Raw genomic sequence first — 922746 nt, forward strand, 5'->3', positions numbered from 1 at the left:
CCATCGCTCCTCAATGCAGGCAGTACGGGCTCTGTCTTCGCAGAGTAACCCTAAAGAGGTGTGAGCGATTTATGCCATAGTTATTTATTTGGCGAGGGATAACTGTGAGATCCCGCAATATTTATTCAATAGAGTGACTATTATTTCTGATATAGATTCAAATGAATAAAGAATGAAAATCAATTGCCAGTTAAATGTATGACAATTGTTTTATAGTTGTTTAATTTGGCGATGGATGGGGCGGGTTTGCCAAGGAACTTGTTGGCTACGCGGCCGTGGCATGCAGTGCCACTACACGCCGAAGAGGTGGTTTTTTGATCGCACCAGGGCCAATGAGTAATCTATTTTGTGTTCATTTTTGTTTACGTTCTGTGATTTTCAAGGAGGACGATGTTGGTTGTTCTTCGCTGTTTGTTATTGGTGTTTTTATTTTTTATTTAAATAAAACAGTTTGTTAAGTTGTTTTTTATTTCCTGTTGTCGATGATTTTCTTCGCTGTTTATGGTGGTAATTTTTTATTTACAGCAAATGGATTGAAAACTTTACAAGGAGTGGTTAAGGTAGCACCTGTAACGCTCAATGTTTTCACTACGCACACGCATAACGGCAAACGACAGGAATAGGATCATGCAAAAAGACGCGCTCAACAACGTACATATCAGTGCAGAACAGGTTCTGATCACCCCGGAAGAGCTGAAGAACCAGTTCCCACTCAGTGCCAACGATGAAACGGAAATCGCGACGGCCCGCCAAACCATTGCCAATATCCTTAAAGGGCAAGATCACCGTCTGCTGGTGGTCTGTGGGCCATGTTCGATCCACGATCCTGATGCCGCGCTGGATTACGCGCGCCGTCTGCAAACCCTGTCGGCTGAATTGAGCGATCAGCTGTATATCGTTATGCGCGTCTATTTTGAAAAGCCAAGAACCACCGTCGGCTGGAAAGGCCTGATCAACGATCCGTATATGGATGGATCCTTTGATGTAGAAGCGGGTTTGCACATTGCGCGTCGCCTGCTGCTGGATCTGGTCGGTATGGGCCTGCCGTTGGCGACCGAGGCGTTGGATCCGAACAGCCCGCAATACCTGGGCGATCTGTTCAGCTGGTCGGCGATCGGTGCGCGTACTACAGAATCTCAGACGCATCGTGAAATGGCTTCCGGCCTCTCAATGCCGGTGGGCTTCAAAAACGGTACGGACGGTAGCCTGGGCACGGCCATCAACGCGATGCGCGCTGCATCCATGGCGCACCGTTTTGTCGGTATCAATCAGGCTGGCCAGGTTTGTCTGCTGCAAACCCAGGGTAACCCGGATGGCCATGTGATCCTGCGCGGTGGTAAAACGCCTAACTATAGCGCTGAGCACGTTGCTGCCTGCGAAAAACAGATGCAGGATGCGGGACTCCATCCGTCCTTGATGATAGATTGCAGCCATGGCAACTCAAATAAAGACTATCGCCGTCAGCCAGCGGTTGCCGAATCTGTAGTTGAGCAGATCAGAGCGGGTAACCGTTCGATTACCGGCATCATGCTGGAAAGCAATCTGCACGAGGGCAGCCAGTCTTCTGAACAGCCGCGTGTGGATATGCGCTACGGCGTATCGGTGACCGATGCCTGCATCAACTGGGAAAGCACGGAGACGCTGCTGCGCCAAATGCATCAGGATCTCGGCGCTGCGCTGATGGCACGCACTGGAGAGTAGTGAGTTATGGTGGCTGAACTGACCGCATTGCGCGATCAAATTGACGAAGTGGATAAAGCGCTGCTGGCCCTGTTGGCGAAACGCCTGGAGCTGGTGGCGGAAGTAGGGGAAGTCAAAAGCCACTACGGTTTACCGGTTTACGTACCTGAGCGGGAGGCGGCAATGTTGGCCTCTCGCCGCCAGGAAGCGGAAAGCCTCGGCGTTCCACCAGATTTGATCGAAGACGTGCTTCGCCGTGTGATGCGTGAATCCTACACAAGCGAGAACGATAAAGGCTTCAAAACGCTGTGCCCACAGCTGCGCCCTATCGTCATTATTGGCGGTAATGGCCAGATGGGCCGCCTGTTTAACCGGTTGCTTACGCTGTCGGGTTATCAGGTCAAAGTGTTGGATCAAGAGGATTGGCCGCAGGCGGATAGCCTGCTGGCAGATGCCGGTATGGTGATTGTCAGCGTGCCGATCCATATTACCGAGCAGGTGATCGCCCAACTGCCGCCGCTGCCGCAGGACTGTATTCTGGTCGATCTGGCTTCGGTGAAGAACCGACCGTTACAGGCGATGCTGGCCGTACACGGTGGCCCGGTACTGGGGTTGCACCCAATGTTCGGCCCGGATGTTGGCAGCGTGGCCAAACAGGTGGTGGTGTACTGCGATGGTCGTCAGCCAGAAGCCTACCAGTGGTTGCTGGAGCAGTTGCAGGTTTGGGGCGCGCGTTTGCATCGTATCAGCGCCGTCGAACACGATCAGAACATGGCCTTTATCCAGGCGCTGCGCCACTTTGCTACCTTTGCTTACGGCCTGCATCTGGCCGAAGAGAACGTACAGCTGGAGCAGTTGCTGGCGCTCTCTTCGCCGATCTATCGGTTGGAACTGGCAATGGTGGGGCGGCTATTTGCTCAGGATCCGCAGCTGTACGCCGATATCATCATGTCTTCTGAAGACAATATTCATCTGATCAAACGCTACTATCAGCGCTTTGGTGAGGCGATCAAGCTACTGGAACAGGGCGACAAGCAGGCCTTTATTCAAAGCTTCCAGAAGGTGGAGCACTGGTTTGGTGATTATGCCCAGCGCTTCCTGGTTGAGAGCCGTTCTTTGCTGCGCCAGGCGAACGATAGCCGTCAATAGAGGGGAAAGGGTTCGGCTTAGCCGAACCCTTTTTGCTACTTAAGACGGATTGACCGGCACCACGTTTTCGCTTGGATAGCAGCCCAGCACTTTCAGCGAGCGGGTGATCGGTGTCAGCCCTTTCAACGCTTTCTCCATCGCTACAGAACGCAGGTTAGCCTGCACATCAATGTAAAACATCTCTTCCCACGGGTTACCGTTGATCGGGCGTGATTCCAGCTTGGTCATGATGATGCCATTGTCACGTAGCACCAACAGAGCTTCCACCAGAGCACCGGATTGTTGACCGGTGGCCATGATCAGCGTGGTTTTGGCCGGAACCTGCTCGGAAACCTCAATCGCCTTACGCGCCAGAATAATGAAGCGAGTGATGTTCTGCTGCTGGTTAGCCAGGTTATGTTCCAGTACCTGCAGATTGTACAGCGCACCACCGGCCTCGCTGCCTAACGCCGCAGCTTTTGGCGAGTTCAGCTTGGCGACCTTCTCCATAGCGGCGGCGGTGCTTTCGCAATACTCGATCTTCCAGTGTGGATAGCGGTTCAAATACTGGCTGCACTGCTGGAAAGGTTGCGGGTGGCTATAGACGGTTTCGATCTGCTGCAGATCGGTGTCGCTGGCTACCAGCACGCAGTGATCGATCGGCAAGGTTAACTCACCCACGATCGACAGGCTGGTATGTTGCAGCAGGTCGTACACATCGTTGATAGAGCCGGAGCTGGTGTTCTCGATGGGCAAAATGGCGTAATCCGCCTGGCCGGTTTCCACCTGGGTAAAGATGTCCTGGAATTTCTGACAGCCGCATTCGATGAGCTGATCGAAATGGCGGGCGGCGTACTGGCGGGCGGCCAGATGTGAGTAAGAGCCTTTTGGCCCCAGGAAGGCAATGCGCGCGGAATGTTGGCTGGTCTGGTTAAGCTGGTGCTGCAACAGGGCCTGCTGGGTCAGCACGGAGTCTTCGATAATCAGCTGGAACAGGCGAGTGACGTAAAAACCATCGAGGTCATAAGGTTTGGCCGCGCTGATCAAGGCGTCCAACAGATCGCGCTCACGCTCTTTATCGCGGATCGGGCGGTGCGAATGCAGTTTGGTTTTGCCCACCTCCACCGCCAGTTCACGGCGCTCTGCCAGCAGGGCCAGCAATTTCATATCCAGTGCGCTGATGCGTTCGCGCAGCACGAGTAACGGGTTATCAGTCATAATCAGCTTTGCCTTGTATTCTTCTAATCCCGTCGTCTTGCAAGCCGCAGCTTGAAGCCCAGCGGGGCGGGTTGTCATATAGCCATAAAAAAAGCCCCCTGCTTGAGGAGGCTTGGTTGTTCGTCTTCGCATTCTTTCTCACACGACGAAACGCCTCCCAATCAGGGGAAGGTAAAAAAGAATGCGAAGAAAAACGGTTTACGGCTCATGGCGTTCCAAAATGTGTGTAAATCAGGGTTTAAAGTAACCGCTGGCTTTTCATTGTGTCAATAGAAACCGGCAGACAAAAAACGCGCCCTAGGGCGCGTTTGATGTGAAACAATCACTTGCAGAGTTATTCCTCTTCTTCCTGCGTGATTACTGGAGCCAGGTCTTTCACGCTGGCATAAGCGCGGCGTGCCTCGCTTTTGTGTTGTACCTTGTTCAACTGACGCTCAAGTTTGGCAATCAGGTCATTAACGGCGGTATACATGTCTTCATGTTTGGCGCTGGCAACCAGCGGACCGTTAGGCGTGGTAATGGTGGCGTCGACGGCAAACCCTTTAGGTTCTTTAGATAAGACGATGTGTGGGTTGATCAGCTGCGCCTGCCACTTTTCCAGTTTACTGAGACGGTCTTCGACATGATTACGGATTGCGGGGGTGATATCCATTTGTTTGCTGGTAATGTTGAGTGTCATATAACTTACCTCTCTGTCTTTCCGTCTTGGATAGATTCAGCATACCGCTCTTTTTGCCGAAATGCGTGATGGAAAACACAAATTTTTGTCACTTTTTGCAAAGTTAGTTCAATCTGTGATTTAGCATCTGAAACTGCCATCTAACGCTTGAGTCTTGGCAGCAGAACGCGCATTATCGATAGGTTAACCGGTGGTGCAGCCTTGCTAACACCGTGTTTTTGCTTGTGTATTTATCCTTAAAACGGCTGAATTTGCAGCAAATGAAAACGGCAGCCGAAGCTGCCGTTTTGTTTTTGTGCCCATCTCAAAGACTCAAGACGCGTTGGCGGCGATGATTTTCGCTACCTTGTCGGCCTGAGCATTCAATTGCAACTGGCGATAGGCGTTTTCCATCAGCGGCAGCGCATCGCGGGTCGCTTTGGTATCCGGGAATTCACGCATCATCTGCTCAACGCGATTAACTACCGCGACGTAAGCGCCACGTTTAGTGTAGTATTCCGCCACTGAGAGCTCGTACTTGGATAGACGGTCCTTCAGGAATACCAGACGCTTGTAGGCATCGGTCGCGTATTGGCTGTTCGGATACTGCTGGATCAGCTGGCTGAAGTCGCGGAATGCGGCGCGGGCATGCTGTGGATCGCGGTCAGAACGGTCAACCCCGAAGAAGCCTTGCAGTGCACTGTCATCCAACGCCATATCTGTCAGACCGCGCATGTACATGACGTAGTCGATGTTCGGATGCGTTGGGTTCAGACGCATAAAGCGATCGATAGAGGCCTGTGCCAAAGGTAAATCGGCAGATTTATAGTAGGCATAAATCAGATCCAATTGGACCTGCTGAGAGTACGGCCCGAATGGATAGCGGTTATCTAACGCTTCGAGTTGCGTAATCGCGCCCTTAAAGTTACCGTCCTGCAGTTTTTGCTGGGCAGTAGCATAGATTTCCGAAGGCGGGCTGTCGGGAACCGTATCCTTGGATGTGGAGCAACCTGCCAGCGCCAGGCTCAACGTGGCTGCCGCCACCAGATATTTCATACGCGTCATGACGTTTAGATTATCCTCAGGGTGTTATTTTGGGAGACTGTCCGTTAAGCTCCCGACAAAAGACCAGTTACAATAGCACATTATATTAAACGGCATCGCCGTGAAAACCCAACGTTAACGAAGAAGCTGCATATGGCACAACAAGTACAACTCACCGCAACGGTGGCCGAAACTCAACTCGGACAACGTTTAGATCAGGCTTTGGCCGAATTGTTCCCTGATTATTCAAGATCTCGCATAAAAGAATGGATCCTGGAAGACAGGGTACAGGTCAATGGCAAAACGATAAACAAGCCGAAAGAGAAGGTACTGGGGGGAGAGACGGTCGCCATTGATGCACAGATTGAAGAAGATGCCCGTTGGGAACCGCAAGACATCCCGCTGGATATCGTCTATGAAGACGCCGATATTCTGGTGATCAACAAGCCTCGCGGCCTGGTGGTGCACCCAGGTGCGGGTAATCCGGATGGGACGGTGCTTAATGCATTGTTACATTATTTCCCGGAGATTGCCGACGTACCGCGTGCCGGTATCGTTCACCGTTTGGATAAAGATACCACCGGCCTGATGGTGGTTGCCAAAACCGTTCCGGCGCAAACCCGCCTGGTTGAGGCATTGCAGGAGCGTGAGATCACCCGTGAGTACGAAGCGGTAGCGATCGGCACCATGACCGCGGGTGGCACGGTGGAGCAACCTATTGCCCGCCACTCCACCAAACGTACTCACATGGCCGTGCACCCAATGGGCAAACCTGCGGTGACTCATTACCGCATTATGGAACATTTCCGCGCCCATACCCGTTTGCGCTTGCGCCTGGAAACCGGCCGTACGCACCAGATCCGTGTGCATATGGCGTATATCGACCATCCGCTGGTGGGCGATCAACTCTACGGTGGCCGTCCACGTCCGCCAAAAGGGGCGTCAGAGGCCTTTATCAACACGTTGCGCGGCTTTGACCGTCAGGCACTGCACGCAACCATGTTGCGCCTGTATCATCCGATCAGCGGTATCCAGATGGAATGGCATGCGCCAATCCCACAGGATATGGTCGATCTGATCAACGCGCTGAAGCTCGATACCGAAGAATTCAAAGATCAGATGAATTGGTAATGAGTTCGCTGATTGTACCCGATTGGCCGCTGCCTGCAGGGGTAACAGCCTGCAGCTCCACTCGTCATGGCGGTGTCAGCCTTCCTCCCTACGACTCGCTGAATCTGGGTGAGCACGTTGGTGATGATGCACAGGCCGTGGCGCGTAACCGCCAATGTTTGGTCACGGCCGCTGGCTTGCCGCAGATGCCGCTATGGCTGGAGCAGGTACATGGTACTCGTGTACTGACGCTGGATGGCCAAACGCCTGAAGATTTGCGCGCCGATGCGGTTTACAGCAATGTGGCCGGGTTGGTCTGCGCAGTGATGACGGCGGATTGCCTACCGGTACTGTTTGCTTCACAAGCGGGGGATGAAGTTGCCGCCGCGCATGCCGGTTGGCGTGGCTTATGTCATGGCGTGCTGGAAAATACCGTGGCGCGCTTTGCTGCCGCACCAGAAAACATCACTGCCTGGCTCGGCCCGGCAATCGGCCCAAGCCGGTTCGAAGTTGGGGCTGAAGTGCGTGCGGCATTTATGGATATTGATAGCGCCGCCGCCGCCGCTTTTATTCCCCACGGTGAAAAATTCCTCGCAGACCTCTATCTTTTGGCTCGTCAGCGCCTGCAAGGTGCTGGTATTTTCGCCATTTATGGCGGTAATCGTTGCACAATGAACGAAATGAGTCATTTTTTCTCCTATCGGCGCGACGGAACAACCGGACGTATGGCAAGTTTGATCTGGGTGAGATAACCTACTGCCCTAGGACGATCCACTGATGCATGACGTTGTACTCATAATATAGTGTCGAGATAACCTTGAAAATTTGAGGGATGACCTCATTTAATCTCCAGTAGCAATTTTGACCTACATTGGAGGTGTTATGCGTCTGGATCGTCTTACTAACAAATTCCAGCTTGCCCTCGCCGATGCCCAGTCTTTGGCCCTTGGGCGCGACAATCAATTTATTGAACCGTTACATCTGATGAGCGCCCTGCTCAATCAGGATGGGGGGACGGTTCGTCCATTACTGACTTCTGCCGGGATTGATGCTGCGCGAGTGCGTACCGACATCGATCAGGCATTGTCTCGTCTGCCGCAGGTTGAAGGTACCGGTGGGGATGTTCAACCCTCACACGAACTGGTACGTGTCCTCAACCTTTGCGACAAGCTGGCGCAAAAGCGGGCAGACAAGTTTATTTCATCCGAGCTGTTTGTGCTGGCGGTGCTTGAAGATCGCGGTAACTTGACCGATCTGCTGAAAGCAGCCGGTGCTACAGCGGACAAAATAGCCAAAGCCATTGAACAAATGCGGGGGGGAGACAGCGTGGATGACCAAGGTGCTGAAGATCAGCGTCAGGCTCTGAAAAAATACACTATCGATCTCACTGAGCGTGCGGAACAGGGCAAGCTTGACCCGGTGATTGGCCGTGATGAAGAGATCCGCCGCACCATTCAGGTGCTGCAACGCCGTACCAAAAACAACCCGGTACTGATTGGTGAGCCTGGTGTCGGTAAAACCGCCATCGTTGAAGGCTTGGCTCAGCGCATTATCAACGGCGAAGTTCCCGAAGGGCTGAAGCATAAACGTGTGCTTTCCCTGGATATGGGCGCGTTGATTGCCGGGGCGAAATACCGGGGCGAATTTGAAGAACGCCTGAAGGCGGTGCTGAGCGATCTTTCCAAACAGGAAGGCAGCGTCATCCTGTTCATCGATGAGCTGCATACCATGGTGGGTGCCGGTAAAGCCGATGGCGCGATGGATGCTGGCAACATGCTCAAACCCGCGCTTGCCCGTGGGGAACTGCACTGCGTAGGGGCGACCACGCTAAACGAGTATCGCCAATATATAGAGAAGGATGCTGCGCTGGAGCGCCGCTTCCAGAAAGTCTATGTCGCGGAACCGAGCGTGGAAGACACCATCGCCATCCTGCGTGGCCTGAAAGAACGCTATGAGCTGCATCACCACGTGCAGATAACGGACCCGGCGATCGTAGCAGCGGCGACATTGTCGCACCGCTATGTTTCCGACCGTCAGTTGCCGGATAAGGCCATCGACCTGATCGATGAGGCCGCCTCCAGCATTCGCATGCAGATGGACTCCAAACCGGAATCGCTCGATCGCCTGGAGCGCCGCATCATCCAGTTGAAACTGGAAGAGCAGGCACTGAACAAGGAATCGGATGACGCCAGTAAGAAACGCTTGGAAATGCTGAGTAGCGAGCTGGAGCAGAAAGAGCGCGAATACTCAGAACTGGAAGAAGAGTGGAAAGCGGAGAAGGCTTCGCTGTCTGGTACCCAAAATATCAAGGCGGAACTGGAGCAGGCCAAGATCACGCTGGAGCAGGCGCGCCGCGTAGGTGACCTTGGTCGCATGTCTGAACTGCAGTATGGCAAAATCCCTGAGCTGGAAAAACAGCTTGAGGCGGCCACGCAGGCAGAAGGCAAAACCATGAAGCTGCTGCGTAACCGCGTTACCGACGCCGAAATCGCCGAAGTGTTGGCGAAAGCGACCGGTATCCCGGTGGCCAGAATGCTGGAAGGTGAGCGCGACAAACTGCTGCGTCTGGAGCAGGAACTGCACTCACGGGTGATTGGCCAGGATGAAGCGGTGAACGCGGTGTCCAATGCCATTCGCCGTAGCCGTGCCGGTCTTTCCGATCCAAACCGGCCGATCGGTTCATTCCTGTTCCTGGGGCCTACCGGGGTGGGTAAAACCGAACTGTGTAAGGCGCTGGCTGGGTTCCTGTTCGACAGTGATGACGCGATGGTGCGTATCGACATGTCCGAGTTTATGGAGAAACACTCCGTATCGCGGCTGGTGGGTGCGCCTCCAGGCTATGTCGGTTATGAAGAGGGCGGTTATCTGACAGAAGCGGTGCGCCGTCGTCCATATTCAGTGATCCTGTTGGACGAAGTGGAAAAAGCGCACCCAGACGTGTTCAACATCCTGTTACAGGTGTTGGATGACGGACGTCTGACAGACGGACAAGGTCGTACCGTTGATTTCCGTAATACCGTGGTGATCATGACCTCTAACCTGGGTTCCGATCTGATCCAGGAGCATTTCGGTCAGATGAGCTATCCACAGATGAAGGAATCGGTCATGGAGATGGTGAGCCAACATTTCCGTCCGGAATTCATCAACCGTATCGACGAAGTGGTGGTGTTCCATCCGCTCGGTCAGAAACATATCGCGCAGATTGCCAAGATCCAGTTGGCTCGTCTGTACCAGCGTCTGGAAGAGCGTGGCTACGAAGTCAGTATCACGGAGCCAGCCTTGGAGCTGTTGGGCAAAACGGGTTACGACCCAGTGTATGGTGCGCGGCCGTTGAAACGTGCTATCCAGCAGGAAATCGAAAACCCGCTGGCACAGCAAATCTTGTCTGGCAAGTTGATCCCAGGCAAACCGGTGACGCTGGACGTGGAAAACGACCATATCGTTGCCAAGCAATAAAAGTAGTTGCTGGTAGCTATATAGAAGGGGGCGGTTTTTACCGCCCCCTTTTGTTTGGGTTTAGCCTGGTTGACGGGTTTTCGGTGTTCAACAACATGAAATCAGCGTCTTTTAGACTAATAATTATCCTAAAACGTCCGTTTTGGCTGATATTTGAGCGCTTGAAAAGTTTTTTGCATTTAGGGGTTGCGCCCTTCTGAGAACTCCCTATAATGCGCCTCCACTGACCGGGAACAACGACTCCTCTAACGAGAACCAGTCGCCCAGGCAGGAAGTGTCAAGCCGGTGAAAACACCGAAATAAAGGTTGACTCTTCAGAGGAATCGCGTAGTATACGCCACCTCGAGTTAGCAAGCGAAAGCGCGTAACTCACTGCTCTTTAACAATTTATCAGACAATCTGTGTGGGCACTCACAAGACGATATCCAGCTACTTCGGTAGCAAAAAAATATCAAGTCTTGAAGAGTGACCAAGCAGTCATTCATGCGAATGAATGATTACGAAAGTTAATTTTCGAGCATCGCTGCACGAGTTGCAGCAAATCAAGCTTTTAATTGAAGAGTTTGATCATGGCTCAGATTGAACGCTGGCGGCAGGCCTAACACATGCAAGTCGAGCGGTAGCACAAGGAGCTTGCTCCTGGGTGACGAGCGGCGGACGGGTGAGTAATGTCTGGGAAACTGCCCGATGGAGGGGGATAACTACTGGAAACGGTAGCTAATACCGCATAACGTCTTCGGACCAAAGTGGGGGACCTTCGGGCCTCACACCATCGGATGTGCCCAGATGGGATTAGCTAGTAGGTGAGGTAATGGCTCACCTAGGCGACGATCCCTAGCTGGTCTGAGAGGATGACCAGCCACACTGGAACTGAGACACGGTCCAGACTCCTACGGGAGGCAGCAGTGGGGAATATTGCACAATGGGCGCAAGCCTGATGCAGCCATGCCGCGTGTGTGAAGAAGGCCTTCGGGTTGTAAAGCACTTTCAGCGAGGAGGAAGGGTTCGGTGTTAATAGCACTGTTCATTGACGTTACTCGCAGAAGAAGCACCGGCTAACTCCGTGCCAGCAGCCGCGGTAATACGGAGGGTGCAAGCGTTAATCGGAATTACTGGGCGTAAAGCGCACGCAGGCGGTTTGTTAAGTCAGATGTGAAATCCCCGAGCTTAACTTGGGAACTGCATTTGAAACTGGCAAGCTAGAGTCTTGTAGAGGGGGGTAGAATTCCAGGTGTAGCGGTGAAATGCGTAGAGATCTGGAGGAATACCGGTGGCGAAGGCGGCCCCCTGGACAAAGACTGACGCTCAGGTGCGAAAGCGTGGGGAGCAAACAGGATTAGATACCCTGGTAGTCCACGCTGTAAACGATGTCGACTTGGAGGTTGTGCCCTTGAGGCGTGGCTTCCGGAGCTAACGCGTTAAGTCGACCGCCTGGGGAGTACGGCCGCAAGGTTAAAACTCAAATGAATTGACGGGGGCCCGCACAAGCGGTGGAGCATGTGGTTTAATTCGATGCAACGCGAAGAACCTTACCTACTCTTGACATCCACAGAACTTTCCAGAGATGGATTGGTGCCTTCGGGAACTGTGAGACAGGTGCTGCATGGCTGTCGTCAGCTCGTGTTGTGAAATGTTGGGTTAAGTCCCGCAACGAGCGCAACCCTTATCCTTTGTTGCCAGCGCGTAATGGCGGGAACTCAAAGGAGACTGCCGGTGATAAACCGGAGGAAGGTGGGGATGACGTCAAGTCATCATGGCCCTTACGAGTAGGGCTACACACGTGCTACAATGGCATATACAAAGAGAAGCGAACTCGCGAGAGCAAGCGGACCTCATAAAGTATGTCGTAGTCCGGATCGGAGTCTGCAACTCGACTCCGTGAAGTCGGAATCGCTAGTAATCGTAGATCAGAATGCTACGGTGAATACGTTCCCGGGCCTTGTACACACCGCCCGTCACACCATGGGAGTGGGTTGCAAAAGAAGTAGGTAGCTTAACCTTCGGGAGGGCGCTTACCACTTTGTGATTCATGACTGGGGTGAAGTCGTAACAAGGTAACCGTAGGGGAACCTGCGGTTGGATCACCTCCTTACCTAAAGATATGCAGTTGCGTGCAGTGTCCACACAGATTGTCTGATGAAAAGTAATGAGCAAACAAAACCTTGTGGTATAGGTAAGTGCCGGGAAGTTTGTGACTGTCTAGTGCAGTGACAAATAACAATGGCGCTCGATTTTTCACGAAAAATCTCACCTTTACCCGAAATTATCGAATCAGTGATTCGATAAGCAAATTTCGGGTCCCCATCGTCTAGAGGCCTAGGACACTGCCCTTTCACGGCTGTAACAGGGGTTCGAATCCCCTTGGGGACGCCATCCGATAATGAGTGAAAGACATTATCACCGGTCATGCGTGACTGATTATCTTAAAGATGACTCTTGCGAGTCGTGTTTAAGATATTGCTCTTTAACAATCTGGAACAAGCTGAAAATTGAAACATGACAGCTGAAACTTATCCCTCCGTAGAAGTACTGGGGTAAGGATTAACCTGTCATAGAGTCTCTCAAATAAACAGCACGACAGTGTCTTCTGTTTGCAGAAACACCTTCGGGTTGTGAGGTTAAGTGACTAAGCGTACACGGTGGATGCCTAGGCAGTCAGAGGCGATGAAGGGCGTGCTAATCTGCGAAAAGTGTCGGTAAGGTGATATGAACCGTTATAACCGGCAATACCCGAATGGGGAAACCCAGTGTGTTTCGACACACTATCGTATGGTGAATACATAGCCATACGAGGCGAACCGGGGGAACTGAAACATCTAAGTACCCCGAGGAAAAGAAATCAACCGAGATTCCCCTAGTAGCGGCGAGCGAACGGGGAACAGCCCAGAACCTGAATCAGTTCTTGTGTTAGTGGAAGCGTCTGGAAAGTCGCGCAGCAAAGGGTGATAGCCCCGTACACTAAAATGCATTAACTGTGAGTTCGATGAGTAGGGCGGGACACGTGACATCCTGTCTGAATATGGGGGGACCATCCTCCAAGGCTAAATACTCCTGACTGACCGATAGTGAACCAGTACCGTGAGGGAAAGGCGAAAAGAACCCCGGCGAGGGGAGTGAAATAGAACCTGAAACCGTGTACGTACAAGCAGTGGGAGCACCTTCGTGGTGTGACTGCGTACCTTTTGTATAATGGGTCAGCGACTTATATTTTGTAGCAAGGTTAACCGTATAGGGGAGCCGTAGGGAAACCGAGTCTTAACTGGGCGAATAGTTGCAAGGTATAGACCCGAAACCCGGTGATCTAGCCATGGGCAGGTTGAAGGTTGGGTAACACTAACTGGAGGACCGAACCGACTAATGTTGAAAAATTAGCGGATGACTTGTGGCTGGGGGTGAAAGGCCAATCAAACCGGGAGATAGCTGGTTCTCCCCGAAAGCTATTTAGGTAGCGCCTCGTGAACTCATCTTCGGGGGTAGAGCACTGTTTCGGCTAGGGGGCCATCCCGGCTTACCAAACCGATGCAAACTCCGAATACCGAAGAATGTTATCACGGGAGACACACGGCGGGTGCTAACGTCCGTCGTGAAGAGGGAAACAACCCAGACCGCCAGCTAAGGTCCCAAAGTCATGGTTAAGTGGGAAACGATGTGGGAAGGCATAGACAGCCAGGATGTTGGCTTAGAAGCAGCCATCATTTAAAGAAAGCGTAATAGCTCACTGGTCGAGTCGGCCTGCGCGGAAGATGTAACGGGGCTAAACCATGCACCGAAGCTGCGGCAGCGACGCTCAGGCGTTGTTGGGTAGGGGAGCGTTCTGTAAGCCGTTGAAGGTGAACTGTGAGGTTTGCTGGAGGTATCAGAAGTGCGAATGCTGACATAAGTAACGATAAAGCGGGTGAAAAACCCGCTCGCCGGAAGACCAAGGGTTCCTGTCCAACGTTAATCGGGGCAGGGTGAGTCGACCCCTAAGGCGAGGCCGAAAGGCGTAGTCGATGGGAAACAGGTTAATATTCCTGTACTCGGTGTTACTGCGAAGGGGGGACGGAGAAGGCTAGGCTAGCCGGGCGACGGTTGTCCCGGTTTAAGCGTGTAGGGGGGTGTTCCTGGTAAATCCGGAACGCTACCAACCCTGAGGCGTGATGACGATGCACTACGGTGCAGAAGTAGTTGATGCCCTGCTTCCAGGAAAAGCCTCTAAGCATCAGGTAACATCAAATCGTACCCCAAACCGACACAGGTGGTCAGGTAGAGAATACCAAGGCGCTTGAGAGAACTCGGGTGAAGGAACTAGGCAAAATGGTGCCGTAACTTCGGGAGAAGGCACGCTGGCGCGTAGGTGAAGAGACTTGCTCTCGGAGCTGAAGCCAGTCGCAGATACCAGCTGGCTGCAACTGTTTAATAAAAACACAGCACTGTGCAAACACGAAAGTGGACGTATACGGTGTGACGCCTGCCCGGTGCTGGAAGGTTAATTGATGGGGTCAGCCGCAAGGCGAAGCTCTTGATCGAAGCCCCAGTAAACGGCGGCCGTAACTATAACGGTCCTAAGGTAGCGAAATTCCTTGTCGGGTAAGTTCCGACCTGCACGAATGGCGTAATGATGGCCAGGCTGTCTCCACCCGAGACTCAGTGAAATTGAACTCGCTGTGAAGATGCAGTGTACCCGCGGCAAGACGGAAAGACCCCGTGAACCTTTACTATAGCTTGACACTGAACATTGAGCCTTGATGTGTAGGATAGGTGGGAGGCTTTGAAGTGTGGACGCCAGTCTGCATGGAGCCAACCTTGAAATACCACCCTTTAATGTTTGATGTTCTAACTCGGCCCCGTGATCCGGGGTGAGGACAGTGTCTGGTGGGTAGTTTGACTGGGGCGGTCTCCTCCCAAAGAGTAACGGAGGAGCACGAAGGTTAGCTAATCACGGTCGGACATCGTGAGGTTAGTGCAAAGGCATAAGCTAGCTTGACTGCGAGAGTGACGGCTCGAGCAGGTACGAAAGTAGGTCTTAGTGATCCGGTGGTTCTGAATGGAAGGGCCATCGCTCAACGGATAAAAGGTACTCCGGGGATAACAGGCTGATACCGCCCAAGAGTTCATATCGACGGCGGTGTTTGGCACCTCGATGTCGGCTCATCACATCCTGGGGCTGAAGTAGGTCCCAAGGGTATGGCTGTTCGCCATTTAAAGTGGTACGCGAGCTGGGTTTAGAACGTCGTGAGACAGTTCGGTCCCTATCTGCCGTGGGCGTTGGAAGATTGAGAGGGGTTGCTCCTAGTACGAGAGGACCGGAGTGAACGCACCACTGGTGTTCGGGTTGTCATGCCAATGGCACTGCCCGGTAGCTAAGTGCGGAAAAGATAAGCGCTGAAAGCATCTAAGCGCGAAACTTGCCTCGAGATGAGTCTTCCCTGGGCCTTTAAGGCCCCTGAAGGAACGTTTAAGACTAAGACGTTGATAGGCTGGGTGTGTAAGTGCAGCGATGCATTGAGCTAACCAGTACTAATGATCCGTGAGGCTTAACCTTACAACACCGAAGGTGTTTTAGAGTAGACGACAATTTTCAGCGACGTTCCGAGATTGGTTCTGGTGGTTACGAAAGTAACGGCCAAGAATGAAACAGAATTTGCCTGGCGGCAATAGCGCGGTGGTCCCACCTGACCCCATGCCGAACTCAGAAGTGAAACGCCGTAGCGCCGATGGTAGTGTGGGGTCTCCCCATGCGAGAGTAGGACACTGCCAGGCATCAAATAAACGTTATCAGTATGACACCTGGTAATGCGCGAAATCACCCAGGTGGTTTTGCCAGCATCGAAAGATGCGACGTAAAAGAATCGGTGGAGCGGTAGTTCAGTTGGTTAGAATACCTGCCTGTCACGCAGGGGGTCGCGGGTTCGAGCCCCGTCCGTTCCGCCACTTAATTGATAAGCCCTGAGTCTCTGACTCAGGGCTTTTTCATTTGCTTAAATTGAACACCCCAATGGTTTATTCCTGCCTCAATTAGCGTCAATTTCTGATTATTGTTGCCAATTAATCAAAAGTCTTATGCACAATAGGGCGTTTTTGATCAACAAAACTGCTGCCATAATCCTCTCAAGCTGTTTTGATAAACAAACCGAGAGAACATAATTATGAGCATCCCTGCATTTGGCTTAGGTACCTTCCGTCTACAAGATCAAGTGGTGATCGATTCCGTGAGCACCGCTCTGGAACTGGGCTACCGTGCCATCGACACCGCACAAATCTATGAGAACGAAGCGGCCGTTGGCCAAGCTATCGTAGCCAGCGGCGTGAAACGTGAAGAGCTATTTATCACCACCAAAATCTGGATCGCCAACCTGGGCAAAGACCAACTGATCCCAAGTCTGCAAGAAAGCCTGAAAAAGCTGCAAACCTCCTATGTGGATCTGACCCTGATCCATTGGCCGTCACCGAACGATGAAATCTCGGTTGCCGAGTCGATGGCGGAGTTGGTGAAGGCTAAGGAACTCGGACTGACGCGCCAGATTGGTATTTCCAACTTCACCGTTGAACTGATGCAGCGTGCTATTGATGCGGTGGGTGCTGATGCGATCGCCACCAACCAAATCGAACTCTCACCGTATCTGCAAAACCGTCAGGTGGTTGAATTTGCGCAACAGCATGGCATTGGCATCACCTCTTATATGACGTTGGCTTATGGCAAGGCGCTGCAGGATGAAGTCATCAACAATATCGCCAAGCGCCGTGATGTGACGGCGGCTCAGGTGATCCTGGCTTGGGCTATGCAACTGGGTTATGCGGTGATCCCGTCCTCGACCAAGCGTGAAAACCTGGCGAGCAATCTGTTGGCCCAGCAACTGACGCTGTCTGATGATGAAATGGCTGAGATTGCTGCATTAGAATGCAATGGCCGTCTGGTTAGCCCGGAAGGTCTGGCACCAAACTGGGATTGATAGGTTGGCCGTCTGTGGCTTTGAGGCCACAGACGGCTTAGCTTGTTTTAACGAGCGATCTTTTGGTGTAGGGCGATAATCTCACGGCCCATTTCCATCAGCATAATCGCGTTCATCAGATGGTCCTGTGCATGGACCATCACCAGATGAACCGGGATTTTACCGCTGCCTTCGTCCATTTCGATCAGTTTGGTCTGCACGTGATGAGCGCCAGAGAGTGCCTCCTGCGCTTGTTGCATATACTGTTCAGCCTGCACGAAATCTTCATCTTCGCGCGCACAGCGCATGGCTTGAAACACCAGACTGCGGGCGTAACCCGCATTGGCAATCAGTTCCATCACCTCGTTTTCCAAATCCATTTCAGGCCTCCTCAATCAGTGCCAGGGCTTGATCCAATACCTTGTCACCCTTCATGGTGCCGTAGGCCATCATATCGATGCAGGCGACTTTTTTATGGTGCTCTTGGGCAATCTTCTCGCACTCGGCCAGCTTATAGCGGATCTGCGGCCCCAGCAGCGCGACGTCAAATTCGGTTACCGCCGTTTTGTATTCACGGATCGACTTGGCACAGATCTCGGCGTCAATACCGCGCGCAATGGCTGCTTCCTGCATCTTTTTCACCAGCAGACTGGTGGACATACCCAAGTCACACACTAACAGGATCTTTTTCATGTTATTTCTCCAGGCGTTCCAGCAAATGCTGGATTAAAAGTGGGATCGGTCGGCCAGAGGCCACGCTACGGCCATTTTCGCGCCACAGCGCGGTACCGCTGATATCAAGGTGCGCCCAGGGAATATCCGCCGGGCTGAAACGGCTTAGGAAGTAGGCGGCAGAGGTACTGATAGCCGCATTGTTGGTCGGCGTGTTGCACAGATCGGCAATATGGCTCTCGACCTGTTTGCTGAAACGATCATCCAAAGGCAGCGACCACAGAGGATCTCCACTACGCAAGCCTGCCTGAGTGAGATCGTGACGCAGGTTTTCATCCTCGGTCATCAGGCCGCTAAGATCGTAACCCAAGGCTTTGACCACCGCGCCGGTGAGCGTAGCCAGATCGATCACGTATTCTGGCGGCTGCTGATTATGGGTCAACCTGCTGGCGTAGGCGATGCCATCGGCCAGTACCAGCCGCCCCTCGGCATCGGTGTTATTGATTTCCACGGTTAAGCCGCTGTAGCTGGTTGCGACATCGCCTGGGCGCATCGCTGCCGGGCCAATCATATTTTCGGCCAGCGCCAGTACGCCTACCAGACGGACCGGCAGCTTGAGTTCTGCCACGGCCAGCATCAGGCCAAAGACGTTAGCTGCGCCACACATGTCATATTTCATGGTGTACATGCCATCGCCACCTTTTAGCCACAGGCCGCCGGTATCGAAGGTGATACCTTTGCCCACGTAGGCGCTGAAGGGGCCAGTGTCGCTCCCCTGGTAACGTATCACCACCAGACGCGGAGGATTATCGGCACCTTTACCAACCGCCTGTAGCAAGCCAAGACCCTGTTCAGCGATCTGCTGTTCATCCAACACTTCGCAACTCAGGCTGGGATAGGGGGCAATCTGGCAGGCGATCTCGCTGGCGAAAAATGCTGGGGTACAACGATCGCTTGGCATGTCGGCAATGCGTCGTGCTGCCTTCATCCCTATGGCGGTGGCAGCCGCTTGAGACAATCGCTGCTCGAGAGTGGCTCGTTGCTCCGGCTGGCAATAGAATACCAACTCCTGGATACGCGGTGTGGGTGCTGCTTCTGCCTTTTTCAGACCGAGATCGCTCAGTTGGTAATCCAGGTTGAACAGGAAATGCAGCAGAGGGGGCAGTGCCAGCAGGCTACGGTGGTCAAACACCGTACAGTCGACGATCAACTGCGTAATAGAGCCGCTGCGTAGTCGAGGACGCAGTGCGGTGACCAGCTTGCTGGTTTGCCCATCGAGCCAGAACGTTTTTGGCAACAGTGTGACGCGACCTGCCGGAGCACAGCCATAGGCGCAGTCGGCGGTTTGCTGTTGGGCGGTGGCCTGTAGTTCCTGTAACAGGGCAGCATTGCAGGGTAATTGCAGTGGGCTGCCGGGATAGCTAATCACATGGCTGTTAACTTCCCATGAGGGGATTTCACTCAGTAATCGATAATTAATCAAAATGGATCTCCTCAATCGGCGCACGAATGCGCTCGGCATAGTCGGTTAGCCATTGCTTGCTGGCTGGAGTGTAGTGGGTATGCTCGGCACGGCGTTCTGCCAGGTACACCGTCGGTGGCTGGATGGCGCTGGCGACCACAAACGAGAAGGTTTTGATATTGGTAGAGATGCCGAATTCTCCCTGCCGATTCATGCAGACTACGGAGAGATCGCCCACCCGGCCAAAGCGGGCAATCAGGCGGTCTTCCAGCTCGAAGACGACCGAATCGGCCGCCTGTTGTGGTGTCATACCTTGCTGCATACGGCGCACGATCTCATAGCTGGTGCAGCCTTTCATCAGGTCTTCACCCACGCCCGTGGCGGTTGCCGCACCGATCTGGCTGTCACAGTAGAAACCGGAGCCAATCACCGGTGAATCACCCAGGCGGCCACGGCGTTTCATAAACAAGCCGCTGGTAGATGTGGCCACGCTCATTGAGCCATGCAAATCGAGGCCGATAATGCCGACGGTATCGTGACCATCGTAGGGGCTAAGGCCCTTATCGATGGTTTCGCGGCAACGTTTACGATAGTGCTGGGTTGCTCGCTCGGTGAGCATGGTCTTGTCGGCAAAACCTTGGCTAAGGGCCCACTCACGTGCGCCAGCGCCCACCAGGACGCTGTTGAAGCGTTCGCGGCTCAGCGCTTGGGCAACCTTCACCGGGTTGGCGATATCCACCAGGTTACCAACGGCACCAAAGGCCAGCGTATCGCCATCCATAAAGGCTGCATCCAGTTCTACCTCACCATTTTCGGTAGGCAGACCGCCGAAACCGACAGATTTATAAAACGGAAAGTCCTCCACTTCCGCCACCGCGCTAACCACGCTTTGTGCGGCGCTTGCTCCGGCTTTCAGTGTTTCACTGGCCTGGGTGACGCCTTCCAGTGCCATACGCCAGGTTGCAATCATTCCCCACATATCAAACTCCTGATGTTTCGGCTGCGCGATATTGTTTGTCCAAAATGCGCAGGAAAGGCAGATAAAGCATGGCGCCGATCAGCAGGTTAACGATCTGCATCAGGCTGCCACTCAAATGGCCGGTCACGATAAAGCCACTGATCACCGGCGGCAGCGTCCAGGGGATAAATACCCCGGTGGTGACGGCGACGGCCCCCACCTTCATCGCCACGTATTGCACGGTAACCAACACCACCGGGACCAGGTTGAAGGGGATCAGCATGATAGGGTTCATGATCACCGGCAGGCCAAACAGGATCGGTTCATTAATGTTGAAGATTGAAGCCGCAGCCCCCATGCGACCTACTTCGCGGATGCTGTTGCTACGGGCAAAGAACAGAATGGCGATCACCAGCGACAGGGTGGCACCAGCGCCGCCCATCCAGATCATATCGAAGAACTGTTCGGTAACGATGTGCGGTGGCGTGACCCCGGCCTGGATAGCGGCGATGTTGTCGGTCTGGTTTTCCATCCACAGCGGGCGGATGATACCGTTGACCATCGAACCGGAGTTGATCCCCACCGACCAGAGGATGGTGATACTCAATACCGTCAGCAGCGCACCGATATAGGAAGTGCCAAAGTGACGTACCGGCGTGGCGACCACGTTATAAATAAACTGATGAATGGTTTGGTAGCTGGTGTGTTCGAACAGAATACGGATCGCCAGCACCAGGATAATCACGAACAGCGCAGGCAGCAGAGCGGCGAAGGATTCCTGTACCGCAGGTGGTACGCCTTCGGGCATTTTGATGATCAGCTTGCGGCGTTTGAGGTAGCAGAACAGCTCAGTCCACAGCAGTGAGCCGATCATCGCCACAAACAGCCCCTTGCTGCCGATCCACTCGGTCGGGATCACATTGATATTGCCCAAGGCTTCTACCTTGATAAACGGCGTGAGGATCAGGAAACACACCAGCGACAGAATACCGCTGGAGACGCGATCCTCGTCATAATGTTCCGCCAGGCGGTAAGCGGTAAGGAAACTGACAAACAGCGACATGGTGGAGAACACCGCGTTGAACGGGATCTCGATGATATTGCTCCAGCTGGCGCCAAACAGGCCTGCCATAAACTGCTGGTAACCCTGATTGGGGAATGACGAGATCACCAGCAGGATCGAGCCGACGATAATGAACGGCATAAAGGAAACATAGGCACCGCGGATGGCACACAAATGCCGCTGCTGTGCGGCCTTGGCCGCCAGAGGCATCAGCTTGGCTTCAAGAAATCCCAGAGCGTTGTTCATGGTAAACCCCGTAGGTATGCTTATTGGAGAAAACAGGTAAGGGTGGCGACTTATTAGCTGGGATTATCAGGGAATGGATTTTAAAGAAAGGTGAATCAGTTCACAGTGTGAGGTGAATTTATAAAATATCTCACAAGATTGGTTATGATAGAGCATCAATTCTAGTGTGGAGTCCACGATGGAAATCAAGCTGCATGCGAATGCGACCACCACCCCACGAGTGCGGCGTTATATCCAGCAATCGGATAAAAGTGACCGCGTATTGGCGCAGGAGCTGGGCATTTCCGTGGCGACGGTACGCCGTTGGCGGCAGCGCCAGGATGTCGCCGATCGCCATACGGTGCCCAAGACCCTTCGCAAGGCGCTGACGGATGAGCAAAGTTTGCTTATCAACTGGCTGAGACAAAAATTACAGCTGCCGCTGGATGAGCTGCTGGTGGTGGTGGTTCAGGGCATGCAACAGCCGATCTCCCGTGCAGGATTGGATCGCTATCTGCGCGGTGTGGGCCAACGTGGTGAGGCAGAAAATAGGGCGCTACGAGGTAAAAAGGCGGTGAAGGCTGGTGAACGGCCGGGGAATCTCGCTCTTTTTTATCAACGAATTAGCCTATCGGCCGAAGATGGCGGCGAGCAGCACCTCTTGTGGGCCGAAGAGAAGGTCAGCGGCTGGCTGAGTGCACGAGCCTTTGCGGGAGCCTCGCCGATGCTGGTGGTCAACTGGCTGAAGGAACTGTTACCGCACTGCCCAGGTGATATACAATCTCTTGAGACTGAAAATAAAAAGCTGTTCGGCAATAGCGAGTCTCAAACCCATCCCTTACAGCTATGGTGCCGGGAGCAGGGGATAACGTTGCAACAACCCGCGTTACCGCAAATGGAGATTGTGCTGCGGCTCGAAAGCCAACTGGCGCAGTTGCTACCAGCGGTGGAGAGCTCATCGCTGGATAACGTGTTGCAGGCGCTCTGTGCCAGCTATAATCAGCACTGGCCGCAGAAGAAGCTGGGTGGCCTGACGCCCACCGCATTCTGGTTGCAGCATCGGCCAGGTTAGTGGGGTGTCAGGCTTTCGCTAAGAAAGTCAATAAAGCTGCGCAGGCGGTTGCTTACGGCGCTGTCGCTGTAATAAACCGCGTTCACAGGTATGGCAACCGGCAGCGTCTCCTTAACCAGGATCTGCACTAAATCCCCACGCTGAATATCCTCATCGATCATAAAGTTCGACAGACAGGCGATGCCGTTGCCATGCAGGCAAAGGTGGCGCTGTGTTTCTCCGCTGTTGGTAGTCAGCCCCGGTGTAATCTCCACCTGCCGGCCATCGGCGCAGGCTAATGGCCAGCGGTTCAGGTTGGGCAGATCGTTGAAGCCGATGCAGCAGTGTTGCGCCAGCTCCTTTACGCTTTGCGGGGTACCGAACTGCTGCAGATAGGCCGGTGACGTCACAATTTTTCGATAGCTGGTCATCAGTTTGCGCGCCTTCAAGCTTGAGTCTGTCAGTTCCCCCACGCGGATGGCAATGTCGACCTTGCGCTCAATCAGGTTGATAAAGGTTTCTGAAGAGACCAGCGAGAGCGACATTTCCGGGTAGCGGGCACGAAACTCGCCAACCAACGGGGTCAGCACGTGCAACACGACCGGCGTTGCGGCATCCACGCGCAACAGGCCCTGGGGCCGCTGGCGGCTCTCCATCAGCGCATTTTCCGCCGCGGCCATATCGCTCAGGACTTTCTGCACCTGGCGGAAATAGTTTTCTCCCTCCTGCGTCAGGCTTATCTGGCGAGTGGTGCGATTGAGCAGCGTGACCCCCAGCTTACTCTCCAGCTTTTTTACCGTGCGGCTGACCACCGAGTTCGCCTGTTCCAAGTGCTCCGCCGCACGGCTGAAGCTACCGCATTCCACCACGGTGACAAAGGTGATCAGTTCATCCGAATTTGCCTTCATTGTTGCTCCGTCAGCAAAATTTATTTGAAATTTTGAGCATTTTTATCATTTAAGCACAGGCAGATAATCACCGCTATCAACCCGAACGCTATTTTGGAGTTAGCAATGCCTCTCGCTTTACTTGCCTTGACCATCAGTGCCTATGCCATCGGCACCACGGAGTTTGTGATTGTCGGCTTGATCCCGACCATCGCCGAGCAGTTGAACGTCACCGTGCCGTCCGCAGGGCTGCTGGTGACCCTGTACGCCATTGGGGTGGCGATCGGTGCGCCGGTACTGACCGCTTTAACCGGCCGCGTGCCGCGCAAGATGCTGCTGGTGGGCCTGATGGTGCTGTTCACCCTTGGCAACCTGCTGGCCTGGCAGTCACCGAGCTATGAGTCACTGGTGGTTGCTCGTTTACTGACTGGCCTGGCGCACGGGGTGTTTTTCTCGGTGGGTTCGACGATTGCCACTAGCCTGGTAGCCAAAGAGAAGGCGGCAATGGCGATCGCCATCATGTTTGGTGGCTTGACCGTTGCGCTGGTGACCGGCGTGCCGTTAGGCACCTTTATCGGCCAGCACTTCGGCTGGCGTGAGACCTTCCTGGCGGTGTCGTTGATTGGCATGGTGGCGATTATTGCCAGCCTGATCCTGATCCCGAACAACATCAAGAACCAGGCCAGTGCCAGCATCCGCGATCAGCTGCAAGTGCTGACACACCCGCGCCTGCTGCTGATTTACGCCGTTACCGCGCTGGGCTACGGCGGGGTGTTCACGACTTTCACCTTCCTGGCACCGATGATGCAGGAGCTGGCTGGCTTTTCGGCTCCGGCCGTCAGTTGGATTTTGCTGGCCTATGGCATAGCGGTAGCCATCGGTAACATTTGGGGCGGCAAGCTGGCCGACCGTCATGGCGCGGTGCGGGCACTGAGCTTTATCTTTGCCGCGTTAGCCGCCTTGCTGTTGGTGTTTCAATTTACCGCCAGCCACAGCACCGCCGCGCTGCTGACTGTAGTGGTGATGGGGGTATTTGCCTTTGGCAATGTCCCAGGCTTGCAGGTTTATGTGGTGCAGAAGGCCGAGCAGTACACGCCGAACGCGGTGGACGTTGCTTCAGGCCTGAATATCGCGGCTTTTAACGTGGGGATCGCATTGGGCTCCGTGATTGGCGGGCAGACCGTGGCTTCGCTAGGGTTGGCACAAACGCCTTGGATCGGTGCGCTGATTGTCGTGGGGGCGTTTTTACTGATTGGCCTCAGTGGCCGCTTGGATAAACAACACCCACGGCAGTTCGCCTGATCCCATCTTGTACCTTTCTTCTTGGCCCGCATTGGCGGGCCTTTGCGCATTCAGCGCGAACCTTTACAGACACATACACGGCATTGATTGAAATCGGCCCGCCTTGCCCCTATAACTGGATCTCTAAAAGCCATGTTGGCAGAGCCGCTCAGGCGTATACTGAATTGAGTCTTGGTAGCCAGGTTGCTATCAACGTGATTTTCATCCGAACGGGAAATAGGCGAATAACGTGCCGAAACGAACTTATGCAATGAGGTATGTTGCGGGCCAGCCAGTTGAACGGATTTTCCCTGGTGCCATCAATCAGCCGCTACCGCCCGGGGCCGCGTTGCCTACGTCTGGTGCGCTGCGGGTGATGGTATGGAATATTTTCAAACAGCAGCGTGCCGATTGGCTTTCGGTATTGAAAGACTTCGGTAAAGATGCGCAGCTGGTGCTCTTGCAGGAGGCGCAGACCACGCCGGAATTGGTCAGCTTTGCCACCTCTAACTATCTGGCGGCCGATCAGGTGCCCGCCTTTGTGTTGCCGCAACACCCTTCCGGCGTGATGACGCTGGCGGCTGCACATCCGGTGTATTGTTGCCCGCTGCGCGAACGGGAGCCGCTGCTGCGTTTGGCCAAGTCGGCGTTGATCACCGTCTACCCTCTATTAGATGGCCAACTGTTAATGGTCGTGAATATCCACGCGGTGAACTTTAGCCTGGGAGTGGACGTTTACAGCAAGCAGCTTGGCCCGATTGGTGAGCAGATTGCCCTTCATCGGGGGCCGGTGATTATGGCGGGAGATTTTAACGCCTGGAGCCGCAAGCGCATCAACGCGCTGTATCAATTTGCCAGCGATATGGCGTTGCACGAGGTCAACTTCGCCGACGATCACCGCCGCAAAGCCTTTGGCCGCCCGTTGGATTTTATCTTTTACCGCAACCTGGGCGTTACAGAGGCCTCGGTGCTGGTGACTCAGGCCTCAGACCACAATCCGCTGCTGGTGGAGTTCCATTCGCAAACCGATCAACCGGTCTGGTAGCGAAATTTGACCAATAAAAAAGCATCCCGAGGGATGCTTTTTTTGTAGCGAAAACTTAGGTTTCCGGCGACGATTTGTTGCTGACAAACAGCGTCAGCTTCACACCAGGTTGCAAACTGCTGGCTTTGCCGAGCGTTGAGTTCCAACGCATCACGTCGTTAATTTCGACGCCGTGACGACGTGCAATGCTGGAAAGCGAATCACCTTTACGCACTTGGTAGGTGATGCTGCTGTTATCTCTGGCATTGCTGGCCACTTGCAGGGTTTGCCCAACTTTCAGCGTGCTCTTGCCACGCAAATTGTTCCAACTCTGCAAATCGCTGGTCTTAACGTTCAGCCGTTTGGCGATGGTGGATAACGTATCGCCGGAACGAACCTTATACGCACTTCCGCCTGACAGGCCGCTGTTCTTCGCCAACTGGGTGGTTGGTAATGTTGCAGCTATCTGTCCGTCGGCCAACGAGTCTTTCAACTGTGCGGCATTCTTTTTGGGAACCATGATGTAATGGGGCCCATTAGGTGCCGTAACGCCTTTCTTATAGCCAGGGTTATAAGCCTTCATCTTGGTGAGAGAAAGCCCAGACATCTCTGCCGCCTGAGTCAGCTGGATCTGCTGCCCGACATCAATACGCGCCAGTGCACGGGTTTCGTCAGTTTTTGGCAACTTGACGCCGTACTTTTTGCTGTGCTTGATGATATCGCTCAGTGCCAGCATTTTCGGGACATAGATTGACGTTTCACGTGGAAGCGACAATGCCCAGAACTCGGTGGACTTACCCTGACGTTTATTCGCCTTAACCGCTTGCATGACTCGGCCTTCACCACTGTTATAGGCGGCGATGGTCAATAACCAGTCACCGTCAAACATGCGGTTCAAACGCTCCATCATGTTAAGCGCAGCGGTCGTCGAGGCCACAACATCACGGCGCCCGTCATACCACTGATTGTTTTTCAAACCATAATTGCGACCCGTTTGCGGCACGATCTGCCATAGCCCTGCGGCATTGGCACTTGACGTGGCGTGAGGGTCAAAAGCGCTCTCCACTATGGGTAGCAGTACCAGTTCCATCGGCATATTGCGTTTCTTAATCTGCCCGACTATCCAGTACATGTACGGCTCTGCCCGTAGTGTTACATCGTGGAGATAGCTCTTACTTTTTAAATATTTTCTTTTCTGTTCACGGATCCGGTCGTTTTCCGGAACCTCCATCTTCAGCTCGTCGCTAATGAAGTTCCACAGGTTCTGCTGAGCGGCGCTACTGTTACTGTCTAGCCACCGTGCCGAACTCGCTGTGTACTCTCCTGCTTCACTTTCTTGACCTGCCGAAGACAGACTCTGTGCATGCTGCTTTGGGGCCGGTGCATCCTTCCAGGATGACTGGCAACCTACCAGCAAGACCGAGGCGAGAAGTATCGCTTTAGCCTTCATGTGTGTGTCAATATAGTTGCTTAAAAGACGAGCAAGGATACTTTGCTTCGCCAAAAAACACAACTAAAAGCTTAGAAGGCATCCTTGCGCAGGCGTAATTCGGAAAAAACCGAATGAAGCTGGCTCGGTGGTGAGTTAAAGCCTATTTTCTTTTGTAAATCAGTGTCATGGCAGCGTAAAAATAGATTAATTTTACGCTCTAATTGCAACGTTGTGGGCAGGCTAGGCACTCCTTTTGCCCTTGATTGCTCAATTTGTTGCTGATATGTTTCAATTTGGCGGTCTTGCGGCAAAATTGTCCTGGCAAACTTAAGGTTTGAGAGCGTGTACTCGTGTGCGCAACAAATTAGGGTTTCGTCGGGAAGTTGCGCGAGCCGTTGAAATGAGTGGTACATTTGCTCTGCCGTCCCTTCAAAAAGCCGTCCGCAGCCCGCAGAAAAAAGCGTATCCCCACAGAAAAGATAAGGTGCACTGTAGAATGCCACGTGACCTAGGGTATGCCCGGGAACTGCGATGGTGGTGTAGCTACGCCCGCCAATTTCCAGGATATCGCCATCCTGAACCAACCGATTTGCTCCCTTATTAGCGGTTTCCTGAGGGCCATACACCGGCAGATCCGGATATTGCGCAACGATTTCCGCTACGCCGCCGACGTGGTCGTGGTGGTGGTGGGTTAATAATATGGTCTCGGGGGTGAGTTGCCGTTGGGACAACGCCGCCAATACCGGGCCAGCTTCGCCGGGATCGACGATCACGCAGCGCCCTTGCTGGTTAGCCAATAACCAAATGTAATTGTCCTGAAAAGCGGGAATGCTGATAAGATTCATGGAACACCTCTCGTTGGCAACGGCTTGAAAGAGATACTAAACCATGAAACCAGCCCAGACTCTAGAAAAGCTCACTAGCCCCTACTCCTGGGCCGGGTTGCCGTGGGGGGAATACTATCGTGAAGCGTTGGAGCAGCAGTTGCAGCCCTGGTGGCCCAAGATGTTTGGTTTCCATCTGTTGAAGATCGGCAATCTCAGCGCCGAGTTGGATAGCGAAAAGTGCGCCATCTCGCATCAGGTTAACGTGGGATTGGCCGGGGATAACCTGCATGTGCAGGCCGATCCTTATCAGTTGCCCTTTGCGGCCAAGTCCGTCGATGCCTGTCTATTGGCCCATACGCTCTCTTATGCCGATGACCCACACCGTTTGCTGCGTGAGGTCGATCGCGTCATGATCGACGATGGCTGGCTGGTGATCAGCAGTTTCAACCCTTTTAGCCTGCTAGGCTTGGGGAAGCTGATCCCCCGGTTGCGCAAACGCCAGCCTTACGTCAGCCGGATGTTTACCCAGATGCGCCTGCTGGATTGGCTCAGCCTGCTCAATTATGAGGTGTTGGATCAGACGCGCTTCCACGTGTTGCCTTGGCAGCGCAAGGGAGGGACTTTCTTGAGTACGCATTTACCGGCGCTTGGCTGTATGAGCGTGATTGTAGCCCGCAAGCGAACCTTGCCGCTGACGCCAACGCCGATGAAAGTCGGGGCAAGAAAGCACTCACTCAGCCGCGCAGTGGGCGCGACCAAGAGTTACCGCAAACTACCTTAAGCTTCGGGCTTGTAGCCAACGTCGTCCTGCGTCGGGTTGCCAGCTGCATCGCGTGCCAGCACGTCGCAACGTTCGTTTTCCGGATGCCCGGCATGGCCTTTGACCCATTCCCAACGGATGGTGTGGCGGGCAATCGCCAGATCCAGGCGCTGCCAGAGATCGACGTTCTTCACCGGTTTTTTGTCGGCGGTTTTCCAGCCGCGCTTTTTCCAGTTGTGGATCCAACTGGTGATCCCCTGGCGTACGTATTGGCTATCGGTGCTCAGCACCACTTCGCAGGGGGTGGTCAAGGCTTCGAGCGCCACAATGGCGGCCATCAGCTCCATGCGGTTATTGGTCGTCAGGTAATAACCCGCGCTGAACAGTTTCTCGTGCTGTTTATAACGCAAAATTGCGCCGTAACCGCCGGGGCCTGGATTACCAAGGCAAGAGCCGTCGGTGAAAATTTCTACCTGTTTAAGCATCTCTGGTAGACTCTTCCTATCAGTTTTATAAAAACCAAGTCTGACATAAACCAGCGCCATGAGCACAGCATTATGATCTCTACACCAACCAGACAGATCGTTCTCGATACCGAAACCACCGGTATGAACAAGCTAGGGGTTCACTACGAAGGTCACCGTATCATTGAGATCGGGGCCGTTGAGGTGATCAACCGCCGCCTGACCGGGCGCCACTTCCACGTTTACGTCAAGCCGGATCGGCTGGTGGATCCGGAAGCCTACGGCGTACACGGTATCAGCGATGAGTTCCTGGCGGATAAGCCTACTTTCGATCAGATCGCCGCTGAATTTATCGACTTCATCCGTGGTGGCGAACTAGTCATTCATAACGCCGCGTTCGATATCGGCTTTATGGATCACGAGTTCCGTATGTTGCAGCGAGATATCCCGAAGACGGAGACCTTCTGCACCATCACCGACAGCCTGTTGATGGCGCGCCGCCTGTTCCCAGGCAAGCGTAACAACCTCGATGCGTTGTGCAACCGCTACGAGATAGACAACACCAAGCGAACGCTGCACGGCGCTTTGCTCGATGCCGAGATCCTGGCGGAAGTCTATCTGGCGATGACCGGTGGCCAGACCTCGATGGCTTTCCAGATGGAAGGGGACACCCAGCAGACGGATTCTGCCCAGGATATCCAGCGCATCCAACGCCCGGCAACGGCGATGAAAGTGATCTATGCCAGTGACGCAGAATTGCAGGCTCACGAATCACGTCTGGATCTGGTGCAAAAGAAGGGCGGTAGCTGTCTGTGGCGTGGTGGCGCAGCAGCCGAATAACGGCCTCGCAGGATAGAAATGGCGGTTAAGTGGCATAATCATTGCGTGTTCGTTGAAAAACTGTGCAAACGACTCTTTTTATAAGAAAAGACGTTGACGGAATGGCGAGGCAACCGTAATATTCGGCTCGTTCCCCCGCAAGAGGGAACGTTGCGGAGCGGTAGTTCAGTTGGTTAGAATACCTGCCTGTCACGCAGGGGGTCGCGGGTTCGAGCCCCGTCCGTTCCGCCAACATTCAGAAGCCCTGAGTTAGCAATAACTCAGGGCTTCGTCTCTTCTATTGTGCCATCTTCAATCCTTCCTCCCCTCGTTGGCTTTTGCTGAAAATACAGCAAAGATATTTCATTTTTTATTGATAATGATTACTATTTCCATTAATGGATGGGCTACTCATCCTGTCAGATCGAGCAAATTCTTCTTTTTATTTTCAGTGCTGAGCATGTCGTGAGCCACACATTGTTCTCTGGGATGAAGCAGGGCGTTCACCGGGTGGTGAATACAACGTCGCTGTTTCACAACACTGAAAAACTGAAAAGGGATGGAACATGTTGGAAACCGTTCAGTCAGTCCGTTGGTTGCCGCTGACACCGGCACAGTTTGATTTTTGGGAGGAGTTTAGCTTTCATCCGCATCAGCCCGTCTCTACCGTCGCCCACCGCATCACGCTACGCGGCGAGCTTGATGAACCTGCGTTGTTGGCGGCGTTGGAGCAGGTTGTTGCTGAAACCGATGTTTTTACCATCCAGTTTCAACTGGCTGACAATGACGAGCTACCGTTGCAGCGCTGCAATCCCCAACGGCGTCCTCGGGTACGCCTGATTGAGTTACAACAGACCGACGTTGCCGAATCGATAATGCAGGCCGACATCGAGCGCCAGCTCAATTTACTGAGCCAGCCTTTGGCGGTCGTCTGGTTGATCCGCTTTTCACCTTCGCATTACACCGTTTATATTCGGGCGCATCACATCATTATTGATGGTTTCGGCATGGCGCTGATCGAACATCGCCTCGCTGAGCTTTATCGCGCCCGCCTGCAAAAAACCACCGCTAGCCAACCTTTCCATGCATTTTATGATTTTCTGGCTGAAGAGCAGCACTACGCCAGTAGCGAAAAATCGCGGCAGGATGCCGAGTATTGGCGCCGGTATGTTACCGATGGGCCTTCGCTCCCGGTTCTGCAAAAGGGAGGGGAGGACTACGGTGCGGAGTGTCTGCACAGCGAAGCGGTACTGCCTGAACATTTTAGCCAGCAGTTGAGCGCCTTTTCCGAGCGCTGCGGTACAGGTTGGCCGGATTTGCTATTGGCACTTTCCGCTGCCTGGCTGACGTTTCGGCTTTATGGGGAGAATAAGGCTGAAATACAGCCAATCTGGGTGCCCGTCATGAACCGCCGTGGCAGGGTGGCCGCCAGCGTCCCGGCGTTGGCGGTGAATATTCTGCCGTTGTTTGTTCATGTCGAACCACAGGAGAAGGTTGTGGACTACGTCAAACGCACCGCGAAAACGTTACGCGACCTGCGTGCTCACGGGCGTTATCGCATTGAGACCCTGGCCGCCGATCAAGGGTTGGGAAAAGGAACTCGTTACTTTTTCTCTCCGTTGATCAACGTACTTCCCTTCGATCCTCCGCTGTTTGCAGGCTGTGAAGCAGAGCGCGAAGTCATGGCGAGCGGCCCAGGGGATGGCTTTAACATTACCTGGCGTGGCCGAACGGATGCTAGCGAACTGCATATCGATATTGACGCCGATCCTGCGATGTATGCTTCCCTGAACATCGAGGAGATGTTCACCCACCTGCACAGCTTCCTGAGTAGGGCGATGATGCCCGAAGCGTGGCAGCAGCCGGTTTACCCACTGCTAAACCAGTAAGATCTTCCGCCAACGGGCTGGCCCGCTGGCGGAGATTGGCTTTTTATTGCAGCAGAGAGCAAACCTCTTCGGCGTTTTTGCACTTAATCAAGGCCGCTGCTGGCAGTGAAACGCCGAGTTCCACGCTGATCCTCTCCCTCAGCGTTGGCATATGGCTGAGTTTCAGACCCATGGCAAGAAACGGGGTCTGCGGATGCCATTCAGGCCGCAGCGGCTGACCCATTACGGCGCAGTAGATTGCCAGCACCGTTTGTTGAGGTGTCACCGGGGCGGCGAGCGTTGCCGAATGAGATTGCTCCAGCTCGGTACGCAGCGCATGGCGATCGATTTTGCCATTTGCCGAGAGGGGAAAGCGGGTTTGCACTATGAAGCGGCCAGGAATGTGAGTACAGGGCAAATAGCGCTGCGCGAAGATACGCAGCTCCGACGTGCTCGGCGGGACTTGATGAGCGGACAGATAGACCGCACCCAGCGACTTTTCTGGCGTATCGTCCACCGCGTAGTCGAGCACCACAATATCCTCGATGGCTGGATGCTGGCGCAACGCCTCCTCGATTTCCGGCAGTGAAACCCGTACGCCGCGAATTTTAACGTAGCCATTAATGCGGTTGGCAAACATGATGACGCCGTCAGGCCGGTAATAGCCAATGTCTCCGGTACGGAACGTTCGCTCGCTAAGGCCATCTGGAGTCATCACGTCAACAAAGTCGTGCTGCACCAACGCCCCATGTTCCAGATAGCCACAGGCCAGATTGGCCCCGGCAGTGTGGATGCGCCCAGCAACGCCGCTAGGGCAATGTTCACCGCTGTCATGACAGATAAAATACTGAGTGCCCGCCAGCGGCTTACCATAGGGAATTTGCGCCGTGTCGCTAGTGGTGATCTCGTGCCAGATGCTCCAGATAGTCGTTTCCGTCGGGCCGCCGAGTGATATCAACCGCAGTTGAGGATGCCTTGAACGCAATAACCGGATGGTGGCGGGCTTAATGTAATCGCCGCCCTGGGCCACTAGCCGCAGGGAGGAGAGCTGTTCTGGCGTTGCGCAGTCCAGCAACATTTCCAGGATCGCTGGCACAGAGCACCACAGCGTGATCCGGTGTTGTGCCACCAGGCGGCCCCAACTGATGGCGTCTTTTTCCTCATGCCTGGCTGGCAGCACCAGCGTTGCGCCCACGCTGAGTGAGGCAAACACGTCAAACACCGACATGTCGTGGTGCAGCGGCGTCACCGAGATAAAGACATCTCGCTCGGTGATCTGCCAGTGAGCGAGGGTTTGCCCAATCACGTTGGCCGTTGCCCGATTATTCAGCACGACGCATTTCGGTTTACCCGTGGTGCCGGAGGTATATAGATAATAGGCGGGGTGGGAGCTGTCGCTTCGAGCGTCAAAACGAGGTGGGCTGACGTTGATGGATTTGAGCGCATCAGGCGTGACCGAGCCTGGGATTACGGCGTCTTCATCGCATATCACCAGCTTGGGTTGGCAATTTTCCAGTAAATACGCCGTCCGTGCCGTAGGAGAATTAATATCTATCGGCACCCGGATAATCCCTAACAGGGAGCAGGCTAGTGAGATAGCGATATGCTCCAGGTTGCGTGGAAGATAAATGGCCACCACGCTCCCCGGCTCCAACTGGCGCTCGAGCAGTCCGTTGGCCATGCTGGCGACGAGCTCACCCAGCGCCTGCCAGCGCAATTGTTGTTCGCCGCAGATAACGGCCACCCCATCACGAGAGCCGGAAAACAGATTTTTTGCGATGTGGCCTAGAAAATCGTTGCTCACGGCGTCGCTGGCGGGAGTGTTAGTCCGGTAATGTGGGTAATTCATCGTTTCGCGGACGGGGATATCCAGCGAGCCCTGAGAGACTATATGCTGCATGCGCTGGTAGATTGCGCTCAATATAGCGCTGACCTGTTCGGGCGCGAGAGCCTGCTCAACATAGTCGGCAATCATCAGTAAATTGCGCTGCTCATCGTACATTAGGCGAATATCCAACGCGACCTGCGGCGTTTGGGTCAGACCGCTTTCGGCACGGATTGGCGCGTTGGCCGGTAGCGTTTCCCAGCCCAGGCAGTTGGTCAGGATCACCGGCAGCGCGGGGGCACGCGCGGTTCGCGGTGACAACTGGCGAGCCAGATCCACACCTGACCAGGCAAGGTTTTGCAATCCGCCAAGAATGTCTTCCTGCAGACGTTGGGCATTCTCGCCTAACGGCCGACAATGTCGGACGTAGTGAATGGCAATAAATGTCGAACGATTGGTGGGTTGCCCCTCTTTGGCCGCGAAGGCAACGGGGATGCCTACCGTGAGCGCTTCATCTTCCGACCAGAGCGCCAACGTGTCGAGCACGATAGCCGACAGAGTGGTGTTGGCAAACAGTCCCCGAGATGTGCCAAGGCGGGTGAGCTGCTTCAGGTGGCTGGCATCCAGAATTTGTTGTTCACGCCGCCAGCGGGGATGCACGATCTCGCCCAAAGGTTGCTGCCAGGGAAGCCGGGAAGGGGTAACGACCTGCGCCAGCTTGTCTTGCCACCAGGCTTTTGCCCGTTCCCGTTCTTTTTCATCTACTTCGTTCGGTGTTGCGTCATGTTCAAGTGCGGCAAGCGGCTGTTCATCAAATAGCCGGGCGACGATATGCGAGATCCCTTGGCCGTCGAGGATCAGCGCATCAAAGCTGGTGAAAATCTGGTACTCGGTGGCGCCAGGCAAGGTAATCAGAATGATCCGCCAAGGAGGTGACGACGGATCGTGGCGGCTCTGTTGGTAATGCTGCCGCAGCTGTTGCACTTTTTTAGCCGCGTCTGCTTCACTGGCATCGCGCAGGTCGATCTCTTCCAGGTGAGGTTCCAGCTCAGGCAGAATGTGCTGCTGCTGTGTTTCCTCGTCGATCCAGGTGCGTAACGCGGCGAAGTGATTAACCAACTCTGCCAGCCGACGGCGGAAGTGCGCAGGATCGATGACCCCCCTAAAGGTCCTGAAATCGTGCATGGCAACGCCACCGAGCGGCCATTGCTCGCCGCTTCCCAGCAGATAAGCCTGCTGGAGCGACGTTAATGGTTTCCCCATTCGCTTCTCCTTTTGCCGTACTGCCGCTGGCGGTGCCAACCAGCCGGAAACGCTGTCATCAATGTGTTGCGGTGCCGCTGCCAGGCGTTCGGCGAGCGTGTGAAAACGCGTAAAGAGCTGATGCAGTTGGCCGGGGGGGAACGCATCTTCACGCACATCCCAGTTGATCAGAATTTCATCGCCAATCCAGGCTACCTGTGCGTCCAACGCGACCTGCGGCCCCTGAGAGATGACCCATGCCAGTTCACCCAATTGCCCGCCGACCCGCTCAGAGAACAGCACGCCACCGGAGATACCGAACCCGGCGGTAAAGACGATGGGGGAGTACTGCAGCTGGCCCCGCAGGCGCGAAAGGTCGCGCATCACGCTCACCCCTGAATAGCCGCCGTGGCCAAGGATTTCGTGCAGCTGCGTCATGGTGCGTTGGCAATAATGCAGCAGCGTTTCATTGGGGCGCAGCTCGGCGCTGAACAACAACAGATCGGAAAAATCACCAACGATCTCGTTAACACCCGCAATCTCGGGAGTGCGGAAAAAGGTCGGTACGTTGATGCGCAACGCGGGCTGCCTGAAACCTTCCATCATCGTCAGGCTGAACAAAGCAAGGAAAAGCGAGCTTAACGTCAGATGGTGGTGACGTGCGCAGCGCTGCAAGGCATGGCTGATTTGGGGATTAAGCTGGATTGCCATTCTGCGGGTTTGACACTGCCTGTCCGTATAGGGAATGGCGGGAGCAGGGGAAATATCCGCTAAACGTTGCCGCCACCAGGCGCGATCTCGCTCTCTGGCGCTAAGCAGCAGCGGATCGTGGGTACGCTGCGCCAGATAGCGAAACCAGGCGACCTCCATCACTGGGGTGCACTGCGGCGGTGGTTGTTGGTAGAAGCGGGCGAGATCTTCCACCACGATACGAAAGGAGAGGGCGTCCGCGGCGATCATATCCAGATCGATATGCAGCCGGCTGGCCTGCCCTGGCAATATCGTAAGGCTGATTTCGCAAGGGTAGCCTTGATCGCGCAGCAACTGCTGGTTCTCCATGCGCCGCCGCTTGCCAGCCAGTAATCGTTGTACCTCGGCTGGTGGGTAATGACAAAAATCATCGATATCCAGTGGTGGATGACTGGCAACTACATGCTGTAGCCCCTCTGCGGTGACATGAAGACGCAGCATTGGGTGCGCGCGATATAGCGCGTCCACAGCCTGCCGAAAGCGGGGGATATCGGTGATGGTGCCATCGAATTCTGCGTACAAATGCGCGGCAACGCCGCCTAATGCCTGCGCTGAGTGCCTGCCTACCCATGAAGCTGCCTGCATTGGAGTCAATGATTTCATCGCATATCGTTCCTGATTGGCCAACGGAAGCCGCCTAACTATATAACAGAGCTTAATGCGAATGAAAATTATTCTTTTTTATGTTGTTGGCGATACATTGAGCAGGGTAAGGTTATGCGAGGCACATAAGTTCACTCCGTGGCCACTGAGATGGCACCTCGGGGTTATGCGTAGGGAGCAAGCAGAAGATGAGGTTGTTACCGGGTAAACGTCGTCATCCCGTGTTGGGGTTTTTATTATTACTTGCCTTGCTGATGGGCAGCGGACATGGTTTGGCCCAAGGTTGGCCCAGGGCGTTTCACAACGCGGATGGCTCCGTCACTCAGATCCCGGCCCCTCCTGGCCGCATTCTCTCTACCTCCGTCAGCGTCACCGGAACGCTACTGGCGATCGATGCTCCGGTTGTCGCCAGCGCGACGGCGGTGAACGGCCAGTTCTTTGGGCAATGGGACAAGGTGGCCGAGCAGCGCCACATCGCTAAAGTCTGGCCCGCGGGCAGTATCGATCTTGAACTGGCCTATGCCATGGCCCCCGATTTGATCGTCGTCTCAATCAATGGCGCAGACTCATCGCGCGCCTATTTGGCTGAGCTACGGGCCATTGCGCCGGTCATTATCGTGAATTATGGCAATCAGACCTGGCAAGCTCTTGCCCGTGAGCTGGGAGCCGCACTGGGGCTTGAGGCTCAGGTTGAACAGCGGATCGGCGGTTTTGACGCGCTGCTGACCAACGCCCGTCAGCAAATCCACCTGCCTGACGGACAAGCCAATATTATCAATTTTAACGGCCCGGGAACGGTCAATCCCGTGGCGACACCGGCCAGCGTGCATGCCCGTTTACTCGAGTCATTAGGGTTTTCTATCGAAGCGCCAAACCCGGCCTGGCAAAGCAATCTCACCCGCTCCGGTGACTTTATCTGGGCTGAATATGAGAATCTGACGCAGTTAACGGCGGGCACCACGTTTCTGTTGAGCGCAGGCGACGTCAGGATTAACGAGTTTCTGCATGACCCGCTGCTTCAGCGCTTACCTTCGGTACAACAACACCGGGTTTACAGCCTTGGCGCGCATGCGTTCCGGGTGGATTACTACAGTGCCAGTGAGATGGTGGCAGACATTGTCCGCCATTTTGCCGGTAGCCCAACGCAGGAGCGGTGAAATGCGTGTCTGGCGACTGGCTGGCCTGATCCCTGGCCTGTTTTTACTGCTGGCTCTCGGTGGCTTCAGCCTCTATTTCGGCGCTCGCCCCATTCCTCCAGCGGTGATTTGGCAGGCGCTCACGCAGTTTGATCCACACAATAGCGAGCATTTACTGGTCTGTTATCTACGGCTGCCGCGCACCTTATTGGCCGTGGTGGTTGGAGCGGCTCTTGGCGCGGCTGGCGTCATCATGCAGACGCTCACCCGTAATCCTCTGGCGGATCCCGGCCTGCTCGGTGTGAATGCCGGTGCCACGTTGGCGATCGTCCTGTCGATCGCGGTGTTTAATGTGGCGGATGTCTTTAGCACTATGTGGTTTGGCGTGGCCGGTGCGGCGATAGTCAGCATTGCGGTGTTGCTGGTTGGTGGCATCGATGGCAATAACCCGGTAAGGATTGTGCTGGCCGGGGCTGCATTGACCATTGTGCTGCTCAGCCTGACTCAACTCGTTATCATCAACAGTGAACCAGAAGCTTTCGATCGCTTCCGGCACTGGGTGATTGGATCGTTACAGGGAAGAGGGTTCGACGTACTGCTCCCGGTTGCCATGCTGGTGGGCGTGGGGCTGTTGCTGGCGCTGGCCAGCAGCAAAATGCTGGATATTGCGGCACTCGGCTCGGATGCCGGCCTGGCGCTCGGCGTTAATCCGCGCTGGCTGGTGGTGATGTCCGCTCTGATTATCGTGATACTGGCCGGTGCAGCCACGGCGGCGGCTGGGCCAATCGTTTTTGTTGGCCTGACCGCACCGCATTTTGCCCGTGCCGTTGCCGGATTGCAGCATCGCGCGCTATTGCCCTGGGCCATGCTGTTTTCCGCCATGCTGGTGTTGTTGGCCGATATTCTGGGGCGTATCGTTGGCTATCCCGGTGAAGTCAGCGTTGGCGTCATGGTGGCGTTGATCGGTGGCCCCTGTTTTGTGTTGCTGGTGAAACGTTGGCAGGGGGGGCGGGTATGAGCGTTAACAGGACGGTGCTGGTATGCCTGGTTTTGGCCTCTTTGCTGCTGGTTGCTGCCGCTTTTGCTCTGACGGTGGGGCGCTTTACGTTGCCGGTATCGAGCGTGCTGCAAGCCATTGTGGGGGAAGGGGATCCCATGGCGCAGCAAATTGTCAGGGCGATCCGCCTGCCACGCGTGTTGACGGCGGTTTTAGTCGGGAGTGCCTTGGGCATCTCCGGGGCGATTTTTCAGTCCGTATCGCGCAATGCGCTTGGATCGCCAGACGTCATTGGCTTCACCACCGGTGCGGCAACCGGTGCGATTGTGCAGATTGTCCTGCTCAACGGCAACACCGTGGCGATCGTGCTTTCGGCCATGGCGGGGGGGTTGGCGACGTCGCTGCTGGTCTATTGGTTGGCCCATCATCACGGCGTGGTGAAGGGATACCGCCTGATATTGATGGGCATTGGTGTCGGTGCGGTACTCAGTGCCCTCAATGGTTTACTGCTGGTTAAAGGTGATATTGATAACGCCGTGATGGCCACTTTATGGCTGGCGGGAACCACACAGGGGCGCAACTGGCTGCACGTTATCCCAGTGGCCGTCAGCATCGCGTTGTTATTGCCGGTGGTGCTGATGTGCGCCAGGGAGCAGAACATCATGACAATGGGGGATGAGGTAGCCCAGCAACTGGGTGTCCGTGTCGAACTCACCCGCAAGATTATGACGTTCTGCGGCGTGATTTTGGCTGCAGTGGCAACCAGCGCGGCGGGGCCGATTGCCTTTATCGCGCTTATGGCACCACAACTGGCAATACGCCTGACACGCAGTCCGAACCTGCCGCTGGTCAGTGCAGGTCTGGTGGGCGGCTGTCTGTTGTTGGGGGCCGATATTGTCGCCCAGATACAGCCATCAGGGCTGATGATGCCGGTAGGGTTAATGACAGGGATGATAGGTGGCGGATACTTGCTGGCTCTGTTACTGCGTGGCGGCTGTCGCTAAGGTTAAGGGAGGATTGTCGCAAATATGATCAAATTGATTTGCATTCAATATTGTAAATGATTATCGTTTGTATTAGTTGGCTTGCTTGCTGTAATGATGCCATTATTTCAAGCTTTGGGAGGCGTGATATTACACGCAGTTATTAAGTGGAAAACTAATCATAAGGTCGTAAAGACCAGTTATTAAGCAGTGTGTTCTTTGTCGCTCAGTTGAAAAACTAATAATTCAGTGTGCATTTGGCAAAGGAGATATCAATGAGCGAACTAAAGGGTGATAAAAAGCGCCCGATTTCATTACGTAATGGGCCCCACCGTATTTCTGAAAAATATCACATGCCCTCCGTTATTCTGGGGTTATGTGTTTTCGCCGCAGCGGATACCATTGCTGCCGATGATGCCCCAATACGCAATGAGAATAATGAGCCTGATACCATTATTGTTACCGGGGAAAAGGTAAGACGCACTATTTACGATACCGGATCCAGTATTGAGGTGTTTGACGATGCACGGATCGATTCACTGCCCGGTGCAACGCAGGTATCCGATTTACTAAAAATGACGGCCAACGTCCTGGATACGGGCATTGGTAACGATATTCCAACTATTCGCGGTATTGATGGTTCAGGACCAGCCAATGGTGCCAATGCCTTCCTCAGCGGTACACGGCCACGCATGAACCTCTCGCTCGATGGGCGTTCCTTAACCTATAACGAACTGGCCGTCGGGCCGCAATCCCTGTGGGATATGCAACGGGTCGAAGTATACCGGGGGCCGCAAAACTACATTCAGGGGCGTAATGCGATTGCCGGTGCGGTGGTGATGAGCAGCAAGGATCCGACGTTTGACTGGACTTCGGCGGTCAGGGCCGGGGGCGGAAATCAGGATTCTACCCAGGCCTCTGCCATGTTATCGGGGCCGATTGTTGAGGACCAATTGGCGTTTCGCCTGAGTGCCGATCGCCAGCGGCGGGAGAGTTTTGTCGATCTGATTTCCTACGAGCCGGTGGGTAACCCGCGCGAAATCGAAGTGACCAACATCCGTGGGAAGCTGTTGTTTAACCCTGCCGGGCTACGCGATCTCACCACTAAACTGTCGATAAATCACTATGAAAGTCAGGCTCCGCAAAATGAAGCGCTAAGCCCGGCCAACCACGCCAGTTCCCGTTTTGACCGGCGTCGCCCAGTCGTTGAGACCCAATCCACCAGTGGCATTTGGGATATTGCCTGGGAGCCGTCGGAGCAGTTAAGCGTCCAGAACAAGTTTATTTATACCGATTTCAGTAACCATCGCCGTACCGCAGAAGCGCTGCCGTGGGCCGACATTGAAGGTAAAGAGTTCCAAATGGAGCCGCTGGTGCTTTTCGGCACACCAAACGATCGTTGGCGTGGCCTGGTTGGTGCGCGTTACTTTCATGCGACGCAGGATGAGTTTGTGAATCTTTTCCCTGGCGGTAGCCCATTCAAGGATAAAACGGATACCTACGCCGCCTTTGGCGAAGTGACCTGGGCCGTGTTGCCACACATCGATATTACCGCTGCCAGCCGGGTGGAAAGAGAGCACCGTCAACGTAAGGGTGGCAAGGCGCGTAAGGTCGATTTTGATGAAACCTGGGATGTGTTCCTGCCCAAGCTGGATGTTGCGTGGAAGCCTTCATCGCGGCAAACCTTTGGTGCCAAGGTGGCTCGCGGCTATAACGGCGGTGGCGCTGGGATGACGTTTTCCGCCCCCTTGATCAACTATACCTACGATCCTGAATATGTCTGGAACTATGAGCTGTATAGCCGCCATGGCATTGAAGATCTTAATCTCGAGGTGATCACCAACCTGTTTTATAACGACTATAAAGACATGCAACTGCCGTATTATCTGGATTCCACTATGAACTCAATGATGATCCGCAATGCAGATAAGGTCGAAACCTATGGCGCTGAACTTGGGGCTATCTGGAAACCGACGGGGAATTTTGAGCTGAATAGCTCAGTAGGGTTATTAAAAACCAAAATCAAGAAATTCTCCGACAGCAGAATCGATGGTCATGAATTACCGCGCGCGCCAGCAGTTACCGCCAATTTGGGGGCGAAATATAATCTTATGCCGGGGTTGGAGTTAAGCGGTAATGTGACGCTTTCCGATACCTATTATTCCCAGTACGACAACGATCCACGCGGGAAAATCCCTTCCAGAGTGATTGCCAATATGCAGTTGGCTTACACCTTCAAGCAGGGGCGCGTCAGCGTGTTTGCACAAAACCTGTTTGATTCTGATAAACGCGTCATGGTGATGAATAACGACGTTTCTACCGCGGTTATTCAGCGGCCACGCCTGGTTGGTGCCGTCGTCCAACTGGATTTCTAAGGCCATCTATCGCCAATCAAAGGTGCAGCAGTTTTTTGTCTGGGAGGAAAATGTGAACACTAGTTTTAGCGAGTTCAGCGGTGAAGAAGCCGCCAGCGAGTTTGAGCAGCAGGCCTGGTTCGAACACCAGCAACAGCTACATGGGGAAGGCCAACAGGTGTGGGCCTGGCAGTTAACCGGGGCTGTGGATTATGGTCGCTTGGTCAGGGTGCTGGAAGAAACCCAACGGCAGTTGCCAGGTATCAACGTCCGTTACGTTTATGGTGAGAACGGGCTGATGCGCAGCAACAATCCGTGTTCACCGCCTGCGGTGACCATCCAAACGATCCGCCATCCCCAGGAAGCTATTGACGCCCTGTTAAGCGCCAAAGCGATACCTTTTGACCTGGAGCAGGCTCCGCCGCTGCGCTTTATGCTGTTTTCCGGCGACAGGGGCGGCATTCTGGGGATGGTGGTGCATCAGATTCTGTCAGCATCACTAGATTGGCAGGATATACCGCAAAAGGTCAGTGCACTGTACCAGCAACAAGTTGCCTCGCCCTCATCTGAGCCATTCATTATGGAGCAATTGCCGCTGCCAGATTGTGGCGCTCGGCAGACCTCGGTGACGGTATTTCCGGGGGCTGTGGCCTCCTCTGTCACGCAGGGATCTGATGCGGCAATACGGCAACATATCCTGCAAGCCTTCCGCGAGGCGCTCGCCGTGCCCACGATGGGGGAAGATGATGATTTCTTCGATTTCGGCGGGCACTCGCTGATTGCCACGCGAATTATTGGACGCTTGAAGAGCCAGCAGCATCTTGAGATCAATATCAACGATCTCTTCAGCTACCCCAGCGCGGCTCAACTGGCTCGCTATGCCTATATCGCTAATAACGTGGCCGCTTCACCGGGTAGGCAAGCGGAGAATTTGGCCTCGCTAAGCCCGCAGGCTCCGTTATCGCTGGCACAACGGTCATTGTGGAAAATCTATCAGGCGTTAGGCTGCGGCGAGGCTTTCAATATTCCCTTTGCGCTGCGCTTTCTCGACCCGATTGATGAAGGGCTTTTCTTCCAGGCCTTCCAGGATATTTTGCTGCGTCATCCGGCTTTGCGCACCCTGTTTGTCGACATTTCCGGCGAGGTTTTTCAGCAGATCGTTCCGCCGGAGATGCTCTCTCAGTACGAATGGTTCTGGCATTCGCAGTCTCAGGATGTGCCGCTGGATCAGGCGCTACAGCGCGCAGCCAGCCACCACTTTGAGCTCGACGATGAGTTACCGGTACGAATCACTTTCCTGCGGGATGAGGAAAATGGTCAACAGGTGGTTTCGCTCTTGTTCCACCATATTGTGTTGGACGAATGGTCGGTGAATATCCTGATGGATGAATTGGCCCTGGCGATGGCAAGCCGTTCCGCCGGATCGGCACCGGAGTGGCCGCAGACACCGGCACCGTTCCACGCGTTCGCAATCCAACAGCAACAGGCCGGGGTCAACGAGCGACATCTGCAGTTCTGGCTGGAACGTTTGCACCATGCGCCGTCTGGGGCGTCGATTTTCGCCAGCGAAGCGCAACAGGCCGATGCGGCTTCTCACTCCGGCAACTGGGTTGAGTTCAAGTTGGAGCACGCTGTCTCCACCGGGCTTTACCGCCTGGCGAAACAGCAGGGCGCCTCACTGTTTAACGTGGTATACAGCGGAATTGCTGCGGCGCTCCATCTGCTGGGTGGTGCGAAAGATCTGGTCATTGGCACCTCGGCATCTGGCCGTAACGACGCGCAATTTTTCGATACCATCGGTTACTTCACCACCGTCGTCGCCCATCGGATCGGTTTTGCCGACGGCATCACGCTGAACGCGCTGATCGATGACGTAAAGCGGCAGATAAATGATTCACTGCCTTTCAGCGACATCCCGATCGATCTGGTCGAAGAAGGGCTGTTTGGCGATCGGGCACCGCACGGCAGCCATATGTTTGAGGTTTTCATTCAGCTTCATGCCAAAAATAAGCTTAACGGAGCGTTTAGCTTGGGCGCGGGCCAGCAGATCCGCTTTCGCCAGATCGATCCTGAGAAATCAGAATCGGTGCTGGGGTTGCAGTTTGAGGTGATGGAAGAGCAAATCGACGGCGAGCCTTCTGTGCGCGTCATGTTGAGCTACCGCTCTGACCGCTATTCATGCGATCAGGTCCAGCAGATCGTCCAAACGACACGTCAGGTGTTTGCCGCTATGGCCGATTCCGTCGGTCAACCGGCGCTACGGCTTGATGCGCTACGCCATAACAGGGGGGGATTATGAAGCAGGAACCGTTGGACGATATTCAGCGCATCTATCCGGCCAAAACCCTGGTAGAGCTGGTTTATAGCGCCTCACAGCAGGCTTTGTTTGTCAGCTCTCCCGATTGGGAGGATGAGCGGCAATCCCGTGTACTGCGGATAAATCCGCAAACCCTGGCCGTTGAGAAGGAGATCCCGTTACAGGTCAAAGGGTTTGGCGTGGCGCTGGACGATCGCCGCGGGCATCTTTACCTCTCACAGGGGTTTAACGGCACCGTCGCCGTAGTGGATATTGCCACCAATCGGCCGATCGCCACCATTGCGTTGATGCAGGAGATTGCTTTCCATCAGCTGTATCAACGGGAGGGGATTGTCGGCGAGCGTCAGGCTTTTTTATTACGGGAATTGGCGCGCTTTGGCGTAAGTGAAGGCTTCCCATGGAAGCTGCGGGAGCTGGTTTTCGATCCACGTAGTGAGCGCTTGTTCCTGCCAGGGCTGGGGCTGGGTATCGATAGCGTGCTGTTTGTGGTGGATACCCGCAAGCGTCAGCTGGAGAAGATTATTCACGGTTTCGGCTATAACGTGGTGGGCATCACGCTGGATGAAATGGGGCGCCGCGTCTTCGTTTCTAACATGCAAGGCCAGCTGTTTGTGGTGGACCCAGACAGCTTGGCGGTTGTTTCCCAATGGGAGATCGAAGTCGATCAACTGCTTAATATGGTCTATGACCCACAGCAAAACCGGATCTTCGGTGTCGATCAGGGCATTGACCGCAGCGATTGGCGTAACAATCATCTGGAACGTGAATATGTTGCCCGTAGCGCGGGTCATCAGGTCTTCGTTCTGAACGCCGACAATGGCGACGTTATCGCATGTATGGCAACGGATGAAGTGCCTATCGGCCTGGCATGGGATAGCGAGCGGCAAAGGCTGTACGTCGCCAATCGCAAAGGAATTCGCGTGGATATTGGCGAAGGCACGCTAACGGTATTTGATACAGCCCGCTATTGCCTGCTGCAGACCATACCTATGGCTCCGCATCCCAACAGCCTGGCGTTTGGTGAGGATAAGCAGTGCCTGTTTATCACCGTCAAAAATGATGAAACCATGATTAAGGCCGGGCTGCCGGAATGTGTTGCCCGTATGCCATTGTGGTAGTGGCCGCAGGTGAAGGGATAAGGGAGGTGAAGTCAATTGCCAAGGCTCAAGCTGCATGGATTCAATAATCTGACCAAGAGTCTGAGTTTTTGTATCTACGATATTTGTTACGCCGAGACGGTAGCCGAGCGCGACGGCTATATCGCTTATATAGACGAGCAATATAATGCCAGCCGTCTGACCGAGATCCTGGTGGAAACCTGTTCGCTGATTGGGGCCAACGTGCTGAGCGTTGCCCGCCAGGACTATGAGCCGCAAGGTGCCAGCGTGACTATTCTCGCCAGTGAGGAGCCGGTCAAGCCAAATGGCGTCAAGCCTCCCCAGCCAGAGTCCGTCGTGGCGCATTTGGACAAAAGCCATATCTGTGTTCATACCTACCCGGAAAGTCACCCTGGGTGTGGGGTTTGCACCTTTCGTGCCGATATCGACGTCTCGACCTGTGGGGTGATTTCGCCGCTGAAAGCCCTCAACTACCTGATCCAGCAGTTGGAGTCAGATATTGTGACGATCGATTACCGGGTCAGAGGTTTTACCCGGGATGTGTATGGGGTGAAACATTACATCGATCATGAGATCACTTCGATCCAAAACTTCATTTCGCCAGAGATAAAGTCGCTATACCAGCTGGTGGATGTGAACGTTTATCAGGAAAATATCTTCCATACCAAGATGTTGCTAAAAGCGTTCGATTTGCATGATTACCTGTTCAGTACCAGGTTGCACACCCTCAGCGAGGCCCGACAACTGGAAATCAGCAAGCTGTTGTGTAAAGAGATGCAGGAGATTTACTCTGGACGAAATATGCCGTAGACGGGGGGATGCCTGCTAACGGACAAGCGCAGGCATCAATTTGCTTGGTGCACTGAAGAAATCAGTCATAGCTGATATTAAACAGTACCGCACTCTTCACTTTTCCGGGGGTTACGCGCCCGGTTGCATAATACTCATAGCCGATATCACATTGGCTGCGGTTATCGGTAATAACGGCACAGCCAACGCGTGGGGCAGTGCGTAAATCCAGCGGCTTGTCATTCATCAGCAGCCTGATTTCGACGTTTTCGGCCTCGCCGTTCAGCGTATTGACCAGATTGCCGGTATCCGAACTGACCGTCGGCCCATTTCCCAGCGTAATATAGGGCGTGTAGCCATTGGTACAATGTACCCCGCCGATATGGATACTGCCTAGCGAACGGCCATGAGTCATACCGGTTGCGCGTAGGCTCCCCGCCGAGACCTGCGGCATCATCCAGTCGTAGTCCTTGTGTTCTTGCCCCTCGACGCTGTCAAAATAACAGGTCGCGAGCTTGATGGAGCCAGTAACGTTCAGTATGCCAGTAGAGGCGGCTTCAACGCTGTTGCCGCAGCAAATCAGCACCAGCAGAGACAGTATTCTCTGCGTATTCGTTATCTTCATTCTCCACTCCCGGTTATTGGTAAGTGATCATAAACTCTATTTGGGCATCAGCCCTGCCCGCCCGGATGGGGGTTGAGGTTTGAACATAAGTCGCCTTGACGCCCAGGCTGTAATCGCTGCCGCGGTCCTCAAGGAAGGTAATGTAATTTGCCAGATTGATGCTCTGGTTGAATTTGGCCCATTGGTAGTTGCCATTTTCCTGCCTCAAGCTCAGTTGGACACCTACCCCTGAGGCTGCGTCACCGGCGGTGGTGTTCAGTTTCGAGATCCCGCGTTCGGCATCAATAAATCCGTTGCGCGGCGTCAGCTTGAGGCTGATAACATTGGGCTTGAACACGCCGTAAGAGGTTGAACCATAGAAAGCGGGGCAACCCGATAGCACAATCTGAGTCTCGGCGCTGCCTGCCGTGCTGCCGATACCGTTGAACTCATCAGGATAGTGCTCCCCGAGCGGCAGGTAATAATTGTTGCCAACGTTGCAGGTTGCCGGGATTGCCGTCAGGTTGCCCACTATCCTCGCTTGTTGATAGATAAAGCTCTCACCATTGCCGTCGAATGAGGTTTTGAACCTGGGGAGATCGCTACTGCTAATAGTCCCGCTGCCGGTGTTGGCGGCGATTTTAATCATTGCAATATTAAAACTGACTGCGGCATCGTCCTGACCGGTAAAGTTGAAAACGCTGTCGCTGCTGGGTGAAAAGAAGGCAGAAAGCCTACCTGGGAGCTGTAGATGGGAGCCGCCGTTACCATCGGGGGTACCTTGCCACAGGGCTACCCCGACGCCAGAAATATTGGTATTGAACACGGTGGGAAACGTCGCGTCACGGTAACTGGATTGGCCATGGGGGGCACTGATGACGGTGTTAACCAGGTCATAAACCCCTGCGCGGCACAGCAGACTGGCACCGCTGCCATTGGTCTGGATACGTTGAGAATAGATGACACTGCCGATGGGAAGATCCTCCCCCACGGTAACATAGCCGCCGATGGTCAACCGGGTATCAAGGGGAGCTTTGACAGCAGAGGAACTATCCCAATCACAACCCGCACTTGCTGCGAGCGCATTCTGCGCATACAGGCCGCCGCAGAGCATCAGTGATATCGCTATTGCTGAGGCGAATATTCTTTTCATGTTGTTTCTCAATTCGTGTGGGCCGTTTGTCATTGGCAGACTCCTTGGATCAACTGTCTGCTGTCTTCAGCGGTGCTTGGCTGCAGCGAATAGTGGATGCTGCAATGCTCTGCCTGACTATCCCCCCATCTCACTTGCAACACGCCTTTCAGGTCGAGATCGCGAGCCACCACCAGGCTGGCCTGGCCGACAACCCCCACGGCGTTGTTCTGCGCATCATAGACGTTGGCAGCGAAGGGCAGTGGGCTACCGTCCGGTCGCTTGGCTCTGATGTAGGTCACCTTGCCGCGTTTGGTTTCATAATCAAGCAGGACCACGGCACCGGCGCGGGGGGCCGTGGTATTGCGGGTAGACAGCAACTCTACGTCCTGTGCACTGCCCTTGGGATCGATATCGACCTGATTGAGATAATAGGGCCGCAGGTAAGGGACGATGGCATAGCCAAAACGGTCGATCTGAACGCCCGGAGCGCTGGTAACGAGAGCGCCTTCAGCACCAGGCGCCCGCACCAGACCGCTTGTTTCGCCAAGTGATTGCCCTAAAGTGATACCGCCACGGTGGGCCACCAGGGCGCCATCCATGCTTGCTGAAACCTGCCGGTTTCCCTGCCCATAGCTATAGTTTGCGCCCATATGGGCAAGGGATGAGCGGTAGCCAATGCCACCGTTGAAAAAGTTGCTATTGCCTTCGGTATTCCGGCTGGTGCTGACGACATAGTTAAACTGATTCTGTTCACCCATATTGCCCGACAGGCCAATCAGGCCAGTGTTCCCCTTATCGTCGGTAGTGCCGGTAGCATTGAGCGTTGGCGCATGGAGGTTCGAGCCTAGCGGTAACGAGAGCGTCAACGCGTATTGGGTTTCCCGCCGATCCGGCGTTCTCTCTTCTGTATTTCCTGTGAGTTGCCCGCTTAGCGTTCGGTTGACCGAGAGGGTATAGCTGAGATTGTGCCAGAAATTGCTATAGCCTAACTGTAGGCTCTGTTGCGAACGACTCTGGTTCCAGTAAGAGGTATGATTGCCAGTGGCATACAGGCTTCCCCAGCCTTCTCCCAGTTGCTGGTTGACCGAAAGCGTAAACAGGCTGCGTTGACGTCCATAGGCATCGACATTTCCATTACGCAGGGCCAGATCGCGCAGCTGCACAGCGTCATTCAAGCTCAGGAAACCGTCGGTTGAGTAACGATAAGCGGCCACTGAGAAGCTGGTTTGTGTTTCTGGATACATCTGGCTGAAGCCGATACGATAGCTTTGCCCTGAACGCGGGTGCTGGCCGGGCAACCGGGTTTTCGCCTGGGTGACATCGAATGAGAGTGCGCCGATAAACGTGTTCATAGCGCCACCCAATAAGGCCGAGAGGTACCCTTTGCTGGCGGTGGCGCCGGTGTAGCCGGTAATGAAATTACTCAGGCCCAACTGGTAGGTCAGGCTGCCAAATTCAGGCTTGTTTGCCAACCCATCACTATTCACTTTACCTGCAGCCACTTCGTAGCGGCTTATCCCTGGCCGCAACATTTGAGTCACTGAAGCATAGGGAACCGTGAAGGATCTCACTTGGCCATTGGCCTCTTCTACTTGTACGGTCAATTCCCCACCATAGCTGGTGGGGTAGAGATCGTTGATCTCGAAAGGCCCTGGAGATACCGTAGTGGTATAGAGCGTGTAACCATTCTGAGTAATGATCACTCTGGCGTTGGTATTGGCTATGCCACGTACTACGGGGGCGTAGCCACGTAGAGCGTCAGGTAGCATGCGGTCATCAGAATAAAGTCTGACCCCGCGGAAACGTACGCCGTCAAACAGTTCGCCACTGGTAAAGGCGTCACCCAGGATCAATTGAGATTGCAGCGCGGTAACATCGCGGCTGATATAGGAAGATGTGCTTTTGTAATCCCCGCCACTCTTTCCCGATGACCAATTGACGCTGCCGTTATTTCGCACGCGCCAAGGGCCGACGTTCAGACCGTTACGCAGCCCGAGATAGCCGTAGGTGTTGCTGTTTTCCCGCTGTCTTGACTGATAAACGTTGGCGTTGTAGTTCACTATCAAGGCGGTTAGGCCATCCTCCCAAAGCTCGGGATTGACATAGCCACGCGGAGTCCTGTTGAGTAGCAACTGCGGTATCGTCAGCGTCAGCTTTTGCTCGCCGATATCAAAGCTAACGGTGGCCCCGGGCAGGAGTTCACTGAGTGAACCGCAATAGCCCTCTTGCACTAATGGCGCCAATTGCACGGCAGGGATCTGAGCCAACAGTTTCTCTGCGCTCAAATTGAGCAACGAGAAGAAACTGCCCGGATAGCAGGGAAGGGTTTGCAGGTTATTGCCCGGCTGGGCCTTAAACTGGATTTTTTCATTGCCGATCCGCTGGCCATTAAGCTCGATCGCCACGGTGTAGATACCAGGAACAACGACGTTACTGCGGCTGAATTGGGCCGGATCGAATGTTCCGACCTTACCGCCAGGGAAAAAACTGGGGTCGAATGTCACTTCTTCCGGCGTGTCTGCCGCATAGCTGGAAGTGGCTGAAACCATGGCACATGAAAGAAACCACTTCAGCACGGTTTTTATTGTCGGTTTACACCTAGTCATAGCATCCTTGATGACTCAGATAAGCCAATACTTCTGAAAAAGGGTGATGTCAGCGGCCTAACGGGTATGTTTTTTCAATAAAAGCCCCATAGTCATTAATCGCCTTGGTGATTACGCTATTTGGTGGCGCCGCAATAACCTTGTTATCGCGTTTTAGTTGAAAGGTTTGCTCAGAGAAGGGGGCGATCATGCCGCCATCAGTGCCGGCTACCGAGGCGATGCCATAGCCAGATAATTGCACGGAGGCATAGCTGATATGGTATGGCGTGGGGTTTTTAGCGAACAATTTTTCCCCTTGCCGTTGCCAACTCACCTTATCCATGGTTTCCAGTGACAGCCCTGGCAACGTGGAAGGGCGGTAAAATACCTTCAGGCGGTTGCGATAGGCGATGGAGAGGTAATTCTGATCCCCTTTCGACTGGGGAGGGACTTCAAGTACGTTGATCCAATATAGCGTCTCGCGGTCGGTGGCGTGGCTTACCAACGGCGTTGAGGTAATACGTAAGGTTTGCGTCTTGGCGGGCTCAACTCGTGAAACCGGTGGCATGATTATAAAAGGAACATCGCTGTCCTCAGGGGCTGAATTCGCATCGCCTGCATCTATCCAGGATTGAACCAATAGCGGAAAACGGCTTTTATTTTCCAGCTTCAGGGTGACTTCTTTGGCATCACTTGGGTAGATCACGCGCGTACCAGATATGACGATACCGGCATGCAAGGAGGAGGAAAAAAATCCGCTTAACAGCGATAGCAGTAGCCAATATTTTTTAATCAAGCGCATAACAATCTCGTCAGTATAGACGTGGCAAATATGGCCCTGTGGTAACAGAGCCATAACCTATTCAGTCAGGTTTTATTGATAAACGATGCTGTATTTAACCGTAGAGGCAACTTGGCCTGGGCCTGCCGCGCCACCCACAGCAACATACTGGCCAAAGTAGGTATATTCGGCAGTTTGATTGACGATGGTTTTCGGCGCATGGTTATTATTGCCGGATACCAGGTTGATCGGGCTGTTGGTTTCGCCGTTCAGGATTTGTATCTGAACATTGGTTGCAGGATCGGTTGCTGAAGTGTTTTTCAACCAACCAGTCGCATTATCGATAGCCGGGCTGGTTGGCTCGAAATACACTGAAGCAATCTTGCCGTCGGTGCAGTTTAAATCAGAAGGGCCGCCCAGTTTGATGGTAAACGGCGCAGGCTTGGCTGTGGCACCGGCAAAGCTTAATTCACTGGCACTGACCGTTTCCAAAGGCACGTTCAGATCGACAGCACCATTTGGCGTCTGGTCGTTGATCAGGCAGGTTGCGTCAGTGACTTCACCGGTGAAATTGATATTACCACCCGCTACGGTGATGGCGGCAGAAGCCGGAACTGCGGCAAAGCCGCCGATAGCCAGTGAGAGAGCCACTACTAATGTGGTTTTTTTCATTGCATATGATCCTTGTTAATTATCCTTAAAATACTCTGAACGTTACATGGAGTAACAACAGAGCCGTCATTTCACTATGGCAGTGAAAATACTGTTCCCTTTTTTGGCGGTGATAAACAATCAAATCATATTTTTTTTATATACAGCGGAGTTACAGACGCCCCACGTAAGGTATATCCTTTTCCTCGCGAGCTTTTAATAAAGTCATCGGCGATACCAATTTTACTTAACCTCGCCCTAAGCTCGGAAATAACTTGGGTCAATCTGGTGGTTGAAGAGGAGAGGTTATAATTCTCCCAAACCTGTACCAGTAACTCCTGGTTGGAAACATAGCCACAGTTGGCGTGTGCCAATAGATATATCAGTAAGCGCAGCATTGTTTCACGCAGTTTTAGATAGTTGGTAAATCGGTCGTCACCATGCTGGTGGTACTCTATCGTGTTATAGAGTTTGATTACGGAACCCGATTTGATATCTACCTGATACTCATCATTGATGATGTAGCCAAAAAGTAATAACCCACTCTCACTCGTCTTGGTGATAGGGGTTGCTACATATTTAATTTGAATCGTATCATCCATTATCAACTCCGCCGCATCCGCTGCTAAAACTGTCTGGCTCTGACTTCGTTAATTGGAACTGTCATTTCCACACATTGGCTTTATATATTATTGCCTGAAGACTTAATGTCAATTCATAAGAATAAAAAAATAACCGAAATAAAAAGAATTTAAATCTTGTTATTGGCTGTTTTTTGATATTTTCTTTTGTTTTTGTCTGTTTATTGGTTGTATTTTGATATTTAATGTTATTACTGTAGGGAATTTAATGCATAAGCATAATATGCTGTTTTGGTGGCGTTATTGCCTATTGTTTTTGTTTTTTCTTTTAAAAGTCGCGGAGTGAAGTCAAGTTGAAATAGTCTGCGAAACTGACGGATTTTGTATTCGGAGGAATCCTAATGACTTTTTATCTTATATTTTATTCTTGCCATTCGCAAGTAGGATAAATCGCAATAATAACAGGTGTGTATAGATGTTGAACATATCTATGTTTTTTTATTTATGATTTTAGTATTCAAGGGGCTTGCAGCCTTTGTACGGATGAGAAGCAGGCCGAATAGAGGAATTCGGCCTGGTGATATCGGAGAGGTCTTAGAACAGCACTGAGTAGTTCAAACCAAAGGTGCGGCCACGGCCTTTATAGCTGTACAACTCCGGCGCGCCGTAGGTTGGGCTATACAGGATTGGCGCACGTTGGCCCCACACGGTGGTGTAGTCTTTGTCCAACAGGTTCTCTACGCTGAAGCTGACCTTGCCGACCGGCAGGGCATAGCTGCTGAGGACGTCAATGGTGTTATAGCCGTCGAGCTTGCGGCCCTGGCTGTCGGAAACGTCGAAGGTCTGCTGCGACTGCACGCGCACCGTCCAGTCACCCGGTGCCCAGTTGACGTAGGCGGTGGCTTTCGACGGGCTGGCGGTGTCGACGGTCAACTTCTCCCATTTGCCATCGGTCTTGGTTTCCGACTTGATCAGGTTGAAGGTGGCACCGGTGCTCCATTCGCTGTCGTCGAAGAAGTAGTCCACCGCGCCTTCCATGCCATAAATCCGACGTTTGTCAGCATTCATGTTGATGGTCATGTCGGTTTTGTTGATGGTGATGGTCTTGTCTGACAGGGAATAGTAGGCCGCAACCTGGGTACGCAGATTGTCGCCATTGTAGCGCCAGCCCAGCTCGTAGGAGTCAACCTTGATGCCGTCCAGCTTGGAGTCATTGACGTTGACACTTTTTTGCAGCTGATAGTGGCCATTCACCAGCTTATAGGTGCCGGAGCCGTAATACTTGGCCAGATCCGGGATCTCAAACCCTTGTGAGAAGTTGAACCAGGTCTGCTGGCGTTCTGTCAGATGGGCCAGCAAACCGGCGTTGAACAGCGCGTTATTGTAGTCGGTTTTACCGCCCGGCACGGCATCGGCAGAGGTCGCCAGGCCGTTGGCGATCCCTTGTTGCTGTGCGTAGCCAACAAAATCATCCACCTTGTTTTCGGTGTACTGGTAGCGCACGCCGCCGCTCAGGGTAAACATCGGATCGATGTCGTAGCTGGCCTGCATGAACGGTGCCAGATTGGTAGTGGTATAGCTCGGATAGCGGCCGACGTTGTAGGCATTTTGCAGCGTCATACCGCCAGACTGCTGGGCCTGCGCCAGATTGAAGAACTGCTGGTTGGCATTGAAGCTTTCATGGTCGGCATCAAAGCCGTAGGTCAGCGTCAGGCTATCGATCGGTTTGCTGTTCAGGGTCAGCTTGCCGCCGTAGAAGTCGGTTTTCTGTTGCGAAGCGCCGATGCTGGTTACCTTGCCGCCACTCAGGGTCGGGAACGGATAGAAGGTCAGCGATTCATCACGATAATACACCTGCGCCACCAGATCCTGGCCCCAGAAATCGGTGTTGGAGTATTGCAGGTTGATCAAATGGCGCTCGGTGCCTGGAATGCGATCCGAATCCAGATTACCGCTGTTGTAGGCTTGCCCCTTGCCGGTCACCGCCGAGAAGTTTTGCCCCAGATACAGGCCGTGCTTACCGTCTGACTCACTGTTGAAATATTGCGTGGTCAGCTGCAACTGCTGGTGATCGTCGATGTTGATGGTGCCGGTGCCCATCAGGTCAATACGATCGGAATATTGCAGGCCGGTTTGGGTGTTGTCGATCAGCACCTCGTCGCCTTTGCCGTCATACCAGCCGCCGTAACGCTGATAGGAAACCGACAGGCGCCCGAAAGCCTTATCGGTGCCGCCGCTGACCGCTGCCGCCACGTTTTCATCGTGATCGCTGCTGCTGTTAAAGCCGGTTTTACCGCCAAGCTGCAGCTCAACCTGTTTTTCTTCCTGGCCCTTCTTGGTCACAATGTTGACCAGGCCACCGGTGCTGCCGCCGCCGTACAGCGAGGTAGCCCCGGAAATCACCTCAATATGGGCGATGTTGAACGGATCGATTGAATCTAGCTGGCGGCTGTCGCTGCGCGATGAGTTCAGGCGCACGCCGTCGATCATCACCATCATCGAGCGGCCACGCAGGTTCATGCCGTAGTTGGTACGGCCCTGGCTGCTGACGTCCATGCCCGGGATCAGCTGCGATAGCACATCCTTGATCTCTTTACCGCCCTGCACCTGCTGCTCAATTTCCTGGCCTTCGATCACCCAGGTGGTCTGGGCCATTTCCGCTACGCTGCGGTGAGAGCGGCTGGCGGAAACCACCAGTTGGTCATCATTTTTTTGTTCTTCTGCCCAGGCTGTTGGTGCGAGCATGGCCAACAGGCAAGGGTTTAGTACCCAGAGGTGTCTGCGTTTCATTGTTGTTCAAACGTTTCCATGGTTAGTTAAAGTTAAAGATGGCGTCGTGTGCAGTTTGGGCGGTGACCGCTGCCTGCTGGCTACGCCATTGGATCACAGCCGGGGTGGACGTTAAGTCGAACTGGTCGCGTCCTAATGCCCGGTTGAGAATACGGGCCGAACGCCAGGCCATCAGGCTGAGCTGGGGTTCGGCAATGCCATGACTGTGCATGCCGGCGTTGACGGCAAACAGACAGTTTTCGCTCGGACCCTGCCATTCCAGGGTGAAATCCGGCGTGATGCGATACTCATCGTTCGCCGTGGTCAACAGGCGATTGGCTAGCGGTGCGAGAAACGCCGGGCGGTCTTGCTGATAACCGGTGGCGAAGATCACCACGTCGCAGTCGAAGGTTTCCTTGCCCTGATCGAGATGGTGATGGGTGACCAACTGATAGCCATTGCCGGATGCGTGCATCGCGGCCAATGAACGGCTAGGCAGCAGGTGGGCCCAAGGCTTTTCACGTAACACTTCAAAGCGGTGATACATCGCCCGGTAAATCGCCAGCAGCGATCCGCTGGTGATGCCGTCCGACGTCATTTTCTGCTCGGTCAGCATGCGCTGTTTGGCGCTGTCGCTCAGGGTGTAGAAGCTTTCTACATATTCTGGCGTGAAGTATTCATTGGCGAAGGCGGCCTCATCCAGCGCGTTGTAATTGTTGCGGCGCGAGATCCAGTTCAACTGCTTGGGCTGGCCCCACTCGGCGCGGAAAATATTCAAAAACAGATCGGCACCGCTTTGGCCGCCGCCGATAACGGTGACGCGTTTGCCGGTAAGATCCGGGTTACGCAGGCTCATTTCGCTGGCATGGAAGCAGCGATCGTTCTGCTCGCTGACGCAGTCCGGCAGCTTGGGGCGTTTGCCTATCCCCAAGCAGAGATGGCGAGCCCGGTAGACATCACGCTGGGTGGTGACAACAAATTGGCGTTGCTGGTCGTCAAAATCCACGCTGCGGATATCTTGGCTGAACTCGAGCGTCTCCAGCCCGTTAGCCGCCCAATCGAGATAGTCGGCGAACTCTTCGCGGGAGACCGTGCGCTGCTCGGTGGTCAGGAAGCGGTAGAACTTCTTCCTTTTCACCAGGTAGTTGAGAAAACTGTACGGGTTGGTCGGCGAAACCGCGCTGACCAGATCCTTGAGGAAACTGGTCTGCATATGGCAGTCCGGCACCATCATGCCCGGGTGCCAGGAGAAGTGCGGTTTGCGTTCGAAAAACTTGCTGTTAAAGCCGGTAACCTCACTGCCGAGTGCTGCAATGCTCAGATTGAATGGGCCGACGCCGATGCCGATGAAATCCAGAGGCTGATTCATTGGGCAAACTCCTTGGAGACCAAATAAAGAGGGTTATCCAGATCTTGCAGGTAGTTCGGCAACATACGGCTGCCGCCATCCTGCTCTGAATAGGTGAGTTTCACCGGGTTGAGTACCACGCGAATAATCTGTGGCTTGAAAAGGTCGAACAGGGCAAAGCGGTCGGCCAGCTGCGGATGCTGCGCCATATAGCGCTCCAGCACCTGTGCCAGCACTTGATAGAAACGCGGTTCGCTTATGCCGCAGCCGCTCATCAGCGGCGAAATGAAACGCAGCACGGTGACGAAGTGCCCGGTTTGCAGGTCATGGATCAGATAGTCGGCAGGCAGGCGCACCGTGACGTCTTTTACCACCTGCGGCATTGACGCGGCCTGTGGGAAGTCCTGATCCACCAGGCGCATATCGCCCTGGAAATCTTTTAGCAGCACCCGTTGCGGCACATGGTCTTTCATCACCAGCGTGATGTTCTGGCCATGGGCGATCAGTGCCACCCCGTAGCAGCACATCAGGTGGTACATCGGCAGCACCACCGCTTGGAACATTTGGGTCAGCCACGCCTCTGCGCTCAGGCCGGAACGGGCAATATAGGCGGCAATCAGCGGCTCACCCTGATTGTCGGTTTCCATCAGCGTTGCCATCAGGATCGCCTGCTCGTCCGGTTGCAGATAACAGGACGGGTTTTCACGCCAGATCACCCCGAGCATTTCCTGATAACGGTAGGGAGCCTTGGGCAGCGCGCCGTAGGTTGGGTGGGCCAGATAGCCCGCCGCCGGTTCACCCAGGATCTGGGCGCCGCTGGCCTGCAAGGTGCTGTCACCGGCGAAAATCTGCTGTAACCAGCGTGAAGCCGCAGGCCCGGCGCTGATGTACTTGCCCGGAATGCCGCGATAGCAGGAGGTGTTGTAAATGGTCAGCGGCAGCTTGATATCGAAGGGCACCCGGCGGCTGGTATTGGTCAAGGTGCGCAGGGACTGCTGAGCCAGATAGCGATCGCCAAACTCGCCCAGCTCAACCAGTTCACCGCTGGCCAGTTGTGGCAGGAAATGCAGCGCAATTTTTTGCTGCCATTGCCATGGGTGCAGCGGCACCGGCAGCCAGTCGTTGTCCAACTTCAGGTCGTGCCAACGGCGGTCAAAGCGTTGGCGTTCCCCGCTGTCCATCGCGCTGTTGAGCAAGTTTTCTAGCGGGAAGTCCTCGTCAATGCACCAGACAAAGCTGCTGCGTTTGGCGGCCACCCAGTGCAGCTGGAACTGGCCCTGATATTCTGGCGCATATTGTTGCAGCGCCGTCAGCCCCCAGCCACGGCGCCCCTTGTTGAAGACGAACTTCGGGTGGCCTGCCAGCAGGCATTGCAGCGCGTCGGCATCCAGCGCAATCAGAGCGTTGGCGCTCATCCCGTGGCGAGCGGTGAGTAACTGCATGTCACCGCGTAGGGTGGCGTACAGATCTTCCAAATGTTCGGCGATCTGTGCGTCGTCCATCTTCAGCACCTGCGCCAGCTGCCGCAGCGTTTGATCGGCGGCCAGCGGCAGGCGATCGCAGCTCAGGCTGTTGGCGTCGATGTGCAACCAACCCCAGATCCCGCGTTTGGCGTTAAAGCTGTAAGTCGCGTCACCGAGGGCTATTTGCCATTGGCCGCCGTGTTCCTCGGCCTGCAAGGTGCGCTCGTACTCCAGTTCCGCCAGGATTTTTGCGGTCATCTGCAGGTTAACGCGTTGCCAATCGGCGTAATCGTGGCGGCTCATACCTGTCCCTCACGGAAGAAGTCATCACGCTGGTTCACGATCAGCCGTGAACGTTTGTGCGGGAAATCAAACTCTTTCAGCGTGTGGTAGCCAGCGGTGGGCAGATGGCGGAACAGCCGCTGATTGTCTGCGCGTGGCTCGGCCACGACGCGAGTGGTGCGGGGTTCATCCAGGTATAAATAGTGGGTCAGGCCACGTAGCCAGCTGCGGATGTACTGCGCGCCACGCCAGTCCTCTTCACCGACCAGCATGTGCAGGCCGCGATCGAACGGCTGCCAGCGATAGTGGCGGCCAATGCGATCTTCGGGTGCCCAGTAAACTTCGAAATAGCCAAACGGCTGGTCGTCAAAGCAGCCCAGCAGCGGGTAGCAATAGCTGGAATCCAACTGGCGCTGTAAATAGGCGGCCTGAACCTCGAGCGGACCACTCATTTCCCAGAAGGCGTCAACGCGGGGGGAGTTCATCCAACGGGTGAACTGCTCGGCGTCGCGTTCCACTTCGGGCAAACGGAAACTCAAGCTGCGCTTGATTTGTGGATCGTAGCGGCGATAAACCTCACCGCTAGGTCTGGCAGGGCGCTGCGGGAACCACAGCTCGCGCTCGGCGTCGTATTGCATCTGGCCGCCAGCGGTTTGGCGTTCGGCGATCAGCCACAGCGGCAACTGATAGAAGGTTTCACGGGCCAGGTAATCACCGCAGGCCTGGGCGAACAGTGCCAGAGCCTGTGGTTCCTCGCGCCATTCGGCATAGGGCAGGGCAATGCCGCTCAGCTGTGGAGCCGCGATCAGCAACTGATCTAATGCCTGGATCAACCAGCCTGCCGGTAGTGAGCCTGGATAATGCAACGCAGCGCTGCCGTCCAATCCCAGGCTAAGGGACAGGTTTTTCCCCAGCAGTTCGCAGCGGAATCCGCTGGTGGCGTGAACTATCTTGGCAACGGGCATCATTGGGCGGCCTCCACGCGCAGCGGATTGGTGAAATCAAAGTAGATCACCGCCGGATCGACAATGGTGTTCTCATTGTGATCGTGCAGATAGCAGAAGAAGTTGCCCTTGCAGTTCCAATGTTGGCTGTCGAGCACATAGTCCAGGCAGCGGGTATTTTTCGCCGTGTAACGCAGCGTGGTTAACGCATCCCGTACTCGTCTCATCAGGCTCTCTTCACTGTCGAACCCTGCTGCCGCCATTGCGGCGGTCACGGCCAACGTAGAGTTCACCAGCAGGTAGTAAGGGAAGTAGCGCAACAGCTGCTGCTCGCTAAAGCGGTTCTCCGCTTCGGCTTCGCCGATTTCATCCAACCAAGGCGTGGCATCGCGGGTAAAGCCGCTGCCCTGACAATCGCGGTACAGCATGCCTACCGGCAAGTCCTGCTGCATTTCCACCAGAATGTTTTGCTGATGGGCCAGCAACACCAGGCCGTAGTCGGCTTCGGCGCTGAACAGCGGTAGCAGCACCTGCTGGCAGTAAGCTTCCAGCCAGCAATGGGCGGCCTGCTGCAACGGTAAGTTCAGGCGGGCAGCCAGGCGGCGCACTGCCGCGGCTAACAGGCTATCGCCACCGTCTGGCGCTGCCTGTGTCAGGGTAACCAACACGTTGGTTTGGTTCTGTGCCTGGCCGAACAGCAGGTTATCGCGCAGCGCCATCAGGCTCTCTTCCTGGATCGTGCCGTCTGCGGAACGTAACCCGGCCCAGCCATCTTCCTGCATCACACGCATCGTTGGATAACGAGCTTGCAACTCCTGCCAGCGGGAGGTCTGTGCCAGGCGTGCCAGACGCATGCCACGCTTCACTTCTTTGACCGACAGGGTACGCACCGAGTTGGTTAGCCGTACGCTAAGGGAAAACTTGATCATGTCGCGGCTGCCCGCGTGATACAGCGAACGTGAAGAGCTGGTTGGCAGCCAACGCTCACCGGCCTCACCCAGATCGCTCAGCTTGTGCTGTTCGACCAACTCGCGGCACCAGCTTTGTGCCAGCAGATAATCGGCCTGCCACGGATGCATCGGCAGCAGCCAGACGTCATCGGTAAAATGGCCTAACAACTGCGGCGCGCTTTCTGCGGCAAAGCGCTGCAGGCGCTGCTGTAACGTTAGATCCAGGCTGTCACCACACAGGTGGTGTTTATCTACCGCAAACCAGCGTAGGGGGAAGCTGCCTGCGAAATCTGGCAGATAGCGCTGTGCCTGCTGCTGATCGAAGGGCTCATGGGATTTCGGAGCCGGGTGGAAGGCATGGCCAGCTAATAACCCCTGTTCTGCCTGGGCAAAATTCAGCGGCTGGTCACGTAGCTTTGGCCAGTCCAGCCGGATGGCGATCGCCTGTTGGGTATTGTCATGACTTTCCAGCACTCGCTGGCGAAAGCGTGCCAAAACCTCCTCACTCAGATGGCCTTTTATCGACGGTTTGGCCAGCAACAACGTAACCAACCGCTCAAAACTCAGCGCTTCACCGTTGCCATTCAGGCTGGCGGGGAACTGATATTGATGATGTTGGGTTGGCGAGATGTGCCGTAATGGAATGCGAATGAACTGGCTATCCGAAAGTGGGAGATGTAGCTGAGGTTGTTGGCTATCGGTTGCCGGAACGATGTGCCAGTCCCGGGTTTCACGCATTAGTGCGTTGAGGAAACATTGCGCTGCCACATCGGTTGCTGCGCTTGCTAACTGGATGGTCATGACCCTTGTCACTCTGGAGCGATTGAGAATGATTCTTATATCAATAGTTCTTATTATTATCAATCACCGCATGATACAATTTTTTGATTAATTACACATAAAAACATCATTTTTTTAACGGTTATTTTACTTAATGCGCTTATTTTCGGGTTCAAAAATCGTTGCAATTGGTAATGATTCTCCTTCAAACTGGCCGCTGGCGTTTTGTGCCGGGCTATTGGGCATTGGGCAAAATGGCTTGCTGGTCGCATTACCCGTGTTGGTCAGCCTGACCCAGCTCTCGCTGTCGGTGTGGGCTGGCTTGCTGACGCTGGGATCGATGTTATTTCTGGTCGGCTCTCCCTGGTGGGGGCGACAGGCAGAAATTCGCGGCTGTAAATACGTGGTGCTTATGGCCCTGGCGGGTTACCTGCTCAGCTTTGTGTTATTGGCCTTGGCCGTGTGGGGGCTGGCTGCTGGCTGGCTGCCTGAAATGGCGGGGCTGGGTGGCTTGATTGTGGCGCGCATTATCTACGGCCTGACGGTATCGGGCATGGTGCCCGCCAGCCAGACTTGGGCGCTGCAACGCGCTGGGTATGAACAACGTATGGCGGCGTTGGCCACTATCAGTTCCGGCCTGAGCTGTGGCCGGTTGCTTGGCCCGCTGTGTGCGGCCCTGGCGCTGTCTTTGCACCCGATGGCTCCGCTGTGGTTGATGGCGATTGCGCCGTTGATCGCGCTGTTGGTGATCTGCCGCCAGCATAACGATCCTCCGCTGCCTGCTGTGGCACATCAGCAAAACCGCCTGCGGCTGACGATGATGCCCTATTTATTGTGTGCGTTGCTGCTGGCGGGCTGTGTCAGCCTGATGCAGTTGGGCTTGGCTCCGCATTTGCAGCAGCTGTTCAGTCATTCGGCGACGACCGTCAGCCACCATGTGGCGGTATTGCTCAGCGTGGCGGCAGGTTGCACGTTGTTGGCGCAGTTTTTGGTGGTGCGACCGCAGCGCCTTACTCCGCCGCAGCTACTGATGGTTGCCGCTTGGTTGATGATCGCTGGCTTGGGGCTGATGTGTACCGCTCCGCTGGCGCTGTTTTATCTTGGCTGTGCGCTGGCTTCGTTTGGGGCCGCGATGGCGACGCCGGGCTATCAACTGATGCTGAACGATAAGTTATCTACCGGCAAAGGGGCGGGAGCGATCGCCACCAGCCATACGCTGGGCTACGGCGCGAGCGCGCTGATGGTGCCGGTGGTGAGTAAATTTTACGGTGAGTCGCAGTTGGTGGCGGCGGCACTGGTAGCCGCCGTCCTGTTGGGCGGCATTAGCAGCTGGCTATGGTGCCAGCATCGAATGGCAGACATTGCACGGGAGAGTGAGTGATATGTCCGCAAGCTATCGCATCTTTGATCTTACCTTGAAGCACAAGGAAAACGTTTCCCCCTCGCTGCTGCGCTGCGTGTTTACCGGCCCAGAGGTCCAGCGCATGAAGTTGGAAGCCCCGGATCAGCGGATCAAGCTGTTGTTCCCGGTAGCGGAAGGGCCGATCCAGCCGTTGGCGAATAGCGACGATTGGTACCGTAACTACATGGCGATACCGAAGGAGCAACGGCCCGTGATGCGTACCTACACGTTGCGGGCATTGCGTGCTGCTGAGAATGAAATGGACGTGGAGTTCGTGCTCCATGGCATTAATGGCCCGGCCTCTGCCTGGGCAACGCATGCCGTTGCGGGAGATAAACTGCAGGCTGTAGCGCCGAATGCCGATTTTGCTGAGGACAGCGGCGGCTATGAGTGGGCCCCTCCGGCGCAAACCCGGCAGGCGCTGCTGATCGCCGATGAAACGGCACTGCCGGCGGCGATGGGTATCCTCGAGCAGTTGGCGCAGCTGGTTAACCCGCCGCGTGTGCAGGCTTTCTTCGAAGTGCCGGTAGCGGGGGACTGCCTCGATATGGCGCACTTCCCGTTTGCCGAGGTTTACTGGCTGCCACGGGACGTTGGGCATCAGCAACTGCATGGCACGCTGCTGGTGGAGGCGGTGCGTCAGCGAGTTAACATCCCTGCCTCGGCACGGGCTGAAGCGCAGTCTCTGGCTGAAAACAGCCTCGGCGGGGATTTGCTGTGGGAGCGTGCCGAAGGGGCTAAGACCTTTTACGCCTGGGTGGCTGCTGAGTCTTCGGTGGTGAAAACGTTGCGACGTTACCTGATTGGCGAACGCGATCTGGACCGTTCCACGGTGAACTTTATGGCGTACTGGTGTTAAGTTTCTGAGCCTACTAAATTGCTTTGTCTAATAGCGCTACAGGTGGAAGTCATGCAGATCACCGACACGCCGTGAACCCGTCCCTGGGGGCTCGAATCGCGCATCCATGCGCTCAACGGTCGGTTAACCTGCATGACTCCCACCTGTTTCAGGCTTAATGTGTCGCGGTATAAACACCGTTATCTTACAGCCTATGCCATCAGCGGGATCTCTGTGTCCTCACCATTCTCCAATTTAGCCAGCCAGTGATCAGCTTCTTCCATTGTCAGAAAGTTACCTTCGGTTTGGTAGGTTTCCCATGCTTGTAACAGATCCAAATGCAAGCGTTGTCTGGGGTCATCATCAACTTTGATCGGGGTTATCGTCGCCATAAGTCGTCCTAAGTCGTGAGAGGCAAATTCATTGCCTACAATAAATCGTTTTAACAGTTTTTGTCTGGTTTATGAACAACGCATAATCGCGTCATTGTTATTCCGATTTCAACGCTGGCAGCCGCTTTGGCTGCTGTGCTATGTTCCGCTGAAACAAAAGTTACAGCGGAACATGGCAATGAAACAGATTGATGAGCGCCTGCGCAGCGAATATCCGCAATTGGCCCCTCAAGAGCAGCGGGTGGCCGACTTTATCTTCGATCACTTTGACGACCTGATTAGCTATAACAGCACCGAGTTGGCGCGCCTGAGCGGGGTGTCCAAGGCCACGGTCAGCCGTTTGTTCAAACGCCTGGGCTATGCCAGCTATCGCGCAATGCGTGACGAGCTGCGCACCCTGCGCCAAAGCGGTATGCCATTGACCGAGAACCGTGACGCGGTGCAGGGCAATACCTTGCTGGCTCGCCATTACCAGCAGGAAATGGCCAATCTGACGCACTGGGTGCAGCAGATTGATGCGGCACAGTTTGGCGCGGTGATCGCGGCCATGGGGCAATCCCGGCGGCTGCTGCTGTTGGGGATGCGCAACAGTTATCCCGTCGCGATGCATTTGCGCCAGCAACTGATGCAGGTACGTGAGCAGGTTTTGTTAATACCGCAGCCGGGCCAGACCTTGGCCGAAGATCTGGTGGATCTGGGGCCACAGGATATGGTGGTGGTAGTCGCGTTTCGCCGCCGTCCACGCCTGGCGCGAGAGATATTGCAACAGTTGCAGATCAAGCAGGTGCCAACGTTATTGATCTGCGAACCACAGGCCCAGGCGCTGATCCCGTTGGCTAGCTGGCATTTGATGACGCCGCTCGATAGCGTCTCGGCGTTTGACAGTTACTCCAGCGCCATGAGCCTGGCGAGCCTGCTGAGCAATGCGTTGCTGCATGACAGGTTGTCGCAAGGGCGGCAGCGTATTCATCAGGTCGCCAATCTGTTCAGCGATCTGGAGGAGTTGGAGCAGCGCTGAAGCGTTGGTTTTCACGCGGCTAAACGGGTGCTGCATGCTGCGTCTGGTGATTCTTTAGTTGCAGATAAATAATTTAAGAATCTTTTGTTTCATCCTTTCTCGCTTGACGATAATCTAGCAATAACAAAAAACCGGCCGGTCGCAGACGTAGCAATCTCCAGGCTAAGTTATTAAGTTGACAAGGAATGAACATGCTAGCTATCAACCAATTCGATCAAATCAATCCACCGCACCGCCTACTGATGGGCCCAGGGCCGATCAATGCCGATCCGCGTGTGCTGCGTGCCATGTCCAGCCAGTTGATTGGCCAATACGATCCGGCCATGACCGGCTATATGAATCAGGTGATGGAGCTGTATCGCGCCCTGTTCCGCACGCAGAACCGCTGGACGATGCTGATAGACGGGACTTCGCGTGCCGGTATCGAGGCGATGCTGGTCTCTGCCATTCGGCCTGGCGATAAAGTGCTGGTGCCGGTATTTGGCCGTTTTGGCCATCTGTTGTGTGAAATCGCCCGCCGCTGCCGTGCCGAAGTGCATACCATCGAAGCGCCTTGGGGTGAAGTATTCAGTGCCGATCGGATCGAGGATGCGATCAAAAAAGTACGGCCACGCCTATTGCTGACGGTGCAAGGAGATACCTCCACCACCATGCTGCAACCGCTGGCAGAATTGGGGGATATCTGCCGCCGCCACGGCGTCCTGTTCTATACCGATGCTACCGCCTCGTTCGCCGGTAACGAGTTGGAAACCGATGCCTGGGGTTTAGATGCGGTGTCAGCAGGGCTGCAAAAATGCCTCGGTGGTCCTTCCGGCAGTTCTCCAATCACCCTTAGCCCGCAGTTTGAAGAGATCGTGCGCCGTCGTAAGTGCGTTGAAGAGGGGATCCGTACCGTCGATCATGCAGACGGGGACGACGAGATGATCTACTCCAACTATTTCGATCTCGGCATGATCATGGATTACTGGGGGCCAGAGCGCCTGAATCACCATACGGAAGCCACCAGCATGCTGTTTGCTGCGCGTGAATGTGCTCGGGTGATCCTGGAGGAGGGGCTGGATAACGCTATTGCCCGCCATAAATTGAATGGCGCGGCGATGTTGGCCGGCATTCAGGGGATGGGTCTGGAGGTATTTGGCGATATCGCCAACAAGATGAACAACGTGCTGGGCGTGGTGATCCCGCAGGGCATCCATGGCGAGCAGGTACGCCAGATGATGCTCAATGACTTCGCCATCGAAATCGGCACCTCGTTTGGCCCGTTGCAGGGCAAGATCTGGCGGATTGGCACCATGGGGTATAACGCGCGGAAAGACTGCGTGCTGCAAACGTTGGCCGCGCTGGAAGCGGTACTCAACCGTCTCGGTTTTGTTAGCCGGCAAGGTGAAGCTATGCAGGCAGCATGGAACATTTACCAGGCCGAGCAGAACTGATGGCAATGCTGCTGACCCCTCTGGAAGCGGAACGAGCCGCGGCCAGAGTGATGGCTCGCTGCGACGAATTGGCGGCAATCAGCAGCACGCCAGGCCAACTGACGCGGGTTTATCTCTCCCCAGAACATTTACGCGCCAACCAGCTGGTTGGGAATTGGATGCGTGAGCTGGGGATGGAGGTCTGGCAAGACGGCGTGGGCAATATCTGCGGACGTTACGAAGGGCGGCAACCGGCCGCACCGGCGCTGCTGCTGGGCTCTCATCTGGATACGGTGCGCAACGCGGGGCGCTACGATGGCATGCTGGGGGTTTTGACCGCGCTCGAAGTTGTCGCCTTGTTGCATAGCCGTAATCGGCGTTTGCCACAGGCGATCGAGGTGATCGGTTTTGCCGACGAGGAGGGCACCCGTTTTGGCATTACCTTGCTCGGCAGTAAAGGGATCACCGGTCAGTGGGCAGAGGATTGGCTGGCATGTACCGATGCTGAGGGCATCAGCGTGGCCGAGGCTATGCGTGAGGTGGGCCTTGATCCTGCGGCTGTGGGTTCTGCCGAGCGTGCACAAGACTCGATCTGCGCCTATCTCGAACTGCATATTGAGCAAGGGCCTTGTCTTGAGGCCGCCGGTCAGGCTCTGGGAGTGGTCACGGCGATTAACGGTGCGCGCCGCCTCAACTGTACTTTTACCGGACATTCTGGTCATGCAGGGACCGTGCCGATGGGGCAGCGCCAGGATGCGCTGGCTGCCGCCGCTGAATGGATGGTCACGGTTGAGCGGCACACCATGGAATACGATCCGCATGTGGTTGCCACGGTCGGTCAGATCGAAAGCTTACCGGGGGCTGTTAATGTGATCCCTGGGCAGGTCAGGTTATCCCTCGACGTGCGTGGCCCGCAGGATGTGCCGCTAGACGCGTTGCTGGCCGAATTACTGGCACATGCGCAGAACATTGGCGCGCGTCGCGGAGTCGGCTTCGACAGCGAGGAGTTCTACCGTATACCGGCTACCGCTTGTGACCCTCAGTTACAGCAGCGTTGGTATGACGCGGTAGTGCAGGTACAAGGGAGCAGCCCGATGTTGCCTAGCGGTGCGGGGCATGATGCCATTGCTGTCGCCGCCCGTTGGCCGGTGGGGATGCTGTTTGTCCGTTGTGCTGGGGGGATCAGCCATCATCCTGATGAGGCTGTAACCCCCTGCGACGTAGCGCAGGCAGTTCAGGCTTATTGCCAAATCGTGGCGAATTGGCCCGCGATATCCCCTACTCAGTCATGCAGTTGGAAGCCATCCGCATCACGCCAGGCAGGGAACGCGTTGCGGTAGGTTTGTAGCGTTTCCAGCGAAAGCTCGGCATCCAGCCTCGCTGCCTGGCCCGCTTCTGCGCTGGCCAACCGTTCCCCCTGAGGGCTGATAATCAGGCTGTCACCGCTGTAATTCAGGCCGTTACCGTCCTCGCCCACGCGGTTGCACCCCGCCACGTAAATCTGGTTTTCAATCGCCCGTGCTGCCAGCAGCGTTTGCCAGTGCATGCTGCGCGCCGCCGGCCAGTTGGCAACGTACAGGGCCAGATCGTAATCTTGCTGATAGCGTGACCATACCGGGAAGCGCAGGTCATAGCAGATCTGCGGCAGGATACGCCAGCCGCGCCATTCGAAAATGATGCGCTGTTTCCCTGCCTGATAGTGTTGGTGTTCACCAGCCATGCGGAACAGATGGCGTTTATCATAGCCATGCACCTTGCCGCCGGGCTCCACCAGTAGGAAACGGTTAACTGCCCCTTCGGCCGTTTTCAACGCTACGCTGCCACCCACCAAGGCGTTGGTTTTCACCGCCCAAGTGTGTAACCAGTCGATCACCTGTTGTTCAGGCAATGCGCTTTCCCCGGCATCCATCGCAAAGCCGGTAGTAAACATTTCCGGCAGTACAATCAGATCGCGGCCGGTCATTGAGGGCAACAAGGCATCGAAATGGCGCAGATTGGCCTCACCTTGGCGCCAGACCAGCGGTTGCTGCAACAGGGTGATTTTTAGAGTCGACATAGGCGCTCCGCAGCGGCATCCAGCGTGGCATCTTGCTTCGCGAAGCACAGCCGGATCAGTTTATGGGGGAAAGGATCTGCACAGAAAACGGACAGCGGGATCGCCGCCACGCCTGCGTGCTCGGTCAGCCAATGGCAGAAGGCGACGTCATCCAGATCGGAAATGGCGCTGTAATCGGCCAGCAAGAAGTAAGTGCCTTCACAGGGCAGAATTTCCAGCCTGCTGTTAGCTAACGCCTGCACAAAACGATCGCGTTTGGCTCGGTAGAACGCGGGTAGCTGCTGCCAGTGTTCTGGCTCATTGCGCAGCATATCGGCCAAGGCTAACTGGGCAGGGGTGTTGACCGAGAACGTCAGATACTGGTGAACCTTGCGCACCTCGGCACTTAACGTTGCCGGGGCCACGCAATAACCCACTTTCCAGCCGGTCATATGGAAGGTTTTGCCAAACGAGGAAACGGCGATCGCCCGCTGACGCAGTTGCGGATGGGCCAGCACGCTGGCGTGCCCCCCTTTGGCAAAACAGATATGTTCGTAAACCTCATCGCTGAGGATATAGATTTCACGATCGGCGATGGCGGCCCATAGCTGCTGCATATCCTCTGCCGACCATGCCGTGGCGGAGGGGTTCTGCGGAGTGTTGAGGATCACCAGTCGCGTGCGCGGTGAAAGCTGTTCGGCAAACCGTTGCCAATCGACCTTGAAGGCTGGCGGTTGCAGGGCAATGCGTTTCAGAACGCCGCCGGAAAGCTGTACCGCCGGCGCATAGCTGTCGTAGCTTGGGTCGAAGCAAATCACTTCATCGCCGGAGCGTACCAGGGCGCTGATTGCAGCGAACAACGCTTCGGTTGCACCCGCAGTGACGGTCACTTCACTATTGGCATCGGGTTGCCAGCCGTAGAGCTGAGCGGTTTTTTCCGCAATGGCCTCACGCAGCGGCGCTGCGCCCGTCATCGGTGCGTATTGGTTTGCCCCCTGGCTGACGTGCCAGCTCAGTCGCTGTTTTAAATACTCCGGGCCATCAAAATCCGGGAAGCCCTGCGACAGGTTAATCGCCTGATGCTGCTGCGCCAGAGCGCTCATCTGGGTAAAAATGGTGGTGCCGAGGTCGGGTAACTTGCTGGCTGGGACAGGTGCGGTACTCATTCAGGCTCTTTCTCCTGGCGCTTATGTTGCGAATAATATAGCACGATGTTAATGTTTAGCAATCAAGACGTTTAGACGTCCGTAGCCATCAGGAAACAAGACGGAATGACAGAAAACCCGCAATTATCTGCCCTATTGGCCGCCTGCCACTGGATCGGTGAGAAAGGCTGGTGCCCGGCAACCGGCGGCAATATGTCGCTGCGCCTTGATACCCAACATTGCCTGGTAACCGAGTCCGGCAAAGACAAGGGCAGCCTGAGCGAACAGGATTTATTGCTGGTGGAAACGGCAAACAACCATGTCCCCAGCGGCCGTACGCCTTCGGCGGAAACCGGCCTGCACACGTTGATCTACCGCCTTTATCCCACCGTCGGTGCCATCCTTCATACCCATTCGGTCAATGCCACCGTGCTTTCCCGCGTGGAGAAAAGTGAAGCGCTGGTGCTGCAAGGGTATGAAATGCAGAAATCCCTTAGCGGGCAGAAGAGCCATCTCGACAGCGTCAGCATCCCCATTTTTGATAACGACCAGGATATTCCGGCGCTGGCTGCGCGTGTTGCCGCATATGCCGAGGTAACGCCCTTGCAGTACGGTTTTCTGGTGCGCGGCCACGGCTTGTATTGCTGGGGCAAACAGGTGGAGGAAGCGCGCCGCCACCTTGAAGGGCTGGAATTCTTGTTCCAGTGCGAACTGCAACGCCGTTTACTGGAGGCTAAATGATCCGCGCCATCGTCACCGATATTGAAGGCACCACCAGCGATATCCGCTTTGTGCATCAGGTGCTGTTCCCCTATGCCCGTGAGCGGCTGGGGGAGTTTATCCGCAGCCATGCCAACGACGCCGAAGTTGCGGCTCCGCTGGCGGCATTGCGTGCAGAGATTGCGCAGCCGGACGCCGATAATGAGCGGCTTATTACCACCCTTTATCGCTTTATGGACGAAGATCGCAAATCGACCGCGCTGAAGGCCTTGCAGGGCATTATCTGGCGCAGCGGTTACCTGAACGGCGATTTTCAGGGGCATCTCTACCCGGAGGTGGCCGAACAGCTGGCCGCTTGGCAGCAGCAAGGATTGAAACTGTTCGTCTATTCTTCCGGCTCGGTTGAAGCGCAAAAGCTGCTGTTTGGTTACAGCGATGCGGGCGATCTGCAACCGCTGTTCAGCGGTTACTTTGATACGCACGTGGGGGCCAAGCGTGAAAGCCAGTCGTATCAGAATATCGCTAAGGCTATTGGCCTGGAGCCAACTGAACTGTTGTTCCTGTCCGATATCCATCAGGAATTGGACGCGGCGCGGCTGGCAGGTTGGCATACCTGCCAACTGATCCGTGACGCTGCCGATCCACAAAGCCAGCACCAGCAGGTTAACCGTTTTGATCACATCGAGTTAGGGGAGTTTGTCTAATGAGTGGATTGACCATTTTTAGCGATAAAGAGCCGCAGCAGCCGTTATGGCAGAGCCAGGATGCACAGGCTATTCAGCAGCAGTTGGCGCAGATTGGCGTACGTTTTGAGCGCTGGCAGGCCGATCGTGAGTTGGGCGAGAGCCCACAGCCAGAAGCGGTGATTGCCGCCTATCAGCATGAGATCGACCGGCTGGTGGCGGAAAAGGGCTACCAGAGCTGGGATGTGATCAGCATGCGTCCGGACAACGCCCAGCGTGAAGTGCTGCGGGAAAAATTCCTGGCCGAGCATACTCATGGCGAGGATGAAGTGCGCTTCTTTGTTGAAGGGGCGGGGCTGTTTTGCCTGCATCTCGAAGGCAAAATCTTCCAAATCCTGTGCGAGAAAAACGATCTGATCTCGGTGCCAGCCAATACTCGCCACTGGTTTGATATGGGCTCGGCCCCCAACTTCACCGCCATCCGCGTATTTGATAATCCGGAAGGTTGGGTGGCCCATTTCACCGGCGACCAGATTGCCGAGGCATATCCAAAGCTAGATTGAGGGGCAAAAGGTTATGCCAATGCGTGTTGGAAAATGCCGTCGGCAACCTGCTCTGGCGTAATGACGCCGCTATCCAACACCCAGCCGCTGATTAATGCTGCTGGTGTGACATCGAATGCCGGGTTGTAGGTTGGCGCATTGAGCGGTGCCCACTGGCAGGAACCAAAGCTACCGCTGACCCCCGTCACTTCCTCTGCCGCGCGCTGTTCGATAGGAATGGCCGCACCGTTCGGGCAATGAGGATCGTGCGTGGTGTGTGGGGCGGCCACGTAAAACGGAATACGGTGGTAATGGGCCAGCACCGCCAGGCTGTAAGTGCCGATTTTATTGGCCACGTCACCGTTGGCCGCAATGCGGTCTGCGCCTACCCAGACGGCATCGACCTGGCCCGTAGCCATCAGGCTGGCGGCCATGGAATCGCAGATCAAGCGGTAAGGAATGCCCAGCTCACCCAGTTCCCAGGCGGTAAGGCGGCCCCCTTGCAGCAACGGACGAGTTTCATCGACCCAAACCTGGGCGATCTTGCCTTGCTGATGCGCTCGCAATAGAACGCCAATCGCCGTGCCCACGCCCGCCGTCGCCAGTCCCCCGGTGTTGCAATGGGTGAGCAGGCGACTGCCCGGTTTCACCCACTCGGCCCCGTTATCGGCGATGCGATCGCACAGGGTCCGATCTTCCTCTACCAGGCGTAGCGCCTCTTCGGCCATCGCGCTCACCCAATCTGGTTGTGCCAAAGCCTGCTTCATACGATCCAGATTGTTCATCAGGTTCACCGCGGTCGGGCGTGAGGCGCGTAGCGTCTGTAATGCCTGCTCCAACTCTGCCTGCGACAGGCCACGCTCGGCCAACAGGGCGAGCAGCAGGCTGGCAGACAGCCCGATCAACGGTGCGCCACGCACCCGCAGGGCGCGGATATGCCCAACCAATTCGTCCACGCTGTCGCAGGGCAGCCAGCACGTTTCCTGCGGCAAAGCTTGCTGGTCGAGGATCTGGAGGCGGTTGTCTTGCAGGCTCAGGCTGGTGGTGTTAAGTGCTTGCATCAGTGGTTAAATCCTTGTGTGTTTCTTATTGCATCTGTGAACCCATTCTGCCAACATGACATCCGGATGTATAGACGTCCAAACGCTTTTGCGGCTAAAAATAAAAAAATCATCGCTATGGGAAAGAACAGAGGGGTTGGGGGATGTCACAATATCGTACGTTTACTGCTGCCGATGCCGTTGAATACGCGCGCCAATATGGTCAACTGGCCGATCCACAGGCGCTGGTGAGCGCCGACGAGATCGGCGATGGCAATCTGAACCTGGTGTTTAAAATCCGTGATGCTGACGGCGTCAGCCGGGTGATTGTCAAACAGGCGCTGCCGTACGTGCGTTGCGTGGGGGAATCCTGGCCGTTGACGCTGGATCGGGCGCGTATCGAAGCGGAAACGCTGCTGATCCACGGGGCGCTGTGCCCGCGCCACACGGTGCAGGTGCTGCATCACGATCCTGAGCTGGCGGTGATGGTGCAAGAAGATCTCTCTGACCATCACATCTGGCGCAGCGAACTGGTGAAGGGGCGTTACTATCCGCTGGCTGCCGGGCAACTGGCGGAATACCTGGCGCAAACGCTGTTCCACACCTCTGATTTTTACCAGACCGCACAGCAGAAAAAGGCCGAAGTCAGCCGTTTCACCAACCCGGAGCTGTGCCAGATCACCGAAGATCTGTTTTTCAGCGATCCTTACCAGGATCATGAACGTAATCAGTTTGACGAGGCGCTGTTGCCGCAGGTGCTGGCGCTACGCAATGACGCGGCGCTGAAGTTGGCGGTGGCCGGGCTGAAACATCGTTTCCTGAGCAAGGCCGAAGCGCTGCTGCACGGTGATATTCACAGCGGTTCGATCTTTGTCGCGGAAGGTAAGCTGAAGGCGATCGACGCCGAGTTCGGCTTTTACGGGCCGATCGGTTTTGATATTGGCACTGCATTGGGCAACCTGCTGCTGAACTATTGCGGGTTACCTGGGCTGTTTGGCCCGCGTGATGCGGCGGCTGGGCGTGAGCAGCGGTTGCAGGATGTGCGTGAGCTGTGGCTGATCTTTGCCGATCGCTTTCTGGCGTTGTGCCATCAACATAGTCGTGATGCAACGCTGGCGCTGCCGGGCTATGCCGAGCAGTTCCTGCAACAGGTATGGACGGATGCGGTGGGTTACTGCGGTACGGAGCTGATACGCCGTACTATCGGGCTGGCGCACGTGGCCGATCTGGACAGTATCACCGATGTGGAAATGCGTGCCGAATGTCAGCGCAACGCCCTCAATCTGGGCCGCGCGCTGATCGTCAACGCGCCGCACATAGAACACATCGATGCCTTGCTGGCCCGTATCCGCCAACATGGCTGAGCCAATCTGAATCTGCAATGAAAAAGGGACGATCCTTAACGGTATCGCCCCTTTGGCATTTACGGCCGCTGAACGTTATGCAGCTTCAGTCTGCTTCTGGCGTTTTTCCAGCTTTACGGGCTTTACCGGCTGCTGCGCCGCCAGCGCGTCTGGCGCAAAGTCATCAACGTTGATTGAACGCAGACGGCTCTCTTCCGCTTTCACCAGGATCTTGGCTTCGTCGGCGCTGATTTTGCCTTCATCCAGTGCACGCTGTGCCAGACGATCCAGACGGGTGAACGGCAGGTTCTTACCCGCTTGCTTGCACAGGCGCTGGTGGATAGGTTCTGCGGCTATCACGTCCAGCAGCGCGGCTTCCAGCAGGCCAACCGGGTTATGCTCGCTTGGCGTCAGGTATTGGCCACGGCCAAGGCGGCTACGGGTGGCAGAAGGCTGTTGGATAATCTTCGCCAACTGATGGTCCAGCTTATCCGAAGGTGCGGTATGCACGCGACCGAATGGGAACACCACCAGGCGCATCACCCCGGCGATAAAGCGGTTAGGGAAGTTGCGCAGCAAATCGTCCAGCGCTTGCTCTGCCTGGTTCAGGCTGTCTTGCACGCCCCAGTGAACCAATGGCAGATCTTCTTTCTGACGCCCTTCATCTTCAAAACGTTTCAGCGTGGCCGAGGCCAGGTACATCTGGCTCAGCACGTCACCCAGACGGGCAGAGATACGCTCGCGGCGCTTCAGGCTACCGCCCAGCACGCCCATGGAAACGTCAGACAGCAACGCCAGGTTGGCGCTCAGACGGTTGAGCTGCTGATAGTAGCGGCGTGTAGCATCTTTGGTTGGCGTGCTGCTGGTGCGGCCATTGGTCAGGCCAAGCCACAGGCTGCGCATTTTGCTGCTGCCGACGTGGCCGAGGTGGCCAAACAGCGCCTGGTCGAAGCTGTGCAGATCGTTGTTCTGGGCGGCGGCCATTTCGGTCAGTACATAAGGATGGCAGCGGATCGCGCCCTGGCCGAAGATCATCATGGTACGGGTCAGGATATTGGCACCTTCTACCGTGATGGCGATTGGCGCGCCCTGGTAGGCACGGGCCAGGAAGTTGGCTTCGCCCAGCATGATGCCTTTACCGCCGGTGATATCCATCGCATCAATGATGGCCTGCTGGCCACGGTGGGTACAATGGTATTTCACGATGGCAGACAGCACCGCAGGTTTTTCGCCCTGCATCAACGCATAGGTGATCAGCGAGGCGGCTGCATCCATTACGTAGGTGTTACCGGCAATACGTGCCAGTGGTTCTTCAATCCCTTCCATCTTACCGATAGAGATTTTGAACTGGCGGCGAATATGGGCGTAAGCACCGGTCGCCAAAGCCACCGATTTCAGGCTGCCGGTGGAGTTGGACGGCAGTGTGATACCACGGCCAACCGACAGGCATTCAACCAGCATCCGCCAGCCTTGACCGGCCATTTTTGGCCCGCCAATGATGTAATCGATCGGCACGAACACGTCGTTGCCGCGGGTTGGGCCATTCTGGAACGGCACGTTGAGCGGGAAGTGACGGTTACCGATCTCTACCCCTGGGGTGTTGGTTGGGATCAACGCACAGGTGATCCCGGGGGATTCGTTATCGCTCAGCAGGCGGCTTGGGTCATGCAGCTTGAAGGCCAGCCCCAGTACGGTGGCAATCGGCGCCAGGGTAATGTAGCGCTTGTTCCAGGTCAGGCGCATGCCCAGCACCTGCTTGCCTTGCCATTCGCCCATGCACACGGTGCCTACGTCCGGGATGGCCCCAGCGTCGGAACCTGCTTCTGGGCTGGTCAGGGCGAAACAAGGAATTTCGTCGCCGCGCGCCAGGCCTGGCAGATAGTGATCTTTCTGTTCTTCAGTGCCGTAATGTTGCAGCAGTTCGCCTGGGCCGAGGGAGTTAGGCACGCCGACGGTGATCGCCAGAATACCTGAGACACCCGCCAGTTTTTGCAGGACGCGGGCCTGAGCATAAGGGGAGAATTCCAGCCCGCCGTACTCTTTCTTGATGATCATCGCAAAGAAGCGGTGCTCTTTCAGATAGGCCCACAGCTCCGGCGGCAGATCGGCCAGTTCGTGGGTGATCTCGAAGTCATTGGCCATGCGGCAGGCTTCTTCTACCGGGCCGTCGATAAAGGCTTGCTCTTCTTCCGTCAGCTTAGGCTGCGGATAGTTGTGCAGCTTGTTCCAATCCGGTTGGCCGCGGAACAGATCGCCTTCCCACCAGGTGGTCCCGGCGTCGATGGCTTCTTTTTCCGTGGTGGACATTGGCGGCATCACTTTGCGGAAAGCGCGCAGTGCAGGGGCAGAAAGCAGCGAGCGGCGCAGCGAAACGATGTTCAGCGGCAGCAGCACGATTGCCAGCGGTACCAGCATCCAGTAGGTCCAGAGGCCGATAGCGCCCATGGCCGCAGTAAAGGCCAACAGCAGCAGACTGCTGAGAGCCAGGTTCACTCGGTGATAAAACACCACACCAATGAGCGCGAGTAGAACAACGATACTAAGAACCATCATAAGAAGCTCCGAAGTAGTAAGAGGTCTGACCTGTTGTGTATATCTAATGGTTTTAGTCCATACCCATTTTTTTATCAATGTATTTACACTTTAATTACAACTTAAGTCACAAACTGACAGCATCAATTGTCAAAAAATCGCCGGGTCGGTTCACACTAGCGCTGTTTGCTTCGCAACGCTTCTAGGTTTTTCTGCAATCCGTTACACTGCAAGACGAAAGATTGACGATGCCACCGCACAACTTGAGGCGATCTCTATGTACCACGATTTAATTCGCAGTGAACTGAATGAAGCGGCTGATACTCTGGCGAAATTCCTCAGCGATGACGCCAACATTGATACTATCCAACGCGCGGCAGTGCTGCTGGCGGACTCCTTTAAAGCCGGCGGGAAAGTGATTTCCTGCGGTAACGGTGGCTCGCATTGTGATGCGATGCACTTCGCAGAAGAGCTGACTGGCCGCTACCGTGAGAATCGCCCGGGCTATCCGGCCATCGCGATTTCTGACGTTAGCCACCTGTCCTGCGTCAGCAATGATTTTGGCTATGAATACGTGTTTTCCCGCTATGTGGAATCCGTAGGCCGCGAAGGCGACGTGCTGTTGGGGATCTCCACCTCCGGCAACTCTGGCAACATCATCAAAGCCATTGAAGCAGCCCGTGCCAAGGGGATGAAAGTGATCACCCTGACCGGCAAAGACGGTGGCAAAATGGCCGGTAGCGCCGACGTGGAAATCCGCGTACCGCACTTTGGCTACGCCGACCGTATCCAGGAAATCCATATCAAAGCGATCCACATCTTGATCCTGTTGATCGAAAAAGAGATGGTTAAGGCTTAATAGCGAGATCAGCATTAAATCTAGGGCGTGGCTTAAAGCTGCGCCCTTATACCAATGTCAGTAGTCCTCAAGGGGTGGCAATCGATGTGTGAACTGCTCGGGATGAGCGCCAACGTACCAACCGACATCTGCTTTAGCTTTACCGGGCTGGTACAGCGCGGTGGCCGAACCGGGCCACATAAAGATGGCTGGGGCATTACCTTCTATGAAGGCAACGGTTGTCGCACATTCAAGGATCCCCAACCCAGCTTTAATTCACCTATTGCCCGCCTGGTGCAGGAATACCCGATCAAGTCCTGTGCCGTGGTCTCCCACATCCGCCAGGCTAATCGCGGTGAAGTGGCGCTGGAAAATACCCATCCCTTTACCCGTGAGCTGTGGGGCCGCAACTGGACTTACGCTCACAATGGGCAACTGAAAGGCTATCGCCAACTGGCGACCGGCAACTTCCGCCCGGTAGGGCAGACCGACAGTGAATATGCCTTCTGCTGGCTGTTACACCAGCTGGCACTGAAATACCCACGCACTCCCAGCAACTGGCCAGCCGTATTTCGCTATATCGCGTTATTGGCCGACCGGCTCAGAGAGAAAGGGGTATTTAATATGCTGTTGTCAGATGGGCGCTTTGTGATGGCCTATTGCTCCACCAACCTTTACTGGATCACCCGGCGAGCACCGTTTGGCAAAGCCACCTTGCTCGATCAGGACGTAGAGATTGATTTTCAGCGGCAGACCACGCCGGATGACGTGGTCACGGTCATTGCGACTCAACCGCTGACGGGCAATGAAACCTGGCACAAGATTGCACCAGGCGAGTTTGCGTTATTTCACTACGGTGAGCGGTTGGCTGCGGGCGAACGGGTTATTGCTGGTCTCAATCGTTGAGGCGTACTGCGTTGGCTGACCGCTGCCAATCACCGGCTGTGCCAACACATATTGGCCGTTGGCTACGCTAACCAGCGGCGGCTGACGGTTTTTGACGAAGTAGTCATAACCCGGTTTCAACTGACGCCAGAAGCTGATGTAGGTAGAAGAACGGTGGCGTTGCAGATTCTGTTCGGTCATGCGGAACGGATAAATGCTGATGTCCACCCGGCTTTGCCCATGGGCAAACGCCGCCTCAACGTAACGATAGATATCGTCCATATAGGTGTTGGTCATCGCGTAGCAACCAATCGATTTGCATTCCCCGTGGATCATCAGATAGGCACCGGAATATCCCTGCGCTCTATCGTAATCATTCGGGAAACCGATATTGATGGCGCGATAATATTTGCTGTCTGGTTTCAGATGGCGGGTGTCGACGCTATAAAAGCCTTCGGGGCTTTTAAAATCCCCTTCACGGCGCTTCGGACCAAGCCCTCCGGAGAAGTTACAGATAGGAAAGCTATTCACCAGACGGAATTCGTTACCCATCTTGGCGTACAACTCCAGCTTGCGTTCTTCTTTGAATATCTGGATATAGACCGGTGAACCTAATAACTGCTGTGCAACCAAAGGGGACTGGGGAGCCGGGGCTGGCTCACTGGCGCTGCACGCCGTGATCAGCGGCGTACAAAATAGCATCGCAAACAACAGCGCGATTTTGCTCATTCTTAATTTATCCTGCTTATATTTATTTGCTGGTGTAGAGAACGTAGCCAGCATGCCACTGACGAGATGTCGTATTTAACCCCGTCAGATTACCAGCGTGTTGTTTTTTAGCAATATGCGAAGTGTATAAAAAAACTACAATCTTCGGTAAAAGTGAAATGAACCCACGTTTTTAACGAGTAGTGTCAAGGTATAACAGCTGTTTAATTGCATTTCCTCGACTCAGGTCACTAGATAGCACGGAAAAATTCCGTCGAAAATGTTAATATCTTACCCATGCTGCAGCGTTATTAATCGGTGATCAGTACGGGGATATTGTGTGAAATAGCAACAATTCCACCATCGTTGATAGCAATGTTTTAACATTTTGCAGTATTGGCTTAATCATTGACCTTGATGTCGGCGGTCAGTGTGAATATTTCAAGTTGGGCATGAGGTCATCGTGTTCATCCGGAGGGGGCTTGGGTCACCTCATCATCCTGCATGCTTTGTGCCGGCCTCTGGGTTGGTTGGGCGTGTAAAAATTCAAAACATCGTAAAAATCCTATGATCAAAATAAAAAAAGGGTTAGATCTGCCAATAGCTGGGGCCCCTTCGCAGGCGATCCAGGATGGCCCAGCGGTCACGCAAGTGGCGCTGCTCGGCCAGGAATATGTTGGTATGCGCCCCTCCATGTTGGTACAGGTTGGCGATCGTGTTAAAAAAGGCCAGGCGCTGTTTGAAGATAAGAAGATCCCTGGGGTTTTCTTCACGGCACCGGCCAGCGGGCAGATCGCCGCTATCAATCGCGGCGAACGCCGCATGCTGCAATCGGTGGTGATTGACATCGACAACGGCGGCGAAGAGCAGGTGGAACTGGCCTATTATCAGCAGGCCGATTTGCCGATGCTGGAGCGCCAACAGGTTGAAAGCGATCTGATCGCCAGTGGCCTGTGGACCGCACTGCGTACTCGCCCATTTAGCAGAACCCCCCGGCCTGGCACTTCACCGCGCGCTATTTTCGTCAGCGCTATCGATACTCAGCCGCTGGCAGCGGATCCGTTGGTGATCATCAACGAGCAATTGGCGGCATTCAATGCCGGGCTGACGGTATTGGCACGCCTGACAGACGGCAAGGTGCACGTCTGCCACGCAGCGGGTACTCGGCTGGATACGGCTGCCGGCGCGCAGATTGATTACAACGAGTTTGCTGGCCCGCACCCTGCGGGGTTGGTGGGCACGCATATTCACTTCCTGGAGCCGGTCAGCCTGAAGAAAACCGTTTGGCATATCGGTTATCAGGACGTGATCGCCATCGGCACCCTGTTTACTACCGGCAAACTGGATACCCAGCGCGTGGTCGCCTTGGCGGGGCCACAGGTGGAACAACCGGTGCTGCTGCGCACCCGTTTAGGGGCTAGCCTGGATCAACTGACGGCGGGCCGCCTGAAGGCCGGTGAGAACCGGGTGATTTCCGGCTCGGTGCTGAGCGGCTTCCATGCCAGCGGCCCGAGTGCCTGGCTTGGCCGTTTCCACAACCAGGTTTCGGTGTTGCTGGAAGGCCGGGAGAAAGAGCTGTTCGGCTGGATTGCTCCGGCATCGGACAAGTTCTCCATCACTCGTACCACGCTGGGCCATTTCCTCAAGCACAAGCTGTTCGCTTTCTCGACCACCACCAACGGCGGTGAGCGTTCGATGGTGCCGATCGGCAATTATGAGCGGGTGATGCCGCTGGATATTCTGCCGACGCATCTGCTGCGCGATCTGCTGGCGGGCGATACGGACAGTGCCCAGGCGCTGGGCTGTCTGGAGCTGGATGAAGAAGATCTGGCGTTGTGTACCTTCGTTTGCCCCGGCAAGTATGAATATGGCCCGGTGCTGCGCGAAGTGCTGACCAAGATTGAGCAGGAAGGATAACCGATGGGCCTGAAGAATTTTTTTGACAAGATTGAGCATCACTTCACGCCGGGCGGCAAGCTGGAAAAGTGGTACCCGCTGTTTGAAGCAACGGCGACGGTGTTCTACACCCCCGGCACGGTAACGCGCGGGGCTTCGCACGTACGTGATGCCATCGATCTGAAACGCATGATGATCCTGGTGTGGCTGGCGGTGTTCCCGGCCATGTTCTGGGGCATGTATAACGTGGGCCAGCAGACCATTCCTGCATTGCACCATCTGTACAGTGGCGATCAGCTGCAACAGGTGCTGGCGGGGGACTGGCATTACCGGTTGGCACAGATGCTTGGGGCAACGCTCGGCGCGGATGCGGGCTGGATCAGCAAGATGGTGCTCGGTGCGACCTACTTCGTGCCAATCTACGCCGTGGTATTCCTGGTGGGCGGCTTCTGGGAAGTGGTGTTTGCGATGGTACGCAAACATGAGATCAACGAAGGCTTCTTCGTCACCTCCATTCTGTTTGCCCTGATTGTGCCGCCAACCCTGCCGTTATGGCAGGCCGCGCTGGGCATCAGCTTTGGTGTGGTAGTCGCCAAGGAGATCTTCGGCGGCACCGGGCGTAACTTCCTCAACCCGGCTTTAGCGGGGCGTGCCTTCCTGTTCTTTGCCTATCCGGCGCAGATTTCTGGCGATCTGGTGTGGACCGCAGCAGACGGCTTTTCCGGTGCGACACCGTTGGCGCAATGGAGCGCTGGCGGAGCTCACAGCCTGACCAACGTCACCACCGGACAATCCATCAGTTGGATGGACGCCTTTATCGGTAACATCCCTGGTTCGATTGGGGAAGTCTCAACCCTGATGATCCTGATCGGCGGGGCGATTATCCTGTTTGGCCGTGTCGCTTCCTGGCGCATCGTGGCTGGCGTGATGATTGGCATGATCGCCACTGCGTATCTGTTCAATGCCATTGGCTCAACCACCAACCCGATGTTTGCCATGCCTTGGTACTGGCATCTGGTACTGGGCGGTTTTGCCTTCGGTATGGTGTTTATGGCTACCGACCCGGTTTCCGCCTCGTTTACCAACAAAGGGAAGTGGTGGTACGGCATCCTGATCGGCGTGATGTGCGTGCTGATACGGGTGGTCAACCCGGCCTATCCGGAAGGCATGATGCTGGCGATCCTGTTCGCCAACCTGTTCGCACCGCTGTTCGATTACCTGGTGGTGCAGGCTAACATCAAGCGGAGAAAAGCACGTGGCGAATGAATCTAAAAATGACAGCATTGGCAAAACGCTGCTGGTAGTGCTGCTGCTGTGTCTGGTGTGTTCTGTGGTGGTCGCGGGTTCCGCCGTTGGGTTGCAATCCAGACAGCAGGAACAGCGGTTGCTGGATAAGCAGCGCAATATCCTGGACGTAGCCGGTTTACTGCAACCGGGGATGACTGGCGAACAGGTGAAAGCCACCTTTAGCAAGCGCATCGAACCGCGTTTGCTGGATCTGGACAGCGGTGAGTTTGTGCCTGGCGATGCGGGCACCTTCGATCTGGCCGCCGCGCTACGCAGCGATGCCAAGAGTCGGGCGTTGACCGCCGAGCAGGATCTGGCCGGTATCCGCCGCCGTAGCAATCAGGCGGAAATCTACCTGGTGCGCGACGAAAGCGGAGCGGTGGACAAGATTGTGTTGCCGGTTTACGGCACTGGCCTATGGTCGATGATGTACGCCTTTGTCGCGCTGGATGCTGATGGCAATACGGTGCGCGGGCTGAGTTTCTATCAGCATGGTGAAACCCCGGGGCTGGGCGGTGAGATCCAGAACGCCAACTGGCGTGCACAGTGGATTGGCAAGCAGCTGTTTGATGACAACGGCAACCCGGCAATCCGCATTGTGAAGGGCGGAGCGCGGCAAGGGGATATCCACGGTGTGGATGGCCTGTCCGGCGCGACGCTGACCGCTAACGGCGTACAGCATACGTTTAATTTCTGGTTGGGCGAGCACGGCTTTGGCCCATTCCTGCAGAAAGTTCGTGAAGGAGCGCTGAAAAATGGCTGATTCCAAAGAGGTTAAACGGGTCCTGCTGGGGCCGCTGTTTGACAATAACCCGATCGCGCTGCAGGTGCTTGGCGTCTGTTCGGCGCTGGCGGTGACCACCAAGCTGGAAACGGCGGTGGTGATGACGATTGCGGTCACCTTGGTCACCGCGTTTTCCAGCTTCTTTATTTCGCTGATCCGCCACCATATCCCCAACAGCGTGCGCATCATCGTGCAGATGACGATCATCGCCTCGCTGGTGATCGTGGTCGATCAGTTGCTGCGTGCCTATGCGTTTGAAATCTCCAAACAGCTTTCGGTGTTCGTCGGGCTGATCATCACCAACTGTATCGTGATGGGCCGCGCCGAGGCGTACGCCATGAAGTCGCCACCGATTGAGAGCTTTATGGACGGTATCGGCAACGGGCTGGGCTACGGCGTGATCCTGATCCTGGTGGGCTTCCTGCGTGAGTTGGTGGGCTCGGGCAAGCTGTTTGGCATTACGGTGCTGGAAACGGTGCAGAACGGCGGCTGGTATCAGCCCAACGGCCTGTTCCTGCTGGCGCCGAGTGCGTTCTTTATCATCGGCCTGCTGATTTGGGGACTGCGTTCCCTCAAGCCAGCGCAGATAGAAAAGGAGTAACCGCCGATGGCTCACTATATCAGCCTGTTTGTGCGTGCGGTGTTCGTTGAGAACATGGCGCTGGCGTTCTTCCTGGGGATGTGTACCTTCCTGGCGGTGTCGAAGAAGGTCTCCACCTCGTTTGGCTTGGGGATTGCCGTGACGCTGGTCCTTGGCATCTCGGTACCCGTCAACAACCTGGTTTATAACCTGATCCTGCGTGATGGGGCGCTGGTGGAAGGCGTCGATCTGAGCTTCCTCAACTTCATTACCTTTATCGGCGTGATTGCGGCGCTGGTGCAGATCCTGGAGATGATCCTCGATCGCTTCTTCCCGGCGCTCTACAACGCCTTGGGGATCTTCCTGCCGTTGATCACGGTGAACTGTGCCATTTTCGGCGGCGTGTCGTTCATGGTCCAGCGTGATTACAACTTTATGGAATCCGTGGTGTACGGCTTTGGCTCCGGCACTGGCTGGATGTTGGCGATTGTTGCCATGGCGGGGATCCGTGAAAAACTGAAGTATGCCGATGTGCCAGCCGGGTTGCGTGGCCTGGGCATTACCTTTATTACCACCGGATTGATGGCATTGGGCTTTATGTCGTTCTCCGGCGTCCAGTTGTAAAGGCAGGAAGCATTTATGGAAATTATTTTAGGCGTGGTGATGTTTACCTGCATCGTGATGGTGCTGGCGTTACTGATCCTGTTTGCCAAATCCAAGTTGGTGAACACCGGTGACATTGCCGTTGAGGTTAACGGCGATCAAGACAAGAGTTTTACCGCCCCAGCGGGGGACAAGCTGCTGAACATGCTGTCCAGCCAGGGGATTTTTGTTTCCTCGGCCTGTGGCGGCGGCGGCTCCTGCGGCCAGTGCCGGGTGGTGATCAAAGAGGGCGGCGGCGATATTCTGCCAACCGAACTTTCCCATATCAGCAAGCGTGAAGCCAAAGAGGGCTGCCGCCTGGCGTGCCAGGTTAACGTGAAGCAGAACCTGAAAATCGAGCTGCCGGAAGAGATCTTCGGCGTGAAGAAATGGGACTGCGAGGTGATCTCCAACGATAACAAAGCCACCTTTATCAAAGAGCTGAAACTGCGCATTCCGGATGGGGAAGATGTACCTTTCCGCGCTGGCGGCTTTATCCAGATCGAAGCGCCCGAGCATGAAGTCAGCTATGCCGATTTCGACGTGCCGCAGGAATACCGTGGCGACTGGGATAAATTCAATCTGTTCCGCTACCGTTCGGTAGTCAAAGAGCCGACGGTGCGCGCCTATTCAATGGCCAACTATCCCGATGAGAAAGGCATCATCATGCTCAACGTGCGTATCGCTACGCCACCGCCGAGCAACCCGGACGTGCCGCCGGGCATTATGTCTTCCTATATCTGGTCGCTGAAGGCGGGGGATAAGGTGACCATCTCCGGGCCGTTTGGCGAGTTCTTTGCCAAAGACACCGACGCCGAGATGGTCTTTATCGGCGGCGGGGCCGGTATGGCGCCGATGCGTTCACACATCTTCGATCAGTTGAAGCGCCTGAAGTCGAAGCGCAAGATCACCTTCTGGTACGGTGCGCGTTCCTTGCGTGAGATGTTCTATGAGGACGACTTTAACCACCTGCAAGAAGAGAATGAAAACTTCACCTGGCATGTGGCGCTCTCCGATCCACAGCCAGAGGATAACTGGACGGGCTACACCGGCTTTATTCATAATGTCCTGCTGGAAAATTATCTGCGTAACCATCCAGCGCCGGAAGATTGTGAATTCTATATGTGTGGGCCGCCGATGATGAACGCGGCGGTGATCAAGATGCTGAAGGACTTGGGAGTGGAAGATGAAAACATCATGCTCGATGACTTTGGTGGTTAAATGCGAGCTGTAGGCGGCGATGGAATGAAGGCTTGGATGATGGTGGTGGCCCTGGCCACCGCAGTATTGCTGACCGGTTGTAAACCGCAGCAGGAAAACCTGCGTGGCAAAACCATGGGGACGTCGTACTCGATCAGTTATCTCCCTGGGGACGGAACGCCCCCGGTGGCAACGCTGCAAGCGGAGATCGACAAACGGCTGGTGCAGGTTAACGATCAGATGTCGACCTATCAACCTGATTCCGAGCTGAGCCGCTTTAACGCCAGCCGGGAAGTAGACAAGCCTTTCCCGGTTTCTGCTGCCACCACGGAAGTGGTGCTGGAAGCGCTGCGCATCAACCGTGTGACCGACGGCGCGCTGGACGTGACAGTCGGGCCGCTGGTGAACCTGTGGGGTTTTGGCCCGGAAGGGCGGTCGGATAAAGTGCCGAGCGCCACCGAGTTGGAACAGCGCCGCAACTGGACGGGGATCGACAAGCTGGCGGTGGAAGGTAATGCGCTGGTCAAGCGCATTCCTGAACTTTATGTCGACCTCTCTTCCATTGCCAAAGGCTACGGCGTTGATGTGATTGCCCAGTACCTGCAATCGCAGCACGTCAAAAACTACATGGTTGATATTGGCGGGGAGGTTCGTACCCGTGGCCATAACGGTGAGAAGAAGCCTTGGCGCATTGCTATCGAACGGCCAACCGCCGGGGGGGAGCAGCAGGCGCAACTGGTGATCTCACCGGGTGAGATGGCGATGGCGACCTCCGGGGATTACCGAAACTACTTCGAGCAGGACGGAGTGCGCTATTCTCATACTATCGACCCGCTCACCGGTAAACCGATCCGCCACAACTTAGTGTCGATCACGGTGATCAGCCCGCTGTGTATGACGGCGGACGGGCTTTCTACCGGGTTAAACGTGATGGGGCCGGAGCGGGGTATGGCACTGGCCAACCTGCTGGGGATCCCGGTGTTTATGATCGTGAAAACCGCCAAGGGGTTTGAGGAGCGCTATTCCGACGCGTTCAAACCCTATCTGAAGAAAGGGTAGACGTTATGTTGACGATGTTCGCTGCATCCTTTGTGCTGTTTCTGCTGGTAGTTGGCGGAATGTCGTTGGGCTATGTGTTCAAGCGCAAAACCTTGCAGGGCAGCTGTGGCGGCATTACCGCGCTGGGGGTGGAGAAGGTCTGCGACTGCCCGGAGCCTTGCGATGCGCGCAAAAAGCGTATGGCGAAGGAAGCGCAACGCCGCGAGATGCTGGAAAAACACCGAATTCTCTAGCCACACTGGTTTTCCATGTAGGGGCGCTGCACAGCCCCTCACCCCAACCCTCTCCCAATGTACATACCGAGTACCTCATGAACACTTGTTTGGGGGGAGGGGGGCTAGTCCGGAGTTGCGGTCAGGTGCGGGAGCTAATTTGTGGCACGTTCGGTCCCCTTGTATGTTTAAGGTACTTTAATTACCCGCCCAAAGGCGGGTAGACTTTAACCGAGTTGTACCTGACGCTACAGCCCGATTCCCCTCTGGGACAACAAGCCCGTGGGAGAGCTTATGGCGTGGCGTCAGTTTTCCTGTTAACCCGAACAGCTGCCAGGGCGGCATCAGCCAGCCCGTATCTTACAAGGCCGGGAGACTTGAAATGACTGAACATGCAACCGTCGGTATCGACATTGCCAAAGACACTTTTGACGTATACATCGACCCAACTCGGCAGCTTCTGCATCTGGATAACACACCGGAAGGCCATCAGCAGTTGCTGAGTTCGCTCTCTGCCATCACCGTCAAGCTTGTCGTGATGGAGGCGACAGGCCGATATCACTCATTACTGGCCGCCACGCTTGAGTTGGCTGGGTTACCCGTGGCCGTGGTCAATCCACGCCAGGTAAAAAACTTCGCTCGTGCGCTAGGGACCCTGTACAAAACCGACCCGAATGATGCGCGTATCATCTGCGAGTTTGGCCGGAGAATGGAGCCCGAAGCCCGCCCCACACCGGATGAACAGACGCAGCGTCTGGCCGGGATGGTGACCCGCCGTCGCCAACTGGTCGATAACAGGACCATGGAGATAAACCGCTATAAAAGCTGCGATGACGTGGTGGTCTCAGCGGGCATCAAGCGGCATATCGACTGGCTGACCGCTGAAATCCGGGATGCAGATGACGATATCGACAGGCAAATAAAAGTGATGCCTCTGTGGCGGGAAAAGGCGACGTTGTTGGAGGAAGTCAAAGGTATCGGGCCGACAACGATGGCGGTGCTTCTTGCGATGTTGCCGGAGCTGGGGAGGCTGAATCGGCACAAAATAAGCGCGTTGGTTGGCGTGTGTCCCTATGCCCATGACAGTGGAAAAATGAAAGGGAAGCGAAGTATCTGGGGAGGGCGAAGCGCGGTGCGTTCAGCGCTATACATGGCGACCTTGTCAGCGGTGCGGTACAACCCGACAATCCGGGAGTTTTACGAGCGCCTGACAGGGCGTGGAAAACCGTTCAAGGTGGCGGTGACCGCCTGCGTGAGAAAGCTGCTAACCATCCTGAATGCGATGCTGCGGGATAATAAAAAATGGGTGACAAATTAATCATCACCCGTTGACTTTAAACACAGCTGCTCTCCCTGTGGGAGAGGGTTAGGGTGAGGGGCGTCACTAGTCTACACTCTCCATATTGAGCTTTTAATAATTGGCTGTATACTTATACAGTGTTATTGGAGGCGCGATGCGTAAAATCATTCATGTCGATATGGACTGCTTCTTCGCAGCGGTAGAAATGCGCGACAACCCCAGCCTGCGCGATATCCCGCTGGCTATCGGTGCCAGCGCCGATCGGCGTGGTGTGATCAGCACCGCCAACTACCCGGCGCGCCGTTATGGCGTGCATAGCGCTATGCCCACCGCCACGGCGCTCAAGCTGTGCCCGCACTTGACGCTATTACCGGGCCGCATGGCGGCCTATAAAGAAGCCTCGCTGCATATCCGTGAAATCTTTGCCCGCTATACCCCGCTGATAGAACCGCTCTCTCTGGATGAAGCCTATCTGGACGTGACCAACAGCACCCAATGCAACGGCTCCGCCACCCTGATTGCCCAACAGATCCGCCAGGAAATTGCTGCTGAATTGAACCTGACCGCCTCGGCAGGCATTGCCCCGATCAAATTCCTCGCCAAGATAGCCTCCGAGTTGAACAAGCCAAACGGCCAATATGTCATCACACCGGCGCAGGTACCCGCTTTCTTGCAGCAGCTGCCGCTAAGTAAAATCCCCGGCGTGGGCAAGGTCACCGCCAAACGGTTGGAAGAGGTGGGGCTAATCACCTGCGCCGATGTGCAGAACTATAATCTGGCCGATTTGTTAAAGCGCTTCGGCAAGTTTGGCCGGGTGCTGTGGGAACGCTGCCAGGGTATCGATGAGCGTGAGGTGTCTCCCGATCGTTTACGCAAATCGGTAGGGGTTGAGCGAACGTTGGTGGCCGATATTCATGAGTGGGAAGATTGCGAGGCGTTGATCGTTGAAAAGCTCTACCCCGAGCTGGAAATGCGGCTGCGCAAGGTCAAACCAGATCTGCATATCGCCCGCCAGGGAGTGAAGCTGAAGTTCCAGGATTTCCAGCAAACCACCCAGGAGCACGTTTGGCCGGTGCTCAATATTGAGGATTTGCTTAACGTGGCCCGCCAGGCATGGCAGGAGCGGCGGGAAGGGCGAGGTGTGCGCCTGGTTGGCCTACACGTAACGCTGCTCGATCCTCAGTTGGAGCGGCAGTTGGTACTGACGTGGTGAGGTAAAAAACGAGTATGTTTAAAGCACTAGCCTAGGTACAATCAACGCTTATTTTTTTGGGTTATATCCTTACAGGGAAGCAGGAACAATGGAAAAGAATCACCAGGCGTCCGCAACAAAATGGACGTGGGCCGATTTACACAGTAGCTATCGATTTTGGGGGCTGGTTTTTTATTTTGTTTTTATTGCTTCGAGTCAATATATCTTGAGCATATATTCGGCGCTTTATATGAAGCAAAGTTCAGGTTTGTCCTATTCAACGATTGGCGTCGCATTTTCATTCCAACAGGCCGGTTTTTTATTTGGTGTGATTCTGGCCTGGATAGCCAGCCGGATGAAAAGCTACTATTTACTGTACCTGTTTAGTGCCTTCTATTTACTGGGTATAGCATTATTCTGTTTCAATGTGGAAAACGTTGTTGCGCTGATGGCCGGAGAGATGCTGATAGGGCTGGGGATAGGGGCTATCATACTGATCATCCCTGCATTTATTGCTGGTGCAGTCGGCAGTACAGAAACTTATGTCTTGGCATTTGGGTTGATGGCAACATTGAAGTTGTTGAATAATTTATCCATTGCGCCTCTGGCAGGATGGGTTTTTGATATGGATCTGTTGCTTGGTAATCCAACATACTTTTTTGCAGTATTAGCGACACCGGCGATCATTGGCACATTGTTGTTGATGCCGATGAAACCACAGTTATTTAATGTGGCGCCACCGGTACGGCAGGCTGCTCCTCTTGCGCCGACATACCGCGAACCTGGAATTACCTTCCTGCTGTATTTTGTGCCGTTTTACAATATTTATTGGTTGGTAAAAATACATGCGGAAATGAGAAACTATAGCCAATCTGCGACACTACTAACCCCTAGAGGGGCTGGGTGGTCGGCTTTTGTTGTGCCTATTGTCACGCCAGCAATTTTCTCCACGCTAAACGATACTCTTCGGGCGATAATTGAAAGCCATGGGCAACAAGCAAGGTATAAGACCTGGCTGATAATCCTGTTTGCTTTCCTGCTGCCACCGGTTAGCGCAGCGCTGATACAGTCGCAGATGAATGAAATTAGCGGCAATCTGGCTAACAAGGAAACGCAATCCTGACAGGTAGGGCCGATAGTTTTTTCAACTGAGTTATTGGGCCCAGCGTTAAACTGGGCCCAATATCTTATCCGCGCTCAGGAATCGCTTTCAGCAAGGCGGTCAGCAGCGTCCAGTATTGGCCAACGCTGGCGATATGCACCTGCTCATCCGGCGAGTGCGGCCCGGTGATGGTCGGCCCAATCGACACCATATCCATCTGTGGGTAAGGCTTCTTGAACAAACCACACTCCAGCCCGGCGTGGATCACCATGATGTTTGGCGTCTTGTTGAACAGCTTCTGGTAGGTTTCGCGTACCAGTTGCATCACCGGAGATTTGGCATCTGGCTGCCAGCCCGGATAGCCGCCTTTCGGGGCCACTTTGGCGTTGGCCAGTTGGCCCAAGGCGGTCAGCATATCCACCACATAGTCTTTACCGCTGTCGATCAGGGAGCGGATCAGGCAAATGATTTCGGCTTCATGCTCGCTGGTGGTCACCACGCCAACGTTCAGCGAAGTTTCTACCACGCCTTTCACTTCGTCGCTCATGCGGATCACGCCGTTAGGGGTGCCGTTGAGCAGTGCCACCAAGCGGCTCTGACAGTCTGTGGTGAGTGCCTGCAAAGCGGTGGTGGCTGGCTCGAGCAGAACGGTAATATTCTTCTCTTTGGCAGACAGTTCGTTTTGCAGCGTAGCCAGGAATTGCTGGCTCAGGGCTTTCAGCGCATCCGCTTTGGCAGCCGGAACGGCTACTACGGCAGAGGCTTCACGTGGGATGGCATTACGCAGCGTACCGCCGTTCAGCTCCAGCAGGCGCAGGTTCAGCTCTGGCGTATGGGCAAACAGGAAACGGGCCAGCAGCTTGTTGGCGTTGCCCAGGCCGTGATGGATATCGGCACCGGAGTGGCCGCCTTTCAAGCCTTTCAGGGTCAGCTTCAGCGTTTGGTAACCGGCTGGCAGTGCTTCACGTTGCAGCGGCAGGGTGGTGATGAAATCAATCCCCCCGGCGCAGCCCATGTAGATTTCGCCTTCTTCTTCGGAGTCGGTGTTGATCAGGATGTCGGCTTGTAACCAGTTTGGCTGCAGGCCAAAGGCACCGTCCATACCGGCTTCTTCCGTCATGGTCAGCAGGACTTCCAGTGGGCCATGCTCTACGCTGTCATCGGCCAGCACCGCCAGCGCAGACGCCATACCGATGCCGTTATCGGCACCCAGCGTGGTACCACGAGCCTTGATCCATTCGCCGTCGATATAAGGCTGGATCGGGTCTTTGGTGAAATCGTGAACCGTATCGTTGTTCTTCTGCGGCACCATATCCAGATGCGCTTGCAGCGCTACCGGCTTGCGGTTTTCCATGCCTTTGGTGGCAGGCTTGCGCAGCAGAATATTGCCGACCTGGTCGCGCTCGGCATGCAGGTTCTTTTCTTTGGCCCAGTCGAGGATGTGCTGCGCTAGCGCTTCTTCATGGTAAGAAGGGTGTGGGATTGAGCAAATCTTGGCAAAAATATCCCACAGCGGCTGTGGCGAAAGTTGAGACAATTCAGACACTATAAGTCTCCTGTGACAGCATTTTCAGCAAGGAGTGAATGCTGTGCGGTTAGGGTGAGTAGCTATCTGTGCTTCAGGCACGTGAGCCTGAGAATATCATTTTATTCGCGGCTGTGCGCGCCCCGTATAACGCTGTTTATCGGCTTGGACTCCCCGTTTTATGGGCGGTTGCGCAGATAAGCCAGGCGGCTCGACACAAAGATATTCACAGGAAAAACGCATCAACGCCTCGGTTCAACTGGTATTCGTGGCGCGCAGTCTCTATAATCTCGCGCAACCTTTTTTCCCCCTGAACTACTGAGTAAGCCACATCATTGCTGGCTGGGACACCATTCTATGAGCGAAAAATACGTTGTTACCTGGGATATGTTGCAAATGCAAGCGCGCAAACTGGCTCACCGCCTGCTGCCTGCCGATCAATGGAAAGGCATCATTGCCGTAAGCCGTGGCGGCCTGGTGCCTGCTTCACTGCTGGCACGTGAGTTGAGCATCCGTTATGTGGATACCGTCTGCATCTCCAGCTATGACCATGACAACCAACGCGAAATGAAGGTGCTCAAGCGCGCCGAGGGCGATGGTGAAGGTTTTATCGTGGTTGACGATTTAGTGGATACCGGCGGCACCGCCAAAGCGATCCGCGACATGTACCCGAAAGCCCATTTCGTGACCATCTTCGCCAAGCCTGCTGGCCGCCCGCTGGTTGACGATTACGTGGTTGATATCCCGCAGGACACCTGGATCGAGCAGCCTTGGGATATGGCGGTGACCTTCGTGCCACCAATCGGCGGCCGTTAATCAGCTTCTGCTTCAAACGCCCGGCAATACCGGGCGTTGTTGTTTATCCAGCGGTTTCGTCAAATTCGGTAAATTCCCCGCCTTCTACCTCCAGAGTTAGGTACACTAGCACCTAGATATCCCGGCTATTCAAGCCTTGATGTAAGTCTCAGGAGGCTGTTGTTACCATGGCACAGGCCAACCTTTCCGAAGTACTGTTCAAACCTTCATTTAAACATGTCGAAACCTCGACGTTAGTCACCCGTGCCCATCATGCGGTAGGTGCTGATATGCACTCCGCCTTGGAGGGGGACACCGATGGCAACTGGTATCGCATGCTCAACCATCTGCTGTGGACCTGGCGCGGCACCGATCCGTTGGAGATCAGCGAAGTGTTGGCGCGCATTGCGGCCTCTAACGCAGAGCATAGCGACGATCACCTGCTGGATACCGTGGTCGGTTACCGAAACGGCAACTGGATCTACGAATGGGTGCGCCAGGGGATGCTGTGGCAGCAGCGGGCATTAGAGCAACAAGATCCGCTGGTCGGCGGGCAGTATTGGCTCAATGCCGCCAATCTCTACAGCATTGCCGGTTATCCGCATCTGAAAGGGGATGAGCTGGCCGAACAGGCAGAGGTGCTCTCCAATCGCGCCTATGAAGAAGCCGCATTGCTGCTGCCGTACCAGCTAAAAGAGCTGGAGTTCGCCATTGAGGGCGGCAGTTCCATCACCGGCTTCCTGCATATGCCAGATAACGGCCAGGCGCCGTATCCAACGGTACTGATGTGCGGTAGCCTGGATACCTTGCAGACCGATTACCACCGCCTGTTCCGTGATTATCTGGCGCCGCACGGCATTGCGATGCTGACCATCGATATGCCGTCCATCGGTTCATCCTATAAGTGGAAGCTGACGCAAGACTCCAGCTTCCTGCATCAGCAGGTGTTGGCTCAACTGCCTTCCGTGCCTTGGGTTGACCATACGCGTGTCAGCGCCTTCGGCTTCCGCTTTGGTGCCAACGTGGCGGTACGCCTGGCCTATCTGGAGTCGCAGCGTTTGCGCGGTGTGGCCTGCGTTGGGCCGGTGGTGCATAGCCTGCTCTGTGAGTTGAAATGCCAGGACCACGTGCCGGATATGTATATGGACGTGCTGGCTAGCCGCATGGGTATGGCCAACGCTTCTGACAGCGTGCTGAAAACCGAGTTGAACCGTTATTCCCTGAAAACCCAGGGGCTGTTGGGCCGCCGCTGCCCAACGCCGATGCTGGCCGCCTATTGGGATGAGGATCCGCTTAGCCCCAAAGAAGAGTCGCAGCTGATCGCGTCTTCTTCGCTGAGCGGCAAACTGATCGCCATCCCGCGTACGCCGGTTTATCAGAGTTTCCATCAATCCTTACTGCAAATTTGTGATTGGCTAAGAGATAAAATGCGCTAACTAGTTGCTAATTTTTAACAGTTTGTTAAAAAGGGTGGACTACATTGTGGAGGTTGAAAAATGACGCTACCGAGTGGCCACCCTAAAAGCCGACTAATGAAACGCTTTGCCAGCCTGGGGCCGTACCTGCGCGAAGGGCAATGTGAGAACGACCGCTTTTTCTTTGACTGCCTGGCGGTCTGCGTCAACGTCAAGCCAGTACCGGAAAAACGCGAGTTCTGGGGCTGGTGGATCGAACTGCAGGCCGATAATTCCCGTTTCACCTATAGCTACCACTTTGGTCTGTTTGACAAGGAAGGGCGTTGGAACGAGGAAAAGATTAAAGACGCTGAAGTGAAAGAGAAGCTGGAAACCACGCTGCGCGTGTTCCATCGTCGCCTGGGTGAACTGCTTGCCACCATGGAGCTGAAGCTTGAACCCGCCGATGATTTCATTGAACAGCCGATAAAACTCTCCGCCTAAATCAATTCCCCCGCAAATTTACGCCGAAATCGCGTTGTGCCTGTTGGCATAACGCGTCTCTCCTGTTACAACGTCATGCATTCCTTTTAACTCCAACGGCAGAACTATTATGAACGGCAGCCAGACATTGGTTGTGAAATTGGGTACCAGCGTGTTGACCGGCGGTTCGCTGCGTCTGAACCGTGCCCATATTGTCGAACTGGTGCGCCAATGCGCCCAGCAACATGCAGCGGGCCACCGCATTGTTATTGTTACTTCCGGGGCGATTGCTGCCGGGCGTGAACACCTGGGCTACCCCGAATTGCCCGCTACCATCGCTTCCAAGCAGTTGCTGGCGGCGGTGGGGCAAAGCCGGCTGATCCAGCTGTGGGAACAACTTTTCTCGATCTATGGCATTCATATCGGGCAGATGCTGCTGACACGTGCCGATCTGGAAGACCGCGAGCGCTTCCTCAACGCGCGTGACACCATGACCGCGCTGCTGGACAACCGCATTGTCCCGGTGATTAATGAGAACGACGCGGTTGCCACCGCAGAAATCAAAGTCGGCGACAACGATAACCTGTCTGCACTGGCTGCCATTTTGGCCGGGGCGGATAAACTGCTGCTGCTGACCGATCAGCAGGGCTTATATACCGCTGACCCGCGTAATAACCCGCAAGCCGAGTTGATCCGTGAAGTGCATGGCGTTGACGATGCGCTGAGAGCCATTGCGGGCGACAGCGTTTCCGGTTTGGGTACCGGCGGCATGGGTACCAAGCTACAGGCCGCCGATGTGGCCTGCCGTGCTGGCATTGATGTGATTATCGCTGCTGGCAGCAAGCCGGGCGTAGTGGCAGATGTGATTGAAGGCAACCCGGTGGGCACCCGCTTCCATGCGCTGGAAACCCCATTGGAGAACCGCAAACGCTGGATCTTCGGTGCGCCGCCTGCGGGCGAGATCACCGTTGACGATGGGGCGGTAGAAGCCATGATGGCCCGTGGCAGTTCACTGCTGCCGAAGGGTATCCGCGATGTTAAAGGTGATTTCTCACGTGGTGAGGTGATCCGCATCCGCAATCTGGCGGGGCGCGATCTGGCTCATGGCGTCAGCCGTTATAACAGCGATGCCATGCGCATGATTGCCGGGCACCACTCGCAGCAAATCAGCGAGATCCTGGGCTATGAATATGGCCCGGTGGCCGTGCATCGCGACGATATGATCGTAAGTTAAGGAGTGAACATGCTCGAGCAGATGGGGAAAGCCGCCAAACAGGCTTCCTGGCAGTTGGCGGTACTGAGCACGGCGAAAAAGAACCAGGTGTTGGCGGTGATGGCCGACATGTTGGAAGCCCGCAGCGAGGAAATTCTACAGGCGAATGAGCAGGATATGGCGCAGGCGCGTGCCACCGGGATGACTGAAGCCCTGTTGGATCGTCTGTTGTTGACTCCAGCGCGTCTGGCGGCGATCGCCAACGATGTGCGCCAGGTCTGCCGCCTGAGCGATCCGGTTGGCCACGTGCTGGACGGCAATCTGCTGGACAGCGGCCTGAAGCTGGAGCGCCGTCGTGTGCCGCTCGGGGTGATTGGCGTGATCTATGAAGCGCGCCCCAACGTCACCATTGACGTCGCCAGCCTGTGCTTGAAAACCGGTAATGCGGTGATCTTGCGCGGCGGTAAAGAGACTCACCACACCAATCAGGCGACGGTGAAAGTGATCCAGCAGGCGCTGGAACAGTGCGGGCTGCCAGCGGCGGCGGTGCAGGCGATCGAAAGCCCGGATCGTGAGTTGGTGAATGAACTGCTGCGAATGGATCGCTATGTAGACATGCTGATCCCACGGGGCGGTGCCGGGCTGCATAAGCTGTGCCGCGAGCAATCGACCATTCCGGTGATCACCGGCGGTATCGGCGTGTGCCATATCTATGTAGACGACAGCGTAGACTACGACAAGGCGCTGACCATCATCGAAAATGCCAAGATACAGCGGCCAAGCGCCTGTAACTCGGTCGAAACCCTGCTGGTTAATCGGACTATCGCTAACAGCTTCCTGCCTGCATTGAGCGTGCGTATGGCCGCCGTTGGGGTAACGTTGCACGCCAGCGATAACGCCATGCCGTTGTTGCAGGAAGGGCCAGCGAAGGTGGTTGCAGTGGCCGCAGAAGATTACGATGACGAATGGCTATCGTTGGATTTGAACGTGACGCTGGTGGAAGATATCGATCAGGCCATCGATCATATTCGCACCCACGGCACCAGCCATTCCGATGCCATTTTGACGCGCTCGCTGAGCAACGCTGAGTATTTTGTCCGTGCGGTGGATTCTTCTGCGGTATACGTCAACGCCAGCACCCGCTTTACCGACGGCGGCCAGTTTGGTTTGGGCGCAGAAGTTGCGGTCAGCACCCAGAAACTGCACGCCCGCGGCCCGATGGGGCTGGATGCGCTGACCACCTATAAGTGGATTGGCTACGGCGACGATTTGGTGCGCAGCTAGGTTCAGGTTTAAATGATGCTAAAGGGCGCAGTGTGTAGATACTGCGCCCTTATTGTTTCTGGCTATTGGCTCACTCGCAGCTTTTGATCATCGAGCCATCAACGCAAAAACTCCCCAGCCAAGGTATTCACGCGTGGACGCCACGTGGCGTTTAGGCGCGCTCGTCAACTGCGTCCGAACTTCCTCTGCGAGCTCATCATCGGGGTTTGCCTCCAACCATCGGCGCATCGTCAGCCACATGGCCGCTACGTACCTGTCCCAACCTTCCTGATCTGCCAACACCATTTCTACGACGTCGTAACCGAGCGTGTCAAAAGAGGTGACAAGCTCTGCCAGGGGGAGAAAGTCGGCAAGGGCAGTAGCGCCACACTCTTTGGCGATCTCTTCCGTCGGTGGCAACAGACGCCAATAAGGTTCACCGATAAGGATGATCCCGCCAGGCTTGAGGCTTTTACTCAGCAGTTCGATAGTCCCGGCGACACCTCCGGCTATCCAGGTAGCACCGACGCAGGCCGCTACTTCACATTTTTGATCGGCTATGTAACCGGCAGCGTCGTTATGGATAAACTCAACGCGTTCGGCTACACCGAGCTCCTCTGCTCGCAGCCTGGCTTGTGCACTGAATAACGGGCTCATGTCGATACCCGTACCGGTGATGTTGTAATCGCGTGCCCAGGTGCAGAGCATCTCCCCCGAACCGCTGCCGAGGTCGAGCACTCGCGTACCTGGTTCCATACGTAACACCGCGCCGAGAGTCGCGTACTTCTCGGGTGTGAACGGATTATGGATGCGGTGAGCACTTTCGCTGATAGTGAAAATACGTGGGATATCCATGACACTCTCCTTAGCGGTTGTCCAACTGGGCGCGAACATTGTTCAGCCCGCTGGTATTGATGCGATATGGCTGACCATTGACGGACTTGATCAGCTTTTTGGTTTTGAGTTTTTTGAATACGGCTAGCGTGCAGTCGCTAAGCAACAGCCCTTCGCGGCTGTAACATTCAACGGAAGTGACGCGGCCGGAGGCATCTCGGACGTGCGCAATACGTCCACCTTTGGCGAGAACGTGTAAGGTACGTTGTTCCTGACGGGATAAATTCATGCTGAAAAACCTGTTAATCATCATGTGCAAAACGTGCAAACACCCAGCGGTGTCCGCATTCGATTTCGGCGCATTGATAATCAGTCCGGCCTGGAAAGGTCGGGCAGCTGATTATCGGATGATTACATTCTCCAGCATCAAAGCCTCGGTATGAGTTGAAAGGGTTTTACGGCGGGAATAGTAACACGCATTATTTGTATGGGAATAAGCTGGCGCTGAAAAGTGTGATCCTTGATACATCAGCGTTAATGTTGTCGCGCGGGCAGTGAAGGCGATCCAGCATACTGAACCGCATAGACTCGAACGATTAACTCAGGTCATGCAACGCTTTATCCACCGGCGGAGTCAGCGTGATATTCAGGAAGTCCACCGATAACCCACGACGTTCAGGCGTGCAGCACATCACACCGATTTTCGCTGCGCCTTGCGGAAAGTAACATAAGCGTAGCAGCGGCCAGTGATGACCCTCCATTGAGTACTGTAATCGCAGGCTGTTGCCTTTGCGGGTCAAGCGAAGCCAAAACTCACGTGGATCCCCCGCTAAGGTGCCGGTTGCCCAGTCTGAGTTCTCCAGCGTCAGCACGCTGCCTATTGCGGGGGCACCGTCGTTAAACTCAATACCGGCTTTAAGCCAGTGCTGGTCATCGGTCATGAACATGATCCCGGCCTGGTCATACAGCGTGGTGAAGTCCGCGCAGACCTTTACCTGAAAAGTGAAATCTTCACTGACGTCGGTGGCGAAGATGTGCCCTGAAAAACGCTCAAACCCGTACCAGGTTTTTTGCCAGAAGTCGGTTTTGTCATTTGTGACAACGCTTAACTTACCGTGATCGCACTGCCATTGTTCAGGTTCATTAATCCAGTAAAAGGAATCAAGCATCAGGCCTCCCAGGGGCAAAAAATACACGTTTGTCTACCAGAAATCAGTTTACGCCTTTGTCGATACAATGACTTCCCTAAAGCCCATCGTCTTTCTACGAGATGATGCGCCAGATCAGCGTCATAAATTGGACTATCGCTATCCATTCATCCGGCCGCGTTGTTACGATCAATGATCAAGATAGAGATAGTGCATCCAGCTTGTCATGCGCAGCAGCACCTTACGCATTACGGAAACATGGGTAAAGTGGTCGGAATACACCGCCACCTGGGCAAATATCCCATCTGGCAAAGCATCAACATCCGCATTCGGCTCTAACTCAATCACCGCCAGCACGCCATCGGAGCCGGGTATCATGCTCAATGATTGCAGGGTTCCCTGCGCCTGGTACGTCCCGCTGGGAACGACGGGAAGTATGCTGGTCAGTCTCCCCTGAAACACCTGGCCAGGTAGCGCATTGAAGACGATCTCGGCTTGATCGCCCGATTTCAGGCGTAACAGCGAATTTTGTCTGAATTGCGCGACGATTTGCCGTTTTTGCTGCGGGATAAACACCATCACCGGGCGCAGTGGCAGCGCTGCCGCGTAGGTTCCTGGGCGGATAAGCACCTGGGTTACATAGCCATTACTGGGGGCGCGAACCACGGTTTGGTCGAGATTGTATTTGGCTTCTGTTAACTGGGCACGGAGGCTGACTATCTGCGACTGTTCTCCGTTGACGACGCTGCTTAACTGGCTTTTTATCTGTGCCTGTTCAGCCAATGAACTTTTCACCAGCGCATCCTGCGCCAGAAAATTTTGCCTGGCGTTATCAATGTCGCTTTCGGAGAACGGGTTTACCCTGGCCCGGCTTCCTCTAAGATAGCGCTGGTAGTCTTTATATAAACGATCGCGTTCGGCAATCACCCCCGAGGTATGGGCGACGGCTTCATCTAATTGCCCCTGGAGCACCTGGATGCTATGGATTGCCGTCATTAAATCGGCCTGTAATCTATCGACACGTGCCTGGTATCGGGTGGGCTCTATTTTAAAAAGTACGTCCCCTTTTTTTATAAAGGTATTCTGCTTATCAGTGACCTCACTGACAATGCCGGTAACTTGCGGAGTAATGGGAATGGAAACCACGGCCTTTTGTGCTTGAAAAGTATAAGGGTGGTTATAATTCATTAATAAAATCAGGGCGCCGACTAAAACAACGCCACCCAATGCTGCGGTGGGGACCGTCCATTTGTTTACCGGGATTTTAAATATTTTGAATATGCCATAGGCCAACGCGACATAGGTAAGAATAATGAGCAAGTCCATGCAGTTACTCCGCAGAAGGTGTTTTGGTTTCGCTGATGCTCTGTTCCAGCTCGGTTATTCTTTGCTCTAAGCGGGCAAAGGGATCTTGCTGGCCTTGCATGCCCCAACCGCGCTCTGGGCGATACAACGTGGCCCATATCCATAAAAAAGGCCACATCACATGCAGAGTAAACAAACTGACCCAACCCGCAACATGGATCGCGTCTGCATGCGGATGATTGCGTGATTTTGCAATCAGATAAGGAATGTCATGGAGAATAATGATCCCGTAAAAAATAACGAGGAAAACAACAATGAGTACGCCTAACGCAAAGTAATTTAAGAACATGGTGGCCTCGGCTAAGTAAACTCACCCGACGGATTAGGTACGTGCGCTATGGGTTGCGCCACCTTGTCTGTTAGGCGTGTAGTAGTGGGTTATCATTGACTGTAGTGGATAATAATTTATGAATAGTGATATTTTTCATCTACTTTGGCAGTGCACGCCGACAATGACATGTCGGTAGATAAAACACCTAAGGCAATGCTAAAAGGATGTCTTTTCATATATCCTCTCGGTGGGGAGAGGTCAGTTCATAAAATATAGCACCATCCAAAAAATCTGGCGGTATGAGAACATTTTTGTTGGCGATTTATCAGCAACCTTGGTCGTTAACGGGGCTAAAATGGTAGTGTCTATGAACCCATTTCATAAGTTCTGTGCGAACTGGCAAGGTTTACGTCAACCAAGGAAATACGCATGCTGAAAGAAAACTTCAATGAGCTACAGGTTTTTCTCGCCGTGGCGAGGGAGAGAGTTTTTACCAAAGCGGCGGGCGAACATGCGGTGCGCAGCCTGCTATCACGGTGCCCGCCACGCTCAACGGCTGCGCGGATCAGTTCAACGGCCTGACGCGTATCCGTTGCCGAAGCTCAACCCCATGCAGCCCAGGCCGAGCGCTGACACTTCCAGCCCGGACTTACCGAGATAACGTGTTTGCATTCGGGAGTTCCTCCTATTTTATCGTTAAACGTCGAGTTTGCGGCTGGCTAGCTATTCCACCCTGGCCGGATCGCGATGCGAGAAGAAAGCGCTGGTCGCGGTATCGATCGGCCGATCTGTGGTGTGTGAAAAGTTTTACTCGGCGTGATTTAATTGATTAGAGGGAGTAATTCGCTAGGGTTAATTAGCAGGATTCATTAATAAGCGAATGAACCCTGCTGTTTGTGCTGGTACTGCGGATTTTTTGTGGCTGACCTGGTCGGCAATCTTAGCCTGGCAGGCGAATTGGCCCAAGCTCAACTGAGCAAGGCAAAGACTGCACACATAAGGTTAATCATAGTACAGCGTATAGTGCAGCAAGCGGCTAAATGACCCTGAATTAATCGGCCCCGTTTTAGCGATGTAAGCCGAGAAAAGCAGGGTGTTATCGCCTTTTTTAATTTTTTGGCCGCTATTCTTTTTGCCAAAATACAGCGGGCTGCCATCACTGTCCAGCAGCCCTAACGCGATACCACTCATGCCATCAACCGGAATCAAACTGCCAGATGCGCCGGTCCCCGTTCTGTCGAACGCAATCTTGACGTTCTTATTTTCTGTATCGCAGCCGTATAAATTGATGAGGAAGGGCACCGGTGTAGATTTCCCTTTGGCATCAAGCTCGGCGCTGGATATTTCGCCCATGTTGATCGTTTGATTATCATCACCGACCACGATATTGCAGGTGGCGACAGTAATCCTGCCCACAAACTGAGTGCTACTGCTCGCCTTGATTTCCGCATGAGCAGCGGTGGGCAACAGCGTTGCGGCAAATAGAAGTAAACATTTGCTGTTCATCATTGCTTTCCTTCCCAATAACATTCACGGCATGGCAACTTCGAAGGTCAGCACCTGGCTGTATTCACCATCCTTGATTTTTTTTAGATCCTTGGTGGTGGCGGATATTTCAGCCCGCATCCTTTTTGATTCGCTGATGCTGCTGATATCACTAATAAAGCTGGAGTATTTTTGGTTGAATTTCAAGTATGCACCTTTACCTAAATCAAACAGCTTGAGGCCGATACCCTGTGGCGCTCCTGAGCTATGGCTAATCCCCCAAAAGGTCGAGCTGATTGGGTAACCGCCTTGGGTTTTGATTTCACCGGGCAGATTATAGGCGCTACCCATACAGGTGGTGGATTGGTCTGGTCCTTTTATCACGGTCATGGTGAAGTCCTCACTACGGACTCTGCCACGGCTGAGATCGTCAGAGGAGATCGGCTGGAATGCCACCACATCCGGGGTGACAACGGTCAAGGTACACTGCTTGATCGGTGGTCTCATCGAACCGCCCCCGCCCCCGCCTCCGCTACCGATGCTGCTGTTAGTACCGCAGGAAGTCGATCCGTCATTTCCGTTTAGGCCGCAGATAATCAAGTAGGGGGTGCTGGTTGTTGACCAGGCCATATCGGTATCCGAGCCAGAAATTATCCACAGGGCGCCGACCGAGTCTTGCAGATCATAGAAAGGGTTAACGTTATAATCGGTTTTAAATATTTTGGGTTGTACGCGAAAATTAAACGTTAAACTCTTGGTATAGCGTGGCGTGGCGAGCTCCAGATCCCAGCAAGTTTTTTGGCATGGTGCCAAAGTGGTATCGTTCCAGGTAAACTGCTTATCGTGTTCCATGTTTTCAATATTGCTAAAGGTTCTCTGCGAACCGGCACCGGAGATCGTTAAGGTCAGGTTTTTCCATACGTTAGAATTGGCAGGGATGGGAATATCCAGATCGCTGGCCTTGGAAAACTTATAGGTGATCATCTCTGCTTTATCGCCAAAGTTGATGCAGATTACCCTGGCGGTTTGGCTGGTGGAGTAGATGCCGTTGGGAATTTTCCAGATATCTTTTTTGTCACAATGCTTAATACCCTCTTCGTCTTGATAACAATTAATATCTTCAGTGCCCCTTTGGATCCTTCCCTTGATCAGGCTACCGAGGCTTACGGCAGGAATGAGGCTAGGGCTTGGCGTCCAATCGCAGGCAATAACTGACTCAGCCCAGGCGGTGTTAACAGAGAAAAGCCCTATACAGAAGCTCAGGATAAACTTGATCATAATAATAGCCTCAATATCAAGGGCGACTTTTATCGTCTTTTACCACATCGCACTGGCTCGCTGTGCAATGATAATTTATTGCGTTATAAGAGCCATAATCATTAATGTACTGTAGTTGGATGGCCTGGTTTTTTACCAGCGCGTTTGGCACAGTGACGTCACTCAGCGGCTTAAGCGTTATAGCCTCATCCGACAGTGATAGCGGTTTGCTCGCTACGCTGAGGGTCGGGATAACGATATAAAAAGGCGTAGGATTGACGATCTTCACGCCATTATTGACGGGGGTAAGCACTAACTTCTCTTGCCAAACCTCCATGGCCATTTTTTTCAGGCTCGCAGGGCGGTAGAAGACCTTTATTTTAATCCGTAAAGCTAACTGCACGACGTTGCTCTTTTCAGATTTTGGTGGGATCTCCTGCAGGTTATAGAAGAACAATGACTCTCTATCCTGAGGTAATTGAGCCGCAGCCGGCAACGGGGTAATGTTTACCTGCACTGTAGTGTCTTGTTCCAGCCGTTGTAGCGGTGGCAGCACGGTAAGGGGGGAGTTTATTTTTTCTTCATTTTCATTTTCTAGCCAGCTTTGTGCCAGATAAGGTAATTTTTTACTGTGGTTAATAATATTAACCGGTGCCGATTTTTCATCACCCATCATAATCACGCGAGTTCTATCAATAGAGATCGCCGCGTTGGCCTGGGAGACGCTAAAACCTGCTAGCATCAGGATAAAAAATAGCTTGGTAGCCTGTGGGAACATGGGAATATCCTTGTGAGATTATTGGGTTTTACATACCGTAGAAGAGGTGAAAGACAGCGATACATTCTGGCCCTGCAGGCTGAAGAAACAGTGTCGGCCAGCCGCATCCATCGCTTTTAGGGTGGAATCACTGCTGACTCCGGAAATATAGACCTCGCCATTTTCACCCACCATGCCAACGCTTCTCTTCTCAGCAGCGTCTTCAACGGTGGTGCCAAACGGGATCGGTCGGCCCTGGGGATCGGTTAACCGAATAAAGGCTTTGATCCCCCGGTAAACCTTGAGTCTGCGATAGCCAATCGCCCCTTTGGTTAGCACCGTTTGGATGTTGGCGACTGAACCATCAACATCATCGGGGAGTCGTTTAGTATCAATCGAGTAATCGGTACGGTAATATTCCGGGACGTCGTTGATGATGGCCAAGCCTTGGGCGTTGGTGGGCTCGTTGCGGTCTCCATTGCCAACGTAAACACCGGCAATACCCTTAGTGTCGAGCAGCAGTCTTGAGTTTCCGGCGTAGCCGTCACGGTGCATAACGGTGCCATGAGCGGTGGTCGTGAACCCGGACTTGATGCTGCCGCCCAGATAGTAATCGTCGTCACTCATCGATGCGTTTAAGGTGGTGGCGACCTTGGCCATTTTTTGCGAGGAGTTGGCATTGATCTTACCTTGCCGCAAGCCCTCATAGGCGTTGGCGCCAACGGACCAGGTATTATTGGGGTCAACATTATTGGTATAGGACAGGCTCGGTGATAATTTACCGTTATTGGTACGCATAGCGGTATTCATATAGCTTTTGGCACCTAATGGGATATTAAAACTCAGGTAGATTGAGTTGTTGTTTTTCTGGCTCTGTGAATAAAAGCTTTTCTTATACTCTGTGCGGTTTACCGAGAGATAGGTATTGATATTTTTCAGGCCGGCGAAGTCAAAGGATTTTGACACGCTTAACCCGTAGGTATTACTGTCGGAAACGTCCTGCCAGTAGGTTTGCTTGGTATAAATGGCGTTCAGTGAGAACCCGAGATCGCTAAAGCTCTTGCTGGCGACGATATTGTAACTTTCCTTGCTGGTGCTGATATAATCCGGGCTAGTTTTCAGTGTGATAAAATCATTGAGCGTCAGGAAGCTTTCCTCTGAGAAACGGTAGCCCGCAAAGGTAATTTGGCTATCAATGCTGTCGAACATTTTCGAGTAGTTGAAACGGTAGCTTTGGCCCCGCGGGCGGGAGTCTGTCAGCTGTGCATCGGTGTGGGTCAAGTCGAAGGATAGGGCACCCAGTATGCCCATATCGTAACCAATACCCCCGTTGATAGCGTAGTACTGTTTATCGGTAAGGATAAAGCCGCCAAACAGTGACGTTCCTGAAAAGATGCCGAGAGAGGCTTCACCGGTGGCGAGATACGGATTGAAACTTCCATTGTTATTTGATTGCCCCATCATGACTTTATATCTGACATGACCGGAACGCGTCAGGAAAGGAACGTTGGAGGTTTGAATGGTTGACGTTCTCTCCTCACCATTTTCCTCGCGGATGGTTATTTTTAACTCGCCAGAGGTCATGTCGGTGAGATCGTTGATGATAAAGTTGCCGGGCGGCACCAACTTTTCATAGATAACGTTATTATCACCCCGGGTGATGATAATTTTGGCGTTGCTGTTGGCAACTCCTTCGATGACCGGCGCATAGCCACGCAATGCCGGTGGCAGCATGCGATCGTCGCTGATAATGGCAACCCCGGTATAGTCCATGGCGTCGAAAACATCGGATGAAAGATAGTTTCTGCCGAGAGTTAAATGAGCACCGGCATCATTGAGTGAACGCGCCAGGTAAGCCGTTGGCGTGCTGAAGCGCGATTGCTTTTCGCCCTGCCGGCCTTTATATAAAAATGCCTGATGGTGACTTCTCAGGCGCCAGGAACCGTAGTTCACACCGGCAGTCCCGTAGCCAGATAATGACAGGTAGTTTGAACCCTGCTTATTCTGATAGACGTTGCCACTGGCGTTATAATCAAGCAGGATGCCGGGAATGCCTTCATCCCATTGCGCCGGTGGTATCCAGTTGGGATCGTTATACTTTAACGCTGCCTGCGGGATCGTCAGCAGCAGTTCGCTCTTTTTACGATCGATTCTCACCGTGCTGCCTGCATAATCCTCAACGATAATGCAGGTGCTATCCCCTGGTGCGTGGTGTTCCATTATTCCCTGCAAGGCACTACTTTTTAAATCAAATTTCTGCAACAGTTCCGGGGTAAAGCAAACCTTGCTGTCCCCCTCGATGTCGATTAACTGGAACTGGAGGGTGCCAACAGTTCTATTATTCAACTTTAACGACAGCAGGTAGTTTCCCGCTGGAATATAATCAGGACGTGAAAAATTACTCAAGCTGATACTCTGTTTATCGAGGATGTCCAAGGCTCTGGTCTCAAACTCAATATCATTGTTTTTTGCATAGGCTGAGTGTGCAACAATGATAAAAAACAATAGGGATGAAGCGGGTGAGTAATTTTTCTTATTGTTCATGATAATAGTTTCTGAACGTCGGTAAGTAGCAGGCTTGGCCAAGCCATACCTGCTAGGTGATAATTACTACTGGATTTGGGGGTTTTAGAGATAGGTCAGAGAGAAGCTGGTCAATGCGTCATAGTGACCGGCAATAACCGCTTCCCCATCCAAGGCAACGACCTGAGCGGAGAATTGCAGGGTGTTGTCTCCGGTGCGCAAGCTATAAGGCTCGGATTTTGTCGCAATCTTAACCTGCTTGTTGGCGGCATCTAACAGACGGATGGCCAAACCCTTGGCATCACCGGTGACCCCCAGGAAACCATTGGCACCACCGACAGACATGCCATCGAAGCGGACGTTGACTTTGGTTTCGGCGGCAGCCTTGGGATCAAATGTGCAGCCGATAAGTTTGATTTTAAACTCGATAGGGGTGCTGTAACCGATAGTGGTCAACTGGGAGTCGGCAACCTGTCCCAAGTTGATCGATTGGTTGTCGCCATCAATACCTGGAGCTAAACCGCAAGGGGCTTTTAACACCGAACCTTTGAACAGGATCTGGCCATTGCCTTGGGAACCAGGGGGAACCTCAGCCAGAACGGTACCGCTCAGCGCTAAAGAGGCTAATACGGTAGCGGCTAGCAGGGTTTTCTTGATAGTCATTTTTAATCTCCATATTTACATGCTGTCTTTGGTATAAATCGGCTATACCTTTCCTTGAGGTTACTTATATAAAAGACCTCACACATAGCGCCTTATCTTGTTGCCAGGTGTGAGATCTCTTAAACACCGTAAATCATTAGCTAGGTATCCTTTTTAGCTTGTATTCCCTTGAGGATAGGCAGACTTACACAGTATCCTGGATTACTCACTGTCCATTTTTGTTGTTAATTTTGGTATATGTAATAATTATTATTAATTATAAATTAGAGGAATTATAATTATAGTGGCAATATTTATTAAACCCTTTTAATTCAATCTGTTAGTTTGTTTTTTATGTTATAATTTTTAATAATTTTTAATAATTTTTACAATCATTGACATTATTTGGTATTATCGGTAGGTTATGTGTTTTTTGATTTTCTGCGTATTTTTAGCGATAAATAAACTGAGAGTGGAGTTTGTTGTGTGGTCGTTTCAATAATCAATGGTAGGAGGCGTGAGATTGGTCTAAGTGAGGATTTGGATGCTGCAGTGGAGATTTATTATAATGCGATTCATAAAATTTATATGACTCATCCTCTCTATTTTAAAGTGATGTTTAAAGCCAATCGGAATATTATTTTTTGGTCCATGTTAGGTGGTTATTACACCTTTAAAAACCCTTCTTTTAAAGGGGTTAAGAAGCTTTGCATTAACCATGAATTGTTAAGTGCTAATGCCTTGGATTCATTCATCTCTTTCTTGCAGGTAGGAGGGCGCTTGGCGATCAGGCGTGATGAACAGGATAAACGCAAATTAACTTACCAACCGACAGCCAAAGGGGTAAATGAGGTTCGTGAGTTGATTGATACCCTGCTGCTGGCTTACGCGATGATCTACCCTGAGTTCGCTCTTGCACAGAGGTTTGATCACGATGATTTCATGGCGGATTTTTTCAAAAATTATATACAAGTCATAGGGAAAGAAATGTTTGTGTATGACGTTGTGCCAGATAGCCGTGCATTTTTGACCAAGGATGGGGGGCATATGATGATGTTTCACCTGTATATGGAAAGTCTCAGGCAAAGAACGTTAACGGTGCAATATAATTACTTAAAAGTATCGACGGAGTTTTCGGTATCCCGCTCACATATCAAGCGATGTTTTCAGGCAGCCGAGCGGTTAGATTTATTGAACTTGAGGCAAGATGGCAAGACCATTGAGCTTAAACCCCGTTTTATCGATATGGTCAGAGAGGCCTTCTGTTTTTACCTGGCGAGCGTGGAATATGGCGTTTTTGGGGCGCGTTAATCGGGTCCAGGCATGCCAGCCTTAACTGAATGGTAGGGTCTCACATATTCGACCGTAGGGGCGCTGCATGCTGCGCCCGCTTTGACTATCAGTGGGTGAGTTCAGAGCATACATCTTCACCAGGGCGCAGAATAGTATCCTGACGTAACAGAAATTTTTGTATCTTGCCCGAAGTGGCAACGCTTGCAGATGAACTTATTATGGCAGTTTCGTGGCTTCAAGCCTCACTTTGTAAGGCAGGCCCAAATCCCAGCGGCTTTGCCAGTGCGCGATGAACTGCCTGGTAACGTCGGGCATATAGCGCAGTACTACCACGTTTTCGCTATTTTGTGTTTCAGCTGAGGGAGCATAGTTAAACGAGCCGGTTTCCACCGTCTTGCCATCGACAATAATCGTCTTGTCGTGCTGAATATGATAATGCCCATCGATGCGCATCTGTATGCCGTGAGTGGCCGCGTAGTTAATTGCAGCCTGGCTGGCTTTGCCCTGATTCCGGCGTTTATCGACTACCACGCGCACCTCCACTCCACGATTGTGCGCCGCTACCAGCGCCTGGGTGATATCGGGTGCCTGGAAAGAATAACCGATCATTTGGATGGACTGATGTGCGTGGCCGATAATATTCAGCACCAACGCCCGCGCCGAGCCCTCTGGCGAAAATCCCACTTGCACGTGTGTGGCCGCATTGGCAGCGGTGGGCAAGGCGACGACAGCGATCAGCGCTAGCCAATTGATCCGGTATTTAAACAATTTTGTGCTCCACGGTGAACGCGGTAGGAATAACAAAGCGGCCAGGTTCGCTGAGTTTAACTTGGTCGCAGGGGACATTTCACGACTAAACGGGTTGATCAATTGACCTCTATCAAAATAGTCAACAATATGTCATCTGGAAGATGCTCAGGCTGAAGCCAGCGTCACCTGACCCCACAAGATTTTAACTTTTTAACGGATTAAGCCTGATGGATAACCTTGCTCAGCTGTTCTCCTCCCTGCAAAAACGCTTACGGCCGGAAGACGTGGCTGAACTGATCCTCACGCAGTTGGGAGATTCCCTGACTCCAGTGGAAACGGCTCAGCTACGGCAGGCAGCGACTGGGTCACTGAAGTCCGGCCTGGTACAGATGACCTCGATGATGCAGGAATTTCGTCAACCGGTCGCTCCAGAGAAACAGGTGGCGAAGGCAGGAGAGTTATTTGCTGGTGCCCCGGTGTTGGACAGCGTTGATTGCAGCGATATTCAACAGGTTCGCCAACTGATTGAGCAACTGTCGGTGGAGATCCAGAAAGCTCCAGGCAGTAATAATTTTATCGTCGACCGTTTCAGCCGTGCGCAGCGGCGACAGGCGGGCATGGATATCTCCAAACGGCGCTATAACAAGCTGTTCCGTTTTCTGCAGCGCTTTGAGAGCAAGCTGGCGACCTACCAACTGGAAACGCAAAAATACCAGGCGACCCGGATGGCCAAATCGGGGCTGGCAATGATGATCCGCTATGAGGATTTTGCTTCCACGCCGGACGTTGCCTGCTTTATTGCCTGGCTTTCCGCCCGCATGAACCGCCGCAGCGTGTTTACCAACCAGGCTCAGGATCGTGCTTTTGACCAGATTGGCGAGATGCTGCTGGCGCGGGTACAACAGGCGCCGACATCGGCGGGCTGGTACGCCATTGCCCATATCATGCCGGAACGTGACATCGTAAAGCACCTCGACGATCGGCAAAAGCTGAGCTTGTTCACTCTCTATCTGGCACAGCTCAACGAGCTGGCCGGATTGCTGCAATTGATCTGGCAACGCAATACCTTCAATCGCCAGACCATGATAGTAAAGCGTGGCGATGACTCCTCTACCTGGAATGCCCTGGCTGGAGCCTGGAACAGCGCCAGGCAAGGTTGGCTTGCGCTGGCTGTCGTATTAGGCATGGAGGAGATGGTCGAACAGATGTGCCTGGGTAAAGTGCTACGCCTTATGGCTGGGGACGTCGCCGCCTGGCACTATCAGACTGGCGGTGGGTTGGAGCCGGATACTCAGGTATGGGCGCATCTGCCGTTGCCTTGGGAAGTGTTTTCTGGTGCCAGCAGTTGTACCAAAGCCGATGTGCAGCGGGTCTGCGCGCAGTTTGGCGTCGATCCTTATAACAAGGGGTGGATCGGCCCACGCCGCAATCGGCAGGCAGTGCCTTTTGTGCCAACGCCGGAGCTGGTTCATGGCGTGGTGGTGGATAAGCCGGAGATCGCCCTGATACTGCGCAAGGCGGGCTATTTTTCCGGTAAAGGCGGTTAGCCCGCTTGACCGGGCTGACGGCTCGTAGATAATAGCCCTAACTCTGGTATAGCTCAGTGGTAGAGCAGTCGGCTCTCCATCCGACTGGACACAGGTTCGAGCCCTGTTGCCAGAGCCTTTCATTTTGCTTGTTCCGTAACGCGAACATCGTCTCTTCTTCCCATGGCTGCCTGTTTAACCTCTTTGCCAAGACGCTGGATAATATCCTGACGTAGCAGGAATTTTTGTATCTTGCCTGAGGCGTTACGCGGCAGGTTGTCCACCACCACCAGGTGTTCAGGGTATTTGTATTTGGCGACCCGCTTGCGGCCAAAGAACGCGATGACCTCCTCCAGGGTGAGTGAGCCGTAAGCGGCCTTCAGCACCACGTAGGCGCAGGATCTTTCCCCTAATCGTTCATCCGGCATGGCGACAATCGCGGCATCATGAATACGTGGATGTTGCATCAGGATATCCTCCACTTCGCGGCTGCTGATATTTTCCCCGCCACGCACGATAATATCCTTCTTGCGGCCGGTAATTTTAATGTAGCCGTCGGCATCCATGCGGCACAGGTCGCCGCTGTAGTACCAGCCATCCTCATCCAGCGATCGGGCAGTCAGCTCGGGCTCATCCAGATATCCCATAAATACGTTGGGGCCACGTGAGGCTTCTTCGCCTTCTTCACCGTTGGGGAGTGGGTTACGCTCTTTATCCACCACTTTGATTTCTATCCCAGGAGCGGCAAAACCGTCGGTGTTGATCACGCGGGAAAGGGGATCGTCCAGGTTGACCACCGCGTGTGGCGAACTTTCCGTCGAGCCGTAGACGCTGAGTAGTTTAATGCCCATTTGCAGGCAGTCCTGGGCAATTTTTTTCGGGATGGTGGTGCCGCCGCACAGGAAGAAGCGTAACGATGAGATGTCGTGCGGCTGTTGTTGCAGGGTGCATAACAGGTCATAGACAAAAGGCGTTGCTCCGAGTACGCAAGTACAGCGCTCTTGTTGCAGCAGGGCAAGGCAATCGAGCGGATTAAAGATATCCAGCAGGACGCTGCGTGCGCCAATCAGAAAGGGGGCCGTCACGCCGTGCAAGAAACCGGTCGCATGCCCCAGCGGTGCGGGCATCAGGAAGGTATCCAGCCAGGTGAGATTAAGCCGCGCGCAGTAGGCACGCTCGCTGGCCAGAATATTATTGTGCGTCAGCATCACGCCTTTGGGTTTGCCTTCGGTACCGGAGGTGAACAGCACGGCGGCCAGCTCATCGCCATGCACGCTGACCGGTGTAATCAGTGGTGGAACATCCCGTAGCAACTGGCTAAGTGCGGGGACGGTTGTTGCGGGGGAAAGCTTATCAACGGCCACCACCTCAAGCAGGCCCGGTATTTGATCGCATAGCGGCAAGATGAGCTCAATTGGCCGGGTATTTCTGAACGAGGTTGGCGCGAACAGCACCTTGGCCTGGCATTTGTTCAGCACCCAGACCAGCTCGGCCTCTCGCCAGGAGGGGAGCAGGGGAACGGAAACCGCCCCCGTTTTCAGGCAGGCCAGGTAGATCACGGTAAACTCACACCAGCCGGGAAGCTGAAGGGCGACGCGGTCACCCGGTTGAATACCGCAGGAGATCAGCCATGTTGCCAAGCTACTTGCCGCGCGGTCGAGGGCGGCATAGGTATAGGAAGTTCCTCGATTGTCGATCACGGCAATCTTTTCCGGCATGGCCTGCTGGGTTTGATGCCAGTAATCGGCAAGCGAGGCATCGCCCCAAAAACCTTGTTGCCGGTATTTGGCCCGGCGCTCAGGATTGAGTTTTATCGTGACACTCATTGGTTTATCTCTATTCATTATTTCTGGGGGGGTGAACTGTTCTGGTCCGGTAAACATTGCCCCTCATCCTAACCCTCTCCCGTAGAGAGAGGGGACCGATCGAGCGTGTTTGAAATTGTAGTGACTCACCTTTGATGAGTGACGAGCGGTTTGCTGAGATGGTCTCTTTACTGCCAAAAGTGCAAGGGCTATCAGCTCCCTCTCCCTGTGGGAGAGGGTTAGGGTGAGGGGCTCAGCCGTAGCGAAACTCGACGCCAAACGTCCCCAAAGGATATTCCCACTGCTCAAGAATGGTGTCGCCGCACAGCACGCGGCAGGTTCCGCATTCCAGACAACCGGCAGAATCGAAATGGATATTGCCTGTGCTGTCTTGCTTATACAGCCCGGCAGGGCAAGCCAGCATCAGCTTACGGAACTCCTCCATGTTGGGGTTATCCACCAGAATGATGTGTGGATGGCCTTCATTAACATGGAACTTGTTGATGCCCAGTTTGACGTCTACGTTGACCGGATTTTCGCTGCTCATAGCGCTGTCGCCCCCTTGATGCCGTCTTTCAATAAATTCATCAGCCCAATCTGTTTCACCCTTTTCATTAGAGCCTTGCGCACGGGCTGGGTAGGGCTGCCATCGATAGTGAACATATCCCCCATGATGTCCGCGACCATGCGCGGATACTGCGTAAACAGGCGCGGGTTTTCCATCAGCGCAGGGATTTTGCGGAAGTGGTGCACCTCATGCATCACGCAGTTTTGCTCCAGAGCGTGCTTATACTCTCCTAGGCTACTGGCGGAAAAGTTCTGCCGCTGCTTGGCCGCGATGGCCGTATTGGCAGCCGCCTGTGCCGATGCAATGGCCAGATCCATGCCGCGTATGGTAAAGCCCAGGTTCAGGCAGAATCCTGCCGCATCGCCGACGATCATTACGCCGCCGTCAGCCAGCGTGGGTATCATCGCCTTGCCACCTTCCGGAACCAGGTGAGCACCGTACTCCAGCAGCTTTCCCCCCTGGATCAGCGGGCGAATGGATGGGTGCTGCTTAAAGTCCTCCAGCATCTGGGGCGCGCTTTTCCCCGCGTGGCCAATCTCTCCCAGACCGCATACCACCCCTAGAGAGAGGGAGTCCCGGTTGGTATAGAGAAATCCTCCCCCCATCAGGCCGTTGGACGGGGAACCGGCAAACAGCCAGGCGGCCCCGTCATTGCCAGAGAGGTTAAAGCGATCTTCGATCACCGAGGGGGATAAACCGATAAGCTCTTTGACGCCTACGGCATAGTGATGTGGCGAAGAAGGGGGCAACAGGTTAATCGAGCGGCCGAGCATGGAATTCACGCCGTCAGCCAGGATCACTATGTCAGCCTTCAGGATATCGTCGCCCGCCTGCACGCCGGTGACCTGATTACCTTCCCGTATCAGCGCGTCGACGCGGACGCCCGAGATAAACTGTGCTCCCGCCTGTTCGGCTTTTTCCATCAACCAGGGATCGAACCGGTTGCGCAGCACGGTATAAGACGCCTGGGCGGCAATATCCGGTTTCTCGCTGTGAAAATCGAGCGTGACGGCGCTTTCCTCCGTCATGAATGAGATCTTCTCGCGGGTGACCTTGCGCTCTACTGGCGCCTCCTGTGCGAACCCAGGCATGATGCGTTCCAGGCTATGGGCATACAGGCGGCCTCCGGTCATATTCTTACTGCCAGCGCTGTTGCCACGCTCGATGACCAGCACATCCAACCCGGCCTGCGCCATCACGTAGCTGGCTACGGCACCAGCGACGCCAGCACCGACCACGATGGCATCAAATTTATCGTCCGACATGCTTATGCTCCCTATCTCGCCGCGGGTGTGCGGCGAGATGCGTGCAGTGAATCAAAGGGTTAACGACCTAACTGGTCGATCAGGGCTGGGACCACTTTGTAAATGTCGCCCACCAGGCCGTAGTCGGCATAGTTGAAGATCGGGGCGTTTTTGTCCTTGTTCACCGCGACAATGATCTTGGCGCCGTTGCCGCCGACCATATGCTGGATCTGCCCGGAAATGCCCAACATCAGGTAGAGATCGGATTTCAACTGCACGCCAGATACCCCGATATAGCGCTCGCGTTCCATCCAATTTTCGCCCTCGGCGATAGGGCGAGAGCAGCCAACTTCTGCTCCTAACAGGGCTGCCAACTCATGGACCATTTTCAGGTCGTCCTGTGCAGCCAGCCCACGTCCGACACCAACCACGCGTTTGGCCTTGCTGAGATCGACGCTGCTCAGCGCTTTGGCACGGCGCTCCTTGCAGAGGATTTCCTGGCGCGGGGTAACATAGCTGAGTTGAGTGACCAGGCAGTCATGAGCCGGGTCGGCGGCGGCAGGCTCCATCACGCCGGGAGCCAGGGTGATGATGGCAGTGGTGGTATTGATTTTTTCCTTACCGAAGGCCAATCCGCCGTACATACGGTGTTCGGCGATGAAATCAGCCCCGTCGACGTGCACGGCGGTCACATCGTTCACTACCGCTGCGTTCAGTAACACACCCAGGCGGGCGGTGAGTGCTTTACCGCGTTTGGTGGCTGCCATCAGCACCAGGGCCGGAGTCTGTTCGCCGTTGACCTCTTTCAAGATGTCCGCCAGGGTTTCAGCATAATTTTCAATGCGCTGCAGTGCGGAGGTTTTCTCCAGCACGTAGATGCCGTCTGCACCCAGAGACTTGAGCCTGGCAACCTGTTCGCTGTCCTGCACGATGCCATAAACATGCTCGCCCCACTGGCGTGCGCCTGCTATCAGTTCGCCGTAGCGCTCAACGTTGTCGCTGAACACCCATACGTTTGTCAGTTTACTCATGATGATTTTCTCCAGTCGTGGGTTAGTTCAGCGCTTTTTTCAGATGGTCCGCCAGCTCGGCAATGGCTTCCGGCGAGTCGTTTTCCAGAATGATGCGTTGGCGCTGTTTCTGCGGCGGTACGGTGATCTCGACCAGCTCGGCCAAAGGCGGCGTCTGGCTCCAGGCAATGTCATTGGCTTGCCACTGATTGATCGGCTTTTTGCCGGCGCCGAGGATCGCCTTCATCGTCGGAATGCGGGGAACGTTAATATCTGAGGTCACGCAGATAACTGCTGGAAGTGGTAGTTCAAGCACCTCGACCTCTTCTTCGAGCGTGCGCTCAACCAGTACACGATCACCGGCAAATTGGATCTGGCTGACGGCATTAACGGTAGGGAGCTGCAAGATTTCCCCAACCAACAGGCCCACCTGCTGGGCATATAAATCCCCGGAACCTTCACCAAACAGCATCAGATCAAAGCCGATTTTGTCTGCGGCGGCAGCCAGCGCGTGTGCGGTATCCATCGGCAGCGCGTTTTCCAGTTGCGCATCCTGCACCAGATAAAGCTCATGAGGGCCGCGCGACAGCACGTCCTTACGCACCTTGGAGTTTTGCAGCAGCGAGCCGCCCACGCAGAGTGCGGTAATGTGATCGTTCTCTGTTGCCAGTTGGGTGGCGGCCTCGATCGCATTTAAATCGAACTGGCTGATTTTGGCTTCGGCGTGATCGAAATCGAGCGTACGTTGTGCGGTAACCACAATATCTTGCTCTTCGGGGACCAGCTTAAAGCAGGTTATTATTTTCATGGTATCTCCTGTGGGTCGCTCGCTGGCGGCAGAGAGCGTTCTATCAGCGGAAAGGACAAAAAGCATGACAATATATTGCGAGTGCGCAGGGGGATTTACGACTGGATAATCTGTTTTTGTTGCTAACAATCTTGCAAAAAAACGGCTAATAACGGATGGATTGTTGTGCGGGAAAATGGTTTGCCAATGAGTAAGGTAAGCCGGCGGCGCGATCGTGGTGATTTTATTTTCGTGCCATCTTGCACGTGGGGCAAACTATCTTGTTTTAGTCATCTGGGCTCATATTGTATATTGTTTTCTGTCGCTCTATTTTAGCCACTGATCATTTTGCCAAAGCCAACGTTTTTGTGTGGAGGTTGCCATGTTTCAGCGCTGTTTCGATAATAAAAAAGAAGCCCTTTTTGCGCAGGGGATGACGCCAAAGCTCTCGCGGTTCGTCATCAGTGACGATCCCAACTGGGAGTCTGGGCATCATGTGCATAATGATGAGAGCGAGCTGATTTACGTTAAGCAGGGGGTGGCCAGGCTGGTCATCGATTCCTCTTACTACGTGGCACACGCTGGTGATATCGTGGTTATTGAGCCTGGTCGGCTCCATGCGGTAGCATCAGACTGCACCTCTCCGGCTACCACCTATACCTGTGCCGTCCATGGCTTCAAGTTTCAGGGCTGGGAAGAGAATCAGATTTTACAGCCTCACTCCTGCCCGGTAGTTTCCGTTGGGCAAGGGGGGGAGGTGATAAAAGCGATCCTTCATGAACTCGGCGTGAGATTGCCCCAGCAGAAAAACGAGTTAACCTCATCGATTTATGATGCTTATGGTTATGCCCTCACCGCACTGTTTTATGAAAACTTTAAAAACGCTTACCGTTCAGAGTTGGGATACATAAAGAAAGATGTGCTGGTGAAGGATGTACTGGTTTATTTGAATAATAACTATCGTGAGAAGATCACGCTCGAACAGCTAGCTAAAAAATTCCGCGCCAGCGTCAGCTATATTTGCCATGAGTTTGCCCGCGAATATCATATATCACCGATTAATTACGTTATTCAGCGCCGGATCACCGAGGCCAAGTTTACGCTGACCAATACCGATAATAGCCTCAATGAGATCGCCTGGCGGGTTGGGTACGAAAACGTCGACCATTTTGCCAAATTATTTATGCGTCATGTCGGTTGTTCCCCAAGTGATTATCGTAAGCAGTTCAATAATAACTTGGTGGAACAGGTATGTTTACCGGGTTGAATCTGCTGGTGACTTATTGATAATGCGCCAGGAGGTTGGCTTATTGGCTACCTCCTGGCGTTTTAGTGCCTTATTTGCTCTGGTAGTCTTTGAGGATCTGGCGGCCAGCAATATAAATCATGATTTCATCGGTGCCACCGCCAATCCTTTCGCAGCGTACGTCACGCCAGAAGCGGGAAACCCGAGCCTCATCCGTATAGCCCAGCCCGCCCATGATCTGGATGGCGTCATCAATTACTTCCATCGCCGTACGGGCGCAGTGGAGCTTACACAGCGCGGCGCTGGTGCGCAGTGACTGTTTCTGATCCGCCTGCCAGGCCACTTTCATCACCATATTGCGCATGTTGTCGACCTTGATCGCCATCAGCGCCAGCTTTTCCTGGATCATCTGGTTATGGCCGATCGGCTTGCCGAAGGCGATACGCTGGTTGGCATAACGGGCGGCATCTTCAAACGCGCACTCGGCGAAACCGGCGCTGCGTGCGGCGTTGATCAGGCGCTCCATTTCAAAGTTGTACATCACATTGAGGAAGCCCATGCCTTCTTCACCCACCCTATCGCTCTCATCCACCTCAACGTTATCGAGGTAAACTTCGCAGGTGCTCAGCATATGCCAGCCGATCTTGTGCAGCGGATTGACCTTAATGCCCGGCTTGTTGGATTCCATCCACCACAGGGTGAAGGCCTTTTTCGGATCTTTGGGCTCGGGGTCGCGCGCCAGAACCAGCATATACGGGTATTCTTTCGCACCCGTGATAAAGGTTTTTTGCCCGTTCAGATACACCTTGCCGTTTTTACGGGTGTAGGTGGTGGTCGCGGCACTATTGTCCGAGCCTGCACCCGGTTCGGTCAGGGCCAGCGCATAGGCTGGATCGCCGGTGGCCAGCGTGCTTTCTGCCGTCTTGCGCAGCTGTTCGGCCGAGCCGAAACGGCGCATGCTGTGAATACACTGGCCGTTGGTGATCAGGAACGCCGGTGCGCCACATTTGGAGACTTCCATCAGCGCCAACATCTGGGTGACATAGTCCGCCGGAATACCGCCGAATTCTTCTGGCACACCTAACAGGGAAATACCGCTATCGGCGAGCGCGCGCATAAACTCGGTAGGGTAGGTTGAGGTCTGATCGCAGGTGCGGAAATACTCTTCCGAAAAGTTATTGCCGATCAGTTCCCGGATACTGGCAAGCAGCAGTTCCTGCTCTTCAGTTAAAGAAAAGTCCATAGCCTTACTCCTTTTAATATACCGCTTCAGGTAAAGTGAAACCCATGACGCCGTCGATAAACAGTCTTTCGTCCATCAGTTTTAACTGCGGGGAAATAACCGGGGCGAAATCCATTTTTGCCAGAATGTCTTTTTCCAGATCGACGCCGGGGGCAATTTCAACCAGGTGCAGACCATCGGCTTTGAGCGTAAAGACGGCGCGTTCGGTGATGTAGCGCACGTCTAATCCCCGTTCGAGCGCGATTTTGCCGCTAAAGGTGATCTCTGGTAATTGCTTGATGAATTTGTTGACGCGCCCTTCCTGCACAATATTCAGCTTGCCGTCGGTGATGTCGGTTTTTAAACTGCCGGCGGTGAGGGTGCCGCAGAACACAATCTTTTTCGACGTCGCGCTGATATCGATAAAGCCACCGGTGCCCATGATTTTGCCGTTGAATTTATGCACGCCAACGTTGCCCTGTTGATCCACCTCGGCAAAGCTCAGGTAACAGACATCTAGCCCACCGCCGTGGTAGAAATCGAACTGGGTGGTCATATCCAGGACGGCACGGGTGTTGACGTTCGCGCCGAAGGCCACGCCCTGCGAGGTAATACCGCCAATGGGGCCGGTCTCGACCGTCAGCACGAAATCATCGGCACATCCCTCTTCGCGGGCGACTAGCCCAATGCCATCGGCAATGCCCACCCCAACGTTGCCCACCGCTCCTTTACGCATCTCAAAGAGTGCACGTCGCGCCACCAGTTTGCGCTGGTTAAGGGGCAGGGCGATTTGGGTGCTGTCATCGAGCACGAAATCGCCGGAAATAAAGCGGTTTACCGGGGCGCCGCCATACAGCTGCGTCTGCTGTGGATCGACCACTACGATATCAACCAGATAGCCAGGGATGCGCACCGATTTAGGGTGCAGCGTCGCCTTCTTGACCATTTTTTGCACCTGCATCATCACGATGCCGCCATTGTTATGCACCGCCTGGGCAATCACCAGCGCGTCCAGATACATCACCTCATCTTCGAACGAGGCATAGCCTTCGCTGTCGCAGGTGGTGGCGCGAATAAAGGCGACGTTGGGCGCAATAGCCTTGTAGTAGAGATATTCCTGGTTATCGATCTCGACCAGCTTGATGAGATCTTCTTTGGTCACCTCATTGAGTTTGCCGCCTTGCTGGCGCGGGTCGACGAAGGTACCAATCCCGATCTCGCTTAAAATCCCCGGTTGGTGCGCCGCTGCGGCCCGTAGGGTCTGGGTCAACACGCCTTGGGGATAGTTGTAGGCCGCAATCTTGTTCTGCTCGGCCAGATCGGAGATGCGTGGGGATTGTCCCCAATGCCCGCACAGTGCCCATTTCACCAGCCCAACCTGTGCCAGTGGGCTGATACCGCGATCGGCGCGGTCGCCTAACCCTGTCGGGCTGATTAATGACAGGTCACGCGGGGTTTGCGAGGTTTGATATTTCTCTGCCAGCGCGGTAATTAAGGTGGTGGCCTCCAGAATACCGCCACCGGCCCCTAATACGCATAAGGTGGCTTCATCAGGAATATAATTTACCGCCTCTTGTGCCGATAATACCGGGACTCTGCCATTGATTCTTTTCGGTTTTACCAGTTCCATAATTACTCCTGTTAATGACCGATGCATTTATTTTATTTTGCGGGGCAACCAAACTCGCACGCAGGCGCGCGGATGCCGCAATTAAGCTGCATGAAAAATTGATTGCTCTTTTTAGTGACTTGTTTTATTCGGCGGAAAGACGATTATTCCCGCCGACAGTAATATCAGTGCGCCACTGAATTAATGCAGTATCGTTAATATGGTGCGTAAATCCGTGACGGAGATTTGCCCCGGCGCGGAGGCTTTCTTGACCGCGCCAAAGGTGGCCGCAGAGCCAAAGGTTTCGCCTGCTAACCGGGATACAATGCCGGTTTTGGCCATCGACATGGTGATTATCGGCCCGTTGGCATGCTTTTCGTGCATTTCCAGCGTCGCGGCCAGCAGCGTCAATACGTCACTTTTGTTTTGCGGCATCAGGGCGATTTTCGGAATATCGGCTCCCAATTCCTGCATTTTGCACAGGCGCTTGACGATTTCCTCCTGCGGCGGCGTTTTATGGAAATCATGATTCGACATGATGACCAAGACGTTCTTGGCGTGGGCATGGGCCACGGCCTCTTTGAGCAGTTCGTCGCCGGTAAACAGCTCCAGATCGATCATATCGACCAGGCCGCTGTCCACCGCCGCCAGATTGAGCGCGATATAGGCCTGTGGGGGCAACGCCTGCTCACCGCCTTCCTGCGCGCTGCGGAAGGTAAACAGCAGCGGCTTGTCGGCAATGATCTCTTTGATCTGACGGGCGGCGGCTAGCACGTTGCTGAGCGTGGCGACATCCGCAAAATGATCGACGCGCCACTCCAGAATATCGAAATCGGCGTGACGATAATCCTGCGCTTCAGCCACCACGGCAGGGATATCTTTGCCCATCAGCGAGACAATGATTTTTGGCGCGCCTTCGCCGAACACAATGTTTTTTACGGTTATGGTTTTCATTTTTACCTTTTGCATGCTCTTTTGCCGCAATCAATAAGGTGGTGATTTAAGCCCATCACCACGCGCTACGGGAATGCTACGCCTCGAATCCCATCACTTGCTTAACGTATTCCAGTGGGAAATCTTTGCCAGTCCACAGTTTGAACTGTTCGGCGCCTTGCCATAACAACATGCCGTAACCGTCCACCGTTTTGCAACCTGCCTGTTGGGCCATTTGCAGCAACTTGGTCATGTGCGGGTTATACACGCACTCCGTCACCAGCAGTTGCGGGCGCAGCATGGCGATGTCGCTAACGATGCTCTCGTTTTCCAGCGGCTTCATCCCGACTTTGGTGCCGTTAGTCAGGATATCCGCGCTGGCGATAGCACTGGCAAACGCTTGCTGGTCTGCCAGATCGGTCACGGTTACCTTGCAGTCGGTGTTGTCGTTGACCCGTTTGGCAAAGTCGAGCGCCTGTTCAAAGAACTCGTCCTTACGATTAAACAGCTTGATCTCTTTGATGCCTTCAACGGCGGCCTGTGCGCCGATAGCGGTAGAAGCTCCACCCGCACCGACCAGCACCATGGTTTTGCCCTTGATATCAAAACCGGTTTCCTTGATGGCCCGAATATGCCCGGTACCGTCGGTGTTATAGCCGCGCAGATAGCCGTCGTCGTTGACGATGGTGTTGATAGCGCCAACCAGTTTGGCCGCTGGCGTCAACTCATCGACATACTGGCAGGCAAACTGCTTGTTAGGCATCGAGACGCCGGTGCCGCGCATTTTTAACGCCTTCAGCCCTTCAATCGCGCTGGCGAAGGTGGTGGTATCGACTTCGAAAGCCATGTAGGTAAAAGGTAACCCGACTTTTTCCAACGCTTTATTTTGCATCTCTGGCGATAAGCTGTGTCTAATCGGGTAGGCCATCAGCCCGATAAGCTCATATTTTGCGGTTACATCCATTCTAAACTCCTTGTCTAACCATGTTCGTGTGGGGCGCAAACCTGCGTAATCGCTGTTTTGGGTTATTGGAAAAAGCGCTCGCCCAATCGCAGGTCACTTTGCGGGACTTTGAAGACTCTGTAATAGCGAATGAAGACGATGATGGCGGTAACAAAGGCCAGCAGGGCAAAGGCAATATCCAGCAGGATGATGTATTGCAAACCAATGGTGGAGAGATAGCCGGTAATCAACGGGATCAAGAAGTTGGCTAACCCACCCATCATCATATAAACGCTGGTGACCTTGGCTTTGCTTTTCGGGAAAAACTCCGACATGACGGAGACGCCAAGCTGCAATATCCCACCGGCGGCAGAGAAACCAATCGCAAAGGCGCCAAGGTTACAAACCAGCGGTGAGGGATACAGATAGATAATGGTTGCCGCGATCACCGAGACACCGGCGTTAAACACATTTGCCCATACCGGGCGCACGGTGCTTTTTAACAGCAGGGCGAAGATAAACACGCACATCAGCGAGCCAAGGCTATACCAGGAGATGGTTTTCAGCGCGTCGGCCTCCGCCATACCGGCAAATGCCATTGCGTATTTCGGCATCCAGACCACGATCACGTAGAAGGTAGAGAATGCGGCTACGCCGAAGATAACGGAGGAGACGCCCTCCAACCAGGCCAGCGGCTTGCTGTTCATCTGCGGCAATTCTTTAGCCACGGAGGCATCAACCAGCTGGCTGGGGAACTTGCTTTTTAGTAGCAGCAAGGTGATCAGGACGAACAGGAGCCCCGGGATAACCATCGCGTAGCCGTACCAGATGTGGCTGACCAACAGGTAGCTGACCAACATCGGGTATAACATCTGGCCGAAAGAGATCATGGCTTTTACCAGGATCACCGCCGAGCCGGACGTCTTGGGATAGCTTTCCATCAGGGCAGGATAGCCGCCGGTATCGAGCGCCGCATTGGCAACGCCAACGCAAACCGCCAGGCCAAAGGCGACGATCAGATTAGGGCTGGCCGGGATGCCAAAGAAGAACAGAATATACAGGGCGACGCCGATCAAAATGGCGGCGCGGCGGCCAAACTTATCCGATATCACGCCAAAGAACAGAATGCTGACTAGTCGACCCAACCCAATACCGGATATTAGGTAGGCAATGCCCGCGTTGTCGGTGCCGAACTTCTCGGCCAGTGGCGTCATGTTTTGCGCCAGCGTAATGACGCTGGCGCCGTGGAGAAAATAACTCAAATAGATACTGATGACCGCTAACAAAAATGGCGCTTTGAAGGCCTTGCTCTGGCTCATACTGTTCTCCGCTTGTCGCTAATTTTTTACGTTATCTAGATCCAGGGGACTTGTTGTTCTGGTGGCCTTTCTTTTTCATCAATCATTAATCATTGCGGGAAAGTAAGGGGTGAAAATATCCCGATAAGTCACACTGCGGTAAATAACTTGGGGCATGGGTAACCGCCAATACACCGGCAACCTGACGTGTGCTGAGTATAGGTAATGCAGTAGGTGATAAATACGTAATATGCCGTTTTAGTTTTCAACTTTATTGCAGATAAAGGTGCTGAGGCGGCGTTTGATGGTGTTACTGAATTGTGCCGAAATTTCGCCGGCTAAATTAGGTGCGAAGGGCTGTAGCCAGGTGTTTCCTTTTTGTGGGCAATGAAAGCTAATGGTTATTAACAAGCTATTTACTTTGTCTGGGGATCGGCTGCTGACGGAATACTGTCTCATATTGCATGCGGTGATAATAATATTGTCTCTGCAGCCAGCCGGAGGAATAAAACCACATTTTCCAACCGGCTCATAACGTAGGGGCGCTGCATGCTGCGCCCGTTTATCTGCGTGTTCAGGAGGAGGTAAAAGTGTGGGATCAGTTGATAACTTGGGCCATCTTGAAGGGACGGTTAGCTTCTTTATGGCTACGGTAGCCAATGAACAGCGCCAACAGAAAGCCACAGGCCGCGATACCGGTATCGAACCACATAATGTTGGCGATACTGGTTTCGGAAATCTTGGCGGTAATCAAAGGAATGGTGAACGTTGCCAGGCTGCCGGCGCTGTAATAAATGCCGGTGGCTTTGCCTTTCGCGTGGGGAAGGCGGGTCGCCATCAGCGTCAGCCCTAGCTGCATGACTCCGCCTGCGGCAGAGAAGCCGATAACAAAGGCGAAAACCATCACGACGTACATGTTGGGATACAGGCAAACGGTGAGTAAGGTAATGAAGGAGATAAAGGTATACAGCATCAGAAAGGTAGTTGATTTAAACCTTTTCTTTACCAGCCCGGCGGTGATGAACACGCACATCAATGATCCGATGGTGTAGATACTCAGCAGCTTGATCGACATCGTATAGCTCATACCCGCCACAAACTGGCCATACTGTGCCAGCCACTGGCTGATCAGGTAAAAGGTGGCCATGGCGATATAGCCATATAAGGTATAGCTGATGAGATCAACGATGGAACAGCGATGGTTGTCATCCGCATTCAAATCGGGTTCGGTGGCCACTCGTCGCCCCGGGTGCGCGGGGAATGGGCAGCGCAGCAGGAACAGGCCGTTGAGCAGCATAATGCCAGCAGCGATCAGGAACGACCAGCCAAACCAGACCTCAGCCCAGACCAGCAGGCTGATGACCATCGGCAACATAAACTGGCCACCGGAGACAAAGGCTTTGATCAAGATATTGGCGGTGCCTGGCGACTTGGGGAACGCTTCCATCAACGTAGGATAGGTGCCAGAGTCGAGAAAACTGTTGGCAACGCCAGCTAAAAAACCAAATACATAAGCGATAATAATGGTGGGGCTAAGCAGAATGCCAAAAAAGAAGCCCAAATAGCACACTATCCCCAGAAAAATAAAGGGTCTGCGGCCAAATCGATCGGATAACATGCCGGTGATTAATAACACACTGAGCCTGCCAATGCCCAAAGAAGAGATGACGATCGAAATGCCTGCGGCATCGGTGTGCCATTGTTCTGCCAGATAAGGCATATTCAAGCTGATTAATATCACCCCCATACCGTGCACCAGATAATTCAGATACAGCCCCAAGGCCGTTGGTACATACTTGTTTTCCATAGGTTGTTGCTCTGAAACTCGTTCATAATAAATAATTCGTGCCGGGAAAAACGGTTGGGCACGAGATTGTTACAGGCGTTAACCTGCGGTCAGGAGTGATAGTCAGTCAAAACGATGGGCAGGCGGTGTTGATAAGCCGTCCTTATTAAATCCCATCCAGATTAATGAGCGCGATGTGTCCTATTAGTCAGGGTTAACATAGCCGCTCGAGATCATAAGCATAAAGTTGTGCGGCGACCGACTGATAAATTTTCCATTCCAGATAATCACCTTGGGCGTAGACAGCCAGGAAGGACGCATAATCGGGGAAGAAGCGCATGGTGTTATTACCAATGCGATTGTTGATCTTGTCGATGATGGCGTTGATGTGGTTTTTTCTTTTTTTAATCATTTTTGTGAATGTATCAATAATAGCGGCCGGTATTTCACTTTCACCACGCTCCCATTGCAGCCATGTAGCTAAATTGTTGTCAGATGAAATATAGGTCGCACATTCTTCGACCGTCATAAAAAAAAGCTGACGCAGTGCCTGCAGTTCTAAATGATTCATGATGACGCAGATCCACGTTAGAGAAAACCATGCAGAATAAATAGCATTATTGGGCGTTTTTCGTCTTGAACAGGCTCACACTATTGGGTGCAATATTATTTGTTGCCGGGGTGTGAATATATTACCGCATTATGAGATTTTACTGTGGGGAATTGTAAAGCCGCCCGAGCGGACGGCTGTATTGGTTTTGAGCCCAAGTTCATTTGCTAAAGCGGGACCGGGAGGGTAACTCTTTCAAGAGCTAGTCACCCGGCCTTGGCCGTATTAAACGGCGGCTTGGCGAACCACACCAGCAAGGTCAGCATCAGGAATACCCCGGCAGAGAGATAGAAAATATCGTTGGCCGACATCAGCAGGCTCTGCTGGGTAATTTGATCGTTGATATAGGTCGCGGCTTGCTGCTGATTGAACCCCAGATGTTGCAGTTGGTGATCCAGGCTGATCGCAGCCGGATTGAATTGCGTCACTGACTGCGTCAGCTGCGCATGATGAAATGACTCCCGGTGGCTCCACAGGGTCATGGTGAGTGACGTGCCGATCGAGCCAGATAACGTCCGGAAAAAGTTGCTCAGGCTGGTGGCCGCTGCGAATTTTTCTGGTGCAAGCCCTGACAATGAAATGGTGGTCAGCGGCAGGAAGAAGCAAGCCACGGCAAAGCCTTGCATCAGCTGCGGCAGCACCACGGCAGTAAAATCAATCGCCGGATTAAACGTCATCGCACGCCAGTAATAGCAACCGGCATACACGATAAAGCTAAAGGTCACCAATACCCGCATATCTATACGATCGCCGTAGCGGCCAATCAATGGCGCGATCAGCAGCGGCATCAGCCCGATGGGGGCATAGGCCAGCCCTGCCCATACCGAGGTGTAATCAAACACCGTCTGTAGCAGTTGCGGCATCAGCACAATCGCCCCGGCATAAATCAGATACGCACAACTGATACACAGGATGCCGATGCTGAAGTTACGTGAGCGGAACAGGCTCAGATCGATGATCGGGTTATCGTTGGTGGCTTCCCAGATAATCAGCAAAATCAGCGCGACCACGGCGATCACTGCCAACACAATCACGGTGGTAGAGTTAAACCAGTCGAGGTCTTTGCCTTTATCCAACATGATTTGCAGGCTACCAACACCGAGCACCAGCAGGCTCAGGGCGAACAGGTTGATTTTTACCGGCTCGGTGGGCGTTTCTCTTCCTTTCAGCTTCCATGCGGTAATGGCAACGACGATGATGCCGAACGGAACGTTGATTAAAAATATCCAGCCCCAGTCGTAGTTATCGCAAATATAGCCGCCAATAATCGGGCCAAAGATCGGGGCGATAATCACCGTCATCGACCACAGCGCCAACGCGATATTACGCTTCTCTGGCGGGTAGTTACGCAGCAGCAGGCTTTGCGATAGTGGGATCAACGGGCCTGCGACCAATCCCTGAATGACGCGGAAAAAGATCAGCATATCGAGATTGGTGGAGAACCCGCAGCACAGCGACGCCAGTGCAAACAACGTCACCGAAGCTAAAAACAGCTTACGCTCACCGAACCGCTGCGCCAGACGCCCGGTTATCGGGATGGAGATCGCGTTGGCGACACCAAACGAGGTGATCACCCAGGTTCCTTCGTCCGTAGAGGCCCCCAGGAACCCGGAAATGGTGGGAATGGCGACATTGGAGATGGTGGAGTCCAACATCTGCATAAAGGTCGCCATCGAAAGCGACAGCGTCACCAGGATCAACGACCAGCCTTTTAACGGCAGCAGTGTGTTGTTATTGCTCATAAATCACATCGCATTGGCTTTGATGATGTCTTGGATTTCCGCGTCGATACTGGAGGTATCGAGCACCAGCGCCTGGCTTTGGTAAGCCGGTTTCAGGCGTTGGGTGGTAGATAGCGCAGGGCCGTTGGTGTTGTTTTCGCGCAAGGTCACCGTGGTGGATAAGCCAATTCGCAATGGGTATGCCTTGAGCTGTTCCGCATCCAGGGTAATACGCACCGGCAGGCGTTGAACCACTTTGATCCAGTTACCGGTGGCATTCTGCGCGGGCAGCACCGAGAACGCACCGCCGGTTCCCATATTGATCCCTTCAACCACGCCGTCGAATACCACATTGCTGCCATAGAGATCGCTCACCACGCTCACCTTTTGCCCAATGCGCACGCCGCTGAGCTGGGTTTCCTTGAAGTTGGCATCAATCCATAGCTGATCGGCCGGGACGATGGATAACAAGGCCTGGCCAGCGCTGAGCGTTTCACCCACCTGCACATTGCGTTGAGCGACATAGCCGGTCACCGGGCTGCGAATTTTGGTGCGCTGTAGCGCGAGCCAGGCTTCGCGCATTTGTTCTGCCGCCAACAGGATGGCGGGCTGCTGTTCAAGCGTGGAGTTCTGGATCAGGATACGATTGCCGCGATATTGTTCGATAGCGACGTCCAGCGCCGCTTTGCTGCTGTTAACGGCATCACGCGCATGTTGCAGGTCTTCTTTTGAAAATGCCCCCGCTCCCATCAGCTTGGTGCGGCGTAGATAATCGGCCTGCGCTTGCTGGTAAGCGATTTTAGCCTGGGCGATATTGGCATTATATTGGGCGTCGTTGATATAGATCTGTTTGGTTTTTCTCACCGTTTCCGCCAGCTTATTTTTGACTTTTTTAAAGTTGAGGTTGGCATCGGTATCATCTAAATTGACCAAGACATCCCCTTGCTGGACTAAATCGGTATTGGTGTAATTCACGCTGACCACGCTGCCGTTAACCTGCGAAGAAATAGTGACCTGATTGCCCATCACATAGGCATCATCGGTGCTTTGCACATTGCGCGAATTGAAATACCACCAGGTTGCACTGGCCATGGCCGCAATAATAATCACCATTAGAAAAATGAGCAGCCACTGCTTTCTTTTTTCTAATGGTGTTTTCACCTGGTTACTGTCTGGCTGCGGTAATTGTGGCATGGCAAAACCCTTGCTTGTCTGTTTTATGAGCAATAGCAAACCATTACGCTGCTGTGGGCAATAAGCACAGCGCGTAATTTAATCATTGAATGGCTTGGTTAATCACCTTCAGCTTAAAGCGGCATAGGCCTATAGGAGGAAGTGCTGAAAGTTCGTAGTGATTATAAAAGCGGGCGTTGCCGTAACCCAGCAGAGACATCGGAAATCGTTGCAGGCAGCGTCCTACACGTGAAGTCCACCCCGTGACTACAGGAGCTGGGGCAACAGCGAATTAGAACTATAAACAGGGTTATGCTATAAGCTCGTAGATAGCTTGAAATCCTTAAGATATTTCGTAAGCGAAGAAACATCGCTGACCAACGCTGCCCGTGTTTTTTATATCACCAGGAAACGACAATGAGTGAAACCAAGTCTTTGCGCGCCGTAATTGTTGACGACCACCCTCTGGCTCGTATGGCGATCAAGAACCTGCTGGAAAGTGAAAGTATTAGCGTCATTGGCGAGGCAGCGGACGGGGCAGAGGCGCTGCTGCAGGTGGCGCAGCAGCAGCCAGACTTGGTGATTGTCGACGTCGATATTCCCATCATGAGCGGCATTGAGGTGGTTGAAAAACTCAGAAAGCAGCAGTTCAGCCAAATCATTATCGTGGTCTCCGCCAAAAACGATCTGTTCTACGGCAAGCGTAGCGCGGATGCCGGGGCCAATGCTTTTATCAGTAAAAAAGAGGGCATGACCAATATCATCGCCGCGGTGCATGCTGCCCAGAATGGCTACAGCTATTTTCCTTTTTCACTGAACGGCTTTGTCGGCAGTCTTTCTTCGGAACAGGAAATGCTGCTGTCGCTCTCCAGCCAGGAGATCAAGGTGATGCGTTCCCTCCTCGGCGGTGCAGATAATATGCAGATTGCGGCGGCGATGTTTATCAGTAATAAAACGGTTAGCACCTATAAAAGCCGTTTAATGGAGAAGCTCGGCTGTAGCTCGTTGGCCGATCTGTTTGCTTTCGCCAACCGTAATAAAATTGGGTGAGTGCATGCTAAAACGGGTTCTGGGGTTTTGGCTGGTTTTACTGTGTCTGATGCTGCCTGCACAGGCTGTGAGCAACGGGCCGATCACGTTAGCGCTGGCGAGTAACCACCTGGTCACGCCTCCTGCCATCTACCTGGGCCACGACGACTTTATCTGGCTGGCGCAAAAGCACAGTATTACCGTTGCGGTGTATGGTGTTGAATCCCAACCGTTGACGATGAATAGCGTCACCGGGCGCTATTGGGGAATGAATGCGGATTACCTTGCGCTGTTTGGAAAGGCTCTGAATATCAATGTAAACGTCAAACTCTACGCCGATGAGCAACAGGCATTGGCGGCACTGCTTGCGGGCCGCGTCGATCTTGTTCTCACTACGCCCGGTAGGATTAGCCCGCAAAAGGCTCCCTTTATTGCCAGCTTGCCGCTGGTGCAAGGCTATCCAACCCTGGTGACGCGGCTTGCCGAGGTGATGAAGCCGTTTCACGATAATAGCGATAAGCTCAAGATAGCGATCACCCGGGATTATCCCCCAGAATCATTTATTAAACAGGCATTTCCTAACGCCAGCGTCATTTCTTTTGCCGATGAATATCAGGCGTTGGCCTCGGTTGCCAGTCATCAGAGTGACTACTTTCTCGGCAATAACCTCACCACCAGTTTTATTATCGCGCGCGATTTCTACCAGACGCTGGGAATGGTGAAGTTCTGGCGAGCACCGCAAAGCGGCGATGTGCTTATTGCGCTCGATAGTCAGCGGCAATTGGTCAACATTGTCGACAGATTTATCTGTTCACTGACCGAACCTCAGCACAGCCAGATTGCTCAGTCCTGGATTGATATGGGTAACCTCACCTTTTTAACCAGGGACCTGGCTTTTACCCCACAGGAAACGCGCTGGCTGGAAAAAAACCGCAAATTGCGCATAGTGATTAATCCCTATTACGCCCCGTTTAGCATGGTGGATGAAAACCAGGAAATACGCGGGATAGTTGGCGATATTCTTAACCTGATCCAGCTGCAAACCGGTTTGACCTTTGAACCGGTGATTGCCAATTCCAATGAAGAGATGGCTAGCATTATACGTAGTGGTAATTGGGATATCCTGTCCTCGGCCACGTACAGCCCAGAGCGGGAAGAACAGGCGGCCTTCACTCATCCGTTTTTGGCGACTCCTTTTGTGATCGTCACCCGCGCGGCGGTCAAGCAGACCGAAACGATGAAGCCTGGCATGAAAGTCGCTATTCCGGCCTACCATACGTTATCGGAAAAACTAAAAGCCAAATATCCGGGTGTGCAATGGGTTGAGGTAGAGAACACCGGCGCGGCGCTGAGCATGCTGGATCGGAGAGAAATTGACGCAGTGGTGTCCACACAGCTCGCCTCGCGCTACATCATCGATCACTATTATCCCCATCGGCTGAGCTATTTCCGTATCCCCGACGAGCGCACCGCCCAGATCGCCTTTGTCATCCCACGTGGCTCGCAAGAATTACAAAGCATTCTAAATAAGGCAATCGACGATATTCCCCCCAAAGAGCTGATGAATTTGGCCGGGAAGTGGGTAAAAACCCCCGAAGTGAAAATTGACACCTGGAATCTCTATAACCGGCCTTTTTACCTGGTGATCGTTCTGGCTACGCTGCTGGTTGTCAGCAGCTTGCTGTGGGGGGCCTATCTGCTGCGGGCCATCCGTAAAAGCAAAGAGGCACAGGCTGCGCTTGAGTATCAGCTCGGTTTCCGCCAGACCTTATTCAACTCGATCCCCGTGCCGGTGTACGTTATTTCGGTGGAAGGTGAGCTCGAAAGCTACAACAGCGCCTTCGGGGCCTTCTTCACCCCCGAGTTACATGCCGCGATGCATCATTCATTGTTCGATCGCCGTCATCCTCTGGCAGATATTTTCGCAGCGCTTCAACCCAATATCCAGCAAGGGCTGCAAATCAACCAGGTTATCCCTCATCAACTGGTGTTGAATAATGGCACGGAAGAGCGCCTGATCCTGCACTGGTTAACGCTGTGCCAACTACCCGCCAACACGCCGCCCACGCTGATTTGTGGCTGGCAGGACATTACTGAATCCAGGCAGTTGATGGAGGCGTTGCAGGTGGAGAAAGACAAGGCCATCGATGCCAATCGGGCCAAGAGCACTTTCCTTGCCAGCATGAGCCATGAGATCCGTACGCCGGTGAGTGCGATCATGGGGTTCCTGGAGCTACTGACCACCCATAGCCAAAGTCCGGCAGCAGAGAAGGAATCTATTCAGCTGGCTTATTCCACCGCTCAGTCACTACTCGGCCTGATTGGCGATGTGCTGGATATGGAAAAAATTGAGTCTGGTAACTTTGAGCTGGCGCCGGAATGGGTAGATCTGGCCTCGTTGTTAGCTACGACGGTCAGTAGTTTTGAAGGGGTGGCCACTCTGAAAAACCTGCGGCTGTCGGTCGATTACCGCCTGGAAAAAACGCAGGCGCTGTGGCTCGATCCGCAGGCGGTGAAACAGGTGCTGGCCAATCTCCTCAGTAACGCCATCAAATTTACCGTTGAGGGTGGGATCGAAGTGATAGCGCAAACGCATGCGCAGGGCACCGATCACACTTGCCTGACGCTGAGCGTGAAAGATAGCGGGGCGGGCATTAGCCCGCAGGAACAGCAACATCTGTTCAAGCCCTTTAGTCAGACCAAGTGGGGTAAACAACAGACCGGATCGGGATTGGGTTTGACGATCTGCCGTGAGTTGGTTGAACGCATGGATGGTACCATAGATATGTCCAGCCAGCCGGGCAGGGGCACCACCATGACGGTGACGCTCACCACCGCGGTTACGGACCTGGAAAAGGTTGCCGCCATTTCATTTACACCAAAATCGCCCGTCAGTGGCCCTAAAGCGCTGAGGATTGTGATTGCGGACGATCACCCCACCAACCGGCTTCTGTTGCGTCGTCAGTTGGCTACGCTTGGCTATCGGGTCGATGAGGCCATTGATGGTGTGGCAGCTCTGGCCTTGATCGAGGCCAATCCGTACGATCTGCTCATCACCGATCTCAATATGCCTAATATGGATGGCATAACGCTGACCCGCCGGGTACGTGAATTCAATCGGGACATTATTATCTGGGGGTTAACTGCCAACGCACAGGCCGAAGAGAAAGAGCGCTGCCTGGCGATGGGCATGAACCTGTGCCTGTTTAAACCGGTAGATTTACCGAAGTTGGAAGCTGCGCTACAAGGTGTGACAGGCCCTTCGCAGGCCGATCCACTCAGCGAGTTTATCGATATGGCAACGCTGCAGGCACTCAGCCTGGGTGACAGCGCCCTGATGCGCCAGATGCTTGAACAATCCCGCCTGGAAAATGACCAAGATTTGGCGGCAGCGAGAAAGGCACTCCACTCTCAGGACTGGCCGACTCTGCAATCCCATTTACACCGCATTAATGGTACGGCTCAGCTGCTGGGGGCCACGTCGTTACATCTGCTTAGCGAAGAACTGGAAAATGCGCTGGCGACACAACAGCATGAGGCGGTGATCGAAGAAGGCATGCGCGAGCTGGAAAAGTTGCTGCAGGGGCTGAATGCAGCTATTGAGGCATTTTCCCACCCATAGATATATTCACAAGGGGCGCTACATGCTGCGCCCCTTGATACAAGCCTACGGGTGTAGTCCCGCGCCTACAGTATTTACAAATCGCTCTGATATCTTCGTTATGAGTCCTGTTTTAATATCCTTATCAAGTTTTGTGGCGAACGTAGCGTTCAAATAATAACGCTATTTATGCTACCTGATATCGCGAATTTAATTCTTGATTAATAGGTCTATCTTAAAAGGTTATTATTATGAACAAGGCAAATAACACCCCAGCTTATAATGAAAATGATGATGTTTACGCGTCACAAGATTTGGCGGGTGAATTACCTAAGTCAACCTTCCCAATTACCGAGCGCAATCCACGTAACGTCTTTAATGCCATCCGCGATGAACTGATGCTGGACGGTAATTCCCGCCAAAACCTGGCGACGTTCTGCCAGACCTGGGTGGATGACGAAATTCGTGAACTGATGGATCTGTCTATCGACAAGAACATGATCGATAAAGATGAATATCCGCAAACGGCCGAAATTGAAGCCCGCTGCGTCAGAATGCTGGCCGACCTGTGGAATTCGCCAACGCCGGAAACCACCCTTGGCTGTTCAACCATCGGTTCCTCAGAAGCCGCCATGTTGGGAGGGCTGGCGCTGAAATGGCAGTGGCGCAAAAAGCGTGCCGAGCAGGGGCTGCCTAGCGATAAACCCAACCTGATTTGTGGCCCGGTACAGATCTGCTGGCACAAGTTTGCTCGTTACTTTGACGTAGAGCTGCGTGAAATCCCGCTGGAAGGCGATCGTCTGATCATGAATGCGGAAGAAGTGCTCAAGCGCGTTGACGAAAACACCATTGGTGTCGTGCCAACCCTGGGCGTGACCTTCACCTGCCAGTACGAGCCGGTGAAAGAGGTCAGTGATGCGCTGGATCGCCTGCAACAGGAAACTGGCCTGGATATTCCGATGCACATCGATGGTGCCAGCGGCGCTTTCCTGGCTCCATTCTGCTCGCCAGAACTGGAGTGGGACTTCCGCCTGCCACGGGTGAAATCCATTAATTCATCCGGTCATAAATTTGGTTTGGCGCCGTTGGGTGCTGGCTGGGTGGTATGGCGTGAAGCGGCGGATTTGCCCGAAGAGCTGATTTTCAACGTCAACTATCTCGGTGGCAACATGCCAACCTTCGCACTGAACTTCTCACGCCCCGGTGGCCAGATCGTTGCGCAGTATTACAACTTCCTGCGCCTTGGCCGCGAAGGGTACGCCAAAATTCACAACGCTTGCTACGCCACGGCTCAGCATTTAGCGGCCGAGATTGGCAAGTTAGGACCGTTTGAAATCCTGTTTGATGGTGACAGCGATAAAGGCATCCCGGCGCTGGCGTGGAAATTGAAAGACGGCGCGGCGATCGGTGGTTATACCCTTTACGATCTGGCGGAAAAACTGCGCGCTCGCGGTTGGCAGGTTCCGGCCTATTCGATGCCGACACACCGTGAAGATCTGGTTATTCAACGCATCCTGGTGCGTCACGGCGTGAGCTACGACCTCGGTTGCCTGCTGATCGACGATATCAAAAGGGCACTGATTGAATTCGAGAATCACCCTGTCACCAACCCAGTGTCTGCGCAACAAGGTAGCGGATTCCATCACGGCTAAGGCCAGAGCTTTATTATATCGGGGCGGCGTCGATGCCAGCCCCGCTTTTTCCCCCACCAATATTCGTTGGGAAGAGTAACCTCTTCCTGCAGGAGAATCGTTATGGCGAGCACAGAAAAAAGCGCCGCTTCAAAGCAATTAACGTTGTTAGGGTTTTTTGCTATTACCGCATCTATGGTAATGGCGGTTTATGAATATCCGACCTTTGCAACCTCGGGTTTTTCTCTCATCTTCTTCCTGCTGTTAGGTGGGTTCCTATGGTTCATTCCCGTTGGCCTATGCGCCGCCGAGATGGCGACGGTAAAAGGATGGCAGGAAGGTGGGGTATTCACCTGGGTGTCTAAAACGCTGGGTGAGAAATGGGGCTTTGCCGCCATCTCTTTTGGCTATCTGCAAATTGCCATAGGTTTTATCCCTATGCTCTATTTTGTGCTGGGGGCGCTGTCTTATATCCTCAAGTGGCCTGAACTGAACGAAGACCCAGTCGTTAAAACCGTCGCGGCATTGGTTATCTTGTGGGGTCTGGCGTTCACCCAGTTCGGTGGCACCAAAAACACTGCGCGTATTGCCAAGATTGGCTTCTTTGCCGGCATCCTATTACCGGCGGCTGTCCTGGTGATCCTGGCCGTCAGCTATCTGCATTCTGGTGCGCCACTGGCCATCGAAATGAACGCCTCTACCTTCTTCCCAGACTTTACCCAAATGGGCACGCTGGTGGTGTTCGTAGCGTTTATCCTGAGCTATATGGGCGTTGAAGCCTCGGCGACTCACGTCAACGAGATGAAAAACCCAGGCCGGGATTACCCGCTTGCCATGCTGTTACTGATGGCGGCGGCCATTTGTTTAAGCTCTGTCGGCGGTCTGTCTATCGCAGCGGTGATCCCTCATGGTGAAATCAACCTTTCTGCGGGGGTAATGCAAACCTTCAGCGTGTTGATCTCGCACTTTGGTCCGCAGTTTGAATGGGCTGTTCGCGTCATTGCTGCACTGCTGTTGTTAGGGGTATTGGCAGAAATCGCCGCCTGGATTGTTGGGCCGTCTCGCGGCATGTTGGTTACCGCACAACAAGGGATCTTGCCTGCTCGCTTTGCCAAAATGAACAAGAATGGTGTGCCGGTTGCACTGGTGATTTCTCAACTGGTGATTACGTCGATTGCGCTGATTGTCCTGACCAACACCGGGGGCGGCAATAACATGTCCTTCCTGATTGCGCTGGCGTTGACCGTGGTGATCTACCTGTGCAGCTATTTCCTGCTGTTCCTGGGCTACATCAAACTGGTACGCAAACAGCCGGAAAACGAACGTGTCTTCAATATTCCGGGGGGTAATGTGGTCAAGCTTACCGTGGCTACGATTGGTTTACTCACCTCTGCGGTTGCCTTTGTGGTCTCATTCTTCCCGCCCTCAGGTTTGGCCGGGCTTGAAGCCGACCATATGTACGTGACTATGCTGGTGGTGTGTTTCCTGGTGGTTGTGGCTATCCCGTTCATTATCTATGCGCTGCATGATAAACGCTTGAAGGCGACCAACCTCAAGCTGGTGCCTGTAAGCACGGATTCTGCGCCAGAAGGGCACTTCTTTATCCACCCGCGTGCACGCTCCGCGCACCATATTTTTGTCGATGACAAGCAAGTGCATTAATCGTTTCTTCACTGTGCACTGAACTTGCAATAACGGGCGCTGCATGCAGCACCCGTTAATATATTCAATATGTTAGACATGGGCGAACCTGTTCGTCCCTGCCCATTCACCAATATCCCCCAATACCTTCTTTTTGCCCAGTTTAACGCCCAGTCATTGACCAATGACAAGGCGGCATGAGTGGCAGCCTCTTTATAATCAGGCCCGTTTGTCTTCTCACTGGTGTGGACCCATGGCTTATCAACTGAATCTTAACTGGCCCGAATTTTTAGAGAAATACTGGCAAAAACAACCTGTGGTATTAAAAAATGCCTTCCCGAACTTTGTCGATCCGATTACTCCGGACGAGTTGGCCGGTCTGGCGATGGAGGTTGAGGTAGACAGCCGTCTGGTCAGCCAAACCCATGGTCAATGGCAGGCGAGCCACGGGCCGTTCGAGCATTTTGATAATCTGGGGGAAACCGGCTGGTCACTGTTGGCCCAGGCGGTTAACCACTGGCATGCTCCGTCAGCGGAGTTGGTTACCCCGTTCCGTGTATTACCGGACTGGCGGTTGGACGATCTGATGATCTCCTTCTCGGTCCCTGGCGGCGGCGTAGGGCCACATATCGATCAGTACGACGTCTTTATCATCCAGGGCATGGGGAGCCGCCGCTGGCGCGTGGGTGACAAACTGCCGCTGAAGCAGTTTTGTCCGCATCCGGCACTGCTGCACGTGGAACCTTTCGAGCCGATTATCGATGAAGATCTGGAACCGGGCGATATCTTGTATATTCCACCGGGCTTCCCGCACGACGGCTTTACCCACCAAACCGCGCTTAACTACTCCGTTGGCTTCCGTGGCCCTAACGGCAGGGATTTAATCAGCAGCTTTGCGGACTATGCGCTGGAAAACGATCTCGGGGGCGAGCATTACAGCGATCCTGATTTAACCTGCCGGGAACATCCGGGCCGGGTTGAAGAGTATGAGCTCGATCGCCTGCGCAGCATGATGACAGAGATGATTAATCAGCCGGAAGATTTCAAACATTGGTTTGGCCGCTTCGTGACCACGCCGCGCCACGAGTTGGATATTGCCCCAGCGCAACCGCCTTACGAGCAAGATGAGGTTATCGAAGCGTTGATGGACGGTGCCGTCCTGACTCGCCTGAGTGGCTTAAGGGTGCTGGAGGTTGGCGGCAGCTTCTTTATCAACAGCGAGCGTCTGGATACCGTCGAGCCTAAAGCCGCCGATGCCCTATGCCGTTACACTATCGTCGGTAAGCAAGAGTTAGGTGAGGCGCTGCAAAACCCGGCGTTCGTTGCCGAGTTAACGGGTCTGGTTAATCAGGGGTATTGGTTCTTCGACGAGTAAACGGTATAGATTTCCCCCAGGTCTCGGCGCAAGCCTTTGCCTGGGGGAGTTAATTAATCCACCAGAACACGCTTATTGGTCGCGCCCCAAAGGATCGACATCTCGGTAAACAGCGCACCGCTGATGTCTTCAACTTCAGTGGCGGTGATCTCTGCATTACCCTGCTTGCCGAAGAACACCACCTCATCACCAGGAGTGACGCCTTTCACGTCGGTCACATCCACCATTACGGTATTCATCGAGGTTTTACCCACCACCGGCACCCGCTGCCCCTGGATCAATACATGACCGGCATTGCTGAACACACGGCGATAACCGTCGGCATAACCCACTGGGATGTTCGCCAATACTGAATCGCGTTTCAGGGTGTAGGTACGATCGTAACCGACGGTATTGCCTTTAGGGTAATGGTTGAGTGCCGCTATGGATGACTTGAAGGTCATCACGCGTTTATAGTCGTTACTGGCAATGGTATCGCCATAAAACACCCCGCCAACGCGCACCATATCAAGCCAGGACTCCGGCACGGTGAGGGTCGCAAAGGTATTGGCAACGTGTAAGGTCACGTCGCTGCGTTTGATCCCGGTAATGTCTAGCACCTGCTGGGATTGCACCTTAAAGCGGGCAAGATCTTTGCGCACCGCCGCTGCATCTTCCTCAGGATAGTGGGACATGATGCCGACCATTTTCAGATGGGGTAATGCAGAGATAGCCTTGGCTTTAGTCAATCCGGCAGCTTCGCTGACTTCCAGGCCGTTACGTGACATACCACCAGAGTTCAGTGCCAAATGGAAGCGCAGGGTTTTGCCCTGTTGGGCGGCAATGGCATCCAGGCGTTTCGCCATCTCCAGATTACCGATCAGCTCTTCGGTGTCATAGTCGGTAGCCTGGCGCATCTCTGCTTCGGTGGCATTGCGCACGCGCATCAGGCGGCCTTTAAAGCCGAGTTCGCGCACGGTTTGCAGCTCTTGGTTACTGGCCACGCCAATGCACTGCACGTGATTCTTGATCATCACGGGTGCCACCAACGAAAGGTCGTGCCCGTAGGCATCGCCTTTCAGAATGGCGCAAAGGGTAGTTTTATCGCCCAACAGTTGCTGAATTTTGTGGGTGTTATATTCCAGCGCGCTTTGTGAGATTTCCAACCGGGCATTGCTTACCACCGCCGCCGGTGAACTTTTAACCGTAGCGGTAAGAGAATGAGTGGGATTGGTGGCAGCAGGTTGATGGCAAGCCACCAACGTTAATAGCAGTATTAAGACTAAATGGCGTAAATGCAGCGGCATATTCCTTTCCTGGTGAAATAAAAAAGAGTTTTTATCGGCCTCAGTCAGTTTTTTTATCTGATTTGACGGCGGGTGTGGCTGAGCGATCAGCGGCATTCAATAAATTACAAAAGTGACTTTTTGTCAAATTTATTAATAATCTATAGGGGAGGGAAACAATGCGGGTAATAAATGTAACTATTTGGTTGTCCCCTCACCCCAACCCTCTCCCACAGGGAGAGGGAGCAGATAGCCCCAGCTCTTTTGGAAGTAAATAGATAATCTCAGAATATTCTAATACTCTCTCATCCATGGTGTGTCTGCTAATTTTAAGAACCACACCAGGGAGTAAGAAGAAGAAAGATAGGGTATTACGCAGAGCAATCAATGAACTCGATCTGATCCCCTCTCCCTTTGGGAGAGGGTTAGGGTGAGGGGTATTATTTCATGGAGTGCAGGCCAATCACGTTGCCTTCACTGTCTTTGGCGATGGAAATAAAACCATGTTCGCCGATGGCAAATTTTTCTTTCAGGATCTCACCGCCGTTTGGCACAATGCGGCTTTCTTCTACGGCGCAATCCTCACATGACAGATAAACCATGGTGCCGCCCGTTCCAACTGGCACGCCAGCCATTTTAACCAGTGCGCCGCCAGACCCTTCCCCCCCTTCCTGGTAAGGGAACATCAGGTATTCCATGCCCTCGGTTTCCAGTTTTTCTAACTGCGTGTCGAATACTGCCTCATAGAATTTCTTTGCTCGTGGCATATCAGTAACATAAATTTCAAACCAGCTAACGATATTTTTATTCATGGTATTCTCCAGTGGTATTGATTGTTGTTCCTGATTGGTTATGTTACATGTGCTGTTTATTTATACAGTGATAAGGATCACGTAATCAACTCGTGTTTGTTCTGCTGTTGGGGACTTACCAGAATGAACTCTATTCAATAAAGCCCAATATGATGATAACTGGTCAGCTGGGTTTATTCCTGTTGCCGACATTGTAATATCTTACACCAGATAATTTTTTATTAATCATATAATGAATGTATGTTTGAGGGTTTAATGATGGATTATTCTTGTTTTTAATCAAGACCAATCCATAACGTGGGATAGGTAAGGCTTTAATGTTGACTGTGGATTTATTCTATTATTATAATTTAATTGCTTTAAGACGATAATATCTCGTTAAATTAAAGTTATTTCCTAGCAAAATATTGCAAGTTTATTTTGGTAATTACTATAAGGATATATTTATGAAGAAATTAAACGCATCTGAAGTTTCAAATGTTATTGGTGGTTATGTACTTGGCTGTGTTATTACCTATGAGCGTCAAACCACAGGTACCGGTACCTCTGCGGTAACCGTTTGCCGTCGCGTTGCCACCTGCCAAGGCAAGTTCGGTGAATTTTTGACTCGTGAACCAGCCGATCTGGCTCGCTGCGGCGCTTAATCGCAAGTAATAGTCAAGGTACGGCACTATGGATGGTGTCGTACCTTTCCTTTTCCCCCATATTCTCTTCTTGTTTCTGCGATTATTTATATCCCCGCGACGAAAGCTATCCTTTACAACTTCCGGCTGGATATGGATGTGGATGGCGAAAATAACAGCCTGGTGGAGTTGAACCCAGATGTGAAGCCTAACGATCGGAGCGGCCCGCGCACCAGCACCATGCAGGTCGATCAGGTGAAAGTGACTACCGAACAGCAGGCGGCACAGAAATTCGATCCTTCTACCCTCCGTTTGCTGAGCAACCCGAGCCGGTTGAACAAGATGGGTAACCCGGTTTCCTATCAGTTGATCCCGTATGCGGGCGGTACGCACCCGATCGCCAAGGGGGCCAATTTTGGCAATGACGAATGGATTTACCACCGCCTGAGCTTTATGGATCGGCAACTGTGGGTGACCCGCTACAACCCGAATGAACGCTATCCGGAAGGCAAATACCCCAACCGCTCGATCCACGATACCGGGCTGGGCAAGTACACGGCGGACAACCAGCCGATAGACAATACCGACGACGTGGTCTGGCTCACCACCGGCACCACCCATGTGGCGCGAGCGGAAGAGTGGCCGATTATGCCAACTGAGTGGGTGCACGCCTTGCTGAAACCATGGAACTTCTTCGATGAAACGCCAACACTGAATCTGAACGGGCAAAAGCAGCAGTAAGCCAGATTGAAGGAGTAGAGGAACAGCGAGCTCCGGCAATCTATTGATTATCCAGACGGGCGCAGCATGCAGCACCCCTACGGTTTGGTTCTGTTGGCGTTTGTCAGCAGTATGCCAAAGAACGACTCCTGCACCTGAGCCTAACTCCGTACCAGCTCCCTCTCCCTGTGGGAGAGGGTTGGGGTGAGGGGAAGCAGCGATATCGGGTGACGGCAAATAACACAGGGGGGCGAACTCTGCGATTCGCCCCCCTGACTCTTTCAATGCAGTGCTAACTAATAGCGAATACACACCGATTTGGACTCGGTATAAGCATCCAACCAGTCCGGGCCAAAATCACGGCCGCTGCCAGACTGCTTGATGCCGCCAAACGGCATGTTGGCATCAATTAACGTATGAGTGTTGACCCACACCGTGCCCGCCTGAATGCGTGGCGTATAAGCCATCGCCGCTTGCAGGCTGGTGGTCCACAGGCTGGCCGTCAGGCCATAGTCGGTATCGTTGGCCTTCTGCAGCGCCTCTTCGGCATCCGCTACGCGGATCAGGTTGACGACCGGGCCAAACACTTCTTCCCGCGCCAGGTTCAGGCTGTCATCGGGATTGATCACCAGCGTCGGGGGAATATAGAAGCCTTGCAAGTCAGGCCCGGCGGCTCCGGTGATCAACTCGGCGTGTTTGTTGCGGGCGTCATCCAAATAGGCGGCCACCTTGTTGCGGTGTTCTTTGGACACCAGCGGGTTGATCTGGGCGTTGCCATCCATCCCCGGCCCGACAGAAAGCGACTTCACTGCCTGCTCAAAACCGGCGACCAGCCGATCGTAAATCGGGGCTTCAATATAGATACGTGAGCTGGCGGCGCAGACCTGCCCCTGGTTGAGGAAGCTGCCGGCCATCAACCCTTCGATCACCTGCTGCATATCGGCATCTTTCAGCACGATGGCCGGGTTTTTACCGCCTAACTCCAGCGTGACGCGGGTCAACCGATCCGCCGCCGCGCGTGCGATCCCTTTCCCCACCGGCGTGGAGCCGGTAAAGCTCACTTTGGCGATCAGCGGATGTTCCGTCAGCGCCTTACCGCAGATAGCTCCTTTGCCGGTCACCACGTTAAACACGCCCGGTGGTACTCCTGCCTCGCTGGCTAGCTCAGCTATACGCAGCAGGGTGAGAGGCGTCGTTTCAGACGGTTTGATGACGATGGAACAGCCCGCAGCCAGCGCTGGCATCACCTTCCACATGCCAATCAGCAGCGGGAAGTTCCAGGGGACAATCCCGGCCACTACGCCGATCGGCTCCTTGCGGGTATAGACCTGATATTTGGCTCCCGGCGGCATCGGAATGGAGACATCCAGGGTTTGCCCGACGATCTTGGTGGTCAGCCCGGCGGTATAGCGCATCCAGTTCAGCGTGCAGCCCACTTCAAAGGCGCGGGAGATGTTGATGGATTTCCCCTGTTCCAGGGTTTCCAACTGGGCCAGCTCCTCGGCGTGTTGTTCAACCAGATCGGCGAAGCGCAGTAAAATGCGCTCACGTTCGGCGGGCAGGCGTTGTGCCCAAACGCCAGCGGTAAAGGCCTGATGGGCCGAGGTGACCGCCAGCTCCACGTCGGCGGCGTTGGCATCGGCGGTGCAGGAGATTTGTTTGCCGTCGGCTGGGTTATAGACCGCCAGCCGCGATTCGGCCTGTGAGGTTTGCCATTGGCCGTTGATATACAGGCCGTGCTGACGATCGAGGAAACGGACTACGCTGTCCAGTATGGTCACATTAGGCATACGCCCTCCTAAGGGAATAAACGGATCGTTACCCTTAACAGTCTATAGCGTTATGCCCAACGCGGTTTTCATCTGCCTGACAATGGGTTTGTACTGCGTGACACTTGCGGGCTATTTACGCGCCAGCAAGGTAGCGAAACGCAGTTTGATGCGGTTGCCCTCGGCATCGACGCGGTGCAGCTCGCCGGGGTTCTCGTTATATTTGATGATGTCCCAATCCTGATAATAGTCTGCTAACTCATCCGGTTTGAAGGTGAATGAGAAGGGCACCGTACAGGGATAATCTGGCGTATCCATGGCCGCGACGATCAGGTTGTAGCCTCCTTTGACCGTGCTGTCTTGCATATTGCGCACGATGTGTGGGATCTGCTGGCGGTCCAAGAACATAAACACCACGGTAGACAGGATAAAGTCGTACTGGCCACTAAAGCGGTGAGTATTGAGATCCTGCTCACTGGCGCTGATATGTGCAAGCTGCTCGGTGGCTATGATCTGGTTTATCGCGGCGATTGATGCAGCATTTTTGTCCCAGGCGGTAACGTCAAAACCTTTCAGGTTGAGATACAGCGCATTGCGACCGCTGCCACAGCCCAGATCCAGCGTCTTGCCGGGCGCGATCAGTTTGGCTGCCTCAAGGACTTCGGAATGGGTGGCCGTCAGGGAGTATTTTTGGGTGTAGTAGTTTTCTGGCAGGGGGGGCTGCTGATCCATCATGGTGTTCCTCTATATTTGATGTATATAAAATACATCTTTAATGGCCTTTTGCCTAGCCGTTGAGAGGATCACAGTATACCCGTTCAGTTTGGCCTGGCGGTATCCCTGCGCCAGGCCCTGGTTTTATCAGCCAATGCGCCTTGGGTTGTGCAGCCCAAAGTTAAAGCTGTTGCAGCGGCGGCAGAACTCTTTCATCGCCGGTGGGGAGTCCATCCTCGGCAATTTCACCTCGATAAACGCCAACTGGTCCTGACGCGAAGCCTGCTCCAGCGCCATCTCCAGCTGTTGGCTGGTTGCTACCGCGACGCAAAACGCCTGTGTCTGCGGGCTTAGCACCGCCGGGAGTCTTGCGTAATCCCACGAGCCGATATCGTTATAAGACGACGTTTCGCCAAGGATATAGCGCTCAATGGTGTAACCGTCGTTATTGATCAGAAAGACGATCGGCTTTTGCTGATGGCGTAACAGCGTTGAGAGTTCCTGGGCGGTGAGCTGGAAGGAGCCATCACCAATAAACAGCAACTGCCGCCGTTGGGGCGCGGCCATCATCGTGCCGAGTAATGCGGGTAAGGTATAGCCGATCGATCCCCATATTGGTTGGTTGACCACCGTAACGCCATTTGGCATCCGCATGCCGCCGATCGCTGCCCCAGAGGTGCCATTTTCAACGACCAGCACGTCATCCGCCTGAATAAAGCGCTGTATCCGCTGCCAGAAATAGTCCTGATCGAGCGGTTCGCTGCTTGGCTGCGCCAGTTTTTGTTGCGGCCGGGATAGTGGCTTCAGCGGCGGCAGGCTGGTGGCAGGAACTTTCTCCAATAGCGCTTGCAGCAGCTCGCTTGCCGTTACCGCCGGATAGGACAGATTATCCAGCTTCAGCGAAAAAGGCTGAATATCCACCACTGACTGCTCTGGGATCTGCTGGCTGAAATAACCGGTGGTGGAATCCACCAGGCGTACGCCAAAGCTGAGGATGCAATCTGACTCGGCCATCAGCTCAAACAACTCGGGGCGAGACAGATCGCCGTTGTAGCCGCCTTGCCAGCCCGGCGTGTTCTCTGAGATCGCACATTTTGCCGTGGGCATATTGGTTAGCGGGATGGCGAATTTATCCGCCAACGCTAACACCTGCGTTTGAAGGTGATATCGTTCGACCATCTGATCGATCAGGATGATTGGCCGTTTAGCACGGCTAATCCGTGCGAGCAGGGCTGCGCTGGCAAGCTGAAGATGGCTGGCATCGCTGCTTGGCAAACGATATGGGGCGGGGTTATCGGCAACCTCAATTTCCACTTCACAAATGTCTGAAGGTAGCTGCAGGTAAACCGGCTTCTTACGTTGCCAAGCGCAGGCAATGACCCGCGGGATCTCCGTTGCGGCATTTTCCGGGGTGATGAGCGCCTGCGCCACGGTAAACTGCCGGAAACAGTTCATCACGTTATCAAAATTGCCGTCTGCCAGAGAGTGGTGTAGCAGCGCATTGCCCTGCATGGCGTGCAGCGGTGGTGTACCTGCAATGCAAATCACCGGAGCTGATTCCGCATAGGCTCCGGCAATGCCGGAAAGGGCCGCCAGATCGCCCACGCCATAGGTGGTGATCAACGCCCCGGCGCCTTTGAGACGGGCATAGCCATCGGCGGCGTAAGCGGCGTTAAGCTCGTTACAGTTGCCAATGAATTCGCACTCTTGGTCATGCTCGATGGTTTCCAGCTGCGCCAGGTTGTAATCGCCGGGCACGCCGTAGATGCGATCCACTTTCAGGGCACGCAGCTGTTGCAGGATGAATGAACCTATGGTGATCCTCATTGATTGCTCCACATTCACGTCAATTTATTGTTATTTAACCGTGCGCAGCAGGGAACGGCTGGCGATGTCGCGCGGTTAATCGTTGAAAATGCGAGTCGCTTGTAGGGCGTCAGCATTAACAGTTGGTGAAAGTGGTGGCTTGTTCAAGTTGAGCGGGTTTGGGGAAGGATTGCTTATCGTATCAAGGAGTTTACGACCCCAAAGGGGTAGCAAGAACGGTTTTCGCAGGGGGCGGTACTTTTCTTGCATTGGTGGCCGCTGAAAATCGCGGCAAGGGCAGAAGGGAAACGCCAGATAGGTACTTTCCGCCATCTTCACTTCTCTCCTGGCTGGGCGTCAATTTTTCGCTACGCCAGGAGGAAGATAATTTAGAGTGGGAGAGTGGCGCTCAGAAGAACATAATCCAGGCTGCCGAAATCGGCATCGCCAACACCAATGCTGGCAGCATATTGGCTACCGGGAACAGCTTGATGCCGCAGATGCGCAAGCCGGTGGCCAACATCATTAATCCGCCAACGGCAGAGAAATCGGCCTGCATTGCCGGTGTGGTCAGCGGCAAAATGAACACGGCACCAAACGCCAGCGCTAACTGGATGACCAACTGCGGGACGGCGATCAGCGCTACGGCCAGGCCAAGCGTGGAAGCAAAAATCAGCGCGGTGAACAGATCAAGGAAAGATTTGGCAATCAGCACGCTGGCATCCCCGGTCATCCCTTCGTGCATCGAGCCAAAGATGCCGGTGCCGCTGGCACAAAACAGCACGATAATGGCGACATATGCCTCCAGAAACTCTTTCTGGTCCTCTCTGACAGCGCCTTTGGGAGACATCAGATTACGGGCCCAGCCTGCGATGCGGCTGATGCCTCGTTCGATGTAGCAAAGCTCGCCAAGCAGCGCTCCCAGCACCAGCGCCAATACCATCACCGGCATATGAGCTACCTTGCCAATCAGCACTATGCCCATCCCCATGGAGGTAATACCAAAGGTCATTGGCAATGCCAGGCGCACCCGCTCCGGTAGTCTATGGCCCAACATTGCCCCTGCAATGCCACCGGCCAATATTGCTGCACCATTAATAAATGGACCAATAACCATACTTATCCCCCCCGGCAAATAAAAGCTAAGGTTCCTCCATAAGTCGTTGAGGTGCAAGCAGGATAACCGGAGTTTTCTGACAGACAACGCGTATCCAGGCGCATAACTTGAGCACGTATGCCGCTAGCACGCCATCGCGCACCAAACTTAACCGTCTCTCAACGAGGGGCGATAAAAGCATCGGACCAGTAAGATACGGCTTGCTCAGGATAGGACGATCGGTAAGAATCCCCGGTTTTATTTTTACAGGAGTTGTGAAATGGTGGTTAAAAGGATCTTGTTAGCCGGGGGGGTGGCGTTGATATTTCCTGCACTGCCTTCCTACGCCGAGGTTAGTGCGGAAAATAGCAATGCCGCGCACGCAGAAGATCCAGGCTGGTGGGGGCGCTTTACCGGCAACGTGGCGGAAACCTGGAACAACTCGCCCAATAAGGAGCTCTATCTCCCGGCGATCACTTGGCACAACCGCTGGACCTACGACAAGGAAAAGACCGACGAGTATAACGAGCGCCCTTGGGGGGCTGGCTATGGCATCTCACGGTTTGATGCCGATGGTGATTGGCACGCGATCTACCTGATGGCGTTCAAGGACTCCTTCAACAAGTGGGAGCCGATCGGCGGTTATGCCTATGAGAAGATCTGGCGACCGATTGAAGGGGAGGACTTCCGTCTGGGGCTGGGATTTACCGCCAGCGTGACCGCTCGTGACAACTGGAAATATATCCCGATCCCCGCGCCGCTGCCGTTGGCCTCGATCGGCTATAAGCAACTGACCTTCCAGGCCACCTATATTCCGGGTACTTACAACAACGGTAACGTGTTCTTCGCTTGGTTACGCTGGCAGTTGTGATGACTTGCCGATGTTCTGAAAAATGCGCGGCAGTCCGAATAAACGGAACTTGTCGGTTGGCACGGCGTCCGAGCTAAGCGTGGTGTTAATTACGCCATCATTTTGCAGTTAAACAGGAGTCTTGCCGTTATGAATACCAAACATCGCTTATTGTTGGCCCTGAGCTTGACCACGGTAATGGCTACGGGCAGTGCCCAGGCCGCCGGGTTGATGGACTCCCTTAGCAGTGCCGCCACAGAACTGAGCAAATCGGGTGGCAGCACCAGCAGCGGTGGCATGTCGCTGTCTTCGCTGAGTGGATTACTCAACGGCGGTGATAAAGCATTGAGCTCCTCCAGCATGACCAACGCCGCAGGGATCTTGCAGTACTGCGTGCAGAATAACGTTCTATCGGCGAACGGCACCGAAGCGGTGAAAGACCAACTGCTGAATAAACTGGGCATCACCAGCACGGCCAATGCCAACAGTGAAGATTATCAGCAAGGTCTGGGTGGCCTGTTGCTTACCGGCAAGGGCAACACGCTGGATCTCAATAGCCTTGGCACCTCGCAAATCACCGAGAAGGTGAAGCAGAAAGCCTGCGATCTGGTGCTCAAGCAGGGTATGTCCTTTATTTCCTGATCCCCTGGGGTCAGCGATGCTCCTACTCAACTCACGGTGAAGATAATCTCAATGAGCAAGATGCTGATACTTTCTCTTTTCGCTAGTGTAGCTTTGTTACAGGGGTGTACGGCGAAAACCAATGATGATGCGCCTGCGCCGCCAAAGGTGATTGGTATGGCGAATCCGGCAGATGTGTATTGCAGCCAGATTGGCGGCAAGCTTAACCCCAAACAGAATGCTCAGGGGCAGTATTCCACCTGCACTTTGCCTGATGGGCAAGAGATTGACAGCTGGGAGCTGTTCCGCCGCGACCATCCAGCGAAAAAGTAACCCGATAACCGTGCTAGAACTCCCTATAACTGATTGGATGATATTGGTTTGGCCCCTCTTCTGAAAAGGTTAATGGCAGTCTGCCATCGGGCCGATCTGCCACCGAGAGGGCCTTACGGAAGCTACAACCGCTGTGGATGTTTTTCACCTTCATCACATAGCGGCCGTTGGGCTCCAGCTTGATATTGAAGCTGCTGGCGGCCGGGAGGAACACCTCGGCCAGCAGTTGCTTGGTGGTGTTCTCCAGTTTGACCAACACGGCAAATTCATTGTGCTGATTATCCAGCGTCAACGTCTGCAATTTGCTGCCTGCTTGCCAATCTGGCTCATGGAGATAACCTGCCGAAGCGGGCCATGGGCCGCCCTGATTATCTGGCAACGGCCCAACGCAGTGTTGGCGTGCCTCCCGTAATGGGGCTTCCCGTTGGATCACGTAATTTTGGGGGGCGGCAAGGGTAAAACTCTCCTCCTGTTCCCCTTCACTCAAGTGGCGTTTAGCCAGCAAAACCCCAGCTGCAACCAGCATAAAGAAGATCAACAGGGTCAGTCGATTGCGGAAGATCGGTGCCAATAGCCTTCCCGGCAGTTGAAACAGCCAGCTTGCAACTCTCAATAGCATTGTTTTTCCTTTCAAGCCGCAACTTGCCTTTCAATGGGTGATTAATCAGAGCGTTACATCTGCGTTAACGTAACTTTTTCCAGTATAGCCAACATCCTGGCGGCGAAAATCGCCAAAAGCGCTTTTTATAGAAAACCGATTGTACGTTTGTGTTCGTTTGTATACATTTATGCTCGTTGTTACTTTGCCGGACCTTCAGAATGTCAAAACTGCTGCCCAATGAGCGCCACCAAGCCATTCTCGCCACCTTGCAACAGCAGGGGCGAGTGCTGGCGATTGAAATGGCGGCGCAACTGCATACCACCGAGGCCACCATCCGCCGCGATCTGCGCCAACTGGCGGCGCAAAACCTGTGCAAACGGATCTATGGTGGGGCGTTGGCGCTCACGCCTGCCGGTGGCTATATGGCCGAGCGGGTTGAGATTAGTGGCGATGAAAAACATCGGCTGGCCCAGGCAGCCTTGCCTCTGATCCAGACCGGGCAGGTGATCTTTCTTGATGCGGGCAGTACCTATCTTTATCTGGCCGATCTGCTGCCCCGCGATCGGCAACTCACCGTGGTGACCAATGCGCTAAGCGTGGCCAGCCGCCTGCTGGAACGCCCTGGGATACGTACTATTTTGATAGGCGGTGAGCTAGATGCAGAAATCGGCGGCAGCGTCGATGCCAAGGCATTGGCCGAGATTGCCGCGTTTCGTTTCGACATCGCCTTCACCGGCGTTTGTGCTTACGATCCCGACAGTGGCTTTACCGCGCTGCGCTATCAGGAGGCGCAGTTCAAGAAGCAAATGCTGGCACGCGCTGGCAACGTCGCGGTGCTGTGTACCCGCGACAAGTTCAATACCTATGCGCCTTATACGCTCATGCCCGCCAACCAGGTCGATTATCTGGTGATTGCTCGTGGCGGCCATGCGCAGCTCGAGCAGCAGGTCACTCTCAGTGGCGGTAGCGTGCTGTATATTTCCGCAGATGATGGAGAATGAGGATGAAAATCGCCCATGTTGCCCTATGGACAGAGGATATTGAGGCTCAGGTCGGCTTCTGGCAGCGCTATTTCAATGGCGTAGCAGGGGAGGAGTATGTGAGCAAGAATCGCCCAGGCTTTACCTCGCGTTTTGTTCAACTGGCGGATGGCCCCGCGCTGGAGATCATGTGCGTGCCTGGCCTGTTGCCGGGGGGGAAAGGGGAGGAACGCGTTGGCTGGGCCCATATTGCACTGTCGCTCGGAAGCGAGGCGTTGGTGGATGAACTGGCACAGCGGGCCAAGCAAGAGGGGATTTTGCAGGCGGCACCGCGCTGGACCGGTGATGGCTTTTATGAGGCCATCATTCGCGATCCAGACGGCAACGCGATCGAAATCACCGCCTGATCACGCTTCCTCCAGGGTGGCAAACTGCTGAGCCAGAAAATCTATCAGCAGCCGTACCGCTGGCAGCATGCCACGGCGTGAGGGATAGACAATGTGGATCACGCCGCCCTGAGGTTGCCAGCCGGGCAACAGCTGCACCAGATCGCCCCGCAGGATCTCGTCGTGCATCATCATGGTCGGCAGTTGAACGATACCGGCCCCAGCAATCGCCGCGGTACGCAGCATCAGCATATCGTCGGTGACCAGTCTGGGCTGATGCTCCCACTGAAACGTTTGCCCCTCTGGGCCGCTGAGTTGCCATTGATGCTGCGTTCTCGCCGGGCCGAGATCGAGCGTTGGGTAGTGCTGTAACCCAGCAGGTGAATCGATAGCGCCGATGGTGCGTACCAATGCCGGGCTGGCTGCGATGCACCAGCTGCGCTGAGCCAGGATTTTCAATACCAGGTCGCTGTCTTCTAACGGCGGTGGCCTGACGCGAACCGCCAGATCCAACCCTTCACCCACCACATCGACCCGGCGGTTGGTCGCCTCCAGATGTACCGTCACCCGTGGATAATCCGCCATAAACCTGGCCACCATGCTACCGATACGCGTATGCAACATCGCCACCGGGCAAGACATGCGTACCGTGCCGCAAGGCTCCGCCCGGGTTTGTTCGATCGCCTGCTGTGCCGCTTCGGCCTCAACCAGCATCGCCTTGCAGTGCACATAATAGCTTTGCCCCAAATCGGTCACCGAGAAACGCCGGGTTGAACGCTGGATCAGGCGTACGCCGAGCCGTTCTTCCAACTGCGCCACGCGGCGGCTGAGCTTCGATTTGGGAATGCCCAGCGCACGCCCTGCCGGGGCAAATCCCTGATGGTCTACCACGCTGGCGAAGAAATACAGATCGTTCAGGTCTGTCTGCATCGGTGCCCTTATCGTTCTATTGATAGAACACTGAGTGTATATCTTGCCGACTACTGCGGCAAATCGCCTTGGACTAAACTTCTGTCATCAACGTTAGGCCGCGAGGCCTGCAACAGGAGTTTAAGATGAAAAAGATCCTTGGTGTTTATAACAGCCCGGAAGCTCACTGGGTCGGCAACGGTTTTCTGGTGAATTCCCTGTTCTCATATAACGAGCTGGGCGCAGAGATGAGCCCGTTCCTGCTGCTGGATCACGCTGCGCCAACCAAATTCCGTTCGCACAGTGGCCGACGTGGCGTGGGGCAGCATCCCCATCGCGGGTTTGAAACGGTCACCATTGTCTATCAGGGCGAAGTAGAGCATCGCGATTCCACCGGCAGCGGTGGGGTGATCGGCCCTGGCGATGTGCAGTGGATGACGGCAGCGTCAGGCATCTTGCACGAAGAGTTTCATTCCAAAGACTTTTCGCAGAAAGGGGGCACCATAGAAATGGTACAACTTTGGGTCAACCTGCCAGCCAAAGACAAAATGGCGGCGCCGGGTTACCAGACTTTGCTCAACCAGGATATTCCTGTCGTGCCTCTGGCGTATAACGCCGGGCAGGTCAGGGTGATTGCCGGGAACTACGGCGGTCATGCTGGCGCAGCGCGTACCTTCAGCCCGATCAACGTGTGGGATATGAAGCTGAACGCCGGGCATACCACCACCTTGCAGGTGGAAGAAGGGCATACGCTGGCCGTGGTTATGCTGCATGGGGCGATTCTGGTTAACGGCGAGCAGATTGTGCGGGAAACGCAAATGGTGCTGCTGGATCGCGCTGGCGACTCCATCACCCTTGAGGCAAATGGTGACGTCAGCTTGCTGGTGCTGAGTGGTGAGCCTATCGATGAGCCCATCGTCGGTTACGGCCCCTTCGTGATGAATAACGAGGCGGAGATCCAACAGGCTTTCCGTGATTTCAACAGCGGTCAGTTTGGCGCGATGCCGCTGACTACCTCAGGCAGCAATCTGTAAAATTGATGTCCCGGTACAGAAAATGCTCTCCGTGCCGGGCGTCATACTCAAATTTCCCGACCGCGAACGTTCCTGCTGCGAACAACGTATTGAAATTTACGCATCTTTACTGAGAAACCGATTGAAAATTCAGCGGGATCTCCACATATAATGGAGTGTTAATTTCACAAGGAGCGCGTATGGGAATCAGTGAAGAAGAAGCTCTCCGTCGGTTGAGTCTAGAAAAAAATGCCGTCGGCAATTCGGCGAAATGGGTGGCAATTGTTTCAGCCGCTTACTTTGCTCTGATGGCGTTTTATGGTCATCCTACCGGCGTATTGGCCATGTCCGGTGCCATTTTTGTTGTTTCAACCACTACCTGGCTGAAAAAACGTCAGAAAGTCAAAGCCTACCGCCAGGTTCTGGCGAAGATTGACAGTGACCAAACCCGCTAACGCCGTTTGCCAGGCGCAATAATTTTTTAGCGGGCTAGCATAACGGCATTAACATAACCAACTTCAACCCGCTGTGCTCCGCCGGGTAGAACGTGACCTGCTGAAAATGCCGCTCCCCCTGCTGTGGGTGGCTGAAGGTACGTTCACCACCTTCACGGGCCATCACGTCCTGCTGCTTCCACCAATGGTGAAAAGCTTCGCTGTTGTGGGTCATATTGCGCACAAAGGCGCGTATCTCTTCCGTTCCCTGATGATGGCTGGTTTCGGCACGAAATTCGGCCACCACTCGTCGAGCCCGATTTTCCCAGTCACTGACCAGCACCTTCGCCTGAGGGTGAAAAAACATGAAGTGCAGCAGGTTGGGGGTTTTTGCCTGCTTAAGCCAATCGCAGAACAACTCCTCCGCCTGTGGGTTCCAGGCCACCATATTCCAGGTGAGATCGAGCAGATAACAGGGCACGGTTATTTGATGCACGCTTTGCAGCACGGCGGCATTAACCGTCTCCTGTGGCTGTTCTTTTTCAGGATCGGTGATATGTGCCAGGGTGAACAGGTAGTGCCGCTCGGCATGGCCCAGCCGTAACGCCGTGGCGATGCGTGCCAGCGTATAGGGGGAAATTGACACCTCGCGCCCCTGTTCTATCCAGGTATACCAAGTGGCGCTAATGCCGCTGATTTGTGCCAGCTCTTCACGGCGCAAACCACTGGTGCGGCGGCGTGTTGCGGTGGGCAGGCCCAGCATTTCTGGCGTGATCCGCTCGCGGTGCGCACGCAAAAAGGCACCTAGGGCTTTCTGGCTGGATATTGCGTCTGATTCCATTAGGGTGGTACCTGTTTATACTAGGATAACTGCTCATATTGTACCCGTATAGCTGCTTGATTATAGTCATTACCAGCCATCTCGGCACCGGCGTAAGCCAGATAATAATGGGAGCAGCTATGAGCATCAGCAACAGCCATAAAAATGCGGTCGACCGCCAGTTTGGCGAACAGGCCAATGCCTACCTGACCAGTGCGGTACATGCGCAAGGGAAAGACCTGCAACGCCTGGCCAAGCTGTTGGCAGGGAGTACCGAGGCCCGCTTGCTCGATCTGGGGTGTGGGGCAGGGCACGCCAGCTTTACCGCTGCGGCCCATGTCGGGCAGGTGGTGGCGTACGATCTGTCGGCGCAGATGCTGACGGTGGTTGGCAACGCGGCGCAGGAAAAGGGATTGGAGAATATTCAGCTGCAGCAGGGCGTAGCGGAGTCGTTACCCTTTGATGATGCCAGCTTTGACGTGGTGATCAGCCGCTACTCGGCACACCATTGGCACGATGTGGGTCGGGCACTGCGTGAAGTTAAACGGGTATTGAAACCAGGCGGGCGAGCCATCTTTATGGATGTGGTCTCCCCGGGGCATCCGTTATTGGATATCTATCTGCAAACGGTCGAAGTGCTGCGGGATACTTCACACGTGCGCAACTATGCACCAGGTGAGTGGCTAAGCATGTTGACCGAGTCTGGGTTGTTGGTGCGGGAAGTCACGACCGATCGTTTGGATCTGGAGTTCAGCAGTTGGGTGGCGCGGATGCGGACGCCTGAGCATTTTGTCACGGCGATCCGTGCGTTACAGCAGGGGGTAGCAGAAGATGTTCGCCAACACTTTGCGATTCAGGCCGACGGCACATTTACCAGTGACATCATGATGTTTGAAGCGGTGAAAGGTTAAAATTTCAGGGCAGCCGTTGTGGGCTGCCCTGAAAATCCACGCTTACTTCTTGTCTTCTAACAGGCAACGGTAGATCAAACCACCGATAACACCGCCGATCAGCGGTACCAGCCAGAATACCCACAGTTGTTGCAACGCCCAGGTACCCTGGAAGATTGCCACGGCGGTACTACGTGCCGGGTTAACTGAGGTATTGGTAACAGGAATACTGATCAGGTGGATCAGCGTCAACGCCAGGCCGATGGCCAAGGGCGCAAAGCCTGCCGGTGCGCGTTTATCGGTCGCACCATGGATAACGATCAGGAAGAATGCGGTCAGTACTAATTCAATAACGATGGCGGCCTGTAAAGAATAGCCACCCGGTGAATGCTCACCGTAGCCATTAGAGGCTAAACCGCTGGCAGTTGCATCAAACTCGGCTTTTCCGCTGGCAACTAAATAAAGTACCGCGGCGGCAGCAATACCACCAATGACCTGAGCAACCACATAGGGAATAACATCTTTGGCAGGGAAACGGCCGCCTGCAAATAATCCCATTGTGACCGCTGGGTTAAAGTGCCCACCAGAAATATGGCCGACAGCGTAGGCCATGGTTACCACGGTAAGGCCGAACGCTAAAGCCACACCAGCAAAACCAATACCTAATTGAGGAAACGCTGCGGCCAGCACTGCGCTACCACAACCACCGAACACCAACCAAAAAGTACCGAAAAATTCGGCAAAAAGTCGCTTTGACATAGACTCCATCCTGCTGGGGAAAAAACTAACGGGCGTTAGCACTAAAACTATAGAGCACCTTTTTAATATTGTAGTGGTCTAAAGCATAAATTTTCGCGCACACCTTCGATGACGGCCGGTATTAAAGCCCTATCTTTTTATTTTGTCTATGCGAAAGCGATTATTTTAAGAAATTATCCTCCTTTTGCTGTTTTTTTATCTTAGCGGTAGGTAATTTTCTTATTTCTTATAGGATTAATCATCTGTTTTATTTATCTCGTTGGTTAATTCTTATTTTTCAATTTGTTTTTATCACTCAATAATGATGGGCTGATTGTTTATTTCTATTTGTTATCCGCTCATTTAGATCCTGCTGTCATGAAAGTGTCACTGTCGATGGTTAGGCTCTCAGGCTGTTACTTTCCCTTACAAAGAGTTAATGCTATGAGAATCAAACCGCTTGGCGTGTTGTTGGCCTCTGTATTACCGCTGTTGTCCCATGCTGCCGATATTGGCGTTGCTCGTTACAACGTCAGCTTTCCTGATGGCGATCGCGTGGGCTATTCCGGCGCTTTTGCCAGCCAGTTTCCCAATGGGCTACCGGTAGGGATTGGTTCCGGGCTGGTATTTAATGGCCAGGAAGGAGGGGATCTACTGCTGACCACCGTGACCGATCGTGGCCCGAACGCCGATGCACCAGCAGTCGGCAAACAGGAAGCCAAGATTTTTGCCAATCCGGCTTTTGTTCCCTTATTGATGGAAATCCGTATTGGTGGCGGTAAGGCCGTAGCCACCCAAGCCCGTTCTCTGCACGATGATAAAGGCCCTATTAGCGGCTTGCCGTTGCCTGGCAACCTGATTGGCTCAACGAATGAAGTGGCATTGACGGATACGCTCAAGCCGCTGCCGAGTGACAAACGCGGGTTGGATACCGAAGGGATCACGCCAGACGGCAAGGGAGGCTATTGGCTGTGTGATGAATATGGCCCCTTCCTGATCCATATCGATGGCCAGGGTAAGATCCTGGCGAAATATGGCCCAACGCCGTTAGCGGGTGAGCAGGCGGTTGCCAGCGGTCTGCCTAACATCATTAAATGGCGTCAACCGAACCGGGGTTTTGAAGGCGTAACCCGGTTGCCGGATGGGCGGATCCTGGCCGCGGTGCAGAGCACGCTGGATATCGATGGCAAGAGCAAAAACCAGGCGCAGTTTACCCGTTTGGTCAGCTTTGACCCTGCCAGTGGCAAAACGGCCATGTATGGTTATCCGATCGATATCACCCGTTACCAGAAAGCCAAAGATGCCAAGATTGGCGATATCGTGGCGGTCGATAATCAACACATCCTGCTGATCGAACAGGGCAGTGACAAAGACAAACAGATGATGAACAAGATCTATCTGGTTGATCTCAGCCAGGCCAGCGATCTGACGTCGTTCGACGGCCAGGGTAAGGCGTTGGAATTTGCTGATTCCAGCGAATTAGCCAAGCGCGGAGTGAAGCTGGCCCAGAAACGTGAAGTGGCCGATCTGCGTAAACTGGGTTGGCAGCAGGAGAAGGTGGAAGGATTGGCGCTGATCGATAACCGCACACTGGCGGTGATTAACGACAATGATTTTGGTTTGCAGGCCAAGCTGGTCGACGCCGAGCCTGAAGGGAAGAAGATTGGCGATTATCAGCTGGAACAGCAAGGGAAGCTGAGTTTGGCAGGTAAACCGGTAAACACGACGATTGAATTGCGGCCATTGGCACAGCCAGAGTCCTTAAGCGAACTGTGGGTGTTAACCCTGCCAGAGCCATTGCGCTGAGCGGGTGTAGCAAGTCGATAGAGGAATGTCTGCCGGATAATTGGGCCAGGTTTGGCCCAATTATCCGTTAAGCAGGGGTAGGGAGAAGGAAAATTGCTTTAAAATAAACCGGGTTACCTCAGTTGACTAAATATAATTATTAATTTTTTCAAATAGAGCGTAAAATTTGCGCTATAAATAAAGTTATGCGCTATCAGGAAATACCCACTCTCACTTTCTCCTTATTTTGCTCACAATGATTGAGCTTCTTTACATTGGATGACGTCTGTTTTCAATGGTTAACTCATAATTAACCTCACTGAGAACGAGTTCAAATGAAAATAACGGAGTCAATCATGAAACTATTACCATGCATCGCAGCAGCACTGATCGCCACCGCTTCATTCTCCACCATGGCCGCTACCATGGGCGCCAAACAGGTTGATAGCGCTCAAGCCAACAGCATGCAGAGCATCGGCGTGGTGTCAGTTTCCGGTATCAGCGGTTCACCGGATGACGCTATCCATGCGCTGAAACAAAAAGCGACTGCAGACGGCGGATCTCACTATCGAATCATTGGCCTGGATAATCCAGGGGATTCCAGCGCTTGGCGCGGTACTGCGGAAGTTTATCGCTAATTAATCAACGATAAATAGCTGAGTGGCCAATTAGGTTGGCCAATATAATAGACGGCTGCGGATAATAATCTGACCAATAAATCTAACCTGGTTTATTGATTGATTATTATCGCAGCCTTTTGGGTTTTTATTTTATGATGCCCCGTTGCATTTGATTAACGATCACAGCCGCTTTTCCATCACCACCACTTCGTCGCCATATTGCTGGCGGCACTCAATAGTCTGCCAGCCCCAACCGGCGTACAACGCCTCGCTGTGATCGGTGATCAGATGCAGAACGGGATGGCCGCGTTGTTGCGCCGCGCTGACGATCGCCTGCTCCAGGCGCTGGGCAATACCCTGCCGCCGATGATCTGGGTGCACGAAGACACCGGCTAACCAGGGGGAGAGATCCATGCGATGATGGTCGTCACTTGGCCACAGGCTGGCCATCCCCAGTGGGCGTTCGCCATCAATCAGCAGCAGCGTCAGGAAGTCCTCGCTGGGTTTGCTGCACAAAGCAAAGCGTTGGCGGGTACGTTCTAACGTGCCACCTCGTTGTGAACCCCATTGGCCGAATGCCCAAGCGGCACAGACATCGGCAAAGTGTGGGTAGTCTGTCAGCGTAACAATCTGTTGAGCCATATTTATCCCCCGGTGTTGAGATACCAATTTAGCCTGCAAGGCCGCCGTGTGGCGACTGCTTTTGGCTTTTTATCTGCTGAGGTTGTTCAGGGAAGAGGATGCTGTATCTTCGCTGTTGATTGAATATTTAAATGAGAGTCATTATCATATGGCGCTATTGGTGATTTCTGCCTGCGGCAAAATCTGTTTAAATAGCCGGCCGCTAACCAGGAGCCAGACATGAACCTGAAGCTACGCTTGGCACAACCGCAGGATATCCCGCAGTTGGTCGCGGTTGAACGTTCCGCCGCCCAGCTGTTTCGCCAGCAGCCAGAGTTACAGTTTATTGCCGAAGGCGAGGTGATGAGCCCGCAGCAGCACGTCGATTTTATTGCTCAGCAGCGGGAGTGGGTGATGGCTAGCCCAACTGAGCAGATCGCCGGTTTTATCGCGGTTCAGCCTTTTGCGCACAGCTGGCATATCGCCGAGCTTTCGGTCGCGGCCGATTGGCAGCGGCAAGGCGTGGGCAAGCGCCTAGTCGAAGAGATTGCCGGGCTGGCCTTGCACCAAGGCATCCAACGGTTAACGCTAACGACTTTCGTGCAAGTGGCATGGAATGCACCTTATTACCAGCGCCTTGGCTTTCGCACCATTCCTGTTGCACGGTTGGATGCGTATCTACAGCATCTTCTGGCGCAGGAGGTAAAGCATGGGTTTGCTGCCAATAGCCGCTGTGCTATGGAATTTACACTATCGTAAAGATTGAAATACAGATTCAGGGCGGTATGATGCAGTTACAACGCCAACGCTCGATCGACCTGCGGGCAGGTTCGCAGGCAATCTAATGCATTCAGTCACCGCAAAAGGGACAACCCGTAATGACACAAGCCATTTTTATGGTAGGAGCTCGTGGAGCAGGTAAAACCACGGTCGGCAGTGCATTGGCGCAGGCGCTGGGCTATCGGTTTATCGATACCGATCTGTTTATGCAGCAAACCACGCAAATGAACGTAGCGGAAATGGTCGCACAGGTGGGTTGGCAGGGTTTTCGTCAGCGCGAGACCCAGACCCTGCAAGCGGTGACCCAACCGTCAACCATAGTTGCCACTGGCGGCGGGGCGATCCTGGCCGAAGAGAACCGGCGTTTTATGCGCCAGCATGGCACGGTGATCTACCTGCGTGCCCCAGCCAGCGTATTGGCGCAACGGCTGGCAGAGTTTCCGGAAGAGGGGCAGCGCCCAACGCTCACTGGCCGTCCCATCGCCGAAGAAATGCTGGAAGTGCTGGCGGTGCGTGAGGCTCTCTATCAGGAGGCCGCGCACCATGTTATGGATGGCACCGCTAATCCCCAGCAGGTAGTCGAGCAAATCTTGGCGGTGTTGCAAGGCGAGGCGGTGAAGTAACTTTCCCAGGCCACATCTTGTGCCATGATCCCACTGACCAATCCCAAGCAACTCGCTATGTGCTGTGTGGGGGCCGCATGCTGCTCCCGCTTATCCTTATGCCGCTAAGTAAAATAGAGCCCTGGCGTTATGCCAAATCGCTGACGGAAGGCGGCAATATAGGCGCTGACGTTATCATAGCCACATTCGTTGGCGACGTTAGCAACGGGCATACCGGCCGATAGCGCCTCCAACGAACGGATCACTCTGGCTTGCTGACGCCAGCGGGAAAAACTCATGCCGGTTTCCTGCATAAAGCGTCGGCTAAGGGTGCGGGGGCTTAAGCCCGCCCATGCAGCCCATTCACTCTGTTGACGAACATTGGCGGGATCGTTCAATAAGCCATAGGCAATCTTCAGCAACCGGGCATCTTGCGGCAGCGGTAATTGCAGCGGCTCGGCCTCCTCGCTTCGCATCTCATCAAGCAGAACCTGCACCAAACGCTGTTGCGCCATCTCAAGCGGCGCGGAAAACTGTGCAATGCGTTCAACCAGCGCCGAGCTTAAGGCGTTGGCAGCGGCCAAGCGTGGCGTTGCCGCCAGTGTATTGCAGCAGCTCTCGGGTAAATAGAGGATCCAGCCGATCACTTTGCCGCAGGCCAGTGCCTGATGAGGACAGTGGGGCGGCAGCCAGCCAAGGTTACCGGCGGTCATTGCCCACTGCCGCCCCGCGGTTTCCAACATCATCATGCCGTGGCTTAACAGATAGACCTGCCCCTGTTGATGCTGATGCCAGGGTGTCAGGTGTTTTTTAGCGTGCAACAAACGTTCGCTGTGCAGTTTCATCAGATTGGCCGATTAGCGTTATTGAATAGCTTGATACGGTTATTATGCCATTGCTGATTGCCTTTATGCTCTTCGGGCGTTATCACACCGGAGAAAACAGCATGATCCACCAAACCCTTGTCCTTACGGCTTTACAGCAAATTGTAGCTAACCCTGAACACCAGCCCGAGCTGATTGCCAATCTGTTCAGCCGCCACTATCACCAGACGGTGGATGGTCATACGCTAGATTACCCGCAGTTTATCCAGCATATGGCCTTGCTTAAACAGATCACCTGCAGCATGCAGCTTCAGATCCTCGCCATCGCCGCTGATGGGGAAAATGTCTTCACCCATCATTGGGTGAATATTGAAAAACGTGATGGCAGCCAGAGCCAGATCAGGGTGTTGGCTCATTTCACCGTGCGTGATGGCCAGATCCAGTCCTGTGTTGAATTGACGCAGTTGCTGGCCGGTGAACACCAGGATCGGGATTTGGGGTCGCGCCGATAACTGGCATTTCCGTGTGGTTGTCTATACTTAACCGCAGGTCATCACATTGGAGAGCACTATGCCGAGTAAACCTCCCTACCCGAGAACGGCGCGTATCAAGGCCGTAGACAAGGGCGAAGTGGGCAAGCAGGTTCGTTGGTATGAGCTACGGGCCGATCACCCCAAACCTGATACGCTGATCAGCGAGCACGAAACCGAGCGGGAAGCGTTAGACGCCAAGCGGCGTTACGAAGATGAAAGCCTGGGCGAATAGCCAGCGGTGTAACAACAAGTGGCCGGTATAAACCGGCTTCATTTTTTCTACAGCGTTGTGCTATCCATGACCGGTTTTTCCCCGCCTTTGGGTCCATCCTCATCATTCTGTTCGAGACTTCTCGCGATTTATTTCTTGCGCAATCTTTTAATAGCGGCATCCCCCGCACTGATGACTGGGTGAATATTGGTATCTTATGCTGATATTAACGCTGTAAGACGGATATAAACCAACTCACTCGAAAAATAACTTGGCGATCTGTGCAGTATTTTCAATATTAAAGCATCATTCGCTGTGATTTCACCGTGTAATAAAAATAAACTTCTTGACGATAAGAGGTGTGGGTTTTAGGTTTCTAAATATCGACTGGGAACTGAGTTCCATATAGTGGAACAAGGCAAATTATGACGACCTTGGAAAATGCTGCCGCGGTATTAAAACTGTTTTCTCAACGGCAGATAACGCATGGCCAAGGAGGAATTTCTTTTACTGATGTCGTCGAAAGGTTGAGGCTGCCAAAAAGCACCGTATCACGCCTGCTACAAACGATGGAAAGCCAGGGGCTGTTAGAGCGGGATCCGCAAAGCCGTCAGTATCATATTGGCTATCTGCTGCTTGGGGTGGCCAGCCATTATCTTTCCACTCCGCTGGTGGAAAGTGCCACGGCGGCGATGATGCAGCTTAATCAGTTAACCTTCTGTACCGGCTATATATCGGTGTTGGAGGGGCGGGAGAATTGGGTGATGCGTACGCTGCCTGGCCGCCATTTCTTACAGGTGGTGACACCGGTGGGGGCCAGTTCGCCAGCGGCAGAAACCTCTGTGGGGCGCGCGATACTGGCGCGGGAAAGTGATGAGCAGGTGCGTGAGCGTTTCGCAACCGGCTACGAAGTCTCCTCGGCAAACTCTCCCAAAACGCTGGAGGCGTTGCTGCAAAAGCTGGCAACCATCCGGCAGCAGGGCTGGTCATTGGCCCGTAACGAAACGCTGCCGGGTATCAGTTCGTTAGCAACCTCGGTGAGGAATAAACACCGTAGTGAGACGGTGGGGTTATGTCTCTCTTTCCCCTCCCAGACCGAGGAGCAGCCTTATTCTCCCCAGGTGCTTGAGGCATTAATGACGGTTTCCCGGCAACTGGCAGAAAAACTCGGTGATGACTATTGGCAACAGATCAAATAGATCACCGTAAACCGGCTTGATTAGCGCGCCAACACCAGGGCATCTCGCTGATGAGTTAATGGTAGAGAGAGTCGTTCTACCATTAATGCGGCCAAGGCAAGCACTAAATAATTTATTTCACCGCGTAGAGTTTCGAATAATGGAACTCTATCGGCAATCTGTGTCCGAAATATTATTTTTGCCATTTAGCAGGGATATTCACAGGGTGGATTTATGAAACCAGATATAACTAGTAATCCATTGAAAGATATCGGTACGTTACTGGTGATGGTGCTGTTATCCGTCGTCGGGGCGATAATTGGCGTACAGTTGATCACCACTTTGGGCGTGACGCCTAATACTTCGATTATTGGTGCGCTGATCGCCATGCTGCTGGCCCGGATCCCGCTGCGCATGTTCCAACGCTATCGTTCGATACACACTCAGAATCTGGCCCAAACGGTAATTTCCTCAGCCACCTTCGGGGCGGCCAATAGCCTGCTGATGCCGATTGCCGTGCCTTATGTCATGGGACAACCGCAATTGATCCTGCCGATGTTTTGCGGCGTAGCGGCGGCGATGCTGCTAGATGCTTACCTGCTGTACCGGATGTTTGACACTAAAGTGTTCCCAGCGGCCAATGCCTGGCCCCCGGGAGTCGCGGCGGCGGAGGCTATCAAGGCCGGTGACCGTGGTGGTAAACAGGCCTGGTTACTGGTTGTCGGCGTTGTTGTGGGGATTGCAGGCTCCATGTTGAAGATCCCTATGGCGGCCTTCGGTACCGCATTTATTGGCAATATCTGGGCGCTGAGCATGTTCGGTGTTGGCCTGCTGTTGCGTGCCTATGGTCAGCCGCTGACCGGTGTCGACATCAATGCGCACTATATTCCGCATGGCGTGATGGTCGGTGCCGGGCTGGTGGCATTGATCCAGGTGGTGCAGGTGATCCGCAACAAAAATCAAAGTTCGACCTCTACCTATACCCAACCTGACAGCGAAGTACGCAAGGCCTTGGGGCTGGGGGCTGTCGGATATGTCGTGATTGCCGGGATGCTGGCTTTGGGGGGCGGGCTATACAGCGAAATGTCGCTGACCATGCTGGTGCTGTTTGTTATCTATGCCGCGTTTGCTGCCTTTGTACATGAACTGATCGTCGGCATTGCGGCGATGCACTCCGGCTGGTTTCCGGCGTTTGCGGTGGCGTTGATCACGCTGATCGTGGGGATCATGCTTGGTTTCCCTCCTCTGGCGCTGTGCATTCTGACCGGTTTTACCGCAGCGACCGGGCCGGCGTTTGCCGATATGGGGTTTGACCTGAAAGCCGGTTTTATCCTGCGGGGTTACGGTAAGGATTTACAGCAGGAACTGCTGGGGCGGCGTATTCAACTGATTGCCGCCATGATTGCTTTTGTGATCGCCATTCCCGTGGTTTATCTCTCTTACACCAGCTATTTCCTGCAGGAGTTGATCCCACCGGTGGCCCGGGTATACGCCAAAACCATTGAGGCAGGAGCCCAGCCCGGTATTGCGTCCAGCCTGCTGATTTGGGCCATACCAGGCGCGATAGTGCAGTTTATTGGCGGGCCTAAACGCCAGCTCGGCGTGCTGCTTGCGACAGGTTTGCTGATTAATAATGCCTTGGCAGGATGGGCAGTGCTTGCCGGTATCGCGTTGCGCATTCTGATCATCAAACGCTGGGGGGATAAAGGCCGCGTGCCGATGGAGATCATGGCTGCCGGGTTTATTGCCGGTGATGCGCTATACAACTTCTTCAATTCGATCTTTTCCAGCAAGGGAAAGTAACGCCGTGCCTGCAATTGCGGGAGGCATAAACCTATCAGGCAACATTTGCGAGGGATTAACATGAGTTTGCAACAAACGCTGCAGGTCTTTGAGCTGATTGATAATGCCTATGTCAAAGGGCAGGACGTGGTCGATCTGTTTGCCCACTACCCGTCGGTCAAGGCCAGCACTCATCGTGTCAGCGGTGAAAAGGGCACCACGGATTTTGTCCGCATCGAGATCCCTGGCAGTGCAGGCAAGCAATCCGGTGGTGATGCGCCAACCTTGGGAATTATTGGCCGGTTGGGCGGCATTGGAGCTCGCCCCACGCGTATAGGATTGGTGTCAGACGGTGATGGGGCGATTGCGGCGATCGCCAGTGCGCTAAAGCTGGCAGAAATGCAGCGCAAAGGTGACGTTTTGCCTGGTGACGTGGTTATCACTACGCATATTTGCCCGAACGCACCCACTCGCCCACACGATCCGGTCGATTTTATGGATTCGCCCATCGATGACGTCACGATGAATGATAACGAAGTGGTGCCGCAAGCCGATGCCATTTTGTCGATCGATACCACCAAGGGCAATCGTATTATCAACCACAAGGGCTATGCACTATCACCGACGGTGAAACAGGGCTACATCCTGCGGGTGTCGGAAGACCTTTTGCGTATCATGGAAATGACCAGTGGCCGCCCGGCAGTGACCTTCCCGATCACCATGCAGGACATTACGCCCTATGGTAATGACGTTCATCACCTCAACAGTATCCTGCAACCCTCAACTGCTACGGCATCGCCAGTAGTAGGTGTGGCAATCTGTACTGAGTCGGTAGTGCCGGGCTGTGGCACCGGTGCCAGCCATGAGGTGGATATCGCGCTGGCGGTGAAGTTTGCCGTGGAAGTGGCCAAAGAGTTTGGGCGTGGTACCTGCAGTTTCTACGATCCTGCTGAATATGACCGTCTGCTGGCGCTTTATGGCAGCCTGAGCCATTTTCAACAGCGGAAATAACCGTGATGTCCGCCAGATGGAATGAGCAATAGAACGCCGAACGTTGGCCGCCGAACCCATTGTTTGATCCCGCTCATGTTTTGCCATGCGTAACGATCGCATTTCGCATCAAAAACCAGTGACAGACCCGGTTTCATCCCCCAATATGGAGATCCCTCAAAGATGATTACGCAGGTGCCAGTCTATGCTGAAAGTGAACGAGTATTTTGCCGGGAAAGTGAAGTCTATCGGTTACGATAGTAGCAGCATCGGTCGTACCAGCGTCGGGGTGATGGAAGAGGGTGAATACACCTTCGGTACCGCACAGCCGGAAGAGATGACGGTGATCACCGGGGCATTGAAAGTGCTGTTACCGGGCGCACCGGATTGGCAGGTGTTTACGCCAGGCGAGAAGTTCTTTGTGCCTGCGCAGAGTGAATTCAACGTTCAGGTTGCCGATGCGACGGCCTACCTGTGTCGTTATCTGAGTAAGTAATCAGTGTTGTTTGGCCGGGGATGAAGATTTTCCCCGGCATTCCCCAGAGGGCGCAACGTTGCGCCCCTTTTGTTTATTAGCGCTGTGCTTCGCCACCCAAGGCTTCGATGGTATTGCTGATCAAGGCCGCCAGTTCGCTGGTCATCAGAATGAAGTCGGCGTCGAAACGCTGGGCAAAATCTTCACGATCGATATCATCGTTCTGATCGCGCAGGGTATCGGCAAACTTCAGGCGCTTGAGTGAGCCGTCGTCGGCCAGCACCAGTTGAATGCGTTCCTGCCAATCTACCGCCAACTTGGTCACTAGCTTGCCCGCTTCGATATGCACGGCAATCTCGTCGCTGATCAGGTTCTGTTTCTTACAGCGGATCACCCCGCCTTCTTCCAGAATGGCTTTCAGTTCGGCCTCATCCTGAATGATAAAGCCGGCTGGCAGTTCGCCGGAGCGGACCCATTCGGTCAGCGTCAGCTCGATCGGGCTTTCCATGGTCAAAGGTACTACCGGCAGAGAACCCAGGCTCTTACGCAGCAGCGCCAGCATATCTTCGGCGCGCTTGGCGCTGGCGGCATCGACCATAATCAGATCGTTAACGGTATCGATCCACATATAGGTCTGGTTGAAGCGGCTGAAGGCGCGTGGCAGCAGGCTATGCAGCACTTCATCTTTCAGGGAGTCTTTCTCGGTTTTTTTCAGCTTGCGATGCTGTTCGCCTTCCAGCTTTTCGATCTTGGCCTGCAGCTCTTGTTTCAGTACCGGAGAGGGCAGGATCTTCTCTTCTTTACGGGCGCAAATCATGATCTGGCCGTTAACCGCGTGCGTCAGTGCGTCGCTGTGAGAGCCCATCGGGGAAACCCAGCCGGTTTTCGCCATGTCCTGGCTGCCACACGGGGTGAAGGCAAAGGCGCTGAGCTGTTTTTCCATTTCATCCGCAGTTAGCGCAACGTCGCGGCTCAAACGGTAAACCATCAAATTCTTAAACCACAGCATAATGTTATCCCAGGCTGGGCGTGCATTTGGCACGCAGATTCATCAAAAGCAGGGCGGCATAATAACGAATTGACGCTGAAAAATCGCCTCATTCCCGTTGATTTGCGTCCGCTGCCGCGTTTCATACAGCCAGATAGGGGAATTGCCATTGGTGTCACATTCGGTGAGCGTGGCGTGAGCCGGGCTATGCGCTACACTGGGCGGCAAGTTTGTTGTCGTGCTGAATTGGGGAGAGAAATTGTGCGTATTGGTATCGATCTGGGTGGCACCAAAATTGAAGTGATTGCGTTGGCTAACGATGGGGCAGAACTGTTCCGTCATCGCATTGCCACCCCTCGTCATGATTATCAGCTGACGTTGGAGGCTATCTGCGGGCTGGTGACACTGGCGGAGGAAAAAACAGGCCAGCAAGGCTCGGTGGGCGTGGGGATCCCAGGCACGTTGTCGCCCTTTACCGGCCTGGTAAAAAACGCCAACTCTACCTGGCTGAATGGCCAGCCGATGGATAAAGATCTTTCTGCCATGCTGCAGCGCGAAGTGCGGCTAGCCAACGATGCCAACTGTCTGGCGGTATCGGAAGCCACGGATGGGGCCGCTGCCGGAAAAAAAACCGTGTTTGCGGTGATCATTGGCACCGGCTGTGGGGCTGGAGTTGCGATAAACGGCCAGGTGCATGCCGGGGGCAACGGCATTTCCGGCGAGTGGGGACACAACCCGTTGCCGTGGCTGGATGAGGATGAACTGCGTTTTCGCTCCGAGGTGCCCTGTTACTGTGGTAAGCCAGGCTGTATTGAAACCTTTATCTCCGGGACCGGTTTCGCCACCGACTATGCGCGGCTGAGTGGTCAGGCGCGAAAAGGTCACGAAATTATGGCGCTGGCTGCACAACAGGATGCGGTGGCAGAGTTGGCTATTCAGCGTTACGAAATGCGGCTGGCAAAGTCTCTGGCGCACGTGATCAATCTCTTTGATCCCGATATGATTGTCCTGGGAGGCGGGATGAGCAACGTGGAACGGCTGTATCAAACGGTGCCGTCACTGGTAAAACCTTGGGTATTTGGCGGCGAGTGCGAAACGCCAATCCGTAAGGCAATTCACGGTGATTCGAGCGGTGTGCGCGGTGCCGCCTGGCTCTGGCCTCAGGTGTAACATACCTTCGTAGGGGCACTGCATGCAGTGCCCGTTGTGATCCCCAGCTTCACTCCTTCGGCGTGTAATTCTTTTCGCTTTCGCTGCGTACCCGCTCGATATGGATGGTCAGAAACAGCATTTCTTCGCTGGTCAACTGGTGCTGGTAGCTCTTCTCGATGTGCTGGTTGATCTTGCCGGCACAGGCGAATGACTCGCGGTATTTCTCCTTCACCACCTGATACAGCGAATCGTCCTCGCTGTTGACGTAATTCTTGCCTAACAGGCGCTGGGCAAAGAATTTCAGGTGGGTGACAAAGCGATGGTAGCTGAGCGACTCCTCGTTGTAGTCAAAACGGAAATGGTATTTGACGATATTGAGGATCTCCTGCATCACGCGGGTGATATGCAGGGTGTTGTGCATTTCGTCATTGAGCTGCGCGTTGACCAGGTGCAAGGCAATAAATCCGGCCTCGTCTTCCGGCAGCGTGGTTTCCAGACGCTGGGCGATGATGGTCAGCGCCTCAAGCCCGATGGCAAACTCGTTTGGATAGAGTTTTTTGATCTCCCACAGCAGCGCGTTCTTGATATCCAACCCTTGCGCGTGGCGTTGCAGCGCAAAATGGATATGGTCGGTCAACGTGATGTAGACAATGTTATGCAGTTTCCCCGGCAGCTGCTCGCGGGCGAGGGTGATGATTTTGTCGGCAGTGGTGACACACGCCAGCGGGATCTCCGCCAGCAGTTCTTTGTAGCGTTCGCTCATTTCGCCACTGTTGAGGGTGAACACCTTTTCGATCAGGCTTTCATCCACACTTTCCCCGGCTTTCTTTTGAAAGCCAATGCCACGCCCCATAACCACCGTTTCTTCCTGATGGTCATTCAGCGTAATCACTACGTTATTATTGAGTATTTTAGCGATTTTCATGGCTATTCCCGGCCCGCTGAAAACGAAAAAACCCGACGCCCAGGAGCGATCCCGGAGGTCAGGTTTTGCCTGTATGCACAGTGACAATCCTGTAATCATTATCATGATAACCGTTGTCAGCGCGGGCTCAATGCTTTTCAGCCTGTACTGTCGCCACGATCACACTTCTGGCCGTAGTTACCTCTTGACGTAAACCTCAGTAGCAGTCATTCGATGCGAAACTGCGCGTCCAGTCGGCTGACCCCCAGGCCATTGACCTTTTTCACCTTAATCTGCACCGGGATGCGCTCCTTCATTGCCTCAACGTGGCTGATCACGCCGATGGTTTTGCCAGTGGCGTTAAGGCTGTCCAAGGCGTCTAGCGCGGTATCCAGCGTCTCGGCATCCAGCGTGCCGAAGCCCTCATCCAGGAACAGCGAATCGATGCTGGTCTTGTGGCTGACCAGATCGGACAAGGCCAGCGCTAGCGCCAGACTCACCAGGAAGCTTTCACCACCGGAAAGGGTTCGGGTATCGCGCAGAGCATCTGCCTGCCAGGTATCTACTACCTGTAGCTCCAGCGCATCACTGGTTTTGCGCTGCAACAGATAGCGCCCGTGCAGGCGGCCAAGCTGATTGTTGGCCAGGTACACCAGATGATCCAGGGTCAGGCCCTGAGCGAACTTGCGGAACTTGTCGCCCTCTTTGGAACCGATAAGCTGGTTGAGCAGGCTCCAGTCGTCGTACTGCTGCTGGCTTTGGGCGATCTGTTCGAACAGGGACTGTTGATTCAGGCGGCGCTCGGCATCGCTGCTCAGTTGGTTACGTACCTCGCCCTGGCGCAGCTGTAATGTTTTCAGCCGCTCTGCCAGTTCGCTGAGCGCGGTGGTGAGTTGCTCAATATTGACCTGGTTTTCATCCAGATCCGCAGGGCGTTCCAGACGGTGCTGTTCCAGAGCTTGTACGGCCTGCGCCAACAGCGTTGTGGCCCGCACCTGACGCTCCTGCAACTGCTCTTTGTGCTGCTGTAAGCGCTGGCGTACGTCGTCATCCAGCAGCGCGGCGTTGAATGCGGCCTCATCATCGAAGGTGCTGCTGGCCAAGGCCTGCTGCCATTGCTGTTCGGCCTGTTGCCCCCGTTCGGCTTGCTGTTGTTGCTGTTGCTGCAAACCGACCCACTGGCCAGCCAGGCGATCGCGCTGCTCCTGCGCTTTGTGCAATTGCTCCGTGGCCTGCTGCAGGGCGTGCTCTGCGGCGATTTGTGCCGTGCGTAGCTGCTCACGGGCTTCAACCACCGTTCGCTCACCAAACAGCGCGATGCGTTCGTTACGCTGTGCCAGCAGCTGAGTTTCATTCGTCAGGCACTGCTGTTGCCACTGCGCCAATTGGCGTTGAGTTTCCTGCTGGTTTTTCTGCAGCAGTTCAAAGCGCTCATTCAACCGTGCTGCTTCCTGTTGCGAACTCTGCTGTTCGTTTTGCAGGGCATTCAGGGCATCCTTCGCAAGCTGCACGGCCTTGGCGAGCCGTTCGTGTTGCAACAGCAGTTGCTGACCGGCCTGTTCCTCACTATCGCAAGCCTCCAGCCAGGCGGTTAACCGGGCGCTGTCTTGCAGCGTAAAGTCGAAGGCCAAGGGCGCGCTGAGGGTTTGCCAGTTTTGCAGATAGCTTTCCTGCTGCTCGAGTTCCTGGTTCAACTGCGTTTGCAGGCGTTGCTGCTGCTCTTTCAGGCTTTCACTGCGTGCACGCAGCTCTGTTCCTTTAGTGTGCAGCTCTTCGGTTTGGGCGCGCAATTGAGCGACGCGCTGCTCCGTTTCTGACGGTTTGACAGCCTGATATTGCTCGATCGCCGGATGGTGCGTGGAGCCGCACAGCGGGCAGGGGGCATCGGTTTGCAGACGCGCCCGTTCGGCTTCCAGACTGACGATGCGTTTTTCCAGTTCGAGAGTCTTCTCAATGTCTGTCAGGTGCGCTTTTTGCTGTTTATACTGCTGGCGTACCGCATCGAGCTGGGTTGCTACTTCGGTCAGCTGTTTTTGGCGCGAAGTGAATTCGAGCCGCTGTTGCTCAAGGCGCTGCTGGTTCTGCTGGAATAGTAAGGTCAGTTTCGACAACTGCTGGCGAGCCGGGCGCAAGCCACTCAGTTCGGCCTGGCGGTGACGCAGTTTCTCCAGTGGGGATTGCGCCTCTAACGTGGCTTGCTGCTGGAGTTGGCTATCCAGCGCTGCCGTGAGTTCAAGCTGTCTGGTCTGATATTGACCCGCCAGGGTAGCCAGTTGGCCGCGTCTTTCGGTGAGTTGTTCCAGCGTGCGCCGCAGCTCATCGCTCTGCCGCTGGCTCTCTGCATGCTGTTTATGCGCTTCTGCCAGTTGGTTTTGTAACTGAGCAATCTGATGATCGAGCGGCAACACCTTGTCATCCATCAGCGTCTGCTGCTGTTGCTGATGTTCCGCCTGAGCCTGCCTGGCCTTTTGCGCCTGCTCCAACTGCTGTTGTAACGGGGTCAGTTCGGCTAATTGCTGCTGTTGCTGTTTTGCCAACAATTCGATCTGCCGTTGCAGCGCCAAATGTTCTTGCTGACAACGATTACGCTCATTGAGCAACGGGCGCAGTTTCTCGGCGGGCTCACTGCGAGCTAATTGCTGCAACTGCGGTTCGGCCAGTTGATACTCCTGCTGCACGCCAGACAGCTGTTGCTGATAATCCTGAGTCTGTTGCTGGATGGCGTGCCAGCGTTGCAGCCAGCTCAACTGATGTTGTTGCCGCTGTGATTGTTGGCTGAGAAGTTGCTCTTCAGCGCCGAGCTCGTTGAGCTGGTTTTCCAACGCCTGGCGCTGCTCATCATTAAGCAGTTCAATCCCACTGGCACGGTGGTGCAAAGCGTCCAGATCGCTTTTCGCCTGTTTGTGCTGTTCGAATACCTGTGCCGATAGCCGTCCATAAATCTCGGTGCCGGTCAGTTCTTCCAACAGTTCGGCACGTTCGTTGGCCTTGGCGTTCAGGAAGGCGGCGAACTGGCCCTGCGACAGCATCATCGATTTGGTGAAGCGGCCAAAATCCAGCCCGGTGATCGCGGCAATCAGCTCTTTTTTATCGGAAATTTTATCCGCCAGGATTTTGCCGTCTGCCCGCAGTGCCAGCTCCACCTTGGGAGCCTGCAGGTTGCCGTCCGGATCGTTTTTCGCCCGGCGTTGGCTCCAGAAGGCGCGATAGCCGACGCCTTTGACCTCAAACTCCACTTCGGCCAGCGATTCGGCGGTGTGGCGGGTCATCAATTCGTTCTGGCTGGCGCTAACTTCCAGGCGTGGTGTCTGGTGATAGAGGGCCAGGCAGATGGCGTCCAGCAGGGTGGTTTTACCCGCTCCGGTGGGGCCGGTAATGGCAAACAGACCGTTGCTGGCGAAGGGTTCCGCCGTGAAGTCGATTTTCCACTCGCCCTGAAGCGAGTTCAGGTTTTTCAGCCTTAGGCTCAGGATCTTCATGCTGATGGCTCCTCATGGTGATGCAAGGTTTCTACCACCTGCTGGAACATCTGCCGCATCTGCTGTTGGCGCGGTTCGGCCATCTCGGCTTCCAACGCCAACCGGCGCTCGAAGACTTCGCCCACGCTTAATTCATTCAAGGTTTCTTTATCCTGCTGGGCAAGGGTCTGGCTACGTTGCTCTTTACTGCGCCGCAGCAGCACCACTTCAACCGGTAAATCTTCCGCCAACTGTTGGATGCGGCGCTGAATATCGCTGAGGTAATCCTGGGTGGCCACTTCGATATCCAACCAAACCGGGAGTTCGCCCTGATAATCGGCAAACTGCTGTAATTGCGCCTCGATTTGCTGCAAATCACCTTTGATCAGCTGCATGGGCTGGAAGGTAGGGATCTCCAGTGGCGTGATCTGTTGCAATGCTCCGTCGGCAAAATCGACCATAAACACGCTTTTGGCTTTGCCTAACTCGTCAAAGCTCAGTGGGATTGGCGAGCCGCTGTAACGGATATGCTCGGATTTGGCGACGTTCTGCGCACGATGGATATGCCCCAACGCAATGTAATCGGCAGGAGGGAACGCTTGAGCCGGGAAAGCGTCCAGCGTGCCGATATAGATATCCCGCACCGAATCCGAGGTGGTGACGCCCACGGTGGTTAAATGGCCAGTGGCGACGATCGGCAGTGGCAAACCCAACGCATCGCGGCGCGCACAAGCTGCCTGATACAGGTTTTGGTAATGTTCGGCGATGGCTTCTTGCAGGGCCTGCTGCTTTTGGTTGCCAGACTCACCGGCGCGGCTGGTGAGCAGATCTCGTGGGCGCAGGAACGGAATGGCGCAGAGCACCGCACCAGGTTGGCCATCAAGCTGGTTGAGCACCACAATTTGCTGCTCAAGCTCGCTTTGCGCGTTGGCAATCACGGTGGTGTTCAGGCAGGAAAGCAGCTCACGCGATTCATTCAGCGTGGCTACGGAGTCGTGGTTGCCGCCCAGCACCACCAGCTGGCAGCCGGTGCGTTGCAGCTCCACCACAAAGCGGTTGTACAGCTCGCGTGCGTAGCTTGGCGGAGAGCCGGTATCGAACAAATCGCCTGCGACGATCAGCGCGTCCACCCGCTGCTGTTCCACCTGTTCGATCAGCCAACCTAAAAAGGCCTGATGCTCGGCGGCGCGGCTTTTGGTGAAAAAGTACTGGCCCAAATGCCAGTCGGAGGTATGGATCAGGCGCATAAAACTCCCAGGGCGACAACATAATGGCGACGATTATAAAGGGGGGGATCTCTCCTGTCGTGGCTCAATCAAGTAGAGAGCCGAATGATTTTTGTTTGCCGTCAGAAATAATCGCTATGCTTACTGCGTTCGAACGGGCTATTTTTTCATAAAAGTGTCACAAAACTGACGCATAATGGCGACCGCAATCAACTGAGATCGCTAACACATTGGCAGGATTGACGATGGCAAGACGCATACTGGTGGTGGAAGACGAAGCGCCGATCCGTGAGATGGTGTGCTTTGTGTTGGAACAGAATGGTTACCAACCGTTGGAAGCCGAGGATTATGACAGTGCCGTCACGCGCCTGTCTGAGCCGTTCCCTGATTTGGTGTTACTGGACTGGATGTTACCGGGAGGTTCCGGCATTCAGTTTATCAAGCATATGAAGCGTGAGGCGATGACCCGGGATATCCCGGTAATGATGCTGACCGCGCGCGGTGAAGAAGAAGATCGGGTACGTGGCCTGGAAGTTGGGGCGGATGATTACATCACCAAACCTTTCTCCCCCAAGGAGCTGGTGGCACGTATCAAGGCGGTAATGCGCCGTATTTCACCAATGGCAGTAGAAGAAGTGATTGAAATGCAGGGGCTAAGCCTGGATCCTTCCTCACACCGGGTGATGGCCAATGAGCAGGCGCTGGAGATGGGGCCGACCGAGTTCAAGCTGCTGCACTTCTTTATGACTCATCCGGAGCGTGTTTATAGCCGCGAACAGTTGCTTAATCACGTCTGGGGCACTAACGTTTATGTGGAAGACCGCACCGTTGATGTGCATATCCGCCGGCTGCGTAAGGCGCTGGAGACCAGTGGTCATGACAAGATGGTTCAAACCGTTCGCGGCACCGGTTATCGGTTCTCAACGCGCTACTGATCGCACTGCGCTGGAGAGGTTACCGTGCTAGAACGTTTATCGTGGAAGAGGCTGGCGCTGGAGCTGGCCCTTTTTTGCCTGCCCGCCTTATTGCTGGGGCTGATTTTCGGTTATCTGCCCTGGCTGCTGTTGGTTTCGGTGCTGGCTGCGCTGGCCTGGAACTTCTATAACCAACTCAAACTTTCCCACTGGCTGTGGGTGGACCGCAGCATGACGCCGCCGCCGGGCCGCTGGAGCTGGGAGCCGTTGTTCTATGGCCTGTACCAGATGCAGCAGCGTAACCGTCGCCGCCGCCGTGAGCTGGCGCTGTTGATCAAACGCTTCCGTAGTGGGGCCGAATCCTTACCGGATGCGGTGGTGATGACCACCGTTGAGGGCAATATCTTCTGGTGTAACGGCCTGGCACAGCATCTGCTGGGCTTTCGCTGGCCGGAAGATAACGGCCAACACATTCTCAACCTGCTGCGCTATCCGGAATTCAGTCATTATCTGCAACAGCAAGAATTTACCCGGCCGCTGACGCTACAGCTGAATAACGAGCACTTTGTCGAATTCCGTATCATGCCGTACTCCGAAGGCCAATTGCTAATGGTGGCCCGTGATGTGACCCAGATGCGTCAACTGGAGGGGGCCAGACGCAACTTCTTTGCCAACGTCAGTCATGAGCTGCGTACGCCGCTAACGGTGCTGCAAGGCTATCTGGAGATGATGAGCGATGAAGAGCTGGATGGTTCGCTGCGTGGCAAAGCCTTGGGCACCATGCAAGAGCAGACCAAACGCATGGATGGGTTGGTAAAGCAGTTGCTCACGCTTTCCAGGATAGAGGCCGCGCCAAACGTGGATATGAACGAGAAGGTTGATATTCCGTTAATGCTGCGGGTATTGCAGCGTGAGGCGCAGTCGCTCAGCAGTGGTAATCACCAGATCAATTTCCGGGTGAATGAAAATCTGCAGGTGTTCGGTAATGAGGATCAGCTGCGCAGCGCGGTTTCCAATCTGGTGTACAACGCTGTCAACCATACTCCGGCGGGTACCAACATCGAAGTGAGCTGGCAGCAGACGCCGCACGGGGCTCAGTTCCAGGTCAGCGATAACGGGCCGGGCATCGGTGCCGAGCATATCCCACGCCTGACCGAGCGTTTCTATCGCGTGGATAAAGCACGTTCGCGCCAGACCGGCGGCAGTGGGCTCGGGTTGGCGATCGTGAAGCATGCGCTCAGCCATCATGATTCACGGCTGGAGATCCTCAGCGAGCCAGGCATCGGCACCCGTTTTATCTTTACCTTGCCTAACCGGTTGATTGTTCCCGCGTCTTTAGCAGAGAATGCGGTGAAAAATTAACAGGTAGCCCGCCATGAATCGATTTACCCAAGCTTTGCTGCTTTGCCTGCTGCTGTCGGTTGGCCGCGGGGCCGTGGCTGCTCCGGACGGCATGCTTTCCGGTAACCTGTCTAGCGTAGGTTCCGACACCTTGGCCAACCTGATGGCGCTGTGGGGGCAGGATTTCAGCCGACACTATCCCAACGTGAACCTGCAACTGCAGGCTGCCGGTTCCTCGACGGCACCCACCGCATTGGCGGCAGGAGCGGCGCAGCTTGGGCCAATGAGCAGGCCAATGAAGGCGGCGGAGGTGTCGGCATTTGAGCACCGCTATGGCTATGCTCCGCTGGCGGTGCCGGTCGCGGTTGATGCGCTGGTGGTGCTGGTGCATCAGGACAATCCGTTACGTGGGTTGAATCTGCAACAGCTGGATCAAATCTTTTCCGCTACCCGCCGCTGCGGGGAAAACACGCCGATTAATCGCTGGGGAGAGCTGGGGCTGCAGGGCGGCTGGCAGCAGCGTGCCTTGCAACGTTTTGGCCGCAACTCCGCCTCGGGTACCTATGGGTATTTCAAGCTGCGTGCGTTATGCGGTGGTGATTTTATGGCGCGGGTGAATGAACTGCCGGGGTCGGCCTCGGTGGTGCAGGCGGTGGCCGGATCGTTAAACGGCATTGGCTATGCCAGCATTGGTTTTCGTGCCAGCGGGGTGCGGCTGTTGCCCCTGGCAGAAACGGGTGACCGTTATATTGAACCTAGCGAAACCAACGTGCGTAACGGTAGCTATCCGTTGGCGCGCTATCTGTATATCTACATCAACAAAGCTCCCAACCAGCCGCTGGAGCCCCTGACGGCGGCATTCCTCGACCGTGTACTGTCTGCGCAGGGACAGGATCTGGTAAATCACGACGGCTATCTGCCGTTGCCGCCAGATACGCTGCGCAAAACCCGCGCTCTATTGGGGTTGGAGTAGTCCGGCCAACTTGAATTTAATTCAACACCAATGAAAATTTCTCCATTGCCGGGTGACCGGTGACATGAAAGGATGCACTCAAGCAGTGTAGACGTCTGGATGTCCATTTGTAACCCGGCGTAATAATTCAACTTGTCAATGATTGGAACTGACGGCGGTAAGCCCTCAGTGCATCATCGGAGCAGAACATGTCCAAAGCCAGCCATGCCTTTCACGCCGACGTTGTCGGTAGCCTGTTGCGCCCTGCGGCGTTGAAAACGGCCCGTCAGCAGTTCCAGAATGGTGAGATCGATGCGGCTCAGTTGCGCGCAGTAGAAAACGAGCAAATCCGCCATATTGTTGGCAAACAGCAAGAGATAGGCTTACAGGTCGTGACAGATGGCGAGTTCCGTCGCGCCTGGTGGCACTTCGACTTCCTTGAAGGGCTTGATGGTGTAGAAGGCTACGACGTGGAGCAGGGCATTCAGTTTAACGGCGTGCAAACCAAAGCCCGCAGCATCAAGGTGACCGGCAAACTGGGTTTTAGCAACCATCCGATGCTGGAGGATTTCCGTTTTCTGAAAAGCGTAGCCGGTGATGCTGTACCGAAGATGACCATCCCGAGCCCGAGCGTGCTGCATTTCCGTGGTGGCCGTAAGGCGATCGACCCGCTGGTTTATCCGGATCTGGATAGCTACTTTGACGATCTGGCACAAACCTACCGCGATGCGATCAAAGCCTTTTACGCCGCTGGCTGCCGCTACCTGCAGCTTGACGATACCGTCTGGGCCTATCTGTGCTCCGACGATCAGAAGCGCCAGATCCGTGAGCGGGGTGAAGATCCTGAGCAATTGGCCCGAACCTACGCAGAGGTGCTGAATAAAGCCATTGCCGGAAAACCGGATGATTTGACCATTGGTCTGCACGTTTGTCGTGGTAACTTCCGTTCCACCTGGATCTCGGAAGGCGGTTACGAGCCAGTAGCCGAAATCCTGTTTGGCCAGGTCAATATTGATGCCTTCTTCCTGGAATATGATAACGAGCGATCTGGCGGTTTTGAGCCACTGCGTTTTATCAGGCCGGGCAAACAGCAGGTGGTACTAGGGTTGATCACCACCAAGACCGGTGAGCTGGAAGATCCGGCGGTGGTGCAACAACGTATCAAGGAAGCAACGCAGTTCGTCGATATCAAACAGCTATGCTTGAGCACGCAGTGTGGCTTTGCCTCTACCGAAGAGGGCAACAGCCTGAGTGAGCAGCAGCAGTGGGATAAGCTGCGTAGCGTGGTCAATATCGCAGCGTCGGTCTGGTAAACGCCAGTAAAATGAGCACATGACACGCGTTTAGTGTCTGGTTATTGGTGTTTTCACGCACTATGTAACCATTTGTTTCACATTTCGTGAGTGATGTGCTCAAAAATAATACAAATCATGTAGTGCATATTTATTGATAACCCCTATGTTCGACTGGATGAGCAATATTATCTGGACGATCACTCTGCTTTCTGTCCTGCGTATTGCCTTTTGGCACTATAAACGTTTAACTATCCCCCTATTGCCGGACTAAACCTCCATTTTCCTCAGCATTCCGCGGTGATTGCGGCCTGGAATTCAGCACGGGAAAAAACGTCTAAAAATCTGCTCGTCATCATGAGTATTCGCCTTTATCAAGGTCAGACGCCGCTATTGCGCGCTGTCTGTTGCCCATGAGTATTACGATGAGAGAGCAGGCCGGCAACCGAACCGAAGTGGGGCACTTTTGCCACCATGCTTATCGGCAATTTTTTATTTCAACAGGCAGCACAACAGATTATGAGTCATCGTTTAGCGTCAAAAGATATTCTGGCTTTGGGTTTTATGACCTTTGCCTTATTCGTCGGAGCCGGGAACATCATCTTCCCGCCGATGGTGGGTTTGCAGTCTGGCGAACACGTCTGGACTGCGGCAATTGGTTTCCTGATCACCGCCGTGGGTCTACCGGTTCTCACCGTGATTGCCTTGGCTCGCGTTGGCGGCGGCGTTGATGCATTAAGCTCACCGATTGGCCGTAGCGCTGGCTTGCTGCTGGCAACGGTGTGCTATCTGGCCGTTGGCCCGCTGTTTGCCACCCCGCGCACCGCGACCGTTTCCTTTGAAGTGGGTATTGCGCCGTTGACCGGTGACGGTGCCATGCCGCTGTTTATCTACAGCCTGGTCTATTTCGCACTGGTGATTGGCATCTCGCTCTATCCGGGCCGCTTGCTTGACACCGTGGGCCATATTCTGGCTCCGCTGAAGATTGTTGCGTTGGCCGTGCTGGGTATTGCCGCAGTGTTGTGGCCTGCTGGGACGCCGATCCCGGCGGTGGATGCCTACCAAACCGTGCCGTTCTCTTCCGGTTTTGTTAACGGCTATCTGACGATGGATACGCTGGGCGCCATGGTGTTCGGTATCGTTATCGTTAACGCCGCACGTTCTCGTGGGGTGAAGGACGCTGGTCTGCTGACCCGTTATACCATCCTGGCCGGTTTGATCGCCGGTGTGGGCCTGACGCTGGTCTACCTGAGCCTGTTCAAACTGGGCTCCGGCAGCGGCGTGCTGACGCCAGATGCCACCAATGGTGCGGTAGTGCTGCATGCCTATGTGCAAAATACCTTCGGCGGCCTGGGCAGCTTCTTCCTGGCGGCGCTGATCTTCATCGCCTGTATGGTGACCGCGGTGGGCCTGACCTGTGCCTGTGCGGAGTTCTTTGAGCAATACCTGCCGTTCTCATACAAGACGCTGGTATTCATTCTCGGCCTGTTCTCGATGGTGGTTTCCAACCTCGGCCTGAGCCACCTGATCCAGATTTCGATCCCGGTGCTGACCGCGATCTATCCACCTTGCATCGTGCTGGTGCTGCTGAGTTTCACCCTGCGTTGGTGGACCAGTGCATCACGTATTGTTGCGCCGGTGATGTTAGTCAGCCTGTTGTTTGGTATCCTTGATGCGGTGAAAGCGTCCAACTTCCAGCATTTGATGCCAGAATGGACTAATCACCTGCCGCTGGCGGCGCAGGGGCTGGCATGGTTGCCACCTTCGCTGCTGATGCTGGTACTGGTCGCGATTTATGATCGGGTTTTTGCACGCAGCCAAGTGACTGCTCACCCTTAAACCTACGGTCTGAATTTTAGGCCACGGACTTGTCCGTGGCTTTTTTACGTTTAAATAAAGACGGGTCATTTTCATGCAACAACAGTCACCCACCGCAGCTCCAGCCAATAAGCTCAAGCGTGGCCTCAGCACGCGCCACATTCGTTTTATGGCCCTGGGTTCGGCCATTGGTACCGGTCTGTTTTACGGCTCCGCAGAGGCCATCAGAATGGCTGGCCCCAGCGTCCTGCTGGCTTACCTGATCGGCGGTATCATTGCCTTTATCATCATGCGCGCACTGGGCGAAATGTCGGTGAATAATCCGCAGGCCAGCTCGTTCTCGCGCTATGCCCAGGATTATCTCGGCCCAATGGCAGGTTACATTACCGGTTGGACCTATTGCTTTGAGATCTTGATCGTTGCCATTGCCGACGTGACGGCCTTCGGCATCTACATGGGCGTCTGGTTCCCGGAAGTGCCGCATTGGATCTGGGTGTTGAGCGTGGTGCTGATCATCGGTGCCATCAACCTGATGAGCGTGAAGGTGTTCGGTGAGCTGGAGTTTTGGTTCTCGTTCTTCAAGGTGGCGACTATTATCATCATGATCGTCGCCGGTATCGGCATCATCTTCTGGGGCATCGGCAACGGAGGGCAACCGACCGGGATACATAACCTGTGGGTCAACGGCGGCTTCTTCAGTAACGGCTTTATTGGCATGATCCTGTCGCTACAGCTGGTGATGTTCGCCTACGGTGGGATTGAAATCATTGGCATTACCGCCGGTGAAGCCAAAGATCCTAAAGTGTCGATCCCTAAAGCCATCAACTCGGTGCCTTGGCGTATCCTGGTGTTCTACGTCGGGACGCTGTTCGTCATCATGTCCATCTATCCGTGGAACCAGGTGGGGACCAACGGTAGCCCGTTTGTGCTGACCTTCCAGCATATGGGGATCACCATTGCGGCTGGTATTCTTAACTTCGTAGTGATCACCGCTTCATTGTCGGCGATTAACAGCGATGTATTCGGCGTTGGCCGTATGATGCATGGGTTGGCGGAGCAGGGGCATGCCCCGCAGGTATTCAGCAAAATCTCCAAACGCGGTATTCCGTGGGTGACTGTAGTGGTGATGATGGCGGCCATGCTGATCGCCGTGTATCTCAACTACATCATGCCGGAAAGCGTGTTCCTGGTGATTGCCTCACTGGCGACCTTTGCCACCGTGTGGGTGTGGATCATGATCCTGTTCTCGCAGATCGCTTTCCGCCGCAGCTTGAGCAAGGATCAGGTTAGCAAGCTGGCGTTCCCACTGCGCGGTGGGGTATTCACCTCGGTGGTTGCCATCATCTTCCTGGTGTTTATCATCGGCCTGATCGGTTACTTCCCAACGACGCGTATTTCCCTGTATGCCGGGCTGGTATGGGTCGCGGTTCTGCTGCTGGGCTACTACATCAAGGTGAACCGCCAGAAAAAGCAGGTCGTGCTGACGCAGCAGGACTGAACGAGACTCATTTAGGGGGCGCAGCATGCTGCGCCCTTATATTGCGACTTTGTCAGCAAGCGGACACCGGCCTTGAACCGGTGTTTTTTTAACTGTGTTCCTCGGGATCGTCCCCTCCGGCGGCTCTGGCCTCCATCACCAGGTTGCTTTCGCATAACCGTTCTTCCTTCCCTTCTCTGACACAGCGCGCCAGTGCTTCACGAATATCCATCATATTGCTGCTCAAGGCACTGAGCGCCGGTTGCAATGTGCGGCTCATCTGGCTTTCGTCCAGCGTGGCGCTGTGCAGGTAGCCAGCAAACATCAGCGTGGCCAATAGGGTGATCAGACGGTGTTTTGACGATGTTAACAAGATGCCTGCTCCGAACGGTAAAATGGCGTGTGAGTATTAATAGCCATTCGGCGGCAGAAAGAAAGATAGAGGAGATATCTGTTGGCAATCGGTTGAAGATAATTACCAACAGAAATAATTTCGTCAGGCTACGTTAGGAATTGTTGGGCGCGGGCTGCAGGTTTGCCAGCATGCTGCGCATGTCGTTGCTGCTTGGCGTCTGATGGATGCGCAGATCGAATTCGCCGATCACCGCCAGCAGATGATCGAAGATATCCGATTGAATTCCTTCGTACTCTGCCCACACCGTGGTGTTGGTAAAGGCGTAAATCTCCAGCGGTAACCCTTCCGGCGTTGGGGCCAATTGGCGCACCATCAGCGTCATATTCTGGTGGATCCCCGGGTGCGAACGTAAATAAGCCACCAAATAGGCACGCAAAGTACCGACATTAGTCAGGCGGCGGCCGTTGAGCGGCGAACTGAGATCTATCTCGCTCTGTTGATTGTACTTACCCAGCTCCTGGGTTTTATCGTTCAGATAGCGTTGCAACAGGGGGTTACGGTTGAGGCGTTCCTGCTCCTCTGACGTCAGGAAGTGGACGCTGGTGGTGTCGATATTGATGCTGCGCTTGATGCGGCGGCCACCGGATTCAGACATTGAACGCCAGTTCTTGAACGAATCAGAGATCAGTGCGTAGGTGGGAATGGTGGTGACGGTGTTGTCCCAGTTTCTGACCTTGACCGTGGTCAAGCCGATGTCGGTCACCGCGCCATCGGCACCGTATTTAGGCATCTCCAGCCAATCGCCGATTTTCAACATATCGTTGGCGGAAAGCTGGATCCCGGCGACCAGGCCGAGAATGGGATCTTTAAACACCAACATCAAGACGGCCGTCATGGCTCCCAAACCGCTGAGTAACAGCAGCGGTGAGCGGCCCATCAGCAGTGAGATGATCATGATGCCAATAAAGATCGCGGCGACCAGTTTCACGCCCTGGAAGATGCCACGCAGCGGGAGCTGATTGGCAAGCTGGCTTTGGCGCATCAGAGCCAACAGCGTGTCGAGTAGTGAGAACAACGTCAGCAGGGAAAATAACAGGATCCATACCTGCGCCGCAGTAACGATAATTGCCTGAGTCTGGCTGCCATTATGCAGCCACAGTACCGCCTGCACGTTGATGATCACCCCTTGCAGCAGCAGGGCGGCGCGCTGGAAGAGTTTATGTTGGGTGATGGCCTGCTGCCAGAGATGCTGTGAATGCTGGCCACGGCGCTGGATAGCGGTCAGCACCACGCGGTGCAGCACCAGATGGATCACCACGGAAATCAATGCAATCAGCCCAAGCACCATCGCCAGTGACATCATGTCGGTGAATTCCAGCCCAATACTTTCCAACCAGTGCCTTATTTGTTGTTGCATGCTAGCTCCCTCCAAAGTACTTAAAAAACATCCAATAAATCTAAAACCCGTTAGCCTAAAGGTTATCGGGCATGATATGTGTCTGTTTACCCACTTTTACATTGTAAATCAGCATCTCCACCCCTCGGCTCATCCCCGAGTTTATCACTCAAAGATGAGGGAGAACGGTGCTCAACGTGGCATGGTGCGTGGCATTGCATTCGTCGTCGATTGGGTTTGCTACATCAGGAGAAAATTCATGCTAAATGCCTGGCATCAGCCGGTTCCACCTTTCATGGTGAATAAGGGGCAGCGTCTGGAGATCGCTTTGTGGTTACAAAGTGACGAGTTGCCCGAACAGGTCTTTCTACGCGTCGAGCCGGACAATGAAGAGTGGCTGTTGATCATGAAGCCGAAGGCGGTAGACGGGCTCTGGCGCTATCAGGCCAGCCTGACGCTGCACGAAGGGGAGCCGGTACGGCGCTACTGTTTTAAACTGCTATGGGCCGATCGTCAGCAGTGGTTTGGCCCGCAGGGCTGGTCGCTGACCCCGCCGGGGCAACTGGCTCAGTTTGCCGTGGATGAGCCAGATAGCAGCCCAGGTTGGGTAGCCGATCAGGTGTTTTATCAGATCTTCCCCGATCGCTTTGCCAGCAGCGGTGGGGAGCATGGTATCCAGAATGGCAGTTATCACCATCATGCTGCCGGAAGTGACGTGATACGTCGTGACTGGCAACACCCGTTGGCAGATGAACATGCTGCCTCGACCTTTTACGGTGGCGATCTGGACGGCATCAGCGAGAAGCTGCCCTACTTGCAGCGGCTTGGCGTCACCGCCCTGTATCTGAACCCGATATTCACCTCACCCAGCGTCCATAAGTACGATACCGAAGATTACTATCAGGTCGATCCCTACTTCGGCGGTAACGACGCCTTGCTGCGTTTGCGAGTAAGCACTCACAAGATGGGAATGAAACTGGTGCTGGACGGCGTATTCAACCATACCGGAGACTCCCATCCGTGGTTCGATCGTTATCAACAGGCAGAGGGTGGTGCATGCCATCATCCCGATTCCCCGTATCGTAGCTGGTTCAACTTCTATCCGGACGGTAACGTGCTGAGCTGGAAGGGTAATACCAATCTGCCCAAGCTCAACTTTGCCGAACCGCAGGTGGTCGATACTATTTATCGGGCGGACAACAGCGTGGTACGCCATTGGTTACGCCCACCGTACAGCATCGACGGCTGGCGCTTGGACGTGGTGCATATGCTGGGGGAAAACGGCGGTGCAGCGGGAAACCTCCATCACCTGGCCGGAATGTATCAGGCAATCAAGCAAGAGAACCCGGCTGCCTATGTGCTGGGCGAACATTTTGGCGACGCGCGCCGCTGGCTGCATGCCGGAGTTGAAGACGCTGCCATGAACTATATGGGCTTTGCCTTGCCGGTTAGGGCGTTTCTGGCCGGTGTCGACGTGGCTTATCATCCGGTACTGCTGGATGCGGCAGACTGTGCGCACTGGATGGACGGTTACCGGGCCGGATTGCCCCATAACCGCCAACTGATCCAGTTCAATCAGTTGGATAGCCATGACACGGCGCGTTTCTTGACCTTGCTGGATAACAATCCGCGCCGGATGCAGATGGCGGCGGTGTGGCTGCTAGCGTGGATTGGCGTGCCTTGTCTGTATTACGGTGATGAGATTGGTCTGGATGGCGGCAACGATCCCTTCTGCCGCAAGACGTTCCCTTGGGATGAAAGCCAATGGGATCGGCCGCTGTTGGCCTTGTTCAGCCGCCTGACGGCACTGCGTAAGCAGAGCAAGGCGTTACGCCGTGGCGGCTGCCAGGTGCTGTATGCGCAGGGGGAGACGCTGGTGTTTGTGCGTACTTACCAGCGGGAGCAGGTGCTGGTAGCGTTGCAGCGAAGTGATAGCGGAGAAGTCGAACTGCCTTATAGCCCGCTGTTGCGAGAGGGGAAATGGCAGCTTGCTGAAGGGGAAGGTGAACTTATTGCACAGGAAGGTGGCCTGCGGTTGCAGCTAGCGGCCGAGTCGGCCAGCGTGTGGCGGCTACGTGGTTAAAGTTGGCTAAAGGTTTACCCGCCAATTGGCGGGTAAACCAGATCCCTCAGTACCCCACTGCAGATCCTGCCGGGCGGCGTACGTCGTTGGCTCCGTACAGGTAGCCCTCACGTACGCGTCCAGAAACGGCAGAGTCGTTACCCGAGTTGGCCGGGCTGACCCCCGCTGCACCCGGTAATCCCACCAGAATCAGCTCCGCAGCGCCCCAAGGGGTTTGCTCAACCATCTTGTAGCCCATCTCTTTGAGGATTTTCAGCGTATCGGCGGAGACACCGCGCTGCTCGTAATAGACTTCATCCGGCAACCATTGATGATGGATCCTTGGCGCATCCACCGCTTCCTGCGGCGCCATGCCATGATCGATCACGTTCAGCGCGGTCTGCAGCGTGATGGTAATGATGCGTGAACCGCCTGGCGAACCGAGCACCATAAAGATTTTATTGTCTTTGGTTACCAGCGTAGGGCTCATGGAGGATAGTGGGCGCTTACCGGGGGCGATGGCGTTGGCTGTGCCCTGCACTAAACCATAGAGGTTTTTCTCGCCAACCTTGACGGTAAAGTCATCCATTTCATCGTTGAGGAAGAAACCGGTACCCGGTGCGATCACCACGGCACCAAAACGGCCGTTGACGGTATAGGTGGTCGACACCGCATTCCCTTCATGATCGACAATCGAATAGTGGGTGGTTTCCGGCTTTTCGTGCGGCTCCATCCCCGGTTGTACATTGACAGAAGGCGTAGCCTGATTGGCGACGATTTTCTTGCGGATCTCATCGGCGTAGCTTTTGCTCACCAACCGATCGATCGGATTCTTGATAAACTCGGGGTCGCCGAGATAAGTATTGCGATCCATATAGGCATGGCGCATCGCCTCGGTCATGGTATGGATCGTCGCAGCCGAGTTAAAGCCCATGCTTTTCAGATCGTAGCCCTCAACGATATTGAGGATCTCGCACAGCGTGACGCCGCCGGAGCTAGGTGGTGGTGCAGATACGAATTTATAACCGCGATAGCTACAGGTGATCGGCGTAGCCTCGGTCACTTGGTAGTTGGCGAAGTCGGCGGCGGTGAGGATGCCTCCCCCCTGTTTGGCGGCGGCTTCAACCGCCTGCGGGATTTTGCCCTGATAGAATGCGGAGGGGCCTTCTTTGGCGATGGCTTCCAGCGTGTTAGCCAAGTCGGTTTGCACCAGGCGATCGCCCGGTTGTAGCGCAGAACCGTCTTTACGCAGGAAGATTTTGGCCGACTCCGGGTCTTGTTTGAAGCGTGCGACGGTGGTGTCGAGAATATCGGTATCGGCCCGCGTCAGGATAAAGCCCTCACGGGCCAGCCTGATAGCCGGTTCCATCACCTGTTCGCGGCTCAGCTTGCCGTACTTTTTACGTGCGGTCTCCATCCCCAGCACCGTTCCCGGCACGCCAGCGGCCAGATAACCGTACAGGCTGGCGTCTTTTTTCACCTTGCCTTGCGCATCCAGATACATATCGGCACTGGCCGCCGCCGGAGCGGTTTCACGGAAGTTGATAAAGGTATCGGTGCCATCGGCCAGGTGCAGGGTCATGAAACCGCCGCCGCCGATATTGCCGCAGCAGGGGTTAACCACCGCCTGGGCATAGCCGACCGCGACCGCCGCATCCACCGCGTTGCCCCCCATCTTGAGAATATCGACGCCGACCTGTGAGGCCAGATGCTGCGAGGTGACCACCATGCCATTTTGCGCTTCCACCGCCGGGGTTGATGCGGCATACAGTTGGCTGCTGACCAGCAAGGCTGCCAAGGTCAGCGGTTGACTCCATTTTTGTAAAAACATAACGACTCCTGTGTTGATCCCTGTTTTATTATTTGTCCCGCAGGTGCTGCAAAGCGCAGGCCAACCTATGAAGAGTAGCTACGAATAGGCGATGCGGCGGTCGGCAGAGTGAAAAATGTGAAGCGAAACAGGGGAATATTGCACAGGAGGGGGGCGGTTGCACCGATTTTGGGCATAAAAAAAACCGGCCAGCAGGGCTGACCGGTTCTGACACTTACAGGCTGAAATTACAGCTTGGAAGCGTTCTCAGACAGGTATTTAGCTACGCCGTCTGGAGATGCGCCCATACCTGCTTTGCCTTTTTCCCACTGAGCTGGGCACACTTCGCCGTGCTCTTCGTGGAATTGCAGCGCGTCAACGGTACGGATCATTTCGTCGATGTTACGGCCGATTGGCAGGTCGTTCACGATCTGGGAACGAACAACGCCGTTCTTGTCGATCAGGAAAGAACCACGCAGGGCAACGCCCGCTTCTGGGTGTTCGATGCCGTAAGCTTTCTGAATTTCGCGCTTAACGTCAGCAACCATTGCGTATTTCACTTCACCGATGCCGCCTTTGTCGACAGGGGTTTTACGCCATGCGTTATGGACGAATTCTGAGTCGAAGGAAACGCCTACAACTTCAACGCCGCGCTTCTGGAACTCTTCATAGCGGTGATCGAAAGCGATCAGCTCAGAAGGACATACGAAGGTGAAGTCCATCGGCCAGAAGAACAGTACGGCTGGTTTGCCGTTCAGGTGCTTCTTCAGGTTGAAGTTTTCTACGATTTCGCCATTGCCTAAAACGGCTGCAGCGGTGAAGTCAGGGGCTTGACGAGTTACCAGGACCATAATTACTCCTGTAATAGTAGTTCAATGGGTTGATGTAAAAGCAGGGGCCAGTATAAGGGCCACCACTCGGTGAGGGAAGGGTGAAAGACCAATCAATGAGATAGCTTCCACCTATCAAACCGAGAGAATAAATTCAGCAGTCTTTCAAAATAACCTTTTCGTACAAAAGGGCAAGGACAAAAAGCCACATTCCCTTAACTGAATGAGTAATAGGGTTTTTTATCCGGCGATCACAATGACTTGTTTCTGGCCTGTTCCATCATACGAGGATAAAACTGCCAGAACTGTGTTTCAAGCTGATGATACTGGCGTTCCACGTCGGCAAAGGAGCCAGCCAATGCGGCCAGCCGTGGGCGGCGGCTAGCCATGCCTGCCAATACATCGCTGATAAACGGCAGCTCGGCGTAACGTTCCAGCCAGCGTTCGGGCCAAAGATAGCTGTTCAGATTCTGGAAACGCTGCGGCGTTTGCGGCAGGTGCGGCACAATCACGCTGCGAGCTTGTTGGGTGAAGGTACGTAAGCTGCAGGTTGGCTCAAGCTGTTGCCAGTGGCGAGCCAGAAAGTGATCCCAGACCACGTCGAGCGTAATAGGGGCTACGCGGCGGAATTGCGGGCTGAAAAAGTCACGGCAGGCTTTGACTTCCGGCTGAATATCGGTCAGAACATCGACGCGCCGATGCATCATGATGCCAGCCACGACCGCCGGATCGTAATCACCTGCGGGGTTGCCGCGCACGAAATCGGCGAGCAGGTTGCCAAGCAGCGAGCTTTCTGCAAGCTGGGCCAAATGGAGATGAGCGAGAAAATTCATCTGCCAACTATAACCCAAGTCATGCAATTCCTCCTTATTCCTTGCTGCTTGTCGCCCGCGGCTTTAGACTGTACCGCCTGTTTTTTCCCAATTAGCTAGCTGAAGAAGTGAATACCCATGCGCGTCGCCGATTTTTCTTTTGAGCTCCCCGAGTCTTTAATTGCCCGTTATCCACAGCCTGAGCGCAGCGGTTGCCGTTTGCTGCAGCTGGACGGGCCAAGCGGAGGCCTGACGCACGGCGTGTTCACCGATCTGCTGGATAACCTGGAAGCGGGCGATCTGCTGGTGTTCAACAATACCCGCGTGATCCCGGCGCGCCTGTTTGGCCGCAAGGTCAGCGGCGGCAAGATAGAAGTGCTGGTCGAGCGGGTGTTGGACGATCATCGGGTGCTGGCCCATGTGCGTGCCTCTAAATCCCCCAAGCCGGGTACCGAACTGCTGCTGGGCGATGACGAAAGCATTGCCGCCACCATGGTCGCGCGCCATGACACGCTGTTCGAACTGCGCTTTAACGACGATCGTGACGTGTTCACCATCCTCAACGCGGTGGGCCATATGCCGCTGCCGCCGTATATCGATCGCCCGGATGAAGACGCCGACCGCGAACTGTATCAGACCGTCTACAGCGAAAAGCCAGGTGCCGTAGCGGCCCCGACTGCTGGCCTGCATTTTGATGAGCCGCTGTTGGCTGCGCTGCGCGCCAAGGGCATTGAGATGGCGTTTGTCACCTTGCACGTTGGCGCTGGCACCTTCCAGCCGGTGCGGGTAGAAACCATTGAAGAGCATGTAATGCATGCGGAATACGCCGAAGTGCCGCAGGATGTGGTGGATGCGGTATTAGCCTGTAAGGCGCGGGGCAAAAGGGTGGTTGCCGTGGGCACCACGTCGGTGCGTTCGCTGGAAAGCGCGGCTAATGCCTGCCAGGATGCGCTGATCGCGCCCTTCTTCGGCGATACCAGCATCTTTATCTATCCGGGATATCACTATCAGGTGATCGATGCGCTGGTAACCAACTTCCACCTGCCGGAATCCACCCTGATCATGCTGGTCTCGGCGTTTGCCGGCTATAAAAACACCATGAACGCCTATCATCAGGCGGTGGCCGAGCAGTACCGTTTCTTCAGCTACGGCGATGCGATGTTTATCAGCCGTAATCCACTGGCGGAAAGCGAATCCGTCGGGGAATAAATTCCCGGGCTACGCATAATGCGTGGTCCTGTTTTAATGACGTCAGACTGTATCTCTGACGCTGGAGGTTTTGTGAAGTACGAATTACAGACAACCGATGGCCGTGCTCGTCGCGGCCGCCTGGTCTTTGAGCGTGGCGTAGTGGAAACCCCGGCCTTTATGCCGGTGGGGACTTATGGCACGGTCAAAGGTATGACGCCGGAAGAAGTGAAAGACACCGGTGCGCAGATCCTGTTGGGTAACACCTTCCACCTGTGGCTGCGCCCAGGGCAGGAGATCATGAAGCTGCACGGCGATCTGCATGACTTTATGCAGTGGCACGGGCCGATCCTGACCGACTCCGGTGGTTTCCAGGTGTTCAGCCTGGGGGCGATGCGCAAGATTAAAGAGGAAGGCGTTTATTTCCGTAACCCAATCAACGGCGATAAGGTGTTCCTCAGCCCGGAAAAATCGATGGAGATCCAGTACGACCTGGGGTCTGACATCGTGATGATTTTCGACGAATGCACGCCTTACCCGGCGGATTGGGACTATGCCAAGCGTTCGATGGAAATGTCTCTGCGTTGGGCGCAGCGCAGCCGCCAGCGTTTTGATGAACTGAATAACAACAATGCGTTATTCGGTATTATCCAAGGCGGCGTTTACGAAGATTTACGTGATGTATCGGTAAAAGGGCTGGTGGAGATCGGCTTTGATGGTTACGCTGTGGGCGGTTTGGCGGTAGGTGAGCCAAAAGAGGATATGCATCGCATTCTTGAACACGTTTGCCCACAAATTCCAGAAGATAAGCCACGCTATCTGATGGGGGTTGGCAAGCCGGAAGATCTGGTTGAAGGCGTGCGTCGCGGCATCGACATGTTCGACTGCGTGATGCCAACGCGTAATGCCCGTAACGGCCATTTGTTCGTGACGGACGGTGTGGTAAAAATCCGTAATGCCAAGCACAAGGATGATACCTCCACGCTGGACAGTGAGTGTGACTGCTATACTTGTCGCCATTATAGTCGTGCCTATTTGCATCATCTCGATCGTTGCAACGAAATTCTCGGTGCCCGATTGAACACCATCCATAACTTGCGCTATTACCAACGTTTGATGGCGGGTTTACGCCAGGCCATTGAAGAGGGTAAATTAGAGCTGTTTGTGGCGGATTTTTATGGTCGGATCGGTAAACCGATACCACCTTTAAACGCTTGAATTAATAATTGAAAATTTAATGAGGGAATTTTAATGAGCTTTTTCATTTCCGATGCAGTGGCAGCAGCAGGGGCTCCATCTCAGGGGAGCCCGTACTCTTTGATCATTATGCTGGTGGTGTTTGGTCTGATTTTCTATTTCATGATCCTGCGCCCACAGCAGAAACGTGCTAAAGAGCACAAAAAACTGATGGACTCCATCGGCAAGGGTGATGAAGTGTTGACCACCGGTGGCCTGATTGGCCGTGTCACTAAAGTGGCAGATACCGGTATCATTGCCATCGCGCTGAATGACACCACGGAAGTGATGATCAAGCGTGACTTCGTGGCGGCCGTTCTGCCGAAAGGTACTATGAAGGCCCTGTAATTTTGTTTTCCCTAAGGGAACTGCCGTGCTAAACCGTTATCCTCTGTGGAAGTATCTGATGTTGATCGTGGTGATCCTCGTCGGACTGCTATATGCGCTTCCCAACATTTACGGAGAGGATCCGGCCGTACAGATCACTGGCGCGCGCGGAGTCGCCGCCAGTGAAACTACGCTGGACCAAGTCCGTACTGTATTAGAAAAAGACAACATTGCGAGCAAGTCGATTGCGCTGGAAAACGGCGCCATCCTGGCTCGCTTTAAAGATCCTGACGTTCAGCTGCGCGCCCGTGAAGCCTTGATGGCGGAGCTGGGTGACAAATATGTCGTCGCATTGAACCTTGCCCCGGCAACGCCTGCCTGGCTGGCGATGCTCAACGCCGAGCCGATGAAGCTGGGTCTGGATTTACGTGGTGGCGTGCACTTCCTGATGGAAGTCGACATGGACACCGCGCTGAGCAAGTTGCAAGAACAAACCATGGATACCCTGCGCAGCGAACTGCGTGAAAAGGGCATTCCTTACGCTGCGATCCGCAAGTTGGACAACAACGGCGTGGAAGTCCGCTTCCGTGACAATGCCGCTCGCGATCAAGCCATCAGCTACATGACGCCACGTCAGCGCGATCTGGTGCTTTCTGCCAACGGCACCAACACCCTGAAAGCAACGATGACCGACGCTCGCCTGAGCGAAGCGCGTGAGTATGCGGTGCAGCAGAACATTACCATCCTGCGTAATCGTGTTAACCAGCTCGGCGTTGCCGAACCGTTGGTACAGCGCCAGGGTGCCGATCGTATCGTCGTTGAGTTGCCGGGTATTCAGGATACCGCGCGCGCCAAAGAAATTTTGGGTGCGACCGCTACGCTGGAATTCCGTCTGGTGAACACCAACGCGGATGCGACCGCTGCGGCCAATGGCCGTGTGCCGGGTGACTCCGAGGTGAAATACACCCGTGAAGGCCAACCGGTTGTGCTGTACAAGCGCGTCATCCTGACCGGTGACCACATTACAGACTCCACCTCCAGCACCGATGAGTACAACCAGCCGCAGGTCAATATCTCGCTGGACAGCGCTGGTGGTACTGCCATGTCCAACTTCACCAAAGACAGCATTGGCAAGCCAATGGCAACGCTGTTTGTGGAGTATAAAGACAGCGGCAAGAAAGATGCCAACGGCCGTTCCGTGCTGGTGAAGCAGGAAGAAGTGATCAACGTGGCGAACATTCAGTCACGTCTGGGTAACAGCTTCCGTATCACCGGTATCAGCAACCCGAACGAAGCACGTCAGCTGTCGCTGCTGCTGCGTGCCGGTGCGTTGATTGCGCCTATCCAGATCGTGGAAGAGCGGACCATAGGTCCAACCTTGGGGCAACAGAACATCACCCAGGGCCTGGAAGCTTGCCTGTGGGGCCTGGTGGCTTCGATCGTCTTTATGGTGGTCTGGTACCGCAAGTTTGGCCTGATCGCCTCTACCGCGTTGATGGCTAACCTGGTGCTGATCGTTGGCGTGATGTCTCTGTTACCAGGGGCGACGCTAACCATGCCGGGGATTGCCGGGATCGTGCTGACGCTCGCGGTGGCGGTTGACGCCAACGTACTGATAAACGAACGTATCAAGGAAGAGCTGAAGAATGGGCGATCCATTCAGCAGGCGATCCATGAGGGCTATAAAGGCGCGTTCTCCAGTATCGTTGATGCCAACGTCACGACGTTGATCACCGCGATCATTCTGTACGCAGTCGGTACCGGTTCGATCAAGGGCTTTGCAATTACCACCGCAATCGGTGTGGCGACGTCCATGTTCACCGCGATTGTCGGTACCCGTGCCATCGTCAACCTGCTTTACGGCGGCAAGCGCATTAACAAGCTGTCTATCTGAGGAGTGCGTTGTGGCACAGGATTATACTGTTGAACAACTCAACTACGGCCGTAAAGTCTATGACTTTATGCGCTGGGATTACGTGGCCTTCGGCATCTCTTTGGTGCTGTTGGTAGCGTCGATCGCCACCATGTCCGTGCGTGGGTTTAACTGGGGTCTGGATTTCACCGGTGGTACGGTGATTGAAATTACTCTGGAACAACCCGCGAATCTGGACCTGATGCGCGATACGTTGGAAAAAGCCGGGTTCCAGGACCCGATTATCCAGAACTTTGGCAGCAGCCGTGACGTAATGGTGCGTATGCCACCGGCGGTCGGTACTGCAGGCCAGGAACTGGGTAACAAAGTTATTGGCGTGATCAACGAATCGGTCGATAAGAATGCGTCCGTCAAGCGTATTGAATTCGTTGGCCCGAGCGTAGGGGCAGAACTGGCACAAACCGGCGGCATGGCGCTGCTGGTGGCGTTGATCTGTATCCTGATTTACGTGGGCTTCCGTTTTGAATGGCGTTTGGCCGCGGGGGCCGTTATCGCCCTGGCGCACGACGTGGTCATCACCATGGGCGTGCTGTCGCTGTTCCATATCGAGATTGACCTGACCATCGTGGCATCCTTGATGTCGGTGATCGGTTACTCGCTGAACGACAGTATCGTGGTATCTGACCGTATTCGTGAGAACTTCCGCAAGATCCGTCGCGGTACGCCTTACGAAATCATGAACGTCTCGCTGACGCAGACGCTGAGCCGTACCATCATGACCTCCGCCACTACGCTGATGGTGGTTCTGATGCTGTACATCTTCGGCGGCGCGATGCTGCAGGGCTTCTCCCTGACCATGCTGATCGGTGTGTCTATCGGTACCATATCCTCTATCTACGTCGCCTCTGCGTTGGCGTTGAAACTGGGTATGAAACGCGAACACATGCTGCAGCAGAAAGTGGAGAAAGAGGGCGCCGATCAGCCTTCGATCTTGCCGTGATTGCCCGGTATGTGGCTGAGTAAGCCACGCACCGTCTGAACCCGATGCCGGTCAGTTTACGCTGATCGGCATTTTTTTTGCTCCTGTGCAGCCAGCAGGTTCAGCGAGCTCACCAATTCCGCCAGGCTGGTGGCCTGCATCTTCTCCATCACTTTAGAGCGGTGTACCTCGACGGTGCGTACGGCAACGAAGTAACGATCGGCGATGGCCTTGTTGGTCATTCCGGCGGCAACGCCGCTAGCGATATCACGCTCGCGTGAGGTTAGCGTACTGTAACGCTGCTGCAACTGGTAGCGCTCCACTTGGCGTTGAGAATGGGCGATCCCCCGTTCCAACGCGGCGATCAGCGGTGCGGTGGCAATCGGCTTTTGCAGGAAATCCAACGCCCCCAATTTCATCTCTGCTACCGCCATGGCGATATCGCCATGGCCGGTAACGATCACTACTGCCAGCGTACTTTCCCGCTCGCGTAGCCGCTGATGGATTTGCTGCCCATCGATCCCCGGCATGCGAATATCCAGCATCACGACGCCGCATTGGTAAGGGTCGACTTGGTCGATAAAGCTTTGGCTGTCGTTCCAGATCTTCACCCGGTAATCCAACCCTTCGAGTAAAAAGCGGCTGGCGTCGGTGACTGCCAGATCGTCATCGACCAGATGTATCAGCGCCATGGCGTGTTTCCTTTTTGATCCCAGGGAAGAGCAGGGTAACGCGTAGCCCCTGCCGTTGTGGCGATATCGAATAATTTTCCAGCGTCAGCTCCCCCTGCTGGCTCCTTAGCAGCCGCTGGCAGATCACCAGCCCCAGGCCAAGACCTTCAGATTTAGTGCTGCGAAAAGGCACGAACGGCTGTGCTAACTGTTCGGCGCTGAGGCCGCCGCCATCGTCTTCCAGTATCAGCGTCTGGCGATCGCCATCGGTTTCCAGCCTCAGGGTGATCTGCTGTGAACCGGCCTGCAGACTGTTACTTAACAAGTTGGTGAGCACCTGCTCCAACAGCGTGGCCTGGCTATACAACTGGCTTTTCGGGGCGATGATGATGGCCAACTGGCACTGAGGGTAATGCTGTTCGATGCGCATCAGCTTGATGACGTTTTCCACCAGGGGGCGCAGCGTTAGCCATTGTGCGCTCTCATGGTGTGGCGTTTTGCTGACCCATTGGCGCAGATTGACGATGATTTCTGCCCCGCGCTGCGCCTGTTGGCCAATCTGTTCGAGGATCGGCAACAGCTCGTGCTGCGGATCGCTGCGTTCAAGGCGAATACGGCAGCCTTCGGCATAGTGACGTATTGCCGCCAGAGGCTGGTTAAGTTCGTGAGCAAAGCCGGAGGCCATCTCACCCAGAGTGCTGAGACGTTGCGCCCGGGCTAGCGCCGCTTCTCTGGCCCGCAGCGTCAGATGCATTTGTTCTAGCTCGCGCCCACGCTGGCGTACCAAGTGGCCGATCCACAGGTGGTTAGTGCCAAGCAGTAGCATGCCCCCGGCGAGCGCGCCAAGCAGGAGCAGATGTTGCAATGCCCAACTGTGTATCTCTTGCCAGAGTGAACGCTGTGCCGGATGGCGATCCAGATCGCGCAGCAATTGATCTACCTGGCGAGATGAGGCGGGAGCGCCCCAGGCAGGGAGACCTGGGGTATCCATTTGCAACAGTTGGCGGGTCAGCTCGTCGACCAGGGGATCGGGTACGTGGTTCAAGGCGGCAAACGACCAGTTGGGATAAAGTACGCTACTGGTCAGGCAGGGCTGTGCGCTGGGTTTGGCCAGCAGGGCACGATAATCATTGGCTTTGAGTAATCCCTCTTTCTCCATCTCTTCCAGCAGACAAACCGGCACGATGGCCGCGTCCAGTGCCCGATCGCGCAGCAGATAAAGCAGGGCGTCCACCGGATAACCGCTGAAGTGCAGTTGCAGATCTTTTTCCGGATGTACGCCGGCGGCCAACAGTTCCTTATAGCCCAGAAGATAGCCGCCAAAGGCGTCAGGGGAGACCGCGCCCACTTTTTTTCCGGTGAGCTGATCGGCGTTGATCACTGGGCTATCGCGGCGTACCAATATCACGCTGCCTATTACGTTGTTTGAAGCGTTCTGCTGATTTTTCCCGGAGCGTAAGGACACCAACCAGCGTAACGGATAACTATTGTCCAACTGAATATACTGCGCCGGGTTGGTGAGCAGAAAATCGACCTGGCCGTTGCTGACGGCTTCCCCCATATCGGCCAGGTTCAGCGGCAACAGTTGAAAGCTTTCGTCTGGGAACTGACGGTTGAGATGGTTAATTAACGGCTGCCATTGGGCCAGCGCATGTGTATCGCCGCGTAATGCCAGCACGGCGATGGTCCATTGCCCCGCCCAGACCGGGCTCAACCAGCCGCATAGCAAGATCATCAGTACTGCCTTTTTCACATCATCTCCATTTTTATGATCTCGATCGCCAGCAGGAATTGTCCTGGATCAAGCCGCAGTAGGGAATGTGGTAAACCACAATATGGGCGGTCGTACGCCACTTTTACACTCCTTTGTATCAGCTCCCCGGTTGATACTTTTTGGGAGAAATCAATGGATAGTGGAAAACGGCAATTTTTACAACGCCTCGGTGTCCTGACCGCAGGAGCCGCATTGGTACCGCTGGCGCACTCCGGCTGGCAGCTGCAACCCGAGCGGCGTGAAGGCGACGGCAAAAAGCGTATGGCAATGTTGATCGATCTGCGCCGCTGTATTGGCTGCCAGGCCTGCACGGTTAGCTGCGCGGTAGAAAATCAGCTGCCGCAGGGGCAGTTTCGCACCAGTGTGCTGCAGTATCAGGTCGTCACGGATAGCCAGCGTATCCCCACCAACGTGCTGCTACCGCGCCTGTGCAATCATTGTGATAACCCGCCATGCGTGCCGGTCTGCCCGGTACAGGCGACCTTCCAGCGTGAGGACGGCATTGTGGTGATTGATAACACGCGCTGTGTCGGCTGCGCCTACTGTGTGCAAGCCTGCCCCTATGAGGCGCGCTTTATCAACCATGAAACCCAAACCGCGGATAAATGCACCTTCTGCGTCCACCGCCTGGATGCCGGACTGTTGCCTGCTTGCGTGGAATCCTGCGTCGGCGGTGCGCGCATGATTGGCGATCTCAACGATGAACAAGGCACTTTAAGGCGCACGCTGGAACAGCATCGAGGGGAGCTAAAGGTGCTGAAACCCGAGCAGGGGACGCACCCACAGGTGTTTTATCTGGGGCTGGATGAGGCTTTTGTCAGCCATGTCCGGGGACAACCGGCGCTGTGGCAGGAGGTACACTCATGATCCGTGAAGTGATGGCTCGCCCACAGGAGATCGCCTGGTTGCCCTGGGCGGTACAGTATTTCTTTTTCATCGGCCTGGCATGTAGCAGCATTGCCATTGCGGCCTGGCTACGCTGGCGTTCAGCGTCTGAGGCATCTCGGCTGGAGTTGACCGCCGTTTCGTTGGCGGTGGTGAGCGGCACTGTGGCTCCGTTGGCTCTGAGTGCGGATTTACATCAGCCCGCTCGAATCTGGCACTTCTATGCCCATTTTGCACCTTGGTCGTGGATGTCTCTTGGCTCGGTGTTTTTGCCGCTGTTTACCTTGCTGGTAATGGCCTATTTCATTTTGCTGCTGCGTTGCCAACTGAGGGCAAAAGCCCTGCCATTTTGGGCGCGCTGGTTACAGATCTGGCCCGCTTGGCAAGAAGAGAAATGGTTGCGCTGGATAGCCTTGGCCACGCTGCTTTCAGCCGTCAGCATCTTGCTCTATACCGGCCGCGAAGTGTCCGTGCTGCGTTCACAACCGTTGTGGTACAGCCTGTGGTTGCCTTGGCTATTGCTGCTCACCGCTATGCAGGCCGTTCCGCCAATGCTGGCCTACTGGTTACGTCACGAACCGCAATGGCAATCGCGCTTGGCACGCTATCAAGGGATCTCTCTGCTGTTGCTGTGCCTCTCCAGCCTGGGCTGGTGGTTGGACGGTAGTGACTCCGCTGCTGCGTTGCGTCAGTTACCCACCCAGGGGAGCGCTTGGTCATGGGTTGGCAGCACATTTGCCGTCTTGATCCTGCTATTGCTGGTTTCGGCTTGGCGATCGCGTCATCGGGCGCTAGGGACGGCAGGTCTGTTAGCACAATGCGTGGCAGCGTTGTTGCTCTGTTGGGGCGTGCGCTGGATGCTGCTGATGCAAACCCAGACACTGCCCAAGTTCAATATATTGTTCAACCCCTATGTGTTACCGCTCGGCAGCGAGGGGCTATTGGCCATCCTCGGTACCTTCGGGCTGTGGCTGGCATTGATCATCGGGGTTCGTGAATTACAGCATGGGTTGATGGAGAAAAAACGCTATGGCTAAGTCAACGCGTCGTCAGTGGTTGAAAGGCGGGCTCGCTTTGGGTGGGCTGGCCGTGTTTGGTGCCAGCTACAGCGAAATGGTGCAGAAGGTGTTTACCGGCCTGCGTGACGGCAGCAGTGGAAAACTGACGCTGGACCGGATCAGTGCCAATGCGTTACCGCCAGAAGGCCGTCAGCATCCCGAAGGCTGGCAGGCCAATCCGCAGCAGGCAGTTTCCATGACACAATGTTTTGGCTGCTGGACGCTGTGCGGCCTACGGGTGCGGGTCGATCGTGACAGCAATCAGATACTGCGCGTAGCGGGTAACCCCTATCATCCGCTGTCGCACGATCATCATTTTCCTTATCGTTTGCCCGTGAGTGATGCGCTCAACCGGCTAGGCGGTGATGCTGGTCTGGAACAGCGCTCAACCGCTTGTGCTCGCGGTGCAACTCTGCTGGAAGGGCTGACCAGCCCCTACCGGGTGCTGGAACCGATGAAACGGGTAGGGCCGCGCGGTGGCGGGCAGTGGCAGCGCATCAGTTTTGAACAACTGATCAAGGAAGTGGTTGAAGGCGGCGATCTGTTTGGTGAAGGGCCAGTGGAGGGATTACGGGCCATCCGCGATCTGCAAACGCCGCTCGATCCGGCACAGCCAACGCTTGGGCCGAAGGCTAACCAACTGCTGGTCACCAACGCAGGTGATGAGGGGCGGGATATCTTTATCAAACGCTTTGCACAAAACGCCTTTGGCACGCGCAACTTCGGCCATCATGGCGCTTACTGTGGTCTAGCCTATCGGGCAGGTTCCGGAGCGCTGATGGGCGATCTGGACAAAAACGCCCATGTGAAACCCGACTGGGATCATCTGCGCTTTGCACTGTTTCTGGGGACGTCACCCGCACAGTCCGGTAACCCGTTCAAACGGCAGGGGCGTCAGTTAGCCAATGCCCGCCTGCGCGATGAGTTCCGCTATGTGGTGGTAGCCCCGGCGCTGCCGTTGACCACCACGCTGGCCAACGATCATAACCGCTGGGTGCCGGTACTGCCGGGGACGGACTCAGCGCTAGCGATGGGCATGATCCGTTGGATTATCGACCAGGAGCGTTATAACGCCGATTATCTGGCGTTACCCGGCGAGGCGGCCATGCAGGCGGCCGGTGAAAAAAGCTGGTCGAATGCCACGCATCTGGTGGTGATCGATGACGATCATCCTCTGTGCGGCCAGTTCCTGCGTAAGTCACATCTGGTAGGTGGGGCTGGCGGTGATGAGGAAAGCCCTGCCTTGGTGTGGGACGCACAGCGAAACGAACCAATGCCCGCCACCGAGGCCATGCGTGGACAACTGCTGGTTGAGCAGCAGGTTCAACTGGCCGATGGCTCATCGGTACGGGTGCGCTCCAGCTTGCGTTGTCTGCAATTGGCGGCGCAACGCTTTACTCTGGCTGAATACAGCGCCCAGTGTGGCGTTAGCGCTGAAACCATTGCGGCGTTGGCCAAGGAGTTTACGTCCTATCAGCGGCAGGCGGCAGTGATCTCCCATGGCGGCATGATGAGCGGCAACGGTTTCTATAGCAGCTGGGCGGTGATGATGCTCAATGCGCTGATCGGTAACCTTAATCTCAAGGGGGGCGTTTCAGTAGGCGGCGGCAAGTTCAAGGAGTTTGCCGAAGGACCACGCTACAATCTCGCCACTTTCCCTGAGATGGTGAAGCCGAAAGGATTGGTGTTGTCGCGCAGTAAGCAGGCGTACGAAAAGTCAGATGAATATCGCCGCAAGGTGGAACAAGGTGTCAATCCTTATCCGGCGCGGGGGCCGTGGTATCCCTTTGTGGCTGGTCAGTTTACCGAGCAGCTAGCTCCGGCGCTGATGGGATATCCTTATCCGCTGAAAGCCTGGATCAATCATATGGGCAACCCGCTCTATGGTGTAGCTGGGTTGCGCGACGTGGTGGAGAGCAGGCTGAAGGATCCGCAGCATCTGCCGCTGTTTATTTCCGTCGACGCCTTTATTAACGAAACCAGCGCGTTGGCGGACTATATCGTGCCGGATACGCATAACTTTGAAAGTTGGGGATTTACCTCCCCTTGGTCTGGCGTAATGGTCAAGGCCAGTACCGCCCGTTGGCCAGTGGTGCCTGCGCGAACAGCCAAGACGGCGGATGGGCAGCCGATCGCGCTGGAGAGCTTTGTTATTGCGCTCTCGAAGGCCATGGGGCTGCCGGGATTCGGCGACGGGGCGTTGCAGGATGCGCAAGGTAACCCTTGCGGGCTGCATTGTGCCGAAGATTACTACCTGCGTGCAGCGGCCAACGTGGCGTTTGCCGGTGAGCCAGTGCCTGAGGCGACGGAGAGCGAGCTGCGCCTGACCGGCGTTGATCGTCTGCAACCGGCGCTGAATCAGGTGTTGAAACCGGACGAGCGGCTGCGGGTGGGCTATGTGCTGGCGCGTGGTGGCCGTTTCGCGCCTCATGAGCAGGCTTGGCAAGGGGAGGCGACCGGTCCGCAGTGGAAGCAGGGGCTGAATATCTGGAATGAAGAGGTGGCACGCCATCGCCATGCCATGACCGGGGAGCGCTATAGCGGCTGTCCAACCTATTATCCACCACGTTTTGCCGACGGCTCCGACGTGGCGCAGCACTACCCGAGCGAGGCGTGGCCGTTCCGGCTGATGTCGTTCAAGTCGCACCTGATGAGCAGCTCAACTGCTCCTATCGAGCGTTTGCGGGCCGTGAAGGCGGTTAATCTGGTCGCGCTCAACCCGCTAGATGCCGAGCGCTATGGGTTACAACATGGCGACCGGGTCAGGTTGCAGACGCCGGGCGGCAGCGTGGAAGCGCAAATCAGCTTGCTCGACGGGGTCATGCCGGGCGTGATTGCCATTGAACACGGTTATGGGCATCGTGAAATGGGGGCTCGGGTTCATTCGCTGGATGGGCAGGCATTGGCATCGGATCCACGCATTGCCGCAGGGATCAACCTCAACGATCTGGGGCTGGCCGATCCGACTCGCGAAGTCGGTAATAGCTGGCTGGACTGGGTCAGCGGGGCGGCGGTACGGCAGGGGTTACCAGCAAAGCTGCAGCGTTTGGGTTAATCTTGCTGGCCCAATCCCCGTGAACAACGGGGATTGGGTGACTCGTCGTATCAACGTTGAGCAATGGGCTCTATGCTATGCACACGGATATAGCCCAGTTGCGATGGCGTTACGCCACTCAGGCGCAGTTCAAAGATTTGCTCGGTTTTTGGCAGCAGCGAACTGGCGCTCTGAATTTGTTGCGACTGCGCCTGCGCGGTCAGAGGCATACCGGTTGCGGCATCCAGCTGGCCCCACTCCAACGTAGCGGTAAAGCCTGGCAGATATTGGCCTGAGAGCGTACGCACATACAGTATTGCCTGGCTGCCGTTGGCCTCGCTCTTCACATAGTTGAGCGACAGGCTAAGCTCACCCACGCTGCTGTGTAATCTGGCGGCATTATTGGCGGCTGGTAGCAGGTAGACGCCGCTGGTTGAGCTTTGGTTAAGCCGATTTTGGCGCTCCAGGGCGGTCGCCTGCTCGGTCAACTCCCCCAGCACCTGTTTCAGCTCAACCACCTGGTTGGTGAGTTTCGGCACTTCGCGGTTCTGTGCACAACCGGCCAGCAGGATCATGGCGGTGAGCAGACAAACCTGACGATAACGGATTGTCATAACGGCAATTTCCTCTTCAATCACACTGGCTACCAGCTTAGACCGATCGCTGGCCAAAGTCATGTCCAGTGCCTTTTAGGGGTGCTTTATTACTCAATGATGGACGCAATTCGCAACAAATGCCCGGCGGTCTTTGTTGTGGCGTTAGTTCGGGGTAAACTGTGCTCAACTATGTAAACGCTTATCAGGACGAGTTATGCATTGCCCTTTCTGCGCTGCCGTTGATACCAAAGTGATTGATTCCCGCCTGGTGGGTGATGGATCGCAGGTGCGCCGTCGTCGCCAATGTCTGGTGTGTAATGAACGTTTTACCACTTTTGAAGTGGCCGAACTGGTAATGCCACGAGTGATCAAAAGTGATGAGGTTCGCGAACCGTTCAACGAAGATAAACTGCGCCGTGGCATGCTGAAAGCGCTGGAAAAGCGCCCGGTCAGCTCCGACGACGTAGAAAACGCCATCAACCACATCAAATCCCAGCTGCGTGCTACCGGCGAGCGTGAAGTGCCCACCAAAATGGTCGGCAACCTGGTGATGGATGCGTTGAAGAAGCTGGATAAGGTCGCGTATATCCGCTTCGCTTCGGTATATCGCAGTTTTGAAGACATTCGCGAATTCGGCGAAGAGATCGCCAAACTGCAGGATTAACAGGATCCGCATGCAAAACGACGAATTCTATATGGCGCGCGCCTTTGAGCTGGCGCGCCTGGGGCGTTTTACCACCACGCCGAACCCGAACGTGGGCTGCGTGATCGTGCGCGATGGCAGCATTGTGGGTGAAGGCTTCCATTTGCGGGCCGGTGAGCCGCATGCGGAAGTACACGCTTTGCGCATGGCGGGGGAAAAGGCGCGGGGGGCCACGGCCTATGTCACGCTGGAACCTTGTAGCCACCATGGCCGTACGCCACCTTGTGCAGATGCTTTGATTGCCGCGGGAGTCAGCCGCGTGGTGGCAGCCATGCAAGATCCTAATCCGCAGGTTGCCGGGCGTGGACTATACAAGCTGCAACAGGCGGGCATCGAAGTGCGCCACGGCGTAATGCTGGCAGAGGCGGAAGCGGTCAATCTGGGGTTCCTCAAGCGTATGCGCACCGGGTTTCCCTATGTGCAGCTCAAGCTGGGCGCTTCACTGGATGGCCGTACGGCGATGGCCTCGGGGGAAAGCCAGTGGATCACCTCACCGCAGGCCCGGCGGGATGTACAGGAGTTGCGGGCGGCCAGTTCGGCGATCCTCAGCACCAGCGCAACCGTGTTGGCCGACGATCCTTCGCTAACGGTGCGCTGGGATGAACTGAGCAGTGAAACCCAGCAGATTTATCCGCGTGACAGCCTGCGCCAGCCGCTACGGATTATTCTGGACAGCCAGAACCGGGTCACGCCTCAGCACCGGGTCGTGCAGCAACCGGGGATGACTTGGTTGGCACGCCAGCAGCCAGACGATCGGGTTTGGCCAGCAGGGGTAGAGCAATTATCTTTCCCACTGCACGGCGGCGGTATCGATCTGGTGGTAATGATGATGCAACTGGCCAAGCGCCAGGTGAACAGCATCTGGGTCGAGGCGGGCGCACAGCTTGCCGGTGCGCTGCTGCAGGCTGGGCTGGTGGATGAGCTCGTCTTGTACATCGCGCCCAAACTATTGGGGGATAATGCCCGTGGGCTGTGTCAACTACCGGGGCTGACGCACTTGGCCGATGCGCCTGAGTTTGTCTTTAGCGAGGTGCGTCAGATTGGCCCCGATCTGCGCTTGCGGTTAACCGCCAAATAGAGAATGTAACCTTTGCCTGCCGGTGCAGCCGCGTTTTACAAAAGCGCCGCGCAGCCGGGCAAAGAATATGATAGAATCCGCCCCCCTGCGGGGTATTGAACCCATTTTTAAGGAAAGCCCATGAAAGTTATCGAAGGTGTTGTTGCTACTCCAAATGCCCGTGTGGCGATCGCAATTGCACGTTTTAACAATTTCATCAACGACAGCCTGCTGCAAGGTGCCATTGATGCACTGAAGCGTATCGGCCAGGTTGCTGATGACAACATCACCGTTGTTTGGGTCCCAGGCGCTTACGAGCTGCCATTAACCGCACGCGTGCTGGCTAACACCGGTAAATACGATGCGGTGATTGCTCTGGGTACGGTGATCCGTGGGGGCACCGCGCACTTCGAATATGTGGCGGGCGAAGCCAGCTCCGGTCTGGGCCAAGTCTCTATGAATACCGAGATCCCGGTTGCCTTTGGCGTGCTGACCACCGAAAGCATCGAACAAGCGATCGAGCGTGCCGGCACCAAAGCGGGCAACAAAGGCGCAGAAGCCGCCCTGACCGCACTTGAAATGATTAATGTAATCAAAGCTATTAAAGCCTGAATTTAGTTTAAGGGGAATTCCGTGAAACCTGCTGCTCGTCGTCGCGCTCGTGAGTGCGCTGTTCAAGCGATTTACTCTTGGCAGTTGTCTAAAAATGACATTGCCGATGTTGAACACCAGTTCCTGACGGAGCAGGATGTCAAAGATGTTGACGTCGCCTATTTTCGTGAGCTGCTGTCCGGTGTGGCAGTCAACGCAGGTATGCTGGATGGCCTGATGGCCCCCTTCCTGTCGCGCCAGCTCGAAGAATTGGGCCAGGTGGAAAGAGCCGTACTGCGCATTGCGCTGTTCGAGCTGAAAATGCGTGAAGACGTCCCTTACAAAGTGGCCATCAACGAAGCGATCGAACTGGCGAAAACCTTCGGCGCAGAAGATAGCCACAAGTTTGTCAATGGCGTGCTGGATAAAGCAGCCCCCAGCATCCGTAGGAAAAAATAAAATATAAGGCCGGGAAACCGGCCTTACTTCTTTGGAAGACGAATTATGGCATGTGGCGAATTTGATCTCATTGCCCGCTATTTTGACCGGTTCAAAAGTGTGCGCCGCGACGTACAGCTCGGCATTGGCGATGACTGCGCACTGCTTACAGTGCCGGAAAAACAGCTTTTAGCCATCAGTACCGATACCCTGGTTTCGGGTATTCACTTCCTGGCGGATATCGATCCCGCCGATCTCGGTTATAAAGCCCTGGCGGTTAACCTGAGCGACCTGGCCGCAATGGGCGCCGATCCCGCGTGGCTATCGCTGGCGTTGACGTTGCCGGAAGTGAACGAAGAGTGGCTCAAGGCGTTCAGCGATAGCCTGTTCGAACAGATGAATTACTACGGCATGCAACTGATTGGCGGCGACACTACCCGTGGCCCGCTGAGCATGACGTTGACGATCCACGGCCATATCCCGGTCGGGCGGGCGCTAACCCGCAGCGGCGCGCGTATTGGCGACTGGATTTACGTGACCGGTACGCTGGGCGACAGCGCCGCCGGGCTGGCAATCCTGCAGGATCGTTTGCAAGTGAGCGATCGGGCTGCTCAACAATATCTGTTGGCGCGCCATCTGCGCCCGCATCCGCGTGTGCTGCAAGGCCAGGCGCTGCGTGATTTGGCCAGCTCGGCGATCGATATCTCCGACGGTCTGATTTCCGATCTGAGACACGTGCTGAACGCCTCTGAGTGCGGTGCCCGTATCGAGCTGGATGAGTTGCCGCTGTCGCAGACGCTGACCAGCAATACCGATGAAGATCAGGCGTTGCGCTGGGCGCTGACCGGCGGTGAAGATTATGAACTGTGCTTCACCGTGCCAGAGATCAATCGGGGTGCGCTGGAAGTGGCATTAAGCCATTTAGGTGCGGATTACACCTGTATTGGCCAGATCGGCCCGCAGTCTGAAGGGATGAAGTTCTACCGCGATCAGCAAGAGGTTGAACTGCCTTGGAGTGGTTACGATCACTTCGGGAGCGCTCAATAGTTATTATTAAAGGTCGGAGGCGGCAAACCCCCGACCTTAGCTACGTTTCCACAGTCATCAATCGATGAGCCGGCGGATCAGTTCCAGCAGCGCAACCAGCGCTTTAAGAACGATGAGAACTTTATCAATCAAAGTTTTCATCCGTTTCTCCATCAAGTGGAGTGAGAACGCCGTTGCTTACTCATACGCTGCCTGTCACAACGGTTTATCCCGAATGTTAGTTAGGGATAGTTCAACTCCGGCCAGAGCACTGAAATCAGCACCACCTGTATTTCAGCCAGGACTTGAAGACGTCTATCCCACGCTGCGAAAGGCCAAAGTTTAACTATCACTATGACTAACCTCCTGATTATATCGGAGGGGTGAGTAAAAAACGAGCGTCAAATTGTACGAATTTGCACCTCTCAATCTTTTGTCTTATACTGGCCCGTGTTAGTTAGGGATAGTTCTACCCTGGTCAGAGTATCGGCCGAAACGCAAAAACCCGACCTCACCAGTCGGGTTTTTGCATTTTGGGTTACGCCTCTGCTGCTATTCAAAGCCGACCACATGATGCGGCACATAGGCCGTTTCTAACTCTGCAATCTCTTGCGATGTTAGCTCCAGATCAACGGCGGCTAAGGCATCGACCAAGTGTTCGCTGCGTGAGGCACCAATAATCGGCGCGGTAACCACTGGTTTACTCAGCAGCCATGCCAGGGCGATTTGCGCTCGCGAAACGCTGCGCTCTTCAGCAATAGTGGCTACGCGCTCGGCAATCAGGGCATCAACCCCTTCGGTAGCGTCATACAAGGTTTTGCCATATAGGTCGCTGACCAGACGCGCTGTAGTTTCGCCCCAGGGGCGTGTCAGCCTGCCACGAGCCAGCGGGCTCCAGGGAAGTACGGCAATCCCTTCGGCGGCGCATAGCGGGTGCATTTCGCGCTCTTCTTCCCGTTGGATCAGGTTGTACTGATCCTGCATGCTGACAAAACGTGTCCAGCCGTGCAGATCGGCGGTGTACAGCGCCTTGGCAAACTGCCAGGCGTACATCGAAGAGGCCCCGATATAGCGTGCTTTACCCGCTTTTACTACGTCATGCAGGGCTTCCAGCGTTTCTTCGATCGGGGTTTCATAGTCCCAACGGTGGATTTGCAGTAAATCGACGTAGTCGGTACCCAAACGCCGCAGGCTGTCGTCGATCGACTGCATGATCTTGGGGCGTGACAGGCCGCGCTCCAGGTTGCTCATGGCGTTATAGACTTTGGTGGCAATCACCACCTCGTCGCGGCGAGCAAAGTCGCGCATTGCCCGGCCAACGATCTCCTCGCTGCTGCCATCGGAATAGTTGTTGGAGGTATCAAAGAAGTTGATGCCCGCATCCAGCGCCTGCTTGATCAACGGGCGGCTGCTTTCCTCTGGCAGCGTCCAGGCGTGGTTGCCACGTGAGGGTTCTCCATAGGTCATACAACCCAAACAGATGCGGGAAATGTTGAGATCGGTGTTACCTAACTTTAGATATTTCATGCCTCTCTCCTGTGTACCGTTCAAAAAATAACTGTAGCGGAAAATGATGCAGAAATGATGGGCGTGGCGTTGAAGGGTGGGATTGATAAGGGCGCCCAGTGGGACGCCCTTTTGGTTAAATCATGCCAACCAGGTTTCGATCTGGCGCTGAATACCGGCCGCATCCAGGCCCAGATCGCTGCGGATCTCTTCCTGGCCGCCCTGTGGGATAAATTCATCCGGCAGGCCAATATTCAGTACGGGCACGACACGACGTTTGGCCATCAGCAGTTCGTTAACCCCGCTGCCAGCGCCGCCCATAATGGCGTTCTCTTCCAGCGTCACCAACACTTCGTGGCTGGCGGCCATTTCCAGCACCAGCTGTTCGTCCAGTGGTTTGACAAAACGCATGTCTACCAGCGTAGCGTTCATCGCTTCGGCGACCTGAGCGGCTTCCGCCAACAGGGTACCAAAGTTGAGGATGGCAATCTTTTCCCCTTCGCGACGCACGATGCCCTTACCGAGCGGCAATGGGGCCAGAGGTTCCAGCGTTGCACCCGTACCGTTGCCCCGTGGGTAGCGTACCGCACTTGGGCCCGTGTTATGGTGATAACCGGTGTACAGCATCTGGCGGCATTCGTTTTCATCACTTGGCGTCATGATCACCATGTTCGGGATGCAGCGCAGGAACGAAAGATCAAAGGCGCCCTGGTGGGTCTGGCCATCTGCACCGACAATCCCACCGCGGTCGATGGCAAACATCACCGGCAGCTCCTGGATCGCTACGTCGTGGATCACCTGATCGTAGGCGCGCTGCAGGAAGGTAGAGTAAATCGCCACCACCGGCTTGTAACCGCCGATCGCCAATCCGGCGGCGAAAGTCACCGCATGCTGCTCGGCGATCGCCACGTCGAAATATTGCTGCGGATAGTCACGAGAGAACTGCACCATGCCGGAACCTTCGCGCATGGCTGGCGTGATCGCCATCAGTTGGCTGTCTTTGGCCGCCGTTTCACACAGCCATTCACCAAAGATCTTGGAATAGGTTGGCAGGCCGCCAGCGCTTTTTGGCAGGGTGCCGCTGGCCGGATCGAATTTTGGCACCGCGTGGAAGCTGATCGGATCCTTTTCTGCCGGAGCATAGCCACGGCCTTTCTTGGTCATGATATGCAGTAACTGCGGGCCTTTCAGGTCACGCATGTTTTTTAGCGTAGCGGCCAATCCCTGCACGTCATGCCCGTCTACCGGGCCAATGTAGTTAAAGCCCAGCTCTTCAAACAGCGTGCCGGGGACCACCATGCCTTTGAGGTGTTCTTCGGTACGCTTGAGCAGTTCTTTGATCGGCGGTACGCCGGAGAGTACCTTCTTGCCGCCTTCGCGTAGCGTGGAGTAGAGCTTGCCAGACAGCAGCTGCGCCAGATGATTATTCAACGCTCCGACGTTTTCGGAGATCGACATTTCATTATCGTTCAGCACCACCAGCATATCCGGGGTGATGTCGCCAGCGTGGTTCATGGCTTCGAACGCCATGCCTGCGGTGATGGCACCGTCGCCTATCACGCAGACGGTACGGCGGTTTTTGCCCTCACGCGCGGCGGCCACGGCCATACCAAGACCCGCGCTGATCGAGGTTGAAGAGTGGCCAACGGACAACACGTCATATTCACTTTCGGCGCGCCACGGGAAAGGGTGCAGGCCGTTTTTCTGGCGGATGGTCGAGATGCGGTCACGCCGACCGGTCAGGATCTTGTGTGGGTAAGCCTGATGGCCAACGTCCCAAACCAGGTGATCGAAAGGAGTGTTGTAGACGTAATGCAGTGCCACCGTCAGCTCGACGGTACCCAGCCCAGACGCAAAGTGGCCACTGGAGCGGCTGACGCTGTCCAGCAGGTATTGCCGCAGTTCATCACACAACTTCGGCAGGCTTTCTTTTGGCAATGAGCGGAGCTCTTCAGGATTTTCCGCTAAGGCCAAGGTCGGGTATTTGGCTATATCAAGACTCATTCAGTACTCATATCAGAGGAGTTAATTGTCGCGTTCAATAATGAAGTTGGCCAATGCACGTAACGGTGCGGTGTTATAAGATTGTGTGGCCAACGAGTCTAATGCGGCCAAGGCTTCCTGATAGAGATCCCACGCTTTTAACTTGGCGCTGTCAAGCCCAAGTAGTGCAGGGTAGGTACTCTTGCCAAGCTGTTGGTCGGAGCCTTGGCGCTTACCGATTTTTTCGGTTTCGCCCACGACGTCGAGAATATCGTCCTGCACCTGAAACGCCAGCCCTATGGCGGCCGCGTAACGGTCAAGTTCAGGGAGTGCAGCACGGCCCGGCTCACCGGCGGCCAAAGCCCCCAAGCGAACCGCGGCACGGATCAGCGCGCCGGTTTTATGGCGGTGGATCTGTTCTAGTGCCTGTAGATCGATCTGCTTACCTTCGGCTTCCAGATCCAGCGACTGGCCACCGCACATACCGGCAACGCCGCTGGCTTTGGCCAGTTCGGAAATCATCGCCAGCCGATCGCGCAGGGCTACATCGGGCATGTCTGCGTCGGCCAGGATCGAGAAAGCCAGCGTTTGAAGGGCATCGCCCGCCAGAATCGCGTTAGCTTCCCCGAATTTGATATGGCAGGTTGGCTGGCCGCGGCGCAGATCGTCGTCATCCATCGCTGGCAGATCGTCATGGATCAGCGAATAGGCATGGATGCATTCCACCGCCGCCGCTGGGGCATCCAGATTCTCCAGGCTCAGGCCAAACATTTGCCCGGTGGCGTAAACCAGGAAAGGCCGTAGTCGTTTACCGCCCAGTAAGGCGCCGTGACGCATCGCCTCAACCATTTTGCCATCATTGAACGGCAGCGGAGCGATATAGCCAAGCAGTGCGCGATCGCTGCGCTGATGGAAGGCCTGTAACTGATCGTGGAACTCAGACATCGTAATTACTCAGCGTCCGGGGTAAAAGGGGTCAGTGCGGCATCGTCGTTCTGGTCGTTGAGCAGGATCTGTACTCGCTGCTCCGCCTGTTGCAGCTTCTGTTGGCCCTGGCGAGCCAATTGGACGCCACGCTCAAACTCATTAAGCGCATCTTCCAGAGGCAACTCGCCGGATTCCAGGCGGGTTACGATACTCTCGAGTTCGCTCAGAGAATTCTCAAAGCTGATGCTTTGCTCTTTACTGTCTGATTGTGCAGGTTTTTTCGCCATAGTTTTCTTTTTACATCATCATGTGAACAGTGGGGCCCGAGCCTATCCTAGCGGATCTTGATTAGCAAATCATGGCACGTCTATGTGGTTTTGTGCACGGCGCGCATGCAGATAGTGATATACTTCGCGCCCAGATAAGATTGATAAAAGCTCGGCCAGCCCGCGATTTTATCAATCTTATCGCCATTGTATACCTAATAGCCTTGCAGTGGCAGCTAACCACGGCCGCTGAAACCCATAGGGCAGAGGTATTGCCTCATTTTCATCAGACTATAAAGACCGCCATGAAGTTTATCATTAAATTGTTCCCGGAAATCACCATCAAGAGTCAATCTGTGCGCTTGCGCTTTATTAAGATCCTGACTACCAACATCCGTAACGTCCTGAAGCAGTATGATGAAACTCTGGCGGTTGTCCGTCACTGGGATTTTATCGAGGTGCGTGCCAAAAACGAAGATCAGCGCCCGGTGATTGCCGATGCTCTGACGCGTATTCCCGGTATTCACCATATCCTGGAAGTGGAAGATCGCGCCTATACCGATGTCCACCACATCTTTGAACAGACGCTGGAAACCTACCGCGAGCAGCTGGAAGGCAAGACCTTCTGCGTGCGGGTGAAACGCCGCGGCAAGCATGAGTTCAGCTCGCAGGATGTAGAGCGTTACGTTGGTGGCGGTTTGAACCAGCATATTGAAAGCGCGCGCGTCAAACTTTCTCGCCCTCAGGTGACGGTAAATCTGGAGATCGATGACGACAAGCTGATGTTGGTCAAGGCGCGCCGCGAAGGCATTGGCGGCTACCCGATTGGCACTCAGGAAGATGTGCTGTCACTGATTTCCGGCGGTTTTGACTCTGGTGTTTCCAGTTATATGCTGATGCGCCGTGGCTGCCGTGTACATTATTGCTTCTTTAATCTGGGTGGCGCGGCGCACGAAATTGGCGTCAAGCAGGTTGCCTACTATCTGTGGAACCGCTTCGGCAGCTCACACAAGGTGCGCTTTGTGGCGATCGATTTCGAACCGGTGGTCGGTGAGATCCTGGAAAAGGTCGACGATGGTCAAATGGGCGTGGTGCTCAAACGCATGATGGTACGTGCCGCTTCCCAGGTTGCTGAACGTTATGATGTGCAGGCTTTGGTGACCGGCGAAGCGCTGGGCCAGGTTTCCAGCCAGACCCTGACCAACCTGCGTCTGATCGATAACGCCTCCGATACCCTGATCCTGCGCCCGCTGATCTCGCATGATAAAGAGCACATCATCAACGTGGCGCGTGAAATCGGCACTGAAGACTTTGCCAAGACCATGCCGGAATATTGTGGTGTGATCTCAAAAAGCCCGACGGTCAAGGCAATCAAAACCAGGATTGAAGAGGAAGAAGGGCACTTTGACTTCGAGATCCTCAATCGCGTGGTGCGCGAAGCGCGTAACGTCGATATCCGCACTATCGCAGAAGAAACCAGTCAGCAGGTCGCCGAAGTAGAAACCGTGGCTGAATTCAGCGCTAACGAAGTGATCCTGGATATCCGCTCGGTGGACGAGCAGGAAGAGAAGCCGCTGCAATTGGCGCAGGTGGAAGTCAAACTGCTGCCGTTCTACAAGTTAGGCACGCAGTTTGCCGATCTCGATCAGAGCAAAACCTATCTGCTGTACTGTGAGCGCGGCGTAATGAGCCGTTTGCAAGCGCTGTACCTGCTGGAGCAGGGCTACGCTAACGTTAAAGTCTACCGCCCGTAATCTGCGTTGCAGGGTAGCAATGCCGTTTCTCTGGTGTTGCTATCCTTGACCACTTCCTCTGCTTGATCCTCTTTTTTCTCTTTCCCCTCGAATAACTTTGACATAGTGGCTTACTTTGGTTTATTTATTGTTACGTTATAACATATCTTTTGTGTGGATTGGGAAAGGAGCAGGTTAATGCAGTTGAAAAAGTTGGTGGCGATACTGCCTTTTTGGTTTGTCAGCCATTCGCAGGCCCATTCGTTATGGGTTAATGCGTTACCCGCTGCGGGCGGGCAGAGCACGATAGAGCTCGGTTATGGAGATGAGTTCCCTACCGCAGAAGCGATCCCTGAAGATCGCCTGCACATTTTCGCACCGGCACAGCTGATCGGTAAGAATGGGGATCTGATGCTGAAGCCTGGTAAAGAGAATTACCAGTTCGTGACGGAAAAACCGTTAGCCAAGGGTAGCTATGCCGCTATCGCTATCTATAACCCCACCTATTGGTCGAAAAATAAATCGGGATGGCAACAGCAGAGCAGGACGGAAATGCCAGACGCGCTTTACTGCGAGCGGGCCTCCATGTTTGGCAAAACCATTGTGAACATCGATGGGGCGACAGAGACCGCAGTCATCAGCCAGCCGCAGGGGTTGCAGCTGGAAATTATCCCGTTAGCCAACCCGGCCACCATCAAGCCAGGGCAGCCGTTGCCAATACAGGTATTGTATGACGGGAAACCGCTAAAGAATGCCGATGTGACGGCGACGTTTGCCGGATTTGGCGACCCACACGAGCACCACGGGCATACGCATAGTCATGCCAAAGCCTTTTTGAATCAGACCGACGGCAAGGGCAAAGTCAACGTTTACCCGCTGAAGGCAGGATATTGGGTAGTCGAAACCGAACATAAACGGCCTTATGCGGATAAGGCGAAATGTGATGAATCCGTGTTGCTTTCAACGCTGACCTTTACCATCAGCGAATAAGCCATTGGCTTGGCAGGCCAACTGGCCTGCCAATATTGCTTCAATCGCGGAAGTCGTACATGCCGGGGATCAGTACCAGCTGTGCCGCTATCTCAGCCGCTTTGGCCTTACCCAACAGCAAATCGATCAGTTTCAGGGCAAACTCCATCGAGGTGCCTGGCCCTTGACTGGTGAGCAGGTTGACGCGTGGGTCGAACACGACGCGTCTTTCCATCCACTGCTCTTCCGGGATTTGCTCTTTCAGGCCAGGGAAGCCGGTCATATTGCCGATCGGGAACAGTTGGTGATGCTGCAATACCAAGGCCGGTGCCGCACAGATGGCGGCGACAATATTGCCTTGCAGATGCATCTGGCGAACTTTTTCCACCAGCAACGGGCTGTCGCGAAAACACTCTGCTCCCTTGATACCGCCAGGTAAGACGATGGCGTCAAAGTGGTCATCAACAATTGCCACCAAGGGGGCGTCTGCCAGCAGCTTGACGCCGCGTGAGCAGACGATGGTCAGGCCACCATCACTGGCAACGCTGGCGGTCGTTACTTTGACACCGGCGCGAACCAGCAGGTCGATGGTGGTTACGGCCTCGGTTTCTTCACTACCAGGTGCCAGGCAGACCAATACCGATGCGCTCATAGCTATTTTCCTTGCGTTTAATGATTTCAAACAGCCGGGTATTTTCTGGCAACGGAATGCCGTGGCTGCGTCCGCGACGCAGCAAATAACCGGTAATGTAGTCGATCTCGGTGTGCCTTTGAGAACGGATATCCTGGAGCATTGAGGAGATGTTGTCCGCCGTTGACTGGATCACCTGCATCACATAGAACACCAGGCTTTCGCACGAGGTGTGGTGACCTTCCATCTCCATCACGCTAGCCACTTCACGGCAGATAAGCTCTATCTGCTCAGGGTAGCGTTGTAGATCGCCGTTACGGCAGTCATACAGCACGGTTAGCGGGTTAATGACGCAGTTGACCGCCAGTTTGCGCCAACTGGCCGAAGCAATATTGTTATGCCAGGCAACGTCGGGCAGAGCCTGGTGCAGGATCTCTGCCAGATGGCTGAGGTGGGTGGCTTGCTGGGTCGTTGGGCCGATGTGGGTGGTGCCGTTGGCGACGTGCACAATGGTGTTACCATCGTGGCGTGCGGCATGGGTGGTAATTCCCTGAAGCACCGGCTGGCTGTGCGGTGGCAATTCCTCTTGAGTCCCTATGCCGTTATGCAGCAGCAAAATGGCACAGCGAGGGTTTAATTTGGGCAGTAATGCTGTCACCGCGCTGGAAACCTGCCAGGCTTTCAGCGTGACCAGCAGCAACTCACTTTGCCGCAGGTGTTCAGGATCGTTGGTGGGTAAATTACGGTTAAACGAGGTGCCGTCGGGTTCAATGACGTTGACCGCACAAAATGGCTGGGGCACCCGTAACCATCCCTGTACATCGTGGCCCTGCTGATAGAGTTTGGCTAGCCACAGTTGTCCGAGCGCGCCGCAACCAAGAATGGTTATTTTCATTTCATCTCCCTGGTTTTCGGAAAGACCACTGATGCATCCTTTTGATTATAGGCTTTTCTGTTGTTGAACGTCTTGTTCAGGCATATATCTGAATTTTGCCTGAAACCGCAAAGCGGGTATCATGCACGGCAACGAAATCATACAGCACCCATTCAGGAGGAAGAGAAGTATGCCATCTTTCGACATCGTTTCCGAAATTGATATGCAGGAAGTTCGCAACGCCGTTGATAACGCTACCCGCGATCTCAGCACCCGTTGGGATTTCCGTAACGTACCGGCCAGCTTTGAGCTGAACGAGAAAGACCAAAGCATTAAGGTCGCCAGCGAGTCTGACTTCCAGGTGCAGCAATTGCTCGATATCCTGCGCGAAAAACTGATGAAACGCAGCATTGAAGGCGGTGCGCTGGAAATCCCGGAAGAACTGACCCACAGTGGCAAAACCTACAGCGTGGATGCCAAGCTCAAGCAGGGGATCGAAAGCTCAATGGCGAAGAAGATCGTCAAGCTGATCAAAGACAGCAAGCTGAAGGTACAGGCGCAGATCCAGGGTGATGAAATCCGCGTTACCGGTAAGGCACGCGACGATCTGCAAAGCGTGATGGCGCTGATCCGTGGTGCCGATCTGGGACAGCCGTTCCAGTTTAAAAACTTCCGCGATTAAGTTGTGCAGGGCCGGTAAACCGGCCCTATTGTTTTAAAGCGCTGCGATCAGGGCTTCCAACTGACCGCGATTGGTCTGTTTGGTATCTACCTTCACGTAAGCGCTGCGTTCCTCGGGAACTACGACCGCTTCCGCTACCCCCGGCTGAGCCAGCAAACGGCTTTGCAACGCCGAATCTTTTACCGCCAGTTCAGACAACGTGATACGCAGGCTGCTGACGTAAGGCGGCTCTTTCATGGTGCTGCTGACCACAAACCAGACGGCGGCTAGTACCGCACCGGCGATAAAGACCAACCCTGCTCCCTGAAAACCATATAACCAGCCGCCCACGCTGCCGCCGATGGCCACGCCAATAAACTGGCTGGTAGAGTAAACCCCCATCGCCGTGCCTTTATAACCCGCCGGGGACTCTTTGCTGATCAGCGAAGGCAGGATGGCCTCCATGACGTTAAACGCCATAAAGAACAGCTGCACTCCGGCAATGATGCCCCATAGATGCTGGCCAGAAAACCACAGCACCACCTCGGCGCAAAACAGTACCGCCACGCAGCCCATAAAGACCTGCTTCATACGGCGGTATTTTTCCGCATAGATGATAAACGGCACTACGGCAATGAAGGAAACCAGCATGGTGACCAGATAGACTTTCCAGTGGTCCGCAGCGGCCAGCCCAGCTTTTTCCATCGCCAACGGTAAGGCAACGAAGCTGGACATCAGCAAGATATGCAGGCACAGGATGCCAAAGTTGAGTTTCAACAGCCGCGAATTGTTCAGCACCTTGCTAAAACTGCCCCGCACGATGCTCGATTCCCGGTTCAGCACGTGTTCGTCGGCAGAAGGGACGACCAGTAAGGTAATCGCGATACCAGCCAGTGACAGCACGGCAATCATCCAGAACAGCGCATGCAAACCGAAAGCATGGGTCACTATCGGGCCCACCACCATGGCGATAGCAAAGGTGATACCGAAGCTGATGCCGATAAACGCCATCGCCTTGGTACGGTTCTGTTCGCGGGTTAAATCCGACAGCAGCGCCATTACCGCAGCGGCTATCGCCCCGGAACCCTGCAATGCACGGCCAAGAATGATGCCCCAGATAGAGTCGCTTAAGGCTGCGATCACGCTGCCAAGGGCGAAGATCAGCAGCCCGCCGACGATCAGTGGCTTACGGCCAACGCGGTCCGAAATCAGGCCGAAGGGGATCTGGAATACCGCCTGCGCCAGGCCATAAATACCGATAGCCAGGCCGATCAGTGCCTCGCTGGCACCGTGCAGCGCCATCCCATAGGTGGTCAGTACCGGTAACACCATAAACATGCCAAGCATGCGCAGTGAGAATACGGTTCCCAAGCCCCAGGTCGCACGGCGTTCTTGGGGCGTCATTATATTGTCGTTCATCTTGACCTCAGTAAAGCCTATTCCAACGGGCTAAGTAGGGGGACTTAGCCTGTTGGAATAGCCTCGGCAAAGTTGCGTCATTCTAGTGCGAAGGGCAGGGGGGGTAAATCGAATGTTGTTTAACAGATATTACAGTTGGCGTGCTTTTCTCTGAAACAAATAAAATGGGCCGCTGAGCGGCCCATTCGCAGACATCCGCTGTTTACCAAGCGTAGGTTAACAGGGTTTCTGGTGTAGCACTGGCACTGAAATCGATCGACATCATTACGCTAAGTGAAGTAATGGCCACGATTGAGAACACAAACAGTTTGCGCGCCCAGACGCTGTCATTTTCCGCTTTGTAGCCGCGTAACGCCATGCCCAGCCACCACACGCTCACCGCCGCTGCGACGATCAGGTATTTGTAGCCAGCATAACCGCCCAGGGTCAGCATCAGCGTGGCGATCATAAACGCCAGGATGTAGAGCGTAATATGGTTTTTGGCAACGGAGATGCCTTTCACCACCGGCAGCACCGGGATATTGGCTGCCTGGTAATCTTTAAAGCGGAAGATGGCAATCGCATAAGAATGCGGCATCTGCCACAGGCTAAAGATAGCCAGCAGGATCAACGCACCAGCGTCAAACTCGTTAGTGACCGCGCAGTAGCCAATAACCGGTGGCGCAGCTCCAGACAGGCTGCCGATCAGCGTGCCATATACCGAGTGGCGTTTCATGTACAGGCTGTAAACGCCGACATAAACCACAAAGCCCATCACCGCCAGCCACATGGCCAGCGGGTTGGCTGCGATATACAGCAGTGCAAAACCAGCAATACCCAGCAAGGTAGCGTAAACCAGGCTCACACTCGGCGCGATCAGGCCTTTTACCAGCACCCGGTTCTTCGTTCTCTCCATTTTCTTGTCGATGTCGCGGTCAATGTAGTTGTTAAATACACAGCCCGAGGCAACCACCAACGAGACCCCTAACAGGGTGGCGAGAAACAGGGGATAGTCGATGCTCCCTTTGGAAGCGAGCAGGAATCCCCCGACGACAGAAATTAAATTACCGAAAATAATTCCTGGTTTAGTTACTTGCAGGTATTGCTTAATCATCACGTCCAGCTCTGCTCTTAATCGACCATCATGTTGATGTTGAGGTTGTACATAATCCAGAGTGAACCCACAACAACGATACCGATGATCATAACGGTGAACAGCAATGCCACCAGGTTCCAGCGCTCTTCCGATGAGGTGTTCATATGCAGGAAGTAAACCAGGTGAACGATCACCTGGATAACCGCCATGCCGACCACAACCGCCAGGATGGTGGAGTGAGAGGCGCTGCCGCTCATCACCATCGCAAATGGAATTACCGTCAGGATGACCGACAGGATAAAGCCGGTCAGATATGACTTCACGCTACCGTGGCTTGCGCCGCCGTGAGAGGTATCATGGGATGAATGGCTCATTTACATTACCCCCAGCAGGTAGACAACGGTAAATACGCAGATCCAGACCACGTCCAGGAAGTGCCAGAACAGGCTCAGACACATCAGACGGGTTTTATTGGTTGGGTTCAGGCCACGCTTGCTCACCTGAATCATCATGATGATGATCCAGATCAGGCCGGTGGTTACGTGCAGACCGTGAGTACCTACCAGCGCAAAGAAGCTGGAGAGGAACGCACTGCGGTCTGGGCCGTAACCTTCGGCGATCAGGTGATGGAATTCATAGATCTCCATCGCCACGAAGCCGAGGCCAAACAGGAAGGTCAGGAACAGCCAGGTGTTAACGCTGCTGACCTTGCCCTTGTTCATGCCGATCATCGCCATACCGTAGGTGATGGAGCTGAACAGCAGGAGGAAAGTTTCAACCAGTACAAAATTCAGGTCGAAGATATCTTTCCCAGTGGGACCGCCAGCGGTCCCGTTCACCAGTACTGCATAGGTTGCGAACAAGCTCGCAAACAAAATACAGTCGCTCATCAGGTAAACCCAGAATCCGAAGACCTTGGTTTCTCCTGCATCGTGGTGCCCATGCTCGACATGGGCTGCGCTATGGTTGGTCAGAGTATCAGTTGACATGTTTCACGCCTGCTTTGCTGATTTGTTCATAGTGTTGGTTTTCAATGCGCTCGATCTCATCAACCGGCACATAGTAATCAACATCTTCATCGAAGCTCTTGACGATCCAGGTCACGATCATGCCGACGAAGCCAGCAATCGCCATCCACCAGATATCCCAGATCATCGCGAAACCAAATACCAGGCTGAAGCCAGCAATAATCACACCGGCGCCGGTATTCTTCGGCATATGAATCGGCTCGTACTTCGCGGGTTTCTTATAGGCTTCGCCTTTTTCTTTCATGTCCCAGAACGCATCACGATCGTGAATTTCTGGCACTACGGCGAAGTTATAGAACGGAGGTGGTGAAGAGGTTGACCACTCCAGCGTACGTGCACCCCACGGGTCACCGGTCAGATCGCGGTTTTGCTCGCGGTCGCGGATACTGACGTAAACCTGGATCACTTGGCACAGAATACCGCAGGCAATCAGCGCTGCACCGCCAGCCGCAACCAGCAGCAGAGGGTGGAACTCAGGATTGATATTCTGGCTGATACGGCGAGTCATCCCCATGAAGCCCAGTGCGTACAGCGGCATAAAGGCGACGAAGAAACCGATGATCCAGAACCAGAATGCGCGGATACCCCAGGTCTCATTCAGACGGAAGCCGAAGGATTTAGGGAACCAGTAGGTCAGGCCAGCGAAGCAACCGAACACCACACCACCGATAATGACGTTATGGAAGTGGGCAATCAGGAACAGGCTGTTGTGCAGCACGAAGTTGGCACCCGGTACCGCCAGCAGCACGCCGGTCATCCCACCGATGGAGAAGGTGATGATGAAGCCCACGGTCCACAGCATCGCGGAGTTAAGCTGAATACGGCCCTGGTACATGGTGAACAGCCAGTTGAAGATTTTCACCCCGGTCGGGATGGAAATGATCATCGTGGCAATCCCGAAGAAGGCGTTAACGTTGGCGCCTGACCCCATGGTAAAGAAGTGGTGCAGCCAAACGATAAACGACAGGACGGTGATCGCGATGGTTGCCCATACCAGTGAGGTATAGCCGAACAGGCGTTTCTTCGAGAAGGTGGCGGTAACTTCAGAGAACACACCGAACACTGGCAGAACCAGGATATACACCTCTGGGTGACCCCAGGCCCAAATCAGGTTGATGTACATCATCATGTTGCCGCCCATATCATTGGTAAAGAAATGGGTGCCCAGATAGCGATCCAGGGTCAGCAACGCGACGGTGACAGTCAGAATTGGGAAGGAGACAATGATCAGCACGTTGGTACAAAGTGCTGCCCAGGTGAATACAGGCATCTTCATCATCGGCATGCCAGGGGCACGCATCTTCAGGATGGTGGCGAAGAAGTTCACACCGGTCAACAGGGTACCCAGACCGGAAATCTGCAGACTCCAGATCCAGTAATCGACCCCGACGCCAGGGCTGTATTCCTTACCCGACAACGGTGGATAGGCCAACCAGCCGGTCTGCGCGAATTCACCAACACCCAGCGAGATGTTGATCAAGACCACGCCGACCACGAAGAACCAGAAGCTCAGGGAGTTCAGGAACGGGAAGGCAACGTCGCGCGCACCGATTTGCAACGGCACTACCACGTTCATCAGACCCACCACGAAAGGCATCGCCATGAAGAAGATCATGATGACGCCGTGCGCGGTAAAGATCTGGTCGTAGTGGTGCGGCGGCAGGAATCCGGCCTCACCGGCAGACGCGAGCGCCTGCTGGCTACGCATCATGATGGCATCAGCAAAACCACGCAGCAGCATAACCATAGCCACGATGATGTACATGATACCGATTTTTTTATGGTCGACCGAAGTCAGCCATTCGCTCCACAGCCACTTCCATTTGCCGAAATACGTGATCAGCGCCAGCAGGGCCAGCCCGCCAACGATGATTGCAGCAACGGTGACCATGATGATCGGTTCATGCAACGGAACCGCATCAAGTGTTAATTTTCCCAACATCAGATTATTCCTCGGCTCCGGCGTGAGCATGTTCACTCATGTCCATACCCTGGCTCATGTCCATGCCCTGATGCGCGGAAGCTTCTGCGCCTTTGTGCATGTGCATATCACCCATGAATTTGCCAATTGTCTCTTTGAACAAATTCGGTTTGACACTGGAGAAGTACTCAACCGGGTTGTTTTCACTCGGCTCTGCCAGTTTGTTAAAATCGCTGGTGGCGTTAAGGGTATTAGACGATTCTTTCACCTTGGCTACCCACTGATCGAAGTCGCCTTCGGTCGGGGTGACAATGGCGGTGAATTTCATGCCGGAGAACCCACGGCCACTGAAGCTGCTGGAAATACCATCGTATTTGCCTGCTTCGTTGCCGATCAGGTGCAGTTTGGTCTGCATCCCGGCCATCGCATAAATCTGCCCACCTAACTGAGGAATAAAGAACGAGTTCATTACCGAGTTAGAGGTGACTTTGAATTCGACGGGAACATCTTTCGGGAAAGCCAGCTCATTAACGGTCGCGATCCCCTGCTCTGGGTAGATGAACAGCCATTTCCAGTCTAACGATACCACTTCGATGGTCATTGGCTTTTTGTCGGCGACAATCGGCCTGAATGGATCCAGCGCGTGGGTTGTTTTCCAGGTTATGGTGCCAAGGATGGCGATGATAATGATTGGAATGGTCCAGACGACCGCTTCAATCTTGTTGGAGTGTGACCAATTCGGACTGTACTTGGCGCTCTTGTTGGAAGCACGATACTTCCAGGCAAAGGCAAATGCCATGAAGATCACTGGCACCACAACGATCAGCATCAAGCCGATTGCCGTGAGGATCAGTCTTCGTTGCTCAACACCTATTGCTCCTTTGGGATCCATCAACACCATATCGCAACCGCTTAGCAGAACGGTGGCGACAATTAAGGATAACATCCCAATACTTTTATTGTATTTCTTAAGTCTCATCTAACGACCCCAATTACCAAGGCTCTATATTGTCGTTTCATGTGTGCGGGCATTTTACGGGAAGGTTGCAGTACTGTAAACATACTTAAGAGAGTGTCAGCGGCTTGTTGACACTTTCTGTTAAGGGGGTCACACATGTAACGTAAGGTGACAATTTACTAATGGCAACAACGTGTTGGCGAGCTGAATCGTTCCGGGGGGATGCTATGTCATGGAAAACCAAGGGTATGTCAGGATATGGCGTCAGCGGTGGCGATGTTTGAATAGGCGCAAAAAGGTTTATTTAATGTAAAATTTTTGTTTTGTTGAGGTGAATTAAAATCTATTTCCGAGCGTTTTACTCGGGTAAAAAAATAGCTTTGGCGAAAATATTAAATTTTTAACGAAATAAATTCGCTTTTCTGATGCTTTTTTGTTGGCCGAATTTTATCGGCCAACAAAAAAATCACGCTAATTGCGTTCGGCGCAACGCCAGGTAGTCCAACAGGCTGCCCATGATAATCCCCACCAGGCTCAGCATGGCACCGGTTTGCAGGAGCTGCACGGCGAGGTCGGGCCAGTTGGTCCAATTCAGCGCGTTGGCGATCAGCAACAGCAGCCATACGCCTAGCAGCGAGCAGCCGATGCCCAACAGACGCAATGCCCAGCGGTAGGCGGCACGAAACTCAGTGCGTGGCATGAAGTTGTCGGTACGTTGCGTGTACTCCAATGTCTGGCGGCAGATTAACAGCAGCAACAGGCCTGGAACCGCAGCCGCGATGGAGAACAGATAAAACAGTGGCCAGCCATGGGCGGTCACGAACCAACCGGCAATCGGCCCGACGTAAACACGGCCAACGGCGGAGAGCGCCGAGAGCAGGGCAAACTGGGTGGCGGAAAAGGATTTGTTGCACAGGGTCATCAGCAGGGCGACAAAGGCTGCCGTGCCCATACCGCCACACAGGTTTTCCAGGAAAATGGCGCTGCCCATCGTCAGGATGTTTTTAGCGGTGATCGCCAACAGCCAGTAACCGATGTTGGACACTGCCTGCAAAATGCCGAACAGCATCAGCGCCCGGAACAGGCTGAGACGCTGCATCAAGACGCCGCCGAACAGGGCCCCGATGATGGTGGCAAACAGACCGAGCGTTTTGTTCACCAGGCCGACCTCGCCGGCATCGAAGCCGACGCCGCGGATCAGAAAGGTGGTACTCAAACTCCCGGCAAAGGCGTCACCCATCTTATACATCACGATCAGCAACAGGATCAGCCAGGCATTGTTACGGGCGAAGAAGTCACGCAGCGGAGCGACTACTGCCATCTCGAGGGTGCGCGGTGCAGGAATGCTGTCGTCCGGTTCTGGTGCCATCAGCGTAGCGGCTACGCCAATTAGCATCAGCCCGGCCATTAACCAGTAAGTCGCCTGCCAGCCGAAATAGCGATCGGCCAGCCACAGGGCCAGCCCGCCGGAAACCAGCATTGCCAGGCGATAACCCAGTACCGAGACTGCGGCCCCGGCACCACGTTCTTCGGCCGCCAGCAGATCGGTTTTGTAGGCGTCAAAAACAATATCCTGTGAGGCAGAACAGAATGCCACCACCACCGCCAGCGTGGCCAGCCACCACAGGTGCTGTGACGGATTCATAAACCCCATCGCCACGATGGCCACTACCAGCAGCAACTGGCTGATCAACAGCCAGCCACGCCGCCGCCCAAGGAACGGGGGAGTGTAGCGATCCATAAACGGAGACCAGAGGAACTTGAACACGTAGGCCTGACCTACCAGTGAGAAGATACCAATGGTTTTCAGATCTAGGCCTTCGACGGTCATCCAGGCTTGCAGCGTGCCGGAGGTCAATGCCAGCGGAAGCCCCGAGGCAAAGCCCAACACCAACAGGATGACGGAGTTACGCTGGGTAAAAATATTCAGATACTGTTTCGACATGAGATCCTGGTCTGCGTTGCCCGGAAGTACAGGCAACGCATTGCCTGATTAACGTGCGTTTTGCTTGATAAAGTCGTTGACGCTGGTGTCTTGAGCCATATCGGCGATGACGTCACCCAGCACGGTGTTGACCGCATCGGTGATTTTTTCATTGCTGGCGGTGAAGGCACCCTGCACGTTATAGGTAGAACGGTAGTTCTTCACCTGCTTGTTGCCGTTTTTGGCCTGCGCGATGATTGAAATATCCGCTTTGGTGGTGATGTTGTAGCGCAGGTTGCCTTGGGAAACGTCGGCAAACAGCGTATTCACCACGATCTGCAAATCAACCGCACCTGATGGCCCAATCATATAGCCACGCGCGCCCATTTGCTTTTCCAGCACTTCTTGTAGCAGGAAGCGCAGATCGCGCGATGGGGTCAGGGTGATCAGTTGGCCGTCACGGTTCACTTTGGCCAGCGCCTGGTCTGGGCGTTGATCGGCACCGTTAATGCTGATGGTGATCCCTTGCAGGGTTGGGTCCTGCTGTGGCAACACGATCTTCGGGGTTACGTTCAGGGTATTGGTGCTGGTAGCACAGCCAGCCAACAGCAGTGCAGCCAGCAGCGGAAGACAAAGTTTTTTTAACATTATGACTGTCTCATCAATCGTGGTTTTATACCCGGTGCTGTTCAAGCCCGCGGGCAGGGTTGTGGGTGCTTGATAATCAAAGCGCTAGAGTCAACGATAAATTGCCGCCATCATAGCATTGCCAACAACGGGGGGAAGTGTTGAAGGTGGCCGTGACGTAAATTTTTCCTCAACCAGAATAAAAACAGGCTTTTTTGCGAGGCTCAATCGGATAAACCTCAACTGAGCCGCTTTTGTTGATGCTTTTTACAGCAAAGAGCGGTGGGATTTACGATAGCCATGTTCTGCAGGGGGCAAAACCGACTAATATTAAAGTAGAACCTGGTAGCCTGCCGGTGTTGTAAGGAGATCCTATGATCCGCGAGCAAATAGAAGCAAAGTTAAGGGCGGCGTTTGAACCCGCGTATCTGGAAGTGACTGATGAGAGCTATCGGCATAATGTTCCCGCTGGATCCGAAAGTCATTTCAAAGTGGTGTTGGTGAGCGACCGCTTTGTCGGCGAACGGTTCCTGACCCGCCATCGCTCCATTTATGGCGTGTTGGCGGAGGAACTGGAAAACGGCGTACACGCGCTGGCATTGCATACCTATACCTTGAAAGAGTGGGAAGGGCTGCAGGATACCGTTCCGGCTTCACCACCTTGTCGTGGGGCGGGCACACTGGCTTAATACCTAAAATTTACGGTATCAGTGGAACTTTTACCCGTATTTAAGGTATTACTACTGACGAATTTTGCAACGGCCTGCGGGCCGTTGCTGTTTTTGACGACGACAAAGCCGAAGGCGTTTGCAGCTCTGATGGCCATGGCATCAAGGTGTTTGGGCGAAAAATCGGCAAAAGTGTGATTTTTAACGCGCCAGTGCTGCCTTGCCATCCTCGACTAGCTACGCTTGCGCCGCTATAATGTCGCGTCTATTTTTTCCGGAATGGTTTCGGAACGCTCTCGACATCAGGGAACTCGGTTTTTAATGTAGCCGTCCTGGTTCTTGGAACGGAGTTGACCGAGCACTGTGATTTTTTTGAGGTAACAAGATGCAAGTTTCAGTAGAAACCACTCAAGGCCTTGGGCGCCGTCTCTCTATTACTGTACCCGCTGATGTTATCAATCAGGCAGTAAAGAAAGAGCTGATCAACGCAGCTAAAAGCGTACGTATCGACGGTTTCCGTAAAGGCAAAGTGCCAATGAACATCGTCGAACAGCGTTATGGCGCCTCCGTCCGTCAGGACGTGCTGGGCGATCTGATGCAGCGCAACTTTGTTGACGCGATCATCAAAGAGAAAATCAACCCGGCCGGTGCACCAAACTACGTACCGGGCGAGTATAAAGAAGGCGAAGATTTCGCTTTCACCGTGGAATTCGAAGTCTATCCAGAAGTTGAGCTGAAAGGCCTGGAAAGCATCGAGGTTGAAAAACCTGTAGTTGAAGTTAACGACGCGGATGTTGATACCATGCTGGAAACTCTGCGTAAGCAGCAGGCGACCTGGAAAGACACCGACGGCGCAGCCACTGCTGAAGACCGCGTGACCGTTGACTTCACCGGCTCTATCGACGGTGAAGAGTTTGAAGGCGGTAAAGCTGCCGATTTCGTTCTGGCTATGGGCCAGGGCCGCATGATCCCAGGCTTCGAAGAAGGTCTGGTGGGTCATAAAGCCGGTGAAGAGTTCACCATCGACGTCAACTTCCCAGAAGATTACCACGCAGAAAACCTGAAAGGGAAAGCGGCCAAGTTCGCTATCGTGCTGAAGAAAGTTGAACAGCGCGAGCTGCCAGAACTGACTGAAGAGTTCATCAAGCGTTTCGGCGTGGCTGATGGTTCTCTCGCCGGTCTGCGTACCGAAGTGCGTAAAAACATGGAGCGCGAACTGAAAGGCGCCGTGCGTAACCGCATCAAGACTCAGGCTATCGACGGTCTGGTCAACGCTAACGAAATCGACGTGCCAGCGGCACTGATCGACGGCGAAGTCGACGTTCTGCGTCGTCAGGCTGCACAGCGTTTTGGTGGCAACGAGAAGCAAGCGTTGGAACTGCCACGCGAACTGTTCGAAGAGCAAGCCAAACGTCGCGTTGTGGTCGGCCTGCTGTTGGGCGAAGTGATCAGCACCAACGATCTGAAAGCCGATGAAGAGCGCGTTAAGACCCTGATCGAAGAAATGGCTTCCGCCTACGAAGATCCGAGCGAAGTTGTTGAGTTCTACAGCAAAAACAAAGAGCTGATGAACAACATGCGTAACGTTGCTCTGGAAGAACAAGCGGTAGAAGCCCTGCTGGCTAAAGCGAAAGTGACTGAAAAAGCCACTACCTTCAGCGAGCTGATGAACCAGACTCAACAAGCTTAATGCTGGTTGATGCCAGGAACGGCCTGATGGCAGGTCCATTGCCGTAGCAGGGAGTTCCTTACAAGGCCCGTAACTTTGGTTACGGGCTTTTCTTTTGCCACGTGACTGATTAATCTCGGCTTAACTGTGGCAATATGCACTATATTTATTGGGACGAGGATGAGTGGCGGTAGCGGAAGGCCAGTGGTTGTGACCTTGCCTGCCACACAGGGATGTTGGTGAAATTGTTCACCGGGCTTGAAATTCGCTCTGTGACCCCCCAATTCCTACAACAGTATGGGCCGCTTTATCCGCCTGGCGGAATGATAGCGCCGTCAAATCAGTGTGGAGCCTGTCGATGGCTTGAACGTAGTCATGATGGCCGTTCTCAAGTAGAATCGACAGACAATGGCGCCAAGGCAATTTCTATTAGGAGACGGTAATGTCATACAGTGGCGAACGAGACCAATTTGCACCTAACATGGCACTGGTGCCGATGGTGGTAGAGCAGACTTCGCGCGGGGAGCGTTCTTACGATATTTATTCCCGCCTGCTGAAAGAGCGCATTATCTTCCTGACCGGCCAGGTTGAAGATCATATGGCTAATCTGATCGTGGCGCAGATGTTGTTCCTCGAGGCAGAAAGCCCAGAAAAAGATATTTTCCTGTATATCAACTCACCGGGCGGCGTGATCACGGCGGGTATGTCAATCTATGACACCATGCAGTTTATCAAACCGGACGTCAGCACCATCTGTATGGGGCAGGCGTGTTCCATGGGGTCGTTCTTGCTGACGGCAGGCACCAAGGGCAAGCGTTTCTGCCTGCCAAACTCCAGAGTGATGATCCACCAGCCGCTGGGCGGCTACCAGGGCCAGGCAACGGATATTGAAATCCATGCGCGTGAGATCCTGAAGGTGAAGGCTCGTATGAATGAGCTGATGGCACAGCATACCGGCCAATCGCTGGAGCAGATCGAACGTGATACCGAACGTGACCGCTTCATGACGGCGGAAGAATCGGTAGAATACGGTCTGGTCGACAGCATTCTGACGCACCGCAGCTAAAACTATACCCAAGGGCCGCAAGCTGTAGAGCGTACCTGCCGCCTGAAGGGTTATTAGGTAGCGCGCGGCTTGCGGGCCGATAGGCTATAGTATTCAGAGCGGGCCTGGCTCGCTTTAAACAGCGTTATCGGCGTTCCCGGTATAAAGTTTGGGCGCATTGTCGCCGCGTAATGGTGCGGGACAAAGACAAAAGAAGAGGTTTGACTCATGACAGATAAGCGCAAAGACGGTTCAGGAAAGTTGCTGTACTGCTCTTTCTGCGGCAAAAGCCAGCATGAAGTGCGTAAGCTGATTGCCGGTCCGTCAGTGTATATCTGCGATGAATGTGTTGATCTGTGTAACGACATTATTCGCGAAGAGATTAAAGAAGTTGCGCCGCATCGCGAGCGTAATTCATTGCCGACACCGCACGAAATTCGTCACCACCTGGACGATTATGTTATCGGCCAGGAACAGGCGAAAAAAGTGCTGGCGGTGGCGGTCTATAACCACTACAAACGCCTGCGTAACGGCGATACCAGCAATGGCATCGAACTGGGCAAAAGCAATATTTTGTTGATCGGCCCAACCGGTAGCGGCAAAACCTTGCTGGCAGAAACGCTGGCACGTTTCCTGGATGTGCCTTTCACCATGGCCGATGCCACGACGTTGACCGAAGCCGGTTACGTGGGTGAGGACGTGGAAAACATCATCCAGAAACTGTTGCAGAAATGCGACTATGACGTGCAGAAAGCCCAACGCGGCATCGTCTATATCGATGAAATTGACAAGATTTCACGTAAGTCAGACAACCCGTCCATCACCCGTGACGTTTCGGGCGAAGGCGTGCAGCAGGCGTTGCTGAAGCTGATCGAAGGCACGATTGCGGCGGTTCCACCACAGGGTGGGCGTAAACATCCGCAGCAGGAATTCCTGCAGGTGGACACCTCCAAGATCCTGTTTATCTGTGGCGGTGCGTTTGCCGGCCTGGATAAGGTGATTGGCCAGCGCGTTAACACCGGTTCCGGTATCGGTTTTGGTGCCACGGTGAAGGGTGAATCTGAAAAAGCCACCGAAGGCGAACTGCTGTTGCAGGCAGAGCCGGAAGACTTGATCAAATTTGGCCTGATCCCGGAATTCATCGGTCGTCTGCCGGTGGTTGCCACCCTCAGCGAACTGAGCGAAGAGGCACTGATCCAGATCCTGAAAGAGCCGAAAAACGCCCTGACCAAGCAGTATCAGGCGTTGTTCAATCTGGAAGGGGTCGATCTGGAATTCCGTGAGGAAGCGCTGAACGCCATCGCCAAGAAGGCCATGACGCGTAAGACGGGTGCCCGTGGTCTGCGTTCGATTGTCGAAGGCGCGCTGCTGGACACCATGTACGATCTGCCGTCGCTTGAAAGCGTAGATAAAGTGGTGATCGACGAATCGGTGATCGCTGGCCAATCCAAGCCGTTATTGATTTACGGCAAACCGGAAGCGCAGGCTTCTGGCGAATAATTAGCCAGTCAAACCAGAAAGTTAATCGTAAAAGGGGGATTTTATCCCCCTTTTCTTTTTCTCTACATTGTTACCGTTGAATGTCAGAGATTCATCCCCATATACTCATAATCCAGATTTTGTGAAACGTTTGATGCTGGCGTCTCATGAGATCCCCCTAATCCTGGCGGAAATTAAACTAAGAGAGAGCTCTATGAACCCTGAGCGTTCCGAACGCATTGAAATCCCCGTGTTGCCATTGCGCGACGTGGTGGTTTATCCGCACATGGTGATCCCGTTGTTTGTTGGCCGGGAAAAATCGATTCGGTGCCTCGAAGCCGCAATGGATCACGATAAAAAGATCATGCTGGTGGCGCAGAAAGAGGCCTCGACGGATGAACCTGGCATTAACGATCTGTTCTCGGTCGGTACCGTTGCATCGATTTTACAGATGCTGAAACTGCCGGACGGCACGGTCAAGGTGCTGGTCGAAGGTTTACAGCGTGCGCGTATTACCACGCTTTCCGACAGCGGCGAACACTTCGCTGCCCAGGCTGAATATCTTGAATCACCGGCTATCGACGAGCGTGAGCAGGAAGTCCTGGTGCGCACGGCGATCAATCAGTTTGAAGGCTACATCAAGCTGAACAAAAAAATTCCACCGGAGGTGCTGACGTCATTGAACAGCATCGACGACGCTGCACGCCTGGCGGATACCATCGCTGCGCATATGCCGCTGAAGCTCAGCGACAAGCAGTCGGTGCTGGAAATGTTCGATATCACCGAGCGTCTTGAGTACCTGATGGCGATGATGGAGTCGGAAATTGACCTGCTACAGGTTGAGAAGCGCATCCGTAACCGCGTCAAGAAACAGATGGAAAAGAGCCAGCGCGAGTACTATCTGAATGAGCAGATGAAGGCGATTCAGAAAGAACTGGGCGAGATGGACGACACGCCGGATGAACACGAGGCGTTGAAGCGCAAGATCGAAGCGGCCAAAATGCCGAAAGAAGCGCGTGAGAAAACCGAAGCGGAACTGCAAAAGCTGAAAATGATGTCGCCGATGTCTGCGGAAGCGACCGTCGTGCGTGGCTATATCGACTGGATGATCCAGGTGCCGTGGAATGCGCGCAGCAAGGTGAAAAAAGACCTGCTCAAGGCGCAGGAAGTGCTTGATACCGATCACTACGGCCTGGAGCGGGTCAAAGACCGCATCCTTGAGTATCTTGCAGTGCAGAGCCGCGTCAGCAAAATCAAGGGTCCGATCCTGTGTCTGGTAGGGCCTCCTGGCGTGGGTAAAACCTCGCTGGGGCAGTCGATCGCTCGCGCGACCGGCCGCCAATATGTCCGTATGGCGCTGGGCGGCGTACGTGACGAAGCAGAGATTCGCGGTCACCGCCGGACTTACATCGGCTCCATGCCGGGTAAACTGATCCAGAAAATGGCCAAGGTTGGGGTGAAAAACCCGCTGTTCCTGCTCGATGAGATCGACAAGATGTCATCCGACATGCGTGGCGATCCGGCTTCAGCCCTGCTGGAAGTGCTGGATCCGGAACAGAACGTGGCGTTTAACGATCACTATCTGGAAGTGGATTACGATCTGTCCGACGTGATGTTCGTGGCGACCTCGAACTCGATGAACATCCCGGCACCGCTGCTGGACCGTATGGAAGTGATCCGTCTTTCTGGCTACACCGAAGACGAAAAGCTGAACATCGCCAAACAGCACCTGTTGCCGAAGCAGCTTGAACGCAACGCGTTGAAGAAAGGCGAATTGACGGTAGATGACAGTGCCATTATCGGCATCATCCGCTATTACACCCGTGAAGCCGGGGTGCGTAGCCTGGAGCGTGAAATTTCCAAGCTGTGCCGTAAAGCGGTCAAGTCGCTGCTGATGGACAAGAAGCTCAAACACATCGAGATCAACGGCGAGAACCTCAAGGACTATCTGGGCGTTCAGCGTGTTGATTACGGCCGTGCAGACACCGAAAACCGCGTAGGCCAGGTAACCGGGCTGGCGTGGACGGAAGTGGGCGGCGATCTGCTGACCATCGAAACTGCCTGCGTACCGGGCAAAGGCAAGCTGACCTACACCGGTTCTTTGGGTGAAGTGATGCAGGAGTCGATCCAGGCCGCGTTGACCGTGGTACGTGCACGTGCAGAGAAGTTGGGCATCAACGCCGATTTCTATGAAAAACGTGATATCCACGTCCACGTGCCCGAAGGGGCGACGCCGAAAGACGGCCCAAGCGCCGGTATTGCCATGTGTACCGCGCTGGTTTCCTGCCTGACAGGCAACCCGGTGCGCGCCGATGTGGCGATGACCGGCGAGATCACCTTGCGTGGTCATGTGTTGCCGATTGGCGGCCTGAAAGAGAAGCTGCTGGCGGCACACCGTGGCGGTATCAAAACCGTGCTGATCCCTTACGAGAACAAGCGCGATTTGGAAGAGATCCCGGACAACGTCATTGCCGATCTGGAGATCCATCCGGTACAGCGGATCGATGAAGTTTTGAACATCGCACTGGTCAATCCGGCCTTCGGCGCACAGCCGGTAGCGGTAAAATAGTGACGTATAGCAAAAACCATTGATAAAACTCATGCTGGCAAGCCAATTCGGACTTGCCAGTATTTTTTTGTGCCGCTAAGTTAGATCCCTGTCGGCTCGCGTTTCGCTGCCGTTTGGTGGCTTGCCAAGGCACGACGGGATTGATATAACAGCAGCGCTGTCGTAACCGTAGGGATTTTTTCGGTGCGACGTTTTGAATTCTAGAGGGGATGATAGAGTGAATAAGTCACAACTGATCGACAAAATTGCCGCGGGTGCTGATATTTCTAAAGCGGCAGCAGGGCGTGCTTTGGACGCCATTATTGCTTCCGTTACCGATTCCTTGAAAGAAGGGGATGACGTGGCTCTGGTTGGTTTCGGTTCTTTCACCGTGCGTGAGCGTTCAGCTCGTACCGGCCGTAACCCGCAAACGGGTAAAGAGATTAAAATCGCGGCAGCCAAAGTTCCGGCTTTCCGTGCAGGGAAAGCCCTGAAAGACGCAGTAAACTGATTACGGCGTTTAATCGCATCGCGTCGCCGGTAAACAATCACCTGACGCAGCGGTATTGGTAAGGTAAGATATAAGGCGCATCAGGTTGATGCGCTTTTTTTATTTTTGTCGCAGGGAACGCGCCTGCACAAGGGTTGTTAATCCACATCACAGCGGAGTGTTGTCACACTATGATGGACAATTTACGCGCGGCTGCTAACCACGTCGTGCTAAAAATCATCCTGGGGCTGATTATCTTGTCATTTCTTTTGACTGGAGTAGTCAGCTATCAGGGAAGTGCCGGCGATTACGCTGCGAAAGTAAATGGCCAGGTGATCGAACGCGCCCAGCTGGAACAGGCTTTCCAGAGTGAACGTAGCCGGATGCAGCAGGAACTGGGTGACCGTTTCTCTGCCATGGCTGGCAACGAAGGCTACATGCAGCAGATGCGCCAGCAGGTGCTGTCTCAACTGATCGACAAGTCGCTGCTGGACCAGTACGCGAAGACGCTGGGCCTGAGCGCCAGTGACGATCAGGTGAAAGAGGCCATCCGTCAAGAAAGCTATTTCCAGACGGACGGCAAATTCGACAACGCCAAATATCTCGACCTGATTACCCGTTCGGGCTTTAGCGCCGATCAATATGCGCAATATACACGCCAGCGGTTAATCAACCAGCAGATGATTCAGGGCTTCGGCGGCTCCGATATCGTCCCACCAAGCGAAGCAGAGTCTATGGTTGCTCTGGTCCTGCAAGAGCGCGAAGTGCGCCTGGCGACGATCGATCTCAATGCCATGATGGCCAAGCAAACCGTCACCGACGAAGAGCTGAAGGCCTTCTTCGAGCAGAATAAAAACAGCTTCATCGCGCCAGAGAAGGTGAAAGTGAGCTTTATCCCGCTGGATGCCGCGGCATTGCAGGATACTGTGACCGTTACCGAAGCGGATATCAGCGCCTATTACGATGGGCACCAGAGCAGCTTTGGCCAGCCGGAACGCAAAAAATTCAGCGTGATCCAGCTGAAAACTGAAGCGGATGCCAAAGCGGTATTGGAAGAGCTGAAAAACGGTGGCGATTTCGCTGCGTTGGCGAAAGAGAAATCTACCGACATCATCTCGCGCCGTACCGGTGGCGAAATGGACTGGATGGAACCAGATACCACGGCAGACGAACTGAAACAGGCAAACCTGACCGAGAAAGGCCAACTGTCTGGCGTAGTGAAGTCTTCAGTGGGTTACCTGATCGTGCGCCTGGACGATATCAAGCCAGCGCTGGTGAAGCCATTGAGCGAAGTGCATGATGCTATCGCCAAGCAGCTCAAGCAGGAAAAAGCGGTAGATGCCTACTATGCGCTGCAGCAGAAAGTCAGCGAGGCGGCGACCAGCGATAACGAATCCCTGGCCTCAGCGGAAGAAGCTGCGGGTATCAAGGCGGCTAACACCGAATGGTTTACCCGTGACTCGGTACCTGCTGCGTTGAACTTCAAGCCGGTTGTGCAGGCCATCTTCGATGGTTCGCTGATTGGCGAGAACGGCGCACCAGGCAGCAACTCTGACGTCATCACCGTTGACGGTGACCGTGCATTCGTGGTTCGCGTTGTGGCCCATCAGCCGGAAGGGATTGAACCTTTCGACAAGGTGAAAGATCGCGTAACCGCGATGGTCAAACACAACAAGGCACTGCAAGAAGCCAAGCTGCAGGGTGAAAAACTGCTGGTTGAGCTGAAGCAGGGCAAAGGCGATGAGGCGATGAAAGCCGCTGGTCTGAGCTTCGGCAGCGTACAGAAAATGGCACGCGCCCCGGAAGACAGCCAACTGGTGGAAGCCGTTTTCGCACTGCCGCACCCGGAAGCCGGTAAAGTGGTTTACGGCATGTCACAGGATGCTCAAGGGAACGTGGTGTTGATCGCTCTGGATAGCGTTAAGCCAGGCACTCTGCCAGCAGACGAAATGAAAACCTTCGTCAGCAACATGGAGAAAGGAAGCGCTAGCGTGACCTTCGATGCCCTGCTGACTAACCTGCGCAAAGAAGCCAAGATCAAAATGGGTGCCGCTGAGCAGCAACAGCCGTAATCTCCGCTCTCTGGTTTTGTAGGGGGCGCAGCATGCTGCGCTCGTATTCCTCCCTGCAGTGGACGGGAATAAGCACCGCATTTCTTTGCAACAGCTTGCAATACTCAAAGGCCGCTTTCGCGGCCTTTTCCACATTTAAACTCTGCCATTTGCCGATCTTCCGCCGCTGCGGCAAGGTATCCAAGCTGTCAAACACAAGGAGGATACAGCATGCAACTTAGCGAAAATAAAGCCATTATCCGTTTTACCGTTATTCGCCAGCTACTCTTGGCGGCGGCGTTGTTTGGCCTGATAGGGAGCTCGGCCATTGCCGCAGAGAAACCCTCTCAAGGGCAACCACAGGCCGCGGTGGTGTCGCCTAAGGTCAGCCTTGAAGCGCAAAGCGAGGGTGAAGCCAAGGTCAGCATTAACCAGGCAGATGCAGAGGCGCTAGCCACCGTGTTGAACGGCGTAGGGCTGAAAAAGGCAGAGGCCATAGTGCGCTACCGCGAACAGAACGGGCCGTTTAGCGAAATAGACCAGCTACAGGAGGTGCCGGGGATCGGCCCCTCCCTGGTGGAAAGAAATCGTGATCGGCTGAAAATGTGATCCCGCTCGCGGCTGCGTGGCAAAGTGCCCTCGCAGCCGCGCTGCTCTGCTACATTTTACAGGTCATACCAGTCGTCCATCGCAAACTCTTTGCCAAGCCCTGCGGTATCAGCATGCGGTCTGCAAGGAGGGATATCACTGAACGGGTATGCCGGTATTAATTTGTTATCACCAGAGCAGGAGCGGTCGTTTCACTATGCAGACTTATATCAAAGTTCGTGGCTATCATCTTGATGTCTATCAACACGTTAATAATGCCCGGTATCTGGAATTTCTGGAGGAGGCGCGCTGGGAATGGCTGGAGGATCTGGATGCTTTCCACTGGATGACGCAAAACAACATCGCGTTTATCGTGGTGAACATCAATATCAATTATCGTAAGCCTGCCGTATTGGGGGATAAGCTACGCATCGATAGCCAGATGCTGCAACTCAATGGCAAGAGCGGCGTGCTGAGCCAGCAGGTATTGCTGGAGCCGGAGGGGACCGTGGTCGCCGACGCGACGCTGACCTTTGTCTGTATCGATTTGAAAACCCAGCGGGCACTGCCGATTGAAGGCGCACTGCGTGAACACCTGGTGGCACTACAACAAAAGGATCAGCAGGCCTGATTGACTGGGCGACGCTATCGCCGCCCATAAACGAGTTCAAACCAAGCCGGTTTTCCGCTTCAGGCTGGCCATCACGCCGACCTTGTCCTGTTGATACTGCTGCAATCCGTTGGCGCGCAGGTGGCAGGCCGCACATTCACCACAACCGTCGCCTTGAACGCCGTTATAACAGGTGAGCGTCTCATGGCGAACACGTTCCAATTGTTGATAATAGTCCGCCAGCGCCCAGGTCTCAGCCTTGTTGAGCCACATCAGTGGAGTTTCAAAGCGAATATCACGGGCGATCCCCAGCACGATGGCCTGATTCAGAGCCTTAACAAACTCGTCGCGGCAATCCGGATAGCCCGAGAAATCCGTCTCGCACACGCCGGTGATCACGGCTTCGGCTTCCACCTGGTAGGCATAAATCGCCGCCAGGGTGAGGAACAGGATGTTGCGCCCCGGCACAAAGGTGCTTGGCAAGGCATCGGTCTGCGAGCTGTCGTAGGTGGGGACCGGAATGTTATCGCGAGTCAGGCTGCTGATGGCCAGCTCATTGAGCAACCCAACGTCCAAAACCTTGTGCGCCTTGGCTCCCAGGGTTTGGCATAGGGCCTGGGCCACCTCGATTTCGGCGCGGTGACGCTGGCCGTAATCGAACGTGATGCAGTGAACTTCATCATACTGTTGCAATGCCTGGATCAAGCAGGTCGTGGAGTCTTGTCCACCGCTAAAAACGACGACTGCGCGTTTCATAAATCTACCTTCTGGCTAGGGCCATTCCCGATGCACATTCGGGCGGCCGGTTTATGCCCTTTACTCCCAGGCTAAAGCGTTACTGGCCTGAACCTGGCGCTATTGGGCTTCATAACACACATGCGGGATGCTATCAGAAATGCTCGCCACAGCGTAGGGCAACCTAATCATCCAGCGGTGGTGGCAGCCAAGCCTGGCAAAAATCAAACCAGCCATAGGCGGTGAGCATCACGCCCTGTATGCGGGGAGGGGCACTGACCTGATACTGATAATTGAATAGGGGCGTGAGGATCGCCGCCCCCATCAACTGTTGATAATACGCTTTTAGCTGGCTGTAGCGTTGCAGTGGTGCTGGGCATTGCTGGATCTGTTGCAGGGTTCGCTGTTGGTATTGCCAATCCTCTTCTCGCAAAATCCCTTGCCACAGCAAATCGCGACGTAGCCAGCTTTCTAACGTCGCTTCCGGAGCTTCACCAATCAGGTTATCGGCCAGCAACAGATCGGCTTGGGCTACCTGCTCGGTACTTTGCCAACGTTTGCCGGAATAATAGCGGACCTCTAATTGGCAGCCATGCTCCGCCAGCAATTGTTGCAAAGCCTGAGTCACGCTCTCTAGTTCGATCGGTGGATGGTACAGCAGCGTCAACCGAGGGGGCAGCTCAACATCCTGTCTGACATCATGCTCAGGGATCGCCCAGCCCGGCAGCATTTCATGGCTTGGCATGATCACGCCCTGCTGGATGGGCAAACTGGCCAGCAGCCCTGAGCGCTGGATCAGCATCAGCAGCTTTTGCCCTTGTGCCTCACTCAGTACGCCACGGCGCTGGTTAATTGCCAGGTAGCACCACCCTTGGCTCATACTGCGTTGTACCGGCCGCGCCTGTGCCAGTTCTTCCTGCTGGCCGATGGTGATGCGTACCGGGTGCTGGCAACTGGTGTCGGTACTGCGGGTTGGCAGCTCTGGCGTGATCCAGTATTCGATGCTTTCAAGATAAGGATGTTGCAGATGGTAGTAAGGATGCTGTTCCAGCCGTACCATATGCGGCTCGTTTAGTGCCAGCTTAAACGGACCTGCGCCGAGGCTCGGTAACTCTGGATGTGTCATCAGGCAGGGCAGTTCTGCCAGCCGGTGAGCCAGCCAATAATCGGGCATTTGCAGATCGAACTGGACGCATAGCGCATGCGGCAGGCTGATTGCCGCCACGCTGCTCAATAATGGCTGACTGCGCGGATGGTGTTGCAGGGCGTTGAGGGTTTGCAATAGCTGTTGGCCCGTCAAGGCCTCGCCGTTATGCCATCGCAGCTGGCTGCGCAGAAAGAACTGCCAACGCAGGCCGTCTTCGCTAATCTGCCAATGATGGGCCAGATCGGGCTGTGGCTCGGGGCAACCGGTATTGAAGCGCGTCAAACCGGCATAAACGGTCGCCACCAGATGCTGTTCCGCACGGCCGCTTAGCGTCAACGGATCGAGCTTTTCCAATGTGCGGTAATAAGGGATACGCAGCGTAGGGCTGCCCTCCTGCCATTGGCCGCCGAGGTGGGGGCTTAGCAACTCTTGCAGATGCTGTGGCGCCAGCTGCGCCATTTCCAAGGCTCCCTGATGATCGCCCAGTTGCAGTAAACGTTGGAGATGCGCAGTCCGCAGTTCATCGGGGGTTTTCAGGCATTGCAACTGCGCGCGTTTCCCCCTGCCGGCCTGTGATTGCCAACTTAACCAACCCTGTTGCTGCAACTGCTGCACCAGAGTGCGCGCATGCCGCTCGCTACAATAGAAGATCGCAGCTAATTCACCGATCGTGATCGCCACCGGCGCGCTGCCTAGCTGGTGGTACAAACGTTGATACTGACCGAGGCGATGAACCAGGCGCATAGCGTTATCCTAAGGGGACAAGTGATGAAAGATAAATCAGGAAGCGTTTAGGCAAATTGTTCACTATTACTTCCGCAAATACCACCCCATACTGCGTTGATTGCCATTGTGCTCACATTTACGAGGTTCCTATGTATCGCCTGGCCGCTTTCGATATGGACGGCACCCTGCTGACCCCCGATCACCGTGTCGGGCCGGAAACGCTGAGCGCGTTAAAGCAGCTTATCGACAGGGAGATGGTGGTGACCTTTGCCACCGGGCGGCATTACCTCGATACCCAGCCGATCATGGCGCAACTGGGTTTACAAGGTTACCTGATCACCGGTAACGGCACTCGCGTCCATGATCAGCAAGGGCAGCAACTGCATGCTACCGACTTACCGGAGGAGATTGCCGAAGAAGTATTGCATACCCACTGGCGCACCTCTGCCAGCATGCACGTGTTTCGTGATGAGGGATGGTTGACCGAAACCGCGGTGCCGGAAATGCTGGCTGCACATCATCTCAGTGGCTTTCATTTCCAACTCACCGATTTGCGACGTCTGCCCGCATTTGGCAACAGCAAGGTCTGTTTCTGTGCTCCCCATGAAGAACTCATCAAACTGCAAGGACAGTTGAGTGAACATTTCGGCACCCGTGCCGATCTGTGCTTCTCGGCCTATGATTGCCTCGAGGTGCTGCCAAAGGGTTGCAATAAGGGTGCGGCATTGGACAAGCTGAGCCGCCATCTGGGGCTGACGTTGGCTGATTGCATGGCCTTTGGCGATGCGATGAATGATAAGGAAATGCTGGCGGGAGTCGGGCACGGCGTGGTGATGGGCAATGCCCTGCCACAGTTGAAATCGTTACTACCCCAACTACAGGTTATCGGCCACTGCGAACAGCAGGCGGTGGCTCACTATTTACAACATTGGCTGCGTTCACCACACCTCACCTATTCCCCCGAATTCTGAGGTATTAGCATTACAGCCGGCCGGGTATGACTACCCGGCTTTTTTTATCCCCTGAACTTCGCATTAATAACTTAATAACTTATTTTTCTAACAAGTTAGCCAGTTGGGTACTGTAATGCGTCAGATCGCCGATATGGTTGCTGACCCAGTCGCTGTTGTAATAGGTATCCAGATAGCGTTCACCGCTGTCGCATAGCAGGGTGACGATGGCACCTTGCTCGCCTTTATCCCGCATCTGCTTGGCCAGTTGCAGTGCTCCCCAGACGTTGGTCCCGGTTGAAGCACCAACCTTGCGACCAAGAATATTTTCCAGCCAATAAATGGTGGCGATACTGGCGGCATCTGGCACGCGCAGCATGTTATCGATCACCGAAGGGATAAACGACGGTTCGGCGCGTGGGCGGCCAATCCCTTCGATGCGGCTGCCACAGCTGCCGATGAGGGTGCGATCGCCATGATGGAAGCAGTCGTAGAACACCGAGTTTTCCGGATCGACCACGGTCAGTTGCGTATCATGCCCTTGATAGCGAATGTAGCGCCCAAGCGTTGCCGAAGTGCCGCCAGTACCTGCACTCATCACGATGTGTTTCGGAACCGGGTGCGGTTCGCGCTCCATCTGGCGGAAAATACTGTCGGCGATGTTGTTGTTACCACGCCAGTCGGTGGCGCGTTCGGCAAAGGTGAACTGATCCATATAATGGCCGTTCAGCTCTTTGGCCAACTCCTCTGACACCGCATAAATCTGGGCCGCATGATCGACAAAATGGCTGCGGCCACCGTAAAAGGCGATTTGCTCGACCTTACGTTTAGCCGTGCAGGAAGGCATTACCGCGATAAACGGCAGGCCGAGCAGGCGAGCAAAATAGGCTTCAGATACCGCCGTGCTGCCCGATGAGGCTTCAATAATCGGCGTGTTCTGGTTGATCCAACCGTTACAGAGCCCATAAAGAAACAGCGAACGCGCCAGGCGGTGTTTCAGACTGCCGGTGGGATGGGTGCTTTCATCTTTCAGGTAAAGATAGATGCCGGGAAATTCCGGCAGGTTCAAGCGGATCAAGTGCGTATCGGCGGAGCGTTGGAAATCCGCTTCTATTTCACCAATAGCATATTTTACCCAAGCGTTTGTCATGATCTGGCCTCAAAATAGGGTCTTAATTTATGCAGTAGCATAGCGGTTCAGCGAGAAAAAAGGATTGCCATTTTTCCTGTTTAATCGCCTAATGGGAGAAATATTTTCTATGAAATCACCTTATGTTGGATAAAACAGACCGTAAACTGTTGTGCATGCTGCAACAGGACTGTACGCAATCGCTGCAAGTGCTGGCCGAAGCGGTGAATCTGACCTCAACGCCTTGCTGGAAACGGCTAAAAAGGCTGGAAGATGAAGGTTACATTCGCGCGCGTGTCGCGCTGCTGGATAATGAAAAGCTCGGGCTTGGCCTGACGGCGTTTGTGCTGATAAAAACCCAGCAGCACAGCAGCGAGTGGTATCAGAAATTTGTCGATCTCACCGCCCAGATGCCGGAAGTGTTGGCGTTTTACCGTATGGCGGGGGAGTATGATTACCTGATGCAGGTCGAGGTAGCGGACATGAAAAGCTATGACAATTTCTATAAACGCCTGGTGACCGGCGTGCCGGGGCTGATTGATGTCACTTCCAGCTTCGCGATGGAAAAAATCAAATACACCACGGCGCTACCCGTGCCAGAGTGAAATCGTCACTCTACTGTTGAATGTTAAGGTTGCAGGGCTGCAGCCGGGAATTTGTCGGATACTGTCTGGAATAAAACTGCGTGAGACTCTTTGCTCAAATCGGCTGGTATTTCCGCCGCGAGTGGCGCCGCTACCTCGGGGCCGTGGTGCTACTGATTGCCATTGCCATCCTGCAACTGCTGCCGCCTAAGCTGGTTGGCATCATTGTTGATGGTGTCACCAAGGATCAGATGTCCAACAAGGTACTGATGGCCTGGCTGGGGTTGATGATTGGTACCGCCATTGTGGTTTATCTGCTGCGCTACGTGTGGCGAGTGCTGCTGTTTGGGGCTTCCTACCAACTGGCCGTCGAACTGCGGGAAAACTTCTATCGTCAACTCAGCCGCCAGAACCCGGCCTTCTATCTGCGCCACCGTACCGGCGATCTGATGGCCAGAGCGACCAATGACGTTGACCGCGTAGTGTTTGCGGCCGGTGAAGGCGTGCTGACGCTGGTGGACTCTTTGGTGATGGGGCTGGCGGTGCTGATCGTGATGAGCACCCAGATCAGCTGGCAATTGACCCTGCTTTCCCTGATCCCGATGCCGATCATGGCGATCGTCATCAAATACTATGGCGATCAGCTGCACCAACGTTTCAAGTCGGCGCAGGCCGCGTTTTCCAGCCTTAACGATCAGGCACAGGAGAGCATGACCAGCATCCGTATGATCAAGGCTTTTGGCCTGGAGGATCATCAGTCCAACCAGTTTGCCGAAGTGGCAGCGCAAACCGGCGCGAAGAATATGCACGTGGCGCGAGTTGATGCGCGCTTTGATCCGACGATTTACATCGCTATCGGTGCGGCCAACCTGCTGGCGATCGGCGGTGGTAGCTGGATGGTGGTTAACGGTTCCCTCACGCTGGGTCAACTGACCAGCTTTGTCATGTATCTCGGCCTGATGATTTGGCCGATGTTGGCACTGGCCTGGATGTTCAACATCGTCGAGCGCGGCAGTGCCGCCTATAGCCGTATCCGCAGCCTGCTGGAAGAGGCGCCGGCCGTGAAGGATGGTGAGCTCGATTTGCCTGCCGGGCGTGGCAACCTGAGTGTCGAAATCAACGCCTTCCATTATCCGCAAACCAACAAACCAGCGCTGCATGACGTGGCGCTACAGCTGCAACCGGGGCAAATGTTGGGATTGTGTGGGCCTACCGGCTCGGGCAAATCGACGTTGCTTTCGTTAATCCAGCGTCAGTTCGATATTGATGACGGCCATATCAGCTATCACGGCTTGCCACTTACCCAGATCAAGCTCGACGAATGGCGTTCACGCCTGTCGGTCGTTAGCCAGACGCCGTTCCTGTTCTCCGATAGCGTGGCCAATAATATCGCCTTGGGAAACCCGGCGGCCACTCAGGAACAGATTGAACAGGCAGCGCGCCTGGCCAGCGTGCATGAAGATATTCTGCGTTTGCCCCAGGGTTACGAGACCGAGGTGGGTGAGCGAGGCGTGATGCTTTCTGGTGGCCAGAAACAGCGTATTTCCATCGCGCGGGCGCTACTGCTGGAAGCGGAAATTCTGATCCTCGACGATGCTCTTTCGGCGGTGGATGGGCGCACTGAACACCAGATCCTGCATAACCTGCGCAGTTGGGGGCAAAATCGCACGGTGATCATCAGTGCGCACCGCCTTTCGGCCCTGACGGAAGCCAGCGAAATCCTGGTGATGCAACACGGCTCGGTGGTACAGCGTGGGCAGCATGGGAAATTGGCTGCAGAGCCTGGCTGGTATCGCGACATGTATCGCTATCAGCAACTGGAAGCGGCGTTGGATGAGGCTCCTGATAGCACCGAGGAGGCGTTGGCCGATGAGTAAAATACAAAACATGTGGCCAACGCTGAAACGTTTGCTGGCCTATGGTTCGCCATATCGTAAACCCTTGGGATTGGCGGTATTGATGTTGTGGGTAGCGGCGGCGGCGGAAGTCGCCGGGCCAATTCTGATCGGCTACTTTATTGATAACTACGTTGCCAAAGGGCAGTTGCCGCTGGTGATTGTCAGTTCCCTGGCGGTGGCTTATATCCTGCTGGAACTGCTCGCTGCGGCGTTGCACTATTTCCAGGCCATTCTGTTTAATCGGGTGGCGGTCGGGGTGGTACAGCGGTTGCGCACCGACGTGATGGACGCGGCCCTGCGCCAACCGCTGAGCGCCTTTGATACCCAGCCTGTCGGGCAATTGATCTCGCGGGTGACCAACGATACCGAAGTGATCAAAGATCTCTATGTGATGGTGGTGTCCACGGTACTGAAAAGTGCGGCGCTGATCGGGGCGATGCTGGTAGCTATGTTCAGCCTGGACTGGCGTATGGCGCTGGTGGCGATCTGCATCTTCCCGGCGGTGCTGGTGGTGATGGGGATCTATCAATACTACAGCACGCCGATCGTGCGGCGGATGCGTAGCTACCTGGCGGATATCAACGATGGCTTCAACGAAGTGATCAGCGGCATGGGGGTGATCCAGCAGTTCCGTCAGCAGATCCGTTTTGGCGAGCGCATGAGTGCGGCCAGCCGCTCGCATTACACCGCCCGGATGCAGACGCTGCGCCTGGATGGTTTTCTGTTACGGCCACTGCTTAGCCTGTTCTCTGCCTTGGTGCTATGTGGCCTGTTGATGCTGTTTGGCTTCAGCGGTGAAGGCGCGATTGGCGTGGGGGTGCTGTATGCCTTCATCAACTATCTTGGCCGTTTGAACGAACCGTTGATTGAGCTGACCGCCCAGCAATCGATTTTGCAGCAGGCCGTGGTGGCCGGTGAGCGTATTTTCGAGCTGATGGATCGCAGCCAGCAGAGCTATGGCAGTGACGATCGCCCGTTGGCGAGCGGCCGTATTGATATCAGCGACCTGAGCTTTGCCTACCGCAGCGACAAAAAAGTGCTGCAACATATCTCGTTGCAGGTGCCGTCACGGGGTTTTGTTGCCCTGGTGGGTCATACCGGCAGCGGAAAGAGCACCCTGGCTAACCTGTTGATGGGCTATTACCCGCTGAGCGAAGGGGAAATTCGTCTGGATGGCCGCCCGTTGTCCAGCCTTTCACATCGTACCCTGCGCCAAGGCATTGCCATGGTGCAGCAAGATCCGGTGGTAATGGCGGAATCGGTGCTGGCGAACGTCACGCTTGGTCGCTCTATCGGTGAAGAGGCGGTCTGGCAGGCGCTGGAAACGGTGCAACTGGGTGAACTGGTGCGTAGCTTCCCACAGGGCATCCATACGCGCCTGGGGGAGCAGGGGAATAATCTGTCCGTAGGACAGAAGCAGTTGTTGGCCTTGGCGCGTGTGCTGGTCCAGGCACCGCAGATCCTGATCCTGGATGAAGCGACTGCCAATATAGATTCCGGCACCGAACAGGCGATCCAACGCGCCTTACGGCTGATCCGCGAGCAGACGACGCTGGTGGTGATCGCCCACCGCCTTTCAACCATTGTGGATGCTGACTCTATTCTGGTACTGCATCGCGGTCATGCCGTGGAGCAGGGGAACCATCAGCAGTTGTTGGCACAGCAGGGTCGCTACTACCAAATGTATCAGCTACAACTGGTGGGTGAAGAGTTGGCAGCCACGACGCGCGACGAAACTCAGCCCGCATAATCTTAAGCAAGGGCTCCGCTCCAGGAGCCCGCACCACCAACAGGCAATAGCGCTTTTCAACTCCCTCCTACTGCACTTTCCCAACGCGTAATGCACCAAAAAAGTGCGCAATCTTCCGGCTGCGATCTCTGCTTTCGTCCAGTGCTGGCCTCTGGTTGTGGGTGTTCCTATATAATTAATTGAATTTAAATAAAAAATAATTTGTGGCACAGCCTTTGCTTTATGTGACTCGTACCGGGGGTAAGTTTTTGGGCTTAATCGTGGAGAGGCAATATGAAGCTGGTTACCGTGGTGATCAAACCATTCAAGTTAGAGGACGTGCGTGAAGCTTTATCCTCTGTAGGTATTCAGGGGCTGACCGTAACCGAAGTCAAAGGCTTTGGCCGCCAGAAGGGTCATGCCGAGCTCTATCGCGGAGCAGAGTACAGCGTCAATTTCTTACCTAAGGTCAAAATTGATATCGCTATTGCCGATGACCAACTGGATGAAGTGGTTGATGTGATTAGCAAGGCGGCCTACACCGGCAAGATCGGTGACGGCAAAATTTTCGTTGCCGAATTGCAACGTGTGATTCGAATTCGTACCGGCGAAACCGACGAAGCGGCTCTGTGATCGCAGGCTCAGTCAACTGAATGGGGATGGATTGATAATGAAAAGACTGTTATCCACGTTGGGCCTGAGTTTGGTAACCCTGGTTCCTTCTTTGGCTCTGGCCGCTCCGGCGGTGGCAGACAAGGCGGACAACGCCTTTATGATGATTTGCACCGCGCTGGTGCTGTTTATGACTTTACCGGGTGTGGCGCTGTTCTACGGCGGTCTGTTGCGCTCGAAGAACGTCCTCTCAATGTTGACTCAGGTGACCGTCACCTTTGCCCTGGTGTGTGTGCTATGGGTTATTTACGGCTACAGCCTGGCGTTCAGCGAAGGTAACGCGTTCTTCGGTGGTTTCCAGACGGTGATGCTCAAAGGGATCGGGATAGATAGCCTGACCGGCACCTTTAGCCAGATGATCCACGTGGCGTTCCAGTGCTCCTTCGCCTGCATTACCGTGGCGTTGGTGGTGGGCGGCTTTGCTGAGCGCATCCGCTTCTCTGCGGTGGTTATTTTTGCCGCCATCTGGTTCACGATTTCCTACTTGCCAATCGCGCACATGGTTTGGGGCGGTGGTTTCCTGGCAACCGACGGCGCGTTGGATTTTGCGGGCGGTACCGTGGTGCATATCAACGCCGCGAGCGCTGGTCTGGTGGGGGCCTATCTGTTGGGTAAACGTGCCGGCTATGGTAAAGAGGCCTTCAAGCCACACAACCTGCCGATGGTATTTACCGGAGCCTCGATCCTGTATATCGGCTGGTTTGGCTTCAACGCCGGTTCAGCCAGTGCGGCCAACGGTATTGCAGCGCTGGCGTTCCTCAATACGGTAATAGCCACTGCCGGTGCAATCCTCTCCTGGACCTTTGCCGAGTGGGTCGTACGGGGCAAACCTTCTCTGCTGGGAGCCTGCTCGGGCTGTATCGCTGGTCTGGTTGCGATTACGCCAGCGGCAGGTACCGTGGGTGTAGGCGGTGCGCTGATTATCGGCCTGGTAGGTGGTATTGCTGGTCTGTGGGGCGTGGTTACGCTGAAGAAATGGCTGAAAGTAGACGATACCTGCGATGTGTTTGGTGTGCACGGGGTTTGCGGTATCGTTGGCTGTCTGTTGACCGGTGTCTTTACCGCCTCATCACTGGGCGGAACGGGCTATGCCGATGGCGTTACCATGGGGCATCAGGTATGGGTCCAGTTGATGAGCGTTGTTGTGACGCTGGTGTGGTCAAGCGTGGCCGCGTTTATCGCCTTTAAGGTCGCCGGGGCCGTGGTGGGGCTGCGCGTACCGGAAGAGCAGGAACGCGAAGGCCTGGATGTGAACAGCCACGGCGAGAATGCTTACAACCAGTAAAATACGTTGAATTAAACCCTGAGGGGGCGATGGAAACATCGCCCCTTTTTCATTTAAATATCGCGCTTGCGGATCACGCCTTCTTGCACTGTCGTGGCTACCAGCACACCGTCGCGGGTGTAGAACTGGCCGCGCACAAAGCCACGGGCACCTGAGGCTGAGGTGCTCTCTACCGCATACAACAGCCAATCGTCCATCCGGAACGGACGGTGGAACCACATTGAATGGTCAATGGTCGCCACCTGCATTCCCGGCTCGAGGAAACCGACACCATGCGGCTGTAGCGCCGTCAGCAGGAAGTGGAAGTCAGAGGCGTAGCCAAGCAGATACTGATGGATCCGCAGGTCGTCCGGCATGGTGCCATTGGCGCGGAACCAGACATGGCGATAAGGCTCTTCCACGCTGCCCTTCAACGGGTTGTGGAATTTCACCGGGCGCATTTCGATCGGCTTCGGGCCTATGAATTTGTCGCGCACCTTTTCCGGCAGCATATGCGACAGCTTTTGTGCAATTTCTGACTCCGACATCAATCCTTCCGGCGGTGGAACATCCGGCATGGTGTTTTGGTGCTCAAAACCCTGCTCGGGGCTTTGGAAAGAGGCCGTCATATAGAAAATGGGTTTGCCATTTTGAATGGCGCTAACGCGCCGCGCGCTGAAACTATTGCCGTCGCGCAGGGTTTCTACGTCATAAACAATCGGTTTGCTGCTATCCCCAGGGCGCAGGAAATAGCTGTGGAAGGAGTGAACGATACGCTCCGCAGGAACGGTTTGCTTGGCAGCATACAGCGCCTGGCCGACCACCTGACCGCCAAAGACCTGGCGTAACCCCAGATCTTCGCTTTGGCCACGAAATAAACCTTCTTCAATTTTTTCCAAATCCAGCAGTTCGAGGAGGTTGTGCAGTGCCTGGCTCATAAAGTGGCGATCCTTTTAGTTATCATGTTGCGCAGTGTGCTGAATATGATGGCAGGACGTCAATATATTGCGTTATTTCGGCGAAGGAAGCTGTTGCAGCCAGAGGCATGCGTCATGAGCCCTTCGGGCTATTTAGGTCTAGTCCGATAGGCAGTTGTTAGTATTTTGCGCTAGGTTTAATCAGTGTGGTGGTTTAAGCCACTAACATGTAACTAATAATAAAGGAGACCGACCCATGAAACTCTGGCAAATGGTAGGGGGAGCAGCCGCATTGACGATCACACTGGCAGGCTGTGCCCACAAGAATGCGGATGTGCCAACGCAGACGGCTAACGCTGCGGCCTCGCAAACGCAGATCCAAGGTCCGGTGGTGAAGGGCTCAGTTAATATTCGTCAGCGTATCGCGCTGCCACCGGATGCGGTACTGACCGTGACCCTGTCCGATGCATCACTTGCTGATGCCCCTTCACGAGTGATTTCACAGCAGGCGATACGCACCGAGGGTATGCAGAGTCCGTTCCGCTTTACGCTACCGTATAACCCTGCGGACATTCAGCCTAATGCGCGTATCATCCTGAGCGCGGCGATTACGGTGAATGGCCAGTTGATGTTTATCACCGACACGATCCAGGAAGTGATTAACCGCAATGGGACCCAGGCCGATCTGCTGCTGGTACCGGTACAAAACGTTCCGGTTCAGGTCACTCCGACCCCAGCTCCGTAAGCAGCAGTGCCTGCATCTGACAGCCTTTGCGCCTCTGGCCAGAGGCTGTTTTTTTTACCCGTGCCAGCCATACAGTTCAAAATCAACCGTGCTCTGCGGGCCGAAAATAATTCCCTCTGCCAGTAACGCCTGCCGTTGGCGCTGAAAATCTTCACCCTGCTGTGAGATCTGCCCGTGGCGGTTAATGACCCGGTGCCAGGGTAGGGTGCTGCCCTCTGGTAAACGCCGTAATACGCCGCCAACCTGGCGTGCCGCCCGGGGTGAGCCTGCCAGCCGTGCAACTTCGCCGTAGGTGGTGACCTTGCCAGGAGGAATGGCGGCCAGGATATGAAATACGCGCTGGCTGAAGGTTGCGTCTTCTGGTTGCATGGCTCTCTTCCTGCGTGATGAGTTAGGCGGCGAATATTTCGCTCCTGACAATTTAGCAACATTGCTGCTTGGTAACCAATCCAAACGAGTGCGCGATAGGGGGAGATGGGTAAGAAAACAGCGGTTGCTCCCGGTTGGCTTGCTATTTGCCTGGCCATCACCGATAATGCCCACCGCTTCGCAATTCAAGAAGCCGTCAATGGGGGCCCTGTTGGTTCTCCCGCAACACTAACTGGTGAACTCGGTCAGATCCGGAAGGAAGCAGCCGTAGCGAGTGACGTGTGTGCCGGGATGTAGCTGGCAGGGCCTCCACCAATTTCTAGCTTTCTCCCCCCAAAAAAAGCACCGACAAGCCGCCGATGCCTTACCTATATATTATTTATGCCGGGGTTTCCCAACAGGCAACCAGCGGATCAACGATCTGGCGTGTTGTGCCGTCGGTCAGGCCCAAATCCGTCAGGTGCGGTCCGGCATTGCATGCCAGGCAGGTGCCCTCAATCGCTTTGAAAACCCGGTAGGGTGGTTCCCAGTCTGCAACCTTGGCACTCAGATCGCGCAGGTTTTTAAACTGCTGCGCCAGCTGTGCGGCGGGAAGATCGGAAAGCATACCGGCGATCGGCATGGCCACCTGCGCCAATATTTCACCGTTCTGGCTGAGAGCCATGCCGCCACCGGTAGCGATCAGCGCGTTAGCGGCCAGCGCCATGTCATTAGGATCGCGGCCCAGCACCACCAGGTTATGCGAATCATGAGAGTAGCTGGTGGCAATCGCCCCCCGTAGTTCGCCCCAACCTTCCAGCAATGCCAACTGAGGCTTGGCTGGGTGTCGGGCGTGGCGATGCTGTACCCAAATCAGACTGAATCCCGGCGGGAGCTGTACCTTGCCGTCGCGCACTTCTACCGTGGTTTCATTCCATTGGGTAAAACGTGCCCCTTTGATATGGCGCAACGTGGCCTGGCCGTGACGAATGGCCGCAACCCGCATGATGAAATCATCTGCGGTCAATGGTGGCAGATGGAGCGTGTCACGTGGTGCGGATACGCCTGGCGTAGCTTGTACTGGAGCCAGCATTTTTCCCTGCTCTGCCAGACACTGACCAGCAACGTAAACCCGGCTGGCCTGGAGGTATTCCAGGGAGTCAAAGACGACCAGATCGGCGATCCTTCCTGCGGCAATCAGGCCAAGATCGTTTCGCTGCAAGCGAATGGCGGCATTGAGCGTAGCCATCCGTAGTGCATCGGTGGCCGATAATCCGTGTTCAATCAGCAGATTGAGCAGGGCGATAACGCCGCCTTTCTCCAGCAGCATATCGGGCGGGACATCATCAGTGCAGAGGGTGATTTGGGAGGAGAAGTGCGGCAGCGATTTTAATGCCGCAACGATTTCAGGCAGCAGATAAGGGTGAGAGCCCCGGATCTCCAGCGTCAGCCCAGAGCGTAGTTTCTCCAGAGCATCGGCAGCAGAGGTCAGCTCATGATCGGAGGTTACGCCTGCGGCCAGATAGGCTTGCAACTGCGGACCGCTCAAACCGCGCGCGTGGCCTTCAATCAATTTGCCGCTGTTAAGCCCGGCGTTTAGGATCTCCTGCATTCGTTCGCTGCCGTGCAGCACGCCGTGCATATCCATCACTTCCGCCACGCCGCCCACTTCGGGCCAGGCTAACATGGTATCCATCTCGTTGCCGCCAAAGTCGGCACCGGACATTTCCAGCCCAGGCGTCGAAGGCACGCTGGAGGGCGCCGCGCAGATCACTCGCAGGGGCAGGTTGCGGCTGGCATCCACCGCGTAGCGCACTCCCGCAACGCCAAGCACGTTCGCCAATTCATGCGGGTCCCAGAAGATGGTGGTGGTGCCCTGTGCGACGACGATCTCGGCATAGCGTTCTGGCAGCAGGTGGGAACTCTCAACGTGCACATGGGTATCGATCAGACCAGGGCTGAGGTAGGCTCCCGCCAGGTCTTGTGTCCGATGTGCCGTTGGCAAGGAGCCACAAGGATGAACGCTGGCGATCAGCGGGCCGACAATGCCAATATCAACCAGGCGAATTTCCCCGGTGACCATGTCGATCAGGTTGGCATTGCTCAGCAAGAGATCAAACGGCGTATTCCCCAGCGCAGCCTGTACGGCACGTTGGCGTTCACCGTTACTGACAGAAAAGGTGGTCATGATAATCCCCGGAATAAGAGTAAGGGAGTTACTGTAGGCGGGGGCGTAAGCTTTGCACAGATGATTTAATTTATTGCGTGATAAGAAACGTTTATGCTGTGGCAAACGTTTACCTCTTTTTCTGGCAGGTTAGGTTATGTCCGAGCCATGGCGACGGTTACCCGCGCTTTCCCTCAAGCAAATTCAGTACTTTGTGACCCTGGCGCAGCTACGACATTTCACTGATACCGCCAGCCGTCTGGCGATCAGCCAGCCCGCGTTAAGCAGTGCGTTGAGGCAAATTGAAACCGTGCTTGGCGGGAAGTTAGTCAATAGAACGGCCTCTGCAGTGACCCTGACGGAACTAGGCACGGCGATCCTGCCGCATGCGCAACGGCTGCTGAATGTGGCTCACGCTACCTTTGATGATATGCAGCGCGTCATGTTGGCCGGAGGGGATGGCACGTTACGTATCGGTCTGGTGCCTTCGGTGAGCAACCTGCTGTTTCCTGCGGTACCGCGATTGCTGGCGCAACATTTCCCGCGGTTACGCGTAGAATTCCACGATCAAACCAATGATTCCCTGCTGCTACAGTTGGAAAATGGGCAGATAGATTTCGGCATAGGGGCTTTGGACAGCTCGGTGCCAGATCGGCTTGAGATTTATCCGTTGCAGGAAGATCCGTTTGTGGCGGTGATGCGCCGGGACGATCCCTTGGCGGATCCATATCATCTGCCCTGGCGGCAATTGGCAAACAGAGATATTGCGGTATTTTCGAAAGGGAATAGCAGTCGATTGGTATCGGCACTGGCGGAAAGCCATCGTCTGAACTTAACGGCGCGTTATCAGGTCGATTTTCTGGAAACGCTGTATGGTTTGGTGCGGTCACAATTAGCGGTGGCTATTTTGCCGCAGCTTTATACGACGCATTTAAACGATGAAGAATTAACCGTTATTCAATTACAACAGCCATTACTTAACCGCACTGTGGCACTTATGCGCAGCGCAAAACAAAATCACTCACCTTTAATTGAAAACTGTTTCCAGTTGCTACTGCACGATTTTCAACTCAGGGGCAAGTAAACTTGAGTTTTTAAGATAATGCTTAATCTGAGCGACCATTGAAGCCGATAATATTATCGGCTCAACGCAAGGCTACTTTGATTATCTTACAAATTTCCAAACGGCGACCGGAATTTTATCGTATAGCTTGTTCATGGTCAGTTCGGCCAGGCGATGATCGGCGGCAGAGTAGAACAGCTCTAGCTCATCGTCAGAAAGTTCGTACTTATTTTTCTCGATCACGCGCTCAAGGGTTTCAATCGTGGTGCATTTACGCAAACGCATCAGATAGTCAATTTTTGTCATGATAACCTTTAGTCTTATTAACCATAAATTTATTTGAGGATAATTATCCCCTAAGTTTTCATTGTGGTACAGACGCCCTCTCCTGAGAACAATCTGAATGTGCGTGCCTTGGTTTTTTGCCAGCGACGCAAATCGGAGTCATTAATACCGTAGCTGCTAAACAGCGTGTAGGTATCGTCGAGGTACTCTTCGACCAGTTCCGATAAATCACCTTCGTCCATGTATTTAATTTTAAAACTCATTACAAACGAAGCAATATGTTCGATCAGCTCATTAAGCTGCAGATTGACGGCGGACGTTGGATCGTTTACCCAGCCGTGATGGCTGTCACCCAGGGTAGCGATGCCTTCGTCGTACAAATTTTCACACAAAAATTTGAGTTGAGCAATATCGTGCCTTTTAGGCGAATACTCATCCATATCATCCCCCGTCAGTCTTAATTTCGGTGTTGATAACACTCTGTGAGTACATTGATTTACATCATATGTTGTGAAGCTTAGCTTAGCTCAGGCTTAATAAACTTTCAGCATATTAAATATAAATCATTTTTTGCCATTTAGCCTGTTACTATTACCGAAACTTACAATTCGTCAGCGGTTGATGGCCGTGAGTTGTCGATAACCTCAAACACCAAACCCTTTTCCGTCACGGTAAAAGTGACAGAATCATTTATGTATTCGTCACCACTGATATCCAGGCATGCGTTAAAAATCGACCACTGATAGCGGTAACTCATTGAATACTCGCTATTACCGATGCAGTTAATCTCAATAATTTCTAATGAGCCTTCCACATAGCGTGCATTCTCGGAGTAAAAGCTTAGCCCACTGGTGAGCGCCGGTACCAAGTCAGATAATTGATTATCGACCACTTTCCTTAATTGTTTCACAGAAAGTGTGTCTACTTCGGAACAACGGCTTAGCGTTACTAGCATTTGGATATCTGGTTGTATCACATTCTATGCCTCTATCTTACTCCTTTTCCAGCCTTGATGGGCAAACTTTTCACTGATTAACGCTTTTTTACCCAGCTTTGAGATTTTTACCGCTCGATAGTTCTGCCGCTCACTCAGCAGCATCGGCTCGATAACCTGGAAATGTTACGTTCCGTTGCATTATTGGCACTTGAACGACTTGAGGATCTCTAGATTGTGTGATGTTATATTATTACATTCGTGTCATCTTTTTGGCGATAACCATGCTGCCTTTCCTTCCCGTTACCCTGTTTACCTCAGCCGCAGTCTTGCGCTGCGGAGCCGTTAGCGTATTGCTGACCTTACTATGGCTAGCCATTACGTGGGCGGTTGCGCTGCCATGATAACGCTACAAAATGCCATCGTGGGTTATGACCACGTTCCTCTGTTTCCGCCGTTATGCGGTCGTTTTGCCGCCGGTTCATTAACGGCGGTGATTGGCGTTAACGGCGCCGGCAAATCTACGTTGATGAAGTCGTTGGCCGGGTTGCACCCGCTGCTGGGCGGCAAGCTACATTTTGCGGGCGGGAAGGCTCCGGCGAAGGCCTATTTGCCACAACTGGCGGAGCTGGATCGTCAATTTCCTATTCTGGTTCAGGATTTGGTCGCTATGGGCTGCTGGCCACAAAGCGGTCTGTTTGGCGGTGTGAATAAACGCTCCATGCAGCTTATTGCTGGCGCGTTAGACACCGTGGGCATGAGTTCCATGGCGCGTGAGGCGGTGGGGGAGTTATCCGGTGGGCAGCTGCAACGCGTACTATTTGCCCGTTTACTGGTCCAGCAAGCGCCACTGATTTTACTGGATGAGCCCTTCACCGGCATCGATTCGGCAACCACTCAACTGTTGCTGCAGGTCATTGCGCAGTTACACCGGCAGGGAAGAACGGTGATTGCCGTATTGCACGATATGTCTACCGTAGCCAACCATTTCCCCGAAGCGTTGTTGCTCACCCCTGAACTCTGCCATTGGGATAACGCCGAGCGCGTGTTAGCGCATTATTCGACGGCGGCTAATCAGAGGGGGGTAGCGTAATGACGCTACTCCATCTGTTGCTCGATCCTTTTATCTCTTTCGGTTTTATGCGCCGGGCATTGGTTGCCTGCCTGGCAATATCGCTGAGCGCTGCACCACTAGGCGTGTTTTTATTGCTGCGCCGGATGAGCCTGGTGGGTGATGCGCTTTCCCATGCGGTATTACCCGGTGCAGCAATCGGCTATCTGATTTCTGGCATGTCACTGGTAGCCATGGGCGTAGGGGGATTTATTGCCGGGTTGGCCGTAGCCATGCTGTCCGGGCTGGTGAGCCGCAAAACCCCGTTAAAAGAGGACGCCAGCTTTGCGGGTTTCTATCTGGGGTCGCTGGCGTTGGGCGTCACGTTGGTCTCTTTACGCGGCTCGAGCGTTGATCTGCTGCACGTCCTGTTTGGCTCGATCCTGGCGGTGGATGCGCAGGCGTTGGTTATGGTAGGCATTATCGCCAGTATTTCGTTGATGATGCTGGCAGTGCTGTATCGGGCTCTGGTGATTGAATCCTTTGACAGCACTTTTTTACGCGTCAGTGCACCAGGCTCGCTGGCGTGGATCCACGGGCTTTTTCTCGCTTTGGTGGTGATCAACCTGGTGGCCGGTTTTCAAATCCTTGGCACCCTGATGTCGGTAGGTCTGATGATGCTACCGGCGACCTGCGCCCGGTTTTGGGCGCGAGATTTACCGCAGACATTAGCCGTGGCTATGGGGATTGGGCTGCTCGCTAGCCTGGTTGGTCTGGAGTGGTCCTACTACGCTTCATTGCCCGCAGGCCCGGCGATTGTCCTCAGTGCCAGCGTGATGTTTTTAATGTCGATTTTGTTTGGGACGCGTGGCGGGATGTTGCGCCGTGCGCGTCATTGAGAAGTGCTATCTGCAAGGAGAAAACATGAAATCTTTACCCATAACGCTGGTGGCAGCTGCTCTGCTCGCCAGCCCGTTAGCGCAGGCGAAAACCGTTGAGGCCGTGGCCAGCTTTTCTATTCTTGGCGATATCGTCAAACAGGTGGGGGGTGAACATGTAAAGGTCAGCACGCTGGTTGGCCCTGATGGCGATCCGCACAGTTTTGAGCCATCGCCGCAAGACAGCAAGCAGCTGGTGCAGGCCGATGTGGTGTTTGTCAGCGGATTGGGGCTTGAAGGTTGGATCGATCGGTTGGTGAAGGCTTCCGGTTATCAGGGGCCGGTGATCACCGCATCCAAAGGGATCGAGTCGCGCAGCATGGAAGAAGAGGGCAAACAGGTCACCGATCCACACGCCTGGAACAGCATGAACAATGGCGTGCAGTATGCGACCAACGTGATGCATGCGCTGATCGCTGCGGATCCTGAAGATGCCGCCTATTTCCGCCAACGTGGTGGTGAATATATTCAACAGCTTCAGCAGCTCGATGGTTGGGCCAAAGCACAGTTCGCAGCGGTGCCACAGCAAAAGCGCAAGGTGCTGACCAGCCATGATGCTTTCGGCTATTTTGGCCAAGAATACGGCGTCACTTTCCTTGCCCCGGTCGGTTTTTCTACCGAGGCTGAAGCCAGCGCCAGCGATGTCGCCGGATTGATCAAGCAGATCAGGCAGGAAAAAGTCCAAGCCTATTTTATTGAGAACCAAACGGATCCGCGCTTGGTACAGCAGATCGCGGCGGCAACGGGGGCGAAAGCGGGAGGTGAGTTGTATCCTGAAGCACTATCCAAACCGCAAGGCCCGGCAGCCAGCTATGTGCAGGCATTCAAACACAACGTCGAGGCCATTGTTGGCAGCATGAAGTAAATTTTCCTCCCACCGCATGCGGTGGGTTTTTCCTTTGCAGTGGCATTTGGCAATAAAAAAGCCCCGTTGAGCAGCAACGGGGCTTTGGTTACCAGTGACACTTTGGCTTAACGCTTCTTCTTACGTCCCTGTACCGCTTTATAACGCGGGTTGGACTTACAAATCACAAAGACGCGGCCATGACGGCGCACAACTTTGCAATCCGGATGGCGACCCTTCGCCGAACGCAGTGAACTCAATACTTGCATCATCAACCCCGATTATTTTCTGCTGTTAACCAAATGGCCAAACCGCTGCTGGAAGCGCGCGGTGCTGCCTTCTTTTGAGAACTCTTTCTGCTTGCCGGTGTAGTACGGATGCGAAGCGGAAGAGACATCTATGGTGACGTAGGGCCAGCTTTTACCTTCAAGCTCGATAGTGCGATCGGTTTTGATGGTCGACCCCACCTTGAAGTAGGTATCGGCGCTAAGATCGTGAAATACCACGGTGCGGTAGTCTGGATGGATGCCTGCCTTCATGATGACCTCAATTGTTATGTTATACTATAACAATTATTATGCACCTCTCTGGGATCGGGATCAACCTCAAAATTGCGTGGATCAGCGTTGGGTCTATTGGCTAACTAGCAGGCATAAAAAAGGCCGCTTGCGCGGCCTTGGTTGTCAGTAGGAAAGCATCAGTGATGCTTAACCGGATGGGCGTGTTCCATATCTTCAGTCTTTTTACTGAAGCGGCGGCGAACCACCACGAAGAACACCGGTACGAAGAAGATTGCCAAGACGGTAGCTGTCACCATCCCGCCCATTACGCCGGTACCTACCGCGTTCTGAGCGCCGGAGCCTGCGCCGCTGCTGATAACCAGCGGCATAACCCCGAGGATAAAGGCCAGTGACGTCATCAGGATTGGACGCAGACGCATACGTACCGCTTCCAACGTTGATTCGATCAGCCCTTTACCTTCTTTATCCATCAGGTCCTTGGCGAATTCCACGATCAATATCGCGTTCTTCGCCGACAACCCAATGGTTGTCAACAAGCCTACCTGGAAGTAAACGTCATTTTCCAGCCCGCGCATGGTCGCGGCCAACAGAGCACCGATGACGCCCAGTGGCACAACCAACATAACGGAGAACGGAATCGACCAGCTCTCATACAGAGCGGCCAGACACAGGAACACCACGATCAGTGAGATGGCGTACAGTGACGGAGCCTGGTTACCGGACAGACGTTCCTGATAGGACATACCGGTCCAGTCATAGCCGACGCCGTTTGGCAGTTTCGCCGCCAGTTGTTCCATCATGTCCATCGCTTCACCGGTACTCTTACCCGGGGCAGCCTGGCCAAGGATTTCCATTGATGGCAGACCGTTGTAGCGTTCCAGACGCGGTGAACCGAACTCCCATTTCGCCGTGGAGAAGGCGGAGAACGGAACCATCTGCCCGGTGCTACCTCGCACATACCAGTTATTGATATCATCAGGCAGCATACGGAACGGAGCATCAGCCTGCACGTACACTTTCTTCACACGACCGCGGTCGATAAAGTCGTTCACATACGAGCCGCCCAGTGCGGTGCCGAGAGTCGTATTAATATCGCTCAGGGAAACACCCAGCGTTTGTGCTTTTTCCTGATCGACGATCAGTTTGAACTGAGGCGTATCTTCCAAGCCGTTCGGGCGTACGCCGACCAGCAAATCAGGATGCTCTGCCGCCATGCCCAACAGCTGGTTACGTGCTGCGGTCAGTTTTTCGTGACCCAGGTTAGCCTGATCGATCAACTGGAAGTCGAAGCCGGTCGCCGTCCCCAGTTCCACAATCGCTGGCAGGTTAAAGGCAAATACCAAGCCGTCTTTAATCTGCGAGAAAGCTCCCATTGCACGAGCAGCAATTGCCGGTACCTTGTTCTCTTCACCTTTACGCTCAGACCAGTCTTTCAGGCTGACAAACGCCAAACCGGTGTTCTGACCCTGGCCGCTGAAGCCGAAGCCATTAACTGTGAACACCGAGTTAATGTTGTTACCTTCTTTCTCGTGGTAGTAGCGGTTAACTTCGTCCAGGACTTTCTGGGTACGTTCCTGAGTGGCACCCGCTGGCATTTGTACCATGGTCAGCAGGATGCCCTGGTCTTCGTCCGGCAGGAACGAGGAAGGCAAGCGCATGAACAGCACCGCCATACCAACCACGATCAGCAGGTAGATCACCAGATAACGCCCGGTGCTACGCAAAATGTTCGCTACGCTATCGGTATAGTGGTGGGTGCTCTTCTCAAACAGGCGGTTGAACCAGCCGAAGAAGCCGGTCTTGATGCCGTGATCGCCTTTCGGGATCGGTTTGAGCATGGTGGCACACAGCGCAGGCGTCAGGATCAACGCCACCAATACCGACAGCACCATGGCGGAAACGATGGTGATCGAGAACTGGCGATAGATTGCCCCGGTTGACCCACCGAAGAAGGCCATCGGGATAAATACCGCTGACAGCACCATGGCGATACCCACCAATGCGCCCTGGATCTGTTCCATCGATTTCTTGGTGGCTTCTTTTGGCGGCAGGCCTTCTTCAGCCATGACACGCTCGACGTTTTCTACCACCACGATGGCGTCATCCACCAGCAGGCCTATCGCCAACACCATGCCGAACATCGTCAGGGTGTTTATCGAGAAGCCAAACATTGCCAGGATGGCGAACGTCCCTAGCAATACTACCGGCACGGCGATCGTTGGGATCAGCGTAGCGCGGAAGTTCTGCAGGAACAGATACATCACCAGGAACACCAGGATGATCGCTTCAATCAGGGTTTTTACCACTTCGTTAATGGAAATCTTAACGAATGGGGTGGTGTCATAAGGGTAAACAACTTTCAGACTTGCAGGGAAGAACGGTTCCAGTTTGGCCAGTTCTGCCTTCACTTCTGACGCCGTGTTCAGGGCGTTGGCACCGGTTGCCAGCTTGATACCGATACCGGCAGCAGGCTTACCGTTATAACGGGCAATGACGTTGTAGCTCTCACCGCCCAGTTCAACCTTGGCCACATCACTCAGGCGTACCTGCGAGCCGTCCGGGTTGACTTTCAGCTGGATCTTGCTGAATTCTTCCGGTGAGGTCAGGCGGGTTTGCGCGATGATCGAGGCGTTCAGCTGTTGGCCTTTCACCGGTGGAGTCCCACCGAGCTGGCCTGCAGCAACCTGGTTGTTCTGAACCTTGATCGCAGCGATAACATCGCCCGGGGTCAGTTGGTAGTTGTTCAGTTTGTTGGGATCAAGCCAGATACGCATCGCGTACTGGGCACCGAACAGTTGAACGTCACCCACACCAGAGGTACGGCTGATAGGATCCTTGATGTTGGAACCTACATAGTCCGCGATATCCTCTTGCGTCATGCTGCCATCTTCGGAAATAAAGCCCGCGACCATCAGGAAGCTGCTGCTTGATTTCTCAACGCTAACGCCCTGTTGCTGTACTTCCTGCGGCAGCAGCGGCATTGCCAGCTGCAGCTTGTTCTGTACCTGTACCTGAGCGATATCAGGGTCAGTACCAGAGTTGAAGGTCAACGTAATCTGGACGTTACCGGACGAGTCACTGTTGGAGGACATGTACAGCAGGTTATCGATACCGTTCATATTCTGTTCGATAACCTGCGTCACGGTATCCTGCACCGTTTTGGCGTCAGCGCCCGGGTAGTTGGCGGAGATCGTGACTGCTGGTGGCGCAATGGTCGGATATTGCGCGATAGGCAGCTTCATGATCGACAAGATGCCCGCCAACATAATGATGATGGCGATTACCCATGCAAATATGGGGCGATCTATAAAGAACTTAGCCATGTATTACCGGCTCCTTTTTATGACTTCTTCTCGGGTTCAGACGCAGTCTGTGGCTTGCTATCAACTTCTTGCGCTTTCACCTGAACGCCAGGTCTGATTTTCTGCAGGCCAGAAACAATGACGCGATCGCCCGGTTTCAAACCAGCCGTCACCAACCACTTGTCGCCAATCGCCTGCGCGGCGGTCAGCGTACGTACTTCCACTTTATCCTCCGCACCGACAACCATCGCGGTAGCTTCGCCACGCGGGTTACGGGTGACGCCCTGTTGCGGAACCAGCAAGGCATCGGTACGCACGCCTTCGTCCAGACGGGCGCGCACGAACATACCCGGCAGCAAGGCATCGTTCGGGTTAGGGAAGATGGCACGAATAGTGATGGAACCGGTGGTTTCATCAACGGTCACGTCGGAGAATTCAAGCGTTCCTTCTTGCGCATAGGCCTGGCCGTTTTCCAGCAGCAGTTTCACTTTGGCCTTGCCGTTTTCCTGTTTCAGGGTGCCGTTAGCCAATTCCTGTTTCAGGCGCAGATAGTCGTTGCTTGACTGGGTCACGTCGACATACATCGGATCCAGTTGTTGCACGGTAGCCAGCGCATTGGCCTGACCGGAAGTCACCAGCGCCCCTTCGGTTACCGATGAAAGGCCGATACGACCAGAGATTGGGGAGGTCACTTTGGTGTAAGCCAGGTTGATACGCGCGGTTTCCACTGCGGCCTTGGCAGCGATCACGGAAGCGTTAGCCTGCAGCAGGGTGGAGTTGGCATTATCGAAGTCTTGCTTACTGATGTAGCTAGTACCCAGTAAAGGCTTGTAACGGTTGACCGTCAGACGCGCGATTTCTGCCGCGGCCTGGGCTTTGGCCAGGTCGCCTTTGGCACTGTCATAAGCGGCTTGATAGGTCGCTGGATCGATTTGATACAGTGAAACACCCGCCTTGATGTCGCTGCCTTCAGTAAAGTTGCGTTTCAGGATGATGCCACTAACCTGAGGGCGAACTTCGGCGATGCGGTATGCTGCGGTACGACCAGGAAGATCGGTAGTAATATTGAGAGGTTCAGCCTTCAACGTCACCACACCCACAGCAGGAGCCTGGCGTTGGGCCTGTTGTTGGGTTTCTTTATCATTACATCCTGTAAGCACTAAGCTGCCTGAAAGCATCAGAACTGCCGCCAGAGGCGTTAACCCTCTGTTTTTGTTCATAGAAAAACCTCAAGTGTCCGATTTCAAATTGATCAATGGATCACAAGCTTTAAAACCCATTGCTGCGTTAATTTTATCTGCGTGCTATGGTACATACATTCGCGAATGTATGTAAATCACACTCCCTGTAAAAAACAACAGCATGGCACGAAAAACCAAACAGCAGGCGCAAGAAACACGACAGCAGATCCTTGACGCTGCGGTGAGGGAATTCTCTGAACGTGGCGTATCAGCAACCTCACTGACAGATATCGCCACCGCTGCCGGGGTGACACGTGGTGCAATTTACTGGCACTTCAAGAACAAGGTAGACCTGTTTAATGAAGTTTGGGAGCTTTCAGAGTCGAAAATAGGCGACCTGGAGATAGAGTATCAGGCAAAGTATCCCGATAATCCACTGCGTATTTTAAGAGAGATTCTGATTTATATTCTGACCGCTACGGTCGATGACTGTCGGCGCCGGGCATTGATGGAGATCGTGTTCCATAAATGCGAATTTATTGGCGAAATGATGCCGTTACATGACGCTCGCAAGGTGCTTTACCTTGAAGGCTATGATCGTATCGAACGCGTTTTACGCAACAGTATGGATCACGGGCAACTCCCTGCCGATCTGCATACCCGCCGGGCCGCAATCATCCTGCGTGCTTACATCACCGGCCTGATGGAGAACTGGCTGTTTATGCCGGAAAGCTTTGATCTCAAAGCCGAGGCGAGTATCTTGGTCGACAGCTTCCTAGAAATGGCGCAGCTTAGCCCTTCCCTACGTGTGAACGCGCCAGCCCGGTAGACCTCGATAAGGAGAATCCAAATGTCATCTCTGTTACTGATTGCCAACGGTGCGGCTTATGGCCAGGAATCGTTGTTCAATGCGCTACGTCTGGCGATCACCCTGAAAGAACAGCAGCCCAAGCTGCAGTTAAAACTGTTTCTGATGTCCGATGCGGTCGTGGCGGGCATTGCCGGGCAGCAGCCGCGTGAAGGTTATCATTTGCAGCAGATGCTGGAAATTCTGACGGCGCAGCAGGTACCGGTCAAACTCTGTAAAACCTGTGCCGATGCCCGTGGCGTCAGCCAACTGAAGCTGGCCGATGGCGTAGAAATTGGCACGCTGGTGGAATTGGCCCAGTGGACGCTGGCGGCAGAGAAAGTGCTGACTTTCTGAGTCCCAGGCGATTCATGTCCTGCAATGCTTTTCTTATTCATCGCCGACCTGCGATCGTGATAACCTTGACGCTTGATGGTTAAACCGACGCTAAATCATGAGTCGCAGGCGTATTCTCCCCGTAGTACAAACTGTTTCCCTGTCTTACGCTGCGGGCCAATTCCGCATTATTACGCTATGGTTTTTGTTGTTGGCGGCGCTGGTTCTGCCTTTGGGCGCGTTCGCGGCACAAAGCGGCGACCTCCCTGCGCGCAGTGACATTCAGAGCCAGATAGAGGCGCTGAACAAACAGAAAAACCTGACGCCGGTCGAAAAGCTCTCTCTACAGGACTTAAATCGCACGCTGGAACTGCTTGACGGCATCGATCGTATCAAGCAAGAGGTCAATCAGCTTAAACAGCAGGTTCAGCAGGCCCCGGCCAAGTTACAACAGGTCACACGGGATCTGGAGTCGCTGAAAAATCCGGCTGATGAAGCGGTGACGCGAGCCGAACTGCTACCGCTTTCCCTGCGTCAGTTGGAAAGCCGCCTGTATCAGACGTTGGACGAACTGCAGGACACCCAGGAAAGCCTCTCCACCTACAACAGCCAGCTTATCTCACTGCAGACCCAGCCAGAGCGCGTACAGAGCAGTATGTACACGGCTTCCCAGCGCCTGCAGGAAATCCGTAACCTGCTAAGCGATCGTGCACCGGGGCAGCAGGTATTACGCAGCACCCAGCAGGTCATGCTCAATACGGAGCAGGTGTTGCTCAATGCTGAGATAGACCTGCAACGCAGAAGCCTGGATGCCAACACAACGTTACAAGACCTGCTCCAGAAGCAGCGTGATTACACCACCATGAACATCGATGCCCTGGATCACCGAGTGCAGGTGTTGCAGGATGTGGTAAACAGCAAACGGCTGACGCTGTCGGAAAAAACGGCGAAAGAGGCGCAGAATCCGGAGGATACCAGCGATATCCAGAGCGACAAACTGGTGAGCAAAGAGCTGAACATCAACCGGCAAATCAGCCAGCGGCTGATCACCGCCACGCAAGAAAGTAATACCCTGTTCCAGCAAAATATTCAGGTGAAAAACTGGCTCGATCGCGGCCTGCAATCGGAACAAAACCTGAAAGAGCAGATCCAGGTGCTGAAGGGCAGCCTGGTGTTATCGCGCATTCTTTATCAGCAGCAGCAAAACCTGCCGCCGGGCACATTGGTGGCGGACATGAGCACCCAGATCGCGGATTTACGGCTGGAGCAGTTTGAGATCAACCAGCAGCGCGATGAGCTGTTCAAGGGCGATGACTTCATCAATAAGCTGGTGGCGGACAGTAAGGAAAAGGCCAACGGCGACGTGCTTGACGCGTTGAATGAAATTGTCGATATGCGCCGTGAGCTGCTCGATCAACTGAATAAACAGCTCAATAACCAACTGTCGTTGGCCATCAACCTGCAGATTAATCAGCAGCAACTGACCAGCGTTTATAACTCGGTACAGGACACGCTGACCCAGCAGATTTTCTGGGTTAACAGCAACAAGCCTATCGATTTCGCTTGGCTCAAGGGGCTGCCTGGCGCGGTGAAAGAACAGCTGGCCGGGCTGGATTTTAAATTCGAACCCGGACAGTTGATGTTGGGCGGACTGCATGCCCTGGTGTTCCTGATCCCGTTGCTGGTAGTGATTGGCCTACTGCGCTGGCGCTACCGCCTGATTGACAGGCATCTGCAAAAGCTGGCCAATGATGTCGGCCAGCTAAAGCGCGATAGCCAACTGCATACGCCGAAAGCCATTCTGCTCACCTTATTAAAGGTGTTACCGGGCTCTTTACTGTTGCTCGGTGCCGGGTTCTGGTTCTATCGGGCCGATTTCAGCATCAGCGATTTTATCTGGGCCTTGTCACAACAGCTGGCGTTATTCTGGTTGGTGTTTGGCTTCACTTTCCGCATGCTGGCCCCGGGAGGTATTTCGCAGCGGCATTTTAATATCCCGGCCGATCGCTGTGCGCACTATCGCCGCCAGACCTTCAGGTTGGGACTTGCCCTGTTACCACTGATCTTCTGGTCAGTGCTGGGCGAAAAAGCCCCGCTGAGATTGGTCGAAGATGTTATTGGCCAGGTGGTGGTGATCCTGACATTGGCGCTATTATCGGTGTTGGTGTTCCCTATCTGCCGCGACCATTGGCGTGAAAAAGACTCCCATAAAGTGCGGTTGCTGATGGTCACTGCGCTGGCTGCCACACCGGTGATCCTGCTAGGGCTGATGTTTGCCGGTTACTTCTATACCACGTTACGTTTGGCTGGCCGTTGGATCGATAGCCTCTATCTGTACTTCCTGTGGAATATCGTTTATCTGGCAGCGATCCGTGGCCTGAGCGTGGCCGCTCGTCGGTTGGCCTATCGCCGTGCCCTTGCGCGCCGCCAAAACCAGGCCAAAGAGAAAGAGGGGGCCGAAGGTAACGAGCCGGTAGAGGAACCCCCACTGGCGCTGGATCAAATCAACCAGCAGTCGCTGCGTTTGACCACCATGGTGCTGTTTCTGATCTTCGCCAGTGCGTTTTATGCGATATGGTCGGATCTGGTCACGGTGATCTCCTACCTCGACAGCGTTACCCTATGGCATTACTCCAGCAACGTGGCGGGCAGTGTGATACCGCAGGCGGTAACGTTGGGTAATATGATGGTGGCCGTCCTGGCGGTGATCGTCGCTTACGTCATGACGCGTAACCTGCCGGGGTTGCTGGAAGTGTTGGTGTTATCCCGCCTGCAGTTGCGGCAGGGGGCGTCTTACGCCATCACCACCATTCTGACCTATCTGATCACGGCGGTAGGGACCATCACTGCGTTAGGATCGCTGGGCGTCTCTTGGGACAAGCTCCAGTGGCTGGTGGCGGCGCTGTCGGTAGGTTTGGGCTTCGGTTTACAGGAAATCTTTGCCAACTTCGTTTCCGGCCTGATCATTCTGTTTGAACGCCCGGTGCGGATCGGCGATACCATCACCATCGGCACGTACTCCGGGACGGTCAGCAAGATCCGTATTCGTGCGACCACCATTACGGACTTTGACCGTAAAGAAGTGATCATTCCTAACAAAGCGTTTGTCACCGAGCGGCTGATTAACTGGTCACTGTCAGACACTATTACCCGCGTGCTGATTAAAGTGGGAGTGGCCTATGGCTCCGATCTGGACAAGGTCAAGGCGGTGCTGTTGCAGGCGGCGCATGAAAACCCGCGCGTGATGACGGATCCTGAGCCGATGGTCTTTTTCCTCAACTTTGGTGCCAGCACGCTGGATCATGAGCTGCGGTTGTACGTGCGTGAGCTGCGCGATCGCAGCTATACCGTGGATGAACTGAACCGGGCGATTGACCGCCTATGCCGTGAGAACGACATTAATATCGCCTTCAACCAGTTGGAAGTGTACCTGCATAACCAGCAGGGCAACGAAGTGCAGGAGGTCAAGCGGGCGCAGGTTCCAGGCATCGGTGATCACCCTGCGGTGTAGGAACCTGATGATAACGCTAGCGGGCCATGATCATTGGCCCGCGGGCAAGTACGGTGAGGTGATGCCTGCACGCTGCATCTTTTCCTGATAGTCTTTTCTGACAATGTCCAGCGCGGCCAGCGCCGTTGCCGGATCGATCTCGTTGCATTCCAGCAGGTAAATCAAGTCTACCGCCAGTTGTAATTCTGGGGAGGCATTCTCTAGCGACATAAGTCCAACGTTGGTGTGAGTAAAGGGATCTTCCCGTGTTTTAAACGCAGGAGAGACGAGATTGTGCTTTGGCTGAGTATAGTGAACCTGGCGCGGGGAGGGGAATAATCATTAAAATATTGTGACAAATATTCAAAAACCGTTTTCTTTTCGCTCGATACTGCGCTCTATGCGCGCCAACGCTTGCCGACAACGCACTAATCTGCCCTCGAATGCGGCCAGTTCCTGTTGTAATTTCTTCTGCGCGGCGAAGGTGGTTTGTTGCCCTAACAGACTTTCGCGGTCCTGGATCATGGCGATCAGGCGGCGTTCATAATCCTGATGTTCGGCGAGCTTATGGTACAAATCGACCACCGCCACTTCCTTCGGCTGATTTTTACGCCGTATCGTCTGGGTCGCCATTTCGCGCTGTAACGCGGTGAGCTGTGCCACCAGCTTTTCTGCCAGAAAGGCGACGTGGGCGGTACGGTTGTCTTTGACCGCCGTTTGTAGCTGGGCAAAGTTCTTTTGTATCTCGGCCAGATAATCTCGTAACCGCGTGCCGTGGTTGGAGAACAGGGCAACGTCAAACCGCGCCTGCGAGATCGGAGTATCACCTCGCGGTTGGATTTCGCTGGCCAGGGCGGCGATCTGTTGTTCAAGCGCCTGTAATAAGCGTTGCGTAGTCACGTGAGATCCTTTGATAAGGCAGTAAGTGCCTAAGCTTGCCCGTGAAAGAGAGATCAGACAAGCTTCGGATGGATAAAGCCGCCAACTGGCAGCATTATGGCCAAGGATGCTACAGTAAACGGGCCATCATGATAGGTAAGGACAGGCATGACTCGTTGGTTGTTGATTATACTGGGTTGGTTAGCCGTGGTGCTGGCAACGTTGGGCGTGGTGCTGCCACTGCTGCCAACGACCCCATTTCTGTTGTTGGCTGCCTGGTGCTTTGCACGCTCTTCACCGCGGTTTCATCATTGGTTGCTGTATCGCTCCTGGTTCGGTTCTTATTTGCGGCATTGGCAACAGCATAAGGCGTTACCGCCAGGAGCCAAGTGGAAAGCGGTGCTGGTTATTGTCCTGACTTTTGCCGCTTCCCTCTGGTTGGTGAACCTTTGGTGGGTGCGAGGTGTACTGCTGGCGATCCTGGTTATTTTGCTGACCTTTATGCTCAGGCTGCCAGTTATTGACCTGCCGCAACAAAAACAGCGCTGATCGTGCGGCGTCAGTTGCATTTATCCGCCTTTTTGCATAGATTTGGGCGTTTTCGTGCGCAGGTTTCCTCCCGACGTTTTTTTGTTCAAAGCGTGGTGGTTGCAGGCCTGTGTGGAAGTTATCAGGTAGTTTTATCAGGCAATAACTATGACCGCGACTGCGCAACAGCTTCAGTATATTAGAGACAGTATCAAAACCATTCCCGACTACCCGAAGCCGGGTATTCTGTTCCGTGATGTGACCAGCCTGTTGGAAAACCCGCTGGCGTATGCTTCCAGTATTGAACTGCTGGTCGAACGTTACCGCGATACGGGCGTCACCAAGGTGGTGGGTACTGAAGCGCGTGGTTTCCTGTTCGGCGCACCGGTAGCGTTGGCGCTGGGCGTTGGCTTTGTGCCGGTACGCAAACCGGGCAAATTGCCGCGTGCGACGCTGAGCGAAAGCTATGAGCTGGAATACGGCACCGACAAGCTGGAAATTCACACCGATGCCATCGTTGCTGGCGACAAAGTACTGGTCGTTGACGATCTGCTGGCCACCGGTGGCACGATCGAAGCCACCGCCACGCTGATCCGCCGTTTGGGTGGTGAAGTGACAGATGCGGCATTTATCATCAACCTGCCGGACCTCGGGGGCGAAACGCGCCTGAATAATCTGGGTATTAATTGCTACTGCCTGCTCGACTTCGCCGGGCATTGATACCTTCGATAGACAACCCCGTGGTTCGCTGCGGGGTTGACGTATAACAGCCACATCCCCGCGCGCTCTACTGCCTTCTATCCTCATAATTTCCTTACCGTTATTCCCGATGATGAAATTATGAATCACCGCAGCATGGCCGCACTGACGCTGTTGCAGAAACACATCCACCAACGCGACATCACAGAGCTGACCCGACCGGCTAGCGACCATCCTGCTGGCGGGATATCTTTCTTCGCAACAGGTGATATCGTTGGTACACTATTTACTACAGGCTGGCGAAACCGCTGACGCCGAAGCCTTTGTACGCGAGCTGGCACAACGAGTGCCCGAACACGGAGACGAACTAATGACTATCGCACAACAGCTGGAGCAGAAAGGCAGAATTGCAGGTCGAGAAGAGGGCCGAATTGCTGGGCTTGAAGAAGGCCGCGAAGAAGGTGTTCTGCTAGGTAAGCTGGACGTCGCTCGTAGCCTGCTCAAAATGGGCATGGCTCGTGAGGCCGTGCTTGAGGCAACGGGTTTGACCGAAGACGAGCTGGCCCAGATTCGTCACTAAAGCTTTAACGGCTGGCGTTCGTTGGCCGTTTCAACTCGATAGCTCTTCCCTGTCAAACACAGTATAACTTCTTTCAGGTGGTTAACCTTCGCCAAGGTGTTTTCCTGTCATTGACTGGCCACCAAGCTCGCGTCTTGCAGGCATGATGCAAAGTTATAGGAATGACGGCGGGCGTACTGTTACACTAAAGTGTGAGTGGCCATCGGACGATAAAGGGTATCGGTTCAACCTCGGTACCAGCAGGCCGCCCACATGGCAATGTCCTCGACGTTGTGGTGTACTACTTGGGTTGAAATTACTCTATAAATCAGTGATGAAGTCTTAATGAGCTATCAGGTTCTTGCCCGTAAGTGGCGCCCCCAAACGTTTGCAGAGGTTGTCGGACAAGAGCATGTCCTGACGGCGCTGGCTAATGGCCTCTCTCTGGGGCGGATCCATCACGCCTATCTGTTCTCTGGCACGCGTGGCGTGGGTAAAACCACCATTGCGCGTCTGTTGGCCAAAGGTTTGAACTGCGAAACAGGCATCACTGCGACGCCCTGCGGCCAATGTGATAACTGCCGTGAAATTGAGCAGGGGCGCTTTGTCGATTTGATCGAGATCGATGCCGCCTCCAGAACCAAAGTGGAAGATACTCGCGATCTGCTCGATAACGTGCAATACGCCCCGGCGCGTGGCCGTTTCAAGGTTTACCTGATCGATGAAGTCCACATGCTCTCGCGCCACAGCTTCAATGCGTTGCTGAAAACGCTGGAAGAGCCGCCTGCGCACGTCAAGTTCCTATTGGCAACCACCGATCCGCAGAAGCTGCCGGTCACTATTCTTTCTCGCTGCCTGCAATTCCATCTTAAAGCGATGGACGTGGAACAAATCCGCACCCAGTTGGAAACCGTCTTGCTGGCAGAGCACATCACCAGCGATGCCCGCGCGTTGCAACTGTTGGCACGCGCCGCCGATGGCAGTATGCGCGATGCCCTCAGCCTGACCGACCAGGCGATTGCCATGGGGCAGGGGCAGGTGACGACCGACACCGTCAGCCAGATGCTGGGGACGTTGGATGATGAGCAGCCGCTGGCCATCCTGGAAGCCCTGGTGAGTGCCGACGGTGAAAAAGTGATGGCGCAGGTCGCCCAGGCAGCGTCACGCGGCGTGGATTGGGAAAACCTGCTGGTGGAGACGCTGGCGCTGCTGCACCGCATTGCGATGGTGCAACTGCTGCCCTCGGTGCTGGACAATCATTACGCTGCGATTGAGCAGCGGTTACGTGAGCTGGCGCGTACCCTGCCGCCAACGGACGTACAGCTTTATTATCAAACCTTGCTGGTTGGCCGCAAAGAGTTGGCCTTTGCCCCGGATCGCCGTATGGGCGTAGAGATGACCCTGCTGCGCGCGCTGGCGTTTCACCCCAAAGCGGTGATCCCAGAGCCGGTGGCCATGGTACAGACCGCGCCCGCACAGCCGCAGGGGAATATGGCCGTTGCGCCACCTTCTCCCTATCCAGATGCCCCACCTCCCTTGGGGCAGGCTGCGTCAGTGCAGAATACTCAACCAACAAATTTACCGGATGCTACCGCGCAGTTACTTAAAGCGCGAACCCAGTTGCTGCGGCAACAGGGGGCATCCACCGCAAAAAAGAATGAGCCGGCGGCGCCAGGAATAGCGCGGCCGGCTAACTCGGCACTAGAGCGTTTAGCCTCGGTAACCGAACGCAGCCAGAAGCGTCAGGCCGAAAAGATCGTGACGGAGAAGCCGGCCAAGCCGGAGGCCTATCGCTGGCGTGCGCTTACCGAACCTGAAGCCGCGCCGGAACCGCTGGCCACGCCAAAAGCGTTGCGTACGGCGCTCGAACATGAAAAAACGCCTGAGCTGTCGGCTAAACTGGTGGTTGAGTCCATCGAGCGCGATCCTTGGGCGGCAGAGATCGACCAGCTAAAAATACCGAAACTGGTGCAGCAACTGGCGTTAAACGCCTTTAAGCAGCAGCTGGCTCCGGACAGCATTTGTCTCCACCTGCGGTCTTCGCAGCGTCATCTGAATTCGCCTTCGGCACAGAAGACACTGGCGCAGGCACTCAGTGAGTTACATGGCCGCACGGTTGAACTCAGCGTGGTGGAAGACGATAATCCGGCGGAGCGGACTCCGCTGGAGTGGCGGCAAGCCATTTATGAAGAAAAACTGGCGCAGGCTCGCCAGTCCATCGTTGCGGATACCAATATCCAGACTCTGCGTCGGTTCTTCGATGCAGATCTGGATGAAGAGAGTATTCGCCCTATTTAACGCGGCGCACGGTGCGCGGCCAATGCTATGAGAGACGACTATGTTTGGTAAAGGCGGTATGGGTAACCTGATGAAGCAAGCCCAGCAAATGCAGGAAAAGATGCAGCAGATGCAGGAAGAAATTGCCAAATTGGAAGTGACGGGTGAATCCGGGGCTGGCTTGGTGAAAGTGACCATCAACGGGGCACATAACTGCCGCCGGGTAGAAATCGACCCAAGCCTGATGGAAGACGACAAAGAGATGCTGGAAGATCTGATCGCTGCCGCTTTCAATGACGCAGCACGTCGCATCGAAGAAACCCAGAAAGAGAAGATGGCGTCGGTTTCCAGCGGGATGCAGTTGCCGCCAGGCTTTAAGATGCCGTTCTGATGCAAACCAGCCCGCTCCTTGAATCATTGATGGAGGCACTGCGCTGCCTGCCGGGCGTTGGCCCGAAGTCGGCGCAGCGTATGGCGTTCCAACTGCTGCAGCGCGATCGCAGCGGTGGTATGCGGCTGGCACAGGCGCTGACCCGTGCCATGTCGGAGATCGGCCACTGTGCCGATTGCCGTACCTTCACCGAGCAGGATACCTGCACCATCTGCAATAATGTACGCCGCCAGCAAAACGGCCAGATTTGCGTAGTGGAGAGCCCGGCGGATATTCACGCCATCGAGCAGACCGGCCAGTTTGCCGGGCGCTACTTTGTGCTGATGGGCCATCTGTCACCGTTAGACGGCATTGGCCCAGGCGATATCGGCCTGGATCGGTTGGAGCAACGGCTGGAGAAGGAAACCATCACTGAAGTGATCCTGGCCACCAACCCAACGGTGGAAGGGGACGCCACGGCCAACTACATCGCCGAGATGTGTGGCCAATATGGCGTACTTGCCAGCCGCATTGCCCACGGGGTTCCGGTGGGTGGTGAACTGGAAATGGTGGATGGCACCACGCTGTCGCACTCCCTGGCCGGACGCCACGCGATCAAATTCTGATGATTCTTTACGGGGCAGTCCTCTGCCCCGTAATCCGTTGACAAAAAATTCCCCGCCAGCCGCTTGAAAAACCACAGAGTTAACCCCATTTAATCCTCATTGCATGATTTGGTCATTACTGTCTTTGAGGTAATCAATGAGTATGAAAGGTCAAGAAACCCGTGGGTTCCAGTCTGAAGTCAAACAACTGCTTCATTTGATGATCCATTCGCTGTACTCCAATAAAGAAATCTTCCTGCGTGAGCTGATCTCCAACGCCTCCGATGCGGCGGACAAGCTGCGTTTCCGCGCGCTTTCCAAGCCTGAATTGTATGAAGGTGATGGCGAACTGCGTGTGCGTCTGTCCTTCGACAAAGAGAAGCGTACCCTGACGATCGCCGATAACGGCATCGGTATGAGCCGCGAAGAAGTGATCGAAAACCTGGGGACGATTGCCAAGTCTGGTACCAAGGCCTTCCTGGAGTCTATCGGCTCCGATCAGGCGAAAGACAGCCAACTGATCGGTCAGTTCGGCGTGGGCTTCTACTCGGCGTTCATCGTGGCGGACAAAGTCACCGTGCGTACCCGCGCGGCCGGTGCTGCGGAAGATCAAGGGGTGTACTGGGAGTCTGCCGGTGAAGGTGATTACACCATCGCCGATATCAGCAAGGCCGATCGCGGCAGCGAAATTACCCTGCACCTGCGTGAAGGCGAAGACGAATACCTCGACGGCTGGCGTCTGCGCTCGGTGATTGGTAAATATTCCGATCACATTGCACTCCCGGTAGAGATTGAAACCAAGAATGAAGAAGACGGCACCGTCACCTGGGAGAAAATCAACAAGGCGCAAGCGTTGTGGACTCGCAGCAAAGCTGACGTGACCGAAGAAGAGTACAAAGAGTTCTACAAGCACATTGCCCATGACTTTACCGATCCGCTGAGCTGGAGCCACAACCGGGTGGAAGGTAAGCAGGAGTACACCAGCCTGCTGTACATCCCGGCCCAGGCGCCGTGGGATATGTGGAATCGCGATCATAAACACGGCCTGAAGCTGTACGTTCAGCGCGTGTTTATCATGGATGACGCCGAGCAGTTCATGCCGAACTACCTGCGATTTGTGCGTGGCCTGATCGATTCCAACGATCTGCCGCTGAACGTTTCGCGTGAAATCCTGCAGGACAGCCGTGTTACCCAAAACCTGCGTGGCGCGCTGACCAAACGCGTGTTGCAGATGTTGGACAAGCTGGCCAAAGACGACGCGGAAGCCTACCAGAAGTTCTGGCAGCAGTTCGGTATGGTACTGAAAGAAGGCCCAGCGGAGGACGGCGGCAACAAAGAGGCCATCGCCAAACTGCTGCGCTTTGCTTCTACGCACAATGACAGCTCGGCGCAAACCGTCTCGCTGGAAGAGTACGTTGGCCGCATGACCGAAGGCCAGGACAAGATTTACTACATCACCGCCGACAGTTATGCCGCCGCCAAGAGCAGCCCGCACCTGGAGCTGTTCCGCAAGAAAGGCATCGAAGTCCTGCTGCTGTCTGACCGCATCGATGAGTGGATGATGAGCTACCTGACCGAGTTTGATGGTAAGGTGTTCCAGTCGGTCAGCAAAGCGGATGAAGCGCTGGATAAACTGGCGGATGAAACCGAAGAGCAGAAAGAGGCCGAGAAGCAGCTGGAGCCGTTTATCGAGCGAGTCAAGACGCTGCTGGGTGAGCGCGTGAAGGACGTGCGTCTGACGCACCGCCTGACGGATACCCCGGCCATCGTTACCACCGATGCCGACGAGATGAGCACCCAGATGGCCAAACTGTTTGCCGCTGCGGGGCAGGCTGCGCCGGAAGTGAAGTATATCTTCGAGCTGAACCCAGAGCATGCGTTGGTCAAACGCGCATCCGATGTGGGCGATAACGAACAATTTGCCGAATGGATCGATCTGCTGTTGGATCAGGCCCTGCTGGCAGAGCGGGGTACGCTGGAAGATCCAAACCAGTTTATCCGCCGCATGAATAAGCTGTTGTCCGCTTAATCAGCAAAATACGCCCCAGACCTTAGGGTTTGGGGCGTAATCTCTTCTATTCCCGTCAAATTTTTCTCCTGCTTGCCTCGTTTCAGCCCGATCTTTCCGCAACCGATTTCCTCTCGCTACCTTGAGCCACCCCCCTCAGAAATGGTAAGGTTGAGTGTTTTCGAAATTTAATAAAAACTCAAACCCGATAGACTTCCGGCCGCGGCCCGAAGAATGAAGGGAAATACATAGCAAGGGGATTTACGCAATGCGTATCATTCTGCTGGGCGCTCCAGGCGCTGGTAAAGGCACTCAGGCTCAATTCATCATGGAGAAATACGGCATTCCGCAAATCTCCACGGGCGATATGTTGCGCGCAGCCGTTAAGGCCGGTTCTGAGCTGGGCAAAAAGGCGAAAGAAATCATGGACGCCGGCAAGCTGGTGACCGATGAGCTGGTTATTGCGCTGGTCAAAGAGCGTATTACCCAGGAAGACTGCCGTAACGGTTTCCTGCTGGACGGTTTCCCACGCACCATTCCACAGGCTGACGCGATGAAAGAAGCCGGCATTAAAGTGGATTACGTGCTGGAGTTCGACGTGCCGGACGAACTGATCGTCGATCGTATCGTTGGCCGCCGCGTGCATGCGCCATCTGGCCGCGTGTACCACATCAAATTCAATCCGCCGAAGGTAGAAGGGAAAGACGACGCCACCGGCGAAGAGCTGACCACCCGTAAAGACGATCAGGAAGAGACCGTGCGTAAGCGCCTGGTGGAATACCATCAGATGACCGCGCCGCTGGTGTCTTACTATCATAAAGAAGCCGAGGCGGGTAATACGTCTTACCACAAGATCGATGGCACCCGTAAGGTGACGGAAGTGAGCGCTGAGCTGGCGGCCATTCTGGGCTAATCGGTGTCAAGGCTGTAGAAAACGCTGGGCTTGCGGTTGCTGCCTGGCGTTTTTTTTTGCCGCTTCATGCTAGGTTATCAGTGCTACCGTTTCGCTCGACAGGAAGAGCCGCATGTCCAGGCAGACAAATTTTTTGCAAGAAGCGACCGCGCGCCAGATCGTGCAACGTGCGATGAGCATCATTCACCATTCGGTCAACGTGATGGACAGCAACGGCGTCATTATTGCTTCCGGCAACGCCTCGCGCCTGTATCAGCGACACGAAGGGGCGGTATTGGCCCTGACCGAAAACCGGGTGGTGGAGATTGATGAGGCCACGGCACACCATCTGAAGGGCGTGCAGCCCGGCATCAATCTGCCGTTCAGCTTTCGTAATCAACTGGTAGGAGCGATTGGGGTTTCCGGCGATCCGGCCCAGGTGCGAGCCTATGGTGAGCTGGTGAAAATGGCGGCAGAGCTGATGGTGGAACAGGCTGCGATGCTCGATCAACATCAGTGGGAAAAGCGTTACCGGGAAGAGCTGGCCAACCAACTGCTGCAAGGGCACAGTGAACCTGGTTCGCGCGAGGCGATGGCGGCCTATTTAGAGCTGGATCTGCAACAGCCACGCATTGTCTGGCTGCTAGAGCTGTATGAACCGCAGCCGCAGGTACTGAGAGGCTTGCTGGCAGAGCTGGAGATCACCCAGCGTGAGGCGCTGATCACCATGACCAGCTTTAATGAACTGGTGCTCTTGCGCCCGGCCTGTATGAAACAGGGCGTGTGGGACGTACAGCAGGAGCGCAAGCTGGCCCAGCAGCTCCAGAATGAGATCCAGCAACGCTTTGGCCTACGGTTGATCGTCGGGGGCTTTTACAGTGGTGAGGAGGGCGTCTATCGCTCCATTCAGACCGCAAGAGCAGTGCAAACCATGGCGCACCGTCTCAAACTGGTCCAGCACACGCTGTTTTATGATGACTACCCGCTGCCCTCGCTGCTGTGCGATTTAGGAGAGGATTGGCGAGCGCAGGAGCTTTCACGGCCCTGGCGGCAATTGAGCGCCCAGGATGAAAAAGGGATGCTGAGAAACACGCTGCGCCACTATTTCAATCAGAATTGTGACCAAACCAAGACTGCGGCACAGCTGCATATTCACGTTAATACCCTACGTTACCGCCTACAGCGCGTAGAAAAAACGACTGGCCTGAAGATCAACCAATTGGCGGACGTCTTGCAACTGTATATCGGTATGTTGATGCAGGATTGAATTGTGTGAATGCACAAAATAACGTTGTTTTTTACCCTTTTGTTTGTGTCTATCGCTAAAGAATTTCCGTTGTCGGCAGGGTATGGTATTCACTAACCGATGCAGTGGCATCCTCTGAAGATTAAGGCGCTGTCGATGAACACCCTACAGAAAGTGGTAATTGCCCCCGACTCCTTTAAAGAGAGCCTGAGTGCTCAGGGTGTCGCAGAAGCGATCGAGCGTGGTTTCCGGCAAATCTATCCGCAGGCGCACTATGTGTTGCTGCCCATGGCGGACGGAGGCGAGGGCACCGTCGATGCGATGGTGGCCGCCACCGGTGGGGAAATCATCAATGTGCAGGTTAGCGGGCCGCAGGGCAAACCTACAGCAGCATTTTATGGTCTGCTGGGGGAAGGGAAAACCGCAGTGATCGAAATGGCAGCCGCGTCCGGGCTGCATCTGGTGGCGGGTGACGAACGCGATCCGTTAGTGACCAGCAGTTTTGGCACCGGCGAGCTGATCCTGGCGGCACTGCAACAAGGTGTAGGCTCGATCATTTTGGGGATCGGCGGCAGCGCAACCAACGATGGCGGGGCGGGTATGATGCAGGCGCTGGGCGCTAAGCTTCTCGACCACCGCAATCAAGAATTACGGCCCGGTGGTGCGGCGTTGGCGCAACTGGCGCATATCGATCTCAGCCAACTGGATCCCCGCTTGCAGCAGGTGAAGATCACGGTAGCCTGCGACGTGGATAACCCGCTGTGTGGCGATCACGGGGCTTCAGCGATCTTCGGCCCACAAAAAGGGGCCACGCCGGAGAAGGTGCAGCAACTGGACAAGGCGCTGCATCATTACGGTACGCTCCTGGAGCAGACCACCGGGCGCAAGGTCATGCAGGTGCCAGGCTCAGGTGCTGCTGGGGGGATGGGAGCGGCATTGATCGGTTTTCTGGCGGCAGAACTGCGGCCAGGCATCGAAATCGTGATCGAAACGCTGCATCTGGAAGATGCGGTACGTGATGCAGACCTGGTGATCACTGGTGAAGGGCGGCTCGACAGCCAGTCGATCCACGGCAAAACCCCGATCGGCGTTGCGCGGGTAGCCAAGCGCCACCAATTACCGGTGATTGCCATTGCCGGTAGCCTGTCAAAAGACTATCAGGTGGTGCATCAACACGGCATCGACGCCGCTTTCTCGGTGATCGATCGCATCGTGACGCTGCCAGAAGCGCTGGCGGACGCGGCCCATAACCTGGAAGTTACGGCGCGCAACGTAGCTGCCGTCTGGCAGCTGGCGCAAAAATAACCCCTGTTCTACCTGTTGCTGATATAGGTTCCGGTCCGGCGCTTTTCCGTTACAATAGGCCGCATGAGTGGCTGTTAATACGCTGAGAAATAACAGGGTATTTGCCGGGAAGGACAAGGGGATCGGAATGAAACAAGAGAAACACGGGGTATTGCTGGTGAATCTGGGGACGCCAGAGGCACCTACCCCGCAGGCGGTAAAACGCTATCTGAAAGAATTTCTCAGTGACAACCGGGTGGTCGACACTGCGCCGCTGATCTGGTGGCCAATTCTTAACGGCATCATTCTGCCGATCCGTTCACCGCGTGTGGCAAAGCTTTATCAATCTGTCTGGATGGACGAAGGTTCACCGTTGCTGGTCTACAGCCGTCGCCAACAGCGGGAGCTGGCGGCGCGTATGCCGAATACGCCGGTGGAACTAGGTATGAGCTACGGATCACCCAGTCTGGCACAGGCGATCGACAGCCTATTGGCGCAAGGCGTGACCAATCTGGTGGTGTTGCCGCTGTATCCGCAATATTCGTGCTCGACCAGCGCCGCAGTCTGGGATGGTGTTGCGCGGGTGCTGAAAGGTTATCGCCGCCTGCCATCGATTGGCTTTATCCGTGACTATGCCGAGCACCCAGCGTATATCCTGGCCTTGCAGCAAAGCGTTGAGCGGGCGTTCGCCGAACACGGTAAGCCCGACCGCCTGGTGATGTCGTTCCACGGTATTCCCAAACGCTACGCCACGCTGGGTGATGATTATCCGCAACGTTGCGAAGATACCTACCGCGCGTTGGCGGCGGCCATACCGCTGGCCCCAGATCGGGTGATGATGACCTATCAATCGCGCTTCGGTCGGGAGCCCTGGCTGACGCCGTACACCGACGAAACCCTGAAGAGTCTGCCAGCGCAAGGCGTGAAGCATATCCAACTGATCTGCCCCGGCTTTTCTGCGGATTGCCTGGAAACGCTGGAGGAGATCAAAGAGCAGAACCGCGAAATCTTCCTGGAGGCGGGTGGCGAGAAGTTTGAATACATCCCGGCACTCAATGATGACGCCGCCCATATCGATATGATGCAACAGCTGGTGGGGCAACGGCTGTAATCAAGCCGGTTTTTCACCGCTCGGTTGGCAAAATGCTCACGTGAAAACGCAGCAATCAGGCAGGAATGTGCTAACATTCCTGCCTGTTCACCGCAACTCACCGCCAATCACATGAAATTTCCTGGTAAACGTAAATCCAAACATTATTTTCCGGTTAACGCTCGCGATCCGTTATTGCAGCAGACACAGCCTGAAAATGAAGTCAGTACCTCTTATGTCGTCGGTATCGATCAGACGCTGGTGGATATCGAAGCGAAAGTGGATGACGCGTTTGTCGAACGCTACGGCCTTAGCCTGGGCCATTCGCTGGTCATTGAAGACGACGTTGCCGAGGCGCTGTATCAGGAACTGAGCGACAATAACCTGATCACCCATCAATTTGCCGGTGGCACCATCGGTAACACCCTGCACAACTACTCGGTACTGGCGGACGATCGTTCCGTGCTGCTCGGCGTGATGTGCAGCAACGTCAAAATTGGCAGCTATGCCTATCGCTATCTGTGCAACACCTCCAGCCGTACCGATCTCAACTACCTGCAAGCGGTGGATGGAGCCATTGGCCGATGCTTTACGCTGATTAGCGAGAGCGGCGAGCGCACCTTTGCCATCAGCCCAGGCCAGATGAACCAGCTACGCCCGGAAAGCATTCCTGAAGAGGTGATCGCAGGGGCTGCCGCGTTGGTACTGACCTCCTATCTGGTGCGTTGCAAACCCGGTGAACCCATGCCGGAAGCCACCATGCAGGCGATAAAGTTTGCCAAAAAGCATGATGTACCGGTGGTGCTGACGCTGGGCACCAAGTACGTCATTGCGGATAATCCGGTGTGGTGGCGTGATTTTCTTAGAGAGCATGTCTCCATTCTGGCGATGAACGAAGATGAGGCGTTGGAACTCACTGGGTTGAGCGATCCGCTGATGGCCTCAGAGATGGCATTGGACTGGGTAGATTTGGTGTTGTGTACCGCTGGGCCAAACGGTCTGTATATGGCAGGTTACACCGAAGAGGCCAACAAGCGTGAAACCCAGCATCCGCTGTTGCCGGGCCATATCGCCGAGTTTAACCGCTTTGAATTCAGCCGTGCGATGCGCCGTGCAAGCTGCGAAAACGCACTCAAGGTCTATTCGCATATCGCCCCGTATATGGGTGGCCCGGAAAAGATCATGAATACCAACGGTGCGGGCGACGGTGCGCTGTCTGCGCTGCTGCATGATATCGCCGCTAACGGCTATCACCGTAACAACGTGCCAAACTCCAGCAAGCATGTGCGTAGCTACCTGACCTATTCTTCATTGGCGCAGGTCTGCAAATATGCTAACCGCGTTAGCTATCAGGTACTTAACCAGCACTCTCCACGTTTGACCCGTGGGTTGCCGGAGCGGGAAGACAGTCTGGAAGAGTCTTACTGGGAACGGTAACCAACAACCGGTAAGAGCGCTGTTTTAGCGCTCTTACCGGCTTAATGGCGTCAGATTGGGCAGGCGGCCAGTTTCTCTTCGTCCGACAGCGAATCCAGCTTGAGGATATTCAACATGCTGTTGGCGATCTCGCGTTCACCCATCACCACCTGATCGGCACCCCGGTCGGAAATATACGAAACCTCGTCGTCGTAATGAGCGCGGGCGATAATCTCCAGAGTAGGGCGCTTGGTGCGGGCCGAGGCCACGATCTCACCGGCTTCATAGCCGTTGGGAATGGTCAGCAGCAGCCAGCGTGCGCAGTCGAGCCGGGCCAGTTCCATGATCTCGGGATTGGCCGCATTGCCTAACACCGCTTTGATCCCTTGAGCGCGTAGCGCTTCAACCCGTGGGCGAGAGTTTTCTATCACCACCATCGAGACGCCTTCTTCGGTCAGCTTGGCCCCTAACAGGCTACCAACCCGGCCATAACCGACTACGACGGCATGATTGCAGATATCGACCGGGATCTGCTTCTCTTCCTCCACCGCTTCTTCCAGGATCTGATCCTCGATGGTTTCCGTCTTGGCCAGATAGCGCTCCAGCAAGGTAAACAGTAGCGGGTTGAGCATGATTGACAGGATCGCCCCGGCCAGCACCAGATTACGGCCATGCTGATCCATCATGCCTAGCGTGACCCCCAATCCGGCCAGGATAAAGGCGAACTCACCAATCTGTGCCAGGCTGGCGGAAATGGTCAGCGCGGTACGCTTGGAGTGACCGAACATTTTGACCAGCGCGAAGGCCGCCACCGATTTACCAAACAGGATAATCGCCAGCGTTGCCAACACCGCCAGCGGTTGGTTGATCAGGATCATCGGATCGAACAGCATACCGACCGAGACAAAGAACAGCACCGCAAAGGCGTCACGCAGCGGCAGCGTATCGTGTGCTGCGCGGTGGCTCAGTTCCGATTCGTTCAGCACCATACCGGCAAAGAAGGCACCCAGGGCAAACGAGACGTCAAACAGGCCGACAGCGCCGTAGGCAATACCCAGCGCCAGTGCCAACACTGCCAGCGTAAACAGCTCGCGCGAGCCGGTACTGGCGGTTTTTGCCAGGATCCAAGGCACCACTCGGCGGCCAACGATAATCATCAGCGCGATAAAGGCGATAACCTTGCCAATGGTGATGGCCAACTCGGTGAGCAGCTGTGTGGTGCTGGCGGTATCGCTGTTGAGCATATTGGCAAATGCCGGCAGCAGCACCAGGGCCAACACCATGGCCAAATCTTCGACAATCAGCCAGCCGATGGCGATCTGCCCGCGTTGGCTGTCGATCAGTTGCCGTTCTTCCAGGGCGCGCAGCAGTACCACGGTACTGGCGGTGGACAGACACAGGCCGAATACCAGGCCGGAAACCAAATCCCAGCCCATCAGTTTGGACAACCCCATCCCCAACACCGTCGCGACGGCGATTTGGGCAATGGCCCCAGGGATAGCGATATTTTTTACAGCGAGGAGATCTTTAAGCGAGAAATGGAGACCAACACCGAACATCAGCAGGATCACCCCAATCTCCGCGAGTTCCGGCGCTAACGAGGTATCAGCGACGAAACCGGGGGTAAACGGGCCGGCAAGAACGCCTGCGGCCAGATACCCTACCAACGGGGAGATGCGCAGGCGGTTTGCCAGCATTCCGAAGAGGAAGGCGAGTACTAACCCTCCAACAATAGTGGTGATCAAGGGTGTTGAATTATGCATCCATACTCCTCTGGTTGTGCTGACGGGTGTTACGAAAGGATACATTTAGTTTATTGCATTTGTGCTTTCATTGCTTAGCTAATTTAGGGTTTTGTGTAAAAAACCAGACTATTCGTCTATTTTTGCAGAAGGAAGGGGAATTATGGCGTAATTGACCGGATTAAATGGGGTTTCGGAGTGGATAACCCGGTTTAACTTCTGCGATAAACCGGGGTTGTATCAGGGTTATTGCTGGTTATGCTCCATATTTGGTAGCAATGCGGTGATAATGCCGATAAGCGGCAGGAATGCACAGATTTGATAAACCAGCTCGATGCTGGTCAAATCGGCGACATAACCAAGAACTGCCGCACCTAACCCGCCCATACCGAAAGCAAAACCGAAGAATAGCCCGGAAACCATCCCCACTTTGCCGGGGATCAGCTCCTGCGCATACACCAGAATGGCCGAGAAGGCCGAGGCCAGAATAACCCCGATGATCACCGTCAAAACCCCGGTCCAGTAGAGAGAAGCATGGGGTAAAGCCAAGGTAAAGGGAGCAGCACCCAGGATGGAGCCCCAAATGACATATTTACGTCCAAACTTATCACCCAAAGGCCCGCCAATGATGGTTCCTGCCGCTACGGCAAACAGGAAGGCAAACAGATGGAATTGGGCATTCTGTACCGAAACGCCGAACTTATGTATGAGATAAAAGGTGTAATAGCTACTAATGCTCGCCAAGTAGAAGTATTTGGAGAAGATCAGCACCAGCAGGATGCTTAAGGAGAACGCTACGGTACGTTTTGGCAGCGGTTTGACCAGAGAAGCGGCTTTTGGCTTGCCTTGGGCCGCCCGATGTTGCTGCTTATACCATTTACTGACCTGCAACAAGACCACAATGGCCAGCAGCGCAGCCAGTGAGAACCAGGCGATATTGCCCTTGCCATAGGGGGCAATAATCAGCGCGGCCAACAGCGGGCCGAGGGAACTGCCGAAGTTGCCGCCCACCTGGAACAGCGACTGGGCCAAACCGTGCCGTCCACCGGATGCCATGCGCGCCACGCGGGATGACTCAGGATGGAATACGGAGGAACCGGTGCCCACCAAAGCGGCCGCCAGCAGCACCAGAGGGAAAGTGTTGGCCACCGAAAGCAGCAGTAAGCCCGACAGGGTGAATCCCATGCCGATAGGCAGCGAATAAGGCTGCGGGTGTTTATCGGTGTAATAACCAATCAGCGGTTGTAGCAGTGAGGCGGTGAGCTGATAGGTCAGGGTGATCATCCCGATCTGCACAAAGCTGAGGCTAAAATCGGCTTGCAAAATCGGGTAAATCGCCACGATCAGCGATTGCATCATATCGTTGAGCAGGTGGGAAACGCTGATAGCACCGAGAATAGAGAACGCCGTGCCTTTGGCCGCGCTGCGGGTTACCGGTGGAATGTCCGTTTCACTACGGTCAGTCATATTATTATTAGCCTGGTAAGTGAGAGGAGAAAGCTGACATCTTATAACGTTCATCTTTCGTCCGACAACGGGGTAGCAGATTCTCTCTCGATCATTATGTGCTATTGGGAGTGCCGATAAAATTCGAACCGGCCGTGCCTTTCCGACATAATTTGACGTATGTCGCAAAAATTTGAAATTAGTTGCAGCCGATTCGCGTTACAATTTCGTCCTTATCAAAAAATACCCATTATTAACCATGGAGATCTGCCATGCGCTTTTCGCTTCACACCACCGCATGTGCGTTGGCTGTTTCCCTGACGTTGTTTTCAGGAACGGTCAGTGCTTGGGAAAAGGATAAAACCTACGATATCACCATCCTGCACACCAACGATCATCACGGCCATTTCTGGCAGAACGATCATGGCGAGTACGGCCTGGGGGCGCAAAAGACGCTGGTGGACAGCATCCGTCAGGAAGTGGCGGCGAAAGGCGGTAGCGTGCTGTTGCTGTCCGGTGGGGACATCAATACCGGCGTGCCAGAATCGGATTTGCAGGATGCAGAACCCGATTTCCGTGGCATGACGCTGATCGGCTACGACGCGATGGCGATCGGCAACCACGAATTCGACAACCCCCTCAGCGTGTTGCGCCAGCAGGAGAAGTGGGCTTCTTTCCCGCTATTGTCCGCCAACATTTATCAAAAAAGCACTCAGCAACGCCTGTTCAAGCCTTATGCCCTGTTTGAAAAGCAAGGGGTGAAGATTGCGGTGATCGGCCTGACCACCGATGACACTGCAAAAATCGGCAACCCGGAATACTTTACCGATATCGAATTCCGTGTTCCGGCGCAAGAAGCCAAGCAGGTGGTGGAACAGCTGCGCAAAGATGAAAAGCCGGACGTGATTATCGCCGCTACCCACATGGGCCACTACGACGATGGTAACCATGGCTCTAACGCGCCGGGGGACGTGGAGATGGCACGTAGCCTGCCTACGGGCTACCTGGATATGATTGTCGGTGGGCATTCGCAAGATCCGGTCTGTATGGCGAGTGAAAACCACAAACAGGTGGATTACGTACCGGGCACGCCTTGCGCGCCAGATCGCCAAAACGGTACCTGGATCGTCCAGGCTCACGAATGGGGTAAATACGTTGGTCGTGCCGACTTCCAGTTCCGCAACGGCGAACTGAAACTGATGCATTACCAACTGATCCCGATCAACCTGAAGAAAAAGGTAGAGAAAGCCGACGGCACCAGCGAGCGGGTGTATTACACCCAACAGATCCAGGAAGATCCGTCGATGATGAAGTTGCTGACGCCGTTCCAGGACAAGGGCAAGGCTCAGTTGGAAGTGAAGGTGGGCAGCGTCAACGGCAAACTGGAAGGGGATCGCAGTAAAGTCCGCTTCGTGCAGACCAACCTTTCGCGCGTGCTGTTAGCTGCACAGATGGAACGCGCCAACGCAGACTTCGCCGTGATGAGCGGTGGTGGCGTGCGTGACTCGATCGAGGCCGGTGATATCACCTATAAAAACGTGCTCAAGGTGCAGCCGTTTGGCAACACGCTGGTGTATGTCGAAATGAAAGGCAGCGAGGTTGAGCCATATCTGGCAGCGGTAGCCAATATGAAGGTGGATTCCGGGGCCTATGCGCAATTCGCCAACGTCAGCCTGGTGGCGGACGGCAAAGGCGTTAGCGACGTCAAGATCAAGGGAGAACCCTTACAGGCAGACAAGACCTATCGTATGGCGACACTGAACTTCAATGCCCTGGGTGGCGATGGTTATCCGAAGATTGATACCCTGCCAAGCTACGTCAACACCGGCTTTATCGATGCGGAAGTGCTCAAGAAGTATATCGAGAAGCATTCACCACTAGACGCAGCGGCCTATGAACCGAAGGGTGAAATAGTTTATAAGTGATTGGATATAAAGGCGGTTTTCTATCGGTGATAGCCGTGAAAACCGCCTGTTTTTAGCTTCACAAAATATCTTCTGCAAAACCCCTGCAAAACTCTTCTGCAAAACGGTACAAAAAATAACCGTTATCACACCGCGATCACTGTCCAATTTTTGCCCCTGTCATCATTGTATTTATCGGTCATTTGCTGGTTTTTATGCCCAAGCAAAGACATGGTATCGATACCCTGATCACGGTATAGGCGCTCGGAGAGTGACCGCTGTTCATGGAATGTTGGCGGGGTTCCCTTGCTCCATTTCAACCCTGATTGATCCCTGGCTTTGCTAAATGTGGTTGTAATGCTCTTATCGCCAATCTGGCCGCCTCGCTTCGCGGTTGCCACTGTGTGGTGGTGGTGGAGTAGGTACGGGCTTACGATCCGATCCCGGCACTCCGCTATAACCTCGCGCAGACTCATGTTTATCGCATTGCACCGCAAGCTTAATGGTATGGCCAGGCGAGCCCCTGTTTTCTCCTGCTCTACATGCAAATGATCGTCCCAAACGTCAGAAAATTTCATGTTGGCAATATCTGAGAGACGTTGCCCAGTGACAATGGCCAGCAGCATAGCCCTACGAAGATAAGGCTGGAATGATGCGGCGGTTTCGAAAATGGATTGCCATTCATCCAGATCGAGACGTTGCCGCTGAACCTTAGCTTTTGGGTTTTTTGTTGCTCGGGCGGGGTTGTAACCGGGAGGGACTTCCCCGGCATGCTGGGCTTCCTTGTACACATCGATAATCACCCGACGAACAACCTGGGCCATAATGGCCTGTCCACGCTCCTTGTACGGCTCCAGAATATCGGCAATGTCACGCACACTAATCTCGGCAAGCTGTTTGTTGCCAATTTCTGATCGCATCACTTTTACTGGGTTCTTTTTCTGGTTCACAGTTGAGGCTTTGATTTCGCCAAGATGCAGACGTTCCTCCTGAATTTTCCAGTAACGATCAAGCCATCCGCTAACTGAAATACCTTCGCCTAAGCTGCGGCTGATCTTGTCGCGAGCCATAAGCAGTTGGCTCATCTTCTGCTCAGCCAGCCGGGAGCTGGCCTCTGTAGCGATTGCTATCGCCGCCTCTTCATCGGTGCCTAGCCCATGAAACTTCCCTGTCACAGGGTGCTTGTAACGCCAGTAAACCTTTTTGGTTCTGGCGTCGGTATAGCACGATAGGCCCGGAATGGTGACGTTATACTTACGTGGTCGCGCCATCTTCAAGAATCCTCTTCAATCGTGGATCATCGTCTTTCTTCACTACCGGCTTGGCAGTCATACCAACAAACCTCGCTGTACGTTCTACCCGCCAGTACCGGCCAGCCTTAACTGGCTGGGGCGATATCATGCCATTTTTGGCGAACTTAATCAGTGTCGGATAACTCGGCACCGGCTCGTCAAACTCTTCTTTTGCCCAGTCAGTGATTTTCATTGTGCGAGACATCAGGCACCTCCTTTTTTCTGAAACCCGCCTTTATCACACTCTTGGCGATCGCTACGGGGTCGGCGTCGTCCAGTTCGAAATCCTCCCCGACCACGGCTTTCATCAGCTCATTCTGGAGAACGCTATCGTAGTTGCGCGGCCAGAAGTCCGTAGGCATACCGAACGAGTTGCAGTAGAAAAACGTGTCAATGGTGATCTGCGCCGCTTCCTCAGCGGTGCGTTCTGGCTGGCGATACCCAGCCTCCCAGATTGCGTCAGTGACCGCCGAGGGGTCGCCTTTGCCTGACTTTACGAGTTGAGCCAGGGTGAATACGTTGGTATCTGTCATCGCGCCATCTCCTGCAATGAAACTTTATACGCCCGCATCACAACCGGCGTTTTGCCGGATAGTGCAGACTTCATGATGAAAAAGCCGGTGTGCTTGGCTGTCACGTTCGTAAGGAACAGAGCGGTATCGACCACGCGGTTATGCTTACGGAACTCAAAGACGGAGCTGGTGATAGTTAAAGTGGCTGTCACACCGTGATCCTGATAATCAATTTTCATTGAGCACCTCGGCGCACAGGTCAAAGGCGTTATCACGCAGCGGCATAATCACCAGGAACGGGTTGCCGTAGAGGTGATCTGCCACCGGATCTAAAATCAGTTGGCATGGGCCTGTTTTGCTGTAGGGCTTGAACTTGACCGGGCCGAATGCGCTACCAAACATCAGGTACGGGAGCGCCAGCAACCGGGCGGCAAACATCGGCATTTCGTCGCAAGGCTCGGCCTCTGCCGGTAACAGCTTGCTGAAATCTGGATAGAGGCACTCGACCAGCTCGAGGCTGTTGCAACCAATTCGCGTAGCCTGATTCTCGTCAATAGAGACGTAGTGAATGGCGAGCCATCCATCATCAAAGCTTTTGATGCAAGTACCCTCTGCCTCGGCAGGAATATCGCCGTGAACAATAAAAACCGCGTCGATATCGGTTTTATCGCCATGCTCCATCATCACCGCTGCGCGCCCGTCAGTGGCTTTGATATGAGTAGGGGTGATGTACACCCCTCGCAGGTACTCGCGTGGCTCGTTTTCGTCGGCCACACAGTGAAGGGCGGCTCGTAGAATATCGGTAGGGAACATCATTGCTTTGCCTCCGGCTCAATCTTGATAATTTCAGCGCTAATCAGCATGTCTTTCAGCCATTCACTGCCCCTAAACCCATCGTCATGACATTCCAGATCACCGAAATCGATTACCGCCATTTCTTCATTTTCACCTGTCTCATCGTTGAAAAAAGGAATGGTATCGAGCCTGTAATAAGCAGACTCAACAGCGGACTCAATTACACTGAGCCCGTTGGTATTACCGCCAATAACGATTTCTATTGTTGTGCGGTAGTGCCAGCGTCCAAACGTCAGACGAACGGTCTTATCAACCATGCGCCCACACATTGTGAGGTTAGGGTCAAAGTTCATGACCGAGTTTTGGTTGGCTGCTGTCATTATTTTTTCTCCCCAAACAGTGATTTCAAATCGATGCCATAGATCGCCATCCAAGCCGCAGCAGGCCACGCCTTAACGCTGCCGTAGCGCGGATCTGGCACATCGACAGCCTCTACGCCATTTTCACGACACCATTTGCGGAGTGGGGTAAACTTGTATTCGCCATTAGTCAGGTTCTCCACTTTGGTGATGGTCGCGTGTTTCACGCTTTCACCCAGGCGTTCTTCCAGATCTCGGCACTTGCGAGTGGCCGCACTGAGCTTCCCAAGGGCGGAGGCTTCACGCTTGCGGCTGATCTGCGATTTGGTGCGCTCCGCATGGTCGGCGCGCTCTTCTGCTGCGAGGCGGCCCTTTTCGGACTCGAGAGCTATCTGGATGATTTCCAGCTTGGATAGTTCTACTGGCGCAGGTAGTGCCTTGGTGTCACGCTGGGTAAAGTAGAACTCGGTCAGGTCGTTGTAGTATTCCCATGCCCGATCGGTTTCTAGCATTTTCGCGTGGTTGGCAGCACCGCGCTCCGTCCAGAGCTTCAGGCGTGGTGTGCGTTTATCAACTACCCCTCTTAAAGAGGGTAAGTTCTTCAGGGACTGAAGCTCTTCACCCTCAACATCGAAATAGTGCTTACCTTCGATAAAGCGATTTTGGTTCCGTGAAAAGTTATTGCTGATCATTTTCTCAGTCGCACCATACCCCGCCGCCAGTTGCTCGGTGGTTGCCACACGCTGCCCGCGATACTCGATGATCTGCAGGTCTTTGGCCTCGACGGCCACCAGTTCAGTTTTTTTAGCCATTTGCTTTCCCCCTTAATGAAGATTCTTTTCCGGCACTGCTTCGCCTTCGATCATTGCCTTGGCACCTTCAATGAATACGTCGTCTATAAAGTCACGCATCCACGTAGTGCCTTCCTGTTCATTCCTGAACTCGTCCATCCGGTAAAATTGCATCACCGTGATGTAGCGATCCGCAGGGTGTTCCTCCAATAGCGGAGCCTCCAACTGGAACTTGAGCAACAGCTCGATAACCTCGCGGCTGATTTCCATGGTGACGTTTTCATGTTTGAAAATTTCCTGACCGTTAGGCCCGGTACCGAAACGGGTCTTACAGTCAATCAGGTACCGCAACGCAGCACAGGAGCGTAATTGCGTGGTGAGGCACTCAGCGAACTCCAGCAGTTCAGCCCTGGTCACCTCGTCGCCTGACTTCATGCGATTGATATTCAGCATCCATTGAGGCACCGGAACGCCGGTTCCTTTCAGGTAGTCGGCTAGTTGCTCTTCCGTCATTCCGTCAAACTTGCTCATGCTATTTCCCCGCTGGTGGTCTTGTTGATGTGGCTACCGAGCGCCTCGGCGACCCGTTTAGCTTCCTTTTCGGCGATTGCCTTCTGACGAGCCGCCTCATGGCGAGCGGCCAGCGTCCTGCGCTTATCACAACGATCCGCCCGGACTTCTGCCCAATCTTGGTTTATGGGTTTCACTGCTACCGCGCTGGCCTGACGCCAGAACGTGGCCGCAAGCTCCAACTGATCGGCCTTCTCAAACTTGACCGCCTGGTTGGCGTTGAGCATGTAGGGGCTGAGTTTCATTTGGCCCCCATTGCTGGATTGCGAAGATTGAGCCCTGCATTTGCTTTAGCCAGCAGATCTGAAGGGTTAGCGGTATCCAGATTGCGACCGAAACCCTTAGCAGATGCCGCGAGCCAGCCATCCAATGTTGAGAAGAAGCCAACTATCTGCCCAGCTAACGAGTTTTGCTCCTGGGTCAAATGAACCCCAAGGCTTCCCATGCCGCACATCTCAAGGACGACGTGCTGCAGGTTTCCGCAGGGAGAGGCACCATGCTCTCGCAGGTGTTTTAGATACATGCAAGCCAGAGCCTCCCCAGCCTCGACGCTGCCTTGATAGCTCCCGGTTCTCGGGACTGCCCAGAATGAAGCCCCTGACTTATTTTTCCGTAAGTGAACAAATGGCAGCCGATGCAGGGGATGTTCACGGCGATTGTGGTATTTCAAAGGTTTTTTGTTGTTCGCAATTACCCCTTTGTTATTTGCCATCAGTGCACCACCTGCAGGGTGGTTTCCCCCGGGTTCTCTAAAGCATCCGATACAGCGGCTACCATCATTTCTTCCATGACGGTTTCGCCCAGAGGCGTTAACTTGTGCATGCTGGATAGCATTCCGCTGTAGAGGGTGGATATGTGGCTATCACCTTCTTTCTGGCCAAACTCTTCATAGCCCGGCTGTTCCACTAAGGCGACCATGCATTGCTCAATGCTCTGCTGAGATAAATAGACGCGAACCCCTTTATTTTCGGATACAACCACCTCCGCCCACTCCCCGCAATAATGGCGCTGGCAGAAATCCAAATAGGCGAGCGCAATTCGCCCCCGGTATAATTCGATTTTGCTAATCGTTTCTTTCATGGCTAATTACCTTTTTCCTACCTTCCGGCGCGATGATCCCCAGCCGGAAGGTTGTAATTTAATTTCGTGATTATTTAATTAATATGGGCGGCGCTTCATTAACTCATCATGCTGGCCTTTCCACTTATCCCATTCAGCTTGCCATTTGGCTATTCCTCGCTTTTTGGCAAGTAATTTTCGAATTCGCTTTTCACAACGAAAATGCGCCTGCCAGTAGGTAAGTGTCAATTCACCACGGCTAAAATGAATAATACCATTTTCTTCTTTCTGATAGCCGCCCTCGTGAGTATTAGCCCCCGCGCGGTCAAACACCTTCTGAGTCATGAAGTGAGCCAAACGTCTAATGGCTGTTTCACGGCTAAAGCATTTTTTACTACGACCGTGACGAGTTACAACAAACACAGGCAAAGGTTTGTGTTCAAATGCTGACGCAAGACCGCCACAGCCAGTGATAACCTCTACGATATGAAGTGGTGTAAGTTTATTTTTCGGATTCATCATTATTCTCCGGGGATGTTATTTTCCATCCAGCTCGTTCAGCTAATTCAATAAACGTCCCCATAGTGGCAGTGATTTATTCTGGCGCATATGGGCGGTATGCTTTCAGTTCACCATTCTCAATATAAACCGTTAAGCGTCCGCTGAATTCCGGCGCGACGTGAATGATAACCTCATTCAGAACGGCCTTTGTTGCCTGGCTGAGGATGCTGGTCATAGGGTGTTTCCCTCCAGTGGAAGGCAGCCAGCAAATGAAAGCACATAATCACGCACCAACTGGCGGCGAGCTTCTTTCTCGCTGGCGGCTTGCACACGCTGCATAACAGGGCGTGACTTTGGATCGCTACGTAAAACAGATGCAAACAGATAAATCGTTGTGTTATGCTTTTTATCGATCATGTTAGTACCCTCGCAGGTATTGACGTTGATTAGGCTCTGGTGATTACTTGGCGGTGTTGCCAGAGCCACCTCACTAAATGCAATATTAATTATCGCCCCTCCTGGATAACTCTCTCTTGCTCTTTCCTTATGGTTGCGACGTAATCAGAAGCAACCGTTAATACATCAGCTAAAATACTTTGCTCGTTAACCATATTTAGAAATAAAGCCGCATTTATCATCGCGTCAATGTTTATAACTGCATCTTCTGGCTTCAAAGATATGTTTTTGAATTACTCACTCACCATCTTACTGGCTCCGTTTATCTTAAAATCAACGATTAATCACGCCACTTGAAGTTTTTAGGAAGACCGGAATTTTCAAAAGTCATTTGAAGGTTACGAAGCGTAGCCACTCCAGTATTCATATCGATATCAACAACAGTAAAACCATCTACTTTCTCACCCAAAACATAGGTAATTGGATTATTAGGAATGGTGCTTTCATCCTCATCACACTTACTTTTGGTGCATTCAAAAGTCATTTCATTAACTCCGTTAGTGCCGATGAGTTAATGCTACGATACGTACATATTGGCGTCAACACAAAATGTACATTTAATTTCTATGAGTGTACAATGTGTATGATAAATATAGTTTTTAATTTTAATTACAAGGAGAGGGGTGTTGCGGATATAGGCAAAAAAAAGCCGCAATTTATGCGGCTATGGTTTTAATCAAATGTTTCTTCGGGCCACTGGGCCTTAACGACCTTTCCAATGATCCGACAGTTTTCGTCAAATGGAATGCTTTGATAGCGAGGATTGGGGTTTAGTGGCTCAAGCCAGGGTTTTCCATCTTCCCGCGTGAATTTCTTGAATGTCACCTCAGAGTCGTTGAAGATACCGACAACACAAAAATCACCTGGTTCGACATCCTCTGCTGGGTCAACCAGAATCAGCATACCCTCTGGAAAGCTTGGTTTAACGCCGGGTGAGGCAGTCATTGAATGGCCCTCAACAGTAAGCCAGAACGCCAAGTTACTAGCTTTTTTTACGGTTGCAATGCTTCCGTTGGAGTCCCTTTCTGTGTAGCCATCAACGGCACTAAACTCCCCAGCCTGTACCGAAGTGAACAGCGGGTACTCATATTGTATCTTTACTGGAGGCGCTGACATGTCCTCATCAACAGTGAAGGTGCCATCTGGATTTATGGTGGCGTTCGAAATACCTAAGATTTGAAACATAGCCCCAACCTCAGCTAGGGATGGGTTTCTCCTGCCATTGAGCCAGTGACCCATCGCTCCTGAAGTCACGTTCATTTTTTCAGCGAGTTCAGCCTGAGTCATCTTCAGTGCCGCAATCCTAGTTTTAGCTAGTTCGTGCCAGTGTCTTTTCATAGGTCAAATACTACATCCTGTATGATTTTATTCAATGCACAATATGTACACTTTCATTGCAAAAGTAAACTACATAATGTACATTTACCTCATCTGATTCGTGAGGTGAAACATGAGCAATCTTCGAGATATCCGGGAAAAACTAAAGGTAACGCAAAAAAAGCTTGCAGCAGACATAGGTCACTCTCCTAGCTCCGTTGGTCATTACGAGGCAGGACGCAGGAGCCCAGACATTTCAACGTGTCACTTAATTGTTACCGCGCTAGGTAAGTACGGGGAAACATTAACTATCGAAGATGTTTTTCCTAACCCTTCCATCCTCGATCCTGCCCATGAATCAGCGCAGGCCTAACCATGACGCCTACCGACTTCATTCGCAAGCACATCACCGCCGCACTGGTGGCGGAGGGCTTTCCTGAAAGTGTTGCAGGGGGGGGGGCTGAATATGGCCTTGAACACTACCGCTGCATGTCTCAGGCGAGCAAGAAGGGGGCCGCGTTCGATGATTGCCTCTATCGCGCCAGAGCGTGGGCGCAGGGGCAGACCGGCAAATCTGAACGTAAGACAGCCAAAAAGCAACGCCAAGGATCCTTGCTGTGAGTCAGCCTGACTATCTCACAACCATCATGCCAAAGGTCTACAGCCCGGATGATGCCAAGTGGATACAGGAGCAGTTGCAGAGGTTTACGGCGTCAGCCCGGCACAAGGTTGTGGCTCTGTACGCAGATGTCTACCAGGCTGCGTGGGACGAGGAACCCGTTTCATTCAAGCAGGAGAACAGGGCAAGGCATGAGGCCAACACCCGGCTCAGGAAGTTTGTCACCAAGCATGCCAGATCGGCTGCGGGGCTGACAGAAAAACCCCCACTCGCCAAGGCGCAGGCCCAGCACGGAGTGGCGGATAGTTCAGCGGTCGTACAGCAGGATCGGCAGTAGCGGGAGGATCGAGAGTCATCAGGCGACACCGATCAGGGGAAAGTGCCCTTGGTAAGTGCCTCAAAACACACCCGGCGGAAAAGTACTACTTACTACCCCCCGATTTTTTTCGACAAATGATAGGAGTTCTCAAGTAGATAATGAATATCAACAACCATTCTGCTGACATCATCGCAAAGCATCGGAAATTTTCCGAATGGAAGCCTGCGCGAGTTATCTCAGAGCTTGTGAAAGCAGGGATGGATCGTGGTGCCGCCGAAGACATGGTGAAAGCACACACACCTGAGCGCAAACCACACAAGGCTCACAATAGCCACGCAAAACCAGTGAACATGGAAGACCTGAGTACTCACTATGTTGTGATTGGCGATTATGAGCTGCTGGAACTTAATCACCAGGATGCACTGATCGGCGCTGTCAGGGCGGGGAAAGGCCGGAGCACCGTTCACGATGGCGCAATGGCAGTAAAGCTGTTCGGGCTTGTACAAGCCTATCCAATCATCACGACGGCGGAGGTGAACAAGCACCTGAACCGCTCGGCGTTTCTGGACAGCATTCCACTGTTCATTGATGGCGAGGAAGTAGCTGGCGAGCAGATGCCGTCAGCAGATAACGACTATGTGAAAGAGGTTTTCCGTTCAGTAAGGAACCTGCGGAAGATTATCGACGGATTGGTAAATTCAGGAACTGTAGTGCTTAAAAAATATCTTGAGCGCGTACCGACCGCCGAGGATGTAAAACGCGCGGTGGGGATCGTGACCCCAAGCATAACTAACCCATATTTCAGCAAAATAGATTACGGGCGTGATTATTTGGTTATGCCAAGCAGTGCGCATCACCCAGACAGCAAGCGAATTATTGAGGAGTGGAAAGAGTCACTAAAAACCGGGAGCAGCAGGCCGCGCGGTAGAACTTTGGCGAGCGACACCGACACGGCTGCTACAGGGGGAACTGATGCTTAACCTGAAACCGAAGGCTAAACAGGTCACTGGCTTAAAGCTTTTGAGCCAAGACTGGAATAACTATCGCACATTCCTTGTGTCGGCACCAGTCGGCTACGGGAAGACGTTTCTATCGGCTTACCTGGTCGATAAGCTGATCCAGCAGGGAAAGCGGACAATGTTCTGCGCCCCATATTTAACTTTGGTTCGCCAGACCGCTACGCGCTTCGTGCAATACGGGCTACCAGAAGACCAGATCAGCTATGTGTGGCGAGACTACCAGCCACATGACCCGCAACGCCTGATCCAGATAGCCAGCGCCGACACGCTGATCCGCCGTGAGTTTCCCGATAACATCGACCTATTGATTATCGATGAGGCTCACATGAAGCGCCGCGCACTGCTGGATATCATTCGCGATTCCGGCGTTAAGGTAGTGGGCTTATCCGGCACACCGTTTGCGCCGTGGATGGGGCGATACTTCGAAAAGCTCGTTAAGCCCACGACGATGAAGGAACTGATCAGCATTGGCGACCTGAGCCGGTATGAATTTTTCGCGCCGACCAAGCCCGATCTGAAAGGGGTGAAGACCAGCAGCGTTGCCGGGTTCGGCAGCGATTTTAACGAAGACCAACTGGCCGAAATTATGTGCGGTGCCGAGCTGGTAGGCGATATCGTTAAGAACTGGCTGGAGAACGGGGAAGATCGTCCAACCATCTGTTTCTGCGTCAACAAGGCACACGCGAACTACATCACGATGGCGTTTCTACGAGCTGGCGTGAATGCTGAGGTCATGATTGCTGAAACACCTGCAGAAGAACGACAAATGACGATCCACCGCTTTGAGCAGGGTGCTACAAAAATCATCGTTAACGTTGGCGTTCTGGTTGCCGGGTTCGATAGCGATGTTCGTTGCATCATCTACGCAAGACCGACTAAATCAGAGATTCGCTGGTTGCAATGCCTCGGGCGTGGGCTCCGTACCGCCCCCGGTAAAGACCATTGCTTAATCTTCGATCACTCGGGCAGCATCCACCGCCTCGGGTATCCCGATGATATCGAGTATGACGACCTCATTGGGAAGAATGACGGCATGAAGGCCGCCCCTAAAGCTGCCAAGCAGGAAAAAGCGGAGAAACTCCCCAAGGAATGCCCGCAGTGCCATTACATGAAGCAAGCCGGTATCTACGTCTGTCCGAAATGCGGCTTTAAGCCATTGACCGGGGAAGACGTAGAAACCGATGCAACACGCGGATTGAAGCGCCTTAACCGCAAGGCAAAAACCTATAGCAAAAATGAGAAGCAGGCGTGGTGGAGTCAGATCAAATACTACCAGCACCAGCGCATCCTGAAGGGAAAACCGCTATCTGACGGCTGGGCGGCGCACACCTACAAAGAGAAGTTTGGCACCTGGCCTAAAGGGCTATCAGATTACCCGATGGAAACCAGCCCCGAGGTGTGGAATTTCATTAAGTCAAAATTTATCGCGTATAGCAAAGGTAGCGGGGCAAGCCAATGAAAACGACAGATGCCGTGATCGGTCGCTGGCCTGAAATATTCGATTATTTCGGCCTGCCAGCGGTGACGGGAAAACGCCATTACAAGGGTGAGTGCCCGGTATGCGGTGGCAAGGAAAAATACCGCTGCGACGATCTGGATGGGTCGGGATCGTGGATCTGCACATGCGGGCGCGGTGATGGCTGGAAGTTACTCGAACTTACACAAAAGAAACCGTTTGCAGAGCTGGCGCGTGAAATTGACGCGCTTATCGGCAACACATATCAGCCTGAGCAGGGCGACGCAGCACCGAAACCGCGTGAAAGCGTGAAAATCCGGAAAGGCGTTATTGCTAAGTTTGGCTCGCTGGTGGGCCTGCGGGGAACCGGTGCCGAGCTATATCTCAATGGCCGAGGAATTAACCGGCTGCCCGCTGATTGGGTGAAATTCAACCCCAAAGAGAAAACACCCTACGGCGATAAACAGGCAATGTGGGCGCTGGCCACTGATGACAAAGCCAAACCTTGCTACCTGCATCGCACGTTTTTAGATGGCGCGCACAAGGCCGATATACCAACACAGAAACGAATGCTATCGCTGCAGGAGGATAGCTATCTGGAACATGCCGGTTCAGTGGCGATCCGGATGTTCCCCGTCGCTTCTACCTTGGGCATTGCCGAGGGCATAGAAACCGCACTTTCTTGCCAACAAATCTACAACTGCAACACATGGGCCGTCCTCAACGCATCGCTAATGAAACGTTTCCGTGCTCCCGCTGGTGTAAAACACCTAGTTATTTTTGCTGACTGCGATGATAACGGCGCAGGACAGGCTGCCGCGTTTGAATGCGGTCACCGAAACATCCTTTCTAAAAATGATGTTCAGCAGGTCAGTATTCGCTGGCCGGGGAGGGATGACGGCGGAAACTGTGATTTTAATGACATGTTGATGACTGGCGCGAAAGTTTACGAATGGCCGCTGAAGAAGAGGATCGCCTAATGAAACTTGAATCATCGTTAAAACATTTCAGCGCCCAGGGGCTGACCATTACCGACACCCCGAACGGCACCAGCGCCGACCGGGTGACGGGTACCGATGTTATGGCGGCCCTCGGCGTGGTTCAATCAAAGGCCCGTTTCGGCATGGCTGCGTTCTTGGGCAAAACCGGGATCAGCGACGGGGATCGGGAGCAAGCCATACAGGCGCTAACGCAATACGCCAAACGGAAGGCACCTAAGCACGTAGGCAAGGTGGCAGGCCGGAAGATGGCGCGCTGCATGGTGATACTCGCCACGATGGCTTATGAGGAATATTCACATTCAGCCAGCGCTACTGTGACCTGTCACAACTGCAAAGGTAAAGGGCTGGTGGAAGCATGGAAGGATGTAAAAGTTTACCCTGGTTACATTGGCGCTGATGGTGAAGAGAAAATCCCGCCGACCATCAAGCGGCAACTGGTGCATGAGTATTGCCAGCCGTGCAAAGGGAAGGGAGTGATCCATAAACGTTGCCGCAATTGCAAGGGAACCGGTAAGGCGCTAGATCGTGATGCAACCAAGACAACCGGCGCGCCAGTTATCAAAGATTGCGAGCGGTGCAACGGTAACGGGTTTAGCCGGATGCCGTCCTCCGTTGCCTACGGGGCCATTACGTCCTTGCTGCCTGAATTGACACAATCATCCTGGTCACGCAATTGGAAGCCGTTCTATGAGGCGCTGGTGGCGAAATGTAGCATTGAAGAAGAGGTGGCCGCTGTAGAGTTCCAAAAAGTCACCAAGTAGAGCACGTTCGGCACAGATGCCGATATTTTCACTACTCGGGCTTGCATTTTGAATAAACATGGCGTAGATTATTTAAATAGTGGCATATCTCGCCTGAGCACTAGTAATATTTATCAGAACCCGCATCCGTGCGGGTTTTTGCGTTTATGGGGATCGCCAATGTCACAGCAGGTAACCGAGCAGCTGATTTTCAGGCCCGCAAGCGAACTGCCGACAGCAGACCTTGATGGCAAAAGTGTGCTGGTGCTCAATCCCTGCGATGGGTGGCATGAAGGACACATTCGGGCATTTGAAGAAGACGGCGAGGTTTACCACATTGGTATTCACACCTGGTTGATGGAAGAAATGATCCCGCATGATTTCTATGTTGCCTGGGCATTACTGCCAAACAGCTTGGGGTTGAGCGAGAAATTCGAAGCAGAGAAATATCGTGAATTGTAAAGAGATATCAATGGGTATTGTGCGGTTATCCTCACTGCATTAGTTGTACTAGCTCAGACCTGATCTGACAGTTACCGGTTATTTATACAGGTGTCTGTCAGATTAAATCTGGTTCAGATTCTTTTCTGCCCAGACCCGTTTTCCATCAAGTAACGTGGCCATTGGCGTACGCCCGCAGCACATTTTCCCCTGATGAGTTCGCTCATTATTGTAATGCCACAACCAGTTGTCCAGCTCCATTTGCAAGCTCTCCAGGTCTGCATATAGCTTCTTGCGGAACGTAACCTGATAAAATTCCTGCAAAATAGTTTTATGGAAGCGCTCGCAGATACCGTTCGTCTGCGGGGACATCGCCTTCGTTTTCGTATGGTCTATATCGTTGATGGCCAGATACAGCTGATAATCATGTTGCTCTACTTTACCGCAGTACTCGGTGCCTCTGTCGGTCAGTATTCTCAGCATCGGCAGCCCCTGAGCCTCATAGAACGGCAGTACCCGATCATTAAGCAGGTCGGCTGCAGTGATCGGCGTTTTACTCGTATACAGCTTGCAGTGAGCCATTTTCGAGTACGTATCCACGAACGTCTGCTGGTAGATGCGGCCCACACCTTTCAGATTGCCAACGTAGACGGTGTCCTGCGACCCCAGATAACCCGGGTGAGCCGTTTCGATTTCACCGCAGGCTTCGTCATCGTGCGCCTTCTTCTCCAGCGCAACGATTTGAGCTTCGGTAAGCACAATGCCTTCTCTGGCGACCTTTTCCTCAAGCGCCTTCAGCCGCTTACGGAAGTTCTCCAGGTCATGTCGTTGCCAGATGGAGCGCACGCCGCTGCCGGAGATAAACACGCCTTTTTTACGCAGCTCATTACTGGTCCGGTGCTGACCGTGAGCCGGGAACTCAACGGCGTACTCAACAACCGCCCGTTCAGTAGCTTCATCGGCGCGATTCTTCAGGTTGGGCACCCGACGGTTTTGATTAACCAACGCGTCAATGCCGCCTTCTTTAGCCAACTCCTGGTAGCGGTAGAATGTGTCGCGTGACACACCCATGATTTTACAGGCTTTTGATACGTTACCGAGTTCTTCGGCCAGATTGAGCAGGCCGGCTTTGTGTTTGATGATGGGATTGTTAGTATGAAGCATGAGAGTTACCTCGTGTTTTGTATAAGGATTCGACACCCATATCAAAACCGGTAACTCTCAACCTTTCAAGGTCCAGTGTCAGATCAAGTCGCGACTAATACACATTAGTATTCGCGCTTCGGCCCTTTAGCTCAGTTGGTTAGGGCAGTCGGCTCATAACTGATTGGTCGCTGGTTCAAGTCCAGCAAGGGCCACCAAAGCGGTCATCGTATAATGGCTATTACCTCAGCCTTCCAAGCTGATGATGCGGGTTCGATTCCCGCTGACCGCTCCAGAACAATCGAATGAGCACTTGCTGGCTTGTATAGGGAATGATGTCGGGTCATCTCAGTGGTGAGTGCTCAACCGATTATTCTGGCGTATCAGAAGGGCGCATTCTATTTTTTGACACGCACAGTCGATCCCTTTATTGGGTTTGTGAATGCGCCCCTCGATGTGAAGTGACGGCAGGGAAAGACCTGCACCCATTCAAGCCCTGGCCTAACCGCTGGGGCTTCTTGCTTTTTGAGATAAAAAAAAGCCCTGCACGGGTAGGAGAGGCAGGGCGAGGGCGTTCAAAAAGCATGTAATTATTCTACATCGGCATGCTACCGATACTACAAGCGTAGTCGATAGGCTGGAATTAACTAGCTAAAAATAAATGGGAAATATCCTAAGCCTCGTGCGGATTGCGCTGATGAGTTGCCTTTTGGCATTAAAAAAGCCCTGCCAGGGTAGTGGATCAGGGCTAGGACATTCAAAGGACGTGATAATTTTATTGGACGGCACGCCACCGTCACTTGATAGGATAGCGCAAGTTCGCTCTATTACAATTTCAAGAAAAAAAACCACCCCCTCCGTTACGGGGGTGGGAGTCAATATGACCAACACCAGGGAATCTGCCTTGCTTTGGGCCATGTGGCTTCTCGAGCATTTCAAGGATAAGCATGATTAATGATTTCATGAGTAAAAGCAATACTGTATGCATTGCTAATGTATGAACTGCAACAATACATAGGGCTGCGCTAATGCGTGGCCTTTTCTTTAACTGGCTTACCTCTTGAGGAAATGCACATGCAGAACGAACCGTATTTCTACAATCCTGGCATGACGCCGGAACAGCTTGAAGATTGGCTCAGTCAGCAAAAATTGCACCTGAGCCATTACAATCGGTTGGTTTCAGAAAGAGCCACCTTGATCAAGCGACTCACGGAAGTGGACAACGATTTAGAGCGATACGCACCTACATTGAAGCCAGAAAAGTTGAGTTTTCCTTGGGAGCCCAGTCCTCTTCTGGAAGTTCTTCAAAAATAAAGGCTGCTTCTGGAAGGTTAGCTGCATTGAGTAAATGCTTTGCTTCTTCTGGCACTCTACTCATCCTAAGCTCGTCTTGGATCACGAACAAACATTCTTCCAGTGAAAGCTGTTTGATATCAACGAGTTTCCATTTTGTTTTTGTGAAAATAAGGTGATATAAGGCATCCTTGCCATCTAGAGGTTGAAATATCGTTGCGTACTGCAGGCGGTGTTTGTAGAGGATCATCTCTAATACGAACAGTTGCGCAGTTCGGTTTCTGGCTCGATTGCCCTCGAGGTTACCATTGTTAAAATCTAAAAGGCTAACGCCGTGGTTATGGCAAACCCGTGATTTGATGGCATGCCATAAATTATGAATCGAGCTCATTAAGTTTCCCTTTTGGTTGATTTAAGCACCACCAAGATACCACCACTGCCTGAGATAAAAAATAATCAGGCTCGCAAGGCTCACTCAAGTGAGCTTTTTTTATTTCTTACGCCGGAGCACTGGTAATGGACAATAACAACCTGCCGCCCGGCTTTGTCGAGGCGTTTCTTATGTGGATCAAACTTAACGCCCCTGCGGTATACGGCTCTTTTGCCGCATTCGGCATGGCGACGCTATTAACGCTGCGTGATGGTAAATCGTGGCTTGACGCGCTGTATGCGGGCCTTATCTGTTTGTTAATAACGCTAGGTGTTATCAATTCCCTCGAGCTGTTTGGTATGAGTCAGGACAACGCACTGATCGTCGGTGTGGTCATTGGTGGCATGGGGGTAGAGAGATGCATCTCTATCCTCCGCATATTTGCCAGCATGAAGACCAATACACCGCTGGATGAAAAGGACAGGAAAAATGACCCGTAACTCTAAATTATCAGAGCATTTCAGCAGTAACGAATTTGCATGTCGTTGCGGCTGCGGCGCTAACCAGGTATCGGCGGAACTGATCAAGGTTCTGGAAGACGCCCGCACACACTTTGCTGTGCCCATTACCATCGTCAGTGGTCGTCGTTGCCCGGCACATAATGCAAAAGTTGGCGGGGCAAAGTCCAGCCAGCACCTGCTGGGTATCGCCGCCGACATTCAGGTAAAAGGCATTCAGCCTGCTGTTGTAGCCGCTTATTTTGAAGGTAAGTATCCGGGCCGCTACGGTGTGGGGCGCTATACCACGTTTACCCATATTGACGTTCGCACCGGCTCGGCGCGTTGGAAGCAATGATGGATAAGTTCGGAACGATAGGTGTGTTGCTGTTGGCTATCTGTCTGGGCTGGTATGCATCCTTACTCTCAGACGATTTGGAAGCAGCGGAAAAAGACAATAAAGCGCTGATAGCCATGGTGGAGGGTCGCGATGAAACGATCAGTGCGCTAAAAGATGCCGCTGACGCTGACCGGCGCGCTACTGAGCAACAGTTGCTGATCGAACAGCAGAAGAGGGCAAAGGCCGATGCTGAAAACAGAACGTTACGCAAAGCGCTGGAGCATAGCGGCTGCAATAACCAGCGCTTGCCTGATGATGCTCTCCGTATCCTGCGCAGAGAGGGTTAAGCCAGCACCGGCCCCGCGGTTGATCTACGTGTACCCCCCAGCTGTATATACGCAGGTCTGCGAGAAAACGCCGTTCACCGGTACCACGTTTGGGGATGCTGTCATTGCATTGCAGGTGGCGCAGAACGAACTGGATGTGTGCGCCTCTCGGATTGATGGGCTGATTAATTGGCAGCGGGATAACACGAGAAACAACCAATAGCCTCGGTATAGTCCGGGGCTTTCTTTTTTGAGGATAACGCATGAAAACCAATTTTCAATTGTTACCACCGGAAGGGCAAGCAGCTGCGCTGGAAGTGATTAAGGCCAGATTGAGCAGCCCAGGAATGTCGGCAGCAGGCTCATCAGAAGTGAAAAAAATCACTGAAATCTTCATGGGCATCTATGGGATTGAGCTGCGGGAAGAAAAGGCCACAGATGTTGGTAAAGATGGTACCGCGCAGTCTGCCAGTGAATTAACTGGTCAGAGTAAACCTAAATTAGCGCTAACTGATGGAGCACCGGAATCCGGAGGTTTCCCTGATGCTGCCAAGATACAGGCAAAGCAATTCAAGGTACACAAGGCAGAGATGAACATCAGCGTTAACGTTGATAAAGACAATCTCGATAAGCTTGAGGCGCAACTGAAACGAATTGCCGCACTGAGCCAGCCGCTCAAAATTAAAGACGGTCAGATATTTATCAAAGAAGCCGTGATCAATAGTTGCACTACAACCCGCTCTGCGATTGAAGGGCAAATAGCATTCCAGAACTGGCAGGAAGCGCACAACCAGCATGCCCGTGATGCAGTGGTGGAGGTCATCAATAAAGAGCTTCAGCCAGGCGGCGTTATCCACCAAGCCTTGAGGCGCTAAGGTCATGCAATGAAAGAGCCACGCATATACGGCAGCAAATGGGACAAGGCCCGGCGCGGGTTCCTGCAACTGCATCCCCTTTGCGTCATGTGTGCCGAGCAGGGGCGAACGGTAGCCGGTAACGTTGTAGATCACATCACTCCGCACCGCCTCAAAGAAGCGCTGAAGTCTGGTAACCGCATAGCGATAGCGAAAGCACAGAAGCTGTTCTGGGACTCAAAGAACTGGCAGACGCTATGCACATCCCATCACAGCGCAACCAAGCAACGCATGGAGAAGAGCGGCGCGGTGGTAGGTTGTGACGCCAGCGGGTTGCCGCTAGATCCTAACTCACACTGGAATAAATGATGACTGCTGACCAACAAACATTACTGATGTTCAAAGGGCTGATTGCTTCACTGCCTGAAGAGAGTCAGGCGAAGGTGAAGGAAGCGGCAACAAAGCTTCGTGCCATTATTGCTGACTACCCAGGAGGTGAGGCGACGGTGGCCTTTGGCATGATTGGTGCCGAGCTTCAGATGGGTGATAGTGAAATGATAACAAAGTGAAATCATTCAACCTGCAATCATATAAATGATAATAATTATCAACTGCATCGAGGGGGAGGGCAAAAACTTCAAAAAAAATGCCCCAAATGACCGCTCGCATCCCCTTATTTTAACGCTAACCCGATTTTTTTAGTTTTAGGTAAACCCAATGGTGCAAAAACGAACTCGCTCCGACAGCTCGACGGCGGCGGTTCAGGCCATGAAAAATGCCAGTGAGGACACCATTCCACCACCGGCACATGCTGGCCTGGATAAAAAAGCCGAACCTTTCTGGCATGACAATATCAGATCGAAAGCTCTCGACAGTTGGACACCGGCTGACCTGCTGGCCGCAGCCGAACTGGCAAATAATCAGTTGTATGCAATCGACCTTCGCAAAGCGTTGAAGAGGGAAGAACGGCAGCGCGGGGAAGCTCGCAACGAACCGCTGATCAAAGATTACCGAAAGCAGATTGTCGAGTTACAGCGCACCATTCTGGCCCAGCGCCGTGATCTGCAAATCCATTCCCATGCCACCAACGGTGAAAGCCGTGACCAGAAGAACCGTAATAAAAACGACGCGGATGCTCGCCGAACAGCCGGTAAACACCAGGCAGATGATGGCAACCTGATCGCATTTCCAAAACACGGCTAGGAGTAAAGCATGACGCGAGGTGAGCGCGTGATAGCGTTCATTGAGCGCTATTGCATCGTGCCAGAGGGCAAGCTGATCGGACAGCCGATGTTGCTTGACGAGTTTCAGAAGAAATTTCTGCTGGCCATCTACGATAACCCCCACGGAACGGATAAAGCCTATCTCAGCATTGCGCGAAAGAACGGCAAAACCGGCTTGATTGCGGGCATACTGTTAGCGCACCTGGTAGGCCCGGAGGCGGTACAAAACTCGCAGATCGTCAGCGGTGCAATGAGCCAGGAACAGGCGGCAGTTGTGTTTGATCTGGCCGTAAAGATGATAGGGCTCAACCCCGAATTGCAGGACATTGTTCATATCATCCCCAGTGGTAAAAAGCTGTTGGGCCTGCCGTGTAACGTTAAATACAAAGCGTTGGCCGCAGAGGGAAAGACGACGCACGGCCTTTCTCCTTTGCTGGCCATTCTTGATGAGGTCGGGCAGATCGTCGGGCCGCAATCGGCTTTTGTTGATGCGATTGTGACGGCGCAGGGGGCGCATGACGCTCCGTTACTTATCGCAATCAGTACACAGGCGGCGAACGATGCTGACCTGTTCAGTATCTGGCTGGATGATGCGGAGAACTCAAAGGATCCACACATTGTTTCCCACGTCTACGAGGCACCGAAAGATGCCGAATTAGATGACCGGGAAGCATGGGCCGCAGCAAATCCCGCGCTGGGTACTTTCCGATCTCTTCGTGATATGGAGAGGATGGCGGAAATGGCCGGGCGCATGCCCAGCTTTGAGAACACTTTCCGAAATCTGAACCTGAACCAGCGTGTTTCTACCGTATCGCCGTTTATGTCTCGTAACGTGTGGGAATCATGCCGCGAAGCTCCGCGGGCGATTACCGGTCAGTGCTATGCCGGGCTGGATTTGTCAGCAAGCAAGGATTTAACCGCATTCGTTATTGCGGGTCAGTCAGCGGATGGCTGGTGGAATATTTACCCCTATTTCTGGACACCAGAAAAAACCATGCGTGACAGGGCGAAAACTGACCGTGTGCCTTATGACGTGTGGGCAAAACAGGGCGTTCTGAAAACCACGCCGGGATCGTTTGTCGATTATGCCGTGGTGATCCGTGACATTGCGGAAATCATCAGTGATTTCGATATTGCCGCGATTGCCTTTGACCGCTGGCGCATTGACCTACTGAAAAAAGAGGCTGATTTGATTGGCTTGGCGTTGCCGTGGGTACCGTTCGGGCAGGGTTTCAAAGATATGGCCCCCGCTCTGGATACGCTGGAAGCAGCAATGCTAAACGGGCGGGTCAGGCATGGCATGCACCCGGTGCTGACTATGTGCGCCGGTAATGCTGTTGTGATCATGGATGCCGCCTCAAACAGAAAGCTCGACAAGTCGAAAGCGACCGGGCGAATCGATGGAATGGTGGCACTCGCAATGGCGATGGGCGCAGCAAATGGCGAAGCCGTAGAACCTGGTGGCGACTTCGATGACTTCTTATCAAAACCGTTGAGCATGTGATGGCAGATAAAACTAATTACAGTATCGACCTGCGAACGAATAACGGTTGGTGGGCGCGCGCTGCGTCGTGGTTCGTCGGTGGCCGCCTAGTGACGCCGGATCAGGGTTCGCAAACAGGCCCGGTGTCAGCGGGAGGTACGCTGGGTGATTCCGTTATCACTGACGAGCGTATTTTGCAGATCTCTACGGTTTGGCGTTGCGTCAGCCTGATTTCTACGCTGACCTCATGCCTGCCGCTGGACGTATTCGAGACAGATAAAGACGACAACCGGTTGAAGGTCGGCCTGGACAATTCCCTTGCTCGGTTGTTGCGCTTTTCCCCTAACCAGTACATGACCGCGCAAGAATTCCGCGAGGCTATGACCATGCAGCTGTGTTTTTACGGTAATGCGTATGCGCTTATCGAACGTAACAGCAGCGGGGACGTGATCAGCCTGATCCCGTTATTGTCAGCCAATATGGATGTTCTGCTGGAAGGTAAGCAGATCATCTACAAGTACCGGCGCGACAGCGAATACGCTAAATTCAAGAAAAGCGAAATATTCCACCTGAAAGGCTTCGGCTTTAACGGGCTGGTTGGCTTGTCACCGATCGCCCATGCGGCCAAATCGGGCGGGGTTGCCGTGGCGATGGAAGACCAGCAACGGGACTTTTACGCCAACGGTGCCAAGTCTCCGAAAATCCTCTCCGTTGGCGATCGCGTGATGTCCAAAGAGCAACGCGACCAGGTGGAAGAAAACTTCAAAGAGATTGCCGGTGGCCCGGTGAAAAAGCGCCTGTGGATCCTTGAGGCCAACTTTGAAGCGCATGACATCGGTGTCAGCCCCCAGGATGCCGAAACCATGGCTTCCCGTAAGTTTCAGGTCAGCGAACTGGCGCGATTCTTTGGTGTCCCCCCTCACCTGGTGGGTGATGTTGAAAAATCGACATCATGGGGTACCGGTATTGAGCAGCAGAATATGGGGTTCCTGCAATATACGTTACAGCCCTATATCACCCGCTGGGAACAGTGCATTCAGCGCTGGATAGTCAAGCCATCTGACCTGGGTAAATATCATGCCGAGCATAACCTGGACGGCTTACTACGTGGTGACTCAACTTCTCGTGCTGCCTTCATGAAAGCCATGGGGGATTCTGGCCTGCGTACTATCAACGAAATGCGACGGCTGGATAACTACCCACCGTTACCAGGGGGCGACGTTGCCACGCGGCAATCACAAAACGTTCCTCTCACCGAATTAGGCAAACAGCCCCGCGAAAGCGGGGTTTAGTTTTTATGGGGGATCCATGACCGAAATAAAGAAAACCCTCTCTTTCGAAGAGACGGAAATCAAATTTACCGGCGACGGTACGCAGGGGATTTTTGAAGGCTACGCGTCTGTTTTTGGCAATGTCGATTCAGACGGCGACGTGATCCTGTCCGGCGCGTTCAAGAACACCTTGGAGAAACAGACCCGCAGGGTTGCCATGTTCTTCAATCACCGGGCGTGGGAATTGCCCGTTGGTAAATGGGATGCCTTGCAGGAAGACACCAAAGGGCTGTTTGTCCGTGGGCAACTAACACCCGGCCATAGCGGAGCGAGTGACCTCAAAGCCGCCATGCAGCACGGCACGGTAGAGGGTATGTCGGTCGGGTTTTCAGTAACCAAAGACGATTACTCGCTGGCGGCCAATGGCGGGCGCATTTTCAAAAATATCTCCGCACTGCGAGAAATCAGCGTGTGCACCTTCCCGGCTAACGAACTGGCCGGAGTATCAGCGATGAAAAGCATCGATGGTATCGAAACGGTTCGTGATGTTGAGAACTGGCTGAGGGATTCAGTGGGTTTAAGCAAATCACAGGCCGTGGGGCTTATTGCCCGGTTCAAATCAGCTATTCGGAGTGAGTCCGACAGTGACGAGAACAAAACAGAAATATCCGCTCTCATCGAGCGCATCAGTTCATTCCCTCAAACATTAGGTAAATAATATGTCCGAATTAGCACAAATTCAGAAAGCCATCGAAGACTCACAGAAGAACATGACCCAACTTTTCGACGCTCAGAAAAAAGAGATCGAAGAAACGGGCCGTGTTTCCAAATCATTACAGGACGATCTGGCCAAGGTTCAGGAAGAACTGAAGAAGTCCGGCGAGCGCCTGTTTGACCTTGAGCAGAAAGGGGCCGGTGGTGCAGATGATCCGTCAGTTAAAAAAGACTTCTCAGAACGTGCCGCCGAAGAGCTCACCAAGTCATGGAACGGCAGCACGGGGACGTTTGAGGCTAAAACCTTCAACAAATCGCTCGGGAGTGATGCGGCCTCTGCCGGTTCGCTTATCCAGCCGATGCAGGTACCGGGTATTGTCATGCCGGGACTCCGCCGCCTGGTTATCCGTGATCTGCTGGCGCAAGGGCGCATTTCCAGCAACTCGCTGGAATACGTACGAGAAAAGTTGTTCACCAACAACGCGGCACCCGTGAAGGAAAAGGCCCAAAAGCCTGAGTCTGATCTGACGTTCTCGAAAGAAACGGCGAACGTGAAAACCATCGCCCACTGGATCCAGGCATCCCGCCAGGTGATGGATGATGCCCCGATGCTGCAATCCTACGTCAACAACCGGCTGTTATTTGGTCTTGCCTTTAAGGAAGAGGATCAGTTGCTGAACGGCGACGGTACCGGCGATAACCTGACGGGTATTAATGCCGTGGCAACAGACTATGATACTGCGCTGAATGCCACCGGGGATACGCGGGCAGACATGATTGCTCACGCCATTTTCCAGGTTACAGAGTCAGAATTCAGTGCGTCTGGCATCATTCTTAACCCGCGAGACTGGCACAACATCGCTTTGCTGAAAGATAACGAAGGTCGTTATATCTTCGGCGGCCCGCAGGCGTTCACCAGCAACATCATGTGGGGGCTGCCGGTGGTACCGACCCGCGCACAGGCCCAAAACACCTTCACCGTGGGCGGCTTTGATATGGCTTCTCAGGTATGGGATCGCATGGATGCCACCGTGGAAGTGAGCCGTGAAGACCGCGACAACTTCGTGAAAAACATGCTGACCATCCTGTGTGAAGAGCGCCTGGCGCTGGCGCACTATCGCCCGCAGGCGCTGATCAAAGGCACCTTCACGGCACCAACCAAGTAACGCGGAGGGGGCGGGTAATTCCGCCCTGATGTTATGGCGATTAAAGTCACTGATGTCGTGCAGGTTGAAGAGTTACGCCAGCACATCGAGTTTGACAGCGATGATCGCGACGCGGTGATCACCCGTTATGCCCAGGCTGCACTGGATTACTGTTTGCGATGGTGCGATGACCCGCGCTGGGTAAAGGCGGGTGATATTCCTTCCCCTGTTGTCTCTGCAATGCTGCTGGTTTTTGCTGATCTGTTTGAGCATCGCACCGGGCAAAGCGAAGTACAGCTATACACCAACTCCGCCGCCGAAAACCTGATGTGGTCGTGCCGCAATTGGCGCGGCGTGAAGGTGGAAGAAAGCGAAAACGAGGAAGACCCGTAATGGAGCCAGGGCGCTTTAGGCATCGCATCATGATCCAGAACTTCGAAACGGTAGAGCTTCCCTCGGGCGGTGAAAAGGCGGTGTGGGTGGATGCATCGATAAAGCCGATCCCCGCCGAGGTGAAGGCTATCAGTGGACGGGAACTACTGGCATCAGGTGCGGAACATTCAGAGGCTACCGTTCGCGTGTGGCTACGCTTTCGTGATGACGTTTCCAGCTCTTCACGCATGCTTTTTCGCGGGTTGGTCTTTGACATTGTGGCAGCGTTACCGGATGCGCGCCTGACGCGCGTGGAGCTGCTCTGTAAAAGTGGGGTGAAACCATGATCAGCGGCAACCTTGATTTTTCCGGCCTGCTCGACATTTCGAAGGATTTGGAGCTGTTGAGCAAGGCCGAAAACCGCAACGTGTTACGTCAAGCGACGCGAGCGGGAGCAAACGTGCTGCGCGATGAAGTCAAAGCCCGAGCCCCAAAGAAAACCGGCAAACTGGCGCGTAATGTCGTTGCGGTGAACATGCGGGCCAAGGATGGCGGGGCGGTCGCCGGGGTCCATATCCGGGGCCGTAACCCTCGAACGGGCAACAGCGACAACTCAATGAAGGCCAGCAACCCGAACAATGCTTTCTACTGGCGCTTTGTGGAGCTGGGGACGGTGAAGATGGCACCTGTACCCTTTATCCGGCCTGCATACGATGCCAAGGAGGCAGAAGCAGCAGAAGCGGCATTTGCCAAGGTTAACGAAGCCATTGACCAGGTGTTATCCAAATGACCGAAGCCGATCTTAACCCGTTGTTAAAACCGCTGGTGGGCGGGCAGGCTTACCCTTATGTCGTCAAACTGACGCCAGAGGGAGTGCCAGCAGTAAAGCCGCCGTGGATCATCTACACGGTACCCGACGAAAATCGGGGGGATGTGTTCTGCGGTACCGCTGAAACAGCTTACATGGTGCAGATCGATGTGTACGCAACCAGCATTGATGAGGCGAAGGCTCTACGTCAGCAGGCCGAGATAGCGGTAACCGCGCTATCCCCGGCAGATATTCACCTTTTCAGTGGACATGACCCCGATACCGGTCTTTTTCGTGCCTCATTCGAATTCCGAGTGTGGCAGTAATCCATACCATTGACCATGACCCGCTACGGCGGGTTTTTTTATGTCTGGAGAAAACTCATGACAAGTAAGTATGAAAAAACGCAAGGCACGGTGATCAGCGTTTCCGCTGGTGAAGTCAGCGAAGCTAATCCTGTTGGTGTTACCTGGCTTGCCGCATCGTGCAGCACAAAGGAACTCAGCTACACAGGCGGCCAAAAAGCTGATATTGAAGTTACCACGCTGTGCTCCGAAGAGCAGGAGATGACAAACGGCCTGAAAGCCCCGTCTGAAATGACCATTGGTAAAAACTGGAGCGGCTACGATGCTGCCCAGGATTCTCTGATGGATGCGTATGACGATGACAGTCGCCGTGCCATTCGTATCGTATTCCCTTCCGGCAACGGCTTTGCCTACCTTGCCGAGGTGCGTCAAAACAGCTGGAGCGCGGCCACATCCGGCATCGTATCCGCCTCATATACGCTGCGCATTATCGGCAAACCGGTACGTATTTACGCTGCAAACATTCCAGTGACTGGCGTCACGCTGGATAAATCCACCGCCTCCGTGGCTGTTGGTGCCAGCATCACACTGACCCCAACTATCGCCCCGGCGTCAGCCACTAACAACGGCATGACCTGGGCATCATCGGCACCCGAAAACGTCATGGTAACCAATAAGGGCGTCATTACCGGTCTTACCCCTGGCAGTTCAACCATCACCGTCAAGACCACGGACGGCGCTAAAACGGCTACGTGTGTCGTGACCGTCACGGACAAATAGGAGCATTAACCCATGGCAGCAAAGAAATTAAGCCTTAAGGCGCTGGCGTCGGCACCAATGGCGGGTTTTCGTACCAAGCTGGTTGAGGTCGCCGAGTGGAATGGGGCGAAGGTGATCCTGCGTGAACCCTCTCCCGCTGGCTGGGGCCAATGGCGCGAGATTATGGAGCCTGAAGAGCCCAAAGAGGGCACAAAGGCGGTTGCGCTTTCCATCACGGAGCAGACGCAGCGCAACATCCGCGCTGACGCGGTGATGTTTATCGATGTTCTGCTCGATGAAGATCAAAATCCGGTATTTACCCGCGAAGAGCTGGACGAGGTTGTGGGTTTTTACGGGCCGGTGCATTCCCGTCTGCTCAAGCAGGCGCTTGCCCTGCAAACTTCGCAGGAAGACGCTGAAAAAAAGTCAGAGAGCCAGAAACCTTCTTCTTGATGCAACTGGCTTTACGCCTGGGTAAAACACTGGGCGAGCTGCAGCAGTCAATCAGCGTCAGTGAATTGCGTATGTGGATGGCCTTTAACCGGATAAGCCCGATTGGCGACGAGCGCAATGATTACCACGCGGCGCAAATCGCCACGGCCGTTTTCAACTCCCAGCGAGCGAAAGATCCTCTGTCTATTTCCAGCCAACTTCTGTGTTGGAATAAAGATGAGGAAGCGGAGGACGCGGAAGAAGATACGTCAGGGCTTGAGGCATTTTTGGGAAATCTGGCTGATTAATACCCGCTCACGTAGCGGGTTTTTTTATAGGTGAAATATGGCATCTTTGCGCGAGCTCATCATTAAAATATCGGCCAACTCCAGTTCGTTCCAATCGGAAATCGCCCGCGCCTCACGCATGGGGGCCGATTATCATCGAACCATGACGCAGGGGAACCGCCAGGCGGCGAATGCGACCCGACAAAGTCAACGGGCTTTAGCCGATCTGAACGGGCAACTTGCCACGGTGCGCGGCAGTGCTCTGGCGATGGCGGGGGCTTTCGCCGGGGCGTTTGCTACCGGCAACCTGATCGCGATGGCTGACAACTGGAACTCGCTGAATGCGCGGGTAAAGCTTGCGACGACGTCTGCGCAGGATTTCAGCATTGCACAAACCGAGCTGATGCGGATCAGCCAATATACTGGTTCAACGTTTGAATCTAACGCCAGTCTTTTTTCGAAAGCATCAAGTTCGCTGCGTGAATATGGGTACACAACCAAAGATATTTTGTCTCTTACTGAAGCGTTGTCTACCGGCTTGCAAGTGTCAGGGGCTTCTGCTGCGGACACGGAATCAACAATCACCCAATTATCACAGGCGCTGGGGCGCGGTGTTCTGCGCGGACAGGATTTTAACTCTGTTGCGCAGTCCGGTGGGCGGATTATGAAAGCGCTCGCTGATGGACTTGGCGTTGCGCAAAAAGATCTGAAAGGCTTGGCTGACGCTGGAGAACTGACAAACCCGAAGATCGTTCCTGCTTTGATCAGTCAGCTTGGCCAATTGAGGAAAGAATATGAAACGATGCCTAATAGCGTTAGCGCGGCGTCAACCCGCATCAACAACGCATTTATGCAGTGGATTGGCGGGCAGAACCAGGCGACAGGAACCACGGCAGCACTTTCCGGCATCCTGGATGGATTAGCTAAAAACATTGATACCGTCGCATTATCTCTTGGTGCACTGGTGTCTGTTGGCGCTGTGCGCTATTTCGGCGGTATGGTGTCAAGTGTGGGGAGCGCCACAGCGGGCATGGTATCCGCATACCGTGGCGAAGTCGCTCTGGCTTCTGCACAGGTGCGAGGCACTCAGGTCGCAACAGCCAGAGCAAGGGCTGCTGAATACCGCGCACAAAAGGCGTTGGCCGCTGCGCGGGGAACGGATGGGCAGGCGGCAGCGGAAAGGCGATTGGAGGCTACGCAGCGTGGCGTTACGCGCAGCATTGCAGCGAGAACTGCCGCACAAGGTGCTTTAAATAATGTGACTTCGCTGGGTAGCAGGCTGATGTCTGGTGCATTGGGGCTTGTCGGTGGGTTCCCTGGGTTGATTATGGCGGGGGCTGCTGCCTGGTATGTTGTTAACCAACGGCAGGAGCAGGCTCAACAGTCGGCGATTGCTTATGCTGATACGCTTGGTTCAGTCGTAGAGAAAATGAATAGCCTCAACCAGGCTCAACTGAAAGGCGCATTGGCTGATACTTCAGAATCCATCATTGCCCAGAAGGATAAAATCAGAGAATTAACAGAAGCTCAGGCAGACGCACAATCTGATTTTGAAGAATATACCAAATTGGTCACCAAGCTTGGCATCCAGCAAGACCAGAGTAATGAGTTTACAAAAAAAGCCGCCCAAGCCCAGCGAGATCTCGATAAAACCACCCGAGATTTGAATGACGCGAAAGATAAGCTTGCTAGCACTATTGGTAATCAGTCTAAGTTGCAAGGGGAGCTAAACCGGATAACCACGGATTCAGAGGTATCATTCAACATTCTGAAGAAGGGGTTGGTTGAAACTTTTAACCTTTCTGGTGCAGCGTCTACCGCATTGGCAACAACCCTTCAGGTGCTTAAAGAACTCAATGCCGAGCAGGAAAAATCAGGTACCAGCGCACCCCCTCCTGTCGATACAGCGAAATATGACGACTTCATTAAAAAACAGCAAGAAAGCCTTGCCCTGTTAAAAGTTGAAGGCGTCGAACGGGCTAAACTGAAAGCCGTACAGGATGCCATCAAAGGTGAGGCGCTGAAAGTTGATGGCGCTGGCAATGTCGTTGCTGATATGAAGGATCAAAAAGCAGCTATCGAGGCTAATGCCGCCGCTGAATACAACCTTCAGGAGCAGCAGAAAGAACGCAACAAGACCACCAAGGCAGGGGCCAGTGTCGCGGGTGATTACCAGCAGAAGATCGCCAGCTTGAACAAGGAAATCCAGATTGAAGGTGTCCGGCTAAAAGAGGGCGATGCGGCCGCCCGTCTTTTTGCTGCATCAATGGAAGCGGGTACTAAGTGGACGGAAGCCCAAAAGAAAGAGCTGATTGCCCGTAATGACGTGTATGAGAAACTTAAGCAGCAAAATGAGGATCGCTCCGCAGCAATTTCCAACGACCCTTACCGCCAGGCAGCCGAAACCCAGAAAAGGGCTAGCGAGCAACTGCAGCGGCAGATTGCAGATGGTGAAATCAAGGGGGCAGCGGACATCGCACGCCGCAAGCAGGATATCGACAGCGCCTACCTGCAGGCGAAGGCCGAGGCCGCCCAGCGTTACGCTGTTTCCGGTACTGCCGAGTTGGCCGGTAATGTCGATCCTATCAAGAACCTTGAAAACCAACTGGCTAAACGGCAGGCGCTGATCGAGAGCTATGCCACTGCGGGTGTAGTGTCGCAAAGCCGCGCCAATCAGCTGATTGTTGCGGCGGATCGTGAAGCGATGGAGCAGCGTTACCAGGCATCACTGCAACTGTATGCCAGTCAAGGCGATATGCAGAAGATGGCCGTCGATATGTTCCAGGCAACCACGGAACGGGCAAGCAACATGCTTACCGGTCTGCTGACAGGCACCCAAACGTTCAAGGAGGGGGTAACAAATCTCTTCGCTTCCCTGACTCAATCCATCGTTCAAAACCTTATAGAGATGGCCGCGCAAGCGCTGGTTACCAGTTCCATCATGCAGACGATCACCGGCGTAGTCGGTGGGCTTGCCGGTGGCATTGGTGGGGCGGCATCCGGGGTTAGTGGCGCAGCAGGATCGGCAGGAACGGGCGCGATGGGATTGAGCACGAGCTGGACTGAGTATGACCTTGGCGGCTACACAGGTGCTGGCGGTAAATATGAACCCGCTGGTGTGGTGCACCGAGGCGAGTTCGTGATGACCAAAGAGGCCACGGAACGGATAGGCGTAGAGAACCTTTACGGCATGATGCGTGGCTATGCAACGGGCGGGTTAGTTTCTCCTCCCAATGCTAGCGGTTCTCTGGGCGTACGGGCAACGACTGCTAGCCAACCGATCGGTGTGAGCGTTGGCAGTAACGCGCCGATCGTTAATATTACGGTTGAAAGCAGCGGGCAAACGACGACATCAGCACCGCCAGGCATGGAACAGTTTGGTAGTGAAGTGGGCGCGTTTGTCGATCAGCGTTATCGGGCGTTGATTGGTAAGGACTTAGGCCAAGGGGGCAGGATCACCACGGCAATCAGAGGGGGCAGATAATGGCGCTGGAAACGTTCATTTATGCTGCCAGGGTAAACCCGACAGGCGAGCACTCCTTCCGGGTTCGTGAGGTGCAATTTGGCGATGGCTATAAACAGCAGGTTGGCGATGGGCTGAATACTGAGCTCCAAAGTTGGTCATTAACCTTTGTCGGCAACTGGAAGCGCACTTTCGAGATCAGGAGTTTTTTCAAACGCCACGGCGGCTATAAGTCGTTTAAATGGATGTCGCCAAATTTTGAATTGGGGCTGTTCACCTGCAATAAATACCAGGTAACCGCGCTTGGTAAGAACGACCGCGGCGATCAGATGTATCAGCTTGCGGCCACCTTTGAAGTAGCCTTCAGACCGTAGGAAAAACCAATGTCTATCAACACCGATCACCAGACGTTAGAGCCTGGTAGCAAAATACGCCTGTTCGAAGTGGACGGCAGTCAATTTAGCGGGCCGGAGTTGTATTTTCACAGCCACCCGATCCCGTTCACACCGGCAGAGCTGGAAAAAGCTGGTGATGATCCGGCCAAACTACCGGCAAAATCTATCTGGTTCGGCGGGCGGGAATATAAGCCGTGGCCGGTAGAGATCGAAGGGCTGGAAGTCACGAGCGACGGTACCGCGCCGAGCCCCACGCTGTCAGTCGGTAATATCGATGGCACCGTTGGCTCGATGTGCCTGGCATACCAAAATCTGGCTATGTTCAAGGTCACGATCCGCGACACCTACGCACATTACCTTGATGCTCGAAACTTTCCGGAGGGCAATACGCAGGCCGATTCGACACAGCAAAAAGTTGATGTGTGGTACATCGACCGCAAGATCAGCGGCAACAATACCGGTATCCAGTTCGCGCTGTCCTCGCCTGCCGACCTGCAGGGCATCATGATCCCCACCCGACAGATCCATAGCCTTTGTACCTGGTGCATCCGTGGTCAGTACCGCGGGGCGTCATGCGGGTACACCGGTACCAAGTATTTTGACGCAGACGGTAAGCCAGTTAGTGACCCGTCGAAAGATGTTTGTTCTGGTCTGCTGTCCACCGGCTGCGAACCTCGTTGGGGAAAGGGTAATCCGTTGCCGTTTGGCGGTTTCCCTGGCTCCGCATTGCTGAAGAGGTAGCCATGAGAAAACACATTATCAGCGCCATCATGGCGCATGCTGAAGAGGCATATCCCGCCGAGTGCTGTGGGCTGGTGGTGCAAAATGGCCGCCGCCAACAGTACCTGCGTTGCAGGAATACGGCACCAGAACCAACAGAGCAATTCAGCATGCACCCGGAGGACTACGCAGTAGCGGAGGATGCCGGGGAGATCGTTGCCATCGTTCACAGTCACCCGGACGCCACCACGCAGCCGAGCCAACTCGATATAGCGCAATGTGACCTGTCACAACTGCCATGGATCATCGCAAGCTGGCCGGAGGGGGATATCAGAACGATTGTACCCACTGAGGGTATAAAACCGCTGCTGGGCCGTCCGTTCGTGCATGGCATATGGGATTGTTACGCTATCGTGCGGGACTGGTTCCAGCTGGAGTGCGATATCAAGATACCGAACTTCGAACGATCGGACGGCTGGTGGGAGCGAGGTGAAAACCTTTACATGCAGCACTATGCCGAGGCCGGGTTTATACCGGCTGCCGGTGATCTGCGGTTGGGGGACGTAATCATTATGCAGGTGCGGGCTGATGAGCCGAATCATGCCGGGGTATATCTCTGTGGGGGGATAATGCTCCACCATATGTACGGGCAACTTAGTAAGCACGTACCCTATGACGGCTATTGGCAGGATAGGACGATCATTACATTACGTCATGGAGGCATGGGTTAACATATTAACCACATAGAATGGTGATCTCAGCCACAAGTGATAGTAGGATGTCTTCACTCGTAACAGACTGTTAAATGGTGAATGTATGAATGGTATAGATATCTATCTTCTTGGAATTAGTGTTTTATTGTTCATTATTAGCATTGCTATAATGTTTTTTGTAATAAGAAAAGCAACTCAGGCTGATGAGATTCTAGGTGTGTTAAAAAACATGAGTAATGGGATTGCGGATCAACTTGATTTACTAAAAGAAATAAAAGGAAAAACAAAGTAGAAGTAATCAGTTAAACACAGCCCTCTTCGGAGGGTTTTTTATTGGAGAAAATATGAACATAACCGCACATGAATACAGAATGGTCAGACTCTATGGCGTTCTTGGCTCAACATTTGGCCGAGTTCACGAACTGGTTGTATCCACGCCGCAAGAAGCAATCAAGGCGCTATCCATAACCATTCCAGGCTTTGAACGATTTTTACAGACCGCAAAAGAGAGGGGACTGACATTCTCTATTTTTGTTGGGAAAAACAATATCGGCAAAGATGAACTGGAATTTTCCGGTAGTGATGATATCCGCATTGCACCTGTAATTATCGGCAGTAAAAAGGCGGGGATGTTTCAGACTATCCTTGGTGCTGTATTAGTCGTCGCTGGTGCTATTGGCATGTCCCCTTGGGGGCAGGCTTTTGGTGGCGGTGCGTGGGGGTCTTATGCAATGCAAGCTGGTGGCGCGATGATGCTCGGCGGTATTGCACAGATGCTATCCCCCATGCAGGGGGGGCTGGCGCGACGTGAAAGCCCGGACAATAAACCGTCATACGCCTTTGGTGGGCCGGTGAACACCATCGCCCAGGGCAATCCGGTACCAATTCTTTACGGCAAGCGCCGGATCGGTGGTGCCATCATCTCTGCGGGGATTTTCGCGGAAGACCAGCAGTAAGTAACCCGCTTTCCTCATTGGCCAGCCTCGAGCTGGTTTTTTTACGCCTGGAGAAAACCAATGTCTGTGATAGAAGGCCGCAAGGGTGGCGGCGGTGATGCGCGCACACCTGTAGAATCCAATGACTCTCTGCAATCCACCTCTTACGCAAAAATCCTGTTGGCGCTTGCCGAAGGGGAGTTGGCCGGTGGTTTGGATGGTACCAACATTTTTCTTGATGGCACCCCGATCATCAGCCATGACGGATCGGAAAACTTTCCCGGTGTGAAGTGGGAGTTTCGGCCAGGTAACCCCGACCAGGACTATATTCCCGGTATGCCAGATGTCGAGAACGAGATCACCGTTAGCACCGAGCTCACCAGTCTAAAACCGTGGGTTCGTTCGCTGACTAATACACAGCTTTCCGCCTGCCGTATTCGTTTTTCGTGGTCACAGTTGCAGCTGCAGCAGGATAATGGCGATGTTGTCGGTTATCGCATCGAGTACGCGATCGACGTTGCGACAGACGGAGGTGCTTATCGTGAAATGCTGACCGCGGCGGTTGATGGTAAAACCACGACCAAATACGAGCGTAGCCACCGCATAGATTTACCGAAAGCGTTCAGCGGCTGGCAGATCCGTGTACGCCGCCTAACACCGAACAGCACCAGTAACCGGCTAGCCGATAAGATGGTTATTGAGTCGATTACGGAGATGATCGACGTGAAACTCCGGTACCCAGAAACGGCTCTGTTATTCGTCCAGTTCGACGCGAAGCAGTTTCAGAACATCCCGCAAGTTTCCTGTGAGCCGAAAGGTAGCGTGATCCGCATTCCCACGACCTACGACCCGATCAGTCGCACCTATACCGGTACTTGGAACGGCAGCTTTAAATGGGCATGGACGAATAATCCCGCGTGGGTGTTTTATGATCTGCTTATCAATGACCGCTACAGCATTGGCAGCCGTGTGAAAGCCGAGAATCTGGCGCTCACCAAGTGGGACTTGTACGCCATTGCGCAATATTGCGATCAGCTTGTTCCTGATGGTCGCGGGGGTAGCGGTACTGAGCCACGCTTTCTCTGTGATGCTTACATTCAGTCCCAAGAGGAAGCCTGGACGGTTTTACGTGACTTCGCGAACATCTTCCGAGGTATGACCTACTGGGCAAACAACAGTATGAATGCGCTGGCAGACATGCCCCGCGACGTGGATTACATTTATACCCGCGCCAACGTCAAAGACGGGCTGTTTACAGAGAGTAGCGCCAGCGAAAAGACGCACTACAGCACGGCAATGGTGAGCTGGAGCGATCCGGCCAACGGCTACCAGGACTCCGTAGAGTCGGTGTTCGATAATGAGCTTACTCGCCGCTACAACGTCAAGCAGGCCGATCTGACCGCCATCGGCTGCACCCGGCAAACCGAAGCGATCCGCCGAGGAAAGTGGCTACTGCTGACCAATGACAAAGACCGCGTGATTAACTTCACTGTAGGCATGGATGGCAATATCCCGCTGCCGGGGTGGATCATCGGTGTTGCAGATGAGGCAATGGCTGGCCGCCCGCTTGGTGGCCGTATCAGTTCGGTTTCTGGCCGCAACATCACGCTCGATCGCGTGTCTTCGGCAAAGGTTGGTGAGCGGCTTATCGTGAACTTGCCCAGCGGCAAATCACAGGCCAGGACAATCAGCGCCGTGAGCGGCAAAGTAGTCACTGTCTCGACCAGCTACAGCGAAGTGCCAGTGTCAGAGTGCGTATGGGCTGTGGATGCGACCGACCTGGCCATTCAACAATTCCGCGTCACTGGCATCACTGAAAAAGAAGACGGTGTTTCGTTCGATATAACGGCCATCGAGTATGATCCGAATAAGTACGCCCGTATTGACACGGGCGCACGTATCGAAGACCGCCCGATCACTGTCATTCCACCTGGCGTTCAGGCTCCACCGCAGAACGTTAAGATCAGCAGCTTTACAAAGGTAAGCCAAGGGCTGGCAGTAACCACATTGCGCGTTACGTGGGATTCGGTCGAAGGGGCGATCGCTTACGAATCGGAGTGGCGGCGTGATAATGGCAACTGGATACCCGGCCCCCGTATATCAACGCTCGGTTTCGAAGTTGCTGGCATTTATGCAGGCCGCTACCAATCGCGCGTCCGCGCGATTAACGCTGCTGAAATTTCGAGTATCTGGGCAAATGCCATGGAAACGCAGCTTAACGGCAAGGAAGGGAAGCCACCCAAGCCTGTGGGGTTTACTGCGTCGCCGTTATTGTGGGGGATAGCACTCAGTTGGGGATTTCCTTCGGGTTCTGAAGATACGCTTAAGACGGAAATTCAATATGCTGATAACCCCGCGGGCAATAACGCCATGCTGCTTTCAGACGTACCCTATCCGCAGCGCAGTTATGAACAATCAGGGCTGAAAGCGGGCCAGGAATTCTGGTATCGCGCGCGATTGGTTGATCGCACAGGAAACCAGGGCGACTGGATTGAGTGGGTGCGGGGGCAATCCAACGCCAATGGAGGGGATTATCTTGAAAATATTGGTGATGGCTTTATGTCGTCAGCTGATGGAGATCGCTTAACCAGCCAGATCGACACGAATATCGACGCAATCCTGCAGAACGCACTGGCCAATAACGCCACTGTGGATCACCAGTGGGCGCAGTACGGCGAAGTGCGTGCCGATATCCTGGTTGTCAAAACAACGATTGCTGAGGTTGATAAGGCATTTGCTGAAATGTCGACGCAGGTGCAGGCGCAGATCGGCGACGTTACCGCGGCTCTGGAAGATAAACTGACGGCTACGGTTGATGTTGCTGGCGCAACTGCGGTGCATACGCTAAAAGCCGGTGTAAAGATAAATGGAGTGTATTACAGCGCCGGGATGTCTATTGCCGTGCTGGCACAGGCAGGCCAGCCGGTTGTTACTCGCATCGGATTTAATGCCAATCAGTTCGTAATGATGAGTGGTAGTGGCAATAATCAATATTCGCCTTTTGCTGTTGTTAACGGGCAAGTATTTATTAGTTCCGGTTTTATTCAAGATGGCACGATCACAAATGCCAAGATCGGGAGCTACATACAGTCGAATAATTTTGTTGATGGCCAGCAGGGGTGGCGCTGGGACAAAAACGGTACAATGCAAAATTATGGTATCGAGGCTGATGGCGCGATGAAGCAGACCAATACCACAATCAGCATTCGCGACAATAGCCGCTTGAGAGTTCAGATTGGAAAGTTGACGGGGGTCTTCTGATGACCGCTTGGGGCATAAAAACATGGGATGCTAATGGCATCTCAAATAACTACGGATTGGTGCCAATAACTGTAATTGGCAGCATTCCTGTTGGTACTGGGCAGGTCACCGGGGGGCTTTACTACGATGCTCCTGCTGGCTTTGTTCTTGATTTTATCTGGACGTCAACAGAAACGATATTTAACCCTTCCCGCCGACGGGTTTCAGTCACTGGCAACTCAATAACAATCAGCTCGGCAGCTAATGGTGATTATTCAGCGGGAACTTATCCCGCTGACGGCGGGTGGCTTATAGGGTTCATAAGGAGGCAGTAATGGCAAAATGGGGGGCATTTCTATTAACGGATACTGGAGCGCCATTCTATACACCAGATTCGACGCCGCTGGCGCTCAAGGGTAAAGCTTCCGCATCAAGCTATTCGGCCAATGGCTATCAGATCGCCAGCGTTAGCATGAGTGTTGATGCTTCGCGGCCGTGGACTGTCTTTATTTATACAACGCAAGCCGCATATTGCACGGTTAGCAGGGTTGGTAATGTGGTCACAGTCACCTCATCAAACCCTGTGAACCTTGCCCATGATTTAACTGCCTATTTCTTTTCTATTTTCCCTCAGACGGTGCCTAAATGGGGGGTTGCGATATGGGATGAGCAGGGGCGGTGCATATTGACGAATGAAACTCGGGTTCTTACTGATATTTCAGCTTTGGGGGTTGAGGGGGACATAAACGCCGGGACTAGAATTGACCAGACCCTACAAGGGAAATATGCCGTCCAGCCAAATAACACGGGGTTTGCAACGGGTGTCATTCATACCGGGCAACAGCCAAGGCCATGGAGTTCTGATATTTCATTTACAGCTATTTATAACGGAAGTACTACCCGTATTACTTCTGGGGTGAAGTACACAGCACCAGGAAGCGTGCAGGGGCTTTCTTATAGCAATAAGAGAACAAGGGCAATGATACTCGATGTATCACGATATGATTAAAAAATCAGATATAAAATATTATTTAGATGACTTGCTAAATTTATGATTTTGTTGTTGAATGTACCACTGATAAAGATTGAGGGTCTTAAATGAGGTTCCTAATTATTACTGTTTCAGTTATTTTGTTATCTGCCTGCCAGGCACTCCCACCACCAATATGTACAGGTATCGCGTTTGTAGGTGGGCAAGAGATAGAGGTAGATATATTCGCGGTGCGCAAGGTCGCAAATCAAACGCAGTACCGGGCCGGGCCGCCATTCGACTGGCGTTGGGTGAACAAGAATAACTTCACCAAAACCACCTGTAATAAATAAGAGCAGTTTAATAACACAACCCAGCCTAAACGCTGGGTTTTTTATTATCTAAAATCAGGAAAGCATTATGCCAGCAGGAACCATCACGCTCACGACCAACTCGGCTACCGTTAAAGGCGCGGGTACGGCGTTCATAACAGAACTGAAGCCCGGCGATTTTGTTGTAGCGGTTGTCGGTGGTGTTACGTATACGCTGCCGGTGAAAACCGTCGATAACGCGACACAGGTGACGCTAATCCGCGTCTACGATGGTCCTACGCAAGCCGGAGCGGCATGGTCAGCCGTGCCGCGTGAAACACAGAACTCAATCACCGCACAGCTCGTCGCTGAAGCATCAAGAGCGATACGCGGGCTAAACTATGACAAGGACAATTGGCAGCAGGTATTCAGCGGCACGGGTAATGTCACGGTCAAGTTGCCCGATGGCAGCACGTTCACCGGGCCAGCATGGCGAGGTTACGCAGGACAATTATCTATTCTAAGAAATGATATTAATACAGTAGCGGAGACAACCGCAGGTAAGTTAGCAAAAGATAAAAATCTATCTGACTTAAGCGATAAAGCCGCCGCTCGTACTAGCCTTGGCCTGGGAACAGCAGCAACGGCTAACGTAGGTGCCAATAGTAATCAAATCATGTTAAATGGCGCATGGGGGCTGGGGGGGAGCTATAAAGGATTTAAAACCATTAATAGCAATAATGTTAATTACCTACTTAATGAACTTGGCGAGCGTGGCCTTACAGCCTTTAGAAACAATGCGCCAATAAATGACAACGGTGACGGATGGTATACTCCTGCTTGGGGACCGTCGATATGGTGCCGAACAGAAGACGTTTATGCTGCGTTTAACATGGCATCAACAGCAAACCATCTATCAGTATCATGTGGCAACCTTCGCGAAGGCTGGGTAATGCACAAAGTCATTTGGCATAGTTTTAATACAGTTGTTGATGGTAATGGATTTATTAAGAAAGCCTCACCGGTAACGAGTATTTATCGGGATGGTACCTGCAAAAACAATATGGAGTCGGAGGGGGTTACCTGCAAGCGGCTTGATGTAGGCATTTATCACGTTGATGGGTGTTTGGGTTTTTATAACGATAATGGTTGGAAATTCGAAGTACCCAAGGACGAAAACGGCAGTGCATTATTGTGGGTGGACTATGAAGTGAAAAAGGACGGCTCAATTATATTCAAGACGTACCACAGGACAAATGATTGTCCCATTTCTGCGTTGCAGAATAACATTGACGGTTACGCCAATGGTGACAGCATCGATATCCCTGAAGGTAAGTTTTTAATGGTTCGCCTAAACGTTCCAAACAGTCAATTCGCCGAATATGTTCCGGATGATTCAATCCCCATACCAGAGTCGGCATTAGCTGACTAAAAAGTCAGGCTGGTCAATGGATATCCCAGGTGGTCGCTGGATTGATCTGCGTGTCGAGATGCCGCCCTGGATGAGCTGTATTCGGAGCTTGCACAGGGTGAAACACCCGTACCCATCTAAGAGCCCTGGAAGTGACAACCAGGTGGGAGAAATCCCGGGTTGCAATTTCTGAGTTATCGACTACGTTTACTAGCGCAGTCTAGTTATCATTTAAATCAAAGGAATTGTTATGATTAAGAAAGCGTTAATTATCTCCATGTTTGCTCTGGGTCTACCTTCTTTCGCTTCGATTGCTGCCGATGCTACAACTATGGCACATGAAGAGGCAGCGGTTAAGCATGAAACCGCCGCCAAGCACCACAAGAAGGCTGCTAAGCATCATAAAGAAGGAAAGCACGAAGAGGCCAAGAAAGAATCCGCAATGGCCACTGAAAGTTCTAAAGCGGCTCACGAAAAAACTGTGGTAGCTGACGCCGAAAGCGCCAAGAAGTAAATTTTAATGGCTGCCCCTCTATCGTTTTGGCAATGCGTGCTGAATTTTAATAACGATACCGGGGCAGTTCTCTGTACTCGATAGCTATCTGTCCGTTCCGCTAGCGCTTATGCGTAGTTCGGCCATAATATGAAGTGTCAACGCCATACTAGCCACGTTAAGACAAAAAAGGATACCGCTGAAACGAGCAGGATAATTGTGAATAACGCATCTTTGTCGAGTCCTTTTTTCACGCTAAAGCTCTTTGATAGGATTAATTTAGCAAATATAGCTGCTACACATTAATTTGCAATTTTCACGGCTGAAACCAGTCATCAGCACTTTCCCACGTCTCCTGCAGTATTTCCTCGATCGCCTCTCTATCTTCCGGTGTCGCCCTGCCAACTGATAGCCCATCCATGCCAGCCATCCGAACGGTGGCTACAGCATCAGGAAACTTACGTTGTAGTCGCTTGTTCAGTTCAACAGCTAGGGCAGACGCAGCACCTGCTGGCAGTTTCTTTTTCTTATCGATGATCACTTCAACATGCAGCATGGCTAGTGTCTCCACTGTCAGATATCGGTAACCAGCCACTGATCGGCTTCTTCGAACATTTCCTCAACCATTCGGTTTAACTTTTCTTTTTCACTTTTACTGGCATCAGTATTGATGCCGTTTGCCTGCATCGGTTTTACGCGAACCTCGGCGTCAGGAAAAATCCGGTGTACTCGTTTTGTCAGTTCAGCTTTGATTATTTCGGCGGCACCAGGTATCTCTGACACATTACGTTTATCAAACACCAGTTCTACAAACATGATTACCCCTTTAGCTTTGACTGTTTATGTATACAGTATAATTTAAAGAAAAAACGTTCTGCAAAACAATTTTTAATGTGTTGTTTTTGCAGTGATTTTTGCTTGTGGAATTTTGATGGTTTTAGCAATGAGATGTGGCGATAACTAAAGTATAAACAATTAGTTATCGCCTTTTGAATCACGTAATCAAGCAGTATATCGAAAAGCACTCACCGCTGGATGCGGCGGCGTACGAGCCTAAAGGCGAGATCGTTTACAAGTAAGGTACTAGGCCGTTGCAGAGGTTTGTAACGGCCTGTTTTTTAGTCCCGCTTGGCGATTTCGGCGAAGGTGCCAGACAGTAAGCGGCAGAGATCGCTAGCCGCCAATTCAATATCCAACCCGCGTTTGCCGCCGGAAACGAAAATGGTGGCAAACTGTTGCGCTGGGCTGTCGATCACCGTGGGCAAGCGTTTCTTTTGCCCGAGTGGGCTGATCCCGCCGACAAGATAACCCGTCACCCGTTGAGCCACTGTCGGATCGGCCATTTCGGCTTTCTTGGCCCCTAGCGCTTTCGCCACCTTCTTCAAATCCAACTGGGTCGCTACCGGCGTTACCGCGACGGCCAGGTTTTTCGCGTCACCATTGAGGGCCACCAACAGCGTTTTGTAGACCTGTTCGGCGTTCAACCCCAGCTTTTTTACCACCTCGTCGCCAAAGTTGGTTTCTTCGCTATCGTGGTGATAGGCGTGGAGGGTGAAGGCCACCTTTTGTTTTTCAAGCAGAACCACTGCGGGCGTCATAATTTCTTTTCCAAAACTGTGGGAAGTTGTCATCGGTGGCAACGAAACGATAAAAATGGAGCCGAATGAGCAACCTGTGCCAAGGAGGATGAAAGGCAGTTGCCAATAGGTTCGTCAGGTTGCTACCCTGTCTATTGTAATCGTTAACACGGTTACAATGCGTATAACTAAAATATGAAAAATTCCTCTTTGACTGGCCAATAGCGATATTGGCCACTTTTTTATCGTGCCTGCAGCATGGCCGGTAAATTGTCTTCGCCATACAGATGCAAAGCGCCGACCGCCACCACATAGTTGCCCGGCGGTAATGCTTCCAGCTTTTGCTGCCAGTGGCGATTGCGGCGGTGCATCAAGACGTCGTACAACTCGGCACTGAAGGTGGAGGGCAGCGTTTCCAACGTGGCGTTCGGCTTGGCGTCCAGCCACCAGCTCACCATGGTTTGCAGCAAACGGGCGTTGGTGTGCCAGTGCTCTAACGTATCGTGCAGCAGGGCCATACCGCCTTCTGGCAGTTGTTCCAGCATGCTCAGCTGTTCTTCGGCCCCTTCCAGTTCGATCACCGGCATCTGCTGTACTTTAGCGGCTTGCAATAGCTGATAATCAATTCCGTATTCGGCGCGTAAACCCAGCCGCTGTGCCTGCCGTGCTTGCATCATCAGCGCTACCTGCCAGCCGGGAAGAGCAGAGAAGCTCTCTACATCCGCCCCCAGCTCCTGGCATAGCACCTGCAACCGTTGGAATTCTTCATCGCCAAGACGTTGTTCAATTTCGAGTTGGGGTTCAGCGTGGCCAAATGGCGAAGAGGAACCGGTAATATCGGCCTCAACGATCAACGCATCGGCCTGGCGCAGGCGTGCTGACAGCCGAGCAGGCAGGGGCGACATATCGACGGTGCCCATATGAATGCTACCGACCAAATGTAGTTGGCGATTTCCCGTCAGCTTGATGTCCAAGGCCGGGTAGGTGTAGCTCTGCGGGGAAATAATACCGAGAAAGGTAGCAATGCGGCGTAACAGTTGACCCATACAGCGTGGCTCCTGATCCTTTCCACCAGCGTGCAGGATGGCTGCTGGCTTTTCCCCATGCTAAACGCTAAGTGGCTGACAATAAAGCCCGAGGGCAGAGGAATTATCTCAAAAGGCCGGAGCGCGATGGGTTGCGCTCCGGTTGAAGGTTACTGCTTGGGTTTAAAACGCAGCAATCGGTTGGCGTTGCTGACCACGGTAATGGAGGAGAGTGCCATTGCCGCGCCAGCGACCACTGGGCTGAGCAGGGTGCCCGTCAGCGGATACAGCACACCGGCGGCAATGGGAATGCCAAGTGCGTTGTAGATAAATGCCCCGAGCAGGTTCTGTTTCATATTACGCAGCGTTGCCTTCGACAAGGCCAGCGCGTCCGCCACGCCGTTCAGGCTGTGACGCATCAGGGTGATCGCCGCAGTTTCGATGGCGATATCACTGCCGCCGCCCATGGCGATCCCGACATCGGCCTGAGCCAGAGCAGGGGCGTCGTTGATGCCGTCACCGACCATCGCTACCCGGTGGCCCTGAGCCTGCAACTGCTTGATCGCTTCGGCCTTACCGTCGGGTAACACGCCAGCAATCACGCGGTCGATACCGGCCTCTTTGGCAATAGCATTGGCGGTCACCGGGTTATCGCCCGTTAACATCACCAGTTGATAACCTTGCTGATGCAGGCGCTGTAGTGCGTTCACGCTGTCACTGCGTAACGGATCGCGGATGGCGATCAACGCGGCAGGTTTGCCGTTGGCGGCCAACAGTACCGGCGTGATGCCGCGTTCAGCCTGTTGCTGTATCTGATGTGTGAGCTCATCAGTCGCGATCTGTTTTTCTTGCAACAGCTTTGCGTTACCCAGCAACAGCTGTACGCCCTCGACCTCACCGCTTACGCCGGAGCCGCGTAAAGTACGGAACTGCTCTACCGTAGGCAGTGTCTGCCCTTTAGCCTGTTCGACGATGGCACGGGCCAGCGGGTGGTTAGCCCCTTGTTCCAGTGCGGCGGCCCAACGTAAGGCCTGCTGTTCATCCACTTGGTTAAAGGTGATGATTTCCACCACGCGAGGCTGGCCTTCCGTCAGAGTACCGGTTTTATCGAACACCAACGTATCGAGATTGCTGGCCTGCTGCAGCGCATCGGCGTCACGCACCAGCACGCCAAACTCCGCGGCCCGGCCAACGCCAGAGATAATTGACATCGGCGTTGCCAGCCCCAAGGCGCAAGGACAGGCGATGATTAGCACCGTGGTGGCGATCACCAGGGTGTAGACCAACTGCGGTTGTGGGCCAAAGAAATACCAGATGGCGGCGCTGAACAGGGCGATGGCGACCACGGTGGGCACAAATACCGCCGAGATGCGGTCTGCCAGCTTACCGATTTCCGGTTTGCTGCTTTGCGCCTCACGCACCAGCTTGATAATACGTGCCAGCGTGGTTTGGGTGCCAATGGCCGCCGCGCGAAACAGTACGCTGCCGTCGTCTACCACCGTACCAGCATGCACCGTATCGCCGACGCCTTTTTGCTGCGGCAACGCTTCGCCGGTCAGCATGGCTTCATCGATCCACACTTCGCCCTGCACGATCTCGCCGTCAACCGGGATGCGATCGCCAGTCGTCAGGCGCAAGGTCATGCCCAATTGCACCTCTGCGAGCGGGATACTTTGCTCCCCCTGTTCTGTGACCAGCCTGGCGGTTGGCGGAGTGAGATCCAGTAGCCGTTCCAGCGCCTGGGAAGAACGCTGCCGCGCGCGCTGCTCCATGGCATGACCAAGGTTGATCAGGCCGATGATCATCGCGCTGGCTTCGTAATACAGGTGCCGTGCCTCCATGGGGAAGAAGTCTGGCCACAGGTTGACGCTGATGGAGTATAACCAGGCGGCACCTGTCCCCAAGGCGACCAGCGTATCCATGGTGGCGCTGCCGTTCATCAACGATCGCCAGGCATTGCGGTAGAAGTGGCCACCGGCAAACACCATCACCGCCAGGGTAATGATGCCGACTATCAGCCATGGTCGCTGGGTTTCTGGCGTCAGCGACATACTGCCGCCAAACACGCCCCAGGCCATCAACGGCACGCCCACCGCCAAACCTAATGCGGCCTGCCAACGGAAACGTTTCATATTAGCCTGTGCGGTTTGCTGTTGGCGTTCACGGCGCTTGGTTTCGTCCTGGATCATCTCGGCGCCATAACCGGCTTTTTCTACCGCAGCGATCAACGCCTGCGGTGTGGCTTTACCGGTGATCAGTGCGCTGCGTTCCGCCAGGTTTACCCGCGCCAGCTCAACGCCCGGGACGTTCTGTAACGCCGTCTGGACTTTATTGACGCAGCTGGCACAGGTCATGCCGTTGAGTAACAGCTGGACGCTATCGTCAGTCTCGCTTGCCGGAAATGAAGAGGGGGCCGCTGCCTGGGGTTCCGGCAAGGTTGGGGCAGATTCAGTCAGCGGCTCAGTTTTTGGGTGGCTATTGGCTCCCGCCTGGCTGGCGTGATAGCCCGCATCCTCGACCGCAGCGATGAGCTGCTCTGGTGTGGCATCGCCATAGACTTTGGCCCCCTCAAGGGTCACATCGGCGGCGATCACGCCCGGCACCGCTTCCAGCGCTTTACGGGTGCTGCCCACGCAATGCATGCAGGAGAGGCCGGAAAGTTGTAACTCGGTGTCTGCCTGATGGGCGATTTCTGCCTGGTAGCCAGCGGCAACGACGCTGTCAATCAGCTCGGTAGCCGGGGCTGCACCGGTGATTTTAGCGTAGTGAACGTTGACGTTGGCCTGTTCGACGTCCGCGCGACTTTCCAAGGCTTTTTTCACCTTTTGCGCGCAGTTCATGCAGGAGAGCCCCTGCAACGCCAGCACGGTAGTTTGTGACATGATGGTTTTCCTCGCAAAATAATGGCGGTGGACCGCCTAGGTTCTTTTGATTGAGAATGATCTTAAACCTTCCAGCAAGGGGAAGGTCAATAGAATATTATTTTGATAGAAAAGGATTTGTATTAACGCAGTCTACAACTCGGCCACGCTCCGACATCAGGCCCGAATTTTGCGGGGTTTTCTTTGGGTATAAAAAAACCAGCCCGAAGGCTGGCTGTAGACTACAGACATTCCTCTACCAGCATGCGTACATGTTGCACCCTTTAATGGGATATTTTTTCGCGGGCTAATTCCGCTAGAAACTGGCTGCGGTTTTTGTAGCCGCGTGTGGTTTCTATGTACTTATCGATTGCCGTTAGTAAGTTACGTGGCATCGTCAGATTAAACTTAATCGATTTATCCTCATACTTGGCCGGATCTATCTCAACAAATCCCAAAATGCCGCCGTCTTCTCGCAGCCGACTATCATTGAGATAGGATTGCGGATCTTGGGGGGCGGCTGGAACAGGGAACCCCTCTTCGATGAGTGCTTCCATATGTACCCCAAAGGCCTCTTCTGCATTTTTTGGGATATCTGACATTTTCTCACCAGCAAAAAAACAGCCTTCTACATCGGGAAAGTAGCCATCAAAGCCTTCTGACGTCTTAAAGATGAATATTGGATAAATCATTGTTACTTCTCCAGTAAAGCTGCTGAGGCGTTTTGCGTTAAATCAATTTGAGGCCGGATATCTGTTGTACTTGCCTCAATATGCCCTTTGAAGAATCTTTTTTGGGGTGGGGGATGGTGATGATTTTTGCTACCCCCGGTTTTGTCATTGTTACGTGGCTTCCTGTTGCCTTCTTGCCCCTCGACTTCCTGATAATCCATCCGTCAGCCTGCAATCGTTTGATTAGTTCTCCACTTTCCATCCCTTTCCCCTGCGTCTCTCCTTTTGTGGGTATAATGCCCATCTTTAATCGAGTGGTCAATATTTTGTGGGTATAGTGCCCACTATTTTGTTCTTATCCTCGTTCACGTGATTTTTGTGTTGCAGCTCTAAAGCGGTAATTGTGGGATAAAGAGGTTATGATTTATCGATTTCACACGGTCACGTGAGTGGCCGTGTGCAAGGGTTAAGGTCAAGGGGGATAAAGTGAATATCAGCGACGTTGCCAAAAAAACCGGTTTGACCAGCAAAGCCATCCGTTTTTATGAGGAGAAAGGATTGGTGACCGCCCCGATCCGTACGGACAACGGCTACCGCAGCTACAGTGCCAGGCATATTGAAGAACTGACGTTATTGCGCCAGGCTCGTCAGGTGGGTTTCAACCTCGATGAGTGCCGTGAACTGGTCGCGTTGTTCAACGATCCGGCGCGGCACAGTGCCGATGTCAAAGCCCGCACGTTGCAGAAAGTCGCCGATATCGAAAAGCACATCAGCGAACTGGGGGAAATGCGCCAACGCCTGCTGGCGCTGGCGGAACAATGCCCTGGTGATGAAGGCGCAGACTGCCCGATCATTAATAATCTGGCAGGCTGCTGCCACCAAGGCTAGCGGATAATGGCGCGGATCACCAAGGTGGTGCCTTCGACCGCCACCACTTCAACTTCGGTGCCGATTGGCAGATCCTCGTTGGCTTGCGCGCGCCAACTGCTGTCGGCGATATTGATGCGGCCATGGCCGTTATGCATCGCCTCGGTCAGCGTGGCGCGGGTGCCGATCAGTTGACGGTTGCGCTGGTTGAGTACCGGCGAACCGCTGGTTGCCGTTGGCCGCTTGCGCAGCCAGTACCACCATAGATAGGCCACGGCGATGGTCATCACGGCAAACAGGCCCCCCTGCCACTCCCAGCTCAACTCCGGCAGCAGCCAGATAATCACCCCGACAATCACCGCAGAAACACCGCTCCACAGCAGATAGCCGCTGGCACCAAGCATTTCCGCGGCCAACAGCAGCCCGCCTAGCGAGACCCAGAACCATTGAGGGTTTGCTGCGATCTGTTCCAACATAATTACTTACCTTTGCTGTCTTTCAGCAATTCAGTAATACCGCCGATAGAGCCCAGCAGGCTGCTGGCATCCAGCGGCATCATGATCACTTTGCTGTTATTGGCCGAGCCAATCTTCTGCAATGCGTCGGTGTATTTCTGGGCTATAAAGTAGTTAATCGCCTGGATATTACCGGTGGCGATGGCGTCAGACACCAGCTGGGTTGCCCGTGCTTCTGCTTCGGCAGCACGTTCACGCGCTTCTGCCTGCAAGAACGCCGACTGGCGCTCGCCTTCGGCTTTCAGGATCTGCGATTGCTTATCCCCTTCGGCGCGCAGGATCGCGGCTTGGCGTACCCCTTCCGCTTCCAGAATGTCGGCACGTTTGGTTCGTTCGGCCTTCATCTGGGCGTTCATCGCCACAATCAGTTCGGCCGGTGGACGAACGTCACGGATTTCGATACGAGTAATTTTGACGCCCCAAGGGTTGGTGGCCTCATCGACGATATGCAGCAGGCGGCTGTTGATACTATCGCGCTGTGACAGCATTTCGTCGAGCTCCATGGAGCCGAGCACGGTACGGAAGTTGGTCATGGTCAGGTTAACGATCGCCTGCTCGAGGTTACTGACCTCATAGGCGGCACGAGCCGGATCGACCACCTGGATAAAGCAAACGGCATCGATTGACACGTTGGCGTTATCGCGCGAGATAATTTCCTGGGAAGGGATATCCAGCACCTGCTCCATCATATTGATCTTGCGGCCAATACGATCCATAAAAGGCACTACCAGGTTTAAACCCGGCATCAGCGTTTTGGTATAACGGCCGAAGCGCTCTACCGTCCATTGGAAGCCTTGCGGGACAATTTTGATGCTTGAAAAGACGATAATCAGCGCGACAACGATCACGATCGGAATAATGGTAAACATGGCACAACCTCCTGTCAGACATATTGCTAGATATTACGCCAGTGACAGAGGGAATGCCTAATACATCACCAGGATAAGACTGTTTTTTGCAGAAAACCTCAGGATCTCACGGCGAATACGCCGTTTCTATCAGGTTTGCTGCCGATTAGGTAACTTGAGGCCCAGAAGCGATAAAATCGCGTGTTAAACGGGTAAATCAATACTTTGCAGAAAGCCGGTGATGCGTTCATCGCGTCGTTGGAACAGCGTGACAATTTCTTCCACGGCTTTACCACAGTCGTTACGCCAGGCCAGAGAGAGCGGTGACGGTTGCCGCTGATTGACGACGTCACGGGTGATCAACTGGCCGCTATCCAGATAGGGTTGGCACAGATTTTTCGGCAAGAACCCGACGCCCAGCCCCTGCAGGTGGCATTCGAGTTTACTGCGCAGGTCAGGCACCTTGATCTCTTTTTGGCCGGGCAGCAGCCAGGCAACGCGTTTGGTCAGGTTGCGCGAAGTATCTTCCACGTTGATTGCCGGGTAGCTGCGCAGCCGATCTTCGTGCAGTGCCGTGTCCTGGCAGGCTGCGAGCGGATGATCTGGCGTGACCACAAAAGCCCAACTGATCCCCCCCAATTTCAAGACGCTGACGTCATTGGCCAGTGATTCAGAGCCGGTGGTGCCAATGGCCAGCTGAAAATCCCCGTGTAACAACGAATCCCATACTCCCATATACACCTGACGCGAGATATGAAACTGCGTGAAGGGATAACGCTGTTGCAGGTAGGCCAACAGCCGGGCGACGCTTAGCGGGTTGTACAGCAGGTTGTTGATTACTATGTTGACCTGATGCTCCACGCCGTCGTTGATCTGGCGTAGCTCATCGGGCATGGAGTCGAGCCAGTTGTGCCATTGGCGGCAACGTTCCAGCAGGTATTCACCTGCGGGTGTCAGGTTTACGCTGCGGGTGGTGCGGATGAACAGCTGGGTGCCGATGCTTTCTTCCAACGTTTTGATGCGGTAACTGATGGTGGCAGTGGTCTTGTGCAGTAATTCGGCGGCGCGGGAAAAGCTCTGGCATTCCGCGACTTTGATAAACGATCGAATTGTTTCGTGATCCAGCATATCGATTCCTTAACCGGTGCGGCCATCGTTCTCCTAGTGTTGCAAAAGAATTTACTTACCTTAGTTGCCTTGGGTTAGTCATAAAGCCGCTTACCGTGATCTCGCTCACGTTTTATTGCCCTTCCTCTGCTGAATACCGCTGAAAGTGACAACTCTGTTAACGAACTGTATCGCGGAGGTGTTTTTTTTAATGCCTTGATTATTAATTAAATATTTTCTGCTCGGCACAAAAAATGTGCAGTAGATCGTGTTGTGGAAAATTTTTCCAATATTAACTTTTAAATTTCAGGCGACCTGTCTAGAGTGAACCCATTCAGTCATGTTCCTTTTTGAAACGATCCTGGAGAAACTGATGGACCTGATTGCCGTTGAGTTAACGCCTGAAGCCTTTGCACCTTATGGGAATGTATTGCAGATCGAGGGCGCGCCCTTTTTCCATATTAATGGTGGGAAAACAGAACGATATCATGACCTTGCCAAGGTGGAGGTCGCCGATGACCATCGGGTGCTGGTCAGCATCAACCGATCTGAGCCTTGCGATCTGCCGTTGGAGTTCTCCGTGTTGGAGAAACACCCGTTGTCCTCGCAGGCTTTTATGCCGATGAAGGGAGAACGCTTTGTGGTGATTGTTGCTGAAGCCGGGGAAGGGGATGAAATTCCGTTACATACTTTGCGCGCCTTTATCACCAACGGTAAGCAAGGGGTGAATTATCACCGCAATGTTTGGCACCATCCGCTGTTTGCTTATGGCGCGATCACCGACTTTTTCACGGTCGATCGTGGCGGTGCCGACAACTGTATCGTCAAAGCATTGCCAGAGACTTACCGGGTTGTGCTTGGATAGCGCTGTCCCCAAGCGCACAGGCTGTTTATTATAGCGGAGAAACCTTGAGCTAAATAAGGAAAGCCTGAATGAACGAAGTACGCAGAAAGGGAAGACCAACGACAGAAGCAGGGGCGACGAAAGGCGCGCAGGCGTTGGATCGTGGGTTGGAGATCCTGCAGTTTCTGGCCAATGCCGGAGGAAGTTCGTCCGTTTCCGTGCTATCCGAGAAGTTGGAGTTACCGCTATCAACGACTTTCAGATTATTGAAAGTATTAGAGAAATCGGAATTCGTTTTTCAGGATCCCCAGCTTGGCTGGTGGCATATCGGCATCCAGTCGTTTACCGTCGGTGCGGCTTATATGAATGACAGGGATGTGGTATCGGTGGCGGGCCCTTACATGCGGCGGCTGATGTTGCTATCAGGGGAAACCGCCAATCTGGCCATCAGGAATAACTTTGACGCCGTGCTGATCCGTCAATGTGAGTGCCAGGCAATGGTGCGGATGTGCGCGCCACTTGGCAGCCGCTTACCGCTGCACGCATCTGGGGCAGGGAAAGCACTGCTGTATCCGCTGGCGGAAGAGGAGATGCTGGATTTGTTTGTACGTTCGGGGCTGCACTCGTTTACCCCGAAGACCCTGACCAGCGTAAATCTATTACGTAAGGATTTAGCGCAATCGCAGGCGCAGGGCTATACCGTTGATGCTGAAGAGCACGCTCTTGGCCTGAATTGCCTGGCTTCGGCGATCTTTGACCGTAACAACAACGTCATTGCGGCCATCTCTATTTCAGGGCCTAGTTCGCGCGTTAGCAGCGATCGTTTCAAGGAACTGGGGGAGTTGGTGCGTGACGTAGCCAACGACATCAGTACCGCGCTAGGCGAGTCGCGCAGCAAGAAATAGCACGTTTAAAGCAAAACCTGTAGCCGCGATCGCGGCTGCAGGATGAGGTTACCTCCCCGTTTATTACCTGAACGGGTTTTTTTGAACTCATTTTAAGTTTGGAAAATTTTTCCAAAATTTAGGAGAACGTTGAGATGGCAATTATGCGAGCAGTAGATGCGGCAATGTACGTGTTGGCAAAGGAAGGCGTGAATACCGCATTCGGCGTGCCTGGCGCGGCGATCAACCCTTTCTATAACGCGATGCGTCAACACGGCGGCATCAAACACTATCTGGCGCGTCATGTTGAAGGCGCTTCCCATATGGCGGAAGGTTACACCAGAGCCAAAGCCGGCAATATCGGGGTGTGTCTCGGGACTTCGGGGCCTGCGGGAACGGACATGATCACCGCGCTTTACTCCGCCTCTGCCGATTCCATTCCCATTTTGTGCATCACCGGCCAGGCTCCCCGGGCGCGTTTGCATAAGGAAGATTTTCAGGCGGTAGATATTGAATCGATCGCCAAGCCGGTCACCAAAATGGCGGTGACGGTCATGGAGCCGGCGCTGGTGCCCCGCGTGCTGCAGCAGGCATTCCATTTAATGCGCTCTGGCCGCCCAGGCCCGGTGCTGATCGATTTGCCTTATGACGTACAGATGGCCGAGATTGAGTTTGATCCGGAAACCTATTCCTCGCTGGGGGCTTACAAACCGGCAGCCACTGAAGCGCAGATCGACAAAGCCCTGGACATGCTGTGTGCCGCAAGCAAACCCTTGTTCATTGCCGGTGGCGGGATCTTCAACGCGGACGCGGCCGACCTGCTGCAAGAGCTGGCGGAGACCTGCAACGTACCGGTGATCCCAACGCTGATGGGCTGGGGCTGTATCCCGGACGATCACCCGTTGATGGCAGGGATGGCCGGGTTACAAACTTCACACCGTTACGGTAACGCCAACCTGCTGGATTCCGATTTGGTGTTTGGCATTGGCAACCGCTGGGCTAACCGCCATACCGGTTCGGTAGATAAATACACCGCCGGGCGTAAGGTGATCCACATCGATATCGAACCAACCCAGCTTGGCCGCGTGATCTGCCCGGATCTGGGCATTGTTTCCGATGCCAAAATCGCTCTGCAAATGTTAGTGGCAAGAGCTCGTGAACGTGCGGATCAAGGGACGCTGCCAGATCGCTCACAGTGGGTGGAAACCTGCCTCCAGCGCAAACAAACTCTGCTGCGTAAAACGCATTTCGATAACGTGCCAATCAAACCTCAGCGCGTTTACGAAGAGATGAACCGGGCGTTCGGGCGTGATGCCTGTTACGTCACCACTATCGGGCTTTCGCAGATCGCGGCGGCACAGATGCTGCACGTGTTCAAACCACGCCATTGGATTAATGCCGGGCAGGCGGGCCCATTAGGTTGGACTCTTCCTTCTGCTTTGGGCGTGTGTGCCGCCGATCCGCAGCGCAAAGTGATTGCGCTGTCGGGTGACTATGACTTCCAGTTCATGATCGAAGAGTTGGCCGTTGGCGCGCAGTTCAAGCTGCCGTACATCCACGTGGTGGTCAATAACGCCTATCTGGGGCTGATCCGCCAGTCGCAGCGCGGTTTTGATATGGATTACTGCGTCCAACTGTCCTATGAAAACATCAACAACCCGGAAGTGGGCGAATACGGTGTGGATCACGTCAAGGTAGTCGAAGGGCTGGGATGTAAAGCAATCCGCGTTGTTAAGCCTGAGGATATCGCTCCGGCCTTCCAACAGGCGCAAGAGTTGATGCGTCTGCATCAGGTTCCGGTGGTGGTGGAGATTATCCTCGAGCGGGTCACCAACATCTCGATGGGGACCGAGCTGGACAACGTCAATGAATTCGAACCCGTTGCCGAGTCGCCAGAAGATGCGCCGACCTCGGTCAGCTACTTCAACTATCAGTAAGGAGCAGGCTCATGCCGAAGTTTTCAGCCAACTTATCGATGTTGTTTAATGAAGTCGATTTTATGCAGCGGTTTCGCTGTGCCAAAGAGCAGGGATTCACCGCGATTGAATATATGTTTCCCTACGATTATTCCGTGCAGGCCTTGAGGGGCGCTCTGGAAGAGAATCAACTCACGCAGGTATTACAAAACCTGCCTGCCGGGGATTGGGCCGCGGGTGAGCGGGGTATCGCTTGCCTGCCAGGGCGCGAGTCCGAGTTTCGTGATGGCGTAGGTCTGGCGGTGGAATATGCCCGTGCGCTGGGCTGTGCGCAGATCAACTGCCTGATCGGTAACTCGGATAAGTCCGTCGCCCAACATAAGACCGATGAGATCGTGGTCGCTAACCTGAGCTATGCAGCAAGGGAGTTGGCCAAGGCCAATATCCGTCTGTTGGTGGAACCGATCAATAAATACGATATGCCCGCCTTCTATCTGCAAACCACTCGTCAGGCGTTGGAGCTGATGGATTGGGTCGCGAGCCCTAACCTGTTTATTCAATACGATATCTATCACATGCAGCGCATGGAGGGCGAACTGGCCCAAACCATGGAAACGCTGTTACAGAAAATCGCGCATATCCAGGTTGCCGATAATCCGGGGCGCCATGAGCCAGGCACCGGGGAAATCAATTACGACTATCTGTTCCGCGCGCTGGACAAGATGGGCTATCGCGGTTGGATTGGCTGCGAATACAAACCTGCGACAACGACCGCTGCCGGCCTGTCATGGATTAAGCAATATCAACATTGAGGGACACATCATGAAAGTAGGCTTTATTGGTTTAGGGATCATGGGCACGCCAATGGCGGATAAGCTGATCGCAGGCGGCCATCAGCTGTATGCCAACACCTTGCATCAGGTTCCGCCGGAGCTGGTGGAAAAAGGGGCCATCGCCTGTGCTACTCCCAAGCAGGTGGCCGAGCAGGCTGACGTCATTTTCATTATGGTGCCCGATACGCCTCAGGTGGAAGAGGTGTTATTTGCGGCCAATGGCTGTGCCGAAGCGCCGCTCAAAAACAAGATCCTGGTGGATATGAGTTCTATCTCGCCGCTGGAGACCAAGGAGTTTGCCAAACGCATCAACCAACTGGGCGCCGATTACCTGGATGCGCCGGTCTCCGGTGGCGAAGTCGGGGCCAAGCAGGGCAGCTTGACCATTATGGTCGGCGGTGACGAAGGCGTATTTGGGCGGGTAAAACCGTTGCTGGCCCTGATGGGGAAAAACATTACGCTGGTGGGCGGCAATGGCGACGGCCAGACCTGCAAGGTCGCCAACCAGATTATTGTGGCCCTGACGATCGAAGCGGTATCCGAAGCGCTGATATTTGCTGCCAAAGCGGGTGCCGATCCGGCACGGGTCCGTGAAGCGCTGATGGGCGGCTTTGCCTCATCGCGCATTCTGGAAGTGCACGGTGAGCGGATGATTAAACGGACCTTTGAGCCGGGCTTCCGTATCTCCCTGCATCAAAAGGATCTCAATCTGGCGCTACAGGGTGCGAAGTCGTTGGCGCTCAGTTTGCCAAATACCGCCACTTGCCAGGAACTGTTCAATCTCTGTGCGGCCAATGGGGCCAAAGATCTCGACCATTCCGCGTTGGTACAGGCGTTGGAAATTATGGCTAACCATAAAGTGGCTGGCTAAAGAGTAAGGCTTAACAAGTTGCAGGTGCCTTCCGCCTGCAACTTGAATTCTGGCTATCGTATATTTGTTTAATGGTTATATTCCTGTCTGTCTTGGCCGTATTGGTATTTGACTAATATAAAGATTAGAACATCGGTTTGTTGTAGTGATAATAAGCAAAAAATTACCTACGCTATTTTCTTATATAATATAAGAAGGACCTGTCATGGAATCTATTAGCAATAAGCAGAGAGAGATTTACCAACGGCGCGGCTATCATGAGGATCTATTACCCAAAGAAGCGGATAAAAAAACCTGGAAGGGAATTAACTATTTTACCTTGTGGATGGGTTCGGTACATAACGTTCCCAACTATGTGGCCGTCGGGGGCTTCTTTATTCTTGGGCTTTCCACCTTAAGCATTATGGCCGCCATTATTCTCAGCGCCTTTATTATTGCCTTTGTGATGGTGATGAACGGCGCTGCCGGTTCGAAATACGGTATTCCTTTTGCCATGATCCTACGTGCCTCTTATGGCGTGCGTGGCGCGTTGTTTCCAGGGATCCTCAGAGGCTGCGTGGCCGCCATCATGTGGTTTGGCTTGCAGTGTTACGCAGGCTCGCTGGCCTTCCTGATCCTGATTGGCAAACTGTGGCCACAGTTTCTGACCTTGGGTGGGGATTTCAACCTGTTGGGGATCGGCCTGCCTGGGCTGATTGCCTTCCTGATTTTCTGGGCGGTGAACGTGGCTATCGGCCTGGGTGGTGGCAGCATTCTTAACAAGTTTACCGCGATCCTCAACCCCTGCATCTACGTGGTGTTTGGCGGCATGGCCATTTGGGCTATCTCCATCGCTGGCCTGGACAACATCATCGCCTATGTTCCAGCCAATGCTATAACGACTAACAACGGCGGCTTCATGTTCCTGGTGGTGATCAATGCGGTGGTGGCGGTATGGGCCGCTCCGGCGGTCAGCGCCTCGGACTTTACCCAGAATGCCAGCAGCTTCCGCCAGCAGGCTTGGGGGCAAACGCTGGGTCTGGTTGTGGGATATCTATTATTTGCCGTCGCCAGCGTCTGTATCCTGGCCGGGGCCAGTATTCATTACGGGGTTGATACCTGGAACGTGCTGGATATCGTGCAGAAATGGGACAGTATTTTCGCCTCGGTGTTTGCGGTGCTGGTGATCCTGATGACGACCATCTCCACCAACGCGACCGGTAACATCATTCCTGCGGGCTACCAGATTGCCGCCATCGCACCGAAAAAACTCACCTACAAAAATGGCGTGGTGATTGCCAGCATCATCAGCCTGATTATCTGCCCGTGGAAACTGATGGAGAATCAGGAAAGTATTTACCTGTTCCTGGATGTGATCGGCGGAATTTTAGGGCCGGTGATTGGCGTGATGATGGCGCATTATTTCATCGTGATGCGCAGCGAGATCGACCTAGACACCTTATATATCGAACCCGGTAATTATAAATACTACGATAACGGCTTTAACAGCGTGGCGTTTATTGTAACGCTGTTTGCCGTGTTGCTGTCGTTGGGCGGTAAGTTCATTGAGATACTCGAACCTTTATCACGGGTTTCCTGGTTTATTGGCGTTATCAGCGCATTCTGTTTATATGCGCTACTCAAAAGTAGAACAGTAGTTAATCGGCAAGAATATACCTGAAGTGAATATGAGAAAGAAGTCAATAACCCTAAGCGTAATAATATGATACTTTAATTTCACGAAGGAGCATGATTATGTCATACGATTTAATTATCAAGAACGGTAAGGTTGTTTTAGAACATGATGCCATCATTACCGATATCGCGGTTAAAGAAGGTAAGATTGCTGCCATCGGCAATGGTCTTACCGGCGCTAAAACGGAGATTGATGCCAGCGGAATGGTGGTGGCACCGGGCATGATCGACGCCCATGCGCATATGTCCGAACCGGGCCGTACCCATTGGGAAGGGTATGAAACCGGTACGCGTGCTGCGGCCAAGGGCGGTATCACTACTATGGTCGAAATGCCGCTCAACCAGCTGCCAGCCACGGTGGACAGAGCCTCGATAGAAATGAAGTTCTCGGCCGCAGAAGGCAAGCTCACCATCGATGCGGCCCAGTTTGGTGGCCTGGTTTCCTACAACCTGGATCGGCTACATGAACTCGATGAGATTGGCGTGGTGGCCTATAAATGCTTTGTAGCGACCTGTGGCGATCGCAGCGTCAGCAATGACTTCCGCGACGTGAACGACTTTGAATACTTCAAAGGTTTGCAGACCTTGGCCAAGCTGGATCAGTTGGTGGCGGTACACGCCGAAAACGCCCTGATTTGCGATGCGTTGGGGGAAGAGGCCAAGGCGGAAGGACGCGTAACGGCACACGATTATGTTGCCTCTCGCCCGGTATTTACCGAAGTTGAAGCGATCCGCCGGGTGCTGTATCTGGCCAAGGTCGCGGGTTGCCGCTTGCATATTTGCCACGTCAGTAGCCCGGAAGGGGTGGCAGAAGTGACTCGCGCTCGTCTGGAAGGGCAACAGGTCACCTGTGAGTCCTGCCCGCACTACTTCGTGCTGGATACCGACCAGTTTGAGGAAATTGGCACCCTGGCCAAGTGTTCACCGCCGATCCGCGATGCGCAGAACCAAAAAGGGCTGTGGGATAAGCTGTTTAACGGTGAGATCGACTGCCTGGTGTCCGACCACTCGCCATGCCCACCGGATATGAAAGCGGGCAATATCATGCAGGCCTGGGGCGGGATCGCCGGGATACAAAACTGCGTCGATATCATGTTCGATGAAGCGGTGCAGAAAAGGGGCATGTCACTGCCGGTGTTTGCCAAATTGATGGCGACCAACGCCGCCGATATTTTTGGTTTGAAGCATAAGGGGCGCATTGCTGTAGGGAAAGATGCCGATCTGGTGTTCATTCAACCCAACAGTAGCTACGTACTGGCTAGCGGCGATCTCGAGTATCGCCATAAGGTCAGCCCGTATGTGGGGCGGAAAATCAACGCCCGGGTGGCCAAAACCCTCCTGCGTGGCGAAGTGATTTACGATATCAAGGCGGGCTTTGGCGTTCGTCCGATCGGTAAATTTGTGCTTAAACATCAGCAATAACAGATGTTAATCAGCGCCCGTCACCGGGCGGGCGCATGAATGATGAGATATTGGATATGAAGGAAGCACCCATGAACGGGTTATGTGCCAGTCGTAGCAGTTGGTTATCGGGCTTGCAGTGGTTCTTTTTCATTTTCTGCAATACGGTGGTGATCCCGCCGACCCTGCAATCGGCATTCAACCTCTCCGCCGGCGTGACCTTTTGTATTACCCAATATACCTTTATCTCAACGGCGCTGGCCTGCCTGGCGCAGGTGTTTTTGGGCCATCGGCGAGCCATTATGGAAGGGCCAACGGGGTTATGGTGGGTGACCATTTTAACTCTGACCCTGGCGGAAGCGGCCAACGGCACGCCGCTGCCAGAAATTGGTGGCAGCCTTGCGGTGGGGATCCTGATCTCTGGCATTTTGACCATCCTGATTGGGGTTAGCGGCTTGGGGTTTCACCTGGCACGCCTGTTCCGTCCGGCGGTGATGGCTACGTTTATGTTTTTGCTGGGGGCGCAGTTAATCACCATCTTTATGAAAGGGATGCTGGGGTTACCTTTTGGCGTTTATACCGGCGTCGTGACCATTAACTACCCGGCCTTTTACTGGGCGTTGACGGTGTTGCTGCTGATTATCGCCATTATTGCCTTTTTACCGCGGGCGATCGGCAAATATGCGCTGTTAATCGGCACCCTGGTTGGCTGGGGCGTTTACAGCTGGTGGTTTGCACCTACCGGAACGCCTATCACGGGCAGCGATTGGGTGCTGTTCCCACTCGGGTGGCCGCAGGAATTACATGGGGGAATTGTGATCAGCGCCGTCCTGACCGGTTTGGTCAACGTGTCGAATAACTTTGCCGCCATTCGCGGCACCGATATTTTTTATGCGGACGGCCCGGCGGGCAGAAGCCTGTTCCGGCGTAGCTTTATGGTTTCAGGCGGACTGACTTGCCTGGCTGCTCCACTGGGCGTGGTGCCTTTCTCGCCTTTTGTCTCTTCCATTGGCCTGCTGACCCAGACACAAGACAGCAGCCAGCGCTCGTTTATTATTGGCAGCGTGGTATTCCTGTTGGTGGGGATGTTGACGCCGCTAGCGCAATTTTTTTGCAGTATTCCGCTCACGGTCAGCAGTGCCGTTATGTTGGCCTCTTATCTGCCTCTGCTGTTCTCCTCGGTGCTGTTTATCAACAAGATCGAATTGAATAGCCGCAACATTTATCGGCTGGCGCTACCGCTGTTTTTGGGCGTATTCCTGATGAGTATGCCTTCCTCCTTCTGGCAGGGGGTACCGATCACCATCAGGCCGCTATTCAGCAATGGCCTGTTGGTTGGTGTGCTGCTGGCGGTGTTGGTTGAGAATAGTATTCCGTGGGATAAGGTAAAACCACGTTAGCATTTATAATACAGCAATTAATCAATATTGTTTAAATTCCCACCGCCCTGTCTTTAATAACCAGGGCGAGTTAATCCAATGACAGTGAAATAAAATCTGAAATAGCAGGATGCCAACCAAGGAGATCCGATATGGCGACCAATAATGCTGCGATTGATCAAGCTATTCTGGCCAGTCCCGACAAGGCTAAACTCTACCGTAAAATAGCCTGGCGAATTATGCCGATATTACTGATTAGCTATATCGTCGGTTATCTTGATCGCGTGGGGATATCATTTTCAAAGTTCCAAATGATGCCGGATATTCTGCAAGGTAATGTGTCGATGGCGGAGGCGGTTTATGGCCTCGGTGCCGGCGTATTTTTTATTGGTTATATTATCGCCGGTGTACCCAGTAATATCTTACTGAGTAAGTATGGTGCGCGGAAGGTCATTGCCCTGTTGATGTTGGTATGGGGCACGATCTCAATGCTGAGTATTTTTATTACCAATCCCACACAGTTTTATCTGGCACGATTCCTGCTGGGGTTAGCCGAAGCCGGCTTTTATCCGGGGGTGATCCTCTATCTGACACTGTGGTTCCCTTCAAGCCAGCGGGCAAAAATGACGGCGTTGTTTGTTTGCGGGATACCGGTAAGTAACATCATTGGTGGGCCACTTTGCGGTTGGATTATTGAAAACATGAATGGCATGTTTGAGCTGTCCGGTTGGCAATGGTTATTCTTTATCAGTGGGCCGCGTGCATTACTGATTGCGGTCGTCATTTTCTTCTTCCTGGATAATACCTATCAGAGTGCTAAGTGGCTCAGTCCACAAGAAAAAGAGATGATCACTCAAGATATGGCGCAGGGAACATCGAAAAAAGTGGGTGCTGATGGTACTGCACAGGAGTGGACAATGAAGACCATGCTGAAGTCTTCCGCCTTCACGAAAATGTGGTTGATCTGTTTCTGCACGGTGATGGGGCAAGGGGGATTGGCCTTCTGGGTGCCAACCATGATCCGTGATACGGGGGTAAGCTCGGTGTTGGATATCGGTTTGCTGACCATGCTGCCGTATATGCTGGCCGTTGTCGCTATGCTAATGGCTGCGCGCAGCTCTGACAAACATCGAGAAAGGCGTTGGCATATTATTGTTCCTTTCTGTATTGCTGCGGTTTCGTTGATCTTTATCGGCCTGTTCCCAGATAATAAAGTCATCGTAATGGTGGCATTATGTATTGCCGTCGCCTCCAGCCTGGTGCCTTCGCCCCTTTTCTGGAGTTTGCCAAATGCTATCTTTACCGGTACCTGCGCTGCCGCTGGGATAGCGTTAATTAACTCGATTGCCAATATAGGGGGCTTTATTTCTCCTTATATTATTGGTTACTTTAAAAATACTACGGAAAGTAATCTGGTCGCGATGTGTGTGCTATCCAGTATGATGATACTGGGGGCAATACTGACCTATAGCGTTCCGGCAAAACTGGTTAATAAATAATAGCCGATAGAATATCGGTTACTGATAGTCGCTCCGATTGATAAAAAACCATGCTCTCTCTGCCTATGTGGTGATCTATTTCATTGGCAGATGGGTATGGTTTTTTTATTGCCTAATGGTGAAGAGGGTAATGTTTATGGTGGTGATATTAAAAGTGGGGAGAATAATAGGTGACCCGGTGTTGGGAAGATTGATTGCTGAATGAACAATAAGACTCTGATTCAATCAAATAGGCCACGCGAAACTCAACGTGGCCTTGAAGCGGGGTTAGAAATCGACGTCGCGGTTGCAGTCTTTCGAGTAGATATAGCTAAACTCTTCCTGGCCCACCGCATAACCGGCTTGCGGAACGTAGGCAGCCATAAAGATGTAATCCCCTTTCTTGACCGGGATCCACTCGTTATCCAGGTTATACACCCCAGCACCGCTGAGAATATATGCGCCATGTTCCTGCACGTGGGTCTCGATGTAGCCATGGCTGGCACCTGGCTTGAAGGAGAGGATATGAATGTTCATATCGAACCCCAGATCCTTAGGCAGCAGATCTTGCAGGATCACATCGCTCATCCCTTCATAGTGAATTCTTTCCAGCTTGTTGACGTTGTTGCTTACCACATGGGCTTCATAGCCCTTGATACGGTTGTAGACACGTTTGTAGAGGAACAGCTGGCTTGGCTTGCCGCCGTTGGTGTTCTCCAGGCGCAGCATCACACCGGCAGGGCAATACAGATAGCCGCCGGTGGTGAGTGGATAATCGGTGCTGTCGGCTGACGCGGTGATGTTACCTTCGATAACGTAGACCAAGGTTTCAATATTCTCACCGCCAAAGCCTTGCTGGTTACGGCCGCCATCATGCAGCGTCACCAGATAATCGACAAAAGTGGCGCCCAGTTTCGGGGTGGCAAGAATGGTGACGTCGCAATTCTCGAAGCCAGGAATGATGTTACGCACCAGGCCATCGGGTGGGATCACGGCATAGTTGTCGCGTTTGATAATGGAGCGCGAAGCCAGGATATCTTTTGGATAGCCAATCTGATTATTGATATAACCCACGTTAATTCTCCTGATTAGTCAGGGCCGCAGCCCTACAACAAAAATTATGCTTGTGCCGCCGTTTGGCGATTGTTTTTCTGTTTCATCAATACGTTGACGGTAAAGAAGATCACGGTGCCGATCAGCAGGATGGCGGCCGAGATATAGAAGCCCATCACCTTGGAGCCGGTGCTGTCGGAGATCACCCCGGTGAGGAATGGAGCAATCACCGAAGAGGACATGCCGAAAAAGTTAAACACGCCAAAGCTGGTGCCATAGCCTTTCTTCGGAGCGTTATCTGCCACGAAGGAGATCATGATCGGATCCACCGCCAGCTTGCCGAGCAGGCCGTAAAGGATCAGGCTGACCAGCAGGGTAGTGGAGTCCGGTGAGATCACGGTGCAGACCAGCGTCACGGCGGCACAGATTTGCAAGAAGATGATCAACTGCACTTTCTTGGCGCGGAAACGGTCAGACATACGGCTGAAGAACAGCGCCCCGGGCACGGAGGCAAAGGCCACCAGTGCGGCAGAGAAGCCGATGGCCACGCCTTCGAACCCACGTTCCTGTTGCAGGAAGGAAGGTAGCCAGGTCACGATCATGTAGTAGCCATAGCAGGTGGCGAAATACATCACGTAGGCGGAAATCATCCGCAGGCTGAACAACCCACTGGCTTCCTCGGTCTCTTCCACAGTCGTGGCAGCAGAGGCCGCCGGGCTGGCGGCCAGAGAAGCGGTGTAGGAGCCCCCCTTGATCACCAGGAAGAACACCACCGTCATTATCACCAGCAGGCCGGTGATGATAAACAGCATGATTTGCCAGTCCATCCCCATGCTTTTCACCAGCAGGCTGGAAGCGATCAGGCCAATGGCCATCCCCAGCGCAGAACCGCTGTTGATAATAGCGGTAGCCAAACCACGACGTTCCAGCGGAATGTTTTCTGATGACAGCGAGTATGCCGAGCCGTAGTAAGAGCCACAGCCCATCCCGGCCAGCAGGCTACCGGCGTAGATCATAGTCAGGCTGGTGGCGTTGCCGATCAGCAAGGTGGCGATGATGAACAGGCAAAAGCCTGGGATCAGCACGACCTTTTTGCCGAACTTATCCACCAGGATCCCGGCCGGGATCTGCATCCCGGTATAGGCAAAGAAGTAGAAGCTGGCGATCAGGCCCATCTCGGCGTTGGAATGCGAGCCGATGGTCGCCTGGATCTCAGGGAAGATCGGTGTCAGCACCGTGCGGTAAATCCAGATCACCGCCCAGCCCAGGCACAGGACCACCACGATTTTTTTCCAGTACAGCGGATCAAACCCGGTGTTGGAGGCGGTTTTGCTGTTGCTCATAGGCGGGCTCCCTGCTCGGTATAGGCCAGTTGATATAAGGTATGCGCCAGAATTTTCACCCCTTCGGCCAGATCGGACAGTTCGGTTTTCTCCGCCGGGTTATGGCTGATACCGGCAATGCTTGGCACAAACATCATCACCGTCGGCACGTGTGGGGCAAAAATCTGTGAGTCGTGACCTGCACCGCTGTGGATCATGCGGTAGTTCATCTTATGGCTTTCACACAGATGGCTGACGCAGGCCAGCAGCTGTTTGTCCATTGGGATCGGCGTTTCATCCATCCACAGGTCGATCTCGACCTCAATGCCCATTTCGGCACAGATACGCTGTATATCGGCTTCGATTTCTTGGGTAAAACGCAGCAGCGTCGCTTTGTCGGTGTGGCGGCAATCCAGGGTGAAATGAGTGAAACCAGGCACGACGTTGACGGTGTTAGGCTTGGGCTCGACCTTGCCAAAGGTCAGCACCAGCGGGTCGCCTTCCGCTTTGGCCTTGGCGATGGATTCGCAGCAGATCCGGCTGAAGGCATAAACGGTGTCCTTACGGTAGCCCATCGGCGTGGTGCCTGCGTGGTTGGCCTCGCCCTTGAGTTTGATATCGTAGCGGCGCTGGCCGACGATACTGGTGACCACACCAATGGTTTTTCCTTCGGTCTCCAACACTTTGCCCTGCTCGATATGCAGTTCAACGAAGGCGGCGATATCTTTGCGCAGCGGCTGGTCTTGCGGGCGGAAGTCAAAGCCTGCGCTATGCATGGCGTCAACGAAATTCACGCCTTTGGCATCACAGATGCTTTTGACTTCTTCCGGGCGAGCGGAGCCGATAATGTTTTTACTGCCCCAGAAAACGTAAGGGAAACGGCTGCCTTCCTCCTCGGCCAGCGAGATGACTTCCAGCGTGCGCAACGGCGCGCCGTAGGTCTCTTTCAGATGTTTGATCGCCAGATAGGCGGCTTCGATGCCAAACTGACCATCAAGGTTGCCGCCGTTGACGACCGTATCGATATGCGAGCCAGAAAGGATCACCTGATCGGGATATTTGCTGCCCTGCAGGCGGCCGGATAAATTGCCGACGGCATCAAAAGAGGTTGTCAGACCGGCGGTTTCAAAAGCCTGCTTCAGCGCCCGTTGGGCTTCCACCCACTCAGGGGTATACAGCAAGCGCGTCATGCCACCGCTGGGATCTGCCCCGATCTTGGATAACCAGCCAGAAGTTTCACTAATTTCTTGTTGGAAATTCTTCATATTTATCTGCCTGCTTGTAACGTCCCTGAGACATGCGCCAATTCAGCTTTGTCGGGAGGGTTGATAAGGAAAATGGCGGTGAAAATAGCTTTTCTCCGCCTGATTTAATTAATCTGACGATTAACTGGCAAACGGATCTTTATGGTCGTAGGAACGCTGGTAAATATCGTCAGAAATCAGGTATTGATAAATGTCGTCAACAATATCGATGCCATTCTTTTCATTTTCTATTTCACGCATATGGCTACCCTGGCCAGGATAGAGCACTTGTTTCACGCCAGGTGCCGGTTTGATTTCGTTCAATTCTCTCATTACCTGGCTGATATGTTTGCGGAAGGTCACTTCGTTGGTGAAATAGCTTGGGTTGAGCACGATATGCAACTGGCCCAATTCCCGGCCTGCGCTTAAATCGTGATACATCGAGCTGACGTGTTTACCGAACGGCAGGCCAAGCAACACGCCGGATAGAATATCGACCATCATCATCAGGCCGTAACCTTTTGGCCCGGCGATAGGCAACAGCCCGCTGACGGCGAAAGGATCGGTGGTGTTTTTGCCTTCGCTATCTACCGCCCAGGTATCCGGGATTGGCACGTTGCGTGAGCGGGCGTCCAGCACCTTTCCCCAGGCCTGAACCGTGGTGGCCATATCGAAGGTCATGATGTCGTCGCCTTCGGCCGGTGCCGAGAAAGCGATGGGATTGGTGCCGTAATAGACCTCTGCGCCGCCATAAGGGACAACCATCGGATCCGACTGACACACTGAGATGCCAATCATGCCCGCATGGGCGGCCTGTTGCACAAAGTAAGACAGCGCACCACTGTGGCCGATGCGGCGAACGCCTACCACCGCTACGCCGTTCTCTTTCGCCATTTCGATGGCGCGATCCATACTCAGTTTGGCCGCGACGTGCCCGGCACCGTTGTCGCCATCAAAAACTGCGCTGCAAGGGCCGGTTTTTTCAAAGGTGAAATGCGGGTTGTTATTGGTGCCGCCTTTGCTGATGCGTTCAGAATAATATTCTACCCTCACCGCGCCGTGGGAATGGATCCCGCGCGCATCCGCATGGACCAAAACGTCCGCGACAATCCCGGCGTGTTCCTGGCTTAGGCCTGCAGAATGAATTTTATTTTGAATCAGTTGATGCAGTTGCTGCTTAGAGACTTTCATAGACAGTCCTTTCATTACTACGGTTTATTTAAACTATCTCTAACGCCTACTGTATAAACCTGGGGCTGTAATAATGTGATCCAGACGGCTATTATTTTATTGGCTTAAATTTTCGTTGAATGGCATTACCATTGTTAGATTATTTTTAACAAAGCGCCGTCTTTCTGACGATTGAATTCAATTAATCCCCGCCGGACTTGATGATTTTTTCTAACAATGGGCAAAGTGTGATGAGACTCACCTTCGTCAACGGGTTTTATTTGTAGCTTGGCCAATAAGAATATGGGGTTTGAAATAACTAGGTGACTAAAAATATCTGAGAACGCCCATTGCGAAGTTCACATGCTGTTTTAAGGATATCACTATGATCCATGCTTTTATAAAAAAAGGGAGCTTTCAGGATTCCGTCAGCCTGATGCTAATTTCCCGTAAGCTCAGTGAATCACCCAACGTCGAAGAAATATCGGTCATGATGGGGACGCCGGCCAATAAATCCTTACTTGAAGCGACCGGCTTCTGGCATCCGCAATTTAGTGAAGCGACTCCCAATGATATTTGCGTGGCGATCAAGGCGGAATCTGCCGATGACAGCATCACCGCACAAATCGGTGAAGCGTTAGACCTGGCGTTGAAAGCCATCGCCCAGGGGCAGCAGGGGGGTAAACGCCTGCTCAAGGCACGCAGTTGGCGCATGGCGCGGCAGAAGCTGCCGGATGCCAATATGGTGCTGATCTCCATTGCCGGGGAATATGCGGCGCAACTGGCCGATCAGGCACTGGACGATGGCTGCAACGTGATGATGTTTTCCGACAACGTCAGCGTTGAGCAGGAAGTGGCGCTAAAAACCAAGGCGCGTGACAAGGGCCTGATCGTGATGGGGCCAGACTGTGGCACGGCCAATATTGCCGGGGCACCGCTGGCCTTTGCCAACGTCGCTCCTAAAGGCATGATCGGCATCATTGGCGCTTCGGGAACGGGTATCCAGGAGCTGACCTCACAAATTACCCTGGCCGGGCAGGGTGTCTCTCACGCCATTGGCTTGGGTGGGCGTGATTTAACCGCCGAAATCGGTGGCATCAGCGCTATCAGCGCACTGCGTATGTTGGCGGCCGATCCGCAAAGCCAGGTGTTGGCGTTTGTCTCCAAGCCTCCGGCCGAAGCGGTACGCCAACGGGTTATCAATGAGATGAAGACCCTTGGCAAGCCGGTTGTCGCGTTGTTCCTTGGTGCCAAGAACGCACTGAAGCAGGAAGATAACATCACCTTTGCCGCGACGTTGGATGAAGCCGCCCGCCTGGCAGCGATGTTGGCAAACGTGCAGCAAATGGCCGCACAGCAACCTGCGGTATGCGGTGGCAAAATCTCCGGTCTGTATGCCGGTGGCACGCTGGCGGCGGAATGCGCCATGTTGCTGGCCGATCGGTTGGGCGTGGAGGCCGACAGCAAGCATCAGCATGGCTCAATGCTCAACGCCGACGGGCACCGCATTATCGATATGGGGGACGATTTCTACACCCAGGGTAAACCGCACCCGATGATCGACCCGTCTACCCGTAATCAGGAAATCGCTCGCCTTGCTCAGCAGCCGCAGATTGGCGTGTTGCTGCTGGATGTGGTGATTGGCTATGGCGCCCAGGAAGATCCCGCAGATTCTTTGGCTACCGAAGTCAAACGCGTACGCGAACAGCGTGGTACGGCCCATCCGCTGGCAGTTATCGCCACGGTGACAGGCACCGAACAAGATCCCCAGCAGCGTTCCAAACAGATTGCCACGCTCAACGAGGCGGGCATTGCCGTGATGAATTCGCTGCCTGAAGCGGTAGCGCTGGCCTGCCAGTTAATCGCCCCTCCAGCGCAGGGTACTAACGAACCCGCACCCGCCATGCTGGCCGGTGTTTCCGTGATCAATGCAGGCTTGCGTAGCTTTGCCGACGATCTGCAAACCAACGAAATTTCAGTGGTGCATTACCAATGGGCTCCGGTGGCCGGTGGTAATCAACGATTGGCTAACATACTGAAAAATTTAAAGTAAGGGATTGATATGTACGCAACTATTGAACAAGCAAACGCTGCCGTTATCGCCAGGATCCGTGAAGCCCGCCCACATTGGCAGGATGTTGATTTAGCGAAAAACCTGATCCCGCAGTTGGCACAGGGGAGAAAACTGCTGCATGCCGGGCCGCCGGTCACCTGGGCGGAAATGAGCGGCCCGGTACGCGGTGCCTGTATTGGGGCCTGCCTGTTTGAGCAGTGGGCTGACAGCGAGCAACAGGCGCTGGCGCTGCTGGAGAACGGCGAGATTGAGTTTATCCCTTGCCATAACGTCAGTGCCGTTGGCCCGATGGGTGGCATCACCTCGGCGCATATGCCGCTAGTGGTGGTGAAAAACACCGTTCATGGTAACCATGCCTACTGCAACCTGAACGAAGGGATCGGTAAGGTGATGCGCTTTGGTGCCTATGGGCCAGACGTGCAGGCGCGCCTGCGCTGGATGCGTGACTCACTGGCACCGGTACTGAAAGAAGTGCTGGCCACCTTCGATGAGGGGATTGACCTCACCGCCGTCATGGCTCAGGCCATCACCATGGGGGACGAGTTCCACCAGCGTAATATCGCAGCGTCGGCGCTGCTGATGCGTCTGCTGGCCCCGAAAATCAGCCTGCTTGAGCGGGACAACGTTGAACTGGCCAAGGTCATGCAATTCCTCAGCATCACCGATCAGTTCTTCCTCAACCTGGCGATGGCCTATTGCAAGGCGGCCATGGATGCCGGGGCCGAGATTAAACAAGGCACCATCGTGACGGTAATGACCCGTAACGGCAAAAACTTTGGCGTCAAGATCAGCGGCATGGGTGACCAATGGTTTACCGCGCCGGTCAATACGCCGGAAGGCCTGTTCTTCTCCGGCTATAGCCAGGCCGACGCCAACCCGGATATTGGCGATAGCGCCATTACCGAGACCTTCGGCATTGGCGGCGCGGCCATGGTCGCTGCACCAGGCGTGACCCGCTTTGTCGGTGCCGCAGGGGGTATGAGTGCCGCGACAGATATCTCCGAAGAGATGGCCGAGATTTACCTGGAACGCAACATGATGCTGCAAATCCCAACCTGGGACTTCCAAGGCGCCTGCTTGGGTCTGGATGCCCGTCGGGTGGTGGAAACCGGTATCACGCCGTTGATCAACACCGGGATTGCCCACCGTGAAGCCGGGGTTGGGCAGATTGGTGCTGGTACCGTGCGTGCTCCATTAGGCTGCTTTGAAAAAGCCATCGAAGCGCTGGCAGAAAAGCTGGGCATCAGCGCGTAACAACCGGTTCGCCCGGAGGTAACTCCGGGCTAGGGAGCAAGTTATGGACATCACCGCGTTAGCCATCAGCCGCTATGCCACGCAAGATTACGGTCCGTTACGCTGTGTGGGGCGTTTCAACAATGCCATCAACTTTCTCTCGCCCAACGATCGGTTACTGACGCTGCACCGTGAAGGACGTGGGCTTAGCCCGATGGGCTGGGAAATTGGCGACGACGACTTCGATGAAATCTTTGACAGCCTGCCTGCAGCCCAGCATTGCCAGCTTTCAGCGACGGGGATTGAGCTTGAGGACATTGCCATCTACCGCCAGGGGAGGTGTTTGGATCTCTGCCTGAAGGTGAGCGGAGAAATTGCGTTGCCGCCATTGGCTACCGCGATCGCCGATGTTGATGCCCAGACCGGCCTGTTTGGCCGCCTGGATAGCCTCGTTGATCAACCGCATTGCCTGGAAATTCGCGAGCTACAGCAGCACTTTACCGCCTGGTTGTTGGGGCAGAAAGTAGACTGGAGCCTCGTGCTTGGCAAAGGCCCTGGCTTGACGCCAAGCAATGATGACACAGTGCTGGGCATGTTGCTGGCGGCTCATCTCGATAGCCGCGTGGATGTCGCAAGGTTGCCGTCCTTTTTTGCCGCCAGCCAACCTTTAAACCAGCTGACCACCCTGGTCAGCGTCCACTATTTGCAGTTTGCCGAGCAGGGGATCTTCTCCACCCCGGTACAACTTCTGGCACATGCCTTACTCAGGCCCCAAGAATTACCCGCGGCCATCAACGACATGTTGGCAACCGGCCATTTTTCCGGTGCGGACACGCTATTGGGCGTTTTACTGGGCGTCATGGTTATCAATCGTCTTTATTAATTCATCAGCGCAAAACCATACCAAGTGTCGTTCGGTATGGGCTGTTATTACTTAAAAAATGGATATCCGAATGGAAACGTTAGTTATTGCCTTGGGGGGCAACGCCCTGTTAAAGCGTGGCGCGGTGTTATCTGCAGAGAATCAGTACCAGAGCATTGCGCTAATTGCCGATGCCATTGGCAAGCTGGCCAAGAAATACCGCATCGCCATCGTGCACGGTAACGGCCCGCAGGTAGGGTTGCTGGCGCTGCAAAACCTGGCCTATCGCGATGTTCCTCCTTATCCGCTCGATATTCTGGTGGCGGAAAGCCAGGGCATGATCGGCTATATGTTGGCCCAGCAGCTTGGGGCGTTCCATCCTGCTCAGCCGGTATCCACGTTGCTGACTCGCGTCTTGGTAGACAGCGAAGATCCGGCGTATCGGGAACCCAGCAAATTTATCGGGCCGGTTTATGAGCCACAGCAGCAAGCCGAGCTGGAACAAAAGTATGGCTGGAGCATGAAGCTGGATGGGAAATACCTGCGCCGGGTGGTGCCTTCCCCTGAACCGAAAAAGATCGTCGATATTGAAGCGATCAATCTGCTGTTGGCGAAAAACCACATCGTGATTTGCAACGGCGGTGGCGGCGTTCCGATGGTGGCCAGCGCACAGGGAATGATCGGCAGCGAAGCGGTGATCGACAAGGATCTGGCCTCTGCATTACTGGCCGAAGCCCTGGATGCCGATCACCTGGTGATCCTCACCGATGCGGATGCGGTGTATCAGCACTGGGGCACGCCGCAGCAAAAAGCCATTCGCTCGGCCACCACCCAAGAGCTGGCCCCGATGGCGGTAGCCGATGGTTCGATGGGGCCAAAAATCATGGCGGTCAGCCGCTTTGTCCAGCGTAGCGGCAAGGTGGCACATATCGGTGCTCTGCAAGATATCGAGTCGGTACTGGCAGGCACCGCGGGGACATTAATTACGCCGTAATACTGGGTGGGCCTAGCGGCCCATCAACCAAGGGAAAATGAATATGCAAACTATAAAAACAGAGCGAGTGCCCTATTGGATTAAAACCGTCGTGATCTTCTTCCTCGGCTGGGTGGTTATCTATGCCGGGCGTTCGGTACTTAGCCCCATCATGCCGCAGATCCAAACCGAGTTCGGGCTGTCAAAAAGCCATCTGGGCTTAATCAGCAGCCTGTTCTTTCTGACCTACACCCTTTTACAGGTGCCTGCCGGACTATTGGGCGACCGCTTGGGCAGAAAACGCATTCTGGTTAGCGGCTTTATGCTGTTTGCGCTGTTTATCGCTGCCGTCAGCATCTCATCCAACTTTCTGATTTTCATCGTGCTGTGGATGCTGACCGGCGCTTCGCAAGGCGTCTATTATGGCCCGCAGTATGCGCTTTCTTCCGAGGCCATCCCCAAGAAATGGATCACCTTGGGCAGTGCGGTGATCGGCAGTGGGATGTCGTTTGGTATCGCGCTGGGGTATTACCTTTCCAGCTTTATGATCGAGCATTTTCATACTTCGTGGAAGATGCCGTTCCTGGCGATGGCGGTTCCGGTATTGATTGTGGCGCTGCTGATGCTGTTTTTCATTCGGGAAAAAGCGCCGCAAAGTGCGGGCGATACCCCAGCCGCTACAGCAACAAAGAGCGAATTCAGTTTCCTGGATCTGTTTAAAAACCGTAACCTGCTGATGGCCTATATCACCATCTTTTGCTCGATCTACGGCTTCTTCGTGATCATTACCTGGCTGCCGTATTACCTGCAAAAAGAACGCGGCATGGATATTGTGCACGCCGCCAGCATCGCCTCCATCGTACCGTGGATCTCGGTACTGGGGACGCTGATTTGCAGCTATATCTCCGACAAGTTGGGCCGCAGAAAACCGGTGGTGCTGTTTATGCTGCCTTTCTCACTGCTGGCGATCTTCGGCATCGTCTATTCCACCAGTGAAGCGGCGTTGATTGGCGTATTGGTGCTGTATGGGTTTATAGGTAAAATCAGCCTCAACCCGGTACTGATCGCACTGGTGGCAGACAATGCACCGCGTGCCGCGCTCAGCACCGCTTTCGGGCTGTATAACTTCTTTGGCATGGCGGCATCGATCTTTGCACCTTACGTGACCGGCTTTATTGCCGACAGCACGGGGACGCTGAATGCGGGGTTCTACTTTGCCGCGATGATCACGGTGGTGGGTTTTATCGCCATGCTGTTTGTCAAAGAGGGGAAACCGGCGCAGGAGGCTTGATGTTTCATGCGGGGCGCAACCGTGCGGCTGCGCCCATGTTCGATTAATACAGCAGTGAATACAGCTGGCGACGGTATTTGGCGGCCAGCGCATCGCCAGTCCCCAGTGCGGCCAGAATATCCATCAAGGTCTTGCGGGCGCTACCGTTAGCCGCCGCCAAATCCTTTTTCAGATGACCCATCAGCAATTCCAGCGCTTCTTCGTTGCGGCCAACCTGATGCAGTTGCAAGGCTAGCTGCACGGCCAGCTCGACGTTTTCCGGCTGTTGCTGAACCTGCTGCTGCAACTGCTGAATTTCTGGCGTATCGGCAGCCTGTTTCATCAGCTCAATCTGCGCCACCAGGCCGAGGTAACGGGTATCGCGATCCTGCAATGGAATGGTCGCCAGCACCGCTTCGGCATCATCCGTCTTGTTCAGGGCGATCTGGGTTTCCGCCAGCGTCAGGCCGATATCGCTGCGCTGATTGCTGAGACTCCAGGCATCTTTCAGCAAAGGCAGAGCTTCTGCTGCACGGTCTTCCTGCAATAGCTCAGTGGCTTCCGCCAGCTTGAGGTCTTCGGCTTTTGGCAGGAAACGCTGCAGGAATTCGCGGATCATCTCTTCCGGCTGCGGCCCTTGGAAACCATCAACCGGCTGGCCATCCTTGAACAGATAGACGGTTGGCAGGGAACGCAGGCCAAACTGGGCGGCGATTGCCTGCTCGGCATCGCAATCCACCTTCGCCAGAACGAACTGACCTGCGTATTCCGCCGCCAGTTTATCCAGTATCGGGGTGAGCTGCAGACAGTGCTGGCTGCGATCCGACCAGAAGTAGAACAGCACCGGCTGGGACATGGACTGTTCCAGAGTCTGGTGCAGGTTAGTTTCGTTAATATCAACAACGGCTTGAGCTAGCATGGTTTCTCTCTAATCTGATCTTGCGGAGCCAATCTACTCTAGATGGGGGCAAAGCGGCGCGCTTCAACCCTTGGCCCCCGTTTGCTTAACCATTACTGCGCAATAACCAGTCCAGTGCACGGCCCGGCAGCAGGCGGCGCAGGATGCTCATGGTATGCGCCAGCAGAGTAACCGGGTAGCGCAGCTTGGCTTTGGGGCTTTCCAGCGCGTGGCGCAGCTTCGGTAACACCGCTTCGGCAGGCAGCGTCAAACGCTTGGCGATGCTTGGATTGTGCACCGGTTTATCGCTCTGCGCCTGATTGACGTTCTGGGTGAAATGGGTCGTCAGCGGGCCTGGCTCGATCAGGCTGACCTGAATGCCGCTGCCGTGCAGCTCCATACGCAACGCGTCCGACCAGGCTTCCAGCGCAAATTTGCTGGCGGCATAGGCCCCACGCCCGGCGCTGGAGATTAACCCCATCACCGAACTGGTCTGAATAATGCGCCCTTCACCATGCGGCAGCATGGCTGGCAGCAGCAACTGGGTGAGCTGGTGGGTGCCAAACAGGTTGGCGGAGAATTGCCGTTCCAGCTGTTGGCGTGAAACCGAGCTGAGTGGCCCGTAAACGCCGAAACCGGCATTGTTGAACAGACCGTACAGCCGCCCGTTGGTCAGCTCGATCACCTGCGCGGCGGCGCGTTCTACGCTGGCGCTATCGTCCAGATCCAGCTCAATGCCTTCCAGCCCAAGCTGGCGCATATTTTCCACATCTTCCGGCTTACGGCAGGCGGCCAGCACGCGATAGCCACGGTTACGCAGATCTTGCGCTGCAATCAATCCTATCCCGCTGGAACAGCCGGTTATCAATACCGCTTTTTGCATAACTTTACCTAGTAGCTAACCCTATTCAGTTAGACTCATGTTTAACTAGTGGTTCCAGCTGTTGCGCCATCCAGGTGGCGATAAACGGCTGGGCATCCTGATTGGGGTGCAAACCGTCATCCTGCATCCATTCCGGTTTGATCACCACCTGTTCCATATAAAACGGCAGCAGCGGGATGTTGAACTGCTTGGCCAACGCAGGATACAGCGCCCCGAAGGCCTCGGTGTAGCGGCGGCCATAGTTTGGCGGAATATGAATTTGCATCAGCAGCGGTTTGGCCCCCGCCTGCAAAACCAGCGTGATAATCTGGTTGAGGTCGCGCTCGATATCCGCAGCCGGGAAGCCGCGCAGACCATCGTTGGCCCCCAGCTCGATCAGCACCCAGCGGGGCTGATGTTGTTTCAACAGCTCGGGCAAGCGTGCCAGCCCCTGAGCGGCGGTGTCACCGCTGATACTGGCATTGACCACGGTCGGGTGGCCAGGTTGTTTCTGCCACTCATCGGCCAGGCGAGTGGCCCAGGCCTGCGCTACCGGCAACCGATAGCCAGCACTTAAACTGTCGCCCAAAATCAATAAGGTATCGGCCGCGACAGCACGTAAACTGAATAATCCCAACAGCAAAAGGAAGGGAAGATGCCAGCGGAAAACGTTCTTGAAGTTCATCATCTTAGTAAACACGTTGGTCAGGGTGAGCATCAGCTTACCATCCTTACCGGAGTCGAGCTGGTTGTCAAACCCGCGCAGACAATTGCGCTGATCGGCGAGTCCGGTTCGGGGAAATCGACCTTGTTGGGCATCCTTGCCGGGCTGGACGACGGCAGCGAAGGCGAAGTTAGCCTGCTGGGGGAATCGCTGACCGCGCTGGATGAAGAAGGGCGAGCTGCGCTGCGGGCAAAAAACGTCGGTTTTGTGTTCCAGTCTTTCATGCTGGTCCCCACCTTGAACGCGTTGGAAAACGTACAACTCCCTGCGCTGCTGCGTGGTGAAAGCGATCGTCAAAGCCGGGACCAAGCGGTGCAACTGTTGGAACAGCTGGGATTAGGCAAGCGTCTTAATCACCTGCCAGCGCAACTTTCCGGCGGGGAGCAACAGCGTGTGGCGTTGGCACGGGCGTTCAGTGGCCGCCCTCGGGTGCTGTTCGCCGATGAACCCACCGGCAACCTGGATCGCCAGACCGGTGAGCGCATTGCCGATCTGTTGTTCTCCCTCAACCGCGATTTCGCCACCACACTGATCCTGGTCACCCATGACGAGACCCTGGCGGCTCGCTGTCAGCGGCGGCTGCGCTTGCGTGAAGGCAAGCTGTGGGAGGAAGCATGATTTGGCGTTGGTTCTGGCGTGAATGGCGTTCGCCTTCGCTGCTGATCGTCTGGCTGGCGCTGACGCTGTCGGTGGCCTGCGTGTTGGCACTGGGCAGCATCAGCGATCGCATGGACAAAGGCTTGAGCCAGCAAAGCCGCGACTTTATCGCCGGGGATCGGGTATTGCGTACCGCGCGCCCGGTGCCGGAAGGCTGGCTGCTCGATGCCCAACAACAGGGGCTGAAAGTCAGCCGCCAGCTCTCTTTTACCACCATGACCTACGCAGGGGATCGTCCGTTACTGGCCAACGTCAAGGCTACTGATGCGGCCTATCCGCTGTATGGGCAGTTGGAAACCCTGCCAGCCAATCTCAAACCTGTGCCGGGCAGCGTGCTGGTGGCTCCGCGTCTGTTGGCATTATTGGATATCAAGGTCGGCGACAATCTGGAGGTGGGGGATACCACGTTACGCATCGCCGGTGAAATCGTGCAGGAGCCGGATTCTGGCTTCAATCCGTTCCAGACTGCACCTGGCATTATCATCAATCTGGCCGATGTGGATAAAACCGGAGCGGTACAGCCGGGCAGCCGCCTGACCTACCGTTATATGTTTGCCGGTGCGCCAACCGATATTCAACGCTATGAAGAACGTCTCAAACCGCAGCTCAAACCCGATCAGCGCTGGTATGGGTTAGAGGAATCCGGCAGTGCGTTAGGCAAATCGCTACAGCGTTCCCAACAGTTCCTGCTGCTTTCGGCATTGCTGACCTTGCTGCTGTCGATTGCCGCCGTAGCGGTAGCCATGAGTCACTATTGCCGCAGCCGCTATGACCTGATTGCGGTGCTGAAAACCCTGGGGGCTGGCAGAAAGGCGCTCAGCAAGCTGATTATTGGCCAGTGGTTGGCGGTGTTACTGCTGGCGGGAACCTGCGGCAGCGTGATTGGTCTCGGGTTTGAAGCGGTGTTAATCCGCTTGTTGGCACCGGTGTTGCCGGGGGAACTCCCCGCAGCCGGGGGCTGGCCGTGGCTGTGGGCGATGGGGGCTCTGGTCATGATTTCTCTGCTGGTTGGGTTGCGCCCGTACCGACAACTGCTGGCGACTCAGCCACTGCGCGTACTGCGCCGGGATGTGGTGGCTAACGTCTGGCCTTTGCGTTACTTCCTGCCAGCTACTGCGGTGATTGTGGTCGGGCTACTGACGGTATTAATGGGGGCAAGTACGCTACTGTGGGCCATTCTGGCCGGTATGGTGGTGCTGGCCTTGCTGCTAGGGGGAATAGGCTGGGGCAGCCTGTTGCTGCTGCGGCGCATCACGCTGAAAAATCTGGCGCTGCGGTTGGCGGTGAATCGCCTGTTGCATCAGCCTTGGGTGACGATCAGCCAGTTAGCGGCGTTCTCGCTGTCGTTTATGCTACTGGCCCTGCTGCTGGTCTTGCGTGGCGATCTGCTCGATCGCTGGCAACAACAGTTACCGCCGGACAGCCCGAACTATTTCCTGCTGAATATGACCACGGCACAGGTTCCACAGGTGAAAGCCTTCTTGCAACAGCATCAGTTGCATGAGGAAACCTTCTATCCCATCGTGCGTGTACGCCTGTCTGAAATTAACCAGCAGGTGGCGACGGAGCGGGTGCATGAAGACGATCCCGGTGGCGAGGCGGTGAACCGTGAACTGAATCTGACCTGGCAAAGCGATCTGCCGGATCATAACCCGTTGACGGCAGGCACCTGGCCGCCGAAAACCGGCGAGGTCTCGATGGATGAAGGGATCGCCGGCAGGCTCAAGATCCAGCTGGGCGATACCTTGACGTTCAGCGGCGATACTCAATCGTTCAGTGCCAAAGTCACCAGCCTGCGGCAGGTGGATTGGGAAAGCCTGAAGCCGAACTTTTACTTTATCTTCCCGCCGGGTGCATTGGACGGCCAACCACAAACCTGGCTGACCAGCTTCCGCTATGACGGTGACGGCAAGGTGCTGACCCAGCTTAACCGCCAGTTCCCAACCCTGAGCCTGCTGGATATCGGTTCGATCCTCAAGCAGGTCGGCGGCGTGTTGCAGCAGGTGAGCAGGGCGTTGGAGGTGATGGTGGTGCTGGTGGTGATCTGCGGCGGTCTGTTGTTGATGGCTCAGGTACAGGTAGGGATGCGGCAACGTAGGCAGGAGCTGGTGGTTTACCGCACGCTAGGCGCAGGTAAACGCCTGCTGCGCGGTACGCTGTGGTGCGAGTTTGCGTTGCTTGGGCTGGTAGCCGGGATCGCGGCGGCGGTGGGGGCAGAAGCGGCGCTTTGGCTGTTGCAGACCAAGGTGTTCGACTTCCCGTGGGCACCTACGCCGGTGCTGTGGTGGGCGTTACCGCTGCTGAGTGCCTTGCTGCTCTCGCTGTGTGGCGGCTGGCTTGGCGTGCGCCTGCTGCGCGGCCGGGCGTTGTTCCGCAGCTACGAAGGGTAAACGGCGAATAAAAAAGGGTTCAGCGTGGCTGAACCCTTAATTTGCAGTTGTGAACGGATTATCCCAGCTTTTGCTGTGCCCAGGCCAAGCCACTTTGATACTCGGCTGGCAGCAGCGGTGCTAATGCCTGCAACGCCTGTTGCAAAGAGGCCGCATCGGGATCGTTGAGATTCAGGTGACCCACCTTACGTCCCTCACGCACCTCTTTCTCATACCAGTGCAAATGCACCAGCGGCAGGGCTAACCATTGCTGATTCACCGCCGTGCCGATCAGATTGACCATCACCGAAGGCGTATTCACCACTGGCTTAGGCAGCGGCAGCCCCAAGATAGCCCGCAAATGCAGCTCAAACTGGCTGATGGAAGCGCCGTTCTGCGTCCAGTGGCCACTGTTGTGGACACGCGGAGCCAGTTCGTTGATCAACAGGCTGTCACCGACGATAAAGCACTCCATCGCCATTATACCCACGTAGTTCAACTCATCGAGGATCGCAGCCAACATCTGCTCGGCCTGCTGTTGCAACGCCGGGTTAGGCTGTGGCAGCGCCACGCTGGTACGCAGAATGCCTTCTTCGTGCAGGTTGTGGGTCAGCGGATAGAAAACCGATTGGCCATCGTGACCACGGGCACCCACCAACGACACTTCGCCAGAGAAATTAATCCCCTGCTCGACGATGCATTCACCATAGTTATCCGCCGGTAACTCAGCCTCTTGGCCCGGGCGCAAACGCCACTGGCCGCGGCCGTCGTAACCACCCACGCGGCGTTTAACGATCGCCAACTCACCCAAGGTGGCAAACACCTGGGGCCATTCGCCAGCATTTGCCAGCAATTGCCAAGGCGCGGTAGCGAGATGAAGTTGATCGAGCAGTTGCTTCTGCGTCAGGCGATCGGCCAGACGCGGGAAGATATCGCGGTTGACGAAGTTATTGTGTGTCGCCAGCTCGCGGGTCAGGGCGGTTTCTGGCCAGCGTTCGATCTCTGCGGTGATCACCGCGTTTTGATAGGGCACCGCTTCCGGCTCGGCATCCAGACCGACAGGATAAACCGCAATGCCCAACGGCTCACCGGCCTGGCGCAGCATACGCCCTAACTGGCCGTTACCCAGTACGCAAACCGGCTTCATGCATCCTCCCGTGGGTCTGGATGGTTCAGCACCTCGTCGGTCTGTGCCTGACGCCACTGTGCCAACCGCTGTGCCAGCCCGGCATCGTGCAGCGCCAGGATTTGTGCTGCCAGCAACCCGGCGTTGGCCGCACCGGCTTTGCCGATGGCGAGCGTACCCACCGGAATGCCGCGTGGCATCTGCACGATGGAATACAGGCTATCGACACCGCTCAATGCAGCGCTTTGCACCGGCACACCCAGCACCGGAACCAGCGTTTTGGCCGCCAACATGCCTGGCAGATGCGCAGCACCACCGGCACCGGCGATGATCACGTCAAAACCCATGGCCTTGGCATGTTCGGCAAAGCTGAACAGCTTGTCCGGCGTGCGGTGGGCGGAGACAACTTCGACATGGAACGGGACATTCAGCGTGGTCAGAACTTCGGCCGCGGACTGCATAGTGGCCCAGTCACTTTTTGAACCCATTACGATTGCGATTTTAACCCCAGCGTTGGCGGCTGAAGTAGCGGTGGCTCCCATGAGTGCATGGCTCCTGTGATGTGGACAAACGTCGGCTGGCAGGCCGTATGAGGGCGTAGAGCATATCATGGGTACAGGGAGAGGAAAACGGTTGCGTCGACGGTTTTTACCATCAAAAGCTGGAAAACGGCCTAGAAGGGGAACTCGATAAGTTCCACGGCATCTGCCGTGACTTTAATCATTGAGCCTTGTGTATGCCAGGCTCCCAACACCGCGCGATGGGCTTTACCGTTTGGTAATGCCAGCGGATGGACTGCTGGGCGATGAGTGTGGCCGTGGATCATCCAGTGGACGTTGTGGCGCAACATGGCCTGCTCAACGGCCTGCGGGTTGACGTCCATAATCGCGGTGGATTTGTATTGGTTGCTTTGTTGGCTGCGAGCACGCATTTTAGCGGCGATCTTCAAGCGCCAGCGCAGGGGGAGAGCCAGAAAAGCACGTTGGATCCAGGTGTTATGAACTTTCTTGCGGAATTCTTGATAGGCCTGATCGTCGGTGCACAGGGTATCACCGTGCAGGATCAGGATCTTGCGGCCATACAGCTCGACGACTTGCTCTTCCGGTAGCAGGATCATGCCGCTCTGCCTGGCAAAGCGCTTACCCAACAGGAAATCGCGGTTGCCGTGAATGAAGTAGCAGGGCACTCCGGCCTGGTGCAACGCCTTGAGTGCGGCGGCAATTTCGCGATGTAACGGCTCGGGGTCGTCATCGCCAATCCAGGCTTCAAACAGATCGCCCAAGATATATAACGCATCGGCGTGAACGGCTTCACGCTGCAAAAAACGCAGAAAACCGGCAGTAATTGCCGGTTCCTGTACGCATAGATGCAGGTCTGCGATGAACAGCGTGCTCATGCAGCCGCGATTACTCGCTGACGGTAACGCTGGTGATCACGACATCTTCAACCGGTACATCCTGGTGCATGCCGCTGCGGCCAGTTTTTACCGCTTTGATCTTCTCGACCACGTCCATGCCTTCTGCCACTTCGGCAAATACGCAGTAACCCCAACCCTGGGAGTTTTCAGCACGGAAGTTCAGGAAGTCGTTATCTACCACGTTGATGAAGAACTGGGCGGTGGCAGAGTGTGGATCGTTGGTACGAGCCATTGCCAGGGTGCCACGGGTGTTTTTCAGGCCGTTGTTAGCTTCGTTCTTGATGGTTGCTTTGGTGTCTTTCTGACGCATACCAGGTTCAAAACCACCACCCTGAACCATAAAGCCGTTGATGACACGGTGGAAGATGGTGTTGTTGTAGAAGCCTTCACGGCAGTAGTTCAGGAAGTTTTCAACGGTAACCGGTGCCTTGTCAGCAAAGGTCTTGATAACGATATCGCCGTGATTGGTGTGGAAAGTAACCATAGTTTTAGTCCTAGCAAGATGAAATGAGCTGTCACATAGGAAGGCGTGTGAGCAATCAGACCGACTTTATAACATATCTCAATTAATCAGTCAGCAGTGGCTAGGGTGGCAGTTTCGCGGCAGAAATACACGTGTTGTTATCTTAGTCTGGATCAGGTTAATTCCGATCCCACGCAATTTTCTGCCGATCAATTCAGCAATCCTTGGGCTTGACCTTGCAATAGAACAGCCTTCGGGTTTCAATATGCGGATATGTTTGTTATCACGCACACCACGGACAGCCCTGATGCTAAAGATATTTAATACCCTGAGTCGTCAAAAAGAGGAATTTAAGCCCATTCATGCCGGTAAAGTCGGTATGTACGTGTGCGGGGTAACCATTTATGACCTGTGTCATATCGGCCACGGGCGTACCTTTGTTGCTTTCGACGTGGTAGCGCGCTACCTGCGTTACCTCGGCTATTCGCTGAACTACGTGCGTAACGTGACCGACGTGGACGATAAAATCATCCGTCGTGCGGCAGAAAACGGTGAAACCTGCGATCAACTGACCACGCGTATGCTGGCAGAGATGCACGCCGATTTTGATTCGCTGCTGATCGAACGCCCGGATCAGGAGCCGCGAGCCACCCATCATATCGAAGAAATCATCGAGATCACCCAACGCCTGTTGGCACGCGATCATGCCTATGTGGCCAGCAACGGCGACGTGATGTTCTCCATCGATAGCGATCCACAATATGGCCTGCTTTCCCGTCAGGATCTGGAGCAACTGCAAGCCGGTGCGCGCGTGGAAATCGACGATGTAAAACGCAACCCGATGGACTTCGTGCTGTGGAAGATGTCCAAGCCGGGCGAACCAAGCTGGGAATCACCTTGGGGTCCAGGCCGTCCTGGCTGGCATATTGAATGCTCGGCCATGAACTGCAAACAGCTAGGCACCCATTTTGACATTCACGGCGGTGGTTCCGATCTGATGTTCCCGCACCACGAGAACGAGATTGCTCAATCCAGCTGCGCACACGATGGCCCGTACGTCAATTACTGGATGCACTCCGGGATGGTGATGATTGATAAAGAGAAGATGTCGAAGTCGTTGGACAACTTCTTTACCATCCGTGACGTGCTGGGCTACTACGACGCCGAAACCGTGCGTTACTTCCTGATGTCTGGCCACTACCGCAGCCAACTGAACTATAGCGAAGAGAATCTCAAGCAGGCTCGCGCTTCGCTGGAGCGTTTATATACCGCGCTGCGTGGCACCGACGCTAATGCCAAACCTGCTGGCGGTGAAGCCTTTGAAGCGCGCTTCCGTGAAGCCATGGACGACGACTTCAACACCCCGGAAGCCTATTCCGCGTTGTTCGACCTGGCGCGTGAAGTAAACCGTCTGAAGAGCGAAGACATGGCGGCGGCGAATGGGTTGGCGGCAGAGCTGCGTAAGCTTGCCAAGGTCTTAGGCCTGCTGCAACAGGAACCAGAACAGTTCCTGCAAGGTGGAGCGCAAGCGGACGACTCGGAAGTGGCAGAGATTGAAGCGTTGATCAAACAGCGTAACGACGCGCGTGCCGCCAAAGACTGGGCGCTGGCAGATGCCGCTCGCGATCGGTTGAACGAGATGAATATCGTGCTGGAAGATGGCCCGCAGGGGACTAGCTGGCGTCGTAAGTAAATAGTAATCAGACTAAGGACCCACTTTTTTACAAGTGGGTCCTTGCTACTAGGATCTCTCCTTTGGTTTACCCATCAAATCTCATTTTCGCCAAGCGGGTGGCTTAAAAACACCCCTGCATAAATCGTTATAGCTAATCAGTTTTTTTGAACTTATTGTGCAAAATTATGCGTTGTGATTATTTTGTGGGAATACTAGTATCTTTAATCTTTATAAGAACGGCACATAACGGATATGTTGGATGAGCTATTGTTTAGGAATGTGCTCAAATTAAATATATTACATGGAGTTAATTATGAACTTAAAAAATATTATATTTACAGCCGCCTTTTTTACATTTTTACCCCTTGGATTACATGCTCAGGAAAATAAATCTTCAGTTGATTTATCAAAATTTAGATTTAGCTATGAAGAGATGCATGAAATCGCCAATGATAAATTGCTGTCACATCGTATCTTTTATGAGAAACCGTCAGAAGGTCCTGATGCAGCCTGGTTCGATGCAGTTAAACAGGGAAATTTGTCAGAGGTAAAAAGAATGGTGGCGGCCGGGCAGAATCTGGAAGCGAAGGATGAAGCCTCCCTGGGACAGACCGCTTTAGGATGGGCTGCCTTTATTGGTTATTTGGATATGGTTAAGTATCTTACCGAACAGGGTGCTGATATTCGAGCAACGGATAGGGCTGATGTTTATCATTCGGTCAAATCAGCCGTCATGGGGAAAAACGCGGAGGTTGTAAAATATCTTCATGAGCGCTTAAAGGGTGATGTCGACTGGGATGCTGTCGAGCAAGATGGTGAAACTTTATTTATGGTCGCCGCAGTGGATGGAAGACTTGAGGTGGTAAAATACATTCTGCAGTTTAACCCGGATATAAATGTGGTGGCGAAGAACGAAAATCCAAAAATTGACGCCAGTCCTCTCAGTGGTGCCTGTGAAAATGGGTTTACTGATGTTGCTAATCTGTTGATATCCAAAGGTGCCATCAATCATAAAACCGGTAAATCCAGCTGTGAGTAAGGATTATAGGTAATAGATTTCCAACTGCGGCCAATCTCGCCGCAGTTGGAAAATACCTCTCCTTGGCACGGCCCATTCTTACAGGTAAGGTGGCAAACATGGCTTCCTTCAGGCTTGAGTTTCATTGACCAGTCGCTGATTGATGTAATCAATGGCTTGCTGCGGATCCATTATCTTGTTCACCACGTTGGTCACGCCCTGGCCGATAATGATCTCCGCATGGCGCAGGTTGAACAACTCGCCCTGTAAACCCCGAGATTCACGGATGCCGGTACTAGGATTATCCCGTAGCAGGTTGAACCACGGATAGAGATGCAGGATGCGCTGATTCTGATAGATGCTGCGGTGGGCACTGTTACCGCCCAAAAGCACCAGATGCTCGGTAATTTCAGCCGAATACAGCCAACGGAAGAACTGTTCTACCTGCGCCTTCTTATCACTGAAACGAGACATGCCTAACGAGCCACCGCCCATCTGCGGGATGTTGCCCGGAACTGGCGCGTAACCTATTGCCGGTGATAGAGGGCTGTGGGCGACGTCGTTGAACAGATTCATATACATGATCAGCATCGCCACTTGGCCTTGCTCAAACTGGGCCACCGCAGCGTTCCACCATTCACTGTTGAGATTGGTGGTGACGGTAAGCTGTTGCTGATATTGCCGCAACGCTTCGATGGCTGATGTTGCCTCCAGTTGCACCGGTTTGTCTTGGTGCACTAGCCGCCCACCTAATGCGTAATAGCGCAGCAGAAACTCGGTAGCAATTAACCCGGAACTACCGAGAGTCGTTGATGAACCTATCGGACGCTGCGGGTTACCGGGTTGATGAGTTGCCGTGAAAAAGGCCGTAATGTCATCAAATTCGTCGAAACTGGTCGGGATCTTCAGTTCCTTGCCGGATTTCTCATAGAACATGCGTTTGACCGTGGGGTCTTCGAACAGATCGCGGCGATAGAACAGCAACTGGGTGCTGGCATCAAACGGCAACGCATAGGCTTTGCCGTCAATCTGGCTGAAATGATGGCCAATTTCTTCCGAGAAGTTATCCAGTAGTCCTGTTAGCGCTGGGGAAATTTCTGCCAACGGCGTGAGGGCCTTTTCTGCAAACCAGGGGAGGCAGGCCATATCGATACGCAGCAAATCGTAATAAGGATGCAGATGCAGATTCGAGAGGATCTCAAACACTTCATCATAAGGATAAACCGCGAGATTCACCTTGATACCGGTCTGGCGATAGAAATGCGGCAACAGTTTTTTCAGCGCATCGGTGGAGGGGCTAGGCAAGATCAGCATATTCAGCGTTTCAACCTGCTCAGAAACGGCGGGCATGGGTTGAACGTTGAGAGCAAAGCCGCGGCTATCCAGTATCTGCTCATCGGCCAGTGTCACTAATCCGCAGATATAACGGGCGATTTCCAGACCCAGCCGGGCGTAATCCATCTGATAGTGGTACTGATTGGCTACTACGGCGGGTTCGTTATCGCTGAGTTGCCAGATCGGCGGGCAGGGGACCGCGCTCCCCAGATAGGCCGCCTGCGTCAGGCAACGGGCTTTATCGCTGTCTTGAGCAATCAGTACCTGTGGCGGCTGGCCAGCAAAAAAAGCGAAAGCGGCGGTGTGACATTCACTGGCCGGTGATGGCACGACAGTGAGCTGGGTCGATGGGCTTAACTGTGCCAGCGTAGCTTTCAATGCCTCGACAAAACACTGGCCGTTGGTATAGGCGAGTGGCTCACAAAGCACGCCAACGTGTGCGGGCTGAGCGCGGGCGATCTCGCTGGCAATGGCTTGGCCAGCCAGGCAAAAGTTCAGGTTGAATGTGGCCTTGGCCTGCGCTGGATGGCGATAGACAAACAGGATCTGATCCGCTGGCAGCCGCAGTGTCTGATAATAGCTTTCGCTGTCGGCAAGGCAGGAGACCGTAACGATGGTTTGGTAGGATTTTGCGGCCAGCGTCTGCAAGATATCTCTTTCGGCAGAGGGCAGATCGTTAGTGACGTAAAGATCCAGATCGCCTGGGAAAGAAGATCGTAACGATTGCTGAAGCCCGCGGTAGAGCTGGTGATACTGCTCACTGTTGATATCGGGCAGGATCAGCGCAACGCCACTGCTTTTGCTGGCGCGTAGCGACTGCGCTTGGGCATTAATTTGATAACCCATTTGCTGGGCGGCCTGTTTGACCGCCTCGATCTTTTCAACGCTGACATTGCCGCGCCCGTTGAGCACGTTGGAAGCGGTGCCATGAGATACCCCCGCCAGCTTCGCTATATCCTTGATAGTTGCCATTTTCCCACCGCTTTGAGCCGCCTGTTTTGATGCTAACACCGGCATGAGCGCTCCGCTATCTCGATTTCTATCCAAGCATGAAATTTGGATCGTTCCATAATTAAGTGACTGTTATTTGTACTTAATTAAACCGATGTCACTAAATTGATGAAAAACGTAATAATGACCAAATGTTATTTTTAGTGAATTGATTTTGCTGAATATTAAATTAAATTTTTGAAGCCGATCACCAATATGCATTGCAGTGTTAACCGTTTTTTGGCCTCGGGATTATTATTGACACGTTCCAAAATCACCTTCATGGTTCACCTTAACGAAGGCGATAGGAACGATAGGTCAGTAATGTACTGAATAAAAAGGATAAAAAATGAAAATACATTTCCTGGGATCGGCTGCCTCTGAAGGGATCCCTAATCCGTTTTGCCGCTGTGAACATTGCCAACAGGCCCGTTTTCTCAAGGGGAAAGATCTGCGTACCCACTCTTCGGCGATTATTGATGATGTGATGTTGATCGACGTCGCCCCGGAGTTCAGCCAACAGCTGTTGCGTGATGGGCTGGACGCGAGTGGCTTCACCGACCTGCTGTTTACCCATACACATCCAGATCACTTCAACGTCGGTGAGCTGTTTAGCCGCATGGAGGGCTACGGCTTCGATATCGACCATCCATTGGAGATTTTTGGTAACGACCGGGCGATCAACGGTTGTGCTGCGGTATTACCGGGTTACAGCAAACAGCGTTTTGGTTTCCACTGCCTGGTGCCTTTTGTCACCGTAGAAAGCCATGGCTACAAGATCACACCGCTGCTGGCTAACCATGCCAAGTGGGAGCTGTGCTACGTGTATGTGATCGAAAAAGACGGCCAGACGATTTTTTATGGTCATGATTCTGGCTGGTTCCCTGAACTCACCTGGCAGTGGCTACAGGGCAAAGCGTTGGATTTGGTGGTGCTGGAATGCACCTACGGTTTCAACGGCGACGATCGCACTGACAATCATATGAGCCTGGAAACCGTGTTTGCCGCCCAAGAGAAGCTGCGTGCGATGGAGTGCCTGCATTCAGACAGCCAGATCGTGGTGTCACATATTTCTCACAGCGGCAAGTTGCTGCATGAGGAACTGGTGGCGGCCTGTCGTGATAAAAACATCACCGTTGCGTATGACGGCCTGACCGTTAACGTGGCATAGGGGGAGATCTCATGGACTTTAACAAGACTCCTCGCCTGCTGATCATGATGTTTGTGCAGTATTTCATGCAGGGTGCCTGGAATATGACGATGGGCCTGGTGCTGAGTACCTACGGTATGGCGGCCATTATCGGTTCATCCTATGCGCTGCTGGGGTTGGCAACGATACTCTCGCCGCTGTTTATCGGCATGGTTGCAGATCGCTTCTTTGCTTCTCAGAAAGTCATGGCGATCCTGCACCTGATCAACGCCGGGGTGATCCTGTGTGTACCGCAGTTTATCGAGGCGCAGGACACTACCATGACGTTGGTGATGATCTTCCTGGTCGGGTTGCTGTTCTATCCGACTACCGCGCTGGCCAACAGCATCAGCTTTAGCCATATCAACGGCGTGAAGTACTTCCCGGTGATCCGCGTGTTTGGCACCTTCGGCTTTATGGCGATAGGTTTCATCATCGGGCAGATGGGATATTCCGGCGATACCATGACCTGGTACATTGCTTCGGCCGCTGGGGTAGGGTTGGGGCTGTACTGCTTTACCTTGCCGGATACACCGCCGAAGGCCAAGGGCAGCACCTTCACCCTGCGCGATCTGCTGTGCCTGGATGCGCTGTCGTTATTTAAAGATCGTAACTTCTCCATTCTGATGCTGAGCATCTTTGTGTTGATGATCCCCAAAACCGCCTATTCCGCTTATATACCTGTGTTCCTGAAAGCGCTCGGGTTTGATAACGCCGCCTCCATGATGCAGGTAGGGATCGCCTGTGAAGTGGTGTTTATGTTCCTGCTTTCGTTCTTCCTACTGAAAGCGGGCTTCAAGGTGACGTTGATGATGGGCGCGGTGTGCTGGATCATCCGCTCGGTGCTGTTCTCTCAGGCGGCGCTTGACGCCAACATGACGTTTGTCCTCATTGGCCTGATGCTGCAAGGTTTCTGCTGGGACTTCTTCTTTACGGTAGGGGACATCTATGTCGACCGTAAAGCACGGCCCGAAATCAAAGCTCAGGCCCAGAGTCTGCGCTTTATCGTCTCCAATGGTTTTGGTTTGTTGTTCGCGTCCACCATTTGCGGCCAGATCTTCAACAGCACCGTGACTGAGCAGGGCCCGCAGGCATTACCGCAGTGGGAAAGCTTCTGGCTGTTCTCGGCGATTATCGCCGCCGTTGTCTCGGTGTTCTTCTTTATTTTCTTTAAGGACGATCTTTCTAAACAGAAAACGCCGGCGGCAATGAAGCCTGCGCAGCAATAGGAAGCAACATGGACAGCTGGTTATCGGTGCTGGGCGGGTTGGGGCCGCTCCATCTGGCGACGGTAGGCAAAATAGTCGCGGCGTTTGTTCTGGGGGGCGTGATTGGCCTGGAACGTGAATCCAAGGGCAAGCCCGTTGGGTTTAAAACCTGTGTGATTATTGCCGTCGCCAGCTGCGTATTAACGGTGGTGTCGATTCAGTCTGCGGAGTATTACGCCGAGATATCCGTCAATATTCGCAGCGATCCCATGCGGTTGGCCGCACAGATTATCAGTGGGGTGGGCTTCCTGGGTGCTGGGGTGATCTTGCACCGCCGTGATGACGCCATTTCCGGTCTGACGACCGCCGCGATCGTTTGGGCATCGGCGGGAGTGGGGATTGCCTGCGGAGCCAGTTTTTATTTGCACGCAATCTTGGCTACTGCACTGTTTTTACTGGCGATAAAAATCAGCCCCTATATTTTCCTGCTGCAATCGAGGGATCACTATCTGGGGAAGGTCAAAGTACGGCTGATACTCGATGAGCAGGCAGGGCTAGCCAGCTTGATGGCCCAGCTCAATCAGCAAAGAAACCTGATTGATGCAATGACGATACGTGACGTCAAAAAGCACAAGATTGAAGTTAACTTTAAGCTAACGGTAAGGAAAAGGACGACCCTGGACGAACTGTATGGCACGTTGCGTGCTATGCAACACGTGTGCTTCGTTGCATTGGAGCATTAACAGGTTTGAGTAGATCAAAAATGCCGGGTAGCTTAGCCAACCCGGCATTTTTTTCCTGGCGCTTGAACAATCAGGCTTTAACCGTGACGTTCATGCCTTTGTAGCTGACCTTCTGGCCATCAACGATCTTGCAGCGCTTACGCGTTTCGACCTGACCGTTTACTTTGACCTGCCCTTCGGCGATCACTTCTTTCGCGGCACCGCCGCTGTCACACCAGCCCTGGAACTTCAGCAGATCGCACAGTTCGACATGAGGGTGACCTTCCAGATTGAAAATTTCCATACTGCCTTAACTTAGTTAGGTTGAACGTCGTGAAATTCCTCGCAGGCTTGCAAGGTATTTTGGATCAGTGTAGCAACGGTCATGGGGCCGACGCCACCTGGGACCGGAGTAATGAAGGCCGCACGTTCGCTTGCGGCTTCGAAGTCTACGTCGCCGACTACTTTACCACTTTCCAGGCGGTTGATGCCGACATCGATCACGATCGCACCCGGTTTGATCCAATCACCTGGAATAAACCCAGGTTTGCCCACGGCCACGATCAGCAGATCGGCATTTTCTACATGGTGGCGCAGGTTTTTGGTAAAGCGGTGCGTGACGGTGGTGGTACAGCCCGCCAGCAGCAGCTCCATGCTCATCGGGCGGCCAACGATGTTGGAGGCACCCACTACCACGGCATTCAGGCCATAGGTATCGATGTTATAGCGTTCCAACAGGGTGACAATACCGCGTGGGGTGCAAGGGCGCAGTTTAGGCGCACGCTGGCACAGGCGGCCGACGTTGTAAGGGTGGAAACCGTCCACGTCTTTATCCGGGCTGATGCGCTCCAGTACCTTCACGTTATCAATGCCCGCAGGCAGAGGGAGTTGCACCAGAATGCCGTCAATTTCTTTATCGGCGTTTAATTTGTCGATCAGCGCCAGCAGTTCAGGCTCGGTGGTGGAGGCGGGCAGATCGTAAGAGCGGGAGATAAAGCCCACTTCCTCACAGGCCTTGCGCTTGCTGGCGACATAAATCTGCGAAGCCGGATTCTCACCAACCAGTACCACCGCCAGGCCCGGCGCACGCTTGCCAGCTGCCAGACGTTGTTTCACTTGCTCAGCCACTTCGTTTCTAACCTGCTGCGCAATCGTTTTGCCATCAATAATCTTTGCTGCCATCAGTGAGGAAATCCATCATTTAAGAAAAGCGGGGGATGGCGCTATTTTGGCAGAAGAGAGGCGCGCTGTCAGGCTTTCGATCGGGTTAATGCAGAGAATAAGCACACGATTGCGTCGCGGTTTAGACATTTTTTACACCAACGGAATGATCCTCTACGCTTTTTTTACCCACAGTCTTTTAGGCTTTACCCATTGCCCCTAGTGTTTGGGGCCTATGGAGGCAGGATCATGCAGACGATTACTCGGCTCTATCCATTGCATCAACCTGGTGGAAATCCACCAGATGAACAGCGGCATATTGGTGAAACGGTGTTTGATTCCTCACTGCATCCGACGCAGGTGGCGTTGTTGCAGGCATTACATCGGCTTTGTAAGCCGAAAGAGGGCCGTCCTTCCTGGAGCCAGCGCATGGCGCAGTGCTACAAAAGGGGCCGCCAATGATGCGTAGCGCTCTTTTACTGTTGGCATTGCTGCTTGCTACGCCACTTTGCCTGGCATCGATGAATGTCTTGCCAGCCAGTGAGTTGCCGAGGGCAATGCTGGCGCGGACCTGTAATGTGCTAAACGTTCCGCAGGCCGATTGGGGGGATATTAACGCCGTGGTGCGATCGGCTCGTGCCTGCTTGTCGCAAAAAGCAGGGCAGGGGCCAAACCCACGCCCACGCTTATTGGCACCGGCGGCTGAACCACAAGCGGTTGATGAGAAGGTATTGTGGCAGGGGATTAGCGTAGCCAGATCATCGCGTTAGGGTGACTTATCATAGCTTTTGTGTGCGAAAAATCGCCATAAAACACCTCTGCCGCCGTCACATTGTCAAAAGGCATTGACTCGATAACCTCTGACCGTATAATCCAACTCCGCAACCTCGGTTGCCGCATCCGCATTTCAATGCGCCCTTAGCTCAGTTGGATAGAGCAACGGCCTTCTAAGCCGTAGGTCACAGGTTCGAGCCCTGTAGGGCGTACCATTTTGAATCATAGACTTAAGCATAATTTGTTCCTTCTTGTTTTTCCAGGTGAGACAGATTTGGGACACTAACGCCAAAAATCGCATCAATCTGGCGCGCATGTTCGGTCAAATGACTTGGTGCTAGATGGGCATACCGACGCACCATTTCAATAGACTCCCATCCCCCCATTTCCTGCAGAACAGATAGCGGGACACCGGCCTGAATTAACCAACTCGCCCATGTGTGCCGCAAATCGTGGAAACGGAAGTTTTCTATCCCTGCTCGCTGTAGTGCTAGCCTCCACGCTGTATTTGAGTCAATGCGCATCTTTCTGACAATCGGCGTAGCGGTGCCATCAGATCGCTTTGCTGCCTGGGTATGCACAAACACCCATTTGTTGTGCTTCCCTATTTGGTCACGAAGTACCCGGCAAGCGGTATCGTTGAGAGCGACGCCGATCGCCTTTGATGACTTGCTCTGCTCCGGGTGTATCCACGCCACCCGGCGCTGCATGTCAATCTGTGACCATTCCAGGTCGATGATGTTCGAACGACGAAGCCCAGTGGAAAGCGCGAACTTAACAACGGACTTCAACGGTTCGGGACATTCATCAACCAGGCGCTGAGCTTCCACAGGCTCAAGCCACCGCACTCGCTTGTTTCTAACCTGCGGCACCTTTATTACTGGTGCCTTTTCTAACCACTTCCAATCGCGCTCAGCGGCCCTTAACAGAGACTTCATCAAAGCCAGGTGCTTGGCTTTCGTGGATGTCGAAACCTGCTGAATCTTATGCTCAGGAACCTCAAGACCTTTCCTTGCCAAGGCTTCAACTCGCAACTTCCAGTTTTCAGCTGCTCGTCGGTTCGTCATCTTGCTGATCGCCGTGTAGAGCTTTGCCTCAGTTATATCCTTCAGCTTCACTCCCTCGAAATGCAAAAGCCAGAATCCCATCCGGCTCTTATCATCATCCAGCGACTTCTTATCGGCCTTCTCTTCGAGCCAGCGCAAACACGCCTCTTCGAAAGTGACGTCCGGCACCTCCCCCAACTTATCTATTCGCCACAGTTCAGCCTTTCTTCTGTCGTGCAGCTCCTGCGCTTGGCGTTTGTCTTCTGTGCCAAGACTTTCCTTAATGCGCTTGCCGCCTGGTTGCGTGAAACTTGCATACCAGATTTTACCTCTGCGGAAGATGGACATGGTTTATCCTCATGTTTATCAGCCGCGCTCACGGCGACAGTGTGGATCGGATTGTTTATTGCGGCAATGCATGCGTGACGAGTAATGAGATAGGGCGACTTTGGCTTACTGGGGTCTTTGCGGGATGCTGCTAACCGTCCTGAGCGTATCATCTGCGTTAGCGTTGGTCTTGATACACCCAGGAAAGCACACGCCTCCTGCATTGTGAGGCTGTATTTATCCACTATTACCTCTTTATTTCTCTGCGTATACCTCATGACACACACAATTCAACTGCAGCCAGTCTGGTGGCCTTGTTGGCAGCAAGTGTGCAACCTTCAGAGCGTGTTTATCGAGGATTTGCCGGTAGGTGAGTGTATTGCCTGGTTGGCTGAATTCTTTGATGGCTTCTTTGGCCTGGCTACGGATAACGTTGTTTGTGAGTATGTCCACGCCTTACCCCTCCATACCCATCCCCAATATCGCCGCCGCAGCGCACAATAGCGCGATGACTATCACCACCTCCCAATCAACTCTAATCTTCATGCAACCCTCCGATTCTTCAGGCTCCACTGATGGCGCTCGTTATCTTCCCTGCACTCTTTGCAGCAGAAGTTGGTTCCTGGCACTGATGGCTCACCGCAATCGCCATTTAGGCAGATGGGTGATGGTGCAGGCTCGTGCTGCCGAGAGTTCAGCGCTACTTGAATGTTGAATTGCTCAAGCTCAGAAGCTTGGTCTAATTTGTCTGCGTGCATTGTTTGTCTCCTAGGCCTAAGATTTCCAGAACATCACCAGCCTCGCAGCCCGACGTTAGCGTGGCCTTCTTGTCATGCAGAGAAACAACAACCGGAGCAGGCATCACGCCGGTCTTTTTCCACAATCCCTGATGGATAACGCTGCTTAATTCGTCCGTAGAAACACGCCCGGCAGCAAATAATGCGCTGGGTAACTGCACACTGATGATGTTCATAGGGGTACCCCGAAGAGTGAAGGGGGATTACTTGGTAGGGGTAGGTGCTGCTGGTAGTGGCATCCAGTGGGTTATGGTTGTTTCGTCAATTCTCGATTGCCAGAAACCAAACATGCGGAAGCATGTGTATCTGTATTTTCCATCCCACACCAACACAAGATCGTTATCTACGGGCATTCTCTCACTGCAAGCTATCCACCCGGCAGGTAACGTGTAACCCTGGCTTACAGGTTCGGCGTTACCGGACAACCGGAGCACGCTTTGCTCGTATTCTGCAATCTGTGGGTCTACTGGTGTTGATAGGTCGCGAACTGCATCGCAGGACTGGAGCATTTCGGCGCGGTGCGCCATCCAGCCTGCGAGATACACCGAGCCAGGCGCATCAATATCGATACTGACATCACTCCATACAGTGCTTACGGCTTCTTCAAGTGTCATTTCATCAAGCACCGCAGGCGCAGGCGGGGCGGTGTATGCAATATCTGGGTGCGCCATCCTTGCATCTATAGCAGCGTCAAATTCATTACCCTCTAATTCAATTAACTCATTCCACCCAGCCAGGCCGGGTTCATTTTCTGCCCCAAATGCGTCTTTATCTCGTAGATACTGATACCGCATTGAGTTACGTAGGGCATGCGCATTGATTTTTCCGTTGTAATTGGCTCCCCGCCGGAATGCTTCTATCGCACTTAAATTTTGCGCATCTTCAGCAGTAAGTAGTGACATAGCCTCAAGATATGTCATTTCTTCGCCACTCATGTTGCGCTCAGCATCTGCGCGACGAGTGCGCTCGAAAACAGCGGCGTCCCTCCATGTTTCGAACCCATCTGGACCTTTATTTTCTATGCGCAAACGATAGAGTTCGGCGTAGATTTCATCTGTCACCGGCACACTCCGCGCCTCCCTTACAGCCAGCAGCTCGGCGGCTAAGTGGTGAACGAATGTGTTATCGGCCCATAGAGCAACAAGTTTTTTTAGATGTTCCGGATCTCTCGCTAATTCACGAAGATTGTCCGGGTTGTTAGTTAATCCTGTGTCGTTAATGTTCATGCATCACCCCCTGATGTTCAATTACTAATCCCAATTTCTCAGCCAAGGCCATTTCAGCGCGAGCGCCAAGTGAATCCTGCCAACCTTTGAGGAAAATAACTTTCGTTGCGCAGCGGATCATGGCGATACAGATATCCATGTATTCTGCTTGCGTCAGGCCGTCTGGAAGGGTTGCCGGGTTCAGCGGAACTTCACCGCACGCTTTAACATGATCGGCCATGAGGAAAAATTCAGGCCTGTTAAATTCTGCGATACCGGTCATTGGCCCGGCGATGTATGTTTTGTGCATAACTCCCCCTCGACCTCAGCCTTAAAGCCTGCCATTGCTGTTTCTACCAGCACTGCCGCAAGGCTTACTACTATTTGGTCACCAACAAACTTACATGCCATGCCGATTCCGGATTTCGGCAACTTGATAGGCTGCTGTAGTCGCTGCTCTGCTTCCTCTGCGCGCCTCCTGATTACCTGTATAGCCTCCACCAAATCAGTAGGAGCTACATCAATGGCATCCTCGCCAAAGCCAAGCGCAATGCGAACAGCACGGCTTTCACAAAGGCGCTGATCGGCTTGCCCCGCACTCATTGAATACCGCGCCAGTTGCTGGTCTTTCTCTTCCAGCGCTGCCAGCAGTGCGGTTACGTACTCTTGCGAGTAGAGCTTGTTTATTCCATCCGGCCAGTCACTAAAATCAGCACGCTCTGTTGGTGTCAGATTTTCTGCCGAGCAGTTAAGCCATGTATTGCCAGATACTTCTATTTCAAATACAGGCTGGCTAAGTGCTTCTAATTTATCTGTCATGCTGTTGCTCCTGCATCATCGTTGCCGTGTCGTAATACCCGATGAGCATTGAAAGTAACCCTGGGTTCTTGGCGACAAACCGGCATAGGTCGGCCATATCTTCAGGAACTGCTACTGTCACCAATGCCGATTGCTTGCCAGGGAAAACGCTAGGTTTGTTCAGAAGCTCTCTTAACGGCTGAATGCGTGATGAAATGTATTTACTCATAGCTTTGCTTCCTCCTGGGCGTACACTGGCAAGACATTGCGAACAGCAAACATTTCTTCATCTGGCTTGTGTGGCGTCTGTTCCTCAACCCACTGGCCGCCAACGTTGCAAATCTCATAACGCCAAGCAATTATTTTTCCGTTTTCCATTAGCCTCTCTCCCCCTGTGTGTGCTGCCCGCCCAGCACTTCACGGTCGTAGTTTTCATGCCGCGCTTGGCATTCAATGCTGCAATAGGCTTGGCCTTTCTCATCATCGAAAACGAACCCTTCTGAATCTGCATAAACAATGCGATTGCAGTAGCCGCATTCCTGACTCCAACCGTGCTCGGTGATAAGGACTTTCCAAGGCACGTTACCGGTGGCCGCGTAGCTATCAAGCTCAGGAACGCGACGACAAGAGACAATATCGCCAAATTCAACTTCCAGCTCGTTGGCACCTTCACGCCGCGCCGTAACATGGTTTTTGGCAAAGCGGATGCAACCAAACTCATCCGCCTGGACGCTAAACGCTTTCAGTTCGCTATCACTCTTCATGATGGGCCTCGCTGTCACACGTGCAACGACCGAACATGGCTAAACTGATCGGCGACGGATCATCCGGGTGTGAAATGCTGTTTGTGCTGTAGAGGGTTTTGCGTTAGATGACCGAATATTCACCCGGGCCAAACACCTGCAACAACTTGCCAACCCGGACAGATAATCGGGTGCTGCGACCGTTGCGGGTTTCAACAACAAACTCGCACTTGTCACCGATTTTTAGCTTTCTCGGTTCGCCTGCGTACCCGTTGCAAGTATCGCAGCGCTTCAGTTCGCTATTAGTTGCCATCACCGGGCCTCCACGCGCTTAAATTCGATCACCCACACCCATGGGTTAGCCTGCCAGCTTTCAGCTCCATAGATGGACTCCCAGAGCGTGGCAAACCGGTTGATATGGCTCGGCTGCAATGCCTCATGCTCGCCAAGGCTTTCCCACTTATCTTCTGGCACCCCATTGGCTGCAAACCATGTTGCAGAACCGACACCCTCTGCCTTGGCATCCTCTTCGCTGATATCGTTCAGGCGCTCAACGCGAACGGCGGTGATTTCCAGCACCAGGCGACAGGCTTTACGTGGCATGTGAAGTGATGGCGTCCACTTGAGCTTGTACTCCTTGCGGACTTCATCACCATAGGGAGTGGTATCAGCGCGGTATGTATACCCCTCAAACTGGCCGGTAATGGCTTCAATACCGGTGCCGGTCAAATCCATGAATGTTTCACGCACCCAAAGCCGATCCCCAATGTCACCAAATGGACAGGCATCGCCAACCAAGCCAACCCAGTCACCTTTTCCGTTCTGCAATTCCTCTTCGACATGCAGCATCGTTTGAAAGATATTGCTAGGCCACGAATGACCACCACGAGGCTTCCCATGCTCATCGACGTAATCGCATGGCTCCGGTTGTGGCTTCATCACTCGCCGCGTCTGCGTCTTGCGTCCATCGAGGATTGCGCGAACCATGTCGCCGTTGAAAAGCATTGGACGCTCTTTCATACCCGGCCCTCCCGCAGCTCGACAACGTACGCTTGCAGCTCGTTAATCTGCGACCGAATAGACATAGCTGTGGCGCCGAATGCGTGAGTATCCGGGTGCATGGCTTCGAGTTGCTTAAGCTTCTTCGCGATAAACTTCTCAATCGCTTTAGCCTCTACTTCTGCCAGTGCTGCGCCGGTGGCGGGGGTTTCGCTGTCGGATAGTTCCGGTAGAACTTCATCCCATGAAGCAACGTCACCGTTGAGATGCCAGCCGATAACACCTTCGCTATCGCGGGCTAAATCTTTAACTGCAGTGATGATGAAGTCTTGAATGCAATTCTCCGCCGCTAGCGCATCGCGCTCAGCAACAACAGCATCCAGCCGCTGCTTGAGTTGCTCGTAAGTCAGTACGTTCATGGTTGTTCCTTTTGTTCAAGCTTCAAGCGCAAACTGACGCCAATCTTCCGGGCCATTCGTTGAATGCCTCGTTGGGTGCGCTCAAGCTTTTCTGCGATGAGGGAGGCAGGCATAATTCCAGCCACCTCCCTGATGAATTGAAGTTCGTAGGATTCCCACTTTTCAGCCATCAGCGCCTCCATTGTTCGCCAAATACAAAGCCGATTTCTTCCAGCGCCTCGTCCATCTTTTCGATAAACTCAGGCACCATTTCGTCAAACTCAGCCATGTACTTTTCATCGCGCTCAACGACAACGTGGTGAATCCCTTCACGCTTCATTCGCGGGTCATAGTTAGCAAAGAACCAGGCATCCTTTCCGGTTACCCACATGCTGAATTGCACCTGAGCCATGTAAGCCACCTTGATAGCATCGAAGCCGCCAAGGCGGAATTTCATAAAGTCGCGGGAGGTGAAAGGGCATTTAAGCTCTAGGCCGTAGTCGTTACTGCATAGACCGTCAGGGGAGCAGGCCGTGCGTAGCGTGTCGTCCTTGAACAGAATCGGGGCCTGCGCCACATTCACACCGGTGGTGAACTCAAACAGCATCCGTGCTGATTCCTCGTGCTCCTTGCCCCATGCCAGCGCCTTGGCGTTAACCTCCGGGGCCACGCCGGTGCATACCTCGCCAAGCAGCGTGTGGAAGTAGGACATCTTCATATCCGACCACTTCTTTCCGCTGCGGGGCTTTGATATGACGTTCGAAACTTCAGAGGCGGTGATTACGCCAAGCCTTAACCGCAGCCAGCTTTCATCACCTTGCTCGACTTTGAGCACATCCACGCCGGTGCGCTCCAGAATAATTTCTGGTGTCATGCTGCCACCTTGGCCTTTTTGGATAGAAAATCATGGGCCTTGATAGCTTCTGTCTCTGTCAGTTCTTCAGCCTTGGCAATAGGGCGGCGGAATATCTGTGAGCACAGTGGAAGCATGTCCTCTTCCCATGTTTTATCCATGTGAGTGAGAAGGTCGGTGATGGTTTGCAGGGTTTCCAGCGTAGCGGGGGATACGTCGCGTTCCTGGCTCCGTTCTTGGTTGAAGTTGATACCTTCACCGCTTTCGGTATTTACGTAGTCAATGGCAGCATCCAGGCGTTCACGACGAGGCCAATACTTTGCCGCCTGCTTAACAACAGTTTTCAATATCATCTGTTCTTCGTCGGTAACCCATGGGCAGGCCTTGCCTTTCGATTTAAACGCCTTCCAAGCCTCTGAGCGGTCGCGAATCGAATAGATATCCTCAGCCCTCATTGTGTGGGTCAGGTAGTCGCCTTCGTCCGTTTTGACTACCGTATAAGCACCAACAACATCGCCACGCTGCTCTATGGTGTCGAACTCGTTAAACTCATGCCGTGGGGCCTTATCGATGCCCACTCGCATAAACTTGTCGTTCTTGCGCACGATTGCCGACTGGCACCACTTAATCGCGCCTGATTGCTGCGCGATGTGCATCAGGCCCATGTAGCTAATATCGAGGCAGATAGCGCCTTTACGTGGCACCATGTAGGCCAGCTTTTGCGCTGGGTTAAGCGTTATCCCGATCGCTGCGATGTTCTTGATGGCGCTGCAGGTTGATACTGGGTTTTGAACAGCAACACCGGCCAGATAGTCGTTATTGGCGAAAATCTGCATTGCAAACTCCGCCTCACGCTTGAACGTTATGCTCGGCTCTGAGCACATCTGTTCAAACTCAGCTTTCAGCGGGTTAATCAGGCTGTGTACCTGAGTTACTAACTGCTGATTCATCACGCCACCTCCCTGAATGTTCCGTTCAAAAACTCGTTCTCGCTGGCCTGCCTGGTTGCCTCAGCAAGGCAAATGCGCTCAACCATGTCAGCGTATGCATCCTGTGCGCCATCGCCGTAGAGGCCCAATCCAGAGCGCAGGAACGGGTTAGCAAAATCGCTGAGTAACTCAGGCCACTTTTTAGAAAGCTCATCGGCCTTATCGCGAATCCACTCGCTCTTGGATTGCTCGTATTCACTTTTGCTTTCTCGAACCTCTTCGGCCCGGTCGTAGTTCGCATACGGATTCATTTCAACCCCCGATAAAATAGGCAGCGTGATACTTGGAATAAGTTGTCGTCTTTGCGCTCAATGGCTAGCATCGCCATTAGCTGCAATGCGCGGGATACGTTCATTAGGGCTCACCTCTCTGGTTCAGAGTGTCTTTAAGCCAGCGCCCTATAACGCGCATCCGGCGAGTGATTCTTTCGAGTAGTGATTCGTACTGAGCGCCCATGCTTGGGCACCCAGCAAATGCGAGCTCTTGCATGGGTGACTCCTGAATTTGAGATAAAAAAATGCCGCCCAGACTTGAGCGGCTAATTGATGACATTGAGGGTAATGCACTGGTCTGGAGCCAGTATCAAGCCCACTCGAAAATGAGCTTTGTACTGAGCTACTTGCCGAGAGCTTTGTTGATTGCTGCCTGCGCCTTTCGCTCTGCCGGGCCATCAAAGCCAAGTTCTGTAAGTGCCGCCATTACCTCCTGCAGTGATTCCAGTAATTCAGGCGCGGCTGCAAATAGCCGTGCGATATCAAAGTCGCCATTGAATCCAGCTCTTGAATAGACATGGCAGGCCTGCTCATTACCAGCATCAAAAACATATGTATCTCTTGCCGTGAAAGGCGCTCCCTTAAACTTACTCATCCCCAAATCCCCCACATAACAATCCAAAACACAGTGCAGCCGCTTATCATGGCTGCCCATACCTTCCCGCGATAAGACATGCTGCACCCCGCATCTAAGTCAGAACCAGCCCAGCACCGCACCCAGCGGAGCAACAAACACGCCGATAACACGCGCCACTTGCATACCGCCCCATTCGGCCAGAACAAAGCCGGAGTCGATGATTTTCCAAATGTTCATAATCCAGCCGATAATCCCGGCAATAACAACCAAGAAGCCAGCTATAGAAATCGAGTTCATATTTTCTCCAGACATAAAAAAAGCTGCGTTATGCAGCTTGTTCGGCGTTTGCCAGACTCTCGATGTAATCACGAGGGTCGTCATATTCATCGTTGTACCAGTCAACCCACTTGTCGGTGAGTTCCATGTCAGCCATTTCTTCTTCAGTTAGGCCTTCATCCCACATCTGCAATCCGTTCATGTTGCAGTAGTCAGGCTTGATGTTGTTCTCAAACTGGAACAGGTCGTAATCGTCCAGCACGTTCATCAGCCGCACACCTTCCTCTACAGTCGGCACCTCGACCAGGAACGGCTTGCCGGGAATCTGTGGGATATGCCAAACGCGAAATTTACTCATTGATTCACCCTCTCTGTTAATAATCTTGCCGAAGCCCCCACGTATAGAGGCAGCGGTAAAGTTACTGAGATTCTCTGCTTTGCTTATTCAGACTGTTAAATGCGTCCCTGAATATCGGGTATTCTTCTTTAGAAACCTTGCTCAGATAGCGGTGGGCAATTAGCCCGGTTTTTTCATCCAGCACTATCCGCCCATGCTTCACGCCGGTAACGAAGAAGAACCGAGGGAATTTGCGCCACTGAGTAATAAGGCCATCAGCTATCGCTTTCTGCATGAATGCCGGGATGCTCACCGAGCTGGCGGAGGCGACTTTCATTTCCTCCCTCTCGATAGCTGCTTTTGTCCGTTGAATTCCGCTCTCAAGCGTCCGTAGCGCGTCGTTTTGTTTATCCCACCTGTTCAGCGTAGCGCGGCCATTACGTTTATCGTTGAGCGGCTGACCGTTCGCCTGCTTGACCGTATCGAAGTGGTTCTGTAAGCGCTCATTGAACCGCGCTTCTTTTTTGGCAAGTGAGGCTCTTAAAATCTCAAGGCGCTTACTCATCGTGTAACCCTCACTTAACAATGTGAACTGCGTCTTTGCGTGTCTTACGATGCCCTGCGTTGAACATCGCTACCTGGGGTAAGCACATAGCCCCACAATCCTCCTGTGGCTGCCGTGGTGCTGCTGGGCCATCTATCAGGGTCAGTGCCTTGGCTACTCGCTGTGAGCCTAGCAGTGCCGCAGCTACGCTCCTTGTCAGGCGAATATCCTTGGTTAACTCTGCGCGGTGTGCTTTTGCCCTGCGAAGTTTCTTTGCTTCTCTCGCTTTCATAATCGACTCCGTTAATTGGCTTTGGTGGTGTGGCATGTGACTAACGTCATGCTCGCTGCTTTTAGCTGAACGGACATTTGCGCCATAGGCTCTCGGCTTGCTGATAACGCCTTCTTATCCGCCTCTCCGTTTACTACCGGGTGTCACCCGGAATCACACCCCAAAGCCAACTTCTCTCTGGTGGGGACGAATCATCCCCATGCTTAATTGTTAAAGAGCGTCCCGGTGGTCTGGGGTGGCGTTGTTGCTGCCGATGGATAGAATATACAAGATAACAAACTTTCTTGTAAACACTAAATCTTGTATTTTATTGTATTTGCTTGTCATGACGTTGTATTTAAAGTGAATTTAATTTTCGATGGGTAGATATTTGTATGAAAGAAAGGCAGGTTGCGGCGGCTCAGGTGGTTGCAGTAGGGTGCAGGAGTGGCGAAAAAGTGCAGGAGGGTGGATTTAGTGCAGGTGGTGCAGGTGTCGACCATGCAGCTTGATAGACAGGGTGTCGATGGTGGGGATCTAGGTGGTGAACAAAAGGCGGTTATTTTAATCGTACGGTATGAATATTAGTGGGTTATGGTGGTTACCGTGTAGCGATCGGCGGGCACAAAAAACCCGGCTCGGTGGCCGGGTGGTGCTGGTTTATTTTGCTGTTCTACCACGCCATAACTGACCAGTTGATAACGCGACCAATAATTGTCACATCATCAATGTCTGCTTCCTCGTCAGGGAACTCTTCTTTGTTGTAGCTGCGAATGCTCAGTCGCCGACCGGGTAATCTGTAGAGCAGTTTTATCCTAAAAAGCTCATCCTGCTCAATAGCATAAATCCCGCCATCCGTAATCTTCGTATGCCCTTTATCAACAGTGACTGTTGACTTGCTTGGGATCACAGGTGCCATACTGTCACCGTGCACCGGGAAACTGATCACGTTTGCTGGCTCAGCTCCATACCGGCGCAAGGTTGATTTAGAGAAGCGAAGTTTATATCCATTATGGTCTTCATTCGTCGTGCATCCAGCACCAGCAGCTAACTCAATGCTTTTGTAGAAAGGGATATAAACCTCGTCGTCATCAAGCGGAGTCTCATCGTCCCATGCTGATACCCCTGCCCACTCATGTTCCGGTGGAATGGTGGATTCTGGGTTATGTGGCTTTGGCTGATCCCCATTGCCAGTAAGAATCCATTTTAGGCTGCACCCCAAGGCCGCAGCAAGCTCTGGGAGGTAGCGCGGGCGCTTTGTCTTCCCATCTTCTAACTGCTGAATAGCCTGCTGTGAGGTTTTAGCTCTGGCAGCCAGCTCTGCCTGAGTCCACCCAAGCTCGGCCCTTCTTAACTTTACTCTTTCCGCAATATCCATAAGGCCCTCGGTTTATCACCTCCCATCTTTACAAGAAATAAGGTATTTGACAAACAAGCTAGTTTGACAATAAAATACAAATTAGTTTGTATGGAGGTTGTATGGAATCATTATCTGACCGACTCAAGCAGAAACGCATCGAGCTAAACCTCACGCAAGCGCAACTTGCTGAGCTGGCAGGGACGAAGCAACAAACCATTCAACAGGTCGAGTCAGGAACAACAAAACGACCGCGAGTGTTGGTGGAGTTGGCTCAAGCCCTCAAGTGCGATCCGATCTGGTTGTTGTACGGAAATTCAGGCGGAAAAGCCGCCTAGTCACACCGCTCTTTACACAATATGCCCGAGGGATGATTCGTCCCTTACCAACAACAGTGGTCACCCCACAGGGCTGATCACGTACTTAACCGACAGGGAAACTATACGAAATGGAATATGCAAAGACACGCAAAGCCGCTCTGAAGATTGAGAGTGCGCTATTGAACAAGATTGCCGTGAAAGGGGTTAGCTCTATCGCTGATGCGGTAGGAGTAGCTCCGTCACAAGTAACACGCTGGAAAGAGTCGCTGATACCGCGCATGAGCATGTTGCTGGCGGTGCTGGAGTGGGGCGTCGTTGACGATGACCTTGCAAGGCTGGCTAAGCAGGTGGCGATGTTGCTGACGCCAAAAGAAAAACCCCGGATGGCAGTCCGAGGTTCAGAGCAGATAACACTAAATTTCTGAGGTAATTATACATGCAAAACACTGGATCAGTAAACAGTGATACGGGCCAGCTAAAGGCTGGCGATAAGTTTGATACCCCATACCCGTTCAAGGAGTACGAATACACCTACCAGAATTATGATGGTGATATCGAATCCGTAACTCAGTGGGTTGGAGGGTGCCACAAGAAGCAAGAGCCAGCTGATTGTGGCTATGGCGAACAGACCTACTACGTTGCTGATGCTGAAGGCCGCCGCATTCTGGAAGTTCTGGCCGTTGTGGACATGCCGGGGAAGTGGCAACGCCGCATTCTCTACTCATGCACCATGATCCCACCAAACGAAAGACCAAGGCTAGGCCGGAAAGCCTTCACTGTCACCGAGTCTCGCTTCAAAAAAATGATTGGTGGCTACTTTGCTGATTACGAAGTCGAGGCGACCGAATGAATACAGCCAGAATATTAACCTTCCCCGATCAACGCGAGGGGCAAGCCAGGAGCAACAGGATGGAAAACCAGAAGCTTGGTTATGTCCCGTTGTACCGAAGCATCAAGAAGAAACCATGGGCGAAGGATGTTTATCTGCGAACCCTTTGGGAAAACCTGCTACTGGAAGCGCAGCGCCAGCCCCGTACAGTGAATTTCAAAGGTAACCAATGGAATCTTCAAGCCGGTCAACTGGTCGTGACTGCGGCTGATTTGGGCCTCTCTCTGTGCGACAGAAACGGAGTGCCAACAAGCCGCGACACTGTAGAAAGGATGCTGGCTTTTTTCGTCAAGGACGGAATGATTTCTATCTACGGTGAGAAGCGGAAAGGCAGGGTGATCACCATCCTGAACTACTCCGAATATGCCGAAAAAATAGACAATTTACCCGCACATAAGGCCGCACAATTCCCCGCACATAGCGAAGCCAGCAATGGCGCGGGTTTGAAGGGTGATGCCGCACATAAGGCCGCACAATTCCCCGCACATCATGAACAAGAAGGTAATAACAAGAATATAAATAATAAACACACATCCCCTAGCGGGGACGTGAGTGTCAGGACTGTTTTTGATTTCTGGCGGGAAGCCATGAATCACCCCGGTGCAAAGCTGGACGCAAAACGCAGAGGGAGAATCCAAGCGCGCCTGAAAGACGGTTTTTCAACGGATGACCTTTGCAAGGCGATCGAGGGAGCGAAGTGTGACTCGTGGCTAATGGGGGGCAACCCATCGAAAAAGGTATACGACGGGATTGAAACGGTGCTGAGGGATGCGGCACAGGTGGAGAGGCTGAAAGCCCTTGCTGGGCAGCCAGTGATTTCCAATCAATCAGCTGACTGGAACAACCGAGAGGCATGGGAGAGAGATTTCATATGAGCAATCTAACTCGCATTATCGAAAATCGTGACGGTTCAGCGCTGGCCCGCATGGCTGGCTCGGCACCTGAAGCGGTCAAGATGGTTAACCCTGAAGCTGAGAAGCTGGTCGATGCTCTGTTTCGGAACCTGAAGCAAGTGTTCCCGGCAGCGGTCAACACGACGTTCCGCGACCCAAACGACGAAGTGGCAGCAAAGCGCCAGTGGATCGCCGCCTTTGCTGAGAACGGTATCCGCAGTCGTGAGCAGATATCTGCCGGTATGCAGCACGCCCGCGCCAGTGAGTCGCCATTCTGGCCGTCGCCTGGTAAATTTATAGCATGGTGCAAGCAGGGTGCTATTCGCGCCTCTGGACTTCCTGATACCGCTGAGCTGTACGACATGGTGATGGACTACGCCAAGCGCCGAGGACTCTACGCCGGCCCGGAAGCCTTCCCCTGGTCGAGCAACGCGGCCTACTGGATGGTGACCAAGCTCTACTCAGAAATGCGCGGCCTGAACCTGAGCGAATCGGAACTGCTGAAGCACTGCGGCAAGGAACTGGCGGCGATGGCGAAGCGAGTCGAGGCTAACGAGCCGATCCCCGCGCCAGTCGTGCAAATCCCCAAGCTGCATATCCCGGTCAGCAACGAGAAGGGGCTGGATAAAATAGCCGAACTGCGGGCCAAACTGAACATGCCGAGGAAGCCATGCTAGGCCACTTCATCAAACACCAGATCCTCATGCAAGAACGCCAAGAATCAGACCTCCGCTTAAGCACTCTCTGCAAACTACCCGCCAACACTTTCGCAGCTATCTACGCTGAGTGCGATCCGGTGTGGGCTGGAGCCAGATACAACGGTGTTTACTACAGCGAGCTGGAGATTTACGCGGCGTCACAGAAGCGTGATGAGGGATACGAGGATTTTCTATGGGCAGGGGAGATAACCATGGATAGCGACGATTACCAGCTAACCGATGAAGACTTCGAAAGTATTAAGGCGAGTATCGAGAGTGGTTTTGTAGAGATGCCAGCCTGGGTAAAAACTGCTGACGATTTTGATAGATGGCTTGAAGAGGTTAACCATGGATAAGCAAGACATACAGCACTGGACCGGTGAAGGTCTGCCGCCAGTGGGGACGGTTTGTGAGTTTTACGACCGTGAGGAATGGAGTGAGGTTCTGGTTAAATTTATTGGTGATAAATACGCCGTTCTTCAGGATGAGAGATATAGCGTTGAGAGGGTATATTGCGTGGCCGATAAACCACAAAAATTCCGCCCCATCCGCACCCCTGAGCAGATAGAGGCGGAAAGGCGGGAGCGCATTAGCGAGCAAATTACCGTGCAATATGTCATTGGAAACGGAAACTCGACTGTGGGTCAGCGCATCTACGACGCCATCCGCGCCGGTAAAATTGAAGGAGTGAAGATTGATGGATAAGCAAACAGAGAGCCTAGCAAGACAGGAATTCGAAAAGTGGGTGGCTGAAAAAGCTGCATAGCTTGATCCAGTCACCGATCAAGATGGCTTATACCTCAACGAAAGTATGAGGTTCATAATTGCCATATGGAGCGCGGCCTGGATATCGAGCCGGGAAAACCTCGTTGCTGAACTGCCGGATGAAGATGATTACGTGATGGATGAGGCTCTCGATTGCTTGCGCGATTGCAAGCAGTCGCTCCGGGCTATCGGCATCAGAATCAAAGGGGAAGGGGATGGAGCATCATCTTAAAATTCAGCCAGTTCATTTTGAGGCTGTATCCAACGGCCTAAAGCTGGCCGAGCTGCGCAAGAACGACCGAAATTTCAAGGCTGGCGACATACTGCATCTACACGAGTGGGATGGTAAGTACACCGATCGCCATGTATCACGTATTGCCATGCACGTAGCGGATGTCAGTGATTATCTGCCCGGTTTCGTGCTGATAAGCATGTGCGGAAACTTCAAAGGGGAAGGGGTATGAGTGACTACGCAGATGAGCAATTCGAAAAGCTTGCCATAGACGGCGAATGTGACGTTGTAGCCAGAATGCGAAAGCTAAAACTCATGCAGGACTGGCGACTAGAAGTTATCGAAGCTGCCCGCGAGTTCGTCAACTGCAAAGGCCGCTATCACTCAGAACAGAACATGACAGCTCTTATCGAGCTATTCAGACAGGAGCCAGAGAAGCCATGAACGAAAAGCATCTGAAGTATCAGGAAAGCGTGAACGAAAATATCAGCGAGGGAATGCGCAACTGGTCATCCCGCAACTACCGCCGCCTGGTCAAGAAGGCCCAGAAGAAACGCAAGGTGAAGCCATGAGTAATGCCAAAAACGAGTTTCTAGAGCACACCAAAAGCAATCCGAGGGTTTCTTGTGCGGAAATCATCAAAGGTGATTGCTGGCGTGGTAATGCAGAAACACTCACGCTGAGAAAGGATTATTCAGAGCAAGAGTTTAATGACTTTCTTGAACAGTTGAATTTTGAATATAACTCTGGATTCGGCAGCCAAGAGCTTTTTGGGACTATCTGGCACGAAGACGGCACATGGTCTGAGCGTGGCGAATATGACGGTTCCGAGTGGTGGGAGTTTAAAAAAGTGCCTGAAATTCCAGATGGTCTTATATCGAAAAAGGAACAAGCTGATGGATAAACAGGTTTTCTACTTGAGAACCCCACAGATACGCCAGAACCTGAAAGCCTACATCGACAACCTTCCGCTAGACCAATCCAAGCCAATCGAAATCGAAGTATCCCCACCAAAACGAACACTTTCGCAGAACAAAAAGATGTGGCCGCTGCTGCATGATTTGTCTGTGCAGGTCGTTTGGTTCGGCGAGAAGTACGACGAGGACGACTGGAAGGACATGATTACCGCCCTGGTAGCCAAGACCAAAAAGCAAGAGCAGCGAACCGCGCCGGGTATCGGTGGCGGCGTTGTGATGTTCGGCCAGCGCACTAGCAAGATGCGGGTAGGCGAGATGGTGGACGTTATCGAGGCTATCTACTGGTTCGGCACTGAGCAGGGCGTCAAGTTCAGCGAAGAGTCCCGGCAGCGCATCGAATGGGCGCAACGTTGGGGTGAGGCAAACAAACAGAAACAGGTGGCGTAATGGGAAAGCCAAATTGGACTGAAAGTGAAATGGCGTACTTAGTGCAGCATTACGAAAAGACCGACAACAAAACTATCGGGATAGCACTCGGTCGCTCGCAAGCTTCGATAAGCGCCAAAGGCATTTCAATGGGGCTCGTCAAATGCATGCTGACCGTTAACAAAAACCGCAGCGAGTCCGGTAAAGCGGCTGCTAAATCCCGCATATATCACACGGACAACACAGACAAGTGGTGCGATATGGGCCTCATGTTTGTTCCGTCGCTTGCCGGGCATCCATCGTTCGAAGCGTACCGCAGCACAAGCAGGCTGTATCAGTTCGATTCGTTGCTGAGAGGTGCCGCATGAGCAGGCGAAGAAAATCAGCATGGGACAGACTAGAAGAGAGATTGATATTCAAGAAGACCAGCAGATCACCCCGCAAGCCGAAGTTAACCGCAGCAGAAATCCCAACTTTCAACTACACCGCGACACTGGTCGACAGCATGTGGCTACGCCGCCGCGCAAGGGGTATGCGATGAAATGCTGCAACTGTCCCAAAGAGCTATCAGATAGCGAGTGTTACATCTGCGAATCCTGCAACCGGGAAATTGACCGGCGAGTAGACGAAACCATGGGCAACCAGGAGGAAGAGGATGAGTGAGCGCAACGGAATTTATGAGCGCATAGACGGCAGCCGATACCGAAATATCTACATCGTTGGCGACCTGCACGGCTGCTACAACCGGTTGATGTCTCAGCTTGATGAGTTGGCCTTTGACCGTGACCAGGATTTGCTGATATCCGTTGGTGACCTGATAGACCGAGGGCCGCAAAACGTTGAATGCCTGGATCTGATTACTCAGCCTTGGTTTAAGGCGGTGCGCGGCAACCACGAACAAATGGCAATCGAAGCAGTGAGCGGGCGCGGTGATGTGAATATGTGGTGCTACAACGGAGGTATGTGGTTCTTCCAACTCGACTATGACCAGGAGATTCTGGCCCGAGCGCTGCTATCGAAAGCCGAGTCTCTGCCGCTGATCATCGAAGTGACCACGCCATCCGGAACCGTAGTGGTATCCCATGCTGATTACCCATCGAATGAGTATGAGTTTGGCAAGCCAGTATCGGAGACGAAAACCATCTGGAGCCGTGACCGGTTCAACTCGATTGCTGATGGTGTGACGGGGGAGATTACGGGCGCAGACCATTTCTACTTTGGTCACACACCAACACGCCAGCCAGCTCGCTCGGCAAACCAGAACTATATCGACACCGGCGCAGTGTTCGGACATCTGCTTACCATCGTTCAGATTCAGGGAGGGGAGAATGGCTAAAGGCAAAGCGCCGAAGCCCAAGACCTGCCGCATATGCAAAACCCAATACACCCCTCGCAACACCCTTCAAAAAGTATGTAGTCCATCTTGTGCAATAATACTCGTAAAGCGCAATTCAGAGCTTCAACAAAAGCAATCTGAGGCCAAGGCTCGCGCAGAGTGGAACGAACGCAAGAAAAAGGTAAAGCCGTTAAGCCACTGGATGAATATGACCCAGCGGGCATTTAACGACTATATCCGGGCTAGGGACGAGGGTTGCGGCTGCATAAGCTGTGGCACGACAACGGCAACGGAATATCACGCGGGACATTACCGCACCACGGCGGCAGCGAGCCAGCTCCGCTTCAATGAGGACGGGTGCCATTTGCAGTGCGCCTCCTGCAACGTCCATCACTCCGGCGCTATCACCGCCTACCGCATCAACCTAATAGCGAAAATCGGCCTTGAGCGCGTTCTGGCGCTTGAAAACAACAACACTCCTCACCGATACACCCGAGAAGAACTCGACACGCTCAGGGTGTCGTACAGAGCCAAAACCCGAGCACTTAAAAAACTATCGGAGGCAGCCTGATGGCAACCGTATTTACCGAACTCGAACCAGCAATCGAAGAGGCTCGCTTTATGCGCAAGAAATATCACCGGGACTACGGCGTATTTCAATGCACTGACGTGATGAAAGTAAAGCCAGCTTACAGCGGGATAATGCCGATGTTCACGACCAGGCATGACAAGCAAGGCACGGTTAACACTGAGGTGAGGGTATGAACTTAGACAGCGTTGTTAAATATCACTTCGCCAAATCGACCCAGATAAACGACTCCCCACGCGCCACATCATCCGATACTTTGACCGGCACGGATGTCATGGCAGCAATGGGGATGTGTCAGAGTCGCGCCCCTCTCGGTTATTCAGCATTCCTCGGCAAGATGGAAATCAGTGACAACGAGAAAAGGCGCGCAGTACAGCTATTAACTCAGTACGGAATGAAGCATTGCGACAAGGTTGCAGCCTTACGCAAGCTCAGTAGCAATACTAAGGTGAAGGTTGTGCAAACGCTCGCAAAGTTTGCTTTCAAGGACTATTGCAGATCGGCGGCTGGGGTTGAGCAGTGTGAATGCTGCAAGGGCGCAGGCGTTATCAAGGCAAGGGCCATGGTCATTAAGCACCCAGGGTGCGGCAAGAAAACACCACCCAAGCTTGCTGAAGAGGAAACCCACACGTTATGCCAGAAGTGCAACGGGAAGGGCGAGGTATCGGTGGCCTGCTGCAAGTGCAAGGGGAGAGGCGAAGCCGTTCACAGGGAAGAGAGTGAATTGCAGGGTGTTCCAGTTAAGCGAACATGCAAGCAGTGCCTGGGGCGTGGATACGAGAGGGTGCCCGCGGCTGACGCATTCAGGGCTATTTCTGGCTATGCACCAGGGCTGACTTCTACAGTTTGGGATAAGGCTGTAAAACCATTCTACGAGAAGTTGATTACAGAGTTGCTTGCATCAGAGGAAGAAGCTAATCGCCAACTTGGGAAAGTTACCGGCAATTTTACGTAAAATTGATATCCGGTAACGATTGCTGCTTGCAAAATGCAGAAAGCTAGAATATCATTCTCTAACAGTAGAAATCCGTCTGAGTGTTACGGTGGATTTAAAAAGAGCCTCGCCACCGCGGGGCTTTTTACGTTTTAGCTCCGAAACTGAGCCGTAGCCCCTGGTAATCCAGCTTTCACCTGTGATTGTTATGCTTCAGCCTTCTACAGCCGGGATAGACCGGCAACCATTCAAGCCCGGCCTAATCGCTGGGCTTTTCTATTTGGTGAGGAAGCACATGCGGCATGTGCGCTCGGCTGTTAACCGAAAGGCATAGGGTTCGAATCCCTAACTCACCGCCAAACATAGCCCCACGCCAACGCCAGTCATCAACTGCAAACACCCTTACTGTCTCCGAGTGACTACGGCGTGGCGGCTATCTCCCTATCACACATCAATCACACCCCGCTCATGGGAGGTGAGGACCATGAAAATGAAAGATAACCCTGACCTCTGGCCTGGCATTGTGAATGCCTTAAAGGCGCTATGGCCTGCACTTGGAGGCTCTGCTATTGCCTGCGCTGTTTGTTATGCGCGAATTATTCACGACGGTGAGCGAAGAAAGAACAAGTGGGTAGAGGGGATTCTCTGCGGCCTGCTGGCTTTCAGTGTGTCGAATGGCCTGGTTTATCTCGGAATGCCGGATGGCTCTGATGTTTTCGCCGGTGCCATGATTGGCTTTATCGGAGTTGAGAAGCTCCGTGAATATGCCCTCCGCTTTATCAGCAAGAAAACAGGCAATGGAGAATAGAAGTGATTAAGCAAAAGATTATCGGCGCTTGCAGCTCCAGCGCTCCGTATTTAATGGCAATCCTCATTGCTGGGTGGCTGATCGCTCAAATCAATCAGCGCGCAGATGACGCTGCTTACGCATACCCAACCGCAGTAGTTCAGTACGGTCTCATCAATGCAAAGACTGATGACGAAGTGCTTGCCCTTGTCGAGCGTTGGAAGCGTGATGAGTGGGGTGCTCAAATCGGAGCCTTGCGCGTTCTGTGCAGCAAGTCGGTCGATCGCGTTGAAGCTATCGGCGGCCAAGTGCTTGCAACGAAGATGTGCCGCATTGTTCGCTAATAGGTGATGAAAATGGCTATCAGTAAAAATCTCCAGGCATTTCTCGACATGCTGGCCTGGTCAGAGGGCACATCAACAAGCCCAGCGACAAAGAACAATGGCTATGACGTCATTGTCACCGGCATTGACAAAAAGCCGGAAATTTTCACCGATTACTCCGATCACCCATTCAACAAGGGCCGTCAGTCGAAGGTAATCAACAGCAAAGGGCTGACATCAAACGCCTCTGGTCGGTATCAGTTCATGTTGAAGGATTGGGCGCATTACCGGGCGTTGCTCAACCTTTCGGATTTCGGCCCGGCGTCACAGGATAAGTGGGCTATTCAGCTTATCAAGGAACGCAGGGCGTTAGCAGACATAGAGGCCGGTAAGATTGCCCAGGCTATCAATAATTGCCGGAACATTTGGGCGTCTCTTCCTGGCGCAGGCTATGGGCAGCCGGAGCATAAAGTGGATCTCCTGCTGGCTCAGTACAAAGCAGCGGGAGGAAAGCTTGCATGAAGTGGCCGCTACCGCACTGGCAGATGGCTATCGTGTCGTTGGTGCTCGGCCTGCTGGCTTACTTCGCATATGCCAACCAGGGCTTACGCCATGAACGCGATGGCCTCCAGAAAACAAACGGAGAACTATCCCAAAGCCTCCGCATTCAATCCGACTTACAAATCCGCGCCAGCGCTATCGACACTCATCGCACAAGGGAATTAGCAGATGCCAAAAGTAAGATTGCTGATTTGCAGCGTGATGTTGCCAATGGCGTTAAGCGGCTGCAACTCAACGCCAGTTGTAAATCGGCCTCAGCCACCACCGCCGGCAGCGTGGCTGATGGAACCAGCGCCCGACTTACTGACTCCGCTGAACGGGATTATTTCACCCTCAGAGAGCGAATCGAAACCGCTCGTAGCCAAATAGACGGTCTGCAGGACTACATCAACGATGTATGCCTAGCCAAGTAATCTATCCAATCACTCACGGAGCCAACTGACAGGGATAAGTCGTACTTCAGGAGACTCCCCACAATGGGAATTATTCAAATGACAGAATTACAAGCCATGAACCTGGAGATCTTCCGTTTGGTCATGAGCGATACAGCTGCTGGTGAGAAGGCTATCTCCTTCATCGGTGGCGATCAGTTCAAATATGAGCTGTTCAAGGATGCCTACGCAAAAGCACAGGTAGAAGGCCAGCCGGTGTCACGAGTCGATAAGGCTATCAAGCTGACCGAAGAAGCATTAACAATTTTCCAGCAATAACCATAACATAAGGGAATAAAATGAATTTTGGTGATGCATTAGAAGCCGCTAAAAGTGGCGCAAAAATTTACCGCGAAGGCTGGAATGGTAAAGGCCAGTTTGTTATCGCAATCCCTGGCACTAGTAACGTGCTGCCACGAGAGGGAACCCCATATGCCGATCTTGATATTTCGCCTCTGGGTGTAGTGGATATTGCGCCACACCTTGATTTGAAAAATGCGCAAGGAAATATGCAGCCTGGCTGGGTTCCATCGCAGGGCGATTTGTTCGCCAATGACTGGCTTGCTGAACCTGCTGCATAACCAATTACACAGCCTATTCACCGAGTGGGCTGGATAATGAGTTATCATAATGAATGGCTAGGGTAGCTCCCGAAAAGCGGCATCGTCACCGTCTGCCACTCATCCTTTGACGAGCAACTAAGACGAGGTTGTTATGGGTGATGATAAAAGCCAGTGGATAAGCGTTGAAGAAAGGCTGCCAGAAAGCAAAAAAGATAGATGGTCCGCTGAAGTAATAGCGCTTAGCGATACCGGAGATGTGTTCAAATTAACCTGCATGGGTACATACTGGCAAAGAACACAGGCATTCGTTGATTCTGGATCTGAAAAGATAACCCACTGGATGCCGCTGGTATACCCAGACTAAAAGAGAGGTCGCTAAAATGAAAATTGTAGATAGGAAGACCTTTCTTTCCCTGCCAAAAAACACATTGTTCAGTGTGTTTGAATCCTACTCGTTTGGGCCGCTAAACATCAAAGGTGACAGCCTGAGTAATGATTATTTCTACCAAGAAATACACGACTCAATTGATGTAAAAAATTCAGACGAATTCATCAGCACTCTTTCCTCAGCGAAAGAGAAAGGCACTTCAGTACGCATGGATTTCAACTGCGAAGGTCGTGATGGTTGCTATGAGGATGATGCGTTCTATGCCGTATGGGAAAGGCAGGATGTAGAGGAGCTAATAACGAGGCTTCAGAAATGCATTGAATAGGTCGCTAAGGCGGCCTTTTTTAATGCCTGCGATTTGAGTTAACGAGGATAGAGAGATGGCAGCACCAAAGGGCAACCGATTCTGGGAGGCCCGCAGTAGTCATGGGCGAAACCCGAAATTCGAATCGCCTGAGGCGCTGTGGGATGCATGCTGTGAGTATTTCGAATGGGTGGAGGCTAACCCACTAAAAGAAACTAAAGCATTCGCGTTTCAAGGCGTAGTGACAAAAGAAGAATTACCTAAGATGCGAGCAATGACCATCGTCGGGCTATGCATTTTCCTCGATATAGCCCGATCTGCCTGGTACACATTCAAGGCGATGGAAGGTTTTTCGGACATCACTACGCGAGCAGAAGAAATCATCTACAACCAGAAGTTCTCCGGCGCAGCAGCCGACCTACTGAACGCAAACATCATCGCCCGTGACCTGGGCCTCAAAGAGCAGTCGCAAGTTGAAGACGTGACACCTGATAAGGGAGATCGCGATAAGCGCCGCTCTCGGATTAAGGAGTTACTCAGCCGTGGTGGAAGAAGCGATCCTTGATGAGCTGACAGAAGACGAGCAGATAGAGTTGCTTGAACTCCTGGAGGCCGAAGCAGATTACAGGGCCACTCATCAGCTTTACGAGTTTGCTCCGTATGGCAAGCAGAGGGAGTTTATAGAAGCTGGTGCAGATTACCCTGAACGATGCTTTATGGCAGGTAACCAGCTTGGTAAATCATTCACCGGTGGCGCAGAGGTAGCATTCCATCTCACAGGGCGCTACCCAGGCACCGCTGGCTATCCAAACGATGGTGCATGGCAGGGTGATTGGGGCGGTAAGCGTTTCTATGAACCAGTGGTGTTCTGGATCGGCGGGGAGACCAACGAAACAGTAACTAAGACCACTCAGCGCATTCTCTGTGGACGTATCGAAGAGAACGACGAGCCTGGCTATGGTTCAATCCCCAAAGAGGACATCATCAGTTGGAAGAAGTCGCCTTTCTTCCCGAACCTTGTCGATCATCTCCTGATTAAGCACCACAATGCCGATGGCGTTGAGGATGGCATTTCCATCTGCTACTTCAAGCCGTACTCACAAGGCCGAGCTCGTTGGCAGGGTGACACCATTCATGGCGTATGGTTTGACGAAGAACCGCCTTACCCCATCTACAGCGAAGGGCTGACACGTACAAACAAATACGGCCAGTTCTCAATGCTGACATTTACCCCCCTCATGGGTATGTCGCAGGTCGTAGAGAAGTTTATCAAGAACCCCAGCAAGGCGCAGAAGGTTGTCAACATGACAATCTACGACGCCGATCACTACAGCGACGAGCAGAAAGAACAAATCGTTGCCTCATACCCAGAGCATGAGCGCGAGGCTCGTGCCAAAGGCATACCGACGATGGGTAGCGGTCGAATCTTCCAGATACCGGAAGAGACGATCAAGTGCCAGCCGTTCGAATGCCCTGATCACTTCTACGTTATCGACGGTCAAGACTTCGGATGGGGTCACCCGCAGGCTCACATTCAGCTCTGGTGGGATAAAGACGAGGACGTTTTCTATCTCGCAAGGGTGTGGAAGAAGTCAGAGAACACAGCCGTGCAAGCTTGGGGTGCTGTTAAGTCGTGGGCCAGCAAGATACCAGTAGCCTGGCCGCATGACGGACATCAGCACGAGAAGGGCGGCGGTGAGCAGCTAAAGGTTCAGTACGCAGACGCCGGTTTCCAAATGCTGCCAGAACACGCTACGTGGCCTGATGGCGGTAACGCCGTAGAGCCAGGGCTTGCTGAGCTGCGTGACCTCATGCTCGATAGCCGGTTCCGGGCATTCAACACTTGCGAGCCATTCTTCGAAGAGTTCCGCCTCTATCACAGAGATGCGAACGGAAAGATTTCCAAGACAAACGACGACGTCATTGATGCCGTTCGATATGCCTACATGATGCGACGTTTCGCCAAGATGATGCGCGACATCAGAAAGCCAAAAGAAAAGAAAATGCCCGCCCCAATTAAGCCGATTCCACGAGGTAGATAATGGCTGATGATGACAAGCTGCAAGCAATCCTGACGCTGTTTGATCGGGATTGGATGTCTAGCGATGAAGCCAGAACCGAAGCGACCAACGATCTGTTCTTTAGTCGTGTGTCGCAGTGGGATGACTGGCTGAACCAATACACAACGCTGCAATACCGTGGCCAGTTCGATGTAGTCCGTCCGGTAGTGCGCAAACTCGTCGCAGAGATGCGGCAGAACCCGATTGATGTCCTGTATCGACCGAAAGATGGCGCAGCGCCTGATTCCGCTGACACGCTTATGGGCATGTATCGCACTGACATGCGGCACAACTCGGCGAAGATTGCCGTTAACATCGCAGTGCGTGAGCAGATAGAGGCCGGTTTCGGTGCCTGGCGCATTGTTACCGAGTACGAAGACCAAGACCCGACCAGCAATAACCAGGTGATCCGCCGCATCCCAATTCACGAAGCGGCATCACACGTCATCTGGGACAGCAACAGTAAGCTGATGGACAAGTCTGACGCCAAGCATGTAACGGTGATTCAGCCGCTCAGCATTGCCGGGTGGGAATCGTTCGCCGCTGATTATGGCTTTGACGCTGACAACATCCCAGATTTCCAGATCCCGGATAGCAACTGGTTATTCCCATGGCTGAACAAAGATGTCGTTTACGTCGGTGAGTTCTACGAGGTCGAAGAGAAGAAAGAGACTGTATTCATCTATCAAGATCCGCTTGGTGGTGAGCCGGTCAGCTACTTCAAGCGCGACATTGCCGATGTAATTGATGAGCTGGCAGAGTCCGGCATGGTGAAAGTCGGTGAGCGCAAAGTTAAGCGTTGCCGTGTCTACAAGACGATCCTCACCAGTTCGGCAATCCTCAAGTCACGCGAGTTAATAGCCGGTGAGCACCTGCCAATCGTGCCAGTCTATGGAGAATGGGGCTTTGCTGGTGACAAAGAGGTGTACGAGGGCGTTGTCAGGCTGACGAAAGACGGCCAGCGCCTGCGCAACATGATCATGAGCTTTAACGCCGATACGGTAGCTAGAACGCCGAAGAAGAAACCTTTCTTCTGGCCGGAGCAAATCGCCGGTTACGAGCACATGTATAGCGGCACGGACGATTACCCGTATTACCTGGTAAACCGCACTGACGAAAACAGCGGCGACCTGCCGGCGCAACCTATCGCCTACATGGAGAACCCGGAAGTATCGCAGGCCAGCGCATACATGTTGGAAGCAGCCACCAATGCAGTGAAAGAAGTGTCGCAGCTTGGCGTTGATTCTGACGCAGCCAACGGGCAAGTGGCATTCGACACGGTCAACCAACTGAACATGCGGGCCGACCTGTCAACGTATGTGTTCCAGGACAACCTGGCCACAGCCATGCGCCGTGACGGGCAAATCTACGCATCCATGGTTAACGACATCTACGACGTTCCCCGCACCGTTATGACCACGCTACCTGATGGCAGCGAGAAAGACGTGCAGCTGATGTCTGAGGTTATCGACTACCAGACCGGGCGGTCGATTGTGCTTAACGATGTCCGTGGCCGGTATGAAACCTATACCGATGTTGGCCCGTCATTCCAGAGTATGAAGAGCCAGAACCGAGCGGAGATCCTTGAACTGCTGGCCAAGGTTCCACAGGGTACGCCTGAGTTCCAAATGCTCATGCTGCAATACTTCACGCTGCTTGATGGCAAGGGTGTGGAAATCATGCGCGAGTACGCCAACAAGCAACTCGTCACGATGGGCCTCAAGAAACCTGAAACACCTGAAGAAATTGAGATGGTGCAGCAGGCGCAGCAGAAGCCGCAAGAACCAAGTGCTGAGATGGTTCAGGCGCAGGGCGTATTGCTTACCGGTCAAGCCGATTTGCAGAAAGCCCAGAACGACCAGGCTCGCATTCAGGTTGATGCATTCAAAGCACAATCTGATGCACAAGTGGCAGCGGCGAGAGTTGTTGAAATCCTCGCATCTGCTGACAGCACCAAGAAACAAGACGTCATCAACGCACTCAAGTTGCTTGGCGACTTCCAGAATAAGCAGGGCGACGCAGCCCGCGCTGACGCTGAGCTTGTCCTCAAAGGGCAAGAGCAACTCCACTCAAAACGCATGGACTTAGCCGGTCTCATGCAGCAAGCAATGCAACCTTCCGGCAGAGCAGCCGAGATTCCTCAATAAGAGAGAGCTAGACATGGACACAACCACCGAAATTCAGGCAACTGAAGAACAATCCCTGCCCGTTACCCAACAGGCGGCACCTGTAGTTAATCAGCCAGACGTTAATGCCAACTCTGGCGAAGGGCAGGAACAGGGCTTCGAGATTGTCCTGAGTGGCGATGAGAAACAGAAACAAGACCCGGCAACCAACGCGCAATTTGCAGCGAAACGTCTGGAGCGCAAGCGTCAACGTGAGCTTGAGCAACAGATGGAATCTGTGAAGCGTGGCGAGGTGCCGGAGAACCTACGGGTTACCCCTGAATTGCCAAAGCAGCCAGACGTAAACGACTTCCTTTCGGATGAGGCGCTGGCTAAGTACGACTATGACCAATCTCGCGCCCTGGCGGCATTCAGCGCCGCTAATAGCGATTGGCAGGTCAAGGCTATGGATGCTCGCAGCAATGGCGTAGCAGAGCAAGGCCGCAAGATTCAGGAGTTCACCCAGCAGTCAGCGCATTACGCCGATGCAGCCCGCAAGCACTATGACGCGGCGGAAAAGCTCAACATCCCTGACTTCCAGGATAAAGAGGACGCATTCATGCAGTTGGTGCCGCCGCAAGTTGGTGCCGACATCATGGCGCTTTTCCCTGAGAAATCCGCCGCGCTCATTTACCACCTGGGCTCAAACCCAGAGAAAGTTCGTGGCCTCCTGGCTATGAACGGGCAGCAAGCGCTGATTGAACTCACTCGGATATCAGAACGTTTAACTCTCAAGCCTCGCGGTAAGCAAGTATCCGGCGCACCTGCGGTTGATGAGCCTATCAATGGCTCAGTCACTGCGGCAAACGTGGCCTCTCTCCAGAAGAAGATGGAAGAGGCCGCAAGTAAGGGAGACACGGAGACCTACCGCAAGATTAAAAATCAGATTAAAGGAATCAAATAATGGCTCTTAACGAAGGTCAAGTAATCACCTACATGGTCGATGAGATTATCGAGACCGTGGAAAACCTCACGCCAATGGCTCAGCGCGTTGGCAAATACACACCGCCAGCTGGTGACATGCAGCGTTCACAGAACACCGTGTGGATGCCGCTGGAGCAAGAAGCACCAACACAACAGGGCTGGGATTTGACCGGGCAGGCTACCGGCATCCTGGAGCTGTCTGTTAAGTGTAACATGGGCGTACCGGATAACGACTTCTTCACACTGCGCGCCGATGACCTGCGTGACGAGCGTTCACTGCGTCGCCGCATCCAGGCATCCGGCCAGAAACTGGCTAACAACGTGGAAACCTCGATCGCCAAGCAAGCGGTTGAAATGGGCTCCCTGGTTGTTACCAGTGCTGACCCTATCGGCTCAGCAACTACTGGCTGGGATTTCATTTCCGAAGCGGAAGCACTCATCTTCTCTCGTGAACTGAATCGCAGCTCTGGCTTGTCTTACTTCTTCAACCCAACCGACTACCGTGGTGCAGGGCAGGATTTGACCGGCAAAGACTTTTTTGGCCGCATTCCTGAAGAAGCATACAAGTCAGGCACCATCCAGCGCCAGGTGGCAGGCTTTAACGACGTGCTCCGCTCTCCGAAAATGCCAACTCTGCCAGCTTCAACGGCGACCGGCATCACTGTGGCTGGTGCGCAGAAGTTCAAGCCTCAAGCGTGGGTTGCTGATACCGATGGCAACCGTGAGAACGTGGACAACCGCACCGCAGTGGTTACGCTGAGCTCCGGCACTGGCCTGAAGCGTGGCGACAAGATCTCCTTCACCGGCGTCAAGTTCCTGGCTCAGATGGCGAAGAACGTGCTGACTCAGGACGCGACTTTCTCAGTCGTTGCCGTGAACGGTGCGCAGGTAACCATCACGCCTAAGCCGGTAGCTCTGGATGACACAACCCTGCTGCCGGAAGAGAAAGCTTACGCCAACGTTAATACCTCCCTGGCTGACACAATGACGGTGAACATCCTGAACACCACGACCGCACAGTCAAACGTGTTCTGGGCTGATGATTCTATCCGCCTGGTGTCTCAGCCGATCCCAATCAACCACGAATTGTTCTCTGGCATGAAAACCCAGAGCTTCGCAATTCCAAACGTTGGGATTAACGGCGTCGTGGCCTATCAGGGCGATATCAGCACCCTGACCGGCAAGTGCCGTATTGCGCTGTGGTATGCGCCGACAGCGGTTCGGCCGGAAGCAATCGGCGTGGGCTTGGCAAATCAGGCATAACCAAAGGGGCTTCGGCCCCTTTCTTATTTGGAGCAGAACATGACACAGATGGTATTTCGCCATGGCGACACAAAGAAATGGAAAGGCGTCGGTTATGACTGGGCGATCATTCCAAAGGATGAGGTGCAGGAATATCTCGATGCAGGCTGGTTTGCACATCCGGATGAATTGTTGAAATCATCTGCTGAGCCTGAGCCTGAGCCTGAGCCTGAGCCTGAGCCTGAGCCTGAGCCTGAGCCTGAGCCTGAGCCTGAGCCTGAGCCTGAGCCTGAGCCTGAGCCTGAGCCTGAGCCTGAGCCTGAGCCTGAGCCTGAGCCTGAGCCAAAGAAGAAACCCGGCCGCCAAAAGAAGGTGAGCACTGATGAACCTGACAACGAAGGGTGATCTGGTTAATGCGGCCCTGAGAAAAATCGGCATCGCATCAAATGCCACGCTGACCGACGTCGAGCCGCAATCAGTCGAGGACGCTGTGAATGACCTCGAAATGATGATGGCAGAATGGTACGAGGACGGGAATGGGATCGACGTTGGCTATCTGTTCTCTGCTGATGATGTTGCGCCAGACCCTGGTGATGACCACGGCTTGAAAATCGGACACCTCAGCGCCGTTTATCACAACCTCGCTGTGCGCATCGCCCCCGATTACGTGATGGAAGCGATGGGGAAAGTTGTCGCCACCGCCCGTTACGGCAAAGAGCTTCTCGTTAAATCATCAGCGGCCAGCAAGGCCAAGAAAGCCAAAGCCCAGGCAGGTTATCCGAATCGCATGCCAATCGGCTCTGGTAACCGGCTATTAACGCTGAACGGCCATAACTATTTCCACAATAGGGATGAAGATAATGCCGACGACTCAACTCCCCCTGGCTAAAGGACTCGGAAAAGACTACCGCAACGCTGACTATGTTGATCTGCTGCCGGTGAATATGTTGGCGACACCGAAAGAAGTCCTGAATGCGTCCGGCTATCTAAGGTCGTTTCCTGGCATAGCCAAGCGGTCGGATGTCGCTGGCACATCGAGAGGGGCTGAGTTCAACACAGTTCAGAGCGTGGTTTATCGGGTGCTTGGCGGGAAGATTTATAACGCCAGCACCGAGCGCGGTGATGTAGCCGGGAGTGGTCGCGTTAGCATGGCACACAGCGCCACCAGTCAGGCTGTAGGCGCTAACGGTTCAATGACGCTATATCGCTATGACGGAACAAATAAAACACTACAGAACTGGCCTGAGAGCATCGGTGATGTGACATACGCCCAGTACGACATTGGCTACGTTCGTGACATATGCCGGGCAAGGGGGCGATATGTGTGGGTGAAGAATGACACTCAACTGTTCGGCGTCACAGATTTAGAGGACGAGTCTCATCCTGACCGCTTCCGTCCGTTCTATAGTGCTGAGTCTCAGCCTGACGGGATTATCGGCTGCGGCGTGTGGCGTGACTTTGTGGTGATGTTTGGCAGCAGCACCATTGAATACTTCTCTCTGACCGGCGCAACAGATGCGACGTCCGCAATTTACGTTTCCCAGCCATCACTGATGGTGCAGAAGGGAATTGCAGGAACCTATTGCAAAACTGAGTTTATGGACTCATTTGCATTCATCAGCAACCAGGCTACCGGTGCGCCTTCGATTTATGTCATCAACTCCGGCCAAACTCAGGTTATTGCCTCTGCAACGGTAGAGAAGATTTTACGGGAATACAGCGCGGATGAAATTGGGGCCGGAGTTATGGAAACGGTGCGCTTTGATTCACACGAGCTATTGCTAGTTCACTTACCACGCCATGTGCTTTGTTATGATGCATCTGCTGGTCAAAACGGTGCGCAGTGGTGCATTTTGCGCACAGGGCTTTTTGATACTGCACATCGCGCTATCGATTATATGTATGAAGGCAATCAGATCAGCGTTGGAGATAAAAACGAGCCTCAAACAGGTGCGTTAAAGTTTGATTCTTCAGCTCAATATGACAAGCAGACCGAGCACCTGCTGTTTACCCCGATGTTCAAGGCCAATAACGCCAGGGTGTTCGACTTCGAACTGGAAGCGGCTACCGGGGTATCGCAATTCGCTGAGCGGTTATTCATCTCTGCAACCGCAGATGGCTCTAACTATGGCCGAGAGCAGATGATTGACGCCAACGCACCGTTTATATACGACAAGCGCGTCCTGTGGCGTCGTATAGGCCGAGCTCGCAAGAATATCGGGTTCAAGGTTAGGGTAATTACTCGCTCTCCTGTGACGCTCTCAGACTGCTCTATACGGGTGGAATAATGGCTGATGACAACTTAAACGTGCCTGTCATCGTGCAGGCCACGCGCATTGACGCAACGCTACTCCCTAAAATCTTCTCGCAGCCTTACTTTCTCTACGTTGTTCAGCAGGGAACAGACCTGGGTAATGTAGCGGGAAAGGCAAACGAAGCCGGGCAGGGGGCCTGGGATGCTCAGGTGAAAAACGACGAGCAGGATTTGGTACTTGCTGACCATGAAGTACGCCTGGATGCTGCAGAAGCAACTCTGATTAACCATGAGGCGCGAATTACCGCAGCAGAAGCGACGCTGGTAAATCATGAAGCTCGCATCACGGCAGCCGAGGCTGAGCTGGCCGACCACGAAACACGCATCACCCAGAACACGACCGACATCGCAGCCCTCACCGTGAGGATGGTGACTGCCGAAAGCGCCATCACTGGCTTGCAGACCAACGTTGCCACGCTGACAACGCGAGTTACCACGGCAGAGGGCAATATTGTCACCCTGCAAACGAACCTTACCGCACTGACAGTGCGTGTAACGACTGCCGAAACCAATATCACCAACTTGCAAGCCAGCGTGACGTCGCTACAAACGCAAGTGACAGCACACGGTACACGCTTAACCGCGCTGGAATACAAAACCACGCGCAAGAAGTCAGAACTTACATTTACCGGTATATCACTCAACATCCCGACTACAGCTACGAACCTGGTCACGCTGCTGAAGGCATTAACGCCAACATCAGGCACCTTCGCGCCGTTCTTCGACACTACCGCTGACAAGATGGTCGTTTTTAACGAAAACAAAACGGTCAACTTTAAGCTGTCGATTATCGGCACCTGGACTGGCGGAACGACAAACCGGTCTATGCAGCTGACATTCTCCGGAGCTGTTCCTGACACTCTGGTTGTCAGTCGGAACGCCGCTACGGCAACTGACAATATCCTCATGGCGACATTATTCAGCGTTGACCAGGGCGGATTCCTGGCCACAAACGGCAGCACGATGACCATCCAATCCAACGGCTCAGCCTTCACGGCTACCACCATCAAGATGATCGCGGAGCAGTAATGACCCCCATAGACAAAATAACAGGCTCACGCCTTATGCGGCTATGGGGCGTTCCGTCGTGGCCAGAAATTGAGGCCGATTATCTGCTCTGGAACGGCGTCGGTGTGTTTGTCCTGCTGGATTTTGGCGACCACGTGGATATGCACATGGCGATGAAGAATGGCGAGCGTCACCGCTGCCGGGATGCTGTCGCGGATGTTTTGGCGCGAATAGGCCCACGTGAGGTTCACGCTCCGATCCTGGCCGAGTGTCGGCATGTTTGCAATCTAGCGCGCAAGTTCGGGTTTATCGAAACGTTCAGAGGGGCTGTGGAATTTATCGACAACTCCACTGGCGAATTAATTTTAATGAAGAGGTATCCAGATGGGCGGAATTGTTAGCGGTATCGGTGGCGCAGTAAGCGGAATCCTTGGTGGCATTGGCGCTAATAAGGCCGCCAATCAGCAGCAGAAGGCCCAAGATGAGGCGATGAGCCAGCAGCGTGAGGGGTATCAGAACGCAGTCGGCTGGATGACTCCTTACGAAAAAGCTGGACAGACTGGCTTGGCCGGATTGCAAGGTTTGGCAGGTCAACCTATCGACCGCAACGCCTTGCTGACACAGTATTATAAGAGCCCTGAATATGCCCAGATGGCAAATGCTGGCAGATATCAGCAAATGGCGGCCGCAGAGGCAACGGGTGGTTTGGGGTCGACAGCTACCGGCAATGGATTGTCTGCATTATCTGCAACTCTAGGTCAAAACTACCTGGCGGATATGACTAATCAGCAGCAGACGATGTATAGCCAACTTATGGGCTTGTCTGGTCTGGGGGCTCAATCTGCCAACGCCCTCGGTAACTGGGCCATGAACCAGGGCAATACGATGGCTGGCATGGAGCAGCAGAAAGGTCAAATCCTGGCAGGTAAGTCAGCGATCCCTTGGCAAACAGCAGCCAGTGCCAACTCCAGCATCAATAACGGCGCCTCGCAAGACATGAACTCTTTCGGCAACATGTTCTCATCATTCGGGGGGTTATTCTAATGGCTCTTGAACGATTGCAGGGGCTTGGCGGGCCTATTAATTACGTCGAATCGATGGTTCCTGATTTTCGGCGCGAAGCTCTGATGGAAACCCAAAACCGGATGGGTCAGCAGCAGGTGGCCAGCCAGCAAATGCAGAACCAGCAACAGTTGCAGGAAAACCAGCGCCGTCAGGAATTCTATAGCGCTATTGGCAGCGCCACCCCTGAGCAACTTCCCGCATTACGCCGCCAGTTTCCTGAGTTTGCGCAGAACATTCAGCAGGAGATCGGCATTCAGGGCGCCGAGCACGCGGCCTTTGTCCACGGCGCACTCAATAAATTGTCTGTGGCTGCATCAAGCGGCAACCCACAGCAGCTACAGGCCACAATTCAACAGAACGGCCCAGCGTTGGCATCTATGGGGGTTTCGCCAGAGCAAGCCATGCAGTTGTACCAGCAGGATCCGGCGCGCTTCAATGGCATTCTCAACGCCGCCCGCCTTGCGACGCTGCCAATGGAAAAGCAGTTTGATATTCAGAGCAAGGAAGCAGATCGCGGTGTAACCATGCGAGGTCAGGACATTTCCGCAGAAACTGCGCGACGGGGGCAGAACCTTTCGCACAGCGCGCAGATGGCCCGATTAAACCATGACAAGATGGTTTACAAACAGTCTCAGGCGCAACTTGCTCGAGCTGGTGCTGCTGAAGATATGGATGTTGTAGCCCTAAACTCACAAATCGCGTCAACTGGTATGGACCCGTTAACGGGAAAGCCAGCGACAGGCGCTAGGATGGGGCAGGCTAAAAAATGGCTTGATGGCAACAATGGCTATAACGACGCCCTGATCACGGGTGAACGCGGGATCGAGAAGGTTGACGCCCTGCTAAATAAGAAGTCGCTTGATGGTGTCGGAAGGGTTGAGGGTCGCCTTCCAGATATGACTACATCATCAGAAGGGCTAGCCACCCGCAATACCATTGAAGAGCTAAAATCCGGTGCTTTCGTGCAAAACGTTCAAGCACTAAGAGGCATGGGCGCACTATCCAACGCTGAAGGTAGTAAGCTGGAGAACCTCATCGCCAAATTAGATATTACGCAGCCTGAAGAGGTGGTCAGAAAGCAACTGCAAGAGATCAGAGGTCAATACTCTGTTTTGCAAAAGGTGGCAGATAGGGAAGCTCAAACGATGGGCTATAGCTCAGCCGGTTACGACACCTATGTGTCTGGGCGCAAGGCTCAACGCGAGCAGGAGCAGGCGGGAAATAGCTTGCCAACATACTCAGGAAAGCCGCAACAAGAAGCAGTGGCAGAGCGTGCAATTAGTGGCGTTAGTGATGGGGCAACTGCTACCAACCCGCGTACGGGGCAAAAATTAGTATATAGGGGTGGACAATGGCAGCCAATGTAGGATTACCAGAAGGTTTTGTGCTGGATGACACGCCGCCACAACAAGGCGCTGAACTTCCAGAAGGCTTTGTATTGGATGGTGAACCACAGGAACCACTCAACTCTTATGCTCAGGGTATGGCGAACACTAACGCAACTCTTGCGCAGAGCCGCGACGCTGATACAGCGGCGGCTAAAGGATTCAGGGAGCGAGCCATTGATGCAGTTACGGGCAAAAGCCAAATGACGCCTGAGCTTGAAGGTTTGCAGAATGTTGGCGCAGCGCCTGAGCTTAATGAGTGGTCAATGAATGCCCTCAAAGCTGGCATAGGTCAGCTTTTTGGCTCTGATGCCTCACAAATGAAGATATTGCAGAGCATGGGCGGGAAGCTCAGCCAGGACTCGAAAGGCAATGTTGTCGTATCACTGCCATCGGGTGACTATGCATTAAACAAGCCTGGAATTTCCCCCCAGGACGTAACTTCATTTTTGGCAAATGCTGTGGCTTTCACCCCGGCAGCTAGAGGGGCTACAATTCTTGGGGCAGGGGCTAAGTCAGCCGCAACGGATGTAGCCTTGCAGGGCGCTGCACAGGCGGCGGGCGGCGAGCAGATAGACCCATTGCAAACTGCTTTTTCTGCTGGCATCGGTAGCGTTGGTAAAGCGGCGGAGCGCGGAATTAGCGCTTTAACTCGCGCAACCAGAGGGGCAATTGCGCCAGAACAACAGGCCGCTATTGATTTCGCCAAGCAAAATAACCTGCCTCTAATGACAACCGATGTATTGGAGCCTAAAACAAACGTAGGGCAACAGGTTAGAACGCTCGCCGAAAGGATTCCATATGCAGGAACTGGCGGGCAAAGAAGGACTCAGCAAGAGGCTAGAGAAAAGCTTGTTAAGACTTTTAGTGATGAGGTTGGCGGAATCTCAGACGATGCCCTGTATAGATCTGCTAGTGCAGGACAGCAGCAGTTTATCAAAGCTGCCGGTCAGCGTTATGACCGTGTTATAAATGCGATGGGTGATACCCCGGTTGATATCAGTGGAACTACAAAGGCCATTGATGATCAGATAGCCAGATTAACCAGGCCAGGTGCATCGCAAGACCGCTCTGCAATTAATGTTCTCAAGCAATACAAGGATGATATTACCAGCGGGACTAACAATTTAAGGCTTGCCCGTGATAACAGAACTGACCTGAGAAAACGGTTTATGGCCGCTCCTGATGAGGTTGATCGCGACGTACTTGAGAAGGCATTAGAGCCGATTTACAAGGCGTATACTCAGGACATGGCAAAGGCCGTTAGTAAAAAATTAGGCCCAGAGGAAGCTGGAAAGCTTTACCGGGCCGACAGGTCATGGGCTAAGTTCAATGACATGATGAGCAACACTCGCGTTCAAAAGGCAATACAGACTGGCAGGGTTAATCCTGAGGATGTATCCAAGCTGATATTCAGCCAGAAGGCCGCTGATCGGTCCCAATTATTCAGGCTTCTTGATGATAAAGGGCGACAGAATGCGCGGGGGGCCCTTGTACAAAATGCGGTAAACAAGGCAACGGATGCATCAGGAAATGTAAGCGTTGAGAAGTTTATCAACGAACTACATCGCACACGTAAGCAGGCTGGTTCTTTCTTTAAAGGAGAGCACGGGAAGCGTCTTGAAGGGGTGGTTAAATACCTCGACTCGACAAGAGAGGCAGCAAAAGCTGCTGCCAGCCCTTTGACGGGGCAGATGTTCGCCAGCCCTACAGCACTGGCCGCTGCTTTGGCTTCATATGCTAACCCGGTAGCCGCAAAGGTGGCGGCTGGAGCGGCTGGTGTTGGCCTTTCAGGTAGAGCCTACGAGTCAAAACTAACACGTAACGCCCTGCTAAGATTGGCTAACACCCCACGCGGGAGCGCTGCATACGAAAAGAACATTGAGGCGGTAACAAGAGCCTTAAGTGTTAATGCCCAAATAGAAAATAGATAGGGTAAAGCCAGGGATGGCTAAACAGTTCTTTGTGCTAATTTTTCAAGTTTTTTTTCTATTTCGACAACTTTCTTGGATACTTGGTATGGTTCGAGATCTTCGAGAGCTGTGACACGCTTCTTAAGTGCTACCATTTCAGCGTAGAGAGCACAACATGCGATACTTAAAATAAAAATAACTAAACCAACCATCCCAACCTCCTATGACTTTGCCTTTGGCACAAACTCGAACTTCTCAGATAGAGATTTTACAGCAGATTTCAGCGCTTCTTCAGTAGCAATGTTAACAATTTTACTCAACTGTTTCTCTGACATGATCACCGTGTCAGCCTCTTTCTCGGGCAAAAAGTCATCATCCCACGCTATGACCTTGGCTTTGAGAGCATCCTCTAGGATTTGCACGATCTCCGAGTTCATCGACCGCCCGTTAGCCTTGGCTCGCTCGGCTATGGCATCACGCATTCCGTCAGGCATTCTTACCGTAAATCGCTCGATAAAATTCTGGTCTTCTTTTTCAGTCATTTTCATGGGCCGTAATTATTTATGCAAAACAAGGTAGCATCATATTGACATCACCCACAATGACATCATAATGATGTCAGGCATCAAAATGATGCTATCAGAAAAGGAGGCAGCAAATGCAAGATGTACTTTATACCGGGCGCAAGAACGATAGCTTTCAGCTTCGCTTGCCTGAGCGCATGAAAGAGGATATCCGCCGCATGGCAGAGATGGATGGCATTTCGATTAACTCTGCGATTGTGCAGTGTTTGGCGCGTTGCTTGCGTGAGGAAAGGGCGAATGGTCAGTAAAAACAGCGAAGCCCAGAAGTGCGCTAACACTCTGGGCCTCTCATCGAACAAATCCGACAAAGGAAATATCGACATGCACATTGTAGCAAAATCAGACTTCAACTTCCAAGGTAAAGCATTGGTTCCTGTTTCTAACATCACTGGCACATGGCTTACCTCATCGGATCTTGCGAAAGCGCTGGAGTACTCAAACAGCCGCGCTGTAACGATGATCTACAACAAGTACGCCGATGAGTTTTCCAGCGGGATGACTCAGGTACTCGAAGTGAGTACCTCAGGAAACTACCGCAAAAAGGTTCGCGTTTTCTCCTTGCGCGGCGCACACCTGATCGCCATGTTCTCCCGCACCGATGTAGCCAAAGAGTTCCGCCGCTGGGTGCTGGATATTCTGGACCGAGAAGTTGCGCATTCACCGATAGCAAAACAGTTCACAGATGAAGAGCTGATTAACCTGTCCTATATGTGGATCTGGATGGATAAAAGCCAGCGCGTGAGCAAGGCGATTTACCCGGCAATGAAGCAGATCGGCTCTACCTTCTCTGGGTACTTTTACGACATGGGCCATGAGACACGCTATATGACAGAAAAAGCACGTGAAGCGCTGATCCGTGAGACGGCAAATATCGACAAGAACGGCATTCACGCATGTCACGCAGCACCAATGCTGGACAAGCTGAACGGTAAAAAGGAGTTGCACTGATAGGCGTATGGGATGACGCAAATAAAAACCGCCAGTGTGGAGCTGGCGGCCGTGTCAAAACTGAAATAGGAAATCAATATGACTTCATTAACTGTAGCAAAAGCAAGATCTGTTGTCACTAAAATGTCAAGCCGTGAGATTGCGGCGCTGACCGGCAAGCGTCACGATAACGTCATGGCAGACTGTCGGAAAATGCTGGATGCGCTCAATCTTCAATCTCCTGAGTTCTTAGGAGATTACCAAGACGCTAAAGGGCGTACCTACCAAGAGTTCTGGTTAGACCAAGACCTGACACTCACACTGATGACCGGCTACAGCATCCCCTTGCGTCATAAGGTGGCAAAGCGCTGGCGTCAACTGGAAACCGGAGAAACTCTGCCGACCAAAAGCAATAGCGGCCTGCCTGAGTATCGTCGTGCTCGCACACTGAAGATGTCGGTTGAGGCGGTAACTAGTCTGTTTGACCTGATGCCACACCTTAGCCCAGAAGCCAAGCAGTGCGCAGCGGCGAACATCATCAATCCCGTTGCTGGCTTTGATGCCATCCCGCTGCCGGTTATCGAAGAGCACTATCATACAGCTGGCGAAGTTGGCGAAATGCTGGATGTGTCAGCCAACAAAATCGGTCGCCTCGCAAATGCGAACAACCTCAAAACTGAACAGTACGGCAAATTCTTCTTGGACAAGTCGGCGCACTCAAGCAAGCAGGTCGAGGCGTTCCGCTACAACGCCAACGGGGTAGAGGCGCTACGTCATCTCATTCACGGTGCTGATGTGGCATAGTATTTACAGAAGGCAAGACCATAACCTAACCCGCCGCGAGCGGGTTATTTTTTATCAGCATACATCTGCACGAGCGTTTCGAAAACCATCTTCTTGACGGTTTCAGCCTGCTGATCGGCTAACTTTTCCGTGTCGCTCCGGTAGCCTGCAACGGGTGACGGCTGCGCAAGGGCATCACGTACGATCTGCACAAGTTCGGCATTGAGAGAGCGGCCGTTCAGTGACGCACGTTGCTTAACCTTATCTTTCAGTTCTTTTGGTAGGCGCAAATTGAATTGCGGGTCATCTCTGGCCATAAGTTGATACCTCACACAAGGTGGATCGGCATCATATGATCTACTGTTTTTATTCACAATAAGACCACTGTGGTCTGAAAACCATTAACAAAAACCACTGCAAGCCGCGCCTTGTGTGGCTTCCACACGCCTGGAGAAAACTAAATGGCCGATCCTATCGTCCCCAATGTTGTTGTATCAATGCCGTCACAACTCTTTACGCAGGCAAGAGCATTTAAAGGAAATGCTAAGGGCAAGGTTTATATAGGCCTAATCGATACCGACCCGACAATCCCAGAAAATCAGATCCAGGTATATCTGCAAAACGAAGATGGAAGTGTTGTGCCAGTCTCGCAACCGGTTGTCATTAACGCCGGTGGTTATCCGGTTTATAACGGGCAAATCTCAAAATTTGTGACCGTAGAAGGCCACAGCATGGCTGTATACGACGCTAACAATGTGCAGCAGTTCTACTTCCCTAACATCCTAAAGTACGATCCTGACATGCTCAGGCAAGCGCTGATAGCGCCAAATGGTACAATTAACGTTGGGTTTGGGGACTCGCTGCTAACCTCTTCAATCCCGTTAACTCTCGAATACTTTGGCGCGGTCGGCAATGGAACCGCAGATGATACTGAAGCTGTTAGCCGAGCGATGCAGTGGGTTACCGGTGGAAGCAACCGGCACTTAACAAGCGGGAAAGGCACCGGATATCGGCTAACGTCAACTGTCGTTGCAGATTTTGCGGGGCGTGTTGAGTGTTCAGTTATTATCAAAAGCCCATTCTTGCCAGCTAATGGCATCGGGACTGCGCTCAAGTTCGTCAATACTCGCGACAGCGTATTCTTCTTCTCCGTGCATGGCGGCGGCGGGGCCTCATCTTCTCCAGATTACTCACAGGCAGATCCAGTTTCTGTGCAGCAGGCCTTTGTTTTCCAGGGGGTGCGCAGCTGTGACATCAACGTGAGAGGTTACAACTATAAAGGGAGATTGCTTAGAACTATGCTTGAGCAATCAGGCCAGCATAAAACATCAGCAAACAGCATCGTGATCTACACGGGAGAGAATGGTGAATCCTGCGGCCAAGCTTTATATGCAGAGGGTTCTAGTAACTGGGGGACAATCCGCGAATGGTATAGCAACTGGGATGATTTCGGATCCGTTCTTCATGAGGTTGAGGATGTTTCTATCTTGCACCTGGAGGCGGGTTGGGCAAAAAATAATGGCTTAATCCTCGAAGGGGTGGGTAGCTTGCACGGCGTTGTACTGAATATCGGCAACGAAGACGCATCATCAAACATTAAATCCGTGTGGGTGAAGAAGTCAGCATCAGGCAAGCAGTGTCGCCGCCTTGTCATGCTTGATTTGCTTATTGCGGGGCCACATGACGGGCTGTACATCGAAAATGATGGCATGGCATCTTCAGATATCGCCAGTTACATGAAGATCACAACATCGAATTCACGCCGATACGGGGTTTACGCCAACAACAGTCGTGACACTAAATTTATCCATGGATCAACAGGCGATTACATCCCGGTGCGTTACAGTGGTAACAGCTACGGAACCACATATGAGCTGAACTCTGCTACAAGCCGTCTGCAAGCTATCCAAGTGGACTCAGATGCGCTAAACGCAACGTTTAGCGGTCATATTTTCTCTTCTGGATTTGCGCTTACTGGGTCGCCTTGCATTGCGTGTGATTCTGTCAGCAATAATATCCGCTTTGATAATATGCATGTTCAAACACTGACGTCTGTGAACAACGCGGGGGCTTATAAACTAGTTGCGAGCAATGGGGTACGCATCACCGGAGGAAAGATCGAGCGTGACAACCCCGCAGTGACGCCCATTTTTGTTAGCAACATAATGCCATTTAGGGCTTTTGATGTTATTGGTTTCGTTAATAGAGGTAGCGGTGCGACATTTATCCCTGCCGGGGCTCTGTTTGTATATGTTTTCCACGGAATGAGTGTTAGACCAACAACTGTTTCGCTGACGCGCTCCGCAAACTTTACAGCGCCTATCCGTGTAGACCTCATAACGAATGACACATCATTCAAAGTGACTGTAGATGCGGCTATGGGCGCTGATGCTTACTTCTACTGGTCAGCTGATGCACTTCATTCTTAATGTAAGTTTGATGACTTGGTTGTGTGATGGGACGAATGTGGGACACGGATGTTTTCACATGGATTGACAGGGGTTGACAAGTTTTTGCATCTTGGGACGTGTGAGCGCGGTGTGATGCGGTAATTTACTGTTTCAAAAGGGAGATCTAGGAACTTCTAAGCCGTAGGTCACAGGTTCGAGCCCTGTAGGGCGTACCATTTTGAATCATATAGTTACCTCTAAATTCAGATTGCTACTTTTTCCAAAAGTGCCAGATTAGAGATATCCCCCCGCCAAGACTTCGTCAATTTTTCTCGCATGTTCGGCTAAATGAGAAAAGGAGAGGTGCACATAATGCTGAACCATTTCTATGCTTTTCCATCGCCGCGGTTTACCTGACTGAATTGAACGCAGCCAGTTAAAACAATTACTATAAGGCACAAAATTAATTTACCATAAAAAGCTCTAATAATTAGTTGAGGATGGCTAACACTCCCCGATAACATCGCCGATGAAAGATGACAATTGGCTCCAATGTGAAGAACTAGCCCGAGTTTTAGTGTAGAGCACTTTCCCATCAGGTGTAATCGCCCATGTCTCGATGAAGGAGTTACTTTTCCCGTGAGATTCTCCAACCATAGAAGTTGATGACACAGGTGAGTACGTAAGTCCTGATTGATATACATCACCAACTGAAGTAAGGCTTGCTGTATTCCCATTTATAGAAATATGGTATGTCCCAGCGGCCTCATCTTGTTGAAGTTTGTACTCAGGACTGAATTGAGACTGGCCTTTCAGGTTGGAGACCACCCAGCACTGAGCATTAGAAACGCATGGCGCCAGTAACAAAGATAACGCTAAAATTTTATATATATAGCCCCCGGCTGTAGCGTTTAGCATTTGCCAGTTACATCACCAACGAATGCTTTGGAGGAGTCAAACCCTCCCCATCCGGTTAGGACTTTTGTCATCATGACCTTTCCATCATTGTTGATAGACCACGTCTCAACCGCCTCACCAGAATCAGACTGAGATAATCCAATAAGCGTATTTTGGGATATAGGAATATATTTTATCCCTCCAGCGTCTGTGCCGTTTGTCACAACGGATGAGTTTTTCTCATCAATGGTTATCATGAACGAGCCGCTAAAACCGTCATCCGTTTGTTTGTAGGCATCATCCTTCATGAATGTTGAGCCTTTTAAGTTCGACACAACCCAGCACTCGGCGCTAGCGGGTAGTGAGGCCAAGGCCAACATGGCAATGATGATCTTTTTCATCCCAGAGTCCTAACTAATTATTTTTTATCAGCATACATCTGCACGAGTGTTTAGAAAACCATCTTCTTGACGGTTTCGGCCTGCTGAGCGGCTAACTTTTCCGTGTCGCTACGGTAGCCAATAACAGGTGAAGGCCTGGACATGGCATCTTGAACAATCTGCACCAGCTGCGCATTGAGCGAGCGGCCATTGAGTGCTGCACGTTGCTTAACATTATCCTTAAGCTCTTTAGGTATATACTTGTGGTGTACGGATATATTCTGGCTTGGGTAAATGCTCCCAGTCGCGGTGCATGACCCATATTTTCCCTTTTCTTCCTCAACCTAATCGACAAAGTAAAATCAGAAAAAGAGGATTTGACCATCATGACTCAGATTTTTACTTTAACACTTTCCCCTTCTCTCGATAGTGCGACGACCACTCCCAAGATCTACCCTGAAGGGAAACTGCGCTGCACCACCCCCATTTTTGAACCTGGTGGGGGCGGTATCAATGTTGCCCGTGCCGTTGTTTATCTTGGTGGGCAAGCCAGTGCGATTTTTCCCATTGGTGGGCCAACGGGTGAGCACTTAAAAGAGTTGCTTGATCGGGAAGGCATTGTTACAGAAACCCTGAAAGCTCAGGACTGGACAAGGCAGAACCTGCATGTCCATGTGGATAATAGCGGTGAACAGTTTCGTTTTGTTATGCCAGGGGCAAGGGTTAATGATGCCGAGTTTGACCAGATTCTGTTGAAGGTGCAGAAGATCCCCCATGGTTCGATTCTGGTGGTGAGTGGCAGCTTGCCACCGGGCACCACGCTGGCAAAATTAACCGACCTGATTAAGCAGGCGCAAGCCATGGGATTGCAGTGTATCGTCGACAGTTCCGGGGATGCTTTACAGGCCTGCCTGGATGTAGGGGGGCTGGCTTTGGTAAAACCGAATCAGAATGAACTGTCTGCGCTTATCGGGCGGTCATTGGAGCATCCTGATGATGTCCGGGCTGCCGCTAAGGAGTTGGTACAACAGGGCGGAGCTGAGCGGGTTGTTGTATCACTCGGCCCTCAAGGGGCTCTCGCCGTTGATAGTGATACCTGTATACAGATAGTCCCGCCACCGGTGAAGAAACTTAGCACCGTCGGGGCAGGTGACAGCATGGTAGGCGCGATGGTGCTGAAATTGGCGAACGGGGCAGAGCTGGTGGATATGGTTCGGTTCGGCGTTGCAGCAGGCAGTGCAGCCACGCTTAATCTTGGAACGCGGCTCTGTTCACTGGCGGATACCCAGCGCCTGTATGACTACATTTGCAAAAGTTCGCGTGGCTGAGTTTGGAAAACTCTACGACGCGGGTTATTTTGCAATAGGATCAATCATCCATAAAAAGCTTAAGCCTACGCAATCAGGGATATTCGCGGGTATGGCTCATTTACTTTGCTCAGCCAGTGATAAAATTGTGCCGTGCTATCACGTTACAAGGCAAACTGGCATCAACGTTTGCGGTTATTCGTGATTTCACATATGAAAATTCGAATATGTAATTGACTCCATATCCAATCCGATTATGATTAAGATCGATCATCAGGAGACAACTATGCCGCTTACCCCCTTACAGCTCTTCAAAAACCTATCCGATGAAACCCGTCTGGGTATCGTGCTCCTGCTCAAGGAGATGGGGGAGTTGTGTGTGTGCGATCTTTGTGCAGCATTGGAGCAGTCGCAGCCCAAGATCTCCCGCCATCTGGCAATGTTACGGGAAAGCGAACTGTTGCTGGATCGTAAGCAGGGGAAATGGGTTCACTACAGATTATCTCCGCATATTCCTTCCTGGGCTGCTCAGGTTATCGAGCAGGCCTGGTTAAGCCAACAAGAAGACGTTCAGAGCATTGCTCGCAAGCTGGTATCAGCCAACTGCTCTGGCAGCGGCAAGGCTATTTGTCTTTAAAAAAATTTACCTATACACATATGTTTTTTCGAATGTGAGGTGTTAAAAATGAAAACGTTAACGGTGTTTGACCCAGCGATGTGCTGTAGTACCGGCGTTTGCGGTACTGAGGTCGAGCAGTTTCTGGTTGATTTTTCTGCGGATGTGCAATGGCTGAAACAGCGAGGCGTCCAGGTTGACCGTTATAACCTGGCGCAGCAACCCATGAACTTTGTACAAAACGAGAAAGCTAAAGCGTTCCTTGAGGCATCGGGGGCTGAAGGACTGCCACTGCTGTTACTGGACGGAGAAACGGTAATGGCAGGGCGATACCCGAAACGTGCCGAGTTGGCTCGCTGGTTTAGTATACCACTGGAGAAGATAGGATTAGCTCCTACGGGTTGCTGTGGCGGTAAGACTTCCTGTTGCTGAACATGTCTGGAGGACAGATGAAATTCTTACAGAATATTCCCCCTTACCTGTTTTTTACCGGTAAAGGGGGCGTCGGTAAAACCTCTATTTCCTGCGCCACGGCTATCCGTCTGGCGGAGCAGGGCAAGCGGGTTCTGCTTGTCAGCACCGATCCGGCTTCAAATGTCGGCCAGGTCTTTGACCAGACTATTGGCAACACCATTCTGCCTGTGATCTCTGTACCAGGACTTTCAGCGCTGGAAATTGATCCACAGGCAGCCGCCCTGGAATATCGGGACAGAATTGTTGATCCCATCAAAGGCATTCTGCCTGATGATGTCGTTAACAGTATTAACGAGCAACTCTCAGGTGCATGTACCACAGAAATTGCAGCTTTTGATGAATTTACCGGGTTGCTGACTGACGCATCATTATTGACCCGTTTTGACCATATCATTTTTGATACCGCGCCTACGGGCCACACCATTCGCCTTCTCCAGTTACCTAGAGCGTGGAGTGGCTTTATTGAGAGTAATCCAGACGGGGCTTCCTGTCTTGGCCCGATGGCAGGGCTGGAAAAACAGCGTGAGCAATATTCGCACGCCGTTAAGGTTTTGTCTGACCCGGAGCGTACGCGGTTGGTTTTAGTGGCAAGACTGCAAAAATCCACGCTGCAGGAGGTCGCCCGTACTCATAATGAGCTTGCGGCGATTGGCCTCAAAAATCAGTATCTGGTCATCAACGGTGTTTTACCTGAAACAGCAGCGGTAAACGATGCATTGGCGGCTGCAATATGGGGCCGGGAGCAGGAGGCATTGGCAACCCTTCCTGTCGGTCTGGCCGGTCTGCCAACGGACACCTTATTCCTTCAACCAGTAAATATGGTTGGTGTTCCTGCACTAAGGGGGCTTCTCGCCTCCGGGCCTGAAATAGTTTCCTTCGCTGAAGAACACTCGCTGCAACAACCATCGCTCCCGTCACTGTCCACTTTGGTTGATGAGATTGCCCGCAGTGAACATGGCCTGATTATGCTGATGGGCAAAGGTGGCGTGGGTAAAACAACCATGGCTGCTGCAATAGCAGTCAGGCTGGCCGAGATGGGATTTGATGTGCATCTCACGACGTCAGATCCTGCTGCGCACCTCAGTACAACCCTCAATGGAAGCCTAAATAACCTGCAGGTCAGCAGAATAGACCCTCATGCTGAAACAGAACGTTATCGTCAGCATATCCTTGAAACCAAAGGACGTGACTTGGATGAGGCGGGGAAACATCTGTTGGAAGAGGATTTACGCTCTCCCTGTACTGAAGAGATTGCTGTTTTCCAGGCTTTCTCGCGGGTGATCCGGGAAGCGGGTAAACGATTCGTTGTCATGGATACGGCACCGACCGGGCATACATTGTTGTTACTTGATGCCACCGGGGCATATCACCGGGAGATAGCAAAGAAAATGGGAGATAAAGCTCATTTCACGACGCCGATGATGCAGCTTCAGGACTCGCAGCGCACCAAAGTCTTACTGGTCACGCTGCCTGAAACTACCCCCGTGTTGGAGGCGGCAAATTTGCAGGCCGATCTTGAACGGGCGGGGATCCATCCCTGGGGCTGGATTATCAATAACAGTCTTTCCATCGCGGAAACTCATTCACCGCTGCTTCGTCAGCGTGCGCAGCAGGAGCTACCTCAAATAGAGGCCGTTAAGCGCCAGCATACTAACCGTGTTGCGTTGGTTCCTGTTCTTGCAGTAGAGCCAACAGGTATCGACAAACTCAAACAGCTCGCAGGTTGATTTTTAACAGATACAGGGCAGTTACGCTGCCCTGTCAGGAGGTTTTATGTTACTGGCAGGAGCAATTTTCATCCTGACCATCGTGTTGGTAATCTGGCAGCCGAAGGGGTTAGGGATCGGCTGGAGTGCCACTCTGGGCGCGATACTGGCTCTGGTGTCGGGGGTGGTACACATTGCGGATATCCCGGTAGTGTGGAATATCGTCTGGAACGCCACCGCAACCTTTATTGCCGTCATTATTATCAGCCTGCTGCTGGATGAGTCTGGCTTTTTTGAGTGGGCAGCTCTGCACGTTTCCCGCTGGGGAAATGGCCGTGGTCGCCTGTTGTTTACCTATATCGTTCTGCTCGGTGCGGCGGTGGCAGCGCTATTTGCCAATGATGGTGCGGCTCTCATTCTGACACCGATCGTTATCGCTATGCTACTGGCTCTCGGGTTCAGTAAAAGCGCTACGTTGGCTTTCGTTATGGCCGCTGGGTTTATTGCCGATACCGCCAGCCTACCGCTTATTGTGTCGAACCTGGTCAATATTGTTTCGGCAGACTTCTTCCATCTGGGTTTCACTGAATACGCTTCAGTGATGGTGCCGGTGGATATTGCCGCCATTATTGCCACACTGGTGATGCTGCATCTGTTCTTTCGTAAAGATATTCCGCCGACCTATGACCTGAAACGTCTGAAACAACCCGCACTCGCAATCAAGGACCCGACGACGTTCAGAACCGGCTGGATTGTATTACTTCTTCTGCTGGTCGGTTTTTTTGTGCTGGAACCATTAGGGATCCCGGTTAGCGCTATTGCGGCTGTTGGAGCCGCTATCCTGTTTGTCGTCGCTAAAAGAGGACATGCCATTAACACCGGTAAAGTGCTGCGCGGTGCGCCCTGGCAGATTGTGATTTTCTCACTGGGGATGTATCTGGTTGTCTATGGTTTACGTAATGCCGGACTAACAGAATATCTCTCTGGCGTGTTGAGTTTACTGGCAGACCAAGGGCTTTGGGCCGCTACCTTTGGCACAGGGCTCCTGACCGCATTCCTGTCATCTATCATGAACAACATGCCTACCGTGCTGGTCGGCGCATTGTCGATTGATGGCAGCACCGCTTCAGGGGTTATCAAGGAAGCAATGATTTATGCCAATGTGATTGGCTGCGATCTGGGGCCTAAAATAACTCCTATTGGTAGCCTGGCAACGCTGTTGTGGCTGCACGTACTTTCACAGAAGAACATGACGATCACTTGGGGATATTACTTCCGCACCGGTATTATCATGACGCTGCCTGTGCTGTTTGTAACGCTGGCCGCGCTGGCGCTACGTCTCTCTGTTACTCTGTAATGAGATCCTGATATGAGCAACATTACCATTTATCACAACCCGGCCTGCGGCACCTCGCGTAATACGTTGGAGATGATCCGTAACAGCGGCACCGAACCGACTATTATTCATTATCTTGAGACGCCACCATCACGCGATGAGTTGGGCAAACTTATTGCCGATATGGGCATTGCAGTACGGGCTCTGCTGCGTAAAAACGTTGAGCCGTATGAAACGTTAGGGCTTGCCGAAGACCGTTTTACTGACGATCAACTCATCGACTTTATGTTGCAGCATCCGATCCTGATTAACCGTCCCATTGTCGTGACGCCGCTGGGAACCCGGCTGTGCCGCCCTTCAGAAGTCGTGTTGGATATTCTTCCGGAGGCGCAGAAAAGTGCGTTTACCAAGGAAGACGGTGAGAAGGTGGTTGATGAAAAGGGGCATCGCTTAAGTTGATTGTGTAGGTAAAATAGTCGAGATGATGAAAGGGCGAGAGTTCTCGCCCTTTTTTCTGGGGACCCGTGTTAACGAAGTATCAGAAGCCTGCTTTTTCGAGTGCTTCGGGTTTATCGTGAACACCAAAACGGTCAACGATGGTGCTGGTAGCTTCGTTCATCCCACGGATCTCAACTTCCGTGCCTTCTCTGCGGAACTTAATGACCACCTTATCCAGAGCGCTGACGGATGTGATGTCCCAGAAATGGGCATGTGAAACATCTATCACCACATGCTCAATGGTTTCGCGGAAATTAAAGTGTCTGGTAAAGCGGTCTGCCGAGGCAAAAAAAACCTGGCCGGTAACGGTATAGGTTCGGCTCGAATCCTCAAGAACAGAAGTGACTCTCATGAACCGGGATATTTTTGTGGCAAAGTTGAGAGAGGCTATCAGTACGCCAGTCAGCACGCCAAAGGCCAGATTATGTGTTGCAACCACGACAGCGACAGTGGCGAGCATGACCACGCTGGTTGAAAGTGGATGTGTACGCAGGTTGATAATCGAGCGCCAGGAGAACGTTCCGATGGATACCATAATCATCACCGCGACGAGCGCTGCCATGGGGATCTGAGATACCCAGTCACGTAGGAACACAATCAGGCAAAGCAGCACTACGCCAGCCGTGAGAGTAGAAAGTCGCCCACGCCCGCCTGATTTTACGTTGATAACCGACTGCCCGATCATCGCACACCCAGCCATTCCTCCGACAAAGGGCGCACAAATATTGGCGATACCCTGCGCTTTGCATTCCCGGTTCTTGTCACTGGGGGTATCGGTCATGTCATCCACGATAGTAGCGGTCATCATTGACTCAAGCAGGCCAACAACCGCAAGCCCCGCAGAATATGGCAGGATGATGAGCAGTGTCTGGATAGTTAGCGGCACGTCGGGAAGCAGGAAGGCAGGCAGGCTGTCTGGAAGTTTACCCATGTCACCTACAGTTCGTACATCCAGATGCAGCCACATGGCAATGCCAGTCAGCACCACGATGCAGACAAGTGGTGAAGGAATGGTTTTGTTAAGGTACGGGAAGAGATAAATAATTCCTAGACCCGCCGCAGTCATGGCATAAACATGCCAGGTCACATTAGTCAGTTCAGGTAATTGCGCCATAAAGATCAGAATTGCCAGCGCGTTGACGAATCCGGTTACCACTGAGCGTGAGACAAAACGCATCAGTCTGCCTAATTTCAGATAACCCGCTATCAGTTGGAAGACCCCCGTCAGAATGGAAGCCGCCAACAGATATTGAAGGCCGTGGTCTTTAACCAGCGTCACCATCAGCAGCGCCATTGCACCTGTGGATGAAGAAATCATCGCCGGACGCCCGCCAAAGAAAGCCATAACTACCGGGATACAGAAAGCAGAGTAGAGCCCTACCTGGGGATCGACACCGGCAATGATGGAAAAGGCGATCGATTCTGGAATGAGTGCGAGCGCGACAACAATTCCGGCCAGTACGTCACCACGGACGTTACCCAGCCAGTCCTTACGCATTGAGGACAGCAACATGGTTATTTCTCGGTTTTTAGATACAGTCAGCCCTTGAGGGCAAAAATTTATGTACGGTAAAACACATCCGCAGACGGGACGTTATTGAGTGCGTGCAGAGGCTGGCTCAGTACGACGAAGGAAGGGAAAACTCAGGGTGGCGTAATACACATGATAAAATTTAGGCCTCAGGTCTGCTTTAGTTACTTTCAGAAGAGTGTGTAGCCAGTAAAAACACATTCATCCAGCCATCAAATCAAGCTCAGTCACATGAGCTAAGCGGGAACTATAATAAAAAAACAAGGAATTTCAAACCCAAAACTACAGGCTTAGGAAAATAGGGGAGAAGTAACTCCCCCCTGCTTTTTTTTATGTTACTTCGCCATTTTCCGGTGGGTTGATGTCAAAACGTGGGATAGCCCAGTCTCATGTTGCCGCCTGAAAAAACGCCACACACGAATTGAAAGCAATCAAATCACTCATGTCAGGCCTCAAATCTTGCTCTGATTGACTCGCCGGGAAAGCTCTTCTGCCGACTCTTTTCGTTCGCTGTAGCGATCAACGAGATAAGCTGAACTCCCTCTGGTCAGAAGAGTAAACTTCATCAGTTCTTCCATCACGTCTACAATGCGGTCGTAAAAAGATGATGGTTTCATACGGCCATCCCCATCAAATTCCTGCCAGGCTTTCGCCACTGAGGACTGATTTGGAATGGTGATCATCCGCATCCAACGGCCAAGAATGCGCATCTGGTTTACGGCATTGAAAGACTGAGAGCCACCGCAGACCTGCATAACGGCCAGCGTCTTACCCTGAGAAGGACGAACTGCGCCTTCCGATAGGGGTATCCAGTCAATCTGGGCCTTCATGATGCCGGTCATCGCACCATGCCGCTCAGGTGAGCACCACACCATCCCTTCAGACCAACGAACCAGCTCGCGTAGCTCCATCACTTTAGGATGCGATTCAGGTGCATCATCAGGAAGAGGCAAGCCAGAAGGATTGAAGATCCGCACCTCTGCGCCCATCGCAGTCAATAATCTTGCTGCTTCCTCAGTTGCCAGTCGGCTGTATGAACGTTCGCGTACAGAACCATAAAGCATCAGAATGCGGGCAGGATGTTGAATGGCAGGAACACCGAATCTCCCCTCGTTAATTGACGTGTCGAATAAACCTCTGTCAACGTTCTTAAGCTCGTCCGTCATTTTATCTCTCCATTTTTTAGATTTATGGCAGTAGTGGAACAATCAGCGCTACCAGTGCAACATTCCTCAGTAAGGAAGGCGATCAGTGCGTCCAGACTTTCATAGTGAGCATGGCAAAAAAGTATTCGTCCTTGCCGTTCCTGATGCACAAGGGAAACTGAAATCAGCGCTGACAGATGATGGCTTAATGTTGAAGCAGGGATCTCAAGCCGCTTTTGCAGTTCTCCTACAGGTAGCCCCTGATGCCCGGCTTTAACCAGCTCTCTGTACACACTCAGACGTGTTGGATGCCCCAGTTCTTTCAGGGTATCCGCTGCTTTTGAAAGCTCCATAAACACCTTTATTCTATATTTCTAGAATAATGGAAATATAATCTGTTCCTCTCGAAAGACCAAGAACATAAACGCTCCGCGTTGTTATAGGGAGGAGGTCGTGCGGATACGGTGTGACCGGCCGTCGGCCCACAAATTCTGCAAGTGTCAGGGCTGTTGTGGTCAAGATCGTACTTTGTCTGTAACGCAGGAGGGGCAACTATTTAGACTCTCGGAGCCTATATTCAGAGTCAGTCAACGCCTGACCGATCTTTAAATCCCTTCGGGCTTTTTGCCTTATATCCCCGTCCGTATTTGGCGAGGGTTTACGGCGGGTTTTGCTAAAGACTGAAAAACTGATCTTTGCCCCGGGCTTTAGCTACGTAAAGCGCTTTATCGGCATGTGTCAGTAGTACGTTAGGCGAGGGTAGTTGGCCAAATGTATGAACTGAAAAACCGATGCTTATAGTCAAGTACCCAGTGCTGGATGCGGAGTGCGGTATTCTCAAATCCCGTACGAGTTGGCATAGCGTCTGCACATACAGCGTTGCCTGGTCTTTGGTCATCCCATTGGAGAGAATGACAAATTCTTCGCCGCCATACCTGGCTACAAAATCAGACCCCCGCTTGAAAGACTGACTCAAGCAATCAGCGACACGTATTAGCGCTGCATCGCCTGCCTGATGCCCATAAATATCATTGAATGATTTGAAGTGATCGACATCAATCATGGCGAGCATCAATGAGTCACCATTACGGATGGCAATTTTGCATTGAATGTCCAACTGCGTATCAAAAAAGCGACGATTATAAATCCCGGTGAGTCCATCCTTTATGGAGAGTTGCTCGAAGTGTATTTTCATTTCCTCGAGGGACCGATGCTCATCACGAAGCTGTTGCTGGATTATCATTCTTGGTGTTACGTCTTTTTGGATCCCGATAAAATTGGTTACAGCCCCACTCTCATCATGAATTGGCGATATGCTTAACTCATTCCAAAACATGGTTCCATCCTTGCGGTAGTTTCGCAAGGTTACCAGGCAGTACTCGCCATTTTTAACGGCGTTGCGCACAATCTCCAGCTCTGGCTGTTCCCGATCGTTATTTTGTAGGTATCGGCAGTTGATGTTGGTAATTTCTTCGAAGGAGTAGCCGGTCATTCTCTCGAAAGCCGGGTTTACAAAAATCAAAGGATTGTCGTCTATGGCATTGTCAGAGATGGTGATGCCGTCTCGCGAATCCATAACCGCCTGTTTAAGAATTTCAATCTTCATACCAAGTCCGTTAGTGGGATCGTAGGGAGAACGTTGTTCGTAAGCAACGCAACATCAAAAGATCACACGCGATCAAACCAATTTTACAAGTGTAGTCGTTGAGAAAGGTGCATGTCCGTTTTTTGACATTCGCGATAGTGTCAAAAACGAGGGAGGATCTTCGGGGAACTACAACGCTGAGGACGCTCACATCGCCAGCCTGAAATCACAGATTGCAGAGGCGACCTACAATTTGGAACAAACGACCATTCGAGCACCAAGCGATGGTTAGGAGCGTACTGCAGATACAAAAAAACCCGCAACGTGAATTGCGGGCTCAGATTGCTGTAGTGGAACTCATCAACTTTCGGCATTCATTGGTTAAGATTTTCCAGCAATTCATAAATCGTGTTTCCCACCTTTTGGATCGCATGCTCAATCTCACGGGTCATGGGCTTGCTGTAGCTGAGCCGTAGGCAATTGCGGTATTTTCCTGCCGCAGAGCTGATAAATCCGACGGCAATCTGTATACCTTGTGGCAACAAGCAGCGGTTCAGGCGCAGGCTATCGAATCCATAAGGCAGCTCCACCCATAACATAAAGCTCCCTTGCGGTCTGCTCAGGCAGGTATTCGGCGGGAAATACTTCATGATCCAACCCGTCATAATGTCGCGATTACGTTGATACTGGCGGCGCATGCGGCGTAAATGCTGGAGGTAATGTCCTTGCTTAATAAATTCAGCCATAGCCAATTGCGGTAAGGTAGGGACCCGCCCGGCGGAAATGTACTTCATATGTAACGCTTTCTCTAAGTAACGCCCTGGAGAAATCCAGCCAACCCGCAGACCGGGCGCAACGGTTTTAGAGAAGGAGCTACATAGCAATACGCGGCCATCCTCATCGAAGGAGGCAATGGTCGGCGGGCGTGGGTATTGATAAGCTAGCGCGCCATACACATCGTCTTCAATAATCGCCACGTCATAGCGCTGCGCCAGCGTCAACAGCGCTTTCTTGCGCTCATTCGGCATGTTGTAACCCAACGGATTATTACAGGTTGGCGTCAGCTGGATGGCTTTAATCGGCCACTGATCCAGCGCCATTTCCAACGCCTCCAGGCTGATCCCCACTACCGGATCGGTGGGGATTTCAATCACCTTCATTCCCATCCCTTTCAGCGTCTGCATCGCGCCATGAAAGCTGGGGGAATCCACCGCCACAATATCGCCAGGTTGGCAAACGGCCCCTAAGGCAATAGCCAGTGCGCCATGGCAGCCAGAGGTAATGATGATATTTTCTGCCGACTGATGATTGCCACTGTCCAGCATCAGGCGGGCAATCTGCTCACGCAACGCCAGGGTGCCGTAAATACTGTCGTAATCCAGCACTTCCTCGCTTTGATGCAGGCTGATACGGGCGAGCAAACGGCTGAGTATTTTCAGGCCTGGGCCAGACAGGTCCGGCGTGCCGACGCCCAGATGTAGCACATTGTCTTGCGCGCTGGCCTTCAAAAACTCCAGCGTATTTTCCCACTGAGAGATCTCGACCGGCCTTTGTGCATGGCTGCATAGCGCGGGTAACGCTGGCAGATTTGAGCTACAGCGCACGAAGTATCCCGATTTCGGCCGCGCTTCGATCAGCAGGCACTCTTCAAGCTGCCGATAGGCCTGCTGTACGGTGCTGATACTGACCCCGTGCTCGTCACTCAACACCCGAACGGAAGGCAGCCGCTCTCCGGGCACATACAACCCTTCTTTGATGCGCTGGCTAAGGATATCGGCTAATTGTTGGTAGCGAGTCATAGATAACACCTGATAAAGAGAGGGGACCAGTACAGATGGCGCTGATTTTTACCATTCAGACTGTTTAGCACATATCTGTATGGAAATAATAGCCGGGCTTTGCATCTGTAATGTTTTTCACCCAAGCATCATGCTAAAGGCTCATCGACTGACGGGGAGCTGATTATGAGTAATGTTATTGAAAATCAAATTGATGGTGGCTGCTTGTCAGCTGAGGGAACAAAAAACAAACGCCGTCATATTTTTGTCCGTTTATGGTTAAAAGCATACAGATGGGCAAATCGATGGAATGAGCGGCGCAAAGCTGCCAATACGCTAGCAAGGCTGAATAGCGATCAGCTAAAGGATATAGGTCTACGCCGGGATGATATCAAGCGAGACTACAGCCGTCCGTTCTGGCGCTGAGTCAGGGTAAGGTGAGTAGAACATAAGAGGGGGCCATAGAAACCTCATCTCGATGGCATGACGCGCCCATTGAACGGTGACTCACAAAAAAATGGTGGCAAAGACTACCGCCACCCAAAGTCAAAGTCATTGGAAAAGGGAAAGCTTGATAACGTGATAATGGCTGAGTTTGTAAGGGGCGTAACATGCTACGCCCCTTGTGTCATTGCAGGTTCGTTAAGGGTAAAGCTTATATTTCTCCCGCAGTTGCATATAGCTATCCACTTCGGGTTGCCACTGGGCCTCGATGAACTGGACCGTTTCATCAACAGACAGTTTTCTTTCGCTTGCGTCATTGAGCAGCGTAACCAGTTTGCTGGTGCCGGTGAGCTTGGCCAGCCACTGAGGGCGTATCAAGAAGAACTCCTCCTGATAATCCAGGTACTGCGCTTCTTTTGCCGCAGGGATCACCATCTCATAGCCCGCAGTCTTGAATTTGAACCACCAGTCGACCAGGTAACGTATCGTTGGTTTAACCTGGCTGATATCTGTAGCGGTCAAAATCTCCCCGCACACTTCCTTGCCTGCCTGTGGCCAGCCGGTTTTCTGCTGGCTGATATCCACCTGATAGCAGGTATTGACGTAAAACTGGCGACTAGGAAAACCCAGTTGTTCAAACGGATGGTCTGAACCTCTGCCCATATTGACGCTGGTGGCTTCAAACAGCCCCAAAGAAGGGTAGAGTTGGATAGCCAGATCGCTGCGCAGGTTCGGCGATGGCCGTACTGGCAGTGAATATGGGGTGTCATGCCGGTAGTTAGCCATGCTGATAACCATCAGGTCTTCAGCGGGGAACTGATACTCTTTGATGCCAAAGGCCTGCCAGTTGGTATCATTGAAATTCGTCAGCCAACCCTCGCCGGTGATCATGCGGGCAAATTCTCCCGAAGTGAGCCCGTGCACCATTGGTATTGGATGCATACCAATCCCCGAGATATTTGCCTCCTCAAGAATAGGGCCATACACATGGCTGCCTAGCGGGTTGGGCCGGTCGAATACCATCATTTTCTTATGATATTTTTGCAGGCTTTCTAGCATGTGGTGCAGGGAAATGGTGTAGGTAAAGAAACGCACGCCCACATCTTGCAGATCGTAGATAACGATATCGACATTGGCTAACTGTGCCTCGGTGGGATGGGCGCGAGACCGCCCATCTTCATCACGACCATACAAAGACACGATCGGCAGGCCGCTGTGCTTATCGATATGGTTATCGTCACCCAGCCCGGCATCGGCATTGCCGCGGATACCGTGTTCTACCGAGAACAGGGTGGTCACGGTAAACTGATATTTATCCTGCTCGGCGAGCAATTTGTCGATGGTGTGCCGGCCCTGTTTATTGATTGAGCTTTGGTTAACCATCAGGCCGACGCGCTGGTTTTTCAGCAACGGCCCATAGATTTGTTCCCGATCGACGCCTAGCACTATGCCTGGCACAGCGCCGGCATAGCCAGCGCTGGTAGCCAATGACGAGCACAGGAATAATACCGTCAGTAGCAGGTGTCTCATTCCTTGTTTCCCTCCATTAATAGGGTCAAATACCCGTCAGAAGTTATGCCGCAGTTCCAGCGCCCAGAACCAGAAGTTGTTGCTGGTTTTATCACCATTCATCCAGGTTTGTTCCGGGCGATAGTAACTGTCGACAAACAGCGACGTCTGCTTGGTAAACGGATAGATTGCCTGGAAGCCGTAGCGGCTTCGGTCTTTCTCTTTATAAACCGTTTCCTGGTTTCTGGAGTCGCGGAAGCTTTGCGTCCCTTTGGTCAACGCCAGGCGGGTATAAGGCATTAGCATCACGCCACTATCGAACTTGTAACGGTAAATCGCCCACAAGAAATGCTCCTTGTTATACAGCGTATTGACCAGTTGCTCATCGATATACAGATAGTTCAGCCAGAGGGAGTTTTTCTGGTTAAACGTCAGGTTCGCTCCCGCGAAGTGCTCATTGATCTGGCTCCAGTCGCGTTTGTAAACCCCATAATCTCCTTTTGCCCGCGCATAATCCAACTTGCGGTCAATCAGGCGGAAGGAGAGGCTGGCATTAAAGCTCAGGCTATCAGAGTACTTGTAATAGGCTTGCGGACGGATCCAGATCTCATGCCGCTCCTCGCCCTTACGGATATCCCCTTTGTATTCCGGTGCTGCCAGAGCTGGGTTACTGATAGAAGGAAAATGCCAGTTGTCGTTACGATAACCGAGGCGCAATTTTGTATTGCCAGTTTTCCCTGCCAGAGCGAATGGAAATGTTCTGGTGACGCCCGCTTGCCAACGTGTGCGGTCATATTCTGGCGTATTATCCAGATAGGTTTTCAAAAACTGAACGTCATACAGCCATAATGAATCATTCTGGTAAATAAAGGCACCGACATAAGGCGAGGTCGCTACACTCCCGCGGATATATTTCCAGCGATCGTCACTGTCTATCTCCTGCTCGGTACCAATATAGGTATCGAAGCGCCAGGTTTGCTGTTTAAGTTTATCCTGTGCGGCTTGCTTTTCTTTTTCTATTTGCTGAATGCGTTTATTGAGTTTGATGATCTCCTGATCATAATCCGTCTCAGACTCATCAGCCAATACCGGTTGTGCCATGAGAATGGCACTGAAAATCACTAGCCCTGTTAAGATCTTCATGTTTTACCTTCAGAGATATTATAATGCTGTTAATCCGTAACCGCGTGGGTAGAGCACGTTATTATTATCTGGTGTTTTAATATCAACCGGTAATTTACCGTGAGGCGTTGCGAGGCTCTCCCCTGTTGGCCCCTTGAATAGCGTTCTTAAACCGCTGCGGATGTTGGTTTCCAGACTGTTACGGACGTTATTGGTCACATCAAAACCGGTAATACCATAAATCGCAATATTGGCTTTTACGCCCGATAAATAAGCGATGTCATAGGGATTACGCGTTGCAATCACCACCAGAGGGATATTTTGTTTATTGGCGACGTCGATGATGCGTTGGGCGTTGGCCGGGTTGAGCTTCAGGTTGTAGGTGGCCAGGATAACCAACTGTTGATCTTGCAGTTGCTGCTCAATTTCTTCCGTTGTTAATGTGTCCTGATCCAGCTTAACCACCTGATCTTTGACGTTTAAGCCCACTTTCAACTCATTGGCAATCTGAGCTAAATGCTTGTTGATTAACTCATTGCGCGGGCCTTCGTCCGAAAAGACCATGATGTTGTTTTGTGCTTTAAGCGCATAAGGCAGCACCCGGTCGTTTTTGATCAGCGTAATGGCCTGCTCCGAAATGGCGTTTTCCAGATCCTTGTGCGCCTTGGAGGCGACAATGGTTTCAGCCGTGGCAGCATCATGAGGCGCAGGGGAGATGCGTTTGCTGAGCTTGGTATAAATCACCCGCTGCGCAGAATCTTCAATGCGTCGCTTCAGCACCGGATCTTTTTCCGCTTCGGCCTGCAAATAAGCATACAGTTCGCCGAGTTGTTCAATACTGGCGCTGTCTTTAATCCCTATAGGCATCAAGACAATATCATTACCGGCTAAAATAGCCTGCTTGATGGACCAATGACGGTCAAAATTGCCGGTAATGGCCCCCATGTCCATGGCATCCGTCAGGATCAGCCCATCAAACTTGAGTTGATTACGCAGGGTATCGGTCAAGATTGCTTTGGATAAGGTGGCCGGGGTACCGATTTTCTCTCCCTTGATGTTGGTCAGGAGGGTGCTATCAAGCGCTGGCACCACCACATGGGCGGTCATGATGGCATCGGTATCGGGCATCACGTCGACAAAGGGTTTCAGTTCGGTCTGTTGCCATGAAGCCTTATCCGTGTTGACGCTGGGGAGGGCAAAATGGGTATCCGAGGCGACGTTGCCATGCCCAGGGAAGTGCTTCAGAGAGGTGAGCACCGGATATTGGTGAATACCTTCGATATAGCTGTGAGCTAATTTCCCAACCAGAATCGGATCGTCGGAATAAGAGCGAACGCCGATGACTGGGTTATTCTGGTTGTTATTCACATCCACTACCGGCCCAAAGTTAAAGTTAAACCCAAGGCTGCTTAACTCATAACCATGGATATTCCCGGCTTGTTTGGCTAAATCGGCCACACCGGTAGCCCCCAAGGCCATATTGCCCGGCATCTCGGTGCCCACACGCAGGCGGGTAACATACCCACCTTCCTGATCGGTACTGATAAACAGCGGTAAGTTACTCCGTGCGTGCTGGAAATTATTAATCAACTCAACCGCTTGTGGGGTATTAATCAGGTTTTCACGGAACAGGATCACTGAACCCAAATGATAGTCAGTCATCATTTTACTGACGTGGGTATTCATCTCAATAAAAGGCGTTTTACTTTCGCTACTGTTTTCATCCCAGGAACGAATGTCAACCATCAACATTTGCCCGAGTTTTTCTGCAAAACTCATGTCGACACTGAGCTTTTCAGCCGCGTCTTTGGGGGAAAGCCACATTTCTTTTAGTTGGGCTTCTGGAATAGCGGCCGCGTAGCTTCCGGCACTAAATAAAAAGATGGCCGGTATTATTTTTTTCATGGGATGACTCCGAGGTATCAATTTCCGGCGATTGTACATTCCAAAGCAGGTAATAAAGTGATAATTATCACAGTTGATCGATTCGTGTTTGTGATGCGTAAAGGAATAATGCCGGTTTTTTATACCGGCATTGTATCGACCAGCTTGATTGGTAAAGGGGGCGAGCAAAGAATAACCCTTTAAGGGCAAGAATATCTTGCGCTAATTATTTTAATCCCGTCATGAAAAGTTAAGATAATTCTTGTCATTGTTTTAATGGTATTCGGTTTTTTCTGCTGGTCAGTCGTCCAGGTTATTAATGGTCATGCTCGCATTCAGCACCAGAGGTTTGGCTATCTCTTTGCGTCGTTGCATTAACGCCAGGAAAATCAAATCCGTCAGGGTATTCTGTGCGGTTCTGGACGAAATCGAAGAACTCCGCCACTCGTTTTCATCAGAGACACTTTCCAATACATAATCGGCTATTTTGGCTAAAGGATTGTCCTTGCTGCCGGTTATGGCGACCACCGTCGCTCCCTGTGCTTTTGCCATCGAGGCGGCGATATGCATATCTTTCCTGCGGCCACTGAAAGAAATAACGATTTGAACGTCTTTGGGGGTTAGCGCCTGTGCGGTGGCGATCTGGACGTGAAGGTCGGCTTCTACCAGGCTCAGGATACCGATCTTTTGTAATTTGTAGCTCAAATCTTTGGCGGTGAGGCCCGAGCCCCAAATACCCACGATCTGCACGCGTTGAGCGTTATCGATGATATCAACCACCCGTTGGAAAATGGGGAAATCGATCCTTTTTGTCGTCTCTACGATGGCGGTATTTTTCTCATGAGCCAGTTTTTGTGCCACCACCATCAAAGAATCTTCCGACGAGATGGCGTTATGCAAGGCCTTATGCGGAGAGGACTTGAACAGGTTATTTCTGCCCAGCTCCTCACTGATGGCAATTTTCAGTGCGGGGAAGCCTTTCATGCCGATTTTCTGGCTAAACTTGACGATGGCTGACTGGCTGACACCAGCATCTTCAGCAAACTGGGATGAAGACATGCTCAGGACGGCTTCCGGGTTATCAAGGATATATTTAGCGATTTTTTGCTGGTTTTCGGCCAGGCTTGGCAGCAACCAGGTGATTTCGTTCAGGACTGACATCAACAATATCTCCACTGTGTGTAATAGATTATTCCAGTTAGGGGGCTTTTCATTCCTTTGACTTATTTAATTGAAATTGTTGAAAATTAAAATTTAAATGGCGGTTTTTTTTGCGCTTTATTCCTGCTTTACCTCGCGCCTGGAATCGACTTACCGTGACGATTATCACATTTGCCGAATAAATAATTCCTTAACATTGTCGAAAATCTTAACCCATTGGAAGCCCCCATGAAGATAAATTTAAGCCAGATGGTGACGGAAAGCCGCAACCCGGCCAGTTCGCAAATTGATACGTTGCCCACTCTGGATATGCTCGCCGTGATCAACAGCGAAGACCAAAAAGTACCGCTGGCGGTAGCTGCTACCCTGCCAGCAATCGCCAGGGTAGTGGATCTGGTGGTAGACGCTTTTGCCTGCGGTGGCCGATTGATTTATTGCGGTGCGGGTACTTCTGGTCGGTTGGGTATCCTGGATGCCAGTGAGTGCCCACCAACATACGGTACACCGCGTGAGCAGGTGGTTGGGCTGATCGCAGGGGGCCATACCGCGATTTTACAGGCGGTAGAAAATGCCGAAGATAATCCGCAAATGGGCGAACAGGATCTGCGTAATCTCGATTTCAATGCACGTGATGTGCTGGTTGGTATCGCGGCGAGTGGCCGCACCCCTTATGTACTGGGGGCTATGGCGTATGCTCGTAGCGTTGGGGCAACTGCCGTGGCCATCTCATGCAATCCAAATAGCGCAATGAGCCAGGCGGCGGATATCGCCATTGAACCGGTGGTGGGCCCTGAAGTGGTGACGGGGTCGTCGCGCATGAAAGCGGGAACGGCGCAGAAGTTAATTCTGAATATGATCACCACCGGTGCGATGATCCGCAGCGGCAAGGTTTACAGCAACCTGATGGTCGATGTGGAGGCCACCAACGCCAAGCTTATACAGCGCCAGGTTAATATTGTGGTCGAAGCCACGGAGTGCAGCCCTGAAGAGGCGGAAGAGGCACTTAATCAATGTCAGCGCCACTGCAAAACCGCGATTGTCATGATCCTCGGCGGCTTGTCTGCACCTGAGGCCAGCGCGGTTTTGAGTAAAAACAAAGGATTTATCCGTCAAGCACTGCAAGGGATACAGGCATAACCATGGCGAAAATAACCGTTCCTATGATAGAGCAAATTTTACTCCTGGTGGGTGGCAGTAAAAATATCATTATCTGCGGTAACTGCATGACCAGGCTGCGTCTGACGTTAAAAGATCGTCAGCAAATACAAGTCGATGAGTTGAAGAAGATCCCTGGCGTAATGGGGGTAGTTAACGGCGACGATCAACTGCAGATTATCCTCGGCCCTGGCAAAGCGCAAACTGCCAGCGAGATGATGAATGCGTTGTTAACGGCGCAACCGCAGCAGGAACGGGGGAATGCCGAGCAAGCTGACTTGCAGGCCTTGGCAAGTGAAAACAAGCAGCAGATGAAAGCCAAGCAAAATAGCGCGGTGCATAATTTCCTGACTAAGTTTGCCACGATTTTTACGCCGTTGATCCCAGGTTTTATTGCCGCAGGGTTGTTGTTGGGGATCGCTACCCTGATGCAGCAAACGCTGATCGTGGAGGGCGTGGCACCGGCCGCATGGCTCAAAGGGCTGATCGCTTACATGAAAGTGTTCAGCATCGGTTTGTTTACCTTCCTCAGTATCCTGATTGGCTTTAACACTCAGAAGGCCTTTGGTGGCACCGGGGTTAACGGTGCGATCATCGCTTCGCTGTTTGTTTTACGCTATGTACCAGAAGGAACTACCGGCTACTACGCAGGGATGAGCGACTTTTTTGGGCTGGCGATCGACCCACGCGGTAACATCATTGGGGTTCTACTGGCCTGTATCTTGGGCGCATGGATCGAAAGGCAGGTACGCCGGGTGATCCCCGATAATCTGGATATGATCCTGACCTCGTCAATTACCCTGCTGATCACTGGCGCCATTACCTTTGTGGTGATTATGCCGGTTGGCGGTGAGTTGTTTAAGGGCATGTCATGGCTGTTTATGCACCTGAACGGCAACCCGTTCGGCACCGCCATTCTGGCCGGGTTGTTCCTGATCGCCGTCGTGTTTGGCATTCATCAGGGCTTTGTGCCGGTTTACTTTGCCTTGATGGATGCGCAGGGCTTTAACTCGCTGTTCCCTATTCTGGCGATGGCCGGTGCAGGGCAGGTGGGGGCGTCGCTGGCGCTGTTTGCTCGCTCGCCTAAAGGCTCTCTGCTGCGTACCCAGATTAAAGGGGCCATTTTCCCCGGCCTGCTGGGGATTGGGGAGCCGCTGATTTATGGTGTCACCTTACCGCGCCTGAAGCCATTCGTTACTGCCTGTCTGGGGGGCGCGGTCGGTGGTTTCTTTATCGGTCTGGTTGCCTGGATGGGGTTGCCGGTGGGGCTGAATACGGTGTTTGGTCCTTCGGGTCTGGTGTCGATTCCATTAATGACCTCAGCCAAGGGGATTTTCGCGGGCATGCTGGTGTATGTCGCCGGTATATTGATCTCCTATATTGCCGGATTTATTCTGACCTGGCTGTTTGGCAGCAAGGATGTGGATTTAAGCTGATAATAACCAGGTTTTAACCGGCTTATACCCTAGGGGCGCTGCATGCAGCGCCCCTAGTCGTCACCATGAACAACAGTAACCCAATATATCAAGCCTTGCTCCCTTGCCCAACGTGACCCCAAACCATCTCGCCCTTATGGAACGTGGCGGTCCTTGGGGAAATACGCGCTACCGCCTCGGCGGAGCAGGAAGCATCAACCAGCACGAAGCTGGCATCGTCCTGGGCTTTCGGCCATACGCGTTCGCCCTTATCGTTCAGCGGTAAGACATCACCGGTGGCGATAGCCAGCGAGCGCGATAAGGTTCCCTCATTCGGGCGAATGTAGAGCTGGGCATAGAGATTGGCTTTCTCCAACATGTCACCCAGGCCATACGGCGACCAGTGGTCGATCACGCTGTCGGTGCCGGTCATCAAGAACACGCCTTTCTTGCGCAGTTGGCTGAGTGGCATATGCATAGTGCCAATCGGTACCGTGCTGGCAATAGTGATTTGCTGCGCCGCCATGCGGGTGGCGATTTCATCGACCTGCTGTTCATTCATCATCGCCAACGCAAAGGCGTGGCTAATGGTCAGTTTGCCCTTGAGTTGTGGCGTTTTCTCGACGGTTGCCACCATGTAGTTCACCGCCGAAATGCCTGCCGGGCTGGTTTCGTGCAGGTGGATGTCCACCCCTTTGTTATAATCCAGCGCGATCTGAAACATGCTATCGAGCGACTTTTCCATTGCGCCATCGACGTTGGTCGGGTCCAGGCCACCGACGTAATGTGCTCCTGCCTGCATTGCCTCACGCATCAGCGGCTCTGATTTCGAATACAGCAAGCCATGCTGTGGGAACGCGACAATTTCACAGTCAAAGCCAGACTTGCGACGTGCCAGCACTTCTTGCAGATTCTCCAGGTTTTTCAGACCGGAGGTTGGCTCAACGTTGCAATGGCTGCGAGCGGTGGTGGAACCGTAGGACTGAATCAGATCGATCAGCTTTTCGGCCCGTTCTTGGGTGTAAGGTTGCAGCTCCGGCAGCAGTTTCTGCTCCAGCCGAATCATATCCTTGATGGTGGTACCCGCCGGGCGATTCAGCGAACGCCATGGGCCGCCGTAAAAGGTTTTGTCCAGATGGATGTGCATATCACGCATGGCGGGCAGCATCAGTTTGCCGCCAGCGTCGTAGACCGGCAGCGTACTGTCCGCATGCTGGCGGTTATCGCGCAGGGCAACGATCTTGCCCTGGTTGATTTCCAGCGTTTTCAGTTCGGTGTGGGTACTGACCGGTGTTGCTCCGTCAAATTCGAAACCCGCCTCCAGCAGTACGTTATCCAGATAATAGTGTTTGTCGCTAATTTTCATGCGCTGGTCCGTCTCACAGTTCGCGGTTGCCGGGGTAGCAGCATAACCGACGGAGGAGGTTGCACCCAATAGTGCGCAGGCCGCAGCCACTTTGCCACTATGGCTCAAAAACTCACGGCGGCTTTTGTTCTCATTCATCTGTTCTTCCCTCTCAGAGGTTAACGATATGGGTGCCCGTTTCACCGCGCAGTGCGGCGGGGAGGCAATCCGGCGAGGTGATGACGACGCGTTTGCCGCCATCGCGCAAGAACGCCAGGCTGGCGACGATCTTCGGCAGCATGCTGCCAGCAGGGAAGTGCCCCTCTGCCATATAGCGGGTCATTTGGGCCACGTTCACCTGGCCTAACGCCTGCTGATTCGGTTTGCCGAAGTGAATGCACACTTTCTCTACGCCAGTGGTGATCACCAGCACGTCGGCGCGGATTTCCCTGGCGAGCAGGGCAGTGGAGAGATCTTTATCGATCACCGCATCGACGCTTTGGTAATCCCCTTGTGCATCACGCGCGACAGGGATGCCACCGCCACCCGCGCCGATCACCACAAACCCTTGCTGCGTGAGTGCCTTGATTGCGTCGGCTTCCACGATCCTGATGGGTTCCGGTGAGGCGACCACCCGGCGATAGCCGCGGCCAGAGTCCTCGACAAACCGCCAGCTTGGGTATTGCTGCAATAACGCATCGCGCTGTTGTTCGCTAAAGAAAGCGCCGATAGGTTTAGTGGGGTTAGTGAAGGCGGGATCCTGTTTATCCACTTCAACCTGCGTGATGACGGTTACCGCTTTCTGCCCGCCATGCTGCGCCAGGCGGTTGTTGAGTGCCTGCTGAATGAGGTAGCCGATACCGCCTTGGGTATCCGCCACGCAGTTGGCCAGCGGGGTCAGCGGTAGCCCTTCATGTTCGTGAGCCACTTCGGCACGGCGCAACTCCAGCCCCACCTGCGGGCCGTTGCCGTGGGTGAGTACGATGTGGTAATCCGATGCCAGCATCTCCAGCACCGAGTCTGCGACCTTTTTCACCGCCTCGGCCTGATGTTCTACGGTCTGACTGGCGTTGTCTTTGATAATGCTGTTGCCACCAATGGCGACGACGACGAGTTCTTTCATCTGGGTTTTCCGATTAAAAAGGCCGTTTAAACAGGGGCGGGAGCTGGTGATTGCCCCTCACCCTAACCCTCTCCCACAGGGAGAGGGAACCGATCGAGTGTGCTGATTGCCCTGTGTAATACCTTGTATTTCTTGTTCTTATGCCCTACTTTCCGAAGCCGCACAGCCTTATCAAAGATGCCGGGCAGCTCCCTCTCCCTGTGGGAGAGGGTTGGGGTGAGGGGGCTCTTGTACCGGGGCGGCCACCGTTTCACGACTATCGAGAAAATGCTTCACCACAAACATGGCCGACATCATCAGGTAAGCCAGCGTGAACAGCAATGAGCTTCCCTCGGCAAAGCCCACGGCTGGCGCATGGATCACGCCGAACAGCGCCAGCAGTGCACCGGTTGCCGCCGCTACCGCACCACGCAGCGGTTTGTTGATGATGGCGAAAATCGCGACACATCCCCAAAGCATACTGGCCAGCGGCGCACCGCTACCCAAATGCACCAGTCCCTGGTAATACACACCTTTGCTATGCAGCAACTCTGCGCCCAGCTTGGCTCCTGAGGTGCCCGCCGCACCCAGCACGCTGTTAACCACGGTTAATCCCCAGTTGGCGATCCACGGGAACAGACAGATGAAGATCACCGGGACCTCGATTTTCGGCGTTTCCCTCACCACCTGGTTGGCGGTGACCACGCCGATAAACACCAGGATAGGCACGATCGCCGTCATCGGGATCACCGCCAACATAAAGGCACCTAGCCCGAACAGCGGTACCAGGAACATCGTCACGCCGGACGCCAAGGTGTAACCAATGCTGGCCCCCATGGCTTTCCAACCGGCGTGGCCAACATACACGGTCACCGGGAACGGGTTGCCCAGCAGGCAGCCGAACATAGAGGAGAGGCCGTTGGCCATCATCACTTTGCGGGTGTTGTATTCATCCCCGGCGGCGTGCGCACTCTCGATGTTCTCCAGGTCAAAGATGTAGTTCGCCAGCCCCAGCGGGACGGCAGAGGCCAGATACGGCAGCGCGTGTGGCAGGCCCTGCATAAAGCTGTCGACATGGAATCCTGGCGGGTTAAAGCCAAAGGAAGACATCGAGGCTTTAATCGCATCTGGGCTTTGCAGGCCGGAGATCCACGCCAGCGCGGTACCGGCGATCAGCAGCAGCAAACCGGTCGGAATGCGGGCGAATATGGGCTTTTTGCCAAACCAGTTGATAAAGATCAGCAGCAGCACGATGAACGAAACGGTTGGCGCTTCGAACGCTTGCAGCATCGGGTTCATCGCCAGCAGCAACAGCCCCAAGCCGGAAAGGCAGGAGAGCAGCACGGTGCGCGGGATCATCTTGCGGATGGTTTCGCCGAGGAAAGAGCCGCCCACCAGGATCAGTGCCTCAACAAAGCACCACACCAGGCCGATCGAAATGGCAAAGTCCGCATCGCCGGTGGACTGATAAACCGGCATCAGCACCAGGAAGGTCACGGTAAAAATAGACGGTGCGCTCGGGCCAGACGGCAGCGCGGTCACATCGCTCCGCCCGGTCTGGCGAGCCATTTGCAGCCCAAACCAGGTGTAACAGATACTGGCCATCATCACGGCCAGACCAAAGGCCGGGGCTATGCGCCCGTAGACGATCTCTTTTGGGATACCCACTACGAAGATGAGCAGCCCCATCATGGTGAGCAGGTTGGTCAGGTTATTGGTCATCAGCCCGAAGTAGGCTGCCCAGTCACCGCGTTTCCATTCTAATTTCATTTTGTTCATGGAAAATCCTTCACAGGTCGTTTAACAACTCTCGACGATCCACGGGATCGCCATTGGTCCTGCAGGTGAACAACTCTCTGGTGTCAGGTGGGGCTAACGCTGGGTTAGCCCCGTTATTTTTTTATTGGCAGTAGTGGTCGCGATAACTCAGTATTGCTTTCTCGAAACAGGCAAACGGTGGATGGACAATCCCGGCACCGATCATGCCAATCCCCGCATCTTTATGGGCAATGGCGGTGTTGATCACCGGCAGGATGCCACTGCTGCCGACCTTGGTAATATCGATCGCCGTTGGGATCCCCATAAACGACAGCAGGGGAATGGTGACGTTAGGGTTTTCGCCCAAGGTGATTTCACGCATCTGACGCGAGAAATCAATCGCCTCATCCACGGTGCCCCCTACCAGTGCGACGATGGCCGGAGCGGTCGCCATGGCAAAACCGCCAATGCCGTAGGTTTCAGTGATGGCGCTGTCGCCGATATCCAGCCCCGAGTCTTCCGGTTTATAGCCTGCAAACATCGGGCCGATAACCTGCTGTGCCGCGCCGGTAAACCACTGGCCTGGTAGCCCGCTGATGCGCAAACCAAACTCAACGCCGTTGCGCGCCATGGTGGTGACCACGGTGCTGTATTCAATGCCGTGTGCCGCATCCATCGCCGCTTTGCACATCGCCATCCAGGTTGGGCCGGAGAAGTAATCGCTGCTGGCGACAAAGTCGAAGACTTCGCGCTGCTGCTCTACCGGGTAGCCCGCCTGGATAATCCACGGCGTCAGCGCCTGGATCAGCAGCGTAGTACCCGCATTGTTGCGGTTGTGACACTCGTCGCCCATATGCAGCGCCTGCGCCAGCATCAGCCGCAGGTCGATCTCACCGGCCAGCTTCATGGCATCGCGCAGCATCGGACCTTGCACATCGCGCATCCAGTTCAGGCGGTCGATCACGCTCTGGTCATTGGCTCCCATGCGCAGGATCTTCGCCATCTGCTCGCTCATATTGGTATAAGCGCGGTTGCCGTAGGTTTTGTTTTCTACGATATGCATGAACATCGATGCAGACGTCACACCCGCCATCGAACCGACACAGTCATGCTCATGGCACGGCGAGAAGATGATTTCGCCGGAGGCGGCCAGTTCTGCGGCTTCCTCGAGGTTGGCTGCCAATCCTTCAAACACCAGCGCACCGGTGACCGCGCCTTTCATCCCACCGCACATTTTCTGCCAGGTGATCGGCGGGCCTGCATGTAAAATGGTGTTGCGCGTCATCCCTGGGACGACGTTGATTGCCTGGTCATAACCTACCAGCACCGGATGCGACTGAATAATGCGTTCCAGCGCCAGTTTGTTGGCGGCAGCCACTTTCTCGGCAAGGCTTGGGGAGGCAATCTGATCGAGCGCCTCAACCACCGCCATATTGCCCTGGCCTGGCGGAGTCCAATCGAGCTGGGTTACTGGCACATGCTGTTTTTTCAGGTCATCACTGAACATGGCGATACCGACGTTAATAACGTTCAGCGGTTGGTTAAATAATGAGTGGCTCATCAGGCTTTCCCTCCTTTACAGACAAATTCACGCGCCAGCAATCCGGTATTGGTGCTGCTGCTAGCCCAGATCACGCCCGCATCGGTGAGCATCTGGCACTGCTGCTGTAGCGACGGCGTATCGAGATCGGTACCTAGCACATAGCCGAGGATCTCCAACGGTCGGCCCTCGCTGGCCGCAATCGCCTTAGCCTCTTTGATCGCCTCGATCATTACGCCCACCGGATCTTCGTGAGATCCAAAGCCAAGCACGAAGTCCATCACGATCACGCCGACTTCGGGATCGCGCGCTTCCTGCAACAGACGTTGGATGCGGTTGGTTGGGTCGATCATCGGGTGCGGTTTGCCATTGGTGAAGTCGTCATCGCCAAAGTCGAGGAAGGTGTGCGCCACGCTGCGGTTGAGGTCTTTCAGGCGCATGGCCGGGTCAGGTTGAATATTGCTGTAGACGTCGTCGTATTTTTCCAGTGCGGCAAACATCGCTTCGTCGCACAGGGTGCCGCCACAGAACAGACCGCGAATGTATTTTTGCTGCGGTGTCAGTTTGGCACGCACTTCTTCAATCAGCGGCCAGTTCAGTGGATGCAGCTCGAGAGACTCTTCTTTGATGCCGGTAAGCAGCACGGCCTTTAACGCTGCCTGCTTGGTTGCACGCGCAAACTGCAATCCTGGCTCATCGGCTGGTGGCTCATTGCGCCCAAGGAAGCAAACCACTACGGGTTTACGGCAGGCACGGGCACGTTCGAGCACGGTGTGTGCCACGGCTGGGGCAGGGGGCTTGGAGACTAGTACAATCACTTCTGTATCGTTGTCGTTCTCTAGCATCGCTATCGCATCCAGCATCATCCGGCCACCAATCTTCTCACTCAGATCGCGCCCGCCGGTGCCAATCAGCTGCGAAATGCCGCCGCCAAACTCATGGATACGCACGCTCAGCTCCTGGCTACCGGTGCCGGATGCGCCGATAATACCGATGTTGCCACGGCGAACCGCGTTACCAAAGCACAAAGCGGTGCCATTAATGATGGCGGTGCCGCAGTCTGGCCCCATCATCAGCAGGCCTTTTTCATGCGCCAACTGTTTCAGCGCCAATTCATCCTCGATGGAGACGTTATCGGAGAACAGCATCACGTTGAGATCGTTTTCCAGCGCTTGACGGGCTTCACGTGCCGCGTACAACCCGTTTACCGAGATCACCGCGAGGTTGCTCTCCGGAATATGCGTTTTCGCACTGGCGAGAGTGGCATAGCGCGCTTCGTGGCGGCCACCTTTATCTTTGTGGGTGAACAAGGCTTCGATCGCCTGTAGGGTGGCCTCGTTAGCTTCATCGCTGGCCCCCTTAATCACGATCATCAGATCGCCGTTTTTGGCGGCTTCCAGCTCTGGGGTTAACAAGCCCAGGTTTTCCAGCACTCCTTTGTTCATCTCCGTGGCCATGGCCACAAACGCTTGTTCAACGCCTTCAAGTTTGTTCGCTTTGGTGGAAATAGACATCAGCGAAACAGAGTCAAACCAGGTGTTGTTTTTTACCACTATCCTGATGGACATATTTTTCTCCAAAATATGAGGTCAAGAGGCAGGCATCGGCCATGCCATACAGCATGTCGCAACCCGAACTTGAACCGATCTGTTTAATCTTGTTAATGGTATCGATAATAAGGTGACGTTCGTCGTGCACTAATTTTTCTAACAGGTGACTTATCACTTGTCGGTAACGCTGATTGATTGCCGCCTCTAACGTAATAGCGCTTAGCAGCGTGGTTTTATGTTGCGCATTTTCCAGCGCCGCCAGAAAAATACTGCGATATTTTTGTGCCGGATGGCCGGGTAGCAGTAATATAGAGCAAAGCCCAACCAGATAATCATCACCAGAAGGCGTCAGGCCAATTCCCAAACCAATGAGGGAATGTAAGGCTTCGTCGGGAACTTCATTGCGCCGTATCGCCAGAAATAACGCATCACGATGCAGTTGTAATAATCTGGCCATTTCCCGATAAAATATATTCTCGCCACGGTAATTAAACAGCGAATTACCGGATGAAGCCTGTTGGTTAATGCATGCCCCCCATTGGTGCCAAGCAATAGATGCTCTGCTTGCTTCGGTTAAATACAGGTCAGGCTGTTGCCATGTCTGACAGTGGGAAAAATCAATCCAACTATGCTGACCTATTTCAATGCCACCCTGAGAAAACTCGACGCGATCTCCTGGGCTAAATATCTGGTCACAGTGCCTGAGCGCTATGCGGCAACTATTGGGGGCGTTATCGTACTCGTCGCTTAATAACGTGTAGAGCATGTTCTGCTCGGGAACGAACAGGTTTACCGCGCGAGAAAAAACCTGTTCGACCTGCCCACTTAGCCGCTGGCGGGGGAACGCCACCTCCGCCGATAACGCTGTAATGCACTGCCGCTGCGGCTGTGCGATGGCATTTCTCCTCTGTTAAGCGCCGGCGGCAACCAGCAGTTCAGCAATTTCGTGATAGCCTTTTTCACGGGCCAGCGTCAGGGGAGATTTACCATATTTGTCGGTCATATGCGGATTGGCACCGTGATCGAGCAGTAATTTGACAATCTCTTGCTGTTTCGCACCACCATCATTCAACACAATAGCTTCCAGCAGCGGCGTCCAACCGACAAAATTGGTGTGGTTGACGTTAATTTCGGTACGCGTCAATAATTCACGCACAATGTCGACGTGGCCTTTTTCACTGGCTGGGGTAATACCCACACCGCCAAAGCGTGTTAAGCGATCCAAATCCGGGTGGGCTGGCAATACCAGGCGTAGCAGCGTTAAGTCATTATTCAGGCAGCTCAGCAGGAAGGGGTTAAAACAGGTCTGATCCTGCTTATCAATATCGGCACCGGCAGAGATTAATAATTCCACGCAGTCGTAATGTTTATTCAGGCTGGCCAGCGTAATTGCGGTGCGGCCTTGGCGGTTGGTGGCATTGATATCAGCCCCTTTACTCAGGCAGCTTTTTAGCGCGTCGCTGTCGCCCTGTTCCGCCGCAAAAAGAAATTCTGTGATTAGCGCTTTATCAGACATATTCTAGCTCCCTATTTTTCCAGTGGGCTTTGGATGCTTTCATTGCTACTGAGAATAGCAACAGATGCTGGATAAAAACATCCGCTTAAGAATCATTCATCGCAAAGGGTGTAATTATTGAAAGTAATTCAACAATAAAGGCAAACTGTGCGTCGGCGCAATCTTTCTCTTATGTTTTACGCCTTTTGTCGCGGCAAACGTCTCTGCGGGCAATGGGCTGTCACCTCCCGCCACATCAGGCTCCAAACTAATAATCAGAAGTGTGATTGTCTTCAAATCAGTTGTAATGGCAGTGTTAAATTTTGTTCAATACTGGTTGCGTGTCATAGGATTTACAAATACATTCAACAATGCGCCCAGGGGGGAGGAGGAGTCATGAATTCTATTTTTACCGAAGAAAACCTATTGGCATTTACCACCACGGCGCGTTTTGGCAGCTTCAGCAAGGCGGCCAAAGAGCTGGATCTGACGACTTCGGCCATCAGCTATACCATCAAACGGATGGAAACCGGGCTGGACGTCGTGCTGTTTAACCGCAGCACGCGCAGCATCGAACTCACCGAGTCCGGTTTTTACTTCTACCGTAAAGCGACCGACCTGCTCAACGACTTCCATGCCATCAAGCGCGGTATTGATACCATCTCTCAGGGCATAGAGGCGCGTGTGCGCATCTGTATCAATCAGTTGCTCTATACCCCACGGCATACCGCTCGGTTGTTACAGGTGCTGAAGAAGCAATTCCCCACCTGCCATATCACGGTGACCACCGAGGTATACAACGGCGTCTGGGATTCCATCATCAACAACCAGGCCAATATCGCCATTGGCGCACCGGATACGTTACTGGACGGCGGCGGCATTGATTACACCGAAATCGGCGCCATCCGTTGGGTGTTCGCCATTGCGCCCGATCATCCCTTGGCGTTTATGCCAGAGCCGATCTCCGAGAGCCAGCTACGGCTTTATCCCAACATCATGGTGGAAGACACTGCGCATACCATCAACAAGAAGGTGGGCTGGTTGCTGCACGGGCAGGAAGCAATCCTGGTGCCGGACTTTAACACCAAGTGCCAATGCCAGATTTTAGGGGAGGGGATTGGATTCCTGCCGGAATATATGGCGCGTGAGCCGGTAGCGGAAGGGCTATTGGCGACCCGCGCCATTCATAACCCACGGCAGGATTCCAGCATGTTGCTGGCGACACAGCATGCGGCAACCGGGCAGGTGACCCAGTGGATCAAAAAGCAGTTTGCTCCGGGTGGGGTGCTGACTGGGATTTATGGGGATTTGCTCTATCGGGAGTGATGTGAGTATCTTGATGCGTAAAACCCCCTTACCCTGGCAGAAAGTAAACTGCACCTTAAAAGCTGTCTAGTCACAAATTAAGGTGCAGTGGGTTATGGCGAAAACAGTCCCTTCCCATAAATGAGTATTGGGAGTCATCGCTGGTTATTATCAAATAATATGTCGATCAGAAACTATATAAAACACCGGCCACGGCATTGATACTATAATCACGGTCGGTCATCGGGCTATCTTTCACCGTGTCGCTCATCTGCTCATTAAATCCCATCAGGAACAGCTGCCAGTCGTTATTAATGGCATAATAGCTGGCGAGAGAAATGTAAGATGTGACGCCACTTTTCGCCCGGTATTGTGGCATCCCGCTGCGCTGTGATTCCCCTTCGTTGATACCAAAATAGTAATTATTGAAGGCGCGGTTTTGCCAGCGCATGCCGAAACCGGGTACCAGCTGCAATTTGCCAAACTGGAAGCGGTACTGATAGCCGACATCGGCAATCACCCCATCGCTATAGCCTAGCACGTCGGTAGCAATATCAGCGTTGAGGCTCCCCCAATCGGCATGATACTGATAACCGATGCCTGCCATGGCGGTCGCTCGCCGCTTGTCCAGCTTCTTCATCGCCGGATCGTCGCTATCCGCAGGCTTAAAGCTTAGCGGGGAGTAGTTAACTGCCAAATGCAGATTGTGCTTTTCTGAACTCAATAGATTAATGCCGATCCCTTGGCTATTAATAAAAAACTGCTCTCCTTGATAAGTCACAATCGGTAGCGGTATATATTGTGCGTCATAGTCGCGATAGGGTAACTGTTCTGCCAGAACGCCAGCGCCTACCGACCAGTCGCCAGCATAGGCATTGCCCGTTAATAATATGGCCGCCAGCGATAGGGCATTAACTGAGAAAAGTGGCTTGCGAAAAGATATAAAATTATTTTCTATCATGATAGATATCCCAGATTTAGGTCAAAAGGTTGCCATCAGCCGCTAATAATCTGATAACTGAAATTTAATTCTTTTTAAGGTGTTAATGACGTAATGTTACTTACTCTTTAAAAAATAGCTCTTGTTCAATGGCAATAAGTAAAGTGGCTATCAACAATAATAGGGCCGTCCAGATACATTTGGTCAGCGGTGCAACCTGCATAAGCTCTGCCGCCATCACCAGGGTAAAGTGAAATAAAATGGCTGCCGGAATGCTACGCTGACAACGATAGTAGAACCAATTGGCCAGCACGGCGGCAGGAAACATGCTGATAAAAAAGTTGGTAACGTATATTCCCCCGGCCTGCCATAGTTGATGCTGATAGGTGTCTGCAATAAAGAATAAGGGTAAATGCCAGAGTGCCCATAGCCCAAAAAATATCAACGAGGTGGGCAACAGCATTGGCCAACGGCTCCTCAGGCTATCGACGCCATAACCGCGCCAGCCTAGTTCCTCCAGTATCGAGGCGATCAGTGCCAGCGGTAGCATGGGCAGAAAGCCGCTGGAAAAAGCAAACTGGGTGGTATCCAAACCTAGCCGCACTGACAGCCAAATGGCCGTCAGTAACGGCAGCAGAATTAATCCCAATAGGGTTAGCGTGCGGCCCAGCGTTATCCCTGCCAAAGAAAATACTCTGCTGCGAATATCCCTCCACAACCGCCGGTCTTGGGCCGTCCATATCATCACCCCTGTTGCCAGGGCTGGGCCAATTAATCCCAGCAGAGCCATGAATAGCGTCGACTGCAGCCTATCCGGCGAATGGCTCAGATAGGCTGCTATGGCCCACGGTAACCATGAAAACGCAAAAACCAGACCAAAAAAGCGTAGCGGAGAATAACGGATCACCGGGATCATAGCTTATTCCCCTCCTTGGATACTGGCTCCTAATACGGCGGCAAAAGACCCGGCAACGGCACCGAAGGCGCGCTCAATCAGCAACAACATGGCCTGCATACGTGCGGCTTGCTCTTCTGGCGTCCAGCTAAACATCTGGTGGCCGAACAGGAACAGCGAACCGGCGAGAATGAACTGCACCGTCGATAGCGGATCATCAACCTGAAAAACACCTTCCTGGTTTCCCTGCTCGACCACTGCCGCAAGAATTGGCCCAAAGGCCAACACCGTTTCAATATTGCTGCGCTCATGCAATGCGCGGTTCTCTGGGCGGTGTAAGTCCTCAACCAAAGCCTGCCCGGCTTCTACGGTTTGATTCTGCGAGGCTATGATGGCGCAGAACTTTTCAATCGCCCCCAGTTGCGGATCGTCAGCAATGATTTGTGAGCGGGTAACCATCTCGGCACACAGTTGCTGTGCCAGCGCTGCCAGGACTTCATCTTTGGATTTGAAGTAGTAATAAAACGTCCCCTTGGCGATACCTGCGCTGCGGACGATGGAATCAACAGAGGTCGACTCATAACCGATTTCCTGAAACAGCTCGCTTGCCGCCTGCAAAATTTCAGCCCGGCGCACCTCTGGTGTTTTCACTGTACGTACCATATTAAATCCCTCTTTTTTGTATGGAGTAGCGCTACGGTAGTAATTGACTGACGGTCAGTCAATTGAAAAATGCGGTTTTTTTGCACGCGATGGCCAGGGGCAACATGCCGCAGATTCTGACTACCGATCCGAACTCGTCCCTCTCCTTTTTTGGGGGGGGAGGAGTAACATCGAGTACGTGTCATCATTTTGTTTCCCCATCCAACCCCTTATCTTTCAATAACTCATTAGAGTTAGTTCGAGTTTGCGCTGCCTCGCAAAATTCAATCAACAACTGAACAACCTGCCGGAACTTGACCAAAGACAACATTTTTTGTGTGGTCTATGGTATCCCTACGCACGGTGTAATGGCGAAAATCTGTTCTAACAAGAACTTAACGACTAATAAAAGCACTGCTCTCAAGCAGGCAAAATGGATGGGATGCTTATGAATAAGGTAAGCAAGTTATTGATGCTATTTCTGGCAGGGATGTACGCGGTTTTTCTCTCTTTCTCGGTACAGGCAGAGGTGACACCTGCCGCCACACCGCAGAAGGTTGAAGCCAAGAATGAAACCTTCTCTGCACCTCACCCTGACCAATATAAGTCCTGGCAGGCGACCTCCGAGCAGTCCGATCGGGTAGACGCTTTGGCTGGCGACCCGCGCCTGGTTATTCTCTGGGCCGGGTACCCGTTTGCCAAGGATTACAACAAACCACGTGGTCACGCCTATGCCATCACGGATATTCGTGAATCCTTGCGTACCGGTGCACCGAAAACGGCAGAAGATGGGCCGTTGCCAATGGCCTGCTGGAGCTGCAAAAGCCCGGACGTTGCCAGGGTGATCGCCGAACAGGGCGAAGCGGCCTACTTCCACGGTAAATGGGCGCGTGGCGGGCCGGAAATCGTCAATAACCTCGGCTGTGCTGATTGCCACAATACCGCTTCCGCTGATTTTGCCGCTGGTAAACCTGCGTTACACCTTTCCCGCCCTTACGCGGCTCGTGCCATGGAAACGATAGGTAAGCCGTTTGACAAGGCCGGCCGCTTCGATCAGCAATCCATGGTGTGTGGGCAGTGCCACGTTGAGTATTACTTTGATGGAAAAGACAAAGCGGTGAAATTCCCTTGGGACAAGGGCACCACGGTCGATGACATGGAAGTGTATTACGACAATATCGAATTCTCCGACTGGACCAACCCGCTGTCCAAGACGCCAATGCTAAAAGCCCAACATCCAGAATATGAAACCTGGAGCGCGGGTATTCATGGCAAGAACAACGTCACCTGTATCGACTGCCATATGCCGAAAGTGCAAAACGCCCAAGGCAAGATCTATACCGATCACAAAATTGGCAACCCGTTCGATAACTTCGAACAAACCTGTAAGAACTGCCACACCCAGGATAAAGCCAGCATGCAGGCGGTGGTCGAAAAACGTAAGCAGGATATCAACGAGATCAAGCTGAAGGTAGAAGACCAACTGGTTCACGCGCACTTTGAAGCGAAAGCGGCCTGGGATGCCGGAGCGACCGAAGCCGAGATGAAGCCTATCTTGACCCATATCCGTCATGCACAGTGGCGTTGGGACTTTGCCATCGCTTCCCACGGTATTCAAATGCATGCGCCAGAAGTGGCATTGCGCATTTTGGGCACCGCGCTCGATCAGGCGGCGCAGGCTCGTACTCAGTTGATCCGTCTGTTAGCGACCAAGGGCATCACCACCGAAGTCAAGCTGCCGGACATCTCCACCAAGGAAAAGGCACAGTTGGCGCTGGGTATGGACATGCCGCAGCTGAACGCCGAAAAGCAGGAATTCCTCAAGACGGTGGTACCGCAGTGGGAAGAACAGGCACGTAAAACCGGGCTGTTAGGCAAATAACCCCTCCGCCCCGTGTGTGGGGCGTAAACAAATGGAGTCAATATGAGCGTACTGCGTTCGTTATTAACTACCGGGGTGCTTGCCTGTAGCCTTTGGCTGACAGTATTACCGGTATCGGCCCAGACCGACAGCCCCGCGGTTCAACAGCAATCGGCGGAAGTCACCTTGCAACGTAATCCGGATGAGGCCTGCCTGCGCTGCCACAAGCCGCAACAGAATGCGATGCACGGTAAACATGCGGGAGCCATTAACCCGAATAACAAATTGCCGCTGACCTGCACCAACTGTCACGGCTCACCTTCGCTGCATCACCGTGAGGGCGTGAAGGATGTGATGCGTTTCAACGAGCCCATGTTCGGCGTGGAACAGCAAAACAGCGTTTGCATGTCTTGCCACTTGCCGGAGACGTTGCAAAAAGCCTTCTGGCCACATGATGTACATTTGGCCAAGGTGAGCTGCGCCAGCTGCCATACGTTGCACCCGCAGCAAGATAAGGTACAAGGGCTGAACGACAAGGGGCGCATCAAGCTCTGCGTGGACTGCCACCGTCAACAACAGGATGATCCCGCGTTTAATCCAGCGTCCGTAAGGCTGGATAAGGGGCAGCCATGAGCTGCTCACGGCGCCGTTTTATCGTAGGTATTGGCGTGTTGGCGGCTGGCTCGACCCTGGCGGAAAAGCTGCTGGCGCGCACCATGAACGTCAATGGCATCCGTTACGGCATGATCCACGATGAGTCGCGTTGCATCGGTTGTACCGCCTGTATCGATGCCTGCCGCGAAGTCAATCAGGTGCCGGTGGGCGTTTCACGCCTGGAGATCGTTCGTAGCGAACCGATAGGCCAATTTCCGGACGTGAAGTACCGGTTTTTCCGCCATTCGTGCCAGCATTGCGATGACGCTCCCTGTGTACATGTCTGCCCAACGGGTGCCTCGTTTATCGATGCCGCCAGCGGCATTGTCGACGTCAACCCGGATCTCTGTGTCGGTTGCCAATACTGCATCGCTGCGTGCCCTTACCGGGTACGCTTTATTCATCCGGTGAGCAAAACGGCGGATAAATGCGATTTTTGCCGCAAGACCAACCTGCGTCAGGGCAAGCAGCCAGCCTGTGTATTGTCGTGCCCCACCAAGGCATTAACCTTTGGCAATCTCGACGATCCGCACAGTGATATTTCGCGTCTGTTGCAGCAAAAGACCACTTATCGCTACAAGATAGCGTTAGGGACACGGCCAAAAATGTATCGCGTGCCGTTTAAATATGGGGAGACAAGTCAATGACTTCTGCCTTTCATTTTGACTCTCTGGTCTGGGACTGGCCCATTGCGATTTACCTGTTCCTGATCGGCATCTCCGCCGGTCTGGTCACCCTGGCTATTCTGTTGCGCCGCTATCATCCAGAGGAGGGGGCCTCTAACAGCCGGGTAATGTTGACCACGCTGTTTGTCGCGCCAACCTCGGTCATGCTTGGGCTGGTGATCCTGATTTTCCACCTGACCCGTCCGTGGACCTTCTGGAAACTGATGTTCCACTATAGCTTCACCTCGGTGATGTCGATGGGGGTGATGCTGTTCCAGGTCTACATGGTGGTGTTGGTGGTCTGGCTGGCGCTGATTTTCCGTGACGAGGTGGCGGCGCTACAACAGCGTTGGTTGCCAAAGTTGGCGCTGATCCCGCGCCTGCTGCAGCGCTTGCTGCCGTTGTTGCGGCCAATAGAAACGGTGATGCTGGTGTTGGCGGTGCTGTTGGGGGCTTATACCGGCTTCCTGCTTTCGGCGCTGAAGTCGTACCCGATGCTGAATAACCCGTTGTTACCGGTGCTGTTCCTGTTCTCGGGCGTTTCGTCCGGGATCGCGGTGGCACTGCTGGTGGCGGCCTGCGGCCCTAAAGGTCATCTGCACAGCCGGGAAGTGCATTTCCTGCATCGCCTGGAGACGCCGGTGGTGTGGCTGGAGATCTTCCTGCTGGCGGCGTTCTTCATCGGCCTGTGGCTGGGGGATGACGGCAAACTCCGTGCCTTGTCGGCCGCGCTTGGCGGTGGGTTCTGGTCCTGGTGGTTCTGGTTGGGCGTCGTCGGCTGTGGGCTGATTATGCCATTGCTGCTGAAGGCCTTGGGCTGGGGGAAAGCGCGTTTCCATATCCTGTTGATCAGCGGCGCTAGCCTGTGTGGCGTGCTGTTGCTGCGTTATTTCATTCTGTATGCCGGGCAGATGACAGTAGCTTGAAGGCATGTTGTAGCAGAATAAGGCGGTAGATGTGTTGTGGTTACCCGAGCTGGGATTTATTGCGTTATTGCTGGCCTGCACGGCGTCGCTGCTGCTGGCTGGCATCACGCTGTTGACGTTGATGGATCGCCGTTGGGGTGGGCTGTTGCCAGCGCGTGGCTGGAGCCTGAGCATTTTTGTGTTAATCGCACTGTCTTTCGCCATTCTGCTACAGCTGTTTTTGAGTAATGACTTCTCGGTCATGTACGTAGCCCAACATGGTCACAGCCAGTTGCCACCGTTGATGAAGGCCGGGGCGCTGTGGGGTGGGCACGAAGGTTCGCTGCTGCTCTGGTTGCTGTGCCTGGCCGGTTGGTCTGCCTGCTTTGCCTTATTCAGCCCCAAATCGGTACGCTCACTACAGCCGCTCACGCTGGCCATTCTGGCGCTGATCGTCGGCTGTTTTCTGCTTTTCATCCTGTTCTTTTCCGATCCTTTCGTTCGGCTCTTTCCCGCCGCGCTTCAAGGGCGCGATCTGAACCCGATGCTGCAACATATCGGCCTGATCCTGCACCCTCCGCTGCTCTATTTGGGCTATGCCGGGTTTGCCACCTGTAGTGCTCTGATGCTGGCTGCTTTGCTGCAAGGGGAGTTTAGCGCCGAGATTGCCGGGCAGTGCCTGCGATGGGCCAAACCGGCCTGGTGTTTCCTCACTGCCGGGATCATTTTGGGGTCCTGGTGGGCTTACAGCGAACTGGGCTGGGGCGGCTGGTGGTTCTGGGATCCGGTGGAGAATGCTTCACTGCTCCCTTGGCTGACCGCGACCGCTTTGTTACACAGTTTGGCGGTCGGCCAGCGTACCGGAGGATTGCGGCATTGGTCGCTATTGCTGACGCTGGGCACCTTTGTTCTCAGCCTGTTGGGCACCCTGATTGTGCGTTCTGGCATCCTGGTTTCAGTGCATGCCTTTGCGCTGGATGAGCAGCGCGCCTTGCCGCTGTTTATCCTGTTTGCCTTTCTTAGCGGGTCGTCATTTTTAATCTATGCCTTACGCGCCAACCGGGGGAAAGCCGTTACGTCCCCGGTGAAACCTGCGTTGCTCGGCGCGTTGTTGCTTCTCAGCTCCGCCGCCCTGATCGTGCTGGTGGGCACTTTGTACCCGATGCTCTATCGGATGATGGGATGGGGGCAGATCTCGGTTGGCGCGCCTTATTTCAATCTGGTGCTGCTGCCGTTTGGGCTGCTGGGATTGGTATTGATGTGCTACGGCGGGTTTAGGCGGCGGCGCTATGGCCAGTGGATCGCTCACGCCGGAGTGCTGCTGACGGCATTAGGCATCGCCAGTTCGGCGCTGCAACGCCATGAAATCAGCCTGAACGTCACCGTGGGCGAGACGGTCAGCCTGGCGGGATACCAATTTACGCTGCGCTCGGTAGATCTGCAGGCTCAGGCTAATTTCACCAGTGAACAGGCGGTGATTGAGGTTACCCGGCATGGCAAGCCCGTGGCCCAGTTGACGCCTGAAAGGCGGTTTTATACCGCCCGCCGCCAACAGATGTTTGAGCCCGGCATCGATTGGAACGCTTTCCATGACTGGTACGTTGTGATGGGCGAAAAAAGCGGCGAGCAGCGTTACGCCATGCGTTTTTATGTACAGACCGGCATCCGTTGGATCTGGTGGGGAGGGGCGCTGATGATGATTGGCGTGTTGGCTACCGGTTGCCAAAGGAGGCAAGCATGCGCTGGTTAATCGCTCTGCTGTTGTGGGGGAGCATCACGTTGCCGCTGGCGGCCCAGATCGTCGATACCTGGGCATTCACCTCGCCGGAAATGCAGGAGCGGGCGCTGGCAGTGGCAGGCCAGATCCGTTGCCCGCAATGCCAGAATCAGAGCCTGCTGGAGTCCAATGCCCCTGCGGCGGTCGCCATGCGCCATGAGGTGTTCGCCATGACCGAACAAGGCAAAACGCAGGCGGAAATCATGAATTTTATGACGGCACGCTACGGCAACTTTATCCGCTATCAACCGGCTTTTGAGTCCTCTACGTTGTTACTTTGGGGGCTGCCACCGCTGATGTTGGGGGCGATCGGGCTGGTGTTATGGCGGCGGAGGAAAGCGGAATGAAATCGCGCTCTTACCCTCTGCTGTTTATCGTGCTGGTGCTTGGCCTCACCGCGGGTTGGTATGTGGCCAGCGGCCGCCCGGCCACCGTGTTGGCCGAACAGCATATGCGCAGCTTGCCTGTCCAACCGCTCACGCCTCAGCAGCAGGCCGAAAGCGAGTTACAGCAGTTACAGCAACAGATCGACCAGTCACCGCAAGACAGCGTGTTGTGGGCGCAGCTGGCAGAATATTATCTGTTTAACGATAATTTTGCCGATGCGCAGGTTGCCTATCAGCGGGCTTTGGCTCTGCGGGGGGCGAATGCCGAACTGTACTCGGCGTTGGCAACGGTGCTTTATTACCAGGCGGGGCAGCGTATTACCCCACAGGTGGAGAGCAATATAGCAAAGGCCTTGGCACTGGATAAGGATGAGGTCTCGGCGCTGATGCTGCTGGCTGCCGATGCCTTTTTGCATACGGAATATGCCAAGGCGATAAACTTGTGGCAACGCCTGTTGGACAGCCAATCACCACGGGTTAATCGGCCACAGCTGATTGAGGCCATCAATATGGCCAAGCTGCTACTGCGCCAACAATAAATCACGCCATGCGAACGAAATTCACCAGTCTAGGCTCAGCAATGCGCTGATAATCCCCAGTGTTGAGGATCAGCGAACACTCCAGCGTGCCAGCATTAAAGGCCAACTCGTCAAAGCGCTCAAACAGCAGCGGATCGGCCACCAGCAGCAAATCCGGGTGGAAGCTGAACGGCGGGATCGCGCCAAAGACGCAGTCGGTCAGTTGGTCGACTTCCACCGGGCTGGCCAGAGAGGCGCGAGTCCCGCCAACACCCTGTGCCAACGCGCCGAGATCGGCCTGTTGGTCGGCGGGCAGGATGGCCAGCACGTGCTGCTTGATGCCGTTGCCCTTGACGTGGCACACCAACGCTTTCGCCCCTTGCCCCAACTGGGTGCCGCGTATCTTGGCGACTTCTTCGGATTTGCCTGCCTTAGGATGCTCAACCACGCGATAGCGGGCTTGGTGTTGGTCAAGAAGGGAAGTTAAACGGCTAAAGGTTGCGGTAGACACGCCATGTTCTCCTGAGTGTTGATTATCCTGCCCTATCATAACGCGTTGTGACGGCGAAGAGATCAGCCAAATTATTGATTAAACAGCGGGCTATTTTTTTGTTTTGACGGATAATACGCAATTATGAAACGGGATTTTAATTTTTTGAAAGGAAAGGGGCGTGAAGACTAACCTGTCGTTGTTTACCCAGCCGAAGTTCGTCTGGCTGTGTGCGGCTTTCTGCTGTTTGCTGTGGGGCAGTGCCTACCCGGCAATTAAAAACGGTTATGACATTTTCCAGATCGCCACCGACGATCTCCCCGGCAAGATCGTTTTTGCCGGTTACCGCTTTGTGATTGCCGGGGCCTTGCTACTGCTGTTTGCCATCTTGCAGGGTAAACCCATCGGCCGTTTGTCACGGCACCAGTATTCACAGTTGGTGGTGTTAGGGAGCACGCAAACGGCGCTGCAATACGTTTTCTTCTATATCGGTCTGGCCTACACCACTGGGGTAAAAGGATCGATCATGAACGCGACCGGCACCTTCTTTAGCGTGTTGCTGGCGCATTTCATTTATAAAAACGATCGTCTTAGCATGAATAAAATCGTCGGCTGCGTGGTGGGTTTTGCCGGGGTGATGGTGGTGAACTTCAACAGTCAACTGATGGACTTCAGCTTTAGCTGGCTGGGGGACGGTTTTGTGGTGATCGCTGCGTTTATCCTTTCGGCCGCTACGCTGTATGGCAAACGCATTTCGCAGACCGTCGATCCGACTATTATGACCGGCTGGCAACTGGCCATCGGCGGCGTGATGCTGACGGTAGGGGGATATCTGGCGGGGGGACGGTTAGAGTTCCACGGTTGGGCATCGGTGGCGATCCTGAGCTATCTGGCGCTGCTGTCATCGGTCGCTTTTGCGCTCTGGAGCCTGCTGCTGAAATATAACCGCGTGGGCATGATTGCGCCGTTCAACTTCCTGATCCCGGTTTCCGGCGCGGTGCTGTCGGCCATTTTCTTACAGGAAAGCATCATGGAATGGCGTTATGCCGTGGCGCTGGTGCTGGTGTGCTTTGGCATCTGGCGGGTCAACGTGGTGCGTAAGGAAAAGCGCGAAGCTGTCGCCTAGCAATCTCTCAAAGACCCGCCTAAGTAGTGGGTTCTGAGAGTGCAAAAAAGGACTGGATGCGGCTAAACCTCAGGTTGCTCTTCCACCAGATCAATCATTTGTGCCAGCGCCGCGCTGCTGTTCTCTCTGTGCCACGCCATCAATAATTCGATCTGCGGTGCACTGGCCGGTAGCGGGCGGAAGACCACGTTCGATGACTGAAAATGGCTGACATAGCGCGGCACAATGGACAAGCCTAGCCCCATTCCCACCAGATTCATGGTGACCAGAATATTGGTCGCTGCCTGCACGATCTTGGGCTTGCACCGGGCCTCGGCGAGATAGGCTGTCACCATCTGGTACAACGCGCCGGAGTGGGCCGGATCGGTGCTGATAAAATTTTCGCCATCAAGATGATGCGGTTCTAGCTGCGATTCTTTACTCAGTGGGTGATCGATGGGCATCACCACCACCAAGGGCTCACGATAAACCACCCGGTAGTTCAGCTGATTACTGATAATCGGACGGCGCATAAAACCAACGTCAATTTCTCCTTTCAATAACTTATCTTCTTGCTGAGTGGTAATGATACTCACCAGTTCGATACTGGACGCCGGTAGCCTCAGGCGTAACTGGGGCAGAACGTCGGGCAGGATATTCACTTCCGCACAGGGTACAAAGCCAATGATCAGCCGAACCTGTTGCTCCATGGCCTTACGCGCCAGCTGTTTTGCCTGCTCTGACAATTCAAGAATATTGATCGCCTGATGTAAAAACACCTCTCCGGCGCGGGTTAGCGAAACCTGACGATTATTTCTTATTAATAATGGCGCGCCGACACAACCCTCAAGATCTTTTATCTGGCTGCTCAATGAGGGCTGCGACGTATGTAGCCTCTCGGCGGCCCGGGTGAAATTGAGTTCTTCGGCTACCGCGACAAAATAACGTAAGTGTCTTAGCTCCATGCCTTTTTCTCCCATCATAGAAAAAATGTCTGGTACGGTCGTTTTTTACTATTTCACAAAATAGTAACTGGAAAGCAACATCCTTTGCGTAACCCCTACGAAGGTCAATACATCTCTTGGATGAGGATCAAATAATATGACCACCAACGCAAAATTAGATGTTTATAGCCTGATCGACACCCGGAATGGACAAGTTCTGCCACGGATCTACACCGATCCGGACATTTATCAATTAGAGCTTGAGCGTATATTTGGCCGCTGCTGGCTGTTTCTGGCCCATGAAAGTCAGATCCCCAAACCCGGCGATTTCTTTAACACCTACATGGGTGAAGACGCGGTAGTCGTCATCCGTCAGAAAGATGGCTCCATCAAGGCGTTTCTCAACCAGTGCCGCCACCGTGCGATGCGTGTCAGCTACGCAGACAGCGGCAATACCCGCGCTTTTACCTGCCCTTACCACGGCTGGTCTTATGGCATCGATGGCGAATTGACTGAGGTGCCATTGGAGCCGCGCGCCTATCAACAAGGCTTGTGCAAATCGCATTGGGGGCTGAAGGAAGTGCCTGGTGTCGAAAGCTATAAAGGCCTGATATTTGGCAACTGGGATACCAGTGCTCCGCCACTCAAAGAGTATCTGGGTGATATGGCCTGGTATCTGGATGGTTTGCTGGATCGGCGGGAAGGCGGCACCGAAATTGTCGGTGGCGTGCAGAAGTGGGTAATTAACTGCAACTGGAAGTTCCCGGCCGAGCAGTTCGCCAGCGATCAGTATCATGCCCTGTTCAGCCATGTCTCGGCGGTACAGGTACTGGGCGGCATGCAGGATGGCAGCGATAAAAAACTGGGTAATGACCAGACCGCACGCCCGGTGTGGGAAACCGCCAAAGACGCGGTGCAATTCGGTCAGGATGGCCACGGCTGCGGCTTCTTCTTTACCGAAAAGCCGGACGCCAACGTGTGGGTTGATGGTGAAGTCTCGCGCTACTACCGGGAAAGCTACCCCGAAGCCGAGCAGCGTCTGGGCAAGATCCGTGCTTTGCGCCTGGCCGGGCATAACAATATTTTCCCTACGCTTTCCTGGCTCAATGGCACCGCCACTATGCGTGTCTGGCATCCCCGTGGGCCAGATCAGGTTGAGGTTTGGGCGTTCTGCATTGCCGACAAGGCCGCCTCGCCGGAAACCAAAGCGGCGTTTGAAAATAGCGCCACTCGAGCCTTTGGCCCTGCCGGTTTCCTTGAGCAGGATGATTCGGAAAACTGGGCTGAGATCCAGAAACTGCTCAAAGGCCACCAGGCCCGTCACAATCCATTATGCCTGGAGATGGGGCTGAATCAGGAAAAACGCCGTGAAGACGGTATCCCCGGTATTACCAACTACATCTTTTCTGAAACCGCCGCGCGCGGCATGTACCAACGTTGGGCGGATTTGCTGAGCAGCGATACCTGGCAGGAAGTCCAAGAGAAAACCGCAGCCTACCAGCAGGAGGTGATGAAATGAGCCATCCGATCTCTATGGAACTCCAGCATCAGATTACCCAGTTTCTCTACCGCGAAGCCGCCCTGTTAGATGATTGGGCGTTCCGTGCCTGGCTAGAACTGCTTGACGATGATTTGAGCTACACCATGCGCACTAGGGTTAATGCCCAGACTCGCGATCGGCGCAAAGGCGTTCAACCACCGACCACCTGGATTTTCAACGACACCAAATCACAGCTTGAACGCCGGATCGCCCGCCTGGAAACCGGGATGGCCTGGGCTGAAGAGCCGCCGTCCCGCACTCGGCATATGGTCAACAACTGCATTATCAGCGAAACGGCACAGGCCGATGTGTTCTCCGTGCGAGTGAACTACCTGCTTTACCGGTCGCAAAAAGAGCGTGATGAAACCATCTACGTTGGCACCCGTACCGATCTGCTGCGCCGCCGTTCAACCGAGGAGGGCTGGGGACTGTGTGGGCGTGAAATCATTCTCGATCAGGCGGTTATCACCTCCCACAACATGAGCATCCTGTTCTGATGAAACGAATCCATGCTTGTGCTGTTGGGGCGTTGCCGGAGGGGGAAGCTCTCCGGCTCGATACTGAGCCGACGATCGCGTTGTTTCACGTGGGCGGTGAATATTACGCGATCAACGATCGTTGCAGCCACGGCAATGCGTCGATGTCTGAGGGCTATATCGAGGATGACGCGACCGTGGAATGCCCACTGCACTCGGCCAGCTTTTGCCTGAAGACCGGTAAAGCATTGTGCATGCCCGCCACGGAGTCGCTGCAAACCTACCAGGTCACCGTGTTAGAGGGGGCCGTGTTTATCGATTTACCGGAGGGCGTCTGATGTCCGATCTTAAAGATGACGTAGTGCTGATAACCGGTGGCGGCTCAGGCTTGGGGCTGGCTCTGGTGGCGCGCTTTATCGAGGAGGGTGCCAGGGTGGCGACCCTGGAACGTTCAGCGGAAAAGGTCAGCCGGTTACAGCAGCAGTTTGGCGAGCAGGTTGTGGCTGTGCAGGGTGACGTGACTTCCTTTGCCGATAATCAGCGTGCGGTGGAGATGGCGCTGTCCCGCTTTGGGCGTCTGGACTGTTTTATCGGCAATGCCGGTATCTGGGATCATAATGCCTCGTTGCTGGCGACACCGGCGGAGCAGTTGGAGTCCGGCTTTAACGAGCTGTTTGCCGTTAACGTCAAAGGCTATCTGTTGGGCGCCAAAGCCAGCGCTCCGGCATTGATCCACTCCTGCGGCAGTATGATCTTCACGCTTTCCAATGCGGCCTGGTATCCCGGCGGCGGCGGCCCGCTGTATACCGCCAGCAAGCATGCTGACGTAGGGCTGATCCGTCAGTTGGCTTATGAACTGGCTCCCAAGGTTCGGGTCAATGGCGTCGGGCCTTGTGGCATGGCCAGTGACTTGCGTGGTCCACAGGCGCTTGGGCAGCACGACACCTCGATTATGCAATCGCTGACGCCGGAAAAGATTGCCGCCATTTTGCCGTTGCAATTTTCCCCTGCGCCGGAAGATTTTACCGGCCCTTACCTGATGCTGGCCTCGCGCCGTAACAACCGGACGTTGAGCGGCGTGATGATCAATGCCGATGCGGGCCTGGCCATTCGGGGTATTCGCCACGTGGCGGGTGGATTGCAGCTATAGGAGCCAACATGAAACAGATAGTGATTATCGGCGGTGGTCAGGCCGGAGCTATGGCGGCCGCAGCCCTACGCGCACAACGGTTTACCGGTGGCATCACCCTGATCGGCGAAGAGCCGGAAATTCCGTACGAACGTCCCCCTTTGTCGAAAGCCATGTTGCTGTCGCCCACCCCGCAGTTGCAAGACATTCTGCCTGCTTCCTTCTATGAGGAGAATGCCATTGTCCTGCGCCGCAATACGCAGGTTGTCGCGGTCGATACCTTACAGCACACGGTGCTACTGGCTGATGGTGAAGAACTGGAGTGGGACCGGTTGCTGTTGGCGACTGGGGCCAAGGCTCGACGGCTCATATCGCTGGATGCGTTGGGTGATAAATCGCATACCTTGCGTACTGCGGCAGATGCCAGGCGGTTACGTGAAGCACTAACTGCCAACCAACGGATCCTGATTGTCGGTGCCGGCACCATTGGCCTCGAGTTGGCAGCCAGTGCGAAGCAGAGTGGCTGTGAGGTGACGGTGATTGAGCAGGCGGCGATGGTGATGGGGCGCAATGCTCCACCGCCGGTGCGCGATTATCTGATGAGCCTGCATCAACAGCATCAGGTGCGTCTTTGCCTTAATACCCAGATTGAGCACGCCGCTCTGGAACAGGGAAACGTAGTGCTGACGTTGCAGGACGGTGAACGGCTGATGGGTGACGCGGTGATTTATGGCATCGGCATTGAAGCCAACGATCGTCTGGCTATCCAGGCAGGGTTAGCGACTGCCAACGGCATCATTGTCGACGACCATTGCCGTACTTCGGTTGCCAATATTTATGCGGCTGGAGATGTCACCTTACGCCGTCAGGGTGAGCAACTTGTCCGCCTGGAGACCTGGGATAACGCCAACCAGCAGGCACTGGTGGCGGCCTGTGCCATGTTGGAGCAGCCGTTACCGCCCACGGTGCCGGTGTGGTTCTGGACCGATCAGTTCGACAGCAATATTCAGTTTATCGGGGCCATGCAGAGCGAATATTGGTTGGTGCGCGGCAGCGTTGAGGCGCACAGCGCCATCTGGTTTGGGTTGCAAGAGGGTCGGCTGGTGGGGGCCATCACGCTGAACCAGGGGCGGGAAATGCGCCATCTTCGCAGGCTGATCCAGCAAGGTAGCCAGATAGATGAAAGGCTATTGGTTGATCCACAGGTTGCACTAAAGAGCTTGATTTAGCCCTGTCATGGCTAACCGGTTTCCCCTCCTCACCCCACTCTCTTACGCAGGAGAGGGAGTTGATCTGGTGTCGCGAGCAGGTGAGGGGGGGCTTTCACGCCCGGAACCTGGACCGTCTGGAATAGCCGTTCCGCGCTAAACACGCTAATGATTAAAAACAAGGTGGCTTGATATGAACGCTTATCTTCATTGTCTCTCTCATTCCCCGTTAGTGGGCTACGTTGATCCGGCCCCAGCGGTGCTGGCCGAAGTGGAAAAAACTATTGCCGACGCACGGCAGCGGATCCAGGCATTTGATCCTGAACTGGTGATCCTGTTCGCGCCAGATCATTACAACGGCTTTTTCTACGACATCATGCCGCCGTTCTGCATTGGTATGGCCGCTACGGCGATAGGTGACTTCAGCAGTGCCGCTGGCGAGCTGCCGGTGCCTGCGAAGCTGGCCGAGGCCTGCGCTCAATCGGTGTTGGATGCGGGGGTCGACGTTGCGGTTTCCTACTGCATGCAGGTGGATCATGGTTTTGCCCAGCCGCTGGAGTATTTGCTCGGTGGCCTGGCGAACTGCCCGGTGCTGCCGGTATTTATCAATGGGGTTGCGCCACCCTTGCCTGGCTTCAAGCGAACGCGCCTGCTGGGTGAAGCTATCGGGCGTTTTGCCCGTGGCCTGGATAAACGAGTATTGATCCTGGGCTCTGGTGGGCTTTCGCACCAGCCGCCGGTACCTCAGTTGGCCGAGGCTGACGCTCATATGCGTGACCGCCTGTTGGGCAGTGGCCGCCAATTACCGGCAGACGAGCGCCAATTACGCCAGCACCGCGTTATCTCTGCTGCCCGTGCTTTTGTGCAGGATCAGAGCACCTTACATCCTCTCAACCCGGTCTGGGACAACCAGTTTATGGACATTCTTTCCGGCGGACAGTTGGCGGAACTGGATGGGCTGGGCAATGACGAACTGTCGGCGATCGCTGGCCGCTCAACCCATGAGGTTAAAGCCTGGATGGCCGCCTTTGCTGCACTATCGGCATTTGGTCCTTATCAGACCGAGGGGCGCTATTACCGCGAGCTTCCCGAGTGGATCGCCGGGTTCGGCTCAATCAGCGCCGCACCGCGGAAATAATAACGATAAAGGAGCACCATCATGACATCGCAATCTTTTGACCTTACTGAAGAAAATACCAGCCGCTTCGTGCAAATCCAAGAGGGTGAAGCCAGCCTGCGTATCCATTACAACGACTGTGGCAGCGGTGCACAAACCGTGGTCATGCTGCACGGTTCCGGCCCCGGAGCCAGCGGCTGGGCGAACTTCAGCCGTAATATTCAACCGCTGGTAACGGCGGGTTATCGCGTGATCCTGCTGGATTTCCCTGGCTGGAGCAAGAGCGATTCGATCGTCAGTACCGGTTCCCGTTCGGACCTCAATGCCCGCATTTTGAAAGGGCTGGTGGACGCGCTGGATCTGGAGCAGGTACATCTGCTGGGGAACTCGATGGGCGGCCACAGCGCCGTGGCGTTTACCCTGACCTGGCCTGAGCGCGTTGGCAAACTGGTGTTGATGGGGGGCGGTACCGGTGGTGCTAGCCCGTTTGTGCCGATGCCAACGGAAGGGATCAAGCTGCTGCAGGGGCTCTACCGTGAGCCAAACATCGAGAACCTGCGCAAAATGATGAACATTTTTGTTTACGATCCCAGCGATCTGACTGAAGCGCTGTTCAAAACCCGCCTCGACAATATTCTGGCGCACCGTGACCACCTGGAGAACTTCGTCAAGAGCCTGTCGGTCAATCCGAAGCAGTTCCCGGATTTTAGCCCGCGCCTGGGTGAAATCAAAGCCCAGACGCTGATCGTCTGGGGGCGTAACGATCGTTTTGTGCCGATGGATACCGGGCTGCGCCTGCTGGCAGGCATTGCCGGGTCACAACTGCATGTGTTCAGCAACTGTGGGCATTGGGCGCAATGGGAACATGCCGACAGCTTTAACCGCATGGTCGTGGATTTTCTCAAGCATTAATCAGGGAGCGAATGATGAGTGATGACAATTTGGAGCAATTGGCTGCGGCGCTACGGCAGTCCGAGTTCAGCGGCAAGGTGATTGAGCCCTTGCGCGATCGCCTAGGCCTCGACAACGGCGAGGCGGCCTATGCCATCCAGCAGTTGAACGTACAGCATTGGCAGGCTGCTGGCCGCCGAGTGGTGGGGCGCAAAGTAGGGCTCACCCATCCCAAGGTTCAGCAACAGCTGGGAGTTGACCAGCCGGATTTCGGCACCCTGTTTGCCGACATGTGCTACGGCACCAACCAGGACATTCCATTTTCGCGGGTGATGCAGCCCCGTATCGAAGCGGAGATTGCGTTGGTGCTGGATCGTGATTTACCGCATGCCGATACCACGTTCGATGAGTTATGTAGCGCAGTGGAGTGGGTATTGCCAGCGCTGGAAGTGGTGGGCAGCCGCATCAAGGACTGGTCGATCGCGTTTGTCGATACCGTGGCGGATAACGCTTCCTGTGGCGTGTATGTGCTGGGTGGCCCGGTGCGTCGCATCGATGAGGTGGATCTGCAACATTGCGGCATGAGCATGACGCGCAATCACGAGGTGGTGTCTAGCGGGCGTGGAAGTGAATGTCTTGGGCATCCGATTAATGCTGCCGTCTGGTTGGCACGCAAAATGGCCAGCCTCGGCACGCCGTTACGAGCGGGTGATGTTGTGCTGACTGGAGCACTGGGCCCGATGGTGCCGGTGCAAGCAGGTGACAGTTTTACGGCAACAATTGAAGGCGTCGGCACGGTTTCTGCCCACTTCTATGAGGACAGCCAATGATGAGCAAGAGAAAAGTGGCGATCATCGGTTCCGGTAATATCGGTACCGATTTGATGATTAAAATCCTGCGTAACGCCAAGCATCTGGAGATGGGGGCGATGGTGGGGATCGATCCTGAATCCGACGGCCTGGCTCGTGCTCGCCGGATGGGGGTCGCAACCTGTCATACCGGCGTTAACGGGCTGATCCTGATGCCGGAATTTGCCGACATTGATTTTGTCTTTGATGCCACCAGCGCGAGTGCTCATGTCAAAAATGATGCCATTTTGCGGGCGGCCAAACCGGGGATCCGGCTGATCGATCTGACACCTGCGGCGATTGGCCCCTATTGCGTGCCGGTAGTGAACCTGGAGCAAAATCTCAGCCAGGTCAACGTCAATATGGTGACCTGCGGCGGTCAAGCGACCATCCCTATGGTGGCTGCGGTAGCTCGGGTGGCCAGAGTTCATTACGCCGAAATTATCGCCTCCATTGCCAGTAAGTCTGCCGGGCCGGGCACCCGCGCCAATATCGATGAGTTTACCGAAACCACCAGCAAGGCCATCGAGGTGGTTGGCGGGGCAGAGAGGGGCAAAGCGATTATCGTGTTGAACCCGGCGGAACCGTCCTTAATGATGCGCGATACCGTCTATGTGTTGAGTGAAGCCGTCGATCAGGCCAAGGTTGAAGCTTCAATCAACGAAATGGCGGCGGCCGTGCAGGCCTATGTGCCGGGGTATCGGCTGAAGCAGCAAGTGCAGTTTGATGTCATCCCTGCCGATGCACCGCTTAACTTACCGGGGATTGGCCGTTTTTCTGGCCTGAAAACCTCGGTGTTTCTGGAGGTTGAAGGCGCGGCGCACTACTTACCTGCCTATGCAGGCAACCTTGATATCATGACTTCCGCTGCGCTGGCGACCGCCGAGCGAATGGCTCAGGCCATGGCACACGTTGCTGGAGAACGGCTATGAACGAGAAAAAAATCACTATCTCGGATGTGACCCTGCGCGACGGGATGCACGCGATCCGTCACCAATATACGCTGCAAAATGTGCAGGACATTGCCAGGGCGCTGGATGCGGCGAAGGTGGATTCGATTGAAGTGGCGCATGGCGATGGTCTGCGGGGCTCCAGCTTCAACTACGGCTTTGGCGCACATACCGATCTGGAATGGATTGCGGCGGCGGCAGACGTCACCACCCACGCTAAAATCGCCACCTTGCTGCTGCCGGGCATTGGCACCATTCACGATTTGAAGGATGCCTATAACGCCGGGGCGCGGGTAGTGCGTGTCGCCACTCACTGTACCGAAGCCGATGTCTCCAAACAGCATATCGCCTATGCCCGTGAGCTGGGCATGGATACCGTGGGTTTCCTGATGATGAGCCATATGACGACGCCGGAAAATCTGGCCAGCCAGGCCAAGCTGATGGAAAGCTACGGGGCAACCTGCATCTACGTGGTGGATTCTGGCGGCGCGATGAATATGAACGATATCCGTGCCCGTTTCCGAGCCTTGAAAGCGGTGTTGCAACCAGAAACGCATACCGGTATCCATGCGCACCATAACCTCAGCCTTGGGGTCGCCAACTCGATGGTGGCGGTGGAAGAAGGGTGCGATCGCGTGGATGCCAGCTTGGCAGGGATGGGGGCAGGAGCCGGTAACGCGCCGCTTGAGGTGTTTATTGCGGCGGCGGATAAACTTGGCTGGCACCATGGCACGGATCTGTATGCCTTGATGGATGCGGCTGACGATCTGGTGCGCCCATTGCAGGATCGGCCCGTTCGTGTCGATCGTGAAACGTTGGCGCTGGGCTACGCCGGAGTTTACTCCAGTTTCCTGCGCCACTGTGAAGTGGCCGCGGTGAAATACGGTATCAACACGGTGGATATTCTGGTCGAGCTGGGTAAACGCCGCATGGTGGGCGGCCAGGAAGATATGATCGTCGACGTGGCGCTAGATCTGCGTTCCCGCTAATCAGAGCGAGGTAAACCAGCAATGGGACTGTACCATCGTTAGCGCTCAGTGAATTACCTGCCCCTTTTTTGCAGGGGCAGGGTTATGCTGAATTACACCATTGGGCGGATATAGTCCCACAGGCGTTCCCAGTTAATCAACACCAATACCACGGTGGCGGCAAACAGAATAAACATGATCTTTGAGAACATGATATCAACACTCCTTGTTAATAAATTCGACGTTTTGGTTTGGTGTTTTTGGTTCCCCTCACCCTAACCCTCTCCCAAAGGGCGAGGGGACCGATCGAGTTCGTTGATTGCCTTGCGTAATGCCTTGCCTTTCTTGTTCTTACACCCAACTTTCCGAAGCTGCGCGGGCTAACCGCAGACTCCAGACAGCTCCCTCTCCCAAAGGGCGAGGGGACCGATCGAGTTCGTTGATTGCTTGACGTAATACCTTGCCTTTCTTGTTCTTACACCCAACTTTCCGAAGCTGCGCGGGCTAACCGCAGACTCCAGACAGCTCCCTCTCCCAAAGGGCGAGGGGACCGATCGAGTTCGTTGATTGTTTGACGTAATACCTTGCCTTTCTTGTTCTTACACCCAATTTTCCGAAGCTGCGCGGGCTAACCGCAGACTCCAGACAGCTCCCTCTCCCAAAGGGCGAGGGGACCGATCGAGTTCGTTGATTGCCTTGCGTAATACCTTGCCTTTCTTGTTCTTACACCCAATTTTCCGAAGCTGCGCGGGCTAACCGCAGACTCCAGACAGCTCCCTCTCCCAAAGGGCGAGGGGACCGATCGAGTTCGTTGATTGCCTTGCGTAATACCTTGCCTTTCTTGTTCTTACACCCAATTTTCCGAAGCTGCGCGGGCTAACCGCAGACTCCAGACAGCTCCCTCTCCCAAAGGGCGAGGGGACCGATCGAGTTCGTTGATTGCCTTGCGTAATACCTTGCCTTTCTTGTTCTTACACCCAACTTTCCGAAGCTGCGCGGGCTAACCGCAGACTCCAGACAGCTCCCTCTCCCAAAGGGCGAGGGGACCGATCGAGTTCGTTGATTGTTTGACGTAATACCTTGCCTTTCTTGTTCTTACACCCAACTTTCCGAAGCTGCGCGGGCTAACAGCAGACTCCTTACAGCTCCCTCCCCCAAAGGGCGAGGGGACCGATCGAGTTCGTTGATTGCTTGACGTAATACCTTGCCTTTCTTGTTCTTACTCCCAACTTTCCGAAGCTGTGCGGGCTAAGCGCAGACTCCAGACAGCTCCCTCTCCCAAAGGGCGAGGGGACCGATCGAGTTCGTTGATTGCCTTGCGTAATACCTTGCCTTTCTTGTTCTTACACCCAATTTTCCGAAGCTGTGCGGGCTAACCGCAGACTCCAGACAGCTCCCTCTCCCTGTGGGAGAGGGTTGGGGTGAGGGGTAATTTCAGGCAGTGTACAGAGGGAAAACCAGGCGATATAGAGGCGGTGAAACATTTCAGAAAAGACCAGGTTTATGGTCAGGAAATGGACAGTTGGCGAGGATTTGATGATAGGGCAGAGATTTCCCTGCCCCGAGTTTTAATAGGGTGTTAATTCAGGATGCCGTTTAGCACCAGCATGGTGATCATCCCGCCTACAGCGGGGATCAGCGTACGGCGGACAATCATAAACGGCGAGCATTCACCGGCCTTGCTGACGGCAATGATCACCCCTGCCACCGGGGAAATCGATCTTCCCATACCGGCCATCAGTTGCATTGGCAGGATCATGCTGACGGCGCTTTCGCCAAACTTGGCGGCAATGCCTGGAGCCAGCCCAGAGAAGGAGAAGAACGCCGCCACGCCGGAGCCGGTCAGCGCCGCGGTCACGCAGACCAGCAGGGCCATCACGATCGTCATATTGCCAAAGCCAAAGCCCGCGGCCTGAACGGTGTGAATAATGAAGTCAACGGCCCCGATGATCTGTAAGCCCTGGGCGAAAACGTCGGCACACACCAGCAGGGAAACGATGCTGGTAAACATGGTGCCCATGCCTTTGAAGAACACCTGGATGCCTTTGCAGGCGGTTTTGAAATCTCTCCGTACCAGCAACTCGCAGAAAAATGCCAACAGGGTGCCGATAATCATCGCTGTCACCACGTCAATCTTGATGCTGCTGATCACCAGTGGGCTGAAGACGATCACCAGTATCACCGGGAACACCGGCAGGAAAGCGTAGAATGCCGGTACCTTGGCTGTGTCTTCGCTGGTTGGCTGTTCCACCTGTTGTTGGGTGACGATATGCCCGTCTTTGGCGTCAAAGTAGCGTGCGGTGAAGAAGATCAGTACCGCTACCGCCAGCATCACGCCGGTGGCGACCGGCAGTTGGTAGTGAGCAAAGTAGACGGCGGTTTCCATACCGGCATGTTTGGCTGCCAGGTTGGCGGTGCCCACCGCCGGGCCGAGATCCATAAACGCCGACATGCCGATCATCGAGGCGGCGGCGGCTTTACTGACTCCAAGCCGCACCAACACCGGGAAGAAGGTGACCAACAGCAGCATCGCAAGACCGGCCGCGCTGGAAATCGCCACGTGCAGCAACTGGGATAAGATGTAGCCGATCGCCAGGATCAGGTAAGGAGCCTTGATCATCTGCAAGGGTTTGATGCACAGATTTACCATCGAGTTCGACGCTTTGATGTGATCCATATAGTCGGCAAAACCGCCCGCCGCCATAATGATCAAACCGATGCCCGCCACCTGGGTGGTCAAAGACTCTTTCACGAACGCGAAAATATCCCCGCCAACCCAGCCGATGGATTTGGCCTTGCCGTACAATATCGATTGCTCGGGAAAGAACACCGCCGTGATCAGCAGCAGGCTCAGCCCCGCCAGCAGTAACACGGTTTGCGGCTGGTAGTTTTTGATAATAAACCAGGCCGCCAATACGGTAACGATCATCCCGATGATAAATCCAGTCATCATTTCCCCTTATGAGTGTTTGGCAAAAAACTCATGCAATAGCGTGTTGTAATAATCCGGAGCCTGGAAATAAGGCGCATGGCCCATACCGGGCATCTCGATATGTTGGGTATAAGGCACCAGCGCCAGCAGATCGGCTTTGAGCTGTGGTTGCACCACGGCGTCTTTTTCACCGGTGAGGATCAGCGTTGGCATCTTGAGCTGGGGCAGTAGCGGGCGGTTGTCGGCGAGTTGCAACATGCGAGTGGCACGCCTCAGGCCTTCCAGATTGGTGCCTGCCGCAATGTCTGCCGCATAGTCCAGCACCGCTGTGGGCACATCTGGGAAGGGAAGCAGATCTCGGGCGCGGTTTCTGCCGTAGGCTTCGCGGCCGATTTCGGCGAGCTCTTTCAGCCGTTTTTCCAGCTTTTCCGAACTTGGGGCCGACTCTGGCGCGCCATAGCCGGGATGGGTGCAGGACAACACCAGGTTTTTTACCCGCTCTGGATAGCGTGCGGCGTAGCGGCTGGCAACGGTGCCGCCCATTGAATGCCCGACGAGGGAGACTTTCTCTGCCCCGCAGTATTGCACCCACTCATGCAGCATCTGCACAAAAGCGTCGATCTCGGCCGGAACCAGCGCGGAGTCGGCATATCCCGGTGCATCCCAAGCCATGACGCGGTAGTGGGGAGAAAAGGCGGCATACTGGAATGGCCAGGCTTTTGAGCTGCCCAGAATACCGTGTAAAAAGATCAGGGTTTCGCCCTCACCGCAGGCGCGGAAAGATAAATTCCCCTGTGAGGTACGTAGAATTTGCTGCTCAGGGCAAACAGGGATTGCGCTGTTTTCACTGCTCATGATAAAGCCTCTTTTCATTAAATAAACGCCAGAGATGGATTGCTACATGGCATTCTGGTAAGTCAATGCTTAGCCCTGAAGCAACAGGGCTATAAAGATGGTTGGTGAATATTAATACTGCCTGGTGTTGGTGTTATTTATTGAAAACGTTAAATGCCTCGAATAACGACTCCATGACGTTGAAGTTCTCGTTTAATTCGTTGCTTTTCACTTCGCCCATATAATTGACCAGCGCCTCGATTAATACGAAGCCCGCGCTGCGGCTGCTGAACAGCCCGCTATGCTGGCTCTCCATCAGCAACATCGCCGTGGCGAAGTGGCTGAACGGATTGACGGCATTATCGGTGATAACGATGGTATCGCCACGATGTTGATAAAACCATTTTATCAGCCTTGTCGTCACGCTGGAAAAACGATAATAAGAAATCGCCAGTAGCACATCGCCTTTTCTCGAGTCGATTAGCTTATGCGGTAAATTGGCAATATTGGCATCCAGTAGCACAATGTCTTTTTTGATATAGCGGCCAAGCAGATAAAAATACTCGGCCAAGGCATGTGCCGTTGCGCTGCCAATCACATACAGCCTTTTTTCCGGATCGCAAATCAGCGCGATGGTTTTCTCCAAATGCTGGCGATTGATGTTTTTCAACGTATTGTTGATATTATCGGTGATCTCGCCGCAGTGTTTTTCTATGAATTCGATGCCGTTTTTTCTGTTTTTGCTGTTGTCGAAGCGTTCTATGGGGGAGATGTTTCTGCGCTGCTCTGGCTCGATGGTGGACTCTTTGAAGTCACGAAAGCCGGTGAAGCCGAGCTTCATCATAAATCGCCCCAAGGTTGACTTGGCGATGTTGATCTCATGGCAAACATCGATCACTTTGCTGTAGGGGATGGACTCAAAGTGTTTGTCAAAATAGTCGATGATACGCCGATCCGTTTCGGTCAGATTATCAATGCTGGCAATACGTTGAGTGAATTCCGCTCTGTTCATGTCAGTTTTCCCCTCTACGCCATTTCTTCCTTCATTAATAACAAAACCCAAGGGAGAAAAAAGGGGAATCAAAAATTCCCTTGTCAGAAGTGTGTGTCATCTCTCATTCCCTTCTGACCCGCGCTACCGCTTGCTTTGGCAGTAGCGCGTTCTCCTCAAGTTACGGTTGTACCTTGAACTCGCCATGCTGTTCAAACCAGACAAATTGCTCTGCGCCATAGGCAGACATCTTCGAGCCGCTATGCCCAACGTCGGGCAAGGTCGTAAAGCGCCAGTTGAAGTCGACCTTATAGCGTTTGGCTTTCTGCTGCGCCGTCAGGAAATAGCTTTGTGCACGGGTTAACCGGCTATCCCCCTGTGCCATGGCTTCATAAGAGCGGCGCAGCAAAGGGTGATACGGATCGTTATCTTTTTCACCGACGGTGATCAGCACGGGTTTGGCAAAGTAGTCGGCCAGCTGTTTTTGCGTCACTTTCACCGGCGCATTGTCCAGGCCATAGGGCCAGGGGTTTTCCACATCTGGCATGGTCCACCATCCGGCTGCCGCACAAATGGCGGCTTTGACATTCGCCTCAGGGACAAAGGTCAGCATCCGGTGAACAAACTGGCAGCCAGCGCTGTTACCAAATAAATAATAGTCTTGCTGTTTGGTGATCCCCTGTTTTTGCATATCGGCAAACAGATCGTCAATGACCGTGAAAGCCCATTCTCCTTTAGGGTTGACCTGGTGGGTTTTGGCATTCTCGATATTCCCCAGGTTATAGCCGTCGTTACCGGGATAATCGGCTTCGGAGAACAGCGGGGCGATGACGATAAGTTTGTTTTTCTTGGCATTTTCTACCCATGAGTCGCGGTACTCATCGGCGTTACGGTTCAGCCCGGTCAGGACAAATACCACCGGAGTGTTGGCATTGGCACCGGGAGGCTGGTAGCTGAAGACCTCCATCTTCTTGCCGGTTTGTGGCACGGTAAAATCGAAACTACCGCTCTCTTTTGGCAGCGCGGCTGCGTGGCTGACGCTGGCGCTCAACGCTAACACGGCGAATAAACTGAGAAAATTGTTCATGTTTTCCATCCTTGCGCAGTGATTAAAATTCGTAACGTAACCCAAGTACCCACAGGTTTTCTGCCGAATCGTAGCTTTGCCGATCGTCATAAATGTAGGTGGCGGAAAGATGTACATCTTTTTTCAGGCGATATTCCAGTTCAGAGATCCACTGTTTGCGGTGGGCATAATCATTTTCAGACTCGATCAACTGCGAGTAGCCACCACGTAGCGCGACTTTGCTGGTAAACCAGTATTCGGCCAGCGAGTCGAAGGCATCATAATCTTTGTCTGGCTTGCCGGTTTGCTCGTAGGTTTGTCGACCAACGTTGATACCAAGATAAGCCTTGTCGTAACTGAGGCGTATGCCAATCCCTTTCTGATTGTAATCGGTGTAGTTGCCGCTTAGGCTGGTATTTTTGGGGTCTTTGGTCATTTTCTGCCAGGCAATCACCGGTTTGATTTTTAGTGGCGTACCCATCACCGGAAATTCAAAAGCGTAGCCGAGGCTGGCCATATAACCATCGTCAACGGTGCTGTCGCTTGCACCGTTACCCATCACGTAGGCGGTGCGAACGTCCAGCCCGGCATAGGTATATTCATATTGTAATGTGCCGTCCTGACGGTTCCATTGATAGGAGGAGTCGATACGCGTGCCGACCCAGTTGGAGTAAACGTTAGCCGTGTAGTTCATGTAACGATCGGTGATGCCCATCCACTGGTACATCGGGTTGCGCGTACGGCCAACCATCAGTTTCCCGAGATCCTTACCGTCAATCCCGATATAGCCATAACGAATATCCCAGTTATCTTCGGCGACCTCGGTATCGTTCTTCTGAGTGTTAACCTGCCATTCCAACTTGCCAAACAGGCCGAATTGCTCATCGAGCTTTTGTTTGGCTTCAAAGCCAAGACGGCCGGTCAGGTTGGTGGCATTAGTGTGTTCATCTGTCCATTCATTGCCGGTTTGTGCCTCGATACGGCCATAAATATCGAGTTGTGTTCCTTTACTGTTATAGACCGTCACTGCCTCGGCGGCGCTGGTGGCTAGCAGGGCAGGAAGGAGTAATGCCAGAGGTATTGTTTTCATTATTATGATCCTGTGTAAGGTAAGTCATTTTTCTTTTTTTTATTAATATGAGGCGAACTAAAGCGACTCACTTAAAAATAATGAGCTGAACTGGAAGCATTAAACGTTCTAACGATTTGTGCTTGAGGTAATTAATTTAAGTTATTTAACAATAAACAGATAATAGCGAACCAATAAGCAACCTACGCCGCACATGATTTAATGCTGATAAGAAAGTCCAGGTTTGATTTTTTAGTTATCGCCCTCTTGGTGATTGATTTTCACACTATAGGAAGAGGGGAACGGTTGTGAATGGGAATCAAAAATTCCCTGGTTAAATATGTGAGTGCTGGCACAAATATGAATTGCGGATAAAGACATCGGGGGGAGGTAAGCAGTTTTTTGAGGGGAGCAGACAATAAAAACCCCCGCACAACGTGGATTGTGCAGGGGTTTCGGCAAGGCAAGGACGTTACTTCTTCTCTACGGCTGCCTGGATGGCATCTGCCAGAGAGCTGACGTGCTTTTCTGCCGTTTTCAGCTGGTATTCGACACCGTTGCCGTCATTGGTGTCAGACAGCGTTGCCTTCAACAGTTCCAGTGCTGCCTGCACCGCCAGTAATCTGCGTTTTTGCTCTTCCGTTGGAGCGATCCCAGAGCCAAAATAATTCTCTAACATGTTCATTTCCTTTCGCTAGACCTACCGAAATGGCAGACAACACAGGTTACATGGGGGGGATACCCCCCATTTTCAAGGCATTGCCTTGAGTGCTGTCTCTTGTTGCAACGGCTTTGAGCCATGTTGGCGCGCACTGTTGATCCAGGCAAACGACCCCATCAGCGCAATCACCGTCAGTAAAATATACTCCAACGACATGGCATAAACCCCCTGGATGGCGTAAATCACTACGCTGATCACGTCAATCAGCACCCACAGCAGCCAGTTCTCGACGTATTTGCGCGTCATCAGCACCATGGCGGCGATCGACAGCACCAGCATGGTGGAATCCCACAGTGGGAAGGCGTCTGGTTGCAGTTCAGGCATCACCACCGAAAGCCCCATTCCCTGCATAATGCCGATGGCAATGCGCGTCAGCACGGTGAATACCGGATCGATAAACAGCGACATCAGGCCGATGGCCACCACGCAAACCACCAGCAGCGTGAGAGCCTTTTGCCGTGGCAACCAGCGGATTTTCAGCGCGGCTTCATTATTTTCGTTCTGACGGCTCCAGGCATACCAGCCGTACAGGTTGGCGGCGAAGAAAAACACCTGTAACAGCAAGCTGGCGTATAGCTGGATCTGGAAGAAGATAGCGGCAAACAGCGTGACGTTAATCAAACCAAACAGGTAGTTGATAATCTTCTCTTTGCTGGCAAACCAGATGCACAGCAGGCCAAACACCGTACCTATGGCTTCGATCCATGACAGCGCATAGCCACCTTCGCCCAGAGGAATGGTGACCATGACGTTATTGATGCTGAAAAAATCCATTATTGCGTCCTCTCAAGATGATCCTGATACAGCGTTTCGAGCGCGAGCACAATTTCGCGTTCCTCGCCACGTTGGCAGGAATGCTCCTGCTGTTGATAGTCGTTGATGCTCTGTTCCAGGCAGCCCTGGTGTTCCACCACCACGTTCAGGATAGAGGCAATGCGCATATTACGCAGTGCGCCAACGACCATCAGCGGGGCGGTTTCCATATCGGCGGCGAGAATACCTTTGGCCGACCAAAAATCGGTGATCTCCTGTTCGCGGTCGGTGTAGAAACTGTCATGGCTACGCACATAGCCACAGTGCGTACTGTATCCCAGTTTTTGTGCCTGTTGGCGCAGCAGATAAACCAGGCCGCAGTCGGCACTGGCCGGGTAGGCTGCGGGGATATAGGCATTGCCGGTGCCTTCATCGCGCACTGCCGCGCTGGCAATCACCAGATCGCCCAGCTTCATTGAACTTTGCATCGCGCCGCAGCTGCCAATACGCACCAGGCAGTCGACGCCGATCTGATGTAGCTCTTCGGCGGCGATGGCGGTAGAAGGGCCACCCATGCCGGTGGAAATCACCAGGACTTCCACACCACGAAACCAACCGCGCAGCGCCCGGTATTCACGATTTTGGCCAAAATCCTCCACCTGCTCCAGAAAGCGGGCAACGTGTTCGACGCGTTGTGGATCGCCCGGTAACAGCGCGTAATGGGCGTGTGTCATCTGCCGGCTAAGCCGGATATGCGGTTGTAGTTGAGTCATGGAACTTACCTGTGTTTTATACTGGTTGGCACTAAGGCCAAAAATTAAAACTCGGCCTGTTGGTGTAACCGGACTGGATCGATTACCGCAATCCGTTCACCGTTGACCGTAATAATTTGCTGCTCGCGCAGTTCAAACAGGATGCGGTTGATACTGCGTGGGGCCACGGCAAACTGTTCGCTGAGCTGTTGTTTATTAATGGTGATTTCTCCTTCATTTTTGGCCCCCTGGTGTTGGTAGCTTTGCCACAGCGCATGGCAGACGCGCTGGTGCAATGAATAGAGACTGTCTTCGCCCGCTTTTTTCGACAGCTGATAGTACTGGCTGCTGAACGACTGAATGATTTTCTGGTTGAAGTAATTGTCGACCGTCAGCCAGTGGCAAAAATCGCTGCGTGAAAGCGTCAGTAACGTCACTTCACTGGTCGCTTCTACCGAGCAGATATACGGCCGTTGCTCAAAGATCTCGAGCTCACCCAGCATGTCTCCGGCGTGGTAGCGTGCCTGTAAATATTTACGCCCATCGTCGGCGTGAATAAATACGTCCACATTACCCTGCGCTATCAGGTGAAATTCATGACAAATTTCATGTTGTTGACATATCAGCGTACCTGGCCTGACTTGCTGCAACTGCCAACGGCGTAAAATAGCCAACGGGCAATATTTCAGCAGGTCGTAAAGTATGGCATCACCGGTAACCAGTTCGACAACGCTCAACCATTCACTGTTTTTTTTGTCGTTCTGCATAGCGTTAACTATAAAGTTCCTCGGCAGGTAAGGACAGGACGCCGGTCCGACGGCAATGTCAAAAAGGGCGTAAAACTGGAAGCTGGCTCTGATATTAGAATATTGCTCGGGACATTTGTCCCAGCTTGTTTATCGATAATGGGGGAATGTGATGGTGCTCACATATTAAATGGGAAAGAGGGAGCTGGGGAAAAGAGGGGGAAAACTATTTCCCCCTCTTTTGCAGCACTAATTATAGTTTCGGAAAGTTCACAATATCCGTCACCATATCATCAATGGCTTTCTTCACGTCGGCCAAGGTGATTGGGGCATTTTCATTACTGACCGTTTTACCCAAGCCTTTACGGACTACGGCCAGGACCGTTTTACCGGTATCTTGATCGATCAGTTTGATTTCCATGAATAATGCAGTGTCTTGCGTTCTGTGTCCGCTGGCGGCCATGGTGGTGGCGATCACTGCGCCAATTGGCACAACTTCATAGAATTGCACCCCTTCGTTTTCAGCCGTTACCGCAGTAATGGCAACTTTGGCGACCAGTACGCGTGAGCCTGATGGGGTAGGCAATAGCGTTGTACGTTGTGCAACGGCATTTCTTAGTGAGGTGCTGGCGTACTCTCTGATCTGATCCAGCGTTTGCTGGCTCACCCGGGCAGTGGGTTTTGCCGGTGGGTAGAAGACCAACGGGGTAATATAGATGCCACGATAATTAGACTCTTTAAAACCTGGAGCGACCCAGCGTAAAACCTGATGTCCGCTGGCGGTTTCCGTTTTTTGCAGTTTGCTATAGTCCTGCAGGAACCCGGAATACTGCGTAGTTTCTGCAACCTTGGAGGTACATCCCGCCAGCAACATACCCGCAGCCAAAGCGGCCGCGATAACGCCAAAACGATTTTTTTTCATATACTTCCCATCGTGAAGTAGGGGGGGGATTGTGCCTAAAAAATATAGCACTAACCTGCAAAATAAGATATTGGAGAGCTCTTACAGAAAAATAGCGTTGTTACAGATTGGTTTTTATTACGGCAGGGATAGCTCATTAATAAACCTTGACGCAATGGCGTCGCCAAAGGATTTGTAATGCAAGGCCTGCAATTCCCCCGGAAAGCGGCAATCGGTATACTGTACACACCATAAAAAGCCATGTTGCCATTGGTTACATTTAATCTCCTGTCAGAGTAAAACTACTGGTTTGTCAGTGCCTTCTATCAGGCGTTACATCTGGCACATCATCCTTACCCAAGCATGACATTTCTATACACTCGCGCTGGTAAGGTTATTCCAGCCCGATGATGTTGTGTTAGTCCTGTAGTGTATTACCATCCCTTTGATTTTATCCCGCCTTGTGCGGGATTTTTTTGCGCGTCCAGTGTGCTCAAGGTATTACCCCGGCTGGCAGCGGTTAGATAGCGAGGTGACTTGCTGTTCAAGAGAGGGGGGGAGCTTAGAGTGATCCACTTTTTCTGCACAATTGAGGGTTATGATAAGCCAGTTATTAGTCCGTTTGGGCTAACACTGCATTTCGTTACTTTATGCCCGGTTCCTAGCCGGGCTTTTTTCCCCCTAGGGTCTGCTTAAGCTTGCTGTTTTACCATCACTACCCGTACTGGCCTGTGGGCCTGCGCCGTAACTGTCAATTAAGTTGTCGATCTCCAGCCAGCCCGCAGCGCTTTACGGGCTTTTCTCATTGCGCTTCTGCTGGCGTTGCAGGAAAATAACCCATAAGTAAGAAGAGTCTTAACCTTATACCCTTATAATTTCTCATAGTTTGTTATTTCAATAGCGTTAACAATTTAGACTATGCTGTTAACAACCGCTTTCGTTAAAGGGATGAGTCTGGCGAACAGGATTTTAAATTTTCAGCGGCGAATTAAGCTAATAAGACAAGATAAGGTTTTTGATTGATTTAATTGACCATTTTAATGGGCGTTGTGGTTCGTTGTGACTTTTTTGGGGAAAGAAAGCATGCTTATAGTCAGTGTTGTTATTATTGCCTCGCAGGTTATTTCATGAGCGCAGAAAGACAGCGTTTGCCAGCGACGGTTCTGCTGGTCAATGTATTTTTATTGGCTTACCTGCTTTCCTTGTTTGGTATTTTCACCCGTCCGTTAGGGTCACTCTCCCTGTTTTGGCCGGTGAATGCTATTTTGCTTGGCTTGATGCTGCGTAAGCCTGGCTATGCGACGATGTTGGGGTGGATAGGTACCTATCTTGGCATGATCGCCGCCGATCTCAGCACCGGCGAAAACTGGTCATTGGCACTTTGGCTAAATGCCTGCAATATGGCGCTGATTGCCACCGGCTATGCCGTGATGTCGATGCTGCCCAAGTCTCAACGGCGTATGGGCAAGCCCCAGGCAATTTTGTATATGTTTACTGCCTGTCTGCTTGGGGCCGCGCTGTCGGCAACGCTGTCGGTGTTACGCACTGACAGTCAATACAACAATACGCTGATCATTGCCTGGATGTCCTGGTTTAGCGAACAGTTCTCGACCAACCTGTTAATCCTGCCGGTCGTGCTTGCCGCCCCACGCTTAAAACAATTGCTGAGCCTGCAATTTGGCTGGCAATTGCGCTCCAGCCTGCCTTTGCTGGCGTTGTTGCTTTCATTGGCGCTTAGCGTGTATATCGGTGGACCGGGCGCCATAGCCTTCCCCATCCCTGCACTGTTATGGTGCGCCGTGCGTTATCATTTATTTACCGTCACCTTGCTGACGTTTCTTACCGGCGTGACGGAGATTGTCAGCATTTCTGCCAATCTGATGCTGTATGAAACGCCGGGAGCGCGAGGGGCGGTGATGGACAGCCTGATGTCAGCCCGTTTGGGCATCGCCATGCTGGTGATGGGGCCGCTGATTTTGTCCAGCTCGATTGCCGTTAGCCGTAAACTGCTGCGCCGGCTGGAACACAGTGCGAATCACGACTTCCTTACCGGGACGCTGGCGCGTAGTGCTTTAACGCGCAAAGGCAAGGAAATGCTGGAACAGAAGCAGCGTACGAAAGAGGCGGTGTCGTTGCTGTTAATCGATATCGATCACTTTAAATTGATCAATGATACCCATGGTCATGCCATCGGTGACCACGTCCTGGCGGCATTCGCTCATATTTTGCGGCGTGAACTGCGCCACGACCAGTTATTTGGCCGTCTGGGGGGCGAAGAGTTTGCCATTATGCTGCCGCGGGCGCTGGGGACGCAGGCCGTGGCCTTGGGGGAACATTTGCGCCGGCGGATAGAAAGCGCCGAACTGAACCCCAACGGCAAGGCGCCATTGCGGATCACGATTAGTGTGGGTGTGGCGAGTTTGGCAATGAATGAGGATAAATCACTGGAACAGCTGATGAATATGGCCGACATTGCGCTTTATCGTGCCAAGTCCCAGGGCCGTAACTGCGTCGAATCGTTTAACATGGTCAGCGGCAACAGCCTCAACCATGTCATATTCAAATAGCGTTTCAGCCCTGCTTTGGTGCGAATTGCGTGCCGCAGTTAGGGCAAATCAAGGTGCTGAGTTTACGCAGTTTTGAACATTGCTGTTCGGTAACATAAGCACACTTTGGGCAGGCAATTTGAGTGGTGCGGTTATTGTAACCTTTAACGCTGGTGGATTCAGACATATCGCGTACCTGTGTCAGGTGAAAACCCACGCTAACACAGGTGCTATTAAATAGCTTCCAATGTTTTCAGGGGCTATAGGGTCTTCAACGCCTGCACGGTTTCATCGATATCGATTTCATGCTCAGAGAAGACGTGAGTCGCGTTCTGGAAGGTGGTGATTGAGAGCATACGCAGCGTTTCCGTGGCGGTTTGTGGCGCTTCGGCGACTTGCGGACGGATACGGTTCATCAGCAACCCAACGGACAACACGGTGTTCTCTTTATCGACCTCCACCTTGACCGGCACTTCTTTGGTGAAGGTATCGAAGGACTTGATGCTGGAGATTTTGATTCTCTCGTTGGCGATGGTGATGTACTTGCTTGGTGCTTGTACCTTTACCGCATAGGCCGATGGCCCTTTGGTATTGTTGGTTGGCTCAAAGGTTACCAGCGCGTTTTTCTTAATCAGCTCTGGGTTTTGCACTTTAATCACGTGAAAATAACGATTTTCCCCGTTCTCGTCGGTGATAAAACCGAAGCCTTTGTCTTCAAAAAAAGTCGTTATCTTGCCGTTCATGGTCATTCTCATCAGGTCGTTCGTAACAGCGCTAATGATAACGCGTAATGCCTTGCAGTGACAGGGGGGACGGTGTTTCATCAGCAAGACGAAAACCTAAAAACGGCGGGTTCAGGGGCAACAATGGGCCACATAGGTGTTTAATCGGTCTCTCAACGGTTTTTTGGCTGATTGGGCTGCCTTGGCCGTCTCTGGTAACCGCGGACATCAATTTACAGGGTAAATAACCGACTTTTTCACTTTTTATCGATTTTATGTGATCTGTGTTGTGGACAAAATCCCGTCTAATTGCTGTACTGTATTGGACACACATTTTGTGTCTTACATTCACGTTAAAGGTAAGTTTGATGTCTAAGATTAAAGGTAGCGTTAAGTGGTTTAATGAATCTAAAGGTTTCGGTTTCATTACTCCTGAAGATGGTAGCAAGGACGTTTTCGTTCACTTCTCTGCCATCGCTAGCAATGGTTTCAAAACTCTTGCTGAAGGCCAGCGTGTAGAATTTGAAATTACGAACGGTGCCAAAGGGCCATCTGCTGCTAACGTTATCGCTATCTAAGCTACAGTAGCCAAAATTGTTAAAACCCGCTCCATGAGCGGGTTTTTTATGCTTTTTTTTCAGGCCAGGGAGGTTAAGAGAACAGGTAAACCTTGATGAAGGCCAGGACGATCAGCACGCACGTCAGGGTGACAATCCATTCAGTAGTGGTTTTTGGCAGGGTAAACATTCAATTCCTCACTCAGCACAGGTTACTGAGCGAGGATTATCCCGATGGCAGATTAAGAAAACATTAAGCCCCGAGTTTTCATTGGCCGTAGAACGCTCTGACCAGCATAAAGGCCAACAGCGTCATCGCCAGCGAACCCGCCAGGTTGAGCAGCATATTGGTGATGGCCCAGACAACGCGCCCGTCCTGCAACAGATAAACCACTTCAAGCGAGAAGGTAGAGAAGGTAGTCAACCCGCCGCAAAAGCCGGTAGTGATCAGCAGTTTCCAAACTGGGTCAATGTGTGTCATACGGATAAACAACGCCAAGGCCAGCCCGATGATAAACCCCCCCACCAGGTTTACGGTCAAAGTGCCCAAGGGAATATGAGGATGTACAGGGTTGAGCTTAAGGCTCACTGCCCAGCGCAAGACGCTACCCAAACCACCGCCAATAAATACAGCCAGTAAAGAACTCCACATGGTGATAAACCCTATCTAAAGATGGAAGATGCTCAGAAAGGTTCAGGCAAGCGCCTACGCACCTCTCTGAGAGGTTACGTAGACATCATCAGCCTGTGAAAGGCGGTTATGGAGGAATGTCATCTCCGTTTGTTGGCGCGAAACAATCGCGCGGGGCAGATTTTACACCTTGTCGCTGTGGTTTTGTAGTAGCTTCAGCCAGACAGGAATTACTCACTTCAATAACCGCAGTTAACACCGCACACCTGTTACGCTATTTCTCGACGCCATTTCTCCAACCAATTTATCAAGTCATTAAGCTATCAACTTAATAAACTAGTGGGCTAGCATTGATGTACGGCGAGTTCCTGCCGGTTGCGGCCATTATTTTTTGCCCGATACAGTGCGGTATCGGCGGCCTTCAACCATTCCTGGTAGCCGGGCATCTCGGGCTGGTAATCGGCGACCCCGGCGCTGATATTCAGCTTTAACCCAGGGGCTTCACGGAAGACGACCTCGTTCAGGCGCTCCTGAATGCGGTGGAGCGCCAGGCTGGCCTGTTCGGCACTGGTATTTGGCAACACCGCGCCAAACTCATCACCGCCGTAGCGCCCCACGATATCCATCGCCCGAAGCCCTAACACCAATTCTTCCGCCAGAACGATCAGCGCCTCATCCCCCAGCCCATGGCCGAAGGTGTCGTTGATGGCTTTGAAATGGTCAATATCCATCAGGATCAGCGTAGCCGGATGATTATAGCGCCGGCAGCTATCAAACTCATTGTGCAGCAGGTGTTCCCAATGGCGGCGGTTAAACACGCCGGTCAAGCCATCACGCGTGCTGATGCGCAATAACTCCTGTTGCTTTTCTGCCAGCCGCTTGGCGGTTTGGTAGGTCACATAACCCAGGAAGACTGGGTAGATGAAGATCATCGGCAGACACAGATAAACCTGCAGCGGTGTGGATTGTGGCGTAAAGGGGAAGCCCAGTATCGCACTGGTCACCAGCGCCCCGATAATTTGCGCTATCAGGCCTTTGAAATACAGAGACGGCCCACCGGAAGCGATATTATTCATCCCCATCATCGACAGGATCACCACGGCGGGGAGCGCATTGAAACCCATGATGGCAACCCACATCCCACCTAGCAGTGCATCGATGAGCAGGTTGCGGATCTCGGTGGCGTAGGGGGCTTCGCTGCGGATAGACCATTGATAAGCGACATGTGGCCAGATAAAGCCATTCACTGCCAGCAAGATCCACACACCAACCGGCTGATGAACTGGATAGAGCGCCGTCAGTACGCACAAGAAACCAATCCCCAGGCCGACAATACGTGGCAGGTAGAGGCGCCTGGCGAAGTTGAGGCCCGCACGCCGGGTGTTAATAGCCGATAGAGCTGTTGGCATCCCATGTATCCCTGTGATGAATTATGCAGCCGGCCTGGAGCCGGAAAAAAGCGAATAGCTAAGAATATGCCCTATAATCTAAGCATAGAACATCTTGGGTAGATCTCACCTTGTTACAACTGGTTGTTGTTATAGCCGAAATAAAGTCGCTAAATACCCATAGACAAAGTTTGTTCCAGCGCTGCGTCCTGCAGCCATAAATGAATAAAGAAGGTGAATATGGAAGGTATCAGTATTACCAAGCTGCTGGTCATTGCGGTGTTGATCGTCTTGCTGTTCGGCACCAGCAAACTGCGTACTCTGGGCGCGGATCTGGGTGCTGCGCTGAAAGGCTTTAAAAAAGCGGTGGGCGATGACACCCCTCCTGCACAGAATACGGCTGAAACGCCTACCGCGCAGCAGAGCGTCGAAAAGAAAGACGTTTAAACGTTTCTGCTGTTGAGCCATAAAAAACGGATGCCGCAAGGACATCCGTTTTTTGGCGTTAATCGCAGGTGAAGCGTAACAAAAGATTACCGCAGTTACTTCACTTCCAGCCCTTTGGCCTGCAAGTCCGCATGATAGGACGAGCGCACAAACGGGCCGCAGGCAGCATGGGTAAAGCCCATTGCCATCGCTTCTTCTTTCATTTCGTCAAACTCCGCCGGGCTGACATAGCGCTGCACTGGCAGATGGTGACGGCTTGGTTGCAGATACTGCCCCAGCGTTAGCATGGTTACGCCATGACGGCGCAGATCGCGCATCACTTCCACGATTTCCGCGTTGGTTTCACCCAAACCTACCATCAGGCCGGATTTGGTCGGGATCGAGGGGTGAGCTTCCTTAAAGCGCTCCAGCAACTTCAATGACCACTCGTAATTAGCCCCGGGACGTACCTGGCGATAAACACGCGGCACGTTTTCCAGGTTGTGGTTAAACACGTCTGGTGGCGTGGCGGTAAGGATTTCCAGCGCACGATCCATACGGCCACGGAAGTCTGGCACCAGGGTTTCGATCTTGATGTTCGGGCTTTTGGCTCTGATGGCGGTAATGCAGTCGGCAAAGTGCTGCGCGCCACCGTCACGTAAATCGTCACGGTCAACCGAGGTGATCACCACATAGCGCAGTGCCATGTCGGCAATGGTTTGCCCCAGCTTTTCCGGCTCGTTGGCATCGGGAGCCACCGGGCGGCCATGGGCCACGTCGCAGAATGGGCAACGGCGGGTACAGATAGCCCCCAGGATCATGAAGGTGGCGGTACCGTGGTTAAAGCACTCAGACAGGTTGGGGCATGACGCCTCTTCGCAGACCGAATGCAGGCCATTTTTGCGCATCGCGGCCTTGATGCCTTGAATGCGCGTAGAGTCGGCAGGGAGCTTGATCTTCATCCACTCGGGTTTGCGTAACAATTCCTGGCGCTCGGTGATGACCGTTTTTACCGGGATCAACGCCATTTTGTCTGCATCGCGGTATTTGACGCCGCGTTCCATCTGAATCGGTTTACTCATAATCGTGCAGGTTCCAGTTACGAAGCTCGACCGTCTGGTAGCCGAGTAAATGTACAAATTCCTGTACCAGAATGGGATGCACATCGGCGATCCCGACACCTGGTGCCAGCGCGCTGACTTGTGTCATCTGCATTCCGGCATAACCGCAGGGGTTGATGCGTTGGAAAGGGGTGAGATCCATAGCGACATTCAGGGCCAGGCCATGAAATGAGCTACCTTTGCGGATCCGCAAGCCTAATGAACAAATCTTTTGTTCACCCACGTACACGCCGGGCGCATCCGGGCGCGCGCGTGATTCGATCTTGAAATGGGCGAGGGTATTGATAACGGTCTCTTCCAAGGCCGTGACGAGTTGGCGAACACCCACCTTGTTGCGCTTCAGATCCACCATCACGTACATCACCTGCTGGCCGGGGCCATGATAGGTGACCTGGCCGCCGCGATCGCTCTGGATCACCGGGATATCGCCTGGCATCAGCAGATGTTCTGCCTTACCGGCCTGCCCTTGGGTGAACACGGCTTGATGCTGCACCAGCCACAATTCATCGAGCGTGGATTCGTCGCGGTGATTGGTGAAGCTGTGCATGGCTTGGGATACAGGCTCATAGGGCTGCAACCCTAGCTGACGGAGAATGATCTTATTGTGTTGCAAGCGGGGCATCGTCAGGTTACAGAAGTGGTAAAAACATTATACCGGGCGCTCTGGCCCGCGACCAGCATTTATCCCTGGCGAACCAGAGCAACCCGGACAGCGGTGGCGCTGAACCAGGTTGGCTGGCAGGGAGTTATGCTGTAATTACAGCACCATACGGACAATTTCAATATTGCCCAACTCTTCATATAACGTTTCCACCTGATCGATATGGGTGGCGGTGATGGTGATGGAAACGGAGTGGTAGTTGCCTTTGCTGCTCGGTTTGACCTGAGGATTGTAATCCCCTGGAGCATGGCGTTGCACCACTTCAACCACCTGGTCTACCAGCTCGGGGTGTGCCAGACCCATTACCTTGTAGGTAAAGGTACAAGGGAATTCGAGCAGTTCGTTCAGTTTAGTCTTTTGCATGTAGGTGCGCTCCAGCTGTGGCGGATCTCTAAATTATAACTCCCGCCGGGGCGGGAGTTAGTGTTAATTGTTATATGGGGCCGAACTCAGCCGATTCAAGGGTTAACCGAACCAGTGATGGAACATCAGGCGGATATAATCCACGATGCGGCCAAAGAAGCCACCTTCTTTCACTTCGTTCAGCACCACCAGCGGGCGCTGATCGATGGTTTTGCCATCCAGCTGGAAATTGATGGTGCCAACGACCTGGTTTTTGGCCAGCGGAGCATGAATTTCCGGGGTGTTCAGCACATAGCTGGCTTTCAAATCTTTCATCCGGCCGCGTGGGATGGTCAGGTAGGCATCTTTGTCTACGCCCAGCTCAACGCGATCGGCATCGCCGAACCAAACGGGTTCAGAAGCGAACTCTTTGCCTGCTTTCAGTGGTGCGACGGTTTCAAAGAAGCGGAAGCCCCAGGTCAGCAGTTTTTTGCTCTCGGTTTCGCGGCCTTTATAGGTACGGCCACCCAGCACGGCGGAGATCAGACGCATCTGGCCTTCCGTCGCTGAAGCTACCAGGTTATAACCCGCCGAATTGGTGTGGCCGGTTTTAATCCCATCGACGTTCAGGCTGGTATCCCACAGCAGACCGTTACGGTTCATCTGACGGATATTGTTGAAGGTGAACTCTTTTTCTTTATAGATAGCGTATTCGTCTGGCACATCGCGGATCAGCGCCTGGCCGATCAACGCCATATCACGCGCCGAGCTGAACTGACCTTCCGCATCCAGGCCGTGCACGGTTTGGAAGTGGGTGTTTTGCAGGCCGAGCTGTTTGACGTAGGTATTCATCAGGTTCACGAACGCATCCTGGCTACCTGCGACGTAGTCCGCCATGGCGACACAGGCATCGTTACCGGATTGCAGGTTGATACCACGAGTCAGCTTGGAGACCGGTACGCGGTCCCCCGGCTTGAGGAACATCAGTGAGGAACCTTTGAACACCGGGTTGCCGGTAGCCCAGGCATCCTGACCCACGGTGACCAGATCGTCCTGGCCAATCTTGCCGGATTTCAGCGCCTGGCCGATGACGTAGCTGGTCATCATTTTGGTCAGGCTGGCAGGGTCGCGGCGTGCGTCGGCGTTCGATTCCGCCAACACTTTACCGGAGTTGTAATCAATCAGGATGTAGGCCTCGGCATCAATCTGCGGCACACCTGGGATCATGGTTTTAATATTAACGTCGTCTGCGTGGGCAACTGACGCTGCGCTGAGCGCGATGGCAGTGCCAAGCGTGAGGCTTTTGATTAAGCGAAAAGAGGTTACCTGTTTCATGATCGGGACTACAACATCCGTAAAAGTTAAGTTAAAAAACGAGTCACACTATAGCAGACGGGGCCCCGGCAGGCATTAGCCATTCGGCCGACAGTAGGGGGTTTACACAGATTTACCTGAAAGAAAATGTTTCAGATAAGTCAACGACCTGCTGTCGGCGGCATCGGCCTGCCGAGTTTCACGACTAGGGTGCGGCAGTGATAAAGGACTGTTGTTGTGCCTCACTGGCCAGACGCTGTTGCAGCTGTGCGGCCTGTTGACGATTGCTGAACGGGCCAAGCTGCACGCGGTAGACGGCGCCGTTGGCGGCGACCTTACCAGGAACGCCAAACTGCTGGCTCAGCTGTTGTTGCCAGCTTTGCGCACGCTCGGCATTACTCAGGGCACCTACTTGTACGACATAGCTACCGCTGGTACTGGCTGCGGCTGCGGTGGCCACAACCGGGGCTGCAGTTGGCGCGCTGATGACCGGTTGGGGTTCTGTCCCTTCCAATACGCCAGGGGCTAACGGCTGCGGCGCACCAAGGAAACCACCGCTACGACCAGTGGAGGCGGCAGGGGTAGTGCTGCTGTCGTTGTAGTTCATGCTGCCGTTGTCAATCGTTTGAGCAGCAGGGGCGGCAATCGGTGCTGATTGCTGCATCGGTGCATCCATACCGCTGCCGGAACTGAGATCCGGGCGTGGAGGCAGGGCGTAGCTCTGTTTGGCGACGACGGTACCCACGGTACCAGGGCCGCTCAACGTGCCGTCTGGAGCAACCTTGATAAAGTCGACCTTCACCTTGGTGTTGCTGGACAGGTTGAGGCGATCGGCGGCAGCTTTGGACAGATCGATAATCCGGCCAGAAGTATAAGGGCCGCGATCGTTCACGCGTACCACCAGTTGACGGCCATTGGCCAGGTTAGTGACGCGTACATAGCTAGGAATAGGCAAGGTGGGATGTGCAGCGGTCAGCGCATTGGGATCGAACCGCTCACCAATGGCGGTAGTGTTGCCGTTGGCCTCTTCACCGTACCAGGCCGCCAGGCCGGTTTGCGAGAAGTTCTGCGGATCTTGCACGATACGATAAGTGTCGCCATTAACCTTATAATCCTGCAGGGTACCAGGGTTATAGGGTTCATAGTGAGGCTCCACGCCGCCGATTTCGGTCACCGGCCCGTTGTAGGCTTGTTGCACCGGAGCCTGTGTTTCTTCCGTCGTGGTACAGGCGGAAAGTAATACCGCAGCAGCAACCGCGCCGACCCAAAGCCATTCCTTACGCATTGCACACCTCTTATAGATTTTTAGACAACATTTTCCGATGCGTGTGGATCGACATCACGATGCCGAACCCAGCCATGAGTACGATCAGCGCCGACCCCCCGTAACTGACCAAAGGCAAAGGTACGCCAACTACCGGTAAAATGCCACTGACCATACCAATGTTAACAAACACATAGACAAACAGGATCAGCATCAGCCCACCGACCATTACGCGGCCAAAGGTGGTCTGTGCCCGGGCGGCAATCATCAACCCGCGGATAATCACCAGCAGATACAGCACCAGCAGCACCAGTACGCCGATCAGGCCAAGTTCTTCCGCCAACACCGCGAAGATAAAGTCGGTATGGCGTTCCGGCAGGAATTCCAGCTGAGACTGAGTGCCGTGCAGCCAGCCTTTACCCGATAGGCCACCAGAGCCGATGGCGATTTTCGACTGAATAATATGGTAACCGGCCCCTAACGGATCGCTTTCCGGATCGAGCAGCATCATCACGCGGTCACGCTGATAGCCGTGCATCAGGAAGAACCACAACACCGGGATAAAGGCGGCCAGCGCTACGGCAGCCACAGCGATCAGCTTCCAGCTCATTCCCGACAGGAACAGCACAAACAGGCCAGAGGCGGCGATCAGGATCGAGGTGCCCAGATCGGGCTGTGCGGCAACCAGCAAAGTGGGCAGGAAGATCAGCACTAGCGCGATGCCGGTATTCTTCAGCGAAGGCGGGCACACGTCACGGTTCATAAAGCGTGCCACCATCAGCGGCACGGCGATCTTGGCGATTTCCGAAGGCTGGAAGCGCACAAAGCCCAGATCCAGCCAGCGCTGCGCCCCTTTACTGATTTGGCCAAAGGCATCCACCAGGATCAGCAATATCACGCAGAAAATATACAGGTAGGGTGCCCAGCTTTCATAAACCCGCGGTGGGATTTGCGCCATCACGCCCATCACGATCAGCCCCATCAGGATCTGGCCGATTTTGCGCTCCATCATGCCCATATCCTGGCCGCTGGCGCTCCACATCACCACGGCGCTGTAGATCAGCAGGGCCAGAATAAACAGCAGGAATGTCGGGTCGATATGGATTTTGGTCCAGATAGAGCCCTTTTGTTGGCTTTCAGTCATGTTCTACCTTAATCACCTTCTATACCTGGCGGCAGCGGTACTGCATCCGGTAATTGCGTATTGTTGTCGCCCAACAGGATGTGGTCGAGGATTTGGCGGGTAATGGTACCTACCGCCGGGCCTGAACCGCCGTTCTCCAAAATGATGGCCACCGAAACCGTTGGGTTATCGTAGGGCGCAAAGGCGGTCATCAATTTATGGTCCCGCAGGTGTTCAGCGAGTTTGTGGGCGTTATAGGTTTCATAGCCGAATACCTGCGCGGTACCCGATTTTGCCGCGGCTTTATACGGTGTCTTGTCAAAGAACTTGCGCGCCGTGCCGTTAGGCCGGTTGGCAACGCCGTACATGCCGTCTTTGGCTATTTCCCAGAAGCCTGAATGGATATCGCCGATCTGCTTGCTCTCTTTTTGCTTGAACGGCACCAATACGCCGTTGATCTTGGTACTTTGCAGCAGATGCGGATCTTTGACGTTGCCGTCGTTAATCAGGGTGTTCAGCGCCTTGGCCATCTGGATTGGCGTAGCGGTCCAGTAGCCCTGGCCGATGCCCACCGGAATGGTGTCGCCCTGATACCACGGTTTCTTGTAACGTTTGAATTTCCAGTCGCGGGTTGGCATCAGGCCGGAACGCTCTTCGGAAAGATCGATACCGGTATATTCGCCGTAGCCGAATTTGGTCAGCCAGGTGGATAGGCGATCGATCCCCATGTCGTACGCTACCTGATAGAAATAGGTATCCGCAGATTCCTCCAGCGCTTTGGTGACGTTGAGGCGGCCATGGCCCCATTTTTTCCAGTCGCGGAAGCGTTTCTCTGACCCTGGCAATTGCCACCAGCCCGGATCGAACACGACGGTATTTTTGGTGATCACCCCGGCACTTAGGGCGGAAACGGCAATATAGGGTTTAACCGTGGAGGCCGGAGGGTACACCCCTTGGGTGGCACGGTTGATCAGCGGGCGGTTCGGATCGTTGAGCAGCCCCTGATAATCCTTATTGGAGATACCATCAACAAACAGGTTGGGATCGTAGCTAGGGTTGGAAACCATCGCCAAAATTCCCCCGGTGCGCGGATCGCTGACCACTACTGCGGCACGGCTACCCACCAGCAACTGCTCGATATAGCGTTGCAGGTTGAGATCCAGCGTCAGATAAACGTCTTTACCGGCGGAAGGGGGTTGCTCATGCAATTGGCGGATCACCCGGCCACGGTTGTTGACTTCAACCTCCTCATAGCCGGTTTTGCCATGCAGGACATCTTCATAATAGCGTTCGATACCCAGCTTGCCGATATCATGGGTGGCGGCATAGTTGCGTAGCTGGCCGTCTTTGTCCAGGCGCTCGAGGTCGCGGTCATTAATTTTCGACACGTAACCGATCACGTGGGTGAGGGCAGACCCATAAGGATAATAGCGGCGTTGATAGCCTTTGACTTCCGCGCCGGGGAAGCGGAATTGATTGACGGCAAAACGGGCCACCTGCACTTCGGTCAGTGGGGTTTTCACCGGGATCGAGACGAAACGGCGCGAGCGCTTGCGTTCTTTTTCAAAGTTGGCGATATCGTCGTCGGTGAGATCGACTACCGGGCGTAAGGCCTCCAGCGTGGCTTTTAGATCGTCCACCTTCTCCGGCATCAGTTCCAACTGGTAAATGGTGCGGTTAAGCGCCAGCGGGGTTCCGTTACGATCGTAAATTATGCCGCGGCTGGGGGCGATAGGCAGCAGCTTGATGCGGTTTTCATTGGAGCGGGTGCGGTAATCTTCAAAACGCACGATTTGCAGATTATACAGATTGGCAATCAGGATGCCTGTCAGCACCAGAATGATAAAAAACGCCACCACGGCGCGGCGTACAAACAGGGCGGACTCGGCCGTATAGTCGCGAAAAGGGTTACGTTCTATTTTCATCCCGCTGCTTTTTTTCACTCTGTTACTGTCACCACCGGTTACTCCCGGTGGTAAGGATGATTTGTAGTAATACTCCAGGCGCGGTAGAGGCTCTCTGCCACCAAAACACGCACTAAAGGATGCGGTAACGTTAACGGGGAAAGCGACCAGCTTTGCTCAGCGGCGGCTTTACAGGCCGGAGCCAGCCCCTCAGGGCCGCCAATCAACAGGCTGACGTTGCGGCCATCCTGTTTCCAGCGCTCGAGCTGTTGTGCCAACTGGGGCGTTTCCCACGGGGTGCCAGGGATATCCAACGTAACGATGCGGTTACCTTTGCCCACCGCTGCTAGCATCTGCTCGCCTTCCTTTTCCAGAATGCGTTTGATATCCGCATTCTTGCCGCGTTTGCCCGCCGGGATCTCGGTCAGTTCAAACGGCATATCTTTCGGAAAGCGATGCAGGTAATCCATAAAGCCGGTCTGCACCCAGTCGGGCATTTTGGTGCCGACTGCAACCAATTGCAGTTTCACCGCTTAACCCCAGAGCTTTTCCAGTTCGTACAATTGGCGACTTTCTTCCTGCATCACGTGCACAATCACTTCGCCCAGATCGACCACTACCCAATCGGAAACGGCCTGGCCTTTCATGCCATACAGTTCCATACCGGCATCGCGGGCTTCTTGCACGACGTGTTCGGCAATCGACATCACATGGCGGCTTGAAGTGCCGGTACAGATGATCATGCAGTCGGTGATGCTGGATTTGCCCTGAACATCTAGAGCGACAATATCCTGGCCTTTCATGTCATCAATTTTATCGATAACGAAATCTTGGAGCGCTTTACCTTGCAAAGGTTCCCCCTCGGGTTGTTCTGTTCATCAGGAAGCTGAGGGCAACTGCCCAAAGTCACTGGCCTGAATCGTGATGGTTTCGGCAGGATGCCGCTGAAAGCCTGCTGGTTTTGCCCAGCTAGCCAAGATCCTTGGGGTTTTCAGCGGATACCTGAAAAATAGCGGCGCAGTATAGCATGCGGCCTATCGATATAAACCCTGTAACTCGATATAACGCTGCACCGGGCGCGGCAGTAAATCGTCACAGCTGATGCCTTGGTGACGGCGCTGGCGTATCTCGGTGGCGGATATCTCCAGTAAAGGGGTATCTGCCAGGTAGATAAACCCGTGCGGCTGGCGGCTGAGCAGGGCGGCATCGGTGATTTGGTGCTGTTCCAGCCAGCGTTGCAGTTCTGGCGTATCCATCTGCTGGTTATAACCCGGGCGCGCCAGCACCAACAGGTGGCAGAAGTGCAACAGGTCTTGCCAGCGATGCCATTTGTGCAGGCTCAGCAGCGAGTCCTGGCCAATAATAAACGCCAGAGGCGCTGCGGCGCCACGTTCTTTACGAATCGTTTCGAAAGTCTCGATGGTGTAGGACGCGGTGGTGCGGTGCAATTCACGATCGTCCACGGCAAATAACGGGGTACCTGCGATGGCCAGCTCAACCATGGTTAGCCGCTGCTGCGCGTTGGCCTCCGGCTGTGGCCGATGAGGAGGCACATGGTTGGGCAACAACGTGACCTTATCAAGGCCGACTTCTTCAGCCAAGGCCGCCACCGGGCGCAGATGGCCGTAGTGGATTGGGTCAAAGGTGCCACCGAAAAAGGCGTGCAGGGTATGTGGCTGTTGCGGGCTAGTAGGCATCGGTGACACTCGTGGCCAGAGGTTTGCCGCAGAGCAGCATCGACAGGGTTTCCAGCTCCGGCCAAACCGACTGGCCGTAGTCTTTCTTGAGGGTGAGCTCAATTTGCGCCAACAGGTGCACTGCCTGCCGCAATTGTTCACCCGAAAGGCGTTGTAGAGCCTGAGTGATCAGGCTGCGGCGGTTCTGCCAGACCTTGAGCTGATCGAATAGCGTACGCAGCGGGATGTGTGCCATGCGGCGTTGCAGGTTCAGCAGCATCAGCAGTTCCCGTTGCAGGGTACGCAGCAAGATCACCGGCTCGACATCCTCTTGCTGGAGCTGCCGCAGGATATGCCAGGCACGTTTGCTCTTGCCTGCCAGCAGGGCATCCAGCCAGTGGAACGGGCTGAAGTGGGCTGCATCGTTTACCGCCTGCTCTACGCGGGGCAACGTCAGTTTACCATCGGGGTGCAGCAGCGAAAGTCGTTCCAACGCCTGCGAAAGTGCCAGCAGGTTGCCTTCATAGCAGTAACACAGCAGTTGATTGGCTGCGTCATCGAGATCCAGCTGCATGGATTTGGCTCGCTGGGCAACCCAACGCGGCAGCTGTGCCTGTTCCGGCGTTTGGCAACTGACCATGACGCCATTGGCGCTGAGAGCCTTGAACCAGGCGCTGTTCTCCTGGGCTTTGGTCAGGCGTGGGCCGCGCAGTACCAACAGGATATCGTCATGCAGCAAAGCGGACAGCTTGACCAGTTGCTCGCCGATCGGGGCCGTTGGGCCGTTCTCGGGGAAAATCAGCAACAGGGTTTGCCGGCTGGCAAACAGGCTCATGGCTTGGCAGATACTGAAGATGGCATCCCAGTCGGTATGAACATCCAGGGAAATGCTGTAGTGCTCGGTGAACTGTTGCTGTTGGGCAGCCTGGCGGATCAGATCCTGGCTTTCCTGCAGCAACAAGGGTTCGTTACCGCTCAATAAATAACAAGCGCGCAGCCCCTCTCGGAGCTGCGCGGCAAGTTGTTCAGGATAAAGACGGATCATTGTGCTGGGGTACTGGCCGCTTTTTCAGCAGCGATAGCGGCTTTTTCTTGCGTTTCTTGCACTGCCGCGTGCACCGCCAGCATCTTACGCAGAATTTGCTGGGCAGCCTGCTCACGCATTTCCTGCATAATGATGTCCTGCTCGGCGTCTTTGGCCAACGCAGTCAGTGGGTTATCAAAGAAAGAGCGGAAGACTTTGACGTTGATCGGGTAGATATCATGCCCTGGGATCAATACCTGGGCCTGAACCGTCATCACCAATTGAAATTCGGCCGTTTTACCGTCCTGGAAGATCGAAACCGTATCCTGACTCTGCGTCGAATTGACGATGCGCAGTGACGGGACTTCCTTGTGGGCCGGATCGTATTTGACCACGGTAGCCCCGCTTAGACGCAATTGCTCGCGCACGGCACGGGTTAGTGGGCCAAAGGGATCATAGCTATCCAGGATCAGCGTATGCAATTCTGTGGGCACCTGCGCGGTGCCGCGCAGATGAAAACCGCAGCCGGCGGTGACAAGCACCGCCAACCCCAGCAACAACGTCAGAATACGATGTCGCACAAAGCCTCCTTGAGTTAACCCACAACCAGGTTAAGCAATTTGCCTGGAACATAGATCACTTTACGTACCGTGACCCCTTCCAGATATTTGGCCACCAGATGTTCCTGGGCGGCGCGCTCACGCACTTGTTCTTCGGTAGCATCGGCTGGCACGGTGACTTTTGCCCGCACTTTGCCGTTAACCTGTACCACCACCAGTTTGGAATCTTCCACCATGGCGGCTTCGTCTGCTACCGGCCATGGTGCCGTGTCTACGTCGCCTTCGGCGTTCAACGCCTGCCACAGGGTGAAGCAGACGTGTGGCGTGAACGGATACAGCATACGTACCACGGCCAGCAAGGCCTCTTGCAGCAGCGCGCGATCCTGTTCACTTTCCTGCGGCGCACGGCCCAGTTTGTTCATCAGCTCCATCACGGCGGCGATGGCGGTGTTGAAGGTCTGGCGGCGGCCGATATCGTCGGTGACTTTGGCGATGGTTTTATGCACGTCGCGGCGCAGGGCTTTCTGATCTTCATTGAGCTCGCTGACGTTCAGTGGCTGAACCGCCCCTTGCTCAACGTGGTCGTAAGCCAGTTTCCAGACGCGCTTGAGGAAGCGGTTTGCCCCTTCAACGCCAGATTCTTGCCATTCCAGCGTCATTTCGGCTGGGGAAGCAAACATCATGAACAGACGCACGGTATCCGCGCCGTATTTTTCTACCATCACCTGCGGGTCGATGCCGTTGTTCTTCGACTTCGACATTTTGCTCATGCCAGCATAGACCAGTTCGCGGCCTTCAGGATCGGTTGCTTTGACAATGCGGCCTTTCTCGTCGCGTTCGACGGTGGCATCAACCGGAGATACCCAGACGCGTTCGCCGCTGGTGCCGGTGTAGTAGAAGGCATCGGCCAACACCATGCCTTGGCACAGCAGGCGTTTGGCAGGCTCGTCTGAATCGACCAGGCCAGCATCACGCATCAGCTTGTGGAAGAAGCGGAAATACATCAGGTGCATGATGGCGTGTTCGATCCCGCCAACATATTGATCGACCGGCAGCCAGTAGTTGGCCGCAGCCGGATCCAGCATGCCTTTATCGTACTGCGGGCAGGTGTAGCGCGCGTAGTACCAGGAAGATTCCATAAAGGTGTCGAAGGTGTCGGTTTCACGCAGCGCCGGCTGGCCGTTAACGGTGGTTTTTGCCCACTCGGGATCGGCTTTGATCGGGCTGGTGATGCCGTCCATCACGACATCTTCCGGCAAGATGACCGGCAGCTGGTCTTCTGGCGTTGGCATTACGGTGCCGTCTTCCAGAGTGACCATTGGGATTGGAGCCCCCCAGTAGCGCTGACGGGACACGCCCCAATCGCGCAGACGGTAGTTCACCTTGCGCTGGCCGACGCCTTTGGCCACCAGCTTGTCGGCGATGGCGTTAAAGCCTGCCAGGTGATCCAGGCCGTCGAATTCACCGGAGTTGAACAGGGTGCCTTTTTCGGTCATCGCTTCGGCGCTGACGTCTGGCTTGCTGCCATCCAGGTTCAAAATGACCGGTTTGATCTGCAGATCGTATTTGGTGGCGAATTCCCAGTCACGCTGATCGTGGCCAGGGACGGCCATTACCGCGCCAGTGCCGTATTCCATCAGGACGAAGTTGGCGACCCAGATTGGCAGCTTCTCACCGCTCAACGGATGGATGGCAAACAGGCCGGTGGCCATGCCTTTCTTCTCCATGGTGGCCATTTCGGCTTCGGCAACCTTGGTGTTGCGGCATTCGTCGATGAAGTCTGTCAGCGCCGGGTTGTTGACCGCGCCCTGCTGTGCCAGCGGGTGACCTGCGGCAACGGCGACATAGGTAGCCCCCATAAAGGTGTCTGGGCGGGTGGTGTAAACGGTGACTTTCTCAGCGCTGTCGGCAACGTCGAAGGTGATTTCTACCCCTTCGGAACGGCCAATCCAGTTGCGCTGCATGGTTTTCACCTGCTCTGGCCAGCTTTCCAGCGTGTCCAGATCGTTGAGCAGTTGATCGGCGTAATCGGTGATTTTAATAAACCACTGTGGGATCTCTTTACGCTCAACCTTGGTATCACAGCGCCAGCAGCAGCCGTCGATAACCTGTTCGTTGGCCAGTACGGTCAGATCGTGTGGGCACCAGTTCACCGCCGAAGTCTTCTTGTAGACCATGCCTTTTTCGTACAGCTTGGTGAAGAACCACTGTTCCCAACGGTAGTAGTCAGGATCGCAGGTGGCGATCTCGCGATCCCAGTCATAGCCGAAGCCCAGCAGTTTCAGCTGGTTCTTCATATATTCGATGTTGTCGTAGGTCCAAGGGGCCGGTGCGGTTTTGTTTTTTACCGCCGCGCCTTCGGCTGGCAGGCCAAACGCATCCCAGCCAATTGGCTGTAGCACGTTTTTGCCCAGCATACGCTGGTAGCGGGAGATCACGTCGCCAATGGTGTAGTTCCGAACATGACCCATGTGCAGACGACCAGAAGGGTATGGCAGCATGGATAGGCAGTAATACTTTTCCTTGCTGGCGTCTTCGGTAACCTTGAAAGTTTGCTTCTCTTGCCAGTGAAGCTGTACGTTCGATTCTATCTCTTCGGGGCGGTATTGCTCTTGCATGGCGGCCGATGGTCCTGTAGGTGTGTAACAGCTACATCCGTAGCATTCTGTGAGTATCTTTAGATCTGCATAGCATAGCTGATAAGACCTGCCAGCAACAACACCAAGCGGTCTGACTCGACGTATTAAAAAAATATCTGTGCCATGATGTGACTCACAATCTGCCAAAACCTCACCTAGCCAAGCCACATCAGTGATTTACGACTAAAATAATAACGAGTAGTTTTAGGGGAGAAGTCCTGTCGCAGTAGTTCATCGAGGAGAAGCTATGAACAAGGTTGCTCAGTATTACCGCGAGTTGGTGACGTCACTGACGGAACGTTTAAAGAACGGTGAGCGTGACATTGACCAATTGGTCGCCAGCGCCGAGAAACGTTTGAACGAGGTGGAGGAACTCAGCCGTACGGAAGTGGAGCAGTTGACCCGGGCGGTGCGCCGCGATTTGGAAGAGTTCGCCCGCAGCTATCAAGAGAGCCGGGAGGAATTCACCGACAGCGTGTTTATGCGCGTGATTAAAGAAAGCCTGTGGCAGGAATTGGCGGATATCACCGATAAAACCCAGTTAGAGTGGCGTGAGGTGTTTAAGGATGTCAGCCATCACGGTGTCTACCACAGCGGCGAAGTGGTCGGGCTGGGTAATCTGGTGTGTGAGAAATGCCATCACCATCTGGCTTTCTATACCCCGGAGGTGCTGCCACTGTGCCCGAAGTGTGGCCACGATCAGTTCCAACGCCGGCCGTTTGAGCCTTAAGGCGATTTCCCCTCATGTTGCATGAGGGGAATTTACAGCTTATTGAGAAAGCATCACTGGCAGTGTGTTTCTTCGGTGTCGTTTTGTACCAAAGCCACTGCATCTTCTGTCAGAGCGATATTGGTGCCGTCAGCCAGACACAATATCGCATTGGAGAGTTCAGTATCCCCTTTTGCAAAGTCCATAACGGCGGCAGCGCTAGCTTTTTCACCTTTCAACTTTACCAGATAGTGGTCGCAATCATCCTGGCAGTTACTCATCGGTGCAAACTGACTCAGACCGAGTTCTTCTATGGTCACTTCACCTAGATGTTCTTTGACGATGCTGTTTTGGTTAAAAGCTAGTGTGGCATCCTGCTTAAGTTCATACCGGACCCAAAAAAACAGTGCCGCGGCCACAATAACGACGGCTAGCAAACCGATCAGTAACTTGCGAAAATATCCTTTCATTCGTCTCTCCCTGTATCATTGTGGCTGCATTGTCTTGTTTTATCGGACGAAAGTAAACCAGTCCGGAGTTATTGCTCTATGTCGAGATAAAGCCCAATCGGTTGATATGGGCTAGCACCTTGACGTCGGTATGATGTCTACGGTGAGTAGCTGATTGTGACGGTACTTCAGCTGGGGATTATGCAGAACGCCGACACGCCGTAAACCCGTTCATGGGGGCTCGCAATCGCGCCTCCTTGCGCTCAGCGGTTGGCTAACCTGCATAATCCTCACCTGCCAGAGGCCTCGGCGTAGCGGTAAAAAGCGGGTTCGGAGTGGTGCAGGGGGGAGCTGTCACGGGGCTGATGCAGAGAGTGTCGTAAAGTTGTGGCACATTCGGTTCCCTCATCCCAACCCTTTCCCAAAGGGCGAGGGAACTGTCTGGAGCACTTGGTTGGTTTGTGCTGCTTCGGGAAGTAGGGAGTAAAGGAATTACGCAGAAAAATCAACAAGTCCTCTCATCCAAGGTGTATCACCGTATTTTCAGGCCCGCTCGATCGGTTCCCTCTCCCTGTGGGAGAGGGTTAGGGTGAGGGGTCATTTAATAACGTGAAACACACTCGACCATCAGATCGATAAAGCCCTGGCGGTTGATATGGGTCAACACCTCGACGTTCGCCGGTTTACCGTTTTGGCCAAACTCATCCACTACCGTCATGCCCACGGTGTAATGACCTTGGGTCTCCACACCCACCCACAGCTCACGGCTTTCAAACAGCTCCGGGGCCAGCAGCCAGGCGATGGTGCAAGGATCGTGCATGGCGGCACCCGGCAGGCCGCGCGGGTGGCTGAGATACAACGGCAGGTAGAAATCGAGCATGCTGGCTACCGCTGCCGCCACCGGATTATTAATGCTACGGATGCGCTCGATATCCTGTGGTAACACCAATGCCTGATGGGTGACGTTCAACCCGGCCATGGTTAGAGGCACGCCGGATTGCAGCACAATTTCGGCCGCTTCCGGATCGACGTAGATATTGAATTCGGCCACCGGCGTGGTGTTGCCAGCATTCAGCCCACCGCCCATAAACACGATGCGTTCAATCTTGCTTTTCAACTCTGCGTGCTGTGACAGCAGCAAGGCAATATTGGTCATCGGGCCGGTGACCACCAGCGTAATCGGCTCTGGGCTGGTACGTAGCAGTTCGGCAATTAACTCGACCGCAGTTTGCTTGACTGGCTGAAAATCCGGTGCTGGCAAATGGGTGTTGCCCATACCGGTATCACCGTGCACGTAATCGGCAATGACCAGATCGCGCATCAAGGGCTTGGCGGCACCACCAGCGACCAGAACATCTTGCCGTTGCATCAGCGTCAGCAGGCCGAGTGCGTTATGCAGGGTTTTTTGCGGCGTCTGGTTACCGGCGGAAGTGGTGACGGCTTTAACATCCAACGTAGGGGCACGTAGCGCCATGGCAAGGGCAATAGCGTCATCAAGGCCTGGATCACAATCGATAATAATAGGGCGGGACATCACTTTCTCCTTCAGCGTTATCATTATGCTTTGAGGATCGGGGGAAAGTGCGAAAGAAACAAGCACTATTGATGCGCCCTGGGGGGCAGGGCGCATCTGGTAAATCAATGCAGGATTTTGGCCAAAAAGTCTTTGGCACGTTCTGACTGCGGGTTGTTGAAGAAGTCATCCTTATTGGTGTCTTCCACAATCTTCCCTTCATCCATAAAGATCACCCGATGGGCTACCTTACGGGCAAAGCCCATTTCGTGGGTCACCACCATCATGGTCATCCCTTCCTGCGCCAGCTTGACCATCACGTCCAACACTTCGTTGATCATTTCTGGATCGAGCGCGGAGGTGGGCTCATCAAACAGCATGGCGATCGGATCCATACACAGCGCACGGGCAATCGCCACGCGCTGCTGCTGGCCACCAGAGAGCTGCCCTGGGAACTTTTCGGCATGTGCCGACAGGCCCACGCGCTCCAGCAGCTTCAAGGCTTTATCGCGTGAGGCGGCCTTGTCGCGCTTGAGGACTTTAACCTGCGCCAGCGTCAGGTTTTCAATGATCGACAGGTGAGGGAACAGTTCAAAATGTTGGAACACCATCCCCACTTTGGAGCGCAGTTGCGCCAGATTGGTGCTTTTGTTGTTGACCTGAATACCGTTAACCTCGATATCGCCTTTCTGGATCGGCTCGAGCCCGTTGACGGTTTTAATCAGGGTCGATTTGCCTGAACCGGAAGGACCGCAGACCACCACCACTTCGCCTTTTTTGACTTCGGTGGTGCAGTCGGTCAGAACCTGAAAGTGACCGTACCACTTAGAAACATTTTTCAGGGATATCATCAAACAGTCCTTTTCTTCAAATAGCTTACCAGCGCCGAGGCGGCGAGACTGATAACAAAATAGACCAAACCGGCGAACAGGATCATTTCCACCTGCGTACCGTCACGTTCACCAATGGTTGACGCGGTGCGGAAGAAGTCGGCCAGGCTAAGTACGTACACCAGCGAGGTATCCTGGAACAACACGATCCCTTGGGTCAGCAGCAGCGGCACCATGGCGCGGAACGCCTGCGGCAAGATCACCAGCCGCATCGATTGCCACTGGGTCATGCCCAACGCCAGTGAGGCAGAGGACTGACCGCGCGAGACGCTTTCAATGCCTGCCCGGATAATTTCCGAGTAGTACGCGGCTTCAAACAGCGAAAAGGCTACCATAGCCGAGATAAGGCGAATATCGGTTTTCGGTGACAGCCCAAGAACTTGTTGTAATAAGCTTGGAACCACCAGATAGAACCAGAGCAGCACCATCACCAGCGGTACGGAGCGGAACAGGTTGACGTACAGCGCCGCAAACCAGCTGATCGGCTTGATCGACGACAGGCGCATCACCGCCAGAACGGTGCCCCAGAGGATACCGAACACAATAGCCGTCACGGTAATTTTCAGCGTGACGACCAGCCCCTGCAGCAGATACGGGAAGCTTGGGACAATCGATCCCCAATCAAATTGGTACATTATTTACTCCCCATATGGCCAGGTAACTGCACTTTCTTCTCGACAATACGCATAAACAGCATGATGACCGCGTTGATAGCGACATAGGCGAGGGTGATGGCAGTAAAGGATTCATAGGCGTGTGCGGAGTAATCCAGCAGCTTCCCGGCCTGAGCGGCCATATCCACCAGCCCGATGGTTGAGGCAATGGCGGAGTTTTTGACCAGGTTGAGCATTTCCGAGGTCATCGGTGGCACGATCACTCGATAGGCGTTGGGCAGCAGCACATAGCGATAGGTTTGTGGCAGCGTCAGGCCCATGGCCAGCCCGGCAGCCTGCTGGCCGCGGGGCAGGGATTGGATTGCGGCACGCACCTGCTCGCAAACGCGCGCAGCGGTAAACAACCCAAGGCACAGCATGGAAGAAACAAAGAATTGCACGTTGGGATCGAGCTCGCTCTTGAACCACATGCCGATATCGGCTGGCAGCAGCTCCGGCATCACCAGATACCAGGTAAAGAATTGCACGATTAGCGGCACGTTACGGAACAGTTCGACGTAACAGGTACCTAGTGAGGAGAGAAAACGGTTGGGTACGGTACGCAAGATACCGAACAGTGAACCGACAAAGAAGGCAATAATCCACGCACAGACGGAGAGGGCGACCGTAACCTGAAAGCCGGACCAGATCCAGCCTAGGTAGGTGGTATTCCCAAACGGGGCCTGCTGCAGAAAGATACCCCAGTTCCAATCTATTGACATAACTAACTCCGGCAAACAGGTGCAAAACACCTTACAAACCTTACAACTTGATGACCGTGCAATCGTGGCGCACGCCAGTCAGGCTGGCTTTTTGGTGTGCCTTGAGTTGTGTTTAGGAAAGAATGCGGGAGGGGAACGGCCTCCCGCATACCTGTCTGTCCTATTACGGTCATCTACAGCAGCCAGCTTGGCTGGCTTGATTTTTTATTAGTTCAGTGCTTTGTCGTTCGGCTCTTTAAACAACTGCTTCATGTCGTCGGACAGATCGAAGTTCATGTTGAGGTTTTTTGGTGGGATTGGCTGTTTGAACCAAACCTCAAACCATTTAGCTGCCTGGCCAGAGGTCTGAGCTTGAGCGATAGTGTCATCCACCAGCTTTTTGAACTGTGGATCGTCTTTACGCATCATACAGCCGTAGGCTTCTTTGGACTGTGGAGTGGCAACGATTTCCCACTGATCCGGCTGTTTGGCCTTGGCGCGCTCGCCCGCCAGCAGGGCATCATCCATCATAAACGCCACTGCACGGCCACTTTCCAGGGTGCGGAAGGAATCGCCGTGGTCTTTGGCACTGATGATGCGCATTTTCATCTGATCTTTGTCGTTCAGCTTGTTGAGCAACACTTCGGAAGTAGTGCCTGAAGTGACGACCACGGCTTTTCCGGCCAGATCTTTAAAGTCTTTGATGTCGGAGCCTTTCTTGACCAGCAGGCGGGTACCGACGACGAAGATGGTATCAGAGAAGGCAGCCTGTTTCTGGCGCTCGAGGTTGTTGGTGGTCGAGCCACACTCAAAATCGAAGGTGCCGTTTTGCAACAGTGGAATGCGGTTTTGCGAGGTGATCGGTAGCATTTTCACCTGCAGATTGGGCTCGTTCAATTTCTTCTTGATGGCATCAACGATTTGGTTGGAATAGTCCTGAGAGTAACCCACAACTTTCTGCTGATTATCGTAGTAGGAGAACGGAACTGAGGATTCACGGTGGCCAACAACAATCACGCCGTTATCTTTGATTTTCTTCAGCGTACCGGTCAGTTCTTCCGCATGGGCTACGCTACTCGCCATCCCGATCAGCAGTAACGATAACGCCAATTTGCGCATTTGCATGGTCCAACTCCTGTGCTGTTGTGATTGCCCGCACTCAGGGAGGGCGGGTTAATACGGCTGAGCTATAAAGATAGTCCTAATGCCGATTTACGATAGAAAATAACCGATTGTGAACAAGATGAAACTAAGTTGTTTCATTTTTTGAGACATCACGCGCACCAAATAAATGCAATAAACCTCTGATGCACCACCGAGGTGCGAGACTTGCGCTGGAGTTGTGCACAGATGCGACAAGATGTCAGTTAAAGTAAATCAGCAACGTTCTACAGGGTAATTAAAGCAAGGAGCATGCCAGAAACATCAGAAGGGAGGGGGCAACAAGAAATGAAGAGGGCACGGTAAGGCACAGTGCCCAAAGAGAACTTATCTGCGGCGCCAGCTAATGAGCAGCGCGATGCCACCCAGCAGCACGGTGATGATCCACACTGGCGCAGAGCCAAAGCGGGCATATGGCGTGATGCCGGTAGTGGGTGTCACCTTCACTTCCAGCACTTTGCGGGTGAACTGTGGGATGGATGCCAACACTTCGCCGGTTGGGCCAACGACGGCGGTGATACCGTTATTGGTGCTACGCAGCAACGGCCTGCCCAGTTCCAATGAACGCATACGCGCCATTTGGAAGTGCTGCCATGGGCCGATGGAGTGGCCGAACCAGGCATCGTTGGACACGGTCAGCAGGAAGTTGGTATCCGGACGGAAGTTATCGCGCACCTGCTGGCCCAGCACGATTTCATAGCAGATGGCTGCCGTCAGGTTATAACCGCGTACGCTGAGCTGCGGCTGCACATAGTTACCACGGCTGAACGAGGACATCGGCAGGTCGAATAACGGAGCCAACGGGCGCAGCAGCGTTTCCAACGGCACAAACTCACCAAAGGGCACCAGGTGATGTTTGTCATAGCGATTGGCTGCCGGGTAGCTGTAAGGCTGTTCCTCGCCAAGCACGATCACGCTGTTGAAGAACTGCGTGCCTTGCTGGGTAGCGCGAGCGTCCACGATACCAGTGATCAGGCTGCTGTTCTTGGCGCGCATCAGATCGTCCATCATGGTCAGGAAACCGTTCTGATTGCTCTCTACATCGGGAATGGCGGACTCCGGCCAGATGATGATAGGCACTTTGCCCATCAACGGACGGCTCTCATCCAGATAGGTTTGCAGCGTACTGAGCAACGCCTTCGGATCCCACTTCATCGACTGCTCGATATTGCCCTGCACCATGGCGACGTTCACCGCTTTATCCGGCTGCGGCGTAAACCAGTGGATCTGGCGCAGCGGCCACGGCAGCAACAGCATGGCGATAGCAATGACCGCCGGGGTGATGCGCCGCTGATTGAGGGCAAACACCAGCAGGCCGCTGAGGGACATCAGGATCAGCGTGATCGCATCCACGCCGAGCAATGGCGCAATGCCTTTCAGCGGACCGTCGATCTGGGTATAACCAAATTGCAACCAGGGGAAACCGGTCAGCACCCAACCGCGCAGGAACTCGGTCAGTTGCCATAGAGCCGGGGCGGCAATGGCCAGCCGCCACCAGGTGGTACGTGGCCAGATCCGCGTCAGTAAACCGGCGAACAACCCGGTATACAGCGAAAGATAGGCGGCCAGCAGCACGACCAGGAAGATATTGATGGCAAACGGCATACCGCCGAAGTCGGCAATGCTGACGTAAACCCAGTTCACGCCGCTACCGAACAGCCCCATGCCCCAGCAGAAACCGAGCAGGGCGGATTGTTTGGTCGTGCGGTTGAGGGTTACGGCCAGCAGGCCGAACAGCGAAACAATGGCCGCAGGCCAGATATCGTAAGGGGAGAAGGCCAGCGTGCCACAGGCACCGGTCAACAGCGCCAGCAGGGCGCGAACCCGCTGGCGATCAAGTAATGAGGCTTTAGCCATGGATAAGTTATTCTTCCAGTTTCGGTTGCGGGGCGTCGTCCGGAATTTTGACATGAACCTGGATAATACGTCGACTGTCGGCCATCGCAACTTTAAATAGGTAACCTTCGATTTCAATGGTTTCCCCGCGCGCAGGCAGGTGGCCGAAGGCTTGCATCACCAGACCGCCGATGGTGTCCACCTCATCGTCGCTGAAATGGGTGCCGAAGGTGTCGTTGAAGTCTTCGATAGGCGCCAGCGCCCGCACGGTGAACATGTGGCGGCTCAGTTGGCGAACGTCGCGATCTTCCTCATCGTCATATTCGTCCTCAATTTCTCCGACAATCAGCTCCAGAATGTCTTCGATGGTCACCAGACCAGAGACGCCGCCGAATTCATCAATGACAATCGCCATGTGATAACGCTGGGAGCGGAACTCCTTGAGCATCCGGTCAACCCGCTTGCTTTCCGGTACCACCACGGCGGTACGCAGCACCTTGTCGATGCTGAACGGCTCAGAGTCCGCGCGCATAAACGGCAGCAGGTCCTTGGCCATCAGAATGCCTTCGATGTGATCTTTATCTTCGCTGATCACCGGGAAGCGCGAGTGGGCGGATTCGATAATCACGTCCAGGCACTCTTCCAGCGTTTGGTTACGCTTGAGCGTCACCATCTGGGAGCGCGGGATCATGATGTCGCGCACGCGCTGTTCGGCGATATCCATCACGCCTTCCAGCATGTCACGGGTATCGGGATCGATCAGGTCGTTTTGCTCGGAATCACGGATCAGCTCTACCAGATCGCCACGGTTTTTTGGTTCACCGTGGAACAGCTGGTTAAGGATAAGAGTAAAGAACCCCTTCTTGGGACTGGGGCTGTCATTGCTTTGTGAATGGTCGTCGCTCATGGCGTTTTAGTTAATATCACTCTATTGAGTTATCAAAATTAGCGACAGCCCCAATCGGGGCTGCGGGGTGCTCAGCTAACATCAGGTGGGATCTTTTTCCGCGAGGTAAGGGTCTGGGTAACCCATCTCCTGCATTATCTCGGTTTCCAAAGATTCCATTTCTTCGGCTTCATCGTCTTCGATGTGGTCATACCCTAGCAGATGAAGGCTACCGTGAACAACCATATGCGCCCAGTGTGCTTCCAGCGCTTTCTGTTGCTCAACCGCTTCCTGTTCAACCACTTGACGGCAAATAATCAAATCACCCAACAGCGGTAGTTCGACTTCCGGCGGTGCCTCGAACGGGAATGATAACACGTTGGTGGGCTTGTCTTTACCACGATAGGTCAGATTCAGCTCATTGCTTTCCGCCTCATCCACCAGGCGGATGGTGACTTCGGCCTCTTCCTGGAACTGTGGCAATACCCCTTCCAGCCAACGCTGGAAGGTGGCTTCATCCGGTAATCCTTCACTGCTGGCGCAGGCAATTTGTAAATCCAGAATAACCTGGCTCATGGTGTTTCCTGTTCAGAGGCAACGGGTGCCTCACGTCTACGTTGTTCGGCGATGGCGTCTTTGCGTTTTTGTTCGGCGGCTTCCCAGGCTTCATAGGCGACCACCACACGGGCCACTACCGGGTGGCGCACCACGTCTTCGCTGTGGAAGAAGTTAAAGCTGATCTCTTCCACCTCAGACAGCACTTCCACCGCATGGCGCAGGCCGGATTTCTGATTACGTGGCAGGTCGATCTGGGTCACGTCGCCGGTGATCACCGCTTTCGAGTTGAAACCGATACGCGTCAGGAACATCTTCATCTGTTCGATGGTGGTGTTCTGGCTTTCATCGAGAATGATAAAGGCGTCATTCAGCGTACGGCCACGCATGTAGGCCAGCGGCGCAACTTCGATCACGTTACGCTCGATCAGCTTTTCCACGCGCTCGAAGCCCAGCATTTCAAACAGGGCGTCATACAGCGGGCGCAGATACGGATCGACTTTCTGGCTCAGATCACCCGGCAGGAAGCCCAGCTTCTCGCCAGCTTCAACCGCCGGGCGGGTCAGCAGGATACGCCGGATTTCCTGGCGCTCCAGAGCATCTACCGCAGCCGCAACCGCCAGATAGGTTTTACCGGTACCCGCCGGGCCAACGCCAAAGGTGATGTCATGGGCGAAAATATTGGCGATGTATTGCGCCTGATTCGGCGTGCGGGGCTTCACCATGCCGCGCTTGGTCTTGATGGTGACCGATTTGCCGTAATCCGGCACGCTCTCTGCCACCTGCTCCAGCACCCGGCTCTCTTTGATGGCCAGGTGGATCTGTTCCGGATCGATATCTGGGGTCACGCCACGGATCGGCGCGGTATCCACATACAGGTGGCGCAGAATATCGGCGGCGGCAACCACGCACAGGTTTTTACCGACCAGCTTGAAACGGTTGTCACGGCGGTTGATTTCAATCCCCAGCCGACGTTCGAGTTGTTTGATGTTGTCATCAAACGGGCCGCACAGGCTCAACAGGCGTTGGTTGTCTGCGGGCTCCAACAGGATTTCTTGTGTTGCGACGTTCAAACGATTCCTCAAGGCTCAACAGGGCCTGGTTGATGTCACGTAACGCGATTTCAGCGCGGGCATTCAGGGCAACCCCCGAACAGCTCTACCCTGAATTATTCATGGTGTACCGCACTGGCGCAAGTTTACCTCTGATCTATCTGTGCGCAGCGAAGGGAATTCAAGGGGGGAGGGGGCAGAATTGGGCCAAATAGTTTGGCCCAACAGCAGGTTAACAGCGGAAATCAGCTCTTCTTCACAAATTCGGATTTCAGCTTCATCGGGCCAAAGCCGTCGATTTTGCAATCGATGTTGTGATCGCCTTCGACCAGGCGGATGTTCTTCACCTTGGTGCCGATCTTCAACATGGAAGAGCTGCCTTTGACCTTCAGATCCTTGACCACGGTCACCGCATCGCCATCGGCCAGCAGGTTACCGTTGGCATCTTTGACAATCAGGGTATCGGCATCTTCAACGGCCGCGCTGTCGCTCCACTCATGGGCGCACTCAGGGCAGATGAACAGGGCGTTATCCTGGTAGGTGTATTCGGAATTGCACTTCGGGCAGTGTGGGAGTTGCATTATTGTGTCGCCTCATAATCAAAATAAAAAAACAAAATTACCGGACAATGACTGCCCGGCAGAGAAAAAGGAAAATGCCAAGGTGGCGGGGCGATCAGGGTTGGTAGCTACCGACGCCCAGCTCATCTTCCTTACGGGTACGTGCAATCACCGCTTGAGGGGATTGGTGCACGCGCAGTTCCATCTGCTGTTCGGTGCGGACCAGGGTACCGCGCAGAGAGTTGGTTAACACTTCAGTAATTTCGACGTCGACGAACTGGCCGATCAAATCTGGGGTGCCCTCAAAGTTGACCGTCCGGTTGCATTCGGTGCGGCCAGAGAGTTCCATCACGCTCTTGCGTGAGGTGCCCTCGACCAGAATACGCTGCACGGTGCCCAGCATACGGCGGCTGAATTGCATCACCTGCTGGTTGATCCGTTCTTGCAGCAGATACAGTCGCTGTTTTTTCTCTTCCTCACTGACGTCGTCAACCATGTCTGCCGCCGGAGTGCCGGGGCGCGAAGAGTAGATAAAGCTGAAGCTGGTGTCGAAATTCACCTGGGCAATCAGGTTCATGGTCTGTTCAAAGTCGGCCTGGGTTTCCCCTGGGAAACCGACAATGAAATCGGAGCTGAACTGGATATTGGGCCGAGCCTGACGCAGCTTGCGGATAATCGCTTTGTATTCCAGCGCCGTGTGGGCGCGTTTCATCATGGTCAGAATGCGATCTGAACCGCTTTGTACCGGCAGATGCAGGAAGCTGACCAGCTCGGGCGTATCTTCATACACCGCGATAATGTCATCGCTGAACTCAATCGGGTGGCTGGTGGTAAAGCGGATGCGATCGATCCCGTCGATGGAGGCCACCAGGCGCAGCAGTTCGGCAAATGAGCAGATGCCGCCATCAAAGGTTGCGCCACGATAGGCGTTGACGTTCTGGCCCAGCAGGTTCACTTCACGTACGCCTTGGGCGGCCAACTGAGCGACTTCAAACAGCACATCATCGCTTGGGCGGCTGACTTCCTCACCGCGAGTGTAAGGCACCACGCAGAACGTACAGTATTTGTTGCAGCCTTCCATGATTGAGACAAAGGCGGTTGGCCCGTCGGCACGGGGTTCCGGCAGGCGGTCGAACTTTTCGATTTCCGGGAAGCTGATGTCCACGATCGGGCTATGCGAACCGCGCACGTGGTTGATCATCTCCGGCAGGCGGTGCAATGTCTGCGGGCCAAAAACGATGTCAACGCAGGGCGCGCGCTGGCGCAGATGTTCCCCTTCCTGTGAAGCAACGCAGCCGCCGACGCCAATGATCAGATCGGGGTTGTTCTTTTTCAGTTGCTTCCAACGGCCCAACAACGCGAAAACCTTTTCCTGCGCCTTCTCGCGGATCGAGCAGGTATTGAGCAGCAACACATCCGCTTCTTCAGCGTTTTCAGTCCACTCGAAGCCGTGTGTGCTTCCCAGTAAATCTGCCATTTTCGATGAGTCGTACTCGTTCATCTGGCAGCCCCAGGTTTTGATATGTAGTTTTTTCGTCATTGACTTGCCATTACTCAGTGCGGAGAGAAAGTTGCGTTACGCGCCATGCAGGAAGGCCATTGTAATCATTTGGCGCGCTGGTGACCAGCGGAGTGGCAGTAGCATGCGACCTGAAGCCAGATTAAAAATCCGGTACACTGAACCAAGATGCCCTTTTAACCAAAAGTATAGCCAAAATGAACACTTCACAAAAATGCTTTGATGCCGTGGTGGTTGGTGGTGGGATGGTGGGAGCCGCTGCCGCACTGGGGCTGGCTCGCGCCGGGTTATCGGTCGCTTTGTTAGAGCATGAGGCTCCTGATACGTTCGAGCCCCAAAGCCCGCCGGACCTGCGGATCTCCGCTATTGGCTGCACCTCCGTTGGCTTGTTGAAGCAGCTTGATGCCTGGCCTGCGGTGTTGCAGATGAGATCGGCACCCTACCGCGGGCTGGAAACCTGGGAATGGGAGTCCTCACGGGTGGCGTTTGATGCTGCAACGCTGGGACTGCCAGAACTGGGTTTTATGGTCGAGAACCGTATTTTGCAGCTCGCGCTATGGCAACAGTTGGTACAGTGCGAGAATTTAACGCTGTACTGCCCTGCCAGGCTGCAGGCGATGCATCGAGCCGATGACCAATGGCAGGTGACATTAAGCTCGTCAGAGGCCATACAGGCGCGTTTGGTGGTGGGTGCCGACGGTGCTCACTCACAGGTGCGCAAGTTGGCGGCGATTGGCACCAGCGGTTGGCAATACCGTCAGTCTTGCATGTTGATCACCGTGGAAACCGATCAACCGCAGCAGGATGTGACCTGGCAGCAATTCCTCCCCACTGGCCCACGCGCGTTTCTGCCGTTGTACGACCAGTGGGCAACGCTGGTGTGGTATGACAGTCCGCAGCGTATTCGCCAGTTGCAGGCGTTACCTATGACGCAACTCGAACAAGAGATTGCGGCGGCTTTCCCCTCCCGCTTGGGCACGGTGAAGGCTCATGCCGCCGGATCATTCCCGCTGGTGCGCCGTCACGCGCAACGCTATGTGCAATCCGGGCTGGTGCTGCTCGGCGATGCTGCGCATACCATCAACCCGCTGGCCGGGCAGGGGGTGAACCTTGGCTATCGCGATGTGGATGCGTTACTGGAGATCGTGGCCGACGCCCGTGAGCAGGGAGAGGATTGGGCGAGTGAAGAGGTGCTGATGCGCTATCAGCGCCGTCGTCGTACCGATAACCTGCTGATGCAAAGCGGCATGGATCTGTTTTATACCGCGTTCAGCAATAACCTGGCTCCGCTGGGCGTGGCGCGCAATCTGGCGTTGATGGTGGCGGAAAGGGCGGGCAAGTTGAAAGAGCGGGCGCTGAAGTATGCATTAGGTCTGTGATGACATGGGGCGCCGAATGTTGCGCCCATTTATCCAAACGTAGAAACGCAGAAAAGCAAAAAGCCCGCCGAAGCGAGCTTTTCTAAATTTGGCTGGGGTGCCAGGATTCGAACCTGGGTATGCTGGTATCAGAAACCAGAGCCTTACCGCTTGGCGACACCCCAAATGTAAAACAGACAGCATGGTGGCTACGACGGGATTTGAACCTGTGACCCCATCATTATGAGTGATGTGCTCTAACCAGCTGAGCTACGTAGCCATTTACTAATCTTTGTGACTTTCAATTGCGTTGTATGGCTGGGGTACCTGGATTCGAACCAGGGAATGCTGGTATCAAAAACCAGTGCCTTACCGCTTGGCGATACCCCAATAACACAATCAAATTGTTACAGCGCCCCATCCTGAAAAAGATGGCTGGGGTACCTGGATTCGAACCAGGGAATGCCGGTATCAAAAACCGGTGCCTTACCGCTTGGCGATACCCCACCTGCTGCATGCACGACGATGAAAGAAAATGGTGCGGGAGGCGAGACTTGAACTCGCACACCTTGCGGCGCTAGAACCTAAATCTAGTGCGTCTACCAATTTCGCCACTCCCGCAAAAAAGATTGGTGGCTACGACGGGATTCGAACCTGTGACCCCATCATTATGAGTGATGTGCTCTAACCAACTGAGCTACGTAGCCATCTTTTTCGCTCAACCTTCATCGGCGTTGCGGGGCGCATTATGCGTATATGGCCGATTTGCGTCAACAAGTTTTTTCCCGAAAAAGCGACTGAACGGGTTGTTTGACTGGGTTGTGAACATTATGGTGATAAATTCGGCAGATTAGGCCATTAACGGTTGAAAACATCCACAAAAAAGCGGGCCATCAGGCCCGCCGAAGGTAAAGCGCTGACGGTTTACTTATAAGCGGATTGGTGTACGCCTACGGCGCGGCCTGATGGGTCGTCCATCTTTTTGAAGGATTCGTCCCATTCAATGGCTTTTGCCGACGAGCAGGCTACGGAAGGGCCGCCAGGGACACATTCCGCTGCGCTTGGCAGTGGGAACAGTTCTTCGAAAATTTCGCGGTACAGGTAGCCTTCTTTGCTGTTTGGCGTGTTGTACGGGAAGCGGAAACGTGCGGTTTCAAGCTGTTGATCGCTAATCTGCTTGGCAGCGACTTCTTTAAGCGTATCGATCCAGCTGTAACCGACACCGTCGGAGAACTGTTCTTTCTGGCGCCAGGCCACGCTAGCTGGCAGGTAAGACTCGAAGCATTGGCGAATAATGTGCTTCTCCATCTTGCCGTTGCCGCACATTTTATCCTGCGGGTTGATGCGCATCGCCACGTCCAGGAAGTTTTTATCCAGGAATGGCACGCGGGCTTCTACACCCCAGGCAGACATCGCTTTGTTGGCGCGAGCGCAGTCGTACATATGCAGCGCCAGCAGCTTACGCACGGTTTCCTCGTGGAATTCTTTGGCATTTGGCGCCTTATGGAAGTACAGGTAGCCGCCGAACACCTCATCAGCCCCTTCGCCGGACAGCACCATCTTGATGCCCATCGCTTTAATCTTGCGTGACATCAGGTACATCGGCGTGGAGGCGCGGATGGTGGTGACGTCGTAAGTTTCGATGTGGTAGATCACATCGCGAATGGCATCCAGACCTTCCTGTACCGTGAAGTGGATTTCATGGTGGACGGTACCAAGGTGGTTAGCGACCTCTTGAGCCGCACGCAGATCCGGGGAACCTTCCAGCCCGACGGCGAAGGAGTGCAGCTGTGGCCACCAGGCTTCACTGCGCTCATCATCTTCTACCCGGCGTGCGGCATATTTTTTGGTGATGGCAGAGATCACCGAGGAATCCAGCCCGCCGGAGAGCAGCACGCCATAAGGCACGTCGGACATCAGGTGGCTTTTGACCGACTCTTCCAGCGCGTTGCGCAGGGCGTTGGCATCGGTGACGTTGTCTTTGACGTTGTCATAGTCGAACCAGTCACGCTGGTAGTATTCGCGGATTTCACCGTCCTGGCTCCACAGGTAGCTGCCCGCCGGGAACTCTTTAATGCTGCGGCAGACCGGCACCAGCGCCTTCATCTCAGAAGCGACATACAGGTTGCCGTGCTCATCATGCCCCATATACAGCGGGATGATGCCGAGGTGGTCGCGGCCAATCAGGTAGGCGTCTTTTTCAGTGTCGTATAGGGCAAAGGCAAACATACCTTGCAGATCGTCCAGGAAGTTCGGGCCTTTTTCCTGATACAGCGCCAGGATCACTTCGCAGTCGGAGCCGGTCTGGAACTGATAATGCTCACCCAGTTGCTGACGCAGGGCCTGATGGTTATAAATTTCACCGTTAACCGCCAATACGTGGGTGTGCGCGGCGTTGTAAAGCGGTTGAGCACCGTTATTCACATCAACAATCGACAGGCGCTCGTGAACCAGAATGGCTTTATCGCTGGCGAAAACGCCGGACCAGTCTGGGCCGCGATGGCGCATCAGGCGCGACAGTTCCAACGCTCTTTTACGCAATTCAACCGGATCGGACTTCAGATCGAGCACACCGAAAATAGAACACATACAAACTCTCCTAACGACATTTTATGGCGGTGATGTGATGTACAGCGTGCCTGCATGTTCAGTAACGGTGCGGCTTTGCTGCCTTCTGATAATGAAAATGCGTCAAAAGCTGAGGTAGATGCAAGCGATTTAACGTTACGCTGAAAAATAGTCTTGGGGTGGGGTGCTAAAATTAGCGGATATGCATTTTTTAGCGGTAAAAATTGACGAATATCTAATTTATTACCGAATGAGGCGAGGGCGAGATAAATTTTCAGACATTTTGATGAACGATGTTTCCCCTCACCCCAACCCTCTCCCACAGGGAGAGGGAGCCAGCGCAGAGTCGTTGTCACGTGCAGAAGTTTGATCTGCAATAAGGGGGATGTTTAAGGCGAACCTTTGCTACTGAGGGAAGAACGCCAAAACATCAGCGAACTGGATCGGTCCCCTCTACCTGTGGGAGAGGGTTAGGGTGAGGGGCCATTGCTTGCGGCTTAAAAAATGGTGATATCCGCCACGGAAGGGAAGATATGGCTCGGGCGGAACGGCATGGATTCAACATCGTCCAGGTTTGAGACGCCAGACAGCACCAGCACGGTTTCCAACCCGGCCTGGAAGCCAGCCAGGATATCGGTGCGCAGGTTGTCCCCGACAATCACCGTTTCTTCCGAATGTGCCTGCATCTTGTTCAGCGCGGCGCGGATAATCCACGGGCTAGGCTTGCCGACATAAAACGGCTTACGGCCGGTGATCTTCTCGATCGGCGCGCACAGAGCCCCACAGGCCGGTGTGAAACCATGGCCATGGGTATCCGGGTTGGTGGCAATAAAGCGTGCCCCGTTGTTCACGAAGAAGGCCGCTTTATGCATCATGTCCCAGTTGTAGGAACGGGTCTCACCCACGATCACGAAATCCGGGTTGATATCGGTGATGGTAAAGCCGGCTTTGTAGAGTTCGTGGATCAGCGCGCCTTCGCCCACCACATAGGCTTTTTTACCTTCCTGGCGGCGCAGGAAATCGGCCGTTGCCATCGCTGAGGTGTAAAACGCGCTTTCTGGCACGTCCAGGCCAGCGGCGGCAAAGCGGTTGGCCAGGTCCTGGGCGGTTTGCGATGGGTAGTTGGTTAGCACCACCAGCGGCATTCCCTGCTCCTGAATACGAGCCAGGAACAGATCGGCTCCAGGGATTGGGGTATTGTCATGCAGCAGCACGCCGTCGATGTCACATATCACGTTTTTGATAGTCATTGTTGCTGGTCTCATGATGAACGGCAGGGCAAAAAAGCCAGAAGTGCATCCCTGCCAAACAGGCAGTTTAACTTTCTAGCAGCCGTTGGAGAAGTACACCGTTGAGCATTGCCCGTTTTGCCAGGGCAAAAGCACCGATCGCTGAACGATGATTGAGTTCGGAAGTGACCACCGGCAGGTTTCTGCGGAAATCCTTCAGGACCTGGGTGTTGATGCAGCTTTGGATGGCGGGTAACAGCACTTTGTCCGCTTCGGTGATTTCACCGGCGATCACCACTTTTTGCGGGTTGAACAGGTTGATGGCGATGGCTACCGCCTTGCCCAGATAGCGGCCAACGTGTTCGATCACTTCGCTGGCCAGCAAATCTCCGCGATTGGCGGCTTTGCAGATGGCGGCAATGCTACAGTCTTCCAGCGTCATTTTGCTTGGGTAGCCCTGACTCAGCAGGTGGCGTACGCGTTGTTCGATAGCAGCGTTGGCTGCCACGGTTTCCAGACAGCCGAAGTTACCGCAGTGGCAGCGCTCGCCGAGGGGATCGATTTGAATATGACCAATCTCCCCCACGTTGCCGTTATTGCCGAGGAAGATTTTGCCGTTGACGATGATCCCGGCGCCGGTGCCCCGGTGCAGCCGCACCAGAATGGAGTCTTCACAATCCCGGGTAGCCCCGAAGTAGTGCTCCGCCAGGGCCAGGCTGCGGATATCGTGGCCGACAAAACTGGTGACGTTGAAACGTTGCTGAAGATGATCGACTAACGCCCAGTTATCGACGCTGATGTGCGGCATATAGCGCACTACACCTAAAGCCGGATCGACCAGGCCAGGCAGGATCACGGCAATGGCGATCAGTTCACGCAGTTTGCGCTGGTAGCTTTCGATAAACTGCGCAATGGCGTTGAGCAGTGCGTTTTCCAGTGTCTCCTGGGTGCGTTCCGGCAGAGGGTAGTGCTCCTCTCCGAGCGACTTACCGCTCATATCGTACAGAGTGATAGTGGCATCATGGCGCCCAAGGCGGACGGCAACGGTGTGGAAATTGCGGGTTTCGCTGACAATGGAAATGGCACGGCGGCCACCGGTGGAGGCTTGCTGATCGACCTCTTTGATCAGCCCGCGCTCCAACAGTTGGCGAGTAATTTTAGTGACGCTGGCGGGGGCTAGCTGGCTGAGTTCGGCAATCTGAATGCGCGAGATCGGGCCTTGCTGGTCGATCAGGCGATACACTGCTGCGCCGTTAAGTTGCTTAACTAAGTCAACATTCCCTATTTGTGCTTGTCCGCCAGTGCTCATCAATAATTCTACTCGCTGTTCATGGATTAAACCTCGTTGCCGTTAACGAGGGTCTTGGTGATTTGGTAATCACGGGTAAAGGCGGTCAGGTTAGCGACCTTGCCAGCTTCGATGGTGCCTAAACGTTGTTCGACACCGATAGCGCGAGCCGGATAGAGCGTTGCCATACGCAGCGCTTCGTCCAGTGCGATACCGACATGCTCTACGCTGTTCTGCACCGCTTCGATCATGGTCAGTGCGGAGCCGCTCAGCGTGCCGTTTTCGTCAACGCACAGGCCGTCACGATAATAAATGGTTTTACCCGCGAAAATAAACTGATCGATATCCGCGCCTGCTGGTGCAGTAGCATCGGTGACCAGCACCAATTTATCACCTTTTACCCGCTTGGCGTTACGGATACTCGCCCAGGCCACGTGGTGCCCATCGGCAATGATGCCGGTATACACTTCTGGCGTGTCGAAGATCGCGCCCATCAGGCCCGGCTCGCGGCCACTGATGTACGGCATGGCATTATACAGATGGGTGGCGAAGGTAATGCCTGCGGCGAAACCCACGCGTGCCTGATCGTAAGTGGCGTTGGAGTGGCCTGCGGATACCACGATCCCGGCGTCGCTCAGCTGTTTGATAAAGTGTGGTTCCACCATTTCTGGCGCCAGGGTCACTTTGCTGATCACGTCGGCATTGGCACACAGGTAGTCAATCATCTCGCTGGTAGGCTTGCGGATAAACGCCGGGTTGTGGGTACCTTTCTTCTCCAGGCTCAGGTACGGCCCTTCCAGATGCAGGCCAAGGGCCTGATTGGGATGGTTCTTCAGATAAGCGCGCATCACGTTGATGCCGTGCTTCATATAATCGTCGCTGCAGGTGATCAGCGTTGGCAGATAGCTGGTACAGCCGGATTTCTCGTTGGCATGCTGCATGATTTCCAGCGTGGTTTCCGAGATGGCTTCCAGTGAGTCGTTAAATTGCACGCCGCCGCAGCCGTTAAGCTGCACGTCGATAAAACCGGGGGCTAGGATGGCGCCACCCAGATCGCGCATTTCGATGCCTGCTGGCAGCTCGGCCAGTGGGCAGACTCGTTCAATCAGGCCATCAGCAATCACTACCGCATGGTCATCAAGCACGTCGTGGCCGGTAAAAATCCGGCATTGGGTTAAAGCGAACATGTAGCCCCCTGCAAAAAATTAAAGACTATTAACGCTTTCCGCTTCCAACTCGCGGAAATACTTAACGGTTTTCACCTTCAGTTCCATGGTGGACGGTTCGTCACAAACTACCACGGCTTTGGCATGCAGCTGCAGGCAACTGATGGTCCACAGGTGGTTGATGCTGCCTTCCACTGCGGCTTCCAGCGCTTGTGCCTTGCCACGGCCAGTGACCAGGATCATCACTTCTTCCGCATCCAGCAGGGTACCCACGCCGACGGTCAGGGCATATTTTGGCACCTGGCTTACGTCACCGTCGAAGAAGCGGGAGTTGGCGATGCGGGTTTCTTCGGTCAGCGTTTTGATACGGGTGCGTGAAGCCAGAGAAGACGCTGGTTCGTTGAACGCAATGTGGCCATCGAAGCCCACGCCGCCCATGAACAGGTTAACTTTACCGTAGGATTTCATCTTGGCTTCGTACTGACGGCACTCTTCGTCAACGTCTGGTGCGTTGCCGTTCAGCAGGTTGATATTTTCACGTGGGATATCAACGTGGTCGAAGAAGTTACGGTACATGAAGGTGTGGTAGCTTTCCGGGTGTTCCTGCGGCAGGCCAACATACTCGTCCATGTTGAAGGTCACGACGTGCTTGAAGCTGACTTCACCGGCTTTGTGCATCGCGATCAGGTGTTTGTAGGCTTCCAGCGGGGTGCCGCCGGTTGGCAGGCCAAGGACGAACGGGCGATCTGCGGTCGGTTTGAAGGCGTTGATACGCTGAACGATATGGCGTGCGGCCCATTTGCCGACTTGAGTAGTGTCTTGTAGTGGGATAAGTCTCATCGTACACCTCTAGGTAGAATAAACTGTGTCTATACTGGTACGGGCAACAACCGTAGCTTAAAGCGTAACTCAGCTTTGTGAAGCGGGTATTCGGGATTACTGCTCGTTGATTTTTTGAATGATAAAATAAGTTTTGTGCGATGGCTAGCAATGTGGCAGTTTAACACTACTTTTTGGTGACATTTGTCACAAAAAAGGAGGTTTTAATTTGCGATACGAAATAATTTTTTTACACTCCGCATGAGTGATACGTGCCAAACGTTATTTCTAAAAAGGTAGTGAGTTATCTCAATAAACTGCCAATAGGGTCCGGCATCGGACGAATAGGGGGAAAAGGTGAACATTCTTAGTTATTTACAAAAGGTGGGTCGGGCCTTGATGGTTCCGGTAGCCACACTGCCTGCCGCGGCCATCCTGATGGGTGTCGGCTACTGGATTGACCCGGTTAGCTGGGGTGGGGACAATGCTCTGGCAGCCTTGTTCATCAAATCTGGCGCGGCCATTATCGATCATATGTCGGTCCTGTTCGCCATTGGTGTGGCTTACGGTATGTCCAAAGACAAAGACGGTGCTGCTGCACTGACCGGTTTTGTCGGCTTCCTGGTAGTGACCACGCTGTGTTCACCTGCCGCCGTGTCAATGATTCAGAAGATCCCTCTCGATCAGGTTCCAGCCGCCTTTGGCAAAATTGAGAACCAGTTCGTGGGTATCCTGGTGGGTATCATTTCTGCCGAAGTCTACAACCGTTTCAGCGGTGTTGAACTGCCGAAAGCGCTGTCATTCTTCAGCGGCCGCCGTCTGGTGCCAATCCTGATCTCCTTCCTGATGATCCTGGTTGCCTTCATCCTGATGTACATCTGGCCGGTGGTGTTCAACGGTCTGGTCAGCTTCGGTGAGCAGATCCAAAAGCTCGGCTCTGCCGGTGCCGGTATCTACGCCTTCTTCAACCGTCTGTTAATTCCGGTCGGTCTGCACCATGCGCTGAACTCGGTATTCTGGTTTGACGTTGCCGGTATTAACGATATTCCTAACTTCCTGGGTGGCTCGCAGTCTATCGAAGCGGGTAAAGCCACTGTCGGTATCACCGGCCGTTACCAGGCAGGCTTCTTCCCAATCATGATGTTCGGTCTGCCAGGTGCAGCACTGGCCATCTACCACTGCGCGCGTCCTGAGAACAAAGCGAAAGTGTTGGGTATCATGATGGCGGGGGCGTTTGCTGCCTTCTTCACCGGGATCACCGAGCCGCTGGAATTCTCCTTCATGTTCGTTGCGCCTGTGCTGTATGTGATCCACGCCATTCTGACCGGTATCTCCGTGTTCATCGCGGCCAGCATGCAGTGGATTGCCGGTTTTGGCTTCAGTGCCGGTCTGGTGGATATGGCGTTGTCAACGCGTAACCCACTGGCGACTCACTGGTACATGCTGATCCCGCAAGGCCTGGTGTTCTTCGCTATTTACTACGTGGTGTTCCGCTTCACCATCAAAAAATTCAACCTGATGACCCCAGGCCGTGAACTGGCGGTTGCCGGTGACGAAACCGACGGTTATGACGTGGATACCGCTGCGGGTAAAAACGAAGATGAAACCACTACCCTGGCTCGTCGCTATGTGAGCGCCATCGGGGGTTCTGACAACCTGACCGGGATTGATGCCTGTATCACCCGTCTGCGTTTGAACGTCAAAGATTCTGCGTTGGTGAACGATGCTCTGGCTAAACGCCTGGGGGCTTCTGGCGTGATCCGTCTGAACAAGCAAAGCGTGCAGGTGATTGTCGGGACTCGTGCCGAACTGATTGCCAGTGCGATGACTAAAGTGATTGCAGCAGGTCCGGTAGCGGCAGCCTCTGCTCCAGCCGCCGCAGCCGCTGCGGCAGAAGTTAAACCGCAGGCTGTTCCTAACGTTGCTAAAACCGTGTTGGAAGCGCTGGTGGCGCCGGTAACCGGTGAAGTGGTGGCTCTGGATCAGGTGCCGGACGAAGCCTTCGCCAGCAAAGCGGTCGGTGACGGTGTGGCTATTCGCCCAACCGATAAAACCGTCGTGGCGCCAGCTGATGGCACCGTGGTGAAAATCTTCAACACCAACCACGCTTTCTGCCTGGAAACAGACAAGGGCGCGGAGATCGTCGTGCACATGGGTATCGACACCGTGGCGCTGAACGGTCAGGGCTTCAAACGCCTGGTGGAAGAGGGTGCTGAGGTGAAAGCAGGCCAACCTATCCTGGAAATGGATCTGGAATACCTGAACGCCAACGCGCGCTCGATGATCAGCCCGGTAGTGGTCAGCAATGCTGACGACTATGCTGGCTTGACGGCGCTGGCAACCGGCAATGTGGTTGCTGGTCAAACCAAGTTGTTTGAGATCCAGAAATAAGTTGGGTTTAATCCTGGCTCCGCCCGGGCGTTAAACGGGCGGTAAGCAGTATCAGCGGGAAAAGAGCGATCTTTTCCCGCTTTTTTTGTTTTTGCAGCACGGGAACTTGACGAATAACGGTTGTTTCTGGGCGCGGCTTATTGGAACATAGAAGGTTATATGTGTAGCGCTTTGCATTTGAGGAATAGTGACATGAGTGAGGCAGAAGCCCGCCCAACCAATTTTATCCGTCAGATCATTGATGAAGATCTGGCATCAGGGAAGCATACGTCGGTTCATACACGTTTCCCACCGGAGCCTAATGGCTATCTGCATATCGGCCATGCCAAGTCCATTTGCCTGAACTTTGGCATCGCCAAGGATTATCAGGGCCAATGTAACCTGCGCTTCGATGACACCAACCCGGTAAAAGAAGACATCGAATTTGTCGACTCCATCAAGCACGATGTGGAGTGGTTAGGCTTTACCTGGAGCGGCGACGTTCGTTATTCCTCGGACTATTTCGATCAACTGCACCAGTATGCGGTTGAGCTGATCAACAAAGGCCTAGCCTATGTTGACGAGCTTTCTCCCGAGCAAATCCGTGAATACCGTGGCTCGCTGACGGCTCCGGGCAAAGACAGCCCGTACCGTACCCGCACGGTTGAAGAGAACCTGGCGCTGTTTGAGAAGATGCGTAACGGCGAGTTTGCCGAGGGTACCGCTTGCCTGCGCGCCAAGATCGATATGGCCTCGCCGTTTATCGTGATGCGCGATCCGGTGATCTACCGCATCAAGTTTGCGGAACACCACCAGACCGGGAACAAATGGTGTATCTATCCGATGTACGATTTCACCCACTGCATTTCCGATGCGCTGGAAGGGATCACCCATTCGCTGTGTACCCTGGAGTTCCAGGATAACCGCCGTCTGTACGACTGGGTGCTGGATAACATCACCATCCCTTGTCATCCGCGTCAGTACGAGTTCTCACGCCTGAATCTCGAATACGCCATCATGTCCAAGCGTAAGCTGAGCCAGCTGGTGACCGAGAAGATCGTTGAAGGCTGGGATGACCCACGTATGCCAACCGTGTCCGGCCTGCGTCGTCGTGGCTATACGGCCGCCTCTATTCGCGAGTTCTGCCAGCGTATCGGCGTCACCAAACAGGATAATAACGTCGAGATGATGGCGCTGGAGTCCTGTATTCGTGACGATCTGAATGAGCACGCACCGCGCGCCATGGCCGTGCTGGATCCGGTGAAGGTGATCATCGAGAACATGTCGCAAGACGTGGAAATGGTGACCATGCCTAATCACCCGAACCAGCCGGAGATGGGCAGCCGTGAAGTGCCGTTCAGCCGCGAAGTGTATATCGATCGTGCTGACTTCCGTGAAGAAGCCAACAAGCAGTACAAACGTCTGGTGCTGGGCAAAGAAGTGCGCCTGCGCAATGCGTATGTGATCAAGGCTGAACGCGTAGAGAAGGATGCAGAGGGTGAAATCACCACCATTTTCTGCACCTACGATCCCGATACGCTGAGCAAAGATCCTGCCGATGGCCGCAAGGTGAAAGGCGTGATCCACTGGGTGTCTGCTGCACACGCCTTACCGGCAGAAATTCGCCTGTACGATCGTCTGTTCAGCGTGGCTAACCCGGCGGCGGCAGAGGACTTCCTCGCCACCATCAACCCGGAATCGCTGATTATCAAGCAAGGCTTTGTTGAGCCAAGCCTGGCAGCTGCCCAGCCGGAGAAAGCCTACCAGTTCGAGCGTGAAGGCTATTTCTGCGCCGACAGCCGCCATTCTACGGCCGATCGTTTGGTGTTTAACCGCACCGTAGGCCTGCGTGATACCTGGGCCAAGATTGGCGCTTAAGCTTAGCCAAACCTAGCGTGTTTCCTTGCCTGTTTGTCTCTTGATCGGATCTTCTGGTCAAGAGACATCTTCTGTTTTGCTTTGAATGCTATCCTCAAGTTGTTTCCCTTCCCGCTGACTGTCCCTGATTTTGGTCATTTGGCCTGCGTGCTGTTAACTGTCACTCTACGCCCATAATAAAATCAGGGTAATAAACTCGCGGGATTTATCTGGCCTGCATTTTATTTTGTGTAAATTTTGAGTCGCTCAACTTGGCTTATTCCTATTACTAAATATCGAAATAACGAAAGGTTGCGACCACTTATACTTATATTTTGGCGCTCTGCGCATTAGCCATAAATTTATTGATCTGCGTTTGTTGATCGGCTATTCTTGCCCGAAATACAGGGTGGTAAATAATAATCAGCATGCTTTAATAAAGGCATATTTCATTGTGTCTTTATACTAAGCATGGTTATTTTCTATCAAGATAGATAATGCCAAGGCTGATTTATACTCACTATATAAGGATTATGTTGTGAAAAAGCTTACTGTTTCTCAAGCCAACTCAATCGTCGGCGGCACCTGTAAAACCTGTACTACCAAATATGTCGCCTCTGGTTTCAAGTGCAATATGGTAACAACCTGTACCGACAAAACCGGTAAAGTCATCAGCCAGGACTCTAAACCTACTGCGCTGGCCAATTGCGGTATTATTGAGCAGTAATACTGAGTAAAGGTTTCCTGCTGCCACCGTCCTTACTACCCTTGAATAGAGGGTTATTGAGTCCGAGTTACGCTCAAGCCTGTGTCCAGTAAGGGCGGGTAACGTGGACCCTTATTCAGCGTTTATTTCAGTGCTGATGCGACTTTTTCGTGTCAGCCTGTTTCGCAACGATAAAGCTAATTAGCAGGCCTTTTTAGGACGAGTTTTTATGTTCAGAACCCCTCTGTTTATTACCCTGTATACGTTAGTGGTTATTATTGTTTCATCACTTATGACGACAGCCTATTTTCACTATTTTGTATTGAATACTAATGACGATCAGCAAAGCCTGATCGCTTTCGATAATAATAAGGTTAATAATAGTCCGATCAAAGAAGGCAATACCCTTATCGAACTCTTCTCTTATGGCTGCCACTACTGCGCCCTGAATGAAGAAAACCTGGATAAGCTGGAAGCGCGGATGCCTGCCGGGAGCAAGTTGGTCCGTTTGCATATCAATAACGAGCAGATGAATGGTTTGGCCAGTTTTTCCTCGTTGTTTGCGACGTTAACGGTAATGGGCATTGAACCGCAGCACCGTCAAAGCGCCTATGACGCAATTATCCGGGACAAGGTCGATCTGAGTAACCCTAAAAATCGTGATATCTGGCTGCAGGAGCAAAATATCGATCCCGCGGAGTACGCCCGTGTTAGCCAGACCCCGCAGGTGAAAGCCTTGCTGAGCTATATGACCGAGGTCTCCCGCTATTACAACATAGACGCAACGCCGAGCTTTATCGTCAACAGGAAATGGTTGGCACTGCAGGATCGTGAGTTCCCAGCGTTTGCTGATCACCTGTTGTCGCTGTTACAGCATGACAAACCGCTGGAGCCCTAATGCGTTTCTTTGCTGTATGGGCCTATCTGGCATGGCGAAATAGCCTGGCAACGCTGATGCGTAGTCTGGCACCTTTGCGCAAAGCACAGAGAGGTGCCGTCTGTTGGTTATTGCAGCACGGTGATTATCGTTGGTTTCTTGTGCTGGCGGCGTGGGGCAGAAGGTTGCGGCTGGGAGACCGAGGGGAGCGTAGGCGTGCTTTTGTGGCCGCCGCCAATAAGCAGTGCTTGCTTGGCGATGGCCGTAAATTGGATTTTGCCGGGATGAGCTATCGTCGGCGGCTATTGGATCTGGCGGCTACCTATGGGCAAAGCCCACAGATACAGGCTCAGATGGAGCGTTGTAAAGCGCAGTTGAATGCCGTGGTGGAGCCTTTGCATCAAGCCGGTTCGCCGGTGGTGCTAGCTCCGTTGCATATGGTTTCCGATGTGTTGGCAGGGATGGTTGGGGGCGCGGCTTTCCCTGGTCAGGCAACGGTGATCGTTTCCAGTAGTGTGGAAATCTATCAGGAACAAGTCCGCCAGCTAGGAAAGGTCAATCTTGCTTATTGTTCGATCCATGACGATAGCCGGGAAATTGCCGGCAACCTGATGGCGGCGATCATGGAGGCAGCGGATCATCAGCGGAACATCATGATCTTCCCTGATATCACCCCCGATTACACCGTCAATGCCAATACGGCAGCAACGGCAAAACTACCTTGTCGGCTTTTTGATCGCCCTGCCAATCTGCACAGCGGAGTGATACGCATTGCCCGGGCGTTATCGGCGCAGGTGGTTTTTTATTACCTGTATTACGACCAGGAACTCAAAATCCATATTGAGCCACCGGTGCAGGCTCGCAGCCTGAAGGCCAGGCTGCCGGAAATCATTGAAGCGTCGATAGCTCGGCATCCTGAAGACTGGCTGTTATGGCACTCGCATTCGTTATTTTTTATCAATGAATAATCTGGAAATTGAAGAAGTCAGATCATGGAAAAGATAATCCCGACGCAGGTTTTTCAAGGTGAAACCAATGAGTGTGGGTTGGCCTGCATCGCCATGCTGGCGCAGACGCAGGGCATCGATGCCCCGCTGGAGAACTTGCGTGAACGCTATCCAGCGTCGCAGCATGGCACCTCGTTGACCACGTTATGTACCATTCTCTCTGAGCTGGCCATACCCGCTTACCCGGTGATTTTCGACCATGGTGAGCTGGCGGAGCTGCCGTTGCCTGCCATTTTACACTACGGTGCCAGCCACTATGTGCTGTTGGCGTACCGCCAAGGCAACTATGTTTGTGTGATGAACCCGGCGATAGGCCAGCAGCTGTTGCCCATCGATGCATTAAAACTGGAAATCAGCGGCTACGCGCTGGTGCTGGACAGTGAAAGACAACCCGACCCAAAGGCACAGGCTGATAAAAAGCGCAGTACGAGTTTTAAAGCCCTGGAGTGCATGAGCCTGAAAGAGACCGCCAGAATGCCGGGTATCTATCGGCTGATGGTGCTGGCCTTTTTGATTTCCTTAACCCTGTTCATCATGCCGACGATGGTAGGCAGCGCCATCAATCAGGTTTACTCCTCGGCGGGTGACGCCGACTTCCCGTATTTCTATTTCCTGCTGGCGTTTTTCGTTTCTACCCTGCTGGCCTTCGCCGTGCGTTGGGTTACGGAGCGGTTTATCAAACGCTTTGTGGTGGTCAACAGCGTTGCCGGTTTCTCGCGGTTACTCGGTAATTCGCTCAACTTCTTTGCCAAACGCGCACCGGGCGACGTGTTCAGCCGCTTTTCCAACTGGCAGCTTGCGTCCGGCATCAAGATTGAGCTGGATAACGGCCTGCGTACCGATTGGATTATCGGTGCTATCGCGTTAGGCGTTATGTGTTACATGAGCCCGCTGCTGGCGATGGTCTCTGGCGTTGGCGTGACGCTAATGGGATTGATCAGCATCTGGGCCATCTATCGCGATCGCTATTACACCCAGCAGTTGCAGGTAAAAACGGCGGAGCAAAGCGATTTTATTCTGGAAAGCATTCAGGGTTTTTCCACCATCAAATCCGCTGGGCTGGACAGCCAGCGCAAAAGCGTGTTTGCCCGCTACGCGCTGTCTCTGTTTACCTGCCAGCAGCAGCAGAGGATCTATGAGCAGGTCAAAAGCAGCCTGTATCAGCTGATCGGTAGCCTGGAGATGGTGTTTTTCATGCTGCTGGCGTTGCCATTGTTGAAAAAGGGGGTCCTGACGCTGGGGGAGTTTTTTGCCTACAGTTTTGTGCGGGAGATTTTCACCTCGTATATCACCAAAATATTCTACGCCATTTTGCAAAAGAACCAGCTGCACGTCATTGATACCCGTGCGCGGGATCTGTTTCCTTCCAGTTCAGAGCATGAAGCGGCACCTAAAACGCTCCCGCAGTTCAGCTCTCGGTTGAGTTTTCGCCATATTGTCTTTGCCTACGATGCCCAGTTGCCGGTGCTGCATGATTTGTCGATATCGCTGCAACCCGGCCAACGGATTGCCATTGTCGGTGAGTCGGGGACGGGCAAAAGCACGCTGCTGAAAGTGATGACCGGCCTGATGGCTCCGCAGCAAGGTGAGGTGGTGGTCGATGGTCAACCGGTCGATTATCGGCAGCTACACACCTTGTTCTTCCTGCAAAGTCAGGAAGATATTTTGTTCAATGCCTCGGTGCTAGAGAACATCACGCTGTTTGATGAGAACGTGGATGAGCATCAACACCAGCGGATTAAACGTTCCCTCGAAGGGCTGAATCTGCACTCGGTAGTAGAAAAACTGCCGGGTGGCCTCAACGCCCTGATCCGTGAAAGCCATGCCGGGTTATCCCTGGGGCAGCGCCAACGCCTGTTGCTGGCACGGGCAATGTACAGCAACTGCCCGGTGCTGGTGCTGGATGAACCCACGGCCAACCTGGATGAAAATACGGCGCATCAGGTGATGACGACCTTGCTTGCCCATTGCCGTGAACATCAAAAAACGCTGATCACCGTGACACACAGCGAAAGCGTGCTGTCGATGTTTGATCGGGTTTATCGCATGGACAATGGGGGGATGGCGCAGGTTGATACCCTGTTCGCATCGCAACCAGACCTGACAGCGGCAGCATACTCATGAAAATTAAAATGACAGGGACGAAGTTGCTGATGGTGGTGTTGGCATTGGCCGCATTGAGCGGTGCGGTTGTCTGGTATTTCATGACGCCAACATCAGAGGGGGCCCTCAATACTGCCGAAATTACCCGTGGTGACATTGAGAAAACGGTGCTGGCTACCGGGGTACTTAAACCGTTGCTGCAAGTCAGCGTCGGGGCGCAGGTCAACGGGCAACTGCAAAAGCTGTATGTGAAACAGGGGGATCGCGTCACTCGCGGGCAACTGTTGGCGGAGATTGATCCTACGTTGCAGCAGAATGCGCTGCGTAAATCAGAAGCGGCATTACAAAGCGCGCAGGCGCAGAAACAGGTCACTCAGGCGATGCTTAAACAGTATCAGCAGGAACTGACCCGGCAGCGCAGAATGGATCGCGAAGGCTCCGGCATAAAAAGTGAGTTGCAGAAAGCCCAGGCCCAGCTCCAGACGCAGGTCGCCCAGCTAAAGGTGAATGATGCCCAAATCGTTCAGGCGCAGATGGAGCTGGAAACGGCCCGCGCCAACCTGGGCTTTACCCGCATTGTCGCGCCGATTGATGGTGAAGTGTTGGGGATTGTCACCAAAGAGGGGCAAACCATTGTCTCTTCTCAAACCGTACCCACCATTTTGGTGTTGGCGGATGTCTATACCATGTCAGTGCATACCCGTATTTCAGAAACGGACATCCTCAAGGTTCGCGTTGGGCAGCCACTGTGGTTTTACGTGGTTGCCGATCCGAAAAAGCGCTATGAGAGTGTGATGGGATCGATCCAGGAAGCGCCTGGCGAGGCCTTGCTGGACGACAGCCTTGCGACTTCCTCCAGCCAACAAGCCTCTGCGGTGTATTACAACGGCGTATTTGTGATCGCCAACGCCCAGCGTTTGCTACGAACCTCAATGACTGCCCAGGTGTTTATCATCACCGAACAGGCCAGGAATATCCTGCGAGTGCCGGTTGCCGCCTTTGGTGCACAGCGGGATGCAGACCGCTATCAGGTGCAGGTGATGAATGGCAAGCAGCTTGAGCTACGTTGGGTCCGTATTGGGCTTAATGACCGGCAGTTTGCCGAAGTCAAAGAAGGGCTCAACGAGGGAGATCGCGTGGTGTTGAGCTCCTCGGTGACGGGAAGCGATCATCATGGCTGAACATAATGAGCCTTTGATCGCCCTGCGCGGCGTATCCCGCCATTTTGTGTCCGGATTGCAGACGGTGGCGGTGTTGAAATCTATCTCACTCACCATTCAGCGGGGTGAAATGGTGGCGATCATTGGCGTTTCCGGATCGGGTAAATCCACGCTGATGAATATTATCGGCTGCCTGGATAAGCCGACGCAGGGGGAGATGTCCATCAAGGGTATTTCCACCCCCCAGGCCAGTAGCGAACAGTTGGCTCAATTACGCAGCCAGTACATAGGATTTATTTTCCAGCGCTATCATTTGATGCCGTACCTCAGCGCCGCTGAAAACGTCGCCATCCCGGCTCTGTATACGGCGATGCCGACGGCTGAACGTCAGCAACGGGCCGAGTATTTACTGACCCGGCTTGGGTTGCAGCAGCGTATCCATTACAAACCGGCCCAGCTTTCCGGTGGCCAGCAACAGCGGGTCAGTATTGCCCGGGCACTGATGAACGGGGCGGAAATCATTCTGGCTGACGAACCGACGGGGGCGCTCGATCGTGCCAGCGGCCAGGAGTTAATGGGGATCCTGCACGCGCTGCACCAGGCAGGACACACTCTGATTATCGTGACCCATGATCGTGATATCGCCAACCAGGCACAGCGCATCATTGAAATCAGCGACGGTGAGATTATTTCCGACAAGGCCAATCATGCCGTCGCGCCGTTGGAGGCCCCGCCAGCGCTGCCGGTTGCGGTGGCTACTGGCCGTACAAGGTTTTGGCAAAGCGTGAAAGAGGCCGTCAAGATGGCCTGGCGGGCCTTGTTGGGGCACCGCGCCCGGGCCTTTCTGTCGATGCTGGGTATCATCATCGGTATCTCTTCGGTGGTGTCATCCATGGCGGTCGGGGAAGGGGCTAGGCAAAGTATTCTCAATGAAATCAGCCAGCTGGGCACCAGCACGCTGGAGATCCGGCCGGGGCTGGGCTGGGATAATCTCCGCCCCGATTTTGCGCGGGCGCTCACGGTGTCCGATGTCGAACTGCTGGCGGAGCAACCTTATGTCGATAGCGTGTCGCCGTTGGTCAGCAATACGGTAAAAGCGGTACGTGGAGGCAAGCAGGCCATGGTGTCGATTTCCGGCATCAGCAACGCGTATTTTCGCGTGCAGGGCCTGCATTTCCTCTCCGGCAACGGCTTTACCGGGCGTGATCTGGACGAGCGTGAGCCGGTGGTGATCATCGATCCAGAACTGCGCGCCACGCTGTTTGAGCCAGATGAGTTGCCCGAGGGGGAGATCATCCAGTTGGCGGGGACGCCTTATCGGGTGATCGGTATTGCCGAGCGTAAAGGCGGCAAGTTCAGCGGCATGATGCTTGGGGCGTGGATGCCATACACCGCGTTACTGGAGCGGATGTCCGGCAATATGCCGATCGAATCAATAACCCTGCGGGTCAATGACGGCATTTCATTACGTGAGGTGCAAGGCCGGGTAGAAGCATTACTGGAGCAGGCGCATGGCCAGCGTGACTTTTTCACCCAGACCAATGACCAGATGACGCAGGCCATCCGCAAGGCGTCGGATTCCATGACGCTGCTAATTACCGCCATCGCCGGAATTTCCCTGCTGGTGGGGGGCGTTGGCGTGATGAATATCATGCTGGTCTCCGTGACGGAACGAACCCATGAGATCGGCATCCGCCTGTCGGTTGGGGCGCGTCCTGCGGATATTATGCGCCAGTTCCTGATCGAAGCGATGGTGATCTGCTCGCTGGGTGGGCTGATTGGCATTATCGGTGCCGGGCTGGCCGGGGTGATTTTCTCCTGGGTAACGCAGGAGTTTTCCATGATCTTTACCTGGCCACCGATGGTGCTGGCCTGCGGATTTTCGGCGCTGATCGGCCTGGGGTTTGGCTTTTTCCCAGCGCGTAATGCAGCGCGCCTTCACCCTACGGAGGCGCTGGCACGCGAATGATGATGGGCAAACTTTCCTGGACACTGCTATTCCCCTTGTTGCTGACGGGGTGTGGCTCATTAGTCAAAAGCGACTATCAGCAACCCATGCTTTCTGTGCCCTCCGAATGGCGGCAGCAGGAGAGCGGGGCAGGTTATTTACAGCACAGCCAACGCTGGTGGGACAGCTTTGACGATCCACAGCTCTCGACACTGATTGGTCGGGTGCTGACCAGTAACAACGATCTGGCGATTGCCGGATTGCAGCTACAGCAGGCGCGGCTGGCTGCGGGGTTAACGAATACCAACCTGACGCCGGACGTGGCGGTTAGCGGCGGCGCCAGCAATGAAAAAAACCTGCGCAGCAATACCACCCCGACGGAGTCTTACCGCACCTCGCTGGATCTGAGCTATGAACTGGATTTGTGGGGCAAGCTGGCGCGGGCCAGAGAACAGGCACAGTGGCAGGTTGAGGCCTCGGAGCAGGATCGGGAAAACACCGCGTTGATATTGATTGGTGATACCGCGCGCTATTACTGGCAGATCGCCAGCCTCAATCAGCAGATCACGCAACAGCAAACCGGGCTGGAAATCAGTAAGCAGACGCTCGACATGGTGCAGTCCCGTTACGCAGCAGGCGCGGCTGGGCAACTTGATGTATTGCAGGCGCAGCAATCGGTGATCGAGCGTGAAAACCGTCTGCGCCTGTTGCAACAACAGCGCGAGGAGGCCCGCAACGCGTTGGCCATCCTGTTCAACCGTTCGCCCACCGATCGTCAGGTAGAGCGATCTTCTCTGGACACCCACCAGGATGTACCGATAGCCAAGATGCTGCCGGTTGAGGTTATCGCCCGCCGCCCGGATGTGAAAGCGGCGGAAAGCCAGCTGCGCGCGGCGTTGGCAGGTTCGGATGTGGCCCGCCTGGGCTTTTATCCGACGCTTTCGCTGAGTGCCTCACTCGGGGCTGCCAGTCATGTTTTCCAGCAGTGGTTCAGTAACCCGGCCAGAACACTGGGCGCTAACGCTGCCTTACCGTTTGTGGAATGGAACACCGTACAACTGACCATCGAAAAGTCGGATCTGGATGTCAGGCAGGCGGCGATTGTGTTTCGCAGCACGGTCTACAGCGCCTTATCCGATGTGGATAACGCCATGACGCAGCGGCTTGGCTATCAGCAGCAAAGAAAAAACCAGCAGCAGAATCTGCAGCTAGGCCAGCAGCGTTTAGCGCTGGTGACTAGCCAATACCAGGCGGGAGCCGTTTCTTTCCAGACTCTGCTGGATGCAGAAGATGCCCTGCTGACCATTGAAAATAATCTGGCGGATCTGCAGTACGGTTACCTCAATGCCACCATGAAACTCTGGCTGGCACTGGGCGGCGGTGTGACAAAAGACAATGACAGGGAAAGGGGAAATCATGAATAAAGGTTTAATGCCGCGCCGAGTGGTGGTCACCGGTTACGGGGCGGTGACGCCGCTGGGAATGAGCGCAGCGCAAAGCTGGGCAGCGATCATGGATTATCAGCTAGGTTACCGTTATTGCGATAAATCCAGCGTCGGGATCCAGTCGCGTTTTCTGGGGCTGATCGACGAGGAGCCTAGCTTGAAAGGGGTTCCTGCGGCGATCCGTCGTCGCCTGCCACGTTTTGCCCGGCTGGTGTTGGCCGCAGCCCGTGAGGCGATGGCTATGGCGTTTCAGGGCGACAGCCCGGCGGCCCATTACGATCTGCTGGAGTGCGGCACGATTATGGGCAGCGGCTGGGCGGGGCAGGATGAAACCCATATGAATTATGAAGGCTATCTGCGCACGGGTTTGGGGTCACCGTTTGGCTGTTTCCTGTCGATGCCGAATGCGGCTACGGCGGCGTGCAGCCTGTTCTGGGGCCTGCGCGGTTATCAAAACAGCCCGATTGCGGCCTGTGCGACCGGGACGATCGCCATCGGTGATGCTTTTGAGGTGATCCGCAGTGGTCGCGCCTCCATGATGCTTGCCGGGGCCGGGGAGTCGCTGCGTACCGATGCCGCAGTGTGGAACATCGACATCCTTCGTGCGTTGGCGAGCGAGCAGGAAGATATCCGCAAGGCCTGCTGCCCGTTCAGCCTGGATCGCAACGGTTTTGTGCTATCCGAAGGGGCGGCCGTTTTGTGCCTGGAGGAGCGGGAAGCCGCGCTGGCTCGCGGGGCAACTATCCTTGGCGAAATCAAAGGTTACGGTAATTATTCCGATGCCGTCGATTTTACTGCCCCAGCCGAAGACAAGCTTGCCCGGGTCAAGACTATCGCGCGAGCATTAGATCAGGCGGGATTGGCGGCGGCGGATATCGACTATATCAATGCGCATGGCACTTCTACGCCGCTCAACGATCTGAACGAAACACAGGCCATCAAACTGGCCTTCGGTGAAGCCGCTTTTAGCACACCGCTTTCCAGCACCAAATCTTACTCCGGGCATCTGATTGCGGCGGCGGGCAGTTTTGAATCCATTATTTGCCTGCAAGCCATGCAGCATCAGGTGATGCCCGCGACCTGTCACCTGACGAATGCCGATCCACAATGCGATCTGGATTACATCGGTGAGGGGCATCGCTCTGCAGCGTTACAAAATACGCTGAATCTGAGCTTTGGTTTTGGCGGTGCTAATGCGGCCTTGGTCATCGGGCAGGCATGAGTATGGACCTCACTTATACCGTGCAAGATGCTGAAGCCTGGGCCGCATTTTCTGGCGATTACAATCCGATCCATTTTGATCTGCAACAGGCGCGCAAAATCGGTGTGGCGCAGCTGAGCGTACATGGGATGCGTGCGATGCTGGATATGAAACGCCACCTGAGCACAGCCCTGCTGGCTGCAGCGCCGGATCAGGATGGCTATACCTTCCGCGCACGTTTGCGCCAGCCAGTGTTGTGCCAGACGTCCTATCAGTTGCAGATAGCCAGCAAGGGAAGCTCGGTGACCGGTACGCTGCTGGACAGTACCACGCAGGAACGCTGTTTTAGCAGCACGCTGACTTCGGCACCACTCTTGCCATTGAGTGTTGGCGTGAAGGAACACTCGCTGACGATGGCTGAAGTGATGGCATTAGCCCGCCGATTTCCCGGAGAGGTCTCGGATATCACTCAGACTTGGGGGTTCTTTGATGCGCTGTTATTTCAGCTGTTGGTGCAATCGCCGGCAACGCTGAGCGCAGCGTTTCCCGAACTGGCTGCCGAGACGCTGCTCGACGTGTTCGCGCAGATCCCGGTGGTGCAGACACACCATGAGACCCACTTTAGCGCCCAGCTTTTTACTCCCGATCCCCATTTTCACCTTGCAGAGCGGCTGTACTACCAGATTTCGCCAATGTTGATCATGGGGGATAAACACAGCGGCTGGGTGTTACGGGCGGAGATCCAGGCTAACACGCTGTCGCAACCGCTGATAACAACGGCAGTCACCTTGAAAACCTGGCCGTTGGCCAGTTAAAAACATAAGGATATACCATGGAAAAGTATCAACAAATTTACCTCACCGTCAGCGAAATGATCTGCGACGCCAAAGATCTCGAGATGGACGACCTCTCGCCAGAGATGCCCTTGCATCAGCTAAAACTCGATAGCCTGGATTACGTCGAACTGATGGTGCTGGCCAAGCGTGAATTCGGCGCCACGTTGAGTGCCGAAATGTTTATCGATAAACCCAATATGACACTGGGTGAACTGTGCCAATCTCTGGCCGAACAGCATAAATAAGCCTATGACCAGACAATGGGTATTAGTGACCGGCGGTAGCCGGGGGATTGGCCGCGCGCTGGTGGAAGAGTTGGCCAAACGGTGGAACGTGGTGCTGACCTGCCGTAGCGATCGATCGCCCTCAGCCGAGGTGATTGAGGCCTGTGCCGGCTTGCCTGGCTGGGTGGAAAGCGTTGTTTGCGATGGCAGTGATGAACAGGCGGTGAACCTTGCAGCACCGGAGCTATTGGCCCGCCTCGGAGCGCCTGTGGCGGTGATCCATAATGCCGGGATCGCCCAAGACAGTTTGCATATCCAACAAACGAGCGAGCGCTGGCGGCAGGTGATCGACACTAACCTCAATGCCGTTTTCTACTGGAACCGGCACCTGCTGCCAGCCATGATGGGGCAGGGGGAAGGAGCTATCGTACTGATGTCTTCGGTAACGGGCATCAAGGGCAATGTGGGGCAAACGGCTTACGCTGCCAGCAAATCGGCGATGATAGGCCTGGCCAGGTCGCTGGCGTTGGAGGTGGCGCGCTTTAACATCCGGGTGAATTGCCTGCTGCCGGGGATCATTCACAGCGAGATGACAGACGCGATCCCATCGGAGGCGCTGAAGGCGCTGCGCAAACAAATCCCGCTGCGGCGTTTGGGCAAGGCCAGCGAGGTCGCCAGGGCGGCGGTATTTCTGATCGGCGATGACAGTCGTTATATGACAGGACAGAGCCTGATCCTCGACGGAGGGTTAACTGCCTGACCCACTTGGGACGAACATGTTCGTCCCCTACAAATTTCCGCACCTAGTCCCGTGCACACAAGCTGCACCCTTTTCGGCTTTTTTTATCCCTAAAACCAACCCTCCCTTGCGCTGTTGTTAGCGGTGATCACGCTTGTTTTTTTCTAAGAATTAACTTGGTTATCACTGCGTGTCATTTTTCATCATCTCGACTTATATATTCGCGATGCGAATTAATATCATTTATAGAGCGCTCTCATTTTTAGCGCCAATCGGCGTTTTTCGCGTGCTGAAACCTTTCAATCCACAGGGAATTAGCTTTTTAAAGATTTTATTATCTGATTTTATTGGGGATTATTTATAAATAGTGACCTTACTCATTATTGTAACGAATTATCATCAATGTGTGCACCTTGTCATACTTTGACAAATCTCTCTCACTTTTCATTTGATAATTCGCGTCGCGAAAAATAGTCTAGCTACAGTATCAAGGCCGAGGTGAATTTTATCACCCGGCACAATTTTACCCGATTAGGGTTTTTATATTAGCGACCGTGCAGGGCAGTGGTGAACGCAGGCGGGCGCACTTTAAAGTCAAAGTCAAAGAGGAATTTTCTTATGGGTACGCACGGTGCTCAGCGTAAAACGCTGGCGCTCGCAGTCGCGGGTGCACTATTAGGAAGCGGATTCGTCATGGCCCCAGAAGCGCAAGCGGAAGGGTTTATCGATGATTCTACGTTGACCGGTGGGGTGTATTACTGGCAACGTCAACGCGATCGTAAAGACGTTGAAACCGGTGATTTTAAAACCAACCTCTCTCACTCTACCTGGAACGCCAACCTGGATTTCACCTCCGGCTATGCGGCGGACATGTTTGGTCTCGATGTGGCGGCGTTCACCGCCATTGAAATGGCCGAATCCAGCGAGAGTGGCCACCCGAACGAAATCGCGTTCTCCAGCCGTAACCGTACCTATGATGAAGATTACTCTGGCGATAAAAGCGGTATCAGCCTGTATAAAGCAGCCGGTAAATTCAAGTATGGCCCGGTCTGGGCACGTGCCGGTTATATCCAGCCAACCGGGCAAACGTTGCTGGCCCCGCACTGGAGCTTTATGCCGGGTACCTACCAGGGTGCTGAAGCCGGGGCCAATTTTGACTATGGCGATTCAGGTGCGTTGAGTTTCTCCTACATGTGGACCAACAAATACAAAGCGCCTTGGCACATCGAGATGGACGATTTCCGTCAGAACGATCGCAAGACCAACGTGTCCTACCTGCACTCGCTGGGTGCCAAATACGATTTCAAAAACGACCTGGTGCTGGAAGCCGCGTTTGGCCAGGCGCAAGGCTACGTGAATCAGTATTTCACCAAGGCGTCTTACAAGTTTGACCTGGCTGGCAACCCAATGACCACCAGCTACCAGTTCTACGGCGCAGAAGACCGCATCGGTGATAATCGCGATCCGAACAGCATCTATGATGGTCTGGCATGGTTACAGGCGCTGACCTTCGGTTATACCACCGGCCAGTTCAACTGGCGTCTGGAAGGCACCATGGTCAAGGCGGAAGGTAACCAAGGCTTCTTCCTGCAGCGTATGACCCCGACCTACGCTTCCTCAAACGGCCGCCTCGATATCTGGTGGGATAACCGCTCCGACTTTAACGCCAACGGCGAAAAAGCCGTGTTCGGTGGCGTGATGTATGACCTCAGCAACTGGAACCTGCCTGGCATGGCCGTCGGCGCTTCCTACGTTTACGCCTGGGACGCCAAGCCAAGCACCAACCCGATATACGATCAGAGCCAGCGTCTGAGAGAGAGCGCTTACAGCCTGGATGCGATGTACACCATGCAGGACGGGCGCGCCAAAGGCACCCTGTTCAAACTGCACTTCACGCAGTATGACAACCATTCCGATATCCCAAGCTGGGGCGGAGGTTACGGCAACATCTTCCAGGACGAGAAAGACGTCAAATTCATCGTTATCGCACCGTTCACCATCTTCTAATGCGCCTCCCCGGTGGCCAGGCTGCCGGGGAAATGCCACAGGACTTTAACCATGAAAAAACTGATGCTGATTATGGTCGCGGTTGCCGGGCTTAGCGCCTGCTCGCAGTCGGCCGCGCCACCGGAAGACGTCAAGCTGCGCCAGGCTTACAGCGCCTGTATCAATACCGCGGAAGGTTCACCAGAGAAATTGCAGGCCTGCCAGGCGGTGCTGAACGTGTTGAAGCAAGAGAAACAGCACCAACAGTTCGCTGAGCAGGAAACCGTGCGGGTGCTGGATTACCAAAGCTGCATCCAGGCCGCCCATACCGGCAATGGCCAGGCGTATGACGCCAAATGCGGCAAGCTGTGGAAAGAAATTCGCGCTAACAACAACTGATTACGCAAGAGGTTGCAGATGAACAAGTTTAAGATGAGTGCTCTCGCCGCCCTGACGGCTACCGTTGGGTTATTGGGCAGCGTGGGTTCTGCCATGGCCAACCAGCAGGTGGTTGATCAACTCAGCCAGTTGCAGGTCAATCTGAAGATGTTGGACAACCGTGCCGCCGAGAACGGCGTAGACTGTGCCAAGCTGGGTGCCGACTGGGCGTCCTGCCACAAGGTGCTGATCACCTTGACCAACGGCAATCAGGAAATCAAAGATAAAGACTGGGCGATCTATTTCCACAGCCCGCGCCAGACGCTGAAGGTCGATAACGACCAGTTCAAAATCACCCACATTACCGGCGATCTGTATAAGCTGGAACCGACGGACAAATTCACCAGCTTCCCGGCCAATCAGGCGGTGGAAATCCCGATTATCGCTGAATACTGGCAGTTGTTCCGCACCGACTTCCTGCCGCGCTGGTATGCCACTTCCGGCGATGCTCAGCCGAAGATCCTGTCGAATACCGATACGGAAGATGTTCACCAGTTTGTTGCCCCGTTCACCGGCGACCAGTGGAAGCGTACCAAGGATGACAACAACATTCTGATGGTGCCGGAAAGCCGCTTCACCAAGAACCAGGATCTGAAAGTGTTGCCGATGGCATCGCTGCGTGGGCAAATCATCCCAACCCCGATGGAAGTTAAAGTCCACGCGAAGGATATTGACCTGAGCAAAGGCGTGGCGCTGGAACTGAGTGCCTTGACCAAGCCAGCGGCAGATGCAGCAGCCGAGCGTTTTGCACTGCTGGGCATTGAGAGCCATGCGAACGGTTATCCAATCAAGACGGATATCAAGCCAGCGGCATTCAAAGGCGATCAGGCCGTGCCTGGTGCCTACCAGCTGAAGATCGGCGAGAAAGGTGCCGAGATCGTCGGTTTCGATCAGACTGGGGTGTTCTATGGTCTGCAATCCATCCTGTCGTTAATCCCTTCGGATGGCAGCAAGAAGATCGCGACGCTGGATGCCAAAGATGCACCGCGCTTCCAATACCGCGGCATCTTCCTGGACGTGGCGCGTAACTTCCACCAAAAAGACGCCGTATTACGCCTGCTGGATCAAATGGCAGCCTACAAGCTGAACAAATTCCACTTCCACCTGACCGATGACGAAGGTTGGCGCATTGAGATCCCTGGCCTGCCTGAGTTGACCGAAGTGGGAGGCCAGCGTTGTCATGACCTGAGCGAGACCACCTGCCTGATGCCACAATATGGCTCTGGCCCGGCACCGCACGGTGGCTTCTTCTCCCGTCAGGACTATATCGACATCGTTAAATATGCTCAGGCACGCCAGATTGAAGTGATCCCTGAGATCGACATGCCGGCGCACGCCGGTGCGGCGATTATTTCCATGGAAGCTCGCTACAAGAAACTGCTTGCCGAAGGGAAAGAGAAAGAAGCCAACGAGTTCCGCCTGGTGGATCCGACCGATACCTCCAACACCACCTCGGTGCAGTACTTCAACCGCCAGAGCTACCTGAACCCATGCCTGGATTCGTCCAAAAACTTCGTGGACAAAGTGATTGGTGAAGTGGCCCAGATGCACAAAGAGGCCGGTCAGCCGCTGAAAACCTGGCACTTTGGTGGGGACGAAGCGAAGAACATCCGTCTGGGCGCTGGCTATACCGACGTGAAAAACCCGGAAGCGGGCAAGGGTATCCTCGACCTGAGCAAAGAAGACAAGCCGTGGGCCAAGTCACAGGTTTGCCAGGCCATCATCAAAGACGGCAAAGTGGAAGATATGGAACACTTGCCAAGCTACTTCGGTCTGGAAGTCAGCCAGTTGGTGAAAGCACACGGCATTGACAGAATGCAGGCGTGGCAGGACGGCCTGAAAGATGCCAAAGACTCGAAGGCCTTCGCGACCAACCATGTGGCGGTGAACTTCTGGGATACCCTGTACTGGGGTGGTTTCGACTCGGCTAACGACTGGGCGAACAAGGGTTATGACGTGGTGATCTCTAACCCGGACTACGTCTACATGGACTTCCCGTATGAAGTCAGCCCGGACGAGCATGGTTACTATTGGGGCACCCGTTTCAGCGACGAGCAGAAGATCTTCAGCTTTGCACCGAATAACCTGCCGCAGAACGCCGAAACTTCGGTGGACCGTGACGGTAACCACTTCACCGCCAAGAGCGATAAACCATGGCCGGGCGCATACGGTCTTTCCGCCCAGCTGTGGAGCGAAGTGGTACGTACCGACCAGCAGATGGAATACATGATTTACCCACGTGCCGTGTCGCTTGCAGAACGTGCATGGCACCGTGCAAGCTGGGAACAGGATTACAAAGCTGGTCGTGAGTACAAAGGTGGCGAAACCCATCAGGTCGATACCAAAACCCTTGATAAGGACTGGCTGCGCTTTGCCAACCTGATTGGCCAACGTGAGCTGGCCAAGATGGATAAAGCGGGGGTGAGTTATCGCCTGCCGGTCCCTGGTGCACGCATCATCGGTGGCAAGTTGGAGGCGAATATTGCTCTGCCTGGCCTGGGAATTGAATATTCCACCGACGGCGGCAAACAGTGGCAGCGTTATGACGATAAAGCGCGCCCTGCGGTAGCGGGAGATGTGCAAATCCGCGCGATTAGCCCGGATGGCAAACGCTTCAGCCGTGCCGAGCCAGTAAAAGCGTAAGTGAGAACTCCGCCCGCCTACGTGTCGGTAGGTGGGCTGAGATAGTGCGAGGTGAGAGAAAACTGCAATTGTGATAATTGAGTGGATATTTTTCCCCGGGCCTGTCCGGGGATTTTTTTATCTGTCATTTAGGCATAAAAAAACCGCCGTGTAGGCGGTTTTCGCGTTCTGGCGGGCCAGGATCAGTTCTTGTTGTGCAGCGTTTCGTTCTCGCGGCAATCACCGGTTTCACAGTGGCCGTACAGGTACAGGCTGTGGTTGGTGAGCTTGATACCGTGTTGCTTGGCGATATCGCGCTGACGCACTTCGATGGATTCGTCGCTGAACTCGATCACTTTGCCGCAGTCCAGGCAAATCAGGTGATCGTGGTGGTGCTGCTGAGTCAGTTCGAAAACCGACTTGCCACCTTCAAAATTGTGGCGGGTCACAATACCTGCGTCGTCAAACTGGTTCAGCACACGGTATACCGTGGCCAGGCCAATTTCTTCACCCATATCTATCAGTTTTTTGTACAGATCTTCCGCACTGACGTGATGGCATGCCGGATCCTGCAAGACTTCCAGGATTTTGAGTCGCGGAAGAGTGACTTTTAAGCCAGCCTTCTTCAATGCGGAGTTGTTATCAGTCATGCGGATTCAGTCCTGTTACTATGCTAATCAAGTTGAGGCGTTCTCGCCTATGGCATCGGTTGGCACAAAGCGTTAATTGCGTCTCATTATAGAACCGGTTGCTGCAAATAGAAACCGCCGGTTGTTAACAAACCTATCTTTGCACGTTTACAGGGTAATCATGCAAAGCTTTGATGGATGGGATAAACCGATATCTCAGTCTACCGTGGCGAGGTAGGAAGTTACAAACTTGTAGCTTCTATTGCTCTAATCCGTGATGCCGATAACAGAAGGGCGCGCTTCTACGGCGCCCTTACTATGTGCTACGTATCCGCCGAGGCAGAGGCTTAGCCGACGATCTCGGCCAGGCTCAGCTCTTCACTGATTTGCTTGACCCAGGCGTCTACACGTTCGTTGGTCAGCTCAGGTTGACGATCTTCGTCAATGGCCAGCCCGACAAAGTGATCATCATCAGCCAGACCCTTGGAGGCTTCAAAATGGTAGCCTTTGGTTGGCCAGTGGCCGACGATGGCCGCACCGCGTGGTTCAATGATGTCGCGGATGGTGCCCATCGCATCGCAGAAATATTCCGCGTAGTCTTCCTGATCGCCACAGCCAAACAGCGCCACCAGCTTGCCGTTAAAGTCGATGTCTTCCAGCGTCGGGAAGAAATCATCCCAGTCGCACTGGGCTTCGCCATAGTACCAGGTTGGGATACCGAGCAGCAGGATATCAAACGCTGCCAGATCTTCTTTGCTGCTTTTGGCGATGTCGTGGATTTCTGCCACGTCGTTGCCGAATTTTTGCTGAAGCGTCTTTTGGATCATCTTGGCAATGTTTTCGGTATTGCCAGTGTCGCTGCCAAAGAAAATGCCTACATGAGCCATAGTAAAGATAACCTTTTAATTCAAATGAATGTGTTGCGTAAACGCGGCCTGAGGCGCTGCCAAGGGCAGGCTTGCTCAGCCGTAAATGCGTATCATGCCAGAAATTTGCCCTGAGGTTTTATCGCGTTTATGCGATGCCTCTGCGGAGGTGGAACCGATCTGGCGTCATCCTTAACGCCGTGCCGCGCGTGCGGCGGCAGAGATCAGTGTTCTGGCTGTTCTTCTGCCAGTTGGGCCAACAGCATTTGTTCGATCAATTCGCTGCGGCTGATATTGCGCTGGTCGGCCAGTTTGTTGAGAGCATCTACCGCGTCTGCGTTGATTTTCAGCTCCACACGCCGTAATCCACGCACTTTGTCCCGTCGTAGCTGATTACGCTTATTAATTCTAAGCTGTTCATCACGGGAAAGCGGGTTGGTTTTCGGGCGCCCTGGACGGCGTTCATCTGCGAACAGATCCAGCGTCGTGCGATCCGTTTGTTCTTTTGCCATTGTTGCGCTACTGCAAGGGAGTTTGCATCAAAAAGCGGTTTACGCTTCCAGACGGTTCGATTTACACAATTCGGGCCAATTAACCCTAACCCAAATTCACCCCCAGCCAAGCGCAGCTTCACACCTGGACAGGGTGGCAAAATTATAGCGCGCCATATTACCCCAGCAGATGGAGCGACGACAATGCCTAACTTAGCTACAAACGCGCTAAGCTATTCTCTCTAGCGCGTTTTTTCGCCACTTGGGCTCAGGGCTGGTCAATAAAGCGGTGGATTGCCCGTAATACAGCGTCCGGCTTCTCCGCATGGACCCAGTGGCCAGAACCTGCAACCACATAGGCGCGTGCCTGCGGGAACTGGCGGGCGATGTCATCGCGGTAGCTATCCTGCACGTAAGGCGAGAGGCCACCACGGATAAACAGCGTCGGGTGCGGCCAGGGTGGAACCTCTTGCCAGCCGATAATGTTCTCATATTGCTCGATCAGCACTGGTAGGTTGAACCGCCAACTGCCAGCATGGAAAGATTTCAACAGAAACTGGATCACGCCTTCTTCATGCAGCGTGGCTCGCATGAGCTGCGCAGCTTGCTGACGCTGGGTGATACCCGCATCGGTGACGGCTTGCAGTGCGGTAAAGATCTGGTCATGGCGGCGGGTGTCGTAATCCACCGGGGCGATATCGATCGCCACCAGCCGTTCAATCCGCTCCGGGGCTAGCGCGGTCAATGCCATCGCTGCTTTGCCGCCCATTGAGTGGCCGATCACGATGGCTCGCTCGATTTGCAAGTCGTCTAACAGCGTCAACAGATCCTGAGCCATCGCCGGGTTGGTCATCTCCGCTGCGCGTGGTGACAGCCCGTGATTGCGCAGATCGACCTTGATCACCGTATGCTGTTGGTTTAGGTCGCGCGCCAGTACGCCCAGGTTATCCAGATTGCCAAACAGGCCGTGGATCAGCACGATCGGTAGGTTCGCTGGCGTGGCAGCCTCTGCGGCCAGTAATTGATAATGTAATTTCATGGTGAAGTTCATGATCTTGAGATAATGAGTTAGGTTAACATGACCAGAGAGATTATTGGTTGGTTCGCAGAATTTTGCCGATATTTCATGGTATGGTGAGGGGTTGGCGGCCAAGGCGGTTGGCTAAAGTCTGCTTTTGCCGTTTGGGAGAACATTGTAGTGTTCGCACCCGCGCTTTTAACCTTATAATCCCATGGCTTGAATGCACCAATTGGCTTCAGGTTCATAAGTAGAAAAAACGTACTGGATAAAGATGAAAACTATTGAAGTCGACGAAGAACTTTACCGCTATATTGCCAGCCACACGCAACATATCGGTGAAAGCGCGTCTGATATTTTACGGCGTATGTTGAAGTTTACCGCAGGCCAGCCTCTGCGCACGGCCCCTGTGGTTGCCAGTGGCCAGGCAGAGCCGTCAGCGGCTGCTGTTGCAGCACAGCGTCCGCGCGATCGCGTGCGTGCGGTGCGCGAGCTGCTGCTGTCGGACGAATATGCCGAACAGAGCAAAGCTGTAAATCGTTTTATGCTGGTACTTTCCACCTTGTACACCCTCGATGCGGCGGGCTTTGCCGCGGCAACGGATTCGTTGCATGGCCGTACCCGTACCTATTTTGCTGGCGATCAGCAAACGCTGCTGGCCAACGGAACGCATACCAAGCCCAAGCATGTGCCAGGTACGCCTTACTGGGTGATCACCAATACCAACACCGGCCGCAAACGCAGCATGATCGAACACATCATGCAGGCCATGCAGTTCCCTGCGGAACTGATCGAGAAAGTTTGCGGCACCGTCTAATTTAGCGAACAGCCCGTCACGGTGGCCGTAAGCGACTCATTGCCCGGCCACAGTACTGGCATTTTAGGGAGTAGTCGATGGCTAATGACCCACGTGCCGGGCAACCCGCTCAGCAAAGTGATTTGATCAACGTAGCCCAGCTGACGTCGCAGTATTATGTGCTGCAACCAGAGGCCGGTAATGCTGCACACGCGGTGAAATTCGGCACCTCAGGGCATCGCGGCAGCGCGCTTCGTCAGAGCTTTAACGAAGCACATATCCTGGCGATCGCTCAGGCCATTGCCGAAGTGCGTCGTCAACAGGGCACCACTGGCCCTTGCTACGTGGGTAAAGACACCCATGCGCTGTCCGAACCCGCCTTTATTTCCGTGCTGGAAGTGCTGACCGCCAACGGCGTTGACGTGGTGGTGCAGGAAAACAACGGCTTTACGCCAACCCCTGCCGTGTCACACGCCATCTTGTGCTTCAACCGTAAAGGGGGCGCGCAGGCAGACGGCATCGTGATTACGCCTTCGCATAACCCACCTGAAGACGGCGGCATCAAATATAACCCGCCAAACGGTGGCCCAGCCGATACCAACCTGACTTCCGTGATTGAAAAGCGTGCCAACGAACTGCTGAGCCTCAAGCTGCAGGGCGTGCAGCGTCAATCGCTGGATAAAGCCTGGACTGGCGGCCATCTGCATGCGCAGGATCTGGTGCAGCCTTACGTGGCAGGGCTGGTGGACATTGTCGATATGCCAGCCATTCAGCGTGCGGGCCTGAAGCTGGGCGTCGACCCGCTTGGCGGTTCCGGTATTGCCTACTGGCAGCGCATTGCCGAGCACTATAAGCTGGATCTGACGTTGGTGAATGACTCCATCGATCAGACCTTCCGCTTTATGCACCTCGACCATGACGGCATCATCCGCATGGACTGTTCGTCCGAATCGGCAATGGCTGGCCTGCTGGCCCTGCGCGACAAGTTCGATCTGGCGTTTGCCAACGATCCTGACTATGACCGCCACGGTATCGTCACGCCTGCGGGCCTGATGAACCCGAACCACTACCTGGCCGTTGCCATCAATTACCTGTTCCAGCATCGCCCGCAATGGGGTGCCAACGTTGCCGTGGGTAAAACGCTGGTTTCCAGCGCGATGATTGACCGCGTTGTGGCCGATCTGGGCCGCAAGCTGGTGGAAGTGCCGGTCGGTTTCAAATGGTTTGTTGATGGCCTGTTCGACGGTAGCTTCGGCTTCGGCGGCGAAGAGAGCGCCGGGGCTTCGTTCCTGCGCTTCGACGGCACGCCTTGGTCTACCGATAAAGACGGCATCATCATGTGCCTGCTGGCGGCCGAGATCACCGCCGTTACTGGTGAAAACCCGCAGCATCACTATAACGATCTGGCCAAACGCTTCGGTGCGCCAAGCTACAACCGCATCCAGGCTCCGGCAACCTCCGCACAGAAAGCGGCGTTGTCCAAGCTGTCTCCGGAAATGGTCAAGGCCAGCACTCTGGCGGGCGATCCTATCACCGCGCGTCTGACTTCAGCTCCGGGTAACGGCGCATCTATCGGCGGCCTGAAAGTGATGACCGACAACGGCTGGTTTGCCGCTCGTCCTTCGGGTACCGAAGAGGCTTACAAGATCTACTGCGAAAGCTTCCTGGGTGCCGAGCACCGTGAAAAGATCGAGCATGAAGCGGTCGAGATCGTCAGCGAAGTGTTAGCTTCAGCCAAGTAATCTCTCCTTCGATAATGAAAAAGCGCTGTTTTTACAGTGCTTTTTTTATGTCTGTAATTTAGATATATCTAATTTAAGGTTGCCTCTTGCGTATTTAGATATATCGATCTAGATTATGGCCATCGACGTGGTTTAGATATATCTAAATGCATCGATGCTCATATCATCAATCAAGAGGTAACAACCATGATGTTTAATCGATTTGCACGTCACCTTTCGTATGGTCACCACGACCAACGGGAAGAGGGGCATTGCCACCACCGCCGTGGCGGCCGTCATCATTTTGCTGGCCGCGGGGAACACGGCCGTGGTGGTGAAGAACATGGCCGGGGCGGGCGCGGGCGTCATCGCCTGTTTGAGCATGGCGATCTGCGCCTGGTGCTGCTGGCGCTGGTAGAGCGTAAACCTAGCCACGGCTACGAACTGATCAAGGCGATCGAAGAGGCTTCTTCCGGCCTGTATGTGCCAAGCCCAGGCGTGATTTACCCAACCCTCACGCTGTTGGAAGAGCAAGACTTCCTGGAACCCGCGGTGGCTGGCAATGGCCGTAAGAGCTACCAAATTACCGAACTCGGCAAGCAGGAACTGCAAAAGCATCAGGCGGCCATCGAAGTGATTTTTGCTCGTCTGGCTGGCGCGGGGCGAGACCATCGCCATGAGGGCAATCTGGCCGAAGGGATCTCCGAAGTGATGAATCGCCTGCGCTATCTGCTGCGCGGCAACATGATGCGTGCGGATTTGTCTCAGGAGCAGGTCGGGCGTATCAATCAGGCACTGCTGACCGCCGTGGAGGCTATCGAAGCCGAAATGGTATCGCCAAAACAGCCACAGGAGGATAACTGATGCCAGGCCACCGTTTCCGCATTACCGTAGAAGCCCTGACAGACCGTAAAGGTGAACCCGTCGACAAGCCGGAGTTGGTGTTTGAGGTAGAAAATCACGACGATATTCTGGCCATTGTTGAGCGCATTCAAGGGCGAGAGGATCTGAACTTTGGCGAACAGAACAGCGCGGCCTTTGCCGTCGGGCTCAAGCTGTTCTCAGAAGTGATGATAGAAAACCGCAAGCATCCGCTGTTTGAGCCCCTGCGTGACTCGTTTAAGGCGTTTATGATCGGACTGAAGAAAGGGCCCACATCGTCGCAGGATTAAGGCATAAACCGATAACCGACGCCGGTCTCAGTGAGCAGATGCCTGGGCCGCGCCGGATCGGCTTCCAGCTTTTGCCGCAGATGGCCCATATAGATGCGCAGATAGTGGCTGTGTTCGACGTAATTGGGTCCCCAGACGTGGCTGAGTAGCTGCCGCTGGGTGATCACCTTACCGGAGTTGGCCAGCAACTCGGACAGTAAACGGAACTCGATGGGCGTCAGATGCAGATCTTCACCGTTACGCAAGACGCTGCGGTTGATCAGATCGACGGTGATATCGGAGAAGCTGAACAGTGGGCTTTCCTGTTGGCTATTGGCGTGGCGGCGTAGCGCAACCCGCACCCGAGCCAGCAGTTCACCAATGCCGAACGGCTTGCTGAGATAGTCATCGGCACCCGCATCCAGCGCGGCAATCTTGTCCTCTTCGGCATGGCGTGCGGAAAGGACAATCACCGGCACCGCGCTCCATTGGCGCAGATCGCGAATGTAGTCCAGCCCGTCGCCATCGGGTAACCCCAAATCAAGAATGATCAGATCCGGCTTGCGCGTGCCGGCCTCTATCAGCCCACGCTGCAAGGTTTCACTTTCAAACACCCGTAACCCTTCGCTCTCCAGCGCGGTGCGCACGAAGCGACGGATCTCTTTCTCGTCTTCCACAATCAGAATGTTAGTCGGCGATGTGGTCACGGGGCCTCTACTCTTGGGTTATAAGTCAAAATCTGTTCCATCCAGTTCGGGTGGCTTTTCCAACGGCAGCATAAAGTGGAAGCTGGCTCCGCCTTCGGCGCGGTTCTCCGCCCAGATGCGGCCGCCGTGTACTTCAATAATGGCACGACAAATCGCTAACCCCAAACCGACGCCGGGGATCGCCGACTCTTTATTACCACGGGAGAACTTGTCAAATATCAGTTGGGTCTGTTCCTCCGGTATGCCGGGGCCATTATCCCAAACCTCCACTTCCAGCCAGTCCTTAACTGCGTGGGCGCGGATCCCGATGATAGCATCGGCACCGGCATATTTATTGGCATTTTCCACCAGGTTGGTGAACACCCGCTCTAACAGGCTGCCATCACAGTTGATCAACACCATCTCTTGCGGCAACTCCACCTTGATTTCGTGCAATACCAGCAGCGGTTCCAGCATATGCAGCGAGGCGCCGACGATCTCTTCCAGCGATTGCCACTCTTTGCGCAGGTTAAAACCGCCGGACTGAATGCGCGCCATATCCAGCAGATTGTTTACCAGGCGGGTGGTACTGAGTACCTGCTGGCGGATTTGGCTGGCCTGTGGGGCGTGGCTGGAGCCTTCGGTGGCCAGATCCAGCGTCAGGATCTCTGCCTGACCAAACAGCACGGTAAGCGGAGTACGCAGATCGTGAGAGAGGGCGGCCAGCAGCGAGTTACGTAGCTGTTCGCGTTCGGCATCCAGCTTGGCCTCTTCGGCACTGCGGGCCAGATGCAGGCGCTCCAGCGCGCTGGCGATCAGCACCGCAAAGGTCTGTAACAGCCGCTGTTGCTCCGGCACCATCAACTGACGCAGATTGTTCGGTTCAATCGCCAGCAGGCCAAAGGTCTGTTTGGAGGTGCTGAGCGGCAGCAGTTGGTATGGCACGCCGGGCAGGGTGTCGGTACCGGCCCCGGCGGGTAAGCCTTTGCCATAGCTCCAGCGGGCGATGGCTTCATCGACCGACAGCAAGCCACCTTCTTCACCCACCATCTGTTGCAGGGAGCCATCCTCCTGCGGCAGCAGCAGCACGGTTTTGGCCTGGAAGCTGCTGGAGATAAAATGACGGCTGGTTTTGGCAATATCTTCTCTGCTCAATGCCTGGCTGAGCCCACGGGACATCTCATACAGGTGCCGCGCCCGTTGTTCACGATAGCGTGCCACTCGGGCCTGATAACGTACCCCGGCGGTCAGATTACCAATGGTGATACCTACGGTCAGCATCACGGCAAAGGTCAGCAGGTATTGCATATCACTGACGGCGAACGACCATTCGGGCTGCACGAAGAACAAATCGAAGCTGGCGACGTTGATCACCGCGGCCAGCACCGAAGGCCAGCGGCCAAAGAACAGGGCGACAATCGCCACGCCCAGCAGATAAACCATCACCAGGTTGGCCGAATCAAAGCCCGGCAGTAACCATTGCGACAGCAGCGTGATGATCGCGCACAAAGCCACGGCAACGGCACAGCCCCGCAGCTGGAATCGCCATTTTTCGCTAAAGGCGCGGTTATCATGCTCTTTGGCCTGCGGCTGCGGCGTATCGTTTTCCAGCGCGACAATCACCAGGTCGAGATCCGGCCCAAGCTGGCCAAGACGATCGGCAAAGCTGCCGCGCAGCTTCCAGCGCTGTTCGCCACGGCGGCCAATAATGATTTTGCCCAGGTTATGTTCCCGGGCATAGCGCAGTACCGCGCGTTCTTCAGAAGGATCGGAAAGGGTGGCGGTTTCAGCCCCTAATTCTTGCGCCAGCCGCAAGGCACGCAGGATGGATCGCCGTTGGTTTTCCGGCAGGCGGTGCAGCTTGGGGGTTTCGACATACACGGCATGCCAGTGGCAACCAAGGCGTGCCGCGAGCCTTGCAGCAATGCGCACCAGCTTTTCGCTACCGCTGTTATGGCCGACGCACAGAAGGATGCTGTCTCGGGTGTGCCAGACTTTTTCACGCCCCTGGTTATCGCGGAAGGCCCGCATTTGGTCGTCAACACGGTCGGCGGTGCGGCGTAGTGCCAGCTCACGTAGGGCGATCAGGTTACCCTTTCGGAAGAAATGCTCGATGGCGCGTTCGGCCTGGCCGGGGATATAGACCTTGCCTTCGTTGAGCCGTTGGCGTAGATCGTCAGGGGGCAGGTCTACCAACACCACTTCGGTCGCTTCGTCAAACACGTGGTCAGGCACGGTTTCCCTGACCCGCACCCCGGTGATGCCGCCGACGACGTCATTCAGGCTTTCCAGATGCTGGACGTTCACCGTGGTCAACACATCAATACCGGCATCCAGCAGTTCGTCCACATCCTGCCAGCGTTTGGGATGGCGTGAACCCTGGGCATTGCTGTGTGCCAGCTCATCCATCAGGATCAGGGCCGGATGGCGTGCCAAAGCGGCATCGAGGTCGAATTCCTGCACCTGGCGGCCACGATGTTGGATGCGTTTTGCTGGCAGGATCGACAGCCCTTGTAGCAACGCCGCCGTTTCCTGGCGCCCGTGGGTTTCCACAACGCCAATGAGCACGTCTAGCCCTTGCGCCCGTTGCCGCTGAGCCTCCTGCAACATGGCGTAGGTTTTACCTACCCCGGCGCAGGCACCGAAGAAGACCTTCAGTTTGCCGCGTGGCTTTTCATTGGCTAACGCCAGCAGGCTGTCTGGATCGGGGCGTTGCAGTTCGTCATCCACCATCAAAGTTCCTTGTTTACCCATGCAAAGCGGGTTCGGCAATGCCGAACCCTTTAGCGACGTTTTATCACGTTTGCCGTTATTTCAACGCATCCAGCGCCATATTCAGCTTCAGCACGTTGACCACCGATTCCCCCATAAAATTAGGCGTGGCGCGATCGGTGTTTTCATCAATCAGTTTGGCAATCTGTTCCTGCGGCAACTGACGAGCGTTGGCGACACGTGCTAACTGGTACTTGGCGGCCGCCAGTGAAATCTGTGGATCCAGGCCACTGCCGGAGGCGGTCAGCAGGTCGACCGGGATCGGCCCGCTCATCGCCGGGTTAGCCTGGCGCAGCTGCGTTGCCCGCTCACCGATCGCTTTATCCAGCGCCGGGTTGGTGGCGGCCAGATTACTGCCGCCGGATGCCAGCGTATTATAGGCCGAATCGCTGGTGGCAGAAGGGCGACCCCAGAAATACCCCGGTTGGGTGAAGTTCTGGCCAATCAATGCCGAGCCGACTGCTTTATCCCCTTGATAGAGAAGCGATCCATTGGCCGTACCGCTGAACAGTAACTGTGACAGCCCGGTAGTGAGTAATGGGTAAGCAATACCGGTGATCGCCGTCAGCAGGATCAGCATAACCAGAGAAGGACGTAAATAAGACATCATAAATTCCTCGTTATCTTAGCCGGCCATATTCAGCGCGGTCAGCAGCAGGTCGATTAGCTTGATGCCCACGAACGGCACCAGCAGGCCACCCACACCATACAGCCACAGGTTACGGCGCAGCAGTGCGGCGGCGCTCATTGCCTTATAGCTCACCCCTTTCAACGCCAGTGGGATCAGGAAGACGATCACCAGAGCGTTGAAGATCACCGCCGACATAATCGCCGAGGCGGGGGAGTGCAGTTGCATCACGTTCAGCGCATTCAACTGCGGATAGGTTGCCGCGAAGGCTGCCGGAATAATGGCAAAGTACTTCGCTACGTCGTTGGCGATACTGAAGGTGGTCAGTGAACCGCGCGTCATCAGCATCTGCTTGCCGATATGCACCACTTCGATCAGCTTGGTCGGGTTGGAGTCGAGATCGACCATGTTGCCCGCTTCCTTGGCCGCCTGCGTCCCCGAGTTCATGGCAACCGCCACGTCGGCCTGCGCCAGTGCAGGGGCGTCGTTGGTGCCGTCGCCGGTCATCGCAACCAGGCGTCCTTCCGCCTGATACTGACGGATCAGCGCCAGTTTGGCCTCTGGCGTGGCTTCCGACAGGAAGTCATCCACACCGGCTTCGGCTGCGATGGCGGCGGCGGTCAGGCGGTTATCCCCGGTGATCATCACCGTCTTGATGCCCATCTTGCGCAGTTCGGCAAAGCGTTCTTTAATCCCGCCTTTGACGATGTCTTTCAGCGCCACCACCCCTAATACGCGTGGCCCTTCGGCGACCACCAACGGCGTACCGCCGGTACGAGCGACGCTTTCCACCAACTCATCTACCGCACGTGGGAAGTGGCCATTGTTGGATTCGACGTGGCGGCGAATGGCATCTACAGCCCCTTTACGGATCATCCGGTCCTGCACGTTGACGCCGCTCATGCGGGTTTGCGCAGAGAAAGGCACGAAGGTGGCGTTTAACGCCTGCAAATCACGTTCGCGCAGGTTGAAGCGCTGCTTGGCCAGCACCACGATACTGCGGCCTTCCGGCGTTTCATCGGCTAGCGAAGAGAGTTGGGCGGCATCGGCCAGCTCTTGCTCTTTTACCCCCGGTGCCGGCAGGAATTCGGACGCCTGACGATTACCTAGGGTGATGGTACCGGTCTTATCCAACAGCAATACGTCAACGTCACCGGCGGCCTCAACGGCGCGCCCGCTGGTGGCGATCACGTTGGCACCCAGCATACGGCTCATTCCGGCGACGCCGATAGCGGACAGCAGCCCACCAATGGTGGTCGGGATCAGGCAGACCAGCAAGGCCACCAACACGGTGATCGACACTATGCTGCCGCTGCCTGCGGCTTCCACGCTGTATTGCGAGTAAGGGAATAGGGTTGCGGTCGCCAGTACGAACACGATAGTCAACGCCACCAGCAAAATAGTCAGTGCCACTTCGTTTGGGGTTTTACGGCGTTTGGCACCTTCGACCATCGCGATCATGCGATCGAGGAAGGTTTCCCCCGGGTTGACGCTGCACTGCACCACCAGCCAGTCGGACAGAATACGCGTCCCGCCGGTCACGGAGGAGAAGTCACCGCCGGATTCACGGATCACCGGTGCAGATTCACCGGTGATGGCGCTTTCATCGACCGAGGCGCCGCCTTCCAGCACTTCGCCGTCGCAAGGGATGGTGTCACCGGCTTCCACCAGCACGATATCCCCTTTACGCAGGCTCTCGGCCGAGACTTTCTCGGTAGCGCCATCACGCTTCGGCGTGGCGAGTTTCTTTGCCCAACTGGTTTTCTTGGTGCCCTTCAGGCTTTCTGCCTGAGCCTTGCTGCGTCCTTCCGCCAGCGCCTCGGCGAAGTTGGCGAACAGCACGGTAAACCACAGCCACATGGCGATGCTGCCGGTAAAGGTCGCACTACCTTCGGCGTTGCCTGAAAGCACCACCAGCCAAATGACCGAAGTCAGGATACTGCCGAGGTACACCACGAACATCACCGGGTTACGCCACTGAACGCGTGGGTCCAGCTTTTTCACCGCATCGATCAGCGCGGTACGCATCAGTGCCGGTTCAAACAGTGCGCGTTGTTTGCGAGTCATCTTGTTCTTCTCTCTGTTATGACTGTTAATTGGCCAACCACAGTTGTAAATGTTCGGCTACCGGGCCTAGCGCCAGTGCAGGGACAAAGGTCAAGGCACCGACCAGCAGGATGGTGCCGACCAACAGGCCGATAAACAGTGGCCCGTAGGTTGGCAGCGTACCGTTGCCCGCCGGTTGGCGTTTTTTGACACACAGCGAACCCGCAATGGCCAGCACTGGCAGGATCACCCCGAAGCGGCCAACAAACATCGCCAAGGCCAGCAGCAGGTTGTAGAACGGCGTGTTGACGCTCAGACCAGCAAAGGCGCTACCGTTGTTGTTGGCTGCCGAAGAGAAGGCGTACAGCACTTCACTGAAGCCATGCGCCCCTGGGTTGAGGATGCCAGTACGGCCGGCGTCGGTAGCAATCGCCAACGCGGTGCCCAGCAGTACCAAGGTCGGCGTCACCAGGATCGCCAGCGCGGTCATCTTCATGTCATAAACATCGATCTTCTTACCGAGATATTCCGGCGTGCGGCCAATCATCAGCCCGGCGATAAATACCGTCAGCAGCACGAACAGCAGCATGCCGTACAGGCCGGAACCGACGCCGCCGAACACGACCTCGCCAATCTGCATCAGCCACATCGGCACCATGCCACCCAGCGCGGTAAAGGAGTCATGCATGGCGTTGACGGCACCGCAGGAGGCCGCAGTGGTCACCACCGAGAACATGCTGCTGGCGAGAATGCCAAAGCGGGACTCTTTACCTTCCATATTGATGTTGCTGCTACTGCCAAGCGCGCTCAGATGCGGGTTGCCAGCCAGCTCAGCATTCATCACCACGATCACCGCAACGATAAAGATCAGTGCCATGGCCCAGATCAGCGCGTGACCCTGGCGGTTTTCACCGGCCACCTGACCAAAGGCGAAGCACAGGGCGCAAGGGATCAGGAAGATCGCCAGCATCTGTACAAAGTTGGTCAATACGGTTGGGTTTTCAAACGGATGCGCCGAGTTGGCACCGAAGAAGCCGCCACCGTTGGTGCCGAGCATCTTGATCGCTTCCTGCGAGGCTACGGGTCCCATCGGCAAGGTCTGCTGTGCCCCTTCCAGCGTGGTCACATGCAGGTAAGGCAGGAAGTTCTGCAACGTCCCCTGGCTGACGAAGAACAGCGCGATCAGCAGAGACAGTGGCAACAGCACATACAGGGTAATGCGCAGGATATCGATCCAGGCGTTACCAATGGTGGCGCTGGAACGGCGTGCAAAGGCCCGGATCAGGGCAAAGGCAACGGCGATACCGGTGGCGGCAGACAGGAAGTTCTGCACCGTCAACCCGGCCATCTGGCTGAGATAGCTGAGGGTGTTTTCCCCGCTGTAGGCCTGCCAGTTGGTATTGGTGACGAAGCTGACGGCGGTATTGAACGCCAGATCCCAAGATAAACCGGGGAACCCTTGTGGGTTGAGCGGTAAGGAACCCTGTGCCATCAGCAGTACCAACAGCAGCACTAAACCGAGGATATTGAACCACAGGATCGCCAGTGCGTATTGCCACCAGGTCATCTCGGCGGTGTCATTACCGCAGCAACGCCAGACGGCTGCTTCCACATGGCGCAGGACCGGTAGTGGCTCTCCCTCGATCAGGCGAGCTATAAAGCTGCCCAGGGGACGAGCCAGCACCAGAAGCACCAGCACAAAGCTGGCGATCAACAAGAAGGCTGAAGCTGCCATCAGAAGTCCTCCGCATTAAACAGGGCATAAACCAGATAGCCCAACAGCAGCAGAACCAACAGCGCACCACCAATAACGCTGAAACTCACGGGACACCTCCAGAGGTGTTGTTTTTGATAGCCTGAGTGTAGGGAGGGCAGTAGAAAGAAGATGAAAAAATAGCGGGGCCGGGTGTAAAAAAAGTATAAAAATGATTGAAATAACGGCAGAAATTGGCGGTTTTATACGCAGGAAGGGCGTGGGCGGATGGGTTGTTGGCGTAAAAATCCGTTAAATGATCCCAGCAACGCCAAGAAACCACAATGTAACTAATGTTAAGTTAGTTATTAACCTTGATGTAACAAAATTACGTTACGGAGGCCTTTTTTGTGCTCTTTTTGCGCATTTTAGTGGTCGGATGAGTTGTAAAATTACAACCTATGCGGTAATATTTTGCTCAGTTTCCATTTGGTCATCATTTATCGTTTCGCATTGCGTCGGGTCCTGACAACCTGGCGCGGATGTTTTTAAGGAGGTTCGTATGTCTAACTACCAAGCCTATCCGTTGCATCGGGTCCTCCTGCGCCGTAGCGCAGTGATTCTGATCGGTGTTCTTGCCTTGCCGGTGATGCTGTTCCGTGCCGATCGCGCACGTTTTTACAGCTATTTACACCGCGTCTGGTCAAAAACCAGCAATAAACCGGTCTGGCTGCAACAGGCAGAAACGGCGTCCTGCGATTTTTATTAATCCTGGCCCGTTGCACTACTACGAACCCTCGCCCCTTTGGCGGGGGTTTTTGCGTTTTAGGCCGCACTAACGCACTAAATCCTCTACACTTCTAGCATTAACCCGTTGGTGGGAGACAAGATATAGCGCAGGAACTGGCCAGGCTTATCGACCACTATCGCCAGGGGATGCAACCGCTGCTGGCACCGATTACCGATTACGCTGTTAAAACATGACATGGCCGAATATCCTGATAGCTATCTGGCGCAACAGCGCTATTTTGAGCCCTATCCGGAGGCGTTGTGCCTGCGCTAGGCCATTAACCTGCAAGGAGTGTTATGACCACGCATCTGGTCTGGTTGCGTAACGATCTACGCATTACCGACAATAAAGCCCTCTCTGCCGCCTGTAGCGATCCGCAAGCCAAGGTGCTGGCGGTATTTATCGCTACCCCCGCGCAATGGCGCCAGCACCATATGGCGCCACGTCAGGCGGCGTTTATCCACGCCAATCTGTTGCAGGTGCAAGCGGTGCTGGCGGCTCGGGGCATTGAACTGATTTGCCATCAGGGCGACGATTTTGCCGGTTCGGTTAACTGGCTGGTGGAGTTCTGCCAGCGCCAGCAGGTTACGGCCCTATATTATAATCGTCAGTATGAAATCAATGAGCGTCAACGTGACGCCCGCCTTGAGCAGGCGTTGGCCGGGCAGGTGAGGTTCCACAGCTTTGATGATAGCCTGCTGTTGCCTCCCGGTAGCGTGCAAACCGGCAACGGCGAGATGTACAAGGTGTATACGCCTTTTCGCAAAGCCTTTCTCCAGCGGTTGGCCGAGACCGACGTGAGCTCTCTGCCAGCACCACGCCCGCGTGGGGAAGCCGTTGGTTTTACCGCAGCGGTGGCATTCGATTATCCTTTGGCTGAGGTGGGAGAGGGCTATCCCGCAGGTGAAGAGGCTGCATTACACAGGTTGCGCGCTTTCTGCCGAGAGCGGGTGCAAGACTATGCGACACAGCGCGATTTGCCCGCCATTGCCGGCACCAGCAATCTGTCACCCTACCTGGCTATTGGCGTTATCTCTCCCCGCCAGTGTGTCAACCGTCTGCGCGTCGAGTGCCCCGATGTGCTGGAAAATCCGCAAAGCGGTGCTTTCAGTTGGCTTAATGAGCTGATCTGGCGAGAATTTTATCGTCACCTGATGGTAGCGTATCCTGCGTTATGCAAGCACCGTCCCTTTATCGCCTGGACGGATAAGGTATGCTGGCAACGCAACGACGCGGCGTTACTGGCCTGGCAACAGGGCAATACCGGTTACCCGATTGTCGATGCTGCCATGCGTCAGCTCAATCAAACCGGCTGGATGCATAATCGCCTGCGGATGATCGTGGCCAGCTTCCTGGTCAAGGACTTGCTGATCGATTGGCGCGCCGGTGAACAGTATTTCATGTCCCAATTGCTGGATGGCGATCTGGCCGCCAACAACGGTGGCTGGCAGTGGGCCGCCTCTACCGGCACCGATGCCGCACCTTATTTCCGCATCTTTAACCCGACCACTCAGGGCGAACGTTTTGATCCAAAAGGCACTTTTATCCGTAAATGGTTGCCTGAACTGGCGAATGTACCGGACAATGAGCTCCATCAACCCCATCGCTGGGCGGAAAAGCAGCAGCAGGTTCTGAATTATCCGCCGCCGATAGTCCAACACCAGCAGGCTCGGCTGGAGACGTTGGCGGCTTTTGAAGCGGCCAAGCGAGGGGGACATTAAAGTAACAGCAAGGAGCTTCCTGATGATGAAGAAACTACTGGCCTTGTGCCTGGGCGGCTATTCCGCATTGGCCGTGGCCGGTTTTGACGTAGTGGCGCTGGGCGTCGACGGTGGCGTCAGTGACGGTAATCTGACTTCTTATCTGATCCGCAGTGATAACCAGACGCAGTATCTGGCACTGGATGCCGGGACGTTGCTGCCGGGGATTGCCAAAGGGCTGGAAAAGGGCAGTTTTCCGCAGGTCACGCCCGAGCTGGCCGCTCCCTTAACTCCGCAGGGCTATATTTTCCGTCAGCTGATTGGCGGTTACTTCATTAGCCATGGCCATCTGGATCACGTGGCTGGGTTGATCCTTGCTTCACCGGAAGACAGTAAAAAAACCGTTTATGCACAGGCTGATACCGTATTGACGCTGCGCAATCATTATTTTAACTGGAAAGCCTGGCCCAATTTTACCGATGCCGGTAATGGCTCGCGGCTAGGCACTTACCGCTTGCAAACGGTGCGCCCGCTGCAGCGTGTGACTCTGGGCCTGACCGGTTTGAGCGGGGTGATGTACCCACTTAGCCACGATCGCTACCCCTCTTCGATGTTGCTGGTGGCCGACCGTGAAGGGTCATTTGCCTACTTTGGCGATACCGGGCCGGATGCGCTGGAACAGTCACGCAATCTGGATGGCGCCTGGCGCGTACTGGGGCCGCTGATTGAGCAGAAGAAGCTGAAGGGCATGATTATCGAAACCTCTTACCCGAACGAGGTGGATGACAAGCATCTGTATGGACATCTGACCCCGGCCTGGCTACTGAAGGAGCTGAAAAACCTCCAGCAGTACAGCGGCGGAGAGGGATCGTTAAAAGATCTGCCGGTGATCATCAGCCACATCAAGCCCAGCCTGAAACAGGGGGAAGATGTGCGTGCTACCATCAAGCAACAGCTGGATCAGGGCAACGATCTGGGGGTGAAATTTATCCTGATGGAACAGGGCGATCGGCAACAATTTTGAATGAGAGTGAGATGACTATGCATAACCTCGATCTGGAACATCTGATCAACAGCGAACTCAACTGTGCGGCCTTCCAGGACTACGCGCCAAATGGCCTACAGGTGGAAGGGCGGGCACATGTGCAGCGTATCGTGACGGGAGTGACGGCCTGCCAGGCGTTGCTGGATGCGGCGGTGGAACATCAGGCGGATGCCATAGTGGTGCATCATGGTTACTTCTGGAAAAACGAAGCACCCGCGGTGCGCGGCATGAAGCGTAACCGGCTGAAAACTCTGCTGAGCAACGATATCAACCTGTATGGCTACCACTTGCCGCTGGATGCACACCCGGAACTGGGGAATAACGCGCAGTTGGCAAAGGCGTTGGGCATCCGCGTGATCGGTGAGATCGAACCTTTGGTGCCGCACGGCGAATTTGAGCAACCGCTCAGTGCGGGTGAATTGCAACAGCGTATCGAGAGCCGTCTTGGCCGAGCGGTGTTGCACTGTGGCGATAATGCCCCGCAGGCAATCCGTCGGGTGGCCTGGTGTACCGGTGGCGGCCAGGGATTTATCGACAGCGCGGCGCGATTTGGCGTTGATGCGTTTATCAGCGGAGAAGTTTCTGAGCAAACTATTCATACGGCGCGGGAGATGGGCGTGCACTTTTTTGCCGCCGGCCATCACGCGACGGAACGTGGTGGGATCAAGGCGTTAGGCGAGTGGTTAGCGCAACATCACGGCTTTGACGTCACCTTTATCGATATCCCCAATCCGGCCTAATTTGCCTATGGGTTCGGTAAAACGAACCCTTTAGCGCCGCTAATCCCTTATATTCCCGAAGGTTGCTCTCTTGACAGCCGACGTTACGTCCCGCATAACTGATACGCTTTTCAAATAATAAAATACCCTGTGAACTTCAAGTTGCTACCCAGTGACCCGCTCATTCGTTCGTGAGCGGTCAGTCATGCTGCGGCTTGAAACACGACGAGTATAAGGAGATAGGGGTGCAACGAGCACAATATTACCTGCTAGGGGAACGCGCTGTAGTGCTTGAATTGGCACCCCCGGTGACGCTGCAAAGTCAGCAGCGCATCTGGGCATTGGCAGAAAAGTTGAATCACCACACTGACGTACGGGAAGTGGTGCCGGGAATGAATAACCTGACGCTGTTGCTGTATACGCCGCAGGCCGATGCCGAGGCGATGCTGGAGCTGCTGCGTCAAGGATGGGAGGGCAACGAAAGCCTGGTGCCAGAGTCCCGCGATGTCGATATCCCGGTGATCTATGGCGGCGAATATGGCCCCGACCTGGATGAGGTGGCGCGCCATACCAGCATGACGCCGCAACAGGTGGTGGAATGCCATTCGTCCACCGCGTATGTTGTTTATTTCCTGGGCTTCCAACCTGGTTTTACCTATCTGGGGGGGATGCCGGAGCGTCTGGCCACTCCTCGCCGTGCGGAACCCCGCCTGTCTGTTGCTGCGGGTTCTGTCGGGATCGGTGGCGGCCAGACGGGGATCTATCCGCTGGTCACGCCGGGCGGTTGGCAACTGATTGGCCGTACGCCGTTGGCGCTGTTTAATCCGAATGAAATGCCGCCGACGCTGCTGCGCCCAGGCGACAACGTGCGCTTTGTGCCGCAAAAGGGGGGCGTATGCTGAAGATCTTGCGAGCCGGTATTTACACCACCGTCCAGGACCTGGGGCGTAACGGTTTCCGGCGTTTGGGTATCAGCCAGGGCGGTGCTCTGGATATCCCCGCGCTGAAAATAGCCAACCTGCTGGTGGGCAATTCGCCCGAATCGGCTGGGTTGGAGATCACGCTGGGGCAATTCAGTGCCGAATTTACCCATAATGGGTGGATTGCGCTGACCGGTGCGGGCTGCGATGCTCAGTTGGACGGCAAATCTTTATGGACGGGCTGGCGCTATCCGGTAAAAAAAGGCCAGCAACTGACGCTGAAGATGCCTAAACGCGGGATGCGCAGCTATCTGGCGGTGTCTGGCGGCATCAACGTGCCGGAGATGCTGGGCTCACGCAGCACCGATCTGAAAGCGGGCTTTGGTGGATTGGAAGGCCGGCAGTTGAAAGAGGGCGATGTGTTGCCAGCGGGTAAGCCCCAGGCACTGCCGACCACGGTCATCGGCGTGAAACAGCCGCTGTTCAGCAACCGGATCAGAGTGTTGACCGGGCCAGAATATGACGAGTTCAGCCAACAGGCGCAGGACGACTTCTGGCGTACCGCCTGGCAGCTCAGCCCGCAGAGTAACCGCATGGGTTATCGCCTGCACGGCGGCAGCGCCCTGACGCGCACCACTGAACGGGAAATGCTCTCCCACGGCCTGATACCCGGCGTCATCCAGGTCCCACACAACGGCCAGCCGATCGTCTTGATGGCCGATGCTCAGACTACCGGAGGTTACCCGCGAATTGCCTGCGTAATCGAGGCGGATCTCTTCCACTTGGCGCAGATCCGTCTGGGGGATGCGCTTCACTTTATCCCCTGCACCCTGGCAGAGGCGCAGCGCGCCAAGGCCGAGCAGGATCACTTTATTCAACAGATTGCCTGGGGGGTTCAATGATCGTCGATTTGAATGCCGATCTCGGTGAAGGTTGCGCCAATGACGAAGCGCTGTTGCAGTTGGTCAGCTCGGCCAATATTGCCTGCGGCTTCCATGCCGGGGATGCCCAGACCATGCGCCAATCGGTGCGCTGGGCGTTGCAATACGGTGTGGCGATTGGTGCCCATCCCAGTTTCCCGGATCGGGAAAACTTCGGCCGCACTCGGATGCAGTTACCGGTAGAAACGGTGTATGCCCAAGTGGTGTATCAGCTGGGGGCGCTGGCCGCCATTACCCGGGCTGAAGGCGGCGTGATGGCCCATGTGAAACCGCATGGCATGCTCTACAACCAGGCGGCGGTGGAGCCGGAATTGGCGGAAGCCATTGCCCGCGCGGTGTTGGCGGTAGACCCTTCGTTGCGTCTGGTGGGGTTGGCCGGCAGTGAACTGATCCGCGCAGGTGAAAAGCTGGGGTTGGCGACGCGGCAGGAAGTGTTTGCCGATCGCGGCTATCAGGCTGATGGAACATTGGTGCCGCGTGGGCAACCAGGAGCACTGATTGCCAGTGATGAACTGGCATTGCAACAGACGCTGGAAATGGTTCGCCACCAGCGTGTACGAACCGTTGAGGGGGGCTGGGCCTCCGTCAAGGCTGAAACCGTTTGTCTGCACGGCGACGGGGAACATGCACTGGCCTATGCCAGGAAGCTGAGAGAGAGCTTTACTCAGCAGCAGATTGGCGTCAGCGCCGCATAAAAAAATAATGACTACAGCAAACACAACATTGCCCGCAAGACCGAGGGCGACAAGAGGGAAGTGAATATGGAACAAGCGGTAAACCTCTGGCCACTGATAGGCATCGCTGCCATCGTGGTTGGATTTGTATTACGTTTTAACCCGGTGCTGGTGGTGATCGCCGCCGGTATTATCACCGGGCTGGCGGCGTTGATGCCGCTGGATGTCATTTTGGAAAAGCTTGGCGAGGGCTTCCTCAATACCCGTAACCTGCCGCTGATCCTGCTGTTGCCGCTGCCGATTATCGGGCTGTTAGAGCGCCACGGTTTGAAAGAACGTGCGCAGGCGTGGATTGCCAAAATCAAAAGCGCCACCGCCGGGCGTTTACTGATCGTCTACCTGTTTGTGCGTGAAGTAACGGCGGCAATGGGGCTAACCAGCCTGGGCGGCCAACCTCAAATGGTACGTCCGCTGTTGGCACCGATGGCGGAGGGGGCCACGGAAAACCGCTATGGGGAACTGCCGGAACGTGTGCGCTATCGTCTGCGGGCAATGTCTGCCGCGACCGATAACGTCGGGCTGTTCTTTGGTGAAGATATTTTTGTCGCCTTTGGCGCGATCATCTTTATGCATAACTTTATGCTGGAATCCGGCGGCATTCAGACCGAACCGCTGCACATTGCGCTGTGGGGGATCCCAACGGCGATATTTGCCTTCCTGATCCACTCGTTCCGTTTATACCGCATGGACAAACAACTCAACGCTGAACTGAGCAAACTTAACCAGGCTGCGTTGCAGGCCAAGGGAGAAGGCCAATGATATTCCAACAACAATATCTCTATTGGCTGGCGGGGGCGGTATTACTGATCGTCGCCGCAATGTCGTTTCGCGATAAGGCCAACCCACGCCGTATTTCTACCGGCCTGTTCTGGGCCTTATACGGATTGATCTTCCTGGTGGGGGATTGGACCTATGGGCTATTTGGCTCAGGGGCTGAAGCCAAGCGTCAACTGCATATCACCGTGGGCGTATTGGTGGTGGTGATGGCTCTGATCGCCGGTTTTGGCGGTGTGCGTCTTGGTAGCTATCATCAGCGCAGCCAGCAAGAGCGCGAAACCAGTGCCAAACGCTTGGGCAACCGTCTGTTTATCCCGGCGCTGGCGATCCCGGTCGTCACGGTGATCGGCGTGCTGCTGTTCAATAACATCCCGGCCTTGCAACAGGCGGTGTTTGGCAGCGGTAACCACTCCACCTTGATTACCTTGTTCTCCATGACCCTCGGCTGTTTGCTTGGCCTGGTGATTGCGGTGAAGATGACCCGTGAGAAAATGTCGCAGCCAGTGCAGGAAGCTCGTCGTCTGCTGGATTCCATCGGCTGGGCCTTCATCCTGCCGCAAATCCTGGCGACTCTTGGCCTGCTGTTCACCGTTGCGGGCGTTGGCACGGCTATCTCCCATTTAACGCAGGAATACCTGGCGGTAGATAACCGCTTTATCGCCGTAGCGGTGTATGCCATCGGCATGGCCGTATTAACCATGATCATGGGGAACGCGTTTGCGGCTTTCCCGATTGTCACTGCGGGTATAGGTATCCCGATCCTGGTACTGCAACACGGCGGTAACCCCGCGGTGATGGCGGCTATCGGCATGTTCTCCGGCTATTGCGGCACGTTGATGACGCCAATGGCTGCTAACTTTAATATTGTACCGGCAGCGTTACTGGAGTTACCGGACAAGAATGCGGTCATCAAGGCGCAGATACCGACCGGGGTCACGTTGCTGCTGGTTAACGTATTCCTGCTTTATTTCCTGATGTTCCTCTAGGAGAACGCATGCAGAAAGTATTGATTACCGGCTTTGAGCCGTTTGGCGGCGAGCGTGTCAACCCATCCTGGGAGGTGGTGAAGCAGCTTAACGATCTGGAGCTTGGCGGGGCGCACATTATCGCGCGCCAGCTACCTTGCGTCTTCGGTGAGGCATTAACTGTGCTGAACGCGGCCATTGATGAAGTTCAGCCAGCGATGGTACTGGCGATCGGCCAGGCGGGCGGGCGCACTGACATCACGCTGGAGCGCGTCGCTATTAACGTCGATGACGCGCGTATTCCCGACAATCAGGGACAGCAGCCGATCGATCAGGCCATTGTGGCAGATGGTCCTGCGGCCTATTTCAGCACCTTGCCGATCAAGGCGGTGGTGAATGCGATGCGTGAGGCTGGCATTCCGGCCTCGGTATCACAAACCGCCGGGACCTATGTCTGCAACCATGTGATGTACGGTCTGTTGCACCGCTTAAGCGGGCAGCAGGCGGTGAAGGGCGGGTTTATCCATATCCCTTACCTGCCTGAGCAGGCGGCACAGCATCCTGGTGCGCCGAGTATGGCAGCCCAGACGGTGCTGTTTGCTTTGGAAATGGCAATTTCGATCGCCTTGCAGGTGGAGCATGACTTGAAAGTGGTGGGTGGCGCCACGCACTAAGGTCATTTATGCTACCTCCATGTTAACCCTAGGGTTCGGCTTGCCGGACCCTTTTCAATCAAGGAGTTGTCCATGCCAGAAGGGCCGGAGATCCGCCGGGCGGCAGATAAGCTGGCGGCGGTGATGATCGAGCAACCACTGACCGAAGTCTGGTTTGCTTTCCCGCAACTGAAACACTATCAGGCCGAGCTGGTCGGTGAACGTATCACTGCCATCGAACCGCGCGGTAAAGCCTTGTTAACTGATTTCTCCAACGGTTTGACCATGTACAGCCACAACCAGCTTTACGGCGTGTGGAAGGTGGTGCGAGCGGGCGAAACGCCAGAAACCAAGCGCGATCTGCGCGTGCGACTGGAGACGGCCGAGTGGGCGATTTTGTTGTATAGCGCTTCGGATATCACCATTGCGCCGCGCGGTGAGATCGAGCAACACCCGTTCTTAAAACGTATTGGTCCTGACGTGCTGGATATGGCTTTGACCGTAGAGCAGGTGGAACAGCGGCTGTTATCGCCGACGTTTTGTAAGCGCCAGTTGGGCGGAATGCTGCTGGATCAGTCTTTTCTGGCTGGCCTGGGCAATTACCTGCGAGCCGAGATTTTGTGGCAGGCAGAACTGGCACCCAAGCATAAGCCGCAGGATCTCACCCCTGATGCGCTGCATCAGTTGGCGCAGGCGCTGTTGGATATTCCACGCATTTCATATCAGACCCGTGGTCAGGTAGATGAAAATCGCCATCACGGTACGCTGTTCAGCTTCAAGGTGTTTCATCGCAGCGGTGAGCCTTGCCCGCGCTGTGGCGCGATGATCGAGAAAACGGCGCTATCTTCGCGGCCGTTCTATTGGTGCCCGGTTTGCCAGCAGTAAGCAATAAAAAACGCTGCCAGTGAGGCAGCGTTAAGTCGATAGGGTCATTAGCCGAGTTGGGGCGACTATGACGCCCCCTGCTAAGCTTACTTTTTAACCTGAGACTTGAACTCACGCTCGGCATAGCCGGTATACAGCTGACGTGGACGAGCGATCTTGATGCCTTCGTCATGCATTTCGTTCCAGTGGGCAATCCAGCCAATGGTACGGGCAATCGCGAAGATCACCGTAAACATGGAAGAAGGAATACCCATCGCTTTCAGGATGATACCTGAATAGAAATCGACGTTCGGGTACAGTTTCTTCTCGATGAAGTACGGGTCGTTCAACGCGATATGTTCCAGTTCCATCGCGACCTGCAGCAGGTTGTCGTCTTTCTTGTTCAGTTCTTTCAGCACTTCGTGACAGGTTTCACGCATCACGGTGGCGCGCGGATCGTAGTTTTTGTACACGCGGTGGCCAAAGCCCATCAGACGGAACGAGTCGTTCTTGTCTTTGGCACGTTTGATGAACTCAGGGATGTGCTCAACGGTTTTGATCTCTTCGAGCATCTTCAGTGCCGCTTCGTTGGCACCGCCGTGCGCTGGCCCCCACAGGGAAGCGATACCGGCCGCAATACAGGCAAACGGGTTGGCACCGGATGAACCGGCGGTACGCACGGTGGAGGTGGACGCGTTCTGCTCATGGTCGGCATGCAGGATCAGAATACGATCCATGGCGCGTTCCAGCACTGGGTTCACCACGTACTCTTCGCAAGGTGTAGCAAACATCATGCGCAGGAAGTTACCGGCGTAGGACAGGTCGTTGCGTGGGTAAACAAACGGCTGGCCAAGGGAATACTTGTAACACATCGCTGCCACGGTAGGCATTTTGGACAGCAGGCGGAACGCGGTGATCTCACGGTGACGTTCATTGTTGACGTCCAGCGCATCGTGATAGAACGCAGCCAGGGCACCTGTTACCCCGCACAGCACCGCCATTGGGTGCGAGTCACGGCGGAAACCACGGAACAGATGGGTGATCTGGTCGTGGATCATGGTGTGACGGGTTACCGTGGTTTTGAAGGTTTCGAACTCTTCAGCACTCGGGGTTTCGCCGTACAGCAGGATGTAGCACACCTCCAGGTAGGAGGACTCTTTTGCCAACTGCTCAATCGGGAAGCCGCGGTGCAGCAGGATACCTTTGTCGCCGTCGATGAACGTGATTTTGGATTCACAGGAAGCGGTAGAAGTAAAGCCGGGATCAAATGTGAAATAACCTTTGGAGCCCAGGGCGCGTACGTCAATAACATCAGGGCCCAGTGAAGGGGTGAGCACGCCCAGTTCGATCGGAGCTTCGCCGTTGTTGATGCTTAGCGTCGCTTTCTTATCAGTCATTTACAGTCTCCTTAACGCCTTATTTTAAAAACCTCTAACAACTGAAATACCTTAAATCTCCGCAGGTTGCCCGCAATAAAGTCGAGCGAACGCTAACTCTGTGAGCGACAGCGCATTTGCGCCGGTAGGGGACAGAGTTTGCACCAGGCGAACAAGACGGGTTAGCAGCCGTTAACGATTCATCGGGATTCGTTATTTTCTTTTAATCATTACCTACGATCTGTTTGGAATGTTAACCACATACACTATCGCTACACTGTTGCATAACTTGTGCTTAGGGGGAAGTGTATCCGGTGACCGCTAGTGCATCATAGGGTTGATTGCTGCCCTATTTGTAATGGAAATGTTGATCTCTTGTCAAATCAGATAATTAATTTCGTGCTAAATGTAATAATCGTGATCTAAATCACTGTTCTGGGGAAATGTGACCAAAGGGATTGTATGGGAATTGTAATAAGAATGTGAACCTCCTATACTGCCGCCAGGTCTCCGGATTACCCTGAAGTAGGAGCACCCAGCGTTATCACTACGCGCCGTTTAAGCACTAGGATGTCGATGTTTGAGCGCGTGAGGTGTAAGAGTGAAAGCTCTTGGACGCTGTCTGATCCCCACCCAGGCCCGGAGGAAGGAAAATAATAAGAGCTGTGTGGGCAAAACCGTGAAAAAACAAAGACCTGTCAATCTGGATCTGCAAACGATCCGGTTTCCTGTAACTGCGATAGCGTCCATCTTACACCGAGTCTCTGGCGTAATTACTTTCGTTGCCGTGGGCATTCTCCTCTGGCTGCTGGGTATCTCTCTCTCTTCTCAAGAGGGCTTCCTGCACGCTGCCGCCATCATGAATAGCTTCTTCGTGAAATTCATTTTCTGGGGGATCCTCACCGCGTTGGCCTATCACATTTGCGGTGGCATTCGTCACTTGTTAATGGATTTTGGCTATATCGAAGAGAGTTTAGCCGCAGGTACCCGTTCTGCCCAGGTGGCGTTCGGTCTGACCGTCGTGCTGTCAATTCTGGCTGGAGTCCTCGTATGGTAAGCAACGTTTCTGCATTAGGACGTAACGGCGTACACGACTGGTTGTTACTGCGTGCTTCCGCCATCGTCATCACCCTGTATGTGCTCTATATCCTGGGCTTCGTCGTTACGGCTCCGGACATCACCTATGAAATCTGGCGCGGCTTCTTCGCCACCTCCATTACGAAAGTATTCACCTTGCTGACATTGCTGTCGATCCTGGTTCACGCCTGGGTGGGAATGTGGCAGGTGCTGACGGACTATATCAAGCCACTGGCGTTACGCCTGGTGCTGCAACTGGCGATTGTCGTCACGTTGCTGGTCTATTTACTGTACGGAACAATCGTCGTGTGGGGTGCTTAAATGAAACTGCCAATCAGAGAGTTTGATGCAGTTGTTATCGGTGCTGGTGGCGCAGGTATGCGCGCGGCGCTGCAGATTTCCCAGGCGGGCTCAACCTGTGCCCTGCTTTCCAAAGTATTCCCGACCCGTTCCCATACCGTGTCTGCACAAGGTGGCATTACCGTAGCCTTGGGCAATAACCACGAAGACAACTGGGAATGGCATATGTACGACACGGTGAAGGGTTCCGACTATATCGGTGACCAGGACGCCATTGAATATATGTGTAAAACCGGCCCGGAAGCGATTCTGGAGTTGGAACACATGGGCCTGCCGTTCTCCCGTCTGGACGATGGCCGCATTTATCAACGCCCGTTTGGCGGCCAGTCACTGAACTTTGGTGGCGAGCAGGCGGCCCGTACCGCTGCGGCGGCGGACCGTACCGGTCACGCGTTGTTGCACACCCTTTATCAGCAGAACCTGAAAAACCACACCACCATCTTCTCCGAGTGGTATGCGCTGGATCTGGTGAAAAACCAGGATGGTGCGGTAGTCGGTACCACCGCTATCTGTATCGAAACCGGTGAAGTCGTGTACTTCAAGGCCAAGGCAACCATTCTGGCTACCGGTGGGGCAGGTCGTATTTACCAATCCACCACCAACGCCCACATCAATACCGGTGACGGTGTCGGTATGGCGCTGCGTGCCGGTGTACCGGTGCAGGATATGGAAATGTGGCAGTTCCACCCAACCGGCATTGCCGGGGCTGGTGTACTGGTCACCGAAGGTTGTCGCGGTGAAGGTGGTTACCTGCTGAACAAACATGGCGAACGTTTCATGGAACGTTATGCGCCAAATGCCAAAGATCTGGCGGGCCGTGACGTAGTGGCACGTTCGATCATGATTGAGATCCGTGAAGGCCGCGGCTGTGACGGTCCTTGGGGCCCACATGCCAAGCTGAAATTGGACCACCTGGGTAAAGAAGTGCTGGAGTCCCGCCTGCCGGGTATTCTGGAACTGTCCCGTACCTTCGCCCACGTCGATCCGGTGAAAGAGCCGATCCCGGTCATTCCAACCTGCCACTATATGATGGGCGGTATTCCGACCAAAGTGACCGGCCAGGCGCTGACCGTGAACGAGAAAGGCGAAGACGTGGTGATCCCGGGCCTGTTCGCGGTAGGTGAAATTGCCTGCGTATCGGTACACGGTGCCAACCGTCTGGGCGGCAACTCGCTGCTGGATCTGGTGGTATTTGGTCGCTCTGCCGGTATGCACCTGCAAGAGTCGTTGGCAGAGCAGGGCGATAGCCGCGAAGCCAGCGAATCGGACGTCGAGGCTTCACTGGATCGTCTGAACCGTTGGAACAACACCCGTTCTGGTGAAGATCCGGTGGAAATTCGTAAGGCACTGCAATCCTGTATGCAGCATAACTTCTCGGTGTTCCGCGAAGGTGATGCGATGGCGAAAGGGTTGGAAGAGCTGAAAGTGATCCGTGAACGTCTGAAGAACGCACGCCTGGATGATACCTCCAGCGAATTCAACACCCAGCGCATCGAATGCCTGGAGTTGGATAACCTGATGGAGACCGCGTATTCCACCGCCGTGTCGGCCAACTTCCGTACCGAGAGCCGTGGCGCGCATAGCCGCTTCGACTTCCCGGAGCGTGACGATGCCAACTGGCTGTGCCATTCGCTGTATCTGCCGCAATCGGAAAGCATGACGCGTCGTGAAGTGAACATGCAACCGAAGCTGCGCGCGGCATTCCCGCCGAAAGTGCGTTCTTACTAATTGCGGAGCTCGATTGATGAAACTTGAATTCTCTATCTATCGCTACAATCCGGATGTCGATAGCGCCCCGCATATGCAGGACTACAGCCTGGAAGCGGAAGAAGGCCGTGACATGATGCTGCTGGATGCGTTGATCCAGCTGAAAGAAAAGGACCCGACCTTATCTTTCCGCCGCTCTTGCCGTGAAGGCGTGTGCGGTTCAGACGGCATCAATATGAACGGTAAGAACGGTCTGGCCTGTATCACCCCGGTCTCGTCGTTGCGTAAAGGCAACAACAAGATTGTGATCCGCCCGCTACCGGGGTTACCGGTGGTACGTGATCTGGTGGTGGATATGGGGCAGTTCTATACCCAGTATGAAAAAATCAAGCCGTTCTTGATTAATGATGGCAAGAATCCTCCGGCGCGTGAGCACCTGCAAACGCCGGATCAGCGGGAAAAACTGGATGGATTGTACGAATGTATTCTCTGTGCCTGTTGCTCCACCTCTTGCCCATCGTTCTGGTGGAACCCTGACAAGTTTGTTGGCCCGGCCGGTCTGTTGGCGGCGTACCGCTTCCTGATCGACAGCCGTGATACGGAAACTGAAGCACGATTGGACGATCTGAACGACGCTTTCAGTGTTTTCCGCTGCCATAGCATTATGAATTGTGTCAGTGTATGTCCTAAGGGCTTGAATCCGACCCGTGCAATTGGTCATATCAAGTCTATGCTGCTGCAACGAGGCGCATAAACAGAACGAGATGCTGCGCCGGTGGCTTTACCGGCGCACATCCCAAGAGGGTATCTCTAAAAACTGACCCGTGATTGTGGTTAAAGGCAATCAGGTTTGTCCCGCCGGTTTTTAGAGGTTCCTTGTATGGGGCCGCAAGGTCCAAAACAGAACGTGCACTTGTATAAGCACGTCTAGTGAACCGTTAAGCGTACCATTACGGTAATTATGTTAACCACGGCGAAAACTGAAGCTTTAAAGCTTAAGGGATCAAAATGCAGAACGGCGCAATGAAGGCCTGGCTGGATTCCTCCTATCTGGCGGGCGCGAACCAGTCCTACATAGAGCAGCTCTATGAAGACTTTTTAACCGATCCGAGTTCCGTTGAAGATAGTTGGCGTTCGATTTTCCAGCAACTACCAACTGCGGGTGTCAAACCCGATCAGCTCCACTCCCAAACGCGAGATTACTTCCGCCGCCTGGCGAAAGATTCTGCTCGTTATAACACCACCATCAACGATCCTGAAACCGATGCCAAGCAGGTCAAGGTATTGCAGCTGATCAACGCCTTCCGCTTCCGTGGGCATCAGCACGCCAACCTCGACCCGTTAGACCTGTGGAAGCAGGAGCGCGTTCCCGATCTCGATCCGGCGTACCACAACCTGACCGAAGCCGACTTCCAGGAAACCTTCAACGTGGGTTCTTTTGCCATCGGCAAAGAAACCATGAAGCTGAGCGATCTGTACGCGGCGCTGAAGCAGACCTACTGCGGTTCGATCGGTGCCGAGTATATGCACATCACCAACACCGAAGAGAAACGCTGGATCCAGCAGCGCATTGAATCGGTAGCGGGGCGTGCCAGCTTCACCACCGATGAGAAACGCCGTTTCCTGAGCGAACTGACGGCGGCCGAAGGGCTGGAGCGTTACCTGGGTGCCAAATTCCCTGGGGCCAAACGCTTCTCGCTGGAAGGTGGCGATGCGCTGGTGCCGATGCTGAAAGAAATGGTGCGTCACGCAGGCAAAAACGGCACGCGTGAAGTGGTGCTGGGCATGGCCCACCGTGGCCGTCTGAACGTGTTGATCAACGTGCTGGGTAAAAAACCGGCCGACCTGTTCGACGAGTTTGCCGGCAAGCATAAAGAACACCTGGGCACCGGTGACGTGAAATATCACCAGGGCTTCTCTTCCGACGTGGAAACCGAAGGCGGCATGGTTCACCTGGCGCTGGCGTTTAACCCGTCGCACCTGGAAATCGTCAGCCCGGTTGTCATGGGGTCTGTACGTGCCCGCCGCGACCGTCTGGACGAAGCGCGCAGCAACATGGTGCTGCCAATCACCATTCATGGTGACGCAGCAATCACCGGGCAGGGCGTGGTTCAGGAAACCCTGAACATGTCGCAGGCTCGCGGTTATGAAGTGGGCGGTACGGTGCGTATCGTCATCAACAACCAGGTTGGCTTCACTACCTCCAACCCGTTGGATGCGCGTTCTACCCAATACTGTACCGATATTGCCAAGATGGTGCAGGCTCCTATCTTCCACGTGAATGCCGATGATCCGGAAGCGGTGGCCTTTGTCACTCGTCTGGCGTTGGATTTCCGTAACACCTTTAAACGTGACGTGATGATCGATCTGGTCTGCTACCGTCGCCATGGGCATAACGAGGCCGATGAGCCAAGTGCTACCCAGCCGGTGATGTACCAGAAGATCAAGAAACACCCAACGCCACGCAAAATCTACGCTGACGTACTGACCGAACAGAAGGTTGCCAGCCTGGAAGATGCCACGGAAATGGTCAACCTGTATCGCGATGCTCTCGATCGCGGTGACTGCGTGGTTGAAGAGTGGCGTCCGATGAACCTGCACTCCTTTACCTGGTCGCCATACCTGAATCATGAGTGGGACGAAGAGTACCCAAGCAAGGTTGAGATGAAGCGCCTGCAGGAACTGGCTCGCCGCATCAGCAGCGTACCGGAAGCGATCGAAATGCAGTCGCGCGTGGCGAAAATCTACGGCGATCGTGCCGAGATGGCCGCAGGCAACAAGCCGTTTGACTGGGGCGCAGCGGAAACGCTGGCTTACGCCACCATGGCTGATGAAGGCATCCCAATCCGTATTTCCGGTGAAGATGCTGGCCGTGGCACCTTCTTCCACCGCCATGCGGTGGTGCACAACCAGAAAAATGGTTCTGTCTATGTCCCGCTGGCGAATATCCACAGCGGCCAGGGCGAATTCAAAGTCTGGGACTCGGTGCTGTCTGAAGAAGCCGTTCTGGCATTCGAATATGGCTACGCCACCGCAGAGCCGCGCACCCTGACCATCTGGGAAGCGCAGTTTGGTGACTTTGCCAACGGTGCTCAGGTCGTGATCGACCAGTTCATCAGCTCCGGTGAGCAGAAATGGGGCCGTATGTGTGGCCTGGTGATGCTGCTGCCGCATGGTTACGAAGGCCAGGGCCCAGAGCACTCCTCTGCGCGTCTGGAACGTTACCTGCAGCTGTGTGCAGAACAGAACATGCAGGTGTGCATCCCGTCCACTCCGGCACAGGTTTACCATATGCTGCGCCGTCAGGCGTTGCGCGGTATGCGCCGTCCGCTGGTGGTGATGTCACCGAAGTCCTTGCTGCGTCATCCGCTGGCAGTCTCTTCCCTGGAAGAGCTGGCAAACGGCACCTTCCAACCGGCCATCGGCGAAATTGACGAGCTGGATGCCAAAGCGGTAAAACGCGTGGTGCTGTGTTCTGGTAAGGTTTATTACGATCTGCTGGAGCAACGCCGCAAGAACGACCAGAAAGACGTGGCCATCGTACGTATCGAGCAGCTGTATCCGTTCCCGCATCAGGCCGTTCAAGCGGTATTGGAACAGTATGCCCACGTGCATGATTTCGTCTGGTGTCAGGAAGAGCCGTTGAACCAGGGTGCCTGGTATTGCAGCCAACACAATTTCCGTGAAGTGATCCCGTTTGGGGCCTCTTTACGTTACGCAGGACGTCCAGCCTCTGCCTCTCCGGCGGTGGGTTATATGTCCGTACACCAGAAGCAGCAGCAGGCTCTGGTGAATGACGCGCTGAATATTGAAGAAAAAATTTAAAGGAAAGCTAATGAGTAGCGTAGATATTCTGGTTCCTGACCTCCCTGAATCCGTTGCCGATGCGACCGTCGCCACCTGGCATAAAAAACCGGGTGACACCGTTCAGCGTGACGAAGTGCTGGTTGAAATTGAAACCGACAAAGTCGTATTGGAAGTGCCTGCCAGTGAAGCCGGCGTACTGGAAGCGATCCTGGAAGACGAAGGCGCAACCGTGACTTCACGTCAGCTTCTCGGGCGTATCCGTCAGGGTGACAGCTCTGGCAAGCCGACCGAAGCGAAAGCTCAGAGCGTTGAATCAACTCCGGCACAGCGTGCAACCGCCAGCCTGGAAGAAGAGAACAACGACGCACTCAGCCCGGCGATCCGCCGCCTGATTGCCGAACACGATCTCGATGCTGCCGCCATCAAAGGCAGCGGCGTGGGTGGCCGTATCACGCGTGAAGACGTAGAAGCGCACCTGGCTGCCAGCAAGAAAGCGGCACCGGCTGCAGCAGCCCCAGCGGCGGCACCTCAGCCAGCCTTGGGCGGTCGTAGCGAAAAACGTGTCCCTATGACCCGCCTGCGCAAACGCGTGGCCGAGCGCCTGTTGGAAGCGAAGAACAGCACCGCGATGCTGACCACCTTCAACGAAATCAACATGCAGCCGATCATGGATCTGCGCAAGCAGTACGGTGAAGCCTTCGAAAAACGCCACGGCGTACGTCTGGGCTTTATGTCCTTCTACATCAAAGCGGTAGTCGAAGCGCTGAAACGCTTCCCGGAAGTGAACGCCTCTATCGACGGCAGCGACGTGGTTTACCACAACTACTTCGATATCAGCATTGCGGTTTCGACCCCGCGCGGCCTGGTAACCCCGGTACTGCGTGACGTTGACTCCATGAGCATGGCGGACATCGAGAAGAAAATCAAAGAGCTGGCGATCAAAGGCCGTGACGGCAAATTGACCGTGGAAGAACTGACCGGCGGTAACTTCACCATTACCAACGGCGGCGTCTTCGGTTCATTGATGTCCACCCCGATCATCAACCCACCGCAGAGCGCCATCCTGGGTATGCACGCCATCAAGGATCGCCCGATGGCGGTCAATGGTCAGGTCGTGATCCAGCCGATGATGTATCTGGCTCTGTCTTACGATCATCGTCTGATCGATGGCAAAGAGTCGGTGAGTTATCTGGTAACGGTGAAAGACATGCTGGAAGATCCGGCTCGTCTGCTGCTGGACGTTTAATCCTTGCAAGGGCGTGGTTTTTGCCGCGCCCACACCCTGTGCTATGTGGCCGATAAGTCATGCGGAATACCGCGAAAGTGACCCGGCTAAAACTTTCTGACCTGAATGGATAGAACATCATGAATTTACACGAATATCAGGCAAAACAGCTGTTTGCTCGGTATGGCATGCCAGCACCAACCGGTTACGCCTGTACCACTCCGCGTGAAGCAGAAGAAGCCGCATCTAAAATCGGCTCCGGCCCGTGGGTGGTAAAATGTCAGGTTCATGCTGGCGGCCGTGGTAAAGCTGGTGGCGTTAAAGTCGTTAACAGCAAAGAAGATATCCGTGCTTTTGCCGAAGCCTGGCTGGGTAAACGCCTGGTGACTTACCAGACCGATGCGCTGGGCCAGCCGGTTCACCAGATCCTGGTAGAAGCGGCCACCGATATCGACAAAGAGCTGTATCTGGGGGCGGTAGTTGACCGTGCCAGCCGTCGCGTAGTGTTTATGGCTTCTACTGAAGGCGGCGTTGAAATTGAGAAAGTTGCGGAAGAGACCCCGGAACTGATCCACAAAATGACCATCGACCCACTGGCAGGCCCACAGCCTTACCAGGGGCGTGAGCTGGCGTTCAAACTGGGCCTGACCGGTAAGCAAGTCGGCCAGTTTGCCAAAATCTTTATGGGCCTGGCAACGTTGTTCCTGGAGCGCGATCTGGCGATGGTTGAGATCAACCCGCTGGTAGTGACCAAGCAGGGCGATCTGATCTGCCTGGACGGTAAGCTGGGTGCCGATGGCAATGCCCTGTTCCGTCAGCCTGAACTGCGTGAAATGCGTGACCTTTCTCAGGAAGACGAGCGTGAATCCCGTGCGGCCCAGTGGGAGCTGAACTATGTTGCCCTCGACGGTAATATCGGTTGCATGGTGAACGGTGCCGGTCTGGCGATGGGTACCATGGACATCGTGAAACTGCACGGTGGCGAACCAGCCAACTTCCTGGATGTAGGCGGTGGCGCAACCAAAGAGCGCGTGACCGAAGCCTTCAAAATCATCCTGTCTGACGACAAGGTGAAAGCGGTGTTGGTGAACATCTTCGGTGGCATCGTGCGTTGCGATCTGATCGCTGACGGTATCATTGGCGCGGTAGCCGAAGTGGGCGTTAACGTCCCGGTGGTCGTGCGCCTGGAAGGGAACAACGCCGAACTGGGCGCCAAGAAACTGGCGGACAGCGGTTTGAATATCATTGCTGCGACCAGCCTGACTGATGCGGCTCAGCAAGTTGTTGCGGCAGTGGAGGGTAAATAATGTCCATTTTAATCGATAAAAACACCAAAGTAATCTGCCAGGGTTTCACCGGTAGCCAGGGTACCTTCCACTCCGAACAAGCTATCGCTTACGGCACCAAAATGGTGGGGGGCGTGACTCCGGGCAAAGGCGGTACTGAGCACCTGGGTCTGCCAGTGTTCAACACCGTGCGTGAAGCTGTTGAAGCGACCGGTGCTACCGCGTCTGTTATCTACGTGCCAGCGCCATTCTGCAAAGACTCCATTCTGGAAGCCATCGATGCAGGCATCAAACTGATCATCACCATCACCGAAGGCATCCCAACTCTGGATATGCTGACCGTGAAAGTGAAGCTGGATGAAGCCGGTGTGCGCATGATCGGCCCGAACTGCCCAGGTGTGATCACCCCGGGCGAATGCAAGATCGGTATCATGCCTGGCCATATTCACCTGCCAGGCAAGGTGGGTATCGTTTCCCGTTCAGGTACTCTGACCTATGAAGCGGTAAAACAAACCACTGACGCCGGTCTGGGGCAGTCTACCTGCGTAGGTATCGGCGGTGACCCGATCCCGGGTTCCAACTTTATCGATATTCTGAAGTTGTTCCAGGAAGATCCGCAGACCGAAGCTATCGTGATGATTGGTGAGATTGGCGGCAGCGCGGAAGAAGAAGCGGCAGCCTATATCAAAGAGCACGTCACCAAGCCGGTAGTCGGCTATATCGCCGGTGTTACTGCACCGAAAGGCAAGCGTATGGGCCATGCTGGCGCCATCATTGCCGGCGGCAAAGGGACTGCGGATGAGAAGTTCGCGGCTCTGGAAGCGGCAGGGGTGAAAACCGTACGCAGCCTGGCTGATATCGGTGATGCAGTGAAGGCGATCCTGAATCGTTAGTACCGTATAGCAAATAATAATATCTCGACATGTTTGGCCGCCTTTGGGCGGCCTTTTTTGTATGTCACTGAGAGAGAAGGGCGTTTTGCAAGGCATTGTTGCTGGAGGTGCGAGCCGACCACTCAGTGCTTGCAGGTTCTGGGATCAACCTCGCAACATGGTCTATGATTACTTAGCAAAAAGCAGATTTGTGAGTTAACTCACTGCAATCGTCATTGGAAATAAAAAGTTAATATCTATCGAATGGTAATGCTGAAGTAATACAATTGGGGGTATTTTAAATTACATTTATTTAACACAAAGATATCAATAAAAAACAATTAAACCATTGCTTAACATGGGCGCTGGGAAATTACAGCAAATTGCGTAATGAGCCTAGCAATAATATGCAGATAGGCTTAAATTGTTTTAGATCAATATTGGCCTGGCTACCTATTTAGGCTGATTTTTGACCTGTAGCCAAAAGTCCAACCTGTGTCACGCAAATACCTATTTATTGTATGGGCTTTGGCGAGTATCATGCCACTGTGTAATTACGGATGGTTGATCTTGTTGCATTTGTTACCCGCTGTCGGTTTTCATTGGTGCGTTTTGCTCCCGTCCCTCGTGGTCTGGCTCTGAACGTGCGGTTGAAAGCGGAGAGGCTGGATCAAATTTTGTTGTGTTTAAGGGCATTCACTGCGGGGCGTTACCGGCTACTCTTTCGGGAGTAATACCGATAACCGCAAGTCGGAGTCTTCCTGCGAGGAGCAAGGAGTCAAGATGTTTGATATTGTCGAACTGTCGCGCTTACAGTTTGCTTTAACGGCGATGTACCACTTCCTATTTGTCCCATTAACGCTGGGTATGGCGTTTTTGCTGGCAATTATGGAAACGGTATATGTGCTGTCCGGCAAACAAATTTATAAAGATATGACCAAATTCTGGGGCAAGTTATTTGCAATCAACTTTGCTCTGGGTGTGGCCACCGGGTTGACCATGGAGTTCCAGTTCGGGACCAACTGGTCATACTTCTCTCATTACGTCGGTGACATCTTCGGGGCCCCGCTGGCTATCGAAGGTCTGATGGCGTTCTTCCTGGAATCGACGCTGGTCGGTCTGTTCTTCTTCGGGTGGGATCGCCTGAGCAAGATCCAGCACATGACGGTCACCTGGTTTGTTGCCCTCGGCTCAAACCTGTCTGCGTTGTGGATCCTGGTCGCCAACGGCTGGATGCAAAACCCAATCGCCTCCGACTTCAACTTTGAAACCATGCGCATGGAGATGCTCAGCTTCTCCGAGCTGGTTTTGAACCCGGTCGCTCAGGTGAAGTTTGTTCACACCGTGGCCTCAGGCTACACCACCGGTGCGATGTTCGTGCTGGGTATCAGCTCCTACTATCTGCTGAAAGGGCGTGACGTTGCTTTTGCCAAGCGTTCGTTCGCCATTGCTGCCAGCTTCGGTATGGCTGCGATCCTTTCTGTTATCGTACTGGGTGATGAATCCGGTTACGAAATGGGGGATGTGCAGAAAACCAAACTGGCTGCCATTGAAGCCGAATGGGAAACTCAACCGGCTCCGGCCGCATTTACCCTGTTCGGCATCCCGAACCAGGAGAAAATGGAGAACTCCTTCGCGATTCAAATTCCTTGGGCGCTCGGCCTGATTGCTACCCGTTCTATCGACACCCCGGTTATCGGCCTGCGCGAACTGATGGCACAGCACCAGGTGCGTATCCGTAACGGTATGAAAGCTTACCAACTGCTGGAAGAACTGCGTGGCGGTAACACCGATCCAGCAGTGCGCACCGCATTCAACGATACCAAACAGGATCTGGGTTACGGCATGCTGCTCAAGCGCTACACCGAAAACGTCACCGACGCGACGGAAGCGCAGATCCAGCAGGCAACCAAAGACTCTATCCCACGCGTTGCTCCACTGTACTTCGCCTTCCGTATCATGGTGGCCTGTGGTGTGCTGATGCTGTTTATTATCGGCCTGTCATTCTTGAGCGTGGTACGTGGTCGTATCGGTCAGAAGAAATGGCTGCTTCGCGCTGCGTTGTTCGGCCTGCCATTACCATGGATTGCCGTTGAAGCGGGCTGGTTCGTGGCGGAGTATGGCCGTCAGCCGTGGGCGATAGGTGAGGTGCTGCCAACCGCAGTCGCCACCTCTTCGCTGACCGCAGGCGACATTCTGTTCTCGATGGGGCTGATATGCGGCTTGTACACCCTGTTCCTGGTGGCTGAAATGTACCTGATGTTCAAGTTTGCACGTCTGGGTCCAAGCAGCCTGAAAACTGGCCGCTACCACTTTGAACAACCGACTGCCGCCGTGCAGGAAGCGCGCTAAACAGGAGTCCAAGATATGTTTGATTACGAAGTACTGCGATTTATCTGGTGGCTCCTGGTTGGCATCCTGCTGATCGGTTTCGCCGTCACCGATGGTTTCGATATGGGTGTCGGTATACTGATGCGCATTATCGGTAAAACCGATACCGAGCGCCGGGTCATGATCAACGCGATTGCCCCGCACTGGGACGGTAACCAGGTGTGGCTGATCACCGCCGGTGGCGCATTGTTCGCCGCCTGGCCAATGGTCTATGCTGCCGCGTTCTCTGGTTTCTATGTGGCCATGATCCTGGTGCTGGCTGCCTTGTTCTTCCGCCCGGTCGGTTTTGACTACCGCTCGAAGCTGGAGAACAGCACCTGGCGTAACATGTGGGACTGGGGCATCTTTGTCGGTAGCTTCGTGCCTGCGGTGGTGTTCGGCGTGGCGTTCGGTAACCTGTTACAGGGCGTACCGTTCCATATCGATGAATATCTGCGTCTGTTCTATACCGGCAACTTCTTCCAACTGTTGAACCCGTTTGGTTTGCTGGCCGGTATTGTCAGCCTGACCATGCTGGTGACCCAGGGGGCCACCTACCTGCAGATGCGTACCACTGCCGAGATTCACCTGCGCTCACGCGCTGCAGCGCAGATTTCTGCGCTGGTGATGGGCGTATGCTTCCTGTTGGCGGGTATCTGGCTGGTGAAAGGTATCGACGGTTTCGTGATCACCTCAGCACTGGATACGGCAGCGGAATCCAACCCACTGCGTAAAGAAGTCGCTCATCAGGCGGGTGCCTGGTTGATCAACTTCAACAAGTATCCATCCCTGTGGGCACTGCCGGCGTTGGGCGTGGTTCTGCCACTGTTCACTATCCTGTTTGCCCGTTTGGACAAAGCTGCGATGGCGTTCCTGAGTTCATCACTGACGATTGCCTGTGTGATCCTGACGGCTGGGGTAACCATGTTCCCGTTCGTTATGCCATCAAGCACCGTGCCTAACGTCAGCCTGACCATGTGGGATGCGACTTCCAGCCTGTTCACACTGCAGGTGATGACCGTTGTTGCCATTATCTTCGTGCCAATCGTTCTGGCGTACACCGCTTGGGCGTACTACAAAATGTTTGGGCGTCTGGATAAGAACTTCATCGAAAAAAATAAGCATTCGCTGTACTAAGCAAAAGGAGCTAAACCATGTGGTATTTTGCCTGGATCCTCGGAACGCTTCTTGCCTGTGCCTTCGGTATCATCACGGCGCTGGCGCTTGAGCACAGTGAAGATTCAAAAGCGCAGCAAGACGGTAAGTGATGAGTTCGTCACTGGTGGATAAGCTGTACGCTATCACCGACAAGGGCCCGGTTCGGGCCCTTTCATTGGTGCTGGCGGTGATTTTGGCGGGATGTATCTTTTGGGATCCTAGCCGCTTTGCAGCACGTACCAGCTCATTAGAGATTTGGCAGGGTATCTTGCTGATCTGGGCAGTATGTGCAGGCATTGTTCACGGTGTCGGCTTCCGATCACAGAGCACGTTTTGGCGTGCATTTTTCGCGCCATTACCTGCAATTGTGATCCTGGCCGCAGGATTACTTTACGTTTCTTTATAATCTATTACGCATCCCCCCGGTTATGGGCCGTTCAGGCCCATAATTATTTTCATTCCCATTCAGTAACCCATTCCCAACCCGATCCGTCTTGCGTATAGTAGCAATCGTTCAATTGCCTTGGTTTGGAAGTCTCGTGAGTAATAAGTTGTTTCGATGGCCGGTTCGTGTTTACTTTGAAGACACCGATGCCGGTGGTGTGGTCTACCATGCCCGTTACGTCGCTTTTTATGAAAGAGCGCGCACCGAGATGCTGCGTCAACATAACTTTCATCAACAGCAGCTGCTCAGTGAAGAACATGTCGCTTTCGCTGTCCGGCGTATGACGGTGGATTATCTGTCACCAGCTCGTCTTGACGATCTGCTGGAAGTGCAGAGCAAAATCACTTCAATACGCGGGGCTTCTCTTACGTTTGCTCAACGCATTGTTAATTCTGACGGTACTCTCTTGAGTCAGGCCGATGTATTGATTGCATGCATTGATCCACACCAAATGAAGCCGATAGCGCTTCCTAAGTCTATTGTCGCGGAGTTTAAGCAGTGACTGACATGAACATCCTAGATCTATTCTTGAAGGCGAGCCTGCTGGTCAAGTTTATCATGCTGATTTTGATATGCTTTTCAGTGGCCTCTTGGGCGATTATCATCCAGCGTACCCGCATCCTCAATGCGGCCACTCGCGACGCCGAAGCCTTCGAAGACAAATTCTGGTCTGGTATCGAGCTTTCTCGTCTGTATCAGGAAAGCCAGGCGCGTCGCGATAGCCTGACTGGCTCAGAGCAGATTTTCCATTCCGGTTTCAAAGAGTTTGCCCGTTTGCACCGCGCTAACAGCCATGCGCCGGAGTCGGTGATCGAAGGCGCAACGCGTGCGATGCGTATTTCGATGAATCGTGAGCTGGAAACGCTGGAAAACCATATTCCTTTCCTCGGCACCGTGGGTTCCATCAGCCCGTATATCGGCCTGTTTGGTACCGTGTGGGGGATCATGCACGCCTTTATCGCCTTGGGTGCGGTAAAACAAGCCACCTTGCAGATGGTAGCACCGGGTATCGCCGAAGCGTTGATCGCTACGGCCATCGGTCTGTTTGCCGCGATCCCTGCCGTTATGGCCTATAACCGCCTAAATCAGCGCGTTAACAAGCTTGAGCAGAATTACGACAACTTTATGGAAGAGTTCACCGCTATTCTGCATCGTCAGGCCTTCTCCAGCGACAGCAAATAAGAAGTAGGAGGGTAGCATGGCGAGAGTTCGTGGTCGTAACAAGCGTGAGCTGAAGTCGGAAATCAACATTGTTCCGCTGCTGGACGTCTTGTTGGTGCTGTTGCTGATCTTTATGGCAACTGCGCCAATCATCACCCAAAGCGTTGAAGTTGATTTGCCTGATGCCACCGATTCCAAGACGGTGTCCAGCGACGATAATCCACCGGTGATCCTTGAAGTTTCCGGCGTAGGTCAGTACACCCTGGTGGTGGATCACAACCGTATGGAGCTGTTGCCGCCTGAGCAGGTGGCGGCCGAAGCCAAGTCGCGTCTGGCAGCTAATCCGAAGACGGTGTTTTTGATCGGTGGGGCCAAGGAAGTACCGTACGATGAGATTATCAAGGCATTGAATATTCTGCATCAGGCGGGTGTCGCTTCCGTAGGGTTGATGACCCAGCCAATCTAACCGTAAGGTCAGTGGCAACCCGGTTCCTGCCCTGTGGCGCAGGAACCCCGTTTAAGCAGCAGTTTTTGGGATTCTATTTTGGTAAAGGCAACTGAGCAAAATGATAAGCTGAACCGCTCCGTGATTGTATCGGTGGTTTTGCACATTCTATTGATTGCCCTGTTGATTTGGGGTTCGCTGTACGAAAATACTGAAATGAGTAGTGCAGGCGGCGGCGGTGATGGTTCCGTGGTCGGGGCCGTGATGGTCGATCCAGGGGCGGTGGTAGAGCAGTACAATCGCCAACAGCAACAGAGCAGCGATGCACAGCGTGCAGAAAAGCAGCGCCAGAAGAAGGCGGAGCAGCAGGCTGAAGAGCTGCAGCAGAAGCAGGCGGCGGAACAGCAGCGCCTGAAAGAATTGGAACAAGAGCGTTTGGCCGCGCAGGAAAAAGCCGCGCAGGACGCCAAGGCACAGGCCGAACAGCAGAAGAAAGCTGCCGAGCAGCAACAACAGGCCGCTGAGCAGCAGAAAGCAGCAGAAGCCGCTGCGGCGAAGGCCAAAGAACAACAGAAGGCAGCCGAGCAAGCTGCGGCGAAAGCCAAAGCCGAGGCGGATAAAATAGCCAAGGCGCAGGCAGACGCACAGAAGAAAGCCGAAGCGGAAGCCAAGAAAGAAGCTGCCGCTGCCGCCGCTGCTAAAAAGCAGGCGGAAGAGGCGAAGAAAGAAGCCGCCGCTGCCGCAGAACAGAAGGCTGCTGAAGCCGCAGAGAAGAAAGCGGCCGCAGAAGAAGCGAAAAAAGCCGCCGCTGCCGAGAAGGCTGCTGCTGCCAAGAAAGCCGCAGATGCCAAGAAGAAGGCCGCAGCTGAAGCAGCTAAACAGTCTGCTGATGTAGATGATTTATTCGGTAGCTTGGCCGATGGCAAAAATGCGCCGAAAGGTGGCGGTGCCAAGGCTAAAGGTGACGGTAAACCGGCAGGGCAGGGTAATGCCAAAACTGCGGGGGCAAGCGGTGCCGAGATTAATGGTTACCTGGGGCAGATTACCGCCGCAATACAGAGCAAGTTTTACGATGCCGATCTTTACAAAGGAAGGACCTGCGATTTACGGATTAAATTGGCACCGGATGGCTTGTTGATTGATGTTAAGGCTGAAGGTGGGGATCCTGCCTTGTGTCAGGCCGCATTGGCGGCAGCTAAGCAGGCTCGTATTCCAAAGCCACCTAGCCAGGCGGTGTATGAGGCGTTTAAGAATGCTCCTCTTACATTTAAGCCTCAATAATGATTGTCTTAAACCGAGTTAAACGCATGGATGTACCAAGGTAACCAACAGGGAATATGTAGTGTTGTTGGCGTTGGTTTGTTAAAATTCTGCTAAATTATCGCAGGCATACCGCCTGGATAAGGGAGATGAGATGAAGCAGGCATTTCGAGTAGCGTTAGGTCTTATTGTTCTGTGGGCATCCGTGCTGCATGCGGAAGTTCGCATTGAAATCACCCAAGGGGTCGACTCCGCTCGCCCGATTGGCGTGGTGCCATTTAAATGGGCGGGCCCAGGCACGCCTCCGGAAGATGTTGGCCAGATCGTTGGTGCAGATCTCCGTAACAGTGGCAAATTCAACCCGATTGATGTGGCACGTATGCCGCAGCAACCTACCACCGCGTCTGAAGTGACGCCGGCGGCCTGGACTGCGCTGGGCATCGACGCCGTAGTGGTTGGCCAGGTTCAGCCTGGTGCCGACGGCAGCTATCTGGTTTCCTACCAGTTGGTCGATACTTCAGGTTCGCCTGGCACCGTATTGGCACAAAACCAGTTTAAAGTGACCAAACAGTGGCTGCGTTATGCGGCTCATACCGCCAGCGATGGCGTGTTTGAGAAGCTGACCGGTATCAAGGGCGCATTCCGTACCCGCATCGCTTACGTGGTGCAGACCAACGGCGGGAAATTCCCGTACGAACTGCGCGTATCGGATTACGACGGCTATAACCAGGTTCCAGTGCATCGTTCACCAGAGCCACTGATGTCACCGGCCTGGTCGCCGGATGGCAGCAAACTGGCCTACGTGACCTTTGAGAGCGGTAAATCAGCGCTGGTGATCCAGAACCTGTCTGATGGCGCAATCCGTCAGGTAGCTTCGTTCCCTCGTCACAACGGTGCACCTGCCTTCTCTCCAGACGGTAGCCGCCTGGCATTCGCGCTGTCCAAAAGTGGCAGTCTGAATCTGTATGTGATGAACCTGGGTTCTGGCCAAATCAGCCAGATCACCGATGGCCGTAGCAACAACACTGAACCGAGCTGGTTCCCAGATGGTCAATCTCTGGCTTATACCTCTGACCAGGGCGGTCGCCCACAGATTTATAAGGTTGGCGCTAACGGCGGCGCACCACAGCGTCTGACCTGGGAAGGTGCCCAGAATCAGGACTCTGATGTCAGCTTCGACGGTAAATTCCTGGTGATGGTGAGCTCCAACAATGGAGTTCAGCATATCGCCAAACAAGATCTTGGATCGGGAGCCGTTCAAATGTTAACGGACACGTTCCTGGATGAAACGCCTAGTATCGCACCAAACGGCACCATGGTGATCTATAGCTCCACGCAAGGTATGGGCTCCGTGCTGCAGTTGGTATCGACTGATGGGCGCTTCAAAGCGCGTCTTCCGGCAACCGATGGACAGGTCAAATTCCCTGCCTGGTCGCCGTATCTGTGATGCATGTTTAAAATATGTATGGCAAAAACTATAAAAGGATCAAAGAAATGCAACTGAACAAAGTGCTGAAAGGGCTTCTGCTGGCACTGCCAGTTCTGGCTGTAGCAGCTTGTAGTTCTAACAAAAGCGCTAATAACGATCAATCCGGTATGGGCGCTGGCACTGGTACAGAAAACGGCAGCAGCAACCTGTCTTCTGAAGAACAAGCACGTCTGCAGATGCAAGAACTGCAACGTAACAACATTGTTTACTTCGGCCTGGACAAATATGACGTCAGCTCTGAGTTCGCTCAGATGCTGGATGCGCATGCTGCTTTCCTGCGTAACAACCCATCCTACAAAGTGACTGTTGAAGGTCACGCGGATGAGCGCGGCACGCCAGAATACAACATCGCTCTGGGTGAGCGTCGTGCTAACGCAGTTAAAATGTACCTGCAAGGCAAAGGCGTTTCTGCTGACCAAATCTCTATCGTTTCTTACGGTAAAGAAAAACCAGCAGTACTGGGCCACGACGAAGCAGCCTATGCTAAAAACCGTCGTGCCGTTCTGGTTTACTAAGAGAATCGCATGAACAGTAACTTCAGACGTCACCTGTTGAGTCTGGCGTTACTGGTTGGCGTAGCGGTCCCATGGGCCGCTACTGCCCAAGCGCCAATCAGTAATGTCGGGTCCGGCTCGGTCGAAGACCGTGTCACATCACTTGAGCGTATCAGTAATGCTCAGGGCCAGCTTTTAAACCAACTCCAGCAACAACTCTCTGACAACCAACGCGATATCGATACGCTCCGTGGGCAGATCCAGGAAAGTCAGTATCAGTTGAATCAGGTGGTTGAACGCCAGAAACAGATCTATCAACAGATGGATAGCCTTAGCCAGGGTGGCGCACAGAATTCCGCTGGTGCAGCAGCGGGGGCCGCAGGTGGTACAGCCGCCGCGGCGTCCTCTGACGGTGCTGGCAGCGCCCCTGCGGGTGCGACAGCCGCTGCGGCTAGTACGGGCGATGAAAACAGCGACTACAACGCCGCTGTTTCACTGGCGCTGGAAAAAAAGCAGTATGACCAGGCGATCTCCGCTTTTCAGGCTTTCATAAAGCAGTATTCGAAATCCACTTACCTGCCTAATGCCAACTATTGGCTGGGCCAGTTGTACTACAACAAGGGTAAGAAGGAGGACGCGGCATACTATTATGCAGTGGTGGTTAAGAGTTACCCAAAATCACCCAAGGCGCCGGACGCGATGTATAAAGTTGGGGTGATCATGCAGGAAAAAGGGCAGGCTGATAAAGCCAAAGCCGTTTACCAGCAGGTGATCAAATCGTACCCGACCAGCGATGCGGCCAAGCAGGCCAAGAAACGCGAAGCGAGTTTGTAAGTAAAAATCGAGCCCAGAAGTTAGTCGATTTGACCGAATTCTGGGCTCATTCGCGTGAAGAACAAGCAGTTGAACCTATTGCGCCAAAATTTAGGTTGCGCTGCTGAGATAAATTAGTAATATATGCCGCCGTTGCCAAGACAACTTGCAAGATGTTAAAGCAGCTAGGAAATTGGGTCGTTAGCTCAGTTGGTAGAGCAGTTGACTTTTAATCAATTGGTCGCAGGTTCGAATCCTGCACGACCCACCAATTTCTAAAGTAGTAACCACGACAGTGGGTGATTAGCTCAGTTGGTAGAGCATCTCCTTTACACGGAGGGGGTCGGCGGTTCGAGCCCGTCATCACCCACCACTACAGTGGGTCGTTAGCTCAGTTGGTAGAGCAGTTGACTTTTAATCAATTGGTCGCAGGTTCGAATCCTGCACGACCCACCAATTCTTAATGGGTTGGTAAAACTGGAATCGTGAAGGATGTTTAGTGGAATTAGTTCCACGTAAATCATCTATTTCGACAATACAGTCCTCCATTCTGTATTCATAGTTCAGAAGTAAACCACGTCAGTGGGTCGTTAGCTCAGTTGGTAGAGCAGTTGACTTTTAATCAATTGGTCGCAGGTTCGAATCCTGCACGACCCACCATTTTAAGATTTAGCAGTAAACCACATCAGTGGGTCGTTAGCTCAGTTGGTAGAGCAGTTGACTTTTAATCAATTGGTCGCAGGTTCGAATCCTGCACGACCCACCATCTTCAAGAATTCTCAATAATAAAATCCCAGCAATAAAATCGCATATCGCACCAGTCGTGCGGGTGAGATCCTGCGTTCAGGTTCGAGTCTCGCTTGCGAGACAACGGCGGCAGCGGTCATCCTGCCAGAACCACTCTCCCACAAATCACTGCTCCTAGCCGTTATCTTTTGAGCTCAAAGCTTCTCATTTCAAGCAAAATTTCAGCGCATTAAACAAATCTATCCATAGAAAGAAATGTTAAGCGACTTTTAGTCAAAAATTAGGTATTTTGTTTAGTATATAAAACGAGGCGGTTGAGCAAGCGGCAAGATACAGCCTAAAAAGCAGACCCACAGCCTAGCATAGAGATAACAGCGATGAGTGAAATGTTTGATGTCAATGCGGCGATATATCCATTCCCGCCGAAACCGGTGCCGTTAGACGTCGCAGAGAAGGCTTTTTATCGGCAGAAGATCAAAACCTTGCTCAAGCAGCGTGATGCGGTCCTGGTAGCCCATTACTACACCGATCCGGAGATCCAGGCGCTGGCCGAAGAGACCGGCGGTTGCGTCGCCGATTCACTGGAGATGGCGCGTTTCGGCAGCCAACATCCTGCGTCTACTTTGCTGGTTGCTGGCGTGCGTTTTATGGGGGAGACGGCCAAAATCCTCAGCCCGGAAAAACAGGTGCTGATGCCAACGCTGCATGCCGAGTGCTCGCTGGACCTCGGTTGTCCTGAGGCAGAGTTCGCCGCGTTCTGCGATAGCCATCCAGATCGGACCGTGGTGGTGTACGCCAATACCTCAGCAGCCGTCAAAGCGCGTGCCGATTGGGTGGTTACTTCCAGCATTGCCGTTGAGCTGATTGAACATCTCGATAGCCTGGGGGAGAAAATCATCTGGGCGCCGGATCGCCATCTGGGCAATTATGTGCAGAAGCAGACTGGGGCGGACGTGCTGTGCTGGCAGGGGGCCTGTATCGTCCATGACGAGTTTAAAACCCAGGCGCTGATACGTATGAAAGCCTTATACCCGGAGGCTGCGATACTGGTGCATCCAGAGTCACCGCAGGCGATCGTCGATCTGGCTGATGCCGTCGGTTCGACCAGCCAACTGATCCAGGCGGCGGTAACCTTGCCCAACCGGCAACTGATCGTGGCCACCGATCGCGGCATTTTCTACAAGATGCAGCAAGCTTGTCCGGATAAAGAACTGTTTGAAGCTCCTACTGCCGGTGAGGGGGCCACCTGTCGTAGCTGTGCCCACTGCCCGTGGATGGCGATGAACGGCCTGAAGGCTATTGCCGAAGGGCTGGAACAAGGGGGCTCACAGCATGAGATTTTTGTTGATGGCGCACTGCGTGACAAGGCGCTGATCCCGCTCAACCGCATGCTGGACTTTGCAGCGCAGTTGAAAATGCAGGTTAAAGGCAACGCCTGAATCCAGGCTTACGTTTTTTAAGGAATAGACATGAGCTTTTTCAGCACCGGCAACATTCTGGTCCATATTCCGATTGGCGCAGGGGGTTATGACCTGTCGTGGATTGAGGCCATCGGCACGCTGTTTGGTTTACTCTGTATCTGGTATGCCAGCAAAGAGAAAATCATCAACTATCTGTTTGGCCTGATCAACGTCACGCTGTTTGCGGTGATCTTCTTTCAGATCCAACTGTACGCCAGCCTGTTGCTGCAACTGTTTTTCTTCGTGGCCAATATTTACGGCTGGTACGCCTGGAGCCGTCAGACGCAGGATAATCAGGCCGAATTGCAGATCCGTTGGTTGCCGCTGCCTAAAGCATTGGCATGGGGGGCGGTGTGCGTGGTTGGTATTGCGTTGATGACGTTTAATATCGACCGGGTATTTGCCTATCTGACGCAAATTGCGGTGGCGGTGATGCAGGGGCTGGGTCTTAACGTACAGATGCCAGAACTGCAACCGGATGCTTTCCCGTTCTGGGATTCGGCCATGATGGTGTTGTCCATCGTCGCCATGATCCTGATGACGCGCAAGTACGTCGAAAACTGGCTGCTGTGGGTAGTGATTGATGTGATCAGCGTGGCGATCTTTGCTTACCAGGGCGTGTACGCCATGGCGCTGGAATACGTCATCTTGACGCTGATTGCGCTCAATGGCTCCTGGCTATGGATACGCAGCGCCGCGAAGAATTACTCCCAGCCGTTTTCTTCAGCACCTTAATACGTCAGGGGCGTAACCAGCGCCCCTGGATGTTAATGATGATGCCCCAGATGACTGGAGTGTGAGTGGTCACTCGCAATGCCGCAGTCAGGGGTATCACAATGCTGGTACTCCATCTGGATCGTCGCATGGCCAATCTGGTAATGATCCAGCAAATAGGCCTGGATGCGGCGTAACAGCCCGTCATGATCGTGTGGCGGGATCACTTGGGCGTGGAGCGTCATCAGCTTTTGCTCGCCAATCTGCCAGACATGCACGTGATGGATGTTACGGACTTCCGGAATATTCAGGCACAGATCCTTTTGCAGCTTATTGATATCTATCTCCTGCGGTGTTCCCTCCAGCAGTTCATGGAAACTCTCCTTCAGCAGGCGCCAGGCGCTGCGCAATACCAGGCAGGAAACCAGGACCGAGAGTATCGGATCGATGGGGGTCCAGCCGGTAGTCAGAATGATGATGGCTGCAGCGATCGCCCCGACTGAGCCGAGCAGGTCGCCAAGAACATGTAGGGCGGCGGCACGCACGTTGATATTTTTCTCTTCATTGCCGCGGTGCAGCAGCCAGAAGGCGAACAGGTTAGCCAGCAGACCTGCTACGGCGATCACCAGCATTGGGGTACCCATCACTGGCTGTGGTTCGAAGAAACGCCGTACGGCCTCCCACAGGATGAATACGACGATCAGCAGTAATGCGGCAGCATTGATAAAGGCGGCCAACGTGGTCAGGCGCAGATAGCCAAAAGTATGGCGGGCGTTGGGTTTTCGCTGTGAGAAGTGCACCGCCATCAGCGCGACGAGCAGGGCTGCGGAATCCGTCAGCATATGCCCGGCGTCTGCCAGCAGCGCTAGTGAGCCAGAAAGCAACCCGCCCACGGCCTCGACAACCATGAAGAGGGTGGTGACTAAAAATGCGGCTAGTAGGCGCTTACTGTTGCCGTCTTTAGGTTGATGGACATGGGAAGCTCCAGTCATTACTTATCCTTATTGCAAAGTTTGTCGGGTGCCAAAGTCCAATCTTGGCCGTTACTTAGCTCATTATAGGCTGCCCTGGTAGAGAGCTGAATATTTGCCGATGGTGATTATGGGATCTAAAGGTGATTTACAGCGCAAGCCTCACAAGCTAGATTGGTGAAATCTACTCTACGCGCTGTGCGATACACCCGATACCGAATGGAAAAGTGATGAATTACCAAAACGACGACTTACGCATTAAAGAAATCAAGGAACTCCTGCCGCCGGTGGCCCTGTTGGAAAAGTTTCCGGCTTCGGCTCAGGCAGCAGAGACGGTGTCACTGGCTCGCCAATCGATCCACAACATCCTGCGTGGCAATGACGATCGCCTGTTGGTGGTGATTGGGCCTTGTTCCATTCACGATACCAAAGCGGCGAAAGAGTATGCCGCGCGCCTGATGACCCTGCGCCAGGAGCTCAACGGTGAGCTGGAAGTAGTGATGCGCGTCTATTTTGAAAAACCACGTACCACCGTTGGCTGGAAAGGGCTGATCAACGATCCGCAAATGGATAACAGCTTCCAGATTAACGAAGGCCTGCGCCTGGCGCGTAAGCTGCTGTTGGATATCAATGACGGCGGTTTGCCTGCTGCGGGCGAGTTCCTGGATATGATCACTCCGCAATACCTGGCAGATTTGATGAGCTGGGGAGCGATCGGCGCACGCACCACGGAATCTCAGGTGCATCGTGAACTGGCCTCTGGCCTGTCTTGCCCTGTGGGCTTCAAAAACGGCACCGACGGCACCATCAAAGTCGCGATCGATGCTATCAATGCCGCTGGCGCACCGCACTGTTTCCTGTCCGTCACCAAATGGGGTCATTCCGCGATTGTTAACACCAGCGGCAATGGCGACTGCCACATTATTCTGCGTGGTGGCAAAGAGCCAAACTACAGCGCGGCCCATGTGAAAGAAGTGAAAGAGGGGCTGGCCAAAGCGGGCCTGCCTGCACAGGTGATGATCGACTTCAGCCACGCCAACAGCAGCAAGCAGTTTAAAAAACAGCTGGAGGTGAACGCGGACGTTTGCCAGCAGCTGCGTGGTGGTGAAAAAGCCATTATCGGGGTGATGATCGAAAGCCACCTGGTGGAAGGAAATCAAAACCTGGAAAGCGGCGAGCCGCTGGTTTACGGCAAAAGCGTGACCGATGCCTGTATTGGCTGGGAAGATACCGAAACCGTACTGCGCGATCTGGCCGCAGCGGTGAAGGCGCGCCGTAGCCGATAAGCTATCCATGTTTGTAGCCCTGCAGCATTGCTGCGGGGCCAAGCCTGGTGAGTATCCTTTAGCAATAATAACACCAGAATAAAATCTGAAATTATACTAATTTCGTGGAGCATTCCTCGTTCTGCTGCTCCTTTTCTGATAATGTCACCAGCCATAGTTTTTATTTGCAGGAAAAATCTTATTTGTCCCAATGCTGTTTTCATCTCGCGCAACTGTTACTAGTCACACACAATTTGCTCTTGCTGCGTAGTATGATTATGATGATGCGTTTTTTACAACCAAAATACCCAATCTAAAAATAAGGGTATGATGGTTAATGACTTTAATTTCAGGATGAATAGCTGATGGAAAACAATAGTTCTCGGCATCAAATTTATTTTCGTGGTACGGGCGGGGAGTATTTCGCAATCTGGCTGGTTAACATATTACTGACGGCTATTACGTTGGGAATATACTCAGCCTGGGCAACGGTGCGTCGTCGCCGATATTTTTATGGTAATACCGAATTGAATGGCGACCGCTTTGATTACCACGCGCAGCCAATGCAAATCCTCAAGGGCCGTCTGCTGGTGATTGGCGCCGTGATCCTGTTCTATATTCTTTTATTTATCAACCCGTTGCTTGGCATGATTGCCATGCTGGTACTCCTTGCGTTGATCCCTTGGGTTATTATTCGTAGCTGGCGTTATAACGCTATTATGTCTAGCTATCGTGGTGTTCGCTTCAATTACTTATGCCAGACCGGGCGCGCTTACTGGGTATTACTGTTCTGCCCGATACTGCTAGTGATTGGTCTGTATGCGGTTATGATCGTATTGGGTTTGATTGGTAGCAGTCTGGGCAGCCCGACTGCGATCCTTGTGCTGGCAGCTATTACGGTCATCCTGTTTGTACCGATGCTGGCCGCTATCAATGGTATCCTGGCTACCCTGCAACATGATCTGTATGTGAACAACCTGCGTTTTGGCACTTCCCCCTTTGTGGCCGAATTCAAGAAAGCAGAGTTTATTAAGATTGCACTGTTCAGCCTGCTGATCTTCTTGCCATTCCTGGTCATTGCCTTGGTCTTGGTTGGCTCGTTCTTTGTCAGCTTATTCCAAATGGCGCTGTTTGGCGGTATGTCCGATGCAATGTTACAAGCTCAGATGGCAAATAATATTGGTAGCCTGTTCATGATGATGTTGGTGCTGTTGCTAGGTGTGATGGTTTCCAGCAGTTATATGGTTGTCGCTCAGCGTAACTACGTGTTTAACCAAACCACCTTACAAGGTGAGGTTAAACTGCGTTCTTCCATGCAGACTCTGCCGTATATGGGACTGTTGATCACCAACAGCCTGATCACCGTGTTCTCATTGGGCCTTGCAGCTCCGGTGGCACACGTACGCCATGCTCGCTATATTGCTGAGTCAACTCAGGTTGAAGGTGATCTGTCGCTGTTGTCGGTACAGGCTCATCACGATACGGCCAATACCGCTATCGCTGAAGAAGCCGTACAGGCGCTCGATCTGGGCACCAGTTTTTGAGTAAAGACTGATGATCCTTGAAGGACACTACCAGTGCCCTGGCCGGGCCGCCCAACAGGCGGCCCGGCTGCTGTTAAACGATATGGGTGATGGGGTAACGCTGCAACATGATGGTGAACATCGCTATTTTTCTTTAGCGCAAATTTCCGTTTCCGATTCATTGGGCCGCATTCCGCTGACCTTGACCTTCCCAGACGGTGGACGATTTGTACCTGCCGATGATGCGTCATTCCGCCAGTGGTTTTATCAACGCCGTTCACCGGGGTTGGTGCACCGCTTAGAGCGTTATAAGCGTGGCGTGTTGCTGACGTTGTTGCTAACCGTTTTGTTGACCCTGGCCTATGTTTTCCTGGTTCTCCCTTGGGCGAGCAGTGAAATCGCCATGCGCATTCCTACCGCGGCGGAACAGAAGCTGGGTAAACATACGCTCGATTTCCTGCAAACCAGTGGCTTCAAGCCGTCGCAATTGCCTGCCGAGAAACAGCAGGCGATACAGAAGCTATTCTTGCAGGTGATGCCGGAGCAGATGCGGCACGAGCGCACTCCGCTCAAATTGAAATTGCTGGCGGTGCCAGAGGTTGCCAATGCGTTCATGTTACCTGACGGGACTTTGGTGATCACCGACGATCTTGCCAAGTTGGCGGCCAATGAAGACGGCCTGGCTGCGGTGATGCTCCATGAAATGGGACATCATGCGTACCGTCATCCCATGCGTATGGTGGTGCGTTCATCCCTGGTGGCCCTGACGTTTATGTGGATGACCGGCGATGTCAGCGGCATCGGCGATACTTTGCTGCAATCGGCCTCATTTATGCATGAAATGCAGTTCTCCCGCAGCGTGGAGCGTGAGGCAGACGACTGGGCAATCGCGGAAATGCAGCGCCAGGGGCGTTCGTTATTAGCGATGGAAGATCTTTACCGCGCATTGCAACAGGCGGCAAGCACGTCAAGCGTGGCACTAGAGGTGCCTGAGTGGTTAAGCACCCATCCAGAGATGCAGGCGCGTTTGCAGGTTATCGAAGCAGCCAGGATCAAAGAGCAATAAAAAAAGCCCCCGGCTCAACACCGGGGGCTTGTTGCTTTTCAGGGGCGAAAACTTACTTCGCTTTACCTTGGTTGGCGACGGCCGCAGCTTTGGCTGCGATCTCATCGGCATTACCCAGGTAGTAACGTTTGATTGGCTTGAAGTTCTCATCGAACTCATACACCAACGGCACGCCGGTTGGGATATTCAGCTCGAGGATCTCGTCTTCGCTCAGGTTATCCAGATATTTCACCAGTGCACGCAGGGAGTTACCGTGAGCCGCGACGATCACGCGCTCACCGTTCTTGATGCGTGGCAGGATCTCTTCGTCCCAGTAAGGGATAACGCGATCGATGGTCAACGCCAGGCTTTCGGTCAGCGGCAATTCTTTTTCGCTCAGCGCTGAGTAACGCGGATCGTGGCCCGGGTAGCGCTCATCTTCTTTGGTCAGCTCTGGCGGTGTGACTGCGAAGCCGCGACGCCATTGTTTGACCTGCTCGTCACCGTATTTTTCTGCGGTTTCAGCCTTGTTCAGACCCTGCAGCGCGCCGTAATGGCGTTCGTTCAGCTTCCAGGACTTTTCGGTAGGCAACCAGGCCTGGTCCAACTCATCCAGAATGTTCCACAGAGTGTGGATAGCACGCTTCAGTACGGAGGTGTAAGCGAAATCGAAAGAGAAACCTTCGTCTTTCAACAGCTTGCCCGCTGCTTTTGCTTCGGTACGGCCTTTGTCGGACAGATCGACATCATACCAACCGGTGAAGCGGTTTTCGTTGTTCCACTGGCTTTCGCCGTGGCGCACCAGAACCAGCTTAGTTACAGCCATAGCTTAACTCCTTAATAATCTGAAGGTTTAATGATAACGAATATCATTATATTCTGCTGCTACTTACTCGGCAATCGATATACCCGTGAATATATCCACTAAAAGTCGAGGGTTTCGTACGACGTGCGACATTGTCTAACCCTTACTGCCACTAGGCATAGTGTTAACCATAGCCAATTTTTGGCCGCAAGGTAAGAGGGGCGCAAAGGAAAAAGCTGAATCGTTCAGGCTGGTCGAAGGGCGCGAACGAGAGCTATTCATCCGCGCCACAGCGTTAATGTATCAGGCGGTTTTTTTCAGGCAGCTACTCATAAAGGTTTTACGCTCGTCACCTTTCAGGCTCTTTTTAGCGGCGTCGGCATTACAGTCTTTCATCTTCTGCTGCTGTGGTGTCAGGGCCTTCTCGGTATGGTGGCCTTCGGCCTTCAGGCAGGTGCTCATGAAGGTGGTACGGTCAGAACCTTTCAGCGATTGGGTGGTAGCCTGTTGATTACAATCGGTCATGCGTTTTTGCTGGGCAGCCTGCGCCGGAGAAGGCGTTTTTGCTGCGGTGTCGGCAGCCATCAGGTTGGTGCTCAGCAATAAACCTGCCAGTAATGGAAGTGCAGTAATCAGACGCATTAGGTGTTCCTTCAGCTATTGAACGGCCAGCAGGCCGAAAATTGTGATATCACTCACGGGCTTGTGTATACCACGGTAGCCTGATTCTAGTGCGAGGTTGGCAATAAGGAAAGGTAACGGCCTGGGGGTGCAATGTAAGCAATTATAACAATCACGCCCCTTACCGCATGACAAGGGGCGTGGCGGCTCAGATAGGAATAAGCTGATAGTGCGTTGCGCTCTGATAACGCTGCCCAGGCTGTAGCCAACAGTCCGGCTGTGGCCATTCTGGGTGGTTCGGGCTGTCCGGTAGGAACTCGCTTTCCAGCGCTATGCCGGCGTAATTTTGGTAGCTACTGCCGTCGCGCGCCGGTGTGCCACCCAAATAATTACCGCTGTAGAGCTGGAGCGCTGGCGCGGTGGTGAACACCGTCATCGCGACCTTGCCGTCGGCAGACCACAGGTGAGCCGCCGGGCTTGCCAACCCGTGGCAGGTATCGTGTAACAGGTAAGCATGGTCGTAACCCTTAACCCGTTGCTGATCGCGGTCGCGTAATAAATCTTGCTGCAGGGTTTTCGGCTGGCGGAAATCCATCCCGGTTCCTGCCACCGCCGTCAGTTCGGCACAGGGGATGCCATCGCCGTCCACGGGCAGATAACGGTCGGCGAACAGTTGCAAGCGCTGTTGTCGGGCGTCGTGGCCTGCGCCATCCAGATTGAAATAAGCATGGTTGGTCAGATTGACCGGGCAGGCGCGATCGGTCTGTGCCTGATACTCAATCTCCAGCCGGTGTTCGGCGGTGAGTCGATAAGTCAGCGTAACGTCGAGGTTGCCAGGGAAGCCCTGGTCACCGTCTGGCGAATGGAGTTGATAAACCACCTGCTGCTCATCCTGCTTTACTATCTGCCAGCGGCGAGCGTGGAAGCCGTTTGGCCCGCCGTGCAGTTGATGCTCCCCTTGATTAGCGATCAGCGGGTGTGGCTTGCCATCGATGTTTAGGCTGGCATGCGCAATACGGTTGGCATAGCGCCCGACCGTGGCCCCCAGATAGGCCCCCTGGTGCAGATAGTCCTGCGGGGTTTGGCATCCCAGCAGCAGCTCACGTTGCTCCCCTGATTTCAACGGTAGCAAGGCGGAAAGCCAGGTTGCGCCCCAATCCATCAACGTGACCGTCATTCCCGCGGCATTTTTCAGGGTGGTGAGAATAAAGGGCTGGCCGTCTGGGGCAACGGCGGAGTTATCACTCAGCATAGACCGGATCCTTGTGAAGCTTTACAGACGTAGAAGGTTTCTTGCAGGCCGTTGGTTCGCAGTGGATATTCGCGGGCTACCGCTGTACGTACCGACTCTACCAGATCCTGCGGCATCAAGGCCACGATGCACCCCCCAAAGCCCCCTCCGGTCATACGCACACCGCCACGATCGCCAATGACCTCTTTCACAATCTCGACCAGCGTATCGATAGGGGGCACGGTAATTTCAAAATCATCACGCATCGACGCGTGTGATTCAGCCATCAGTTTGCCCATCAGCTTCAGGTTGCCAGCGGCCAAGGCATCGGCAGCGGCCAGGGTGCGATCGTTTTCGGTGATCACATGGCGCGCCCGTTTGGCCACGATCGGATCCAGTTCGTGCAGGATCGGGAAGAACAGATCCGGGCTGACGTCGCGCAGCGCCTTGACGCCGAAGAAGCGAGCCGCCGCTTCGCACTGTTGCCGGCGGGTGTTGTATTCGCTGTCGACCAGGCCGCGTTTGACGTTGGAGTTGATGATCACCACGGCGACATCGGCTGGCATTGGCACCGCCCGAGTTTCCAAAGAGCGGCAGTCGATCAGCAGGGCGTGATCTTTCTTGCCCAACGCAGAAATCAGCTGATCCATAATGCCGCAGTTGCAGCCGACAAACTGGTTTTCCGCTTCCTGGCCATTCAGCGCCAGCGCTACGCCGTCCAACGGCAATTGATAGAGCGCCTGCAACACCTGCCCGACGGCCACTTCCAGTGAGGCGGAAGAGCTGAGCCCGGCGCCCTGCGGGACGTTGCCGCTGATCACCAGATCGGCACCGCCAAAATTGGCATCGCGGGTCTGCAGGTGTTTCACCACGCCGCGCACATAGTCGGCCCAGCGCAGATTGGCGTGGCTGACGATAGGCTCATCCAGCGAAAACTGATCCTGCTGGTTCTCGTAATCGGCGGCCAATACGCGGATCTGGCGATCGTTACGTGGAGCCCCGCTGATCACGGTTTGATAATCAATGGCGCAGGGCAGGACGAAGCCGTCGTTGTAATCGGTGTGTTCGCCGATCAGATTGACTCGTCCCGGAGCCTGGATCGTCAGGGTGGGTGCGTAGCCAAAGTGTTCGGTAAACAGGGCTTGGGTAAGTTGCTTCAGACTCATTATTTCACTCCGGCTTCGCGGTAATGGATATCACTGACCGCACGCAGGCGTTCAGCGGCTTGTTCTGCGGTGAGGTCGCGTTGGGTTTCCGCCAGCATTTCATAGCCCACCATAAATTTACGCACCGTGGCGCTGCGCAGTAACGGCGGGTAGAAGTGGGCATGCAGTTGCCAGTGGCGGTTATCGGCCTGGTTGAAGGGCGCGCCGTGCCAGCCCATGGAGTAAGGGAAAGAGCATTGGAACAGGTTGTCATAGCGGCTGGTGAGTTTCTTCAGCGCAATGGCCAGATCGCGGCTTTGTGCTGCACTAAGGTCGGTCAGGCGCTGTACCGGCGCTTTTGGCAGCAACAGCGTTTCAAACGGCCAGGCTGCCCAGTAAGGGACAACCGCCAACCAGTGCTCGGTTTCCACCACCGTACGGCTGCCGTCGGCCTGCTCGCGCTGAGCATAGTCCACCAGCATGGCGGATTGATGCTGGCTGAAATACTCCTGTTGCAGGCGATCTTCTCGTTCGGCTTCATTCGGCAAGAAGCTGTTGGCCCATACCTGACCATGCGGGTGAGGATTGGAACAGCCCATCGCGGCCCCTTTATTTTCAAACACCTGTACCCAGGGGTAGCTGCGCCCCAGATCGGCGGTCTGTTCCTGCCAGGTGGCGATCACCTGTTCCAGTGCGGGTAGCGTCAGCTGCGGTAGCGTTTTACTGTGATCGGGGGAGAAGCAGATCACCCGGCTGGTGCCACGGGCGCTTTGGCAACGCATCAGCGGATCGTCACTTTCCGGCGCCTGCGGGGTATCTTGCATCAGGGCGGCAAAATCATTGGTGAACACGTAGGTGCCTGGATAGTCAGGGTTTTTATCACCGGTTACGCGCGTGTTGCCGGGGCAAAGGAAGCAGTCGGGATCGTGTGCTGGCAGTGTTTCCTGAGCGGGGGATTCCTGTTGGCCCTGCCACGGGCGTTTGGCCCGGTGCGGAGATACCAGCACCCATTGCCCGGTAAGGGGATTAAAACGGCGATGTGGATGATCGATAGGATTGAAATCAGGCATTGCGCTTCCTTTATCTAGCGACGGGGCTAATTGTAATCGCTTTCACCTGCTGCGTGACCGACTATAGCCGAGTGCATTTTGGAAAATAATGGCTAGAAGATAGCACGGCCGCGGTGAGAAAAAGGTGATCTAGCGCGAAAAATGGAATCGCTTACATCGATTGAGGCTTTAATTCGGTTGAGGTAGTCAAGGCAGCGGGGTGGGTTAAGTGGTAGCGATTACACTGGACAGGCCGACAGAGAACTTTGCCGGCCTGGAGGGGGACTAATATTGGTAAGCCGGGTAGGTAAAGAACAGCAAATGGACCAGATTTAGCCCAAAGTGGAAGAGAATGGGCACCCACAGACGGCCGCTCCACATCCAGGCCAGGCCATAAATCACCCCTGCCAGCGTGGCAAATGCCACCATCAACATGCCACCGGCAAAGTGAGCGGCTCCAAACAGCAGGGCGGTGATAATCAGTGCCGGATAGGCACCCAGCCACTGGCGCAGACGCTGCTGCAAATAGCCACGGAACAGCGCTTCTTCGGCCATCGAAACAAAAAACAGGTTGGCCATAATGAAGGCCAGGATCCAGGAGGGTAGATGCAGCTCAACTTTCAGCCCACCGAGCGCCACCGCCAACAGCAGCACCGCAGGTATGCAGAGCACCAGGATCAGCCAGGCGCTGACGCCTACTTGTTTGTCAGGCTTGCCCGCGTTAAATAGCGTTGGCAGGCAGGCTAACAGCAGAAAGGGGACCAGTGCCTTATCGAAGTTGTAATACATGGAATACAGCGAGCTCATCGGGCCCACTTTGACCTGATCGACCATCAATTGGTTATTGAAGCCCGGTATCAGGTGATAAAACAGAGCGATTGAGCAGGCGACTAAAAATACCTCCAGCGCTAGCGCGATGCTGCGCTGCTGGCGATAGTGTTGATGAAGCCAGATGGCAATGGCGATAACCGCCAGATAGCCCAGCCCGACGGGCGTCAGGACATGATGGTAAACCCCCATTGCAGCAGCCGCCGCCAATACTACTGAGGCAATCAGCCGGTTAAATGGCAAAAAAAACAACGAAGCCGAAAGTACGCCCCACATAATAGCTATCCCTTTAAATAGATACACGGCGCTCAATGCCGGAAATCCGGCGTGTTAATGTCTGGTTAAATATAAATGAGCACTAAATGGGATAGTAGCACAACAGGATGAATATAAAGGTCGGGACAGTAGTTAATCGTGCTTATAACGGCTAACTAGCTGTTTCTAATTGTGCTGCATGACTCCCTCCTGTCTCAAACTTATGGTGTCGTGGTTTTAACCGCGCATCCACGCCTGCGAACGCATAACCTCCCCAAGGTTCTGCAAGGTCTCCAGGCTCTGCTGGTGGATCTCTTCCGTTGGGGCGGCGCACAGATCTTGTAGCACCGTTACCTGTAAGCCTGCATCGTGCGCCTGTCGGGCGGTACTCTCAATGGCAAGCGGGGTGCTGATACCGCCCAATAACAGGTGGTGGCAGCGGTGCTGCTGTAACCAGGCTAACAAATTGTTACCGGCAAACGCGCTGAGCCCTTTCTTTTCCAGGCACAGATCCTCGGTTTTTACCTCCAGACCGGCCAGCCAATGGCATCCCCCGTTACTTAAACGCAGTGCGCCGATATGTTTGAGCTGATTGAACAGCGGCGAGTGTCGGGGAATATCGTGGTAATTGTCGGCAAAACCGGTGCGCAACCAAATCACCGGGATTTTACGCACCCGCGCGTAGGCCGCAGCAGCATTGACGTGCGCGATCACATCACGCGTTACGATCTGTTCGTGGCAGTGATTCGCCCGCCCTTTAGGGCCAGCCAGATCTTCAATCAGGTCAATCATAATCAGCGCGGCGGACATACCTTCTCCAAAAACGTTTCTGTACCCTTTAAGGATAAAAGGCCAAATGTGATGCGTAGTGGAGGAAGTGTTGCCGGATATGTCCTCAGGATGAGCGCTGTAGCACTCACCCCCGAGTATGTTAAGCCAGGACGTCTTGCTGATAGCGGTAGCCATCGCCTTCAGGGATGAAGGAGAAACGGTGGGTGATACATTGCGGCGCGTCTTCTGCGTGGTGTGAAACAAACAGCAACTGGGTTGAGCCCTGTTGGATCAACACATCTACGAAGCGCCTTACCAATTGGCGGTTTAGCGGATCCAGGCCTTGCAGTGGCTCATCGAGGATCAGCAGCGCCGGATGTTTGACTAATGCCCGGGCGATCAGCGCCAGGCGTTGCTGGCCCCAGGACAGGCTATGGAAGGGAGCATCGCCCATAGCGCCAAGCCCGAGCAGCGCCAGCCATTGTGAGGTCAACTGATGCTGACGATCGGAAACTGCCTGATAAATACCGATCGAATCAAAGAAACCGGACAGGATCACGTTACGCACGCTGGAGCTGACCCGATAGTCCAGGTGCAGGCTGCTGCTGACGTAGCCGATATGGCGTTTGATATCCCAGATGGTTTCTCCACTACCGCGTCGGCGGCCAAACAGCGTCAGATCGTTGCTGTAGCCTTGCGGATGATCGCCGGTGATCAGGCTGAGCAGGGTGGATTTTCCCGCCCCGTTCGGGCCGACGATCTGCCAGTGTTCACCGGGGTTAACCTGCCAACTGAGTTGGTTGAGGATGGGGCGATCGTTGTAGCTGACTACGCCATCACGCAGAACGATCAGTGGCCGATCGTCCGGCAACCTGATGACCTGTGTGGGATCTTCGGTTTCTGGCAGCGTCAAGCCGTTGAGATTTTCACTGTGCGCCAGTTGGGCGACTAGCGCATCGGCCATCACCTGTTGCCGTGGCCCCTGGCTGGTGAGGGTGCAATCGGCCAGTACGCCGACCTGCTCAATGAAGTCTGGGATTTCATCAAACCGGTTGAGCACCAGGACCACGGTATAACCTTGTTGTGAAAGTTCGCCAAGCAGAGTGGCGAGCTGAGCGCGTGAATTGACGTCCAGCCCGTCGAACGGCTCATCGAGGATTAATAAATCGGGCTGGGCCATCAGGGCACGGCACAGCAGAGTTTTGCGGGTCTCACCGGTAGAGAGATATTTGAAACGGCGCGTAAGCAGCGGCGTGATACCAAACTGCTCAGCCAACTGTGTGCAGCGAGCGGGATCGTTGAGCTCTTCCTGAATGATTTCCGCCGTCGTGCGCCCGGTGTCGTCTTCGTCCTGGCTAAGCAGGTCGGTATTGTTGCGTTGCCATTCGTCGCTGACCAGCTTTTGCAACTGCTCAAAGGAGAGCCGCACTACTTGACGAAAATCACTGTGGCGTTCGCCTTTCAGCAACGTCAGCTCACCGGCCAGCGCCCGGGCCAGCGCGGATTTCCCGCTGCCGTTAGCCCCGACGAATGCCCAGCTATCGCCGGACTGAATATCAAGCCGATCCAGCTCCAGCGTGCGGGTATCGCTTAGACGAAATGAACCTTGCGAAATGTGCAACGACGACATCCTATGTTCCCTATTCTGCAATTAATTTCCTTAGAAATAGGCGCAAGCGGAAAAGATGTCAATCGGCAATACTGCAACGTGACGTTGCGTTTAACACAACGTCGCGACAATCACCCGATCGGCATTGAACAAGGCGTGTACCGGCGTGCCGACGCTCAGTTTCAACTGTGCCAGTTCCTGGTTGCTGACGGTGGCGCACAGCGTTTCTCCGCCGTTAAGCGTGACCAGAACCTCACTGTGATCGCTACCAGGCTGAATACTGGCTACGCTTCCCGGCAGCGCATTATCGGCCAGGCCGGTCGAAGCCTGATCGGTACTGAGTTTCACCCAAGGCGCTTTAATCAGGGCTAACACCTCTTTGCCCGGCGTCAACTGTAGTCGGTCGGCGCTTTGCTGAGTCACGGCAGCGGTCAGGCGGGTGTTGCCGTCGGCCAGCAGCAGGCTGATATGCTGTTGGACCTGCTGATGGTCGCGTTCAATCACGGTGCCGAAAAACTGGTTGCGGGCGCTGGTCTGCAAGGAAAAACGGGCGATGGCGGCCAACAGGCTGTCCAACGGCAGAGAGTCCTGCTGCAACACGTCAAAGGCCTTCTGCTGGATTTGGCCCAGCAGATCGTAAAGTTGGATCAGCCGCAGGCCATAACGGGTCACCTGCGCGCCGCCGCCGCCTTTGCCGCCGGTAGCGCGTTCGACCACCGTCTGCTCGGCCAGCTGATTCATCTCGTTGATGGCATCCCAGGCGCTTTTGTAGCTGATCCCCGCCAGTTTGGCTCCCTGGCTGATCGAGCCGGTATGCACCACTTGCTTGAGCAGCGCGATGCGGCGTGGGTCAGCGAACAGTTTCTGCTGCAGCTTTAAGGTAAGGAGGATCTCGGCCTGCATGATGGGTCCTTATAAGGCAGTAAGTCAGGCTATTGTCGCCGATTTGCCGCAAAGCGCCAACTGAGCACGTTTAGCCGGTTACAAATTTCCCGCAGTCGGTAAAATAACCGCGTTTTCGCCTGCGTTTTGGTTTACAGTGAAGCCTACGCAGCGGTTTAAAGCAGTCAAGTGAGGCTACGATGTTAGAATTATTGAAAAGTCTGTTGTTTGCCGTGGTCATGGTGCCGGTAGTGATGGCCATTATTTTAGGCTTGATTTATGGCTTGGGCGAGGTGTTCAACATCTTCTCCAAAGTTGGCCATCCTAAAGAAAACCGCAGCTAATCCCCCTCCCAAATGCCCGCCGAGCTCTCTTGGCGGGTATTTCTCAAGTTATCTCTCGCTTTGCCGATAAACCGCATGACAATCGTTCTCGCTGCGTTATATTATTTTTTACATAGCGATGTGATGATGGTTAACTTGCGGAGAAAACAATGAAACAGCAATGGATTAACTGGGTTGGCGGTGTGGCATTGGCTTGCGGGCTGGTGGCACAGGTTTCTGCGGCGGAGAAAATCACCGTGTTTGCCGCAGCCTCGCTGACCAACGCCTTACAAGATATCGCCACCGAATACCAGAAAGGCAAAGACGTCGAAGTCGTCTCCTCTTTTGCTTCCTCCTCAACGCTGGCACGCCAGATTGAGCAAGGGGCGCCTGCGGATATGTTTATCTCTGCCGATCAGCAATGGATGGATTATGCCATTGATAAGCAGCAGATAGTGAAAGACACTCGTTATACTCTGCTAGGCAACGAACTGGTGCTGATCGCCGCCAAATCGGCCAAACAAGATAAAATCACTATCAACAAGCAAACCGACTGGGCCAAATTGCTCAACGGTGGCCGCCTGTCCGTAGGCGATCCGGATCATGTTCCCGCGGGCATCTATGCTAAAGAAGCGTTGCAGAACCTCGGGGCATGGACCACGCTGGAACCGCAGCTGGCGCGGGCCAATAACGTGCGCAGCGCTATGGCCATGGTTGAGCGCGAAGAAGCCCCGCTGGGTATCGTTTACGGCTCGGACGCCGTGGCCAGCGACAAGGTCAAAGTGATTGCCATCTTCCCGGAAGACAGCCACAAGCCGGTTGAGTATCCAATGGCCATCGTTAAAGATCACCAGACGCCAGCCGTGACGGCTTTCTACGATTACCTGAAGACTCCGGCCGCTGCGGCTATCTTCGAACGTTATGGATTCACCCCGCGTAAATGATATTAAGTGAGTATGAATGGCAGGCGGTCGAACTGAGCCTGAAAGTCTCCAGCCTGGCGGTGATCTGCAGTTTGCCGCTGGGTATTTTAATGGCCTGGATCCTTGTTCGCTGCAATTTCCCCGGTAAATCGTTGTTGGATAGCATTGTTCATCTGCCGTTAGTCTTGCCACCGGTGGTGGTGGGCTATCTGCTGCTGATTGCCATGGGGCGGCGCGGCTTTATCGGTGAATGGTTATATAACTGGTTTGGTTTCAGCTTCAGTTTCAGCTGGCGCGGTGCCGCCCTGGCTTCGGCGGTGGTGGCATTCCCGCTGATGGTACGTGCTATCCGCATGTCGCTGGAAGCGGTAGATATCCGCTTGGAACAGGCGGCCCGTACCCTGGGTGCCAACCCGTGGCGGGTATTTTTCACCATCACCTTACCGCTTTCGCTTCCCGGTGTGATCGTTGGCGTGGTGCTGGCCTTTGCCCGCTCTTTGGGCGAGTTTGGCGCCACCATCACCTTTGTTTCCAATATCCCTGGTGAAACCCGTACCATCCCGCTGGCAATGTACACCCTGATCGAAACGCCAGGGGCCGAGGCGGCGGCGGCGCGTTTGTGCGTGATTGCCATCGTGCTGGCCCTGGCTGCCCTGATGGTTTCCGAATGGCTGGCCCGCTGGGGCCGCAAGCGTATGGGCTTATAGATGTTAGAACTGGATTTCTCCCAGCAGCTTGGCGATCTCAATCTCAACGTGCAGGCTAATCTGCCGGCTCAGGGGATCACCGCGATCTTCGGGCTTTCCGGGGCCGGTAAAACTTCCTTGATCAATGCTATCGGCGGCCTGACGCTGGTGCAGCAGGGGCGTATTGTGCTTAATGGCCGCACGCTGGTAGATACCGCCAGTGGTGTCTGTTTGCCGCCGGAAAAACGCTGCGTTGGCTATGTTTTCCAGGATGCGCGCCTGTTCCCGCATTATCGCGTGCGTGGCAACCTGCAATACGGTATGGCGGCCAATATGCGCGGCCAGTTTGACAGCATTGTCGAGCTGTTAGGGATTGCACCATTGCTGAACCGTTTGCCTTTGACCCTGTCCGGCGGAGAGAAACAGCGTGTCGCGATTGGTCGGGCGCTGTTGACCGCGCCGGAACTGTTGCTGATGGATGAACCGCTGGCCTCGCTCGATATGCCACGCAAGCGTGAGCTGCTGCCATATCTGGAGCGGCTGGCGCAGGACGTCAATATCCCCATTCTCTATGTCAGCCACAGCATGGACGAGATCTTGCGCCTGGCAGAGCAGGTGATGGTATTGGATCACGGCCAGGTGCGTGCGTACGGCGGGTTGGAGGAGGTTTGGGCCAGCAGCGCGCTGCGGCCTTGGCTACAGCGAGAAGATCAGAGCAGCGTGTTGAGCGTGAGCGTGATTGAACATCACCCGCGCTATGCCATGACCGCGCTGGCACTGGGCGATCAGCGGCTGTGGGTCGGCGGTATTGAAGCGCCGGTCGGTAGCCAGATGCGTATTCGTATCAACGCTGCCGACGTTTCTTTAGTGCTGCAACCGCCAGCCAACAGCAGCATTCGTAATATTCTGCCCGCCAAGGTGGCGGAGTGTCTGGATGTGGCAGGGCAGGTTGAAGTGAAGCTGATGGTCGGGGAAAACATCCTCTGGGCGCGCATCACCCCATGGGCACGTGACGATCTGGCTATCAGGCCCGGTCAGTGGCTGTATGCACAGGTCAAGAGCGTGTCGATCAGCCGCGATGGCCCCTCACCCCAACCCTCTCCCACAGGGAGAGGGAGCTATTAGCCCCTGCTCGTTTGGAAATAAAGAGGTCACTTCAGCAAACTCGACCGCTCCCTCATGCAAGGTGCGTTACCGAATTTTCAACCCAACGTGATCGGTCCCTTTCCCTACGAAAAGTGAGTTGATACAGGGCCGTGGTAGGGTAGTTTTCTGTAATTAATAGCGGCTCGATCTGTTCCCTCTCCCTGTGGGAGAGGGTTAGGGTGAGGGGTCGTTTTTGTTAATTCAGCACACGAGAACGGATCACTTCGGCAATACCCGGCTGCAGGTGATCGGCAATCACCAGGTCTGCACGTTCCTTGATGGCATTATCGGCATTACCCATGGCAACGCCCAGCCCAACGGCTTCAAGCATGCTCAGGTCGTTGTAGTTGTCACCAAAGGCGACCACCTGATCCATGCTCAACCCCTGTGACTCCACCCACTGCTGCAGGCGTTTACCCTTACTGTTACCGCCTTTGGCAATGTCCACCTGATCGTGCCAGGACCATTCACAGGCCAGGCCCAGTTCTTTTTCTACCATTTCGGCAAAGCTGCGCAGCGCTGGGAGATCGCTATGTGAAGTGGCAAACTTCCAGATGGCCTGCGCGTCATCCGCCGCCTGCATCAGGCTGTTGACCTGCAACAACGTTGGGCGCTGGGCTACCGGCAAAGTCTCAGACCAAGCCAGCGAACGGATCACATGACCGCTTGTTTCCTGATACAGCATGGCGTCGTCCACATACATCAGGCCGTGAATAGCGTTTTGCTTGAGCAGTTGCAGTACCTGCTTGGCCTGCTCTTTTGCCAACGGATCGGACGCCAGTACCTTTTTCTGCTGGAAGTCGTACAGATAGGTGCCGTTACAACAAATGGCTGGCGTATCGATTTGCAGCGCCTGATAGAACGGGTGGATAGCCACGTGATGACGGCCGGTGACCACTACGACTTTCACCCCGGCGGCGCGGGCTTCCTCCAGCGCGGCCAGCGACTGCGGTAAGATACGTTTCTGGTTGTCTAGCAAAGTGCCGTCTAAATCGAGGGCAATAACACGGTAGCTCATAGCGGTCTCATTATAGTTAGCAAGAAAATTACCTCGATGGTACACCGGATAACCGTTCGATAAAACTGCGTAACCTGCCAGGGTTGCCATGTCACAAATGTCGCGTAAGCTAGAACAAACTGAAACCGGTTACCCTTTCTCATTAAGGAGAGCAAATGAAGCAAATCGTTTATGTCGCCAGCCCGGAGAGCCAGCAGATCCACGTATGGCAGTTAGACGACAAGGGCGCACTGGCGCTGCTGCAAACGGTCGAGGTCGCGGGGCAGGTACAGCCGATGGCGATCCACCCGGACAAGACTCATCTGTATGTTGGGGTACGTCCGGCGTTTGGCATTGTCAGCTACCGTATCGCCGAAGATGGCACGCTGCATGAGGCAGGGATGGCACCACTGCCAGGCAGCCCAACCCATATTTCCACCGATTTGCAGGGCCGTTATCTGTTCTCCGCGTCTTACAGCGGCAACTGTGCCAGCATCAGCCCGATTGGCCATGATGGCGTAGTGCTTGCGCCTACCCAGCAGATCGATGGCCTGACCGCGCCGCATTCGGCCAATATTGACCCGACCAATCAATTGCTGCTGGTGCCATGTCTGAAAGAGGACCGCATCCGTCTGTTCAATCTGAGCCAACAGGGCCAACTGACGCCACACGGCCAAGAAGCCGTAGCCACGGCAAGCGGCGCAGGCCCGCGCCATATGGCATTCCATGGTAACGATAAATTCGCTTACTGCGTCAATGAACTGGATGGCACGGTAGATGTGTTCGCTATCGAAGCCAACGGTGGCAAATATACACTGGTGCAAAGCCTGGACATGATGCCTGCCGATTTCGCCGGCACCCGCTGGGCGGCGGATATCCACCTCACGCCAAACGGCCGTTTCCTGTATACCAGCGATCGCACCGCCAGCATTTTAACCGTGTTCAGCGTCTCGGAAGACGGCAGCAAGATTGCGGTGGTTGGCCACCATGCCACAGAAGAGCAGCCACGCGGTTTCAATATCGATCACAGCGGTCGCTTCGTGATTGCGGCAGGGCAGAAATCTGGTCATATCGGCGTGTATCAGATTGACCAAAACAGCGGTGAGCTGACGGATCTGGCGCGTTACCCGGTGGGCAAAGGCCCAATGTGGGTGAGCGTGCTGGCAAAATAATGGGTTAAAAATCGGGGCGAAGCGCTTCGCCCCTCAACGTTTCTCAGCTGTATTTTACCGTCAACGTCGCTTTGCCAAGGCTATGGAAGTGGATGTTAAAACCGACCATCGCGCCACTCGCTTCTGCATCCACTGGAATGCTTTCCACGTCCAACGCATGCACGGTGAACTGATAACGATGGCTTTCACCCTGTGGCGGAGCCGCACCACCGTAACCGGCCTTACCGAAATCGGTACGGGTTTGCACTGCGCCAGCGGGTAGCCCCGGTTTGCCGGAACCCGCACCTGGCGGCAGTTCATGCACGTTTGCCGGGATATTGGCGACCACCCAGTGCCACCAGCCGGAGCCGGTAGGGGCATCGGGATCGTAAACCGTGATGGCAAAGCTCTTGGTGCCCGCCGGTGCATCTTCCCAGGCCAGATGAGGGGAGAGGTTATCCCCATGGTAGCCCATGCCGTTAAATACCTGCCGTTCAGGCATTTTTGCGCCGTCTTGCAGATCGCTGCTGTACAAACGAAAAGCCATAATGACTCCCAGTTGTCTAAAATACCGAACCCCTAAGCTAGATCGGTTTGCCGCCACAATACAACCTTAAAACCGTTACTCCACCGCCACGGCGATTGCTGCCGTCAGCCGGGTGAGCTGCTCTGGCGTAATGATATAAGGCGGCATCAGGTAGATCAGTTTACCGAAGGGCCGGATCCACACGCCGCGTTCGACAAAGCCACGTTGTAGCAACGCCACATCCACCGGCTGATGCATTTCCACCACGCCAATCGCCCCAAGCACCCGCACGTCGGCCACTTTGGGTGATGCCACCAGCGGTAAGAGCTGCTGTTTAAGCTGTGTTTCAATGGCGGCGACCTGATGTTGCCAGTGATTTTCCTCGAGCAAGGACAGGCTGGCGCAGGCTACGGCACAGGCTAGCGGGTTGCCCATAAAGGTTGGCCCATGCATAAAGCAGCCTGCGGCTCCGTTACTGATCGTTTCTGCTATGTGGCGCGTGGTCAGGGTGGCGGAAAGGGTCATATAGCCACCGGTCAGCGCTTTGCCCAGGCAAAGAATATCCGGCACTACGCCGGCATGTTCACAGGCAAACAGTTTGCCGGTGCGGCCAAAACCGGTGGCGATCTCGTCGGCAATCAGCAGGATTTGGTGGCGATCGCACAGCTCCCGCACGCGTTGCAGATAGCTTGGATGATAGATGCGCATTCCACCGGCACCTTGCACCACTGGCTCCAGGATCACAGCGGCTATTTCCCCGGCGTGCTGATCCAGTAATTCGGCAAACGGGGCAATGTCCTGTTCGTCCCAAGGCTGGTCAAAACGGCATTGCGGTGCGGTGGCAAACAGGTGGGTGGCCAAATAGCCCTGATACAGACTGTGCATGGAGTTGTCCGGATCGCAGACCGACATCGCGCCAAAGGTATCGCCATGATAGCCATGGCGTAAGGTCAGAATGCGCTGCCGCCGTTCACCACGGGCCTGCCAATATTGCAGCGCCATCTTTAGCGCCACTTCGACCGCCACCGATCCAGAATCTGCCAGGAATACGCACTGCAACGCTTCCGGCGTCATCGCTACCAGCTTGCGGCACAGTTCAATAGCGGCAGGATGAGTGATGCCACCGAACATCACATGCGACATTTTTTCCAACTGCTGTACGGCTGCCTGATTCAACTGTGGATGATTGTAACCGTGGATCGCCGCCCACCAGGAAGACATGCCATCCACCAGTAGGCGGCCATCGTCCAGTTGCAGCTCGACGCCGCTGGCGGACACCACCGGATAGCAAGGCAAGGGCTGGGTCATGGAGGTGTAAGGGTGCCAGATGTGGCGTCGATCGAATTCAATATCGCAGGGAGAAACAGACATTAACCGTAAACCAAATTTTAATAGAATGGTTGACAGTATAATCGCAAACTCTACACTGACGACACTTTTTTCCCTTTTGGAGACGCCGTAAATGGCCGACCGCATTCGCTGGACAGTGGGGCAAGTCCAGGCCCTGTTTGATAAACCCTTACTCGAACTGCTGTTCGAAGCACAGACCATTCACCGCCAACATTTTGATCCGCAACAGGTGCAGGTCAGTACGCTGCTGTCGATCAAAACCGGTGCCTGCCCGGAAGACTGTAAGTACTGCCCGCAAAGTTCGCGTTATAAAACCGGCCTGGAATCCGAGCGGCTGATGCAGGTGGAACAGGTGCTGGAATCGGCGCGCAAGGCCAAAGCGGCCGGTTCGAGCCGTTTCTGTATGGGGGCTGCCTGGAAAAACCCGCATGAGCGCGATATGCCTTATCTGCAACAGATGGTGCAGGGCGTCAAGGCGATGGGGATGGAAACCTGCATGACGCTGGGCACGCTGGATGGCGCGCAGGCCGAACGGCTGGCCGAAGCGGGGCTGGATTACTACAACCATAACCTGGACACCTCGCCGGAATTCTACGGCAACATCATCACCACCCGCAGCTATCAGGAACGTCTGGATACCTTGGATAAGGTGCGCAACGCCGGGATCAAAGTCTGCTCCGGTGGGATTGTCGGGCTGGGCGAAACGGTGCGTGACCGAGCCGGGTTGTTGGTGCAACTGGCCAACCTGCCCAAACCGCCGGAAAGCGTACCGATCAATATGCTGGTGAAGGTGAAAGGTACGCCATTGGCCGATAATGACGATGTCGATCCGTTCGACTTTATCCGCACCATTGCCATTGCCCGCATCATGATGCCGACGTCCTACGTCCGCCTGTCGGCAGGCCGTGAACAGATGAGCGAGCAGACTCAGGCGATGTGCTTTATGGCTGGGGCCAACTCCATCTTCTATGGCTGCAAACTGCTGACCACGCCTAATCCGGAAGAGGACAAGGATCTGCAACTGTTCCGCAAGCTGGGCCTGAATCCGCAGCAAACCGCCACCGAACAGGGCGACAATCAGCAGCAACAGGTGCTGACCGAGCAGTTGCTGCACGCCGATACCGCCGAATTCTACAACGCGGCGCTGTAATGAGCTGGCAGCAACGGATCGAACAGGCGCTTGAGGAGCGGCGAGGAGCCGCTGCTTATCGGCAACGTCAGGTGAATCAAGGCGGTAATGGCCGCTATCTGCAACTCGACGGCCAGCGCTATGTGAATTTTTCTGGCAACGACTATCTGGGCCTGAGCCAACATCCTGAGGTGATTGCCGCCTGGCAGCAGGGGGCGCAGCGTTACGGCGTTGGCAGCGGCGGTTCCGGCCACGTCACCGGTTTTTGCCATGCTCATCATGAGCTGGAGCAGCAACTGGCGGAGTGGCTCGGCTACCCGCGTGCGCTGCTGTTTATTTCCGGCTACGCGGCCAATCAGGCATTGCTGGCTGCCCTGATGCAGGCCGACGATCGCATTTTGGCGGATAAGCTCAGCCACGCCTCTATATTGGAAGCGGCCACTCACTCACCGGCGCAACTGCGGCGTTTTCGGCATAACCAGCCCCAGGCATTGGCCACCTTGCTGCAAAAAAACTGTGCAGGCCAACAGTTGGCGATCACCGAAGGGGTGTTCAGCATGGACGGGGATAGCGCACCGTTGGTCGAACTACATCGGTTGACGCAGCAGGCAGGTGCCTGGCTGATGGTGGATGATGCGCACGGGATTGGCGTACGTGGCGAGCAGGGGCGCGGCAGTTGCTGGCAGCAAGGTGTGCACCCGGAAGTGCTGGTCGTCACCTTTGGCAAGGCATTTGGCGTCAGCGGCGCGGCGATCCTCTGCGATGAGCCGTTGGCGGAATATCTGCTGCAATTCGCCCGCCATCTGATTTACAGCACCGCGATGCCGCCCGCCCAAGCCTGTGCCTTGCAGGCCGCGTTAAGCTGTATTCAGCAAGGGGATGAACTACGTAGTCGGCTGCAAAAACACATCCAGCATTTTCGTGCCGGGGTGGCGAGCCTAACGTTAACGCTAACCGCGTCGGATACCGCTATCCAACCGTTGCTGGTGGGGGATAACCAACAGGCGCTGGATCTGGCGCAGCGCCTGCGAGAGCAGGGATTGTGGGTCAGCGCCATCCGTCCACCAACGGTACCACCGGGGGGCGCGCGGTTACGCATTACGCTCACTGCGGCACACCAGCCACAGGATATCGATCGCTTGTTGGAGGTATTGCATGACGTCTGCCATTGATACGGTGAACAAGCAGGCGGTGGCGGCGGCCTTCAGCCGGGCAGCGGCGAGCTACGATACCGCAGCCGTGCTGCAACGGGAGGTTGGTGAACGCTTACTGGGGATGGGGCTGTCTCATCCAGGCCAACAGGTGTTGGATGCCGGTTGCGGCACGGGCTATTTCAGCCGTCGCTGGCGCGAGCTGGGCAAGCAGGTCAGCGCGCTGGATCTGGCTCCGGGCATGCTGGCATTTGCCCGTCAGCAGCAAGCGGCGGATCGCTATTTGCTGGGGGATATCGAACATATCCCTTTGCCGACCGCCTCGGTGGATATCTGTTTTAGCAGCCTGGTGGTGCAGTGGTGCAGCGATTTGCCTCTGGCGCTGGCTGAGTTGTATCGGGTGACGCGGCCCGGTGGACTGATCCTGTTCTCTACTTTGGCACAAGGGGCTTTGCACGAGTTAGGCGACGCCTGGCAGCAAGTCGATGGCGAGCGTCATGTTAATGACTTCCTGCCGCCAACTCAGATCGCCGCCGCCTGTCATCCCTACCGGCACCAGTTTACGGAAAATTGGCAAACGCTCAGTTATCCCGACGTGATGACGTTGATGCGATCGCTAAAGGGCATCGGTGCGACTCACCTGCATCAAGGACGCGAGGCTGGCCTGCTTTCCCGCCAGCGGCTTGCCGCATTGCAGGCTGCCTATCCTTGCCGGGACGGGCAGTTTCCTCTTAGTTATCATTTGGTTTATGGAGTGATTTATCGTGATTAAGCGCTGGTTCATTACCGGAACCGACACCGAAGTGGGAAAAACCGTGGCCAGCAGCGCCTTGCTACAGGCCGCCAGCGCGGCGGGATGGCGCTGTGCTGGCTATAAACCGGTGGCGTCAGGCAGTGAGATGACCGATGAAGGGTTACGCAACGGCGATGCGCTGTCGCTGCAGAGAAACAGCAGCGTAGCGCTGGATTACGCCGTAGTGAACCCTTACACCTTTGCCGAACCGACTTCGCCGCATATTGTCAGCCAGGCCGAAGGGCGGCCTATCTCGCTGGCACGGCTTTCCGCCGGTTTACGTCATCTTGAACAACGTGCGGACTGGCTGTTGGTAGAGGGTGCCGGCGGTTGGTTCACTCCACTTTCTGAGCATGAAACCTTTGCCGACTGGGCACAGCAGGAGCAGCTGCCGGTGATCCTGGTGGTGGGCATCAAGCTTGGCTGCATCAATCATGCTTTGTTGACTGCGTTGGCGATCCAACAGTCAGGTTTGACCCTGGCAGGCTGGATCGCCAATGACGTTACCCCGCCAGGAAAACGCCATCAAGAGTACCTTGCCACTCTTTGCCGCCTATTGCCCGCTCCCCTGTTGGGTGAGATCCCACATTTACCGCAGGTAGAACAGCAGGCATTGGGACAGTATCTCGATTTAACCAGATTGAACCCTTAACCTGATGGCCCACGGAGGGGCCAAATCACTCCGTCAGATAGGCATCAATCAGCCCCTCATCCAACTGCCCCAGCGTGCCATTGGCCACGTTACGGCCTTTATCCATCAAGCAGAAGCGGTCGGCCAGATGGCGGGCAAAGGGGAGTTGGTGCTCAACCAGCAAAATGGTCATGCCCAGTTCCTGATTCAGCTTACGGAGTACCTGGCCGATCTCCGTCGCCAGGGAAGGTGACATCCCGGCGGTGGGTTCATCCAGGATCAGCAGTTCCGGCTCCAGCATCAGAGCGCGGCCTAATGCCAACTGCTGTTGCTCGCTTTGGCACAGGTCGCCCGCACGGCGCATACGCATCGCCTGCAGCCGGGGGAACAGATTGTAAATGATGGGTGGCATACGGCGGACCTTGTCACGCCCGGCCAGCAAGGCCACCTGCAGGTTCTCTTCAACGCTCAGTTGGGAAAAGATTTGCCGCCCTTGTGGCACGTAACCAATGCCCAGTAACGCCCGGTTTTCTACCGGCTGTGGCAACAGGTTTTGCGGTGGCTCATCCGCCAACTGCCAGGTCATGCTGCCGCTGACGATCGGCAGGTGTCCCATGATGCAATTGATCAGCGTGGTTTTGCCCACTCCATTGCGGCCAAGCAACAGGGTGCATTGCCCACGAGGTAACTCAAGGCTGACATCCCACAGCGTATGCTGTTGCCCATAATATTGGTTTACCGCCCTTAAGCTTAACATTTGGCATCTCCTCCAAGACCGATATTCACGTATGGATAACGTTGACCGCAGCAAGCGGTGTCTCTCCCGGGTGTGGCAAATGCTGTGCTGATTACCCTAATCGCGGCTCAGGCTAAAAATTGGAAAATGGCCGCTACCGGTCGTTTGGCGGCTCTAGGGGGGGTTTTTGGTATGCAATGAACTTTTTCGCCGAAGATAACCGAGCTGGCTGCGGCCGATTTTCGCCAGCGTTTGCCGGTTCTTCTGCAAGGTAACGCCCCTGAACCAGGATATGCAATTCCTAGGCCATCAGGTGTTGCGCAACAAAAAAGGTGGTTTGTTAGTGTTTTGTTAACTGATTTAAGCCCGGTATGCAGGGGGCTGTCAGGGCAATAAAGTTAACTTGGGCGTTTTTTGCACCGTTACCGTGCGGCACGGCGAGCTGTTGGTGCAAGCCCTAAAGGTTGTTGCCGCAACTTGCAACCCCTGAAAAGCAAAATAGCGAAAAGAGCGTTTTCGTTATCACGGCTTTTAGCATTAATCGGCATAACCAAAGCAGAATTATTGTAAAAAAATAACTAAAAAACCGACTCAGTTGACGTTTCATTGGGAAAAGCGTTCTTTCCGCAACTCCCGCCCCCCATGGGGTAGTGAGAGTTATCCACTATTCCTGTGGATAACCTTGTGCATTATACTTAGAAAAGCGGTGTGAACAGAGAGCGGGCGCGGGTTGTGCGCAGGTTGTCCGCATTCTCGTCTTTTTATTAAAGTAATTTAATATCAACAGGTTAATTAAAATCAAGCCAACGTATATCGTTAATGTGTCGATGGGCAGTTTTTCAGCGCAATCCGGGCCAAAAGTTAATTTGTATCGCATTCTGGGGATAACAGGGTGATTGACAATAAAAATGTCATGGTATTGTCACCTTGCCGGTGCGTTCGTGCCCCGTTAACGGCCGTAATAGCGTAAATCCGCTTGAAGCTGGTTTTATATCCAGTATCATGGGCACTGGCGGAAATCTTCCGGTCTTTCCATAATTAGGCCGCTACCGTCTGGCCGCAAACCTGAAAGATGATGGGGATATGAGCAAACATTTCAAACTGCATTCCGAATTCAAACCGGCCGGCGATCAGCCGCAAGCCATCCAAAAGTTGGAAGAGGGGCTGGAAGACGGCCTGGCGCACCAAACGCTGCTGGGGGTTACCGGCTCGGGTAAAACCTTTACCATCGCCAATGTGATCGCCGATCTCAACCGGCCCACCATGGTGCTGGCGCCCAACAAGACCCTGGCGGCCCAGCTGTATGGCGAGATGAAAGAGTTCTTTCCCGAGAATGCGGTGGAATATTTTGTCTCCTACTACGATTACTATCAGCCAGAAGCCTATGTACCTAGCTCCGATACCTTTATCGAGAAAGACGCCTCGGTCAACGAACATATCGAGCAGATGCGCCTGTCGGCCACCAAAGCGCTGCTAGAACGGCGTGACGTGGTAGTGGTGGCTTCGGTTTCCGCGATCTACGGCCTGGGCGATCCGGATCTGTACCTGAAAATGATGTTGCACCTGACCAAGGGCATGATCATCGATCAGCGTTCGATCCTGCGCCGTCTGGCCGAGCTGCAATATACCCGCAACGATCAGGCCTTCCAGCGCGCCACCTTCCGCGTGCGTGGCGAAGTGATCGACATTTTCCCGGCGGAATCGGATGAGCTGGCGCTGCGCGTTGAACTGTTCGACGAAGAGGTCGAACGCCTGTCGCTGTTCGATCCGCTAACCGGCCAGATTGAGCAGGTGGTGCCACGCTTTACCATTTATCCCAAATCTCACTACGTCACCCCGCGTGAACGTATCGTGCAGGCGATGGAAGAGATCAAGGTGGAGTTGGCTCAGCGGCGCAAAGTGCTGCTGGAAAACAACAAGCTGTTGGAAGAACAGCGCTTGACGCAGCGTACCCAGTTCGATCTGGAAATGATGAACGAGCTGGGTTACTGCTCCGGTATCGAAAACTACTCGCGCTATCTTTCCGGGCGCGGTGAGGGCGAGCCACCGCCAACCTTGTTCGACTATCTGCCGGCTGACGGGTTGCTGGTGGTAGATGAATCCCACGTCACCATCCCGCAGATCGGCGGCATGTTCAAAGGCGACCGCTCGCGTAAAGAGACGCTGGTGGAATACGGCTTCCGCCTGCCTTCGGCGCTGGATAACCGGCCAATGCGTTTTGAAGAGTTTGCCGCTGCGGCACCGCAGACCATCTACGTGTCCGCCACGCCGGGCAAATATGAGCTGGAGAAATCCGGCGGCGATATTATCGATCAGGTGGTGCGCCCAACCGGCCTGCTGGATCCGATCGTGGAAGTGCGCCCGGTGACCACTCAGGTGGACGATCTGCTTTCCGAGATCCGCAAGCGCGTGGCTATCAACGAGCGCGTACTGGTCACCACGTTGACCAAACGCATGGCAGAAGACCTGACAGAATACCTGGAAGAGCACGGGGAGCGGGTGCGTTATCTGCATTCGGACATCGATACGGTAGAACGTGTCGAAATCATCCGTGATTTGCGTCTGGGCGAGTTTGACGTGCTGGTGGGCATCAACCTGTTAAGGGAAGGCCTGGACATGCCAGAGGTGTCGCTGGTAGCGATCCTGGACGCAGACAAGGAAGGGTTCCTGCGTTCTGAGCGCTCACTGATCCAGACCATTGGCCGAGCGGCGCGTAACCTCAACGGTAAAGCGATCCTGTATGGCGACAGGATCACCGATTCCATGGCCAAGGCGATCGGTGAAACGGAACGCCGCCGCGCCAAGCAGCAGGCGCATAACGAAGCCAACGGTATCGTACCTCAGGGCCTGAACAAGAAGGTTGCGGATATTCTGCAGCTTGGGCAACCAAGCAGCCGTGGCAAGCACAAAGGGAAGGGCAAAGCGGCAGAGAGCGCGGCGCAATACCAACTGCTTACCCCCAAAGCGCTGGAGCAAAAAATCCAGGAGCTGGAGGCACAGATGTATTCTCATGCGCAGAATCTGGAGTTCGAACAGGCTGCTGCGGTGCGTGATGAAATTCACCAGCTGCGCGAGCAATTTATCGCGCTATCATAATGAACCCAAGGGGCGTGGTATGCACGCCCCGGTAAATTTTCTTGCCGTACGCCCGTTTGCTGATTAAGGTGTGCGCCCCAAGTATTGAGACGAGTAGCCGCCATGACCGCAACCCCATCCAAAGACCCGTTACACGGCATTACGCTGGAGCAACTGCTGAACAAGCTGGTAGCCCAATATGGCTGGAACGGGCTGGCAGAGCGTATTCGCATCAACTGCTTCAGCAGCGATCCGAGCATCAAGTCCAGCCTCAAGTTCTTGCGCCGCACCCCGTGGGCACGCAAGCAGGTGGAAGATCTCTACATCGACAGCGTTAGCGATAATCCTTGGCTCCGGGGTCAAGATTAACCGCGGCTAGCTAGCTGCACCAACGCGGTATCCAGCGCCTGGCGTAATAGTTGGCGATCGTGGCGATAAGGGATATCGCTGGCTTCCAGCGGTTGTTGCACCACAATGCGATCCTGCATGGCGCTGGTATCCACCGCCGGGCCAACGATCACGGCGTCAATCATTTTACGGCCGATCTTCTCTTCCATCAGCGCAAGTTTGTCTTGCAGCGTCAGTGCGGCTGCGGCGACGCTTAGCTCGCGGCCCAGGTTACCGATATACACCATATTAGCGCTGCTGCGGCGCAGGGCCTGAGTCAGATCCTCAAGCAGCAACAGTGGCATCAGGCTGGTAAGAAAACTGCCTGGCCCGATCAGGATCAGATCGGCCTGCGCGATTGCCTCAACCGCTTCACGGGTGGCGTGTACCGGCGGGGAGAGCATCAGCTCTTGCGGCATGATCCTCAGTTGATCGATATTGACTTCACCGTAGACCTGGTGCCCCTCATGATCGTGAGCCATCAGATCGACCGGTTGCTCCGACATCGGGATCAGCGCCGCGTCGATCTTTAGCAGACTACGAACCAGATTGATCGCCTCCAGTGGGCGCACGCTAAGGTGATCCAAGGCTTTCAGCATCAGATTCCCCAGGTTATGCCCCGCCAACTCTCCGTTGCCGCTAAAACGGTATTCAAACATCGCCGAGGCGACGCTAGGCTCGGTAATCAGCTGATTGAGGCAATTACGGGTGTCACCCCAGGCAATGCCGCCTTCAGAACGGCGGATACGGCCGGTAGAACCGCCGTTATCGGTCGTGGTGACAATGCCGGTCAGGCGAGAGCCCAACGACGACAGCGAAGACATCACACGGCCAAGACCGTGACCACCACCTAATGCCACGACGCGATCAAGATCGGCCAGGGTACGGTTGCGCATAAAATTCCTTAACTCAGGGTAGGTAGACTGCCTGCATAAAGTAGCGGATTTGACACAAAAACGCGATAAAGAGTGCGATTTGCGTGATTCTGGTCAATTCGCTGGCGTAACGGTTGTTTATTATGGTTATCCAGACTTGAGAGGGTGAAAATTCGCTGTATACATAAGTATATAGCGTTAATCCACATTGGCTATCGCGGCTGTTTAGCGCTAGAATTCTCTGGAAAACCACGGTTTCGTTCCGGCTACTTGAGGTAGCGGGGATGGGATCAAAACTCCTAGCCTTGGTACCTACGTTGTTCTTTGGAGCGATAGGGTATCTTGGCCGTGGCGAAGTCAGCCACCAGGGTGCAGAGTGGAAACGCTCGCATCTCCCGTATTTGGAAGGTGTTACAGGTGCCGCAACTTATTGATGCTTTTGAGCGCAAATTCTACTATTTGCGCCTGTCGATCACCGACGTGTGTAACTTTCGTTGCACCTACTGTCTGCCGGATGGCTATAAACCGAGCGGCAGCCCCAAGACCTTCCTCTCTCTGGATGAAATTCGGCGCGTCAGCCGTGCCTTTGCCGAACTGGGTACTGAAAAGGTACGCCTGACCGGCGGTGAGCCTTCTTTACGCCGCGATTTTACCGACATTATTGCCGCCGTGCGCGAAAACCCGGCCATCCGAACCTTGGCTGTAACCACCAACGGCTATCGCCTGGCACGTGATGTGGCCAGTTGGCGTGATGCGGGCCTCACGGCGATTAACGTTAGCGTAGACAGCCTTGATGCACGCCAGTTTCATGCCATCACCGGCCAGGACAAGTTCCGCCAGGTGATGGAGGGCATCGATGCCGCCTTTACCGCCGGTTACAGCAAGGTGAAGGTGAATGCGGTGCTGATGCGTGATGTCAATCACCAGCAGCTGGGCAGCTTCCTTAACTGGATCAAGGATCGGCCAATCCAACTGCGGTTTATCGAACTGATGGAAACCGGCGATGGCAGCGATCTGTTCCGCAAGCACCATGTGTCTGGCGAAGTGATCCGCCTGCAGTTGGAGCAGCAGGGCTGGCAGCGCCAAGTCCGTGGCCGCAGCGATGGCCCGGCGCAGGTATTCAGCCACCCGGATTATCAGGGCGAGATTGGGCTGATCATGCCGTACGAAAAAGATTTCTGTGCCAGTTGCAACCGCCTGCGGGTTTCCGCCATTGGCAATCTGCATCTGTGCCTGTTTGGTGAGCAAGGGATTACCCTACGCGATCTGCTGGCGGATGACGGCCAGTTGGAACAGCTGAAAATGCGCATTCAAAGCGGGCTGCAAACCAAAAAGCAGACCCACTTCCTGCATCAGGGCAATAGCGGTCTCACGCAGAACTTATCGTTTATCGGCGGTTAACACGTCCCCTATAGCTTCGGGGAACGCCAGATGATTAATATGAGCTCGATCGGTCCCCTCTCCCTGTGGGAGAGGGTTAGGGTGAGGGGGCAACGCCAAGTCTAACCGAGCATCCAATGAGCAGGAGCACAACACACAATGAGCCAAATCAGCAGTGAATTTATTGCGGCAAAGATTGCCATTCTGACCGTTTCGGATCGCCGCACTGAAGCGGACGACACCTCCGGGCAATATCTACAGGAAGCCGCGCAGGAAACCGGCCATCAGGTAGTGGCTCGTGCCTTGGTCAAAGACAATATTTATCAGATCCGTGCGCAGGTTTCCGCATGGATTGCCAGCGATGACGTGCAGGCCGTGTTGATTAACGGTGGCACCGGCTTTACCTCCGGGGACAATACGCCAGAAGCGCTATTGCCGCTGTTTGACCGTGAAGTGGAAGGGTTCGGCGAACTGTTCCGCATGGTGTCATACGAAGAGATCGGCACCGCGACCCTCCAGTCCCGCGCGGTGGCCGGTATTGCCAACCAGACGGTGATCTTCGCCATGCCGGGTTCCACCCGCGCCTGTCGTACCGCCTGGGAACGTATTATTGAAGAACAGTTGGACGCGCGCCATCGCCCGTGCAACTTCTTACCCCATTTGAAGAAATAATCCATGACGCAGCTAACCCACATTAACGCCGCTGGCGAGGCCCATATGGTCGATGTCTCTGCCAAAGCGGAGACGGTACGTGAAGCCCGTGCCGAGGCTTTTGTTGAAATGCAGGCGGCAACGCTGGCGATGATTATCGACGGCAGCCACCATAAAGGCGACGTATTCGCCACGGCGCGTATTGCCGGTATTCAGGCCGCGAAGCGTACCTGGGAACTGATCCCCCTTTGCCATCCGTTGATGCTGAGCAAGGTGGAAGTACAGCTCGAAGCGCAGCCGGAATTTAACCGCGTGCGTATCGAAACCTGCTGCCGTTTGACCGGTAAAACCGGGGTTGAAATGGAGGCGTTGACTGCCGCTTCGGTGGCCGCGCTCACCATCTACGACATGTGCAAAGCGGTACAGAAAGATATGGTCATTGGCCCGGTGCGGCTGCTGGCAAAAAGCGGCGGCAAGTCCGGTGATTTTAAGGTGGAATTATGATCACTATTTTATTTTTCGCCCAGGTGCGTGAACTGGTCGGCACCAGCACGCTGAACCTGCCAGCGCAGTATCTTACGGTTGAAGAGCTGCGTAAATCGCTGTGCGAGCGTGGCGATCGTTGGGCGCTGGCGCTGGAGCCCGGTAAATTGCTGACGGCGGTCAACCAATCGCTGGTGGCCGCAGAGCATCCGCTGCAAGCCGGTGATGAAGTGGCTTTCTTTCCACCGGTAACCGGAGGTTAACAGTGGAAAATACTCGTATCCGCGTTGGCCAGGCAACTTTTAGCGTAGGTGAAGAATACCAGTGGCTGGCACAGTGTGATGATGACGGCGCGGTGGTGACCTTTACCGGCAAGGTACGCAATCACAATCTGGGGGATGACGTCAGCGCGCTGTCGTTGGAGCATTACCCTGGCATGACTGAAAAAGCCCTTGAAGAGATCGTTGCAGAGGCAAGAACCCGTTGGCCATTGCAACGGGTAACGGTGATCCACCGTATCGGTGATCTCTTTCCTGGTGATGAAATTGTGTTTGTCGGCGTGACCAGCGCTCACCGCAGTATGGCCTTTGAGGCGGCACAATTTATTATGGATTACCTGAAAACCCGAGCTCCCTTCTGGAAACGTGAGGCGACCGGGCAGGGAGACCGCTGGGTAGAGGCTCGCGATACGGATAAACAAGCCGCCAAGCGTTGGTAAATCGCGCCTCAACAGCGGAAATAAATCAATACCTTTGCCCGTTTCGCGTAGCGTTTTCTGTGATACGCTTACTATTGGCAGGGGAAGTTCCCCGAAACTTGGCTCACATGTAAAAGGTAACCGTCATGGACCGATATCCACGTAATGGTTCGATCGTTGAACGTGCCAACAGCGGCATTCAGGCTTATATGGCGCAGGTGTATGGCTGGATGACCTGTGGCTTGCTGTTGACCGCATTTGTTTCCTGGTATGCAGCGCATACGCCTGCGATCATCAACTTTATTTTCTCTAGCCAGATCACCTTCTTTGGGCTGATTATCCTGCAGTTGGGCCTGGTGTTTGTGATTTCCGGCATGGTTAACCGCCTGAGCGGCACCATGGCCACTGGGCTATTTATGCTTTACTCGGCGCTGACCGGGTTAACGCTATCGAGCATCTTCATTGCCTACACCTATAGCTCGATCGCCAGCACCTTCGTGGTCACTGCGGGTATGTTCGGCGCGATGAGCCTGTACGGCTACACGACCAAACGCGATTTGAGCGGTTTCGGTAGTATGCTGTTTATGGGGCTGATTGGTATTGTGCTGGCTTCACTGGTGAACATCTGGCTGAAAAGCCCGGCGCTGATGTGGGCAATCACCTATATCGGCGTGCTGGTATTTGTGGGCCTGACGGCGTATGACACCCAGAAACTGAAAGCGATGGGTGAACAGCTGAATGCCGATGATAAAGACAGCTTCCGCAAATACGCTATCGTTGGCGCATTGACGCTGTATCTCGACTTTATCAACCTGTTCCTGATGCTCCTGCGTATCTTCGGCAACCGCCGCTAATATGCTAGCTCAGCAATAAATATCTGGCCCCGTTTTAACACGGGGCTTTTTTATGGGATTTTTCTGGTTTCTGGTTGAAAAATTATCACCTTGACATCTATAAGGTTTTTTTTGTTTAATATCCGATGGATAGGGAGGGTAAAAGTCATATCTGTCTTTTACTTAGGATGATAATAATATGGATTGTGAAAAGCTATCATGGATAAGACCGAATTAAGTCAAAAATGGAAAGATCGTTTTGCTCTGTTTGACAGTGTGGCTGGAAATATCCACTCACAGCAATACAAAGACACGATAAAAAATATGAAATTCCTCGCCCGTACTAAATATGTCTTTAACTTTTATGCTTTTTTCTTTGGTATTATTTATTTCTGCATTCTTGGTTTATGGAAGAAAGGGTTGGTGCTATTCGGTGCGGTTGTAGTGCTTAATGTGATTCTGATAATTATTGATGCTGGGACAGCAATGAATCTGGAACCAGCGATCCGCGGTATTAATATTGCCTATGCAGGTACTTGTGCCATGATTGCCAACTATGCCTACTATCTCAAAGAAGTCAAAGGGTTGGATGGTTGGAACCCGATAGAAGGTTTTACCAAGAAATCGGCTGAAAAAATTGCGCAATCCTAAACATTACTAACTAATGAATATTTGAAAGGTTAAGCGAGCAGGGCAATCAGCTAGATATTGCCCTGCATATTTAAAATCTAGCTGGTTTGGAAAGATGCTATTATTACAATAAGATAAAGTGCAAAACTCACTAAAACGATAAACATAGCTAGCAATGCTGACCACTTTAATCTGGATTTAAATAGTCCAACCAAAGCAAAGCAAAATACCAGGATATTCATCGTTATATTGATGAAGCAGAGGATACTCACTACGAGATCGATCCACTCCGCCGTTTCGTCAGGCACGAAAGAGGCTACCATGAGTATAATGACCAAGGCTAACAGGTTGAACCAGGCCATCTTCAACCCAAAACGGACCATGCTGTCAAAAGTGTTGTCCTTAACTACCGCCGATTCCGTCAAATCGCCCTCCATAAGCAATTAAATTACAGTACGCATATTCTACGCATTCTGTTTACGGTTTAACATCATTTCCATAGCGCTTCACTTCACCGTTGCACAGAAATATTAAAAGCCGGAGAGTGGTTAACTCCCCGGCCTTAGCTACGTTTCCACCATCATCAATCGATGAACCGGCGGATCAGTTCCAGCAGCGCAACCAGCGCTTTCAGAACGATGAGAACTTTATCGATTAAAGCTTTCACCCGTTTTCTTCATAAATGGAGTGAAAGCCCCCTACTTGCCCTTACACTGCCTGTTATAGGGGTTGCCCTTCATTGTTAGATGTGGACTGCTTCACTCTGGCTAGAGCACCAGAACCGGCACCACCCGTCACTCCAGCCAGGACTTGAATACTTTCCCTCGCAGACCAGAGTTCCGCAGCAAACAGCGCTAACCTGCTGATTATATCGTCTATGCGGTAGTTTGAAAATCAATCAAATCCTGCGTATACTGATTACGTTAGATGTGGACTGCCTCACTCCGGCTAGAGCCACCAACTCAGTGCCGGAAAGTAAAAAAACCGACCTCACCCGTCGGTTTTTTTACGCCCGAAATTCAGGCAATCTTGCGCCGGAACATGGCATAGGCCGCGCTGCCGGTGGTGGCGGTGATCACCAGTAATGGCCACAGGCTGTGCCAGATAATGCCGAAACCGGCATCCTTGAGGTAGATCTGCTTGGTGATATCGGTGAAGTGGCGGATAGGGTTGGCCCAGGTAAGATGCTGTAGCCAAACCGGCATATTCTCCACTGGCGAGACATAGCCGGAAAGCAGTATCGCCGGCATCATAAACACAAACACCCCGATAAATGCCTGCTGCTGCGTCGCGCACAGCGAAGAAATCAGCAGCCCGAAGCCCACCAAAGACAGCCCGTAAACCAGCATGGTGCCATAGAACAGCAGCAGCGAACCGGCAAACGGGATCTGATAGGCAAAGATACCGATAAACAACACGATCGAAGCCTGGAAGGTGGCAATGATCAGGGCCGGTACCGCCTTGCCGATAAAGATCTGCCAGGTGGTTAAAGGCGAAACCAATAACTGCTCTAACGTGCCTTGCTCACGTTCACGCGCGACGGAAAGTGAGGTAACGATCAGTACGCCGATGGTGGTGATCATCGCGATCAGCGAAGGCACCACGAACCATTTGTAATCCAGATTCGGGTTATACCAGTTACGCACCACCAGTTCGCTGTTGTTGGGCTTGGTACGCTGCCCAATCAGCTCATTCTGGTAGTCCTGCACGATCTGTTGCACATAGTTGGCGGCGATCTGCGCGCTGTTGGAGTTACGACCATCGAGGATCAACTGCAACGGCGCGGTATTACCGCTGGCGATATCCCGTGAGAAGTTGGCCGGGAAGCGGACCAGCAGCAGCGCCTTCTGATTATCAATGGTGGTTCTAATCTCCTGCGGGCTGCGTAACAACAGCACGTGAGAAAAGGCTTTGGCTTTGGCGAGGCGCTGAGTCAGCTCAATGGAGTGCTGGCCGCTGTCCTCACTGTACACCGCGATGGTGGCGTTGGTGACTTCCAGCGTGGCGGCGAACGGGAACAACACCACCTGCAACAACACCGGCATAATCAGGATCGCGCGGGTCTGCGGATCGCGCAGCAACGACTGCATTTCTTTAACGATCAACGTCCAGAGACGGTGAAACATGGCTTCCCCTTAATCCAGCCGCCGCTGGGTTTTCCAGGCCGTCAGGCCGATAAACACCACCGCCGAGGCGATCAAAAACAGCAGGTTAATCACCAACACGGTGCCGATGTTGCCCGCCAGGAACAGTGTTTGCAGCGTGCTGACAAAGTAGCGCGCCGGAATGATATAGGTCACCGCACGCACCACGGCGGGCATACTGTCGATCTGGAAGATAAATCCAGACAGCATAATTGAAGGTAAAAAGGCGGCGTTCAGGGCTACCATTGCCGCGTTAAACTGGTTGCGGGTGATGGTCGAGATTAACAGCCCCATGCCGAGCGTGCTGGCCAGGAACAGGCTACTGATCACGAACAGCAGCAGCAGGGAGCCACGGTAGGGCACGCCGAGTACAAATACCGAAACCACCATACACAGCACCATGGCGATCATGCCCAGGAAATAGTACGGCACCAGCTTGGACAGCAGCAGCTCGCTGCGTGTGACCTGGGTGGAAAGCAGTGCCTCCATGGTGCCACGCTCCCATTCGCGGGCGATTACCAACGAGGTCAGAATGGCACCGATCACCGTCATGATAATGGTGATGGCCCCCGGAATAATAAAGTGCTGGCTGATGGCCGCCGGGTTAAACCAGTAGCGCATCTGGACTTCAATCAGTGGCTTGTCATCACGCCCCAGATCGGTGGCGCGCTGTTGCTGCCAGATTTGCCAGATCCCCTGGGTATAGCCTTGCACAAAGTTGGCGGTATTGGGCTCGCTGCCGTCGGTAATGACCTGCAACGGAGCGCGGTCGTTGGGCCTTGCCAAATGCTCGGCAAAATCGCTGGGGATCACTACCAGGCCGCGGATGCTGCCAGCCTGCATCATCTGGATCAGCTGCTGGCGGTTATCGCTGACGGTCGGTTCAATATAGGGCGAGCCGATAAAAGCATTGGCCAGATCGCGAGCCTCTTCGCTTTGCTGCTCCATCAGGATCCCCAGCCGTAGCTTGCTGGAATCCAGATTGATGCCGTAGCCAAAGATAAACAGCAGCATCAACGGAATGACGAAGGCAATCAGTCCGCTGCTGGGATCGCGCAATATCTGCCGGGTTTCTTTCAGGCACAATGCCCGCAGCCGCCGCCAGGAAAAGCCGTTGTCGCTGCTCATGCTGTCTCCTCCCGATCGTAACCCTGCACCAGTTCGATAAACGCCTCTTCCATCGAAGGGTTGGGGTTTTGCTCGCTGGCTATCTGCTGTTTGAGATCGTCCGGCGTACCGGCGGCGATGATTTTGCCGCGATACACCAGGCCGATACGATCGCAGTATTCCGCTTCATCCATAAAGTGGGTGGTGACCATCACCGTCACGCCTTTATCCACCATGCCGTTGATGTGCAGCCAGAACTCGCGCCGGGTCAGGGGATCGACGCCCGAGGTGGGCTCATCAAGAAACAGAATATCTGGCTCATGCATCAGCGCGCAGGCCAGCGCCAGCCGCTGTTTGAAACCGAGCGGCAGCGAATCCGGCGTTTGGTTGAGGATCGGGGCGAAGTTGAAGGCGCGAGACATCTCCTCGATTTTATCGCGCTGGCTCTTACCGCTTAGCCCATAAACGCCAGAGAAAAACTTCAGGTTCTGGGCCACCGTCAGGTTGCCATACAGCGAAAATTTCTGCGCCATATAGCCCAGATGCTGGCGCGCTTTGCCGGAGCTGGTTTTTAGATCCATACCGAGCACCAGCGCTTTGCCATCGCTAGGTACCAGCAGGCCACACATCATCTTGAAGGTGGTGGATTTGCCCGCGCCGTTGGGGCCAAGCAGGCCAAAAATCTCGCCGCGCTGCACCTTGAAATCCACATGATCGGTGGCCGCAAAGTCGCCGAATTTTTTGGTCAACCCCTGTGCTTCGATCACCGTTTCCGAGTTGTCGCCCGTTACCGTAGGCATGATCTCGGCCAGGGCGGATTTGCTGTTCGGGCCGCCGCCCAGCAGATCGATAAACGCATCCTCAAAACGCGGATCGGCCTCGGTTAATTCGGCCTGTGGCAGATCCAGATCCCGCAATACCTGCTGGTGATCTTCACCCGGCTTGAGGATCAGCCGCAGATATTTCCCCTGGATCACACCGTCGCTAACCGCAGGCAGGCAGATCGCCCTCTGCAACAGCGATCGGTGGCTACCGGCTGGGGTGTCGATCAAAATGGTACGGCCAGCCATGCGCTGGGTAAGATCCTGTGGCGCGCCGCTGAACAGCAACTCACCTTCGTTCATCAGCAGCACTTCGCGGCACTGCTCAGCTTCGTCTAGATAGGAGGTACTCCACAGGATCAGCATGCCGTCGTTGGCCAGCTCATGCACCATTCGCCACAGTTCACGACGTGAAATGGGATCGACGCCGACGCCGGGCTCATCCAGCAGCAGCACCTGAGGTTGACCAAGCAGCGTACAGGCCAGCCCTAGCTTTTGCTTCATCCCGCCGGAAAGCTTACCCGCCAGACGTTCGGTAAAGCGGGTCAGATCGGTAAACGTCAGCAACCGCTCAAAGGTTTGCTTACGCAGATCGCCGGTGACTCCGCGCAGATCGGCATAAAGCGTGAGATTTTCCATCACCGTCAGATCTTCATACAGCCCAAACTTTTGCGGCATGTAACCGAGAATGGCGTGCAACTGGCGATCCTGTGCGATCGGATCCAACCCGGCGACGGTCAGCTTGCCGCTGCTGGGGAGCAGCAAACCTGCCAACATGCGCAGCAGGGTAGTTTTGCCCGCGCCATCGGGGCCAACCAGCCCGGTCACCGCACCACTGCGCAACGTGGTCGTCAGGCTGGCTACCGCTGGTTTATCGAGTGATGGAAAGCGTTTTTCCAACGCCACCAGTTCAATCGTATGTGCCTGTGCCATCACGGTTCCTTACGGTTGTGTGAAATGGACGGTTACCGGCATCCCCTGACGCAAGGCGTCATCGGCATCGTTGACGATGATCCGCAGGCGGTAGACCAGATCGGTACGCAAATCTGGCGTTTCTACGCTTTTGGGAGTGAACTCCGCGGTGGGGGAAACAAAGCCGATCTTGCCGTGATAAGGCTTGCCAGGGCGGCTGTCGGTCTCGATCAAGACTTCGGTACCTGGCGTAGCGCTACCCAGGCTGGCTTCATTGATGTAGGCACGAACCCATACCGGCCGCGTCAACGATAGGGTAAACACTGTGCTGCCAGCGCTGAGCATGGTGCCTGGCTCCACGGCTCGCGTCATTACCGTACCAACGGACGGTGAGAGCAGGGTGGTGTCATGCAGATCCAACTGGGCTTGCGCCAGTGCTGCCTCGGCTAGTGCCAGATTGGCTTTGGCCTGTTCGATTTCCTGTGGGCGGTTACCGGTCAGGTATTGCGACAGTTTGTCTTTCGACGCCTGCAAATTTGCCTGCGCCTGATTACGCGCGGTGCGGGCATCTTCCAGGGCGTTGGCAGAGGTGGCCTTTTTCGCCCATAGCCCCTGCTGACGTTGGAAGAAGCTGTCGGCATAACTGAAGGCCGACTGCCGTTGCGCCACTTCGGATCGTACCTGAGCAATCTCCTCGTTGCGGTAGCCTGCCTGCAATAAATCCAGTTTGGCTTTGGCGCTGGCAACGTTGGCCTGTGCCTGTAGCAACGCGTTCTGGTAAGGGGCATCGTCCAGTTTGCCCAGCAGCTGCCCCTGTTGCACGCTGTCCCCTTCGTCTACCGCCAGTGAGGCCAACCGGCCATTAACGCGGAAACCCAGGTTGACCGTGCGGATATCTACATTGCCATACAGCGTCAAAGGCTTGTCCTGCTGGCGTTGGTAAGACCAGAAACCGTAGGCCGCAGCGGCGATCAGCACGATCGCTATACCCACAATGGCAACTCTTTTCTTGTTCATAATGTTCCTTGACTGCAAGACGGAAAGTTAGACGGCGTAACGCTGGCGTAGCCCGTTAACCAGAATGTCGATATGTTCGGCCAGCACCTCGCTAATTTGCTCGGCTTCTTCTGCCGCGATCTGATGCCAGCCTGCCTGGCGTAGCAAAGTTTCCCGGCCAACGCGGAATGCCAGAACCTCACCGATCAGCGCATGGGTATGCAAGACGATTTTGGTGGAACGCTCATCGATGCCGGTGTAGCCCGCTAACAGGCGACACAGTAAGTGATGCAACGGGGCTATCACTTGCTGGTGGATCAGCGGATAAGCATCGGTTGGCGAAAGCTGTTCGCGAGACATAATCTTGCTCAGATTGAGCGTGTGGGGCTCGGTCATCAGTTGGCTGAAGGCCAGCAACCCGCTTTTGAGATGGTAGAGATAACGCTCCGGCTGGCGTTGCTCCGCGGGCAGTTGATAGAAACGTTCGATTTCTTCGCTCAGTGGGCGGAAACTTTGCTGGATAAAGTCGGCAATCCACTGGGCTACCGCCAGATATAACCCCTCTTTCGAGTTGAAATAGTAGGTGATAGCGGCGATGTTCTGCCCGGCACGCTGGGCGATTTGCCGCGTGGTGGCACCCGAAAGGCCATATTCGCCGAACACTTCAATCGCGGCGGTGAGCAGTTGTTGGCGCGCTTGTTCACCCCGTTTGAGAGGGCTTAGCGGCGGGTTTTCTGCAGAGGACATAGGTTGACCCAAAAAGTTAATCAATCATATGATTAACTTTAGGCCGGGCGGGCTAAAATGTAAACCACAGGCCAGAACATTTTGCTTTTCCGTGAGCTTGCTCGGCGAAAAGTGCTGTGAACACGTAAAATTGCCTTTTCTTGTTCGATTTCTGCTACACTCTCGCGCTTGGTGCACTGCAGTTTGTGCCAATCCCTCGAGGTCATGCCGAGGATGTGCCGCAAAAAAGTGCGAGTACCTCCTTATGCCCCGTCTGATCATCCTCCCGGAAACTGCACCGAACATTTGTTTAGGTTAGGGGGGATCTGGAGTTTTTCTCTACTATGTCATTTGAAACCCTCGGCTTAAGTGCTGAAATTCTGCGCGCTGTTGAAGAACAGGGCTATCGCGAACCTACGCCAATTCAACGCCAGGCAATCCCGGTGGTATTGGCAGGCCGTGACCTGATGGCCAGCGCCCAGACCGGCACCGGTAAAACAGCTGGTTTTACCTTGCCGCTATTACAGCTGCTGAGCAAACACGATCACCCAATCAAAGGCCGCCGCCCGGTGCGCGCGTTGATCCTGACGCCAACCCGTGAACTGGCTGCACAAATCGGTGAAAACGTTGAGGCTTACAGCAAACACCTGCGCCTGCGTTCGCTGGTGGTGTTTGGTGGTGTGAGCATCAACCCGCAGATGATGAAGCTGCGCGGCGGCGTTGACATCCTGGTGGCAACGCCGGGTCGCCTGCTGGATCTGGAACATCAGAACGCGGTTGATCTGTCCAAAATTGAAATTCTGGTGCTGGACGAAGCCGACCGCATGCTGGATATGGGCTTTATCCATGATATCCGCCGCGTGCTGTCCAAGCTGCCTGCCAAGCGTCAGAACCTGCTGTTCTCCGCGACCTTCTCCGATGAGATCAAAGGGCTGGCCAGTAAACTGCTGACCAACCCGGCCTCGGTAGAAGTGGCTCGCCGCAACACCGCATCTGAGCAAATTGAACAGAGCGTTCACTTTGTCGATAAGAAGCGTAAGCGTGAACTGCTTTCCCAGATGATCGGCGAAGGTGACTGGAAGCAGGTGCTGGTATTTAACCGTACCAAGCACGGTGCCAACCATTTGGCTGAACAACTGAATAAAGATGGCATCACCGCTGCGGCTATCCACGGCAATAAAAGCCAGGGTGCCCGTACCCGCGCATTGGCAGATTTTAAAGACGGCAAAATCCGTGTGCTGGTAGCTACCGACATCGCTGCGCGCGGCCTGGATATCGATCAGTTGCCACACGTGGTGAACTACGAACTGCCAAACGTACCGGAAGATTACGTCCACCGCATTGGCCGTACTGGCCGTGCCGAACGTACCGGTGAGGCGATCTCGTTGGTCTGCGTGGATGAACACAAACTGTTGCGTGATATTGAGCGCCTGCTCAAGCGTGAAATTCCACGTATTGCGCTGCCAGGCTATGAGCCGGACCCAAGCATCAAAGCCGAACCGATCATCAATGGCCGTCAGGCTGGTGGTGGCCGTGGTGCTCCGCGTGGCAACGGCGGCGGCGCTCCGCGTACCGGTAACGGTGGCGGCCAGCGTAGTGGCAATGGCGGCGGTCAGCGTGAAAATCGCGGCGGCGGCAGTGCTCGCCCGCAGGGTGACGGCAAACCACGTTCAGGTGCTCCATCGCGCCGTCCGCATAGCCGTAAACCGTCTGAGTGATCCTCGATTGATGATCTATACTGAACCGCCATTGATTGGCGGTTTTTTTTCGCCTGTTTCCGGAGATCCAGATGAAATTGAAGTGTGCAATTCTTGATGATTACCAAAGTGTAGCGCTGAAGATGGCGGATTGGTCCGTCCTTGGCGAGCAGGTTGAGGTTTTCTCCCTGCGTGAGCATATTGACGATGAAGACCAACTGGTGAGCCGCATCAAAGACTGCGAGATCGTGGTGATAATGCGAGAGCGCACGCCGTTCACCGCCGCATTGCTTGCTCGTTTGCCGAAACTGCAACTGCTGATCACCTCAGGTATGCGCAACGCTTCGATCGATCTGCCAGCGGCAACCCGACAAGGCGTCACCGTTTGCGGCACCGCCAGCGGTTCTGAAGCGCCGATGGAACTGACCTGGGCGCTCATCCTCGGTTTGGCCAAGCATCTGGTGGCTGAAAGCAGCGGATTACGTGCCAACGGACCTTGGCAGCAACATGTTGGCATCACCTTGCATGGCAAAACGTTAGGCCTACTGGGGCTGGGCAAGATCGGCGGACAGATGGCGAGGGTAGCACAGGCGTTTGGCATGAACGTCGTTGCCTGGAGCCAAAATCTGACGGCTGAAAGGGCACAGGAATTCGGCGTGCAACTTGCCGAGTCAAAACAGGCGTTACTGGCAGCGAGTGACTTTGTTTCGGTACATCTGGTGTTAAGCGATCGCAGCCGTGGGCTGATCGATCGCCAGGCGCTGGCGCAGATGAAAACCAGTGCATTCCTGATCAACACCTCACGCGCGGCAATTGTCGATCAACAAGCGTTGGTTGAGGCGCTGCAAACCGGGCAGATCGCCGGTGCCGGGCTGGACGTGTTTGAAGTAGAGCCACTGCCAGCCGATCACCCATTGCGCCGTTTGCCCAACGTGCTGGCTACGCCGCATGTGGGTTATGTCGCGGATGATAACTACCGCACCTATTTCCGGGAAGCGATTGCCGATATCCAGGCCTTTATTGCCGGTGAGCCGCTGCGCAAGCTAGGCTAATTTTATCGGCGGGAGGCTTGTTGGCTCCCTCTTTCGCCCGTATCATTGCGCCCTCTTAGATAGCAGGGGTAGGCATGCGCGTATTATTGGCTCCAATGGAGGGGGTACTCGACTCTCTGGTGCGGGAATTGCTCACCGAGGTGAACGATTACGATCTCTGCATCACCGAATTCCTGCGGGTGATCGATCAGCGGCTACCAGCCAAATCCTTCTATCGGCTGTGTCCGGAACTGCACCATGCCAGCAGAACGCCATCCGGCACCCAGGTGCGGGTGCAACTGCTGGGCCAGTATCCCGAATGGCTGGCGGAAAACGCCGCTCAGGCGGTTGAACTGGGTTCTTACGGTGTCGATCTGAACTGCGGTTGCCCGTCCAAACATGTCAACGGCAGCGGCGGCGGGGCCACCTTGCTCAAAGATCCCGAACTGATTTATCAGGGTGCCAAAGCGATGCGCGCCGCGGTGCCAGCGCATCTGCCGGTGACGGTAAAAGTGCGCTTGGGTTGGGATTCGGATTCCCGCAGCTTTGAAATTGCCGATGCGGTGCAGCAAGCGGGGGCGACCGAAATCACCATTCATGGCCGTACCAAAGAGGACGGTTATAAAGCCGATCGCATCAACTGGCAGGCGATCGGTGAGATCCGCCAGCGTTTGACCATCCCAGTGATTGCCAACGGGGAAATCTGGGACTATCAAAGTGCGCAGGCCTGTATGCAGGCCACCGGCTGCGACGCGGTAATGCTGGGGCGTGGAGCGTTGAACATCCCCAACCTGAGCCGGGTGGTGAAATATAACGAACCGCGTATGCCTTGGCCGCAGGTGGTGCAGCTATTGCAAAAGTACGTGCATCTGGAAAAGCAGGGCGATACCGGTTTATATCACGTCGCCCGCATCAAACAGTGGCTCAGCTACCTGCGCAAAGAGTATCAGGAAGCCACGGAGCTGTTTACCGAGATCCGCACGTTAAACAACTCCAAGGATATTGCACGGGTGATTTGCCGCTAACTCCTTATTTCAATGGCGAAATAGTGTCGCAGCGCCTCCAACCGTTCTTCCTCCGAATGCAGCGTAGACTCCTTACGATGATGGTTTTGGGTCACGATCAGCTTTAACTCGCTGAGGGTGATGCGGCCATCCTCTGTGGGGCGGGAGCACACCAGCTTTTGGGTAAAATGCGACTGTGGCGAAGTGCTGTGATAGTGACACATGTCGCTAAACTCTTCCGGCTGCCGGGGTTGCAGGGTAAAGCGATAAAGCGTCTTGGCGTGGGAGGTCCGATCGCCGTTGCGGCGCTCGAGATGATACCACTCACCGTCTTGCTCAAGATGAAAGGTACCGCTGGCCTGCGGTTGTTGTTCGGTGGTGGTGATTTTCAGCGGGGCGAGGAAAGAATCACCAAACCCTACATCGACCAGATACGGCTGATCCAGGGTCACCACCAGCGCCATATGGTCAAATGGCGGACCAAAAGAGCCGTCTCTGGCGTGGATTTCCCCGGATATAAACGTCACCTTAAAGCCGATCTGCTGCAACAGCAGGGCGAATATCCGGTTCAATTCATAGCAAAACCCACCGCGATTATGCTCGACGATTTTGCTGAACAGCCCAGCCTCGCTGAGATCGATTCCCTGATGATAGATAATGCTCAAATTCTCGAAGGGTACCGCCAGCATATGGCAGCGATGCAGCTGTTGCAGAGTTTGCAGATCGGCCTGTGGTGTGCCTGTGAAGCCGATGTGTTGCAGATAGCGTGGTATGTCCACCAGAATTCTCGCTATACGGGAAATTTTGCATAAATTAGCGGGAATTGCGGCAGTCGGGGAAGCAATATGTGCGGTGCTGAAAATCGCTGGCGTAAAGCCGCTTGTGCCAATGCAATACACTCGTCTTCCTGACAGGTCGTGGCCACCTAGCTTGCGAGCATGTGAACGCCGTCTGTAATTAACCAGAAAGAAAAATGCGTATCGATTTCAGTCCGTTTAAAATTAGCGATTTAGCGAATAAACGTATGTTGTTAAAAACAGTATTGACATAGTTTGAAAAAGTCGTAGATTAGTATCCAGCAGCAGGAAATTGATAGTTAGCTGCTTAGCTAAATAACAGATTGAAAGATTATTTTTAATAAGTTGTTTAGTGATATTGCGATAAAGGCCACGAAGTTCTGTTGTATGGGGAAGTCGTCGTTGAGTAGCCAGTTCGGGCTCAAGGACAATGCTTTAAGGCCACGTAGTCAGTACCGACGATCGCAGGGTGTGTACCATAACGCGATGATGTAAGGCTCTGTTTCTCAAGTATTAATGTTGCAACTTGTTAATTTTATCCTGTAAGTTTGTTGCAATGAAAGTAAAGCCATGCGTCAATAGTTTATATCGCGAGGGGGAATGTACCAGTTTAGCTTGCTTTGCCTCGGCTAATTATTATGAGGTAGGTAAGTCAAAATTTGTAAATCAGCCAGTATAGGGGAGGATGTAGTTAGCTTTTTAATACCCAATATTATCTGTGATAAACAAGTACATTTTAAATAGTATCGAAAGTAGTACCCAGTTAGTAAGTTGATTAATGTTGAATTTTAAATATGCAGTAACCTAAAAGCCCTGGCAAATATTGTCAGGGCTTTTTCGTTTTATCCTTTTGCCAATGGGGTGATGCTTCAGCATTTTTGGAGGAACGCCACTGCCAGAAACTGTCATGCTCAAGCCTTACCCTGAACGCCTAACTCAAAGCGATCGGGAGGCGTTATGCAAGATTTTACGGGTAAAGTGGCACTGGTGACCGGTGCTTCCACCGGGATTGGTGAGGCTATTGCTCAAGAGTTGGTCGATCGCGGTGCGAAGGTAGCGATCACCGCCAGAAATAGCGAAAGACTGGCAGCAACGGCGCAACGTATAGATCCGACAGGCAAATCGGTATTTCCGTTGGTTATGGATGCTCGCGATCCTGAATCGGTGCGCAGTGCGGTAGCGCAAACGCTAGCCCTTGGTGGGCAATTGCATCTGCTGGTCAATAATGCCGGTATCACCGGGCCGCATGATGTGCCGCTGAATGAATACCTCATCGAAGATTGGCACGCGGTGATTGAAACCGATCTCAGTGGCACCTTCTATGGGATGAAGTACGGATTACCCGCTATCGCAGCGGCAGGCGGTGGCGCGGTAGTGAATCTCTCCGCCGTCAATGGCATGGTCGGTATTGCGGGCATTGCACCTTATACCGCGGCCAAGCATGGCATTATCGGTTTGACACGGGCCGCCGCTCTGGAGTTTGCCGATCGGGGGATACGCATCAACGCCGTCGGGCCTGGCTATGTCGATACGCCATCGATGGCCAAATTACCCGCCTTGGTGCGGGAGAAAATGGCGGCCTCTCATCCAATGGGGCGAATGGCTACGCGTGAAGAGGTAGCGAAAACGGTGGTTTTTTTGCTTTCTATAGACAGCAGTTTCACCACCGGGGCCTTTTACAGCATTGATGGTGGTTATACGGCACAGTAAACCGTTGGTAGGCTAAGGCGTAAGCGAGCTTGCGTCTTGGCAAGAAATCTTCAGCAGAGCTCATTCTGACTTGCTATGGGTGAACTATAATTTTCATCAAGTTAGATTAATTGATGAGCGATCTTGCTGCCGATGACAAAATCTCTGTTCTCCCGTTTTATGGCACTGTGGCTGCTGGCCATAGCCACACCGATCGTTGCTGCACCGCTGCCAGCGGTGACCGTGGCGCTGATTGAACAAAGCCAACCCGAACGCGCATTGCACTATCTTGGCCGCATCGAGGCGATACAAACCGTGGAGGTGAAGACCCGTACCGAAGGGTTTATCGCCAAGCGGCCGTTTACCGAAGGGCAAATGGTCAAGGCAGGGGATTTACTGTACGAGATCGAGCCTGCATTACACCATTCTGCCGTGGCACAGGCTCAGGCTCAGTTGGATAGCGCGACGGCCACAGCCAACCTGGCTCAGGTAAACCTGACGCGCTTGCAGCAGTTAGGCAATAACCGCGCGGTTAGCAGAGCAGATATTGATGCCGCGGCAGCCGAGCGTGATACCAGCAGGGCGGCGGTCGCCCAGGCGCGGGCACTGCTTAATACGCAGCAGTTACAACTCAGCTATACCCGAATTTATGCGCCGATTGCCGGGCGCATCGGCCACAGCCGTTTTCATGTGGGCAGCCTGGTCAACGCGGCGAGTGGCACACTGGTCAACATTATTCAGCTCGATCCGATCCGCGTGGCGATCTCCATCAATGAACGGGACTATATTACCGCCGCCTATCAGCGTCAGAATGGGGAGGGCAAGCTTGCCGAAGGGCAGTTTTCTGCCCGTCTTGAACTGGCCAACGGCAAATCCTACCCGGAGCCGGGCACTTTTGAATCGGTAGATAACCAGATCGATGCCCACACTGGTACCGTCACGTTACGGACCCGTTTTGCCAATCCTAATCATCTGCTGCTGCCCGGGGGCGTGGTGAACGTGATCCTGACCGCCGAGCAACCGCAGACGGTCACGCTGGTGCCAATCGCAGCGCTTCAGCAAAACCAGCAGGGCCACTTTGTGTTGGTCGTCACCCCGGAGAATATCGTGGAGGTGCGCGAGGTAACTCTTGGTGAACAGCATGAGCAATATTATCAGGTGAACGCCGGGCTCAAGGTTGGCGAAAAGGTGATTATCTCCGGTGTTCAGCACGTCAGGCCCGGAATGCAGGTGAACGCCATTCTCTCCAGCGCCAACGCGCAACCATAAGGGGACGTTGATGCTGCATTTCTTTATCCGGCGGCCAAAGTTCGCCATCGTGATTGCGCTGGTGATCACCCTGGTGGGGATCGTTTCTCTCAAGGTGATCCCGGTGGAGCAGTACCCCGATATCACGCCACCGGTGGTTTCCGTCAGCGCGCTCTATCCTGGAGCCAGCGCTCGTGACGTGGCTCAGGCGGTGGCATCGCCCATCGAAGCTCAGGTCAACGGCGTCAGCAACATGCTTTACATGGAATCGACCAGCGCCAACAACGGCGGTTATCAACTGAGCATTACCTTTGCCAGCGGTACCGATCCGGATATGGCCGCCGTGGAGGTGCAAAACCGTATTTCACAGGTTAGCGCGCAGCTACCGGCAGAGGTGAATAACAACGGGGTTTCGGTGCGCAAGCGGGCCTCGAATCTGTTGTTGGGCGTTAGCGTGTTCTCTCCCAAGGGCAGCCGTGACACGCTGTTTCTGAGCAATTACACCAGTATCCAACTGCGCGATGCCTTGGCCCGCATCAGCGGTGTGGGAGATGTGCAGGTGTTTGGCGCCCGGGATTACAGCATGCGCGTCTGGCTCGATCCGCAGCGTATGGAGTCGCTGAATATCAGCGTGCAGGACATCGTGCAAGCGTTGCAGCAGCAGAACGTGCAGGCCGCAGCAGGCCAAATCGGTTCCGCGCCTTCGCCTTCCCGGCAGCAGCAAACCTTGACCATCAGCGGGCAGGGGCGTTTAGACGATCCGCAGGAGTTCGCCAGGGTGATTATCCGCAGCGGGGCCAATGGCGGTACGGTGCGCGTGGGTGACGTGGCGCGGGTCGAGTTGGGGGCACAAAACTACCAGGTTAATGCTTCGATGAACCAACAGGAATCGGCATTTTTGGTGGTTTACCCCACGCCGGGAGCTAACGCGCTGAATGTTGCCAATGCGGTACGCCAGGAGATGGCACGCTTGTCGCAGTCCTTCCCCAGCGATATGAGCTATGACATCAAATATGACTCTACCCGCCCGGTAACGGCAACGCTGCACGAGATTGCCATTTCGCTGGCGTTAACCCTGGCGGTGGTGTTGCTGGTGGTTTATCTGTTCTTACAGAGCCTGCGGGCCACCTTTATCGTGGCGCTCACCATTCCAGTTTCATTGCTCGGTACTTTCGCCGTGCTGTATGTTTTCGGCTACTCCGCCAACACCCTGAGCCTGTTCGCCATTATCCTGGCGCTGACTATCGTGGTAGACGACGCCATCGTGGTGGTGGAAAACGTGGAGCGTCTGCTGGCCCAAGATCCCGCTCTTAGCCCGGCAGAAGCAACCCGCAAGGCGATTAGCCAGATTGCCGGGCCGATCGTCGCTACGACGTTAGTGCTGATGGCGGTGTTTGTGCCGATTGCGGTGCTGCCGGGCATTACCGGTGAGCTGTATCGTCAGTTTGCCGTGACCCTGTCGGCGGCGGTGATCCTGTCGAGCATCAACGCGTTGACGCTGTCCCCGGCGCTTTGTGCCACGCTGATCCGGCGGCGTGAGCTGGCGCAAACCGGCTTTTTTGGTGGTTTCAACCGGGGTATGAACCGGATGCGCTATGGCTATGTTCGCATGACCGCATTGGCTAGCAAGCGAGCTTTAACCACGGTGATTGCACTCTTTGTCGTTGGCTTGGCCACCTGGTATGGCTATAGCCGTCTGCCAACCTCTTTCCTGCCGGAGGAGGATCAGGGCTACTTCTTCGTCAACGTACAGTTGCCAGATGGAGCTTCCCTTGAACGTACCCAGGCGGTAATGGATCAGATGCATCAGCAGGTGATACAAAACCCGGCGGTGGAAGATGTGATCAAAATTACCGGTTTCAGCCTGCTGAGCGGGGGCAATTCGCCCAATGCGGGCTTCGCCATCGTGATGCTCAAACCTTGGGGCCAACGCGAACATGTTGACCGGGTGTTAGCCGATCTTCAGGGCCGGCTGGCAGCAATCCCCTCGGCGATGATCATGGTGGTTAATCCACCGGCCATCGCCGGGCTAGGCAACGCCGCCGGTTTTGATTTACGCCTGCTGGCGCTGGAGGGGCAAACGCCGCAGCAGATGGCTCAGGTGGCCCAGGGGATTATTTTTGCGGCCAACCAGCGGCCAGAGCTGAGCCGGGTATTTACCACCTTCAGCGCCGTGGTGCCGGATATCGATCTAGCGGTCGATCGTGAACGGGCTGCACTGTTGCAGGTGCCGGTCAGCCGGATTTTCAATACGCTGCAAGTTTCGCTTGGCGGCCTGAACGTGGGGGATTTTTCGGTCAATAACCGTATGTTCCGGGTGCAGTTGCAAAATGATATGGATTTCCGGCAACGCACCGAACAAATTAATCGCCTGAACGTGCGCAGCGACACCGGCGCTCTGGTGAGCCTGGCTAATCTGGTACGGCTCACGCCTTCTATCGGCGCGCCTTTTATCAGCCAGTTCAACCAGTTTCCGTCGGTATCGGTGAACGGTTCTGCGGCCGAGGGGATTAGCTCCGGGCAGGCGATGAAAACCATGGAGTCTTTATTGGCCGAGCAGCTGCCAAAGGGTTACGGCTATAGTTGGAGCGGCCTGTCCTGGCAGGAACAACAAACCGGTGACCAAGCCCTGCTGATCTATCTGGCGGCGCTGGTGTTCGCCTATCTGTTCCTGGTGGCTCAGTATGAAAGCTGGAGTATCCCGCTGGTGGTGATGCTGTCGGTGATTTTCGCGGTGGCAGGAGCGGTCGCGGGGTTACGCATGATGGGGTTCGCCAACGACGTTTACGCCCAAATCGGGCTAGTCCTGCTGATCGGCCTGGCGGCCAAGAATGCCATCCTGATCGTTGAGTTCTCCAAGGCGCGGCGTGAAGAGGGGGCCAGCATTCGCGAAGCCGCGCAGGACGGTGCCCGGCAACGTTTCCGGGCGGTGATGATGACGGCCATTTCCTTTATTCTCGGGGTGATGCCGCTGGTGTTTGCTACCGGTGCCGGGGCGATGAGCCGCCAAATTATCGGTATTACCGTGTTTGGCGGGATGTTACTGGCAACCCTGGTCGGGATCTTCTTTATTCCTGCGCTGTACCTGCATATTCAACGGCTGCGCGAATGGGTTAAATCACGGTTTGCCTAGAGTCGCTGACCAGGTCTACTCGGCGCGGGGCCGGGTAGACCTGCAAATGGAAGCTGTTAAGGCTCGCTATGCTGTTCGTGAGCCTGTTGTTCCAGCTTCACCTGTGCGGCACGCTTGCGCAGGCCAAACCAGCCAAGTAGCAGTAACACGGCCAACACGGGGATGGTGGCAATAGTCCAGGTGCCGTTCGGGTAATCAAAGGCCATCATGATCACCACCGCTAACAGGAACAACAGCGTCAGCCACGAGGTGACCGGTGCTCCTGGCATTTTAAACGCCACCGGTTTGGCTTTCCCCGCCTTGATCGCCTTACGCAGTTGCATCTGACAAACGATAATAAATGCCCAAGAGCAGATGATGCCCAGTGAAGCGATATTCAGCACGATTTCGAACACCTGCGATGGCACCAGATAATTCAGCACCACGCCAATCACATAGATACCGCAGGTCACCAGAATACCGGCGTAAGGTACCTGCTGGCTGCTCATTTTAGCCATCAGCTTTGGTGCTGAGCCCCCCATGGAAAGTGAGCGCAGGATACGGCCTGTTGAGTACAGACCAGAGTTCAGGCTGGAAAGGGCGGCGGTCAGCACCACGATATTCATGATGGTCCCGATGTAGGGTACGCCAAGCTTGGAAAAGAAGGTGACAAACGGGCTTTGCCCAGCCTGATAGGCGTTCCAGGGTAACAGCAGAACCAGCAGTACTACCGAGCCGACATAGAACAAACCGATACGCCAGATCACGCTGTTGATCGCTTTTGGCATCATTTTTTCCGGATCTTTACACTCGCCAGCGGCGGTGCCTATCAGTTCGATACCGGCAAAGGCGAAGATCACCCCTTGTACCAATACCAAAGCAGGTAACAGACCGTGTGGGAACATGCCGCCGTTATCGGTGATCAGGTGGATCCCGGTTGTATTACCCGCTACCGGTGTGCCGACGCCAAGGAAGATGACCCCTACGACCAGGAACAGAGAGATGGCGGCAACCTTGATCAACGCAAACCAGAACTCCATTTCGGCGAACCATTTCACGCCGATCATATTCATGGTAGCCACAATCCCAAGTGCCCCCAGGGCAAACAGCCACTGGGGAACCTCGGCGAAGGTCCCCCAATAATGCATATACAGCGCTACGGCAGTGATATCGACAATGCCGGTCATCGCCCAATTAAGAAAGTACATCCATCCTGCAACGTAGGAGGCCTTTTCACCGAGAAATTCGCGTGCATAGGAAACGAAACTGCCGCTGGATGGGCGGTGTAATACCAGCTCGCCCAAGGCGCGTAGGATGAAAAAAGAAAACACGCCACATACCAGATATACCAGCGCCAGTGCCGGACCCGCCATCTGTAGACGTGCGCCGGTGCCAAGGAATAGGCCAGTGCCGATTGAGCCTCCAATGGCGATCATCTGTATCTGCCGTTTACCCATGCTTTTGTGGTAACCGGATTCGTGTGAGTCTAACCAACGTTTTCTGGCCGCCTGCTTGTCATGTGCAGTCGTTTTCTCTGAGTGCATTATTCGTCCTGTTCCTGTCTGTTTGCATCATGGGAATGAGGTCATGGCAACATTCCGCAGTTTATGGTTGATACCAGCGCCGTTAAATAACGGCGAGGCATGCTACCCGTTCTAGGGAATTGAGGCAAAAAAACTGCGGTTCAGGGGGAGAGTGTTTCACTCAGGCCGATTCGGTGGCAGGCAGGGCGGAGGTCGGTAGCCCGAATATTTTGTCGAATGCCCAGTTAAATACAAAGGTATAGCAGGGAATAATCACGATCAGCGCCATATCCAGTAGCAAGGCCTGCAGCAGAGAAATCTCCATCCACCAGGCGATCAGGGGGATCAGGTAAACCACCAGTGTCAGTTGGAAGCCCACCGCATGCAGAATGCGGCGCTTCAGCGTGCGGGTGCGTGATGCCTGGCGGATTTCCCAGAATTCGTACAAGTAGTTGTAAATCAGGTTCCAACTGACGGCGATGGTGGTGATGATCACCGCCAACGGCCCGGTGCTGCTCGGGGCGGAGCCAGAGAGTAGTGCCAAACCAAGGGCCGAAATGACCATACCGATAACTTCATAAGCGGTCACATAGACCAGTTTGCGTTTCACGCCTTGCATGCTTTTCTCCTGCTTTATTTTTCGTGCCTGATGACGTCCGGCAACCCGATGCGTAAGATAACGTCAATACTATTGATAGAAAAAGTCAGGAGCTGTCAGTTTTACTGACAGGTAAGGTGATGAATTTTTCCAGTGACAATATCGAACTGTTTTTGGCTGTGTTGGATCGCGGATCATTCTCGGCGGCAGCCAGGGCATTGCGGCGCGTGCCTTCGGCGGTCAGCATGGGGATCGCCAATATGGAGGCGGAGCTGGGTTTTCAACTATTCGACCGCTCGCACCGCGAACCGGTGCCCACCGCGCTGGCATTGGCACTGGCTCCCCACGCACGCTTGATCGCCGAACAGCTCAAGCAGCTGCAGATCCACGCCATTGAGCTTTCTCAGGGGCTGGAAAGCAGGCTGTCGATCGGTGTGGCATCGGATATCAACAGCAGCGGTCTACTGGCGGCGGTTAAAGCGTTGGTGGAGCGCTACCCGTTGTTGGATATCGAGGTGCTGACTGCCCCACAAGATGATGTTTTGCATATGCTGCATCAACAGCGGGTCAGCCTGTGCCTGGCATTCGGCGGACTGGACGTGAACAGCCAGGAACATTTTCACTATGTGGGTAGCGAGTCGTTGGTGGCAACCATTGCGGCACAGCATTCAGCTCTGAACGCTGGCGGTGCCGAGTTGTTTCTGGAGGAACTGGTCAACGTGCGGCAGATCATGGTGGCCAGCCGGGATTTGCCTATGGCCGATAAACGCCCACAGGTAGCGGAATCCTTCTGGCGTACTGACAGTTTGCCGATGGCGCTAAGCATGGTGGAAGCTGGACTGGGGTGGGGCAACTTTCCGCTGTCGTTAACTGCACCATTGCTGGAGCAGGGCCGGTTGATCCGCCTGAAATTTAAAAATACCAAAAACGAACTGCGTCTGCCGGTGCACCTGATTTGGTTGAAGCACCAGCCGCAACAGAAGGCGGCCAGGGAGTTGCTGGCGTTGATGATGCAGGGCAATGCTTGACCGGGGGGGAACGTGGCGCAGTTTTCTCCCGTATCCATACGTTTCTATTGCTTTTATTTTATCCAGCGCGTTAATTTGAGTAACGGAATCAGGCAAGGGAAAAGAGCATGATCAACGAAACGCTATTATCGGTACTCAGCATTACCGGGGCTATTACGCTTGGCGCCATGAGCCCAGGGCAAAGCTTTATTCTGGTAGCGCGAACGGCGGTGGCTTCGTCACGGCGCGATGGGATGGCGGTGGCATTGGGGATGGGGATCGGCTGTTTTATCTTCGCACTAATCGCCTTGTTGGGGCTGCAGTCGCTGCTACTGGCGCTGCCTTGGCTGTATACCACGCTGAAAATGCTGGGGGGGGCCTATCTGATCTATCTGGCGTTCAAAATGCTGCGCGGAGCTAATCAGCCGTTGATGATCGAAACGGTTGGCGGCCAGCAGCTAGGCTTTCGCCGGGCGTTCACCACCGGGCTGCTAACCCAACTGGGCAACCCGAACACCGCTATCGTCTTCGGCAGCGTGTTTGCGGCGTTGCTTAGCCATAAGATCCCCATGGTGCTGTATATCGTGTTGCCGCTGATTGCTCTGGCCGTCGATCTGCTGTGGTATGCCTTTGTGGCGTTTGTGCTGTCGTCACCGCGCCCGCGCCGCGTCTACCTGCGTTTCAAAGCCTGGTTCGATCGCCTGGGCGGCAGCGTGCTGGCCTTACTGGGCCTGAAGCTGATGCTCAACAAATAGTCTTATTGTGCGTGACGCCGCCGCCACCAGTAGCGAAGCAGCAGAATAGCGGCGATCACCACCACGCAGAACAGCAGGCTATACAGCTTTTTGTCACTACCGCTGACAAAACTGCTGATGGCCTGGCCACCAAAATAGCCGAGCAGTACAAATAGCGTGGCCCACAGGATAGCCCCCAGAATATTCAGCGGGATAAAGCGCGAGGGGGGCAGCTTGCTGGCACCGATCAGCACCGGGCCGATAAGCCGGAATCCGTACATAAAACGTACGCCAATCACAAATAAAATCGGGTGGCTGGCAATCAGCTTTTGGGCGCGTTCAATGCGTGCTTGTTGACTCTCGATACGGGCAAGCACCCGTCCACCAAAATGGCGCCCGGCAAAATAGAGCACCTGATCGCCCAAGGCGCCGCCAATGGCGACCACCGCAATCACCAGCGGCAGGCGCAGCAATCCGTTGTGTGCGGCAATTCCTCCCAGCAGGGTGATGGTTTCCCCTTCGAGCAGGCAGCCAATCAGCAGTGCCCAGTAGCCATATTGGGTAATGTAGTGGGCTAAATCCGTCATTGTTGTTCCTTCATTGCGATGAAATAGGATTATAACACCCTGTCCCCGCAGCGGGGGGAATTGAAACGGCCCGATGTTAATAATAGATTCTTGCATTCGCATAGTGTTTAATCCGTTATTAATAAACTCGTCTGCCAATGACATGGAGATATTATGCTCAAGGTTGCTCTCTGGTTGGTTCTATCTCTGTTTTCAGGGAGCGGGGTGATAATTTATGCTTTGCAACAGCAATATGAAGAGCAATCAGTCACCTATCGTATTTTATATCGTGAGGTGACGGTTAAATTATCCCAACTTGAGACGGTGCTTTCCTTACTGTCGGTGTCCAGCGATCCTGCCATCGTCCAGCAAAAATTCCCGCAGATTGTGGCATGGAAACGTATGCCACAGGCGCAGCCAATCCCGACCTTGACGCCAACGGGAGAGGGAACTTACTGGCTGGCCCACCAACATTTTGCGCTGTTGATCGATCCTGCGCTGCTATTTGCGGACATTCCCCAGCGTCATGATTTCCGGCAGATCGGCCTGAGCTGGCACAACAAACCTTTATTTGAGCAGGGGGATCATGCTCAACCAGCGTATTGGCAATGGGACAAGGGGATCAGCAGTGCCTCTCAGCCTTTTGCATTATCCGCCCGAAACGACCCTGATTGGGCGCGTTTGCCTTGGTTGCTGTTATTGCTGCTGCCGGTTTTCTGGGCTGCTGTCGTCTATTTTATCGACCAATACCGTATTCAAAAACGCCAACGCAATATTGCCGTTTTGCGTGAACACTTCTCGCAATTGACTCGGCTTAACGCTATGGGGGAAATCACGGCCAGTATGGTTCACGAACTCAACCAACCGTTGACTGCGGTGTTAAGTTATAACCAGGCCGCCCTGCGTCTGTTAGACCAACAGCAGCAGGATAAAGCCGCGCCGCTGCTTGATGCGGCAGTGATACAAATCAAACGCATCAGCACCTTGTTGCTGCAATTTCGGCAAAAGTTGGCGCATGAGCAGGTAGTATTGCAAGAGGTCGATCTGCATAAGGTCTGGTTGCGCGTCACTATGCTGCTGGAAGATGAGATCAACAAGGGCAAGGTCAGGATCGTTAACCGAATGCCCGATGCGTTACCCCCTCTGCGAGCCGATCCTCTCTGGGTTGAACAAATCTTCCATAACATAGTGACCAACGCCATTCAGGCACAACAGCCCAATCAGCCGGAGCCAGGTTGGGTGGCAATCGATGCTGAATACTCGGATCAAGGGATCCAACTGATGATTACCGATGGTGGGCCAGGACTTTCTGAACCCGCATTACAACAGGTCTTTATTCCCTTCTTCACGACTCGCCAAGAGGGATTGGGGCTGGGCATGGCGCTGACGGAAACTCTGGTTCAGCGCCTGAACGGCACTATTACGGTGGAAAATATGGCCGGCCAGGGAGCGCGTTTTACCCTGTGGTTTCCGTTTAACACTCAGGAGGAGTGATGGAACAATTTATTTATCTGATTGATGACGATCGGGCCATCCGTAGTTCGCTAACTTCACTATTGGCAACCATGGGCTGGCAAACGCTGGCTTATGAAAATAGTCTGGATTTTCAACAGCGGATGGGGGAGCCGCAGGCGCTGTGCGGCTGTTTGCTGCTGGATATTCGCATGCCGGGCAAAAGCGGCATCACGCTTCTGGAAGAGTGGCAACAACAGGGGTTGGATATCCCCGTTATCATCATGACCGGCCACGGGAATATTGATTTATGCCGGCGGGCCTTCAAAAACGGGGCTTTTGAATTCCTGACCAAGCCCATTGATGCCGATCTGCTGATCGAAACTGTCGCTGGGGCATTGGAGCATCAGCGAACGTTGCAACAACAGCGGCAAGCAACCGCCGAGTTACAAGAGAGGCTCAAGACGCTCTCAGCGCGGGAACTGGAAGTCACCGGGCTGATTATGCAAGGGAAATCCAGCAAGGAAATTGCTCTGGAGCTAGAGCTTTCGCCGCGCACGGTAGAGGCCCATCGCGCCAATTTATTTGCCAAACTGGCGATTAACTCGTCGGTGAAGCTAATGAAAGTTTATGGTGAGCTGTTTTCTCCACCAAGAGTTAAGTAAAAATACCTAGGGCAGTAGGTATTCAACCGAATTGCGGCACCGCTGCGCGCTGGTTATTTTAGCTGAACCTTCATTGTTCATCATAAATAACCTTTCAAGCGAGGATCGCATGAATATTAAACCTCTGGTACTGCTGGTTTCCCTCTCCGTTGTTTCCGGTAATGTTTTAGCCGATGATTATTTAGAGGGATACTATGGGGCGATAAAATTATTGCACGCCAGGCAATCCGCAGAAGATATGAATACCAGCAGCCGCCCAGGCGTGGGTGATTTTGTCAGCGGTGACGAAAAACATAATTTCTATAACGGGGCTATTGCTGCAGGCTATCAATTTGGCAATGGCTGGCGCAGTGAGGCAGAGTATGTGTTCAAAAAGAAAAGCGAATACACCAGCGGCTCAACCACCTTTGCCAGCAGCTACAATCACCACAAAGTGGACGCTCAGCGCCTGATGCTCAATGCCTATCGTGACTACGCGCTAGGGTATGACTTCTCGGTTTATGGCACGGTTGGCCTGGGTATCGCCAAAGTGAAATCCGACGGCTGGCAGGGGAATACCTCGCGCCAATACGCGGCAAGCACGCAAAATAATCTGGCTTACTCCATTGGCGCAGGGATTAGCTATGCGGCCATGGAGCGGCTCAATCTTGATTTGGGCTACCGCTACGTGGATATGGGCAAGATTGAAAGTGGTTACAATAACTTTACCAATGCCCGTGGGTTAAAAGATGAGCAAATGAAAGCACGCCTGGTTTCCAGTGAGTTTGCTTTAGGCGTGCGTTACCTGTTCTAGTCTTATCATTGATATCGGGCCGTGATTTGCGCCATCGCGGCCTGTACCGCTGAACAATCCGTTCGGCGGTTCCTCCCCCCTGATAGATCTGAAAACCATCACTCATGCTGCTGTCATGATAGTCACCTCGGTTTTTTGCTGCGAGATAAGTGATAATAGTCGCCATGCGATGCAGATTAATCATTCTGCCATGCCCTGGCGGCGTGGCGTAGTAGAGGAGTAACCGATGTATCAGGATTTTGACAGTGAGTTGAAGTGGGCCATGCGCCATATGCCGCGTACCCGCGCTGCAGTGGCGGCGTTACCGGACCTGCACGGCGTGCGTCTGGCGTGTAACATGCACCTGGATCTGAAAATGGCCCCGCTGGTAGCCGGGCTGTTGGATAAGGGCGCTGCCATTTATCTCACCACCTGTAACCCGACGACGGTACAGGATGACGTAGTGGCCTGGCTGGAACGTCACGGTGCCCAAGCGCACGCCTGGCGTGATATGAGCGATGCCGACTGGTCTGAATCTTTCGACCGCGCGCTGGCCTGGGGGCCGACTCATCTGTGTGAAATGGGAGCCGATCTGACCACTCGACTGCATCAATCTGCCAATGGCCCACAGATCAAGGCTGGGCTGGAAGCGACCGGTTCAGGCATCAGCCGCTTGGGGGGCATTGCACCGCGTTACCCGATCTTTAACTGGGATGACCTGCCGGTCAAAGAAGGGCTGCATAATCGCCACATGGTTGGGCTGACCGCCTGGCATACCTTCTTCCAGACCACCCATCTGACGTTGCATGAAAAATGTGTGGTGGTGATTGGTTATGGACTGGTGGGCCAGGGCGTAGCCGCTTCTGCCAAGGCTTATGGCGGGCAAGTTATCGTGGCGGAAATCGATCCGGCCCGGGCTTTGCAAGCGCGCTACGATGGTTGGGCGGTAGTCGATTTAGCCACTGCCGTAGAGCAGGCTGACGTAATTGCCACGGCCACCGGAGCCAAAAACGTGCTGTCTGCACGGCATCTGGAACGGGCCAAGGATGGGGTGTTTATCCTCAACGTTGGGCATGTGGCGGAAGAGATCGACGTCGGTTTCCTGCAAGGCCTTCCGCACAGCGAGCCAATGCCATTTGTGAACGCTTACCAACTGGCAGACAAAACGCTGTATCTGCTGGCCAACGGGTCGATGTTCAACCTGACGGCAGGCTACGGCGACAGCCTGAATGCCTTCGATGTGACCCTGGCCGTGATGGCCGCCGGGATCGGACATATTGTCGGTGCCGGTGAGCAGCATGCTGCCGGATTGTACCTGTTGCCGCAATCTGCCTGGCAGCCAGCGCTGTAACTTTTACCTTGCGGGCGTACAACCCAGTACGCTCGCGGGTTGCATAAATTTTGCGCCGATAGATTTTGTCACAAATAGCTACTCACAATCACAGTGCAATTCTATACCCCTCACTTATAATTCAACGCAGTCGGTTCTCTCCTCCGTTACAGAGTAATACATGTGAAAATCCGTGTTTTGGTTCTAACCCTGCTCGCGTTGCAAGCCGGTACTGGCCTGGTGCCGAGTGCATTAGCTAGCAATAAAACCGCCGCAGTGCAGGCCTCCCAGCCTGAGTTGGCTTCTGGCAGTGCCATGGTGCTGGATATGCAAACACATCGGGTGATTTATTCACGTAACCCCGATGAAGTGGTGCCTATCGCCTCGATCACCAAGCTGATGACGGCGATGGTGACGCTGGATGCCCGCCTGCCGCTGGACGAAATGCTGTCGGTCGATATCAGCCAGACGCCAGAAATGAAAGGGGTCTACTCCCGGGTGCGGTTGAACAGCGAAATCAGCCGCAAGGATATGCTGCTGTTGGCGTTGATGTCGTCGGAAAACCGGGCCGCGGCCAGTTTGGCGCATCATTATCCAGGGGGCTATAACGCCTTTATCAAGGCGATGAATGCCAAAGCCAAAGCGCTAGGCATGACTAATACCCGTTACGTTGAACCGACCGGGCTATCGATTCATAACGTATCTACCGCGCGTGACCTGACCAAGCTGATGTTGGCGACCAAGCAGTACCCGCTGATCGGCCAGTTGAGCACCACTACCGAACGGATGGCGACCTTCAAGGATCCCAACTATACGCTGCCGTTTCGCAATACCAACCATCTGGTCTACAACCCGAAATGGAATATCCAGCTGACCAAAACCGGTTTTACCAATCAGGCCGGACACTGCCTGGCGATGCGTACCGTGATCGGCAACCGCTCCGTTTCGCTGGTGGTATTGGACGCCTTTGGCAAATATACCCATTTTGCGGATGCTAGCCGCCTGCGCACCTGGATTGAAACCGGCAAAGTAACGCCGATCCCCGCGGCGGCGCGGGATTATCGCCGCCAGAAAGATGCCGCCCTGGCGAAGAACGACACGGAATAAAACGTGACTTATTAGTCTGCCGTCTGTTACGGCAGGCTATCACTTTCCCATTGTGCAAAATTCACGACTTAAGCCTGCACCTGCAGTAAAATCATTAGGATTTCCCCTCTTCATGTTTTTAACCCGCTATGCTAAACCGGTATGGCTATCCCACCCTTTAATAAGGAAAGTGCATTTTGGCAGGCAGTAGCTTATTAACCCTGATCGACGACATCGCTTCGTTACTGGATGATGTTTCACTGATGACGAAAATGGCGGCCAAAAAGACCGCCGGGGTGCTGGGAGACGATCTGGCGCTCAATGCCCAACAGGTTAGTGGTGTTAAGGCCGATCGCGAAATCCCCGTGGTGTGGAAGGTGGCCAAAGGCTCGTTTATCAACAAGGCGATCCTGGTACCGCTGGCATTGCTGATCAGCGCTTTCGCCCCCTGGGCGATTACGCCGCTGCTGATGGTCGGTGGGGCTTACCTCTGCTATGAAGGGTTTGAAAAGGTTTACCACAGCCTGATGCACCGCAAGGGCGCAGAGGCAGAAGAGAAAGCGGAACTGGATACCAGTGAGGACGTTGCGGTCTATGAACAGCGCAAAATCAAAGGCGCCATTCGTACCGACTTTGTACTCTCCGCCGAGATCATTGCCATCACGCTGGGGACCGTAGCCGGAGCCACCTTTAGTCAGCAGGTGATTGTGCTGTGTGGCATCGCCATTGTGATGACGGTTGGGGTGTACGGCATCGTGGCAGGCATCGTCAAGCTGGACGATCTGGGGTTCTACCTGGCCCGTAAGAGTAGCGCGTTAGCACAATCGTTAGGGCGCGGTATCGTCAGTGCGGCACCTTATCTGATGAAAACCCTGTCGGTGGTGGGTACCCTGGCCATGTTTATGGTGGGTGGCGGGATTTTGACCCACGGTTTACCGCCGGTGCATCACCTGTTCACCGACTGGGCGAGTTATTCTACGGTAGTGCCTGGCGTTGGTGCCATTCTTGGGGGCCTGACCCCAACGCTGCTGAATGCAGTGTTTGGCCTGATCGCCGGTGGCGTTGTGATGCTGGTGGTCTCTGGGATTGGTTCGGTGCGGGCTCGTTTTAAGGCGTGATACTGCGGATTAGTGAAAAACACCCGAAATGTGTTTTTCGGGTGTTGACAGCGCGAACTCATAAAGATTGGGCTTTTTTAACGTTGGCGCTGTCGGCAACACGGCGTTTTGCCTGTGGGCTTAACCTTCGTGGTGAAGTTGCGGATGGTGGGGCTCAGGGAAGTTTTTCCCTTTGGCGATTTTCCCATCACGCAACTCAAACTCCCCGGTCAGTAATTTCTGGTTCACAACCTGGGTAGCAGCCATCTGCATCATTAGGCGCTGACGGGCCAATATTTTGTTACCAACAGGTTTTTCAGCAAGTAATGACATAACCCCTCCCATCTGCACACAATCCGTTATAAGCGTGCCAACCAGCTGGCAATCGACAGAGTCTGGTATCACTTTGGGTTCTTTGCGGGTTCCGTAACCCTAGCAGGCTATTATAGATGATGACCAGATCAACTTTGCGTTCACTGTGAACATCAGGCGCCGCATAGAACAAATATCCACCAGGTTTGCAAACACTATAATGAAGTCTCACCAGCTTGGCAACGTTGAACAAGACCCTGGATCCGTTTTCACCCGGCAACGGCACGTGTCTAAATTGGCCGTATTCTTCAGGTACGCTCAGAGCGTCGAAAAAGATTTCTACCATGCCATTGGGCGGAAAAGGTATGTCAGGCATGTTGATAGCGTAGCCTTTGGCTCGAGCCTCTGTCGCTGTGGCTATTTTGTTGAACACTACAAGGAATAGCTTGCCTCCAACTTCAAAGGTACCAGTGACGTAGGGCTTTCCGTAGTCTCGGTTGATTTCCAAAGGATACGGAAGAGTTAGGTGATGAATTGAGGCCATCCTGTGCTCTCTTTAACGTAGCAATGAAGGCATTCAACACGATTTTTAGCGGATTTTGACAATAATATAAGAGAGTTGGGAAGCGGCTCGAAAAGAATCTGAGCTCATTGATATGCTTACATCACTGCAGAGCGATGCAGGGCGCATTGATGCGCCCAATGGGGGGGAGAACTAGAAGATCAGTTTGAACACACCGGTAATGGTCAGTAGGCCAACAATAAAGATAATCGCAATAATCCACAGAAAAATTTTCATCCGTCTCTCCCGACTGTTTATGTTTAGTGAATGCGTGAATGCACGCTGAGATCGCTAAGCCACGACAAGATTAACTATAGATGAAAATCAGCAGCTTGCCCGGAAAGGGCCTAAGGCAGCGTATGGCTGCCGTCATTCAGTGGCCGCTGCATAATATGAGTATCCAGCCAACCGCCAAATTTAAACCCGACGCCGCTTAGAGTGCCGATGCTGGTGAAGCCCAGCTTGCGGTGCAGGGCAAGGGAGCCAGCATTGCCAGCAGCATCGCCAATCGTTGCCAGCATCTGCCGCCACGGGCCGTGTTCACAGCGGGCAATCAATGCGCCGAGTAACGCCTTGCCAATACCTTGCCCTTGCAGGCCTTCGGCGACATAGACCGAATTCTCGATGGTATAACGATAAGCGGGTCGCGGCCGATACGGCGTGGCATAGCAATAGCCCACGACGCGGTCTTCCATCTTCGCCACCAGCCATGGCAACCCCGCAGCCAAGACGTTTTGGCGGCGCTGTTGCATCTCATCCAGCATCGGAGGCGTTTCTTCAAACGAGGCGGGCCCGTAAAGCACGTGATGGGCATATATCTGTTGAATGGCGGCCATATCCTCAGTACCGGCATCGAAGACGCTTAGCGTTGCCCGCGGTGGGGGTGAAAGTGACATAGAGCTCCCTTTTATGATGATAAATCAGAGTACCAAGGCATTATGCTCCGCGCCTGGCGACAAGATAAATTGGCTTTTTGTCTGGTGGGGATAAGAAAAAATGATGGCATTTTCATGCTGACAAATGTGTTAGGTGACGAAAGGTATGCCATTGCGTTAGGTGTTACCCCCTCATCCAAGCTGGCGAGCCAGCCTGACGTTACGTGAGGGTCAAGCAGGGAGGTGGGGAATTTTTGTGGTGCGTTGCAGGCACCAACAACCAGCGCCTGCAACAGATCGCGGGGGAGTTACCAGCCTTTGACGGCACCGCCGTTGAAGATCTTCTCTGCCGCTTTGGCGACTTCATCGGACTCGTAGGCTTTCACGAAGTTTTGCACGTTCTGTGCATCTTTATTATCTTCGCGCGCCACCACGATATTGGTGTACGGCGAATCTTTATCCTCGATAAAAATCCCGTCTTTGGTCGGCGTCAGGCCAATCTGGTTGATGTAGGTGGTGCTGATCACCGCTACCGCGACTTTCGGATCGTCCAATACCTGGGGCAGCTGTGCACCTTCCAGCTCCATAATCTGGTAGTTGTGCGGGTTGGCACTGATATCCAGCGAGGTTGGCAGCAGGCCTTTGCCTTGCTTAAGCTCGATCAGCCCAACCTTTTGCAGCAGCAACAGCGCACGGCCCAGGTTGGTGGGATCGTTCGGGATGGCAATTACCGCGCCGTCCTGCAACTCTGACAGTGATTTGATCTTTTTCGAATAGCCAGCCATGGGGAACACAAAGGTATTGCCTACCACCACCAGTTTGTAGCCGTGATCTTTATTTTGCTGTTCCAGGAAGGGGCGGTGCTGGAATACGTTGGCATCCAGTTCCCCTTTGTCGGTGGCATCATTGGGCAGCAACGAACCGCTAAAGCCAATCAGCTCCACGTCCAGGCCATATTTCTCTTTGGCCACCCGTTTGGCGACCTCTGCCACGTCCTGCTCGGCACCGTTAATGACGCCAACCTTGATATGGTTTTGATCGGCCTTCTGATCGCACCCTTGTAATAACAACGTTGCTGCTAATGCTGCGGCCAAAGCGGTGCAGCGCCAAACAATTGCCATGAGTGACTCCCTGTAAAAACAATAAGATCGGTCAGTGTTGTGCCAACAGCTAAACCTATGGCCGTAGCCAAGTCAAATCCTGGTTAAGCACAATTTCTTATAGCTCATAACCCGGCGATCAGCGTGGTCGTAACACCACGATCCCCGGCGTATTCAGCACATAGCTGGCAAACGCCGAGTCCATCACTTTGTGGTTTTCCGTGCGCGAGGAAGCATGGCGCAGTACCGGCCCATTTGGGGTCATGATAAAGAAGCCGGTATGGGTAACGTCCAGCCCAGGCAGCTTGGTATAGATGCCGATATAGTCACCGGTCTGTAATTGGCTAATCACCTGCTCATCAATAAATTCGCTAGGGATATAGGTGACGCTGCGCTCGGTGACTGGGATGCCAGGCAGATAGAGCTCGCCATCCGCTTTGCGGTTGAGCTGTTTTACCACGGTGACGGTATGCGGGCTGAGTTGCGGGGTGACGTCATCGGCAAGGATCTGGCGGGTGTGTGCCCAGTCGGTGAAGAAATGCTTGCGCTGCGGGAAACTGATGTCCCCATTGATATAGCGCGTCTGAATCACATTTTCGACGAATTCATTTTCGCTGGTGGCGGTTCTGAGCGCCTGCACGTAATCCAGATAGGTAAAGCAATCTACCCCACGGAAATCGATCACCAATTGTTCCGCTGTGGTGGCGGAACCGATCAGCCGGTTGGCTAGGTAAGGAGTTTCCAGGAAAGTCTGCGAGAGCATCTCAATGGCCCGCCCTTTATCGATTTCCGGTACCGCTGCATGCAGAGCCAGCGCTGCCTGCAGTTTGTTTACTGTGTAATCGTCCATTGCTATCGCCATTGTTATTGGTTTCACCTGTTGCGGTAGCGATTCTACCGGGATTTTGGCCGGTTGTTTACCACTGCAACCCATCAGCGTCGTACACAATATTATCAGGGCCAAGCCACGCATCCCTCTCTCCCAAGCGATCATTGGTTTGGCCAGTATGGCGTGCGCAAGGTAAACCTAACGTCACCCAAAAAGTGGTAGATCAATAGCCCACTTCATTATTGAACGGCAGATACCAAAACAGCGCGATCTCATGATCGGCAATGTCCGGTTGCCCACGATAGAGTAAATGATCGATGCCACCCAGCACAAAACCATAGCGTTGATAGCAGCGGCAGGCGGTCAGATTATTGTTTTGCGTTTCCAGCATCAGCCCGGCGGTGTCCTGCTCTCGTGCCCAATGACGTGCGGCATCCAATAGCGCCGTGGCTACGCCTTGGCGGCGAGCGTGGTGGCTAACGGCAATCTCCTCGATCAGCGTATAGTCGTTCCAGTTTTTGCTGAGTGTGATATGCCCTACCGCTTCCCCCTGGTAGCGAGCGAGGAAGGTTTCCCCATCGTCATTAAGGAACGGGGCCAGCGGGTAGACTTTATTGAAAGGAGCCACTGGCTGGGTCGGCCACAGCTCGACTGGCTTATCAAAACAGGGCTGGGCGTAACAGGAGACGGCAAAGGAAAAATCACCGTATTCCAGGTAACCGAAGGGGAGTTCGCTGATAATTTCGATGCCGATCGCCTGATGCAATTATTCCAGCTCCCTTAGCAGCCTGGCGGGGTTGCCCGCATAAATACCTTTGCGGGTGATGTTTTTGCTGACTACTGCACCAGCACCAATCACCACGTCATCGCAGATTTCCACGGCCAGTATGGTGGCGCCAGAACCCACAGAAACTCGGTTGCCGAGCTGCGTGTGCCCCCAGCTTGCCGGGTCGGCATTTGGGGTGCCCCCTTTGAACAGATCGTTGGCAAACATCACGCCGTGGCCAATAAAGCAATCTTCGCCCAAGGTCACGTATTCACAGATAAAGCTATGCGACTGGATCTTGCTGCGCGCGCCCACGCAAACGTTCTTCTGGATCTCGACAAATGGGCCGACAAACACGTCGTCCCCCAACTGGCAGCCATACAGGTTGCTGGGTTCTATCACCATCACGTTCTGTCCGGCCTGGACGTTATTAATCCCGCTTTGGCGGGTGCGGATCTTGGTTGTCATGGTCTCCCTCCATCAAATAACGCAACATATTGATTATAGTGCAGAGTAACCCACAGGCCGCTGACAGCGTACGTTTTTTCAGCCAAAGACTATAATTGATGCAGGGCAGAGAGCCTGATAGCCGCAACCCTTGCGCGGTGTTTGAACCGCCAGTGGTGTGTTTTCCGTTCGCCGATCGCGGTTGGCGGCGAAGTGAGGAGGTGTCTCATGGTCAATCATGTCTGGGGTCTACTGACCCATCCCAACGTCGAGTTGAAACAGATCAAAAGCGAGAATGAATCCGTCTCGCACCTGTATACCCACCACGTGCTGCTAATGGCGTTAATACCGGTGGTCAGTGCGTTTATCGGTACCACACAGCTTGGCTGGCTCTCTGGCCAAGGGCAGGCAATTCGCCTGGATATGTTCACCGCTTTCTACACCGCCGTCGCGTTTTATCTGTTGATGTTGGCTGGCGTGGCGATCATGGGCAAGGTGATCCACTGGATGGCGCGGCGTTATGAGTCGCGGCCAAGTCTGCATCTGTGTATGGTCTTTGCGGGCTATGTGGCGACTCCAATGTTCCTCAGCGGATTAGTGGCGCTGTACCCGGTGGTCTGGTTGTGCCTGTTCGTCGGGATTATCGGCCTGGCTTATTCGGGCTATCTGCTGTATCTCGGCATTCCGCATTTCCTGAATATCGATCGTAAAGAGGGATTTATCTTCTCCAGCTCGACGTTGGCTATGGGCATTCTGTTGCTTGAGCTGTTGCTCGGTCTGACGGTATTAATGTGGGGATATGGTTCCTGGTTATTCTGATGTTAGCGTGATCGTTGCCCCTCATATCCTTGGGTATGAGGGGCTTTTGTTTAAAGGAGCCGAACTCGCTCATCTGGATTTGTTACTCCCGCCTGCTTATTATCAACTCATCAAATGATACCGACTGGAATAATTGATGGCGACAATGAAAGAGGTGGCGCAGCGAGCCGGAGTTTCCGCTGCGACGGTCTCTCGGGTGATTAACAATACCGCCTATGTTGAGCCTGTTACCCGCGAGCGTGTCGAAAAAGCGATGCGCGAGTTCAATTACCACCGCAATGCGGCGGCCCTGGCGTTAGCCAAACGCAGTGGCAACATGCTGGGGCTGCTGACCGGCAATCTGGCCGATCCTTTTTTCTCGCGTCTGGCGCGCGGTGTGGAGGAAGTGACCCGCAAAGAAGGGGCGAAGCTGATGGTGTGCAGCGGCGGGCACCAGGCGGAGCGCGAAAAGGCCGGGTTGGATTTTCTGATTAACCAGGGCTGTGAGGCGATTGTCGCCCACATCACCCGCATGAGCGATGCCGATGTGCTGCGCTATGCTGCTCATTCCCCCGGTTTGGTGATCATCAATCGCTACTTTCCTGCCATTGCCAACCGCTGCGTGTGGTTGGATAACCTCAGCGCGGCTCAGGCTTCGACCGAACATTTGCTGCAACAGGGGCATCGGCGTATTGCTTGTGTGACCGCCGATTTGCCCATCGACGATCGCAAACTGCGTTTACAGGGCTACCGCAACGCGATGGCACAGGCGGGAATCGACGTTCCGGGTGAATGGGTGATCAGCGTGCCCTTTGATGAAGAGGGGGGCGAATTGGCCGCAGAGCAGATACTTTCCAGCCGTCATCGTTTTACGGCCGCGGTGACGTTTAATGATGTGATGGCCGCCGGCATGATGCGAGCCTTGCACCAGCGCCAAATCCCCTTGCCGCAGCAACTGTCGATTATCGGCTTTGATGATGTGGTGCTGGCGCGCTATCTGTATCCCGCGTTAAGTACCATGCATTATCCCATCGAGCGTATGGCCAGGCGGGCTGCCAGGCTGGCGTTGCTGAGCCAGCAACAACAAGGGGTGCCGCCGCAAAATAACATGTTTAGCGCTGAACTGGTGCTGCGTGATTCGGTCACTCGCTGGCAGGGATAACTTGTCCAGAGGTTGTTCTGAGATCTGCCTCACAAAGTTATCCGTCATGAAAGCGGTTACATGGCTTGAGGCGCTAGCTCACACCCCGAGAAATCAGGATTCACTACGCTAGCGGCACATCAATAACAATTCGGGGTGACCTATGGATGGTAAGAAAACGCTCAACCTTTGGCTGGCTTTGCTGCCGATCGTTGCCATGCTGACGCTGTTGATCGTCGGCTATGGGGTGTGGGAATTACGTATTGAACCGCTGTTACTGCTTTCGGCGGCCGTTGCTGCCGGGTTGGCACTGTGGCAGGGCTACAGCTGGGATGACATTATCAACTCGATCGTCAGCAAACTGGCGAAGGCTATGCCGGTGATCATGATCCTGATCTGCGTCGGCGGGCTGATTGGTACCTGGATGATCAGCGGCACCATTCCTTACATGGTGTACTGGGGGCTGAAAGTGATCAGCCCGCAATATATTCTGATCGCGGCCTTTTTCCTCACCAGCGTGATCTCCGTCTGTACCGGCACCTCATGGGGGTCTGCGGGGACCGTCGGCGTTGCGCTGATGGGCGTTGCTGCGGGGCTGGATGTGCCGTTGGCTGCGGCGGCTGGCGCGGTGGTTTCCGGGGCCTATTTCGGCGATAAAATCTCTCCGCTGTCGGATTCGACCAACTTTGCCGCCATCGTGGCCGAAACCGATCTCTATGCGCATATCAAACACCTGATGTACACCACACTGCCCAGCTTTGTGCTGGCAGCCACCGTTTACCTGATCGCCGGTCATAGCAGCGTGGTGGGAACGGTTGCCACGCCACAGCGGGTCACTGACATCATTGTTGGGCTGGAAAGCCTATATCATTTCAACCTGCTGCTGATCCTGCCGCCGGTGCTGGTGCTGTGGGGGGCGGTAACCAAACGACCGGTGATCCCGGTCATGCTGGCAGCCTGTGTGCTAGCGATCGGCCTCGCCGTGGTGATGCAGGGCTTTAGCCTAAAACAGGGCCTGAACGCGCTGATGGACGGCTTCAACCTGTCGATGTTTGCTGAACGCGGGCATGATATCAGCGGTGTGATCGCCGATGTTCCGCGCTTGCTTAACCGAGGGGGCATGTTCTCAATGATGAGCACCATCCTGCTGGTACTGTGTGCCTTCTCGTTTGCCGGTGCGCTGACCTTGACCGGTGCGCTGACGGTGATTATCAACCGGTTGCTGAAAGTGGTACGCACCACCGGCCAACTGATTGCCGCCACGGTGGGGACCACCATCCTGGTCACCGGAGCGACCAGCGACGGCAAACTGGCGCTGCTCATTCCTGCTGAGCTGTACAAGGATGCTTATCGCCGCATGGGATTGGATAACACCAACCTGTCACGCACCATTGAAGATGCCGGTACGGTGATTGAGCCCCTCATTCCCTGGACAGCGGCCGGTGTTTATATGGCCACCACGTTGGGAGTGAACACGCTGGATCTGCTGCCTTGGGCGGTGCAGTGTTACGCGGCGGTCTTCTTCGCCTTGATTTACGGCTTTACCGGTTTTGGCATCGCAAGAGTGACGCCAGAGGCTCAACAGCAGGAGATGCCAAATGAAACAGCCTGATTTCAACCAGGTGGTCGATCGCCACCATACCAGCTCGGTAAAATGGGATTTCATGGGGCATTATCTGCAATTGCATGAAACCGACCTGTTGCCGATGTGGGTATCAGACTTTGACTTTCCTTGCCCGCCAGCAGTGCAGCAGGCTCTGCATGCGCGTGTCGATCATGGCGTATTTGGCTATAGCGAACGTGACGAAGTTTACTACCGGGCGGCTATAGAGTGGTTTGCCCAACGTCACCAACTGCCGCTGGAACGGCAATGGTTTACCTCGATCGAAGGGGTTGTGCCGGGGATTGCTCTGCTGATCCAGATGCTCAGCCAGCCCGGTGATGGCGTCGTGGTGCAGGGGCCTTTTTATGGCTCCTTCAAGAAGGTGATCGCTCTCAATGGTCGGCGGGTACTAGAGAACCCACTGCAGGAGCGGGAAGGGGAGTATCACTTTGACTTTATCCAGTTGGCCGATATGTTGCAGCGGGAGAAGCCGCCGTTGCTGGTGCTGTGCAATCCGCATAACCCAACCGGCCGCTGCTGGAACCCGCAAGAACTGACGCAATTGCTGACGCTATGCCAGCAACACGGGGTGACGGTGATCTCTGATGAGATCTGGGCGGATTTGATCCTGCCAGATGAGCGCTTTACCTCGGTGTTACACCTGGGGCCGCAGTGGCACGATCGGGTGATTGTAGCCACCTCTGCCAGTAAAACCTTTGGGTTGTCGTCGCTACGCATCTCCAATTTCCTGATCCCGAATACGGCGCTACGTGAACAATTTGTTGAACGGCTCAATGCGCATGGGTTAGACGTTTTCAACGCGCTTGCCATGACGGCAGCAACGGCGGCTTACCAGCAGGGCGGTCCGTGGCTTGATGCCCTGTTGGCTTATTTGGCTGAGAACCGGCGCTGGTTTGCACAGGCATTGGAGCAGGCGGCTCCATGGTGCCGGATAATATCAGCTCAAGGCACCTATCTGGCCTGGCTGGATTGCCGTGCGCTGGGGTTGGATGATGATGCTTTGCAGCTAGCCATGCGTCAACAGGCCAAAATTGCGCCTTCGATGGGCTGTGGATTTGGCGAGCAAGGGGAGGGGTTTATCCGCATCAATCTCGGCTGCCCACGCACCTATCTTGAAATGGCCGTCGCAGGGTTGGCTAAACTAACTGATTGATTTTTATAGTGGGCGCAGGATACTGCGCCCGCTTAGCGTCCCTCGAGTATAAAAACTCAGCTATGGCTTACCACCACCAGCTTCTGGTTCACAAACTCCTTAATCCCCAGATCTGACAGCTCGCGCCCAAAGCCGGAACGTTTCACACCGCCAAACGGCAGCTCAGGCGCGGTATCGGTCAAGGAGTTGATATACACCATGCCGGTTTCAATGCGTGAGGCCAGCTTTTTGGCTCGTTCAATATCCGTGCTGAAGATGGCCCCGCCAAGCCCGTAGTGGGAGTCGTTGGCCAGTTTCACTATCTCCTCGTCATCGCTCACCACATAGACCTGCGCCACCGGGCCGAAGAACTCGGTGAAATAGGCCGGGTTATCGCGGCTGATATGCGTGAGAATGGTGGGTTCAAAGAAGTTACCTTCATGCTGTAACGCCTTGCCGCCCAGGTGCAGTTTGGCCCCTTGTTTCACCGCCTCATTGACCTGCTCGGTTAACCCTTCCAGAGCCGACTTGGAAGATAGCGGCCCTAAGGTGGTGGTTTCATCCAGCGGATCGCCCATTTTCACATTCTTGAAATGCTCCGTGAGCTGTTGCAGGAACGCTTTCGCCACTTTCTCCTGCACGATAAAACGCTTGGCGGCGGTGCAGACCTGCCCGGCATTGTTCAGTCGCGCCTGGGCGCCGACTTTAACGGCCTTCTCGAGATCGCAATCGTCGAGCACGACAAAAACGTCGTTACCTCCCAGTTCCAGCGTGGCCTTTTTCAGCTTCTTGGCCGCCTGAGCTGCCACGATGCTACCTGCTTTCTCCGAGCCAGTCAGTGCTACGCCCTGCACCCGATCGTCGGCGATGATATTGGCCACCTGGTCCTGGGAAATATACAGGTTGGTATAGGCGCCTTTGGGCGCCCCGGCCTCATGCACCAGCTTTTCGAACGCTTCGGCGCAGTGTGGCACGATGCTGGCATGTTTGACCAATACCGGATTACCGGCCGCCAGGTTAGGGGCGAGCACACGCATCAGTTGGTAAAAAGGGAAGTTCCAAGGTTCGACAGCCATCAACACCCCGATGGGATGATGCTCGACCCAGGCCTCACCCAGGCTGGACTCATAGCTTACCGGGGCCAGGAATTTTTGCGCATTATTGGCGTAGTAACGGGCAATCTGGCCACACAGTTTTACTTCGCCACGGCTTTGCTCGATCAGCTTACCCATCTCAACGCTGGCAATGTTCGCCAGTTCCTCCACCCGGCTCTCCATGAGATCGGCCAGCTTATGCAACACGGGTAGGCGCTGGATGATTTCACCCTTGGCCCAGTCGGAATGATACAGCGCATCGGCCTGGGCCAGCGCCAGCTCCACCTGATCGTCGTTATGCGGGGTATATTCTTTAATTAGCTGATTGTTAAAGGGGTTTACTGTCTGGTATGGCATGAAGTGCTCCTTTCGTCGCTCATGTTGACGCCTGACAGACGCCTTATTCAGAACATTAAGTCTAGACGACAGGGCAGAAGAATAGGGGCATAAAGAGCGATAACGCGCCAACGCCCCACATGCGGAGGCTTAATACGAGTGTGCTGAGATGATCCTTTGCTCCCAAAAGGGCAGGATCCACCAGCTCCCTCTCCTTGTCAGTGCCCCGCATGCAGAGGCTTAATACGAGTGTGCTGAGATGACCCTTTGCTCCCAAAAGGGCAGGCTCTACCAGCTCCCTCTCCCTGTGGGAGGGTTGGGTGAGGGGACAGAATGTGCCACAACTTAATGGCGTCATTTTTATTCTAATCAACTCAGTTACAGACTAACTCTCGCACCTGAGCACGACTCCGGACAGCTCCCTCTCCCTGTGGGAGAGGGTTGGGGTGAGGGGATAGGATAAAATGTTACTGAATGTTTTTACCCCAGTTTTTTTGCTTACTGGTTTTGCCAATGCCGGGATTAAAACTGTTGGTAGGATCGGCATCCTGATAGAACGCCTGCAAATCCGGCTTGGCATGATACAGATGGCCGACGTTGTGCTCGGCCGGATACTCTGCACCACGCTGATTGAGGATCGCCAACATCTGTTCTTTCAGCGCATGGCTGTCCGCGCCTTTTTTCACCACGTAATCCTGGTGGAACACGTGGCACATAAAGTGGCCGTAATACAGCTTGTGCACCAGTTGGTTGTCGATCTCTGGCGGCAGGGTTTCGAACCACTCGGTATCGTTGCGGCGCAGGGCGATATCCAGCGCCAGAATGTCCTCGACCTGATCGGCATGTACCGCGTGATAGCGCACGGCGGCGCCCGCTGCGGCAAAGCGGTGCAGGAACGCTTTCTTACCTTCTTCAGGCGTGCAGACGAAAAAGTCACCGTTGGCCTGGGCAAAATAGCTTTGCAGATACTGCTGGGCTTCCTCTACGCCTGGGCCGGCCATTTTCAGCAGCAGATGGTGTTCAAAGCGTTGGCGATATTCTTTCATGCGCGGCGGCAGATGGTTAGGGGCCAGCTTGCTCAGCTTCTGCATCAGGTTATCGGTGAGGTTGTGCGGTATCAGTGGCAGTTTGTTCAGTGTGGCATCCACCCGGCCTTTCAGGGTGAAGAAACGCGGCATTTGATCGGTGCCCAGTTTGTCGATCATCATAAAGGTGTCTTTGCCATACACCTCGGCGATATCGAAAATATCGCGGTGCATATATTCCCCGGCCACCGGCAGATTTTCAAACTGGCTCAGCATATGGCGGCGCAGCTCGGTCAATACCGCGGTGTCGTTGGTGCCGATATAGAACACCTGTTCCTTGTCTTCTTTGGCAAAGGTGTCCAGACGCACTGCAAACACTGCCAGCTTCCCGGCACAGCCGGAAGCCTCGAACAGGCGGCGTTTATCGGCATTAAAGCGGGAAGGGGTATCGGCATCCACATCGCGCACCCGGCTGGCGTATTCATTATCCGAAGCGCGCAGTTCGCCATGTTCAACATCCGTTGGCCGGTAATCGCCCTTTTCCAACCGCGTAAGGATCTCTTCCGGCGTATCGCCCAGGTTAATCCCCAGATGATTGACCAACCGTAACTGGCCATCGGCATCCAGCTTGGCGTACAGCGCCATTTCGGTATAGGCTGGGCCGCGCTTGACCAGCGCCCCACCGGAGTTGTTGCATATTCCCCCGATCACCGAGGCGCCGATGCAGGAAGAACCGATCACCGAGTGCGGTTCACGGCCATAAGGTTTCAGTAACCTCTCCAGCTTATTGAGCGTGCTGCCAGGGAAGCCGACCACCTGCTTGCCGTTATCCAATACTTGAATATGATCGAGCCGCAGGGTGCTGACAATGACAATATCACGGTCATAATCCTGGCCGCTGGGGGTAGAGCCTTCGGTCAAGCCGGTGTTGGCCGCCTGCATAATGACAATCTTATCGGCGGCAACGCAGGCTTGCAGGATCTGCCACAGTTGCAGCAGACGGGTAGGGAACACTACGGCCAATGCCTTGCCACCGCCGGAGCGGAAACCTTTGCGATAACGTTCGGTGCTACGCTCGCCGGTCAGCACTTGCGCGTTGCCAACGATACTCTTCAACTGAGTGATAAATGCCTGCGTCATGCCCATCTCCATGTCCCCGCCGGGTTGCAACGGGGTTTAATGTTTAATAGCGTTCCTGATATCCCGCCTCACGTTCTTCTGCACGCAACGTCAGGATCTCCACGCCGTCAGCGGTCACCGCCACGGTGTGCTCCCATTGGGCGGAAAGTTTTTTATCACGGGTGACCACGGTCCAGCCATCTTTCTTCTGTTTGATGCGGTGGTCGCCCTGGTTAATCATCGGTTCGATGGTAAACACCATCCCTTCCTGCAACACCGTGCCGGTGCCGGGCAGGCCGAAGTGTAGCACCGCTGGGCCTTCGTGCATTTCACGGCCAATGCCATGCCCACAATATTCCCGTACTACGCTATAACCCGCCTGTTCTGCATGTTGCTGTATGGCGTGGCCGATGTCACCCAGCGTAGCACCGGGTTTCACAGCCCGAATACCTTGCCACATTGACTCGTAGACATTGTTGACCAGGCGCTTGGCGAGCGGGGTGGTTTGACCGATGCAATACATCTTGCTGGAATCGGCAATAAAACCATTATTTTCCAAGGTGATATCGACATTGACGATCATCCCGGAGCGCAGAATTTTGCTGGCCGACGGAATGCCGTGGCAGATCACCTCGTCGATCGAAGTATTAAGCACGTAGGGGAAATCATATTGGCCCTTGCTGGCAGGGCGTGATTTCAGCTCATTGACGATAAAGGCTTCGGTACGGTCATTGATCTCCATGGTGGTGATGCCTTCGTGGATCACCTCATCGAGCATGGCAAACACCTTGGCCAGCAGCGCGCCGGAGTGGCGCATGATGGCAATTTCCTGCGGCGTTTTAATCACAATATCTTTCACCCAACAATCTCCTTCAGCGTCAGCGCGTTATCTTTCATCATCTGCTTTACCAGTTGCGGATAGGTCAGCTCCGGGTTCAGCTCTGCCAGCATGCCGATCCTGATCCAGTGTTCCGCCTGTGCGTTGATAGAACGCGACATGGCCAGGCTGGCGAGCCTGAGATCGTCATGTAGCGTCTCCGAGATTTTTACGATCCCCATAGCCGACTCCGTAAATGAACAATATACGGAGTGTATACGTTTTGGATGCTGTGGGTTTGGCATTCTGTGGCGCAGCCATTTTAGGCCCTATGATGATTGCCGGGGCTGCACAATGCGTTTATTGTGATCGTCGGCTTTGTTGCCATGACTTTTTTAAGAAGGATTTAAGGCGTGACTAAACTACGTGTTGGGGTGATCTTTGGGGGCAAATCGGCGGAGCATGAGGTTTCGCTGCAGTCGGCAAAAAATATTCTGGATGCCATCGACAAAGAGAAGTTTGACGTCACGCTGCTGGGCATTGACAAGCAGGGGCAATGGCACCTTAACGATGCCTCCAACTTTCTGCTGAATGCGGAAAATCCGGCGTTGATCGCGCTGAACCACTCGAATAAAAACGTGGCGCTGGTCCCTGGGTTTGAGAAACAGCAACTGATTGAAGCCGACGGTGCCGGTGCGCTGGGCCAGCTTGATGTGGTGTTCCCGATCGTCCACGGCACCTTGGGAGAGGATGGCTCGCTGCAAGGGCTGCTGCGCATGGCGAATATGCCGTTCGTGGGGGCGGGCGTGTTGGGCTCCGCCGTCAGCATGGACAAAGACGTCACCAAACGTCTGCTGCGGGATGCCGGGCTGTCAGTAGCGCCGTTCGTCACGCTGACGCGTTCCAACCGCAACAAGTACAGCTTTGCTCAATTAAGTGAGAGCCTGGGGTTACCGCTGTTTGTTAAACCGGCGAACCAGGGCTCCTCCGTTGGTGTCAGCAAGGTGCATGACCAGGCTGAGTTCGAACAGGCCATCGCCTTGGCATTTAGCTTCGACCATAAAGTGCTGGTGGAGTCGGCTATTGTTGGCCGTGAGATCGAATGCGCGGTATTGGGTAACGATAATCCGCAGGCCAGCGTCTGTGGCGAAATCGTCCTGAGCGATGAATTCTACTCTTACGACACCAAATACATTAATGAGCAAGGTGCGCAGGTGGTGGTACCGGCGGCGATCGATCAGGACGTCAGCGATAAAATCCGCGAGGTGGCATTGCAAGCCTTCAAGGCGCTGGATTGCTTGGGTATGGCGCGCGTCGACGTGTTCCTGACGCCGGACAATAACGTGATTATCAACGAAATTAATACGTTGCCCGGTTTCACCAATATCAGCATGTATCCAAAACTGTGGGGAGCCAGCGGGGTGAGCTATAGCCAACTGATCACCATATTGATTGAACTGGCGCTGGAGCGGCATCAGCAGGATCGCGGGTTGAACAGTTCGGTATTTGACAGCAAGTAAATGGCGTTTTCCTGGCACTCTCCGAGTTGAAGAGTGCCAGAAGACAACGGTTTACTTCACCGTGACATCGATATCGCCAAAGTACTTCTTGGACAGCTCGCCAATGGTGCCTTGCTGCTTCACCTTGGCGATGGCGTCGTTGAGCTTTTTCAGCGTCGCGGTATCATCTTTACGCAGGCCGAAGGCGATCCCTTCGCCCAGGATTTTATCGTCCTGTACCGCATCGCCAACAAACGCGAAGCCTTTACCATCTGGATGCGCCAGGAAACCGCTCTGCCCGGCAGGGGCCATGATCAAGGTGGCATCCAGGCGGCCAGCGGTCAGATCCAGATAGACCTGGTTTTGATCCTGATAAGATACGACATCAACCCCTTCCGGTGCCCAGTGTGCCTTGGCATAGTTTTCCTGAATGGAACCCTGCAACACGCCGACGTGCTTACCCGCCAGTGATTTGGCATCCGGTTGCAGGCCGCTGTCGGCCTTGGCAATCAGGCGGTTTGGCACCTGATAAATCGAATCGGTAAACGCAATCGCCTGCCTGCGCTGCTCGGTGACGTTCATCGCCGAGTTAATCACGTCAAATTTGCGGGCCTGCAACGCCGGGATCAGGCTGTCGAACGAAGTTTCTACCCAACTGCATTTGACCTGTGCGGCGGCGCACACGGCGTTACCCAGATCGATATCAAACCCTTCTAACTGGCCGCTGGCGGATTTGGACTCGAAAGGCGGATACAGGGCTTCAAGCCCAAAACGCAGGCTATTCTCTGCCGCTAGTGTGGAACCGGCTGCCAGTAAACATCCCGCCGCGATCAGCGTTTTCAGTGCTTTTTTCATTGTTGTTGCTTCCCCATGGTAAAAATCAATGGATCACACCTGACACAGACGGCGAGCGCCTTCCAGCAGGGTGTCATTATCTTTCGAGAAACTAAGCCGGATAATGCCGGTATCAGTGCCGTCGCTGTAGAACGCCGACAGCGGGATGGTGGCCACCTTGGCTTCGCGGATCAAACGGACCGCAAAGTCGTTGTCGCTTTCATGACTGAAACCGCTAAAGCGGGCCAACATAAAGAAGCTGCCCCGGCTGGGCAGTAACTCAAAGCGTGATTTTTGCAACGCGGCTGCCAGCAGATCGCGCTTTTGCTGGTAGAACTCCGCCAACCCCAGGTAGCTCTGTGGATTATTCAGGGCGGCGGCAAAGGCGTATTGCATCGGGGTATCGGCAGAGAACACCATAAATTGGTGCACCTTGCGGATTTCGTCCATCAGCGCTGCCGGTGCCATGCAGTAACCGACGCGCCAACCGGTGACGTGATAGGTCTTGCCAAAGGAAGAGACGATCACGCTGCGCTCTGCCAGGGCAGGATGGCAGGCCATGCTGTGGTGAATGCCACCATCAAACACCACGTGCTCATACACTTCATCGGAAAGAATGACGATATCAGTATTGTGGGTCAGGGCAGTCAAGCGCTCGATATCGTGTTCATCGAATACGCTGCCGGTAGGGTTGTGCGGGCTGTTGACGATGATCATCCGCGTTTTGCTGTTGATTGCCGCCGCCACCTCATTCCAGTCGATGGTTAAATCTTGCAGTGAAAGCTTGATGGCAACCGGGGTCGCCCCTTGCAGACGCACAATCGGGGCGTAGCTGTCGAAGGCGGGTTCGAAATAGATCACCTCATCGCCGGGATGGACCAGCGCGCTGATGGCGGAGTACAACCCTTCGCTGGCGCTGGCGATCACCGTGATTTCGTCGTCGGCGTCATAGTGGGCGCCATACAGCCGCTCAACTTTTTCCGCCAGTGCATGACGCAGTGCCGCTACGCCGCTCATCGGGGCGTACTGGTTATGACCTGCACGCATGGCTTGCGCAACGTCCTCAACCAGTTGCACATCACAGGCAAAATTGGGGGCGCCCTGCGACAGATTCAGGGCTTGATGTTCGGCGCTCAGTTGGCCAATCACAGTGAAAATGGTAGTGCCAACGTCCGGCAGTTTCGAACGTTGCGAACAGGCGCTGTGCATGGGGGGCTCCTGGCAAAAGAATCGAGTGTCGAATGATTAAGCATCAGTTAGGATGGGCTAACAAGAGAAAATTCGTCATGCTTGCCATGCAGCCAGATCATGGCTGATAGTGAAAATAAATGCAGGTATCGGGATTTATTATGCAAACATCGCTACCGTCGCTCGACGTGCTGAAAACCTTTGTGGTGGTCGCTGAGCGTCTCAATTTCACCCATGCCGCCCAGACGCTGCACCTGACGCAGGGCGCAGTTAGCCGCCAGATCCTGGGATTGGAACAACAACTGGGTTATCCGCTGTTTAGCCGCCGCGCGCGTGGGTTAACGCTGACGCCACAGGGCGCGCTGCTGTTGGCGCCGGTACAACTGGCGTTAGAGCAATTGGCGCAAGCGCTGGCCAAGGCCGGGGAGCAGCCGGGTACGCTACGCGTCAAATGCCCAACCTGTGCGATGCGCTGGGTATTGCCGCGCATTATTCGCCTGCAGAATGAACGGCCAGAGATGCATATCGAACTGACTGCGTCGGTATCGCACGGGCTGGATTTTGGCAGCGAGCATTTTGATGCGGCGGTGGTGTTTGGCAAACCTCAGGGCAAACGGCTGGTGGTGCACCATCTGTTTGATGAGATCCTGACGCCGGTCTGCACGCCGAACTATCTGCCTGGCCTGGATCGACCACCAGAACCTGCCGATCTGGCGGAGACAACCTTGCTGCATCCTACGCGCGATCGCCGTGATTGGTTGCTATGGTTGAAAGCGGCGGGGCAGACGGCGTTGCCCTCTGCCAAGTCACAGCATTTTGATACGCTCGATCTGGCGATGAGCGCCGCATTACAGGGCTGTGGTATCGCCATTGGCGATTTGTGCCTGCTAGAGGAGGATATTCAGGCCAATCGCATTATTACGCCGTTCCCGATCAGCGTGGTCAGCGGTGCCGCCTATTATCTGGTTTACCCCGAACATGCGGTGGTGCCTGCGGCCTTAACCCTGCTGGTGGAGTGGCTAGGGGCAGAGGCGCAAGCCAGCCGGAGCAGATTGCATCATCTGCTAACAACAACGCAGACGAATTGATTCTGCAAACAAAAAGAGTATGGCAAACTGCGTGCTCACATCTATTAATGCCTCCTGGCCGACATTGCCGGCGGGGACGTGCCTGAGAATCAAACTATGAAATGGCTTTGTGTGGTGAGTATGTTGTCCGGCCTGGCTATCAGCCCGGTTTTTGCGCAGGAAAGCAGTGTGACTCAAGGGATCTATGCTCAGGAGCGTGATGCCTTTGTCTCCAACCTGATGAAGCAGATGACGCTGGAAGAGAAAATCGGCCAGCTACGTTTGATTAGCGTTGGGCCAGATAACCCGAAAGAGGCCATTCGTGACGGCATCAGCAAAGGCCAGATCGGGGCGATCTTCAACACCGTGACCCGGCCAGATATCCGCGTCATGCAGGATCAGGCCATGCGGCTCAGCCGCCTGAAGATCCCGCTGTTTTTTGCCTATGATGTGGTACATGGCCAGCGTACCGTATTCCCGATCAGCCTGGGGCTTGCGGCGAGTTTTGATCTGGAGGCTATCGCCCTGAGCGGACGTGTTTCAGCGCAGGAAGCCAGCGATGACGGCCTGAACATGACCTTCTCGCCGATGGTGGATATTACCCGCGATCCGCGTTGGGGCCGAGTCTCCGAAGGGTTCGGTGAGGATACCTGGCTGGTATCGAAGATTGCCAAAGTGATGGTGGATGCCTACCAGAATGGCGATCCGTCCAAGCCGGGTTCGGTGATGGCCAGCGTGAAGCACTTCGCCTTGTATGGTGCAGTTGAAGGCGGCCGTGACTATAACACCGTCGATATGAGCCCGTTGCGTATGCATCAGGATTACCTGCCGCCGTATAAGGCGGCGGTAGATGCTGGCAGCGGTGGCGTGATGGTTTCGTTAAACTCAATCAACGGCGTACCGGCGACGGCCAACCCATGGTTGCTGAAAGATCTCCTGCGCGACCAGTGGGGCTTTAAAGGCATCACCATTAGCGATCACGGCGCGATTAAAGAGTTGATTAAGCATGGCGTGGCCGCGGACGCGCGCGACGCGGTGCGCTTGGCGATCACCTCCGGCGTCGACATGAGCATGAGCGACGAGTATTACGACCAATACTTGCCGGGGTTGGTGAAGGAGGGTTTGGTTTCTGAAAGTGAGATCGACCGAGCCTGCCGCGACGTGCTGAACACCAAATATGATATGGGCCTGTTTAAAGATCCGTATAACCACCTTGGCCCGGTTGGTTCCGACCCGCAGGATACCAATGCCGAAAGCCGTCTGCACCGTGCGGAAGCCCGTGTGATTGCCCGTAAAACGATGGTGCTGCTGAAAAATGACAAGCAGACGCTGCCATTGCAAAAGCAGGGTACCATTGCGCTGATCGGGCCGATGGCCGACAGCCAGCGCGATATTATGGGGAGTTGGTCAGCCGCAGGCGTGGTGAAGCAGTCGATCACCGTGCGTGAAGGGTTGCAGAATGCGGTGGGCGATAAGGCCAGCATCCTGTACGCCAAAGGGGCCAATATTACTCAGGACAAGAGCATTATTGATTATCTGAACGAGTATGAACCTGCGGTAGCCTTTGACACGCGTCCGCCACAACAGATGATTGATGAAGCGGTGAAGATCGCCAAACAGGCCGACGTGGTGGTGGCGGTAGTGGGTGAGGCGCAGGGGATGGCTCATGAAGCCTCCAGCCGGGCGGATATCACCATTCCACAAAGCCAGCGTGACCTGATCGCGGCGCTGAAAGCCACGGGTAAACCGCTGGTTCTGGTGCTGATGAATGGCCGTCCGTTGGCATTGAGCTGGGAAAGTGAACAGGCAGATGCGATGCTGGAAACCTGGTACAGCGGCACCGAAGGCGGTAACGCCATCGCCGACGTGCTGTTTGGTGACTACAACCCTTCCGGCAAGCTGCCAATGACCTTCCCGCGCTCAGTGGGGCAGATCCCGATTTACTACAACCATCTCAACACTGGCCGACCGTTCGGCAAGGAAAACCCGGGCAAGTACACTTCGCGTTACTTTGATTCGCCGAATGGCCCGCTGTATCCATTTGGGTATGGTCTGAGCTATAGCCAGTTTGCCCTGTCGGACTTCAAGCTCTCCAGCCCCGAAATGGCGCGCGACGGCAAAATCACCGCCAGCGTGATGCTGAAGAATACCGGTAAATATAACGGTGCCACCGTGGTGCAGCTGTATGTGCAGGATGTGACCGCCTCGGTCAGCCGCCCGATCAAGGAGCTGCGTAACTTCAAGAAGGTGACGTTGCGTGCCGGGCAGGAACAGCGGGTGGAATTACCGATTACCGAGGACGATTTGAAGTTTTATAACGCCAGCCTGAAATGGGGCGCGGAGCCGGGTAAATTCAACGTGTTTGTTGGCCTGGACTCGGACAACCTGCAACAGCAGAGCTTTATCCTGAAATAAGTTTGTGAGGGGACAAGGTATCCCGGCTCCGACGCCATGTCCCCTCATCAAATACCAAGTGGTTCACGATAAAAATCACCGGAGATTGCATCATGAAAAGATATCTGGACTGTAGCGCCAGCGATCTGGCCAACATCAGCAAAGACGATCTGATCTACGCCATCCGTGCCAGCGAAGGGCGCATCTTGGTCAGTGAGAGCATCGCGGTCACTCAGCCGCTACTCAATAACGTTACCAATGCCGAGCTGGCCGCCAGCCAGGGGGCCGACATCCTGCTGCTGAACCTGTTTGATGTCAATCAGCCGCACATTGCCGGGCTGCCTGGCGATGTGCCGCCTGAGAATGCCATACGCGAACTGCAACGGCTGACCGGGCGCGTCATCGGGGTCAATCTGGAAGCCGTCGATCCGGCGTTTGCCACCACGCATAATGAGTTCTGGCAGATGACGGCGGGGCGCGCGGCCACGGCGGAAAACGCCCGAAAGTTGTATGAGCTTGGCGCTCGCATGGTGGTTTTGACCGGTAACCCGAATAACGGCGTCAGCAACCAGGCCATCGCAGAGGCGCTGAAGCACATTCGTGACGAAGTGGGCGATAAGCTGGTGCTGGTGACCGGCAAAATGCACGGTGCCGGGATTGTGCGTGAAAGCGGCAGTCAGTTGATCACTGAACAAGATATCGCACTGTTTGTAGAAAATGGAGCTGATATCGTTCTGCTGCCAGCACCGGGCACCATCCCCGGCATGTCGCAGGAAAAGGTCGCCTCGCTGATTACGTTTACTCAGCAACAGGGCGCGCTGGCGATGACCGCCATCGGCACTTCTCAGGAGGGGGCCGATGTGCAAACCATTCGCCAGATTGCTCTGATGAGCAAAATGGCAGGGGCCGATCTGCATCATATTGGTGATACCGGCTATCTTGGCTTGGCGTTGCCGGAGAATATCTTTGCCTACAGCGTGGCGATCCGCGGCGTACGCCACACCTATACCCGCATTGCCCGCTCCGTTAACCGTTAGCAATTTGCCTTTTCAATGCGTTGTTTGATCCGGTAGATTGTTTCATGGCGGCTATCGCTATATTATTTTGTATATAACGATAGCCCACCGGAAACGCCCATGTTCAAACGTCTATTACTGCTTGCTCTTCTTTTCTCATCCGCCGCCTTGGCGGATCGCCAGGTTACCGATCAACTCAACCGCACCGTGACGTTGCCGGACCACATTACTCGTGCCGTGGTGCTACAGCATCAGACGTTAAACCTGCTGGTACAGCTAGACGCCATGCCGCAAGTGGTTGGCGTGCTCAGCAGTTGGCAGAAACAGCTGGGGCCGAACTATTTACGGCTGGCTCCAAGCCTGGCCAAGATGCCCATGCCGGGCGATCTTACGGCGGTCAATATCGAAAGCCTGCTGGCTCTGCACCCGCAGGTCGTGTTTGTGGCCAACTATGCCCCGGCGGATATGATCGCCCAGATCGAACGTGCCGGTATTCCGGTGGTGGCAATCTCGCTGCGCCGTGAACCAGCGGCTCAGGCTGGGAAAATCAATCCGGTAATAGAAAATGAAGATCGGGTTTATAACCTTGGCCTGCAGGATGGTATTCGCCTGATTGGCAAGGTGATGGGCCGTGAGGCGCAGGCGGATGCGATGGTGAAAGATGTTTTCCAACAGCGCGCGTTGGTGGCTAGGCGTTTGCATGATATTCCAGAGGATCAACAGGTGCGGGTCTATATGGCTAACCCGGATCTCACTACGTACGGTTCGGGTAAATACACCGGCCTGATGATGCAACATGCCGGTGCCGTGAACGTAGCGGCCAAAGATATTCAAGGGTTTAAGCAGGTTTCCATCGAAGACGTGCTGAAGTGGAACCCGGCGGTGATCTTTGTGCAGGAACGTTACCCCGACGTGGTGCAGCAGATCCTCACCTCGCCACAGTGGCAGGCGATTGACGCGGTAAAACACAAACGGGTTTACCTGATGCCGGAATATGCTAAAGCCTGGGGCTATCCAATGCCGGAAGCATTGGCGCTTGGGGAATTGTGGATGGCAAAAACGCTCTACCCACAGCGTTTCACCGATGTTGATCTGCAACAGCACGTAGACGCCTACTACCAACGCTATTACCGCGCCAGTTGCTGCCAGAGCGGCAAATGAAACTGGGGCTGTTATTACTGCTTACGGCCTGCTGCGCGCTGCTCTCCCTGGGTATTGGCCGTTATCCGGTCACGGCGGGTCATAGCCTGATGATTTTGTTGGAACCGGCTATCGGCCAGCATGCAGATATCACGGCGATCGAACGGCAGGTGATCCTCGGCGTGCGTGTGCCGCGTGTGCTGTTGGCTATGGGGGCGGGGGCGGCCTTGGCGCTTTGTGGAGCGGCACTGCAAGGGGTATTTCGTAACCCATTGGTCGATCCACATATTATCGGCGTGTCTTCTGGAGCTGCTTTTGGTGGCGCTTTGGCGATCCTGCTTGGCCTGCCGGTATTGGTGCTGTTGCTGAGTGCTTTCGTCTTTGGCATGTTGGCGCTGTTGCTGATTTTTGCCATCACCAGCGCCATCGCTCGGCGTAATATTCTTTCTTTGGTGCTGGCCGGGGTGATCCTTAGCGGCTTTTTCTCTGCCTGCGTTAGCCTGGTGCAGTATCTGGCGGATAGCGAAGAGAAGCTGCCTAGCATCGTATTCTGGTTACTAGGCAGCTTTGCGACGGCGGATAGCCATAAGTTGCTGATGTTATTCCTGCCGCTACTGCTGGCCGGTGGCCTGTTATTGGCCCTGCGTTGGCGTATCAACCTGCTTTCATTGGGAGATGAGGATGCGGCTGCGTTAGGGATTAACGTTGAACGAACTCGTTGGCTGATCCTGATGCTGTGTGCGGTGATTGTGGCAGCACAGGTGGCAGTCAGCGGCAGCATTGGCTGGGTAGGGTTGCTGATCCCGCATTTGGCCCGCCTGCTGGTGGGGCCGGACCACCGGCGTTTATTACCTGCCGCGATGTGCCTTGGAGCACTGTATATGGTGCTGATCGACGATTTGGCGCGCAGCTTAAGCAGCAGTGAAATTCCTCTGGGTATTCTCACCGCTCTGATCGGCGCTCCTTTGTTTGCCTTGCTGTTAAAGCGTGCGCAGGTAAGGGGTTGGAATGGTTGAAACGCTGCTACAGGTCAGCAACCTGAGCTTTGGTTGGCCAGGGCAACCCAAGTTGTTCCAACAACTTGATTTGCAGTTAAAGCGGGGGGAAGTGCTGGCAGTGCTTGGCCCCAACGGGCGTGGCAAAAGCACCTTGATGCAACTCTTGCTGGGCACTTTGCCGTTACAGCAAGGGAGCGTTGTCGTTCATTGCGGATTAGGGTTTGTGCCGCAGTATTTCACGCCGCCGTTTGCCTACAAGGTGCTGGATATTGTGTTGATGGGCCGGGCTCGGCATGTCGGGCTGTTTCGTTCGCCTTCGCCTGAGGATCATCAGTTAGCCAAACAGGCCCTTTATTCGCTGGATATGCAGGCATTTGCCGATCGTGAGTTTGGCAGCCTTTCCGGCGGGCAACGCCAATTGGTGTTGATAGCCCGGGCGTTGGCGATGGCCTGTGAAGTGCTGATCCTCGATGAGCCGACCTCAGCACTGGACTTACACCATCAGGACCGGGTGCTGACCATGATCGACCAACTGGCACGAGAACGGCAGATGGCGGTGATATTCTCGACACACCAACCTAATCATGCTCATGCCGTGGCAGACCGTGCACTCTTGCTGGGGGCAGAAGGGAGCCATCAGTTGGGCAGTTGCCAGCAGGTTCTGACGGCAGACAATCTTTCACCGCTGTTCCATCTGCCGATTGAACGGGTATCCGTTCCCTTTGCAGGCAGCCAGTTAGAAACGTTGGTGCCCATCTTCCACAGCCAACGGGAGCGCAATTGTGAATAGCATTACTCTTTTTGCCGCAGGAAGCCTGAGGCTGGCGTTTTCTCCGCTGTTGACGGCGTTTGAGGAGGAGAGCGGTCACCGGGTCGAGGCCACCTTTGGCCCGGCAGGGATGCTGCGGGAACGGATTGAGCGGGGGAAAAGGCCGCAGGTGTTTGCCTCTGCCAATCTCGAACATCCACAGCGGTTAGTGGCACTTGGCTTTGCGCAGGCGGTACAGCCGTTTACCCGCAATCGCCTATGCGCCACGGTGCGAAATACCCCGGAGTTAACGCAGCCGGATTTGCTGACGTTGCTGTGCGACCCACAATGGCGTGTTGGCACCTCGACACCGGTAGCCGATCCTTCCGGCGACTATGCGCAACAGCTGTTCGATCGCCTGGAGCATTGCTTGCCGGGGCAGGGGAGCGCATTGCGTAGCAGAGCAGTGGCGTTGGTTGGTGGGCCAGATTCTGCGCCAATACCGGCGAGCCGGTTGGCGGCGGAATATCTGCTTGCTGAAGGTCTGGCAGATATCTTTCTTGGCTACGCCAGCTATGCAGATACCTTGGCCTCCTACGCTCAGCTAAAAGTACGTAGATTGCCAGCCGTGATCGACTTCAAAGTGACCTATGGATTGTGTCTACTGGATGAGAGCTGCGTGGCTGCGCAGGCGTTGGTAGCCTTTATTCTGGGCGTTCGAGGGCAGAGGATTTTACAGCGTATGGGCATGTTGGCGTTAGACTAAGGCTTTACTATCAATAACATTAAGTTACTAGCTTAATAACGTGACAGCTTGGTAACTTGCTTATTAATCTTGCCAGCTTACTCGTTTGTTAACTTGTTAAGCTGGCGAGTTATTGAGTTGATCAAATCTTCTTTAGCAAGGCCAGCAACTGCGCCTCGCTCTTGTCGGCCAAAGTGTCGATGGCCAACTTGATCACATCAGAACGGGTGATGCGCACGATGCCGTTACGCGCCGCATGACCGATCACTTCGTCGATCATCTCCACGTGGTTATCCGTCAGGCTGACGGACAGCGCTTTATAAATGCGCTTACGGCCCTGGGGCTTTTCGGCAACGGCTGGAGGGGCGGGAACAATCAACGTATGCGAAGTGGCGCTGTTGATAAATTCATCTTCCGACATGCGGTGGGTTGGCGTACGTTTTTTCACAGGATCACCTCTGTTACCAGGCTTTCGATTTCGTGCTGCGCTTTTTCATTGTGCGCTTCATGTACGGTTAGCGCTTCGCCCCAGGCATCGCGATAAATTTTGCGATCGCACAGGCGGTTGCTCACCAACTTCAGTTCCGGATATTCGCTTAGCACTTCGGCCGCTTCGTTGGCTTCGTTAATGAAGATATTGGTTGGGCACAGGTTGAGCACAATGTGGCCTTTTACCTTTTCATTGTATTCCTGGGCGGTGGAGAACATTTCGGACAGGTAGCCGATAGTATCCAGGTCCATCTGCGAAGGGCGCAACGGGGAGATAAACAGATCGGCGGCCAGCAGCCCGGAGCGTAATTCTGCGCTGTCGCGGCCAGCGGTATCGACAATCACATAGTCGTAGTGGCGGTTCAGTTCCAGCAGGGTTTCTTTAATCTTGCCTGAGGCTGCCACCACCGGGATCTGCGGAAGCCCTTCAACATTCTGACGGTCGTTGAACCAGGTCATGATGGATTTCTGATCGTCAGCATCGACGATAATGGCCGTTTTCTTCTGTTGCAGGATCAGATATCCGGCGATGTTTACCGCCATGGTCGATTTGCCGACGCCGCCTTTCTGCGAACCAATCAAAACAATCATGTTGCCATCTCTCAAGTTGCCAAGCAGATAACTTATCAATTAGCTAACTTAATAAGTTAATGCGCTTGCTAGGTTGGTAGTTAAATGAGTTAACAAGTGCGTATCACGACAATATGCCCCATTGGCCGTGGCTTGCCAAGTAGCGAAAGTCTTAACTTGTGGGTTTGTTTGTTTAGTAACTTACTAGCTTAGTGAGTTATTGGCTGAGAAAAAGGGCTAAAATGAGCGTTGAATTTAACTAAGTTAATAGCTTAACAGGTTGGTGTTTTGTGAAGTCATTAAGGTAGGGATGTGGCGGAACCGCATGCATGCTGCGGCCCCGCTTGGGGAATAACGCTACTTTTTCATCATGTTTTTCAGATTGGCGAAGGGGTTATGTGTGGCTAACCCTACGTCTTTCTGCGCATCTTCACCTGCCACCACTGTGGAGCCATACTGATCGGCTTCGGTGTACTTTGAGTGCTCATGATCGTGGCAGTACAGGCACAACATTTCCCAGTTGCTACCGTCTTCCGGGTTGTTGCTGTGGTCATGATCGATGTGATGCACCGTCAATTCACGCAGGTTGGAGTAAACAAATTCGCGTGAACAGCGCCCGCAGACCCACGGGAAGATTTTCAGTGCTTTTTCGCGGTAACCGGTTTCCAGTCTCGCGTAGTTTTTTGGAATGTATGCCATGTGGGCACCTACAGGATCAGAATGATATTGCGCTCAATATTACCACAAACCGCTAGGAGATCGCGCAATCTGCACCCGATGATCAAGAGATGCCGTTCCCGGCGCCAAGTCTTATGAGTTTGAACGCTTTCCCTGAAAATCAAGGTGAAGAAGCAGGGCAATTTTGTTCAATACTCTCCCGCTGTAACCCGGCACGCTGGCACCTGTAATTATCTTCTACAGGTGCTGACTATGACGCTTTACCTCTCTATGGCCGCCTTCGCGTTGGCTTCATCCATTACCCCAGGTCCGGTGAACATCGTGGCACTGAGCTGTGGCGCGCAGTTTGGTTTTACGACCAGCCTGCGGCATGTGACCGGTGCGACCTTGGGTTTCACGTTATTACTGGTGTCGGTTGGTTTGGGAATGCATGAAGTGCTTACCTTATGGCCGGGGCTGACTACCGTGATCCTTTGGGCTGGCGTGGCTTTTCTGCTCTATATGGCCTATCAGCTTGCAGCGGATGACGGGACACTGAGCCAAGGCAATCGGCAGCAAACCCCTTCTTATTGGTATGGTGCCTTGCTGCAATTGCTGAACCCCAAGGCCTGGTTAGCTTCTGTCGCCAGCATGGGGGCCTTTGTCGGTGATGGGGAGATGCGGCTGCTGTGGCAATTTGCCGGGCTCTATTTTGTGATTTGCTACCTGTCGATAGCCTGTTGGGCCTACGCCGGAGCTATGCTGAGCAGCTTGTTGCAACGGGCGCACAATCTGCGGCGCTTTAACCGCTTGATGGCGCTGCTGCTGGCGTTCAGCGCCTGTTACTTGCTGGCCGAGGGGATCTGATACTGGCCGGGGGTGGCTGCCAGCAGCTGTTTGAAGGTGCGCTGAAAGTGCGCCTGATCGGCAAACCCGCTTTCGTTGGCGGCGGCGGCAATCGAGAAGCCCTGTTTCAGTAGCCGCTGGCCGTGCTGGACGCGTTGATTGACCAGGTAGGCATGAGGCGTCATACCATAGCGCTTCTTGAATGCGCGGATCAGGTAAGAAGGGGAGAGGGCCGATGCTTGGCAGATCGCCTCTAACGTCAGCGACTGGGTACAATGAGTGCGGATAAACGCCGCAGCTATTTCCAATTTAGGGGTCATATCCTGCTGTGGAACCGGAGATTCGCCGAGTAACTGTGGCAGGTTACTGAAGTAATCCACCAGGGCAATCTGCTTTTCCAGATGGCAACAGAGCGGATCGGTCAGTACCCCATACAGCTGATTCAGACCGTTAAATAGTGTCTTATCCTGGCTCATAATCTGCTTGAACGGCACGAAGCCTGCGTCAGAGTCCTGTTGTAGCGTTGCCAACCAGTGCTGGTCGATATAAAACATGGTATAGGCCCAACGCTGGTCACCAATGGGGTTGCAGCCGTGCGTCTGTTGCGGGTTGATGATCACCACGTCACCGGTGTTAACCTGGAGATGCTGATCGCCGCTAACATAGGTGCTGGTACCGGCGGTGATGGTGCCAATACAGAAAAACTCGTGGCTGTGTAGTGCATAACAAAGCTTGCGGCCATCTTCGACGTGACGGGCCTCAACGAACGGCAGGCGTTCATCGCGCCAGAATTGTGGGGCATATTGGCTCATTGTTTTTCTCTGGCGTTATTACAGGGAGAGCTTGTTATAGCTCAAATTGCATTGTGTGGTCGAGAGGGAACAAAAAATGGTAGCGTGGTTGCAGCGGCTGGCTTTGCCGCCGGTAGTGATGGCAGTTTGTGCTGCGGGGATGGCGGCAACCCGCTGGCTAACCGAGGGGGACTGGCAAGATAACCTGCTTATTCTCTTGGCCGCAGGCGTATTGGCGGTATCTTCTGTGATGATTATGTTTAGTGCCAGTTATGCTTTTCACCGGGCTGGCACCACGTTGCATCCACAAAAATTTCAGCGGGTCAGCGCGTTGCTGGTTAACGGAGTTTTCCGTTTCAGCCGTAATCCGGTGTATCTGGGGCAGATCCTGCTGTTGGCGGCCTGGGGGCTATTGCTGGGCGGTATCGGCGTCTGGTTATGGTGGGGGCTGTTTTTTGCCTACCTGGATCGTGTGCAGATCCCGCGCGAAGAGGCGTTCCTACTTACCAACTTTGGCCAAGACTACGAGGCGTTTTGCCGGCGGGTAAGGCGTTGGCTTTGAGGCCCCTCACCCCAACCCTCTCCCACAGGGAGAGGGAGCTGATTCTGCGTTGTCGTCAGGTACTGCGAACAAGCTATTTCACTGCAACAGAGAGCTGATTTAGTGCCGTGATTAGATAAATTTCTATACTGATAGCGAACTCGATCGGTCCCCTCTCCCTGTGGGAGAGGGTTAGGGTGAGGGGTCATTTTGATGCTGAATATCAATCTTCTTCTTCGTTACGCGCCATCAGTTGCCGCTGGTGCTCATCACTGGCCGCCTGGATCTCTTCCAGCACCGAGTCAACGTCGGCCCGCTTGCTGGTTTCAACAAACTTACCGGTCAACTCCGTCTCCGGCGTCAGGTTGCCTTCCTGGTACAGCGCCCAAATCTCTTTGGCATACTTGCTGCCCAGCAACTGCGGCGCATACTGGCCGTAGTAGTGAGTCATATTGTTGATATCGCGCTCAAACATGCTTTTAGCGTGGTTGTTGGCGGCGGCATCTACCACCTGCGGCAGATCGATAATCACCGGCCCGTCTTTATCCATCAGCACGTTGAACTCTGACAGATCGCCGTGAACCAGCCCAACACAGAGCATGCGTACGGCATAGTTCATCATCAAGGCGTGATCGTTCAACGCCTGTTCCGGCGTTAAGGTGACGTCGCTCAGGCGTGGGGCTACCAGCCCTTCTTCATCGGTGATCAGCTCCATCAGCAATACACCGTCCAGGCAGATATCCGGCTGTGGCACACGCACGCCAGCCTTAGCCAGCAGGTATAGCGCGTCCACTTCGGTATTTTGCCAGGCCTCTTCCTGCTGTTGGCGGCCAAATTTGGAGCCTTTACTCATGGCGCGAGCGTCGCGGCTATTGCGCACCTTGCGGCCTTCCTGGTAGTTCACGGCCTGCTTGAAGTTGCGTTTATCGGCTTCTTTGTACACTTTGGCGCAGCGGATCTCTTTACCGCAACGCACGATAAATACGTCGGCTTCTTTGCCACTTTTCAAACGGCGGATGACGTCGTCGATTAAACCATCATCTACCAATGGCTGGAGTCGTTTTGGAATTTTCATGCAGCCTTGTACCCTATTTAGGCTCCGCTGTGAATATTTGCTTATGGTCATAATGAAAAATCAGACCAAAAAGGCAAAAATGGGTTTTGCCGCCGGGGTGGTACATTGCCTCCCCGGCGGTCCTTACTCTGCTTCGGCCATGACCCAGACGCTAACGCTGCCGCCGTTGACCGGGAAGGCTGCACTGCCGTGCTCATCCGTCATGATATCGTCCTCGCGGTTGCCGAGGAAGTCACGCCAGGATTTATGCGCAAAATTTTCGCCCAGTGCGACGGTTTTACTGCTTTCGGCCCCGTTGGTCATCACCACCACGCAACCCGGTTGCTCGGCAGTGCCACTGCGGCTGAAGGCGATGCAGTGCGGATCGTCAAAATAGTCGTGCTGTTCGCCGTTGGCAAAGCGTTGACGCGCCTGGATCAGTTTCTCCAGTTCGGCAATCACCGGCATGTCAATCTGGTATTCCTGGCCGTCATCACCTTGATCGCTATAGCTGGCACCGTACAGATCCGGGTAAAACAGGCAAGGAACGCCTTGTTCACGCAGCAGGATCAGGGCGTAGGCCAGCGGTTTGAACCAGGGTTCGACCGGCGCTTCGAGCGATTGCAACGGCTGAGTATCATGGTTTGCCACCAGAGTTACCGCATGGGCAGGATCGACGGCGACCAGCGTATCGGTAAACAGCTGCGACATATCGTAACTATCGCCCTGTTTTGACGCCAGATGGAATTTCAGCTGTAGCGGCACGTCGAACAGCATTACTTTACCATCGACCCGTGCTAAATACTGTTGTAATGCCGCCAGATCGTGTGACCAGTATTCGGCCACGATAAACAGATCGCGCTGTGCCGCATCGCGCACGTGATCTGCCCAGTCTTTAAAGAACCAGGCTGGGATATGTTTGGTGGCATCCAACCGGAACCCGTCGCAAGGCAGGATTTCCATCAACCAGCGTGCCCAGTATTTTAGCTCCTCGACGACGGCGTGGTTACGAAACTCCACGTTAGCGCCCATCAAATAGTCAAAGTTGCCATTTTCGTCGTCAACCTGATCGTTCCACCCCTCTTCGCCGTAGTCATTGGCAATTTTGAAGATGCCTTTGTCATCCGGTTGCTCGATATAATCGACGCCGCTAAAGCAGGTGTAGTCCCAGATAAATTTGGAATAGGCTCCTTGCCGTCCTGGGAAAGTGAAGCGAGTGTAGGCTAACGCGTCGATGCCAACTTCTGCGATATCGTTACGGTTATCTTCATCTACCTTATAGACGTGCACCTGCTCTTTTTCATCGGCGCCAATCTTGTGGTTGAACACCACGTCATAGAGCACCCGGATCTGGTGTTCGCGCAGGCTATTAACGGCCTGTATCAACGCCTCTTTGTCGCCGTATTTGGTGGCGCGGGTACCTTTTTGATCAAACTCCCCCAGATCGAACAGATCGTAGCTGTCATACCCCACCGAATAGCCACCCGCAGCCCCTTTATAGGCTGGTGGCAGCCATAGATCGGTCACACCTAGTTCGGCCAGGGCAGGGGCACGCTCGGCGACTTCCTGCCATAGCTTGCCGCCATCCGGGTAGTACCAATGGAAAAACTGTAACAGCGTGGTCTTTTTCGTCATCAGTCAGTACCCCGGTTCGTCAGTAAACGTGTGCCAAATGCTCGGCCCCTCTAAGCATGGGCCACTTTTGGCAAAAGGGAAAATACGTGGCGCCAGCCTGTAAGCAGAGTAGCCTCTTGGCGCGGGGAGAGTATGGCCAATTTACCCGCCGCCCGTGAACTGTGAGCCGTTTCACCGTTCGGGCGTTTGCGTTATGTGAAGATATAACCAGTTGATAACAAAAAGCTAACGATGACAGGGAGTGGGGATGATGGATTACCCGATGGGCGTTTCCGCGCTGGTGACTTTGGTGGTGATCGCCTTATGGGCAACGTCGCGTTTGCCGGAGTATCTGGTTGCGCTGCTGTTTTTTGCTGCGGTAATGGTGTTGCAGCTAGCGCCGACGGCCGTGGTGTTTTCCGGCTTTGCCTCATCGGCATTCTGGCTGGTATTGAGCGGCTTTGTGCTGGGAACGGCCATTCGTTCTACGGGGCTGGCCGATCGGTTGGCCAACCGTATTTTGCCGCTACTGGCCGGTTCCTGGCCACGGCTGGTTGGCGGCGTGGTGGCCATCAGCTATGCGCTGGCCTTTGTCATGCCGTCGAACATGGGGCGTATAACCCTGCTGATGCCGATTATCATGGCGTTAGCCGAACGTGCCGGATTGGCGGAAGGCTCGCGTGGCCGCTATGGCCTGGCGTTAGCGGTGGGGTTTGGCACCTTCCAGCTTTCGGCCAGCATTTTGCCGGCCAACGTGCCTAATCTGGTGATGAGCGGGGCGGCAGAAAGTGCCTACGGTGTTCATTTCACCTATCTGTCCTACTTGTTGCTACATGCGCCGATCCTGGGGTTGGCAAAAGGCGCGTTGCTCACGTTATGCATCTGCTGGCTGTTCCGCGCCAAACCACAGCCGGTGGAAAAAACTATTGAGCAGAGTGCTCTTAGCGTGGCCGAATGGCGGTTGATCGCGCTGTTGCTGATCACGGTGCTGTTGTGGATCACCGATAGCTGGCACGGCATCGCTCCCGCCTGGGTGGGGTTGGCTGCCGCCTGCGTTTGCCTGTTGCCGCGTATTGGTTTTCTGACGGGTGAGCAGTTTGCGGCCGGTGTCAACATCCGCACCTGTCTCTATGTGGCGGGGATCCTTGGGTTGACGGCTTTAGTGAGCCACTCCGGGTTGGGGGATTGGTTAGGCAATGCATTGCTGAACGTCATACCGCAAACCCAGGATCGGCCATTTACCGCTTTTGGCATGTTGATCGGTATTACGACGCTGTTGAATTTTGTGGTGACGGCCAATGGCGTACCCGCGCTGTTCACGCCGCTGGCGCAGGTTTTGTCAGAGGGGAGCGGCCTACCGCTAACCACGGTACTGATGACTCAGGTGATTGGCTATGCCACGCCGCTGCTGCCGTATCAGGCATCACCGATTGTGGTGGCAATGGGGATGGGGAAAGTTCCTCCGCGCGAAGGACTGAAACTGTGTCTGCTGCTGGCCCTGTTCACCTTTGGGCTGTTGGTACCGTTGGATTATCTGTGGTTCGGGTTATTGGGCTGGTTTGGCTGACGAGCAAAAGGCGGCACTAGGGCCGCCTCTTTGCATAAAACCGTTGAACGATTAGTTATAGATAATCGCGGTGCCGTGCAGTTTATTGCTACCGGTTGTTGCGATGATCTGGAAGGATTTGGCGCCGGCTGCATCCGCTTTTGCCGCCAGTTTATTTTCCAGCGATGACAGGTCAGAAGCGCCACTCACGGTGATCACGCCGGATTGTTGCAGATCGGCCGGTTGGCTGCTGACCAACTCTGCGGCGAAGCTACCGAAAGAGACAGAAGCTAGTGCGATGGCGGCGAGGGTCATTTTCAGGTTTTTCATAATGGTTTCCTATCTCTAGATGAGCAATAAAAATTTTTGTGTTAGCCCGTTTAATTACTTAACGGTCGATAACTTAATGTTAGGCTCCTGCCCGAGCGATTGCAAATGTTTTTTTAGTGGTCGTTAATTAATTCGTGCTATTCCACTTAAGCCGTAAGCTGCCAGGTAAGGGGGTTTATGGCATTATTTCAATATAAATTATTGTTAATTAATGTCTTTATCTTTATTTGGTGATAGCTTTCGCCTGCTTTGTAGCCAGACGCAACCCGGATTGGATGCTATTTTTTTCCCGGTAAGGAGCGCCATTGGCCGCATTGCTTACCGATCGCTAATTAAAAGTTGCTCGCTTATCATCGGCGGCGTACTATTTTTTGTACCGATCGATAATTTATTTATTGCGCCCGAGTTGGGCCACCGGGAAAGTGAGGGGCTATGAGTATCAATAATGAAGACGCATGCGCGAAGAAATCACGCGGCAGGCCGAAGCAGTTTGATCGCGAACAGGCCGTTGAGCAGGCGCTTGAGCTGTTCTGGCGCCATGGCTATGATTCCACCTCGTTGGCCGATCTGGTGGAGGCGACCGGGGCTAAAGCGCCGACGCTGTATGCGGAGTTTGGTAACAAAGAGGGGCTGTTTCGCGCCGCGGTTGAGCGCTATCTGAGCCGCTACGTGGAATGTTACAACCGCCTGCTGGCCCAGGAGTTACCGATCGCCGATATCGTCGAAGCCTATCTGCGCACCTCGGCAGAGGTATTTACCGATCCGGAAAACCCCAGCGGCTGTTTTATGGTTTGTGCCAACGCCGCCTTGTCCTCCTCCTCAAACGATCTGGCCGAGATGCTGCGCAACAAGCATTTTGCGCAGGAAACCAGCCTGAAAGCCTGCTTTGACCGTAAGGTGCAGCAAGGGGAATTGCTGGCTCGCACCGATACAGCCTTGTTGGCGAAATATATTATTTGCCTGATTGAAGGCATGTCCGCCCAGGCGCGTGAAGGGGCCAGCCGTGAAGATCTGCTGCGGCTGCTGGAGACCACCATGATGGTGTGGCCGCGTTTGAGCCAGGTGGGTAACAAAGTTTGATCTGCCGCTAGACAGCCCCTCTCTCATTGCGGGAAAGGGGCCCGTTTTTACCGCGCTGTCCGCATCATATGCAGTAATGGAAAAGGCTTGCCTTGGCCATCCAGCTCGCTGCGGCCCGTCACCACAAAACCGTAATGCTGATAAAACGCCAATGCCTGCGGATTCTGCTCGTTGACGTCCAGCAGCAGTTCCTGATGCATGGGCTCAACCTCAGCCAGCAGGGCCTTGCCAATACCTTCGCCACGCCGATCGGCATCAATAAACAGCATTTCCACTTTGTTGCCATCCAGGCCGATAAAACCGCATAGCTGCCCGGCAACATCTTCGGCAACCCAGACGCTGACCGCCGGGAGATAGTCGTTGAGTATCAGCGGATACAGGCGCGCAATATCCTCTTCGGCCAGGAAGTGATGGGTGGCGCGCACCGAACGCTGCCAGATTTCTACTAGCTGCGCGTTATCCGCAGCCATGCGGGTTCTTATTGTTATCATCGAAATTCTCAATCTATTATCAAGTAAGCTATCAACATAGCGAGTTGCGCAGACTCAGCCCCTCACTATGATAAACTGCGTCATAGGCCGTGGACAGGGGGATGGAAGTGATACGCGCAGCGATAGAGAAACAGGTGCTCAGCCTGACCGGGCTGGCACTCGGCGGGATTGATTTTGAAAATCCGGCTGGCGATCCGGGGCTGTTTGGCCCGCAGTCGGTCACCTGGCAAGTGCATGGTGACTTCACCTCTATGCTTTGCGGCGGCGTCAGTGCGCTGCTATTGCAGATGCTGCACCCGTTGGCCTTGGCGGGCGTGTGGGATCATTCCAACTTCCGCGAGGATATGCTGGGGCGCCTGCGTCGTACCAGCCAGTTTATCTCTGTCACCACGTTTGGCCCCAGTGCAGAGGCGCAACGCCTGATCGCCAAAGTCAAAGCCATCCATTTACAGGTCAACGGCACCGACAATAACGGCCAGCCATATGCCGCCAGCGATCCGCATCTGCTCACCTGGGTCCATGTCGCCGAAAGCAGCCGTTTCCTGGCATCGCACCTGCGTTACCGCAATCCACATCTGTCTCTCGCTCAACAGGATACCTACTACCGTGAAGCGGCTCGCGTCGCGGAAGCCTTGGGCGCGCGCGATGTCCCAAAATCCTGTGCGGCGGTTGACGATTATCTGCAACAGATGCGCCCGCAGTTGGTCTGCGATGAGCGCACGCTGGAAGTGGCGCGCATTCTGCTGGCAGCCCCGGCTCCCAGCACGCTGGCGCGGCCGTTCGGCGCTTTGGTGATGCAGGCAGGGATCGATCTGTTGCCGGACTGGGCGCAGCAACAGTTGGGATTTACCCCTGGAGTGACCCGGCGGCGGTGCGTACGTATTGGCGTTGGCGGTGTTGGGCGGGTGCTGCGGGCTTCGGTACGCAATGGCTCCTACCATCGGGCGATGCGGCGTATGAATAAGAGCGCTTCAGCGCAATGTTAGCCAGCGCTGCCACTTTTGAGACTATTGCCCGTGATCCCGATTGATGATGCGTTCTACATTGGCCCAGAGAAATATTCTATTTTTAGCGTGCAGCCTATTTGTGCGCCAGCAACCCCTTGAGGTGATATGAACCAGTCAAACGTACTTGCTGAAGTGAATAACGAGAATCAAACGCTGGTCGCGGTGGTTCAGCAAGATAGCCGGGCCGCCTATTTTTATATCTACCCAACGGAAGAATACAGTGAACGTTTTCAGGTACGTGCCTGTTGGCTGCGCAACCTGACTACGGCTCCGCAGCAGGAAGATCTCGCCGCTATGGAAGCCGGTCTTCCCCCCATGTTGGCGGCCGAGTTTTGCCGTAATCTGGAAGGCGAAGCGCCATTGGACCCCGCCGGGCTGATGGTGATCTGGACGGAAAGCGACGACGGGGCTGCCCTGTGGTATCACGGGCAACTGCTAGCAGTGATCCCTGGCTGGAGTTTATACATCGATCACTCGGTCTGCTATTCGGCAAGCTGCATCAAAGAGAATCCATTGGCCTATCCGCTGGGTTCCGCATCTACCAATACGCAATATGCGCTGGCGGAAAATACCCGGCAGTTCTGGCGTAGCTGGCAGCGGGAAGAGGGGAATCCCTGGCCAAAAATGCAGAGTGATTACCAGGCACTGTACGAACAACACTTTGGCCCTTCGGTGAAGTATTACGCTATCGATCAGGGCAAATGGCCGCCGATGGCCATCACCCAGCATGAGCGCGACGGGGTTTACTATTTCCTGACCATGGGGGCCAGCATCCGGCCTATGCCGTGGGTAGAGATTCTGTTCAACGACGATGTCGCCAGGTTCCGCCGGATGGAGATGGCGATAGCCATTGATGGGCAGTTTATGACCGAAGAAAACGCGGTGCAGATGGCCAGCGCGTTAGCGGGATTTGCCCATGTGCCCTGGGCGAACATCACCTGGTTTGGCGAAGGGCATACGCTGGCGTCGGCGGTGGCTCCGCAGGGCTATGAAGGCTATGTGCTCTCTTCGTCATTTTACCCCTACAGTGAGCACTTGGTATTGCCTAAACAATACGGTGATACGGTGAATATTTTCTGGGCCAGCCCGGTGTTTGCCACCGAGCGGGAATTGGCGCAGGCCACGCCCAACGGTGGCCACGATTTGGTCACAAGGCTGCGTGAACAGGGCGTTGACCATATCTTCCGTCCACGCCAACCTCTCGTTTAACGAGGGCGGGGTACTGTCTATTTAACGATCGCTTTTGGAGCCAGCTATGAAGTCAGCGTTGTTAGTTATCGATGTGCAGCAGGGCTTGTTTAATCCCCCGCCAGCAGAGGCCGAGCAGGTGCTCACGCGGATTAATCAGCTGAGTGAACGTGCCCGGCAGGCTGGTGTGCCAGTGATTTTTATTCAGCATCAGACAGCTCATGAAGAGCTATCAGCAGGCAGCGCAGCCTGGCAGATCCATCAGGGATTGCAGGTAAAACCGGGGGATCATCGGGTTGATAAAACCACGCCAGACTCCTTTTTACGTACCAATCTGGGCAAGCTGCTGATTGCTGAAGGGGTGACACAGTTGGTGATCTGCGGCTATTCCACGGAATACTGTGTCGATACCACCACCCGCCGGGCCGCTGGCCTGGGTTACCCGGTGGTGCTGGCGGCAGATGCACATACCAGCCACGACAAACCCCACGCCAGTGGGTTACAGATCCGTGCTCACCATAATGCTACCTTGTCGAGTATCAAGAGTTTTGGCGTGGCGATCAGCGCCGTGCCTACAGCCGAAGTGAGTTTCTGAGCTAGATGTCGCCCTTGACGCGGTTCTGAGCGGGGTGTACCGTAGCCGGATGAATATCTTCCCGCAGTTCACATCTTGTTTTAGCTGGTGGCGCCTTTTCTAAGGGCGGCACGGGTATTCATCCCTCTTTTTTAATGCCGCCGGTTTTGGCGGCATTTTTATAGCGTTGATCCGGCGGTCTGTTTACTTCCAGGAGCAAGGCTATGAGTTACACCATTCTGACTGGCGATCGCGCCACCGGTTCACTGCATTTGGGTCATTATGTCGGTTCACTGCGCCAACGTGTTGAGCTACAGCATCATCATCAGCAAACGGTGATGGTGGCCGATCTGCAAGGGCTGACCGATAACGGTAGCAATCCGCAAAAAATCAGTGCCAACGTGCTAAACGTGGTGGCTGATTATCTGGCGGTGGGGATCGATCCTGCCAAGACCACGCTGTGTCTGCAATCGGCGCTTCCGGCGCTGGCCGAATTGACGATGTATTACCTGAATCTGGTCACCGTTGCCCGCCTGGAACGTAATCCCACGGTGAAAAGCGAAATCATCGAGAAAGACTTTTCACGCAGCCTGCCTGCCGGATTCCTGATTTACCCGGTCAGCCAGGCGGCGGATATCACCGCGTTTGGGGCGACTCACGTGCCAGTCGGCGAAGATCAGTTGCCGATGCTGGAGCAGACCAACGAGATTGTCCGGCGCTTTAACCGTATCGTCGATCGCGAGGTGCTGGTGGAGTGCCAGCCGTTGCTGAGCCGCGTAGGAAGGCTGCCGGGGCTGGACGGGCAGGGCAAGATGTCGAAATCACGCGGCAATACCATCATGCTGGGGGCCAGCGCTGACCAAGTGCACAAGGCGGTAATGAGCATGTTTACCGATCCCAACCACCTGAACGTCAGCGATCCCGGCCAGGTGGAAGGCAATATGGTGTTCACCTATCTGGACGCGTTTTGCGAGGATGCGGCGCTGGTGGCACAGCTGAAGGAACACTATCGTCAGGGCGGGTTAGGTGACGTGAAGATTAAACGGCTGCTGGAGGATTGCCTGCAAACGCTGCTGGAGCCTATTCGCACCCGGCGGGCGGAGTACAGCGCCGATAAGGGCGAGCTGATGCGCATTCTGAAAGAGGGCAGCCAGCGGGCTAACCAGGTGACCCAGGGCACCTTGGCACAGGTCAAGTCTGCTCTGGGTCTGGATTTTTTTGCCTTGGATTGAGTATCCCTCTCCGATTGGAGAGGGGAAGTCTGACGATCAGGCCGCGCTGTCGGTGATCGGGTGTTTGACGATAAACACGTAAGACAGCGCCCCGATCAGGGTAACGCAGGAACAAATGGTTAGTGCCAGGCTGAATGAATTAGTGGTATCCAGGATCCAGCCGGTGATCACCGGGGCAAACGAAGCGAACACAAAGCTGGCAAAGTTTTGAATGCTGCCCACCGAGGCGGTCATACGGGACGTGACCGCCACGTGGATCAGCCCCCAGCAGGAGGTACCGGCAAAGTGGATACAGAACAGCGCCATACTGATTAATGCCACCGCGCTGGAGGTGGTGGTGGCCTGTGCCACGACGGAGGTAAAACCAGCGGAAAGCAGCATACCGGCGACGATACAGATTTTACGGCTCTTGAGCGGAGCCATGCCCCGGCGCACCAGGAAGTCGGTGACAAAGCCGTTTGACAGCATGCCCGCCGCACCAAACAGGAACGGGATTGCCGCCAACATACCGGTACTTTTCAAATCCAGATGGTAGGTGGTCTGCAGGTAGCCCGGCAGCCAGGCCAGATACAGCCAGGCGGTGTAGTTGATGCCGCTAAAGCCGATCATCATTCCCCACATGGTGCGGTTCTTGAACAGCGATCGCCACTCTTTGAAGTTCATTGGTTCACGGCGCGCGCTCACGCTACCGGCGTTGAGATAGCTTTGCTCCTGCTCGGTGAGTTTGATGTCTTCACGGTTGCGATACAGCATGTACCAGCCAATGGACAAGGCAATGCCCAGTAAACCAATGGTGATGAACATCCCGCGCCAGCCTAACACGAGCATCATGGCGGTGAGGATGGGTGGGCTGATGGCTAACCCGATGGTGGAGGCCGAGTTAAAGATCCCCATCGGCATGCCGCGATCTTTGATGTTGAACCAATCGTTGATGACTTTCACGCCGCAAGGGTTCATTGGCGCTTCGCCGATCCCCAGGCCGATACGCACCCAGATAAACTGGGTAAAGTTGTGGATCATGCCCGACATCGTCTGGAACGCAGACCAGATAAACATTCCCAGACCCAGCATGATACGCGGACCTTTGCGATCCAGCAGCGGTCCACAGGGTAATTGAGCAATCCCATAGGCCAGCGAAAAGGCGGAAAGTAGCAGGCCGATCTCGGTACCGCTCAACCCCATTTCTTCACGAATGGTGGAGTTGGCAACGGACAGCGAACTGCGATCGAGAAAATTAATCACGGCAGCAAAAAATAACAGGATCATTGCCGTCGTCTGGATTTTTTTAATTTTTGCAGAGCGCTCCGCTATGCCACCTTTAGGTATAGGATTAATACTATCTGAATAACTGTCCGCCGGTTCTTTCCCAGTGCTCACGGTGGTTATCTTTTCCATCACTCGCCTCTATATTCCGTATTAATAATAATTATTCTTCCGGGGCATGGCCCTGGTTCGGTGTTAACAACGGTATGTCTTTCGGCAATGAGCCTAGGCGGCGAAAATGTCTCATGGTGCTTTTTTTAACCGGTTCCGTGCGGCGGTTACGATTTTGCTGTTTTTAATCGGTTTTAAATCCCGCTTTCATCGGTTTTTTATCAATAAAAATCAGCAGGCATCCTGTTTGATGGAACGGATCATCGACTGTTTGGCAGTATCAAGATGGCGGTGCAGCTCACGGGCGGCCTCCTGATCGCTGCGGCAGATCAGGGCGCTTAAAATGGCCATATGCTCTTCAATTGCAATAATATTTCTTTGCTTCAGGTCGGTTTCATCCCATTGATAGTGGAAGTGAAAGATCACCGATATGATTTCCAGCGACTGATTGAAAAACGGATTGTTGGCGGCCGACAGGATCAGGGTATGAAAGTCACGATCCAGCTGAGAGAACAGCCGATAATTGTCGCTGATGGTGTCGCGCAACTCGCGATGACGGTTCAACAACTCCTTGGCCTGCAACCAACGGCTATCCTGTGCGGGCAGATTGATAAAGCGTGATAGCGCGTGGGTTTCCAGCATTTGGCGGAGTTCAAACAGCTGCTCGGCATAGTTCTGATCAAACTTTTTCATGCTCCATTGGCCGCGGCGTACGTTGTCGATAAGGTCAAAGCGGCTGAAGCGCAGCAGGAATTCCCGCACCACTACCGGGCTGACGTTAACCGCGCGTGAAAGCTGCAATTCGGTGAATGAATCCCCCGCACGCAGTTGCTTTTGGTTAATCATCTGATAGAACGCTTTCTCAAACAGCTTGCCTTGCTCGTCCAACGAGTGGCTCATGCATTCAAAGCCGTCTTCTGCCAGCGGCATACGCAGGATCACATAATCATCCTTGACCTTCTCCAGAACCCCACGTTGATGCAAATGCGTTAGCGTGTGGCGCACTGTGGTGCGACTGATGTTATACATTTCTGCCAGCCCCGCCTGGGAAGGCAGCGGTGAGCGGATATGGCCCTTGATGATGCCGTCGATCATCTGATTAACCACGTTCTGGCGGAGGTTTTGCGTTCTGCTCATGAGATCCCTCTGTGGGTTTAGATGTTTTTTAAGTATTTAAAACCCATTTAAACCGGTTTAATTTGTGCTGACTCACAAATTCTCCTCATCAGCGCAATGCACCTGTTCTTTTTGCGGGATAACAGCGCCACATCACAGGAGGAGGGATTATGACCACAATGAATACACTAGTTTGTCTGGAGCCGACCCGGCTGGTTTACCAACAAAGGCCGATACCGCAGCCTGCGCCGGATGAAGCGGTGCTCAAAATACTGACGGTAGGTATTTGCGGTACCGATATCCACGCCTGGTCTGGTCAACAACCGTTCTTCAGCTACCCGCGGGTGCTGGGGCATGAAATATGCGGCGAGATTGTCAGCGTCGGTAGCCAGGTTGGTGAATTGCGCGTCGGCCAGCGTGTGGCGGTGATCCCTTATGTCTCCTGTCATCACTGCGGAGCATGCACCAGCGGCAGGCCCAATTGCTGTGAAAATATCTCGGTGATTGGCGTGCATCAAGACGGCGGCTTTAGCGAGTTTTTAAGCGTGCCGGTGAGCAACCTGCTGGCCGTGGATGATGTTGAGCCCCAAGCGGCGGCGCTGATTGAACCATTCTCCATCAGTGCTCACGCCGTACGCCGAGCGGCCATCGAGCAGGGCGATCATCTATTGGTGGTAGGAGCAGGGCCGATTGGCCTGGGGGTTGCGGCTATCGCCAAGGCGGACGGGGCAACCGTGATCGTGGCCGATACCAGCGCAGAGCGCCGAAGCCATGTAGAAAACATGCTTGGGCTAACCACGTTAGATCCGTCAGACGCCGGGTTTGACGCTGCCTTAAGAGCCCAATTCTCCGGCATGCTGGCGGCAAAAATCATTGATGCCACCGGCAATCAGCATGCGATGAACCATAGCGTCAACCTGATCCGCCATGGTGGCAGCATTACGTTTGTCGGCCTGTTCAAGGGCGATCTGCAGTTCTCCGATCCGGAATTCCATAAAAAGGAAACCACCATGATGGGGAGCCGCAATGCCACCAAAGAAGACTTTATCAAGGTTGGGCGCTTAATGGCCGCCGGAAAAATCACTGCCGGGATGATGCTTTCCCATCAATTCGAGTTTTCCACGCTGGCAGATATTTATGAAGCGGAAGTCATTAATAATAAACAGCTGATTAAAGGCGTGATTCATTTTAACTAACTCGATGACTCCCCAGATCTTGCCGAGAGTAATTTGCAGCCTGGGGGATCGCCGGATGCAAGGAACAATAATGAAACAACTCAATCGTAGTGAATTTCCTGGTGCGCAATATCCCGATCGCATTATCCAGTTTGGTGAAGGTAATTTCCTGCGCGCCTTTGTCGATTGGCAAATCGACCTGCTAAACCAGCATACCGGGCTGAATGCCGGCGTGGTGGTGGTGCGGCCAATCGACAGCCAGCAGCCACCTTCGCTCAATACTCAGGATGGCCTTTACACCACCATTATCCGTGGGTTGAACGAGCAGGGGGAGGCGGTTTGCGAGCCGCGCCTGATCCGCTCGGTCAATCGGGAAATCAACGTTTACCACCAGTACGACAGCTATCTGGCGTTGGCTCGGGATCCGGCGATCCGCTTCGTATTCTCCAACACCACCGAAGCGGGGATCGGTTATTTACCGGACGATAAGTTCACCGACGCTCCTGCTGCCAGTTTCCCGGCCAAGCTGACACGGCTGCTGTTTGAGCGTTTCAGGCATTTTGACGGTGCTACAGACAAGGGCTGGGTATTGCTGCCGTGTGAGCTGATCGACTACAACGGCGAAGCGCTGAAAGAGTACGTATTGCGCTACGCGCAGCAATGGCAGTTACCGCAGGCCTTTACCGATTGGCTGAACGATTGCAACACCTTCTGCTCAACGCTGGTCGATCGTATCGTCACGGGCTACCCACGCGATGAAGTAGAACAGTGGCAACGGCAGTTGGGATATCAAGATAGCTTCCTCGACACGGCGGAACATTTCTATCTGTTTGTGATCCAGGGCCCACAGTGGCTGGCGCAAGAGCTGCATCTGGATAAGTTGGATCTGAATGTCCACATCGTCGATGACATCAAACCTTATAAAGAACGCAAGGTAGCGATCCTTAACGGGGCACATACGGCGCTGGTGCCGGTGGCGTTCCTGGCCGGTTTGAATACCGTGGGCGAGGCCATGAGCGACGAGCAGATCGGCGGCTATGTGGCACGCACCATTGCCGAAGAGATTATGCCGGTGCTCGATCTGCCGCAGGAAGAGTTACGGCCATTTGCCGAAGCGGTACAGAACCGTTTCCGTAACCCGTTTATTCAGCACCAGTTGCTGTCGATTGCGCTGAACGGCATGACCAAATTCCGCACGCGTATTTTGCCGCAGTTACTGGCAGGCCAACAGAAAAATGCCGCGCTGCCGAAACGGCTGACCTTTGCCTTGGCCGCGTTGTTGGCCTTCTATCGTGGCGAACGACAGGCGGGTAGCTATGCATTACAGGATGATGCCCATTGGCTGACGAGGTTCGCAACGTTGTGGGCTGGAGTAGAACATCACGATATGACGCTCGCGGCGTTGGTAGAAAACGTGCTGGCCGATGAGGCGCACTGGGGGCAAAATCTCAACGCCGTTCCTGGGCTGACTGTTGCCGTGACCACCGATTTGCAAGCCATTCTTGACCACGGGATGCGTGCGGCATTGAGCGAAGTAGAACGCCGATAAAAATTAATCGGCTCGCAGTAAAAGCGAGTACCCGCTTATTTTAATCCTGCCAATCACGGGAAATGGCGTTGAACGTCATTTCCCGGCCATAAAACCATCATCTGCGTGTCATACAGTTATTCGTTAATAGGTGCCCATAAGATTAGCCACTGAAATCAGAGAAATCATATGGCGCAGGCACTGTTAAAACTGGCACCGACCGACTATCCAGGTCAGCAACCCATCCCGTTACGCAAGGTATTGGCGGTAAAAGGCTTGGGTAAGGCTTACCAATCTCAACAACGTGTCCTCGACGACATCAATTTTGATCTGCACGCCGGGGAGTTTGTGGCAGTGATTGGCCGCTCCGGGGCCGGTAAATCTACCCTGTTGCATACGCTTAACGGCACCATCCCTTCCAGCTGCGGCGAGATGCTGCATTTTGAGGACGATGGGGTGGCACAGGATATCGCACAACTCTCGGCCCGCCAGATGCGCCAGTGGCGCGCCCGCTGTGGCATGATCTTCCAGGATTTTTGCCTGGTCCCCCGGTTGGATGTGATCACCAACGTGCTGCTAGGCCGCCTCAGCCACACCTCGACGCTGAAATCCTTCTTCAAAGTGTTCGACGATGCTGACCGTGCGCGGGCAATCGAGCTGCTGCAATGGCTGAATATGCTGCCGCATGCGCTGCAACGTGCCGAGAACCTGTCCGGTGGGCAAATGCAGCGTGTCGCCATCTGCCGTGCGCTGATGCAAAACCCCAAAATTCTGCTGGCCGATGAGCCGGTCGCCTCGCTCGATCCGAAAAACACCCGCCGCATTATGGATGCGCTACAGAAAGTCAGCGAGAACGATATCGCGGTGATGGTGAACCTGCACTCGGTCGAACTGGTGAGGGAATACTGCACCCGGGTGATTGGTATCGCCCAGGGCAAAATCATTTTCGACGGCCACCCGTCGCAGCTTAACGAACGTATTTTGCAGCAACTGTATGGCGAAGAAGCCAATCAGATCCATTAATCACTTGAACGTCACCTTTACACACAGGGCATGCGCAATGAAAAAAGTATTCACACTGACCACCATGATGGCCGGCGTAATGATGGTATTTAATGCAGGTGCAGCGGATGCGCCGAAAGAGTTGAACCTGGGGATCCTGGGTGGGCAGAACGCCACTCAACAGATTGGCGATAACCAGTGTGTGAAAGATTTTCTCGATAAAGAGCTGAACGTTGACACCAAGCTGCGTAACTCTTCCGACTACTCTGGCGTGATCCAGGGCCTGCTCGGGGGCAAGATCGATCTGGTGTTGAGCATGTCGCCGTCGTCGTTTGCTTCGGTGTATATCAAGGATCCCAAGGCCGTCGATCTGGTGGGGATCGCGGTGGATGATACCGATCAGTCACGCGGATATCACTCGGTGGTGGTGGTGAAAGCCGACAGCCCTTACAAAAAGCTGGAAGACCTGAAAGGGAAATCCTTCGGCTTTGCGGATCCGGATTCGACCTCCGGTTTCCTGGTGCCAAACCAGGTGTTCAAGAAGCAGTTTGGCGGCACGCCGGATAACAAATACAACGACTTCTTCTCCAGCGTCACTTTCTCCGGTGGTCATGAGCAGGACGTACTCGGCGTGTTGAACGGCCAGTTTGAAGGTGCGGTCACCTGGGCCTCGATGATTGGCGATTACAACACCGGCTATACCAGCGGAGCCTTCAACCGCATGATCCGTATGGATCATCCGGATTTGATGAAGCAGATCCGCATTATCTGGCAGTCGCCGCTGATCCCGAATGGCCCGATCCTGGTGAGCAACTCCCTGCCTGCGGATTTCAAAGCCAAGGTGGTTACCGCCATCAAGAAGCTGGATACCGACAACCATCAGTGCTTTATCAAGGCGATGGGCGGCAAGCAGCACATTGGCGACGTCAAGCTGGCGGAATACCAGACCATTATCGATATGAAGCGTGAGCTGACCAAGGGCGACCGCTAAGGCGGCTTGCTTCCCGGCCCCTCACCCCAACCCTCTCCCTGTGGGAGAGGGTTGGGGTGAGGGGCCTATTTATCCAGCCATAAAATATTGGAAGCGATTTTGAATAGAGACTTCGCACACTACTACCAACGGATCCGCAGTAAGCAGAAGCGTGAAACCTTGCTCTGGTCGCTCGGGCTGGTAGCGCTTTATCTTGGCGCAGGCAATATTGCCGAGTTCAACCTGCATACCGTCTGGGTGTCGATCCCCCATTTCTTTGACTATCTGGCAGAAACCATCCCGGTACTGCACTGGCCGCTGCTGTTCGCCGACGGCCATACCGAAGGCTCCTTCGCCTATTGGGGCTACCGGTTGCATATCCAATTACCGCTGATTTGGGAAACCTTACAGCTGGCGCTGGCGGCCACCATCCTCTCCGTGCTGGTGGCGGGCGGGCTGGCCTTTCTGGCGGCCAATAATACCCACAGCCCGGCGACGCTGCGCTTTGCCATTCGTACGCTGGTGGCGTTCTTGCGCACCATGCCGGAGCTGGCCTGGGCGGTGATGTTTGTGATGGCGTTTGGCATCGGTGCCATTCCCGGTTTTATGGCGCTGGCGCTGCACACCATCGGCAGCCTGACCAAGCTGTTTTATGAATCGATCGAAACCGCCTCCAACAAGCCGGTGCGCGGGCTGGCCGCCTGTGGGGCCACGCCGTTACAGCGCATGCGTTTCGGCCTGTGGCCGCAGGTCAAACCGATCTTCCTGTCCTACAGCTTTATGCGGCTGGAAATCAACTTTCGCCAGTCAACCATCCTCGGCCTGGTCGGGGCGGGCGGAATAGGTCAGGAACTGATGACCAATATCAAACTCGACCGTTACGATCAGGTCAGCATGACGCTGCTGCTGATTATCGTGGTGGTTTCGCTGCTGGATTACGCCTCCGGTGAATTACGTAAACGCGTTGTCGAGGAGAAAGCCTAATGTCCGTTCAGCCGATCTCTACCACCAATTTGCAGCAGCTCAAGCAGCAGAACCCGGAAATCTTCTCACGCCAAGGGCGCTATCTGCGCACCCTCGGCATGATTACCGTGGCGATTGTGTTGTATTACGTTTTCTTCTTCCTGGTGTTTGGCATTTCCTGGCCGCAGTTTGCCAACGGTTGCCAACAGATTAGCCGCTACTTTATGCGCATGTTTGTCTGGCACGACTTTGCCAACTGGCCGTTTGGCTATTATTTCCAACAGATCTTTATCACCCTGGCGATCGTGTTTGCTGGCACCATTACGGCAACGCTGCTGGCTTTACCGCTGTCGTTTCTTGCCGCGCGCAACGTGATGTCCTCGCCTGTTCTACGGCCAATTGCGACACTGGTACGCCGTCTGCTGGATATTCTGCGGGGCATCGATATGGCCATCTGGGGTCTGATTTTCGTGCGTGCCGTCGGTATGGGGCCGCTGGCCGGGGTGCTGGCCATCGTAATGCAGGATATCGGCCTGCTTGGCAAACTGTATGCCGAAGGCCACGAAGCGGTGGATAAATCCCCAAGCCGTGGGCTGACGGCGGTGGGTGCCAATGGGCTGCAAAAACACCGTTACGGCATTTTCACTCAATCCTTCCCGACCTTTCTGGCGCTGAGCCTGTATCAGATTGAGTCCAATACCCGTTCGGCGGCGGTGCTAGGTTTTGTCGGGGCAGGGGGGATCGGCCTGGTCTATGCCGAGAACATGCGGCTGTGGAACTGGGACGTTGTGATGTTTATCACCCTGATCCTGGTGGTGATCGTGATGCTGATGGACAAGATCTCTGCCATGCTACGTAACAAATATATCGTTGGCGAAGAAATTCCGCTTTACCCGAAAAATCATTAACCTCTGCGGGTAAACCCTGGTTTGCCCGTGGAAATTCCATTGAGAAACCCCCGCCGGATCCCTATACTGCCGCCATGCAAGGTGTGCAGCGCTGCACGCCTCTCCTGATTGACAAGCGAAAGGCTATTCCATGATTAACAATGATGTGCTGCGCAGCGTGCGCTACATGCTGGCTATTAATGACGCGAAGATGGTAGAGATCGTCAAGCTGGACGGTTTTGACGTCGATGTCGCAGCCATGGGGACCTATATGATCAAGGAAGGCGAGCCGGGTTTTGCCAACTGCCCCGACGAAGTGATGGCGCATTTCCTCAATGGCCTGGTGTTCTTCAAGCGTGGCAAAGACGATAAATTCCCGGCACCGGCGGTAGAGCTGCCGATCACCAACAACCTGGTGCTGAAAAAGCTGCGTGTGGCGTTTGAACTGAAAGATGTCGATCTGCACCAGATTTTTACCGCGGTGGAATTCCGTATCTCCAAGCCTGAGCTGAGCGCGCTGTTCCGCAAAGAAGGCACCAAAAACTATCGCCCATGTGGCGATCAGATGCTGCGCTACTTCCTGAAAGGGCTGACCCAGCGCATACGCGGCGCATAATCCTGCGTATCACGACATCAGGCGTCCTCATTGAGGGCGCTTTTTTTTTGTGCCCCCTGCATTTGTCGATCATACTCAGTACGATGCCGCCTGGCGGTAGAACATGCCCGAACTTTCCGACTGAAATGAGGGAATTATGACGACAGCACCCACCACGTTGCCGCCGGTGTTAACCAGCACGGCAATAGAACAAAAAATACTGCGCAGGTCGATCTTCTGCACGCTGTTTATTGCCAGTGCCGGGATCGTGTTTGGGATTGTCTGTGGTTCCATGTCGATCGTGTTTGACGGCATGTTCTCGGCGTTGGATGCGGGCATGTGTTCATTATCCTTGCTGGTGTCCCGCCTGTTGGGGCAACCCCATAGCCGCCGTTTTCAGTATGGGTTCTGGCATGTCGAACCGCTGGTGCTGGCATTTAACGGCAGTTTACTGACGTTGCTGTGTCTGTATGCCTTTGTGAACGCTGTCAAAGGCATTGCCGACGGAGGGCGCGAACTCGAGCTGGGCTGGGCGATTGTCTATGCCGTTACCGTCAGCCTTTTCTGCTTTACCCTCTACGTTAAGCAAACCCGGCTGAATAAGCAGGTTAAATCGGAACTGATCGCGCTGGATAACAAAAGCTGGCTGATGTCGGCCTGCATCAGTTCGGCGTTATTAGTGGCTTTTATTCTTTCCTGGCTAATGGAAGGCACCCGTTATGAATACCTCAACGTCTATGCCGACCCTGTCGCGCTGGCACTGTTGACGCTGGTCTTGATCCCGGTGCCGATCAAAACGGTAAAATCTGCCATTCAGGAGGTATTGCAGATGACGCCGGACAACCTGGATGCCAAGGTGGAATCCATCATGGCGCAGCTGACGCTGGAGTATGGCTTCCTGGATTATTCCAATTACGCCACCCGCGTTGGCCGTGGGCTGTTTATTGAGATCCACATCGTGATCCCGCCAGAGATGGAACACAGCGGCGTACACAAGCTGGATAAAATCCGTGACCAGATAGCCGACGCTATTGGTGAAGATAGCCCGCACCGCTGGCTGACTATCTCCTTTACCCATAACGCCAAGTGGCTATAGGTTTTTTGCCATCACCCACATGGCCACGGATTGGCTGACGCTGGTATAGCTCTCCTCACCCACGATCGTCATGCCTTGCCGCTGATAAAAGCGTTGGCCAGACACGTTGCTTTTCAGCACGTCCAGCCACAGGATGGGTTGCCCTCTCTCAACGGCTCGTCGCTGTACTTCGGCAAATAGCTGCTCCCCATAGCCGCGTCCGGCAAACTGCGGCAGGAAATAAATCTTCTGCAGTTCGGCCCCGAGGGTTGCGGTCGCAGCCTGCATGCTGTCGAAATTAAGCTTGGCAAAGCCAACCGGTGTTTCCCCTTCATAGGCAAGCAGCCAGCAAGTATCGCGGTCTTGCAATGAGGGCTCCAACGCTTGTTCGGCAAAATCCTTGGACAGAAACGCCTGCAACTCCTGCTGGTTTTGCCAAAGTTCGGCAAAGTGAGCAAGGTAGCTGGCAATCCCGATTTCCCTCACGGTTGCTAAGTCAGCGGGCAACGCTTGACGGATCCTGAACACGACAGCCTCTCTGTTAGTGGTTAGTTGACTCATCTTGGGCGATCGGCTGCTTGCCGCTCAGCGCACCCCATTCGCTCCAGGCACCGTCATAGAGTTTCACCTGCTTGGCGCCCAGTGATTGCAGGCCAAAGGCTAGTACGGCGGCGGTGACGCCAGAACCACAGCTGACGATGGTGGGCGCGTCGATATCGACCCCTTTTTCATCGAAGGTTTTTTTCAGCGCCTCGAGTGATTTGAAACGTCCGTTCTCCAGCAGATCGCCATACGGAATATTGATGCTGCCCGGAATATGGCCACGGTGCAGGCCTGGGCGCGGTTCCGGGGCTTGGGCATAGAAACGCGGTGCGGCACGGGCATCGAGGATCTGCCGTTGGTCGTTCATCGCTTGTTCCACCTGCTGCATATCCACCACCGCTTCGGCATTAAAGTGCGCGCGGAAGGTGGCAGGAGTAGGCTGCGCAGGGCCGGTCTCCAAGGCGTTACCGCGTGATGTCCAACCCTGCAAACCTTCATCAAGCACGAATACGTTCTGCGCGCCGAAATTACGGAACGTCCACCAACCGCGTGGGGCAGAGAACTGATTGCCTCCATCATAGAAAACAATGGTCTGTTGGTCATTAATGCCCAGTTTACCTACGGCGGCGGCAAAGGCTTCTGCCGTGGGTAGCATATGCGGCAGCGTCGTATTTTTATCCGCGACGTCGTCAATATCGAAATACACCGCACCGGGTATATGGCCCCGCTCAAATTCGGCCAACATGTCTTGCTTCGGCACCTGGCCGACAGGCGCCATACGCACGTCAACCAGCGTCAGATTCTCATCGTTGATATGTTGCTCAAGCCATTGCGCGGTCACTAAAAAAGCAGAGTTCATGATTATTGTTCGCCTGTCAGGACAAAGAAGGTTTTCACTATACCTCAACGATCTTGCATATTGGTATGCTGCGGTTTGAAAGGGGGCAGGGCAGATGATTGACCAAGACTTTGGCGGGGCGAAAATCGCCTTGCTGTACGGCGGCCAGGTGCTGGTTTACCTGCGCGATGACAACCCGGCAATCCCCTGGCCCGGCTGCTGGGACTTGCCCGGCGGCGGACGTGAAGGGGATGAAACCCCGATGCAATGTGTGCAACGGGAAACCGAGGAGGAGTTCGGCATTCTATTGTCCGCACGGCAAATTGTCTGGCAGCAGCGTTACGCCGGGATCATCCCTGGCTCGCCGCCTACCTGGTTTATGGTGGGGGAAATCACCCTCGCACAGATTGCGGCGATCCGCTTCGGTAATGAGGGGCAGCGCTGGCAAATGATGCCTGCGGATGAATTTGTGCGGCACCCGCAGGGCATTGCCCATCTGCGTCAGCGGCTAGCGGATCGCCTGGCCCAGCTCGACTAGCCGGACACGCTCGATCAACGCGTCGAGCTGGTGCTCGGAAAATACTTCGATGCCATGTTGGCGTAGCAGCTCAGCTGTGACGCCGCGACCGGGCTGGGTTTGGCCGTTGAATGCGCCGTTGTAGATGGTCTGGCTCCCGCAGGAAGGGCTGCGATCGCTCAGCAGGGCAAAGCGGCAGCCATGCAGGCGAGCGGTATCCAGCGCCAGATGGGCACCCAGTAGATACTGGTCGGTAACGTCGTTCCCTTGCGCGTCGATCACTCTGGCCCGGTTGGCTATCACTTCAGCGCCATTAGCTGCGGCCGCAATCTCTGCTGGTGGGCGCGGCGTAGAGAAACCTGCGGCCAATTCGGGGCAGCACACCACTAATCGTCCCTCCTTTTGCCACTGCTGTAAGGTGGTATCGATAACGGTTTTGCTGGAGGCGTTATAACGGACGTTGAAACCGGCCAGGCAGGCACTGAGCAAGATTTTCGGCGGCATGAGGAGTCTTCTGTTGAGGAGGCGAAAGTGTGGCATCAAGGCCACACGCTCGGCTTTATAATAGCAGCGGGGTTTAGCATTATGCCAGCCGTACCTTCCCACTATTTTGCTTACTTTGTGTTCTTTATCCACCGCGTTTTATGAGGGCAGTCACGGATCCGGGGCAAAGTTGATTATCGGCTTGTTAGTGAAATTTAAATTTCATATAAATACATAATGATTTTTATTTTCCAAAAATAGGCAAGGGAGAAAACGATGAAACAGGTGCGCGTTGGATTGATCGGTACCGGCTATATTGGCCGCTGTCATGCTATCGCTTATACACAGGCCAGCACGGTGTTCCCGCTGAAAGGGGAGCTGGTGTTGGAGATGCTGGCGGAGGTCACACCCGAGCTGGCAGCCCAGCGTGCGGCGGAGTTTGGCTTCGTACGTTCAACCGGTGACTGGCGCGAACTGGTGACCGATCCCGCCATAGATGTGGTGGATATTTGTGCCCCGAACTTCCTGCATAAAGAGATGGCTCTGGCGGCTATTGCACAGGGCAAGCATGTCTATTCCGAGAAGCCGCTGGCGCTGAATGCGCAAGACGCCGCCGAGATGGTGCAGGCCGCGCGCGCCAAAGGGGTCAAAACTCTGGTTGGCTTCAACTATATGAAAAACCCGACCAGCCAGCTGGCGCGGGAAATCATCGCCAACGGTGAAATTGGCGAGGTGGTGCACTTTTACGGTACGCATAATGAAGATTATCTGGCCGACCCGCGTACGCCGATCGACTGGCACTGCCGCAAAGCCACCGCTGGGTTGGGGGCGTTGGGCGATCTGGCGGCTCATATCGTGAACATGGCACATTATCTGGTGGGGGATATCGTCGCGGTGTCGGGCGATATGCAAACCCTGATCAAACAGCGGCCCGATCCGAACAACCCGGCCAAGATGTGCCAAGTCGAAAACGAAGATCAGGCCAGCGCACTGGTGCGCTTTGCCAATGGCGCAATGGGCACCATAGAAACCTCACGCATTGCCTGCGGGCGTAAAATGGGCCTGACCTATGTGGTCACCGGCACCAAGGGCACCCTGAGTTTCACTCAGGAACGCATGGCCGAACTGAAACTGTATCGTCATGACGAACCGGCGGAGCGGCAGGGCTTCAAAACCATCATGGTAGGGCCGAAACACCCGGATTACGCTGCGTTTTGTATCAGCGCCGGGCATGGTATCGGCTTTAACGATCAGAAAACGGTGGAGATCCGCGATCTGGTCAATGGTATTGCCGCGGGTGATCGGATGTGGCCAGATTTTGAGGAAGGCTGGAAGGTATCCTGCGTGCTGGATGCGATTGCCGCCTCTGCCGAACAGCGCCGCTGGTTAGATATCAACCGCGATTGATCCTGTTACCGAGAGGCGGCTAGCGGTGCTGTCCCGTAGGGCCTTGCATGTTGCACCTACTAGGCAACATGCAAGGCCCTTGAACGGTTAAAACGCAAAGCAAGAACAGCCGAAGGCACCCCAGAAGGCATTCTCGTTGGAGATGGGAATGCTGGAACGGCGGGCAATGTCATGCTGATGAGCATGAACGCCACAAGGGCCACAACACTGGTGTGGCTGGCTTAATGCACCCACCTTGCCGGCGGTTGTGGGCGGTGCTGAGCGATAATGCCCCGATATGTTGACCACTGGTGACCACTCAGGCAATACCGGTAACGGCGGCGGAGAGAGCGGCGAGAAACTGCCCGCAGCATAGACAACTTTGCCATCCACGACGGTCATGACCGACTCAATTCCCTTGATCTGCTCCTCCGGTACGCTGAAGTAATCCTGTGACAGCACGGCTATATCCGCCAGCTGTCCCACCTTGATCTGGCCCTTTTTGCCTTGTTCGGTAGAGAACCAGGCACTGCCCTGTGTCCAAAGCATCAATGCCGTTTCACGATCCAGACGAGCCTGGTCGTCATACATTGCCATACCGCCGACCGTGCGGCCAGAAACCAGCCAGTACAGCGCCGTCCAAGGGTTGTAACTGGCGACGCGGGTGGCGTCGGTGCCTAATCCAACCGGCAACTCTGCCGCCAGCATTTTAGCTACCGGAGGCGTCTGTTTGGTCGCTTCGATGCCATAGCGCTCGGCAAAGTATTCCCCTTGAAACGCCATGCGGTGCTGTACGGCAATGCCGCCGCCGAGGGCTTTCACCCGCTCGATATTACGCTCTGAGATGGTTTCTGCATGGTCAAAAATCCAGTGCAGACCGGCAAAGGGGATCTCGCGGTTAACCTTCTCAAACACGTTCAGCATCCGGCTGATAGATTCATCGTAAGTGGCATGCAGACGGAACGGCCAGCGGTGTTCCACCAGATGGCGCACCACGCGTTCCAGCTCATCCTCGGTACCTTCAGGCAAATCCGGGCGAGGTTGCAGGAAGTCTTCGAAGTCGGCCGCCGAGAACACCAGCATTTCACCCGCGCCGTTATGGCGGTAAAAGTCCGTTCCCTGGCCGGGTTTGAGCATATCCGTCCACAGCTGGAAGTCCTCCAACTCCTGCTTTGGCCGTTGGGTAAACAGGTTGTAGGCGATACGCAGGGTCAGCTGTTGTTTATCGTGCAGTTCCGCGATGACCTGATAGTCCTCGGGATAGTTCTGGAAACCGCCGCCTGCGTCAATCGCGCTGGTCAGGCCCAGGCGGTTGAGTTCGCGCATAAACTGGCGGGTGGAGTTTACCTGTTGTTCCAGCGGCAGCTTCGGCCCCTTGGCCAAGGTTGCGTAGAGGATCATGGCATTGGGCTTGGCGATTAACATCCCGGTTGGGTTGCCGTTACCGTCGCGTTGGATTTCGCCCCCTGGCGGGTTTGGCGTATCTTTGGTGTAGCCCACCACTTTCAGCGCAGCACGGTTAAGCAGGGCGCGATCGTACAGATGCAAAATAAATACCGGCGTGTCTGGGGCGGCGGCGTTGATTTCATCCAGCGTAGGCATACGGCGCTCGGCGAATTGGAACTCGGTCCAACCGCCAACCACTCTGACCCATTGTGGGCTGGGCGTACGCAGCGCCTGTTCCTTAAGCATACGTAAGGCGTCGGCGAGCGAAGGCACGCCTTCCCAGCGTAGCTCCAGGTTGTAATTCAAACCACCCCGGATAAGGTGCAGGTGTGAATCATTCAGGCCGGGTACCGCCGTATGGCCGTGTAGGTCGATGATCTGGGTTTCCGGCCCGGCGTATTGCATGACGTCGCTCTCACTACCGACGGCCAGAAACTTACCGTCCTTGATCGCCACGGCTTGAGCGGTGGGATTTTCGCGATCGACGGTATGGAATTTACCGTTGCTGATGATCAATGATGCGGTGTGACTCATAACGTTTTCCTTTAATGGCGGGTGAGCCATTGGTGAAACAGACGGGTAACCAACGGCATCCACAGGAAGACCACCAGGGCGACAACGCTGGCATCATTGAGTAAATGCCCAGCCAGTGTGCCGCTCAGTCCCGGCAGTAACTTGCCCCAAAACCAGGGCACCAGATTGGTCGAAGGGAAGATCACCAGCAGGGTGATTAAAAACTGTTTCCATTTGGCCGGTGGGCGTACGTTGGCGCTGGCTGGTGTGAACCAGAACTCGGCTCCGGGGCGGATCTCAATATGATCGCTCTCCAGCAGCAGTGGTGTGACTTCTTCGATATATTTCAGACGCTGCGGCGAGTGGATCCAGCGGTATAAATTGTCCAGATTATCGAAGCGGACCAGCACCGTATAAGCCTGTTCACTACCGGAGGGGCGAATGACGTTAACGCCTAGATGGCCGTCAAACCGGGCGGCATCGGGCATGATGCGTTTTAACCAGGCTTCATAGGCTGGTTCCTGGCCGGGTGTCAGATGGTGAGTGATCACCAGCGTAACGTGTTGCTGATGGGACATGGATCCAACTCCTGAAAAATCCCGGCACATGGCCGGGAGGGTATTGCGGTCAGTCAAGGTGAGCCCTGCGCGGTTTTACTTGCCGTTGCGAGCCGGAGCGTGATGCACCAGAGTGTAAGCATAGTCAACGCCCATCCCGTAGGCACCGCTGTGTTCACGTACCAGATCCATCACCGCATCGTAGGTTTCCTTGCGTGCCCAATCGCGTTGGTACTCGAGCAGCACCTGTTGCCAGGTCACCGGAACCGCCCCAGCCTGTACCATGCGATCGATAGCGCGCTCATGAGCATCCACCGAGGTGCCGCCAGAGGTGTCTGTAACCACATAAACCTCATATCCGGCTTCCAGTGCCATCAATGCCGGGAAGGTCAGGCAGACCTCGGTCCACAGGGCGGAGATCACCAGTTTTTTACGGCCGGTGGCCTCGACGGCTTTAACGAATGCCGCATCTTCCCAGGAATTCATCGAACTACGTTCAATAGGGGTGAGTTCTGGATGCACCGCCAGCAACTCCGGCCAGATATAGCCGCTGAAACTTTCGCTTTCGACCGAGGTAAAAATAGTGGGAACATTAAAGATGCTGCCGGCTTTGGCCAGCGCTACCACGTTGTTTTTCAGCTGTTGGCGATCGATATTGGCCACGCCAAAAGCCATTTGCGGTTGATGATCGATAAAGATGAGTGCGGAATTTTTCGGATCAAGCAGTTGAAACTTCGACATAATGTACCTTCCAATTGTATTACCGTGAATAAGACGGATGCGCTGTATCAATGGAATGAATGGTAGGTAGGTGCCGTTTTCAAAGATAGCGTAGAATTTTTACCTTCTTGTTAAGTTTTTTTATCTATGGGAGAAAGGGGTGAGACTAAACCTGGAAGCGCTATTGATCCTGGACGCACTGGATCGTCATGGGTCATTTGCTGCAGCGGCTGCCGCGCTGTTTAAAACGCCTTCTGCCCTGAGCTACATGGTGCAGAAACTGGAGAGCGATCTGGCGATCACGCTGCTCGATCGCTCCGGCCACCGGGCCAAGTTCACCGCCACCGGCAAGCTGATGCTGGAAAAGGGGCGGATATTGCTACGCGCTGCGCAAGATCTGGAACAGCAGGCGCGCTATGTGGAAAGTGGCTGGGAGAGCGATCTCACCCTGGCGGTAGATGCATCGTTCCCTTTTGCCCGGCTGCTACCGCTGATTGATGAGTTTTACCGTAATCACCACCACACCCGACTGCGTTTCAGCCACGAAGTGCTGGCTGGCTCCTGGGAGGCGCTGATACACGGCTGTGCCGATATTATCATCGGTGCGATTTGTGAGCCGCCTTCGCGCGCGGGCTATGCTTTTAGCCCGCTAGGGCAGTTGGAATATGTGTTTGCCGTCGCCCCGCACCATCCGTTGGCAGCCCAGCCGGAACCGTTGCAGAAAAGCAGCATCCGCCAGCATCGCGCAGTGGTGGTTCATGACTCGTCGCGGGTGAATTCGCCGCAAAGTCTGCACGTGCTGGATGAGCAGGATCAACTGACGGTATTCAGTTTTGAGGCCAAATTGCAGGCGCAGCTGGCCGGGTTGGGCTGTGGCTATCTGCCTCATTATCTGGCAGAACCTTATCTGAAAACCGGCCAGTTGGTCGCGAAAAGCGTGGAGGCAGAGCGCGATAGCGACACCGCCTACTTCGGCTGGCGAGAAAGTGCCAGCGGCCTGGCCAGCCTCTGGTGGCGTGAGCGGTTGCAAGCTTATGCCGTGACGGGGGAATGACTCTGAAGGTTGGCAAGGCAGGGTAGGTTAACGCATAGCCTGTTGTTGCCCGCCAGGATTGTTATCCACGCAGCTAACGTCATGATGCTGATTTTTAACTTTGCTTTACCACTTTTGTTATTTTGAGCGCCGATCCGCTTCGCCGATACTGAGAAAAATAGCCTCAGCGAGCCGGAGAATGCCCTCAGCCAAACCCCATAGTCACTATCTGCATGGCGAACAACGAGCCTGGATCCAACAGCTTAACCGGCAATGGATCTGGCGGTTGGAGCTGCCGACCTGGGGCATTATGCTGCTGGTTTACGGTAGTTGGTTCGGCGTGGTGCATTACTGGCAGCTGCTCGGCCCCTGGCTGGGCGCACCATTGCTGACGTTGGCGACTACCTGGTATCTCTCTTTGCAGCATGAGCTGATCCACGGCCATCCCACCCGGTGGCCGCGGCTCAACCAACTGTTCGGCCTGCTTCCCCTGGCGGTGTGGTATCCCTACGGGCTGTACCGCGACAGCCATATTCAGCATCATCGCGACGATCATCTGACCCAACCTGCCGAAGATCCGGAAAGTTACTATTTCAGCCGGGCGCAGTGGCAACGATTTCCTGTTTGGCTGCCTCTGTTGGCCAAGGTGCGTAATACCCTGATTGGCCGGGTCACGCTTGGCCCGGCCTGGGACATTATCACCACGCTGTCCAACGCTCTGAAAGCCATATTGGCTGGTGATCTGCGGACCTTGACGATGTGGCTGGTACACGGCGCACTGTTGGTAGCTCTGCTTGCCTGGCTGCAAACGCAGGGCATTTCTGCCGCCTTTTATCTGCAGGTGGTGAGCTACCCGGCGCTGGGTTTGACCAAGATCCGTTCGTTTTATGAGCATCGCGCGGTGGACGCTCCGCAGGCACGTTCTATTATTAATGAGGCCTCCTGGCCTTGGCGACTGCTGTTTCTCAATCTGAACTATCATTTAGTGCACCATGATTTACCCGGTTTGCCTTGGTATGGGCTGCGAAAAGTCTATCTGGCAGAGCAGCAGGCCTACCGGCAACGCAGCCAGGGGTTTGTGGTGCAGGGCTATGGCAACTGGTTTGTCGATCATGCCGTGACGCCGATTGCCGTTGAAGTACACCCGTTTGAACAGGAGAGAGTCGAGAAGCAGCATGTGATAGGCTGGACCCATACCGCGCAGGATTTTCCAATCGATCTGGCGAAATAGCCGGAAAGTATCATCAAAGAGGATAAAGCATGGCTATTACCCCATTACGCGCACGTTTTTTGGCATTGGCATTGACCGTTCTGGCGGGAGCCTGCGGTGTTGTACAGGCGGCCGATACGGTACGCGTGGGTTCTAAAATTGATACCGAAGGCTCGCTGCTTGGCAATATCATTGTGCAGGTGCTGGAAGCCAACGGCATCAAAACTACCAATAAACTGCAATTGGGCACCACCAAGGTATTACGTGGTGCCATCACTTCCGGCGAGATTGATATCTACCCGGAATACACCGGTAACGGTGCCTTCTTCTTCTCCGATGAAAAAGATCCGGCGTGGAAAAACGCTCAGGCCGGGTTCGAGAAGGTGAAAAAGCTCGACTATGACCAGAACAAGATCGTCTGGTTGGATGCCGCCCCGGCTAACAACACCTGGACGATCGCCGTTCGCCAGGACGTGGCGCAGGCCAACCATCTGAAAACCCTGGCAGATCTGGCCAAGTGGATCAACGACGGTGGTAAGTTCAAACTGGCGGCATCGGCAGAGTTTATCGAACGCCCGGACGCGCTACCGGCCTTCCAGAATGCTTATGGCTTCAAGCTTAATCAGGATCAGTTACTGTCACTGGCTGGCGGTGACACGGCGGTGACCATCAAGGCGGCGGCGGAACAAACCTCTGGGGTGAATGCGGCGATGGCGTATGGGACCGATGGCCCGGTGGCCGCGCTGGGCCTGCAAACGTTGGAAGACCCACAGGGCGTACAGCCAATTTACGCCCCGGCTCCGATTGTTCGTGAGGCAACGCTGCAACAGCACGCCAATATCGCCGAACTGCTCAAACCGGTATTCGCTACGCTCGACGGCCCAACCTTACAGCAGTTGAACGCGCAGATCGCCGTAGAAGGCCAGGATGCCAAACAGGTGGCGGTCAATTACCTGAAACAGAAAGGGTTGATTAAGTAACCTTGATCCCGCCGACCGGGCAGCGGTGAGCGACCCAGTCGGCAATATTACCGCCTAAAAGACCAAGGGGATACCCGGGTACCGGGGAGTGATTTTGATTATTGTCTTGAAAAACCGCGTATTACTGACTTTGTTTGTTTTGCTGCTGCTTGCGGCCTTTGGTCTGCCGTTCCTCAGTTATGCTCCTAATCGCCTACTGTCTGGCAAGAGTATCTCTCTGATTTCACTGTTGCATGGCCCCGCGCTGTGGCTGCTGCTGCCATTATTGGTGTTTGCCGTGCTCAGCCTGTTGACCCCCACGCGCAATCGGGCGCTGCTGACCGCCTGCGTTGCCGCTGTTCTATTGGCGATGATCTTTTGGTTGAGCGGCTATACCGCGCAGCAACTGGCATTGCAGGGTTCACCGCTGGCACGTACATCCTGGAGCAGCGGCTGTGCGCTAATGGCAGCATTGAGTGGCCTAATCGCCGCAGATGCCATGATGCGGATCACTCCCTCGCACCTGTGGCGTATTCTGGGTAACGTCTTGGTGCTGCTACCTGCCGCGCTGCTGCTGTTTACCCATCAGTTGGACCAGCTTTCCCTGCTGAAGGAGTACCACAACCGGCAAGAGGTATTTGACGCTGCATTACTACAGCATTTGACCATCTTGCTGGCTACCATGGTACCGGCTCTGCTGATTGGTGTGCCGTTGGGCGTGCTGTGTTTTCGTTCAACCCGCTGGCAGGGTCCCATCTTCTCCACGCTGAATATCATCCAGACCGTCCCTTCCATTGCGCTATTTGGCCTGTTGATCGCCCCGTTGGCCGGGCTGGCGGCGGCGCTACCTTGGCTGGCGAACTTAGGCATTAGCGGTATCGGCATGGCCCCGGCGATTGTGGCATTGGTGCTCTATGCCCTGTTGCCGCTGGTGCGCAGCGTGGTCGCCGGTTTGCAAAGCGTGCCCGCCAGCGTGATTGAGTCCGCCAGCGGCATGGGAATGACGCGCGGGCAGATTTTCTTTGGCGTCCAGCTGCCACTGGCAATGCCACTGTTCCTGACCGGCGTGCGCATCCTGGCGGTACAAACCGTGGGAATGGCGGTGGTGGCAGCGCTGATTGGTGCCGGGGGTTTTGGTGCGCTCGTGTTTCAAGGATTACTCAGCAGCGCACTGGATCTGGTGTTGCTCGGGGTGATCCCGGTGATCGCCATGGCGGTGATCGTCGATTCGCTGTTTAAATTCATAATTTCAATGTTGGAAGTGACTGCCAGATGATTAACTTTGACCGGGTAAGCAAGATTTTTCAGGGGAAACCGGCGGTGGACGATCTCTCGTTGAGCATGGCGGAAGGGGAGTTTACCGTGCTGATCGGCACTTCCGGCTCAGGCAAATCCACCACGTTGAAGATGATCAACCGCCTGATCGAGCATGATAAAGGCAAGATCAGGTTTGCCGGTGAGGAGATCCATAAGTTCAAACCGCAGGATTTACGCCGCCGAATGGGCTATGCCATCCAGTCGATCGGTCTGTTCCCCCATTGGACGGTAGAAGAGAATATTGCCACGGTACCGCAGTTACTGAAGTGGCCAAGAGCACGGATCCGCGATCGGGTGACTGAGCTGATGGAGCTGCTGCAACTGGAGCCGGAGCTGTTCCGCCGCCGCTATCCACATCAGCTTTCCGGCGGACAGCAACAGCGGGTTGGGGTGGCACGGGCGCTGGCCGCCGATCCTGAGGTGTTGCTCATGGACGAACCCTTTGGTGCGCTCGATCCGGTGACCCGGGCCTCGTTGCAGGCTGAGATTGCCCGTATTCATCAACTTTCTGGCCGCACCATCGTACTGGTGACGCACGATATCGATGAGGCGCTGGGGTTGGCCGATCGGATCGTACTGCTCGATCAGGGGCGAGTGGTGCAGCAGGGCACTCCGTTGGCGTTGCTGACCAACCCGGTGAATGATTTTGTGCGTGACTTCTTTGGCCGCAGCGATAGGGGGATCAAGCTGTTGGCGTTGGGCACGGTAGCCGAAAGGGTGCGGCCGGGTGAGGCGGAAGGGGAACCCATCCAGGCCATGATGAGCCTGCGTGAGGCGCTGTCGGTGTTTGTTGCCCGAGGCTGCGAACGTTTGCCGGTGGTTGACGAACAGGGGCAAGCGCTTGGCGTGTTGCATTTCAGCGATTTGATTACACACAAGGCGCTATCATGAACATCACGCGCTGGTGGCGCGATCCGCTGCCGTGGACATTTGCTCTGCTAGTGGCGTTGGTCTTCGGCATGAACCATCTGCACGGCCTGTTTGCCGCTTGGTTCCCACAGTTGGAGCGGCCGGTGTATCAGCAGGACAGCTTTTTCTCGCTGGTTGTTGCGCATTTATCGCTAGTAGCCGTATCGAGCCTGATTGCGGTAATGATTGGCGTAACCGCTGGCATTGCGGTGACGCGCGGTGCCGGGCGGGAGTTTCGCTCATTGGTGGAAACTGTGGTTGCCGTTGGGCAGACTTTTCCACCGGTTGCGGTATTGGCGGTGGCGGTACCGGTAATGGGTTTTAGTGAGCAGCCAGCGATTATTGCGCTGGTGCTGTATGGTTTATTACCGATCCTGCAAGGCACCTTGACCGGGATAGAGTCGGTTCCGGCGGGCACGCGTGAAGTGGCTCAAGGGGTGGGGATGAGCCGCTGGCAAATTTTGTGGCGCGTTGAGCTGCCGTTGGCGGCCCCGGTGATCGTCGCGGGGATCCGCACTTCGGTGATTATCAATATCGGCACGGCGGCCATAGCCTCAACGGTGGGCACCAAAACGCTGGGAACGCCGATCATTATTGGCCTGAGTGGCTTCAATACGGCGTATGTGATCCAGGGAGCGGTGGTAGTGGCGTTGTTGGCGATCATTACCGACATGCTGTTCGAACGCTGGGTACGCTACCTCACCGCCTGGCGTCAGCAACGGCTGACTGTCTCAACTTCTGCGGGGTAACTTCCATGGCGATAGTCTCTTTACCGATGTACGGCGTTAGCCACCAACAGGTGGAACCGTTCTGGCAGGCGCTACGCGATAAGCTGCGGCAACTGGGGATGGCGGAGGTTCCCCAGACGCTGAGTTGGCCGCAGGATCTGCCGCAACACTGGCAACGGCCGGATCTGCTACTTAGCCAGACCTGCGGATATCCATTGGTGACGGTGTTACCACAGGTACAGCTGGTGGGGACTTACCATTACCGTGTGGAAGGTTGCAGCGGAGCGAACTACAGCAGTTGGCTGGTGGTGCGTGAGGAGGAACCGGCTGACCGTCTGGAAGATTTCCGCGATCGCGTGGTGGCGTATAACAGCCAGGATTCACAGTCGGGGTATAACAGTCTGCGAGCCTTGATTGCACCGCTGGCGCAGGAAGGGCATTTTTTCCGTCAGGCGATCGCCTCTGGCAGCCACTATTGCTCACTGGAGATGATCCTGGAGGGGCAGGCGGATATTGCGGCCATCGACTGTATCAGCTTTGCCCTGTTGAAACGGGCACGGCCACAAGCCGTTGCTGGCCTGAAGATTATTGGCCGTACCGCTGCGGTACCGGGTTTGCCGTTGATCACGGCGGCCGGAACGCCAGACTCACAATTGGCAATCCTGCGCACCGCGGCCAGTGCCATGGTCAACCATACGGCCAGTGAAAGCCTGCTGATCGGCGATTTTAGTCTGGTGCCGCGTACTGCTTATCAGCGGGTGGCCGAGCTTGAAAGGCTGGCGGCCAACGCTGGCGTCACGGCGTTATAAAGCGGGTTATTTCGCTTGGATAGTGGCCGTTGGGGCACTATCGGTAGCGGCATCGCTGGTGGTTGTGGTCTCTTCTTGTGGCGTGGTGGAACGGGTGTACATATTCAGCCCGGCCAGAAACACGCCGCCCAGAGAGCCGAAGGCGCATAAGGCGATGACGATGAGGAACGCTTTTTTCCGCATAATGATGATTTCGCAGGTTGTCCAGAACAGCGGGAATTATAGCCCCTTCAGCGGGTGAAACAACACTCGTTTAATTGGGGGTATGTTGCTTCAAGTTTTGTTGCGGTGCAGTGCTCAGACGCGGGAGTTAATAGGTAGCACATTTGGTCCCCTCTCCTGTTGGGAGAGGGTAAGGGGGGGGCATTTAGTTGACCTGTTGTGCCTTGGCCGGGCGGGCAAACAGGTATTTACCCAGCGTCACCAACACCACCGCCGAGACGATAATCACCAACGCCAGCCACTCGCGCGGGCCCAGGGATTCGCCAGCAAAACCGACGCCGAGCAGCACCGCCACCACCGGATTGACGTAGGCATAGCTGGTCGCTACCGCTGGGCGTACGTTTTTCAGCAGGAACATATAGGCGCTGATCGCCAGCATTGAACCGAAAACAATCAGATAACCGAGCGCCATAAAGCCGCTGAAGGTGGGCATTTTATCCAAATGCTCACCGCTCAGTTGGCTGGCGATGGTCAGCACCACGCCGGCCACCAGCATTTCTGCGGCACCGGCCATCGGCCCGGCAGGGAGTGAAATGCGTGAGCCGAGTACCGAACCAAAGGCCCAACTGGCGGAAGCCAACAGGATTAACAGCGCGCCGGTCGGGTTGCCCACCAGGTTATTGCCGGTGTTGAGCAACACAATGCCCACCAGTCCAAGGGCGATACCGGTCCATTCCAGCTTGGTATTGCGGATCCCCCAAAACATGCTGAAGCAGAGGGTGAACAGCGGAACCGTAGCGACCATCACCGCGGCAATGCCGGAAGGCACATCCTGGTGCTCGGCTACCGTGACCAGGCCGTTACCCACGGCCAGCAACAGAATGCCAATGGTGCCAGCGGCGACCCACTGTTTCAGAGTGGGCAGGGCATGGCCCCGCAGCAACAGGAACACGAACAGGATGATACCGGCAATCAGAAAACGAATGCCCGCCATCATCAAGGGAGGCCAACTTGCCACCCCCACTCGGATAGCGAAGTAGGTCGATCCCCAGACAATATATAACGTAAACAGCGCCCCGATTAACGGCAGGAGATGACGATTTTGTTGGCTCAGCATGGGTTATTATTCGGTAGGGTGAAAAATCGTTAGGACACTCAGTAAACCTTAAGGCATGGCCGATAAGCAATGCTTTTCTACTCATTTAGTGGTGTCATGCTACCGGGGGAGGCTGCCAGTCCCTGGCCTACAATCAAGGGATTACGACTGGGAGATCTGGTAGGCGCAGCGGCGGGCACCGGTAAGAATATGTTCGCTGCGCTCAACCTTGGCTTGCAGCACCTCGGTAAATACGTTCAGCTCGGCGCGGCAAAATCCTTGGCAAACCGCCGCGGCGCTGCAGATGGGGCAGTGATTTTCCACCAGCAGAAACTCGCCGTCTTTCTCTTCACTCCACTCGGCCATATACCCTTCACGGCAACGGATAGCCGCCAGACGAGCAACACGTTCACGTAAATCGGCTGCACCGACCATCGCCTGTTTATAATTAATTAGGGTCTCCTGCTCTCGGCTGTCGATCAGCAGGTCCATCGCCTGTTCACCCAGTTTGTCACGCACCGTGCGCAACAGTTGGGCGGTTAATTCGGCATGGGCGTCGGGAAAGTGGGCGTTACCTGCGGCGGTCAACTGCCAGAGCTGTACCGGGCGGCCAACGCCACGGGTTTCTGCCTTGGCTTCCACCAGACCCTCTTTTGCCAGCTTGACGAATTGCTGACGAGCGGCTTCACCAGTGGTGCCGAGGACCTTTCCCGCTTCTGAGGCTTGCTGCGGACCGTGGGTTTTCAACAGCTTCAGCAAGCGGTCACTGACCGAATGTGCGGTGCATTCGCCATTTTCCAAGTTAATTCTTGACATATTACAGCGCCTCGCCCTTAATTATTCCAAGATATTGCTTGTTAAATTTAGCCTAATAGCAAGATCAACTCAATGCCATTCCTCTGAAAACAGGACGATAACCGTGATAACCGATGAGAACAGCCGTTGGAGCGATCTCTTTTCCGGCAAAAATGCCGCCAGTGCCATCGCACTGTCGCTTGGCGTCGCTTTGCATGCGATCAATATTCTGGTGGCGACCACCATTTTACCGTCGGTGGTGCAGGACATCGGTGGGTTGGATCTCTATGCCTGGAACACCACCTTGTTTGTGGTGGCCTCGATATTAGGCTCGGCACTGTCGGCACGTTTGCTGAGTGGCTACGGGGCGCGTAGCGCTTATCTGGTGGCGTCGCTGTTCTTCATCGTGGGAGCGATGCTGTGTGCGCTGGCCCCTTCCATGCCGGTGATGTTGATTGGCCGCACGGTACAGGGGTTTGGCGGTGGCCTGATCTTTGCTTTGTCCTACGCGATGATTAACCTGGTGTTTGAACAAAAACTCTGGCCACGCGCCATGGCGCTGATCTCCGCGATGTGGGGGATTGCCACGTTGGTGGGACCTGCCGTCGGCGGGATCTTTGCCGAATTGAACGCCTGGCGCTGGGCGTTCGGTATTCTGCTGCCGATCATGGTGCTGTACGCCGCCTTTACGTTCCGTATTCTGCCCAAGGGTAAACCGCAGCAGCGGCCAACGCCGTTACCGCTGATGCAGTTGTTGCTGCTGGCTGGCGCGGTATTGGTGGTGTCGGCTGGCAGCCTGGCAGAGAGCGGTTGGCTAAACGTGGGCGGGATTGTGCTGGCATTGTTGTTGTTGATTGGGCTAATCCGGCGTGAGGGACATTCCCGCGCTCGCCTGCTGCCACATCAGGCACTGCGTCGTGGTTCGGCGCTGGCTTCGCTGTACGTGACAGTGACTTTGTTGGTGATCGGCATGACCAGCGAGATCTTTGTGCCTTACTTCTTGCAAACCCTGCATGGTCAGTCACCGCTGATTTCCGGCTATATTGCTGCCACTATGGCAGCAGGTTGGACACTGTCAGAAATCCTTAGCTCCGGTTGGCGCGGCGTGGGGATCCGTTTGGCGATAATCAGCGGGCCGATCCTGGTGCTGCTTGGTTTGCTGGGGTTGGCAGTGCTGATGCCAATTCCATCTAACGGCCACTGGCAGGCACTGGGGCCGATCGTGCTGGCTTTGACGTTGGTCGGTTTCGGGATCGGTTTTGGTTGGCCGCACCTGCTGACGCGCATTTTGCAGGTGGCCCCTCAGGCCGATAAGGATATTGCCGGGGCTTCCATTACCACGGTGCAACTCTTCGCCACGGCGTTTGGCGCGGCATTGGCGGGGATGGTCACCAATCTGGCCGGATTTACCACGCCGGGCGGGATCGAGGGCGCGTCCTCCGCTGCTCATTGGCTGTTCCTGCTGTTTGCCTTGGCCCCGCTGTTGGCGATCTACAGCGCCTGGCGCAGTGCGGCCATTAGCCAGCCTGCCGAGGATCCGAGCAATTTTGTACAAACGCCTGGTTCAGGTGAGTGCTAGAATGCTTTTCATTCAGCGGGGAAGGTAAGCATGGCGAAGAGCATGAGCCGGAAAGGGCGTCAGGAACAGGCTAATTTCATGCACGTCGACGATCTCGGCGGGCTGGAAGTGTTGCAGGCCACCTATCGCCGCCAGACCTTCTCCCGCCACAGTCACGAGGGTTTCTGCGTAGGCGTGATTGACGAGGGAGCCCAGCGTTTTTACCGTACTGGCGGCGAGCATGTCGCGCCGTTGGGCAGTGTGATCCTGGTCAACGCCGATGATATCCATACCGGCAGCTCTGCCAGCGAAGACGGCTGGTCCTATCAGGCCATGTATCCCAAACCGGAACTGCTGGCGTTCTTATCCCGCGATTTGAAAACCGTCGCCGGGGCCACGCCCTATTTTCCTAATCCCGTGGTGCAGGACGCCGGGCTAGCCGGGCAGTTGCGATTAGCCTTCGGTATGATGCGCAGTAATGAAAACCGTCTGGTGAAAGAGACATTGGTGTTTTCGGCGCTGACCTGGTTGATGCTGCGCCACGGCAAAAGCCGCATAGTGCCTGCCGTGCAAAGTAAGGCACAAAGCCAGATAGCGCGGATCAAAGCCTTTCTGGATGATTTCCCCGAGGCCAATATCTCCCTGCTGGAATTGGCAGAGAAAGCCGGGCTGAGCCCTTATTATTTGTTGCGCCAGTTTCAACAGGTGACCGGTTTACCGCCCCATGCCTACCAGATCCAGGCGCGTTTGCGTAAAGGGCGCCAGCTGTTGAAAGCGGGCAATGGCGTGCTGGAAACGGCACTGGCCTGCGGTTTTCACGATCAGAGCCATTTCCACCGTCATTTCCGCAAGTCCATCGGCGTGACGCCCGGTGACTATGTCAAATCGTTAAGATAAATACGCAAGCGTATACAATACTCGCTCTCTTTCCTGCGCTATGCTACTTCTTCGTTCGAAGGAGAAAAGAATGACTTACCAATCAACACTCACGGAGCCGCCAACGTTGCGCCTGCGTCCGGCCTTGCAAGGGGCCGTGTCGATTCTGCCGCTGTGCCTGGCGGTATTGCCCTGGGGGATACTTGCGGGGTCAATGGCGATCCAGAGTGGCCTGACGGCGGCCGAGGGGCTGGGGATGTCGGCGATTGTGTTTGCCGGAGCCTCGCAACTGGTGGCGATGGGGATGATCAAGACCGGTGCCGGTATGCTGGCGATCCTGATCTCCACCTTTTTTGTCACCGCCCAGCATTTCCTCTACGGTCTGCGCTTACGGGAATGTATTGCTCCGCTACCGCTGCGGTGGCGGGTAGCACTGGCGTTTTTGCTGACCGATGAGCTATTTGCTCTGACGGGGGATCATGGTCCAGCGCGCTTTAACCGTTGGTATGCACTGGGGGCAGGGCTGGCGTTTTATTTGAGCTGGTTCTTGGCCACCTTGCTCGGCGTAGTGGCGGCAAGCAGCATTGATCTGGATAGCTACGGGCTTGATTTCTCCATCGCCGCGACATTTATTGCCATTATTGTGCCGTTGATACGTAATCTGCCGGTGCTGGCCTGCGTCTTGACATCCTTGGTGCTGTCGATTGGCTTGCACCATTATCAGGTACCTGGCGCTTTGATTATTACCACCGTGGTGGCGATGTTGGTTGGGCTGCTGTGCAGCAGGGGGAAAGAATGATCTGGCTGACCATTGTGTTAATGGGCGTGATCGTCTTCTTCAACCGCTACTGTTTTCTGGCACCTGGCCTACCGGTGCGCTTATCGCAACGGATGAGAACTTTGTTGAGCTTCTCGGTACCCGCGGTACTGACTGCCATCTGCGGACCAATCATCGCCTTCAACGGGGATGAGTGGCGCGCACTGCCCGAAAACCCTTATCTATGGGGAGCCGTATTCGCTATTGTTCTGGCCGTTTTCCTGCGCAATACGCTGGCGGTCGTGGTGCTGAGTATGCTGATGTTTATTCTGCTACGTACACTGCTATAACCCGTGCCTCAGAATATTCCCCCTGAATAATTCAGGGGGAAAGCATCAGATCGCCATTGTCATTTCAAACTGACGCAAAGGATCTTCACGCCAGCCAAGGTGCTGGAAGAAGGGGGCGATATCGTCCGGAACAAATACGTTGGCCGACAGCGCCAGCGGGGCAAACTGTGCTTGTAGTGCTTGCAACAGAAGGCGTGCCTGGCCTTGGCCGCGAAGCGCTGGCGGCACATAAATCATGCGCAGATGGCACTGCTGTGCGCCCGGTATCACCAAAGCAAAAGCCTGCTTTTCCAGAGTGAAGGCACGCGGGGAGCCGGGCAGTTTATACAGCGACTCTGGGGCAATTAACCACGGCAAGTCATGTTGGCCGTCGGCGGTCATCTGCTGGGCAAGTGCCAACGGGTCGATCGGTTGCAAGGTTGCCGAGGGTTCCGGGGTTGCCAAGGGGGCGTGAAATCCCCATAGCGTGCGGGTGATGGCTAAGCCCACCTGTTGATACAGTGCCAGAGCCGCTTGATTACCGGCGATCACCTCCAGCGAAAGCCGGCGATCGCCTCGCGTATGGGCATCCGCAATAATGCGTTGCATCAACGTCCTGCCTAACCCTCTGCCACGCATTTCCGGGCGGATAGATAAGGCCGCCACACGGCTATGTTGGCCCCGGCGCGCGATCAGGGCCAGCGCCACCGGGTGCTGCTGGTGGGTGACGACAATGCTGTGGTTCAGGCTGAGGTCTTCGGCGGCAAAGCGGCTGCTAAAGGTTTCGCCGTCGATCACAAAGGGAACAATGTAGTTCTCAAAACAGTGGCTGAGTATTTGCGCCAGCTGCATGCTGCTGTAGTGCAAGGCGGAGTGAAACTCGAACTGGCTATCGATAGGCATGGCGGTTCCAAAGGCAGCGATGAGACCTCTATATCTAGCTGCGATTGGCCAATCAGGCAAGTATTAAGCTGTTTGTGTCGGATTTTTGAGCAATCATCGTGATGAAAAAGCCGGGCGAATTCGCCCGGCGAAGTCACTTCAGAAATAGCCGTAGCTATAAATTGCAGTAGTGGTTATGTGTCACAGCGTAAATCAGAACTGATAGGTCAGAGCCACGGCAATCACGTCGTCGTTTTTTAGACCTAGCTTGTTGTTGTCATCGAGTTGGTTGATTTTATAATCCACATAGGTGGACATGTTTTTATTGAAGTAATAGTAAGCACCCACATCAATATATTTCACCAGGTCGGTGTCACCGATATTTTCAATATCTTTAGCCTTGGATTGGACATAAGCCAGTGACGGGCGCAGGCCAAAGTCGAACTGATATTGCGCAACCACTTCCACGTTCTGGGTTTTATTGGCAAACCCGCTTACTGAGGTAGGGGTATTATTAATGGTCGCGGTGCCGGAAATTGGCGTCAGGTTATGGGTTTCCGCATAGGTGGCGGCCAGATACACGCTGTTGGCGTCGTATTTCAGGCCGGTTGCCCACACGTCGGCTTTATCCCCCTTGCCATAGCTGCTCTGTTTCTGACCGGTAGTCCGGTTAGAAGAGGCATAGGCGGCCGTAACGCTGACGCCATCGATGATTTCGTAGCTGGAAGACAGACCGAAGCCGTCGCCGTTAGCTTTGCTGTTGGCGCGGGCATCGTTTTCGTTCTTGCCCTGATATTGCAACGCGAACTTCAGGCCATCGACCAGGCCGAAGAAGTCGTTGTTACGGTAGGTAGCCACGCCGTTGGCGCGCCCGGTCATAAAGTTGTCGGTTTTGATATAGGTGTCATCGCCAAATTCCGGCAGCATATCCGTCCAGGCAGCAACGTCGTAAATAACGCCGTAGTTACGGCCATAGTCAAATGAACCAAAGTTTTTCACTTTCAAACCAGCAAAACCAAGACGGGTTTTAGTGTCTTTAGTGCCATCCGATTCGCTATGGTTGGCGGCGATCTGATATTCCCACTGGCCATAGCCGGTCAGCATATCGTTAATCTGGGTTGCCCCTTTAAAGCCGATACGTACGTAGGTTTTATCACCATCATTGCTGGTATCGTCAGAGAAATAGTGCAGTGCTTTTACCCGGCCATAAAAATCAAGCTTGTTACCGTCTTTATTGTAGATCTCTGCTGCCTGTGCGGTCTGAGCAATAAAAAGTGCCGCAATAACGGCAAGAAGATTAGGTTTCATGGTGTTCCCTGCTTTGTACGATTGAAAGACGCTTATCATCAGCTGTATCGCTGTTTTACTTTACTGCCGGAGTTAGCGCAGCGAAGATTTTTTACCGCAGTTGTGTGATGTATTTATGACAGGTCAGGTAAATGGATATCGAAGGATGAAAAATAATCCAGGAGAGGCGTTTTTTGTTTCAGAGGGGCGGGGTTCTGTTGTGCAAACTTGCGAGGTTATGCGCAAAAAATTCACTGTTCCACTGTGAGAGAAGGGGGGCATTGCGGTGCGTTTTGCAATGTTGGTAAGCCAACCGTAACTCGGGCTGACGCCGCGGGCGGTCTGTGGGACAATAGCGCCATCATTTCGTATAGATAAGAGTTGAATGGCGCTTTCCCCCGCAGTTAAAGATCAGATCGGCCAGTGGTACAAAGCCCTGCAGCAGCAAATACCGGATTTTATTTCCCGTGCCCCCCAGCGGCAGATGATCGCTGAAGTGGCGAAGACCCTGGCCGGAGATTATCCTCGCCATCTGGCGATCGAGGCGCCAACCGGCGTGGGTAAAACGCTCTCGTACCTGATACCGGGTATTGCCGTTGGCCGTGCCGAAAGCAAACCGTTGGTGGTCAGTACCGCCAACGTGGCGCTGCAGGATCAGATCTACAGCAAAGATTTACCGCTGTTGAAAAAGATCATTCCCGATCTGAAATTCACTGGCGCGTTTGGCCGTGGGCGCTATGTTTGCCCGCGCAATCTGGCGGCGATGAGCACCGACGTGGTCGAGCAGGGCGATCTGATGCTGTACCTGGACGAAGACGAGCTGGCGCCGTCCAGTGGTGAAGAGCAGGCGCTGTGCCAAAAGCTGGCGAAAGCCCTGGCGCGCCATGAATGGGATGGCCTGCGCGATCACTACCCGCTATCGATCGATGACCCCCTCTGGGGCAAGCTGAGTACCGACAAGGCCAACTGCTTGGGGCGCAATTGCCACTATATCCGTGAATGCCCGTTCTACATCGCCCGCAAAGAAATTGAAACCGCCGACGTGGTGGTAGCCAACCACGCGTTGGTGATGGCTGCGCTGGAAACCGAGTCGGTATTGCCGAACCCGAAAGAGTTGCTGCTGGTGCTGGACGAAGGCCATCATCTGCCGGAGGTGGCACGGGATGCGCTGGAGATTGACGGTGAGATCACCGCGCTGTCAACCAACCTCCAGCTCGATATGATCGTGCGCCAGGTGGAACAGTGCATGACGCAGTACCGGCCAAAGAACCCGCCGGGGTTGGCCAATAGCGAACGGCTAAAAAACCACTGTGAAGAATTGCGCGAGCTGATCCAGATTTTTGAGCACCAGGCCAACGCCTATCTGCCGCCAGACAGCGGCAACGCCGAATATCGTTTCGAAATGGGTGAACTTCCTGCGGAGATGGTCGAGATCTGCGCGCGCCTGTTCAAACTGACGGACGGCCTGCGCGGCCTGTCCGAATTTATTCTTAACGACCTCACCGAGCAGACCGGCAAGCACGATATTGTGCGGTTGCATCGGTCCATCATCCAGATGAGCCGCACGCTGGGCTACCTGGAAGCGATGAGCAAGCTGTGGCGGCTGGCGGCGATGGATAAATCCTCCAATGCGCCGATCTCCAAATGGATTGCGCGTGAACTACGCGATAACGTTACCCATCTTTATCTGCATTGCGTGGGCATCCGTGTCAGCGATCAGTTGGAAAAACTACTGTGGCGCAAGGTGCCACACGTGGTGGTCACCTCGGCAACGTTACGCTCATTGAATAGCTTTTCACGGTTGCAAGAGATGAGCGGGCTGAGCGAGAAGGCGGGCGATCGCTTCGAAACGCTGTCTTCGCCGTTTAATCACGTCGAACAGGGTAAAATCGTCATTCCCAAGATGCGTTTTGAACCGGCGATGGCCAACGAGGCCGAGCATCTGGAAGAGATGGCGCGCTTTTTCCGTGGCGAGCAGGCCAGCGGCCAACATAAAGGGATGCTGATCCTGTTCAGCAGCCACCGTGCGATGCAGACCTTCCTCAGCTATGTCACCGATCTGCGTCTGATGTTGCTGGTGCAGGGCGATCAGCCACGCTACCGGCTGGTGGAAGAACACCGTAAGCGGGTAGAGAAGGGCACTGCCAGCGTGTTGGTCGGGCTACAGTCATTTGCCGAAGGCTTGGATCTGAAAGGTGAACTGCTGACCCAGGTGCATATCCACAAGATTGCCTTCCCGCCGATCGACAGCCCGGTGATCCTCACCGAGGGCGAATGGCTTAAATCCCTCAATCGTTATCCGTTTGAGGTGCAGAGCCTGCCAAGCGCGTCGTTTAACCTGATCCAACAGGTGGGCCGCCTGATCCGAAGCAACGAGTGCCACGGTGAAATCGTGATTTATGACCGCCGTCTGTTGACCAAAAGCTATGGTTCACGCCTGTTGGCGGCGCTGCCGGTGTTCCCGATCGAACAGCGCGAAGTGCCGGAAGCGGACAAAGCCCACAAGGCGGCATTGAAATCTGCGGCAGAGGCCGCCAAGAAAGAGAAAAAGCGTAAGAATCCGTTTGCTCGCCGCCGTACCCGCTGATTACAGCATTGCCTCAAAGGCGGCACTGGCGGGACAATCAGGCTGTGCGCTGTACATGACCAACCGCAGGTGGTTGTCTTCATCGACAATAAACGAGGCGTGTTCAAACGTCACTTCACCTGCCCCTGCAACCAGGAAAGTACGTTGCCCCTGGCAGCGGCCATGAATATCGTGCTGCTGCCACAGTTGGCGAAATTGAGGGGATACTTCGCTCAGAGCCTGAATGCGTTGCAACATGGTGGCATCTTGCGGGGCGCGGGCGTAATCACGGCGAAAGCTGGCCAGGATTTGCGGGGCCTGCTCCTGCCATCCCATCAACCGTTGATTGAGTTCGGGATCGGCAAACAGCATCCACAGCATATTGCGCTGCTGTGGCTGACGCTCAGCGATGGCAAACAGGCGGTCTGCCGCCGGGTTCCAGGCGATAATATCCCAGCTCAGGTTCATCACATAGGCCGGGCGCAGGGTAAGATCGTCCAGCAAGCGGCGTACCAACGGCGTGACCTGGCACCACTGGTGGCCTGCTATTACCGGGGGCCGCTGATGCGCCAGTAAAAACAGATGATAGCGTTCGGTCGCATCCAGCTTCAGAACCCGCGCCAGATCCTCCAGAAATCCCACCGAAGCATTGATTTCCCGCCCTTGTTCCAGCCAGGTGTACCAGGTCAGGCCCACGCCAGCCAAGGCGGCAACTTCTTCACGCCTTAGCCCAGGCGTACGCCGCCGCGTGCCGCTCGGAAGGCCAACGGCCTGGGGAGAGAGTTTTTCACGCTTCATACGCAGGAAATCTGCCAGCTCTTGACGGGTGCGGTTAAGGGTACGTGGTGGCATCGGCGGGTCCTGTTACTCTTGGTAATAGTATAATTGGCTATATAGTAACAGTTTAAAGCATGTTCCATACTGCCGCCATCATGTTATCAGGAGGCGTTATGGAGCATACCTTGTCTGACAGAAAGGCCGGATTACCGGGGCTGCCGGTGTTGTTACTCGGTGGGTTCGTCACCATGTTCGATTTGTTTGTGGTTAACGTAGCGGTGCCGGTGATCCAGCAACAGTTCAACGCCAGCTTTGCTGAAGTTGGGCTGATTATCGCTGGTTATGAACTGGCCTTCGGCATCTTGCTGATTGCTGGCGGACGCTTGGGAGACCGCTTCGGTCGGCGGCGTATGTTTAGCTATGGCATGTTGGCTTTTGCGCTGACCTCGACGCTTTGCGGTTTGGCAGGTTCGCTGTGGGTGCTGATTGTTGCCCGCTTTTTGCAAGGTGCGGCGGCGGCGGCGCTGTTTCCACAAATTTATGCCTTATTGCGCGTACTGTATGGCGAAGAGCAGCGGCGGCGAGCCTTTGCTCGTTTGGGGATGACGCTGGGGTTGGCGGCGATTTGTGGCCAGGTGTTGGGCGGTTTTATTATCGAGGCCAATATTCTGGGCAGTAGTTGGCGCATGATCTTTCTGATCAACCTGCCGATTGGCGTGCTGGCGGTGATGGCGGCTCGACGTATTCCGGAGTCAAGGCTGGAGCAGGCGCAGCGGCTGGATGCTAAAGGTCTGCTGCTGGCCGCTGGCGGTTTGCTGCTGCTACTGTTCCCGTTACTGGAAGGCCCATCGCGTCACTGGCCTTGGTGGACCGTGCCGATGATGGTGCTGGCAGTGGCGCTGTTAGCCTGGTTTGTGCGTTGGGAACGGCAACTTGCCCGTCACTCCGGTGATGCGGTGCTCGATCCGGCGCTATTTCGCCAAGGTCACTTTGCCCGCGGCACGGTAATTGTGCTGGCGATTTACTCCACCGCATCCTCATTCTTTCTCTGTTTTGCCCTACTGCTACAGGCCGGAATAGGGCTGACGCCGTTCCAGGCGGGTTGCCTGTTTGCTCCGGCCAGTGCCGCCTTTATGCTGGCCTCCTTTTTGGCTCCGGGCTGGTTGCAACGTTGGGGGAATATTGTGTTGGCAGGCGGGGTGGTGGTCTACGCCAGTGGCATGGTATTGCTGGTGGTGCAGGTGCTATGGGGGCGAGCGTTCAGCCATCCGTTACAACTTTTACCCGGCCTGATGATTTTGGGCTTTGGTCAGGCATTGAGTATGACGCCATTGCTTAATTGGGTGCTTGGCTTGGCGAAGGAGCATCAGGCCGGTATGGCTGCAGGCTTGGTGTCAACGGTGCAGCAGGTAGGCGGTGCTCTGGGGATTGCGGCCAGCGGCATGTTCTTTGTTCCGTTGCTGGCCGGGGGCGCAGATCCACAGCATTATGCCAGCGCCTTTGCTGGTGCCATGGGTTACAACCTGTTGGCGATGCTGGTTGCTTTGGTCTTGCTGATCTTCATCCATCGGCAGCTAGCTAGGGGCGATTAAAGCATTATTGCGCCGGTTTGCCCGGCGCAGCGATGTTCATTACCAACCGCCACCGCCGCCGCCACCGGAACCTCCACCCGATGAACCACCTCCAGAAGATCCAGATCCCCGAGAGCTGGAGCCTGATGAACTTGAACCGGAGCTTGAGCTGCTGCTGGGGGTAGCCATAGACGATGCGGTACAGGAGCGGCTAAAGCGATTCACGCGCTGCCAGTCTGCATCGGCAAAGGCTTCCGACATAGCTCCGGATTTACTGAGATATTCGGCAAAGGTGTTGGCCCAGGTTTTGCCCACACCGAGCGCTAGCGCAGCCGGTAGCAAGCTCTCAAAGTGGGCAACCAACTGATCGGGTGGGTAAAGCGCCTGATAGCGATTCCGCTCTGCCGTGCCCAGGTACAGTTTCAGCCCTTGTGCGGTGGCTAGATCATTGAACCCTTGCTGGGTATAACGCGGGATCATAAAGCCAAAGACGATGCATAGCACAATGGCGACCAGCAGCGCGCCAATATAGCCGGCTGGAAACTGAGTCAGGGGCAACATGCCAAACAAGAAAGCGCCACCGCCAAGGGTGGCTAGCGGGCCAAATATCAGCGAAATAACCAAAGGGATGAACCCAAAAGTATTCCAGGTTTTTCTCGGGCTACATAAAAATCTCAGTGGTAAAGAGAGTAGCGAGATCCCGAGCAGCAGGAATATCAGGGCAGGAATGGTGATCACTGCCGCGCCGAGATTAAACAGCGCCCCGCAGATCACCGGGATCAGCAGCATGATATAGACCGCACGGCGCACCGGTTTACCCCATTTGTTGAATAATTTATCACGCTGGTCTTCGCTACGTTTTTCCAACCATTTACGGGCATTTTGCATTGGCCGCTGATAGGCCAGGCCGAGGTTGATATTTTTGCGATTGCCGCTAAACAGCAGGCCAAGTAACTGCTTATCTCCGGCGGTCAGCCGTTTGTTATTGTTATCCGATGGGTACGATAACCACTGCTCATCCGCCGATTGAAACCTGGAAAACCACGGGCCTGTGGATTTGCTCGCTTTGAGCGTGATAGCCGCGCCGCGTTTGGCGACCAGATCCAGCAAATCACTGCTGAAGGCCACATCGTCGTACTTACGCTGGGTAATAAACCGCAGATATCCTGACGACAGGTTGGTCGGCATCGCATATAGCGGCACAACTGGCGGCATCTTCAAGCCGATGGCGGTCACGTTGTTACGCCACCACCACAAACAATAGACAACGAGCAGCAGCACCGGTATCCAGATGGCACTGGTTGCCAGCGTGGGTAATAGCAGGTGTACCAACGGTGAAGAGGCTTGTGGGGCGGCGGCACCGGCCAGAATATCTCGTGGCCAGGTGTAGACAACGGTCAGGCCTTCGCCTTGGTCCAGCGGTTGCGTGGTTTGCACTCCACCGTTGGGAAGTATTCTGGCGTTGTGCTCTTTTGCTCCCCGCGTTCCGGTATACACATCAATCGTGCGCAGCCGGGTATCTCTGCCTTCGTTATCCAGATAATTGCTGGCGTCTGGCAGTTCCAACTGGAAGCTGGCTTTGGTGATCGGGTAGGCCCAATCGTTACCCGTGACGTTCCAGTAGAGCTCGTCCCACTCCGGGAAGCGGCTGAAGTGGTTACTGACCTGATAGCGGATCTGGTAGTGATAGATCGCCGGTTGCAGGATGTGCTCGGCGCTGCCAATACGCACCGTCAGCGTCTTCGAAGACTTATCCAGGCTGTAAGGTTCGGCGACTCCGTCGCGCAACACTTCTTTAATCTGATAGTCGACGCTGAAAATCTTGCCGTCCTGGCGGTTCCAGGTGAGCGGTAGGGTGCGGAAAATCCCACGGCGTATCTCTTGCCCTAAAGACAGCACCTTGATGTTTTCCCGCATCTCCATGCTGCCGTCCGGGTTAAAGTGCGCCTGGGTATCAAATGAGAGAATATGCTCATAGGCGCGCACCCAACGGGGAGCATTTGGTTCCGCCGCCTCTCTGTCTGGGGCCACGGCAACGGGGGCTGCCCCAACGGCGAGATCATCAGCCGTAGCCAGCGTGGCTCCCGTCATCAATAGCGATAACACCCATACAACGCGTACTACCCAACCAGATAATGCAGTCATGGTGCTAGTCCATCCGTGGAACTTTAGCTTCCTCGGGATCGTCGAGTTCGAAGAACGCATCCGCTTTAAAATTAAAAAGCCGGGCCAGGATTAAACTGGGGAACGACTCCACCAGAATATTGAAATCGCGCACCGTACCGTTGAAATAGCGGCGTGCCATTTGCAGCTGTTCTTCGATCTCTGCGAGAGATTGTTGCAGGGAGAGGAAATTCTCGTTGGCTTTCAGCTCCGGGTAGGCTTCTGCCAGCGCAAAAATGCGGCTCAAGGCACTAGAAAACTCTTTTTCACTCTCGGCAACCTGAGGGGTGTTGCCAACTAGAGCGCTACGCTGGCGGGAGAGGCTCTCAAATAGATCTTTTTCGTGCTCAGCATAGCGCTTCACCAGGCTTAACAGGTTGGGGATCAGATCGTGGCGGCGTTTGAACTGCACCGCTATACCGCTCCAGGCGTCGTCTTTGAAACGGCGCAGTGAGATAAAGCGGTTATAAGTCATCACGGCCCAGATCAACACCACGGCTATCGCGGCCAGAACGAGATAAATTTCCATTTTTCATTCCATGTTCGACGGGGAATACATCATTCCATTGTAGGGTTACGGATACTATCTTATTCCGCTATAGCGGTAAATCTTGCTATGTCTAGCCAACCTTGGTACGGGCCAATCTACCGGGGTTGAGCGCCGTCGCGGATAAGGTATGCTTATCGCAAACCGAATCAGCGGAGCGAGCGATGGATTACAGCAAAATTATCAAAGAAATAGGCCGTGGCAAGAACCATGCGCGCGATCTGGATCGGCAAACGGCTTTTGAACTCTATCAGGCGATGCTGGCCGATGCTGTGCCGCCCCTGGAGTTGGGAGCCATCCTGGTTGCCATGCGTATCAAGGGAGAAGCCGAGGAGGAAATGCTTGGCTTCTATCAGGCAATGCAACAGCAGGTGATGCGGTTGCAACCCCCACAGGGCCGTCCGATGCCGGTGGTGCTACCCAGTTACAACGGCGCTCGTAAACAGGCCAACCTGACGCCGTTACTGGCGCTGTTAATGGCCAGGGTAGGGTTGCCGGTCGTGGTTCACGGCGTAGTAAACGACAGCACGCGTGTCACCAGCGCAGAGATTTTCCGTGAGCTTGGGGTGCCGTGGTCTGAAGATCCCCAGACTGCCCAACGGCGTTTGGACGGCGGAGATGCGGTGTTTATCCCCGTGTCGGCGCTTGCGCCAGCGTTGGAAAAACAGCTTGGGCTGCGCTGGAAGATGGGCGTGCGTAACAGCGCCCATACCCTGGCAAAATTGGCGACGCCATTTGGTGAGCAGGACGTGCTGCGCATCGCCAGCGTTTCTCATCCGGAATACGTCGAGCGCGTTGCCTCATTTTTCTGCCAGATCGGTGCACGGGGATTGCTGATGCATGGTACCGAAGGGGAGGCTTACGCCAATCCGCAACGCTGTCCAAAAATCCACTATATCGTCGGTGGTCAGCAGCAGATTTTGCTGGAACGGCCAGAACAGGATGCGTTGGCTGAGGTGCCTGCCGCCAAGGATGCCGCAACTACGGCGCGTTGGACGGAACGTTGTCTGGCTGGTGAGGTTGCCATTCCCGAGCCTATCGCTCGGCAGGTTGCCTGCTGCCTGGTCGCTACCGGCCAAGTGGAGACATTGGAGCAGGGGCTGGTCAGGTTGCGATAATCTCCCTTATTACCTGCTATTACTCGGGGTGAATACCTTCGCTCCGAGTATTTATCACTGTTATGTTGGTTATTTTAAGTAAAAAAATCTCCAATACCAGACTATATATTACTAACCACTTAAATTATGGCATAAGCTGGTGGGATATGTGATAAGACGGGATAAAAACGTTTAAAACTCAGTGTATAACTTTAAAGAAGTAGATTACACTCAGCTCACCAGCTTTTGGGGTCTTGCATGACTTTCCATCGATGACGGAGGTTTGCTCCATCTTGGTTGTAAAAAAGGACTTGTAAGCTACTCTATCTAAATCATAAGAAGAGAAGCGCTTAAAATACATAGACGATTTTCCATTCTGTATTTGGGTTATAGATCACGCTATTTCACATTCGTGATTTGTATGTATTCATACAGTGCCAAGCGTAAGCTTATAGGTCGGGATTATGAGTAAATATGATGATGTCCAAGGATTTAAAGATAAGACAAATCTCAAAGGGATTGATTATAAAGAGTTTCCCCGAGACGATGTAGCATCGGCGCCGTATCGCTGGTCTATTGTTGAGCAGGTAGCAGGCAATGGGGGTGTCCCTACCAACAGCTCGCAGCCAACGCCGATCGCTGGTACGGATCTTTTTTCCAGCGCACCTTTAGCGGGCGAACCACCTGTACAACCCAAGACGGTGATAACAGAAAATAGCGCCTTGCCCGGCCACATTCCTCATAATTTTGATCGTTTCGCTCCTCCGGCGGAGCCTAAGCTTACCAAAAATGCCCAGCCGGAAAGCTCACGTCCCCTTCCTGCTCAGGGTAACCCTTTTAATTCGCTTGCAAGCACCCCATCGCCAGCCCCACAGCCAGAGAATCAACGTTTCAAGCAGATGTTCAGCAAGAAAATGTCGACTGCCGGTGAGGTGATGGATGCCGGTCGCAATACATTACTCAAACCACTTTTAGAGTCTATTGCCTCATGCCGTTAGTTTGTGTTTGTTCTCCGAAAGGAGGGGTAGGGAAAACCACGGTTACTGCTAATTTGGCTTATGCATTGGCCCGTAGCGGCAGTAAGGTGTTGGTGGTCGACTTCGACTCGCAGAATGCGTTAAGGCTGCATTTTGGCGTGCCTATTTCCGATAACCGAGGTTTTGTTGCTCAGTCGGCGAGTTTATCCGATTGGAGCCAATTTATTCTCAAGGTTGGGCCGAACCTGTTCGTTTTACCTTACGGTGACGTCACCGATGAGCAGCGACTTCAGTTCGATGACAACCTTCTCAATGAGCCAATGTTTATCCAACGTGGCCTGAGTGCGGTGCTGAAGATCCCCGGCATGGTGGTAATTGCCGATATGCCGCCAGGGCGTAACGCAGCAGTACAGGCCATGCAGGTCGCGGCGGACATGCGCATTATGGTGTTGCTGGCCGATACCGCATCGCTCAGTTTATTGCCCACTATTGAGCAGCATAAATTCATGAGTGCGCCCACCAGCAATGAGGTCGGCGAGTATTATGTGGTCAACCAGAGTGACATGCGGCGTACGTTGAGCAGGGATGTGACCCATTTCTTTGAGCAGCGTTTGCAAGACAAACTACTGGGTACCATCCACCGCGATGAGTGTGTCCCAGAGGCCAATGCATCGCAACGGGCGATCATGGATATTAGCCCAGTGTCGGCTGCTGCATTTGATATTGAGCAGATCAGTAAAAAGGTCGCAGTAATTTTAGGGCTTAGTGTTGGAGATGGGACGTATCATCATACTACGTCTATTTATGGCTCTTCGTAAGGATTGTCTGGTTAGTTATGAATAAAATACTCTTTTATTTCTTACTGCTGTTGGCCTTACCTTTTATCCTGTTGATTATCATTGCCCCCATGAGCAGTGATAATCAGTATATCTTTGGCCTGATCTGCATTGCGATCGTATTTATCTTAGGGGTAAGTAAAAGCAAAAAAGTTACCCTGGTAATGATTGTGATGTCGACCCTGATGTCATTACGTTACATCTACTGGCGCGCGACAGAAACCCTGCATTTCAACAGTACTCTGGAGGCTGTGCTAGGTATTGCCCTGTTTATCACCGAGCTGTATGCCCTGGTGATATTGCTGTTTGGTTATATTCAGACCACCTGGTCATTAAAACGCACTATTGAACCGCTGCCCGACGACACGTCGCTATGGCCAACGGTAGATGTCTATATTCCTACTTACAACGAAAGTATGGACGTGGTGCGCGACACCATCCTGGCGGCGCAGTGCATTGACTATCCGAAAGACAAAATGAAAATCTACGTGCTGGATGACGGCAAACGTAATGAGTTTGCCGTATTCTGTGCCGATGCGGGCGTAGGCTATATTACCCGCAACAATAACCACCATGCCAAAGCGGGCAATCTGAATAACGCGATGAAAGTGACGCAGGGTGAATTGATCACCGTGTTTGACTGCGATCACGTGGCAACCCGCGCCTTCTTGCAGGCGACGGTCGGCAGCTTCCTGGTGGATGAGCGCCTGGCGTTGATCCAGACTCCGCACTACTTCTATTCCCCGGATCCGTTTGAACGCAACCTGTCAGAGGCGAGCAAAGTCCCTAACGAAGGCGCACTGTTCTACGGGCCGGTGCAGCAGGGTAATGATAACTGGAACGCCACTTTCTTCTGTGGCTCCTGTGCCGTGATCCGCCGTTCGGCGCTGGAAGAGGTGGGCGGTTTTGCGGTAGAAACCGTGACCGAAGATGCCCATACCGCTTTGAAGATGCAGCGCCGGGGCTGGAACACGGCATTCCTGGCATTGCCATTGGCCGCCGGGCTGGCTACCGAACGCTTGGGGTTGCACGTGATCCAACGTACCCGCTGGGCGCGTGGCATGACGCAGATCTTCCGGGTGGATAATCCCTTGCTGGGGCGCGGCCTGACCTGGCAGCAGCGTTTATGCTATCTGAACGCCATGCTGCATTTCCAGTACGGCTTACCCAGGGTGATATTCTGCGTGGCTCCGCTGGTTTATCTGCTGTTCAACCTCAATATCATTGCCTCCTCCGCCGGGCTGATTTTCGCCTATGTGTTACCGCATCTGGTGATGTCTATCTATATCAATTCCAGAGCCAACGGGCGCTATCGTTATTCGTTCTGGGGGGAAATCTATGAGACGGTGATGTGTTTCCATCTGGTGATACCAACCCTGCTGACGATGATCTCGCCAAAGCACGGCAAGTTTAACGTGACGGATAAAGGCGCGTTGCTGGACGTTAACTATTTCGACTTCCATATTGTCCGGCCACATATTATCGCCGTGTCCTTGCTGTTAATCGGTACCGCCTGGGGGGTGATCCGCCTGTTGATGCCGGATCACTATGGAGCCAACCCGCAGGTTATTATGCTGAACATCGCCTGGGCCAGCTTCAGTATGATTATCCTGCTGGCCGCCATTGCCGTAGCGCGGGAAACACGCCAGGTCCGAAAAACCATCCGTATCGATGCCACTTTGCCTGCGGTGCTGTATTTTGCCAGCGGCGCGGCGATGCGTACCGAAACCCTGGATCTTTCGATGGGCGGGGTCAAATTGAAAACGCCGGACGAACGTTTCCTCAACGATCCGATCGAAGAGGTGGAAATATCGCTCAAGTCCGGCGCCGTCAGTTTCCCGGTAGAGCTGATCGATGCCGACAAGTCGGTGACCCGCTTAATGTTCAAAGAGATGCCGATTGAAAAACGGCGGGAGTTGGTACGGGTGGTATTGGCGCGCGCGGATGCCTGGATCCAGACCAAACCTTTCCCACAGGATCGGCCACTGCGTTCGTTGCTGGGCGTCCTGCGCTGCATTTTCGAGTTGTTCTATTTTTCCTGGCGCGATCGGCGGGCCAAAAAGCAGCAGAAACGGCCTGAGTTAAAGCGGGATAAGGAACAAGCCCTATGAGCCGGGTGAAAACCAAGTTGCCGACAGGCAGATCTACGTTCATTGCCCTGGTCAGCGGCCTGATGTTGGGGATGGGGCTTTCTGGTCTGGCGATAGCGGCCGATCCGCAGCCTGCAACGCCTTATGCCAGCGAGAGTGTTGAGGTACCAGGTTTTCCGACCTTGCCGCGGCCAACTGATGCTCCACCAGCGGGGGCAGTGCCGGGCAGTACTGAGCAAACAGCTCCGCTTGATATCGCTTCGCCGCCGGCCACCGTTTTCAACCAGTCGGTTGCTTCTACGCTCAGCGTGGGCGAGATGGGGCAGAGCAATGGCTTGACGTTGAGCAACTGGCAGCAGCAGTCCGGCTTCACCTTTACCTTACCCTCGGATTGGGTGGTGACGGACGGTAATCTGGTGCTGGATCTCGAAATCTCCCCAGCGCTGATGGGAACCGATACCGAACTGCAACTGATGCTCAATGGACAACCCTTGAGCACCCAGAAGCTTAACCAATTGCAAGAAGCCAAGGTGAGTTTGCAGGTGCCAATCCCTGCCGCGATGATTGTGGCGCGCAACAACCTGAGTTTCAGCATCGGCAACGGCAGCAATGCGGCCATGTTGTGCGAAAAGGGGGCGGCCAATAAGTATTGGCTCAAGGTGCTGCCAACTAGCCAGTTGCATCTGGAAAACCAGGTGCTGAATATCAGCCCGAACCTTGGCCGATTCCCTAACCCGTTCTTCGATCCTCAGGCCATGCAACCCACCCTGGTGGACGTGATCTTCGGCCAGGAAAAACGGCCGGAAGAGGTGGCCGCAGCCGCTATCGTCAGCTCTTATCTGGGGAAAATTACGCGCCATAACAACCTGAACTTCCAAGTGTTGCAGGACAGCTTGCCTGAGCAGAACGGCATTATCTTTGCGCGCCCCGGCGAGCAGATTGGCCAGTTGACTCTGCCACAGGCCGATGGACCTACCATCCAGATGATTGATAATCCACTGAACCCGGTTTACAAGCTGCTGCTGGTGATGGGGCGTAACGCCACCGAGATGCGCCAGGCCGCCTATCGTCTGGTCAGCCAGCCGTTGCCGGAGAAAACCGCGTCGCTGGCGGTGAAGCCGGTGACTATTCCGCTGCGCCAGCCCTATGACGCCCCGCGCTGGATCGATACCAGCAAGCCGGTCAGCTTTGATAAGCTGGTGGCCAGTAATGAGGAACTGACCGTCACTGGCGTTTACCATGATGCGGTGCGCATTGCTTTTCGTGCCGCCCCGGACCTGTTTATGTGGGATGGCAGAAACGTCCCGCTGCAAATCAACTACCGTTTCCCCACCGACAACTGGATCGATGAGAATAAATCCCAGCTCAGCGCCACGCTGAACGGCACCTTCCTGCGTAACCTTTCGGTGAACAAACACGGACTGCTGGAGCTGCTGTGGCACCAGTTTGGCGGCGACATTCGCCAGGAACAATACACCTTGGCCCTGCCACCGTATCTGATTTACGGCGACAACATGCTGGAGCTTTATTTCTCTATCGTGCCGAAAAACGGTACCTCCTGCGATCCGGCGGATAGTAATACCCTCAAGAGCCATATCGGGCCCAACTCGTATATTGATCTGAGCGATACCTACCATTTCACCGAGTTGCCCAATCTCTCGTATTACGTCGGGGCTTCCTTCCCATTCTCCAAGCTGGCAGATTTTTCGCAAACCGTGCTGTTAATGGCGGAAAAACCCACGGCCAGCGAAGTACGCATGCTGTTGAACCTGACCGCTCGCTCAGGTGCGGCTACCGGCAGCTCGATTGGCAACGTGGATATCCGCTTTGGCCTGCGGGGCAACGAGAGCGAGTTGGACGATTTCAAGGGCAAAGACGTGCTGGTGGTCGCCTCACTGGCGCAGAGCGCCTTTTATCAGCGGCTTTTGCAACAGGTGCCTTTTGCGCTAAACGATAGCGGCGGGCTGGTGGTGAAGGCGCAGTCTACGCTGGAAAAATTGCAGTCCTACCTGAAAGGTAACTGGCGGACCCAGGGCATCGACGCCGATCGCTATCTCTCCTCATTGACGGACTGGCGTGGATTTTTCAGCTTCCGTTCCGGTTGGGATCCGCAACGGGTGGTGGTGGTGGCTAGCGCCTCTTCCGACGATGGCTTGAACAAGATCTATGACGATCTGAAATCGGCCCGGATCAACGCCGGGGTGCGTGGCGATCTGGCGGTGATCACCGATCAGAACGGCGTACGCAGTTTCCAGGTTGGCGAACAGTTCCCGAGCGGAGAACTGCCCTGGTATCTGATCTTTATCTGGTATGCCAGTAAACATGTGGTGCTTTTATCCCTGACTGGTTTGGGGATTTCCGTGGTGTTGGGGCTGGGGCTGTATATTTTGCTACGCAAGCACGCCGCCAAACGCCTGGGGAGAGATGCAGAAGATGAACGTTAAAGCACGTCTCGACCAGAAGCTAGACAGGAGCCGCCAATGAACCTATTGCTGAAAAAGAAACTGTATTGGGTCTCCCTGGCCGGGCTGACGATTTTTTCGGTGTCGGCGCTGGCGGATGACAATAACCCGGCGCTGAAAGCCCTGTTTCAACAGGCGGCTTACTGGCATGACAAATCGCATGACGAACTGGCTCAGGGAGCGTTGCAGAAAATCCTGTTGATCGACGAGAACAACGCCGAGGCAATGTATCTGCTATCCCTGTATGCCATGCAGGGCGGGGATAAGGCCAAAGCCGAAATCTGGCGCAAAAAACTGAGTGCAGTTGCGCCCAACGATCCCCGTCTCCAGGCGTTGAGTAACACCGAAGCCGCTCCGTCGGTCTCCAAGAATCTGTTAGCGCAGGCTCGGCAGTTGGCGGCCAAGGGGGAGTTTGCCCAGGCAACTGCGGCCTATCAGGCGGTGTTCAACGGCAAGACACCAATCGATAACCTCGCCAACGAGTATTACCTCACCTTGGCGGGGTCACCCGCTGGCAGGCAGGAGGCGATTGATGGCCTCAAGCAGCGGCTAACTATTCAACCTAATGACTCGCAAACTCGCGTGGTACTGGGCAAGGTGCTGACCTATCAGGAATCGACCCGCCGTGAGGGGATCGATATGTTGGCAGCGATGGCCCCGAACAATAATGAAGCGGACCAGGCGTTGAAACAGGCGCTGCTGTGGCTGGCTCCGCTGCCGGCAGACAAGCCGCTGTATGATGCCTATCAGCAACGGCACCCGGAGGACAAGGCCGTGGCTGGCTATTATCAGCAGACTATTGCCGGTTCGGCCAAAGGCGTTGGGTTCTCCGAACTGAATAAAGGGGATCTGGGCGGCGCCAAGGATCAGTTTGCCGCTATCCTGGCGAGCAACCCGAATGATGCGGATGCTTTGGCCGGGATGGGATTTACGGCGATGCGCAGCGGAGACTTCGCGCAGGCAGAAAACTACCTCACCCAGGCGGCAAAACAGGGCGGCCCACAGAGTGCGCAGTGGGGAGCCTTGGCTCAGGAAGCGGCGTTTTATGCGACATTGGATAAAGCCAAGCAGGCTGCCAACGCAGGGCAATTGGATGAAGCCTTGGCGATCAGTGCGCCCTTGAGCCGAGCCACCGGGGATAAGGGCAATGCGGCGACGCTGTTCCGGGCCGACCTGGCTCGCAAGAAAGGGGATTTCACAGCGTCTGAGCAGATGTATCGCGGCTTGCTGACGCAAAATCCGCAGAATAATGATGCCAGGCTGGGGCTGTATTATCTGTTGCAGCAACAGCGTGACAAAGGTCCGGAAGCTGCGCAGATACTGCAAACTATTCCAGCCGATCAACGGCCTAAAGTCTCGCAGGCAGTGGCGGGAGTGAATGTCGATCCTCAGCGCAGGCAGGCCGAGGTTGCCATGCAGAATGGCGATCCGCAGCGAGCGATGATGATCCTGCAACAGGCGCTGGAAAAGCAGCCATCGAACGTTTGGGTGCGGCTGGATATGGCACGCATCCTGAACAAACAGGGGCAAGAGTTGCAGGCGCAAACCTTGATCTCCCCGCTGATGCAGGTTGGCGCTTCGCCAGACAGCCTGTACGCGGCAGCGCTGTTTGCCTCAGAACGTAACGACTGGCTGAACGTTTCCACCCTGATGGCGCGTATCCCGCAAGGGAGGCAGAACAGCAGCATGCGGGCTCTGGCGGCCACTGCATCGGCCAACCAGCAGCGGGCCAGTGCAGAAAGTTATCTTCGCCAGGGCAATACCACCAGCGCAGCGGCCATCTTGCGGCAGCTGGCGCAGAAGCCGCCGACTGAACCCGCAGCCCTTGGGGAACTGGCAAAAGATTTGATGACGGTGGGGGATACCTCAACGGCGGTCCAACTGGTGCGTGACAACATGCGCCTGGGGGTTAAAGGGAATGCGGGCGATTACGCGGCCCAGATCGCGGTGCTCAATCAGGCTGGGTTAAGCCAGGAGGCCGATGCCTGGCTGAATAACCCGGCGCTGCGGGCGCGCAGTTCAACCCGCGAGATTGGCCAACTGCGCAACGGCAGCGTGATCAATGAGGCGGATAAACTGCGTTTGCAGGGGCAGTACAGCGCCGCGTATGACAAGCTGATCGGCGCGCTGCAAAACGACCCGCAAAATACCGATATCATGCTGGCGATGGGGCGACTCTATCAGTCTGGCAATATGAACAAAGAGGCCGGGCAGGTTTACAACTACCTGCTCAGCCGTGACAGTCTGAACCAGGGCGCGCGCGAAGGTGCCGTTGGGGTCGCATTGTCCGAAGGCGATGTCGATCGGGCCAAACAGTTGCTGCGCGGCTTGCCTGCGCTTAAAACGCCGGATCAGTTGCTGCTGGCGGCGCGCGTTGCTCAAGCGGACGGCAACTATCCACAGGCGATGGTGTTTCTGCGCGAGGCGAAAAACCGGGTCAATGGTCCAGGCGGGGGGCCGGCAGTGATTGGCGGTTTGCGGCTGGCGGATAACCCGTTTGCCTCGCAGAGCACGGTATCGTCGAGCGTGAATACCTCCTCCTCGGCTTACGGTGAGGTGCTGCCTTGGCAGGTTGCTGCCCCGGGTTACACTAGTGCTCCTGCGGCGGTGGTGAAAAATCCTACCTTGCAGCAGATTGATAAGTTGATGGACGAGGTGCAGGACAAGACTGCCACCTGGGTTCAGGGAAACATTTCTCTGCGCGATAACAGCAGTGGTGAAAATGGCCTGAGTAATATCACGGAAGTGAGAAGCCCGATCACTCTGTCAGGCATGCCGTTCGATAATGGCAGGCTCAGTGTTGATGTGACGCCGGTGATGCTGAAATCCGGGACGCCATCCGACAGCGCCAACAGCCGTTTTGGTACCGGGGCGCTGCAACAGGCCAGGGCTATCGAGGCCGCAACTCAGGCCTCCGTCATTGCCTCACAGAACTCGATTGCTGCCGCACAGGCCGCCGATCTGCGCTATCAGCAACTGCATGCCACCCGCGATAGCCTGTGTTCTATTGACGCCACTTCGCCAGAGTGCGCCGCCGCCACGGTGGCGCAGGATCAGGCCTTTAACGAAAGGCAGACGCTGGCGGGCCTGGTGACGCAGCCGAAAACCTTTGGCCCTAACGATATCTATGCCGACTCACCGGGACAGCAGCAAGATACCGGGGTTGAACTGGCGTTAGCGTTAAGCGGCGACAGCTATAAGCTGGACGTGGGCAGTACGCCAATGGGCAGCGGCATCAGTTCGGTGGTGGGTGGCGTGAAATGGTCACCCAAGCTGACCGAGCACTCAACGCTGGATATGACGCTTGAACGCCGCGCGGTAAAAGATAGCCTGCTCTCCTATGTCGGGACCGAAGATACCATCACCGGCAAGAAATGGGGGGCGGTGACCAAGAACGGCGGCGGCGTAAATCTTGGATACGATGATGGCGTACTCGGAGCTTACGGTGGCGCGGGATATTACAGCTACGTGGGTGATAACGTGGCAGATAACCATAGCGTGACCGGCATCCTTGGAGCCTACATCCGCCCTTATAAGGATGATGATAGCGAGCTGAAGGTGGGCGTTAACGTCAACTATATGGATTTTGACAAAAACCTCAGCTATTTCAGCTATGGCCAAGGGGGTTACTTCAGCCCGCAGGACTATCTCAGCATCTCGCTGCCGGTGGAGTACACCAAAAAGCAGAATAACTTCACCTATATGCTGAGCGGCAACGTCGGTTATCAGACCTATAACAATCAGGAAAGCCTGTACTACCCGAACGATCCGAATCTCCAGTCTCAACTGGAAAGCCTGGTCAGCCAGGGGTACGGCAAAGAGGCCAGATATGCCAGCGAGGACAAGAGTGGCATTGGTTACAGCCTGAAGGCGGGGGGAACCTATAAGGTCACGCCAAGCGTGTTGGTTGGGGGGCAGTTGGGTTATGACACTTTCGGCAGCTATTCCGAGAGCACGGCTTTGCTCTATTTTAAATATCTGTTAGATGGAAAATAACCATGCAAGATATTAACACTACCTGGTATGAGCTTGATTATTATCGCCAGCGTCAGTTTAAGGCGGGTTGGCAGGATCTGATCGAAGTGGTGTTCTCCGGCATCCTGGCTTCTGCTGATGCTGCGGATAGCCGCGATTTTCTGCGTTTGATGGGGAGCAACCTGGCGAAGAAGCTGCCATTACCTGAGGCGGAAACGGTGGGAGAGTTGGAGGATGCTCTCAATGCCTTACTACGTCAGTTTGACTGGGGCAGGGTGCAGATTGAGGCGAATGGCGAACAGATGATCCTGACTCATTATGCCTACCCGCACAGTGCCGATCCGGCCAACGAGGACGTCTGGGCACTCTCTTTTGCCACGGTGCTTGAGGGGGCCTATGACGCCTGGCTGCTGGCTCAGGGCGGAGAACCGCATGTTTCCCTACGCTGGCACAGCCCGGCCAAGGATAACACCCTGGTCTTTTGCTACAGAAACGAGCAACGCAGGTAAACATGATGACGAAAAGCAGGTTTGGTAGGCTCCACGTACTCCTGCTTTGGCTGGGGTTGGTGTTTTCCCTTGGTGCGCAGGCTACCGACAGCGGTTGGGTACAATACAAACAGCGTTTTCTATTAGCTGACGGGCGGATTGTCGATACCGGCAATAACAACGTCAGCCATACCGAGGGGCAAGGGTTCGCCATGCTGCTGGCGGTTTACAATGACGACCGCCCCGCGTTTGACAACCTCTGGCAATGGACCCGTAACACCCTGTATCGCCAGGATATCGGCCTGTTTTCCTGGCGCTATGAGCCGGGGAAAGCGGTGCCGATAGCCGATAAAAATAATGCCACCGATGGCGATATCTTAATCGCCTGGGCTTTGTTGAAGGCGGGGAAACGCTGGAATGTGCCTGCCTACTTGACCTCCTCGGCGCAGATACAGCAAGCCCTGCTCAAACATACCGTGATCGACTATGCCGGATATCGGGTGATGTTACCTGGTGCCAACGGTTTCAGGCAAAACGGTTCGGTGATCGTTAACCCTTCCTATTTTGTCTTTCCTGCCTGGCACGCGTTTTACCAGGAAAGCCATTTGCCAGCGTGGAAAAAGCTCATCGACGATAGCATGACGATGGTCAGCAGAATGCGCTTTGGCAAACAGCATCTGCCCAGCGACTGGGTTACGCTTCAGGCCAATGGGCAAATGGCTCCTGCCAGCGACTGGGCGCCGAGATTTGGTTTTGATGCGGTGCGGGTTCCGCTCTATCTCTATTGGGACAAGGCTGACAGCCTGTCACTGAGTCCGTTTGCCAGCTTTTGGCGCGGCTTTGATCGCCGGGCGACACCAGCCTGGCTGGATGTGCTGAGCGGCCAGCGCTCCGACTATAATCAAAGTCAGGGGATGAGGGCGGTCAGGGATCTGACGGTGGGGGATCGGGGGCCGCTAAAAGATCGCCTGGCACCTGATGAGGATTACTATTCTGCCAGCCTGCACCTGCTGGCCTACTGGGCACAGCGCAGCCAACTCTAGTGTAACTTGGCGCTTTTCACCTCAGCGGCAAGCGCCTCGCCGGGCTTTATGCTATCTTACGCGCCAGAAAACCCTTTCAGAGAGCCCGTCACGGTGGAAAAAAAGAAAAGTTTCCCGCAGCAGAAAAGCGGCCTGCATCCGCGCAATCGCCATCGCTCACGCTATGATTTCCCTACCCTGATCGCCACCTGTCCGGGGTTGGAACCCTTTGTGAAGCCCAACGCCTGGGGCGATATCTCGGTGGATTTCGCCGATCCTGCCGCGGTGAAAATGCTCAACCGCGCCTTGCTGATGCACTTTTATGGCATCGAACATTGGGATATCCCGGCCGACTATCTCTGCCCGCCGATCCCGGGGCGTGCCGATTATCTGCATCACCTGGCCGATCTGCTGGCGACCAGCAACGGCGGCGAGATCCCACGTGGCAAAGGCGTGGCGATCCTGGATATCGGCGTGGGAGCCAACTGTATTTATCCAATCATCGGCCAGCGCGAATATGGCTGGCGCTTTACCGGCTCGGAGACCGATCCGGTCTCGCTGGGGGCTGCCAAGATGATCGTGGCCATGAACCCGACGTTAAAAAATACCGTGCGTCTGCGCCAGCAGAAACAGCAGGACTGTATCTTCAACGGCATTATCGGCGTTGCCGAGCGCTTTGATGCCACCTTGTGTAACCCGCCGTTCCATGGTTCCGAGCAGGAAGCGCGCGCCAGTACCCGCCTCAAGTTGCATAAGTTGGGCAAAGGGGCGGTGGCAGAAAAGCCGGTGCAGAACTTCGGTGGCAAGAACAATGAGCTGTGGTGCGAAGGGGGCGAAGAGGCCTTTGTGCGCAAGATGGTGGAAGAGAGCGTCGGCAAAGCGAAGAACTGCCTGTGGTTCACCTCGCTGATCTCGAAAAACACCACGCTGCCTGCCATTTATTATGCGCTCAAGCAGGCCGGGGCCGCTGAGGTGCGCACCATCGAAATGGCACAGGGGCAGAAGATTAGCCGTTTTGTGGCCTGGACCTTCTTTGATGCCGAGCAGCAAGCCGCCTGGGCGGCAGAACGCTGGCAGTAATTGCCCGACCGTTGCCGGCGATCGAGCCGGCAACGACTATTTATTCTGTAGTTCCTTTCATTCCGTCTGGCTTGCGTTATCCTCAATACTGTTAATAAATTCCCACGCTGTTCATTAGTTAAAAAAACAATCATTACATAGCTTAATAACCGTTTTTATCCAGTTAATCTGGAGCATTGTCGTGCGCAATGTTCAGGGCGATAGCGCGCTTACAGGCGAGCAAGAAATGCAGAAAAATAGAGAGTGCTTGCCGTTAACTCCATCTGCCAGAAGGATTTACCCGATGTTTTTAAACCTCCGTCAGTCAAATAGCCCGTGGCATGCTGAATTGGCAGCCATTGAAGACGCGGTAGCGATGATCGTATTTAAACCCGACGGCACCGTAATACGTGCCAACGATCTGTTCTTGCAAACGATGGGGTTTGAGCGCCAGGAAGTGATTGGTCAGCATCATCGTATTTTCTGCGATCAACGCTATGTCGCCAGCCCGGCCTATCAGCGACATTGGCAAAAGTTAAATAGCGGCGAAGCTATTACCGATAATATCAGGCGTATTCGCAAGGATGGTGAAGTAGTCTGGCTGCAGGGAACCTATACCCCGGTGTTAAATAAGCACGGTGAGGTGGTGGAGATCATCAAGATTGCCAGCGAGGTGACCCGCCGTATTACTCAGGCTCAGGAGCATCAGAGTCTGTTAGCGGCGTTGAATCGCTCAATGGCGATGATCACCTTCTCGCCAACCGGCATTATCCTGGATGCCAACGACAATATGCTCGATCTGATGGGCTATCGGCTGGAAGAAGCACGCGGCCAGGCGCACAGCATACTTTGTACGCCAGAGTTCGCCGACTCTGACGAGTATCATCAGCACTGGCAACGGTTGGCCCAGGGGGAGTTTTTGACCGGGCGTTTCGAACGCCTCAACCGGCGTGGAGAACGGGTATGGCTTGAGGCCAGCTATAACCCAATCATCGACAATGAAGGGCGGGTATTAAAGGTGGTGAAAATCGCCCAGGACATTACCCGCCAGACTTTCCAACAGCAGCATGAAGAGGAAATGGTGCGCAATGTCCATCATCTCTCCATGGGGACCGATAAAACCGCTGCCCAAGGGGCGATCATTGTGCAGCAGGCGGTGCAGGGGATGCAGCAGGTGGAGATGGCCGCACGGCAGACTTCGGGCGTAGTCAGCGACTTGGGGCGCTGTTCGCAACAGATTGGCAATATGGTTGAGGCGATCCGCAAAATTGCCGCCCAGACCAATCTACTGGCGATTAACGCCTCGATCGAAGCGGCGCATGCGGGCGAGCATGGGCGCGGTTTCTCCGTAGTGGCTAATGAGGTACGTACCTTGGCCGAACAGTCCCGTAAAGCGGCCAGCGAGATTGAGCAAGTCACCAAAACCATTCAGCAAGGGGTAACGGCGGCAATCAACAAGATGGTGACCTGCGTGGAACAGGCGGGAGGGGGCGTGGCGCTAGCCAAGGATGCCGGGGAGATAATCAATCAGGTCAATGTGGGTATGCAGGACGTGGTCAAGCTGATGCAGGCGTTTACCTCGGTCAAACAGAGCGATGTGATCCACTGAGGTTTTGAACTTGCGGTGATGGACGTTGTTATAGGGGCGACTTTTTAAATCCTAAACTTATAGTTGAGGAAATACACTCGTCAATATGTGAAGTGCCAGTGTGCGATACCGCTCCACAGATCCCTATCTGAGTACGACTAGGCATTGCTATTTGGTGGTGCCTGGTGGTTTGATTTGCTTGAATATGTCATCTATTCGCGCTCAGGGAGAGGATCTATGAATCAAGGAGTTCGGTGGCAGTCGCCTTTTAGCGACCCGTTTGGCACCGGGATGGTTTACCGCTTATTTGATGTGGGTGGTGTTCCCTATGCCGTTGGATTTGAAGAAATTCTTACGATGCATGATCTGAATAGCAAGGGTATCGATATTCTTTCTGTTTATCCGAACTTTCGTTTTTCAAGCAACGGGGTATGGGCAGTGGTATTCGACGAAATTGAACCTACCATTATGGACTTTAAGGGTTTTCAACATGTGCAGCATACGGGTTTGCTAGGCGGCAAAGTCCTACTCAACGTTGCAAGTATAATTTATGACCATTATACTCTTTGTCACGCAGGAACTTATGTCTTCTCTGCAGCCAACGATCCCCAATATTTGAGGCAAACCGATCTGGCTGACATTTATAATGGGCTTCTTGGCCTTGGTGGTAAACCCAAAAGTCGGTTATTCGGCAGGTTACAGGGATGGGAAGCTTTTAGCGACGTTGCAACAGGAGGAAGAGGTTATGTCGTTACTACTCAAAGTTACTAAACCGCACACTATCTCGGCAGAATCTCTCTCCTTTGAGATGGGCATGCGTCTCCAAGCGGCAGCGGCTCAGGGTTTGAAAGATAAGCTGGAGACTGGTGAGGTGAAGTTCATTAATGGCCGCTATGTGTTTGGCGCCGGCATGAAGGTAATTCGCCCGTCAATCTTTGGAGCCAGACCAAAGAAAACTAAATACCCAATAGCATAATAAAAAGCCCCTTGCGGGGCTTATTATTATCGCTTCAGGAAACGTGCTGCAAGAACTCACGCAGGCGTGGGCTTGGCGGGTTGTTGATCAGGTCATGAGGGTTGCCATCTTCGGCAATCCGGCCTTTGTCGATAAAGATCAGGCGTGAGGCCACCTTTTCAGCGAAGCCGACTTCGTGAGTCACGATCACCATCGTCATGCCTTCTTCGGCCAGATCCTGCATGACCTTCAGCACTTCGTGACGCAATTCCGGATCGAGCGCCGAGGTTGGCTCATCGAACAGCATCATTTTAGGCTTCACCGCCAACGCCCGGGCAATAGCTACACGTTGTTGCTGCCCACCCGAAAGCTCGGAAGGGTAGTGGTGAGAACGCTCGGCCAACCCAACCTTGGCTAACAGCGTGTGTGCCAGCTTTTCGGCATCGGCCTTTTTCAAACCGCGTACGCGGATTGGGCCAAAGGCCACGTTTTCCAGCGCCGTCAGGTGCGGGAACAGGTAGAACTGTTGGAACACCATACCGGCTTCCTGGCGGATCAGGCGGTCGTCCACCTTCGGATCGTTCACCCTCAGGCCGTCGACCACCAGTTCACCGCTGGTGATCTCTTCCAGCTTGTTGATGCAGCGCAGCAGGGTTGATTTACCGGAGCCAGAAGGCCCGATGATCACCACCACTTCACCCTGTTTGATATGCAGATCGATATTGTGCAGCACCTGGGTCGGGCCAAAGTGCTTGGAGACGTTTCTAAATTCAATCACAGGATTTTCATCCTTCTTTCCAGACGACGCAGCACGAAGCTAAGCATCAGGGTAATAATCAGGTACACCACCGCAACGGCGCTCCAGATTTCCAGCGCGCGGAAGTTACCGGCAATAATTTCCTGCCCCTGACGGGTCAGTTCCGCTACACCGATCACGATGAACAGCGAAGTATCCTTGATGCTGATGATCCACTGGTTACCCAGTGGCGGCAGCATGCGGCGCAGTGCCAGCGGCATGATCACATAGCGGATGGTCTCGCGGCGTGACAGCCCCAGCGCCAGGCCGGCCTCTCGGAAACCGCTGTGGATCGACAATACCGCGCCACGGGTAATTTCCGCAATGTAGGCGCCCGAGTTGATCATGATGGTGACCACGGCGGCGGTGAAAGGATCGATGCGGAAATCGCTAAAGGCCATGGGCAGGGCGAAGTAGATAAACATCACCTGTACCACAATCGGCGTACCGCGGATCACTTCAATGAATACCAGTGCCACATGGTTGGCGATCCAGCCGCCATAGGTGCGGGCGAAACCGGCAACCAGGCCGATGATCAGGCCGCCAATCAGACCGAGGACCGAAATCCACAGGGTCATCTTGGCGCCTTCTAACAAAATTGGGATGGCGGGCCAAATGGCGCTCCAGTCGAATTGCATAATGTTATCTCCCGGTGATCCCAAGCAAGGGGATCAATAACAACAAAGCACAGGGGGCGGGTACACCTCCCCTGTGCTCAATTAATAACTTACTGGCTTATTAACTTCATCAGTTACTTAGGTTCGGTACCAAACCATTTTTTGTAGATTTCGTTGTAAGTCCCGTTGTCGCGCAGCGTTTTCAGTGCGGCGTTCACCTTTTCACGCAGCTCGTCGCTGCCTTTCGGGAAGGCGATGCCGTACTGCTGGGCTTCCAGGGAGTCGCCAACGGTTTTGAACTTGCCAGCCCCCGCGGTCTTGATGAAGTACAGGATGTTTGGCGTATCGTGCAGCACGGCGTCAGCACGCTTGGTGCCCAGTTCCATATAGGCGTTGTCGATGTTCGGGAACTGACGCAGATCTTTGGTTTTGATGTGCTGCTTGGCGTAATCCACCGAGCCGGTGCCGCTCTTCACTGCCACCACTTTGCCGTCCAGATCCTGGATGCCTTTCACGCTGTCGTTGTTAGCGTTGACCATCACCAACAGGCCGCTTTTGTAGTAGCCATCGGAGAAGTCGATCGCTTTTTTGCGTTCGTCGGTAATGGTGATACCGGCCAGCGCCAGATCGACGTTCTTGGTCTGCAGCGCAGGAATAATGCCGCTAAAGTCCATTGGCTTCAGGGTGTAATCCAGCTTCAGCTCTTTGGCAATCGCCGCCCACAAGTCGATATCGAAACCGACGTATTGGTCACCTTGTTTGAATTCAAACGGCACGAAAGCGGTGTCCGTGGCGACAACCAGCTTGTCTGCTGCGTGAGAGCTAACGGCAAAGGCCAGGGAAAGTGCGGCCAGGGAAACTTTAAAAATAGACTTCATGAGAGGAATTCCTGTACAGGTTGCGGATTACCCATTTTTTATGTTGCATTTTGTGCTATGGAAGAATCGTGCCAAGTTTGCAATCATTATAAAAACAAGGGGTTGCGTTATGATGTTGGGTTTGGATAGCCAATTATAATTTTTATGCACCACTTGCGGGCACCAAAATGGTGCAGTGAGACCTTGGTGGTGCAATTGAGCTATCATCAACTAAACAATAGCCGGTAAACAACCGATAATTAACAATTATCGATCAATAATGATAACTAACTCTAACTTTATAGCCATAGTTCGATTTCATTTGGTGCAAACAGGCGTGTTTTGAAGGGAAGTAGGGTTAACGCAGCTGGCTGTCTTTGCTGCCCCGGCGATTGAACAGGCTGCTGGCAGCCTGTTTTTTATCCATTTCCGCCTGGCAGTTAACGCAGTAGCGCACTCCTTGCAGCGCCAGACGTCGGGCTTCGGGGATCTCTGTGCCACATTCCTGGCAATAGTGTTCGCTTTCGCCGTGGCCGAGCGCCTGGCGAGCACGTTGTACGGCATCATCTACCGTTGAGTCGATTTGATCCTGCACCGCGCCGTCCGCTGTCCATCCGCCTGCCATGCCCACCTCACTATTGAACCTGTGAATGCTTGCAATCCTGATTGGATCATCATCAGTGTAATCCAGCCTGTTTTTTATACAACTCGGCTTGCAGATAAAAAAACAGGCTGGGGCAAGGCCCACAACCTGTTGTTTCGCGCCAGGATGGCTGGTTTTATTCGATGTTGGATTCGATAAACCACAGGAATTTGTCCAGATCGCGCGATGCGGCGGTGAACATGTCTGCGGTGTCTTCATCCGGAACTTCCGTGATGGCTTGGCGGATGTCGTTGGCGACGGCTGCATAACGATCGGCCAGCGCTTTCAGGTGATCTTGCACGCTGTGAATATTGGTCGGATAGCTTTTCAGCGGGGTTTTGTCATTCACCACCTGTACCGTACCCAGCGCAACGCCACCGAGCTGTACGACACGTTCTGCAAAAGTATCCTGATGGTCGGTGATGGCGGTGCGGAAGCCGTCGAGCATTTCATGCACGGCAATAAAATTGGCACCACGCATGTTCCAATGCGCCTGCTTGGTGATCAACGACAGATCGATAAACTGCACAACCTGATGGTTCAGCGCCTTGATGGCGGCCTGCTTGGTTTTCTCATCCACATCATTGCGTGTGTACAACAGGTCAGAAGATTTCGTTTTCACCAGTTTAGCGGTACTCATAATAGATATCCTCTTCTTGATGGGTGTAATCCTATTTTGTTACGGGAGAAATTATAGCAGCTTAAATTTATTTTGCAGGACGAAAAGGGCGATTAAATAAATAGGTGATAACTGCTGGATATTTTCATCAGAAAGGCGTATGACATATTTGGCGATTCGTGAGATATTGATAATAAACGTTTTTTAAGCTTTTAGAGGGTAACGGTTGAGATCCCCCACTAATAATAGACACCGATTGAAGGGATATTTCAATGCGCAATTATTGCAGGGTGTTTCTGAACGTCGAAATAGGGATTATTTTCCCATTAATTCATATTGATAGCCAATTATCCTCAGGGTGTTCGCCGTAACTCTTTTTTGTACCATCACAGGTTGCAATGGATCGAGTCTCTGTTGAGTAAGGGCGCGGGTATTTTGACCGTATCGGTCTGCGTCTTGCCCTGGATAATATGCAGCGCAGCATGGCGACCTATTTCGTAATGCGGCAGTTGTACCGTCGAGAGCGGCGGTAAGAATAGCTCGCCAATGCCAACCATATTGTCGTAACCCACGACCGACACATCTTGCGGGATGCGCAGGCCCTGCGCCAGTAGCGTCTGATAGACCATAAAGGCGATACGATCGTTGCCGCAAATGACCGAGTCGAACATCGGATTACCCTGTTTGATATGTGCTAGCACAATGGCCGGGATATCAAGGTAGTGCTCATCGCCATGCTCCATATAGACATGCATGAGAGTGTCAGGGTTGATACCTGCTTGCCGGCAGGCGCGCTCCAATCCCTGACGGCGGCGCAAGGTGGCAAGATGGTGTTGTGGCAGATGCAGGCAGAGTGGTTGACGATTACCTGCTGCGAGCAGAGCCTGCACCGCCTCAAACTGGCCTTGTTCGTCGTCCGGAATATAGCTGGCTACGGGATCGTGCAAACTTTCACAGTTGGCCAGCACGCACGGGAGGGTGAGTAGTTTGGTCGGCAGTGGCACCTGACGTAGCCCCATGGTGGTGTAGATGATGCCGTCTGGCCGGTGTGAAAGCAGAAGGTCGACAATGGTATCTGGGTTATCGTCAGAGAACATATTTACCACGAAACTGTTCCAGCCATACGCCCGGGCGGTCTCTTCGATAGACAGAGTGATTTCCACCGAGAATGGCGTGGTCACAGTATCGAGGGCCAGCACCCCGATAGTATTCGGCGTGGCATGGGCGCCGCGTATTTTTTTCGCTGACAGGTCCGGAACGTAATTGGTCTCCTTGATGGCGACCTGCACGCGTGCCAGGGTCTCAGGCTTTAGCCTTTCTGGGCTATTGAGCGCGCGCGAAACCGTCATGAGCGACACATTGGCCAGTTTCGCCACATCCTTAAGAGAAGCCATATCTATTACTCCCGTCATTACCTTCAGGCAACAGGCTATACGACGACGTTGCTGATGTAAAAGGTTCAGCGGCTATTCTGTCGTAGAAATTAAAAGAACCGTAGCGAGTGATTTTTGATCATGATCTCATTTTTTTGATGTTAACGTTAACTTTTGTGATTAACATCATGAATCTCAGCAAAACGACAAGCGGTTTTTTACTTGTTAACGTTACCATGCGAGCATTATTCCAATACGAGAATGCCATAATGAAAGCGCATCACTCTCATAGCTACCCACTACTCAGTGCATTACTGTTTTTCTTTTTCGTGTCCTGGTCCTCAACTGGCTCTTTGCTCTCGATCTGGTTGCACCAGGAAGTGGGGCTGAAAGCGGGAGATACCGGTATTATCTACGCGGTGTTGTCCGTCTCCGCGCTATTGGCGCAAATCTGCTACGGCTTTATCCAGGATAAACTCGGCCTGCGTAAAAACCTGCTCTGGACCCTTACCGGGTTGTTAATCCTTTCCGGACCAGCCTATTTATTGTTTAGTTATCTGTTACAAATCAATATATTGCTCGGAAGTCTCTTCGGTGGGATTTATATCGGCATAACCTTTAACGGCGGTATCGGCGTGCTGGAATCGTATACCGAACGCGTGGCGCGCCAGAGCCAGTTCGAATTCGGTAAGGCGCGGATGTGGGGATCGCTGGGTTGGGCGGTAGCGACCTTCTTCGCAGGACTTCTGTTTAACATCAACCCGAAACTAAACTTCGCAGTCTCCAGCTGTGCCGGACTGGTGTTCTTTATCCTGCTTGCGCGGTTGCGGGTCTCTTCTGCACCGCACGCGATGCAGGAGGCGGTGTCCGGTGGCAAAGTGAAGCTGGATGACGTGCTGCGTCTGCTGACGCTACCCCGCTTCTGGGCGCTGGTGTTTTTCGTCATCGGTACCTGTATTTACGGCGTTTACGATCAGCAGTTCCCGGTTTACTTCTCTTCACAATTCGCCACGTTGCAGGAAGGCAATGCCATGTACGGTTACCTCAACTCGTTCCAGGTATTCCTCGAAGCCGCCGGGATGTTCTGCGCCCCGTGGTTGGTTAACCGCATCGGTGCGAAAAATGGCCTGATTTTCGCCGGGATGGTGATGGCGTTGCGTATGGTGGCCTCCGGGCTGGTCGAAGGGCCGCTGCTGATTTCCATCACTAAACTGTTGCACGCGGTAGAACTGCCGATTCTGCTGGTCGCTATCTTTAAATACAACAGCTTGAATTTCGACAAACGCCTGTCTGCCACCCTCTATCTGGTGGGGTTCGCCTGCACCAGCTCGGTTATCGCCTCGGTACTGTCGCCGCTGGCAGGCTATAGCTACGAAAAATACGGCTTTGCCCAGTCCTATCTGATTATGGGACTACTGGTGTTCTGCACCACCTTTATCTCCATCTTCCTGTTGCGCTCCAGTAAGTTATCTTCAGATCCTCTGATGTCGCAACCTTCCGCTATATGATTGAAAAGAGTAAAGACTATGACGTATTCAATATCCAAGGCTGAACAGGAACTGCAGGCTAAACGTGAAACGCTGAACTTGCGTTGGTATCCGCGCTACCACCTTGCCGCGCGCGCGGGCTGGATTAACGATCCTAACGGTCTGGTCTGGTTTGACGGTTGGTATCACGCTTTTTACCAGCATCATCCGTATTCCACGCAGTGGGGGCCGATGCACTGGGGCCATGCGCGCAGTAAAGATCTGGTTCATTGGGAGCACCTGCCGGTCGCGTTGGCTCCGGAAGGCCCGGAAGATAAAGACGGCTGCTTCTCTGGCTCGGCGGTTGTTGATGGCGATACTCTGGCGTTGATTTATACCGGGCATAAATTCCATGGCGACACCAGCGATGAGGCTAACCTTTATCAGGTGCAGTGTCTTGCGACTAGCCGCGACGGGGTCTGCTTTGAGCGTCAGGGGATCGTGGTAGATACTCCGCCGGGTCTGCACCATTTCCGCGATCCTAAGGTGTGGCGTGAAGGGGATAGCTGGTACATGATAGTCGGCGCTCGCGATGGCGAGACCGGCCAGGTGCGCCTGTACCGTTCGGACGACCTGCATCAGTGGCACGATGCAGATGTCCTTGATGAGGCGGAAAAAGAGATGGGCTATATGTGGGAGTGCCCAGATTTCTTCACCCTCGGGGATAAACGCATCCTGATGTTTTCTCCTCAGGGGATGGCGGCTGGAGGTTTCAACAACCGTAATCTGTTCCAGAGCGGCTATCTGCTCGGTGAATGGCAGCCGGGGCAGCCGTTTGTTCGCAAAAGCGAGTTTATTGAACTCGACCACGGCCACGATTTTTATGCACCGCAAAGCTTCCTGACTCCCGATGGCCGCCGCATCGTTATCGGCTGGCTGGATATGTGGGAATCGCCGTTGCCCGAACAGCAAGATGGCTGGGCGGGAATGCTCTCTCTTCCGCGAGAACTGAGCCTCGGCGCAGATAACCGTCTGCAAATGCGTCCGGCCAAAGAGGTAGAAGGTCTGCGCGGCGCATGGTTCCCATGGCCAGTGAGTACGTTGAAAAATCAGCAGACCACGATGGTAGAAAACTGCGAAGCGATGGAGGTGATCCTAAACTGGGATTGTGCTAACAGCAGCGCAGAACAGTATGGCATCAGCTTCGGCGAGGGGCTGCGCGTTTATGTCGATGCGCAGATGCAGCGTCTGGTTCTGGAGCGCAGTTATCCGCAGTATGGCCTTTGCGGGGTACGTAGCGTACCGTTGACAGCCGGAGCATCGCTGAAACTGCGGTTGTTCTTTGATAGCTCCTCCGTGGAAGTTTTTGCTAATGATGGCGAAGCGTGCCTCAGCAGTCGTATTTACCCGGACGCTGCGCGCCGTGAGCTAATGCTATTTGCCTGGAGCGGTTCGGCCTCCCTATCAGATGCGGGGGCCTGGCAGCTCGAATAATCTATTTATATGTCAGGGATGTGGTAAATAAAGTATTGCGCATGCGGGTACCGCATCCCGAACGATTTAAAGCATAGATTTAAATGTGTTAACAACCCGTTTGTCATAGCGGGTGGATAATTATTGTCTTCATCATCGAGTTTCACCCATAAATATAAATTAAATAATAATGGATTAACGATGAAAAATAATGATGGTTTACAGGTAAAAAAAGTCCGGGTCGGCTGTTTGCTCACGTTTTTAGCAAGCGCTTGCGCGAACGCTCAAGCACCGCTATCTATCGAGGAGCGTTTGGCGCACCTGGAACAGCGACTGAAAGAGACCGAGCAGCGGGCCGTCCGTGCGGAGACGGAGATTCGTGCGCTGAAACGGCAGGACAAACCGGTAACGGTGGCCAGCGCGACGCCGACCGAACCGGCATTACGGCTTAATGACTATGGCGAATTAAAATTCTATGGTGACGTTGAGTTTAATATGGATGGCGCTAGCCGTACCGGCAGCCTGACCTCGTTGAAAACCAGCGCTAATAAAAACTGGGCGCCAGGCGATAAAGAACGCTGGGATATTAACGGGCGTATATTGCTTGGCTTTGATGGATTACGTAAAGGGTCGAATGGGAAATATGCCGGTTTCAGCGTACAGCCGCTGGCGGATATGAATGGCAAAATGAATCTTGATGATGCGGCATTTTTCTTCGGCCAGCAAGATGACTGGAAGATTAAAATGGGTCGTTTTGAGGCCTTTGATATGTTTCCGCTTAATCAGGATACCTTTATTGAATATTCTGGTAATACGGCCAATGACCTGTATTCCGACGGCTACGGTTACATTTACATGATGAAAGAGGGGCGCGGGCGCAGCAGCAGCGGCGGCAACTTCCTGCTCAGTAAAACACTTGATAACTGGTATTTTGAAGTGAATACGCTGGTGGAGGACGGCAGTTCGCTGTTTGTCGACCAGAACTATCACGGCAACGCGCTGGATAGCCGTAAAAACGTGGTTTACGTGCGCCCTGTTGCCGCGTGGCAATCCGGCGAGTGGTCGGTGGCTGCAGCGCTGGAGAGCAACCTCGTTAATAATGCCTACGGCTATCAGAATCAGCAGGGCATTTGGGTCGACCAGTCCAGGCGTACCGGCTACGGTATGACCATGAGCTGGAATACGCTGAAAACCGATACGCAGAACGGGGCGGTGGTGAACCTGAGCACCGCATATCTTGATGCGACGGATGAAAAGAACTTCAGCGCCGGTATCAATGCGCTATGGCATCGCGTTGAGCTGGGCTATATCTACGCGCATAACAAAATCGACCGTTTCAATATGAACAGTGTGAATGCTGACTGTGACAGCGATTGCGCGATCCTGGCACCGGGAAACTACGATATTCACACCATTCATACCTCCTGGCAACTGCCGAATATTATGGATATGCCAAACTTTAATACCTACCTAGGGGCTTATGCTTCCTGGCTGGATGCTTCGACGATAAATCCAGGTGACACCGATATGCGCTATGGCATGAGGGTGCGCTTCAAATATTTATTCTAAAATTGGGTGGTTAAGGAAACACTATGAAACTGTGGACAATTGGCGATGCGGTAATCGACTTATTACCTCAGCCAGATAGGCAATATAAAGCTTGTGCTGGTGGTGCGCCGTTAAATGTTGCTGTGGGTGCAGCTCGTTTGGGATGTGATTGTGGTTTTATTGGCAGAGTCGGTGATGACCCATTTGGCCACTTTCTCCAGCAAACTCTCTATTCAGAGGGAGTCGCAACGCAGTATATACAATTTGATGAGCACTATCATACCAGTACCGTGCTGGTAGCGCTGGGGGATGATGGCGATCGCAGTTTTACATTTCTGGTAAATCCTTCTGCCGACCAGTTTTTATCCTCTAAAAATCTACCCGATTTTGAGGATGATATATTGCACTTTTGTTCGTTGGCTCTGGTTGCCAAGCAGAGCCGGGAGACCTTGGTCAAGGCGATGAGCTTAATAAAGCAACGCGGTGGCATGTTGAGCTTTGATGTCAACCTGCGGGAGACAATGTGGGAAAACCCACAGGAGATGCTGGCAACGGTAACGCAATTTGCTAATCAGTCCGATATTTTAAAACTTTCAGAAGAAGAATTATACTGGATAACCGGTACTACTCATGATGAAAAAGCGTTGGAAATACTAAAGAGATTTCCTTCTAGCCTCAAAATTGTCACCTGTGGTATCCAAGGGGCTATTGTCTTATGGCAAGACTTGGTCATACACGTAGACTCGTACAAGGTGAACAGTTTAGATACGACGGGGGCAGGAGATGCCTTTATCGCTGGGCTATTGGCAAATATCTCTCTTGGAAATGGTTTGCTTGATTTTGAACAATTAAAATTAGCCCTGACGCAAGCCAGCGCCTGTGGCGCGCTGGCGACGACACAAAAAGGAGCTTTGTCAGCATTACCCGATGCGGAGGGGGTTAAACGTTTTATTGGATCTGAACGTAGACTGACATTTAAGGTTAATTCTATAAACCTTCTTGAGTGAAATGCAGCAGACCTATTGTAATATAAGATGTCTATAAGTCAGTTAAAATGGATATCGTCGGAAAGCATGAAAATTAACGTGGTGGGCACCAGCGGCAGCGGTAAAAGCACCGTTGCCCGCCAATTGGCGCAAAAGCTAGCCGTACCTTATATCGAGATGGATAAGCTTTACTGGCGGCCAAACTGGCAAGGTGCCTCGGATGACGAGTTTTTGCATCTGGTCGAACAGGCGTTGGTATCAGCCCCTGCGGGGTGGGTATTGGATGGCAACTATACCCGGACCAAAGCCGTGAAATGGCGGGACGTTGATTGGGTTGTCTGGGTTGACTACGGACTCTGTCGCACGCTGTGGCAGGCGGTTCGCCGCGCAGCGGTGCGGGCTTGGCACCAGACTGAGCTATGGCCCGATACTGGCAATTGCGAGAGCTTTCGCCGGTCTTTCTTTAGCCGTGAGTCGATCATCCTGTGGACCCTCAAAACCTACCGCAAGAATCGTATAAAGTATCTGGCAGAGCAGCAGGATGCCGCCAATCGCCATATTCGTTTTATCCAACTGCGCTCTCCGGCGGAAACCGCGGCTTTTCTGGCTAGCCTCTGCTAGGGAGCTTTATTCGATTCAGCTTTTTATGTTCACTAGGTATGGAACTCGGTCTAAGCTGAACTTGCTTCAGCTATAAACATGATCTTTATCTGATTAATTTGTTAGATATGATTCAGTATTCATAATTTTTCCCGCTATAAGTCACGCAAATTTTGTTTTTTCCATGCTCATTGTAGAAAAAGTGACCCTCATCGCATTTTAAAATGGGCTAAGAACTTAGTTTGTGATGGTTTTGCTAAAACCATTCAGCTAACCAGGAAGGAACAATAAATGAACAAGCTTACTGTACTTTCGCTCGCTATCTCCTTGATTTCTGGCTATGCCGGTGCTCAAACTATCGTATTGACCGACAGTGAGAACGGTATTGAACTTGGCAATTGGCGGATTGACAGCTCACAGCTGAAAATTCCCGCTCCACGTTTCAGCCTGCAACAGCAAGTCTTGCACGGTGGCAAGCAAGAGGGATCGAAAGTCCTTACCCTGACGAGTGAGGGGTTGACCATCACTCTTAGCCCAACGCGCGGTATGGATATTCTGCATGTCAACGGTTCCGGCGTAAGGCTGGGGTGGGATTCGCCGGTGACCGAAGTGGTCAATCCGGCTTATATCAACCTGGAGAGTCGCAACGGGCTGGGTTGGCTTGACGGCTTTAACGAAATGATGGTGCGCTGCGGCTACGAATGGACCGGGCATCCGGGCGTAGAGAACGGCACACTGTATACGTTACATGGCCGTGCAGGAAATACTCCGGCTTCCAAGGTGGTGGTGGATATTGCTGAAAAAGCGCCGTATGAAATCCGTATCCGCGGCCTGCTGAAAGAGAATACCTTTAAGAAAAGTAATCTGGAAACCTGGACTGAGCTGCGTTACGTTCCCGGCACGCAGCAGTTTACGGTTCACGATCGTCTAACCAATCATGCTGATTATCCGCGTGACTATCAGATTATTTATCACAGTAACTTCGGTAAGCCGCTGCTGGAAGAGGGAGCCGTGTTCAGTGCGGCAATCAAGGAGATTTCTCCGTTTAATGATTATGCCAAGGGCGGTTTGAAAGACTGGCATACTTACCAGGGGCCTACCAAAGGCTTCGATGAGATGGTGTTCAACATCGTGCCTTACAGTGATCCGCAAGGAAAAACCCTGGCGATGATGAACAACAAGAAAGGGGATCGGGGAGTGGCAATGGGTTTTGATACCCGCCAGTTACCGGTTTTGACGTTGTGGAAAAACACGGATACTGAACGTCAGGGCTATGTTACCGGGATCGAGCCAGGGACCAGCTATGCGTACCCGATAAAAATCGAACGTGAGCAGGGGCGAATCAAACAGTTACAGCCCGGAAAGAGTACCGATTTCGAGCTGACTTACACTTTGCTGAAAAATGCTGAACAAGTAAAAGAGTACCAAAACAGGATAAAAACGCTGCAAGGTGACCGTGCCGTTAAACTGGTCGATACTCCAATTGCGGTGGAATAGCGTCTGGTGAGGGGGAGGCCGGTCAAGCGACCGGCTCTTTAGCGTCAAAGCAGCAGTTCGTAGTGGACTTTCACCACCACTTTCTTGATGTTTTTTGATCCAGCTATCTGGCATCCGGGCTTGTGTGGCTCCAATGGGAAAAAGATCACGTACATGCCCGGCGTAAGATTCAGGGTTTGCGCGCCGCGTTTGATATCCAGCCATTGCAGATCTTTGCTTTCATCGTAAGGATCGTTGCTTTCCCAACTGTCTGGCAGGCCAAAATCGATCCGCTCTTCGCCGCCGATCAGGATCTGGATATCCAGATACTCCTGGTGAAGCTCGGCGCGTTTGCTTTCTGCTGGCTCCGTCATTAGCTCCATCACGTTCATAAACACCCGATCACCATCGATCTCGTGCCGGCCCAACGGCAGGTTAGGCAAATCATACTGACGTACGGTATTGAGGATATTGGCTAAAGCGGGTGAGAGACCACGCCCGAAGCGGGGGTTGTACAAACTGCCATAGATCATCCTGATTCTCCCTAATAAATAAAAGACCTGCTGAGAGTATGTCTATTATTGTTCAGGAAAAAAGTTAACTGGCTTGCAATCATACAACCTTTTGAGCGAGGCGCCGGAGGCTTGCTGCCAGGCGCCAGCGGGCTCACGAGAGGCTTTCAACTTTTGGCTTGGGTTTGATGGTTAGCGTGGCCCCCATCGAGGCGGTAATGATGGCGGCCAATGCCAACCATTGCGTTTGGTTTAGGTGTTCGTTGAGGAAGATCATGCCGGAAAGGGCGGCCATTGCCGGTTCCAGACTCATCAGGGTGCCAAAGGTACGGGCGGGGATCTTGGGTAACGCGATAATTTCCAACGAGTAAGGCAACGCGGTAGACAGCACCGCGACGGCCAACGCTACCGGTAGAATATCCACGTTCAACAGCGCACTGCCGGTTTGCCAGGCACCGATCGGGCAGAATACGATGGCGGCGATCAATGACCCCACGGCTACGGTGCCCGGTCCGTGATCTCCCCCGGCCTTCTGGCCGAAAATAATGTATATCGCCCAGCAGGCACCGGCACCCAACGCACAGGCTGCCCCCACGGGATCGATACTGCCCATATCGTGGCCAAGCGGCAGCAGAAACCACAATCCGGCAATCGCCAGCGCCACCCAGATAAAATCGATCGGGCGGCGGGAAGAGAACATTGCCACCGCCAGCGGACCGGTAAACTCCAGCGCCACCGCAATGCCCAGTGGCACCGTGCGTAATGAAAGATAAAACAGGTAGTTCATTGCCCCCAGTGACAGACCATAGATCAGCAATGGCAACCGGCTACCGGCGGCGAAACGCATGCGCCACGGACGGAAAATGATAAACAGGATCAGCGTACCGATGCTCAGGCGTAGGGTGGTGATGCCTTCGGCACCCGCCAGCGGGAACAGGCTTTTGGCTAATGAAGCCCCGCTCTGGATCGAGATCATTGCAATGATCAGTAAACACACGGGCACCAGCGTGGAAGACGCTTTAGTGGTTACAGACGAAGACATCCTTTCTGGCCTTATGGAGCTCCCCAACGTCTGGGAAGGTATTGAGTACAGGTGTTGCACAGTGTAAAGGAATTGGCAGCAAGGTGTTGGCGAAAAACGGGGGGCCGAGTTGAATCTGTCAAAAATATGCGCCAACTTGGTTCAAGCAAGCAATAAGTGCGCTTTTTTTAAGAGTATTCTGGAACTCGGATAGGTGATTCGCGTCACAAAAAGGAGTATAATTCGCGAAAAATGTAGGGAAATTAGCATGCTATAGTGTTCTTGAAATCTTCTGTTACACGATACAAAGATTTAGACACTCATTTAAAGGCAGAGTTTCACGCTAATTTTTGCTATATTTTCAATGTATGAGAAATTGAAGCACTTTAATAATAAAACGCGTTTGAGGTGGTTATGAAAAAAATTGCATGTCTTTCCGCAGTAGCAGCTTGTGTATTGGCCGTAACAGCAGGTACCGCATTTGCTGGTGAGAGCACCGTGTCCGCTGGCTATGCCCAGGGCGATCTCCAAGGCGTTGCCAACAAGGCCGACGGTTTCAACCTGAAGTACCGTTACGAGTACGACAACAGCCCACTGGGTGTGATCGGTTCTTTCACCCATCTGGAAAAGAACGGTTCTGAAGACGGCTTCTACAACAAAGCACAATACAACTCCATCACTGCCGGCCCGGCTTATCGTTTCAACGATTGGGCGAGCATCTACGGTGTGATCGGTGTGGGCTATGGTAAATTCACTTCCAACGCTCAAAACGGTACTGACAACAACAACACCAGCGACTACGGCTTCACCTACGGTGCTGGTCTGCAGTTCAACCCAATGCAACAGGTTGCTCTGGACGTGGGTTACGAGCAGAGCCGTATCCGCAGCGTTGACGTTGGCACCTGGAACGTGGGCGTAGGTTACCGCTTCTAAGATTTCCCCATGCTTTCGGGCATGAGCGCGTGGCCTTGCTGGCCATGCTCAATGAAAATCCGCCTCTTAGGGGCGGATTTTTTTTGCCAGTAACAGATTGAAACTGCAGACAAACGTGTTAATCCATCGATTTATTTGGCTTGCCCAATACCGTGGTCGGTTGCAATGAAAAACGCGCCGTACGGGGATCGCGCTCATATCCCTGCGGCTCGGTCAGCAGCCCATAGAGCTCTGGCCGACGGCCGTGGATCCAACGCCGCCCGCTGCTCATGGGGATTAAGCTCAGATCCAGATCGGCGGTGACCATGGCGTCCTGCGCCGCCCAGGTCTCTGACAGGATACGGCCATAAGGGTCCAGCAGCATCGCATTGCCGGTACGCACTTCATCATCGTCTCGCCCTACGCCGTTGCTGAACAAAATAAACAGGCCATTATCATGGGCGCGAGAAGGCAGCCAGCGCAGTAGCCAACCGCGGCCAGTTTCGCCGCGAAAAGCCTCTTCGATAGCCGTCGGATTTTCTTTACGTTGCTGCCATAGAGCCAGCGGTATCGGCTTCATTCCGTGCGGGCTGCGTGAATTTGTCCCCCCGGTTTGGTGAGGCGCGAACAGAATATCGGCACCCAGCAACGTGGTGGCACGGGCGTTCTCCACCAGGTTGTTGTCCCAGCAGATCAGGATCCCCATGCGTACCCCCCAAGGGGTGTCAAACACGGTATAACTATCGCCTTTAGCGATTAGCGGGTGTTCAAAAGGATGGAGCTTGCGGTGCACATGGGTTTGGCCATCCGGCAGGCAAACCGCATAAGCGTTGTACAGCTGGCCGTCTTCACCCTGCTCAATCAATCCAACGCCGATGGCCATCTGGTACCGTTCTGCCAGTGGGCGGATGCGCGCCAACGAAGGACTGGTGGCGATAGGTTCAGCTAAAGCGGTGATTTCGCTGTCGGCCAGATGGCGTACGTGCCAGTAGCCGGTAATGCACATTTCCGGGAAAGCGAGGACCTGCACGTTATCGGCGGCGGCCTGGGCGATAAAGTCTTCCATAACGCCGAGATTGTAGTTCTTGTCGTTGGCGCGGTGTTGAAATTGTACCGACGCAGCACGAAGGGTCGTGGTCATAGCAAGCTCCTGTGGGGTTTTTTGTCCGTTAATTACAGCAGCCGTATCGATTACTGTATAATCAATTAAAATCCTCTTTTGATAACCTAATGGAATGGATAATCGTCAACTACGTGCCTTTGTTGCCTTGGCCGAACTGGGGCGCTATCACCTGGCTGCTGAGCGGCTGTGCATCACCCAGCCCGCGTTGAGCAAGCAAATTCAAGCCATCGAACTGCAGTTGGGCACCCGCCTGTTTGAACGGGGCCGGCAAGGTGCACAACTGACTGCCAACGGTACAGCTCTCCTCCCCAGAGCGCGGGAATTATTGACCCATTACCAGCAGTTTCATCTTTATGCGTTGCAGGTAGTGAAGGGGGAAACCGGGCGTCTGGCCTTAGGCTTTGGGCTTTCCAGTTTTCATCTGGCCCCGCAACGGGTGGCAGCTTTTCGCCAGCGCTTTCCGACGGTGGTGGTGGGCCTGGAGGATCTTCCTTCGGAACGGCAATACCAATTGTTGCTAAGTGGCGATCTACAGGCTGGCTTTGTGCGTTTGCCCGTTGTTGCTCCTCTGCAGGCACTGCCTTTGCTGAACGATCGGCTGGTGCTGGCCGCACCGCGAACGATGGCGTTGCAGGAGGAGAACCTGTTGGCGGATTTCCACCGTTTGCCTCTGTTGCAGTTGGAACCTTCGCGTGGCCGAGGGTTGAGTGAGCAAGCGCTGCGTTTTATTGCCGCTCAGGGGCTGCGGGCAAACGTGGTGCAGCAGGCAGAGGACATCCAAACCTTGCTGGCGCTGGTGGCGGCGGGGATAGGCGTGGCGCTGTTGCCACATAGCATTGCGTTTATTGCCCCGGCTGGGGTCGACATTCTGCCGTTGAGCGGCGAGCAGACGCAGTGGCAGGTTGGGCTGGCGTGGAACCCGCAGCGGCCTGATGCGCTACGGGATAATTTTATCCAGGATATCTTGGACTCAGAGCGGTCGGTATAACACCACCGTTGGCAGTTGGTGGTATTCGCTGCGGTGGCTTGCCACAAAGCCGACTTTTTTCGCCAGGCCAAGCGAAGGGCGGTTATCCGGCGAGATGATACAAACGACTTTGTCCTGTGAGAAATTCTCTTTGGCCCAGACCAGCGCGGCGTTCAAGGCTTCGGTAGCATAGCCTTTACCGTGTGCAGCCGTGATCAGCGTCCAGCCCATTTCGGGGACATCGAGTGCGGGTTGAATATCTCGGTGAAAATCGGCGAAGCCAATGCCGCCAATATACCTGCCGCTGTTTTTCTCCCGCACCGCCCAGTAGCCGTAACCCAGCAATTTCCAGTGACCGATATAGCGTAACAGGCGGCCCCAGCTGTCCTCCTTGTCGCGTGGCGTACTGCCGATATAGCGCACCACCGCAGGATCGGCCCACATGGCGGCCAAATCGTCAAAATCTTCCAGCCGGTGGGCATCCAGGATCAGACGTTCGGTGATCAAGGTGGGGGCAACGGTGTGAATGGTCATGGCTCGCTTCCTGAACAAGAGAAAAGGCGCTGCCGGAGCAACGCCTCAAGATACTCACCACTGTAGCCGAACTGCTTCGGCTCTAGCAATACCGGGAAGTTACACTACCAGCCACAGCAGCCAGGTAAAGACGAAGCCACTTAAACCGAGCAGGGTGGTTAATACCGTCCAGGTTTTCAGGCCATCGGCCACTGACAGGCCAAGGTATTTGGTGACAATCCAGAAGCCGGAGTCGTTAACGTGGGATAACCCCAGACCGCCAAAGCAGGTGGCGAGCGTGACCAACACTAGCTGCATCGGGTTAAGCCCGATAACCGCTTCGGACAGCAACCCGCCGGTCGTCAGAATGGCGACGGTAGCCGACCCCTGCGAGGCACGCAGTGCCAGCGAGATGATAAACGCAGCCGGGATTAACGGCAGGCCAATGGTGGTCAGCACATCTGCCAGCGCTTTACCCACGCCAGACTCGACTAGCACCTTGCCAAACACTCCGCCCGCACCGGTAACCATAATGACTACTGCCGCTGTCGGTAACGCGCCGCCCATCACATCGCTGGTGTGTTGCAGGCTCCAGCCGCGACGGATAGCCAGCAGATAGAACGCCAACACCAGGGCGATCATTAACGCTACGCCCGGTGAGCCGATTAATGACAAGGCATCACGCAGCGCTGAACCTGGTGGCAGCATGGTGGCAGAAACGGTACCCAGCATAATGATGGCGATAGGGATCACGATCAGCGCGGTAATCAACCCGGCGCTCGGCGGATTGATCCGATCGCTGAGTGGGGCTTTGCCCTCTGGTGCTGGCTCAGGGGCTGCCAGTTGCAACTGTTCCAACACCTCAATGGAGAGGGGGTAGGCTTTACGGTTGAGATATTTTGCCGCGAAGTAACCGATAACGCCCACCGGGATACAGATGACCAGGCCGATAATGGTCAGCCAACCGATATCGGCATTCAACAGCCCCGCCGCCGCGACCGGGCCTGGATGTGGTGGCAGAGCAACGTGGACCGTCAGCATCACACCGGCCATTGGCAAGCCAAACTTCAACGGTGAGACTTTAGCCACTTTGGCAAAGCCATAGATGATCGGGGCCAGGATGATAAAGCCGACGTCGAAAAACACCGGAATGCCCAGGACGAATGCGGCACTGGTTAGCGCGGCAATGGTGCGCTTTGGCCCCAGCGCTTTGCTGAAACGCTGCGCCAGGGATTCTGCGCCGCCCGAATGTTCGATCATTCTACCCAGCATGGCACCCAGGCCGATGATAATGGTCACCGAGCCGAGTACACCGCCCATCCCGGCGGTCATCACTTTCATGACTTCACCGGTTGGGATCCCGCTGGCAAGCGCGACCAGTAGACTAACGACCAGCAGGGCGACAAACGGCTGAACCTTCGCCTTGATGACCATCAATAGCAGCAGTACGACACCCAGTACGGCAATGATCAGTAGCATAGTTGGAGACATAGCATAGCCTTTAATTCAGGTAAGAGTCCGGCACCGCGATCGCCTTGGGGCGATACGGGTGCGTTTATTTTTTATGTTATTGAAACTGGTGTTGGCGCTACGAGTGCTTGATTACAGGTAAGGTTTCACCCAACCCAGACCCGCCGTCGTTTCTCCACGAGGTTTATATTCACAACCGATCCAGCCTTGGTAGCCCACCTTATCCAACTGGGCGAATAGCCAAGGATAATTCAGCTCACCGTCATCGGGTTCATTACGGTCTGGCACCGAGGCGATCTGGATATGGGCATAGCGCCCGGCAAGCGTTGCAATCAGATTGCCGATATTGCCGTCCACCAGCTGCGCGTGGAAGAAGTCGAACTGAATAAATACGTTCGGGCGATCGATGGCGGCCACCAGCTCTGCCGCCTGATGCTGGCTGGAGAACAGGTAGTTGGGCTTGATCGGTGGGCTGAGCGCTTCGATCAACACCTTGATGCCGTGAGGGGCAAAGGCGTCGGCGGCGTAACGGATATTGCTGATAAAGGTTTCCCGATAGCGGGCAATATCTTCCCCTGGCGGCACTACGCCAGCCATCACGTGAACGCTAGGGCACTTGAGGGCGATGGCATATTCCAGAGCGCGATCGATATCCGCACGGGCATCCTGCTCGCGGCCTGGCAATGCCGCCAGCCCCCATTCGCCTGCGCCCACATCGCCCGGCGCGGTATTGAACAACACCTGCTGTAGACCATTTTGTTGCAGTTTATCCGCCAGTAGATCGGCAGGGTAATCATAAGGGAACAGGAACTCTACCGCTTTAAATCCGGCCGCCGCAGCGGCATCAAAACGATCCAGAAACGAGTGCTCGGTAAACATCATTGATAAATTGGCAGCAAATTTTGGCATGGTTCAGCTCCGTAACTCGGCAATTTCATCATCGGTTAAATAGCGAATTGGGCGGTTGCCGAGGGTGAAAATCAGCTTGGCCGCATCTTCCATTTCTTCGGTATTGTTCGCGGCTTCCCGCAGGCTCTCACCGGTGACCACGGGGCCGTGGTTCGCCAACAGGAAAGCCTTGTAGCTTGGGGCCAGCTTGCCCAGATCTTCCGCCAGCCGCAGATCGCCGGGGCGGTAGTAAGGCACCACCGGCACCTGGCCGACGCGCATCACCACATAAGGGGTGAACGGCTTGATGGCGTTTGCAGTATCCAGCCCTTGCAGACAGGAAAGCGCGGTCAGATAGGTGCAATGCAGGTGCACTACCGCCTTGCACGCCGGGTTGTTCTGGTACAGCGCGCGGTGAAAGCTGATCTCTTTCGAGGGCTTGTCGCCAGAAATCCATTCACCACTCAGGCTGACTTTCGACAGCTTGTCTGCCTGCAACTCCCCCAGGCAGGAGCCTGTTGGGGTGGCCAGCAGGGTACCGTCTGGCAACAACAGCGAAAGGTTGCCTGCTGAACCGGTAGCGTAGCCGCGCTGGAAGAACGAAGCCCCCAGGCGCACCATCTCTTCCCTTGCCAGCCGTTCAGTGTCAGCGGTCATCGTCATACTGAAAACTCCGTTTGTGCTCTGGCGAAAAAGTTTTCATCGCCGAAGTTGCCCGATTTCAGGGCCAGTGATACCGGTTGTTCGATTGCGCGTACCCAAGGCACGCCTGGAGAAATACAAGGGCCGATATGGAAGCCGCGGATCCCCAATGCCTGGGTGACCACGCCAGAGGTTTCACCACCGGCGACGATAAAGCGGCTGAAACCCTGTTGTTGCAGGCGTTTAACCACATCGGCAAACAGGGCTTCTACCGCCTGGCTGGCGGCTTCGGTGCCGTATTGCTGCTGGGTTCGTTGAAGTTGCTCCGGTTCGGCGGTGGCATACAGCAATGGGGCCAGTGGCTTTGCGGCCTGCTGTTCTACCCAGGAACTTAGCTCGGCTGCGTAGGCGCTGCGATCGCCTGCGGTGATACAGCGCGAAACATCAACACTCTGTGCCGGAGCCTGTTGGCGGTAGCGTGCTACCTGCTTGTTGGTCATGGTGGAGCAGGAGCCGGAAAGGACCACGGCTTTCTTCCCCTGTGGTGCTCCGGCAGATTGGGCTTTTTCCTGGCCCGGCTGCGCCCATTGGCGGGCAATGCCGATCGCCAGCCCTGAACCTCCGGTGACCAACTTCATGGTTTTCAGCGCTTCGCCCTGTGTCAGCAGATGCTGTTCGTTCAGGGTATCCAATACCACGTAGCGCACGCCAAGCTGTGCCAGTTGTTGCAGTTTTTCCTGCACTGCACCGGCGCCACGATCCATCTCTGCCGCGTTGACCAGCCCGCAACGCCCGCTGGCCTGAGCCTCCATCAGCCGCATCAGATTACTGTCGGTCATTGGCGTCACCGGATGGTTGCGCATACCGGACTCCGACAGCAACTGGTCCATCACGAACAGATAGCCTTGATAGACCGTGCGGCCATTTACCGGTAGCGCAGGGGAAATCACCGTTTGCTGTTCGCCAAGCGCATCGAGCAAGGCGTCAGTAACCGGCCCGATATTGCCCTGGGCTGTGCTATCGAAGGTAGAACAGTATTTAAAGTAGAACTGGCGGCAACCCTGGCGCTGTAGCCAGGCTAAAGCCTGCAACGACTGCTCGACCGCCTGGTCGACCGGGCAGGAGCGCGATTTCAGGCTGATCACCACCGCCTGCGAGTCGACAGGGGTATCATCCTGCGGTACGCCATTGAGCTGGACCGTAGGTAAACCGTTTTCCACCAGGAAGCTGGCGATATCGGTGGCACCGGTAAAGTCGTCTGCAATCACTCCGAGTAACATTATGAGTTCTCCTTATTCTTTGGCAGTTCGATCCCGGCGAAGATCTTGATCACCGCGCTGTCATCTTCCTTGCCGAAACCTGCGTTGCTGGCGGAGGTGAACATGTTGAACGCCGTGGAGGCCAATGGCAGCGGGAAGTGCAGCGCTTTGGCGGTATCGGCCACCAGCCCAAGATCCTTGACGAAGATATCTACCGCAGATTTTGGTGAGTAGTCGCCATCGACCACGTGGCGCATACGGTTCTCAAACATCCAGGAGTTACCCGCGGCGTTGGTGACCACATCGTACATCACGTCCAGCGGGATACCGGCGCGTGCGGCCAGCGCCATCGCCTCAGCACCGGCGGCAATGTGTACGCCTGCCAACAATTGATGGATGATCTTGACCGTTGCCCCCAGGCCGATCTCGTCGCCAATGCGGTACACTTTCCCGGCGACGGCATCCAGCACCGGTTGCAACTGGGCAAAGGTGCTCTCACTGCCCGAGGCCATCACGGTCATTTGGCCAGCCGCGGCCTTGGCTGCACCGCCGGAAACCGGGGCATCCAGCATCGGCAGGTTATACGCCAACAGTTTCTGTTCGATCTCCTTGGCATCCGCAGCAGCAATGGTGGATGACACCATCACCGGCGTATTGGGTTTCAACTGTGCCGCCAGGCCGTTATCCCCGAACAGGATCTGTTTTACCTGGTTGGCATTAACCACCAACAGCAGCACCGCATCCAGTTCGTTTGCAAAGTCTGCTGCGCTGGTGGCGGCCTGTTTGGCACCGGCTTGCTTTAGCGCCGCCAGTGCCTGAGGGTTGAGATCGACGCCATAGGTAGTCAGCCCGGCATTGATGCAGGACGTTGCCGCGCCCATGCCCATTGAACCTAAACCGACGATACAAACTGCGTAGTTTCCTGGTTGTGCCATGATGCACCTCTGTTAATTTTAGTGATTATTTGTTTTGATGTGTTAAATGTAAGCGTTATTGACGCGGATATCGGTGATCACCTTCACAATTATTAACAATGCAACAGACGGTCGAAAAAACGGTTACGCTTGCTAACATAATGCTTTTAAATGTTTTTTATGTTTATGACTGACTTCACAGCCTGAAAAGCTTTACTACCGTCGCACGAAAATTGACGTAAAATCACAATTATTATCATCGTAGTCACAGAGGGGGAACCGTGATACCTGTTGAACGCCACCAACAAATTTTGGCGCTGGTGTCCGAGCGCGGCGCAGTCAGCATAGCTGAACTGACCGAAAGGCTCGGGGTCTCACACATGACCATCCGGCGCGATCTGCAAAAACTGGAAGAGCAGGGCAGCGTACTGCCCGTTTCTGGCGGTGTGCAGTCGGCCGAACGAGTGGCGATTGAGCCTTCGCATCAGGATAAGGAAGGGATGTTCAGCCAGCAGAAAGCTGCCATTGGGCAACTGGCCGCGCGGCAGATCCCGGCCAACAGCTGCATCTACCTGGATGCAGGCACCACCACGTTGGCCCTGGCTCGTCAGCTCGGCGATCGTGACGATATCACCGTGGTGACCAACGATTTTGTTATTGCCGCCTATCTGCTGGAACATAGCCAGTGCAAGCTGATCCACACCGGCGGTACGGTATGCCGGGAAAACCGTTCCTGCGTGGGGGCCGCTGCGGCTCAGGCTTTACGTAATCTGTTTATCGATCTGGCGTTTATCTCTGCTTCTTCATGGAGTATGCGTGGTTTGTCTACCCCGAACGAGGATAAGGTGGTGGTGAAAAACGCCATCGTTGAGGCCAGCCGCCGTCGCATTTTGCTAAGTGATACGTCCAAATATGGCAAAGTGGCCACCTATCTGGCGCTGCCGATTTCGGTCTTTGAGGTGATCATCACTGACGATCACCTGCCGGAAGCGGCGCGTGAGGCGATTACGCAGGCAAATATTACGTTGCTTACTGCGATGCAGTGACTTTCAATCCCGCCAATCTGATAAACACCGGGGTGGTTATCGCTGCCCCAAGATCGTGGCTACAGACTCCACAGCAGATAATCCAGGCATTGAGCCGCAATAATTCCATCACGTCCAGGTGCCAGCCGGTGGCACCGTCAGCCCGCTACTACATAATATTTACCTATAAAAAGTTAATGAGTTATTTTTATGGATTCACCTTAATGCGGTGCTGATATACACCCTAATGAGTATGGTTAATACCAGGTTATATCGCTATGTAAAGTCAGTGTCATGCCAAGGCGGTTATCTGGCAGAGTGACAGGTTAAAACCATTGATTTAAATGATAAAGGTTATCAACGCTAGCCGAAAACATCGACTTTCCCAGTCCTGTAAGATCTTAGTGATGGTTAAATCTGCGATATTTTTACATTAAAACAGGCTCTGCAAGGTGTTTTGGTGAATTTTTTCGCTAAAAATAAATTTATGGCAACATAAAAATCTATCCTTATGAAATTTAACGAATCAATATATCAATAATCAGCGTGTTTCGATAATCTTTGTTTTGGTCATGAGAAAATTCTTATTCCAGGGAGAAGGAAAAATGCCACAGTTAATGACAATTACCCGCGGTCTATTTACTAGCGATAAAAACGTTCACGAAGGCTTTTTTTTAATTTTAATTAAATGATTTTATTAACGATTAATGCCTGGGCTGTCTGTTTTTATAGTGAAAGTCGTGAATATAATGAAATATAAGCTTAATGACCGTATTATCTTCGATGTCGATAGCGGAACGCTGAGTTTGAGCGATCTGTTTGACGATACTGTCACCATCTCCAACCCATCCAAGCGCTTGCTGCAGTTACTTATTGTCCACCAGGGCGATGCTGTGAGCCGTGAAGTGATCTTCAAAAAGGTGTGGGATGATTATGGGATGATTTCCAGTAACAATAATCTTAACCAGTGCGTGAGCAAGTTACGTAGAGTGATCAAGGCGCTGGGAATTGATGAGGAGGTGATCGTCACGGTTCCCAAGGTGGGTTTTATGCTGCACAGCGAAATCCAGATTGTGTCTTGTGAAGATGATAAGGATACGCCGATCCTTGGTGCCGAACCGCCGGTATCAGTCGCTAAAACCATACCCGTGGTGGTAGGCAAGGTGTTCTCCCGTGCTTCCTTGCGCTATGGTTGGGGGATGCTGGGCTTCGTGTGTGTGGTGTTGGCAGGCATAGCGTTCTATATTTTCAATCCAAGTATCCGGCAAGAGAGCTATCTGGGTAAATCGGGTAACTGCGCGGTATTTATGTCGTACTCCACGGTTAGGGCAGATCCGGCATTCAGCGATGATGTGCTGGCGCAGGTGGCAAGGCAAAAAATCCAATGCCAGCCGGATGAATACCTGTTGCTGATACGTGGAAATCAGGTGAAGTCGTATATTTCTGGCATCTCACGGCTATTTTTTCTCCGCTGCAAGATTTTGCGAGAGCATAAGATTGAACTTTGCTCTGGTCTGGAAAGCGAATCCTCCCTGTAATTGAATGATGCTGATTGGCTGGCGGGGTGAACGACCGACAGCCAGAACATCGTGGCCTGAGATTTAACCACTTTACTAACGTTATCTCCCCTCAAGTACGATCGTTACAGTGATTTATCCCCCTTATTATTCCGCTGGCTCACTATCCCGAAACAGTAATGCCCCTCACCCTAGCCCTCTCCCAAAAGGAGAGGGGACCGAACGTGCCACAACTTTATTACGGCACACTGTCTCAACCCTCTCTCTGCTCACTTCTGCACCTGTAGTACCGCCACCCTCGTACAAAAGGAGAGGGGGACCGAACGTGCCACCATTTTATTACGGCACACCGTCTCTGCAATAACCCTCTTTCCGCTCACCTCTGCACCTTGAACGCGGCACCGTACCGGCTCCTTCGTCCAAAAGAAGCAGGGACCGAACGTGCCACCATTTTATTACGGCACTCCGCCTCTGCATCAACCTTGTCGCCGCTCACCTTTGTACCTGAACACGGCACCGTACTAGCTCCCTCGCCCTTTGGGAGAGGGTTGGGGTGAGGGGAAATGGGTTGCCTTAACTGACAGGCAATAACTGTACAGGCTGATTTTTCACCAGAATGGACGCCGAATAACGGTAGTTATAACGTGATTAATGTTTGATCGAATTAATCTAGGATAATTCTGCTACTCGCCTAGCGTGGGTGGGATTTCCATCCTTAATTGAATGTTAAAAAGATTAAATGCAGGATTTAAATCTAAACATTTCACATTTACTAGTTAATGATTATCTTAAGATTTATTTGGGTTAAGATTTTTCTCGCCAAGTAGGACGAGAGGCATACTCACGTTGCATATCAATACTTGGCGTTATCCCGCTAGCAACTGGCAATACCGGAGTGAGTGGAGATGACAAAGATCGGTACATTTAACGGACAATAGAAATCTATAACTTAGGGAGTTTTACCATGAAAAAGATCACACTTGCTCTGGCAATCGTTTCAGCATTCGCAGTAGTGGGCACCGCTCAGGCAGCAGACGTTACCGCACAAGCCTTGGCTACCTGGTCAGCCACTGCCAAGAAAGATACCACCAGCAAGTTGGTTGTGACGCCAATCGGCAGCCTGTCTTTCCAATATGCTGAAGGCATCAAAGGCTTCAACAGCCAGAAAGGTCTGTTCGACGTGACTATCGAGGGCGAAGGAACCGCCACCGATTTTAAACTGACCTCCAAGTTGGTATCCAATACTCTGACTCAGCTTGACACCTCGGGTTCTACCCTGGAAGTCGGCGTTGACTACAACGGCGCTAACGTAGGCAAAACCGCTCAAACTACCATGATCGACGTTAAGGCCGGTGTTCTGGGTGGTAACCTGAGCGCACTGTCTGCAGCTTACGACAAAGCCGTTCGTACCAGCGCGCAAGACCAGTTCACTTTCACCATTATCGGCGCAACTGCTGATGGCACAACTGCGGTGACGGATTTCAGCACCCTGCCTGAAGGTATCTGGAGTGGTGACGTGAGCGTAGAGTTCAACGCTACCTGGACTACCGCATAATCTTTGCCCCAGAGTAATGCGTCCTAACAGGGGGGAAACCCCCTGTTTTTGTCAGCTAAAGAGTTTGGAATACCGCTATGAATCGTTTCTATTTTTCTATTCCCCTGTTGCTGTCTCTGTGCCACAGCGCTTTGGCGCTGGATGTCGGTGCGATCAGTTCCTTTATGCCCAGTAATAGCGCGACGCTAAGTAAAGAAATTAAAAATACGACGGATAGCGGCCGCCTGGTGAATATAAAAATAGAAAGGATTTCCGACCCGACGGAATCGGGCACCGTGATCCCGATGGCGACGAAAGACGAAATGCTGTTGTCACCCGCCAGCCTGATGATGCCAGCCAACGCCAGGGACGTGATCCGTTTTTATTATAAGGGGCCAGAAGATAATCAAGAACGCTATTACCGGATTGTCTGGTTTGATCAGGCATTAACCGATGCGGGGCAGAATACCGCCAAACGCAATGGCGTGGCCACCACCTCGGCGCGTATTGGCACCATTTTAGTGGTTACGCCACGTCAGGTTAATTTTAATCATCAGTTTGCCAATAACAAAATCGCCAATACCGGCAATGCCACCTTCAAAATGGTGGCCTACGGCCCCTGCAAGAATAAGAAAGAAGGCAGCAACTGCAAGGAAAACTATTTTGTCATGCCAGGTAAAGATCGTGGCCTGTCCAAAGTGGATATCAATGATAAGAAAAGCCACGTTGCGCTTTGGTATGGAGAGCAATTTATTCAAGTCAAATAACACTGAGTTGGGCTGCCACGGGATGTTGCAGTAAAGGGATGCATAATAGTTCAAGGAGTTAGACGTGAAACTAGCACTGGATAGTGCATTACTCAAGATATCAGTAGCGGTGGGGATGAGCGTTATCCCGGCCGTGATGATCCCTGGGCAGTCGGCTCTTGCCGCCGGGTTAACCCAAATTGATGGCGTGTTGATCCCCCAGACTTTCAGCATGGCATTGCGCGAGGGGATGAGCATCCCGTTATTGCTGCATTTTGAACAAAACAGCACCCTGAAAGACGATCAACGCATTGGGCGCGCATTGCTGGTACTTGATGATAACCATCTGAAAATCAGCGAAATCACCCTGGAAGATAACGAGGGTGGCGCACAGTTGACCGCCGCGATCACCAAGCAGCTCAATGCGCTCAATGATGCCAACTTTGACGATAAGCAACGCATCACGCTGTCGGATGATGCTTGGCTGGCGTTGGATTTCCGCCAGTTGAACCTGCAATTGGTGGTGAAGCAATCGGCCCTGGGGACGGTATTGCGTGAGCGCGCCAGCGATATTGGTGCGTCGAGTGTTGATGAGATAAGCAGCACGCTAGCCTATAACCTGGGTATTTACGACAATCGCACCAAAGCCAGTGAAGGTTTTACCTCCAGTTATTTATCGCTGAATAACGTCACCTCTCTGCGTGAGCATCATGTGGAAGTGAACGGTTCTGTCTATGGGATTGGCAGCAGCAACCAGGATTCGACGCTGTATAAGGTGATGTATGAGCGTGACTTCGCTGGCCGACGCTTTGCCGCAGGCATGCTCGACAGTTGGAACCTGCAATCGCTGGGCCCAGTGACCACCATCAATTCGAGCAAAATCTACGGCATGTCCTATGGCAGCCGTGCCAATTCGACGGTGTTTGATAATACCCAGTCATTAACGCCGATTGTCGCTTTCTTCCCCTCGGCGGGGGAGGTTCACCTGTCGCGTGATGGCCGCCTGCTCAGCGTACAGAATTTCTCCATGGGTAACCACGAAGTGGATACCGGCACGCTGCCTTTCGGTATTTACGATGTGCAGGTTGAGGTGATCGTCAATGGTCAGGTGATCAGCCGCCGTATGCAGCGGGTTAACAAACTCTATAGTCCGCTGCACGCCGCGGGTGCGCCGATGTTCTGGCAGTATTGGGGCGGTATGGTGCGTATGGATGAGTGGCATGGCGACAACGATCGCTTCGCTGAGGCTAAAGATAGCTACCTGCTGGGGGCTTCAGCCTCTGGCAACCTGTCTCGCTTTAACTGGGCGCTGTCCGGCTATTCTCTGGACAGCACTTCGGTGGCGGAAGGCCGTTTAAGCATACCGATCATCGATGCGGTGCAGGTTAGCACGCAGAGCATGGTAGCCACGGACCGATCCTGGACGCTGATCAACACCGTGAGCGCCACGCTGCCCGGCGGTTTCAGTACGCTGTGGGCCAACGAAGAAAAAACGGTGATCGGCGATAAACTGCGCCAAAACGATGCCCATAACCGGGCGATCGGCGGCTCGCTGAACTTGGGGGCGATGGTGCCTCACCTCGGCACGCTCAGCGTCAGTTATAACGACGACAAGAAAAATAGCAGCCATTACTACAACGTAGATTACTACCAGAATCTGTTCACCGGCCGTTACGGCACGCTGGGCATACGTGCCGGGGTACAGCGATACAATAATGGCCATTCCGGCGGCAATACCGGTAAGTACATTGCGCTCGATTTCTCCTTGCCACTGGGCAACTGGTTCAGCGCCGGGGTTTCTAACCAGAACGGCTACACCACGGCCAATATTGCGGCGCGTAAAGAGATTGCCGATGGGCCGATCCGTACCGTGGGGGCCAATCTGTCGCGCGCCATCTCCGGGGACACCAACGGTGATAACAGCTTTAACGGCGGTGCCTACGCCCGTTTTGACACCAAGTATTCTACCGGCACCGTCAACGTTAGCAGCTCCGCAGACGGCTACGTGAATACCAGCCTGACCGCTAACGGCAGCGTCGGTTGGCAGGGGCGTCATATCGCGGCAAGTGGACGCAATGAAGGTAACTCAGGGATCATTATCAATACCGGCCTGGAAAATGAAGGCATGCTGACCGCGCGCGTGGATGGCCGCGTCGTCAAGCTGACCGGCGACAAGAACTATCTGCCCCTGTCCCCTTATGGTCAGTATGTGGTGGAGTTGATGAACAACAAAAACTCGGCGGAAAGCTTCGATATCGTCACCAATCGTAAGAACAGCCTGACGCTGTACCCGGGCAACGTGGCGGTCATCGAACCGCAAATCAAACAGATGGTCACGGTATTTGGCCGTATCAAGGCCGAGGATGGCACGCTGCTGGCCAACGCCAATATCAACAACCATATCGGGCGTACCCGTACGGATGAAAAAGGGGAGTTCGTGATGGATGTGGATAAGAAATTCCCGGTAATCGATTTTACCTACCGTCACAATCAAAGCTGTGAAGTGGCACTGGATCTGAGCAAGGCACAGGGGGCGGTCTGGGTAGGCGACGTGGTTTGCCGCGGCTTGAAGTCCTACGCCAAAGTGGGCCAACCAGGAGATATGAACAATGAAGGCTAATAGCATACGTTTGGCGCTGTTGATCGGCGGCCTGCTGAGCATCGCCCCGGCGCAGGCGGTGAACCCGACCAATCTGGGAGATGCCGCCACGATGAAGTTTGTCTTTGTTGAGAACAATGCGGACGATAACTTCTTTGTGACCCCGGCAGGGGGACTCGATCCGCGGCTGACCGGTGCCAATAAATGGACCGGCCTGAAATATGGGGGTTCCGGCACCGTTTACCAGCAGAGCCTGGGTTACGTCGATAATGGCTATAATTATGGGCTGACGGCTAACAACCGCTTTGATATGTGGCTGGAAAATGCGCCAATTAAAAACCCGTTCCTTGGCCTGCGCTGCATCAACTGGTATGCCGGCTGTGACATGGATACCAGCCTGATCTTGCCAGAAACCACCGATGAGAAAGGGTTTTACGGTGCGGTCGTCACCTCTGGTGGGGCAAAATGGATGCACGGCATGATGTCACCGAGTTTTTATCAGTACCTGAAACAGATGGGAGCGGGCACTTCGTTCAGCATGCAGATCAACGGTTGTCAGACCAACGTTGTCTACAATGCCAGCAACGGCGAACGTTGCCAGGATCAGGCCCGTGGCACCTGGTATCGACGTAACGTCACCCATAGCAAAGCAGCACACCTGCGCTTCATCAATACCAATGCGGTATCGGAAGTGTTCGTCAACAGCGATGGGATACCGATCATCGGTGAAGGTAATGCGGACTGCCGCAACCAAACCGTCGGTGCCCGCAGCGGTATCATGTGCAAGATGGTCAGCTACGACCTGCAAACGGATGGCAGCGTCAGCAACACCTCGATCCATATTTTTCCGTCGATCAACCATGCCGCACTGTCATCGGCGGTTAATGCGGCCGATCTGCAATTCAGTTTGAATGGCAACAGTTGGAAAAATACCTCGGGTACCGGCAGCTACTATACGTTTAACGAGTTGAAGAGCAGCAATGCCGTTTACGTGTTTTTTGCCAGTAACTTCTTCAAACAGATGGTCAAGCTGGGGATCACCGACGGCGGTACGCACGATCTGATTAACTTCCGTTTCCAGAACACCACCTCGCCGGAATCGGGTTGGTATGAGTTCTCGACTTCTAACCAACTGATCATCAAGCCTCGTGATTTCAGTATCAGCATTATTTCCGAGGATTTCGATAACAGCCCGCACCGGGAAGGCTATGTTGGCCCCTCAGAGCCACCGTTGGAATTTGGCTATATTGTGACTACCAGCGCCAAGACCAATGCCGATCAGGTCAGGGTGATGGCGACCGGCCCAACGCAGTCACTGGGAGGGATCAACTACTGTATTTTCTCCTCGCCGGACAATGCCACGAAGGTTCCATTCCCGGCCCAGCTTAGTATTACTACCAGCACGGGGACGGAGCAGGTGTTTGATGCCGGTTGTGACAGCCAGTGGCACGATATGACCAACGCCCTGTGGAGCAGCACACCATGGAACGATATTTCCGGTGACGTGGGGGTGATGAACAAGACCAAGGTCAAGTTCAGGATCCCGATGAACGCACCGATCTCGCTGAAAACGGTGGAAGGTAACGCCTGGTATGGTGATGTGCATGCCGCCGGTGAAATCCACGTTGAGGCAACCTGGCGCAATATCAATTAAGGGGATGATGTGAAAACTCTGCTGCTATGGCTAATCTTCCTGCCCTTTACCGCCGGGGCGATCAACGTGGGCACCATGACGTTTGCGATGGATCAGGATCAGTCCTTTGTCGCCAAACGGGTGTTGAACAATAACGCCAGCGCCCGGTTTTATCAGGTTTCCATTCGTGCCATCGATCGGCCAGGGGAGCAAGAGGTGCGAACCCGACCGGCAGAGGGTGAATTGCTGTTTGCCCCCAAGCAACTGACGCTGCGGGCAGGGCAGGGGGAATATTACAAGTTCTACTACCATGGGCCGAAGGATAATAAAGAGCGTTATTATCGTGTCTCATTTCGCGAGGTACCGACTAACCTGCTGACCACCGGGCAGAGCAACAAGGCCGGTGCCAATCTGGAGCCGATCGTGGTAATGGATACCATTCTGGTGGTCAGACCGCGTGTCACCCTGTTTGACTACCAGCTTGACAAGCAGCGCGGTACGCTCAAAAACACCGGTAATACCTTTTTTAAGTTTCTGCTGAAACCCGGTTGTGATAGCACTGATGAAGAGGGGATCACCGAGTATTTACGCCCAGGGGATACGCTGTCGCATCCGGGTATCAAACTGCAAGGTCAGAAATTTATTATTTATAACGATAAGTTTATCAACGTGGATAAAAGTTGTATTTAATTAGCCAGATTGGATTTTATTGACCATTCGGCAAGGAACGCGGGTTTCAGGTGGTTTTTATAAACTAAAAAATAAAATATTTTCAATTGGATAATTAATTATGTATGCCTTCTATAACGAGACGTCTATTCTCTTTGAGCCCCATCCTTTGGTAAAGATCGGCCTGCAGGCGTTGATTGACCCGAAAAATAAAAAAATCAGCCATCTAAGTCGACTGAAAGATATTGTCTCATCACTCAATGATAATGAACAGCAAACGGTTATTATGGAGCTCTACCATCATACCGAAGAAATTTATCAGGTAGTGCGATTCGTGTTGAGCTTCGGTACGCTTTGGCCAAAGGCGTCTTTGGTGGTTTTCACCGATATCATCAACCCGGATATTTTGTCGCTGCTTGCAACGCAAAAACACCTCTCATTAGTGGCCAAGCGCGATAGTGTGAATTATTTACTGGCAGCCATTTCGGCGGCTCATCCCACCGCCAGTTATCGTAGCCCAGCGATGCGGCAACTGTTGTTGCAGGAACTGCGGCCATTATCAGGTTGTGAATGGCGTATCCTGGGATTGATGGTTGCCGGAGCCAATGCACAGCATGCCGCTCAGGTTATCGGGCGCAGCTATAAGACCGTCTGCACCCATAAGCTGAATATTATGCGCAAGTTGGGGCTGAATCAGGTTGGCTTTATGCAGCTGCTGTTGGCGTTCAGAACCCGCTACTGGGATGAAACTGCCATTTCGGGCATACATCCTGCTCCACCTCACTGAGAGAGAAGAGCTCTTTCTCAGGTAATGCCAGTTGCGTTAGTTCAAACAATTCCACTGTCAATCTACCTGGCTTAAATCAGTGCAAATCACTTTTATTCTGGTTTTATTCTTCATTCCAGGATTTATAATATAACACTGGTAAGCGAACCGTTCGCTGTTTTACATTACAAGTGACTATAAAACGACCAGCCTGGTGTTATTAATAGCGTGATAATATTATCATTTCCGGTGTTAAGTTGAGAATTTACTGGTTATATTAAAGAATTTCTCATGAAAGATCCGAAAGTAAAACATTTTAGCTGAATTTTATTGTCTTAATAAATGCTATAAATTAAGGTCCTTCTGCCTTTAAGAACGGCGTATTCATGTTTTTAATTAATTATTCTAGAAGGATCTATATAGATGAATAAAAGCAAAATTGGGCTTTTGATGCTCGGTACTCTGGTGTTCTCAGCGAATGCTTTTGCTGGTATCAGCAGCCAAGAGCAAAATATGCGTAATGAAGTTACCAAGTGCGTCAGTGATATCCAGTCATATGGCAATGATCCTCGGGAAAAATCGCCTCTCTGGGTTATTTACGGCACACGCGGTGGTGCACATAAGTATTGCGGTTCCGTTGCCGCTAAAACCAGAACTGCAATCACGCCAGGGTACAACCAGCAAGAGGCTTGGGAAGCAGAGTGGCAGGATCTCTTTGCAGAATATAGCGCCATTCCCAAGGCAGATGCCAACAAACCAAATACTCAGAAATTACTCAAAAAGCTGCGTGATCTTGGCGCAACAAACAAATTAGATGGGCGCCATGCTCAGTCTAAACTCTATGTTTATCGTGCCATGATGAGTGAGTTGGATAAATTGGATGCGATCCTGCCTTCCGTCGAAGGTAAGTAAACTGTTTTAATTCAATAATAATGTACCGGCATGTTTAATGATGACTACCGGTGCATTTTTATAAATTCTATTATTCCCACCAGAACAATATGAATAAAAGTTTATTCGCTTTTCCTATTCTATTCATGGCAGCCTGTTTTGCCCATGCAGGTGAGTATTTTTACATCTCCCAAGGGGACCGGGATATCGGTCATATTGAATTGGACATGGCGGAGGACGGTTTTCCGTGTTTTGATAGAAAAAAGCTTATAGAATGGGAAATCCTCTCACCAGAAAACATGAGTGAGGTACCAGAAACCGGCTGTATCAAAGTTAAAGACCTTTATCCATTAAATATTACCGTTACCTTAATTGATAAGGTGAATTTTCTTTTTTTTACATTCTTAGAGTCAACGGAGGTCAAGGCCGATCCTCGCCTGGCTATCGAGTATCGAGATGAGGGTATTCCAGCTATCCTGATAAACTATGATGTTAACTATAAAAAATATCAGGGAGAACGTTATATCAGAAGAAAAAGAAAAGATAACTTAGTCGTTGAGTTAGAGTCTGGCATCAACTACCAACATTGGCGATTAAGATCACGGCAATTTCATGATAATGAGGGTATGCCACAGAAACGGATAAGGTTTTCCGATCTTTACGCTGAAAGAGACATCCCCGCGATAAACTCTCGTCTGTATTTTGGTGAGGGCTACAATAATACTTTCTATCTGGATCCCTTCCCTAATCGTGGGATAAAATTGTCATCTGACGATAATATGTTTCCTTCGTCACAGAGGCCAGTGTTGCCTTGGGTATATGGTGTGGCCACCAGTGATGCTGAAGTTGAGATCCGGCAGAACGGCAAACCGGTTTACCGCACGATGGTTCAAGCTGGGGATTTCGTGCTGAGAAATATCAAACTGTTTGACAAATCGGGTTCTATTACCATGACGGTGAGAGAAAGCGACGGTAGCATCGCTTATTATGATGTACCTTGGAGTCGACTGGACAATATCCTGGATAAGAACATGTGGAAATATGATGTCTCATTCGGCAAGTTTATGAGTAGTGAGAGAATGGAAGAGTCTAATCCCATTTTCTTTCAGGGAGGCGCTGGATATGGTCTCACTGCACAAAGCTCTTTATTTGGCGGAGCGCTGATATCGCCCAATTACTACAGCCACTCATTAGGTATTGGTCAAAGACTCAATCAATTCGGTGATGTCACCTTTAATCACCAGTACAGCAGTATAACATCGGCAGAGCAGGGCAAGGTAAACGGTGAGAAGTTGCGTTTACAGTATGTGGCTAATTTCAACAAGGCGAATGCCAGCATCAGGTTAAATGGCGAGTATTATCTACAGCCTCACTTTAATGATTTCAATAGTTATGCCTATAATGCTAAAACAGATTATTATTGCTGTGATTACTATAAAAAAGAATATGGTTTTGATTTTTCGATAAGTGCGTTGATTGGTACTTCACAGAGCTTGTCGTTCAATATTAACCAGGAAAAATACAAAGAAGATCAAGGCAAGCGGACGTTCTACTCGCTGAGGTTTATGCAAAACACCGTCAACGTTTCCTATGATCTTGACCTGTCATACTATCAATACCCTACGCAAAAAAATGAAATGCTGTTTGGTATTACCTTCAGGGTACCCTTAAAGAGAATGGGGATTGATAACACCAGTCTGAATCTGGGATACAGCTATAACCCCTATGATCACTATCAAACTGAGCTTGGCGTTAGCGGTAGGCATTTAAATAACAACCTTAACTACCGGGTGATTAGCCGCAAGGGCAAACAGAGCAAGGCAAGTTATCAGGCGAGTGCCAATTACCGCTACGCCGCCGGTGAATCTGCGATCAGATACCAGTCTGGAACAAACTATGCGCTTTACTCGGCGAACAGCTCAGGTTCATTGGTTGCCCACCAGGCGGGGATTACCTTAGGGCCAACGTTAGGTGACACTAACGCACTGGTTTATAGCAAAAAGCATCCCAATGCGACGATCCCTGAGCAGGTTGATGTGGTTACCGACAGCCGCGGTTATGCCATTATCCCCAATCTCATTCCCTATCAGGTCAACGTGGTCAATGATGAGATAGGCCAGGAGAGGGAGTTTGGTGAGCCAGCCAATGAAGTCGTTAAAGTGCCGACATTAGGGGCCTTATCCTATTATGAGTTGCTTAATTAAATCGCTGTGCCGAAGAGGTACAGGACGCCGACATGCCGTAAGCCCCCTTCCCTGGGGACAGGCCGTCGGTACTTTAGTTAAAGTACCGACACGGAGAAACGAAAGCAGGCTCCAGCATGCGGCTGATCCACTAGCGTAATGTCACTGTCGTGTAACTGCAGAATGCGTTTGACAATCATCAGCCCCAAACCCCCCGCATGGCGGCGGGCATGGTTGAGAATTGACGGGCGGATAAACAGATCCGGGCGCAGCTCCAAGGGAATGCCAGGTCCGCTGTCATTGATCTGAACCATCACCTTATTACCCTGCGGCCACAGGCGCACTTCGATCTCTCCACCGCTTGGCGTATGGCGGATCGCGTTATCCAGCAGGTTAGTCAGCACCCGCTCCATCATGCTCAGATCGGCAAACACCTGGGGAATGCCCGGCTGAATATCGGCAAGCAGGCGCTGCTGGCGAGCCTCGGCGGCCAATTCGAACTTCTGGAATACGTCCTGCACCAACTCACTGAGAGAGAAAGGTTCTTTCTGAGGTTTCACCACGCCGTATTCCAGCCTGGCCAGCTCAAATAGCTCTTGCGCCAACCGCCCGACTTTGCGGCTCTGCGCCAGGGCGATCTCCAGATAGCGTTGACGGTCGGTGGGGGTCAGGCTGGCGGATTTCACCGACAGCGTTTCCAGATAACCATGCAGCGAGGTCAATGGAGTACGCAGATCGTGAGAGATATTGGCGATAAACTCGCGCCGTTGTTGGTCCTGTTGTGACAGGGCTTGCCACTGCTCGGTAATGCGCTGTGCCATACGGCGGAATGCCTGCTGCAACTGGCTGACCTCATCACGGCTATGACTCTCCGCAGGGGCATTGGCATAGGTTTGCAGTGCTGAGATGCCGTCGCCATCCAGCGCACTAACCTGCTGGGTCAGACGGCGGATCGGGCGTGTCACCCAGTGGAAGGCAAAGCCCCCAGCCAGCAGGCCGAACAGCGCCACCAGCCCCATCGACCACAGCGCGGTATAAATGGCAGAGTTGATCTGGGCGCTATTGGCCAGCGCATCATAATCTTCCCCCAGCAGCACTACGTAGAGATAGCCTTCAATCTCGCCATTTACCCGCAGCGGCGCGGCGCTGAAGACTTTTTGGTTATCAAGATTGCGCGGGTCGTCACCATAGAGGGGCATTTCGGCCCCGTTCAACAATGTCTGTATCGGTAACAGATCGACCTTTTGGCGTTTCATGTGCCCGGCAGGCGCCGCGTTGCCGACGATATTGCCTTGTTTATCCAGCAGATAAACCTCAACGCTCGGATTAACCGCCATCAGTTTATCGAACAGGGTATGCACCGACCGATCGTTCCAGCCCTGCGAACTCAACAGGGGGTTGCTGGTGGCGATATGTTGCGCCAGATTGGTGGAAAGCTGTTGGATCACCGCCTGGCTATATTGCGTGCTGCTGCGCACCTGTAACCAACCGGAGATCGAACAACAGATGAGCAGCAGCAGGGCGAAAACCAGAGTCAGGCGTTGTGTCAGCGTGAGATTTTTCATCTTTTACCCTTGCGGCGAAGCCGCGAATTTATAGCCCATGCCCCACACGGTCAGGATGTGCTCGGGTTCTGCCGGGTTGCGCTCAATCTTGATCCGTAGCCGGTTAATATGGGTGTTCACCGTGTGTTCATACCCTTCATGTTGATAGCCCCAGACCTGATTGAGCAGGCTGAGGCGGGAAAACACTTTGCCGGGATGACGGGCGAAAAAATACAGCAGGTCGAACTCGCGCGGTGTCAGTTCCACCGTTTGCTGGTTCAGAAACACTTCGCGGGCGATGGGATCGATCACCAGCCCGTTCACGCTTAACGTTCCCGCCTCCATCCGGAGATTACGGGTCATCGCCTCTTGGCGGCGGAACAGGGCTTTTACGCGGGCGACCAGCTCCAGCATGGAAAAGGGTTTAGCCAAATAGTCGTCTGCACCCAGTTCCAACCCCAGTACCCGGTGGACTTCACTAGAGCGGGCGCTGGTGATAATGATGGGGGTATAGCGTGTCATATTGCGAGCGCGGCGGCAGATTTCCAGGCCATCGATACCCGGCAGCATCAGATCGAGGATCAGCGCGTCCCAACCCCCTTGTTCCAGCATTGCCATACCCTGATTGCCATCGGCCGCATGGCTGATGTCATAGCCTTCATCGCTCAGATGCAGTTGCAACAGTTCGGCGATATGTCCGTCGTCTTCGACGATCAAAATTCGTTTTGCCTTTTCCATTTTCTCTACCGCGGTTAACTGGCCTACCTGAAGTCTACACAACCCCCACCTTGGAAGTGATCACATTTTATTTAACTTTGCGTGAGGTCTTGGGGAACAAATCCGTTGAATACTGCAGACATTGAACCGATACGGGGCAGGAGAGAAGCGATGATCACGGCGAAACAGACCCTTATCCACCCGCTGTGGCTAAGGCTGACACATTGGCTGAACGCACTTGCCATGCTGATTATGGTCACCAGCGGTTGGCGCATTTATAACGCTTCCCCGTTGTTTAACTTTAGTTTTATCAACGAGCTGACGCTAGGTGGTTGGCTGGGGGGCGCGCTGCAATGGCATTTTGCCGGTATGTGGCTGTTTGGCATCAACGGCCTGTGCTATCTGCTGATCAACCTGTTCAGTGGCCGCTTTAAACGCCAATTCTGGCCGCTCAGCCCCAAGCAGTTTGTGGCCGATCTCTGGGCCGCACTGTGCGGCAAGTTGTCACACGCCGATCTGCGCCACTACAACATGGTGCAGCGTGTGGCTTATCTGGTGGCTATCGTGGTCAGCATCCTGATGGTGCTTTCTGGGCTGGTGTTGTGGAAGTCTGTGCAGTTTCCTCTGCTACGTACCTTGCTTGGGGGCTACGACGCGGCGCGCTATATCCACTTTTTTGCCATGACGGCGCTGGTTGGCTTCGTGGTGATCCATCTGGTGATGGTGGCCCTGGTGCCACGTACGTTGCTGGCCATGTTGCGTGGACGCTAAGGAGACACCGATGAAAACGGAAAAAGAACCTCTCAGCCTGAGCGAAGGCCAGGATATCGTTAAAGAAGCGCAACGTCTGTTAGCGCGCCAGTTGGTATCGTCGTCGCGCCGCCGTTTTCTGCGCAATGGCTTGACCCTGGGGGGAATGGCGATGCTGACTGGCTGCGATCTCAGTGATAATGCTCAGGTAGATCAGGCCTTGAGCCGCATCTCACGCTTCAACGATCGGGTTCAGGGCTGGCTGTTCAATGCCAACCATCTGGCACCAGAGTATGCCGAATCGATGATCACTCGGCCATTCCCGTTTAATGCCTTCTATAGCGAGGATCAGGCGCCGGATATCAACGGTGACGATTATCGTCTGGAAGTGGCGGGGCTGGTACTGCACAAGCAACCCTGGACGTTGGCACAGTTGCACCAGATGACGCAAATCAGCCAGATCACCAGGCACATCTGTGTCGAAGGCTGGAGCGCCATCGGCAAATGGGGTGGGGTGCCGTTTGCCACCTTCCTGAAGGCGATTGGCGCAGATCTTAACGCCCGCTATATCGGCTTTAAATGTGCCGATGACTATTACACCAGCATCGATATGGCCACGGCGTTACATCCGCAAACGCTGATGGCGCTGACCTACGACGGGCAGATTTTGCCGCGTAAATACGGCTATCCGATGAAACTGCGGATGCCCACCAAGCTGGGTTACAAGAATCCCAAACATATTCAAGTGATCGAAGTCACCAACCACTTTCCCGGTGGTTACTGGGAAGACCAAGGCTACAACTGGTTTGGCGGTAGTTGATTGCCGCCGGTGCAGTTTCATGGCACGACGCGTGCCGATTAACCAAGAAAAGGAAATACCATGAAAAAGTTATTTGCCATGATGATGTGTAGCGCACTGATGCTGGGTATCACCGGAGCCAATGCGGCCGATAGCATGGGCAAGGATGCGATGAAAAAGGACGGTATGAGCCAGATGTCTCACGATGGGATGGCTAAACAGGGCATGAAAAAAGAGTGCATGGGTAAAGACTGCGTGAAGAAGGACTCAATGGCCAAAGATGATATGAAGAAGGATCACATGGCCAAAGACAGCATGAAGAAAGATTCCATGGCTAAAGAGGGTATGAAGAAAGACGCTATGAGTCAGTAGAGGCATAATCCCTCCGGCGGCTTTTGCTGCCGGTTATCACCAAGCTAGTGAGAGGATTTTATGATGAAAACTGTAATTTTGGCTTTGGTGCTGGCAGCAGCCAGCAGCGGTGTCATGGCGGCCATGCCGGTAACAAGCAGTGCTGCACAAGGGCTGCAAAAAATCGGAGAGGTTTCCAGCCAGACGACAACGTTGAGCAGCTTTGAACAGGCGATCGCCGCCGATGCGCAACGGCAGGGGGCAAGTGCCTATCGCATTACCTCGGTTACCGTTAATAACCACGTTTACGGCACTGCGGATTTGTATAAATAATCGGGAGAGGGCATGGTGGTATATCGACGAGGGGCGACGTTCAATCGATGAACTCGCCCCTTTACTATACTCGCCTGAGTCAGCCGTTGGTGACGAAAATAGTGCTCATATTACGCAGACGCAATTTCTTCAATGCACTGTATTTCTGTGAAAAAATGGTTTTCGGATGGGTGCCTCGCTTGGCCGCAATGTTCAGCAGACTATCGCCGCGCAACAGGTTGAAGATCACATCGCTTTCTGCTGGGCTGAGCTCGCGGGTTTTCTGCACCTTTAATTGCCCAGACTCTTCACTCGCCAACAGGTTTTCCACTTTTTCTTCTAGTAAATAAAGCGGCATACGTGCCGATACCAGTTCCACCGAGATCCCCAGGATCGCCAACAGTTTGGCCACCCGTTCATCATCATAAAACACCAGAATACGCGTTGAGCTCATGTGTTGCTGATGCACAGACACCAGGCTTTCGATCACGTTGACGCTTTGTTCCAGATTTTGCGAGGTGAAAATCAGCGCAATATCATGCTTGATAATTTTCTCCGCCTTCGCACCACCGTGCATAAAGTCCGAAAACAGCTTGATATCGTACTTGCCATAATGCTTTTTCAACAGCATTGAAAGCCCGACATAGCTGTACTTACACTCACTAATCACCAGGACATTGTTTTTAGACATATTGGGGATACCCATAATGAGTTAAAAGTATTCAGCAGCAAGCAGCTGATTTAAATCTTTGATGCTGGATTCCTGCCACAACTTCCCCTGTAGTGCATAATAAGGCATTTCGTCCAACCATTTTTTTTGTTCATGCGTTTCAACTCCTTCGATAATCACCCGGTAATGATTCAGGTGAAAAAAACGCAGCAAGGCGCGCATCAACCCTTCACCGCCGGGCTTTTTCATAAAGTCCCACAGCAGTTGTCGATCGAGTTTTACGAAGCGGAAACGGCTGTTATACAAGGCGGAAAACCCGGCATAGCCGGAACCAAAATCGTCGAGCCAAAATGAATAATTATTCAAAGAAGGATCGTTATGGACACGGTTTTTTACCAGTCTGCTGGCGTTCTCGTTGATTTCGAAATGCAGGTAATTCATCGCGCGGATTTTATCGGCCAACGCACCGTTTGCCAGCGCCTGCAGCGAATGGTCGTCGACATTGATGGTGGCAATGATCTGGTGTTGTTGAAACCAGTCTCGGTATTTTTCTATCAATTCAATTTGTTGATGCAGGATCTCAACGCGGGTTTCCCGGTCGGCCTGCTGAAAGAATTGTTCTGGAGAGAAATGCGCAAATTCGCTATCAAAAGAGAAGCGTGATAAACATTCAACGGCCAGCAGTTGCCCCGATTTGGCAAACATAGGCTGAAAAACATAATTAATGCCGTTATTTTTATCGTTAAAATCGCTGCGCATTCCTCAATCCTTTGATTGAAATTTATCTGTATGATTTTAAACAATAAACAAAGAAAAAAATGGCTGTTTATTGGTAATAATCTTATTAAAGAAAGAATCATCTTACCTGGTGGTAAATTCCCCTAAAAGATTGAAATTTCAGAGGGAACAGGCTTGCGCTCAAGATGGCTGAAAGCGCATTAACAGAGTTATATTCTGGTTTTACGGCGTTTTATCGAATTTTTTGACCGCTAAACTTGACTAATTAAGATTATTACGAACCGGGTAAATCGTCAACATCGATCGATAGGTATTTGTTGATGGTTTTTTCCTATCATGAGGGGCGTTATGAATGTTTTAAACGATTTATCAATGAGAATGTTCTTGGACTATATTTCGCCGGGCAATGGATTCATCGGGCTTCATTCCTGACAGGGAGTAGCATCGTTGAATGTACTTAACGGATGTATTAATTCACCGAGAGTCGAAAATATGAAAATCTCTAAGCTGTCCGCTGTATTAGCACTGACTGTATGCGCCACCGCCATTCCTTCTCTTTCAGCACAGGCTGCCGATGGTACTATTACTTTCAACGGTAAAGTGACCGACCAGACCTGTACTATCAGCACCCCAGGTGGTAAAGATTTTACCGTTACTCTGCCAACCGTATCTTCTTCTACCCTGAATGCGGTTAGCGCCACCGCGGGCCGTACTCCATTCGCAATTAACCTGACCAAATGTTCTAAAGGCCAGGTAGCAACCTATTTCGAACCAGGTTCAACCGTTGATTTCAAAACGGGTCGTTTGAATAACCAAACCAAAACCAATGCCGCAACCAACGTGCAAATCCAGCTGCTGGGTAGCAACAACCAGTTCCTGCCAATTCTGGCTGCCACCAACAACGGCGCACAGACCAACTCCCAGTGGGTTACCGTTGCCAATGAAGGTGATTCAGCAGACCTGAACTACTATGCGGAATATTTCGCAACTGCCGCTGCGGGCGCCGGTGATGTAACCTCAAACGTACAATACACCATCATCTACCAATAAGTTATTACCCGTCCATTTTATAGTTAAATGTTGTTTCCTCCCTGTGAGCATTCGGGGCGAATAGTTTCGCCCTGATAGCCTCTAATTACAGGGGGTGAAAGCATCGGGTATTTATTCTGGCGGGTGGAAACTTTTCCCCCGCTGTATTTCTATAGTAGTGATATTAAAATGAAAACATCGTTTAAGAAATACAGCGTATTGCTGATGGCTGTGCTTTTCAGCAGCAGCGCTTTTGCCAGCGTTATTGTTAACGGCACTCGCGTTATTTATCCGGCCAAACAGCGGGAAGTGACCGTCCAATTGTCCAATAATGGGACCTCGCCGGCGTTGATCCAGGCCTGGATCGATGAGGGCAACGCGGAAACGACGCCAGAAAACAGCAAGGCTCCCTTTATTATTTCGCCTCCCATCAGCCGTATTGAGCCTAACGGCGGCCAGGCGCTGCGTGTTTCGCTGACGACTTCGGCATTGACGCAAGACAAAGAATCTCTGTTCTGGTTGAACGTGCTGGAAATTCCCCCTGCACCGACCGGAACGGCCGCCGACACTACGCCAGAAAACTTCCTGCAGGTGGCCTTCAGAACCCGTGTGAAATTGTTCTATCGGCCGGAAGGTCTGAGCGGCGTAGCCAATGACGCGCCAGAAAAACTGCAGTGGAGCTTCGTGGCGGGCGGTGTGAAAGTGAAAAATCCCACGCCGTTTTATGTTTCTTTCACCGAAATCAATGCCGTTGCCAATCGCAAGAAAGTCGCGCTGGCACCGCATGGCGACATGCTGGCCCCAGGCCAGGAAAAAACGCTGGCCTTTTCCGGTGACAGTTCACGCATCGCTGATATTGAGTACACCACCATCAATGACTTTGGTGGCCGGGTTCAACGCAGCAAAAATCAGCAAAAGTAACTCCTGGAAAGCCCCATGCCGCGAGGTGAAGTCAGCCGGTGGGGACGCTTAATTTGGTAAAGGAATGCATGGATATGAACGAGTTACCTATCTCTGCCGCCGTCAAGTCGGCACTTTTCAATTACAGATCCATCCTGCTGTTGACCGGTAGTGCCCTTTGCCTGACCACCCCGGCATTTTCCCTGGCAGCGGCTCAAAGCGATGCCAACCAGGCCGCTGCACCGGTCGAAGCCACTTTTAACAGCAATTTCCTGGTTGGCCAGGCGCAGGGTGTGGATCTTTCACGCTTTCGTGACGGCAACCCGGTATTGGCGGGGAAATATTCTCTGGATGTTTACGTCAATGGGGAATGGAAGGGCAAAAAGAACATCGAATTCAAGAGCGTGCCGGGTAAAGACAGTGCCGATACCTGCTTTAACCTGCTGTCTCTGGAAGAGTTTGGCGTCGATACTGCGGCAATGGGCAGCGATCCGGCGGTGACGACCAGCAGCTGCAAGCCGCTGGGGGAATGGGTGCCGGAAGCGTCTTACCGCCTCAATACTAGCACCTTGCGTATGGATGTCAGCGTTCCGCAGGTTGCGTTACGCCGTACCGCACGGGGTTATGTCGATCCGAAATTCTGGGATCGCGGCATCACCGCTGGTTTTCTGTCCTATAACTTCAACGCCTTTAATTCGCACAGCTCCAATTCCGGTGGCAACTCGGACTCGACCAACGCTTATCTGACGATGAACGCCGGGGTGAACATTGCCGGTTGGCAACTGCGCCATGACTCTAACGTGAACTGGCGTAGTCAGGAAAGCACCCATTGGCAGAACACGGCCACCTATGCGCAGCGTGCCATTCCGGCTGTGCGCGGTATGCTGACCTTGGGGGATGCCTTTACCAGCGGGGATTTCTTTGATTCGATCGGTTTTCGCGGTGCGCAACTGAGTACCGACGATCGCATGTTGCCGGACTCCCTTAACGGCTATGCACCCGTGGTGCGCGGTGTGGCACAAAGCAACGCCTTGGTGGAAGTTCGCCAGAACAACCAGTTGATCTATCAAACCACGGTAGCGCCGGGTGAGTTCGTGATTAACGATCTGTTCCCTACCGGCTACGGCGGCGATCTGGACGTGACGGTCAATGAAGCCGATGGTTCTGTGCGCCAGTTTAGCGTTCCCTATGCTTCGGTGGCGCAGATGTTGCGCCCGGGGATCCAGCGCTATGCGTTAACCGCAGGCCAAGTTCGCGATGATAATTTACATACCTTGCCCGAGATGTTCCAGGCGACTTATCAGCGCGGGTTTACCAATATTCTGACCGGGTATACCGGTGCGACCGTGAGTGACGGTTACAGCGCGGTGCTGCTGGGGAGTGCGGTGGCAACACCGTTGGGGGCTTTTGCCGTCGACGTGACTCAGGCCAACACCCGCCTGAAACAGGGCGATATGTCCGGCCAGAGCTACAAAATCAGCTACAGCAAGCTGATGTCGGAAACCAACACCAACTTCACCATTGCGGCCTACCGCTACTCGACTTCCGGCTATCTGTCACTGCGTGATGCGGTGTATGCCCGTGATAACGAGAGCCGGGGCTTAAGTGCCGATGCGGTTAACCGCCAGCGCAGTGAATATCAGCTCACGCTGAACCAGGGGCTGGGTGCCAATCTGGGATCGCTGTATATCACCGGTTCGGTGCGCGATTACTGGAACCGTGGCGGTACCTCCAAACAGTATCAGGTGGGCTACAACAACTTCATCGGTCGAGTTACCTACGGTTTGTCCGCCATGCGTACCACCGATACTTATAACCACGATGAAACCCGTTACTTCCTGAATTTCTCGATCCCGTTCAACATTGGCTCGCAAAACATCAGCCTGAACAGCGCATTGGCTTATAACGACCAAGGCTACGACAGCAGCCGCATCGGGATTAACGGCTCCACCGGGGAGGATAACAACATCAGTTACAGCGCCACCTTGGCTAACGACCAGAGCGGCGGGACCAATACCAGTGTGAATGGGGAATACCGCAGCCGTTTCGCCACCATGAACGGTTCTTACAGCTATGGCCGCGATTTCCGCCAGTCGTCGATCGGGGCTTCCGGCAGCATTGTGGCCCATAGCGGCGGCGTGACCATGACGCCTCAACGTGGCCAAACCATGGTGTTGGTTGAAGCGCCGGATGCCGCAGGGGCCATCGTCACCAACTCTCCTGGGGTGCGAATCGATGACAACGGCTATGCGGTGGTGCCTTATGTTGCTCCCTACCGTATGACCAACGTCACGTTGGATCCTAACGGCATGTCACGCGATGTTGAGCTGGAAAGCAGTAGCCAGCAAATTGCGCCTTATGCCGGTGCGATTGCCAAGCTGGAGTTCAAGACCATCAAAGGTCAGGCGCTGATTATCCATGCGTTAGGCCCGAACAACACGGCGTTACCTTTTGGTGCCGAAGTATTGGATACCCGTAACCAGGTGGTCGGCATCGTCGGCCAGGGCAGCCGTATCTATCTGCGTACCGAAGCGTTACGGGGGCTGCTATTGGTGAAATGGGGGACTCAGCCGACACAACAGTGTGCCGTGAACTACCAGGCCAAAGCACAAAACAGCACTGATTACGAAATTATCGAGGCGAGCTGCAAATGATCAACCTTATCCATAAATTCACCGCCATGCGCCAGCGCCCTAAACAAGCCATGCTGTTTATGTTACTGATGTTGGCCGGGCAACAGGCTTATGCTCAATGCCGGGTTAACACGACCAGGCCGCAGGACATCATCATGAACGTCGGCAGGGTATTGATTACGCCGGATACCAAGGTGGGCGATATCCTGGCCACTGGCAAATTCGATATCAGTCGGGATAACAATATTTCTTGCAGCGGTAATAGCACGTTGTACGGCCGCATTTTACAAGGTGGGCCGAGTTCGATCAGTGACAAAATCTGGACCACCAACGTACCGGGAGTGGGGCTGCGGCTTTATCGCCAGATCGGCTCGCAGGAAGGTGCCTATTACCCGCACGAGATCTACCGCAACGGCGGGGTGTATCTGGCTGAGGGGTATTTTGTGGTTGAGGTGATCAAAATTGCCCAGAATACCGGTACCGGTTCGTTAGCCCCCGGGCAGTATTCTTCTTACTATGCGGATGGGACGGGGCCTTCCAGACCGATCCTGATCTCTCACGTATTGGCGAATAGTATCACTATCGTCACCTCATCCTGTTCGGTGGACGCCGGTTCCAAAAATAAGGTGATCAACCTGAGTACGGTAGCTACTGCGGCGTTCAAAGGCGTGGGCAGTACTGCCGCAGAGCAGGACTTTTCGATTAACATCAACTGCGTAGGTGGTTCGGGGACGGAACTGTTGCCTGGTGGTACAGGGGAGGGGCTGGTGAACGTACGTTTTGACTATACCCGCGATACCTCGAATGCACCGGGTGTGCTCCAGCCGGTACAGGATAGCAATGCCGCCAGCGGCGTTGGTGTCCAACTGCTGACCGGCAAAAACTCAACGCCAATCACTAGCGGCACGGCGGTATATGCCGGGCATACCATTGCCAACCAGACCAATACCATCACCTTGCCGCTCAAGGCGCGTTACTACCAGACCGCAGCAAAAATGAAGGGCGGCACCATCAAGTCGATTGCCACCTTTACCCTAGAATATAACTGATAAGACGTCAGCCAGTTCGACACGTAGGGGCGGCGTTGTTGCATCCGTTTAACGGGATCTGAAAAGGCCAATGGGTTTAGACACCCGTTGGCCTTTTTGCTTTTAACGCTGGCCGACCCAGTTGGTGCAGCCTTCGTCTACGCATTGGCGTTTGTAGAGTGAATGCAGGCTCGGTGTGCTGTGCCGATAGCTGTGCTCTGAGGAGAGCGCCACTTCATCTTGCTGCGGCGTGCGGCGATAGACCGCCGGCGTTTCACCAAACTGCTTTTTAAAGGCCCGGGAAAATGAAGGCTGGGAATCAAAATGGAACTGCAGGGCAATGTCCAGAATCGGCCGGGGGGTAGCGCGTAATGCCTGTGCGGCCTTCGACAAACGGCGTTCGCGGATATAGCTGCCGAGCGCATGGCCAGTGGTACTGCGGAACATACGTTGCAGATGCCATTTGGAGTAGCCAGATTTTGCAGCCACGTTATCCAGCAGCAGCGGTTGATCCAGGTGGTTTTCGATCCAGTTCAGCAAATCGTGAATGATATTGGCGCGATCCATTGGTTTAATTCTCCTGCAGCGACGACATTCGGGTAACCGTCAAATGGGACTTAATAATCCAAGATTATTCTTTGATAATAGGCGCGCATCGGCAGTTACGCAAGGGTAAACTTGGATAATTGACGTGGCGAAAAATGCTCCGTCAGGGGTAGGGGTTTAGTTAATTGGGCGGGGGAATAGGGAAATAGGTAGGGGCACAGCATGCTGTGCCCGTGTGGATCACTTGATGTTCATGGCGTCGCGCATGGTGAAGAACAGGTCGGTCTGATCGGTCAGCCCCACGATGTTGGCGGCATGCGGGCCATAAGCGGCAATGCGCAACTGGGTACCGGTATGGCCCTGGGAGCCTTCTTCCGAGTTGCCATAGCTGATGGTCATCACCGCGCCGTCTTTGGTGGTTAATGATTGGGTCAGCCCCGGTGCTTTAGCTTTGGCGGCAATAATCTGGCTGGAGTGAGCGTGGTCGGCGGTGACGATCACCAGGGTATTACCGTCGGCGCGGGCGAACTCCAGCGCTTTTTGTACCGCTTCATCCAGATCGACCGTTTCACCAAATTGGCCGCATGGGTTGGCATCATGATCCTGCTTGTCGATGGACGCTCCTTCGACCTGCAGGAAGAAACCGTTCGGGTTGTTCTTCAGCAACTCGATGGCTTTCTCGGTCATCGCTGCCAGCGTTGGCACATTGGCGCTGCGCTCAGGGTTATTCTCGCAGGTCACCGCAGGCTGATCGAGATTACCGTGGTAGGAGGCTTTCGGTCCCTTCCAGCGTACAGGCATATTGCCTGGCGCAAACAGGCCCAGCAGCGGCTTTTGCTGATTGGCTAGGTTAATCGCGTTCAGGCTCTCGGCATCCTCCACCCATTGGTAGCCCAATGCGGCGGCCTGGGCCTTCAGCGTTTTCCCCTGCCATTCACCGCTTTTCGCCAACTGAGCGAAGGATTTTGCTCCGCCGCCCAGCGTGACGTCGGCACGGGTTTTAATCAACTGCTCGGTGATAGAACCATGTCCGCCATTTTCCAGCGCGTTACTGGCGCATTGCTCACTGGTTTCCTCTGGGCCGTAGCACTTGCGGGAGGTTACGTGCGAAACCAGTGCTGCCGGTGTGGCATCTTGCAGCTCCGCCGTAGAGACGTTGCCGGTGGCTTTACCCGCGGCCTTGGCCAGTTCCAAAATCGTCGGTTGATCTTTGCCGTTCACATCTACGCCCAACGCGCCGTTGTAGGTCTTGACGCCGGTAGCCCAGGCGGTGGCCGAGGCGGCAGAGTCGGTGACATAGTCCGGCTGATGGCTTTTCTTATCCAGCGAGTAGTGGGTGTATTGGCCGGTTAGCGGCAAAGCATCGATCCCTTTGAAGTAACCGCCTGCGCCTTCCGCATAGTTGCGTGCGCCGGTGATTTCCGAATCGCCCATGCCGTCGCCGATCAGCAGGATCACGTTTTTAGCGGTTTTATTCGACAGCGATGCTTGCAGTGCGGCGGTTTGATCGCCTGCCAAACGGCGTGCACCGCCGGGTTCGGTAATATCGCCACGAGCCGCGCGGTTGTTGAGTTGATTGTTGTCAGCCAGGGCGGTGGAGCATAACAGAGCGGATAATAGGGCACCGGCGATCAGAGAAACGGACTGTTGCATGGGTAGGGCTCCTTGTCGTAATACAAAAATATTGTTGGCATTATTTTGTTACATCGGAGAGTAGAGCAGGAAAGTGACATTTTTATGACGAGCGAGGTGGGAAAAGGGATAGCCTTTCCTGGCAATCCCAATAGGTTATCAGACTTGGCGGGCAGGAATATTAATGCCGCGTTGTACGGCTGGTCTTGCCAGTCCACGTTCCAGCCATTGGCCAACAAGGGGGAAATTGTCGAACTCCACCACGTCGCGCGCTTCATAAAAACCGATCAGGTTGCGTACCCAGCCGAGTAGGGAAATGTCGGCAATGGTATATTCCGACCCCATAATCCAATCACGCCCTTGCAGCCGCTCTTCCAGCACACCCAGCAGCCGTTTGGACTCTTTCTGGTAGCGCTCAAACGGCCGTTTGTCTTCATATTCGCGCCCGGCGAATTTGTGGAAGAAGCCTAGCTGGCCGAACATTGGCCCCACGGACGCCATCTGGAAAAATACCCACTGGATGGTTTCATAACGTTGGGCGGGGTCTTTGGGTAACAACTTGCCGCATTTCTCTGCCAGATATAGCAGGATTGCCCCGGACTCGAACAGCGCAAACGGCTTACCGTCCGGGCCAGCAGGATCGAGGATCGCCGGGATTTTACCGTTAGGGTTGAGCGACAGGAACTCCGGCGTCCAGGTTTCATTTTTGCCGATGTCGATCAGGTGGGCCTCATAGGGTAGGCCGATCTCTTCGAGCATGATGGAAACTTTCACCCCGTTAGGGGTCGGCAGCGAGTAGAGTTGTAACCGTTCAGGATGCTTGGCGGGCCAACGTTTGGCGATCGGGAACAGGGTAATATCGGACATGATAACTCCTCGGAAGCGACGGGATCGTCAACAGGAAAACTCATTGAGTATGGCAGTAAAGCTAGCGCGCCAGGTATTCAAAGCGCCAGGCCAAAATGTGTGCTCAGTGCTTTTCGACCTGTGGCGGTCAGTTGCAGCTCACGGCTGTCTAGCTGGCGCTGAACCCATCCGCGTTTTTCAAATGCAGCTAACATGGCAGCGCCCAGTGCGCCACCGAGATGGGCCTTGCGTTCGCTCCAGTCCAGACAATCGCAGGCAAAGCGCCGCCGGGTCGGGGCCGGAGAGCAGTCGATACCCAACTGTGTCAAGGCAGCCTGCCCAGACTCACTGAGCTGATAGTCGTTATCCCCGATTAGCCAGGCCCGCGCCAGCAACTGATGATGTAATTGGACCGCGATCTCACCGGCCATGTGGTCATAGCAGGTGCGTGCATAACGTAATGAGGCCGGGGTGCTGCTTTTGACCGTTGGGCGTTCTACGCCGGCCAACGCCATCAGGCTTTCCAGCATGTCGGCCACCGGTTTGCCCGCCAGGCGGTAAAAGCGATTGCGGCCCTGTTTGACGCAGCCGATCAGGTTCTGTTCCTGCAAGCGTGCCAGATGGCTGCTGGCGGTGGAGGCCGCGACGTCCACTGCCGCACTCAGCTCCGTTGCGGTATAGGCGCGCCCATCCATCAACAGGCACAGCATGCGCGCTCGGGTGCGATCGGCGATAGCGGCCGTCAGTGCGGCCAGGCGGTCTTCAAGCGTATTGTCATTCATACTTCGAGAATAACCGAAGTATTGCTGCTCGTCTAACCCGACAATGGCTGCTCTCTATGCTTATCGGAAGGAAATTGCCATGACGGCCTGCCCCTTTTCAGTTGCATCGCGGCAAGCGGTGCGTGAAGCCTTAACCCATCCTCAACTCGGCGTTCGCCCCACGGATGAGCCGGTGCCCGCAGCTTTAATTGGGACGCCCGCTCAATCGATTTTCGCCTCTCTGGTACGTATGAATGATGGTGCCGTGCAGCGTGAATTAAAGGGAGCGATCGAGGTGGCGCTGGCCGCTATCACCGATGATGAGATCCGCCAGACCACGGTTTACGTGGCTCAACGGTTAGCGGCCAGTTTGACAACGGCAGAGCAGCTCACCCGGTTTAACTACGCTTTGCCGATCTGCGTACTGGCTGACTTATTGGGCGTAGCCCATCAGGATCGATCTGTCTTGGTGGATGAGGTGTTGGACTTTGTGCGCTGTATTGCTCCTGGCGGCAGCGCAGAGCAGATGGCTGTGGGGGCGGCGGCTGCCGGGAAGTTGCAGATCCGGATGCAACTGGCTGATGGACCGTTGTTTGAACAACTGTGCCAACACATTGGCGATCGCTCGTTGGCGATCGCCAATGCCATCGGGCTGTTGTTCCAGGCTTGTGAAGGCACCGCCGGATTAATCGGCCAGACGCTGTTGCTGGCAAATCAACCTCATCAGTCAGCAGAAGAGTTGATCCTGGCGGTGTTGCTGCAAACTCCGCCGATCCATACTACCCGCAGGTTTGCGCGACAGGCTACGTTGCTTGATGGTCAAGAGCTGGCGGTGGGGCAGAGCGTATTGGTGCAGTTGAAAACGCCGCAGGAAAGTTTTGCCTTCGGTTATGGTGCTCATCGCTGCCCGGGAGAACGTTGGGCACGGTTGATTGCCTTGGTGGGGATCGGCCATTTATCCAAACACCACCTTAAGCCCGAACTGTTAAGCCATTTTCGTTGGCGCGTTTCGCAAAATGCGCGCGTACCCGAATTTTATACTGCCGAGGAGAACGATGATGATCGCGGTGATTTTTGAACTACGGGCTGCCGCTGGGCAGCGGGAAACCTATCTAGAGTTGGCGGCGGAGCTGAAACCGTTGCTGGCAGAAATTGACGGCTTTATCTCTATCGAACGTTTTCAGAGTCTGAGCGAGCCGGACAAGTTGCTCTCGCTGTCGTTCTGGCGTGACGAGGCGGCGGTACAGCAGTGGCGCAACCTGGAGCAACACCGTCGGGCCCAGGCGCGTGGCAGGCATGAGGTGCTGGAATACTACCGGCTGCGGGTGGCCGAGGTGGTGCGGGATTATGGGTTGGAACCGCGTGAAGAGGCTCCGGCGGATAGCCGCTATTTTCATGGTTGAGTGATCCAGCGCCGGGGTTCCGGTGCTGGATTATATTAACTTAATAATTTAACAGCATAATTATTAGAATGGCTTGGTTGGCAGGTACTTACCATCCAGCGTGATCACCGCACGTTCACCGCCATCGGGGTCCTGGACCTTTTTGATATCCAGCTTGAAGTTGATCGCGCTGATCACCCCGTCACCAAATTGTTCATGCACCAGCGCCCGCAGGGTTGAGCCGTAGATCTGCACCATCTCGTAGAAACGGTAGATGGTCGGGTCTGTCGGCACACCGCCGGGGATACTGCCGCGCACCGGGATGGTTTGCAGCAGGCGCACCGCATCTTCATCCAAATCCAGCTTTGTCGCTACTGCACGGGCGGCCTGTTCCGGTAACGGATGCTGGCCAAGCAGCGCGGCGGTAACAAACGCCAGGCTCAAGCCGGTGCCTTGGTTAATCGCCTCGAAGGTCAGGCCCTTACGGACTTTAGCGTCCATGATGACGTCGGTCAGGCTTTGGCGTGCTGAAACGCTATGTAGTGATTGTGTCATGTTAACTCCTAGAGGTTTGGGTAGATTAGAAACGTTGCATAGCTGGGCTGGCGGTGACGCTTGGGTTGCTAGCCAGCGGCACGAAACGGCGGGTATTGCCATCTAATGCGTCAATACAGCCGGTAGCGATATCGTAGATCCAGCCATGCAGCCGCAGATTGCCTCGATCGAGCGCTAGCGCGACCGAAGGGTGAGTTTTCAGGTTGGTGAGCTGGGCGATGACGTTTTCTCGCACCATCGAATTAATACGATCGTGCTCGCTGGCGTGTTCATTGGCCTGATTGACCGCCTTGGCGGCATCGGCATAACGCAGCCAGTTGGCTACGGTGGGCATGTGATCCAGGCATTTGCAGGTGGCGATGGCGGTCATGGCGCCGCAATCGGAGTGGCCGCAAATCACGATATCCTCTACGCCCAGCGCGGCAACGGCATATTCCACCGAGGCCGAAACACCACCGGGCTCAGGCCCGAAAGAAGGCACGATATTGCCTGCGTTGCGGATGACGAACAGGTCGCCCGGTTCACGTTGGGTGATCAGCTCCGGCACCAATCGGCTGTCGGAACATGAGATAAACAGGGTGCGTGGGTTCTGGCTGGTGGCCAGGCGTTTGAACAGCTCTGTGCGCTCGACAAAAGCCTCGCGCTGGAACTTCAGAAAACCGTCAATAACCTCTTGCATGGTGACTCCATCAATGTGTGGCTTGCTTTCAATAGAGGCAAGAATGGACTTTTCTAGCTATAGGTTCCAAGACTCATTTATAATCACCTCGATAGGGATAACTAATAGTTGAGGCGTTATGTTACTGCGGCACATACGTTACTTTCTGGCGGTTGCGGAGCAGGGGAACTTCACCCGGGCTGCGGAGGTGCTGCATGTTTCTCAGCCCACCTTGTCACAGCAGATCAAACAGTTGGAAGAGACGCTGCAGGTAGAGCTGTTCGACCGTTCCGGGCGCAGGGTACAACTCACCGATGCGGGGCAGGCGTGGATGCGCTATGCCCGGCTGGCGTTACAGGATCTGGATGCCGGCAAGCGGGCCATTCAGGATGTCGCGACGTTGGAACGCGGCAACCTGCGTTTGGCGATGACGCCGACCTTTACCTCCTACCTGATTGGCCCATTGGTCGACGGTTTTTTCCGGCGCTACCCAGGGATTACCCTTAATATCCGTGAGATGACGCAGGATAAGATAGAGGCGTTATTGTGCGATGACCAATTGGATCTGGGGATTGCCTTCGAGCCGGTTCACTCTGCGGATATAGCCGCGACCAGGCTGTTCACGGAGCGGCTGCAACTGATGGTGGGGAAGGGGCATCAGCTTGCCAAGCGCCGCGCTGCCTTGAGCGTTGCGGAGGTGCAGCAGGTGCCGTTGGTGCTACTCAACGGTGACTTCGCCACGCGTCATTATGTAGATGAATATTTCCAGCAGCACGCGATTTATCCTCAGGTTGCCATGGAGGCGAATGCGATTAGCGCCATCGTCGAGATTGTGCGCCACGGCCAGCTCGCGACCATTCTGCCGCAGGCCATCGCACGGAGTAATCCGCTGCTGCTGCCTATCAAGCTGTCGGTTCCCATGCCCGAACGCCATGCCGTAGTGTTGCAACGCAAAGAGGGCTACCGCAGCGCAGCTTCACGAGCATTTATTGCGATGTTGCAAGATCAGGTCAAGGAAATGGGGTAAAAATGACTGGTTTGGTTATCCGTTAATTCGTTCTGCAGGAGATATTTAGCTGGCGAATATCTCCACACCCCGAGCGCCGAGCAAATCTTCACCAAAACTTCCCACGATCTCTGTGTTGCGTTATGGCATAATGCGCGCCAAATCACATTCCCAATCAAATTAAGAGCGAGCGCTGTGTTAAGCACTAACAACATCACTATGCAGTTCGGCAGTAAGCCGTTGTTTGAAAACATCTCTGTCAAATTTGGCGGCGGTAACCGCTATGGTCTGATCGGAGCCAACGGCTGCGGTAAATCGACGTTCATGAAAATCCTCGGTGGCGATCTGGCGCCGAGCGGCGGTAACGTGTTCCTGGATCCGAATGAGCGCCTGGGTAAACTGCGCCAGGATCAGTTCGCTTTTGAACAGTTCAGCGTGCTGGACACCGTGATCATGGGCCACACCGAACTGTGGGCGGTGAAGGAAGAGCGCGACCGCATCTACGCCATGGCGGAGATGAGCGAAGAAGACGGCTATAAAGTGGCCGATCTGGAAGTGGCCTATGGCGAGATGGACGGCTACACCGCAGAAGCACGTGCCGGTGAGCTGCTGCTCGGCGTAGGTATTCCGGTAGAACAGCATTATGGCCCGATGAGCGAGATCGCTCCCGGCTTCAAACTGCGTGTCCTGTTGGCTCAGGCCCTGTTCTCCGATCCGGAAATCCTGCTGCTCGACGAACCAACGAACAACCTGGACATCGATACCATTCGCTGGCTGGAGCAGGTGCTGAACGAACGTAACAGCACCATGATCATCATTTCGCACGACCGTCACTTCCTGAACATGGTTTGTACTCACATGGCGGATCTGGACTACGGCGAACTGCGTGTCTACCCAGGTAACTACGACGAATACATGACGGCGGCTACCCAGGCTCGTGAGCGCCTGATGTCTGACAACGCCAAGAAGAAGGCGCAGATTAACGAGTTGCAGTCCTTCGTTAGCCGCTTTAGTGCCAACGCCTCCAAATCCAAGCAGGCTACCTCTCGTGCCCGCCAGATTGACAAGATCCAACTGGAAGAGGTGAAAGCCTCTAGCCGTCAGAACCCGTTCATCCGTTTTGAACAGGACAAGAAGCTGTTCCGTAACGCGCTGGAAGTGGAAGCGCTGGCCAAAGGCTTCGACAACGGCCCGCTGTTCAGCAAACTCAACCTGATGGTTGAAGTGGGCGAGAAGGTGGCGATCCTGGGTGCCAACGGTATCGGTAAATCTACCCTGCTGAAAACGCTGGTGGGTGACCTGCAGCCGGATCACGGCACGGTGAAATGGTCCGAAAACGCCAAGATCGGTTACTACGCACAGGATCACGAATACGAGTTCGATGAAACCCTGAGCGTGTTCGACTGGATGAGCCAGTGGAAGCAGGAAAAGGACGATGAGCAGGCGGTACGTAGCATTCTTGGCCGCCTGTTGTTCAGCCAGGACGATATTAAGAAGCGCGTAAAAGTGCTGTCCGGTGGTGAGAAGGGCCGTATGCTGTTCGGCAAGATCATGATGCAGCGCCCGAACATCCTGATTATGGATGAACCAACCAACCACATGGATATGGAATCCATCGAGTCACTGAACATGGCGTTGGAAATGTATGAAGGTACCTTGATCTTCGTTTCCCATGACCGTGAGTTTGTTAGCTCGCTGGCCACACGCGTTCTGGAAATGACCCCGAACAAGGTGATCGACTTTACCGGCAACTACGAAGACTATCTGCGTAGCCAGGGTATCAACTAATACCTTCGAGCTTTACCGCACGCCCCTCACCCCAACCCTCTCCCACAGGGAGAGGGAGCTGCCCGGAGTAGGTAATTAGCCCGTGCAGCTTCGGAAAGTAGGGAGTAAAAACAAGAAAGGCAAGGTTTTACCCAGGGCAATCAACGAACTCGATCTGTTCCCCCAACCCTCCCACAGGGAGAGGGAGCAGTCCAGGGCGATTAATTAGCTTGGACTGCTTCGGAACGTGATGAGTAAGAGAACGAAAGGTATTACGCAGAAGAATCAACGAGCTCGATCTGTCCCCTCTCCCTGTGGGAGAGGGTTAGGGTGAGGGGCCGCATCTTTACCACACACCTCACACCGTGGATCCTTAGGCAGCTTCATCTCGCGAAACTGCATGCTCATCGCATCAAACATCAACAACTTACCCACCAAAGGCTGGCCATAGTTTGCCAACAGCTTGATGGCTTCCATCGCCTGTAACGTGCCGATGGTGCCCACTAAAGGCGCCATCACACCCGCCTCAACGCAGGTCAGCGCATTTTCGCCAAACAGCCTGCTCAGGCAGCGATAACAAGGTTGTTCCGGCTGATAGGTAAAGACGCTGAGCTGGCCTTCCATGCGGATGGCTGCCCCTGAGACCAGCGGTTTACGCTGTGCATGGCACAGGCGGTTGAGCAGATCGCGGGTCGCCACGTTATCGGTACAGTCCAGCACCACGTCGCAAGCGGCAATCTGCGCCGCCATTTGCTCGTCATCCAGGTGAGTGTCCAGGGTGTCAATACGGATATGAGGATTGATGGAGCCCAGCTCAATGCGGGCAGATTCGACCTTCGCCATACCAATGCGATCATCCCGGTGCAAGATCTGGCGCTGGAGATTGGAGAGGGAAACCGTGTCGAAATCAACCAGCGTCAGATGGCCGACGCCAGCGGCAGCCAAATAAGGCGCCGCCGCACAGCCCAGTCCGCCAAGTCCAACGATCAGCACGTGCGCCGCCTGCAGCTTTTCCTGACCCTCGAAGTCGAAACCCCGCAGTACGATCTGGCGGTTGTAGCGCAGCGCTTGTGCATCGGTTAATTCCGGCAGCATGTTCAGTTCCTTAGCAACGCATTGAAAGGTTCGATCTCCACTGTCTCACCAGCGGCCACCGAGCCGCGTTCGCGTTCCAGCACGATAAAGCAGTTACCCTGGCTGAATGAGCTGAAAACGTGGGAGCCCTGATGGCCGGTGGTGCTCACTTCCAGCTCGCCTTGGGCATTGCTGGTGAAGGTGCCGCGCTGGAAATCGAGGCGGCCCGGCGACTTTTTCAGTGGCGTCAGGGCGCGAGCTTTCAGGCGGGGTGGCAGTTGCCATTCGGTGTGACCGGCCAGTTTGGCCAGCAGCGGTTGCACCAGCTGATAGAAGGTCAAAGCCGCAGAGACCGGGTTGCCAGGCAGGCCACAGAACCAGGCGTTCTGGAGTTTGCCAAAAGCAAAAGGCTTGCCCGGTTTGATGGCCAGCTTCCAGAAGCTGACTTTACCCAGTTCATCCAGCATTTGCTTGGTGTAATCGGCTTCACCGACGGAAACGCCGCCGCTGCTGATCACCACGTCGGCCTCGCTATCCGCCTGGATAAAGGCCGCGCGTAATGCTTCCTGATTATCACGAATAATCCCCAGGTCGATCACCGTACAGCCCAGCTGTTCAAGCATCAGGCGTACGGCAAAGCGATTGGTGTCGTAGATCTGTCCGGCTTGCAGCGGCTGGCCGACCGGCTGCAATTCATCACCGGTAGAGAATACCGCCACCTTCAATTTTCGCATCACCTGCACATCGGCTACGCCCAATGAGGCCAGTAACGGCAACTGTGCGGCCCCCAGCGTGATCCCGGCGGGCAGCACGCTCGCCCCGCGCAGGATATCTTCACCCGCCAAACGGATATTTTGCCCGGCGGTTACCGGGGCGTTGAAACGCACTCCAGCCTCGGTGACTTCAGCCTGTTCTTGCATGATCACCGCATCCGCACCGGCGGGAATTGGCGCTCCGGTCATGATGCGTACGCAGGTGTTGGCAGGCCAGGCATCCGTAAACGGAGCCCCGGCAAAGGCTTTACCCGCCACCGCTAACGAAGAGTTGCCGTTCAGGTCACTTAGACGTACCGCGTAGCCGTCCATCGCCGAGTTGGCGAAGGGGGGGACATCGATAGGGGAGACCACCGGAGTGGCGGTAATGCGCCCGGCTGCGCTGGTCAAGGCGATAGATTCGCTCTGTTGCAGTGGCGCGATCTGGGAGAGCATTTTCTCCAGTGCCTGCTCAAGAGAAATGAGGTCAGAAGTATGACAGTGATCCATAAACAAAACTCCGTAATCGGCGTGCGCGAATTTTTCGGCAAAGTGGGGCTATTATGGCAGATAACGCCGTGGTGGAGAAACCAGGTTAACGCATTGAAATCAATAACAGGAGACAGCCATGCATCAGCACGTACTGGATTTTTGGTTCGAAGAGATCGACCCAGCCATGTGGTTTAAGAAGGACGATGAGTTCGACCGTTTGCTGCACACCCGCTTTGGCCAGCTGTGGCAGGCGGCGTCCCAGGGGGAACTGGCACATTGGCGTGCAACCATCAAAGGCAGACTGGCGGAAATCATCGTGCTTGATCAGTTCAGCCGTAATCTGTTCCGCAACACACCACGCTCCTTTGCTTGTGACGGAATGGCGCTGGTGCTGGCTCAGGAAGCGATCGCCACTGGGCTATGTGAAAACCTGACGGTTGAGCAGCGCGGCTTCCTCTATCTGCCGTTTATGCATTCCGAATCCGCCTTGATCCACCAGCAGGCGTTGGAGCTGTTTCGCCAATTAAATAATGGTGACCAGTTGGAGTTTGAATTACGTCATAAAGCCATAATCGATCGTTTTGGACGTTATCCCCATCGTAACGAGATATTAGGCCGAGAATCTACGTTTGAGGAGCAGGAATTTCTGCAACAACCGGGTTCGGGTTTCTGAATATTTTTCATTGGCGTGTAAGTGGGGAATAGCGGAAAGGGGCATGGGATAACGCTTATTAAACATGAGCCGAGCCGGTCTATTTCCTGCTGCTGCCAATAGGCTGGTTAAATCTGTCAGCGATAAATAAAAAACCAGATAACCCACTGTTTTTATAACGTTTAGCTCTTTCTATGCACAAAACAGTCTAAGCAGGCTACGCTTAATGCTTGGCGACCAGTTTGTGCTTTACATCGATTGCCGGGCTAAATATAGTCGAAAAACACGAAATAATAATTCTCTCTCCATTTTCATGCGGTACCTGCTTGAATTGCCGCGGATAGAAACAGGTGTCAGGTCAATGAGCAAACCAGTGATTGCCATTCATGGTGGTGCGGGCGCAATTACCCGTGCGGCATTGAGTGCAGAGAAAGAACAAGATTATATCCGGGCGCTTTCCGACATTGTGGCTGCCGGGCAGGCTATTTTGGCCGCAGGCGGCAGCGCACTGGACGCGGTTACGGAGGCAGTCAGGCTGCTGGAGGAGTGCCCGCTGTTCAACGCAGGCAAGGGCGCGGTATTTACCCACCAGGGTACCCATGAGCTGGATGCCTGCGTGATGGATGGCCATACCTGTGACGCAGGGGCGGTCGCCGGGGTCAGCCGGATACGCAACCCGGTACTGGCCGCGCGTGCGGTGCTGGAAAACAGCACTCATGTGCTGTTTGGCGGCGAAGGGGCGGAAAGATTTGCAGCCAATCATGGCCTGGAAATGGTCGAGCCCAATTTCTTCTTTACCCAGGAACGTTTTGACCAACTGCACCGTGCTCAGGCAGAGCAGGGCCGGGTGTTGCTCGATCACGACGGCGCGGCGGCGCTCAGCGGCGACCCACTGGATCCCGATCGCAAATTTGGCACCGTGGGAGCGGTAGCGCTGGATGCTCTGGGCAACCTGGCTGCGGCCACTTCAACCGGCGGGATGACCAATAAGGCGGCAGGGCGCATTGGCGATACGCCGATTATTGGCGCTGGTTGCTATGCCAACAACGCCACGGTAGCGGTCTCCAGCACCGGTACTGGCGAAATCTTTATGCGCACCGTCGCGGCCTACGACGTTTCTGCACTGATTGAATATGCCGGTCTAACCCTGCAACAGGCCTGCGATAAAGTGGTGATGGAAAAGCTGTTGGCGCTGGGTGGCAGCGGCGGGCTGATCGCCATCGATCGTTTTGGCAACGTCGCACTGCCGTTTAACAGTGAAGGAATGTATCGCGGTTTCGGCTACGTCGGCGATGCCCCTTCCGTAGGTATCTACCGCTGAACGCTTGCCGGGAGGGCAAATGACCGATACGGCCATCCAGCCACAGGCAGAACGTGGGCTGATTTTACCGCCCGAGCGTGTACTGGCAGTGAGCGATCTGTGCGTGCAATTTCGTCAAGAAGGCGACGTCATTGAGGCGGTGCGTCATCTGGACTTCGACGTCGACCGTGGCGAAACGCTGGCGATCGTTGGAGAGTCCGGCTCCGGCAAGTCGGTCACCTCACTGGCGTTGATGCGTCTGGTAGAGCAGGGTGGCGGTGAGTTGACCAGCGGCACAATGCAATTTCGCCGGCGTAACGGCCAGGTGCTCGATCTGGCCAAGGCGAAACAGAGCACCCTGCGAACCTTGCGCGGCGCCGATATGGCGATGATTTTTCAAGAGCCGATGACCTCGCTCAACCCGGTGTTTCCGGTGGGGGAGCAGATCGCCGAATCTTTGCGTCTGCATCAGGGGATGGATCACCGCAGCGCCAAACGTGAAGCGCTGCGTATGCTCGATCTGGTGCGCATTCCCGAGGCCAAAAACGTCCTTGGCCGCTATCCGCATCAACTGTCTGGCGGGATGCGCCAGCGGGTGATGATTGCCATGGCGCTGTCGTGTAAACCGGCGCTGCTGATTGCCGATGAACCTACCACCGCGCTGGACGTCACCATTCAGGCGCAAATCCTGCAACTGATCCGCGTGTTGCAGCAGGAAATGCAGATGGGGGTGATCTTCATTACCCACGATATGGGCGTGGTGGCGGAGATTGCCGATCGGGTTCTGGTGATGCATCAAGGCGAAAAAGTGGAACAGGGGGCTGTGCGGGCGTTGTTCGCCGCTCCTCAGCAGCCTTACACTCAAGCTTTGTTGGCTGCCGTGCCACAGCTGGGTGCGATGGCAGATAAAGACTTCCCGGCAAAATTTCCGTTGGCTGGCGTTGACGATAACGACCAGCCGCAAGACACCATACCCGCAGGAGCTGCGCCGATCCTGCAGGTAGAAAATCTGGTTACGCGCTTCGATCTGCGCAGCGGTATTCTCAACCGCGTCACGCGCCGTGTGCATGCGGTGGAAAATATCAGCTTCGATCTCTATCCCGGTGAAACGCTGGGGTTGGTCGGCGAATCCGGCTGTGGTAAATCCACCACTGGCCGCTCACTGTTAAAGCTGGTAGACAGCCAATGCGGCACCATTACCTTCAACGGTCAACAGATCAACCGCTTGAAAGGTTCCGCCTTACAGCATTTACGCCGTGATATTCAGTTTATCTTTCAAGACCCTTACGCTTCCCTGGATCCACGGCTCACCGTTGGTTTCTCCATCATGGAGCCGTTGCTGGTGCACAATGTCGCTCGTGGGGCGGAGGCAGAAAAAAGGGTCGCCTGGCTATTGGAGCGGGTAGGGCTGAAGCCGGAACATGCGCGGCGTTATCCGCATGAGTTCTCCGGTGGCCAACGCCAGCGTATCTGCATTGCCCGCGCGCTGGCACTCAATCCGAAAGTGGTAATTGCCGATGAGGCGGTCTCCGCGCTGGACGTGTCGATTCAGGCGCAAATTGTCAATCTGCTGCTCGATTTACAGCGTGAATTGGGCATCGCATTTCTGTTTATTTCCCACGATATGGCAGTAGTGGAACGCGTCTGCCATCGCGTCGCGGTGATGTACCTGGGCCAGATTGTGGAGATCGGCCCACGCCGTGCGGTGTTCGAAAACCCGCAGCACGCCTATACCCGTAAGCTGATGGCCGCCGTGCCGGTGGCCGATCCAACCCATGCGCATAAACGCCAGCCGTTGCTGGTGGATGAAATACCCAGCCCGATCCGTGGGCTGCACGATGAACCCGTTACCGCACCTTTAGTGCAGGTAGGGCCAGGGCACTTTGTGGCCCGCCACCCTATCGCCGGTGCTTTTTAGCCTTGCCTCAGGAGAGTTAAGCAATATGACTAAGCACACATTCAAGCGTAATGTTTTGGCCGCCGTACTGCTGGCTGCCGCTGCTGGCCCGGCTTGGGCTGCCAAGGATGCGGTGATTGCCGTAGCGTCCAACTTCACCACGCTCGACCCGTACGATGCCAACGACACCTTGTCGCAGGCGGTCGCCAAATCCTTCTATCAGGGGCTGTTTGGCTTTGATAAGGATATGAAGCTGGTGAACGTATTGGCGGACAGTTATGACGTCAGCAAAGACGGACTGACCTACACCATCAAGCTCCAGCCGGGTGTGAAATTCCACGACGGCAGCGCATTCAACGCCGAAGCGGTCAAGGTTAACCTGGATCGTGCCAGTAACCCGGATAATCGCCTGAAACGCTATAACCTGTTCAAGATGATCGATAAGACCGAAGTAGTCGATCCCACCACGGTCAAGATCGTGCTGAAAGCGCCATTCTCGGCGTTTATCAACAACCTGGCGCACCCGGCGGCGGCGATGATTTCCCCGGCGGCCCTCAAGCAGTATGGCAAGGAGATTGGTTTCCATCCGGTGGGCACCGGCCCTTACCAGTTCGAAACCTGGAACCAGACCGACTATGTGAAAGTGAAGAAATTCGACGGCTACTGGAAAGCGGGCTTACCGAAGCTGGACAGCATCACCTGGCGGCCGGTAGTGGATAACAACACCCGTGCGGCAATGCTGCAAACCGGCGAAGCGACCTTTGCCTTCCCAATCCCTTATGAGCAAGCCAAGGTGCTGGAGAAAAACAGCAAGCTGGATCTGGTGGCCGCGCCGTCGATCCTGCAACGCTACATCAGCATGAACGTGACGCAGAAACCGTTCGATAACCCGAAGGTGCGCCAGGCGCTGAACTATGCGATCAACAAGGACGCGCTGATTAAGGTCGCGTTCTCCGGCTTTGCCGTTCCGGCGCAAGGCCCGGTGCCTCCGGCCATTGATTTTGCCACCCTCTACAACGCTTGGCCATACGATCCGGCCAAGGCGCGTGAGCTGCTGAAAGAAGCGGGCTATCCGAACGGGTTTACTACCACGTTGTGGTCATCCCATAACCACAGTACCGCGCAGAAAGTGTTGCAGTTTGCTCAGCAGCAGCTGGCGCAGGTTGGGGTTAAAGTCACCGTCACCGCGATGGATGCGGGCCAGCGTGCGGCGCAGGTAGAGAGCGTCGGCGTGAAGGATACCGGTGTGCGCATGTTCTATACCGGCTGGTCTGCCTCAACTGGGGAAGCCGACTGGGCGCTGACGCCGCTGTTCGCCACCCAATCCGCACCGCCTAAGCAGTTCAACACTGCGTTCTACAGCAACCCGCAGGTGGACAAGGATCTGGCCGAAGCGTTGGCCACCACCGATCGTGCCCAGAAGCAGGCGCTATACAAAGATGCCCAAGATCGCATTTGGGCCGATGCGCCATGGATTTTCCTGGTGACAGAGCGCCTGCTGTCTGCCAACAACAAACAGCTGAGCGGTTTCTACGTGATGCCGGACACCTCGTTCAACTTTGATAACGCGGATTTGAAATAAGGGCTGAGCGCCGCCCTTTCCCTGACGGGAAGGGCGGTGTGAGGGGGATTTATGCGCAATGCTTAATTATTTTCTAAAACGTCTGCTGGGCCTGATCCCGACGCTGCTGATCGTGGCCGTGCTGGTGTTCTTGTTTGTCCATATGCTGCCGGGCGATCCGGCGCGGTTGGCCGCGGGGCCGGAGGCCGACGAAGCCGTCGTACAGTTGGTGCGCCAGGATCTGGGGCTGGACAAGCCGTTGCCACAGCAGTTTGTGCATTTCTTTGTCAATATTTTGCAGGGCGATTTCGGCACGTCGATGGTGTCCAAACGCCCGGTCAGTGAAGAGATCGCTTCGCGCTTTATGCCAACCTTCTGGCTGACCATCGCCAGCATGGTGTGGGCGGTGATTTTTGGCATGGCGATCGGCATGATTTCCGCCGTATGGCGCAACCGCTGGCCTGACCGGTTGGGGATGACGCTGGCCGTTTCGGGCATCTCTTTCCCGGCCTTTGCGTTGGGGATGCTGCTGATGCAGGTGTTCTCGGTCAATCTCGGTTGGTTGCCGACGGTTGGAGCGGATACCTGGCAGCATTACATCCTGCCTTCAATCACGCTGGGCGCTGCGGTAGCGGCGGTGATGGCACGCTTCACCCGCGCCTCGTTCGTTGAGGTGATGCAGGAAGATTACATGCGCACCGCCCGTGCCAAGGGCGTACCGGAGTCACTGGTGGTCGTCAAACACGGGCTACGCAACGCCATGATCCCGGTGATCACCATGATGGGCCTACAGTTTGGTTTCCTGTTGGGTGGCTCGATCGTGGTCGAGAAGGTGTTTAACTGGCCGGGGTTGGGGCGCTTGCTGGTGGATTCGGTAGAAATGCGCGATTACCCGGTGATCCAGGCCGAAGTGCTGCTGTTCTCGCTGGAGTTTATTCTGATTAATCTGTTGGTGGATATGCTGTATGCGGCAATCAACCCTTCGATTCGTTACCAATAGGCAGGCCGTATGATGAAATATTGGCGACGTAATGCCGCGCTCAAGGCAATGCCGGTGATTAATCCCAACGCGGTGCGTACGCCTTGGCATGAGTTCTGGCGGCGCTTTCGTCGCCAGCAGGTCGCAATGGTGGCTGGCGTGTTTGTGTTGCTGCTGGTGGCCGCTGCGCTGCTGGCACCGCATCTGGTGCCTTTTGATGCGGAAAACTTCTTTGATTACGATCGGCTCAATGAAGGGCCTTCGTTGGTGCACTGGCTCGGGGTGGATTCGCTGGGCCGGGATATTTTCAGCCGTATTCTGATGGGCGCGCGGATCTCTTTGGCCGCCGGGGTGTTCTCGGTGCTGGTTGGCAGCGTGATTGGCACGGTGCTCGGGCTCTTGGCGGGCTATTACGAAGGCTGGTGGGATCGCATCGTGATGCGTATCAGTGACGTGCTGTTTGCCTTCCCCGGTATTCTGCTGGCGATTGGCGTGGTGGCGATCATGGGCAGTGGCATGGCGAACGTGATTGTTGCCGTGGCCATCTTCAGCATTCCGGCGTTTGCGCGCCTGGTGCGTGGCAATACTCTGGTGCTGAAGCATCTGACCTACATTGAATCGGCGCGCAGCATTGGCGCTTCGGACTGGACCATCATCCTGCGGCATATCTTGCCGGGCACCATCTCGTCGATCGTGGTCTATTTCACCATGCGTATCGGTACTTCAATCATTACCGCTGCCAGCCTGTCGTTCTTGGGATTGGGGGCGCAGCCGCCAACGCCGGAATGGGGAGCGATGCTTAATGAAGCGCGGGCGGATATGGTGATTGCTCCGCATGTGGCGATCTTCCCCAGCCTGGCAATCTTTTTTACCGTGCTGGCCTTTAACCTGTTGGGCGATGGGCTACGTGATGCATTGGATCCGAAGCTGAAGGGATGACCCCTCACCCCAACCCTCTCCCACAGGGAGAGGGAGCTGAAAGTCCCTGCTCTTTTGGAAGTTAAAGAAGCTATCTCAGCAAATTCGATCACTCCTTCATCCAAGGTGCGTCACTGCATTTTCAAACTCACTCGATCGGTCCCCTCTCCCTTGAGGGAGAGGGTTAGGGTGAGGGGATATCGACTATTTAAACAGATGCTCGGCGTGAAAACGCAGATGATCTTCGATAAAGGTAGCGATGGTGAAGTAGCTGTGGTCGTAACCTGGCTGAATGCGCAGGGTTAACGGCCAGTCACGCTGGCGTGCCAACTCCGCCAGCTTGGCCGGTTGCAGCTGATCTGCCAGAAATTGATCCCCATCTCCCTGATCGATCAACATCGGCAGCGGTTCCGCTCCGCTGGCCAGCAAATGGCAACTGTCATATTGCAGCCACTGCGTTTCGTCATCCCCCAGATAGGCAGCAAAGGCTTTACGACCCCAAGGCACCTGACAAGGGTTGACGATCGGCGCAAAGGCCGATGCCGAACGAAAACGCTGCGGGTTACGCATTGCCATCATTAACGCACCATGGCCGCCCATCGAGTGGCCCGCAATGGATTGCCGATCGCTGACGCTGAAATGCTGCCTAATCAGCGCAGGCAGCTCATCGCTGATGTAATCATACATGCGAAAGTGTTGATCCCAAGGTGCCTGAGTGGCATTGAGGTAAAACCCCGCCCCCTGGCCCAGATCGTAACCTTCGTCATTTGGCACCTCATCGCCGCGCGGGCTGGTATCCGCCATCACCAGCACCAACCCTAATTCTGCGGCAACGCGCTGGGCACCGGCCTTCAACGTGAAGTTTTCATCATTGCAGGTCAGACCCGACAGCCAATACAGCACCGGCGGCGGGTTATCGTCGCGCGGTGGTGGCAGATAGATACTGAACGTCATGTTGCAATTCAGGCTCTGCGCCGCGTGACGGTAACGTTGTTGCCAACCACCGAACATGCGGTGCTCTTCGAGAAGTTCTAATGACATCGTCATCCTCTGCCTCCTGGCTTATTTATCGAAATGGATCACGGAACGGATCGATTTGCCTTCATGCATCAGATCGAACGCTTCGTTGATCTGCTCCAGCCCCATGGTATGAGTGATAAAGTCGTTCAGTGCGAATTCGCCGTCCAGATAACGCTGCACGATCCCCGGCAGTTGGCTGCGGCCTTTTACGCCACCAAAGGCAGAACCGCGCCAGACGCGGCCAGTCACCAGTTGGAACGGACGGGTCGCGATCTCTTCACCGGCGCCGGCAACGCCGATAATGACCGACTCACCCCAGCCCTTGTGGCAGCACTCCAGCGCCGAACGCATCACGTTGACGTTGCCGATACATTCAAAGGAGAAGTCGACGCCGCCGTCGGTCAGTTCGACGATCACGTCCTGGATAGGTTTATCGTAATCTTTTGGATTGATCAGATCGGTCGCGCCCAGCTTGCGAGCCAGATCGAACTTGCTGGTGTTGAGATCGATGCCAATGATGCGGCTGGCACCGGCCATCTGAGCGCCAATAATCGCCGACAGCCCGATGCCGCCCAGGCCGAAGATAGCCACGGTATCGCCAGCCTTGACCTTGGCGGTGTTGATCACCGCACCCATGCCGGTGGTGACGCCACAGCCAAGCAGACAGACTTCTTCCAACGGTGCTTCTTTGCTGATTTTTGCCAGTGAGATTTCGGGTACTACGGTGCGTTCAGCAAAGGTGGAGGTGCCCATGTAGTGGAAAATCGGCTTGCCGTCTTTAAAGAAGCGGGTGGTGCCGTCTGGCATCAGACCCTTGCCCTGGGTGGCGCGGATGGCCTGACACAGGTTGGTTTTGCCGGATTTACAGAATTTGCACTCGCCGCATTCTGGGGTGTACAGCGGGATCACGTGGTCGCCGACGGCAACGCTGGTCACGCCTTCGCCGATCGCTTCGACTATACCACCGCCTTCGTGGCCCAAAATCGCCGGGAACACGCCTTCCGGATCCTTGCCTGACAGGGTATAGGCATCGGTATGGCAAACGCCGGTGGCGACGATGCGCACCAGTACTTCACCTTTCTGTGGCGGCATCAGATCGACTTCTTCAATCTTCAGCGGCTGGTTCGGTCCCCAAGCTACGGCAGCACGGGTTTTGATAAATTCCATGATTCTCTCCTCATTAAATTCTAGTAGTGCAGATTTTGGCTACTCTGTCAGGAGGATGGACTCGGCATCCACCTCCGAACTTTCAGCCTGTTCTATAATCAGTTGTTTTAACGCGCGGACGTTTGGCCCAAACGCATCACGCCGCCATAACAGCCAGGTGGCGGTTTCGGCAATGTCGGCAGGGAGTGCATGAACTTTGACCCGCTTGTAGCCGGGCAGCAGGTTGAGCACCGAATACGGGATCATCGCCAGCCCGGCACCGCTGGCCACACAGGCCAGCATGGAGTGATAAGACTGGATCTCCATGATGGTGCCTGGCAATGAACCGTCACGCTTGAACCAGGACTCCAGGCGCAAGCGATAAGAGCAGCTGGCGCGGAAGGCAAACAGGGTTTCCCCTTTGACATCCTGGGCGCTGTGAATGGGCGGATGGTCCAGGCAGGTGATCACCACCATGCGTTCGGGGAAAGCAACGCAACCGTTCAGTTCATCATGTTGCAACGGGCCATCTACCAAGGCGGCAGCCAAGGTACCAGCGCGTACACGCTCGATGATTTCTCCTGAGGTGCCGGTAGCCAGCGAAAGGGAAACCTGCGGGAATCGCTGATGATAAGCTGCCAGCAAGGTAGGTAGCCGGGTGGCGGCGGTGCTTTCCATCGAGCCAAGCGCAAAGTTACCGGCCGGTTCCCCGGCATGGGTGATGCTCATGGCTTCTTCACTGAGCGCCAGAATGCGGTGGGCGTAGCAGAGAAAATTATGGCCCATCGGCGAGAGGCGCAGACGCTGTTTCTCACGGATAAACAGATCGGTGCCCAGTTCCTGCTCGAGCTGACGCAGGCGCGTGGTCAGGTTTGACGGCACGCGGTGCAATTGCTCGGCGGCACGGGCGACGGAGCCAGTTTCGGCCACGCAGCAGAACATGCGCAGTTGGGTGAGATCCATAACCTTCTCTTTTCGTGATGAACTTGATGAGTATTATTCAGTTTTTGTGAGTGTAATACTGCGGCATGCTAGCCGCAACTTTCTTTTAACAGGTTGGATACAGCGATGGCGCTAAAAATAGCCTTGAGTGGTTTTATTGCTTTGATCGTGGCGATGGGGATTGGCCGGTTTGCCTTTACCCCGCAGGTGCCGTTGATGATTGCTGAGCACCAGTTCACCCTGACCGGGGCCGGGCTGGTGGCGGCGTTGAACTACCTGGGCTACCTGTGCGGTGCCTATGATGCGATGCGTGCCAGCCGCCATGTGGAGCGCCGTCTGTGGCTTGGCGTGTGGGGAGCAGTGGCGCTGACGCTGCTGTCTGCCTTGGTGTCGGGCGAGTGGCTGCATGGTGCAGTGCGCTTTGCGATTGGTTGGGCCAGCGGTTGGTCGATGGTGTTGGTGGCGGCCTGGACTAACGAGCGGTTGGCGCATTATGGCCGTCCCGCGTTAAGTGCTGCGGTCTTTGCCGGGCCTGGGGCCGGGATATTCATCAGCGGCATGCTGGCGGTGGCGATCAACAGCTGGGGCTTGAGCGCTTCGCAGGCCTGGCTGGTGTATGGCGCATTGGCGTTGGTGTTAATTGCCGCGATCAGCATTAACTTGCCAAGGGCAGGGGAGTTGCATCGCCCCGATGTGAAGCCTGAACCGTTAGTGCTCACCCCGGCATTGAAGCGTTTGGTGTGGAGCTACAGCCTGGCGGGCTTTGGCTATATCCTGCCTGCGACCTTCCTGTCACAGATGGCGGCGGCCCGTTTCCCTGATAGCCTGTTCGCCCAGTTTGTCTGGCCGATTTTTGGCGGTGCGGCGGTGCTGGGGATTATCATCGGGATTGCAACCCGTCATCGGCTCACCACGCAGACCCGCCTGGCAATCACGCTGTGGGTACAGGCACTGGGCGTACTTTGTGCCGAAGTGGTGCCGGGCGTTACCGGCCTGGCATTAGGGGCCATGCTAACCGGCGGTGGGTTCCTCAGTGTAGTCCAGCTATCTATCCAGCACGGTAGGGAGTTGGCTCCGAATCACGCACGCTATATGGCCGGGCTGTTGACCACGGGTTATGCCATCGGTCAGTTGGTGGGCCCGATGCTCTCGGCGGTTTCAACGGCGCTGACGCATCGCCTGGAACCCGCGCTGTATGTAGCGGTGCTGGGGCTGCTGATCGCCGGTGTGCTCGTGATCAATACCCCGGCGCGGGCCACGGCCAGCAAGCCAACGTTATCTTGAGTAAAATACATACAAAAAATGTGGGATAGCCGCAGCCAGCCTGCTACGGGCTGGATGCGGATTTTTCATACCAGGATGAAACACAATCACTGGATAAACGTCTCACTCTCATCTAGAGTGGGGGAAAATATTGATCGGGTTCACGTTATCTATCCGTCGTCTTTCAAGCTGCAGTTAGCTCTTTCCCTGGATTTGTAGGGGCGCTGTATACTGCTCCTCATCACTCGGGGCGAGTAACCAACAGCCGATAACAACGCTGCAATTTGAAAGACCACGGGGATATTGCCGGGGCCGCCTGCTGGAGATACATCGCCATGACATCGTTAAGTAATGAAGCTGCACTGGTGCACGCGGCGCTTGAAGCGCGTGGCCTGGAAACCCCGCTATGTGGGGAAGTGTTGGATCGTGAGACGCGCAAGCGCCGTATCAAAGAGCACATGACGGAAATCATGCGGCTGTTGAACCTCGATCTGTCCGACGACAGCCTGGCAGAAACGCCACACCGTATTGCGAAAATGTATGTCGATGAGATCTTCTCCGGCCTGGATTACGCCAACTTCCCGAAGATCACCGTCATCGAAAACAAGATGAAAGTGGACGAAATGGTGACGGTGCGTGATATTACCTTGACCAGCACCTGCGAACATCACTTTGTCACCATCGATGGTAAAGCCACCGTGGCGTATATTCCCAAAGACTCGGTGATTGGCCTGTCGAAAATCAACCGCATCGTGCAGTTCTTTGCCCGTCGCCCACAGGTACAGGAGCGGCTGACTCAGCAGATCCTGGTGGCGTTGCAAACGCTGTTAGGCACCAACAACGTGGCGGTATCGATCGATGCGGTACATTACTGCGTCAAGGCTCGCGGTATTCGTGACGCTACCAGTGCTACCACCACCACGTCGCTGGGTGGGTTGTTCAAGTCCAGCCAGAATACGCGCCAGGAGTTCCTGCGTGCGGTGCGTCACCATCACGGTTGATGGCTGAGCTATGACGATGAAGGCGCCTGTGGGCGCCTTTTTACTGATAGAAATACAGCGGAAGAACATGAACGCTAACGAAACTCCCCGGCTACCACGCATTGCTACGCTGGACTGCGTACGCGGTATCGCCATCCTTGGCATTCTGTTGCTGAATATCAGCGCGTTTGGCCTGCCGAAAGCCGCCTATCTCAACCCCGCCTATCTGGGTATGCCCTCTACACGCGATGTCTGGACCTGGGCACTGTTGGATCTGTTCGCTCAGGTCAAGTTCCTGGCCATGTTCGCGCTGCTGTTTGGTGCCGGTCTGCAACTGCTGCTACGGCGGGGCAAAGTCTGGATCCGTGCCCGGTTATCCTGGCTGGTCCTGATTGGCTTGGGGCACGCCATTTTCTTATGGGATGGGGACATCCTGCTGGCCTACGGGCTGATCGGCCTGGTGTGCTGGAGGATGATCCGCGACGCGCAGAATACCTTCACCCTGTTGAAAACAGGGGCGGTGTTGTATCTGATCGGCGTGGCGGTGTTGTTGCTGCTAGGGTTTATCTCTCACGGTGAGCCGGGCAGTTTCTGGCAGCCGAGCGTGGCCGAATTGCAGTATGAGAAGTTCTGGAAGCTGCAAGGCGGACCGGAAGCCTGGCGCAGCCGTCTGGATCTGCTCTCTTCCAGCCTGATAGCCATCGGTGCGCAGTATGGCTGGCAACTGGCCGGGCTGATGCTGTTTGGTGCAGGCATGATGCGCAGCGGTTGGCTGCGTAACAGCTATTCGCCTGCTTATTACCGCCGTCAGGCCGCCTGGCTGATACCGCTTTCATTGCTGATCCAGTTGCCCGGTGTGCTGCTGCAGTGGCAGCTGAATTGGGATTATCGCTGGAGTGGCTTTTTGCTGCAGGTGCCGCGTGAGTTGGGCTCGCCGCTGCAGGCTATTGGCTACCTGGCTCTGGTCTACGGTTTTTGGCCAACGCTTTCCCGTCTGCGTATCAGCCACTGGTTAACCCAGGTTGGGCGGATGGCGCTAAGTAATTATCTGCTACAAACCCTGATTTGCAGCACGCTGTTCTTTCATTTTGGCCTCTATCAACAGCTCGACCGTTTGCAGCTATTGGCGGTCGTTCCCTTGGTGTGGTTGGCTAACCTGCTGTTTTCCACACTGTGGCTGCGGTACTTCGCGCAGGGCCCGATGGAATGGCTATGGCGCAAGCTGACTTCCCTTGCTGCGGGCGAAAGTCTACGTCAGCCGACAAAATGAGATCTGGCGCAGGTAGGTTAAAAAATTGTATGTAAACGTTTTCTTTCCTGTGACGTAATTCACGCTGAGGAGGATGACAAACGGGGTAGGATAGCGCCACTGTCTACTCTGTCGACCTCGGGACGTTTCATGAATTCTGTGCATTCAACCACCATTCGCGATGTGGCGAAGCGTGCGGGTGTGTCCGTCGCTACCGTCTCGCGAGTGCTGAACAACAGTACCCTGACCAGCAAAGAGACCCGCGAACAGGTGCTGAAGGCCGTGGCGGAACTGGGTTATCGGCCAAACGCCAACGCGCAGGCATTGGCTACCCAGAGCAGTGAAACGCTGGGCGTGGTGGTGATGGATGTCTCCGATCCGTTCTTCGGCGCGTTAGTGAAAGCGGTAGACACAGTGGCGCAGCAAAACCACAAATACCTGCTGATCGGCAACAGTTATCATCAGGCGGACAAAGAGCGCCATGCCATCGAGGTGCTGATCCGTCAACGCTGCAATGCCTTGATTGTTCATGCAAAAGCGTTAGGTGACGCGGAACTGATCGCCTTTATGGATCAGATCCCGGGTATGGTGTTAATTAACAGAATTGTAACGGGCCATGAGCACCGCTGCGTTGGCCTGAACAATGTGTTTGGCGCTGAAGTTGCCATGCGCTTGCTGCTCTCGCAGGGGCATCAACGGATCGGTTACCTGGGTTCCGATCACCCCATCGAAGACGGCCCGCTGCGCCAGCAAGGCTATAGCCAGGCGATGGCCGCGGCAGGTTTTTCCCCACCGGATAGCTGGCGTGCCTATGGTTCACCGGACCTGCAGGGGGGTGAGGCAGCGATGGTTGAACTGCTGGGTCGCAACCTGCACCTTAGCGCCGTGTTCGCCTATAACGACGCCATGGCAGCCGGTGCGATGGCGGTACTGAAAGAAAACGGTATCACAGTGCCGCAGCATTTCTCGCTGGTGGGGTTTGATGATATCCCCATTGCCCGCTATACCAGCCCCAAGCTGACCACCATCCGTTATCCGATCGTTTCAATGGCCACGCTGGCTACCGAGCTGGCGCTGAAGGGCGCTGCCGGGCAGCTTGAACCTCAGGCTTCACACCTGTTTATGCCGACGCTGGTACGCCGCCATTCTGTAGCGCCGTGGCAAAGTGAGGCTTCGGTCACTCTCTGAACATTTAATAGTGTGTAACCGTTTTCAATCTGTGAGAAAATTCACAGATTATTAACATAGTGCCGTCTATGCTCTAGTCGTTTTCCAGCGCAAAGGCTCTTGCCAGCCAAGCTTTTAATCTGGCGCTGACACAGCATCACAGGAATAACAAGCAACACGGATGACAGGAATTCTTTTGAAACTGCCACGCCCAACTGTGTGCATTGTGGCTAAAGGCTTAATACCGAGTACGACCCTCTACAAACCGGAGACAGACAATGAATAAGAAGGTTTTCACCCTGGCCGCGCTGGCCGCAAGCATGATGTTTGGCGCAGCTGCGCATGCTGATACCCGCATTGGCGTCACGATTTACAAATATGACGACAACTTTATGTCGGTGGTGCGTAAGGCGATCGAAAAAGATGCCAAGGCCTCTCCGGATGTCACGCTGCTGATGAATGACTCACAGAATGACCAGTCCAAGCAGAATGACCAGATCGACGTACTGATTGCCAAAGGCGTAAAAGCGCTGGCGATCAACCTGGTGGACCCGGCCGCCGCTCCGGTGGTGATTGACAAGGCACGTGCCAACGATATCCCGGTGGTGTTCTACAACAAAGAACCTTCCCGCAAGGCGTTGGATAGCTACGACAAAGCCTATTACGTTGGTACCGACTCTAAAGAGTCTGGCGTGATCCAGGGCGAGCTGATTGCCAAACACTGGAAAGCCAACCCAGCCTGGGATCTGAACAAAGACGGTCAGATCCAATATGTACTGTTGAAAGGTGAACCAGGCCACCCGGACGCAGAAGCGCGTACCACCTACGTGATCAAAACGCTGAATGAAAAAGGCGATAAGACTCAGCAACTGCAGATGGACACCGCGATGTGGGATACCGCTCAGGCTAAAGACAAGATGGACGCCTGGCTGTCTGGCCCTAACGCCAACAAGATCGAAGTGGTAATCGCTAACAACGATGCGATGGCCATGGGTGCGGTTGAAGCCTTGAAAGCTCATAACAAGAGCAGCATTCCGGTGTTTGGTGTCGATGCCCTGCCAGAAGCACTGGCAATGGTGAAGTCCGGGGCGATGGCCGGTACCGTGCTGAACGATGCCGACAATCAGGCGAAGGCGACCTTCGATCTGGCGAAGAACCTGGCCGCGGGCAAACCTGCTGCTGACGGCACCCAATGGAAGATCGTCGATAAAATTGTACGTATTCCTTACGTGGGTGTAGATAAAGATAACCTGTCTCAGTTTGTGAAATAAACCGAGATAGAGAGAAATGCCCCCGCCGGAATTTAGGCGGGGGAACTTATTAGAAGAACCCGTTAATTCTCCACTGCTGCAAGCCAGCTTGGGAGAGTGCTGGTTCCAGAATTAGCCAGGACTATTTATGGCCGAAAACTCTCGTGAGTGGCTACTGGAAATGACGGATATCAGTAAGTCGTTTCCCGGCGTAAAGGCATTAGACAAAGTGAATTTACGCGTACGTCCAAACTCCATTCATGCACTAATGGGGGAGAACGGCGCCGGAAAATCCACCTTATTAAAATGCCTGTTTGGCATTTATAAAAAAGACTCCGGCAGTATTCTGTTTCAGGGGCAGGAAGTCGATTTCAAAAGTTCCAAAGAGGCGTTGGAGCAGGGCGTTTCGATGGTACATCAGGAACTGAACCTGGTATTGCAACGTACCGTGATGGACAACATGTGGCTGGGGCGCTATCCCACCAAAGGGCTGTTTGTCGATCAGGACAAGATGTACAAAGACACCAAGGAAATTTTCGACGAACTGGATATTGATATCGATCCCCGAGCCAAAGTCGGCACGCTGTCGGTATCCCAGATGCAGATGATCGAAATTGCCAAGGCGTTCTCCTACAACGCTAAAATTGTGATTATGGATGAGCCAACCTCTTCTCTGACCGAGAAAGAGGTGAATCATCTGTTCACCATTATCCGTAAGCTGAAAGAGCGTGGCTGCGGCATCGTGTATATCTCGCACAAGATGGAAGAGATCTTCCAGCTATGCGATGAAATCACCATTCTGCGCGACGGCCAATGGATCGCCACCCAGCCGCTGGAAGGGCTGGATATGGACAAGATTATCTCAATGATGGTTGGGCGTTCGCTGAGCCAGCGTTTCCCCGATCGTCAGAATACGCCGGGTGAGGTGATTTTAGAGGTGAAAGGCCTGACCTCTTTGCACCAGCCTTCGATCCGCGATATCTCCTTTGATCTGCATCAGGGAGAGATCCTGGGCATTGCCGGGCTGGTGGGCGCCAAGCGCACCGACATTGTGGAAACCCTGTTTGGCATCCGCGAAAAGGTGGCCGGCACCATCAAGCTGCACGGTAAAAATATCAACAATAACAGTGCTAACGAAGCCATCAACCACGGTTTTGCCCTGGTGACGGAAGAGCGTCGTTCCACCGGTATTTATGCTTACCTGAATATTGGCTTTAACTCGTTGATTGCCAATATTCGCCAATACAAAAACAAGATGGGCCTGCTGGATAATAACCGGATGAAAAGCGACACCCAATGGGTGATCGATGCCATGCGGGTGAAAACGCCGGGCCACCATACCAATATCGGTTCGCTTTCCGGCGGTAATCAGCAAAAGGTGATCATTGGCCGCTGGCTACTGACACAGCCGGAAATCCTGATGATGGATGAGCCAACGCGCGGTATCGACGTGGGGGCCAAGTTTGAAATTTACCAGTTAATGACCGAATTGGCGAAGAAGGGCAAGGGGATCATTATAATCTCTTCCGAAATGCCGGAGCTTTTGGGAATTACCGACAGAATATTGGTGATGAGTAATGGTCAGGTTGCGGGCATTGTGAATACCAAACAGACCTCGCAAAATGAAATATTGCGGCTAGCCTCCTTGCATCTTTAAGGATCGTAATTATGAGCGCACTGAATAAAAAAACCTTGTTCACCTATTTTAAAGAGGGTGGCATTTATCTGGTCCTGTTGGTGTTACTGGCGATTATTATTATCCAGGACCCCACCTTTTTAAGCCTGATGAACCTGAGTAATATCCTGACCCAATCCTCGGTGCGTATTATCATTGCGCTGGGCGTGGCCGGGCTGATCGTCACGCAGGGGACAGACCTTTCCGCCGGGCGTCAGGTAGGGTTGGCAGCGGTAATTGCCGCGACCCTGCTGCAATCGATGGATAACGTCAACAAAGTGTTCCCGCATATGGAAACCTGGTCGATCCCGCTGGTGATCTTGCTGGTTTGCGCCGTGGGCGCGGTGATTGGCCTGGTCAACGGCTTGATTATTGCCTATCTCAACGTGACGCCGTTTATCACCACGTTGGGCACCATGATCATCGTGTATGGGATTAACTCCCTGTATTACGATTACGTGGGGGCTTCACCGGTGGCCGGTTTCGATCCGAAATTCTCCACCTTTGCCCAAGGGTTCTTGCGATTCGGTGACTTCAAGCTGTCCTATATCACCTTCTACGCCATTATTGCGATCGCCTTTGTCTGGGTGCTGTGGAATAAAACCCGCTTCGGCAAGAATATCTTCGCCATCGGTGGTAACCCGGAAGCGGCGAAAGTCTCTGGCGTCAACGTTCCGCTGAACCTGATCATGATTTATGCGCTGTCCGGGGTGTTCTATGCCTTTGGCGGTTTACTGGAGGCGGGCCGTATCGGTAGTGCCACTAACAACCTCGGCTTTATGTATGAACTGGATGCAATCGCGGCCTGTGTGGTCGGCGGGGTGTCGTTCGCCGGTGGGGTAGGTACGGTGCTGGGCGTGGTGACCGGGGTGATCATCTTTACCGTCATCAACTACGGCCTGACCTATATCGGCGTGAACCCTTACTGGCAGTACATCATCAAGGGTAGCATTATCATCTTCGCGGTAGCGCTGGACTCCCTGAAGTACGCCAAGAAAAAATAAGTCTGTTTTGCGCTTTACGATAACGGCCAGCATCTGCTGGCCGTTTTGCTTTTGCTATGTAACACGGCAGATATGCCATCTTACTGTTATTCCATTCGTCGCTGTTCCCCCTCACCCCAACCCTCTCCCCAAAAAGGAGAGGGGGCAGAACGGAGCTGCGTTCAGGGACAGGAGTTTATTTGTGGCCATGACGCATTCGGTGTTGTGGTCAGACGCAGGAGTTAATCTGTGGCACGTACGGTCCCCTCTCCCCAAAAAGGAAAGGGGGCAGTACGGAGCTGCGTTCAGGCACAAGAGTTTATCTGTGGCCATGTTGTGCTCGCTTACGCATTCAGTGTTGTGGTCAGGCGCAGGAGCCAATCTGTGGCACGTACAGTCCCCTCTCCCTGTGGGAGAGGGCTAGGGTGAGGGGCAATCGCTGGAGCGTGAGGTGAACTCAGCTCTTTTTCTGCTGCTGGGCCTTAAGCTTCTCCGCCGTCAGCTTGTGCTCCAGCTCTACCAACTGCTCCGGCGACACCGCCGGGTAACCCGGTGCATCTTCCGGCACCTTGTGCATCGCAGATATCGGGATTAATGGGCCAAGGAAGCGGGGCTCACGCTTGAGGATATACAGATCGGTCAGGGCACCCAGGCGAGCAAAGATCTCGCGCACGCGCACCGTCATCATATTTTTTGGCGAAGGTACCGCATAGCATTGCGCCTGGATACCCATATGCAGGGCGATAAATAGGGCGCGCTCGCAGTGGAATCGCTGGGTGATGATGATGAAGTCGTTGGTATCGAACACCTTGCGCGTACGGACAATGGAGTCGAGGGTACGGAAACCGGCATAGTCGAGCACGATATCGCTAGGCGCAACGCCAGCGGCCAGCAGATCGCGGCGCATGGTCATCGGTTCGTTGTAGCTTTGCTGGGCATTATCGCCGCTCAGTAGCAGGTACTTCACCTTGCCGCTGTTATAGGCGTTGATCGCCCCTTGAATACGGTAGCGGTAATATTGGTTAAGCACTCCGGTACGGTAATATTTGGAGGTGCCAAGCACCACCCCCACCTGACGGTGTGGTAGCGTTTGCATTTCTTCGTAAATATAAGGCGCGGTTTTCCAGCTTATCCAGCGATCGAGCGCGATAGCCGACAGCATCAGCACCGAAATGATGATGAACAGGCTAATTATCAGGCGTTTCCACATGTTGATGCCTTGCGCGAACGAGGGCTAAAGTAAGACTCAAGGCTACTTTACCTGCCCGGCAGACGCAAGCAATGAGCCGTTTACCGCAGGTGTTACGCTGCATTTTTCAGCAAAATCTGGTCTTGGCGTGATAACCGGGCCTGACTAACAGGCCCGGTGAGGAACTTAGAACGAGGTACGCTTGTAGATACGATACTGCGGACGCCAGAAGTTATGCTCGATGGCTTTAGACAACGCCTCTTCCGACGTCACCACAGCTACACCCTGCAACTGAGCAGCTTTGCCCACTTCCATCGCGATGCATTTGGATACGCCTTGAATATCATCGATATTCGGCAGTAGTGCGCCGTGGCCGTCGGTAGCCAGCGGAGAACAGTCGGCCAGGGCTCGGCTGGCGGCCATCAGCATGGCATCGGTGACCCGTTTTGCCCCAGCAGCCAATACGCCAAGGCCAATCCCTGGGAAGATATAGGAGTTGTTGCACTGGGCAATCGGGAACAGCTGGTCTTTATAGGTTACCGGTGAGAACGGGCTACCAGTGGCGACCAGTGCAGCACCGTCGGTCCAGTTGATGATATCTTCTGGCCGGGCTTCCACGCGGGAGGTTGGGTTGGACAGCGGCATCACGATCGGACGCGGGCAATGCTTGTGCATCTCACGGATCAGTTCTTCGGTAAACAGCCCCGGCTGGCCAGAGACGCCGATCAGCACGGTCGGCTTGGCGTTGCGCACTACTTCCAGCAGGGAGATCGCATCGCTTTCCACCTGCCATTGATCCAGATTGGCACTTTTCTGCACCAGCTTGCTCTGGAAATCGAGCAGGTTCGGCAGCTTATCCGTCAGCAGGCCAAAACGGTCAACCATAAACACGCGAGAGCGGGCTTCTTCTTCGCTCAGCCCTTCGGATTTCATCTGGGCGATGATCTGTTCGGCAATCCCACAGCCTGCGGAACCTGCCCCCAGGAAGGCGACGGTTTGATCGCGCAGTTGGCTGCCAGCGGCACGGCTGGCGGCGATCAGGCTGCCCAGCGTCACTGCGGCGGTGCCTTGAATATCGTCGTTAAAGCAGCACAGCTCATCACGATAACGATTAAGCAGCGGCGTGGCGTTATTCTGGGCAAAATCTTCAAACTGCAACAGCACGTTCGGCCAACGACGTTTCACCGCCTGGATGAACTCTTCCACAAAGGCGTGATATTCGTCGCCAGAAATACGTGGATGACGCCACCCCATATAGAGCGGATCGTTCAGGCGCTGCGGGTTGTTGGTGCCCACGTCCAGCACCACCGGCAAGGTATAGGCCGGGCTGATGCCGCCACAGGCTGTGTACAGAGAGAGCTTACCGATAGGAATACCCATGCCCCCGATGCCCTGGTCGCCTAGGCCAAGGATGCGTTCCCCGTCGGTGACCACAATCACCTTAACGTTCTGCTTGGTGGCGTTTTGCAGCATATCGTCGATGCGATCGCGGTTCGGGTAGGAGATAAACAGCCCACGTGCGCGGCGATAGATGTCAGAGAAATGCTCGCAGGCTTCGCCCACGGTTGGCGTATAGATGATGGGCATCATCTCGCTCAGGTGCGAATCCAGCAGGCGATAGAACAGCGTTTCGTTGGTGTCCTGGATATTGCGCAGGTAGATGTGCTTGTCGTTATCGTTCTTGAAATCCTGATACTGACGGTAAGCGCGTTCCACCTGTTCTTCGATGGTTTCTATCGCTTCCGGCAGCAGGCCGTGCAGGTTGAAGTTACTGCGTTCTTCTTCGGAAAAGGCGCTGCCTTTGTTCAGCAACGGGAATTCCAACAGAATGGGGCCAGCGTAGGGGATGTAGAGAGGGCGTTTGCTTTCGTATTCCAGTTCCATCAGTTTCTACTCTTTGCCTAGGGTAAGCTTTATTACTGCCGATCCTAAGATATCGGCAAAATATGTACAGCATTTGTTAGTAAATAATGAGGAATTGTCGCTTGTTGCTGGTTTTTTAGCCGGATTGCGGCGGAGCACGGTGGCTCCGCCTGAGGGATCAGAAGGTCACGCGTTGGACGTCTTCGCAGCCCAAGGCCGCCAGGGTGGCGCGGGTGGCATCCCACTGGGTCAGGATTGCGCCTTCCGCTTCGGCCAATACGGCACGGCGTACTTTCTGGCAATCACCACCGGAGACATTCATCAGGATCAGTGCGGCCTGCAATGGCGGCAGGCTAGGGTTGAACGCGGCGTTTTCTGCATAGCGGCCAGCGTAAACCTTGCCGTCTTCGGCTTCCAGCGCTACGCCGCTATGGGCGGTGCTGTAAGGGGCATGGCTGCGGTTGGCGGCATCCAGAGCCGCTTTCGCCAGTTCATCATCCAGCGTCAGCTGGAAGCCGTGATCGACCGGATCCATCAGCAACTCGCTGATTTGCAGATCTTTCGGGCCGAAGGAGTAAGGCAGGTAATCACCCAGAGTGGCGGTTGCCCGTGCAGGCAAATGGATCTCCAACTCGGTGCCGCTGTTAAGCTCATTCATAAACTGGCGGCAGTGGCCGCAAGGCGAGTAGTTGACGGTGACCGCGACCAGCTTGGCTTCGCCGCGCAGCCAGGCATGCGTGACAGCGCACTGTTCCGCGTGCACGGTTTGTTGCATAGGTGCACCACGGAATTCCATGTTGCCACCAAAATACCAGTTGCCGCTGACGCCACGCGCCACCGCCCCAACGTGGAAATGCGAAATCGGCGTTAACGAGCAGGCCGCCGCCAATGGCAGCAGAGCAAAGGCCAGAGCATCGTCATCCAACCCGCACTGTTGCTTGATCGCCGCAATCTGCTCGGCCTTGAACATGGCTGCGAAATCAGGCGCATCTAAATAGGGCAGCAGGGCGGATTGCAAGGCCGCAGGCAATTCGCTGTAGGCGGAGTGAAAGCGAGAATGCATAAGGAAGTCTCTCTACAAGTTAACGGGTTAACATTCTAGGCAACCGGCCCACAACAAAATGTGACTTGTATCTATTTTTTAATGAAACAACTGCAATGAAACTTATAAATGCGAGATGTATCGCAGGTTTTTAGCCGTTAACCAAACAGCCGCAGCAGTATCGGGAATACGAACGGCGCGGTCAGCGAAGTGATAATCCCGCAGATAACCAGAGCCAGCGAACTGAATGCGCCCTGTTGGTAATCCATTTCTACGCAGCGTGCTGTACCCAACGCATGCGAGGCGGTCCCCATCGCCAAACCGCGCGATGAATTGGTGTTGATCCGTAACAGGCCAAGCAGCGAATGGCCGAAAACCGCCCCCAGAATTCCGACAAAAATCACGCACACCGCGCTGATGGCCGGGATGCCGCCAATCGACTCGGCTACCGCCATGGCTATTGGGGTCGTCACCGACTTTGGCAAGATCGAGGCGGCAATTTCAGGTTTGGCCCCCATCAGCAGGGCAATGGCACCGCCGCTGATCATCGCGGTCATGCTGCCAATAAAGCAGACGGTGATGATGGATTTCCAACGCGCGCGGATCTGATGGATCTGCTCGTATAGCGGAAAAGCAAGGGCGACCACCGCCGGTTGCAGCAGATCGTTGAGGATTTTGCTGCCTTGAAAATAGCGTTCATAAGGAATGCCGGTCAGCAACAGCAGCGGGATAATCACCGCCATCGAGACCAATAATGGGTTCAGCAATGGCATGTTGAGCTTTTGCGCCAGCTTGCGTGCCGCGTAAAATACCACCAGGGTCAGCGGCAAGGACCACCAGATATTTTGCATCATTGTTCATCCTCCGCATTTTTTGCTTTACCGAGGATGGGACGCTCGCGATGGAAGTAATGTGAAGTATAGCCAACCACCACAAACACCAGCAGCGTACTGATCAGGCAAGACACGATCAGCGGAGCCAGATCGTCAACTATCTGGTCGTAATACTTCATGATGCCGACGCCGATTGGCACGAACAGCAGCACCATATAACGGATAAACAGATGGCAGCCAGGCTTGACCCATTTGGCCGGTAAAATTTGTGAGGAGAGCAAGGCAAACAGGATCAACATCCCGATAATGCTGCCGGGGATGGCGATCGGCAGCAGCGCCGCAATGGCGTTACCGGCGAACAGGCTGAGGTAGATCAGCACGATCGCCCTGACATATTTCCAACACAGGTTAAATAGGTTGCCCATAGTGCATTCTCGTTGATGTTGACGCATTCATCATACAATTAAACTGTGAGCTACGCCACAAAACGCATCATGAATTCTCGCTATGCCTATCATGCCATTTTGGCAAGATTGTGGCCCACCTTAAGTGTAGCGGGCCAGGCTATTCCGCGCTGCTCAGGCTGGCAAGCGGCTTTTGCTGTTCCGCCAACCGGTGGCCGAGGAAGAAGAACAGCAGGCTGAACAACGCGGCGGCGATCAACACCAGGAACATTACCGGCGGTGGCGCATAGCTCAGCAGGAAACCGCACATCACCGGGTTGATGGCACCACCCAGATTACTCAGACTCTGTACGCCGTAATAGCTGCCTTTCAGGTGCGGCGGGGCGATAAAGTCGATAAACATATATTCAACCGGAATGACGATGATTTCCCCCAGGGTGAAAATCGCCATGGCCAGCACCCATAGCCATATCGAAAGCCCTGCCAGCATAAAGCCGATCAGCCCCAGGACGAAGAACAGCGTGCCCAGCATCAGCCAGCGCAACATGTTGTCCTGGCGCATACCGCGGCTCAGCAGATACTGCAGGGCGATCACGATGCAGGCGTTGACGATCATCACCACGCCAATCACTTTGTAAGCAAATTCGGCATCGCTAACGAGGATCAGATACTGCGACAGATAGCCGGTAAATTGGCCAAATACCACCGCGCCTAACGTGCTGCCAAGGGTGAAATAAATCAGCCGCCGATCGCCGCGCAGCACATTCAACGTCTGGCGGAAGTTGAGAACCGACGCTGGAGTGTTGCCGGTGTCTTCTATCGGTGGCGATGGATAGCTGCGCAGGCGGAAGCTCAGGGTTATCACAGTCAGTAACGCCAACCCGCCGGACAGGTAGAACGGCAGCAGTGGGCTGTAACCGGCTACCATCACGCCCAATGATGAGCCGACGGCCCAGCCAACGTTCACCAGCGTATAGTTGATCGAGAAGGCCTTGATACGCTGGTTTACCGGCAGCCAACTGGCAAAGCAGGCCTTGATGGCGATGCTGAGCACCGCATAGGCGGTATGTAAGATGGCCAGCACCAGGATAACGCCAGCGGGGTGCGAGACCCATGGGATAGCAAAAAAGCTCAGCGAAAATAGCAGGATGGCCAGCAGGATCAGCGGATTTTTATTAAAGCGATCGACCAGATAACCGCCATAAAAGCTGCTGATGATGCCGATAGTCAGGCTGACGCCCAAGATAATCCCCACGCTTTTCGGCAGCAGGTGGAAGTGCTCGGTCAGGTAAATGGTGATAAAGGGCAGCGTGACGCCACGGCCTATGGTCAGCACCAGCGAACTTGCCAGCAATATCTTAATCAGTGGGGGGAATCCCTTCATAACCAAACCTGTTGATGCATACAGTTATTACGTCAATGCAACTACAGTAGCGTATTTTGTGGTGCTGAGAAGGGGCGAACGGAAAAATTGTTTAAAAAAAAGAGGCTACGTCTGTAGCCCCTCGGTAAAACAGCATTATTTACCGGATTTGGCCTGCAGGGTGGCAAACCAGGGTTGGATGAAGTCTTCACTGCTGCCCCAGCCTGGAATAATTTTACCCAGCGAGGCTACGTTGATTGGACCAGTCTGGCTGACCAGCAAGGCTTGCGGGATGGCGGCGGCTTTAAACTGATAGGTGGCTGGCGTTGGCTCGCCCGCCAGCTTGTTGGCAATCAGGCGCAGGTTGACGGCTCCGATCAGCTTGGTATCTACCGCGACGCTGACCTTCCACGGGCTACCGGCTTCGCGCATCAGTTGCAGATCCTGGTTGGAGATATCGATGCTGTAAAGCTTGATCTCGGTGCGGCCATTTTCTTGCAGCGCCTTATAGGCTCCCTGGCTGAAGGCATCCCAGGTGCCCCAGATGGCATCGATTTTACCTTTCGGGTATTTGGCTAGCACCGCCCCCACTTTATTGGCGGTATCGCCCTGAACGTCGGAGGAAACTGCCCCGATTGATTCCAACTCATGAATGCCCGGGTTTTGCTTGAGCAATTGCTGGTAAGCGGCCTGGCGGCGCTCCATCGGCGGGAAGCCTGCAACCCACAGTTTGATAATGTTGGCCTTGCCGTCGAAGTCTTTAATCAGTTGGCCGAAGGATTCATTGGCCAGCGAGGCATCATCCTGTTGGGAAACGGTGACGCCGGGGATCTCGCCGCTAACGTCGGTATCAAAGGCTGACACCGCGATACCTGCCGCGGCGATGCGCTTAACGAGATCGGTGGAATAGGGCGCGCGGCCTTGAGAAAGAATGATACCGTCATATTTCTGGCTGATGGCCTGGTTAACGAAGTCCTGAAAGCGCGCGTCATCGCCGTTGCTCAGGAAGGTATCGACCTTGAAACCGAGCTTGCGCCCCTCCTGGATGGCTCCGGCCAAAAACTGGGTGGTGTTGTCATCGGAACCCAGGTTACGGATCACCGCCACACGGATCTGCCCTTGATGCTGAGCAATAGCGTCAGGAACGGGGGCAAGCGTGGCTTCAGCGGCCAGCAGGGACTGGCTGGTCAGCAGGCTGAGGGCGAGCAGTGAGGTCTTTATCGTTTTCATTATTGGCTCCGAAGCAGGTGAAGAGTTCCCGTTAAAATTGGATGTTTAGATATCTTTCTGTCTAGACGTCTATTTAGTGCAATGCAGCATCATAACCAGATGCCTGGCAATTGGGAATCCGCCGGCTTATGAATTTTTCTCAGGTGATATAACGATTGGTTTGGATGGGGTGCGCAGTTTTGGCAGGAACCGGGAGATCGACGGTGCTGGTGGCGCTAATCTTGGCTGATGAAGAGTGCAATCACGCTGATTAAGGCGCGCCGTTTAAGATCTGATATGACAGAGGCAGAACAAGCTTTGTGGCTGCAGCTGCGCGATCGCCGCTTGGCTGGGTTTAAGTTCCGACGGCAATTTCCGGTTGGGCCTTTCTTTGCCGATTTCGCGTGTTGGCAGGCGAAGCTGATTGTTGAGCTGGATGGTGGTCAGCATTCGGGGCAGGTGGCTTATGATCAGCAGCGCACCTATTTTCTAGAGCAGCAAGGTTTTACCGTGATTCGTTTTTGGAATGATGAGGTTTTACTTAATTGGGAGGGGGTGAGACAGGTGATTTTATGGCATTTGCAGGATCGTGTTTCCCCTCATTCTAGCTTCTGAGATACCCCTCACCCCAACCCTCTCCCGTAGGGCGAGGGGGCTGCGCGGAGCATATAATTAGTCCGTGCTGCTTCGGGAAGAAATAAATAAGAAGAAAGGCAGGTATGACTAGATCGTAAAGAAATGAATCAGAAGAAAGGTTGGGTATGACTCAGAGAAATCAACGAACTCGATAGGTATTACTAGATCGTAAAGAAATGAATAAGAAGAAAGGAAGGGTATGACTCAGCAAAATCAACGAACTCGATCAGTCCCCTCTCCCTGTGGGAGAGGGTTAGGGTGAGGGGACTTTTCTCGATATTACAGAAGCTTACTTAACTTGCATACCAGGCTGTGCGCCGCTGTCCGGGCTGAGCAGGAAGATCTCCTTGCCGCCAGGGCCAGCCGCCATCACCATCCCTTCGGAAACGCCAAAGCGCATTTTACGCGGCGCCAGGTTGGCCACCATAATCGTCAAACGCCCTTCCAGCAGTGAAGGATCAGGGTAGGCAGAGCGAATACCGGAGAAGATCTGGCGTGATTCGCCACCCAGATCCAACTGCAGCTTCAGCAGCTTGTCAGAACCTTCAACAAACTCGGCGCTCTTGATCAGCGCGATACGCATATCGACTTTGGCGAAATCATCAAAGCTGATGGTGTCCTGGATCGGATCGTCCGCCAGCGGTCCGCTGACAACCTTCTGGCTGGCGGCCAGATCTTCTTTTGATGCATTGACCATTTCATTCACTTTGTCGAGATCGATACGGTTGAACAACGCCTTGAAGGTGCTCACCTGATGGCCCAGCAGCGGCTGCTCAATGCCATCCCAGCTCAGTTCGCAGTTGAGGAACGCTTCGGCACGTTCGGTCAACGCAGGCAGAACCGGCTTCAGGTAGGTCATCAGCACGCGGAACAGGTTGATGCCCATCGAACAGATAGCTTGCAGATCGGCGTCTCGGCCTTCTTCTTTCGCCACTACCCAAGGAGCCTGCTCATCGACATAGCGGTTGGCCAGATCGGCCAGCGCCATGATTTCGCGGATCGCCCGGCTGGTTTCACGGCTGGCATAGGCCTGCGCAATGCTGGTGGCAGCATCCACAAAGGTCTGGTACAGCGCAGGGTCGGCCAGGTGGTCGGCTAACTTCCCGGCAAAACGCTTGTTGATAAAGCCAGCGTTACGGGAAGCCAGGTTGACCACTTTGTTCACGATATCGGCATTCACGCGCTGCACGAAGTCTTCCAGATTCAGGTCGATATCGTCGATGCGTGAAGAGAGCTTGGCGGCGTAGTAATAACGCAGGCAATCGGCATCCAGGTGCTTGAGGTAGGTACCAGCTTTAATGAAGGTGCCGCGCGACTTGGACATCTTGGCGCCGTTCACCGTCACATAGCCGTGCACAAACAGGCTGGTTGGCTTGCGGAAATCGCTGCCTTCCAACATTGCTGGCCAGAACAGGCTGTGGAAGTAGACGATATCCTTACCGATGAAGTGATACAGCTCGGTAGTGGAGTCTTTACGCCAGAACTCGTCGAAATCCAGATCGCCGCGTTTATCGCACAGGTTCTTGAACGAGCCCATGTAACCGATTGGCGCATCCAGCCAGACGTAGAAATATTTGCCTGGGGCATCCGGAATTTCGAAGCCGAAATACGGCGCATCGCGGGAGATATCCCACTGTTGCAGGCCGGATTCGAACCATTCCTGCATCTTGTTTGCCACCTGCTCTTGTAGCGCGCCGGAGCGTGTCCAGGCTTGCAGCATGTCGCTGAAAGCGGGAAGGTCGAAGAAGTAGTGCTCAGAATCACGCATTTCCGGGGTAGCGCCGGAAACCACGGATTTAGGGTCGATCAGCTCGGTTGGGCTGTAGGTTGCGCCACAAACTTCGCAGTTATCGCCATATTGATCCGGAGATTTACATTTCGGGCAGGTACCCTTCACAAAACGATCCGGCAGGAACATGCCTTTCTCAGGATCGTAAAGCTGAGAAATGGTGCGTCGCTTGATATGACCGTTCTCTTTCAAGCGGCCATAGATGATACCTGACAGTTCACGGTTTTCTTCGCTATGGGTCGAATGATAATTCTCATAGCTGATGCCAAAACCGGCGAAATCCTGTTGGTGCTCGCGGCTCATTTCCGCGATCATCTCTTCTGGCGGGATACCCATCTGCTGTGCTTTGAGCATGATTGGCGTACCGTGCGCGTCATCCGCACAGATGAAATGAACTTCGTTGCCGCGCATTCGTTGGTAACGAACCCAGATATCTGCCTGGATGTGCTCGAGCATGTGGCCGAGATGGATGGAACCATTTGCGTACGGTAGCGCGCACGTCACCAATAATTTTTTCGCGACTTGAGCCATAATGAAAAGTTGCTTTCTTTAATGAGTGAAAAGGGTCTTTGATGTTACCCGATCGCGCTCTCTGCTGCTAGGGCGGTTTCTTTCGGGTTATACGAGCGAGTTACCCTGCAGTTCTGATATGCTTATCGGGTTGCTACCCATTCAAAATCAAGGAGCCGGGATGAACGCCAAATCCCCTGAGCAGACCAACCCTGAAGTTCTGCGCGCCCTGGTGACCGGAGTATTGGCCGCCTTCGAACACCCGACGTTAAAAAACAACCTGACCGCACTGAAAGCCATTCACCACTGTACGCTGCTGGACAATGTCCTGCATATCGAGTTAGTCATGCCGTTTGCCTGGCAAAGTGGGTTTGAGGCGCTGAAAGAATCGGTAAGCGCCGAACTGCTGCGCGTGACCGGCGTTCAGGCTATCGAATGGAAGCTGAAGCACGATATCACCACCTTGAAACGCGCCAACGACCAGGCCGGGGTGAAGGGTGTGCGTAACATTATTGCCGTCAGCTCAGGCAAAGGCGGGGTGGGGAAATCCAGCACCGCGGTCAACCTGGCGCTGGCGCTGATCGCCGAAGGTGCCAAAGTGGGTATCCTGGATGCGGACATTTATGGCCCGTCGATCCCCAACATGCTGGGCACTGAACATGAACGCCCAACCTCGCCGGACGGACAGCATATGGCTCCGATCATGGCGCACGGTTTAGCGACCAACTCTATCGGCTACCTGGTGACCGACGACAACGCCATGGTGTGGCGCGGGCCGATGGCCAGCAAGGCGCTGCTGCAACTGTTGCAGGATACGCTGTGGCCGGATCTGGATTATCTGGTACTGGATATGCCACCGGGGACCGGGGATATCCAACTGACCCTGTCGCAGAATATCCCGGTGACCGGTGCGCTGGTGGTGACGACGCCTCAGGATATCGCCTTGCTTGATGCCGCTAAAGGCATTGTGATGTTCGAAAAGGTGCATGTGCCGGTATTGGGCATCGTTGAGAACATGAGCATGCACGTGTGCAGCAACTGTGGTCATCACGAACCGATTTTCGGTACCGGTGGGGCAGAGAAGCTGGTGCAGAAATACCATAGCCGCCTGTTGGGGCAGATGCCGTTGCATATCTCGTTGCGAGAAGATCTGGATCGCGGGCAACCGACCGTGGTCAGCCGCCCGGACAGCGAGTTTGCCGAAATGTACCGTCAACTGGCGGGGCGCGTTGCGGCTCAGATGTACTGGCAGGGGGAAGCCATCCCTACCGAGATCTCCTTCCGCGCGCTCTAATCGCCCAGAATTACGTGCCCGCTTTGTCCCCTCACCCCAACCCTCTCCCACAGGGAGAGGGAGCTGATAGCCCCTGCTCTTTTGGAAGTAAGTAAGGTGATCAGGCAGCTCGACCGTCACTTTAACCAGGATGAGCAGGGTCAGTCAGCTGGTACTGATGAAGAATCACTACACTTTCAACCTAACTCGATCGGTTCCCTCTCCCTGTGGGAGAGGGTTAGGGTGAGGGGTCATTAACGACTCTGAGGTGCTGAAACCTGTGGTTTTTTGTGCAAATCAGCCCGCACAAAAGGTTTTTCTACTGGCGCAATAGTCACGGCAATCCTTTCCAGTAACCCCTGGGTCGGTGCTGCAGTGCCGGAATTGATCAGGACCAGGGGCAGCGCCAGCGTAACGGCAATTTTGCGGTAGGACAGCCGTGGTGGCTGCGTGCCACGTTGCAGCATTAAGAAGGTGCTGCTGACGATAAAGCCGAGTGCCAGGCCGGTGATCACCTCAGAAGTGGAATGGGCGTGTATCACCAAACGTGAATACCCTACCGCGGCGGCCAACAGATAGCCGACGATCACCGCGGTGCGCCTGACCGGCGACGAGAAACGCCCACAGAGCAACCACAGCAAAACCGGCCAGATACTGGCAGACAGGGCCGAGTGGCCGCTGAACCCGGTAAAATCCCATTGGCTGCTGCCGATACCCCAGCCCATAAACGCCAGCTTCGATACGCAAACTACGGCACCCACGCCGCCAAACAGCAGCATCCATTGCCAGGTCGGTTTTCTGCTGGTAGGGGACAGGAGTAAAATAATAAAGACGATGGCTGCGCAGGGCAGCAGCAGCATGCTGTCACCAAAGAATGTCAGGAAATGCCAGTTCATGTATGGTTTTACTCTAAGAAATAGGATCGAAGACGGTCTTGATGATGGCGTGAATTGTACCCTGAGTCGCCGATTTGCAGTAGCGTAAAAAATCTTAAATCCCCCGACAAAAGATACTCTGTATGTCAATTACGCCGGTTTGTGGGGATAATCTCCCGCCTTACCGTCTAAACGCTGGCGCCGAGAGCACTAACTCCCTATAATTGACCTGTTTTATACCCCCTTTCCCCACATATGAAATCAGGTCTTTAATTTTATGACTGACAAGTCGCATCAGTGCGTCATTATTGGTATAGCTGGCGCATCAGCCTCCGGAAAAAGCCTTATTGCCAGTACGTTATACCGCGAACTCCGCGATCAGGTTGGCGATCAACATATCGGTGTGATCCCGGAAGACAGTTACTACAAAGACCAGACGCACCTGACCATGGAAGAGCGGGTCAAAACCAACTATGACCACCCCAGCGCCATGGATCACAACCTGCTGTTCCAGCATCTGCAAATGCTGAAATCCGGCCAGGCGATTGAGTTACCGCTGTATAGCTACACCGAACATACGCGTAAGAAAGAGACGATCCATCTCGAACCCAAGAAAGTCATCATCCTGGAAGGGATCCTGTTATTGACGGATATCCGCCTGCGCCAGGAAATGAACTTCTCGATTTTTGTCGATACCCCACTGGATATTTGCCTGATGCGCCGCATGAAGCGCGACGTGAATGAGCGTGGCCGCTCCATGGATTCCGTAATGGCGCAGTACCAGAAAACCGTCCGCCCAATGTTCCTGCAGTTTATTGAGCCTTCAAAGCAATACGCCGATATTATCGTACCGCGCGGGGGTAAAAACCGTATCGCGATAGATATCCTGAAGGCAAAAATCAGCCAATTCTTTGAATAAGTCCTTAACAGGCCAGCCTGTTTTTGCTGGTCTTTAACGAACTATTTGAGTCCCGACATAGACCTTGAGCCCGTTGTGTGGCAATTTTCGTATAAGTTTATGCGCCTTGATGGAATGGAGAAAATAATGAGACTGTGCGACCGCGATATCGAAGCCTGGCTGGATAACGGAAAACTGGTGATTTCACCGCGTCCTCCCATTGAGCGCATTAACGGGGCCACAGTGGATGTCCGTCTGGGCAATCAGTTCCGCGTGTTCCGTGGCCATACCGCTGCGTTTATCGATCTCAGTGGCCCAAAGGATGAAGTGAGCGCCGCTCTAGACCGCGTAATGAGCGATGAAATCGTGCTGCCGGAAGGCGAAGCTTTCTTCCTCCATCCGGGTGAACTGGCGCTGGCGGTGACGCTGGAGTCGGTCACCATCCCCAACGATCTGGTTGGCTGGCTCGATGGCCGCTCTTCGTTAGCCCGCCTGGGATTGATGGTGCACGTTACCGCACACCGTATCGATCCAGGCTGGCAAGGCTGTATTGTGCTGGAGTTCTATAATTCAGGTAAGCTGCCGTTGGCACTACGCCCTGGCATGTTGATCGGTGCGCTGAGTTTTGAACCGCTTTCCGGGCCTGCGTCACGGCCATACAATAGCCGCCAGGACGCGAAATACAGGGATCAGCAAGGGGCCGTGGCCAGTCGTATTGACAAGGATTAACAGCGAACCGGTATTACGCTGACACGAGGATGGCATGAGAAGACTACTGACGACTTTGGTGATTTTGCTGGTGGTGCTGGTGGCGGGGATGTCTGCCTTGGTGCTGTTGGTTAATCCGAATGATTTCCGCGGCTATATGATCAAGAAGGTTGAGCAGAGCAGTGGCTATCATCTGACGCTGGAAGGCGACCTTCGTTGGCACGTCTGGCCGCAGTTGAGCATTCTTGCCGGGCGAATGACGCTGACGGCGCCAGGGGCAGCGGCTCCGGCGGTTAGCGCAGATAATATGCGTCTGGATGTCAAACTGCTGCCGCTCCTTTCCCACCAGCTTTACGTTAAGCAGGTGATGCTGAAAAATGCCGTTATCCGCCTGACCCCCGACAGCGCAGAGCAAAACCAGCCCGATGCCCCTATCGCCCCCGGTGGTAACCAGGCGGATGATGGCTCGGGATCTCTGTGGAAATTTGATATCGACAACCTGCGGGTGGTGGATAGCCTGCTGATCTGGCAACGAGCCAACAACGAGCAGATTAACGTTCGCGATATCAATTTAACCCTGCAGCAAAATGAAAAGCATCAGGCGCAGATCGAGCTTTCCAGTCGGGTGAATCGCGACCAACGCGATCTGAGCTTCAACCTGGCGGCTAATCTCGATCTACAACAGTTTCCCCGCCAGATAGGTGCACAGGTCACGCAGTTTAGCTACCAGCTTGAGGGCGCAGATATTCTTGCCGGTGCCATCAAGGGGGAAGGGAGCGTACAGGCGGTTTATCAGCAGGCTTCGCAGCAGATTGTCTTGAGCCAACTGATGCTCAGTGTCAATGATAGCCAGTTGACGGGGAGTGCTAGCGCGCAGTTCGGCCCCGTGCCTGCTTACACCCTGGATCTCAGTGCCACACAACTCAATCTGGATGCGCTCTCGGGCTGGCAGACAAAAACCCCTGATGAGGAGAAGCTACCGCAGCCGGTGACCGCATCCCCGGTAATCGCCAATCAGGCGGACGATCCACAACAGAATTTACAGGTGTTACGTGACTTCAACGCACAGCTCAAGCTGAAGGCGGACCAGGTTACCTACCGTGGGATGTTAATTAGTCAGTTGGCGGTGCAGGCAAGCAACCAACAGGGATTAATGACGGTGGCTACGCTGTCTGGTAAGTTGGCCGGCGGTGATTTCTCCCTGCCTGGTTCGATGGATGCGCGAACTGATAAGCCGCTGATTAAACTGCAGCCGCAGTTACGGCACATTGAGCTGGGCGAGGTACTCAAGGCCTTCGACATGCCATTGGCGCTGACCGGCACGTTCAACATGCAGGGCGATTTGAGCGGCGACCGCCTCAATGCCAAGGCTTTCGAACATCGTTGGCAAGGAACGGCGGAGTTGTCCATGCAGAATGCGCAGCTTCATGGCCTGAATATTCAACAGCTTATCCAGCAAGCCGTGGCGCGTAATGACAGTAGCGTGCGTGGTGAGGATAACAACCAGCGCTACACCGCGGTGCAACAAATGAGCGCCAAGGCCAGCTTGAGCAAGGGGCAGATCACGCTCAGCGAGTTACAGGCAGAATCACCGGTGATGAACCTGACCGGCAGCGGTACGCTCAATATGCCTGGCAAACAGTGCGATTTAACCATGAACGTTCTGGTCACGGGAGGTTGGCAGGGCAACAATACGTTAATCGCACAACTGCGCGAAACGCCGATCCCTCTGCGCGTCTATGGCCCTTGGGATCAGCTCAATTATCAACTGCAGGTCGATCAGCTATTGCGTAAAAAGCTGCAGGATCGTGCCAAAGACGCCTTGAACAAGTGGGCGGAGAAGAATAAAGGGTCCCAGGATGGCCAGGATCTGAAAAAACTGCTCGATAAGCTGTAGACCTTATCAAACACTGCCCGCGCTCTCTTTAGGTTGGATGAGCGCGGGTTTGCCACCCGAGCGACAAAATCAATACCTTTGATATTCATCTGGCATACTGCTGATGGCTTCCCTACAATAAGGGATCTGTTAATGAATAAAGCAAGGATTGACGGTGTCAAAAGCGAATTCTAATGCCACCATTGTGGATATTGCCCGCCGAGCCAACGTGACCAATATCACTGTCTCCCGTGCTTTTAATAAACCCGAACTGGTCAAGTCTGAAACGCTCGAGAAAATTCACGCTATTGCCAAAGAGCTTAATTATGTTCCCAATGCTTTCGCTCAGGGATTAAAGAAAAGCAGCAGCCAAATTATCGGCATTGTTACCAGTAGCATGTATAACCCTTTTTATTCCAACCTGATCCAAACCGTATCGCGTATTGCCCGCATGCAGGGCTATCAGATTATGCTGTTTGATACCGACGGCAGTGAAGAAGCTGAAATGCAGGCGGTACAGGCGCTGTTCGGTTATAAGGCTCGGGGCATCTTGCTCTCTGCCGTACGCGACGATCGGCACTATCAACCCGCCTACCTTGATCAGGCCGAACGCTATCACACTCCGCTGATCCTGATCGACAGGGACATTTATAATCAACAGCTTAGTGGCGTTTTCCTCAACAACCAAGAGATTGGCAAACTGGCCGGGAAATATCTGGCCGAGCAGCCGGAAAGTAATATCCTGATCCTGGGTGGTCCGGCCGACTCGGAAATTACCTTGGCGCGAACCCAGGGGATTATTGATGCTCTGGAGGAGAAGGGGAGTAAAATCACCATTATCAATGGCGACTATGATTTTATTTCACAAGAGGCACGGGTGAAAGAATATCTTGCCGATGAACGGCATCAGCCGGATTATATCGTGGGCCTCAACGGTATTATCACGCTGGGTGCTATTTCTTTATGCCATCAGCTGGGTATTTACCATCGGGTGAAATTCTTCTCGATCGATGAACCGCCCAAGGCGCGGGATTATGGGCAGCATATTGCCGGGGTTTATCACGATACGCAGGTGTTAGGGGAAATCGCGGCGGAGTTATTGTTTAATGCGATTAAAAATAATCACAGCGATCAACCATTAAGACGGGAATTTTTTACCGGGATGTTGCTTGTCGAGTGATGGCCCCTCACCCCAACCCTCTCCCACAGGGAGAGGGAGCTGTACGGTGCACATACGTAGCCCGCGTAGCTTCGGAAAGTAGGGAGTAAAAACAAGAAAGGCAAGGTCTTACTCAGGGCAATCAACGAACTCGATCGGTCCCCTTGTATGTTTAAGGTACTTTAATTACCCGCCCAAAGGCGGGTAGACTTTAACCGAGTTGTACCTGACGCTACAGCCCGATTCCCCTCTGGGACAACAAGCCCGTGGGAGAGCTTATGGCGTGGCGTCAGTTTTCCTGTTAACCCGAACAGCTGCCAGGGCGGCATCAGCCAGCCCGTATCTTACAAGGCCGGGAGACTTGAAATGACTGAACATGCAACCGTCGGTATCGACATTGCCAAAGACACTTTTGACGTATACATCGACCCAACTCGTCAGCTTCTGCATCTGGATAACACACCGGAAGGCCATCAGCAGTTGCTGAGTTCGCTCTCTGCCATCACCGTCAAGCTTGTCGTGATGGAGGCGACAGGCCGATATCACTCATTACTGGCCGCCACGCTTGAGTTGGCTGGGTTACCCGTGGCCGTGGTCAATCCACGCCAGGTAAAAAACTTCGCTCGTGCGCTAGGGACCCTGTACAAAACCGACCCGAATGATGCGCGTATCATCTGCGAGTTTGGCCGGAGAATGGAGCCCGAAGCCCGCCCCACACCGGATGAACAGACGCAGCGTCTGGCCGGGATGGTGACCCGCCGTCGCCAACTGGTCGATAACAGGACCATGGAGATAAACCGCTATAAAAGCTGCGATGACGTGGTGGTCTCAGCGGGCATCAAGCGGCATATCGACTGGCTGACCGCTGAAATCCGGGATGCAGATGACGATATCGACAGGCAAATAAAAGTGATGCCTCTGTGGCGGGAAAAGGCGACGTTGTTGGAGGAAGTCAAAGGTATCGGGCCGACAACGATGGCGGTGCTTCTTGCGATGTTGCCGGAGCTGGGGAGGCTGAATCGGCACAAAATAAGCGCGTTGGTTGGCGTGTGTCCCTATGCCCATGACAGTGGAAAAATGAAAGGGAAGCGAAGTATCTGGGGAGGGCGAAGCGCGGTGCGTTCAGCGCTATACATGGCGACCTTGTCAGCGGTGCGGTACAACCCGACAATCCGGGAGTTTTACGAGCGCCTGACAGGGCGTGGAAAACCGTTCAAGGTGGCGGTGACCGCCTGCGTGAGAAAGCTGCTAACCATCCTGAATGCGATGCTGCGGGATAATAAAAAATGGGTGACAAATTAATCATCACCCGTTGATTTTAAACACAGCTGCTCTCCCTGTGGGAGAGGGTTAGGGTGAGGGGTCATTATCTGAATTATCAGGCTAATCGCATCCTGTTACTGCCCATAGTAAGCATTTTTACCGTGCTTGCGTAAAAAGTGCTTATCCAACAGCGCGGGTTGCATGGGCGGGATCGTCGGAGTCAATTGCCGCGTGGCCATCGCCATTGCCGCCACTTCCTCCATCACCACCGCATTATGCACCGCATCCGCCGCCGTTTTTCCCCAGGCGAACGGCCCATGAGAATAGACCAACACCCCCGGCACCTGTTGCGGATCGCGCTTCGTCTGTTGGAACGTCTCGATAATCACCTGGCCGGTTTCCCGCTCATAGTCGCCAGCAATCTCGTCCTCACGCATAGGGCGGGTACAGGGAATGTCACCATAAAAATAGTCGGCATGGGTGGTGCCCAGAGCCGGGATCGCCTGGCCAGCCTGTGCCCAGATGGTGGCATTACGGCTGTGGGTATGGACGATGCCGCCAATCTCGGGAAAGGCGCGATACAGCGCCAAATGGGTATCGGTATCCGAGGACGGTTTACGCTGCCCTTCCTGGATCACACCGTCCAAATCCACCACCACCAGATCGTCTACCGTCATCACCTCATAAGCGATCCCCGAAGGTTTGATCACCACCAGCCCCTGTTGGCGATCGATCGCCGACACGTTACCCCAGGTAAAGGTCACCAAACCATAACCCGGCAGGCTGAGATTGGCCGCCAAAACCTGCTGCTTCAACTCGCTTAACATGTGATGCCTCCCTGTTTCATCTGCTGCTCGATCCAGCTCTTGGCCTGGGTGATATGTTGGATATCCTGACCATCGTTGCGCGTCCACATTTCCAGCAGGAATGGGCCGCGATAGTTGAGCCGTTTTAACACGCCAAACGTATGGGCAAAGTCCACGCAGCCGCTGCCGAAAGGCACATCGCGGAATTGCCCTGTGGTGCCAGGCAGTACTGGCAAGGTGTCTTTTAAATGGATGGCGGTGATCTTGTCGATGCCATGCTCCAGCTCAAAATCGACGTCGTTGCCCCAGGCGCTGAGGTTGCCGATATCGGGATAGACGGTAAACCACGGGCTTGCAATCTGCCGGGCAAACTCGCGCCATTTGCTGATGCTGTTGATAAAGGTGGTATCCATGATCTCCACGGACAGCATCACCTGTGCCTTGGCCGCCAGCTCTACCGCCCATTGCAGACCTTCGATAAAACGCTGGCGTGTATGGCGATCGGCCGTTTCGTAATAGACGTCATACCCCGCTAGCTGAATATTCCTGATCCCGACGTCGACGGCGAAATCCAACGCCTTTTCCATCAACGTGCGCGCCTGCTGGCGGATGGCGGCATCATGGCTGCCAAACGGATAACGACGATGGGCGGATAAACACATGCTGGGCACCGTAATACCGCTGTCAAAACGCGCGTTGATCAGCGCCAGCCGCTGCTGACGATCCCAGTCCAGGCGCTGTTGGCGTTCCGGCTGCTCATCAATAGAAATCTCCATAAACTGGAAACCCAACTCGCTGGCGATACCCAGGCGTTGTGCCCAATCAAGATCCGCTGGCAAGGCTTTTTCGTACAGCCCAAGTGAGACGGTATTAGTGGTTTGCATGCTGGTTGGCCTCATTTAATGCTTGGGCGATATTCAGGTAGCCCGCAAAGCGATCGCGTAAGCGTCGGTTAGCCGCCGCGTCGGGATAATAGGTGTGTACTTCAGGCTGAATGACCTGCACGGCCTCGGTAAAGCTGCTGTACTCCCCGGCACCAACGGCGGCACAGATCGCCGCAGCCCGGCAGCCGCTTTGCTGGATGTCCACCACCTCCAGCGGCAAATTACCGGCGTTGGCAAACATCTGCATCCAGACGTCGGACTGCGTCGGGCCGCCGGTCATGCGAATACGCTCTACGCGCGGATTCAGCGCCACGAGGCGATCCTGATGAACCAGATGAGAGAACACGATGCCCTGATAGATCGCGTGCACGATATCGGCCATGTCATGGTGCCCGCTCAGGCCAATCAGCCCGCCCGGCAGATTGCTACCGAGGTTGGAGCCGAACAGATAGGGCAGGAATGTGATGTCGCTCGGTTGCTTGCTGCGTTCTTGTACCCAACGGTTAAACTGCGCATAGCGCTGATGGTCGTTGTCGCAAAACTGCCGTAAGAACCAGGCCAGATTACTCGCCGAGGTTGGGCTGCCTTCGTGAACAAAATAGCGGCCCTCCATGCAATAACGCCCCCAGGCAAAGGGATGGGAGGAGGGGAGGAGGTCCTCCGTGACACAGGTGGCAATCGACCAGGTACCCGCAACGGCACTCAGGGTACGATCGTCGACCACTCCCGAGCATAAGGCCGCACCAACCACATCAAACAGGCCGCCATACACCGCCGTTCCTGCGGGTAATCCGCATTGGGCAGCGGCAGTGGCGGTCACTTGCCCGGCAAGCTCGGCAGAACCTAGCAGCGGCGCGGTTTTATCGGCCACTTCCTCAATGCCGAAAGCTGCCATCAATACTGGGTCGTAGTCGGCCGTTTGCTGGTTGAACAGGTTGCTGCCGGAGATGTTGGTGATCTCCGCCGTCGCTTCACCCGTCAGGCGAAAGCGCAGGTAGTCATGGGCCATCAGCACCCGATCAATCGCCTCATATTGCGCGGGCTCATGCTGTTTCAACCAACGTAACAGTACTGCCGGATGGCTGTTCCAGATGGGTTGCAGGCTACGCGGGTAGGTGACGGCTTCGATACCCTGCTGCTGTAACTCAACCACCATCGCCCCGGCACGAGTATCCGAAGAAACAATGCCGTTGCGGACCGGCTGGCCCTTTTTATCAATGGCATATAGCCCTTTGCCGTGTGATGAGAAGCTTACGCCACGCACTCGATCGCCGGTTATACCCGCGAGGCTGAGTACCTGGCGAATGGTTTGGCAAAGGTCACACCACAAAACCTCCATCTCACGCTCAGAAAAACCGGGCTGTGGGGAAACGGTGTCCCCATCACACTCCGCTACGGCAATTTCCTCACCGTTAGCCCGGTATAGACCCGCCTTGATCAGCGTGCCGCCAATATCAATGCCCAGAAAATATCCCATATCGGTTCTCCCTAGCTTATTTACGGCGGCTGGAACTGAGGTAGATAGCGGCGAGGATAATGCCGCCCTTGACCACGTTCTGGATGTAAGGCGACACGCTCATCAGGTTGAGGCCGTTATTCAATACGCCAAGCATCATGGCGCCCACCAGCGTGCCGATAATGGCACCTCTGCCACCAGAGATGGCGGCCCCACCAAGCACTACGGCGGCGATGGCATCCAGCTCAAAACCTTCACCGGCGTTGGGCTGCCCGCTCATCAGGCGTGAAGTGAGTACCAACCCAGCCAGTGCGGCGGTTGTCCCGCTCACCACATACACCAGGACTTTGTAGCGAGGTACGCGAATACCGCTCAGGCGCGCGGCCTCTTCGTTGCCGCCAATGGCGTAGACATAGCGGCCAAACGGCAGATGGTTAAGCATCAGGTAGGCCAGAATATAAACGCCAACCATGATCAGCACCGGTACTTGAATACCCAGTACGGAACCGCGGCCGAAGAAGGAGAACATGTCCGGCAAGCCAGAAATCGGGTAGCCGCCGGTGTACAGCAGTGCCAAACCACGGGCGATACCCATTGAGGCGAGGGTGACGATAATCGGTGGCATGCGCAGATAGGCAATGCAGGCACCGTTGGCCAAGCCAAACAGGGCACCGATCGCCAACGCGGCGACCATCGCCAGAGGAATAGGGATCCCTCCCAGCATCAAGCCAGCGGCAATGGAACCGGACAGTGCCATCACCGGCCCGACCGAGAGATCGATGCCCCCAGTCAGGATTGCGCAGGTCATGCCCACCGCAATAATGGCGTTGATCGACACCTGGCGTGCCACGTTGGTCAGGTTGTTGACCGTCAGGAAGCTGTCATTAAGCCCGCTCATCAGCAGGAACAGAATGGCGAAGCCGATAAAAGGCAGCATCGCGGGGTGGTGCAGCAACTTCTCCCAGCGCTTGCCGAGGCTCTGCTTCTGGGCCGCGTGGGTAGGTGGGGATTGTTCAATTCCGATCATAATGCACTCCCGGTTGCATGAAGCATGATGTTATGAGACTCGATTTCATCCCCTGCCAATTCGGCAACAATGTGGCCGCCACGGAACACCAGCACGCGATCGCAAACGCCGATGATTTCCGGTAACTCGGATGAAATCATGATGATAGAAATGCCTTTCTGCGTGAGCTGTTGCATCAGCTGATAGATTTCGGATTTGGCGCCGACGTCAATGCCACGGGTAGGCTCATCAAAAATAAGGATGTTGCAGTCATTGTTCAGCCAGCGGGCAATGACCACTTTTTGCTGGTTGCCGCCGCTCAGGGTGCTGACGGCGGTATCCGCGTCCGGGGTTTTCACACCTACCGCGCGGATCAGGCGCTGAACGATATCGTCGTCCTTGCGGGCGTTAACGAATATCTTGCCGAACCGCTCATGGCGGTTGAGGGTGATGTTCTGCGCCACGGAAAAGGGCAGCACCAGCCCCTCGGTTTTACGGCTTTCCGGCAGCAGGCCAATGCCTTGCTTCAATGCCAAAGCCGGGTTCCGCAGGGTGGTTGGTTGCCCGCCAAGGGTGACCTGCTTGCGATAGCAGGCGCTGGCACCGATCAATGCGGAGACCGTCTCTGTACGGCCCGAGCCCACTAATCCGGCAAATCCCAGGATCTCGCCTTTGAACAGGTGGAAGCGATCTTCCTGCTGATGCTTGGTGCGCTGAATGCTGGCTTCCAGCAGGCGAACCGAGGTATCGACAGGGTGCGATTTCACCGGGAAGGCATTTTCGATTTTGCGCCCGACCATCAGCTTCACCAGTTCATCCACGTTGGTGTCGGCCGTGGGCAGCGTTTGCACATAGGTGCCGTCGCGCAAGACGGTGATCTGGTCGCAGATGGTGAAGATTTCATCCAGGTGGTGCGAGATGAAAATCATGCCGACGCCTAGCAGTTTCAAATCGTTCATTACGCTGAACAGGTGATCGGCTTCACCCGGTGTCAGGGTGGCTGTCGGTTCATCCAGAACCAATACGCGGGCGTCGAGCGACAGCGCCTTGGCAATCTCGACAAACTGCTGCTGCGCCACGCTCAACTGCGCCACCGGGCAATCCAGATCGATATTCACCGTCAGCCGTTTGAAAATAGCCTCGGCTTTCTTGCGCATCGCTTTACGATCCAATAATCCCCAGCGGTTCTTGATTTCCCGGTTGAGGAAAATATTGTCCAGGGCGTTCATATAAGGAATAAGCGAGAATTCCTGAAATATGATCCCCACTCCGGCATTAATGGCCTGCCGATAATTATCAAACTGGCGGCTGGTGCCCTCCATGATTATTTCGCCAGAATCCGGCTGGTGAATACCGCACAGGATTTTCACCAACGTCGATTTACCGGCTCCGTTTTCCCCAAGCAAGGCGTGTATTTGGCCGTGTTGAATGGTGAGGTCAATACCGTCCAACGCCTTCACGCCCGGAAAGGACTTCTTGATCTGTTTTAATTCTAATAACGCCGTCACGGTTAACTCCTCCGGGTTTTATACCTACCGTTGCGAAATCAATAGGTCGGGTACAAACCTCAACCGGCTCGTTGTGTTGTAGGGGCGCCGTATTTTGCGCCCGCTTTGATAATCAATGCGTTGGTTTGAGGCAAACTACACATTCAGCAGCATTGCCGCGTGGTCATCAAACTCGAGGCCGGGCGTTTACCAGCTAAAGCCTTTGGCGTTGCTGCTGTCGATCAGCTTCACTTTCACCGGAATGGTGCTTGGTACGTTGGCACCCCAGTAGCGGGCCAGAGCAATCCCCAAGGCAATACGTGCCTGGTCGCGTGGGAACTGCGCGGAGGTGGCGATAAACGGTGAGTTCGGTTTCAGGATCTCCTTAATCGCTTCAGGCTGGCCATCGACGCTGACCAATTTGACCTTGGCACCGTTACTCTCAATGGCTGCCAATGCGCCCAGGGCACCTACGTCGTTGACGCTAAAGATACCGGCCAGGTCGGGAGTCGATTGCAGCATGTTTTCGGTCACAGTCAGTGCGGTATCACGCTCTTGCTTACCGTTCTGCTTGGTGACAATCTTCATTTCCGGGTGCTTTTTAATGGCGTCTTCAAAACCACGGACGCGTTCCAGGATCGGCACCACCGGGATACCGTCCAGGATCGCCACTTTGCCTTTGTTGCCCAGGGATTTGGCCAGGTATTCACCCGCCTGGAAACCGGCATCATAGTTTTCCGAACCGACAAAGGAATCCAACGGGCCTTCGGCCTGGGCATCGATCGCCACGACCACCGCTCCGGCCTTGTGGGCAGAGATCACCGCCGACTGCACGCCAACCGAATCTGTCGGGTTAATCAGTAAAATATCGACTTTCTTTTGCAGCATATCTTCCACATCATTTATCTGCTTTGAGACGTCATGATGGGCATCCGCAATATACAGCTTGGCGCCAATATCACCGGCGGCCTGCTCTAATGCCTGTTTCATGGAGACAAAATAGTCGTTATTCATTTCCTGGAATGAAACGCCAATGGTGATCTGTTTAGCTAATGCCGATTGGCTGGCCAGCAGCATGCCGCCGGCGAGCATCACGGGTAAGGTTTTCTTGAATAATGAAAACATAGTTTATTCTCCTGTTGTAGGGGCGGTATTTTTCTTTCAGTGTTATTTATAATAATTAGGTCGTTATCGGCCAGAAGTCGGCCTCGCCATCAAAGGGCGTTATCATTGTTTGCTTAAAACTAATCACTCAATATTAAGGGACTAAAATAACCTTGATGGAATCCGTTGAATCGGCCAGGGCGAATGCCTGATCCCATTCTTTTAATGAATAACTGTGGGTCACCACGCCTTTGGAGGTCACCAGACCCCGTTCAAAAAGATCGATGGCAATTTCATAGCTATAAGGTGCCAGGTGCGCACCGCGAATATCCAACTCTTTGCGATCGCCGATGATTGACCAGTCTACGGTGGTTTCCTTACCAAACACGCTGAACTCGACAAAGCGGCCGAGCTTACGGATCATCTGCAATCCTTGGGTAACTCCAATCGGTGCGCCGGTTGCTTCGATGTAAACATCACAACCGTAGCCGTCGGTTAACGCCTTGACGATTTTATCGGCATCTTCCTTGAGCGGGTTGATGACCACGTCGGCACCGAAGGCTTTTGCCAGCTCCAAGCGTTCGTCGATGGCGTCAATCACGATCAGCTTTTTCGGCGTCTTCAGCTTGGCTACCTGTACCATACACAGTCCCAACGGCCCGGCACCGGCCAGCACTACGACGTCGTCTAACTGGATATCCCCACGGGCAACGGTGTGGATGGCACAGGCCATCGGCTCGATCAGCACGGCATCTTCATGACTGAGGCTTTCCGGGATCTTGTGCACGATGGCATTGGCGGAAAATCGCATGTATTCCGACATTCCCCCCTCGGCCACGTCCTTTTGGAAGCCGTAGATATTGTGCGTCTCACACATCCAATAGCTGCCGGACTTACAGTAACGGCACTCCCAGCAAGGCACGATCTGCTCGGCAATGACGCGTTCGCCGATCTTGTACTTCTGCTCTGTGCCTTCTCCCATGGCAACAATGCGACCGTAAAATTCGTGGCCGGGCACGACCGGCGGTTTTACCCAAGGGTTTTCACCCCAAAACATCTGGGCACCGTTTTTACATTTACAATCGCCGGCACAGATCCCGCAGCCTTCGACCTTGATCACCAACTCTTTGGCTTTAGGTAGTGGGGTAGGGACTTGTTCAAACCGGTAATCCTGCGGGCCATGACAAACTACCGCGCTCATCTTTTCGGGTAACTGACTCATTTTCCTCTCCATTATCATGCTAGATAGCGATACGAAACCAATGTTGACGTTGTCATTTTTAGAGAAATAAAAAGGTTAATATTTATTTAAGTTATATTTTTCATGATGTTGATAATAAATTTAAACTCTTTGCTGAAAATGACAACGTGAACATTGGCGATCATATAACCAAACTGGAGAAAACATTTGTTTGATCAAACTCACACATCGTTAACATCTGACGTAAAGATTCTACAAATTCAGATCATGATCACAATGTTATGTCGGCTGTATGTAAGATAGGGGAAAGATGAGTCATTTAATTTATTGAAATTAAATTAATTATTTTCCTGTTTGATGGTCAGTTTGCTTGCTCTGGGCTGTCTGGCTGCGGCTTACGACATCTACCCGCCCGGTGGAAGGTTATCGCCAAAGCGATCTGGCTGGGAATTTCACGATTTGTTGATAGTTTCCCCCTGTAACATTGATGAATGTCATAATATCTTGTAGTGCTTTTCGGCAGAGTGTGGCGTCAATCGGCTGCTATCGGGCGATGAGCTGAAGTAAAATAATTAAATCGAGGAATAATAATGGAACTTCTGATTGGAGCCTTGGTAGCGGTGTTCGTTGGCCGTTACATCATCAAGGGCTATTCTGCCACTGGGGTGTTAATGGTTGGCGGCCTGGTGCTGCTGGCGGTGAGTGCCTTTATGGGCAAAAATCTGCTGCCCGCGAGTGCGACGTCGACCGGGTGGCGCGCCACCGATATTTTCGAATATGTCAAAATCCTGCTGATGAGCCGCGGTGGCGATCTCGGCATGATGATCATGATGCTGTGTGGCTTCGCCGCTTACATGACGCACATTGGCGCCAATGACGTGGTGGTCAAGCTGGCGTCCCGTCCATTGCAGATGATCAATTCCCCCTATTTACTGATGATTGCGGCCTACTTTGTTGCCTGCCTGATGTCACTGGCCGTCTCTTCGGCGACAGGGCTTGGCGTGCTATTGATGGCAACGCTGTTCCCGCTGATGGTTAACGTGGGGATCAGCCGCGGTGCGGCGGCAGCTATCTGTGCTTCTCCTGCAGCCATTATCCTTTCGCCTACTTCGGGTGATGTGGTGCTGGCCGCCAAGGCGGCCGAAATGCCGCTGGTGGATTTCGCCTTCAAAACCACGCTGCCGATCTCTATCGCTGCCATTATCTGTATGGCGATTGCCCACTTCTTCTGGCAACGCTATCTCGACCGTAAAGCCAACGAACAGCACCACATCATGGACGTGAGTGAAATCACTACCAATGCGCCCGGTTTTTACGCCATCTTGCCGTTTACCCCGATCCTGGGGGTACTGGTCTTTGATGGTAAATGGGGGCCGGAGCTGCACATCATTACCGTATTGGTGATTTGTATGTTCATGGCTGCGGTGATCGAGTTTATCCGCAGCTTCAACGCCAAAACGGTGTTCGCCGGTTTAGAAGTGGCTTACCGTGGCATGGCCGATGCGTTTGCCAGCGTGGTGATGCTGTTGGTGGCAGCTGGGGTGTTTGCCCAAGGCTTGAGCACCGTTGGCTTCATCAGCGGCTTGATCAGCCTGGCACAGTCGTTTGGTACCGGCGGTATCATCATGATGTTGGTGCTGGTGGTGATCACCATGCTGGCGGCGATGACGACCGGCTCTGGTAATGCGCCGTTCTATGCGTTTGTTGAGCTGATCCCGAAACTGGCGGCACAGATGGGGGTTAACCCGGCTTACCTGGTGATCCCGATGCTGCAAGCTTCCAACCTGGGCCGTACGCTCTCGCCGGTTTCTGGCGTAGTGGTAGCGGTTTCTGGTATGGCAAAAATCTCACCGTTCGAAGTAGTGAAACGTACCTCGGTACCGGTGATTGTCGGGCTGGTGGTGGTGATTGTGGCGACGGAGTTGCTGGTGCCAGTGCACCTGTAAGCTATGTAGGCATGCTGTGCCCGTTTGACATCAATGCTGGGCACCTCAAGTGGGTGCCCAGTAAAGATTTACTCTTCGTCCTCTTCGTTAGGTGTCACTAACGGCGTGATCTTCACCTTCACGATGCGGTGGCTACTGATTTCCAACGGTTCAAACAGATAGTCGCCAATCTTCAGTTGCTCACCTTCGCGTGGAATGCGCTGGCAATGCTCCATCAGCAAGCCTGCCAAGGTATGATATTCCCGCTTTTCTTCTATCGGCAGTGGCACATACAGCACCAGATCTTCCAGCGGCATATGGCCATTGGCAATCCAGCAACCTTCGCTGGTTTGCTGGATATCATGGCGTGCATCCACCTCTTCATCGGCCTCAGGCAGATTACCGGCGATGGTTTCCATCACGTCGGTTAACGTCACCACCCCTTCGACCGAACCAAACTCATCCACCACAAACGCAAAGTGGGTTTTGGCCTGGCGGAACTGCTCCAACGCAGACAGCAGCGTTAACTGTTCCGGGAAGATCAGCGGCTGGCGCACCAAGGCCCGCAGATCCAGCGGTGATTGCTGCAACTGTTGTTTCAGCACATCAATGGTGTGGATCACCCCTAATGGCTCATCGCTGGCGCTATTTTCGGTTACCACGATGCGCGTATGCTGGTTTTTCTCCAACAGCTGCGTCAATTTATCCAGCGGGCCGTTAAGCCCAAGGTATTCCACATCGTGCCGCGAAGTCATGATACTGCTGACGGTACGCTGTGCCATGCCCAGCACCCGCTCGATCATATGGCGTTCCTGCTGGTTGAAGATTTCACCATTCTCGTTATAGCTGTCTGCCAGCAGATGTGCCGAATGGCTGTCGATCTCGGCCTCTTCATGCTTGCCGCTTAACATGCGCAATACGGCTTCTGCGGTACGCTCACGCAAAGGCCGCACCTTGGAAAGGAAACGGCGGCGGTTAAACTGGGCAAACTGGTTCAAGGCTTCGATCATCACCGAGAAACCGATCGCTGCGTAGAGATAGCCCTTCGGAATCGCATAGCCAAAGCCTTCGGCCACCAGGCTGAAACCAATCATCAGCAAGAAGCTGAGACACAGAATAACAATGGTGGGATGAGCATTCACAAAGCGCGTGAGCGGTTTGCTGGCCAGCAACATCAAACCAATGGCGATACACACCGCGATCATCATCACGGCCAAATGATCGACCATCCCGACTGCGGTGATCACCGAATCCAGCGAGAAGACGGCATCCAGTACCACAATCTGCGCGACCACTGGCCAGAAACGCGCACCTTTGCGTGTCCCATGGTGTTCCTCGTCTTTACCCTCCAGCCGCTCGTTCAGCTCCATAGTAGCTTTAAACAGCAGGAAGATACCCCCGACCAGCATTATCAGGTCGCGGCCACTGAAAGCGTGCCCCATGGCCACAAACAGCGGTTTGGTCAGGGTGGCTAGCCAGGATATCGAGGCCAGCAGCAACAGGCGCATCACCAGCGCCAGTAAAAGACCGACAATGCGGGCTTTATCACGTTGTTTCTTAGGTAATTTCTCCGCCAAAATGGCGATAAAGATCAGGTTGTCAATGCCCAGTACGATTTCCAGTACAACCAGGGTGGCCAAGCCGGCCCAAATTGTTGGATCTGCGATCCATTCCATACGCCTAATTTCACCTTTTAGTTCGACGGCTTATGCCGCTTTGAGAATGATGGACGCTGAGGGAGGGGATTTCAACACTAAATCCGCACGAGGTGCGGGTAATCTATGCCAGTAGAATAATTAAACAGCGTCAGGATCTGGTCAATAAGGGGGCTGATAGCAGAAAACAGGGAACAAATAGCTGCTTATAAATCCTGCACTTAGATAATTATCTTTATAATCAATTTGTTGTAAATTAGCTAAACGAGTAAAATCTTAAAAATCGAGTATCCCTAGTAGTCTTATTCTGAAAAGGTCTTAATGCAGCCACTAAGACTTGTTTCACCGGGTCAATAGTATAAGAATCTTAGCATCCTATAAATGATAGCAAGACTGACCACTTGGCCAGGAAGGCATAGCCTTTTCCCTATTCTGCGACTTGCCTCTCATTAAATTCTGAACAGAACCTCAGGTTCATCTACGAGCGTGGAGTCGGCTGCACGCTCGTCAGTTCAAACATTGTCTACAGTGCATTGGTAGCTGCAAGCCAAGGGCGGTAGCGTGCCTAAAACGTCACTTTAATATTTTAATTAATTGATTTCTATAGTTAAAAATTCATTTGAACGTAAGGCTCTACCACTTATCCTGGCTCTGTTACACTTACTTGTTATTTGTCGGTGGAAGAAATTTATGCAAAAAAGATTGAAGGCCGTTATCCCAGTAGCAGGTTTGGGCACCCGTATGCTGCCTGCAACCAAGGCGATCCCTAAAGAAATGCTGCCTGTGGTCGATAAGCCATTGATTCAGTACATCGTGAGTGAATGCGTTGCGGCGGGTATCAAGGATATCGTACTGGTCACGCACTCATCGAAAAACGCGATCGAAAACCACTTCGATACCTCCTTTGAGCTGGAAGCGACGTTGGAAGCTCGGGTAAAACGCCAACTGCTTGCCGAAGTTCAAAGTATCTGCCCGCCAGATGTAACGGTGATGCAGGTACGTCAAGGGCAAGCCAAAGGGCTGGGTCACGCGGTGTTATGTGCTCAACCAATGATTGGGGATAACCCATTTGTGGTGCTCTTGCCAGACGTGTTATTGGATGACTCTACTGCCGATCTGCAGAAAGAAAACCTGGCCAAAATGATCCAGCGTTTTGAGCAAACCGGCTTTAGCCAGATTATGGTTGAGCCAGTACCGGAAGAGGACGTTTCCAAATACGGTGTGGTCGATTGCGGCGGCGTGGCGTTAGCCGCTGGTGCAAGTACGCCAATGACTGCGGTGGTAGAGAAGCCTGCACGGGAAGATGCACCTTCTAACCTGGCCGTAGTAGGGCGCTATGTTCTCTCTGCCGATATCTGGCCATTGTTAGAGAAAACTCCCCCGGGTGCTGGTGATGAAATCCAACTGACCGACGCTATTGCCATGTTGATGGAGCAGGAAACGGTAGAAGCTTTCCATATGAGCGGAAAATCCCACGACTGCGGTGACAAACTGGGCTATATGAAGGCGTTTGTCCAGTATGCCCTGCGCCACCCTTCCGAAGGCGAAAACTTCACCCAGTGGATGAAACAGACCCTGAACAGCAAGTAATTGCCTGAGCCGGTTAGCACGACCACGAGATTTTAAGAGGAACACCATGTCGATGAAGTTGAAAGCCGTCATTCCTGTTGCTGGTCTGGGTATGCGCATGTTGCCTGCGACCAAGGCGATCCCGAAAGAGATGCTGCCGATCGTTGATAAGCCGTTGATCCAATATATCGTCAACGAATGCGTGGCTGCCGGGATCAAGGAAATCATTCTGGTTACCCACTCCTCCAAGAACGCGATCGAAAACCATTTCGATACGTCTTATGAGCTTGAGGCGATGCTTGAAGCGCGCGTGAAGCGTCAGCTGCTGGATGAAGTTAAATCCATCACGCCGAAGGGCGTAACCCTGATGCACATCCGCCAAGGGCAACCGAAAGGATTGGGGCATGCGGTACTGTGTGCCAAACCACTGGTAGGTGATTCACCTTTCGTGGTGGTGCTGCCGGACGTGCTGCTGGATGACGCCAAGGCGGATATGCACAAAGACAACCTGGCGCATATGATTGCCCGCTTCGAAGAGAATGGGCTGAGCCAGGTACTGGTGCAGCCTGCGGATGAAAACGTGCTGTATGACTACTCGGTGGCAGAATGTGAGACCACGACCCTGCAACCAGGGGAGAGCTCACGCATGACGTCGATCATTGAGAAGCCAAGCCGTGAAGTGAAACTGAAATCCAATTATTCTGCTGTTGGCCGTTATGTGCTCTCTGCCGACATCTGGCCGATTTTGGAAAAAACACAGCCAGGCGCCTGGGGCCGAATTCAACTGACCGATGCGATTGCTGACCTGATGAAACAACAGACGGTAGAAGCGATGGAACTGGTAGGGGAATCGTTTAACTGCGGTGAAAAACTAGGCTATCTCCAAGCCTTTGTGACCTATGGCTTACGCCACCCCACGCAGGGCGAAGCCTTCCGCGAATGGGCCGAGCAGCTAAAACTGTAGTAATTTGTACTGAAAAAGAGCGGAAAAATCTTTATAGTTAGAGGCCTGCGGAAATCTCAGCGGGCCTTTTGACTTGCCCGCGTTCGTTCGCACATGAAAACACTCCTGGTGCATGCGCCAGTCACTACGAGTTTGAGAGACATCTTAGCAAACCCAGACTCAACGTTTGCTCAATGAGTGCTTTCATGCATGTATCGCAGGACTGCCGTACATAGCGCAAACAAAAAATTTTGCTAAGCACCACCCCAAGCGGCCATGGTTGGCCAGGTGTTTAGCGTTGCAAGTTTACTTACTTTGAAAGTGATGAAAATTCGATGGCAAAGAAACAATGGAAGCTGATACCGCTCCTGGTATCAATCAGTGTGATCAGCGGTTGTACCGTGGTCCCTGGTACCCACCTCTCTACCAGCGGTAAAAACGTTGTTAAGCAGGAAGACAGCGATTTTAACCTGAATAAGCTGGTCAATATCTACCCGATGACGCCGAGCCTGGTTGAGAAAATGCGACCAAAACCGGTCATCGCGCAAACCAACCCAGCCTTGGAACGTGATCTGCAGAGCTATGAGTACCGTATCGGTGTGGGCGACGTGCTGATGGTGACTGTTTGGGATCATCCGGAGTTGACTACTCCGGCAGGCCAATACCGTAGTGCTAGTGACACAGGCAACTGGGTAAATGCTGATGGCACCATCTTCTATCCTTATATTGGTAAGATTAAGGTGGTTGGTAAAACCATGGCCCAGATTCGTACTGAGATCGCTAGCCGTTTGGCACAATATATTGAGAGCCCACAGGTGGATGTGAGTATTGCCGCATTCCGTTCGCAAAAAGTCTATGTAACTGGTGAAGTTACTAAATCGGGTCAGCAGCCGATTACTAACGTGCCACTGACTGTAATGGATGCAATAAATGCTGCGGGGGGACTATCTGACAATGCGGATTGGCGTAATGTAGTGCTAACGCATAATGGCAAAGAGCAGCGTATTTCTCTTCAGGCCTTGATGCAAAAGGGCGACCTGATGCAAAACCATCTGCTTTATCCTGGCGACATTCTCTACATTCCTCGCAACGATGACCTAAAAGTATTCGTGATGGGAGAGGTGAAGAAACAGGCTACTCTGAAGATGGACCGAAGTGGTATGACATTAACTGAGGCTCTGGGAAATGCCGATGGTATAGACCAGGCAATGTCTGATGCGACTGGGGTGTTTGTTATTCGGCCACTACGCGGGGCTGAAGGAAACAAAATAGCTAATATTTACCAACTGAACGCGGCAGATGCCTCCGCATTAGTCATGGGAACTGAGTTCCAGCTAAAGCCTTATGACATCGTCTACGTGACAACTGCGCCTGTTGTACGTTGGAACCGAGTTATCAGTCAGCTAGTACCGACGATCACCGGCGTGCACGATATGACAGAAACTGTACGTTTCATCAATCAGTGGAATTAATATATGTTTAATTCGATTTTGGTTGTTTGCGTAGGAAATATCTGCCGCTCTCCAACTGGAGAGCGTTTGTTAAAACAGGCGCTACCTGAGAAAAATATTTGCTCCGCCGGTTTAGGAGCATTGGTTGGTAAACCTGCGGAAAAGACTGCATTAGAAATAGCAAAACAACATGGTTTAAATCTAGAAGGGCACCAAGCTCAGCAACTCACTTCAGCGATGTGCAGAGATTACGATCTTATTCTTGTTATGGAAAAAGCTCATATTGAGGCTGTCTGTCGCCTATCTCCTGAGGTTCGGGGGAAAACAATGTTATATGGCCATTGGCTAAATCAGAGTGAGATCGGTGATCCGTACCGCCAAAGCCGTGAGGCTTTTGAATTTGTATATAATCAGCTTAATGCTTCCACCCAAAAATGGGTAGAAGCATTAAGACGCTAAGAATTTCAGGATCTATAATGTCAGATAAAAATCGAGCAAATAGTTCAAATAATGTTACCTCAGAGGCAATTGATATAGGGCGTATCATTGGCGAATTAATTGATAATCGTTGGTTAATTATTGGTGTAACAGCATCATTCTTGACGCTTGGTGTCCTGTATAGTTTATTCTCAACACCTATATATCGTGCAGATGCTATTGTACAAGTGGAACAGAATGTTGGTAATTCGCTATTAAGTAACATTAGTCAGATTTTGCCAAATAGTCAGCCAGAAGCTGCTCCTGAAATTGAAATACTAAAATCTAGAATGATTTTAAGTAAGACTGTAAAAGATTTAGATTTAACGACAGTTGTTGAACAAAAATTTTTCCCTATATTTGGCAAGGGGCTTCATCGACTGACTGGCGAAAAAACAGAAAGCATATCAATAGATAAATTTAATATCCCACAAGTTCCTGTGGATAGTGATGACGAACCTTATGTTATTTTAAAAGTATTAGATAATTCAAATTTTGAAATAACTAAAGATGATGGTTCAACTATCGAAGGAACAGTAGGTAGATTTCTTAAGGATAAAGAATTTTCTATTCTAGTAAGCAACATTGATGCTGATGTTGGGTCGAAATTCAAAATATTAAAACGTTCTGAATTGAAATCTATAAACTTACTTCTTGAAAATTTCGAAGTTGCTGATAAAGGTAAAGATACGGGAGTATTAGGTTTGACATTGACAGGTGACAATCCTGTAATGATTCAACGGATATTAGACAATATTTCAAAAAATTATCTAGAGCAAAATATCGAAAGAAAGTCTGAAGAAGATGCTAGAAGTTTAGGGTTTTTAAAAGAACAACTCCCGCTAGTCCGAAATTCTCTTGACTTATCTGAGAGCAAATTAAATCAATATAGACAAAAAAATGATTCGGTTGATCTATCCTTAGAAGCAAAGTCTGTGCTCGATTCAATTGTGTCAGTAGATACTCAGTTAAATGAACTTACATTTAAAGAAGCTGAGATATCTAAGCTTTACACAAAGGAGCATCCATCATATCGAGCATTACTTGAAAAAAGGAAAACTCTTGAAGAGGAAAGAGAAAAGTTTAATAAACGAGTTAGTGCTATGCCGAAGACTCAGCAAGAGATATTACGGTTGAGTCGAGATGTGCAATCAGGCCAGGAGATTTATATGCAACTCTTGAGTAAAGAGCAAGAGTTGAGCATCTCTAAAGCGAGTACTATTGGAAATGTTAGGATTATAGATCCGGCAGTCACGCAAACTAAACCTGTCCAACCTAAGAAGATAATAGTACTAATATTTAGTATTATTTTAGGCGGTATTGTATCGATTGGCTATACGCTTCTACGTTCAATATTACATAAGGGCATTGAACGACCTGAACAACTAGAAGAATTAGGGATAAGTGTTTATGCGAGTGTGCCTCTCTCAGAATGGCAACGTAAGAAAGATTTGGATTTTTCATCTAAAAATAAAGGGAAAAAAGTTAATGCCGATGCTAATGTTCTCTTAGCATTTGGTAATCCAACTGACTTGGCAATTGAAGCAATACGTAGCCTTCGCACTAGTTTACACTTTGCAATGATGGAGGCAACGAATAACGTATTAATGATCTCAGGTGCTAGCCCTGGTATCGGTAAAACATTTATAAGTGCAAACTTGGCTGCTGTAGTAGCACAAGCAGGCCAAAGAGTATTATTTATTGATAGTGATATGCGCAAAGGTTATGCACATGAATTGATGGGACTTGATAGCAAAAATGGTTTATCAGAGGTGTTATCAGGTAGAAATAATGTTTCTGAATCGGTACAAACAACGACACATGTAGGATTAGACTTTTTAGCTAGAGGACAAATCCCTCCAAATCCTTCTGAACTATTAATGCATAATCGGTTTGGTGAGATTCTTTCATGGGCAAGTTCAAATTACGATCTCGTGCTAGTAGATACACCTCCAATATTAGCCGTCACCGATGCTGCTATTATTGGTAAAAAGGCAGGTACATCTTTAATGGTAGCAAGATTTGAATTAAATAGTCCAAAAGAAGTAGAAATGAGTGTTAAACGATTTGAACAGAATGGAGTTGAAATAAAAGGTGTAATACTCAACGCGGTTATAAAAAGAGCATCTAACTATTATAACTATGGCTATGATTATTACGACTATAGCTATAATAACGACAAAAAATAAAAACAAACCCCATTTCTTATATTTGAAGATTTGGGGTTTTAAATAAAATCCGTGTTACATGGTATTTGCAGGAAAAATAGATGACAGAAATTGTTGTATATACCGCTTTATTTGGTGGGTATGATAAACTTATTGAACCAAAAGATAAATTCTCAGGATGTAAATTTATTTGCTTTACTGATGATGACAAACTTGAGTCAAAGTTTTGGGAGATTATATATATAGAGAAAACGGATTTAAGCAATCATATGATGAATAGGAAAATAAAGTTATTCCCTCACTTATATTTCCCAAATTACAAATACAGTCTCTATGTAGATAGTAATATTGAAATCTTGGGTAACCCTAGAGATTTGGTTTGTGAATATAAAAATAAAGGTGAATATATTTACCTGCCTAAACATATGGAGAGGGATTGTATTTATAGAGAAGCAAAAGAATGCGTGAGAGTCAAAAAGGAAACAGCAGATAAAGTTGATCAAGTAGTAAAAAAATATAGGGAGGATGGGTATCCAGAGCACAATGGCTTATTTGAGAATAATATTATTCTTCGCCAACATCATGAAAAGAAAGTTATTGAACTAATGGAAATGTGGTGGCGCTGTATGAATGAATATTCGCAACGAGATCAGCTAAGTTTATGTTATTCAGCATGGTGTAAAAAAGTAGATATTGGAACCTTAAAAGAAGGTTCCAAAAATAGAAATGCGTATTTTAAAATTCGATTTCATACTAAAGAAAAAAGCCTATCTTTACCAAAACGCATAATTCTTTATGTGAATATGAATAAGCATAGAAGCTTTATTATGAAATCTATATCTTTATTGATTAGTAGTGTCTTTTATTTTAAAAAAAAACTATCTTAAAATTAAGTTTATCAATCTAAATTTGTTTTAGATACAATAGGTTGTTTTTATGATAATAAAAAATAACGTACAACGTCAGATAGCATCAGAGTCTAATGAATATAAAAGAGTACAACTGATAGTTTTATTTTTTATAGCGACAATATTGATTTGTATCGCAGGTTTTAGACCTGTTGGTTTAGACCCTGATTCAAAACAATATTCTGACCTGTTTATAAACTATGCAACAAATGGGGTGGTTGACTTTCCAGGAAAAGAAGCGGGTTTTTGGTTAATCGCATTTATAAGTGATACTATTTTTGGTGATAATGTACAAGCATTTCTTTTTCTATATGCTTTTATTGCCGTTAGCTTAAAAATTTATGCAATTTATAAAGTCTCTGATTTTCCTATCGTAAGTGTTATCCTATATATTGGCTTTTTCTTTGTTCTACATGAAATGACACAAATCAGAATTGGTTTAGCTATGGCTTTTGTGTTGCTATCTATAAATGATGTGTTGTCGAGACGACCAGCGCATTTCATAATGAAAATTATAATTGCGGTGTTTTTCCACTATTCAGCAGTTCTTTGTTTCATCCTTTATTTTTTGAACCCCAATAAAATAAATAAAACAAAAGTTATTTTGTTTTCGCTTCTTGGACTATTTGTATACATTATTGGGAATATTTCAAGCTCAGTAAATTCAATTGCAACTATAGCCTCATATTTACCTGAGTTTATTTCGTATAAACTAACCACTTACGTATCACTTCAAGATGATGGAAAGTTAGTTAAAGAGCTATTGATAACAAAAGTAGGCACATTAGTTTTTTATCTAATTATGTTCTTCTTGATATTTAATATAAAGCAGGGTAATGAAAATGAAGCTAAGAAAATAATTATTTGCAAGGTTATTTCTCTGCAGTTGTTTTTAGGGTTTATACTTGCTTTTAATGTTGAGTTTTCAAACAGAATATATTCTTTACTTGGAGCGGTGACATTCATTATTGCACCAACCCTAATAATTGATAATTTCAAACCGAAATGGGTCATATATATCTTGTTAATAATCTATGCAGCTAAGCAATTGTACAGTAGTTATAATGGGATTCTAACAGGATAAGATAAGTCAAGAGTGCAATTATGAATAAAATAGCTATATTACTGTCAAGTTACAATGGTGAAAAATTCATCGTTCAGCAAATAGAAAGCCTTTTAAACATGGACATTAGTGAGGCATTTCTGGATATATACATTCGTGATGATGGCTCTAAAGATAGAACAGTTGAACTGATTAAAAATATAAATACAGAAAACAACAAAGTAAAAATTATATTAAAAGAGGGGGGGAATTTAGGTGTTGTTAAAAGTTTCTTTAGTTTATTAAATGAATGTGACCATAATTATGATTACGTAGCATTTTGTGATCAAGATGACATATGGTTACCTAATAAAATTATTAATGCGCTGAATATTTTGGAAGAATATAATGCCATTCCAGCTATGCAATTCACTCGACTGGAAGTTGTTGACGAGAATTTGAACTATTTATTTCTGACTCATGAACCGAGCAAAAAAATAGAACTAGGTAACGCAATTGTAGAAAATATAGCCACAGGATGTACAGTTGTAATAAATAACTGTGCTTTGAGAAAGTTAAAAGAAAAAAAACCAAATACTGAGAACATTGTGATGCATGACTGGTGGGTATACCTAGTCATATCAGCAACTGGGAAAGTGTTATTCAACAATAATGCGGATATCAAGTATAGGCAACATTCTTCTAATGTAGAAGGAATGATGTCGGGTCTTCAAAAGATACTGAATAAATTTATAAAACTAAAGAGAAAGGATAAGTATCCTAGAATGTCCAAGCAATTAACGGAATTTATAGAATGTTATTCTGGTCAATTAAATTCTCAGCAGATAAGTCTTGTTAATGACTTTAAAAAATCATTATTAACACCATTTGGTGCTAAGGCTATTTACTATGTTATTACGTCAAAAGTTTACAGGCAGAAATTAAGCGATAACTGCTCACTGATATTTTCTATAATTTTCAAGAGGCTGTAAAATTGAATAAGAGTAAAATAGACCACGTTTTAGCCTTTTATCTACCACAATTCCATCCAATTAAAGAGAATAATGAGTGGTGGGGGAAAGGGTTCACGGAATGGACAAATGTCACTAAAAGTAAAAAAAGATTTGTCGGCCATCGACAACCACATTTACCAAGTGACTTAGGTTTCTATGATTTACGCTTATCTGAGTCAAGACTAGCACAGGCAGAGCTAGCAAGAGAATATGGTATAACAGGTTTTTGCTACTATCATTATTGGTTCAATGGCCAGCAACTCCTCGAGAAACCACTTGCTGATGTGATGGCTCTAAACGAACCTGATTTTCCATTTTGTGTGTGTTGGGCAAATGAAAATTGGACTCGAGCTTGGGATGGTTTAGACCGACAGGTGTTAATTAGACAAGATTATACTGAAAATGATGCTGATGAACATTTTAATACACTTGTTGGATTTTTTAAAGATAGGCGTTATATTAAGATAAATAACAAACCATTGTTTTTGATATATAGATATGACCATATTCCCGATGTTGAACAATACTTTAGGAAATGGCGTGGTTTAGCTAAAGAGCATGGACTTGAAGGACTATATATTTGTGCCGTAAAAAATGGATTTATAACTGCATCTGAAAATGAAATTATAGATTTGGGATTTGATGCTGTTATAGATTTTCAGCCGAACCGGAAGGATTTCCCAACCGAAGTAACGGGTAAGCAGAAATTAATTACTATAGCAAAAAAAATAATGCCTGATACATTATATCAATGGTTAAAGGTAAATGGAACTGCAACTAATAGAATTAGCTATAGTGGCATAGTTAAAGGTATAACTTCAAAAAACTGGAATAAGAGTGTCAGGTTCTTCCCTTGTGTATTTCCTAGTTGGGATAATTCAGCAAGAAGAAAAACACCAACAGTTATACAAAATGATCAACCAGAAACTTACCAAAATTGGCTTGAATATTCATTGGAGTCTGTTCAAGACTATCCTGATGGTGAAAAAATTGTTTTTATAAATGCGTGGAATGAATGGGCTGAAGGTTGTCATTTGGAACCAGATCAAGAAATGGGACATGCCTTTTTAAGTGCAACACAAGCGGCCATAAAAAAATATAAATAGGCAAAGTTATGAATGTAGCTATAATTATACCAACTAGGAATGGTGGGGATTTGTGGGCAAGTGCAGTACAAAGTCTCTCAAAGCAAAATGATTATATAAGCAATGTAATAGTGATTGATAGTAATTCGACAGACGAAACTCTCAAAACTGCTTGTAAAGTTACTAGCAACATTATCAAAATAGACGAAAAAGAATTTAACCATGGCGGAACTAGGAATTTAGGTTGTTTTTTATTGGATGATAATGTAGATGTTGTCATATTTTTAACACAAGATGCAGTATTGGCATCTCCAGAATCACTCCAGAGAATTGTAGAGCCATTTATTGATAAGAGTGTTGCGGCTGCATTTGGTAGACAGTTACCGCATGAAAATGCCACAGCTATTGCAGAACATGCCAGGATATTTAATTATCCAAAAAAATCCTATGTAAGTTCACTAGAAAGTAGACAGAAGATGGGCATTAAAACTGTCTTTATATCTAACTCATTCTCCGCCTATCGACTGTCAATTTTTAAAGAGTTGGGTTGTTTTCCTGATAATACGATTCTCTGCGAGGATATGTATTTTGCAGCAAAAGCTGTTACAAAAGGATATAAAATAGCTTACGCTTCTGATGCAACTGTATTCCATTCTCATAATTACACACCAATTGAAGAGTTTAGACGCTATTTTGATATTGGTGTTTTTCATGATAACGAACCTTGGATTAAACAATCTTTTGGTGGTGCAAGGGGGGAAGGCAAGAAATTTATCATTTCAGAGCTAAAATACCTCTTAAAAAATAAACCTAGCTTGGTCCCGGTTGCATTGGTAAATAATGCAATGAAATTTATAGGATATAAGCTTGGAGGATATTATGCGGTTATTCCAGTACCTATGAGAGTGAAGTTAAGCATGCACAAAAATTTCTGGAGAAATTCAATACGATGAATAACTGCACATTAAGTATTAGGGGGGGCTTATGAGTGCCCTAAGTTACTCAAAACGAACCAATTTAATTAAGGTGTTTCTTGCATCTTCAGACTTCGTTTTCTTTTCGGTATCACTGTTTTTATCAATATACATAATTAGTGTGTTAGGCTTTAATGTAAATGAATTCATTCCCAAAACAGAGATGCCTGCTAGATTAATTTCACATACTATTCTTGCTGTGTTAGCTATTGTTTGGTTTTGGGTGAGGTTACGACACTATAGTTATAGAAAACCATTTTGGTTCGAACTTAAAGAAATAATCCGAACGATTGTTATTTTTTCCATGTTAGATCTTGCTTTGGTGGCTTTTTCAAAATGGCATTTTTCAAGATCTATATGGGTAATAACATGGATACTTACCCTCATTCTTGTACCTTTAGGTAGAACGCTAACCAAGCGGTTTCTAGATAAGTTATGTATGTGGAAAAAGCATACGATAATAATAGGTGCAAATAAGAATGCTCGGGACGCATTTGCTGCCTTACAGAGCGAGAAAGAATTAGGGTTTGCTATTTGTGGTTTCTTTTCTACTAGAATAATTCAGGAAAAAAATATTTTCGGCGTCCCCGTGTTTGTTGATGAGAGGAAATTATGGGAGAATTGTGACCCTCAAACAACTCAGTTTATTGTTGCTTTAGAATTTGGTGAGGAGCTTTTAAGGGACGAGTGGCTTAAAAAGCTTGCTAAGCACAATTGTCGTTCAGTATCAGTAATTCCCACGTTACGAGGTGTTCCACTTTATGGTACAGATATGTCTTTTATCTTTAGCCATGAAGTTATGATTCTTCGTGTAAGTAATAATTTGGCAAAGAGAACATCTAGATTTGTAAAGCGTGCATTCGACTTATTTGGTGCTTGTTGCATTGTAACATTACTATCACCTGTATTTTTTATACTTATTTATTTAGTTTCAAAGGATGGTGGTAGCGCAATTTATGGACATGAAAGAATAGGAATGGATGGCAAAAAATTCAAATGCTTAAAATTTAGATCGATGATTGTTAACTCGCAAGAAGTGTTGAATAATTTACTTGCAAACGATGAAAATGCAAAAGCTGAATGGGATAAAGACTTCAAATTAAAGAATGACCCTAGAATTACTCGAATTGGAAGATTTATTCGCAAAACAAGTTTGGATGAATTACCTCAACTATTTAATGTACTAAAGGGTGAAATGAGTTTGGTAGGCCCTCGCCCTGTTATTGAACAAGAGCTTGAACGATATGCAGGGGATGTTGATTATTATTTGATGGCAAAACCAGGGATGACTGGTTTGTGGCAAGTAAGTGGTCGGAATGATGTTGACTATGATACTCGAGTTTATTTTGATGCGTGGTATGTCAAAAATTGGTCATTGTGGAATGATATCGCGATACTTTTTAAAACAATTAATGTAGTTTTGAAGCGCGATGGTGCATATTGATATAATATTGTTAATGTTTTTTGGTTTTTATCGTTGTATTATTGATAAATAATTTCTTATTTATGAATACGTTGCTCTTTCATATATAAAGGAGAGTCATAATACTATCCTGCGGAGGTGTGCATTGAAAAGACGCGATTTCATAAAATCTACAACACTATCATTTATTAGTGTTGGGACCGTGAACAGTATGGAAAATGCTAATGCAGAAGTAGTGGGGAGGAAAAATAACGCAATTAAAGAAGGTGCTAAAATAGTAACAAAAGATGGTTATGTAAATAATCCTTATATAATAACCGGTCGAACTAACATTAAAAACCCTAGATGGAATGCTCCAATACTTAACGCGAGTGATCCTAAGGCTGCTACTGATAATGCTAAAGCTATAAATATGATGTTGCAAAGCGGCAATAGACACGTGGAGCTGGATGATATTAGTCGATATGTAAATTCTACAATTATTGTTAGAAATAGTGTTACGGTCGTTGGACCAGGTCGTTCTGTACCGGCATTAATATGGAATGGTGGAGATTATCCTATTATCGCTCGTTCCGGATATTTTGATAAAAATTCAGATGGCTTATCTGATATTAGGTTAATAGATTTGCGAATAACAGATCTTGCTACCAACCGTTCCGATTTTTACTCAATAGATTTTACGAATGGTAATAGCTGTGGTCTAGAGCGATGTTGGTTAGATGGACGAAAAGGTGGAGGGCCTGACGATAAGTTTGGAGTAGCGTTGGGACGAGCTATAGGAAGTGTTAATAGAAAAGCAAAAACATTTGTTACTTATGTTAAGGATAGCAGGCTATCATCTTCTACATTAGTTATTAACTCAACAGATTATTATATATCTGGATCTGAGTTATGGGGTAATAACCGTAATCATGCTGTACAATTAGGTGGTGGAGGCAGTATTTCTGGCGGTACACAGATAGTGCCAGGTGCTACTAGTGGTATCTTCATTTTTAATGAATCAGGTAATGATATTGATACATTGAAAATAATTGGCGTTTATTTCGATGGTTCTACAGATGTGAATTTATTTACTGGTTGGGGGATTTTATCCAATAATAATATTGGATTGAAAAGTGCAGAGATTCTTGGGTGTGACTTTTGGCATTTAAACAAGGGAGGCATAAAACTTGATAAACTCTATTCCTCTACTATTATGTCAAACTTTCGGGATTGTGATTCAGATGATACAGGGGAGGATGATATTGTTGTTTCAGATATTTATGGTTCGTATATAAATAATAGACACTTTCGATCTTTACCTCCTAAATCTAATCAAGTGAGAAGAAATCTTGGAAGGCCATACTCTTTAGTTGGGAATAAAAATAGAGTAATTACATCTGTCGGTGGGCAAGTAAGTTTTCCTGATGAATATATTGATGGTTGCCTTCGAGGGAAAAATGGCTTTGATATTATTGGTGGAAGTTCAAGGACAAACTTGGAATACGATATTTACCCTATTGCGGAAGACTTTTCCGGAAGGGTATTAAATATCAAAGGAAGGCCGGTTTTTAGTTCTAGTTCTAGGTTTACTGATCTGAGTCATGACGGAATTGAGTTACTAGGTAGTGAGGATTTGGATAATCTGATTGAGTCACGAAAATACTTGATTAATAATATATCCAGCTTTAAAAATATTCCTGATTTTTCTGGTTCATGTATGTTGCAAGTTACCTACATCAAACAATTTTGTAGTATACAGCAATTAATTGAATTAAATACAGGTCGAACAACTCTAAGAGTATTAGATGTAAATAAATGGGGAGAGTGGAAGATTGTTGCAAGCTAGGTGCGACAATTTCTGACTTTTTTATTAATTTTACGGGTTTATGAGATTTTTATGCATGGATATTTGAGGAATGCTGGGTGGATATTTGTTGAGAAAATAGTTCGTGTCGTAATTACTTTTATTCTTTTTGCTCTTATTTCAAGGCAATTAGGCCCCGAGGATACTGGCATTTTAAGTTTCTCTCAAAGCATTGTTACTATGCTTCTATGTATTACGGGGTTAGGGCTAGATAGTATCCTGATAAAAGAGTTTTCAACTAATAAACAAGATGAAAATAAAATTTACTCAACGGTAATGATTTCTAAAATCGCGATGTCATTATTAGTGATGATTATTTGTGGTGGAATAATATTCTTTATTGATATCTCACAGCTAAGTAAAATAGTATTTCTAATATCATTGGCTAGTTTAGTATTTCAATCTCAGACAACGTTTTACTCTTACTTCCAAGCAAATTCAAAATCAAGTGTGGTTACAAAGTATAGCTTTATTGCATTATTGCTTTCGTCATTCTTGAAGGTTTATTTTCTTGCTATAAAATCTGATGTCATCTGGTTTGCTCTTTCGTATTCATTAGATGTTATTATATCCTGTATTGTATTGGAATATCAGATGAAGCGTTTGGATATAAAAATTAAATTTTCCAATTTTGACCCGCAAGTTATTAAAACCTTGCTCAGACAGTCATATCCTATTATTCTCTCATCACTTATAATAATATTGTACACCAGATTAGATCAGGTTATGATTGCCAAGATGTTAGGAGCTAAAGAGCTAGGGGTATTTAGCGTGGCTATTCGAATGTCAGACGCATATTCATTTATTCCGGTAGCTGTTGCCACTTCGTTTTTTCCATTATTAGCTTCAAATAACCAAAAGGAAAACATTAGATTATATTTTGATCTTGTGTATTTTAGTGCTTTCGCATCTGCAATTTTAGTGATTTCTTTTTCTTTTATTTTCTTCGAGTCTTTATTCGGTTCTGCTTATGATGGTGCTTTACCAGTGCTTTGTATTACTGTATTTTCAACTGTTTTTGCCGTTTTAGGCGGAGCTTGTACTAATTATCTTGTTACCATAAATCTTACTTATATGCGGTTGGTGAGAGCGGTTCTTGGATTGCTTATTAATTTTATTTTAAATATAATATGGATACCAAAATATGGATTATTAGGTGCGGCATTCGCTTCTCTAATTAGTCAGGTTTTTTCTTCTTATATAGGAAATATTTTAAACAAGAGAACATGGGAATGTTTCCGTATACAAACTTTGTCTATAATTACTTTCGGTTTTTTTGGCGTACAATCTATAGCTATAAAAATTATTAGGAGGAAGTATGCTGAAAAAGGTTAAACACACGTTGAAAGATAATAGATTCCTTTTCCCTTTATCTTTATATTTATATAGAGTGTTTTTTTTAAAGTTGCGAAGTATTCCAAGATGGTTTTCAGATAAATTTTATGCAACTACATATTATGATCATTCAGGAATGTTAACATCTTGTCACCTTACCATTGGAATTAAACAACTTTATGATAAAAGGACAATCTTACCTCATCCGGTAGGTATAGTTATCGGCAAGAATGTCAAATTAGGTTTGAATTGTACCATTTACCAAAATGTCACAATTGGAGTTAAAAATGTATCATCAGAACAATATCCAATATTAGGTGATAATGTAATAATTTATGCGAATGCGTGTATTTGCGGAAATATTAGAATTGGAAATAATTCGATAATTGGTGCCGGTAGTTTGGTTTTATTTGACGTCCCTGACAATGCTATTGTTTCTGGGAATCCAGCCACAATAATCAGATATAGAGACAATTAAAATTCTTAAATCTACGTGGCGTATTAATTAATAAATTATTATTGCGCTTATCATTTTTATGAGGGGAGTTAGATGAATTTTTTAGTTACTGGTGCCGCTGGATTTATAGGGTTTCATTTATGTCTAAGGCTTACTAAACTAGGGTATGGTGTAACAGGGATTGATAATTTAAATGACTACTATGATGTAAATCTCAAAGAGAGTCGTTTAAAAATACTGATGGAGAATAGTAAGTTCTCGTTTTTTAATGTAGATATATCTGATAGAGTTGCTACCTCAAGTTTATTTTTTAATACAAAATTCAATAGAGTTATTCATTTGGCAGCTCAAGCTGGGGTTCGTTATTCTATCGATAACCCATATGCATATGCTGATTCCAACCTGCTCGGGCATTTAAATATTTTAGAGGGATGTCGCCATTCCAAAGTTGAGCATTTGATCTATGCATCGTCAAGCTCTGTCTATGGTTTAAATAGAAAAGTCCCTTTTTCTGTGAATGATAGCGTTGATCATCCAGTGTCTTTATATGCGGCAACTAAAAAAGCAAATGAATTAATGTCACATTCTTATTCTCATTTGTATCAGTTACCAACAACAGGTTTGCGTTTTTTCACTGTCTACGGACCATGGGGGCGTCCTGATATGGCATTGTTTAAATTTGCGAAGGCTATAGTTAATAATAAAACTATAGATGTTTATAACAATGGCATGATGACTCGTGACTTCACATATATAGATGATGTGATTGAGTCAATCATCCGTCTGTTAGACATACCACCAGTAGTAAATAATGCTTGGAGTGTTGAGGTGGGAGCTCCATCGACTAGTTCTGCACCTTATAAGATTTATAATGTCGGAAATAACTCCCCAACAAACCTTATGGATTATATCAGTGAGCTTGAGATTTGTTTGAATAGCGTTGCACATAAAAACTTTATGCCATTGCAACCGGGAGATGTACTAGATACTTATGCCGATACCTCTGAGCTCTTTAAGGCTACCGGCTTCACCCCTAGGACATCAATTTCTACTGGTATTCATAATTTTGTCGATTGGTTTATTGATTATTACTCCGATGAGCACTTGATGTAAATCTCATTTTTAGAAAAGAAAGATAAACCATGTCTGTTAGATCATTCGAGAGATACACCACATAATGTTAAAATCATAAATACAGAAATAAGCAATTAACAGATGTATAGAGGATTAGCATGAGAATTATAGTTACTGGTGGTGCCGGATTTATTGGTTCGGCTGTTGCACGACATATTATTAATAATACCCAGGATCAAATATTGATTTTAGATAGCCTGACATATGCCGGGAATCTAGAGTCTTTAGACACAATCGCTACCAGCGAGCGCTACAAATTTGAACATGTAGATATTTGTAATCGTCAAGAATTAGACCGTGTATTTGCCGAGTTCCAGCCTGATGCGGTTATGCACCTGGCAGCCGAAAGCCATGTTGATCGTTCCATTGATGGGCCTGCCGCATTTATCGAAACGAATATTGTGGGCACCTATACTCTTTTAGAAGCCGCGCGTCAGTACTGGCTAGCTTTGGATGACTCGGCTAAAAAAGCTTTCCGTTTCCATCATATCTCAACCGATGAGGTTTATGGCGATTTACACGGGACGGAAGACCTGTTCACGGAAACAACGCCTTATGCGCCAAGTAGTCCTTATTCTGCCTCTAAGGCCTCAAGTGATCATCTTGTCAGAGCTTGGCTAAGAACCTATGGCTTACCGACTATTGTGACCAACTGTTCAAACAATTATGGACCCTATCACTTCCCTGAAAAGTTGATACCGTTGACGATCCTCAATGCGCTCGAGGGTAAAGCTTTACCGGTATACGGTAATGGTGCTCAAGTTCGGGATTGGTTGTATGTAGAAGATCACGCACGGGCTTTGTACAAGGTTGTTTGTGAAGGCGAAGTCGGGGAAACCTATAACATTGGCGGTCATAACGAACGTAAGAATATAGACGTGGTGCAGACTATCTGCCGATTGCTGGACGAATTGGTCCCTAACAAGCCTGGTAATCTGCTCAAGTATGAAGATTTGATCACCTTTGTGACTGACCGCCCTGGCCACGACATGCGCTATGCGATTGATGCCTCAAAAATTGACCGTGAACTGGGCTGGAAACCGCAAGAAACCTTCGAGAGCGGTATTAGAAAAACGGTTGAGTGGTATCTTGCTAACCAAGCCTGGTGGAGCCGTGTTAAAGATGGTTCATATGCTGGTGAGCGTCTGGGTTTAACCCGTTAATTTAATTTAGGAATTTGAAATGAAAGGAATTGTACTCGCGGGTGGTTCAGGCACTCGTCTGTATCCGATTACACGTGGTGTTTCTAAACAACTGCTACCGATTTATGATAAACCAATGGTTTATTACCCGATCTCGGTGTTAATGCTGGCCGGTATTCGCGATATTTTAATTATATCTACTCCCGAAGATATGCCTTCGTTCAAACGCTTGCTGGGCGACGGAAGTCGCTTTGGTATTAAGCTGAGCTATGCAATCCAGCCAAGCCCTGATGGGCTGGCTCAGGCCTTCCTGATTGGTGAGGAGTTCATCAATGGTGAACGTTGTGCATTAGTTTTGGGCGATAATATTTATTTCGGCCAAAGTTTCGGTAAAAAACTTGAAAATGTGGTTGAAAAAAATGCTGGTGCTACGGTGTTTGGTTATCAGGTAATGGACCCTGAACGTTTTGGCGTGGTTGAGTTTGATGACAATTTCCGCGCATTGTCCCTTGAAGAAAAGCCAGCTGTGCCTAAGTCCAACTGGGCTGTTACCGGGTTATATTTCTACGATAATGAAGTCGTTGAAATGGCAAAGCAGGTTAAACCATCCCACCGTGGTGAGTTAGAGATCACTACGCTTAATCAAATGTACTTGGATGCTGGTAAGCTGAATGTCGAGTTGCTTGGGCGAGGATTTGCTTGGTTAGATACCGGCACTCACGACAGCCTGGTCGAAGCATCTCAGTTTATTCATACCATTGAAAAACGTCAGGGTTTCAAGGTCGCTTGTCTGGAGGAGATCGCATTCCGTAAGGGCTGGCTTTCTCGTGAACAAGTTGCTGAAGAAGCCAGATTACTTGGCAAAACACTTTACGGCCAGTATTTGTCGCATCTGATTGGGGAGTTATAAAATGCAGGTAATAGACACAAAAGTCGATGGTGTTAAAATCATCCAGCCGAAAGTATTTGGTGATGCTCGCGGTTTTTTCCTCGAAACGTTTGAAAAGAAACGTTATCAAGAAATGTTAGATATTGACCTGGATTTTGTTCAGGATAACCATTCGCGTTCTGCGCGCGGTGTATTGCGCGGCCTTCATTTCCAAAAGATAAATCCTCAGGGCAAACTGGTTCGTGTCGTGCGTGGTGAAGTGTTTGATGTTGCGGTGGATATCCGCCCTGGCTCTCCAACTTACGGTGCTTGGGAGGGGGTTATCCTCTCCGAAGAAAACAAAACCCAGTTCTGGGTTCCGCCGGGTTTGGCTCATGGTTTTGTTGTGCTTTCCGATGTTGCAGATTTCGAATATAAATGCACCGATTATTACAATCCAGCACATGAAGGCTGCCTGCTATGGAATGATCCACAGGTTGGTATTGAATGGCCGATCGATAATCCATTGTTGTCCGAAAAAGATAAAGTCGGCAAGTTATTCAAGGATCTAGGACTATGAGGATCTTACTAACTGGCGCGAAAGGGCAACTGGGAAGTTGCTTCCAGGATCGCTTACCAGCCGGGTGGGATGTGTGGGCAACTGATGCAGATGTGCTTGATATCACTGATCTTGCTAAGGTAAAAAGTGCTGTAGTTGATTATCGACCGAATGTTATCGTGAATGCTGCGGCATTCACTGCTGTTGATAAAGCAGAAACTGACCATGAAATCGCGGCATTGATTAATGAAGTAGGTCCGAAGAATTTGGCTTTGGCGGCCAATGAAGTTGGGGCTCGCCTGGTACATGTTTCTACGGATTACGTTTTTGATGGTGAGGCTATTACTCCCTATATTGAAACCGCACCCACTAACCCGCTAGGGGTGTATGGCAAAACTAAACTGGACGGCGAAATTGCGGTTAGCCACCACCTACCGAATGCGTTGATTATTCGTACAGCCTGGGTTTTTAGTGAGTACGGAAATAATTTCGTTAAAACTATGCTAAGGCTCGCGCAGGATCGTGACACTTTAGGTGTGGTATCCGACCAGTTTGGCTGCCCTACCTATGCAGGCGATATTGCTCAGGCAATTATCGAGCTCTTGCAGAGAAATGCAGCAGGTGGGGTCTATCATTTCTGTGGCGATGAAACTGTGGCATGGAGTGAGTTTGCTGAAGCTATTTTTTCAGCAGCAATCAAGCAAGGCGTTTTAGCCAAGGCACCGATTGTTAATGGGATTACAACGTCACAGTATCCCACGCCAGCCAGAAGGCCAAAGTACTCCGTCCTTAACTGCGAAAAAATACAAAACCAAGGTGTCATCTTGTCACCGTGGAAGGATCGTATTGACGAGATTATCACTATTCAGCCTAAGTAATTGTAATGCCTTCCACGCAACTATAATGGGCGCAGTGGGCATGGTGAATGGCTTTGACACGGAAGACTTCGAGAAGGCTACAGAGATGTGGCCTTTTTTTTAAGTAAAATTTTTATCATGACTCAATACTCTTAGTGGCCGGAAGGTTAGAATAGCAGCTCAAAATATTCATTTTCAGCGCATCAGGCGCTTGCAAGGAGTTCAGATGGCAATTCTAGTCACCGGCGGAGCCGGCTACATCGGTTCCCACACCGTTCTGGCCCTGCTGGAGCGTGGAGAAGAGGTTGTCGTCTTAGACAACCTATCGAACTCATCCGAAGAGTCACTGCACCGTGTGGAGCAGCTAACAGGTAAAGCAGCCATCTTCTACCAAGGCGACATTCAAGATCCGGAGTGTCTGAATCGCATTTTCGATGGTCACCGTATCTCGGCGGTGATCCACTTTGCTGGCCTCAAAGCGGTAGGGGAGTCAACCCGCAAACCTTTAGAGTATTATCAGAACAACGTCTCTGGCACCCTTGTGCTGCTGGATGAAATGCGTCGTGCCGGAGTTCATCAGTTTATCTTCAGCTCCTCGGCCACTGTCTATGGGGCAAACTCCCCAGTACCTTACGTTGAAACCACGCCTATTGGCGGTACAACTAGCCCGTATGGCACATCCAAACTGATGGTTGAGCAAATCTTGCAGGACTTTGCTAAGGCAGAGCCGCAGTTCTCGATTATTGCATTACGTTACTTCAACCCAGTCGGTGCCCATGAGTCTGGCCTGATCGGCGAAGATCCTAATGGCATCCCTAATAACCTGCTGCCTTATATCTCGCAGGTTGCTATCGGCAAGCTGGAGAAACTGGGTGTTTTCGGCGGTGATTATCCAACGGAAGATGGTACAGGTGTGCGTGACTACATCCACGTGATGGATCTGGCTGAAGGCCACCTGATGGCCATGGATCATTTGAAGAAGGTCGAAGGGTTCAAAGCTTATAATCTTGGGGCTGGTGTTGGGTTCTCGGTGCTGGAGATGGTGCATGCTTTCGAGAAAGCCTCCGGTGTCGCTATCCCTTATCAGATCTTGCCGCGCCGCGATGGTGATTTGCCTGCGTTCTGGGCCGACGCCAACCTGGCCAGGAAAGAACTTGGTTGGGAGGTCTCTCGAGGTATTGACACTATGATGCGCGATACCTGGAACTGGCAAAGTAAGAACCCAAAAGGCTATCGCTGATAGCCGCGTTTTATTTTCATGCCTGTATTCTGATGGTGAATGAATGTTGGTTCTTGTACAATATTACGCTTCTTTAACATAAGTAATACTTTAATTTATTGATTTTTAAGTGATTGGATTCTAAGGTCACTATAGCCAAGTTACTACAGAGTAACGTTTGGTTAATTTGAAATCATAGACACTGGCGTGGCTGCAATGGGCCACGCTTGGCTGTTTAGAGGGTTATATGAAAATTATCATTACCGGTGGCGCTGGCTTCATTGGTTCCGCCGTTGCGCGGCACATCATCAACGATACCCAAGACCAAATTTTGATCGTAGATAGCCTGACATATGCTGGCAATCTCGAGTCTTTAACGCCAATAGCAAGCAGCGAACGTTACCAGTTCGCGCAGGTGGATATCTGTAATCGTCAGGAACTGGACCGTGTCTTTGCCGAGTTCCAGCCTGATGCTGTGATGCACTTGGCAGCCGAAAGCCACGTCGATCGTTCCATTGATGGTCCCGCCGCATTTATCGAAACCAATATTGTGGGTACCTATACCCTGTTGGAAGCGGCCCGCCAGTACTGGCAAACGTTAAGTGAGCAGGCCAAGAAGGCATTCCGCTTCCATCATATCTCCACTGATGAGGTGTACGGCGATCTGCACGGTACCGATGACCTGTTCACGGAAACCACACCTTATGCACCAAGCAGCCCTTATTCAGCTTCGAAAGCCTCAAGCGATCACCTTGTCAGGGCTTGGTTACGCACTTATGGTCTGCCAACTATCGTAACGAATTGTTCTAACAACTACGGTCCTTACCACTTTCCGGAAAAACTGATCCCGCTAACAATTCTTAACGCTCTTGAAGGTATAGCGTTGCCGATCTATGGCAACGGTACTCAAGTACGTGATTGGTTGTATGTCGAAGATCACGCACGAGCACTGTACAAAGTGGTCTGTGAAGGTGAAGTAGGTGAAACCTACAACATTGGTGGCCATAACGAGCGTAAAAATATCGAAGTCGTGCAAACGATCTGCCGTTTGCTAGATGAATTGGCGCCGAATAAGCCAGGTAACCTGGCTAAGTATGAAGACCTGATCACCTTTGTTACCGATCGCCCTGGTCATGACATGCGCTATGCCATTGATGCCTCGAAAATTGATCGTGAATTGGGTTGGAAGCCGCAAGAAACCTTCGAGAGCGGTATTAGAAAGACGGTTGAGTGGTACCTGGCTAATCAAGCTTGGTGGAGCCGTGTTAAAGATGGTTCATATGCCGGGGAACGTCTGGGTCTAACCCGCTAATTTAAGGTGTGAAAATGAAAGGTATTGTTTTAGCGGGTGGGTCAGGCACACGTCTTTATCCTATTACTCGTGGTGTTTCAAAGCAGCTCTTGCCGATCTACGATAAGCCGATGATTTACTATCCGCTTTCAGTATTGATGCTGGCGGGGATCCGCGACATTCTGATTATCTCCACGCCAGAGGATATGCCGTCATTTAAACGGTTACTCGGCGACGGAAGTCGTTTTGGCATCTCATTGAGCTATGCAATTCAACCTAGCCCAGATGGATTAGCGCAGGCATTTCTGATTGGTGAAGAGTTCATCAATGGGGACAGTTGTGCTCTGGTATTAGGCGACAATATTTTCTTTGGCCAGAGTTTTGGCAAGAAGTTGACGTCTGTCGTTGAGCGTAACCAGGGGGCAACCGTATTTGGCTACCAGGTAATGGATCCTGAACGCTTTGGCGTCGTGGAATTTGATGATGACTTCCGGGCATTATCTTTGGAAGAAAAGCCAGCGGAACCAAAATCCAATTGGGCCGTTACCGGGCTTTACTTCTATGATCATCATGTTGTTGAGATGGCGAAGCAGGTCAAACCCTCTTCACGTGGTGAATTAGAGATCACCACGCTCAACCAGATGTATCTGGATAAAGAGGCTCTCAGCGTTGAGTTGCTTGGGCGCGGTTTTGCGTGGTTGGATACCGGTACTCACGATAGCCTGATTGAGGCTTCCCAGTTTGTACACACGATCGAAAATCGCCAAGGGTTCAAGGTTGCTTGCTTGGAAGAGATCGCCTACCGCAAAGGGTGGCTGACTCGTGAGCAAGTAGAGGCTGAGGCTAAACTGCTTAGTAAGACATTGTACGGGCAGTATTTATTGCAACTGAGTTTGGAGAAATAGAATGCAAGTCACAGATACCAAAATCGATGGTGTGAAGATTATTCAACCCAAGGTATTTGGCGATGCACGAGGCTTTTTCCTTGAGACGTTTGAAAAGAGACGTTACCAGGAAATGTTAGATATCGATCTGGATTTTGTTCAGGATAACCACTCGCGTTCATCACGCGGTGTGCTGCGTGGCCTGCATTTCCAAAAGATAAATCCTCAGGGTAAATTAGTACGAGTGGTGCGTGGTGAAGTGTTTGATGTCGCGGTTGATATCCGTCCAGGCTCTCCAACGTACGGTGCTTGGGAAGGGGTGATCCTTTCCGAAGAAAACAAAACCCAGTTTTGGGTCCCACCGGGCTTGGCTCATGGTTTTGTTGTACTTTCTGATGTCGCAGACTTTGAATATAAATGTACGGACTATTACAATCCTGCACATGAAGGCTGTCTGTTATGGAACGATCCAGCGGTGGGGATCGAGTGGCCATTAGAGAATCCACTACTCTCTGAAAAAGATAAAATTGGCAAACTGTTTAAGGAGCTAGGCCAATGAAGGTTTTGTTGACCGGCGCCAATGGGCAATTAGGGCGTTGCTTTATCGATCGCCTACCTGCAGGTTGGGAAGTACTAGCAACCGACAGTGATTCTTTAGATATTACTGATTTCGAGAAGGTTAAGCAGACCACACTTACCTTCCTGCCTGATGTGATAGTGAATGCTGCAGCTTATACCGCCGTAGATAAAGCGGAAAATGATTGTGAAATGGCTAAGCTGATCAATGAACAAGGGCCTAAAAACCTGGCTTTGGCAGCCAAAATTGCCAATTGCCGACTGGTTCATGTATCAACAGACTATGTCTTTGATGGTCTCGCTGATACGCCGTACTGCGAAAATGACACAACCAACCCGTTAGGCGTTTATGGTAAGACTAAACTCGATGGTGAGATTGCTGTCATGGTTACCCAGCCAGAAGCTATCATTATCCGTACCGCGTGGGTATTCAGTGAGTATGGCAACAATTTCGTGAAAACCATGCTGCGTCTGGCGCAAGATCGCGACGTTTTGGGCATTGTATCAGACCAACGCGGTTGCCCAACTTACGCTGGTGATATTGCTGCCGCCATCATCGACTTGCTGAAAGCTGATGCGGAAGGTGGCATTTATCATTTCTGCGGTGACAAAGATGTTACCTGGAACGAATTCGCCGAATTTATCTTCGCTTCTGCGTGTGAGCAAGGCCTTTTGACCCGTAGCCCTAAGGTTAACGCTATCACCACCGATCAATACCCAACTCCAGCACAAAGACCGAAGTATTCGCTGTTAAATTGCGAAAAAATCAAAGCGTGTGGAGTTGTGCTATCCCAGTGGCAAGATAGAGTCGGCAATGTAGTCAAGAGCTGTTCGGATCTAGCATAGAAAGTTAGTAAGTGCATTGCGTCGTGCCCAGCGAACCGGCTGGGCACAGCCGACTACGTTTAAGATACCGACCTCAAAACATCTAGTAACCTATATCCTTATGATTATATTCAATAATATCCCTCCCTGCATCCCCCTATCATTTGTCCACTGAACACCTATTCGAAGACGTTTCCTTACTCAATAAAAGCCGTTGGTCCATATCATTGCTAGTGAGCTGGTTGTTTTTACCGCTATTCAATTAAGAACATACTGAAACTATCAAGAATCTAAAGGTGTTTTAATCGATATGGTGGTAGCATATGGCCCGAAGTTTTGTGTGGACGAACCCAGATAGTCTATTTTAGCTGTTATGGCAAGTAGTCTGTCCCTCTTCGGGGAAAAATCCACTCTAAAGGTAAGATATATCTATTGGCTACTGCATGCCAAGGGCGGTAGCGTGCCTTTTTTTGGGCAATCTGATGGAGATATTGGTTGAAAATACTGGATTTTCATGACGTTGACGCAATATTCAACATGCTATATTAATGGGATTTTTCTTATTGACTATTCCCATTGTTTGCACTAGTGGTTTTTCGTTTTACTGAGTATTGATTCCTTTTTTAAATGGCACAAACTGTGGGGAATTAATGAACATGGCAAGTGTCCTCTATTGTGGTAAAGGGCGGAGATACAACCAACCAATTATCGTCTATAGGAAATTACTCATATGCATTTCAGGTTTATGAATGACCAATTATAATTCGATATATAAACCCATGTGAACCATTTCCAGGTAATCTGTGTGAGTTCAGCAATAATTATTGGAATATTTTGATGAAAAAAAGCAACAGTTCATCACCAATCGCTATAGTATCGAGCTTTTGGCTGCATAGAAAACTTATTCTTAATCTAACCAAAAGAGAAGTGTCTGGCAGATATAAAGGTTCGGTTTTTGGCATTCTTTGGTCTTTCTTTAACCCTATCTTTATGCTGGTGGTTTATACTTTTGTCTTTAGTTTTATCTTTAACGCGCGTTGGAGTACAGAGAGTACCTCCAGAGCTGAGTTTGCATTGGTGTTATTTGCCGGGTTGATTGTTTTTAACTTTTTCAGCGAATGCGCAATAAAATCACCAGGATTAATATTATCTAATGTAAACTATGTCAAGAAGGTGATTTTCCCATTAGAAATACTACCCATAATTAGCGCATGTTCCGCATTGTTTCATGCAGCAATAAGTATTGTTGTTTGGCTGATCTTTTATACTTTTGAAGCTGGCATTCCACATATTACTGTGTTTCTGCTTCCAGTTATATTATTACCATTGTTCATTTTTGTTACCGGTGTAGGTTGGTTGCTGTCTTCTTTAGGCGTATTTTTGCGAGATGTAGGGCAAATGATTACGATTTTGGTCACTGCACTTATGTTCTTATCGCCTATATTTTATCCAATTACCGCTATTCCAGAAAAGTATAGGCCGCTGCTAAATCTTAATCCTTTAGCACCTGCTATCGCACAATTCCGAGATGTCATGTATTTTGGTGTTACTCCTTCTTTGGTTAGTTATATCATCTATTTAGTCGGTTGCTTGGTTTTTGCCTGGTTCGGTTTTTTTGTTTTCCAAAAAACGAGAAAGGGATTTGCAGATGTCCTCTGATAATATAGCTATCAGCATTAAAGACATAAGAAAATGTTTCTATGTCTATAATAATCCGCATGACAGATTAAAACAGTTTGTATTGCCGAAATTAAAACGCCTTATCACTAGTGAATCAGAAAATTACTATAAAGAATTCTGGGCGTTAAATGGTATCTCTTTTGACGTTATGAAAGGCGAGACCGTTGGTCTTATTGGCAAAAATGGCAGTGGCAAATCTACCCTTTTGCAGGTTATTTGCGGTACGTTGACTGCGACCAGTGGTACTGTGGAGACAACAGGCCGAATAGCTGCCCTACTTGAGTTAGGTTCAGGATTCAACCCCGAGTTTACCGGAAGAGAAAATATCTATCTTAACGCTGCAATTTTGGGTCTTTCCAAATCGGAAATCGATAATAAATTCGATGCTATTGCCGCCTTTGCTGATATCGGAGACTTTATTGAACAGCCGGTCAAAACCTACTCTAGCGGTATGGTGGTCAGGCTGGCCTTTGCAGTGCAGGCACAAGTCGATCCTGATATCCTTATTGTCGATGAGGCTTTGGCCGTTGGCGATGCTAAGTTTCAAGCGAAGTGTTTTGACCGTTTAAGACAGTTGAAGAATAATGGAACTAGTATCCTGCTAGTGACCCACTCTGGTGAGCAGATTGTCACGCATTGCGACAAAGCGGTTCTTCTTAGTGGTGGAAATAAGTTGTATCAAGGTTCTCCTAAAGTTGCTGTCAATAAGTATATGGATATACTGTTTGGCAAAACCCAGAGTCCAGCCAAAGATGATGTGGTAACTGAAGCTAGTGCCCAAGGTAACAATACCCAAAACTCAGCGTCATCTGTTGCGTCGGGTTTGAGCTTGGATGCAGACTGCTTTAATACCAAGGCTAATTATAATAAAAACGAATATCGCTGGGGTGATCGTGCCGCTTCCTGGTTAGATTATCAGTTATTTGCTGATGAACGCCTTAACCCTGCAACTGTTTATGCTGACGAAAAGATAAAAATTCGGTGTTCAATTTATTTCGAAAAGAATATACATAACCCTATCATTGGTTTTGCAGTGAAAACCAAGGAAGGAGTGACTGTATATAATACAAATTCACATTTGCTAAATGAAGATACCCTTCAACATGGTCGGGAAAATACCCACTCAATTGTTGAATTTGAATTCGATAACAAACTAGGCGCTGGTGATTATTTCATTTCTTTAGGGATCGCCTCTATGAAGGATAATGAGGTGGTACCGCATGATAGGCGATACGATGTAATTCATTTCCTTGTGCCAACTGTGGAATCTTTTTCAGGGATGACAAACTTAGAACTAAACCTAAAAATTAACTCTTCATTTGGTAAATAATTATGTTTTTAGATACTAACCTTTATTCTTTTCGCGAAGCTTCAGGCGTCTGGGCTCGTATTGATTACACTGGTATTCCTTATAGCGATGGCGATGCTCAAGAAAATCTACTATTAAATATCGTCAACAATACTAAAGATCGAAGCGTATCATCTCCGGAACTAAGAGCACAGTGTTCTGATTGGGTAACCACCTATCATTTTTCCAGCTTACGTTCTAATTTACTGCGGCCATTAAATTCGCTCTTCACCCCAGGCGTCAAAATACTTGAGATAGGTGCCGGCTGTGGTGCGATTACTCGTTTCTTGGGAGAGTCGGGAGCCGAGGTTCTTGCTCTTGAAGGTAGCCTAAGACGTGCTGCAATAGCACGAGCCAGAACGCTGGACCTGGCCAATGTAACCGTTGTCAGTGAACGTTTCGACGACTTTGAATGTGAAGATAAATTTGATGTGATTACCTTGATTGGCGTACTTGAATACTCCAATTTGTTCAGCCAAGGTAGTGATAGCGCCATCAGCATGCTTAACAACATCAAAGCGCGTCTCAAACCTGATGGTAAATTATTGATCGCGATCGAAAACCAGTTGGGACTCAAATATTTTGCTGGTGCGCGGGAGGATCATATTGGGCAGGTTATGTATGGCATTGAAGGTCGCTATACGAAGCAGCAGGCTGAAACCTACGGTCATCATGTCTTGCTAGAGAAGCTTGCAACGGTAGGGTTATCTTCAGTACAGACGTTATTGCCTTTCCCTGATTATAAACTGCCTGTATCGGTGGTAACGGAGGCAGGTGCCAACAGTGATGAGTTTGATGCCTCTGTTTTTGCCACTCAGTCAGTTCGCGCCGATATGCAGTTGCCAGAGAAGCTGCATTTAATTCCTGAGCTAGCATGGCCTGTTGTTTTCAATAACAAACTAGCGGTTGAAATGAGCAACTCTTTCCTATTGGTTGCCAGTAATACCGCTGCGGAGGTTTTTGATAAAAATCTGCTTGCTGTGCATTATGGTGGGGAAAGGCACCGTCCATTTAGCAAAAAGACGGTTTTTAAATATACCGCGGAAAATCAGGTTGTTGTTAAAAGAGAGTTGCTGAGTGACGTCTTGGCTCCGGATGATAAACTTATCGGCTTTAGACTTGATGGTTATGAAACCTATATCAAAGGCCCCTCATTATCGACAGAGTTTATCAAGATTGTGACGACTCCGGGGTGGTCAATGGAGTACGTAGCTGGCTATTTCCGTTATTATATCGAGTGTCTGGAAATAGCACTGCGTGGTGAAGGGGTGAGTTATGATGAATTTACCCAGAGTACCATGTTACCTCCGACTTATCTGGATGCAATTCCGTCCAACTTTGTCATCGATGCAGAAGGGCAACCTCGCTATTTTGAACGTGAATGGTTGGCAAAAGAAGGGTTAACCGTTGGCCACTTGGTTTTCCGTGCGGCCTTGTCCCTACTAGGTAAGATTTCTTGCTTTGCAATTCCTGATTCTGGCTCTTCTCTTACACGGGGGGAGTTCATCCAGCAGCTTTTTGAGGCTTTGTCTTTCTCTGCTGATAAATCCTTGCTTGACGATTATCTCCAGTTAGAGTCTGCATTACATGCTTTCTCAACGGGAGAACAGGAAAGTTCACTCATAACCTGGTACCCGGAACATGTTTTACCCGGTCTCTATGAGGTGAATGATGCTGAATGTGTTTCCATGTCTTTTACCCAGATAAAAGAGAGCCTGCACCAAGCGAAAGAAGTGATTGCCAGCCAGCAGCAATCCAAAGACATTGCTGAAAAACTGGCTCATGACAGGCTCGCTGAAATTGCAGCTTTGCACAATGCAAAAGATATTGCTGAACGTTTTGCATATGAGCGATTAGATAAAATTCATAAGTTGGAAGCTGAGTTACAGATGTATCAGTCTGGAGTTTTAGGGAAATTGTCCAGACTCATTAAAGGTAATAGGAACTGAGATGAGTAAACTGCATTGGTCGATCGATTACTTTGTACAACAAAATGGAACTATCTTCAGCTATGGATGGATTTTTCATGAAGATAAAAGTATTACCAAGCTTTGTTTATCTTTGCCCGAAAGTGATACTGATAATGTTCTGAAAATCGACTATGGGAAGTGCAAGGATGATGTAGGTGCTTATTTTTCAAGCTTTGAACAAGCCAAGCATTCTGGATATATTATTTATGGTTCATTTGGTTCAGAAGCTAAGATTGTAGATCTAAAATTGTTATGTACCTATTCAGATGGTTCGACTGAAAGCGTTGAGATACCAGACAGTTGTCTAAATGTAACTATAGATGTGGATAGTGGCGGAGCAACATCGAAGAAACTGATTTTTAAACAGTTTACGGTGTTGCTAAAACGTGCCTTCATGTTGATAAAATCTGGCAAATTTTCATTATTATATGAAAAATTCAGTCGGTATAAAAATAAAACTCCGAGTAAAAACCTTGGTTCACCTAATGATATTGTTGCATTTCTCAACCCTGCAGAAAGAGAACGAGTCATCTTTTTAATCGATCATGATTTGGGTGGTGGGGTTAACCATTATAGAAATCGATTGATTCAAGAAAAAATGAGTGTTGGTTACTCGGCACTGGTGCTTTCTTTTGATATAACTACATTATCTTATAAGTTAATCGTTCGCGGTGAAAAAGGCGAGTTTAAGTTTAAAATACCTGGTTATAAATTTATCTATGACTTGCTTGCCTTCGTAAATATAAAAGAGATTGTCTATAATACAGGTGTTTCATTTACAAATCCGGAAGAAATACCAGGTTTTCTTATCGGCTTAAAAATGAAAACTAATGCTCAACTGATGACTCAGGCCCATGATCTCTTCCCGTTATGTCCTTCCCACTTCCTGATTAACGACCAAGGGAAGTATTGTGACATACCGGATCCGTCAGTTTGTGCTTCATGTTTACGTAACAATACCTTTGGATTCACTACTTTATTTGAATCAAATGATATCGAAGAGTGGCGGGACAAGTGGGGGGGATTGATGATCGCCTCTGACAAAATTGTTACTTTTTCTCAAAACACTCTGGATCTCTATCGGCGTGTTTACCCGCAGATCCAAGAAGAGAATGCGGTTGTTATTCCTCATACTGTAGATTACCTCCCAGCTAAGGCGAATATACAGCAGACACAGCAGTTGAAAATAGGTGTCGTCGGAATAATCGGTTATCATAAGGGGGCGCAAATTGTTAAGGAGTTGGCTCAAGAAATAAAAGATAAGCAATACCCTGCGGAAATAGTTATTGTTGGTACCGTTGAATCATCCTGTCCTGCTGATATTGTTACTCAAACTGGGGCATACAAGCATGATGAGTTGCCAAGTTTACTTGAAAAGCATGGTGTTAATATAATTTTATTCCCATCTATTTGGCCTGAAACGTTTTCTTATGTGGTTCAGGAAATGATGGAGCTAGGTTATCCTGTTGCTAGTTTTGATCTGGGAGCGCCAGCTGAACGCCTTAGAACTTATCAAGATGGTTTAGTCTTGTCTTCTATGTCAGCTGGAATCGTATTGCAAGAGTTGGTAAAATTTCACCGGCAAGTATATTCAATCCAATGAGGCAGATATGTCTGAAGTTCATGTTTTTACCAGTGCGGCATTCAATTACATTCCTAAAGTGAGAATGCTTTTTCAGTCCATCAGGAAATATCACCCAGAATGGACTATTCATCTTGCTTTAGCCGATGAAAAAAGGCCCGAAATTGACTTGAGCAACGAGCCTTTTGATGAAGTTGTTTCCGTTTCTGAATTGGATATACCTGATTGGAAAGGTTGGGCTTATTGCCATACCATCGTTGAACTGGCGACGGCCATCAAGCCTTTCATGTTAGCGCGATTGTTACAGTTACCAGGCTGCAAGAAAGTTATCTATCTTGATCCAGACACGGTGGTTTTCTCACGCCTGGATGATATCCTGGAAGCTCTTGATTCAGCGAATGTGGTGTTGACTCCACATCAAACCAAGCCAGAGACTTCGTTGTCAGCGGTAATGGATAATGAAATTTGCAGCCTGAAACACGGTGTTTACAACCTTGGATTCTGCGCAGTTGCCGCGACAGATGTAGGCCTGTCATTCGCTAAATGGTGGGGGGAGCGTATCTATCACTTCTGCCGCGCGGACATTCCTAATGGTTTGTTTACTGACCAGCGCTGGATTGATCTGGTACCTGCATTCTTTACTGATGTTGCTATTATGCGTTCTAGCCGTCACAACGTTGCGACATGGAACCTGACCACCCGTGAATTTACTATTGATCCTCAAGGTAACTATTTTGTCGATGGTGAACCGCTAGGCTTCTACCACTTTACCGGTTTCGACAGTGGTGCGCATAGGATCATGGCATCCAAAAATGCGGGTGAAAACTCTGATGTGCATAAACTTATTGATTGGTATGACGATCAAACCAAGAACTTGGCTCAGGATCCATTAGCTAAGGTGGTTTGGGCATATGGTCAGCACTCTGACGGCTCGGCAATTTCTAAAGCGCAACGTATCGTTTACCGCGAACGAATTGACCTACAGAATGCTTTCCCAACGCCTTTTGACGTCACTACCTATAATCAATGGTGGATTACGCAAGGTGCAAAAGAGTATCCTGAGCTGTTTGACCCACAAACCAAAGATGAAGCTTTACGCCAATTCAGTATTGTTCTGACCCCTGGTTTCCGTGGTGGTAATGCTGAATTCGATAAAGATCGGTTTGTGAGTATGATAAAGCGTTCCCTGACAAATCCACGGGTTGGTATGACTCTAGGTAAAAGAGGTTGGGAAGTGCTTAAAAATGAAGGTATTAAAGGCATCAAGCGCCGCTTTCTGAACTAAAATATCTGATCAATTATCTATGCCCTGTATTAAACCAAACGTTTATAAAATACAGGGCTTTTTTCTTTTTCTGACGATGAAAGGTTTTTAACTGACTGATTTTAAAATACTATTGATACTGGCTGATATATGATTTTTCGGATGATACATTTAGTGGATTTTTAGGAGGTAACATGATGGAGTCGTTATGTGTTCGCCGGAATACCCACGTACTTAATTTGGTGTTTTAAGTGAAAATAATTGCATCTCTTGTGTTGTATCGACATGAGTATCAATCTGTAAGCAGAACCTTAACCTCCTTGTTAGAGGAGGAGAGTGTTTCAAAGCTGGTTATTGTAGATAATGGCGCGTATTGCCACTGGTTGCTAGAACTGGATAATCCCAAAATTGAAGTTATTCGCGTTCAGGAGAATGCAGGCTTCGGTGCTGGCCATAATCAGGTATTTTCTCGCTTCGAAGAGCACACAGGCCATTTTTTAATTTGTAATCCAGATATTGATTTTGAGAAAGGTGAAGTGGATAAGCTATATCAATTTTGCCTACAAGGTAATATTGACTTGGCTGTTCCCAAAATTGTTTACCCTGATGGGCGTTTACAACATGCGTGTAAAACATTGCCATCACCTTATCAATTATTTATGCGGAGATTTATCTCTCAATTTACCAGTTCGCTGAATCAAGACTACGAACTCCATTCTGCGGATTATAGTAAACCGTTCTTCGCACCTTCGCTTTCTGGTTGCTTTATGTTAGTGAGTAATAAGGCTGTTCGTGACGTTGGTTATTTTGATACGCGCTTCTTTCTCTACCTTGAAGATGTTGATTTGTCAAGGAGAATTTGCGAAAACCACAGGGTAAGCTATTGTCCTGACTCGGTTGTTGTTCACGAGTCACAGCGACGTTCTTACAGAGATAAGCGTTTTTTAGCTTACCATATTATTTCTGCCGTGAAATACTTCAATAAGTGGGGATGGTTCTTCGACCAACAAAGAAAGGATTTAAATAATCGTTGTTTAAGTAAACTCCCTAGAGCTGAAAATAACATGCCGCAATTTGCTCGTGTTGAGGATGATAAGTAAACTAACTCGGTATTGTTAGGTATCTTCTTACTTTAGGTGTAATCGATAAAAATAACATATCGTTCCTTGTTGGTTCTCTTATTAAAGGTAATAATAAAAATGTCTGTGGCCAAAGCCGAAAAGATAAATGTCAAATATCACTTTGACTCTATAGATATTTTAAGGGGTTTCGCTGCAATATCTGTCGTTGTTTACCATGTGATCGAGCACTTCAATTGGTCATCATTTCCTACCAGCGGACCTCTTCTTTGGTTCCGATTTGGTTGGATGGGCGTTGACATGTTTTTTGTGATTTCCGGTTTTGTTATCGCCATGTCTGCTTTTAAACAACTGGAGAACAATGGGACTGAAAAATTCATACCGTCCTTTATGAAAAGGCGATTGCGTAGAATTGTCCCATTACATTACTTGACGTTAATAGTGTTTGTTATTTTCATATCACCTACGCTACTTTTTAATGATTTTGCATTAAATATATCTACTCACCTTCTGTTTATTCATAATCTTAATTACAATTTGCATGGGGCAATCAATGGAAGCAACTGGTCTTTAGGTGTGGAGATGCAGTTTTATATTTTCATTGCTTTGTTTGCTGGTTGGCTGAAGCGTGTTCCTTGGTGGGTGTTATTGCTGTCTGCCTTGACCGTATCATATGCGTGGAGATTTGCTGCTTTTTCATTGATAAACTTAGATCAACCTCTTGGTGTGTTTAAATTATTTGTTAGTGCCACCCAACTCCCAGGGATGCTTGATGAGTTTGCCATTGGTATCCTTTTGGCCAGATTGATAACCTCTGATCTTGGGGTGAAAATAGTGTCTAATCGAAGATACTCTACGGTCTCTTTGATGGCTATTGCGGCGCTCTTAACAACAGTAGCCCTATCAATTTATCTAGAATATGCATCATTCTGGAACTATCCATGGATGGTGGTATTTTTCCGAACGTTGTTGGCATCAGCATTCGGCATGATCATTCTGTCTCTGTGTTCTCTTAAAGTAACACCGATTCTTAAGAGAGTTTTATATCCACTTTATTATTGTGGCACTATCTCTTATGGCATCTACCTTTGGCATCTACCCATTCTGCTATCTGTCAAAAAACTTGATTGGCTATCCCATGGGCAGTCGCTCACGCTAGTTTTAGCCTTAACATTAGTGATGGCTTCGCTTTCATGGCACTTCTTTGAAAAACACTTTATGAAAAAGTAGTGGCTAATCAGGCGTCCAGTAGATGAGAACTTGAAGTCAATCGCCCAAGTACACTCTTTATGCAATTATGTGACCTATCGCACCAATCACTACCCAGCGAACACAATCCTGAGTTAACATGTTGGCCACATCAAAAACCTGTTGGCCAAGAGCCGTGATACAGGTGTCATCCTCAGACAGGAGTTCCTAATGTCCAAACAGCAAATCGGCGTTGTCGGCATGGCGGTGATGGGCCGCAATCTGGCTTTGAACATCGAAAGCCGTGGCTATACCGTTTCTATCTTTAACCGTTCAGGCGACAAGACTGACGAAGTTATCGCAGAGAACCCGGGCAAAAACCTGGTGCCGCACTACACCGTCGAAGAGTTTGTTGCATCGCTGGAAACACCGCGCCGCATTTTGCTGATGGTAAAAGCGGGCGAAGCTACGGACAAGACCATTGCCTCGCTGACTCCGCACCTGGATAAAGGCGATATCCTGATCGACGGTGGTAACACCTACTATCAGGACACTATCCGTCGTAACCGCGAGCTGTCTGCTCAGGGCTTCAACTTTATTGGCACCGGCGTTTCCGGTGGCGAAGAAGGGGCGCTGAAAGGGCCTTCAATCATGCCTGGTGGCCAGAAAGAAGCTTACGAGCTGGTGGCACCAATCCTGAAGAAAATTGCCGCTGTGGCCGAAGGTGAGCCATGCGTAGCCTATATCGGTGCCGACGGTGCTGGCCACTACGTGAAGATGGTGCACAACGGTATCGAATATGGCGACATGCAGTTGATCGCAGAAGCCTACTCCTTGCTGAAGCAGGCTCTGAATCTGAACAACGAGCAGTTGGCTGACACCTTCGCCGAGTGGAACAAGGGCGAACTGAACAGCTACCTGATCGACATCACCAAAGACATCTTCACTAAGAAAGACGAAGAGGGTAAATACCTGGTTGATGTGATCCTGGATGAAGCGGCTAACAAAGGCACCGGCAAATGGACCAGCCAGAGCTCTCTGGATCTGGGCGAGCCACTGTCATTGATCACCGAGTCTGTGTTCGCGCGTTACCTGTCTTCTCTGAAAGACCAGCGCGTAGCGGCTTCTAAAGTCCTGACCGGCCCGAAAGTTGCAGCCTTCAGCGGTGAGAAAGCCGAGTTTGTAGAGAAAGTTCGTCGCGCTCTGTATCTGGGTAAAATCGTTTCCTATGCGCAAGGTTTCTCTCAGCTGAAAGCGGCCTCCAAGGAAAACAACTGGGATCTGAACTACGGCGAAATTGCCAAGATCTTCCGCGCCGGTTGCATCATCCGCGCTCAGTTCCTGCAGAAAATCACCGATGCCTACGCTGAGAATGCCGACATCGCCAACCTGCTGCTGGCACCTTACTTCAAGCAAATCGCCGATGAGTATCAGCAGGCACTGCGTGACGTGGTTTCCTATGCGGTGCAAAACGGCATCCCAACGCCAACCTTCTCTGCGGCGATCGCGTACTACGACAGCTACCGATCTGCGGTGCTGCCTGCCAACCTGATCCAGGCGCAGCGTGACTACTTCGGTGCTCACACTTATAAGCGTACCGACAAAGAAGGCGTGTTCCATACCGAATGGATGGAATAACCCCGCACGTTGAACGATAAAAAAAGCCGCCGAGGTTTACGCCCGGCGGCTTTTTTATTACCTGCACAACAGGATTATTTCTTTTCGTGCCGTTCGCGCAGGCGGCCAATCACCTTACTCAAATCCAGCTCCTGATCCTGCAACAGCACCAACAGGTGGTAAATCAGGTCGGAAGCTTCGTTGGTCAGCTCTTCGCGATCGTTCACCGTTGCGGCCAGGGCGGTTTCTACGCCTTCCTCACCCACCTTCTGCGCAATGCGCTTGGTGCCGCTGGCATACAGCTTGGCAGTGTATGAGCTATCCGGGCTGGCGGTTTTGCGCGAAGCCAGCAATTGCTCAAGCTGGTACAGGAAGCCCCAATCGCTGCTTGCCGGATGGAAGCAACTGTCGTTGCCCAAATGGCAGGTTGGGCCGATTGGGTTGGCCAGGATCAGCAGGGTATCGTTATCGCAGTCTGGCGTAATGCTGACCACGTTAAGGAAGTTGCCTGAGCTTTCGCCTTTGGTCCACAGGCGCTGCTTGGTGCGTGAGAAGAACGTCACCTTGCCGGTTTGCTCGGTCACGTCCAGTGCTGCCTGATCCATATAGCCCAGCATCAGCACTTCGCCGGAAACGGCATGTTGTACGATTGCCGGCATCAGGTTGTCGGTTTTTGCCCAATCCAGCTTAGCTTTCTGTTGTTCTGTTAACACACGCGTATCTCCACGCCTTTCTCTGCCAGGAACCGTTTCAGTTCGCCGATATTGATGATTTGCTTATGGAATACCGAAGCTGCCAGCGCGCCGTCAACGTCGGCATCCCGGAAGGCTTCCAGGAAGTGTTCCATGGTACCGGCACCGCCGGAGGCGATCAGTGGCACCTTGCACACCTCACGTACCCGCTTCAGCTGTTCCAGATCGTAACCGTTGCGTACGCCATCCTGGTTCATCATGTTGAGCACAATCTCCCCAGCGCCACGCTTTTGCACTTCCTGCACCCAATCGAGGGTTTGCCACTCGGTGACTCGGGTGCGGCTTTCATCGCCGGTATATTGGTTGACGTGGTATTTGCCGGTTGCGGCTTCATACCAGGTGTCGATCCCGACCACGATGCACTGTACGCCAAAGCGATCGGCCAGGCGGCTGATCAGCGTTGGGTCGGCCAGCGCAGGGGAGTTGATGGAGATCTTGTCCGCCCCAAAGGAAAGGATCTGGCTGGCGTCTTCGGCACTCTTGATGCCCCCGGCCACGCAGAACGGAATATCGATCACTTCCGCAACCCGTGATACCCAGCTTTTATCAACCACCCGGCCATCGCTGGAGGCGGTGATATCGTAAAAGACCAGTTCGTCGGCGCCTTCCTGCGCGTAGCGCTGGGCCAGCGGCACGATATCGCCAATGATTTCGTGGTTACGGAATTGCACGCCCTTGACCACTTGCCCGTCCTTGACGTCCAGACAAGGGATTATCCGTTTTGCCAGCATGCGATAGCCTCCTCAACGCTGAATTTACCATCCAACAGGGCGCGTCCGACGATCACCCCTTCCACACCACTGCCACGCAACTGGGCGATATCGTCCAGGTTGCCGATGCCGCCAGAAGCCTGGAAGGCGATCTGCGGATAACGTTGGCACACTTCCTGATACAGCCCCACGTTAGAACCTTTCAGCGTACCGTCGCGTGAGATATCGGTGCACAGCACGTGCTTCAGGCCAAACGGCAGATATTGCTCAACCACCTGTTCCAGCGTGGCCTCCGAGTCTTCCTGCCAGCCGCTGATAGCCACGTTCTTGCGGCCTGCGGCATCGATGCGTACGTCCAGCGCCAGCACCATGGCATCGGCACCGTAGCGTTCAAACCAGCCCTGTACCAACTCTGGCTGCTTGACTGCGGTGGAGCCGATGACCACGCGCGTGGCTCCGGCTTCCAGCAGCGCGGCAACGTCTTGTTCGTTACGAATACCGCCGCCAACCTGTACTGGCACGCTTACCCCGGCCAGCAGTTTACGCAACAGCGGGATCTGGCGAGCCGCCGGGTCTTTGGCCCCGGTCAAATCAACCAGGTGTAAAACTTGCGCCCCTTGCTGCTGATAGTCTTGCAGACGCAGCAGCGGATCGTTGCCGTAGTCGCGCTGTTGGCCGTAATCGCCCTGATGCAGGCGCACTACGTTACCGTCGATCAAATCCAAAGCGGGAATAATCATGCTGCCTACATCTCCAGAAAGTTCTTCAACAGTTGCGCCCCGGCGTTGCCAGATCGCTCTGGATGAAACTGCACGCCAAAGAAGTTGTCTTTTTGTACGGCGGCGGTGAAGGGCTCGCCGTAGTTCGCCTGAGCGATGGTGCTTGAGCATATCGGCATCGCATAACTGTGAACGAAGTAAAAGTAAGCACCATCCTCGATGCCGCGGAACAGATGATCGCCGGCCTGCGCCGTAACCTGATTCCAGCCCATATGGGGCAAAGGCAGGCCAAAATCGGTCATCTGTGTTACCGGAGTATCGATAATCCCTAACGTTTTGATACCCCCATTTTCTTCACTGCTGGCTGCCAGCAACTGCATGCCCAGGCAGATCCCCAGCACAGGCTGGGTACAGGCTTTAATCAGATCGATCAGGTCGCGCTGTTCCAACTGGTCCATCGCCGCCTGTGCAGTACCCACACCAGGCAGAAACAGTTTGTCGGCGCGCAGCACGATCTCTGGATCGCGGCTCACCTGTGGCTGATAGCCCAGGCGTTGCACCGCATAGTTGACCGAGGCGAGGTTGGCGCAGCCGGTGTCCAGGATCACCACGTTCATCACAGCACTCCTTTCGAGCTAGGCAGCGTATTGCCCTCAACGCGGATCGCCTGGCGTAGCGTGCGGCCAAACACCTTGAACAGGCTTTCGACGCGGTGATGGTCGTTTTTGCCTTTGGTGCGCAGGTGCAGGGTGCAGCCCATTGTGTAAGACAGCGAGCGGAAGAAGTGCTCGATCATCTCGGTGCTGAGATCGCCTACGCGTTGGTAGTTGAACTCGGCTTTATATTCCAGGTGCGGGCGGCCGGAGATATCCAGTGCGCAACGGGCCAGGCATTCATCCATCGGCAACACGAAGCCGAAGCGTGCGATGCCGCGTTTGTCACCCAGGGCTTTACTCAAAGCTTCGCCCAGCGCCAATCCGGTGTCTTCTACCGTGTGGTGATCGTCGATGTACAGATCGCCGTTCACCTGAATATCCATCCGGAAGCCGCCGTGGGTGGCGATCTGATCCAGCATGTGGTCGAAGAAGCCGACGCCGGTTTTGATCTTGCTGCCGCCTTCGCGATCCAGCCAGACTTTAACGTCAATCTGCGTCTCTTTGGTCACTCGGTTAACGTGCGCATAGCGATCGCGTTTGGTCAGTTGTTGGGTGATGGCCTGCCAGCCCAGCGCCTGGCGCTGATACAGCAGCCCCTGAATACCCATATTGGCCGCCAGTTGGACATCGGTTTGACGATCGCCAATCACATAGCTGTTGGCCACGTCGATCACGCCCGGCTCCAGATAGCCTTTGACCATGGCGACCTTCGGTTTACGACATTCGCAATGGTCTTCCGGCTTGTGCGGGCAGATCAGGATATCGTCGAATTTGACGCCCTGTGAGCTGAGGATCTGCATCATCAGGTTGTGCGGTGGATCGAAGGTATCCTGCGGGAAGCTGGCGGTGCCGAGGCCGTCCTGATTGGTGATCATCACCAGGGTGAAACCGGCTTGCTGCAAGGCCAGCAGGGCAGGGATCACGTCCGGCTCCAGCGCCAGTTTATCCAGGCGGTCGACCTGGAAATCTTCCGGGGGTTCAGCAATCAGCGTGCCGTCACGGTCAATAAAGAGATATTTTTGGCTCACGTTGGCTCCTATGCGCCGGGCAGAGTATTGAGTGCGTCAACGACGCGCTGGCATTCGGTACGGGTGCCGATGGTGATCCGCAGGCAACCGGACAGGCCAGGCTGTTTATTTTGGTCTCGCAAGATAATGCCCTGATCCCATAAGGTTTTAAAGACATGACTTGAGGCGGTAAAGCGAACCAGCAGGTAATTGCTGTCACTGGTGAAGACTTGCTCGACACAGGCGCAGTCTTGTAACGCCTGCTGTAGCCAACTGCGGTTTTCGGCAATCACGGTGACGCGCTGGCGCATAACGCGGATCCCCTCGGTGCTCAGCGCCTGGGCGGCGATATCGGCCACCGGGGTTGAGAGCGGATACGGGGCAATCACTTTCAGCAGCAGGGCGATCACGTCCTCATTGGCCAGGGTAAAGCCACAGCGCAGGCCAGCCAGGGCGAAGGCTTTGGACAGCGTGCGTAATACTACCAGGTGCGGATAATCGCTCAGCCAGCTAGCAACCGAAGCTTGCGGGCAGAATTCGATATAAGCTTCATCGATGGCGACGATAGCTTTGCCTTTGGCCAGTTCCAGCAGGTTACGCAGATCGTTGGGATCGAGCAGGTTACCGGTCGGGTTATTCGGGCTGCAGGCGTAGATCAGCTTGACGTTATCCAGGCTGGCGGCAATGGCAGGCAGATCGAGCTGCCAATCTTGTTTGGCTTCGACCGTACGGCGCTCTACGCCAAACGTCTCGGCGCTGACGGCGTACATGCCGTAAGTTGGTGGGCAGAACAGGATAGCGTCCTGGCCTGGCTCGCAGAAGGCACGGATCAGCAGTTCGATACCTTCATCTGCGCCACGGCTGACCAATACCTGTTCTTTATTCACCCCGGCGTAGGCAGCGTAACGCTCAATCACCAGTGCGGGTTGGCATTCTGGGTAACGGTTGAAGGTCTGGGCGGTCAGTTGGAACTCTGGCGCAATCGGGTATTCGTTGGCATTCAGCCAGACGTCACCCTTGCCACCAAGGCGGCGGGCCGACTGATACGGGGTCAGCTCGCGCACGTTTTTACGTGCTAATTCTTCGATGCTCATGCTTGCTCCTTCAGTGCGGCGACGCGTAGGGTCACGGCGTTTTTGTGGGCGACCAGTTGCTCGGCGGCAGCCAGGATCTCAATGGTCGGGGCCAGGGTCATAAAGCCTTGTGGCGTCAGTTCCTGTACCGTCATGCGCTTTTGGAAATCCGCCAGCCCCAGGCTAGAGCAGGTGGCGGTATAGCCATAGGTTGGCAGCACGTGGTTGGTGCCGGAGGCATAATCCCCGGCAGATTCCGGCGACCAGTCACCAAGGAACACCGAACCAGCGCTGGTGATGCTGTCTACCAGATCGCGCGCACTGCGGGTCTGAATAATCAGGTGCTCAGGGCCGTATTGGTTGCTGATGGCGACACACTCGGCCAAATCCTTCGCCACAATCAGGCGGCTGCTGGCCAGAGCCTGGCGAGCGGTTTCTGCACGTGGCAGTTGCGCCAGCTGTTGCTCAACCGCCATGGCGACCGCTTCGGCCATTGCGGCGTCTGGGGTTAACAGAATGACCTGTGAATCCGGGCCATGCTCGGCCTGAGACAGCAGATCGGAAGCGACAAACGCCGGGGTCGCGCCGCTGTCGGCAATCACCAACACCTCGGAAGGGCCTGCAGGCATATCGATGGCCGCACCATCCAACCGTTGGCTGATCTGGCGTTTGGCTTCGGTGACGAAGGCGTTGCCCGGCCCGAAGATTTTCGCTACCCGTGGCACCGAATCCGTGCCAAACGCCATGGCGGCAATCGCCTGCGCGCCACCGACCTGGAACACTTCCTGCACGCCACAGAGTTTGGCGGCATACAGGATCTCATCGGCGATCGGCGGTGGTGAACACAGCACCACGCGGCGGCAACCGGCAATGCGTGCCGGGGTCGCCAACATCAATACCGTGGAGAACAGCGGTGCGGAACCGCCAGGGATGTACAGACCCACCGAATCGATTGGGCGGGTCACCTGCTGGCAACGCACGCCGGGCAGGGTTTCTACGTCCACCGCTGGCAGTTGTTGTGCATTGTGGAAGGTTTCCACGTTGGCGACGGCTACGGCCATCGCCTGTTTGATCTCGTCACCCAGGCGGGCGCAGGCCTGGTCAATCTGCTCTGCCGTTACGCGCAATGCCGCGACTTCGGTTTTATCAAACTTGGCGCTGTACTCACGTAGCGCGCTGTCACCGTTGGTTTTCACGTTATCGAGGATCTCGCGCACCGTGCGGGTGATGCTGTCCGAAGCCGAAATGGCCGGGCGCATCAGCAACTCCGCGCGCTGTTCCGCGCTGCAGCTGCCCCAATTGACGACGGTATTGAAGTTTGGCATGGCGTTACTCCATCATCTTCTCAATTGGCAGCACCAGAATGGAGCTGGCACCCAGGGCTTTGAGTTTTTCCATGGTTTCCCAGAACAGGGTCTCACTGCTGACCATGTGCATCGCTACGCGGTTCTGAGAGCCTGCCAGCGGCAGAATGGTAGGGCGCTCGGCTCCCGGAAGCAGCGCGACGATTTCATCCAGGCGTTCGCTTGGCGCGTGCAGCATGATGTATTTGGATTCGCGCGCCTGGATCACGCCTTGGATACGGGTCATCAGGCGGTCTATCAGCTGTTGTTTGGCTTCCGGCATTTCACCGTCACGCTGGATCAGGCAGGCTTTGGAGCGGTAGATCACTTCCACTTCACGCAGGCCGTTGGCTTCCAAAGTGGCGCCGGTGGACACCAGATCACAGATAGCGTCTGCCAAACCTGCGCGCGGAGCCACTTCCACCGAGCCGTTCAGCAGACAGGATTTAAAACGAACGCCTTGTTTATCGAGGTATTGCTTGAGCAGGTGCGGGTAAGAGGTAGCAATGCGGGAGTCTTGCAGGCTTTGCGGGCCGGAGTATTCGCTATCCAGCGAGGTGGCCAGCGACAGGCGGCAACCCCCAAAGTCCAGGCGGCGCAGCGTGAAGTAGCGAGGATCTTCGCCCTGAGCACGGCGGTTGAGCAGTTCCTCTTCCAGCACGTTCTCACCGATGATGCCCAGATCCACCACGCCATCCATCACCAGGCCAGGGATATCGTCATCACGTACGCGCAGGATATCGATCGGCATATTCTCGGCGAAGGCAATCAGGCGTTGCTGCTGCAGGTTGATCTTGATGCCGCAGCGGGCCAGCAATTCCTGAGACTCTTCACTCAGGCGGCCTGATTTCTGCATGGCGATACGTAAACGTGTTTTGTCCAACATGGTAACCTCTGTTTAATCTGTAATTTTATGAATTTGTTATTAAAATTATATTTTCTGTCTGTCCGGAGCCAAAAAAAAACCCTCGGAAGATATCTTCCGAGGGCTCTTTCTTGCGTTTAGTTCGTTCTACGCGCCACTGGAAGATTCGAGAATCGTCTTCCAGCACACATCGCCTGAAAGACTAGTCAGGATGATGGTGATGATGGTGGTTGAACTGAACGCGAGTCATGTCATTTCTCTTTAAAATTGGGTCAGCCAGTGCTGAGGTGCTAATTAAGCTAAACTATCCGTTGTATAACTTGCAACCCTTTTTTGTGGTTATGAATTTAATTTATTGAAAGCGACTGAGTTATTAGCCGGACGCAGCTTTACTCAACCTTAAGGTTAACCGATTGTAACCACCAGCGCGGTGGCGTAGCCTAGGGGAGTATCCGACTATCGCCTGCGGTGTGGCCAGTGGTCCTCTGCAACGGTGAAGTTGGGCTTGTTAGTCGATTCTTAGGGGCATACTGATGAAAAAAGTCGCCATTGTGGGTCTGGGTTGGTTAGGGATGCCGCTGGCTTTATCGTTAATGGGCCACGGGTATGAAGTGGTTGGCAGTAAAACTACTCCGGATGGGGTAGAAGCCGCGCGGATGAGTGGTATCGAATGTTATCGCCTAGAACTGACGCCGGAGCTGATTTGCGAAGCTCACGATCTGGAACAGCTGTTGTACACGGATGCGTTGGTGATCACTCTGCCAGCCAGCCGCACCGTCGAGGGGAGCGCAAGCTACTTTGATGCCGTACGTATGCTGGTAGACAGCGCGATAGCGTTTGGTGTGCCGCATATTATCTTTACCAGCTCCACGTCGGTTTACGGTGAAACCACCGGCACCGTTCGGGAAGATTCGCCGCTCAAGCCGGTGACGTCGGCTGGCCGAGTGCTGGAAGAGTTGGAGCTTTGGCTGCATCAATTACCCAACACGTCGGTGGACGTTTTGCGCTTGGCAGGGCTGGTGGGTGGGGATCGGCATCCAGGGCGTTTCCTGGCGGGTAAGGTTGACGTCAAGGGCGGTTCGCACGGGGTCAATCTGGTGCATCAGGATGACGTGATCGCGGCCATTCAACTGCTACTGAAGCTGCCGAAGGGCGGGCACACCTATAATCTTTGTGCGCCAGGCCATCCGCTCAAACGTGATTTCTACCCGGCGCTAGCCGAGCAATTGCATCTGCAACCTCCACAGTTTGCGCAAGAAGATGAACAAGAAGGGCGGCTGGTGGACGGCAGCCGTATCTGTAATGAGCTGGGGTTTGAATATCAATACCCAGACCCGAATCGCATGCCGATCGGTTAACCCAATCAAACTGTCCCGCAGCTTGCGGGGCAGTATCCCTCTAAAATAACTTTACTTATTTTTAATCTGTCAGTTTGATTATTAAACTCGACTAAATTACAAGGAAATTAATTTTACGCATTGATATTGAAAGTAATAATCTAAATCCTTCCTATTCCCCCTTCTGAGATACATCATCTATATTTATCATTTGTGTAAAATTCGAGTTAAAGGAAGTTTGAGTTTCTCTCCGCTATTTTCAAACTGTTGCGATAAGTATTAACATATGCTCGGTTTTTTCTAAAAGGTACCTATCCTCTCAAGCGTCTAATGGCAGTTTTTACATGAATTTTATTAATAAAAAAAATATCGCGATCTCACCTGTCGCCATTTCTGCGCTGTTACCTTGCGTTCTGTGTATGGCGGTAAACGTACAAGCCAGCGACCGGGCTGTGGAGCAATCTTCCATGGTGGTCACGGCCAAGCGCAGCGGTCTTTCAGAATTGAGTACTCCGGCTGCGGTTAGCGTGCTTAATGGCGATGAATTTCGTCAGGCCAGGCCGCAGATTAATCTCTCCGAAGGGCTGGGCAGCGTGCCGGGGCTGCAAATTCAAAATCGCCAGAATTATGCGCAAGATTTGCAACTGTCAATCCGTGGGTTTGGCTCGCGCTCAATGTACGGCGTACGCGGCGTACGTATTTATGTGGATGGTATTCCTGCCACCATGCCGGATGGTCAGGGGCAAACGTCGAATATCGATCTCAATTCAGTGGATAAGGTGGAGGTCCTGCGTGGGCCGTTTTCCGCTCTGTATGGCAACGCTTCCGGCGGCGTCATCAACGTAGAGACCGAAACCGGCCAACAGCCGGACAAGATTGAAGCGGGCATGTATAGCGGTAGTGACGGCACCTGGCGCTACGGTATGAAAGCCAGCGGTGCAACCGGCGATGGCACGCACGCAGGTGACGTGAACTACGCCGTCTCCGCAACGCGTTTTACCACCGAAGGTTTCCGCGACCACAGTGGGGCACGCAAGAACCTGGGTAACGCGCGTTTGGGTGTGCGCATTGATGATGTCAGCACGCTGACGCTGTTGTTTAACTCGGTGGATATTAATGCCGACGATCCCGGTGGTTTAACCGAAGCCGAATGGCATGACAATCCGCGCCAGGCACCAAGAGCAGATCAATACAACACGCGTAAAACCATTTCGCAGACCCAGGCCGGGTTGCGCTATGAACGTCAGATGAGCGCCAATGACGATCTGAGCATCATGACTTACGCCGGTGAGCGGGAAACCACGCAGTATCAGTCAATTCCAGTGGCCGTACAGCAGCGTAGTGAACAGCATCCCGGCGGAGTGATCTCTCTGGCACGTCATTACCAGGGCATCGATACTCGCTGGACTCATCGTGGTGAAGTGGCCACATTGCCCTTCAGCGTGACGGGCGGGCTCGACTACGAAACCATGACCGAGCAGCGCAAAGGCTATGAGAATTTCACGGTAGTCAACGGCGTTAACGAATTAGGGACCAAGGGTAATCTACGGCGGGATGAACGCAACCTGATGTGGAATGTGGATCCCTATCTGCAAACGTCCTGGAACCTGACCCAACGTTTGACGCTGGATGCCGGAGTGCGCTTCAGCACCGTCAATTTCGACTCCAACGATCGCTATATTACCGGCAGTAATGGTGATGACAGTGGCGATGCCCGCTATCACCAGTGGCTGCCGGTAGGCTCGCTCAACTATGCGTTGACCAAGGCCTGGAATGTGTACGCTTCCGCCGGGCGTGGCTTTGAAACCCCTACCATCAATGAGCTCTCTTATCGCCCAGGTGGCGTGGCGGGGCTCAATCTTGGTCTAAAACCTGCTACCAGCGATACCGTTGAACTAGGAAGCAAGACCCGTATCGGCAACGGCCTGTTCAGCGCGGCGTTGTTCCAAACGGATACCAAAAACGAAATTGTCGTCGATGAGAGCAGCAACGGGCGCACCAGCTACAAGAATGCGGGGCAAACCCGTCGTCGTGGGGTGGAGTTAGCGCTGGATCAACAGTTCAACTACGACTGGCGTCTGCAAATGGCTTGGACGCTGCTGGATGCCACTTACCGCGATGATGTCTGCGGTGACAACATCTGTTCTGCCGCAAAGCAGGTGCCGAAGGGCAACCGCCTGCCGGGGATTGCCCGCAATATGGGGTACGCCTCGCTGGCCTGGTCGCCGCCGCAGGGTTGGTTCGCCGGTGCTGAAGTGCGCTACATGAGCGATATCCAGACCAACGATCAGAATTCACAGCAGGCACCGTCCTACACCGTGGCAGCGCTGAATACCGGATATCGCTACCCGGTAGGGAACTGGCAATTTACCGTTTTTGGCCGGGTGGACAATCTGTTTGATCGCCAGTACGTCGGCTCGGTGATTGTCAACGAAGGCAATGGCCGCTATTTCGAACCCGCTCCAGGCAGAAACTGGGGTGGGGGCATGAGTGTTGCTTATTCATTTGAGTAGTAAGCAGTAGTACAGCGGGGAACCTAACCCCCGTTGAGTTGTTATCTTGGGATGGTTATTTATGACACCAGTGAGTGCGCCAACATTTGCGCGTTGCTAGCGGTGGGAGAAAGTGAATATGGCAAAGACAGGCAATAAACGAAGTATAGGGAATTACTTGATGTGGCTGCTGGGGGGGCTGATGGGCGTCATCGGCCTCGCGCTGGCAATCGGCGGCGTTTACCTGGCTTCATTGGGAGGGAGCCTCTATTTTGGGCTGATGGGAGTGGTGATGCTGATCGCTGCGGTACTGGTGATCAAGCTCAAACCTGCGGGCATATGGGTGTATGCGCTGGCCTTTGTATTCACCCTGATTTGGGCGTTGTGGGACGTTGGCCTGGATTTCTGGCCGTTGTTCTCACGCTTGTTTATGTTCGGCGTGCTGGCCTTCCTGGCCGCGTTGGCCTATCCATGGTTGAAGAAACGTGCCGGTCATCCGGTTCGCGGCTTCGTCAGCTATTCTTTGGCTGGGTTGCTGGCGGTTGCGCTGGTGGCCGGATTTGGTTACACCTTTGTGCCTACGCCATTGGTGGCGGCCAAGGAAGATATTCCGGTTAAACCGGTGGCTGCCGGTAGTGAGCAGAAAAACTGGGAACATTGGGGGAATACCACCCACGGTGACCGTTTTGCCGCGCTGGATCAGATCAACAAGTCTAACGTCAGCAAGCTGAAGGTGGCGTGGATTGCCCATACCGGCGATATTCCACAAAGCAACGGTTCCGGTGCAGAAGACCAGAATACTCCGCTGCAGATCGGTAATACCCTGTATGTCTGTACTGCCTACGGCAAAGTGCTGTCGTTGGAGGCCGATACCGGCAAACAACTGTGGTCCTTCGATCCTAAAGCCTCAGCCCCTAACTGGCAGCGTTGCCGTGGCCTGGGTTATTACGACAATGCGGCTCAGCCTGCCTCATCGCCAGTGGTTGCCGCTAACGCTACGGCCCCGGCCATGTGCGAACGCCGTCTGTTCCTGCCAACCATCGATGCGCGTTTGATTGCCATTGATGCCGATACCGGCAAACCTTGCGCCGACTTTGGTGATAACGGCACCGTCGATCTGAAAGCGGGCATGGGCGAAGTTAAACCGGGTTATTACCAGCAAACCTCAACCCCATTGGTGGCGGGCAACCTGGTGGTGGTCGGTGGCCGCGTGGCGGACAACTTCTCTACCGGCGAACCTCCTGGTGTGGTGCGTGCTTATGATGTGCATACTGGTGAACTTGCCTGGGCATGGGATCCGGGTAACCCGGCCATTACCAAGCTGCCACCAGCGGGTGAAACCTATACGCGCGGTACGCCGAACGTGTGGTCCGCAATGTCCTACGACGCCAAACTGAATCTGATCTATCTACCGACCGGTAACGCCACGCCTGACTTCTTTGGCGGCGAGCGTACCGAGCTGGATGATAAATACAGTTCTTCCATTGTGGCTGTTGATGCCACCAGCGGCAAAGTGCGTTGGCATTTCCAAACCACGCACCATGACCTGTGGGACTTTGACCTGCCTTCCCAGCCGTTACTGTACGATCTGCCAGATGGCAAGGGTGGTACGACACCCGTGCTGGTGCAAACCAGTAAGCAGGGCATGATCTTTATGCTCAACCGTGAGAACGGTCAGCCGGTGGCGAAAGTGGAAGAGCGTGAAGTGCCGCAAGGCAATGTGCCTGGCGAACGTTACTCCAAGACCCAGCCGTTCTCGGTAGGAATGCCGAATATTGGCAACCAGACGCTGACCGAGTCAGATATGTGGGGCGCAACGCCGCTCGATCAACTGCTGTGCCGTATCGAGTTCAAAGGGATGCGTCACCAGGGCGTCTATACACCGCCGGGTATCGACCGTGCTCTACAATATCCTGGCTCGTTGGGCGGGATGAACTGGGGCAGCGTTTCGGTGGATCCGAACAATGCCATCATGTTTGTTAACGACATGCGTTTGGGGCTGGCCAACTCGATGGTGCCACGCAGCAAGGTGCCGACCGGCGCCAGCGGCATCGAAATGGGTCTGGTTCCGATGGACGGTACGCCGTTTGGTGCGATCCGTGAACGCTTCCTTTCCCCACTGGGCATTCCATGCCAGAAGCCGCCGTTTGGCACCATGTCAGCGGTAGACCTGAAGTCTGGCAAGCTGGTGTGGCAGGTTCCGGTAGGTACGGTGCAGGATACGGGGCCGCTGGGCATCAAAATGCGTATGCCGATGGAAGTTGGCATGCCAACGCTGGGTGCGAGTCTGTCTACTCAATCCGGCCTGCTGTTCTTTGCTGGTACTCAGGATTTCTACCTGCGTGCCTTCGATACGGCAACCGGGAAAGAGATCTGGAAAGAACGTCTGCCAGTGGGCAGCCAGTCCGGTCCAATGACCTTTGTCTCGCCGAAGAACGGTAAGCAATACATTATCATCAGTGCTGGTGGTGCTCGTCAGGCCGCAGAGCGGGGTGACTATGTCATTGCTTATGCTCTGCCAGACGAAAAGTAACTAGCTGGTAGTTCACCAATAAATAAAGGGGTTAGCATGACTGCTAACCCCTTTATGGTTTTCCGCGGTGGTCGAAATCAGACCTTGGAACCCCAGAGATCGTACTCGTCGGCGTTCTCAATCTTCACTTTGACGATGTCACCGACTTTGACATTGGCTTCACCGTTAAGGTATACCGCGCCGTCGATTTCCGGTGCGTCCGCCATGCTGCGGCCAATGGCACCTTCCTCATCCACTTCGTCGATCAGCACCAGCACTTCGCGGCCAATCTTGTCTTGCAAGCGTTGGGCGGAGATTTGTTGCTGCAGCTGCATAAAGCGATGGAAGCGTTCTTCCTTCACTTCTTCTGGCACCGGGTCGGCCAGTTCATTAGCGGCAGCACCTTCTACCGGGCTGAACTTGAAGCAGCCAACGCGATCCAGCTTGGCTTCGGTCAGGAAGTCGAGCAGCATCTGGAAGTCTTCTTCGGTTTCCCCTGGGAAGCCAACGATAAAGGTGGAGCGCAGCGTCAGGTCCGGGCAGATTTCGCGCCAGCGCTTGATGCGCTCCAGTGTGCGTTCAACCGCGCCAGGGCGTTTCATCAGCTTGAGGATTTTCGGGCTGGCGTGCTGCAGTGGAATATCCAGATAAGGCAGGATCTTGCCTTCAGCCATCAGCGGGATCACGTCGTCCACGTGCGGGTAAGGGTAAACGTAGTGCAGACGCACCCAGGCACCCAGGCTGGAAAGCTGTTCACACAGGCTGACCATGCTGGTTTTTACCGGCTGGCCGTTCCAGAAACCGGTACGGTGTTTGACATCGACGCCGTAGGCCGAGGTATCTTGTGAGATCACCAGCAGCTCTTTCACCCCAGATTCCACGAGGCGTTTGGCTTCATCCAACACGGAACCGATCGGACGGCTATCCAAGTCGCCGCGCATCGATGGGATGATGCAGAAGGTGCAGCGATGGTTACAGCCTTCGGAAATCTTCAGGTAGGCGTAGTGCTTTGGCGTCAGCTTCACGCCCTGCGCCGGAGTCAGGCTGGTAAAGGGGTTATGCTCCGGTTTCGGCACATATTGGTGAACGTGGGACAAAACCTGTTCGTAGCTGTGCGGCCCGGTAATTTCCAGGACCTTCGGGTGCACCTCACGAATTTGGTTTTCCTTGGCACCGAGGCAGCCGGTCACAATCACCTTGCCATTCTCGTTCAAGGCTTCACCGATTGCTTCCAGTGACTCTTGAACGGCGCTGTCGATAAAGCCGCAGGTGTTCACGATCACCAGCTCAGCATCATCATAGCGGGGCACTACCTGGTAACCTTCGTTACGCAGTTCAGTCAGGATCCGTTCAGAATCAACCAGGTTTTTCGGGCAACCTAGTGAGACAAAGCCGACACGGGGGGCTTTTGGGGTCATAGTTTGTGACATAGCTCAATCCAAAATAGAAACGGGCGGATTTTACACTTGGGCAACGGGAAATTACACCGTTATATGTTGGTGGCGTAAACAAAAACGGCCCAGATTGATGACAAAGCCAGACGGGCGCATGCAGCGCCCCAACGTAACGTTGCCAGCAGCAGTCTCGACCCTGGCAGTATAGGCCGTTTTGATGGCGATCTATAACCAGCCGGAACGCTTGAGTTTTTGGTACAGGAAGAAGCAACCGGCGACGGTGACGCCCAGCGTGGTGTGGTAAGCCCAGGGGAACTTCAACTCGGGCATATTGGCGAAGTTCATGCCGTACAGGCTGAAGATCACCGTTGGAATGGCCAGGATCGCCCCCCAGCCTGCCAATCGCTTAACCACTTCGTTTTGCTTGACGGTCACCAATGCCAGATTGACGTGCATGGCGTTGGTCAGCATCTCGCGCATATCGTCTAGCGTGCTGGCGACCTGCCGGGTATGGTCCTGCACGTCGCGAACGTAGGCCCGCAGCTCTTTGGGGATCACATCCTCATGCAGATGGATCAGCTGGTTGCAGATCTCATCCATCGGCAGGGCGGCATTCCGCAGGCCGAGCAGGTGGCGGCGCAGGCTGTAGACATTCTCGATGGCGGTTTCGTCAAACTCCGACCTGAACATGTTGGACTCGATGTCTTCGATCATCGTTTCGAACTTGCCGACGATATGGCGATAGTTGTCGACGATAAAATCCAATACCGAATACAGCGCAAAGCCAGGTCCATGGCAAAGCTGCTTGGGGTTTTCCTCTGCCTTGGCGCGGATAGGGGCATAGCTGGAGGAAGCACCATGGCGCACGCTGATCAGGAAGTTTTTACCAACGAAAAAGTGGGTCTCACCGTATTCGACTTCTTCTTTCATCCACTGTGCGGTTTTCACCACGATGAACAGTGAGTCACCGTAGGTTTCTATTTTCGGCCGTTGATGGGCACATAAGGCGTCTTCGATCGCCAGATCGTGCAGGCCGAATTCCTCCTGGATCTTGCGCATAAACGCGTCTTCCGGTTGCCACAAGCCTAGCCAGATAAAAGTGTCCGGCTCCTTGACCACTTCACTGATATCCTCAATCGTCACGTCGGTCAGCCGTTTTCCGGCCTTGTACGCCACGCAGTTGATTACCATTGCTTGGGTTTCCATCGCGTTACCTGTCAGTCTGTGAGGGTTTTGGTGAAGAAATAGCGTTCATGCTCTACCGGCGCATTGTGCAATGTCATTTGCAATTGGTAACCCTGTTTTTCGTAGAATGGCCGAGCCTGGAAACTGAAAGTATCTACACGCGCAAATTTGCAGCCATCCGTTATTGCCTGCTGTTCTGCTTTCTTGATGAGCTTACTGCCTACACCTTCGCCGCGTAATGTCTCAGAAACCCACAACAGATCGATGCTTAACCAACTGCCTACGGTACTGCCGGTTAACCCAGCGAGTTTATTCCCCTGATCATCCAAGACAAAAACCCCGATGTTTTTGTTCAGGATATCGCCCACAAATTGGTGGTTAAAAGTCTTCAAATGATTGCGAATCTCTTCGGTATCTTCTGGCTGTAGTGCGTCTGTTACGATGATTTTCATTATGCCTCCTGGATGGTTCAACTAACTTAAGCACAGCAAAGGAAAAATGCAACATATTGAAATTTAGGTGAGTTTAAGATCGGCGGCGGTAAGCACCTGGTCAGAATTCATTAATAAAATGCGTTTTACCGTATCATCACTCAGGGGATGCGGGTCCGCATATACTGAGTGATATCCTTTGGGAAAGCTTGCAACGGTAATTTCCTGCAGGATCCGCTGCTCTACCTGGCTTACGCCGCCTTCCAGCATTTCCATTGCATGGATCACTATGTCATGACGTAAATGGCGGCGCTTGAGCTGATTGAGAAAGCCAGGGAAAAACTCTGGTACCAGATTATACAGGCAGTATTCGGCAATAAAAAACTGGCCGATCAGCAGCCGTTGAGTGCTGAAAGGCCCGACTCTAGCGGCGCTCTTCTGGGTATCAAGGCTTTTCAATGTCAGATGGTTACGGCGTACCTGTAAATAAAACAATGACATACTGCTTCGTACCTCCGTTGTACGAAGTGCCCCGTTAGGGGCACTATGGCAATCAAGTGAGTGGTATCATCACCGCGTGCTGGTAAGCAGGGCGTGCGCACAGCCGTTGATACCAGCGTTCCATATGCGGGCTAGGTTGGCGTTCGATCGGCATGGAAAACCAAGCGTAAACAAAGCTGCCGAGCGGAATATCGCCGATGCCGAACTCTTGGCCTGAGAGGAAAGGCTGCTCCGCCAACGTACGTTCGATGATCGCAAAGTGTTGCTCCAGTTCAGCAATGCCAGCCTCAATCAGTGCCATATCACGCTTTTCGGGCGGAGTGCGAACCATGCCCCAGAACACGTTGCGGAAGGGGGCGGCGATGGTTGAGGTATTCCAGTCCATCCATTTTTCAGCCGCAGCGCGATCCTGGAGGTCCTGTGGGTAAAATGGCGTCTGGCCGAACTTGGCCGCCAGATAACGCACAATGGTATTGGATTCCCACAACACGAAATCCCCATCTTGCAACAGCGGCACCAGGCCGTTGGGATTAAGCGAACGATAGGGCTCTTCGTTAACCTTACCGTAGGCACCTCCGGCGTTGATATGGGTGTAATTTAGCCCTAACTCTGCGGCACACCAGCGCACTTTTTTGACGTTGTTAGAATTTTCACGGCCCCAAATGGTCAGCACAAAGCATCTCCTCATCGACGGATAAAAGTAACTCTCATACCTACGCTACAAAGCCGTTTTTGTCACCTTGAAATCAGCGTTCCCAGAGGCAGACTTCCCAACCGTGCTTTTCTGCCAGCGCACTAAGATCGCTATTCGGGTTAATGACGGTGGCGCTGTCGACGTATTCCAGCATGGCTTTATCGTTAATGGAGTCGCTATAGCCATGGCTATGGGCAAATTGCAGTTCAGGGTGTTGCTGCAGCCACTGTTGCAGGCGGATGACCTTACCCTGCTGATAGGTCATGGTGCCGTAGGTATTGCCGGTAAAACGGCCATCTGCCACTTCGACACCGATAGCCAGCGCGCCATCGGCTCCCAGTTGCTTGGCGATGGGGGCAACCAGGTGTTCACCGGTTGCTGAAATCACCAGAATGCAGTCGCCGCGTTCGCGATGCCATTGCATGCGTTCGCGTGCCGCGGGGTAGACGCGAGGCAGGATATCCCGACGAATATAGCGCTGCACCCAACCGTCGACGGTCTGGGTACTCAGGCCCGCCAGCGGAACCAGCGTTGCCTGCATATAATCTTCCATCGACAGTTGTCCCTGATAATAGGATTGCATCAACAACTGTTCTTGGCGTTCCAATTCTGCCGGAGCGAACCCTTCGGCCACCAGCCAGCGAACCCACAGGCTGGCGCTGTCATCATCAATCAGGGTTTCATCCAGGTCGAACAGGGCTAAATCCATCAATATTTCTCCGGCAATGAATGCTGCGGCTACAGGATAACGGATACTCGCGGCGTCGAGCCAATTGCCACGGTGAAATGCGCAGAGCATAAGTAACTTTGATGACAGTGCGGCGACGGTTTGTTGAAAGTTTGCATAACCTGGCACATAGCCTGATTTCCAACCAATTTCTCTGCGGTAACGTACAGTTATGTAAAAATGCAGAAAAATCAGCCTAAACCCTGCAAAAATAAGAGCAATCTAATAAACTCACAACGAGGGCACTTTCGGTGCCGCGTTGGCCCAAATGGGAGCCGCTGGGTATTTCGCGGTTGGCAGCGCGGCCTGGTGCCACTCTCGCTGGTTGGCTGAAAACGTGAACATGTTTGAAAGTTAACGCTATTTCAATGGTTTGAATGGACACTCTGGCGACGTCATGATGAAAAATAACCGTTCTACTCCTCTTGGTAAATTGGCCCTCAGCGTAGGTGTCATGTTGTTGGTTGTGCCTACCGTACAGGCAGCAGAGGCTCCGGCCGCACCGCAGGTCGATGCGAAAGCCTATGTATTGATGGATTACAACAGCGGCAAGATCCTGGCAGAAGGCAATGCGGATACACGCCTGGATCCCGCGAGCCTGACTAAAATCATGTCCAGCTATGTGATTGGCCAGGCGATGAAGGCCGGTAAAATCAAACCGGACGATCTGGTCACCGTGGGCAAAGATGCCTGGGCAACCGGCAACCCAGTGCTGCGGGGTTCTTCTTTGATGTTTATCAAACCCGGCGATCAGGTGCCGGTATCGGAACTCAATAAAGGCATCGTCATTCAGTCAGGTAACGACGCCAGCATCGCCTTGGCGGATTTCGTGGCGGGTAGCCAGGATTCGTTCGTTGGCTTGATGAACAATTACGGCAAGTCCCTCGGCTTGCAAAATACTCACTTCCTGACCGTGCATGGTCTGGATGCCGAAGGGCAGTACAGCACCGCACGCGATATGGCGTTGCTGAGCCAGGCGCTGATCCGTGACGTGCCGGATGAGTACGCGTTGCATAAAGAAAAAGAGTTCACCTTCAACAAGATCCGCCAGATAAACCGTAACCGCCTGCTGTGGAGTACCAACCTGAACGTGGATGGTATCAAAACCGGTTACACCGGTGGGGCCGGGCATAACCTGGTCGCCTCGGCCACCGATGGCCCAATGCGCCTGATTTCAGTGGTGCTAGGGGCTCCGAGTGACCGTGTGCGCTTTAGCGAAAGCGAGAAGTTGCTGACCTGGGGCTTCCGCTTCTATGAAACCGCAACGCCGATCAAGGCCGATAAAGCCTTTGTGACGCAGAAAGTGTGGTTTGGCGACGTGGGCGAGGTGCCGCTGGGCGTGGCGAAGGATGCCGCCGTGACTATTCCTAAGGGGCAGATGAAAAACCTGAAGGCCAGCTACAAGCTTAACCAACCGACGCTGGAAGCGCCGCTGGCGAAAAATCAGGTGGTAGGCACCATCGATTTCCAACTGGATGGCAAAACTATCGATCAGCACCCGCTGGTGGTGATGCAGGAAGTGAAGGAAGGGAACTTCTTTAGCCGCATGTGGGACTTTGTGATGATGAAGCTGACCCAGTGGTTTGGCGGTATTTTCGGCTAATCTTTGTTTGATAAGGGGCCAACAGTGGCCCCTTCTGCCAGATCAATTACACGCTACAACCTTGATGGCCAAACCGCCCTGAGATGTCTCGCGGTATTTGGAGTTCATGTCCTTGCCGGTTTCGTACATGGTCTCGATCACCTTATCCAGGCAAACACGCGGCTCGCTGGTGCGACGCAGTGCCATACGTGCGGCATTGACTGCCTTTACGGCAGAAATCGCGTTACGTTCGATACAAGGCACCTGAACCTGTCCTGCCAGTGGATCACAGGTCAGCCCCAGATGGTGCTCCATGGCAATCTCTGCGGCGATACAAACCTGCGCCGGGCTGCCGCCCATCAGCTCCGCCAGACCCGCTGCCGCCATGGAGCAGGCCACGCCGACTTCCCCTTGGCAGCCCACTTCGGCACCGGAGATTGAAGCATTCATCTTGTACAACGTGCCTATCACACCGGCAGTCAGGAAGTAACGGCTGTAGGAGTTGGTGTTCACCGGGCGGATAAACTGGTCGTAATATGCCAGCACCGCTGGAATGATACCGCAGGCACCGTTGGTGGGCGCCGTCACCACCCGGCCACCCGCAGCGTTCTCTTCGTTAACCGCAAACGCGAACATATTGATCCAATCTACTACGTTCATCGGGTCGATATTGTTCTTGTCACCGGTGACCAGAATGCGGCGCAGGGCGGCAGCACGGCGTTGTACCTTCATTGGGCCAGGGAGCAACCCTTCGGTATTCATACCGCGTTCGATACCTGCACGCATCACCTGCCAGACGTCGGCAAAATGCGCTTCGATCTCTTCTTTGCTGCGCAATGCCAGTTCGTTCTGCATCACCAACCCGGAAAGCGAAAGCCCGGTATCTTTGCAGTGCTGCTGCAAATCCACTGCGGAGCGATAAGGGTAGGGGACTGCGACGCTATTGTTGGCCGATTGACCGAAGTTTTCTTCATCAACGATAAATCCGCCGCCGATGGAGTAATAGGTTTTGCTGTGCAGTAACCGATCGCCAGCATAGGCGCTGATCGACATGCCGTTTTCGTGCAGCGGCAGGTTAGTGCTATGGAAGTTCATGCCACCAAGCTGTGGAAAATCGACCTCGTGCTCACCCTTTGCCAACAACAGGCGGCCACGCTGTTCTACATCACGAATAAAGCCGGCGATGCTGTCGATGTCCACATCATGGGGCAGATTACCCGCCAGGCCCATAATAATCGCGATGTCGGTATGGTGCCCTTTACCCGTCAGTGACAGTGAGCCGTAGACGTCAACCGCCACCCGCGTTGTATCGTGGAGTTGCCCGGCAGCCTGCAAATCATCAATAAACTGTTTACCGGCTTTCATCGGGCCGACGGTGTGGGAACTGGAAGGGCCGATGCCAATTTTGAAAATATCGAAAACGCTGACCATAGTCTCGCTTCCTTCTTGAAGTTAATTCCCTCAGCCTGCCGTTTAGGGGGCATATGGGTCATGCTTGAGTTCGCGGCGGGGTAGGAGGGGAGATTCGAGATAGCCGGTGCCATAAGGCACCGGCTGAGCGCTATTAACCGAACAGTGTGTACAGGATGGCAGAGATGGCAATCAGGCCCATCACGACCACAAATACGTTGCTGATGTGGCCGCTGTACTTGCGCATGGCAGGCACTTTACGGATCGCATACATCGGCATCAGGAACAGCAGCATCGCGATGATTGGGCCACCCAGGTTCTCGATCATGCCCAGAATGCTTGGGTTCAGCGTGGCAACGATCCAGGTGGTCACCAGCATGAAGATGGCAGTGATGCGGTTCAGCTTGTGGGTGGTGATGGTCTTGCCACGGCTTCTCATCGATTTGGCAATCATGCCGTTAAAGCCTTCACGAGCGCCGAGGTAGTGGCCCAGGAAGGATTTGGTGATGGCGATAAAGGCGATGACTGGTGCGATGTACTCGATAACCGGGTTGTTAAAGTGGTTAGCCAGGTAAGACAGGATGGAGATGTTTTGCGCTTTGGCTTCGGCCAGATCCGCCGGGGACAGGCTCAGCACGCAGCTGAAAACAAAGAACATCACGGTCAGCACCATCATGATGTGTGCGTAGCCCAGGATGCGGGAACATTTCTTCTCAGCGTCCACGCCGTACTCTTCGCGTTTTGCTACAGCAAAGGCGGAGATGATCGGTGAGTGGTTGAACGAGAACACCATAACCGGGATTGCCAGCCACAGGGTGATCACCAGGCCGTGGCCCAGGCTGCCGCCAGAACCGGCCAGTGAGACGTTTTCGAAGATGGCACTGCTCCAGTTAGGGATCAGATAAAGCGCCAGCAGCATCAGCACCCCAACAAACGGGAATACCAGGATACTCATGGTCTTCACGATCGCCTGCTCACCGAAACGCACGATGCCCATCAGTCCAACGATCAGGATCAGCGACAGGATGGCGCGTGGTGGCGAGGCCATACCCAATTGGTGGGTGATGAAGCTGTCCACGGTGTTGGTGATCGCAACGCTATAAACCAGCAGGATTGGGTAAATGGCGAAGAAGTAGAGCAGGGTGATCAGTTTACCTGCGCTGATACCAAAGTGTTCTTCTACCACTTCGGTGATGTCTTCACCTGGGTTTTTGCCGGACAAAACGAAACGGCACAGGCCACGGTGGGCAAAGAAGGTCATCGGGAAGGCGATGATGGCCATGATGATCAGCGGGATCAAACCACCGATACCGGCGTTGATTGGCAAGAACAAGACGCCAGCGCCGATGGCGGTGCCGTAGAGGCCCAACATCCACATGGTGTCTGATTTACGCCAGGCCGTGCTGGAACCTGAGGCTGCAGAGGCGATAGTGCCGGTCTGTGTAGTGTCCATAAATATCTCCGAGGTGAACACGATAATTTAAAATAAAAAGAAAAACTTAAGTTTAAAATCCGCTGGTGAAATAAGTTGCTATCCCGCCAGTGGTAAAATCAGTTGTTACAACTAGAGGTTGAATTGCGCCTCTGAATTGTTTATCAGGCTAATGATGTTGCTAACCTGTCCAAATGGTTTCTGCTGTTAACGGGGTCAACGCCGATGTTTCTGTCGGAGGAGCAACTGCCCACCGATTTTGTTGGCGGCAAGATAACGATTTACAGCAGAAACAACCGTGATCTTGCTCCCAAATGCGTGATGTGTGCGGTTAAAGGCTTTTATTGTAAATTTTCATGCAAATGTTACGCGTTTGTGCGAAACATCATGCTGCAACCGCTCTCACTAATCCCACAACCTTTATCCGGTTTGTATGATGTTTAACCGGATAAAAACCTGTCTTGTGTGGCAGGGCGAGCAATATATTTTATGTGCTGGTTTGGATCTAGCGAAAATGCCGGATTAAGCTATTTTAGTGATTTAGATCACGTTTGGTTATTGTGAGGGGGAAGATTATCTTATTGTTTTTAAACTTATTTAATGATTTTTATTGTTTCTATGGCTAGAAACGGATGACCGTAATAAGACGATCTTAATCATCATATGAATAAGGATAAATCCTGATAATTTGATTAAAAATAGATGATAATTTTTAAACAAAAGTCAGCATAACGAGGCTGCTGAAGGTAAGGAGCCATTTTATCCGGGGGAGATTTGATGCAAATTACTGCAATAATGTTCTGCGCAGAATAATAACGCGAGCAAGTTGTTGCAATCCATTAACCTGTAATTATCGGCCAATAGGAATATTTTAAGTTTAATTGCTTAAAAAAAAGCCTGAGTTTAACGAAGAATTTGCAACCGCGTCCCTCAAGTAGCACCAGGGACACGGCATAAAATCGGCAGTGAGGCCAAGATCAGAAACGCAAAGTGACCGCGTGTTGGTCGAAAAACTCGATGAACTCGGGGTCAGGCTGGCGATCGGTGATCACCTTATCGAACAATGCCAGCGGCCCGATGCAGGCAGGCTTGGTTTGGGCAAATTTGCTGTGGTCGGCGACCAGGATCTTTTGCTGCGCCTTGTCCAACGCTTTGTGTTTCATCGCCAGTTCATCAAGGTTGAAGCAGGTTGCGCCGTGCTGCAAAGTGATGCCTGCCGCTGAAATAAAGGCCACGTTAGGGCAGATGTGGTCCAACTCATTATGTTGGCCAACAGCGGTGAAAATGTAGTTGCTCGGTTTGAATTCACCGCCGCACAGGATCACCTTGCAGTTGGGCTTGTCCTGCAGCGCCAGAAAGGTGTTGAGTGAGTGGCAAATGGCGGTAAAGGGGAGTTCATCGGCAATGGCGTCGATAATGGCCGGGGTGGTGGTGCCACAGTCAAAGAACACCGTGTCATTTTCATTGACCAGCGGTGCCGCCAACATGCCAATACGGCGCTTTTCCGCCACCTGTTTGGCTTTCTGGTCGGAGACAAAATAATTGGTGACCCCGTTGATACGCGGATCGGCTACGACATAACCCCCAAGCAAGACCACTGCAGCAGGTTCGGCACTGAGATCGCGCCGGATGGTCATTTCCGAGACGCCGAGCAGTGCGGCTGCTTCTTTTAAGTGGATCTTGTCAGAACGCTTTAGAGCCTGAACTAGCCGGTTGATACGTTCGTCGCGCCGGGTTTCCATCAGTTTTTCCTACAGGTTTATACCCCAAGTTTCTCAAGTGTGGCCGAAAGGGATAAAGGAGCCAAAAGTTTCTTTCGTTCGCTCCAACACAATAATGCGGAGTCGTGCAGACCCAGTTCGCACTGAGGGCACAACCCCGCATTAGATGTCGCTATACCTAGATAGAGCTGGCGAAAATCAGTAGCTACCGGTGTCAGCCGCATCGCCAGAAACGATCGCAACGCCCGAGCTGGTGCCGATACGTGTTGCACCGGCGGCAATCATTTTCCCTGCGGTAGCGCGATCGCGCACTGCGCCAGAGGCTTTGACACCCATCTCGCTGCCTACGGTAGCACGCATCAGTTTGACGTGGTCTTCACGAGCGCCGCCTGTGCTGAAACCGGTAGAGGTTTTAACGAAAGCGACATCCAGTTCACGACACATTTCACAAACTACAACGATTTGTTCATCGCTGAGCAGACAGGTTTCCAATATTACCTTCAACGGGATAGCCGCGCAAACTTCACGCACCGCGGCGATATCGGCCTTCACTTCGTCATTCAGGCCGCTTTTCAGCCAACCGACGTTGATCACCATGTCGATTTCCTGGGCGCCAGCGGCAATGGCAGCTTTGGCTTCGAAAGCCTTGGAGACGGTCAAACCAGCCCCCAGAGGGAAGCCGATAACCGAGCATACTTTAACGTTGCTATCCTGCAACAGGTGAGCGGCCAACGGGACATAACCCGAGTTAACGCAAACGGCATAGAAATTATGCTGACGCGCTTCTTCGCACAGTTGGTTGATCTGGCTGTCCGTGGTGTCCATAGCCAGCAGGGTATGGTCGATATAGCGAGCGTAATCAATCTGTTCAGTAGTCATGGTCATTTCCTCTATGGGGGTAAAGACGTTCTGTGGTGTTAGTGATGTTATAATCCTAACATTTCCAACATTGATGTTTCAAGCTGTATTAACAGTAATTTTTAGGGGGAACTGGAGTTTTACAGCAACGTCTAACACAGTGTTTGCTGGAAAATGTTATTTAAATAACATAGACTGTATATTGACAAATCCGTTCACTGTGCAACGGCTGCCCCCTGAGGAAAGAAGATGAAGACGATCATTAATCTGAGCCCTGGATTGTTCGGCATAGAGCCGAATGAAGTGTATCGCGGCGCTGGTTTTACGGTGACCGCGTTTATGTTTCCTGGTGATATCGCCGCGTTGGTGCTGCAAAATCAGCGGGGTACCTTAACGTTGTTGCCCTACCAGGATTTGATGATTTGGGATGCGGTGTTTGATGGCCAGTCTCTCAAAGCAAAAGCCAGCCAGCTGCAGCCTCGACGTAATGATGCCCGTGGCTGTTTTGCCTCTCACCAAGGATTGCCTGCTAATCATGGTCCGGTGATTGATGTCTGGCTGGAAGTCGAAGAGGAAGCGATCGCTGTACGAGCCCGCACTGCCGATGGCCCTTGCCGCATCCAACCGGCCGTTCAGTTAGCCGCCAACAGCACACAGTTCAGTATTGAAATGGTGATCGACAACCTGGCTGAGCAGGCTCAGCCATTAAGTTATATGTGCCATATGAACTATGCCTGTGAAGAGGGGGCCGTTTTCCGCCAAAATCTGCCGGGCTGTGCGCTCAATATCCGTGATAATCCGCAGCAGGTCATTTGTTCTGACGATCTCTCGTTATATGTTGATCAGGCCGAGTTCTTTATGCTGGCACCGTGCGGCAGAAGGTATGTAACCCGTTTTGCCACCGGCCAATTCAGCTATGCCGTCTTACGGCGGCCACGAGCCAACTCACGGGCGACGGCGTTCGTCCAGCCGGCCAGTTGCAGCCCAGAGAGTACAGCAACACCGATGGCGGTGATGTTAAAAGCAGGGGAGATGCGGGAGTTCCGCGTGATGACAGGCATACTCTAGCTGGCAGGGGGCTTGCCCCCTGCGGGCAGGTATTACTCCTTGACCCATCCTTTACGGATCGGGAAGGCAAACAGGAAATGGTATAGGCGCGTTAGACGTTGGGCGATGGCATCACCAAACAGATTCCACACCAATTGGGCAAACAGACAACCCACACAGCCCAGCAGGAAACCGCCCACCATATCCAGTGGCCAGTGCACACCAAGGAATACGCGGGACCAGGCAATGGCGACGGCCGCGACCATCAGCAAAATACCTGACCAGACACG

The 922746-nt window shown here is 53.6% G+C and carries 887 protein-coding genes, 19 tRNA genes, 3 rRNA genes, 1 other RNA gene, 10 pseudogenes, 2 riboswitches and 3 other annotated features (1 of these 925 running past the window's edge); of the genes and pseudogenes, 523 read left to right on the top strand and 397 right to left on the bottom strand.

The window, feature by feature from the left end; translation table 11 throughout:
- The first annotated feature begins 627 nt into the window (after positions 1-627).
- Together KGP21_RS06155 and tyrA are read left to right on the top strand one after the other, a co-directional pair.
- The gene (locus KGP21_RS06155) at positions 628-1701 is read left to right on the top strand and encodes a 3-deoxy-7-phosphoheptulonate synthase (protein ID WP_223537513.1); all 1074 of its coding nucleotides are present in this window, start codon (positions 628-630) and stop codon (positions 1699-1701) included.
- Between the two features lie 6 nt (positions 1702-1707).
- Complete coding sequence (gene tyrA / locus KGP21_RS06160; RefSeq protein WP_021182195.1) at positions 1708-2829, top strand: bifunctional chorismate mutase/prephenate dehydrogenase; 1122 nt, start codon at positions 1708-1710, stop codon at positions 2827-2829.
- Positions 2830-2868: 39 nt separating this feature from the next.
- Here tyrA and pheA read toward each other — a convergent pair whose 3' ends face one another.
- The 4 genes from pheA to bamD all read right to left on the bottom strand — a co-directional run bounded on the left by pheA (position 2869) and on the right by bamD (position 5749).
- Positions 2869-4026, bottom strand: a complete 1158-nt coding sequence (pheA, locus tag KGP21_RS06165) for a bifunctional chorismate mutase/prephenate dehydratase (RefSeq protein ID WP_021182196.1) — start codon at positions 4024-4026, stop codon at positions 2869-2871.
- 84 nt (positions 4027-4110) lie between these two features.
- Positions 4111-4236: a sequence feature (Phe leader region), on the bottom strand.
- Positions 4188-4235, bottom strand: a complete 48-nt coding sequence (gene pheL, locus KGP21_RS06170) for a pheA operon leader peptide PheL (protein ID WP_192958309.1) — start codon at positions 4233-4235, stop codon at positions 4188-4190. (Overlaps the previous feature by 48 nt.)
- Positions 4237-4360: 124 nt before the next feature.
- The gene (raiA, locus tag KGP21_RS06175) at positions 4361-4705 is read right to left on the bottom strand and encodes a ribosome-associated translation inhibitor RaiA (protein ID WP_021182197.1); all 345 of its coding nucleotides are present in this window, start codon (positions 4703-4705) and stop codon (positions 4361-4363) included.
- Positions 4706-5017: 312 nt separating this feature from the next.
- Entirely contained in the window at positions 5018-5749 is a 732-nt protein-coding gene (bamD, locus tag KGP21_RS06180) for an outer membrane protein assembly factor BamD (RefSeq protein WP_021808131.1), read from the bottom strand.
- A 132-nt stretch (positions 5750-5881) separates the two neighbouring features.
- Between bamD and rluD the strand changes: the two genes are divergently transcribed.
- The 9 genes from rluD (at position 5882) to dkgB (ending at position 17226) form a co-directional block, all read left to right on the top strand.
- Positions 5882-6859 (top strand): 23S rRNA pseudouridine(1911/1915/1917) synthase RluD, encoded by a 978-nt coding sequence (gene rluD, locus KGP21_RS06185; protein WP_021182199.1) that lies wholly within the window; start codon positions 5882-5884, stop codon positions 6857-6859.
- Positions 6859-7590 (top strand): purine nucleoside phosphorylase YfiH, encoded by a 732-nt coding sequence (gene yfiH, locus KGP21_RS06190; protein ID WP_223537515.1) that lies wholly within the window; start codon positions 6859-6861, stop codon positions 7588-7590. The genes rluD and yfiH overlap by 1 nt, the downstream gene beginning before the upstream one ends.
- A 130-nt stretch (positions 7591-7720) precedes the next feature.
- Entirely contained in the window at positions 7721-10294 is a 2574-nt protein-coding gene (gene clpB / locus KGP21_RS06195) for an ATP-dependent chaperone ClpB (RefSeq protein WP_021808129.1), read from the top strand.
- A gap of 551 nt (positions 10295-10845) precedes the next feature.
- A 16S ribosomal RNA gene (locus tag KGP21_RS06200) occupies positions 10846-12386 on the top strand.
- Positions 12387-12591: 205 nt separating this feature from the next.
- A tRNA-Glu gene (locus KGP21_RS06205) sits at positions 12592-12667 on the top strand.
- Positions 12668-12910: 243 nt separating this feature from the next.
- Positions 12911-15818 (top strand): 23S ribosomal RNA (locus tag KGP21_RS06210).
- 102 nt (positions 15819-15920) lie between these two features.
- Positions 15921-16036 (top strand): 5S ribosomal RNA (gene rrf / locus KGP21_RS06215).
- The 16S, 23S and 5S rRNA genes sit together here with 2 tRNA genes alongside, the layout of an rRNA operon.
- A 94-nt stretch (positions 16037-16130) precedes the next feature.
- Positions 16131-16207: transfer RNA gene (locus KGP21_RS06220), tRNA-Asp, on the top strand.
- A 215-nt stretch (positions 16208-16422) separates the two neighbouring features.
- A complete protein-coding gene (gene dkgB, locus KGP21_RS06225; protein WP_059199892.1) occupies positions 16423-17226 on the top strand; it encodes a 2,5-didehydrogluconate reductase DkgB in 804 nt (267 codons plus the stop codon).
- Between the two features lie 47 nt (positions 17227-17273).
- Here dkgB and KGP21_RS06230 read toward each other — a convergent pair whose 3' ends face one another.
- Genes KGP21_RS06230 through KGP21_RS06250 form a run of 5 tightly spaced genes read right to left on the bottom strand, consistent with a single transcriptional unit; the run spans position 17274 to position 21606 of the window.
- Positions 17274-17585 carry a PTS lactose/cellobiose transporter subunit IIA gene (locus tag KGP21_RS06230; protein ID WP_021805647.1) on the bottom strand — a complete coding sequence of 104 codons (312 nt, stop codon included), beginning with the start codon at positions 17583-17585 and terminating at the stop codon, positions 17274-17276.
- Between the two features lies 1 nt (position 17586).
- Positions 17587-17898 (bottom strand): PTS sugar transporter subunit IIB, encoded by a 312-nt coding sequence (locus tag KGP21_RS06235; protein ID WP_021805646.1) that lies wholly within the window; start codon positions 17896-17898, stop codon positions 17587-17589.
- A 1-nt stretch (position 17899) separates the two neighbouring features.
- Entirely contained in the window at positions 17900-19360 is a 1461-nt protein-coding gene (locus KGP21_RS06240; protein ID WP_223537517.1) for a M17 family metallopeptidase, read from the bottom strand.
- Complete coding sequence (locus KGP21_RS06245; protein WP_021805644.1) at positions 19353-20318, bottom strand: N(4)-(beta-N-acetylglucosaminyl)-L-asparaginase; 966 nt, start codon at positions 20316-20318, stop codon at positions 19353-19355. The genes KGP21_RS06240 and KGP21_RS06245 overlap by 8 nt, the downstream gene beginning before the upstream one ends.
- 1 nt (position 20319) lies before the next feature.
- Positions 20320-21606 carry a PTS sugar transporter subunit IIC gene (locus tag KGP21_RS06250; RefSeq protein WP_021805643.1) on the bottom strand — a complete coding sequence of 429 codons (1287 nt, stop codon included), beginning with the start codon at positions 21604-21606 and terminating at the stop codon, positions 20320-20322.
- A gap of 178 nt (positions 21607-21784) precedes the next feature.
- Here KGP21_RS06250 and KGP21_RS06255 point away from each other — a divergent pair, with 178 nt between their 5' ends.
- Positions 21785-22657, top strand: coding sequence for a hypothetical protein (locus tag KGP21_RS06255; RefSeq protein ID WP_223537519.1), 873 nt, complete (start codon positions 21785-21787; stop codon positions 22655-22657).
- Here the strand turns inward: KGP21_RS06255 and yafC are convergent.
- Positions 22654-23544, bottom strand: a complete 891-nt coding sequence (gene yafC / locus KGP21_RS06260) for a DNA-binding transcriptional regulator YafC (RefSeq protein ID WP_223537521.1) — start codon at positions 23542-23544, stop codon at positions 22654-22656. The two genes, KGP21_RS06255 and yafC, sit on opposite strands and share 4 nt — an antisense overlap.
- A 105-nt stretch (positions 23545-23649) precedes the next feature.
- On the opposite strand from yafC, the gene KGP21_RS06265 reads away from it, so the two are divergent.
- The gene (locus KGP21_RS06265; protein WP_179249142.1) at positions 23650-24825 is read left to right on the top strand and encodes an MFS transporter; all 1176 of its coding nucleotides are present in this window, start codon (positions 23650-23652) and stop codon (positions 24823-24825) included.
- A 250-nt stretch (positions 24826-25075) separates the two neighbouring features.
- Positions 25076-25849: an endonuclease/exonuclease/phosphatase family protein gene (locus KGP21_RS06270; RefSeq protein WP_021181971.1), complete on the top strand. Its 774-nt coding sequence runs from the start codon at positions 25076-25078 to the stop codon at positions 25847-25849.
- Between the two features lie 55 nt (positions 25850-25904).
- Here KGP21_RS06270 and mltD read toward each other — a convergent pair whose 3' ends face one another.
- On the bottom strand, positions 25905-27278 hold the full coding sequence (gene mltD, locus KGP21_RS06275) for a murein transglycosylase D (protein ID WP_115158538.1): 1374 nt from the start codon (positions 27276-27278) through the stop codon (positions 25905-25907).
- 71 nt (positions 27279-27349) lie between these two features.
- Positions 27350-28105 (bottom strand): hydroxyacylglutathione hydrolase, encoded by a 756-nt coding sequence (gene gloB, locus KGP21_RS06280; protein ID WP_223537523.1) that lies wholly within the window; start codon positions 28103-28105, stop codon positions 27350-27352.
- A 43-nt stretch (positions 28106-28148) separates the two neighbouring features.
- Here gloB and KGP21_RS06285 point away from each other — a divergent pair, with 43 nt between their 5' ends.
- Positions 28149-28868 carry a class I SAM-dependent methyltransferase gene (locus tag KGP21_RS06285; RefSeq protein ID WP_094983000.1) on the top strand — a complete coding sequence of 240 codons (720 nt, stop codon included), beginning with the start codon at positions 28149-28151 and terminating at the stop codon, positions 28866-28868.
- Here the strand turns inward: KGP21_RS06285 and rnhA are convergent.
- Positions 28865-29451: pseudogene (rnhA, locus tag KGP21_RS06290) on the bottom strand (ribonuclease HI). The gene KGP21_RS06285 and the pseudogene rnhA sit on opposite strands and share 4 nt — an antisense overlap.
- On the opposite strand from rnhA, the gene dnaQ reads away from it, so the two are divergent.
- From dnaQ to KGP21_RS06305, 3 genes are all read left to right on the top strand, one after another.
- Positions 29405-30151 carry a DNA polymerase III subunit epsilon gene (gene dnaQ / locus KGP21_RS06295; RefSeq protein ID WP_021181966.1) on the top strand — a complete coding sequence of 249 codons (747 nt, stop codon included), beginning with the start codon at positions 29405-29407 and terminating at the stop codon, positions 30149-30151. The pseudogene rnhA and the gene dnaQ overlap by 47 nt on opposite strands.
- A 154-nt stretch (positions 30152-30305) precedes the next feature.
- A tRNA-Asp gene (locus KGP21_RS06300) sits at positions 30306-30382 on the top strand.
- Positions 30383-30696: 314 nt separating this feature from the next.
- On the top strand, positions 30697-32019 hold the full coding sequence (locus KGP21_RS06305; RefSeq protein WP_223537525.1) for a condensation domain-containing protein: 1323 nt from the start codon (positions 30697-30699) through the stop codon (positions 32017-32019).
- A gap of 43 nt (positions 32020-32062) precedes the next feature.
- Here the strand turns inward: KGP21_RS06305 and KGP21_RS06310 are convergent, their stop codons facing one another.
- Positions 32063-36418, bottom strand: coding sequence for an amino acid adenylation domain-containing protein (locus tag KGP21_RS06310; RefSeq protein ID WP_223537527.1), 4356 nt, complete (start codon positions 36416-36418; stop codon positions 32063-32065).
- A gap of 188 nt (positions 36419-36606) precedes the next feature.
- Between KGP21_RS06310 and fepB the strand changes: the two genes are divergently transcribed.
- From fepB to speD, 7 genes are all read left to right on the top strand, one after another.
- Positions 36607-37575 (top strand): Fe2+-enterobactin ABC transporter substrate-binding protein, encoded by a 969-nt coding sequence (gene fepB, locus KGP21_RS06315; protein WP_223537530.1) that lies wholly within the window; start codon positions 36607-36609, stop codon positions 37573-37575.
- Between the two features lies 1 nt (position 37576).
- The gene (locus KGP21_RS06320; RefSeq protein ID WP_209523807.1) at positions 37577-38572 is read left to right on the top strand and encodes an iron ABC transporter permease; all 996 of its coding nucleotides are present in this window, start codon (positions 37577-37579) and stop codon (positions 38570-38572) included.
- The gene (locus tag KGP21_RS06325; protein ID WP_223537533.1) at positions 38569-39555 is read left to right on the top strand and encodes an iron chelate uptake ABC transporter family permease subunit; all 987 of its coding nucleotides are present in this window, start codon (positions 38569-38571) and stop codon (positions 39553-39555) included. Before KGP21_RS06320 ends, KGP21_RS06325 begins: the two co-directional genes overlap by 4 nt.
- A 332-nt stretch (positions 39556-39887) precedes the next feature.
- A complete protein-coding gene (locus tag KGP21_RS06330; protein ID WP_371824857.1) occupies positions 39888-41909 on the top strand; it encodes a TonB-dependent receptor in 2022 nt (673 codons plus the stop codon).
- Positions 41910-41961: 52 nt separating this feature from the next.
- Entirely contained in the window at positions 41962-44187 is a 2226-nt protein-coding gene (locus KGP21_RS06335) for a condensation domain-containing protein (RefSeq protein WP_223537539.1), read from the top strand.
- The gene (locus KGP21_RS06340; RefSeq protein WP_223537542.1) at positions 44184-45323 is read left to right on the top strand and encodes a YncE family protein; all 1140 of its coding nucleotides are present in this window, start codon (positions 44184-44186) and stop codon (positions 45321-45323) included. The genes KGP21_RS06335 and KGP21_RS06340 overlap by 4 nt, the downstream gene beginning before the upstream one ends.
- A 36-nt stretch (positions 45324-45359) precedes the next feature.
- The gene (speD, locus tag KGP21_RS06345; protein ID WP_223537545.1) at positions 45360-46133 is read left to right on the top strand and encodes an adenosylmethionine decarboxylase; all 774 of its coding nucleotides are present in this window, start codon (positions 45360-45362) and stop codon (positions 46131-46133) included.
- A 61-nt stretch (positions 46134-46194) separates the two neighbouring features.
- Here the strand turns inward: speD and KGP21_RS06350 are convergent, their stop codons facing one another.
- From KGP21_RS06350 to KGP21_RS06400, 11 genes are all read right to left on the bottom strand, one after another.
- A complete protein-coding gene (locus KGP21_RS06350; protein ID WP_223537546.1) occupies positions 46195-46737 on the bottom strand; it encodes a fimbrial protein in 543 nt (180 codons plus the stop codon).
- Positions 46738-46750: 13 nt separating this feature from the next.
- On the bottom strand, positions 46751-47869 hold the full coding sequence (locus KGP21_RS06355; RefSeq protein ID WP_223537548.1) for a fimbrial protein: 1119 nt from the start codon (positions 47867-47869) through the stop codon (positions 46751-46753).
- A 29-nt stretch (positions 47870-47898) separates the two neighbouring features.
- Positions 47899-50457, bottom strand: a complete 2559-nt coding sequence (locus KGP21_RS06360) for a fimbria/pilus outer membrane usher protein (RefSeq protein WP_223537550.1) — start codon at positions 50455-50457, stop codon at positions 47899-47901.
- A 49-nt stretch (positions 50458-50506) separates the two neighbouring features.
- Positions 50507-51292, bottom strand: coding sequence for a molecular chaperone (locus tag KGP21_RS06365; RefSeq protein WP_209552303.1), 786 nt, complete (start codon positions 51290-51292; stop codon positions 50507-50509).
- Positions 51293-51310: 18 nt separating this feature from the next.
- Positions 51311-51889 carry a fimbrial protein gene (locus tag KGP21_RS06370; RefSeq protein WP_223537551.1) on the bottom strand — a complete coding sequence of 193 codons (579 nt, stop codon included), beginning with the start codon at positions 51887-51889 and terminating at the stop codon, positions 51311-51313.
- Positions 51890-52014: 125 nt separating this feature from the next.
- Entirely contained in the window at positions 52015-52470 is a 456-nt protein-coding gene (locus KGP21_RS06375; protein WP_051363696.1) for a helix-turn-helix domain-containing protein, read from the bottom strand.
- 573 nt (positions 52471-53043) lie between these two features.
- Entirely contained in the window at positions 53044-55239 is a 2196-nt protein-coding gene (locus tag KGP21_RS06380; protein ID WP_166734218.1) for a TonB-dependent siderophore receptor, read from the bottom strand.
- A 22-nt stretch (positions 55240-55261) separates the two neighbouring features.
- A complete protein-coding gene (locus KGP21_RS06385; RefSeq protein ID WP_094983015.1) occupies positions 55262-56587 on the bottom strand; it encodes a lysine N(6)-hydroxylase/L-ornithine N(5)-oxygenase family protein in 1326 nt (441 codons plus the stop codon).
- Positions 56584-58332, bottom strand: coding sequence for an aerobactin synthase IucC (gene iucC, locus KGP21_RS06390; protein WP_223537552.1), 1749 nt, complete (start codon positions 58330-58332; stop codon positions 56584-56586). The genes KGP21_RS06385 and iucC overlap by 4 nt, the downstream gene beginning before the upstream one ends.
- On the bottom strand, positions 58329-59279 hold the full coding sequence (locus tag KGP21_RS06395) for a GNAT family N-acetyltransferase (RefSeq protein ID WP_094983017.1): 951 nt from the start codon (positions 59277-59279) through the stop codon (positions 58329-58331). The genes iucC and KGP21_RS06395 overlap by 4 nt, the downstream gene beginning before the upstream one ends.
- Positions 59276-61006, bottom strand: a complete 1731-nt coding sequence (locus tag KGP21_RS06400; RefSeq protein WP_223537554.1) for an IucA/IucC family siderophore biosynthesis protein — start codon at positions 61004-61006, stop codon at positions 59276-59278. Before KGP21_RS06400 ends, KGP21_RS06395 begins: the two co-directional genes overlap by 4 nt.
- Positions 61007-61139: 133 nt before the next feature.
- Here KGP21_RS06400 and KGP21_RS06405 point away from each other — a divergent pair, with 133 nt between their 5' ends.
- Positions 61140-62366, top strand: a complete 1227-nt coding sequence (locus KGP21_RS06405) for an MFS transporter (RefSeq protein ID WP_115158555.1) — start codon at positions 61140-61142, stop codon at positions 62364-62366.
- A gap of 1 nt (position 62367) precedes the next feature.
- Positions 62368-63246 (top strand): siderophore-interacting protein, encoded by an 879-nt coding sequence (locus KGP21_RS06410; protein WP_021805610.1) that lies wholly within the window; start codon positions 62368-62370, stop codon positions 63244-63246.
- A 191-nt stretch (positions 63247-63437) separates the two neighbouring features.
- Here KGP21_RS06410 and KGP21_RS06415 read toward each other — a convergent pair whose 3' ends face one another.
- Positions 63438-63617: a transcriptional regulator gene (locus KGP21_RS06415; RefSeq protein ID WP_179249124.1), complete on the bottom strand. Its 180-nt coding sequence runs from the start codon at positions 63615-63617 to the stop codon at positions 63438-63440.
- A 178-nt stretch (positions 63618-63795) separates the two neighbouring features.
- On the opposite strand from KGP21_RS06415, the gene KGP21_RS06420 reads away from it, so the two are divergent.
- The 3 genes from KGP21_RS06420 to hpxK all read left to right on the top strand — a co-directional run bounded on the left by KGP21_RS06420 (position 63796) and on the right by hpxK (position 67387).
- The gene (locus KGP21_RS06420; protein ID WP_021181942.1) at positions 63796-64635 is read left to right on the top strand and encodes a MurR/RpiR family transcriptional regulator; all 840 of its coding nucleotides are present in this window, start codon (positions 63796-63798) and stop codon (positions 64633-64635) included.
- 191 nt (positions 64636-64826) lie between these two features.
- The gene (locus KGP21_RS06425) at positions 64827-66068 is read left to right on the top strand and encodes an alanine--glyoxylate aminotransferase family protein (RefSeq protein ID WP_209555177.1); all 1242 of its coding nucleotides are present in this window, start codon (positions 64827-64829) and stop codon (positions 66066-66068) included.
- A complete protein-coding gene (hpxK, locus tag KGP21_RS06430; RefSeq protein ID WP_223538507.1) occupies positions 66068-67387 on the top strand; it encodes an allantoate amidohydrolase in 1320 nt (439 codons plus the stop codon). Before KGP21_RS06425 ends, hpxK begins: the two co-directional genes overlap by 1 nt.
- Here hpxK and KGP21_RS06435 read toward each other — a convergent pair.
- On the bottom strand, positions 67330-68103 hold the full coding sequence (locus KGP21_RS06435; protein WP_179253329.1) for an amidohydrolase: 774 nt from the start codon (positions 68101-68103) through the stop codon (positions 67330-67332). The two genes, hpxK and KGP21_RS06435, sit on opposite strands and share 58 nt — an antisense overlap.
- Entirely contained in the window at positions 68091-69248 is a 1158-nt protein-coding gene (locus KGP21_RS06440) for a pyridoxal phosphate-dependent aminotransferase (protein ID WP_094983023.1), read from the bottom strand. The genes KGP21_RS06435 and KGP21_RS06440 overlap by 13 nt, the downstream gene beginning before the upstream one ends.
- Positions 69249-69353: 105 nt before the next feature.
- Here KGP21_RS06440 and KGP21_RS06445 point away from each other — a divergent pair, with 105 nt between their 5' ends.
- The 3 genes from KGP21_RS06445 to KGP21_RS06455 are packed head-to-tail and all read left to right on the top strand — an operon-like array spanning position 69354 to position 71193.
- Positions 69354-69968 (top strand): methylthioribulose 1-phosphate dehydratase, encoded by a 615-nt coding sequence (locus KGP21_RS06445; protein ID WP_021805604.1) that lies wholly within the window; start codon positions 69354-69356, stop codon positions 69966-69968.
- Positions 69965-70651 (top strand): acireductone synthase, encoded by a 687-nt coding sequence (gene mtnC / locus KGP21_RS06450; protein WP_021805603.1) that lies wholly within the window; start codon positions 69965-69967, stop codon positions 70649-70651. Before KGP21_RS06445 ends, mtnC begins: the two co-directional genes overlap by 4 nt.
- Entirely contained in the window at positions 70651-71193 is a 543-nt protein-coding gene (locus KGP21_RS06455; RefSeq protein WP_021805602.1) for an acireductone dioxygenase, read from the top strand. Before mtnC ends, KGP21_RS06455 begins: the two co-directional genes overlap by 1 nt.
- A gap of 11 nt (positions 71194-71204) precedes the next feature.
- On the opposite strand, the gene mtnA is transcribed toward KGP21_RS06455, so the two are convergent.
- Complete coding sequence (gene mtnA, locus KGP21_RS06460; RefSeq protein ID WP_179253326.1) at positions 71205-72233, bottom strand: S-methyl-5-thioribose-1-phosphate isomerase; 1029 nt, start codon at positions 72231-72233, stop codon at positions 71205-71207.
- Between the two features lie 143 nt (positions 72234-72376).
- Here mtnA and mtnK point away from each other — a divergent pair, with 143 nt between their 5' ends.
- Positions 72377-73576, top strand: coding sequence for an S-methyl-5-thioribose kinase (mtnK, locus tag KGP21_RS06465; protein WP_223537556.1), 1200 nt, complete (start codon positions 72377-72379; stop codon positions 73574-73576).
- A 75-nt stretch (positions 73577-73651) separates the two neighbouring features.
- Here mtnK and fadE read toward each other — a convergent pair whose 3' ends face one another.
- Positions 73652-76108: an acyl-CoA dehydrogenase FadE gene (gene fadE, locus KGP21_RS06470; RefSeq protein WP_037375284.1), complete on the bottom strand. Its 2457-nt coding sequence runs from the start codon at positions 76106-76108 to the stop codon at positions 73652-73654.
- A gap of 256 nt (positions 76109-76364) precedes the next feature.
- Between fadE and lpcA the strand changes: the two genes are divergently transcribed.
- Positions 76365-76946 carry a D-sedoheptulose 7-phosphate isomerase gene (lpcA, locus tag KGP21_RS06475; RefSeq protein ID WP_021181931.1) on the top strand — a complete coding sequence of 194 codons (582 nt, stop codon included), beginning with the start codon at positions 76365-76367 and terminating at the stop codon, positions 76944-76946.
- A gap of 84 nt (positions 76947-77030) precedes the next feature.
- A complete protein-coding gene (locus KGP21_RS06480) occupies positions 77031-77831 on the top strand; it encodes a class II glutamine amidotransferase (RefSeq protein ID WP_051363695.1) in 801 nt (266 codons plus the stop codon).
- Here KGP21_RS06480 and dpaA read toward each other — a convergent pair.
- Complete coding sequence (gene dpaA, locus KGP21_RS06485) at positions 77769-78539, bottom strand: peptidoglycan meso-diaminopimelic acid protein amidase (RefSeq protein ID WP_059199928.1); 771 nt, start codon at positions 78537-78539, stop codon at positions 77769-77771. The two genes, KGP21_RS06480 and dpaA, sit on opposite strands and share 63 nt — an antisense overlap.
- 546 nt (positions 78540-79085) lie before the next feature.
- On the opposite strand from dpaA, the gene KGP21_RS06490 reads away from it, so the two are divergent.
- The 11 genes from KGP21_RS06490 (at position 79086) to KGP21_RS06540 (ending at position 89793) form a co-directional block, all read left to right on the top strand.
- Positions 79086-80435, top strand: a complete 1350-nt coding sequence (locus KGP21_RS06490) for a Na(+)-translocating NADH-quinone reductase subunit A (RefSeq protein ID WP_021805597.1) — start codon at positions 79086-79088, stop codon at positions 80433-80435.
- A gap of 3 nt (positions 80436-80438) precedes the next feature.
- Complete coding sequence (locus KGP21_RS06495) at positions 80439-81680, top strand: NADH:ubiquinone reductase (Na(+)-transporting) subunit B (RefSeq protein WP_021181928.1); 1242 nt, start codon at positions 80439-80441, stop codon at positions 81678-81680.
- On the top strand, positions 81670-82464 hold the full coding sequence (locus tag KGP21_RS06500) for a Na(+)-translocating NADH-quinone reductase subunit C (RefSeq protein ID WP_021805596.1): 795 nt from the start codon (positions 81670-81672) through the stop codon (positions 82462-82464). The genes KGP21_RS06495 and KGP21_RS06500 overlap by 11 nt, the downstream gene beginning before the upstream one ends.
- Positions 82457-83086: an NADH:ubiquinone reductase (Na(+)-transporting) subunit D gene (locus KGP21_RS06505; RefSeq protein WP_021181926.1), complete on the top strand. Its 630-nt coding sequence runs from the start codon at positions 82457-82459 to the stop codon at positions 83084-83086. The genes KGP21_RS06500 and KGP21_RS06505 overlap by 8 nt, the downstream gene beginning before the upstream one ends.
- Positions 83087-83092: 6 nt before the next feature.
- Positions 83093-83689 (top strand): NADH:ubiquinone reductase (Na(+)-transporting) subunit E, encoded by a 597-nt coding sequence (gene nqrE / locus KGP21_RS06510; RefSeq protein ID WP_021181925.1) that lies wholly within the window; start codon positions 83093-83095, stop codon positions 83687-83689.
- A 15-nt stretch (positions 83690-83704) separates the two neighbouring features.
- Complete coding sequence (gene nqrF / locus KGP21_RS06515; protein WP_021805594.1) at positions 83705-84928, top strand: NADH:ubiquinone reductase (Na(+)-transporting) subunit F; 1224 nt, start codon at positions 83705-83707, stop codon at positions 84926-84928.
- Between the two features lie 24 nt (positions 84929-84952).
- Entirely contained in the window at positions 84953-85966 is a 1014-nt protein-coding gene (locus tag KGP21_RS06520) for an FAD:protein FMN transferase (RefSeq protein ID WP_371824844.1), read from the top strand.
- Between the two features lie 5 nt (positions 85967-85971).
- A complete protein-coding gene (gene nqrM, locus KGP21_RS06525; protein WP_021805592.1) occupies positions 85972-86199 on the top strand; it encodes a (Na+)-NQR maturation NqrM in 228 nt (75 codons plus the stop codon).
- 361 nt (positions 86200-86560) lie between these two features.
- Positions 86561-87496: an IS110 family transposase gene (locus KGP21_RS06530; RefSeq protein ID WP_059199132.1), complete on the top strand. Its 936-nt coding sequence runs from the start codon at positions 86561-86563 to the stop codon at positions 87494-87496.
- Between the two features lie 136 nt (positions 87497-87632).
- Positions 87633-88691: a DNA polymerase IV gene (dinB, locus tag KGP21_RS06535; protein ID WP_021805591.1), complete on the top strand. Its 1059-nt coding sequence runs from the start codon at positions 87633-87635 to the stop codon at positions 88689-88691.
- Positions 88692-88779: 88 nt separating this feature from the next.
- A complete protein-coding gene (locus KGP21_RS06540) occupies positions 88780-89793 on the top strand; it encodes an MFS transporter (protein ID WP_021805590.1) in 1014 nt (337 codons plus the stop codon).
- A gap of 64 nt (positions 89794-89857) precedes the next feature.
- Here the strand turns inward: KGP21_RS06540 and pepD are convergent, their stop codons facing one another.
- The gene (pepD, locus tag KGP21_RS06545) at positions 89858-91318 is read right to left on the bottom strand and encodes a beta-Ala-His dipeptidase (protein WP_021805589.1); all 1461 of its coding nucleotides are present in this window, start codon (positions 91316-91318) and stop codon (positions 89858-89860) included.
- 336 nt (positions 91319-91654) lie between these two features.
- On the opposite strand from pepD, the gene gpt reads away from it, so the two are divergent.
- From gpt to proA, 5 genes are all read left to right on the top strand, one after another.
- The gene (gpt, locus tag KGP21_RS06550; protein ID WP_021805588.1) at positions 91655-92113 is read left to right on the top strand and encodes a xanthine phosphoribosyltransferase; all 459 of its coding nucleotides are present in this window, start codon (positions 91655-91657) and stop codon (positions 92111-92113) included.
- Positions 92114-92280: 167 nt separating this feature from the next.
- The gene (frsA, locus tag KGP21_RS06555) at positions 92281-93528 is read left to right on the top strand and encodes an esterase FrsA (protein ID WP_021805587.1); all 1248 of its coding nucleotides are present in this window, start codon (positions 92281-92283) and stop codon (positions 93526-93528) included.
- Positions 93529-93588: 60 nt separating this feature from the next.
- Positions 93589-93990, top strand: coding sequence for a sigma factor-binding protein Crl (gene crl, locus KGP21_RS06560; protein ID WP_021805586.1), 402 nt, complete (start codon positions 93589-93591; stop codon positions 93988-93990).
- A gap of 109 nt (positions 93991-94099) precedes the next feature.
- Positions 94100-95203 (top strand): glutamate 5-kinase, encoded by a 1104-nt coding sequence (gene proB, locus KGP21_RS06565; protein ID WP_021805585.1) that lies wholly within the window; start codon positions 94100-94102, stop codon positions 95201-95203.
- A gap of 9 nt (positions 95204-95212) precedes the next feature.
- Entirely contained in the window at positions 95213-96466 is a 1254-nt protein-coding gene (gene proA, locus KGP21_RS06570; protein WP_209523787.1) for a glutamate-5-semialdehyde dehydrogenase, read from the top strand.
- A gap of 87 nt (positions 96467-96553) precedes the next feature.
- On the opposite strand, the gene KGP21_RS06575 is transcribed toward proA, so the two are convergent.
- The 5 genes from KGP21_RS06575 to KGP21_RS06595 form a co-directional block, all read right to left on the bottom strand.
- On the bottom strand, positions 96554-97300 hold the full coding sequence (locus KGP21_RS06575) for a cyclopropane-fatty-acyl-phospholipid synthase family protein (RefSeq protein WP_223537558.1): 747 nt from the start codon (positions 97298-97300) through the stop codon (positions 96554-96556).
- 10 nt (positions 97301-97310) lie between these two features.
- Positions 97311-97568: a YjhX family toxin gene (locus tag KGP21_RS06580; RefSeq protein ID WP_021805582.1), complete on the bottom strand. Its 258-nt coding sequence runs from the start codon at positions 97566-97568 to the stop codon at positions 97311-97313.
- A 307-nt stretch (positions 97569-97875) separates the two neighbouring features.
- Entirely contained in the window at positions 97876-98448 is a 573-nt protein-coding gene (locus KGP21_RS06585; RefSeq protein WP_223537560.1) for a DUF1349 domain-containing protein, read from the bottom strand.
- Positions 98449-98616: 168 nt separating this feature from the next.
- The gene (locus tag KGP21_RS06590) at positions 98617-99753 is read right to left on the bottom strand and encodes an HlyD family secretion protein (protein ID WP_021805579.1); all 1137 of its coding nucleotides are present in this window, start codon (positions 99751-99753) and stop codon (positions 98617-98619) included.
- A gap of 4 nt (positions 99754-99757) precedes the next feature.
- Entirely contained in the window at positions 99758-100081 is a 324-nt protein-coding gene (locus KGP21_RS06595; protein ID WP_115158572.1) for a DUF3302 domain-containing protein, read from the bottom strand.
- Positions 100082-100492: 411 nt separating this feature from the next.
- Between KGP21_RS06595 and KGP21_RS06600 the strand changes: the two are divergent.
- A pseudogene (locus KGP21_RS06600) lies at positions 100493-100600 on the top strand (LysR family transcriptional regulator); the annotation flags it as partial.
- Between the two features lie 5 nt (positions 100601-100605).
- On the opposite strand, the pseudogene KGP21_RS06605 reads toward KGP21_RS06600, so the two are convergent.
- The 6 genes and pseudogenes from KGP21_RS06605 to KGP21_RS06630 form a co-directional block, all read right to left on the bottom strand.
- Positions 100606-100735: pseudogene (locus KGP21_RS06605) on the bottom strand (aldo/keto reductase); the annotation flags it as partial.
- A gap of 330 nt (positions 100736-101065) precedes the next feature.
- Entirely contained in the window at positions 101066-101572 is a 507-nt protein-coding gene (locus KGP21_RS06610; RefSeq protein WP_179249113.1) for a fimbrial protein, read from the bottom strand.
- A gap of 21 nt (positions 101573-101593) precedes the next feature.
- On the bottom strand, positions 101594-102826 hold the full coding sequence (locus KGP21_RS06615; protein ID WP_209528272.1) for a hypothetical protein: 1233 nt from the start codon (positions 102824-102826) through the stop codon (positions 101594-101596).
- Between the two features lie 16 nt (positions 102827-102842).
- Positions 102843-103583, bottom strand: a complete 741-nt coding sequence (locus KGP21_RS06620) for a molecular chaperone (protein WP_021805574.1) — start codon at positions 103581-103583, stop codon at positions 102843-102845.
- A gap of 18 nt (positions 103584-103601) precedes the next feature.
- On the bottom strand, positions 103602-105968 hold the full coding sequence (locus KGP21_RS06625) for a fimbria/pilus outer membrane usher protein (protein ID WP_245209436.1): 2367 nt from the start codon (positions 105966-105968) through the stop codon (positions 103602-103604).
- Between the two features lie 222 nt (positions 105969-106190).
- On the bottom strand, positions 106191-106748 hold the full coding sequence (locus tag KGP21_RS06630; RefSeq protein WP_115158575.1) for a fimbrial protein: 558 nt from the start codon (positions 106746-106748) through the stop codon (positions 106191-106193).
- A gap of 465 nt (positions 106749-107213) precedes the next feature.
- Between KGP21_RS06630 and KGP21_RS06635 the strand changes: the two genes are divergently transcribed.
- Positions 107214-108038 (top strand): hypothetical protein, encoded by an 825-nt coding sequence (locus tag KGP21_RS06635; RefSeq protein WP_021805571.1) that lies wholly within the window; start codon positions 107214-107216, stop codon positions 108036-108038.
- A 198-nt stretch (positions 108039-108236) separates the two neighbouring features.
- On the opposite strand, the gene KGP21_RS06640 is transcribed toward KGP21_RS06635, so the two are convergent.
- Positions 108237-108788, bottom strand: a complete 552-nt coding sequence (locus tag KGP21_RS06640; protein WP_021805570.1) for a phospholipase D family protein — start codon at positions 108786-108788, stop codon at positions 108237-108239.
- Between the two features lie 209 nt (positions 108789-108997).
- Between KGP21_RS06640 and KGP21_RS06645 the strand changes: the two genes are divergently transcribed.
- Both KGP21_RS06645 and KGP21_RS06650 read left to right on the top strand, forming a co-directional pair.
- Positions 108998-110317, top strand: coding sequence for a hypothetical protein (locus KGP21_RS06645; RefSeq protein WP_021805569.1), 1320 nt, complete (start codon positions 108998-109000; stop codon positions 110315-110317).
- A 42-nt stretch (positions 110318-110359) separates the two neighbouring features.
- A tRNA-Glu gene (locus KGP21_RS06650) sits at positions 110360-110432 on the top strand.
- Between the two features lie 4 nt (positions 110433-110436).
- Here KGP21_RS06650 and fadK read toward each other — a convergent pair.
- The 5 genes from fadK to KGP21_RS06675 all read right to left on the bottom strand — a co-directional run bounded on the left by fadK (position 110437) and on the right by KGP21_RS06675 (position 115731).
- A complete protein-coding gene (gene fadK, locus KGP21_RS06655) occupies positions 110437-112122 on the bottom strand; it encodes a medium-chain fatty-acid--CoA ligase (RefSeq protein ID WP_223537562.1) in 1686 nt (561 codons plus the stop codon).
- Between the two features lie 232 nt (positions 112123-112354).
- Complete coding sequence (locus KGP21_RS06660; RefSeq protein WP_071681226.1) at positions 112355-112648, bottom strand: ferredoxin family protein; 294 nt, start codon at positions 112646-112648, stop codon at positions 112355-112357.
- Entirely contained in the window at positions 112645-113934 is a 1290-nt protein-coding gene (locus KGP21_RS06665) for an FAD-dependent oxidoreductase (RefSeq protein ID WP_223537564.1), read from the bottom strand. Before KGP21_RS06665 ends, KGP21_RS06660 begins: the two co-directional genes overlap by 4 nt.
- Positions 113935-113993: 59 nt before the next feature.
- Positions 113994-114944, bottom strand: a complete 951-nt coding sequence (locus tag KGP21_RS06670) for an electron transfer flavoprotein subunit alpha (RefSeq protein WP_115158579.1) — start codon at positions 114942-114944, stop codon at positions 113994-113996.
- Positions 114945-114966: 22 nt separating this feature from the next.
- Positions 114967-115731: an electron transfer flavoprotein gene (locus KGP21_RS06675; protein WP_223537566.1), complete on the bottom strand. Its 765-nt coding sequence runs from the start codon at positions 115729-115731 to the stop codon at positions 114967-114969.
- A gap of 361 nt (positions 115732-116092) precedes the next feature.
- Here KGP21_RS06675 and KGP21_RS06680 point away from each other — a divergent pair, with 361 nt between their 5' ends.
- The gene (locus KGP21_RS06680) at positions 116093-116977 is read left to right on the top strand and encodes an AraC family transcriptional regulator (RefSeq protein ID WP_223537567.1); all 885 of its coding nucleotides are present in this window, start codon (positions 116093-116095) and stop codon (positions 116975-116977) included.
- Between the two features lie 70 nt (positions 116978-117047).
- Here the strand turns inward: KGP21_RS06680 and KGP21_RS06685 are convergent, their stop codons facing one another.
- From KGP21_RS06685 to KGP21_RS06725, 9 genes are all read right to left on the bottom strand, one after another.
- A complete protein-coding gene (locus KGP21_RS06685) occupies positions 117048-118199 on the bottom strand; it encodes an acyl-CoA dehydrogenase (RefSeq protein ID WP_021805562.1) in 1152 nt (383 codons plus the stop codon).
- Between the two features lie 13 nt (positions 118200-118212).
- Positions 118213-119808 carry an acyl CoA:acetate/3-ketoacid CoA transferase gene (locus KGP21_RS06690; RefSeq protein WP_223537569.1) on the bottom strand — a complete coding sequence of 532 codons (1596 nt, stop codon included), beginning with the start codon at positions 119806-119808 and terminating at the stop codon, positions 118213-118215.
- A 180-nt stretch (positions 119809-119988) separates the two neighbouring features.
- Positions 119989-120741 (bottom strand): type I 3-dehydroquinate dehydratase, encoded by a 753-nt coding sequence (gene aroD, locus KGP21_RS06695; RefSeq protein ID WP_115158787.1) that lies wholly within the window; start codon positions 120739-120741, stop codon positions 119989-119991.
- A 76-nt stretch (positions 120742-120817) separates the two neighbouring features.
- Positions 120818-121684, bottom strand: coding sequence for a quinate/shikimate dehydrogenase (gene ydiB / locus KGP21_RS06700; RefSeq protein WP_223537571.1), 867 nt, complete (start codon positions 121682-121684; stop codon positions 120818-120820).
- 62 nt (positions 121685-121746) lie between these two features.
- The gene (locus KGP21_RS06705) at positions 121747-122982 is read right to left on the bottom strand and encodes an MFS transporter (RefSeq protein ID WP_223500942.1); all 1236 of its coding nucleotides are present in this window, start codon (positions 122980-122982) and stop codon (positions 121747-121749) included.
- Between the two features lie 577 nt (positions 122983-123559).
- Entirely contained in the window at positions 123560-124768 is a 1209-nt protein-coding gene (locus KGP21_RS06710) for an MFS transporter (protein WP_223537573.1), read from the bottom strand.
- Positions 124769-124961: 193 nt separating this feature from the next.
- The gene (locus KGP21_RS06715) at positions 124962-125318 is read right to left on the bottom strand and encodes a YdiL family protein (RefSeq protein ID WP_223499024.1); all 357 of its coding nucleotides are present in this window, start codon (positions 125316-125318) and stop codon (positions 124962-124964) included.
- Positions 125319-125563: 245 nt separating this feature from the next.
- Positions 125564-127099, bottom strand: a complete 1536-nt coding sequence (locus KGP21_RS06720; RefSeq protein ID WP_209524237.1) for a DHA2 family efflux MFS transporter permease subunit — start codon at positions 127097-127099, stop codon at positions 125564-125566.
- A gap of 3 nt (positions 127100-127102) precedes the next feature.
- Positions 127103-128272, bottom strand: a complete 1170-nt coding sequence (locus KGP21_RS06725; RefSeq protein ID WP_021805554.1) for an EmrA/EmrK family multidrug efflux transporter periplasmic adaptor subunit — start codon at positions 128270-128272, stop codon at positions 127103-127105.
- A gap of 414 nt (positions 128273-128686) precedes the next feature.
- Here KGP21_RS06725 and evgA point away from each other — a divergent pair, with 414 nt between their 5' ends.
- The 5 genes from evgA (at position 128687) to KGP21_RS06750 (ending at position 137528) form a co-directional block, all read left to right on the top strand.
- Positions 128687-129301: an acid-sensing system DNA-binding response regulator EvgA gene (gene evgA / locus KGP21_RS06730; RefSeq protein ID WP_223501496.1), complete on the top strand. Its 615-nt coding sequence runs from the start codon at positions 128687-128689 to the stop codon at positions 129299-129301.
- 4 nt (positions 129302-129305) lie between these two features.
- On the top strand, positions 129306-132902 hold the full coding sequence (locus KGP21_RS06735) for a response regulator (protein ID WP_223537575.1): 3597 nt from the start codon (positions 129306-129308) through the stop codon (positions 132900-132902).
- Positions 132903-133132: 230 nt separating this feature from the next.
- The gene (locus tag KGP21_RS06740) at positions 133133-134533 is read left to right on the top strand and encodes a glutamate decarboxylase (protein ID WP_059199967.1); all 1401 of its coding nucleotides are present in this window, start codon (positions 133133-133135) and stop codon (positions 134531-134533) included.
- 102 nt (positions 134534-134635) lie between these two features.
- On the top strand, positions 134636-136174 hold the full coding sequence (gene gadC, locus KGP21_RS06745; protein WP_021805549.1) for a glutamate:gamma-aminobutyrate antiporter: 1539 nt from the start codon (positions 134636-134638) through the stop codon (positions 136172-136174).
- 232 nt (positions 136175-136406) lie between these two features.
- Positions 136407-137528: a cupin domain-containing protein gene (locus tag KGP21_RS06750; protein WP_223500952.1), complete on the top strand. Its 1122-nt coding sequence runs from the start codon at positions 136407-136409 to the stop codon at positions 137526-137528.
- A 53-nt stretch (positions 137529-137581) separates the two neighbouring features.
- On the opposite strand, the gene alr is transcribed toward KGP21_RS06750, so the two are convergent.
- Together alr and KGP21_RS06760 are read right to left on the bottom strand one after the other, a co-directional pair.
- Positions 137582-138814, bottom strand: coding sequence for an alanine racemase (gene alr, locus KGP21_RS06755; protein ID WP_223537576.1), 1233 nt, complete (start codon positions 138812-138814; stop codon positions 137582-137584).
- Between the two features lie 419 nt (positions 138815-139233).
- Positions 139234-139605 carry a VOC family protein gene (locus KGP21_RS06760; protein WP_021805546.1) on the bottom strand — a complete coding sequence of 124 codons (372 nt, stop codon included), beginning with the start codon at positions 139603-139605 and terminating at the stop codon, positions 139234-139236.
- A gap of 446 nt (positions 139606-140051) precedes the next feature.
- Here KGP21_RS06760 and KGP21_RS06765 point away from each other — a divergent pair, with 446 nt between their 5' ends.
- Together KGP21_RS06765 and tynA are read left to right on the top strand one after the other, a co-directional pair.
- The gene (locus KGP21_RS06765) at positions 140052-140249 is read left to right on the top strand and encodes a DUF4762 family protein (RefSeq protein WP_021805545.1); all 198 of its coding nucleotides are present in this window, start codon (positions 140052-140054) and stop codon (positions 140247-140249) included.
- A gap of 108 nt (positions 140250-140357) precedes the next feature.
- Positions 140358-140969: pseudogene (gene tynA / locus KGP21_RS06770) on the top strand (primary-amine oxidase); the annotation flags it as partial.
- 275 nt (positions 140970-141244) lie between these two features.
- Here the strand turns inward: tynA and KGP21_RS06775 are convergent.
- The 4 genes from KGP21_RS06775 to KGP21_RS06790 form a co-directional block, all read right to left on the bottom strand.
- On the bottom strand, positions 141245-142738 hold the full coding sequence (locus KGP21_RS06775) for an aldehyde dehydrogenase family protein (protein ID WP_218519791.1): 1494 nt from the start codon (positions 142736-142738) through the stop codon (positions 141245-141247).
- A gap of 111 nt (positions 142739-142849) precedes the next feature.
- Positions 142850-143452 carry a tellurite resistance methyltransferase TehB gene (tehB, locus tag KGP21_RS06780; RefSeq protein WP_021805542.1) on the bottom strand — a complete coding sequence of 201 codons (603 nt, stop codon included), beginning with the start codon at positions 143450-143452 and terminating at the stop codon, positions 142850-142852.
- A gap of 126 nt (positions 143453-143578) precedes the next feature.
- Positions 143579-145258, bottom strand: a complete 1680-nt coding sequence (locus KGP21_RS06785) for an alpha-keto acid decarboxylase family protein (RefSeq protein WP_218519790.1) — start codon at positions 145256-145258, stop codon at positions 143579-143581.
- A gap of 388 nt (positions 145259-145646) precedes the next feature.
- Positions 145647-146354, bottom strand: a complete 708-nt coding sequence (locus tag KGP21_RS06790; RefSeq protein WP_021805540.1) for a DUF554 domain-containing protein — start codon at positions 146352-146354, stop codon at positions 145647-145649.
- A gap of 259 nt (positions 146355-146613) precedes the next feature.
- Here KGP21_RS06790 and pagP point away from each other — a divergent pair, with 259 nt between their 5' ends.
- The 3 genes from pagP (at position 146614) to KGP21_RS06805 (ending at position 148137) form a co-directional block, all read left to right on the top strand.
- Complete coding sequence (gene pagP / locus KGP21_RS06795) at positions 146614-147204, top strand: lipid IV(A) palmitoyltransferase PagP (protein WP_021805539.1); 591 nt, start codon at positions 146614-146616, stop codon at positions 147202-147204.
- A 129-nt stretch (positions 147205-147333) separates the two neighbouring features.
- Positions 147334-147825, top strand: coding sequence for a DUF2501 domain-containing protein (locus KGP21_RS06800; RefSeq protein ID WP_094983230.1), 492 nt, complete (start codon positions 147334-147336; stop codon positions 147823-147825).
- Positions 147826-147876: 51 nt separating this feature from the next.
- Entirely contained in the window at positions 147877-148137 is a 261-nt protein-coding gene (locus tag KGP21_RS06805; RefSeq protein WP_037375272.1) for a DUF333 domain-containing protein, read from the top strand.
- Positions 148138-148150: 13 nt separating this feature from the next.
- Here the strand turns inward: KGP21_RS06805 and KGP21_RS06810 are convergent, their stop codons facing one another.
- Positions 148151-148756, bottom strand: a complete 606-nt coding sequence (locus tag KGP21_RS06810) for a hypothetical protein (RefSeq protein WP_223537577.1) — start codon at positions 148754-148756, stop codon at positions 148151-148153.
- Positions 148757-148956: 200 nt separating this feature from the next.
- Between KGP21_RS06810 and KGP21_RS06815 the strand changes: the two genes are divergently transcribed.
- Both KGP21_RS06815 and KGP21_RS06820 read left to right on the top strand, forming a co-directional pair.
- Positions 148957-149739, top strand: a complete 783-nt coding sequence (locus KGP21_RS06815) for a DeoR/GlpR family DNA-binding transcription regulator (RefSeq protein WP_021180241.1) — start codon at positions 148957-148959, stop codon at positions 149737-149739.
- Positions 149740-149741: 2 nt separating this feature from the next.
- Positions 149742-150125, top strand: a complete 384-nt coding sequence (locus KGP21_RS06820) for a VOC family protein (protein ID WP_223537578.1) — start codon at positions 149742-149744, stop codon at positions 150123-150125.
- On the opposite strand, the gene KGP21_RS06825 is transcribed toward KGP21_RS06820, so the two are convergent.
- Positions 150126-151034 carry a LysR family transcriptional regulator gene (locus tag KGP21_RS06825; RefSeq protein WP_094983233.1) on the bottom strand — a complete coding sequence of 303 codons (909 nt, stop codon included), beginning with the start codon at positions 151032-151034 and terminating at the stop codon, positions 150126-150128.
- 125 nt (positions 151035-151159) lie between these two features.
- Here KGP21_RS06825 and KGP21_RS06830 point away from each other — a divergent pair, with 125 nt between their 5' ends.
- Positions 151160-152047, top strand: coding sequence for a pirin family protein (locus tag KGP21_RS06830; RefSeq protein ID WP_209523069.1), 888 nt, complete (start codon positions 151160-151162; stop codon positions 152045-152047).
- Positions 152048-152226: 179 nt separating this feature from the next.
- A complete protein-coding gene (locus KGP21_RS06835; RefSeq protein ID WP_021805531.1) occupies positions 152227-152481 on the top strand; it encodes a hypothetical protein in 255 nt (84 codons plus the stop codon).
- A gap of 34 nt (positions 152482-152515) precedes the next feature.
- On the opposite strand, the gene KGP21_RS06840 is transcribed toward KGP21_RS06835, so the two are convergent.
- Positions 152516-153301 (bottom strand): helix-turn-helix transcriptional regulator, encoded by a 786-nt coding sequence (locus KGP21_RS06840; RefSeq protein WP_094983235.1) that lies wholly within the window; start codon positions 153299-153301, stop codon positions 152516-152518.
- Between the two features lie 119 nt (positions 153302-153420).
- Here KGP21_RS06840 and KGP21_RS06845 point away from each other — a divergent pair, with 119 nt between their 5' ends.
- Positions 153421-154191: a class I SAM-dependent methyltransferase gene (locus KGP21_RS06845; protein WP_209528309.1), complete on the top strand. Its 771-nt coding sequence runs from the start codon at positions 153421-153423 to the stop codon at positions 154189-154191.
- Positions 154192-154233: 42 nt separating this feature from the next.
- Here KGP21_RS06845 and aqpZ read toward each other — a convergent pair whose 3' ends face one another.
- A complete protein-coding gene (gene aqpZ, locus KGP21_RS06850; protein ID WP_094983236.1) occupies positions 154234-154929 on the bottom strand; it encodes an aquaporin Z in 696 nt (231 codons plus the stop codon).
- Positions 154930-155352: 423 nt separating this feature from the next.
- Here aqpZ and KGP21_RS06855 point away from each other — a divergent pair, with 423 nt between their 5' ends.
- Positions 155353-156714: an esterase-like activity of phytase family protein gene (locus KGP21_RS06855; protein ID WP_223537579.1), complete on the top strand. Its 1362-nt coding sequence runs from the start codon at positions 155353-155355 to the stop codon at positions 156712-156714.
- Positions 156715-157049: 335 nt separating this feature from the next.
- Complete coding sequence (locus KGP21_RS06860) at positions 157050-157331, top strand: DUF1471 domain-containing protein (RefSeq protein ID WP_094983238.1); 282 nt, start codon at positions 157050-157052, stop codon at positions 157329-157331.
- A gap of 162 nt (positions 157332-157493) precedes the next feature.
- Here the strand turns inward: KGP21_RS06860 and KGP21_RS06865 are convergent, their stop codons facing one another.
- The gene (locus KGP21_RS06865) at positions 157494-157955 is read right to left on the bottom strand and encodes a GNAT family N-acetyltransferase (RefSeq protein WP_223537582.1); all 462 of its coding nucleotides are present in this window, start codon (positions 157953-157955) and stop codon (positions 157494-157496) included.
- Between the two features lie 219 nt (positions 157956-158174).
- On the opposite strand from KGP21_RS06865, the gene KGP21_RS06870 reads away from it, so the two are divergent.
- Together KGP21_RS06870 and aroL are read left to right on the top strand one after the other, a co-directional pair.
- Positions 158175-158693 (top strand): GNAT family N-acetyltransferase, encoded by a 519-nt coding sequence (locus KGP21_RS06870; protein WP_021805525.1) that lies wholly within the window; start codon positions 158175-158177, stop codon positions 158691-158693.
- 119 nt (positions 158694-158812) lie between these two features.
- On the top strand, positions 158813-159337 hold the full coding sequence (aroL, locus tag KGP21_RS06875; RefSeq protein WP_021805524.1) for a shikimate kinase AroL: 525 nt from the start codon (positions 158813-158815) through the stop codon (positions 159335-159337).
- Between the two features lie 104 nt (positions 159338-159441).
- On the opposite strand, the gene KGP21_RS06880 is transcribed toward aroL, so the two are convergent.
- Complete coding sequence (locus tag KGP21_RS06880; protein ID WP_223538508.1) at positions 159442-160164, bottom strand: AraC family transcriptional regulator; 723 nt, start codon at positions 160162-160164, stop codon at positions 159442-159444.
- A 98-nt stretch (positions 160165-160262) separates the two neighbouring features.
- Between KGP21_RS06880 and KGP21_RS06885 the strand changes: the two genes are divergently transcribed.
- The 6 genes from KGP21_RS06885 (at position 160263) to ppnP (ending at position 165330) form a co-directional block, all read left to right on the top strand.
- Positions 160263-160652 carry a nuclear transport factor 2 family protein gene (locus KGP21_RS06885; RefSeq protein ID WP_037375332.1) on the top strand — a complete coding sequence of 130 codons (390 nt, stop codon included), beginning with the start codon at positions 160263-160265 and terminating at the stop codon, positions 160650-160652.
- Between the two features lie 58 nt (positions 160653-160710).
- On the top strand, positions 160711-160905 hold the full coding sequence (locus KGP21_RS06890) for a YaiA family protein (protein ID WP_021180227.1): 195 nt from the start codon (positions 160711-160713) through the stop codon (positions 160903-160905).
- A gap of 404 nt (positions 160906-161309) precedes the next feature.
- A complete protein-coding gene (locus KGP21_RS06895; protein WP_021805523.1) occupies positions 161310-162083 on the top strand; it encodes an IclR family transcriptional regulator in 774 nt (257 codons plus the stop codon).
- A gap of 213 nt (positions 162084-162296) precedes the next feature.
- Positions 162297-163865 (top strand): OPT/YSL family transporter, encoded by a 1569-nt coding sequence (locus KGP21_RS06900; protein WP_223537584.1) that lies wholly within the window; start codon positions 162297-162299, stop codon positions 163863-163865.
- A gap of 60 nt (positions 163866-163925) precedes the next feature.
- Entirely contained in the window at positions 163926-164855 is a 930-nt protein-coding gene (locus KGP21_RS06905) for a DUF1177 domain-containing protein (protein ID WP_115158598.1), read from the top strand.
- Positions 164856-165039: 184 nt separating this feature from the next.
- Positions 165040-165330, top strand: a complete 291-nt coding sequence (ppnP, locus tag KGP21_RS06910) for a pyrimidine/purine nucleoside phosphorylase (protein WP_021180225.1) — start codon at positions 165040-165042, stop codon at positions 165328-165330.
- Between the two features lie 76 nt (positions 165331-165406).
- On the opposite strand, the gene rdgC is transcribed toward ppnP, so the two are convergent.
- On the bottom strand, positions 165407-166318 hold the full coding sequence (rdgC, locus tag KGP21_RS06915) for a recombination-associated protein RdgC (RefSeq protein WP_021805520.1): 912 nt from the start codon (positions 166316-166318) through the stop codon (positions 165407-165409).
- Between the two features lie 240 nt (positions 166319-166558).
- Here rdgC and mak point away from each other — a divergent pair, with 240 nt between their 5' ends.
- Entirely contained in the window at positions 166559-167467 is a 909-nt protein-coding gene (gene mak, locus KGP21_RS06920) for a fructokinase (protein WP_037375267.1), read from the top strand.
- 49 nt (positions 167468-167516) lie between these two features.
- On the opposite strand, the gene licT is transcribed toward mak, so the two are convergent.
- The 3 genes from licT to sbcD all read right to left on the bottom strand — a co-directional run bounded on the left by licT (position 167517) and on the right by sbcD (position 173058).
- Positions 167517-168374: a BglG family transcription antiterminator LicT gene (gene licT / locus KGP21_RS06925; protein ID WP_223537586.1), complete on the bottom strand. Its 858-nt coding sequence runs from the start codon at positions 168372-168374 to the stop codon at positions 167517-167519.
- A gap of 206 nt (positions 168375-168580) precedes the next feature.
- Positions 168581-171832, bottom strand: coding sequence for an exonuclease subunit SbcC (gene sbcC / locus KGP21_RS06930; RefSeq protein ID WP_223537588.1), 3252 nt, complete (start codon positions 171830-171832; stop codon positions 168581-168583).
- Positions 171829-173058, bottom strand: a complete 1230-nt coding sequence (gene sbcD / locus KGP21_RS06935) for an exonuclease subunit SbcD (RefSeq protein ID WP_021805516.1) — start codon at positions 173056-173058, stop codon at positions 171829-171831. Before sbcD ends, sbcC begins: the two co-directional genes overlap by 4 nt.
- A 224-nt stretch (positions 173059-173282) precedes the next feature.
- Here sbcD and phoB point away from each other — a divergent pair, with 224 nt between their 5' ends.
- From phoB to proY, 6 genes are all read left to right on the top strand, one after another.
- The gene (gene phoB, locus KGP21_RS06940; RefSeq protein ID WP_021180214.1) at positions 173283-173972 is read left to right on the top strand and encodes a phosphate response regulator transcription factor PhoB; all 690 of its coding nucleotides are present in this window, start codon (positions 173283-173285) and stop codon (positions 173970-173972) included.
- 24 nt (positions 173973-173996) lie between these two features.
- Positions 173997-175313 carry a phosphate regulon sensor histidine kinase PhoR gene (gene phoR / locus KGP21_RS06945; protein ID WP_223537590.1) on the top strand — a complete coding sequence of 439 codons (1317 nt, stop codon included), beginning with the start codon at positions 173997-173999 and terminating at the stop codon, positions 175311-175313.
- A 13-nt stretch (positions 175314-175326) separates the two neighbouring features.
- Positions 175327-176265 carry a PstS family phosphate ABC transporter substrate-binding protein gene (locus KGP21_RS06950; protein WP_218519784.1) on the top strand — a complete coding sequence of 313 codons (939 nt, stop codon included), beginning with the start codon at positions 175327-175329 and terminating at the stop codon, positions 176263-176265.
- 188 nt (positions 176266-176453) lie between these two features.
- On the top strand, positions 176454-177557 hold the full coding sequence (locus KGP21_RS06955) for a cobalamin-independent methionine synthase II family protein (RefSeq protein WP_223537592.1): 1104 nt from the start codon (positions 176454-176456) through the stop codon (positions 177555-177557).
- Between the two features lie 498 nt (positions 177558-178055).
- On the top strand, positions 178056-179375 hold the full coding sequence (gene brnQ / locus KGP21_RS06960) for a branched-chain amino acid transport system II carrier protein (protein WP_037375329.1): 1320 nt from the start codon (positions 178056-178058) through the stop codon (positions 179373-179375).
- A 73-nt stretch (positions 179376-179448) separates the two neighbouring features.
- Positions 179449-180852, top strand: a complete 1404-nt coding sequence (proY, locus tag KGP21_RS06965) for a proline-specific permease ProY (protein WP_021805512.1) — start codon at positions 179449-179451, stop codon at positions 180850-180852.
- Between the two features lie 88 nt (positions 180853-180940).
- Here the strand turns inward: proY and KGP21_RS06970 are convergent, their stop codons facing one another.
- Positions 180941-181204, bottom strand: coding sequence for a hypothetical protein (locus KGP21_RS06970; RefSeq protein WP_223537594.1), 264 nt, complete (start codon positions 181202-181204; stop codon positions 180941-180943).
- 133 nt (positions 181205-181337) lie between these two features.
- Positions 181338-182603, bottom strand: a complete 1266-nt coding sequence (locus KGP21_RS06975; protein WP_223537597.1) for a mechanosensitive ion channel family protein — start codon at positions 182601-182603, stop codon at positions 181338-181340.
- 238 nt (positions 182604-182841) lie between these two features.
- On the opposite strand from KGP21_RS06975, the gene malZ reads away from it, so the two are divergent.
- Positions 182842-184665 carry a maltodextrin glucosidase gene (malZ, locus tag KGP21_RS06980; RefSeq protein ID WP_223537600.1) on the top strand — a complete coding sequence of 608 codons (1824 nt, stop codon included), beginning with the start codon at positions 182842-182844 and terminating at the stop codon, positions 184663-184665.
- A 46-nt stretch (positions 184666-184711) separates the two neighbouring features.
- Here malZ and ggt read toward each other — a convergent pair whose 3' ends face one another.
- The 3 genes from ggt to KGP21_RS06995 form a co-directional block, all read right to left on the bottom strand.
- Entirely contained in the window at positions 184712-186475 is a 1764-nt protein-coding gene (gene ggt / locus KGP21_RS06985) for a gamma-glutamyltransferase (protein WP_094981209.1), read from the bottom strand.
- Between the two features lie 227 nt (positions 186476-186702).
- On the bottom strand, positions 186703-187305 hold the full coding sequence (locus tag KGP21_RS06990) for a peroxiredoxin C (protein ID WP_037375265.1): 603 nt from the start codon (positions 187303-187305) through the stop codon (positions 186703-186705).
- A gap of 230 nt (positions 187306-187535) precedes the next feature.
- Positions 187536-188117, bottom strand: coding sequence for an ACP phosphodiesterase (locus tag KGP21_RS06995; protein WP_037375264.1), 582 nt, complete (start codon positions 188115-188117; stop codon positions 187536-187538).
- Between the two features lie 117 nt (positions 188118-188234).
- On the opposite strand from KGP21_RS06995, the gene queA reads away from it, so the two are divergent.
- The 5 genes from queA (at position 188235) to secF (ending at position 193720) form a co-directional block, all read left to right on the top strand.
- Complete coding sequence (gene queA, locus KGP21_RS07000; protein WP_021805506.1) at positions 188235-189305, top strand: tRNA preQ1(34) S-adenosylmethionine ribosyltransferase-isomerase QueA; 1071 nt, start codon at positions 188235-188237, stop codon at positions 189303-189305.
- Positions 189306-189377: 72 nt separating this feature from the next.
- Complete coding sequence (gene tgt, locus KGP21_RS07005) at positions 189378-190502, top strand: tRNA guanosine(34) transglycosylase Tgt (RefSeq protein WP_021805505.1); 1125 nt, start codon at positions 189378-189380, stop codon at positions 190500-190502.
- A 33-nt stretch (positions 190503-190535) separates the two neighbouring features.
- On the top strand, positions 190536-190868 hold the full coding sequence (gene yajC / locus KGP21_RS07010; RefSeq protein WP_021180200.1) for a preprotein translocase subunit YajC: 333 nt from the start codon (positions 190536-190538) through the stop codon (positions 190866-190868).
- A gap of 25 nt (positions 190869-190893) precedes the next feature.
- Entirely contained in the window at positions 190894-192741 is a 1848-nt protein-coding gene (gene secD / locus KGP21_RS07015; RefSeq protein WP_094981208.1) for a protein translocase subunit SecD, read from the top strand.
- A 10-nt stretch (positions 192742-192751) separates the two neighbouring features.
- Entirely contained in the window at positions 192752-193720 is a 969-nt protein-coding gene (gene secF / locus KGP21_RS07020; RefSeq protein WP_024483920.1) for a protein translocase subunit SecF, read from the top strand.
- A 56-nt stretch (positions 193721-193776) separates the two neighbouring features.
- Here secF and ttrR read toward each other — a convergent pair whose 3' ends face one another.
- Both ttrR and ttrS read right to left on the bottom strand, forming a co-directional pair.
- Positions 193777-194391, bottom strand: a complete 615-nt coding sequence (gene ttrR, locus KGP21_RS07025; protein ID WP_021180197.1) for a tetrathionate respiration response regulator TtrR — start codon at positions 194389-194391, stop codon at positions 193777-193779.
- Positions 194366-196105: a tetrathionate respiration histidine kinase TtrS gene (gene ttrS, locus KGP21_RS07030; RefSeq protein WP_371824858.1), complete on the bottom strand. Its 1740-nt coding sequence runs from the start codon at positions 196103-196105 to the stop codon at positions 194366-194368. The genes ttrR and ttrS overlap by 26 nt, the downstream gene beginning before the upstream one ends.
- Positions 196106-196276: 171 nt before the next feature.
- Here ttrS and ttrB point away from each other — a divergent pair, with 171 nt between their 5' ends.
- The 3 genes from ttrB to ttrA are packed head-to-tail and all read left to right on the top strand — an operon-like array spanning position 196277 to position 201142.
- Positions 196277-197011 carry a tetrathionate reductase subunit TtrB gene (ttrB, locus tag KGP21_RS07035; RefSeq protein WP_121606033.1) on the top strand — a complete coding sequence of 245 codons (735 nt, stop codon included), beginning with the start codon at positions 196277-196279 and terminating at the stop codon, positions 197009-197011.
- Positions 197008-198066, top strand: coding sequence for a tetrathionate reductase subunit TtrC (gene ttrC, locus KGP21_RS07040; RefSeq protein ID WP_021805499.1), 1059 nt, complete (start codon positions 197008-197010; stop codon positions 198064-198066). The genes ttrB and ttrC overlap by 4 nt, the downstream gene beginning before the upstream one ends.
- On the top strand, positions 198059-201142 hold the full coding sequence (ttrA, locus tag KGP21_RS07045) for a tetrathionate reductase subunit TtrA (RefSeq protein ID WP_223537606.1): 3084 nt from the start codon (positions 198059-198061) through the stop codon (positions 201140-201142). Before ttrC ends, ttrA begins: the two co-directional genes overlap by 8 nt.
- Positions 201143-201192: 50 nt before the next feature.
- On the opposite strand, the gene KGP21_RS07050 is transcribed toward ttrA, so the two are convergent.
- Positions 201193-201735, bottom strand: a complete 543-nt coding sequence (locus tag KGP21_RS07050; RefSeq protein WP_037375327.1) for a DUF3251 domain-containing protein — start codon at positions 201733-201735, stop codon at positions 201193-201195.
- 196 nt (positions 201736-201931) lie between these two features.
- On the opposite strand from KGP21_RS07050, the gene nrdR reads away from it, so the two are divergent.
- The 5 genes from nrdR (at position 201932) to thiL (ending at position 205553) form a co-directional block, all read left to right on the top strand.
- Positions 201932-202381, top strand: coding sequence for a transcriptional regulator NrdR (nrdR, locus tag KGP21_RS07055; protein WP_021180191.1), 450 nt, complete (start codon positions 201932-201934; stop codon positions 202379-202381).
- A 10-nt stretch (positions 202382-202391) separates the two neighbouring features.
- Complete coding sequence (gene ribD, locus KGP21_RS07060; protein ID WP_024528648.1) at positions 202392-203498, top strand: bifunctional diaminohydroxyphosphoribosylaminopyrimidine deaminase/5-amino-6-(5-phosphoribosylamino)uracil reductase RibD; 1107 nt, start codon at positions 202392-202394, stop codon at positions 203496-203498.
- A gap of 120 nt (positions 203499-203618) precedes the next feature.
- On the top strand, positions 203619-204089 hold the full coding sequence (gene ribE, locus KGP21_RS07065) for a 6,7-dimethyl-8-ribityllumazine synthase (RefSeq protein WP_021805495.1): 471 nt from the start codon (positions 203619-203621) through the stop codon (positions 204087-204089).
- Positions 204090-204110: 21 nt separating this feature from the next.
- On the top strand, positions 204111-204527 hold the full coding sequence (gene nusB, locus KGP21_RS07070; protein ID WP_021180188.1) for a transcription antitermination factor NusB: 417 nt from the start codon (positions 204111-204113) through the stop codon (positions 204525-204527).
- A 45-nt stretch (positions 204528-204572) separates the two neighbouring features.
- Positions 204573-205553 (top strand): thiamine-phosphate kinase, encoded by a 981-nt coding sequence (thiL, locus tag KGP21_RS07075; RefSeq protein ID WP_179252240.1) that lies wholly within the window; start codon positions 204573-204575, stop codon positions 205551-205553.
- Between the two features lie 57 nt (positions 205554-205610).
- Here the strand turns inward: thiL and dinQ (KGP21_RS29720) are convergent, their stop codons facing one another.
- The 5 genes from dinQ (KGP21_RS29720) to xseB form a co-directional block, all read right to left on the bottom strand.
- Entirely contained in the window at positions 205611-205706 is a 96-nt protein-coding gene (dinQ, locus tag KGP21_RS29720) for a damage-inducible type I toxin DinQ (protein ID WP_368443917.1), read from the bottom strand.
- Between the two features lie 378 nt (positions 205707-206084).
- Positions 206085-207059, bottom strand: coding sequence for an aldo/keto reductase (locus KGP21_RS07080; protein ID WP_094981202.1), 975 nt, complete (start codon positions 207057-207059; stop codon positions 206085-206087).
- Between the two features lie 120 nt (positions 207060-207179).
- On the bottom strand, positions 207180-209042 hold the full coding sequence (dxs, locus tag KGP21_RS07085) for a 1-deoxy-D-xylulose-5-phosphate synthase (protein ID WP_209528349.1): 1863 nt from the start codon (positions 209040-209042) through the stop codon (positions 207180-207182).
- 21 nt (positions 209043-209063) lie between these two features.
- Positions 209064-209966, bottom strand: coding sequence for a (2E,6E)-farnesyl diphosphate synthase (ispA, locus tag KGP21_RS07090; protein WP_059200010.1), 903 nt, complete (start codon positions 209964-209966; stop codon positions 209064-209066).
- Positions 209967-209971: 5 nt separating this feature from the next.
- Entirely contained in the window at positions 209972-210235 is a 264-nt protein-coding gene (gene xseB, locus KGP21_RS07095; RefSeq protein WP_024483932.1) for an exodeoxyribonuclease VII small subunit, read from the bottom strand.
- A 284-nt stretch (positions 210236-210519) separates the two neighbouring features.
- On the opposite strand from xseB, the gene thiI reads away from it, so the two are divergent.
- Together thiI and KGP21_RS07105 are read left to right on the top strand one after the other, a co-directional pair.
- Entirely contained in the window at positions 210520-211968 is a 1449-nt protein-coding gene (gene thiI / locus KGP21_RS07100; protein WP_037375262.1) for a tRNA uracil 4-sulfurtransferase ThiI, read from the top strand.
- Positions 211969-212145: 177 nt separating this feature from the next.
- Entirely contained in the window at positions 212146-212937 is a 792-nt protein-coding gene (locus KGP21_RS07105) for a DUF4198 domain-containing protein (RefSeq protein WP_223537609.1), read from the top strand.
- Positions 212938-212977: 40 nt separating this feature from the next.
- Here the strand turns inward: KGP21_RS07105 and yajL are convergent, their stop codons facing one another.
- Both yajL and panE read right to left on the bottom strand, forming a co-directional pair.
- Positions 212978-213568 (bottom strand): protein deglycase YajL, encoded by a 591-nt coding sequence (yajL, locus tag KGP21_RS07110; protein ID WP_021180181.1) that lies wholly within the window; start codon positions 213566-213568, stop codon positions 212978-212980.
- Positions 213531-214442 (bottom strand): 2-dehydropantoate 2-reductase, encoded by a 912-nt coding sequence (panE, locus tag KGP21_RS07115; protein WP_021805488.1) that lies wholly within the window; start codon positions 214440-214442, stop codon positions 213531-213533. Before panE ends, yajL begins: the two co-directional genes overlap by 38 nt.
- Positions 214443-214611: 169 nt before the next feature.
- Here panE and KGP21_RS07120 point away from each other — a divergent pair, with 169 nt between their 5' ends.
- Positions 214612-215103, top strand: coding sequence for a YajQ family cyclic di-GMP-binding protein (locus KGP21_RS07120; protein WP_021180179.1), 492 nt, complete (start codon positions 214612-214614; stop codon positions 215101-215103).
- 33 nt (positions 215104-215136) lie between these two features.
- Here KGP21_RS07120 and KGP21_RS07125 read toward each other — a convergent pair whose 3' ends face one another.
- The 8 genes from KGP21_RS07125 to KGP21_RS07160 form a co-directional block, all read right to left on the bottom strand.
- The gene (locus KGP21_RS07125; RefSeq protein ID WP_024483938.1) at positions 215137-216501 is read right to left on the bottom strand and encodes an MFS transporter; all 1365 of its coding nucleotides are present in this window, start codon (positions 216499-216501) and stop codon (positions 215137-215139) included.
- A gap of 202 nt (positions 216502-216703) precedes the next feature.
- The gene (cyoE, locus tag KGP21_RS07130) at positions 216704-217594 is read right to left on the bottom strand and encodes a heme o synthase (RefSeq protein WP_021180177.1); all 891 of its coding nucleotides are present in this window, start codon (positions 217592-217594) and stop codon (positions 216704-216706) included.
- Between the two features lie 17 nt (positions 217595-217611).
- Positions 217612-217950 (bottom strand): cytochrome o ubiquinol oxidase subunit IV, encoded by a 339-nt coding sequence (locus KGP21_RS07135; RefSeq protein WP_021180176.1) that lies wholly within the window; start codon positions 217948-217950, stop codon positions 217612-217614.
- Positions 217951-218565 (bottom strand): cytochrome o ubiquinol oxidase subunit III, encoded by a 615-nt coding sequence (locus tag KGP21_RS07140; RefSeq protein WP_021805486.1) that lies wholly within the window; start codon positions 218563-218565, stop codon positions 217951-217953.
- Positions 218555-220546: a cytochrome o ubiquinol oxidase subunit I gene (gene cyoB, locus KGP21_RS07145; protein ID WP_021180174.1), complete on the bottom strand. Its 1992-nt coding sequence runs from the start codon at positions 220544-220546 to the stop codon at positions 218555-218557. Before cyoB ends, KGP21_RS07140 begins: the two co-directional genes overlap by 11 nt.
- Before the next feature lie 4 nt (positions 220547-220550).
- A complete protein-coding gene (gene cyoA, locus KGP21_RS07150) occupies positions 220551-221504 on the bottom strand; it encodes a cytochrome o ubiquinol oxidase subunit II (RefSeq protein WP_037375261.1) in 954 nt (317 codons plus the stop codon).
- 445 nt (positions 221505-221949) lie between these two features.
- Positions 221950-223428: a muropeptide MFS transporter AmpG gene (gene ampG / locus KGP21_RS07155; protein ID WP_115158615.1), complete on the bottom strand. Its 1479-nt coding sequence runs from the start codon at positions 223426-223428 to the stop codon at positions 221950-221952.
- Positions 223429-223476: 48 nt separating this feature from the next.
- Positions 223477-224055, bottom strand: coding sequence for a lipoprotein (locus tag KGP21_RS07160; protein ID WP_021180171.1), 579 nt, complete (start codon positions 224053-224055; stop codon positions 223477-223479).
- A gap of 353 nt (positions 224056-224408) precedes the next feature.
- Here KGP21_RS07160 and bolA point away from each other — a divergent pair, with 353 nt between their 5' ends.
- The 9 genes from bolA to KGP21_RS07205 all read left to right on the top strand — a co-directional run bounded on the left by bolA (position 224409) and on the right by KGP21_RS07205 (position 235203).
- A complete protein-coding gene (gene bolA / locus KGP21_RS07165; RefSeq protein ID WP_021805484.1) occupies positions 224409-224723 on the top strand; it encodes a transcriptional regulator BolA in 315 nt (104 codons plus the stop codon).
- A gap of 364 nt (positions 224724-225087) precedes the next feature.
- The gene (tig, locus tag KGP21_RS07170; RefSeq protein WP_021805483.1) at positions 225088-226392 is read left to right on the top strand and encodes a trigger factor; all 1305 of its coding nucleotides are present in this window, start codon (positions 225088-225090) and stop codon (positions 226390-226392) included.
- Positions 226393-226813: 421 nt separating this feature from the next.
- Positions 226814-227437, top strand: a complete 624-nt coding sequence (clpP, locus tag KGP21_RS07175) for an ATP-dependent Clp endopeptidase proteolytic subunit ClpP (RefSeq protein WP_021180167.1) — start codon at positions 226814-226816, stop codon at positions 227435-227437.
- A gap of 207 nt (positions 227438-227644) precedes the next feature.
- Positions 227645-228916 (top strand): ATP-dependent protease ATP-binding subunit ClpX, encoded by a 1272-nt coding sequence (clpX, locus tag KGP21_RS07180; protein ID WP_021180166.1) that lies wholly within the window; start codon positions 227645-227647, stop codon positions 228914-228916.
- Between the two features lie 193 nt (positions 228917-229109).
- Positions 229110-231464, top strand: a complete 2355-nt coding sequence (gene lon / locus KGP21_RS07185) for an endopeptidase La (protein WP_021805482.1) — start codon at positions 229110-229112, stop codon at positions 231462-231464.
- Positions 231465-231681: 217 nt separating this feature from the next.
- On the top strand, positions 231682-231954 hold the full coding sequence (gene hupB / locus KGP21_RS07190) for a nucleoid-associated protein HU-beta (protein WP_004954599.1): 273 nt from the start codon (positions 231682-231684) through the stop codon (positions 231952-231954).
- Positions 231955-232124: 170 nt separating this feature from the next.
- Positions 232125-234005, top strand: a complete 1881-nt coding sequence (gene ppiD, locus KGP21_RS07195; RefSeq protein ID WP_179252237.1) for a peptidylprolyl isomerase — start codon at positions 232125-232127, stop codon at positions 234003-234005.
- A 210-nt stretch (positions 234006-234215) separates the two neighbouring features.
- Entirely contained in the window at positions 234216-234593 is a 378-nt protein-coding gene (locus tag KGP21_RS07200) for a ComEA family DNA-binding protein (RefSeq protein ID WP_115158619.1), read from the top strand.
- A 196-nt stretch (positions 234594-234789) separates the two neighbouring features.
- Positions 234790-235203, top strand: a complete 414-nt coding sequence (locus tag KGP21_RS07205; protein ID WP_039995774.1) for a thioesterase family protein — start codon at positions 234790-234792, stop codon at positions 235201-235203.
- Positions 235204-235239: 36 nt separating this feature from the next.
- Here KGP21_RS07205 and queC read toward each other — a convergent pair whose 3' ends face one another.
- On the bottom strand, positions 235240-235938 hold the full coding sequence (queC, locus tag KGP21_RS07210; RefSeq protein ID WP_021805478.1) for a 7-cyano-7-deazaguanine synthase QueC: 699 nt from the start codon (positions 235936-235938) through the stop codon (positions 235240-235242).
- A 163-nt stretch (positions 235939-236101) separates the two neighbouring features.
- Positions 236102-237808, bottom strand: a complete 1707-nt coding sequence (locus tag KGP21_RS07215) for an SgrR family transcriptional regulator (protein ID WP_115158620.1) — start codon at positions 237806-237808, stop codon at positions 236102-236104.
- A gap of 131 nt (positions 237809-237939) precedes the next feature.
- Between KGP21_RS07215 and cof the strand changes: the two genes are divergently transcribed.
- Positions 237940-238761 carry an HMP-PP phosphatase gene (gene cof / locus KGP21_RS07220; protein WP_179252235.1) on the top strand — a complete coding sequence of 274 codons (822 nt, stop codon included), beginning with the start codon at positions 237940-237942 and terminating at the stop codon, positions 238759-238761.
- Positions 238762-238840: 79 nt separating this feature from the next.
- On the opposite strand, the gene KGP21_RS07225 is transcribed toward cof, so the two are convergent.
- Positions 238841-239890: a PLP-dependent cysteine synthase family protein gene (locus tag KGP21_RS07225; protein ID WP_179252234.1), complete on the bottom strand. Its 1050-nt coding sequence runs from the start codon at positions 239888-239890 to the stop codon at positions 238841-238843.
- Positions 239891-240012: 122 nt separating this feature from the next.
- On the opposite strand from KGP21_RS07225, the gene KGP21_RS07230 reads away from it, so the two are divergent.
- The 5 genes from KGP21_RS07230 (at position 240013) to amtB (ending at position 246037) form a co-directional block, all read left to right on the top strand.
- The gene (locus KGP21_RS07230) at positions 240013-240474 is read left to right on the top strand and encodes an Lrp/AsnC family transcriptional regulator (RefSeq protein WP_021180156.1); all 462 of its coding nucleotides are present in this window, start codon (positions 240013-240015) and stop codon (positions 240472-240474) included.
- Between the two features lie 80 nt (positions 240475-240554).
- Entirely contained in the window at positions 240555-242330 is a 1776-nt protein-coding gene (locus tag KGP21_RS07235; RefSeq protein ID WP_223537612.1) for a SmdA family multidrug ABC transporter permease/ATP-binding protein, read from the top strand.
- Positions 242323-244101 carry a SmdB family multidrug efflux ABC transporter permease/ATP-binding protein gene (locus tag KGP21_RS07240; RefSeq protein ID WP_223537615.1) on the top strand — a complete coding sequence of 593 codons (1779 nt, stop codon included), beginning with the start codon at positions 242323-242325 and terminating at the stop codon, positions 244099-244101. The genes KGP21_RS07235 and KGP21_RS07240 overlap by 8 nt, the downstream gene beginning before the upstream one ends.
- A gap of 273 nt (positions 244102-244374) precedes the next feature.
- Positions 244375-244713: a P-II family nitrogen regulator gene (gene glnK / locus KGP21_RS07245; protein ID WP_004949337.1), complete on the top strand. Its 339-nt coding sequence runs from the start codon at positions 244375-244377 to the stop codon at positions 244711-244713.
- 37 nt (positions 244714-244750) lie between these two features.
- Positions 244751-246037 carry an ammonium transporter AmtB gene (gene amtB, locus KGP21_RS07250; RefSeq protein ID WP_021180153.1) on the top strand — a complete coding sequence of 429 codons (1287 nt, stop codon included), beginning with the start codon at positions 244751-244753 and terminating at the stop codon, positions 246035-246037.
- A 53-nt stretch (positions 246038-246090) separates the two neighbouring features.
- Here the strand turns inward: amtB and tesB are convergent, their stop codons facing one another.
- Positions 246091-246954, bottom strand: a complete 864-nt coding sequence (gene tesB / locus KGP21_RS07255) for an acyl-CoA thioesterase II (RefSeq protein ID WP_021805471.1) — start codon at positions 246952-246954, stop codon at positions 246091-246093.
- Positions 246955-247189: 235 nt separating this feature from the next.
- Between tesB and KGP21_RS07260 the strand changes: the two genes are divergently transcribed.
- A complete protein-coding gene (locus KGP21_RS07260; RefSeq protein ID WP_021180151.1) occupies positions 247190-247678 on the top strand; it encodes a YbaY family lipoprotein in 489 nt (162 codons plus the stop codon).
- A 54-nt stretch (positions 247679-247732) separates the two neighbouring features.
- Here KGP21_RS07260 and KGP21_RS07265 read toward each other — a convergent pair whose 3' ends face one another.
- A complete protein-coding gene (locus KGP21_RS07265; RefSeq protein ID WP_021180150.1) occupies positions 247733-248047 on the bottom strand; it encodes an MGMT family protein in 315 nt (104 codons plus the stop codon).
- Between the two features lie 209 nt (positions 248048-248256).
- Here KGP21_RS07265 and ffs point away from each other — a divergent pair.
- An RNA gene (ffs, locus tag KGP21_RS07270) (signal recognition particle sRNA small type) lies at positions 248257-248353 on the top strand.
- Positions 248354-248426: 73 nt separating this feature from the next.
- Here the strand turns inward: ffs and KGP21_RS07275 are convergent.
- A complete protein-coding gene (locus KGP21_RS07275) occupies positions 248427-250214 on the bottom strand; it encodes an adenine deaminase (protein ID WP_179252232.1) in 1788 nt (595 codons plus the stop codon).
- Between the two features lie 136 nt (positions 250215-250350).
- Between KGP21_RS07275 and KGP21_RS07280 the strand changes: the two genes are divergently transcribed.
- Positions 250351-251277 carry a LysR family transcriptional regulator gene (locus KGP21_RS07280; protein ID WP_021805469.1) on the top strand — a complete coding sequence of 309 codons (927 nt, stop codon included), beginning with the start codon at positions 250351-250353 and terminating at the stop codon, positions 251275-251277.
- An 81-nt stretch (positions 251278-251358) separates the two neighbouring features.
- Here the strand turns inward: KGP21_RS07280 and KGP21_RS07285 are convergent, their stop codons facing one another.
- The 3 genes from KGP21_RS07285 to KGP21_RS07295 all read right to left on the bottom strand — a co-directional run bounded on the left by KGP21_RS07285 (position 251359) and on the right by KGP21_RS07295 (position 252496).
- Positions 251359-251562 carry an HHA domain-containing protein gene (locus KGP21_RS07285; RefSeq protein WP_021180142.1) on the bottom strand — a complete coding sequence of 68 codons (204 nt, stop codon included), beginning with the start codon at positions 251560-251562 and terminating at the stop codon, positions 251359-251361.
- A gap of 50 nt (positions 251563-251612) precedes the next feature.
- Complete coding sequence (gene tomB / locus KGP21_RS07290) at positions 251613-251981, bottom strand: Hha toxicity modulator TomB (RefSeq protein WP_021180141.1); 369 nt, start codon at positions 251979-251981, stop codon at positions 251613-251615.
- Positions 251982-252142: 161 nt separating this feature from the next.
- On the bottom strand, positions 252143-252496 hold the full coding sequence (locus tag KGP21_RS07295) for a hypothetical protein (RefSeq protein WP_094981218.1): 354 nt from the start codon (positions 252494-252496) through the stop codon (positions 252143-252145).
- A 379-nt stretch (positions 252497-252875) separates the two neighbouring features.
- On the opposite strand from KGP21_RS07295, the gene KGP21_RS07300 reads away from it, so the two are divergent.
- The 3 genes from KGP21_RS07300 to KGP21_RS07310 are packed head-to-tail and all read left to right on the top strand — an operon-like array spanning position 252876 to position 255329.
- Positions 252876-253568 (top strand): metal ABC transporter ATP-binding protein, encoded by a 693-nt coding sequence (locus tag KGP21_RS07300; protein ID WP_223537618.1) that lies wholly within the window; start codon positions 252876-252878, stop codon positions 253566-253568.
- Entirely contained in the window at positions 253568-254425 is an 858-nt protein-coding gene (locus tag KGP21_RS07305; RefSeq protein ID WP_094981189.1) for a metal ABC transporter permease, read from the top strand. The genes KGP21_RS07300 and KGP21_RS07305 overlap by 1 nt, the downstream gene beginning before the upstream one ends.
- A gap of 25 nt (positions 254426-254450) precedes the next feature.
- Entirely contained in the window at positions 254451-255329 is an 879-nt protein-coding gene (locus tag KGP21_RS07310; protein WP_209528380.1) for a metal ABC transporter solute-binding protein, Zn/Mn family, read from the top strand.
- Between the two features lie 107 nt (positions 255330-255436).
- Here KGP21_RS07310 and ykgO read toward each other — a convergent pair whose 3' ends face one another.
- The 4 genes from ykgO to sdeX form a co-directional block, all read right to left on the bottom strand.
- Positions 255437-255577: a type B 50S ribosomal protein L36 gene (gene ykgO / locus KGP21_RS07315; RefSeq protein ID WP_021805462.1), complete on the bottom strand. Its 141-nt coding sequence runs from the start codon at positions 255575-255577 to the stop codon at positions 255437-255439.
- A 12-nt stretch (positions 255578-255589) separates the two neighbouring features.
- Positions 255590-255847 carry a type B 50S ribosomal protein L31 gene (locus KGP21_RS07320; protein ID WP_021180135.1) on the bottom strand — a complete coding sequence of 86 codons (258 nt, stop codon included), beginning with the start codon at positions 255845-255847 and terminating at the stop codon, positions 255590-255592.
- 158 nt (positions 255848-256005) lie between these two features.
- Positions 256006-259152, bottom strand: a complete 3147-nt coding sequence (gene acrB, locus KGP21_RS07325; protein WP_094981187.1) for a multidrug efflux RND transporter permease subunit AcrB — start codon at positions 259150-259152, stop codon at positions 256006-256008.
- A 17-nt stretch (positions 259153-259169) separates the two neighbouring features.
- A complete protein-coding gene (gene sdeX, locus KGP21_RS07330; RefSeq protein WP_209528384.1) occupies positions 259170-260351 on the bottom strand; it encodes an efflux RND transporter periplasmic adaptor subunit in 1182 nt (393 codons plus the stop codon).
- Positions 260352-260493: 142 nt separating this feature from the next.
- Here sdeX and acrR point away from each other — a divergent pair, with 142 nt between their 5' ends.
- From acrR to mscK, 3 genes are all read left to right on the top strand, one after another.
- On the top strand, positions 260494-261141 hold the full coding sequence (gene acrR, locus KGP21_RS07335) for a multidrug efflux transporter transcriptional repressor AcrR (RefSeq protein WP_021180132.1): 648 nt from the start codon (positions 260494-260496) through the stop codon (positions 261139-261141).
- A 21-nt stretch (positions 261142-261162) separates the two neighbouring features.
- Positions 261163-261516: a DsrE/DsrF/TusD sulfur relay family protein gene (locus KGP21_RS07340; protein ID WP_021805459.1), complete on the top strand. Its 354-nt coding sequence runs from the start codon at positions 261163-261165 to the stop codon at positions 261514-261516.
- A gap of 97 nt (positions 261517-261613) precedes the next feature.
- A complete protein-coding gene (gene mscK, locus KGP21_RS07345; RefSeq protein ID WP_209523108.1) occupies positions 261614-265006 on the top strand; it encodes a mechanosensitive channel MscK in 3393 nt (1130 codons plus the stop codon).
- Between the two features lie 30 nt (positions 265007-265036).
- Here the strand turns inward: mscK and rsmS are convergent, their stop codons facing one another.
- Together rsmS and priC are read right to left on the bottom strand one after the other, a co-directional pair.
- Positions 265037-265216: a pleiotropic regulatory protein RsmS gene (gene rsmS, locus KGP21_RS07350; RefSeq protein ID WP_021180129.1), complete on the bottom strand. Its 180-nt coding sequence runs from the start codon at positions 265214-265216 to the stop codon at positions 265037-265039.
- A 132-nt stretch (positions 265217-265348) separates the two neighbouring features.
- Entirely contained in the window at positions 265349-265885 is a 537-nt protein-coding gene (gene priC, locus KGP21_RS07355) for a primosomal replication protein PriC (RefSeq protein WP_059200031.1), read from the bottom strand.
- 147 nt (positions 265886-266032) lie between these two features.
- Here priC and KGP21_RS07360 point away from each other — a divergent pair, with 147 nt between their 5' ends.
- The 12 genes and pseudogenes from KGP21_RS07360 to KGP21_RS07415 all read left to right on the top strand — a co-directional run bounded on the left by KGP21_RS07360 (position 266033) and on the right by KGP21_RS07415 (position 278859).
- Positions 266033-266413: a DUF454 family protein gene (locus KGP21_RS07360; protein ID WP_059200032.1), complete on the top strand. Its 381-nt coding sequence runs from the start codon at positions 266033-266035 to the stop codon at positions 266411-266413.
- A gap of 147 nt (positions 266414-266560) precedes the next feature.
- Positions 266561-267112, top strand: coding sequence for an adenine phosphoribosyltransferase (apt, locus tag KGP21_RS07365; RefSeq protein ID WP_021180126.1), 552 nt, complete (start codon positions 266561-266563; stop codon positions 267110-267112).
- A gap of 90 nt (positions 267113-267202) precedes the next feature.
- Positions 267203-267671 (top strand): annotated as a pseudogene (locus KGP21_RS07370) (Rpn family recombination-promoting nuclease/putative transposase); the annotation flags it as partial.
- A gap of 324 nt (positions 267672-267995) precedes the next feature.
- Positions 267996-269948, top strand: a complete 1953-nt coding sequence (dnaX, locus tag KGP21_RS07375; protein WP_059200033.1) for a DNA polymerase III subunit gamma/tau — start codon at positions 267996-267998, stop codon at positions 269946-269948.
- Positions 269281-269345 (top strand) — a sequence feature (DnaX frameshifting element). It overlaps the preceding gene by 65 nt.
- A 40-nt stretch (positions 269949-269988) precedes the next feature.
- Positions 269989-270318: a YbaB/EbfC family nucleoid-associated protein gene (locus KGP21_RS07380; RefSeq protein ID WP_021180123.1), complete on the top strand. Its 330-nt coding sequence runs from the start codon at positions 269989-269991 to the stop codon at positions 270316-270318.
- On the top strand, positions 270318-270923 hold the full coding sequence (recR, locus tag KGP21_RS07385) for a recombination mediator RecR (protein ID WP_024484410.1): 606 nt from the start codon (positions 270318-270320) through the stop codon (positions 270921-270923). The genes KGP21_RS07380 and recR overlap by 1 nt, the downstream gene beginning before the upstream one ends.
- A 142-nt stretch (positions 270924-271065) precedes the next feature.
- Positions 271066-272931, top strand: coding sequence for a molecular chaperone HtpG (gene htpG, locus KGP21_RS07390; RefSeq protein ID WP_037375256.1), 1866 nt, complete (start codon positions 271066-271068; stop codon positions 272929-272931).
- A 247-nt stretch (positions 272932-273178) separates the two neighbouring features.
- On the top strand, positions 273179-273823 hold the full coding sequence (gene adk / locus KGP21_RS07395) for an adenylate kinase (protein ID WP_021805452.1): 645 nt from the start codon (positions 273179-273181) through the stop codon (positions 273821-273823).
- Between the two features lie 112 nt (positions 273824-273935).
- Positions 273936-275069: a sugar diacid recognition domain-containing protein gene (locus KGP21_RS07400; protein ID WP_209528386.1), complete on the top strand. Its 1134-nt coding sequence runs from the start codon at positions 273936-273938 to the stop codon at positions 275067-275069.
- Between the two features lie 135 nt (positions 275070-275204).
- Complete coding sequence (locus tag KGP21_RS07405) at positions 275205-276353, top strand: glycerate kinase (protein WP_209528603.1); 1149 nt, start codon at positions 275205-275207, stop codon at positions 276351-276353.
- Positions 276354-276480: 127 nt separating this feature from the next.
- Complete coding sequence (gene hemH / locus KGP21_RS07410) at positions 276481-277443, top strand: ferrochelatase (RefSeq protein ID WP_024484413.1); 963 nt, start codon at positions 276481-276483, stop codon at positions 277441-277443.
- 111 nt (positions 277444-277554) lie between these two features.
- Complete coding sequence (locus KGP21_RS07415; protein WP_059200036.1) at positions 277555-278859, top strand: inosine/guanosine kinase; 1305 nt, start codon at positions 277555-277557, stop codon at positions 278857-278859.
- Positions 278860-278909: 50 nt separating this feature from the next.
- On the opposite strand, the gene ybaL is transcribed toward KGP21_RS07415, so the two are convergent.
- Both ybaL and KGP21_RS07425 read right to left on the bottom strand, forming a co-directional pair.
- A complete protein-coding gene (gene ybaL / locus KGP21_RS07420) occupies positions 278910-280601 on the bottom strand; it encodes a YbaL family putative K(+) efflux transporter (RefSeq protein ID WP_024484415.1) in 1692 nt (563 codons plus the stop codon).
- A 225-nt stretch (positions 280602-280826) separates the two neighbouring features.
- Positions 280827-282047 (bottom strand): MFS transporter, encoded by a 1221-nt coding sequence (locus tag KGP21_RS07425; protein WP_209523109.1) that lies wholly within the window; start codon positions 282045-282047, stop codon positions 280827-280829.
- Between the two features lie 251 nt (positions 282048-282298).
- Here KGP21_RS07425 and ushA point away from each other — a divergent pair, with 251 nt between their 5' ends.
- Positions 282299-283951, top strand: coding sequence for a bifunctional UDP-sugar hydrolase/5'-nucleotidase UshA (gene ushA, locus KGP21_RS07430; RefSeq protein ID WP_223537621.1), 1653 nt, complete (start codon positions 282299-282301; stop codon positions 283949-283951).
- A gap of 125 nt (positions 283952-284076) precedes the next feature.
- Here ushA and KGP21_RS07435 read toward each other — a convergent pair whose 3' ends face one another.
- The 16 genes from KGP21_RS07435 to KGP21_RS07510 form a co-directional block, all read right to left on the bottom strand.
- Positions 284077-285201, bottom strand: a complete 1125-nt coding sequence (locus KGP21_RS07435; protein WP_223537624.1) for a phage integrase Arm DNA-binding domain-containing protein — start codon at positions 285199-285201, stop codon at positions 284077-284079.
- Positions 285185-285427 carry an excisionase gene (locus KGP21_RS07440; protein ID WP_025122276.1) on the bottom strand — a complete coding sequence of 81 codons (243 nt, stop codon included), beginning with the start codon at positions 285425-285427 and terminating at the stop codon, positions 285185-285187. The genes KGP21_RS07435 and KGP21_RS07440 overlap by 17 nt, the downstream gene beginning before the upstream one ends.
- The gene (locus KGP21_RS07445) at positions 285402-285755 is read right to left on the bottom strand and encodes a hypothetical protein (protein WP_025122275.1); all 354 of its coding nucleotides are present in this window, start codon (positions 285753-285755) and stop codon (positions 285402-285404) included. The genes KGP21_RS07440 and KGP21_RS07445 overlap by 26 nt, the downstream gene beginning before the upstream one ends.
- Positions 285752-285973, bottom strand: coding sequence for a hypothetical protein (locus KGP21_RS07450; RefSeq protein ID WP_223537626.1), 222 nt, complete (start codon positions 285971-285973; stop codon positions 285752-285754). Before KGP21_RS07450 ends, KGP21_RS07445 begins: the two co-directional genes overlap by 4 nt.
- Entirely contained in the window at positions 285963-286550 is a 588-nt protein-coding gene (locus KGP21_RS07455) for a hypothetical protein (protein ID WP_223537628.1), read from the bottom strand. Before KGP21_RS07455 ends, KGP21_RS07450 begins: the two co-directional genes overlap by 11 nt.
- Positions 286547-286909, bottom strand: a complete 363-nt coding sequence (locus KGP21_RS07460) for a DUF5406 family protein (RefSeq protein ID WP_223537630.1) — start codon at positions 286907-286909, stop codon at positions 286547-286549. The genes KGP21_RS07455 and KGP21_RS07460 overlap by 4 nt, the downstream gene beginning before the upstream one ends.
- Positions 286909-287700, bottom strand: coding sequence for an ORF6N domain-containing protein (locus tag KGP21_RS07465; protein ID WP_223537632.1), 792 nt, complete (start codon positions 287698-287700; stop codon positions 286909-286911). Before KGP21_RS07465 ends, KGP21_RS07460 begins: the two co-directional genes overlap by 1 nt.
- A 12-nt stretch (positions 287701-287712) precedes the next feature.
- On the bottom strand, positions 287713-288210 hold the full coding sequence (locus tag KGP21_RS07470) for a hypothetical protein (RefSeq protein WP_223537634.1): 498 nt from the start codon (positions 288208-288210) through the stop codon (positions 287713-287715).
- A complete protein-coding gene (locus KGP21_RS07475) occupies positions 288207-288494 on the bottom strand; it encodes an ANR family transcriptional regulator (protein WP_223537635.1) in 288 nt (95 codons plus the stop codon). The genes KGP21_RS07470 and KGP21_RS07475 overlap by 4 nt, the downstream gene beginning before the upstream one ends.
- A complete protein-coding gene (locus KGP21_RS07480; protein WP_223537637.1) occupies positions 288491-288961 on the bottom strand; it encodes a hypothetical protein in 471 nt (156 codons plus the stop codon). Before KGP21_RS07480 ends, KGP21_RS07475 begins: the two co-directional genes overlap by 4 nt.
- On the bottom strand, positions 288961-289329 hold the full coding sequence (locus KGP21_RS07485; RefSeq protein WP_223537638.1) for a hypothetical protein: 369 nt from the start codon (positions 289327-289329) through the stop codon (positions 288961-288963). Before KGP21_RS07485 ends, KGP21_RS07480 begins: the two co-directional genes overlap by 1 nt.
- A gap of 78 nt (positions 289330-289407) precedes the next feature.
- Positions 289408-289830 carry a hypothetical protein gene (locus tag KGP21_RS07490; protein ID WP_223537640.1) on the bottom strand — a complete coding sequence of 141 codons (423 nt, stop codon included), beginning with the start codon at positions 289828-289830 and terminating at the stop codon, positions 289408-289410.
- 73 nt (positions 289831-289903) lie between these two features.
- Positions 289904-290044 carry a hypothetical protein gene (locus tag KGP21_RS07495; protein ID WP_223537641.1) on the bottom strand — a complete coding sequence of 47 codons (141 nt, stop codon included), beginning with the start codon at positions 290042-290044 and terminating at the stop codon, positions 289904-289906.
- Positions 290041-290226 (bottom strand): host cell division inhibitor Icd-like protein, encoded by a 186-nt coding sequence (locus KGP21_RS07500; RefSeq protein ID WP_223537643.1) that lies wholly within the window; start codon positions 290224-290226, stop codon positions 290041-290043. The genes KGP21_RS07495 and KGP21_RS07500 overlap by 4 nt, the downstream gene beginning before the upstream one ends.
- A 319-nt stretch (positions 290227-290545) precedes the next feature.
- Positions 290546-290749, bottom strand: a complete 204-nt coding sequence (locus tag KGP21_RS07505; protein WP_161739643.1) for a hypothetical protein — start codon at positions 290747-290749, stop codon at positions 290546-290548.
- Between the two features lie 188 nt (positions 290750-290937).
- The gene (locus KGP21_RS07510) at positions 290938-291603 is read right to left on the bottom strand and encodes a LexA family transcriptional regulator (protein ID WP_223537645.1); all 666 of its coding nucleotides are present in this window, start codon (positions 291601-291603) and stop codon (positions 290938-290940) included.
- Positions 291604-291715: 112 nt separating this feature from the next.
- Between KGP21_RS07510 and KGP21_RS07515 the strand changes: the two genes are divergently transcribed.
- The 8 genes from KGP21_RS07515 to KGP21_RS07550 all read left to right on the top strand — a co-directional run bounded on the left by KGP21_RS07515 (position 291716) and on the right by KGP21_RS07550 (position 297198).
- The gene (locus KGP21_RS07515; RefSeq protein ID WP_223537646.1) at positions 291716-291955 is read left to right on the top strand and encodes a helix-turn-helix transcriptional regulator; all 240 of its coding nucleotides are present in this window, start codon (positions 291716-291718) and stop codon (positions 291953-291955) included.
- 2 nt (positions 291956-291957) lie between these two features.
- Positions 291958-292203, top strand: coding sequence for a hypothetical protein (locus KGP21_RS07520; protein WP_223537649.1), 246 nt, complete (start codon positions 291958-291960; stop codon positions 292201-292203).
- Positions 292200-292538, top strand: a complete 339-nt coding sequence (locus KGP21_RS07525) for a hypothetical protein (protein ID WP_223537651.1) — start codon at positions 292200-292202, stop codon at positions 292536-292538. Before KGP21_RS07520 ends, KGP21_RS07525 begins: the two co-directional genes overlap by 4 nt.
- Positions 292539-292678: 140 nt before the next feature.
- Positions 292679-293500: a hypothetical protein gene (locus KGP21_RS07530; protein WP_223537653.1), complete on the top strand. Its 822-nt coding sequence runs from the start codon at positions 292679-292681 to the stop codon at positions 293498-293500.
- Positions 293493-294998 carry a DEAD/DEAH box helicase gene (locus KGP21_RS07535; RefSeq protein WP_223537655.1) on the top strand — a complete coding sequence of 502 codons (1506 nt, stop codon included), beginning with the start codon at positions 293493-293495 and terminating at the stop codon, positions 294996-294998. Before KGP21_RS07530 ends, KGP21_RS07535 begins: the two co-directional genes overlap by 8 nt.
- Positions 294995-295975 (top strand): primase-helicase zinc-binding domain-containing protein, encoded by a 981-nt coding sequence (locus KGP21_RS07540; protein ID WP_223537657.1) that lies wholly within the window; start codon positions 294995-294997, stop codon positions 295973-295975. Before KGP21_RS07535 ends, KGP21_RS07540 begins: the two co-directional genes overlap by 4 nt.
- Entirely contained in the window at positions 295975-296757 is a 783-nt protein-coding gene (locus KGP21_RS07545) for an antitermination protein (RefSeq protein ID WP_223537659.1), read from the top strand. Before KGP21_RS07540 ends, KGP21_RS07545 begins: the two co-directional genes overlap by 1 nt.
- Positions 296758-296916: 159 nt before the next feature.
- Positions 296917-297198 carry a hypothetical protein gene (locus KGP21_RS07550; protein ID WP_223537662.1) on the top strand — a complete coding sequence of 94 codons (282 nt, stop codon included), beginning with the start codon at positions 296917-296919 and terminating at the stop codon, positions 297196-297198.
- Positions 297199-297300: 102 nt separating this feature from the next.
- Here KGP21_RS07550 and KGP21_RS07555 read toward each other — a convergent pair whose 3' ends face one another.
- On the bottom strand, positions 297301-298341 hold the full coding sequence (locus KGP21_RS07555) for an IS481 family transposase (protein WP_223537665.1): 1041 nt from the start codon (positions 298339-298341) through the stop codon (positions 297301-297303).
- 120 nt (positions 298342-298461) lie between these two features.
- Here KGP21_RS07555 and KGP21_RS07560 point away from each other — a divergent pair.
- Both KGP21_RS07560 and KGP21_RS07565 read left to right on the top strand, forming a co-directional pair.
- Positions 298462-298538 (top strand) — tRNA-Ile (locus KGP21_RS07560).
- A 2-nt stretch (positions 298539-298540) separates the two neighbouring features.
- Positions 298541-298615, top strand: a tRNA-Gly gene (locus KGP21_RS07565).
- A gap of 948 nt (positions 298616-299563) precedes the next feature.
- Here the strand turns inward: KGP21_RS07565 and KGP21_RS07570 are convergent.
- On the bottom strand, positions 299564-300004 hold the full coding sequence (locus KGP21_RS07570) for a hypothetical protein (RefSeq protein WP_223537667.1): 441 nt from the start codon (positions 300002-300004) through the stop codon (positions 299564-299566).
- Positions 300005-300129: 125 nt separating this feature from the next.
- Between KGP21_RS07570 and KGP21_RS07575 the strand changes: the two genes are divergently transcribed.
- The 31 genes and pseudogenes from KGP21_RS07575 to KGP21_RS07725 all read left to right on the top strand — a co-directional run bounded on the left by KGP21_RS07575 (position 300130) and on the right by KGP21_RS07725 (position 323471).
- Positions 300130-300483 (top strand): phage holin family protein, encoded by a 354-nt coding sequence (locus KGP21_RS07575; RefSeq protein ID WP_223537670.1) that lies wholly within the window; start codon positions 300130-300132, stop codon positions 300481-300483.
- The gene (locus KGP21_RS07580; protein ID WP_223537672.1) at positions 300473-300838 is read left to right on the top strand and encodes a D-Ala-D-Ala carboxypeptidase family metallohydrolase; all 366 of its coding nucleotides are present in this window, start codon (positions 300473-300475) and stop codon (positions 300836-300838) included. Before KGP21_RS07575 ends, KGP21_RS07580 begins: the two co-directional genes overlap by 11 nt.
- Complete coding sequence (locus tag KGP21_RS07585) at positions 300838-301167, top strand: DUF2570 family protein (RefSeq protein WP_223537674.1); 330 nt, start codon at positions 300838-300840, stop codon at positions 301165-301167. Before KGP21_RS07580 ends, KGP21_RS07585 begins: the two co-directional genes overlap by 1 nt.
- Positions 301136-301369, top strand: coding sequence for a hypothetical protein (locus tag KGP21_RS29725; RefSeq protein WP_371824859.1), 234 nt, complete (start codon positions 301136-301138; stop codon positions 301367-301369). The genes KGP21_RS07585 and KGP21_RS29725 overlap by 32 nt, the downstream gene beginning before the upstream one ends.
- A gap of 40 nt (positions 301370-301409) precedes the next feature.
- Entirely contained in the window at positions 301410-302021 is a 612-nt protein-coding gene (locus KGP21_RS07595) for a hypothetical protein (RefSeq protein ID WP_223537678.1), read from the top strand.
- A 9-nt stretch (positions 302022-302030) separates the two neighbouring features.
- Positions 302031-302369, top strand: coding sequence for an HNH endonuclease signature motif containing protein (locus KGP21_RS07600; RefSeq protein WP_025122616.1), 339 nt, complete (start codon positions 302031-302033; stop codon positions 302367-302369).
- On the top strand, positions 302366-302569 hold the full coding sequence (locus KGP21_RS07605; protein ID WP_223537680.1) for a hypothetical protein: 204 nt from the start codon (positions 302366-302368) through the stop codon (positions 302567-302569). The genes KGP21_RS07600 and KGP21_RS07605 overlap by 4 nt, the downstream gene beginning before the upstream one ends.
- 148 nt (positions 302570-302717) lie before the next feature.
- Positions 302718-303203: a terminase gene (locus tag KGP21_RS07610; RefSeq protein WP_115159136.1), complete on the top strand. Its 486-nt coding sequence runs from the start codon at positions 302718-302720 to the stop codon at positions 303201-303203.
- A 9-nt stretch (positions 303204-303212) separates the two neighbouring features.
- Entirely contained in the window at positions 303213-304727 is a 1515-nt protein-coding gene (locus tag KGP21_RS07615) for a terminase large subunit (RefSeq protein WP_209530643.1), read from the top strand.
- Positions 304727-305998, top strand: coding sequence for a phage portal protein (locus KGP21_RS07620; protein WP_223537683.1), 1272 nt, complete (start codon positions 304727-304729; stop codon positions 305996-305998). Before KGP21_RS07615 ends, KGP21_RS07620 begins: the two co-directional genes overlap by 1 nt.
- A gap of 16 nt (positions 305999-306014) precedes the next feature.
- Positions 306015-306695, top strand: a complete 681-nt coding sequence (locus KGP21_RS07625) for an HK97 family phage prohead protease (protein WP_223537686.1) — start codon at positions 306015-306017, stop codon at positions 306693-306695.
- Between the two features lies 1 nt (position 306696).
- Positions 306697-307857, top strand: coding sequence for a phage major capsid protein (locus KGP21_RS07630; protein WP_223537689.1), 1161 nt, complete (start codon positions 306697-306699; stop codon positions 307855-307857).
- A 33-nt stretch (positions 307858-307890) separates the two neighbouring features.
- Entirely contained in the window at positions 307891-308229 is a 339-nt protein-coding gene (locus tag KGP21_RS07635) for a head-tail connector protein (protein WP_223537691.1), read from the top strand.
- Positions 308229-308555 carry a phage head closure protein gene (locus KGP21_RS07640; RefSeq protein WP_223537693.1) on the top strand — a complete coding sequence of 109 codons (327 nt, stop codon included), beginning with the start codon at positions 308229-308231 and terminating at the stop codon, positions 308553-308555. Before KGP21_RS07635 ends, KGP21_RS07640 begins: the two co-directional genes overlap by 1 nt.
- The gene (locus KGP21_RS07645; protein WP_223537694.1) at positions 308552-308998 is read left to right on the top strand and encodes an HK97-gp10 family putative phage morphogenesis protein; all 447 of its coding nucleotides are present in this window, start codon (positions 308552-308554) and stop codon (positions 308996-308998) included. The genes KGP21_RS07640 and KGP21_RS07645 overlap by 4 nt, the downstream gene beginning before the upstream one ends.
- Positions 308995-309342, top strand: a complete 348-nt coding sequence (locus tag KGP21_RS07650) for a DUF3168 domain-containing protein (protein ID WP_223537695.1) — start codon at positions 308995-308997, stop codon at positions 309340-309342. Before KGP21_RS07645 ends, KGP21_RS07650 begins: the two co-directional genes overlap by 4 nt.
- Before the next feature lie 57 nt (positions 309343-309399).
- Positions 309400-309840: pseudogene (locus KGP21_RS29730) on the top strand (phage tail protein); the annotation flags it as partial.
- Between the two features lie 45 nt (positions 309841-309885).
- On the top strand, positions 309886-310101 hold the full coding sequence (locus tag KGP21_RS29735; RefSeq protein ID WP_371824856.1) for an Ig domain-containing protein: 216 nt from the start codon (positions 309886-309888) through the stop codon (positions 310099-310101).
- A 12-nt stretch (positions 310102-310113) separates the two neighbouring features.
- Positions 310114-310533, top strand: a complete 420-nt coding sequence (locus KGP21_RS07660; protein ID WP_223537697.1) for a phage tail assembly chaperone — start codon at positions 310114-310116, stop codon at positions 310531-310533.
- Entirely contained in the window at positions 310533-310820 is a 288-nt protein-coding gene (locus tag KGP21_RS07665; protein WP_223537698.1) for a DUF4035 domain-containing protein, read from the top strand. Before KGP21_RS07660 ends, KGP21_RS07665 begins: the two co-directional genes overlap by 1 nt.
- 37 nt (positions 310821-310857) lie before the next feature.
- Complete coding sequence (locus KGP21_RS07670) at positions 310858-314283, top strand: tape measure protein (RefSeq protein ID WP_371824845.1); 3426 nt, start codon at positions 310858-310860, stop codon at positions 314281-314283.
- Positions 314283-314636, top strand: coding sequence for a phage tail protein (locus tag KGP21_RS07675; protein ID WP_223537703.1), 354 nt, complete (start codon positions 314283-314285; stop codon positions 314634-314636). Before KGP21_RS07670 ends, KGP21_RS07675 begins: the two co-directional genes overlap by 1 nt.
- A gap of 9 nt (positions 314637-314645) precedes the next feature.
- Positions 314646-315398 (top strand): phage minor tail protein L, encoded by a 753-nt coding sequence (locus KGP21_RS07680; RefSeq protein ID WP_223537706.1) that lies wholly within the window; start codon positions 314646-314648, stop codon positions 315396-315398.
- Between the two features lie 2 nt (positions 315399-315400).
- Positions 315401-316108, top strand: coding sequence for a C40 family peptidase (locus tag KGP21_RS07685; protein ID WP_223537709.1), 708 nt, complete (start codon positions 315401-315403; stop codon positions 316106-316108).
- A gap of 85 nt (positions 316109-316193) precedes the next feature.
- A complete protein-coding gene (locus KGP21_RS07690; protein ID WP_223537711.1) occupies positions 316194-316382 on the top strand; it encodes a hypothetical protein in 189 nt (62 codons plus the stop codon).
- Positions 316383-316434: 52 nt separating this feature from the next.
- Positions 316435-317046 carry a tail assembly protein gene (locus tag KGP21_RS07695; RefSeq protein WP_223537713.1) on the top strand — a complete coding sequence of 204 codons (612 nt, stop codon included), beginning with the start codon at positions 316435-316437 and terminating at the stop codon, positions 317044-317046.
- Positions 317047-317106: 60 nt separating this feature from the next.
- The gene (locus KGP21_RS07700; protein ID WP_223537715.1) at positions 317107-320286 is read left to right on the top strand and encodes a host specificity protein J; all 3180 of its coding nucleotides are present in this window, start codon (positions 317107-317109) and stop codon (positions 320284-320286) included.
- Complete coding sequence (locus tag KGP21_RS07705) at positions 320286-320600, top strand: hypothetical protein (protein ID WP_223537717.1); 315 nt, start codon at positions 320286-320288, stop codon at positions 320598-320600. Before KGP21_RS07700 ends, KGP21_RS07705 begins: the two co-directional genes overlap by 1 nt.
- Entirely contained in the window at positions 320600-321274 is a 675-nt protein-coding gene (locus KGP21_RS07710) for a hypothetical protein (protein ID WP_223537719.1), read from the top strand. The genes KGP21_RS07705 and KGP21_RS07710 overlap by 1 nt, the downstream gene beginning before the upstream one ends.
- Positions 321275-321655: 381 nt before the next feature.
- On the top strand, positions 321656-322978 hold the full coding sequence (locus tag KGP21_RS07720) for a DUF3430 domain-containing protein (protein ID WP_223537724.1): 1323 nt from the start codon (positions 321656-321658) through the stop codon (positions 322976-322978).
- Positions 322979-323207: 229 nt separating this feature from the next.
- Positions 323208-323471, top strand: coding sequence for a hypothetical protein (locus KGP21_RS07725; RefSeq protein WP_223537727.1), 264 nt, complete (start codon positions 323208-323210; stop codon positions 323469-323471).
- 295 nt (positions 323472-323766) lie between these two features.
- Here KGP21_RS07725 and KGP21_RS07730 read toward each other — a convergent pair whose 3' ends face one another.
- On the bottom strand, positions 323767-324006 hold the full coding sequence (locus KGP21_RS07730) for a DinI family protein (RefSeq protein ID WP_223537730.1): 240 nt from the start codon (positions 324004-324006) through the stop codon (positions 323767-323769).
- 17 nt (positions 324007-324023) lie between these two features.
- Positions 324024-324266 carry a DinI family protein gene (locus tag KGP21_RS07735; RefSeq protein WP_223537733.1) on the bottom strand — a complete coding sequence of 81 codons (243 nt, stop codon included), beginning with the start codon at positions 324264-324266 and terminating at the stop codon, positions 324024-324026.
- A 182-nt stretch (positions 324267-324448) separates the two neighbouring features.
- Here KGP21_RS07735 and KGP21_RS29740 point away from each other — a divergent pair.
- A pseudogene (locus KGP21_RS29740) lies at positions 324449-324529 on the top strand (bifunctional metallophosphatase/5'-nucleotidase); the annotation flags it as partial.
- Between the two features lie 39 nt (positions 324530-324568).
- On the opposite strand, the gene ybaK reads toward KGP21_RS29740, so the two are convergent.
- The 5 genes from ybaK to KGP21_RS07760 all read right to left on the bottom strand — a co-directional run bounded on the left by ybaK (position 324569) and on the right by KGP21_RS07760 (position 329846).
- On the bottom strand, positions 324569-325048 hold the full coding sequence (gene ybaK / locus KGP21_RS07740) for a Cys-tRNA(Pro)/Cys-tRNA(Cys) deacylase YbaK (RefSeq protein WP_021805445.1): 480 nt from the start codon (positions 325046-325048) through the stop codon (positions 324569-324571).
- Between the two features lie 221 nt (positions 325049-325269).
- A complete protein-coding gene (locus tag KGP21_RS07745; RefSeq protein WP_021805444.1) occupies positions 325270-326073 on the bottom strand; it encodes a TraB/GumN family protein in 804 nt (267 codons plus the stop codon).
- Between the two features lie 149 nt (positions 326074-326222).
- On the bottom strand, positions 326223-328934 hold the full coding sequence (gene copA, locus KGP21_RS07750; protein ID WP_223537737.1) for a copper-exporting P-type ATPase CopA: 2712 nt from the start codon (positions 328932-328934) through the stop codon (positions 326223-326225).
- A gap of 263 nt (positions 328935-329197) precedes the next feature.
- Entirely contained in the window at positions 329198-329605 is a 408-nt protein-coding gene (locus KGP21_RS07755) for a type II toxin-antitoxin system HicB family antitoxin (RefSeq protein WP_021180099.1), read from the bottom strand.
- A 37-nt stretch (positions 329606-329642) separates the two neighbouring features.
- Entirely contained in the window at positions 329643-329846 is a 204-nt protein-coding gene (locus KGP21_RS07760) for a type II toxin-antitoxin system HicA family toxin (protein ID WP_039995750.1), read from the bottom strand.
- A gap of 224 nt (positions 329847-330070) precedes the next feature.
- Here KGP21_RS07760 and cueR point away from each other — a divergent pair, with 224 nt between their 5' ends.
- Positions 330071-330472 carry a Cu(I)-responsive transcriptional regulator gene (gene cueR, locus KGP21_RS07765; RefSeq protein WP_094981176.1) on the top strand — a complete coding sequence of 134 codons (402 nt, stop codon included), beginning with the start codon at positions 330071-330073 and terminating at the stop codon, positions 330470-330472.
- On the opposite strand, the gene KGP21_RS07770 is transcribed toward cueR, so the two are convergent.
- The 3 genes from KGP21_RS07770 to allS form a co-directional block, all read right to left on the bottom strand.
- The gene (locus tag KGP21_RS07770; RefSeq protein ID WP_223500987.1) at positions 330469-330927 is read right to left on the bottom strand and encodes an NfeD family protein; all 459 of its coding nucleotides are present in this window, start codon (positions 330925-330927) and stop codon (positions 330469-330471) included. The two genes, cueR and KGP21_RS07770, sit on opposite strands and share 4 nt — an antisense overlap.
- A 2-nt stretch (positions 330928-330929) precedes the next feature.
- Positions 330930-331835: an SPFH domain-containing protein gene (locus KGP21_RS07775; protein ID WP_223537740.1), complete on the bottom strand. Its 906-nt coding sequence runs from the start codon at positions 331833-331835 to the stop codon at positions 330930-330932.
- Positions 331836-332018: 183 nt separating this feature from the next.
- Positions 332019-332942, bottom strand: coding sequence for an HTH-type transcriptional activator AllS (allS, locus tag KGP21_RS07780; RefSeq protein ID WP_021180095.1), 924 nt, complete (start codon positions 332940-332942; stop codon positions 332019-332021).
- Between the two features lie 352 nt (positions 332943-333294).
- Here allS and KGP21_RS07785 point away from each other — a divergent pair, with 352 nt between their 5' ends.
- The 9 genes from KGP21_RS07785 to KGP21_RS07825 all read left to right on the top strand — a co-directional run bounded on the left by KGP21_RS07785 (position 333295) and on the right by KGP21_RS07825 (position 344222).
- Positions 333295-333786, top strand: a complete 492-nt coding sequence (locus tag KGP21_RS07785; RefSeq protein ID WP_209528403.1) for an ureidoglycolate lyase — start codon at positions 333295-333297, stop codon at positions 333784-333786.
- Between the two features lie 68 nt (positions 333787-333854).
- On the top strand, positions 333855-334670 hold the full coding sequence (allR, locus tag KGP21_RS07790) for an HTH-type transcriptional repressor AllR (RefSeq protein WP_021805438.1): 816 nt from the start codon (positions 333855-333857) through the stop codon (positions 334668-334670).
- 134 nt (positions 334671-334804) lie between these two features.
- Positions 334805-336586, top strand: coding sequence for a glyoxylate carboligase (gcl, locus tag KGP21_RS07795; RefSeq protein ID WP_115158685.1), 1782 nt, complete (start codon positions 334805-334807; stop codon positions 336584-336586).
- 11 nt (positions 336587-336597) lie between these two features.
- The gene (hyi, locus tag KGP21_RS07800; RefSeq protein WP_021805436.1) at positions 336598-337377 is read left to right on the top strand and encodes a hydroxypyruvate isomerase; all 780 of its coding nucleotides are present in this window, start codon (positions 336598-336600) and stop codon (positions 337375-337377) included.
- A gap of 10 nt (positions 337378-337387) precedes the next feature.
- Positions 337388-338269: a 2-hydroxy-3-oxopropionate reductase gene (gene glxR, locus KGP21_RS07805; RefSeq protein WP_021180090.1), complete on the top strand. Its 882-nt coding sequence runs from the start codon at positions 337388-337390 to the stop codon at positions 338267-338269.
- 205 nt (positions 338270-338474) lie between these two features.
- Entirely contained in the window at positions 338475-339929 is a 1455-nt protein-coding gene (locus KGP21_RS07810) for a putative allantoin permease (RefSeq protein ID WP_209523114.1), read from the top strand.
- A 74-nt stretch (positions 339930-340003) separates the two neighbouring features.
- The gene (allB, locus tag KGP21_RS07815; RefSeq protein WP_094981171.1) at positions 340004-341365 is read left to right on the top strand and encodes an allantoinase AllB; all 1362 of its coding nucleotides are present in this window, start codon (positions 340004-340006) and stop codon (positions 341363-341365) included.
- A gap of 71 nt (positions 341366-341436) precedes the next feature.
- On the top strand, positions 341437-342744 hold the full coding sequence (locus tag KGP21_RS07820) for a uracil/xanthine transporter (protein WP_059200047.1): 1308 nt from the start codon (positions 341437-341439) through the stop codon (positions 342742-342744).
- 131 nt (positions 342745-342875) lie between these two features.
- On the top strand, positions 342876-344222 hold the full coding sequence (locus tag KGP21_RS07825) for an MFS transporter (protein ID WP_021805432.1): 1347 nt from the start codon (positions 342876-342878) through the stop codon (positions 344220-344222).
- A gap of 267 nt (positions 344223-344489) precedes the next feature.
- Here the strand turns inward: KGP21_RS07825 and allE are convergent, their stop codons facing one another.
- From allE to allD, 4 genes are all read right to left on the bottom strand, one after another.
- Complete coding sequence (gene allE / locus KGP21_RS07830; RefSeq protein ID WP_024486475.1) at positions 344490-345275, bottom strand: (S)-ureidoglycine aminohydrolase; 786 nt, start codon at positions 345273-345275, stop codon at positions 344490-344492.
- A 44-nt stretch (positions 345276-345319) separates the two neighbouring features.
- Positions 345320-346597, bottom strand: a complete 1278-nt coding sequence (locus KGP21_RS07835; RefSeq protein WP_209528405.1) for an MFS transporter — start codon at positions 346595-346597, stop codon at positions 345320-345322.
- A complete protein-coding gene (gene allC, locus KGP21_RS07840) occupies positions 346594-347841 on the bottom strand; it encodes an allantoate deiminase (RefSeq protein ID WP_021805429.1) in 1248 nt (415 codons plus the stop codon). The genes KGP21_RS07835 and allC overlap by 4 nt, the downstream gene beginning before the upstream one ends.
- A gap of 120 nt (positions 347842-347961) precedes the next feature.
- Positions 347962-349011: an ureidoglycolate dehydrogenase gene (allD, locus tag KGP21_RS07845; RefSeq protein ID WP_059200051.1), complete on the bottom strand. Its 1050-nt coding sequence runs from the start codon at positions 349009-349011 to the stop codon at positions 347962-347964.
- A gap of 364 nt (positions 349012-349375) precedes the next feature.
- On the opposite strand from allD, the gene KGP21_RS07850 reads away from it, so the two are divergent.
- The 5 genes from KGP21_RS07850 to KGP21_RS07870 all read left to right on the top strand — a co-directional run bounded on the left by KGP21_RS07850 (position 349376) and on the right by KGP21_RS07870 (position 355423).
- Positions 349376-351043, top strand: coding sequence for an acyl-CoA synthetase FdrA (locus KGP21_RS07850; protein WP_021805427.1), 1668 nt, complete (start codon positions 349376-349378; stop codon positions 351041-351043).
- 9 nt (positions 351044-351052) lie between these two features.
- Positions 351053-352318, top strand: coding sequence for a DUF1116 domain-containing protein (locus KGP21_RS07855; RefSeq protein ID WP_021805426.1), 1266 nt, complete (start codon positions 351053-351055; stop codon positions 352316-352318).
- Positions 352319-352361: 43 nt separating this feature from the next.
- The gene (locus KGP21_RS07860; protein WP_218519766.1) at positions 352362-353180 is read left to right on the top strand and encodes a DUF2877 domain-containing protein; all 819 of its coding nucleotides are present in this window, start codon (positions 352362-352364) and stop codon (positions 353178-353180) included.
- A 70-nt stretch (positions 353181-353250) separates the two neighbouring features.
- Entirely contained in the window at positions 353251-354153 is a 903-nt protein-coding gene (locus KGP21_RS07865) for a carbamate kinase (RefSeq protein WP_021805424.1), read from the top strand.
- Between the two features lie 43 nt (positions 354154-354196).
- Positions 354197-355423: an MFS transporter gene (locus KGP21_RS07870; protein WP_059200055.1), complete on the top strand. Its 1227-nt coding sequence runs from the start codon at positions 354197-354199 to the stop codon at positions 355421-355423.
- A gap of 43 nt (positions 355424-355466) precedes the next feature.
- Here the strand turns inward: KGP21_RS07870 and KGP21_RS07875 are convergent, their stop codons facing one another.
- The 3 genes from KGP21_RS07875 to tesA form a co-directional block, all read right to left on the bottom strand.
- Positions 355467-356321 (bottom strand): co-chaperone YbbN, encoded by an 855-nt coding sequence (locus tag KGP21_RS07875; RefSeq protein ID WP_021805422.1) that lies wholly within the window; start codon positions 356319-356321, stop codon positions 355467-355469.
- An 85-nt stretch (positions 356322-356406) separates the two neighbouring features.
- Positions 356407-357183, bottom strand: coding sequence for an SDR family oxidoreductase (locus KGP21_RS07880; protein ID WP_021180073.1), 777 nt, complete (start codon positions 357181-357183; stop codon positions 356407-356409).
- Between the two features lie 25 nt (positions 357184-357208).
- Positions 357209-357847, bottom strand: a complete 639-nt coding sequence (tesA, locus tag KGP21_RS07885) for a multifunctional acyl-CoA thioesterase I/protease I/lysophospholipase L1 (protein WP_051363221.1) — start codon at positions 357845-357847, stop codon at positions 357209-357211.
- Between tesA and ybbA the strand changes: the two genes are divergently transcribed.
- On the top strand, positions 357818-358504 hold the full coding sequence (ybbA, locus tag KGP21_RS07890) for a putative ABC transporter ATP-binding protein YbbA (RefSeq protein WP_037375255.1): 687 nt from the start codon (positions 357818-357820) through the stop codon (positions 358502-358504). The two genes, tesA and ybbA, sit on opposite strands and share 30 nt — an antisense overlap.
- Complete coding sequence (gene ybbP, locus KGP21_RS07895; protein WP_209523122.1) at positions 358501-360933, top strand: putative ABC transporter permease subunit YbbP; 2433 nt, start codon at positions 358501-358503, stop codon at positions 360931-360933. The genes ybbA and ybbP overlap by 4 nt, the downstream gene beginning before the upstream one ends.
- 58 nt (positions 360934-360991) lie before the next feature.
- Here ybbP and purK read toward each other — a convergent pair whose 3' ends face one another.
- The 4 genes from purK to ppiB all read right to left on the bottom strand — a co-directional run bounded on the left by purK (position 360992) and on the right by ppiB (position 363939).
- Positions 360992-362059, bottom strand: coding sequence for a 5-(carboxyamino)imidazole ribonucleotide synthase (purK, locus tag KGP21_RS07900; protein WP_223537743.1), 1068 nt, complete (start codon positions 362057-362059; stop codon positions 360992-360994).
- Positions 362056-362580 carry a 5-(carboxyamino)imidazole ribonucleotide mutase gene (gene purE, locus KGP21_RS07905; RefSeq protein ID WP_021805417.1) on the bottom strand — a complete coding sequence of 175 codons (525 nt, stop codon included), beginning with the start codon at positions 362578-362580 and terminating at the stop codon, positions 362056-362058. Before purE ends, purK begins: the two co-directional genes overlap by 4 nt.
- A 131-nt stretch (positions 362581-362711) precedes the next feature.
- Complete coding sequence (gene lpxH, locus KGP21_RS07910; protein ID WP_209528419.1) at positions 362712-363434, bottom strand: UDP-2,3-diacylglucosamine diphosphatase; 723 nt, start codon at positions 363432-363434, stop codon at positions 362712-362714.
- A 10-nt stretch (positions 363435-363444) separates the two neighbouring features.
- A complete protein-coding gene (gene ppiB, locus KGP21_RS07915; protein WP_021180066.1) occupies positions 363445-363939 on the bottom strand; it encodes a peptidylprolyl isomerase B in 495 nt (164 codons plus the stop codon).
- Positions 363940-364225: 286 nt separating this feature from the next.
- On the opposite strand from ppiB, the gene cysS reads away from it, so the two are divergent.
- Positions 364226-365611: a cysteine--tRNA ligase gene (gene cysS / locus KGP21_RS07920; RefSeq protein WP_021805415.1), complete on the top strand. Its 1386-nt coding sequence runs from the start codon at positions 364226-364228 to the stop codon at positions 365609-365611.
- Between the two features lie 295 nt (positions 365612-365906).
- Complete coding sequence (locus KGP21_RS07925) at positions 365907-366632, top strand: ankyrin repeat domain-containing protein (RefSeq protein ID WP_223537746.1); 726 nt, start codon at positions 365907-365909, stop codon at positions 366630-366632.
- Positions 366633-366740: 108 nt separating this feature from the next.
- On the opposite strand, the gene KGP21_RS07930 is transcribed toward KGP21_RS07925, so the two are convergent.
- Positions 366741-368918 (bottom strand): extracellular solute-binding protein, encoded by a 2178-nt coding sequence (locus KGP21_RS07930; RefSeq protein WP_223537748.1) that lies wholly within the window; start codon positions 368916-368918, stop codon positions 366741-366743.
- 367 nt (positions 368919-369285) lie between these two features.
- Between KGP21_RS07930 and KGP21_RS07935 the strand changes: the two genes are divergently transcribed.
- Genes KGP21_RS07935 through KGP21_RS07945 form a run of 3 tightly spaced genes read left to right on the top strand, consistent with a single transcriptional unit; the run spans position 369286 to position 372076 of the window.
- Positions 369286-370107: an MBL fold metallo-hydrolase gene (locus tag KGP21_RS07935; RefSeq protein ID WP_223499064.1), complete on the top strand. Its 822-nt coding sequence runs from the start codon at positions 369286-369288 to the stop codon at positions 370105-370107.
- An 11-nt stretch (positions 370108-370118) separates the two neighbouring features.
- Complete coding sequence (locus KGP21_RS07940; protein WP_021180061.1) at positions 370119-371354, top strand: MFS transporter; 1236 nt, start codon at positions 370119-370121, stop codon at positions 371352-371354.
- 8 nt (positions 371355-371362) lie between these two features.
- On the top strand, positions 371363-372076 hold the full coding sequence (locus tag KGP21_RS07945) for an MgtC/SapB family protein (protein ID WP_094981159.1): 714 nt from the start codon (positions 371363-371365) through the stop codon (positions 372074-372076).
- Between the two features lie 70 nt (positions 372077-372146).
- On the opposite strand, the gene ybcJ is transcribed toward KGP21_RS07945, so the two are convergent.
- Both ybcJ and folD read right to left on the bottom strand, forming a co-directional pair.
- The gene (gene ybcJ, locus KGP21_RS07950; RefSeq protein ID WP_021180059.1) at positions 372147-372359 is read right to left on the bottom strand and encodes a ribosome-associated protein YbcJ; all 213 of its coding nucleotides are present in this window, start codon (positions 372357-372359) and stop codon (positions 372147-372149) included.
- A gap of 11 nt (positions 372360-372370) precedes the next feature.
- Entirely contained in the window at positions 372371-373237 is an 867-nt protein-coding gene (gene folD, locus KGP21_RS07955; RefSeq protein WP_021805409.1) for a bifunctional methylenetetrahydrofolate dehydrogenase/methenyltetrahydrofolate cyclohydrolase FolD, read from the bottom strand.
- A gap of 228 nt (positions 373238-373465) precedes the next feature.
- Between folD and KGP21_RS07960 the strand changes: the two genes are divergently transcribed.
- The 3 genes from KGP21_RS07960 (at position 373466) to KGP21_RS07970 (ending at position 374205) form a co-directional block, all read left to right on the top strand.
- Complete coding sequence (locus tag KGP21_RS07960) at positions 373466-373678, top strand: hypothetical protein (protein WP_209523136.1); 213 nt, start codon at positions 373466-373468, stop codon at positions 373676-373678.
- The gene (locus KGP21_RS07965) at positions 373675-373986 is read left to right on the top strand and encodes a hypothetical protein (protein WP_209528426.1); all 312 of its coding nucleotides are present in this window, start codon (positions 373675-373677) and stop codon (positions 373984-373986) included. Before KGP21_RS07960 ends, KGP21_RS07965 begins: the two co-directional genes overlap by 4 nt.
- A gap of 142 nt (positions 373987-374128) precedes the next feature.
- Positions 374129-374205: transfer RNA gene (locus KGP21_RS07970), tRNA-Arg, on the top strand.
- A 15-nt stretch (positions 374206-374220) separates the two neighbouring features.
- Here the strand turns inward: KGP21_RS07970 and KGP21_RS07975 are convergent.
- The 24 genes and pseudogenes from KGP21_RS07975 to KGP21_RS08090 form a co-directional block, all read right to left on the bottom strand.
- Entirely contained in the window at positions 374221-375384 is a 1164-nt protein-coding gene (locus tag KGP21_RS07975) for a site-specific integrase (protein WP_223537751.1), read from the bottom strand.
- 131 nt (positions 375385-375515) lie between these two features.
- Positions 375516-375641 (bottom strand): annotated as a pseudogene (locus tag KGP21_RS29745) (helix-turn-helix domain-containing protein); the annotation flags it as partial.
- Positions 375619-375816 (bottom strand): hypothetical protein, encoded by a 198-nt coding sequence (locus KGP21_RS07985; RefSeq protein ID WP_223537754.1) that lies wholly within the window; start codon positions 375814-375816, stop codon positions 375619-375621. The pseudogene KGP21_RS29745 and the gene KGP21_RS07985, both read right to left, overlap by 23 nt.
- A gap of 286 nt (positions 375817-376102) precedes the next feature.
- Entirely contained in the window at positions 376103-376336 is a 234-nt protein-coding gene (locus KGP21_RS07990) for a hypothetical protein (RefSeq protein WP_223537757.1), read from the bottom strand.
- Positions 376337-376363: 27 nt separating this feature from the next.
- Positions 376364-377386 (bottom strand): DUF551 domain-containing protein, encoded by a 1023-nt coding sequence (locus tag KGP21_RS07995; RefSeq protein ID WP_223537760.1) that lies wholly within the window; start codon positions 377384-377386, stop codon positions 376364-376366.
- A complete protein-coding gene (locus KGP21_RS08000) occupies positions 377376-377675 on the bottom strand; it encodes a DUF4406 domain-containing protein (RefSeq protein ID WP_223537762.1) in 300 nt (99 codons plus the stop codon). The genes KGP21_RS07995 and KGP21_RS08000 overlap by 11 nt, the downstream gene beginning before the upstream one ends.
- Positions 377645-378184, bottom strand: a complete 540-nt coding sequence (locus KGP21_RS08005) for a hypothetical protein (protein WP_223537766.1) — start codon at positions 378182-378184, stop codon at positions 377645-377647. Before KGP21_RS08005 ends, KGP21_RS08000 begins: the two co-directional genes overlap by 31 nt.
- Complete coding sequence (locus tag KGP21_RS08010; RefSeq protein WP_223537768.1) at positions 378174-378392, bottom strand: hypothetical protein; 219 nt, start codon at positions 378390-378392, stop codon at positions 378174-378176. Before KGP21_RS08010 ends, KGP21_RS08005 begins: the two co-directional genes overlap by 11 nt.
- A complete protein-coding gene (locus KGP21_RS08015) occupies positions 378389-378541 on the bottom strand; it encodes a hypothetical protein (protein WP_223537772.1) in 153 nt (50 codons plus the stop codon). The genes KGP21_RS08010 and KGP21_RS08015 overlap by 4 nt, the downstream gene beginning before the upstream one ends.
- Entirely contained in the window at positions 378541-378927 is a 387-nt protein-coding gene (locus tag KGP21_RS08020) for a hypothetical protein (protein WP_223537775.1), read from the bottom strand. Before KGP21_RS08020 ends, KGP21_RS08015 begins: the two co-directional genes overlap by 1 nt.
- 103 nt (positions 378928-379030) lie before the next feature.
- Positions 379031-379219, bottom strand: a complete 189-nt coding sequence (locus KGP21_RS08025; RefSeq protein ID WP_223537777.1) for a hypothetical protein — start codon at positions 379217-379219, stop codon at positions 379031-379033.
- Positions 379219-379926, bottom strand: coding sequence for a hypothetical protein (locus tag KGP21_RS08030; RefSeq protein WP_223537780.1), 708 nt, complete (start codon positions 379924-379926; stop codon positions 379219-379221). Before KGP21_RS08030 ends, KGP21_RS08025 begins: the two co-directional genes overlap by 1 nt.
- Positions 379923-380324 (bottom strand): hypothetical protein, encoded by a 402-nt coding sequence (locus tag KGP21_RS08035; RefSeq protein WP_223537782.1) that lies wholly within the window; start codon positions 380322-380324, stop codon positions 379923-379925. Before KGP21_RS08035 ends, KGP21_RS08030 begins: the two co-directional genes overlap by 4 nt.
- Positions 380321-380494, bottom strand: coding sequence for a hypothetical protein (locus KGP21_RS08040; protein ID WP_223537785.1), 174 nt, complete (start codon positions 380492-380494; stop codon positions 380321-380323). Before KGP21_RS08040 ends, KGP21_RS08035 begins: the two co-directional genes overlap by 4 nt.
- The gene (locus KGP21_RS08045; RefSeq protein WP_223537789.1) at positions 380494-381177 is read right to left on the bottom strand and encodes a lambda exonuclease family protein; all 684 of its coding nucleotides are present in this window, start codon (positions 381175-381177) and stop codon (positions 380494-380496) included. The genes KGP21_RS08040 and KGP21_RS08045 overlap by 1 nt, the downstream gene beginning before the upstream one ends.
- On the bottom strand, positions 381174-382106 hold the full coding sequence (locus KGP21_RS08050) for a recombinase RecT (RefSeq protein WP_223537792.1): 933 nt from the start codon (positions 382104-382106) through the stop codon (positions 381174-381176). The genes KGP21_RS08045 and KGP21_RS08050 overlap by 4 nt, the downstream gene beginning before the upstream one ends.
- Positions 382106-382396 (bottom strand): host nuclease inhibitor GamL, encoded by a 291-nt coding sequence (gamL, locus tag KGP21_RS08055; protein ID WP_223537794.1) that lies wholly within the window; start codon positions 382394-382396, stop codon positions 382106-382108. Before gamL ends, KGP21_RS08050 begins: the two co-directional genes overlap by 1 nt.
- Before the next feature lie 103 nt (positions 382397-382499).
- Positions 382500-382697: a protease FtsH-inhibitory lysogeny factor CIII gene (locus KGP21_RS29750; RefSeq protein WP_371824846.1), complete on the bottom strand. Its 198-nt coding sequence runs from the start codon at positions 382695-382697 to the stop codon at positions 382500-382502.
- Between the two features lie 63 nt (positions 382698-382760).
- On the bottom strand, positions 382761-383012 hold the full coding sequence (locus KGP21_RS08065) for a hypothetical protein (protein ID WP_223537797.1): 252 nt from the start codon (positions 383010-383012) through the stop codon (positions 382761-382763).
- 99 nt (positions 383013-383111) lie between these two features.
- Positions 383112-383291, bottom strand: a complete 180-nt coding sequence (locus KGP21_RS08070; protein WP_223537800.1) for a hypothetical protein — start codon at positions 383289-383291, stop codon at positions 383112-383114.
- 28 nt (positions 383292-383319) lie between these two features.
- Positions 383320-383628: a superinfection exclusion protein gene (locus tag KGP21_RS08075; protein WP_223537803.1), complete on the bottom strand. Its 309-nt coding sequence runs from the start codon at positions 383626-383628 to the stop codon at positions 383320-383322.
- 61 nt (positions 383629-383689) lie between these two features.
- Complete coding sequence (locus KGP21_RS08080; protein WP_223537806.1) at positions 383690-384172, bottom strand: hypothetical protein; 483 nt, start codon at positions 384170-384172, stop codon at positions 383690-383692.
- Between the two features lie 10 nt (positions 384173-384182).
- Positions 384183-384443, bottom strand: coding sequence for a hypothetical protein (locus KGP21_RS08085; RefSeq protein WP_223537809.1), 261 nt, complete (start codon positions 384441-384443; stop codon positions 384183-384185).
- 652 nt (positions 384444-385095) lie between these two features.
- Complete coding sequence (locus KGP21_RS08090) at positions 385096-385800, bottom strand: helix-turn-helix transcriptional regulator (RefSeq protein WP_223537811.1); 705 nt, start codon at positions 385798-385800, stop codon at positions 385096-385098.
- 101 nt (positions 385801-385901) lie between these two features.
- Here KGP21_RS08090 and KGP21_RS08095 point away from each other — a divergent pair, with 101 nt between their 5' ends.
- The 36 genes from KGP21_RS08095 to KGP21_RS08270 all read left to right on the top strand — a co-directional run bounded on the left by KGP21_RS08095 (position 385902) and on the right by KGP21_RS08270 (position 406869).
- Positions 385902-386117 carry a helix-turn-helix domain-containing protein gene (locus tag KGP21_RS08095; protein WP_223537813.1) on the top strand — a complete coding sequence of 72 codons (216 nt, stop codon included), beginning with the start codon at positions 385902-385904 and terminating at the stop codon, positions 386115-386117.
- A gap of 110 nt (positions 386118-386227) precedes the next feature.
- On the top strand, positions 386228-386524 hold the full coding sequence (locus KGP21_RS08100; protein WP_223537815.1) for a CII family transcriptional regulator: 297 nt from the start codon (positions 386228-386230) through the stop codon (positions 386522-386524).
- Positions 386525-386535: 11 nt separating this feature from the next.
- Positions 386536-386949: a hypothetical protein gene (locus tag KGP21_RS08105; protein WP_223537817.1), complete on the top strand. Its 414-nt coding sequence runs from the start codon at positions 386536-386538 to the stop codon at positions 386947-386949.
- A gap of 59 nt (positions 386950-387008) precedes the next feature.
- A complete protein-coding gene (locus tag KGP21_RS08110; protein ID WP_223537819.1) occupies positions 387009-387863 on the top strand; it encodes a replication protein in 855 nt (284 codons plus the stop codon).
- Positions 387860-388558, top strand: coding sequence for a replication protein P (locus KGP21_RS08115; protein ID WP_223537822.1), 699 nt, complete (start codon positions 387860-387862; stop codon positions 388556-388558). The genes KGP21_RS08110 and KGP21_RS08115 overlap by 4 nt, the downstream gene beginning before the upstream one ends.
- Positions 388552-388935, top strand: a complete 384-nt coding sequence (locus KGP21_RS08120) for a hypothetical protein (RefSeq protein ID WP_223537825.1) — start codon at positions 388552-388554, stop codon at positions 388933-388935. Before KGP21_RS08115 ends, KGP21_RS08120 begins: the two co-directional genes overlap by 7 nt.
- Positions 388928-389284, top strand: coding sequence for a hypothetical protein (locus KGP21_RS08125; protein ID WP_223537828.1), 357 nt, complete (start codon positions 388928-388930; stop codon positions 389282-389284). The genes KGP21_RS08120 and KGP21_RS08125 overlap by 8 nt, the downstream gene beginning before the upstream one ends.
- Positions 389285-389559: 275 nt before the next feature.
- Positions 389560-389808 (top strand): DUF3850 domain-containing protein, encoded by a 249-nt coding sequence (locus KGP21_RS08130; RefSeq protein ID WP_223537832.1) that lies wholly within the window; start codon positions 389560-389562, stop codon positions 389806-389808.
- Positions 389805-390020 (top strand): hypothetical protein, encoded by a 216-nt coding sequence (locus KGP21_RS08135; protein WP_223537835.1) that lies wholly within the window; start codon positions 389805-389807, stop codon positions 390018-390020. The genes KGP21_RS08130 and KGP21_RS08135 overlap by 4 nt, the downstream gene beginning before the upstream one ends.
- Complete coding sequence (locus KGP21_RS29620) at positions 390017-390148, top strand: hypothetical protein (protein WP_256461408.1); 132 nt, start codon at positions 390017-390019, stop codon at positions 390146-390148. Before KGP21_RS08135 ends, KGP21_RS29620 begins: the two co-directional genes overlap by 4 nt.
- Entirely contained in the window at positions 390145-390480 is a 336-nt protein-coding gene (locus tag KGP21_RS08140; RefSeq protein ID WP_223537838.1) for a hypothetical protein, read from the top strand. Before KGP21_RS29620 ends, KGP21_RS08140 begins: the two co-directional genes overlap by 4 nt.
- Positions 390473-390940 carry a recombination protein NinB gene (locus KGP21_RS08145; RefSeq protein ID WP_223537841.1) on the top strand — a complete coding sequence of 156 codons (468 nt, stop codon included), beginning with the start codon at positions 390473-390475 and terminating at the stop codon, positions 390938-390940. The genes KGP21_RS08140 and KGP21_RS08145 overlap by 8 nt, the downstream gene beginning before the upstream one ends.
- Positions 390940-391287, top strand: a complete 348-nt coding sequence (locus KGP21_RS08150) for a hypothetical protein (protein ID WP_223537843.1) — start codon at positions 390940-390942, stop codon at positions 391285-391287. The genes KGP21_RS08145 and KGP21_RS08150 overlap by 1 nt, the downstream gene beginning before the upstream one ends.
- Positions 391284-391460, top strand: a complete 177-nt coding sequence (locus KGP21_RS08155) for a NinE family protein (protein ID WP_223537847.1) — start codon at positions 391284-391286, stop codon at positions 391458-391460. The genes KGP21_RS08150 and KGP21_RS08155 overlap by 4 nt, the downstream gene beginning before the upstream one ends.
- Positions 391461-391574: 114 nt before the next feature.
- A complete protein-coding gene (locus tag KGP21_RS08160; RefSeq protein ID WP_223537850.1) occupies positions 391575-392255 on the top strand; it encodes a metallophosphoesterase in 681 nt (226 codons plus the stop codon).
- Positions 392248-392826, top strand: coding sequence for a recombination protein NinG (locus KGP21_RS08165; RefSeq protein WP_223537854.1), 579 nt, complete (start codon positions 392248-392250; stop codon positions 392824-392826). The genes KGP21_RS08160 and KGP21_RS08165 overlap by 8 nt, the downstream gene beginning before the upstream one ends.
- Positions 392826-393020 (top strand): hypothetical protein, encoded by a 195-nt coding sequence (locus KGP21_RS08170; protein ID WP_223537857.1) that lies wholly within the window; start codon positions 392826-392828, stop codon positions 393018-393020. The genes KGP21_RS08165 and KGP21_RS08170 overlap by 1 nt, the downstream gene beginning before the upstream one ends.
- Positions 393017-393799, top strand: coding sequence for an antitermination protein (locus tag KGP21_RS08175; RefSeq protein WP_223537859.1), 783 nt, complete (start codon positions 393017-393019; stop codon positions 393797-393799). The genes KGP21_RS08170 and KGP21_RS08175 overlap by 4 nt, the downstream gene beginning before the upstream one ends.
- Positions 393800-394060: 261 nt before the next feature.
- Positions 394061-394137: transfer RNA gene (locus KGP21_RS08180), tRNA-Asn, on the top strand.
- A gap of 125 nt (positions 394138-394262) precedes the next feature.
- Positions 394263-394586, top strand: coding sequence for a phage holin, lambda family (locus tag KGP21_RS08185; protein WP_223537861.1), 324 nt, complete (start codon positions 394263-394265; stop codon positions 394584-394586).
- A gap of 2 nt (positions 394587-394588) precedes the next feature.
- Positions 394589-394909: a hypothetical protein gene (locus KGP21_RS08190; RefSeq protein WP_223501042.1), complete on the top strand. Its 321-nt coding sequence runs from the start codon at positions 394589-394591 to the stop codon at positions 394907-394909.
- A gap of 12 nt (positions 394910-394921) precedes the next feature.
- Positions 394922-395410, top strand: coding sequence for a glycoside hydrolase family 104 protein (locus tag KGP21_RS08195; protein ID WP_223537864.1), 489 nt, complete (start codon positions 394922-394924; stop codon positions 395408-395410).
- Positions 395407-395862, top strand: a complete 456-nt coding sequence (locus tag KGP21_RS29590; RefSeq protein ID WP_245398484.1) for a lysis protein — start codon at positions 395407-395409, stop codon at positions 395860-395862. The genes KGP21_RS08195 and KGP21_RS29590 overlap by 4 nt, the downstream gene beginning before the upstream one ends.
- Positions 395863-395940: 78 nt before the next feature.
- Positions 395941-396159 carry a DUF2560 family protein gene (locus KGP21_RS08210; RefSeq protein ID WP_245398486.1) on the top strand — a complete coding sequence of 73 codons (219 nt, stop codon included), beginning with the start codon at positions 395941-395943 and terminating at the stop codon, positions 396157-396159.
- A gap of 20 nt (positions 396160-396179) precedes the next feature.
- Positions 396180-396461 carry a DUF2829 domain-containing protein gene (locus KGP21_RS08215; protein WP_223537868.1) on the top strand — a complete coding sequence of 94 codons (282 nt, stop codon included), beginning with the start codon at positions 396180-396182 and terminating at the stop codon, positions 396459-396461.
- Positions 396462-396594: 133 nt separating this feature from the next.
- Entirely contained in the window at positions 396595-396807 is a 213-nt protein-coding gene (locus KGP21_RS08220; RefSeq protein ID WP_223537869.1) for a DUF551 domain-containing protein, read from the top strand.
- A gap of 16 nt (positions 396808-396823) precedes the next feature.
- Positions 396824-397156 (top strand): hypothetical protein, encoded by a 333-nt coding sequence (locus KGP21_RS08225; RefSeq protein WP_223537871.1) that lies wholly within the window; start codon positions 396824-396826, stop codon positions 397154-397156.
- 55 nt (positions 397157-397211) lie between these two features.
- A complete protein-coding gene (locus tag KGP21_RS08230) occupies positions 397212-397700 on the top strand; it encodes a DNA-packaging protein (RefSeq protein WP_223537872.1) in 489 nt (162 codons plus the stop codon).
- The gene (locus KGP21_RS08235; RefSeq protein ID WP_223537875.1) at positions 397678-399177 is read left to right on the top strand and encodes a terminase large subunit; all 1500 of its coding nucleotides are present in this window, start codon (positions 397678-397680) and stop codon (positions 399175-399177) included. The genes KGP21_RS08230 and KGP21_RS08235 overlap by 23 nt, the downstream gene beginning before the upstream one ends.
- Positions 399177-401342, top strand: coding sequence for a portal protein (locus KGP21_RS08240; RefSeq protein WP_223537878.1), 2166 nt, complete (start codon positions 399177-399179; stop codon positions 401340-401342). The genes KGP21_RS08235 and KGP21_RS08240 overlap by 1 nt, the downstream gene beginning before the upstream one ends.
- A gap of 13 nt (positions 401343-401355) precedes the next feature.
- Positions 401356-402264 carry a scaffolding protein gene (locus tag KGP21_RS08245; RefSeq protein ID WP_223537880.1) on the top strand — a complete coding sequence of 303 codons (909 nt, stop codon included), beginning with the start codon at positions 401356-401358 and terminating at the stop codon, positions 402262-402264.
- On the top strand, positions 402264-403547 hold the full coding sequence (locus KGP21_RS08250) for a P22 phage major capsid protein family protein (RefSeq protein ID WP_223537883.1): 1284 nt from the start codon (positions 402264-402266) through the stop codon (positions 403545-403547). Before KGP21_RS08245 ends, KGP21_RS08250 begins: the two co-directional genes overlap by 1 nt.
- A 39-nt stretch (positions 403548-403586) precedes the next feature.
- Positions 403587-403931: a hypothetical protein gene (locus KGP21_RS08255; RefSeq protein ID WP_223537886.1), complete on the top strand. Its 345-nt coding sequence runs from the start codon at positions 403587-403589 to the stop codon at positions 403929-403931.
- Complete coding sequence (locus KGP21_RS08260; protein WP_223537887.1) at positions 403909-404415, top strand: packaged DNA stabilization gp4 family protein; 507 nt, start codon at positions 403909-403911, stop codon at positions 404413-404415. Before KGP21_RS08255 ends, KGP21_RS08260 begins: the two co-directional genes overlap by 23 nt.
- Entirely contained in the window at positions 404387-405814 is a 1428-nt protein-coding gene (locus KGP21_RS08265; RefSeq protein WP_223537890.1) for a packaged DNA stabilization protein, read from the top strand. Before KGP21_RS08260 ends, KGP21_RS08265 begins: the two co-directional genes overlap by 29 nt.
- Positions 405814-406869: a tail needle knob protein gene (locus KGP21_RS08270; protein ID WP_223537893.1), complete on the top strand. Its 1056-nt coding sequence runs from the start codon at positions 405814-405816 to the stop codon at positions 406867-406869. The genes KGP21_RS08265 and KGP21_RS08270 overlap by 1 nt, the downstream gene beginning before the upstream one ends.
- Before the next feature lie 41 nt (positions 406870-406910).
- Here KGP21_RS08270 and KGP21_RS08275 read toward each other — a convergent pair whose 3' ends face one another.
- Complete coding sequence (locus tag KGP21_RS08275; protein WP_223537896.1) at positions 406911-407099, bottom strand: hypothetical protein; 189 nt, start codon at positions 407097-407099, stop codon at positions 406911-406913.
- A 133-nt stretch (positions 407100-407232) separates the two neighbouring features.
- On the opposite strand from KGP21_RS08275, the gene KGP21_RS08280 reads away from it, so the two are divergent.
- The 3 genes from KGP21_RS08280 to KGP21_RS08290 are packed head-to-tail and all read left to right on the top strand — an operon-like array spanning position 407233 to position 411232.
- Positions 407233-407892: a DNA transfer protein gene (locus KGP21_RS08280; RefSeq protein WP_223537899.1), complete on the top strand. Its 660-nt coding sequence runs from the start codon at positions 407233-407235 to the stop codon at positions 407890-407892.
- On the top strand, positions 407892-409280 hold the full coding sequence (locus tag KGP21_RS08285) for a phage DNA ejection protein (protein WP_223537901.1): 1389 nt from the start codon (positions 407892-407894) through the stop codon (positions 409278-409280). The genes KGP21_RS08280 and KGP21_RS08285 overlap by 1 nt, the downstream gene beginning before the upstream one ends.
- Positions 409265-411232, top strand: coding sequence for an injection protein (locus KGP21_RS08290; RefSeq protein WP_371824847.1), 1968 nt, complete (start codon positions 409265-409267; stop codon positions 411230-411232). Before KGP21_RS08285 ends, KGP21_RS08290 begins: the two co-directional genes overlap by 16 nt.
- Positions 411233-411249: 17 nt before the next feature.
- On the opposite strand, the gene KGP21_RS08295 is transcribed toward KGP21_RS08290, so the two are convergent.
- Both KGP21_RS08295 and KGP21_RS08300 read right to left on the bottom strand, forming a co-directional pair.
- Positions 411250-411423 (bottom strand): hypothetical protein, encoded by a 174-nt coding sequence (locus KGP21_RS08295; protein WP_223537904.1) that lies wholly within the window; start codon positions 411421-411423, stop codon positions 411250-411252.
- Between the two features lie 9 nt (positions 411424-411432).
- Positions 411433-411753 carry an Arc family DNA-binding protein gene (locus tag KGP21_RS08300; RefSeq protein WP_223537906.1) on the bottom strand — a complete coding sequence of 107 codons (321 nt, stop codon included), beginning with the start codon at positions 411751-411753 and terminating at the stop codon, positions 411433-411435.
- 116 nt (positions 411754-411869) lie between these two features.
- Here KGP21_RS08300 and KGP21_RS08305 point away from each other — a divergent pair, with 116 nt between their 5' ends.
- The 3 genes from KGP21_RS08305 to KGP21_RS08315 all read left to right on the top strand — a co-directional run bounded on the left by KGP21_RS08305 (position 411870) and on the right by KGP21_RS08315 (position 413526).
- Positions 411870-412043 carry an Arc family DNA-binding protein gene (locus tag KGP21_RS08305; RefSeq protein WP_223537908.1) on the top strand — a complete coding sequence of 58 codons (174 nt, stop codon included), beginning with the start codon at positions 411870-411872 and terminating at the stop codon, positions 412041-412043.
- Positions 412033-412743, top strand: a complete 711-nt coding sequence (locus KGP21_RS08310; RefSeq protein ID WP_223537911.1) for a P22AR C-terminal domain-containing protein — start codon at positions 412033-412035, stop codon at positions 412741-412743. Before KGP21_RS08305 ends, KGP21_RS08310 begins: the two co-directional genes overlap by 11 nt.
- Before the next feature lie 123 nt (positions 412744-412866).
- Positions 412867-413526, top strand: a complete 660-nt coding sequence (locus KGP21_RS08315) for a Rha family transcriptional regulator (RefSeq protein WP_371824848.1) — start codon at positions 412867-412869, stop codon at positions 413524-413526.
- Between the two features lie 44 nt (positions 413527-413570).
- Here the strand turns inward: KGP21_RS08315 and KGP21_RS08320 are convergent, their stop codons facing one another.
- Positions 413571-413822, bottom strand: coding sequence for an Arc family DNA-binding protein (locus tag KGP21_RS08320; RefSeq protein WP_223537916.1), 252 nt, complete (start codon positions 413820-413822; stop codon positions 413571-413573).
- Positions 413823-413966: 144 nt separating this feature from the next.
- On the opposite strand from KGP21_RS08320, the gene KGP21_RS08325 reads away from it, so the two are divergent.
- Positions 413967-415934 carry a phage tailspike protein gene (locus KGP21_RS08325; protein WP_223537918.1) on the top strand — a complete coding sequence of 656 codons (1968 nt, stop codon included), beginning with the start codon at positions 413967-413969 and terminating at the stop codon, positions 415932-415934.
- A gap of 872 nt (positions 415935-416806) precedes the next feature.
- Here KGP21_RS08325 and KGP21_RS08330 read toward each other — a convergent pair.
- Both KGP21_RS08330 and KGP21_RS08335 read right to left on the bottom strand, forming a co-directional pair.
- A complete protein-coding gene (locus tag KGP21_RS08330) occupies positions 416807-417193 on the bottom strand; it encodes a hypothetical protein (protein ID WP_223537921.1) in 387 nt (128 codons plus the stop codon).
- A 50-nt stretch (positions 417194-417243) separates the two neighbouring features.
- Complete coding sequence (locus KGP21_RS08335) at positions 417244-417450, bottom strand: Arc family DNA-binding protein (RefSeq protein ID WP_179248312.1); 207 nt, start codon at positions 417448-417450, stop codon at positions 417244-417246.
- Between the two features lie 108 nt (positions 417451-417558).
- On the opposite strand from KGP21_RS08335, the gene pfkB reads away from it, so the two are divergent.
- The 6 genes from pfkB to arsC all read left to right on the top strand — a co-directional run bounded on the left by pfkB (position 417559) and on the right by arsC (position 423070).
- Positions 417559-418500, top strand: coding sequence for a 6-phosphofructokinase II (gene pfkB, locus KGP21_RS08340; protein WP_223537924.1), 942 nt, complete (start codon positions 417559-417561; stop codon positions 418498-418500).
- A 265-nt stretch (positions 418501-418765) separates the two neighbouring features.
- On the top strand, positions 418766-419116 hold the full coding sequence (locus KGP21_RS08345; RefSeq protein WP_094981158.1) for a transcriptional regulator: 351 nt from the start codon (positions 418766-418768) through the stop codon (positions 419114-419116).
- Between the two features lie 48 nt (positions 419117-419164).
- Positions 419165-419527, top strand: a complete 363-nt coding sequence (arsD, locus tag KGP21_RS08350) for an arsenite efflux transporter metallochaperone ArsD (RefSeq protein WP_021805404.1) — start codon at positions 419165-419167, stop codon at positions 419525-419527.
- 17 nt (positions 419528-419544) lie between these two features.
- Positions 419545-421296 (top strand): arsenical pump-driving ATPase, encoded by a 1752-nt coding sequence (gene arsA / locus KGP21_RS08355; RefSeq protein WP_223537926.1) that lies wholly within the window; start codon positions 419545-419547, stop codon positions 421294-421296.
- A gap of 46 nt (positions 421297-421342) precedes the next feature.
- Entirely contained in the window at positions 421343-422632 is a 1290-nt protein-coding gene (locus tag KGP21_RS08360; protein ID WP_094981156.1) for an arsenic transporter, read from the top strand.
- A 12-nt stretch (positions 422633-422644) separates the two neighbouring features.
- Positions 422645-423070, top strand: coding sequence for a glutaredoxin-dependent arsenate reductase (arsC, locus tag KGP21_RS08365; RefSeq protein WP_021805401.1), 426 nt, complete (start codon positions 422645-422647; stop codon positions 423068-423070).
- Positions 423071-423149: 79 nt separating this feature from the next.
- On the opposite strand, the gene KGP21_RS08370 is transcribed toward arsC, so the two are convergent.
- From KGP21_RS08370 to KGP21_RS08385, 4 genes are all read right to left on the bottom strand, one after another.
- Entirely contained in the window at positions 423150-424622 is a 1473-nt protein-coding gene (locus KGP21_RS08370; protein WP_223537930.1) for a SulP family inorganic anion transporter, read from the bottom strand.
- A 470-nt stretch (positions 424623-425092) separates the two neighbouring features.
- Positions 425093-425806: an arsenical resistance protein ArsH gene (gene arsH / locus KGP21_RS08375; RefSeq protein WP_094981154.1), complete on the bottom strand. Its 714-nt coding sequence runs from the start codon at positions 425804-425806 to the stop codon at positions 425093-425095.
- Entirely contained in the window at positions 425803-426138 is a 336-nt protein-coding gene (locus KGP21_RS08380) for a helix-turn-helix transcriptional regulator (RefSeq protein WP_094981214.1), read from the bottom strand. Before KGP21_RS08380 ends, arsH begins: the two co-directional genes overlap by 4 nt.
- A gap of 320 nt (positions 426139-426458) precedes the next feature.
- Entirely contained in the window at positions 426459-427391 is a 933-nt protein-coding gene (locus KGP21_RS08385; RefSeq protein WP_179248239.1) for a GGDEF domain-containing protein, read from the bottom strand.
- 178 nt (positions 427392-427569) lie between these two features.
- Between KGP21_RS08385 and KGP21_RS08390 the strand changes: the two are divergent.
- A pseudogene (locus KGP21_RS08390) lies at positions 427570-427659 on the top strand (hypothetical protein); the annotation flags it as partial.
- Positions 427660-427744: 85 nt separating this feature from the next.
- Here the strand turns inward: KGP21_RS08390 and KGP21_RS08395 are convergent.
- Positions 427745-429169, bottom strand: coding sequence for a PLP-dependent aminotransferase family protein (locus tag KGP21_RS08395; protein ID WP_209528543.1), 1425 nt, complete (start codon positions 429167-429169; stop codon positions 427745-427747).
- 165 nt (positions 429170-429334) lie between these two features.
- Between KGP21_RS08395 and KGP21_RS08400 the strand changes: the two genes are divergently transcribed.
- Positions 429335-429574 (top strand): DUF1127 domain-containing protein, encoded by a 240-nt coding sequence (locus KGP21_RS08400; protein ID WP_115158721.1) that lies wholly within the window; start codon positions 429335-429337, stop codon positions 429572-429574.
- Between the two features lie 216 nt (positions 429575-429790).
- Here KGP21_RS08400 and KGP21_RS08405 read toward each other — a convergent pair whose 3' ends face one another.
- The 4 genes from KGP21_RS08405 to KGP21_RS08420 all read right to left on the bottom strand — a co-directional run bounded on the left by KGP21_RS08405 (position 429791) and on the right by KGP21_RS08420 (position 435268).
- A complete protein-coding gene (locus KGP21_RS08405) occupies positions 429791-431122 on the bottom strand; it encodes an exo-beta-N-acetylmuramidase NamZ domain-containing protein (RefSeq protein ID WP_209523155.1) in 1332 nt (443 codons plus the stop codon).
- A gap of 36 nt (positions 431123-431158) precedes the next feature.
- Complete coding sequence (locus tag KGP21_RS08410; RefSeq protein WP_021805388.1) at positions 431159-432244, bottom strand: hypothetical protein; 1086 nt, start codon at positions 432242-432244, stop codon at positions 431159-431161.
- Between the two features lie 18 nt (positions 432245-432262).
- Positions 432263-434128, bottom strand: a complete 1866-nt coding sequence (locus KGP21_RS08415) for a glycoside hydrolase family 3 protein (RefSeq protein WP_223537931.1) — start codon at positions 434126-434128, stop codon at positions 432263-432265.
- Positions 434129-434407: 279 nt separating this feature from the next.
- Positions 434408-435268 (bottom strand): SIS domain-containing protein, encoded by an 861-nt coding sequence (locus tag KGP21_RS08420; RefSeq protein ID WP_059200098.1) that lies wholly within the window; start codon positions 435266-435268, stop codon positions 434408-434410.
- 228 nt (positions 435269-435496) lie between these two features.
- Between KGP21_RS08420 and murQ the strand changes: the two genes are divergently transcribed.
- Both murQ and murP read left to right on the top strand, forming a co-directional pair.
- On the top strand, positions 435497-436405 hold the full coding sequence (gene murQ, locus KGP21_RS08425; protein WP_209528547.1) for an N-acetylmuramic acid 6-phosphate etherase: 909 nt from the start codon (positions 435497-435499) through the stop codon (positions 436403-436405).
- A gap of 2 nt (positions 436406-436407) precedes the next feature.
- Entirely contained in the window at positions 436408-437859 is a 1452-nt protein-coding gene (gene murP / locus KGP21_RS08430) for a PTS N-acetylmuramic acid transporter subunit IIBC (RefSeq protein ID WP_209528549.1), read from the top strand.
- An 88-nt stretch (positions 437860-437947) separates the two neighbouring features.
- Here murP and KGP21_RS08435 read toward each other — a convergent pair whose 3' ends face one another.
- The 7 genes from KGP21_RS08435 to KGP21_RS08465 all read right to left on the bottom strand — a co-directional run bounded on the left by KGP21_RS08435 (position 437948) and on the right by KGP21_RS08465 (position 446649).
- Complete coding sequence (locus tag KGP21_RS08435; protein ID WP_209528551.1) at positions 437948-439342, bottom strand: amidohydrolase family protein; 1395 nt, start codon at positions 439340-439342, stop codon at positions 437948-437950.
- 13 nt (positions 439343-439355) lie between these two features.
- Positions 439356-440306, bottom strand: a complete 951-nt coding sequence (locus KGP21_RS08440) for a carbamate kinase family protein (protein WP_209528552.1) — start codon at positions 440304-440306, stop codon at positions 439356-439358.
- A 171-nt stretch (positions 440307-440477) separates the two neighbouring features.
- Positions 440478-442064, bottom strand: a complete 1587-nt coding sequence (locus KGP21_RS08445) for a xanthine permease (protein ID WP_209528554.1) — start codon at positions 442062-442064, stop codon at positions 440478-440480.
- A 121-nt stretch (positions 442065-442185) separates the two neighbouring features.
- Positions 442186-443604 carry a DUF1116 domain-containing protein gene (locus tag KGP21_RS08450; protein ID WP_209528556.1) on the bottom strand — a complete coding sequence of 473 codons (1419 nt, stop codon included), beginning with the start codon at positions 443602-443604 and terminating at the stop codon, positions 442186-442188.
- Positions 443604-445151, bottom strand: coding sequence for an acyl-CoA synthetase FdrA (gene fdrA / locus KGP21_RS08455; RefSeq protein WP_209528558.1), 1548 nt, complete (start codon positions 445149-445151; stop codon positions 443604-443606). Before fdrA ends, KGP21_RS08450 begins: the two co-directional genes overlap by 1 nt.
- Positions 445111-445899 (bottom strand): DUF2877 domain-containing protein, encoded by a 789-nt coding sequence (locus KGP21_RS08460; RefSeq protein WP_245208602.1) that lies wholly within the window; start codon positions 445897-445899, stop codon positions 445111-445113. The genes fdrA and KGP21_RS08460 overlap by 41 nt, the downstream gene beginning before the upstream one ends.
- Positions 445900-446043: 144 nt before the next feature.
- On the bottom strand, positions 446044-446649 hold the full coding sequence (locus KGP21_RS08465) for an ankyrin repeat domain-containing protein (RefSeq protein WP_223537932.1): 606 nt from the start codon (positions 446647-446649) through the stop codon (positions 446044-446046).
- A gap of 375 nt (positions 446650-447024) precedes the next feature.
- Between KGP21_RS08465 and KGP21_RS08470 the strand changes: the two genes are divergently transcribed.
- On the top strand, positions 447025-447954 hold the full coding sequence (locus KGP21_RS08470) for a LysR substrate-binding domain-containing protein (protein ID WP_021180041.1): 930 nt from the start codon (positions 447025-447027) through the stop codon (positions 447952-447954).
- Positions 447955-448120: 166 nt separating this feature from the next.
- On the opposite strand, the gene KGP21_RS08475 is transcribed toward KGP21_RS08470, so the two are convergent.
- The 3 genes from KGP21_RS08475 to KGP21_RS08485 form a co-directional block, all read right to left on the bottom strand.
- The gene (locus KGP21_RS08475) at positions 448121-448894 is read right to left on the bottom strand and encodes a MipA/OmpV family protein (protein ID WP_223537933.1); all 774 of its coding nucleotides are present in this window, start codon (positions 448892-448894) and stop codon (positions 448121-448123) included.
- Positions 448895-448994: 100 nt separating this feature from the next.
- Positions 448995-449789: a CPBP family intramembrane glutamic endopeptidase gene (locus tag KGP21_RS08480; RefSeq protein WP_223537934.1), complete on the bottom strand. Its 795-nt coding sequence runs from the start codon at positions 449787-449789 to the stop codon at positions 448995-448997.
- A gap of 3 nt (positions 449790-449792) precedes the next feature.
- A complete protein-coding gene (locus tag KGP21_RS08485; RefSeq protein WP_021805370.1) occupies positions 449793-450431 on the bottom strand; it encodes a TetR/AcrR family transcriptional regulator in 639 nt (212 codons plus the stop codon).
- 451 nt (positions 450432-450882) lie between these two features.
- Here KGP21_RS08485 and nrfA point away from each other — a divergent pair, with 451 nt between their 5' ends.
- From nrfA to KGP21_RS08520, 7 genes are read left to right on the top strand one after another with little or no spacing between them, the layout of a single operon-like run.
- Positions 450883-452292, top strand: coding sequence for an ammonia-forming nitrite reductase cytochrome c552 subunit (nrfA, locus tag KGP21_RS08490; RefSeq protein ID WP_306459511.1), 1410 nt, complete (start codon positions 450883-450885; stop codon positions 452290-452292).
- A 42-nt stretch (positions 452293-452334) separates the two neighbouring features.
- Positions 452335-452904, top strand: a complete 570-nt coding sequence (gene nrfB, locus KGP21_RS08495; protein ID WP_024486114.1) for a cytochrome c nitrite reductase pentaheme subunit — start codon at positions 452335-452337, stop codon at positions 452902-452904.
- A complete protein-coding gene (nrfC, locus tag KGP21_RS08500; RefSeq protein WP_021180036.1) occupies positions 452901-453572 on the top strand; it encodes a cytochrome c nitrite reductase Fe-S protein in 672 nt (223 codons plus the stop codon). Before nrfB ends, nrfC begins: the two co-directional genes overlap by 4 nt.
- Positions 453569-454516, top strand: coding sequence for a cytochrome c nitrite reductase subunit NrfD (gene nrfD / locus KGP21_RS08505; RefSeq protein WP_021805366.1), 948 nt, complete (start codon positions 453569-453571; stop codon positions 454514-454516). Before nrfC ends, nrfD begins: the two co-directional genes overlap by 4 nt.
- 31 nt (positions 454517-454547) lie before the next feature.
- Positions 454548-456245: a heme lyase NrfEFG subunit NrfE gene (gene nrfE / locus KGP21_RS08510; protein WP_223537935.1), complete on the top strand. Its 1698-nt coding sequence runs from the start codon at positions 454548-454550 to the stop codon at positions 456243-456245.
- The gene (locus KGP21_RS08515) at positions 456233-456619 is read left to right on the top strand and encodes a cytochrome c-type biogenesis protein CcmH (RefSeq protein WP_223537937.1); all 387 of its coding nucleotides are present in this window, start codon (positions 456233-456235) and stop codon (positions 456617-456619) included. Before nrfE ends, KGP21_RS08515 begins: the two co-directional genes overlap by 13 nt.
- The gene (locus KGP21_RS08520; RefSeq protein ID WP_223537940.1) at positions 456616-457197 is read left to right on the top strand and encodes a heme lyase NrfEFG subunit NrfG; all 582 of its coding nucleotides are present in this window, start codon (positions 456616-456618) and stop codon (positions 457195-457197) included. The genes KGP21_RS08515 and KGP21_RS08520 overlap by 4 nt, the downstream gene beginning before the upstream one ends.
- A 1-nt stretch (position 457198) precedes the next feature.
- Here KGP21_RS08520 and KGP21_RS08525 read toward each other — a convergent pair whose 3' ends face one another.
- The gene (locus KGP21_RS08525) at positions 457199-457687 is read right to left on the bottom strand and encodes a YbaK/prolyl-tRNA synthetase associated domain-containing protein (protein ID WP_223537942.1); all 489 of its coding nucleotides are present in this window, start codon (positions 457685-457687) and stop codon (positions 457199-457201) included.
- 160 nt (positions 457688-457847) lie between these two features.
- Between KGP21_RS08525 and KGP21_RS08530 the strand changes: the two genes are divergently transcribed.
- A complete protein-coding gene (locus tag KGP21_RS08530) occupies positions 457848-458792 on the top strand; it encodes a DMT family transporter (RefSeq protein WP_021805361.1) in 945 nt (314 codons plus the stop codon).
- A gap of 62 nt (positions 458793-458854) precedes the next feature.
- On the opposite strand, the gene hcaR is transcribed toward KGP21_RS08530, so the two are convergent.
- Positions 458855-459736 (bottom strand): DNA-binding transcriptional regulator HcaR, encoded by an 882-nt coding sequence (gene hcaR, locus KGP21_RS08535; protein ID WP_223537945.1) that lies wholly within the window; start codon positions 459734-459736, stop codon positions 458855-458857.
- 136 nt (positions 459737-459872) lie between these two features.
- On the opposite strand from hcaR, the gene hcaE reads away from it, so the two are divergent.
- The 10 genes from hcaE to mhpE all read left to right on the top strand — a co-directional run bounded on the left by hcaE (position 459873) and on the right by mhpE (position 468863).
- Complete coding sequence (gene hcaE, locus KGP21_RS08540; RefSeq protein ID WP_209528578.1) at positions 459873-461234, top strand: 3-phenylpropionate/cinnamic acid dioxygenase subunit alpha; 1362 nt, start codon at positions 459873-459875, stop codon at positions 461232-461234.
- Entirely contained in the window at positions 461231-461752 is a 522-nt protein-coding gene (gene hcaF, locus KGP21_RS08545) for a 3-phenylpropionate/cinnamic acid dioxygenase subunit beta (RefSeq protein ID WP_071682298.1), read from the top strand. The genes hcaE and hcaF overlap by 4 nt, the downstream gene beginning before the upstream one ends.
- The gene (gene hcaC, locus KGP21_RS08550) at positions 461752-462069 is read left to right on the top strand and encodes a 3-phenylpropionate/cinnamic acid dioxygenase ferredoxin subunit (RefSeq protein WP_037375150.1); all 318 of its coding nucleotides are present in this window, start codon (positions 461752-461754) and stop codon (positions 462067-462069) included. The genes hcaF and hcaC overlap by 1 nt, the downstream gene beginning before the upstream one ends.
- The gene (gene hcaB / locus KGP21_RS08555) at positions 462069-462881 is read left to right on the top strand and encodes a 3-phenylpropionate-dihydrodiol/cinnamic acid-dihydrodiol dehydrogenase (RefSeq protein ID WP_209528583.1); all 813 of its coding nucleotides are present in this window, start codon (positions 462069-462071) and stop codon (positions 462879-462881) included. Before hcaC ends, hcaB begins: the two co-directional genes overlap by 1 nt.
- A gap of 8 nt (positions 462882-462889) precedes the next feature.
- Positions 462890-464089, top strand: a complete 1200-nt coding sequence (gene hcaD, locus KGP21_RS08560; RefSeq protein WP_223537947.1) for a 3-phenylpropionate/cinnamic acid dioxygenase ferredoxin--NAD(+) reductase subunit — start codon at positions 462890-462892, stop codon at positions 464087-464089.
- Between the two features lie 172 nt (positions 464090-464261).
- Positions 464262-465206: a 3-carboxyethylcatechol 2,3-dioxygenase gene (mhpB, locus tag KGP21_RS08565; RefSeq protein WP_223501086.1), complete on the top strand. Its 945-nt coding sequence runs from the start codon at positions 464262-464264 to the stop codon at positions 465204-465206.
- Positions 465207-465227: 21 nt separating this feature from the next.
- A complete protein-coding gene (locus KGP21_RS08570; protein WP_094981128.1) occupies positions 465228-466097 on the top strand; it encodes an alpha/beta fold hydrolase in 870 nt (289 codons plus the stop codon).
- A 14-nt stretch (positions 466098-466111) separates the two neighbouring features.
- On the top strand, positions 466112-466906 hold the full coding sequence (gene mhpD, locus KGP21_RS08575; RefSeq protein WP_021805352.1) for a 2-keto-4-pentenoate hydratase: 795 nt from the start codon (positions 466112-466114) through the stop codon (positions 466904-466906).
- Entirely contained in the window at positions 466906-467856 is a 951-nt protein-coding gene (locus KGP21_RS08580) for an acetaldehyde dehydrogenase (acetylating) (RefSeq protein ID WP_223537949.1), read from the top strand. Before mhpD ends, KGP21_RS08580 begins: the two co-directional genes overlap by 1 nt.
- Positions 467853-468863 (top strand): 4-hydroxy-2-oxovalerate aldolase, encoded by a 1011-nt coding sequence (gene mhpE / locus KGP21_RS08585; protein WP_223537950.1) that lies wholly within the window; start codon positions 467853-467855, stop codon positions 468861-468863. Before KGP21_RS08580 ends, mhpE begins: the two co-directional genes overlap by 4 nt.
- Positions 468864-470421: 1558 nt before the next feature.
- Here mhpE and dcuC (KGP21_RS08590) read toward each other — a convergent pair.
- The 10 genes from dcuC (KGP21_RS08590) to KGP21_RS08635 form a co-directional block, all read right to left on the bottom strand.
- The gene (gene dcuC / locus KGP21_RS08590; RefSeq protein ID WP_021805349.1) at positions 470422-471792 is read right to left on the bottom strand and encodes a C4-dicarboxylate transporter DcuC; all 1371 of its coding nucleotides are present in this window, start codon (positions 471790-471792) and stop codon (positions 470422-470424) included.
- Between the two features lie 9 nt (positions 471793-471801).
- The gene (locus tag KGP21_RS08595; RefSeq protein WP_037375148.1) at positions 471802-472629 is read right to left on the bottom strand and encodes an alpha/beta fold hydrolase; all 828 of its coding nucleotides are present in this window, start codon (positions 472627-472629) and stop codon (positions 471802-471804) included.
- 133 nt (positions 472630-472762) lie between these two features.
- A complete protein-coding gene (locus KGP21_RS08600) occupies positions 472763-473620 on the bottom strand; it encodes a MurR/RpiR family transcriptional regulator (RefSeq protein ID WP_021805347.1) in 858 nt (285 codons plus the stop codon).
- A gap of 160 nt (positions 473621-473780) precedes the next feature.
- Positions 473781-474686: a hypothetical protein gene (locus KGP21_RS08605; RefSeq protein ID WP_223537951.1), complete on the bottom strand. Its 906-nt coding sequence runs from the start codon at positions 474684-474686 to the stop codon at positions 473781-473783.
- 22 nt (positions 474687-474708) lie between these two features.
- The gene (locus KGP21_RS08610) at positions 474709-475755 is read right to left on the bottom strand and encodes a porin (protein WP_223537952.1); all 1047 of its coding nucleotides are present in this window, start codon (positions 475753-475755) and stop codon (positions 474709-474711) included.
- Between the two features lie 451 nt (positions 475756-476206).
- A complete protein-coding gene (locus KGP21_RS08615) occupies positions 476207-476413 on the bottom strand; it encodes a hypothetical protein (protein ID WP_021180021.1) in 207 nt (68 codons plus the stop codon).
- Between the two features lie 72 nt (positions 476414-476485).
- The gene (pnuC, locus tag KGP21_RS08620) at positions 476486-477229 is read right to left on the bottom strand and encodes a nicotinamide riboside transporter PnuC (RefSeq protein WP_223537953.1); all 744 of its coding nucleotides are present in this window, start codon (positions 477227-477229) and stop codon (positions 476486-476488) included.
- Positions 477229-477981, bottom strand: a complete 753-nt coding sequence (locus KGP21_RS08625; RefSeq protein ID WP_059200126.1) for a nucleoside phosphorylase — start codon at positions 477979-477981, stop codon at positions 477229-477231. Before KGP21_RS08625 ends, pnuC (KGP21_RS08620) begins: the two co-directional genes overlap by 1 nt.
- 44 nt (positions 477982-478025) lie before the next feature.
- Positions 478026-478727 (bottom strand): Crp/Fnr family transcriptional regulator, encoded by a 702-nt coding sequence (locus tag KGP21_RS08630; RefSeq protein WP_021180018.1) that lies wholly within the window; start codon positions 478725-478727, stop codon positions 478026-478028.
- Positions 478728-478959: 232 nt separating this feature from the next.
- Positions 478960-479628 carry a DUF3313 domain-containing protein gene (locus KGP21_RS08635; protein ID WP_094983098.1) on the bottom strand — a complete coding sequence of 223 codons (669 nt, stop codon included), beginning with the start codon at positions 479626-479628 and terminating at the stop codon, positions 478960-478962.
- 1106 nt (positions 479629-480734) lie between these two features.
- Between KGP21_RS08635 and KGP21_RS08640 the strand changes: the two genes are divergently transcribed.
- Positions 480735-482174: a GGDEF domain-containing protein gene (locus tag KGP21_RS08640; protein ID WP_218519707.1), complete on the top strand. Its 1440-nt coding sequence runs from the start codon at positions 480735-480737 to the stop codon at positions 482172-482174.
- Positions 482175-482178: 4 nt separating this feature from the next.
- Here KGP21_RS08640 and KGP21_RS08645 read toward each other — a convergent pair whose 3' ends face one another.
- Positions 482179-482340 carry a YnfU family zinc-binding protein gene (locus KGP21_RS08645; RefSeq protein ID WP_021180016.1) on the bottom strand — a complete coding sequence of 54 codons (162 nt, stop codon included), beginning with the start codon at positions 482338-482340 and terminating at the stop codon, positions 482179-482181.
- A gap of 73 nt (positions 482341-482413) precedes the next feature.
- Positions 482414-482896, bottom strand: coding sequence for a cold-shock protein (locus KGP21_RS08650; RefSeq protein ID WP_021180015.1), 483 nt, complete (start codon positions 482894-482896; stop codon positions 482414-482416).
- A gap of 347 nt (positions 482897-483243) precedes the next feature.
- On the opposite strand from KGP21_RS08650, the gene cspE reads away from it, so the two are divergent.
- A complete protein-coding gene (gene cspE / locus KGP21_RS08655) occupies positions 483244-483453 on the top strand; it encodes a transcription antiterminator/RNA stability regulator CspE (protein ID WP_002210315.1) in 210 nt (69 codons plus the stop codon).
- A 247-nt stretch (positions 483454-483700) separates the two neighbouring features.
- Here the strand turns inward: cspE and crcB are convergent, their stop codons facing one another.
- Both crcB and adrA read right to left on the bottom strand, forming a co-directional pair.
- Complete coding sequence (gene crcB, locus KGP21_RS08660) at positions 483701-484084, bottom strand: fluoride efflux transporter CrcB (protein WP_021805340.1); 384 nt, start codon at positions 484082-484084, stop codon at positions 483701-483703.
- A 72-nt stretch (positions 484085-484156) separates the two neighbouring features.
- Positions 484157-484220, bottom strand: a riboswitch (Fluoride riboswitch).
- Between the two features lie 187 nt (positions 484221-484407).
- On the bottom strand, positions 484408-485472 hold the full coding sequence (adrA, locus tag KGP21_RS08665; RefSeq protein WP_021805339.1) for a diguanylate cyclase AdrA: 1065 nt from the start codon (positions 485470-485472) through the stop codon (positions 484408-484410).
- Positions 485473-485691: 219 nt separating this feature from the next.
- Between adrA and tatA the strand changes: the two genes are divergently transcribed.
- A complete protein-coding gene (gene tatA, locus KGP21_RS08670; protein WP_021180013.1) occupies positions 485692-485898 on the top strand; it encodes a Sec-independent protein translocase subunit TatA in 207 nt (68 codons plus the stop codon).
- A 95-nt stretch (positions 485899-485993) separates the two neighbouring features.
- Here the strand turns inward: tatA and lipA are convergent, their stop codons facing one another.
- The 13 genes from lipA to leuS form a co-directional block, all read right to left on the bottom strand.
- Positions 485994-486959: a lipoyl synthase gene (gene lipA, locus KGP21_RS08675; protein WP_021805338.1), complete on the bottom strand. Its 966-nt coding sequence runs from the start codon at positions 486957-486959 to the stop codon at positions 485994-485996.
- Entirely contained in the window at positions 486952-487620 is a 669-nt protein-coding gene (gene lipB / locus KGP21_RS08680) for a lipoyl(octanoyl) transferase LipB (RefSeq protein WP_037375143.1), read from the bottom strand. Before lipB ends, lipA begins: the two co-directional genes overlap by 8 nt.
- A 135-nt stretch (positions 487621-487755) precedes the next feature.
- Positions 487756-488022, bottom strand: a complete 267-nt coding sequence (ybeD, locus tag KGP21_RS08685) for a DUF493 family protein YbeD (protein ID WP_021180010.1) — start codon at positions 488020-488022, stop codon at positions 487756-487758.
- 102 nt (positions 488023-488124) lie between these two features.
- Positions 488125-489336, bottom strand: a complete 1212-nt coding sequence (gene dacA / locus KGP21_RS08690) for a D-alanyl-D-alanine carboxypeptidase DacA (protein ID WP_021805336.1) — start codon at positions 489334-489336, stop codon at positions 488125-488127.
- A gap of 184 nt (positions 489337-489520) precedes the next feature.
- Positions 489521-490600: an endolytic peptidoglycan transglycosylase RlpA gene (gene rlpA, locus KGP21_RS08695; protein WP_179252151.1), complete on the bottom strand. Its 1080-nt coding sequence runs from the start codon at positions 490598-490600 to the stop codon at positions 489521-489523.
- A gap of 10 nt (positions 490601-490610) precedes the next feature.
- The gene (gene mrdB, locus KGP21_RS08700; RefSeq protein ID WP_021805334.1) at positions 490611-491723 is read right to left on the bottom strand and encodes a peptidoglycan glycosyltransferase MrdB; all 1113 of its coding nucleotides are present in this window, start codon (positions 491721-491723) and stop codon (positions 490611-490613) included.
- A gap of 8 nt (positions 491724-491731) precedes the next feature.
- Positions 491732-493627, bottom strand: coding sequence for a peptidoglycan DD-transpeptidase MrdA (mrdA, locus tag KGP21_RS08705; protein ID WP_037375141.1), 1896 nt, complete (start codon positions 493625-493627; stop codon positions 491732-491734).
- A gap of 38 nt (positions 493628-493665) precedes the next feature.
- The gene (gene rlmH, locus KGP21_RS08710) at positions 493666-494136 is read right to left on the bottom strand and encodes a 23S rRNA (pseudouridine(1915)-N(3))-methyltransferase RlmH (RefSeq protein ID WP_004949595.1); all 471 of its coding nucleotides are present in this window, start codon (positions 494134-494136) and stop codon (positions 493666-493668) included.
- A 3-nt stretch (positions 494137-494139) separates the two neighbouring features.
- A complete protein-coding gene (gene rsfS / locus KGP21_RS08715; RefSeq protein WP_021180005.1) occupies positions 494140-494457 on the bottom strand; it encodes a ribosome silencing factor in 318 nt (105 codons plus the stop codon).
- A 183-nt stretch (positions 494458-494640) separates the two neighbouring features.
- Positions 494641-495303 carry a nicotinate-nucleotide adenylyltransferase gene (nadD, locus tag KGP21_RS08720; protein WP_021805332.1) on the bottom strand — a complete coding sequence of 221 codons (663 nt, stop codon included), beginning with the start codon at positions 495301-495303 and terminating at the stop codon, positions 494641-494643.
- A complete protein-coding gene (gene holA, locus KGP21_RS08725) occupies positions 495293-496327 on the bottom strand; it encodes a DNA polymerase III subunit delta (RefSeq protein ID WP_218519706.1) in 1035 nt (344 codons plus the stop codon). The genes nadD and holA overlap by 11 nt, the downstream gene beginning before the upstream one ends.
- A complete protein-coding gene (gene lptE, locus KGP21_RS08730; RefSeq protein ID WP_021805330.1) occupies positions 496324-496887 on the bottom strand; it encodes an LPS assembly lipoprotein LptE in 564 nt (187 codons plus the stop codon). The genes holA and lptE overlap by 4 nt, the downstream gene beginning before the upstream one ends.
- 14 nt (positions 496888-496901) lie before the next feature.
- The gene (leuS, locus tag KGP21_RS08735; protein ID WP_065686404.1) at positions 496902-499484 is read right to left on the bottom strand and encodes a leucine--tRNA ligase; all 2583 of its coding nucleotides are present in this window, start codon (positions 499482-499484) and stop codon (positions 496902-496904) included.
- A 268-nt stretch (positions 499485-499752) separates the two neighbouring features.
- Between leuS and KGP21_RS08740 the strand changes: the two genes are divergently transcribed.
- Complete coding sequence (locus KGP21_RS08740; protein WP_021180000.1) at positions 499753-500235, top strand: zinc ribbon-containing protein; 483 nt, start codon at positions 499753-499755, stop codon at positions 500233-500235.
- 53 nt (positions 500236-500288) lie between these two features.
- Here KGP21_RS08740 and KGP21_RS08745 read toward each other — a convergent pair whose 3' ends face one another.
- The 12 genes from KGP21_RS08745 to miaB form a co-directional block, all read right to left on the bottom strand.
- A complete protein-coding gene (locus KGP21_RS08745) occupies positions 500289-500684 on the bottom strand; it encodes a hypothetical protein (protein WP_223537955.1) in 396 nt (131 codons plus the stop codon).
- A gap of 580 nt (positions 500685-501264) precedes the next feature.
- Entirely contained in the window at positions 501265-502197 is a 933-nt protein-coding gene (gene rihA / locus KGP21_RS08750) for a pyrimidine-specific ribonucleoside hydrolase RihA (protein WP_223537957.1), read from the bottom strand.
- A 104-nt stretch (positions 502198-502301) separates the two neighbouring features.
- Entirely contained in the window at positions 502302-503027 is a 726-nt protein-coding gene (locus KGP21_RS08755) for an amino acid ABC transporter ATP-binding protein (protein ID WP_021179998.1), read from the bottom strand.
- Positions 503027-503701 (bottom strand): glutamate/aspartate ABC transporter permease GltK, encoded by a 675-nt coding sequence (gltK, locus tag KGP21_RS08760; protein WP_059200136.1) that lies wholly within the window; start codon positions 503699-503701, stop codon positions 503027-503029. Before gltK ends, KGP21_RS08755 begins: the two co-directional genes overlap by 1 nt.
- On the bottom strand, positions 503701-504441 hold the full coding sequence (locus KGP21_RS08765) for an amino acid ABC transporter permease (protein WP_021179996.1): 741 nt from the start codon (positions 504439-504441) through the stop codon (positions 503701-503703). Before KGP21_RS08765 ends, gltK begins: the two co-directional genes overlap by 1 nt.
- A gap of 207 nt (positions 504442-504648) precedes the next feature.
- The gene (locus KGP21_RS08770; RefSeq protein ID WP_021179995.1) at positions 504649-505545 is read right to left on the bottom strand and encodes an amino acid ABC transporter substrate-binding protein; all 897 of its coding nucleotides are present in this window, start codon (positions 505543-505545) and stop codon (positions 504649-504651) included.
- 363 nt (positions 505546-505908) lie between these two features.
- Entirely contained in the window at positions 505909-507438 is a 1530-nt protein-coding gene (gene lnt, locus KGP21_RS08775) for an apolipoprotein N-acyltransferase (RefSeq protein WP_115158751.1), read from the bottom strand.
- Positions 507439-507445: 7 nt separating this feature from the next.
- Entirely contained in the window at positions 507446-508324 is an 879-nt protein-coding gene (gene corC / locus KGP21_RS08780) for a CNNM family magnesium/cobalt transport protein CorC (protein ID WP_021179993.1), read from the bottom strand.
- An 81-nt stretch (positions 508325-508405) separates the two neighbouring features.
- Positions 508406-508879: an rRNA maturation RNase YbeY gene (ybeY, locus tag KGP21_RS08785; RefSeq protein ID WP_021179992.1), complete on the bottom strand. Its 474-nt coding sequence runs from the start codon at positions 508877-508879 to the stop codon at positions 508406-508408.
- Entirely contained in the window at positions 508876-509931 is a 1056-nt protein-coding gene (locus KGP21_RS08790) for a PhoH family protein (RefSeq protein ID WP_021805324.1), read from the bottom strand. The genes ybeY and KGP21_RS08790 overlap by 4 nt, the downstream gene beginning before the upstream one ends.
- Before the next feature lie 224 nt (positions 509932-510155).
- Positions 510156-510491, bottom strand: coding sequence for a zinc ribbon domain-containing protein YjdM (locus KGP21_RS08795; protein ID WP_021179990.1), 336 nt, complete (start codon positions 510489-510491; stop codon positions 510156-510158).
- A 94-nt stretch (positions 510492-510585) separates the two neighbouring features.
- Entirely contained in the window at positions 510586-512010 is a 1425-nt protein-coding gene (miaB, locus tag KGP21_RS08800; RefSeq protein ID WP_021805323.1) for a tRNA (N6-isopentenyl adenosine(37)-C2)-methylthiotransferase MiaB, read from the bottom strand.
- 176 nt (positions 512011-512186) lie between these two features.
- Here miaB and ubiF point away from each other — a divergent pair, with 176 nt between their 5' ends.
- Positions 512187-513368, top strand: a complete 1182-nt coding sequence (gene ubiF / locus KGP21_RS08805) for a 3-demethoxyubiquinol 3-hydroxylase (protein WP_223537959.1) — start codon at positions 512187-512189, stop codon at positions 513366-513368.
- Between the two features lie 89 nt (positions 513369-513457).
- Here ubiF and KGP21_RS08810 read toward each other — a convergent pair.
- The 11 genes from KGP21_RS08810 to nagB all read right to left on the bottom strand — a co-directional run bounded on the left by KGP21_RS08810 (position 513458) and on the right by nagB (position 520438).
- Positions 513458-513532: transfer RNA gene (locus KGP21_RS08810), tRNA-Gln, on the bottom strand.
- Between the two features lie 18 nt (positions 513533-513550).
- Positions 513551-513627, bottom strand: a tRNA-Met gene (locus KGP21_RS08815).
- Positions 513628-513662: 35 nt separating this feature from the next.
- Positions 513663-513737, bottom strand: a tRNA-Gln gene (locus tag KGP21_RS08820).
- A 42-nt stretch (positions 513738-513779) separates the two neighbouring features.
- Positions 513780-513854: transfer RNA gene (locus tag KGP21_RS08825), tRNA-Gln, on the bottom strand.
- A gap of 29 nt (positions 513855-513883) precedes the next feature.
- Positions 513884-513968 (bottom strand) — tRNA-Leu (locus KGP21_RS08830).
- Between the two features lie 9 nt (positions 513969-513977).
- A tRNA-Met gene (locus KGP21_RS08835) sits at positions 513978-514054 on the bottom strand.
- Positions 514055-514271: 217 nt separating this feature from the next.
- Positions 514272-515936, bottom strand: coding sequence for an asparagine synthase B (gene asnB, locus KGP21_RS08840; protein ID WP_021805321.1), 1665 nt, complete (start codon positions 515934-515936; stop codon positions 514272-514274).
- 476 nt (positions 515937-516412) lie between these two features.
- Positions 516413-517165 (bottom strand): HAD-IIA family hydrolase, encoded by a 753-nt coding sequence (locus tag KGP21_RS08845; RefSeq protein WP_021805320.1) that lies wholly within the window; start codon positions 517163-517165, stop codon positions 516413-516415.
- Positions 517166-517232: 67 nt separating this feature from the next.
- Complete coding sequence (locus tag KGP21_RS08850; protein ID WP_223537961.1) at positions 517233-518453, bottom strand: N-acetylglucosamine repressor; 1221 nt, start codon at positions 518451-518453, stop codon at positions 517233-517235.
- A 26-nt stretch (positions 518454-518479) separates the two neighbouring features.
- A complete protein-coding gene (gene nagA / locus KGP21_RS08855; protein WP_115158756.1) occupies positions 518480-519619 on the bottom strand; it encodes an N-acetylglucosamine-6-phosphate deacetylase in 1140 nt (379 codons plus the stop codon).
- Positions 519620-519637: 18 nt separating this feature from the next.
- Positions 519638-520438 carry a glucosamine-6-phosphate deaminase gene (nagB, locus tag KGP21_RS08860; RefSeq protein ID WP_021805317.1) on the bottom strand — a complete coding sequence of 267 codons (801 nt, stop codon included), beginning with the start codon at positions 520436-520438 and terminating at the stop codon, positions 519638-519640.
- A gap of 336 nt (positions 520439-520774) precedes the next feature.
- Here nagB and nagE point away from each other — a divergent pair, with 336 nt between their 5' ends.
- The 16 genes from nagE to KGP21_RS08940 all read left to right on the top strand — a co-directional run bounded on the left by nagE (position 520775) and on the right by KGP21_RS08940 (position 541957).
- Positions 520775-522808 (top strand): N-acetylglucosamine-specific PTS transporter subunit IIBC, encoded by a 2034-nt coding sequence (gene nagE / locus KGP21_RS08865; protein ID WP_037375135.1) that lies wholly within the window; start codon positions 520775-520777, stop codon positions 522806-522808.
- 192 nt (positions 522809-523000) lie between these two features.
- Positions 523001-524665: a glutamine--tRNA ligase gene (gene glnS, locus KGP21_RS08870; protein ID WP_223537963.1), complete on the top strand. Its 1665-nt coding sequence runs from the start codon at positions 523001-523003 to the stop codon at positions 524663-524665.
- Positions 524666-525182: 517 nt separating this feature from the next.
- Entirely contained in the window at positions 525183-525371 is a 189-nt protein-coding gene (locus KGP21_RS08875) for a DUF4762 family protein (protein ID WP_021805314.1), read from the top strand.
- 208 nt (positions 525372-525579) lie between these two features.
- Positions 525580-526248, top strand: coding sequence for a thioredoxin domain-containing protein (locus KGP21_RS08880; protein WP_021805313.1), 669 nt, complete (start codon positions 525580-525582; stop codon positions 526246-526248).
- Positions 526248-527195, top strand: a complete 948-nt coding sequence (locus tag KGP21_RS08885; RefSeq protein ID WP_179248213.1) for an ABC transporter — start codon at positions 526248-526250, stop codon at positions 527193-527195. Before KGP21_RS08880 ends, KGP21_RS08885 begins: the two co-directional genes overlap by 1 nt.
- Before the next feature lie 24 nt (positions 527196-527219).
- Positions 527220-529358: a peptidase domain-containing ABC transporter gene (locus KGP21_RS08890; RefSeq protein ID WP_094982655.1), complete on the top strand. Its 2139-nt coding sequence runs from the start codon at positions 527220-527222 to the stop codon at positions 529356-529358.
- Positions 529359-529366: 8 nt separating this feature from the next.
- Positions 529367-530518 (top strand): efflux RND transporter periplasmic adaptor subunit, encoded by a 1152-nt coding sequence (locus KGP21_RS08895; protein ID WP_371824849.1) that lies wholly within the window; start codon positions 529367-529369, stop codon positions 530516-530518.
- A complete protein-coding gene (locus KGP21_RS08900; RefSeq protein ID WP_094982656.1) occupies positions 530511-532466 on the top strand; it encodes an ABC transporter permease in 1956 nt (651 codons plus the stop codon). Before KGP21_RS08895 ends, KGP21_RS08900 begins: the two co-directional genes overlap by 8 nt.
- A complete protein-coding gene (locus KGP21_RS08905; protein WP_371824860.1) occupies positions 532466-533869 on the top strand; it encodes an efflux transporter outer membrane subunit in 1404 nt (467 codons plus the stop codon). Before KGP21_RS08900 ends, KGP21_RS08905 begins: the two co-directional genes overlap by 1 nt.
- On the top strand, positions 533862-535112 hold the full coding sequence (locus tag KGP21_RS08910) for a beta-ketoacyl-[acyl-carrier-protein] synthase family protein (protein WP_223537968.1): 1251 nt from the start codon (positions 533862-533864) through the stop codon (positions 535110-535112). The genes KGP21_RS08905 and KGP21_RS08910 overlap by 8 nt, the downstream gene beginning before the upstream one ends.
- A gap of 2 nt (positions 535113-535114) precedes the next feature.
- Positions 535115-535906 carry a MaoC/PaaZ C-terminal domain-containing protein gene (locus tag KGP21_RS08915; RefSeq protein ID WP_223537970.1) on the top strand — a complete coding sequence of 264 codons (792 nt, stop codon included), beginning with the start codon at positions 535115-535117 and terminating at the stop codon, positions 535904-535906.
- A 17-nt stretch (positions 535907-535923) separates the two neighbouring features.
- On the top strand, positions 535924-536172 hold the full coding sequence (locus KGP21_RS08920; RefSeq protein WP_021805305.1) for an acyl carrier protein: 249 nt from the start codon (positions 535924-535926) through the stop codon (positions 536170-536172).
- 4 nt (positions 536173-536176) lie between these two features.
- A complete protein-coding gene (locus KGP21_RS08925) occupies positions 536177-536911 on the top strand; it encodes an SDR family oxidoreductase (protein ID WP_223537973.1) in 735 nt (244 codons plus the stop codon).
- 597 nt (positions 536912-537508) lie between these two features.
- On the top strand, positions 537509-538897 hold the full coding sequence (locus KGP21_RS08930) for an OprD family outer membrane porin (RefSeq protein ID WP_094982660.1): 1389 nt from the start codon (positions 537509-537511) through the stop codon (positions 538895-538897).
- 51 nt (positions 538898-538948) lie between these two features.
- The gene (gene chiQ / locus KGP21_RS08935) at positions 538949-539275 is read left to right on the top strand and encodes a ChiQ/YbfN family lipoprotein (RefSeq protein ID WP_021805302.1); all 327 of its coding nucleotides are present in this window, start codon (positions 538949-538951) and stop codon (positions 539273-539275) included.
- A gap of 18 nt (positions 539276-539293) precedes the next feature.
- A complete protein-coding gene (locus tag KGP21_RS08940) occupies positions 539294-541957 on the top strand; it encodes a beta-N-acetylhexosaminidase (protein WP_223537976.1) in 2664 nt (887 codons plus the stop codon).
- A gap of 182 nt (positions 541958-542139) precedes the next feature.
- On the opposite strand, the gene fur is transcribed toward KGP21_RS08940, so the two are convergent.
- The 4 genes from fur to ybfF all read right to left on the bottom strand — a co-directional run bounded on the left by fur (position 542140) and on the right by ybfF (position 544973).
- Entirely contained in the window at positions 542140-542586 is a 447-nt protein-coding gene (fur, locus tag KGP21_RS08945; protein WP_021805300.1) for a ferric iron uptake transcriptional regulator, read from the bottom strand.
- A gap of 326 nt (positions 542587-542912) precedes the next feature.
- Positions 542913-543452 (bottom strand): flavodoxin FldA, encoded by a 540-nt coding sequence (gene fldA / locus KGP21_RS08950; protein WP_021805299.1) that lies wholly within the window; start codon positions 543450-543452, stop codon positions 542913-542915.
- A gap of 203 nt (positions 543453-543655) precedes the next feature.
- On the bottom strand, positions 543656-543943 hold the full coding sequence (ybfE, locus tag KGP21_RS08955; RefSeq protein ID WP_021805298.1) for a LexA regulated protein: 288 nt from the start codon (positions 543941-543943) through the stop codon (positions 543656-543658).
- A gap of 247 nt (positions 543944-544190) precedes the next feature.
- Positions 544191-544973 carry an esterase gene (ybfF, locus tag KGP21_RS08960; protein ID WP_223537979.1) on the bottom strand — a complete coding sequence of 261 codons (783 nt, stop codon included), beginning with the start codon at positions 544971-544973 and terminating at the stop codon, positions 544191-544193.
- Positions 544974-545214: 241 nt separating this feature from the next.
- On the opposite strand from ybfF, the gene seqA reads away from it, so the two are divergent.
- The 4 genes from seqA (at position 545215) to KGP21_RS08980 (ending at position 548629) form a co-directional block, all read left to right on the top strand.
- Positions 545215-545757 carry a replication initiation negative regulator SeqA gene (gene seqA, locus KGP21_RS08965; RefSeq protein WP_223537982.1) on the top strand — a complete coding sequence of 181 codons (543 nt, stop codon included), beginning with the start codon at positions 545215-545217 and terminating at the stop codon, positions 545755-545757.
- Positions 545758-545834: 77 nt separating this feature from the next.
- A complete protein-coding gene (gene pgm / locus KGP21_RS08970) occupies positions 545835-547478 on the top strand; it encodes a phosphoglucomutase (alpha-D-glucose-1,6-bisphosphate-dependent) (RefSeq protein ID WP_223537985.1) in 1644 nt (547 codons plus the stop codon).
- Between the two features lie 189 nt (positions 547479-547667).
- Positions 547668-548321 (top strand): PadR family transcriptional regulator, encoded by a 654-nt coding sequence (locus tag KGP21_RS08975; protein WP_179248308.1) that lies wholly within the window; start codon positions 547668-547670, stop codon positions 548319-548321.
- Positions 548321-548629, top strand: a complete 309-nt coding sequence (locus tag KGP21_RS08980) for a DUF3861 domain-containing protein (RefSeq protein WP_021805293.1) — start codon at positions 548321-548323, stop codon at positions 548627-548629. Before KGP21_RS08975 ends, KGP21_RS08980 begins: the two co-directional genes overlap by 1 nt.
- On the opposite strand, the gene kdpE is transcribed toward KGP21_RS08980, so the two are convergent.
- The 6 genes from kdpE to KGP21_RS09010 all read right to left on the bottom strand — a co-directional run bounded on the left by kdpE (position 548626) and on the right by KGP21_RS09010 (position 556564).
- Entirely contained in the window at positions 548626-549315 is a 690-nt protein-coding gene (gene kdpE, locus KGP21_RS08985) for a two-component system response regulator KdpE (protein ID WP_021805292.1), read from the bottom strand. The genes KGP21_RS08980 and kdpE overlap by 4 nt on opposite strands.
- An 18-nt stretch (positions 549316-549333) precedes the next feature.
- Positions 549334-552027: a two-component system sensor histidine kinase KdpD gene (gene kdpD, locus KGP21_RS08990; RefSeq protein WP_021805291.1), complete on the bottom strand. Its 2694-nt coding sequence runs from the start codon at positions 552025-552027 to the stop codon at positions 549334-549336.
- A gap of 76 nt (positions 552028-552103) precedes the next feature.
- On the bottom strand, positions 552104-552673 hold the full coding sequence (gene kdpC / locus KGP21_RS08995; RefSeq protein ID WP_094982674.1) for a potassium-transporting ATPase subunit KdpC: 570 nt from the start codon (positions 552671-552673) through the stop codon (positions 552104-552106).
- 18 nt (positions 552674-552691) lie between these two features.
- Positions 552692-554761 carry a potassium-transporting ATPase subunit KdpB gene (gene kdpB, locus KGP21_RS09000; RefSeq protein ID WP_021805289.1) on the bottom strand — a complete coding sequence of 690 codons (2070 nt, stop codon included), beginning with the start codon at positions 554759-554761 and terminating at the stop codon, positions 552692-552694.
- Between the two features lie 25 nt (positions 554762-554786).
- A complete protein-coding gene (gene kdpA / locus KGP21_RS09005; RefSeq protein ID WP_218519688.1) occupies positions 554787-556475 on the bottom strand; it encodes a potassium-transporting ATPase subunit KdpA in 1689 nt (562 codons plus the stop codon).
- Positions 556475-556564 (bottom strand): K(+)-transporting ATPase subunit F, encoded by a 90-nt coding sequence (locus KGP21_RS09010; protein WP_037375124.1) that lies wholly within the window; start codon positions 556562-556564, stop codon positions 556475-556477. The genes kdpA and KGP21_RS09010 overlap by 1 nt, the downstream gene beginning before the upstream one ends.
- Before the next feature lie 431 nt (positions 556565-556995).
- On the opposite strand from KGP21_RS09010, the gene KGP21_RS09015 reads away from it, so the two are divergent.
- The 12 genes and pseudogenes from KGP21_RS09015 (at position 556996) to nei (ending at position 566562) form a co-directional block, all read left to right on the top strand.
- Positions 556996-557202 (top strand): YbfA family protein, encoded by a 207-nt coding sequence (locus tag KGP21_RS09015; protein ID WP_021805287.1) that lies wholly within the window; start codon positions 556996-556998, stop codon positions 557200-557202.
- 128 nt (positions 557203-557330) lie between these two features.
- Positions 557331-557496, top strand: a pseudogene (locus KGP21_RS09020) (DUF1722 domain-containing protein); the annotation flags it as partial.
- Between the two features lie 23 nt (positions 557497-557519).
- Positions 557520-558944 (top strand): deoxyribodipyrimidine photo-lyase, encoded by a 1425-nt coding sequence (gene phrB, locus KGP21_RS09025; RefSeq protein WP_223499113.1) that lies wholly within the window; start codon positions 557520-557522, stop codon positions 558942-558944.
- A 22-nt stretch (positions 558945-558966) separates the two neighbouring features.
- Positions 558967-559947 carry an MBL fold metallo-hydrolase gene (locus tag KGP21_RS09030; RefSeq protein ID WP_223499114.1) on the top strand — a complete coding sequence of 327 codons (981 nt, stop codon included), beginning with the start codon at positions 558967-558969 and terminating at the stop codon, positions 559945-559947.
- Positions 559948-559964: 17 nt separating this feature from the next.
- Positions 559965-560708: a type 2 GTP cyclohydrolase I gene (locus tag KGP21_RS09035; RefSeq protein ID WP_024529338.1), complete on the top strand. Its 744-nt coding sequence runs from the start codon at positions 559965-559967 to the stop codon at positions 560706-560708.
- A gap of 224 nt (positions 560709-560932) precedes the next feature.
- Complete coding sequence (gene pxpB, locus KGP21_RS09040; protein ID WP_223537987.1) at positions 560933-561589, top strand: 5-oxoprolinase subunit PxpB; 657 nt, start codon at positions 560933-560935, stop codon at positions 561587-561589.
- Positions 561583-562509, top strand: coding sequence for a 5-oxoprolinase subunit PxpC (gene pxpC / locus KGP21_RS09045; protein WP_223537990.1), 927 nt, complete (start codon positions 561583-561585; stop codon positions 562507-562509). The genes pxpB and pxpC overlap by 7 nt, the downstream gene beginning before the upstream one ends.
- Positions 562506-563243, top strand: coding sequence for a 5-oxoprolinase subunit PxpA (gene pxpA, locus KGP21_RS09050; protein ID WP_021805280.1), 738 nt, complete (start codon positions 562506-562508; stop codon positions 563241-563243). The genes pxpC and pxpA overlap by 4 nt, the downstream gene beginning before the upstream one ends.
- Positions 563244-563309: 66 nt before the next feature.
- On the top strand, positions 563310-564041 hold the full coding sequence (locus KGP21_RS09055; protein ID WP_021805279.1) for a DUF969 domain-containing protein: 732 nt from the start codon (positions 563310-563312) through the stop codon (positions 564039-564041).
- Positions 564038-565045 (top strand): DUF979 domain-containing protein, encoded by a 1008-nt coding sequence (locus tag KGP21_RS09060; RefSeq protein ID WP_021805278.1) that lies wholly within the window; start codon positions 564038-564040, stop codon positions 565043-565045. Before KGP21_RS09055 ends, KGP21_RS09060 begins: the two co-directional genes overlap by 4 nt.
- Positions 565046-565053: 8 nt before the next feature.
- Positions 565054-565698 carry a pyroglutamyl-peptidase I gene (gene pcp / locus KGP21_RS09065; protein ID WP_021805277.1) on the top strand — a complete coding sequence of 215 codons (645 nt, stop codon included), beginning with the start codon at positions 565054-565056 and terminating at the stop codon, positions 565696-565698.
- 72 nt (positions 565699-565770) lie between these two features.
- A complete protein-coding gene (gene nei / locus KGP21_RS09070) occupies positions 565771-566562 on the top strand; it encodes an endonuclease VIII (RefSeq protein ID WP_094982679.1) in 792 nt (263 codons plus the stop codon).
- Positions 566563-566648: 86 nt separating this feature from the next.
- On the opposite strand, the gene KGP21_RS09075 is transcribed toward nei, so the two are convergent.
- On the bottom strand, positions 566649-567938 hold the full coding sequence (locus KGP21_RS09075; protein WP_021805275.1) for a citrate synthase: 1290 nt from the start codon (positions 567936-567938) through the stop codon (positions 566649-566651).
- A gap of 646 nt (positions 567939-568584) precedes the next feature.
- On the opposite strand from KGP21_RS09075, the gene sdhC reads away from it, so the two are divergent.
- The 26 genes from sdhC (at position 568585) to pnuC (KGP21_RS09205) (ending at position 590828) form a co-directional block, all read left to right on the top strand.
- On the top strand, positions 568585-568974 hold the full coding sequence (gene sdhC / locus KGP21_RS09080) for a succinate dehydrogenase cytochrome b556 subunit (RefSeq protein ID WP_024483149.1): 390 nt from the start codon (positions 568585-568587) through the stop codon (positions 568972-568974).
- Positions 568968-569315: a succinate dehydrogenase membrane anchor subunit gene (gene sdhD / locus KGP21_RS09085; protein ID WP_021805273.1), complete on the top strand. Its 348-nt coding sequence runs from the start codon at positions 568968-568970 to the stop codon at positions 569313-569315. The genes sdhC and sdhD overlap by 7 nt, the downstream gene beginning before the upstream one ends.
- Positions 569316-571082, top strand: a complete 1767-nt coding sequence (gene sdhA, locus KGP21_RS09090) for a succinate dehydrogenase flavoprotein subunit (RefSeq protein ID WP_021805272.1) — start codon at positions 569316-569318, stop codon at positions 571080-571082.
- 16 nt (positions 571083-571098) lie between these two features.
- On the top strand, positions 571099-571815 hold the full coding sequence (locus KGP21_RS09095; RefSeq protein WP_021805271.1) for a succinate dehydrogenase iron-sulfur subunit: 717 nt from the start codon (positions 571099-571101) through the stop codon (positions 571813-571815).
- Positions 571816-572069: 254 nt separating this feature from the next.
- Positions 572070-574886, top strand: a complete 2817-nt coding sequence (gene sucA / locus KGP21_RS09100) for a 2-oxoglutarate dehydrogenase E1 component (protein WP_021805270.1) — start codon at positions 572070-572072, stop codon at positions 574884-574886.
- Positions 574887-574896: 10 nt separating this feature from the next.
- Positions 574897-576114, top strand: coding sequence for a 2-oxoglutarate dehydrogenase complex dihydrolipoyllysine-residue succinyltransferase (odhB, locus tag KGP21_RS09105; RefSeq protein ID WP_021805269.1), 1218 nt, complete (start codon positions 574897-574899; stop codon positions 576112-576114).
- A gap of 119 nt (positions 576115-576233) precedes the next feature.
- On the top strand, positions 576234-577400 hold the full coding sequence (gene sucC / locus KGP21_RS09110; RefSeq protein ID WP_020825677.1) for an ADP-forming succinate--CoA ligase subunit beta: 1167 nt from the start codon (positions 576234-576236) through the stop codon (positions 577398-577400).
- Positions 577400-578272 carry a succinate--CoA ligase subunit alpha gene (gene sucD / locus KGP21_RS09115; protein WP_021805268.1) on the top strand — a complete coding sequence of 291 codons (873 nt, stop codon included), beginning with the start codon at positions 577400-577402 and terminating at the stop codon, positions 578270-578272. The genes sucC and sucD overlap by 1 nt, the downstream gene beginning before the upstream one ends.
- A gap of 762 nt (positions 578273-579034) precedes the next feature.
- Positions 579035-580603, top strand: coding sequence for a cytochrome ubiquinol oxidase subunit I (cydA, locus tag KGP21_RS09120; RefSeq protein ID WP_021805267.1), 1569 nt, complete (start codon positions 579035-579037; stop codon positions 580601-580603).
- 15 nt (positions 580604-580618) lie between these two features.
- Positions 580619-581758: a cytochrome d ubiquinol oxidase subunit II gene (gene cydB / locus KGP21_RS09125; RefSeq protein WP_021805266.1), complete on the top strand. Its 1140-nt coding sequence runs from the start codon at positions 580619-580621 to the stop codon at positions 581756-581758.
- Between the two features lie 17 nt (positions 581759-581775).
- On the top strand, positions 581776-581889 hold the full coding sequence (gene cydX / locus KGP21_RS09130) for a cytochrome bd-I oxidase subunit CydX (RefSeq protein ID WP_021805265.1): 114 nt from the start codon (positions 581776-581778) through the stop codon (positions 581887-581889).
- Positions 581889-582185 (top strand): cyd operon protein YbgE, encoded by a 297-nt coding sequence (gene ybgE, locus KGP21_RS09135; RefSeq protein WP_021805264.1) that lies wholly within the window; start codon positions 581889-581891, stop codon positions 582183-582185. The genes cydX and ybgE overlap by 1 nt, the downstream gene beginning before the upstream one ends.
- Before the next feature lie 133 nt (positions 582186-582318).
- Positions 582319-582726: a tol-pal system-associated acyl-CoA thioesterase gene (ybgC, locus tag KGP21_RS09140; protein WP_021805263.1), complete on the top strand. Its 408-nt coding sequence runs from the start codon at positions 582319-582321 to the stop codon at positions 582724-582726.
- Positions 582723-583406 (top strand): Tol-Pal system protein TolQ, encoded by a 684-nt coding sequence (tolQ, locus tag KGP21_RS09145; RefSeq protein WP_024483139.1) that lies wholly within the window; start codon positions 582723-582725, stop codon positions 583404-583406. Before ybgC ends, tolQ begins: the two co-directional genes overlap by 4 nt.
- Positions 583407-583422: 16 nt before the next feature.
- Positions 583423-583851 carry a colicin uptake protein TolR gene (gene tolR, locus KGP21_RS09150; protein WP_021805261.1) on the top strand — a complete coding sequence of 143 codons (429 nt, stop codon included), beginning with the start codon at positions 583423-583425 and terminating at the stop codon, positions 583849-583851.
- A 78-nt stretch (positions 583852-583929) separates the two neighbouring features.
- Positions 583930-585111 (top strand): cell envelope integrity protein TolA, encoded by a 1182-nt coding sequence (gene tolA / locus KGP21_RS09155; protein WP_179252392.1) that lies wholly within the window; start codon positions 583930-583932, stop codon positions 585109-585111.
- Positions 585112-585244: 133 nt separating this feature from the next.
- Positions 585245-586537: a Tol-Pal system beta propeller repeat protein TolB gene (gene tolB / locus KGP21_RS09160; RefSeq protein WP_021805258.1), complete on the top strand. Its 1293-nt coding sequence runs from the start codon at positions 585245-585247 to the stop codon at positions 586535-586537.
- Positions 586538-586584: 47 nt separating this feature from the next.
- Positions 586585-587094: a peptidoglycan-associated lipoprotein Pal gene (gene pal, locus KGP21_RS09165; RefSeq protein WP_021805257.1), complete on the top strand. Its 510-nt coding sequence runs from the start codon at positions 586585-586587 to the stop codon at positions 587092-587094.
- A 9-nt stretch (positions 587095-587103) separates the two neighbouring features.
- Positions 587104-587907 carry a cell division protein CpoB gene (gene cpoB / locus KGP21_RS09170; RefSeq protein ID WP_209530151.1) on the top strand — a complete coding sequence of 268 codons (804 nt, stop codon included), beginning with the start codon at positions 587104-587106 and terminating at the stop codon, positions 587905-587907.
- A 174-nt stretch (positions 587908-588081) separates the two neighbouring features.
- Positions 588082-588157 (top strand) — tRNA-Lys (locus KGP21_RS09175).
- Between the two features lie 26 nt (positions 588158-588183).
- Positions 588184-588259, top strand: a tRNA-Val gene (locus KGP21_RS09180).
- A 7-nt stretch (positions 588260-588266) separates the two neighbouring features.
- Positions 588267-588342 (top strand) — tRNA-Lys (locus tag KGP21_RS09185).
- Positions 588343-588470: 128 nt separating this feature from the next.
- Positions 588471-588546, top strand: a tRNA-Lys gene (locus tag KGP21_RS09190).
- Positions 588547-588576: 30 nt separating this feature from the next.
- Positions 588577-588652: transfer RNA gene (locus tag KGP21_RS09195), tRNA-Lys, on the top strand.
- Positions 588653-589010: 358 nt separating this feature from the next.
- Entirely contained in the window at positions 589011-590072 is a 1062-nt protein-coding gene (gene nadA, locus KGP21_RS09200) for a quinolinate synthase NadA (protein ID WP_115158777.1), read from the top strand.
- A gap of 30 nt (positions 590073-590102) precedes the next feature.
- Positions 590103-590828, top strand: coding sequence for a nicotinamide riboside transporter PnuC (pnuC, locus tag KGP21_RS09205; protein ID WP_209528027.1), 726 nt, complete (start codon positions 590103-590105; stop codon positions 590826-590828).
- A 32-nt stretch (positions 590829-590860) separates the two neighbouring features.
- Here the strand turns inward: pnuC (KGP21_RS09205) and zitB are convergent, their stop codons facing one another.
- Positions 590861-591799 carry a CDF family zinc transporter ZitB gene (gene zitB, locus KGP21_RS09210; RefSeq protein ID WP_209528023.1) on the bottom strand — a complete coding sequence of 313 codons (939 nt, stop codon included), beginning with the start codon at positions 591797-591799 and terminating at the stop codon, positions 590861-590863.
- A gap of 209 nt (positions 591800-592008) precedes the next feature.
- Between zitB and aroG the strand changes: the two genes are divergently transcribed.
- The 3 genes from aroG (at position 592009) to KGP21_RS09225 (ending at position 595632) form a co-directional block, all read left to right on the top strand.
- Positions 592009-593064, top strand: a complete 1056-nt coding sequence (gene aroG / locus KGP21_RS09215) for a 3-deoxy-7-phosphoheptulonate synthase AroG (RefSeq protein ID WP_021180323.1) — start codon at positions 592009-592011, stop codon at positions 593062-593064.
- Positions 593065-593408: 344 nt separating this feature from the next.
- Complete coding sequence (locus tag KGP21_RS09220) at positions 593409-594587, top strand: YjgN family protein (RefSeq protein WP_021805252.1); 1179 nt, start codon at positions 593409-593411, stop codon at positions 594585-594587.
- 10 nt (positions 594588-594597) lie between these two features.
- Positions 594598-595632 carry a M48 family metallopeptidase gene (locus tag KGP21_RS09225; RefSeq protein ID WP_209528020.1) on the top strand — a complete coding sequence of 345 codons (1035 nt, stop codon included), beginning with the start codon at positions 594598-594600 and terminating at the stop codon, positions 595630-595632.
- 52 nt (positions 595633-595684) lie between these two features.
- Here KGP21_RS09225 and gpmA read toward each other — a convergent pair whose 3' ends face one another.
- The 9 genes from gpmA to modE form a co-directional block, all read right to left on the bottom strand.
- Positions 595685-596437, bottom strand: coding sequence for a 2,3-diphosphoglycerate-dependent phosphoglycerate mutase (gpmA, locus tag KGP21_RS09230; RefSeq protein WP_059200177.1), 753 nt, complete (start codon positions 596435-596437; stop codon positions 595685-595687).
- Between the two features lie 282 nt (positions 596438-596719).
- Positions 596720-597058, bottom strand: coding sequence for a PsiF family protein (locus KGP21_RS09235; protein WP_024483131.1), 339 nt, complete (start codon positions 597056-597058; stop codon positions 596720-596722).
- 187 nt (positions 597059-597245) lie between these two features.
- Positions 597246-598289: a galactose-1-epimerase gene (galM, locus tag KGP21_RS09240; protein ID WP_209528016.1), complete on the bottom strand. Its 1044-nt coding sequence runs from the start codon at positions 598287-598289 to the stop codon at positions 597246-597248.
- Positions 598283-599434: a galactokinase gene (gene galK / locus KGP21_RS09245; protein ID WP_021805248.1), complete on the bottom strand. Its 1152-nt coding sequence runs from the start codon at positions 599432-599434 to the stop codon at positions 598283-598285. Before galK ends, galM begins: the two co-directional genes overlap by 7 nt.
- Positions 599434-600483 carry a galactose-1-phosphate uridylyltransferase gene (gene galT, locus KGP21_RS09250; protein ID WP_021180330.1) on the bottom strand — a complete coding sequence of 350 codons (1050 nt, stop codon included), beginning with the start codon at positions 600481-600483 and terminating at the stop codon, positions 599434-599436. The genes galK and galT overlap by 1 nt, the downstream gene beginning before the upstream one ends.
- Positions 600484-600747: 264 nt before the next feature.
- Entirely contained in the window at positions 600748-601566 is an 819-nt protein-coding gene (locus KGP21_RS09255; protein ID WP_021180331.1) for a CPBP family intramembrane glutamic endopeptidase, read from the bottom strand.
- Positions 601567-601782: 216 nt separating this feature from the next.
- The gene (locus KGP21_RS09260) at positions 601783-602355 is read right to left on the bottom strand and encodes a cysteine hydrolase family protein (RefSeq protein ID WP_021805246.1); all 573 of its coding nucleotides are present in this window, start codon (positions 602353-602355) and stop codon (positions 601783-601785) included.
- Positions 602356-602476: 121 nt separating this feature from the next.
- A complete protein-coding gene (modF, locus tag KGP21_RS09265; RefSeq protein WP_021805245.1) occupies positions 602477-603946 on the bottom strand; it encodes a molybdate ABC transporter ATP-binding protein ModF in 1470 nt (489 codons plus the stop codon).
- Between the two features lie 90 nt (positions 603947-604036).
- Entirely contained in the window at positions 604037-604828 is a 792-nt protein-coding gene (gene modE, locus KGP21_RS09270) for a molybdenum-dependent transcriptional regulator (protein ID WP_209528013.1), read from the bottom strand.
- Between the two features lie 179 nt (positions 604829-605007).
- Here modE and KGP21_RS09275 point away from each other — a divergent pair, with 179 nt between their 5' ends.
- The 4 genes from KGP21_RS09275 to modC all read left to right on the top strand — a co-directional run bounded on the left by KGP21_RS09275 (position 605008) and on the right by modC (position 607864).
- Positions 605008-605151, top strand: a complete 144-nt coding sequence (locus tag KGP21_RS09275; RefSeq protein ID WP_021180335.1) for an AcrZ family multidrug efflux pump-associated protein — start codon at positions 605008-605010, stop codon at positions 605149-605151.
- 149 nt (positions 605152-605300) lie between these two features.
- Complete coding sequence (gene modA / locus KGP21_RS09280; protein WP_021805243.1) at positions 605301-606074, top strand: molybdate ABC transporter substrate-binding protein; 774 nt, start codon at positions 605301-605303, stop codon at positions 606072-606074.
- On the top strand, positions 606071-606760 hold the full coding sequence (gene modB, locus KGP21_RS09285) for a molybdate ABC transporter permease subunit (protein WP_021180337.1): 690 nt from the start codon (positions 606071-606073) through the stop codon (positions 606758-606760). Before modA ends, modB begins: the two co-directional genes overlap by 4 nt.
- Positions 606761-607864 (top strand): molybdenum ABC transporter ATP-binding protein ModC, encoded by a 1104-nt coding sequence (gene modC / locus KGP21_RS09290; protein ID WP_223537993.1) that lies wholly within the window; start codon positions 606761-606763, stop codon positions 607862-607864.
- A 217-nt stretch (positions 607865-608081) separates the two neighbouring features.
- On the opposite strand, the gene KGP21_RS09295 is transcribed toward modC, so the two are convergent.
- The gene (locus KGP21_RS09295) at positions 608082-608903 is read right to left on the bottom strand and encodes a pyridoxal phosphatase (protein WP_059200182.1); all 822 of its coding nucleotides are present in this window, start codon (positions 608901-608903) and stop codon (positions 608082-608084) included.
- A gap of 155 nt (positions 608904-609058) precedes the next feature.
- On the opposite strand from KGP21_RS09295, the gene pgl reads away from it, so the two are divergent.
- Complete coding sequence (gene pgl, locus KGP21_RS09300; RefSeq protein ID WP_179248183.1) at positions 609059-610054, top strand: 6-phosphogluconolactonase; 996 nt, start codon at positions 609059-609061, stop codon at positions 610052-610054.
- A gap of 43 nt (positions 610055-610097) precedes the next feature.
- Here pgl and KGP21_RS09305 read toward each other — a convergent pair whose 3' ends face one another.
- Entirely contained in the window at positions 610098-610580 is a 483-nt protein-coding gene (locus tag KGP21_RS09305; protein ID WP_021805239.1) for a kinase inhibitor, read from the bottom strand.
- 75 nt (positions 610581-610655) lie between these two features.
- Positions 610656-611930 (bottom strand): adenosylmethionine--8-amino-7-oxononanoate transaminase, encoded by a 1275-nt coding sequence (gene bioA / locus KGP21_RS09310; RefSeq protein ID WP_021805238.1) that lies wholly within the window; start codon positions 611928-611930, stop codon positions 610656-610658.
- 91 nt (positions 611931-612021) lie between these two features.
- On the opposite strand from bioA, the gene bioB reads away from it, so the two are divergent.
- From bioB to bioD, 4 genes are read left to right on the top strand one after another with little or no spacing between them, the layout of a single operon-like run.
- The gene (bioB, locus tag KGP21_RS09315) at positions 612022-613059 is read left to right on the top strand and encodes a biotin synthase BioB (protein WP_223537995.1); all 1038 of its coding nucleotides are present in this window, start codon (positions 612022-612024) and stop codon (positions 613057-613059) included.
- Positions 613059-614210: an 8-amino-7-oxononanoate synthase gene (gene bioF, locus KGP21_RS09320; RefSeq protein ID WP_209528010.1), complete on the top strand. Its 1152-nt coding sequence runs from the start codon at positions 613059-613061 to the stop codon at positions 614208-614210. Before bioB ends, bioF begins: the two co-directional genes overlap by 1 nt.
- On the top strand, positions 614194-614961 hold the full coding sequence (gene bioC, locus KGP21_RS09325) for a malonyl-ACP O-methyltransferase BioC (RefSeq protein WP_209523522.1): 768 nt from the start codon (positions 614194-614196) through the stop codon (positions 614959-614961). Before bioF ends, bioC begins: the two co-directional genes overlap by 17 nt.
- Positions 614954-615634, top strand: coding sequence for a dethiobiotin synthase (gene bioD / locus KGP21_RS09330; RefSeq protein WP_209523521.1), 681 nt, complete (start codon positions 614954-614956; stop codon positions 615632-615634). Before bioC ends, bioD begins: the two co-directional genes overlap by 8 nt.
- A 25-nt stretch (positions 615635-615659) precedes the next feature.
- On the opposite strand, the gene KGP21_RS09335 is transcribed toward bioD, so the two are convergent.
- Complete coding sequence (locus tag KGP21_RS09335; protein ID WP_021805233.1) at positions 615660-616370, bottom strand: ABC transporter ATP-binding protein; 711 nt, start codon at positions 616368-616370, stop codon at positions 615660-615662.
- 1062 nt (positions 616371-617432) lie between these two features.
- Here KGP21_RS09335 and uvrB point away from each other — a divergent pair.
- Both uvrB and KGP21_RS09345 read left to right on the top strand, forming a co-directional pair.
- On the top strand, positions 617433-619445 hold the full coding sequence (uvrB, locus tag KGP21_RS09340; RefSeq protein ID WP_021805232.1) for an excinuclease ABC subunit UvrB: 2013 nt from the start codon (positions 617433-617435) through the stop codon (positions 619443-619445).
- A 102-nt stretch (positions 619446-619547) separates the two neighbouring features.
- Complete coding sequence (locus KGP21_RS09345; RefSeq protein WP_021180393.1) at positions 619548-619793, top strand: VF530 family DNA-binding protein; 246 nt, start codon at positions 619548-619550, stop codon at positions 619791-619793.
- Here KGP21_RS09345 and yvcK read toward each other — a convergent pair.
- The gene (gene yvcK / locus KGP21_RS09350) at positions 619790-620707 is read right to left on the bottom strand and encodes a uridine diphosphate-N-acetylglucosamine-binding protein YvcK (RefSeq protein WP_024483111.1); all 918 of its coding nucleotides are present in this window, start codon (positions 620705-620707) and stop codon (positions 619790-619792) included. The genes KGP21_RS09345 and yvcK overlap by 4 nt on opposite strands.
- 263 nt (positions 620708-620970) lie before the next feature.
- Positions 620971-621113: riboswitch (molybdenum cofactor riboswitch) on the top strand.
- On the opposite strand from yvcK, the gene moaA reads away from it, so the two are divergent.
- From moaA to KGP21_RS09385, 7 genes are all read left to right on the top strand, one after another.
- Positions 621104-622087, top strand: a complete 984-nt coding sequence (moaA, locus tag KGP21_RS09355) for a GTP 3',8-cyclase MoaA (protein WP_021180395.1) — start codon at positions 621104-621106, stop codon at positions 622085-622087. Its footprint overlaps the riboswitch before it by 10 nt.
- A 138-nt stretch (positions 622088-622225) precedes the next feature.
- Positions 622226-622738: a molybdenum cofactor biosynthesis protein B gene (gene moaB / locus KGP21_RS09360; RefSeq protein ID WP_071683174.1), complete on the top strand. Its 513-nt coding sequence runs from the start codon at positions 622226-622228 to the stop codon at positions 622736-622738.
- Positions 622739-622741: 3 nt separating this feature from the next.
- Positions 622742-623221: a cyclic pyranopterin monophosphate synthase MoaC gene (moaC, locus tag KGP21_RS09365; RefSeq protein WP_021180397.1), complete on the top strand. Its 480-nt coding sequence runs from the start codon at positions 622742-622744 to the stop codon at positions 623219-623221.
- Positions 623218-623463: a molybdopterin synthase sulfur carrier subunit gene (gene moaD / locus KGP21_RS09370; RefSeq protein ID WP_021805226.1), complete on the top strand. Its 246-nt coding sequence runs from the start codon at positions 623218-623220 to the stop codon at positions 623461-623463. Before moaC ends, moaD begins: the two co-directional genes overlap by 4 nt.
- Positions 623464-623465: 2 nt before the next feature.
- A complete protein-coding gene (gene moaE, locus KGP21_RS09375; protein ID WP_021805225.1) occupies positions 623466-623918 on the top strand; it encodes a molybdopterin synthase catalytic subunit MoaE in 453 nt (150 codons plus the stop codon).
- 125 nt (positions 623919-624043) lie between these two features.
- On the top strand, positions 624044-624751 hold the full coding sequence (locus tag KGP21_RS09380) for a Bax inhibitor-1/YccA family protein (RefSeq protein ID WP_021180400.1): 708 nt from the start codon (positions 624044-624046) through the stop codon (positions 624749-624751).
- Between the two features lie 198 nt (positions 624752-624949).
- Complete coding sequence (locus tag KGP21_RS09385) at positions 624950-625381, top strand: DUF2628 domain-containing protein (RefSeq protein WP_059200189.1); 432 nt, start codon at positions 624950-624952, stop codon at positions 625379-625381.
- 562 nt (positions 625382-625943) lie between these two features.
- Here the strand turns inward: KGP21_RS09385 and dinQ (KGP21_RS29755) are convergent.
- The 6 genes from dinQ (KGP21_RS29755) to cecR all read right to left on the bottom strand — a co-directional run bounded on the left by dinQ (KGP21_RS29755) (position 625944) and on the right by cecR (position 632087).
- Positions 625944-626027, bottom strand: coding sequence for a damage-inducible type I toxin DinQ (dinQ, locus tag KGP21_RS29755; protein ID WP_363136641.1), 84 nt, complete (start codon positions 626025-626027; stop codon positions 625944-625946).
- A gap of 352 nt (positions 626028-626379) precedes the next feature.
- The gene (locus tag KGP21_RS09390; RefSeq protein WP_021805223.1) at positions 626380-627486 is read right to left on the bottom strand and encodes an ABC transporter permease; all 1107 of its coding nucleotides are present in this window, start codon (positions 627484-627486) and stop codon (positions 626380-626382) included.
- Between the two features lie 9 nt (positions 627487-627495).
- Complete coding sequence (locus KGP21_RS09395; protein WP_021805222.1) at positions 627496-628632, bottom strand: ABC transporter permease; 1137 nt, start codon at positions 628630-628632, stop codon at positions 627496-627498.
- Positions 628629-630365: an ATP-binding cassette domain-containing protein gene (locus tag KGP21_RS09400; RefSeq protein ID WP_021805221.1), complete on the bottom strand. Its 1737-nt coding sequence runs from the start codon at positions 630363-630365 to the stop codon at positions 628629-628631. The genes KGP21_RS09395 and KGP21_RS09400 overlap by 4 nt, the downstream gene beginning before the upstream one ends.
- A gap of 9 nt (positions 630366-630374) precedes the next feature.
- Positions 630375-631361 carry a secretion protein HlyD gene (gene hlyD / locus KGP21_RS09405; RefSeq protein ID WP_021805220.1) on the bottom strand — a complete coding sequence of 329 codons (987 nt, stop codon included), beginning with the start codon at positions 631359-631361 and terminating at the stop codon, positions 630375-630377.
- A 27-nt stretch (positions 631362-631388) separates the two neighbouring features.
- A complete protein-coding gene (cecR, locus tag KGP21_RS09410) occupies positions 631389-632087 on the bottom strand; it encodes a transcriptional regulator CecR (RefSeq protein WP_021805219.1) in 699 nt (232 codons plus the stop codon).
- A gap of 323 nt (positions 632088-632410) precedes the next feature.
- On the opposite strand from cecR, the gene rhlE reads away from it, so the two are divergent.
- From rhlE to dusC, 3 genes are all read left to right on the top strand, one after another.
- On the top strand, positions 632411-633784 hold the full coding sequence (rhlE, locus tag KGP21_RS09415) for an ATP-dependent RNA helicase RhlE (protein ID WP_024483101.1): 1374 nt from the start codon (positions 632411-632413) through the stop codon (positions 633782-633784).
- Between the two features lie 71 nt (positions 633785-633855).
- Positions 633856-634815, top strand: a complete 960-nt coding sequence (locus KGP21_RS09420; RefSeq protein WP_223537998.1) for a D-2-hydroxyacid dehydrogenase family protein — start codon at positions 633856-633858, stop codon at positions 634813-634815.
- Positions 634816-634889: 74 nt separating this feature from the next.
- Positions 634890-635819, top strand: a complete 930-nt coding sequence (gene dusC / locus KGP21_RS09425; RefSeq protein WP_021180408.1) for a tRNA dihydrouridine(16) synthase DusC — start codon at positions 634890-634892, stop codon at positions 635817-635819.
- Here the strand turns inward: dusC and KGP21_RS09430 are convergent.
- Positions 635816-636577: an arylamine N-acetyltransferase gene (locus KGP21_RS09430; protein ID WP_059201991.1), complete on the bottom strand. Its 762-nt coding sequence runs from the start codon at positions 636575-636577 to the stop codon at positions 635816-635818. The two genes, dusC and KGP21_RS09430, sit on opposite strands and share 4 nt — an antisense overlap.
- A gap of 975 nt (positions 636578-637552) precedes the next feature.
- On the opposite strand from KGP21_RS09430, the gene KGP21_RS09435 reads away from it, so the two are divergent.
- The 3 genes from KGP21_RS09435 (at position 637553) to KGP21_RS09445 (ending at position 642665) form a co-directional block, all read left to right on the top strand.
- On the top strand, positions 637553-638305 hold the full coding sequence (locus tag KGP21_RS09435; protein WP_223538000.1) for an SDR family NAD(P)-dependent oxidoreductase: 753 nt from the start codon (positions 637553-637555) through the stop codon (positions 638303-638305).
- A gap of 159 nt (positions 638306-638464) precedes the next feature.
- The gene (locus tag KGP21_RS09440) at positions 638465-639553 is read left to right on the top strand and encodes an efflux RND transporter periplasmic adaptor subunit (protein WP_223501504.1); all 1089 of its coding nucleotides are present in this window, start codon (positions 638465-638467) and stop codon (positions 639551-639553) included.
- Between the two features lie 10 nt (positions 639554-639563).
- Positions 639564-642665, top strand: a complete 3102-nt coding sequence (locus KGP21_RS09445; RefSeq protein WP_223538003.1) for an efflux RND transporter permease subunit — start codon at positions 639564-639566, stop codon at positions 642663-642665.
- A gap of 56 nt (positions 642666-642721) precedes the next feature.
- On the opposite strand, the gene ansP is transcribed toward KGP21_RS09445, so the two are convergent.
- On the bottom strand, positions 642722-644188 hold the full coding sequence (gene ansP, locus KGP21_RS09450; protein WP_059200196.1) for an L-asparagine permease: 1467 nt from the start codon (positions 644186-644188) through the stop codon (positions 642722-642724).
- A 160-nt stretch (positions 644189-644348) separates the two neighbouring features.
- Positions 644349-644786 (bottom strand): PACE efflux transporter, encoded by a 438-nt coding sequence (locus KGP21_RS09455; RefSeq protein WP_021180412.1) that lies wholly within the window; start codon positions 644784-644786, stop codon positions 644349-644351.
- A 119-nt stretch (positions 644787-644905) separates the two neighbouring features.
- Between KGP21_RS09455 and KGP21_RS09460 the strand changes: the two genes are divergently transcribed.
- Entirely contained in the window at positions 644906-645793 is an 888-nt protein-coding gene (locus tag KGP21_RS09460) for a LysR family transcriptional regulator (RefSeq protein WP_223538005.1), read from the top strand.
- A 107-nt stretch (positions 645794-645900) separates the two neighbouring features.
- Positions 645901-646527, top strand: a complete 627-nt coding sequence (locus KGP21_RS09465) for a LysE family translocator (protein ID WP_021805213.1) — start codon at positions 645901-645903, stop codon at positions 646525-646527.
- A gap of 2 nt (positions 646528-646529) precedes the next feature.
- On the opposite strand, the gene KGP21_RS09470 is transcribed toward KGP21_RS09465, so the two are convergent.
- On the bottom strand, positions 646530-647093 hold the full coding sequence (locus KGP21_RS09470; RefSeq protein WP_021805212.1) for a DedA family protein: 564 nt from the start codon (positions 647091-647093) through the stop codon (positions 646530-646532).
- Positions 647094-647297: 204 nt separating this feature from the next.
- On the opposite strand from KGP21_RS09470, the gene KGP21_RS09475 reads away from it, so the two are divergent.
- The 6 genes from KGP21_RS09475 (at position 647298) to KGP21_RS09500 (ending at position 653495) form a co-directional block, all read left to right on the top strand.
- Positions 647298-648566, top strand: a complete 1269-nt coding sequence (locus KGP21_RS09475; RefSeq protein WP_223538007.1) for a sensor histidine kinase — start codon at positions 647298-647300, stop codon at positions 648564-648566.
- The gene (locus KGP21_RS09480; RefSeq protein WP_021805210.1) at positions 648566-649189 is read left to right on the top strand and encodes a response regulator transcription factor; all 624 of its coding nucleotides are present in this window, start codon (positions 648566-648568) and stop codon (positions 649187-649189) included. The genes KGP21_RS09475 and KGP21_RS09480 overlap by 1 nt, the downstream gene beginning before the upstream one ends.
- Positions 649190-649298: 109 nt before the next feature.
- Positions 649299-649982 (top strand): outer membrane protein, encoded by a 684-nt coding sequence (locus KGP21_RS09485; RefSeq protein WP_021805209.1) that lies wholly within the window; start codon positions 649299-649301, stop codon positions 649980-649982.
- Between the two features lie 226 nt (positions 649983-650208).
- Complete coding sequence (locus KGP21_RS09490; RefSeq protein WP_021180419.1) at positions 650209-651312, top strand: adenosylhomocysteinase; 1104 nt, start codon at positions 650209-650211, stop codon at positions 651310-651312.
- A gap of 156 nt (positions 651313-651468) precedes the next feature.
- Complete coding sequence (gene pbpG, locus KGP21_RS09495) at positions 651469-652398, top strand: D-alanyl-D-alanine endopeptidase (RefSeq protein ID WP_037375110.1); 930 nt, start codon at positions 651469-651471, stop codon at positions 652396-652398.
- A 176-nt stretch (positions 652399-652574) separates the two neighbouring features.
- Entirely contained in the window at positions 652575-653495 is a 921-nt protein-coding gene (locus tag KGP21_RS09500) for a DUF808 domain-containing protein (RefSeq protein ID WP_021805207.1), read from the top strand.
- A gap of 120 nt (positions 653496-653615) precedes the next feature.
- On the opposite strand, the gene KGP21_RS09505 is transcribed toward KGP21_RS09500, so the two are convergent.
- The 7 genes from KGP21_RS09505 to KGP21_RS09535 form a co-directional block, all read right to left on the bottom strand.
- Complete coding sequence (locus tag KGP21_RS09505; RefSeq protein ID WP_021805206.1) at positions 653616-653807, bottom strand: hypothetical protein; 192 nt, start codon at positions 653805-653807, stop codon at positions 653616-653618.
- Positions 653791-654330 (bottom strand): hypothetical protein, encoded by a 540-nt coding sequence (locus KGP21_RS09510; protein WP_037375109.1) that lies wholly within the window; start codon positions 654328-654330, stop codon positions 653791-653793. Before KGP21_RS09510 ends, KGP21_RS09505 begins: the two co-directional genes overlap by 17 nt.
- 365 nt (positions 654331-654695) lie before the next feature.
- Positions 654696-655244, bottom strand: a complete 549-nt coding sequence (locus KGP21_RS09515; protein WP_021805205.1) for a GNAT family N-acetyltransferase — start codon at positions 655242-655244, stop codon at positions 654696-654698.
- A 287-nt stretch (positions 655245-655531) separates the two neighbouring features.
- Positions 655532-656344 carry a MetQ/NlpA family lipoprotein gene (locus KGP21_RS09520; RefSeq protein WP_021180425.1) on the bottom strand — a complete coding sequence of 271 codons (813 nt, stop codon included), beginning with the start codon at positions 656342-656344 and terminating at the stop codon, positions 655532-655534.
- A 118-nt stretch (positions 656345-656462) separates the two neighbouring features.
- Complete coding sequence (locus KGP21_RS09525) at positions 656463-657296, bottom strand: DUF1460 domain-containing protein (RefSeq protein WP_021805203.1); 834 nt, start codon at positions 657294-657296, stop codon at positions 656463-656465.
- 79 nt (positions 657297-657375) lie between these two features.
- Complete coding sequence (locus tag KGP21_RS09530) at positions 657376-657918, bottom strand: GNAT family N-acetyltransferase (protein ID WP_021805202.1); 543 nt, start codon at positions 657916-657918, stop codon at positions 657376-657378.
- Positions 657919-658386, bottom strand: a complete 468-nt coding sequence (locus tag KGP21_RS09535; protein ID WP_037375107.1) for an acyltransferase — start codon at positions 658384-658386, stop codon at positions 657919-657921. It lies immediately after the preceding gene.
- Positions 658387-658593: 207 nt separating this feature from the next.
- Between KGP21_RS09535 and KGP21_RS09540 the strand changes: the two genes are divergently transcribed.
- The 4 genes from KGP21_RS09540 to KGP21_RS09555 all read left to right on the top strand — a co-directional run bounded on the left by KGP21_RS09540 (position 658594) and on the right by KGP21_RS09555 (position 663081).
- Entirely contained in the window at positions 658594-659184 is a 591-nt protein-coding gene (locus KGP21_RS09540; protein ID WP_021805201.1) for a Yip1 family protein, read from the top strand.
- A 136-nt stretch (positions 659185-659320) separates the two neighbouring features.
- Positions 659321-660325 carry a LacI family DNA-binding transcriptional regulator gene (locus KGP21_RS09545; RefSeq protein ID WP_094982724.1) on the top strand — a complete coding sequence of 335 codons (1005 nt, stop codon included), beginning with the start codon at positions 659321-659323 and terminating at the stop codon, positions 660323-660325.
- 142 nt (positions 660326-660467) lie between these two features.
- On the top strand, positions 660468-661916 hold the full coding sequence (gene nhaC, locus KGP21_RS09550; RefSeq protein ID WP_021805199.1) for a Na+/H+ antiporter NhaC: 1449 nt from the start codon (positions 660468-660470) through the stop codon (positions 661914-661916).
- Entirely contained in the window at positions 661903-663081 is a 1179-nt protein-coding gene (locus tag KGP21_RS09555; RefSeq protein WP_179252464.1) for a MalY/PatB family protein, read from the top strand. Before nhaC ends, KGP21_RS09555 begins: the two co-directional genes overlap by 14 nt.
- Positions 663082-663137: 56 nt before the next feature.
- Here the strand turns inward: KGP21_RS09555 and KGP21_RS09560 are convergent, their stop codons facing one another.
- The 4 genes from KGP21_RS09560 to KGP21_RS09575 all read right to left on the bottom strand — a co-directional run bounded on the left by KGP21_RS09560 (position 663138) and on the right by KGP21_RS09575 (position 667693).
- Positions 663138-664511: an NAD-dependent succinate-semialdehyde dehydrogenase gene (locus KGP21_RS09560; RefSeq protein WP_094982726.1), complete on the bottom strand. Its 1374-nt coding sequence runs from the start codon at positions 664509-664511 to the stop codon at positions 663138-663140.
- A 446-nt stretch (positions 664512-664957) separates the two neighbouring features.
- Positions 664958-666655, bottom strand: coding sequence for a D-lactate dehydrogenase (dld, locus tag KGP21_RS09565; RefSeq protein WP_371824850.1), 1698 nt, complete (start codon positions 666653-666655; stop codon positions 664958-664960).
- Between the two features lie 43 nt (positions 666656-666698).
- On the bottom strand, positions 666699-667493 hold the full coding sequence (gene map, locus KGP21_RS09570) for a type I methionyl aminopeptidase (protein WP_059200210.1): 795 nt from the start codon (positions 667491-667493) through the stop codon (positions 666699-666701).
- Entirely contained in the window at positions 667490-667693 is a 204-nt protein-coding gene (locus KGP21_RS09575; RefSeq protein ID WP_059200211.1) for a ParD-like family protein, read from the bottom strand. Before KGP21_RS09575 ends, map begins: the two co-directional genes overlap by 4 nt.
- 171 nt (positions 667694-667864) lie before the next feature.
- Here KGP21_RS09575 and ddlA point away from each other — a divergent pair, with 171 nt between their 5' ends.
- On the top strand, positions 667865-668971 hold the full coding sequence (ddlA, locus tag KGP21_RS09580) for a D-alanine--D-alanine ligase (protein WP_223538009.1): 1107 nt from the start codon (positions 667865-667867) through the stop codon (positions 668969-668971).
- Between the two features lie 51 nt (positions 668972-669022).
- Here ddlA and KGP21_RS09585 read toward each other — a convergent pair whose 3' ends face one another.
- The gene (locus tag KGP21_RS09585) at positions 669023-669805 is read right to left on the bottom strand and encodes an ABC transporter substrate-binding protein (RefSeq protein ID WP_021805193.1); all 783 of its coding nucleotides are present in this window, start codon (positions 669803-669805) and stop codon (positions 669023-669025) included.
- 33 nt (positions 669806-669838) lie between these two features.
- Complete coding sequence (locus tag KGP21_RS09590; RefSeq protein ID WP_021805192.1) at positions 669839-670993, bottom strand: pyridoxal phosphate-dependent aminotransferase; 1155 nt, start codon at positions 670991-670993, stop codon at positions 669839-669841.
- Positions 670994-671133: 140 nt separating this feature from the next.
- Here KGP21_RS09590 and KGP21_RS09595 point away from each other — a divergent pair, with 140 nt between their 5' ends.
- From KGP21_RS09595 to KGP21_RS09625, 7 genes are all read left to right on the top strand, one after another.
- Positions 671134-672060, top strand: a complete 927-nt coding sequence (locus KGP21_RS09595; protein ID WP_094982990.1) for a LysR substrate-binding domain-containing protein — start codon at positions 671134-671136, stop codon at positions 672058-672060.
- A gap of 96 nt (positions 672061-672156) precedes the next feature.
- Positions 672157-674454 carry a beta-glucosidase BglX gene (gene bglX / locus KGP21_RS09600; RefSeq protein WP_223538011.1) on the top strand — a complete coding sequence of 766 codons (2298 nt, stop codon included), beginning with the start codon at positions 672157-672159 and terminating at the stop codon, positions 674452-674454.
- A gap of 92 nt (positions 674455-674546) precedes the next feature.
- On the top strand, positions 674547-675470 hold the full coding sequence (locus KGP21_RS09605) for a dihydrodipicolinate synthase (protein WP_021805189.1): 924 nt from the start codon (positions 674547-674549) through the stop codon (positions 675468-675470).
- A 99-nt stretch (positions 675471-675569) separates the two neighbouring features.
- The gene (locus KGP21_RS09610) at positions 675570-676610 is read left to right on the top strand and encodes an ABC transporter substrate-binding protein (protein WP_021805188.1); all 1041 of its coding nucleotides are present in this window, start codon (positions 675570-675572) and stop codon (positions 676608-676610) included.
- Complete coding sequence (locus tag KGP21_RS09615; protein ID WP_021805187.1) at positions 676607-677605, top strand: iron ABC transporter permease; 999 nt, start codon at positions 676607-676609, stop codon at positions 677603-677605. Before KGP21_RS09610 ends, KGP21_RS09615 begins: the two co-directional genes overlap by 4 nt.
- Complete coding sequence (locus tag KGP21_RS09620; protein ID WP_037375102.1) at positions 677598-678377, top strand: ABC transporter ATP-binding protein; 780 nt, start codon at positions 677598-677600, stop codon at positions 678375-678377. The genes KGP21_RS09615 and KGP21_RS09620 overlap by 8 nt, the downstream gene beginning before the upstream one ends.
- The gene (locus KGP21_RS09625) at positions 678370-679101 is read left to right on the top strand and encodes a substrate-binding domain-containing protein (RefSeq protein ID WP_223538012.1); all 732 of its coding nucleotides are present in this window, start codon (positions 678370-678372) and stop codon (positions 679099-679101) included. Before KGP21_RS09620 ends, KGP21_RS09625 begins: the two co-directional genes overlap by 8 nt.
- Positions 679102-679222: 121 nt before the next feature.
- Here KGP21_RS09625 and KGP21_RS09630 read toward each other — a convergent pair whose 3' ends face one another.
- From KGP21_RS09630 to yajD, 3 genes are all read right to left on the bottom strand, one after another.
- Positions 679223-679528: a hypothetical protein gene (locus tag KGP21_RS09630; protein WP_021180442.1), complete on the bottom strand. Its 306-nt coding sequence runs from the start codon at positions 679526-679528 to the stop codon at positions 679223-679225.
- Entirely contained in the window at positions 679525-680160 is a 636-nt protein-coding gene (locus KGP21_RS09635; RefSeq protein ID WP_021805185.1) for a division plane positioning ATPase MipZ, read from the bottom strand. Before KGP21_RS09635 ends, KGP21_RS09630 begins: the two co-directional genes overlap by 4 nt.
- 336 nt (positions 680161-680496) lie before the next feature.
- A complete protein-coding gene (gene yajD / locus KGP21_RS09640) occupies positions 680497-680838 on the bottom strand; it encodes an HNH nuclease YajD (RefSeq protein ID WP_021180444.1) in 342 nt (113 codons plus the stop codon).
- 231 nt (positions 680839-681069) lie between these two features.
- Here yajD and KGP21_RS09645 point away from each other — a divergent pair, with 231 nt between their 5' ends.
- Entirely contained in the window at positions 681070-681663 is a 594-nt protein-coding gene (locus KGP21_RS09645; RefSeq protein ID WP_021805184.1) for a LysE family translocator, read from the top strand.
- On the opposite strand, the gene KGP21_RS09650 is transcribed toward KGP21_RS09645, so the two are convergent.
- The gene (locus tag KGP21_RS09650) at positions 681639-682454 is read right to left on the bottom strand and encodes an AraC family transcriptional regulator (protein ID WP_179248161.1); all 816 of its coding nucleotides are present in this window, start codon (positions 682452-682454) and stop codon (positions 681639-681641) included. The two genes, KGP21_RS09645 and KGP21_RS09650, sit on opposite strands and share 25 nt — an antisense overlap.
- A gap of 76 nt (positions 682455-682530) precedes the next feature.
- Between KGP21_RS09650 and KGP21_RS09655 the strand changes: the two genes are divergently transcribed.
- Positions 682531-682995: an isoprenylcysteine carboxylmethyltransferase family protein gene (locus KGP21_RS09655; protein WP_094982987.1), complete on the top strand. Its 465-nt coding sequence runs from the start codon at positions 682531-682533 to the stop codon at positions 682993-682995.
- 202 nt (positions 682996-683197) lie between these two features.
- Here KGP21_RS09655 and KGP21_RS09660 read toward each other — a convergent pair whose 3' ends face one another.
- Together KGP21_RS09660 and amyA are read right to left on the bottom strand one after the other, a co-directional pair.
- The gene (locus KGP21_RS09660) at positions 683198-684049 is read right to left on the bottom strand and encodes a PA4780 family RIO1-like protein kinase (RefSeq protein WP_021805181.1); all 852 of its coding nucleotides are present in this window, start codon (positions 684047-684049) and stop codon (positions 683198-683200) included.
- Positions 684050-684172: 123 nt separating this feature from the next.
- Positions 684173-685663, bottom strand: coding sequence for an alpha-amylase (amyA, locus tag KGP21_RS09665; RefSeq protein WP_094982985.1), 1491 nt, complete (start codon positions 685661-685663; stop codon positions 684173-684175).
- Between the two features lie 247 nt (positions 685664-685910).
- Here amyA and KGP21_RS09670 point away from each other — a divergent pair, with 247 nt between their 5' ends.
- Positions 685911-687209 (top strand): SLC13 family permease, encoded by a 1299-nt coding sequence (locus KGP21_RS09670; RefSeq protein ID WP_179248160.1) that lies wholly within the window; start codon positions 685911-685913, stop codon positions 687207-687209.
- A 51-nt stretch (positions 687210-687260) separates the two neighbouring features.
- Here KGP21_RS09670 and KGP21_RS09675 read toward each other — a convergent pair whose 3' ends face one another.
- A complete protein-coding gene (locus tag KGP21_RS09675) occupies positions 687261-687518 on the bottom strand; it encodes a YdgH/BhsA/McbA-like domain containing protein (RefSeq protein ID WP_021805178.1) in 258 nt (85 codons plus the stop codon).
- Between the two features lie 432 nt (positions 687519-687950).
- Here KGP21_RS09675 and KGP21_RS09680 point away from each other — a divergent pair, with 432 nt between their 5' ends.
- Entirely contained in the window at positions 687951-688598 is a 648-nt protein-coding gene (locus KGP21_RS09680; RefSeq protein ID WP_115159185.1) for a TetR/AcrR family transcriptional regulator, read from the top strand.
- 47 nt (positions 688599-688645) lie between these two features.
- Here the strand turns inward: KGP21_RS09680 and KGP21_RS09685 are convergent, their stop codons facing one another.
- Entirely contained in the window at positions 688646-689089 is a 444-nt protein-coding gene (locus tag KGP21_RS09685) for an acetyltransferase (protein ID WP_223538014.1), read from the bottom strand.
- A 101-nt stretch (positions 689090-689190) separates the two neighbouring features.
- On the opposite strand from KGP21_RS09685, the gene KGP21_RS09690 reads away from it, so the two are divergent.
- The 4 genes from KGP21_RS09690 to trpS all read left to right on the top strand — a co-directional run bounded on the left by KGP21_RS09690 (position 689191) and on the right by trpS (position 693090).
- A complete protein-coding gene (locus KGP21_RS09690; RefSeq protein ID WP_094982982.1) occupies positions 689191-690075 on the top strand; it encodes an oxygenase MpaB family protein in 885 nt (294 codons plus the stop codon).
- A gap of 126 nt (positions 690076-690201) precedes the next feature.
- The gene (locus KGP21_RS09695) at positions 690202-691305 is read left to right on the top strand and encodes a suppressor of fused domain protein (protein ID WP_223538017.1); all 1104 of its coding nucleotides are present in this window, start codon (positions 690202-690204) and stop codon (positions 691303-691305) included.
- A 46-nt stretch (positions 691306-691351) separates the two neighbouring features.
- The gene (locus tag KGP21_RS09700) at positions 691352-691879 is read left to right on the top strand and encodes a cysteine hydrolase family protein (RefSeq protein WP_021805173.1); all 528 of its coding nucleotides are present in this window, start codon (positions 691352-691354) and stop codon (positions 691877-691879) included.
- A 203-nt stretch (positions 691880-692082) separates the two neighbouring features.
- A complete protein-coding gene (gene trpS / locus KGP21_RS09705) occupies positions 692083-693090 on the top strand; it encodes a tryptophan--tRNA ligase (RefSeq protein ID WP_094982980.1) in 1008 nt (335 codons plus the stop codon).
- 36 nt (positions 693091-693126) lie between these two features.
- On the opposite strand, the gene KGP21_RS09710 is transcribed toward trpS, so the two are convergent.
- Complete coding sequence (locus KGP21_RS09710) at positions 693127-694485, bottom strand: MFS transporter (protein WP_037375099.1); 1359 nt, start codon at positions 694483-694485, stop codon at positions 693127-693129.
- A gap of 210 nt (positions 694486-694695) precedes the next feature.
- Positions 694696-695601 carry a GntR family transcriptional regulator gene (locus KGP21_RS09715; protein ID WP_021805171.1) on the bottom strand — a complete coding sequence of 302 codons (906 nt, stop codon included), beginning with the start codon at positions 695599-695601 and terminating at the stop codon, positions 694696-694698.
- A gap of 149 nt (positions 695602-695750) precedes the next feature.
- Between KGP21_RS09715 and KGP21_RS09720 the strand changes: the two genes are divergently transcribed.
- The 8 genes from KGP21_RS09720 to KGP21_RS09755 all read left to right on the top strand — a co-directional run bounded on the left by KGP21_RS09720 (position 695751) and on the right by KGP21_RS09755 (position 703796).
- On the top strand, positions 695751-696776 hold the full coding sequence (locus KGP21_RS09720) for a zinc-binding alcohol dehydrogenase family protein (RefSeq protein ID WP_223499138.1): 1026 nt from the start codon (positions 695751-695753) through the stop codon (positions 696774-696776).
- A 70-nt stretch (positions 696777-696846) separates the two neighbouring features.
- A complete protein-coding gene (locus KGP21_RS09725) occupies positions 696847-698304 on the top strand; it encodes a tagaturonate reductase (protein WP_209555409.1) in 1458 nt (485 codons plus the stop codon).
- Positions 698305-698472: 168 nt separating this feature from the next.
- Positions 698473-699306 (top strand): phosphonate ABC transporter ATP-binding protein, encoded by an 834-nt coding sequence (gene phnC / locus KGP21_RS09730; protein ID WP_021805168.1) that lies wholly within the window; start codon positions 698473-698475, stop codon positions 699304-699306.
- Positions 699307-699343: 37 nt separating this feature from the next.
- A complete protein-coding gene (phnD, locus tag KGP21_RS09735; protein ID WP_021805167.1) occupies positions 699344-700276 on the top strand; it encodes a phosphonate ABC transporter substrate-binding protein in 933 nt (310 codons plus the stop codon).
- Positions 700277-700375: 99 nt separating this feature from the next.
- The gene (phnE, locus tag KGP21_RS09740) at positions 700376-701239 is read left to right on the top strand and encodes a phosphonate ABC transporter, permease protein PhnE (RefSeq protein WP_223538018.1); all 864 of its coding nucleotides are present in this window, start codon (positions 700376-700378) and stop codon (positions 701237-701239) included.
- Entirely contained in the window at positions 701239-702126 is an 888-nt protein-coding gene (gene phnE, locus KGP21_RS09745) for a phosphonate ABC transporter, permease protein PhnE (RefSeq protein WP_021805165.1), read from the top strand. The genes phnE (KGP21_RS09740) and phnE (KGP21_RS09745) overlap by 1 nt, the downstream gene beginning before the upstream one ends.
- Before the next feature lie 130 nt (positions 702127-702256).
- A complete protein-coding gene (locus KGP21_RS09750) occupies positions 702257-702721 on the top strand; it encodes a DUF1456 family protein (protein ID WP_021180467.1) in 465 nt (154 codons plus the stop codon).
- Between the two features lie 136 nt (positions 702722-702857).
- Positions 702858-703796, top strand: coding sequence for a cation diffusion facilitator family transporter (locus tag KGP21_RS09755; protein ID WP_021805164.1), 939 nt, complete (start codon positions 702858-702860; stop codon positions 703794-703796).
- On the opposite strand, the gene KGP21_RS09760 is transcribed toward KGP21_RS09755, so the two are convergent.
- Together KGP21_RS09760 and sseA are read right to left on the bottom strand one after the other, a co-directional pair.
- On the bottom strand, positions 703791-704303 hold the full coding sequence (locus KGP21_RS09760) for a GNAT family N-acetyltransferase (RefSeq protein WP_037375098.1): 513 nt from the start codon (positions 704301-704303) through the stop codon (positions 703791-703793). The two genes, KGP21_RS09755 and KGP21_RS09760, sit on opposite strands and share 6 nt — an antisense overlap.
- A gap of 13 nt (positions 704304-704316) precedes the next feature.
- On the bottom strand, positions 704317-705177 hold the full coding sequence (gene sseA, locus KGP21_RS09765; protein WP_021805162.1) for a 3-mercaptopyruvate sulfurtransferase: 861 nt from the start codon (positions 705175-705177) through the stop codon (positions 704317-704319).
- A 94-nt stretch (positions 705178-705271) separates the two neighbouring features.
- On the opposite strand from sseA, the gene KGP21_RS09770 reads away from it, so the two are divergent.
- Positions 705272-705694: an NUDIX hydrolase gene (locus KGP21_RS09770; protein WP_218519653.1), complete on the top strand. Its 423-nt coding sequence runs from the start codon at positions 705272-705274 to the stop codon at positions 705692-705694.
- Here KGP21_RS09770 and KGP21_RS09775 read toward each other — a convergent pair.
- Entirely contained in the window at positions 705665-706177 is a 513-nt protein-coding gene (locus KGP21_RS09775; RefSeq protein WP_021805160.1) for a DUF523 domain-containing protein, read from the bottom strand. The two genes, KGP21_RS09770 and KGP21_RS09775, sit on opposite strands and share 30 nt — an antisense overlap.
- A gap of 255 nt (positions 706178-706432) precedes the next feature.
- Between KGP21_RS09775 and KGP21_RS09780 the strand changes: the two genes are divergently transcribed.
- On the top strand, positions 706433-707563 hold the full coding sequence (locus KGP21_RS09780; protein ID WP_223538020.1) for a Gfo/Idh/MocA family protein: 1131 nt from the start codon (positions 706433-706435) through the stop codon (positions 707561-707563).
- 87 nt (positions 707564-707650) lie between these two features.
- Here the strand turns inward: KGP21_RS09780 and KGP21_RS09785 are convergent, their stop codons facing one another.
- From KGP21_RS09785 to KGP21_RS09795, 3 genes are all read right to left on the bottom strand, one after another.
- Entirely contained in the window at positions 707651-709522 is a 1872-nt protein-coding gene (locus KGP21_RS09785; RefSeq protein ID WP_223538021.1) for an amidohydrolase, read from the bottom strand.
- An 11-nt stretch (positions 709523-709533) separates the two neighbouring features.
- Complete coding sequence (locus tag KGP21_RS09790; RefSeq protein ID WP_094982970.1) at positions 709534-710079, bottom strand: antibiotic biosynthesis monooxygenase; 546 nt, start codon at positions 710077-710079, stop codon at positions 709534-709536.
- Between the two features lie 75 nt (positions 710080-710154).
- Positions 710155-710799 (bottom strand): hydrolase, encoded by a 645-nt coding sequence (locus tag KGP21_RS09795; RefSeq protein WP_209555313.1) that lies wholly within the window; start codon positions 710797-710799, stop codon positions 710155-710157.
- Positions 710800-710938: 139 nt separating this feature from the next.
- On the opposite strand from KGP21_RS09795, the gene KGP21_RS09800 reads away from it, so the two are divergent.
- The 7 genes from KGP21_RS09800 to KGP21_RS09830 all read left to right on the top strand — a co-directional run bounded on the left by KGP21_RS09800 (position 710939) and on the right by KGP21_RS09830 (position 717743).
- Positions 710939-711832, top strand: coding sequence for a LysR substrate-binding domain-containing protein (locus KGP21_RS09800; RefSeq protein WP_115159196.1), 894 nt, complete (start codon positions 710939-710941; stop codon positions 711830-711832).
- A gap of 178 nt (positions 711833-712010) precedes the next feature.
- The gene (locus tag KGP21_RS09805; protein WP_223499142.1) at positions 712011-713042 is read left to right on the top strand and encodes a fatty acid desaturase; all 1032 of its coding nucleotides are present in this window, start codon (positions 712011-712013) and stop codon (positions 713040-713042) included.
- Between the two features lie 29 nt (positions 713043-713071).
- Entirely contained in the window at positions 713072-714001 is a 930-nt protein-coding gene (locus tag KGP21_RS09810) for an ABC transporter substrate-binding protein (protein WP_021805153.1), read from the top strand.
- A 100-nt stretch (positions 714002-714101) separates the two neighbouring features.
- Positions 714102-715256, top strand: coding sequence for an ABC transporter permease (locus KGP21_RS09815; RefSeq protein ID WP_223538512.1), 1155 nt, complete (start codon positions 714102-714104; stop codon positions 715254-715256).
- A complete protein-coding gene (locus KGP21_RS09820) occupies positions 715253-716188 on the top strand; it encodes an ABC transporter ATP-binding protein (RefSeq protein ID WP_021805151.1) in 936 nt (311 codons plus the stop codon). Before KGP21_RS09815 ends, KGP21_RS09820 begins: the two co-directional genes overlap by 4 nt.
- The gene (locus tag KGP21_RS09825) at positions 716185-716955 is read left to right on the top strand and encodes an ABC transporter permease (RefSeq protein ID WP_094982966.1); all 771 of its coding nucleotides are present in this window, start codon (positions 716185-716187) and stop codon (positions 716953-716955) included. The genes KGP21_RS09820 and KGP21_RS09825 overlap by 4 nt, the downstream gene beginning before the upstream one ends.
- Positions 716956-716960: 5 nt before the next feature.
- On the top strand, positions 716961-717743 hold the full coding sequence (locus KGP21_RS09830) for a phosphate/phosphite/phosphonate ABC transporter substrate-binding protein (RefSeq protein WP_218519646.1): 783 nt from the start codon (positions 716961-716963) through the stop codon (positions 717741-717743).
- 6 nt (positions 717744-717749) lie between these two features.
- Here the strand turns inward: KGP21_RS09830 and KGP21_RS09835 are convergent, their stop codons facing one another.
- The 3 genes from KGP21_RS09835 to KGP21_RS09845 form a co-directional block, all read right to left on the bottom strand.
- On the bottom strand, positions 717750-717926 hold the full coding sequence (locus tag KGP21_RS09835; protein ID WP_021805148.1) for a hypothetical protein: 177 nt from the start codon (positions 717924-717926) through the stop codon (positions 717750-717752).
- A gap of 184 nt (positions 717927-718110) precedes the next feature.
- Entirely contained in the window at positions 718111-719022 is a 912-nt protein-coding gene (yedA, locus tag KGP21_RS09840) for a drug/metabolite exporter YedA (RefSeq protein ID WP_021805147.1), read from the bottom strand.
- A 141-nt stretch (positions 719023-719163) separates the two neighbouring features.
- Positions 719164-719817, bottom strand: coding sequence for a metalloregulator ArsR/SmtB family transcription factor (locus KGP21_RS09845; protein ID WP_021805146.1), 654 nt, complete (start codon positions 719815-719817; stop codon positions 719164-719166).
- A gap of 103 nt (positions 719818-719920) precedes the next feature.
- Between KGP21_RS09845 and KGP21_RS09850 the strand changes: the two genes are divergently transcribed.
- The 4 genes from KGP21_RS09850 (at position 719921) to KGP21_RS09865 (ending at position 723337) form a co-directional block, all read left to right on the top strand.
- On the top strand, positions 719921-721375 hold the full coding sequence (locus KGP21_RS09850; RefSeq protein ID WP_115159200.1) for an MFS transporter: 1455 nt from the start codon (positions 719921-719923) through the stop codon (positions 721373-721375).
- Between the two features lie 30 nt (positions 721376-721405).
- Positions 721406-722251 carry an AraC family transcriptional regulator gene (locus KGP21_RS09855; protein ID WP_021805144.1) on the top strand — a complete coding sequence of 282 codons (846 nt, stop codon included), beginning with the start codon at positions 721406-721408 and terminating at the stop codon, positions 722249-722251.
- Between the two features lie 70 nt (positions 722252-722321).
- On the top strand, positions 722322-723029 hold the full coding sequence (locus tag KGP21_RS09860) for an AzlC family ABC transporter permease (RefSeq protein WP_021805143.1): 708 nt from the start codon (positions 722322-722324) through the stop codon (positions 723027-723029).
- Positions 723026-723337, top strand: a complete 312-nt coding sequence (locus tag KGP21_RS09865; RefSeq protein ID WP_021805142.1) for an AzlD domain-containing protein — start codon at positions 723026-723028, stop codon at positions 723335-723337. Before KGP21_RS09860 ends, KGP21_RS09865 begins: the two co-directional genes overlap by 4 nt.
- A gap of 45 nt (positions 723338-723382) precedes the next feature.
- Here KGP21_RS09865 and KGP21_RS09870 read toward each other — a convergent pair whose 3' ends face one another.
- Together KGP21_RS09870 and ompC are read right to left on the bottom strand one after the other, a co-directional pair.
- Positions 723383-724219, bottom strand: a complete 837-nt coding sequence (locus KGP21_RS09870; protein ID WP_223538023.1) for a GNAT family N-acetyltransferase — start codon at positions 724217-724219, stop codon at positions 723383-723385.
- Between the two features lie 192 nt (positions 724220-724411).
- Positions 724412-725506: a porin OmpC gene (gene ompC, locus KGP21_RS09875; protein ID WP_021805140.1), complete on the bottom strand. Its 1095-nt coding sequence runs from the start codon at positions 725504-725506 to the stop codon at positions 724412-724414.
- Between the two features lie 364 nt (positions 725507-725870).
- Between ompC and dinG the strand changes: the two genes are divergently transcribed.
- A complete protein-coding gene (dinG, locus tag KGP21_RS09880) occupies positions 725871-728072 on the top strand; it encodes an ATP-dependent DNA helicase DinG (protein WP_223501154.1) in 2202 nt (733 codons plus the stop codon).
- On the opposite strand, the gene KGP21_RS09885 is transcribed toward dinG, so the two are convergent.
- Positions 728073-728903: a helix-turn-helix transcriptional regulator gene (locus KGP21_RS09885; protein WP_021180495.1), complete on the bottom strand. Its 831-nt coding sequence runs from the start codon at positions 728901-728903 to the stop codon at positions 728073-728075.
- 98 nt (positions 728904-729001) lie between these two features.
- Here KGP21_RS09885 and KGP21_RS09890 point away from each other — a divergent pair, with 98 nt between their 5' ends.
- Positions 729002-730420, top strand: a complete 1419-nt coding sequence (locus tag KGP21_RS09890) for an MFS transporter (RefSeq protein ID WP_223538024.1) — start codon at positions 729002-729004, stop codon at positions 730418-730420.
- 39 nt (positions 730421-730459) lie between these two features.
- Here KGP21_RS09890 and KGP21_RS09895 read toward each other — a convergent pair whose 3' ends face one another.
- A complete protein-coding gene (locus tag KGP21_RS09895; protein ID WP_371824861.1) occupies positions 730460-732322 on the bottom strand; it encodes a DUF2207 domain-containing protein in 1863 nt (620 codons plus the stop codon).
- A gap of 226 nt (positions 732323-732548) precedes the next feature.
- On the bottom strand, positions 732549-733091 hold the full coding sequence (locus KGP21_RS09900; protein WP_223538028.1) for a LemA family protein: 543 nt from the start codon (positions 733089-733091) through the stop codon (positions 732549-732551).
- A gap of 182 nt (positions 733092-733273) precedes the next feature.
- Between KGP21_RS09900 and ybiB the strand changes: the two genes are divergently transcribed.
- The 12 genes from ybiB to KGP21_RS09960 all read left to right on the top strand — a co-directional run bounded on the left by ybiB (position 733274) and on the right by KGP21_RS09960 (position 749679).
- A complete protein-coding gene (ybiB, locus tag KGP21_RS09905) occupies positions 733274-734227 on the top strand; it encodes a DNA-binding protein YbiB (RefSeq protein ID WP_223538030.1) in 954 nt (317 codons plus the stop codon).
- A gap of 443 nt (positions 734228-734670) precedes the next feature.
- Positions 734671-735204, top strand: coding sequence for a cellulose biosynthesis protein BcsO (locus tag KGP21_RS09910; protein WP_094982957.1), 534 nt, complete (start codon positions 734671-734673; stop codon positions 735202-735204).
- Positions 735195-736001, top strand: coding sequence for a cellulose biosynthesis protein BcsQ (gene bcsQ / locus KGP21_RS09915; protein WP_209523915.1), 807 nt, complete (start codon positions 735195-735197; stop codon positions 735999-736001). The genes KGP21_RS09910 and bcsQ overlap by 10 nt, the downstream gene beginning before the upstream one ends.
- Positions 736002-736018: 17 nt before the next feature.
- Positions 736019-738130, top strand: coding sequence for a UDP-forming cellulose synthase catalytic subunit (bcsA, locus tag KGP21_RS09920; RefSeq protein WP_059200259.1), 2112 nt, complete (start codon positions 736019-736021; stop codon positions 738128-738130).
- Entirely contained in the window at positions 738127-740553 is a 2427-nt protein-coding gene (bcsB, locus tag KGP21_RS09925) for a cellulose biosynthesis cyclic di-GMP-binding regulatory protein BcsB (RefSeq protein WP_223538031.1), read from the top strand. The genes bcsA and bcsB overlap by 4 nt, the downstream gene beginning before the upstream one ends.
- Before the next feature lie 36 nt (positions 740554-740589).
- Entirely contained in the window at positions 740590-744567 is a 3978-nt protein-coding gene (locus KGP21_RS09930; RefSeq protein WP_223538033.1) for a cellulose biosynthesis protein BcsC, read from the top strand.
- 2 nt (positions 744568-744569) lie between these two features.
- A complete protein-coding gene (bcsD, locus tag KGP21_RS09935; RefSeq protein WP_021180504.1) occupies positions 744570-745055 on the top strand; it encodes a cellulose biosynthesis protein BcsD in 486 nt (161 codons plus the stop codon).
- 2 nt (positions 745056-745057) lie between these two features.
- A complete protein-coding gene (locus KGP21_RS09940) occupies positions 745058-746077 on the top strand; it encodes a glycosyl hydrolase family 8 (protein WP_371824851.1) in 1020 nt (339 codons plus the stop codon).
- A gap of 93 nt (positions 746078-746170) precedes the next feature.
- A complete protein-coding gene (rlmF, locus tag KGP21_RS09945) occupies positions 746171-747136 on the top strand; it encodes a 23S rRNA (adenine(1618)-N(6))-methyltransferase RlmF (RefSeq protein WP_175415611.1) in 966 nt (321 codons plus the stop codon).
- Positions 747137-747419: 283 nt separating this feature from the next.
- Positions 747420-748724, top strand: coding sequence for a PAS domain-containing methyl-accepting chemotaxis protein (locus KGP21_RS09950; RefSeq protein ID WP_059200263.1), 1305 nt, complete (start codon positions 747420-747422; stop codon positions 748722-748724).
- Positions 748725-748940: 216 nt separating this feature from the next.
- Positions 748941-749474 carry a hypothetical protein gene (locus KGP21_RS09955; protein ID WP_037375085.1) on the top strand — a complete coding sequence of 178 codons (534 nt, stop codon included), beginning with the start codon at positions 748941-748943 and terminating at the stop codon, positions 749472-749474.
- Positions 749449-749679, top strand: coding sequence for a hypothetical protein (locus KGP21_RS09960; protein WP_021805130.1), 231 nt, complete (start codon positions 749449-749451; stop codon positions 749677-749679). Before KGP21_RS09955 ends, KGP21_RS09960 begins: the two co-directional genes overlap by 26 nt.
- Before the next feature lie 34 nt (positions 749680-749713).
- Here KGP21_RS09960 and glnQ read toward each other — a convergent pair whose 3' ends face one another.
- From glnQ to KGP21_RS09990, 6 genes are all read right to left on the bottom strand, one after another.
- A complete protein-coding gene (gene glnQ, locus KGP21_RS09965) occupies positions 749714-750436 on the bottom strand; it encodes a glutamine ABC transporter ATP-binding protein GlnQ (protein WP_021180508.1) in 723 nt (240 codons plus the stop codon).
- The gene (gene glnP / locus KGP21_RS09970; RefSeq protein WP_021805129.1) at positions 750433-751092 is read right to left on the bottom strand and encodes a glutamine ABC transporter permease GlnP; all 660 of its coding nucleotides are present in this window, start codon (positions 751090-751092) and stop codon (positions 750433-750435) included. Before glnP ends, glnQ begins: the two co-directional genes overlap by 4 nt.
- 113 nt (positions 751093-751205) lie before the next feature.
- Positions 751206-751949, bottom strand: coding sequence for a glutamine ABC transporter substrate-binding protein GlnH (gene glnH, locus KGP21_RS09975; RefSeq protein ID WP_021805128.1), 744 nt, complete (start codon positions 751947-751949; stop codon positions 751206-751208).
- Between the two features lie 337 nt (positions 751950-752286).
- Entirely contained in the window at positions 752287-752553 is a 267-nt protein-coding gene (locus KGP21_RS09980; RefSeq protein ID WP_021805127.1) for a DksA/TraR family C4-type zinc finger protein, read from the bottom strand.
- 154 nt (positions 752554-752707) lie between these two features.
- Positions 752708-753211, bottom strand: a complete 504-nt coding sequence (gene dps / locus KGP21_RS09985) for a DNA starvation/stationary phase protection protein Dps (RefSeq protein WP_021180512.1) — start codon at positions 753209-753211, stop codon at positions 752708-752710.
- A gap of 365 nt (positions 753212-753576) precedes the next feature.
- Positions 753577-754584, bottom strand: a complete 1008-nt coding sequence (locus tag KGP21_RS09990; RefSeq protein WP_209555298.1) for a LacI family DNA-binding transcriptional regulator — start codon at positions 754582-754584, stop codon at positions 753577-753579.
- Between the two features lie 245 nt (positions 754585-754829).
- Between KGP21_RS09990 and KGP21_RS09995 the strand changes: the two genes are divergently transcribed.
- The 6 genes from KGP21_RS09995 (at position 754830) to KGP21_RS10020 (ending at position 762133) form a co-directional block, all read left to right on the top strand.
- A complete protein-coding gene (locus KGP21_RS09995; protein WP_037375204.1) occupies positions 754830-756071 on the top strand; it encodes an MFS transporter in 1242 nt (413 codons plus the stop codon).
- An 18-nt stretch (positions 756072-756089) separates the two neighbouring features.
- Positions 756090-757523, top strand: a complete 1434-nt coding sequence (locus KGP21_RS10000; RefSeq protein WP_223538034.1) for a glycoside hydrolase family 32 protein — start codon at positions 756090-756092, stop codon at positions 757521-757523.
- 180 nt (positions 757524-757703) lie between these two features.
- Entirely contained in the window at positions 757704-759071 is a 1368-nt protein-coding gene (locus KGP21_RS10005; RefSeq protein WP_037375082.1) for a carbohydrate porin, read from the top strand.
- Positions 759072-759094: 23 nt separating this feature from the next.
- Positions 759095-760057: an aminoimidazole riboside kinase gene (locus KGP21_RS10010; protein WP_218519631.1), complete on the top strand. Its 963-nt coding sequence runs from the start codon at positions 759095-759097 to the stop codon at positions 760055-760057.
- A gap of 66 nt (positions 760058-760123) precedes the next feature.
- Positions 760124-760657 (top strand): AAA family ATPase, encoded by a 534-nt coding sequence (locus KGP21_RS10015; RefSeq protein ID WP_094982948.1) that lies wholly within the window; start codon positions 760124-760126, stop codon positions 760655-760657.
- Positions 760658-760927: 270 nt separating this feature from the next.
- Complete coding sequence (locus tag KGP21_RS10020) at positions 760928-762133, top strand: aldose 1-epimerase family protein (RefSeq protein ID WP_021805121.1); 1206 nt, start codon at positions 760928-760930, stop codon at positions 762131-762133.
- Positions 762134-762177: 44 nt separating this feature from the next.
- Here KGP21_RS10020 and nanQ read toward each other — a convergent pair whose 3' ends face one another.
- Both nanQ and rhtA read right to left on the bottom strand, forming a co-directional pair.
- Positions 762178-762645 carry an N-acetylneuraminate anomerase gene (gene nanQ, locus KGP21_RS10025; protein ID WP_021805120.1) on the bottom strand — a complete coding sequence of 156 codons (468 nt, stop codon included), beginning with the start codon at positions 762643-762645 and terminating at the stop codon, positions 762178-762180.
- A gap of 133 nt (positions 762646-762778) precedes the next feature.
- On the bottom strand, positions 762779-763666 hold the full coding sequence (gene rhtA / locus KGP21_RS10030) for a threonine/homoserine exporter RhtA (RefSeq protein ID WP_223538036.1): 888 nt from the start codon (positions 763664-763666) through the stop codon (positions 762779-762781).
- Between the two features lie 393 nt (positions 763667-764059).
- Between rhtA and ompX the strand changes: the two genes are divergently transcribed.
- Positions 764060-764578: an outer membrane protein OmpX gene (gene ompX / locus KGP21_RS10035; RefSeq protein WP_021180522.1), complete on the top strand. Its 519-nt coding sequence runs from the start codon at positions 764060-764062 to the stop codon at positions 764576-764578.
- A 118-nt stretch (positions 764579-764696) separates the two neighbouring features.
- Here the strand turns inward: ompX and KGP21_RS10040 are convergent, their stop codons facing one another.
- The gene (locus KGP21_RS10040; RefSeq protein ID WP_021180523.1) at positions 764697-765698 is read right to left on the bottom strand and encodes a nitrilase family protein; all 1002 of its coding nucleotides are present in this window, start codon (positions 765696-765698) and stop codon (positions 764697-764699) included.
- A 94-nt stretch (positions 765699-765792) separates the two neighbouring features.
- On the opposite strand from KGP21_RS10040, the gene KGP21_RS10045 reads away from it, so the two are divergent.
- Positions 765793-766668: a LysR family transcriptional regulator gene (locus tag KGP21_RS10045; protein ID WP_179248137.1), complete on the top strand. Its 876-nt coding sequence runs from the start codon at positions 765793-765795 to the stop codon at positions 766666-766668.
- Here the strand turns inward: KGP21_RS10045 and KGP21_RS10050 are convergent.
- The 6 genes from KGP21_RS10050 to ltnD form a co-directional block, all read right to left on the bottom strand.
- Positions 766651-767181, bottom strand: a complete 531-nt coding sequence (locus tag KGP21_RS10050) for a GNAT family N-acetyltransferase (protein ID WP_021805116.1) — start codon at positions 767179-767181, stop codon at positions 766651-766653. The genes KGP21_RS10045 and KGP21_RS10050 overlap by 18 nt on opposite strands.
- A 99-nt stretch (positions 767182-767280) precedes the next feature.
- Positions 767281-768651: a GntP family transporter gene (locus KGP21_RS10055; RefSeq protein ID WP_059200275.1), complete on the bottom strand. Its 1371-nt coding sequence runs from the start codon at positions 768649-768651 to the stop codon at positions 767281-767283.
- A 111-nt stretch (positions 768652-768762) separates the two neighbouring features.
- Entirely contained in the window at positions 768763-769539 is a 777-nt protein-coding gene (locus KGP21_RS10060) for an HPr family phosphocarrier protein (protein WP_223538038.1), read from the bottom strand.
- 3 nt (positions 769540-769542) lie between these two features.
- Positions 769543-770175, bottom strand: a complete 633-nt coding sequence (gene otnC / locus KGP21_RS10065) for a 3-oxo-tetronate 4-phosphate decarboxylase (protein WP_037375203.1) — start codon at positions 770173-770175, stop codon at positions 769543-769545.
- A 2-nt stretch (positions 770176-770177) separates the two neighbouring features.
- Positions 770178-771440, bottom strand: coding sequence for a 3-oxo-tetronate kinase (gene otnK, locus KGP21_RS10070; protein WP_305801881.1), 1263 nt, complete (start codon positions 771438-771440; stop codon positions 770178-770180).
- Entirely contained in the window at positions 771440-772354 is a 915-nt protein-coding gene (gene ltnD, locus KGP21_RS10075; RefSeq protein WP_021805111.1) for an L-threonate dehydrogenase, read from the bottom strand. The genes otnK and ltnD overlap by 1 nt, the downstream gene beginning before the upstream one ends.
- A 260-nt stretch (positions 772355-772614) precedes the next feature.
- Between ltnD and ygbI the strand changes: the two genes are divergently transcribed.
- The 10 genes from ygbI to KGP21_RS10125 all read left to right on the top strand — a co-directional run bounded on the left by ygbI (position 772615) and on the right by KGP21_RS10125 (position 785917).
- On the top strand, positions 772615-773379 hold the full coding sequence (gene ygbI, locus KGP21_RS10080; protein ID WP_021805110.1) for a DNA-binding transcriptional repressor YgbI: 765 nt from the start codon (positions 772615-772617) through the stop codon (positions 773377-773379).
- A 728-nt stretch (positions 773380-774107) separates the two neighbouring features.
- On the top strand, positions 774108-774896 hold the full coding sequence (locus KGP21_RS10085; RefSeq protein WP_037375075.1) for a winged helix-turn-helix domain-containing protein: 789 nt from the start codon (positions 774108-774110) through the stop codon (positions 774894-774896).
- Between the two features lie 943 nt (positions 774897-775839).
- The gene (locus KGP21_RS10090) at positions 775840-776430 is read left to right on the top strand and encodes a common pilus major fimbrillin subunit EcpA (RefSeq protein ID WP_021805109.1); all 591 of its coding nucleotides are present in this window, start codon (positions 775840-775842) and stop codon (positions 776428-776430) included.
- A 77-nt stretch (positions 776431-776507) separates the two neighbouring features.
- A complete protein-coding gene (locus KGP21_RS10095; RefSeq protein ID WP_021805108.1) occupies positions 776508-777176 on the top strand; it encodes a hypothetical protein in 669 nt (222 codons plus the stop codon).
- Between the two features lie 115 nt (positions 777177-777291).
- On the top strand, positions 777292-779775 hold the full coding sequence (locus KGP21_RS10100; RefSeq protein WP_223538515.1) for a fimbrial biogenesis outer membrane usher protein: 2484 nt from the start codon (positions 777292-777294) through the stop codon (positions 779773-779775).
- Positions 779765-781408 carry a hypothetical protein gene (locus KGP21_RS10105; protein ID WP_223538040.1) on the top strand — a complete coding sequence of 548 codons (1644 nt, stop codon included), beginning with the start codon at positions 779765-779767 and terminating at the stop codon, positions 781406-781408. The genes KGP21_RS10100 and KGP21_RS10105 overlap by 11 nt, the downstream gene beginning before the upstream one ends.
- A 9-nt stretch (positions 781409-781417) precedes the next feature.
- A complete protein-coding gene (locus KGP21_RS10110; RefSeq protein WP_021805105.1) occupies positions 781418-782077 on the top strand; it encodes a fimbria/pilus periplasmic chaperone in 660 nt (219 codons plus the stop codon).
- Between the two features lie 100 nt (positions 782078-782177).
- The gene (locus tag KGP21_RS10115; protein WP_021805104.1) at positions 782178-782843 is read left to right on the top strand and encodes a LuxR C-terminal-related transcriptional regulator; all 666 of its coding nucleotides are present in this window, start codon (positions 782178-782180) and stop codon (positions 782841-782843) included.
- Between the two features lie 402 nt (positions 782844-783245).
- A complete protein-coding gene (locus KGP21_RS10120) occupies positions 783246-783734 on the top strand; it encodes a hypothetical protein (RefSeq protein ID WP_021805103.1) in 489 nt (162 codons plus the stop codon).
- Positions 783735-783823: 89 nt separating this feature from the next.
- Positions 783824-785917 carry a fimbria/pilus outer membrane usher protein gene (locus KGP21_RS10125; RefSeq protein WP_223538042.1) on the top strand — a complete coding sequence of 698 codons (2094 nt, stop codon included), beginning with the start codon at positions 783824-783826 and terminating at the stop codon, positions 785915-785917.
- A gap of 77 nt (positions 785918-785994) precedes the next feature.
- Here the strand turns inward: KGP21_RS10125 and KGP21_RS10130 are convergent, their stop codons facing one another.
- Positions 785995-787461: a HAMP domain-containing sensor histidine kinase gene (locus KGP21_RS10130; protein ID WP_223538044.1), complete on the bottom strand. Its 1467-nt coding sequence runs from the start codon at positions 787459-787461 to the stop codon at positions 785995-785997.
- A 3-nt stretch (positions 787462-787464) separates the two neighbouring features.
- On the bottom strand, positions 787465-788178 hold the full coding sequence (locus KGP21_RS10135) for a response regulator transcription factor (RefSeq protein ID WP_037375074.1): 714 nt from the start codon (positions 788176-788178) through the stop codon (positions 787465-787467).
- 150 nt (positions 788179-788328) lie between these two features.
- Between KGP21_RS10135 and KGP21_RS10140 the strand changes: the two genes are divergently transcribed.
- The 4 genes from KGP21_RS10140 to KGP21_RS10155 all read left to right on the top strand — a co-directional run bounded on the left by KGP21_RS10140 (position 788329) and on the right by KGP21_RS10155 (position 790390).
- Entirely contained in the window at positions 788329-788928 is a 600-nt protein-coding gene (locus KGP21_RS10140; protein ID WP_021805100.1) for a cytochrome b/b6 domain-containing protein, read from the top strand.
- A 10-nt stretch (positions 788929-788938) separates the two neighbouring features.
- Complete coding sequence (locus KGP21_RS10145) at positions 788939-789727, top strand: molybdopterin-dependent oxidoreductase (RefSeq protein WP_021805099.1); 789 nt, start codon at positions 788939-788941, stop codon at positions 789725-789727.
- Between the two features lie 60 nt (positions 789728-789787).
- Entirely contained in the window at positions 789788-790078 is a 291-nt protein-coding gene (locus KGP21_RS10150; protein ID WP_021805098.1) for a pentapeptide MXKDX repeat protein, read from the top strand.
- Between the two features lie 63 nt (positions 790079-790141).
- Positions 790142-790390: a YdgH/BhsA/McbA-like domain containing protein gene (locus KGP21_RS10155; protein WP_024527542.1), complete on the top strand. Its 249-nt coding sequence runs from the start codon at positions 790142-790144 to the stop codon at positions 790388-790390.
- A 79-nt stretch (positions 790391-790469) separates the two neighbouring features.
- Here KGP21_RS10155 and KGP21_RS10160 read toward each other — a convergent pair whose 3' ends face one another.
- Positions 790470-791060, bottom strand: coding sequence for a LuxR family transcriptional regulator (locus KGP21_RS10160; protein WP_024527543.1), 591 nt, complete (start codon positions 791058-791060; stop codon positions 790470-790472).
- A gap of 21 nt (positions 791061-791081) precedes the next feature.
- Entirely contained in the window at positions 791082-791798 is a 717-nt protein-coding gene (locus KGP21_RS10165; RefSeq protein ID WP_021805096.1) for an EAL domain-containing protein, read from the bottom strand.
- A gap of 471 nt (positions 791799-792269) precedes the next feature.
- On the opposite strand from KGP21_RS10165, the gene KGP21_RS10170 reads away from it, so the two are divergent.
- The 4 genes from KGP21_RS10170 (at position 792270) to KGP21_RS10185 (ending at position 797388) form a co-directional block, all read left to right on the top strand.
- Complete coding sequence (locus KGP21_RS10170; protein WP_021180549.1) at positions 792270-792827, top strand: fimbrial protein; 558 nt, start codon at positions 792270-792272, stop codon at positions 792825-792827.
- A 168-nt stretch (positions 792828-792995) separates the two neighbouring features.
- Positions 792996-793727: a molecular chaperone gene (locus tag KGP21_RS10175; RefSeq protein ID WP_021180550.1), complete on the top strand. Its 732-nt coding sequence runs from the start codon at positions 792996-792998 to the stop codon at positions 793725-793727.
- A gap of 74 nt (positions 793728-793801) precedes the next feature.
- A complete protein-coding gene (locus tag KGP21_RS10180) occupies positions 793802-796360 on the top strand; it encodes a fimbria/pilus outer membrane usher protein (protein WP_223501173.1) in 2559 nt (852 codons plus the stop codon).
- Complete coding sequence (locus KGP21_RS10185; RefSeq protein ID WP_059200288.1) at positions 796357-797388, top strand: fimbrial protein; 1032 nt, start codon at positions 796357-796359, stop codon at positions 797386-797388. The genes KGP21_RS10180 and KGP21_RS10185 overlap by 4 nt, the downstream gene beginning before the upstream one ends.
- Before the next feature lie 102 nt (positions 797389-797490).
- On the opposite strand, the gene KGP21_RS10190 is transcribed toward KGP21_RS10185, so the two are convergent.
- The 4 genes from KGP21_RS10190 to KGP21_RS10205 form a co-directional block, all read right to left on the bottom strand.
- Positions 797491-797934, bottom strand: coding sequence for a helix-turn-helix domain-containing protein (locus KGP21_RS10190; RefSeq protein ID WP_021180553.1), 444 nt, complete (start codon positions 797932-797934; stop codon positions 797491-797493).
- A 219-nt stretch (positions 797935-798153) separates the two neighbouring features.
- A complete protein-coding gene (gene phoA, locus KGP21_RS10195) occupies positions 798154-799566 on the bottom strand; it encodes an alkaline phosphatase (protein ID WP_223501175.1) in 1413 nt (470 codons plus the stop codon).
- Positions 799567-799704: 138 nt separating this feature from the next.
- Positions 799705-800412, bottom strand: a complete 708-nt coding sequence (locus KGP21_RS10200) for a glutathione S-transferase N-terminal domain-containing protein (protein ID WP_021805092.1) — start codon at positions 800410-800412, stop codon at positions 799705-799707.
- A gap of 77 nt (positions 800413-800489) precedes the next feature.
- Positions 800490-801173 (bottom strand): helix-turn-helix transcriptional regulator, encoded by a 684-nt coding sequence (locus KGP21_RS10205; RefSeq protein WP_021805091.1) that lies wholly within the window; start codon positions 801171-801173, stop codon positions 800490-800492.
- A gap of 79 nt (positions 801174-801252) precedes the next feature.
- On the opposite strand from KGP21_RS10205, the gene KGP21_RS10210 reads away from it, so the two are divergent.
- Both KGP21_RS10210 and KGP21_RS10215 read left to right on the top strand, forming a co-directional pair.
- On the top strand, positions 801253-802230 hold the full coding sequence (locus KGP21_RS10210; RefSeq protein ID WP_209527876.1) for a cytochrome P450: 978 nt from the start codon (positions 801253-801255) through the stop codon (positions 802228-802230).
- Positions 802211-802555: an antibiotic biosynthesis monooxygenase gene (locus KGP21_RS10215; protein WP_223501510.1), complete on the top strand. Its 345-nt coding sequence runs from the start codon at positions 802211-802213 to the stop codon at positions 802553-802555. The genes KGP21_RS10210 and KGP21_RS10215 overlap by 20 nt, the downstream gene beginning before the upstream one ends.
- A gap of 63 nt (positions 802556-802618) precedes the next feature.
- On the opposite strand, the gene cynS is transcribed toward KGP21_RS10215, so the two are convergent.
- Positions 802619-803089 (bottom strand): cyanase, encoded by a 471-nt coding sequence (cynS, locus tag KGP21_RS10220; protein ID WP_223501176.1) that lies wholly within the window; start codon positions 803087-803089, stop codon positions 802619-802621.
- Between the two features lie 25 nt (positions 803090-803114).
- Positions 803115-803768 carry a carbonic anhydrase gene (locus tag KGP21_RS10225; protein WP_021180560.1) on the bottom strand — a complete coding sequence of 218 codons (654 nt, stop codon included), beginning with the start codon at positions 803766-803768 and terminating at the stop codon, positions 803115-803117.
- 118 nt (positions 803769-803886) lie between these two features.
- Here KGP21_RS10225 and cynR point away from each other — a divergent pair, with 118 nt between their 5' ends.
- Both cynR and KGP21_RS10235 read left to right on the top strand, forming a co-directional pair.
- The gene (gene cynR, locus KGP21_RS10230) at positions 803887-804774 is read left to right on the top strand and encodes a transcriptional regulator CynR (RefSeq protein WP_223501177.1); all 888 of its coding nucleotides are present in this window, start codon (positions 803887-803889) and stop codon (positions 804772-804774) included.
- Between the two features lie 174 nt (positions 804775-804948).
- On the top strand, positions 804949-806541 hold the full coding sequence (locus KGP21_RS10235; RefSeq protein WP_021180561.1) for an ABC-F family ATPase: 1593 nt from the start codon (positions 804949-804951) through the stop codon (positions 806539-806541).
- 264 nt (positions 806542-806805) lie between these two features.
- On the opposite strand, the gene moeB is transcribed toward KGP21_RS10235, so the two are convergent.
- On the bottom strand, positions 806806-807615 hold the full coding sequence (moeB, locus tag KGP21_RS10240) for a molybdopterin-synthase adenylyltransferase MoeB (protein WP_115159241.1): 810 nt from the start codon (positions 807613-807615) through the stop codon (positions 806806-806808).
- A 2-nt stretch (positions 807616-807617) separates the two neighbouring features.
- Complete coding sequence (gene moeA / locus KGP21_RS10245) at positions 807618-808856, bottom strand: molybdopterin molybdotransferase MoeA (protein WP_209527861.1); 1239 nt, start codon at positions 808854-808856, stop codon at positions 807618-807620.
- 118 nt (positions 808857-808974) lie between these two features.
- On the opposite strand from moeA, the gene KGP21_RS10250 reads away from it, so the two are divergent.
- The 6 genes from KGP21_RS10250 (at position 808975) to gsiD (ending at position 816166) form a co-directional block, all read left to right on the top strand.
- Positions 808975-809511 (top strand): DUF924 family protein, encoded by a 537-nt coding sequence (locus tag KGP21_RS10250; RefSeq protein WP_223501178.1) that lies wholly within the window; start codon positions 808975-808977, stop codon positions 809509-809511.
- Positions 809512-809851: 340 nt separating this feature from the next.
- A complete protein-coding gene (locus tag KGP21_RS10255) occupies positions 809852-810811 on the top strand; it encodes an isoaspartyl peptidase/L-asparaginase family protein (RefSeq protein ID WP_059200298.1) in 960 nt (319 codons plus the stop codon).
- Positions 810812-810830: 19 nt separating this feature from the next.
- The gene (locus KGP21_RS10260) at positions 810831-812708 is read left to right on the top strand and encodes a dipeptide ABC transporter ATP-binding protein (RefSeq protein ID WP_223501182.1); all 1878 of its coding nucleotides are present in this window, start codon (positions 810831-810833) and stop codon (positions 812706-812708) included.
- Between the two features lie 25 nt (positions 812709-812733).
- A complete protein-coding gene (gene gsiB / locus KGP21_RS10265; RefSeq protein WP_059200300.1) occupies positions 812734-814269 on the top strand; it encodes a glutathione ABC transporter substrate-binding protein GsiB in 1536 nt (511 codons plus the stop codon).
- A gap of 58 nt (positions 814270-814327) precedes the next feature.
- Positions 814328-815248 (top strand): glutathione ABC transporter permease GsiC, encoded by a 921-nt coding sequence (gsiC, locus tag KGP21_RS10270; RefSeq protein WP_094982927.1) that lies wholly within the window; start codon positions 814328-814330, stop codon positions 815246-815248.
- 12 nt (positions 815249-815260) lie between these two features.
- Positions 815261-816166: a glutathione ABC transporter permease GsiD gene (gene gsiD, locus KGP21_RS10275; RefSeq protein WP_024485755.1), complete on the top strand. Its 906-nt coding sequence runs from the start codon at positions 815261-815263 to the stop codon at positions 816164-816166.
- Between the two features lie 183 nt (positions 816167-816349).
- Here the strand turns inward: gsiD and fghA are convergent, their stop codons facing one another.
- The 3 genes from fghA to KGP21_RS10290 are packed head-to-tail and all read right to left on the bottom strand — an operon-like array spanning position 816350 to position 819274.
- Entirely contained in the window at positions 816350-817192 is an 843-nt protein-coding gene (fghA, locus tag KGP21_RS10280) for an S-formylglutathione hydrolase (RefSeq protein WP_115159877.1), read from the bottom strand.
- Between the two features lie 15 nt (positions 817193-817207).
- Positions 817208-818332 carry an S-(hydroxymethyl)glutathione dehydrogenase/class III alcohol dehydrogenase gene (locus tag KGP21_RS10285; protein ID WP_021805067.1) on the bottom strand — a complete coding sequence of 375 codons (1125 nt, stop codon included), beginning with the start codon at positions 818330-818332 and terminating at the stop codon, positions 817208-817210.
- Between the two features lie 39 nt (positions 818333-818371).
- Positions 818372-819274: a LysR family transcriptional regulator gene (locus KGP21_RS10290; protein ID WP_021805066.1), complete on the bottom strand. Its 903-nt coding sequence runs from the start codon at positions 819272-819274 to the stop codon at positions 818372-818374.
- A 105-nt stretch (positions 819275-819379) separates the two neighbouring features.
- Between KGP21_RS10290 and KGP21_RS10295 the strand changes: the two genes are divergently transcribed.
- The 7 genes from KGP21_RS10295 to mglC all read left to right on the top strand — a co-directional run bounded on the left by KGP21_RS10295 (position 819380) and on the right by mglC (position 827841).
- Positions 819380-820537, top strand: a complete 1158-nt coding sequence (locus KGP21_RS10295) for a YbfB/YjiJ family MFS transporter (RefSeq protein ID WP_218519614.1) — start codon at positions 819380-819382, stop codon at positions 820535-820537.
- A gap of 314 nt (positions 820538-820851) precedes the next feature.
- Entirely contained in the window at positions 820852-821517 is a 666-nt protein-coding gene (gene folE, locus KGP21_RS10300) for a GTP cyclohydrolase I FolE (protein ID WP_218519613.1), read from the top strand.
- A 67-nt stretch (positions 821518-821584) separates the two neighbouring features.
- Positions 821585-822766 carry a DUF418 domain-containing protein YeiB gene (yeiB, locus tag KGP21_RS10305; protein ID WP_094983263.1) on the top strand — a complete coding sequence of 394 codons (1182 nt, stop codon included), beginning with the start codon at positions 821585-821587 and terminating at the stop codon, positions 822764-822766.
- Between the two features lie 129 nt (positions 822767-822895).
- On the top strand, positions 822896-823933 hold the full coding sequence (gene galS, locus KGP21_RS10310) for an HTH-type transcriptional regulator GalS (protein ID WP_223501183.1): 1038 nt from the start codon (positions 822896-822898) through the stop codon (positions 823931-823933).
- Positions 823934-824190: 257 nt separating this feature from the next.
- On the top strand, positions 824191-825183 hold the full coding sequence (gene mglB / locus KGP21_RS10315; RefSeq protein WP_021180577.1) for a galactose/glucose ABC transporter substrate-binding protein MglB: 993 nt from the start codon (positions 824191-824193) through the stop codon (positions 825181-825183).
- A 127-nt stretch (positions 825184-825310) separates the two neighbouring features.
- On the top strand, positions 825311-826819 hold the full coding sequence (mglA, locus tag KGP21_RS10320) for a galactose/methyl galactoside ABC transporter ATP-binding protein MglA (RefSeq protein ID WP_223501184.1): 1509 nt from the start codon (positions 825311-825313) through the stop codon (positions 826817-826819).
- Positions 826820-826830: 11 nt separating this feature from the next.
- Complete coding sequence (gene mglC, locus KGP21_RS10325; protein ID WP_021805061.1) at positions 826831-827841, top strand: galactose/methyl galactoside ABC transporter permease MglC; 1011 nt, start codon at positions 826831-826833, stop codon at positions 827839-827841.
- A gap of 436 nt (positions 827842-828277) precedes the next feature.
- Here mglC and sanA read toward each other — a convergent pair whose 3' ends face one another.
- From sanA to KGP21_RS10360, 7 genes are all read right to left on the bottom strand, one after another.
- Positions 828278-829030: an outer membrane permeability protein SanA gene (sanA, locus tag KGP21_RS10330; protein WP_021805060.1), complete on the bottom strand. Its 753-nt coding sequence runs from the start codon at positions 829028-829030 to the stop codon at positions 828278-828280.
- A 165-nt stretch (positions 829031-829195) separates the two neighbouring features.
- Positions 829196-830893, bottom strand: coding sequence for an NAD-dependent malic enzyme (locus tag KGP21_RS10335; protein WP_021805059.1), 1698 nt, complete (start codon positions 830891-830893; stop codon positions 829196-829198).
- A 157-nt stretch (positions 830894-831050) separates the two neighbouring features.
- Entirely contained in the window at positions 831051-831935 is an 885-nt protein-coding gene (cdd, locus tag KGP21_RS10340; protein ID WP_202670744.1) for a cytidine deaminase, read from the bottom strand.
- A gap of 137 nt (positions 831936-832072) precedes the next feature.
- A complete protein-coding gene (locus KGP21_RS10345) occupies positions 832073-832768 on the bottom strand; it encodes a CidB/LrgB family autolysis modulator (RefSeq protein ID WP_021805057.1) in 696 nt (231 codons plus the stop codon).
- On the bottom strand, positions 832765-833172 hold the full coding sequence (locus KGP21_RS10350) for a CidA/LrgA family protein (RefSeq protein WP_059200306.1): 408 nt from the start codon (positions 833170-833172) through the stop codon (positions 832765-832767). The genes KGP21_RS10345 and KGP21_RS10350 overlap by 4 nt, the downstream gene beginning before the upstream one ends.
- A gap of 139 nt (positions 833173-833311) precedes the next feature.
- The gene (locus tag KGP21_RS10355) at positions 833312-834535 is read right to left on the bottom strand and encodes an MFS transporter (protein WP_179249373.1); all 1224 of its coding nucleotides are present in this window, start codon (positions 834533-834535) and stop codon (positions 833312-833314) included.
- Positions 834536-834670: 135 nt separating this feature from the next.
- Complete coding sequence (locus KGP21_RS10360; RefSeq protein WP_223538046.1) at positions 834671-835744, bottom strand: sugar ABC transporter substrate-binding protein; 1074 nt, start codon at positions 835742-835744, stop codon at positions 834671-834673.
- 276 nt (positions 835745-836020) lie between these two features.
- On the opposite strand from KGP21_RS10360, the gene KGP21_RS10365 reads away from it, so the two are divergent.
- Positions 836021-836338 (top strand): endonuclease domain-containing protein, encoded by a 318-nt coding sequence (locus tag KGP21_RS10365; RefSeq protein WP_371822689.1) that lies wholly within the window; start codon positions 836021-836023, stop codon positions 836336-836338.
- A gap of 310 nt (positions 836339-836648) precedes the next feature.
- On the opposite strand, the gene metG is transcribed toward KGP21_RS10365, so the two are convergent.
- Entirely contained in the window at positions 836649-838679 is a 2031-nt protein-coding gene (gene metG, locus KGP21_RS10370) for a methionine--tRNA ligase (RefSeq protein ID WP_037375050.1), read from the bottom strand.
- 160 nt (positions 838680-838839) lie between these two features.
- On the opposite strand from metG, the gene apbC reads away from it, so the two are divergent.
- Entirely contained in the window at positions 838840-839952 is a 1113-nt protein-coding gene (gene apbC, locus KGP21_RS10375; protein ID WP_021805051.1) for an iron-sulfur cluster carrier protein ApbC, read from the top strand.
- Between the two features lie 233 nt (positions 839953-840185).
- On the opposite strand, the gene KGP21_RS10380 is transcribed toward apbC, so the two are convergent.
- Complete coding sequence (locus tag KGP21_RS10380; protein WP_223538048.1) at positions 840186-840827, bottom strand: phosphatase PAP2 family protein; 642 nt, start codon at positions 840825-840827, stop codon at positions 840186-840188.
- Between the two features lie 256 nt (positions 840828-841083).
- Here KGP21_RS10380 and udk point away from each other — a divergent pair, with 256 nt between their 5' ends.
- The 5 genes from udk (at position 841084) to KGP21_RS10405 (ending at position 846749) form a co-directional block, all read left to right on the top strand.
- Positions 841084-841725: a uridine kinase gene (gene udk, locus KGP21_RS10385; protein ID WP_021180590.1), complete on the top strand. Its 642-nt coding sequence runs from the start codon at positions 841084-841086 to the stop codon at positions 841723-841725.
- Positions 841726-841851: 126 nt separating this feature from the next.
- Entirely contained in the window at positions 841852-842433 is a 582-nt protein-coding gene (dcd, locus tag KGP21_RS10390) for a dCTP deaminase (protein ID WP_021805049.1), read from the top strand.
- Positions 842434-842467: 34 nt separating this feature from the next.
- Entirely contained in the window at positions 842468-844309 is a 1842-nt protein-coding gene (gene asmA, locus KGP21_RS10395; RefSeq protein ID WP_223538050.1) for an outer membrane assembly protein AsmA, read from the top strand.
- 154 nt (positions 844310-844463) lie between these two features.
- The gene (locus KGP21_RS10400; protein ID WP_059200312.1) at positions 844464-845468 is read left to right on the top strand and encodes a LacI family DNA-binding transcriptional regulator; all 1005 of its coding nucleotides are present in this window, start codon (positions 844464-844466) and stop codon (positions 845466-845468) included.
- A 345-nt stretch (positions 845469-845813) separates the two neighbouring features.
- Positions 845814-846749 (top strand): IS110 family transposase, encoded by a 936-nt coding sequence (locus tag KGP21_RS10405; protein ID WP_059199132.1) that lies wholly within the window; start codon positions 845814-845816, stop codon positions 846747-846749.
- 95 nt (positions 846750-846844) lie between these two features.
- Here the strand turns inward: KGP21_RS10405 and araD are convergent, their stop codons facing one another.
- The 7 genes from araD to KGP21_RS10440 all read right to left on the bottom strand — a co-directional run bounded on the left by araD (position 846845) and on the right by KGP21_RS10440 (position 854675).
- Positions 846845-847537: an L-ribulose-5-phosphate 4-epimerase gene (araD, locus tag KGP21_RS10410; protein WP_021805046.1), complete on the bottom strand. Its 693-nt coding sequence runs from the start codon at positions 847535-847537 to the stop codon at positions 846845-846847.
- Complete coding sequence (locus KGP21_RS10415) at positions 847531-848400, bottom strand: L-ribulose-5-phosphate 3-epimerase (RefSeq protein WP_218519602.1); 870 nt, start codon at positions 848398-848400, stop codon at positions 847531-847533. The genes araD and KGP21_RS10415 overlap by 7 nt, the downstream gene beginning before the upstream one ends.
- The gene (locus KGP21_RS10420; RefSeq protein WP_223538052.1) at positions 848387-849877 is read right to left on the bottom strand and encodes an FGGY-family carbohydrate kinase; all 1491 of its coding nucleotides are present in this window, start codon (positions 849875-849877) and stop codon (positions 848387-848389) included. Before KGP21_RS10420 ends, KGP21_RS10415 begins: the two co-directional genes overlap by 14 nt.
- A 16-nt stretch (positions 849878-849893) precedes the next feature.
- Positions 849894-850883: an ABC transporter permease gene (locus KGP21_RS10425; protein ID WP_021805043.1), complete on the bottom strand. Its 990-nt coding sequence runs from the start codon at positions 850881-850883 to the stop codon at positions 849894-849896.
- Entirely contained in the window at positions 850880-852370 is a 1491-nt protein-coding gene (locus KGP21_RS10430) for a sugar ABC transporter ATP-binding protein (RefSeq protein WP_021805042.1), read from the bottom strand. The genes KGP21_RS10425 and KGP21_RS10430 overlap by 4 nt, the downstream gene beginning before the upstream one ends.
- A 186-nt stretch (positions 852371-852556) precedes the next feature.
- Positions 852557-853474 carry an ABC transporter substrate-binding protein gene (locus tag KGP21_RS10435; protein ID WP_021180599.1) on the bottom strand — a complete coding sequence of 306 codons (918 nt, stop codon included), beginning with the start codon at positions 853472-853474 and terminating at the stop codon, positions 852557-852559.
- 133 nt (positions 853475-853607) lie between these two features.
- Entirely contained in the window at positions 853608-854675 is a 1068-nt protein-coding gene (locus KGP21_RS10440) for a zinc-binding dehydrogenase (RefSeq protein ID WP_024484881.1), read from the bottom strand.
- A 566-nt stretch (positions 854676-855241) separates the two neighbouring features.
- On the opposite strand from KGP21_RS10440, the gene dcuC (KGP21_RS10445) reads away from it, so the two are divergent.
- Positions 855242-856600: an anaerobic C4-dicarboxylate transporter DcuC gene (gene dcuC / locus KGP21_RS10445; protein WP_094982915.1), complete on the top strand. Its 1359-nt coding sequence runs from the start codon at positions 855242-855244 to the stop codon at positions 856598-856600.
- A 68-nt stretch (positions 856601-856668) separates the two neighbouring features.
- Here dcuC (KGP21_RS10445) and KGP21_RS10450 read toward each other — a convergent pair whose 3' ends face one another.
- Positions 856669-858255: a TerC family protein gene (locus KGP21_RS10450; protein WP_071680823.1), complete on the bottom strand. Its 1587-nt coding sequence runs from the start codon at positions 858253-858255 to the stop codon at positions 856669-856671.
- 669 nt (positions 858256-858924) lie between these two features.
- Between KGP21_RS10450 and galU (KGP21_RS10455) the strand changes: the two genes are divergently transcribed.
- The 32 genes from galU (KGP21_RS10455) to gndA all read left to right on the top strand — a co-directional run bounded on the left by galU (KGP21_RS10455) (position 858925) and on the right by gndA (position 896029).
- Positions 858925-859824, top strand: a complete 900-nt coding sequence (gene galU, locus KGP21_RS10455) for a UTP--glucose-1-phosphate uridylyltransferase GalU (protein ID WP_021180603.1) — start codon at positions 858925-858927, stop codon at positions 859822-859824.
- A gap of 46 nt (positions 859825-859870) precedes the next feature.
- Positions 859871-860767: a UTP--glucose-1-phosphate uridylyltransferase GalU gene (galU, locus tag KGP21_RS10460; protein WP_021805038.1), complete on the top strand. Its 897-nt coding sequence runs from the start codon at positions 859871-859873 to the stop codon at positions 860765-860767.
- Positions 860768-861081: 314 nt separating this feature from the next.
- The gene (locus tag KGP21_RS10465; protein ID WP_209522355.1) at positions 861082-862218 is read left to right on the top strand and encodes a polysaccharide export protein; all 1137 of its coding nucleotides are present in this window, start codon (positions 861082-861084) and stop codon (positions 862216-862218) included.
- A 3-nt stretch (positions 862219-862221) separates the two neighbouring features.
- Positions 862222-862656 carry a protein tyrosine phosphatase gene (locus tag KGP21_RS10470; protein ID WP_223538054.1) on the top strand — a complete coding sequence of 145 codons (435 nt, stop codon included), beginning with the start codon at positions 862222-862224 and terminating at the stop codon, positions 862654-862656.
- Between the two features lie 17 nt (positions 862657-862673).
- A complete protein-coding gene (gene wzc / locus KGP21_RS10475; RefSeq protein ID WP_115159864.1) occupies positions 862674-864863 on the top strand; it encodes a tyrosine-protein kinase Wzc in 2190 nt (729 codons plus the stop codon).
- Between the two features lie 80 nt (positions 864864-864943).
- Complete coding sequence (locus KGP21_RS10480) at positions 864944-865729, top strand: glycosyltransferase domain-containing protein (RefSeq protein ID WP_223538056.1); 786 nt, start codon at positions 864944-864946, stop codon at positions 865727-865729.
- A 49-nt stretch (positions 865730-865778) separates the two neighbouring features.
- A complete protein-coding gene (locus KGP21_RS10485) occupies positions 865779-866834 on the top strand; it encodes an EpsG family protein (protein WP_223538058.1) in 1056 nt (351 codons plus the stop codon).
- 20 nt (positions 866835-866854) lie between these two features.
- Positions 866855-867784, top strand: coding sequence for a glycosyltransferase family 2 protein (locus KGP21_RS10490; protein WP_223538059.1), 930 nt, complete (start codon positions 866855-866857; stop codon positions 867782-867784).
- A 2-nt stretch (positions 867785-867786) separates the two neighbouring features.
- The gene (locus KGP21_RS10495; RefSeq protein WP_220182516.1) at positions 867787-868911 is read left to right on the top strand and encodes a glycoside hydrolase family 99-like domain-containing protein; all 1125 of its coding nucleotides are present in this window, start codon (positions 867787-867789) and stop codon (positions 868909-868911) included.
- Between the two features lie 8 nt (positions 868912-868919).
- Positions 868920-869843: a glycosyltransferase family 2 protein gene (locus tag KGP21_RS10500; protein ID WP_223538061.1), complete on the top strand. Its 924-nt coding sequence runs from the start codon at positions 868920-868922 to the stop codon at positions 869841-869843.
- A 31-nt stretch (positions 869844-869874) separates the two neighbouring features.
- Positions 869875-871308 (top strand): undecaprenyl-phosphate galactose phosphotransferase WbaP, encoded by a 1434-nt coding sequence (gene wbaP / locus KGP21_RS10505; RefSeq protein WP_223538063.1) that lies wholly within the window; start codon positions 869875-869877, stop codon positions 871306-871308.
- Positions 871309-871498: 190 nt separating this feature from the next.
- Complete coding sequence (locus tag KGP21_RS10510; protein ID WP_223538065.1) at positions 871499-873115, top strand: pyocin knob domain-containing protein; 1617 nt, start codon at positions 871499-871501, stop codon at positions 873113-873115.
- A 51-nt stretch (positions 873116-873166) separates the two neighbouring features.
- A complete protein-coding gene (locus KGP21_RS10515) occupies positions 873167-874468 on the top strand; it encodes a flippase (protein WP_223538067.1) in 1302 nt (433 codons plus the stop codon).
- Positions 874452-874946, top strand: coding sequence for a serine O-acetyltransferase (locus tag KGP21_RS10520; protein ID WP_223538069.1), 495 nt, complete (start codon positions 874452-874454; stop codon positions 874944-874946). Before KGP21_RS10515 ends, KGP21_RS10520 begins: the two co-directional genes overlap by 17 nt.
- Before the next feature lie 72 nt (positions 874947-875018).
- The gene (locus tag KGP21_RS10525; protein ID WP_223538071.1) at positions 875019-876038 is read left to right on the top strand and encodes an NAD-dependent epimerase; all 1020 of its coding nucleotides are present in this window, start codon (positions 875019-875021) and stop codon (positions 876036-876038) included.
- Between the two features lie 119 nt (positions 876039-876157).
- A complete protein-coding gene (gene rffG, locus KGP21_RS10530; RefSeq protein ID WP_115159857.1) occupies positions 876158-877222 on the top strand; it encodes a dTDP-glucose 4,6-dehydratase in 1065 nt (354 codons plus the stop codon).
- Positions 877223-877241: 19 nt separating this feature from the next.
- A complete protein-coding gene (gene rfbA, locus KGP21_RS10535; RefSeq protein ID WP_021805026.1) occupies positions 877242-878111 on the top strand; it encodes a glucose-1-phosphate thymidylyltransferase RfbA in 870 nt (289 codons plus the stop codon).
- Position 878112: 1 nt separating this feature from the next.
- Positions 878113-878649: a dTDP-4-dehydrorhamnose 3,5-epimerase gene (gene rfbC, locus KGP21_RS10540; RefSeq protein ID WP_021805025.1), complete on the top strand. Its 537-nt coding sequence runs from the start codon at positions 878113-878115 to the stop codon at positions 878647-878649.
- Positions 878646-879506, top strand: coding sequence for a dTDP-4-dehydrorhamnose reductase (gene rfbD / locus KGP21_RS10545; protein ID WP_021805024.1), 861 nt, complete (start codon positions 878646-878648; stop codon positions 879504-879506). The genes rfbC (KGP21_RS10540) and rfbD (KGP21_RS10545) overlap by 4 nt, the downstream gene beginning before the upstream one ends.
- Positions 879507-879711: 205 nt before the next feature.
- A complete protein-coding gene (galE, locus tag KGP21_RS10550; protein ID WP_166734606.1) occupies positions 879712-880725 on the top strand; it encodes a UDP-glucose 4-epimerase GalE in 1014 nt (337 codons plus the stop codon).
- Between the two features lie 226 nt (positions 880726-880951).
- Positions 880952-882016 carry a dTDP-glucose 4,6-dehydratase gene (gene rffG / locus KGP21_RS10555; protein ID WP_021805022.1) on the top strand — a complete coding sequence of 355 codons (1065 nt, stop codon included), beginning with the start codon at positions 880952-880954 and terminating at the stop codon, positions 882014-882016.
- A gap of 14 nt (positions 882017-882030) precedes the next feature.
- Positions 882031-882900, top strand: a complete 870-nt coding sequence (gene rfbA, locus KGP21_RS10560) for a glucose-1-phosphate thymidylyltransferase RfbA (protein WP_021805021.1) — start codon at positions 882031-882033, stop codon at positions 882898-882900.
- 1 nt (position 882901) lies between these two features.
- Positions 882902-883438 carry a dTDP-4-dehydrorhamnose 3,5-epimerase gene (rfbC, locus tag KGP21_RS10565; protein WP_021805020.1) on the top strand — a complete coding sequence of 179 codons (537 nt, stop codon included), beginning with the start codon at positions 882902-882904 and terminating at the stop codon, positions 883436-883438.
- Positions 883435-884301, top strand: a complete 867-nt coding sequence (gene rfbD / locus KGP21_RS10570) for a dTDP-4-dehydrorhamnose reductase (RefSeq protein ID WP_223538073.1) — start codon at positions 883435-883437, stop codon at positions 884299-884301. The genes rfbC (KGP21_RS10565) and rfbD (KGP21_RS10570) overlap by 4 nt, the downstream gene beginning before the upstream one ends.
- 816 nt (positions 884302-885117) lie before the next feature.
- Entirely contained in the window at positions 885118-885939 is an 822-nt protein-coding gene (locus tag KGP21_RS10575; protein WP_021805018.1) for an ABC transporter permease, read from the top strand.
- Positions 885929-887290, top strand: a complete 1362-nt coding sequence (locus tag KGP21_RS10580; protein WP_223538075.1) for an ABC transporter ATP-binding protein — start codon at positions 885929-885931, stop codon at positions 887288-887290. Before KGP21_RS10575 ends, KGP21_RS10580 begins: the two co-directional genes overlap by 11 nt.
- Positions 887291-887292: 2 nt before the next feature.
- Entirely contained in the window at positions 887293-889257 is a 1965-nt protein-coding gene (locus KGP21_RS10585; protein ID WP_115159852.1) for a bifunctional 2-polyprenyl-6-hydroxyphenol methylase/3-demethylubiquinol 3-O-methyltransferase UbiG, read from the top strand.
- A 1-nt stretch (position 889258) separates the two neighbouring features.
- Entirely contained in the window at positions 889259-890881 is a 1623-nt protein-coding gene (locus KGP21_RS10590; protein ID WP_223538077.1) for a glycosyltransferase, read from the top strand.
- A 7-nt stretch (positions 890882-890888) separates the two neighbouring features.
- Positions 890889-892145, top strand: coding sequence for a glycosyltransferase (locus tag KGP21_RS10595; RefSeq protein ID WP_021805014.1), 1257 nt, complete (start codon positions 890889-890891; stop codon positions 892143-892145).
- A 230-nt stretch (positions 892146-892375) separates the two neighbouring features.
- Positions 892376-893224 (top strand): glycosyltransferase, encoded by an 849-nt coding sequence (locus KGP21_RS10600; RefSeq protein WP_223499198.1) that lies wholly within the window; start codon positions 892376-892378, stop codon positions 893222-893224.
- 99 nt (positions 893225-893323) lie between these two features.
- Positions 893324-894433 (top strand): acyltransferase, encoded by a 1110-nt coding sequence (locus KGP21_RS10605; protein ID WP_021805012.1) that lies wholly within the window; start codon positions 893324-893326, stop codon positions 894431-894433.
- A gap of 189 nt (positions 894434-894622) precedes the next feature.
- Entirely contained in the window at positions 894623-896029 is a 1407-nt protein-coding gene (gene gndA, locus KGP21_RS10610) for an NADP-dependent phosphogluconate dehydrogenase (RefSeq protein WP_021805011.1), read from the top strand.
- Between the two features lie 74 nt (positions 896030-896103).
- Here gndA and hisIE read toward each other — a convergent pair whose 3' ends face one another.
- From hisIE to hisL, 9 genes are all read right to left on the bottom strand, one after another.
- Complete coding sequence (gene hisIE, locus KGP21_RS10615) at positions 896104-896721, bottom strand: bifunctional phosphoribosyl-AMP cyclohydrolase/phosphoribosyl-ATP diphosphatase HisIE (protein ID WP_021805010.1); 618 nt, start codon at positions 896719-896721, stop codon at positions 896104-896106.
- Positions 896715-897491 carry an imidazole glycerol phosphate synthase subunit HisF gene (gene hisF, locus KGP21_RS10620; protein WP_021179972.1) on the bottom strand — a complete coding sequence of 259 codons (777 nt, stop codon included), beginning with the start codon at positions 897489-897491 and terminating at the stop codon, positions 896715-896717. Before hisF ends, hisIE begins: the two co-directional genes overlap by 7 nt.
- A complete protein-coding gene (gene hisA / locus KGP21_RS10625) occupies positions 897473-898210 on the bottom strand; it encodes a 1-(5-phosphoribosyl)-5-[(5-phosphoribosylamino)methylideneamino]imidazole-4-carboxamide isomerase (protein ID WP_059200341.1) in 738 nt (245 codons plus the stop codon). The genes hisF and hisA overlap by 19 nt, the downstream gene beginning before the upstream one ends.
- 5 nt (positions 898211-898215) lie before the next feature.
- The gene (hisH, locus tag KGP21_RS10630; RefSeq protein ID WP_021179970.1) at positions 898216-898806 is read right to left on the bottom strand and encodes an imidazole glycerol phosphate synthase subunit HisH; all 591 of its coding nucleotides are present in this window, start codon (positions 898804-898806) and stop codon (positions 898216-898218) included.
- Entirely contained in the window at positions 898806-899873 is a 1068-nt protein-coding gene (gene hisB, locus KGP21_RS10635; RefSeq protein WP_223538080.1) for a bifunctional histidinol-phosphatase/imidazoleglycerol-phosphate dehydratase HisB, read from the bottom strand. Before hisB ends, hisH begins: the two co-directional genes overlap by 1 nt.
- Before the next feature lie 8 nt (positions 899874-899881).
- The gene (gene hisC / locus KGP21_RS10640; protein ID WP_223538084.1) at positions 899882-900946 is read right to left on the bottom strand and encodes a histidinol-phosphate transaminase; all 1065 of its coding nucleotides are present in this window, start codon (positions 900944-900946) and stop codon (positions 899882-899884) included.
- Complete coding sequence (gene hisD, locus KGP21_RS10645; RefSeq protein ID WP_223538087.1) at positions 900943-902250, bottom strand: histidinol dehydrogenase; 1308 nt, start codon at positions 902248-902250, stop codon at positions 900943-900945. The genes hisC and hisD overlap by 4 nt, the downstream gene beginning before the upstream one ends.
- A gap of 4 nt (positions 902251-902254) precedes the next feature.
- Entirely contained in the window at positions 902255-903154 is a 900-nt protein-coding gene (hisG, locus tag KGP21_RS10650) for an ATP phosphoribosyltransferase (protein ID WP_021179966.1), read from the bottom strand.
- A gap of 70 nt (positions 903155-903224) precedes the next feature.
- Positions 903225-903360 (bottom strand) — a sequence feature (His leader region).
- Positions 903336-903383, bottom strand: a complete 48-nt coding sequence (gene hisL / locus KGP21_RS10655) for a his operon leader peptide (protein WP_100396937.1) — start codon at positions 903381-903383, stop codon at positions 903336-903338. (Overlaps the previous feature by 25 nt.)
- A 283-nt stretch (positions 903384-903666) precedes the next feature.
- Here hisL and KGP21_RS10660 point away from each other — a divergent pair, with 283 nt between their 5' ends.
- The 3 genes from KGP21_RS10660 to KGP21_RS10670 all read left to right on the top strand — a co-directional run bounded on the left by KGP21_RS10660 (position 903667) and on the right by KGP21_RS10670 (position 909495).
- A complete protein-coding gene (locus tag KGP21_RS10660) occupies positions 903667-904491 on the top strand; it encodes an SDR family oxidoreductase (protein WP_024528609.1) in 825 nt (274 codons plus the stop codon).
- 398 nt (positions 904492-904889) lie between these two features.
- Positions 904890-906983 (top strand): TonB-dependent receptor PqqU, encoded by a 2094-nt coding sequence (gene pqqU / locus KGP21_RS10665; RefSeq protein WP_371824862.1) that lies wholly within the window; start codon positions 904890-904892, stop codon positions 906981-906983.
- A 118-nt stretch (positions 906984-907101) separates the two neighbouring features.
- Entirely contained in the window at positions 907102-909495 is a 2394-nt protein-coding gene (locus KGP21_RS10670; RefSeq protein ID WP_209527790.1) for a glucose/quinate/shikimate family membrane-bound PQQ-dependent dehydrogenase, read from the top strand.
- Between the two features lie 77 nt (positions 909496-909572).
- Here the strand turns inward: KGP21_RS10670 and rimO are convergent, their stop codons facing one another.
- From rimO to KGP21_RS10700, 6 genes are all read right to left on the bottom strand, one after another.
- Positions 909573-910904, bottom strand: coding sequence for a 30S ribosomal protein S12 methylthiotransferase RimO (rimO, locus tag KGP21_RS10675; RefSeq protein ID WP_021179962.1), 1332 nt, complete (start codon positions 910902-910904; stop codon positions 909573-909575).
- A gap of 189 nt (positions 910905-911093) precedes the next feature.
- Entirely contained in the window at positions 911094-912074 is a 981-nt protein-coding gene (locus KGP21_RS10680) for a magnesium and cobalt transport protein CorA (RefSeq protein WP_223538093.1), read from the bottom strand.
- Positions 912075-912085: 11 nt separating this feature from the next.
- Entirely contained in the window at positions 912086-912505 is a 420-nt protein-coding gene (locus KGP21_RS10685) for a GNAT family N-acetyltransferase (protein ID WP_223538096.1), read from the bottom strand.
- A gap of 63 nt (positions 912506-912568) precedes the next feature.
- Positions 912569-912985 carry a YjaA family stress response protein gene (locus tag KGP21_RS10690; protein WP_223538099.1) on the bottom strand — a complete coding sequence of 139 codons (417 nt, stop codon included), beginning with the start codon at positions 912983-912985 and terminating at the stop codon, positions 912569-912571.
- A gap of 52 nt (positions 912986-913037) precedes the next feature.
- Complete coding sequence (locus KGP21_RS10695; RefSeq protein ID WP_209527787.1) at positions 913038-913658, bottom strand: glutathione S-transferase family protein; 621 nt, start codon at positions 913656-913658, stop codon at positions 913038-913040.
- 73 nt (positions 913659-913731) lie between these two features.
- Positions 913732-914388 carry an HAD family phosphatase gene (locus tag KGP21_RS10700; RefSeq protein ID WP_223538100.1) on the bottom strand — a complete coding sequence of 219 codons (657 nt, stop codon included), beginning with the start codon at positions 914386-914388 and terminating at the stop codon, positions 913732-913734.
- A gap of 415 nt (positions 914389-914803) precedes the next feature.
- Here KGP21_RS10700 and KGP21_RS10705 point away from each other — a divergent pair, with 415 nt between their 5' ends.
- Positions 914804-916009 (top strand): serine hydrolase, encoded by a 1206-nt coding sequence (locus KGP21_RS10705; RefSeq protein ID WP_037375034.1) that lies wholly within the window; start codon positions 914804-914806, stop codon positions 916007-916009.
- A gap of 42 nt (positions 916010-916051) precedes the next feature.
- Here the strand turns inward: KGP21_RS10705 and KGP21_RS10710 are convergent, their stop codons facing one another.
- From KGP21_RS10710 to deoC, 4 genes are all read right to left on the bottom strand, one after another.
- Positions 916052-917419, bottom strand: a complete 1368-nt coding sequence (locus tag KGP21_RS10710) for an L-serine ammonia-lyase (RefSeq protein ID WP_094982883.1) — start codon at positions 917417-917419, stop codon at positions 916052-916054.
- A gap of 133 nt (positions 917420-917552) precedes the next feature.
- Positions 917553-918851 carry an HAAAP family serine/threonine permease gene (locus tag KGP21_RS10715; protein ID WP_021179954.1) on the bottom strand — a complete coding sequence of 433 codons (1299 nt, stop codon included), beginning with the start codon at positions 918849-918851 and terminating at the stop codon, positions 917553-917555.
- 956 nt (positions 918852-919807) lie between these two features.
- Positions 919808-920572: a DNA-binding transcriptional repressor DeoR gene (gene deoR, locus KGP21_RS10720; RefSeq protein ID WP_021179953.1), complete on the bottom strand. Its 765-nt coding sequence runs from the start codon at positions 920570-920572 to the stop codon at positions 919808-919810.
- Between the two features lie 177 nt (positions 920573-920749).
- Positions 920750-921430 (bottom strand): deoxyribose-phosphate aldolase, encoded by a 681-nt coding sequence (gene deoC / locus KGP21_RS10725; RefSeq protein ID WP_021804992.1) that lies wholly within the window; start codon positions 921428-921430, stop codon positions 920750-920752.
- A 228-nt stretch (positions 921431-921658) separates the two neighbouring features.
- On the opposite strand from deoC, the gene KGP21_RS10730 reads away from it, so the two are divergent.
- Positions 921659-922477, top strand: a complete 819-nt coding sequence (locus KGP21_RS10730) for a hypothetical protein (RefSeq protein WP_223538102.1) — start codon at positions 921659-921661, stop codon at positions 922475-922477.
- Positions 922478-922509: 32 nt separating this feature from the next.
- On the opposite strand, the gene ybjG is transcribed toward KGP21_RS10730, so the two are convergent.
- On the bottom strand, positions 922510-922746 hold the 3' end of the coding sequence (gene ybjG / locus KGP21_RS10735) for an undecaprenyl-diphosphate phosphatase (protein ID WP_223538105.1). The gene runs 369 nt beyond the window's last position; the window shows 237 of its 606 coding nt (coding positions 370-606); its start codon lies beyond the right edge, outside the window; it ends in the stop codon at positions 922510-922512.

The organism is Serratia sp. JSRIV004 (assembly GCF_019968705.1).
Lineage (GTDB): Bacteria > Pseudomonadota > Gammaproteobacteria > Enterobacterales > Enterobacteriaceae > Chania > Chania fonticola_B.

What these genes read in the sequence shown, in the direction of transcription:
- gndA (WP_021805011.1), top strand. Translation starts at nt 894,623, where the DNA reads ATGTCCAAACAGCAAATCGGCGTTGTCGGCATGGCGGTGATGGGCCGC.
- trpS (WP_094982980.1), top strand. Translation starts at nt 692,083, where the DNA reads ATGAGTTACACCATTCTGACTGGCGATCGCGCCACCGGTTCACTGCAT.
- KGP21_RS08755 (WP_021179998.1), bottom strand. Translation starts at nt 503,027, where the DNA reads ATGATATCCCTGAAAAATGTTTCTAAGTGGTACGGTCACTTTCAGGTT.
- KGP21_RS10005 (WP_037375082.1), top strand. Translation starts at nt 757,704, where the DNA reads ATGAAAAATAATGATGGTTTACAGGTAAAAAAAGTCCGGGTCGGCTGT.
- KGP21_RS08140 (WP_223537838.1), top strand. Translation starts at nt 390,145, where the DNA reads ATGAGTAATGCCAAAAACGAGTTTCTAGAGCACACCAAAAGCAATCCG.
- thiI (WP_037375262.1), top strand. Translation starts at nt 210,520, where the DNA reads ATGAAGTTTATCATTAAATTGTTCCCGGAAATCACCATCAAGAGTCAA.
- KGP21_RS06820 (WP_223537578.1), top strand. Translation starts at nt 149,742, where the DNA reads ATGAAAATCGCCCATGTTGCCCTATGGACAGAGGATATTGAGGCTCAG.
- KGP21_RS10000 (WP_223538034.1), top strand. Translation starts at nt 756,090, where the DNA reads ATGACGTATTCAATATCCAAGGCTGAACAGGAACTGCAGGCTAAACGT.
- KGP21_RS07535 (WP_223537655.1), top strand. Translation starts at nt 293,493, where the DNA reads ATGCTTAACCTGAAACCGAAGGCTAAACAGGTCACTGGCTTAAAGCTT.
- dinQ (WP_368443917.1), bottom strand. Translation starts at nt 205,706, where the DNA reads ATGGAGAAACGGATGAAAACTTTGATTGATAAAGTTCTCATCGTTCTT.
- KGP21_RS07200 (WP_115158619.1), top strand. Translation starts at nt 234,216, where the DNA reads ATGCAACTTAGCGAAAATAAAGCCATTATCCGTTTTACCGTTATTCGC.
- KGP21_RS09845 (WP_021805146.1), bottom strand. Translation starts at nt 719,817, where the DNA reads ATGTCAAGAATTAACTTGGAAAATGGCGAATGCACCGCACATTCGGTC.
- deoC (WP_021804992.1), bottom strand. Translation starts at nt 921,430, where the DNA reads ATGACTACTGAACAGATTGATTACGCTCGCTATATCGACCATACCCTG.
- KGP21_RS06615 (WP_209528272.1), bottom strand. Translation starts at nt 102,826, where the DNA reads ATGATCAAGTTTATCCTGAGCTTCTGTATAGGGCTTTTCTCTGTTAAC.
- KGP21_RS09790 (WP_094982970.1), bottom strand. Translation starts at nt 710,079, where the DNA reads ATGTCCCATCAGCAACACGTTACGCTGGTGATCACTCACCATCTGACA.
- murP (WP_209528549.1), top strand. Translation starts at nt 436,408, where the DNA reads ATGGCGAAAATAACCGTTCCTATGATAGAGCAAATTTTACTCCTGGTG.
- KGP21_RS06395 (WP_094983017.1), bottom strand. Translation starts at nt 59,279, where the DNA reads ATGATGCCCGTTGCCAAGATAGTTCACGCCACCAGCGGATTCCGCTGC.
- KGP21_RS08915 (WP_223537970.1), top strand. Translation starts at nt 535,115, where the DNA reads ATGGACCTCACTTATACCGTGCAAGATGCTGAAGCCTGGGCCGCATTT.
- KGP21_RS08940 (WP_223537976.1), top strand. Translation starts at nt 539,294, where the DNA reads ATGAACAAGTTTAAGATGAGTGCTCTCGCCGCCCTGACGGCTACCGTT.
- KGP21_RS07695 (WP_223537713.1), top strand. Translation starts at nt 316,435, where the DNA reads ATGAACATAACCGCACATGAATACAGAATGGTCAGACTCTATGGCGTT.
- tyrA (WP_021182195.1), top strand. Translation starts at nt 1,708, where the DNA reads ATGGTGGCTGAACTGACCGCATTGCGCGATCAAATTGACGAAGTGGAT.
- KGP21_RS08475 (WP_223537933.1), bottom strand. Translation starts at nt 448,894, where the DNA reads ATGATAGAAAATAATTTTATATCTTTTCGCAAGCCACTTTTCTCAGTT.
- KGP21_RS06815 (WP_021180241.1), top strand. Translation starts at nt 148,957, where the DNA reads ATGTCAAAACTGCTGCCCAATGAGCGCCACCAAGCCATTCTCGCCACC.
- KGP21_RS29750 (WP_371824846.1), bottom strand. Translation starts at nt 382,697, where the DNA reads ATGTCATCAATTAGCCGCTCAAGTCTGGGCGGCATTTTTTTATCTCAA.
- KGP21_RS09720 (WP_223499138.1), top strand. Translation starts at nt 695,751, where the DNA reads ATGACCACAATGAATACACTAGTTTGTCTGGAGCCGACCCGGCTGGTT.
- KGP21_RS10470 (WP_223538054.1), top strand. Translation starts at nt 862,222, where the DNA reads ATGTTTAATTCGATTTTGGTTGTTTGCGTAGGAAATATCTGCCGCTCT.
- KGP21_RS07615 (WP_209530643.1), top strand. Translation starts at nt 303,213, where the DNA reads ATGACGCGAGGTGAGCGCGTGATAGCGTTCATTGAGCGCTATTGCATC.
- KGP21_RS06645 (WP_021805569.1), top strand. Translation starts at nt 108,998, where the DNA reads ATGGATAACCTTGCTCAGCTGTTCTCCTCCCTGCAAAAACGCTTACGG.
- KGP21_RS08195 (WP_223537864.1), top strand. Translation starts at nt 394,922, where the DNA reads ATGGCTATCAGTAAAAATCTCCAGGCATTTCTCGACATGCTGGCCTGG.
- tesB (WP_021805471.1), bottom strand. Translation starts at nt 246,954, where the DNA reads ATGAGCCAGGCACTGCACAACCTCCTCGAACTGCTGGATTTGGAAAAA.
- udk (WP_021180590.1), top strand. Translation starts at nt 841,084, where the DNA reads ATGACTGACAAGTCGCATCAGTGCGTCATTATTGGTATAGCTGGCGCA.
- KGP21_RS06845 (WP_209528309.1), top strand. Translation starts at nt 153,421, where the DNA reads ATGAGCATCAGCAACAGCCATAAAAATGCGGTCGACCGCCAGTTTGGC.
- KGP21_RS08025 (WP_223537777.1), bottom strand. Translation starts at nt 379,219, where the DNA reads ATGGCAACTAATAGCGAACTGAAGCGCTGCGATACTTGCAACGGGTAC.
- KGP21_RS06680 (WP_223537567.1), top strand. Translation starts at nt 116,093, where the DNA reads ATGTTTCAGCGCTGTTTCGATAATAAAAAAGAAGCCCTTTTTGCGCAG.
- KGP21_RS08640 (WP_218519707.1), top strand. Translation starts at nt 480,735, where the DNA reads ATGAGCGCAGAAAGACAGCGTTTGCCAGCGACGGTTCTGCTGGTCAAT.
- KGP21_RS07230 (WP_021180156.1), top strand. Translation starts at nt 240,013, where the DNA reads ATGTTGGATAAAACAGACCGTAAACTGTTGTGCATGCTGCAACAGGAC.
- KGP21_RS07470 (WP_223537634.1), bottom strand. Translation starts at nt 288,210, where the DNA reads ATGAGCAAGTTTGACGGAATGACGGAAGAGCAACTAGCCGACTACCTG.
- pfkB (WP_223537924.1), top strand. Translation starts at nt 417,559, where the DNA reads ATGACTCAGATTTTTACTTTAACACTTTCCCCTTCTCTCGATAGTGCG.
- KGP21_RS08265 (WP_223537890.1), top strand. Translation starts at nt 404,387, where the DNA reads ATGCCGACGACTCAACTCCCCCTGGCTAAAGGACTCGGAAAAGACTAC.
- KGP21_RS08015 (WP_223537772.1), bottom strand. Translation starts at nt 378,541, where the DNA reads ATGGAAAACGGAAAAATAATTGCTTGGCGTTATGAGATTTGCAACGTT.
- KGP21_RS07380 (WP_021180123.1), top strand. Translation starts at nt 269,989, where the DNA reads ATGTTTGGTAAAGGCGGTATGGGTAACCTGATGAAGCAAGCCCAGCAA.
- KGP21_RS06895 (WP_021805523.1), top strand. Translation starts at nt 161,310, where the DNA reads ATGACGACCTTGGAAAATGCTGCCGCGGTATTAAAACTGTTTTCTCAA.
- KGP21_RS06580 (WP_021805582.1), bottom strand. Translation starts at nt 97,568, where the DNA reads ATGAATTTATCCCGTCAGGAACAACGTACCTTACACGTTCTCGCCAAA.
- KGP21_RS09335 (WP_021805233.1), bottom strand. Translation starts at nt 616,370, where the DNA reads ATGTTAAGCTTAAGGGCGGTAAACCAATATTATGGGCAACAGCATACG.
- KGP21_RS08385 (WP_179248239.1), bottom strand. Translation starts at nt 427,391, where the DNA reads ATGAAGATTGAAATTCTTAAACAGGCGGTTATGGATTCGCGAGACGGC.
- mrdB (WP_021805334.1), bottom strand. Translation starts at nt 491,723, where the DNA reads ATGACTGAAAGCCAACAAAAGGGCTCTATCTGGACCAAAATCCATATC.
- KGP21_RS07700 (WP_223537715.1), top strand. Translation starts at nt 317,107, where the DNA reads ATGTCTGTGATAGAAGGCCGCAAGGGTGGCGGCGGTGATGCGCGCACA.
- dinB (WP_021805591.1), top strand. Translation starts at nt 87,633, where the DNA reads ATGCGTAAAATCATTCATGTCGATATGGACTGCTTCTTCGCAGCGGTA.
- nqrF (WP_021805594.1), top strand. Translation starts at nt 83,705, where the DNA reads ATGGAAATTATTTTAGGCGTGGTGATGTTTACCTGCATCGTGATGGTG.
- arsH (WP_094981154.1), bottom strand. Translation starts at nt 425,806, where the DNA reads ATGACGGACGAGCTTAAGAACGTTGACAGAGGTTTATTCGACACGTCA.
- KGP21_RS08645 (WP_021180016.1), bottom strand. Translation starts at nt 482,340, where the DNA reads ATGTCTGAATCCACCAGCGTTAAAGGTTACAATAACCGCACCACTCAA.
- modA (WP_021805243.1), top strand. Translation starts at nt 605,301, where the DNA reads ATGAAACAGCAATGGATTAACTGGGTTGGCGGTGTGGCATTGGCTTGC.
- mtnK (WP_223537556.1), top strand. Translation starts at nt 72,377, where the DNA reads ATGTCACAATATCGTACGTTTACTGCTGCCGATGCCGTTGAATACGCG.
- KGP21_RS10085 (WP_037375075.1), top strand. Translation starts at nt 774,108, where the DNA reads ATGAAATATAAGCTTAATGACCGTATTATCTTCGATGTCGATAGCGGA.
- gadC (WP_021805549.1), top strand. Translation starts at nt 134,636, where the DNA reads ATGGCGAGCACAGAAAAAAGCGCCGCTTCAAAGCAATTAACGTTGTTA.
- KGP21_RS08290 (WP_371824847.1), top strand. Translation starts at nt 409,265, where the DNA reads ATGGCAGCCAATGTAGGATTACCAGAAGGTTTTGTGCTGGATGACACG.
- KGP21_RS09485 (WP_021805209.1), top strand. Translation starts at nt 649,299, where the DNA reads ATGAATATTAAACCTCTGGTACTGCTGGTTTCCCTCTCCGTTGTTTCC.
- KGP21_RS08170 (WP_223537857.1), top strand. Translation starts at nt 392,826, where the DNA reads ATGGCAACCGTATTTACCGAACTCGAACCAGCAATCGAAGAGGCTCGC.
- KGP21_RS09635 (WP_021805185.1), bottom strand. Translation starts at nt 680,160, where the DNA reads ATGATTGTTTTGATTGGTTCGCAGAAAGGCGGCGTCGGCAAATCGACC.
- KGP21_RS10480 (WP_223538056.1), top strand. Translation starts at nt 864,944, where the DNA reads ATGACAGAAATTGTTGTATATACCGCTTTATTTGGTGGGTATGATAAA.
- ppiB (WP_021180066.1), bottom strand. Translation starts at nt 363,939, where the DNA reads ATGGTTACTTTCCACACCAATCACGGCGATATCGTTATCAAGACCTTT.
- dpaA (WP_059199928.1), bottom strand. Translation starts at nt 78,539, where the DNA reads ATGAGCAAAATCGCGCTGTTGTTTGCGATGCTATTTTGTACGCCGCTG.
- KGP21_RS07575 (WP_223537670.1), top strand. Translation starts at nt 300,130, where the DNA reads ATGGACAATAACAACCTGCCGCCCGGCTTTGTCGAGGCGTTTCTTATG.
- KGP21_RS09035 (WP_024529338.1), top strand. Translation starts at nt 559,965, where the DNA reads ATGCATAACCTCGATCTGGAACATCTGATCAACAGCGAACTCAACTGT.
- KGP21_RS07620 (WP_223537683.1), top strand. Translation starts at nt 304,727, where the DNA reads ATGGCAGATAAAACTAATTACAGTATCGACCTGCGAACGAATAACGGT.
- gsiC (WP_094982927.1), top strand. Translation starts at nt 814,328, where the DNA reads ATGCTTAATTATTTTCTAAAACGTCTGCTGGGCCTGATCCCGACGCTG.
- KGP21_RS06785 (WP_218519790.1), bottom strand. Translation starts at nt 145,258, where the DNA reads ATGAGGATCACCATAGGTTCATTCATCCTGCAACAGCTGCGTGCCCTG.
- zitB (WP_209528023.1), bottom strand. Translation starts at nt 591,799, where the DNA reads ATGACTGGAGCTTCCCATGTCCATCAACCTAAAGACGGCAACAGTAAG.
- clpB (WP_021808129.1), top strand. Translation starts at nt 7,721, where the DNA reads ATGCGTCTGGATCGTCTTACTAACAAATTCCAGCTTGCCCTCGCCGAT.
- gpmA (WP_059200177.1), bottom strand. Translation starts at nt 596,437, where the DNA reads ATGGCTGTAACTAAGCTGGTTCTGGTGCGCCACGGCGAAAGCCAGTGG.
- KGP21_RS07580 (WP_223537672.1), top strand. Translation starts at nt 300,473, where the DNA reads ATGACCCGTAACTCTAAATTATCAGAGCATTTCAGCAGTAACGAATTT.
- KGP21_RS10015 (WP_094982948.1), top strand. Translation starts at nt 760,124, where the DNA reads ATGAAAATTAACGTGGTGGGCACCAGCGGCAGCGGTAAAAGCACCGTT.
- KGP21_RS08845 (WP_021805320.1), bottom strand. Translation starts at nt 517,165, where the DNA reads ATGACTATCAAAAACGTGATATGTGACATCGACGGCGTGCTGCTGCAT.
- nagB (WP_021805317.1), bottom strand. Translation starts at nt 520,438, where the DNA reads ATGAGACTTATCCCACTACAAGACACTACTCAAGTCGGCAAATGGGCC.
- ubiF (WP_223537959.1), top strand. Translation starts at nt 512,187, where the DNA reads ATGAACACTTCACAAAAATGCTTTGATGCCGTGGTGGTTGGTGGTGGG.
- KGP21_RS09805 (WP_223499142.1), top strand. Translation starts at nt 712,011, where the DNA reads ATGCCCTCAGCCAAACCCCATAGTCACTATCTGCATGGCGAACAACGA.
- KGP21_RS07160 (WP_021180171.1), bottom strand. Translation starts at nt 224,055, where the DNA reads ATGTTAAAAAAACTTTGTCTTCCGCTGCTGGCTGCACTGCTGTTGGCT.
- KGP21_RS09075 (WP_021805275.1), bottom strand. Translation starts at nt 567,938, where the DNA reads ATGACTGATAAGAAAGCGACGCTAAGCATCAACAACGGCGAAGCTCCG.
- KGP21_RS06530 (WP_059199132.1), top strand. Translation starts at nt 86,561, where the DNA reads ATGACTGAACATGCAACCGTCGGTATCGACATTGCCAAAGACACTTTT.
- ompX (WP_021180522.1), top strand. Translation starts at nt 764,060, where the DNA reads ATGAAAAAAATTGCATGTCTTTCCGCAGTAGCAGCTTGTGTATTGGCC.
- KGP21_RS08600 (WP_021805347.1), bottom strand. Translation starts at nt 473,620, where the DNA reads ATGAACAGAGCGGAATTCACTCAACGTATTGCCAGCATTGATAATCTG.
- KGP21_RS09955 (WP_037375085.1), top strand. Translation starts at nt 748,941, where the DNA reads ATGAATCAAGGAGTTCGGTGGCAGTCGCCTTTTAGCGACCCGTTTGGC.
- KGP21_RS08410 (WP_021805388.1), bottom strand. Translation starts at nt 432,244, where the DNA reads ATGAAGATCTTAACAGGGCTAGTGATTTTCAGTGCCATTCTCATGGCA.
- KGP21_RS06975 (WP_223537597.1), bottom strand. Translation starts at nt 182,603, where the DNA reads ATGCAACAACAAATAAGGCACTGGTTGGAAAGTATTGGGCTGGAATTC.
- KGP21_RS06860 (WP_094983238.1), top strand. Translation starts at nt 157,050, where the DNA reads ATGAAACTATTACCATGCATCGCAGCAGCACTGATCGCCACCGCTTCA.
- KGP21_RS08035 (WP_223537782.1), bottom strand. Translation starts at nt 380,324, where the DNA reads ATGAACGTACTGACTTACGAGCAACTCAAGCAGCGGCTGGATGCTGTT.
- KGP21_RS10580 (WP_223538075.1), top strand. Translation starts at nt 885,929, where the DNA reads ATGTCCTCTGATAATATAGCTATCAGCATTAAAGACATAAGAAAATGT.
- yajL (WP_021180181.1), bottom strand. Translation starts at nt 213,568, where the DNA reads ATGAGCGCATCGGTATTGGTCTGCCTGGCACCTGGTAGTGAAGAAACC.
- pgm (WP_223537985.1), top strand. Translation starts at nt 545,835, where the DNA reads ATGGCTAATGACCCACGTGCCGGGCAACCCGCTCAGCAAAGTGATTTG.
- KGP21_RS06505 (WP_021181926.1), top strand. Translation starts at nt 82,457, where the DNA reads ATGGCTGATTCCAAAGAGGTTAAACGGGTCCTGCTGGGGCCGCTGTTT.
- KGP21_RS08320 (WP_223537916.1), bottom strand. Translation starts at nt 413,822, where the DNA reads ATGGCCAGAGATGACCCGCAATTCAATTTGCGCCTACCAAAAGAACTG.
- mhpB (WP_223501086.1), top strand. Translation starts at nt 464,262, where the DNA reads ATGAACGCTTATCTTCATTGTCTCTCTCATTCCCCGTTAGTGGGCTAC.
- mtnA (WP_179253326.1), bottom strand. Translation starts at nt 72,233, where the DNA reads ATGCAAGCACTTAACACCACCAGCCTGAGCCTGCAAGACAACCGCCTC.
- KGP21_RS10520 (WP_223538069.1), top strand. Translation starts at nt 874,452, where the DNA reads ATGCTGAAAAAGGTTAAACACACGTTGAAAGATAATAGATTCCTTTTC.
- licT (WP_223537586.1), bottom strand. Translation starts at nt 168,374, where the DNA reads ATGAAAATCGCTAAAATACTCAATAATAACGTAGTGATTACGCTGAAT.
- hcaE (WP_209528578.1), top strand. Translation starts at nt 459,873, where the DNA reads ATGACCACCAACGCAAAATTAGATGTTTATAGCCTGATCGACACCCGG.
- KGP21_RS06235 (WP_021805646.1), bottom strand. Translation starts at nt 17,898, where the DNA reads ATGAAAAAGATCCTGTTAGTGTGTGACTTGGGTATGTCCACCAGTCTG.
- rfbD (WP_223538073.1), top strand. Translation starts at nt 883,435, where the DNA reads ATGAAGGTTTTGTTGACCGGCGCCAATGGGCAATTAGGGCGTTGCTTT.
- KGP21_RS06765 (WP_021805545.1), top strand. Translation starts at nt 140,052, where the DNA reads ATGAAGAAATTAAACGCATCTGAAGTTTCAAATGTTATTGGTGGTTAT.
- KGP21_RS06905 (WP_115158598.1), top strand. Translation starts at nt 163,926, where the DNA reads ATGAGTTTGCAACAAACGCTGCAGGTCTTTGAGCTGATTGATAATGCC.
- KGP21_RS07640 (WP_223537693.1), top strand. Translation starts at nt 308,229, where the DNA reads ATGGAGCCAGGGCGCTTTAGGCATCGCATCATGATCCAGAACTTCGAA.
- KGP21_RS07460 (WP_223537630.1), bottom strand. Translation starts at nt 286,909, where the DNA reads ATGACAGCAGCCAACCAAAACTCGGTCATGAACTTTGACCCTAACCTC.
- KGP21_RS06375 (WP_051363696.1), bottom strand. Translation starts at nt 52,470, where the DNA reads ATGGATGATACGATTCAAATTAAATATGTAGCAACCCCTATCACCAAG.
- KGP21_RS08900 (WP_094982656.1), top strand. Translation starts at nt 530,511, where the DNA reads ATGGCTGAACATAATGAGCCTTTGATCGCCCTGCGCGGCGTATCCCGC.
- KGP21_RS08920 (WP_021805305.1), top strand. Translation starts at nt 535,924, where the DNA reads ATGGAAAAGTATCAACAAATTTACCTCACCGTCAGCGAAATGATCTGC.
- gloB (WP_223537523.1), bottom strand. Translation starts at nt 28,105, where the DNA reads ATGAATCTTATCAGCATTCCCGCTTTTCAGGACAATTACATTTGGTTA.
- KGP21_RS08370 (WP_223537930.1), bottom strand. Translation starts at nt 424,622, where the DNA reads ATGTTGCTGTCCTCAATGCGTAAGGACTGGCTGGGTAACGTCCGTGGT.
- KGP21_RS07680 (WP_223537706.1), top strand. Translation starts at nt 314,646, where the DNA reads ATGTCTATCAACACCGATCACCAGACGTTAGAGCCTGGTAGCAAAATA.
- nrfD (WP_021805366.1), top strand. Translation starts at nt 453,569, where the DNA reads ATGACTTCTGCCTTTCATTTTGACTCTCTGGTCTGGGACTGGCCCATT.
- rfbA (WP_021805026.1), top strand. Translation starts at nt 877,242, where the DNA reads ATGAAAGGAATTGTACTCGCGGGTGGTTCAGGCACTCGTCTGTATCCG.
- KGP21_RS08765 (WP_021179996.1), bottom strand. Translation starts at nt 504,441, where the DNA reads ATGTCAATAGATTGGAACTGGGGTATCTTTCTGCAGCAGGCCCCGTTT.
- brnQ (WP_037375329.1), top strand. Translation starts at nt 178,056, where the DNA reads ATGAGTCATCGTTTAGCGTCAAAAGATATTCTGGCTTTGGGTTTTATG.
- yeiB (WP_094983263.1), top strand. Translation starts at nt 821,585, where the DNA reads ATGAACGCTAACGAAACTCCCCGGCTACCACGCATTGCTACGCTGGAC.
- cydA (WP_021805267.1), top strand. Translation starts at nt 579,035, where the DNA reads ATGTTTGATATTGTCGAACTGTCGCGCTTACAGTTTGCTTTAACGGCG.
- pnuC (WP_209528027.1), top strand. Translation starts at nt 590,103, where the DNA reads ATGAGCTTTTTCAGCACCGGCAACATTCTGGTCCATATTCCGATTGGC.
- KGP21_RS09460 (WP_223538005.1), top strand. Translation starts at nt 644,906, where the DNA reads ATGAATTTTTCCAGTGACAATATCGAACTGTTTTTGGCTGTGTTGGAT.
- KGP21_RS06480 (WP_051363695.1), top strand. Translation starts at nt 77,031, where the DNA reads ATGTGTGAACTGCTCGGGATGAGCGCCAACGTACCAACCGACATCTGC.
- KGP21_RS07465 (WP_223537632.1), bottom strand. Translation starts at nt 287,700, where the DNA reads ATGGCTAAAAAAACTGAACTGGTGGCCGTCGAGGCCAAAGACCTGCAG.
- KGP21_RS09055 (WP_021805279.1), top strand. Translation starts at nt 563,310, where the DNA reads ATGGAACAAGCGGTAAACCTCTGGCCACTGATAGGCATCGCTGCCATC.
- KGP21_RS07215 (WP_115158620.1), bottom strand. Translation starts at nt 237,808, where the DNA reads ATGCGCCTGGTTCATCGCCTCGGTCAGTATCAACGTTTGTACCACCAG.
- glnS (WP_223537963.1), top strand. Translation starts at nt 523,001, where the DNA reads ATGAGTGAGGCAGAAGCCCGCCCAACCAATTTTATCCGTCAGATCATT.
- dnaQ (WP_021181966.1), top strand. Translation starts at nt 29,405, where the DNA reads ATGATCTCTACACCAACCAGACAGATCGTTCTCGATACCGAAACCACC.
- KGP21_RS07875 (WP_021805422.1), bottom strand. Translation starts at nt 356,321, where the DNA reads ATGCTAGCTCAAGCCGTTGTTGATATTAACGAAACTAACCTGCACCAG.
- aroL (WP_021805524.1), top strand. Translation starts at nt 158,813, where the DNA reads ATGACACAAGCCATTTTTATGGTAGGAGCTCGTGGAGCAGGTAAAACC.
- mglB (WP_021180577.1), top strand. Translation starts at nt 824,191, where the DNA reads ATGAATAAGAAGGTTTTCACCCTGGCCGCGCTGGCCGCAAGCATGATG.
- KGP21_RS07645 (WP_223537694.1), top strand. Translation starts at nt 308,552, where the DNA reads ATGATCAGCGGCAACCTTGATTTTTCCGGCCTGCTCGACATTTCGAAG.
- KGP21_RS09585 (WP_021805193.1), bottom strand. Translation starts at nt 669,805, where the DNA reads ATGAAAAAAGCACTGAAAACGCTGATCGCGGCGGGATGTTTACTGGCA.
- KGP21_RS08270 (WP_223537893.1), top strand. Translation starts at nt 405,814, where the DNA reads ATGGCTGATGACAACTTAAACGTGCCTGTCATCGTGCAGGCCACGCGC.
- metG (WP_037375050.1), bottom strand. Translation starts at nt 838,679, where the DNA reads ATGGCTCAAGTCGCGAAAAAATTATTGGTGACGTGCGCGCTACCGTAC.
- KGP21_RS09540 (WP_021805201.1), top strand. Translation starts at nt 658,594, where the DNA reads ATGGTCAATCATGTCTGGGGTCTACTGACCCATCCCAACGTCGAGTTG.
- nagA (WP_115158756.1), bottom strand. Translation starts at nt 519,619, where the DNA reads ATGTTCGCTTTAACCCAATGCCGGATTTTTACCGGCCACGACGTGCTT.
- hpxK (WP_223538507.1), top strand. Translation starts at nt 66,068, where the DNA reads ATGGCAATGCTGCTGACCCCTCTGGAAGCGGAACGAGCCGCGGCCAGA.
- KGP21_RS09385 (WP_059200189.1), top strand. Translation starts at nt 624,950, where the DNA reads ATGGATAAGACCGAATTAAGTCAAAAATGGAAAGATCGTTTTGCTCTG.
- tig (WP_021805483.1), top strand. Translation starts at nt 225,088, where the DNA reads ATGCAAGTTTCAGTAGAAACCACTCAAGGCCTTGGGCGCCGTCTCTCT.
- KGP21_RS10215 (WP_223501510.1), top strand. Translation starts at nt 802,211, where the DNA reads ATGATCGCGGTGATTTTTGAACTACGGGCTGCCGCTGGGCAGCGGGAA.
- KGP21_RS10175 (WP_021180550.1), top strand. Translation starts at nt 792,996, where the DNA reads ATGAAAACATCGTTTAAGAAATACAGCGTATTGCTGATGGCTGTGCTT.
- KGP21_RS10290 (WP_021805066.1), bottom strand. Translation starts at nt 819,274, where the DNA reads ATGGATCTCACCCAACTGCGCATGTTCTGCTGCGTGGCCGAAACTGGC.
- KGP21_RS08090 (WP_223537811.1), bottom strand. Translation starts at nt 385,800, where the DNA reads ATGGATATTGCGGAAAGAGTAAAGTTAAGAAGGGCCGAGCTTGGGTGG.
- hisA (WP_059200341.1), bottom strand. Translation starts at nt 898,210, where the DNA reads ATGATTATTCCCGCTTTGGATTTGATCGACGGTAACGTAGTGCGCCTG.
- sdeX (WP_209528384.1), bottom strand. Translation starts at nt 260,351, where the DNA reads ATGAACAAAAACAGAGGGTTAACGCCTCTGGCGGCAGTTCTGATGCTT.
- KGP21_RS10500 (WP_223538061.1), top strand. Translation starts at nt 868,920, where the DNA reads ATGAATGTAGCTATAATTATACCAACTAGGAATGGTGGGGATTTGTGG.
- KGP21_RS06720 (WP_209524237.1), bottom strand. Translation starts at nt 127,099, where the DNA reads ATGAGCAATAACAACACACTGCTGCCGTTAAAAGGCTGGTCGTTGATC.
- KGP21_RS08635 (WP_094983098.1), bottom strand. Translation starts at nt 479,628, where the DNA reads ATGAAAAAAAATCGTTTTGGCGTTATCGCGGCCGCTTTGGCTGCGGGT.
- KGP21_RS08250 (WP_223537883.1), top strand. Translation starts at nt 402,264, where the DNA reads ATGGCTCTTAACGAAGGTCAAGTAATCACCTACATGGTCGATGAGATT.
- KGP21_RS10180 (WP_223501173.1), top strand. Translation starts at nt 793,802, where the DNA reads ATGAACGAGTTACCTATCTCTGCCGCCGTCAAGTCGGCACTTTTCAAT.
- KGP21_RS10040 (WP_021180523.1), bottom strand. Translation starts at nt 765,698, where the DNA reads ATGACCACGACCCTTCGTGCTGCGTCGGTACAATTTCAACACCGCGCC.
- KGP21_RS09275 (WP_021180335.1), top strand. Translation starts at nt 605,008, where the DNA reads ATGTTAGAATTATTGAAAAGTCTGTTGTTTGCCGTGGTCATGGTGCCG.
- KGP21_RS08135 (WP_223537835.1), top strand. Translation starts at nt 389,805, where the DNA reads ATGAGTGACTACGCAGATGAGCAATTCGAAAAGCTTGCCATAGACGGC.
- KGP21_RS10210 (WP_209527876.1), top strand. Translation starts at nt 801,253, where the DNA reads ATGACGGCCTGCCCCTTTTCAGTTGCATCGCGGCAAGCGGTGCGTGAA.
- KGP21_RS08305 (WP_223537908.1), top strand. Translation starts at nt 411,870, where the DNA reads ATGCAAGATGTACTTTATACCGGGCGCAAGAACGATAGCTTTCAGCTT.
- ansP (WP_059200196.1), bottom strand. Translation starts at nt 644,188, where the DNA reads ATGCACTCAGAGAAAACGACTGCACATGACAAGCAGGCGGCCAGAAAA.
- mrdA (WP_037375141.1), bottom strand. Translation starts at nt 493,627, where the DNA reads ATGAAAATAGAACGTAACCCTTTTCGCGACTATACGGCCGAGTCCGCC.
- KGP21_RS08105 (WP_223537817.1), top strand. Translation starts at nt 386,536, where the DNA reads ATGCAAAACACTGGATCAGTAAACAGTGATACGGGCCAGCTAAAGGCT.
- cyoB (WP_021180174.1), bottom strand. Translation starts at nt 220,546, where the DNA reads ATGTTGGGAAAATTAACACTTGATGCGGTTCCGTTGCATGAACCGATC.
- KGP21_RS07710 (WP_223537719.1), top strand. Translation starts at nt 320,600, where the DNA reads ATGGCAAAATGGGGGGCATTTCTATTAACGGATACTGGAGCGCCATTC.
- KGP21_RS08405 (WP_209523155.1), bottom strand. Translation starts at nt 431,122, where the DNA reads ATGAGACACCTGCTACTGACGGTATTATTCCTGTGCTCGTCATTGGCT.
- mscK (WP_209523108.1), top strand. Translation starts at nt 261,614, where the DNA reads ATGAGTCGCAGGCGTATTCTCCCCGTAGTACAAACTGTTTCCCTGTCT.
- cysS (WP_021805415.1), top strand. Translation starts at nt 364,226, where the DNA reads ATGCTAAAGATATTTAATACCCTGAGTCGTCAAAAAGAGGAATTTAAG.
- KGP21_RS10010 (WP_218519631.1), top strand. Translation starts at nt 759,095, where the DNA reads ATGAAACTGTGGACAATTGGCGATGCGGTAATCGACTTATTACCTCAG.
- cyoA (WP_037375261.1), bottom strand. Translation starts at nt 221,504, where the DNA reads ATGAGACTTAAGAAATACAATAAAAGTATTGGGATGTTATCCTTAATT.
- KGP21_RS08615 (WP_021180021.1), bottom strand. Translation starts at nt 476,413, where the DNA reads ATGTTAGAGAATTATTTTGGCTCTGGGATCGCTCCAACGGAAGAGCAA.
- KGP21_RS09095 (WP_021805271.1), top strand. Translation starts at nt 571,099, where the DNA reads ATGAAACTTGAATTCTCTATCTATCGCTACAATCCGGATGTCGATAGC.
- modF (WP_021805245.1), bottom strand. Translation starts at nt 603,946, where the DNA reads ATGTCGTCGTTGCACATTTCGCAAGGTTCATTTCGTCTAAGCGATACC.
- KGP21_RS10355 (WP_179249373.1), bottom strand. Translation starts at nt 834,535, where the DNA reads ATGAAGGGATTCCCCCCACTGATTAAGATATTGCTGGCAAGTTCGCTG.
- KGP21_RS10255 (WP_059200298.1), top strand. Translation starts at nt 809,852, where the DNA reads ATGAGCAAACCAGTGATTGCCATTCATGGTGGTGCGGGCGCAATTACC.
- hcaF (WP_071682298.1), top strand. Translation starts at nt 461,231, where the DNA reads ATGAGCCATCCGATCTCTATGGAACTCCAGCATCAGATTACCCAGTTT.
- KGP21_RS10525 (WP_223538071.1), top strand. Translation starts at nt 875,019, where the DNA reads ATGAATTTTTTAGTTACTGGTGCCGCTGGATTTATAGGGTTTCATTTA.
- fldA (WP_021805299.1), bottom strand. Translation starts at nt 543,452, where the DNA reads ATGGCTCATGTAGGCATTTTCTTTGGCAGCGACACTGGCAATACCGAA.
- thiL (WP_179252240.1), top strand. Translation starts at nt 204,573, where the DNA reads ATGGCATGTGGCGAATTTGATCTCATTGCCCGCTATTTTGACCGGTTC.
- xseB (WP_024483932.1), bottom strand. Translation starts at nt 210,235, where the DNA reads ATGGCGAAAAAACCTGCACAATCAGACAGTAAAGAGCAAAGCATCAGC.
- KGP21_RS10350 (WP_059200306.1), bottom strand. Translation starts at nt 833,172, where the DNA reads ATGGGCAACCTATTTAACCTGTGTTGGAAATATGTCAGGGCGATCGTG.
- KGP21_RS10200 (WP_021805092.1), bottom strand. Translation starts at nt 800,412, where the DNA reads ATGTCCGATATTACCCTGTTCCCGATCGCCAAACGTTGGCCCGCCAAG.
- hcaB (WP_209528583.1), top strand. Translation starts at nt 462,069, where the DNA reads ATGTCCGATCTTAAAGATGACGTAGTGCTGATAACCGGTGGCGGCTCA.
- KGP21_RS08850 (WP_223537961.1), bottom strand. Translation starts at nt 518,453, where the DNA reads ATGAGCACTGGCGGACAAGCACAAATAGGGAATGTTGACTTAGTTAAG.
- KGP21_RS09545 (WP_094982724.1), top strand. Translation starts at nt 659,321, where the DNA reads ATGGCGACAATGAAAGAGGTGGCGCAGCGAGCCGGAGTTTCCGCTGCG.
- galK (WP_021805248.1), bottom strand. Translation starts at nt 599,434, where the DNA reads ATGAGTCTGAAGCAACTTACCCAAGCCCTGTTTACCGAACACTTTGGC.
- ppnP (WP_021180225.1), top strand. Translation starts at nt 165,040, where the DNA reads ATGCTGAAAGTGAACGAGTATTTTGCCGGGAAAGTGAAGTCTATCGGT.
- rfbC (WP_021805025.1), top strand. Translation starts at nt 878,113, where the DNA reads ATGCAGGTAATAGACACAAAAGTCGATGGTGTTAAAATCATCCAGCCG.
- dps (WP_021180512.1), bottom strand. Translation starts at nt 753,211, where the DNA reads ATGAGTACCGCTAAACTGGTGAAAACGAAATCTTCTGACCTGTTGTAC.
- KGP21_RS07450 (WP_223537626.1), bottom strand. Translation starts at nt 285,973, where the DNA reads ATGAAAATTGATTATCAGGATCACGGTGTGACAGCCACTTTAACTATC.
- KGP21_RS10510 (WP_223538065.1), top strand. Translation starts at nt 871,499, where the DNA reads ATGGAAAATGCTAATGCAGAAGTAGTGGGGAGGAAAAATAACGCAATT.
- ybaL (WP_024484415.1), bottom strand. Translation starts at nt 280,601, where the DNA reads ATGCATAATTCAACACCCTTGATCACCACTATTGTTGGAGGGTTAGTA.
- KGP21_RS06830 (WP_209523069.1), top strand. Translation starts at nt 151,160, where the DNA reads ATGAAAAAGATCCTTGGTGTTTATAACAGCCCGGAAGCTCACTGGGTC.
- KGP21_RS08280 (WP_223537899.1), top strand. Translation starts at nt 407,233, where the DNA reads ATGGGCGGAATTGTTAGCGGTATCGGTGGCGCAGTAAGCGGAATCCTT.
- phoA (WP_223501175.1), bottom strand. Translation starts at nt 799,566, where the DNA reads ATGCAACAGTCCGTTTCTCTGATCGCCGGTGCCCTATTATCCGCTCTG.
- yajC (WP_021180200.1), top strand. Translation starts at nt 190,536, where the DNA reads ATGAGCTTTTTCATTTCCGATGCAGTGGCAGCAGCAGGGGCTCCATCT.
- wzc (WP_115159864.1), top strand. Translation starts at nt 862,674, where the DNA reads ATGTCAGATAAAAATCGAGCAAATAGTTCAAATAATGTTACCTCAGAG.
- KGP21_RS08155 (WP_223537847.1), top strand. Translation starts at nt 391,284, where the DNA reads ATGAGCAGGCGAAGAAAATCAGCATGGGACAGACTAGAAGAGAGATTG.
- fepB (WP_223537530.1), top strand. Translation starts at nt 36,607, where the DNA reads ATGAGGTTGTTACCGGGTAAACGTCGTCATCCCGTGTTGGGGTTTTTA.
- lpxH (WP_209528419.1), bottom strand. Translation starts at nt 363,434, where the DNA reads ATGAGCACGCTGTTCATCGCAGACCTGCATCTATGCGTACAGGAACCG.
- hisF (WP_021179972.1), bottom strand. Translation starts at nt 897,491, where the DNA reads ATGCTGGCAAAACGGATAATCCCTTGTCTGGACGTCAAGGACGGGCAA.
- otnK (WP_305801881.1), bottom strand. Translation starts at nt 771,440, where the DNA reads ATGTTACTCGGAGTGATTGCAGACGACTTTACCGGTGCCACCGATATC.
- KGP21_RS06710 (WP_223537573.1), bottom strand. Translation starts at nt 124,768, where the DNA reads ATGGAAAACAAGTATGTACCAACGGCCTTGGGGCTGTATCTGAATTAT.
- rhtA (WP_223538036.1), bottom strand. Translation starts at nt 763,666, where the DNA reads ATGTCTTCGTCTGTAACCACTAAAGCGTCTTCCACGCTGGTGCCCGTG.
- KGP21_RS08905 (WP_371824860.1), top strand. Translation starts at nt 532,466, where the DNA reads ATGATGGGCAAACTTTCCTGGACACTGCTATTCCCCTTGTTGCTGACG.
- KGP21_RS07945 (WP_094981159.1), top strand. Translation starts at nt 371,363, where the DNA reads ATGGACAGCTGGTTATCGGTGCTGGGCGGGTTGGGGCCGCTCCATCTG.
- KGP21_RS08185 (WP_223537861.1), top strand. Translation starts at nt 394,263, where the DNA reads ATGAAAATGAAAGATAACCCTGACCTCTGGCCTGGCATTGTGAATGCC.
- KGP21_RS06750 (WP_223500952.1), top strand. Translation starts at nt 136,407, where the DNA reads ATGGCTTATCAACTGAATCTTAACTGGCCCGAATTTTTAGAGAAATAC.
- KGP21_RS07480 (WP_223537637.1), bottom strand. Translation starts at nt 288,961, where the DNA reads ATGGCAAATAACAAAGGGGTAATTGCGAACAACAAAAAACCTTTGAAA.
- gsiD (WP_024485755.1), top strand. Translation starts at nt 815,261, where the DNA reads ATGAAATATTGGCGACGTAATGCCGCGCTCAAGGCAATGCCGGTGATT.
- mltD (WP_115158538.1), bottom strand. Translation starts at nt 27,278, where the DNA reads ATGAAGGCTAAAGCGATACTTCTCGCCTCGGTCTTGCTGGTAGGTTGC.
- KGP21_RS06595 (WP_115158572.1), bottom strand. Translation starts at nt 100,081, where the DNA reads ATGTTCTTAAATTACTTTGCGTTAGGCGTACTCATTGTTGTTTTCCTC.
- nadD (WP_021805332.1), bottom strand. Translation starts at nt 495,303, where the DNA reads ATGCCTACTAGCCCGCAACAGCCACATACCCTGCACGCCTTTTTCGGT.
- moaB (WP_071683174.1), top strand. Translation starts at nt 622,226, where the DNA reads ATGAGCCAAATCAGCAGTGAATTTATTGCGGCAAAGATTGCCATTCTG.
- gsiB (WP_059200300.1), top strand. Translation starts at nt 812,734, where the DNA reads ATGACTAAGCACACATTCAAGCGTAATGTTTTGGCCGCCGTACTGCTG.
- KGP21_RS07720 (WP_223537724.1), top strand. Translation starts at nt 321,656, where the DNA reads ATGCCAGCAGGAACCATCACGCTCACGACCAACTCGGCTACCGTTAAA.
- gcl (WP_115158685.1), top strand. Translation starts at nt 334,805, where the DNA reads ATGGCAATTATGCGAGCAGTAGATGCGGCAATGTACGTGTTGGCAAAG.
- KGP21_RS07960 (WP_209523136.1), top strand. Translation starts at nt 373,466, where the DNA reads ATGCAGACGATTACTCGGCTCTATCCATTGCATCAACCTGGTGGAAAT.
- KGP21_RS06520 (WP_371824844.1), top strand. Translation starts at nt 84,953, where the DNA reads ATGAAGGCTTGGATGATGGTGGTGGCCCTGGCCACCGCAGTATTGCTG.
- KGP21_RS07775 (WP_223537740.1), bottom strand. Translation starts at nt 331,835, where the DNA reads ATGTTTACCATTATTCCGATCGTGATCGTTGTCGCGCTGATTATCGTC.
- proB (WP_021805585.1), top strand. Translation starts at nt 94,100, where the DNA reads ATGAACGGCAGCCAGACATTGGTTGTGAAATTGGGTACCAGCGTGTTG.
- KGP21_RS06415 (WP_179249124.1), bottom strand. Translation starts at nt 63,617, where the DNA reads ATGGCGACGATAACCCCGATCAAAGTTGATGATGACCCCAGACAACGC.
- KGP21_RS10170 (WP_021180549.1), top strand. Translation starts at nt 792,270, where the DNA reads ATGAAAATCTCTAAGCTGTCCGCTGTATTAGCACTGACTGTATGCGCC.
- KGP21_RS06425 (WP_209555177.1), top strand. Translation starts at nt 64,827, where the DNA reads ATGCTAGCTATCAACCAATTCGATCAAATCAATCCACCGCACCGCCTA.
- adrA (WP_021805339.1), bottom strand. Translation starts at nt 485,472, where the DNA reads ATGCCAACAGCTCTATCGGCTATTAACACCCGGCGTGCGGGCCTCAAC.
- KGP21_RS10090 (WP_021805109.1), top strand. Translation starts at nt 775,840, where the DNA reads ATGAAAAAGATCACACTTGCTCTGGCAATCGTTTCAGCATTCGCAGTA.
- moeB (WP_115159241.1), bottom strand. Translation starts at nt 807,615, where the DNA reads ATGCTGCCGGAATTAACCGATGCACAAGCGCTGCGCTACAACCGCCAG.
- KGP21_RS07300 (WP_223537618.1), top strand. Translation starts at nt 252,876, where the DNA reads ATGATAACGCTACAAAATGCCATCGTGGGTTATGACCACGTTCCTCTG.
- KGP21_RS08345 (WP_094981158.1), top strand. Translation starts at nt 418,766, where the DNA reads ATGCCGCTTACCCCCTTACAGCTCTTCAAAAACCTATCCGATGAAACC.
- KGP21_RS08400 (WP_115158721.1), top strand. Translation starts at nt 429,335, where the DNA reads ATGAGTAATGTTATTGAAAATCAAATTGATGGTGGCTGCTTGTCAGCT.
- pcp (WP_021805277.1), top strand. Translation starts at nt 565,054, where the DNA reads ATGCAGAAAGTATTGATTACCGGCTTTGAGCCGTTTGGCGGCGAGCGT.
- apt (WP_021180126.1), top strand. Translation starts at nt 266,561, where the DNA reads ATGACCGCGACTGCGCAACAGCTTCAGTATATTAGAGACAGTATCAAA.
- KGP21_RS10380 (WP_223538048.1), bottom strand. Translation starts at nt 840,827, where the DNA reads ATGAACTGGCATTTCCTGACATTCTTTGGTGACAGCATGCTGCTGCTG.
- KGP21_RS07205 (WP_039995774.1), top strand. Translation starts at nt 234,790, where the DNA reads ATGCAGACTTATATCAAAGTTCGTGGCTATCATCTTGATGTCTATCAA.
- deoR (WP_021179953.1), bottom strand. Translation starts at nt 920,572, where the DNA reads ATGGAAACCCGGCGCGACGAACGTATCAACCGGCTAGTTCAGGCTCTA.
- KGP21_RS08000 (WP_223537762.1), bottom strand. Translation starts at nt 377,675, where the DNA reads ATGCACAAAACATACATCGCCGGGCCAATGACCGGTATCGCAGAATTT.
- KGP21_RS08065 (WP_223537797.1), bottom strand. Translation starts at nt 383,012, where the DNA reads ATGAGTAAGTTTAAGGGAGCGCCTTTCACGGCAAGAGATACATATGTT.
- KGP21_RS08315 (WP_371824848.1), top strand. Translation starts at nt 412,867, where the DNA reads ATGTCAAGCCGTGAGATTGCGGCGCTGACCGGCAAGCGTCACGATAAC.
- KGP21_RS09930 (WP_223538033.1), top strand. Translation starts at nt 740,590, where the DNA reads ATGAACCTATTGCTGAAAAAGAAACTGTATTGGGTCTCCCTGGCCGGG.
- KGP21_RS06410 (WP_021805610.1), top strand. Translation starts at nt 62,368, where the DNA reads ATGTCCGCAAGCTATCGCATCTTTGATCTTACCTTGAAGCACAAGGAA.
- kdpC (WP_094982674.1), bottom strand. Translation starts at nt 552,673, where the DNA reads ATGTCTTATTTACGTCCTTCTCTGGTTATGCTGATCCTGCTGACGGCG.
- bamD (WP_021808131.1), bottom strand. Translation starts at nt 5,749, where the DNA reads ATGACGCGTATGAAATATCTGGTGGCGGCAGCCACGTTGAGCCTGGCG.
- bcsD (WP_021180504.1), top strand. Translation starts at nt 744,570, where the DNA reads ATGCAAGATATTAACACTACCTGGTATGAGCTTGATTATTATCGCCAG.
- KGP21_RS10440 (WP_024484881.1), bottom strand. Translation starts at nt 854,675, where the DNA reads ATGAGTCAGTTACCCGAAAAGATGAGCGCGGTAGTTTGTCATGGCCCG.
- KGP21_RS08980 (WP_021805293.1), top strand. Translation starts at nt 548,321, where the DNA reads ATGCCAGGCCACCGTTTCCGCATTACCGTAGAAGCCCTGACAGACCGT.
- KGP21_RS06995 (WP_037375264.1), bottom strand. Translation starts at nt 188,117, where the DNA reads ATGAATTTTCTCGCTCATCTCCATTTGGCCCAGCTTGCAGAAAGCTCG.
- yajD (WP_021180444.1), bottom strand. Translation starts at nt 680,838, where the DNA reads ATGGCATACATTCCAAAAAACTACGCGAGACTGGAAACCGGTTACCGC.
- ybfF (WP_223537979.1), bottom strand. Translation starts at nt 544,973, where the DNA reads ATGAACTTCACCATGAAATTACATTATCAATTACTGGCCGCAGAGGCT.
- acrR (WP_021180132.1), top strand. Translation starts at nt 260,494, where the DNA reads ATGGCACGAAAAACCAAACAGCAGGCGCAAGAAACACGACAGCAGATC.
- moaC (WP_021180397.1), top strand. Translation starts at nt 622,742, where the DNA reads ATGACGCAGCTAACCCACATTAACGCCGCTGGCGAGGCCCATATGGTC.
- aroG (WP_021180323.1), top strand. Translation starts at nt 592,009, where the DNA reads ATGAATTACCAAAACGACGACTTACGCATTAAAGAAATCAAGGAACTC.
- KGP21_RS09595 (WP_094982990.1), top strand. Translation starts at nt 671,134, where the DNA reads ATGCAAACATCGCTACCGTCGCTCGACGTGCTGAAAACCTTTGTGGTG.
- fur (WP_021805300.1), bottom strand. Translation starts at nt 542,586, where the DNA reads ATGACTGATAACAACTCCGCATTGAAGAAGGCTGGCTTAAAAGTCACT.
- allR (WP_021805438.1), top strand. Translation starts at nt 333,855, where the DNA reads ATGAACGAAGTACGCAGAAAGGGAAGACCAACGACAGAAGCAGGGGCG.
- KGP21_RS09400 (WP_021805221.1), bottom strand. Translation starts at nt 630,365, where the DNA reads ATGGCACAGGCACATACGATTGAACTGGTGGCGTTGGAAAAACGCTTT.
- nanQ (WP_021805120.1), bottom strand. Translation starts at nt 762,645, where the DNA reads ATGATCTATGGCAGTTTGTACAACCCCCGCTTCGGGCGTGGTCTCTCA.
- KGP21_RS07265 (WP_021180150.1), bottom strand. Translation starts at nt 248,047, where the DNA reads ATGCAACCAGAAGACGCAACCTTCAGCCAGCGCGTATTTCATATCCTG.
- ribD (WP_024528648.1), top strand. Translation starts at nt 202,392, where the DNA reads ATGCAAAACGACGAATTCTATATGGCGCGCGCCTTTGAGCTGGCGCGC.
- glnP (WP_021805129.1), bottom strand. Translation starts at nt 751,092, where the DNA reads ATGCAATTCGACTGGAGCGCCATTTGGCCCGCCATCCCAATTTTGTTA.
- KGP21_RS10185 (WP_059200288.1), top strand. Translation starts at nt 796,357, where the DNA reads ATGATCAACCTTATCCATAAATTCACCGCCATGCGCCAGCGCCCTAAA.
- KGP21_RS10140 (WP_021805100.1), top strand. Translation starts at nt 788,329, where the DNA reads ATGATCACGGCGAAACAGACCCTTATCCACCCGCTGTGGCTAAGGCTG.
- arsD (WP_021805404.1), top strand. Translation starts at nt 419,165, where the DNA reads ATGAAAACGTTAACGGTGTTTGACCCAGCGATGTGCTGTAGTACCGGC.
- KGP21_RS08480 (WP_223537934.1), bottom strand. Translation starts at nt 449,789, where the DNA reads ATGATCCCGGTGATCCGTTATTCTCCGCTACGCTTTTTTGGTCTGGTT.
- sanA (WP_021805060.1), bottom strand. Translation starts at nt 829,030, where the DNA reads ATGTGGAAACGCCTGATAATTAGCCTGTTCATCATCATTTCGGTGCTG.
- KGP21_RS07415 (WP_059200036.1), top strand. Translation starts at nt 277,555, where the DNA reads ATGAAATTTCCTGGTAAACGTAAATCCAAACATTATTTTCCGGTTAAC.
- KGP21_RS07600 (WP_025122616.1), top strand. Translation starts at nt 302,031, where the DNA reads ATGAAAGAGCCACGCATATACGGCAGCAAATGGGACAAGGCCCGGCGC.
- KGP21_RS09700 (WP_021805173.1), top strand. Translation starts at nt 691,352, where the DNA reads ATGAAGTCAGCGTTGTTAGTTATCGATGTGCAGCAGGGCTTGTTTAAT.
- KGP21_RS09870 (WP_223538023.1), bottom strand. Translation starts at nt 724,219, where the DNA reads ATGCCTATCGATAGCCAGTTCGAGTTTCACTCCGCCTTGCACTACAGC.
- KGP21_RS07625 (WP_223537686.1), top strand. Translation starts at nt 306,015, where the DNA reads ATGACCGAAATAAAGAAAACCCTCTCTTTCGAAGAGACGGAAATCAAA.
- KGP21_RS08975 (WP_179248308.1), top strand. Translation starts at nt 547,668, where the DNA reads ATGTTTAATCGATTTGCACGTCACCTTTCGTATGGTCACCACGACCAA.
- apbC (WP_021805051.1), top strand. Translation starts at nt 838,840, where the DNA reads ATGAACGCCAAATCCCCTGAGCAGACCAACCCTGAAGTTCTGCGCGCC.
- KGP21_RS09715 (WP_021805171.1), bottom strand. Translation starts at nt 695,601, where the DNA reads ATGAGCAGAACGCAAAACCTCCGCCAGAACGTGGTTAATCAGATGATC.
- hcaR (WP_223537945.1), bottom strand. Translation starts at nt 459,736, where the DNA reads ATGGAGCTAAGACACTTACGTTATTTTGTCGCGGTAGCCGAAGAACTC.
- cynS (WP_223501176.1), bottom strand. Translation starts at nt 803,089, where the DNA reads ATGACACAATCACTACATAGCGTTTCAGCACGCCAAAGCCTGACCGAC.
- purE (WP_021805417.1), bottom strand. Translation starts at nt 362,580, where the DNA reads ATGGGAGCCACCGCTACTTCAGCCGCCAACGCTGGGGTTAAAATCGCA.
- KGP21_RS08255 (WP_223537886.1), top strand. Translation starts at nt 403,587, where the DNA reads ATGACACAGATGGTATTTCGCCATGGCGACACAAAGAAATGGAAAGGC.
- KGP21_RS07930 (WP_223537748.1), bottom strand. Translation starts at nt 368,918, where the DNA reads ATGGCAACTATCAAGGATATAGCGAAGCTGGCGGGGGTATCTCATGGC.
- KGP21_RS10260 (WP_223501182.1), top strand. Translation starts at nt 810,831, where the DNA reads ATGACCGATACGGCCATCCAGCCACAGGCAGAACGTGGGCTGATTTTA.
- KGP21_RS08300 (WP_223537906.1), bottom strand. Translation starts at nt 411,753, where the DNA reads ATGACTGAAAAAGAAGACCAGAATTTTATCGAGCGATTTACGGTAAGA.
- KGP21_RS08605 (WP_223537951.1), bottom strand. Translation starts at nt 474,686, where the DNA reads ATGAACAATTTTCTCAGTTTATTCGCCGTGTTAGCGTTGAGCGCCAGC.
- rfbA (WP_021805021.1), top strand. Translation starts at nt 882,031, where the DNA reads ATGAAAGGTATTGTTTTAGCGGGTGGGTCAGGCACACGTCTTTATCCT.
- KGP21_RS06255 (WP_223537519.1), top strand. Translation starts at nt 21,785, where the DNA reads ATGGAAATCAAGCTGCATGCGAATGCGACCACCACCCCACGAGTGCGG.
- nrfA (WP_306459511.1), top strand. Translation starts at nt 450,883, where the DNA reads ATGCTATTTCTGGCAGGGATGTACGCGGTTTTTCTCTCTTTCTCGGTA.
- KGP21_RS10130 (WP_223538044.1), bottom strand. Translation starts at nt 787,461, where the DNA reads ATGAAAAATCTCACGCTGACACAACGCCTGACTCTGGTTTTCGCCCTG.
- rluD (WP_021182199.1), top strand. Translation starts at nt 5,882, where the DNA reads ATGGCACAACAAGTACAACTCACCGCAACGGTGGCCGAAACTCAACTC.
- KGP21_RS07490 (WP_223537640.1), bottom strand. Translation starts at nt 289,830, where the DNA reads ATGATGAATCCGAAAAATAAACTTACACCACTTCATATCGTAGAGGTT.
- KGP21_RS09305 (WP_021805239.1), bottom strand. Translation starts at nt 610,580, where the DNA reads ATGGCTTTTCGTTTGTACAGCAGCGATCTGCAAGACGGCGCAAAAATG.
- KGP21_RS08240 (WP_223537878.1), top strand. Translation starts at nt 399,177, where the DNA reads ATGGCTGATGATGACAAGCTGCAAGCAATCCTGACGCTGTTTGATCGG.
- KGP21_RS09395 (WP_021805222.1), bottom strand. Translation starts at nt 628,632, where the DNA reads ATGAGCAGCGACAACGGCTTTTCCTGGCGGCGGCTGCGGGCATTGTGC.
- KGP21_RS09520 (WP_021180425.1), bottom strand. Translation starts at nt 656,344, where the DNA reads ATGGCAATTGTTTGGCGCTGCACCGCTTTGGCCGCAGCATTAGCAGCA.
- KGP21_RS07770 (WP_223500987.1), bottom strand. Translation starts at nt 330,927, where the DNA reads ATGTTGGAACAGATCGCAGCAAACCCTCAATGGTTCTGGGTCTCGCTA.
- KGP21_RS06305 (WP_223537525.1), top strand. Translation starts at nt 30,697, where the DNA reads ATGTTGGAAACCGTTCAGTCAGTCCGTTGGTTGCCGCTGACACCGGCA.
- tehB (WP_021805542.1), bottom strand. Translation starts at nt 143,452, where the DNA reads ATGATGGATCAGCAGCCCCCCCTGCCAGAAAACTACTACACCCAAAAA.
- KGP21_RS09605 (WP_021805189.1), top strand. Translation starts at nt 674,547, where the DNA reads ATGAAAAGATATCTGGACTGTAGCGCCAGCGATCTGGCCAACATCAGC.
- cecR (WP_021805219.1), bottom strand. Translation starts at nt 632,087, where the DNA reads ATGTCCTCTGCAGAAAACCCGCCGCTAAGCCCTCTCAAACGGGGTGAA.
- KGP21_RS08880 (WP_021805313.1), top strand. Translation starts at nt 525,580, where the DNA reads ATGTTCAGAACCCCTCTGTTTATTACCCTGTATACGTTAGTGGTTATT.
- KGP21_RS09455 (WP_021180412.1), bottom strand. Translation starts at nt 644,786, where the DNA reads ATGCAAGGCGTGAAACGCAAACTGGTCTATGTGACCGCTTATGAAGTT.
- KGP21_RS07665 (WP_223537698.1), top strand. Translation starts at nt 310,533, where the DNA reads ATGCAACTGGCTTTACGCCTGGGTAAAACACTGGGCGAGCTGCAGCAG.
- KGP21_RS07295 (WP_094981218.1), bottom strand. Translation starts at nt 252,496, where the DNA reads ATGCTAGTAACGCTAAGCCGTTGTTCCGAAGTAGACACACTTTCTGTG.
- KGP21_RS08930 (WP_094982660.1), top strand. Translation starts at nt 537,509, where the DNA reads ATGGGTACGCACGGTGCTCAGCGTAAAACGCTGGCGCTCGCAGTCGCG.
- KGP21_RS07530 (WP_223537653.1), top strand. Translation starts at nt 292,679, where the DNA reads ATGAATATCAACAACCATTCTGCTGACATCATCGCAAAGCATCGGAAA.
- ybbP (WP_209523122.1), top strand. Translation starts at nt 358,501, where the DNA reads ATGATTTGGCGTTGGTTCTGGCGTGAATGGCGTTCGCCTTCGCTGCTG.
- rffG (WP_021805022.1), top strand. Translation starts at nt 880,952, where the DNA reads ATGAAAATTATCATTACCGGTGGCGCTGGCTTCATTGGTTCCGCCGTT.
- mglA (WP_223501184.1), top strand. Translation starts at nt 825,311, where the DNA reads ATGGCCGAAAACTCTCGTGAGTGGCTACTGGAAATGACGGATATCAGT.
- KGP21_RS09940 (WP_371824851.1), top strand. Translation starts at nt 745,058, where the DNA reads ATGATGACGAAAAGCAGGTTTGGTAGGCTCCACGTACTCCTGCTTTGG.
- KGP21_RS09795 (WP_209555313.1), bottom strand. Translation starts at nt 710,799, where the DNA reads ATGTCGAAGTTTCAACTGCTTGATCCGAAAAATTCCGCACTCATCTTT.
- KGP21_RS06340 (WP_223537542.1), top strand. Translation starts at nt 44,184, where the DNA reads ATGAAGCAGGAACCGTTGGACGATATTCAGCGCATCTATCCGGCCAAA.
- KGP21_RS08770 (WP_021179995.1), bottom strand. Translation starts at nt 505,545, where the DNA reads ATGCAAATGCGCAAATTGGCGTTATCGTTACTGCTGATCGGGATGGCG.
- KGP21_RS08215 (WP_223537868.1), top strand. Translation starts at nt 396,180, where the DNA reads ATGAATTTTGGTGATGCATTAGAAGCCGCTAAAAGTGGCGCAAAAATT.
- KGP21_RS09420 (WP_223537998.1), top strand. Translation starts at nt 633,856, where the DNA reads ATGAAATTGAAGTGTGCAATTCTTGATGATTACCAAAGTGTAGCGCTG.
- KGP21_RS09835 (WP_021805148.1), bottom strand. Translation starts at nt 717,926, where the DNA reads ATGCGGAAAAAAGCGTTCCTCATCGTCATCGCCTTATGCGCCTTCGGC.
- KGP21_RS08380 (WP_094981214.1), bottom strand. Translation starts at nt 426,138, where the DNA reads ATGGAGCTTTCAAAAGCAGCGGATACCCTGAAAGAACTGGGGCATCCA.
- KGP21_RS07725 (WP_223537727.1), top strand. Translation starts at nt 323,208, where the DNA reads ATGATTAAGAAAGCGTTAATTATCTCCATGTTTGCTCTGGGTCTACCT.
- KGP21_RS07400 (WP_209528386.1), top strand. Translation starts at nt 273,936, where the DNA reads ATGTCCAGGCAGACAAATTTTTTGCAAGAAGCGACCGCGCGCCAGATC.
- amtB (WP_021180153.1), top strand. Translation starts at nt 244,751, where the DNA reads ATGAAAAGACTGTTATCCACGTTGGGCCTGAGTTTGGTAACCCTGGTT.
- KGP21_RS08030 (WP_223537780.1), bottom strand. Translation starts at nt 379,926, where the DNA reads ATGAAAGAGCGTCCAATGCTTTTCAACGGCGACATGGTTCGCGCAATC.
- KGP21_RS07425 (WP_209523109.1), bottom strand. Translation starts at nt 282,047, where the DNA reads ATGACTGACCGTAGTGAAACGGACATTCCACCGGTAACCCGCAGCGCG.
- dnaX (WP_059200033.1), top strand. Translation starts at nt 267,996, where the DNA reads ATGAGCTATCAGGTTCTTGCCCGTAAGTGGCGCCCCCAAACGTTTGCA.
- KGP21_RS08890 (WP_094982655.1), top strand. Translation starts at nt 527,220, where the DNA reads ATGGAAAAGATAATCCCGACGCAGGTTTTTCAAGGTGAAACCAATGAG.
- hcaC (WP_037375150.1), top strand. Translation starts at nt 461,752, where the DNA reads ATGAAACGAATCCATGCTTGTGCTGTTGGGGCGTTGCCGGAGGGGGAA.
- ampG (WP_115158615.1), bottom strand. Translation starts at nt 223,428, where the DNA reads ATGTCGAAACAGTATCTGAATATTTTTACCCAGCGTAACTCCGTCATC.
- KGP21_RS10045 (WP_179248137.1), top strand. Translation starts at nt 765,793, where the DNA reads ATGGATAATCGTCAACTACGTGCCTTTGTTGCCTTGGCCGAACTGGGG.
- amyA (WP_094982985.1), bottom strand. Translation starts at nt 685,663, where the DNA reads ATGACGAAAAAGACCACGCTGTTACAGTTTTTCCATTGGTACTACCCG.
- sdhA (WP_021805272.1), top strand. Translation starts at nt 569,316, where the DNA reads ATGAAACTGCCAATCAGAGAGTTTGATGCAGTTGTTATCGGTGCTGGT.
- KGP21_RS09435 (WP_223538000.1), top strand. Translation starts at nt 637,553, where the DNA reads ATGCAAGATTTTACGGGTAAAGTGGCACTGGTGACCGGTGCTTCCACC.
- KGP21_RS06900 (WP_223537584.1), top strand. Translation starts at nt 162,297, where the DNA reads ATGAAACCAGATATAACTAGTAATCCATTGAAAGATATCGGTACGTTA.
- KGP21_RS07990 (WP_223537757.1), bottom strand. Translation starts at nt 376,336, where the DNA reads ATGAACATCATCAGTGTGCAGTTACCCAGCGCATTATTTGCTGCCGGG.
- KGP21_RS09620 (WP_037375102.1), top strand. Translation starts at nt 677,598, where the DNA reads ATGGTTGAAACGCTGCTACAGGTCAGCAACCTGAGCTTTGGTTGGCCA.
- KGP21_RS08420 (WP_059200098.1), bottom strand. Translation starts at nt 435,268, where the DNA reads ATGTCAGTCCTGAACGAAATCACCTGGTTGCTGCCAAGCCTGGCCGAA.
- proY (WP_021805512.1), top strand. Translation starts at nt 179,449, where the DNA reads ATGCAACAACAGTCACCCACCGCAGCTCCAGCCAATAAGCTCAAGCGT.
- KGP21_RS08080 (WP_223537806.1), bottom strand. Translation starts at nt 384,172, where the DNA reads ATGAGTAAGCGCCTTGAGATTTTAAGAGCCTCACTTGCCAAAAAAGAA.
- KGP21_RS09615 (WP_021805187.1), top strand. Translation starts at nt 676,607, where the DNA reads ATGAAACTGGGGCTGTTATTACTGCTTACGGCCTGCTGCGCGCTGCTC.
- KGP21_RS06725 (WP_021805554.1), bottom strand. Translation starts at nt 128,272, where the DNA reads ATGCCACAATTACCGCAGCCAGACAGTAACCAGGTGAAAACACCATTA.
- KGP21_RS06330 (WP_371824857.1), top strand. Translation starts at nt 39,888, where the DNA reads ATGCCCTCCGTTATTCTGGGGTTATGTGTTTTCGCCGCAGCGGATACC.
- KGP21_RS06320 (WP_209523807.1), top strand. Translation starts at nt 37,577, where the DNA reads ATGCGTGTCTGGCGACTGGCTGGCCTGATCCCTGGCCTGTTTTTACTG.
- KGP21_RS06690 (WP_223537569.1), bottom strand. Translation starts at nt 119,808, where the DNA reads ATGGAACTGGTAAAACCGAAAAGAATCAATGGCAGAGTCCCGGTATTA.
- KGP21_RS06950 (WP_218519784.1), top strand. Translation starts at nt 175,327, where the DNA reads ATGAATCGATTTACCCAAGCTTTGCTGCTTTGCCTGCTGCTGTCGGTT.
- pxpA (WP_021805280.1), top strand. Translation starts at nt 562,506, where the DNA reads ATGATCGTCGATTTGAATGCCGATCTCGGTGAAGGTTGCGCCAATGAC.
- KGP21_RS09950 (WP_059200263.1), top strand. Translation starts at nt 747,420, where the DNA reads ATGTTTTTAAACCTCCGTCAGTCAAATAGCCCGTGGCATGCTGAATTG.
- seqA (WP_223537982.1), top strand. Translation starts at nt 545,215, where the DNA reads ATGAAAACTATTGAAGTCGACGAAGAACTTTACCGCTATATTGCCAGC.
- hisC (WP_223538084.1), bottom strand. Translation starts at nt 900,946, where the DNA reads ATGAGCATCGAAGAATTAGCACGTAAAAACGTGCGCGAGCTGACCCCG.
- pqqU (WP_371824862.1), top strand. Translation starts at nt 904,890, where the DNA reads ATGGCGGTAAACGTACAAGCCAGCGACCGGGCTGTGGAGCAATCTTCC.
- KGP21_RS07670 (WP_371824845.1), top strand. Translation starts at nt 310,858, where the DNA reads ATGGCATCTTTGCGCGAGCTCATCATTAAAATATCGGCCAACTCCAGT.
- gamL (WP_223537794.1), bottom strand. Translation starts at nt 382,396, where the DNA reads ATGAATCCGTATGCGAACTACGACCGGGCCGAAGAGGTTCGAGAAAGC.
- KGP21_RS10515 (WP_223538067.1), top strand. Translation starts at nt 873,167, where the DNA reads ATGCATGGATATTTGAGGAATGCTGGGTGGATATTTGTTGAGAAAATA.
- KGP21_RS10605 (WP_021805012.1), top strand. Translation starts at nt 893,324, where the DNA reads ATGTCTGTGGCCAAAGCCGAAAAGATAAATGTCAAATATCACTTTGAC.
- allD (WP_059200051.1), bottom strand. Translation starts at nt 349,011, where the DNA reads ATGAAAGTCTCTAAGCAGCAACTGCATCAACTGATTCAAAATAAAATT.
- KGP21_RS09860 (WP_021805143.1), top strand. Translation starts at nt 722,322, where the DNA reads ATGACTTACCAATCAACACTCACGGAGCCGCCAACGTTGCGCCTGCGT.
- rhlE (WP_024483101.1), top strand. Translation starts at nt 632,411, where the DNA reads ATGTCATTTGAAACCCTCGGCTTAAGTGCTGAAATTCTGCGCGCTGTT.
- KGP21_RS06245 (WP_021805644.1), bottom strand. Translation starts at nt 20,318, where the DNA reads ATGTGGGGAATGATTGCAACCTGGCGTATGGCACTGGAAGGCGTCACC.
- tolR (WP_021805261.1), top strand. Translation starts at nt 583,423, where the DNA reads ATGGCGAGAGTTCGTGGTCGTAACAAGCGTGAGCTGAAGTCGGAAATC.
- KGP21_RS10705 (WP_037375034.1), top strand. Translation starts at nt 914,804, where the DNA reads ATGATGAAAAATAACCGTTCTACTCCTCTTGGTAAATTGGCCCTCAGC.
- KGP21_RS08295 (WP_223537904.1), bottom strand. Translation starts at nt 411,423, where the DNA reads ATGGTTGGTTTAGTTATTTTTATTTTAAGTATCGCATGTTGTGCTCTC.
- KGP21_RS09470 (WP_021805212.1), bottom strand. Translation starts at nt 647,093, where the DNA reads ATGACGGATTTAGCCCACTACATTACCCAATATGGCTACTGGGCACTG.
- KGP21_RS07785 (WP_209528403.1), top strand. Translation starts at nt 333,295, where the DNA reads ATGGACCTGATTGCCGTTGAGTTAACGCCTGAAGCCTTTGCACCTTAT.
- KGP21_RS07660 (WP_223537697.1), top strand. Translation starts at nt 310,114, where the DNA reads ATGGCAGCAAAGAAATTAAGCCTTAAGGCGCTGGCGTCGGCACCAATG.
- pgl (WP_179248183.1), top strand. Translation starts at nt 609,059, where the DNA reads ATGAAGCAAATCGTTTATGTCGCCAGCCCGGAGAGCCAGCAGATCCAC.
- KGP21_RS09465 (WP_021805213.1), top strand. Translation starts at nt 645,901, where the DNA reads ATGATCAACGAAACGCTATTATCGGTACTCAGCATTACCGGGGCTATT.
- ttrS (WP_371824858.1), bottom strand. Translation starts at nt 196,105, where the DNA reads ATGATCTTGCTATGCGGCTGGTTGAGCCCGGTCTGGGCGGGGCAATGG.
- KGP21_RS07860 (WP_218519766.1), top strand. Translation starts at nt 352,362, where the DNA reads ATGGACATCACCGCGTTAGCCATCAGCCGCTATGCCACGCAAGATTAC.
- KGP21_RS08020 (WP_223537775.1), bottom strand. Translation starts at nt 378,927, where the DNA reads ATGAAGAGTGATAGCGAACTGAAAGCGTTTAGCGTCCAGGCGGATGAG.
- pnuC (WP_223537953.1), bottom strand. Translation starts at nt 477,229, where the DNA reads ATGGATTTTTTCAGCATCAATAACGTCATGGTCACCATTCCTCTGGGC.
- KGP21_RS07855 (WP_021805426.1), top strand. Translation starts at nt 351,053, where the DNA reads ATGTACGCAACTATTGAACAAGCAAACGCTGCCGTTATCGCCAGGATC.
- KGP21_RS09810 (WP_021805153.1), top strand. Translation starts at nt 713,072, where the DNA reads ATGGCTATTACCCCATTACGCGCACGTTTTTTGGCATTGGCATTGACC.
- KGP21_RS10715 (WP_021179954.1), bottom strand. Translation starts at nt 918,851, where the DNA reads ATGGACACTACACAGACCGGCACTATCGCCTCTGCAGCCTCAGGTTCC.
- gpt (WP_021805588.1), top strand. Translation starts at nt 91,655, where the DNA reads ATGAGCGAAAAATACGTTGTTACCTGGGATATGTTGCAAATGCAAGCG.
- aroD (WP_115158787.1), bottom strand. Translation starts at nt 120,741, where the DNA reads ATGAAAACCATAACCGTAAAAAACATTGTGTTCGGCGAAGGCGCGCCA.
- lon (WP_021805482.1), top strand. Translation starts at nt 229,110, where the DNA reads ATGAACCCTGAGCGTTCCGAACGCATTGAAATCCCCGTGTTGCCATTG.
- KGP21_RS09670 (WP_179248160.1), top strand. Translation starts at nt 685,911, where the DNA reads ATGATGGATTACCCGATGGGCGTTTCCGCGCTGGTGACTTTGGTGGTG.
- cyoE (WP_021180177.1), bottom strand. Translation starts at nt 217,594, where the DNA reads ATGATTAAGCAATACCTGCAAGTAACTAAACCAGGAATTATTTTCGGT.
- KGP21_RS09260 (WP_021805246.1), bottom strand. Translation starts at nt 602,355, where the DNA reads ATGTCCGCCGCGCTGATTATGATTGACCTGATTGAAGATCTGGCTGGC.
- dld (WP_371824850.1), bottom strand. Translation starts at nt 666,655, where the DNA reads ATGACGCAGGCATTTATCACTCAGTTGAAGAGTATCGTTGGCAACGCG.
- tomB (WP_021180141.1), bottom strand. Translation starts at nt 251,981, where the DNA reads ATGGATGAGTATTCGCCTAAAAGGCACGATATTGCTCAACTCAAATTT.
- KGP21_RS08440 (WP_209528552.1), bottom strand. Translation starts at nt 440,306, where the DNA reads ATGAAAGAACTCGTCGTCGTCGCCATTGGTGGCAACAGCATTATCAAA.
- dinG (WP_223501154.1), top strand. Translation starts at nt 725,871, where the DNA reads ATGGCGCTTTCCCCCGCAGTTAAAGATCAGATCGGCCAGTGGTACAAA.
- KGP21_RS08470 (WP_021180041.1), top strand. Translation starts at nt 447,025, where the DNA reads ATGAATTCTATTTTTACCGAAGAAAACCTATTGGCATTTACCACCACG.
- KGP21_RS08625 (WP_059200126.1), bottom strand. Translation starts at nt 477,981, where the DNA reads ATGACTCAACTACAACCGCATATCCGGCTTAGCCGGCAGATGACACAC.
- KGP21_RS09490 (WP_021180419.1), top strand. Translation starts at nt 650,209, where the DNA reads ATGTATCAGGATTTTGACAGTGAGTTGAAGTGGGCCATGCGCCATATG.
- KGP21_RS09505 (WP_021805206.1), bottom strand. Translation starts at nt 653,807, where the DNA reads ATGTCATTACTTGCTGAAAAACCTGTTGGTAACAAAATATTGGCCCGT.
- purK (WP_223537743.1), bottom strand. Translation starts at nt 362,059, where the DNA reads ATGAAGCCGGTTTGCGTACTGGGTAACGGCCAGTTAGGGCGTATGCTG.
- asmA (WP_223538050.1), top strand. Translation starts at nt 842,468, where the DNA reads ATGAGAAGACTACTGACGACTTTGGTGATTTTGCTGGTGGTGCTGGTG.
- KGP21_RS07745 (WP_021805444.1), bottom strand. Translation starts at nt 326,073, where the DNA reads ATGGGTCAACTGTTACGCCGCATTGCTACCTTTCTCGGTATTATTTCC.
- KGP21_RS07505 (WP_161739643.1), bottom strand. Translation starts at nt 290,749, where the DNA reads ATGACTTTTGAATGCACCAAAAGTAAGTGTGATGAGGATGAAAGCACC.
- KGP21_RS08520 (WP_223537940.1), top strand. Translation starts at nt 456,616, where the DNA reads ATGAAATCGCGCTCTTACCCTCTGCTGTTTATCGTGCTGGTGCTTGGC.
- KGP21_RS10360 (WP_223538046.1), bottom strand. Translation starts at nt 835,744, where the DNA reads ATGAAAACGATAAAGACCTCACTGCTCGCCCTCAGCCTGCTGACCAGC.
- rihA (WP_223537957.1), bottom strand. Translation starts at nt 502,197, where the DNA reads ATGTCCCGCCCTATTATTATCGATTGTGATCCAGGCCTTGATGACGCT.
- KGP21_RS07495 (WP_223537641.1), bottom strand. Translation starts at nt 290,044, where the DNA reads ATGACCAGCATCCTCAGCCAGGCAACAAAGGCCGTTCTGAATGAGGTT.
- modE (WP_209528013.1), bottom strand. Translation starts at nt 604,828, where the DNA reads ATGCAGGCCGAGATCCTCCTTACCTTAAAGCTGCAGCAGAAACTGTTC.
- KGP21_RS09770 (WP_218519653.1), top strand. Translation starts at nt 705,272, where the DNA reads ATGATTGACCAAGACTTTGGCGGGGCGAAAATCGCCTTGCTGTACGGC.
- KGP21_RS07610 (WP_115159136.1), top strand. Translation starts at nt 302,718, where the DNA reads ATGGTGCAAAAACGAACTCGCTCCGACAGCTCGACGGCGGCGGTTCAG.
- KGP21_RS07360 (WP_059200032.1), top strand. Translation starts at nt 266,033, where the DNA reads ATGACTCGTTGGTTGTTGATTATACTGGGTTGGTTAGCCGTGGTGCTG.
- KGP21_RS10660 (WP_024528609.1), top strand. Translation starts at nt 903,667, where the DNA reads ATGAAAAAAGTCGCCATTGTGGGTCTGGGTTGGTTAGGGATGCCGCTG.
- KGP21_RS08160 (WP_223537850.1), top strand. Translation starts at nt 391,575, where the DNA reads ATGAGTGAGCGCAACGGAATTTATGAGCGCATAGACGGCAGCCGATAC.
- KGP21_RS09980 (WP_021805127.1), bottom strand. Translation starts at nt 752,553, where the DNA reads ATGGCAGGCGGATGGACAGCGGACGGCGCGGTGCAGGATCAAATCGAC.
- miaB (WP_021805323.1), bottom strand. Translation starts at nt 512,010, where the DNA reads ATGACGAAAAAACTACATATCAAAACCTGGGGCTGCCAGATGAACGAG.
- tesA (WP_051363221.1), bottom strand. Translation starts at nt 357,847, where the DNA reads ATGAACTTCAAGAACGTTTTCCGCTGGCATCTTCCCTTCCTTTTGCTG.
- mhpE (WP_223537950.1), top strand. Translation starts at nt 467,853, where the DNA reads ATGAACGAGAAAAAAATCACTATCTCGGATGTGACCCTGCGCGACGGG.
- KGP21_RS06435 (WP_179253329.1), bottom strand. Translation starts at nt 68,103, where the DNA reads ATGTCGACTCTAAAAATCACCCTGTTGCAGCAACCGCTGGTCTGGCGC.
- rffG (WP_115159857.1), top strand. Translation starts at nt 876,158, where the DNA reads ATGAGAATTATAGTTACTGGTGGTGCCGGATTTATTGGTTCGGCTGTT.
- KGP21_RS07870 (WP_059200055.1), top strand. Translation starts at nt 354,197, where the DNA reads ATGCAAACTATAAAAACAGAGCGAGTGCCCTATTGGATTAAAACCGTC.
- glnK (WP_004949337.1), top strand. Translation starts at nt 244,375, where the DNA reads ATGAAGCTGGTTACCGTGGTGATCAAACCATTCAAGTTAGAGGACGTG.
- ydiB (WP_223537571.1), bottom strand. Translation starts at nt 121,684, where the DNA reads ATGGATGTAACCGCAAAATATGAGCTTATCGGGCTGATGGCCTACCCG.
- KGP21_RS08260 (WP_223537887.1), top strand. Translation starts at nt 403,909, where the DNA reads ATGAACCTGACAACGAAGGGTGATCTGGTTAATGCGGCCCTGAGAAAA.
- KGP21_RS09725 (WP_209555409.1), top strand. Translation starts at nt 696,847, where the DNA reads ATGAAACAACTCAATCGTAGTGAATTTCCTGGTGCGCAATATCCCGAT.
- KGP21_RS07975 (WP_223537751.1), bottom strand. Translation starts at nt 375,384, where the DNA reads ATGTCCATCTTCCGCAGAGGTAAAATCTGGTATGCAAGTTTCACGCAA.
- KGP21_RS10295 (WP_218519614.1), top strand. Translation starts at nt 819,380, where the DNA reads ATGGCGCTAAAAATAGCCTTGAGTGGTTTTATTGCTTTGATCGTGGCG.
- odhB (WP_021805269.1), top strand. Translation starts at nt 574,897, where the DNA reads ATGAGTAGCGTAGATATTCTGGTTCCTGACCTCCCTGAATCCGTTGCC.
- KGP21_RS10165 (WP_021805096.1), bottom strand. Translation starts at nt 791,798, where the DNA reads ATGCGCAGCGATTTTAACGATAAAAATAACGGCATTAATTATGTTTTT.
- KGP21_RS06440 (WP_094983023.1), bottom strand. Translation starts at nt 69,248, where the DNA reads ATGAGTACCGCACCTGTCCCAGCCAGCAAGTTACCCGACCTCGGCACC.
- lnt (WP_115158751.1), bottom strand. Translation starts at nt 507,438, where the DNA reads ATGGCTAAAGCCTCATTACTTGATCGCCAGCGGGTTCGCGCCCTGCTG.
- rlpA (WP_179252151.1), bottom strand. Translation starts at nt 490,600, where the DNA reads ATGCGTAAGGAATGGCTTTGGGTCGGCGCGGTTGCTGCTGCGGTATTA.
- KGP21_RS07050 (WP_037375327.1), bottom strand. Translation starts at nt 201,735, where the DNA reads ATGACAATCCGTTATCGTCAGGTTTGTCTGCTCACCGCCATGATCCTG.
- KGP21_RS09660 (WP_021805181.1), bottom strand. Translation starts at nt 684,049, where the DNA reads ATGAAAATTCCAAAACGACTCCAGCCATTGGTAGATGATGGTTTAATC.
- nei (WP_094982679.1), top strand. Translation starts at nt 565,771, where the DNA reads ATGCCAGAAGGGCCGGAGATCCGCCGGGCGGCAGATAAGCTGGCGGCG.
- galT (WP_021180330.1), bottom strand. Translation starts at nt 600,483, where the DNA reads ATGCCTGATTTCAATCCTATCGATCATCCACATCGCCGTTTTAATCCC.
- KGP21_RS07835 (WP_209528405.1), bottom strand. Translation starts at nt 346,597, where the DNA reads ATGAGCAACAGCAAAACCGCCTCCAACACCGGGTTTGATCCGCTGTAC.
- KGP21_RS07240 (WP_223537615.1), top strand. Translation starts at nt 242,323, where the DNA reads ATGAGTAAAATACAAAACATGTGGCCAACGCTGAAACGTTTGCTGGCC.
- ttrC (WP_021805499.1), top strand. Translation starts at nt 197,008, where the DNA reads ATGATCCGTGAAGTGATGGCTCGCCCACAGGAGATCGCCTGGTTGCCC.
- KGP21_RS07080 (WP_094981202.1), bottom strand. Translation starts at nt 207,059, where the DNA reads ATGAAATATCTAAAGTTAGGTAACACCGATCTCAACATTTCCCGCATC.
- kdpD (WP_021805291.1), bottom strand. Translation starts at nt 552,027, where the DNA reads ATGGTGGATGACGAACTGCAACGCCCCGATCCAGACAGCCTGCTGGCG.
- folE (WP_218519613.1), top strand. Translation starts at nt 820,852, where the DNA reads ATGACATCGTTAAGTAATGAAGCTGCACTGGTGCACGCGGCGCTTGAA.
- KGP21_RS06865 (WP_223537582.1), bottom strand. Translation starts at nt 157,955, where the DNA reads ATGGCTCAACAGATTGTTACGCTGACAGACTACCCACACTTTGCCGAT.
- ybgE (WP_021805264.1), top strand. Translation starts at nt 581,889, where the DNA reads ATGAGTTCGTCACTGGTGGATAAGCTGTACGCTATCACCGACAAGGGC.
- hisG (WP_021179966.1), bottom strand. Translation starts at nt 903,154, where the DNA reads ATGTTGGACAAAACACGTTTACGTATCGCCATGCAGAAATCAGGCCGC.
- KGP21_RS10730 (WP_223538102.1), top strand. Translation starts at nt 921,659, where the DNA reads ATGAAGACGATCATTAATCTGAGCCCTGGATTGTTCGGCATAGAGCCG.
- ybbA (WP_037375255.1), top strand. Translation starts at nt 357,818, where the DNA reads ATGCCAGCGGAAAACGTTCTTGAAGTTCATCATCTTAGTAAACACGTT.
- KGP21_RS10020 (WP_021805121.1), top strand. Translation starts at nt 760,928, where the DNA reads ATGAACAAGCTTACTGTACTTTCGCTCGCTATCTCCTTGATTTCTGGC.
- arsA (WP_223537926.1), top strand. Translation starts at nt 419,545, where the DNA reads ATGAAATTCTTACAGAATATTCCCCCTTACCTGTTTTTTACCGGTAAA.
- KGP21_RS08070 (WP_223537800.1), bottom strand. Translation starts at nt 383,291, where the DNA reads ATGAACTCGATTTCTATAGCTGGCTTCTTGGTTGTTATTGCCGGGATT.
- KGP21_RS09440 (WP_223501504.1), top strand. Translation starts at nt 638,465, where the DNA reads ATGGCACTGTGGCTGCTGGCCATAGCCACACCGATCGTTGCTGCACCG.
- dcuC (WP_021805349.1), bottom strand. Translation starts at nt 471,792, where the DNA reads ATGACTGGATTTATCATCGGGATGATCGTTACCGTATTGGCGGCCTGG.
- KGP21_RS09990 (WP_209555298.1), bottom strand. Translation starts at nt 754,584, where the DNA reads ATGGCTTCTCTTAAGGATGTGGCGAAACTGGCCAATGTGTCGCTCATG.
- KGP21_RS08005 (WP_223537766.1), bottom strand. Translation starts at nt 378,184, where the DNA reads ATGACAGATAAATTAGAAGCACTTAGCCAGCCTGTATTTGAAATAGAA.
- crl (WP_021805586.1), top strand. Translation starts at nt 93,589, where the DNA reads ATGACGCTACCGAGTGGCCACCCTAAAAGCCGACTAATGAAACGCTTT.
- tatA (WP_021180013.1), top strand. Translation starts at nt 485,692, where the DNA reads ATGGAAGGTATCAGTATTACCAAGCTGCTGGTCATTGCGGTGTTGATC.
- pheA (WP_021182196.1), bottom strand. Translation starts at nt 4,026, where the DNA reads ATGACTGATAACCCGTTACTCGTGCTGCGCGAACGCATCAGCGCACTG.
- otnC (WP_037375203.1), bottom strand. Translation starts at nt 770,175, where the DNA reads ATGACCGCTGACACTGAACGGCTGGCAAGGGAAGAGATGGTGCGCCTG.
- KGP21_RS09675 (WP_021805178.1), bottom strand. Translation starts at nt 687,518, where the DNA reads ATGAAAAACCTGAAAATGACCCTCGCCGCCATCGCACTAGCTTCTGTC.
- KGP21_RS08445 (WP_209528554.1), bottom strand. Translation starts at nt 442,064, where the DNA reads ATGAACAAAATGAAATTAGAATGGAAACGCGGTGACTGGGCAGCCTAC.
- KGP21_RS08895 (WP_371824849.1), top strand. Translation starts at nt 529,367, where the DNA reads ATGACAGGGACGAAGTTGCTGATGGTGGTGTTGGCATTGGCCGCATTG.
- KGP21_RS08210 (WP_245398486.1), top strand. Translation starts at nt 395,941, where the DNA reads ATGACAGAATTACAAGCCATGAACCTGGAGATCTTCCGTTTGGTCATG.
- KGP21_RS07685 (WP_223537709.1), top strand. Translation starts at nt 315,401, where the DNA reads ATGAGAAAACACATTATCAGCGCCATCATGGCGCATGCTGAAGAGGCA.
- fadK (WP_223537562.1), bottom strand. Translation starts at nt 112,122, where the DNA reads ATGAGTGTCACGATAAAACTCAATCCTGAGCGCCGGGCCAAATACCGG.
- sucA (WP_021805270.1), top strand. Translation starts at nt 572,070, where the DNA reads ATGCAGAACGGCGCAATGAAGGCCTGGCTGGATTCCTCCTATCTGGCG.
- KGP21_RS06230 (WP_021805647.1), bottom strand. Translation starts at nt 17,585, where the DNA reads ATGGATTTGGAAAACGAGGTGATGGAACTGATTGCCAATGCGGGTTAC.
- cdd (WP_202670744.1), bottom strand. Translation starts at nt 831,935, where the DNA reads ATGCATTCTCGCTTTCACTCCGCCTACAGCGAATTGCCTGCGGCCTTG.
- KGP21_RS29725 (WP_371824859.1), top strand. Translation starts at nt 301,136, where the DNA reads ATGCTCTCCGTATCCTGCGCAGAGAGGGTTAAGCCAGCACCGGCCCCG.
- cydB (WP_021805266.1), top strand. Translation starts at nt 580,619, where the DNA reads ATGTTTGATTACGAAGTACTGCGATTTATCTGGTGGCTCCTGGTTGGC.
- modC (WP_223537993.1), top strand. Translation starts at nt 606,761, where the DNA reads ATGTTAGAACTGGATTTCTCCCAGCAGCTTGGCGATCTCAATCTCAAC.
- KGP21_RS10690 (WP_223538099.1), bottom strand. Translation starts at nt 912,985, where the DNA reads ATGTCATTGTTTTATTTACAGGTACGCCGTAACCATCTGACATTGAAA.
- KGP21_RS09590 (WP_021805192.1), bottom strand. Translation starts at nt 670,993, where the DNA reads ATGCACAGCGCCTGTTCGCAACGTTCGAAACTGCCGGACGTTGGCACT.
- KGP21_RS08885 (WP_179248213.1), top strand. Translation starts at nt 526,248, where the DNA reads ATGCGTTTCTTTGCTGTATGGGCCTATCTGGCATGGCGAAATAGCCTG.
- ushA (WP_223537621.1), top strand. Translation starts at nt 282,299, where the DNA reads ATGCGCTTTTCGCTTCACACCACCGCATGTGCGTTGGCTGTTTCCCTG.
- KGP21_RS07125 (WP_024483938.1), bottom strand. Translation starts at nt 216,501, where the DNA reads ATGAACGACAATATAATGACGCCCCAAGAACGCCGTGCGACCTGGGGC.
- KGP21_RS10150 (WP_021805098.1), top strand. Translation starts at nt 789,788, where the DNA reads ATGAAAAAGTTATTTGCCATGATGATGTGTAGCGCACTGATGCTGGGT.
- KGP21_RS06620 (WP_021805574.1), bottom strand. Translation starts at nt 103,583, where the DNA reads ATGTTCCCACAGGCTACCAAGCTATTTTTTATCCTGATGCTAGCAGGT.
- KGP21_RS09030 (WP_223499114.1), top strand. Translation starts at nt 558,967, where the DNA reads ATGATGAAGAAACTACTGGCCTTGTGCCTGGGCGGCTATTCCGCATTG.
- yfiH (WP_223537515.1), top strand. Translation starts at nt 6,859, where the DNA reads ATGAGTTCGCTGATTGTACCCGATTGGCCGCTGCCTGCAGGGGTAACA.
- nrfC (WP_021180036.1), top strand. Translation starts at nt 452,901, where the DNA reads ATGAGCTGCTCACGGCGCCGTTTTATCGTAGGTATTGGCGTGTTGGCG.
- KGP21_RS06805 (WP_037375272.1), top strand. Translation starts at nt 147,877, where the DNA reads ATGAGCAAGATGCTGATACTTTCTCTTTTCGCTAGTGTAGCTTTGTTA.
- KGP21_RS10060 (WP_223538038.1), bottom strand. Translation starts at nt 769,539, where the DNA reads ATGCCAAAATTTGCTGCCAATTTATCAATGATGTTTACCGAGCACTCG.
- aqpZ (WP_094983236.1), bottom strand. Translation starts at nt 154,929, where the DNA reads ATGTCAAAGCGACTTTTTGCCGAATTTTTCGGTACTTTTTGGTTGGTG.
- KGP21_RS08415 (WP_223537931.1), bottom strand. Translation starts at nt 434,128, where the DNA reads ATGAAAAAAATAATACCGGCCATCTTTTTATTTAGTGCCGGAAGCTAC.
- holA (WP_218519706.1), bottom strand. Translation starts at nt 496,327, where the DNA reads ATGATCCGTCTTTATCCTGAACAACTTGCCGCGCAGCTCCGAGAGGGG.
- KGP21_RS06610 (WP_179249113.1), bottom strand. Translation starts at nt 101,572, where the DNA reads ATGATGAACAGCAAATGTTTACTTCTATTTGCCGCAACGCTGTTGCCC.
- KGP21_RS09610 (WP_021805188.1), top strand. Translation starts at nt 675,570, where the DNA reads ATGTTCAAACGTCTATTACTGCTTGCTCTTCTTTTCTCATCCGCCGCC.
- KGP21_RS09780 (WP_223538020.1), top strand. Translation starts at nt 706,433, where the DNA reads ATGAAACAGGTGCGCGTTGGATTGATCGGTACCGGCTATATTGGCCGC.
- KGP21_RS08115 (WP_223537822.1), top strand. Translation starts at nt 387,860, where the DNA reads ATGAGCAATCTAACTCGCATTATCGAAAATCGTGACGGTTCAGCGCTG.
- KGP21_RS10710 (WP_094982883.1), bottom strand. Translation starts at nt 917,419, where the DNA reads ATGGTCAGCGTTTTCGATATTTTCAAAATTGGCATCGGCCCTTCCAGT.
- KGP21_RS08125 (WP_223537828.1), top strand. Translation starts at nt 388,928, where the DNA reads ATGGATAAGCAAGACATACAGCACTGGACCGGTGAAGGTCTGCCGCCA.
- KGP21_RS07650 (WP_223537695.1), top strand. Translation starts at nt 308,995, where the DNA reads ATGACCGAAGCCGATCTTAACCCGTTGTTAAAACCGCTGGTGGGCGGG.
- KGP21_RS08485 (WP_021805370.1), bottom strand. Translation starts at nt 450,431, where the DNA reads ATGGTACGTACAGTGAAAACACCAGAGGTGCGCCGGGCTGAAATTTTG.
- KGP21_RS07440 (WP_025122276.1), bottom strand. Translation starts at nt 285,427, where the DNA reads ATGTCTCGCACAATGAAAATCACTGACTGGGCAAAAGAAGAGTTTGAC.
- rfbC (WP_021805020.1), top strand. Translation starts at nt 882,902, where the DNA reads ATGCAAGTCACAGATACCAAAATCGATGGTGTGAAGATTATTCAACCC.
- KGP21_RS09445 (WP_223538003.1), top strand. Translation starts at nt 639,564, where the DNA reads ATGCTGCATTTCTTTATCCGGCGGCCAAAGTTCGCCATCGTGATTGCG.
- ttrA (WP_223537606.1), top strand. Translation starts at nt 198,059, where the DNA reads ATGGCTAAGTCAACGCGTCGTCAGTGGTTGAAAGGCGGGCTCGCTTTG.
- KGP21_RS07135 (WP_021180176.1), bottom strand. Translation starts at nt 217,950, where the DNA reads ATGAGCCATTCATCCCATGATACCTCTCACGGCGGCGCAAGCCACGGT.
- KGP21_RS09220 (WP_021805252.1), top strand. Translation starts at nt 593,409, where the DNA reads ATGGAAAACAATAGTTCTCGGCATCAAATTTATTTTCGTGGTACGGGC.
- KGP21_RS29590 (WP_245398484.1), top strand. Translation starts at nt 395,407, where the DNA reads ATGAAGTGGCCGCTACCGCACTGGCAGATGGCTATCGTGTCGTTGGTG.
- KGP21_RS08010 (WP_223537768.1), bottom strand. Translation starts at nt 378,392, where the DNA reads ATGAGTAAATACATTTCATCACGCATTCAGCCGTTAAGAGAGCTTCTG.
- kdpA (WP_218519688.1), bottom strand. Translation starts at nt 556,475, where the DNA reads ATGGCAGCTTCAGCCTTCTTGTTGATCGCCAGCTTTGTGCTGGTGCTT.
- KGP21_RS10465 (WP_209522355.1), top strand. Translation starts at nt 861,082, where the DNA reads ATGGCAAAGAAACAATGGAAGCTGATACCGCTCCTGGTATCAATCAGT.
- KGP21_RS06400 (WP_223537554.1), bottom strand. Translation starts at nt 61,006, where the DNA reads ATGACCATCCAGTTAGCAAGCGCAGCAACCGATGTGGCAGCGCAATGT.
- KGP21_RS09380 (WP_021180400.1), top strand. Translation starts at nt 624,044, where the DNA reads ATGGACCGATATCCACGTAATGGTTCGATCGTTGAACGTGCCAACAGC.
- KGP21_RS10405 (WP_059199132.1), top strand. Translation starts at nt 845,814, where the DNA reads ATGACTGAACATGCAACCGTCGGTATCGACATTGCCAAAGACACTTTT.
- KGP21_RS08570 (WP_094981128.1), top strand. Translation starts at nt 465,228, where the DNA reads ATGACATCGCAATCTTTTGACCTTACTGAAGAAAATACCAGCCGCTTC.
- KGP21_RS07105 (WP_223537609.1), top strand. Translation starts at nt 212,146, where the DNA reads ATGCAGTTGAAAAAGTTGGTGGCGATACTGCCTTTTTGGTTTGTCAGC.
- KGP21_RS10100 (WP_223538515.1), top strand. Translation starts at nt 777,292, where the DNA reads ATGAGCGTTATCCCGGCCGTGATGATCCCTGGGCAGTCGGCTCTTGCC.
- KGP21_RS06665 (WP_223537564.1), bottom strand. Translation starts at nt 113,934, where the DNA reads ATGTCGGACGATAAATTTGATGCCATCGTGGTCGGTGCTGGCGTCGCT.
- hemH (WP_024484413.1), top strand. Translation starts at nt 276,481, where the DNA reads ATGAAACAAGAGAAACACGGGGTATTGCTGGTGAATCTGGGGACGCCA.
- pal (WP_021805257.1), top strand. Translation starts at nt 586,585, where the DNA reads ATGCAACTGAACAAAGTGCTGAAAGGGCTTCTGCTGGCACTGCCAGTT.
- KGP21_RS07570 (WP_223537667.1), bottom strand. Translation starts at nt 300,004, where the DNA reads ATGAGCTCGATTCATAATTTATGGCATGCCATCAAATCACGGGTTTGC.
- KGP21_RS07760 (WP_039995750.1), bottom strand. Translation starts at nt 329,846, where the DNA reads ATGGAAAGTGGAGAACTAATCAAACGATTGCAGGCTGACGGATGGATT.
- uvrB (WP_021805232.1), top strand. Translation starts at nt 617,433, where the DNA reads ATGAGCAAACATTTCAAACTGCATTCCGAATTCAAACCGGCCGGCGAT.
- KGP21_RS08150 (WP_223537843.1), top strand. Translation starts at nt 390,940, where the DNA reads ATGGGAAAGCCAAATTGGACTGAAAGTGAAATGGCGTACTTAGTGCAG.
- allC (WP_021805429.1), bottom strand. Translation starts at nt 347,841, where the DNA reads ATGAAGAATTTCCAACAAGAAATTAGTGAAACTTCTGGCTGGTTATCC.
- cydX (WP_021805265.1), top strand. Translation starts at nt 581,776, where the DNA reads ATGTGGTATTTTGCCTGGATCCTCGGAACGCTTCTTGCCTGTGCCTTC.
- KGP21_RS08610 (WP_223537952.1), bottom strand. Translation starts at nt 475,755, where the DNA reads ATGAAAACAATACCTCTGGCATTACTCCTTCCTGCCCTGCTAGCCACC.
- KGP21_RS06455 (WP_021805602.1), top strand. Translation starts at nt 70,651, where the DNA reads ATGAGTGGATTGACCATTTTTAGCGATAAAGAGCCGCAGCAGCCGTTA.
- KGP21_RS08630 (WP_021180018.1), bottom strand. Translation starts at nt 478,727, where the DNA reads ATGCAGAACGACAAAAAAAACAGTGAATGGTTGAGCGTTGTCGAACTG.
- KGP21_RS06890 (WP_021180227.1), top strand. Translation starts at nt 160,711, where the DNA reads ATGCCGAGTAAACCTCCCTACCCGAGAACGGCGCGTATCAAGGCCGTA.
- raiA (WP_021182197.1), bottom strand. Translation starts at nt 4,705, where the DNA reads ATGACACTCAACATTACCAGCAAACAAATGGATATCACCCCCGCAATC.
- clpX (WP_021180166.1), top strand. Translation starts at nt 227,645, where the DNA reads ATGACAGATAAGCGCAAAGACGGTTCAGGAAAGTTGCTGTACTGCTCT.
- acrB (WP_094981187.1), bottom strand. Translation starts at nt 259,152, where the DNA reads ATGGCTAAGTTCTTTATAGATCGCCCCATATTTGCATGGGTAATCGCC.
- sseA (WP_021805162.1), bottom strand. Translation starts at nt 705,177, where the DNA reads ATGAACTCTGCTTTTTTAGTGACCGCGCAATGGCTTGAGCAACATATC.
- moaD (WP_021805226.1), top strand. Translation starts at nt 623,218, where the DNA reads ATGATCACTATTTTATTTTTCGCCCAGGTGCGTGAACTGGTCGGCACC.
- KGP21_RS07995 (WP_223537760.1), bottom strand. Translation starts at nt 377,386, where the DNA reads ATGAACATTAACGACACAGGATTAACTAACAACCCGGACAATCTTCGT.
- KGP21_RS10485 (WP_223538058.1), top strand. Translation starts at nt 865,779, where the DNA reads ATGATAATAAAAAATAACGTACAACGTCAGATAGCATCAGAGTCTAAT.
- ybcJ (WP_021180059.1), bottom strand. Translation starts at nt 372,359, where the DNA reads ATGGAAATTTTCAATCTGGAAGGTCACCCTCATGTCGAACTGTGCGAT.
- KGP21_RS07120 (WP_021180179.1), top strand. Translation starts at nt 214,612, where the DNA reads ATGCCATCTTTCGACATCGTTTCCGAAATTGATATGCAGGAAGTTCGC.
- KGP21_RS07545 (WP_223537659.1), top strand. Translation starts at nt 295,975, where the DNA reads ATGAAACTTGAATCATCGTTAAAACATTTCAGCGCCCAGGGGCTGACC.
- KGP21_RS10685 (WP_223538096.1), bottom strand. Translation starts at nt 912,505, where the DNA reads ATGAAAATCATCGTAACAGACGCACTACAGCCAGAAGATACCGAAGAG.
- alr (WP_223537576.1), bottom strand. Translation starts at nt 138,814, where the DNA reads ATGCCGCTGCATTTACGCCATTTAGTCTTAATACTGCTATTAACGTTG.
- KGP21_RS10135 (WP_037375074.1), bottom strand. Translation starts at nt 788,178, where the DNA reads ATGGAAAAGGCAAAACGAATTTTGATCGTCGAAGACGACGGACATATC.
- KGP21_RS06445 (WP_021805604.1), top strand. Translation starts at nt 69,354, where the DNA reads ATGACAGAAAACCCGCAATTATCTGCCCTATTGGCCGCCTGCCACTGG.
- iucC (WP_223537552.1), bottom strand. Translation starts at nt 58,332, where the DNA reads ATGAGCCGCCACGATTACGCCGATTGGCAACGCGTTAACCTGCAGATG.
- KGP21_RS09885 (WP_021180495.1), bottom strand. Translation starts at nt 728,903, where the DNA reads ATGCCACCACGTACCCTTAACCGCACCCGTCAAGAGCTGGCAGATTTC.
- KGP21_RS07520 (WP_223537649.1), top strand. Translation starts at nt 291,958, where the DNA reads ATGACGCCTACCGACTTCATTCGCAAGCACATCACCGCCGCACTGGTG.
- KGP21_RS06540 (WP_021805590.1), top strand. Translation starts at nt 88,780, where the DNA reads ATGGAAAAGAATCACCAGGCGTCCGCAACAAAATGGACGTGGGCCGAT.
- KGP21_RS06265 (WP_179249142.1), top strand. Translation starts at nt 23,650, where the DNA reads ATGCCTCTCGCTTTACTTGCCTTGACCATCAGTGCCTATGCCATCGGC.
- KGP21_RS07585 (WP_223537674.1), top strand. Translation starts at nt 300,838, where the DNA reads ATGGATAAGTTCGGAACGATAGGTGTGTTGCTGTTGGCTATCTGTCTG.
- KGP21_RS06490 (WP_021805597.1), top strand. Translation starts at nt 79,086, where the DNA reads ATGATCAAAATAAAAAAAGGGTTAGATCTGCCAATAGCTGGGGCCCCT.
- KGP21_RS06855 (WP_223537579.1), top strand. Translation starts at nt 155,353, where the DNA reads ATGAGAATCAAACCGCTTGGCGTGTTGTTGGCCTCTGTATTACCGCTG.
- asnB (WP_021805321.1), bottom strand. Translation starts at nt 515,936, where the DNA reads ATGTGTTCTATTTTCGGTGTGCTCGATCTGAAGTCCGATCCGGTTGAA.
- nqrM (WP_021805592.1), top strand. Translation starts at nt 85,972, where the DNA reads ATGTTGACGATGTTCGCTGCATCCTTTGTGCTGTTTCTGCTGGTAGTT.
- KGP21_RS29620 (WP_256461408.1), top strand. Translation starts at nt 390,017, where the DNA reads ATGAACGAAAAGCATCTGAAGTATCAGGAAAGCGTGAACGAAAATATC.
- kdpB (WP_021805289.1), bottom strand. Translation starts at nt 554,761, where the DNA reads ATGACTCGCAAACAACGCGCACTGTTTGAACCGGCACTGATGCGTACC.
- bolA (WP_021805484.1), top strand. Translation starts at nt 224,409, where the DNA reads ATGATCCGCGAGCAAATAGAAGCAAAGTTAAGGGCGGCGTTTGAACCC.
- KGP21_RS09690 (WP_094982982.1), top strand. Translation starts at nt 689,191, where the DNA reads ATGGAAGTGATACGCGCAGCGATAGAGAAACAGGTGCTCAGCCTGACC.
- KGP21_RS10055 (WP_059200275.1), bottom strand. Translation starts at nt 768,651, where the DNA reads ATGTCTCCAACTATGCTACTGATCATTGCCGTACTGGGTGTCGTACTG.
- htpG (WP_037375256.1), top strand. Translation starts at nt 271,066, where the DNA reads ATGAAAGGTCAAGAAACCCGTGGGTTCCAGTCTGAAGTCAAACAACTG.
- KGP21_RS08360 (WP_094981156.1), top strand. Translation starts at nt 421,343, where the DNA reads ATGTTACTGGCAGGAGCAATTTTCATCCTGACCATCGTGTTGGTAATC.
- malZ (WP_223537600.1), top strand. Translation starts at nt 182,842, where the DNA reads ATGCTAAATGCCTGGCATCAGCCGGTTCCACCTTTCATGGTGAATAAG.
- KGP21_RS06590 (WP_021805579.1), bottom strand. Translation starts at nt 99,753, where the DNA reads ATGGACTTGCTCATTATTCTTACCTATGTCGCGTTGGCCTATGGCATA.
- KGP21_RS09865 (WP_021805142.1), top strand. Translation starts at nt 723,026, where the DNA reads ATGATCTGGCTGACCATTGTGTTAATGGGCGTGATCGTCTTCTTCAAC.
- KGP21_RS06495 (WP_021181928.1), top strand. Translation starts at nt 80,439, where the DNA reads ATGGGCCTGAAGAATTTTTTTGACAAGATTGAGCATCACTTCACGCCG.
- KGP21_RS06800 (WP_094983230.1), top strand. Translation starts at nt 147,334, where the DNA reads ATGAATACCAAACATCGCTTATTGTTGGCCCTGAGCTTGACCACGGTA.
- KGP21_RS09480 (WP_021805210.1), top strand. Translation starts at nt 648,566, where the DNA reads ATGGAACAATTTATTTATCTGATTGATGACGATCGGGCCATCCGTAGT.
- KGP21_RS06380 (WP_166734218.1), bottom strand. Translation starts at nt 55,239, where the DNA reads ATGAAACGCAGACACCTCTGGGTACTAAACCCTTGCCTGTTGGCCATG.
- KGP21_RS06575 (WP_223537558.1), bottom strand. Translation starts at nt 97,300, where the DNA reads ATGGATATCCCACGTATTTTCACTATCAGCGAAAGTGCTCACCGCATC.
- dcd (WP_021805049.1), top strand. Translation starts at nt 841,852, where the DNA reads ATGAGACTGTGCGACCGCGATATCGAAGCCTGGCTGGATAACGGAAAA.
- KGP21_RS08245 (WP_223537880.1), top strand. Translation starts at nt 401,356, where the DNA reads ATGGACACAACCACCGAAATTCAGGCAACTGAAGAACAATCCCTGCCC.
- ribE (WP_021805495.1), top strand. Translation starts at nt 203,619, where the DNA reads ATGAAAGTTATCGAAGGTGTTGTTGCTACTCCAAATGCCCGTGTGGCG.
- ybfE (WP_021805298.1), bottom strand. Translation starts at nt 543,943, where the DNA reads ATGGCAAAAGAACAAACGGATCGCACGACGCTGGATCTGTTCGCAGAT.
- mhpD (WP_021805352.1), top strand. Translation starts at nt 466,112, where the DNA reads ATGAGTGATGACAATTTGGAGCAATTGGCTGCGGCGCTACGGCAGTCC.
- KGP21_RS09890 (WP_223538024.1), top strand. Translation starts at nt 729,002, where the DNA reads ATGGAGCATACCTTGTCTGACAGAAAGGCCGGATTACCGGGGCTGCCG.
- dkgB (WP_059199892.1), top strand. Translation starts at nt 16,423, where the DNA reads ATGAGCATCCCTGCATTTGGCTTAGGTACCTTCCGTCTACAAGATCAA.
- bioC (WP_209523522.1), top strand. Translation starts at nt 614,194, where the DNA reads ATGACGTCTGCCATTGATACGGTGAACAAGCAGGCGGTGGCGGCGGCC.
- KGP21_RS07850 (WP_021805427.1), top strand. Translation starts at nt 349,376, where the DNA reads ATGATCCATGCTTTTATAAAAAAAGGGAGCTTTCAGGATTCCGTCAGC.
- yedA (WP_021805147.1), bottom strand. Translation starts at nt 719,022, where the DNA reads ATGCTGAGCCAACAAAATCGTCATCTCCTGCCGTTAATCGGGGCGCTG.
- leuS (WP_065686404.1), bottom strand. Translation starts at nt 499,484, where the DNA reads ATGCAAGAGCAATACCGCCCCGAAGAGATAGAATCGAACGTACAGCTT.
- rimO (WP_021179962.1), bottom strand. Translation starts at nt 910,904, where the DNA reads ATGTCACAAACTATGACCCCAAAAGCCCCCCGTGTCGGCTTTGTCTCA.
- KGP21_RS10205 (WP_021805091.1), bottom strand. Translation starts at nt 801,173, where the DNA reads ATGAATGACAATACGCTTGAAGACCGCCTGGCCGCACTGACGGCCGCT.
- KGP21_RS08225 (WP_223537871.1), top strand. Translation starts at nt 396,824, where the DNA reads ATGAAAATTGTAGATAGGAAGACCTTTCTTTCCCTGCCAAAAAACACA.
- KGP21_RS07485 (WP_223537638.1), bottom strand. Translation starts at nt 289,329, where the DNA reads ATGAAAGAAACGATTAGCAAAATCGAATTATACCGGGGGCGAATTGCG.
- KGP21_RS07810 (WP_209523114.1), top strand. Translation starts at nt 338,475, where the DNA reads ATGGAATCTATTAGCAATAAGCAGAGAGAGATTTACCAACGGCGCGGC.
- rdgC (WP_021805520.1), bottom strand. Translation starts at nt 166,318, where the DNA reads ATGCTGTGGTTTAAGAATTTGATGGTTTACCGTTTGAGCCGCGACGTT.
- KGP21_RS08330 (WP_223537921.1), bottom strand. Translation starts at nt 417,193, where the DNA reads ATGAAAAAGATCATCATTGCCATGTTGGCCTTGGCCTCACTACCCGCT.
- KGP21_RS10595 (WP_021805014.1), top strand. Translation starts at nt 890,889, where the DNA reads ATGTCTGAAGTTCATGTTTTTACCAGTGCGGCATTCAATTACATTCCT.
- KGP21_RS08745 (WP_223537955.1), bottom strand. Translation starts at nt 500,684, where the DNA reads ATGAAAGGATATTTTCGCAAGTTACTGATCGGTTTGCTAGCCGTCGTT.
- KGP21_RS07310 (WP_209528380.1), top strand. Translation starts at nt 254,451, where the DNA reads ATGAAATCTTTACCCATAACGCTGGTGGCAGCTGCTCTGCTCGCCAGC.
- phoB (WP_021180214.1), top strand. Translation starts at nt 173,283, where the DNA reads ATGGCAAGACGCATACTGGTGGTGGAAGACGAAGCGCCGATCCGTGAG.
- KGP21_RS06270 (WP_021181971.1), top strand. Translation starts at nt 25,076, where the DNA reads ATGAGGTATGTTGCGGGCCAGCCAGTTGAACGGATTTTCCCTGGTGCC.
- KGP21_RS09515 (WP_021805205.1), bottom strand. Translation starts at nt 655,244, where the DNA reads ATGTCACTTTCACCCCCACCGCGGGCAACGCTAAGCGTCTTCGATGCC.
- proA (WP_209523787.1), top strand. Translation starts at nt 95,213, where the DNA reads ATGCTCGAGCAGATGGGGAAAGCCGCCAAACAGGCTTCCTGGCAGTTG.
- KGP21_RS09525 (WP_021805203.1), bottom strand. Translation starts at nt 657,296, where the DNA reads ATGCGTGGCTTGGCCCTGATAATATTGTGTACGACGCTGATGGGTTGC.
- KGP21_RS09345 (WP_021180393.1), top strand. Translation starts at nt 619,548, where the DNA reads ATGACCGCAACCCCATCCAAAGACCCGTTACACGGCATTACGCTGGAG.
- KGP21_RS08130 (WP_223537832.1), top strand. Translation starts at nt 389,560, where the DNA reads ATGGAGCATCATCTTAAAATTCAGCCAGTTCATTTTGAGGCTGTATCC.
- KGP21_RS08450 (WP_209528556.1), bottom strand. Translation starts at nt 443,604, where the DNA reads ATGAGCCACTCATTATTTAACCAACCGCTGAACGTTATTAACGTCGGT.
- glnH (WP_021805128.1), bottom strand. Translation starts at nt 751,949, where the DNA reads ATGAAGTCTATTTTTAAAGTTTCCCTGGCCGCACTTTCCCTGGCCTTT.
- nadA (WP_115158777.1), top strand. Translation starts at nt 589,011, where the DNA reads ATGAGTGAAATGTTTGATGTCAATGCGGCGATATATCCATTCCCGCCG.
- KGP21_RS10425 (WP_021805043.1), bottom strand. Translation starts at nt 850,883, where the DNA reads ATGATCGGAATTGAACAATCCCCACCTACCCACGCGGCCCAGAAGCAG.
- KGP21_RS10435 (WP_021180599.1), bottom strand. Translation starts at nt 853,474, where the DNA reads ATGTTTTCATTATTCAAGAAAACCTTACCCGTGATGCTCGCCGGCGGC.
- KGP21_RS07515 (WP_223537646.1), top strand. Translation starts at nt 291,716, where the DNA reads ATGAGCAATCTTCGAGATATCCGGGAAAAACTAAAGGTAACGCAAAAA.
- KGP21_RS07705 (WP_223537717.1), top strand. Translation starts at nt 320,286, where the DNA reads ATGACCGCTTGGGGCATAAAAACATGGGATGCTAATGGCATCTCAAAT.
- KGP21_RS06990 (WP_037375265.1), bottom strand. Translation starts at nt 187,305, where the DNA reads ATGGTCCTGGTAACTCGTCAAGCCCCTGACTTCACCGCTGCAGCCGTT.
- KGP21_RS09575 (WP_059200211.1), bottom strand. Translation starts at nt 667,693, where the DNA reads ATGGGGATCGTAAAAATCTCGGAGACGCTACATGACGATCTCAGGCTC.
- folD (WP_021805409.1), bottom strand. Translation starts at nt 373,237, where the DNA reads ATGGCAGCAAAGATTATTGATGGCAAAACGATTGCGCAGCAGGTTAGA.
- KGP21_RS10670 (WP_209527790.1), top strand. Translation starts at nt 907,102, where the DNA reads ATGGCAAAGACAGGCAATAAACGAAGTATAGGGAATTACTTGATGTGG.
- KGP21_RS07730 (WP_223537730.1), bottom strand. Translation starts at nt 324,006, where the DNA reads ATGCTGCATGTTGAAGTGATCATCGATAAGAAAAAGAAACTGCCAGCA.
- KGP21_RS06360 (WP_223537550.1), bottom strand. Translation starts at nt 50,457, where the DNA reads ATGACTAGGTGTAAACCGACAATAAAAACCGTGCTGAAGTGGTTTCTT.
- ttrB (WP_121606033.1), top strand. Translation starts at nt 196,277, where the DNA reads ATGGATAGTGGAAAACGGCAATTTTTACAACGCCTCGGTGTCCTGACC.
- KGP21_RS07755 (WP_021180099.1), bottom strand. Translation starts at nt 329,605, where the DNA reads ATGATTTATCCAATATTCATCTTTAAGACGTCAGAAGGCTTTGATGGC.
- dusC (WP_021180408.1), top strand. Translation starts at nt 634,890, where the DNA reads ATGCGCGTATTATTGGCTCCAATGGAGGGGGTACTCGACTCTCTGGTG.
- KGP21_RS07435 (WP_223537624.1), bottom strand. Translation starts at nt 285,201, where the DNA reads ATGGCGCGACCACGTAAGTATAACGTCACCATTCCGGGCCTATCGTGC.
- KGP21_RS09685 (WP_223538014.1), bottom strand. Translation starts at nt 689,089, where the DNA reads ATGATAACAATAAGAACCCGCATGGCTGCGGATAACGCGCAGCTAGTA.
- bioB (WP_223537995.1), top strand. Translation starts at nt 612,022, where the DNA reads ATGGCCGACCGCATTCGCTGGACAGTGGGGCAAGTCCAGGCCCTGTTT.
- ispA (WP_059200010.1), bottom strand. Translation starts at nt 209,966, where the DNA reads ATGTCTGAGTTCCACGATCAGTTACAGGCCTTCCATCAGCGCAGCGAT.
- hisH (WP_021179970.1), bottom strand. Translation starts at nt 898,806, where the DNA reads ATGAACGTGGTGATCCTGGACACCGGCTGCGCCAACCTCGCCTCGGTC.
- KGP21_RS08515 (WP_223537937.1), top strand. Translation starts at nt 456,233, where the DNA reads ATGCGCTGGTTAATCGCTCTGCTGTTGTGGGGGAGCATCACGTTGCCG.
- bglX (WP_223538011.1), top strand. Translation starts at nt 672,157, where the DNA reads ATGAAATGGCTTTGTGTGGTGAGTATGTTGTCCGGCCTGGCTATCAGC.
- KGP21_RS06735 (WP_223537575.1), top strand. Translation starts at nt 129,306, where the DNA reads ATGCTAAAACGGGTTCTGGGGTTTTGGCTGGTTTTACTGTGTCTGATG.
- KGP21_RS09225 (WP_209528020.1), top strand. Translation starts at nt 594,598, where the DNA reads ATGATCCTTGAAGGACACTACCAGTGCCCTGGCCGGGCCGCCCAACAG.
- lpcA (WP_021181931.1), top strand. Translation starts at nt 76,365, where the DNA reads ATGTACCACGATTTAATTCGCAGTGAACTGAATGAAGCGGCTGATACT.
- frsA (WP_021805587.1), top strand. Translation starts at nt 92,281, where the DNA reads ATGGCACAGGCCAACCTTTCCGAAGTACTGTTCAAACCTTCATTTAAA.
- KGP21_RS06685 (WP_021805562.1), bottom strand. Translation starts at nt 118,199, where the DNA reads ATGGACTTTTCTTTAACTGAAGAGCAGGAACTGCTGCTTGCCAGTATC.
- pagP (WP_021805539.1), top strand. Translation starts at nt 146,614, where the DNA reads ATGGTGGTTAAAAGGATCTTGTTAGCCGGGGGGGTGGCGTTGATATTT.
- chiQ (WP_021805302.1), top strand. Translation starts at nt 538,949, where the DNA reads ATGAAAAAACTGATGCTGATTATGGTCGCGGTTGCCGGGCTTAGCGCC.
- KGP21_RS10050 (WP_021805116.1), bottom strand. Translation starts at nt 767,181, where the DNA reads ATGACCATTCACACCGTTGCCCCCACCTTGATCACCGAACGTCTGATC.
- ggt (WP_094981209.1), bottom strand. Translation starts at nt 186,475, where the DNA reads ATGTTTTTACAAAAATGGAGTCAACCGCTGACCTTGGCAGCCTTGCTG.
- KGP21_RS06355 (WP_223537548.1), bottom strand. Translation starts at nt 47,869, where the DNA reads ATGAAAAGAATATTCGCCTCAGCAATAGCGATATCACTGATGCTCTGC.
- nhaC (WP_021805199.1), top strand. Translation starts at nt 660,468, where the DNA reads ATGGATGGTAAGAAAACGCTCAACCTTTGGCTGGCTTTGCTGCCGATC.
- KGP21_RS06675 (WP_223537566.1), bottom strand. Translation starts at nt 115,731, where the DNA reads ATGAAAATAATAACCTGCTTTAAGCTGGTCCCCGAAGAGCAAGATATT.
- KGP21_RS10415 (WP_218519602.1), bottom strand. Translation starts at nt 848,400, where the DNA reads ATGCAAACCACTAATACCGTCTCACTTGGGCTGTACGAAAAAGCCTTG.
- KGP21_RS10160 (WP_024527543.1), bottom strand. Translation starts at nt 791,060, where the DNA reads ATGTCTAAAAACAATGTCCTGGTGATTAGTGAGTGTAAGTACAGCTAT.
- KGP21_RS07865 (WP_021805424.1), top strand. Translation starts at nt 353,251, where the DNA reads ATGGAAACGTTAGTTATTGCCTTGGGGGGCAACGCCCTGTTAAAGCGT.
- KGP21_RS07965 (WP_209528426.1), top strand. Translation starts at nt 373,675, where the DNA reads ATGATGCGTAGCGCTCTTTTACTGTTGGCATTGCTGCTTGCTACGCCA.
- KGP21_RS10680 (WP_223538093.1), bottom strand. Translation starts at nt 912,074, where the DNA reads ATGGAAACCCAAGCAATGGTAATCAACTGCGTGGCGTACAAGGCCGGA.
- glxR (WP_021180090.1), top strand. Translation starts at nt 337,388, where the DNA reads ATGAAAGTAGGCTTTATTGGTTTAGGGATCATGGGCACGCCAATGGCG.
- KGP21_RS07510 (WP_223537645.1), bottom strand. Translation starts at nt 291,603, where the DNA reads ATGAAAAGACACTGGCACGAACTAGCTAAAACTAGGATTGCGGCACTG.
- murQ (WP_209528547.1), top strand. Translation starts at nt 435,497, where the DNA reads ATGAAGATAAATTTAAGCCAGATGGTGACGGAAAGCCGCAACCCGGCC.
- KGP21_RS10420 (WP_223538052.1), bottom strand. Translation starts at nt 849,877, where the DNA reads ATGGGATATTTTCTGGGCATTGATATTGGCGGCACGCTGATCAAGGCG.
- KGP21_RS10345 (WP_021805057.1), bottom strand. Translation starts at nt 832,768, where the DNA reads ATGATGCAAAATATCTGGTGGTCCTTGCCGCTGACCCTGGTGGTATTT.
- KGP21_RS08050 (WP_223537792.1), bottom strand. Translation starts at nt 382,106, where the DNA reads ATGAATCAGCAGTTAGTAACTCAGGTACACAGCCTGATTAACCCGCTG.
- KGP21_RS10105 (WP_223538040.1), top strand. Translation starts at nt 779,765, where the DNA reads ATGAAGGCTAATAGCATACGTTTGGCGCTGTTGATCGGCGGCCTGCTG.
- KGP21_RS06870 (WP_021805525.1), top strand. Translation starts at nt 158,175, where the DNA reads ATGAACCTGAAGCTACGCTTGGCACAACCGCAGGATATCCCGCAGTTG.
- allS (WP_021180095.1), bottom strand. Translation starts at nt 332,942, where the DNA reads ATGCTGGATCACGAAACAATTCGATCGTTTATCAAAGTCGCGGAATGC.
- KGP21_RS06670 (WP_115158579.1), bottom strand. Translation starts at nt 114,944, where the DNA reads ATGAGTAAACTGACAAACGTATGGGTGTTCAGCGACAACGTTGAGCGC.
- galU (WP_021805038.1), top strand. Translation starts at nt 859,871, where the DNA reads ATGTCGATGAAGTTGAAAGCCGTCATTCCTGTTGCTGGTCTGGGTATG.
- KGP21_RS08460 (WP_245208602.1), bottom strand. Translation starts at nt 445,899, where the DNA reads ATGCTCTACACGTTATTAAGCGACGAGTACGATAACGCCCCCAATAGT.
- KGP21_RS06715 (WP_223499024.1), bottom strand. Translation starts at nt 125,318, where the DNA reads ATGAATCATTTAGAACTGCAGGCACTGCGTCAGCTTTTTTTTATGACG.
- KGP21_RS06825 (WP_094983233.1), bottom strand. Translation starts at nt 151,034, where the DNA reads ATGCAGACAGACCTGAACGATCTGTATTTCTTCGCCAGCGTGGTAGAC.
- KGP21_RS10125 (WP_223538042.1), top strand. Translation starts at nt 783,824, where the DNA reads ATGAATAAAAGTTTATTCGCTTTTCCTATTCTATTCATGGCAGCCTGT.
- KGP21_RS08395 (WP_209528543.1), bottom strand. Translation starts at nt 429,169, where the DNA reads ATGACTCGCTACCAACAATTAGCCGATATCCTTAGCCAGCGCATCAAA.
- KGP21_RS06775 (WP_218519791.1), bottom strand. Translation starts at nt 142,738, where the DNA reads ATGCCTAATGTGACCATACTGGACAGCGTAGTCCGTTTCCTCGATCGT.
- KGP21_RS07285 (WP_021180142.1), bottom strand. Translation starts at nt 251,562, where the DNA reads ATGACAAAAATTGACTATCTGATGCGTTTGCGTAAATGCACCACGATT.
- KGP21_RS07260 (WP_021180151.1), top strand. Translation starts at nt 247,190, where the DNA reads ATGAAACTCTGGCAAATGGTAGGGGGAGCAGCCGCATTGACGATCACA.
- KGP21_RS06365 (WP_209552303.1), bottom strand. Translation starts at nt 51,292, where the DNA reads ATGGCTCTGTTACCACAGGGCCATATTTGCCACGTCTATACTGACGAG.
- nrdR (WP_021180191.1), top strand. Translation starts at nt 201,932, where the DNA reads ATGCATTGCCCTTTCTGCGCTGCCGTTGATACCAAAGTGATTGATTCC.
- KGP21_RS06585 (WP_223537560.1), bottom strand. Translation starts at nt 98,448, where the DNA reads ATGCTTGATTCCTTTTACTGGATTAATGAACCTGAACAATGGCAGTGC.
- bioA (WP_021805238.1), bottom strand. Translation starts at nt 611,930, where the DNA reads ATGTCTGTTTCTCCCTGCGATATTGAATTCGATCGACGCCACATCTGG.
- KGP21_RS07735 (WP_223537733.1), bottom strand. Translation starts at nt 324,266, where the DNA reads ATGTTTGTAGAACTGGTGTTTGATAAACGTAATGTGTCAGAGATACCT.
- sdhD (WP_021805273.1), top strand. Translation starts at nt 568,968, where the DNA reads ATGGTAAGCAACGTTTCTGCATTAGGACGTAACGGCGTACACGACTGG.
- arsC (WP_021805401.1), top strand. Translation starts at nt 422,645, where the DNA reads ATGAGCAACATTACCATTTATCACAACCCGGCCTGCGGCACCTCGCGT.
- KGP21_RS07605 (WP_223537680.1), top strand. Translation starts at nt 302,366, where the DNA reads ATGATGACTGCTGACCAACAAACATTACTGATGTTCAAAGGGCTGATT.
- KGP21_RS09015 (WP_021805287.1), top strand. Translation starts at nt 556,996, where the DNA reads ATGTCTAACTACCAAGCCTATCCGTTGCATCGGGTCCTCCTGCGCCGT.
- KGP21_RS06885 (WP_037375332.1), top strand. Translation starts at nt 160,263, where the DNA reads ATGATCCACCAAACCCTTGTCCTTACGGCTTTACAGCAAATTGTAGCT.
- KGP21_RS07635 (WP_223537691.1), top strand. Translation starts at nt 307,891, where the DNA reads ATGGCGATTAAAGTCACTGATGTCGTGCAGGTTGAAGAGTTACGCCAG.
- KGP21_RS09650 (WP_179248161.1), bottom strand. Translation starts at nt 682,454, where the DNA reads ATGAGCCAATATGCCCCACAATTCTGGCGCGATGAACGCCTGCCGTTC.
- rsmS (WP_021180129.1), bottom strand. Translation starts at nt 265,216, where the DNA reads ATGTCGCTAGAGAATGCCTCCCCAGAATTACAACTGGCGGTAGACTTG.
- KGP21_RS10095 (WP_021805108.1), top strand. Translation starts at nt 776,508, where the DNA reads ATGAATCGTTTCTATTTTTCTATTCCCCTGTTGCTGTCTCTGTGCCAC.
- mglC (WP_021805061.1), top strand. Translation starts at nt 826,831, where the DNA reads ATGAGCGCACTGAATAAAAAAACCTTGTTCACCTATTTTAAAGAGGGT.
- KGP21_RS09655 (WP_094982987.1), top strand. Translation starts at nt 682,531, where the DNA reads ATGGTAGCGTGGTTGCAGCGGCTGGCTTTGCCGCCGGTAGTGATGGCA.
- fdrA (WP_209528558.1), bottom strand. Translation starts at nt 445,151, where the DNA reads ATGTCCATCAGGATAGTGGTAAAAAACAACACCTGGTTTGACTCTGTT.
- KGP21_RS09060 (WP_021805278.1), top strand. Translation starts at nt 564,038, where the DNA reads ATGATATTCCAACAACAATATCTCTATTGGCTGGCGGGGGCGGTATTA.
- recR (WP_024484410.1), top strand. Translation starts at nt 270,318, where the DNA reads ATGCAAACCAGCCCGCTCCTTGAATCATTGATGGAGGCACTGCGCTGC.
- KGP21_RS06420 (WP_021181942.1), top strand. Translation starts at nt 63,796, where the DNA reads ATGAAACAGATTGATGAGCGCCTGCGCAGCGAATATCCGCAATTGGCC.
- galE (WP_166734606.1), top strand. Translation starts at nt 879,712, where the DNA reads ATGGCAATTCTAGTCACCGGCGGAGCCGGCTACATCGGTTCCCACACC.
- KGP21_RS08580 (WP_223537949.1), top strand. Translation starts at nt 466,906, where the DNA reads ATGAGCAAGAGAAAAGTGGCGATCATCGGTTCCGGTAATATCGGTACC.
- KGP21_RS09710 (WP_037375099.1), bottom strand. Translation starts at nt 694,485, where the DNA reads ATGGAAAAGATAACCACCGTGAGCACTGGGAAAGAACCGGCGGACAGT.
- ybeD (WP_021180010.1), bottom strand. Translation starts at nt 488,022, where the DNA reads ATGCAAAAGACTAAACTGAACGAACTGCTCGAATTCCCTTGTACCTTT.
- KGP21_RS09695 (WP_223538017.1), top strand. Translation starts at nt 690,202, where the DNA reads ATGAACCAGTCAAACGTACTTGCTGAAGTGAATAACGAGAATCAAACG.
- KGP21_RS08310 (WP_223537911.1), top strand. Translation starts at nt 412,033, where the DNA reads ATGGTCAGTAAAAACAGCGAAGCCCAGAAGTGCGCTAACACTCTGGGC.
- KGP21_RS06285 (WP_094983000.1), top strand. Translation starts at nt 28,149, where the DNA reads ATGAAACCAGCCCAGACTCTAGAAAAGCTCACTAGCCCCTACTCCTGG.
- KGP21_RS06810 (WP_223537577.1), bottom strand. Translation starts at nt 148,756, where the DNA reads ATGCTATTGAGAGTTGCAAGCTGGCTGTTTCAACTGCCGGGAAGGCTA.
- KGP21_RS09555 (WP_179252464.1), top strand. Translation starts at nt 661,903, where the DNA reads ATGAAACAGCCTGATTTCAACCAGGTGGTCGATCGCCACCATACCAGC.
- hisD (WP_223538087.1), bottom strand. Translation starts at nt 902,250, where the DNA reads ATGCCAAACTTCAATACCGTCGTCAATTGGGGCAGCTGCAGCGCGGAA.
- KGP21_RS10450 (WP_071680823.1), bottom strand. Translation starts at nt 858,255, where the DNA reads ATGGAATGGATCGCAGATCCAACAATTTGGGCCGGCTTGGCCACCCTG.
- clpP (WP_021180167.1), top strand. Translation starts at nt 226,814, where the DNA reads ATGTCATACAGTGGCGAACGAGACCAATTTGCACCTAACATGGCACTG.
- KGP21_RS07320 (WP_021180135.1), bottom strand. Translation starts at nt 255,847, where the DNA reads ATGAAGGCAGGCATCCATCCAGACTACCGCACCGTGGTATTTCACGAT.
- araD (WP_021805046.1), bottom strand. Translation starts at nt 847,537, where the DNA reads ATGTTAAGCGAGTTGAAGCAGCAGGTTTTGGCGGCCAATCTCAGCCTG.
- KGP21_RS09295 (WP_059200182.1), bottom strand. Translation starts at nt 608,903, where the DNA reads ATGAGCTACCGTGTTATTGCCCTCGATTTAGACGGCACTTTGCTAGAC.
- ykgO (WP_021805462.1), bottom strand. Translation starts at nt 255,577, where the DNA reads ATGCAAGTATTGAGTTCACTGCGTTCGGCGAAGGGTCGCCATCCGGAT.
- KGP21_RS09825 (WP_094982966.1), top strand. Translation starts at nt 716,185, where the DNA reads ATGAACATCACGCGCTGGTGGCGCGATCCGCTGCCGTGGACATTTGCT.
- lipA (WP_021805338.1), bottom strand. Translation starts at nt 486,959, where the DNA reads ATGAGTAAACCGATTCAGATGGAACGCGGCGTCAAATACCGCGATGCA.
- KGP21_RS06350 (WP_223537546.1), bottom strand. Translation starts at nt 46,737, where the DNA reads ATGAAGATAACGAATACGCAGAGAATACTGTCTCTGCTGGTGCTGATT.
- KGP21_RS09895 (WP_371824861.1), bottom strand. Translation starts at nt 732,322, where the DNA reads ATGGAGATGCGGGAAAACATCAAGGTGCTGTCTTTAGGGCAAGAGATA.
- KGP21_RS09830 (WP_218519646.1), top strand. Translation starts at nt 716,961, where the DNA reads ATGGCGATAGTCTCTTTACCGATGTACGGCGTTAGCCACCAACAGGTG.
- gltK (WP_059200136.1), bottom strand. Translation starts at nt 503,701, where the DNA reads ATGTACCAATTTGATTGGGGATCGATTGTCCCAAGCTTCCCGTATCTG.
- KGP21_RS10285 (WP_021805067.1), bottom strand. Translation starts at nt 818,332, where the DNA reads ATGGAATTTATCAAAACCCGTGCTGCCGTAGCTTGGGGACCGAACCAG.
- KGP21_RS07475 (WP_223537635.1), bottom strand. Translation starts at nt 288,494, where the DNA reads ATGAAACTCAGCCCCTACATGCTCAACGCCAACCAGGCGGTCAAGTTT.
- dxs (WP_209528349.1), bottom strand. Translation starts at nt 209,042, where the DNA reads ATGAGTCTTGATATAGCCAAATACCCGACCTTGGCCTTAGCGGAAAAT.
- KGP21_RS09645 (WP_021805184.1), top strand. Translation starts at nt 681,070, where the DNA reads ATGACGCTTTACCTCTCTATGGCCGCCTTCGCGTTGGCTTCATCCATT.
- KGP21_RS06250 (WP_021805643.1), bottom strand. Translation starts at nt 21,606, where the DNA reads ATGAACAACGCTCTGGGATTTCTTGAAGCCAAGCTGATGCCTCTGGCG.
- panE (WP_021805488.1), bottom strand. Translation starts at nt 214,442, where the DNA reads ATGAAAATAACCATTCTTGGTTGCGGCGCGCTCGGACAACTGTGGCTA.
- KGP21_RS09750 (WP_021180467.1), top strand. Translation starts at nt 702,257, where the DNA reads ATGATTAACAATGATGTGCTGCGCAGCGTGCGCTACATGCTGGCTATT.
- KGP21_RS09910 (WP_094982957.1), top strand. Translation starts at nt 734,671, where the DNA reads ATGAGTAAATATGATGATGTCCAAGGATTTAAAGATAAGACAAATCTC.
- ybeY (WP_021179992.1), bottom strand. Translation starts at nt 508,879, where the DNA reads ATGAGCCAGGTTATTCTGGATTTACAAATTGCCTGCGCCAGCAGTGAA.
- phnC (WP_021805168.1), top strand. Translation starts at nt 698,473, where the DNA reads ATGGCGCAGGCACTGTTAAAACTGGCACCGACCGACTATCCAGGTCAG.
- KGP21_RS09775 (WP_021805160.1), bottom strand. Translation starts at nt 706,177, where the DNA reads ATGCCGCCGAAAATCTTGCTCAGTGCCTGCCTGGCCGGTTTCAACGTC.
- phnE (WP_021805165.1), top strand. Translation starts at nt 701,239, where the DNA reads ATGTCCGTTCAGCCGATCTCTACCACCAATTTGCAGCAGCTCAAGCAG.
- KGP21_RS08465 (WP_223537932.1), bottom strand. Translation starts at nt 446,649, where the DNA reads ATGTCTGATAAAGCGCTAATCACAGAATTTCTTTTTGCGGCGGAACAG.
- ompC (WP_021805140.1), bottom strand. Translation starts at nt 725,506, where the DNA reads ATGAAACCTAATCTTCTTGCCGTTATTGCGGCACTTTTTATTGCTCAG.
- KGP21_RS09560 (WP_094982726.1), bottom strand. Translation starts at nt 664,511, where the DNA reads ATGCCATACCAGACAGTAAACCCCTTTAACAATCAGCTAATTAAAGAA.
- tolB (WP_021805258.1), top strand. Translation starts at nt 585,245, where the DNA reads ATGAAGCAGGCATTTCGAGTAGCGTTAGGTCTTATTGTTCTGTGGGCA.
- KGP21_RS06310 (WP_223537527.1), bottom strand. Translation starts at nt 36,418, where the DNA reads ATGAAATCATTGACTCCAATGCAGGCAGCTTCATGGGTAGGCAGGCAC.
- fadE (WP_037375284.1), bottom strand. Translation starts at nt 76,108, where the DNA reads ATGATGGTTCTTAGTATCGTTGTTCTACTCGCGCTCATTGGTGTGGTG.
- KGP21_RS07550 (WP_223537662.1), top strand. Translation starts at nt 296,917, where the DNA reads ATGTCACAGCAGGTAACCGAGCAGCTGATTTTCAGGCCCGCAAGCGAA.
- KGP21_RS10490 (WP_223538059.1), top strand. Translation starts at nt 866,855, where the DNA reads ATGAATAAAATAGCTATATTACTGTCAAGTTACAATGGTGAAAAATTC.
- KGP21_RS06155 (WP_223537513.1), top strand. Translation starts at nt 628, where the DNA reads ATGCAAAAAGACGCGCTCAACAACGTACATATCAGTGCAGAACAGGTT.
- KGP21_RS09755 (WP_021805164.1), top strand. Translation starts at nt 702,858, where the DNA reads ATGACGACAGCACCCACCACGTTGCCGCCGGTGTTAACCAGCACGGCA.
- KGP21_RS07935 (WP_223499064.1), top strand. Translation starts at nt 369,286, where the DNA reads ATGAAAATACATTTCCTGGGATCGGCTGCCTCTGAAGGGATCCCTAAT.
- KGP21_RS09785 (WP_223538021.1), bottom strand. Translation starts at nt 709,522, where the DNA reads ATGAGTCACACCGCATCATTGATCATCAGCAACGGTAAATTCCATACC.
- queA (WP_021805506.1), top strand. Translation starts at nt 188,235, where the DNA reads ATGCGCGTCGCCGATTTTTCTTTTGAGCTCCCCGAGTCTTTAATTGCC.
- galU (WP_021180603.1), top strand. Translation starts at nt 858,925, where the DNA reads ATGCAAAAAAGATTGAAGGCCGTTATCCCAGTAGCAGGTTTGGGCACC.
- cpoB (WP_209530151.1), top strand. Translation starts at nt 587,104, where the DNA reads ATGAACAGTAACTTCAGACGTCACCTGTTGAGTCTGGCGTTACTGGTT.
- pxpC (WP_223537990.1), top strand. Translation starts at nt 561,583, where the DNA reads ATGCTGAAGATCTTGCGAGCCGGTATTTACACCACCGTCCAGGACCTG.
- KGP21_RS08910 (WP_223537968.1), top strand. Translation starts at nt 533,862, where the DNA reads ATGAATAAAGGTTTAATGCCGCGCCGAGTGGTGGTCACCGGTTACGGG.
- KGP21_RS07500 (WP_223537643.1), bottom strand. Translation starts at nt 290,226, where the DNA reads ATGATCGATAAAAAGCATAACACAACGATTTATCTGTTTGCATCTGTT.
- queC (WP_021805478.1), bottom strand. Translation starts at nt 235,938, where the DNA reads ATGAAACGCGCAGTCGTCGTTTTTAGCGGTGGACAAGACTCCACGACC.
- KGP21_RS06835 (WP_021805531.1), top strand. Translation starts at nt 152,227, where the DNA reads ATGGGAATCAGTGAAGAAGAAGCTCTCCGTCGGTTGAGTCTAGAAAAA.
- KGP21_RS10115 (WP_021805104.1), top strand. Translation starts at nt 782,178, where the DNA reads ATGTATGCCTTCTATAACGAGACGTCTATTCTCTTTGAGCCCCATCCT.
- KGP21_RS08325 (WP_223537918.1), top strand. Translation starts at nt 413,967, where the DNA reads ATGGCCGATCCTATCGTCCCCAATGTTGTTGTATCAATGCCGTCACAA.
- KGP21_RS10190 (WP_021180553.1), bottom strand. Translation starts at nt 797,934, where the DNA reads ATGGATCGCGCCAATATCATTCACGATTTGCTGAACTGGATCGAAAAC.
- cspE (WP_002210315.1), top strand. Translation starts at nt 483,244, where the DNA reads ATGTCTAAGATTAAAGGTAGCGTTAAGTGGTTTAATGAATCTAAAGGT.
- KGP21_RS08285 (WP_223537901.1), top strand. Translation starts at nt 407,892, where the DNA reads ATGGCTCTTGAACGATTGCAGGGGCTTGGCGGGCCTATTAATTACGTC.
- KGP21_RS10575 (WP_021805018.1), top strand. Translation starts at nt 885,118, where the DNA reads ATGAAAAAAAGCAACAGTTCATCACCAATCGCTATAGTATCGAGCTTT.
- galS (WP_223501183.1), top strand. Translation starts at nt 822,896, where the DNA reads ATGAATTCTGTGCATTCAACCACCATTCGCGATGTGGCGAAGCGTGCG.
- KGP21_RS08100 (WP_223537815.1), top strand. Translation starts at nt 386,228, where the DNA reads ATGGAATATGCAAAGACACGCAAAGCCGCTCTGAAGATTGAGAGTGCG.
- ttrR (WP_021180197.1), bottom strand. Translation starts at nt 194,391, where the DNA reads ATGGCGCTGATACATCTGGTCGATGACGATCTGGCAGTCACCGACGCC.
- fghA (WP_115159877.1), bottom strand. Translation starts at nt 817,192, where the DNA reads ATGACGATGTCATTAGAACTTCTCGAAGAGCACCGCATGTTCGGTGGT.
- sbcD (WP_021805516.1), bottom strand. Translation starts at nt 173,058, where the DNA reads ATGCGCCTGATCCATACCTCCGACTGGCATTTGGGCCAGTACTTTTTC.
- KGP21_RS08925 (WP_223537973.1), top strand. Translation starts at nt 536,177, where the DNA reads ATGACCAGACAATGGGTATTAGTGACCGGCGGTAGCCGGGGGATTGGC.
- cynR (WP_223501177.1), top strand. Translation starts at nt 803,887, where the DNA reads ATGTTACTGCGGCACATACGTTACTTTCTGGCGGTTGCGGAGCAGGGG.
- KGP21_RS06760 (WP_021805546.1), bottom strand. Translation starts at nt 139,605, where the DNA reads ATGAATAAAAATATCGTTAGCTGGTTTGAAATTTATGTTACTGATATG.
- hyi (WP_021805436.1), top strand. Translation starts at nt 336,598, where the DNA reads ATGCCGAAGTTTTCAGCCAACTTATCGATGTTGTTTAATGAAGTCGAT.
- sucD (WP_021805268.1), top strand. Translation starts at nt 577,400, where the DNA reads ATGTCCATTTTAATCGATAAAAACACCAAAGTAATCTGCCAGGGTTTC.
- KGP21_RS08435 (WP_209528551.1), bottom strand. Translation starts at nt 439,342, where the DNA reads ATGAATGAGAACAAAAGCCGCCGTGAGTTTTTGAGCCATAGTGGCAAA.
- KGP21_RS06955 (WP_223537592.1), top strand. Translation starts at nt 176,454, where the DNA reads ATGTCCAAAGCCAGCCATGCCTTTCACGCCGACGTTGTCGGTAGCCTG.
- allB (WP_094981171.1), top strand. Translation starts at nt 340,004, where the DNA reads ATGTCATACGATTTAATTATCAAGAACGGTAAGGTTGTTTTAGAACAT.
- KGP21_RS07825 (WP_021805432.1), top strand. Translation starts at nt 342,876, where the DNA reads ATGGCGACCAATAATGCTGCGATTGATCAAGCTATTCTGGCCAGTCCC.
- KGP21_RS10365 (WP_371822689.1), top strand. Translation starts at nt 836,021, where the DNA reads ATGACAGAGGCAGAACAAGCTTTGTGGCTGCAGCTGCGCGATCGCCGC.
- KGP21_RS06840 (WP_094983235.1), bottom strand. Translation starts at nt 153,301, where the DNA reads ATGGAATCAGACGCAATATCCAGCCAGAAAGCCCTAGGTGCCTTTTTG.
- copA (WP_223537737.1), bottom strand. Translation starts at nt 328,934, where the DNA reads ATGTCACAAACTACCGTGCTGGCGTTGCAGGGGCTCTCCTGCATGAAC.
- dacA (WP_021805336.1), bottom strand. Translation starts at nt 489,336, where the DNA reads ATGAAACAGGTAACCTCTTTTCGCTTAATCAAAAGCCTCACGCTTGGC.
- ppiD (WP_179252237.1), top strand. Translation starts at nt 232,125, where the DNA reads ATGATGGACAATTTACGCGCGGCTGCTAACCACGTCGTGCTAAAAATC.
- adk (WP_021805452.1), top strand. Translation starts at nt 273,179, where the DNA reads ATGCGTATCATTCTGCTGGGCGCTCCAGGCGCTGGTAAAGGCACTCAG.
- KGP21_RS10335 (WP_021805059.1), bottom strand. Translation starts at nt 830,893, where the DNA reads ATGGAACTGGAATACGAAAGCAAACGCCCTCTCTACATCCCCTACGCT.
- modB (WP_021180337.1), top strand. Translation starts at nt 606,071, where the DNA reads ATGATATTAAGTGAGTATGAATGGCAGGCGGTCGAACTGAGCCTGAAA.
- KGP21_RS07555 (WP_223537665.1), bottom strand. Translation starts at nt 298,341, where the DNA reads ATGCTTCATACTAACAATCCCATCATCAAACACAAAGCCGGCCTGCTC.
- KGP21_RS09855 (WP_021805144.1), top strand. Translation starts at nt 721,406, where the DNA reads ATGGCGAAGAGCATGAGCCGGAAAGGGCGTCAGGAACAGGCTAATTTC.
- KGP21_RS07940 (WP_021180061.1), top strand. Translation starts at nt 370,119, where the DNA reads ATGGACTTTAACAAGACTCCTCGCCTGCTGATCATGATGTTTGTGCAG.
- KGP21_RS08075 (WP_223537803.1), bottom strand. Translation starts at nt 383,628, where the DNA reads ATGAGTAAATTTCGCGTTTGGCATATCCCACAGATTCCCGGCAAGCCG.
- KGP21_RS09960 (WP_021805130.1), top strand. Translation starts at nt 749,449, where the DNA reads ATGTCGTTACTACTCAAAGTTACTAAACCGCACACTATCTCGGCAGAA.
- rfbD (WP_021805024.1), top strand. Translation starts at nt 878,646, where the DNA reads ATGAGGATCTTACTAACTGGCGCGAAAGGGCAACTGGGAAGTTGCTTC.
- bcsA (WP_059200259.1), top strand. Translation starts at nt 736,019, where the DNA reads ATGAATAAAATACTCTTTTATTTCTTACTGCTGTTGGCCTTACCTTTT.
- ybaK (WP_021805445.1), bottom strand. Translation starts at nt 325,048, where the DNA reads ATGACGCCCGCAGTGGTTCTGCTTGAAAAACAAAAGGTGGCCTTCACC.
- KGP21_RS10700 (WP_223538100.1), bottom strand. Translation starts at nt 914,388, where the DNA reads ATGGATTTAGCCCTGTTCGACCTGGATGAAACCCTGATTGATGATGAC.
- phnD (WP_021805167.1), top strand. Translation starts at nt 699,344, where the DNA reads ATGAAAAAAGTATTCACACTGACCACCATGATGGCCGGCGTAATGATG.
- KGP21_RS06660 (WP_071681226.1), bottom strand. Translation starts at nt 112,648, where the DNA reads ATGAGCAGCGAAAATCCGGTCAACGTAGACGTCAAACTGGGCATCAAC.
- nrfB (WP_024486114.1), top strand. Translation starts at nt 452,335, where the DNA reads ATGAGCGTACTGCGTTCGTTATTAACTACCGGGGTGCTTGCCTGTAGC.
- phrB (WP_223499113.1), top strand. Translation starts at nt 557,520, where the DNA reads ATGACCACGCATCTGGTCTGGTTGCGTAACGATCTACGCATTACCGAC.
- KGP21_RS06630 (WP_115158575.1), bottom strand. Translation starts at nt 106,748, where the DNA reads ATGACTATCAAGAAAACCCTGCTAGCCGCTACCGTATTAGCCTCTTTA.
- KGP21_RS07595 (WP_223537678.1), top strand. Translation starts at nt 301,410, where the DNA reads ATGAAAACCAATTTTCAATTGTTACCACCGGAAGGGCAAGCAGCTGCG.
- KGP21_RS07540 (WP_223537657.1), top strand. Translation starts at nt 294,995, where the DNA reads ATGAAAACGACAGATGCCGTGATCGGTCGCTGGCCTGAAATATTCGAT.
- KGP21_RS10155 (WP_024527542.1), top strand. Translation starts at nt 790,142, where the DNA reads ATGAAAACTGTAATTTTGGCTTTGGTGCTGGCAGCAGCCAGCAGCGGT.
- KGP21_RS08650 (WP_021180015.1), bottom strand. Translation starts at nt 482,896, where the DNA reads ATGAACGGCAAGATAACGACTTTTTTTGAAGACAAAGGCTTCGGTTTT.
- galM (WP_209528016.1), bottom strand. Translation starts at nt 598,289, where the DNA reads ATGCTGAGTGATAACTCCGCCGTTGCCCCAGACGGCCAGCCCTTTATT.
- KGP21_RS06385 (WP_094983015.1), bottom strand. Translation starts at nt 56,587, where the DNA reads ATGAATCAGCCTCTGGATTTCATCGGCATCGGCGTCGGCCCATTCAAT.
- bcsQ (WP_209523915.1), top strand. Translation starts at nt 735,195, where the DNA reads ATGCCGTTAGTTTGTGTTTGTTCTCCGAAAGGAGGGGTAGGGAAAACC.
- KGP21_RS06370 (WP_223537551.1), bottom strand. Translation starts at nt 51,889, where the DNA reads ATGAAAAAAACCACATTAGTAGTGGCTCTCTCACTGGCTATCGGCGGC.
- KGP21_RS09235 (WP_024483131.1), bottom strand. Translation starts at nt 597,058, where the DNA reads ATGCGTCTGATTACTGCACTTCCATTACTGGCAGGTTTATTGCTGAGC.
- KGP21_RS10590 (WP_223538077.1), top strand. Translation starts at nt 889,259, where the DNA reads ATGAGTAAACTGCATTGGTCGATCGATTACTTTGTACAACAAAATGGA.
- sucC (WP_020825677.1), top strand. Translation starts at nt 576,234, where the DNA reads ATGAATTTACACGAATATCAGGCAAAACAGCTGTTTGCTCGGTATGGC.
- KGP21_RS10145 (WP_021805099.1), top strand. Translation starts at nt 788,939, where the DNA reads ATGAAAACGGAAAAAGAACCTCTCAGCCTGAGCGAAGGCCAGGATATC.
- lipB (WP_037375143.1), bottom strand. Translation starts at nt 487,620, where the DNA reads ATGCCCCGCTTGCAACACAATAAGATCATTCTCCGTCAGCTAGGGTTG.
- KGP21_RS07140 (WP_021805486.1), bottom strand. Translation starts at nt 218,565, where the DNA reads ATGTCAACTGATACTCTGACCAACCATAGCGCAGCCCATGTCGAGCAT.
- KGP21_RS07820 (WP_059200047.1), top strand. Translation starts at nt 341,437, where the DNA reads ATGAACGGGTTATGTGCCAGTCGTAGCAGTTGGTTATCGGGCTTGCAG.
- KGP21_RS07275 (WP_179252232.1), bottom strand. Translation starts at nt 250,214, where the DNA reads ATGACCACCTTTTCTGTCAGTAACGGTGAACGCCAACGTGCCGTACAG.
- KGP21_RS08230 (WP_223537872.1), top strand. Translation starts at nt 397,212, where the DNA reads ATGGCAGCACCAAAGGGCAACCGATTCTGGGAGGCCCGCAGTAGTCAT.
- KGP21_RS06790 (WP_021805540.1), bottom strand. Translation starts at nt 146,354, where the DNA reads ATGGTTATTGGTCCATTTATTAATGGTGCAGCAATATTGGCCGGTGGC.
- KGP21_RS08110 (WP_223537819.1), top strand. Translation starts at nt 387,009, where the DNA reads ATGGAAAACCAGAAGCTTGGTTATGTCCCGTTGTACCGAAGCATCAAG.
- KGP21_RS10120 (WP_021805103.1), top strand. Translation starts at nt 783,246, where the DNA reads ATGAATAAAAGCAAAATTGGGCTTTTGATGCTCGGTACTCTGGTGTTC.
- KGP21_RS08045 (WP_223537789.1), bottom strand. Translation starts at nt 381,177, where the DNA reads ATGACACCAGAAATTATTCTGGAGCGCACCGGCGTGGATGTGCTCAAA.
- KGP21_RS06405 (WP_115158555.1), top strand. Translation starts at nt 61,140, where the DNA reads ATGCGCTTATTTTCGGGTTCAAAAATCGTTGCAATTGGTAATGATTCT.
- ybiB (WP_223538030.1), top strand. Translation starts at nt 733,274, where the DNA reads ATGGATTACAGCAAAATTATCAAAGAAATAGGCCGTGGCAAGAACCAT.
- KGP21_RS09535 (WP_037375107.1), bottom strand. Translation starts at nt 658,386, where the DNA reads ATGACAACCAAGATCCGCACCCGCCAAAGCGGGATTAATAACGTCCAG.
- KGP21_RS09390 (WP_021805223.1), bottom strand. Translation starts at nt 627,486, where the DNA reads ATGTTTCACCGTCTCTGGACGTTGATCGTTAAAGAAATGCAGTCGTTG.
- KGP21_RS08040 (WP_223537785.1), bottom strand. Translation starts at nt 380,494, where the DNA reads ATGGCTGAAAAGTGGGAATCCTACGAACTTCAATTCATCAGGGAGGTG.
- KGP21_RS07630 (WP_223537689.1), top strand. Translation starts at nt 306,697, where the DNA reads ATGTCCGAATTAGCACAAATTCAGAAAGCCATCGAAGACTCACAGAAG.
- moeA (WP_209527861.1), bottom strand. Translation starts at nt 808,856, where the DNA reads ATGGATCACTGTCATACTTCTGACCTCATTTCTCTTGAGCAGGCACTG.
- yafC (WP_223537521.1), bottom strand. Translation starts at nt 23,544, where the DNA reads ATGAAGGCAAATTCGGATGAACTGATCACCTTTGTCACCGTGGTGGAA.
- KGP21_RS08095 (WP_223537813.1), top strand. Translation starts at nt 385,902, where the DNA reads ATGGAATCATTATCTGACCGACTCAAGCAGAAACGCATCGAGCTAAAC.
- KGP21_RS08220 (WP_223537869.1), top strand. Translation starts at nt 396,595, where the DNA reads ATGGGTGATGATAAAAGCCAGTGGATAAGCGTTGAAGAAAGGCTGCCA.
- KGP21_RS07455 (WP_223537628.1), bottom strand. Translation starts at nt 286,550, where the DNA reads ATGATGTTCCCTACCGATATTCTACGAGCCGCCCTTCACTGTGTGGCC.
- KGP21_RS07880 (WP_021180073.1), bottom strand. Translation starts at nt 357,183, where the DNA reads ATGCAAAAAGCGGTATTGATAACCGGCTGTTCCAGCGGGATAGGATTG.
- bcsB (WP_223538031.1), top strand. Translation starts at nt 738,127, where the DNA reads ATGAGCCGGGTGAAAACCAAGTTGCCGACAGGCAGATCTACGTTCATT.
- KGP21_RS07225 (WP_179252234.1), bottom strand. Translation starts at nt 239,890, where the DNA reads ATGACAAACGCTTGGGTAAAATATGCTATTGGTGAAATAGAAGCGGAT.
- KGP21_RS07280 (WP_021805469.1), top strand. Translation starts at nt 250,351, where the DNA reads ATGTCCGAGCCATGGCGACGGTTACCCGCGCTTTCCCTCAAGCAAATT.
- KGP21_RS09680 (WP_115159185.1), top strand. Translation starts at nt 687,951, where the DNA reads ATGAGTATCAATAATGAAGACGCATGCGCGAAGAAATCACGCGGCAGG.
- KGP21_RS08145 (WP_223537841.1), top strand. Translation starts at nt 390,473, where the DNA reads ATGGATAAACAGGTTTTCTACTTGAGAACCCCACAGATACGCCAGAAC.
- mtnC (WP_021805603.1), top strand. Translation starts at nt 69,965, where the DNA reads ATGATCCGCGCCATCGTCACCGATATTGAAGGCACCACCAGCGATATC.
- KGP21_RS07340 (WP_021805459.1), top strand. Translation starts at nt 261,163, where the DNA reads ATGTCATCTCTGTTACTGATTGCCAACGGTGCGGCTTATGGCCAGGAA.
- wbaP (WP_223538063.1), top strand. Translation starts at nt 869,875, where the DNA reads ATGAGTGCCCTAAGTTACTCAAAACGAACCAATTTAATTAAGGTGTTT.
- KGP21_RS08165 (WP_223537854.1), top strand. Translation starts at nt 392,248, where the DNA reads ATGGCTAAAGGCAAAGCGCCGAAGCCCAAGACCTGCCGCATATGCAAA.
- KGP21_RS07405 (WP_209528603.1), top strand. Translation starts at nt 275,205, where the DNA reads ATGAACACCCTACAGAAAGTGGTAATTGCCCCCGACTCCTTTAAAGAG.
- KGP21_RS09255 (WP_021180331.1), bottom strand. Translation starts at nt 601,566, where the DNA reads ATGTGGGGCGTACTTTCGGCTTCGTTGTTTTTTTTGCCATTTAACCGG.
- KGP21_RS10225 (WP_021180560.1), bottom strand. Translation starts at nt 803,768, where the DNA reads ATGCAAGAGGTTATTGACGGTTTTCTGAAGTTCCAGCGCGAGGCTTTT.
- KGP21_RS09510 (WP_037375109.1), bottom strand. Translation starts at nt 654,330, where the DNA reads ATGGCCTCAATTCATCACCTAACTCTTCCGTATCCTTTGGAAATCAAC.
- KGP21_RS07305 (WP_094981189.1), top strand. Translation starts at nt 253,568, where the DNA reads ATGACGCTACTCCATCTGTTGCTCGATCCTTTTATCTCTTTCGGTTTT.
- hlyD (WP_021805220.1), bottom strand. Translation starts at nt 631,361, where the DNA reads ATGAACAAGAAAAGAGTTGCCATTGTGGGTATAGCGATCGTGCTGATC.
- KGP21_RS08085 (WP_223537809.1), bottom strand. Translation starts at nt 384,443, where the DNA reads ATGAAAGCGAGAGAAGCAAAGAAACTTCGCAGGGCAAAAGCACACCGC.
- KGP21_RS06740 (WP_059199967.1), top strand. Translation starts at nt 133,133, where the DNA reads ATGAACAAGGCAAATAACACCCCAGCTTATAATGAAAATGATGATGTT.
- KGP21_RS10585 (WP_115159852.1), top strand. Translation starts at nt 887,293, where the DNA reads ATGTTTTTAGATACTAACCTTTATTCTTTTCGCGAAGCTTCAGGCGTC.
- KGP21_RS09820 (WP_021805151.1), top strand. Translation starts at nt 715,253, where the DNA reads ATGATTAACTTTGACCGGGTAAGCAAGATTTTTCAGGGGAAACCGGCG.
- KGP21_RS07690 (WP_223537711.1), top strand. Translation starts at nt 316,194, where the DNA reads ATGAATGGTATAGATATCTATCTTCTTGGAATTAGTGTTTTATTGTTC.
- KGP21_RS08595 (WP_037375148.1), bottom strand. Translation starts at nt 472,629, where the DNA reads ATGAGCAGTGAAAACAGCGCAATCCCTGTTTGCCCTGAGCAGCAAATT.
- crcB (WP_021805340.1), bottom strand. Translation starts at nt 484,084, where the DNA reads ATGTGGAGTTCTTTACTGGCTGTATTTATTGGCGGTGGTTTGGGTAGC.
- KGP21_RS07445 (WP_025122275.1), bottom strand. Translation starts at nt 285,755, where the DNA reads ATGACAGATACCAACGTATTCACCCTGGCTCAACTCGTAAAGTCAGGC.
- KGP21_RS08740 (WP_021180000.1), top strand. Translation starts at nt 499,753, where the DNA reads ATGAACAAGGTTGCTCAGTATTACCGCGAGTTGGTGACGTCACTGACG.
- KGP21_RS06325 (WP_223537533.1), top strand. Translation starts at nt 38,569, where the DNA reads ATGAGCGTTAACAGGACGGTGCTGGTATGCCTGGTTTTGGCCTCTTTG.
- cof (WP_179252235.1), top strand. Translation starts at nt 237,940, where the DNA reads ATGTATCGCCTGGCCGCTTTCGATATGGACGGCACCCTGCTGACCCCC.
- KGP21_RS06705 (WP_223500942.1), bottom strand. Translation starts at nt 122,982, where the DNA reads ATGAGCCAGAGCAAGGCCTTCAAAGCGCCATTTTTGTTAGCGGTCATC.
- KGP21_RS08175 (WP_223537859.1), top strand. Translation starts at nt 393,017, where the DNA reads ATGAACTTAGACAGCGTTGTTAAATATCACTTCGCCAAATCGACCCAG.
- yvcK (WP_024483111.1), bottom strand. Translation starts at nt 620,707, where the DNA reads ATGCGCAACCGTACCCTGGCCGATCTTGATCGCGTCGTGGCATTAGGT.
- ltnD (WP_021805111.1), bottom strand. Translation starts at nt 772,354, where the DNA reads ATGGCACAACCAGGAAACTACGCAGTTTGTATCGTCGGTTTAGGTTCA.
- KGP21_RS07675 (WP_223537703.1), top strand. Translation starts at nt 314,283, where the DNA reads ATGGCGCTGGAAACGTTCATTTATGCTGCCAGGGTAAACCCGACAGGC.
- bioF (WP_209528010.1), top strand. Translation starts at nt 613,059, where the DNA reads ATGAGCTGGCAGCAACGGATCGAACAGGCGCTTGAGGAGCGGCGAGGA.
- hcaD (WP_223537947.1), top strand. Translation starts at nt 462,890, where the DNA reads ATGAAACAGATAGTGATTATCGGCGGTGGTCAGGCCGGAGCTATGGCG.
- KGP21_RS08795 (WP_021179990.1), bottom strand. Translation starts at nt 510,491, where the DNA reads ATGCAACTCCCACACTGCCCGAAGTGCAATTCCGAATACACCTACCAG.
- nqrE (WP_021181925.1), top strand. Translation starts at nt 83,093, where the DNA reads ATGGCTCACTATATCAGCCTGTTTGTGCGTGCGGTGTTCGTTGAGAAC.
- KGP21_RS10250 (WP_223501178.1), top strand. Translation starts at nt 808,975, where the DNA reads ATGCATCAGCACGTACTGGATTTTTGGTTCGAAGAGATCGACCCAGCC.
- KGP21_RS09900 (WP_223538028.1), bottom strand. Translation starts at nt 733,091, where the DNA reads ATGGAAATTTATCTCGTTCTGGCCGCGATAGCCGTGGTGTTGATCTGG.
- KGP21_RS07925 (WP_223537746.1), top strand. Translation starts at nt 365,907, where the DNA reads ATGAACTTAAAAAATATTATATTTACAGCCGCCTTTTTTACATTTTTA.
- KGP21_RS08120 (WP_223537825.1), top strand. Translation starts at nt 388,552, where the DNA reads ATGCTAGGCCACTTCATCAAACACCAGATCCTCATGCAAGAACGCCAA.
- sbcC (WP_223537588.1), bottom strand. Translation starts at nt 171,832, where the DNA reads ATGAAGATCCTGAGCCTAAGGCTGAAAAACCTGAACTCGCTTCAGGGC.
- corC (WP_021179993.1), bottom strand. Translation starts at nt 508,324, where the DNA reads ATGAGCGACGACCATTCACAAAGCAATGACAGCCCCAGTCCCAAGAAG.